Source organism: Bordetella sp. FB-8, assembly GCF_000382185.1.
In the GTDB taxonomy this organism is placed as follows: Bacteria; Pseudomonadota; Gammaproteobacteria; order Burkholderiales; family Burkholderiaceae_B; genus Bordetella.
In genome coordinates this window covers 113,194-1,029,129 of sequence record NZ_KB907784.1, presented here as the reverse complement: position 1 = coordinate 1,029,129, position 915,936 = coordinate 113,194, and the positions used below count along the sequence as shown (strand labels likewise).

Annotated in this window: 822 protein-coding genes, 13 tRNA genes, 3 rRNA genes, 2 other RNA genes, 16 pseudogenes and 2 riboswitches (2 of these 858 cut by a window edge); of the genes and pseudogenes, 422 read left to right on the top strand and 434 right to left on the bottom strand. The window is 63.9% G+C overall.

The genetic code is table 11. The annotated features are described in order from the left end of the window. The 5 genes from H143_RS0104865 to H143_RS19960 all read right to left on the bottom strand — a co-directional run. Positions 1–271, bottom strand: partial view of a cytochrome c gene (locus H143_RS0104865; RefSeq protein WP_019937109.1) — the 5' portion only. The gene continues 122 nt to the left of window position 1, outside the view; the window shows 271 of its 393 coding nt (coding positions 1–271); the start codon lies at positions 269–271; its stop codon lies beyond the left edge, outside the window. After that, positions 247–1,467 (bottom strand): hypothetical protein, encoded by a 1,221-nt coding sequence (locus tag H143_RS0104860; RefSeq protein ID WP_019937108.1) that lies wholly within the window; start codon positions 1,465–1,467, stop codon positions 247–249. Before H143_RS0104860 ends, H143_RS0104865 begins: the two co-directional genes overlap by 25 nt. A gap of 4 nt (positions 1,468–1,471) precedes the next feature. After that, positions 1,472–2,878, bottom strand: coding sequence for a cytochrome c (locus tag H143_RS0104855; protein WP_019937107.1), 1,407 nt, complete (start codon positions 2,876–2,878; stop codon positions 1,472–1,474). 97 nt (positions 2,879–2,975) lie between these two features. Next, positions 2,976–3,491, bottom strand: coding sequence for a copper chaperone PCu(A)C (locus H143_RS0104850; RefSeq protein WP_155803327.1), 516 nt, complete (start codon positions 3,489–3,491; stop codon positions 2,976–2,978). A gap of 82 nt (positions 3,492–3,573) precedes the next feature. Beyond that, on the bottom strand, positions 3,574–3,996 hold the full coding sequence (locus H143_RS19960) for a DUF2946 domain-containing protein (RefSeq protein WP_019937105.1): 423 nt from the start codon (positions 3,994–3,996) through the stop codon (positions 3,574–3,576). Positions 3,997–4,051: 55 nt separating this feature from the next. On the opposite strand from H143_RS19960, the gene H143_RS0104840 reads away from it, so the two are divergent. The 12 genes from H143_RS0104840 (at position 4,052) to H143_RS0104785 (ending at position 17,867) form a co-directional block, all read left to right on the top strand. Further along, complete coding sequence (locus tag H143_RS0104840; protein WP_231378547.1) at positions 4,052–4,825, top strand: helix-turn-helix domain-containing protein; 774 nt, start codon at positions 4,052–4,054, stop codon at positions 4,823–4,825. 154 nt (positions 4,826–4,979) lie between these two features. Then, complete coding sequence (locus H143_RS0104835) at positions 4,980–6,095, top strand: phosphotransferase enzyme family protein (RefSeq protein WP_019937103.1); 1,116 nt, start codon at positions 4,980–4,982, stop codon at positions 6,093–6,095. 108 nt (positions 6,096–6,203) lie between these two features. Continuing rightward, on the top strand, positions 6,204–7,526 hold the full coding sequence (locus H143_RS0104830; protein WP_019937102.1) for an aspartate aminotransferase family protein: 1,323 nt from the start codon (positions 6,204–6,206) through the stop codon (positions 7,524–7,526). Between the two features lie 275 nt (positions 7,527–7,801). After that, positions 7,802–9,271 (top strand): aldehyde dehydrogenase, encoded by a 1,470-nt coding sequence (locus H143_RS0104825; protein ID WP_019937101.1) that lies wholly within the window; start codon positions 7,802–7,804, stop codon positions 9,269–9,271. A 44-nt stretch (positions 9,272–9,315) separates the two neighbouring features. After that, positions 9,316–9,987: a haloacid dehalogenase type II gene (locus H143_RS0104820; protein ID WP_019937100.1), complete on the top strand. Its 672-nt coding sequence runs from the start codon at positions 9,316–9,318 to the stop codon at positions 9,985–9,987. Between the two features lie 93 nt (positions 9,988–10,080). After that, positions 10,081–11,646 (top strand): ABC transporter substrate-binding protein, encoded by a 1,566-nt coding sequence (locus tag H143_RS0104815; RefSeq protein ID WP_019937099.1) that lies wholly within the window; start codon positions 10,081–10,083, stop codon positions 11,644–11,646. Positions 11,647–11,660: 14 nt separating this feature from the next. Further along, on the top strand, positions 11,661–12,617 hold the full coding sequence (locus H143_RS0104810; RefSeq protein WP_019937098.1) for an ABC transporter permease: 957 nt from the start codon (positions 11,661–11,663) through the stop codon (positions 12,615–12,617). Next, a complete protein-coding gene (locus H143_RS0104805; protein WP_019937097.1) occupies positions 12,617–13,477 on the top strand; it encodes an ABC transporter permease in 861 nt (286 codons plus the stop codon). Before H143_RS0104810 ends, H143_RS0104805 begins: the two co-directional genes overlap by 1 nt. Continuing rightward, positions 13,474–15,126 (top strand): ABC transporter ATP-binding protein, encoded by a 1,653-nt coding sequence (locus tag H143_RS0104800; RefSeq protein ID WP_019937096.1) that lies wholly within the window; start codon positions 13,474–13,476, stop codon positions 15,124–15,126. Before H143_RS0104805 ends, H143_RS0104800 begins: the two co-directional genes overlap by 4 nt. Before the next feature lie 14 nt (positions 15,127–15,140). Continuing rightward, positions 15,141–16,016 (top strand): GNAT family N-acetyltransferase, encoded by an 876-nt coding sequence (locus H143_RS0104795; RefSeq protein WP_019937095.1) that lies wholly within the window; start codon positions 15,141–15,143, stop codon positions 16,014–16,016. A gap of 56 nt (positions 16,017–16,072) precedes the next feature. Then, a complete protein-coding gene (locus H143_RS0104790) occupies positions 16,073–17,401 on the top strand; it encodes an FAD-binding oxidoreductase (RefSeq protein WP_019937094.1) in 1,329 nt (442 codons plus the stop codon). 115 nt (positions 17,402–17,516) lie between these two features. Beyond that, positions 17,517–17,867, top strand: a complete 351-nt coding sequence (locus H143_RS0104785; RefSeq protein ID WP_019937093.1) for a cupin domain-containing protein — start codon at positions 17,517–17,519, stop codon at positions 17,865–17,867. Between the two features lie 30 nt (positions 17,868–17,897). On the opposite strand, the gene H143_RS0104780 is transcribed toward H143_RS0104785, so the two are convergent. After that, entirely contained in the window at positions 17,898–18,395 is a 498-nt protein-coding gene (locus tag H143_RS0104780) for an Lrp/AsnC family transcriptional regulator (protein ID WP_026349726.1), read from the bottom strand. A gap of 240 nt (positions 18,396–18,635) precedes the next feature. Between H143_RS0104780 and H143_RS0104775 the strand changes: the two genes are divergently transcribed. The 14 genes from H143_RS0104775 (at position 18,636) to H143_RS21340 (ending at position 34,685) form a co-directional block, all read left to right on the top strand. Further along, the gene (locus tag H143_RS0104775) at positions 18,636–19,928 is read left to right on the top strand and encodes an FAD-binding oxidoreductase (protein WP_019937091.1); all 1,293 of its coding nucleotides are present in this window, start codon (positions 18,636–18,638) and stop codon (positions 19,926–19,928) included. Between the two features lie 74 nt (positions 19,929–20,002). Then, positions 20,003–21,484: an NAD-dependent succinate-semialdehyde dehydrogenase gene (locus H143_RS0104770; protein WP_026349725.1), complete on the top strand. Its 1,482-nt coding sequence runs from the start codon at positions 20,003–20,005 to the stop codon at positions 21,482–21,484. Positions 21,485–21,491: 7 nt separating this feature from the next. Beyond that, positions 21,492–24,482 carry an FAD-binding and (Fe-S)-binding domain-containing protein gene (locus tag H143_RS0104765; protein WP_019937089.1) on the top strand — a complete coding sequence of 997 codons (2,991 nt, stop codon included), beginning with the start codon at positions 21,492–21,494 and terminating at the stop codon, positions 24,480–24,482. Continuing rightward, positions 24,479–25,768, top strand: a complete 1,290-nt coding sequence (locus H143_RS0104760) for an aspartate aminotransferase family protein (RefSeq protein ID WP_019937088.1) — start codon at positions 24,479–24,481, stop codon at positions 25,766–25,768. Before H143_RS0104765 ends, H143_RS0104760 begins: the two co-directional genes overlap by 4 nt. Positions 25,769–26,384: 616 nt before the next feature. Next, positions 26,385–27,674: a transporter substrate-binding protein gene (locus tag H143_RS0104755; RefSeq protein WP_019937087.1), complete on the top strand. Its 1,290-nt coding sequence runs from the start codon at positions 26,385–26,387 to the stop codon at positions 27,672–27,674. Between the two features lie 96 nt (positions 27,675–27,770). Beyond that, the gene (gene urtB, locus H143_RS0104750; protein WP_019937086.1) at positions 27,771–28,694 is read left to right on the top strand and encodes an urea ABC transporter permease subunit UrtB; all 924 of its coding nucleotides are present in this window, start codon (positions 27,771–27,773) and stop codon (positions 28,692–28,694) included. A gap of 16 nt (positions 28,695–28,710) precedes the next feature. After that, entirely contained in the window at positions 28,711–29,832 is a 1,122-nt protein-coding gene (gene urtC, locus H143_RS0104745; protein ID WP_019937085.1) for an urea ABC transporter permease subunit UrtC, read from the top strand. Positions 29,833–29,864: 32 nt separating this feature from the next. After that, positions 29,865–30,611: an urea ABC transporter ATP-binding protein UrtD gene (urtD, locus tag H143_RS0104740; protein ID WP_019937084.1), complete on the top strand. Its 747-nt coding sequence runs from the start codon at positions 29,865–29,867 to the stop codon at positions 30,609–30,611. Positions 30,612–30,634: 23 nt separating this feature from the next. After that, positions 30,635–31,324, top strand: coding sequence for an urea ABC transporter ATP-binding subunit UrtE (urtE, locus tag H143_RS0104735; protein WP_019937083.1), 690 nt, complete (start codon positions 30,635–30,637; stop codon positions 31,322–31,324). A 74-nt stretch (positions 31,325–31,398) separates the two neighbouring features. Next, the gene (fmdA, locus tag H143_RS0104730) at positions 31,399–32,625 is read left to right on the top strand and encodes a formamidase (RefSeq protein WP_019937082.1); all 1,227 of its coding nucleotides are present in this window, start codon (positions 31,399–31,401) and stop codon (positions 32,623–32,625) included. Between the two features lie 60 nt (positions 32,626–32,685). Next, the gene (locus H143_RS0104725) at positions 32,686–33,024 is read left to right on the top strand and encodes an FmdB family zinc ribbon protein (RefSeq protein WP_019937081.1); all 339 of its coding nucleotides are present in this window, start codon (positions 32,686–32,688) and stop codon (positions 33,022–33,024) included. A 30-nt stretch (positions 33,025–33,054) separates the two neighbouring features. Continuing rightward, positions 33,055–34,095, top strand: coding sequence for an aliphatic amidase (locus H143_RS0104720; protein WP_019937080.1), 1,041 nt, complete (start codon positions 33,055–33,057; stop codon positions 34,093–34,095). 46 nt (positions 34,096–34,141) lie between these two features. After that, positions 34,142–34,285: an AAA family ATPase gene (locus H143_RS22850; protein WP_231378456.1), complete on the top strand. Its 144-nt coding sequence runs from the start codon at positions 34,142–34,144 to the stop codon at positions 34,283–34,285. Continuing rightward, complete coding sequence (locus tag H143_RS21340; protein ID WP_019937079.1) at positions 34,239–34,685, top strand: CbbQ/NirQ/NorQ C-terminal domain-containing protein; 447 nt, start codon at positions 34,239–34,241, stop codon at positions 34,683–34,685. Before H143_RS22850 ends, H143_RS21340 begins: the two co-directional genes overlap by 47 nt. 141 nt (positions 34,686–34,826) lie before the next feature. Here the strand turns inward: H143_RS21340 and H143_RS22365 are convergent, their stop codons facing one another. Further along, entirely contained in the window at positions 34,827–35,249 is a 423-nt protein-coding gene (locus H143_RS22365) for a hypothetical protein (protein WP_196801284.1), read from the bottom strand. A gap of 242 nt (positions 35,250–35,491) precedes the next feature. On the opposite strand from H143_RS22365, the gene H143_RS0104705 reads away from it, so the two are divergent. Continuing rightward, positions 35,492–38,917, top strand: coding sequence for an ATP-binding protein (locus tag H143_RS0104705; protein WP_019937077.1), 3,426 nt, complete (start codon positions 35,492–35,494; stop codon positions 38,915–38,917). Then, positions 38,910–39,827 (top strand): response regulator transcription factor, encoded by a 918-nt coding sequence (locus H143_RS0104700; RefSeq protein WP_196801283.1) that lies wholly within the window; start codon positions 38,910–38,912, stop codon positions 39,825–39,827. The genes H143_RS0104705 and H143_RS0104700 overlap by 8 nt, the downstream gene beginning before the upstream one ends. Before the next feature lie 45 nt (positions 39,828–39,872). Here the strand turns inward: H143_RS0104700 and H143_RS0104695 are convergent, their stop codons facing one another. Next, positions 39,873–41,189 carry an MFS transporter gene (locus H143_RS0104695; RefSeq protein WP_019937075.1) on the bottom strand — a complete coding sequence of 439 codons (1,317 nt, stop codon included), beginning with the start codon at positions 41,187–41,189 and terminating at the stop codon, positions 39,873–39,875. Between the two features lie 69 nt (positions 41,190–41,258). Continuing rightward, positions 41,259–42,830, bottom strand: coding sequence for a sulfatase-like hydrolase/transferase (locus H143_RS0104690; RefSeq protein WP_019937074.1), 1,572 nt, complete (start codon positions 42,828–42,830; stop codon positions 41,259–41,261). Between the two features lie 206 nt (positions 42,831–43,036). Between H143_RS0104690 and H143_RS0104685 the strand changes: the two genes are divergently transcribed. Next, positions 43,037–43,531, top strand: coding sequence for a MarR family winged helix-turn-helix transcriptional regulator (locus tag H143_RS0104685; protein WP_019937073.1), 495 nt, complete (start codon positions 43,037–43,039; stop codon positions 43,529–43,531). Positions 43,532–43,540: 9 nt separating this feature from the next. Here H143_RS0104685 and H143_RS0104680 read toward each other — a convergent pair whose 3' ends face one another. Together H143_RS0104680 and H143_RS0104675 are read right to left on the bottom strand one after the other, a co-directional pair. Next, positions 43,541–44,179 (bottom strand): 3-oxoacid CoA-transferase subunit B, encoded by a 639-nt coding sequence (locus H143_RS0104680; protein WP_019937072.1) that lies wholly within the window; start codon positions 44,177–44,179, stop codon positions 43,541–43,543. Beyond that, positions 44,176–44,868 carry a 3-oxoacid CoA-transferase subunit A gene (locus tag H143_RS0104675; protein ID WP_019937071.1) on the bottom strand — a complete coding sequence of 231 codons (693 nt, stop codon included), beginning with the start codon at positions 44,866–44,868 and terminating at the stop codon, positions 44,176–44,178. Before H143_RS0104675 ends, H143_RS0104680 begins: the two co-directional genes overlap by 4 nt. Before the next feature lie 167 nt (positions 44,869–45,035). Between H143_RS0104675 and H143_RS22845 the strand changes: the two genes are divergently transcribed. From H143_RS22845 to H143_RS0104585, 17 genes are all read left to right on the top strand, one after another. Beyond that, positions 45,036–45,173, top strand: a complete 138-nt coding sequence (locus H143_RS22845) for a hypothetical protein (protein ID WP_019937069.1) — start codon at positions 45,036–45,038, stop codon at positions 45,171–45,173. 5 nt (positions 45,174–45,178) lie between these two features. Next, positions 45,179–46,273, top strand: a complete 1,095-nt coding sequence (locus H143_RS0104660) for a maleylacetate reductase (protein WP_231378455.1) — start codon at positions 45,179–45,181, stop codon at positions 46,271–46,273. A 24-nt stretch (positions 46,274–46,297) separates the two neighbouring features. Then, the gene (locus tag H143_RS0104655; protein WP_019937067.1) at positions 46,298–47,185 is read left to right on the top strand and encodes an intradiol ring-cleavage dioxygenase; all 888 of its coding nucleotides are present in this window, start codon (positions 46,298–46,300) and stop codon (positions 47,183–47,185) included. A gap of 157 nt (positions 47,186–47,342) precedes the next feature. Then, on the top strand, positions 47,343–48,068 hold the full coding sequence (phbB, locus tag H143_RS0104650; protein ID WP_019937066.1) for an acetoacetyl-CoA reductase: 726 nt from the start codon (positions 47,343–47,345) through the stop codon (positions 48,066–48,068). A gap of 162 nt (positions 48,069–48,230) precedes the next feature. Further along, a complete protein-coding gene (locus H143_RS0104645; protein ID WP_019937065.1) occupies positions 48,231–49,070 on the top strand; it encodes a universal stress protein in 840 nt (279 codons plus the stop codon). A 269-nt stretch (positions 49,071–49,339) separates the two neighbouring features. Further along, positions 49,340–49,552: a cold-shock protein gene (locus H143_RS0104640; RefSeq protein WP_019937064.1), complete on the top strand. Its 213-nt coding sequence runs from the start codon at positions 49,340–49,342 to the stop codon at positions 49,550–49,552. A 93-nt stretch (positions 49,553–49,645) separates the two neighbouring features. Then, positions 49,646–50,674: a serine protease gene (locus H143_RS19950; RefSeq protein WP_019937063.1), complete on the top strand. Its 1,029-nt coding sequence runs from the start codon at positions 49,646–49,648 to the stop codon at positions 50,672–50,674. A 248-nt stretch (positions 50,675–50,922) separates the two neighbouring features. Continuing rightward, positions 50,923–51,117, top strand: coding sequence for a hypothetical protein (locus H143_RS0104630; RefSeq protein WP_019937062.1), 195 nt, complete (start codon positions 50,923–50,925; stop codon positions 51,115–51,117). Positions 51,118–51,245: 128 nt separating this feature from the next. After that, positions 51,246–52,499, top strand: coding sequence for a GGDEF domain-containing protein (locus H143_RS19945; RefSeq protein WP_019937061.1), 1,254 nt, complete (start codon positions 51,246–51,248; stop codon positions 52,497–52,499). Positions 52,500–52,662: 163 nt separating this feature from the next. Beyond that, a complete protein-coding gene (gene wecB / locus H143_RS0104620) occupies positions 52,663–53,829 on the top strand; it encodes a non-hydrolyzing UDP-N-acetylglucosamine 2-epimerase (RefSeq protein ID WP_081627003.1) in 1,167 nt (388 codons plus the stop codon). Position 53,830: 1 nt separating this feature from the next. Beyond that, entirely contained in the window at positions 53,831–55,291 is a 1,461-nt protein-coding gene (locus H143_RS0104615; protein WP_369751066.1) for a glycosyltransferase, read from the top strand. Next, the gene (locus H143_RS0104610; protein ID WP_019937058.1) at positions 55,288–56,370 is read left to right on the top strand and encodes a polymer-forming cytoskeletal protein; all 1,083 of its coding nucleotides are present in this window, start codon (positions 55,288–55,290) and stop codon (positions 56,368–56,370) included. Before H143_RS0104615 ends, H143_RS0104610 begins: the two co-directional genes overlap by 4 nt. Then, a complete protein-coding gene (locus tag H143_RS0104605; protein ID WP_196801280.1) occupies positions 56,336–57,361 on the top strand; it encodes a hypothetical protein in 1,026 nt (341 codons plus the stop codon). Before H143_RS0104610 ends, H143_RS0104605 begins: the two co-directional genes overlap by 35 nt. Before the next feature lie 90 nt (positions 57,362–57,451). Next, a complete protein-coding gene (locus H143_RS0104600) occupies positions 57,452–58,255 on the top strand; it encodes a YaiO family outer membrane beta-barrel protein (RefSeq protein WP_231378454.1) in 804 nt (267 codons plus the stop codon). 27 nt (positions 58,256–58,282) lie between these two features. Next, the gene (locus tag H143_RS0104595) at positions 58,283–59,173 is read left to right on the top strand and encodes a hypothetical protein (RefSeq protein ID WP_155803321.1); all 891 of its coding nucleotides are present in this window, start codon (positions 58,283–58,285) and stop codon (positions 59,171–59,173) included. A 203-nt stretch (positions 59,174–59,376) separates the two neighbouring features. Continuing rightward, a complete protein-coding gene (locus H143_RS0104590; RefSeq protein WP_019937054.1) occupies positions 59,377–59,898 on the top strand; it encodes a hypothetical protein in 522 nt (173 codons plus the stop codon). A gap of 69 nt (positions 59,899–59,967) precedes the next feature. Beyond that, on the top strand, positions 59,968–60,936 hold the full coding sequence (locus H143_RS0104585) for a cation diffusion facilitator family transporter (protein ID WP_019937053.1): 969 nt from the start codon (positions 59,968–59,970) through the stop codon (positions 60,934–60,936). A gap of 294 nt (positions 60,937–61,230) precedes the next feature. Here H143_RS0104585 and H143_RS0104580 read toward each other — a convergent pair whose 3' ends face one another. Further along, positions 61,231–62,130 (bottom strand): LysR family transcriptional regulator ArgP, encoded by a 900-nt coding sequence (locus H143_RS0104580; RefSeq protein ID WP_019937052.1) that lies wholly within the window; start codon positions 62,128–62,130, stop codon positions 61,231–61,233. A gap of 74 nt (positions 62,131–62,204) precedes the next feature. On the opposite strand from H143_RS0104580, the gene H143_RS0104575 reads away from it, so the two are divergent. Then, entirely contained in the window at positions 62,205–62,852 is a 648-nt protein-coding gene (locus H143_RS0104575; protein ID WP_026349723.1) for a LysE/ArgO family amino acid transporter, read from the top strand. A 282-nt stretch (positions 62,853–63,134) separates the two neighbouring features. Here the strand turns inward: H143_RS0104575 and H143_RS0104570 are convergent, their stop codons facing one another. Then, positions 63,135–63,704 carry a helix-turn-helix domain-containing protein gene (locus tag H143_RS0104570; RefSeq protein ID WP_019937050.1) on the bottom strand — a complete coding sequence of 190 codons (570 nt, stop codon included), beginning with the start codon at positions 63,702–63,704 and terminating at the stop codon, positions 63,135–63,137. A gap of 124 nt (positions 63,705–63,828) precedes the next feature. Here H143_RS0104570 and H143_RS19940 point away from each other — a divergent pair. Next, positions 63,829–64,518, top strand: a pseudogene (locus tag H143_RS19940) (ISL3 family transposase); the annotation flags it as partial. A gap of 116 nt (positions 64,519–64,634) precedes the next feature. On the opposite strand, the gene H143_RS0104560 reads toward H143_RS19940, so the two are convergent. The 7 genes from H143_RS0104560 to H143_RS0104530 all read right to left on the bottom strand — a co-directional run bounded on the left by H143_RS0104560 (position 64,635) and on the right by H143_RS0104530 (position 71,859). Further along, entirely contained in the window at positions 64,635–65,984 is a 1,350-nt protein-coding gene (locus H143_RS0104560; RefSeq protein ID WP_026349722.1) for a type II toxin-antitoxin system HipA family toxin, read from the bottom strand. A 1-nt stretch (position 65,985) separates the two neighbouring features. Beyond that, the gene (locus H143_RS0104555; protein ID WP_019937047.1) at positions 65,986–66,246 is read right to left on the bottom strand and encodes a helix-turn-helix domain-containing protein; all 261 of its coding nucleotides are present in this window, start codon (positions 66,244–66,246) and stop codon (positions 65,986–65,988) included. Between the two features lie 266 nt (positions 66,247–66,512). After that, positions 66,513–66,588, bottom strand: a tRNA-Phe gene (locus H143_RS0104550). Positions 66,589–66,641: 53 nt separating this feature from the next. Then, the gene (locus H143_RS0104545; protein WP_019937046.1) at positions 66,642–68,510 is read right to left on the bottom strand and encodes a phosphoenolpyruvate carboxykinase (GTP); all 1,869 of its coding nucleotides are present in this window, start codon (positions 68,508–68,510) and stop codon (positions 66,642–66,644) included. 185 nt (positions 68,511–68,695) lie between these two features. Further along, positions 68,696–69,928, bottom strand: coding sequence for an MFS transporter (locus H143_RS0104540; RefSeq protein WP_019937045.1), 1,233 nt, complete (start codon positions 69,926–69,928; stop codon positions 68,696–68,698). A 24-nt stretch (positions 69,929–69,952) separates the two neighbouring features. Further along, positions 69,953–70,456, bottom strand: a complete 504-nt coding sequence (locus tag H143_RS0104535; RefSeq protein WP_019937044.1) for a flavin reductase — start codon at positions 70,454–70,456, stop codon at positions 69,953–69,955. Positions 70,457–70,494: 38 nt separating this feature from the next. Beyond that, complete coding sequence (locus tag H143_RS0104530) at positions 70,495–71,859, bottom strand: LLM class flavin-dependent oxidoreductase (RefSeq protein ID WP_019937043.1); 1,365 nt, start codon at positions 71,857–71,859, stop codon at positions 70,495–70,497. 132 nt (positions 71,860–71,991) lie between these two features. Between H143_RS0104530 and H143_RS0104525 the strand changes: the two genes are divergently transcribed. Continuing rightward, positions 71,992–72,558 carry an XRE family transcriptional regulator gene (locus H143_RS0104525; protein WP_019937042.1) on the top strand — a complete coding sequence of 189 codons (567 nt, stop codon included), beginning with the start codon at positions 71,992–71,994 and terminating at the stop codon, positions 72,556–72,558. A 9-nt stretch (positions 72,559–72,567) separates the two neighbouring features. Here the strand turns inward: H143_RS0104525 and H143_RS21940 are convergent. Together H143_RS21940 and H143_RS0104510 are read right to left on the bottom strand one after the other, a co-directional pair. Beyond that, positions 72,568–73,325, bottom strand: a protein-coding gene (locus H143_RS21940; protein ID WP_196801278.1) for an IS5 family transposase whose coding sequence is annotated in 2 segments (ribosomal slippage) — positions 72,568–73,004 and positions 73,004–73,325 — 759 coding nt in all. Because the reading frame shifts where the segments join, the coding sequence is not laid out codon by codon here. 81 nt (positions 73,326–73,406) lie between these two features. Further along, the gene (locus tag H143_RS0104510; protein ID WP_019937039.1) at positions 73,407–74,330 is read right to left on the bottom strand and encodes a glutaminase; all 924 of its coding nucleotides are present in this window, start codon (positions 74,328–74,330) and stop codon (positions 73,407–73,409) included. Positions 74,331–74,710: 380 nt separating this feature from the next. Between H143_RS0104510 and hemA the strand changes: the two genes are divergently transcribed. The 5 genes from hemA (at position 74,711) to H143_RS0104485 (ending at position 79,113) form a co-directional block, all read left to right on the top strand. Continuing rightward, positions 74,711–75,985 (top strand): glutamyl-tRNA reductase, encoded by a 1,275-nt coding sequence (hemA, locus tag H143_RS0104505; RefSeq protein ID WP_026349721.1) that lies wholly within the window; start codon positions 74,711–74,713, stop codon positions 75,983–75,985. An 89-nt stretch (positions 75,986–76,074) separates the two neighbouring features. Continuing rightward, on the top strand, positions 76,075–77,157 hold the full coding sequence (gene prfA / locus H143_RS0104500; protein WP_026349720.1) for a peptide chain release factor 1: 1,083 nt from the start codon (positions 76,075–76,077) through the stop codon (positions 77,155–77,157). A gap of 28 nt (positions 77,158–77,185) precedes the next feature. Next, complete coding sequence (gene prmC / locus H143_RS0104495; protein WP_051094354.1) at positions 77,186–78,007, top strand: peptide chain release factor N(5)-glutamine methyltransferase; 822 nt, start codon at positions 77,186–77,188, stop codon at positions 78,005–78,007. A gap of 183 nt (positions 78,008–78,190) precedes the next feature. Next, positions 78,191–78,517, top strand: a complete 327-nt coding sequence (grxD, locus tag H143_RS0104490) for a Grx4 family monothiol glutaredoxin (RefSeq protein ID WP_019937035.1) — start codon at positions 78,191–78,193, stop codon at positions 78,515–78,517. Between the two features lie 35 nt (positions 78,518–78,552). Continuing rightward, positions 78,553–79,113: a UbiX family flavin prenyltransferase gene (locus H143_RS0104485; protein ID WP_019937034.1), complete on the top strand. Its 561-nt coding sequence runs from the start codon at positions 78,553–78,555 to the stop codon at positions 79,111–79,113. Positions 79,114–79,128: 15 nt separating this feature from the next. On the opposite strand, the gene H143_RS0104480 is transcribed toward H143_RS0104485, so the two are convergent. Then, a complete protein-coding gene (locus tag H143_RS0104480; protein WP_019937033.1) occupies positions 79,129–79,788 on the bottom strand; it encodes a carbonic anhydrase in 660 nt (219 codons plus the stop codon). 134 nt (positions 79,789–79,922) lie between these two features. On the opposite strand from H143_RS0104480, the gene H143_RS0104475 reads away from it, so the two are divergent. Next, positions 79,923–80,246, top strand: coding sequence for a PsiF family protein (locus tag H143_RS0104475; RefSeq protein ID WP_019937032.1), 324 nt, complete (start codon positions 79,923–79,925; stop codon positions 80,244–80,246). A gap of 55 nt (positions 80,247–80,301) precedes the next feature. On the opposite strand, the gene H143_RS21550 is transcribed toward H143_RS0104475, so the two are convergent. After that, positions 80,302–80,946, bottom strand: coding sequence for an FxLYD domain-containing protein (locus tag H143_RS21550; RefSeq protein WP_019937031.1), 645 nt, complete (start codon positions 80,944–80,946; stop codon positions 80,302–80,304). Between the two features lie 147 nt (positions 80,947–81,093). Beyond that, positions 81,094–83,958, bottom strand: coding sequence for a phosphoenolpyruvate carboxylase (gene ppc, locus H143_RS0104465; RefSeq protein ID WP_019937030.1), 2,865 nt, complete (start codon positions 83,956–83,958; stop codon positions 81,094–81,096). A gap of 104 nt (positions 83,959–84,062) precedes the next feature. Here ppc and queC point away from each other — a divergent pair, with 104 nt between their 5' ends. Then, entirely contained in the window at positions 84,063–84,794 is a 732-nt protein-coding gene (gene queC / locus H143_RS0104460) for a 7-cyano-7-deazaguanine synthase QueC (protein ID WP_051094462.1), read from the top strand. Positions 84,795–84,875: 81 nt separating this feature from the next. On the opposite strand, the gene H143_RS0104455 is transcribed toward queC, so the two are convergent. Beyond that, positions 84,876–85,415, bottom strand: a complete 540-nt coding sequence (locus H143_RS0104455) for a GNAT family N-acetyltransferase (RefSeq protein WP_019937028.1) — start codon at positions 85,413–85,415, stop codon at positions 84,876–84,878. Positions 85,416–85,571: 156 nt separating this feature from the next. On the opposite strand from H143_RS0104455, the gene H143_RS23105 reads away from it, so the two are divergent. Further along, positions 85,572–85,694 (top strand): hypothetical protein, encoded by a 123-nt coding sequence (locus tag H143_RS23105; protein WP_255345300.1) that lies wholly within the window; start codon positions 85,572–85,574, stop codon positions 85,692–85,694. Between the two features lie 145 nt (positions 85,695–85,839). Continuing rightward, entirely contained in the window at positions 85,840–86,301 is a 462-nt protein-coding gene (locus tag H143_RS0104445; RefSeq protein ID WP_019937026.1) for a flavodoxin family protein, read from the top strand. Positions 86,302–86,389: 88 nt separating this feature from the next. Here H143_RS0104445 and H143_RS0104435 read toward each other — a convergent pair whose 3' ends face one another. Next, positions 86,390–87,553: an MFS transporter gene (locus H143_RS0104435; RefSeq protein ID WP_019937024.1), complete on the bottom strand. Its 1,164-nt coding sequence runs from the start codon at positions 87,551–87,553 to the stop codon at positions 86,390–86,392. Positions 87,554–87,654: 101 nt separating this feature from the next. Between H143_RS0104435 and H143_RS0104430 the strand changes: the two genes are divergently transcribed. After that, a complete protein-coding gene (locus H143_RS0104430; protein ID WP_019937023.1) occupies positions 87,655–88,536 on the top strand; it encodes a LysR family transcriptional regulator in 882 nt (293 codons plus the stop codon). Positions 88,537–88,554: 18 nt separating this feature from the next. Here H143_RS0104430 and panB read toward each other — a convergent pair whose 3' ends face one another. The 8 genes from panB to H143_RS0104390 form a co-directional block, all read right to left on the bottom strand. Beyond that, complete coding sequence (gene panB, locus H143_RS0104425; RefSeq protein WP_019937022.1) at positions 88,555–89,460, bottom strand: 3-methyl-2-oxobutanoate hydroxymethyltransferase; 906 nt, start codon at positions 89,458–89,460, stop codon at positions 88,555–88,557. 9 nt (positions 89,461–89,469) lie between these two features. After that, complete coding sequence (slmA, locus tag H143_RS0104420; protein WP_019937021.1) at positions 89,470–90,045, bottom strand: nucleoid occlusion factor SlmA; 576 nt, start codon at positions 90,043–90,045, stop codon at positions 89,470–89,472. A gap of 48 nt (positions 90,046–90,093) precedes the next feature. Further along, positions 90,094–90,846, bottom strand: a complete 753-nt coding sequence (locus tag H143_RS0104415) for a pyrimidine 5'-nucleotidase (protein WP_019937020.1) — start codon at positions 90,844–90,846, stop codon at positions 90,094–90,096. 6 nt (positions 90,847–90,852) lie between these two features. Beyond that, positions 90,853–91,755, bottom strand: coding sequence for an acetylglutamate kinase (gene argB / locus H143_RS0104410; protein ID WP_019937019.1), 903 nt, complete (start codon positions 91,753–91,755; stop codon positions 90,853–90,855). 81 nt (positions 91,756–91,836) lie between these two features. After that, positions 91,837–92,328: a peroxiredoxin gene (locus tag H143_RS0104405; protein WP_019937018.1), complete on the bottom strand. Its 492-nt coding sequence runs from the start codon at positions 92,326–92,328 to the stop codon at positions 91,837–91,839. Then, positions 92,325–93,047 (bottom strand): BON domain-containing protein, encoded by a 723-nt coding sequence (locus H143_RS0104400; protein ID WP_019937017.1) that lies wholly within the window; start codon positions 93,045–93,047, stop codon positions 92,325–92,327. Before H143_RS0104400 ends, H143_RS0104405 begins: the two co-directional genes overlap by 4 nt. Continuing rightward, a complete protein-coding gene (locus H143_RS0104395) occupies positions 93,044–93,637 on the bottom strand; it encodes a phosphoheptose isomerase (RefSeq protein WP_019937016.1) in 594 nt (197 codons plus the stop codon). Before H143_RS0104395 ends, H143_RS0104400 begins: the two co-directional genes overlap by 4 nt. Before the next feature lie 108 nt (positions 93,638–93,745). Then, positions 93,746–94,249 carry a YraN family protein gene (locus H143_RS0104390; RefSeq protein ID WP_019937015.1) on the bottom strand — a complete coding sequence of 168 codons (504 nt, stop codon included), beginning with the start codon at positions 94,247–94,249 and terminating at the stop codon, positions 93,746–93,748. A 42-nt stretch (positions 94,250–94,291) separates the two neighbouring features. On the opposite strand from H143_RS0104390, the gene rsmI reads away from it, so the two are divergent. After that, entirely contained in the window at positions 94,292–95,233 is a 942-nt protein-coding gene (gene rsmI / locus H143_RS0104385; protein ID WP_019937014.1) for a 16S rRNA (cytidine(1402)-2'-O)-methyltransferase, read from the top strand. Here rsmI and H143_RS0104380 read toward each other — a convergent pair. The 5 genes from H143_RS0104380 to hpf form a co-directional block, all read right to left on the bottom strand. Then, positions 95,223–96,182: a septal ring lytic transglycosylase RlpA family protein gene (locus H143_RS0104380; protein WP_019937013.1), complete on the bottom strand. Its 960-nt coding sequence runs from the start codon at positions 96,180–96,182 to the stop codon at positions 95,223–95,225. The genes rsmI and H143_RS0104380 overlap by 11 nt on opposite strands. A 67-nt stretch (positions 96,183–96,249) precedes the next feature. Then, positions 96,250–97,131 (bottom strand): RNase adapter RapZ, encoded by an 882-nt coding sequence (gene rapZ / locus H143_RS0104375; protein ID WP_019937012.1) that lies wholly within the window; start codon positions 97,129–97,131, stop codon positions 96,250–96,252. A 24-nt stretch (positions 97,132–97,155) separates the two neighbouring features. After that, the gene (gene hprK, locus H143_RS0104370) at positions 97,156–98,091 is read right to left on the bottom strand and encodes an HPr(Ser) kinase/phosphatase (RefSeq protein ID WP_019937011.1); all 936 of its coding nucleotides are present in this window, start codon (positions 98,089–98,091) and stop codon (positions 97,156–97,158) included. 6 nt (positions 98,092–98,097) lie between these two features. After that, entirely contained in the window at positions 98,098–98,553 is a 456-nt protein-coding gene (locus tag H143_RS0104365; RefSeq protein WP_019937010.1) for a PTS sugar transporter subunit IIA, read from the bottom strand. 174 nt (positions 98,554–98,727) lie between these two features. Then, positions 98,728–99,060: a ribosome hibernation-promoting factor, HPF/YfiA family gene (hpf, locus tag H143_RS0104360; protein ID WP_019937009.1), complete on the bottom strand. Its 333-nt coding sequence runs from the start codon at positions 99,058–99,060 to the stop codon at positions 98,728–98,730. A 270-nt stretch (positions 99,061–99,330) separates the two neighbouring features. On the opposite strand from hpf, the gene H143_RS0104355 reads away from it, so the two are divergent. After that, entirely contained in the window at positions 99,331–100,689 is a 1,359-nt protein-coding gene (locus H143_RS0104355; RefSeq protein WP_019937008.1) for an acyclic terpene utilization AtuA family protein, read from the top strand. Continuing rightward, positions 100,689–101,078 (top strand): hypothetical protein, encoded by a 390-nt coding sequence (locus tag H143_RS0104350; RefSeq protein WP_019937007.1) that lies wholly within the window; start codon positions 100,689–100,691, stop codon positions 101,076–101,078. Before H143_RS0104355 ends, H143_RS0104350 begins: the two co-directional genes overlap by 1 nt. Here H143_RS0104350 and lptB read toward each other — a convergent pair. The 5 genes from lptB to H143_RS0104325 are packed head-to-tail and all read right to left on the bottom strand — an operon-like array spanning position 101,068 to position 104,805. Further along, positions 101,068–101,847 carry an LPS export ABC transporter ATP-binding protein gene (gene lptB / locus H143_RS0104345; RefSeq protein WP_019937006.1) on the bottom strand — a complete coding sequence of 260 codons (780 nt, stop codon included), beginning with the start codon at positions 101,845–101,847 and terminating at the stop codon, positions 101,068–101,070. The two genes, H143_RS0104350 and lptB, sit on opposite strands and share 11 nt — an antisense overlap. Before the next feature lie 19 nt (positions 101,848–101,866). Then, positions 101,867–102,529 carry a lipopolysaccharide transport periplasmic protein LptA gene (gene lptA / locus H143_RS0104340; RefSeq protein WP_019937005.1) on the bottom strand — a complete coding sequence of 221 codons (663 nt, stop codon included), beginning with the start codon at positions 102,527–102,529 and terminating at the stop codon, positions 101,867–101,869. Beyond that, positions 102,526–103,179, bottom strand: a complete 654-nt coding sequence (gene lptC, locus H143_RS0104335) for an LPS export ABC transporter periplasmic protein LptC (protein ID WP_019937004.1) — start codon at positions 103,177–103,179, stop codon at positions 102,526–102,528. The genes lptA and lptC overlap by 4 nt, the downstream gene beginning before the upstream one ends. Before the next feature lie 7 nt (positions 103,180–103,186). Then, positions 103,187–103,789: an HAD family hydrolase gene (locus tag H143_RS0104330; protein ID WP_019937003.1), complete on the bottom strand. Its 603-nt coding sequence runs from the start codon at positions 103,787–103,789 to the stop codon at positions 103,187–103,189. A 32-nt stretch (positions 103,790–103,821) separates the two neighbouring features. Beyond that, positions 103,822–104,805 carry an SIS domain-containing protein gene (locus tag H143_RS0104325; protein WP_019937002.1) on the bottom strand — a complete coding sequence of 328 codons (984 nt, stop codon included), beginning with the start codon at positions 104,803–104,805 and terminating at the stop codon, positions 103,822–103,824. A 131-nt stretch (positions 104,806–104,936) separates the two neighbouring features. On the opposite strand from H143_RS0104325, the gene purT reads away from it, so the two are divergent. From purT to H143_RS0104280, 9 genes are all read left to right on the top strand, one after another. Then, positions 104,937–106,157 carry a formate-dependent phosphoribosylglycinamide formyltransferase gene (gene purT, locus H143_RS0104320; protein WP_026349717.1) on the top strand — a complete coding sequence of 407 codons (1,221 nt, stop codon included), beginning with the start codon at positions 104,937–104,939 and terminating at the stop codon, positions 106,155–106,157. A gap of 184 nt (positions 106,158–106,341) precedes the next feature. After that, positions 106,342–106,887: a GbsR/MarR family transcriptional regulator gene (locus H143_RS0104315; RefSeq protein WP_019937000.1), complete on the top strand. Its 546-nt coding sequence runs from the start codon at positions 106,342–106,344 to the stop codon at positions 106,885–106,887. Positions 106,888–106,931: 44 nt separating this feature from the next. Beyond that, entirely contained in the window at positions 106,932–108,506 is a 1,575-nt protein-coding gene (locus tag H143_RS0104310; RefSeq protein WP_019936999.1) for a cytochrome ubiquinol oxidase subunit I, read from the top strand. Between the two features lie 17 nt (positions 108,507–108,523). Next, positions 108,524–109,669: a cytochrome d ubiquinol oxidase subunit II gene (gene cydB / locus H143_RS0104305; protein ID WP_019936998.1), complete on the top strand. Its 1,146-nt coding sequence runs from the start codon at positions 108,524–108,526 to the stop codon at positions 109,667–109,669. 17 nt (positions 109,670–109,686) lie between these two features. After that, positions 109,687–109,806: a cytochrome bd-I oxidase subunit CydX gene (gene cydX / locus H143_RS21935; protein ID WP_019936997.1), complete on the top strand. Its 120-nt coding sequence runs from the start codon at positions 109,687–109,689 to the stop codon at positions 109,804–109,806. Next, on the top strand, positions 109,803–111,539 hold the full coding sequence (cydD, locus tag H143_RS0104295; protein WP_019936996.1) for a thiol reductant ABC exporter subunit CydD: 1,737 nt from the start codon (positions 109,803–109,805) through the stop codon (positions 111,537–111,539). Before cydX ends, cydD begins: the two co-directional genes overlap by 4 nt. Then, complete coding sequence (gene cydC / locus H143_RS0104290) at positions 111,536–113,218, top strand: thiol reductant ABC exporter subunit CydC (RefSeq protein ID WP_019936995.1); 1,683 nt, start codon at positions 111,536–111,538, stop codon at positions 113,216–113,218. The genes cydD and cydC overlap by 4 nt, the downstream gene beginning before the upstream one ends. 142 nt (positions 113,219–113,360) lie before the next feature. Beyond that, positions 113,361–113,912 (top strand): adenine phosphoribosyltransferase, encoded by a 552-nt coding sequence (locus H143_RS0104285; RefSeq protein ID WP_026349716.1) that lies wholly within the window; start codon positions 113,361–113,363, stop codon positions 113,910–113,912. Next, positions 113,912–115,105, top strand: coding sequence for a CaiB/BaiF CoA-transferase family protein (locus H143_RS0104280; RefSeq protein ID WP_019936993.1), 1,194 nt, complete (start codon positions 113,912–113,914; stop codon positions 115,103–115,105). Before H143_RS0104285 ends, H143_RS0104280 begins: the two co-directional genes overlap by 1 nt. 57 nt (positions 115,106–115,162) lie before the next feature. Here the strand turns inward: H143_RS0104280 and H143_RS0104275 are convergent, their stop codons facing one another. Genes H143_RS0104275 through ilvA form a run of 3 tightly spaced genes read right to left on the bottom strand, consistent with a single transcriptional unit; the run spans position 115,163 to position 118,308 of the window. Next, complete coding sequence (locus H143_RS0104275) at positions 115,163–115,936, bottom strand: sulfite exporter TauE/SafE family protein (RefSeq protein ID WP_019936992.1); 774 nt, start codon at positions 115,934–115,936, stop codon at positions 115,163–115,165. Between the two features lie 52 nt (positions 115,937–115,988). Continuing rightward, positions 115,989–116,753: an SDR family NAD(P)-dependent oxidoreductase gene (locus H143_RS0104270; protein ID WP_019936991.1), complete on the bottom strand. Its 765-nt coding sequence runs from the start codon at positions 116,751–116,753 to the stop codon at positions 115,989–115,991. 43 nt (positions 116,754–116,796) lie between these two features. Beyond that, on the bottom strand, positions 116,797–118,308 hold the full coding sequence (gene ilvA / locus H143_RS0104265; protein ID WP_019936990.1) for a threonine ammonia-lyase, biosynthetic: 1,512 nt from the start codon (positions 118,306–118,308) through the stop codon (positions 116,797–116,799). A gap of 210 nt (positions 118,309–118,518) precedes the next feature. On the opposite strand from ilvA, the gene H143_RS0104260 reads away from it, so the two are divergent. Both H143_RS0104260 and H143_RS0104255 read left to right on the top strand, forming a co-directional pair. Further along, complete coding sequence (locus tag H143_RS0104260) at positions 118,519–122,481, top strand: FAD/FMN-binding oxidoreductase (RefSeq protein WP_026349714.1); 3,963 nt, start codon at positions 118,519–118,521, stop codon at positions 122,479–122,481. A 28-nt stretch (positions 122,482–122,509) separates the two neighbouring features. After that, positions 122,510–123,472 carry a D-2-hydroxyacid dehydrogenase gene (locus H143_RS0104255; protein WP_026349713.1) on the top strand — a complete coding sequence of 321 codons (963 nt, stop codon included), beginning with the start codon at positions 122,510–122,512 and terminating at the stop codon, positions 123,470–123,472. Between the two features lie 6 nt (positions 123,473–123,478). Here H143_RS0104255 and H143_RS0104250 read toward each other — a convergent pair whose 3' ends face one another. The 4 genes from H143_RS0104250 to H143_RS0104235 form a co-directional block, all read right to left on the bottom strand. After that, positions 123,479–124,243, bottom strand: a complete 765-nt coding sequence (locus H143_RS0104250) for a LamB/YcsF family protein (protein ID WP_019936987.1) — start codon at positions 124,241–124,243, stop codon at positions 123,479–123,481. An 84-nt stretch (positions 124,244–124,327) separates the two neighbouring features. Beyond that, positions 124,328–125,344 carry a biotin-dependent carboxyltransferase family protein gene (locus H143_RS0104245; protein WP_019936986.1) on the bottom strand — a complete coding sequence of 339 codons (1,017 nt, stop codon included), beginning with the start codon at positions 125,342–125,344 and terminating at the stop codon, positions 124,328–124,330. Continuing rightward, the gene (pxpB, locus tag H143_RS0104240; protein ID WP_019936985.1) at positions 125,341–126,063 is read right to left on the bottom strand and encodes a 5-oxoprolinase subunit PxpB; all 723 of its coding nucleotides are present in this window, start codon (positions 126,061–126,063) and stop codon (positions 125,341–125,343) included. Before pxpB ends, H143_RS0104245 begins: the two co-directional genes overlap by 4 nt. 22 nt (positions 126,064–126,085) lie before the next feature. Next, positions 126,086–126,520: a VOC family protein gene (locus tag H143_RS0104235; RefSeq protein WP_019936984.1), complete on the bottom strand. Its 435-nt coding sequence runs from the start codon at positions 126,518–126,520 to the stop codon at positions 126,086–126,088. 119 nt (positions 126,521–126,639) lie between these two features. Here H143_RS0104235 and H143_RS0104230 point away from each other — a divergent pair, with 119 nt between their 5' ends. Further along, on the top strand, positions 126,640–127,503 hold the full coding sequence (locus tag H143_RS0104230; protein ID WP_019936983.1) for a LysR family transcriptional regulator: 864 nt from the start codon (positions 126,640–126,642) through the stop codon (positions 127,501–127,503). A 98-nt stretch (positions 127,504–127,601) separates the two neighbouring features. Here the strand turns inward: H143_RS0104230 and metE are convergent, their stop codons facing one another. Further along, a complete protein-coding gene (metE, locus tag H143_RS0104225; protein WP_019936982.1) occupies positions 127,602–129,971 on the bottom strand; it encodes a 5-methyltetrahydropteroyltriglutamate--homocysteine S-methyltransferase in 2,370 nt (789 codons plus the stop codon). A 113-nt stretch (positions 129,972–130,084) separates the two neighbouring features. Here metE and H143_RS0104220 point away from each other — a divergent pair, with 113 nt between their 5' ends. Both H143_RS0104220 and H143_RS0104215 read left to right on the top strand, forming a co-directional pair. After that, on the top strand, positions 130,085–130,963 hold the full coding sequence (locus tag H143_RS0104220) for a LysR family transcriptional regulator (RefSeq protein WP_019936981.1): 879 nt from the start codon (positions 130,085–130,087) through the stop codon (positions 130,961–130,963). Between the two features lie 165 nt (positions 130,964–131,128). After that, complete coding sequence (locus H143_RS0104215) at positions 131,129–131,863, top strand: carbonic anhydrase (RefSeq protein ID WP_019936980.1); 735 nt, start codon at positions 131,129–131,131, stop codon at positions 131,861–131,863. 1 nt (position 131,864) lies between these two features. Here the strand turns inward: H143_RS0104215 and phoR are convergent, their stop codons facing one another. Together phoR and phoB are read right to left on the bottom strand one after the other, a co-directional pair. Further along, a complete protein-coding gene (phoR, locus tag H143_RS0104210) occupies positions 131,865–133,169 on the bottom strand; it encodes a phosphate regulon sensor histidine kinase PhoR (protein WP_019936979.1) in 1,305 nt (434 codons plus the stop codon). A gap of 9 nt (positions 133,170–133,178) precedes the next feature. After that, the gene (phoB, locus tag H143_RS0104205; protein WP_026349711.1) at positions 133,179–133,877 is read right to left on the bottom strand and encodes a phosphate regulon transcriptional regulator PhoB; all 699 of its coding nucleotides are present in this window, start codon (positions 133,875–133,877) and stop codon (positions 133,179–133,181) included. A 146-nt stretch (positions 133,878–134,023) separates the two neighbouring features. Continuing rightward, positions 134,024–134,090, top strand: a riboswitch (Fluoride riboswitch). A 63-nt stretch (positions 134,091–134,153) separates the two neighbouring features. On the opposite strand from phoB, the gene crcB reads away from it, so the two are divergent. The 3 genes from crcB (at position 134,154) to ubiE (ending at position 135,741) form a co-directional block, all read left to right on the top strand. Further along, the gene (crcB, locus tag H143_RS0104200) at positions 134,154–134,534 is read left to right on the top strand and encodes a fluoride efflux transporter CrcB (protein WP_019936977.1); all 381 of its coding nucleotides are present in this window, start codon (positions 134,154–134,156) and stop codon (positions 134,532–134,534) included. Between the two features lie 15 nt (positions 134,535–134,549). Beyond that, complete coding sequence (locus H143_RS0104195) at positions 134,550–134,867, top strand: DUF190 domain-containing protein (protein WP_019936976.1); 318 nt, start codon at positions 134,550–134,552, stop codon at positions 134,865–134,867. Positions 134,868–134,970: 103 nt separating this feature from the next. Beyond that, positions 134,971–135,741, top strand: a complete 771-nt coding sequence (gene ubiE, locus H143_RS0104190; protein ID WP_019936975.1) for a bifunctional demethylmenaquinone methyltransferase/2-methoxy-6-polyprenyl-1,4-benzoquinol methylase UbiE — start codon at positions 134,971–134,973, stop codon at positions 135,739–135,741. On the opposite strand, the gene H143_RS0104185 is transcribed toward ubiE, so the two are convergent. Then, entirely contained in the window at positions 135,715–137,052 is a 1,338-nt protein-coding gene (locus H143_RS0104185; protein WP_019936974.1) for an amidase, read from the bottom strand. The two genes, ubiE and H143_RS0104185, sit on opposite strands and share 27 nt — an antisense overlap. Positions 137,053–137,226: 174 nt before the next feature. On the opposite strand from H143_RS0104185, the gene H143_RS0104180 reads away from it, so the two are divergent. From H143_RS0104180 to H143_RS0104160, 4 genes are all read left to right on the top strand, one after another. After that, the gene (locus H143_RS0104180; protein WP_019936973.1) at positions 137,227–137,874 is read left to right on the top strand and encodes an SCP2 domain-containing protein; all 648 of its coding nucleotides are present in this window, start codon (positions 137,227–137,229) and stop codon (positions 137,872–137,874) included. Continuing rightward, on the top strand, positions 137,868–139,424 hold the full coding sequence (gene ubiB, locus H143_RS0104175) for a ubiquinone biosynthesis regulatory protein kinase UbiB (protein ID WP_019936972.1): 1,557 nt from the start codon (positions 137,868–137,870) through the stop codon (positions 139,422–139,424). The genes H143_RS0104180 and ubiB overlap by 7 nt, the downstream gene beginning before the upstream one ends. Positions 139,425–139,574: 150 nt before the next feature. Continuing rightward, positions 139,575–140,444, top strand: coding sequence for a ferritin (locus H143_RS0104165; RefSeq protein WP_019936970.1), 870 nt, complete (start codon positions 139,575–139,577; stop codon positions 140,442–140,444). A 40-nt stretch (positions 140,445–140,484) separates the two neighbouring features. Next, complete coding sequence (locus H143_RS0104160) at positions 140,485–140,967, top strand: adenylyltransferase/cytidyltransferase family protein (RefSeq protein WP_019936969.1); 483 nt, start codon at positions 140,485–140,487, stop codon at positions 140,965–140,967. An 88-nt stretch (positions 140,968–141,055) separates the two neighbouring features. On the opposite strand, the gene H143_RS0104155 is transcribed toward H143_RS0104160, so the two are convergent. From H143_RS0104155 to H143_RS0104145, 3 genes are all read right to left on the bottom strand, one after another. Continuing rightward, positions 141,056–141,736, bottom strand: a complete 681-nt coding sequence (locus H143_RS0104155) for a protein-L-isoaspartate O-methyltransferase (RefSeq protein ID WP_019936968.1) — start codon at positions 141,734–141,736, stop codon at positions 141,056–141,058. Between the two features lie 183 nt (positions 141,737–141,919). Next, the gene (gene thiD, locus H143_RS0104150; protein ID WP_019936967.1) at positions 141,920–142,747 is read right to left on the bottom strand and encodes a bifunctional hydroxymethylpyrimidine kinase/phosphomethylpyrimidine kinase; all 828 of its coding nucleotides are present in this window, start codon (positions 142,745–142,747) and stop codon (positions 141,920–141,922) included. Between the two features lie 2 nt (positions 142,748–142,749). Then, complete coding sequence (locus H143_RS0104145) at positions 142,750–143,547, bottom strand: thiazole synthase (protein WP_019936966.1); 798 nt, start codon at positions 143,545–143,547, stop codon at positions 142,750–142,752. 96 nt (positions 143,548–143,643) lie between these two features. Here H143_RS0104145 and cobW point away from each other — a divergent pair, with 96 nt between their 5' ends. The 5 genes from cobW (at position 143,644) to H143_RS0104120 (ending at position 151,492) form a co-directional block, all read left to right on the top strand. Beyond that, positions 143,644–144,717: a cobalamin biosynthesis protein CobW gene (gene cobW / locus H143_RS0104140; protein ID WP_026349710.1), complete on the top strand. Its 1,074-nt coding sequence runs from the start codon at positions 143,644–143,646 to the stop codon at positions 144,715–144,717. Between the two features lie 32 nt (positions 144,718–144,749). Then, positions 144,750–148,547, top strand: coding sequence for a cobaltochelatase subunit CobN (gene cobN, locus H143_RS0104135; protein WP_019936964.1), 3,798 nt, complete (start codon positions 144,750–144,752; stop codon positions 148,545–148,547). Further along, positions 148,544–149,626: an ATP-binding protein gene (locus H143_RS0104130; RefSeq protein WP_051094352.1), complete on the top strand. Its 1,083-nt coding sequence runs from the start codon at positions 148,544–148,546 to the stop codon at positions 149,624–149,626. The genes cobN and H143_RS0104130 overlap by 4 nt, the downstream gene beginning before the upstream one ends. Positions 149,627–149,772: 146 nt before the next feature. Next, entirely contained in the window at positions 149,773–150,300 is a 528-nt protein-coding gene (locus H143_RS0104125) for a VWA domain-containing protein (RefSeq protein WP_026349709.1), read from the top strand. 133 nt (positions 150,301–150,433) lie between these two features. Beyond that, complete coding sequence (locus H143_RS0104120; RefSeq protein ID WP_019936961.1) at positions 150,434–151,492, top strand: HoxN/HupN/NixA family nickel/cobalt transporter; 1,059 nt, start codon at positions 150,434–150,436, stop codon at positions 151,490–151,492. A gap of 62 nt (positions 151,493–151,554) precedes the next feature. Here the strand turns inward: H143_RS0104120 and cobJ are convergent, their stop codons facing one another. The 4 genes and pseudogenes from cobJ to cobG form a co-directional block, all read right to left on the bottom strand. Continuing rightward, a complete protein-coding gene (cobJ, locus tag H143_RS0104115) occupies positions 151,555–153,270 on the bottom strand; it encodes a precorrin-3B C(17)-methyltransferase (RefSeq protein ID WP_019936960.1) in 1,716 nt (571 codons plus the stop codon). Next, the gene (locus H143_RS0104110) at positions 153,258–153,992 is read right to left on the bottom strand and encodes a precorrin-2 C(20)-methyltransferase (RefSeq protein ID WP_019936959.1); all 735 of its coding nucleotides are present in this window, start codon (positions 153,990–153,992) and stop codon (positions 153,258–153,260) included. The genes cobJ and H143_RS0104110 overlap by 13 nt, the downstream gene beginning before the upstream one ends. Beyond that, the gene (locus tag H143_RS22840; protein ID WP_231378546.1) at positions 153,989–154,615 is read right to left on the bottom strand and encodes a precorrin-8X methylmutase; all 627 of its coding nucleotides are present in this window, start codon (positions 154,613–154,615) and stop codon (positions 153,989–153,991) included. Before H143_RS22840 ends, H143_RS0104110 begins: the two co-directional genes overlap by 4 nt. Continuing rightward, positions 154,589–155,947 (bottom strand): annotated as a pseudogene (gene cobG / locus H143_RS22835) (precorrin-3B synthase); the annotation flags it as partial. The gene H143_RS22840 and the pseudogene cobG, both read right to left, overlap by 27 nt. 82 nt (positions 155,948–156,029) lie before the next feature. On the opposite strand from cobG, the gene H143_RS0104100 reads away from it, so the two are divergent. From H143_RS0104100 to cobM, 3 genes are read left to right on the top strand one after another with little or no spacing between them, the layout of a single operon-like run. Next, entirely contained in the window at positions 156,030–157,250 is a 1,221-nt protein-coding gene (locus tag H143_RS0104100; RefSeq protein WP_019936957.1) for a bifunctional cobalt-precorrin-7 (C(5))-methyltransferase/cobalt-precorrin-6B (C(15))-methyltransferase, read from the top strand. Continuing rightward, positions 157,247–158,002: a cobalt-precorrin-6A reductase gene (locus H143_RS0104095; RefSeq protein WP_019936956.1), complete on the top strand. Its 756-nt coding sequence runs from the start codon at positions 157,247–157,249 to the stop codon at positions 158,000–158,002. The genes H143_RS0104100 and H143_RS0104095 overlap by 4 nt, the downstream gene beginning before the upstream one ends. Then, positions 157,999–158,727, top strand: coding sequence for a precorrin-4 C(11)-methyltransferase (gene cobM / locus H143_RS0104090; RefSeq protein ID WP_026349707.1), 729 nt, complete (start codon positions 157,999–158,001; stop codon positions 158,725–158,727). Before H143_RS0104095 ends, cobM begins: the two co-directional genes overlap by 4 nt. Positions 158,728–158,742: 15 nt before the next feature. On the opposite strand, the gene cobU is transcribed toward cobM, so the two are convergent. Continuing rightward, positions 158,743–159,282: a bifunctional adenosylcobinamide kinase/adenosylcobinamide-phosphate guanylyltransferase gene (gene cobU / locus H143_RS0104085; RefSeq protein ID WP_019936954.1), complete on the bottom strand. Its 540-nt coding sequence runs from the start codon at positions 159,280–159,282 to the stop codon at positions 158,743–158,745. 63 nt (positions 159,283–159,345) lie between these two features. Here cobU and cobF point away from each other — a divergent pair, with 63 nt between their 5' ends. Next, positions 159,346–160,113 carry a precorrin-6A synthase (deacetylating) gene (gene cobF / locus H143_RS0104080; protein ID WP_026349706.1) on the top strand — a complete coding sequence of 256 codons (768 nt, stop codon included), beginning with the start codon at positions 159,346–159,348 and terminating at the stop codon, positions 160,111–160,113. An 85-nt stretch (positions 160,114–160,198) separates the two neighbouring features. On the opposite strand, the gene H143_RS0104075 is transcribed toward cobF, so the two are convergent. Further along, positions 160,199–161,497 (bottom strand): cobyrinate a,c-diamide synthase, encoded by a 1,299-nt coding sequence (locus tag H143_RS0104075; protein WP_019936952.1) that lies wholly within the window; start codon positions 161,495–161,497, stop codon positions 160,199–160,201. A gap of 2 nt (positions 161,498–161,499) precedes the next feature. After that, a complete protein-coding gene (locus H143_RS19925; RefSeq protein ID WP_081627118.1) occupies positions 161,500–161,910 on the bottom strand; it encodes a cobalamin biosynthesis protein in 411 nt (136 codons plus the stop codon). A 61-nt stretch (positions 161,911–161,971) separates the two neighbouring features. On the opposite strand from H143_RS19925, the gene cobO reads away from it, so the two are divergent. The 8 genes from cobO to H143_RS0104030 all read left to right on the top strand — a co-directional run bounded on the left by cobO (position 161,972) and on the right by H143_RS0104030 (position 169,235). Beyond that, complete coding sequence (gene cobO, locus H143_RS0104065; protein WP_019936950.1) at positions 161,972–162,541, top strand: cob(I)yrinic acid a,c-diamide adenosyltransferase; 570 nt, start codon at positions 161,972–161,974, stop codon at positions 162,539–162,541. Continuing rightward, positions 162,541–163,527: an adenosylcobinamide-phosphate synthase CbiB gene (gene cbiB / locus H143_RS0104060; RefSeq protein ID WP_019936949.1), complete on the top strand. Its 987-nt coding sequence runs from the start codon at positions 162,541–162,543 to the stop codon at positions 163,525–163,527. Before cobO ends, cbiB begins: the two co-directional genes overlap by 1 nt. After that, positions 163,524–164,552 (top strand): aminotransferase class I/II-fold pyridoxal phosphate-dependent enzyme, encoded by a 1,029-nt coding sequence (locus tag H143_RS0104055; protein WP_019936948.1) that lies wholly within the window; start codon positions 163,524–163,526, stop codon positions 164,550–164,552. The genes cbiB and H143_RS0104055 overlap by 4 nt, the downstream gene beginning before the upstream one ends. Continuing rightward, a complete protein-coding gene (locus H143_RS0104050) occupies positions 164,549–166,009 on the top strand; it encodes a cobyric acid synthase (protein WP_019936947.1) in 1,461 nt (486 codons plus the stop codon). The genes H143_RS0104055 and H143_RS0104050 overlap by 4 nt, the downstream gene beginning before the upstream one ends. Before the next feature lie 15 nt (positions 166,010–166,024). Next, a complete protein-coding gene (gene cobT, locus H143_RS0104045; protein WP_019936946.1) occupies positions 166,025–167,071 on the top strand; it encodes a nicotinate-nucleotide--dimethylbenzimidazole phosphoribosyltransferase in 1,047 nt (348 codons plus the stop codon). A gap of 13 nt (positions 167,072–167,084) precedes the next feature. After that, the gene (locus H143_RS0104040; protein WP_019936945.1) at positions 167,085–167,897 is read left to right on the top strand and encodes an adenosylcobinamide-GDP ribazoletransferase; all 813 of its coding nucleotides are present in this window, start codon (positions 167,085–167,087) and stop codon (positions 167,895–167,897) included. Continuing rightward, positions 167,894–168,490, top strand: coding sequence for a histidine phosphatase family protein (locus tag H143_RS0104035; protein ID WP_019936944.1), 597 nt, complete (start codon positions 167,894–167,896; stop codon positions 168,488–168,490). The genes H143_RS0104040 and H143_RS0104035 overlap by 4 nt, the downstream gene beginning before the upstream one ends. A 361-nt stretch (positions 168,491–168,851) precedes the next feature. Continuing rightward, the gene (locus H143_RS0104030) at positions 168,852–169,235 is read left to right on the top strand and encodes a hypothetical protein (protein ID WP_019936943.1); all 384 of its coding nucleotides are present in this window, start codon (positions 168,852–168,854) and stop codon (positions 169,233–169,235) included. Here the strand turns inward: H143_RS0104030 and H143_RS0104025 are convergent. From H143_RS0104025 to H143_RS22360, 5 genes are all read right to left on the bottom strand, one after another. Then, complete coding sequence (locus tag H143_RS0104025) at positions 169,232–169,693, bottom strand: DNA-3-methyladenine glycosylase (RefSeq protein WP_196801277.1); 462 nt, start codon at positions 169,691–169,693, stop codon at positions 169,232–169,234. The two genes, H143_RS0104030 and H143_RS0104025, sit on opposite strands and share 4 nt — an antisense overlap. A 140-nt stretch (positions 169,694–169,833) precedes the next feature. Continuing rightward, complete coding sequence (locus H143_RS19920; RefSeq protein WP_033365363.1) at positions 169,834–171,150, bottom strand: site-specific DNA-methyltransferase; 1,317 nt, start codon at positions 171,148–171,150, stop codon at positions 169,834–169,836. 1 nt (position 171,151) lies between these two features. Then, on the bottom strand, positions 171,152–172,204 hold the full coding sequence (locus tag H143_RS0104015) for a zinc finger-like domain-containing protein (RefSeq protein ID WP_196801276.1): 1,053 nt from the start codon (positions 172,202–172,204) through the stop codon (positions 171,152–171,154). Between the two features lie 41 nt (positions 172,205–172,245). Next, on the bottom strand, positions 172,246–172,845 hold the full coding sequence (locus H143_RS0104005; protein ID WP_019936938.1) for a recombinase family protein: 600 nt from the start codon (positions 172,843–172,845) through the stop codon (positions 172,246–172,248). Between the two features lie 137 nt (positions 172,846–172,982). Beyond that, the gene (locus H143_RS22360) at positions 172,983–173,201 is read right to left on the bottom strand and encodes a hypothetical protein (RefSeq protein WP_155803316.1); all 219 of its coding nucleotides are present in this window, start codon (positions 173,199–173,201) and stop codon (positions 172,983–172,985) included. A gap of 76 nt (positions 173,202–173,277) precedes the next feature. Here H143_RS22360 and H143_RS0103995 point away from each other — a divergent pair, with 76 nt between their 5' ends. Beyond that, on the top strand, positions 173,278–174,315 hold the full coding sequence (locus H143_RS0103995) for an IS630 family transposase (protein WP_026349703.1): 1,038 nt from the start codon (positions 173,278–173,280) through the stop codon (positions 174,313–174,315). Between the two features lie 62 nt (positions 174,316–174,377). Here H143_RS0103995 and H143_RS0103990 read toward each other — a convergent pair whose 3' ends face one another. Both H143_RS0103990 and H143_RS0103985 read right to left on the bottom strand, forming a co-directional pair. Continuing rightward, positions 174,378–175,724 carry an STAS-like domain-containing protein gene (locus H143_RS0103990; protein WP_019936934.1) on the bottom strand — a complete coding sequence of 449 codons (1,347 nt, stop codon included), beginning with the start codon at positions 175,722–175,724 and terminating at the stop codon, positions 174,378–174,380. A 218-nt stretch (positions 175,725–175,942) separates the two neighbouring features. Then, positions 175,943–176,854, bottom strand: a complete 912-nt coding sequence (locus tag H143_RS0103985) for an AraC family transcriptional regulator (RefSeq protein ID WP_019936933.1) — start codon at positions 176,852–176,854, stop codon at positions 175,943–175,945. A 158-nt stretch (positions 176,855–177,012) separates the two neighbouring features. On the opposite strand from H143_RS0103985, the gene H143_RS0103980 reads away from it, so the two are divergent. Continuing rightward, entirely contained in the window at positions 177,013–177,846 is an 834-nt protein-coding gene (locus H143_RS0103980; protein ID WP_019936932.1) for an oxidoreductase, read from the top strand. Positions 177,847–177,878: 32 nt separating this feature from the next. On the opposite strand, the pseudogene H143_RS19915 reads toward H143_RS0103980, so the two are convergent. Continuing rightward, positions 177,879–178,232: pseudogene (locus H143_RS19915) on the bottom strand (Rrf2 family transcriptional regulator); the annotation flags it as partial. 383 nt (positions 178,233–178,615) lie between these two features. On the opposite strand from H143_RS19915, the gene H143_RS0103970 reads away from it, so the two are divergent. Beyond that, positions 178,616–180,097, top strand: a complete 1,482-nt coding sequence (locus H143_RS0103970; protein ID WP_019936930.1) for a SulP family inorganic anion transporter — start codon at positions 178,616–178,618, stop codon at positions 180,095–180,097. A gap of 50 nt (positions 180,098–180,147) precedes the next feature. Here H143_RS0103970 and H143_RS0103965 read toward each other — a convergent pair whose 3' ends face one another. The 4 genes from H143_RS0103965 to H143_RS0103950 all read right to left on the bottom strand — a co-directional run bounded on the left by H143_RS0103965 (position 180,148) and on the right by H143_RS0103950 (position 185,017). Continuing rightward, positions 180,148–180,924 (bottom strand): ABC transporter ATP-binding protein, encoded by a 777-nt coding sequence (locus H143_RS0103965; protein ID WP_019936929.1) that lies wholly within the window; start codon positions 180,922–180,924, stop codon positions 180,148–180,150. Continuing rightward, positions 180,921–181,706, bottom strand: a complete 786-nt coding sequence (locus tag H143_RS0103960; RefSeq protein WP_019936928.1) for an ABC transporter ATP-binding protein — start codon at positions 181,704–181,706, stop codon at positions 180,921–180,923. Before H143_RS0103960 ends, H143_RS0103965 begins: the two co-directional genes overlap by 4 nt. After that, positions 181,703–183,637: an ABC transporter permease gene (locus H143_RS0103955; protein ID WP_019936927.1), complete on the bottom strand. Its 1,935-nt coding sequence runs from the start codon at positions 183,635–183,637 to the stop codon at positions 181,703–181,705. Before H143_RS0103955 ends, H143_RS0103960 begins: the two co-directional genes overlap by 4 nt. A 150-nt stretch (positions 183,638–183,787) precedes the next feature. Beyond that, positions 183,788–185,017, bottom strand: coding sequence for an ABC transporter substrate-binding protein (locus H143_RS0103950; protein ID WP_019936926.1), 1,230 nt, complete (start codon positions 185,015–185,017; stop codon positions 183,788–183,790). 369 nt (positions 185,018–185,386) lie between these two features. On the opposite strand from H143_RS0103950, the gene metH reads away from it, so the two are divergent. Both metH and H143_RS0103940 read left to right on the top strand, forming a co-directional pair. After that, the gene (gene metH / locus H143_RS0103945; protein WP_019936925.1) at positions 185,387–189,160 is read left to right on the top strand and encodes a methionine synthase; all 3,774 of its coding nucleotides are present in this window, start codon (positions 185,387–185,389) and stop codon (positions 189,158–189,160) included. A 1-nt stretch (position 189,161) separates the two neighbouring features. After that, positions 189,162–189,986, top strand: a complete 825-nt coding sequence (locus H143_RS0103940) for a helix-turn-helix transcriptional regulator (RefSeq protein WP_019936924.1) — start codon at positions 189,162–189,164, stop codon at positions 189,984–189,986. Positions 189,987–190,039: 53 nt separating this feature from the next. On the opposite strand, the gene H143_RS0103935 is transcribed toward H143_RS0103940, so the two are convergent. The 3 genes from H143_RS0103935 to mutY all read right to left on the bottom strand — a co-directional run bounded on the left by H143_RS0103935 (position 190,040) and on the right by mutY (position 191,863). Further along, positions 190,040–190,327 carry a BrnA antitoxin family protein gene (locus tag H143_RS0103935; protein WP_026349700.1) on the bottom strand — a complete coding sequence of 96 codons (288 nt, stop codon included), beginning with the start codon at positions 190,325–190,327 and terminating at the stop codon, positions 190,040–190,042. Beyond that, a complete protein-coding gene (locus tag H143_RS0103930) occupies positions 190,290–190,583 on the bottom strand; it encodes a BrnT family toxin (protein ID WP_019936922.1) in 294 nt (97 codons plus the stop codon). Before H143_RS0103930 ends, H143_RS0103935 begins: the two co-directional genes overlap by 38 nt. A 218-nt stretch (positions 190,584–190,801) precedes the next feature. Next, positions 190,802–191,863: an A/G-specific adenine glycosylase gene (gene mutY / locus H143_RS0103925; protein ID WP_019936921.1), complete on the bottom strand. Its 1,062-nt coding sequence runs from the start codon at positions 191,861–191,863 to the stop codon at positions 190,802–190,804. A gap of 230 nt (positions 191,864–192,093) precedes the next feature. Between mutY and H143_RS0103920 the strand changes: the two genes are divergently transcribed. Next, positions 192,094–195,741, top strand: coding sequence for an indolepyruvate ferredoxin oxidoreductase family protein (locus H143_RS0103920; protein ID WP_019936920.1), 3,648 nt, complete (start codon positions 192,094–192,096; stop codon positions 195,739–195,741). 58 nt (positions 195,742–195,799) lie between these two features. Here H143_RS0103920 and H143_RS0103915 read toward each other — a convergent pair whose 3' ends face one another. The 4 genes from H143_RS0103915 to H143_RS0103900 form a co-directional block, all read right to left on the bottom strand. Continuing rightward, positions 195,800–196,672, bottom strand: coding sequence for a DMT family transporter (locus H143_RS0103915; protein WP_019936919.1), 873 nt, complete (start codon positions 196,670–196,672; stop codon positions 195,800–195,802). Between the two features lie 161 nt (positions 196,673–196,833). Continuing rightward, positions 196,834–197,484: a chemoreceptor glutamine deamidase CheD gene (gene cheD, locus H143_RS0103910; protein ID WP_026349699.1), complete on the bottom strand. Its 651-nt coding sequence runs from the start codon at positions 197,482–197,484 to the stop codon at positions 196,834–196,836. A gap of 127 nt (positions 197,485–197,611) precedes the next feature. Continuing rightward, positions 197,612–198,520, bottom strand: a complete 909-nt coding sequence (locus H143_RS0103905; protein WP_019936917.1) for an ABC transporter permease — start codon at positions 198,518–198,520, stop codon at positions 197,612–197,614. Beyond that, on the bottom strand, positions 198,517–199,203 hold the full coding sequence (locus tag H143_RS0103900) for a cell division ATP-binding protein FtsE (RefSeq protein WP_026349698.1): 687 nt from the start codon (positions 199,201–199,203) through the stop codon (positions 198,517–198,519). Before H143_RS0103900 ends, H143_RS0103905 begins: the two co-directional genes overlap by 4 nt. Positions 199,204–199,388: 185 nt before the next feature. On the opposite strand from H143_RS0103900, the gene H143_RS0103895 reads away from it, so the two are divergent. From H143_RS0103895 to H143_RS19910, 6 genes and pseudogenes are all read left to right on the top strand, one after another. After that, complete coding sequence (locus H143_RS0103895; RefSeq protein ID WP_019936915.1) at positions 199,389–200,405, top strand: amino acid ABC transporter substrate-binding protein; 1,017 nt, start codon at positions 199,389–199,391, stop codon at positions 200,403–200,405. A gap of 56 nt (positions 200,406–200,461) precedes the next feature. Next, a complete protein-coding gene (locus H143_RS0103890) occupies positions 200,462–201,643 on the top strand; it encodes an amino acid ABC transporter permease (protein ID WP_019936914.1) in 1,182 nt (393 codons plus the stop codon). Position 201,644: 1 nt separating this feature from the next. Further along, the gene (locus H143_RS0103885) at positions 201,645–202,745 is read left to right on the top strand and encodes an amino acid ABC transporter permease (RefSeq protein ID WP_019936913.1); all 1,101 of its coding nucleotides are present in this window, start codon (positions 201,645–201,647) and stop codon (positions 202,743–202,745) included. A 21-nt stretch (positions 202,746–202,766) separates the two neighbouring features. Then, the gene (locus H143_RS0103880; protein ID WP_019936912.1) at positions 202,767–203,507 is read left to right on the top strand and encodes an amino acid ABC transporter ATP-binding protein; all 741 of its coding nucleotides are present in this window, start codon (positions 202,767–202,769) and stop codon (positions 203,505–203,507) included. A 217-nt stretch (positions 203,508–203,724) separates the two neighbouring features. After that, the gene (locus H143_RS0103875) at positions 203,725–204,735 is read left to right on the top strand and encodes a tripartite tricarboxylate transporter substrate binding protein (protein WP_019936911.1); all 1,011 of its coding nucleotides are present in this window, start codon (positions 203,725–203,727) and stop codon (positions 204,733–204,735) included. Between the two features lie 211 nt (positions 204,736–204,946). Beyond that, positions 204,947–210,238 (top strand): annotated as a pseudogene (locus H143_RS19910) (hemagglutinin repeat-containing protein); the annotation flags it as partial. A gap of 137 nt (positions 210,239–210,375) precedes the next feature. Here the strand turns inward: H143_RS19910 and H143_RS23230 are convergent. Further along, positions 210,376–210,474 (bottom strand): DUF2958 domain-containing protein, encoded by a 99-nt coding sequence (locus H143_RS23230; RefSeq protein ID WP_369751161.1) that lies wholly within the window; start codon positions 210,472–210,474, stop codon positions 210,376–210,378. A 2,366-nt stretch (positions 210,475–212,840) separates the two neighbouring features. On the opposite strand from H143_RS23230, the gene H143_RS0103865 reads away from it, so the two are divergent. Next, the gene (locus tag H143_RS0103865) at positions 212,841–213,872 is read left to right on the top strand and encodes an IS5 family transposase (RefSeq protein ID WP_019936909.1); all 1,032 of its coding nucleotides are present in this window, start codon (positions 212,841–212,843) and stop codon (positions 213,870–213,872) included. Positions 213,873–213,926: 54 nt separating this feature from the next. Then, a complete protein-coding gene (locus H143_RS0103860; protein ID WP_019936617.1) occupies positions 213,927–215,177 on the top strand; it encodes an IS256 family transposase in 1,251 nt (416 codons plus the stop codon). Here the strand turns inward: H143_RS0103860 and H143_RS19905 are convergent. Next, complete coding sequence (locus tag H143_RS19905; protein ID WP_019936908.1) at positions 215,137–216,486, bottom strand: IS4 family transposase; 1,350 nt, start codon at positions 216,484–216,486, stop codon at positions 215,137–215,139. The two genes, H143_RS0103860 and H143_RS19905, sit on opposite strands and share 41 nt — an antisense overlap. A 459-nt stretch (positions 216,487–216,945) precedes the next feature. Between H143_RS19905 and H143_RS0103850 the strand changes: the two genes are divergently transcribed. The 3 genes from H143_RS0103850 (at position 216,946) to H143_RS0103840 (ending at position 220,544) form a co-directional block, all read left to right on the top strand. Continuing rightward, a complete protein-coding gene (locus tag H143_RS0103850; RefSeq protein ID WP_051094350.1) occupies positions 216,946–217,539 on the top strand; it encodes a hypothetical protein in 594 nt (197 codons plus the stop codon). Between the two features lie 23 nt (positions 217,540–217,562). Next, positions 217,563–219,311, top strand: coding sequence for a ShlB/FhaC/HecB family hemolysin secretion/activation protein (locus H143_RS0103845; protein WP_019936906.1), 1,749 nt, complete (start codon positions 217,563–217,565; stop codon positions 219,309–219,311). Between the two features lie 141 nt (positions 219,312–219,452). Continuing rightward, positions 219,453–220,544: a cupin domain-containing protein gene (locus H143_RS0103840; protein WP_019936905.1), complete on the top strand. Its 1,092-nt coding sequence runs from the start codon at positions 219,453–219,455 to the stop codon at positions 220,542–220,544. A 406-nt stretch (positions 220,545–220,950) separates the two neighbouring features. On the opposite strand, the gene H143_RS0103835 is transcribed toward H143_RS0103840, so the two are convergent. The 10 genes from H143_RS0103835 to H143_RS0103790 all read right to left on the bottom strand — a co-directional run bounded on the left by H143_RS0103835 (position 220,951) and on the right by H143_RS0103790 (position 230,580). Next, on the bottom strand, positions 220,951–221,655 hold the full coding sequence (locus tag H143_RS0103835) for an ABC transporter ATP-binding protein (protein ID WP_019936904.1): 705 nt from the start codon (positions 221,653–221,655) through the stop codon (positions 220,951–220,953). Beyond that, positions 221,655–222,428 carry an ABC transporter ATP-binding protein gene (locus H143_RS0103830; RefSeq protein ID WP_019936903.1) on the bottom strand — a complete coding sequence of 258 codons (774 nt, stop codon included), beginning with the start codon at positions 222,426–222,428 and terminating at the stop codon, positions 221,655–221,657. The genes H143_RS0103835 and H143_RS0103830 overlap by 1 nt, the downstream gene beginning before the upstream one ends. Further along, positions 222,421–223,389: a branched-chain amino acid ABC transporter permease gene (locus H143_RS0103825; protein ID WP_019936902.1), complete on the bottom strand. Its 969-nt coding sequence runs from the start codon at positions 223,387–223,389 to the stop codon at positions 222,421–222,423. Before H143_RS0103825 ends, H143_RS0103830 begins: the two co-directional genes overlap by 8 nt. Before the next feature lie 7 nt (positions 223,390–223,396). Further along, on the bottom strand, positions 223,397–224,311 hold the full coding sequence (locus tag H143_RS0103820; RefSeq protein ID WP_026349695.1) for a branched-chain amino acid ABC transporter permease: 915 nt from the start codon (positions 224,309–224,311) through the stop codon (positions 223,397–223,399). Positions 224,312–224,330: 19 nt separating this feature from the next. After that, positions 224,331–225,518 (bottom strand): ABC transporter substrate-binding protein, encoded by a 1,188-nt coding sequence (locus H143_RS0103815; protein ID WP_019936900.1) that lies wholly within the window; start codon positions 225,516–225,518, stop codon positions 224,331–224,333. Between the two features lie 32 nt (positions 225,519–225,550). Continuing rightward, positions 225,551–226,747, bottom strand: coding sequence for a 3-hydroxybenzoate 6-monooxygenase (locus H143_RS0103810; RefSeq protein WP_019936899.1), 1,197 nt, complete (start codon positions 226,745–226,747; stop codon positions 225,551–225,553). After that, the gene (locus H143_RS0103805; RefSeq protein WP_019936898.1) at positions 226,744–228,120 is read right to left on the bottom strand and encodes an FAD-dependent oxidoreductase; all 1,377 of its coding nucleotides are present in this window, start codon (positions 228,118–228,120) and stop codon (positions 226,744–226,746) included. The genes H143_RS0103810 and H143_RS0103805 overlap by 4 nt, the downstream gene beginning before the upstream one ends. 49 nt (positions 228,121–228,169) lie before the next feature. Then, the gene (locus H143_RS0103800) at positions 228,170–229,174 is read right to left on the bottom strand and encodes a tripartite tricarboxylate transporter substrate binding protein (RefSeq protein ID WP_019936897.1); all 1,005 of its coding nucleotides are present in this window, start codon (positions 229,172–229,174) and stop codon (positions 228,170–228,172) included. A gap of 63 nt (positions 229,175–229,237) precedes the next feature. Beyond that, positions 229,238–229,879: a maleylacetoacetate isomerase gene (maiA, locus tag H143_RS0103795; protein WP_019936896.1), complete on the bottom strand. Its 642-nt coding sequence runs from the start codon at positions 229,877–229,879 to the stop codon at positions 229,238–229,240. Continuing rightward, positions 229,879–230,580: a fumarylacetoacetate hydrolase family protein gene (locus H143_RS0103790; RefSeq protein WP_019936895.1), complete on the bottom strand. Its 702-nt coding sequence runs from the start codon at positions 230,578–230,580 to the stop codon at positions 229,879–229,881. The genes maiA and H143_RS0103790 overlap by 1 nt, the downstream gene beginning before the upstream one ends. Before the next feature lie 101 nt (positions 230,581–230,681). Between H143_RS0103790 and H143_RS0103785 the strand changes: the two genes are divergently transcribed. Beyond that, the gene (locus H143_RS0103785; RefSeq protein ID WP_019936894.1) at positions 230,682–231,599 is read left to right on the top strand and encodes a LysR family transcriptional regulator; all 918 of its coding nucleotides are present in this window, start codon (positions 230,682–230,684) and stop codon (positions 231,597–231,599) included. Positions 231,600–231,770: 171 nt separating this feature from the next. On the opposite strand, the gene H143_RS0103780 is transcribed toward H143_RS0103785, so the two are convergent. The 3 genes from H143_RS0103780 to H143_RS0103770 form a co-directional block, all read right to left on the bottom strand. Next, a complete protein-coding gene (locus H143_RS0103780; protein ID WP_019936893.1) occupies positions 231,771–233,231 on the bottom strand; it encodes a DegQ family serine endoprotease in 1,461 nt (486 codons plus the stop codon). A gap of 83 nt (positions 233,232–233,314) precedes the next feature. Next, positions 233,315–234,643 (bottom strand): HAMP domain-containing histidine kinase, encoded by a 1,329-nt coding sequence (locus tag H143_RS0103775; protein WP_019936892.1) that lies wholly within the window; start codon positions 234,641–234,643, stop codon positions 233,315–233,317. Continuing rightward, on the bottom strand, positions 234,643–235,323 hold the full coding sequence (locus H143_RS0103770; protein ID WP_019936891.1) for a response regulator transcription factor: 681 nt from the start codon (positions 235,321–235,323) through the stop codon (positions 234,643–234,645). Before H143_RS0103770 ends, H143_RS0103775 begins: the two co-directional genes overlap by 1 nt. A 221-nt stretch (positions 235,324–235,544) precedes the next feature. Here H143_RS0103770 and H143_RS0103765 point away from each other — a divergent pair, with 221 nt between their 5' ends. Continuing rightward, a complete protein-coding gene (locus tag H143_RS0103765; RefSeq protein WP_033365962.1) occupies positions 235,545–236,888 on the top strand; it encodes a ClcB-like voltage-gated chloride channel protein in 1,344 nt (447 codons plus the stop codon). Between the two features lie 85 nt (positions 236,889–236,973). Here the strand turns inward: H143_RS0103765 and H143_RS22830 are convergent, their stop codons facing one another. From H143_RS22830 to H143_RS0103750, 3 genes are all read right to left on the bottom strand, one after another. Beyond that, positions 236,974–237,582, bottom strand: a complete 609-nt coding sequence (locus H143_RS22830; protein ID WP_051094348.1) for a hypothetical protein — start codon at positions 237,580–237,582, stop codon at positions 236,974–236,976. A gap of 77 nt (positions 237,583–237,659) precedes the next feature. After that, on the bottom strand, positions 237,660–238,367 hold the full coding sequence (gene murU / locus H143_RS0103755; RefSeq protein ID WP_019936889.1) for an N-acetylmuramate alpha-1-phosphate uridylyltransferase MurU: 708 nt from the start codon (positions 238,365–238,367) through the stop codon (positions 237,660–237,662). Beyond that, on the bottom strand, positions 238,367–239,407 hold the full coding sequence (locus tag H143_RS0103750; RefSeq protein ID WP_019936888.1) for an aminoglycoside phosphotransferase family protein: 1,041 nt from the start codon (positions 239,405–239,407) through the stop codon (positions 238,367–238,369). The genes murU and H143_RS0103750 overlap by 1 nt, the downstream gene beginning before the upstream one ends. A 182-nt stretch (positions 239,408–239,589) precedes the next feature. Here H143_RS0103750 and H143_RS0103745 point away from each other — a divergent pair, with 182 nt between their 5' ends. Genes H143_RS0103745 through rsmA form a run of 3 tightly spaced genes read left to right on the top strand, consistent with a single transcriptional unit; the run spans position 239,590 to position 244,341 of the window. Then, complete coding sequence (locus tag H143_RS0103745) at positions 239,590–241,971, top strand: LPS-assembly protein LptD (protein WP_026349694.1); 2,382 nt, start codon at positions 239,590–239,592, stop codon at positions 241,969–241,971. Next, on the top strand, positions 241,971–243,542 hold the full coding sequence (locus H143_RS0103740; protein ID WP_019936886.1) for a peptidylprolyl isomerase: 1,572 nt from the start codon (positions 241,971–241,973) through the stop codon (positions 243,540–243,542). Before H143_RS0103745 ends, H143_RS0103740 begins: the two co-directional genes overlap by 1 nt. Before the next feature lie 7 nt (positions 243,543–243,549). Then, positions 243,550–244,341 (top strand): 16S rRNA (adenine(1518)-N(6)/adenine(1519)-N(6))-dimethyltransferase RsmA, encoded by a 792-nt coding sequence (rsmA, locus tag H143_RS0103735; RefSeq protein WP_019936885.1) that lies wholly within the window; start codon positions 243,550–243,552, stop codon positions 244,339–244,341. An 80-nt stretch (positions 244,342–244,421) separates the two neighbouring features. On the opposite strand, the gene H143_RS0103730 is transcribed toward rsmA, so the two are convergent. Genes H143_RS0103730 through H143_RS0103710 form a run of 5 tightly spaced genes read right to left on the bottom strand, consistent with a single transcriptional unit; the run spans position 244,422 to position 250,508 of the window. Beyond that, positions 244,422–244,673, bottom strand: a complete 252-nt coding sequence (locus H143_RS0103730; RefSeq protein ID WP_019936884.1) for a formate dehydrogenase subunit delta — start codon at positions 244,671–244,673, stop codon at positions 244,422–244,424. 18 nt (positions 244,674–244,691) lie between these two features. Then, positions 244,692–245,534, bottom strand: coding sequence for a formate dehydrogenase accessory sulfurtransferase FdhD (gene fdhD / locus H143_RS0103725; protein ID WP_019936883.1), 843 nt, complete (start codon positions 245,532–245,534; stop codon positions 244,692–244,694). Positions 245,535–245,552: 18 nt separating this feature from the next. Further along, complete coding sequence (fdhF, locus tag H143_RS0103720; protein WP_019936882.1) at positions 245,553–248,429, bottom strand: formate dehydrogenase subunit alpha; 2,877 nt, start codon at positions 248,427–248,429, stop codon at positions 245,553–245,555. Positions 248,430–248,454: 25 nt separating this feature from the next. Continuing rightward, positions 248,455–250,026: an NADH-quinone oxidoreductase subunit NuoF gene (locus H143_RS0103715; protein WP_019936881.1), complete on the bottom strand. Its 1,572-nt coding sequence runs from the start codon at positions 250,024–250,026 to the stop codon at positions 248,455–248,457. After that, entirely contained in the window at positions 250,023–250,508 is a 486-nt protein-coding gene (locus tag H143_RS0103710; protein WP_019936880.1) for a formate dehydrogenase subunit gamma, read from the bottom strand. The genes H143_RS0103715 and H143_RS0103710 overlap by 4 nt, the downstream gene beginning before the upstream one ends. A gap of 162 nt (positions 250,509–250,670) precedes the next feature. Between H143_RS0103710 and H143_RS0103705 the strand changes: the two genes are divergently transcribed. Genes H143_RS0103705 through fusA form a run of 4 tightly spaced genes read left to right on the top strand, consistent with a single transcriptional unit; the run spans position 250,671 to position 255,644 of the window. Continuing rightward, complete coding sequence (locus tag H143_RS0103705; protein ID WP_019936879.1) at positions 250,671–251,750, top strand: substrate-binding domain-containing protein; 1,080 nt, start codon at positions 250,671–250,673, stop codon at positions 251,748–251,750. After that, entirely contained in the window at positions 251,747–252,853 is a 1,107-nt protein-coding gene (gene moaA / locus H143_RS0103700; protein ID WP_019936878.1) for a GTP 3',8-cyclase MoaA, read from the top strand. Before H143_RS0103705 ends, moaA begins: the two co-directional genes overlap by 4 nt. Further along, entirely contained in the window at positions 252,846–253,502 is a 657-nt protein-coding gene (gene mobA, locus H143_RS0103695) for a molybdenum cofactor guanylyltransferase MobA (protein ID WP_019936877.1), read from the top strand. Before moaA ends, mobA begins: the two co-directional genes overlap by 8 nt. Before the next feature lie 36 nt (positions 253,503–253,538). Beyond that, positions 253,539–255,644: an elongation factor G gene (gene fusA, locus H143_RS0103690; protein ID WP_019936876.1), complete on the top strand. Its 2,106-nt coding sequence runs from the start codon at positions 253,539–253,541 to the stop codon at positions 255,642–255,644. 149 nt (positions 255,645–255,793) lie between these two features. Here fusA and H143_RS0103685 read toward each other — a convergent pair whose 3' ends face one another. After that, a complete protein-coding gene (locus tag H143_RS0103685; protein ID WP_026349692.1) occupies positions 255,794–256,600 on the bottom strand; it encodes an alpha/beta fold hydrolase in 807 nt (268 codons plus the stop codon). 171 nt (positions 256,601–256,771) lie between these two features. Between H143_RS0103685 and H143_RS0103680 the strand changes: the two genes are divergently transcribed. Next, positions 256,772–257,269, top strand: coding sequence for a YbaK/EbsC family protein (locus tag H143_RS0103680; RefSeq protein ID WP_026349691.1), 498 nt, complete (start codon positions 256,772–256,774; stop codon positions 257,267–257,269). 73 nt (positions 257,270–257,342) lie between these two features. Here H143_RS0103680 and ybgF read toward each other — a convergent pair whose 3' ends face one another. The 8 genes from ybgF to H143_RS0103640 form a co-directional block, all read right to left on the bottom strand. After that, the gene (gene ybgF, locus H143_RS0103675) at positions 257,343–258,047 is read right to left on the bottom strand and encodes a tol-pal system protein YbgF (protein WP_019936873.1); all 705 of its coding nucleotides are present in this window, start codon (positions 258,045–258,047) and stop codon (positions 257,343–257,345) included. A gap of 98 nt (positions 258,048–258,145) precedes the next feature. Beyond that, a complete protein-coding gene (pal, locus tag H143_RS0103670; RefSeq protein WP_019936872.1) occupies positions 258,146–258,631 on the bottom strand; it encodes a peptidoglycan-associated lipoprotein Pal in 486 nt (161 codons plus the stop codon). Positions 258,632–258,665: 34 nt separating this feature from the next. After that, the gene (gene tolB, locus H143_RS0103665) at positions 258,666–259,976 is read right to left on the bottom strand and encodes a Tol-Pal system beta propeller repeat protein TolB (protein ID WP_026349690.1); all 1,311 of its coding nucleotides are present in this window, start codon (positions 259,974–259,976) and stop codon (positions 258,666–258,668) included. Positions 259,977–259,993: 17 nt separating this feature from the next. After that, on the bottom strand, positions 259,994–261,046 hold the full coding sequence (tolA, locus tag H143_RS0103660; RefSeq protein WP_019936870.1) for a cell envelope integrity protein TolA: 1,053 nt from the start codon (positions 261,044–261,046) through the stop codon (positions 259,994–259,996). 17 nt (positions 261,047–261,063) lie between these two features. After that, a complete protein-coding gene (locus H143_RS0103655) occupies positions 261,064–261,531 on the bottom strand; it encodes an ExbD/TolR family protein (protein ID WP_026349689.1) in 468 nt (155 codons plus the stop codon). Continuing rightward, on the bottom strand, positions 261,531–262,211 hold the full coding sequence (gene tolQ / locus H143_RS0103650; protein ID WP_019936868.1) for a protein TolQ: 681 nt from the start codon (positions 262,209–262,211) through the stop codon (positions 261,531–261,533). Before tolQ ends, H143_RS0103655 begins: the two co-directional genes overlap by 1 nt. Before the next feature lie 3 nt (positions 262,212–262,214). Beyond that, on the bottom strand, positions 262,215–262,643 hold the full coding sequence (gene ybgC / locus H143_RS0103645; protein ID WP_196801346.1) for a tol-pal system-associated acyl-CoA thioesterase: 429 nt from the start codon (positions 262,641–262,643) through the stop codon (positions 262,215–262,217). Positions 262,644–262,705: 62 nt separating this feature from the next. Then, complete coding sequence (locus H143_RS0103640; RefSeq protein ID WP_026349688.1) at positions 262,706–264,436, bottom strand: proline--tRNA ligase; 1,731 nt, start codon at positions 264,434–264,436, stop codon at positions 262,706–262,708. 69 nt (positions 264,437–264,505) lie between these two features. Here H143_RS0103640 and H143_RS0103635 point away from each other — a divergent pair, with 69 nt between their 5' ends. From H143_RS0103635 to H143_RS0103625, 3 genes are all read left to right on the top strand, one after another. Next, positions 264,506–265,087, top strand: coding sequence for an RNA pyrophosphohydrolase (locus H143_RS0103635; RefSeq protein ID WP_019936865.1), 582 nt, complete (start codon positions 264,506–264,508; stop codon positions 265,085–265,087). Between the two features lie 407 nt (positions 265,088–265,494). After that, positions 265,495–265,971, top strand: a complete 477-nt coding sequence (locus H143_RS0103630) for a tripartite tricarboxylate transporter TctB family protein (protein ID WP_019936864.1) — start codon at positions 265,495–265,497, stop codon at positions 265,969–265,971. 3 nt (positions 265,972–265,974) lie between these two features. Then, the gene (locus tag H143_RS0103625; RefSeq protein WP_019936863.1) at positions 265,975–267,501 is read left to right on the top strand and encodes a tripartite tricarboxylate transporter permease; all 1,527 of its coding nucleotides are present in this window, start codon (positions 265,975–265,977) and stop codon (positions 267,499–267,501) included. A gap of 19 nt (positions 267,502–267,520) precedes the next feature. Here H143_RS0103625 and H143_RS0103620 read toward each other — a convergent pair whose 3' ends face one another. The 3 genes from H143_RS0103620 to H143_RS0103610 all read right to left on the bottom strand — a co-directional run bounded on the left by H143_RS0103620 (position 267,521) and on the right by H143_RS0103610 (position 270,532). After that, on the bottom strand, positions 267,521–268,456 hold the full coding sequence (locus tag H143_RS0103620) for a LysR family transcriptional regulator (RefSeq protein ID WP_019936862.1): 936 nt from the start codon (positions 268,454–268,456) through the stop codon (positions 267,521–267,523). 93 nt (positions 268,457–268,549) lie between these two features. Next, complete coding sequence (locus tag H143_RS0103615) at positions 268,550–270,055, bottom strand: tripartite tricarboxylate transporter permease (RefSeq protein WP_019936861.1); 1,506 nt, start codon at positions 270,053–270,055, stop codon at positions 268,550–268,552. A gap of 12 nt (positions 270,056–270,067) precedes the next feature. Next, positions 270,068–270,532, bottom strand: coding sequence for a tripartite tricarboxylate transporter TctB family protein (locus H143_RS0103610; protein ID WP_026349687.1), 465 nt, complete (start codon positions 270,530–270,532; stop codon positions 270,068–270,070). 206 nt (positions 270,533–270,738) lie between these two features. On the opposite strand from H143_RS0103610, the gene H143_RS0103605 reads away from it, so the two are divergent. The 4 genes from H143_RS0103605 (at position 270,739) to H143_RS0103595 (ending at position 272,508) form a co-directional block, all read left to right on the top strand. Further along, on the top strand, positions 270,739–271,152 hold the full coding sequence (locus H143_RS0103605) for a hypothetical protein (protein ID WP_019936859.1): 414 nt from the start codon (positions 270,739–270,741) through the stop codon (positions 271,150–271,152). Continuing rightward, complete coding sequence (locus H143_RS0103600; RefSeq protein ID WP_019936858.1) at positions 271,152–271,463, top strand: cell division protein ZapA; 312 nt, start codon at positions 271,152–271,154, stop codon at positions 271,461–271,463. Before H143_RS0103605 ends, H143_RS0103600 begins: the two co-directional genes overlap by 1 nt. 68 nt (positions 271,464–271,531) lie before the next feature. Continuing rightward, positions 271,532–271,715, top strand: a non-coding RNA gene (gene ssrS, locus H143_RS21920) — 6S RNA. 64 nt (positions 271,716–271,779) lie between these two features. Beyond that, the gene (locus tag H143_RS0103595) at positions 271,780–272,508 is read left to right on the top strand and encodes an SIMPL domain-containing protein (protein WP_019936857.1); all 729 of its coding nucleotides are present in this window, start codon (positions 271,780–271,782) and stop codon (positions 272,506–272,508) included. Here the strand turns inward: H143_RS0103595 and lgt are convergent. Beyond that, positions 272,471–273,268: a prolipoprotein diacylglyceryl transferase gene (gene lgt / locus H143_RS0103590; RefSeq protein ID WP_019936856.1), complete on the bottom strand. Its 798-nt coding sequence runs from the start codon at positions 273,266–273,268 to the stop codon at positions 272,471–272,473. The two genes, H143_RS0103595 and lgt, sit on opposite strands and share 38 nt — an antisense overlap. A gap of 146 nt (positions 273,269–273,414) precedes the next feature. Between lgt and H143_RS0103585 the strand changes: the two genes are divergently transcribed. Beyond that, positions 273,415–273,732 carry a c-type cytochrome gene (locus tag H143_RS0103585; protein ID WP_026349686.1) on the top strand — a complete coding sequence of 106 codons (318 nt, stop codon included), beginning with the start codon at positions 273,415–273,417 and terminating at the stop codon, positions 273,730–273,732. Positions 273,733–273,753: 21 nt separating this feature from the next. Continuing rightward, a complete protein-coding gene (gene msrA, locus H143_RS0103580; protein WP_019936854.1) occupies positions 273,754–274,317 on the top strand; it encodes a peptide-methionine (S)-S-oxide reductase MsrA in 564 nt (187 codons plus the stop codon). 88 nt (positions 274,318–274,405) lie between these two features. Here the strand turns inward: msrA and hppD are convergent, their stop codons facing one another. Continuing rightward, positions 274,406–275,518 carry a 4-hydroxyphenylpyruvate dioxygenase gene (hppD, locus tag H143_RS0103575; protein ID WP_019936853.1) on the bottom strand — a complete coding sequence of 371 codons (1,113 nt, stop codon included), beginning with the start codon at positions 275,516–275,518 and terminating at the stop codon, positions 274,406–274,408. A 166-nt stretch (positions 275,519–275,684) separates the two neighbouring features. On the opposite strand from hppD, the gene H143_RS0103570 reads away from it, so the two are divergent. The 7 genes from H143_RS0103570 to H143_RS0103540 all read left to right on the top strand — a co-directional run bounded on the left by H143_RS0103570 (position 275,685) and on the right by H143_RS0103540 (position 282,240). Then, a complete protein-coding gene (locus H143_RS0103570; RefSeq protein ID WP_026349685.1) occupies positions 275,685–276,170 on the top strand; it encodes an Lrp/AsnC family transcriptional regulator in 486 nt (161 codons plus the stop codon). A gap of 348 nt (positions 276,171–276,518) precedes the next feature. After that, a 16S ribosomal RNA gene (locus H143_RS0103565) occupies positions 276,519–278,049 on the top strand. 70 nt (positions 278,050–278,119) lie between these two features. Continuing rightward, a tRNA-Ile gene (locus H143_RS0103560) sits at positions 278,120–278,196 on the top strand. A 14-nt stretch (positions 278,197–278,210) separates the two neighbouring features. After that, positions 278,211–278,286, top strand: a tRNA-Ala gene (locus H143_RS0103555). A gap of 330 nt (positions 278,287–278,616) precedes the next feature. Beyond that, positions 278,617–281,498, top strand: a 23S ribosomal RNA gene (locus H143_RS0103550). 170 nt (positions 281,499–281,668) lie between these two features. Further along, positions 281,669–281,781, top strand: a 5S ribosomal RNA gene (gene rrf, locus H143_RS0103545). The 16S, 23S and 5S rRNA genes sit together here with 2 tRNA genes alongside, the layout of an rRNA operon. Positions 281,782–281,874: 93 nt before the next feature. Then, positions 281,875–282,240 carry a membrane protein gene (locus H143_RS0103540; RefSeq protein WP_019936851.1) on the top strand — a complete coding sequence of 122 codons (366 nt, stop codon included), beginning with the start codon at positions 281,875–281,877 and terminating at the stop codon, positions 282,238–282,240. A 194-nt stretch (positions 282,241–282,434) separates the two neighbouring features. Here the strand turns inward: H143_RS0103540 and H143_RS0103535 are convergent, their stop codons facing one another. Continuing rightward, on the bottom strand, positions 282,435–282,713 hold the full coding sequence (locus tag H143_RS0103535) for an SWIB/MDM2 domain-containing protein (RefSeq protein ID WP_019936850.1): 279 nt from the start codon (positions 282,711–282,713) through the stop codon (positions 282,435–282,437). A gap of 150 nt (positions 282,714–282,863) precedes the next feature. On the opposite strand from H143_RS0103535, the gene H143_RS0103530 reads away from it, so the two are divergent. Both H143_RS0103530 and pyrC read left to right on the top strand, forming a co-directional pair. Continuing rightward, entirely contained in the window at positions 282,864–284,057 is a 1,194-nt protein-coding gene (locus tag H143_RS0103530) for a M20 aminoacylase family protein (RefSeq protein ID WP_019936849.1), read from the top strand. 55 nt (positions 284,058–284,112) lie between these two features. Then, positions 284,113–285,180: a dihydroorotase gene (gene pyrC / locus H143_RS0103525; RefSeq protein ID WP_019936848.1), complete on the top strand. Its 1,068-nt coding sequence runs from the start codon at positions 284,113–284,115 to the stop codon at positions 285,178–285,180. A gap of 134 nt (positions 285,181–285,314) precedes the next feature. Here pyrC and H143_RS0103520 read toward each other — a convergent pair whose 3' ends face one another. Continuing rightward, positions 285,315–287,126, bottom strand: coding sequence for an ATP-binding cassette domain-containing protein (locus H143_RS0103520; protein WP_019936847.1), 1,812 nt, complete (start codon positions 287,124–287,126; stop codon positions 285,315–285,317). A 116-nt stretch (positions 287,127–287,242) separates the two neighbouring features. Between H143_RS0103520 and rnpB the strand changes: the two genes are divergently transcribed. Continuing rightward, positions 287,243–287,649, top strand: an RNA gene (gene rnpB, locus H143_RS21820) — RNase P RNA component class A. A 32-nt stretch (positions 287,650–287,681) separates the two neighbouring features. On the opposite strand, the gene H143_RS0103515 is transcribed toward rnpB, so the two are convergent. From H143_RS0103515 to H143_RS0103505, 3 genes are all read right to left on the bottom strand, one after another. Then, positions 287,682–288,665, bottom strand: a complete 984-nt coding sequence (locus H143_RS0103515; RefSeq protein ID WP_019936846.1) for a sterol desaturase family protein — start codon at positions 288,663–288,665, stop codon at positions 287,682–287,684. A 16-nt stretch (positions 288,666–288,681) separates the two neighbouring features. Further along, on the bottom strand, positions 288,682–289,692 hold the full coding sequence (locus H143_RS0103510) for a cytochrome D1 domain-containing protein (RefSeq protein ID WP_019936845.1): 1,011 nt from the start codon (positions 289,690–289,692) through the stop codon (positions 288,682–288,684). 80 nt (positions 289,693–289,772) lie between these two features. Next, positions 289,773–291,026 carry an SGNH/GDSL hydrolase family protein gene (locus H143_RS0103505; protein ID WP_369751160.1) on the bottom strand — a complete coding sequence of 418 codons (1,254 nt, stop codon included), beginning with the start codon at positions 291,024–291,026 and terminating at the stop codon, positions 289,773–289,775. A 344-nt stretch (positions 291,027–291,370) separates the two neighbouring features. Here H143_RS0103505 and mraZ point away from each other — a divergent pair, with 344 nt between their 5' ends. From mraZ to lpxC, 15 genes are all read left to right on the top strand, one after another. Continuing rightward, positions 291,371–291,799, top strand: coding sequence for a division/cell wall cluster transcriptional repressor MraZ (mraZ, locus tag H143_RS0103500; RefSeq protein ID WP_026349683.1), 429 nt, complete (start codon positions 291,371–291,373; stop codon positions 291,797–291,799). A gap of 7 nt (positions 291,800–291,806) precedes the next feature. After that, positions 291,807–292,910: a 16S rRNA (cytosine(1402)-N(4))-methyltransferase RsmH gene (gene rsmH / locus H143_RS0103495; RefSeq protein ID WP_019936842.1), complete on the top strand. Its 1,104-nt coding sequence runs from the start codon at positions 291,807–291,809 to the stop codon at positions 292,908–292,910. Next, the gene (gene ftsL, locus H143_RS0103490) at positions 292,910–293,203 is read left to right on the top strand and encodes a cell division protein FtsL (protein WP_019936841.1); all 294 of its coding nucleotides are present in this window, start codon (positions 292,910–292,912) and stop codon (positions 293,201–293,203) included. The genes rsmH and ftsL overlap by 1 nt, the downstream gene beginning before the upstream one ends. Next, a complete protein-coding gene (locus H143_RS0103485; RefSeq protein ID WP_019936840.1) occupies positions 293,200–294,927 on the top strand; it encodes a penicillin-binding protein 2 in 1,728 nt (575 codons plus the stop codon). Before ftsL ends, H143_RS0103485 begins: the two co-directional genes overlap by 4 nt. Next, complete coding sequence (gene murF / locus H143_RS0103480; protein WP_019936839.1) at positions 294,924–297,731, top strand: bifunctional UDP-N-acetylmuramoyl-L-alanyl-D-glutamate--2,6-diaminopimelate ligase MurE/UDP-N-acetylmuramoyl-tripeptide--D-alanyl-D-alanine ligase MurF; 2,808 nt, start codon at positions 294,924–294,926, stop codon at positions 297,729–297,731. Before H143_RS0103485 ends, murF begins: the two co-directional genes overlap by 4 nt. Then, positions 297,721–298,890 (top strand): phospho-N-acetylmuramoyl-pentapeptide-transferase, encoded by a 1,170-nt coding sequence (gene mraY, locus H143_RS0103475; protein ID WP_019936838.1) that lies wholly within the window; start codon positions 297,721–297,723, stop codon positions 298,888–298,890. Before murF ends, mraY begins: the two co-directional genes overlap by 11 nt. An 8-nt stretch (positions 298,891–298,898) precedes the next feature. Next, positions 298,899–300,437, top strand: coding sequence for a UDP-N-acetylmuramoyl-L-alanine--D-glutamate ligase (gene murD, locus H143_RS0103470; RefSeq protein ID WP_019936837.1), 1,539 nt, complete (start codon positions 298,899–298,901; stop codon positions 300,435–300,437). A gap of 2 nt (positions 300,438–300,439) precedes the next feature. After that, positions 300,440–301,639, top strand: coding sequence for a putative lipid II flippase FtsW (ftsW, locus tag H143_RS0103465; RefSeq protein WP_019936836.1), 1,200 nt, complete (start codon positions 300,440–300,442; stop codon positions 301,637–301,639). Beyond that, positions 301,636–302,712: an undecaprenyldiphospho-muramoylpentapeptide beta-N-acetylglucosaminyltransferase gene (murG, locus tag H143_RS0103460; RefSeq protein ID WP_019936835.1), complete on the top strand. Its 1,077-nt coding sequence runs from the start codon at positions 301,636–301,638 to the stop codon at positions 302,710–302,712. The genes ftsW and murG overlap by 4 nt, the downstream gene beginning before the upstream one ends. A 76-nt stretch (positions 302,713–302,788) precedes the next feature. After that, on the top strand, positions 302,789–304,195 hold the full coding sequence (murC, locus tag H143_RS0103455; RefSeq protein ID WP_019936834.1) for a UDP-N-acetylmuramate--L-alanine ligase: 1,407 nt from the start codon (positions 302,789–302,791) through the stop codon (positions 304,193–304,195). Then, positions 304,192–305,139, top strand: coding sequence for a D-alanine--D-alanine ligase (locus H143_RS0103450; protein WP_019936833.1), 948 nt, complete (start codon positions 304,192–304,194; stop codon positions 305,137–305,139). The genes murC and H143_RS0103450 overlap by 4 nt, the downstream gene beginning before the upstream one ends. Before the next feature lie 13 nt (positions 305,140–305,152). After that, positions 305,153–305,977 carry a cell division protein FtsQ/DivIB gene (locus tag H143_RS0103445; RefSeq protein ID WP_019936832.1) on the top strand — a complete coding sequence of 275 codons (825 nt, stop codon included), beginning with the start codon at positions 305,153–305,155 and terminating at the stop codon, positions 305,975–305,977. A 4-nt stretch (positions 305,978–305,981) separates the two neighbouring features. Further along, the gene (gene ftsA, locus H143_RS0103440) at positions 305,982–307,208 is read left to right on the top strand and encodes a cell division protein FtsA (protein WP_019936831.1); all 1,227 of its coding nucleotides are present in this window, start codon (positions 305,982–305,984) and stop codon (positions 307,206–307,208) included. A 179-nt stretch (positions 307,209–307,387) separates the two neighbouring features. Next, a complete protein-coding gene (ftsZ, locus tag H143_RS0103435) occupies positions 307,388–308,566 on the top strand; it encodes a cell division protein FtsZ (RefSeq protein ID WP_019936830.1) in 1,179 nt (392 codons plus the stop codon). A gap of 221 nt (positions 308,567–308,787) precedes the next feature. Continuing rightward, complete coding sequence (gene lpxC, locus H143_RS0103430) at positions 308,788–309,714, top strand: UDP-3-O-acyl-N-acetylglucosamine deacetylase (protein WP_019936829.1); 927 nt, start codon at positions 308,788–308,790, stop codon at positions 309,712–309,714. Between the two features lie 175 nt (positions 309,715–309,889). On the opposite strand, the gene H143_RS0103425 is transcribed toward lpxC, so the two are convergent. After that, entirely contained in the window at positions 309,890–310,378 is a 489-nt protein-coding gene (locus H143_RS0103425; RefSeq protein WP_019936828.1) for a DciA family protein, read from the bottom strand. Between the two features lie 118 nt (positions 310,379–310,496). Here H143_RS0103425 and secA point away from each other — a divergent pair, with 118 nt between their 5' ends. Beyond that, positions 310,497–313,223: a preprotein translocase subunit SecA gene (gene secA / locus H143_RS0103420; protein WP_019936827.1), complete on the top strand. Its 2,727-nt coding sequence runs from the start codon at positions 310,497–310,499 to the stop codon at positions 313,221–313,223. A 173-nt stretch (positions 313,224–313,396) separates the two neighbouring features. Here secA and H143_RS0103415 read toward each other — a convergent pair whose 3' ends face one another. Further along, on the bottom strand, positions 313,397–313,945 hold the full coding sequence (locus H143_RS0103415; protein WP_019936826.1) for a cysteine dioxygenase family protein: 549 nt from the start codon (positions 313,943–313,945) through the stop codon (positions 313,397–313,399). Between the two features lie 128 nt (positions 313,946–314,073). On the opposite strand from H143_RS0103415, the gene H143_RS0103410 reads away from it, so the two are divergent. Continuing rightward, on the top strand, positions 314,074–314,532 hold the full coding sequence (locus tag H143_RS0103410) for an Lrp/AsnC family transcriptional regulator (protein ID WP_019936825.1): 459 nt from the start codon (positions 314,074–314,076) through the stop codon (positions 314,530–314,532). A 21-nt stretch (positions 314,533–314,553) separates the two neighbouring features. Here H143_RS0103410 and H143_RS0103405 read toward each other — a convergent pair whose 3' ends face one another. Continuing rightward, entirely contained in the window at positions 314,554–314,955 is a 402-nt protein-coding gene (locus H143_RS0103405) for an acyl-CoA thioesterase (RefSeq protein ID WP_019936824.1), read from the bottom strand. 21 nt (positions 314,956–314,976) lie between these two features. Further along, a complete protein-coding gene (locus H143_RS0103400) occupies positions 314,977–316,182 on the bottom strand; it encodes a M20 aminoacylase family protein (protein WP_019936823.1) in 1,206 nt (401 codons plus the stop codon). Between the two features lie 85 nt (positions 316,183–316,267). On the opposite strand from H143_RS0103400, the gene H143_RS0103395 reads away from it, so the two are divergent. Then, positions 316,268–317,944 carry a long-chain-fatty-acid--CoA ligase gene (locus tag H143_RS0103395; protein WP_019936822.1) on the top strand — a complete coding sequence of 559 codons (1,677 nt, stop codon included), beginning with the start codon at positions 316,268–316,270 and terminating at the stop codon, positions 317,942–317,944. A 10-nt stretch (positions 317,945–317,954) separates the two neighbouring features. On the opposite strand, the gene H143_RS0103390 is transcribed toward H143_RS0103395, so the two are convergent. Continuing rightward, complete coding sequence (locus H143_RS0103390) at positions 317,955–318,827, bottom strand: inositol monophosphatase family protein (RefSeq protein WP_026349680.1); 873 nt, start codon at positions 318,825–318,827, stop codon at positions 317,955–317,957. Positions 318,828–318,943: 116 nt separating this feature from the next. On the opposite strand from H143_RS0103390, the gene mnmC reads away from it, so the two are divergent. After that, a complete protein-coding gene (gene mnmC, locus H143_RS0103385) occupies positions 318,944–320,806 on the top strand; it encodes an FAD-dependent 5-carboxymethylaminomethyl-2-thiouridine(34) oxidoreductase MnmC (RefSeq protein WP_155803314.1) in 1,863 nt (620 codons plus the stop codon). 195 nt (positions 320,807–321,001) lie between these two features. After that, entirely contained in the window at positions 321,002–323,212 is a 2,211-nt protein-coding gene (locus tag H143_RS0103380; RefSeq protein WP_026349679.1) for a glycoside hydrolase family 31 protein, read from the top strand. A gap of 559 nt (positions 323,213–323,771) precedes the next feature. Here H143_RS0103380 and H143_RS0103375 read toward each other — a convergent pair. Next, positions 323,772–325,163 (bottom strand): PLP-dependent aminotransferase family protein, encoded by a 1,392-nt coding sequence (locus tag H143_RS0103375; RefSeq protein ID WP_019936818.1) that lies wholly within the window; start codon positions 325,161–325,163, stop codon positions 323,772–323,774. A 160-nt stretch (positions 325,164–325,323) separates the two neighbouring features. On the opposite strand from H143_RS0103375, the gene H143_RS0103370 reads away from it, so the two are divergent. The 3 genes from H143_RS0103370 to H143_RS0103360 all read left to right on the top strand — a co-directional run bounded on the left by H143_RS0103370 (position 325,324) and on the right by H143_RS0103360 (position 328,602). Beyond that, positions 325,324–326,610, top strand: coding sequence for a hydroxymethylglutaryl-CoA reductase, degradative (locus tag H143_RS0103370; RefSeq protein WP_019936817.1), 1,287 nt, complete (start codon positions 325,324–325,326; stop codon positions 326,608–326,610). Between the two features lie 112 nt (positions 326,611–326,722). Beyond that, entirely contained in the window at positions 326,723–327,217 is a 495-nt protein-coding gene (locus H143_RS0103365) for a hypothetical protein (RefSeq protein ID WP_196801275.1), read from the top strand. Further along, positions 327,214–328,602, top strand: coding sequence for a tripartite tricarboxylate transporter permease (locus H143_RS0103360; protein ID WP_019936815.1), 1,389 nt, complete (start codon positions 327,214–327,216; stop codon positions 328,600–328,602). The genes H143_RS0103365 and H143_RS0103360 overlap by 4 nt, the downstream gene beginning before the upstream one ends. Before the next feature lie 322 nt (positions 328,603–328,924). On the opposite strand, the gene H143_RS22355 is transcribed toward H143_RS0103360, so the two are convergent. Then, a complete protein-coding gene (locus H143_RS22355; protein WP_155803313.1) occupies positions 328,925–329,107 on the bottom strand; it encodes a hypothetical protein in 183 nt (60 codons plus the stop codon). Then, complete coding sequence (locus tag H143_RS0103355; RefSeq protein WP_019936814.1) at positions 329,067–329,954, bottom strand: LysR family transcriptional regulator; 888 nt, start codon at positions 329,952–329,954, stop codon at positions 329,067–329,069. Before H143_RS0103355 ends, H143_RS22355 begins: the two co-directional genes overlap by 41 nt. A gap of 140 nt (positions 329,955–330,094) precedes the next feature. On the opposite strand from H143_RS0103355, the gene H143_RS0103350 reads away from it, so the two are divergent. Together H143_RS0103350 and H143_RS0103345 are read left to right on the top strand one after the other, a co-directional pair. After that, the gene (locus tag H143_RS0103350) at positions 330,095–331,096 is read left to right on the top strand and encodes a YeiH family protein (protein WP_019936813.1); all 1,002 of its coding nucleotides are present in this window, start codon (positions 330,095–330,097) and stop codon (positions 331,094–331,096) included. A gap of 90 nt (positions 331,097–331,186) precedes the next feature. Next, a tRNA-Lys gene (locus H143_RS0103345) sits at positions 331,187–331,262 on the top strand. A 90-nt stretch (positions 331,263–331,352) separates the two neighbouring features. Here the strand turns inward: H143_RS0103345 and H143_RS19895 are convergent. Further along, the gene (locus H143_RS19895; protein WP_019936812.1) at positions 331,353–332,960 is read right to left on the bottom strand and encodes a methyl-accepting chemotaxis protein; all 1,608 of its coding nucleotides are present in this window, start codon (positions 332,958–332,960) and stop codon (positions 331,353–331,355) included. 407 nt (positions 332,961–333,367) lie between these two features. Between H143_RS19895 and H143_RS0103335 the strand changes: the two genes are divergently transcribed. The 4 genes and pseudogenes from H143_RS0103335 to H143_RS23180 all read left to right on the top strand — a co-directional run bounded on the left by H143_RS0103335 (position 333,368) and on the right by H143_RS23180 (position 336,959). Beyond that, positions 333,368–334,321, top strand: coding sequence for a hypothetical protein (locus H143_RS0103335; RefSeq protein ID WP_019936811.1), 954 nt, complete (start codon positions 333,368–333,370; stop codon positions 334,319–334,321). After that, a pseudogene (locus tag H143_RS23225) lies at positions 334,314–334,448 on the top strand (SDR family NAD(P)-dependent oxidoreductase); the annotation flags it as partial. The gene H143_RS0103335 and the pseudogene H143_RS23225, both read left to right, overlap by 8 nt. A 28-nt stretch (positions 334,449–334,476) precedes the next feature. Next, complete coding sequence (locus H143_RS21915; protein WP_231378449.1) at positions 334,477–334,824, top strand: SDR family NAD(P)-dependent oxidoreductase; 348 nt, start codon at positions 334,477–334,479, stop codon at positions 334,822–334,824. Between the two features lie 431 nt (positions 334,825–335,255). Then, positions 335,256–336,959, top strand: coding sequence for a methyl-accepting chemotaxis protein (locus H143_RS23180; protein ID WP_051094342.1), 1,704 nt, complete (start codon positions 335,256–335,258; stop codon positions 336,957–336,959). 75 nt (positions 336,960–337,034) lie between these two features. Here the strand turns inward: H143_RS23180 and H143_RS19885 are convergent, their stop codons facing one another. From H143_RS19885 to H143_RS0103310, 3 genes are read right to left on the bottom strand one after another with little or no spacing between them, the layout of a single operon-like run. Continuing rightward, positions 337,035–338,243 carry a glycine betaine/L-proline ABC transporter ATP-binding protein gene (locus H143_RS19885; protein ID WP_019936808.1) on the bottom strand — a complete coding sequence of 403 codons (1,209 nt, stop codon included), beginning with the start codon at positions 338,241–338,243 and terminating at the stop codon, positions 337,035–337,037. Then, positions 338,240–339,097, bottom strand: a complete 858-nt coding sequence (locus H143_RS0103315; RefSeq protein ID WP_026349675.1) for a proline/glycine betaine ABC transporter permease — start codon at positions 339,095–339,097, stop codon at positions 338,240–338,242. The genes H143_RS19885 and H143_RS0103315 overlap by 4 nt, the downstream gene beginning before the upstream one ends. A 15-nt stretch (positions 339,098–339,112) precedes the next feature. Then, the gene (locus H143_RS0103310) at positions 339,113–340,126 is read right to left on the bottom strand and encodes an ABC transporter substrate-binding protein (RefSeq protein ID WP_019936806.1); all 1,014 of its coding nucleotides are present in this window, start codon (positions 340,124–340,126) and stop codon (positions 339,113–339,115) included. Between the two features lie 725 nt (positions 340,127–340,851). Here H143_RS0103310 and H143_RS23220 point away from each other — a divergent pair. The 4 genes and pseudogenes from H143_RS23220 to H143_RS0103295 form a co-directional block, all read left to right on the top strand. Then, positions 340,852–340,911 (top strand): annotated as a pseudogene (locus H143_RS23220) (hypothetical protein); the annotation flags it as partial. 80 nt (positions 340,912–340,991) lie between these two features. Further along, positions 340,992–341,123: a type VI secretion system ImpA family N-terminal domain-containing protein gene (locus H143_RS23215; protein WP_019936805.1), complete on the top strand. Its 132-nt coding sequence runs from the start codon at positions 340,992–340,994 to the stop codon at positions 341,121–341,123. Between the two features lie 529 nt (positions 341,124–341,652). Further along, complete coding sequence (locus H143_RS0103300) at positions 341,653–343,404, top strand: ABC transporter permease subunit (protein ID WP_019936804.1); 1,752 nt, start codon at positions 341,653–341,655, stop codon at positions 343,402–343,404. Between the two features lie 21 nt (positions 343,405–343,425). Next, positions 343,426–344,730, top strand: a complete 1,305-nt coding sequence (locus tag H143_RS0103295; protein WP_019936803.1) for an AAA-associated domain-containing protein — start codon at positions 343,426–343,428, stop codon at positions 344,728–344,730. A 212-nt stretch (positions 344,731–344,942) separates the two neighbouring features. Here the strand turns inward: H143_RS0103295 and H143_RS0103290 are convergent, their stop codons facing one another. Further along, a complete protein-coding gene (locus H143_RS0103290) occupies positions 344,943–345,806 on the bottom strand; it encodes a lipopolysaccharide assembly protein LapB (protein WP_019936802.1) in 864 nt (287 codons plus the stop codon). Positions 345,807–345,967: 161 nt separating this feature from the next. Then, positions 345,968–348,091, bottom strand: coding sequence for an EAL domain-containing protein (locus tag H143_RS22350; protein WP_019936801.1), 2,124 nt, complete (start codon positions 348,089–348,091; stop codon positions 345,968–345,970). 228 nt (positions 348,092–348,319) lie between these two features. On the opposite strand from H143_RS22350, the gene H143_RS0103280 reads away from it, so the two are divergent. From H143_RS0103280 to H143_RS0103265, 4 genes are all read left to right on the top strand, one after another. Next, positions 348,320–349,228 (top strand): amino acid ABC transporter substrate-binding protein, encoded by a 909-nt coding sequence (locus tag H143_RS0103280; RefSeq protein WP_019936800.1) that lies wholly within the window; start codon positions 348,320–348,322, stop codon positions 349,226–349,228. Between the two features lie 102 nt (positions 349,229–349,330). Then, the gene (locus H143_RS0103275; protein ID WP_019936799.1) at positions 349,331–350,065 is read left to right on the top strand and encodes an amino acid ABC transporter permease; all 735 of its coding nucleotides are present in this window, start codon (positions 349,331–349,333) and stop codon (positions 350,063–350,065) included. Positions 350,066–350,068: 3 nt separating this feature from the next. Beyond that, positions 350,069–350,761, top strand: coding sequence for an amino acid ABC transporter permease (locus H143_RS0103270; protein WP_019936798.1), 693 nt, complete (start codon positions 350,069–350,071; stop codon positions 350,759–350,761). Between the two features lie 35 nt (positions 350,762–350,796). Then, positions 350,797–351,528, top strand: a complete 732-nt coding sequence (locus tag H143_RS0103265) for an amino acid ABC transporter ATP-binding protein (protein WP_019936797.1) — start codon at positions 350,797–350,799, stop codon at positions 351,526–351,528. A 31-nt stretch (positions 351,529–351,559) separates the two neighbouring features. Here the strand turns inward: H143_RS0103265 and H143_RS0103260 are convergent, their stop codons facing one another. After that, positions 351,560–351,937 carry a YkgJ family cysteine cluster protein gene (locus tag H143_RS0103260; protein WP_019936796.1) on the bottom strand — a complete coding sequence of 126 codons (378 nt, stop codon included), beginning with the start codon at positions 351,935–351,937 and terminating at the stop codon, positions 351,560–351,562. A gap of 122 nt (positions 351,938–352,059) precedes the next feature. Between H143_RS0103260 and H143_RS0103255 the strand changes: the two genes are divergently transcribed. The 13 genes from H143_RS0103255 (at position 352,060) to H143_RS22345 (ending at position 366,662) form a co-directional block, all read left to right on the top strand. Continuing rightward, positions 352,060–354,270 (top strand): AsmA family protein, encoded by a 2,211-nt coding sequence (locus tag H143_RS0103255; RefSeq protein ID WP_019936795.1) that lies wholly within the window; start codon positions 352,060–352,062, stop codon positions 354,268–354,270. 140 nt (positions 354,271–354,410) lie between these two features. Further along, positions 354,411–354,486 (top strand) — tRNA-Lys (locus H143_RS0103250). Positions 354,487–354,631: 145 nt separating this feature from the next. Beyond that, the gene (locus H143_RS19875; RefSeq protein ID WP_081626999.1) at positions 354,632–355,063 is read left to right on the top strand and encodes a type IV toxin-antitoxin system AbiEi family antitoxin domain-containing protein; all 432 of its coding nucleotides are present in this window, start codon (positions 354,632–354,634) and stop codon (positions 355,061–355,063) included. 171 nt (positions 355,064–355,234) lie between these two features. Then, entirely contained in the window at positions 355,235–356,746 is a 1,512-nt protein-coding gene (locus H143_RS0103240) for a Fic family protein (protein ID WP_019936793.1), read from the top strand. Positions 356,747–357,282: 536 nt separating this feature from the next. Further along, the gene (locus H143_RS0103235) at positions 357,283–358,356 is read left to right on the top strand and encodes a LysR substrate-binding domain-containing protein (RefSeq protein WP_019936792.1); all 1,074 of its coding nucleotides are present in this window, start codon (positions 357,283–357,285) and stop codon (positions 358,354–358,356) included. 126 nt (positions 358,357–358,482) lie between these two features. Continuing rightward, a complete protein-coding gene (locus H143_RS0103230) occupies positions 358,483–359,256 on the top strand; it encodes an SDR family NAD(P)-dependent oxidoreductase (RefSeq protein ID WP_019936791.1) in 774 nt (257 codons plus the stop codon). Position 359,257: 1 nt separating this feature from the next. After that, positions 359,258–360,133, top strand: a complete 876-nt coding sequence (locus H143_RS0103225; protein WP_019936790.1) for an SMP-30/gluconolactonase/LRE family protein — start codon at positions 359,258–359,260, stop codon at positions 360,131–360,133. A gap of 300 nt (positions 360,134–360,433) precedes the next feature. Continuing rightward, positions 360,434–361,531 carry a sugar ABC transporter substrate-binding protein gene (locus H143_RS0103220; RefSeq protein ID WP_019936789.1) on the top strand — a complete coding sequence of 366 codons (1,098 nt, stop codon included), beginning with the start codon at positions 360,434–360,436 and terminating at the stop codon, positions 361,529–361,531. A gap of 83 nt (positions 361,532–361,614) precedes the next feature. After that, positions 361,615–362,550, top strand: a complete 936-nt coding sequence (locus tag H143_RS0103215; RefSeq protein WP_019936788.1) for an ABC transporter permease — start codon at positions 361,615–361,617, stop codon at positions 362,548–362,550. Between the two features lies 1 nt (position 362,551). Then, the gene (locus H143_RS0103210) at positions 362,552–363,310 is read left to right on the top strand and encodes an ATP-binding cassette domain-containing protein (RefSeq protein ID WP_019936787.1); all 759 of its coding nucleotides are present in this window, start codon (positions 362,552–362,554) and stop codon (positions 363,308–363,310) included. Then, complete coding sequence (locus H143_RS0103205) at positions 363,307–364,227, top strand: dihydrodipicolinate synthase family protein (protein ID WP_019936786.1); 921 nt, start codon at positions 363,307–363,309, stop codon at positions 364,225–364,227. Before H143_RS0103210 ends, H143_RS0103205 begins: the two co-directional genes overlap by 4 nt. Positions 364,228–364,285: 58 nt before the next feature. Continuing rightward, positions 364,286–366,088, top strand: a complete 1,803-nt coding sequence (locus H143_RS0103200; RefSeq protein WP_019936785.1) for an IlvD/Edd family dehydratase — start codon at positions 364,286–364,288, stop codon at positions 366,086–366,088. A 403-nt stretch (positions 366,089–366,491) separates the two neighbouring features. Beyond that, positions 366,492–366,662 (top strand): hypothetical protein, encoded by a 171-nt coding sequence (locus tag H143_RS22345; protein WP_155803309.1) that lies wholly within the window; start codon positions 366,492–366,494, stop codon positions 366,660–366,662. A 269-nt stretch (positions 366,663–366,931) separates the two neighbouring features. Here H143_RS22345 and H143_RS19870 read toward each other — a convergent pair whose 3' ends face one another. The 7 genes from H143_RS19870 to H143_RS22340 all read right to left on the bottom strand — a co-directional run bounded on the left by H143_RS19870 (position 366,932) and on the right by H143_RS22340 (position 375,551). Continuing rightward, the gene (locus tag H143_RS19870) at positions 366,932–368,440 is read right to left on the bottom strand and encodes a mercuric reductase (RefSeq protein ID WP_155803308.1); all 1,509 of its coding nucleotides are present in this window, start codon (positions 368,438–368,440) and stop codon (positions 366,932–366,934) included. Further along, positions 368,437–369,753, bottom strand: coding sequence for a glucoamylase family protein (locus H143_RS0103180; protein ID WP_231378447.1), 1,317 nt, complete (start codon positions 369,751–369,753; stop codon positions 368,437–368,439). Before H143_RS0103180 ends, H143_RS19870 begins: the two co-directional genes overlap by 4 nt. Before the next feature lie 199 nt (positions 369,754–369,952). Next, positions 369,953–371,608, bottom strand: a complete 1,656-nt coding sequence (gene pgi / locus H143_RS0103175; protein WP_019936780.1) for a glucose-6-phosphate isomerase — start codon at positions 371,606–371,608, stop codon at positions 369,953–369,955. Next, entirely contained in the window at positions 371,605–372,705 is a 1,101-nt protein-coding gene (gene tal / locus H143_RS0103170; RefSeq protein ID WP_019936779.1) for a transaldolase, read from the bottom strand. Before tal ends, pgi (H143_RS0103175) begins: the two co-directional genes overlap by 4 nt. Positions 372,706–372,721: 16 nt before the next feature. Further along, on the bottom strand, positions 372,722–374,125 hold the full coding sequence (gene zwf, locus H143_RS0103165) for a glucose-6-phosphate dehydrogenase (protein ID WP_019936778.1): 1,404 nt from the start codon (positions 374,123–374,125) through the stop codon (positions 372,722–372,724). Next, positions 374,122–375,159, bottom strand: a complete 1,038-nt coding sequence (gene gnd / locus H143_RS0103160; protein WP_019936777.1) for a phosphogluconate dehydrogenase (NAD(+)-dependent, decarboxylating) — start codon at positions 375,157–375,159, stop codon at positions 374,122–374,124. Before gnd ends, zwf begins: the two co-directional genes overlap by 4 nt. Beyond that, positions 375,144–375,551 (bottom strand): hypothetical protein, encoded by a 408-nt coding sequence (locus H143_RS22340; RefSeq protein ID WP_155803307.1) that lies wholly within the window; start codon positions 375,549–375,551, stop codon positions 375,144–375,146. The genes gnd and H143_RS22340 overlap by 16 nt, the downstream gene beginning before the upstream one ends. 250 nt (positions 375,552–375,801) lie before the next feature. On the opposite strand from H143_RS22340, the gene H143_RS0103155 reads away from it, so the two are divergent. Together H143_RS0103155 and H143_RS0103150 are read left to right on the top strand one after the other, a co-directional pair. After that, positions 375,802–378,189: a phosphoketolase gene (locus tag H143_RS0103155; protein WP_196801274.1), complete on the top strand. Its 2,388-nt coding sequence runs from the start codon at positions 375,802–375,804 to the stop codon at positions 378,187–378,189. 167 nt (positions 378,190–378,356) lie between these two features. Next, a complete protein-coding gene (locus H143_RS0103150; protein WP_019936775.1) occupies positions 378,357–381,257 on the top strand; it encodes a CheR family methyltransferase in 2,901 nt (966 codons plus the stop codon). An 89-nt stretch (positions 381,258–381,346) separates the two neighbouring features. Here the strand turns inward: H143_RS0103150 and H143_RS19865 are convergent, their stop codons facing one another. Then, positions 381,347–381,841, bottom strand: a complete 495-nt coding sequence (locus tag H143_RS19865; RefSeq protein WP_019936774.1) for a PRC-barrel domain-containing protein — start codon at positions 381,839–381,841, stop codon at positions 381,347–381,349. Then, entirely contained in the window at positions 381,838–382,131 is a 294-nt protein-coding gene (locus H143_RS0103140; protein ID WP_019936773.1) for a hypothetical protein, read from the bottom strand. Before H143_RS0103140 ends, H143_RS19865 begins: the two co-directional genes overlap by 4 nt. Positions 382,132–382,314: 183 nt before the next feature. On the opposite strand from H143_RS0103140, the gene H143_RS22635 reads away from it, so the two are divergent. From H143_RS22635 to H143_RS0103120, 4 genes are all read left to right on the top strand, one after another. Then, positions 382,315–382,794, top strand: coding sequence for a BON domain-containing protein (locus tag H143_RS22635; protein WP_019936772.1), 480 nt, complete (start codon positions 382,315–382,317; stop codon positions 382,792–382,794). A gap of 118 nt (positions 382,795–382,912) precedes the next feature. After that, entirely contained in the window at positions 382,913–384,490 is a 1,578-nt protein-coding gene (locus H143_RS19860) for an FAD-dependent oxidoreductase (protein ID WP_196801273.1), read from the top strand. Between the two features lie 117 nt (positions 384,491–384,607). After that, positions 384,608–385,189, top strand: a complete 582-nt coding sequence (locus H143_RS0103125) for a bacterioferritin (protein WP_019936770.1) — start codon at positions 384,608–384,610, stop codon at positions 385,187–385,189. Between the two features lie 199 nt (positions 385,190–385,388). Beyond that, positions 385,389–385,592 (top strand): cold-shock protein, encoded by a 204-nt coding sequence (locus H143_RS0103120; RefSeq protein WP_019936769.1) that lies wholly within the window; start codon positions 385,389–385,391, stop codon positions 385,590–385,592. A 348-nt stretch (positions 385,593–385,940) separates the two neighbouring features. On the opposite strand, the gene H143_RS0103115 is transcribed toward H143_RS0103120, so the two are convergent. Continuing rightward, positions 385,941–386,861 (bottom strand): LysR substrate-binding domain-containing protein, encoded by a 921-nt coding sequence (locus H143_RS0103115; RefSeq protein WP_019936768.1) that lies wholly within the window; start codon positions 386,859–386,861, stop codon positions 385,941–385,943. A gap of 122 nt (positions 386,862–386,983) precedes the next feature. On the opposite strand from H143_RS0103115, the gene H143_RS0103110 reads away from it, so the two are divergent. Further along, positions 386,984–388,444 (top strand): aldehyde dehydrogenase family protein, encoded by a 1,461-nt coding sequence (locus H143_RS0103110; RefSeq protein WP_026349671.1) that lies wholly within the window; start codon positions 386,984–386,986, stop codon positions 388,442–388,444. A 108-nt stretch (positions 388,445–388,552) separates the two neighbouring features. On the opposite strand, the gene H143_RS0103105 is transcribed toward H143_RS0103110, so the two are convergent. Next, entirely contained in the window at positions 388,553–389,683 is a 1,131-nt protein-coding gene (locus H143_RS0103105) for a DSD1 family PLP-dependent enzyme (protein ID WP_019936766.1), read from the bottom strand. A 399-nt stretch (positions 389,684–390,082) separates the two neighbouring features. On the opposite strand from H143_RS0103105, the gene H143_RS0103100 reads away from it, so the two are divergent. From H143_RS0103100 to H143_RS0103090, 3 genes are all read left to right on the top strand, one after another. After that, positions 390,083–390,970 (top strand): GNAT family N-acetyltransferase, encoded by an 888-nt coding sequence (locus H143_RS0103100; RefSeq protein ID WP_019936765.1) that lies wholly within the window; start codon positions 390,083–390,085, stop codon positions 390,968–390,970. Positions 390,971–391,166: 196 nt separating this feature from the next. Beyond that, positions 391,167–392,492 carry an FAD-binding oxidoreductase gene (locus H143_RS0103095; protein WP_026349669.1) on the top strand — a complete coding sequence of 442 codons (1,326 nt, stop codon included), beginning with the start codon at positions 391,167–391,169 and terminating at the stop codon, positions 392,490–392,492. A gap of 162 nt (positions 392,493–392,654) precedes the next feature. After that, complete coding sequence (locus H143_RS0103090) at positions 392,655–394,034, top strand: MFS transporter (protein WP_019936763.1); 1,380 nt, start codon at positions 392,655–392,657, stop codon at positions 394,032–394,034. A gap of 34 nt (positions 394,035–394,068) precedes the next feature. Here H143_RS0103090 and H143_RS0103085 read toward each other — a convergent pair whose 3' ends face one another. Continuing rightward, on the bottom strand, positions 394,069–395,436 hold the full coding sequence (locus H143_RS0103085) for an HD-GYP domain-containing protein (RefSeq protein WP_019936762.1): 1,368 nt from the start codon (positions 395,434–395,436) through the stop codon (positions 394,069–394,071). Positions 395,437–395,758: 322 nt separating this feature from the next. Here H143_RS0103085 and H143_RS21530 point away from each other — a divergent pair, with 322 nt between their 5' ends. Then, on the top strand, positions 395,759–398,068 hold the full coding sequence (locus H143_RS21530; protein ID WP_196801272.1) for a bifunctional diguanylate cyclase/phosphodiesterase: 2,310 nt from the start codon (positions 395,759–395,761) through the stop codon (positions 398,066–398,068). 319 nt (positions 398,069–398,387) lie between these two features. Here H143_RS21530 and H143_RS0103070 read toward each other — a convergent pair whose 3' ends face one another. Then, complete coding sequence (locus tag H143_RS0103070) at positions 398,388–399,851, bottom strand: PLP-dependent aminotransferase family protein (RefSeq protein ID WP_019936759.1); 1,464 nt, start codon at positions 399,849–399,851, stop codon at positions 398,388–398,390. A 97-nt stretch (positions 399,852–399,948) separates the two neighbouring features. Here H143_RS0103070 and H143_RS0103065 point away from each other — a divergent pair, with 97 nt between their 5' ends. Next, positions 399,949–400,572 carry an FMN-binding negative transcriptional regulator gene (locus tag H143_RS0103065; protein WP_019936758.1) on the top strand — a complete coding sequence of 208 codons (624 nt, stop codon included), beginning with the start codon at positions 399,949–399,951 and terminating at the stop codon, positions 400,570–400,572. Between the two features lie 46 nt (positions 400,573–400,618). Here H143_RS0103065 and infA read toward each other — a convergent pair whose 3' ends face one another. From infA to H143_RS0103050, 3 genes are all read right to left on the bottom strand, one after another. Beyond that, positions 400,619–400,882 (bottom strand): translation initiation factor IF-1, encoded by a 264-nt coding sequence (gene infA, locus H143_RS0103060; protein WP_019936757.1) that lies wholly within the window; start codon positions 400,880–400,882, stop codon positions 400,619–400,621. Positions 400,883–400,962: 80 nt separating this feature from the next. Continuing rightward, positions 400,963–401,175 carry a hypothetical protein gene (locus H143_RS19850; protein WP_051094333.1) on the bottom strand — a complete coding sequence of 71 codons (213 nt, stop codon included), beginning with the start codon at positions 401,173–401,175 and terminating at the stop codon, positions 400,963–400,965. Positions 401,176–401,279: 104 nt separating this feature from the next. Further along, on the bottom strand, positions 401,280–401,492 hold the full coding sequence (locus H143_RS0103050) for a cold-shock protein (RefSeq protein ID WP_019936756.1): 213 nt from the start codon (positions 401,490–401,492) through the stop codon (positions 401,280–401,282). A gap of 352 nt (positions 401,493–401,844) precedes the next feature. On the opposite strand from H143_RS0103050, the gene H143_RS0103045 reads away from it, so the two are divergent. The 4 genes from H143_RS0103045 to H143_RS0103030 all read left to right on the top strand — a co-directional run bounded on the left by H143_RS0103045 (position 401,845) and on the right by H143_RS0103030 (position 406,004). Next, entirely contained in the window at positions 401,845–402,627 is a 783-nt protein-coding gene (locus H143_RS0103045; protein WP_019936755.1) for a membrane protein, read from the top strand. 101 nt (positions 402,628–402,728) lie between these two features. After that, entirely contained in the window at positions 402,729–403,394 is a 666-nt protein-coding gene (locus tag H143_RS0103040) for a response regulator transcription factor (protein WP_019936754.1), read from the top strand. Then, on the top strand, positions 403,370–404,725 hold the full coding sequence (locus H143_RS0103035) for an ATP-binding protein (RefSeq protein ID WP_019936753.1): 1,356 nt from the start codon (positions 403,370–403,372) through the stop codon (positions 404,723–404,725). Before H143_RS0103040 ends, H143_RS0103035 begins: the two co-directional genes overlap by 25 nt. Before the next feature lie 16 nt (positions 404,726–404,741). Continuing rightward, complete coding sequence (locus H143_RS0103030; RefSeq protein ID WP_019936752.1) at positions 404,742–406,004, top strand: arsenic transporter; 1,263 nt, start codon at positions 404,742–404,744, stop codon at positions 406,002–406,004. 10 nt (positions 406,005–406,014) lie between these two features. On the opposite strand, the gene H143_RS0103025 is transcribed toward H143_RS0103030, so the two are convergent. The 5 genes and pseudogenes from H143_RS0103025 to H143_RS21525 form a co-directional block, all read right to left on the bottom strand. Beyond that, the gene (locus H143_RS0103025; RefSeq protein ID WP_019936751.1) at positions 406,015–406,617 is read right to left on the bottom strand and encodes a phosphatase PAP2 family protein; all 603 of its coding nucleotides are present in this window, start codon (positions 406,615–406,617) and stop codon (positions 406,015–406,017) included. 26 nt (positions 406,618–406,643) lie between these two features. Beyond that, positions 406,644–407,849 (bottom strand): MFS transporter, encoded by a 1,206-nt coding sequence (locus H143_RS0103020; protein ID WP_026349668.1) that lies wholly within the window; start codon positions 407,847–407,849, stop codon positions 406,644–406,646. A gap of 129 nt (positions 407,850–407,978) precedes the next feature. Then, entirely contained in the window at positions 407,979–408,227 is a 249-nt protein-coding gene (locus H143_RS22800) for a bestrophin family ion channel (RefSeq protein ID WP_231378446.1), read from the bottom strand. A 59-nt stretch (positions 408,228–408,286) separates the two neighbouring features. Beyond that, positions 408,287–408,547: pseudogene (locus tag H143_RS0103010) on the bottom strand (chromate transporter); the annotation flags it as partial. 55 nt (positions 408,548–408,602) lie between these two features. After that, positions 408,603–409,514 (bottom strand): class I SAM-dependent methyltransferase, encoded by a 912-nt coding sequence (locus H143_RS21525; protein WP_196801271.1) that lies wholly within the window; start codon positions 409,512–409,514, stop codon positions 408,603–408,605. A 185-nt stretch (positions 409,515–409,699) separates the two neighbouring features. On the opposite strand from H143_RS21525, the gene H143_RS0103000 reads away from it, so the two are divergent. From H143_RS0103000 to pgm, 9 genes are all read left to right on the top strand, one after another. Then, positions 409,700–410,362 carry a response regulator transcription factor gene (locus H143_RS0103000; RefSeq protein ID WP_026349667.1) on the top strand — a complete coding sequence of 221 codons (663 nt, stop codon included), beginning with the start codon at positions 409,700–409,702 and terminating at the stop codon, positions 410,360–410,362. Continuing rightward, positions 410,359–411,699, top strand: a complete 1,341-nt coding sequence (locus H143_RS0102995; protein ID WP_019936746.1) for a HAMP domain-containing sensor histidine kinase — start codon at positions 410,359–410,361, stop codon at positions 411,697–411,699. The genes H143_RS0103000 and H143_RS0102995 overlap by 4 nt, the downstream gene beginning before the upstream one ends. 359 nt (positions 411,700–412,058) lie before the next feature. Further along, the gene (locus H143_RS0102990; protein ID WP_019936745.1) at positions 412,059–412,448 is read left to right on the top strand and encodes a hypothetical protein; all 390 of its coding nucleotides are present in this window, start codon (positions 412,059–412,061) and stop codon (positions 412,446–412,448) included. Positions 412,449–412,509: 61 nt separating this feature from the next. Then, the gene (locus tag H143_RS0102985) at positions 412,510–413,229 is read left to right on the top strand and encodes a Crp/Fnr family transcriptional regulator (RefSeq protein WP_019936744.1); all 720 of its coding nucleotides are present in this window, start codon (positions 412,510–412,512) and stop codon (positions 413,227–413,229) included. A 300-nt stretch (positions 413,230–413,529) separates the two neighbouring features. Then, entirely contained in the window at positions 413,530–413,802 is a 273-nt protein-coding gene (locus tag H143_RS0102980; RefSeq protein WP_019936743.1) for a carboxypeptidase-like regulatory domain-containing protein, read from the top strand. Next, positions 413,803–414,720, top strand: a complete 918-nt coding sequence (locus tag H143_RS0102975; protein ID WP_019936742.1) for a 2-deoxy-5-keto-D-gluconate 6-phosphate aldolase domain-containing protein — start codon at positions 413,803–413,805, stop codon at positions 414,718–414,720. Between the two features lie 121 nt (positions 414,721–414,841). Further along, the gene (locus H143_RS0102970) at positions 414,842–415,561 is read left to right on the top strand and encodes an HAD family hydrolase (RefSeq protein ID WP_231378445.1); all 720 of its coding nucleotides are present in this window, start codon (positions 414,842–414,844) and stop codon (positions 415,559–415,561) included. Positions 415,562–415,584: 23 nt separating this feature from the next. Next, positions 415,585–417,252 carry a glucose-6-phosphate isomerase gene (pgi, locus tag H143_RS0102965; RefSeq protein ID WP_019936740.1) on the top strand — a complete coding sequence of 556 codons (1,668 nt, stop codon included), beginning with the start codon at positions 415,585–415,587 and terminating at the stop codon, positions 417,250–417,252. 32 nt (positions 417,253–417,284) lie between these two features. Beyond that, positions 417,285–418,940, top strand: coding sequence for a phosphoglucomutase (alpha-D-glucose-1,6-bisphosphate-dependent) (gene pgm, locus H143_RS0102960; RefSeq protein WP_019936739.1), 1,656 nt, complete (start codon positions 417,285–417,287; stop codon positions 418,938–418,940). Here the strand turns inward: pgm and tkt are convergent. The 6 genes from tkt to H143_RS0102925 form a co-directional block, all read right to left on the bottom strand. Beyond that, positions 418,932–420,983: a transketolase gene (gene tkt / locus H143_RS0102955; RefSeq protein WP_019936738.1), complete on the bottom strand. Its 2,052-nt coding sequence runs from the start codon at positions 420,981–420,983 to the stop codon at positions 418,932–418,934. The genes pgm and tkt overlap by 9 nt on opposite strands. Before the next feature lie 8 nt (positions 420,984–420,991). Then, the gene (locus H143_RS0102950) at positions 420,992–421,585 is read right to left on the bottom strand and encodes a YSC84-related protein (RefSeq protein ID WP_026349662.1); all 594 of its coding nucleotides are present in this window, start codon (positions 421,583–421,585) and stop codon (positions 420,992–420,994) included. A gap of 390 nt (positions 421,586–421,975) precedes the next feature. Then, positions 421,976–422,404, bottom strand: a complete 429-nt coding sequence (locus H143_RS19840) for a Spy/CpxP family protein refolding chaperone (protein WP_033365910.1) — start codon at positions 422,402–422,404, stop codon at positions 421,976–421,978. A gap of 159 nt (positions 422,405–422,563) precedes the next feature. After that, entirely contained in the window at positions 422,564–423,856 is a 1,293-nt protein-coding gene (locus H143_RS0102935) for an NRAMP family divalent metal transporter (RefSeq protein ID WP_019936733.1), read from the bottom strand. A gap of 24 nt (positions 423,857–423,880) precedes the next feature. After that, on the bottom strand, positions 423,881–424,153 hold the full coding sequence (locus H143_RS23175) for a hypothetical protein (protein WP_019936732.1): 273 nt from the start codon (positions 424,151–424,153) through the stop codon (positions 423,881–423,883). 142 nt (positions 424,154–424,295) lie between these two features. After that, the gene (locus H143_RS0102925) at positions 424,296–425,369 is read right to left on the bottom strand and encodes a transaldolase (RefSeq protein WP_019936731.1); all 1,074 of its coding nucleotides are present in this window, start codon (positions 425,367–425,369) and stop codon (positions 424,296–424,298) included. 180 nt (positions 425,370–425,549) lie between these two features. Here H143_RS0102925 and H143_RS0102920 point away from each other — a divergent pair, with 180 nt between their 5' ends. The 3 genes from H143_RS0102920 to H143_RS0102910 are packed head-to-tail and all read left to right on the top strand — an operon-like array spanning position 425,550 to position 436,451. Next, complete coding sequence (locus tag H143_RS0102920; protein ID WP_026349661.1) at positions 425,550–426,428, top strand: slipin family protein; 879 nt, start codon at positions 425,550–425,552, stop codon at positions 426,426–426,428. A 2-nt stretch (positions 426,429–426,430) separates the two neighbouring features. Continuing rightward, a complete protein-coding gene (locus tag H143_RS19835; RefSeq protein ID WP_033365908.1) occupies positions 426,431–435,127 on the top strand; it encodes a GH36-type glycosyl hydrolase domain-containing protein in 8,697 nt (2,898 codons plus the stop codon). Positions 435,128–435,137: 10 nt separating this feature from the next. After that, positions 435,138–436,451 carry a sodium:proton antiporter gene (locus H143_RS0102910; RefSeq protein ID WP_019936728.1) on the top strand — a complete coding sequence of 438 codons (1,314 nt, stop codon included), beginning with the start codon at positions 435,138–435,140 and terminating at the stop codon, positions 436,449–436,451. A gap of 41 nt (positions 436,452–436,492) precedes the next feature. Here H143_RS0102910 and pntB read toward each other — a convergent pair whose 3' ends face one another. The 10 genes from pntB to H143_RS0102860 all read right to left on the bottom strand — a co-directional run bounded on the left by pntB (position 436,493) and on the right by H143_RS0102860 (position 447,909). Further along, positions 436,493–437,905, bottom strand: a complete 1,413-nt coding sequence (gene pntB, locus H143_RS0102905) for a Re/Si-specific NAD(P)(+) transhydrogenase subunit beta (RefSeq protein WP_019936727.1) — start codon at positions 437,903–437,905, stop codon at positions 436,493–436,495. 21 nt (positions 437,906–437,926) lie between these two features. Further along, positions 437,927–439,591 (bottom strand): Re/Si-specific NAD(P)(+) transhydrogenase subunit alpha, encoded by a 1,665-nt coding sequence (locus H143_RS0102900; protein WP_081626995.1) that lies wholly within the window; start codon positions 439,589–439,591, stop codon positions 437,927–437,929. 110 nt (positions 439,592–439,701) lie between these two features. Continuing rightward, positions 439,702–441,054 (bottom strand): TRAP transporter large permease, encoded by a 1,353-nt coding sequence (locus H143_RS0102895; RefSeq protein WP_019936725.1) that lies wholly within the window; start codon positions 441,052–441,054, stop codon positions 439,702–439,704. Between the two features lie 5 nt (positions 441,055–441,059). After that, complete coding sequence (locus H143_RS0102890) at positions 441,060–441,530, bottom strand: TRAP transporter small permease (protein WP_019936724.1); 471 nt, start codon at positions 441,528–441,530, stop codon at positions 441,060–441,062. Positions 441,531–441,600: 70 nt separating this feature from the next. After that, the gene (locus H143_RS0102885; RefSeq protein ID WP_019936723.1) at positions 441,601–442,593 is read right to left on the bottom strand and encodes a TRAP transporter substrate-binding protein; all 993 of its coding nucleotides are present in this window, start codon (positions 442,591–442,593) and stop codon (positions 441,601–441,603) included. Between the two features lie 38 nt (positions 442,594–442,631). After that, complete coding sequence (locus H143_RS0102880; protein WP_019936722.1) at positions 442,632–443,513, bottom strand: SMP-30/gluconolactonase/LRE family protein; 882 nt, start codon at positions 443,511–443,513, stop codon at positions 442,632–442,634. Positions 443,514–443,520: 7 nt separating this feature from the next. After that, on the bottom strand, positions 443,521–444,348 hold the full coding sequence (locus tag H143_RS0102875) for an NAD(P)-dependent oxidoreductase (protein ID WP_019936721.1): 828 nt from the start codon (positions 444,346–444,348) through the stop codon (positions 443,521–443,523). A 40-nt stretch (positions 444,349–444,388) separates the two neighbouring features. After that, complete coding sequence (gene kdgD, locus H143_RS0102870; RefSeq protein ID WP_019936720.1) at positions 444,389–445,312, bottom strand: 5-dehydro-4-deoxyglucarate dehydratase; 924 nt, start codon at positions 445,310–445,312, stop codon at positions 444,389–444,391. 46 nt (positions 445,313–445,358) lie between these two features. After that, on the bottom strand, positions 445,359–446,927 hold the full coding sequence (garD, locus tag H143_RS0102865) for a galactarate dehydratase (RefSeq protein ID WP_019936719.1): 1,569 nt from the start codon (positions 446,925–446,927) through the stop codon (positions 445,359–445,361). A gap of 22 nt (positions 446,928–446,949) precedes the next feature. Continuing rightward, a complete protein-coding gene (locus H143_RS0102860) occupies positions 446,950–447,909 on the bottom strand; it encodes a tripartite tricarboxylate transporter substrate binding protein (RefSeq protein WP_019936718.1) in 960 nt (319 codons plus the stop codon). Between the two features lie 35 nt (positions 447,910–447,944). On the opposite strand from H143_RS0102860, the gene H143_RS0102855 reads away from it, so the two are divergent. Beyond that, positions 447,945–449,075: a substrate-binding domain-containing protein gene (locus H143_RS0102855; RefSeq protein ID WP_019936717.1), complete on the top strand. Its 1,131-nt coding sequence runs from the start codon at positions 447,945–447,947 to the stop codon at positions 449,073–449,075. A gap of 83 nt (positions 449,076–449,158) precedes the next feature. Here H143_RS0102855 and H143_RS0102850 read toward each other — a convergent pair whose 3' ends face one another. The 4 genes from H143_RS0102850 to H143_RS21520 form a co-directional block, all read right to left on the bottom strand. After that, positions 449,159–450,112 carry a diguanylate cyclase gene (locus tag H143_RS0102850; protein WP_019936716.1) on the bottom strand — a complete coding sequence of 318 codons (954 nt, stop codon included), beginning with the start codon at positions 450,110–450,112 and terminating at the stop codon, positions 449,159–449,161. Further along, positions 450,109–450,732, bottom strand: coding sequence for a chemotaxis protein CheC (locus tag H143_RS0102845; protein ID WP_019936715.1), 624 nt, complete (start codon positions 450,730–450,732; stop codon positions 450,109–450,111). The genes H143_RS0102850 and H143_RS0102845 overlap by 4 nt, the downstream gene beginning before the upstream one ends. Then, on the bottom strand, positions 450,725–451,093 hold the full coding sequence (locus H143_RS0102840; RefSeq protein WP_019936714.1) for a response regulator: 369 nt from the start codon (positions 451,091–451,093) through the stop codon (positions 450,725–450,727). Before H143_RS0102840 ends, H143_RS0102845 begins: the two co-directional genes overlap by 8 nt. A 269-nt stretch (positions 451,094–451,362) precedes the next feature. Then, positions 451,363–454,518, bottom strand: coding sequence for an EAL domain-containing protein (locus H143_RS21520; protein WP_019936713.1), 3,156 nt, complete (start codon positions 454,516–454,518; stop codon positions 451,363–451,365). A 277-nt stretch (positions 454,519–454,795) separates the two neighbouring features. Between H143_RS21520 and H143_RS0102830 the strand changes: the two genes are divergently transcribed. From H143_RS0102830 to H143_RS0102815, 4 genes are all read left to right on the top strand, one after another. Further along, on the top strand, positions 454,796–455,452 hold the full coding sequence (locus H143_RS0102830; RefSeq protein ID WP_051094457.1) for a peptidoglycan DD-metalloendopeptidase family protein: 657 nt from the start codon (positions 454,796–454,798) through the stop codon (positions 455,450–455,452). Between the two features lie 55 nt (positions 455,453–455,507). Beyond that, positions 455,508–455,990: a YajQ family cyclic di-GMP-binding protein gene (locus H143_RS0102825; protein WP_019936711.1), complete on the top strand. Its 483-nt coding sequence runs from the start codon at positions 455,508–455,510 to the stop codon at positions 455,988–455,990. Between the two features lie 82 nt (positions 455,991–456,072). After that, positions 456,073–456,645, top strand: coding sequence for a chromate transporter (locus H143_RS0102820; protein WP_026349654.1), 573 nt, complete (start codon positions 456,073–456,075; stop codon positions 456,643–456,645). Beyond that, positions 456,642–457,172 (top strand): chromate transporter, encoded by a 531-nt coding sequence (locus H143_RS0102815; RefSeq protein ID WP_019936709.1) that lies wholly within the window; start codon positions 456,642–456,644, stop codon positions 457,170–457,172. Before H143_RS0102820 ends, H143_RS0102815 begins: the two co-directional genes overlap by 4 nt. 43 nt (positions 457,173–457,215) lie before the next feature. Here the strand turns inward: H143_RS0102815 and H143_RS0102810 are convergent, their stop codons facing one another. The 3 genes from H143_RS0102810 to H143_RS0102800 form a co-directional block, all read right to left on the bottom strand. Continuing rightward, positions 457,216–458,712, bottom strand: a complete 1,497-nt coding sequence (locus tag H143_RS0102810; protein WP_019936708.1) for a M81 family metallopeptidase — start codon at positions 458,710–458,712, stop codon at positions 457,216–457,218. After that, positions 458,709–459,983: a Zn-dependent hydrolase gene (locus tag H143_RS0102805; RefSeq protein WP_019936707.1), complete on the bottom strand. Its 1,275-nt coding sequence runs from the start codon at positions 459,981–459,983 to the stop codon at positions 458,709–458,711. The genes H143_RS0102810 and H143_RS0102805 overlap by 4 nt, the downstream gene beginning before the upstream one ends. A gap of 86 nt (positions 459,984–460,069) precedes the next feature. Then, on the bottom strand, positions 460,070–461,212 hold the full coding sequence (locus H143_RS0102800) for a glycerate kinase (RefSeq protein ID WP_019936706.1): 1,143 nt from the start codon (positions 461,210–461,212) through the stop codon (positions 460,070–460,072). Positions 461,213–461,330: 118 nt separating this feature from the next. Between H143_RS0102800 and H143_RS0102795 the strand changes: the two genes are divergently transcribed. Then, on the top strand, positions 461,331–462,026 hold the full coding sequence (locus H143_RS0102795; RefSeq protein WP_019936705.1) for a TIGR00266 family protein: 696 nt from the start codon (positions 461,331–461,333) through the stop codon (positions 462,024–462,026). Between the two features lie 11 nt (positions 462,027–462,037). Here H143_RS0102795 and H143_RS0102790 read toward each other — a convergent pair whose 3' ends face one another. From H143_RS0102790 to H143_RS0102775, 4 genes are all read right to left on the bottom strand, one after another. Further along, positions 462,038–462,718 carry an O-methyltransferase gene (locus H143_RS0102790; RefSeq protein ID WP_019936704.1) on the bottom strand — a complete coding sequence of 227 codons (681 nt, stop codon included), beginning with the start codon at positions 462,716–462,718 and terminating at the stop codon, positions 462,038–462,040. Positions 462,719–462,735: 17 nt separating this feature from the next. Next, a complete protein-coding gene (gene def / locus H143_RS0102785) occupies positions 462,736–463,269 on the bottom strand; it encodes a peptide deformylase (protein ID WP_019936703.1) in 534 nt (177 codons plus the stop codon). A gap of 26 nt (positions 463,270–463,295) precedes the next feature. Further along, the gene (gene gloA, locus H143_RS0102780; RefSeq protein WP_019936702.1) at positions 463,296–463,691 is read right to left on the bottom strand and encodes a lactoylglutathione lyase; all 396 of its coding nucleotides are present in this window, start codon (positions 463,689–463,691) and stop codon (positions 463,296–463,298) included. 139 nt (positions 463,692–463,830) lie between these two features. Then, entirely contained in the window at positions 463,831–464,715 is an 885-nt protein-coding gene (locus H143_RS0102775; protein ID WP_019936701.1) for a LysR family transcriptional regulator, read from the bottom strand. 100 nt (positions 464,716–464,815) lie between these two features. On the opposite strand from H143_RS0102775, the gene H143_RS0102770 reads away from it, so the two are divergent. Continuing rightward, positions 464,816–465,604 carry an enoyl-CoA hydratase gene (locus tag H143_RS0102770; RefSeq protein ID WP_026349653.1) on the top strand — a complete coding sequence of 263 codons (789 nt, stop codon included), beginning with the start codon at positions 464,816–464,818 and terminating at the stop codon, positions 465,602–465,604. A gap of 116 nt (positions 465,605–465,720) precedes the next feature. Next, complete coding sequence (argC, locus tag H143_RS0102765; protein ID WP_019936699.1) at positions 465,721–466,644, top strand: N-acetyl-gamma-glutamyl-phosphate reductase; 924 nt, start codon at positions 465,721–465,723, stop codon at positions 466,642–466,644. 78 nt (positions 466,645–466,722) lie between these two features. Here argC and H143_RS0102760 read toward each other — a convergent pair whose 3' ends face one another. From H143_RS0102760 to H143_RS0102715, 10 genes are all read right to left on the bottom strand, one after another. Continuing rightward, positions 466,723–467,688, bottom strand: a complete 966-nt coding sequence (locus H143_RS0102760; RefSeq protein WP_019936698.1) for a tripartite tricarboxylate transporter substrate binding protein — start codon at positions 467,686–467,688, stop codon at positions 466,723–466,725. Between the two features lie 33 nt (positions 467,689–467,721). Then, positions 467,722–468,888, bottom strand: coding sequence for a tricarballylate utilization 4Fe-4S protein TcuB (gene tcuB / locus H143_RS0102755; protein ID WP_019936697.1), 1,167 nt, complete (start codon positions 468,886–468,888; stop codon positions 467,722–467,724). 1 nt (position 468,889) lies between these two features. Beyond that, a complete protein-coding gene (gene tcuA / locus H143_RS0102750; RefSeq protein ID WP_019936696.1) occupies positions 468,890–470,296 on the bottom strand; it encodes an FAD-dependent tricarballylate dehydrogenase TcuA in 1,407 nt (468 codons plus the stop codon). Positions 470,297–470,377: 81 nt separating this feature from the next. Beyond that, entirely contained in the window at positions 470,378–471,304 is a 927-nt protein-coding gene (locus H143_RS0102745; protein WP_026349652.1) for a LysR substrate-binding domain-containing protein, read from the bottom strand. A gap of 43 nt (positions 471,305–471,347) precedes the next feature. Then, positions 471,348–472,286: a M48 family metallopeptidase gene (locus H143_RS0102740; protein ID WP_019936694.1), complete on the bottom strand. Its 939-nt coding sequence runs from the start codon at positions 472,284–472,286 to the stop codon at positions 471,348–471,350. Beyond that, positions 472,273–473,001, bottom strand: coding sequence for a 1-acyl-sn-glycerol-3-phosphate acyltransferase (locus tag H143_RS0102735; protein WP_019936693.1), 729 nt, complete (start codon positions 472,999–473,001; stop codon positions 472,273–472,275). Before H143_RS0102735 ends, H143_RS0102740 begins: the two co-directional genes overlap by 14 nt. Positions 473,002–473,006: 5 nt before the next feature. Then, positions 473,007–473,573 (bottom strand): D-glycero-beta-D-manno-heptose 1,7-bisphosphate 7-phosphatase, encoded by a 567-nt coding sequence (gene gmhB, locus H143_RS0102730; protein ID WP_026349651.1) that lies wholly within the window; start codon positions 473,571–473,573, stop codon positions 473,007–473,009. Positions 473,574–473,588: 15 nt separating this feature from the next. Beyond that, the gene (glyS, locus tag H143_RS0102725; RefSeq protein WP_019936691.1) at positions 473,589–475,694 is read right to left on the bottom strand and encodes a glycine--tRNA ligase subunit beta; all 2,106 of its coding nucleotides are present in this window, start codon (positions 475,692–475,694) and stop codon (positions 473,589–473,591) included. 9 nt (positions 475,695–475,703) lie between these two features. Further along, positions 475,704–476,621 (bottom strand): glycine--tRNA ligase subunit alpha, encoded by a 918-nt coding sequence (glyQ, locus tag H143_RS0102720; protein ID WP_019936690.1) that lies wholly within the window; start codon positions 476,619–476,621, stop codon positions 475,704–475,706. Positions 476,622–477,086: 465 nt separating this feature from the next. Further along, positions 477,087–477,668 (bottom strand): NADPH-dependent FMN reductase, encoded by a 582-nt coding sequence (locus H143_RS0102715; RefSeq protein WP_019936689.1) that lies wholly within the window; start codon positions 477,666–477,668, stop codon positions 477,087–477,089. A 268-nt stretch (positions 477,669–477,936) separates the two neighbouring features. Between H143_RS0102715 and H143_RS0102710 the strand changes: the two genes are divergently transcribed. The 4 genes from H143_RS0102710 (at position 477,937) to H143_RS0102695 (ending at position 484,179) form a co-directional block, all read left to right on the top strand. Further along, positions 477,937–478,974 (top strand): YCF48-related protein, encoded by a 1,038-nt coding sequence (locus H143_RS0102710; protein WP_019936688.1) that lies wholly within the window; start codon positions 477,937–477,939, stop codon positions 478,972–478,974. A gap of 372 nt (positions 478,975–479,346) precedes the next feature. Further along, positions 479,347–480,516 (top strand): ABC transporter substrate-binding protein, encoded by a 1,170-nt coding sequence (locus H143_RS0102705; RefSeq protein WP_033365341.1) that lies wholly within the window; start codon positions 479,347–479,349, stop codon positions 480,514–480,516. A 46-nt stretch (positions 480,517–480,562) separates the two neighbouring features. Next, a complete protein-coding gene (locus tag H143_RS23210) occupies positions 480,563–483,445 on the top strand; it encodes an ATP-binding cassette domain-containing protein (RefSeq protein ID WP_019936685.1) in 2,883 nt (960 codons plus the stop codon). Then, entirely contained in the window at positions 483,442–484,179 is a 738-nt protein-coding gene (locus H143_RS0102695) for an ABC transporter ATP-binding protein (protein WP_019936684.1), read from the top strand. Before H143_RS23210 ends, H143_RS0102695 begins: the two co-directional genes overlap by 4 nt. Before the next feature lie 107 nt (positions 484,180–484,286). On the opposite strand, the gene H143_RS0102690 is transcribed toward H143_RS0102695, so the two are convergent. Next, a complete protein-coding gene (locus H143_RS0102690) occupies positions 484,287–485,021 on the bottom strand; it encodes an IclR family transcriptional regulator (RefSeq protein ID WP_019936683.1) in 735 nt (244 codons plus the stop codon). Between the two features lie 213 nt (positions 485,022–485,234). Between H143_RS0102690 and H143_RS0102685 the strand changes: the two genes are divergently transcribed. From H143_RS0102685 to H143_RS0102625, 13 genes are all read left to right on the top strand, one after another. Further along, positions 485,235–486,797, top strand: coding sequence for an acetolactate synthase large subunit (locus tag H143_RS0102685; RefSeq protein ID WP_026349649.1), 1,563 nt, complete (start codon positions 485,235–485,237; stop codon positions 486,795–486,797). A 30-nt stretch (positions 486,798–486,827) separates the two neighbouring features. Continuing rightward, complete coding sequence (locus tag H143_RS0102680; RefSeq protein WP_033365894.1) at positions 486,828–487,301, top strand: VOC family protein; 474 nt, start codon at positions 486,828–486,830, stop codon at positions 487,299–487,301. 37 nt (positions 487,302–487,338) lie between these two features. Continuing rightward, the gene (locus tag H143_RS0102675) at positions 487,339–487,941 is read left to right on the top strand and encodes an amino acid synthesis family protein (protein ID WP_019936680.1); all 603 of its coding nucleotides are present in this window, start codon (positions 487,339–487,341) and stop codon (positions 487,939–487,941) included. Positions 487,942–488,014: 73 nt separating this feature from the next. Then, entirely contained in the window at positions 488,015–489,451 is a 1,437-nt protein-coding gene (locus H143_RS0102670; RefSeq protein WP_019936679.1) for an NAD-dependent succinate-semialdehyde dehydrogenase, read from the top strand. A 91-nt stretch (positions 489,452–489,542) separates the two neighbouring features. Continuing rightward, positions 489,543–490,337, top strand: a complete 795-nt coding sequence (locus tag H143_RS0102665) for an SDR family NAD(P)-dependent oxidoreductase (protein WP_019936678.1) — start codon at positions 489,543–489,545, stop codon at positions 490,335–490,337. A gap of 297 nt (positions 490,338–490,634) precedes the next feature. After that, on the top strand, positions 490,635–491,609 hold the full coding sequence (locus H143_RS0102660) for a tripartite tricarboxylate transporter substrate binding protein (RefSeq protein ID WP_019936677.1): 975 nt from the start codon (positions 490,635–490,637) through the stop codon (positions 491,607–491,609). A gap of 12 nt (positions 491,610–491,621) precedes the next feature. Continuing rightward, on the top strand, positions 491,622–492,215 hold the full coding sequence (locus H143_RS0102655) for an amino acid synthesis family protein (RefSeq protein ID WP_019936676.1): 594 nt from the start codon (positions 491,622–491,624) through the stop codon (positions 492,213–492,215). Then, positions 492,202–492,867: a GntR family transcriptional regulator gene (locus H143_RS0102650; protein ID WP_019936675.1), complete on the top strand. Its 666-nt coding sequence runs from the start codon at positions 492,202–492,204 to the stop codon at positions 492,865–492,867. Before H143_RS0102655 ends, H143_RS0102650 begins: the two co-directional genes overlap by 14 nt. After that, the gene (locus H143_RS0102645) at positions 492,851–493,789 is read left to right on the top strand and encodes an alpha/beta fold hydrolase (protein ID WP_019936674.1); all 939 of its coding nucleotides are present in this window, start codon (positions 492,851–492,853) and stop codon (positions 493,787–493,789) included. The genes H143_RS0102650 and H143_RS0102645 overlap by 17 nt, the downstream gene beginning before the upstream one ends. Positions 493,790–494,095: 306 nt before the next feature. After that, entirely contained in the window at positions 494,096–495,619 is a 1,524-nt protein-coding gene (locus H143_RS0102640; RefSeq protein WP_019936673.1) for a fumarate hydratase, read from the top strand. 125 nt (positions 495,620–495,744) lie between these two features. Beyond that, complete coding sequence (locus H143_RS0102635) at positions 495,745–496,245, top strand: MarR family winged helix-turn-helix transcriptional regulator (RefSeq protein ID WP_019936672.1); 501 nt, start codon at positions 495,745–495,747, stop codon at positions 496,243–496,245. Between the two features lie 24 nt (positions 496,246–496,269). Next, positions 496,270–496,599, top strand: coding sequence for a hypothetical protein (locus H143_RS0102630; protein WP_019936671.1), 330 nt, complete (start codon positions 496,270–496,272; stop codon positions 496,597–496,599). Between the two features lie 10 nt (positions 496,600–496,609). Then, a complete protein-coding gene (locus H143_RS0102625) occupies positions 496,610–498,013 on the top strand; it encodes a DHA2 family efflux MFS transporter permease subunit (RefSeq protein WP_019936670.1) in 1,404 nt (467 codons plus the stop codon). On the opposite strand, the gene H143_RS0102620 is transcribed toward H143_RS0102625, so the two are convergent. Further along, positions 498,014–499,180: an acyl-CoA dehydrogenase family protein gene (locus H143_RS0102620; RefSeq protein WP_019936669.1), complete on the bottom strand. Its 1,167-nt coding sequence runs from the start codon at positions 499,178–499,180 to the stop codon at positions 498,014–498,016. It abuts the gene before it with no gap. Between the two features lie 58 nt (positions 499,181–499,238). On the opposite strand from H143_RS0102620, the gene H143_RS0102615 reads away from it, so the two are divergent. From H143_RS0102615 to H143_RS0102605, 3 genes are read left to right on the top strand one after another with little or no spacing between them, the layout of a single operon-like run. Next, on the top strand, positions 499,239–500,072 hold the full coding sequence (locus H143_RS0102615) for a MaoC family dehydratase N-terminal domain-containing protein (RefSeq protein ID WP_019936668.1): 834 nt from the start codon (positions 499,239–499,241) through the stop codon (positions 500,070–500,072). Next, a complete protein-coding gene (locus tag H143_RS0102610) occupies positions 500,069–501,262 on the top strand; it encodes a CaiB/BaiF CoA-transferase family protein (RefSeq protein WP_019936667.1) in 1,194 nt (397 codons plus the stop codon). Before H143_RS0102615 ends, H143_RS0102610 begins: the two co-directional genes overlap by 4 nt. Continuing rightward, positions 501,262–502,086 carry a CoA ester lyase gene (locus H143_RS0102605; protein ID WP_019936666.1) on the top strand — a complete coding sequence of 275 codons (825 nt, stop codon included), beginning with the start codon at positions 501,262–501,264 and terminating at the stop codon, positions 502,084–502,086. Before H143_RS0102610 ends, H143_RS0102605 begins: the two co-directional genes overlap by 1 nt. Before the next feature lie 11 nt (positions 502,087–502,097). Here H143_RS0102605 and H143_RS0102600 read toward each other — a convergent pair whose 3' ends face one another. From H143_RS0102600 to hda, 4 genes are all read right to left on the bottom strand, one after another. After that, positions 502,098–502,607, bottom strand: coding sequence for a 2-amino-4-hydroxy-6-hydroxymethyldihydropteridine diphosphokinase (locus H143_RS0102600; protein WP_019936665.1), 510 nt, complete (start codon positions 502,605–502,607; stop codon positions 502,098–502,100). A 12-nt stretch (positions 502,608–502,619) separates the two neighbouring features. Next, entirely contained in the window at positions 502,620–504,008 is a 1,389-nt protein-coding gene (pcnB, locus tag H143_RS0102595) for a polynucleotide adenylyltransferase PcnB (protein ID WP_019936664.1), read from the bottom strand. A gap of 70 nt (positions 504,009–504,078) precedes the next feature. Continuing rightward, positions 504,079–504,780 carry an HAD family phosphatase gene (locus H143_RS0102590; protein WP_019936663.1) on the bottom strand — a complete coding sequence of 234 codons (702 nt, stop codon included), beginning with the start codon at positions 504,778–504,780 and terminating at the stop codon, positions 504,079–504,081. After that, on the bottom strand, positions 504,777–505,478 hold the full coding sequence (hda, locus tag H143_RS0102585) for a DnaA regulatory inactivator Hda (protein WP_019936662.1): 702 nt from the start codon (positions 505,476–505,478) through the stop codon (positions 504,777–504,779). The genes H143_RS0102590 and hda overlap by 4 nt, the downstream gene beginning before the upstream one ends. A gap of 129 nt (positions 505,479–505,607) precedes the next feature. On the opposite strand from hda, the gene purM reads away from it, so the two are divergent. Together purM and H143_RS23100 are read left to right on the top strand one after the other, a co-directional pair. Then, a complete protein-coding gene (gene purM, locus H143_RS0102580; RefSeq protein ID WP_019936661.1) occupies positions 505,608–506,657 on the top strand; it encodes a phosphoribosylformylglycinamidine cyclo-ligase in 1,050 nt (349 codons plus the stop codon). 68 nt (positions 506,658–506,725) lie between these two features. Further along, positions 506,726–506,851: pseudogene (locus tag H143_RS23100) on the top strand (YqaE/Pmp3 family membrane protein); the annotation flags it as partial. A 201-nt stretch (positions 506,852–507,052) separates the two neighbouring features. Here the strand turns inward: H143_RS23100 and miaA are convergent. From miaA to mutL, 12 genes are all read right to left on the bottom strand, one after another. After that, the gene (gene miaA, locus H143_RS0102570) at positions 507,053–508,000 is read right to left on the bottom strand and encodes a tRNA (adenosine(37)-N6)-dimethylallyltransferase MiaA (protein ID WP_033365338.1); all 948 of its coding nucleotides are present in this window, start codon (positions 507,998–508,000) and stop codon (positions 507,053–507,055) included. A 97-nt stretch (positions 508,001–508,097) separates the two neighbouring features. Next, positions 508,098–509,387: an aspartate aminotransferase family protein gene (locus tag H143_RS0102565; RefSeq protein WP_019936658.1), complete on the bottom strand. Its 1,290-nt coding sequence runs from the start codon at positions 509,385–509,387 to the stop codon at positions 508,098–508,100. After that, complete coding sequence (locus tag H143_RS0102560; RefSeq protein WP_033365886.1) at positions 509,384–510,490, bottom strand: phosphotransferase; 1,107 nt, start codon at positions 510,488–510,490, stop codon at positions 509,384–509,386. Before H143_RS0102560 ends, H143_RS0102565 begins: the two co-directional genes overlap by 4 nt. Positions 510,491–510,512: 22 nt before the next feature. Further along, positions 510,513–511,541, bottom strand: coding sequence for a histone deacetylase family protein (locus tag H143_RS0102555; protein WP_019936656.1), 1,029 nt, complete (start codon positions 511,539–511,541; stop codon positions 510,513–510,515). A gap of 27 nt (positions 511,542–511,568) precedes the next feature. Further along, a complete protein-coding gene (locus H143_RS0102550) occupies positions 511,569–512,273 on the bottom strand; it encodes a GntR family transcriptional regulator (protein WP_019936655.1) in 705 nt (234 codons plus the stop codon). A gap of 2 nt (positions 512,274–512,275) precedes the next feature. Further along, positions 512,276–513,238 carry a glyoxylate/hydroxypyruvate reductase A gene (locus tag H143_RS0102545; RefSeq protein ID WP_019936654.1) on the bottom strand — a complete coding sequence of 321 codons (963 nt, stop codon included), beginning with the start codon at positions 513,236–513,238 and terminating at the stop codon, positions 512,276–512,278. Then, a complete protein-coding gene (locus tag H143_RS0102540) occupies positions 513,231–514,916 on the bottom strand; it encodes an ABC transporter ATP-binding protein (RefSeq protein WP_019936653.1) in 1,686 nt (561 codons plus the stop codon). The genes H143_RS0102545 and H143_RS0102540 overlap by 8 nt, the downstream gene beginning before the upstream one ends. Then, on the bottom strand, positions 514,913–515,758 hold the full coding sequence (locus H143_RS0102535) for an ABC transporter permease (RefSeq protein WP_019936652.1): 846 nt from the start codon (positions 515,756–515,758) through the stop codon (positions 514,913–514,915). The genes H143_RS0102540 and H143_RS0102535 overlap by 4 nt, the downstream gene beginning before the upstream one ends. A gap of 31 nt (positions 515,759–515,789) precedes the next feature. Next, positions 515,790–516,764 (bottom strand): ABC transporter permease, encoded by a 975-nt coding sequence (locus H143_RS0102530; RefSeq protein ID WP_019936651.1) that lies wholly within the window; start codon positions 516,762–516,764, stop codon positions 515,790–515,792. Between the two features lie 59 nt (positions 516,765–516,823). Continuing rightward, a complete protein-coding gene (locus H143_RS0102525; protein ID WP_019936650.1) occupies positions 516,824–518,392 on the bottom strand; it encodes an ABC transporter substrate-binding protein in 1,569 nt (522 codons plus the stop codon). A 108-nt stretch (positions 518,393–518,500) separates the two neighbouring features. After that, complete coding sequence (locus tag H143_RS0102520) at positions 518,501–519,289, bottom strand: class II aldolase/adducin family protein (protein ID WP_019936649.1); 789 nt, start codon at positions 519,287–519,289, stop codon at positions 518,501–518,503. Between the two features lie 140 nt (positions 519,290–519,429). Further along, positions 519,430–521,346 (bottom strand): DNA mismatch repair endonuclease MutL, encoded by a 1,917-nt coding sequence (gene mutL, locus H143_RS0102515; RefSeq protein WP_019936648.1) that lies wholly within the window; start codon positions 521,344–521,346, stop codon positions 519,430–519,432. Between the two features lie 124 nt (positions 521,347–521,470). Here mutL and H143_RS0102510 point away from each other — a divergent pair, with 124 nt between their 5' ends. Genes H143_RS0102510 through H143_RS0102500 form a run of 3 tightly spaced genes read left to right on the top strand, consistent with a single transcriptional unit; the run spans position 521,471 to position 525,325 of the window. Beyond that, entirely contained in the window at positions 521,471–522,100 is a 630-nt protein-coding gene (locus tag H143_RS0102510) for a VTT domain-containing protein (RefSeq protein ID WP_019936647.1), read from the top strand. Between the two features lie 22 nt (positions 522,101–522,122). Beyond that, positions 522,123–523,874, top strand: a complete 1,752-nt coding sequence (locus H143_RS19825) for a bifunctional diguanylate cyclase/phosphodiesterase (protein ID WP_019936646.1) — start codon at positions 522,123–522,125, stop codon at positions 523,872–523,874. Continuing rightward, positions 523,874–525,325: an HDOD domain-containing protein gene (locus tag H143_RS0102500; protein ID WP_033365336.1), complete on the top strand. Its 1,452-nt coding sequence runs from the start codon at positions 523,874–523,876 to the stop codon at positions 525,323–525,325. Before H143_RS19825 ends, H143_RS0102500 begins: the two co-directional genes overlap by 1 nt. Positions 525,326–525,419: 94 nt before the next feature. Here the strand turns inward: H143_RS0102500 and H143_RS19820 are convergent. From H143_RS19820 to H143_RS0102485, 3 genes and pseudogenes are all read right to left on the bottom strand, one after another. After that, positions 525,420–525,878: pseudogene (locus H143_RS19820) on the bottom strand (IS4 family transposase); the annotation flags it as partial. 190 nt (positions 525,879–526,068) lie between these two features. After that, positions 526,069–527,451, bottom strand: a complete 1,383-nt coding sequence (locus tag H143_RS0102490; protein WP_026349646.1) for an N-acetylmuramoyl-L-alanine amidase — start codon at positions 527,449–527,451, stop codon at positions 526,069–526,071. Beyond that, positions 527,397–527,918, bottom strand: a complete 522-nt coding sequence (locus tag H143_RS0102485; protein WP_019936642.1) for a bifunctional alanine racemase/tRNA (adenosine(37)-N6)-threonylcarbamoyltransferase complex ATPase subunit type 1 TsaE — start codon at positions 527,916–527,918, stop codon at positions 527,397–527,399. The genes H143_RS0102490 and H143_RS0102485 overlap by 55 nt, the downstream gene beginning before the upstream one ends. A gap of 81 nt (positions 527,919–527,999) precedes the next feature. Between H143_RS0102485 and fumC the strand changes: the two genes are divergently transcribed. Continuing rightward, a complete protein-coding gene (gene fumC / locus H143_RS0102480) occupies positions 528,000–529,400 on the top strand; it encodes a class II fumarate hydratase (protein WP_019936641.1) in 1,401 nt (466 codons plus the stop codon). Between the two features lie 208 nt (positions 529,401–529,608). Next, positions 529,609–530,601, top strand: a complete 993-nt coding sequence (locus H143_RS0102475) for a tripartite tricarboxylate transporter substrate binding protein BugE (protein ID WP_019936640.1) — start codon at positions 529,609–529,611, stop codon at positions 530,599–530,601. On the opposite strand, the gene H143_RS0102470 is transcribed toward H143_RS0102475, so the two are convergent. After that, complete coding sequence (locus H143_RS0102470; RefSeq protein ID WP_019936639.1) at positions 530,588–531,463, bottom strand: LysR family transcriptional regulator; 876 nt, start codon at positions 531,461–531,463, stop codon at positions 530,588–530,590. The genes H143_RS0102475 and H143_RS0102470 overlap by 14 nt on opposite strands. A gap of 248 nt (positions 531,464–531,711) precedes the next feature. Here H143_RS0102470 and H143_RS0102465 point away from each other — a divergent pair, with 248 nt between their 5' ends. Further along, a complete protein-coding gene (locus H143_RS0102465; protein ID WP_026349645.1) occupies positions 531,712–532,005 on the top strand; it encodes a hypothetical protein in 294 nt (97 codons plus the stop codon). Positions 532,006–532,030: 25 nt separating this feature from the next. Here the strand turns inward: H143_RS0102465 and H143_RS0102460 are convergent, their stop codons facing one another. Genes H143_RS0102460 through H143_RS0102450 form a run of 3 tightly spaced genes read right to left on the bottom strand, consistent with a single transcriptional unit; the run spans position 532,031 to position 533,741 of the window. After that, a complete protein-coding gene (locus H143_RS0102460) occupies positions 532,031–532,234 on the bottom strand; it encodes a hypothetical protein (protein WP_155803303.1) in 204 nt (67 codons plus the stop codon). A 45-nt stretch (positions 532,235–532,279) separates the two neighbouring features. Continuing rightward, a complete protein-coding gene (locus H143_RS0102455; protein ID WP_019936636.1) occupies positions 532,280–533,077 on the bottom strand; it encodes an IclR family transcriptional regulator in 798 nt (265 codons plus the stop codon). A 25-nt stretch (positions 533,078–533,102) separates the two neighbouring features. Next, complete coding sequence (locus H143_RS0102450; protein ID WP_019936635.1) at positions 533,103–533,741, bottom strand: flavin reductase family protein; 639 nt, start codon at positions 533,739–533,741, stop codon at positions 533,103–533,105. Positions 533,742–533,983: 242 nt separating this feature from the next. Here H143_RS0102450 and H143_RS0102445 point away from each other — a divergent pair, with 242 nt between their 5' ends. The 5 genes from H143_RS0102445 to hpaH are packed head-to-tail and all read left to right on the top strand — an operon-like array spanning position 533,984 to position 537,917. Beyond that, the gene (locus H143_RS0102445) at positions 533,984–534,958 is read left to right on the top strand and encodes a tripartite tricarboxylate transporter substrate binding protein (RefSeq protein ID WP_019936634.1); all 975 of its coding nucleotides are present in this window, start codon (positions 533,984–533,986) and stop codon (positions 534,956–534,958) included. A gap of 38 nt (positions 534,959–534,996) precedes the next feature. After that, the gene (locus H143_RS0102440) at positions 534,997–535,392 is read left to right on the top strand and encodes a RidA family protein (protein WP_019936633.1); all 396 of its coding nucleotides are present in this window, start codon (positions 534,997–534,999) and stop codon (positions 535,390–535,392) included. Continuing rightward, entirely contained in the window at positions 535,389–536,261 is an 873-nt protein-coding gene (locus H143_RS0102435; RefSeq protein WP_019936632.1) for an amidohydrolase, read from the top strand. Before H143_RS0102440 ends, H143_RS0102435 begins: the two co-directional genes overlap by 4 nt. After that, positions 536,258–537,145, top strand: a complete 888-nt coding sequence (locus tag H143_RS0102430; protein ID WP_019936631.1) for a fumarylacetoacetate hydrolase family protein — start codon at positions 536,258–536,260, stop codon at positions 537,143–537,145. Before H143_RS0102435 ends, H143_RS0102430 begins: the two co-directional genes overlap by 4 nt. Next, positions 537,135–537,917, top strand: a complete 783-nt coding sequence (hpaH, locus tag H143_RS0102425) for a 2-oxo-hept-4-ene-1,7-dioate hydratase (RefSeq protein ID WP_019936630.1) — start codon at positions 537,135–537,137, stop codon at positions 537,915–537,917. Before H143_RS0102430 ends, hpaH begins: the two co-directional genes overlap by 11 nt. 63 nt (positions 537,918–537,980) lie before the next feature. Here hpaH and H143_RS0102420 read toward each other — a convergent pair whose 3' ends face one another. Continuing rightward, a complete protein-coding gene (locus H143_RS0102420) occupies positions 537,981–539,297 on the bottom strand; it encodes an Nramp family divalent metal transporter (RefSeq protein WP_019936629.1) in 1,317 nt (438 codons plus the stop codon). Between H143_RS0102420 and H143_RS21895 the strand changes: the two genes are divergently transcribed. Further along, on the top strand, positions 539,236–539,955 hold the full coding sequence (locus H143_RS21895; RefSeq protein WP_369751159.1) for an N-acetyltransferase family protein: 720 nt from the start codon (positions 539,236–539,238) through the stop codon (positions 539,953–539,955). The two genes, H143_RS0102420 and H143_RS21895, sit on opposite strands and share 62 nt — an antisense overlap. Before the next feature lie 407 nt (positions 539,956–540,362). Here the strand turns inward: H143_RS21895 and H143_RS0102410 are convergent, their stop codons facing one another. After that, entirely contained in the window at positions 540,363–541,238 is an 876-nt protein-coding gene (locus H143_RS0102410; RefSeq protein WP_019936627.1) for a lipid A biosynthesis lauroyl acyltransferase, read from the bottom strand. A 254-nt stretch (positions 541,239–541,492) separates the two neighbouring features. On the opposite strand from H143_RS0102410, the gene H143_RS0102405 reads away from it, so the two are divergent. Then, the gene (locus H143_RS0102405) at positions 541,493–542,467 is read left to right on the top strand and encodes a sensor domain-containing diguanylate cyclase (protein WP_019936626.1); all 975 of its coding nucleotides are present in this window, start codon (positions 541,493–541,495) and stop codon (positions 542,465–542,467) included. 72 nt (positions 542,468–542,539) lie between these two features. On the opposite strand, the gene H143_RS0102400 is transcribed toward H143_RS0102405, so the two are convergent. Continuing rightward, positions 542,540–543,595, bottom strand: a complete 1,056-nt coding sequence (locus H143_RS0102400) for an RNA methyltransferase (RefSeq protein ID WP_019936625.1) — start codon at positions 543,593–543,595, stop codon at positions 542,540–542,542. Positions 543,596–543,830: 235 nt separating this feature from the next. Here H143_RS0102400 and H143_RS0102395 point away from each other — a divergent pair, with 235 nt between their 5' ends. The 4 genes from H143_RS0102395 to H143_RS19815 are packed head-to-tail and all read left to right on the top strand — an operon-like array spanning position 543,831 to position 546,515. Then, positions 543,831–544,181, top strand: coding sequence for a transposase (locus H143_RS0102395; protein WP_019936624.1), 351 nt, complete (start codon positions 543,831–543,833; stop codon positions 544,179–544,181). Continuing rightward, on the top strand, positions 544,181–544,522 hold the full coding sequence (gene tnpB, locus H143_RS0102390; RefSeq protein ID WP_019936623.1) for an IS66 family insertion sequence element accessory protein TnpB: 342 nt from the start codon (positions 544,181–544,183) through the stop codon (positions 544,520–544,522). Before H143_RS0102395 ends, tnpB begins: the two co-directional genes overlap by 1 nt. A gap of 59 nt (positions 544,523–544,581) precedes the next feature. After that, positions 544,582–546,183: an IS66 family transposase gene (locus H143_RS0102385; RefSeq protein WP_019936622.1), complete on the top strand. Its 1,602-nt coding sequence runs from the start codon at positions 544,582–544,584 to the stop codon at positions 546,181–546,183. A 23-nt stretch (positions 546,184–546,206) separates the two neighbouring features. Next, positions 546,207–546,515, top strand: coding sequence for a hypothetical protein (locus H143_RS19815; RefSeq protein ID WP_019936621.1), 309 nt, complete (start codon positions 546,207–546,209; stop codon positions 546,513–546,515). Positions 546,516–546,593: 78 nt separating this feature from the next. Here H143_RS19815 and arfB read toward each other — a convergent pair whose 3' ends face one another. Next, the gene (gene arfB, locus H143_RS0102375; RefSeq protein WP_019936620.1) at positions 546,594–546,998 is read right to left on the bottom strand and encodes an alternative ribosome rescue aminoacyl-tRNA hydrolase ArfB; all 405 of its coding nucleotides are present in this window, start codon (positions 546,996–546,998) and stop codon (positions 546,594–546,596) included. Next, complete coding sequence (locus H143_RS0102370) at positions 546,995–547,348, bottom strand: DOPA 4,5-dioxygenase family protein (RefSeq protein WP_019936619.1); 354 nt, start codon at positions 547,346–547,348, stop codon at positions 546,995–546,997. The genes arfB and H143_RS0102370 overlap by 4 nt, the downstream gene beginning before the upstream one ends. A gap of 308 nt (positions 547,349–547,656) precedes the next feature. Here H143_RS0102370 and H143_RS19810 point away from each other — a divergent pair, with 308 nt between their 5' ends. Further along, positions 547,657–548,958, top strand: coding sequence for a PD-(D/E)XK nuclease family protein (locus H143_RS19810; RefSeq protein WP_019936618.1), 1,302 nt, complete (start codon positions 547,657–547,659; stop codon positions 548,956–548,958). Between the two features lie 268 nt (positions 548,959–549,226). Here H143_RS19810 and H143_RS0102360 read toward each other — a convergent pair whose 3' ends face one another. Beyond that, entirely contained in the window at positions 549,227–550,477 is a 1,251-nt protein-coding gene (locus tag H143_RS0102360; protein ID WP_019936617.1) for an IS256 family transposase, read from the bottom strand. A gap of 491 nt (positions 550,478–550,968) precedes the next feature. Between H143_RS0102360 and H143_RS0102355 the strand changes: the two genes are divergently transcribed. Then, positions 550,969–551,556, top strand: coding sequence for a hypothetical protein (locus H143_RS0102355; protein WP_196801270.1), 588 nt, complete (start codon positions 550,969–550,971; stop codon positions 551,554–551,556). After that, complete coding sequence (locus H143_RS0102350; RefSeq protein ID WP_019936615.1) at positions 551,553–552,506, top strand: hypothetical protein; 954 nt, start codon at positions 551,553–551,555, stop codon at positions 552,504–552,506. The genes H143_RS0102355 and H143_RS0102350 overlap by 4 nt, the downstream gene beginning before the upstream one ends. Positions 552,507–552,689: 183 nt before the next feature. On the opposite strand, the gene H143_RS21510 is transcribed toward H143_RS0102350, so the two are convergent. The 6 genes from H143_RS21510 to H143_RS19800 form a co-directional block, all read right to left on the bottom strand. Continuing rightward, the gene (locus tag H143_RS21510) at positions 552,690–553,535 is read right to left on the bottom strand and encodes an HNH endonuclease (RefSeq protein WP_019936614.1); all 846 of its coding nucleotides are present in this window, start codon (positions 553,533–553,535) and stop codon (positions 552,690–552,692) included. Positions 553,536–553,577: 42 nt separating this feature from the next. Then, positions 553,578–553,844 (bottom strand): hypothetical protein, encoded by a 267-nt coding sequence (locus H143_RS22335; RefSeq protein WP_155803302.1) that lies wholly within the window; start codon positions 553,842–553,844, stop codon positions 553,578–553,580. Positions 553,845–553,930: 86 nt separating this feature from the next. Continuing rightward, on the bottom strand, positions 553,931–554,785 hold the full coding sequence (gene purU, locus H143_RS0102335) for a formyltetrahydrofolate deformylase (protein WP_019936612.1): 855 nt from the start codon (positions 554,783–554,785) through the stop codon (positions 553,931–553,933). Between the two features lie 5 nt (positions 554,786–554,790). Next, complete coding sequence (locus H143_RS0102330; protein ID WP_019936611.1) at positions 554,791–555,291, bottom strand: flavin reductase family protein; 501 nt, start codon at positions 555,289–555,291, stop codon at positions 554,791–554,793. Between the two features lie 7 nt (positions 555,292–555,298). After that, on the bottom strand, positions 555,299–555,928 hold the full coding sequence (gene pdxH, locus H143_RS0102325; RefSeq protein ID WP_019936610.1) for a pyridoxamine 5'-phosphate oxidase: 630 nt from the start codon (positions 555,926–555,928) through the stop codon (positions 555,299–555,301). Between the two features lie 85 nt (positions 555,929–556,013). Continuing rightward, positions 556,014–556,583, bottom strand: coding sequence for a gamma-glutamylcyclotransferase (locus H143_RS19800; protein WP_019936609.1), 570 nt, complete (start codon positions 556,581–556,583; stop codon positions 556,014–556,016). Between the two features lie 226 nt (positions 556,584–556,809). Here H143_RS19800 and H143_RS0102315 point away from each other — a divergent pair, with 226 nt between their 5' ends. Beyond that, positions 556,810–557,646 carry a ThiF family adenylyltransferase gene (locus H143_RS0102315; protein WP_019936608.1) on the top strand — a complete coding sequence of 279 codons (837 nt, stop codon included), beginning with the start codon at positions 556,810–556,812 and terminating at the stop codon, positions 557,644–557,646. Positions 557,647–557,651: 5 nt separating this feature from the next. On the opposite strand, the gene H143_RS19795 is transcribed toward H143_RS0102315, so the two are convergent. The 4 genes from H143_RS19795 to H143_RS0102295 all read right to left on the bottom strand — a co-directional run bounded on the left by H143_RS19795 (position 557,652) and on the right by H143_RS0102295 (position 560,564). Continuing rightward, a complete protein-coding gene (locus H143_RS19795; protein WP_019936607.1) occupies positions 557,652–558,221 on the bottom strand; it encodes a Spy/CpxP family protein refolding chaperone in 570 nt (189 codons plus the stop codon). A gap of 301 nt (positions 558,222–558,522) precedes the next feature. Continuing rightward, entirely contained in the window at positions 558,523–558,834 is a 312-nt protein-coding gene (locus H143_RS0102305; protein ID WP_019936606.1) for a non-heme iron oxygenase ferredoxin subunit, read from the bottom strand. A 12-nt stretch (positions 558,835–558,846) separates the two neighbouring features. After that, positions 558,847–559,317, bottom strand: coding sequence for an aromatic-ring-hydroxylating dioxygenase subunit beta (locus H143_RS0102300; protein WP_019936605.1), 471 nt, complete (start codon positions 559,315–559,317; stop codon positions 558,847–558,849). A 2-nt stretch (positions 559,318–559,319) separates the two neighbouring features. Further along, on the bottom strand, positions 559,320–560,564 hold the full coding sequence (locus tag H143_RS0102295; RefSeq protein WP_019936604.1) for an aromatic ring-hydroxylating dioxygenase subunit alpha: 1,245 nt from the start codon (positions 560,562–560,564) through the stop codon (positions 559,320–559,322). A gap of 242 nt (positions 560,565–560,806) precedes the next feature. Here H143_RS0102295 and H143_RS0102290 point away from each other — a divergent pair, with 242 nt between their 5' ends. Beyond that, positions 560,807–561,709, top strand: coding sequence for a LysR family transcriptional regulator (locus tag H143_RS0102290; RefSeq protein WP_019936603.1), 903 nt, complete (start codon positions 560,807–560,809; stop codon positions 561,707–561,709). A gap of 77 nt (positions 561,710–561,786) precedes the next feature. Continuing rightward, positions 561,787–562,755 (top strand): tripartite tricarboxylate transporter substrate binding protein, encoded by a 969-nt coding sequence (locus H143_RS0102285; RefSeq protein ID WP_026349640.1) that lies wholly within the window; start codon positions 561,787–561,789, stop codon positions 562,753–562,755. Between the two features lies 1 nt (position 562,756). Here the strand turns inward: H143_RS0102285 and H143_RS23205 are convergent, their stop codons facing one another. Both H143_RS23205 and uvrA read right to left on the bottom strand, forming a co-directional pair. After that, positions 562,757–562,963: a hypothetical protein gene (locus H143_RS23205; protein ID WP_019936601.1), complete on the bottom strand. Its 207-nt coding sequence runs from the start codon at positions 562,961–562,963 to the stop codon at positions 562,757–562,759. 11 nt (positions 562,964–562,974) lie between these two features. After that, positions 562,975–568,797, bottom strand: coding sequence for an excinuclease ABC subunit UvrA (gene uvrA / locus H143_RS0102275; RefSeq protein ID WP_019936600.1), 5,823 nt, complete (start codon positions 568,795–568,797; stop codon positions 562,975–562,977). A 172-nt stretch (positions 568,798–568,969) separates the two neighbouring features. On the opposite strand from uvrA, the gene H143_RS0102270 reads away from it, so the two are divergent. From H143_RS0102270 to H143_RS0102255, 4 genes are all read left to right on the top strand, one after another. Further along, positions 568,970–570,595 carry a long-chain-fatty-acid--CoA ligase gene (locus H143_RS0102270; RefSeq protein ID WP_019936599.1) on the top strand — a complete coding sequence of 542 codons (1,626 nt, stop codon included), beginning with the start codon at positions 568,970–568,972 and terminating at the stop codon, positions 570,593–570,595. A 92-nt stretch (positions 570,596–570,687) separates the two neighbouring features. After that, on the top strand, positions 570,688–571,632 hold the full coding sequence (locus tag H143_RS0102265) for a sugar kinase (protein WP_019936598.1): 945 nt from the start codon (positions 570,688–570,690) through the stop codon (positions 571,630–571,632). A gap of 150 nt (positions 571,633–571,782) precedes the next feature. Beyond that, positions 571,783–571,911: a hypothetical protein gene (locus H143_RS23095; RefSeq protein ID WP_019936597.1), complete on the top strand. Its 129-nt coding sequence runs from the start codon at positions 571,783–571,785 to the stop codon at positions 571,909–571,911. Positions 571,912–572,083: 172 nt separating this feature from the next. Continuing rightward, positions 572,084–573,604 (top strand): deoxyribodipyrimidine photo-lyase, encoded by a 1,521-nt coding sequence (locus H143_RS0102255; RefSeq protein ID WP_019936596.1) that lies wholly within the window; start codon positions 572,084–572,086, stop codon positions 573,602–573,604. A 263-nt stretch (positions 573,605–573,867) separates the two neighbouring features. Here the strand turns inward: H143_RS0102255 and H143_RS0102250 are convergent, their stop codons facing one another. From H143_RS0102250 to H143_RS0102225, 6 genes are all read right to left on the bottom strand, one after another. Then, a complete protein-coding gene (locus H143_RS0102250; protein ID WP_019936595.1) occupies positions 573,868–575,283 on the bottom strand; it encodes a M20 family metallopeptidase in 1,416 nt (471 codons plus the stop codon). Beyond that, positions 575,225–575,590, bottom strand: coding sequence for a LysR family transcriptional regulator (locus H143_RS23200; RefSeq protein ID WP_081626992.1), 366 nt, complete (start codon positions 575,588–575,590; stop codon positions 575,225–575,227). The genes H143_RS0102250 and H143_RS23200 overlap by 59 nt, the downstream gene beginning before the upstream one ends. Positions 575,591–575,725: 135 nt before the next feature. Then, positions 575,726–577,114: an ATP-dependent RNA helicase DbpA gene (dbpA, locus tag H143_RS0102245; protein WP_019936594.1), complete on the bottom strand. Its 1,389-nt coding sequence runs from the start codon at positions 577,112–577,114 to the stop codon at positions 575,726–575,728. Between the two features lie 315 nt (positions 577,115–577,429). After that, the gene (locus H143_RS0102235; RefSeq protein ID WP_019936593.1) at positions 577,430–578,002 is read right to left on the bottom strand and encodes a cytochrome b; all 573 of its coding nucleotides are present in this window, start codon (positions 578,000–578,002) and stop codon (positions 577,430–577,432) included. Between the two features lie 341 nt (positions 578,003–578,343). Next, a complete protein-coding gene (locus tag H143_RS0102230; protein WP_019936592.1) occupies positions 578,344–579,495 on the bottom strand; it encodes a CaiB/BaiF CoA-transferase family protein in 1,152 nt (383 codons plus the stop codon). Between the two features lie 5 nt (positions 579,496–579,500). Continuing rightward, positions 579,501–580,454 (bottom strand): hydroxymethylglutaryl-CoA lyase, encoded by a 954-nt coding sequence (locus H143_RS0102225; protein WP_019936591.1) that lies wholly within the window; start codon positions 580,452–580,454, stop codon positions 579,501–579,503. Between the two features lie 209 nt (positions 580,455–580,663). Here H143_RS0102225 and H143_RS0102220 point away from each other — a divergent pair, with 209 nt between their 5' ends. Then, positions 580,664–581,635 carry a LysR family transcriptional regulator gene (locus H143_RS0102220; protein WP_019936590.1) on the top strand — a complete coding sequence of 324 codons (972 nt, stop codon included), beginning with the start codon at positions 580,664–580,666 and terminating at the stop codon, positions 581,633–581,635. Between the two features lie 22 nt (positions 581,636–581,657). Here H143_RS0102220 and H143_RS0102215 read toward each other — a convergent pair whose 3' ends face one another. The 19 genes from H143_RS0102215 to H143_RS0102125 all read right to left on the bottom strand — a co-directional run bounded on the left by H143_RS0102215 (position 581,658) and on the right by H143_RS0102125 (position 603,843). Next, positions 581,658–583,094, bottom strand: coding sequence for an MFS transporter (locus H143_RS0102215; protein WP_019936589.1), 1,437 nt, complete (start codon positions 583,092–583,094; stop codon positions 581,658–581,660). A gap of 254 nt (positions 583,095–583,348) precedes the next feature. Further along, entirely contained in the window at positions 583,349–583,726 is a 378-nt protein-coding gene (locus H143_RS0102210) for a DUF4087 domain-containing protein (RefSeq protein ID WP_155803300.1), read from the bottom strand. Between the two features lie 53 nt (positions 583,727–583,779). Then, a complete protein-coding gene (locus tag H143_RS0102205) occupies positions 583,780–584,175 on the bottom strand; it encodes a hypothetical protein (RefSeq protein ID WP_019936587.1) in 396 nt (131 codons plus the stop codon). 313 nt (positions 584,176–584,488) lie between these two features. After that, positions 584,489–584,950, bottom strand: coding sequence for a dihydrofolate reductase family protein (locus H143_RS0102200; protein ID WP_019936586.1), 462 nt, complete (start codon positions 584,948–584,950; stop codon positions 584,489–584,491). 363 nt (positions 584,951–585,313) lie between these two features. Next, complete coding sequence (locus tag H143_RS0102195) at positions 585,314–586,147, bottom strand: class II aldolase/adducin family protein (RefSeq protein WP_155803298.1); 834 nt, start codon at positions 586,145–586,147, stop codon at positions 585,314–585,316. Between the two features lie 11 nt (positions 586,148–586,158). Next, positions 586,159–587,133, bottom strand: a complete 975-nt coding sequence (locus tag H143_RS0102190) for a ketopantoate reductase family protein (RefSeq protein ID WP_019936583.1) — start codon at positions 587,131–587,133, stop codon at positions 586,159–586,161. A 16-nt stretch (positions 587,134–587,149) separates the two neighbouring features. Further along, complete coding sequence (locus tag H143_RS0102185; RefSeq protein ID WP_019936582.1) at positions 587,150–587,875, bottom strand: ABC transporter ATP-binding protein; 726 nt, start codon at positions 587,873–587,875, stop codon at positions 587,150–587,152. 15 nt (positions 587,876–587,890) lie between these two features. Continuing rightward, positions 587,891–589,738: an ATP-binding cassette domain-containing protein gene (locus H143_RS19785; protein ID WP_196801342.1), complete on the bottom strand. Its 1,848-nt coding sequence runs from the start codon at positions 589,736–589,738 to the stop codon at positions 587,891–587,893. 83 nt (positions 589,739–589,821) lie between these two features. Beyond that, entirely contained in the window at positions 589,822–590,871 is a 1,050-nt protein-coding gene (locus H143_RS0102175) for a branched-chain amino acid ABC transporter permease (RefSeq protein ID WP_019936580.1), read from the bottom strand. A 22-nt stretch (positions 590,872–590,893) separates the two neighbouring features. After that, positions 590,894–592,042: an ABC transporter substrate-binding protein gene (locus H143_RS0102170; RefSeq protein ID WP_019936579.1), complete on the bottom strand. Its 1,149-nt coding sequence runs from the start codon at positions 592,040–592,042 to the stop codon at positions 590,894–590,896. Between the two features lie 72 nt (positions 592,043–592,114). Beyond that, on the bottom strand, positions 592,115–592,903 hold the full coding sequence (locus tag H143_RS0102165) for a cyclase family protein (RefSeq protein WP_019936578.1): 789 nt from the start codon (positions 592,901–592,903) through the stop codon (positions 592,115–592,117). Positions 592,904–593,012: 109 nt separating this feature from the next. After that, positions 593,013–594,254 carry an SDR family NAD(P)-dependent oxidoreductase gene (locus H143_RS0102160; protein ID WP_019936577.1) on the bottom strand — a complete coding sequence of 414 codons (1,242 nt, stop codon included), beginning with the start codon at positions 594,252–594,254 and terminating at the stop codon, positions 593,013–593,015. Next, positions 594,251–595,417 carry a thiolase family protein gene (locus tag H143_RS0102155; RefSeq protein WP_019936576.1) on the bottom strand — a complete coding sequence of 389 codons (1,167 nt, stop codon included), beginning with the start codon at positions 595,415–595,417 and terminating at the stop codon, positions 594,251–594,253. Before H143_RS0102155 ends, H143_RS0102160 begins: the two co-directional genes overlap by 4 nt. Continuing rightward, complete coding sequence (locus tag H143_RS0102150; protein ID WP_019936575.1) at positions 595,417–597,129, bottom strand: AMP-binding protein; 1,713 nt, start codon at positions 597,127–597,129, stop codon at positions 595,417–595,419. The genes H143_RS0102155 and H143_RS0102150 overlap by 1 nt, the downstream gene beginning before the upstream one ends. A gap of 16 nt (positions 597,130–597,145) precedes the next feature. Continuing rightward, on the bottom strand, positions 597,146–597,637 hold the full coding sequence (locus H143_RS0102145; protein ID WP_019936574.1) for an aromatic-ring-hydroxylating dioxygenase subunit beta: 492 nt from the start codon (positions 597,635–597,637) through the stop codon (positions 597,146–597,148). Beyond that, positions 597,634–598,959, bottom strand: coding sequence for an aromatic ring-hydroxylating dioxygenase subunit alpha (locus H143_RS0102140; RefSeq protein WP_019936573.1), 1,326 nt, complete (start codon positions 598,957–598,959; stop codon positions 597,634–597,636). The genes H143_RS0102145 and H143_RS0102140 overlap by 4 nt, the downstream gene beginning before the upstream one ends. 21 nt (positions 598,960–598,980) lie before the next feature. Then, positions 598,981–599,943: a PDR/VanB family oxidoreductase gene (locus tag H143_RS0102135; RefSeq protein ID WP_019936572.1), complete on the bottom strand. Its 963-nt coding sequence runs from the start codon at positions 599,941–599,943 to the stop codon at positions 598,981–598,983. Between the two features lie 22 nt (positions 599,944–599,965). Continuing rightward, entirely contained in the window at positions 599,966–601,531 is a 1,566-nt protein-coding gene (locus H143_RS0102130) for an indolepyruvate oxidoreductase subunit beta family protein (RefSeq protein ID WP_026349637.1), read from the bottom strand. Positions 601,532–601,551: 20 nt separating this feature from the next. Further along, the gene (locus H143_RS0102125; protein WP_019936570.1) at positions 601,552–603,843 is read right to left on the bottom strand and encodes an indolepyruvate ferredoxin oxidoreductase subunit alpha; all 2,292 of its coding nucleotides are present in this window, start codon (positions 603,841–603,843) and stop codon (positions 601,552–601,554) included. Between the two features lie 190 nt (positions 603,844–604,033). Here H143_RS0102125 and H143_RS0102120 point away from each other — a divergent pair, with 190 nt between their 5' ends. Further along, the gene (locus tag H143_RS0102120; protein ID WP_019936569.1) at positions 604,034–604,507 is read left to right on the top strand and encodes a MarR family winged helix-turn-helix transcriptional regulator; all 474 of its coding nucleotides are present in this window, start codon (positions 604,034–604,036) and stop codon (positions 604,505–604,507) included. Positions 604,508–604,526: 19 nt separating this feature from the next. On the opposite strand, the gene H143_RS19780 is transcribed toward H143_RS0102120, so the two are convergent. The 3 genes from H143_RS19780 to H143_RS0102105 are packed head-to-tail and all read right to left on the bottom strand — an operon-like array spanning position 604,527 to position 606,802. After that, positions 604,527–605,000 carry a hypothetical protein gene (locus H143_RS19780; protein WP_019936568.1) on the bottom strand — a complete coding sequence of 158 codons (474 nt, stop codon included), beginning with the start codon at positions 604,998–605,000 and terminating at the stop codon, positions 604,527–604,529. A 6-nt stretch (positions 605,001–605,006) separates the two neighbouring features. After that, a complete protein-coding gene (locus tag H143_RS19775; protein WP_033365855.1) occupies positions 605,007–606,239 on the bottom strand; it encodes an MFS transporter in 1,233 nt (410 codons plus the stop codon). Next, a complete protein-coding gene (locus tag H143_RS0102105) occupies positions 606,236–606,802 on the bottom strand; it encodes an isochorismatase family protein (protein ID WP_019936566.1) in 567 nt (188 codons plus the stop codon). The genes H143_RS19775 and H143_RS0102105 overlap by 4 nt, the downstream gene beginning before the upstream one ends. A gap of 209 nt (positions 606,803–607,011) precedes the next feature. Between H143_RS0102105 and H143_RS0102100 the strand changes: the two genes are divergently transcribed. Further along, positions 607,012–607,629, top strand: a complete 618-nt coding sequence (locus H143_RS0102100; RefSeq protein WP_019936565.1) for a TetR/AcrR family transcriptional regulator — start codon at positions 607,012–607,014, stop codon at positions 607,627–607,629. 22 nt (positions 607,630–607,651) lie between these two features. Here the strand turns inward: H143_RS0102100 and H143_RS0102095 are convergent, their stop codons facing one another. The 5 genes from H143_RS0102095 to H143_RS0102075 form a co-directional block, all read right to left on the bottom strand. Next, entirely contained in the window at positions 607,652–608,884 is a 1,233-nt protein-coding gene (locus H143_RS0102095) for an alpha-hydroxy acid oxidase (RefSeq protein WP_019936564.1), read from the bottom strand. 50 nt (positions 608,885–608,934) lie between these two features. Then, positions 608,935–610,482: a UxaA family hydrolase gene (locus H143_RS0102090; RefSeq protein ID WP_019936563.1), complete on the bottom strand. Its 1,548-nt coding sequence runs from the start codon at positions 610,480–610,482 to the stop codon at positions 608,935–608,937. A 57-nt stretch (positions 610,483–610,539) separates the two neighbouring features. Further along, positions 610,540–611,793 (bottom strand): MFS transporter, encoded by a 1,254-nt coding sequence (locus H143_RS0102085; protein WP_026349635.1) that lies wholly within the window; start codon positions 611,791–611,793, stop codon positions 610,540–610,542. A 71-nt stretch (positions 611,794–611,864) separates the two neighbouring features. After that, a complete protein-coding gene (locus tag H143_RS0102080; RefSeq protein ID WP_019936561.1) occupies positions 611,865–612,989 on the bottom strand; it encodes a D-mannonate oxidoreductase in 1,125 nt (374 codons plus the stop codon). 15 nt (positions 612,990–613,004) lie between these two features. Next, positions 613,005–614,027, bottom strand: a complete 1,023-nt coding sequence (locus H143_RS0102075; protein WP_019936560.1) for a zinc-binding alcohol dehydrogenase family protein — start codon at positions 614,025–614,027, stop codon at positions 613,005–613,007. A 115-nt stretch (positions 614,028–614,142) separates the two neighbouring features. On the opposite strand from H143_RS0102075, the gene H143_RS0102070 reads away from it, so the two are divergent. Next, positions 614,143–614,871, top strand: coding sequence for a FadR/GntR family transcriptional regulator (locus H143_RS0102070; protein ID WP_019936559.1), 729 nt, complete (start codon positions 614,143–614,145; stop codon positions 614,869–614,871). Here the strand turns inward: H143_RS0102070 and H143_RS0102065 are convergent. Genes H143_RS0102065 through H143_RS19770 form a run of 3 tightly spaced genes read right to left on the bottom strand, consistent with a single transcriptional unit; the run spans position 614,868 to position 617,385 of the window. Beyond that, complete coding sequence (locus H143_RS0102065) at positions 614,868–615,659, bottom strand: metal ABC transporter permease (RefSeq protein ID WP_026349634.1); 792 nt, start codon at positions 615,657–615,659, stop codon at positions 614,868–614,870. The two genes, H143_RS0102070 and H143_RS0102065, sit on opposite strands and share 4 nt — an antisense overlap. 37 nt (positions 615,660–615,696) lie before the next feature. Next, positions 615,697–616,518, bottom strand: coding sequence for a metal ABC transporter ATP-binding protein (locus tag H143_RS0102060; protein WP_019936557.1), 822 nt, complete (start codon positions 616,516–616,518; stop codon positions 615,697–615,699). After that, on the bottom strand, positions 616,519–617,385 hold the full coding sequence (locus H143_RS19770) for a metal ABC transporter solute-binding protein, Zn/Mn family (protein ID WP_019936556.1): 867 nt from the start codon (positions 617,383–617,385) through the stop codon (positions 616,519–616,521). It abuts the gene before it with no gap. Between the two features lie 170 nt (positions 617,386–617,555). Between H143_RS19770 and ettA the strand changes: the two genes are divergently transcribed. Continuing rightward, positions 617,556–619,229, top strand: coding sequence for an energy-dependent translational throttle protein EttA (gene ettA, locus H143_RS0102050; protein WP_019936555.1), 1,674 nt, complete (start codon positions 617,556–617,558; stop codon positions 619,227–619,229). Positions 619,230–619,334: 105 nt separating this feature from the next. Continuing rightward, positions 619,335–619,553: a hypothetical protein gene (locus tag H143_RS0102045; RefSeq protein WP_019936554.1), complete on the top strand. Its 219-nt coding sequence runs from the start codon at positions 619,335–619,337 to the stop codon at positions 619,551–619,553. A gap of 72 nt (positions 619,554–619,625) precedes the next feature. On the opposite strand, the gene H143_RS0102040 is transcribed toward H143_RS0102045, so the two are convergent. Continuing rightward, positions 619,626–620,384 (bottom strand): SDR family NAD(P)-dependent oxidoreductase, encoded by a 759-nt coding sequence (locus H143_RS0102040; RefSeq protein ID WP_019936553.1) that lies wholly within the window; start codon positions 620,382–620,384, stop codon positions 619,626–619,628. A gap of 141 nt (positions 620,385–620,525) precedes the next feature. On the opposite strand from H143_RS0102040, the gene H143_RS0102035 reads away from it, so the two are divergent. Then, positions 620,526–621,449, top strand: coding sequence for a LysR family transcriptional regulator (locus tag H143_RS0102035; RefSeq protein WP_019936552.1), 924 nt, complete (start codon positions 620,526–620,528; stop codon positions 621,447–621,449). A 9-nt stretch (positions 621,450–621,458) separates the two neighbouring features. Here the strand turns inward: H143_RS0102035 and minE are convergent, their stop codons facing one another. The 4 genes from minE to H143_RS0102015 form a co-directional block, all read right to left on the bottom strand. Then, a complete protein-coding gene (gene minE, locus H143_RS0102030; protein ID WP_019936551.1) occupies positions 621,459–621,728 on the bottom strand; it encodes a cell division topological specificity factor MinE in 270 nt (89 codons plus the stop codon). A gap of 3 nt (positions 621,729–621,731) precedes the next feature. After that, complete coding sequence (gene minD, locus H143_RS0102025) at positions 621,732–622,547, bottom strand: septum site-determining protein MinD (protein ID WP_019936550.1); 816 nt, start codon at positions 622,545–622,547, stop codon at positions 621,732–621,734. A 252-nt stretch (positions 622,548–622,799) separates the two neighbouring features. Then, positions 622,800–623,552 carry a septum site-determining protein MinC gene (gene minC / locus H143_RS0102020; protein ID WP_369751053.1) on the bottom strand — a complete coding sequence of 251 codons (753 nt, stop codon included), beginning with the start codon at positions 623,550–623,552 and terminating at the stop codon, positions 622,800–622,802. After that, the gene (locus H143_RS0102015) at positions 623,549–625,357 is read right to left on the bottom strand and encodes a glutamine--tRNA ligase/YqeY domain fusion protein (protein WP_081627112.1); all 1,809 of its coding nucleotides are present in this window, start codon (positions 625,355–625,357) and stop codon (positions 623,549–623,551) included. Before H143_RS0102015 ends, minC begins: the two co-directional genes overlap by 4 nt. A gap of 132 nt (positions 625,358–625,489) precedes the next feature. Here H143_RS0102015 and H143_RS0102010 point away from each other — a divergent pair, with 132 nt between their 5' ends. After that, positions 625,490–626,830: a cytochrome ubiquinol oxidase subunit I gene (locus tag H143_RS0102010; protein WP_019936547.1), complete on the top strand. Its 1,341-nt coding sequence runs from the start codon at positions 625,490–625,492 to the stop codon at positions 626,828–626,830. Beyond that, on the top strand, positions 626,827–627,855 hold the full coding sequence (locus H143_RS0102005; protein ID WP_019936546.1) for a cytochrome d ubiquinol oxidase subunit II: 1,029 nt from the start codon (positions 626,827–626,829) through the stop codon (positions 627,853–627,855). Before H143_RS0102010 ends, H143_RS0102005 begins: the two co-directional genes overlap by 4 nt. A gap of 15 nt (positions 627,856–627,870) precedes the next feature. On the opposite strand, the gene recQ is transcribed toward H143_RS0102005, so the two are convergent. Further along, positions 627,871–629,682, bottom strand: coding sequence for a DNA helicase RecQ (gene recQ, locus H143_RS0102000; RefSeq protein WP_019936545.1), 1,812 nt, complete (start codon positions 629,680–629,682; stop codon positions 627,871–627,873). A gap of 290 nt (positions 629,683–629,972) precedes the next feature. Between recQ and H143_RS0101995 the strand changes: the two genes are divergently transcribed. Continuing rightward, positions 629,973–630,671 (top strand): response regulator, encoded by a 699-nt coding sequence (locus H143_RS0101995; RefSeq protein ID WP_019936544.1) that lies wholly within the window; start codon positions 629,973–629,975, stop codon positions 630,669–630,671. Next, positions 630,671–632,074, top strand: a complete 1,404-nt coding sequence (locus tag H143_RS0101990) for an ATP-binding protein (RefSeq protein ID WP_019936543.1) — start codon at positions 630,671–630,673, stop codon at positions 632,072–632,074. The genes H143_RS0101995 and H143_RS0101990 overlap by 1 nt, the downstream gene beginning before the upstream one ends. A 12-nt stretch (positions 632,075–632,086) precedes the next feature. On the opposite strand, the gene ruvB is transcribed toward H143_RS0101990, so the two are convergent. Next, positions 632,087–633,157, bottom strand: a complete 1,071-nt coding sequence (gene ruvB / locus H143_RS0101985; RefSeq protein ID WP_019936542.1) for a Holliday junction branch migration DNA helicase RuvB — start codon at positions 633,155–633,157, stop codon at positions 632,087–632,089. Positions 633,158–633,521: 364 nt separating this feature from the next. Here ruvB and H143_RS22775 point away from each other — a divergent pair, with 364 nt between their 5' ends. Then, positions 633,522–633,698, top strand: a complete 177-nt coding sequence (locus H143_RS22775; protein WP_019936541.1) for an NAD(P)-dependent oxidoreductase — start codon at positions 633,522–633,524, stop codon at positions 633,696–633,698. Positions 633,699–633,861: 163 nt separating this feature from the next. On the opposite strand, the gene ruvA is transcribed toward H143_RS22775, so the two are convergent. From ruvA to H143_RS22325, 7 genes are all read right to left on the bottom strand, one after another. Continuing rightward, the gene (gene ruvA, locus H143_RS0101970; protein ID WP_019936540.1) at positions 633,862–634,434 is read right to left on the bottom strand and encodes a Holliday junction branch migration protein RuvA; all 573 of its coding nucleotides are present in this window, start codon (positions 634,432–634,434) and stop codon (positions 633,862–633,864) included. Positions 634,435–634,486: 52 nt separating this feature from the next. Next, positions 634,487–635,029 (bottom strand): crossover junction endodeoxyribonuclease RuvC, encoded by a 543-nt coding sequence (ruvC, locus tag H143_RS0101965; protein ID WP_019936539.1) that lies wholly within the window; start codon positions 635,027–635,029, stop codon positions 634,487–634,489. A gap of 47 nt (positions 635,030–635,076) precedes the next feature. Next, positions 635,077–636,666, bottom strand: coding sequence for a bifunctional phosphoribosylaminoimidazolecarboxamide formyltransferase/IMP cyclohydrolase (gene purH, locus H143_RS0101960; RefSeq protein ID WP_019936538.1), 1,590 nt, complete (start codon positions 636,664–636,666; stop codon positions 635,077–635,079). A gap of 10 nt (positions 636,667–636,676) precedes the next feature. Then, the gene (locus H143_RS0101955) at positions 636,677–636,916 is read right to left on the bottom strand and encodes a helix-turn-helix domain-containing protein (RefSeq protein WP_019936537.1); all 240 of its coding nucleotides are present in this window, start codon (positions 636,914–636,916) and stop codon (positions 636,677–636,679) included. A 45-nt stretch (positions 636,917–636,961) separates the two neighbouring features. Next, positions 636,962–637,969, bottom strand: a complete 1,008-nt coding sequence (dusB, locus tag H143_RS0101950; protein ID WP_026349633.1) for a tRNA dihydrouridine synthase DusB — start codon at positions 637,967–637,969, stop codon at positions 636,962–636,964. Positions 637,970–638,088: 119 nt separating this feature from the next. Beyond that, the gene (locus H143_RS0101945) at positions 638,089–639,090 is read right to left on the bottom strand and encodes a sodium:calcium antiporter (RefSeq protein ID WP_019936535.1); all 1,002 of its coding nucleotides are present in this window, start codon (positions 639,088–639,090) and stop codon (positions 638,089–638,091) included. Next, on the bottom strand, positions 639,084–639,224 hold the full coding sequence (locus H143_RS22325) for a hypothetical protein (RefSeq protein ID WP_019936534.1): 141 nt from the start codon (positions 639,222–639,224) through the stop codon (positions 639,084–639,086). The genes H143_RS0101945 and H143_RS22325 overlap by 7 nt, the downstream gene beginning before the upstream one ends. Beyond that, positions 639,185–639,316: riboswitch (yybP-ykoY riboswitch) on the bottom strand. (Overlaps the previous gene by 40 nt.) A gap of 44 nt (positions 639,317–639,360) precedes the next feature. On the opposite strand from H143_RS22325, the gene H143_RS0101935 reads away from it, so the two are divergent. After that, complete coding sequence (locus tag H143_RS0101935; RefSeq protein ID WP_019936533.1) at positions 639,361–640,707, top strand: aminopeptidase P N-terminal domain-containing protein; 1,347 nt, start codon at positions 639,361–639,363, stop codon at positions 640,705–640,707. 4 nt (positions 640,708–640,711) lie between these two features. Here H143_RS0101935 and H143_RS19765 read toward each other — a convergent pair whose 3' ends face one another. Beyond that, complete coding sequence (locus tag H143_RS19765) at positions 640,712–641,617, bottom strand: polysaccharide deacetylase family protein (protein ID WP_155803296.1); 906 nt, start codon at positions 641,615–641,617, stop codon at positions 640,712–640,714. Between the two features lie 215 nt (positions 641,618–641,832). Here H143_RS19765 and H143_RS0101925 point away from each other — a divergent pair, with 215 nt between their 5' ends. After that, positions 641,833–642,990 carry a UbiH/UbiF/VisC/COQ6 family ubiquinone biosynthesis hydroxylase gene (locus H143_RS0101925; protein ID WP_019936531.1) on the top strand — a complete coding sequence of 386 codons (1,158 nt, stop codon included), beginning with the start codon at positions 641,833–641,835 and terminating at the stop codon, positions 642,988–642,990. Positions 642,991–643,266: 276 nt separating this feature from the next. Here the strand turns inward: H143_RS0101925 and galU are convergent, their stop codons facing one another. Then, positions 643,267–644,106, bottom strand: a complete 840-nt coding sequence (gene galU / locus H143_RS0101920; RefSeq protein WP_026349632.1) for a UTP--glucose-1-phosphate uridylyltransferase GalU — start codon at positions 644,104–644,106, stop codon at positions 643,267–643,269. 128 nt (positions 644,107–644,234) lie between these two features. Between galU and H143_RS0101915 the strand changes: the two genes are divergently transcribed. Further along, complete coding sequence (locus H143_RS0101915) at positions 644,235–645,743, top strand: M48 family metalloprotease (protein ID WP_019936529.1); 1,509 nt, start codon at positions 644,235–644,237, stop codon at positions 645,741–645,743. 57 nt (positions 645,744–645,800) lie between these two features. Here the strand turns inward: H143_RS0101915 and H143_RS0101910 are convergent, their stop codons facing one another. The 3 genes from H143_RS0101910 to H143_RS0101900 form a co-directional block, all read right to left on the bottom strand. Continuing rightward, positions 645,801–646,895: a YheT family hydrolase gene (locus tag H143_RS0101910; RefSeq protein WP_026349630.1), complete on the bottom strand. Its 1,095-nt coding sequence runs from the start codon at positions 646,893–646,895 to the stop codon at positions 645,801–645,803. A 73-nt stretch (positions 646,896–646,968) separates the two neighbouring features. Further along, complete coding sequence (locus tag H143_RS0101905; RefSeq protein WP_019936527.1) at positions 646,969–647,178, bottom strand: zinc-finger domain-containing protein; 210 nt, start codon at positions 647,176–647,178, stop codon at positions 646,969–646,971. A 40-nt stretch (positions 647,179–647,218) separates the two neighbouring features. Then, a complete protein-coding gene (locus H143_RS0101900; protein ID WP_019936526.1) occupies positions 647,219–648,139 on the bottom strand; it encodes a branched-chain amino acid transaminase in 921 nt (306 codons plus the stop codon). Positions 648,140–648,239: 100 nt separating this feature from the next. Between H143_RS0101900 and H143_RS0101895 the strand changes: the two genes are divergently transcribed. Both H143_RS0101895 and H143_RS0101890 read left to right on the top strand, forming a co-directional pair. Further along, positions 648,240–648,986, top strand: coding sequence for an AzlC family ABC transporter permease (locus H143_RS0101895; protein WP_019936525.1), 747 nt, complete (start codon positions 648,240–648,242; stop codon positions 648,984–648,986). Continuing rightward, a complete protein-coding gene (locus H143_RS0101890; RefSeq protein ID WP_019936524.1) occupies positions 648,983–649,309 on the top strand; it encodes an AzlD domain-containing protein in 327 nt (108 codons plus the stop codon). The genes H143_RS0101895 and H143_RS0101890 overlap by 4 nt, the downstream gene beginning before the upstream one ends. A 36-nt stretch (positions 649,310–649,345) precedes the next feature. Here the strand turns inward: H143_RS0101890 and H143_RS0101885 are convergent, their stop codons facing one another. Further along, complete coding sequence (locus H143_RS0101885) at positions 649,346–650,845, bottom strand: MDR family MFS transporter (protein WP_019936523.1); 1,500 nt, start codon at positions 650,843–650,845, stop codon at positions 649,346–649,348. 166 nt (positions 650,846–651,011) lie between these two features. Between H143_RS0101885 and H143_RS0101880 the strand changes: the two genes are divergently transcribed. Next, a complete protein-coding gene (locus tag H143_RS0101880; protein ID WP_019936522.1) occupies positions 651,012–652,454 on the top strand; it encodes a DEAD/DEAH box helicase in 1,443 nt (480 codons plus the stop codon). Here H143_RS0101880 and H143_RS0101875 read toward each other — a convergent pair. Next, a complete protein-coding gene (locus H143_RS0101875; protein WP_019936521.1) occupies positions 652,451–652,837 on the bottom strand; it encodes a thioredoxin family protein in 387 nt (128 codons plus the stop codon). The two genes, H143_RS0101880 and H143_RS0101875, sit on opposite strands and share 4 nt — an antisense overlap. Positions 652,838–652,908: 71 nt before the next feature. Here H143_RS0101875 and H143_RS0101870 point away from each other — a divergent pair, with 71 nt between their 5' ends. Genes H143_RS0101870 through H143_RS0101860 form a run of 3 tightly spaced genes read left to right on the top strand, consistent with a single transcriptional unit; the run spans position 652,909 to position 655,410 of the window. Continuing rightward, positions 652,909–653,694: an EI24 domain-containing protein gene (locus H143_RS0101870; RefSeq protein ID WP_026349629.1), complete on the top strand. Its 786-nt coding sequence runs from the start codon at positions 652,909–652,911 to the stop codon at positions 653,692–653,694. A gap of 17 nt (positions 653,695–653,711) precedes the next feature. Then, a complete protein-coding gene (locus H143_RS0101865) occupies positions 653,712–654,512 on the top strand; it encodes a molybdopterin-binding protein (RefSeq protein ID WP_019936519.1) in 801 nt (266 codons plus the stop codon). Between the two features lie 49 nt (positions 654,513–654,561). After that, positions 654,562–655,410, top strand: a complete 849-nt coding sequence (locus H143_RS0101860) for an IclR family transcriptional regulator C-terminal domain-containing protein (protein WP_019936518.1) — start codon at positions 654,562–654,564, stop codon at positions 655,408–655,410. 4 nt (positions 655,411–655,414) lie between these two features. Here H143_RS0101860 and H143_RS0101855 read toward each other — a convergent pair whose 3' ends face one another. Both H143_RS0101855 and H143_RS0101850 read right to left on the bottom strand, forming a co-directional pair. Further along, the gene (locus H143_RS0101855; protein ID WP_019936517.1) at positions 655,415–656,338 is read right to left on the bottom strand and encodes a pyridoxal-phosphate dependent enzyme; all 924 of its coding nucleotides are present in this window, start codon (positions 656,336–656,338) and stop codon (positions 655,415–655,417) included. 492 nt (positions 656,339–656,830) lie between these two features. Beyond that, positions 656,831–657,811, bottom strand: coding sequence for a tripartite tricarboxylate transporter substrate binding protein BugD (locus H143_RS0101850; RefSeq protein WP_019936516.1), 981 nt, complete (start codon positions 657,809–657,811; stop codon positions 656,831–656,833). Positions 657,812–658,170: 359 nt separating this feature from the next. Between H143_RS0101850 and phaP the strand changes: the two genes are divergently transcribed. Continuing rightward, positions 658,171–658,746 carry a TIGR01841 family phasin gene (gene phaP, locus H143_RS0101845; protein WP_019936515.1) on the top strand — a complete coding sequence of 192 codons (576 nt, stop codon included), beginning with the start codon at positions 658,171–658,173 and terminating at the stop codon, positions 658,744–658,746. 142 nt (positions 658,747–658,888) lie between these two features. Here the strand turns inward: phaP and H143_RS0101840 are convergent, their stop codons facing one another. From H143_RS0101840 to H143_RS0101815, 6 genes are all read right to left on the bottom strand, one after another. Beyond that, a complete protein-coding gene (locus H143_RS0101840) occupies positions 658,889–659,434 on the bottom strand; it encodes a DUF924 family protein (protein ID WP_019936514.1) in 546 nt (181 codons plus the stop codon). A gap of 31 nt (positions 659,435–659,465) precedes the next feature. Continuing rightward, entirely contained in the window at positions 659,466–660,503 is a 1,038-nt protein-coding gene (locus H143_RS0101835) for a quinone-dependent dihydroorotate dehydrogenase (RefSeq protein ID WP_019936513.1), read from the bottom strand. Between the two features lie 66 nt (positions 660,504–660,569). Further along, positions 660,570–661,283, bottom strand: coding sequence for an arginyltransferase (locus H143_RS0101830; protein ID WP_019936512.1), 714 nt, complete (start codon positions 661,281–661,283; stop codon positions 660,570–660,572). 171 nt (positions 661,284–661,454) lie between these two features. Next, positions 661,455–662,195 (bottom strand): leucyl/phenylalanyl-tRNA--protein transferase, encoded by a 741-nt coding sequence (gene aat / locus H143_RS0101825; protein ID WP_019936511.1) that lies wholly within the window; start codon positions 662,193–662,195, stop codon positions 661,455–661,457. Between the two features lies 1 nt (position 662,196). Beyond that, positions 662,197–662,778 (bottom strand): NUDIX hydrolase, encoded by a 582-nt coding sequence (locus H143_RS0101820; RefSeq protein ID WP_019936510.1) that lies wholly within the window; start codon positions 662,776–662,778, stop codon positions 662,197–662,199. A gap of 10 nt (positions 662,779–662,788) precedes the next feature. Next, positions 662,789–663,394: a DUF2946 family protein gene (locus H143_RS0101815; RefSeq protein WP_019936509.1), complete on the bottom strand. Its 606-nt coding sequence runs from the start codon at positions 663,392–663,394 to the stop codon at positions 662,789–662,791. Between the two features lie 157 nt (positions 663,395–663,551). On the opposite strand from H143_RS0101815, the gene H143_RS0101810 reads away from it, so the two are divergent. The 4 genes and pseudogenes from H143_RS0101810 (at position 663,552) to H143_RS19750 (ending at position 665,975) form a co-directional block, all read left to right on the top strand. Further along, the gene (locus H143_RS0101810; RefSeq protein WP_019936508.1) at positions 663,552–663,911 is read left to right on the top strand and encodes an SPW repeat protein; all 360 of its coding nucleotides are present in this window, start codon (positions 663,552–663,554) and stop codon (positions 663,909–663,911) included. 176 nt (positions 663,912–664,087) lie between these two features. Continuing rightward, positions 664,088–664,668 (top strand): annotated as a pseudogene (locus H143_RS21325) (nitroreductase family protein). 25 nt (positions 664,669–664,693) lie between these two features. Then, positions 664,694–665,146, top strand: coding sequence for a host attachment protein (locus tag H143_RS19755; protein WP_019936507.1), 453 nt, complete (start codon positions 664,694–664,696; stop codon positions 665,144–665,146). Positions 665,147–665,501: 355 nt separating this feature from the next. Further along, positions 665,502–665,975, top strand: coding sequence for a universal stress protein (locus H143_RS19750; RefSeq protein WP_019936505.1), 474 nt, complete (start codon positions 665,502–665,504; stop codon positions 665,973–665,975). 39 nt (positions 665,976–666,014) lie between these two features. Here H143_RS19750 and H143_RS0101785 read toward each other — a convergent pair whose 3' ends face one another. The 5 genes from H143_RS0101785 to H143_RS0101765 form a co-directional block, all read right to left on the bottom strand. Further along, positions 666,015–666,761 (bottom strand): helix-turn-helix domain-containing protein, encoded by a 747-nt coding sequence (locus H143_RS0101785; RefSeq protein WP_019936504.1) that lies wholly within the window; start codon positions 666,759–666,761, stop codon positions 666,015–666,017. Positions 666,762–666,891: 130 nt separating this feature from the next. Next, positions 666,892–667,533, bottom strand: a complete 642-nt coding sequence (locus H143_RS0101780; RefSeq protein WP_019936503.1) for a response regulator transcription factor — start codon at positions 667,531–667,533, stop codon at positions 666,892–666,894. Beyond that, on the bottom strand, positions 667,514–669,013 hold the full coding sequence (locus H143_RS0101775; protein WP_019936502.1) for a response regulator: 1,500 nt from the start codon (positions 669,011–669,013) through the stop codon (positions 667,514–667,516). The genes H143_RS0101780 and H143_RS0101775 overlap by 20 nt, the downstream gene beginning before the upstream one ends. A gap of 2 nt (positions 669,014–669,015) precedes the next feature. Next, complete coding sequence (locus H143_RS19745) at positions 669,016–669,216, bottom strand: hypothetical protein (RefSeq protein WP_019936501.1); 201 nt, start codon at positions 669,214–669,216, stop codon at positions 669,016–669,018. A gap of 56 nt (positions 669,217–669,272) precedes the next feature. Beyond that, entirely contained in the window at positions 669,273–670,727 is a 1,455-nt protein-coding gene (locus tag H143_RS0101765) for a PAS domain S-box protein (protein WP_019936500.1), read from the bottom strand. A 189-nt stretch (positions 670,728–670,916) separates the two neighbouring features. Between H143_RS0101765 and H143_RS22320 the strand changes: the two genes are divergently transcribed. Together H143_RS22320 and H143_RS0101760 are read left to right on the top strand one after the other, a co-directional pair. Next, the gene (locus H143_RS22320) at positions 670,917–671,153 is read left to right on the top strand and encodes a hypothetical protein (protein ID WP_155803292.1); all 237 of its coding nucleotides are present in this window, start codon (positions 670,917–670,919) and stop codon (positions 671,151–671,153) included. Further along, positions 671,150–671,803 (top strand): BON domain-containing protein, encoded by a 654-nt coding sequence (locus H143_RS0101760; RefSeq protein ID WP_019936499.1) that lies wholly within the window; start codon positions 671,150–671,152, stop codon positions 671,801–671,803. The genes H143_RS22320 and H143_RS0101760 overlap by 4 nt, the downstream gene beginning before the upstream one ends. Before the next feature lie 143 nt (positions 671,804–671,946). Here the strand turns inward: H143_RS0101760 and H143_RS19740 are convergent, their stop codons facing one another. The 4 genes from H143_RS19740 to H143_RS0101735 all read right to left on the bottom strand — a co-directional run bounded on the left by H143_RS19740 (position 671,947) and on the right by H143_RS0101735 (position 675,755). Further along, positions 671,947–673,518, bottom strand: a complete 1,572-nt coding sequence (locus tag H143_RS19740) for a bifunctional aminoglycoside phosphotransferase/ATP-binding protein (protein ID WP_019936498.1) — start codon at positions 673,516–673,518, stop codon at positions 671,947–671,949. Next, the gene (locus H143_RS22770; protein WP_019936497.1) at positions 673,493–673,870 is read right to left on the bottom strand and encodes a TraR/DksA family transcriptional regulator; all 378 of its coding nucleotides are present in this window, start codon (positions 673,868–673,870) and stop codon (positions 673,493–673,495) included. Before H143_RS22770 ends, H143_RS19740 begins: the two co-directional genes overlap by 26 nt. Positions 673,871–674,208: 338 nt before the next feature. Further along, positions 674,209–674,284: transfer RNA gene (locus tag H143_RS0101740), tRNA-Gly, on the bottom strand. A gap of 157 nt (positions 674,285–674,441) precedes the next feature. After that, positions 674,442–675,755, bottom strand: coding sequence for an FAD-binding oxidoreductase (locus tag H143_RS0101735; protein ID WP_019936495.1), 1,314 nt, complete (start codon positions 675,753–675,755; stop codon positions 674,442–674,444). Positions 675,756–675,998: 243 nt separating this feature from the next. Between H143_RS0101735 and H143_RS0101730 the strand changes: the two genes are divergently transcribed. Next, entirely contained in the window at positions 675,999–676,787 is a 789-nt protein-coding gene (locus tag H143_RS0101730) for a deaminated glutathione amidase (protein WP_019936494.1), read from the top strand. A gap of 11 nt (positions 676,788–676,798) precedes the next feature. On the opposite strand, the gene H143_RS0101725 is transcribed toward H143_RS0101730, so the two are convergent. The 9 genes from H143_RS0101725 to H143_RS0101685 all read right to left on the bottom strand — a co-directional run bounded on the left by H143_RS0101725 (position 676,799) and on the right by H143_RS0101685 (position 684,693). Next, on the bottom strand, positions 676,799–677,059 hold the full coding sequence (locus H143_RS0101725; protein WP_019936493.1) for a hypothetical protein: 261 nt from the start codon (positions 677,057–677,059) through the stop codon (positions 676,799–676,801). 279 nt (positions 677,060–677,338) lie between these two features. After that, positions 677,339–677,412, bottom strand: a tRNA-Cys gene (locus H143_RS0101720). Between the two features lie 147 nt (positions 677,413–677,559). Then, positions 677,560–678,822, bottom strand: a complete 1,263-nt coding sequence (locus H143_RS0101715; RefSeq protein WP_019936492.1) for a GGDEF domain-containing protein — start codon at positions 678,820–678,822, stop codon at positions 677,560–677,562. A gap of 218 nt (positions 678,823–679,040) precedes the next feature. After that, positions 679,041–679,655, bottom strand: coding sequence for a LysE family translocator (locus tag H143_RS0101710; RefSeq protein WP_019936491.1), 615 nt, complete (start codon positions 679,653–679,655; stop codon positions 679,041–679,043). A 101-nt stretch (positions 679,656–679,756) separates the two neighbouring features. Beyond that, positions 679,757–680,473, bottom strand: coding sequence for an ABC transporter ATP-binding protein (locus H143_RS0101705; protein ID WP_019936490.1), 717 nt, complete (start codon positions 680,471–680,473; stop codon positions 679,757–679,759). 3 nt (positions 680,474–680,476) lie between these two features. Beyond that, positions 680,477–681,250, bottom strand: a complete 774-nt coding sequence (locus tag H143_RS0101700) for an ABC transporter ATP-binding protein (RefSeq protein WP_019936489.1) — start codon at positions 681,248–681,250, stop codon at positions 680,477–680,479. 29 nt (positions 681,251–681,279) lie between these two features. Further along, positions 681,280–682,398, bottom strand: a complete 1,119-nt coding sequence (locus tag H143_RS0101695; RefSeq protein WP_019936488.1) for a branched-chain amino acid ABC transporter permease — start codon at positions 682,396–682,398, stop codon at positions 681,280–681,282. A gap of 13 nt (positions 682,399–682,411) precedes the next feature. After that, complete coding sequence (locus H143_RS0101690; protein ID WP_019936487.1) at positions 682,412–683,362, bottom strand: branched-chain amino acid ABC transporter permease; 951 nt, start codon at positions 683,360–683,362, stop codon at positions 682,412–682,414. Between the two features lie 185 nt (positions 683,363–683,547). Next, entirely contained in the window at positions 683,548–684,693 is a 1,146-nt protein-coding gene (locus tag H143_RS0101685; RefSeq protein ID WP_019936486.1) for a branched-chain amino acid ABC transporter substrate-binding protein, read from the bottom strand. A gap of 283 nt (positions 684,694–684,976) precedes the next feature. On the opposite strand from H143_RS0101685, the gene H143_RS0101680 reads away from it, so the two are divergent. Continuing rightward, the gene (locus H143_RS0101680) at positions 684,977–685,207 is read left to right on the top strand and encodes a hypothetical protein (protein WP_019936485.1); all 231 of its coding nucleotides are present in this window, start codon (positions 684,977–684,979) and stop codon (positions 685,205–685,207) included. A 223-nt stretch (positions 685,208–685,430) separates the two neighbouring features. On the opposite strand, the gene H143_RS0101675 is transcribed toward H143_RS0101680, so the two are convergent. Beyond that, positions 685,431–685,506, bottom strand: a tRNA-Gly gene (locus H143_RS0101675). A gap of 94 nt (positions 685,507–685,600) precedes the next feature. Here H143_RS0101675 and murB point away from each other — a divergent pair. Further along, complete coding sequence (murB, locus tag H143_RS0101670) at positions 685,601–686,662, top strand: UDP-N-acetylmuramate dehydrogenase (protein WP_026349626.1); 1,062 nt, start codon at positions 685,601–685,603, stop codon at positions 686,660–686,662. A gap of 23 nt (positions 686,663–686,685) precedes the next feature. Here the strand turns inward: murB and dapB are convergent, their stop codons facing one another. Together dapB and H143_RS19735 are read right to left on the bottom strand one after the other, a co-directional pair. Beyond that, positions 686,686–687,474, bottom strand: coding sequence for a 4-hydroxy-tetrahydrodipicolinate reductase (gene dapB / locus H143_RS0101665; protein ID WP_019936483.1), 789 nt, complete (start codon positions 687,472–687,474; stop codon positions 686,686–686,688). A gap of 18 nt (positions 687,475–687,492) precedes the next feature. Then, positions 687,493–687,978 (bottom strand): outer membrane protein assembly factor BamE, encoded by a 486-nt coding sequence (locus H143_RS19735; RefSeq protein WP_019936482.1) that lies wholly within the window; start codon positions 687,976–687,978, stop codon positions 687,493–687,495. A 171-nt stretch (positions 687,979–688,149) separates the two neighbouring features. On the opposite strand from H143_RS19735, the gene fur reads away from it, so the two are divergent. Then, positions 688,150–688,569: a ferric iron uptake transcriptional regulator gene (gene fur / locus H143_RS0101655; RefSeq protein WP_019936481.1), complete on the top strand. Its 420-nt coding sequence runs from the start codon at positions 688,150–688,152 to the stop codon at positions 688,567–688,569. A gap of 39 nt (positions 688,570–688,608) precedes the next feature. Here the strand turns inward: fur and recN are convergent, their stop codons facing one another. Both recN and H143_RS0101645 read right to left on the bottom strand, forming a co-directional pair. Then, positions 688,609–690,264: a DNA repair protein RecN gene (gene recN / locus H143_RS0101650; protein ID WP_019936480.1), complete on the bottom strand. Its 1,656-nt coding sequence runs from the start codon at positions 690,262–690,264 to the stop codon at positions 688,609–688,611. A gap of 9 nt (positions 690,265–690,273) precedes the next feature. Continuing rightward, the gene (locus tag H143_RS0101645) at positions 690,274–691,182 is read right to left on the bottom strand and encodes an NAD kinase (protein ID WP_019936479.1); all 909 of its coding nucleotides are present in this window, start codon (positions 691,180–691,182) and stop codon (positions 690,274–690,276) included. Between the two features lie 120 nt (positions 691,183–691,302). On the opposite strand from H143_RS0101645, the gene hrcA reads away from it, so the two are divergent. The 5 genes from hrcA (at position 691,303) to dnaJ (ending at position 697,396) form a co-directional block, all read left to right on the top strand. Next, complete coding sequence (hrcA, locus tag H143_RS0101640) at positions 691,303–692,313, top strand: heat-inducible transcriptional repressor HrcA (protein ID WP_019936478.1); 1,011 nt, start codon at positions 691,303–691,305, stop codon at positions 692,311–692,313. Positions 692,314–692,378: 65 nt separating this feature from the next. Next, positions 692,379–693,344, top strand: a complete 966-nt coding sequence (gene hemH, locus H143_RS0101635) for a ferrochelatase (protein ID WP_019936477.1) — start codon at positions 692,379–692,381, stop codon at positions 693,342–693,344. 134 nt (positions 693,345–693,478) lie between these two features. After that, a complete protein-coding gene (gene grpE, locus H143_RS0101630; protein ID WP_019936476.1) occupies positions 693,479–694,009 on the top strand; it encodes a nucleotide exchange factor GrpE in 531 nt (176 codons plus the stop codon). A 219-nt stretch (positions 694,010–694,228) separates the two neighbouring features. Next, entirely contained in the window at positions 694,229–696,151 is a 1,923-nt protein-coding gene (gene dnaK / locus H143_RS0101625; protein ID WP_019936475.1) for a molecular chaperone DnaK, read from the top strand. Positions 696,152–696,265: 114 nt separating this feature from the next. Then, complete coding sequence (gene dnaJ / locus H143_RS0101620; RefSeq protein ID WP_019936474.1) at positions 696,266–697,396, top strand: molecular chaperone DnaJ; 1,131 nt, start codon at positions 696,266–696,268, stop codon at positions 697,394–697,396. Between the two features lie 68 nt (positions 697,397–697,464). Here the strand turns inward: dnaJ and H143_RS0101615 are convergent, their stop codons facing one another. Together H143_RS0101615 and H143_RS0101610 are read right to left on the bottom strand one after the other, a co-directional pair. Further along, positions 697,465–698,115, bottom strand: a complete 651-nt coding sequence (locus H143_RS0101615) for a helix-turn-helix domain-containing protein (RefSeq protein ID WP_026349625.1) — start codon at positions 698,113–698,115, stop codon at positions 697,465–697,467. Positions 698,116–698,198: 83 nt separating this feature from the next. Beyond that, positions 698,199–698,750: a carboxymuconolactone decarboxylase family protein gene (locus tag H143_RS0101610; protein WP_019936472.1), complete on the bottom strand. Its 552-nt coding sequence runs from the start codon at positions 698,748–698,750 to the stop codon at positions 698,199–698,201. Positions 698,751–698,923: 173 nt separating this feature from the next. On the opposite strand from H143_RS0101610, the gene H143_RS0101605 reads away from it, so the two are divergent. After that, entirely contained in the window at positions 698,924–699,475 is a 552-nt protein-coding gene (locus tag H143_RS0101605; protein WP_019936471.1) for a GNAT family N-acetyltransferase, read from the top strand. 18 nt (positions 699,476–699,493) lie between these two features. Here H143_RS0101605 and H143_RS0101600 read toward each other — a convergent pair whose 3' ends face one another. Next, a complete protein-coding gene (locus tag H143_RS0101600) occupies positions 699,494–700,669 on the bottom strand; it encodes a VWA domain-containing protein (RefSeq protein ID WP_019936470.1) in 1,176 nt (391 codons plus the stop codon). A gap of 63 nt (positions 700,670–700,732) precedes the next feature. Next, positions 700,733–701,599 carry a MoxR family ATPase gene (locus H143_RS0101595; protein ID WP_019936469.1) on the bottom strand — a complete coding sequence of 289 codons (867 nt, stop codon included), beginning with the start codon at positions 701,597–701,599 and terminating at the stop codon, positions 700,733–700,735. 82 nt (positions 701,600–701,681) lie between these two features. Between H143_RS0101595 and H143_RS0101590 the strand changes: the two genes are divergently transcribed. Beyond that, on the top strand, positions 701,682–702,515 hold the full coding sequence (locus H143_RS0101590; protein WP_019936468.1) for a class II glutamine amidotransferase: 834 nt from the start codon (positions 701,682–701,684) through the stop codon (positions 702,513–702,515). A 19-nt stretch (positions 702,516–702,534) separates the two neighbouring features. Here the strand turns inward: H143_RS0101590 and H143_RS0101585 are convergent, their stop codons facing one another. Then, complete coding sequence (locus H143_RS0101585; protein WP_019936467.1) at positions 702,535–703,800, bottom strand: ion channel; 1,266 nt, start codon at positions 703,798–703,800, stop codon at positions 702,535–702,537. Positions 703,801–703,811: 11 nt separating this feature from the next. Further along, positions 703,812–704,237 carry a DUF1841 family protein gene (locus H143_RS0101580; RefSeq protein ID WP_019936466.1) on the bottom strand — a complete coding sequence of 142 codons (426 nt, stop codon included), beginning with the start codon at positions 704,235–704,237 and terminating at the stop codon, positions 703,812–703,814. 65 nt (positions 704,238–704,302) lie between these two features. Here H143_RS0101580 and icd point away from each other — a divergent pair, with 65 nt between their 5' ends. The 3 genes from icd (at position 704,303) to H143_RS0101565 (ending at position 708,592) form a co-directional block, all read left to right on the top strand. Continuing rightward, positions 704,303–705,556 (top strand): NADP-dependent isocitrate dehydrogenase, encoded by a 1,254-nt coding sequence (gene icd / locus H143_RS0101575; RefSeq protein ID WP_019936465.1) that lies wholly within the window; start codon positions 704,303–704,305, stop codon positions 705,554–705,556. 37 nt (positions 705,557–705,593) lie between these two features. Next, positions 705,594–707,555 carry a bifunctional diguanylate cyclase/phosphodiesterase gene (locus H143_RS0101570; protein WP_033365311.1) on the top strand — a complete coding sequence of 654 codons (1,962 nt, stop codon included), beginning with the start codon at positions 705,594–705,596 and terminating at the stop codon, positions 707,553–707,555. Between the two features lie 251 nt (positions 707,556–707,806). Continuing rightward, positions 707,807–708,592, top strand: a complete 786-nt coding sequence (locus H143_RS0101565; protein ID WP_019936463.1) for a TorF family putative porin — start codon at positions 707,807–707,809, stop codon at positions 708,590–708,592. Between the two features lie 56 nt (positions 708,593–708,648). On the opposite strand, the gene kdpE is transcribed toward H143_RS0101565, so the two are convergent. The 7 genes from kdpE to kdpF form a co-directional block, all read right to left on the bottom strand. Next, positions 708,649–709,338: a two-component system response regulator KdpE gene (kdpE, locus tag H143_RS0101560; RefSeq protein WP_019936462.1), complete on the bottom strand. Its 690-nt coding sequence runs from the start codon at positions 709,336–709,338 to the stop codon at positions 708,649–708,651. Between the two features lie 10 nt (positions 709,339–709,348). Further along, complete coding sequence (locus H143_RS0101555) at positions 709,349–712,084, bottom strand: sensor histidine kinase KdpD (RefSeq protein WP_019936461.1); 2,736 nt, start codon at positions 712,082–712,084, stop codon at positions 709,349–709,351. 15 nt (positions 712,085–712,099) lie between these two features. Beyond that, a complete protein-coding gene (locus tag H143_RS0101550; RefSeq protein WP_019936460.1) occupies positions 712,100–712,441 on the bottom strand; it encodes a DHCW motif cupin fold protein in 342 nt (113 codons plus the stop codon). A 346-nt stretch (positions 712,442–712,787) separates the two neighbouring features. After that, a complete protein-coding gene (gene kdpC / locus H143_RS0101545) occupies positions 712,788–713,399 on the bottom strand; it encodes a potassium-transporting ATPase subunit KdpC (RefSeq protein WP_019936459.1) in 612 nt (203 codons plus the stop codon). A gap of 40 nt (positions 713,400–713,439) precedes the next feature. After that, positions 713,440–715,578, bottom strand: a complete 2,139-nt coding sequence (gene kdpB / locus H143_RS0101540; protein ID WP_051094452.1) for a potassium-transporting ATPase subunit KdpB — start codon at positions 715,576–715,578, stop codon at positions 713,440–713,442. 45 nt (positions 715,579–715,623) lie between these two features. Continuing rightward, positions 715,624–717,402, bottom strand: coding sequence for a potassium-transporting ATPase subunit KdpA (kdpA, locus tag H143_RS0101535; protein WP_019936457.1), 1,779 nt, complete (start codon positions 717,400–717,402; stop codon positions 715,624–715,626). Beyond that, complete coding sequence (gene kdpF, locus H143_RS19730) at positions 717,402–717,491, bottom strand: K(+)-transporting ATPase subunit F (protein WP_019936456.1); 90 nt, start codon at positions 717,489–717,491, stop codon at positions 717,402–717,404. The genes kdpA and kdpF overlap by 1 nt, the downstream gene beginning before the upstream one ends. A 557-nt stretch (positions 717,492–718,048) precedes the next feature. Between kdpF and H143_RS19725 the strand changes: the two genes are divergently transcribed. Together H143_RS19725 and H143_RS21320 are read left to right on the top strand one after the other, a co-directional pair. Next, positions 718,049–718,348 carry a sodium/substrate symporter small subunit gene (locus tag H143_RS19725; RefSeq protein WP_019936454.1) on the top strand — a complete coding sequence of 100 codons (300 nt, stop codon included), beginning with the start codon at positions 718,049–718,051 and terminating at the stop codon, positions 718,346–718,348. Beyond that, positions 718,348–720,263: pseudogene (locus H143_RS21320) on the top strand (VC_2705 family sodium/solute symporter). Before H143_RS19725 ends, H143_RS21320 begins: the two are co-directional and overlap by 1 nt. A 43-nt stretch (positions 720,264–720,306) precedes the next feature. Here H143_RS21320 and H143_RS0101510 read toward each other — a convergent pair. After that, entirely contained in the window at positions 720,307–720,972 is a 666-nt protein-coding gene (locus tag H143_RS0101510) for a Smr/MutS family protein (protein ID WP_019936453.1), read from the bottom strand. A gap of 176 nt (positions 720,973–721,148) precedes the next feature. Next, on the bottom strand, positions 721,149–722,108 hold the full coding sequence (gene trxB / locus H143_RS0101505) for a thioredoxin-disulfide reductase (RefSeq protein WP_026349623.1): 960 nt from the start codon (positions 722,106–722,108) through the stop codon (positions 721,149–721,151). Between the two features lie 55 nt (positions 722,109–722,163). On the opposite strand from trxB, the gene H143_RS0101500 reads away from it, so the two are divergent. Then, the gene (locus tag H143_RS0101500) at positions 722,164–724,533 is read left to right on the top strand and encodes a DNA translocase FtsK (protein ID WP_019936451.1); all 2,370 of its coding nucleotides are present in this window, start codon (positions 722,164–722,166) and stop codon (positions 724,531–724,533) included. Then, complete coding sequence (lolA, locus tag H143_RS0101495; RefSeq protein ID WP_026349622.1) at positions 724,533–725,162, top strand: outer membrane lipoprotein chaperone LolA; 630 nt, start codon at positions 724,533–724,535, stop codon at positions 725,160–725,162. The genes H143_RS0101500 and lolA overlap by 1 nt, the downstream gene beginning before the upstream one ends. Positions 725,163–725,181: 19 nt before the next feature. Here lolA and H143_RS0101490 read toward each other — a convergent pair whose 3' ends face one another. The 9 genes from H143_RS0101490 to H143_RS0101450 all read right to left on the bottom strand — a co-directional run bounded on the left by H143_RS0101490 (position 725,182) and on the right by H143_RS0101450 (position 734,792). Further along, positions 725,182–725,595, bottom strand: coding sequence for a RidA family protein (locus H143_RS0101490; protein WP_019936449.1), 414 nt, complete (start codon positions 725,593–725,595; stop codon positions 725,182–725,184). A gap of 32 nt (positions 725,596–725,627) precedes the next feature. Then, positions 725,628–727,094: an amidohydrolase family protein gene (locus H143_RS0101485; RefSeq protein ID WP_019936448.1), complete on the bottom strand. Its 1,467-nt coding sequence runs from the start codon at positions 727,092–727,094 to the stop codon at positions 725,628–725,630. A 5-nt stretch (positions 727,095–727,099) separates the two neighbouring features. Next, positions 727,100–727,993 carry a MurR/RpiR family transcriptional regulator gene (locus H143_RS0101480; RefSeq protein ID WP_019936447.1) on the bottom strand — a complete coding sequence of 298 codons (894 nt, stop codon included), beginning with the start codon at positions 727,991–727,993 and terminating at the stop codon, positions 727,100–727,102. A 67-nt stretch (positions 727,994–728,060) separates the two neighbouring features. Beyond that, positions 728,061–729,047: an ABC transporter ATP-binding protein gene (locus H143_RS0101475; RefSeq protein WP_019936446.1), complete on the bottom strand. Its 987-nt coding sequence runs from the start codon at positions 729,045–729,047 to the stop codon at positions 728,061–728,063. Continuing rightward, positions 729,044–730,063, bottom strand: coding sequence for an ABC transporter ATP-binding protein (locus H143_RS0101470; protein ID WP_019936445.1), 1,020 nt, complete (start codon positions 730,061–730,063; stop codon positions 729,044–729,046). The genes H143_RS0101475 and H143_RS0101470 overlap by 4 nt, the downstream gene beginning before the upstream one ends. A gap of 3 nt (positions 730,064–730,066) precedes the next feature. Continuing rightward, positions 730,067–730,939 (bottom strand): ABC transporter permease, encoded by an 873-nt coding sequence (locus H143_RS0101465; protein WP_019936444.1) that lies wholly within the window; start codon positions 730,937–730,939, stop codon positions 730,067–730,069. A 1-nt stretch (position 730,940) separates the two neighbouring features. Further along, positions 730,941–731,882, bottom strand: a complete 942-nt coding sequence (locus H143_RS0101460; protein ID WP_019936443.1) for an ABC transporter permease — start codon at positions 731,880–731,882, stop codon at positions 730,941–730,943. Positions 731,883–731,886: 4 nt separating this feature from the next. Then, positions 731,887–733,437 (bottom strand): ABC transporter substrate-binding protein, encoded by a 1,551-nt coding sequence (locus H143_RS0101455; RefSeq protein WP_019936442.1) that lies wholly within the window; start codon positions 733,435–733,437, stop codon positions 731,887–731,889. Positions 733,438–733,505: 68 nt separating this feature from the next. After that, complete coding sequence (locus tag H143_RS0101450; RefSeq protein ID WP_019936441.1) at positions 733,506–734,792, bottom strand: amino acid deaminase; 1,287 nt, start codon at positions 734,790–734,792, stop codon at positions 733,506–733,508. Positions 734,793–734,939: 147 nt separating this feature from the next. Between H143_RS0101450 and H143_RS0101445 the strand changes: the two genes are divergently transcribed. From H143_RS0101445 to H143_RS22315, 3 genes are all read left to right on the top strand, one after another. Next, positions 734,940–736,289 carry a replication-associated recombination protein A gene (locus H143_RS0101445; RefSeq protein ID WP_019936440.1) on the top strand — a complete coding sequence of 450 codons (1,350 nt, stop codon included), beginning with the start codon at positions 734,940–734,942 and terminating at the stop codon, positions 736,287–736,289. 181 nt (positions 736,290–736,470) lie between these two features. Beyond that, the gene (gene serS / locus H143_RS0101440; protein WP_019936439.1) at positions 736,471–737,838 is read left to right on the top strand and encodes a serine--tRNA ligase; all 1,368 of its coding nucleotides are present in this window, start codon (positions 736,471–736,473) and stop codon (positions 737,836–737,838) included. A 214-nt stretch (positions 737,839–738,052) separates the two neighbouring features. Then, positions 738,053–738,211 (top strand): hypothetical protein, encoded by a 159-nt coding sequence (locus H143_RS22315; protein ID WP_019936438.1) that lies wholly within the window; start codon positions 738,053–738,055, stop codon positions 738,209–738,211. Between the two features lie 101 nt (positions 738,212–738,312). On the opposite strand, the gene H143_RS0101430 is transcribed toward H143_RS22315, so the two are convergent. Beyond that, the gene (locus H143_RS0101430) at positions 738,313–738,588 is read right to left on the bottom strand and encodes a hypothetical protein (RefSeq protein ID WP_019936437.1); all 276 of its coding nucleotides are present in this window, start codon (positions 738,586–738,588) and stop codon (positions 738,313–738,315) included. Here H143_RS0101430 and H143_RS22310 point away from each other — a divergent pair. Together H143_RS22310 and H143_RS0101425 are read left to right on the top strand one after the other, a co-directional pair. Further along, a complete protein-coding gene (locus tag H143_RS22310) occupies positions 738,587–738,808 on the top strand; it encodes a hypothetical protein (RefSeq protein ID WP_155803288.1) in 222 nt (73 codons plus the stop codon). The two genes, H143_RS0101430 and H143_RS22310, sit on opposite strands and share 2 nt — an antisense overlap. A 17-nt stretch (positions 738,809–738,825) precedes the next feature. Continuing rightward, on the top strand, positions 738,826–739,425 hold the full coding sequence (locus H143_RS0101425; RefSeq protein ID WP_019936436.1) for a nitroreductase family protein: 600 nt from the start codon (positions 738,826–738,828) through the stop codon (positions 739,423–739,425). 6 nt (positions 739,426–739,431) lie between these two features. Here H143_RS0101425 and H143_RS0101420 read toward each other — a convergent pair whose 3' ends face one another. Together H143_RS0101420 and H143_RS0101415 are read right to left on the bottom strand one after the other, a co-directional pair. Then, positions 739,432–739,812, bottom strand: a complete 381-nt coding sequence (locus tag H143_RS0101420) for a hypothetical protein (RefSeq protein WP_019936435.1) — start codon at positions 739,810–739,812, stop codon at positions 739,432–739,434. A gap of 20 nt (positions 739,813–739,832) precedes the next feature. Further along, positions 739,833–742,061 carry an FUSC family membrane protein gene (locus tag H143_RS0101415; protein WP_026349619.1) on the bottom strand — a complete coding sequence of 743 codons (2,229 nt, stop codon included), beginning with the start codon at positions 742,059–742,061 and terminating at the stop codon, positions 739,833–739,835. Positions 742,062–742,191: 130 nt separating this feature from the next. Here H143_RS0101415 and cpaB point away from each other — a divergent pair, with 130 nt between their 5' ends. The 3 genes and pseudogenes from cpaB (at position 742,192) to H143_RS0101395 (ending at position 745,215) form a co-directional block, all read left to right on the top strand. Further along, positions 742,192–743,412, top strand: coding sequence for a Flp pilus assembly protein CpaB (gene cpaB, locus H143_RS21505; protein WP_019936433.1), 1,221 nt, complete (start codon positions 742,192–742,194; stop codon positions 743,410–743,412). A gap of 34 nt (positions 743,413–743,446) precedes the next feature. Continuing rightward, positions 743,447–744,571 (top strand): annotated as a pseudogene (locus H143_RS0101400) (PAS domain S-box protein); the annotation flags it as partial. Then, positions 744,568–745,215 carry a response regulator transcription factor gene (locus tag H143_RS0101395; protein ID WP_019936431.1) on the top strand — a complete coding sequence of 216 codons (648 nt, stop codon included), beginning with the start codon at positions 744,568–744,570 and terminating at the stop codon, positions 745,213–745,215. The pseudogene H143_RS0101400 and the gene H143_RS0101395, both read left to right, overlap by 4 nt. Position 745,216: 1 nt before the next feature. Here the strand turns inward: H143_RS0101395 and H143_RS21500 are convergent, their stop codons facing one another. Beyond that, positions 745,217–745,564 carry a hypothetical protein gene (locus H143_RS21500; RefSeq protein WP_155803286.1) on the bottom strand — a complete coding sequence of 116 codons (348 nt, stop codon included), beginning with the start codon at positions 745,562–745,564 and terminating at the stop codon, positions 745,217–745,219. 257 nt (positions 745,565–745,821) lie between these two features. On the opposite strand from H143_RS21500, the gene H143_RS0101385 reads away from it, so the two are divergent. Then, positions 745,822–746,607, top strand: coding sequence for a helix-turn-helix domain-containing protein (locus H143_RS0101385; protein WP_081626984.1), 786 nt, complete (start codon positions 745,822–745,824; stop codon positions 746,605–746,607). A gap of 185 nt (positions 746,608–746,792) precedes the next feature. On the opposite strand, the gene H143_RS22765 is transcribed toward H143_RS0101385, so the two are convergent. Together H143_RS22765 and H143_RS22760 are read right to left on the bottom strand one after the other, a co-directional pair. After that, positions 746,793–746,987 carry an aconitase X gene (locus H143_RS22765; protein WP_369751158.1) on the bottom strand — a complete coding sequence of 65 codons (195 nt, stop codon included), beginning with the start codon at positions 746,985–746,987 and terminating at the stop codon, positions 746,793–746,795. Between the two features lie 29 nt (positions 746,988–747,016). Next, positions 747,017–747,181: a hypothetical protein gene (locus tag H143_RS22760; RefSeq protein ID WP_019936428.1), complete on the bottom strand. Its 165-nt coding sequence runs from the start codon at positions 747,179–747,181 to the stop codon at positions 747,017–747,019. Positions 747,182–747,515: 334 nt separating this feature from the next. Between H143_RS22760 and H143_RS0101375 the strand changes: the two genes are divergently transcribed. Next, on the top strand, positions 747,516–748,490 hold the full coding sequence (locus tag H143_RS0101375) for a tripartite tricarboxylate transporter substrate binding protein (RefSeq protein ID WP_019936427.1): 975 nt from the start codon (positions 747,516–747,518) through the stop codon (positions 748,488–748,490). 11 nt (positions 748,491–748,501) lie between these two features. On the opposite strand, the gene H143_RS0101370 is transcribed toward H143_RS0101375, so the two are convergent. After that, positions 748,502–749,431 carry a LysR substrate-binding domain-containing protein gene (locus H143_RS0101370; protein ID WP_019936426.1) on the bottom strand — a complete coding sequence of 310 codons (930 nt, stop codon included), beginning with the start codon at positions 749,429–749,431 and terminating at the stop codon, positions 748,502–748,504. A 196-nt stretch (positions 749,432–749,627) separates the two neighbouring features. On the opposite strand from H143_RS0101370, the gene H143_RS0101365 reads away from it, so the two are divergent. The 3 genes from H143_RS0101365 (at position 749,628) to H143_RS0101355 (ending at position 755,219) form a co-directional block, all read left to right on the top strand. Beyond that, positions 749,628–751,457: a CocE/NonD family hydrolase gene (locus H143_RS0101365; protein WP_019936425.1), complete on the top strand. Its 1,830-nt coding sequence runs from the start codon at positions 749,628–749,630 to the stop codon at positions 751,455–751,457. Between the two features lie 470 nt (positions 751,458–751,927). Further along, the gene (locus H143_RS0101360; protein ID WP_019936424.1) at positions 751,928–753,826 is read left to right on the top strand and encodes an ATP-binding protein; all 1,899 of its coding nucleotides are present in this window, start codon (positions 751,928–751,930) and stop codon (positions 753,824–753,826) included. A 28-nt stretch (positions 753,827–753,854) separates the two neighbouring features. Continuing rightward, the gene (locus tag H143_RS0101355) at positions 753,855–755,219 is read left to right on the top strand and encodes a sigma-54 dependent transcriptional regulator (RefSeq protein WP_019936423.1); all 1,365 of its coding nucleotides are present in this window, start codon (positions 753,855–753,857) and stop codon (positions 755,217–755,219) included. A 17-nt stretch (positions 755,220–755,236) separates the two neighbouring features. Here H143_RS0101355 and H143_RS0101350 read toward each other — a convergent pair whose 3' ends face one another. Continuing rightward, positions 755,237–756,169 carry a DMT family transporter gene (locus H143_RS0101350; protein WP_026349617.1) on the bottom strand — a complete coding sequence of 311 codons (933 nt, stop codon included), beginning with the start codon at positions 756,167–756,169 and terminating at the stop codon, positions 755,237–755,239. A 112-nt stretch (positions 756,170–756,281) separates the two neighbouring features. Between H143_RS0101350 and H143_RS0101345 the strand changes: the two genes are divergently transcribed. Beyond that, positions 756,282–757,151, top strand: a complete 870-nt coding sequence (locus H143_RS0101345) for a LysR family transcriptional regulator (protein ID WP_019936421.1) — start codon at positions 756,282–756,284, stop codon at positions 757,149–757,151. Positions 757,152–757,236: 85 nt separating this feature from the next. Then, positions 757,237–758,457: a CaiB/BaiF CoA-transferase family protein gene (locus H143_RS0101340; RefSeq protein WP_026349616.1), complete on the top strand. Its 1,221-nt coding sequence runs from the start codon at positions 757,237–757,239 to the stop codon at positions 758,455–758,457. A 1-nt stretch (position 758,458) separates the two neighbouring features. Here the strand turns inward: H143_RS0101340 and H143_RS0101335 are convergent, their stop codons facing one another. Continuing rightward, complete coding sequence (locus H143_RS0101335; protein ID WP_019936419.1) at positions 758,459–759,253, bottom strand: IclR family transcriptional regulator; 795 nt, start codon at positions 759,251–759,253, stop codon at positions 758,459–758,461. Further along, the gene (locus tag H143_RS0101330; RefSeq protein ID WP_026349615.1) at positions 759,250–760,041 is read right to left on the bottom strand and encodes an IclR family transcriptional regulator; all 792 of its coding nucleotides are present in this window, start codon (positions 760,039–760,041) and stop codon (positions 759,250–759,252) included. Before H143_RS0101330 ends, H143_RS0101335 begins: the two co-directional genes overlap by 4 nt. Before the next feature lie 113 nt (positions 760,042–760,154). Between H143_RS0101330 and H143_RS0101325 the strand changes: the two genes are divergently transcribed. Genes H143_RS0101325 through H143_RS0101315 form a run of 3 tightly spaced genes read left to right on the top strand, consistent with a single transcriptional unit; the run spans position 760,155 to position 763,247 of the window. After that, positions 760,155–761,315 (top strand): acyl-CoA dehydrogenase family protein, encoded by a 1,161-nt coding sequence (locus H143_RS0101325; RefSeq protein ID WP_019936417.1) that lies wholly within the window; start codon positions 760,155–760,157, stop codon positions 761,313–761,315. Positions 761,316–761,324: 9 nt separating this feature from the next. Beyond that, complete coding sequence (locus H143_RS0101320) at positions 761,325–762,209, top strand: alcohol dehydrogenase catalytic domain-containing protein (RefSeq protein WP_019936416.1); 885 nt, start codon at positions 761,325–761,327, stop codon at positions 762,207–762,209. A 54-nt stretch (positions 762,210–762,263) separates the two neighbouring features. Continuing rightward, on the top strand, positions 762,264–763,247 hold the full coding sequence (locus H143_RS0101315) for a tripartite tricarboxylate transporter substrate binding protein (RefSeq protein ID WP_019936415.1): 984 nt from the start codon (positions 762,264–762,266) through the stop codon (positions 763,245–763,247). Positions 763,248–763,303: 56 nt separating this feature from the next. On the opposite strand, the gene arsN2 is transcribed toward H143_RS0101315, so the two are convergent. The 7 genes and pseudogenes from arsN2 to H143_RS0101280 all read right to left on the bottom strand — a co-directional run bounded on the left by arsN2 (position 763,304) and on the right by H143_RS0101280 (position 768,437). Beyond that, positions 763,304–764,131, bottom strand: a complete 828-nt coding sequence (arsN2, locus tag H143_RS21870) for an arsenic resistance N-acetyltransferase ArsN2 (protein ID WP_019936414.1) — start codon at positions 764,129–764,131, stop codon at positions 763,304–763,306. Positions 764,132–764,141: 10 nt separating this feature from the next. Next, entirely contained in the window at positions 764,142–765,176 is a 1,035-nt protein-coding gene (gene arsB / locus H143_RS19695; RefSeq protein ID WP_019936413.1) for an ACR3 family arsenite efflux transporter, read from the bottom strand. Between the two features lie 9 nt (positions 765,177–765,185). Further along, a complete protein-coding gene (locus tag H143_RS0101300; RefSeq protein WP_019936412.1) occupies positions 765,186–765,680 on the bottom strand; it encodes an arsenate reductase ArsC in 495 nt (164 codons plus the stop codon). Between the two features lie 50 nt (positions 765,681–765,730). Continuing rightward, positions 765,731–766,024 (bottom strand): annotated as a pseudogene (locus tag H143_RS0101295) (glyoxalase/bleomycin resistance/dioxygenase family protein); the annotation flags it as partial. A 14-nt stretch (positions 766,025–766,038) separates the two neighbouring features. Beyond that, positions 766,039–766,368 (bottom strand): helix-turn-helix transcriptional regulator, encoded by a 330-nt coding sequence (locus tag H143_RS0101290; RefSeq protein WP_019936410.1) that lies wholly within the window; start codon positions 766,366–766,368, stop codon positions 766,039–766,041. A gap of 105 nt (positions 766,369–766,473) precedes the next feature. Continuing rightward, positions 766,474–768,165 (bottom strand): SulP family inorganic anion transporter, encoded by a 1,692-nt coding sequence (locus H143_RS0101285; protein ID WP_019936409.1) that lies wholly within the window; start codon positions 768,163–768,165, stop codon positions 766,474–766,476. Between the two features lie 83 nt (positions 768,166–768,248). After that, positions 768,249–768,437, bottom strand: a complete 189-nt coding sequence (locus tag H143_RS0101280) for a hypothetical protein (RefSeq protein WP_019936408.1) — start codon at positions 768,435–768,437, stop codon at positions 768,249–768,251. An 84-nt stretch (positions 768,438–768,521) separates the two neighbouring features. Here H143_RS0101280 and H143_RS0101275 point away from each other — a divergent pair, with 84 nt between their 5' ends. Continuing rightward, positions 768,522–769,499 (top strand): lysozyme inhibitor LprI family protein, encoded by a 978-nt coding sequence (locus tag H143_RS0101275; RefSeq protein WP_155803283.1) that lies wholly within the window; start codon positions 768,522–768,524, stop codon positions 769,497–769,499. A 320-nt stretch (positions 769,500–769,819) separates the two neighbouring features. Here H143_RS0101275 and H143_RS0101270 read toward each other — a convergent pair whose 3' ends face one another. After that, on the bottom strand, positions 769,820–770,524 hold the full coding sequence (locus H143_RS0101270) for a hypothetical protein (protein ID WP_019936407.1): 705 nt from the start codon (positions 770,522–770,524) through the stop codon (positions 769,820–769,822). A 415-nt stretch (positions 770,525–770,939) separates the two neighbouring features. Here H143_RS0101270 and H143_RS0101260 point away from each other — a divergent pair, with 415 nt between their 5' ends. The 5 genes and pseudogenes from H143_RS0101260 to H143_RS0101245 all read left to right on the top strand — a co-directional run bounded on the left by H143_RS0101260 (position 770,940) and on the right by H143_RS0101245 (position 773,478). Beyond that, the gene (locus tag H143_RS0101260; RefSeq protein WP_019936405.1) at positions 770,940–771,824 is read left to right on the top strand and encodes a PhzF family phenazine biosynthesis protein; all 885 of its coding nucleotides are present in this window, start codon (positions 770,940–770,942) and stop codon (positions 771,822–771,824) included. Positions 771,825–772,019: 195 nt separating this feature from the next. Then, positions 772,020–772,227: pseudogene (locus H143_RS22755) on the top strand (type II toxin-antitoxin system HigA family antitoxin); the annotation flags it as partial. 147 nt (positions 772,228–772,374) lie between these two features. Further along, entirely contained in the window at positions 772,375–772,644 is a 270-nt protein-coding gene (locus tag H143_RS21865; RefSeq protein ID WP_081626983.1) for a hypothetical protein, read from the top strand. A gap of 88 nt (positions 772,645–772,732) precedes the next feature. Beyond that, complete coding sequence (locus H143_RS19690) at positions 772,733–773,194, top strand: hypothetical protein (RefSeq protein WP_033365799.1); 462 nt, start codon at positions 772,733–772,735, stop codon at positions 773,192–773,194. Then, positions 773,191–773,478 carry a type II toxin-antitoxin system RelE/ParE family toxin gene (locus H143_RS0101245; RefSeq protein WP_019936402.1) on the top strand — a complete coding sequence of 96 codons (288 nt, stop codon included), beginning with the start codon at positions 773,191–773,193 and terminating at the stop codon, positions 773,476–773,478. The genes H143_RS19690 and H143_RS0101245 overlap by 4 nt, the downstream gene beginning before the upstream one ends. A 215-nt stretch (positions 773,479–773,693) precedes the next feature. Here H143_RS0101245 and H143_RS0101240 read toward each other — a convergent pair. Both H143_RS0101240 and H143_RS19685 read right to left on the bottom strand, forming a co-directional pair. Further along, positions 773,694–773,784 (bottom strand) — tRNA-Ser (locus H143_RS0101240). Positions 773,785–773,919: 135 nt separating this feature from the next. After that, complete coding sequence (locus H143_RS19685; RefSeq protein ID WP_019936401.1) at positions 773,920–775,743, bottom strand: diguanylate cyclase; 1,824 nt, start codon at positions 775,741–775,743, stop codon at positions 773,920–773,922. Between the two features lie 201 nt (positions 775,744–775,944). On the opposite strand from H143_RS19685, the gene H143_RS0101230 reads away from it, so the two are divergent. The 6 genes from H143_RS0101230 (at position 775,945) to pssA (ending at position 782,273) form a co-directional block, all read left to right on the top strand. Further along, positions 775,945–776,727, top strand: a complete 783-nt coding sequence (locus H143_RS0101230) for a 3-hydroxybutyrate dehydrogenase (RefSeq protein ID WP_026349611.1) — start codon at positions 775,945–775,947, stop codon at positions 776,725–776,727. A gap of 16 nt (positions 776,728–776,743) precedes the next feature. After that, positions 776,744–777,514 (top strand): peroxide stress protein YaaA, encoded by a 771-nt coding sequence (gene yaaA / locus H143_RS0101225; RefSeq protein WP_019936399.1) that lies wholly within the window; start codon positions 776,744–776,746, stop codon positions 777,512–777,514. Between the two features lie 390 nt (positions 777,515–777,904). Beyond that, a complete protein-coding gene (locus H143_RS0101215) occupies positions 777,905–779,623 on the top strand; it encodes an acetolactate synthase 3 catalytic subunit (protein WP_019936397.1) in 1,719 nt (572 codons plus the stop codon). Positions 779,624–779,635: 12 nt separating this feature from the next. After that, positions 779,636–780,127 (top strand): acetolactate synthase small subunit, encoded by a 492-nt coding sequence (ilvN, locus tag H143_RS0101210; protein ID WP_019936396.1) that lies wholly within the window; start codon positions 779,636–779,638, stop codon positions 780,125–780,127. A 73-nt stretch (positions 780,128–780,200) separates the two neighbouring features. Beyond that, positions 780,201–781,217, top strand: a complete 1,017-nt coding sequence (gene ilvC / locus H143_RS0101205; protein WP_019936395.1) for a ketol-acid reductoisomerase — start codon at positions 780,201–780,203, stop codon at positions 781,215–781,217. A gap of 291 nt (positions 781,218–781,508) precedes the next feature. Then, complete coding sequence (pssA, locus tag H143_RS0101200) at positions 781,509–782,273, top strand: CDP-diacylglycerol--serine O-phosphatidyltransferase (protein WP_019936394.1); 765 nt, start codon at positions 781,509–781,511, stop codon at positions 782,271–782,273. 19 nt (positions 782,274–782,292) lie between these two features. On the opposite strand, the gene H143_RS0101195 is transcribed toward pssA, so the two are convergent. Further along, positions 782,293–782,811, bottom strand: coding sequence for a hypothetical protein (locus H143_RS0101195; RefSeq protein WP_051094312.1), 519 nt, complete (start codon positions 782,809–782,811; stop codon positions 782,293–782,295). Between the two features lie 178 nt (positions 782,812–782,989). On the opposite strand from H143_RS0101195, the gene rpsO reads away from it, so the two are divergent. From rpsO to H143_RS0101170, 5 genes are all read left to right on the top strand, one after another. Further along, positions 782,990–783,259, top strand: a complete 270-nt coding sequence (rpsO, locus tag H143_RS0101190) for a 30S ribosomal protein S15 (RefSeq protein WP_019936392.1) — start codon at positions 782,990–782,992, stop codon at positions 783,257–783,259. Between the two features lie 94 nt (positions 783,260–783,353). Next, entirely contained in the window at positions 783,354–785,492 is a 2,139-nt protein-coding gene (pnp, locus tag H143_RS0101185) for a polyribonucleotide nucleotidyltransferase (protein WP_019936391.1), read from the top strand. 72 nt (positions 785,493–785,564) lie between these two features. Beyond that, on the top strand, positions 785,565–786,911 hold the full coding sequence (gudD, locus tag H143_RS0101180; protein WP_019936390.1) for a glucarate dehydratase: 1,347 nt from the start codon (positions 785,565–785,567) through the stop codon (positions 786,909–786,911). A gap of 79 nt (positions 786,912–786,990) precedes the next feature. Continuing rightward, entirely contained in the window at positions 786,991–787,713 is a 723-nt protein-coding gene (locus H143_RS0101175) for a hypothetical protein (protein WP_369751050.1), read from the top strand. A 16-nt stretch (positions 787,714–787,729) separates the two neighbouring features. Next, positions 787,730–788,950 (top strand): threonine ammonia-lyase, encoded by a 1,221-nt coding sequence (locus tag H143_RS0101170; RefSeq protein WP_019936387.1) that lies wholly within the window; start codon positions 787,730–787,732, stop codon positions 788,948–788,950. Positions 788,951–788,962: 12 nt separating this feature from the next. Here H143_RS0101170 and H143_RS0101165 read toward each other — a convergent pair whose 3' ends face one another. From H143_RS0101165 to H143_RS0101155, 3 genes are all read right to left on the bottom strand, one after another. Beyond that, positions 788,963–789,562, bottom strand: coding sequence for a PIN domain-containing protein (locus H143_RS0101165; RefSeq protein ID WP_019936386.1), 600 nt, complete (start codon positions 789,560–789,562; stop codon positions 788,963–788,965). A 138-nt stretch (positions 789,563–789,700) separates the two neighbouring features. Continuing rightward, positions 789,701–791,197 carry an APC family permease gene (locus H143_RS0101160; protein WP_019936385.1) on the bottom strand — a complete coding sequence of 499 codons (1,497 nt, stop codon included), beginning with the start codon at positions 791,195–791,197 and terminating at the stop codon, positions 789,701–789,703. A gap of 96 nt (positions 791,198–791,293) precedes the next feature. After that, positions 791,294–791,378, bottom strand: a tRNA-Leu gene (locus H143_RS0101155). Between the two features lie 378 nt (positions 791,379–791,756). Between H143_RS0101155 and H143_RS19680 the strand changes: the two genes are divergently transcribed. Further along, the gene (locus tag H143_RS19680; RefSeq protein WP_019936384.1) at positions 791,757–793,166 is read left to right on the top strand and encodes a tetratricopeptide repeat protein; all 1,410 of its coding nucleotides are present in this window, start codon (positions 791,757–791,759) and stop codon (positions 793,164–793,166) included. A gap of 37 nt (positions 793,167–793,203) precedes the next feature. Here the strand turns inward: H143_RS19680 and H143_RS0101145 are convergent, their stop codons facing one another. The 8 genes from H143_RS0101145 to hemC form a co-directional block, all read right to left on the bottom strand. Then, complete coding sequence (locus H143_RS0101145) at positions 793,204–793,953, bottom strand: M48 family metallopeptidase (RefSeq protein WP_019936383.1); 750 nt, start codon at positions 793,951–793,953, stop codon at positions 793,204–793,206. Between the two features lie 2 nt (positions 793,954–793,955). Then, positions 793,956–797,267: a type I restriction endonuclease subunit R gene (locus H143_RS0101140; RefSeq protein ID WP_019936382.1), complete on the bottom strand. Its 3,312-nt coding sequence runs from the start codon at positions 797,265–797,267 to the stop codon at positions 793,956–793,958. Beyond that, the gene (locus H143_RS0101135) at positions 797,264–798,520 is read right to left on the bottom strand and encodes a restriction endonuclease subunit S (protein ID WP_081626981.1); all 1,257 of its coding nucleotides are present in this window, start codon (positions 798,518–798,520) and stop codon (positions 797,264–797,266) included. Before H143_RS0101135 ends, H143_RS0101140 begins: the two co-directional genes overlap by 4 nt. Continuing rightward, complete coding sequence (locus H143_RS19675; RefSeq protein WP_019936380.1) at positions 798,510–799,652, bottom strand: virulence RhuM family protein; 1,143 nt, start codon at positions 799,650–799,652, stop codon at positions 798,510–798,512. The genes H143_RS0101135 and H143_RS19675 overlap by 11 nt, the downstream gene beginning before the upstream one ends. Continuing rightward, entirely contained in the window at positions 799,645–801,171 is a 1,527-nt protein-coding gene (locus H143_RS0101125; RefSeq protein WP_019936379.1) for a type I restriction-modification system subunit M, read from the bottom strand. Before H143_RS0101125 ends, H143_RS19675 begins: the two co-directional genes overlap by 8 nt. 21 nt (positions 801,172–801,192) lie before the next feature. Beyond that, the gene (locus tag H143_RS0101120; RefSeq protein WP_019936378.1) at positions 801,193–801,798 is read right to left on the bottom strand and encodes a restriction endonuclease subunit S; all 606 of its coding nucleotides are present in this window, start codon (positions 801,796–801,798) and stop codon (positions 801,193–801,195) included. 438 nt (positions 801,799–802,236) lie between these two features. Then, positions 802,237–802,326: transfer RNA gene (locus H143_RS0101110), tRNA-Ser, on the bottom strand. Positions 802,327–802,496: 170 nt separating this feature from the next. Beyond that, positions 802,497–803,471 (bottom strand): hydroxymethylbilane synthase, encoded by a 975-nt coding sequence (gene hemC / locus H143_RS19670; protein WP_019936377.1) that lies wholly within the window; start codon positions 803,469–803,471, stop codon positions 802,497–802,499. Positions 803,472–803,635: 164 nt separating this feature from the next. On the opposite strand from hemC, the gene tpiA reads away from it, so the two are divergent. The 7 genes from tpiA to H143_RS0101070 all read left to right on the top strand — a co-directional run bounded on the left by tpiA (position 803,636) and on the right by H143_RS0101070 (position 806,617). Beyond that, the gene (gene tpiA / locus H143_RS0101095) at positions 803,636–804,391 is read left to right on the top strand and encodes a triose-phosphate isomerase (protein ID WP_019936376.1); all 756 of its coding nucleotides are present in this window, start codon (positions 803,636–803,638) and stop codon (positions 804,389–804,391) included. Positions 804,392–804,413: 22 nt separating this feature from the next. Further along, a complete protein-coding gene (gene secG / locus H143_RS0101090) occupies positions 804,414–804,881 on the top strand; it encodes a preprotein translocase subunit SecG (RefSeq protein ID WP_019936375.1) in 468 nt (155 codons plus the stop codon). Positions 804,882–804,966: 85 nt separating this feature from the next. Beyond that, positions 804,967–805,051 (top strand) — tRNA-Leu (locus H143_RS0101085). A gap of 270 nt (positions 805,052–805,321) precedes the next feature. Further along, positions 805,322–805,786 (top strand): Arm DNA-binding domain-containing protein, encoded by a 465-nt coding sequence (locus tag H143_RS22750; RefSeq protein WP_231378441.1) that lies wholly within the window; start codon positions 805,322–805,324, stop codon positions 805,784–805,786. Then, the gene (locus H143_RS22745) at positions 805,783–806,025 is read left to right on the top strand and encodes a hypothetical protein (RefSeq protein ID WP_231378440.1); all 243 of its coding nucleotides are present in this window, start codon (positions 805,783–805,785) and stop codon (positions 806,023–806,025) included. The genes H143_RS22750 and H143_RS22745 overlap by 4 nt, the downstream gene beginning before the upstream one ends. Continuing rightward, positions 806,022–806,300, top strand: coding sequence for a type II toxin-antitoxin system RelE/ParE family toxin (locus tag H143_RS0101075; RefSeq protein ID WP_019936374.1), 279 nt, complete (start codon positions 806,022–806,024; stop codon positions 806,298–806,300). Before H143_RS22745 ends, H143_RS0101075 begins: the two co-directional genes overlap by 4 nt. An 11-nt stretch (positions 806,301–806,311) precedes the next feature. Continuing rightward, positions 806,312–806,617, top strand: a complete 306-nt coding sequence (locus H143_RS0101070; RefSeq protein ID WP_019936373.1) for a HigA family addiction module antitoxin — start codon at positions 806,312–806,314, stop codon at positions 806,615–806,617. A gap of 592 nt (positions 806,618–807,209) precedes the next feature. Here H143_RS0101070 and H143_RS21485 read toward each other — a convergent pair. The 3 genes from H143_RS21485 to H143_RS19655 form a co-directional block, all read right to left on the bottom strand. Beyond that, the gene (locus H143_RS21485; protein ID WP_019936371.1) at positions 807,210–809,120 is read right to left on the bottom strand and encodes a diguanylate cyclase domain-containing protein; all 1,911 of its coding nucleotides are present in this window, start codon (positions 809,118–809,120) and stop codon (positions 807,210–807,212) included. 167 nt (positions 809,121–809,287) lie between these two features. Then, the gene (locus H143_RS0101055) at positions 809,288–811,828 is read right to left on the bottom strand and encodes a YbcC family protein (protein WP_019936370.1); all 2,541 of its coding nucleotides are present in this window, start codon (positions 811,826–811,828) and stop codon (positions 809,288–809,290) included. A 19-nt stretch (positions 811,829–811,847) separates the two neighbouring features. Continuing rightward, positions 811,848–813,416, bottom strand: a complete 1,569-nt coding sequence (locus tag H143_RS19655) for an NADH-quinone oxidoreductase subunit L (RefSeq protein WP_051094302.1) — start codon at positions 813,414–813,416, stop codon at positions 811,848–811,850. A 99-nt stretch (positions 813,417–813,515) separates the two neighbouring features. Here H143_RS19655 and H143_RS0101045 point away from each other — a divergent pair, with 99 nt between their 5' ends. Then, a complete protein-coding gene (locus H143_RS0101045; RefSeq protein WP_019936368.1) occupies positions 813,516–814,433 on the top strand; it encodes a LysR family transcriptional regulator in 918 nt (305 codons plus the stop codon). Between the two features lie 133 nt (positions 814,434–814,566). Here the strand turns inward: H143_RS0101045 and H143_RS0101040 are convergent, their stop codons facing one another. Continuing rightward, positions 814,567–815,355, bottom strand: a complete 789-nt coding sequence (locus H143_RS0101040) for a sulfite exporter TauE/SafE family protein (protein WP_019936367.1) — start codon at positions 815,353–815,355, stop codon at positions 814,567–814,569. Positions 815,356–815,559: 204 nt separating this feature from the next. Here H143_RS0101040 and H143_RS0101035 point away from each other — a divergent pair, with 204 nt between their 5' ends. Together H143_RS0101035 and H143_RS0101030 are read left to right on the top strand one after the other, a co-directional pair. After that, complete coding sequence (locus H143_RS0101035; protein WP_019936366.1) at positions 815,560–816,444, top strand: MBL fold metallo-hydrolase; 885 nt, start codon at positions 815,560–815,562, stop codon at positions 816,442–816,444. A 41-nt stretch (positions 816,445–816,485) separates the two neighbouring features. After that, a complete protein-coding gene (locus H143_RS0101030) occupies positions 816,486–818,192 on the top strand; it encodes a bifunctional protein tyrosine phosphatase family protein/NAD(P)/FAD-dependent oxidoreductase (protein WP_019936365.1) in 1,707 nt (568 codons plus the stop codon). A 27-nt stretch (positions 818,193–818,219) separates the two neighbouring features. Here the strand turns inward: H143_RS0101030 and H143_RS0101025 are convergent, their stop codons facing one another. The 5 genes from H143_RS0101025 to H143_RS0101005 form a co-directional block, all read right to left on the bottom strand. After that, entirely contained in the window at positions 818,220–818,885 is a 666-nt protein-coding gene (locus tag H143_RS0101025; protein WP_033365301.1) for a YoaK family protein, read from the bottom strand. Between the two features lie 78 nt (positions 818,886–818,963). After that, positions 818,964–819,380, bottom strand: coding sequence for a DoxX family protein (locus tag H143_RS0101020; protein ID WP_019936363.1), 417 nt, complete (start codon positions 819,378–819,380; stop codon positions 818,964–818,966). Positions 819,381–819,428: 48 nt separating this feature from the next. Then, the gene (locus H143_RS0101015; RefSeq protein ID WP_019936362.1) at positions 819,429–821,321 is read right to left on the bottom strand and encodes an amidohydrolase; all 1,893 of its coding nucleotides are present in this window, start codon (positions 821,319–821,321) and stop codon (positions 819,429–819,431) included. A gap of 54 nt (positions 821,322–821,375) precedes the next feature. Then, positions 821,376–821,651 (bottom strand): XapX domain-containing protein, encoded by a 276-nt coding sequence (locus H143_RS0101010; RefSeq protein ID WP_019936361.1) that lies wholly within the window; start codon positions 821,649–821,651, stop codon positions 821,376–821,378. Between the two features lie 41 nt (positions 821,652–821,692). Continuing rightward, positions 821,693–822,376: a hydrolase gene (locus H143_RS0101005; protein ID WP_019936360.1), complete on the bottom strand. Its 684-nt coding sequence runs from the start codon at positions 822,374–822,376 to the stop codon at positions 821,693–821,695. Positions 822,377–822,659: 283 nt separating this feature from the next. Here H143_RS0101005 and H143_RS0101000 point away from each other — a divergent pair, with 283 nt between their 5' ends. Next, positions 822,660–823,598, top strand: coding sequence for a LysR family transcriptional regulator (locus H143_RS0101000; protein WP_026349606.1), 939 nt, complete (start codon positions 822,660–822,662; stop codon positions 823,596–823,598). A 181-nt stretch (positions 823,599–823,779) separates the two neighbouring features. Here H143_RS0101000 and H143_RS22300 read toward each other — a convergent pair whose 3' ends face one another. Continuing rightward, the gene (locus tag H143_RS22300) at positions 823,780–824,034 is read right to left on the bottom strand and encodes a hypothetical protein (RefSeq protein WP_155803282.1); all 255 of its coding nucleotides are present in this window, start codon (positions 824,032–824,034) and stop codon (positions 823,780–823,782) included. 84 nt (positions 824,035–824,118) lie between these two features. After that, complete coding sequence (locus H143_RS21480; protein ID WP_019936357.1) at positions 824,119–824,898, bottom strand: flagellar brake protein; 780 nt, start codon at positions 824,896–824,898, stop codon at positions 824,119–824,121. 311 nt (positions 824,899–825,209) lie between these two features. On the opposite strand from H143_RS21480, the gene H143_RS0100985 reads away from it, so the two are divergent. After that, positions 825,210–825,286, top strand: a tRNA-Arg gene (locus H143_RS0100985). Between the two features lie 203 nt (positions 825,287–825,489). On the opposite strand, the gene H143_RS0100980 is transcribed toward H143_RS0100985, so the two are convergent. Continuing rightward, a complete protein-coding gene (locus H143_RS0100980; protein WP_019936356.1) occupies positions 825,490–826,644 on the bottom strand; it encodes a porin in 1,155 nt (384 codons plus the stop codon). A 527-nt stretch (positions 826,645–827,171) separates the two neighbouring features. Between H143_RS0100980 and H143_RS0100975 the strand changes: the two genes are divergently transcribed. From H143_RS0100975 to H143_RS0100880, 18 genes are all read left to right on the top strand, one after another. Beyond that, positions 827,172–828,743 (top strand): TolC family protein, encoded by a 1,572-nt coding sequence (locus H143_RS0100975; protein ID WP_155803280.1) that lies wholly within the window; start codon positions 827,172–827,174, stop codon positions 828,741–828,743. Further along, on the top strand, positions 828,740–829,834 hold the full coding sequence (locus tag H143_RS0100970) for an efflux RND transporter periplasmic adaptor subunit (protein WP_196801269.1): 1,095 nt from the start codon (positions 828,740–828,742) through the stop codon (positions 829,832–829,834). Before H143_RS0100975 ends, H143_RS0100970 begins: the two co-directional genes overlap by 4 nt. Then, positions 829,831–832,893, top strand: a complete 3,063-nt coding sequence (locus H143_RS0100965; protein ID WP_019936353.1) for an efflux RND transporter permease subunit — start codon at positions 829,831–829,833, stop codon at positions 832,891–832,893. Before H143_RS0100970 ends, H143_RS0100965 begins: the two co-directional genes overlap by 4 nt. Before the next feature lie 205 nt (positions 832,894–833,098). Next, complete coding sequence (locus tag H143_RS0100960) at positions 833,099–833,458, top strand: NADH-quinone oxidoreductase subunit A (protein WP_019936352.1); 360 nt, start codon at positions 833,099–833,101, stop codon at positions 833,456–833,458. Positions 833,459–833,527: 69 nt separating this feature from the next. Continuing rightward, complete coding sequence (locus tag H143_RS0100955; protein WP_019936351.1) at positions 833,528–834,004, top strand: NADH-quinone oxidoreductase subunit B family protein; 477 nt, start codon at positions 833,528–833,530, stop codon at positions 834,002–834,004. 6 nt (positions 834,005–834,010) lie between these two features. Then, positions 834,011–834,640 (top strand): NADH-quinone oxidoreductase subunit C, encoded by a 630-nt coding sequence (locus tag H143_RS0100950; protein WP_019936350.1) that lies wholly within the window; start codon positions 834,011–834,013, stop codon positions 834,638–834,640. Positions 834,641–834,653: 13 nt separating this feature from the next. Beyond that, positions 834,654–835,910 carry an NADH-quinone oxidoreductase subunit D gene (locus tag H143_RS0100945; protein WP_019936349.1) on the top strand — a complete coding sequence of 419 codons (1,257 nt, stop codon included), beginning with the start codon at positions 834,654–834,656 and terminating at the stop codon, positions 835,908–835,910. A 60-nt stretch (positions 835,911–835,970) separates the two neighbouring features. After that, a complete protein-coding gene (gene nuoE, locus H143_RS19645) occupies positions 835,971–836,462 on the top strand; it encodes an NADH-quinone oxidoreductase subunit NuoE (protein ID WP_019936348.1) in 492 nt (163 codons plus the stop codon). Next, entirely contained in the window at positions 836,459–837,823 is a 1,365-nt protein-coding gene (gene nuoF / locus H143_RS0100925) for an NADH-quinone oxidoreductase subunit NuoF (RefSeq protein WP_019936347.1), read from the top strand. The genes nuoE and nuoF overlap by 4 nt, the downstream gene beginning before the upstream one ends. A 15-nt stretch (positions 837,824–837,838) precedes the next feature. Then, positions 837,839–840,163, top strand: a complete 2,325-nt coding sequence (nuoG, locus tag H143_RS0100920) for an NADH-quinone oxidoreductase subunit NuoG (protein WP_019936346.1) — start codon at positions 837,839–837,841, stop codon at positions 840,161–840,163. After that, complete coding sequence (gene nuoH / locus H143_RS0100915) at positions 840,163–841,236, top strand: NADH-quinone oxidoreductase subunit NuoH (protein ID WP_019936345.1); 1,074 nt, start codon at positions 840,163–840,165, stop codon at positions 841,234–841,236. The genes nuoG and nuoH overlap by 1 nt, the downstream gene beginning before the upstream one ends. 18 nt (positions 841,237–841,254) lie before the next feature. Further along, positions 841,255–841,743: an NADH-quinone oxidoreductase subunit NuoI gene (gene nuoI, locus H143_RS0100910; protein WP_019936344.1), complete on the top strand. Its 489-nt coding sequence runs from the start codon at positions 841,255–841,257 to the stop codon at positions 841,741–841,743. An 18-nt stretch (positions 841,744–841,761) separates the two neighbouring features. Continuing rightward, entirely contained in the window at positions 841,762–842,409 is a 648-nt protein-coding gene (locus H143_RS0100905) for an NADH-quinone oxidoreductase subunit J (protein WP_019936343.1), read from the top strand. Then, positions 842,406–842,714, top strand: a complete 309-nt coding sequence (gene nuoK, locus H143_RS0100900; RefSeq protein ID WP_019936342.1) for an NADH-quinone oxidoreductase subunit NuoK — start codon at positions 842,406–842,408, stop codon at positions 842,712–842,714. The genes H143_RS0100905 and nuoK overlap by 4 nt, the downstream gene beginning before the upstream one ends. A gap of 17 nt (positions 842,715–842,731) precedes the next feature. Further along, complete coding sequence (gene nuoL, locus H143_RS0100895; RefSeq protein ID WP_026349605.1) at positions 842,732–844,747, top strand: NADH-quinone oxidoreductase subunit L; 2,016 nt, start codon at positions 842,732–842,734, stop codon at positions 844,745–844,747. Continuing rightward, a complete protein-coding gene (locus tag H143_RS0100890; protein ID WP_019936340.1) occupies positions 844,744–846,246 on the top strand; it encodes an NADH-quinone oxidoreductase subunit M in 1,503 nt (500 codons plus the stop codon). The genes nuoL and H143_RS0100890 overlap by 4 nt, the downstream gene beginning before the upstream one ends. Before the next feature lie 9 nt (positions 846,247–846,255). Continuing rightward, the gene (gene nuoN / locus H143_RS0100885) at positions 846,256–847,731 is read left to right on the top strand and encodes an NADH-quinone oxidoreductase subunit NuoN (RefSeq protein WP_019936339.1); all 1,476 of its coding nucleotides are present in this window, start codon (positions 846,256–846,258) and stop codon (positions 847,729–847,731) included. A gap of 79 nt (positions 847,732–847,810) precedes the next feature. Further along, the gene (locus H143_RS0100880; RefSeq protein WP_026349604.1) at positions 847,811–848,140 is read left to right on the top strand and encodes a DUF2818 family protein; all 330 of its coding nucleotides are present in this window, start codon (positions 847,811–847,813) and stop codon (positions 848,138–848,140) included. 86 nt (positions 848,141–848,226) lie between these two features. Here the strand turns inward: H143_RS0100880 and serB are convergent, their stop codons facing one another. Continuing rightward, on the bottom strand, positions 848,227–849,090 hold the full coding sequence (gene serB / locus H143_RS0100875; RefSeq protein ID WP_019936337.1) for a phosphoserine phosphatase SerB: 864 nt from the start codon (positions 849,088–849,090) through the stop codon (positions 848,227–848,229). A gap of 193 nt (positions 849,091–849,283) precedes the next feature. Next, positions 849,284–852,751, bottom strand: coding sequence for a transcription-repair coupling factor (gene mfd / locus H143_RS0100870; protein ID WP_019936336.1), 3,468 nt, complete (start codon positions 852,749–852,751; stop codon positions 849,284–849,286). A 31-nt stretch (positions 852,752–852,782) separates the two neighbouring features. Between mfd and ispD the strand changes: the two genes are divergently transcribed. After that, a complete protein-coding gene (gene ispD / locus H143_RS0100865) occupies positions 852,783–853,472 on the top strand; it encodes a 2-C-methyl-D-erythritol 4-phosphate cytidylyltransferase (RefSeq protein ID WP_019936335.1) in 690 nt (229 codons plus the stop codon). After that, positions 853,469–853,981 carry a 2-C-methyl-D-erythritol 2,4-cyclodiphosphate synthase gene (gene ispF, locus H143_RS0100860; protein WP_019936334.1) on the top strand — a complete coding sequence of 171 codons (513 nt, stop codon included), beginning with the start codon at positions 853,469–853,471 and terminating at the stop codon, positions 853,979–853,981. The genes ispD and ispF overlap by 4 nt, the downstream gene beginning before the upstream one ends. A 25-nt stretch (positions 853,982–854,006) precedes the next feature. Here ispF and H143_RS0100855 read toward each other — a convergent pair whose 3' ends face one another. The 3 genes from H143_RS0100855 to ompR all read right to left on the bottom strand — a co-directional run bounded on the left by H143_RS0100855 (position 854,007) and on the right by ompR (position 856,742). Then, positions 854,007–854,555, bottom strand: a complete 549-nt coding sequence (locus tag H143_RS0100855) for a peroxiredoxin (RefSeq protein ID WP_019936333.1) — start codon at positions 854,553–854,555, stop codon at positions 854,007–854,009. A 23-nt stretch (positions 854,556–854,578) separates the two neighbouring features. Further along, positions 854,579–855,946 carry an ATP-binding protein gene (locus H143_RS0100850; protein WP_033365773.1) on the bottom strand — a complete coding sequence of 456 codons (1,368 nt, stop codon included), beginning with the start codon at positions 855,944–855,946 and terminating at the stop codon, positions 854,579–854,581. A gap of 61 nt (positions 855,947–856,007) precedes the next feature. Continuing rightward, positions 856,008–856,742: a two-component system response regulator OmpR gene (ompR, locus tag H143_RS0100845; RefSeq protein ID WP_019936331.1), complete on the bottom strand. Its 735-nt coding sequence runs from the start codon at positions 856,740–856,742 to the stop codon at positions 856,008–856,010. Between the two features lie 154 nt (positions 856,743–856,896). On the opposite strand from ompR, the gene H143_RS19640 reads away from it, so the two are divergent. Next, entirely contained in the window at positions 856,897–858,192 is a 1,296-nt protein-coding gene (locus H143_RS19640; RefSeq protein ID WP_051094449.1) for a bifunctional tRNA (adenosine(37)-N6)-threonylcarbamoyltransferase complex dimerization subunit type 1 TsaB/ribosomal protein alanine acetyltransferase RimI, read from the top strand. Then, complete coding sequence (locus H143_RS0100835) at positions 858,189–859,052, top strand: uracil-DNA glycosylase family protein (protein ID WP_019936329.1); 864 nt, start codon at positions 858,189–858,191, stop codon at positions 859,050–859,052. Before H143_RS19640 ends, H143_RS0100835 begins: the two co-directional genes overlap by 4 nt. Before the next feature lie 53 nt (positions 859,053–859,105). Here the strand turns inward: H143_RS0100835 and lplT are convergent, their stop codons facing one another. Beyond that, a complete protein-coding gene (gene lplT / locus H143_RS0100830) occupies positions 859,106–860,419 on the bottom strand; it encodes a lysophospholipid transporter LplT (RefSeq protein WP_026349601.1) in 1,314 nt (437 codons plus the stop codon). 221 nt (positions 860,420–860,640) lie between these two features. Between lplT and smc the strand changes: the two genes are divergently transcribed. From smc to H143_RS0100805, 5 genes are all read left to right on the top strand, one after another. After that, entirely contained in the window at positions 860,641–864,168 is a 3,528-nt protein-coding gene (smc, locus tag H143_RS0100825; protein ID WP_019936327.1) for a chromosome segregation protein SMC, read from the top strand. Positions 864,169–864,192: 24 nt separating this feature from the next. Beyond that, positions 864,193–865,257 (top strand): cell division protein ZipA C-terminal FtsZ-binding domain-containing protein, encoded by a 1,065-nt coding sequence (locus H143_RS0100820; protein WP_019936326.1) that lies wholly within the window; start codon positions 864,193–864,195, stop codon positions 865,255–865,257. Next, positions 865,254–867,407: an NAD-dependent DNA ligase LigA gene (gene ligA, locus H143_RS0100815; protein WP_019936325.1), complete on the top strand. Its 2,154-nt coding sequence runs from the start codon at positions 865,254–865,256 to the stop codon at positions 867,405–867,407. The genes H143_RS0100820 and ligA overlap by 4 nt, the downstream gene beginning before the upstream one ends. Positions 867,408–867,611: 204 nt before the next feature. Next, positions 867,612–869,441 carry a nitrite/sulfite reductase gene (locus tag H143_RS0100810; RefSeq protein WP_019936324.1) on the top strand — a complete coding sequence of 610 codons (1,830 nt, stop codon included), beginning with the start codon at positions 867,612–867,614 and terminating at the stop codon, positions 869,439–869,441. A gap of 26 nt (positions 869,442–869,467) precedes the next feature. Then, positions 869,468–869,854 carry a DUF934 domain-containing protein gene (locus tag H143_RS0100805; protein ID WP_019936323.1) on the top strand — a complete coding sequence of 129 codons (387 nt, stop codon included), beginning with the start codon at positions 869,468–869,470 and terminating at the stop codon, positions 869,852–869,854. Between the two features lie 15 nt (positions 869,855–869,869). Here the strand turns inward: H143_RS0100805 and ureG are convergent, their stop codons facing one another. The 17 genes from ureG to msrB form a co-directional block, all read right to left on the bottom strand. Next, on the bottom strand, positions 869,870–870,496 hold the full coding sequence (ureG, locus tag H143_RS0100800; RefSeq protein WP_033365766.1) for an urease accessory protein UreG: 627 nt from the start codon (positions 870,494–870,496) through the stop codon (positions 869,870–869,872). Positions 870,497–870,525: 29 nt separating this feature from the next. Then, complete coding sequence (locus tag H143_RS0100795) at positions 870,526–871,236, bottom strand: urease accessory protein UreF (protein ID WP_019936321.1); 711 nt, start codon at positions 871,234–871,236, stop codon at positions 870,526–870,528. Further along, positions 871,236–871,892 carry an urease accessory protein UreE gene (gene ureE / locus H143_RS0100790; RefSeq protein WP_026349597.1) on the bottom strand — a complete coding sequence of 219 codons (657 nt, stop codon included), beginning with the start codon at positions 871,890–871,892 and terminating at the stop codon, positions 871,236–871,238. Before ureE ends, H143_RS0100795 begins: the two co-directional genes overlap by 1 nt. 34 nt (positions 871,893–871,926) lie before the next feature. Further along, positions 871,927–873,627, bottom strand: coding sequence for an urease subunit alpha (ureC, locus tag H143_RS0100785; RefSeq protein WP_019936319.1), 1,701 nt, complete (start codon positions 873,625–873,627; stop codon positions 871,927–871,929). 2 nt (positions 873,628–873,629) lie between these two features. Beyond that, entirely contained in the window at positions 873,630–873,935 is a 306-nt protein-coding gene (locus tag H143_RS0100780) for an urease subunit beta (RefSeq protein WP_019936318.1), read from the bottom strand. 24 nt (positions 873,936–873,959) lie between these two features. Beyond that, complete coding sequence (locus H143_RS0100775; RefSeq protein WP_019936317.1) at positions 873,960–874,262, bottom strand: urease subunit gamma; 303 nt, start codon at positions 874,260–874,262, stop codon at positions 873,960–873,962. A 36-nt stretch (positions 874,263–874,298) separates the two neighbouring features. Beyond that, positions 874,299–875,198 carry an urease accessory protein UreD gene (locus H143_RS0100770; protein ID WP_019936316.1) on the bottom strand — a complete coding sequence of 300 codons (900 nt, stop codon included), beginning with the start codon at positions 875,196–875,198 and terminating at the stop codon, positions 874,299–874,301. A gap of 79 nt (positions 875,199–875,277) precedes the next feature. Further along, the gene (locus H143_RS21850) at positions 875,278–875,451 is read right to left on the bottom strand and encodes a hypothetical protein (protein ID WP_019936315.1); all 174 of its coding nucleotides are present in this window, start codon (positions 875,449–875,451) and stop codon (positions 875,278–875,280) included. A 6-nt stretch (positions 875,452–875,457) separates the two neighbouring features. Continuing rightward, positions 875,458–876,156 (bottom strand): urea ABC transporter ATP-binding subunit UrtE, encoded by a 699-nt coding sequence (urtE, locus tag H143_RS0100760; RefSeq protein WP_019936314.1) that lies wholly within the window; start codon positions 876,154–876,156, stop codon positions 875,458–875,460. A 15-nt stretch (positions 876,157–876,171) separates the two neighbouring features. Beyond that, positions 876,172–876,960, bottom strand: a complete 789-nt coding sequence (gene urtD, locus H143_RS0100755) for an urea ABC transporter ATP-binding protein UrtD (protein WP_019936313.1) — start codon at positions 876,958–876,960, stop codon at positions 876,172–876,174. Further along, positions 876,957–878,120 carry an urea ABC transporter permease subunit UrtC gene (gene urtC / locus H143_RS0100750; protein WP_019936312.1) on the bottom strand — a complete coding sequence of 388 codons (1,164 nt, stop codon included), beginning with the start codon at positions 878,118–878,120 and terminating at the stop codon, positions 876,957–876,959. Before urtC (H143_RS0100750) ends, urtD (H143_RS0100755) begins: the two co-directional genes overlap by 4 nt. A 73-nt stretch (positions 878,121–878,193) precedes the next feature. Then, positions 878,194–879,921, bottom strand: coding sequence for an urea ABC transporter permease subunit UrtB (gene urtB, locus H143_RS0100745; RefSeq protein ID WP_019936311.1), 1,728 nt, complete (start codon positions 879,919–879,921; stop codon positions 878,194–878,196). A 16-nt stretch (positions 879,922–879,937) separates the two neighbouring features. After that, positions 879,938–881,191, bottom strand: a complete 1,254-nt coding sequence (gene urtA, locus H143_RS0100740; protein ID WP_026349594.1) for an urea ABC transporter substrate-binding protein — start codon at positions 881,189–881,191, stop codon at positions 879,938–879,940. A gap of 359 nt (positions 881,192–881,550) precedes the next feature. Further along, positions 881,551–882,333, bottom strand: coding sequence for a peptidylprolyl isomerase (locus H143_RS0100735; RefSeq protein ID WP_019936309.1), 783 nt, complete (start codon positions 882,331–882,333; stop codon positions 881,551–881,553). A 60-nt stretch (positions 882,334–882,393) separates the two neighbouring features. After that, positions 882,394–882,687 (bottom strand): BolA family transcriptional regulator, encoded by a 294-nt coding sequence (locus H143_RS0100730; RefSeq protein WP_019936308.1) that lies wholly within the window; start codon positions 882,685–882,687, stop codon positions 882,394–882,396. Beyond that, positions 882,684–883,262 (bottom strand): septation protein A, encoded by a 579-nt coding sequence (locus H143_RS0100725; protein ID WP_019936307.1) that lies wholly within the window; start codon positions 883,260–883,262, stop codon positions 882,684–882,686. Before H143_RS0100725 ends, H143_RS0100730 begins: the two co-directional genes overlap by 4 nt. Further along, positions 883,259–883,657 carry a peptide-methionine (R)-S-oxide reductase MsrB gene (msrB, locus tag H143_RS0100720; RefSeq protein ID WP_019936306.1) on the bottom strand — a complete coding sequence of 133 codons (399 nt, stop codon included), beginning with the start codon at positions 883,655–883,657 and terminating at the stop codon, positions 883,259–883,261. Before msrB ends, H143_RS0100725 begins: the two co-directional genes overlap by 4 nt. 286 nt (positions 883,658–883,943) lie before the next feature. On the opposite strand from msrB, the gene H143_RS0100715 reads away from it, so the two are divergent. From H143_RS0100715 to H143_RS21845, 6 genes are all read left to right on the top strand, one after another. Beyond that, positions 883,944–885,125 (top strand): ABC transporter substrate-binding protein, encoded by a 1,182-nt coding sequence (locus H143_RS0100715; protein ID WP_019936305.1) that lies wholly within the window; start codon positions 883,944–883,946, stop codon positions 885,123–885,125. 67 nt (positions 885,126–885,192) lie between these two features. Beyond that, complete coding sequence (locus tag H143_RS0100710) at positions 885,193–886,230, top strand: branched-chain amino acid ABC transporter permease (RefSeq protein WP_019936304.1); 1,038 nt, start codon at positions 885,193–885,195, stop codon at positions 886,228–886,230. Between the two features lie 5 nt (positions 886,231–886,235). Next, positions 886,236–888,083: an ATP-binding cassette domain-containing protein gene (locus H143_RS19635; protein WP_019936303.1), complete on the top strand. Its 1,848-nt coding sequence runs from the start codon at positions 886,236–886,238 to the stop codon at positions 888,081–888,083. Further along, positions 888,080–888,826 carry an ABC transporter ATP-binding protein gene (locus H143_RS0100700; RefSeq protein WP_019936302.1) on the top strand — a complete coding sequence of 249 codons (747 nt, stop codon included), beginning with the start codon at positions 888,080–888,082 and terminating at the stop codon, positions 888,824–888,826. The genes H143_RS19635 and H143_RS0100700 overlap by 4 nt, the downstream gene beginning before the upstream one ends. 80 nt (positions 888,827–888,906) lie before the next feature. Further along, complete coding sequence (locus H143_RS0100695) at positions 888,907–889,392, top strand: MerR family transcriptional regulator (RefSeq protein ID WP_019936301.1); 486 nt, start codon at positions 888,907–888,909, stop codon at positions 889,390–889,392. Continuing rightward, positions 889,326–889,802: a carboxymuconolactone decarboxylase family protein gene (locus H143_RS21845; protein WP_081626979.1), complete on the top strand. Its 477-nt coding sequence runs from the start codon at positions 889,326–889,328 to the stop codon at positions 889,800–889,802. The genes H143_RS0100695 and H143_RS21845 overlap by 67 nt, the downstream gene beginning before the upstream one ends. On the opposite strand, the pseudogene H143_RS0100685 reads toward H143_RS21845, so the two are convergent. After that, a pseudogene (locus H143_RS0100685) lies at positions 889,784–890,587 on the bottom strand (DMT family transporter); the annotation flags it as partial. The gene H143_RS21845 and the pseudogene H143_RS0100685 overlap by 19 nt on opposite strands. A gap of 182 nt (positions 890,588–890,769) precedes the next feature. Here H143_RS0100685 and H143_RS0100680 point away from each other — a divergent pair. Next, entirely contained in the window at positions 890,770–891,690 is a 921-nt protein-coding gene (locus H143_RS0100680) for a LysR family transcriptional regulator (RefSeq protein WP_019936298.1), read from the top strand. 222 nt (positions 891,691–891,912) lie between these two features. Here the strand turns inward: H143_RS0100680 and H143_RS0100675 are convergent, their stop codons facing one another. The 11 genes from H143_RS0100675 to fdxA all read right to left on the bottom strand — a co-directional run bounded on the left by H143_RS0100675 (position 891,913) and on the right by fdxA (position 901,577). Then, entirely contained in the window at positions 891,913–892,764 is an 852-nt protein-coding gene (locus H143_RS0100675; protein WP_019936297.1) for a branched-chain amino acid aminotransferase, read from the bottom strand. 167 nt (positions 892,765–892,931) lie between these two features. After that, entirely contained in the window at positions 892,932–893,909 is a 978-nt protein-coding gene (locus H143_RS0100670) for a branched-chain amino acid ABC transporter permease (protein WP_019936296.1), read from the bottom strand. Further along, the gene (locus H143_RS0100665) at positions 893,906–894,793 is read right to left on the bottom strand and encodes a branched-chain amino acid ABC transporter permease (RefSeq protein ID WP_019936295.1); all 888 of its coding nucleotides are present in this window, start codon (positions 894,791–894,793) and stop codon (positions 893,906–893,908) included. The genes H143_RS0100670 and H143_RS0100665 overlap by 4 nt, the downstream gene beginning before the upstream one ends. 83 nt (positions 894,794–894,876) lie before the next feature. Continuing rightward, positions 894,877–896,088 (bottom strand): ABC transporter substrate-binding protein, encoded by a 1,212-nt coding sequence (locus H143_RS0100660; RefSeq protein ID WP_019936294.1) that lies wholly within the window; start codon positions 896,086–896,088, stop codon positions 894,877–894,879. 56 nt (positions 896,089–896,144) lie between these two features. Then, entirely contained in the window at positions 896,145–896,861 is a 717-nt protein-coding gene (locus H143_RS0100655) for an ABC transporter ATP-binding protein (protein WP_019936293.1), read from the bottom strand. Further along, positions 896,858–897,631, bottom strand: coding sequence for an ABC transporter ATP-binding protein (locus tag H143_RS0100650; protein ID WP_019936292.1), 774 nt, complete (start codon positions 897,629–897,631; stop codon positions 896,858–896,860). The genes H143_RS0100655 and H143_RS0100650 overlap by 4 nt, the downstream gene beginning before the upstream one ends. Before the next feature lie 137 nt (positions 897,632–897,768). Beyond that, a complete protein-coding gene (gene nth / locus H143_RS0100645; protein ID WP_019936291.1) occupies positions 897,769–898,404 on the bottom strand; it encodes an endonuclease III in 636 nt (211 codons plus the stop codon). 59 nt (positions 898,405–898,463) lie between these two features. Further along, positions 898,464–899,096: an electron transport complex subunit RsxB gene (gene rsxB / locus H143_RS0100640; RefSeq protein WP_019936290.1), complete on the bottom strand. Its 633-nt coding sequence runs from the start codon at positions 899,094–899,096 to the stop codon at positions 898,464–898,466. Then, positions 899,093–900,313, bottom strand: a complete 1,221-nt coding sequence (locus tag H143_RS0100635; protein WP_019936289.1) for a polyhydroxyalkanoate depolymerase — start codon at positions 900,311–900,313, stop codon at positions 899,093–899,095. Before H143_RS0100635 ends, rsxB begins: the two co-directional genes overlap by 4 nt. Positions 900,314–900,479: 166 nt before the next feature. Beyond that, the gene (locus H143_RS0100630) at positions 900,480–901,253 is read right to left on the bottom strand and encodes a ferredoxin--NADP reductase (RefSeq protein ID WP_019936288.1); all 774 of its coding nucleotides are present in this window, start codon (positions 901,251–901,253) and stop codon (positions 900,480–900,482) included. Beyond that, positions 901,254–901,577: a ferredoxin FdxA gene (gene fdxA, locus H143_RS0100625; protein WP_019936287.1), complete on the bottom strand. Its 324-nt coding sequence runs from the start codon at positions 901,575–901,577 to the stop codon at positions 901,254–901,256. Positions 901,578–901,752: 175 nt separating this feature from the next. Here fdxA and pncB point away from each other — a divergent pair, with 175 nt between their 5' ends. The 13 genes and pseudogenes from pncB to H143_RS0100560 all read left to right on the top strand — a co-directional run. Next, positions 901,753–902,928, top strand: a complete 1,176-nt coding sequence (gene pncB / locus H143_RS0100620; RefSeq protein ID WP_019936286.1) for a nicotinate phosphoribosyltransferase — start codon at positions 901,753–901,755, stop codon at positions 902,926–902,928. A 66-nt stretch (positions 902,929–902,994) separates the two neighbouring features. Next, entirely contained in the window at positions 902,995–903,345 is a 351-nt protein-coding gene (locus H143_RS0100615) for a RidA family protein (protein ID WP_019936285.1), read from the top strand. Positions 903,346–903,443: 98 nt separating this feature from the next. Next, entirely contained in the window at positions 903,444–905,654 is a 2,211-nt protein-coding gene (locus H143_RS0100610) for a bifunctional (p)ppGpp synthetase/guanosine-3',5'-bis(diphosphate) 3'-pyrophosphohydrolase (protein WP_019936284.1), read from the top strand. Between the two features lie 189 nt (positions 905,655–905,843). Continuing rightward, entirely contained in the window at positions 905,844–906,995 is a 1,152-nt protein-coding gene (argE, locus tag H143_RS0100605) for an acetylornithine deacetylase (RefSeq protein ID WP_019936283.1), read from the top strand. 104 nt (positions 906,996–907,099) lie between these two features. Further along, entirely contained in the window at positions 907,100–908,299 is a 1,200-nt protein-coding gene (gene trpB, locus H143_RS0100600) for a tryptophan synthase subunit beta (protein WP_019936282.1), read from the top strand. Between the two features lie 10 nt (positions 908,300–908,309). Then, positions 908,310–909,167, top strand: a complete 858-nt coding sequence (trpA, locus tag H143_RS0100595; RefSeq protein ID WP_019936281.1) for a tryptophan synthase subunit alpha — start codon at positions 908,310–908,312, stop codon at positions 909,165–909,167. A gap of 30 nt (positions 909,168–909,197) precedes the next feature. Continuing rightward, on the top strand, positions 909,198–910,076 hold the full coding sequence (gene accD / locus H143_RS0100590) for an acetyl-CoA carboxylase, carboxyltransferase subunit beta (RefSeq protein ID WP_019936280.1): 879 nt from the start codon (positions 909,198–909,200) through the stop codon (positions 910,074–910,076). Between the two features lie 168 nt (positions 910,077–910,244). Next, on the top strand, positions 910,245–910,817 hold the full coding sequence (locus H143_RS0100585; protein WP_019936279.1) for an acyloxyacyl hydrolase: 573 nt from the start codon (positions 910,245–910,247) through the stop codon (positions 910,815–910,817). 23 nt (positions 910,818–910,840) lie between these two features. Then, positions 910,841–911,118, top strand: a pseudogene (locus H143_RS22740) (thiamine pyrophosphate-binding protein); the annotation flags it as partial. Positions 911,119–911,382: 264 nt separating this feature from the next. Then, on the top strand, positions 911,383–912,729 hold the full coding sequence (locus H143_RS0100575; RefSeq protein WP_019936278.1) for a carbohydrate porin: 1,347 nt from the start codon (positions 911,383–911,385) through the stop codon (positions 912,727–912,729). A 99-nt stretch (positions 912,730–912,828) separates the two neighbouring features. Next, positions 912,829–913,842 carry a D-xylose ABC transporter substrate-binding protein gene (gene xylF / locus H143_RS0100570; RefSeq protein WP_019936277.1) on the top strand — a complete coding sequence of 338 codons (1,014 nt, stop codon included), beginning with the start codon at positions 912,829–912,831 and terminating at the stop codon, positions 913,840–913,842. 16 nt (positions 913,843–913,858) lie between these two features. Further along, on the top strand, positions 913,859–915,406 hold the full coding sequence (locus H143_RS0100565; protein ID WP_019936276.1) for a xylose ABC transporter ATP-binding protein: 1,548 nt from the start codon (positions 913,859–913,861) through the stop codon (positions 915,404–915,406). A gap of 5 nt (positions 915,407–915,411) precedes the next feature. Further along, a protein-coding gene (locus H143_RS0100560; RefSeq protein WP_019936275.1) for a sugar ABC transporter permease crosses the window boundary here: on the top strand, positions 915,412–915,936 show its 5' portion. Its footprint extends 678 nt past the window's final position; 525 of the gene's 1,203 nt are visible here — the first part of the coding sequence; it begins with the start codon at positions 915,412–915,414; the stop codon falls past the right edge of the window.

Genomic DNA, 915,936 nt, shown 5'->3' with positions numbered 1-915,936 from the left:
GGCCGCCGCGATAGTCCCGCAAGGCATTTTCCAGATAGCTGCGGTCTTGCCCGGCCAGGCTGGGCGTGCCCGGCATGCGCGAGATGCCGTTGGCGTTGTGGCAGGCAAAACAGACCGCGGCCCGCTGTCTGCCCGCGGCGATCTCGACGGCGCTTGCGTCCGATGGTTGGGCATGGACACCGGGTGCGGTCAACAGCAAGGCCAGCAGTGCGCCGCGCATCGCCGCTCGGGTGAAATGGTGCCAGGCTAGATGATGCTGTTGCGAACCCATACGGCAATTCCATAGATGAAGAAAACGGCGATCCACAGGCCCAGGATGGCAACGGCCGCGCTACCCAGTCGCGCGACGCTCTTGTCAGCGGTGTAATGTCCCTGGACCCGGCCGCAGCGGTAGAGCAGGACGAGATAGAACCCGCCGACCAGCCCACCCACGCCAATGAGCGTGGCAAAAAACAGCAACGTTGACGGCCAGTCCGGGTGCATGGGGTAGTTGCCGATCTCATAGCCGTAGCGCGCCAGGGACACCACCCGGATGACCTCGCGCCAGAGTGCGAGCAGGGCCAGCACGGCAAGGCCGGCCGCCGCGGGCAGGTAGCCGTGCGTGGCCGCGCGCAGGCGTGCCGTCCAGAGGCTCATGGCGAGCAGGGCGGCGGCCAGGGTCCAACCGACCGGGTGCCAGGCCAGTCCGGATGCGGCGGGCTGGACGAACTGCCATGCCAGCATCGGTGCCAGCGCGATGGCGAACCCGCGCGAGGCCAGGCGCTTGCCCAGCGTCCGCGCAAAGCCCAGATACTGTGGTCCATGATCCTCGCGCGGCTCGAAGTAGCGCGCATAGGCGATCAGGAAGACGCCCACTGCCGGCAGCCCCAGGCTCATGATGAAGATATAGCGCGGCCACTGGATGGCGTGCAGGGCGGCCCCGCGCGTGTCGACCACGCCGCCGGGGGCGTACCAGCGCATCCACTGTCCGGGCAGCAGTTCCTGGTACGAAAGCGCGTGCATGATCAGGCCGTCCAGACAGAACAGCGCGAACGCGGACCAGGCATACAGGCCGATATGCCTTTTCGCGCCTTCGCGGTTGGCGTAGTAGAAGGCGAACCAGCAGCAATACGCCACGATGAGCGTGAGAATGAATGCGATAGCCCAGCGGCCCGAAAGTACGTTGGACGCATACCACTGCGGGTCGTAGATGACCTGCGTGAAAAGCAGGGGCGCCACGCCGAGCACGATGAGCAGCGACACGCCGACCTTGGCGACCTGGGTCAGGACGATGGACAGGCGCGCCCAATGGGGTTTGCCGCGCCGGTGAAAGGCGTAGATGGCCAGCCCCGAGGCGCCCAGCGTCAGGTTCACGAAGGCGATGTGCAGCGTCCAGGTGATGACCATCAGGGCCTGGAACAGGACGGGATGCCCCGGCACTCCGGCGGGATCGCGCATCGTGTTCATGATGGTTCCGATATCGGCCATCTCCTTACTCCTTTCCATCCAGCAGGCGGCGCGATCGTCTTTCGCGGGCAATCAGGCGGTCGACATCCTGGCCGCTGTCGTCCACGGCCAGGTAATGCGCGAGCGCCTCGATCTCGTCCTCGGGCAAGGCGATGCGCGGCATATAGGGCTGGGTGCCGTGCTTGAGCGGGCCGCGCAGATAAGCCGCGATCAAGTCCTCGTCGGTTGCCCGGTGGAATTGGTCCGGCAGATTGCGCAGGGGCGCGCCGGGTTCCAGGGCATGGCAGTTCGCACAGGTCATCTTGGCCAGCAGTTGTCCCACTTCGAGCCGATTGCCGTCGTTGACCGTGCGCAGGCGCTCGGGAACGAAAGGGTGCAGCTTGAGTAACCCGTCGCGGGCGATTCGGTCCACTTCCTCCTCGATGCCCTTGCCGGGAACGTCCCGGGCGATGATCTGGTTGCCATAGATATACCGGCCCGCGACATAAGGCTTGCGCAGCGACTCGCGCATGCGCTCTTCTGGCCAGACTCCCGCAATGGCGACAAAGACGAACAAGGCCGTGGCCAGTGAGGTATAGACGCGGCCGGGCCTGCACCATGCGAAGAGCAGCCACAGCGCCGTGACGGCGAGCACGGCCGCCATGTCCCGGGCATAAGCCGGCAACAGGCGAAAATCGAGCAACAGGATGGCGCTGCGCGGCAGCGTGCGGACGTAGAAAAATGACATCAGCGCCATGAGCAGGCCGCCGGCCAGCCCGACCTGCGCCAGCAGCCGCACGACGCTGCGCTGCAGGTCGGCATCGCGCAGGCGGCTGGCGACGATCAGGCCGACCACGCTCGCCATCACGAACATCAGGCCGGTGCGCATGCCGAGCTGGGCAAAGCAATTGGAACTAAAGAAGGCGTCGCTGGCCGATCCCGTGCGATACCATGCGGCGTTGCCCGGCCCCATCATGAACGACAGGATGCCGACGATCAGTAGCATGGTGGTCCATGACGCCAGCGCGAACGACCACGTGAGCTTCAGGTGCGTGCGGGCGTCCACCTTGCCGATCAGGTACACCAGCGCGTAGACGCCGATCACCTCGACGGTGAAGAACACCCATTCCGCGGCCCAGACCCAGACGAAGTTGTGGATCAGGGCGCCCACGCCGCGCGGGCTGGCCACTGTGATGGAGTACCAGATACCGGGCCCGGTAATCGAGCCGATCACATAGGAAAAAATCAGCAGGAACAGGCCGTAGCGCTGGATGAAGTCCATCAGCTGCGGCTTGTTGTCGCGATAGGCGCGGGTCTCGAGCAGCGCGAACAGAAAAGACGCGCCCACCGACGTATGGGAGGCCACGACGTGGATGGTGCCGATGATGCCCATGACCCAGGCCGTGCCGATGCCAGGGACGTAGAAAGTCGGGTACATGCCGAGCATGTCCATGCGGATTTCCCTTGGGAAAGGGGGCGAGAACGCGCAAAGCGCCGAGTCCGGCGCGGCACCCTGGGAGCAGGACGCCGCGCCGCAAATCAGCGCGGCGTCATTTCGCGGCGGAGGCGGGCGAGCGGGCTTCGCACTGAGTCCTCAGCATCCGGTTGCCGCCCAAGCGCAGCGTCAGCGCGACTTTGTCGCCGGCGTGTAGCGGTCTGGTCGGTTTTTCCAGCATGACGTGATAGCCGCCGGGCGCGAAAGCGAGCCGCCCTTTGGGCGGCACCGGCACATCGCTCACGGGTGACATGCCCATCATCCCTTTGCTGTCCTTGCGGGTCTGGTGCAGCATGGCCATACCGAATGCATCGGTATGCACGCCCACGAGGGAAACAGGCTCGTTTCCCGAATTCTCGACCGTGAAGTAGCCGGCCGAAGGCGCACCGCCGGGCAGCAGCCGGATCCAGCAGCCCTGTATCGATACATTTTCGGGAGCAGCGCTTGCCTGGCTGGGCGCCATATCGTGCATCGTTGCGCTTGGGGACATACCGGGCATGCCGCCGCCCTGGGCATACGCCGCGGCGGCGGGCAGGGCGAGCAGGCCCGCCAGCATAATTGCTTGTTTCATTGTTTTCTCCTAGGTCAATTCCATTCGGTCGCACCGGATATGCGCGCGGCATGATCAGGCGCCCTGCGCCAGGCGCGGCGACTTACGCGGTTAGACGAGGAAAAACAGGCGGACCCCGGGGACGGCCCGAAGGAAAGGCTGAGCAGGCGATATGGCGCTGCGCCGGCATGGCCACCGACGCGATGCGCATGAGCAGAACGAGCGCCAGCGCCGCCGCCGGGATGACGGGCAGGGCGGCATGGCCGGCCAGGAAGTTGCAGTAGCCGCAGGCGGACATCGGACCGTCTTGCGTGCCCGTATGGCCGGTATGCGGGCGCATGGCCGCCGCGTCCTGACTGTCGGCCGAGCAGAGCTGGTGTTCGATGGCCTGTATCCGCGCCTGTCCCATGCGCAAGGCCATCAGCGACTGGCTGACCAGCGGCGCGAAAACCACCATGCACATGGCCAGCAGGCCAAGCCAGGCGGTCCGGCTGCGCGTGAAGTGTGAACGGGGCAGGGAGTCCATGGCCGCGAATTATAAGACGCGCCCAAAGCGCAATTGGCCAGGAATTGCCTTGGAAGTGGAAGTGGAAAATTCCGCACAGGCCCAGGGTCGACACGAAAACAGGCATTCAATGGGTGCTTTTTCAGCAGAATATGTCAGAATATTGAAAATCGCCATGGATCGGATCAATAGAATGCAAACAAAAACGAAAGATGCTTCCCCTGCCCGCAAATCGGCTGTGCAGCGCCGGCGTGCGGCACCTTCATCCCGAAATGCGCCGCCGCTGGGGGCCAGGCTGCGCGATTTGCGCCGTGCGGCGGATCTATCGCTGGTGCAATTGGCCGACAAGTCGGGCGTGTCCGTCGGCATGATCAGCCAGATCGAGCGCAGTCTTTCCAATCCGTCCGTACGCACGCTGGAGCGCTTGCGCGAGGCATTGGGAATACCGCTGACCACCCTGCTCGAAGGAGACGAGGGATATCCGGTCGTGAATGAAATGCCTCCCGAGTTCGTGCGCCGCGTCAAGGACAGGCCGCATTTCTCGGTGGGCAAGGGCGGGCTGCAAAAAGAGTTGCTTTCGCCGCACGGCGATTACGACATCAAGTTCATGCTCATTTCATTTCCGCCGCACACGAAGTCGGTGGATATCCTTACCGGCCCTGGAGAGAAGGCTGGTGTGGTGCTCGAGGGCGAGATCGATCTGACCGTGGGTGAATCCACCGAGCGGCTTGGGGTGGGGGACAGCTTTCAATTCAACAGCCTGCTGTTGCACTGGGTTGAGAATGCCTGCGAAAAGCCTGCCCAGGTGTTGTGGATCATGAATACCAAATCTTCCGTTGTTCACCTCTGACAGTCGAGGGTTGTCGCCTGAATTTTTAATATAGTGTTAATTACCTGCGCCTTTATTGCCGACGTGGTGAGAAAACAAGGCCCATGCGTTGCGTTGGCCTGCCTGCCGGGGCCCGGTGAAAGGAATTCCAAGATTGAACTCTTGTGACAATGCGATGTCGGCGGATTCCCGCCAGCCGCTCGTCGACGGTGCTCCGGCCGCAGGCGAGGCAGACGCCGTGCTTCGGAAAACTTCCGGCAGGCAGTATTTCCGGGACGCGGCAGCCGCGCTGGCGGCCAAGCCCGACGCGGTTCAGGAGGGCGTCTTGGCCGAGCTGCTTGGGCGCCACTATGGGCTGCATGGCGCGATCAAGGCGCTTTCCTCGGAAATCGAGCACACGGCGAGCGTCGTGCTGGCGGATGGCCGGCAGCTCATTTTCAAGACATCGTCCCATCCTGGAGCCTTGGAAAGCTTCGGTTTTCAAGCTTGCGTGCTTGCGGCATTGGTCGGTGCGCAAGGCTTTGGCGCGCCCCATGTTCAGCGCACGACCAGCGGAGCCTTGCTGTTCAAACAAGGCCATTGCTGTGGGTATCTGCAAACGCGCGTCGGCGGCAGTTCCCTGCACGAAACGGCCCCGGCGCCCGATGTGCTTTTTCGCGCGGGCCAGGCGCTGGCGCGGTTGGATCTGGCGCTCGCCAGCCTGGATGCGGTTCCCTCGATGCTGCGGCCGGTCCTCTGGCAGGTCGGCTGCTGGCCCGCTCTCGTGGAGTTTGAAAGATATCTTCCGCCTGGGGGTATTGCCGATGCCGTTCGTCTCGCATTAAAGAACTACGAGGAAGTCATCGAACCCCAGCTGCGGGACGTGGCGTGGCAGCTCGTGCATAACGATCCGAGCCCGTTCAATACGTTCGTCGATAAGACCGGCGTTGCCTTCATCGATTTTGGTGACGGTTGCTGGGGGCCGCGAATTCAGGACCTGGCTATCGCCGCGAGCCATTTTGTGCGCGACCCGGAGCGAGAGCTTGGCGGTGCGCAAGATCTCATTGCCGGCTACGCCAGCGTCCTGCCGCTATCGCGCATCGAGGCGCGACTGCTGGTGGGGTTGATGAAGGCGAGACAAAGCGCGCTGATACTCATTAACTACTGGCGCGCCCATCTTTTTCCGGCCGACGCGGCCTATATCAAAAAGAGCGTCGCGCGCGCGGAGCGTGGTCTGGCCATCCTGAATTCGCTGTCCGAGCAAGCGCAGCAGGCGGCGGTCCGCGCCGCGATATCCGTCGAGAGGCGCTAGGCGATGTCCAATCAGGCGAATGATTTTCAAGCCGAGGACTCGCGCGCTGCACGCGGCTTGTCATCCATCCTGCTTTTATCAATCAGGTGATCTATGTCGACAGATTTAATGCCCAATCGCTACGTCCCGGGGGAAGCGGTACTGCCTGCCCGTGAAGCGGAACTCATTGCCAGGCGCGACGAGGTGTTAGGATCGTCATACAGGCTGCAGTATCGCAAGCCCGTGCACTTCGTCAGAGGGGAGGGCATGTGGCTGTTCGACCCTGACGGAAAGCCCTATCTCGACTTCTACAATAATGTGCCTTCCCTGGGCCATTGCCACCCCGAAGTGAACGCCGCGATGGCCGAACAGGCCGGTCGGATCAGTGCGAACACCCGATATCTCGAGCCCAGGCTTGTCGATTATGCGGAAAACCTGGTGGCGACTTTTCCAGGGGAACTGAACCGCGTTGTTTTCACCTGTACCGGCAGCGAATCCAACGATTTGGCGTTGCGCATCGCCAGGCTGGCAAGCGGCAACGAGGGCGTGATTGTTTCCACCTATGCCTATCACGGCACAAGCGCCGCTGTCGCTGCGGTGTCGCCGAACCTGGGTGATGCGGTCAAGCTCAGTCCCTCGGTTCGCATGGTTGCGCTGCCCGGGCCTGCGGGAGTACCGCAGGCGCAGGCCGCGGCTTTTTTCGAAGCGCAGGTACGCGCTGCAATCACGGATTTAAACCGACGCGGCATAGGTGTCGCCGCGCTGCTTTTCGACAGTATTTTCTCAAGCGACGGCGTCTGGGTCGATCCGCCCGGCTTCATCGCAGGGGCGGTCGCAGCGGTTCGGCAATTCAACGGCCTCGTGATCTCCGATGAGGTGCAGCCGGGATTCGGACGCACAGGCGCGCACATGTGGGGTTTCGAGCGGCATGGCGTGGTCCCCGATCTGGTGACGCTCGGCAAGCCGATGGGCAACGGCTTTCCGATCGGCGCCGTAGTCGGCCGTAAGTGGGCTATGGACCGCTTTGGCGCAACTGCCCGCTATTCCAATACATTCGCCGGCAACACTGTGGGCATCGCGGCAGCTGATGCGGTGTTGACGGTCCTGCAGCGCGAACGCGTCCCGCAGCACGCGCTTGCCGTCAGTGAATATATGAAAGCGGGTCTGATTGAACTCGCGGGGAAATCGCAGGGTATCCGCGCGATTCGAAACGCGGGCCTGTTTTTCGGTGTCGATCTTGGGCGGCCGCAAGACGATTGCGCGAAGCGGCGGTCCATCACGCTCAATGTCGTGAATCTGATGCGTGAGGACGGCGTTCTCATCAGTTCGACCGGCGCCAACGAGGACACTCTGAAGATCCGGCCGCCGTTGGTTTGTACCAACGACCATGTGGACCAATTCCTCCAGGCTTTCAAAGGCGTCCTGGGGAAAGCTATCCAGCAGGCTGGGTGAGGTCCGGTATCCGGTCCCGGCCTTGCCGCCGGCCCCCATGGGCCATGGTGGCCGCTCCCGAAGGCAAGACCATTTTTAATATATTGCATCAAGCTTCGATGTCAGATTCAGCTGGCGCGACGCGGGCCTTCAGAAGGAAATACAGGGGTGGGACTTACCCGAGTAAGTATTGACAGCCATTAGTCTCAATCCTAGGATTGAAAATAATTTCAATATCTTGTTTGTTGGGTGCTTGAAAACACCCCGGAACAGCAAAAACCTTAGGCGCAGTCGAAATGCTGGATTTTGAACCGGAAGACGTAGCCCTTCCCCCAGGTCACTTCATAGGCGGAAAGTCCGCACAGGGCGGCCCGTCGCTTGAGGTGCGGCGGCCTTCCGATGGCAAGCTGCTGGCCTTTGTTCCGGACGCGAGCGCCGAAATCGTCGACGAGGCGGTAAGCAATGCGCAGCAGGCCTGGCAGGAGAGCGGTTGGGGGCATCGGCCGCCGCGCGAGCGCGGCCGCGTCCTGCGCCGCTGGGCGGATTTGATCGATACCCACGCGGGAGAACTGGCGCGCCTGGAGTCGGTGGGCTCCACCCGGCCGATACGTGACAGCTTTTCGCATGAAGTCCCTTTCTCGGCGGAGTGCATACGTTTCTTTGCCGAGTGTGCCGACAAGTTTGGCGGTGACGCCGTGCCTACGCGACGCGACAGCCTGGGTCTGATACTGACCGAACCTTATGGCGTAGTAGGGGCGATTGCGCCCTGGAATTTCCCCCTGTCGATGGCTTCCTGGAAATGCGGTCCGGCGTTGGCGGCGGGAAATGCCATCGTACTCAAGCCGTCTGAGCTGACACCGTTTTCGACGGTGCGGTTTGCCGAGCTGGCGGTGCAGGCCGGGGTGCCGGCCGGCGTCTTCAATGTGATCCAGGGGCGCGGTGCAGTCGCCGGGTCAGCCTTGGTGAAGCATCCGTTGATACGCAAGGTCTCGTTCACCGGGTCGACGCTGACCGGGGCGGCCGTTATGACCGACGCCGCGCATCATGGTATGAAGCCGGTGACGCTGGAGTTGGGCGGCAAGAGTCCGCAGCTGGTCTATGCCGATGCCGGCGATCTGGATACGCTGGCCGATCGCGTTGTCCGCGGCTTTACGTCCAATGCCGGGCAAGCCTGCGTGTCGGGATCGCGCCTGATCGTGCAGCGCGGTATTGCCGAACAACTGCTCGAGAAGATCGCGGCCATGGTGGCGTCTGTGCGCCCCGGTCTGACCTGGCGCGAAGCGACCCGCTATGCGCCGCTCATCAACGAGCGCCAGGCCATGAAGGTCGACGCGGCGGTGCGCGACAGCCTGGCCTGCGGCGCCGCGGCCTATTGCGGCGGCGGATTCTTCGAACACGAGTTGGGCGGCTATTTCTACCGTCCGACCGTTCTTACCGGCGTCGACGACGGCATGCTGGCAGTGCGCGAGGAAATCTTCGGCCCGGTACTGACGGTCCAGGTTTTCGACGAAGAAGAGCAAGGCCTGGCGCTGGCCGATCATCCGACCTATGGACTTGCCGCCTGCGTGCATACCCAGGATCTGGGCCGGGCCATGCGCGCCACCCGCAGACTGGCGGCGGGCACTGTTTGGGTCAACCGCTTTGGCCGGACGGGCGATTTCATTATTCCGACGGGCGGCTTCAAGGGCTCGGGTATAGGCAAGGATCTGGGCCGCCAGGCTTTCGAATCCAACCTTCGCTACAAGAGCGTGCTCATCGATTTCTGACCTGGGCCGCCACGGCCCGCAATCAACTTTTCCCGAGGCGAAAAATGGCGAGTTTCAAGCCCAAATACATCACTTTCGATGTCCAAGGCACGCTGATCTACTTTGAAATGGCGAACGCGGCCAACAAGCTGTACGCCGATCGCGTCCCAGCCGGCAAGATGGATGAATTCATCAGCGTGTTCTCGGCGTATCGCCTGGACGAAGTGCTCGACGACTGGAAGCCTTACTTCAACGTGGTCGACAATGCCATCCGTCGAACCTGCAAGCGCTGCGGCGTGGCGTATCGCGAGGGCGACGGCAAGATCATCTATGACCAGGTGCCGAACTGGGGGCCGCATCCCGACGTCACGGCCGGTCTGGCCAAGGTCGCTAAAGAGTTCCCCTTGGTGGGACTGACAAATTCGATGAACGTGCAGATTTCCCACAACATCGCGCGAATTGGCGTCCCGTTTCACGCCGTTTACACGGCCGAGCAGGCTCAGGCCTACAAGCCGCACATGAAGGCCTTCGAGTACATGTTCGATCAGTTGGGCTGCGGGCCGCAAGACATCCTGCATGTCTCGTCCAGCTTCCGCTACGACCTGATGACTGCCCATGACATGGGCATCAAGAACAAGGTTTTCGTGGCCCGCGGGCACGAACCCTCGGGGGCGCCGTACTACGGCTATACGGAAATACCCGATATCGGCGGCTTGGCCGCCGTGGTGGGTCTATGAAGGGAGTCAAGGAAGTTTTTATCGATTGCGGGATTTGCGGGGCATGGTGTCCCGGCGGCCCGGGCATGGCCAATTTCTCTGAAGGAGATGAGCATGACATCGAATTTCACGGTTAAGCGTCGCGATATTCTCAAGATGATGGGCGTGGGCGCCGTTGCCTCCACTGCCTCGGGTCTGCTGGTGCTGGGCGATATATCCAGCGCGCAAGCCGCGCCCATGCCCAAGCGCGGCGGCAAGCTGCGCGCGGCGTCCGCCAATTCGTCGGTATCCGACACGCTGGACCCGGCCAAGGGTTCGAACTCCGGCGACTATATCCGCCAATTCATGTTCTACAGCGGCTTGACGGAACTGAGCGCCAAGATGCGTGCCGAGCCCGCGCTGGCCGAATCCTTTGACAGCCCGGATGGCATCACCTGGACCTTCCGGCTGCGCAAGGGCGTGACGTTTCACGATGGCAAGGCGCTGACCGCCCAGGACGTGGTGTTTTCGCTGGCGCGCCATAAGCTGCCTGAAACCGGCTCGCAGGCAAAAGTGCTGGCAGATCAGTTCGCCCAGATCAATGCCGTCGATGCGCATACGGTGCAGATCGTGCTGGTGGCCCCCAACGTCGATCTTCCCTCGATCCTGGGCACTTCGCCCTTTCTCATCGTGCAGGACGGAACCAAGGATTTCAGCAAGGGCATCGGCACGGGCCCGTTCAAATGCAAGTCGTTCACGCCCGCGCGCAGCACGGTGGGCGTGCGCAACCCCAACTTCTGGAAGCCCGGAAAGCCTTACCTGGACGAGGTCGAGCTGCTCGGGCTGACCGACGCCTCGGCGCGCCTGAATGGGCTGCTCGCCGGCGACCTGCAACTGGTCGCCTCGGTTCAGCCCAGCGACGCTGTCCGGCTCAAGCAATCGAAAAAGCATGCCATTCTGGAAACCAAGAGCGGCATGTATACCGATTTGATCGTGCGCGTGGACCAGGCTCCCGGCAACAATGCCGATTTCGTCGACGCGATGCGCTACCTGCAGCCGCGCGAGCAGATCGTCAAGACCGCGCTGCATGGCTACGGTACCGTTGCCAACGACCATCCCGTGCCGCCCTGGCATCCTTACTACGCCGCCAACCTGCCGCAGCGCCCCTACGATCTGGAGCGCGCCAAGTTCCATGTCAAGAAGGGCAAGCTGCAGGGCCTGGGCGGCGACCTGGTCTGTTCGGAGCCGATCGATGGGTCGGTGGAAGGAGCCCAACTGCTGCAGCAGGCCGGCAACCAGGTCGGCTTGAAGCTCAATGTGCGCCGCGTGCCGTACGACGGCTACTGGTCGCAGCACTGGATGAAGCATCCCATGTCCTACGGCTCGATCAATCCGCGGCCGACGCTGGACATGCTGTTCTCCCAGTTCTACTACTCGTCCGCGCGATGGAACGAGTCAGGCTGGAAGAATGCACAGTTCGATCAGCTTCTGGTGGCCTCGCGCGGCGAAACGGACGATGCAAAACGCAAGAAGATGTACGGCGACATGCAAGTCCTGATCGCCGAGCATTGCGGCACGATCGTCCCGGCTTTCATCAGTTTCCTGGACGGCTATGACCGGCGGGTCAAGGGGCTGGAATCCAATCCCATGGGCATGCTCATGGGCTACCGGTTCGCCGAGTTCGTCTGGCTCGAGGCTTGAGGCCAATCGCCGTGATGAATCGCTACGTTCTGAAAATGGTCGGCCGGCGCATCTGCGTCGGTTTATTGACGCTGCTGGCCGTGTCCGCGCTGATCTTTTTCATGACCAACCTGCTTCCCGGCGACGCGGCCCAGGTAGCCCTGGGCCAATCCGCCACGCCGGAAACGGTGGCGGCGCTGCGCAGGCAGTTCGGCCTGGACCAACCTGTAGTGTTCCGTTTTTTCAGCTGGCTTGCCGGCCTGGCGACGGGAAATTTCGGCATTTCCTACGCCAGCGGCGTTCCGGTGCGGACCATTGTCGGGGATCGGATCGTCAACTCCCTGACGCTGGCAGCCGTGACGACCGCGGTCTCGGTACCCATTGCGTTGATCGTCGGCATCGTCTCGGCCATTTATCGAGGCTCCCGCCTGGACCGCGTATTGGGCATCTTGACCATGTCCGTGGTCGCCGTGCCGGAATTCCTGGTCGCTTCGCTGGCCGTCATGCTGTTTGCGGTAAAGCTGCACTGGGTATCGGCGCTTTCCTTCAGCGCCGATACATCCACGCTGACCGGCTTTCTCAAGGCCTATATCCTGCCGGTCATGGTGCTTTGCTTCGTGGTGATGGCGCAAATGGTGCGCATGACCCGCGCGGCGCTCATCAACCAGCTCGATTCGGCGTATATCGAGATGGCCATGCTCAAAGGCTTGAGGCTGCGGCGGGTGGTGCTTACTCACGCCATGCCCAATGTGGTCGGACCCGTCGCCAACGCCATGGCGCTGAGCCTGTCTTATCTGCTGGGCGGGGTGATCATCGTGGAGACGATTTTTTCCTATCCTGGATTGGCCAGCACGTTCGTTGACGCGGTCAGCAACCGCGACCTACCTGTGGTTCAGTTCTGTGTTCTTTTCTTCAGCGTCTGCTTTCTGCTTCTGCTTCTGATCGCCGACATCTTCACAATCGTATTCAATCCGAAGCTGCGCAAATCATGATGCGGTTGTTGCATTTCCCCCGCGCATTCTGGCGCTTTTTCCTGTCCTTGCCCATGTCGGGCCGGCTCGGCTTGATCATCTCGGTCTTCTGGCTGTTCATCGCCGTGTTCGGCGCCATGCTGGCCCCGTACGGCATGGAAGACGTCTCCAGCGCCGCTACCTTCGGCCCGTTCAGCAGCGCCTATTGGCTGGGAACCGACTACCTCGGGCGCGACATGCTCACCCGCATCATGGTCGGCGCACGCTATTCCATCGGACTGGCCTTGGTCGCAGCGGTGCTGGCCAGCACTTGCGGAACGCTGCTGGCTTTGATGGCCACGGTCATGGGCCGCTGGTTCGACGAGATCGTGAGCCGCCTGGTCGATATCCTGTTGATCACGCCCAGCAAGATATTCGCCCTGCTGATGATCGCCATCTACGGATCGTCGCTGCCCGTCCTGATCCTGACCGCCGCAGTGACCTACATGCCCGGCGCCTACCGCATCGCCCATGCCCAGGCGGTGGGCCTGAACACGATGGAATACGTGACGGTCGCGCGCATGCGCGGAGAAAGCAGCTGGTATATCGCCTGCCGGGAAATCCTGCCCAATATGATTCATCCCATGATGGCCGATTTCGGCCTGCGCTTTGTCTACATCATCCTGATGCTGAGCGCCTTGAGCTTTCTTGGATTGGGCGTGCAGCCGCCCTATGCCGACTGGGGCTCGCTGGTTCGGGAAAATCTGTCCGGCCTGTTCGACGGCTCCCCCGCGGTCGTGATGCCGGCCCTGGCCATCGCCACCCTGACCATCGGAACCAATCTTCTGATCGACAGCCTGACCTCGCGCAAACGCGTCAAGACGAAGGAAAAGCAATCATGAGCCGCCTGGTCGATGTCTCCCACCTGAGCGTCATGGCCAGGACCGACGATGCGGACGAAGTCCCGATCGTCAAGGACGTGAGTTTCTCCGTGCAGGCCGGCGAAGTGGTGGCGCTGATCGGCGAGTCCGGGTCGGGAAAGACGACCATCGCCTTGTCCCTGCTGGGCTATGTACGTCGCGGCTGCCGCATTTCGGGCGGCCAGATACGCATAGGCGAGACGGACCTGGTCGGCGCCGATACGGGCGAACTGATCGCCCTGCGCGGGCGGCGCGTCGCCTATGTGGCGCAGAGCGCATCGGCCTCGTTCAACCCCGCGCGCACCATCATGGATCAGGTAATCGAAGGCGCATGCGCGCACGGCCTGATGAGCCGCGAGGCGGCACGGAACAAAGCCGTGGCCTTGTTCCGGTCCTTGGCCTTACCCTCGCCGGAAACCCTGGGCCTGCGCTACCCGCATCAGGTATCGGGCGGGCAGCTGCAGCGCCTGATGGCCGCCATGGCCTTGATGACCGACCCCGAGGTGGTGGTGTTCGACGAGCCGACCACGGCGTTGGACGTGACCACGCAGATCGAGGTCCTGCGCGCTTTCAAGCAGGCCATCAAAGAGCGTCAGATCAGTGCCGTGTATGTCTCCCACGATCTTGCCGTCGTGGCGCAGATGGCCGACCGCGTCGTCGTGCTGCGCAATGGCCAGATCCAGGAGCAGGGCGGGGTGGGCGCCATTATCGCAAGTCCGCAGAACGCCTACACCCGCAATCTCATGCAGGCCGCTGAATCTCCGGTGCGCCTGACGCAGCGCGACACACAACGCGCGATGGACACCGAGCCGGTGCTGCGTGTCGAGGGCTTGTCGGCCGGTTACGGCAAGCCGGACGCATCGGGCATGCCGGCGCTGCGCATCCTCGAAGGGGTCGATCTGGTCGTGCGCAAGGGCGCCACCATGGGTGTGATCGGCGAGTCGGGATCGGGCAAATCCACCTTGGCCTACGTGATCGCCGGTCTGCTCGCCCCGGCCAAGGGAGCGATCGCATTCAAGGGCAGGACGCTGGGAGGCACCCTGCGCCAGCGCGACAAGGACCTGTATCGGCGCATACAGCTGGTGTTCCAGAACGCCGATACGGTGCTCAATCCGGCGCATACCATCGGCGACATTCTCGCCAGGCCGCTGCGTGTTTTCGAACGCTGCTCGTCCAGGGAAATCCCCCGCAGGGTCGCCGCGCTGCTGGACATGGTCAAGCTGCCCGCGGCCATGGCACGGCGGCGTCCGGCCGAACTCTCGGGCGGCCAGAAGCAGCGCATCAATCTGGCCCGTGCCCTGGCGGCCGAACCCGAGCTCATCATCTGCGACGAAGTGACTTCAGCGCTGGATACGGTGGTGGGTGCGGCGATCCTGGATCTGCTGGTGGAGCTGCGGCGCGATCTGGACATGTCGTATGTCTTCATCAGCCACGATATTTCCACGGTGCGCGCCATCTGCGACGACATCACCGTGCTCCTGCAGGGCCGCAAGGTAGATGCTTGCAGGCCCGGCGAACTGTCGATTCAACCCCGCGCGCCTTATACCAATCTGCTGGTCGATTCCGTACCGGAACTGCGGCTGGGCTGGCTGGAAGAAGCCTGCCGGCGTATCGACGAACGTGCGCGATGAAAGAGGAAACAAGGATGACGCAATCAACAGTTGAGCCCGCGCGTGACGCCGCGTGGGCGGGTTTGGTGTTTCGGCCCATGCGGCAGGAAGACCTGGAGCCGGCCTGGGAACTCTCCCAGGCAGTCAAATGGCCACATCGCCTGCAGGACTGGCGTTTCGCCCTCGATTTGGGGCAGGGCGAAGTGGCGCTCGACGGCGAGCGATTGATCGGTGTCGCCATGAACTGGGACTTCGAAACGTGCGTCACGATGGGCCTGATCATCGTATCGGCGACGCATCGCGGCCGCCAGATCGCCAGTCGGCTGGTGGCCGACCTGCTGGCCGCCTCCACCGCCCCTACGGCGTTGCTGCATGCCACGCCTGACGGCGCGGGCGTATATGCCCGTCAAGGCTTCGAGACGGTAATAACTATTTGCCAGCATCAAGGTGCCTCCGTTGCCGTGTCAGCCCCTGTTTCGGCCGGATGCGTCCTGCGCCCGGCGACCCTGGCCGACCTGGACACGCTGCACACGCTCGATTTCCGCGCCTCGGGCATGTCGCGCCGGGCCGCGCTCAGGGCATTGCTGGACGTCGGCAAAGGCGTGATCGCCGAATGCGGCGGCGTGCCCGTCGGATTTTCGTTCTTGCGCGATTTCGGCAGGGGCGAGTTGATCGGCCCGGTGGTGGCATCCGATACCGGACTGGCCAAGGCCCTGATCGCGCATTGGCTCGCAATCCGCGCGGGCGCATTCATCCGCTTGGATACGCCGTTTGAAGAGGAACTGGGCCATTGGCTTGTTGCGTCGGGTTTGCTCAAGGTCGACACGGTGACACGCATGGTGCGCGGTCCGGGGCTTGCCCAGGACGCGCAGATGCGTGCGTACGGCCTGATCACCCAGGCGATGGCCTGACGCCCGCAGTGCGCGGGCTAGCGTTTGTTTGAAATTCAAGAAAAGAATCGATCCGAATGTCTCCTCCTGTCAAAGCCGTACCTAACAGTCCCAATTTTCCTTCTCAGGTCGATGTCGTCGTCGTCGGTGCGGGCATCGTCGGCGTGTCGGCCGCCTATGAGCTGGCACGGCGCGGGGTGTCCGTGGCCTTGCTGGAAAAAGGCGCCGTGGGCGCTGAACAGTCCAGCCGCAACTGGGGCTGGTGCCGCCAGCAGAATCGCGATTTCCGCGAACTGCCGCTGGTGCTTCACAGCCTGCGCCGCCTGGATGTCCTGGCGCAGGAAACCGGCGAAGACCTGGGCTTTCGGCGGGCCGGCCTGGTGTATGCAACCCGCAAGCAGTCCGAACTCGATACCTGGGACGCGTGGATCACGAAAGCGCGTGAATACGGTGTGCGCAGCACCATGCTCAGCGGCTCCCAGATCGGCCAGAAGCTGCCGTCTTTGTCCGGTGCATGGCTGGGTGGTCTGCAGTCGCCCGACGACGGCCATGCCGAACCCGCATTGGCGGCGCCGGCCATCGCGGCGGCCGCGGGCCGGCTGGGCGCCTACGTGCATCAGCGGTGCGCGGTTCGCGGCCTGGATAGGCAAGCCGGACGCGTTGCCGGCGTCTGGACGGAACATGGTCGCATCGCCTGCGACCGGGTGATCGTTGCCGGTGGCGCCTGGACTTCGCTTTTCTGCCGCCATCACGACATAGATCTGCCCATGGCCATGGTCACGGGCACGGCCATGCACACCACGGCCGGGCCCAAGGCATTCGAGGAGGGCATCTATACGCCGTCCCTGTGCGCCCGTCCGCGCCCGGACGGCACGTATACGCTGGCGATTTCCAGCAGGGGGCGCCTGGAAATCACACCCCAAGTGATCCGCTATATCGCCGATTTCTGGAAGCCCTTCAAGAACCGCCTGCCGCTTCTGAAGATACGCATGGGACGTTCGTTCCTGCGAGGACCGCAGGCGCTGCATCGCTGGCACGAGGACGAGACGTCTCCCTTTGAATTGATCCGGGTCATGGATCCGGATCCGGATCCGGGCCTGATGCGTGAGGCCATCGCGGGGCTGCGCGCCGAGTTTCCCATGCTCGCCTCGCTACAGGTGGCGCGGGCCTGGGGCGGCCTGATCGACAGCACGCCCGACACGGTTCCCGTGATCTCAACCGTTGATGCGTGCCCCGGACTGGTCGTCGCGGCCGGGTTCAGCGGCCATGGCTTCGGCCTCGGCCCGGGAGCCGGCTGGCTGGCTGCGGACTTGGCAACCGAGGCAGAACCGGTTGTCGATCCTTTCCCGTATCGCTATTCACGCCTGGTGGACGGTACGCAGTTGAATCGTCCCGGGATGATGTGAACAACGGGGTCCGCGGCGCCTCTATGAATTCATTCAGATGGATCCACGCTCGGATCCTATTGACCTGTGTATCCCTCGCCGCTTTTCGATCTGTCCTTACTTTTCGAGTCTATCCATGCCCATCACCATTCTTTCCCAATCTGCAACGATCAGCGACTTGCAAGACCTGGGGGATCTCGCCTCGTCATTGAGCGCAATACCCTGCCGTACCCGCGACCTGCCGGTCGACCTGGAGGGCGCCGGCGGCAGTAGCATGGGCGTCTGGGAATGCACGCCCGGCCAGTCCAGGCGCCAGGTTGCCGGCGCGGAAGTCATGCATATCCTGACGGGCGCGTGCAGCTTTACGCCCGAAGGCGGCGAGCCGCGCGAAATCCGCGCCGGCGATACGCTGTTCTTTCCTGCCAATACGCGCGGCATATGGAACATTCAAGAGACCTTGCGCAAGGTCTATGTCATCTTCTCTTGACCGGCTCTCGGAATTTTTCGCGGGCTGATATCAGGACGGTTCGGCGGGGAACAGCTTTTCGATCGGGTAATGCGTCTTGATGAAAGGCGATTTGATGACGATAAAGCTGAAGTATTTCTCGATGCCGACATCGCGTTCGAGCAGGTCCTCCATCAATACCTGGTATTGATTCACGCCGCGGGTCACCACCTTGAGAAGATAGTCGTAGCCGCCGCTCACTAGATGGCACTCGATGATTTCATCGATGTCGCGTACCGCCTTCTCGAAGCGCGTGAAATCTTCCCGGTGATGATCGGTAAGCGTGACCTGGGTGAAGACCGTGAGCGTGTCTCCCAGCATTTCCATGCGGATCCGCGCGCTGTAGCCGTCTATGTAGCCGGCCTGTTCGAGCCGCTTTACCCGGCTCAGGCAGGGGCTGGCGGAAAGGCCCACCGCATCGGCCAGATCGACGTTGGTCATGCGTCCGTTTCTCTGCAATTGGGCGAGGATGCGCAGATCGAGCCTATCGAGTTTCAGGGCGGGGAGCATGGTAGGAAAGATCGCGTGCGCGGGCAAAAGCAAAGGTTTAACACGGTTTGTTTTTGTCGGAGTATATGACCGCCGGCACGGGTCCGGGCGCAGGTCCGGCAGGCCATGCCGAAACAAGGTGAGCAAAGAGTATTTCTTGCATGCGGGCAATGCCCAATACGCGACAAAATCCTCGGCCTGGCGTGCTTCAATTTCTTGTCTTGCATCACATCAAAATTCACTGAGAAAAATTTTCGCCCCATGAAACTCGACACGCTTTGGAAGCAAGACCTTCCCGGTTACCGCGGACAGGCGCAGGCGCCGGCGGGCAAGGTGGATGTGGCTGTTGTCGGGGGCGGATTCTGCGGTCTCTCCGCGGCGTTGGCGTTGGCGCGGCGCGGCGCCAACGTTGCCGTGCTGGAGGCCTGCGACGATGTGGCGGCGCAAGCCTCGGGGCGCAACGGCGGGCATGTCAACAACGGTTTGGCGGTGGATTACGCGGGGCTTGCCGCCCGCGTCGGGACTGTTCAGGCGCGAGCCTGGTACCAGACCTACGATGCCGCCGTGGATACGGTCGAATCGGTGATACGACAGGAAGCCATCGAATGCGATTTCGTGCGGCATGGAAAGCTCAAGTTGGCCACGCGGGCGGCACATTACGACGCGCTATCGCGCAGTTGCGAGCAACTCCTGCGCGACGGTGTGGATCCCGATATCGAGATGCTCGATGCCGCCCGTGTGCGGGCCGAGGTCGACAGCGATGCCTTTCATGGCGGTCTGCTCTATAAAAAAAGCGCCCAGATGCACATGGGCCGCTTCGCCTTGGGCTTGGCGCAGGCCGCGCAGCGGCATGGCGCCCGCATCTATCTCAATACCCCGCTGCAGCGCCTGGAGCGCATCGGGTCGGGGCACGCACACCGTCTGCACACGCCATCCGGTGTGGTGCAGGCCGATCAGGTTCTGCTGGCAACCGGCATCAGCCGCCACGGAAGCTACGGCAGCCTGGGTTGGATACGCAGGCGGATTGTCCCCATAGGCAGTTTCATCGTCGCGACCGAGCCGCTGGGCCGCGCGCGGGCGCAGGCGCTGCTCGCAGGGCGGCGCACCTACGTCACGACGGGCAATCTGCACTACTACTTTCGTCTTTCCCCCGATGATCGGTTGATTTTCGGCGGCCGCGCGCGTTTCGCCGTCTCCAGTCCGCAGTCCGACGCCAAGAGCGGCGCCATCCTGCGCCAGGGGCTGATGCAAGTCTTTCCGCAATTGGCCGATGTGGCCATCGACTACTGCTGGGGCGGCCTGGTGGATATGACGCAGGATCGCCTGCCGCATGCGGGCGAGCGCGACGGCGTCTATTACGCCATGGGCTATAGCGGACATGGCACCCAGATGTCCGTCCACATGGGCCAGATCATGTCTCGCGTCCTGGCAGGCGATGCCGATGCCAATCCATGGCGAGGCCGCGACTGGCCTGCTATTCCCGGCCACGTGGGACCGCCCTGGTTCCTGCCCGCCGTCGGGCTGTATTTCAAACTCAAGGACATGCTTTCCTGATCCGCGGACCTGGGTTTGCGGGCCGACGCGAGGACGCGTCCCTTTCTTTCCATCTTTTGCAGGGTTTGCGCATCATGCATTTTACTTTTCAGAATTCCGAACTGCTGCCCGGCCTCAACTGCATAGACGGCCGCTGGGTCGCCGCCCACGACGAACGTCTGTTTCCAGTTTCGGACCCGGCCACCGGCGAGGTCTTCGCCCAGGTGCCCGATAGCGGCGCGGCCGATGCACGCGCCGCGCTGCAAGCAGCGCATGCGGCCTTCAAGACCTGGCGCAAAGTGCCCGCCAAGCAGCGCGCGCAGATCATCAAGCGCTGGAACGACCTGATCGTCGCGCAGATCGAGGATCTGGGCCGCCTGATCTCCAGCGAGCAGGGCAAGCCCCTGGCCGAAGGCAAGGGCGAAGTGCTCTACGCCGCGAGCTATGTGGAATGGTTTGCCGAGGAAGCCACGCGCGCCGACGGCCAGATCATCCCCGCGCCGGTGCCGGGCCGGCGCATGTTCGCCCTGCGCGAGCCGGTGGGCGTGATCGCCGCCGTCACGCCCTGGAATTTCCCGGCCGCCATGATCGCCCGCAAGATCGCCCCGGCCCTGGCCGCCGGCTGCACCGTGGTCTGCAAGCCGGCCGAGGATACGCCGCTGACTTCGCTGGCCCTGGTCAAGCTGGCCGAACAGGCCGGCGTGCCGCCCGGCGTGCTCAACATCGTCACGGCCTCGCGCGAGCGGGCCGGCGAAGTCGTGGACGTGTGGTTGGACGATGCGCGCGTGCGCAAGATCACCTTCACCGGCTCCACCCCGGTGGGCAAGCACCTGGCCCGCCGCTCGGCCGACACGCTCAAGAAGCTGTCGCTGGAGCTGGGCGGCAACGCGCCCTTTATCGTCTTTGACGACGCCGACATCGACGCCGCGGTCGACGGGCTGATGTCCGCCAAGTTCCGCAATGGCGGGCAGACCTGCGTGTGCCCCAACCGCATCTACGTGCAGGACGCCGTGCACGATGAGTTCGTCCAGAAGCTGGCCGCCCGTGTCGGCGCCCTGGTCGTCGGCCCGGCGACCGATCCGGCCTCGCAGATCGGTCCCATGATCAACGCCCGCGCCGTGGACAAGATCGAGCGCCATGTCCAGGATGCGGTCAAGCGCGGCGCCAGAGTCGTGGTGGGCGGCAAGCGCTTGTCGCCCGAGGGCAAGGCCGGTGCCTACTATTACGCGCCCACGGTATTGACCCATGTGGATGCCGCGATGCAATGTTCGTGCGAGGAAACCTTCGGACCCATTGCACCGGTCACGCGCTTTTCCTCCGAAGCCGATGTGATCGCGGCCGCCAACGCTACGCCGTTCGGTCTGGCCGCCTACTTCTACTCTCGCGACGTGCGCCGCATCTGGCGCCTGGCCGATGAACTGGAGTCGGGCATCGTCGGCATCAATGAGGGCGCCGTGGCGGCCGAAGCGGCGCCCTTTGGCGGCGTGAAAGACTCCGGCTATGGTCGCGAAGGTTCGACGCACGGCCTGCAGGAATACATGCACATCAAATACCTGTGCCAGGGCCAGCTGGATTGATCGGCCAATGTCCACGGTCTTGAATCAGGGCGGCGTCAAGGGCGACCTCAACCTGCTCTTGCAGCTGCGCAGCCGTCTGCAATCCCGGACCACGGCGGAGCTGCGTTTCGACGCCGCCAGCCGCGCGCTCTACGCCTCGGAGGCCTCCAACTATCGGCAGCTGCCACTGGGTGTGGTGATCCCGCGCAGCATGCGGGATCTGGAAGCTGCCGTGCGTGCCTGCGGCGAACTGGGCATTGCTGTGCTGCCGCGCGGCGCGGGCACGTCCATGTGCGGGCAGGCGGTCAACGAGGCCGTCTGCATCGATCACTCCAAGTATCTGAACGCCATCGAACACATCGACGCACTGCGCGGCGTGGCCCGCGTGCAGCCCGGGGTGATTTGCGACCAGCTCAAGAAGGCCGCCGCCGATCATGGCCTGACCTTCGGTCCCGACCCCGCCACGCATAGCCGCTGCACGCTGGGCGGCATGATAGGCAACAACTCCTGCGGTGCGCACTCGGTCATGGCAGGCAAGACGGTCGAGAACATCGAGCGCTTGCAAGTGCTGACCATTACGGGCGAGAGCTTCTGGGTCGGCCCGACAGACCCGGACGGGTATGCCGAGCACTTGGCCGCCGGCGGCGAGCGGGCGCGTATCGTGCGTGGCCTCAAGGAACTAGTCACGCGCTACGCCGAGGACATCCGGCAAGGTTTTCCAAAACTCAAGCGCCGCGTGTCGGGCTACAACCTGGATCAGCTGCTGCCCGAGAACGGCTTTAACATCGCCCGCGCGCTGGTCGGCTCCGAAGGCACCTGCGCCACGGTGCTGCGCGCCGAGACCACCTTGGTAGAAGGTCGGGCGCAGCGGGTACTGGTGGTGTTGGGCTTTGACACGATCTTCGATGCCGCCGACAGCGTGCCGGACCTGCTGCCCCTGGGGGCCATCGCCATGGAAGGCCTGGACCATGGCATCGTCGGCGGCCTGAAGGAACTGGGCCTCAAGCTCGATGACATCGCCGAGCTGCCCGAAGGCAAGGCGTGGCTGCTGGTCGAGTTCGGCGCGAACGACCGCGCCCAGGCACTGGCCCAGGCGCAGGCCGCCATGGCTGTGGCGCGCGGCCTGGACAGCCGGCCGCGCGCGCGGCTGGTGGACGAGGCCTCGTTGATCAATCGCCTGTGGACCCTACGCGAAACCGGGGCCTCGGCCACCTCCCTCTCGCGCGTGAATGGCCAGCCCGACCCTACCGTCGGCTGGGAGGATGCCGCGGTGGAGCCCGCCCTGCTGGGCAAGTATCTGCGCGAGTTCTCCGCGCTGGTCCAACGCTACGGCTACAAGACCAATATGTACGGCCACTTCGGCGATGGCTGCATCCATTCCCGCATCACCTTCGATCTGCGCTCCAGGCGCGGCGTGCAGGACTGGCGCGCTTTTCTCGCCGAGGCCGCCGCCCTGGTCGTCAAGTACCAGGGCTCGCTTTCGGGCGAGCACGGCGACGGCCAGGCCAAGGGCGAATTCCTACACCTCATGTTCTCGCCGCGGCTGATGCAGGCTTTCCGGGAATTCAAAGGCCTGTGGGATCCGGCCGGATTGATGAATCCCGGCAAACTCATCGATGCCATGCCGGCGCACGCCAATCTGCGCATGGGGCCGGACTATCGCCCGCCGCAGGTCCGCAGCCTGTTCACCTATCCCATGGGTGAGGAACCCGGCACCGGCTATGCCCGGGAAACCGAGCGTTGCATCGGCATGGGCAAGTGCCGCGCGCTCGACGGCGGCACCATGTGCCCGAGCTTCAAGGCCACGCGCGAGGAAAGCTACTCTACGCGCGGCCGGGCGCGTCTGTTCTTCGAACTGCTCAACGGCGGCCTGATCGCGCAGGACGCGGATGCCCGCGCGGTCAAGGACTCCATGGACTTGTGCCTGTCGTGCAAGGGGTGCAAGAACGACTGCCCCACGCATGTGGACATACCCAAGTACCGCAGCGAATTCCTCCATCGTTATTACGAGAACCGGCTGCGCGCGCCCATGGACGCGATGGTCGGCCGGCTGGGTCAGTGGCTGCCTGCCGCCACGCGCCTCAGCGGCCTGGTCAATGGCGTGCTGGGAAACGCACTGCTGCGGCGCGCGGGCAAGGTATTCGGCCTGGCCGCCGACGTGGCCTTTCCCAGGATTGCGGGCAAGGCCTTTCGCCGCATGCTGGCAGCGCGGACTCTGCAAGCCGATCGCCAGGCCTATGGCGCCAAGGACGTTATCGTCTGGACTGACACTTTCAACAACGGGTTCACGCCGCACGTGCTGCAGGCCGCCGTGACGGTCGTGCAGGCCGCCGGCTACCGGCCGCGCCTGACCGAGCGGCACGTGTGCTGCGGCCGCCCATTCTACGATTCCGGCCTGCTGGACCAGGCGCGCGGAAATCTGCTGGAGATACTGGATCTGCTGGCCGAGCCCCTGGCCGCCGGTGTGCCCGTGCTGGTACTCGAACCCAGCTGCCTGTCGGTCTTTCGCGACGAGATGGCCGCATTGCTGGCGCACGATCCGCGCGCGGCGCGCCTGGCCAGCCTGACCCGCACCATGGCCGAGTTTGCCAGCGAGGCGGGCCTGCGCCTGCCCGAAGCGGCCCAGGCCCACGTGCACGCGCATTGCCACCATCGCGCCTGCGGCGGAGCGCAGGCCGAGAAAAAACTCGGCGCCAAGGTACTCGATACCGGCTGCTGCGGCATGGCGGGCGCCTTCGGCTATCACACCAAGACTGCCGCCGTGGCGCGCCGCGTCGGCGAACTCGAACTGCTGCCCAAGCTGGCGCAAGTGCCCGAGCAGGCCGAATTGGTGGCCGACGGTTTCAGCTGCCGCAGCCAGATAAGCAAGCTGAGCGGCCGCCGCGCCCGGCACCTGGCCGAAGTCCTGGCCGAGCACGCCGCCCACGCGCCGCAATCGACTTCGCGCTTTCCCCCGGACCTTCATCATGCCGCGGCCGATAGGTCGCGCATCACTACCGACGAGGTAATACTGCAATGAACCGCACCAACCAGGCCTATATCGCATCCCGCGTCCAGAACGTGCCGCAAGGCCTCGTCACCGCGCACCCCATCTTTGCCGACAAGGCGCAAGGCTCGCTGCTCTGGGATGTCGAGGGGCGTCGCTATATCGACTTCGTAGGCGGTATCGGCGTACAGAACATCGGCCACAACCACCCGAAGGTCGTGGCGGCCGTGCACAAGCAGCTCGAGCGCGTCTCGCATGCGGCCTTCCAGGTCGCCGGCTACGACGTCTATGTCGATCTGGCTGCCAAGCTCAACAGGCTGGTCGGCGGCGACGAGCCCTACAAGACCCTGCTTGTGACTACCGGCGCCGAGGCGGTCGAGAACGCCATCAAAATTGCGCGGGCCTATCGCAATGTGCCCGGCATCATTTCCTTTCGCGGCGGCTTTCACGGCCGCACGCTGCTGGGCGCGACGCTGACCGGTTTCAGTGCGCCGTATCGGCAGAATTTCGGGCCTTTTGCAGGCGAGGTTTATCACACGCCTTATCCCGATCCGTATCACGGCATCTCCAGCGATGACGCGATCCGTGAGCTGAACAACCTGTTCGCGACACAGATTCTGCCCGAGCGCGTAGCCGCCGTCATTCTCGAACCGGTGCAGGGCGACGGCGGTTTTCTGCCGGCCGGCAAGGCGTTCCTGCAGGCCCTGCGCGCGCTGACCGAGAAGCACGGCATCTTGCTCATTCTCGACGAAATCCAGGCCGGATTCGGGCGCACCGGCCAGATGTTCGGCTTCCAGCATGCCGACATCCAGCCCGACCTGGTGACCGTTGCCAAGAGCTTGGCGGGGGGCCTGCCCTTGTCGGGCGTGGTCGGGCGTGCCCAGATCATGGACGCCCCCACGCCGGGCGGCCTGGGCGGCACCTATGCCGGCAACCCGCTGGCCTGCGCCGCCGCGTTGGCGGTACTCGATGTTTTCGAGCAGGAGCGGCTGCTGGAGAAGAGCCGCGCGCTGGGCCAGACCCTGCGCGCGGGTCTGGATAAATTGGCGGCCGAGTTCAAGGAGATAGGCACGGTCCGCGGCATGGGGGCCATGCTGGGCCTGGAGTTCGTGCGTGACGGCGATCCCTTCCAGCCGGATGCTGATTTCACCCAGGCGGTGATCGACCAGTGCCGCGAAGGCGGGCTGCTGGTGATCAAGTGCGGCGTGTACCGCAATACCCTGCGCCTGCTTGCGCCGCTCAATACACCGCTGGATCTGGCCCAGGAAGCGCTGACCATCTTGCACGGCGCGATCGAACGCGCGCGCGCCAAGCGCTGAGCCGTAATCGGTCCACGATCGCGCGGCGTGCATCGCCGCGCCGGTAGGTATGCACGCGCAGGCCCGAGATGGAGCCACAGCCGGTCAGCCTACGGTTACTTTTTTCCTTCCGGGGCGGTCCTGTGTCGCGCCCCCTTGCGGCGGGCCGTCTTTGACGGGTCAATTTTTGACCTATTGACATGCCCGCGGCATAAGGCTCGGCATAAACCTCGGTTCGGAAGAGGAAGGGACCGCTACTTTCGCCAGGAGCGGCGCCGCCGCGCGCCGGCCCTTCTGCACTATCGGATTCGATGCAGCACAGCGTCGGCGACAGCAGGCCGCCCGTGCCCGGCTCGAAAGGGTTCGCAAGCACTAAGGCGCTGATCTCGTCCAGGCGACGCTCCAGCACAACGGTTGGCACTTCGTGCCGGCGCAGGACCGGACCGACGGCCTGTTCCTTGTTGTTCAGAACATAAGACACCGATGCGATCGACGTCTGCGCCAATTGGGCGAGCGTATGTCAAACAACGTATTTGCGCATGCGCGGGCCCAACACATACTGCGTTCCATGTCGCCGCTTCGGCACATGACCTGTGGAGTTTCAAAGGCCAACGTTTATCAGCCGGGAGAATTTGTTATGTCCAGGAAGAAACTGCCGAAAGGCGTCGCAGTTCAAGATGCGGTGGGCGCGCGCCACCTGAATTCCCCTGTGCGCCGCACGCTTGTGGCGGCGCTTGCCAGCCTTCCTCTGCTTTGCGTCGGCGGGATGGCCCACGCGCAAACTCCGCCGACCGCGAAGGTCAATACCACCCAGCTCGCGGTGACCGATTCTGAGGTGACCGTCGGCATCCTGCATTCGTCGACAGGCACCATGGCTATTTCAGAGACGGGATCGATCGAGGCGGAAAAGCTGGCCATCGACCAGATCAACGCGATGGGCGGCGTGCTGGGCCGAAAGATCAAGTTCATCCAGGAAGACGGCGCGTCCGACTGGCCGACATTCGCCGAGAAAGCCAAGAAACTGCTCGAGGAAAATCACGTCGCCGCGATCTTCGGCTGCTGGACGTCGGCCTCGCGCAAGGCCGTGCTGCCGGTGCTCGAGCGCGACAACGGCCTGCTGTACTACCCGACCTTCTATGAAGGCCTGGAACAATCGAAGAATGTCGTCTACACCGGCCAGGAGGCCACCCAGCAAGTCTTCGCCGGACTCAAGTGGTTTGCCGACAAGAAAAAGGCCAAGACCTACTACCTGATCGGCTCGGACTACATCTGGCCGCGCACCGTCATGAAGCTGGCGCGCGAATACATTACCCGCGTTCTGCATGGTCAGGTCGTCGGGGAGGAATATGCGGCGCTGGGCAGCACCGATTTCGGCTCCACGATCAACAAGATCCGTCTCAAGAAGCCCGACGTGATCTACGCCGCGGTCGTCGGCGGCTCCAATGTCTCCTGGTTCAAGCAGCTCAAGGCCGCGGGCATCAACGGGCAGAACCATAATCTGCTGACCGTGTCGGTGACCGAAGACGAGGCAAAGGGCATCGGCGGCGAAAACCTCGTGGGGTTCTATTCCGCGATGAAGTACTTCGAATCGCTGGATACGCCGCGCAACAAGGAATTCGTCAAGCAGTTCAAGGCGGTGGCCGGAGCGGATGCCCCCATCGGCGACGTCACCCAGGCGGCCTACGAAGGGCCGTGGCTGTGGAAGGCCGCGGTCGAGATGGCGGGAAGCTTCGACACGGACAAGGTGGTGGCGGCCGAGCAAAGCGGCAAGATCAGCTACGACGCACCCGAAGGCATGATCTATCTCGAGCCCAACCATCACCTGAAGACCCGTCTGCGCATCGGCAAATGGCGCAGCGACGGCCAGGCGGACATCGTCTACACGTCCGACTACATCATGCCCGATCCGTTCCCCAAGGGCTATTGATCGGATTGCGTTGACCCGGCTGCGACCGCAAGGCCGCCGCGGGTCTTGGGTCTTGCGCAGCAATCGCGCAGGTTCAATCTGCATTGGAGCGTTTTCATGGGTGGCTATTCGCTTTCCGATTTGTGGTCGATCCTTGTCATGCAGGGGTTTTCCGGGTTGAGCCTGTTCAGCGTCCTTCTTCTCATGGCCCTGGGGCTGGCGATCATTTTCGGTCAGATGGGGGTGATCAACATGGCGCATGGCGAGTTCATGACCATCGGCGCCTACACGATCTATGTCCTCTCCAAGGTCGCCACAGCCTATTTCCCCGCGCTCGTCCCGTACTACTTCATCTTCGCGATCGCGGCCTCGTTCTTCGTCGCCTTCGGGGTCGGCTATGTCGTCGAGTTCCTGCTGATACGGCATTTGTATCGGCGACCGCTGGACACGCTGCTCGCAACCTGGGGCTTGAGTCTGATCATGCAGCAGGCATTCCGGTCGGTCTTCGGTGCGCGCGAAGTGAGCGCCACGTTGCCGAGCTGGCTGATGGGGGCCTGGAAGGCCACGGATACCATCGACATTCCCCTGAACGGCTTGTTCGTCCTGCTGATTTCAGCTCTGGTGACGGGCGCGGTGATGCTGTTTCTGTATCGATCCAACTGGGGGTTGCATGTTCGCGCCACCACGCAGAACCGGATCATGGCCGGCTCGGTCGGGATCAATACGAAGAAAGTCGACAGGATCACCTTTGCCGTGGGATGCGGGATTGCCGGAATCGCCGGCGCGACCTTCACGACCATCGCATCGACAGGCCCGACCAGCGGTTCGCTCTACATCGTCGACACGTTCCTGGTGGTCGTCTTCGGCGGCGCGGCCAGCCTGCTGGGCACCGTGGCCTCGGCGTTTTCCATTGCGCAGGTGCAGTCGGTACTCACGTTCTTCATGACCAACGCCATGGGGAAAGTAACCACCTTGCTCGCCATCATCGTCATTCTGATGCTCCGTCCCGAAGGCCTGTTCGCGGCCAGAGTCCGGAAATAAGCCGAAGGGGAAAACCATGCAAACCTTCTATAGCAAATTTCTCGGCGGGAAGTCGGGAGCCATCGAACTGCTCATTCTTTGCGCACTGATTTTCCTGCTCCTTCCGGCGTCCCTGGATATTTTCAGGCTGAATCTGGTCGGCAAATACCTGACTTACGCCTTTGCCGCGGTAAGCCTGGTGATGGTGTGGGGTTACGGCGGGGTGCTCAGCCTGGGGCAAGGGGTGTTCTTCGGCCTGGGGGGCTACTGCATGGCGATGTTCCTGAAGCTGGAGGCGTCCGATCCGGTGAGCACGGTCCATCAGACCACGCCCGGCATCCCCGACTTCATGGACTGGAACCAGGTGACGCATCTTCCGTTCTTCTGGGTGCCGTTCCATAGCCTGACCTTCGCACTGGTCGCCGTCTTCGTGGTGCCTGCGGCGTTCGCCTACCTCATCGGCGTGACGATGTTCAAACGCCGCGTGGGCGGCGTGTATTTCTCGATCATTACCCAGGCGATCGCCGCGATCCTGACCATTCTGGTGGTCGGGCAGCAGGGCTGGACAGGCGGCATCAACGGCATCACGGACCTCAAGACGATGCACGGCTGGAACATCAACACCAATTCGGCCAAGTACATCCTGTACTACGTGAACGGCGCGCTTCTGATCGCGACCATCATGCTCTGCCGCTACGTGCTGTCGTCCAAGCTGGGGCGCCTGCTGCTGGCCATGCGCGACAGGGAGGACCGCGTGCGCTTCTCGGGCTACGACGTGGCGAACTTCAAGATATTCGTCTTCTGCCTGGGCGCGGCGATCTCGGCGATCGGCGGGGCGATGTTCACCCTGCAGGTAGGCTTCATGTCGCCTTCGTTCATCGGCATCGTGCCTTCGATCGAGATGGTGATCTTCGCGGCCATCGGCGGGCGCATGTCGCTGGTGGGCGCCGTGTACGGCACGCTTCTCGTCAACTACGGCAAGACGGCGTTTTCCGAAAGCTTCCCTTCCCTCTGGCTGCTGCTGATGGGCGCGCTGTTCATCGGCGTGGTGATGTTCTTCCCCAATGGCCTGGCCGGGCTTTACAGCACCTACATCAAGGATCGGATCGGCAGGCTTGGCGCAATGGCGGGCCGCAAGCCGGCGAACCAGCAGGTTTAGCCGCACATCCGCAAAGAAGGACACCGAGCCCCATGACCTTATCCTACGAAATCGCCCTCGCCATCGAGAACTTGACCGTATCTTTCGACGGATTCAAGGCGGTGGACGACCTGAACTTCTATGTGCAAAAGAACGAGTTGCGCGCGGTGATCGGACCCAACGGCGCGGGCAAGACCACCGTGCTCGATCTGATATGCGGCAAGACCAAGGCCACGGCCGGGACCATCAAATTCAACGGGGTGGAACTGACCTCCCTGTCCGAGCACAGGATCGTGCAGGCCGGAGTGGGGCGCAAATTCCAGAACCCGTCCATCTACGAGAACCTTTCGGTGATGGAGAACCTGGAGATCTCCTACCCGCGCGGCCGCGGCGTGATGGGGTCGCTGCTGTTCGAGCGCACCGCCGAGGTGGTCGATCGCATCCACGAAGTGCTCGACACTATTTTTCTATCCGACCATCTGCATACGCAGGCTGGTCTGCTCAGTCACGGCCAGAAGCAATGGTTGGAGATCGGGATGCTGATCATCCAGGATCCCGAGCTGCTGATGCTCGACGAGCCCGTGGCGGGCATGAGCGTGTCCGAGCGCGAGAAGACCGCCGACTTGCTCAAGCGCATATCGCAGGGGCGTTCGGTGATCGTGATCGAGCACGACATGGAGTTCGTCAAGCGCATCGCGCATAAGGTCACGGTGCTGCACCAGGGCAAGATGCTGGCCGAGGGCGATATGGATTCCGTGCAGAACAATCCGAAAGTGATCGAAGTCTACCTGGGCCATTGAAGGAGCCGGTGATGTCAGCATCCATGTTCAGTGTCAAGGGTCTTTCGTCCGGATACGGGCAGAGCAAGGTCATACATGATCTGAGCTTCGACATCGATAAGCAGGAGATCGTCGCCATCATGGGGCGCAACGGCATGGGAAAGTCCACGCTGTTCCGCACGCTGATGGGCATCCTGCCCGCCTTCGGGGGCGATGTATCGGTGGACGGGGCCACGCTTGGCAGGCTGGAACCTTACCAGCGCGTCGCGCAGGGCATTGCCTATGTGCCGCAGGGGCGCATGATTTTTTCGCACATGACGGTGCTGGAGAACATTCAGACCGGCCTTGCGCCCGGCGCCAGAGGGGTGGTTCCCGACGAGCTTTATGCGCTGTTTCCGGTGCTGTTCGACATGCGCGGGCGCAAGGGCGGAAATCTCTCGGGCGGCCAGCAGCAGCAGCTCGCGATCGCGCGCGCGCTGGCGACCAACCCCAAGGTGCTTTTGCTCGACGAGCCGACCGAAGGCATTCAGCCCTCGATCATCAAGGACATCGCCAAAAGCCTCAAGGAAATCCGCGACATGCGCAAGCTCACCATCGTGGTTTCGGAGCAGGTTCTCAGTTTCACGCTCGATATCGCCGACCGTTTCTTTGTCATCGACAAAGGCCGTTTCGTCTACGAGGACATCCGAGCCAACGTGGACGAGCCGACCATCAGCCGGTACCTGTCGATTTAATCGCGCCGGCCGTCCTGCGGGTCGCACGCAGGCGGCAGACGGCTTGTTTTCAACGATCCAACAAGGAGTTCATGATGGCCGATACCCTCATCAAAGTCGATCTCGCCCAGTCGCCCTACGAGAACGAACTAGTCCACAACCGCTGGCACCCGGACATTCCCATGGCCACCTGGGTCAAGCCCGGCGACGACTTCATCCTCGAGACCTACGACTGGACCGGGGGCTACATCAAGAACAACGACAGCGCGGATGATGTGCGCGACATTGATCTGAGCACGGTGCACTTTCTGTCGGGCCCGGTCGGTGTCGAAGGCGCCCAGCCCGGCGACCTGCTCGTGGTGGATCTGCTCGACATCGGCGCCAAGCCCGACAGCCTGTGGGGCTTCAACGGCTTTTTCAGCAAGAAGAACGGCGGCGGCTTTCTCACCGATCACTTCCCCAAAGCGCAGAAGTCCATCTGGGACTTTCACGGCATGTTCACCAGTTCGCGCCATATTCCCGGCGTCAATTTCGCCGGCCTGATCCACCCTGGCCTGATCGGCTGCCTGCCGGACCAGGCCATGCTCGATACGTGGAACACGCGCGAGGTGGACTTCATCGCCACGCAGCCCGAGCGGGTGCCGCCGCTTGCCAATCCCCCGTTTGCCAAGACGGCGCACATGGGCAAGCTCACGGGCGAGGCGCGCGACAAGGCCGCAGCCGAAGGTGCGCGCACCGTGCCGCCGCGCGAGCATGGCGGCAACTGCGACATCAAGGACCTGTCGCGCGGATCGAAAGTCTTCTTCCCGGTCTATGTGGACGGGGCCGGCCTGTCGGTGGGCGATCTGCACTTTAGCCAGGGGGACGGCGAAATCACGTTCTGCGGCGCCATCGAAATGGCGGGTTGGGTGCACATGCGCGTCAGCCTCATCAAGGGCGGCATGGCCAAATACGGCATCAAGAACCCGATCTTCAAACCCAGCCCCGTCACCCCGAACTACAAGGACTACCTGATCTTCGAGGGCATCTCGGTGGACGAGCAGGGGCAGCAGCACTATCTGGACGTGCACGTGGCCTACCGCCAGGCCTGCCTGAACGCCATCGAATACCTCAAGAAATTCGGCTACTCGGGCGCGCAGGCCTATTCCATTCTCGGCACGGCGCCGGTGCAGGGGCACATCAGCGGTGTGGTGGACATTCCCAACGCATGCGCCACCTTGTGGCTTCCCACTGAGATTTTCGAGTTCGATATCAATCCGACGGCGGCCGGGCCGATCAAGCGCATCACCGGCGGGGTCGACCTGCCGCTGTCCGAAGATTGACCCTCATGGTGCGAGGCCCGTGCGCGGCGCGGTCTTCGCCGATCCCGACAGGAGGCCGTCATGCCGACCTATGAATACCAGTGCGACACCTGCGGAATTTTCGACATGCTGCGCCGGGTGGACCAGCGCGATGCCCGTTGCAGCTGTCCGATGTGCCACAAGCAGGCGCGCCGAGTCATCGCATCGGCGCCTGCCTTGTCGGCGATGTCCGGCGGTTCACGCGCGGCGCATGCCGCCAACGAGCGCGCGGCGCACGCGCCGATGAGCAGCGGCGAGTACCGCGCCTACAAGCACCCGCCCGGTTGCGGGTGCTGCGGCAGCAGCGCCAAGGCCACGGCGCGCGCAGCCGATGGCTCCAAGGGTTTTCCCACTAAACGGCCGTGGATGATCAGCCATTGAGCTGCGCCCATGCCATAACGAGGACACATCATGCTTCACGGCGATATTTCGAGCAGCAGGGACACGGTCGGCGTGGCCGTGGTGAACTATAAAATGCCGCGCCTGCACACCCGCGCCCAAGTGCTGGACAACGCGCGCAAGATTGCCTCGATGGTCGAAGGCATGAAGGTCGGCTTGCCGGGGATGGATCTGGTGATCTTTCCCGAATACAGCACCCACGGCATCATGTACGACGCCCAGGAGATGTACGACACCGCATCCACCGTGCCCGGCGCGGAGACCGAAATCTTCGCCCAGGCCTGCCGCAAGGCCAAAGTATGGGGCGTTTTCTCGCTTACTGGCGAGCAGCATGAGGAGCATCCGCACAAGGCGCCCTACAACACGCTGATCCTGATGAACGACCAAGGCGAGATCGTGCAGAAGTACCGCAAGATCATGCCTTGGGTTCCGATCGAAGGCTGGTATCCGGGCAATTGCACCTATGTGTCCGAGGGTCCCAAGGGCCTGAAGATCAGTCTGATCATCTGCGACGACGGCAACTATCCGGAGATCTGGCGCGACTGTGCGATGAAGGGCGCGGAGCTCATCGTGCGCTGCCAGGGCTATATGTACCCGGCCAAGGACCAGCAGGTGCTCATGGCCAAGGCCATGGCATGGGCCAACAACGTCTACGTCGCGGTGGCGAATGCCGCCGGATTCGACGGCGTGTACTCCTACTTCGGCCATTCGGCCCTTGTCGGATTCGACGGCCGCACTCTGGGAGAGTGCGGCGAGGAGGAATACGGCATTCAGTACGCGGCGCTCAGCACCAGCCTGATCCGCGACGCCCGCAAGAACGGCCAGTCCGAGAACCACCTGTTCAAGCTGCTGCATCGCGGCTACACGGGCAAGATCAATTCGCAGGAAGGCGACAAGGGCGTGGCCGCCTGCCCGTACGACTTCTATGCCAAGTGGGTCAATGATCCCGACGGCACGCAGAAGATGGTGGAGCAACTGACCCGCCCGATGGTCGGCACCGAAGAATGCCCGGTCCCCGGCATTCCGAATCCGGAATCGGTCGGGCACAAATGATCCGTGCCCGAGGTGTCCGCCCGGGCCTGACGGGGGGCGGGAACTGATGTCCGATCCTCTGGCCTCGTGGCGGATCGTCGCCGAACCGTACTATGCGCCGGTCGGCCGCTGGCTGCTCGATGCCGACGGTACGCGCTGGCAGGATGGTCCGCTCACTTTCGCCGCGCGTCCTGCCCATCGAGGCGCGTAACGAGCAGGTCAGGGCCCATCCGGATTTTCTCCTGCTGGCCTCGTTCAATCCGGGCTACCAGGGCCTGGGCAAGGGGCTGAAGCCATCGACGCGCCAGCGCTTTTGCGCGAAGGACTTCGCCTATCCCGAGGCGGAAATCGAAACGGCCATCGTGGCGCGCGAATCGGGCGTCGATGCGCAAACTGCGCGCCGCCTGGTTGCGCTGGGCCGCAAGACCCGCACCCTGCAGGACGCAGGTCTGGAGGAGGGCGCGTCCGCCCGCATGCTGGTGCATGCGGGCGGGCTGGTGACGCAGGGCATGTCTGCCGGCCAGGCCTGCCGCATGGCAGTGGTGTCCGCGCTCACGGACGACCCCGACCTTTGCGCCGCCCTCTCGGCCGCGGTGGACGCCGCGTTCTGAACGCAGATGACCGTCGTTGCCGCGATCCGAGGGCATTTGCCTGTCTATGTGCGCATGCTCTGGGGAAGCTCGCCGGTTCTGCGCCGACTGCCCGAAGACTTTCATCCGCAGCGCGCGCGGATCGACACGGACGACGGGTATCTACCGACCCTGCTCTCGTGCGCAGACGCAATGCGTCTGGATCTCGCCACGCTCGCGCACGCCGCCGCGCACCGCCGGTTCGGGCGTGCGCCCATGCCGCGCAGCGGCCTGCGGCAGACCCAGCAGATACGGGTATGCCTGCTGGAAGACGCACGGGTCGAATGGCTTGCCCTCGCGCTGGCCGATGGCGTGCTGCGCCCGGGCGGACGCTGCGCGGTGTTCGCCTTTGCCTCTGACACGCGCGCGGGTGCAGATGCAATGCCTGCGGGACTTCGGCGATCCCGTCGATGCCGCGATGGCGTGGGCGCGCCTATGCCGCCTGGTCCCGGGGCTCTCCTCGCGGCTGGGTGCGGCGGTGCGCGCAGCGACCGATCTGGTCGCCCAGGAGCCACAGGGTGCAAGGCGCCGCATCGTGCTGCTCACGGACGGACAGGCCCACGACGTCGACAGCCACGATCCCCGCTATCTTCAGGAGGACTTGCGTCGTGCGCGAAAGGATGCACAGACCTTCGGGGTGGAGGTCCTCATGGTGGCTGCACAAGCGCTGCGCCCGAGAAGGTGAGCCGCCCGCCGCCGTCTGGAACGGCGACTCAAACCGGGGACGAATACGTCAAATGACGGGGTAGGGGATAGCCAGGATGCAATATCATGGGCAACGGTGAGTAATGACGGGCTATGCCGGCCCCGGACGGACCCCTGTGGCTGCTGCAACCCAGAAAATTTTTCGCATCCGGCGCAGCTACAACGCCTGGGTGGCCGACGAGACCATGGAGGACTATGCGCTGCGCTACACGCCGGGCAAATTCCGGAAGTGGTCGGAGTTGCGCGTGGCCAACACGGCTTTCGGCGCGGTGTCCTTCCTGGCCATGGAGGCCATCGGCGGCACCATCGCGCTGAACTACGGATTCACCAATGCGGTGGTGGCAATTCTGGTGGTCGGGCTGGTCACTTTCCTGACTGGACTTCCCATCGGTTATTACGCCGCCCGGTACGGCCTGGACATGGACCTGTTGACTCGGGGCGCGGGGTTCGGCTACCTGGGTTCCACCATTACCTCCCTTATCTACGCCAGTTTCACCTTCATTTTCTTCGCGCTCGAGGCGGCCATCATGGCGCTCGCCTTGCAGATGTCGCTGGGCATCGCGCTGATCTGGTGCTATTTGTTGAGTGCGCTGGTCATCATTCCCCTGGCCATGCGCGGCATCACCCTGATCTCCCGACTGCAGGCCTGGACGCAGCCCGTCTGGCTATTCCTCCTGGTTCTGCCGTATCTGACCATTGCCTGGGTGCGGCCGCAGGCGTTCTCCGAGTTCACGCATTTCGCGGGCCGCATTTCAGGAAGCAGCGGCTTTAATCTCTCCATGTTTGGCGCCGCGGTGACCGTGGCGTTCTCGCTTATCGTTCAAATCGGCGAGCAGGTGGACTTCCTGCGGTTCCTGCCCAAGCGCAACAGCGAGAACCGGGTGCGCTGGTGGGCCGTCGTGCTGCTTGCGGGTCCGGGCTGGATTGTGCCGGGTGTGCTCAAGATGATCGGCGGAGCCTTCCTGGTCTACTTGGCGATCCAGCATGGCGTTGAGCAGGCGCACGCCGTGGAACCGACGCAGATGTACCTTACTGGATACACCTACGTGTTCAACTCCCCTGCGTTGATCGTCGGGGTGGTGACGCTGTTCGTGGTCGTCTCGCAGGTGAAGATCAACGTGACCAACGCCTATGCGGGTTCGCTGGCCTGGTCCAATTTTTTCGCGCGCTTGACCCGCAGCCATCCGGGACGCGTGGTGTGGCTGGTTTTCAATGTGATGATCGCGCTGATGCTGATGGTGATGGACGTATTCCATGCCATTGAGCACGTGCTCGGCCTGTTCAGCAACATCGGAATCGCCTGGGTGGGCGCTCTGGTCGCAGATCTGGTAATCAACAAGCCGCTGGGGCTGAGCCCCCCCGGCATCGAATTCAAGCGCGGCCATCTTTACGATATCAATCCGGTTGGTATCGGGGCGATGGTGCCGGCGGCGGTGCTCTCCATCGCGGCGCACCTGGGTGTGCTGGGAACGACCGCGCAAGCGCTGGCGCCGCTGATCGCGCTGGCTGTCTCCATGGCGGTTTCGCCCTTGATCGCCTGGTTGACCGGGGGCCGTTATTACATAGCCCGTGCCGATGTCCCGGCCTTCAAGCCGGGAGAATCGGTCCGATGCAGCGTTTGCGACAACGTTTTCGAGTCGGAGGACATGTCGCATTGTCCAGCCTACGACGCCGCTATCTGCTCGCTGTGCTGCTCGCTGGAGTCGCGTTGCCACGACCGGTGCAAAACAGGCTCGCGTGCTGCCGAGCAGGCCAAGGCGCTGCTCGCCGCCGTTCTGCCCAGAATGTTTGCGCAACGCGTCAACTTCCGCGTGGCGCATTATCTGGTGGTGTTTCTCTCGCTGTCGTTGCTGCTGTTTGCCGTGATGGGAGTCGTATACATCCAGGAGTCTGTCGTGCCGGACGCGAGCATGATGGGGTCCGCCATGCAGGCGGTATTTTTCAAAATCTCGGCCATTCTGCTGCTTATCATCGCAGTGTGCAGCTGGTGGGTGGTACTGGCCAGCGAAAGCCGACGCATGGCGCAGGACGAGTCCAATCGCCAGAATCATCTGCTCACCCAGGAAATCGAGGCGCACCAGCGCACCGACGCTGTTCTGCAGGCCGTGAAGGAGTCCGCCGAAGCGGCCAATCAGGCCAAGACGCGGTATGTCGCGGGTATGACCCACGAACTGCGCACCCCGCTCAACAGCATCCTTGGCTATTCGCAGATCCTGATGAAGAACGAGGCGCTCGCGCCATCGGCCATGGATGGGGTGAAAACCATCCACCGCAGCGCCGAGCATATGCTGGCTTTGGTTGACGGCCTGCTTGATCTTGCGCGCATCGAGGCAGGCCGTTTGCGCCTGGACAACGCACCGTTGGCGTTGCCGGTATTTCTCGACGAGCTGGTGACCATGGTGCGTCCTCAGATCGAGGGAAAGGGCTTGAAGTTTCTCTACACCCACAGCGGCCCCATGCCCGAGTGGGTGCTGGCCGATGCCAAGTATCTGCGGCAAATCCTGATCAATCTCCTGAGCAATGCAGCGCGCTTCACCGACGTGGGTTCTGTGTCCCTGCACGTGGATTGCCTGCATGAGGTGCTGATCTTCCAGGTTCAGGACACAGGCATCGGCATTGCGCCGCAAGACGAACAACGTATCTTCTCCCCGTTCGAACGCGGTGCGACGGGTCGGCGTCGCTCAGAAGGAGGCACAGGTCTGGGCTTGACCATCACGGCGCTGCTGGCTTCGCTGATGGGCGGCGAGCTGGCGCTGGTTCGCACGTCCAAGGCCGGCAGCCTATTTCAAGTCAGACTCTACCTGCGCAAGGTGTCCGACCCCGGCGTAGTGGCCGATATGCCGCTGCGCACCTCGGGCTACCTGGGGGAACGTAAATGCCTGTTGGTCGTCGACGATCAGCCGGTGCAGCGGCAGATGCTGGTCGGTATGCTTGCGCCGGTCGGCTTCGAATTTCTCGAGGCGGCCAGCGGTACGGAATGCCTGGAGTTCTTGGCCACTTCGCCCCGTAAGCCGGATGCCATACTTCTCGATATTTCGATGGACGATATGGACGGATGGGAGACGGCGCGGCACATGCGCGCGGCGGGATACACCATGCCCATCATCCTGGTGTCGGCAACCGTGTTCGAGAATCGGCAACATCTGTTGCAAGCGGCCGGCTGCCAGGCGTTCGTCGGCAAGCCGGTAATCGAGTCGGAGCTGATGCATACGCTGCAACGCTATCTCGGGCTGGAGTGGCTGGCCGCGGAACCTCCACGCATTACCGACGACGAAGCGGCCGATTCGGTTCTCGGCCGCCCGGTCCAGTTGCCCGGGGATTTCCACGCTCGCGCGTTGCGCGAATTGCGTATCGGACATGTGAACGGACTGGCATCGATTCTGGAGGAGGTGCGTTGCGCCTATCCGGAGCTGGCCGTCGATTGCGAGCGTCTGGTTCGCTTGCTGGGGCGGTTCGATCTGGATGGCTTGAAACAAGCCCTCGTTCAGGTGTCCCATGATCATGAATGAGCCAGCCGTCTCGATGGAATCGGCCGAGCGCCCGGTCGTTCTGGTGGTGGACGATGCCCCGAGCAGCCTGTCGGTCCTTTGCCGGATGCTGGAGGATGCCGGCTACACCGTGCTGGTCGCCGGAGACGGGGAAATCGCGATGGACCGAATGCATATCGTGGTGCCGGATGCGATCCTGCTCGATGCCATGATGCCCAGGATGTCCGGCTTCGACACTTGCCGGCGCATCAAGAGTGACCCTGCGCTGGCGCACATTCCGGTCATCTTCATGACGGGGCTGTCCGACACCGAATCGGTGCTCCAGGGGTTCGACAGCGGCGGCGTCGACTACGTGGTCAAGCCCGTGCGAGTCCCGGAAGTCCTGGCGCGTCTGCATACCCACACCCGCAATGCGCGCATCGCGCGCCTGGCGCAGAAGGCGGTGGACGTCGCTTCGCTGGGCGTCGTGCTGGTGGACGGACAGGGGCGCATTGCCTGGCGGTCTCCCAAGGCGACGGAATGGCTGGAGGCAGCGTCTCCTAAGTCGGGCGCCGACCGCTTGCCGATGTTCGTGGAGCCTGCTCTGGCCGAACCGGGCAGCAGTGTCGTGCGCGGCGAAGGGGGGCAGACGTATATCGTCAAAAACCTGGGGCGCACTGGCGTTGGCGAGACCATGCTGCTGGTCGAGCGCCAGAGTGGAAGCATCAGCGCATCGTCCAGGCTTGCAAGCGCGGCGCTGACGCCGCGGGAAACCGAAGTTCTGTCCTGGATTTCCAAGGGGAAAACCAACCGGGACATTGGAGATATCCTGGGCCTGAGTCCCCGAACGGTGAACAAGCACCTGGAGCACATCTTCAGAAAGCTGGGCGTCGAGACGCGGGCTGCGGCAGCGGCGCTGGCGAGCGCTGGCCTTGAGCCTGGACTGGATTGAGAGCGGTTTTCCAGGCTGCTGCGGCGGCAGGGCGGCCTGCGGATTCTAGAGCACGGGCGCTGTATTGCGCCGCGGCGCGGGTACTGTGAACAGCATCGCGATCATGCCCAGGGCAAGCAGCGCACCGACGACGGCCAGACCCGCGTAGAGGTTGCCGGTATGCGCCTTGAGCACCCCCACGAGCGAAGGGCTGATGGCACCGCCGAGTGCGCCGATGGCCGTGATCGTGGCGATGCCACCGGCCGCGCTGCCGCCTTCGAGGTAAGCCGTCGGAATAGTCCAGAAGATGCTCAACACCGCGTAGATGCAGATTGATGCCGCGATCAGCAACAGCGTCGTGAGTGCGATATTGTGCGCGGCAAGCGGCAGCAGCAGGAAGCTTGCGGCCACCGTGAAACCACAGATGGCCAGGTGCCAGCGCCGTTCCATGCTGCGATCGGAGCTACGGCCGACCAGTACGATGCCGATTGCGGTGCACACCGAGATCGCGCCGCTAAGCCAGCCGATTTCGGCGACGCCGCGCACGCCGACCTGGCGCAGCAGCGTCGGTATCCAGAAGCCGATGGCATTGAGACCCATGAATACGCAGAAATAAATGGCGGACAAGATCTGAATGCGCGGATTGCGCAGCACGTCTCGCAGGCGCGCGGGCGGGGCGTCCTGTTCGAGGCGCCGCCGGCGGTCCGCTTCGAGCGCAGCTTGCACCTGTTGTTTTTCCGCGTCGGAAAGCCAGCGCGCATCGGCGGGACGATCGTCCAGATAGAGCATGGCCATGATGCCCAGCGCGATCGCTGGCACGCCCTCGATCAAGAAAAGCCATTGCCAGCCGCGTAGCCCCAGCGCTTCGTGCAGATGGCTCATGATCATGCCGGACAAGGGGCCGCCGATTATGCCCGCGAGTGGGACGGCCATGATGAACAGACTCATGATGCGGCCGCGCCTGCTGTCCGGGAACCAGTAGGTGAAATACAGGATGATGCCGGGAAAAAATCCCGCCTCGGCGGCGCCGAGCAGAAAACGCAGGACATAGAGTTCCGTGGCGTTCTGCACGAACATCAGCAGTACGGTCAGCGTTCCCCACAGCGCCATGATGCGCAGCAGGGTCTTGCGCACCCCCACCCGGGCCAGGTACAGGTTGCTCGGTAGCTCGAAAATCACATAGCCGATGAAGAACATGCCCGCCGCGACGCCAAAGACCGCGTCGTTCAGCTTCAGGTCGTGCAGGAACTGCAGCTTGGCAAAGCCGATATTCACGCGGTCGATGAAATTGACCACATAGCAGATGAACAGGAAGGGAACGATGCGCCGCGCGATCTTGCGGTAGACGGCGTCCTCGTGCTGCAGGGGCGAAGGGTTGTTCATGATGTCTCCTCTGCGGCCATCCTGGACCGCGATTTTTTAGTTTGCCGTGTCGGGGCAAGGTGTTCCGGCCTACCATTCGCCGAAGAAAACGCCCCAGTCTTTGTGCGTGTTGGTCTTGCTTTCCACCGTCGCGTCGTCGATGGTCACGCGCTGCTTGAGTCCGCCGTTCCATTCGGCGAGCCTGGCATGCATGCGGGCACGTATCGTCTCGTGGCTCGCGTCGGCGCCCAGGTCCACGAACTCGTCTGGATCGGCCGCCAGATCGAATAGCTGCGGACGGTAGCCTGTCCAGTAGACATATTTCCAACGCTCGTCGCGCACCATCCAGCCGCGGCAGGCGTCGGGCTGGCGGCCCAGGATCAGGCGCGCGGCGCGAAAGCTGTAGTCCAGTTCAGAGACGACATAGTCGCGCCAGTCGGCGGTCCGGTCCGCCTCGGTGCGTGTGAGCGCCAGCAGCGACCGGCCTTCGATGCGTTCGTCGTAGGACGGCAGCCCGAACGCATCCAGCACGGTCGGCACGACGTCGATGCCCGATACGAAGCGCGCCTGCGAGCCGCCGCGGGTGGCGTCGGCCAGCGGCGAGGGGTCGTGGACGATCATCGGCACGCGCTGCACGGTGTCGTAGAACATTTCCTTTTCACCCAGCCAGTGGTCGCCGAGAAAGTCGCCATGGTCGGCAGTGAAGACGATCAGAGTGTCCTTCCAGCGGTCCAGGCGCTCGAGCGTTTCCCACAGCCTGCCCAAGTGGTCGTCGATCTGCTGGATCAAGCCCTGGTAGACGGGCCGAACCGTGTCGCAGACCTCGTCGCGGGCGAAATTCAGGCTTTCTTCGTGCTGCCGGTAGGCGGCGAGCACCGGATGTGCGTTCTGGTGCTCGACTTGGCGGCGCACGGGGCGCAGGCATTGGTCCAGCGTGTAGAGATCGTGGTAGGGCCGCGGCGCTACATACGGCCAATGCGGTTTCACGTAGGACAGGTGCAGAGCCCAGGGTTCGTCGCCCTGCTGCTCGATATAGCGGATCGCCTGGCTGGTCATGTAGGCGGTCTCGGAATGCGGTTCGGCCACGCGCGAAGGCCAGCGCACATTGCGCATCTGCCAGCCCGAGTGGATCTTGCCGGCCTCGTCCTGGACGCAGATCACGAAATCGCTCCAGGGGCGATCACTCGCATAGCCGTGTTCGCGCAGCCATTGCGGATAGCCGCTCTCCTTGCCCGGCTCGTGGTGGCCGTCGTAGCGGTCGAGCTCGAGAAAGGACCCGGTCGACAGCCGTTGGCCGAGCGTGCTGGCGCGCGCGATTTCCAGCCGTCGCATGCCCTGTTCGTCGACCTGCACGTGCGTCTTTCCCGCCAGCGCCAGGGTGCGGCCGTGCTGCAGCAGGTATTCGCCGAGCGTGACTTCGCCGATCGACATGGGCACGCGGTTCCAGTTTGCGCCGTGGCTGGTCATCGTGCGTCCCGTGTAATAGGACATGCGCGACGGTCCGCATACGCCCGAGCTTACGAACGCATTGTCAAAGCGCACGCCGCGCGTGGCCAGCGCGTCGATGTTGCGTGTATGCAGATAGGGGTGGCCGTAGCAGCCGAGATGGTCGCGGCGCAACTGGTCGCACATGATGAAAAGGAGGTTGCGGGTTGCCGCCATGATCTTTGCCTTGCGCGGGCTGTGCGCCCGGTTGTCGGAATGGGGCGATCTTAGGAAAGGCGGATACGATTGATCTAGTCAAATGTATGTGCGTATGCACAAAAGGATGTGGCTTGGGCACGCCGCGGCGGCATAATCGCGGGCAGAACAGCCCTTTCCCGTGGAACGCCGTGCCGCGCCCAAAACCTCCAGCGACTGTTGCGCCCGTGCTCAAGCATCCCAGGCACATTGACGACTTTCTGCTCTACCGCATCCACAACCTCGCCCGCCTGGCGACGCATGGGGTCGGCTTGATGTTCCGCCGCGAAATCGGCATCAGCCGGCGCGACTGGCGCATCCTGGCCTTCGTCGGCCGATACCCGGAGTTGAGCCTGAAGCGCCTGTCCGAACTCGCGGCGCTCGATACCGTGGTGGCCAGCCGTTGCGTTGCGCTTTTGGTCAGGCGCGGAATGATCGCCAATGTGCGGCTGCCTTCGAACAAGCGCATCACGGTCCTCACGCTGACCGAGGCGGGGAGGGGCTTGTACGAACGCGCCTGGCTCGCGGGACGGGGCTATAACGTGGAGTTCGTGGCGTGCCTGAGCGACAGCGAAGCCGACATCCTCGATACGCTGCTCACGCGCCTGGAAGCGCGCGCCGGCGAGATGACGCGGCGCGAAATCGAGACGGGCGGCGCTGCCGGAGGCGATGATGCCGATTGAGCGGGCGCGCTATTTGAACTCGAGTGGCAGCTTGACCAGATCCCGGAGCGCATTGGGCGTGGTGTCGCCGAACATGTCGATGACAGTGATATCGCCGTTATCGAGATCGAACACGGCCATGTCGGTATATACGCGCGAGACGCAGCGCATGCCGGTGAGCGGATAGCTGCAGGTCTGCACCAATTTGCTCTGGCCGTCCTTGGTGAGCAGGTCCATCATGATGTAGACGTCCTTGGCGCCGATGGCCAGGTCCATGGCGCCGCCCACGGCGGGGATGGCGTCGGGGCCGCCGGTGTGCCAGTTGGCCAGATCGCCGTGGCGCGATACCTGGAAGGCGCCCAGTACGCAGACATCGAGATGGCCGCCGCGCATCATGGCGAAGGAATCGGCATGGTGGAAGTACGCGCAGCCCGGCAGTTCTGTCACGGGCTGCTTGCCGGCGTTGATGAGGTCGAAATCCTCATCGCCTTTGGCCGGCGCCGGGCCGAAGCCCAGCATGCCGTTCTCGGTGTGCAAAATGACCTCGCGGCTGGCGGGAATGTGGTTGGCCACCAGCGTGGGCAGACCGATGCCCAGGTTCACATAGGCGCCTGCGGGAATGTCGCGGGCGACGCGCGCGGCGATCTGGTCGCGGGAGAGTCTGCTCATTTTTGCTCCTGCTGGTATGCGCGCGGACAGGCGATCTGCACGACATGCTGGACGAAGATGCCGGGCGTGACCACGGTTTCGGGGTCGAGCTGACCCAGTTCGACGACCTCGCGCACTTGCGCGACGGTATTTTTGGCGGCGCTGGCCATGATGGGGCCGAAGTTGCGCGCCGTCTTGCGGAAGGTCAGATTGCCCCAGCGGTCGCCGCGGTCGGCCTTGATCAGCGCGTAGTCGGCATGCAGGGGATACTCGAGCACATAATTGCGGCCGTTGATTTCGCGCGTTTCCTTGCCTTCGGCCAGCGGAGTGCCGTAGGCGGTGGGCGTGAAGAAGGCGCCGATGCCGGCGCCGGCGGCGCGGATGCGCTCGGCCAGGTTGCCCTGGGGCACGAGTTCCAGTTCGATCTTGCCGGCCAGGTAAAGCGCGTCAAAGACCTGCGAATCGGCCTGGCGCGGGAACGAGCAGACGACCTTGCGCACCCGGCCGGCGGCCAGTAGGGCGGCCAGGCCGAAGGTGCCGTTGCCCGCATTGTTGTTGATGACGACCAGATCCCTGGCGCCCTGCTCGATCAGGGCGTCGATCAGTTCCATGGGCTGGCCCGCGGGGCCGAAGCCGCCGATCATGACGGTCGCGCCGTCGGGCACGTTCGCCAGCGCCTGGGCGGCGCTGGGTGCGATTTTGTTGATCATGAGTGGTGTCTGTGGAAAATGCCGCTTGTCATCATACCGGTCCTGCCGCCGGGAGCCCCACCCGCTATTCGGTGTGGGCGCCCGGCTCGGCCAATTCGTCTTCGATGGCAGCGAGCCGCATATAAATATCGGCCAGCGTTTTCTTCAATGCCCTGACCTGCGCCGGCATGGAGTTGGCGGTAGGCCGTCTGGGCGCTATTCTTGGCCCGTTCATCGGCGGTACGCTGCAGCAGGCGTTCGGCGGACAGGATGCCATGCTGTCGGCGATCGCGCTGGCGCCATCGGCAGGCATGCTCAACGGATAATTCTCATGGCGTATGAAGTAAGTGTTTCCCCGATGCCGTTTGTCTACGAGGCCCTGCCGACGCGGGTGACCTTCGGTTCCGGTACGCGTTCGGCCTTGCCTGCCGAAATTCAGCGCCTGGGCATCGCGCGCGCGCTGATCCTGTACGGTAAATCTCATTCGGACGTGCATCAGGAATTAAAGCAGACATTGGGCGACCGGTATGCCGGCGCCTTCGACGGTGCGCGCATGCACACCCCGGTCGATGTGACCGAGGCGGTGCTGCGCAAGGTCGACGAGCAGGGCGTCGACGGTGTCGTCGCCCTGGGTGGAGGTTCGACGACGGGACTGGCAAAAGCGATTGCTCTGCGTACCGATCTGCCGCAGGTCATCTTGCCCACGACCTATGCGGGTTCCGAAATGACGCCGATCCTGGGAGAAACGCGCGACGGCCTGAAGACCACGCAAAGGTCGCTCAAGGTGCTGCCCGAAGCCGTGATCTATGACGTGGACTTGACCATGGAATTGCCTGTCGGCCTCTCGGGCGTAAGCGGCATGAACGCGATCGCGCATGCGGTGGAGGCCCTGTATGCGCGCGAGGCAAATCCGATTATTTCCGCGTTGGCTTTGCAGAGCGTCAAAGCCCTGGCTCGCGCGCTGCCGGCCATCAGCGCCGATCCGGGCGATCGCCGGGCGCGTACCGATGCGCTGTACGGCGCCTGGCTGGCGGGGATCTGCCTCGGATCGGTCGGGATGGCCCTGCATCACAAGCTGTGCCACACACTGGGCGGCACTTTCGACTTGCCTCATGCGCAGACGCATGCCGTGGTGCTGCCGCACGCGCTGGCCTTTAACGCACCGGCCGTGCCGCAGGTCATGGCGCAGCTTTGCGAAGCCTTGGGGGTGCAGCGCGATGCGCCCGGGGCGCTGCAGGCCATCAACCGCGCCGTGGGCGCGCCGGCGGGCCTGGCGGTGCTGGGCATGCCGCGCGAGGGGATCGCGCGCGCAGTCGAACTGGCGCTGGACCATCCCTACTGGAATCCCCAGCCCCTCGCGCGCGAGGGGCTGACGCAGCTGATTTCCGATGCCTACGACGGGGCCGAGCCTCGCGCATACGCCTGATTCTCCTGCACGCATGGCCTGACAATGAACAACGACAAGCTCTCCTTTCCGCTATTTACCGAAGCGCGTTCCGCCGAAGCCGTCAATGCCCGGATCGGGCCGGACGTCGACCCGCGCACGCGTCAGATCGCCGAGACAGTAGTGCGGCACCTGCACGCCGCGGTCAAGGAGATCGAGCCCACGCATGAGGAGTGGCTCGCTGCCATCAAATTCCTCACCGACACGGGACACATGTGCACCGACTGGCGCCAGGAGTTCATCCTGCTCTCGGATGTGCTGGGCGTGTCCATGCTCGTGGATGCGATCAATCACCGCCGTCCGGGGCAGGCCACGGAAAACACCATACTCGGGCCGTTCTTCGTCGCAGGCGTGGAGCCGCTGCCCAGCGGCGCGGACATCTGCCTGGACCGCAAGGGCGAGCCGCTCGTGGTGCGCGCGCGCGTTACGGATATCGATGGGAAGCCTGTGGCAGGCGCGACGATCGACGTGTGGCAGACGAACGACGACGGGTTCTACGACGTCCAACAAAAGGGCACCCAACCGGCGGGCAACCTGCGCGGCAAGTTCGTGAGCGATGCCCAGGGGCGGTTCTGGTTCCGCACCGTCAAGCCGCGTTTTTATCCGATTCCGGACGACGGTCCCGTGGGCAAGCTATTGGCCAGGCTCGGACGCCACCCGAACCGCGCCGCGCATATCCACTTCATCATCAAGGCACCGGGTTTCGAGACTGTCATCACGCATATCTTCTCGCCGGACTGCCAGTACCTGGACCAGGACACCGTGTTCGGCGTCAAGGCCAGTCTGGTGGGAAAATTCGATCGCGTCGACGATGCCGAACAGGCCCGCGCGCAGCAGACGGGCAATCCGTTCTGGGTGGTGGACCAGACTTTTGTTTTGGCGCAAAATCGTTGAACAGTGAGGCTTGATCTGTGTCAATGCGATGTGGCCATCGGCCGTTCATGATTATGTCGTAGCGTGATTTCGCCCTTTGCCCGGCGTGGCGGGACCCGAAAAACGCTGCGCGCTGTCGACCGTCTCCCGCCTGACGGGGCGGGCTTTAGGAGTTCTCATGAACAAGCACATCGCCTTGGTTACCGGCGGCACGCGCGGCCTGGGACGCGCGACCTCGATCGCGCTGCAACAGGCAGGCCACAGTGTCGTTGCCGTCTATCACAGCAACGACACCGAAGCCGAGCGTTTTCATGCGCAAACCGGCATTCCCGTCTATCGGTGGGATATCTCCGATTTCGAGGCCTGCGGTTCCGGCGTCGAGCAGGTCGAGCATGATCTGGGGCCGATCGGCGTTCTGGTCAACAATGGCGGCATTACGCGGGACGCCGCGCTGCACAAAATGAGTCTGGCGCAATGGCAGGAGGTGCTGCGCACCAACCTGGATTCGCATTTCAATATGTGCCGACACGTCATCGAGGGGATGCGCGAGCGCAGGTACGGGCGCATCGTCAACATCAGCTCGATCAACGGCCAGAAGGGGCAGTTCGGCCAGACCAATTATTCGGCTTCCAAGGCCGGAATACTCGGGTTCACCCGGGCCTTGGCGCTGGAGAACGCCGCTCGGGGCATCACGGTCAATGCCATTGCGCCCGGGTATTGCGATACCGATATGGTCGTGGCGGTTCAGCCCGAGGTGATCAAGGCCATCGTCGCCGCGATCCCGGTCGGGCGGCTCGGCCGCGCCGAAGACATCGCCCGGCTCGTCGCCTTCCTGGCGCGCGAAGACAATGACTACATCACCGGTGCGACTTTCTCGGCCAACGGCGGGCAATATCTGTCGTAGAAAATCGGGTCCCCGCGTTGCCTTCGGGGCGCTCTTATCCGATTTGGGTGGCTATCTGCGCATGTTTTGATCTGACTCAATCGAAATGGCCCGCGCGCTCCTATCCTTGCTTTCAAGGCCTGCAGACCATGCCTGTCGTTCAATTTCACCGGAGCCGCCAACATGGACTACCAGAACATCCTTGTGCATCTCGATGCAAGCAAGGCCATGTCGCAGCGCGTCGAAGCCGCGCTCTATGTCTCCAAGCGCTTCAATGCGCGCTTGACAGGGCTATTTAACGTATTCCAGCCGGCTGTCGAACCGCTCAGCATGATCACCAAGCCGCCCGAGTACCGTTACGCCAGCGAAATGCTGCGGGCCGAATACCAGGAGGCGGAGGAGTCGATGTTTCGCAAGGCGCTTGCGCGCACGGGGATCGATGGCGACTGGAATTTCTCCAGACTCCCTCCCAATCTGGTGATGCCCAGGGCCGCCCGGCTGGCCGACTTGGTCATCGCGGGCCAGTACGATCAGGACGATCGCGAGTCGTTCATCGCGGATCAATTCATTGAAAACCTGATCCTCTCCTGCGGGCGCCCCGTATTGGTGGTGCCTTACGCAGGCCGGTTTCCGGAGATCGGCGGCACGGTTTGCGTTGCCTGGGACGGCAGCCGCGAGGCGAGCAGGGCGGTGCACGACGCACTGCCCTTTCTTGTCCAGGCCAGGAAAGTGGTCGTTTTCAGCATCAATGCCTCCTCCGCAGAAATCGACGCTCCTCGCATTGACGGGAGCCAGATCGCAGCCGCCGTCGCGCAGCACGGCGCAAATGTCGTAATCGAAGAAATCGACGGCGTGCGCGATATTTCCAACGGCAACTTGCTATTGTCGCGCGCTGCCGATTTCGGCGCCGACATGATCGTGATGGGCTGCTATGGGCACGCCCGCTGGCGCGAACTGTTCCTGGGTGGCGTCACCCGCACCATATTGAAATCCATGACCGTCCCGGTGTTGATGTCTCATTGACAGGCATGGCGAACAACGCGGGCGGCAATCGCGCCGTTGTGGGCGCAAGCTCTTGACAAGCCACGGGAAATATATTTTCAGAAAGCCGCACGGCTTGCTTAAGACGTGTAGTATGAAGAAGTTGATATGTGCAAGGCCGTCGCATCGGTCTTTTCCTCCTCGTCTGGGTTCCGATCCGGCAGTGGTGTCAAAGTGCTCTTGATGATTTTCTTGGCATCTCTTCGCTCCGGATGCGCTTTTGCATCGGGGTAGCTTGCAAAGGAATCGACATGACGACACAAACTGGAACCGTGAAATGGTTCAACGAAGGCAAAGGCTTCGGCTTTATTGCCCCCGACGATGGCAGCAAGGATCTGTTTGCCCACTTCCGTGAGATCCAGGAGGGCGGGTTCAAGACCTTGACCGAGAACCAGCGCGTGCAGTTCGAGGTCACCCAGGGGACCAAGGGTCCTCAAGCCTCCAATATTCGTGGCGTGGGTTAAGGCCCGCAAAGGCAGCGGTTTGGCTGCCTAGCCTGCAAATATTCTGTCCCGAAGCGCGGTTCATCCGCGCTTTCTATTTTTAAGGCTTATGTGATGAAGAATCTGCTGGAAGCCACCGAGCGTATCTGCCAGATCAAGGGAAGCCTAATCGCAGTGGATGCCTTGCTCCCGGCAGTACTGGAAGTGCTGCCGCCGGCCTGTCTCGACACTTTGGCGCGTTCATTCGAAGCCCACGCAGAAGCGGCTCGGACAATCATGCTGAACAGCGATATTTCGGATCTTGTGCTCGCCACATTCGAACACGATGTCGGCAAGACTCGCGCAGTGCTTTGCAGGCTTGCATCGACAAAAAATACAGTGGATCCCTGCCATGCCGTCGAGGCGGTATTGCTGACCACCACGCACATCAGCACCTATGCCGGGTCGCATCTCTCGACAGGCGCAAGCGGTTTTTTCTTTCGCCGCGACGAGCGGTTGTTCCTGGTGACGAATCGGCATGTTCTTGTCGACGACCCAAGCGGACATTTTCCAGATCGTATCGAAATCGAGCTACACACCGATGCAAGCGATCTGACGCGATACACGGTCTTCTCGATGCCTCTGTATGACAAAGGCCTCGCGCTGTGGCGACAGGCAGTCGACACGGCCGGCCCGGTCGATATCGCCGTCATCGAAATCCAGACCAGCCGCTTGCCCGAAGGCGTGCAGCTGCAGGCATTCGATACGTCACATCTCGATCTTCAAGGCGAGGACGTAGCGATAGGGGACAATCTGACGGTCATCGGTTTTCCATTGGGGTTCCACGACACCGTGCACCACCTTGCCGTTGCCCGCAGCGCATCCATTGCGTCGGCCTATGGCGTGCGCTTTCAGCAACAAGGCTATTTCCTGACCGATGCCAGGACCCACCGTGGCAGTAGCGGCGCTCCGGTCCTACGGCGCCGTGTCGCAGGCCATGGCAGCGGCTCCTCGCTGCAACCGTGGCAGCTGCTCGGGATTCACTCCACGCGCATGGACATGAGTTCGCGTGACTTGATGGAAGATGAGTCGCTTGGCCTGAACTGCGCTTGGTATGCCGATGCCCTGATGGTGTTGACGGATTCCGTCCCTGAGGCTGGTTAGGCAGGCCTGATGCGCGGATGAAGATTCCCGCCTTTGAGGGCTGGGCATCGAATCATCGTCTGGACGGAATCGCAAAATCGTCGCAGCGGCTGTTCGAACCCGCTCTCTTTGTTACAGGCAAGTCAGACTGCAGATTGCCTGGGCATGTTTGCAATGCACGCTAGCGGACCGACCAGGCATCCGGGCGATGTCATGGTTCGCATTCAGACATGAACATCCATCCGGATCCCGGACCAAGGAGCAATCGCATGCACGAGAACCAAGTGAAGGACCATGCCGTGACACAGGACGGCCAGGCCAAGAATTCCTTTGGAAAATCAGCCGGGCGCACTACGAGTCGGGCGCAGGCCGGCATTGCGCAACGACCGGGAAAACTTCCATTCTCCCAGGCGGAAATGCCGGAAACCGGTAGGGATACGAGCATCGCGGGCAAGAAGCCCTAGTCCGCGATCTCGCCTGCCGGCAACCCTGCCCCCAAGGGCAGGCGGCGCTTCTTGAGACCGTATGAAGCGGTTCCTGAAGAAGCACATTCACGCCATGCTGCCGCGGCTTGCGCAAACCGGTCCCTTCCGTGACAGCCGTCCTGAATCCGGTCAGCATCCTGGTCGTCGCCATGGTGCTCGTCACCGTGATGAGCATGGTGATTTCCGGCTCGCTGCGGCATTCGACCGTCCGAGGTGTCCCCCGCTGGATAGGCGCCAACGCGATGGCCATCGCTGCCTTGCTGCTCTTTGCGCTTGAGCACGGCCTGCCTCCCGTCTTGTCGGTCATCGTGGCCAACTTGCTGCTGGCTCTTGCCAGCGTATTGGGGTATGAGGGTTGCCGGCAATTTTTCCATCTGCGTACCGTAACGGTATTGCCATACGCCGGCTGCGCCGCACTTGTGCTCGGTCTTGCCTATTGGACCTATACATTTCCGGATAGGAATGCCTGCATCGTCATCGTTTCCATCTTCTATGCCTCTATACACGCCAGTATCGGCTGGATAGCATGGAAGCATCGCGCGCCAACGCGATCCCTCTACGGCTGCTGCTTCATTGTGGCGATCGCCGGCATCAGCGTACTGGGCCATGTGATCCGCGGACTCTTCTATGGCATCGCTTTGCTGCGGCAAGGCAGCCTGATGCAATCGGCCGCACCCAACATGGCGTTTCCCATTGTGGGCATGCTTGCGCTGCCGGGCCTGTCGATGGGCATGGTAATGCTCGTGCATGAACGCCTGACCGAGCAGTTCGAACGCTGGGCAAACGTAGACGAGCTGACGGGCGCGGTGACCCGGCGCCGATTTTTCGCGAAGGCGCAAGAAATGATCGAGCACGCGGCCGCTTCGGGGGCGATGCTGTCGGTTGCGGTCGTCGATCTGGATCATTTCAAGTTGATCAATGATCAATACGGTCATGCCGCGGGGGACTGCGTGCTTGCGCACTTTGGCCGGCTGTCCAGGGCCAACCTGCGCGAGACCGATGTATTCGGTCGGGTGGGCGGCGAAGAGTTCGCGATTCTGTTCGCGCAAGCCAACAGGCAGGATGCCTGTTCGCGCATGGAGGGGCTGCGGGAGCGGGCGAGGTTGGACCGACGCAAGACTTCGGTCGACGCGCAAGATGCGCCGCCGCAGCATTATTCCTTCTCCGCGGGTGTGGACCAATATCGCCATGGCGACACGTTGCTGGAACTGCTTGCGCGCGCGGATGCGGCGCTCTACGCAGCCAAGATGCAGGGACGCGACCGCGTAGTCGACATGCAAGAGGTTCCCAGACCCGCTTCGATTGTCAGCATCGCCGCGAATTATGGCCTGGATGTGGACTCGGCCTCCTCGGGAAATTGACGATTTATCGCCGGTTCTCATGCCGAATGTACGGTACAGAACAAGATTCAAGAAAGTTCTGGCGTAGATTGAGCCGCGCATCATCGGTGCATCAATTCAGCTCATCCTACTTTCAAGATGCAGCGAATTCGCATGCCGAAGTCGAGACTTCATAGGCTAGGAAATGAAAATACTGTCGATATTTGGAACACGTCCTGAAGCCATAAAAATGGCCCCGCTGGTCAAGAAGCTCGCTCTGGAGAGCGGCGTCACATCGCTGATATGCGTGACCGGGCAACATCGGAGCATGTTGCAGCAAGTGATGGACGTGTTCGAGATCATCGCCGATTACGATCTGGACATCATGGCGGCCAACCAGACGCTCAACAGCGTAGGCTCCCGCATTTTTTCCACGCTTGATCCGATCCTGGCGCGCGTCAATCCCGACCGCGTACTGGTGCATGGCGACACGACGACCGCGGCCATTGCCGGTCTTGCCGCGTTTCATCGCCGCATTCCCGTCGCGCACGTGGAAGCCGGCTTGCGCACCGGAGATCTGTCGCAGCCATGGCCGGAAGAGATGAACCGCCGCGTACTCGACGTGGTATCGGATTTGCTGCTCGTTCCGACAGCCGGAGCCAGCGAGCACCTGAAGCTGGAAAACCTCCAGGGCCGCATCGTCGTGACCGGCAATACGGTCATCGATGCCCTGGAAATGACCGTCCAGCGGTTCAACGACGATCCCCGGCTTGCCGCCCGAGTCAACGCCGGACTGCCGTCGCTTGATCCCAGCCGCAAGCTGCTGCTTGTCACCGGTCATCGGCGTGAAAATTTTGGCGATGGATTTCTCGGAATTTGCAACGCGCTCGCAGTGCTCGCGCGGCGCAAGGACATAGAAATCGTTTATCCAGTCCATCTGAATCCGAATGTGCAGGAGCCGGTCAACAGAATTTTGTCAGGACTCAAGAATGTGCATTTGATCGCCCCACTGGACTATCTGTGCTTTGTGAGACTGATGCAGCGGGCCCACGTCATTCTTACCGATTCCGGCGGTGTGCAGGAAGAGGCGCCATCGCTGGGAAAACCGGTTCTGGTCATGCGCGAGGTGACCGAACGCCCGGAGGCGGTCAGCGCGGGCACGGTGCAGTTGGTGGGGACGAACGCGGAACAAATCATCGCGGCGGTCACCCGACTTTATGACCAGCCAGCGCACTATTTTCAAATTTCCCAAGTGACCAATCCGTATGGGGATGGATTGGCTTGCGAACGCATAGTCGATACGCTCATGGGGCGCGCGACAAGGGAGTTCATGCCATCGATCGAGCAAGAGATCGTGGAACAGGCGGCATGACATGATGCCCCTTTCTCGCAAGGCAACGGCGGTCATGGCGCTCTTGAGCGCGTTCCCGATGCTGGCCTTCGCACAGAGCCAGATCGTCCAAGCCGCCCCGTCGCTTGGGAACCCGTTGCCGATCCGTATGATGACGTGGCTGCTCGCGGCGATCGTGCTCTTGCTGGTCATCTTTGCAACGCGCCATTATGTGTTCACCCTTGCGCGCCTGTTCGGGCGGCAACGTCAGCCCTATCTCGATATCGAGATGGGAAACTGGCCTGACGTCGTCATCTTTGTTGCCGCCCATAATGAAGAACAGGTCATTTCGGACTCGCTGACGGCCCTGCTGGAAGTCGACTACCCGCACGAAAAGCTGATCATCATGCCGGTCAATGACCGATCCAGCGACAAAACGCGGACGATCATCGACCGGATCGCCGCCGCCAATCCAGGCCGGCTGCACCCGTTTCATCGTGACCAGGGGCGCCCCGGCAAGGCGGCCGCGCTAAAAGATGCCACGGCCATGATCAATGTGGAAGTGATCGTCATTTTCGACGCGGATTACCTGCCGGCGCGAGGCCTGATCAAGCAACTTGTCGCGCCCTTATTCGATCCGGAGGTCGGAGCCGTCATGGGCCGTGTCGTGCCCTTGAATGTAGGGCATAACTTGTTGACACGACTGCTGGATCTGGAACGGGCGGGCGGATACCAGGTCGACCAGGCCGCGCGCATGAATCTAGGACTGGTTCCGCAATATGGCGGGACGGTCGGCGCGGTGCGCCAGCGGGCGCTCAATGAAGTCGGTGGCTGGGACATCGATATGCTCGCCGAAGACACGGACATCACGTTTCGACTTTTGCAAAACGGCTGGAAGACGGTTTATCAGAATCGATCCGAATGCTACGAGGAAGTGCCCCAGACATGGCGGATGCGCATCGGCCAGATCAGTCGCTGGTCACGCGGACATAATCAGGTTCTGATGAAAAACCTCATCAGGCTGGTATTGAACGGCGATCTTCGATTCCGGGAAAGGCTGGACGGCGCCCTTTTGCTGGGCGTATTCATGATGTCGCCGGTCCTGATCCTGGGGTGGATGCTGGCGACCGCCTTGTTCTTCATTTCTCCCCAGTACTGGGTCCTCGGATGGTTGGCCTTTTCCGCACTGCTGGCCTACGGCGCATTGGGGACCAACGCGGCGTTTTTTGAAATCGCGGCGGCTACTTACCTGGATGGCAATCGCAACCGCATACGCCTTCTGCCCTTCTCGATGTTGGGCTTTCTCATCAGCATGGTGACGATATCCAAGGCCGCATTAAGTCAGCTAGTCGATTATCTGCGGCGCAAGGAGCTGACCTGGCACAAGACGGAGCGCTTTCGTCGCGTGACCATCGAGACCCGTGCCGCGGATGTCGAGACAGTTGCCTTGAAGCCGGACTCCGATATGGATGTGACCGCTACATCGGAGACCCGCAAGCCATGAATCCCATTTCGCAGCTGGGCCTATTTTTCACGGCCATGGCGCTCATCGTGCTGCCGTTCTTGCCGACGCTGCGGGAGTGGCTTGTTCCAACGGATGATGCGCCGCTTCCCATCGACCAGAATGCGACGCATGAACTGCGTCATTTTGCCGACTCCTTTCGCAAGCTGATTGACCATCTTCTCGGGTCCGCGCCCACGCGCGACGAACTTCATCGCATCGGCAAGACCTTGTTCCACAACGGCGCGCAGGTCACCCTATTGCATGATGGCGACGGCCTTGATGTATTGGAAACAGGCTTTGAATTGGAGGAGGTAGGCCGGCTCGCGCATATTGCGATCTTTGCGGACGAGGCGCGGATCGCGGCCAATTGCCAGACGCAGGCGGACATCTATGCAGTGCGGGACATCCAGGTCGGATCGGGCGTGCAACTGCGCGCATGTTGTTCGGCAGGGAATATGCGGCTGGCGCAGAATGTGCTCATTCACCGATGGGCCGACGCCCAGACCATCGTGGCCGGCCGCGACTTGATCGTCCATGGACGGATAACCGCCCTGGACAGCATACGGTTTTCCGACAATACCCAGTTCGTCCGCGCTGGCGCGCCGACCCTCTACTTCGGGGAAAGCGACGATGCCCATATCAGCGCCCCACCGGTCCAGCCGTTGTCCGCTCCGAGCAGCAGACGGTATCTGCTGGATGGCGACACAACGATTTCAGACGAAATGCCTTGCGACGGCGATTTCGTCGTCAGAGGATCTGCCCAGGTTGTCGCGAGAAGCGTCGTCCGCGGGAGCATAAAAGCGCATGATTTCTTGCGGCTGCATGAGAATGTCAGCGTATCAGGCAGCGTGATTTCCGCAAGAGGCATAGTCATCGGCGCCGGCTGCGCCATCCTCGGGCCGCTTATCAGCGAGGATGACATCATCATCGGTCCAAATTCTGTCGTCGGCAGCGCCGCCACGCCCACGACGGTCATTTGCCGAAAGCTGATTGTTGCCCAAGGGGTCGTCATCCACGGCGTCGTGACCACACAAGACAGTGCGTATGTCGTCTTCGAGGAGATTGCGTTTGGAAATTAAATTTGCAGGCCGCGCATTGGTTTTCGTCCTGTTCTGCAGCGTGCTGCCCGCTGCGCCGGCCGCTGCAAGGCAGACGCCGTTTGCCGATTTCATCATGGCCAATGGGGCATTGACCGTCTTTCAAAAAGGCGACTATGTCGAGCCTTACTCCGCGATCAAAGCGCTGCTCGTGGCTCACAGCCTGGGCGTTGACGTGCGTAGTCAGGCGGTAACCTTCAGTAAATGGATAGTGCAGTTCCAACAGGCGAATGGCCCGTTTCCACGCATCTGTCGTAGTGGGGGAAACCTCTGGCTGGCGTGCGGTCCGAGCGATGCGGACGACTCGCTGGCGGTACTTTGGTGCGCGCTCGGAAGCGACATACTTCCCACGCACCGGGAACTCGATGCAAGCTGCGACAAGGCCCTGGATAACCTGGAAACCTTGTGGGATCCGCAGAGGCAAACCTTCCGTGCCGTCTTTGGACAGCCCGGAGCCTATTTCGCCGACAACGTAGAGGTAATGGCCATCTTGCGACGCCTACGCGCCAATCGCGCAATGTCCAGGCGCCATGCCCGTGTGCTTGCCAAGTTGCCGAGCCAGGAAACCATGCTGGCCGCGTTGCAGCGCAATTATGGATACAACCCAGACCAGACGCTGGAACCGACGGCCGCGAGCATGCCGCCCACGCCCTACGCTTTTTATCCCTATGCGGTCGCCCCCATCTACCCTTTGATCTACGACGTGCGTACGGGCCGGGCGCGGCAGCACGACTGGCAAAGCTGGCGCAAAAAGTACGGTGCGCAATGGCTGGCCGGTGATGTGGATTATTACCCCTGGGGCCTGATCGCCTGGGCGGCCTATAAGTCAGGAGACAAGAAGAGCGCGCTTGCCTGGTTGCACAACGCAACGCGATGGAAAGCGCAAGGGCGCTGGAACATCATGGAGGAGGGGGTCAGGCTTGGCCTGGACAATAAGCTCAAACCGCATGCCACGAAACGGGCAGCTGAATAGATCCGCCAAAAAATTCATGAGAAAAAATCAATGAGCCTATCCATGTCTTACGCCTTGCGGCGCCGATTTATCTATTGCGTGAACGGCGCATTGCTCGGCACGGGCCTGGTGCTGGCGGCATCGGCGGCGGCGCAGCAGAGTCATTCCGTTCCGCTGCAGGGAAGTCCGCCCGCAGTGGTCATGCCGCCTGAAAAATCGGCCGTCGAATTGATGACCGGCTTTGGCAGTTATGACGCCGGTTACGGCGTGGCCAGGTCCTACTCTTTGCGCGGCATACAAGTGACGGATTTCGGCGTGCTGCAGGAAGAGGCCCTCAGGCAATCGCGCTTTGGATTTTCCGGCTCTTATGGCGACATAAGTCTGACGCACGATCTATCGCCCGACAACTACATGATGGTGGGGGTCGGCGCAGGCGGCAGTCTTTTGTTTCCCGAGGCACGCATCGACCTTGCCGGCTACCAAAAATTCGGCGCACAGCGGCAATATGTCGTTGGCCTGGGCACTTATTTTGCCGAGGGAAACCAGGCGGGCCGGTCGGACAAAGGGCTGGTACTTAGCGGGATCTATTACGGCAATGGTTTTGTTCTGGAGGGCGGCTTGCGCGGCAACGTTGCCAATCCCGGCAACGCATTCGGTCCGAGCGAATACCTGGCCGCCACATTCGGCAGCGACGATCGGCGCGCCATCGTCGTTCGCCTGGAACATGCCAAGGAGACCTATCAGATCCTGACCACCGGAACGCAGAAAGTCGACTACATGAGCAACAGTATCTCGGTGCAATGGCATGAGCGGATAACGCGTGGCAGTTTATTGATCATCGGCCTGGGGTACTACAAAAACCCCAGCTATTCCGACAAATCAATCAATATCGGCTGGCGTTGGAGCTTTCGATAGCGCGCGATGTCGTAGTCCTTCCATAGATTGTCAATCGCCTTAGCGGAGTCATTTATGTCGAATAACCGGAGAGCTTCCACGAGAAGCCTCAGTGCCGCGGTCGCTGCCGCGGCGGCGCAGCGTTCATCGATCCTGCGTGCCACGGCGCATACGGCTCCCCGTTTGTTGAACATTCGTGGCGTACTGATACGCACCCATCGCGCCTTGCTTCATATCGATTTCACGGCCTTGCGCCTGCTGTCGATGATCGTGATACCTGCCGTCCTGAGTTCGGCCGTCTACCTGGCATGGCCATTGATCGACGTTCTCTGGACAGGAATCATCAACTTCTGGATAGGCTTGCTGGGCCCGGGTTTTTCATTGGCGCACCGGGACATGGCAATGGGGAGCGTATTGCATATTCCCTACCCGCTGGTGAACGCCGCCTTGCCCACCGCCGCGCAATGGTGGTGTGGATTCGCGGTGACTCTGGTGCTGTTGATAGGCCCCGTTTTCATGTCGCCGAACATGCTGCCGCTGGCCTACATATCGCGATTCATCGGCACGCTCCAGGCTGTCGCCCAGGTCTACTTTTATTTCTGGGGTGGGAATTTCATGCATAGCGCCGGCGCATCCGTGGCGTCGATGATGCAATCCTCTTTCGTACTGATGTTGATTACGCCTTGGCTCTATGGACTGACCTACAACATCTTCAACTTCAATCTGGTGCGCAAGTTCGCCTTGCCGGTGATGGCCTTGTTTTATTTGGCAATTCTGACACCCGTGCAATTTACCTTCGCCGCTATGCTCATGCTGCAGTTCTCGCTGCTATGGAATCCTCTTTTCTATTTAATCGGGACGACGCTGCTGCAGTTTGTGATGTTGCTGGCCATGTATGCCTGGGCCATGAGCTGGAATCGTGCGGATCAGACGCGGTAGGGGCGCGCGATAGCCAAGAAAATTGGGGAAATCAAGCTGAGGTATGGCCTGCCAAGCCTGCCGCAGCGGGGCGTCTTGGGGCTCGGTCAATCGGTGTGATGTCCCCCGCGGTCAGGGCAAGATCGATCGCCCTGGCGTGAAAGGCAGAAGGCCTTTGCGCGGGGCCGTTATGATTACGGCTTGATTCTCCGGCAGTGGTAACCATGAAGCGCATCTTCCCGAGATTTTCCCTTGTCCGTTTCGCCGCGCTGGTCCTGTGCTGTTGCGCGCCTGCTCTTGCCTTGGCGGCTCCCACTGTGCATGGCACCGTATCGCCCGATGCGTATCAGTGGCAGCCCGTCAGCCAGACGGCAGTGAACGTTACCGGTTCTCTGCAGCTTGAGATGACGGACGTTGACGGGAAAGCCGCCGCGGGGGGAGGGCCGATCGCGATGCGTTTTGGTCGGTTGGGGCGTATTCCGGTGCAGTTTGTCGGTGCATTTGATGCCGCATCCGTGGCACCTGCGACGGCCTGGGTCGTCAATCTGGATAAGCCGCAGGTCATGCTTTCATGTGGTGCGAATCCGGTCAAGGCGTTCGTTATCGAGAGCGAGCCCTCCCACGAGGGCGCAAGCGCCAATGCGGGGCGACTGAACCTCTATGGACTGGACCAAAAAATGGCAACGGTGCCGAATATCAAAAACCTGCCTACCGCCTGCTTTTTGGCGGTGTATTTGCATCGATAACCGCGTCGACGGGGTATGGCGGAAATTTTCTGACTTTCGACCCGAGCTAACTTCAAGCGTGAGCACCGCATGCATTTCGACACACCCGAAGACGACCAAGACTCCGATCAGATGACCCTGCAGGCGCGTGCCGCGGTGGCATCGCGCAGCACCTGGGTCAGCGTAGGGGTCAATCTAGGTTTGACGATCACGCAGATCGCAGTGGGCATCATCGCCAAGTCGCAGGGCCTGGTGGCCGACGGCATCCACTCCCTGTCCGACCTCGTCTCCGACGGTGTCGTGCTGGTTGCCAGCCATCATGGCAAGAAAGACGCCGATGAAGACCATCCGTATGGCCACCAGCGCTTTGAAACCGCTGCTTCACTGGTAATCGGCATCTTGCTGCTGGCCGTAGGGGTCGGCATGTTCTGGTCGGCCCTGATAAAGCTCAAAGAACCCGCTGCAATACCACGTGTGCATAGCGTGGCGCTATGGGTGGTTTGTCTTGCACTCATCGCCAAGGAGTCGTTGTTTCGCTATATGCTGGCCGCTGCCAAGCGAGTCAAGTCGAGCATGCTGGTGGCCAATGCCTGGCATGCGCGCTCGGATGCGGGGTCGTCGCTCGTCGTCGGCATCGGTATCGCGGGCAACTTACTGGGCTATCCCCTACTTGATCCCATCGCGGCCTTGGTTGTGGGGGGGATGATTGTCAAGATGGGCTGGTCCTTTAGCTGGGACGCCCTGCACGACTTGATGGATCGGGCCGTGGATGAGCAGGAGGTGGCGTCTATCCGCCAGACCCTACTGGAAACGCCTGGGGTGCGGGGCGTCCATGATATCCGCACACGCAAAATGGGCGACATGATCGTGGTGGACGCCCATATTGAGATTGATGCCGATATTACCGTCGAGGCCGGTCACGATATTGCCGTCCAAGCCCGCAGTCGTGTTCTGCAACGCCATCGCGTGCTGAACCTGATGACTCATGTCGACCCGTGGCAATCGCCTGATGGGGATCATGATCCCTGGGTTCAATCCATCCACATCAAGAGAAGTTGAATAGACTTGGTCTGCAGACCCGGTGCAACTGAGCGGGTGTGCTCGACATCCGTCCACTAGCCCTCTCCATCCCAGCCCTTTAAATTTTTCCTGGTTCTGCTCGATCACATCGCAGGCGGCGATGGAAATTTTTGATACGATCACCGCGCACAGCCAAGCCATGCGACTGCCCTCGAGCTGGACGTGCGCGAGGGCATGCAGTTCTACCGCGGGTATCTCGGGTCAGTCGTGTGCCGCACGGAACAGTGAGACCGTGCTGGATGGCCTTGCCCCGTCTTTTCGGACGCATCAGATTTACCTTTGCCGCAATGTAGACCTGGCCGCGGCGAGCACGGCGCGACTCAAGCCGTCGACCAGGGCCGACGCCGCGCGGGCATGATGCCAGTACAGCGGAATGTCCAGTGGCGTGTCCGCCACGAGTTCGACCAGCGTGCCCCGCTGCAGGTGCTCGGCTGCAAGCATGATCGGGTGCATGCCCCATCCCATTCCGGCTACGGATGCCGTCACGAAGGCTTGGGTCGAGGGCAAGGCATGGCGAGGCAATTCCACCTCGCGGTGGCAGAGGCGACGGGCCCATCGCGTTTGCAGGTTGTCTTTAAGGCTGAACATCAACGAAGGCGCTCGGGAGAGCGCGCCTGCCGTCACGCCGTGCGCGAAATGACGGCGTACAAAGTCCGGGCTGGCCGCGGCGACATACCGCATGGCCCCCAGCGGCCGGCTGTTGCAGCCGGTGGTGGGGCGCGCTTGCGCGGTGACGGCGGCCAGCACCGCGCCGCTGCGCAGCCACTGGGCGGTATGGCCTTCGTCATCCACCGAGACATCGACAAGCACCGGCGCGCTGGCAGCGAAGGCGGCGATCGCGGGTACGAGCCAGGTAGCCAGGCTGTCGGCGTTGACGGCGATGGGCAGCGGCACCCGCGCGCCACCGTCCTGCGGCGCGATGGCCGGCAGCACGGCCTGCAATTCCTGCTCCAGCAGGCGCACACGGTCGATGTGCTGGCATAACCGGCGGCCCGTATCGGTCGGGCGGCAGGGCTGGTCGCGCACCACCAGCGCGCAGCCCACGCGCTCCTCCAGCAGCCGGATGCGCTGCGAGACGGCCGACGGCGTGACATGCAAGGCGCGGGCAGCCCGGTCGAAACTGCCTTCGCGAATGACGGCGGCCAGTGCAGCCAGTGCGGAATAGTCTAGCAATGAATTAGTTGAACTTAATTGAATGAAGTAAACATAGTTTGCCTTCACATAAACAAGCTCGCAAGATGGCGGCCATGTCCAGACTTCTCGCTGCCGCTCCCTTTCTTCCCGCAGTCATACAAGGCATGACGCTCAGTTTGGGGCTGATCGTGGCGATCGGCGCGCAGAATGCGTTTGTCCTGCGCCAGGGCTTGCGCCGGGAACATATCGGGGCCGTCGTCCTGTTCTGCATGCTGGCGGACGTGGCGCTGGTCGGCGCCGGCGTTGCCGGCATGTCGCAGGCGCTGAGCGCAAGCCGCATGCTGTCTCGCGCCTTGGCGCTGGCCGGTGCCGCGTTTCTCGCGGTGTACGGATTGCGGGCCCTGCAGCGGATGCGCCGCGTCGAAGTGCTAAGCGCAAGGACCGGCGGCCAACGCCAGACGCTCGGCACGGTCATGGGGCAGGCGATCGCCTTCACGGTGCTCAACCCCCACGTCTATCTCGATACCGTGCTCCTGATGGGCAATATGGGCGCCCGCCAGCCGGATGGCTTACGGTGGTGGTTCGTCGCGGGTGCCGGAATGGGGAGCGCGCTGTGGTTCAGCCTGCTCGGATTCGGTGCGCAATGGCTGGCGCCCTGGTTTGCGCGGCCGCGGGCATGGCAGGTACTCGATTTGCTGACCGGCCTGACGATGTGCGTGCTGTCGGCGTTTTTGCTCCTTCACGCGTGCCGTGGAATCTGAGACAGGCTTCGCTCGCGCCTTGCAGAACCACACGCCTTGTTCGAACGACCTGCCGGCTTCTCGCCGAGCGGAGTTTTCCAGCCTTCGCCGGGCGGCATTGCGCGTGTCGAAAGGCAACGATGAGTTGTCCGGCAGCGTCGATTTTCTGACGGCAGGCGCTGGATCTCGCCTGCGATGGACACTCTGATAGAGGTGCCCTCGGCGTCGCTCGGTTCGCGTACCCCGCGCCGGATTGCATGGATGCGCCGGCGCGGCGCCCGAGCGTGAGGGCCAGGCCCTATCTCAGGCGACCACGTTTCTGACGAAGGCAACCGGCGCATCTGCGTCGTTGCGGTAGGCATAGGCTTGCGCGCTGCTATAGATGGCGTACTTTCCTGCCGGAACCACCATCGTCTCGGCTTCGAGTTCGAGAGTCAGGCTTCCGGAGACGACGAAAATCATTTCGTGCCACCCGGGAGGGTCCGGCTCGGCCTGATACCGCTCCCCCGACGCGAGGCTCCAGAACCAAAGTTGCGCCTCATGCGCGGCCGGCACGAAACCGAGCAACACGCCGCGGCTCTCCTTGCGGCGTCCCTTCCACAGCAGTTCGTCGAGCCGCTGGCTCTGGGCCTCGGGGTCGCTGACCAGCGTCACGAAACTCGTGCCGAGGGCGGCTGCGAGTTTGTCGAGATTGGAGAGGCTGATGTTGGTTTCGCCGGCCTCCAGGCCCACGATCATCCGGCGGCTCAGGCCCGACGCTTGCGCGAGCGCGAGCTGGCTCATTCCCGCCTGCTGGCGAAGACGGCGCAGGTTGCCGGCAACGTGCGTGAGCACGCCAGTGCCTTCGGCTTGACTGTGCAGTTTATTGCTCATATCGTAATGCGCAGTATTTTGCGCATATTAAATCATCCGCTGTTCCATCGCATGATCTTTCTCAACCGAAAAGAATGGGCCCTTGTCGTAGTCACCATGTTCTGGGGCGCGACGTTTCTCATGCTACGTCGAGATGGCCCTTGGAATGGCCGACTTTAGCGACGTCACGGCGCTGGCCATCGACGAGACCTCGCGCGCTCGCGGCCACAGCTACGTGACCTTGGCGGCCGATACCGATGCCCGGCGCGTGATCTTCGTCACCGAAGGGCGCAACGCCAAGACCATCGAAGCGCTGGCCGCCGATCTCCTGGCCCATGGCTGCCCGCCCGAACAGATCACCTCGGTGAGCATCGACATGTCGCCGGCCTTCATCAAGGGCGTGAGCAGCGAACTGCCCAACGCGCACATCACCTTCGACAAGTTCCACGTCATAGGGCACGCGAATGCGGCTGTCGACAAGACGCGGCGCATCGAACAGCGCACCGACAAGTCCCTCAAAGGCATGCGCTGGACGCTGCTCAAGGACAGCTACAGCCTCAAGCCCGAGGCGGCCGCCGCGCTCCACGAGCTGATCACGCAGCCGACCCTCAAGCGCACCGCGCGGGCGTGGTTCTACAAGGAGCAGTTGCGAGAGATTCTCGATCGAAAGCAGGTCAACGTGATGCGCGAAATGCTGCAGTACTGGAGCACCTGCGTCATGCGCTCGAAGGTCGAGCCGATGAAGGAAGTCGCCGGCCTCGTGCGCCGTCACATGGAGGGCATCGTGGCCTGGGCGCGGACCCGTCAGACCAATGGATTCATCGAGGCGATCAACCCGCACGCGCCTCAGCCCACTTGAAATTCAACAGAGCCAGTAGTGTTGATCGAGAATCAAAAACGCTTGTGCATCAGCATACTGTGGTCCGCAAGCCCGGTGCTGAGACAGATTGGTTAATTCGAGGGCATGCGTTCAAGCAGGCGGGCGTTCGCCAGTAGGCCGCCCAGGACTTTGTCGGCCACCAATGGTGAGAAATCCTCAGGCAACTCGCCCTGAACTTTCTCCACGACCTCAGGCGTGCGCGCAATCAACTCTTGAAGCAGGGGTTCGGCCGAGTCGCCATACCCAACCTGTCGAGCGGTGCTGTTGAAATGCCGACGCTGGATGTCGTGCATGTGGTAATGCCGGTTTTTGCCTAGCAGCGCCATTGCCAGCTTGATGTCTTGCTCTGCCCACAGTTTCTGACCTTTTCCGATAATGGGCAAAGCCGACATTACGTCGTACATTTTCGTCAGTTTGAACCGCCCTGGCCCACCGGCCAAAAGCTGGACACTGAAATTCTTGGCATGGCCATCGGGCGCGCGTAGCAACCAGAAGAGGATCTGTGAGGCCATCAGCGTGCGCAGATCCTGCTCTGCAGCCTGCGATTGCTGCAACAGAGTGCACAACGACTTCAGTCCCGGGCCACCCTCGCTTTCATACTTGAGATATGGCGAGACACCGGAAGCCTGGCAGAAGTCCTCCTGCATAAGGCGAAACAGGCGCGTGCCGTCGGCCGATACCGCACGGTCGAACCGTTCAACCACTAGAACTCGCTGCTTGCCGAATGTGCGGATGTCGGCGTGTGCCGTAGGGAGTCCATAGGCGTCGAGTAAGCGCAGGCATAGCCACTCGTTATCTACTGATGTGCTGAAGTCAGCTTGCCGACCGCCCACTAGTCCCAGGGGTAGTTTGAATATATGCGTGGTGGGCGTTGCTCCGCGTGGCTTCATCCATTTTCCTTCCCACCAGAGGAAGGCGTCCTTGTCTTGCGCCCCGGCAAGTGAAATCCGAAAGTCATCGTCAGGATCACGAGCGCCATCAAAGCGGCCGGGCATTGTCGCTTCGAGTAGATGGCGCTCGATCGCAGCATCATCGACAGTGATGCCTTCCACCCGATCAACGCCCGCAGGCAGTTCTCCTTCTGGCAGGATCTGCAGCGCGCCTACACAATCTCGTCCTATTGCAGCGAGCAGGTCAAAGGCGTCGGTCGAGCCTGTCTTGAATCTCACGGCCGCTCGCCGACGGATGGCGTCGCTGTCAGGTAGTAGTCCCTCGAAGTAGTTCTCGACGGCAGCACTCTTCAAGGGGGCATTGTTCAGTGTGAAAGGCAAAGAAAGGGAGATGGGCCGCCCTCGGTCGGACGCAATCCATCCCGAGTCGTATTGCAACTCCATGCTTGCACGCGCGGTGACTGTCCAGCGTCCTACGTAGACCCCGTTAGACCATAGCGTCAGTGTCTGACTATGCGAGCGGCGACCCATCTCACCACTCTGAGTTGATTTGAGGGGAGAGGACAGCGCGCTCGCCCAGTCGCAGCTCGAGCCCGACGACCGCACACCAGGTCAACAATTGCTGCACGTTTACCCCCTCTGGGTGCTGCTCCAGATAGGAGACTCGGTTTTGGCTCAATCCCAGGCGGGCGGCCAATTGTGCTTGTGTGAGCTGGCGGTCCTTGCGGGCAGCCTTGAGCATCTGACTTAGCTGCGCCGCCGTCACAAGAGGTTGAGGAGATAGGGAGATCATAAAATATCCGCAAAACAGATAATGATAGTTTATCCGTAATACAGATAAAATCGCAATAGCCGAATTGCAGATTTTTCCCAGGAGCGGATTCCCTCAAACTAAACCACAACTGGCATTGAGCTGCGCGTAAAAGACGCAGACAAACGCACCTGACCGCAATGGCTCACCGATGCCAGTGTCAGGATTCCCGCCTTTGAGTGACAGGGAAAAGCAAAAAGCCCAGCGCGGTGGCTGGGCTAAGTACTTGAATCTTGGGCAGATTTCGGTGGTGGCCTGGGGCGGAATCGAACCACCGACACGCGGATTTTCAATCCGCTGCTCTACCGACTGAGCTACCAGGCCAACGAAGTGCGGCACTATAGCATAAAAATGCAGCGCCTCATTTCAGGTGAGCATCACAAAGCGCCCAGGCGCCGTTGCAGCCTTTCCTTGGCCGACATCAGTTCCTTGGGCAGCTTGTGGGCCAGCTTGTCGAAATGCGCGTCGTGCAGCTTCATTTCCTCGGCCCAGGCGCCCTGGTCGAAGTCGGTCACGCTGTCGAACTGCTCGGCGGAGAAGTCCAGGCCGCTCCAGTTGATCTCGTTGTACTTGGGGGCGATGCCAAAGGCTGTCTCTTGGCCCGCGGCCTGGCCTTCGATGCGATCGATCATCCATTTGAGGACACGCATGTTCTCGCCGTAGCCGGGCCAGACGAACTTGCCTTCGGCATTCTTGCGGAACCAGTTGGTGGTGAAGATCCTGGGCAGCTTCCCGCCCTGGCCCTGTATCGTGGCGCCCAGCTCGAGCCAGTGCTGGAAGTAGTCGCTCATGTTGTAGCCTGCGAACGGCAGCATGGCGAACGGATCGCGGCGCACCACGCCCTGGGCGCCGAAGGCCGCGGCCGTGGTCTCCGAACCCATCGTGGCGGCCATGTAGACGCCCTCGGTCCAGTCGCGCGATTCAGTGACCAGCGGCACGGTCGTGGAACGGCGGCCGCCGAAGACGAAGGCGTCGATCTTCACGCCGGCCGGATCGTCCCAGGCGTTATCCAGCGCGGGGTTGTTGGTCGCGGCCACGGTGAAGCGCGCATTGGGGTGCGCGGCCTTGGCGCCGGTTTCCCTGGCGATCTGGGGCGTCCAGTCCTTGCCCTGCCAATCCAGGAGGTGATCGGGCAGCTTGCCCCCCGTGTCCTTTTCCATGCCTTCCCACCATACGTCGCCGTCGTCGGTCAGCGCCACGTTGGTGAAAATCACATTCTTGCCCAGGCTCTTCATGCAGTTGGGGTTGGTGTGGTAATTGGTGCCGGGTGCCACGCCGAAGTAGCCGGCCTCGGGGTTGATGGCGCGCAGGCTGCCGTCGGCCTGCGGCTTGATCCAGGCGATGTCGTCGCCGACGGTCGTCACGCTCCAGCCGGCAAAGGCCGCGGGTGGCACGAGCATGGAGAAGTTGGTCTTGCCGCAGGCGCTGGGGAAGGCGGCGGCCACGTGATATTTGCTGCCGTCGGGTTTGGTCACGCCCAGAATCAGCATGTGCTCGGCGAGCCAGCCCTGGGCGCGGCCCATGGTGGAGGCGATGCGCAGCGCGAAGCACTTTTTGCCCAACAGCGCGTTGCCGCCGTAGCCCGAGCCGTAGGACCAGATTTCGCGCGTTTCTGGGTAGTGGACGATGTACTTGGTTTTGTTGCAGGGCCAGGCGGTCTGGTCTTTTTCGCCGCGCTTGAGCGGCGCGCCGATGGTGTGCATGCAGGGCACGAATTCGCCGTTTTCGCCGATTACGTCGTAGACCGCGCGGCCCATACGGGTCATGAGCTTCATGTTCACGGCCACGTAGGCGCTGTCGGACAATTCCACCCCGACGTGGGCGATGGGGCTGCCCAGCGGGCCCATGGAGAAAGGGATCACGTACATCGTGCGGCCTGCCATGCAGCCGTCGAACAGCGGCTGCAGCGTGGCGCGCATCTCGGCCGGGGCCATCCAGTTGTTGGTGGGGCCGGCGTCGTCCTGCTTTTCGCAGCAGATGAAAGTGCGGTCTTCGACGCGGGCCACGTCCGAGGGGTCGGTCCAGGCTAGGTAGCTGCCGGGACGCTTGGCAGGGTTGAGCTTTTTGAAGGTGCCGGCGTCCACGAGCTGTTGGCACAGGGCGTCGTATTCTTCCTGGCTGCCGTCGCACCAATGGATTCTGGCGGGCTTGCACAGAGCGGCCATTTTGGCGACCCAGGCCACGAGCTTGGGGTTCTTGACGTAGGCAGGGGCCTGGATATCCAGGCCTTGCGCGGATGTGTTCATTGCACTTCCTTCAAATGGGCCAACCGGCCGGGCGAAAATGGAGTGGCCCGGGGCAAACGAGGCGTCCAGAGGGTCGATTCTAGGGAGGAGTCCTGGTTTTGTCAGCAATGGGCGTGGCGGCCGATAGGTTAAGCCGCCGTTAACCTTGTCGGTGTGCCGACTTGTGTCTTGCTGCGCAGGCGTGCTCAGGTCTGCATTGCGCGCTGGCCGCCGCGGATGGTCAGCGTGTATCCGGCCAGGCCGACCATTGGCCCGGGTACCAGCAGCCATACGGCGTCCAGGCCTATCCGCGCCAGCAAGTCGGTGCATAGTGAGATCGACACCACCGTGATGGCAAAGCCGATGGCGTTCTGTATCGCCAAGGCCGACCCGACCAGATCCGCGGGGCAACTGCGGGCCGAGAGCGCGGAGAATTGGGGCGAGTCGGCCACGACGGATGCGCCCCAAACCAGCATGAGTATCGCCATTGCCAGCGGCGACAAAGTCGACCAGGACAAGGCGAAGACGGCGCCGCAGGTGCCGGAGATGAAGAGGGCGCCCAGCGCTACGGGCGCGCTGTCCAAGCGCCGGGTCAGCATTCCCCCGGCCATGCAGCCCAACGCCCCGGCGGCGATGACCACGAAGGACATGCCGGACACGCCCCAGCCCGGCACGATTCCTGCAAGCGTGGTGTGCGAGATCAGGACGGGCACGACGGTCCAGAAGGCATACAGCTCCCACATATGCCCGAAGTAGCCCCAGGCTGCAGCGCGAAAAGGCCTGGCCTTGAAGGCCGAAAGCACGGCGGCCTTGCCGCCGTTTGCGCCTGCGCGGTCGTGGGATCGGCCGCGGGCGCCCGGCAGGTGCGGGCCTTCGCCGAGCGCATAGATAAGGCCGCCGCCGCCCAGGGCGAGTACCGAAGAAGCGAGGATCACGGTTTGCCAGGGCAAGCCCGCGCCCAGCTGGCGCAGCAGGTGCGGCAGCGCGGTGCCCAGCGTGAGCATGGCCACCAATTGCGCCAGCGCCATGCCCGTGCGGCGCGGCTCCCAGCTGACGATGAGCTTCATGCCCAGCGGATAGATGCCGGCCAGGGAGAGGCCGACAAGAAACCGATACAGCATGGCATCGGCCAGTCCATGGGAAAACCAGGCGAAGCAGGCATTGAAGAAGGCGCCGGCGATCGTGCTGATGGCGAAAATGCGGCTTGCCCGGAACCGGTCGGCCAGGCCGGCCAGCGCCATGAACAAGGTTCCGGTGATGAATCCTGTCTGTACGGCGCTGGTCAGCCAGCCGATGTCGCTATTGCCGATGTGCCAGGCGCGGGCCAGATCCTGCGCGGCGCTGTTTGCGCTGAACCACAGGGACGTTCCCAGAAGCTGCGCCACGGCGATGACGGTCGACGGACTGGGCCGGCGTCGAACCAAGGGTAGGCTGAGCATGTTCACCTTTCGTGTGGCCAGGCCCTAGGCGTGGACCGCCTGCGCGGCGGGCCGCAGGCGATGGAAGTCCCGGCCGAAATAGATCAGGCCTTCCCGGCCGTTGGAGTTGCGCACGGCTTTGATCTCGCAATAGAAGACGGTGTGCGTGCCGACTTCGTTCATCGCCATGACCTCGCAATCGAGGGCGGCGATGCTTCCGAGCAGCGCCGGCGCGCCGGTTTCCAGCTGCTCCCATTCGGCGGCGGCAAAGCGCGATTCCATCGACGCGGTCTTGGACGCGAACTGCAGTGCAATGTCGCGTTGATCGCCGGCCAGGACATTGACGCAGAGATTGCCGTTGGCGCGGATGACAGCGTTGTTCTTGCTTGCCCGATTGATACACACCAGTAGCGTCGGCGGTTCGTTCGTTACCGAGCAGACCGCGGAGACGGTGCATCCGGCCAGGCCGGCCTTGCCGGCGCTGGTGACGACGCTTACGGCCGCGCCCAGTCCCGACATGGCTTCCCGATACGTCGCTTTGTCGATCATGGTGGCTTTCGCTGTTTCGGGGCGACCTTGATCGCCGCTCACGCGCGAACGCCGCGGTAGCCTGCCGCGGGGTGGGTCGATGGCAGCCGGGCCTGGCCGAAAAGCTTCTCGCGGTAGCTGCCTTGCTGGTAGGCGGTCTTGTAGGCGCCGCGCTCTTGCAGCCGGGGAATCAGCAGATCGATGACGTCGTCGAAGCATTCGGGCACGACGGTGCGCGAGAGGTTGAAACCGTCGACGCCGGTCTGGGCGCTCCAGTCGATGAGTTGGGACGCGATCTGGTCCGCCGAACCGATCCACGGCGCTTGTCGGCTGCCCAGGACCATCTGATCGAGCAGTTTGCGGCGCGTCCATTGGGGGCCGCTGGCGCGCGTCATGGCCTGGACGTTCGAGACGATGGCCTGGCTGTTGCCGGTGTCTATGGGCTCGTCGAGGTCGTACTTCGCAAAATCGATGCCCAGCGATGCGGCGGCATGGGCCAGCGCGCCTTCGGTGCTGACGTACTTGCGGTATTCCTCGAATTTCTCCCGCGCTTGCGCCTCGGTGTTGCCGACGATCAGGGTGGCGCCCATGAATACTTTCACATCCTCGGCGCGCCGGCCGAACCGCACGGCCTGGCCGCGGATGTCGTCGACGATCTCCTTGACGCCTTCTTTCTTCTGGCCGTTGACGAAGACGCACTCGGCGTGGGTGGCGGCGAACCGGCGGCCGCGCGTGGACGATCCGGCCTGGTACAGGACCGGCGTGCGCTGCGGCGAGGGGGCGCACAAGTGCATGGCGTCCACCTTGTATTGCGGCCCGGCGTGGTGAACGACCCGCACCTTGCCGGGATCGGCATAGATGCCGCGTTCGCGGTCGGCCAGCACGGCGTCGTCGTCCCAGCTGCCCTCCCACAGCTTGTACACCAGCGACATGTATTCGTCGGCCAGGTCGTAGCGGTCGTCGTGCGCGATCTGGCCGTCGATGCCGATGGCGCGCGCCGCGCTGTCCAGGTAGCCGGTCACGATGTTCCAGCCGATGCGCCCGCCCGTCAGGTGGTCCAGGGTCGACATGCGGCGGGCGAACAGGAAGGGCTGTTCGTAGATCAGGTTGGATGTGACGCCGAACCCCAGATGTCGGGTCACGGCCGCCATGGCCGGGATGAGCAGCGTCGGATCGCTGACCGGAACTTGCGCCGCGCTGCGCAGCGCCGCATCGGCATTGCCGCCATAGACGTCGTAGACGCCGACCACGTCGGCAAAGAAGATGCCATCGAAGAGTCCTGCCTCCAGCCTCTTGGCGTAATCTACCCAGTATTGCAGTTCGCCGTGGCGGGTCGACTGGTCCCGCGGGTGGGTCCACATGCCTTGCTGGATATGTCCCACGCAGTTCATATCGAAGGCGTTCAGGCGAATTTCACGTGGCATGTCGGATTCCCGGTTGTTGCGCTGGCTATTTCCCAGTCTTCACGGCCGATTTGGCTCGTGAAATGGAGTATCCACTATAGTGGACGTTCGTTTAATATAAAAGCTACCATTCGCGAATTCAAGCGTCAACCCATGACTAGCCCCCAGCCCGATCCTTCCCTTGCCATTGCCGGCCGTATCCGCATCGAGCGCGAGGCCAGGGGGTGGTCGCTGGCCGATCTTGCGGAAAAATCCGGCGTGTCCAAGGCAATGATCAGCAAGATCGAGCGTTGCGAGGCCAGCCCCACCGCGACGATCCTGGGCCGGCTCTCCGGCGCTTTCGGCCTGCAGTTGTCGGTGCTGCTGGCTTTGGCCGAGCGCACGGGAGAGCGTCTGAGCAGGGCGCAAGCCCAGTCCGTATGGGTCGATCCGGAGAGCGGCTACGAGCGCAGGGTGATTTCGCCCGGCAATGGCGGCATGCTGGAATTGATTCAGGTGACACTGCCCGCCGGGGTGCGCGTGGCGTACCCTGCCAGTGCTTTCGTCTTCCAGCACCAGCAAATCTGGGTTTTGGATGGTGTGCTGACTTTTGCGGAAGGCGAGACGACGCACATACTGCATGCGGGGGATTGCCTGCAACTCGGCCCTCCCTGCGCCTGTGCCTTTCACAACACGCAGGACACGCCCTGCGTCTACGCCGTGGCGCTCATCCGGCGCTAGGGTCTGTCATCAATTGAGCCAAATGACGGCAGCGGCGAGATGAATGGCGCCAAGGAACGCGGTGCGGGTTTTATCGTAGCGCGTGGCGATGGCGCGGTACTGCTTGAGGCGGGCGAAGAAGTTCTCGATCAGGTGACGCGCCTTGTACAAGTGCCGGTCATAGTCTCGCTGGTGCTTGCGTGTGCGTAGAGAGGGGATGACGACGGACTTTCCAGCGCGTAACAGGGGTTCGATCACGCGCTGCTGCGCGTCATAGGCTTTGTCGGCCATCACTGTTTCCCCTTGCGTATGCGGCAACAGGGCATCGGCCCCTTCCAAATCCGAGGCCTGCCCCGGCGTCAGGTGAAAACGCGTTGGGTTGCCCAGCGCATCGACCGTGGCATGAATCTTTGTGCTCAGCCCCCCTCGGCTGCGTCCGATGGCTTGCGCCTGAGCCCCCCTTTTCCGCCTGTGCCATGCTGGTGGGCTCGCACAATCGTGGCATCTATCATCGCGTACTCGTTGTCCGCATCCTGTGCCAGCGCCTCAAACACGCGCCGCCACACGCCGCTACGGCTCCAACGCATGTGCCTCAGATGCACGACGCGGAAATCCCCGAAGCGCTCCGGCAAATCCCGCCAGGGTATACCTGCGCGATAGCGATACAGCACCGCCTCTACGAATAGGCGATTGTCTCGCGCGGTCACGCCAGCATGGCCCGCTCGCCCAGGCAGCAAACCTTCAATCCGCTCCCACTGATCATCTCGCAATGCATATCGTCTCGACATACGGCCGAAGTTTGGAACGCCTGGCCTAAAATCTCAAGCCATCAATTGATGACAGCCCCTAGGGCCGGCGCCGTGGCCGCATCAGAAGATCGACTGCCCGGTGAGCGTGGTCAACAGTTCGAGCGATCGGACGCCGGCCAGCGAGTTGCCGTTCGCATCCAGCCCCGGGGACCAGACGCATACAGCCATCCTCCCAGGAAGCACGGCGACAATTCCGCCACCCACACCGCTCTTGGCGGGCAAACCCACGCGGTAGACGAAGTCTCCCGCGGCATCGTAGGTGCCGCAGGTCAGCATCAGCGCGGAGAGCCGTTTCGTGGAGCTCGCGTCCAGCACGCGCTCGCCGCTGGCCGGCGCGACGCCGCCGTTGGCCAGAAAGAGCGCCGCGCGCGCGACTTCCACGCAACTCATCGAGATGGCGCATTGGCGGCAATACGCGTCGATTACGTCGTCGGCCGGCATCTGCAGATTGCCGAAGCTCGCGATGAAATGCGCCATCGCACGGTTGCGCTCGGCGTGCTCAAGCTCGGATTTGGCCACGCGCAGGTCGTAGCTGATGTCGCGCTCGCCGGTGATTCGGCGGATGTAATCGACGAGCGCGTTTTCCGCGCGCACGAAGCGTCGGCATAGGATATCGGTGATGACCAGCGCGCCCGCGTTGATGAACGGGTTGCGCGGTATGCCGCGCTCGCTTTCGAGCTGCACGAGCGAATTGAAGGCAGTGCCCGACGGCTCCCGGCCGACCCGTTCCCACAGCGCTTCGCCGAGCATCTGGAACGCCAGCGTGCATGCAAACAGCTTGGAGATGCTCTGGATCGAGAAGCGCACGTCGGCGTCGCCGGTGCGAAAGACCTGCCCGCCGACGGTGACGATGGCCATGCCGAAGTGGTCGGCGCGAACCTGCGCCAATTCGGGGATGTAGTCGGCCACGCGGCCGGCCGTGCGCCATGGCTCGATCTGGCCTTGAATCCGTTCGATGATTTCCTGGTAATTCGGATGGTTCATTGCCGCAGCGCTTGATGAAAGGTCGTGGGCGCGGGCCAGATGATAGCGCCTAAACAGCGCGATGCCGAGCATCGTCCTACACACGTGTTCTGTCCCATAAGTTCGCGTCTAGCCTTGCGTGCGAATCCATCAATTTCATCTTGGCCGTGAACTTATGGGACAGAACACGAGCCGGCATCAACCCAGCAGGGCGCCCGAACGGGCGCTTGCCAACGGACTCGGCGCCCGGCGCAACGCGATGGGAGTAATCCCGCGGGAGCGCACCGCACGGGAGCCTGTGTAATTTCGTGCTGAATGTGCCGCGCGGCGGCGTGTTTCGGCAGGGTTCCATTGGAGAGGGCAGGCGTATAATCTTGGACATTGCCTGCAGTCCGCCTGCCATGTCTGTCGCCGTCTTCACCTTTGGCCTGAATCACGCCTCCGCGCCCGTTTCCGTGCGTGAGCGTGTTTCCCTGTCCGCCGACTTGCTCAAGCCGGCGCTGGCGGGGCTGCGCGCGGCATTCGGCGGCGCGGTGCGCGAGGCGGCGATTCTGTCCACCTGCAACCGTACCGAGATCTATTGTGCCGCCGAGGCGCAGGCCGCCGAGACCTTGCCATTCTGGCTGGCCGAGCACAACCGGCTCGATACCGACCTGCTCCAGCCGCACCTGTACCGCCACGACCAGGACTCCGCCGTGCGCCATGCTTTCCGGGTGGCCAGTGGGCTCGATTCGATGGTGCTGGGCGAGCCGCAGATCCTGGGGCAGATGAAGGACGCGGTGCGTGCCGCCGACGAGGCGGGTTCGCTGGGCATGCTCCTGCATCAGCTTTTCCAGCGTACGTTCTCGGTTGCCAAGGAAGTGCGCACGCAGACGGCCATCGGCGCGCAGTCGGTGTCCATGGCCGCGGCAGCCGTGCGGCTGTCCGAGCGCGTATTCGGACAGCTGGACCAAGCCAGGGTGCTGTTCATCGGCGCGGGCGAGATGATCGAGCTGTGCGCCACGCACTTCGCCGCGCGCAAGCCCAGGAGCATGATGGTGGCCAACCGCACGGTCGAACGCGCCGAGTCGCTGGCCGGCCGTTTTGGCGCGCATACGATGAAGCTGGCCGACCTGCCTGATCGCCTGGCCGATTTCGACGTGGTGGTCTCGTGCACGGCCAGTTCGCTGCCCATCCTGGGCCTGGGCATGGTCGAGCGCGCCATCAGGCAGCGCCGCCATAAGCCCATCGTGATGGTTGACCTGGCGGTGCCGCGCGACATCGAGTCCGAAGTGGCGCGCCTGTCGGATGTGTACCTGTACTCGGTGGACGACCTGGGCCACGTGGTGCAGAGCGGCACGGACGCGCGCCGCGCCGCGGTGGTGCAGGCCGAGGCCATCATCGATACGCGAGTGCAGGGTTTTATGCGCTGGCTGCAGTCGCGCGAAGCGGTGCCGGTGATCCACGATCTGCAGCAGGCCGCCGCCGACGTGCAGGCGGCCGAACTTGAGCGCGCGCGACGCATGCTGGCGCGCGGCGAGTCGCCCGAAGCAGTGCTCGAGCAATTGGCGCACGGCCTCACCCAGAAGTATCTGCACGGCCCGATGGCGGCGCTCAACCGCAGCGAGGGCGACGAGCGTCGTCAATTGCTGGCGATGGTGCCGCGCTTGTTCCCCGGCAAAGACGCCCGCCGTTAGCGGCGCTGACTCGTTTGCGCCTCGTGAGTGGCGGATGCTTGCCGCGCGAGCGCCCGCCTGTCCTTGTCTTCTTTTCGATATCCCCTTTGATGAAAGCATCCATGCGCGGCCGGCTGGAACAGCTGGCGCATCGCCTGATCGAGGTCGACGCCTTGTTGGCCGAACCCGACTCCGCGTCCGATATGGACCGCTTTCGCAAGCTGTCGCGCGAACGCGCCGACATCGAGCCGGTGGTCGAGGCGTTCAAGAATTTCCAGCGCACCGAGGCCGACCTGGCCGCCGCGCAGGAGATGCTGGGCGATCCCGAGATGCGCGACCTGGCCGAGGAAGAGATCAAGACCGACAAGGCCCTGGTGGAAAAACTCGAGGCGGATCTGCAGATCCTGCTGCTGCCCAAGGACCCGAACGACGGGCGCAGCCTGTTCCTGGAAATCCGCGCGGGCACGGGCGGCGACGAGAGCGCGCTGTTCTCGGGCGACCTGCTGCGCATGTACACGCGCTACGCCGAACGCCGGGGCTGGCGCGTCGAACTGATATCCGAAAGCCCTTCGGAGCTGGGCGGCTACAAGGAAGTGATTGCGCGCATAGACGGCGAGGGCGCATACGGCCGCCTGAAATTCGAATCGGGCGCGCATCGCGTGCAGCGCGTACCGGCTACGGAATCGCAGGGCCGCATTCATACATCAGCCTGCACGGTAGCTGTCCTGCCCGAGGCCGATGCCATGGGCGAGATCGTGATCAACCCCAACGATCTGCGCATTGATACTTTCCGCGCCAGCGGCGCGGGTGGGCAGCACATCAACAAGACCGACTCGGCGGTGCGCATCACCCACTTGCCCACGGGCCTGGTGGTGGAATGCCAGGACGACCGTTCGCAGCACCGCAACAAGGACAAGGCCATGCAAGTGCTGGCCGCGCGCCTGAAGGACAAGGAGCAGCGCGAACGCCACAGCAAGGAAGCGGCCGAGCGCAAGAGCCTGGTCGGCTCGGGCGACCGGTCCGAGCGCATCCGCACTTACAATTTCCCCCAGGGTCGATTGACGGACCACCGCATCAATCTCACGCTTTACAAGCTGCTGCAGATCATGGAAGGCGATCTGGACGAATTGACCGGTGCGCTGATTGCCGAGCACCAGGCCGAGCTACTGGCCGCACTGGGCGAGCAGGTCTAGGTTCGGCCGATCCCCAAAGGAGCCACGCATGAGTCCCGCGATGCGCATCCGCGACCTGCTCGATGCCGCCGGTCTGCCTCGCCTGGAGGCGCGCATGTTGCTGGAACATGTGCTGGGTCAGCCGCGCGCCTGGCTGCTGGCACACGATACCGACCTGGCGCCGCCGCATGTACAGGCCGCGTACATGGCATTGGTCCAGCGACGCCGGGCGGGCGAACCCATGGCCTATCTGGTGGGCGAGCGCGAATTCATGGGCCACCGTTTTCGCGTGACCTCCGCCGTGCTCATTCCCCGGCCCGATACCGAGCTGCTGGTCGAGACGGCCGTGGCTTTGCTGCAAGGCCGGCCGGGGGCGCGGGTGCTGGACCTGGGCACCGGCAGCGGCATTATCGCCGTGTCGATCGCGCTGGCCTGCCCGCACGTGCATGTGACGGCCACCGATCGCAGCGCCGACGCGCTGGCCTTGGCCCGGGACAACGCCCGGATACTGGGTGCGAACGTGCACTTTTACCAGGGCGACTGGTACGAAGCCTTGCCCGCGGGCGAACGCTACGACGTGATCGTGAGCAATCCGCCCTATATCGCCAGCGGCGACGTTCACCTGACCGAAGGCGACCTGCGCTTTGAGCCGCGCGGTGCGCTTACCGACGGGGGCAACGGCCTGGCGGACCTGGCCAGCATTGTCGTGGGAGCCGTCTGTCGGCTCGATCCCGGCGGCCAGCTTTGGCTGGAACACGGCTGGGACCAGGCAGAGATCGTGCGGGACATGCTGGCCCAGGCCGACTTCGACGACGTGCTTAGCCACACGGACTTAGCGGGAATAGAGCGAATTTCTGGCGGAAAACTATAATCGGGCTTGTGTCTCTGCTGGCATGAGTCCGCCATGAGCCGAGGACACCTACGCAATTGCTGCGCGCAGGCGCCACGGGTGGCGAGCGTCGGAATTGCGCAGGGCAGCCTCGGCGTCTGAAGAAACCTAAAGCAGGCCCTCGCTATTCAGCAGGCTTAAAACCCGATCCAATCGAGAACCAAAATGAGCGATGTTCAAAACTTTATCCGTGAAACCGTGACCACCCACCCGGTGGTGCTGTTCATGAAAGGCACGGCCCAATTCCCGCAATGCGGCTTTTCCGGTCGCGCCATCCAGATTCTCAAGGGCAACGGCGTCAAGAAACTGGTCACCGTCAACGTCCTGGAAGACGACGATGTGCGCCAGGGCATCAAGGCATTCTCCAGCTGGCCCACCATACCCCAGCTCTACGTCAAGGGCGAGTTCGTCGGGGGCTCGGACATCATGGCCGAACTGGACGAGAACGGCGAGCTCAAGAAACTACTCGAAGAATCCGGCGCCACGGCCTGAGCCGGGACCCGGTGCACGCAGATCCCGACACCCTCATGCGACGTCTGGTCATCGGCATCACGGGCGCCACAGGCGCCATCTACGCCGTTCGCATGCTGCAGGCGCTGCAAGACGTGCAGGACGTCGAATCGCATCTGGTGATATCGACCTCCGGCGTGCTCAACATCAAGCACGAACTGGACATCGACCGGCATGCCGTGCAGGCCCTGGCCGATCATGTGCACAGCGTGCGCGACGTCGGCGCCACGCTGGCCAGCGGCGCCTTCCGGACCGCGGGCATGGTGATCGCGCCGTGCTCCATGCGTACCTTGGCGGCAGTGGCGCAAGGCCTGTCCGACAACCTCATCACCCGCGCGGCCGACGTTACCTTGAAGGAACGCCGCCGTCTGGTGCTGCTGGTGCGCGAAACGCCCTTCAATCTGGCGCACCTGCGCAACATGACCGCCGTGACCGAGATGGGCGGCATCGTCTTTCCGCCATTGCCCGCGTTCTACCACCGCCCGCGTTCCATCGAGGAGATGGTGGACCATACTGTGGCGCGGGTTCTGGAACTTTTCGATATCGCGGTGCCCGGCCCGGCCTGGGAAGGGACCTGACCGAGCGGCCGCGGATCAGTCTTGCGGCGGTATTTCGGTGAAGGGATGGAACTCCCGCGTGGCCGGATCACGCAAGAACAGCATGCCGGTTGCCACGCCGAAATAGGCGCCGTGCAGATCCAGTTCGCCGGCCGCAAATCGGCTGCGTATCGACGGGAAGGTGAGCAGATTGGCCAGGCTGTGCTCGATCACGGCCAGTTCCAGGCGCTTGATATCGGTGTTGCGGTCTCCGGCATCGGGCTGCAGCCTCAGACGTTCGGCCACAGGTTGGATCTGCGACATCCACTTGCCGATGAAATTCAGTTTGGATAGCGGCTCGGCGTCGTCGTGAAAGGCGCGTATGCCGCCGCACGAGGCGTGACCCAGCACCACGATGTGTCTGACGTTCAGGCCGTTGACCGCGAATTCAATGGCGGCGCTGGTGCCGTGATAAGACGAGCTGGCGGCGTCGATTTCGCAAGGCGGAACCAGGTTTGCCACGTTGCGGATCACGAACATTTCCCCCGGGCCGGCGTCGAAGATGACCTCTGGCGAGACGCGCGAATCGCTGCAGCCGATGACGAGCACTTCGGGACTCTGGCCGCGCTCGGCCAAAGCCTGATAGCGGTTGCGTTCGTTGGGCAGGCGGCTGTTCAGAAAGGACTGGTAGCCCTCGGTGAGTCGTTTGGGGAACATGGGGGCCTTTGATAAATGTAGCGCCGGCGCAATTTTCCCACATCGGTAGTGCATCTTGCCCAGGCGGCGTTTGGACTGCCTTGAAAGACTTCCCTGTACATTAAGGCAATTCCCGTTCGAATTCCGGAGGATGTATGGCGAGTCTTTCCCGTGCCCTGGCTGCCGCGGCCGTTCTGGCCGCCGGCTGCGCCGCGCCTACCTGGGCCCAGACGCTGACGCTGCAGCAGCAGCGCATGAACTATTGCAATGTCGTTGCCAGTTCGCAGGGACTGCAGGGTGATTGGCGCAAATCCTATCTCACTGCGTGCATGAACGGCCAGAATCCCACACCCGCTACGGCCAACAAACCTTTGACCGTACAGCAGCAAAGGGAAATTGACTGCGACGCGCAGGCCAACACGCAGAGGCTGGGCGGCGAGGCCCGCAGAACTTTCATGAAATCTTGCCTGAGGATGTAGGCGGTTTGCGCGGATCTGCGACGCGGGCGAGGTCCGGCCTCGTGCCTCACCGGACTTACTTGCTTGCCGGGGGGGCTGCGGAAGGCTGCGCAGGAGCTGTCTTCACGGCAGGGGCGGGTGCCGACGGGCTATGGGCCGCAGGGCGCGCCACGGGGTGCGGCGCAGGATGGGCGGCGGGGCGTACCGATGTCCGGGTGTGGCGGGGCGGCACCGGGCTGCGGTGCTTGCTCCAGTCGTAGAGCTCGGGCTTACGGTAGGTGTAGGTCTTTTTGGGTGCCGGTTTGGCCACGGGCTTGGCATGAACGATGGCCTTGCGCACCGGCTTGCGCCGCACGCGGGTGTGCACGATGGACGCCGGCGGCGGCGGTAGCGGGGCGCCCACGGGGATGTAGCGGGTGAAGACCAACGGCGTGGAAGCCCGGATATGCCAGGTCTGGCCCGGAGCCAGGTCGGCGTCGGCGTGCTCGACCAGACGGCCGACCTCCTGGCCGTTGCCGTCGTACAGGGCGAAGGTGACCTTGGGCGCCGGCTGCGTGATCGGGCTGGTGTTGGTGTAGCGGCCGTAGATGGTGGTCTGGCCCAGCAAGAGGTCGCGCGTGGCGGTCAGGTCGTATACGGCATGATCGCGCGGCAGGTTTTGCGCACAGGCCGGCCCGCACACAAGGGCGAGCAGCAGCAAGGCGACAAAACGGGCAGTCATATCAGATTCCGATCAGGTTCCGGTAAGCTTTCGGTGGCGCCGACGATACCGCGCAAGGTTATAACGGGTGGCATCGCCGGGAATTTAAGCGCTTCGCCGCGCGAGGGTGTAACAGCCGGGCCTGGAGTCCCTTTAGTGTCTACAGGTCTAGCCCGAATTGCGCAGGCCGGCGGCGATGCCGTTGATGGTCAGGTGGATGGCGCTGCGTACACGGGGATCGGGCTTTCTGCCCGGCTTGGCCTGGTCGGCGCGCCAGCGGCGCAGCAGTTCGATCTGCAGATAGTTGAGCGGATCGATGTAGGCAAAGCGCTGATTCAGCGATTCGCGCAGTCCCGGATTGTCGGCCAGCAGCTCGCGCCGGGTCAGAAGGTGCAGCATGGACAGGGCGCGCTCGTGTTCGGCGGCGATCATGCCGAATACGCGCTCGCGCAGGCCGCGCCTGGACACGAGTTCGGCATAGCGCGCGCCGATCGCCAGGTCGGATTTGGCCAGCACCATTTCCATGTTCGACAGCATGGTGCGCATGGCCGGCCAGGCGGTGGCCATCTCGCGCAGCAGGGCCAGGCGGGCTTTCTTCGAGCGCGGCGCATCCGGCGCGCCTTCTTCCAGGTAGCGCTCCACAGCCGAGCCCACGCCATACCAGCCGGTGATCATGAGCCGGCATTGCGCCCACGAGAAACCCCATGGAATGGCGCGCAGGTCTTCGATGTTCTGGCTGGGCTTGCGCGAAGAGGGGCGCGAACCGATGTTCAGTCCGGCGATTTCGTTGATGGGCGTGGACATGAAGAAATAGTCCGCGAAGCCCGGGGTTTCATAAACCAGACCGCGATAGGCAAGCTGCGCCTGCGCGGAAAGAAAGGACATGGCCGGGCCGTAATCGTCCACGCGGTCCGCTTCGGCCTGAGCGGCTTGCTGGCGCGGCGCGAGCGAGGATTCGAGGGTGGCGGTCAGGAGCAGTTCGAGGTTGCGTCGGCCGATCTCTGCGTCCTTGTATTTGCTCTGGATGATTTCGCCCTGTTCGGTCAGGCGCAACTGGCCGGCCACGGTGCCAGGTGGCTGGGCCAGGATGGCATCGAAGCTCGATCCGCCCCCGCGGCCCACCGAGCCGCCGCGGCCGTGGAACAGGCGCAGGCGCACGCCGCGTGCGCTGAACACGTCGACCAGCGCGCGTTCGGCATGGTAGAGAGTCCAGTTCGACGTGAGAAAGCCGCCGTCCTTATTGCTGTCGGAATAGCCCAGCATGACTTCCTGCGTGCCGCCCTGCGCATTGTGCACGCGCGCGCGGATCTCGGGCAGGTCCAGCCAGGCGGCCATGATGCCGGGGCCGCGTTCCAGGTCGGGGATGGTTTCGAAAAGAGGCACCACCATCAGGCCGCCGAGAGCCGCGCGGGGCTGCGCCGGACCCGTGTCGGACTCGCAGGCCGGATCGGCCAGCAGGCCGGCTTCTTTTTGTAGCACCATCACTTCGAGCATGTCGCTCAGCGTCTCGGTGTGCGAGATGATGATCTGGCACACGGCGTCCTTGCCGTGGCGCGCGCGGCAGGTGGCGGCCATGCGCAGGATACCCAGTTCGCGCGTGGTTTCCTCGCCGTAGACGATCCAGGGCGAGGCCAGCGGTCGGGCGTGAGCCAGTTCGCCACGCAGCACGGCGACGCGTTCATCCTCGCTCAGCACCGCGTAGTTCAGGGCTTTGCCGTCCAGGCAGACTTCGGCGCGCGCGAAGAGTTCGGCCAGCACGCGCTCATGCACGTCCGAGCTTTGGCGCAGGTCGACCGTGGCTAGGTGAAAGCCAAACACCGCCACAGATTGCTGCAGGCCGGCCAGGCGCAGGTGTGCGATGGGCGCGCCGTGATTGCGGGCCAGCGATTCGGCCACCACCGCGAGTTCGCGCGCGAACTCCGCCGGATCGTCATAGGGAGCCGCTTCGTATGTGGGGCGCTGCGCCAGCATTTCGCCGGTCAGCTTGTGCGCGGTGGCGGCCAGGCGCGCATAGACCTGGACCAGTGTGCGGCGATAGGGCTCGTCCTGCCGGTGCTGCGAGTCGTCGCCGCTGGTGTCGGCCTGCGTCTGCAGCTCGGGCGATACGCCGGCCAGCAGCGAGCTGATCGAGAGATCGGCGCCCAGGGCGTGGATTTCCTGCAGATAATGCTCCAGCAGGACCGAGGCCTGGCGGCGCAGCGCGCGGTCCAGCGTGCCGGCATCCACGTTGGGGTTGCCGTCGCGATCGCCCCCTATCCAGCTGCCCATGCGCAGGAAGGGTTCCATGGGCGGGGGCGGGGGATCGAAGGGCTTGGCGCCTGGGCGCAGCAGTCTGTCCAGGTCGGCGTACAGGCGCGGAATGACGGAAAGAAACGTGCTGCGGTAATAGGACAGCGCGTTGTCGATTTCGTCGGCCACGGCCAGGCGCGTGGCGCGCAGCATGCGGGTCTGCCACAGCGTGGCGATGCGGCCCAGCAGCTCCTGCTCTACCTGCGCCTGCTCGTCGCCGGTCAGCGGCTGATCGCGCCGCATCAGCAGGGCGCTGATGGCCTGGTGCTGGTCCAGCGTGCTCTTGCGCTGTACCTCGGTTGGATGCGCGGTGAGCACGGGCACGATGCACGCATCCGTCAGCAGGCGCCGGATCTGCGCGGCGGAAATGCCGCGCGCCTTCAGTCGTGTCAGCGTCTCGCGCAGGCTGCCGCGCGCTGGCGCGTCGCCGCGCAAGGTCTGCTCGCGCTGCTGGCGCGCCTGGTCGCGGTCGTCGGCGATATTCCACAAGTGCAGGAAGTAGCTGAAGGCGCGTGCCACGTCGTTGGGGTTGCTGCCGCGCAGGCGGCGCACATTGTCCTGCAGGAGCTTGCTGTCCTCGGCGCGGCCTTCGCGGCGAAAGCGCACGGCCGTGCGGCGCAGGGTCTCGATGGTGTCAAAGACCTGCTTGCCCTCGCAGGCGGTGATGACCTCTCCCAGCAATGCGCCGACAAGGCGGATGGTGTGTCGCAGAGAGGTATCGGCGCGCGGGAGTTCGGTCGTCATGGGGCGTTCCATCGGATGGGAGGCTCAAGGGGCAACTCATTGTACGCATCCGTTTTGTAGGCGTTTATAGGTAGCGTACCGGTCTTATGCGCTACATTTCCCGCATGAGTAATATCGATTTTTCTTCCGCCCTTGCCCCGACGCCGCGCCGGGCCCTGGTGCTGTTTTCAGGCGGGCAGGACTCCACGACCTGCCTGGCCTGGGCCCTGGCGCGCTACGACTACGTCGAAACCGTGGCTTTCGATTACGGTCAGCGCCATCGGGTCGAGCTCGATGCGCGTCTGCACGTGCTGCGCGAGTTGCGCGCGGCGTTTGCGCAATGGACGGCTCGGCTGGGCGAGGATCATCTGCTGGACTTGAAGGTGCTGGGCCAGGTGGGCGATACGGCGATGACGTCCGATCGCGCGATTGAGATGCAGGCCAACGGTCTGCCCAATACCTTCGTGCCGGGCCGCAATTTGCTGTTCCTGACCCTGGCCGCGGCGCTGGGCTACCGGCGCCAGATGGACGTGCTGGTGGGCGGCATGTGCGAGACGGATTTCTCGGGCTACCCGGATTGCCGCGACGACACGATCAAGTCGCAGCAGGTAACGCTGAGCCTGGGGCTGGGCACGCGCGTGGTGATCGAGACGCCGCTGATGTGGCGCGACAAGGCTGCCACATGGCAGCTGGCGCGCGAGCTGGGCGGCGATAGGCTGGTCGATCTGATCGTCGAGCACAGCCACACCTGCTACCTGGGCGAGCGGGGCGCGCGCCACGACTGGGGCTATGGCTGCGGCACGTGCCCCGCCTGCGCGCTGCGCGCGGCTGGGTGGATGCGCTGGAAGAAGGCCTGATTACATAGGCCATGGGACATGGGCCTTGAAACGGGGACTTTAAAACACCGGCATCGGGTCGCAGGCATCAGGACACTAGTCTCATGCCCGCGTGGGTGGTGTATGTTCGGCCTCGCCCAGCTCGCGTTGCATCAGCACGGTGTCCCGCCATTGACCGTGCTTGAACCCCACGGACCGCAGCGTGCCCACGGGCCGAAAGCCCAAGCGCGCATGCAGCGCCAGCGACGCCGCGTTGGCGCTGTCGCCCACCACCGCCAGCATCTGCCGCCAGCCGCTGGCGGTGCAGCGTGCGATCAATTCCGCCACGAGCTTGCCGCCGATGCCGTGGCCGGCCCAGCCGTTTTCCAGATAGACCGAGTCTTCCACCGTATGCCGGTAGGCCGGGCGAGGGCGATAGGGCGTCGCGTAGGCGTAGCCGCGCACCACGCCGCCAATCTCGGCCACGATGTAGGGCATGCCGTTGGCCACGACGCCGGCGCGGCGCTCGTGCATCTGCTCGACGGTGGGCGGCTCCAGCTCGAAGGAGGCCGTGCCGTGCAGCACGTGGTAGGCGTAAATGCCCTGGATGGCGGGGACGTCGCTGTCCAGGGCGTCGCGGATGGCTATGGCTGCGGTATGCATGAAAAGGTAAGAAGGATGGCGTCAGTAAGCCCGGTAGTGTGCCGCGCCCTGTCTGATAGGAGAAGATTTTGAATCTTCTGCGTATCATAAGAAAAATTTTTAAGATGCGGCGCCGCGCAAAGCGCATGCGCCGTGCTGCCCAGCCTGGCTGTGCGGTTGCTGCGCCCGAAGTTGCGGCGACCGCTGGCCGTGGTGCTGCGGCACGACAAGCCGGTCGGCCGCGGGCTGCGGCAGGTGGCCGAGCTGCTGCAGGGCCTGCGCAATCCGGCGTATTGCTAAGACCGCCTCTGTACGACATAGCCCGCATCAGCCCTGCGCGCGGCCTCGACGAGACATTCATGCCGCAATACCGTTCCCGCCCATCCACCCACGGTCGCAGTTAGACGCCTTGCCGGAAAAGACGCTTCTCATCGTCTACCACTCCATGACTGGAGGCGCGCGCCAAATGGCCGAGGCGGCGCGCGACGGCGCGTTGACCGAGGGGTCGGTTCAGGCGCGCCTGATGCACGCCTGCGAGGTCCAGGCCGATGCCGTGCTGGCGGCAGACGGCTTCATCTTCGCCTGTCCGGAAAATCTTGCGGGCATCAGCGGCCAGATGAAGGATTTCTTCGACCGCTGCTATTACCCGGCGCTCGACCGCATCAACGGCCGTCCCTATGCCACGCTGATCTGCGCCGGCAGCGATGGCGGCAATGCCGCACGGCAGCTCGAGCGCATCGTCACAGGCTGGCGGCTCAAGGCTGTCGCCGAACCGTTGATCGTCTGCACCCATGCGCAGACGCCCGAGGCGATATTCTCGCCCAAGCGAATTGAACGCCAAGACCTGGATGCCTGCGGATCGCTCGGGGCATCCCTGGCATGCGGCATGGCGCTCGGCGTGTTCTGAGCGGCTCAGTCCCAGGCCGGCGCGAGTCCGTCGGGCGATACGATGCGGTCGACGTCGGCCTTGTTGCCGTAGACTTGCGCCGTGCCGATCAGGCGGCGGCCACGCATGCGGGCCGGCGATCCAGATACCAGCTGTAGAGGGCCACGAGCAGGCCGGCTGCCGTGACGGCGGCGGCCGTCAGCGGCGTTGCGCCCAGCCCGAGGCCGTGATCGATGGTGAGGCCGCCCAGCCAGGCGCCCGCGGCGTTGCCCAGGTTGAAAGCTGCGATATTGAAGGCGGAGGCCAGATTGGGCGCGCTGCCGGCCTTTGCCAGCACGCGCATTTGCAACGGCGGCACGGTCCCGAACGCCGCGGCACCCAGCACGGCGACGGTGATGACCGCGGCGACTTTGCCGTGCACGGTCAGGGAAAAAAGCGCGAGAACCACAGCCAGCAGGGCCAGGCTGCCGATCAGCGTGGGCATTAGATGCCTATCGGCCAGTTTGCCGCCGTAGGTGTTGCCCAGCACCAGGCCCACGCCGAAGAGCAGCAAAATGGGCGAGACGGCGCCTGGCGAGAAACCGGCCAGGTTGGTCAGCAGCGGCGCGATGTAGGTGAAAGCCGTGAATACGCCGCCGAAGCCCAGCACCGTCATGGCGAAACCCAGGAGCACCTGCGGGCGGCCCAGCGCGCGCAGCTCACCGCGCAGGTCGCTTTGGTGCGAGCCGTGATCGGCCGGCACCAGCGCGGCGATGGCGGCCAACGCGGCCACGCCTACGGCTGCGACGGCCCAGAACGTGGCTCTCCAGCCCCAGGCCTGGCCCAGCCAGGTGCCGAAGGGCACACCCAGCACGTTGGCCAGCGTCAGCCCGGTAAACATCAGCGCGATGGCCGAGGCCTGCCTGTCAGGCTTGACCAGGCTGGCAGCCACCACCGAGCCCACGCCGAAGAAAGCGCCGTGCGCCAGCGAGGTCAGCACGCGGGCGGCCATGAGCGTGCCGTAGCCGGGAGATAGGGCGCAGGCCAGATTGCCGAGCGTGAAGATCACCATCAGCCCCAGCAGCAGCGTCTTGCGGGGCAGCCGCGTGGTGAGGATGGCGACGGGGGGAGCGCCCAGCGTTACGCCCAAGGCGTAGCCGGTGACCAGCAGGCCCGCCGACGATAGCGAGACGTGCAGGTCGGCGCCGACTTGCGGCAGCAGCCCCATGATGACGAATTCGGTGGTGCCGATGCCGAAGGCTCCTACGGCCAGGGCCCAAAGCGCGATAGGCATGTTTCTACTCCAGATGAAGAATGCGATGGCCGAATTGTGGACCTTGTCATCTGTGAGAAAAATAGCCCTAAAATCAAATTACTTATGACTAGAAAGCAAAAATGGCCCTGAACTCGGATCTGCTGCGCGTCTTCCTGGCCGTGGTTGACACCGGCAGCATGAGCGCCGCCGCCGAGCTGCTGGGGCAGACGGCTTCGGGCGTCAGCCGTGGCTTGTCGCGCCTGGAAGAGCAGCTCGGCGTGACGCTGCTTGTCCGCACCACTCGGCGCATGGAGCTTACGGAAGAGGGCCATGTGTTCCAGGAGCGTGCGCGCGGCATCGTCGGCGCCATGGACGAGGCCGAGGAATGCATGCGCGTCCGCCACCAGCAGCCGTCGGGCATTTTGCGCGTGGACGCCTCAGCGCCGGTGATGCTGCACTGTGTGGTGCCGCATCTGGCCGATTTCTACGAACGCTATCAGCAGATCCGGCTCGAACTCACCAGCAACGACCGCATCGTCGATCTGGTGGAACACCGCACCGACATTGCCCTGCGGGCCGGGCCTTTGGGCGACTCCTCACTGCATGCCAGGCATTTGAAGACCTCGCGCCTGCATATCGTGGCCAGCCCGCAATACATTGCCCGGCGCGGCCGGCCGCGCACGGTGGCCGCGCTGGACAAGCACGTGCTGCTGGGCTTCACCCAGCCCGACACGCTCAACACCTGGCCGCTGCGGCACGCGCAAGGCAATAGCTATGCGGCGCGCCCCACGCTGGCGGCCTCCAGCGGCGAAACTCTGCGCGGCATGGCGCTGGCCGGCGTGGGCATTGCCTGTCTGTCGGAATTCATGCTGCGCCGGGACCTGGACGCGGGCCGATTGATCCCCGTGCTCGATACGCTGGACAACGGCTATCGCCAGCCGCTGCACGCGGTGTATTACCGCAATACGCAGCTGGCCCGGCGCATCGGCTGCTTCCTGGATTTCCTGTCGGAACGGATATGAGGCGGGGTGGCGGCGACGCTACCAGGCGTGCAGCGCGTCGTCCGGGAAGGCGCCGCTCTTGACCGCGGCAACATAGTCGGCGAAAGCCGCCTGCACGCCCGGCGCGCCCAGCATGAAATTGCGCACAAATTTGGCCATGCGCCCGAGATTGAGCCCCAGCATGTCGTGCATGACCAGCACCTGTCCGGCCGTGCCGCTGCCTGCGCCGATGCCTATGGTGGCGCAGGCGCGCATCTGGCCGCTGATGTCGGCCGCAAGACGGGCGGGAACCATCTCCAGCACCAGCATGCTCGCGCCGGCAGCCTCGAGCGCCAGCGCGTCGCTGCGCATGCGCGCGGCGTCTTCGTCCTGCCTGCCCTGAACGCGATAGCCGCCCAGCGCCGCCACCGTCTGGGGCGTGAGCCCCAGGTGACCGCAGACGGGAACGCCGCGTTCGATGAGGAATGCCGCCACGTCCACTGCCCAGCCGCCGCCTTCGAGCTTGACCATCTGCGCGCCGGCCTGCATGAGCTGCACGGCCGATGCCAGGGCCTGCTCGCGCGATTGCTGATAGCTGCCGAAAGGCAGATCTGCGATGAGGAGCGCGCTGCCCTGTGCGCGCTCCAGCCCTTGCGCGACGCATTGGGTGTGATAGCGCATGTCTTGCAGCGACACGCCGACGGTGGTGGATCGGCCCTGGCAGATCATGCCCAGCGAGTCGCCCACCAGAATGCAGTCCACGCCCGCGGCATCCGCAGCCGCCGCGAACGTGGCGTCGTAGGCGGTGAGCATCGCGATCTTTTCGCCGCTCGCGCGCATGTCCGTGATGCGTGCGGTCGTGACCTTCTTGCGCTTGGATGGTGCCGCGCCGCCATACGGCGCGGCGGTTTCGCCCGTGTTGTCGGGCCGGGAGGGCGTGCCGCCCCGAAGTGATTGATTTGTCATGTCGGGACCTTAACCCAGCGCCACGCGTAGTTGGGCTTCGAGATGCGCGGTGGGCGCGACGCGCCAGCCGCTTTGCGCGTAGCGCAGCCAACGCCCCAGCACCAGGTGCGTCAGCAGGCTGGCCTGCGCGGTGATATCGGAATCGGACGGCAGCGTGCCGGTCGCGACCGCGGTGCGCAGGCACTGCTTGAACGTGGCCTCGATGCGGTCGTTGATGTGGTTGATGCGCTCTTGCAGCCGGTTGTCCTCGGTGACGAGCGCATCGCCGGTGAGCACGCGCGTCATGCCGCGGTTGCGTTCGGCAAAGGCCAGCAGCATGGTCGCGGTCTTGCGCGCCTGCATCAGGCCGCAGGACTCGGCGGCCGCGATCTGGTTGGCGAGCGTGAAGAGGGTGGTTTCGATGAATTCGATCAGGCCTTCGAACATCTGGGCCTTGCTGGCGTAGTGGCGATAGAGCGCGGCTTCCGAGACGCGCATGCGCGCCGCCAGCGCGGCCGTGGTGACGCGAGCGGCGTGCGGCTGCTCGAGCATTTCCGCCAGCGCTTGCAGGATCTGGGATTTTCGTTCGCCGGGCTTGGTGGCCATGGTGGAGTTCAATGCGGGTGAGGCGGCCTGAGGACGGCTACCGCGGGCTTACCCGCGCAAAGGCCGTCGCCGCAGCAGCAGGTCGCGGATCGAGTTTACCCGCAAGTCCACATAAGACGGACGCTGGAACTTCACCTTGGAGAAAGGCGTGCCGGGATGATAGACGTGCACGGTGCGCAGGCCCACGCGGCGGGCCGCGCGCAGGTTCTCGAGCGTGTCTTCGACCAGCACGGCGCGCGCGGCCGCCACGCCTTCGCGCGCCAGCACGTAGCGCAGCAGCGCGGGCGAGGGCTTGGGTCGGATATGGCCATGCATCCGCATTTCCTCGATGCCCCAGAGACTGTCGAAATGCTGCAGCAGGTCCAGGTGGCGCAGCACCGCCTTGGCGTAGTGCAGCGGTGCATTGGTGAGCAGCACTTTGCGGCCAGGCAGGGCGCGCAGCGCCCTGGCCAGGCCGCGTTCGGCGCGCACCAGCGACGCGACGTCGAAGTCGTGGCTGCGGCGCAGGAAATGGCCGAGATTGACGCCGTGATGGCGTGCCAGACCGATGGCCGTGGCGCCGTAGCGTTTCCAATACTTGCTGCGCAGCGCATCGGCCTGCTCGGCATCCACGCCCAGGGTCTGGCGCACGGCCAGCGTCATGGCCTTGTCGATGTGCGCGAATATGGAATGCGAGGCATCGTGCAGCGTGTTGTCCAGATCGAACAACCACACGCGCCTGGCCTGCGCCGTCGCGATCTGGCGGCTGCGCCGCACGCGCGACACGGGCTGCGGCACGAGCCGTTGTGGCGACGCATGCATGGCGCGTCAGGACACGCTGATCATGGTGCCCACGCCCTGGTCGGTGAGCAGTTCCAGCAGTAGGCAGTGAGGCACGCGGCCGTCGACGATGTGCACGGCGTTCACGCCGCTCTTGGCGGCTTCGAGCGAACCCGCGATCTTCGGAATCATGCCGCCCGAAATGGTGCCGTCGGCGATGAGCGCGTCGATCTTGCGCGGCGAGAGTTCGCGCAGCAGGTTCTTGTCCTTGTCCAGGACGCCGGGGATGTTGGACATCATCAGCAGTTTCTCGGCGCCCAGAATCTTGGCGATTTCGCCGGCCACCACGTCGGCGTTGATGTTGTAGGCCTGGCCGTCTTCGCCATAGCCGATGGGGGAGATCACCGGAATGAACTGGTCGTCCTGCAAGGCCTTGACCACGGCCGGATTGATGCGGGTGATCTCGCCCACGAAACCGATGTCCAGGATCGCGCCCGGATTTTCCCGGTCGGGCATCTGCAGCTTGCGGGCACGGATCATGCCGCCGTCCTTGCCCGTGAGGCCCACGGCCGAGCCGCCGGCCTCGTTAATCATCATGACGATGTCCTGCTGCACCTGGCCGCCCAGCACCCACTCGACCACTTCCATGGTCTCGGCGTCGGTCACGCGCATGCCTTGTATGAAATTGCCCTGCTTGCCGATGCGGCGCAGCGCGTCGTCGATCTGCGGGCCGCCGCCATGTACCACCACCGGGTTCAGACCCACCAGCTTGAGCATCACCACGTCGCGGGCGAAGCTGCGTTGCAGGTGCTCGTCGGTCATGGCGTTGCCGCCGTATTTCACCACGATGGTTTTGCCGTGGAATCGTCGCAGATAGGGCAGCGCCTCGGAGAGTACGGCCGATTTGACGGCAGGAGACGAGACGACGGCAGGATCGGGGTTGTCGGTCATGGTGGTGTGAGAGTGAGCCAGTGAAAAATGCCGCCGCCCTGGAGTATGGACGGCGGCCGTTCGTCTGCACGCGATTGTAGATCAGCCGGCCAGGGCTTTTTCGACGGCGGCGTGGAATTGGGCGGGGTCGTATACCCCCAGGTAACGCTTGACGATGCGTCCTTGCCGGTCGATCAGAAAGGCGGTGGGCGTGAGCTGCACGTCGCCGAAGGCCTGGGCCAGCTTGCCCTGGCTGTCCAGCGCCACGGGAAAGGGCAGCTTGCGGGTCTGGGTGTAATTTTCGACGTAGCTGGGCTTGTCGTAGGACATGGCTACCGCTACGGTGACATAGCCCTTGGACTCATAGTGCCGATAATCGGCGATGGTGGCGGGCATTTGCTGCATGCAGGTGACGCAGTCGGTCGCCCAGAACTTCACCAGCACGACCTTGCCGCGCAGGTCGGCCATCGTGATCGTTTTGCCGTCGAGCGTCTTGAAAGCGACATCGGGTGCCGTGGGCGCGGGATGCCAGGCGAACCAGCCGGCAACGCCCACGACCAGGGCGGCAAGCAAGGCGATCAGCGGTTTCTTCATTTGACGGGTATGGCCTGCATGGTGTCGCCGCCGTTCTCGATGGGAGCGGGGCCGGCGGGCGTTGTGCTGCCACCGCTGTTGGGGGCCGATGTGGTGGCGGCCCCGGACAGGCGGATGGCCTCTTCGCGGCTGATATAAGTAAACATTTTTACCACTTTCACGATGCCGCCGACATTGGCCGCGGCCTGGGCGGCGATGTCGCCTTCTTCCTGGGTGACCATCCCCAGCATATAGACCACGCTGCGGTTGACCGTGGTGACGATAGCGCCGGACGGCACGTTCTTGGTGGCGAGCAGCGCCGTGCGCACCTTGGAGCTGAGCCAGGCGTCGTTGCTGCGGCCTTCGAAAGGTTCGACGGGGCCGACCTCGAGTTGGTTGACAACGGACTTGACCTTCTCGATACCCTGGGCGATGGCGGTGGCCTGGTCCTTGGCCGCCTGGGTGGGCACGTCGCCGGTAAGCAGGACGCGGTAGTTGTAGGAAACGGCGCTGACGCGGGCATTGTCGCCCAGTTGCTTGGCGATCTGGAGCTGGGTCTTGATGGCAATGGTCTGATCGTCGAGCTGGGTGCCCGATGAGCGGCGGTCGACGAACACCGAGGCGCCCACTACGGCGCCGCCCAGGGCCAGGGGAATGCAACCGGTCAGGGTCGAGGCGGTGCCAGTCAAGGCGGCGGCCAGCAACGCGGCGCGCAGGGCGGTGGATGGCTTGAGCGTCATTCGGTGTCTCCTAGCAAGAGAGCGTCGATGCCGTCGCACATGGCGTGCAGCAGCAGTCCGTGAACTTCCTGGATGCGCATAGTGCGGTCGTCGGGCACGCAGAGATGGACATCCTGCGGGCCGAGCAGCGGTCCGACCTGGCCGCCGTTCCTGCCCGTGAGGGCGACCACGTGCATGTCGCGGTCATGCGCGGCCTCGATGGCTCGCATGACGTTGGGCGAATTGCCGCTGGTGGACAAGATCACCAGCACGTCGCCGGGCTGGCCCAGGGCGCCGACCTGACGTTGGTAGATTTCTTCGAAGCCGTAGTCGTTGCCGACGGCGGTGAGTATGGCGGTATCGGTGTTCAAGGCGATGCCCGCCAGCGGCAGGCGTTCACGCTCGAAGCGGCCGACCAGTTCGGCGATGAAGTGCTGGGCATCGGCGGCCGAGCCGCCGTTGCCGCAAGCCAGGATCTTGCCGTTGTTGGCCAGGGCCGAGAACATCAATTCGACCGCCGCCGACAGCGGTTCGGCCAGGTCGCTCATGCTCAGCTCGATGACGCCGATGGCGTCGCGGAAATGCGCAGTCATACGGGAGGTCAGATTCATGGCCGGATTATCTCATGGGGGCGGATGGGCGACCTTTCGGGATGCAACGGCGTGGCGGGAAATATTGCAGTCCTTTGCGGGCTGTCCGAAGCGGCGCGCGGCCTTGCTTCATTCGGGCGCGAAAGCATGGCGCAGCCAGCAGGCCCGTGCGCCATCGAACAGCACGGCATCGAAGCGTACGGCCGGAGTGCGCCCTTGCCAGTGGCGCCGCGCCAGGTCTGGCAAGATCTGCGCGGCGGCGCGGGTCAGGCGCCGCTGTTTGGCCGGGTCGATACTGGCGCCCGCGCCGCCGTAGCGCGCGTTCGCCCGGGCGCGCACTTCCACCAGCACCAGCACGTTGCCGTCGCGCATGACCAGGTCGATCTCGCCGGGCGCGACGCGCAGATTGCGCGCCAGCAACTGCAGGCCGGCGTGCACCAGCAACTCCAGCGCCTGGTCTTCGAAATCCAGGCCCTTGCGCTGCGCGGGCGAGAGCCGCGGATCCTGCTTGCGCGGGACCGCTTTACGCGTGCGCCGCTTGCGCCGGCGCAGCCCGAGCCTGGCTGCATCGGCCAAGGCATAGGCCAGCAGATCGTCGGCAGGCGGCGGGTCGCGTTCGGGAGGATTATGCATGCGGCTACACTGGCACGGTTTCCACAGCCGCGGTGCGCCGCAATGAACGAACAAGTCACTGTGCCGGCCGAGGCCGGCGATGCCTGGCGCCGTGTGGCCGAGCGCGTCGCGGCCCAGCATTGGCCGGCTTGCGCCTTGTATGTGGTGGCCACGCCCATCGGCAATCTGGGCGACCTGGGCTTGCGCGCCTGGCAGGCCCTGGCCCGGGCCGACGTGATCGCCGCCGAGGATACGCGCGCCAGCCGCGCGCTGATGGATGCCTGGGGCATTGCCACCCCCATGATGGCCGCGCATCGCCACAACGAAGCCCAGGCGGCGCAGACGATCTGCGCGCGCCTGGCTCAGGGACAGCGCGTGGCACTGATATCCGACGCCGGCGCGCCGGCCGTGAGTGATCCGGGTGCACGCATCGTGCGCGCCGTGCGCGAAGCCGGCTACCTTGTGGTGCCCGTGCCCGGCCCCAGCGCCGTCATCGCAGCGCTGATGGGCAGCGGCGTCACGTCCGATGAGAATCCCGCCTATGCCTTTGCCGGCTTCGCGCCGCCCAAGGCTGCGGCGCGGCAGCGCTGGCTGCGCCGTTGGTGCGCTTTGCCGGCACCGGTGCTGATTTTCGAATCGCCGCATCGCCTATCGGCCATGTTGGCCGATCTGCTGGAGGTCTGCGGCCCCGCGCGCAAGCTCACCGTGGCGCGCGAGCTGACCAAGCGCTTCGAGCAGATCGCCACGCTGTCCATGGGCGAGACAGCCGCCTGGCTGGCCGCCGATCCGCATCACGCCCAAGGCGAATTCGTGCTGATCGTGCATGAGGCCGAAGTTGCCAAGAGCGAGGACGAAGAGGGCGCCGCCTCGGGCGTCCAGATCGATGTGCTGCTCAATGCCTTGCTGGAAAACCTGTCGGTGCGCGACGCCGCGCGCGTGGCCGCCAAGATCACCGGCCTGCCGCGGGACAGACTCTACAACAAGGCGCTGGAACTCAAGGCCTGATCAGGCTGGGCTGTATGCCTGTCTTGGCGTTGACAGTCGGTATGTCGCTCGTCGCCGCTTCGCGTGTGTCGTAGGGGCCGATGCGCACGCGGTAGAGCCGGGCGATTTGCAGGGCCTGGGCGCGCTTGCCCATGCCGCGCAATTCCGTGTTGATCCGGTGGGCCAGCGTGGTTGCGTTGTACTGCCGGCTGAATGCGCCCAGTTGCAGGTAATAGGCGCCTTGTGCCGGCGGCGCGGCCATCGAGGATTCCGCCTGCGGCGGCAGCGGGGCCGGCGACAAGGGGGCAGGAGCCTGGGTCTGCGGCGCAGGAGCTATCGGGTGCGTGGCCTGATCGGCGGTGAGCTGCGAGTCTTCGGGGGCGATGTTTCCCGAGGCGACCATCGTGCGGATTTCGCTGGGCAGGATGCGCTGGACGATCACTCTGCCGCTGCCCGGTCCTATCAGCCCCAGTTTGTAGGCGGCGGTGTACGACAGATCCATAATGCGGTTGCTGTGAAAGGGACCGCGGTCGTTGATGCGCACGATGATGGTCTTGCCGTTGACTTCGCTGGTGACGCGCGCGTAGCTGGGAATGGGCAGTGTGGGGTGCGCCGCCGTCATGGCGTACATGTTGTAGCGTTCGCCGCTGGAAGTGCGTACACCGTTGAATTTGCGCCCGTACCACGAGGCGATGCCTTCCTGCCGGAAGGGCTGGTCGCTGGCATCGGGCACGTAGCGTTTGCCGAACACCACATAGGGCTTGTTGGTGCCGTTGATCAGCGGCTCGATGCGCGGCACGGCGTTGGGAATGGCGTCCAGTTGCGCGCTGGACGGCGGGTTGCTGCCGGGGCCGTCGTCCTCGTAGTAGCCGCCGCCCTGCAGGCCGCGGTTGCCCGTGGTCGAGCAGCCCGCCATGACCAGGACGAGCAGCAGGACGGCCAGCAGTGGCAGGCGGCGGGCGATGCTCATAGAGATCCCTTGGCGCCGCGCGCCGCCTGCCCGAGGGGGGCGGCGCATTCGAGGCGGGTTCGCTTGCTCATGCCCGCCCGGCCGCCTCGCCGTGCTGCATGCGGTGCCGCACCAGCAGGGGGCGATGGCCGGCGAAACGCTTGGCCAGTTGCTCGACCACGTAGACCGAGCGGTGCTGGCCCCCCGTGCAGCCGATGGCCACGGTAAGGTAGCTGCGCGTGTCTTGCTGGTACTGGGGCATCCATCGATTGATGAAGCGCTCCACGTCGTCGATCATCTCGCCCACTGCGGGATGCCAGGCCAGCCACTGTGCGACCGGGGCGTCGCGCCCGGTCAGCGGACGCAGCGCGGGATCATAGTGGGGATTGGGCAGGCAGCGCATGTCGAACACCAGGTCGGCGCTGTTGGGTACGCCCAGTTTGTAGGCGAAGGATTCGAAGGTCAGCACCAGCGGCGCGACATCCGCCTCGACCAGGTCGCGCACCCAGGTGCGCAGCTGCCCGGGCGTGGCGTCCGAGGTGTCGATGACGTGGGCGTGTTCGCGCAGAGGCGCCAGCATTTCGCGTTCGAGCCAGATGCAGTCGGTGAGAGAAGGCTGTCGGCCGTTGCGCGCGGCGCGGTCGGTGAGCGGATGGCGGCGGCGCGATTCGGAGTAGCGCTGCACCAGCGTGTTCGTGTCGGAATCCAGGAACACCACCCGCAAGCGGGTGCCCACGGCCTGCAGCGAGCTCATGATGCCCGGCAGTTCGGCCAGCTCGCCCGGCGTGCGCGCGTCGATGGCCACCGCCACGCGTTCGATAGCCTCGTCGTTGCGCGTGGTGTCGATGAATTCCCCCAAAAAACGCAGCGGCAGGTTGTCGATGCAGGTGTAGCCGGCATCTTCGAGCATGCGCAGGGCGACGGATTTGCCGGAACCCGAGATGCCTGTGATCAGAACGACGCTAAACATGGCTGCTGGGCTCGGCATAGGGCGTCAAGGCGCCTGTACCTGGCTGTTCTGCTGGATGGCCAGATTCTGGCGTTGCAGGAAATCGTCCAGGGTATCGATACCGCGCAGCTTGAGGATGGTGTTGCGCACGGCGGCCTCGACCAGCACGGCCAGGTTGCGGCCGGCCGCAACCTGCAGCATGACCTTGCGCACCGGCAGGCCCAGCATGTCCTGCGTCAGGTCGCTCATGGGCAGGCGTTCGAATTTTTCCTGCGGGTTGCGCATCAGGTGCACGATGAGTTTCAAACGCATTTTGCGGCGCACCGAGGTCTCGCCGAAGATGGTGCGGATATCCAGCAGCCCCAGGCCGCGCACTTCGAGCAGGTTCTGCAGCAGGAGCGGGCAGTGGCCTTCGATCACGTTGGGCGCGGTGCGAGAAAAATCCACGGCATCGTCGGCTACCAGGCCGTGGCCGCGGGTGATGAGTTCGAGCGCCAGTTCACTCTTGCCCAGGCCCGATTCGCCGGTGATCAGCACGCCCAGGCCCAGCACGTCCATGAACACCCCATGCACGGTAGTGGTGGGAGCGAGCTTCTTGCCCAGGTAGATGCGCAGCAGGTCAATGAGTTGCGCCGCAGCCACCGAGGTCGCCAGGAGCGGGATCTGGTGCTGCGTGCATTGCTCGATCAGGTCTTCGGGCGGCAGCAGATCGTCAGCCAGAAGAATGGCCGGCACGCCGCCGATAAGCAGCTCGTCCATGTGGTGCATGCGGCGGCGCAGATCGAAACGCGTGTAGTAGGCCAGCTCTTCCGGGCCGAAGACCTGGATGCGCGAGGGGTGGATCAGGTTGAGGTGGCCCACCAGGTCGGCTGCCGCCATGCCGTCGTTGATGATGGCCCGGTCGGCGGATTCAGTGCCCGCGATCCAGCGAAATGGTATGGAGTCGGCGTTGTCGTCGACCAGTTCCTGCACGGTAAGCATGACGATTTAGAGTTGTCCCGTGGTGAGCGTGCGGTGCACCTTGGCCGGATCGGTCTCGTTGGCCAGGACCGCACGCAATTCTTGATTGGACATCAAATGGGCCAGTTCGGCCAGAATGTCCAGATGTTGTTGCGCCGCGTTTTCCGGAACCAGCAGGCACAGCAGCATGGAAACGGGCAGGCCGTCAGGCGCTTCGAAAGGTATGGGCCTGGCCAGCCTGAAGAACGCGCACAAGGGCTGGTGCAGGCCCTTGATGCGGCCATGCGGTACGGCCACACCTTCGCCCAGCCCGGTGGACCCCAGTCGCTCACGCGCGAAGAGGCTGTCGTACACCGTGGTACGGGCCAGGCCGTGGTGGTTTTCGAATAATAGGCCGGCGTGCTCGAACGCGCGCTTCTTGCTGGTGGCGGGCAGGTCGAGCACCACGTTGCCGGGAGGAAGTATGCGCGACAGGTGGTTCATTGCGGCCATTATAGGGAGAGGATGCCGCAGTGCAAAAAACAAATTGGGGGCGGAATATGGGGTGCTGCGCACCGAGACGTTTCCCGGGCCTAACCGCTCCGGCTTCGCAGGGCGCGACGCAATGAAAAAAGCCATTCGCGAGAATGGCTTTTAACTTGTGCCGGACGCGTCCGCTCAAGCGGTAGTGGCGTCGGCGACCTGACGCTTGGCCGATTCGGTGGCGTGGTTTTGCATCTTGTCCTTATGCTTGATGACCTGGCGATCGAGCTTGTCGACGAGCAGGTCGATAGCGGCGTAGAGATTTTCGTCAGTCGCTTCGCAATGGATGTCTTTACCGCGCAGATGCATGGTGATTTCGGCTTTTTGCCGCAATGGCTCTACCGAGAGCATGACCTGGGTGTCGATGACGTGATCGAAATGTCGTAATACTCGAGACAGTTTGTTCATCACGTATTCGCGGATGGCGGGGGTAACGTCGAGATGGCGACCGCAAATGCTCAGGTTCATACTTGCTCTCCTACAAAAGAGAAAAAAAGGTGCGCGAGGAATGCGCGGATTCGTCGTAAGAAAGGCTCCTTGTATTGGGTTCAGGCTGGGTTGAAATCCGATGGGCATCGACGACGCCCATGAACCTAGTGTAGAGATTCTGACGCGCAAAACAAGATGTGGCCGCCACGAAATTGTGACGGCGTGATGTCTTTCAGAAGATTTTCGCGAAAAATTCCTGGCGCTATAGCTATAGTGCCTGCACGAAGAAACGCTTTTTCTGGACGAGACATGACTGCCCCGCATTTTCCTTGTTTGGTGGGTTGCGCGACCGGATTTTCAGGCGATCGCACCGATGGCGCGCCGCCCGTGGTGCGCACCCTGGCTGCTCGCGGCGGGGGCACCCTGATCTTCGAAACCCTGGCCGAGCGCACCCTGGCGCTGGCTCAATTGGCGCGCAACCAGGATCCTGAGGCCGGCTACGAGCCTTTGCTGGAGGATCTGGTCGGGCCCGTTCTGGGCGACTGCATGAAGCACGGCATCAACATCGTCAGCAATTTCGGCGCGGCCAATCCGCCGGCCGCAGCGCGGCGCATCGCATCGATCGCGGCCCGGCAAGGTCTGCCAGCGCCGCGCATCGCGGTGATTCACGGTGACGCGCTGGACAGCCCCGAGCAACGCGCGCTGCTGCGCGAACGCCTGGGCGCCGAGTTCGACCGGATCGATGTCATCAGCGCCAATGCCTATCTGGGCGCGCAAGAGATCGCGCAGGCCTTGCGCGCGGGCGCCCAGGTCGTGGTGGCCGGGCGCGTGGCCGATCCCTCGCTTACAGTGGGACCCGCGTTGGCGCACTATGACTGGAGCGACGATGACTGGCCGCGGCTGGGACGCGCCACGATGGCCGGGCATCTGCTCGAATGCGGCACGCAGGTCACCGGCGGCTATTTCGCCGTTCCCGGCCTGAAGGAGGTGCCCGGCCTGCACGAGACGGGCTTTCCGATAGCCCAGATCGATGCTGACGGCGCCTGTGTGATCGGCAAGGCCGAGAACACGGGCGGCAAGGTGGATGCCCGCACCGTCAAGGAGCAGCTCCTCTACGAAGTCCACGACCCTGCGCGTTACCTCACGCCCGACGTCGTGGCCGACCTGAGCCAGGCGGGCGTGACGGAACTGGGCGGCGATCGCGTGGCTGTGCACGGCATCACGGGCCATGCGCGGCCGCGGGAACTGAAGGTGAACGTGTGCTATCGCGGCGGCTGGCTGGCCGAGGCCGAGATTTCCTATGCCGGCTTGCAAGCCGAGGCGCGGGCGCGCCTGGCCGGGGATATCGTGGCGCGCCGCATCGGATCGGCGATGAGGCTGCGCATTGATCTCATCGGCGCGATGAGCATTCTGGCCGACGATGACGGCGCCCTGCTGGCAGGCGTGCCGGATCGGCATGGGCAAGATGTGCGGCTGCGTGTCGCGGCGCGGCACGACGACCGGGCGACGGCCGAGCGCGTGCTGCGCGAAGTCACGGCGCTGTATTGCTGCGGCCCCGCGGGCGGCGGGGGCGTACGCACCTCGCTGCGCCCGCGCCTGGCCACGCTGTCGTGCACGGTACCGCGCGAGATCGTGGCGGCCGGATGGACCATGCAGGAGTCCCGCTGATGACGACCGCAACGGGATCCGTGCCGCTCTACCGCCTGGCGCACAGCCGCACCGGTGACAAAGGCGACATTTCCAACATCAGCCTGATTGCGTGGGACGCCGAGTGCTACCAGGTGCTGCTTGCCGAGGTGACCGAAGCGCGCGTGGCGCAGTGGTTCGCTTATCGCAAGCCTGTGCGGGTGACGCGCTACGTGCTGCCGGGCCTGCAAGCCATGAACTTCGTTCTCGAAGGTGTGCTCGACGGCGGCGTTAACAGCGCGCTCAACCTGGACGCGCATGGCAAGAGCCTGTCCTTTCATCTGCTGGCGCAACAGGTGGCCGTGCCGGCGGAGTTGGCGGCACGCCTGCCCGATGTGTCCGCCGTCGGCGAGGCGGACTTTACATCTTGAAGTGTTCGCCCAGATAGACCCGGCGTACGGCCGGGTCGCTGACGATTTCGTCCGGGTGCCCGTTGGTGAGTACCTTGCCTTCGCTGATGATGTAGGCGCGGTCGCAGATGCCCAGCGTCTCGCGCACATTGTGGTCGGTGATGAGCACGCCGATGCCGCGGCCCTTGAGAAAGCGCACGATGCGCTGGATCTCGATCACGGCGATGGGGTCCACGCCGGCGAAGGGTTCGTCCAGCAGGATGAAGCGCGGCCGGGTCGCCAGAGCGCGGGCGATTTCCACGCGACGGCGCTCGCCGCCCGACAGCGAGATCGCCGTGTTGCTGCGGATGTGGTCGATCTGCAGTTCGTCGAGCAGGGATTCCAGGTTTTCGTCGATCTGGGCGCGCGACAGCGCCGCGCCCTTGGGATCGAGTTGCAGTTCCAGCACGGCGCGTATGTTCTGCTCGACCGTCAGTCGGCGGAACACCGAGGCTTCCTGGGGCAGGTACGACAGGCCCACGCGCGCGCGCTTGTGGATGGGCATACTCGTGATGGGCATGTCGTCGATCTCGATGCGGCCGGAGTCGGCCGGCACTAAGCCTACGATCATGTAGAAGCTGGTGGTCTTGCCTGCGCCGTTGGGGCCCAGCAGGCCCACGACTTCGCCGCCGGCGACGGACAGCGACACGTCCTGCACTACGGTGCGGCCGTTGTAGGTCTTGCGCAGGCCTATGGCGCGCAGCGTGCCTTGCGGCTGGATCGCCGCGGCGGTCGAAGGAGTTGCGGTCATGTGTGGAATATCCGTCGGATTACTTCTTGGCGCCGTTCGGGGATTTTTTCTCGGCCGGCTTGCCGTGCTGTGCCGCGCAGGCCTGCATCGCGGCCTGGATCTTGGCACGGGGCTCGGCCAGCGAGCGCACCCGGCCGTCGGGTCCAGCCGAACCCGGTCCGCCCTGCGCTTCGTAGACGTCGCTCTTCTGGAAGTAGCGGATGCGCTCGCCGCGTATGGTGTCGTAGGGCTTGCCGCAGACATAGCGGATCACCACGGCGTGTCCGATGAGATCGAACTGCTGCTTCTTGCCGTCGTACTCGCCGCGCAGGCCCGTGCCTTCGATGTGCTCGTAGGTTTCGGGGCGGTCTTCGGTGATGGTCACGACTTTGCCCTTATTGGCGGTAGCGGTGCCGAACTGGTTGCCGTCCTTGTCTTCGTTGACGACCAACTGGTCGGCTAAGATGGTGAGCGAACCGCGCGTGGCCACGACGTTGCCGGTGAAAATGCTCCGGCGGTTGGCGTCGTCGTAATGCAGGGTGTCGGAAGTGACCTGGGTGCTGGGCTGCTCGGCGGGGCTGCTGCCCTGGCCCGAAGCCTGCGCCGGACCGGGGGCTGGCGCGGCCGCCTGGCCTTGAGCCTGGGCACCTACGGCGGTGAAGGCCAGCAACAGGGCCAAGAGATATGCGGTCGGATGAGTCATTTTTTCTCTGGGAGGGGATTGGCGGCGCCGCCGCCGGCCGGATCGTTGTTTGCGGGACGAGAGGACGCCTTGTTGGTGTCGGCAGGAGCGAGGTTGACGTTGCTGGCCGAATACACCTCCAGCTGCTGGGTCTTGTTGTTGTAGCGCATGCCGACGCCATCCATGGTGGACTGGCCCTTGACCACATGGGCGGGCAGGTCGGTATAGACCACGTCATCGTTGGGCAGAATGACGAACTTCTGGCTATAGGCGTCCAAGGCGCCGTTCTTGGCGTCGGCCGGCCGATGCACGTGTGCGTCGCCGATCATGGTGATGCGATTGTTGTGGTCATCCAGGATGGCCGTCTTGGACGTGCCTACGGTGATGGGGTCGCCCGCCCGCTGGCCTATCGCTCGCGGATTGGTCACGTGGTAGGAATCGTCGTCGGGGAAATGTTCGCCATAGTCGCCTTCGAGCCGGTTCACGGGCTTGCCGGCGGCGTCGGTGCGCAACATGACGAAATTCTTCGACCAGGAATCCATCTCGTGCGTCATGCGCCGAGGCGGGTCGGTCTGGATGGCCGTTTGCGCGAATTTGGCTGCCCACCAGGTACTCAGCACCAGGACGATCAGCAATATCAGCGCCATCAGGGCGGGGAAGCGTTCTTTCATGGCGGCTTTACTGGATGACACCGTCGCCGAACAGCGGCTGCGCCATCAAATAGCTTCCCAGCCGGCCGCGCGCGGCCAGCAGCAGGTCGCAGCACTCGCGCGCCGCGCCGTTGCCGCCTTGGCGCGAGGCCACCCAGTGCGCTGATTGCACGATGTAGTCCGGCGCGTTGGGCACGCTGGCGGCGAAGCCGGCGCGCTGCATGGCGGGAAGATCGATGAGGTCGTCGCCCATGAAGCCGGTCTCGTTCAGCGCAATGCCGTGCCGTTGCGATATCTCGTTCAAGGCCGCGCTCTTGTCGCGCACGTCCTGCATCACGTCGGCGATGCCCAGTTCGGCGGCGCGCCGGGAGACGATGAGGCTGGAACGGCCCGTGACCAGCGCGACTTTCACGCCGCTTTGCGTCAGCAGCTTCAGGCCGTGGCCGTCCAGGACGTGAAAACGCTTGAGCGTTTCGCCGGCTTCGCCATAGTAGAGGCCGCCGTCGGTGAGCACGCCGTCGACGTCGAAAAGCATCAGGCGCACGGCGGCGGCGCGTTCGCGTACGGCGGGTGCTACGCGGGCCAGGACCAGCGCTTCGGCGGGATGGACGAGCTTGATGGGGGGATTCATGAATGACTCGGGTATGGGGCGGGCCTGTCGGATCAGACCACCTTGGCCGCCATGAGGTCGTGGATGTGCAGCGCGCCCAGCAGCACGCCTTGCGCATCGACGACCAGCATCTGGTTCAGCCTGAGGGTGTCCATGATTTGCGCGGCCTCGGCGGCCAGCGCGTCGGGGCCGATGGAGCGGGGAGCGCGCGACATGCCGGCCGCGACCGTAAGGCCGCGTACGTCGCCCTGGCGTTCGATCAGGCGGCGCAGGTCGCCGTCGGTGAAGATGCCGACCGGGCGGGCGGCTGCGTCGACCACGGCAGTCATGCCCATGCGCTTGGCGGAGATCTCCTCGAGCGCGCGGAATAAAGGCGCATCTTCCCGTACGGTGGGCAGGTCTTGGCCTTGCCGCATGACGTCGCGCACGTGGGTCAGCAGGCGCCTGCCCAGCGCGCCGCCGGGGTGCGAGCGGGCGAAGTCTTCCGTGCCGAAGCCGCGCGCCTGCATGCAGGCCACGGCCAGGGCATCGCCCAGCGCCAGCGAGGCCGTGGTGCTGGCAGTGGGGGCCAGGCTAAGGGGGCAGGCCTCCTGGGTGACGCCGGCGTCCAGGTGGACGTCGGCCAGCCGGGCCAGGTCGGACGCGGGATTGCCAGTGATGGAGATCAGGCGCGCGCCCATGCGGCGCACCAGGGGAACGATGGTGAGCAGTTCGGCGCCTGTGCCGGAATAGGACAGGGCGATCAGCACGTCGGCGGCGGTGATCATGCCCAGATCGCCATGCACCGCTTCGGCGGCGTGTACGAAAAAAGCGGGTGTGCCAGTGGAGGCCAGAGTGGCGGCGATCTTGCGGGCGATATGGCCGGTCTTGCCCAGGCCGCTTACGACCACGCGGCCGCGGCAGTCCAGCAGCAGGCGCACGGCTGCGCCGAAACTGCCGTCCAGGCGGGCGGAAAGGTCCTGCAGCCCCTGGATCTCGGTCTGTAGCGTGCAGCGGGCCGAAACCAGGGCTTGGTCGGGGGAAAATTGATCGGGCATCGGGGGATTTTAATCGTACCGGAAGGATTTTCCCTTCGCAGTTGCCGCCTCCTGGGGGCTATGGCATCCTGAGGCGGATATTTCCGACGGTTTCGTCCGGCTTCCTCCATCATTTTCCCCTTCCTTCGCTTATGACCGCCTTTCCCGACCCGGTGCTCGGCACCCCGCTTTCCCCTTGCGCCACCCGAGTCATGCTGCTGGGTTCGGGCGAGCTTGGCAAGGAGGTGATCATTGCCTTGCAGCGCCTGGGAACGGAGGTCATCGCGGTGGACCGCTATGCCGACGCTCCGGGGCATCAGGTGGCGCACCGCGCCCACGTGGTGTCCATGACCGACGTCCAGGCCCTGCGCCGGATCATCGAAGCCGAGCGGCCTCATGTCATCGTGCCCGAGATCGAGGCCATCGCCACCGATCTGCTGGTCGAACTTGAGGCGCAGGGCCAGGTCCGCGTCACGCCCACGGCTCGCGCCGCCCAGCTCACCATGAACCGCGAGGGCATACGCCGACTGGCGGCCGAGACCCTGGGCCTGCCCACATCCCCCTACAAGTTCGTCGACAGTGAGCAAGAACTGCGGGCGGCCATCAGGGAGGGCATCGGCTTTCCCTGTGTCATCAAGCCGGTCATGTCCTCCTCGGGCAAGGGCCAGTCGGTAATCCGCGATGAAACCGGCATCGCCGCGGCCTGGCGCTATGCCCAGGAGGGCGGCAGGGTCGGGGGCGGGCGTGCCATCGTAGAGGGTTTCATCGATTTCGAATACGAGATCACGCTGCTCACAGTGCGCGCCCGCGCCGCGTCCGGGCAGATCGAAACTCGGTTCTGCGAACCCATAGGTCACAGGCAGGTCGACGGCGACTATGTCGAGAGCTGGCAGCCGCAACCCATGGCGCCGGCGGCCCTGGCGCGCTCGCACGAGATCGCCCTGGCGGTCACCGCGCAGCTGGGGGGGCTGGGCGTTTTCGGCGTGGAGCTTTTCGTGGCGGGCGACCGGGTCTGGTTCTCCGAGGTCAGCCCGCGCCCGCACGACACGGGCATGGTCACCCTGATCAGCCAGGTACAGAATGAATTCGAGCTGCATGCTCGCGCCCTGCTGGGCCTGCCGGTGGACACGTCGCTGCGCCAGCCGGGGGCCTCCAGCGTCATCTACGGCGGCGTCGACGCCCGCGGCGTGAGTTTCCACAATGTGGCCCAGGCGTTGGCCGAACCGGGCACGGATGTTCGCCTCTTTGGCAAACCCGAATCCTTCGTCAAGCGACGCATGGGCGTGGGCCTGGCGACGGCGCCGGACGTGGAACAGGCCCGCGCCAGGGCGCTGCGGGTGTCTTCGGCGGTGCGGGTCGAGGCAGCTGGTTAGGCAAGAGCGGTCGGACCCTATCTTTTCCGGCATTGACTGGCCAGACCGGCGTCTGCCGATACGGAGCATTTTGACTTTTTTTGTCATAGGTCAATAACACTGCCATCGAGATGGATTCTAATGTCGTTGCGCCTTGTTGCTTTAGATTCTATAATTTCAGAAATTATTGAAAGTAATGTAACAGATGACGATATCCCCTCAAGCCGAGCGTTTCATTGTGCATTTCGGTGAAATGGGTAGCCGCTGGGGCGTCAATCGCACGGTGGGGCAGATCTACGCGTTGTTGTTCCTGGCGCCGCAACCGCTGTGCGCCGACGATATCGCCGAGGCGCTGGCCGTGTCGCGCTCCAACGTCAGCATGAGTCTGAAGGAATTGCAATCGTGGCGGCTGGTCAAGACGGCGCGCCGCGTGGGCGACCGGCGGGACTACTTCGAAACCCCCGGGGATGTATGGGAGATATTCCGCGTTCTGGCCGAGGAGAAACGCAAGCGCGAAATCGATCCAACCATGACATTGTTGCGTGATACTTTGATGGAGTCGCCTTCGGGCGAATCCGAGGTCTACGCCCAACAGCGCATGCGAGAAATGCTGGAACTCATCGAACTGTCCACCGGCTGGTTCGACGAGGTGCAACGCCTGCCCCCCGAGACCCTGCGGCGTCTGATGAAGCTGGGTTCACGCGTGCAGAAAGTATTGCAGTTTGCCGGGAGGCTGCGCATCCACGAATGAGCGGATGCAGGCATTTCGTCTTCAAGGAGTTCGAGGAGACCCGTATGATCGACATGGATGTTGTCACCCTGTCCCGGCTGCAATTCGCCGCGACCGCGCTCTACCACTTTTTATTCGTTCCCCTCACGCTGGGCCTGTCCTTCCTGCTGGCCATCATGGAAAGCGTGTACGTCATGACGGGCAAGCCCATCTGGAAGCGCATGACGATGTTCTGGGGCACGCTCTTTGGCATCAACTTCGCCCTGGGCGTGGCGACCGGCGTGGTCATGGAATTTCAGTTCGGCATGAACTGGTCCTACTACAGTCACTACGTGGGCGACATCTTCGGCGCGCCGCTGGCGCTCGAAGGCCTGTCCGCGTTCTTCCTGGAAGCCACTTTCGTCGGTCTGTTCTTCTTCGGCTGGAACCGGCTGAGCAAAGTGGGTCACCTGTCGGTGACCTGGCTCACGGCCCTGGGCACCAATCTGTCGGCGCTGTGGATTCTGATCGCCAACGGCTGGATGCAGAACCCGGTTGGCGCGGTGTTCAACCCCGACACCATGCGCATGGAAATGACGGATTTCGCCGCCGTGCTGTTCAACCCGGTGGCGCAGGCCAAGTTCGTGCATACGGTCAGCGCTGGCTACGTGCTGGGTGCCATGTTCATCATGTCGATCAGCGCCTGGTTTCTGCTCAAGGGGCGGCACATCGAGCTGGCCAAGCGTTCCATGGTGGTTGCGGCCAGTTTTGGCCTGGCCGCTTCGCTGTCGGTGGTGGTGCTGGGCGACGAGAGCGGCTACCTCACCGGCGAGCATCAGCAGATGAAGATCGCCGCCATGGAGTCGATGTGGGAGACCGAGCCGGCTCCGGCCAGCTTCAACCTGCTGGCCTGGCCCGACCAAGCCCAGCACAAGAACGACTTCGCCATCCACATACCCTACGTGATGGGCCTGATCGGCACGCGTTCGCTCACCGAGCCGCTGCTGGGCATCAACGACCTGGTCAAGCGCGCCGAGGTGCGCATCCGCTCGGGGATCACGGCCTATGAGGATCTGCAGCGCATTCGTGCCAACCCCAAGGACGAAGACGCGCGCAAGGCGTTCGCGGGCAACTGGAAGGATCTGGGCTATGGCCTGCTGGTCAAACGCTACCAGCCCGATTTGTCCAAGGCCACCGATGCGCAGATCCAGCAGGCGGCATGGGATACCGTGCCTACGGTGATGCCGCTGTTCTTCGTGTTCCGCCTCATGGTGGGCGTGGGTATCTACCTGATCCTGTTCTTTGCCGTGGCGTTCTGGATGGCATCCAAGGACAAGCTGGCGCATTGCCCGCTCCTGCTCAAGATCGCGCTGTGGAGCCTGCCGCTGCCCTGGATTGCAATCGAGTCGGGCTGGTTCGTGTCCGAGGTAGGTCGCCAGCCGTGGGTGATCGAAGGCGTGCTGCCGACCTATTACGCGGCGTCCGGCCTGTCGCTGCTCGATGTGGCCAGCACCCTGGGCATCTTCGTCGTGCTCTACACGGTGCTGTTCATCGTCGGCGTCAAGGTCATGCTGCATGCCATCAAGACGGGTCCCAAGGACAGCGCACCGGCTTTGGCCGGCAAAGACCTGGGAACCGTTCACGCGGTGCTGGACGCCTGAGCAAAGGGAGATAGAAAATGGAAAACCTGATTCCTCTGGACTATGCCACGCTGCGTGTCATCTGGTGGGGGCTCATGGGCGCCCTGCTGATCGGCTTCGCGGTCATGGACGGTTTCGACGCCGGCGTCGCGGCGCTGCTGCCGCTGGTGGGCAAGACCGATGCCGAGCGGCGCGTGGTCATCAATGTGGTGGGTCCCGTATGGGAAGGCAACCAAGTATGGCTGATCACCGCGGGCGGCGCGATCTTTGCCGCCTGGCCCATGTTGTATGCGGCCTCGTTCTCGGGCTTTTACCTGGCCATGATGCTGATCCTGCTGGCGCTGATCCTGCGCCCGGTGGGGTTCAAGTACCGCAGCAAGTTCGAAGGTTCCGCCTGGCGCAACACGTGGGACGGCGTGCTGTGCTTTTCAGGCGTTGTGATCGCGCTGGTGTGCGGCGTGGCCATGGGCAACGTCATCCTGGGCGTGCCGCACGGCCTGGACCCGGGATCCATGCGGCCGGTATACACCGGCATGTTCTATCAGCTCTTCTCCCCTTTCGCGCTGCTGTCGGGCGTGCTGAGCGTGGCCTTGCTGGTTATGCACGGCGCGGTCATGCTGGCCTGGCGCACCGAGGATCCCATCTCCAGCCGCGCACGCGGCTGGGCCCGGCTGGCCGCTTTGCTGGCCATCGCGCTCTTCGTGCTGGGCGGCTTCTGGGTGGCTTATGGCTTGAAAGGCCAGGTCGCGAGTGGATTCGACATGAACGGGCCGTCCGATCCCCTGGTCAAGACCGTGACGATGCACGTCGGCGCTTGGATGAACAATTTCCATACATGGCCGCTGATGTGGATCGCGCCGGTGCTGGGCGTGGCGGGCGCGCTGTTCGTATTGCTTGCGCCGGGCGCCGGCGCGCTGGCGTTCATCGCCTCGGCGGCCTCGATCGCCGGTGTCATTCTCACGACGGGCTTTGCGCTCTTTCCTTTTCTGTTGCCCTCGTCCTCGCAACCGGCGGCCGGCCTGACTGTCTGGGATGCCTCGTCCAGCCGCTTGACCCTGTGGATCATGCTGGTGGCGGTGGTGATCTTCCTACCCATCATCACGAGCTACACCGCCTGGGTGTATCGCGTCATGCGGGGCAAGGTCACGCATGAATCCGTGGGCGGTACGCCCAATTCGTATTGAGCCGGAGGTTTTTTGCCATGTGGTACTTTTCGTGGATATTGGGTTTGGGTCTGGCCTGCGCCTTCGGCATTCTCAACGCCATGTGGTTCGAACTGCGCGAAGCGCGGCGTGATGATCCGGCCGCACAGGATCGGTGAGCGGCCTGTCGGGCATCGAACACGCGCCGCAATCGGCCTCCAAGGTCCAGTCCGCCTGGTTGTCCGGTCAGGCCAGGCTGGCGCGCGCGCCGCTCGCCGTGGCGGGGGCGGCGCCGCTACTGGCGGGAGCCTTACTGGCCTTGCAGGCGTGGCTTCTGGCCGGTGTGCTGGACGCGGCGCTGGTCCACGGCGCAAGCCGCGCTCAGCTTTTGCGGCCCATCTCCTCCATCGGCTGCCTGATCCTGCTGCGTGCGGTCCTGGCCTGGTTGGCCGAGCGCGCCGGCGCGAGGGCCGCTGAGACCATCAAGCACCGGATCAGGCTGGCGCTGTTCGACCGCTTGCTGCGCGCCGGTCCGCAATGGACGCGTCGTCAGGTTTCGGGCGAGTTGGCCAGCGCACTGGTCGAGCAGACCGACGCACTGGAAGGTTTCTTCGCCAAATACCTTCCGGCCGTGGGCGCGGCGGGTGTGCTGCCCGTGGCGTTCTCGGTGCTGGTGCTGCCGCAGAGCATCGTGGCGGGACTGCTGCTGTTCATTACCGCGCCGCTGATTCCGGTATTCATGGCCCTGGTGGGCTGGGGCGCGGAGGCGGCCAGCCGACGCCACGCTCGGGCCATCGCCAGGCTGTCGGGTTTTTTTGCGGACAGGCTGCGCGGATTGTCCACGCTCAAACTATATGGCCGGGCCGATGACGCGGCCGTCGATGTGGCGCAGGCCAGCGAAGCCCTGCGCGCACGCACGATGGCGGTGCTGCGCGTGGCCTTTCTGTCTTCGGCCGTGCTGGAATTCTTCGCCGCGCTGGGCGTGGCCGGCGTGGCCCTGTACATCGGCCTGCGCTACCTGGGCTTGCTGGGTGCGCCAGACCCGGCTTTCGGCCTGCGGGCAGGGTTCTTCTGCCTGCTGATGGCGCCCGAAGTCTATGCGCCCTTGCGTCAGTTCGCCGCGCATTATCACGATCGCGCCGCCGCGCGGGCGGCCGTGGCCGAGATCGACAGGCTGTTCGACGGCCTGCCCGAACCAGGCGAGCCGGTGTCGGACACCGCTGCTCAGGCCGTCGCCCCAGGCGTGGCGCAGGCCTTGAGCCTGACGGCGCAGGCGTTGACGGTCGACGCGCCGGGTCGTCCTCAAGCGGTGTTGCGCGAGGCGCAACTGCGGCTGGCTGCCGGTGAACATGTCGTCCTGATGGGCGCCAGCGGCGCCGGCAAGACCACGCTGCTCGAAGCGCTGTGCGGACTGCGGACCGCGCGAGGCGAAATTCTGCTGGACGGCACACCATTGCAGGATTGGCAAGAACCGGAACTGCGCGCGCGCGTCGCGCTGATCGGCCAGAAGCCTTATCTGTTCCAAGGTACGATCGCCGACAACATCCGTTTTGCCAAACCCGATGCGAGCCTCGCCGAGGTGGCCGACGCCGCCCGGCGCGCCTGCGTGTCGGAATTCGCGCAGGCGATGCCGCGGGGCCTGGAGACAACGCTGGGGCCGCGCGGCGCGGGACTCTCGGGTGGGCAGGCGCAGCGCGTGGCCCTGGCGCGGCTGTTCCTGCGCGACGCGGGTCTGGTGTTGCTGGACGAGCCGACGGCGCATCTGGATGCGGCCACGCAGGAGCGCGTGATCGAGTCCATTGTCGAATATGCCCGCGGGCGCAGCCTGCTGCTGGCCACGCATTCCCATGCGGTGGCCCGGCATTTTGCGCGCCGGCTGCAGCTGGTCGAAGGCAGCGTGGTCCAGCTATGAGGCGCGGCGTATCGATTTTCGCGCTCTATCGCCGGCGTCGCGCGGACCTGGCGCTGGCCTTGCTGCTCGCCTTGCTGGCCGTGGCGGCCGGCGTGGGCCTGCTTGGCGTATCGGGCTGGTTCCTGGCGGGCGCGGCCCTGGCTGGCGCTGGATCCGATTTCAATCTGTTCGCCCCCTCTGCCCTGGTGCGCGGCCTGTCTTTTCTGCGCATCGGCGCGCGCTATGCCGAGCGCCTGGTCGGACACGGCGCCACACTGCACCTGCTCGCGGATTTGCGCGGCACGCTCTTCGGCAAGCTGGCCCGGCTGACGCCCAGGCAGCTTGCGCGCTTTCGCGGCGGCGATCTGGTGGCGCGGCTGACCAGCGACGTGGACGCCCTGGACACGGTATTTCTCTTCGTGCTCGCGCCCATCGCCACGGCCCTGCTGGGCGGGCTTGCGGTGGCGCTGGTGGTCGCGTGCAGCCTGCCTCTGGCGGGTCTGGTTCTGCTGCTGTGTCTGCTGGCGGCCTGCCTGCTGGTGCCGGTGGGCCTGGCGATCGCCTCGCGGCGCTCCGGTACTCAGGCACAGCAAAGCGCTGCCGATCTGCGTACCGCCGTGCTCGATGCCGTCGAAGGCCACGGCGATATCGAGGCCATGGGCGCCCGCGCCGCCGTGCTGCGCCACACCGACCGGCTGTGTGGCCTGGCCGCCCAGGCGCGGCAATCGCAGTCGCGCCTGGCCGCGCATGGACAGTGGGTTCTGCAGGCGGCGGCCGGCCTGGCGTTGCTGGCCGTGTTGTGGACGGGGCTGCCGGCCATTGCCGCAGGGCGCGTGTCCGGACCCTACCTGGCCGGGCTGCTGCTGGCTGCGCTAGCGGTTTTTGAAGTGGCCGGGCCCGTGATGCGCGGCGCTTCGCGCCTGGGTGCCGCGCGAGCGGCGGCCAGACGCATGTCGGCCTTGCTGGGATCCGATCCCGATTTGCAGGACCCGGCGCAGCCCTTGGCGATGCCGGAGTCGGGCATCCTCGCGATGCAGGGTGTGCGCTATGCCTACCCGCAAGTATCGGGAGAGGCTGAGTCCTGGGTGCTGGACGGCGTCGATTTCACGCTGATGCCCGGCGAGCGGGTGGCGATCGTCGGGGCCAGCGGCGCGGGCAAGTCCACGCTGTTGCACCTGCTGCTGCGCGTCGAAGACCCCGGCGCGGGCGAGGTGCGCTTTGGCGGATGCGATCTGCGGCTATGCGCGCAGGCCGATGTACAGCGCCGCATTGCGCTGCTGTCCCAGGATGCACCGGTTTTCCTGGGTACGGTACGCAGCAATCTGCGCATCGGCGATGCCGCGGCCGACGATGCTGCGCTCTGGGCGGCCTTGCGCGCGGCGCGCCTGGATACTTTCGTGCGCGGCTTGCCGCGCGGCCTGGACAGCTGGGTAGGCGAGACGGGCGCGGCGCTGTCTGCGGGGCAGGCGCGGCGCCTGTGCCTGGCGCGCACGCTGCTGGCGCCGGCCTCGGTGCTGCTGCTGGACGAGCCTACGGTAGGGCTGGACGCCGAGACCGAGGCCGCTTTCCTGGGCGACCTGCCGCAAGCCCTGGCCGGGCGCGCGGCGGTGCTGGTCACGCATGCCGCGCTGCCGCGCGATGCGGTGCATCGCCGGCTGCGCCTGCACGATGGTCGTCTCCAGGCCTTGGAAACTATGTAAGCGACGGGCCTTGGCACCGCGGTTGCGGCTATAGTGCGGTTTGCATCTTTTTTGTCGCCGGGCCGCCCCAAGGCAAAAAGCAGCCCCCTTGGGGGGCAGCAAGCCGAGGGCGCAGCGTGGGGGCTTTTTTTGGGACATCACCATGCAGGCCGACTCCGTCGATCTCATCCGTCGCGCCATTCGCAGTGTCCCGGACTGGCCTCAGGCCGGGGTCGTCTTTCGCGACATCACCCCGGTAGTCCAGGATGCGCGCACCTTTCGCGTGCTCATCGATTTGTTCGTCTATCGCTATATGGGCAAGCGCATCGATCTGATCGCCTGCGTGGATGCGCGCGGCTTCATCATCGGCAGCGCGCTGGCCTATGCCCTGAACGTGGGTTTCGTGCCCATACGCAAGCGCGGCAAGCTTCCGCGCCGCACCGTGTCGGAGTCCTACACGCTGGAATACGGCACATCCGAGGTCGAGGTACACGCCGACGCGGTGCGCACCGGCCAGCGCGTCGTCCTGATCGATGACCTGGTCGCCACCGGCGGCACGATGCTCGCCGCCATCAAGCTGTTGCAGCGCTTGGGCGCCAATGTGCTGGAGGCGGCCGCCATCGCCGACTTGCCCGACCTGGGCGGTTCGACCAAGGTCGCGGTCACGGGCACGCCGTTCTATGCCGTCTGCACGCTCAAGGACGGCGAGGACTGATGGGCCAGGCTCCCCAGCCCCTGTCAAGCCTGCGCGTCGTCGAATTTACCCATATGGTGATGGGTCCCACCTGCGGGATGGTGCTGGCCGACCTGGGCGCGGAGGTCATCAAGGTCGAGCCGGTGGGCGGCGATCACAGCCGCAGGCTGACGGGAGCCGGTTCGGGCTTCTTTCCAATGTGCAACCGGAACAAGAAGAGCATAGGCATAGACCTGCACTCGCAAGAGGGGGCCATGATGGCGCGGCGCCTGGTCGCGACGGCGGATGTCGTGGTCGAGAATTTCAAGCCGGGCACCATGGTCAAGTACGGCTTGGACTACGACTCGCTCGCCAAGGTCAACCCGCGCGTCATCTACGCCAGCCACAAGGGTTTTCTCCCCGGGCCTTACGAGCACCGGACCGCGCTGGACGAGGTGGTGCAGATGATGGGCGGCCTGGCCTACATGACCGGCCGGCCGGGCGATCCGCTGCGGGCCGGCGCCAGCGTCAACGACATCATGGGCGGAATGTTCGGCGCCATCGGCGTGTTGGGCGCGCTGATTCAGCGCGGCATCACCGGGCGGGGCATGCAAGTGCAGTCCGCGCTCTACGAGAATAATGTGTTCCTGATGGGCCAGCACATGCTGCAGTTCGCGTTGACCGGCAAGCACCCTGCGCCCATGCCGGCGCGCGACAATCCCTGGGCGGTGTACGACGTGTTCACCGTCAAGGATGGAGAGCAGATTTTCCTCGCCGCCGTCAGCGACCCGCAATGGCTGGCCTTCTGCGATGCTCTGGACCTGGCGGACCTGAAGGCCGACCCGGAACTGGGCACCAACAACCAGCGCGTCGCGCAGCGGTCCCGCATTATTCCGGCCATCGGGGCGCGCGTTGCCGATCGCAGCGTGACACAACTGGCCCAGGCGATGGAGCGCGCCGGGCTGCCCTATGCGCCGATCCACAAGCCGGCGGACTTGTACGACGATCCGCATCTGCTTGCCACCGGCGGGCTGGCGGATGTGCGCTTGTCCGACGGGCCTAAGGCGGGCCACACGGTCAAGGCGCCCTTGCTGCCCTTTACCCTTGACGGCAGCCGGCTCGAGGTCCGCATGGATCCGCCGAAGGTGGGGGAACACACGCTCGATCTCCTGAAGAGCCTGGGGTGTACCGAGGATCAAGTGCGGGATCTTCTGCGCAAAGGCGTTGTGGCCTGAGTTATGGGCGCTGCAGTACGGCCCGATGAGCGGGCATGCAGCGTGCTGGCCTGAAAATCAGGTCAGACTGTCCCAGGCCGAGCGCGCGATCAGCAGCAGGGCCATCAGCGCCAGGATGAGGATGCAGACGCGGCGGTAGTGCGAATCGCCATGGCGCAGGAAGAGGCGCCGTCCCAGCACGATGCCGGCGGCCTGCAAGGGATAGGCGATCAGCACGAATAGCAGCGTGTGCAGCGACACTTTGCCCATGGCGGCCAATGTCAGCAGCGACACCGCGCTTTGCGCCGCGAAGACAATGGTCATGGTGGCCCGGGCGTTCAAGGGCGAGAAGGGCCCCCCCAGGAAATAGGCCACCAAGGGCGGACCGCCGATGGCGGCAAAGCCGTTGCCCAGGCCGGAGAAGGCGCCGGCGGACAGCGTGAGGCCGAGCCGGGGCTGGCTGCGGTAGCGCCACCCCGAGGCCAGGACCGCCACGGCCGCCAGCACGATGCATCCCATGATGAGGCGGCTGACGCAGGGGGTGGTCACGACCAGCAGCCGGGCGCCGACCAGGGCCGCCAGACCGCTGGCCGCCGCCAGGATGAGAGCCTGCCGCCAGAGGATGTGCGGTCTGTCGGCGCGCGCAGTCTGCAGGCTGGAGAGCACCTGGATGCTCGTCATGATGGGGGCCGCCAGCGCGGGCGGGAACACCATGGACAGCGCCGGCATGCCCAGCATGGCCGCGCCGAAGCCGCTGAAGCCGCGCATCGTGCCCGCGGCCAGCATGGCCAGGCCGGCGAAGGCCAGAGCCCAGGGATGGGCCGTCAGCGTCGCCGCGGAGGATTCGTTCAAAGAGCGATGGCCTTTTTTTGGGTGCGGTGGGAGGAAACCGTGCGCGGGCCGGTCAGGTCTTGTCGCGGTCGATGGCGAACGGCGCCCAGGACTGGCGCGTGGGCATGATCTCGAGCCGGTTGATGTTGATGTGGTCCGGCAGGGTAGCTACGTAGTAGATCTGCTCGGCGATGTCTTCGGCCGTGAGCGGCGTGGTGCCGCGATAGAGCTTGTCCGATGCGTCCTGGTCGCCTTTGGTGCGCACCAGCGTGAATTCAGTCTCGGCCATTCCCGGCGCGATGTCGGTCACGCGCACGCCGGTGCCCGGCAGGTCGCAGCGCAGGTTGTACGAGAACTGCTGCACGAAGGCCTTGGAGGCGCCGTAGACGTGGCCGCCGGGATAGGGCCACTGTCCGGCTACTGAACCCAGGTTGATGATGCTGGCGCCAGCGCCGGTTTCGAGCAGCAGGGGCAGCACCGCGTGGGTCACGTTGACCAGGCCGGTGATATTGGTGTCGATCATGGTGTGCCAGTCCTGTAGCTCGACTTTCTGTGCGGGCACGGGCGCCAGGGCCAGGCCGGCGTTGTTGACCAGCGAGCGGATCGGACGGAAATCGGCGGGCAGGGCATCGACCATGGCTTGCACGGCCGCGGCGTCGCGCACGTCCAGCGTGGCGATGTACACGGGCACCTTGTCCGACAATTCTTTCTTCAGTTCTTCCAGACGGTCGGCGCGGCGGCCCGACAGCACCAGCGACCAGCCGCCGGCGGCGAAGCGGCGCGCGGCGGCGCGGCCGAAACCGGACGTGGCGCCGGTGATGAAGGCTACTTTTTTCATGGCGATGCTTGGCCTCGGTAATGGGAAAAGGGCTGTGGAAAGCTTACAGAAACAGCTTGTACGCCGGATTGTCGGTCTCGTTCCAGTGCGGATAGCCGAGCTCGGTGACGAAATTGCGGAACTGCTTTTTTTCGCCGGCCGGCACCTGGATGCCGATCACGATCTGGCCGTAGTCGGCGCCCTGGTTGCGATAGTGGAACAGGCTGATGTTCCAGTCCGGGTTCATGGCGTTCAGAAATCGCATCAAGGCGCCGGGCCGCTCGGGAAACTCGAAGCGGTAGAGCACCTCGTTGGCCGCCTGGCGCGAACGGCCGCCCACCATATGTCGCAGGTGGGTCTTGGCGAATTCGTCGTGGGTCAGATCCAGCGTGTCGAAACCGTTTTTGCGGAAATGCGCGGCGATCTTGCCCGGTTCGGTCGGCGCGGACACCTGCAGGCCGACAAAGACATGGGCGCGGTCGCCGTCATCGGCCATGCGGTAGTTGAACTCGGTGACGCTGCGCTCGCCCACCAACTCGCAGAAGCGGCGGAAGCTGCCGCGCTGTTCGGGCATGGTGACGGCGAACACGGCTTCGCGCATCTCGCCCACCTCGGCGCGGTCCGACACGAAGCGCAGGCGGTCGAAATTCATGTTGGCGCCGCAGGCGATGGCCACCAGCGTCTTGCCGCGCAACTTGTGCTGGGCGGCATATTGCTTGGCGGCAGCCACTGCCATGGCGCCAGAAGGTTCGAGCACGCTGCGCGTATCCTGGAAAACGTCCTTGATGGCGGCGCAGATCGCGTCGGTGTCGACCACGACGAAATCGTCCACGTACTGGCGCGCCAGGCGGAAAGTTTCCTCTCCTACCAGCTTGACGGCAGTGCCGTCGGCGAACAGGCCCACGTCGGTCAGCTGCACGCGCCGCCCGGCGCGCACACTGCGCAGCATGGCGTCGGAATCTTCGGTTTGCACGCCGATGATCTTGATGTCGGGACGCAGCTGTTTCACGTAGGCCGCCACGCCGCCGATCAGGCCGCCGCCGCCGACCGCCACGAAGATGGCCTCGATCTCGTCCGGGTGCTGGCGCAGGATTTCCATGCCGACGGTGCCCTGGCCGGCGATCACGTCGGGATCGTCGAACGGATGGACGAAGGTGAGTTTTTCCTTTTTCTCAAGCTTTTTGGCGTGCTCATAGGCTTCGCTGAAGCTTTCGCCGGCCAGCACCACTTCGCCGCCCAGGCGGCGCACCGCGTCGACCTTGACCTCAGGCGCTGTGGTGGGCATGACGATCACGGCTCGGCAACCCAGACGGCTGGCCGACAGCGCCACGCCCTGGGCGTGATTGCCGGCCGAAGCGGCGATCACGCCGCGCGCGCGCGCCCCGGGCGCCATGTTCGCCATCTTGTTGTAGGCCCCGCGCAGCTTGAAGCTGAACACCGGCTGCGTATCCTCGCGCTTGAGCAGCACCGTGTTCGAAATTCGCCGCGAAAGCAGGGGAGCGGGTTCGAGCGGCGATTCGATGGCGACGTCGTAGACCTTGGAGGTCAGGATGCGTTTGAGATAGTCGGTGGACATGGAGGCGGGCGTGGGAAGGGATGCCGAACCGCCCGTCCTACATTCAGGCGCCGGCGGGTCAACGAGCGTACCATATGGCGGCCGGCGCGCTGGCTGCCGAGCGCCGCGGCTGCCTGGCTTGCGCCCCCCTTAAAGCGTTGTCCTGGGGTTATTACCGAGCCGCCTTGCGGTGATGTTCTAGAATGGGTTTTTAGGGCTACCTCCTCGTCTATGAACGCCCCTCTCGCCAGCCAAGTCCTAGCATCGGTGATCCCGCCGGCCTCCGGCGCGCGCCTGCGCGAAATCCCCTACAACTACACCTCGTTTTCCGATCGCGAAATTGTGGCGCTGCTGCTCGGAGGCGACGCCTGGCAACTGCTATGCGACCTGCGCGGCGAGCGCCGCACCGGCCGGTCCGCGCGCATGCTCTACGAGGTGCTGGGCGATATCTGGGTAGTCAAGCGCAATCCTTACCTGCAGGACGACCTGCTCGACAACCCCAAGCGGCGCAGGCTGCTGGTCGAGGCCCTGCACCATCGTCTGGGCGAGATCGACCGCCGCCGCACCCCGTCCACGGACACCGTCGACGCGCAGCGCGATGGCCGGGTGGTCGACCTGCTGGTCCTGGCGCGCGGCGCGGTGCGCGATTTCGAGGGCCGCTTCGATGAGACCGCCGCGCTGCGCCAGCAGGCCCAGCGTGTGCTGGGCCGCTGCACGGCGCGCGACAACATCAAGTTCGACGGCCTGTCGCGCGTGGCGCACGTCACCGACGCCACCGACTGGCGCGTCGAATATCCCTTCGTGGTCCTCACGCCCGACAGCGAGGACGAGATCGCGCCGCTGGTGCGCGCTTGCATCGAACTGGGCCTGACCATCGTGCCGCGCGGCGGCGGCACCGGTTATACGGGCGGCGCCATTCCGCTTTCCTGGAAGTCGGCCGTCATCAATACCGAGAAATTCGAGGCCCTGGGCCCGGTCGAGCAGACTGTGCTGCCCGGGCTGGCCGCGCCCGTGGCGACTGTCCTGGCCGGCGCCGGCGTGGTTACCAAGCGGGTGGCCGAAGCCGCCGAGCAGGCCGGCTTCGTCTTTGCCGTCGACCCCACCTCGGCCGAAGCCTCGTGCGTGGGCGGCAATATCGCCATGAACGCCGGCGGCAAGAAGGCCGTGCTGTGGGGCACCGCGCTGGATAACCTGGCATGGTGGCGCATGGTCGATCCTGACGGCAACTGGCTGGAAGTCACGCGTCTGGGCCACAATATGGGCAAGATCCACGACGTGGATCTGGCGCGTTTCGAGCTCAAGTGGTTCGACGGCAAGGGCAAGCCTGGCGGCACGCCGCTCAAGACCGAGCTTCTGGAAATCAAAGGCCGGGTTTTCCGCAAGGAAGGCCTGGGCAAGGACGTCACCGACAAGTTCCTCGCCGGTCTGCCCGGCGTGCAGAAGGAAGGCTGCGACGGCCTGATCACCTCGGCGCGCTGGGTGTTGCACCGCATGCCCAAGCACACGCGCACGGTCTGCCTGGAGTTCTTCGGCCAGGCGCGCGACTCGATTCCGTCAATCGTCGACATCAAGGGTTACCTGGACGGCGAAGGCCGCGCGCACGGCGCCATTCTGGCCGGCCTGGAGCATCTGGACGAGCGCTATCTGCGCGCCGTGGGCTACGCCACCAAGAGCAAGCGCGGCGTGCTGCCCAAGATGGTGCTGATCGGCGACATCGTGGGCGACGACGAGGATGTGGTGGCCGCCGCTGCGAGCGAAGTGGTCCGCCTGGCCAACACCCGCCACGGCGAGGGCTTTACCGCCGTCAGCCCCGAGGCCCGCAAGAAATTCTGGGCCGACCGCTCGCGCACGGCTGCCATCTCGCGCCATACCAATGCCTTCAAGATCAATGAAGACGTGGTGATCCCGCTGCCGCGCATGGGCGAGTACACCGACTACATCGAGCGCTTCAATATCGAGCTGTCCACGCGCAACAAACTGCGCCTGCTCGATGAACTCGACGTCTACATCGCCGAATCTCTGTATTCGAGCAAAGTTCCCAGCGACGACGAAGACGACACGGGCTTGACGGCCGAGGTGATCGAGGAGCGCCGCGTCCAGGCCGCGGCCCTGATCGGCGGCGCGCGCCGCCGTTGGCGGTGGCTGCTCGACAACCTGGATATGCCGCTGGATCAGGCCTTGCCGGAGCTCGACTCGCTGGGCCTGGGACATCTGCATGCCGAACTGGCCGGCCGCCTTGCGCGGCAACCGCAGATGCGCGTGTTCGACGTGGTCCAGGACCGCACGGTGCGCGTATCGTGGAAAGCCGAGGTGCTGGCCGGCCTGGTCAGCCTGTTTCCGGGCGACGCCTGCAAGAAGATCATCGATGACCTGCACGCCATCCATGCGCGCGTGCTCAAGAGCCGCGTGTTCGTGGCGCTGCACATGCACGCCGGCGACGGCAACGTGCACACCAACATTCCCGTCAATTCCGACGATTACGAGATGCTGCGCGAGGCCAACGAAACCGTGGCGCGCATCATGCAGGTGGCGCGCGACCTGGACGGCGTGATCTCGGGCGAGCACGGCATCGGCCTGACCAAATACGAGTACCTGACCGAAGCCGAACTCAAGCCTTTTCAGGATTACAAACGGCGCATCGATCCCGCCGGGCATTTCAACGCCGGCAAGCTGATGCCGGGCGCCGACCTGCGCCGCGCGTGGACGCCCAGCTTCAGCTTGATGGGCTATGAATCGCTCATCATGCAGCAGAGCGAAATCGGCCTGATCGCCGATTCGATCAAGAACTGCCTGCGCTGCGGCAAGTGCAAGCCAGTGTGCGCCACGCACGTGCCGCGTGCCAATCTGCTGTATTCGCCGCGCAACAAGATCCTGGCGACTTCGCTGCTGATCGAGGCCTTCCTGTACGAAGAGCAGACCCGCCGCGGCGTGAGCCTGAAGCACTGGGAAGAGTTCGAGGACGTGGCCGACCATTGCACGGTTTGCCACAAGTGCCTGAACCCCTGTCCGGTGGATATCGATTTCGGCGATGTGTCGATGAACATGCGTTCGCTCCTGCGCAGCATGGGGCACAAGTCCTTCAACGCCGGCACGGCCGCGGCCATGTTCTTTCTCAACGCCAAGGACCCGGCCACCATCAACGCCACGCGCAAGGCAATGATCGGCGTGGGCTACAAGATGCAGCGCGCGGCGCACGACTTCCTCAGTTCGTTCACGCGCAAGCAGACGGCGCGTCCGCCGGCCACGGTGGGCAAGCCGCCCCTGCGCGAGCAGGTGGTGCACTTCGTCAACAAGCGCATGCCGGGCGGCCTGCCCAAACAGACGGCGCGAAAGCTGCTGGACATCGAAGACGCCAACTACGTGCCCATCATCCGCGATCCCAAGGCCACCACGGCCGACACGGAGGCAGTGTTCTACTTCCCGGGATGCGGGTCGGAGCGCCTGTTCTCGCAGGTGGGGCTGGCCACGCAGGCCATGCTGTGGCATGCGGGCGTGCAGACAGTGCTGCCCCCAGGCTATCTGTGCTGCGGCTATCCGCAGCGCGGCAACGGCATGAGCGACAAGGCCGAGAAGATCATCACCGACAACCGGGTGCTGTTCCATCGCGTGGCCAATACGCTGAACTACCTGGATATCAAGACGGTGGTGGTCAGTTGCGGCACCTGCTACGACCAGCTCGCGGGCTATGAATTCGATAAGATATTTCCGGGCTGCCGCCTGATCGATATCCACGAATACCTGCTGGAAAAAGGCATCAAGCTCGAGGGCGCGACAGGGCGCAAATACATGTACCACGACCCCTGCCATTCCCCCATGAAGCTGCAGGATCCGATGAAAACCGTCAAAGCGCTGGTGGGCGACGGCACGATCAAGAGCGACCGCTGCTGCGGCGAGTCGGGAACGCTGGCGGTGACGCGGCCGGATATATCCACCCAGGTGCGCTTTCGCAAGCAGGAAGAGCTGCTCAAGGGCATGGAAAAGCTGGGTGCGCCCGTCGGTTCGGACTCGGATCCGGTCAAGGTGCTGACCTCCTGCCCTTCGTGCCTGCAAGGCCTGTCGCGCTACGAGGAAGATACCGGCGCCCAGGCCGATTACATCGTGGTCGAGATGGCCCGCCACATCTTGGGCGAGTCGTGGATGCAAGATTACGTGCAGCGTGCGAACTCGGGCGGGATCGAGAGGGTGCTCGTCTGATTCGAGCTTGCCCGATCCCTTTCTCGCCATGAATAAGATCGTCTTTCTCGACCGCGGCACCCTCGCGCCGCAGATTCGCCTGCGTCCGCCTGCTTTCGCGCATGCGCTGGTCGCGTACGAGCGCACCGCGCCCGATCAGGTCGCCGAGCGCATCAGGGAAGCGGACATCGTCATCACCAACAAGGTGCCCATTGCCGCGCAGGCCCTGGCGCAGGCGCCCGGCGTGCGCCTGATCGCGGTCGCCGCGACAGGCACGGACTGCGTCGACAAGGCGGCCTGCAAGGCGCGCGGCGTGGTGGTGTCCAACATACGGGGCTACGCGGTCAATACCGTGCCCGAACACGTTTTCGCGCTCATCTTCGCTTTACGCCGCAGCATCGTGGCCTATCGCGAATCGGTGCTGGCGGGGCGCTGGCAGGAGTCGGGGCAGTTCTGCTTTTTCGATCATTCCATCCATGATCTGGCGGGCTCGCGCCTGGGCATCATCGGCCGCGGCGTGCTGGGACAGCGCGTTGCCGAGATCGCCAAGGCATTGGGCATGATCCCGCAGTTCGCGGCCCGCAAGGGCGCGAGCGGCGCGGACGCCGGGTACGTGCCGTGGGACGAAATGCTCGCGACCAGCGACGTGATCACGCTGCACCTGCCGCTCACGGAACAGTCGCGCGGCCTGATCGCCATGCCCGAGTTCCGCAAGATGCAGCGCCGTCCGATCATCATCAACACGGCGCGGGGCGGTCTGGTCGACGAGGCGGATCTGGTCCGCGCGCTCGACGCAGGACTCATCAGCGGCGCGGGATTCGACGTCACGCAGGGCGAGCCGCCGGCGCTGGACAATCCGCTGATGCGGGCGGCGGCGCGGCCCAACCTGATTCTCACGCCCCACGTGGCATGGGCATCGGACCAGGCACAGCAGGCGCTGGCCGATCAGCTGATCGACAATATCGAGCGCTTCGTGGCCGGCAATCCGGTCAATCTCGTGGGCGCGTATTGAGGCGGGTCACACGGTCCGCACCGAGATTCCCGCGTCCTGCAATGCCTTGCGTATCCCTTCTGCAAAGACGACGGCATTGGGTTGGTCGCCGTGGATGCACAGCGTGTCCGGCTGGACCGGCACACGGGTGCCGTCGGTGGCGATGACGACTTTCTCCCGCACCATGCGCAGGATCTGTTCGACCGATTTGCTCACCTCGGTGATCATCGCGTCGGGCTGGGTGCGCGGGGTGAGGGTGCCGTCGGGCTGGTAGCTGCGGTCGCCGAAGACTTCGCTGGCTACACGCAGGCCCAGGGCTTGCGCTTGCTGGATCATGGCGCTGCCGGCCAGGCCATAGAAAATCAGGTCGCTGTCCAGGTCGCGCACGGCCTGGGCCATGGCGCGGGCCAGCTTGGCATCCTTGGCGGCCATGTTGTAGAAAGCGCCGTGCGCCTTCACGTGATGCAGCCTGCCGCCCTGCGAGCGAGCCACGCCGGCCACGGCCGCCACCTGGTAGACGGTGATGTCGTAGGCTTCCTGCGGCGAGATGTGCATGTTGCGGCGGCCGAAGCCGGCCAGGTCCTGGAAGCCGGGATGGGCGCCTATGGCCACGCCCTGTTTGATCGCGGCAGCTACGGTTTTGCGCAAGGTGGACGGGTCGCCGCCATGAAAGCCGCAGGCGATGTTGGCCGAACTGACGTAGCCGAGCACGGCCTCGTCGTTGCCCATTTTCCATGCGCCGTAGCTTTCGCCCATGTCGCAGTTCAGGTCCAGGGTGGTTTGCGCTGCCATATCCGTTCTCGTCCGTGATGTCTGTGAAAAGGGGTGTCGATCCGCGGGGCGGTATTTGAAGATAATCGTAGCGCCAACCCGTTTTTACGGCTGGGCGCGGGCCAGCAGTTGCGCGCGCAGCGGCGCCAACGCCGTTTCCAGCGCTGCATAGGCCTGTTCGCGCGCCTGGTCCAGGCGCTGGGCGTCTTCCAGCGTGGTCAGGGTAAAGCGCACGCCTTGGCCTGGCGCGTATTGCGCCAGCAAAGGCAGATCGATGCTGATGACCTGGGCGATCTTGGCGTAGCCGCCCGTGGTCTGGCGGTCGGCCATGAGGACGATGGGCTGGCCGTCCGCGGGTACTTGCACGGAGCCGAAGCAGGCGGCCTCGGACAGCATCTGGGCGGCGCTGGTCTGATGAATACCAGGACCGGTGAGACGGTAGCCCATGCGGTCGGACGCGGGGCTGACGCGAAACTCGGTCTGTACGAAAGCTACCTGGGACTCGGCGTCAAAAAGATCCCAATGCGAGCCGGGAAGCACGCGCAGCGCGGCGCGTGGTGTGCCGACCAGCGTGGCGGGCAGGTAAAGGCGTAGCTCCCGCATTGCGGTTTCTAGCGCGGCCAGGCCGGCATCGGTGCCGCGCAACGGGCGGCGCAGGCCGATGACATCGCCTTTGTCCAGGGCGCGGCCTTGCAGGCCGCCGAAACCGCCGCGCAGATAAGTGCTTTCGCTGCCCATCACCGGTTCGATGGCATAGCCGCCATGCACGGCCAGATAGGCACGCAGGCCGCGCCCCGGTTCGGCTCGCGAGGAAAACGTGAGCAGATCGCCGGCTCGGGCACGATGCGGGCGCATTGCGGGTATGGGATCACCATTGAGGCAGGCGCCCAGGTCCGCGCCGGCCAACGCGAAGCAGGCCGGGGCATTGAAACGCAGAACCGGGCCGACCAGGGTGATTTCCAGCGTGGCGCGCGTCGCGGGATTGCCAACCAGCAGGCTGGCCAGGCGGTGGGCGCGTTCGTCCATGGCGCCGTTCACGGGAACGCCCAGATGTTGATAGCCGATGCGCCCTCGGTCCTGGAAGGACGATTGCAGGCCGGGCTTGAGGACGGTGATGCTCATCTGCCGTCGCCCCGTTTCATGCTTTCGTAGGTCTTGCGGTCCACGGACCTGAAGCGTACGCGGTCGCCGGGCGCGAGCAGCGCGGCGGGCGAGCGGCTGGGATCGAACAGGACCAGGGGCGTGGCGCCGATGATGCTCCAGCCGCCCGGCAGGCCGCCGGGATAGATCACCGATTGCCGGTTGGCGATCGCGACTGAGCCGGCCGGAATATTCAGGCGTGGCGTGTCGCGCCGCGCAATGGCAAGCTTCTCGTCGTGTCCGCCGATGTAGGCGAATCCCGGCGCGAAGCCCAGCATGAAAACCATACAGCCGGGCTGGGTGTGCAGGGCCACGACATCCTCTTCGCCGATGCCGGCGCACGCGGCCACCTCGGGCAGATCGGGGCCGAGATCGCCGCCATAGCAGACGGGGATTTCGATGTCGCGCCCGGCGGCTTCGTCGATGGCGATGCCGCCGGCGAACAGCCCGGCAACGCGTTCGGCCATCTGCGCGTGGCTGGGGCCGTCGATACCGGGCAGGTAATGCACCGCCACGGCCGTGAACGACGGCACGATGTCGGTCACGCCGGGCAGGGCGGCGTCACGCAGCAAGCGGGCCGCGGCCAGGCAGGTCTGTCCGGTGCGGATGTCGAGCGTGTCGCCGAAACGTATCAGTAGGCAGCGGTCGCCTTGGGCTTGGATGCGCCAGAGGGCGGTTGCGGAAGAATCGGCGGCGCTCAATCGATGTTCTTCAAAGCAGGGGTTACTTGGCGAAAAGCGAATCCATGTTCTTGAAGGCCTTGAATTCGAGGGCGTTGCCCGACGGATCGAGGAAGAACATGGTGGCCTGCTCGCCGACCTCGCCCTTGAAGCGGATATAGGGCTCGATGACGAACTGGGTGCCGTCGTCGGTCAGCTTTTTGGCCATGGCTTCCCACTGTTCCATGGTCAGGACCACGCCGAAGTGGCGCACCGGCACGCCATGGCCGTCGACCGCGTTCAGGGCGGCGGCGCCGCAAGCCTCGGGCGACAGATGGGCGACGATCTGATGGCCGTAGAGGTTGAAGTCGATCCAGTCGGGCGAGCTGCGCCCTTCGGGGCAGCCCAGCTTCCTGCCGTAGAAATTGCGGGCTTCTTCCAGGTCGCGGACCGGAAAGGCCAGGTGAAAGGGCTGGATGGCGGTGTGCGTGGCGGTCATGATGAGCGGCTCCGGGCTAGGCGTAATTAAAACAACTTGCGATGGCTTGCTAGTGTATGGATTGTTTTTTTGATTGGAAAACGATATTTTTTGAGTCTGACAATTAAAAATATCGATCAATGTTGCGTGAATTCAAGACCTTCGTCGCCGTGGCCCGGGGCGGCACGTTCACCGGAGCCGGCCGCCAGCTGGGGTTGACGCAGTCGGCCGTGAGCGCCCAGATACGCCGGCTCGAAGCCTGGCTGGGCGCTGAGCTGTTCGATCGCGGCGCCAAGTCGGCCGAGCTCAATGCCCAGGGCCGCGAGCTGCTGCCCCAGATCGAGGCCCTGGTGGCCATGGCCCAGGGTATCGTCGAGCAGGCCGCCGGCCCGGGGCGGGTAAGCGGCCGCCTGCGGGTCGGAGCCATCGCCTCGGCGCAGCAGGATTTGCTGGTGCGTGCGCTGGCGTATTTTCGCGGCGATTATCCCGACGTTCAGGTGCGCTTGGTGCCGGGCGTATCGCTCAACCTGCTGGGCCAGGTGGATGCCGGCGAGATCGACCTGGCCGTGATGATCCGCCCGTCCTTCGCCCTGCCGGCCGAACTTTCGTGGCAGCCGCTGGTGCGCGAGCCTATGGTGCTGGCTGCGCCGCGCCATGCGCCGCGGGTGGCATGGCGTGAACTGCTGGCCGGTCAGCCCTTCATCCGTTACGACCGCGCCTCCTTCGGCGGCAGGCTGGTGGACGGCTTTCTCAAGAAGCAGCGCATCGCCGTGCGCGAGGCAATCGAACTGGACGAGATCGATGCCATCGCCAATCTGGTGCGCCAGGGCCTGGGCGTGGCGCTGATGCCGCATACGCGGCAGCTGGATACGCGCGGCTTGCGTCTGATCGGGCTGGACGAGCCGGGCTTTCACCGTGAAATCGGTATCGTGGCGCGCCGCCCCCTGGAGCGCGCGCCTCTGGCGGCCGCGCTGGTGCGCTGCCTGGTGCAGGCGGCGCGTTGAATGCATAGGGGTAAATTGCCTGCGCGGGGCAGGGCGGCAAGAAGGCCGCTGCCGCGCAGGCGGGCAGCGGCCCTCGGGCCAGCCAGGACGAATAAAGATCAGGCCGCCGCGCGCAACGCCTTGGCCGCTGCGACCATATTGGTCAGCGCGGGAGTCACTTCAGCCCACTGGCGCGTCTTCAGGCCGCAGTCCGGGTTGACCCACAGGCGCTCGGCCGGGATGCGCTCGGCCGCTTTCTGCATCAGTTGCACCATGTGTTCCTGCGTCGGAATGTTGGGCGAGTGGATGTCGTACACGCCGGGCCCGATCTGGTTCGGATACTTGAAATCGTCGAAGGCATCGAGCAGTTCCATGTCCGAACGCGAGGTCTCGATCGTGATCACGTCGGCGTCCATATCGGCGATGGCCGCGATGATGTCGTTGAATTCCGAATAGCACATGTGGGTGTGGACCTGCGTTTCGTCCGACACGCCGTTGGCGGCGATGCGAAACGATTCGACCGCCCAGTCCAGGTATGTCTTCCATTGCGCCTTGCGCAGCGGCAGTCCTTCGCGCAGCGCGGCCTCGTCGATCTGGATGACGCGCACGCCGGCCTTCTCCAGATCCAGCACTTCTTCGCGGATGGCCAGGGCCAACTGCTTGCACGAGACCGAGCGCGGCTGGTCGTCACGCACGAAGGACCAGTTCAGGATGGTGACCGGGCCGGTCAACATGCCCTTCATGGGCTTTGTGGTCAGCGATTGCGCGTAGGCGATCCAGTGCACCGTCATCGCTTTCGGGCGGCTGATGTCGCCGAACAGAATGGGCGGCTTCACGCAGCGCGAACCGTAGGACTGCACCCAGCCGTATTGGCTGAAGGCGTAGCCCTGCAGTTGCTCGCCGAAGTATTCGACCATGTCGTTGCGCTCGGCTTCGCCATGCACCAGCACGTCCAGTCCCAAGGCTTCCTGTTCTTGCACGCTGCGCGAGATCTCGGCCCGCATCGCGGTCGCGTAGGTCGCCTCGTCCAGACGTCCGGCCTTGTACTCGCTGCGCGCGTGACGGATTTCGGCGGTCTGCGGAAAGGAGCCGATGGTGGTGGTCGGGTAGGACGGCAGTCCGAGCAGGGCGGCCTGCCGGGCGGCGCGCTGCGCATAGGCGCTCTTGCGCCGGCCCAGGCTGGCGTCGATTTGCGTCACGGCGGCCTGCACCGCAGGGTTGTTGACGCGCGGCGAAGCGCGGCGCGCGGTCAGGGCGGCCAGGTTCTCGGCCAGCTCGGCCTTTACCGCGTCGCGGCCTTCGCGCAAGGCGCGGCCCAGGATGCGCAACTCGTCCAGTTTCTGCAGCGCATAGGCCAGCCAGGACTTGATCTGGGCATCCATTTTCTGTTCGCTGCGCAGGTCCACGGGGACGTGCAGCAGCGAGCACGAGGGCGCAAGCCACAGGCGATCGCCCAGGCGCTGGGCCAGCGGCTCGATCCAGTCGAGCACGGCGGTGAGATTGGTCTTCCAGATGTTGCGGCCGTTGATGACACCCAGCGACAGCACCTTGTGCTCGGATAGCGTGTTCACCAGCGGCAGCACGTCTTCCTGGCCGTTGATGGCGTCGATGTGCAGGCCGGCCACCGGCAGGTTCGCGGCCAGGTAGCGGTTTTCATGGAGCTGGCCGAAGTAGGTAGCTAGCAGGATCTTGACGCGGCAGGCCTTCAGATGGTGATAGGCCAGATTGAAGGCATGCTGCCATGCCTCGTCGAGTTCAGTCACCAGCAGGGGTTCGTCGATCTGCACCCACTGCGCGCCCTGCGCGGCGAGCGTATCCAGTAGTTCGCCGTAGACGGGCAGCAACTTGGGCAGCAGGGCCAGCCGATCGGAATCGTCCTTGGCCTTGCCCAGGGCCAGATAGGTGACCGGGCCGATCACGACGGGCTTGGCCTGGGTGCCGTTGGCGCGGGCCTCGGCCAGCTGCTCCAGCAGGCGCGAGGCGTCCAGCCGGAACTCGGTGGCGGCGGTGAACTCCGGGACGATGTAGTGGTAGTTGGTGTCGAACCACTTGGTCATTTCGCCGGCGGCGATGCCGCCGCAGCACGCGGCATGTTCTTCGACGCTGACTGGACGGCCTTCCTGTCCCTGCGCGACTGCCTCCCCGAGGGAGGGCGCGCTGCCTTCGGGCGGCCGGGCGGCGGCGCCAGCCGAACGGCCGCGCGCCACGCGGAAATAATTGTCCAGCGCCTCGCCATGGAAATCCTGCGCGCGCGCGGGCAGATTGCCCAGGGTGAAGCTCATGTCGAGCATCTGGTCGTAGAAGGCGAAGTCGCCTACTGGCACCAGGTCCAGGCCGGCCTGGTCGTTCCAGTGGCGCTTGCGCAACTGCGCGCCCAACTGCTTGAGGTCGTCGCGCGAGGATTCGCCCCTCCAGTAGGACTCCAGCGCGAACTTCAGTTCGCGCCTGGCGCCGATGCGGGGAAAGCCGAGATTGTGAATGGTGGTCATGGAAATACCTTTGCCTGCTTGCGGAAATGAAGTGCAGACAGGCATCTTAGGTATCGAAAATCATGAAGTAAAATGGTAAAAATTCAATATTCAATGAAAATTATTCATATATCATGCTGGAACGCATTCACCTGGCCATCGTCCAGGAAGTCGAAAAACAGGGTTCGCTGACCGCCGCCGCGGGGGCGCTGTTCCTGACGCAATCGGCGCTGAGCCACAGCATGAAAAAGCTCGAACAGCATCTGGGTACCGATGTCTGGCTGCGCGAAGGGCGCAGCCTTCGGCTGACGCAGGCCGGGCAATACCTGCTCGCCGTCGCCAACTGCGTGCTGCCGCAGCTGGCCCTGGCCGAGGACCGCCTGCGCCAGTTCGCGCAAGGCGAGCGCGGCGCTCTGCGCATTGGCATGGAGTGCCATCCCTGCTATCAATGGCTGCTGAAAATCGTCTCGCCGTATCTGCGGGCCTGGCCGGACGTGGATGTGGATGTGAAGCAGAAGTTCCAGTTCGGCGGCATCGGTGCGCTGTTCGGCTACGAAATCGACCTGCTTGTCACGCCGGATCCGCTCTTCAAGCCTGGCCTGGTGTTCGAGCCGGTGTTCGATTACGAACAGGTGCTTGTCGTCGCGGCCGACCACAAGCTGGCCAAGGCCAGGCACGTCGAACCCAGGCAGCTTGATCGCGAAGTGCTCATCACCTATCCGGTGCCGATCGACCGGCTCGATATCTACACCCTGTTCCTGTCGCCGGCGGGCGTGACGCCCAGGCGCCAGAAGCCCATCGAAGACACCGACATCATGATGCAGATGGTCGCCAGCGGCCGGGGCGTGGCGGCTTTGCCGCGCTGGCTGGTTCAGGAATATGCGAGCCGGATGCCGGTCGTGCCGGTCAAACTGGGTCCCAAGGGCATCGCCAAGCAGATATTCCTGGGTGCGCGCGAGGCCGAGGTGGGCGTGGACTATCTGCGCGCCTTCATCGACCTGGCCCGAGGCTAGGGCGGGTCCGGGTTCGGGTCCGCACCCGGTCAGGTTGCGAAAGCTTGTAAGCGCCGCGTTCGTCCTTTAAATTCATGCGCATGCGTCTGGGGTGTCGCGCAAACGCATGCGGAGCTGGTCCTGGAGGTCAATCATCTTTTGGAGCGGATCATGTGTGAGTGCGAAATGCATTGCCAATGCGAAACGCCTGATTTGGGAGCCGGGGCATCGCGCCGCGGCTTTCTGGGCACGGCCCTGGGCGCCGCCCTCTTCACGGCCCTGGGCGCGGCAGCCCCCATGGCCTATGCCGCCGAAACGGCGCTGCCGGACAATCGCATCGGCGGCAAGGCCGCTCTGGCGCGACTTATGCACGGCAACGCGCGTTATGCGGCCGGGCACAGCCGCAAGCGCGATTACGCGATCGGCCGCGCGGCCCGCGTGCGCGGGCAAAAGCCTTACGCCGCCATCCTGGGCTGCGCCGACTCCCGCGTCGCGCCAGAGCTTGTATTCGACCAGGGGCTGGGCGACCTGTTCGTGGTGCGCGTGGCAGGCAATGTCGCGGACGACGATGCCATCGCCAGCATGGAATATGCCGTGAAGTTTCTCGACGTGCCGCTGGTCATGGTGCTGGGGCATAGCAACTGCGGAGCCGTGGCCTCCACGCTCAAGGTGCTGCAGGACAAGGCCGTGCTGCCGGGTCACCTGCCGGGACTGGTCGATGCGATCATCCCGGCGGCGCAGGCCGCGATGCGCAGGGGGGGGCCCAACCTGCTGGAAGAGGCCATCGAGCAGAACGTGATCGAGACCACGGCGCGGTTGGCGACGGCCGCGCCCATCCTCGCGCCAATGCACGCCAGCGGCGCCGTGACGATGGTAGGCGGCCTCTACGATCTGGCCAGCGGCAAGGTCGCGCTGGTTTGAGTCAGGCCTGATCGCGGCTGACCCGCTCCGATGGGAAATCCAGCGAGAACGTGCTGCCCTTGCCCGGTTCGCTCTCGATGCCCAGTGTGGCGTCGTGGCGCATGGCCACGTGCTTGGTAATGGCCAGGCCCAGGCCCGTGCCGCCCACGGCGCGCGAGCGGCCGCGATCGACGCGATAGAAGCGTTCGGTCAGTCGCGGGATATGGCGCGCCGCGATGCCGATGCCGGTGTCCTGCACGCGGTAATGGGCCATGCCTTGCGCGTCGGTCTCCCAGTACACCCTGATCTGCCCGCCGTCCGGTGTATAGCGCACGGCGTTGGTCAGCAGATTGGAAACAGCCGAGGTCAGCTCGCTGGCGTTGCCCAGCAGGTCCAGGTCTTCGTCGATATGCCATTCGAAAACATGCCGGCCGTTGGACAGGGCTTCGGCCTGTTGCCGCGCGCGCTGCAATAGCTCGCTCATATTGACGACGGCCGGTCCCGCGCCGGGCGAGGATTCGAGCGTGGACAGCGTCAGCAGGTCCTCGACGATGGCCTGCATGCGCTGGGCCTGCTCGTACATCATGCCGATGTATTGCTCGCGCTGCTCGGCCGGCACGGCGTCCTGCGGCATGTCGCGCAAGGTTTCCAGAAAGCCCGTCAGCACCGTGAGTGGCGTGCGCAGCTCGTGCGAGACGTTGGCGACGAAATCGCGCCGGGTGGTTTCCAGTTTTTCGATCTGCGTGACGTCGCGCGAGATCAGCAGGTGCTGGTTTTGTCCGTAGCGGGCCATCTGCATCATCATCACGCGCTCCTGCCCGCTGTTGGACAGGCGCACCAGTATGGGCTCGGGCCAATCCGCGCTTTGCGCGTATGCCACGAAATCCGGCGAGCGCACCAGGTTCAGCAGCTTGCTGCCGCGATCGTAGGGCAAGCGCAGGCCCAGATGCCGCATGGCCATGCGGTTGCACCAGTCGATCTGGAATTCATTGTTGAGCGTGACCACGCCGTCGGGCAGGGCCTGGGCGCCCGCCACCATGTTCTGCAGTGCATCGTGGCTTTCCTGCAGCACGCGCGACTGCATGCGCAGGTAGCGGTAAAGCGGAGCCACCACGTCGTCCCAGGCGCCCACGTCGGCGGGCGGGGCGGTAGTGGGATCCTGCGCCCAGCGCGTCACGCGCGACAGGCTATGGTTGCGCCATACCAGCATGGCGAAGAATGCCAGGCATGGCACCGCCCAGCCGATCGCGGGCGTGAACAGGTCGCCCGCGAGCAGGCCCACGGCTGCCCAGAGGGCGCACCAGAGCAGGGTACGCAGCCAGACCATCGCGCAAGCCTAGCGCGCTGCGACCTGGGCCGTGAAGCGGTAACCGCTGCCACGCACAGTTTCCACGTGATTGTCGTGGCCGCTGGGTTCGAGCGCTTTGCGCAGGCGACGGATATGCACGTCCACCGTGCGTTCTTCGACGAAGACATGGTCGCCCCAGACCTGATCCAGCAACTGGGCGCGCGAGAACACGCGTTCGGGGTGGGTCATGAAGAAATGCAGCAGGCGAAACTCGGTCGGCCCGATGGCCAGCGACTGCGTGCCGCCGGACAGGCGGTGTGTGGCCGGATCGAGCTTCAGGCCGGCCACGTCGATGATGTCGTCGGTGAGCTGGGGCGCGCGCCGGCGCAGCACGGCCTTGATGCGCGCCACCAGTTCCTTGGGCGAGAACGGCTTGGTGATGTAGTCGTCGGCGCCGGCTTCCAGACCTTCCACCTTGTCCTGCTCGGAACCTTTGGCGGTAAGCATGATGACGGGCACCGTGCGGGTGCGCTCGTCGTCGCGCAGCGCGCGCGCCAGGGACAGGCCCGAGGCGCCGGGCAACATCCAGTCGAGCAGGATCAGGTCGGGCAGTTCGGCGCGGATCAGCGTCTGCGCCTGTTCGGCATCGAAGGCCCGCAGCACTTTGTGCCCGGCAAACGACAGGTTGACGGCGATCAGTTCCTGGATGGCGGGTTCGTCTTCGACGACGAGAATGGTGCTGGACATGGATTGAGTGCAGACAGAAGCGCCGGCCGGCGCGAGCGTTGCCATAGTATGGCTGTAATATTTCAGGTATGTGACGAATTTCACGATCTCGCGCAGCACCCGGGCCGCTGCGCGGCTTCGGCGAACGGGCCGGGGTGTGCTAAATTTAATTGCATGGAGATGGCATTCCTCCAATAAACGCCACGTCTCGTGGCTGATGATGCCTACGTATTGGCCGGACGGGCCCGCGTAGGCATGCCTGTCCGAATAGCAACAAAAATATCCCTGGACAGTGCAATGTGGAAACCCATACTCGCCATCTCGATCGGATCGGCTGCCGGCGGACTTTCCCGCTGGTGGCTCGGCATCAAGCTCAACGCCCTGTTTCCCACGCTTCCGCCGGGTACGCTCGCGGCGAACTTGATCGCCGGCTACATCATCGGCGCCGCGGTAGGCGTATTTACGCAGCTTCCGGGCCTGGCCCCCGAGTGGCGGCTGCTGATCATCACGGGCTTTTGCGGCGGTTTGTCCACGTTTTCCACCTTCTCGTCGGAAGTGGTGGCCCTGATGCAGCGCGGACAACTGGGCTGGGCCGCCGGGGAAATCGCCATTCACGTGGCCGGCTCGCTGGCCGCGACGCTGGTGGGCATCGCTTCGGTGCAGTGGCTTAAATCGTAAATAAAGGAGCGGGAAATGACCGGATACATGCTTACTTTTTTCACCCAGCAGGACCGGCTTCATCACGGCACCCCGCTGGCCGACTGGCTCGTCAAACTGGCCGCGGAGCTGGACCTGGGCGGCGCGACGCTGGTGCCCGCCGGCGAGGGGATGGGGCACGACCATCATCTGCACTCCACCCGTTTCTTCGAGCTGACCGACCAGCCGGTGTCGGTGGTCATGGTGGTCACGGCCCCGGAATGCGACCGGCTGTTCGAGCGGCTCCAGGCCGAGGGCGTGCAGGTCTTCTACGTCAAGAGCACGGTCGAGTTCGGCAAGCTGGGCGGCGCATAGCCTGGGCAGAGCCAGATCGGGCCTATCTAGGCCGGCCTAGATAGGCCGGGCCGCGATCGGCCGGGCCGCGATCGGCTACCATGACATCTTGCCAGGAAAAGTCATGCAAAATTCCACATCGTCGTCCGATATCTCCGGGGCGCAAAGCACCCATTTCGGCTTCCAGACTGTCGCCGAAAACGAGAAGGCCCGCAAAGTCGCCGAAGTATTCCATTCTGTGGCCGCCAGCTACGACATCATGAACGACCTGATGTCGGGCGGGCTGCACCGCATCTGGAAGGCCTTCACCATCAGCCGCGCGGCCATCCGGCCGGGCATGCGGGTGCTGGACATCGCCAGCGGCACGGGCGACCTGGCCAAGGCTTTCGCCAAGCGCGCTGGCGCCACGGGCGAAGTCTGGATGACCGACATCAACGATTCCATGCTGCGCGTGGGCCGCGACCGCATCATGGACGCTGGCATGGTGCTGCCCACCGCGGTGTGTGATGCCGAGCGCCTGCCGTTTCCCGATGGATATTTCGACCGCGTCAGCGTGGCCTTCGGCCTGCGCAATATGACGCACAAGGACCGGGCGCTGGCCGAGATGGCGCGCGTGCTCAAGCCCGGCGGCAAGCTCCTGGTGCTGGAGTTTTCCCGCGTGGCCAAGCCGCTCGCGCCGGTCTACGACTGGTACTCCTTCAACATGCTGCCGCTGATGGGCAAGCTGGTGGCCAAGGACGAGGCCAGCTACCGCTACCTGGCCGAGTCGATCCGTATGCACCCCGACCAGGAAACCCTGGCCGGCATGATGCGCGAGGCTGGCCTGGAGCGCGTGCAGTTCTTCAACCTGACTGCCGGCGTGGCTGCGCTACACGAAGGCGTGAAGCTGGGCTGACGCCGAGATCTGCAGCACGCGGGCGTCCTGGTCGCGCAGGCCGCAGACGGATACGCCGATGCCCGGCTCGCCCGTGGGCAGCGACACCGCGCAGCCGTCCAGGAAATTGACGACGCTGGGGTTGCGCAGGACCAGGCTGTTGGTTTCGAAGAAGGCCTCGTCGTCCCTTTCCACGAAAGCGACCAAAGGCGGCTTGATGGCGACGGTCGGCATCAGCCATGCGTCGGCGTCGCGCAAGCGCTCGGCCGCGACGGCCTGCAGGCGACGTCGCGCCGCAAGAACTTCGATATAGTCCGTCGCGCTCTGCTCGGCGCCGCGGCGGATGCGCTGCGCGACGCGGTGGTCGTAGCAGGTGCCCTGGGCCTGCAGCAGCTTGCGGTGCCAGGTCCAGGCTTCGGCTGCCGTCAGGCCGCCGCTGGCATTGATCCTGGGTAGCTCGCGCAGTTCGCGCAAGCTGAACGGCACGATGGTCGCGCCCGCCTTGGACAACTTCTGCAGCGAGGCCTCGAAAGCCTGCGCGACTTCCTCGTCCATGCCATCGCAGACGAGGTCGCGGGTGACGTACAAGCGCAGGCCGCGGATGTCGGCGGGCCGCGCGTCCAGGGTCTGGCCGCTGATCGCGGCATCGAAAGCCGCGCAGCAGGCCACTGAGACGGCTAGAGGGCCGATGGAATCGAGCGAGCTGGACAGCGGCAGGGCGCCGGCCAGCGGCACGCGATGCGCGGTGGGTTTGAAGCCGGTCAGGCCGCAGAAGGCCGAGGGAATGCGGATCGACCCCCCGGTGTCGGTGCCGAGCGCGGCGGCGGCCATGCCCAGGGCCACGCTGACCGCGGCGCCCGAACTCGACCCGCCCGCCACGCGCGCCTCGTCGTGCGGGGCGCGCGGCGTGCCGTAGTGCGGATTCAGGCCCAGACCCGAGAACGCGAATTCGCTCATATTGGTGCGGCCCAGCAGGATGGCGCCTGCCTGGCGTAGCCGGGCTACCGCCACGGCGTCCTGGGATGCGGGTGCGGCATTGTTCAGCGCGATCGAGCCGGCCTTGCTGACCTGGCCCTGGACGTCGAACAGGTCCTTGACGGAGACAGGCAAGCCAGCCAGCGCGCCGGGCACATAGCCGGCCTTGCGGGCCTGGTCGCTGGCATGCGCGGCCAGCAGGGCCGACTCGGCATCTATTTCCCTGTAGGCCACACCGCCGCCGGCCCGGTGTTGCTCGATGCGGGCCAGGGCGTCTTCGACCAGCCTGACGCTGGTGGTCGTGCCCGCTGCCAGGGCCGCGGCGAGTTCGTGCAGGGTCTTCAAGGACGCGCTCATGGGGGATCACTCTCTGAGGACGGGAGGCTTCAGTATAGGCGCGGCGCGGGCAATAGGCATGGCATGGATTGCCCATGACGGCGCTCCCGTGAACCCGGTAGATGAACCCGGTAAACTCTGCCCTGGGTTCGCCCTGCGCTGCGCTGCGTGCCGCGATCGTCATCCCTGGATTCCATGCTGCCTCTGCCCTCGCTTCCGTCTTTCCTGCCACCTGTGTCTCGGCTTGCCGCCGGCGCGCTCAATGCGCTGCTGGGCCGCGAGCCCTGGGCCGGCGAGCGTCTGGCCCGCCACGCGGGCAAGACGGTGCGCTTTGCCTGGGGGCGGCAGCGCCTGTCCCTGACGCTGAGCAGCGACGGCAGGGTGTCCCCGGCCGACGAGGCCATCGTGCCCGACGTGGTCCTGACCCTGAGGTCCGAGAAAATCCGCCTGGCGGGTTTGCCCGCCGCCGGCCTGCCCGATTTCGCCGAGGTGACGCACATCTCGGGCGATGCCGGCCTGGCCCAGGTGGTGGGCGACCTGGCACGCGATCTGCGCTGGGATCCGGAAGACGATCTGGCCCGCGTGATGGGCGACATTCCGGCATCGCGTCTGGTGTCTGGCGCGCGCGCGGCCGCGTCGGGCGTGCGCGATGTGGGCAGCCGCCTTGCGGCCAACCTGGCCGAATATCTGTCCGAGGAAACCGCCACCCTGACGGGCAGGCCGGCCCTGGCGCAACATGTCCTGGACGTGGCGCAATTGCAGGCCGACGCCGACGCGCTGGAGCGGCGCATCGGCGCCCTGGGCGCCCGCCTGGCGCGCCTGGACGGGAGCGCCCGATGCTGATCTTGCCGCGGCTGCTGCGCATCATTTTCGTCGTGCTGCGCTTCGGCCTGGACGACCTGGTCCTGTCCAGCATCGATCACCCGCTGGCGCGCCGTATGCTGCGTGTGCTGCGCCTGGGCCGCATGCCGCGCGGCCCGCGCGGCATGCGGCTGCGCCAGGCGCTCGAATCGCTGGGTCCCATTTTCGTCAAGTTCGGCCAGGTGCTGTCCACCCGCCGAGATCTGATCCCGACCGACATCGCCGACGAACTTTCGCTGTTGCAGGACCGCGTGCCGCCTTTTCCCTCGGCGCAGGCGGCTGCCCTGATCGAAGCGGCGCTGGGCAAGCCGCCGCGGGAGCTGTTCGCGCAATTCGAGACCGACCCCATTGCCTCGGCCTCGATTGCCCAGGTGCATTTCGCGGTGATGCACGACGGGCGCGAAGTGGCCGTGAAGGTGCTGCGCCCCGGCATGCTGGATGTCATCGAGAAAGACCTGGCCCTGCTGCGCATCGCGGCGCGCGTGCTCGAGCGCCTGGGTCCGGACGGGCGCCGGCTCAAGCCGCGCGAGGTCGTCGCCGAATTCGACAAGTACCTGCACGATGAGCTCGACCTGGTGCGCGAAGCGTCCAATTGCAGCCAGCTGCGCCGCAACTTCGGCCCCGAGTCCGGGCGCGACGGCATGCTCATCGTGCCCGAGGTGATCTGGGAATTCACCACCAGCACCGTGTTCACCATGCAGCGCATGTACGGCATTCCAGTAAGCCGCATCGACCGGCTGCGCCAGGCCGGTGTCGACATTCCCGCGCTGGCTAGGAGCGGTGTCGAGATCTTCTTCACGCAGGTGTTCACCGACGGTTTCTTCCACGCCGACATGCACCCGGGAAATATCTATGTGTCGGACAACCCGTCCACGCTGGGCCGGTACATTGCACTGGATTTCGGCATCGTGGGTTCGCTGTCCGAGTTCGACAAGAACTACCTGGCGCAGAATTTCCTGGCCTTTTTCCGCCGCGACTATCGCCGTGTGGCGCAACTGCACATCGAATCGGGCTGGGTGCCGCGCGACACGCGCGAGGAAGAACTCGAAGGCGCGGTGCGCGCGGTGTGCGAGCCTTATTTCGACCGGCCGCTGGCCGAAATTTCGCTGGGGCAGGTGCTGCTGCGCCTGTTCCAGACCTCGCGCCGCTTCAATGTCGAGATCCAGCCGCAGTTGGTGCTGCTGCAGAAGACGCTGCTCAACGTCGAAGGCATGGGCCGCCAGCTCGATCCCGAGCTGGATTTGTGGAAGACCGCCAAGCCTCACCTGGAAAGCTGGATGAGAAAGCGCATGGGGCTGCACGGTCTGCGTGAAAGCCTGGTCCGGGAGTCGGCCAGGTGGTCGCAGCTGCTGCCGGCCGTGCCGCGGCTGCTGCACGATCGTCTCGCCCGTCCCGACCTGAGCGCCGAGATGTTGCAAGAGACGCGCCGCCTGCGCCTGGCGCGCGAGCAGGGCAACCGGCTGCTGGCGGCATTGACGGCTGTGCTGGCCGTGTCGCTGGCGGTAATTTTGTGGGCTTTGGACAAACATTGATCCAGCCATGGCGGATCGCCGCCGCGCCTGTTAGCATGTCAGATTCGCGCGTAGTCATATTTCTGATATGAAACTGTCATCACGGTTTCTTCTTGGGCGGCGATAAAAGCGGTCATAAGAAAGCGGCTCGGGGCCGCGGAGAGAACCCCCATGCTATACCCTGAACTTTTCAAGACTATGGAAGCTGTGCGCTGGAATATGGCGACCAGTATTCCGTGGAGCGAGTTCGACGGCACTAAGCTGTCCGACGAACAGGCGCACACAATCAAGATGAACGCCATCACGGAATGGGCGGCCCTGCCGGCCACCGAGATGTTTCTGCGCGACAATCGCGGCGACAGCGATTTCTGTGCCTTCATGTCGATCTGGTTCTTCGAGGAGCAGAAGCACTCCTTGGTGCTGATCGAGTACCTGCGGCGCTTTCGCCCCGACCTGGTACCCACCGAGGAAGAGCTGCACAAGGTGCGTTTCGAGTTCGACCCCGCGGCCGAGCTCGAAACGCTGATGCTGCATTTCTGCGGCGAGATCCGACTGAACCATTGGTACCGCTGTGCGGCGAACTGGCATACCGAACCCGTCATTCGCGCCATTTACCGGACTATCGCCCAGGACGAGGCCCGCCATGCGGGAGCCTACCTGCAGTACATGCGGCGTGCCCTGAAAGACCGGGGCGAGGAAACCAGTCTGGCCGCGCGCCATGCCTTTGCCAAGATCGGCGTGCTCATGGCCTCGGCCAGCCGCTCGTCGCAGGCCATGCACCCGACCAATCTGCACGTGAACAAGGCCATGTTTCCCAACGATACGGTGCAGTCCAAGATGCCCGAACCGGGTTGGCTGGAACGCTGGCTCGATACGCAGATCCGCTTCGACAGCGGCTGGGAAGGCCGGGTCGCCGGGCGCATCCTGCATATTCTTTCGGGGCTGCTCGATACCGATTTCACCTCGGTCAAGGACCTCAATCGGTATCGCAAGGAGGCGATGGCCAAGATGTTCGGCACGGGCGTGCTCGCCGCGACCTGATGCGGGCGACCGGCGGCGGGCGACCGGCTACAATTTGCGTATGACTGCCGCCCGATTCGAATCCAAGATCCTTGCGCGCGCGGCCGCCGCCGAGGCGGTCAAGCAATTGCCGCGCCCGCTGGTGTTCACCAATGGCGTGTTCGACATTCTGCATCGCGGCCATGCCACCTACCTTGACCAGGCAGCCTGCCTGGGTGCCACGCTGATCGTGGCGGTCAATACGGACGAATCGGCGCGCCGTCTGGGCAAGGGGCCGGACCGACCCCTCAATGTCGTACAGGACCGGGCTGCGCTGCTGGCGGCGCTCGGCTGCGTGAGCCTGGTCACGTCCTTTCACGAAGACACGCCCGAGGCGCTCATCGCCGAGCTGCGCCCCGACATCATCGTCAAGGGCGGCGACTACGACATGCAGACTTTGCCCGAGACCAGGCTGGTGCGCAGCTGGGGCGGGACGGCCGTGGCCATTCCCTTCGAATTCCAGCGATCGACCACGTCGCTGGTCAATCGCATACGCCAGGGCTGACGCGCCCGCCGCGGACTTCAAGCAAAACGGCCATTCGATACGAATGGCCGTTTTGCTTGAAGGGCAGGTACTGCCCGTGCGCGTCCGCTCAGAACTTGAAGTGCGACACCGATGGGCCGCGCAGGGGCTTGATGACGGTTTCGAACAGACCTTCGGTCTCGAAGCTGGCGGCGGTGGTGCGGGTGATGCGCCAGGCCGTCATGATGGGGGGCTGGCCGGTGACGACGATCATGCGTCCGCCCACGCGCAGCTGATATTTGAGCGCGTCGGGCACGGTGGGTACGGAGCCGGTGACGAGGATGGCGTCGTATTCGGTGCTGCCCCAGCTCCTGCTGGCGTCGCCGGTCTCCACTTTGGCGTTGTTCACGCCATTGCGCTGCAGGTTCTGCTGTGCGTAGGCGGCAAGCCGGCCGTCGATCTCGACGGTGGTGACCTGGCGGGCCAGGTGCGCCAGCAGCGCAGCCTGGTAGCCCGAGCCGGTACCGATTTCGAGCACGCAATCGGTGGGCTGCAGCTGTAGGTCCTGCGCGAAACGGGCCTCCATCTTGGGGGCCAGCATGGTTTCGCAGGTGTCGATCCCGTTGATCTGCAGGGGGATTTCCAGGTCGGAGAAGGCCAGGGCGCGCAGCGCGACCGGCACGTACTGTTCGCGGCGCACCGCGAACAGCGCGTCGAGAACCTTGGGGTCGAGCACATTCCAGGGGCGGATCTGCTGCTCCACCATGTTGAAGCGGGCTTGTTCGACGTCGGGCAGGGTAGTGGCGTTCATGGACGACTCTTGGCGCTCGTGGCGGTCTGGTCTAAGGATAATGATCAATTTTAACGCTTTGTAGCTTATTGAGTTCTTAAGCCGCCAGGGCCGTGGTCGTGCTGGGCATCCGGATCGGCCTGGTCGGTTTGAGCCGAGAGCGCCTGCCGGCTTGATGCGGCGGCGGTGTAGGCGCCCCGGGCCTCACCACCAGGCGTGAAAGTGGTGCACCGGCCCGTGGCCTTTGCCGATGTCCAGCCGGCCGGCTTGTCGCAGGGCCTCGGTCAGATAGGCCTTGGCGCGCCTGGCTGCCTCGGGCACGTCGTCGATCTGCGGCAGCAGCGCGGCCAGCGCGGCCGAAAGGGTGCAGCCGGTGCCGTGGGTGTTGCGGGTGTCGATGCGAGGTGCGGCCAGTTCGATCATGCGGTCGCCGTCGTGCAGCAGGTCCAGCGCCGCCTCGCTGCCGGGCAGGTGGCCGCCCTTGAGCAGGACCCAGCGGCGGCCGCTGTAGGCCATCTTGTCGCGCAGGCGCTCGGCCGCGCGGCGCATTTCGCGGACGGTTTCCACGGGACGCTCGTCCAGCAGCACGCCGGCTTCAGGCAGGTTGGGCGTGATGACCGTCGCCAGGGGCAGCAGGGCATCGCGCAGCGTGCCGATGGCGTTGCGCTCGAGCAACAGGGCGCCGCTGGTCGAAACCATGACGGGATCGAGGACGAAGTGGACCGGCTGCCAGTGGTCCAGCCGCTCGGCCACCGCGGCGATGACGGGCTGCTGGCCCAGCATGCCGGTCTTGACGGCGTCGATGCGCACGTCGGCGAACAGTGTGTCGATCTGCCGGGCCACGAAAGCGGGCGGTACGGGGGCGACGTCGGCGACGCCTTGCGTGTTCTGCGCGGTCATGGCGGCCACGACCGCGCAGCCGTAGGCGCCCAGCGCACTCATGGCCTTGATGTCGGCCAGGATGCCGGCGCCGCCGGAGGGGTCCACGCCGGCGATGCTCAGGACGTGGGGGATGGGTCGGTCTGCGGGCACGCTTATTTTTTCGCTGTGATCAGCCCTTCGGTGGGCGAGCTGGGGATCGCGCTGTAGAGCTTCTTGGGCATGCGGCCGGCCAGGAATGCCTCGCGGCCGGCTTCGATGGCGAGCTTCATGGCGCGGCCCATGCGCACCGGATCGCGCGCGTGGGCGATGGCGCTGTTCATGAGCACGCCGTCGCAGCCCAGTTCCATGGCGATGGCGGCGTCCGATGCCGTGCCCACGCCGGCGTCGACCAGCACGGGCACGCGCGCCTGGTCGATGATCAGGCGCAGGTTCCAGGGGTTGAGGATGCCCATGCCCGAGCCGATCAGCGAGGCCAGCGGCATGATCGCGCAGGCGCCCAGGTCTTCCAGCATGCGGGCCTGGATGGGGTCGTCGGCGCAATACACCATGACCTTGAATCCCTCGTCCACCAGCGTCTTGGTGGCCTTGAGCGTCTCGGGCATGTTGGGAAAGAGGGTTTGCGGATCGCCCAGCACCTCGAGCTTGACCAGGTCGTGCCCGTCCAGCAGTTCGCGCGCCAGGCGCAGCGTGCGCACCGCGTCTTCGGCGGTATAGCAGCCGGCCGTGTTGGGCAGCAGGGTGAACCTGGACATCGGCACGTGGTCGAGCAGATTGGGCTCGCCCGGGTTCTGGCCCAGATTGGTGCGGCGTATGGCCACGGTGACGATCTGGGCGCCGCTGGCCTCCAGCGCGGCGCGGGTCTGCTCGAAATCCTGGTACTTGCCGGTGCCGACGATCAGGCGCGAGGTGTATTGGCGGCCAGCAATGGTGAGGGTGTCTTGGGTGCTCATGGGCGATGCGGGTAGGCAGCGCGGATGCGCTCGATTGCGAAAAGTATAATCCTGCTCTTGCAGAGCGCTTTGGCGGGCTTTCCCCGCATCACATCCATGTCCACCTTTATGCGCAAGATTCCGGTCACCGTCATCACGGGTTTTCTCGGCAGCGGCAAAACCACGTTGCTGCGTCACATTCTGTCCAATGCGAACGGCCTGCGCGTTGCCGTGATCGTCAACGAATTCGGCGAACTCGGCATCGACGGGGAAATTCTCAAAGGCTGCGGCATCGGTTGCGATGAAAGCGGCAAGCAAACCGAAGGGCAACTGTACGAGCTATCGAACGGCTGCCTGTGCTGCACCGTGCAGGAAGAATTCTTCCCCGTCATGGAGGCTCTGGTCGAGCGCCGCGGCCAGATCGATCACGTGCTGATCGAAACCTCCGGACTCGCGCTGCCCAAGCCGCTGGTGAAGGCGTTCAACTGGCCGTCCATACGCAGCAGCTTCACGGTCGATGCGGTGGTCACGATGGTCGACGGCCCGGCGGCGGCCAGCGGCCAGTTCGCGCAAGATCCGGCCGCGGTGGACGCGCAGCGAAAGGCCGATCCGAACCTCGATCATGAATCGCCGTTGCATGAATTGTTCGAAGATCAGCTGAGCGCGGCGGATCTGGTCATACTCAACAAAGTCGATCTGCTCGACGCAACCGGCCAAGCCTGCGTGTCGGCGTTAATACGCGAGGAAATCCCCGCCCACGTGAAGATCGTCCCAGCCAGCAACGGACGCCTCGACCTGAGCGTGCTCCTGGGCCTGAACTCGGCATCCGAAGAAACCATCGACCAACGTCCTGATCATCACGGTTCGGCGGACGAACCCGGTCATGGACACCGCCACGACGAGTTCGATTCCGTGGTCGTGTCTGGCGCAGCGGCCCCGCGCGACACGGTCATCGCCGCGTTGCAGACGCTGGTCGAGAACCACACGATCTATCGCGCCAAGGGTTTTGCCGCGTTGCCGGGGGCTGCCATGCGCTTGGTGATCCAGGGCGTGGGCCAGCGCTTTGACAGCTATTTCGATCGCCATTGGCGCGAAGGCGAAGCGCACGCCAGCCGCTTCGTGCTGATCGGCGAAGATCTCGACGCAGCCGTGCTGCAGCGCGCGTTCGACGCCGCGCTGGCGGCTGCGTAAGCGGCGACGGACGCCGTCGGCCGGGCTTACGCATGCATCTGTTGCGCACCGTTCCCGGGGGCTTCGTCGACGATACGGCCGGTGTCGTTCGCATCGACCAGCGCCCGGCCGATATCGTCGTCCTCAGTTCCGCCGACACCACGCTCTCCCTGCTTGCGAGTGTGGTGGACAGACTGGGGGACGATTTTCCAAGTTTGCGTTTGGCGAACGTCACGTATTTACGGCAGCCTGCGTCGGTCGACTTCTATGTGGAGGACGTACTCCGGCATGCGCGCGTCGTGGTGGTCGATCACCTCGGGGGCGAGGCCTATTGGCCTTACGGGATCGAGCAATTGGTCGATCTGGCCCAGCGCGAGGGGCAGATGCTGGCGATGTTTTCGGGCGATCTGCAAGAAGATCCCCATTTGATCGCGCGCAGCACGGCCAGTCCGGCGTTCTGCGCGCGGCTATGGCGTTATTTGCGCGAGGGCGGTCCAGCGAACGCCGAGGCCTTTCTACGCGCCATCGCCTGGCATGCGCTGGAGTGGGGCGATGAACCCGCATTGCCGGTCGCCGTGCCTAACGCGGCGGTCTATCACCCGCTAAGCAACACGGCGGTCGCCGCCGATTGGCAGGCACGCTGGAAGCCCGGTGCGCCGGTTGTCGCGATCCTGTTCTACCGCGCGCATCTGCAGTCGGCCAACACGGCCGTCTTTGACGCCTTGATCGACGCCCTGGAGCGGCGCGGCCTCAATCCGCTGCCGATCGCGATCACCTCTCTCAAAGACGTGACCAGCCGGGACTTCGTGGCGCGGCTATGCGATGCGCATGAGGTCACCCTGGTGCTCAACACCACGTCCTTCGCGGCCTCGACGCCCGAGGATCCGGGGCGCTCGCCCGCCTTCGGTCTGGACGCGCCGGTTTTCCAGGTGATTCTCAGCGGGGGCAACCGGGAAGACTGGGTCAAGGACAGCCAGGGCCTAAATTCGCGGGATATTGCGATGCACGTCGCCTTGCCCGAAGTGGACGGCCGCATCATTACGCGCGCGATCAGCTTCAAGGGGCTGGCCTATCGTTGCGAGAAAACCGAAGTGGACGTGGTCCGCTACCAGCCGGATATCGAGCGCACGGCGTTCGTGGCCGAACTGAGCCGGCGGTGGTGCCGGCTGCGCAGCCGGCGCAATGATGAAAAGCGTCTGGCGCTGGTGCTGGCCAACTATCCGGCCAACGACGGGCGCATAGGCAATGGCGTGGGACTGGATACGCCCGCTTCTGTCATCGAGATTTTGAAGCGGCTGCGCGCCGAGGGCTATCGGGTCGACGAAATTCCCTCCGACGGCCAGGCGTTGATGTCGCGCCTGACCGCAGGCGTGACCAACGATGCCGAGTCGCGAGCGCTGCGCCCTGCGCTGCAAAGCTATGCGCTGGACGACTATCTGGCCGAATTCGCCGGACTGCCGGCCGAGCTGCGCGATGCCCTGAACGAGCGCTGGGGGCTGCCTCACGAAGATCCGACCGTGCGCAACGGGCGCTTCATGATCGCCGGCTGGCGCTGCGCAGGCGTGTTCGTCGGCATTCAGCCTTCGCGGTCCCGCGAGGACGGCGACTACGCGAGCTATCACGATGCCGATCTCGTACCGCCGCACGCTTATCTGGCGTTTTATTTCTGGCTTCGCCAGGTATTTCTGGTCGACGCCGTCGTGCACGTGGGCAAGCACGGCAGCCTCGAATGGCTGCCAGGCAAGAGTATCGCGCTGAGCGGCAGTTGCTGGCCCGACCTGACCCTCGGGCCGGTGCCGCATCTGTATCCGTTCATTGTCAACGACCCAGGAGAGGGCAGTCAGGCCAAACGCCGCGCGCAGGCAGTCATCATCGATCATCTGATGCCGCCGCTGACACGGGCGGAATCCTACGGGCCGCTGCAGGACCTGGAGCGCCAGGTCGACGAATACTACGAGGCGCTGATGGTCGATGCGCGCCGTGCGAAACTGCTGCGCGCAATGATCCTCGATGCCATCATCGAGCACCGGTTGCACGACGAATTGAGTCTGGTCAAGCCAACGGAAAAAGACGAAGAAGACCGGCTCCTGACGCGTGTGGATGCATGGTTGTGCGAACTGAAGGAAGCGCAGATCCGGGATGGCCTGCATATCTTCGGCCGCTCGCCTGTCGGACGCGAACGGCGCGATACCCTGCTGGCGCTGGCCCGTTTTCCCATTGACGACGGCCGGGGCCGCAATGCCGGGCTGATCGATGCCTTGGCTCGGGACTTGCGCCTAGACGACCAGTTCGATCCGCTGGCGGCGCAATGGTCGACGCCGTGGACCGGCGCGCGTCCCGCTTTGCTTGCGCAGGTCAGCGACGCGCCCTGGCGCCATTGCGGTGACACGCGCGAGCGGCTGGAACTGCTGGCGACCCGCTTTCTGGAACAGATCGGCGTGTCCGACGGCGCCGATCTCGTCCGCGACATGCCGGCCACTCGGGAGGTGCTGGCCCGCGTCCGCGAGGACCTCCAGCCCCGGCTTGATGCCTGCGGCAGCCAGGAGCTGCGTCACCTGATGCGCGGGCTGGAAGGCCGCTTCGTGCCCCCCGGACCCAGCGGCTCGCCTTCGCGCGGCCGTCCCGACGTGCTGCCGACAGGGCGCAATTTCTATTCGGTGGACACCCGGGCGATTCCGACTCAGACCGCCTGGTCGCTCGGCGTCAAATCCGCACGCCAGCTGATTGAGCGCCACGTGCAGGAACACGGCGATTATCCGCGTGGGATCGGCCTGTCGATCTGGGGTACCGCCACGATGCGCACGGGCGGAGACGATATCGCCCAGGCCTTCGCCTTGCTGGGCGTGCGGCCAAAGTGGGCGCCGGGCAGCCATCGCGTGACCGACTTCGAGATATTGCCTGCCGGCGTTCTCGATCGTCCCCGCATCGATGTGACATTGCGGGTGTCCGGTTTTTTTCGCGACGCATTTCCCAATGTGATGCATTTGTTCGATGCCGCGGTGCAGGCTGTAGCCGGTCTTGACGACGAACCGCAAGACATCAATCCGATCCGGGCGCGCGTGCTGCGCGAATGCGATGCCTGGATGGCGCGCGGTGTCCAGGAGGCAGAGGCGCGCAAGCGGGCGGGCTGGCGGGTATTCAGTTCCAGGCCGGGCAGCTACGGTGCCGGTCTGCAGCAGATGATCGATTCCGGCGCCTGGCAGACCGACGAAGATCTGGCGCAGGCCTATCGTGCTTTTGGCGGTTATGCCTATACGCAGGCCGGCTCCGGCGAACAGGCGCACGCCGTCTTCGCGACGCGCCTGGCCAGCATCGATGTCGTGCTGCAGAACCAGGACAACCGGGAACACGATCTGCTCGACTCGAACGACTATTACCAGTTCCAGGGAGGCATGACCGCCGCTGTGCGTCACTTTTCCGGTACGCAGCCCCAGGTCTATCACGCCGATCACAGCAATCCCGACGCACCGCACATCCGGCCTTTGAGCGAGGAGATCGCGCGGGTGATCCGCTCGCGCGTCGTCAATCCGAAATGGCTCGATGGCGTCAAGCGGCATGGCTACAAGGGCGCGGCCGAGATCGCCGCGACGATCGATTATCTGTTCGGATACGATGCGACCGCGCGGGTGGTTTCCGATCATCAATACGCGCTCGTGACGGATGCCTGTCTGAACGACGCGGATACGCGCGAATTTATGCGGCGGCATAATCCGGATGCGTTGCGCTCCGTCTGCGAACGCCTGCTGCAAGCCATGGACCGCAAGCTGTGGCAAGAGCCCGGCACCTATCGAGATCAGGTCCAAGCGCATCTGCTCGATGCCGAACAGGAACTGGAAGGGAGATTGGCTTGACCCGTGTTTCAGCAGAAAAAACCACCCCATTGCCCTTGCCGTTCCCGCTGTCCGCGCTGATAGGCCAGCAAGCGCTGCGCCTTGCGTTGCTGCTGGTGGCGGTCGACCCTTCGATCGGCGGACTGCTGGTCAGCGGGCCTCGGGGAACGGCGAAGTCGACCGCGGCTCGCTCCCTGGCCGAGCTGCTGCCCAGCGGCAGTTTCGTCACGCTGCCGCTGGGCGCCAGCGAAGAGCGGCTGATAGGCACGCTGGATATCGACGAGGCGCTGCGCGGCGGCGGCGTCAAGTTCTCGCCGGGGCTGCTGGCCCGTGCGCACGAAGGCGTGCTTTATGTGGACGAAGTGAACCTGCTTGCGGATGCCCTGGTCGATGTCGTACTCGATGTGGCGGCAAGCGGGGTCAACGTCGTGGAGCGGGACGGGGTTTCCCACCACCATGCCGCGCGCTTCGTGCTGATCGGGACGATGAACCCCGAAGAGGGCGAGCTGCGGCCCCAGCTGCTCGATCGGTTCGGGCTGATGGTCGAGATCGAGAACTGCTTTGACCCGCGGGTACGCGAGCAAATCGTCAAGGCGCGACTTGATTTCGATCGCGATCCGGTGGTGTTCCGCGAGCGGCATGCGCATGCGCAACAGGCGCTGAGGCAGCGTATTCTCGCTGCGCGGTCGGCCATGGCAGGCCTTGCGTTCGAGGATGATGTGCACGCAACGGTAAGCCGGCTTTGCATTGCCGCGGCGGTCGACGGAATGCGTGCCGATCTGGTGATGCTGCGCGCGGCGCGCGCGCTGGCCGCGCTGGAGTCGGCGCACCGCATCACGCGGGTTCATGTCGAGAGTGTGGCCGAGGCAGTGCTCAAACATCGCCGGCACGCGTCTTCCGACGAGCGGTCCGACGGCGTCCAGGACAACCCGGTTCAGCAACAGAACAAGCGCGATAAACAGAGCGGGGCGCCAGGCAGCGAGTCAGGCGCCCCGCAATCGGCGCCGCGCGATGACGACGGCTGGGGTTATCTGCCTCCCGAACGCACAGGCACCGCCCGCGTCAAGGGTGTCGTTGCGCTACCGGCAAAAAAACCCTGAGCCATCGGGAAAGCGCCGCCGCTGATCTGGACAGCGGCTCCCGGTGGTCCGGCGGCGCAGGCCGTCAGCGCAAGCGGGGATCCCTGGCCGCCGCGGGGCGTCGCATCGCGTGGGTTTCCACGCTGGCGAGCAAGGGAAATCGGCCGTTGCATAGAACCCATCTGCGATTCGTCCGCGACGGTCTCAAGCCTGGCGTTCTTCATTGCTTTCTGCTGGACTGCTCGGCCTCGATGCTTCGAGGCAACGGCTTGGCGCTGGCAAAGGGCGTGCTCCTCGGATATTTCGAGCGGCTGGCCCGAGAGCGGGCCGAAGTGGCATTGGTCCGGTTCGGCGGCGGGCATGCCAATGTCTTGTTCGGTCCCGCCGTACCCAGGTGGTGGAGCGAACGCTGGATACACCCCATCTGCGGCGGGGGCGGCACCCCGCTGGCATTGGGCATGACGGCCGCCGCGCGGCTACTGGCGCTCGCCCGACGGCGACGCGTCTCCCAGGAGCGGGTCCTGTGGGTATTGACCGACGGCCATACGCGCGAGCGGGTAGCGATGCCATCCGCGGCGGACCGGATCGTCGTGGTCGACTGCGGGCAGGGCCGCCCCGCCAGTCAGGGTTGCCGGCGACTGGCCCACGAATGGTCTGCGGTATATCTTCGGTTGGACGAGTTCGTCATTGAGTAGAGGCCCTGGAAATTGACGCTCGCCAATTCAGGCTTGTACGATTGTTCGCCGGCCGGCCTGCCGTTGATCGGTACCCAGGCAGCCATGGCACCGCCGCATCTGGTAGGTGCGGCACCGGCCTGAGGAATCTTCCATGTCCGTAATTCTGACTCTCGGGCCCTCACCGGGCGTGTTGCGCCGCCGGGTCGGTGGCATGTACGCGGTGCTGGCCGCGTTCAATATCGGCGCCTGGATATGGGCATTCATGGCCTTTCACGGGCAGCCGCTGCTCTTGAGTGCCGGCCTGCTGGCGTGGGGCTTTGGCTTGCGGCACGCGGTCGACGCGGATCATATCGCCGCGATCGACAACGTTACCCGCAAGCTCATGCAGGAGGGCCAGCGTCCCGTGACGGTGGGATTTTTCTTCGCGCTCGGCCATTCGCTCGTGGTGCTGATCGTGTCCGCGATGGTCGCGGTCACGGCCATCGCGCTCGAGAGCAGGCTTGCGGCCTGGCGCGGGATCGGCGGCCTTATCTCCATGAGCGTCTCGGCGCTCTTCCTGTTCCTGGTCGCAGGCATGAACATCGTCATCCTGCGCGGGGTATGGCGCGCGTTCGGCAAGGTACGCCGAGGCGAATCCTACAGCGACGACGACCTCGATATCCTGCTCAACGATCGTGGGGTGCTGGCGCGCATCTTCCGTCCGCTGTTGCGCCTTGTTTCGGCGCCGGCCTGGATGCTTCCGGTGGGCTTTTTGTTCGGCCTGGGTTTCGATACCGCGACTGAGGTCAGCCTGCTCGGCATGTCCGCCACGCAGGCGGCGCACGGCCTGTCGATGAGCGCGATATTGGTGTTCCCGGCCTTGTTCGCGGCCGGCATGGCATTGATCGACACCACCGACGGCATCCTCATGCTCGGCGCCTACGACTGGGCGTTCGTTCATCCCGTGCGCAAGCTCTACTACAACCTCACCATTACGCTGGTGTCCGTCCTGGTCGCCGTGCTCATTGGCGGCATCGAGATCCTGGGCATCGTGCACGACAAGTACCCGTTCACGGGCCTGTTTTGGGATGCGATCGGATCGCTCAACGACAATTTCAACAACCTTGGATTCGTCATCATCGGGGTGTTTGCCGCGTCCTGGATCGCCTCGTGGGCGATCTACCGCGCCAAGGGCTACGACAAGCTCGGTGCAGCCGGCGCGGGCGGTTAGGGCCTAGCCGTGCGTGCGAATCCATCAATTTGATTTTGGCCGTGAGCTTATAGGACAGGACACTAGCCGGGGTCCGGCGCCGCGTACCAGCGCGGGGTGTAGATCCATTCGCCCTGCGGGCCGCCCTGCACGCCGCGCGTGGTGGATGAGCCGACGATCACCACGGTGCGCATGTCCACCTGGTCCGAACGCAGCTCGCCCAGCGTCGTCGTCGTGAGTTTGGCGCCCGGGCGGCCGATATCCCGGCCCAGCACCACGGGGGTGGCCGGTGTCCGCCAGTTGCGCACGATGTCCAGCGCATGGTCGAGCTGCCACGGCCGCGCGCGCGATATCGGGTTGTAGAAGGCCATCACCAGATCAGCCTGCGCGGCGTGCTGCAAGCGCTCGCGGATGATGTGCCACGGCTTGAGGTTGTCCGACAGCGACAGCATGCAGAAATCGTGGCCGAGCGGCGCGCCCGCCTGCGCGGCGGTGGCCATGGCCGCCGATACTCCCGGCACGATGCGCAGGTCGACCTGCCTCCACCGCGCGTGGCCGTCTGTATCGAGCGCCTCAAGTACCGCCGCAGCCATGGCGAAGATGCCCGGGTCGCCGGAAGAGACGACGACGACGCGCCGGCCCTCGCTGGCCAGTTCGAAGGCATGGCGGGCGCGCTGAAGTTCCTCGCGGTTGTCGCTGGCATGCTGCCGCTGGTCGGCGCGCAAAGGCCCGGCCATGCGGATATAGGTTTCGTAGCCGAGGATGTCGCTGGCCTCGTCCAGCGCCTTTCGGGCGTCGGGCACCATCAGCCCCGCGCTGCCCGGCCCCAAGCCGACGACGGTCAGGCGACCGCGGGCGCGGCCGATGCGCTCTGGGATGACGGGATGCGGTGCCAGCGCGAGCGCGACGCCATTTTCATGTACGCGGACATCGTGAGCCAGGTCTGGTGCGGCAAGCAGCCATTGCGCCGGTTCTTGCGCCTCATGGTCGGCAAAGCGCAGCGGCACCCCCAGCGTGTCGGCGACCCGTGCGATCCGCGGATCGCCCATGTTCGCGGCAGGGGCCAGAAGAAGCGCAAGCGACAGCGGGGAAAGCTCGTGGTCGGCGAGCGCTTCCAGCACGTGCTCGGCGCCGGCGGCGCCGCCAAGCCCGGCGACGACGCTGCGCGGATGGATGAGCAATTCGTCGCGATGCCTATCCGATGCGAACGGCGTGACGCGGATCGCGAGTCTGGCCGATGCGGCTTGCGGGATATCGGCATCGTCCAGCCAAGGCGCGTGGCCTTCTAGGCGGACGCGCTGGCCCGCCAGTAGATCGGACACGAAATGCTTGCCCTGCTCGATGTCCGCGAGCACATAGCCTTCGGGCGGGTCCAGCAGACAGGTGCCAAAGCGCAGTTCGCCGCTGGTCGTGATGGCCGGCGCGACACCCAGTGCCTGCGCGATTTGCCGGGCCAGCGCGTTGACGCCCGCCGTGCCTCCAAGCAAGGGCACGACGGCGCTTGCGTCTTGCGCAACCGCCACGATGGGAGGCTCCAGGCCCTTGTCGGCCAGCATGGGCGCCACGCAGCGGATCACGATGCCCGCCGCGCACAGGGCCACGATAGGCGTGCCGCACTTGTACAGTTCCTGCAGGTGTTGGCCGGTCCGTTCGAAGGCGACGTCCGCCTGGCCTTCGGTGCGCGCCCTCAATCCGTGCACCCGCGATGCCGGGAGCGCGGCCTGAATCCGGCGCGCGGTCGCAAGCGCGCCGGATCCCAGGATGATTATCGCGGGGGCCGGCGAGGTTAGCCCTGCCATTTTTTCCCCGGCACCACGAGCAGTGAAAAATAGGGCGAAGCCATGGGGTCGACCTCGGCAAGCGGGACGATGCGCTGATTCGGCATGGTGGCCCGCTCGACGTACAGCGCACGTTCGGCCAGGCCCAGTTCATCCAGCACGCGGCGCACTTTTTCGAAATGCCGCCCCAGCTTCATGACCACCGCGGCGTCGGTGTCGGCCAGCTTGCGCTTGAGTTCGTCGGCAGGCATGACGCCTGAAAGGACGGTCAGGCTCTGGTTGCGGTAGACCAGCGGCGTGCCCAGCACTGCCGTGCCGCCCAGCATCGAACACACGCCCGGAATGACTTCCACCGCAAATGTGCCGGCCAGCCGGTCGTGAAGATACATGTACGAGCCGTAGAAGAAGGGATCGCCCTCGCAGACAACCGCAACGTCCTTGCCGGCCTTCAGGTGTTCGCCGATCAGGGCCGATACGCTGTCGTAAAAGTCGGCGATGACGGCTTCGTAGGAAAGAGGCGGCTCCAGCGCCTCGGTGGTCACCGGGTAGACCAGAGCAAGCCTGGTCTGCGCGTCGGACAGATGCGGTTCGATGATGCTGAACGCGTTGCCTTTCTTGCCCTTGGCGACAAAGTAGGCCACCACGGGCGAGGCCTTGAGCAGCCGCAGCGCTTTGAGGGTGAGCAGCTCCGGGTCGCCGGGGCCCACGCCGATGCCGTAGAGGCGTCCGGTGTTTTTTGTCATTCCGCATCCGATGCCAGCGCGTTGACGGCCGCGGCCACCATTGCGCTGCCACCCCTTCGGCCTTCTATGGTCACAAAAGGTACGCCATGGCTGGTTTCGACCAACATGGCTTTCGATTCGGCCGCGCCGACGAAGCCAACGGGAAAGCCGAGTATCAGCGCGGGGCGCGGCGCGCCTTGAGCGATCATGTCCAGCAGGTAAAAGAGCGCGGTCGGCGCATTGCCTATTGCCACGACGCTGCCTTCCAGCCAGGGGCGCCAGAGTTCCAGGGCGGCCGCCGAACGCGTGTTGCCGAGCGTGCGTGCCAGATCCGGCACGCACGGATCGGAGAGCGTGCAGATCACTTCGTTCGATGCCGGCAGCCGGGCGCGCGTGATGCCTTCAGCCACCATCCGCGCATCGCAAAGAATGGGCGAACCGCGCAGCAGGGCCGCTCGGCCGGCCGCGCCGGCGCCTGGGGAAAACCGCAGCGCTTGCGCGATATCGGTCATGCCGCAGGCATGGATGACGCGCACTGCGAGTTTTTCCAGGTCCGCGGGGATTTGGGACAGATCCGCTTCGGCGCGGATTGTTTCGAACGACTGGCGATAGATGGCCTGTCCGTCGCGGACGTAGTCGATCATGTGGTGGGCAGCCTCTTCAATAGTCAGGTGTTTCCCGATGCACGAACCGAAGCGGGATGTCCCGCCGTGCATGCGCCGGTACAGATCGTAGCGCCCTGGCGCCGTCGCGAGCAGCGTATGGGGGGCGCAGCTCGCCATGGCGCACGATCGCTCGCATCCGCTCAGATGCGTCGGGGGCATGGCTTCGGGCAGGCATTGCGCCAGCTTGAGCGCATCGGCTTTCGTGTCGGCCCGGCCCTTTGCGCATCCGGCCGAGCCGGCGCAGGCGACCAATCTGCCTAGCGGCGCGCGCGCATCCAGTATGAAGCCCAGGCGGCGCAATCCGCTCTCGACATGCGCCAGGCAGTCCTCGGGAACATCGGTAATAAGTAGGCCTTGCCATGGCGTGGCGCGCAATGCGCCTTGCGCGTGCTCATGAGCCAGCCCCGCCAGATCGCGCAGCGTCGCCGTGTCGAGGCGGCCCAGCGGCGGTTGCCCGCCGACATGCCACAGCCCGGGCTGGCGCTGCGCATGCGCGCCGAAGCGGCGGTCGGGCTCGGCCGCCGGACGGCGCCATGACAGGACCCGGGCGTCCTGGCGCAGCGCCAGGCCGGATTTCGCGGCGGCATGCCCGATGACGGTCTGTGCATCCCGTGTGGCGAGCAGGTCGCGCATGCGTTTCTGGTCCGTGCCAGCCAGTGCGATGAACGTCAGCAGCAGGGCATGTGCCAGGGCGGGAACATCGCGCGCGCGCACCGCGGCCAGGGCGCTGCCGGGCATGCGCGCGGGTTGGCCGGCCAGTCCGAGCGCAAACCAGGCCTCGTCGCTGTCTTGCGGCCCCATCGCCGCAAACCAGAGATCGTGCGGGTGCTCGAGTTCCGCCAGGCGTTCGCCGCCATCGAGCAAAATGGAGAACTTGGGTGAAAGGGCCGCGAATTCGGGTTCGTTCTGCAGCAGCGCGAGCATCGCCAGTGCAAGCGGTTCCGTATCGTGCAGCGCGTAGGCATCCCGGCCGGCGCTGGGGCTGAGCATCAGGTTGCGCACGTCATCGGCCACCAGGGCCTGCTGCGCGCAAGGCTGCTGCCCCCGCGGCCCCAGACCGGCGGCCAGCAATTGCGCGGTGATCGCCGTTTCGTGTCCCGGCTTGATGCCGCGTATCTGAAAGTTGGCCCGGTTGGTCAGTTCGAGGCCGGCTGCATGGGCCTTGACCGCCTCGGCGATGGCCAGGGCCTGGCTCGCCTGCAGAACGCCGCCCGGCAATTTGACGCGGCACAGCCCGCCATCGTGCGCGGCAACGATGCGCGACAGGGCGGGGCAGGCGGATGGCCGAGGGAAGGCAAGCAAGGGTCTGATACGAACGGTATCGGCAAGGCGGTATTATGCCTTTTTTCTTATCGCAAAAAGCCGTAAAAAGGCTTTAAAAAGCGGGTAAAAGATGACGATCCAGGATGCGATCCTGCCTTGGCTGACCGTGGTGGGGATAGGCGAAGACGGTTTTGCCGGATTGGGTCGTGGCGCGCGGCGAGCCCTCTTTGACGCCGAAGTCGTGGTCGGCGGCGCGCGGCATCTGGCGATGTTGCCGGCCAGGCTGCGCGCCAGGCGCGTAGCCTGGCCCAAACCCTTCGACATCGCGCCCATCCATGCCTGGCGCGGTACGCCGGTGTGCGTTCTTGCCAGCGGCGATCCCATGCTGTTCGGCGTGGGCTCGACGCTGGCGCGCGCGTTTTCCGCCGCGGAACTGCGCGTGATTTCCGGGCCGTCGTCGCTATCGCTGGCCGCCGCGAGGATGGGTTGGTCCCTGCAGGACGTCCAAAGCCTGTCCTTGGTCGGACGCCCGCTTGCCGCCTTAAATGCCTATCTGCGCGACGGTGCCAGGCTGCTTGTGCTCAGCCGCGACGGCGCCACGCCGCGCGAGATCGCAAGCCTGTTGAATGCGGTCGGGTTCGGCGCATCGCGTATGAGTGTTTTCGAGAATCTGGGCGGTGCGCGCGAAAGCCGGATCGACGCGTCGGCGCAGACGTGGCGCCAGGATGGCGTCGCCGCGCTCAATCTCGTGGCGTTGACGTGCCGCGCTCCTCGGGAACTGTCCCAGCCCTTGACCGTGGGTTTGCCCGACGAGGCATTCCGGAACGACGGCCAACTGACCAAGCGTGACGTGCGCGCGATGACGCTGGCGCGGCTGGCGCCCATTCCCGGCGAACTGCTCTGGGATGTCGGTGCGGGATGCGGCTCCATCGGCATCGAATGGATGCGCGCGCATCCGGCCTGCCGCGCCATTGCAATCGAGCCGGAACCGGCCCGCCAGGCCTTCATCATCCACAATCGCGATGCCCTGGGGGTGCCGGACCTGCAATTGGTGCCGGGGCGCGCGCCCGATGCGCTGGCCTGCCTGCCGGCTCCCGACGCGGTTTTCGTCGGCGGCGGCGTAACCACGCCCGGGTTGCTGGAGGCGTGCTGGTCCCGCCTGCGCGCAGGCGGCCGGCTGGTCGCCAATGCCGTGACCTTGCAGGGCGAGGCGGTATTGGCTCAGTGGCGCGACCGGCACGGAGGCAGGCTCACACGCGTCGTGCTCAGCGAAGCCCAGGCGCTGGGCGGATTCGATACGTGGCGGCCGGCCCTCCCGATCACTTTGCTCGACGTCACCAAATCCGCATGATGCGCATCTTGCTCCTGGGAGGCACGGGCGACGCCCTGAAGATCGCTCGCCGCCTCGGGCCGCGTGACGTCTACAGCCTTGCCGGGTTGGGCAAGGTGCCGGGCGATCTCGCTTGCCAGGTCCGCGTGGGCGGTTTTGGCGGCGCGAAGGGCTTGGCGGCGTATGTTCAGGCACAAGGCATTGCGCTGGTCTTCGACGCGACGCACCCGTATGCCGCGCAGATCAGCGCGAATGCGGCAACTGCCGGTGCGAGTGCCGGCGTGCCGCTGTGGGCGCTGCGACGTCAGCCGTGGAGTCCGCAACCGGGCGACGATTGGCGCATTGTCGACGATTGGGCCGCAATCCGCGCCGCGCTGTCGGCTTTCGCGCGGCCGCTGTTTACCCTGGGGCGCGAGCCTCTGGCCCATCTGGACGAGATTGCCGCGCACCAATTCTGGACGGTGCGTTGCCTGGACGATCATCCCGGCCATAGGCGGGCCCGCGTGGTCGGCGCGCGCGGGCCGTTCACGTATGAAGCCGAGCAGGTTTTTTTCGAAGAAGGACGGTTCGACGTGCTGGTCAGCAAAAACAGCGGCGGCCAGGCGACCGAGGCGAAGCTGGATGTCGCCCGTGCACGCGGCCTGCCCGTCATCATGACGCGGCGCCCGGCTTTGCCGGTTGCGGACAGAACGTTCGAGGCCGTCTGCGCCGTGCTCGATGCGATCGATGCGCTGCGTGCCGCGGCTGATGCGCCGCGATGGGGCCGGACATGACGGTTTTCTTCATCGGTGCGGGACCTGGCGATCCGGAGCTGATCACCGTGAAAGGGCAGCGCCTCATTCGCCGTTGTCCAGTGATCCTCTATGCCGGGTCGCTGGTCCCCATCGCCGTGCTGGCAGGCAACCAGGCCGAGCGCATCGTCAATACCGCCGACCTCGACCTCGACACCATCGTCCGGTTGCTGGCCGACGCCCATGCCCAAGGACAGGATGTCGCCCGCGTGCATTCGGGCGATCCCTCATTGTTCGGGGCGATCGGCGAGCAGATACGCCGCCTGCGTGCGCGGGGCATTCCCTACGAGATCGTACCCGGCGTTACCGCCGCGTCGGCTTGCGCCGCGGCGCTCGGTTGCGAACTGACGCTGCCCGGCGTCTCGCAGACGCTGATTCTGACCCGCTACGCCACGAGGACGGTCATGCCGCAAGGCGAGGCGCTGGCCGAATTGGCCAGCCATCGCGCGACGATGGCGATTCACCTGGGGGTCAGGCACCTGGCGCGCATTGTGGAGGAACTGCGCCCGCACTATGGCGACGACTGCCCGGTGGCCGTCGTGTATCGCGCAAGCTGGCCCGATCAAGAACGGATCACGGGTACGCTGGCCGACATCGCGGTCAAGATCGCCCGGACCGACATCGAGCGCACCGCCTTGGTCATTGTGGGCCGCGTGCTGGCGGCCGAGGGCTTTGCCGATTCGTTCCTGTACGCGCCGGCGCCTTAGGCGGGTATTCCGACGCTATGGCTTCAGCTGCAGCGGCAGCCCGGCGGCCATGAGCGTGGCTACGCCAGCCTGAGCGGCCACGCGCTGGTTCAACCTGCCGAGCTCGTCGACATAGCGTCGCGTCTGGGCGCCCAGCGGCACGATGCCCATCCCGATTTCGTTGCTCACGACGATGATCTTGCCCGCCGCTTTTTCACAGGCAGACAGGAACGCCTCGATCCGGGCGGACGCGTCGGGCGACCCGACTTCCTCCCCGACCGGAAACAGCAGATTGGCCAGCCACAGCGTCAGGCAATCGATCAGCACGCAGCGCTGCGGCGCGGCCGTGCGTCGCAGCGCTGTGGCCAGGTCGACGGACTCCTCCACCAGGTCCCACTGACTGGGCCGCCTGGCGCGATGCAAGGCGATGCGCGCGGAAAATTCGACATCATCATGCTGCCGTGCCGTCGCGATATAGGTGACGGCCATTCCGCTCGCGGCCGCCAGTCTTTCCGCATAGGCGCTTTTGCCGGAACGGGCGCCACCCGTGACAAAGGTCAGGTTCGTATTGCCCATGCATGGATTGTAGCGGCCGAGGGTAGACTGCCGGCATATCTCCAATGCATCGGGAGCACGCAGATGAAAAAGCTATTGATCGTTGGTATTGGCGCCGGCGATCCGGAATATCTGACCGTCCAGGCCATCAATGCGCTCAATCGAGCGGATGTGTTCTTCGTGATGGACAAGGGGGCCGCCAAGGCTCAGCTCGTCGCCTTGCGCAAGGACATCATCGAGCGGTACGTCAAGGACAGGCACTACCGTATCGTCGAGAGCGCGAGCCCGGAGCGCCGCCGCGATACGGATGATTACACGGGCGCCGTCGAGGCGTTGAACCGCGAGAAACAGAGGATCTTCGAACGCCTGATCGAAGAGGAACTGTCCGATGGGCAGTGCGGTGCCTTCCTCGTCTGGGGCGACCCGGCGCTCTATGACAGCACGATGCGGATCGTCGGCGCCATTTCCCAGGCCGGCCGCCATGCCTTCGAATACGAGGTCGTGCCAGGCATCAGCAGCGTGCAGGCGCTCGCGGCCAAGCACCGGATCGCGCTCAATTCGATAGGCCGGTCCGTTCAGATCACCAATGGCCGGGGAATCGCCGATGGTTTTCCGGAAAAGGTCGACAGCGTTGTCGTGATGCTCGATGCGCAGAATGCCTTTCGCAAGGTGCAGGGCGATGTCGATATCTACTGGGGCGCCTACGTCGGCACGCCGGACGAGATCCTCGTGGCGGGCAGGCTGAGCGAGGTGCAAGACGATATCGAGCGCCTGCGCGCCCAGGCCCGCGAGCGCCACGGCTGGATCATGGACACCTATCTGCTCAAGCGCGGCGGCAGAACCGCAGAGTGATCGTTGAGCGCCCCTCCCGGCGCCGGGGCATGCGCGATGTCCGTCCGTCTTTGCGGCGCGCCAGACTGCCGCACCCCCGCATTCGTCAAAAGGCTGTGCCGTGAAATAGCGCCGCCGTCAGGGTGGGGTTCGATGGCCAGTAGCCATGCATATAGGTGGCCACGACAGAGCCCGAGCGATAGATCGGCTCACCCAGCGCGCCATCCCTGGCACGCAAGGCATGCGCGGCCGGCGTCAGCGGCGTGGTCATGCTCGAGTAATGGAATGCGTGCCCGGCCAGACGGCCCTGTTTCGTCTCCAGGGCCTGCATGCCGAGCGAGGCGAGCCGCCCGCGCATCGTTGCATGGCCGGTCAGTAGGCCGAGCATGGGTGTCGTCGTTCCTTGCGTGTCGGTCAAGCTATCGAGCAAATAGAGCATGCCGCCGCATTCGGCCAGGATGGGCCTGCCCGCTCCGGCATGGCTGCGTATGCTGCGCGCACTGGTCGAATTGCCGGCGAGGGCGGCCGCGTGCAGCTCGGGGTAGCCGCCCGGCAGATACAGCGCATCGGTGCCAACGGGCAGGGGTTCGTCCGCCAGCGGCGAGAAAAATTCGACTTGGGCGCCGAGCGATTCCAGCAGGCGGACATTGGCCGGATAGATGAAAGAAAAGGCATCGTCGCGCGCGATGGCGATGCGCATGTCCTCGAGCAATCTGGGTAGCGCACGCGCGGGCGCAGGCTCGAAGACGACCGGCGCCGGCAGTTCGGCCAGCAAGGTATCGGCCAGTGCCTGCGCGGTGAAGGCGATGCGCATATCCAGTTGGTCTATTTCTCCTGGTTGATGCAGGCCCAGATGCCGCGTGGGCAGGGCTATGCGGTCCGATGGAGGCAGTCCGCCCAGCCAGCGGATATCGCCGGGCATGCCCTCTTGCAGCATTTGCGCGTGACGCGCCGAGCCGACGTGGTTGGCCAGCACGCCGTGCATGCGGATGTCGGCGCGATGGCGCGCGAGGCCCGAGGCAATCGCGCCGAAAGTTTGCGCCATTGATTTGGCGGAAATTACCGCTGCGACGGGAACGCCGAAGGCGGCGGCAAGGTCCGCGCTGTTGGGTGTGCCGTCGAAAAGACCCATCACGCCTTCTATCAGGATCAGGTCGGCCTCTGCCGCCGCTTCCGCCAGCAGCCGGCGGCATTCCTGCTCGCCCACCATCCACAGGTCCAGGGATTGGACCGGCGCTGCGCTTGCGCGCGCCAGGATCATGGGGTCGAGAAAATCGGGTCCGGTCTTGAAGACGCGCACTTGGCGTCCGCGCTGGCGGTGCAGCAGCGCCAGGCCCGCGGTGACCGTGGTCTTGCCCTGGCCGGATGCCGAGGCGCCGATGAAAAGAGCGGGGCAGGCAGGCATGCTCAGGGTCTGGTGGCGGCGACGGCGACCGTCACGCCGCCGTGTGCCTGGCCGGCGACGAGCAGCGTGCCATCCTGTGCCGCAAGCAGGGCGCAGGGCTCGCAAACGCCAGCCACGCCCACGTGCGCCAGCGCGGCGGCCGAGCGTCGCAAGGTCGGATGTCTGTCGAAACAGGCATTAATGTCGGCCGCGCAGAAGGCGCGCAGCGCAATCCCGTGGCGCGAGCAGAACTGCGCCAGGGCTGGATGGTCGGCCTTCGTGTCGAGCGTGGCGAGCGTGGCGATTTCCTCCAGCCTTCTCGGACCCAGCGCCGCGCGTACGGCCGATTCGACATGCGAGCTCGTGGCGCCTTGCCGCAAGCCGATGCCGACGGCCAAGGTTGGCCGATGCGGGAAGTGTTCGCTGTTATGCATGATTTGCGCGATTTTTTCGCCATAGACTAACATGCAGGGTTGTGTCAGGCCGGTGAAAACCATGCAAATCGAAAGTCCTCCGACCGAAAAACCCTACGAAAAACCCGACGGCGAGCGCCGCGGCCTGGTGCTCGTCAATACCGGCGACGGCAAAGGCAAGAGCACGGCCGCTTTCGGCCTGGCCATCCGGGCCCACGGCCGGGGCAAACCCGTCAAGGTTTTCCAGTTCATGAAAGTGCCGACGGCGCGTTTCGGCGAGCACCGCACTTTCGAGAAGCTGGGCCTGCCTATCCAAGGGCTGGGTGACGGCTTTAGCTGGAAGAGCAAGGACCTGGAGCAGTCCGCGCAGATCGCCCGCGAAGGCTGGGAGAAAGCGCGCGTGGCGATAATGAGCGGCGACTATTTTCTGGTGGTGCTGGACGAGGTCACCTATCCGCTGGTCTATGGCTGGATTGCGCTCGAGCAAGTGCAGCAGGTCTTGCGCGAACGGCCGGTCCATGTGCATGTGGTGCTGACCGGCCGCCGCTGCCCGCAGGAGATCATCGACTTGGCCGATACCGTGACCGAGATGAAGATGATCAAGCATGCTTTTGACCAGGGCATCCCCGCCCAGCGCGGCATCGAGGATTGATGGACGGGGCATGGGCCGCGCCGTGGTTGGGTCGCAACGCGGACGTCTTCATGCCGGCCTTGGTTCTGGCCTTTGTGGTGGATCGCGTGCTCGGCGAACCTGCCGGCGCATGGCATCCGGTGGTCTGGATGGGGCGCTTTCTGGCGGCGGCCGGCAGGCGTTTCGCGCCGCACGGCGATGGCCGCGGCAAGATCGACTTGGGGGCCTTTTCCTGGGGTTTAGTCTTCTGGTGCGTCGGCGCGCTTGCGGTCGTGGTCTGCGCGGCGGCATTGCAGCAGCTCTTGCTGGCCGGGCCTAGTTGGCTTGCCGCCGCGGGGCTGGCGCTATTGTTCAAGCCCATGTTCGCCTGGGCCATGCTGCGCCGTGAGGTGCGGGCCGTGGAAGACGCCCTGGCCGAGTCCGTGCCGGCAGGCCGTGAGCGCCTGTCGTACCTGTGCAGCCGCGACGTGGGCGGGTTCGACGCGGGGCAGGTGCGCGAGACCGCCATCGAGAGCCTGGCGGAAAATCTCAACGACTCCGTAGTGGCTCCTGTGTTCTGGTTCGTTCTTTTCGGTCTGCCGGGAGCGGCCCTGTACCGCTATGCCAACACCGCCGACGCGATGTGGGGTTATGTCGGCCTGCGCGGCGGACGCGATTGGACCTGGGCCGGCAAATGGGCCGCGCGCGCGGACGATGTACTGTCGTGGCTGCCTGCCCGCCTGACCGCCGTCCTGTTGCTGGCAATGGCCGCGCGGCGCTTGTCCTGGCCTGCCTTGCGCCGCGAAGCCGGCCGCACGCCATCACCCAACGGCGGTTGGCCGATGGCGGCGATGGCCCTGATCCTGGGCGTGCGCCTGGGCAAGCCGGGCGTCTATGCCCTGAATGCGCAAGGCGCCAGCCCTCGATCCGAGGATACGGCGCGCGCGATCCGACTGGCGCAGCGTGCCGTGCTGGGCTTGTTGGCGCTGGCCGTGCTCGGGCTTGGGTGCGCCAAGGGGGCGGCATGACCCGCGAGCATGGCGGCGCCGACGCGCAGGGCGTGCCGCGCTGGGATTTCTCGACCAATGCCAATGCCTGCGGACCTTGCCCGAGGGTCGCGGCAGCGCTGAGAGACGTCGACATCCGGCACTATCCCGACCCTGGCTATCGCGCTTTGCGCGGCGCCTTGGCCGCTTTTCACGGCGTGGCGCCGTGGCGCGTGGTCGTGGCCGCCAGCGCCAGCGAATTCATCATGCGCATCACGGCCTGCCTGGCTCGCGCGGGCGCGCGGCGCGCATGGATACCCGCGTCGGCCTACGGCGAATATGCCCACGCGGCGCGCATCTGGGGCTTAGCGCGCGTGGACGATCCGGTCCAGGCGGACCTGTGCTGGCTGTGCGAGCCCAGCAGCCCCCTGGGCACAGCCGAACCGCAATGGGACGCCGTGGTGCGGCACGACGCGGTCGTGGTCCTGGACCGGGCCTACGAACCCTTGCGGCTTTCGGGGGCGAGCGCGCTGCGCGGCGAGGATGCCGACCGCGTATGGCAGCTGTGGTCGCCCAACAAGGCGCTGGGCATGACCGGCGTGCGCGGCGCCTATGCGATCGCGCCGGCCGATGCCGCGGCATTGGCCGATAGTCTTGAGCAACAGGCGCCTTCTTGGTCCCTGGGCGCGCACGCGGTCGCGATGCTGCAGGCCTGGACCCAGGCCCGGACGCAGCAATGGCTTGCGCAAAGCCGCGACACCTTGCGTCAGTGGAAGGCGCTGCAGCAGAACCTGCTCAATGTATGGCCCTGCTTGCCCAGCGATGCGAATTTCTTTTGCATGCAGGCCGAACTGGACGCTGACTTCCTACGTTTGCGCGGCATCAAGCTGCGCGAGGCGACATCCTTCGGCCTGCCGGGCATGTGGCGCCTGAGCGTGCAGCCGCCGGCGGCGCAGGCTGCCTTGCGCGATGCGCTCGAGGCGGGAGGCGTCTCGCGAGAGCCGGGCCGCCCCAAGCGAGCGATCCCCCTCGGGGGGACGGCGCGCAGCGCCAAGGGGGCATCATGACGGCCCGCTGCGTCATGGTGCTGGGCACGACCAGCGGCGCCGGCAAGAGCTGGCTGGCCACCGCGCTGTGCCGCTGGTATGCGCGCCAGGGGCTCAGGGTCGCGCCGTTCAAGGCGCAGAACATGAGCAACAATGCCCGGGTTGCCGCTGCGGACGACGGGCTGGGCGAGATCGGCTCGGCCCAGTATTTTCAGGCGCTGGCTGCGCGCGTGCAGCCGCACGTGCGCATGAACCCGCTACTGCTCAAGCCCGAGGCCGACACGCACAGCCAGGTCGTGCTGCTGGGCAAGGTGGATCCGGCCCTGACGGGCATGCCCTGGCGCGCGCGCAGCGCGCATGTGTGGCCGCATATCGCGGCTGCGCTGGATGCGCTGCGCGCGCAGAACGAGGTGGTCGTCATCGAAGGCGCGGGCTCGCCCGCCGAGATCAATCTCATGGACAGCGACATCGTCAATATGCGGGTGGCGCGTCACGCGCAGGCGCGCTGCCTGCTTGTGACGGACATAGACCGCGGCGGCGCGTTCGCGCACCTGTATGGCACCTGGGCCTTGCTGCAGCCCGAAGACCGGGAACGGATACGGGGCTTCGTGCTCAATAAATTCCGCGGCGATGCGGCGCTGCTGGCGCCGGCGCCGCGCCAGCTCGAGGACATGACCGGCATACCCACGGTGGCGGTGCTGCCCATGTGGCGCGATCACGGCCTGCCCGAAGAGGATGGCGTCTTCGACGACCGCGCCACGCTCGCCGGCCGCGCGGACAGGACGGTCGCCATCGTGACCTATCCCCGCATCAGCAACCTGGACGAATTCCAGGCACTCAAAAGCGTGCCCGGTCTGCGCCTGGTCTGGGCGCGCGATGCGGCCGCATTGGCCGATCTGGGCGCGCAGGACTGGATCATCCTGCCCGGGTCCAAACATACCAGCGGCGACCTCGCCTGGTTGCGCGCGCAAGGCCTGGACCGTGCCGTGCTGCGGCATGCGGCGCGCGGCGCGGCTGTGCTGGGCATCTGCGGCGGCTTGCAGATGCTGGGAGACGAGATGACCGACCCGCAGGGCATCGACGGCGCTGCGCGCGGCCTGGGGCTGCTTGCCCTGTCGACGGCTTTCGCTGCCGACAAGACCGTGCGGCGGCGCCAGGCGCGGTTCGGCGAGCTTGCGGGTTGCTGGGCCGCGCTGTCCGGCCTGCCGCTGCGCGGCTACGAGATCCACCACGGCCGCACCCGCGCTGGCGCCGATGCCGCGCAATCCGGCGCGCGCGAAGTGATTCCCGCTCTGGCCTGGCAGAACGCCGCCGGCAATGTGCTGGGCCTCTACGTGCACGGCATGTTCGAGGAACCCGCCGTGCTGCAGGCCTTGCTGGGCGGCCAGACGCTCGCCGCCGACGCCGTCTTCGACGGCATGGCGCAATTTCTCGAACGGCATGTCGATCCCGGCGTGCTGCACGGCCTGATCTCCTGAAGGAACCGACGACCCATGGCTTTCTCCATTCCCCCCGTTGCCGATCTGGGCAATCCCGAACTGGCCCGGCGCTTGCAGCAAGTGCTAGATAACAAGACCAAGCCGGTCGGATCGCTGGGCCGTCTGGAGGCCCTGGCTGTGCGCCTGGGGCGGATCCTGGGCAGCGTCGCTCCCGCATTGCGCGCGCCGCAGATGGTGGTGTTCGCGGGCGACCACGGCCTGGCCGCGCAGGGCGTGTCGGCCTACCCCAGCGATGTGACCTGGCAGATGGTGGAGAACTTCCTGGCGGGCGGCGCGGCGGTCAGCGTGCTGGCCCGCCAGCACGGCATCGCGCTGACGGTGGTCGACTGCGGCGTGAGGCACGATTTCGCGCCGCGCCCCGGCCTGCTGATACGCAAGATCGCGGCGGGCACGGCCGACGCGTCTCTTGGCCCGGCCATGACGCCGGCGCAGTGCGACGCGGCGCTGGAAAACGGCAAGGCCCTGTCGGCCGATCTGCCGGGCAACGTCCTGCTGCTGGGCGAGATGGGCATAGGCAACACCTCGTCGGCCTCGCTGTTGCTGTCGCGTCTGGCGCAGCTCGACATCGTCCAGTGCACCGGCGCCGGCACCGGTCTGGACGATGCGGGCATCGCCAGGAAAACCGAGATCTTGCGCAAGGTGCTCGTCAAGCACCAGGCCGTGCGCCAGCCGCTGGACGTGCTCGCGGCATTCGGTGGTTTCGAGATCGCCACGATGGTCGGCGCCATCCTGCAGGCCGCCGCGCAGAACCGCGTGATCGTGGTCGACGGCTTCATCGTCAGCGCGGCTGTGCTGGTCGCCAGCCGCCTGGCTCCCCAGGTCTTGCAGCGTTGCGTGTTCGCCCACCGATCGGGCGAGCGCGGCCATGCCCTGATGCTGGACGCGCTGCAGGCCGAGCCGTTGCTGGATCTGCAGCTGCGCCTGGGCGAGGGGTCCGGCGCGGCGCTGGCCTGGCCTCTGATGCAGTCTGCCTGTGCGATCCTGCGGGACATGGCGAGCTTCGAGTCCGCGGGCGTTTCGCGCGAAGAAGGCCAGCACTGAGCTTGGATCGGCCATGAAAGCCTTGCGCCATTTCCTGCTCGCGCTGCAGTTCTTCACGCGCGTGCCCTTGCCCGGGCGGCTGGCCGCCTGGGTGGGCTACAGCCCGCCCAGGCAGCAGGCCTGCCTGGCGTACTTTCCCCTGGTCGGCGCGCTGGTCGGCGCGGCGGGCGCGATCTGCCTGCGCGCTGCGCTGCTCGCGCTGCCCGGCGTGGGTGCATCGCCCTGGATTGCCGCCGTCCTGGCCGTGATCGTCACCACGATGCTGACCGGCGCATTTCATGAAGACGGACTGGCCGATCTGGCGGACGGCCTGGGCGGCCACGTCAGCCGCGAACGCGCCCTGGAGATCATGAAGGATTCGCGCATAGGCAGCTATGGCGCGATTGCGCTGGTGCTGTCCTTGCTGCTCAGGATCGGCCTTATCGCCGCGCTGGTCCAGATCGATCCGGGCATGGCCGCATGGGCCTGGTTCGCAGGCCATGCCTTGTCGCGGCTGATGCCGGTCGGCATCGTGGCCTTGCTGCCCTATATCCGCGAGAACGATTCCAAATCGGCGCTCACGGCATCGCGCGCCGGCGGGCGCGTCGTGGCGGGCGCGCTCTTCTGGGCCTTGCTGGCTTTGGCCGCTGCAGGCTGGCGCCATCCCGCCCTGTTCTGGATAGCCGGCGCGGCGGCCTGCATGCTGGCCTGGGCGACCATGTACCGCCTGCTGCGCCGGCGCCTGCAGGGCTATACCGGCGACGCGCTGGGCGCCGTGCAGCAGGTGTGCGAGCTGGCTTTCTACCTGGGCCTGCTGCTGGGCCTGGCCGCGGCGGGGACGGCGTGAAGCTGTGGCTGGCGCGCCATGCCGCGCCCTTGATCGATGCGGGCATCTGCTACGGCAGCCTGGACGTGCAGGCCGACGAGGCCGCCACGCAGTGTGCTGCGCGCGCGCTCGCGGCGGCCTTGCCGCCGGGCCTGCCGGTGCGGGTCTCGGGCCTGCGGCGCGCCGACCAGCTCGCGCAGGCGCTGGCGCAACTGCGCACGGACCTGCGGCCGATACGCGACGAGCGCCTGAACGAAATGGACTTCGGCGCCTGGGAGGGCGTGCCCTGGCAGGCCATCCCCAAGGCCGACATCGACGCCTGGACGCGCGAGTTTTCCCGCTACCGCGCCGGCGGCGGGGAAAGCGTGTCCGGCGTGCTGCAGCGCGTAGCCCAGGCCCTGGAGGATGCCGCGGCGGACGGCGAAGCAGTGTGGATCACCCACGCCGGCGTGATACGCGCCGCGCATTACCTGGCGCGGCACGGTATGAACAGCGTCCCGTCGGCCGCATCGTGGCCGGCGCAGGCGCCCGCCTGGGGCGCATGGACGCAGTTGTGCCTCGGTCCTGGCCGTCCGCTGGATCGGGACTCGGATTCGAGCCGATCATTTTCCTGAGCAGGGGGAGCAGGGCCACGCGCTCGGTCCTGTTCGGTGTCCCGAGGGTCTCTTCGGTGATCAGCCGCGCGAACGGCTCCATTTCCTCGACCATGCGCTTGCCGGCGGGCAGGCGCTGTCGCTGGTCGGCTCGTCACTGACGCAGTTCGTGCTGCTGTGGTGTATCTCCGATGCCACGGGCAGCACCAAGCCTGCTGGGCCGTGAGGGTTTGTGAAGGGATGCGGCTGGGAACGCGGCTCAAGCCTGGTTTGAAATGGGTCGGCTGTCGGCCAGGATCGGCCGTTCGATTTCGCGGCCGTGATCGTTAACAATCGCTCATCCTGAAGCCGCAATCGCGGCCGACTGCGATACTCTGTGCGGATGCTGGCCTACGCCAGCAAGGCGCTACGGGCCGGGGAAAAGCCCGCCTCGCCCACGCTGGCCCGCAAGGCTGTAAAGCTCTTCGCGCAGTCGATGGACGAGGCCGGTTTCGGTGAAGGCAAGGCCGGGCCGGGCCGTCCTCGCAAGGATGCGGAAATGGACGCCGACTATCTGCTGCTGCGCACGCCGGAAGAGTTCGAGCAATGGGAGCGCCTGAAAGATCAGGGCGAAATTGGCGAGCTGCCGGACTTCATCCCGCCCGAAGCCCAGAAGCCCGAGGCTACGAAGAAAAAGGGCTTCCCCGACTATCCCGAGGGCGACTTGATCGCCCGCGCCCTTCGCCTCGCCTTTGTCGGCGGGGAAGAGGGGAGCGATGATAGTTAGTCCAGGTGTCGCCAGAGATACCACGACGCCACGGAGCAGAAGGGCCGCCACGACTGGCCCATATGCTCTAGCTTGGCGTCATCCCCAAACAGCAGTCGCACTGCCCGCTGCAAACCAGCATCGCCCAAGGACAACACATCCGGCCTACTCAGGCCGAAGATCAGGAACATTTCCGCCGTCCATTGGCCGATGCCGGGAAGCTCAACCAGCGCGGCAATAACGTCAGCGTCTGGCGCTTCCTGCATAGCCTCTAGATTCAGCCGCCCATCGCTGACACGCTGGGCCAGTTCGAGGATGTAGCGGGCCTTTGCCGATGACAGCCCGGCTGCGCGTAGCGCCTCGGTAGGGACGGCCAGAAACCCGGCAGGTGTGAAGCCGGGCACTATGGCCTGCACCCGGCGCTCTATCGTGTCGGCGGCTTTGGCTGATAGCTGCTGACTGATGATCGAATTGGCCAACGTCTGGAAAGGCCGAAACTCACGATCAGCAAGAGGGCAGGGGCCATGTGTGCGTATCAAACCAGCCATGACTCTGCATGACTGGCTTAGATACGCTTCCGCTTCTATCACCACGGTCGGGGTAATTTGGCCCGCTCTACTCATCGAGCTGCGAGAGCCTCTGTAACTTCCGACGACTTAGCAACGCGCCGAGTCTTTTTAACCGGCTTGTCACTATCCACGACAAGCACCGCCTCACTCTCTGGCTCATACAGAACAAAGTCGGTTATTGGTTCATGCAACGACAGCGCACCTTGCTTTTTCGCATTCACAAAGTCGCCCATGCGCTCAGTGCCAAGCTCGAACCGATGTAGGGTAGTTCTGATTGCTTCATCACTACGGTCTACACCGATCCAACGGCGGCCAAGACTGGCGGCAACGGCAATCGTCGTTCCTGAACCCGAGTAACAATCCATAACCAGATCGCCGGGATTAGATGATGCCTCAACTATTCTCGCCAACAATGCGGGATTCTTCTCGGTTGGATAGCCAGTGATATGGATGTTCTGATTGTGAGCATCCCTCATATCCATCCAAATATCCTGCACTGGAATTCCCGCGCTATTCTCCAAATAAATTTTTCGCCTTGGGTTTCCAGTGCCCGACCAATAAATTTCACCTCTGGCGTCCATTTCATCCAAGGTTGACGGCGGGTACTGCCAGTGCTTACCGGGAGGTGGAGGCTTACCCCTCCAATCCTTTCCTGTCTCGCCATTGCGAACACCTGGAGCATGGACAGGTACTTTCTTGTAGCGACGGCCATCAGGATCAACGTACTGATATTCCTTCAAAGCCTTGGCATCGTCCCATTGCTCAACAGGCCGATTCCAAACATAACTATCACTCTTCGTATAAAAGAGAATGTAGTCAGCCACATTTCCGTACGTCTTACGGGTGTAATTCTTTGGATTACATTTTTTCCGGGTAATGCAGTTCCTAAAGTTCTTTTCCCCGAAAATCTCGTCGAGAACAACCCGGAAGTGAAAAATCATCCTCTCATCAAGGTGTAGGTATAGAGAACCATCATCCGCAAGCAAGCGATGAATTAAAACCAGTCGCTCGCGCAGAGACTCCACGAAAGCAGGCCCGACCAAATGGTCATCGTAGGCGTGCTTTTGCTTGCGTGACTCAAAGGCAGAAGCAGTTGCAAACGGGGGGTCAATGTAGACTAGCTTAACCTTCCCGACGACTGACTCATCCTGCGCAAGCGCAGACAACACGGCAAGGTTATCCGCGTGGTAAAGCCTGTTATCACCACCAACGTATGCCGGATTTGGTACATACCGACCCGCTGGGGTTTCCAAAATTTCTTCTACCGACTTCTTGCCGGGGTACTCTAGGCGGAAGCAACCAGTGTCAGCCGGGTGACCCTGTGCACCGTTGTTGCGCCTCCCCTTACCGGGAATAGGAACTGCCATATCAAGACCCCAACCATTCGGCAGTAATTCGGTCAGGCACCATTCGCAAGGTCACAACCTTAACTCGACCCGGCCATTGATCTTCGATGTAGGAATAGTCATTCCACATCGAGCCAAGCAACAAGCCCGGCCCATCGTTCACATAGATTACCTTGATATGCTGCATCTCGTGGCTGTCAGCGTACCTAATAATCTCTTGCGCTACTTCTCGATACTGACCTGTGCGATCATCTTCTTGCGCACCGCCACGATCCGAGTCATAACGCGCCAAGCCGATTGCAAGCACCTTTTTACCGTCATAGATTACAAAATCTACAGGACGATCAGGCTTCGGATAATCTTTGAAGACATTTCCCAACAACACGTCTTTACCAGCACGCTCCGGCCCAGTAACAACAAGCCCAACGTGCTGGCTACGCAGCACGTCAAACAGCCGCTCCGTCAGGTCATAGCCCTTCTTGCCGCGATCTTTGTATTCCCATAAGACAGCACAAAGAGCTTCATCTGGCATGGGGCGATTATCAAACTTCTGCTGTACCTCCACGATGCTTCGGAACGCATCGCCAAATTGAGCGCAAATTTTGGCGGCATCACTCCTGCGCTTGAGCATTTCAACAGGGGTTTGCGGGCTGACGTATTTCTTGAAAACCCGGCAAAGCTGCGTGCGCATCCACTGGTTTCTTGTTTCCATGATGGTACTAAAGAAATTTGTAGATGAATGGGACGCTTTCAACAACAAGCCAAACTCAACCAGCACAGGCTCATATAATCGGCAGGCATCAGGCAGAATGTCCGGGTAATACTCACCAGTGGCAAGAGTAATCCATGCCTCGGCTTCGTCTTTGTAATCTCTAAATTTCTTTTCTGAAGTCACATCACTCTCCAATTCTTCATCTTCATATTCGCTTTCATATTCATCCTCAAAACCAAGGCAATCGGGGCAAACATCCGCAACAATCGTCCCATCGCCATAGCACTCATGACATTGCGCGAATGGCTTCTCATCCGTTGGGTCATAGCCTGTTCCGCCGCAATTCGGACAATCAATTTCCACGTTATTTCGGCGACCTTGGCACGTTGAACAATGCTCACCAGTCACAGGCCACCTCTACTTGGTGAACTTCTTTCATTCCTCGGATGCACCACGCCACAATGCTTGTAAATGGTTGTTCGAGAAACACCATAATCTCTCGCAATCTCTGCCACACACGCATTTGGATCGCTCAATAGCAGCCTGATTTGATTTATCTGCTTTGCATCCAACTTCGGCTTGCGGCCACCAGCCCGGCCACGGGCACGGGCGGCAGCTAGACCGGCCTGTGTGCGCTCGCGGATCAAGCTCCGCTCAAACTCCGACAGCGCCCCGAACAAATGGAAAGCCATCTTGCCCGCTGCGGTGTCCGTCTCGATCCTCTCCGTCAGGCTCACAAAGCTGATGCCGCGCTCTTTGAGGTCGTCAACGATCCGCAGTAGGTCTTTCAGGCTGCGCCCGAGTCGATCCAGCCGCCACACCACGAGGGTGTCACTGGCTCGCAGCGCCTTGAGGCACTGGTCAAGCTCCGGGCGGTCAGCCGTCTTGCCGCTTGCCTTCTCTTCGTAGGTGACGCTGCACCCGGCTTTCGTCAGCGCGTCACGCTGCAAATCAAGGTGCTGATCGTCCGTCGAAACGCGGGCATAGCCGATGGTTTGATTCATGGACAGTACCTAAACATTGAAAAATTGACGGCTATTTTAACAGGTCAAGGTATTCAAAGACAGGCAAAAGCGGCTTGATTCGCAGTGTCCAGAAACATACCGTTTTCTGAACACTCTGAAACGCTCACAAAACCGCGTCAGAAGTCAGGGAGGGTGGCGAGCTGCTGCTGCGCGTAGTCGCGCACGTCCGGGGGCAGGGTCGCGTCCTCGGCCCAGCGGCCAAGGATGGCCCGCTGTTCGGTGGCCTTGGAAAGTCCGTCTGCGCCGATGGCCTGAAAGAAGGCCGCCAGCTCGGGCACGGCTGGGGATGGCTGCGCGAGGTCATGCCGGATGCCGCGCACAAGCCCAACAGCCAAAAAATCCAGCTATTGGACGTTATAGATTCGGCCAATAAATATCGGAACTATTGATGGTTATTCTGGTCAGATTTCGATGGAAAAAATAGATACCCGCCGACTCAAGCCCGAGGCTCTGGAAGAACGACGCCGGCACGTTGTTCGGTTGCACAGGCAGGGGCTCAATCGAAACCAAATCGCCAAGCTGACGGAGCTGGGCCATAGCACGGTCACTAAGGTTATCAGCCTGCATGAGCAAGGCGGCATGCCAGCTCTGAAGTTGGCCAAGCGCGGCCGGAGTATCGGCCAGCAGCGCCGGCTCACCGAAGCACAGGAGGCGTACATTCAGAAGCGCATCTGTGAGTATCGCCCTGAACAATTGAAGCTGACGTTTGCCTTGTGGAATCGAATGGCTGTGAGTCAACTGATCGAGCAGCAGGAGTTTGGCATCAAGCTGCCGATCCGCACCATGGGGTATTATTTGAAGCGCTGGGGTTTCACGCCCCAAAAGCCGATCAAAAAGGCCTATGAGCAGCGCCTTGAAGCGGTTAAGCAATGGCTGGATGAACAGTATCCGAAGATTGCACAGCAAGCCCGCACCGAGGGAGGCGAGATTTATTGGGGTGATGAAACGGCGCTGGTCAACACGGATGTCCGTGGACGGAGTTTTGCGCCGAAGGGCATGACACCGGTTACCTATGCGCCTGGCACACGGCAGCGTTTGTCGATGATCGCCGCAGTGACCAACAAGGGCGCCACCCGCTGGCAAATCATCGACGGCAATTTTGATTCCGACAGACTGATTGGGTTTCTTGAAGGACTGATCAAAGATGCCGGGAAAAAGGTCTTTCTGATTCTGGACAATCTGAGGGTTCACCACAGCAAGCCCGTCAAGGCTTGGCTGGAGGCGAACAAGGCCAAGATCGAATGCTTTTACTTGCCCAGCTACTGTCCTGAGCTGAATCCGGAAGAGCGGCTCAATGCCGATTTGAAGCAGGCGATTGGATCAAAGGTGCCGGTCCGCACCAAAGAGAAATTGCGAAATGCCGCCAACGATCATATGGCCATGCTCGAAGTTAATCCGCAGCGGGTCGTGGCCTATTTCGGTGACCCTCACGTCAAGTATGCCGCGTGAAATATTTAATGGCCGGATCAATAGTCTAGTCATCGGAAACGTTGGCATGTACTACAGTTCAATTAATCGTACTTCTCCTCGTCCGCTCCGTCCCCGGTATTATCATCAAGGACATAATCAATTGTCTCTCGAATATCTTTCGACGCATTAATGACTCGTATGCGCTTGTAGGCGCGCAGACCCATGCGCCGGATTGGAGATGCAAACAGGGCGTTTAAGAAGCTGTGTGTCGAGGTTTCTACGTCGTTAAAATCCACAAGAATGGTTTTTCCTTCGGCTACAGCTGAAAGCAAATGTTTATCCCGATAAGATATAGCCGCCTGTTTGTCGTCAGCATAGCGCCCGAAATAATTATATATGCTGAGATAATGCCGATTTTCTTCGTTCGCATCGCTCCGAGCCTTCACTTCCGCCCGGGCTTGTGCACGGAAGTCACTCATCATTGCGTCTAGCGCAAATTCCGTCCCTCTATCAAGCCGCACGGTGACCAACGCAAACGTCCCGGGCCAGCTAGTGTCCAACGTTCTCCCTGTGGTGTCGACCGGAGAAATATGCAGGACGCCATTTCCCGAGATTAGATGCATGTCGGCCCGAAGCCTGCGAATGATGTTTGACGACAAGAACAATCCCATGCCGGCATTGTTTCTGTTCGAGTAGGGGTCCTGTTTGCCGAACGTGCCGGATATTTCTGGCTGGACAGCTAGGCGCAGCGCCTCTTCATCCGTCGCCAATCCCGGGTAACCCTGAGATAGGTGAGCTTTAACGCCGACACCAATATCTGCCACGATAAAATGCAGCTCATTTACTTTCTCATACCACGTAAACTGAAGAACGCCGGGAGTAGGATACCGATGCCCCTTCCAAGAAAAATCTGACTTACCGTGCTCCAGGAGGTTATACAGTAGTTCAGATAAGACGTATCGCAACGTCTTTTGATATTCAACCCCAAAACCTGCCGTGAATTCGTCGGCAGTTGCAAGGCCCAATTTAAAATCGTCAGAATTTCGAATTGAAAATAAAGGCTTGTGCTCATTGCTCTTGAAGTTGGTCTTTGGGTCGGTCGTTACGGCAAACAAACCGTGAGCACCCATCATGCTCCACACGCGACTTCCATTCTGCTCGCCATCGTTTTCAAAATTAAATGATATTGTGCAGCCCTGTTGTTTGAGTTTCCAGCAATACGGAATCAACAAGGCGACCGCTTGATAATTGGCGCTTCTACATTCCGTAAAGTCGATTTCGACGGGAACATTTTTTATCGTCCAATCGAGTATTTTGAGCACTTGATCAAAATACTTAACCCCACCGCGGTTGAACGTAAATTCCGAAGGGATTTTGATTTGGCGTTTCGCCGTTTGTTTAATTTTCCGGCGCACCCCGTACAACTGGTCTTTTAGTGTCGATGCCATTTCGTTGATCGATGAACAGTAATTGTTCCTAGTATTGCAGATTCCGAGGCGGCGAAGATACTTTTGCGACAGTCCACATCGCAGTTGGAAGCTGACTGTCGTTGGACGATGGTGCAAATGTCGCTTGAGGGTCGACTTCAGCCGCCCACTATTCTTCACCTGCCAGCAATTCAGCGAAGCCTGCTTACCAATTTCGAGTCACACCGAAGCGCGCAAATTCAGTGCGATGAGACATAAGTCGAATCAGCAAACGCCGCCGGAATCGCGAAGCTTTCCCTCATGCGCCTGGCCTCTGCGGCCGGCGTCAAGCCAAACAGGCGCCGGAATTCCCTGCTGAACTGCGATGGGCTTGCGTAACCCACGGCGTGTCCCGCCGCTTCCGCCGTCAGGTCATTGCGCACCATCAAAAGGCGGGCCTGGTGAAGACGCGTCGACTTCAGGTATTGCATCGGCGACGCCTGCGTAATTGCCTTGAAGTGACTGTGGAAACTCGGGACGCTCATCCCCGCTTCGTCGGCCAATTGCTTTACGTCCAGAAGCTGCGCATAGCTTGTGTGAATCAGGCGCAATGCGCGGCCTATCCGGCCGAACTGTCCTCGCATCGCCAAGGCCTCGCGCAAGGAACTGCCCTGGGCGCCCGTGAGCACCCGGAAATACAGTTCGCGCAGCAGCCCGGCGCCCAGCACCGCAGCGTCAAGCGGCCGATTCATCGCTTCGAGAAAGTGCAGCACCGACGCTTGCATCGCGTCATCCATAGGCGTCGACATCATGCTCTGAGGTGCCGGTGTGTGCTGCGATACGCCTTCGCGGTCGATCTGCTCCGCAAGCTCGGCGGCCAATGCAAAATCCAGGTGCAGATACAGCGCAAGCAGCGGCCGCTCCGCCGTTGCATCGGTCTCCATGCTGAACGGCACGGGCACGGATACGGCCAGGTAGTGGCGCTCGTCGTACAGATAGACCTGGCCGCCAAAATAGCCTCTTTTTCGGCCCTGGCAGACGATCACGATACCGGGATCGTATAGAACGGGCGTGCGCGACAGCGCCCGGTTCGAACGCAAGATGCGCACGCTCGGCAGGGCCGTCAAGTTGTAGCCCTCGTCGGGCGCCAGCGCGCGCAGCAGGGCGGCCATGCGCTTCTGGATCCGGGAGGATGATCCGGGGTTTGGAATCGAATTGGGCATCATGCCAATTAATAGTTTTGTGCAAGAAAATGGAAGAGAATCGCCTTAAATTCCCTATTCGCTGATATTAGTATGCACTCTCCGTTCATTCTTCAGGAGAGGCATTCATGGCACGCAGCAAAACTTTGCTCATCACCGGCGTCAGCAGCGGCTTTGGTCGAGCGCTCGCTCAGGAAGCGCTGGCCTTGGGGCATAAGGTCGTCGGCACGGTGAGGAGCGCCCAGGCCAAGACGGAGTTCGAGTCCCTGTCCGAGAACGCCGCGTGGGCGCGTGTGCTCGACGTGACCGACTTCGACGCGATCGACGGCGTCGTGGCGGAAATCGAAGCCAGCGTCGGGCCGATCGATGTGTTGGTCAACAATGCCGGCTACGGCCATGAGGGCATCATGGAAGAGTCGCCGCTTTCGGAGATGCGGCGGCAGTTCGACGTGAATGTGTTCGGCGCGGTCGCCATGATGAAGGCCGTCCTGCCATTCATGCGTGAACGCCGTCGCGGCCACATTCTGAACATCACCTCCATGGGGGGCTACATCACCATGCCGGGAATCGCCTATTACTGCGCAAGCAAGTTTGCGCTGGAGGGCATCTCGGAGGCGCTGGGAAAAGAGGTGGAGCCCTTCGGCATTGCCGTGACGGCGGTGGCGCCGGGCTCGTTTCGCACGGAGTGGGCAGGCCGCTCGATGATTCGGACCCCGCGTTCCATTCCGGATTACGACGCTGTTTTCAACCCCGTTCGGCAAGCCCGCGAGGAGAAAAGCGGCAAGCAGCTGGGAGATCCGGTCAAGGCGGCACGCGCGATGCTGGCCGCCATTGCGGCAGACCATCCACCCAGGCATCTTCTGCTCGGTAGCGACGCGCTCGGCCTGGTTCGGGACAAGTTGTCGGCGCTGGACGCGGAATTCAATGCGTGGGAGGCCACCACCGTTTCGACGGACGGCTGACGACCGCCGAAGCCGAGAATCCGGGGCGTTGCTCAGGCTTTCGGTACCTGTACGTGCCGCGCTATGTCCGAAAGACGCATTTGCGCCAGGCGCCGGAGCAATTCGTCCTCGGCCGAACTCAGTGCGTCGTCGAGGAAACGGTTGACCGCCGATTCCACCGGGCAGGCAGGATTATCGTGCGCCGCACCGATGGCGAATGCGCTCTTGGTCGCAATGGCCGCATAGATGTCGCGTACGGTGAGATCGCCGAGTTCGCGGCAGAGGGTCCAGCCTCCCCCCGGCCCGGCGATCGACTCGACGTAACCGGCCGAGCGCAGCGCGGCCATGGTGCGCCGAACCAGCGACGGCTGCGTGTGCAGCATTTGCGCGATTGTCTCGGACGTGGTTGTGCCGCCGTCGACAGCATTCTTGTTTGGGCAAGTACCCGCCCACGGTCATGATCTAGACAGGTAGTCTCGCGTGCCCGCTCGGGCGATAGACCGGCACTGGCGTTTGCGTTATCATGCTGCGTTGCAGCAAAACCTGCCGTCTTTAGTTCTCATACCGATGTAACTGTCCGCGAACCCCTTGTTTTGTCAAATTGCCTGACCGTCAGGGTTCGTGAGCCATCGGTTCAGCGCGCATTCTTCAATGTGTGCTTTGCCCACCGTATCGAGCAAGCGTATGTGGCTGCCTCTTGAACGAGGCAGGCCAGGCTACGTTTGATCGCGGCACCATTCGCTTCCCCCGGTCGGGCCTGCCCATGATTTTTCCAAGTCCAGGCCCAACCATGAAAAAAACCACGTTCCGCGAAGAGTGGCTCTTCAACGTCCGCGCCGATATTCTCGCAGGCGTCGTCGTCGCGCTGGCGCTGATTCCAGAAGCGCTCGCGTTTTCGATTATTGCCGGCGTCGATCCCAAGGTAGGGCTTTACGCCGCTTTCAGCATCGCCGTCGTTTCGGCCATCGCCGGTGGCCGCCCCGCCATGATTTCAGCAGCGACGGGCGCCGTCGCGCTGGTCATAGTCAGTCTTGTCAAGAATCATGGCGTGGAATATGTGCTCGCCGCGGGAATCTTGGCCGGGTTACTGCAGATTCTCGCCGGCCTGCTCAGGCTGGGCGGCCTCATGCGGTTTGTGTCCCGTTCGGTTATCACCGGCTTCGTGAACGCACTGGCCATTCTCATTTTTCTCGCCCAGCTACCGCAGCTCAGAGGCGTTCCTGCCTACGTATATTTGATGGTCGCCGGCGGGCTCGCCATCATCTACCTGCTGCCGCGTCTGACCAGAGCCGTACCGTCCCCGCTAGTCTGCATCGTCGTGCTCACGGCGATTTCAATTGCGCTGCATCTGAAACTCAGAACGGTGGGCGACATGGGATCATTCCCTGACCAATTGCCGATTCCCGCCATACCCAAAGTCCCCTTGTCATTGGATACGCTGAAAATAATCTTTCCGTATTCGCTCGCAATCGCTGTGGTGGGATTGCTCGAGTCGTTGATGACGGCGGCGATCGTCGATGACTTCACCGACACGCCGAGCGACAAAAATCGCGAATGCCGGGGGCAGGGCTTGTCCAACATCGTGGCTGGCTTTCTCGGCGGCATGCCTGGTTGCGCAATGATCGGCCAGACCGTGATCAACGTTAAGTCCGGCGGGCGCGGGCGGCTGTCCACGTTCATTGCAGGTGCGTTTCTATTGGTGCTGGTCGTTTTTCTCGGCCGGTGGGTCAGGCAGATCCCCATGGCGGCGCTCGTGGCTGTCATGATCATGGTGTCCATCAGCACGTTTAGCTGGCGCTCGATCCGCAACCTTCGCACTCACCCCAAGAGTTCGTCCGTCGTGATGGTCGCCACGGTGATCGTGGTCGTTGCGACAGGCAACTTGGCGATCGGCGTTTTGGTGGGCGTGCTGCTCAGTGCCGTCTTCTTCATGTCGAAGGTTCGACGCGTACTGACGGTTGACTCGGAACTCGACGAAGCGAACAGCCTGCGCGCGTATTTCGTCCGTGGCCAGGTGTTCTTCGCGTCGTCTGAAGCGCTCGTCTCTGAATTTGACTTCAGGGAGCCGATCAAATCGGTACGCCTGGACCTGTCGCACGCGCACTTTTGGGACATCACCGCGATTGATGCACTGGACCGCATCGTCAACAAGTTCCGCCGTAACGGGATTTCCGTCGACCTCCTGGGCGTGACCAGAGCCAGCGCCACGATGATCGAGAAGTATGCAACCCATGACAAAGGGTTCCCAACGCATTTCGAGCCGAGCCACTGACGCGCTGCGCTGCCCGGTAGCGCGTCGCCGTACGCGCTGCCGCCTGGGACTCAGACGGACAGATAGGCCCGCCGTACCGCCTCGTTCGCGGCCAGCTCGTCCATGCTGCCCGCGAATTTGACCTGGCCTTTTTCCAGCACATAGGCGCGATCGGACACCAGTTCGGCCAAGTGCATGTTCTGCTCCGATAGCAGAACGCTTGCGCCCCGGGCCTTGAGCTGCAGGATCATGCCGATTATCTGCTCGACGATGACCGGGGCCATGCCTTCGGAGGGTTCGTCCAGCAGTACCAGAAAGGGATTGCCCATGAGCGTGCGGGCCACCGTCAGCATCTGCTGCTCGCCGCCGCTCATATTGCCGCCCGGCCGGTCCTGCATGGCGCCCAGATTGGGAAAGAGCGCGTACAGCGCGGCTGGCGTCCAGGTGAGCGACTCGCTGCCGTCGGGCCATCGGCGCGCGGGTTGGCGGCCCACGTCCAGGTTCTCGGCCACGGTCAGGTCGGTGAAGATGCGGCGGTCTTCCGGCACGAAGCCCAGGCCCAGGCGTGCGATCTCGTAGGGCTGCAGGCCCATGACGGACTTGCCCATGAAGCTCGCCTTGCCCTGGCGCCGGCCCAGCAGCCCCATGATGGCCTTGAAGGTGGTGGACTTGCCCGCGCCGTTGCGGCCCATCAGCGCGACCACCTCGCCGCGCCGCACCTGGAGCGATACGTCGAACAGGATGTGGGCCGATCCGTACCAGGCGTTCAGGCCGTCGACTTCCAGAAGCGTCTGCCGTTGCGGTGCTGCCGCGCCGGGCATGGGCGTGGCAAGTGCGGCGCTGTTCATATCGCGGCCTCCTGCATGGCCTGGTCCTTTTCGAATGTCTTGCCCGAGCCGAAATACACTTCCTGCACCTTCGGGTGGTTGCGGATCTCCTGCGCGCTGCCTTGGGCGATGAGCCGGCCGCGCGCCAGCACGATCACGCGGTCGGCGTGGGCGAACACCACGTCCATGCTGTGTTCAGTGAACAGCACCGACATGCGCCGCTCGAGCACCAGGCGCTTGGTCAGGGCCATGAGATCGTTGCGCTCCCTGGGCGCCATGCCCGCGGTGGGTTCGTCCATGAGCAGCAGCTTGGGATCGTTGGCCAGCCCCATGGCCAGTTCCACGCGCTTGACGTCGCCGTAGGCCAGTTCGCTGCAGGGTCGGTCGGCCTGATCGTCCATGCCGACCTGGGCCAGCAGTTTCAGCGCCTCGTGGCGGAACTGTGCGGCGGCCGGCTTGCACAGGCCGAAAGTGCGCCCGTGATGCGAAAGCAGCGCCGTCTGCACGTTCTCGGCCACGGTCAGCGAGGCGAAGGTGGCGGCGATCTGGAAAGTGCGGCCCACGCCGCGGCGCCAGATGTCGCGCGGCTTCATGCCCACCAGATCGACGCCCTTGAACAGAACCGAACCGCAGGTGGGCGCCAGCTGGCCGCCCACCATGTTGAACGTCGTGGATTTGCCCGCGCCGTTCGGGCCGATGAGCGCCAGCAATTCACCTTCGGCGATGTCGAAATCGATGCCGTCCACGGCCCTGACGCCGCCGAAGGCTTTGCTCAGATTGCGCACTTGCAGCAGGGCCGTCATGCTTGCTCCTTCTTGGCGGGCGCCGCGCCGCGATGAGCGCGGCGCAGCGTCCATTGTTCGGTGGCGCGGCGGGCAAACCCGACGATGCCCTGCGGGAAAGCCAGCACCAGCAGCAGAATGATGCCGCCGAACACAGCGTGCCAATAATCCGTGGCGTTGATGATGTAGTCCTGCAGCACGTTGAATACGGTCGCGCCCACGACCGGACCGAGCAGGGTCTGGACGCCGCCCAGCAGCACCATCACCAGGCCGTCGACCGATTTGCTCACGCCCAGGACATCGGGCGAGATGGTGCCCTTGGCGAACGCGAAGAGCGATCCGGCCAGGCCGGCGAAGACGCCCGCGATGACGAAGGCCGACCACTGCACGCGCTTGACGTCGATGCCGATGGCATCGGCCCGCAGCGCCGAGTCGCGGCTGGCGCGCAGCGCATAGCCCAAAGGCGCGAACAGGATGCGCCGCATCAGGAAAACCGACAGCACCACCAGCGCCAGCGTCAGGTAGTAATAGGCCGTGCTGCCCAGCCAGCTCGCCGGCCAGACGCCTGTCATGCCGTTCGAGCCGCCCGTGACGCCGTCCCACTGGAACACGATCGACCACACGATCTGCGAGAAAGCCAGCGTGAGCATGGCCAGGTAGACACCCGACAGGCGCACGCAGAACCAGCCAAAGAGCAGCGCGCCCGCCCCGGCCACCAGCGGTGCCGCGGCCAGCGCCAGTGGCATGGGCAGGGTCAGGGACTTGAGCAGGATGCCCGCGCCGTAGGCGCCCAGGCCGAAATAGGCGGCATGGCCGAAGGAGGCCATGCCGCCCGGCCCCATGATCAAGTGCAGGCTGACGGCGAACAGCACGGCGGTGAGCACGTCCTGCACGAGAACCATGGCATAGGGCAGGTGGGCCGACAGCAGCGGCAGCACGGCCAGGGCGAGCACCACGAGGGTGATGCTCGCTTTGAAGGCCGGCGTACCTGGACGTAGCGGCACTTCGATCGGCGCACTATCGCGGCGGGGACCTTGTTGGCGCCCCATCAGGCCCCAGGGCCTGAAGATCAGCACCAGCGCCATCACAATGAACTCCACGACCAGCGTGAGCTTGCTGAAGGAAAACGCAATACCGAAGATATGCACCAGACCGATGCCGATGCACAGGGATTTGACCTCGGCGATGAGCAAGGCCGCCAGATAGGCGCCGGGAATGGAACCCATGCCGCCCACCACCACCACCACGAAGGCATCGGCCACCGTGCTCAGGTCCAGCCCGAGGCTGGCCGGTTCGCGCGGCAGTTGCACCGCGCCGCCCAGCCCCGCCAGCAGGGTGCCCAGGGCGAACACGCCGGTAAAGAGCCAGGCCTGGTTGATGCCCAGCGCGCCGAGCATTTCCCGGTCCTGCGTGGCCGCGCGGATCAGCTTGCCCCAGCGCGTACGCGTGAGCAGCAGCCACAGCAGCGTCAGCACGATGGGGCCGACGGCGATCAAGAACAGGTCATAGCTGGGAAAGTTGCGGCCGAAGAGGGCGACGGCGCCCCTCAGGCCGGGCGCGCGCCGGCCCAGCAGGTCCGCGGGGCCGAATAGCCAGAGCGCCGCGTCGTTGATCACCAGCACCAGCGCGAACGTGGCCAGCAGCTGGAAAAGCTCGGGCGCCTTGTAGATGCGCCGCAGCAGCGCGATCTCGACGGCGGCGCCGAGCAGGCCGGTCATTGCCGCAGCCAGAACCATGCCGCCCCAATAGCCCGCAGCGCCCATGCCGGCGGCGGCGAATTTTTCCGTCAGCATGTAGGCCAGATAGATGCCCACCATGAAAAAGGAGCCGTGCGCGAAATTCAGTACGCGCGTGACCCCGAAGATCACGGAGAGGCCCGCGGCGACCAGAAATAGCGACGAGGCTTCGGCCAGGCCGTTGAGCAGCTGGGCCAGTAAAGCGGAAAGGTCCATTTGGCGTCCAGGCGGATGCGTGGCTTGGAAAGGCCGGGATTCCACCCCTGTGGAAAGGCAGCCCGGCGGCAAAAAAGGGTAGCGCCTGGGTGCCGATTTGAACAGCGCCGGGCCGACTGACGCGGCCCGGCGCCTGCGGGCGGCCGGCGCTCAGTCCGCGTCGGCAGGGCGCAGCTTGCGCACCACGTCATCGGGCGGCAACAGCGTGTCGCCGGGCACATAGTGGTAGTCGACCATCACGCCTTTGCCATCCTGCAGCGCGAGCTTGCCCACATACAGGCCGAAGGTGGCCTGATGGTCGATGGCGCGGTATTGCATCGGGCCATCGGGCGTGTCGAACTTCAGGCCGCTGAACGCCTTGATCAGCGAGTCGGTGTCGGTCTTGCCGCCCGAGGCCTTCAGGCCGGCCCCGATGGACTTGATCGCGTCATAGCCGATGATGGAACCGAAGCGCAGCGGCACCTTGCCGTACTTGTCCTGGTAGGCCTTGAGAAAGGCCAGGTGGGCCGGCGTCTTGATGCTGTACCAGGGATAGCCCGTCACGGTCCAGTTGGGCGGGATCTCGTCGCGCAGGGGTTCGAGGTATTCGGGCTGGCCGGTAATGAGGGAGAACACCGGCATCTTGGCCGTCAGCAGGCCGCGCGTCTGGCCTTCGCGCACGAACTGGGCCAGGTCGGAGCCGAACAGGGCGTTGAAGATGGCGTCCGGCTTGGCATCGATGATGGCCTGCGTGACGCTGCCGGCGTCGATCTTGCCGATCGGCGGCGCCTGCTCGGTCACGAACTGGACATCGGGCTCGCGCGCCTTGAGCTGCTCCTTGAAGGTCTTGGCCGCCGACGTGCCGTATTCATAGTTGGGGTAGACCAGCGCCCAGCGCTTCTTGCCCGATTTGACGGCGGCGTCGATCAGCGAGGACGACAGCATGTAGGTCGAGGCTTCGAGGCGGAAGGTATAGCGGTTGCCGTCCGACCAGACGATGTTGTCCGAAAGCGCTTCGGTGATGAGCATGAACCGCTTTTTCTGCTTGGCGAAATCGGCCAGGGCCGTGCCGATGTTGGAGTAGAAGGAACCCGTCAGAATGTCGACCTTGTCCTTGTCGATCAGCTCCTGGGCTGCACGCACCGCGTCGCCGGGGTTGGCGTTGTCATCGCGCGTGATCAGCTCGAGCTTCTTGCCGTCGATGCCGTCCTTGGCGTTGATCTGGTCGATGGCCAGCATCATGCCCTTCTTGTAGCCATCGGCGAAGACCGGCTGCGCCTTGTAGCTGTTGATGTCGCCGATCTTGATGACGCCGCTGGCGTGAGCCGGCTGTCCCGCCAGGGTCAGGGCCATGAGGCCCGCCGCGGCGGAAAGTCCGAGCCTTGTTACCTGAATCTTCATGAATGCACTCCGGTTGGTTGATACATTGTCATGCCTAAACAACGGTCCGTCATCAGGCCGCTTGCGCGCCGAGCCGCTGGACTGGATGGGGGCGCCTGAGAAAAGTACGGACGAAATATAGTCTTTGCCGGCCCCAGAGCCGGGATGAGCGCTCACGCTCTAATTGGCACGCGCCTCCCGTGCGCGGCGTTCGCGGTCCGGACCCCCAGCATGGACGGGCCGCCGCGAGCCGATAGCGCGGGGGCGCAGCCCGTCGCCGGGTTGATGGGATTTATTACAATCGAGCGTTGATCTGCGGCACGATCTCAGTGCGTGTCGGCAGGCGCCCGGGTCCGATCCGGAACCGGGCTAGAACCAGGATTGCCCGTTGTGACTTATCCCAAGCTGCCTTATCCCCCGTCCACCTATACCCGTGGCGCTGAATTCGTGCGCCGGCTGGGCCAGCGCATTCTGATCCTGGACGGCGCGATGGGCACCATGATCCAGCGCTACAAGCTCTCCGAGGCCGATTTCCGCGGCGAGCGCTTCAAGAATCATCACAAGGATCTCAAGGGCGACAACGAATTGCTGTCGCTAGTGCGCCCCGACGTCATCAGCGAGATTCACGGGCAATATCTGGAGGCGGGTGCCGACGTCATCGAGACCAACACCTTCGGCGCGACGTCGGTGGCCCAGGGCGACTACGATCTGCCCGAGCTGGCTTACGAATTGAACAAGGTCTCGGCGCAGCTGGCCCGCGCCGCCTGCGACGCCTACAGCACGCCCGATCATCCCCGCTTCGTGGCGGGGGCGCTGGGCCCCCAGCCCAAGACCGCTTCCATATCACCCGACGTCAATGATCCGGGCGCGCGCAACATCACCTTCGACGAGCTGCGCGTGGCCTATGTCGAGCAGATGAACGGCCTGCTCGACGGCGGCATCGACATCGTGCTCATCGAGACCATCTTCGACACGCTCAATGCCAAGGCGGCGATCTATGCCGTGGAGGAGGTGTTCGAGGCGCGCGGCGTGCGCCTGCCGGTGATGATCTCGGGCACCGTCACCGACGCGTCGGGCCGCATACTTTCGGGGCAGACGGTCGAGGCCTTCTGGAACTCGGTGCGCCACGCGCGGCCGGTCACGATAGGTCTGAACTGCGCGCTGGGCGCGGCGCTGATGCGGCCCTACGTGGCCGAGCTCTCCAAGCTCTGCGACACCTATGTCTGCGTCTATCCCAACGCCGGCCTGCCCAACCCCATGGCCGAGACGGGTTTTGACGAAGGTCCGGCCGACACGGCGGGCCTGCTGGAAGAGTTCGCCAAATCCGGCCTGGTCAATATGGCCGGCGGCTGCTGCGGCACCACGCCCGACCACATCCGCGCCATTGCCGAGAAGGTCGCGGCGCTGACGCCGCGCGCCGTGCCCGAGGTGCCCGTCAAGACGCGTCTGTCGGGCCTGGAGCCGGTCAGCATCGACGAGCAATCGCTCTTTGTCAACGTAGGCGAGCGCACCAACGTCACGGGCAGCAAGATGTTCGCGCGCCTGATCCGCGAAGAGAAATACGACGAGGCGCTGACGGTCGCGCGCCAGCAGGTCGAGAACGGCGCGCAGATCATCGACATCAATATGGACGAGGCCATGCTCGATTCGGTCGCGTGCATGAAGCGCTTTCTCAATCTGATCGCCTCCGAACCCGACATCGCCCGCGTGCCGGTGATGATCGACAGCTCCAAGTGGGAAGTGATCGAGGCCGGCCTGAAGTGCGTGCAGGGCAAGCCCGTGGTCAACTCGATTTCCATGAAGGAAGGCGAGGAAATCTTCCGCCACCACGCGCGCCTGTGCCGGCGCTACGGCGCGGCCGTGGTGGTGATGGCTTTCGACGAGCAGGGCCAGGCCGACACGCTCGAGCGCCGCAAGCAAATCTGCGGCAAGGCCTACAAGATCCTGGTCGAGCAAGAGGGATTCCCGCCCGAGGACATCATCTTCGACCCGAACGTCTTCGCGGTTGCCACCGGCATCGACGAACACAACCACTACGCAGTCGATTTCATCGAGGGCGCGCGCTGGATACGCCAGAACCTGCCGCATGCCCGCATCTCGGGCGGCATCTCGAATGTGAGTTTCTCGTTCCGCGGCAACGAGCCCATGCGCGAGGCCATCCACACGGTTTTTCTGTACTACGCCATTCAGGCGGGTCTGACCATGGGCATCGTCAATGCCGGCCAGCTCGGCGTGTATGCCGATCTGCAGGCCAGGCTGCGCGACCTGGTCGAGGACGTGATCCTGGACCGCCCCGATCCCGTGGGCAAGGAAGGCGACGCCGACGAACACACGCCCACCGAGCGCCTGGTGCAGTTCGCCGACACCATCAAGGGCGACGGCAAGAAGCGGGAAGAGGACCTGTCCTGGCGCGAGGTGCAGGTCGAAGAGCGCTTGAAGCACGCGCTGGTGCACGGCATCACCGCTTTCATTGTCCAGGACACGGAAGAAGTGCGGCAGAAGATCGCCGCGCGGGGCGGCCGCCCCATCGAGGTCATCGAAGGTCCGCTCATGGACGGCATGAACGTGGTGGGCGACCTGTTCGGCGCGGGCAAGATGTTCCTGCCCCAGGTGGTGAAATCGGCGCGCGTGATGAAGCAGGCCGTCTCCCACCTCATCCCCTTCATCGAGGAAGAAAAGCGCCTGATCGAAGCCGCCGGGGGCGACGTGCGCTCCAAGGGCAAGATGGTCATCGCCACGGTCAAGGGCGACGTGCACGACATCGGCAAGAACATCGTCTCCGTGGTCATGCAGTGCAACAACTTCGAGGTGGTGAACATGGGCGTGATGGTGCCCTGCGCGCAGATCCTCGAGATGGCCAAGACGGAAAAGGCCGACATCGTCGGCCTGTCCGGGCTCATCACGCCCAGCCTGGAGGAGATGGCCTACGTTGCCTCCGAAATGCAGCGCGACGATTACTTCCGTGAGCGCAAGATCCCGCTGATGATAGGCGGTGCCACCACCAGTCGCGTGCATACCGCGGTCAAGATCGCGCCGCACTACGACGGGCCGGTGGTCTATACGCCCGACGCCAGCCGCGCCGTGTCCGTGGCCGCCAGCCTGGTGTCGGAGAACGCCGATGCCTACATCGCCGAGATCGCGCAGGAGTACGAAGAGGTGCGGCGGCGCCACGCCAACCGCAAGGCCGCCCCCATCATTTCCCTGGCCGAGGCGCGCGCCGACCGGCCCGGGATAGATTGGGCCGCCTACGTGCCGCCCAAGCCCAAGTACCTGGGACGCCGCACCTTCAAGAGCTACGACCTGGCCGAAATTGCCAAGTATGTGGACTGGGGGCCGTTCTTCAACACCTGGGGCCTGTTCGGCCACTTCCCGGCGATTCTGCAGGACAAGGTGGTGGGCGAACAGGCGAGCAAGGTCTACGAGGAGGGCCAGGCCATGCTCAAGAAAATCGTCGAAGGGCGCTGGCTCAAGGCCAACGGCGTGGCGAGCTTCTACCCGGCCAACACCGTCAACGATGAGGACATCGAGATCTATCGGGACGAGTCGCGCAGCGAGGTGCTCTTCACCTGGCGCAACCTGCGCCAGCAGGGCGTCAAGCGCGAAGGCGTGTCCAACAAGTGTCTGGCCGACTTCATCGCGCCCAAGGCAAGCGGCGTGGCCGACTACATCGGCCTGTTCGCCGTGACGGCAGGCCTGGGCATCGAGCACAAGGAGGCCCAGTTTCTGGCGGCCCAGGACGATTACTCCTCCATCATGCTCAAGTCGCTGGCCGACCGCCTGGCCGAGGCCTTCGCCGAATGCCTGCACGCACGCGTGCGCCAGGATCTTTGGGGGTATGCGCCCGATGAGGCCCTGAGCGGCGAGGAGATGATCGCCGAGAAATACCGCGGCATCCGCCCGGCCCCGGGCTATCCGGCCTGTCCAGAGCATGTGGTCAAGACCGACATGTTCCGCGTGCTCGATGCCGGCGACATCGGCATGCACATCACCGAGAGCTACGCCATGCTGCCGGCCTCTAGCGTGTCGGGCTTCTACTTCAGCCACCCGCAATCGCAATACTTCAACGTGGGCGTGATCGGCGCCGACCAGCTTGCCGACTACGTCGCGCGCAGCGGCCGCACGGAACAAGACGTGCGGCGTTCGCTGGCGCCGAATTTAGGCTGAGATGACCGAGCCGCACGAAGGTTCCGTCATGCGCCGCCAGGCCTTGGGCGAATTCGTGCGCAGCGCCCGCGCCCGCATCACGCCGCAAAAGGCGGGCCTGCCCGAAGGCCCGCGCCGGCGCACGCCCGGCTTGCGGCGCGAGGAGGTGGCGCAGCTCTGCGGCATCAGCGTCACCTGGTACACCTGGATAGAACAGGGGCGCGACGTATCGGTGTCGCCCGCGGTATGGGCGCGCATCGCCGGTGTGCTGCACCTGGATCGGGCCGAGCGCGCCTACCTTTTCGAACTGGCCGAATGCGCCGACCCGCAACACCCGCGCGAGGCGATCGAGGGTGCGGCGGGGCAGTTGCGCGCTTGCGTGGACGCGATCAGCGCGCCGGCCTATGTACTGGACCACGCCTGGAACGTGCTGGCCTTCAACGACGCCATGTGCGAACTGTTCGACGACTGGCCCGCGCGCGAGGCCAGGCCGAATCTGTTGCACTACATTTTTCTCGACCCGGCGGCGCGGCGGCTGGTGGTCGATTGGGAACAGCGCGCGCGCCGCGTCGTGGCCGAATTTCGCGCCGACGCGGCCGCCAACCTGGACGCGCCCGAGGTGGCGGCCCTGATAAACGCCTTGAACCGCGAGAGCGCCATGTTCGCGCACTGGTGGACGCGCCACGCCGTGATCGAACGCGAAGGCGGCCTGCGCGATTTCGACCACCCGCGCAACGGCCGCCTGGCCTTCCAGCAAGTCACTTTCCGCCTGGCCACGCATCCGGAGCTCAAGCTGGTGATGCTGCTGCGGCCGGATGAGGCAGGGGATGCGGGTCTCGCTCCGTAGGGCTTGTTAACAAGCCCTGGCGCCGCCTCCCGGCTTTACGCCCGGGGTATTGATCAATGCGTTTCCAACCATTCATGCAAAGCATCGTTCATGCGCGTTTGCCATCCGACGCCCTGGGCCTTGAAGGCTTGCACGATATCGGCGTCGAGCCTGAGATTGAGGTGAATCTTGGTCGTGGCCGCCTTGGGACGGCCACGGGGCTTGAGCAATTGCGACGCAGCTTCGGCGCCTAGCAATTCAGGCAGCACTTCAGACGCCGCGCGCGCACGGCGAGAAGTCGCCCGAGTCCACTCCGGGTTTTCGTCATCGATCCGTTCTGAATTGGGCTGCTTTTTGCGCATAACGCTTTATCTCTCGTGAGTTGGCCTTGCGCAGGCTGATGATGCGAAGCATGCCGTCGCGCGGAGTGAACACCAGCATGTGCAGCTTCCCTTCGATGAATCCCAGCGCCTGGAAGCGGCGTTCGCCGTAGTGCCTGCGGTGATCTTCGGCTATCTGCGCACTCGACCAATCGAAGTCATTTGCTGCTTCGAAAGGCAGTCCGCGCAAGGCAACGTTGCGCGCGCTTTTTGCAGGATCGAAGCTGAGGTATGTCAATTATTGTACCCACGATAATTTGCCGAAGCAAAGAGGGATCGAACGGGTACGGGCTTGCCGTTCAGTCAATCGAGACGTGCTTCATGGTGACGTCGAGCTTGCTGAAACGACGGGATAGCCTTGGGACGGCTGCGAGATAAAAACAGCCCCGGCATGAAGCAAGCCGAGGCGGGTATCCAACAGAAATAGGCGAGGGATTTGAGGGTGATCTTTGCGCCTTATTCCTCGCGCAAAAGATCCGATGCAACCCCGGCCAGCAGTTTTTTCACCGGAGCGGGCAGCGCGGTATCGGTCAGTTGTTTCGCTGCAATCCAGCGTTCGGCTTGAACGCTTTCACGCAAGCCCACGTGTTTTTGCACGAAGACCAGCCATGGCCGCACATGCAGCCGGTAGTGCGTGAAAACGTGCGTGAAATCCGCCAGCTTGTAATGTGCGTCCGGCTCCAGCCCCAGCCCTCGCGCCGCGGCCAGCGGATCCGCATCCGCGTCGAATTCCGGCAGGCTCCACAGCCCGCCCCAGATGCCGGGCGAAGGCCGCTGGCGCAGCAGCACCCGGCCTTCGTGCGCCAATACCAGCATGCTCGTCTCGCGTTCGGGCACGGCCTTGCGCGCCTTGGGCGTGGGCAGCTCGGCCTGCCGGCCGTCGCGCCTGGCCACGCAGGTGTCGGCCACGGGGCATTGCCCGCACGCGGGCTTGCCGCGCGTGCAGCGCGTGGCGCCCAGGTCCATCAGGCCTTGCGTGTAGGCAGTCATGTCCAGGTCTGCTGCGGCCGCCACCTGGGCATCGGCTAGTTCCCACAACTGCTGGTCGACCGCGCGTCGGGACGGATCGCCCTCGATGCCGAAGTGCCGCGCGAACACGCGCTTGACGTTGCCGTCAAGAATGGGTGAGCGCTCGCCATAGGCAAAGGCCGCGATGGCCGCGGCCGTGGAGCGGCCTATGCCGGGGAGAGTGGCGATCTCCCGCGCCGTGCGCGGAAAACGCCCGCCCCAATCGGCCACCACGGTTTGCGCGCAACGGTGCAGGTTGCGCGCCCGCGCGTAATAGCCCAGCCCGGCCCAGTAGGGCATGACTTCGTCCTGGCCAGCCGCCGCCAGGGCTGCCACGTCGGGAAAACGTTCCAGAAAGCGCAGATAATAGGGAATCACGGTGCCCACCTGGGTCTGCTGCAGCATGATCTCGGAGAGCCAGATGCGGTAGGGGTCGGTCGTGCCCTGCCAGGGCAGGCCTTGGCGGCCGCCGCGGGCCTGCCATGCGGCGATGCGGGAGGCGAAATTCATGGCCGGATTATGGCATTGCCTTATTGCGGGGACGCATGGCGGGAGGTTAAAACAGCAACCGCAGCAAAAAATTGCTCCCATACCGCGCCTTCGGCTTGCTGCCCCCAAAGGGGCCGTCTTTGCCTTGGGGCGGCCCGGCGGCAAAAATCACATGCCAGGGTCGGCCGCTATCCGCTTCACAAGAGCACGATTAGATGCCGGACCGGCAACCCCGACACAATGGAGTAGACATGAATGCCCCCATCACGCCCGAGCTGCGCTCGGCGCTAGAGTCCGTCCAGCTGGACGACCGATACACCCTGGAAAACGGCCGTGCCTGGATGAGCGGCATCCACGCGCTGGTGCGCCTGCCCATCATGCAGCGCTTGCGCGACCAACGCGCCGGCCTGAACACCGCGGGCTTTATCTCCGGTTATCGGGGTTCCCCCCTGGGCGGGGTGGACCAGAACATGTGGAAGGCTGCCAAGTATCTCAAGCAGCATCACATCGAATTCCAGCCGGGCATCAACGAAGATCTGGCCGCCACGGCGGTATGGGGTTCGCAGCAGGTCAACCTGTTCCCGGGCGCCAAGTACGACGGCGTGTTCGGCATGTGGTACGGCAAGGGCCCCGGCGTGGACCGCTCGGGCGACGTGCTCAAGCACGCCAATGCGGCGGGCACCTCGCCCCACGGCGGCGTGCTGCTGGTGGCCGGCGACGACCACCCCGCCAAGTCGTCCACCCTGCCGCATCAGAGCGACCACATCCTCAAGGCCTGCATGGTGCCGCTGCTGTTCCCGTCCAGCGTGCAGGAAGTGCTGGATTTCGGCATGCACGGCTGGGCCATGAGCCGCTATGCCGGGGTGTGGTCGGGCATCAAGTGCATCACCGACATCGTCGAGGTGTCGGCTTCGGTGGAAGTCGATCCGGAGCGCGTCTCCATTGTGCTGCCCGAAGACTTCATCATGCCGCCGGGCGGACTGAACATCCGCATTCCCGATACGCCCCTGGCGCAGGAGGCGAGGCTGCTCGACTACAAGCTCTATGCGGCGATGGCCTATGTGCGCGCCAACAAGCTCAACCGCGAGATGTGGCACGTGCCGACCCCGTCGGCGCGCTTTGGCATCATGACCTCGGGCAAGGCCTATCTGGACACGCGCCAGGCCCTGGCCGACCTGGGTCTGACGGACGACATCTGCCAGCGCATCGGCGTGCGCCTCTTCAAGGTGGGCATGGTGTGGCCGCTGGAAGCGACTGGCATGCAGAAGTTCGCCGAAGGCCTGGACGAAATTCTAGTCGTCGAAGAAAAGCGCCAGATGCTCGAATACCAGCTCAAGGAAGAGCTCTTCGGCTGGATAGGTTCTGATCGCAAGATCCCGAATGTGGTCGGCAAGTTCGACGACAAGAGCGGTGGCGAATGGGGCATCCCGCAAGGCAACTGGCTCTTGCCCGCGCATTACGAGTTCTCCCCGGCCATCGTGGCCCGCGCCATCGGCTCGCGTTTGTTGAAGTTCGAGTTGCCCGAGGACGTTCGCGCCGGCATCCAGGCGCGCCTGGCGTTTCTCGATGCGCGTGAGAAGGTGCTGTCGCGCCCGCGCGTGACGACCGAACGCAAGCCCTGGTTCTGCTCGGGTTGTCCGCACAACACCTCCACCCGCGTGCCCGAAGGCTCGCGCGGCATGGCGGGCATCGGCTGCCACTACATGGTCACCTGGATGGACCGCAACACTCAGGTCTTCACCCAAATGGGCGGCGAGGGCGTGCCCTGGATCGGCCAGGCGCCCTTCACCGAGGAAAAGCACGTCTTCGCCAATCTGGGCGACGGCACCTATTACCATTCGGGCCTTTTGGCCATACGCGCGGCGGTGGCGGCCAAGGCATCCATCACCTACAAGATTCTCTTCAACGACGCGGTGGCCATGACGGGCGGCCAGCCGGTGGACGGGCCCATCACCGTGCCGATGATCTCGCGCCAGATGGCGGCCGAGGGCATCCAGAAAATCGTCATCGTCACGGACGAACCCGAAAAGTACAAGAACGTGACGGATCTGGCGCCGAACGTGCCGGTCAAGCACCGTGACGAGCTCGACGCCGTGATGCGCGAACTGCGCGAATACGGCAATGTGTCCGTGCTCATTTACGACCAGACCTGCGCCACGGAGAAGCGCCGCCGCCGCAAGCGCAACGCCTATCCCGATCCGGCGCGCCGCGTCGTCATCAATGACCGCGTCTGCGAAGGTTGCGGCGACTGCTCCGACCAGTCGCACTGCCTGTCGGTCGAGCCGCTGGAAACGGAGTTGGGCCGCAAGCGCAAGATCAACCAGTCCAGCTGCAACAAGGACTTCTCCTGCCTGAAGGGTTTCTGCCCCAGCCTGGTGACAGTCGAAGGCGGCAAGCTGCGCAAGCCCAAGGCGCTCTCGCAGCAGGGCGACATTGCCGCCGGCTTGCCCGATCCGGTGCTTCCCGACCTGGCCGCGCGCCGCGGCCTGTACGGGGTGTTCCTGGCCGGCGTGGGCGGCACGGGCATCGTCACCATCGGCCAGCTCATCGGCATGGCCGCGCACATCGAGGGCAAGGGCTGTTCGGTGCTCGACATGGCGGGCCTCGCGCAAAAGGGCGGCGCGGTGCTCTCGCACGTGGTCCTGGCCTCGTCTTCGGCCGATCTGCTCAATACCCGCGTGGCCATGGGCGAGGCCGACGTGGCCCTGCTGGGCGACCTGGTCGTGGGCACCAGTCAGGAAGCCATTGGCCGCATGCTGCCGGGCCGCACCCGCGTGCTGCTCAACAGCGATGTGGCGCCCACGGCCAGCTTCGTGCACAACCCCGACTGGATGCTGCCCGGTTCCGACCTCACCGCCGAACTGGCTGCGGCCTGCGGGCCCGGCAACCTGGCCGCCTTCGATGCGTCCGAGCTGGCGGTGGGCCTGCTGGGCGATGCCATCTACTCCAACCCCATGATGATGGGCTACGCCTACCAGAAGGGCTGGCTGCCGGTGGGCGAGGCCGCGCTCAAGCGCGCCATCGAACTGAACGGCCAACAGGTGCCCAACAATCTGGCCGCCTTCGACTGGGGGCGCCGCGCCGCGCATGATCTGGCCCAGGTGCAAGGCCTGATAGGCAAGGGCGAGAAAGCCGCGCCGCAACAAGCCCAGGACCCGGCTCAGGACGGGGGCATCATCGAGCTCAAGCGCGGCCAGAAGGCCGAGTCGACCGTGGTCGACTTCAAGCGGCCGCAGGGCGAACTGGCCGAGCTGGTCGAGCACCGCTCGGCCTTGCTCACGCAGTACCAGAACGCAGCCTATGCCCAGCGCTACCGCAGCCTGGTGGATACGGTGGCGCAGGCCGAACAGGCTGCCACCGGCACCGACCGGCTGGCGCTGGCGGTGGCGCGCTATTACTTCAAGCTCATGGCCTACAAGGACGAGTACGAAGTCGCGCGGCTGTACACCGACGGCGCGTTCATCAAGCAGGTCCAGGAGCAGTTCGAGGGCGACTGGAAGCTCAACCTGCATTTGGCTCCGCCCTTGTTCGCCAAGCGCGATGCCAAGGGCCATCTGATCAAGCGCAGCTACGGCCCCTGGGTGCTGAAGGCTTTCCGCGTCTTGGCCGCCATGCGCGGTCTGCGCGGAACGGCGCTGGATGTGTTCGGCCGTACCGAGGAGCGCCGCGCCGAGCGTGCGCTGATCCGCCAGTACGCCCAAGACCTGACGGCCATCGCGGCCAAGCTCGAACGCGGGAATCTGGACAAGGCGGTTGCCCTGGCCAGCCTGCCCGAGCACATCCGCGGATACGGGCATGTGAAGGAGGCCGCCATGGCCAAGGCGGCAGCCCGGCGTGACGAACTGCTCAAGGAATTGAGCGCACAGGTCGTGACCCTGGGCGGCTCGCGGGCGGCCTGAGGCGGGTCGCGATCACGAGCGAAGGGGGCCCGCGAGGCCCCCTTCGTGTTTCAGGCGCTCAAGCCCTTTTCGGCATCATCCAGTTCAGCTTGCCGCTGGTCAGGGCTGTTCCGAAAAGAATGATGAGTCCGCCGGCCAGGGTCGTCGGGGTGACGCGTTCGCCCAGGAACAGCGCGCCCCACAGCACTCCGAAAAGAGGGATGACGAAGGTGACCGATGCCGCGTAGGAGGCGCCCACGCGCTCGATCAGCCTGAAGTACAGGATGTAGGCAAAGCCGGTGCAAAGCAGGCCCAGCGCGGCCACGCAGGCCCAGGTGGAGGCAGCGATGGTGTGTCGGGGCCAGAGAGTCAGCGCGATCGGCAGCAGGAGGATGGCGGAGAAGAACTGGCTGCCGAAGGCCGCGACGAAAGGCCGCACGCCGGCCAGGTTGCGCTTGGAATAATTCACCGCAAAGCCGTAGCACAAGGTCGCGAGCAGTGCCGCCCCAATCGCGACAGGGATGCCTTTGACGCCGGAATCGAGTGTGTCCCAGACCAGCACGATCGTGCCGACCAGGCCGAACAGCAGGCCCAGGGTCTGCTCGCGGTTCATCGCCGTCTGGTAGAGGGTCACCGAGATCAGTGCGGTCCAGAGCGGCGTGGTGGCGTTGAGGATGGAGTCCATCCCCGCGTCGACGTACAGCGTCGAATACGCCAGCAGGGTGAACGGTATCGCGGAATTGGTGACGCTCACGACGAACAGGGGCCATAGCTTGGATCGAAACTGCGCGCGCGCCTGGGCCGAGCGCAGCACGGGCAGCAGCACCAGTGCCGCGATGCCCACGCGCAGCGCGATCAGCACGACGGCCCCGAGCTCGGGCGTGGTCACGCGCATGAACAAGAAGGAGGCGCCCCAGATCGCGGCCAGCAAAAAGAGTTCGAGAAGATTCATGGCAAGGAATGTGGATGGTCGGGATGTCGGTGCTCGTCTTCCCGGTACGCAAGCGTACGCAGGACTTCGATGGCGCGCTCGCCATTTTCGGACGCGTTCATCAACGCGGCAGCCTTGCGTGCGCAAGCCGCCATACGGTCGCTTCGCCGCGGCGAGCCGGGCTACTTGAACCGCTCGATCTTCATTCCGCCCTTGGTCGTGAAGCGCTGCACGTTGGTCGGCGCGTCGGCTTCGGCCTGGGCCACCTGGGCCGTGATCTCGTCGCGCTTGGCGATGATGACTTCACCCTTGTGATGATGGGGGGCCATGCGCCGCACCATGACCTTGCCGCTGCGGGGGAAGTAGTTGATGCGGCGGGCATGCTCATCGCCCAGGTCCTGGGAGCGGACCGGGATGCCTTCGGTTTTCAGGTAGTTGAGTACGAAAATGCCGTTGCGCTCGCCGATGTTCATCTGCTGCATGGCCGCGAGCACGGCCCCGCCGCCGAACACCTTGGCCTCGAGACGGCCGCGGTCCGCGCCCGCCTTGAGCAGCTCGTTGATCAGCACTTCCATCGCGAACGAGCCGTAGCGCATGGTGGCCGATGCCGGCGAGGTGCTGTCGCCGTCGGGCAACATGAAGTGATTCATGCCGCCCACCTTGGTGACCGGGTCGTGGATGCATGCCGACACGCACGAACCCAGCACGGTGGTGAGCATCAGGTCCTCGCCGGAGGTCACGTAGTATTCGTTCGGCAGTATCTTGACGGCAGGGCTGTTGAAGTTGCTGTCGTAGTAGTGGCGGGTGGCCCGGGCTTTGGAGGCGGATGGCATATCGGGTAGTCCGGTGGCGCTGCCCACTCGTCGATTGGTGATTGGCGGGCGGTTTGTTGCATGTTGCAACAAACCGCGTTTCACTGTACCTGTTCTGGCCCCTGGTTCAATCTGCGGATTACGGCCGTTAAAAGCGCGTACTACGGGTGACTGACCAGCGTGCCGAGAGGGCACCCAGGACGCCGGCCGCCAGAACTTCGATCGCCAGCACCGGCAGGCTGGGCAGGTGCAGGGCGAATTCGGCGCCATAGCTGCGGGCCAGCCCCAGCACGGCGCCGTTGAGCGGTTGCAGTGCCAGGCCGGCCGCGAGGATGGCCAGCAGGGCGGCAGCCGTGCCCGTGAGCGCGCCCAGGTAGAGAAAAGGCCGGCGCACGAAAGACTCGGTGGCGCCCACCAGCCGGGCGACCGCGATTTCCTCGCGCTGGGTCATGGCCTGCAGGCGCACGGTGTTAAAAACCGTGGCCAGGACCACCACGGCCACGCAGATGGCCAGGAACCAGAGACCAATGCGGCCGAACCGCAATAGGGCTTCCAGGCGCTGCACCCAGGCGCTGTCCAGCTGCACATGGTCGACCTGGGGCCATTTACCCCACGCTCCGGCCATTGCGTCGGCGCGCGCGGCCAGGTCGTCGCCGCTTTTGAGAGTGACCACCACCGCGTCGGGCAGGGGGTTGTCGGGCAGGGCGGCCAGGGCCTCGCGCCAGGCCGGATTGTTGCGCAGGGATTGCAGGGCCTGTGCGCGCGGTATCACGCGCACGCTCTTGACCTGGTCGGCGGTTTCGCGGGTAATGCGCTCGGCCACGGCCTGGGCCGCGTCCGAGGACGCCGCAGGCTGCATGAAGACGGTCAGTTCGGGCGTGACCGACATGTCGCGCACGACCGGTTCGACCGACACCAGCACGGCAGCGCCCAGCAGCGGCAAAGCCAGGATCAGCGCCATGACCAGCAGGTTGGCCAGCGAGGAGAAAGGCTGGGCCGCGAACCGGCGCAGCGTGATGACCAGAGCGTAGCGGTGCTGCTGCAGTAATGACTTCATGCCGGGGCTCCCGTCGCGATGGGGTGCGAGTCCTGGAACTTGCCCGGTTCGGACAGGAGCAGCACGCGGTTCGCATACCCGGCCATCAGCTCGGTGTCGTGCGAGGAGATCAGGGTGGTCACGCCTACCCGGTTGAAATCGCGGAACACGTTCATGATGCGCTGGGCATTGCCGTGGTCGAGATTGGCCGTGGGTTCGTCGGCGATCAGGATGGCGGGGCGGTTGACGATAGCGCGGGCGATGGCCAGGCGCTGCTGTTCGCCGCCCGAAAGCTCGATGGGACTGAGGTTTTCCTTGCCGGCCAGACCGACCTTGTCGAGTGCGGCGCGGGCGCGCCCGCCCGCGGTGCCGATCGCCAGGCCCGTGACCAGCAGCGGCAGCATGACATTGGCCAGCGCGCTGCGGTCGTAGAGCAGGTGCGTGTTCTGCAGGATCACGCCGACGGCGCGGCGCAGATAGGGGCGCGCCCGCGCGGGCAACTGGTCCAGTCGTTGGCCGTTGACCTGGATGCTGCCCCGGCTGGCGGATTCCAGTCCGCCCACCAGCTTGAGCAGGGTGGATTTGCCCGCGCCCGACGGACCCGAGACGAAGACGAATTCCCCGGCCGTGATGCGGAAGTTGACGTCCGCCAGGATATTGCGGCCGCGGCCATACGATTTGAAGACGTGCTGGAATTCGATCATGGCAATGCGCAAGGTGAAGCGCAATAGTAACGAATAAAAAGAAAAAAGCTCCCGGGCCGCGCCTTCGGCCGGCTGCCCCCTTGTCCCCCTATATCAGGCCACGTACGATGCCACACGTGTACATTGAATGGCAACGCCGGGGCGCAGGCGGTGAGGCGGCCAAGGCTACTAACGGAGAGCACACGATGAAAGCTTTGAAATTGATGGCGAGCGGGGCGGCGTTGTTCGCCGCCGCTTCGGTGGCGCATGCGGGCACCACCTTCGATGCCGTAAAAAAGCGCGGCTATGTGCAGTGCGGTGTGTCCACCGGCGTGGCCGGCTTTTCCATCGCCGACAGCAAGGGCAAGTGGACGGGCCTGGACGTGGACTTCTGCCATGCCGTGGCGGCCACCCTGTTCGGCGACGCCAGCAAGGTCAAGTTCACGCCGCTGTCGGTCCAACAGCGCTTTACCGCGCTGCAGTCGGGCGAAGTCGACCTGCTCAGCCGCGACACCACCCAGACCATCACCCGCGACACCACCCTGGGCCTGATCGGCACCGGCGTCGATTTCTACGATAGCCAGGGCATCATGGTCAAGAAGAGTTCGGGCGTGAAAAGCGCCAAGGATCTGGCCGGCGCCACCATCTGCCTGCAGCCCGGCACCACGACCCAGCTGAACCTGGCCGACTGGTTCCGCGCCAACAAGATCGACTTCAAGACGGTCGTGATCGACAAGCTCGACGAGGCGCTCGGCGCCTTCGTGGCGGGCCGCTGCGATGCCTACAGTACCGACAAGTCGGCCCTGGCTGCGCTGCGCACCACGATGGCCAATCCCGAACAGTACGTCATCCTGCCGGAAAACTTCTCCAAGGAGCCGCTCGGACCCATGGTGCGCCAGGGCGACGATCAGTGGTTCAACGTCGTGCGCTGGACGCTCAACGCCATGCTCGAAGCCGAGGAGTACGGCATCACATCCAAGAATGTCGATGAGGAACTCAAGAGCAGCAACCCCAACGTGCAGCGCATCCTGGGCGTGACCCCCGGCATCGGCAAGGGCCTGGGCGTGGACGACAAGTGGGCCTACGACATCGTCAAGCAGGTGGGCAACTACGGCGAAGTCTTCGACCGCGACGTGGGCAAGGACAGCGCGCTCAAGCTCGAACGAGGCCTGAACGCCCAGTACAGGGACGGCGGTATCCAGTACGGCTGGCCGATCCGCTAAGCAGTCCGGGTGCGCGGTGCCTGCGCATCGCGCCGCGCCCCGCGCATCGGCTCGACATGAGTTCATCTCCCCCTCGCACGCCCCCCGCGCGTCGGCTAGGCTGGCACGATCCCGGCGTACGTTCGGCGATCTACCAGGTCCTGGCGGTCGGGATCGTCGCCCTGGCGATCTGGTTCCTGATCTCCAACCTGCTGCACAACCTCAGTTCCCGCCACATCACCACCGGTTTCGCCTTCCTGCATCGCGAGGCCGGCTTCGACATCGGCCAGACGCTGGTGGCCTACACGCCGGCCAGCACTTACGGCCGGGCCATCTGGATCGGCATACTCAACACGCTGCTGGTCTCGGTGCTGGGCGTGGTCTTTTCCACGCTGCTGGGCACGCTCGTGGGCATCGGTCGGCTGTCCAGGAACTGGCTGATCGCCAAGCTGGCCATGTTGTATGTCGAGGCCGTGCGCAATGTGCCGCTGCTGCTGCAACTGTTCTTTTGGTATTCGATCATCACCGAGGGCATGCCGGGTCCGCGGCAGGCTCATCGGCCGCTGCCGGGCGTGTTTCTCTCCAACCGCGGCCTGAAGGTTCCGGCGCTGCATGGCGAGTCGGCCGGATGGATGCTGCTCGGTCTGGTCCTGGCGCTTGCCGGCATCGCGGCCCTGCACTACTGGGGCAGGCGGCGCCAGCAGGCCACGGGGCGGCCCTTCGCGCTGGGCCGTTGGGCGCTGGCGCTGATCGTCACGCTGCCTTTTTTCGGCTGGCTGGTCAGCGGCCGCCATCTCGTGCTTCAGACGCCCGTGCTCAGGGGGTTCAACTTCGCCGGAGGCTGGACGCTGAGTCCGGAGCTGGCGGCGCTGCTGCTTGGCCTGGTGGTCTACACCACGGCCTTTACCGCGGAGGTGGTGCGATCGGGCATCCAGGCGGTCGACGTCGGCCAGTGGGAAGCGGCCGGCTCGCTGGGCCTGCGCCGCGCTCTGGTGCTGCGTCTGGTCGTGCTGCCGCAGGCGCTGCGCGTGATCGTGCCGCCCATGACCAGCCAGTATCTCAACCTGGCCAAGAACAGCTCGCTGGCCGTGGCCATCGGCTATCCCGATATCGTGTCGATCCTGGACACCACCATCAACCAGACGGGCCAGGCGATCGAAGGCGTGCTGCTCATCATGGCGGCCTACCTCACCGTGAGTCTGACGATTTCTTTCTTCATGAACTGGTACAACCGGCGCGTCGCGCTGGTGGAGCGCTGACGTGGGCGCCCCCGGTCCCATCCCCGAGGAAGGCCTGCCGCCTGCGGCCGGCCGGTCCGGCGCGTGGCGCTGGCTGCGCGAGCGCCTCTTTTCCTCGCCGCTCAATACACTGCTGACCGTGCTGGCGGCCTGGCTGCTGCTGATGGCGGTGCCACCGCTGGCCGAGTGGCTGTTCATCAAAGCGCACTGGCACGGCACGTCCGAGGCCTGCCGCGCCGATCCCGCCGGCGCGTGCTGGAGCTTCATCGCCGACAAGTACCGCTTCATCCTGTTCGGCACCTATCCCTACGCGCAGCAGTGGCGCCCGCTGCTGGCCACGTGCCTCATGATCGCCACGGTGGCCGCAAGCGGCATGCGCCGCTTCTGGAACATCAGGCTCGTGTTCGTCTGGGTCGCGGGCCTGGCGGTCTCGGGCGTGTTGATGTGGGGCGGCATGCTGGGGCTGGGCTACGTCGAGGATACGCTCTGGGGCGGTCTGCCGGTCACGCTGATGCTGGCGGTGTTCGGCATCGCCGCGGCCTTTCCGCTGGGTATCGTCCTGGCCCTGGGGCGGCGTTCGAACCTGCCGGCCATCCGGGCCTTGTGCGTGGTCTACATCGAGCTGATCCGCGGCGTGCCGCTCATCAGCCTGCTCTTCATGGCTTCGGTGATGCTGCCCCTGTTCTTTCCCGAGGGCTTGGACATCGACAAGCTGCTGCGTGCTCAGATCGCCATCATCCTGTTCACCGCCGCCTATATCGCCGAGATCGTGCGCGGCGGCCTGCAGGCCATTCCCAAGGGGCAGTACGAAGGCGCGCAATCGATCGGGCTGTCCTACTGGCAGACGATGCGCAAGATCATCCTGCCGCAGGCGTTGCGGCTGGTGGTCCCACCCATCGTCAGCACCTTCATCGGGCTTTTCAAGGACACTTCGCTGGTCATCATCATCGGCACGTTCGACCTGATGCTCACGGTCAAGACCGCCATGGCGGACATCGCCTGGCGCGGCTTCAGCGCCGAGGGTTATGTGTTCGTCGGGCTGATTTATTTCGCGTTCTGCTTTGCGATGTCCCAATACGGCCGGGCGCTGGAAAAGCGGCTCGGCACCGGTTATTCGCGATAGGCATTCCAGGAGTCAAACCGCATGGCAGACGCCATCATCCGCATGCGCGACGTCAACAAGTGGTTCGGGCAGTTCCACGTGCTGCGCAATATCAACCTCGAAGTCGGGCAGGGCGAGCGCATCGTGATCTGCGGCCCGTCCGGTTCGGGCAAGTCCACGCTGATCCGCTGCATCAACCGGCTGGAAGAGCATCAGCAGGGCAGTATCGTTGTCGAGGGCATCGAGCTGACCCGGGATCTGCGCCAGGTCGAGGCGATACGCCGCGATGTCGGCATGGTTTTCCAGCACTTCAATCTTTTCCCTCACCTGACAGTGCTGGAGAACCTGACGCTGGGGCCGACCTGGGTGCTCAAGCAGCCGCTGGCTCAGGCGCGGGACACGGCCATGCAGTACCTGGAGCGCGTGCGCATCACCGACCAGGCCGACAAGTATCCCGGCCAGTTGTCGGGTGGCCAGCAGCAGCGCGTGGCGATCGCGCGTTCGCTGTGCATGAATCCCAAGATCATGCTGTTCGACGAGCCGACCTCGGCGCTCGATCCGGAAATGGTCAAGGAGGTGCTGGACGTGATGGTGGGCCTGGCACAGGAGTCCGGGATGACCATGCTGTGCGTCACGCACGAGATGGGGTTTGCGCGCAAGGTGGCCGACCGGGTGATCTTCATGGATCGGGGCGAGATCATCGAAGAAAACAAGCCGGATACGTTTTTCGATCATCCGCAGAACGAGCGGACCCGGCTGTTCTTGAGCCAGATTCTGCATTGAGTTCTTGAGCCGCCGGCGCGAGGCGACCGACTGTCAGGGTCTGAGCGTGTCGTCGTCGGCCGCCGCGAGCGGCGCCCATTCGTCCAGCGCTGGGTTTGGTGCTCGAGCGTCTTGCGAGGTGGAGCTGCGCATCGATCCATACGGGAAACCTTGCAAGCAAGCCGATGACTTGCCTGGAGTATGCTTGGGCGATTTGCCGACAATAAGGAGACACCGTATGTCACGCTTTTCCCTATCCCGCCGCATTGCCGTGGGCGGCGCGCTGGCGCTGGCCGCGGGTCTGTCCATGGCGCCCCTGGCCGCTCAGGCGGCCGGCGCCTATCCGGACAAGCCGCTGCGTTTCATCGTGCCTTATCCGCCTGGCGGCCCGCTGGACACCACCTCGCGCCTGCTGGCCCAGAAGGTGCAGGCCGAGCTGGGGCAGCCCGTCGTGGTCGAGAACCGCGCCGGCGCGGGTGGCGACATCGGCGCCGACCTGATCGCCAAGGCGCCGCCGGACGGCTACACGCTGGGCATGGGGGCGGTGGCCATCAATGCCATCAATCCCTGGCTGTACAGCAAGCTGCCTTTCAATCCCGACAAGGATTTCGCACCCGTCACTATTGTGGCCTCGGTGCCCAATGTGCTGGAGGTCAATCTGGCCTTCGCACAGAAGAACCACATCAAGACCGTGCATGACCTGATCGCCTACGCCAAGGCGCATCCGGGCAAGCTCAACTTCGGGTCGGGCGGCAACGGTAGCGCGGGCCATCTGGCGGGGGCGCTGTTCAATCTGCGCGCGGGCATCAAGACCGAGCACATCCCCTACCAGGGCGCGGCGCCGGCGCAATTGGCGCTGCTTTCGGGCCAGTCCGATTTCATGTTCGACAACCTGGCGTCCTCGGCGGGGCTGATCAAGGACGGCAAGGTGCTGGCCCTGGCCGTGACCACGGCCGCGCGCTCGTCGCTGCTGCCCGATCTGCCCACCATGGAGCAGGCGGGCGTGAAGGACTTCGACCTGGGCACCTGGTTCGGCATCATCGCCACCGGCGGCACGCCGCCCGCGATCGTGGAAAAGCTGAACAAGGCCTATTCGGACGCGCTGCGCCAGCCCGACGTGCGCAAGCTGCTGCTGTCGATGGGTTCGGACATCCAGCCCATGTCGGTGGCCCAGTTCACCGAGTTCGTCAAGCGTGAAAAAGCCAAGTACAAGCAGATCGTGAAGGTCTCGGGCGCGCACGTGAACTGATCATCGACACACGGCGCGCATGAGGGCGGCTTTCCCCGCGAGGGGAAAGCCGCTTTTTTCATGTGGGCGCACTTTCGTCTGCCGGCATGGAACCCGCGACGAATTTGCGGTTTTTGAATATTCAAACGTCAAACAAGGCAAGGCGAAGCCATTGACGCCGGCAAGCGCCGTTTTGGCCTCCTAAAATCCAGAGAGTTAAAAATCTTCGGCCGTGCCTGCCCGGGCAGCACTGAAGCGAGTCCATAAAAGCAACCTTGCGCGTAAGAAGTTCCGTGACCAATCCGTCGAGGTCGCGGGCCCGAAGGCCGATGTCGTGGTCTCCAACAGCTCGGGGATCGTGGTGGACGGCGGCGGTTTCATCAACACTGCGCGCGGCGTGCTGACGACAGGGACGCCTGTCCTGGACGCAAACGGCAACCTGACGGGCCTGAACGTCACGGGCGGGAACATCACGGTTCAGGGCGGCGGACTGGACGCCTCGAACATGGACGAGGCCGATCTCATCTCGCGCGCCGTCCAGGTCAATGCGGCGATCCACGGCAAGGCCGTGAGCGTGGTCGCGGGCGCGAACCAGGTCGACTACCCGAGCCAGAAGGCAACCTCTATTACTGGCACGGGCGCTGCGCCGACCGTGGCCATCGACGTCAAACAGCTGGGCGGCATGTACGCCAATCGCATCACGCTGGTCGGCACCGAGAACGGCGTGGGCGTGAGCAATGCCGGCGCCTTGGTCGCGCAGGCTGGCGACCTGACGCTGACCGCCTCGGGTCGGCTGGTGCAGTCCGGCCAGATGGTTGCCACCGGCAACATTGCCCTCTCGGCCCACGACGGCATCACCAATACGGGGGCGACCTACGCCCAGCACGACCTGGTTGCCACGACCGCCGGGGACCTGACCAATAGCGGGACACTGGCCGCCCGGCATAATCTTTCGGCCACTGTTGACAGCGCTGTCTCAACGGGCACCCTGGGCGCGGGGGTCAACCGCGATGGGTCGCTCGCGCCCTCGGGCGATCTGACGGTGGCCGCTATCGGCACGCTCGCGGCCACCGGCCAGAATGTGGCCGGTGGCAACGCCTCGCTCTCCGGGGCGCAGGTCAATCTGGCGGGCAGCCAAACTTCCGCCAATAGCAATCTCGCCCTTTCCGCCTCATCGGGAGATCTGAATCTCGCAGCCGCAAAGACAGTTGCGGGCGGCAGTCTCAGTGCCTCTGCCCAAGGCGCGCTCATCAACGACCATGGGTCTCTTTCTTCGACCGGCGTGCAAACGGTCATCGCCGGGTCTCTCTCCAACCAAGGCGGGCAGATGGTCTCGCAAGCGACCTTCTCGGCCCAGGTCACCGGCGCGCTGACCAATACGGGCGGCACCATTCAATCGGCGGGCGCCCTCGCGTCGACCAGTGCCAGCCTGGACAATACGGCCGGTCACATCACGTCCTTGAACACCGAGGGCCTGAAGCTTACGACCGGCGGGCTTCTCAATAACGGCCAAGGAGGAACGATCGGCGGCAATGGCGAGGTGACCATAGCGGCCAGCCATCTGAGCAATGCCGGCACGATCAGCGCCGCCCAGCATCTGGGCGTGACCACCTCGGGCGACATTGACAATACCGGCTCGATGATCGGCAACACGGCCACCCTGACCGCGGCCAATGTGAACAACACCGGTGCGGCCGCGCTGATCGCCGGCATCTCCTCGGTGGGCGTCTATGCGGCCAATACGCTCACCAACGCCGACGGCGCGACGATCTATAGCGGCGGCAACATCGAGCTGGCACGGGATTCCGCGCGCGATGCCTCGGGACTCTTGGCCGACCAGACCGGCACGATCACCAATAGCGCGGCCACTATCGAAGCGGCAGGCAATCTGGACATCGCCGCGCACACGCTGAACAACCAGCGCACGGGTGTGCAGATCGATCCGGGTACGCCGATGACGACGACCGGGTCGACGCTGTCGCTGTGGACAGCGGATTTGAACTGGGGGCAGCTCGGGTATTACCAGAGCGATTTTTATCCCCAGTGGCGCTTTAGCGCGGGCGCCATCGGTATCGATGCCGCCTCCCGCCTATCCACGCCGATCACGCTGACGCTGCCCGCCTCACAAGTCACGAACATCAATACAGCGAACCGGACGTTCTCGCTCACCTCGCCGCTGACAGATCAGACCACGCATACTTTCACGCCCATGGGGGATGCTGGCAATACCCCGCCACCGGTCGTGACGACCCGCCCCATTACGCAAAGCTCGACGCAGTACTACCAGGGTCTGACGAACAACGGCAACGGTACGGTGACGATCGCGTTCTGGCCGGACTACAACCCGACGGTGAACATCGAACCGGACCAGGTCCGCGGGCGTTCGGATCTGGGTTCGGACGGGCACGATTATGTAGAGATCAACCGCACGCCGAGCATCACTACCACGACAGAGCGCGTCCTGAACGCAGGCACTGCGGCGCTGATCCAGGCGCAGGGCGCGCTCAGCGTCAACGCCGACGGCGGAGCCATCAACAACGATTCATCGACCATGGCGGCCGGCGGCAATCTGCTTCGGCGCGCGGTCGGCGGCTCGGTCAACGACCTGGGCACCGTGCTGCACCAGACACGCACCGAAACGGATACGTCGACCTTCTACTGGCACGCCAAGACCAGCGACGACGAGGACTGGCGTTCCGTTGCCGACGCAACGGTTCCACTATCGAACACCGTGGTCGATTCGCTGCCCGCGGTGGCGACGTCCAACCAGTCGGTCCAGGTCAACGCGGGAGCCATCCACATCGGCTCGACCAGCACGTCCGCGCAGCCGGGCACCGGGGCCGTACAGACGCTGGCCGGCGCCATTCCCGGCCTGACGCTGCCGAGCAACGCGCTCTATAGCTATCACGCCGCGCCGGACTCGGGCCCGCTGATCGAAACCGATCCGCGCTTTACCAGCTACACGAAATTCATCAGCAGCGACTATCTGTTGGGGCAACTGGGCGTCAATCCCCAGATCATGCCCAAGCGCCTGGGCGACGGGGCGTACGAAGAACAACTGGTGATGAGCCAGGTGACGCAGCTCACCGGCAAGACCTTCCTGGGTTCTTACACCGACAATCTGGATGAATACACGGCGCTGATGCAAAGCGGCGCGCAGGTTGCCCGGCAGTTCGGCCTGACCGTGGGCGTGGGCCTGACGGCCGCGCAGATGTTCAAGCTCACGAGCAATATGGTCTGGCTGGTCAACCAGACCGTGACGCTGCCGGACGGCACGCAGCAGACGGTGCTGGTGCCCAAGCTGTACCTGGCGCAATCGGACACGGTCAACCTCAAGGCCAGCGGCGCGCTCGTGGCGGGCAACACGGTCAATCTGAGCGCCACCGGCGACCTCGTCAATAGCGGCACGGTAGCGGGCAGCACGGCCACGACCGTAGCCGCAAACAATGTGCTCAACCAGGGCACGATCGGCACCGGCGGCACGACCACGGTGGCCGCAGCGCAAAACGTGGTCAACCTGGGCGGAACCATCGGCGGGACCGACACGCAGGTCACGGCGGGCAATGACATTGTCAACCAGAGCACGGTCATGCAAGCCGGTGTCGATACCGGCAACGGCAAGGTCTATTCCAACGCGACCGGCATGGCGACTCAGTCGGTCGGCCTGATCTCGGCAACGCACAACGTGACACTGGCGGCGGGTCGCGACGTCAATCTGGACGGCGCGGCGGTTCAATCGGGCGCGGATGCATCCATTACCGCGGGCCGGAACCTGAACGCCAGCACACTGGCACTGACTGCGACGCAAGACGCGGGCACGACGGACGGCCTGAACGGCGGTCACACCCAAACCACGACCAACGTAGGCAGCACGATTGCGGCCGGCGGCAATCTCACGACCGTGTCCGGCGGCGATACCACCCTGGCCGATGCCGCCGTGCAGGCGCATGGCGACGCATCGCTGCAGGCGGGCGGCGACCTGACCGTGACGGCCGCCAAGGACACGTCCACGTACAACGGCCAGTCGATGGGGGGCAGCCTCTTTCATCGCAAGGACTCGACCTACGACGAGACGGTTCAGGGCAGCGCCATCAACGCCGGTGGCAACGTGACGCTGGCGGCCGGGCAAGGCGGCACGGGCAATCTATCCATCCTGGGTTCGACGGTGACGACCGGCGGCGCTGGTGGGACCGCCGGAGGCGCGGTGAATTTGCACTCCACGGGCGATATCGCAGTGGGCACGGTGGCCGAGGAGCACGATGCGCAGCACTGGTCGCACACGAGCGAATCCGGCTTCCTGTCGCAGGAACAGATAACGACAGCGACCACCTCGAAACAGTCGCTGGCGGTGGGCTCCACGGTGTTCGGCAATACGCTGGGCGCCAACGCGGGCGGCGATCTGTCCATTACCGGATCCACGGTCGGGGCCACAAACAATGTGGCGCTGGCCGCGCAAGGCAACGTCGGCATCGAAGCCGCCACCAACACCTGGGACCAGACCAGTTACGCCGAGGACAACGCTAGCGGCCTCATGAACTCGGGCGGCGTGGGCTTTACGATCGGAACGCGCAAGCAAAGCGAGGACGATCACAGCGCGGGCACGACGGCGCTGGCCTCCACAGTCGGGTCGGTCAACGGCAACGTCGATATCACCTCGGGCAATCAGTACCGCCAGGTCGGCAGCAACGTGACAGCGTCAACAGGCGACATCGCGATCCAGGGCAAAGAGGTCGATATCGTCGAGGCCCGCCAGAGTTCGGTGGGCAGCCAGGAGACCAAGTTCGAGCAGACCGGGCTGACCTTGGCGTTGTCCAGCCCGGTCATTTCAGCGCTGCAGACGGTCTCGCAGATGGCGCAGGCAGCCAGCCAGACGAGCGATACCCGGGCCAAGGCGCTGGCGGCGGGCGCCTCGGCCTTGACCCTGTACAACACCGCGAACTCGTTCAACAGCCCGTCGGGTTCGGGCGGCTCCGGTGGGGCAAGCGGTGGGGGCGGGCAGTTCAGCATCGCGCTCACGGTGGGCCACAGCCATAGCGACCAGATCAGCACGCAGGCGAGCAACACCGGCGTCGGTTCGAACGTCGCGGCACGGGGCAACGTCAGCATCGTAGCCACGGGCGCAGGCCAAGAGAGCAACGTGACGGTCCGCGGTAGCGATGTGAACGCGGGTGGCAATGCGCTGCTGCAGGCGGACAACCAGGTCAATCTTCTTGCAAGCCAGGACACGAGCAGCGCACGCAGCCAGAACTTCAGTTCGAGCGCGGCGGTGGGCGTGGCGGTGACCATGGGCAGCAACGGACCGGCCATCGGGGTGACGGCCAGCGGCAGCCTGGGCAAAGGCCACACCAACAGCGACCAGGTGAGCAACATCAATAGCCAGGTGATGGCGGCCAACACGCTGACGATCAAATCGGGCGGAGATACGACGCTCAAGGGCGCGGTGGCCGGCGGTAAAGAGGTGGTCGCCGACGTGGGCGGCAACCTGAACCTGCAAAGTCTGCAGGACACGAGCACCTATGACAGCGCGCAGATGAACGTCTCGGGCTCGGTGACGGTCGGCTATGGCGCCTCGGCCAGCCTGAGCTTCTCGAACAGCAACGCCAGCGGCGACTACGCGAGTGTGAACGGACAGACCGGGATCAAGGCGGGCGATGGAGGTTTTCAGATTGGGGTGCAGGGCAATACCGATCTGAAAGGGGCGATGATCGCGAGCAGCCAGGCCGCGGTAGACCAGGGCAAGAACAGCCTGACGACCGGCACGCTGACCACGAGCGATATTGCGAACCATAGCAACTACCAGGCGAGCGGGTTCAGCTTGTCGGGTGGGTATAGCGTGAGTGGGGGAGGTGGGCAGAAGGCCCTGCCGCTGCAAAGCTTCAAGACGGGCTCGCAAGGGGCTGCGGCAGGCTTTAGCAGCGAGAGCGGCAGCCAGAGCAGCACGACGCGCAGCGGCATCAGTGGCGGGGCGGTGACGATCACCAACGCTGCTGCGCAGCAAGCAGCGACGGGGCAGACGGCGGGTCAGACGGTGGCGAGCTTGAACCGGAATGTCACATCCACGAGTGAGTCAGATGGGCTGACCAAGACGTGGGATGGGCAGCAGTTGCAGCAGGAAGTAGCGGCTAATGCGCAGATCACGGCGGTCTTTGGGCAGCAGGCGAGCAAGGCGGTGGGCGATTACGCCCAGATACAGCTGACAAAAGCGAATGCATTGCGAGAGCAAGCAAAGCAAGATCCTGCACATGCGGCCGAACTTAATGCTCAGGCCGATACGCTGGAGGCGCAATGGCGTGAGGGCGGAGCTTACCGGGTGGCAGCCCATACCGCGATAGGTGCGCTTACCGGTGGAGTGGAAGGTGCTTTGGGCTCAGGGTTGGCGGCCGCAGCTGCTCCGCAATTGAACGCGTTGACTGCCAACCTGCCAGAAGGAGTAAAGGAGGCGGTAGGCGTAGCTGCCGCGGCGGGACTTGGAGCACTGACGGGCGATGCCGGTGGGATCGCAGCGGCGATCAACGAAGACACGAACAACCGAGAGCTGCACGCGAATGAGATGCAGGTCATCAAGAATCTTTCGAAGGGAGACCCGAAGGAAGAGGGACTTTTGGTGGCTGCTGCGTGTGCCATGGTGCATTGCGCGGATAGCGTTCCTGAAAGTGATCCTAGTTATGCCTACCTGAAAGGTATGCAGGACATGGGAGCCACGCTGACCAACGAACAGACCTTGCTTTTGAAGTCTGGAGGCCCGGGGCTGTTTACGTATTCCTGGTCAAATACGACACAAGATGCGTTGAGCCGGTATCAGGTAGCGAATCGTGGGATTGGCCTGGTACAAGCGACTTTGGCGGGCGCGGGATTGGTTGCTAGCGATGCAGTCTGTGCAACTGGAGTTGGGTGCGCCGCTACATTGGCTTCGGCAACAACGCTGACGGATTACGGGGTCACCGGCCTAATGCAAGCGGCGAACGGCAACACAGCCACCCCGCTTGGCGCGCAGGTACTGCAATCACTGGGGATGAGCGCTGAAGCGGCGCAGATTTTGTATGGGTCGCTGGGAATTGTTGCCAGTGCTGTACCGAGTGCGGTGGAATCATCGGCCAGTAGCGTTGTCAGTAATACAACTGGGGCCACCACAAATAACGCTGAAGTCATTGCTACCCAGATAAACAATTTCTATCGGGATGGGGCTTCTCCTGAACTGTTAACGCAGGCATACAATCAGGCTGCGATCAGTTCAACACAGAACGCATCTTCGTCGGAAGTGATTCTTGGCCCATACATCGAAGGAAGTGCGAACTCTTATGATGCCGTGGCTCAGGAACAAGGAGCGACTTATTTTTCAATGTCTGATTGGGGAACGGTAAAGAGCCAGCTAGGCGCCAAAAATATGTGGAACATTAACCAGGCGTTCCTCGATCAGCAAATTGCTCAAAATAAGAGCTTTGCGTTTACCGTAGATCCGACAACGGTTAGGTCAGAGTCATATACCGAGATGGAATATCAGTATCTCCAGAGTAAAGAATACTCTTTTGAGCGGGGTGCGAGAGGGCTTTATTATGCAGTTAAAAAATGACTTGGAAGGTAGAAATTTGTTGGACAACACGGTCCGAAACTATTACCGAAAAACTGGTAATAGAAGCATTAAGCATTTTCTTTGGTCGGAAGATAGAGGATCGCTTGCTTCTCATTTTTTGCTGGAAAGGAAGCACGTCCTGAGAATCTCCGTCGGAGAGGATCGTGGTGCATATTTGACAAGCGTCCAGCTAGGCATTGGGCCGCACTATTTTAATCCTTCCGATTTTTGGTCTTATGAAGACTACAGGAGATTTAAGATTGAGGCTGATACATGGTCAATTGAATTTAATCTCCAACTAATGGATGAATTCCTGGGATATACGCAATATTTGCCTCAATATTGAATTTCTTGGATTTTTCACAACACCAAAATTTGGAATTTAGCTTCGGTTGATAATCCTACCGCAGCTACTAGGGCAGCCTGATGCGGTGTCAAATTGCCCAGACTGGAGTACGGCCAAAAAGAGTCCATTGATCGGCCAAATTAAGGATGCTCTGAATAATTCTCCTGCGCAGCCGTAAATCAAACAAGTTCCCCGACCACGAGCCAGATCATGAGCCAACTGAGTTTTAGCGAAGCGGAATATGTCGGCAAGCGCAAGCAGACGCGGCGCGAGAAGTTTCTGGGCGAGATGGACAGGACGATTCCGTGGGACTACCTGGCAGGCGAGGTGGCCAAGCACTATCCGCAGTCGGGCAAGGTGGGACGCCAGCCGTATCCGATCGAGACGATGCTGCGGATTCACTTTATGCAGCAGTGGTTTGCCTTGAGCGACCCGGCGATGGAGGAAGCGCTGTACGACAGTTTGTCGATGCGTCAGTTTGCCAAGCTGCCGGGCGGGCGCGTGCCCGATGAGACAACGATTTTGAACTTTCGCCACCTGCTCGAAGCGCACGACATAGCCGAGGGGATCTTCGAAGGGGTGACGCTGTTTCTGCAAGACTTTGGCCTGGCGGTGCGCCAGGGCACGATCGTCGATGCGACGATCATCGATGCACCCAGTTCGACCAAGAACGAAGCGGGCGCGCGCGACCCCGAGATGCGCCAGACCAAGAAGGGCAACAACTACTTCTTTGGCATGAAGGCGCACATCGGCGTGGACTTGCACACGGGGCTGGTGCATGCGGTGGTGGGTACGGCGGCCAATGTGGCGGATGTGACGCAGGTCGCGAGTTTGCTGCACGGAGACGAAGACCTGGTGTTGGGCGATGCGGGCTACCAGGGCGTGGATAAGCGAGACGAGCATCAGGGGCGCGATGTGCAGTGGTTTATCGCGATGCGTCCGAGCAAGATCGCGCAGATGAACCGGGGCTTGGCGCAAGCGCAGGTCAAGTTCGAACACATGAAGGCCAGTCTGCGCGCCAAGGTTGAGCATCCATTTCGGGTGATCAAGCGCCAGTTTGGATACACGAAAGTGCGCTACCGAGGGCTGGCCAAGAACACCGCGCAGCTCAAGACGCTGTTCGCACTGGCCAATCTGTGGATGGCACGCAGGCATTTAATGCATTCCATTACACACAACTCACTCGTCCTGAAGTTCGCGTGCGTATTTGAGTCCAGAGGCAAAATCCATCACGCGCTGTAACGGGTCTATCAGTAATTTCGTGTTCAGGGCATAACATGTCTCCAAGGAGAGGATATGCCCCGCAAGCCGAAGACCCCGTTGGCAGAACTGCCGACCCTACCTGCCGAATTGCTTGAGCTGCTCGGCGACGGTCCGAAGACGGCCGCCGAGATCAACGCCACAGTCATGGCGCTGAAGAAGGCGCTGATTGAAAGGGCGCTGTCAGGCGAGATGAGTCACCACCTGGGCTACAAGCCTGGCATGGCCAAACCGGAATCGGTGACTAACCAGCGCAATGGCAAAGGCGCCAAGACGGTGCTGACCGAAGACGGCCCGCTGCGCATCGAGGTGCCGCGAGACCGTGACGGCAGCTTTGATCCTATTCTGATCGCTAAGCACGAACGGCGGTTTACCGGGTTCGATGACAAGATTATCGCCATGTATGCCCGAGGCATGACGGTGCGAGAAATCCAGGGTTTTTTGCTCGAGCAATACGGCACGGAAGTTTCGCCGGACTTCATCAGCACGGTCACCGATGAAGTCATGGTCGAAGTCACGGCGTGGCAGGCCCGGCCGCTCGAACCGATGTATCCGGTCGTGTTCTTCGACGCTCTGCGCGTGAAGATCCGTGAAGATGCCGTGGTGCGCAACAAAGCGGTGTACCTGGCGCTAGGCGTTCTGGCCGACGGCACCCGGGACATTCTGGGTCTATGGATTGAAAATACCGAAGGTGCCAGGTTCTGGATGAAGGTCTTCAACGATCTGAAAACCCGAGGCGTTAACGATATCCTGATTGCCGTCACTGACGGCCTGAAGGGGCTGCCCGATGCGCTGGCGGCGGTGTTCCCGGCAACCACCCCGCAGACCTGCATCGTTCACCTGATCCGTAACAGCCTGGCTTACGCTAACTGGAAAGAGCGCAAGGCGCTGGCGGCGGCGATCAGGCCCATCTACACCGCGCCCAGCGCCGAGGCGGCCGCCGCCGAGCTGGATGCATTTGAAGCGGGTCCATGGGGCCAGAAATTCCCGACGGTCACCGCAGCCTGGCGTAATGCCTGGGATCGGGTGATTCCCTTCTTTGCCTTCCCACCGGCTATCAGAAAGACGATCTACACGACCAATGCAATCGAGAGCGTCAACGCGCAACTGCGCAAGATCATCAAGACCCGCGGTCACTTCCCCAGTGATGAGGCCGCCACCAAACTCATCTGGCTGGCCTTGCGCAACATCACGGCCAAATGGAGCCGGTCGGCCCACGATTGGAAGCAAGCCATGAACCAGTTTGCTATCCTCTTCGCTGACCGCTTCGTTCAGATCGCCGCGTGATTACTCCCCCGCTCTGAACACGAAATTTATGACAGGCCCGCTGTAACCCCTGCCAAAGTGTTTTCACGCCGGGTTCGCCGTCACCCTTGCGGCCAAGGAAGCCGCCGAGCATGGCGACGAGTCGAATCACCTCGTTGAGACAAGGTGGTGTCTTCGGTGGCTTCTTCTTGTGAAGGATGTACGCCGCCCGCCATTCGTCGCGCTCAAACAGAAGTTCGGCCTCCAGCTCGGGACAGGTGCGACCCAGTCGCATCAGCCGGGCGATGCGCCACGCCACCACCATAAACAACGCCAACGCCCGCTCCAGCCGCTCGACCGTGGCCAGTTGCAAGGCTTCCACGCGGCAGCCGTTCTTCAGCACGTGGAAGAACATCTCGATTTCCCAGCGTGCGCGATACCAGTCAATCAGTTCGACCGCCGCCTCCAGGCCGTGGACCACCCGATTACTCAGCAGCCGCCATTGCACCGGTTCAACGCCGGCGGGTGCGCCGACTTCATGAGCAATGACACAGGTCGCAGCGAGAACGCCACCTTGACCATCCGGCAACGCCACCGATTGCGCCCGCAGCTGTTGCCGCACATCGCGTGCTGCCTGTCCGGCTCGCGATGGCAAGTGGAAGCGAATCTCACCGAGCGGCTCGCTCCGCACCACCTCGTCCCACAATTTGCCGCCATCGGGCAGACTGCGGTTATGTTGTGCGCGAATCAACCAGTCCGCCGGATGGCCCAGTTCCCGAGCCTTGACCATCAACGCCATGATGTCTGATTCGCGATCAGCCACGTAGACCAAACGCGTTTGCGGCAGCGCGTCCGCCTGTTCGGCCACGCGTTCATAGCCTTCAATCCAGCGCGTACTTTCCTTGATGTCACTGCGCTCGCCGTCCGCGTCTTTGGGTGTGCGTGCCCACATGTATGCATCAAGGACGCCCAGCGGCTCGCGGGCCGGCGTGACCGCATAGGTCGGATGCAGGTACATGCCGCGTTGCGCTTCGTACGATAGCGGCCCCAAACCATTTATCGCTTGTCCGTTAAAATCCAATTCCGTCGTGTCCTGGATACACAACACGACCGGCTCAGTGCGCATCCGCTCACGCGCGCATTGCCAATGCGGCGCAAGGATATCGCTCCACGCTAACTCCTCTTGCGCTAGAAAGCGGTAGGCCGCCGCCGTTTCCGCCCAACCGCCGCACGCACCGGGAATGCTCGCCGTAGGCTTCTCCGCCAATCGCTCCGCCAGCCGCACCGCCCGTTTGTTCAAGCGCTGATCACCCAGGTCAATATCCTTGAATTCTTTCGCCGCCCAGCTCATGGTTGTCACATCGAATCCTTGTCAGGCCGGCATCTTACGGCGACGAGTTCGAGTTGTGTGTAATGGAATGCATTTAATGGCGGCGACGGGACAGGTGCGTCCATGAGGCGCCAAATGGCTCGGAAAAGGCATGAATCCGGTGTGTAGATACCAGATAACGCCGTGTTTTCGCGTCATCTTTCGGCATTATGAAAATCGGCTGCGTCGGCCTGAACAAATTCGCTCGGTCTGCGCTTTGATCAGACCTTCCTTAACCGCGCTGAAAAAAAAGACACATGGACGATATGTAAAGGTGGGGTAATTGGTGTGATTGCTGGTATGCAAATTAGATATCAGACATGGCGATATCCATGCAGTGAGAGATTGAAAAAATGAGGCTTGTACAGTAATAAAGGTTAAAAATAGCAACTTGCTCTGAAATAATATACAAAAAAATATTCGATAATTTAGAAAGAATTCATGAAAATAAAATTTTTCTCCGTATTCGTTTTTTCTTTTCTGCTTGCTGGCTGTGTCACTACGGAAATGCCCGCTGACACACAACACTACAATCCCGAGACCTCGGCGCGAATTCGATTGTTTGGACAGAATGGAAAGCCGACCATTATGACCGTGCAAATAGGCCAGGGCAGTGATGCCAAAACTGAAAAAGTCAACGTCGGCGGCGGTATTGGCGATGCCTTTGGTTCCCTGCTGGGCATGTCCAAAAACGACAGTATCGGCATTCCCGCGACAGCAAACACCCAAAATCTGTCCGCCCAAAACGGAATTTTATCCAAGGCGTTTTATCGGGAGTTCGTCATTCCCGCTGGCAAGCCAGTGAAGGTGAATAATGCGTATATTGGATTGGGAAGTATTACGCAGCTTGCGCAGGGCGGGACGCTTTATTTCCATGAGGGTGATTGCGCAAGTAATGTGGTTCGTTTTACACCCCAGGCCGGCCACGACTACGAAGTGGGTTCTTACCTGAACAGCAATGGATGCTCGGTGGTTATTTTCAACATAAAAACTACCAATGGCAAGGTTTCGCTAGTTCCGATTCAAACACAGTGATGCATTGCTGAAGACCCATAAAGATGCGCTTCGGAAGACGTTTTCCCTTACTCATTTCATTATTTCTCATCCCCCTCGCAGCAACCGCCCAACAAGCCATCTCTCCTGCCAATCAAGCCGCGGCTGGCCGCGCGAACGCTGAACAAAACCGCCTGCTCGAACAACAGCGCGAGGCCAACCAGCGCAACGCGACGGTTTCCGCGCCGACCGCGCGTTCGGCCGCACCCGTCAAGCAAGGCTGGCCCGAGCTCCCGAACGAGAAGCTTTGCTTCAAAATCCAGACCTTCGTGCTCGAGGTGCCGCGGGCCTTGCCTGCCGCCATGCGCGCGGCGGGGGCTTCCGCCTTGCCGCTGGATCGTTTCGCCTTCGCGCGCGAATGGCTCGACCATTACCGGGGGCAGTGCGTGGGCCGCCAGGGCCTGGACCTGCTCGTCAAGGGCGTGCAGGGCGAGATACTCAGCCGGGGTTATGTGACGACGCGCGTGCTGCTGCCGACGCAGGATCTGTCGACAGGTGTATTGAAATTCGCCCTGATTCCCGGTGTCATCCGCCACATCAGGTTTGCCGACGCGACCACGCGCGGCACCTGGAAAACCGCCTTTCCCACGCGCGATGGCGATGTGCTGCAGCTACGCGACCTGGAGCAGGGGCTGGAGCAGATGAAACGCGTGTCGAACCAGGACGTGACCATGCAGATCGTGCCGGGCGACATCCCGGGCCAGAGCGACGTGGTGATCGCGGTCAAGCGAACCAAGCCCTGGTCGTTCGTCGTGTCGGCGGACAATTCCGGCGTTCCCGAGACGGGGCGCTACATCGGCAGCGCAACGCTGGGCCTGAACAATCTGCTGGGTCTGAACGACGTTCTGACGCTGGGCTACAACCAGGACCTGACCTTCAGCAGCGGCATAGGCACGCAAGGCTGGAACGCGTCGTACGCGATGCCCTGGGGCTACTGGACCGGCACCTTGTTCGGCTACACGAACAACTACTCTCAGCAGATCGCCGGGATCAACCAGGCTTTCACGGCCAGCGGCAACACGCAGACGGCGGGCGTGAAGATCGAGCGCGTGCTGCATCGCGGGCAGGACGACGTGTCCGGCGTGGAGTTCCAGTTCATCAAGCGCTTTGGCGCGAGCTACATCAACGACACCGAGATCCCGCAGCAGTACCGCGACAACACCTATGTCGAGGCGGGGCTGACCGACCGGCATTATTTCGGCGCATCGCAGTTCGACGGCACGCTGGCGTACCGGCAGGGCATAGGCGGGTTCGGCGCGATGGCGGATACGCAGTCGGGGCCGACCTATCGCTTTCACATGGCGACGCTGGATGCGAATTTGTCGGTGCCGTTCAGCATCGGCAAGCAGCCGCTGCGGTATGTCGGGACCGTGCATGGCCAATACACGGATGACGAGCTGAACTACATCGACGATCTGACGCTGGGTAGCCGCTATACGGTGCGCGGTTTTACCGGCGAGACGATGCTGGCGGCCGAGAAGGGGTTTTATTGGCGCAACGAGCTGCAGATGCCGTTGGGCAGAAGCGGTCAGACCCTCTACGCGGGGCTCGATTACGGCCAGGTGTGGGGACCGTCCGCGGCCTATCTGGCGGGCACGCAGTTGGCTGGCGCCGTGGTCGGCGTGCGCGGGCGAGTGCAGGCAAGCCTGGGCGCGCTCGACTACGACCTGTTCGTCGGCACGCCGGTCTATAAACCGGCGAATTTTCCCGCGTCGACGGTCGTGGTCGGATTCCAGATTACCGCGCAGTTCTGATCCTTCGGGGCTGCCCCTTGTGACGATCGCGGCCATGTGATCCGGGATATGGTTGATACGAAAATCCCATTATTTGCCGTATATCCCGGCAGATAGAATGAAAGGCATGCCCAAGCCGAGGCAACGAGGAGAAACAAGACCATGATGAGCGAACAAAAAGCGCATGGCGGGCAGCCGGACGACACCCCTGCGCTGCGCCAGCTCTACGCCGATTTCAAATCCAATCACCTCAATCCGCTCTGGACGCAGACCGGCAACCTGATGCCGCGGCATCCCATGCCGCGCGCGCTGCCGCACGTCTGGCAGTGGTCCGAGCTATACGCGCTGGCCCAGCAGTCCGGCGACCTGGTGCCGGTGGGCCGCGGCGGCGAGCGCCGGGCCATCGGGCTGGCCAATCCGGGGCTGGGCGGCGTGGCCTATGTATCGCCCACCTTGTGGTGCGCGATCCAGTATCTCGGCCCCCACGAAACCGCGCCCGAGCACCGCCACTCGCAGAACGCCTTCCGTTTCGTGGTCGAAGGCGAGGGCGTGTGGACCGTCGTCAATGGCGATCCGGTGCACATGAGCCGCGGCGACTTCCTGCTCACGCCGGGCTGGTGCTTTCACGGCCACCAGAACGTGCGCGACACGCCCATGGCCTGGCTCGACGGGCTGGACATTCCCTTCAGCTATACCAATGACGTGGGCTTTTTCGAAGTGGGCGCCGACGGCCTGACCGACCGAAGCACGCCGGACGTCTCGCGCAGCGAGCGCCTGTGGTGCCATCCCGGCCTGCGGCCCGTGTCGGGTCCGCGCAGCACGGTGGCCTCGCCCATCGGCGCCTATCGCTGGGTGCATACCGACCGGGCCCTGGCCGAGCAGCTCAAGCTCGAGGACGAAGGCCATCCCGGCGTCGTCGAGCCGGGCCACGCGGCGATCCGCTACACCAACCCGACGACCGGCGGCGACGTCATGCCGACCATCCGCGCCCAGTTCCATCGCCTGCGCGCGGGCACAGCCACCGCGCCCCGGCGCGAGGTCGGCTCGTCGGTATTCCAGGTGTTCGAAGGGCGCGGGGCGGTGGTGCTGGGCGAGACGACCCACAAGCTGGAAAAGGGCGACATCTTCGTCGTGCCCAGCTGGGTGACGTGGTCGCTGCAGGCCGAGACGTCGTTCGACCTGTTCCGTTTTTCCGATGCGCCCATCATGGAGCGCCTGCATTTCGATCGCACCGAGGTCATCGACCGCGGGTAGTTCAACGCGTGTTTTGTTTGTGTGAATTCTTGATGCATCGGACGAGTCTCGCCGTAGTGGGTGCGACGCGATTCTGAGTGAAACGTCAGGTTCTTACCCTAGGGGCTTATCGGACCTTGCCCATTTTCGATGCGAGTTCGCCGTGTTCGGGCCGAGGGGCGGGGAGCGGCCTGTTGGAGGCTGCCCAGTCCCTGCAAAATCGGCGGGGGAAGTCCGGGCGCGCTGTCTGAGCCCGCAGGGCGAGTTCGCGCCCGGCCCGCCGATTTTGCAGGGACGTAGGCCGAGGCCCCGTTCAGGGGCCGAGTTAGCCGACCAGGCCGCTCCCCGCCCCTCGGACCGGACACGGCGAACGTTTCAAGAACTCAATCGCAAGACCCTGAGGTCTCGAAACTGAACCGTATCGGAGCTAGACCCCCAGATACCGATTGGCCAGCTCCGGGTTCAGCCCGAACTCCCGCGGCGTCCCCTCCCACACCACGCGCCCCTTCTCCAGCACGTGATGGCGATCGACGAGCGTAGCCATTTCCTTCAGATTCTTGTCGATCACCAGAATGGTCTGCCCGTCCTCCTTCAGGCGGCGCAGACAATGCCAGATCTCCTGCCGTATGAGCGGCGCCAGGCCCTCGGTAGCCTCGTCCAGAATCAATAGCCGCGGGTTGGTCAGCAGCGCGCGCCCTACGGCCAGCATCTGCTGCTCGCCGCCCGACAGCGTGCGGGCCGACTGCTGGCGCCGCTCCCGCAGGCGCGGAAAAAGTTCATAGACGCGGCCCAGGTGCCAGCTTGCGCTGTTGCCCGAATCGCCGCCGCGCGCCGTGGCCAGCAGGTTTTCTTCCACCGACAGCGAAGGGAAAACGCGCCGGCCTTCGGGCACCAGGCCCAGGCCCAGCCGCGCGATGCGGTGCGGCGCGAGACTGGCGATGGACTTGCCGTCGAGCATCACGCGGCCGCCTTGCGTGGGCAGCATGCCCATCAGCGTCTTGACCGTGGTGGTCTTGCCCATGCCGTTGCGGCCGATGAGCGAGACCACCTGGCGCGGGGCGATCTCCAGATCCACGCCGAACAGTACCTTGCTGGGGCCGTAGCCCGATTCGAGTTTTTCGACGCGCAGCATTATTGATTGACCTCCGCGCTGGGATCTTCCTCGCCCAGATAAGCGGCGCGCACCTCGGGATGATTGCGCACTTCGTCCGGCGTGCCGGTGAAGATCGTCTTGCCGTAGACCAGCACGGTGACGCGGTCCGCCAGCGAGAACACGATGTCCATGTCGTGCTCGACCAGCAGAATGGCGTACTGGCCCTTGAGCTCGCCCAGCAGCGCGGCCATGCGCAGCGACTCTTCGGCGCCCAGGCCGGCCATGGGTTCGTCCAGCAGCAGCAGCGTCGCGTCCATGCACAAGGCCATGGCCAGTTCGAGCTGGCGCTTTTCGCCGTGGGCCAGATTGGCAACGCGCTCGTCCAGACGATGTCCCAGGCCCGCGCGCTGCAGCGCGCGGCGGGCCGGCTCGCGCAGACGCGCGTCGCGCCGGGCGTCGCGCCACAGATTGAAGCCGCTCGGCATGTGGGCCTGCACCGCCATGGCGGCGTTGTCCTCGACCGTGAACTCCGGATAGACCTGGCTGATCTGGAACGAGCGGGCCAGCCCGGCGGCGGGGCGCTTGTGTGCCGGCATGCGGGTGATGTCTCGGCCGTCCAGAATGATGCTGCCGGCATCGGGCAGGATCTCGCCGCCGATCTGCGACAGCAAGGTGGTCTTGCCCGCGCCGTTCGGGCCGATCAGCGCGTGCAGTTCGCCCGCGCGCACCGAGAGATCGACGCCCTGCGTGGCCTTGACCGCGCCGAAGGATTTGCGCAGGTCGCGTATGTCGAGCCTGACTTGTTCAGTCATGGTATTTGCCTCCGGTGAGCCAGCCGTAGACGCCGCGCTTGCCGAACAGCACCACCAGCACCAGCACCGGGCCCATGATCAGCATCCAGTGTTCGGTGTAGGCCGCCGTCGCCTGCTCCAGGCCCAGGTACACCACCGTGCCGGCCACGGGACCGAAGATCGACCCCATGCCGCCCAGGATGACCATGGACATGAACTCGCCCGATTTCTGCCAGGCCGCCATGTCGGGGCTGACGAAGAGCGCGTAGTTGGCCCAGAGCGCGCCGGCCAGGCCGGTGCCGGCCGCCGACAGCACGAAGGCGGTGATGCGGTAGCGCAGCGGCGCATAGCCCAGGCCCACGCTGCGGCGCGCGTTCTGCTTCAGGCCGCGCAGGGCCATGCCGAAGGGCGAGTGCACGATGCGCCGGCACAGCGCGATCCACAGCACCATGAGCGCCAGGCAGGTGTAGTAGAAGACGTCGGGCGAGGCGAGGTTGATGCCGGGCAGGGTGTTGCGCACATCGATGGGCAGGCCGTCGTCGCCGCCGTAGACCATCAGGCCTACCAGAACGAAATAGACCATCTGGCTGAAGGCCAGGGTGATCATGATGAACTGCACGCCCGAGGTGCGCAGCGACAGAAAGCCGATGACCAGGCCGATCAGCGCCGCGACGAGCACGGCCAGCGGCCAGACGACCAGCGCCGAATGGCTGCCGGCCCAGCCCAGGAGGGTGTCGCCCTGGCTCATGTGAAAGCCGATGATGCCCACGGTGTAGCCGCCCAGCGCGAAAAAGGCCGCGTGGCCGAAGCTGATCAGGGCGCCGTAGCCCAGGATCAGGTCCAGGCTGACCGCGGCCAGGGCATAGATGGCGAACTGCGTGCACAAGCTGACCAGGAAGGTCTTGCCCGTGGCCGCGGCGATGAGCGGAGCCAGCGCGAAGAGCAGCAGGCCGGCCGCGTTGATGATTGCTTTGCGGGTCATGGGCTTCTCAGTGGCGCGCGGGGACGAGACCGCGCGGCTTGAACAGCAGCACGATCGCCATCAGGATGTAGATGCTGGCCGACACCAGACTGGCGCTGAGCGGATCGCTCAACTGCGGCGGCAGCACCATGGAGGTGAGCGTGGGAATGAAAGCGCGGCCCAGCGCGTCGGTCATGCCGATGAGCAGCGACCCCACCAGCGCGCCGCGCACCGACCCCACGCCGCCCACCACGATCACCACGAAGGTGGTGATGAGGATGCGCTCGCCCATGCCGATCTGTATGGCCAGCAGCGGCGCCGCCATCACGCCGGCAAAGCCGCACAGCAGTGCGCCCAGCGAGAAGATCAGCGTGAACAGGCGCTGCACGTTCACGCCCAGCGCATCGACCATTTCGCCGTCGTCGGCGCCGGCCCGCACCAGCATGCCCACGCGGGTGTGCGAGATCAGCCACCACAGGCCCACGGCCACCAGCGCGCCGGCGGCGATGAAGGCCAGGCGCATCACCGGATAGGGCAGGCCGGGCAACACGTGCACCGAACCGGACAGGGCCGGCGGGATGCTCATGAACGGCGGGCTGCGGCCGAACAGCACCGACACCAGTTCGTCGGTGAACAGCGCCAGCCCCAGCGTCGCCAGTACCTGGTCGAGGTGGTCGCGCCGGTAGAGGTGTCGGATCACCAGCAGCTCGATGACCAGGCCGTACAGGCCGGCGCCCACCAGCGCCGCCAGGATGGCGGCCAGGAAGGAGCCGGTCTTGGCGACCGCGGCGGCGGCGCAGAAGGCGCCGACCATGTAGAAGGAGCCATGCGTCAGATTGATGACGTTCATGATCCCGAATACCAGCGTCAGGCCGGCCGACAGCAGGAACAGCAGCGCGCTGTATTGCAGTCCGTTGAGCAGCTGCTCCAAGAGCATCAGCATGGTGTTGTCCAATCCCGGCTTATTGCATCTTGCATTGGCTGACGTACGGATCGACGTGATCGTGCGCGATGACTTTCAGGTCTTTGTAGACCAGCTTGCCCGCGCCGTCGTCCTCGATGTGCAGCAGGTACCAGTCCTGGATGGGATAGTGGTTGGCGGCGAACTTGAAGTGGCCGCGCACGGAAGGAAAGTCGGCCTTCTGCAGCGCCGCGCGGAAGGCGTCGGCGTGGCCGGTGACGTCGCCGCCAACAGCCTTGAGCGCCGAGGCGATCAGGTTGGCTGTGTCGTAGGCCTGGGCGGCATAGACCGTCGGCGTGCGGTGATAGGCCTGCTCGAACGCCTGCAGGAAGTGCTTGTTCTGCGCGTTGGGCAGGTCGGCGCTCCACGGCGAGCTCAGGTAATAGCCCTTGGCGGCCGCGCCCGTGGCGACCAGCATGCGCTCGTCCATCGAGTAGATGGGGGTGATCATCTTGATCTTGCCCGACAGGCCCGAATTGGCGAACTGCTTGGCCAGGTTGATGCCGGCGCCGCCGGGCTGGAACTGGAAGATCGCGTCGGGGGCGAGCGAGCGGATGCGCGCCAGTTCCACCGAAAAGTCGGACTGGTCCAGCTTGGTGTAGATCTCGTCGACGATCTGGCCCTTGTAAGTGCTCTTGAAGCCGTTCACGGCGTCGCGGCCGGCCTGGTAGTTGGGCGCCATCAAGACCATGCGTTTCATGCCCAGTTCGTTGGCCACGATGCCTGCGGTGTCGCTGAACGAGTCGTTCTGGAACGAAGCCGAGAAGAAATTCTTGTTGCAGGCCTTGCCGGCATAGTTCGAGGGACCGGCATTCAGGCCGACGTAGAAGGCGCCCGCGTTGAGCACGGTCGGGCCCACGGCAGCCATCACGTTGGAGAAGTTCACGCCGGTAAAGAGGCGGATGCCGTCCTGCACCATGCGGTCGGCGATCTGCTTGGCGGCAGCGGGCTTGAGGCCGTCGTCCTCGACCACCACGTCCACGGGCACGCCGCCCAGCTTGCCGCCGCCTTCCTTGACGGCCAGCATGAAGGCGTCGCGCTGGTCTTCGCCGATGTAGCCGGCAGGCGTGGACAGGGTGTCGATGAAGCCGATTTTCACGGGCTTCTGGGTTTGGGCCGGAGCCGAACCGCAGCCGGCCACGGCGAGCAGGACGGCAGCGGCGATGCGATGCAATGCGGGGTTTTTCATGGTTGTCTCCTCGGTATTGGATGGATTGCGTATCAGAGCCTGATGCCGCTCATGCAGTTGTCGGCGTTCCAGCCGTACAGCCACTGCAGCGCGTCGTAGAAGGATTGCTGCGAGCGGCCCTGCCACAGCGAATTGCGCACGGCCCGCTCCACGCCCTGCGCGTGATAGATGCGTCCCATCTCGCGCGTGGACCAGAGCACGCGGGCGCTGCGCGGGATGCGCAGCGACTCGTACAGCTTGAACGCGGCGCGCAGGTCGTCCTTGTGCTGCGCCACGGCCAGGCCCAGCGTCACGGCGTCTTCCAGCGCCATGCAGGCGCCCTGGGCCATGTATTGCGACATGGGGTGGGCGGCATCGCCCAGGATGGTGGCGCGGCCGTAGCTCCATTGGTCCACCGGCTCGCGGTCGGCCGTGGCCCAGCGGCGCCACGAGGTCGGGCGGTCCAGCAGCTGGCGCGGACGGGCGTGGATGCCCTGAAAATACGACAGCACTTCTTGCTTGCTGCCGTCGCGCACGCCCCATTCTTCCTGGTCGCGGCTGTGGAAAGTCACGACCAGGTTGTATTGCGCGCCTCCGCGCAGCGGGTAGTGCACCAGGTGGCAGCGCGGGCCGGCCCACAGCACGGGCGCATTGATGCGCAGGTCCTCGGGCATGTTCTCGCGCTCGACCACGGCGCGGTAGACCACGTGGCCGGTCACGCGCGGCGGATCGCCGATCAGGCTCTGACGCACCACCGATTTCACGCCGTCGCAGCCCACCACGATGTCGGCGCGGTAGGTGTTGCCCTTGTCGTCGCTTACCTCGGCATAGTCGTCGGTCTGCGCAAAGCCCATGATGTGGGTCGAGGTGTGAAAGGAGATGAGCGGGTCGTGCTGCACGCCTTCCAGGATGGCGCCGTGGATGTCGGCGCGGTGGATCACGGCGTAAGGGCCGTTGAAGCGCTCCTGGAACGCCTTGCCCGTCTCGATGCGCACGACTTCGCGGTTGTCGACCGCGTCCATCATGATGATGTGGTCGGTGAACACGGCGCGCTGGCGGGCGACGTGGCCCACGCCCAGCGCGTCGAGCGCGGCGAAGGCATTGGGGCCGAGCTGGATGCCGGCGCCGATCTCGCCAATGTGCGCGGCCTGTTCCAGCAGTTGCACGCGGATGCCCTGGCGGGTCAGGGCCAGCGCGGCGGCCAGGCCGCCGATGCCCCCGCCCACGACGATGGCCGATTGTGTGTTCATTGCAGTGCGGTCTCCCGTGATTGTTCGCGAGCGCCCAGGAATACGCCCTGGCGTTCGAGTTGCTGTTGCAGCGCTTGCGGCGCCAGTTGCGCGGGCGCGATGCCGGCGCGCAGGGCCAGGGCGGCCGCGGTGCCCGCCGCTTCGCCCATGACGAAGCAGCTGCCGCTCACGCGCGCGGCCGATTGGCCTTCATGCGTCATGGAGGCGCAGCGGCCCGCCACCAGCACGTTGTCGGGGATGCCCGGGCCCTGCCTGGGCACGATCATGCGCAAAGGCAGCTGGTTGTAGCCGCGCGATTCGGGTATGGGCGGCCAGACCCACTGCACGTCGCCGGCCGCATGGATTTCCAGCGGCCAGCCGTTCACGCCGATGCTGTCGGGAAAGTCCGCGCAGCCCAGCACGTCTTCGCGGGTCAGCATGTATTGGCCGACCACGCGGCGGGTCTCGCGTATGCCCAGCTGCGGCGCGATATCCAGGATGTAGGCCTGTTCGAAGCCCGGCACCTTGGCGCGCAGGAAGGACAGGTAGTCGACGATCTGCCGGCGCCCCTCCAGTTCGGCAGCCGACAGCGAAACGGCGTCGGTGCCGTCGGCCGCCGAGCCGTCTCGATTGGCCAGCTGCGTCACGTTGACGCGCCATTCGTAGTCGTGCTTTTGCGGGCGCACGATGGCGCCGCGCCGCGGGAAGGTGAATTCGCCGCTGGCCTGGGCCTGGTCCATCAGCGTTGGGATGGTCTTCCAGGCCTCTTGCGCGCGCACGCCGTCGACATTGCCGACCTTGAACATCAGCGTGGGGTACATCATGTGCCCGGCCTCATCGCCCTTCTCGTAGGGCAGGCCGGCCCAGTGCGCCAGGTCGGCGTCGCCCGAGCAGTCGATGAAGACGCGGGCGCGCACCGCGCGGCGCCCCGATTTGGTTTCCAGGAACAGCGTGTCGAGCCGGCCGTCCGCATCGCGCGCCGTGCCGGTGGCCAGGGCGTGGAACAGCAGCTCGACGCCGCAAGCCTGCACCAGACCGTCGGCGGCGCACTTGAAGGCCGAGATGTCGTAGGCCTGCGCGTGAATCTTGCCCAGGATCAGATGCGGCGCATTCAGGCCGTCCAGGGCGCGCATGCGGTCCAGAAGCTCGTCGGTCATGCCGTGCACGACCTGGCGGATGTGGCCGTGCACATTGGCATGCAGGCCGCAGAAATTGGACACGCCCGCCGCCGTGCCCATGCCGCCCAGGAAGCCGTAGCGCTCGATCAGCAGCACGCGCGCGCCATTGCGCGCCGCACTGGCCGCCGCCAGGATGCCGGCCGGGCCGCCGCCGAGCACCGCGACCTCGTACTCCCCGTGCAGCGCAACCTGCCGGGCGGGTTCGGTAATCATCATGTCTTCCTCCTGGCTGGCGCTGTTCTTGTTTTTTGCAGCGCCTGATCGGTCAATGCGAGCCGGCGAGCCCCAGCTTCTTGATGAGGGGGCCCCAGCGGTTGAGCTCCTGATGCATGTAGTCGCGGAACTGCGCCGGCGTGCTGCCGACCGGATCCATGTACATCACGGTCAGCTTCCGGCTGACCGCCGGGTCGTGGATGGCCTGGATCAGCGCGTCGGACAGCTTCTTGCGGATCGCGGCCGGCACCTTGGACGAGATCACGAAGCCGGCCCAGGCCGAGCCCTGGACGCCGGGCACGCCGGATTCGCTCAGCGTGGGTACATCGGGCAACAAGGGCGAGCGCTTGGGAAAGGTGACCGCCAGCGCCCGCAGCTTGCCGCTCTTGACCAGGGCCATGACGGCGCTCAGGGGCAGGGCGGCAAACTGGGTGTTGCCGGCCAGCAGCGAGGTCAGCGCGTCGGGCGAAGACGCGTAGGCGATGTGCGTGGCCTGGGTATGCGTGTGCTGCAGCATCAGTTCGACGGCCAGCTGCGAGATGGTGCCCACGCCCGGCGAGGGGAAGTTGTATTTGCCGGGATTTTTCTTGAGCGCGTCCAGCAGGCCCTGCATGCCGGTGATGCCGGAGGCAGCCGGCACGACCAGCACGTTGGGCTGTTGCACGGCCAGCGTCAGCGGCGCCAGGTCGGTAGCGGGGTTGTAGGGCAGCTTTTTGTAGATCAGCGTGTTGTTCACCAGGGGACCGGTGATCGAGATGCCGAAGGTGTAGCCATCCGGCCTGGCGTTGGCGATGTCGAAGGTACCCAGGTTGCCGCCGGCGCCCGGGCGGTTCACGACGATCACGTCCTGGCCCAGGATTTTGCCCAGCTTTTGGCCGATGACGCGCGACATCTGGTCGGGACTGGAGCCTGCGCCGAAAGGCACGATGAGCCGTAGGGGCTGGCTGGGCCAGGCGGCTGCCTGGACCGTGTTCGCCGCGCCGGCGGCCAGCGCCAGCGTGGCCAGGCCCGCCGCCAGGAGCTTGCGCCGCAATCCGGGTGTGCCGGTCGTTTTCATGTTCAGTCTCCGATGTTTTTCACGAAGCAGGGTGCGCGCCCTTGGGCGGCCGGGCGGATGCGCTTATGGCTGAAAGTCGGGTTGGGCGCTGGGGGCGGCCTTCTGGAACGCAGGCTGCTGCAGGCAGTGTTCGTAGACCTTCATGGTGCGCGGGTAGGCCGACACGTCGCATTTGTTGCGCAGGGCATTGAACAGTTGCGGCACCAGGCAGCAGTCCGCCATGGTGGGCCGGTCGCCGAAGCAGTAGGCGCCCTGGCCGCCGTGGCGCACCAGCAATTGCTCGACGGTGGTCAGGCCTTCTTGGATCCAGTGTGCGTACCACGCGTCTTTCTGCTCGGGGCTTACGCCCAGCTCCTTCACCAGGTACTTCAGAATGCGCAGATTGTTCACCGGGTGGATGTCGCAGGCGACGGCATAGCTCAATTCCAGCACGCGGGCGCGCAGCCTGGCCTCGGCCGGTATCAATCGCGGCTCCGGGTGCGTGGCATCCAGATAATCGATGATGGCCAGCGACTGGCCCAGGTCGAAGCCGTCCTCGCGCATCAGCGGCACGTTGGCGTTGGGGTTGAGCGCGACGTAGCCAGCTTCGCGGTGCTGCTTGGCGCGGATGTCCACGCCTTCGTAGTCGTAGGGCAGGCCCTTGAGTCCCAGCGCGATGCGTACGCGATACGAAGTGGAACTGTTGAAGAAGCTGTAGATCTGCATTATTTGGTCACTCGAACGTTGAGGGTGCCCAGACCGTCCACGCCGCCTTCCATCAGATCGCCGGCCACGACGGGACCCACGCCTTCCGGGGTGCCCGTGTAAATCAGGTCGCCCGGTTCCAGGCGGAAAAACTTCGACAGGTACGACACGGTCTCGGCCACCGACCAGATCAGCTTGGGGATTTCGCTGGACTGCTTGGTTTCGCCGTTGACCTTCAGCCATATCCTGGCATGGTGAATGTCGCCGGCTTGAGCCGCAGGATACAACGGGGCAATGGGCGCGCTCAGGTCGAAGGCCTTGCCCAGCTCCCAGGGGCGGCCGGCCTCGCGCATCTTCATCTGCAGGTCGCGGCGCGTCATGTCCAGGCCCACGGCATAGCCCCAGACGTGGTCCAGCGCCTGCTCGATGGCGATGTCGGCCCCGGCCTTGCCGATGGCCGCCACCAATTCGATCTCGTAGTGATAGTTGCTCGTTTCGCTGGGGTAGGGCAGCGCCAGCGTATCGCCGTGAGTCACGGGCACGACGGCGTCGGCCGGCTTGCAGAAAAAGAAGGGCGGCTCGCGGTCGGGGTCAAAGCCCATTTCGCGGGCATGGGCGGCGTAGTTGCGGCCCACGCAATAGACGCGGCGTACGGGATAGAGGTCGTTGCTGCCGGCGACGGGCACGCCGATGGTGCCCTGGGGGGCGAAAACGTAGGACATGATGTCTCCTTGTATTGGGACCATTATTGCCAGTCAGGTATACGGTTCAAAATGAATTAATCTTCTAATTCATGTCATAAAACATATACATTGGAGACGCTATGGACTGGACGCATCGCCTGCGCCTGCGCAACGTCAAGATGCTGCTCAGTCTGGCGCAGACCCGCAACATCAGCCATTCGGCGGCCATGCTCAATACCACCCAGCCCGGCCTGTCGAAGTGGCTCAAGGACCTGGAGCAGGACATCGGACTGCCGCTGTTCGAACGCCACGCCCGCGGCTTGATCCCCACGCAGTACGGCGAGGTCCTGATCGAGCATGCCCGCCGCCTGGACGCCCAGCTGGACCGCGCCAGCGGCGACATGGCGGCCTTGCGCGAGGGCAGCGCCGGCCGGGTGGTGATAGGCGCCTCGGGGGCGGCGGCCTCCGATACGGCGCCGCTGGCCATGCTGCGCTTGTTCGAGCACATGCCGCAGGCCCACGTGGGCCTGGTCGAGGGCACGACGGACCGTCTGCTCGAACAGCTGGCGCAGGGCGACCTGGACCTGGTCATGGGCCGGGCGATGCCCGATGGCATGGATCCGGGTATCGAGACCGAGCCGCTTTATCGCGACCCGATTCACCTGGTGGTGCGGCCAGGCCATCCCTTGCTGTCGCGCGAGGCCCTGGACTGGAACGATTTGCTCGGCTACCGCTGGATAGTCTGGCCGCAGGGCACGCCGGTGCGCACGGCGCTGGAGAAGGCGCTGGCCGACGCCGGCCAGACGATCCCGCGCGACGCGGTCGAGACGAACTCGGTGACAAGCAATCTCACGCTGCTCAACAACAGCGACATGATAGGCGTGGCCTCGCATCGCGCGGCCTTGCGGCTGGCGCAGATGAACACCTTGCGCGTGCTGCCGGTGCGCCTGTCGGGGTTCGGCGCCGTGGCGCTTTATTGGCGGCGCGAAAGCTTCCGGCCGCAGGCGGTGCAGGTGGCGATGGACTGCATACGCGCGGTCGTTGCCGCGAGCTCCTGAGCGGCCCGCTCGCGGCAAACGACTCGGCGAACGGGTCGGCGCGCCACGCAGCGCCGCTGACCCACGATTACGGCGACTACGTCGTGGCCAAGGCCGGGGCGCAGAGCCAGGGCCCGCTATGTTTGCAGGCCCTGGCTCTGCGCAACTTGAACGGCATCGGGTTCCCGGCGATTACTTCAGCTGGACCGGCACGAAGATCTTGTCGCCCCCGCGCTGGATCAACAGGGCCACGGTGCCCTTGGAGTGGGCGATTTCCTTGCGGACCTGCGCCACGCTGCTGGCCGGCACGCCGTTGATCGCCAGGATCACGTCGTCGGGCTGTATGCCTGCGTTGGCCGCCGCGCCCGAGGCCTGCATCACCAACAGGCCCGACGAACCGACCTCGTTCGCCTCCGCGGGCGTGAGGGGGCGCAGGGTCAGGCCCAGGCTGTGGCCCGATGCCGAGCTGCCGCCGCGGGTGTCGGTGCTGCCGCTATCGAGCTTGCCCAGTGCGGCGGTCAGCGTCATGGGCTTGCCGTTGCGCCAGATATCCATCGTGATGCGCTGCCCCGGCTGGTCCATATTGATGACCGAGGCCAGGTCGCCCGACGAGATGATGTCGCGTCCGTCGATCTTGCGGATGACGTCGCCGGACTTCAGGCCGGCGTGATCGGCGGCGCTACCCTTGACCACGCTGGCGATCAGCGCGCCGGAGGGCGAGGGCAGCTTGAACGAATTCGCCAGATCCTGGTCGACTTCCTGTGCTGTCACCCCCAGCCTGGCATGCATCACCTTGCCGTGCGCCTCGATCTGCTGCGCGACTTTCATGGCCACGTCGATCGGGATCGAGAAGGACAGGCCCTGGTAGCCGCCGGTCTTGGTGTAGATCTGCGAGTTGATGCCGACCACTTCGCCCTTGGCGTTGAACAGCGGTCCGCCCGAGTTGCCGGGGTTCACCGGCACGTCGGTCTGGATAAAGGGCACGCTGGTGTCGTCGGGCAGCGAGCGGCCCAGGGCGCTGACGATGCCGGCGGTGGCCGTGCTCTCCAGGCCGTAGGGCGAGCCGATGGCCAGCACCCAGTCGCCTACTTGCAGGCTGGAGACATGGCCCAGCTTCACGGTGGGCAGGTCGGTGGCGTCGATCTTGATCACGGCCACGTCGGTCTGCGGATCGCTGCCCAGCACCTTGGCGCGGTATTCACGGCGGTCGGTGAGCTTGACCACGACCGACTTGGCGTTCTTGACGACGTGGGCGTTGGTGATGATCAGGCCGTTGGCGCTGACGATGAAGCCCGAACCCACGCCTTCCATTGGCACCATGTGCGAGCCTCCGCCCTGCGGCATGCCCGGGAACCCGGGGAATTGTCCGAAGAACTGCTGGAAGGGGTTGTCCTGGCTGTCGTCGACTTTCTCGGTGCCCTTGACCGTGATGTTGACCACGGCGGGGCCGTAGAGCTTGTTGATCTGGGCGAAATCGGGCGTGGTCACGGTGCCGATCGGGGCCGAAGACTGGGCCAGGGTGGCCTGGGCCTGCGCGGCGCCGGAATACGCGGCCAGGCTGGCGCCGCCGATGGCGCCGGCGGCAAGCAGGGCCAGCGTGACGCGCGCGAGGGCGGGGCGGCTTTTCTTGTTCGGGTGGTTCGTCGAATTCATGAGGAGCTCCTTGAGGCCGGGTTGAACATGACCTCATGGTGCGGGGGCCCGCTTAGGCGAATCTTAAGAACCGGCGCGACTGTCTATCCTGAAACCGGCGGAAACACCACGCGCGCGCGCAATCCCCCGCCCGGCGCCTCTTCCAGGGAGACGGCGGCGCCGTGCCGGCCGGCCAGGGTGCGCACCAGCGCCAGTCCCAGACCGCTGCCCGTGGCGCCCGCGTCCGCGCCGCGATAGAAGCGGTCGAAGACGCGCTCGCGCTCGTCGGGCCGGATGCCCGGGCCGGTATCGTCGACTATCAGCGATACCGGGCCTGCGGCGGAGATGGCGATGCGCACCGAGCCGCCCTCGGGCGTGTACTTGATGGCGTTATCCAGCAGATTGCGCGCCAGCAGCACCAGCGCGTCGGACTGGCCGTCGACCGTCGCGGCGTCCGGGCCGTCGAGGGCGATGTCGATACGTTTGGCATTGGCCTGGGGCAGGGCTTGCGACACGGCTTCGCGCACGGCCTGCACCAGATCGGTGGGCGCAAGCACCAGACGCGGCGCGCCGCCGTCGTGGCGCGCCATGGACAGCAACTGCCCGATCAGGCGCGTGGCGCGCGCCACGCCCTCGCCCAGGCGCGCAATGGCCTGCTCGCGCGTCGCGTCGTCCGCGGCGCGGCGCAGGCCTTGCAGCTGCAACTGCAGGGCAGCCAGCGGCGTGCGCAGCTCATGCGCTGCGTCGCCCACGAACTGCTGCTGCGAGGCAAAGGCCTGCCGCACGCGTTCCAGCAGCAGATTGAGTTCCTGCACCAGCGGCCGGATCTCATCGGGCAATCCTTCTCCCGACACGGGCGACAGGTCATCGGGCTGGCGCGCCGCCAACTGCGTGCGCGTGCGCTCCACGGGCCGCAAGGAGAAACTGACCACCCACCAAACCACCAGCATCAGGAGCGGCGCCATCACCAGCGTCGGTCCCACCGAGCGCAGCACCAGATCGCGCGCGGTGAGGCGGCGCACGCGCATGTCCTGCGCCACCTGCGTCACCTGCAGCGGCGTGGACATGGCATAGACGCGGTAGGTGGTGCCGTTGGCCTGCACGCTGGAAAAACCCAGCCTTACCGGGTCGGGCAGCAGGCGGCCCGAGGCGGAGCGATAGAGCTGCACGCCGTCCACGGTCCAGATCTGGATGATGAGATCGTCCACCGAGCTGGCGGGTGCGCCGGGTACCGCGATGGGGGTGTTGTTCAGCTGCAGGCTGCCGTCGCTCAGCGACAAGGCCGTGCTGCGCAGCTGCGCGTCGTAGATCTCGTCGGTCTGTGCCAGCGTGCCGCGGTAGGCTGCGCCAGCCTGGATGAGTGCCGCGGCGAAGACGGCTCCCAGCAGGAACAGCAGCAGCCGCGCGCGCAGGGATGTGAGGGCCAGGCGCATCATGCCACTCCGGTCTTGCCGGGCAGTTTGGGAACGACATAGCCCACGCCGCGCACGGTCTGGATGAAGCCATGCCCGAGCTTTTTGCGCAGGCCGTGGATATAGACTTCGACGGCGTTACTGGCGATCTCTTCTTGCCAGCTGTAGAGTTTTTCTTCCAACTGCGCGCGCGAATAGATCATGCCCGGGCGCGCGATCAGCGGTTGCAGCACGGCCCATTCCCGGGCCGTGAGCGTGACGGGGGCGCCATCCACCGAAGCCTCGTGCGTCTGCGGGTCGATGCGCACGTTGCCGTGTTCAAACGTGGATTCGGCGTGGCCGGCGCTGCGCCGCAGGAGCGCGCGAATGCGCGCCAGCAGTTCGTCGGGATCGTAGGGTTTGACCACGTAGTCATCGGCGCCGGCATCCAGCCCGGCGATGCGATCGCCGACGGCATCGCGCGCGGTGGCGATCAAGACCGGCGTGCGGTCGCGCCGCGCGCGCAGCTCGCGCAGCACCGACAGTCCATCCTTGTTGGGCAGCCCCAGATCCAGCAGCACCAGGTCGTAGGCACCGGTACGCAGCGCCGTCGCCGCGCGCGCGCCGTCGCGCTCCCAATCGGCTGCATAACCGTCGGCGCGCAGGCAGTCCTGCACGCCGGCACCGATCATCGTGTCGTCTTCGACGAGCAGGATACGCATGCGAACGGCCTGAAATCGGGATCGGACATAGATAAAGAATAGGCGATTTTTTTGCCGCCGGGCCGCCCCAAGGCAAAAACGCCCCCTCGGGGGGCAGCAAGCCCGAAGGGCGCGGCGTGGGGGCCTTCTTTGCCGCCGGGCCGCCCCAAGGCAAAAACGCCCCCTCGGCGGGGGACAGCAAGCCCGACTTTTTGTCAGGGCGCGACGGTAGAATCTTGGCCATGCAACGACCTTCACGAAGCTGGCGCCGCCCCGCGGCCTTTTATTCCGGCCGACGCCTGGTGCCCGACCGGCTGTCGGTCATGCTGCTGGCCGCGGCGGCCGTGGGCGTGCTCGGTGCGCTGGCCACCATGGTGTTTCGCCAAGGGCTCGAATTCATGCAAGTCCTGCTGGGACGGCAACCCGCGCATGGCATGGTGTCGCTGGCCCACAGTCTGCCTTACTGGGAACGCCTGGTGCTGCCCGTTGTCGGCGGGGCGGTGGCGGGGCTGATCCTGCAGTGGGCGCGCAGCAAGCTGCCGCCGCAGGGCGCGGGCGACTATATGGAGGCGATTTCGCTGGGGCGCGGCCTCATCGGCCTGCGCCAGACCATGGCGCGCAGCCTGGCGGCATTCTTCTCCATTACCACCGGGTCTTCCATCGGCCGCGAAGGCCCCATGGTGCAGATCGCGGCCATGCTGGCCTCGGTGTGCGGCCGTTGGCTGGTCTGGCCGCCCGAGCGCCTGCGTCTGCTGGTGGCCTGCGGCGCCACGGCCGGCCTTACTGCGGTCTACAACGCGCCCATCGCCGGCGCTTTATTCGTTTCCGAGATCATCTACGGCTCGGTGTCCTCGGCCATATTGGTGCCGCTGGTAGTCGCTTCGGTGGCCGCCAATATGGTCACGCGCCAGTTGCTGCATTACGACGCCGTCTATCACATGCCGACCTTCGACTTCACTTCCCCCTGGGAGGTATTCACCTACCTCGGCCTGGGCGTGCTGGCCGGATTGTTGGCACCGTGGTACCTGAAGATGCTCAATGGTTCCAAGCGGCTTTTCTCGCGCTGGATAGGTCCGCTTTGGCTGCGGCTGGCCGCGGGCGGCCTGGTGGTGGGCGTGATTTCGGTGGGCTGGCCTCAGGTATGGGGCAATGGGTACAGTGTGGTCAACTCCCTGCTGCACCAGCCCTGGGCCTGGCAGACGGTGGCGGTGGTACTCCTGATGAAATTGCTGGCCACCTCGGCCAGCTCGGGTTCGGGTGCCGTGGGTGGCATTTTCACGCCCACTTTGTTCATGGGCGCGGCGCTAGGGCATTTGTACGGCTCGACGCTGCACGGCATCCTGCCGCAAGTATCGGTCAGCAACTACGCCGCGGTCGGCATGGGCGCCTTGCTGTCGGCGGCCACGCACGCGCCGCTCATGTCCATCCTGATGATCTTCGAGATGACGCTCAGTTATCAGGCCATGCTGCCTTTGATGGTGGCCTGCGTCATGGGTTACGTCGTGGCCGAGGCTTTGGGCGGCAAATCCATGTATGCCCACTCGCTGGCGGAGAACCGCGGCACGCGCCGAGGCACCGGGCGCTGACAGGCTCCCCCGCGCTGTGCCTCAGGTCTGTCGTCTTCGAATACGACACCGCTACCTTGAGACGGCGCGGCGGTGAGAAGCGACTTTACTTTGACTGCGGCGACATCGGGATGATGGTCATGCGCAGTTCGGAGTGCGGCTCTTCATAGTCGTGGTGTACGGGTCGGCGCGCCACCGGCTTGGGCACATCGGGCGCTGGCATGGGCGCGGCGGCTTGCTCGGTGGCGCTTGGTGCCGCAGCCGCGCCCCGTTCCTGGGCCGGTTCGACGGCGGTGGGCGCCGCGGCGGCCGGTGCCGCGGCGGCCGGCGGGTTCGCGGCGGGCGCTGCCGGAGCGGACTCCGGCGCCGCCGTGGCGGGTTCGGCTGCGGGAGCGGGCTGGGCTGCGGGTTCGGCCGGCGCGGCAGCCTGCGCCGCATGGCTGGCCTGGATCTGGCGCTGCAGATCGTCGATCTGCGTCTGCAGGCGTTGGCGTTCCAGCGTGGCCGCGTTCAACTCGCTGCGCACCTGCTCGGACTGTTCGGTGGATAGACGCGGCGGCCCATAGTTGGTTTGCAGGAACAGCACGCCCGCGGCTCCCAGCGCGATGCCGATCAGCAGCAGCCCCAGGCCGCGCGGCAGTCGCCGGTTGTGCCGGCCAGGCTGGTAGACAGACGGTTTGAAAACCGGACGTCCCGATTGTCCTAACATGCCCATGTAAGACTTCCTATGCCTAGGGTTTGGTGCGGTAGGTAAAGAATCCAGAGCATACTACTGCAGCGCTTCGTGCCGGGTCAGGCGCCGGGTCCGCAATCCGCACCGGCGCGCAGTTCGGCATCGAGCGCCTGCAGGCGTTGCGGTGTGCCTACATCGACCCAGCGGCCGGCATGCCGGCTGGCGCGTACGGCGCCGCGCGCCATGGACAGCCGCAGCAGCGGCGCCAGCGCAGCGGGCTTGCCGGCCGCGAGTCCAGCGAACAATTCCGGCCGATAGATGCCTATGCCGGTAAAAGTCAGCCTGTCCCGGCCTGCGTCGGCGGCGCGGCCGTCGGGCCGCAGGGAGAAATCGCCCTGCGGATGTTGTGGCGGGTTGTCGGTCAGCAGCAGCCAGGCGTCGGCCTGCGCTTGGTCCATTTCACCCCGTATTGGCTCAGCCTGAGCCGGGTTCCAGTCGCACCAGATGTCGCCGTTCATCACCAGAAAAGGCGCCGGCCCCAGCAAAGGCAGGGCCTGTGCGATGCCTCCGGCGGTTTCCAGCGCCCGGCCTTCGGCGGAATAGCGGATGTCCACGCCCCAGCGGCTGCCGTCGCCTAGCGCCTGTTCGATGCGCTCGCCCAGCCAGGCGTGATTGACGACCACGTCGCGCAGGCCTGCCTGCGCCAGCCGTTCCAGATGCCAGACGATCAGCGGCTTGCCACCCACCGCCAGCAGCGGCTTGGGGGTGTGATCGGTAAGCGGCCGCATGCGCTCGCCGCGGCCTGCCGCCAGGATCATCACCCGCATCAGAAGGTGTATCCCACCGTAGATTCGGTATGGTCGAGCTGGTCCAGAAGGCGCAGCAGCGGTGCGAAGACGCCATAGCGCTGCGCCACTTGGCGTACGTATCGGTTGACGCGCGGCATGTGGGCCAGATAGTCCGATTTGCCATCGCGATGGTTCAGGCGGGCGAACACGCCCAGGATGCGCAGATTGCGCTGCAGGCTCATCCACTCGTAGGCGCGGTGGAATTCGGCAAAGTCCGTGTCCACCGGCAGGCCGGCGCTGCGCGCCATTTCCCAATAACGTATGGCCCAGTCCAGTTGCTGAGGCTCTTCCCAGGTGGTGCGGGCATCGGTTACCAGGGAGGCCAGGTCGTAGGTGAGCGGTCCGGCCAGGGCGTCCTGAAAATCCAGGATGCCCGGGTTGGGCCCGAATCGCGCCTGGTCGCAGACCATCAGGTTGGGCGAATGGAAATCGCGGTGTACGTAGACGGGTGTCTGCGTGGCGCAGCTTTGCGATAGCAGCCGGAAGATCTTGCCCAGGTCGTCGGCCTGCCTGTCGGTAAGCGTGGTGCCGTGATGGCGCTGCACATACCACTCGGGGAATAGCTCCAGTTCGGCCGTCAGGCGCGCCGCGTCGTAGGGGGGCAGCCCGGCGGTCGATGCCTGCTGCATCCGCACCAGCGCGGCCAGCGCCTCGCGGTACAAGGTCTGCAGATGGGCATCGTCCAGTCCGGCCTGGATGCGCCGGTAGTAGGTTTCATTGCCCAGGTCCGACAGCAGCAGCAGCCCTTGCTCGGGGGCCTGGGCCAATACGGCCGGCACGTTCAGCCCGACCTCGCGCAGCAGGCTGCCGGCATGCAGGAAGGGACGTACGTCCTCGTGCGGCGGCGGCGCGTCCATGACGATGGCCGTACCGTTCGCCGCTTCAAGGCGGAAATAGCGCCTGAAGCTCGCGTCGCTGGAAGCCGGCTGCAGTGTATCCAGGCGCAGGGCCATCTCGGGCGGCAGGCTGCGCAGCCAGGCATCGATCAAGGCCTGGCGCGGGTCGTGGGAGGTGCTCAAGCGTACCGTCTCGAAGTCAGCGGATTGGAAGGAAAAACCTGGTGGACGGACTGCGCATTCATGAGAAATGCCTCCAGGCTTGGTCGTTTGGCAAGCTTCTCTATAATACCGGGTCGCTTCGCTCCGGCACCGTTTCGATGCCGGAGTGGGGCCCATTTCGAACAGGGTTGGTTTTCGTGCTCGTGCGCATGGTCCGGTGGTTGATTCTTCTCGCAGTCGGCGTGGCCGCAGCCGCCCAGGCCCAGGCCGCGGCCATGTCCGATGCCGGCACCGGCGCGGCATCGCAGGTCGAAGTGCCCGGCCTGCAGCCGCCGATCGAGATGCGCAGCTCATCCCGCCTGCGCGAGCATTTGCTGCCCGGCGATGCAATCTCGACTTTCATACAGGCCGACCAGATCGACGGCAACCCCGACAAGGCGTTCACGCTTACCGGCCATGCCCAGATACGGCGCCCGGACGCTGTGCTCAAGGGCGACAGCATCCACTACGACCGCGCAACCGGCGAGGTGACCGTCAACGGCGATCTGCGCGTGCAACGCGACGCCACGTTGATTACCGGCCCGTCCGGTCACATCAATCTGGACAACTACCAGGGTGCCATCAAGGCGCCGGATTTCTGGCTCGGCGCCACTGGCGGCACCGCCCAGGCCCAGCACGCCGATATCTTCAGCAAGTCGGAATTTCGCCTGACCCAGGTCCGCTACAGCAGTTGCTCCTGCGCTAGTCCGTCTTGGTACATCAAGGCCCACAGCCTGGATGTCGACATGGACGAAAACGAGGGCGTGGCGCACGATGGCGTGCTCTACTTCAAGGGCGTCCCCATCCTCGCTTCACCCTACCTCACCTTCCCGGTCAAGGACGAGCGCAAGTCGGGCTTTCTCGCGCCCACCTACAGCACCTCCAGCAGCACCGGTCTTAGCGTGTCGGTGCCGTATTACCTCAATCTGGCGCCCAATTACGACCTGACGCTGGACCCGCAGATCATGAGCAAGCGCGGGATGATGCTGGGCGCGACGGGCCGCTATATCGGCAACGGCTACACCGGCCTGGCGCAGGCCAACTACATGCCGCGCGACCGGCTGGCCGACCGCGACCGCTGGATGTACCGCTGGACGCACTATCAGCAGTTTGACGGCGGCTTTTACGCCAACTGGGACATACAGAGGGTCTCGGACAACAACTACTTCCGCGACATCAGCAACACCATCGGCCTGAATTCGGCCGCCACCGTCTATCTGCCCCAAACCCTCACGGCGGGATGGGCCAACAGCGACTGGAATGCATCGGTCCAGTCCCTGCACTACCAGACGCTGCAGGATCCCAATGCCCCCGTTGCGCCGCCGTTCAATGAACTGGCTGCCCGGCTGAACGGCCATCGCTACGACTGGAACGGATTCGACCTGAACATGGACGCCTCGGCCATCCATTTCACCAGGCCGCTGGAGCTGGGCACGCGCTTGGGGCCGGACGGCAACCGGTTCGAGATCTATCCCTCGGTGTCCTACCCCATCGTCCACCCCGGCTGGTATGTCACGCCCAAGATCGGTGTGAACTACACCCAATATGGCAACACCAACTGGCACAACACCGACTTCAATCAATTGGGTAGCACGGCGTCCTACGGACCTTCGGCCTCGCGTACGGTGCCTATCGTGTCGCTCGACAGCGGTATGACCTTCGACCGCACCACGTCGCTTTTCGGCCGATCGACGACGCAGACGCTGGAACCGCGGCTCTACTATCTCTACATCCCCTACCGCAACCAGTCCAACCTGCCGGTCTACGACACCTACCTGGCGCCTTTCAGCTTCGACCAGGCCTTCGAGGAAAACCGCTATGTCGGCGGATGGGACCGCATCAATAACGCCAATCAGCTCACCGCTGCGTTGACCACGCGCTGGATCGACAACGCCACGGGCCTGGAGCGCCTGTCGCTGTCGGGAGGCATACAGCAGTATTTCGTCGATCAGATGGTCACGCTGCCAGGCGAGGTGGCGCGCGAGCATCAGCATTCCGACCTGCTGGGCGGAGCCAGCGCCGCGCTGACCGACTCCCTGAGCACGGCTTTGGGCGTGCAGTACGACGTCTACGACCATCAAGTATCGCAGGCCTACACCAGCCTGCGCTGGTCGCCGCAGCGCCTGACCACGGTTGCGCTGACCTACCGCTACCAGAATTCGTCGCTGATCAACCAGCAGTACCTGCCCACGCCGCAGAACCAGATCAGTCTGGGCGTGCAATGGCCTTTCACCAAGCACTGGTACGGCGTGGGCCGCATCGACTATGCTCTGGGTCAGGAGGCATCCGGCGGCAATTCGCGCATTCCGCAGGCCATGCTCGGCGTCGAGTACAAGTCCGATTGCTGCTGGTCTGCCCGCGTGGTTTTCCAACGCTATGCCATCTCGGACACGCAAGCGAACACGGCTCTGTTCTTCCAGCTCGAACTTACAGGACTGGGTTCGCTGGGCAGCGATCCCATGGATTTGATCAATCGCAACATCCCGGGCTACCAACCGGTGACGCCGGCGCAGCAACCCGGCACCTCCTTTGAAAGGTACGAGTAATGCGTAGATTGCCGCTGCGCAGCCGTGGGTACGGCTGCTTCCTGACGCTGACCCTTTGCATGGTCCTGGCCGCCGCGCCCGTGCATGCGCAACACGCCGCGCCCGGGCATCACGCCAAGGCCCTGGCGCAAACAGCCAAGAAAACCGAGGCCAAGCCCGCAGCCCCGGCGCAAGAACAGTTCGCCGATGGCATTGCCGCGGTGGTCGGCAAAGACGTCATCACCATGAGCGACCTGAACAAGGCCATGCAGCAGGCTACGGACAGCCTGAAGATGCAGCGGATCCAGATTCCGCCCCTGCAAGTTCTGCAGCACCAGGTGCTGAACCGCCTCATCATGAATCGCGTGATGGATCAGGAGGCCAAGCGCCAGGGCATTTCGGTCACCAGCGGCCAGGTCGATCAGGCTATCGCCTTGGTTGCCAGCCGCAATCATCTCACGGTTCCCCAGATGAAGGCCGAGATCGTCAAGAGCGGCACCAACTGGGACGACTACCGCAAGACCATCCACGATGAGATGCTGTCCGAGCGCCTGCGCCAGCGCGTGGTCGAGGCCAAGATCTTCATTTCCGACAGCGAAGTCGACGCGTTCCTGAAAGAATACGCGCACAACAAGGCGGTGGTTCCCGCCCCTGCTGTCCCCGAGGCTGCCCCCGCGCCCGCCCAGCCGCAGGTCAAGATCGTGGCCAATGGTCCGATCGCGCTGTCCGATATCCTGATCCACGTCCCCGATGGCGCCTCACCTGAAACGGTCGCGAGCCTGCGCCAGAAGGCCGAAGGTCTGCTCGCGCGCCTACGCAAGGGGGCGGATTTCGCCGGCCTGGCTGCCGCCAATTCCGATGGACCCAATGCCCTGCAGGGCGGCCAGTTGGGCGTGCGTCCGTTGGAGGGCTGGCCTGATTTGTTCGTGAGCGCCGTGCGCAATTTGATGCCCGGCCAGGTCACCGGCGTGCTGCGTGCCGCCAACGGTTTTCACATCATCAAGGTGACCGCCCGTGCAATGGAGCGCGTGGCCGCGCCGGTCCGACAGCAGCAGCAGGTGCCGCCCGGCATCCAGCAGCTCGATTCGATTCCGTCTGCCGCGCCGGGAACCATCGAGATCACCCAGACGCACGCACGCCACATCCTGATCAAGACTTCGGCCGTCATGACCGATGCCGAGGCGCGCCAGAAGCTCGAGGAAATCCGCCAGCGCATCGTCTCGGGCCAGGCCACGTTCGGGGAAATGGCCCGCCAGTATTCGCAGGACAGCAGCGCTTCGGAGGGCGGCGATCTGGGTTGGCTCAGCCCGGGCCAGACCGTGCCCGCTTTCGAGCAGGCCATGGACAAGCTCAAGCCCGGCCAGATCAGCGAGCCGATCGCCTCGCCTTTCGGCTGGCACTTGATCCAGGTGATCGCACGCCGCCAGCACGACGCCACGCAAGAGGTCCGCCGCAACCGTGCGCGCCAGATCCTGATGGAACGCCAGGCCGGGCCGGCATTCGAGGACTACATGGATCAGGTCCAGGCCCAGACCTACATCGACAATCGCCTGGAAAGGGCGCAAGAACTCAAGCAGCGCTACCAGCAGTAAGCAAGCCATGGCCCAGCATCAGGCCCGCAAGCGCTTCGGCCAGAACTTCCTGACCGACCCGAGCGTGGTGGACAGCATCGTGCGGGCAGTCGCTCCTGCCGCCGGTGACCGCGTCGTCGAAATCGGGCCGGGCCTGTCCGCGCTGACCCGACCGCTGCTGGACCATCTGTCGCGCCTGACCGTGGTCGAGATCGATCGCGATCTCGCGGCGCGGCTGCGCAAGCAGTATCCGTCGGAGCAGCTCGAAGTCATCGAGGCCGATGCCCTCGCGGTCGACTTTGCCGCATTCGGCCCGGGATTGCGGGTCGTAGGCAATCTGCCCTACAACATCTCCAGCCCGCTGCTTTTTCACCTGATGGCCTCGGCCGGTCAGGTACGCGATCAGCATTTCATGCTGCAGCGCGAGGTCATAGACCGCATGGTGGCCCTGCCCGGGGGGGCGGACTACAGCCGCCTGTCGGTGATGCTGCAGTCGCGCTACCGTATGGCCAAGCTGTTCGACGTTCCTCCCGAGGCTTTCGATCCCCCGCCCAAGGTGGTGTCGGCTGTGGTGCGCATGATGCCGTTGGGCGAAGACCGTCCTCGGCCCCGCAGCGAGGCGGCCTTCGAGCAGGTGGTGGCGCGGGCCTTCTCGCAGCGGCGCAAGATGCTGCGCCGGGTGCTTGCCGATTGGGTCGCTCACATACCGTGGGAAACCTTGGGAATCGCGCCTACGGCACGGGCGGAGGAGGTCTCGGTGGCCGGGTTCATCGGCATCGCCGATGCGCTGGTGCAAGCGGGTGTGATTGCGGGTCCTTGACGCGCTCCTCACGCCTGGATTTGGGCGTGCTCGCCGTGGCGCTGGCCAGAAGTTTGCGGAGTAATGGTCTAAACAAACCCTTAGGCCTTGGCTGGCGTCAATCGCTCCCGTTGCGTGAGCACTGTTTCCAGCACTAACGGATGCAATTGGTGTTCGCCAATGCGGCCATCAGAATGCGCTTCGAGAAAACTCAGCAACTCGCTGCGCATACGCGGCTCCCAGAATTTCTGGATGTGATTGGCGATGCCTTCGACGGCTTCTTCCCTGTCGGGCATGGCTTCGAAGAAGTCGCCGATACGGTTGGCCATACGGATCAAATTGCTGATATCCATGAACAAATCCAGATCAAGTCAGGGCAGTATGCGTTCTGGGTGGGTATAAATCGTCGCGTCGTCCTGGCGCAGAAAACCCAATAGCGCGACATTGGCTCGCTGTGCCACGCTGACCGCCAGCGCGGTGGGGGCGGACACGGCGGCCAGCACGCCGACGCCGGCCATGGCGGCTTTCTGCACCATTTCGAAACTGGCACGGCTGGAAACCAGCATCATGCCTGGCGTCGCGTTCAGCCCTGCGCGTGCCAGCGCCCCGACCAGTTTGTCGAGCGCATTGTGGCGGCCGACATCCTCGCGCACCAGCGCTACCTTGCCGTGTCCATCGGCCCAGCCCGCGGCATGGGTTGCGCCGGTGATGTCGTGCAGGCTCTGGCGCGCACGCATGCCGCGCATGGCCTGCAGCACCGCGCCTATGCGCACGGTCTGGCCGCCAGCCACGGCCGGCACGGGCCGCAGCACTTCGCAGAGGGTTTCCACCCCGCATAGGCCGCAGCCGGTGCGGCCAGCCATGGCGCGGCGCCGTTCGCGCAGGCGCGCCGCGCAGGCGCTGGAGATCTCCAATTCCACCACGATGCCGTTGCATTCCTGGCGAAGGTCCATACCTCGCACATCGGACACGCCATCGACGATACCTTCGGTAAGCGAGAAACCCAGCGCGAAATCTTCCAGATCAGAGGGCGTGGCCAGCATAGTGGCGTGGCTGATGCCGTTGTATTCCAGCGCAATCGGCGTTTCCTCGGCCACGCAGTCGTTTAGCTCGGCCGCCTCGATGCGACCCTCGCGCACCCGGAGAACCCGCAGCCGGTGGTGGTCGGCGTGCACGAGTTCTTCGCTCGAATCGGACAGGGGGGATTGGGACATGGCGTGACCGGGCGAAGGCTATTTCCCTGCAATGGCGGACGCATTCTCGCGACTGCGTTCGTTCAGCAGTTTCTGCTGGATGTCCTCGAAGCGCGACCACTGCCGTTGCCATTCCGAAGGCTGCGTCACGCGGGTCACCTGCACCGCCGTCACTTTGTATTCGGGACAGTTCGTTGCCCAATCCGAATTGTCCGTCGTCACGACATTGGCACCCGATTCCGGGAAGTGGAAGGTGGTGTAGACCACGCCAGGCTGCACGCGCGTGGTCAGGGTGGCACGCAGGACGGTCTGGCCCGCCCGGCTGGCGATGCCCACCCAGTCGCCCTCGATCACGCCGCGATCCTCGGCGTCCTGCGGGTGGATCTCGAGGACGTCCTCGCTGTGCCAGGCCACGTTGGCGGTGCGTCGCGTCTGTGCCCCCACGTTGTATTGCGACAGGATGCGCCCGGTGGTCAGCAGCAACGGGAAACGGCGGGTGCTGCGCTCATCGGAGGGCACGTAGCGGGTGATCATGAAGCGGCCCTTGCCGCGCACGAACTCGTCGATGTGCATGGTGGGCGTGCCCTCGGGCGCTTCGTCCGTGCACGGCCATTGCAGGCTGCCCAGGCGATCGATCTTTTCGTACGAGACGCCGGCGAAGGTGGGCGTGAGCCGCGCGATTTCATCCATGATCTCGCCGGGATCGCGATAGTGCATGCAATAGCCCAGCGCGTTGGACAGGGCTATGGTGATTTCCCAGTCGGCCATGCCGCTGCGCGGCGCCATGACCTTGCGCACGCGCGAAATGCGGCGCTCGGCGTTGGTGAACGTGCCGTCCTTCTCCAGGAAGGACGAGCCGGGCAGGAAGACGTGGGCGTACTTGGCAGTCTCGGTCAGGAACAGGTCCTGCACCACGATGCATTCCATGGCTGACAGCGCGGCAGCCACGTGTTGCGTATCGGGGTCGGACTGCACGATGTCCTCGCCCTGGCAGTACAGTCCCTTGAAACTGCCAGCCATGGCTGCGTCGAACATATTGGGCAGGCGCAGGCCCGGCTCGGGCTGCAGGACCACGCCCCAGTCGGCCTCGAACTGCGCGCGCGCCGCATCGTCGGACACGTGCCGGTAGCCCGGCAGTTCGTGCGGGAACGATCCCATGTCGCACGAACCCTGCACATTGTTCTGGCCGCGCAGCGGGTTCACGCCCACGCCTTCACGGCCGATGTTGCCGGTAGCCATGGCCAGGTTGGCGATGGCCATCACGGTGGTGGAGCCTTGGCTGTGCTCGGTCACACCCAGGCCGTAGTAGATCGAGCCGTTGCCCCCGGTGGCATACAAACGCGCGGCCCCGCGCACATCCCGGGCCGGCACGCCGGTGATCGCTTCCATGGCTTCGGGCGAATTCTCGGGGCGCGCAGCGAACTCGCGCCATTCGCGAAATGACTTGGCCTCGCAGCGCTCGGCCACGAAAGCCTCGTCCACCAGTCCTTCGGTGACGATCACGTGCGCCATCGACGACAGCAGCGCGGTGTTGGTGCCGGGGCGCAGCGGCAGGTGGTAGTCGGCCTTGACATGCGGCGCGTCGACCAGTTCGATGCGTCGTGGGTCGATCACGATCAGCTTCGCACCCTGGCGCAGGCGCCGCTTCAGGCGCGAGGCGAATACCGGGTGGCCGCTGCTGGGGTTGGCGCCCATGACGATCACCACGTCGGTATGCATGACCGAGTCGAAGGTCTGTGTGCCGGCCGATTCGCCCATGGTCTGCTTCAGCCCGTAGCCGGTTGGGGAGTGGCAGACACGCGCGCAGGTGTCGACGTTGTTGGTGCCGAAGGCGGCGCGCACCAGTTTCTGCACCAGCCAGGTCTCCTCGTTTGTGCAGCGCGATGAGGTGATGCCGCCCACCGCATCGCGCCCATGCGTGGCCTGGATGCGACGAAATTCCGAAGCCGCATGGCTGATCGCCGCCTCCCAAGAGACTTCCTGCCAGGGATCGGTGATGCGCTTGCGTATCATGGGTTTGAGCACGCGGTCCTTGTGCGTGGTGTAGCCCCAGGCAAAGCGCCCCTTTACGCAGGAGTGGCCGCGATTGGCCTGGCCGTCTTTCCACGGCACCATGCGCACCACTTCCTCGCCCTTCATCTCGGCCTTGAAACCGCAGCCCACGCCGCAATAGGCGCAGGTGGTCACCACCGAATGCTCGGCCTGGCCCATCATGATGACGGTCTTTTCCTGCAGGGTCGAGGTGGGGCAGGCCTGCACGCAGGCGCCGCAGGATACGCACTCGCTGTCCAGGAAAGGCTCGCTCTGGCCGGCCGCCACGCGCGAATCGAAGCCCTTGCCCGAGATCGTCAGGGCGTAGGTGCCCTGGGTCTCTTCGCAGGCCCGCACGCAGCGGTTGCAGACGATGCACTTGGATGGGTCGTAGCTGAAGTAGGGGTTGGATTCGTCCTTGGCATCCTGCAGGTGGTTGGCGCCATCGTAGCCGTAGCGCACATTGCGCAGACCCACCACGCCGGCCATGTCCTGCAGCTCGCAGTCGCCGTTGGCCGGGCAGGTCAGGCAGTCCAGCGGGTGGTCGGAAATGTAGAGTTCCATCACGCCGCGGCGCAGCTCGTGCAGCTTGGGCGTTTCCGTGCGTACCACCATGCCGTTTTCGACAGGGGTGGTGCACGAGGCGGGATAGCCGCGCCGACCCTCGATCTGCACCAGGCACAGCCGGCACGAGCCGAAGGCTTCCAGGCTGTCGGTGGCGCACAGTTTGGGAATGTTGATGCCTGCCTCGGCCGCGGCGCGCATGACCGAGGTGCCTTCGGGCACCGAGATGGTCTGCCCGTCTATAGTCAGGGTGACGCGTTGCTGCGAGACGCGTGCCGGGGTGCCCAGGTCGCGGTCGCGCTTGACGACGGTTTCCAACATGAGGGTGTCTCCTTGGGGGGCGCGATTATGCGGCGGGCGCCGCGTTGCATGAAGCGGCAACGCCGAAATCTTCGGGGTAATGGTTCAGCGCAGACAGCACCGGGTAGGGCGCCATTCCGCCCAACGCGCACAGCGAGCCTGCCAGCATGGTGTCGCACAGATCCCGCAGCAACTGCACATGCTGTTCGCGCTGCGGGCCGTCGGCGATGATCTTGTCGATGGTCTCGACGCCGCGCGTGGAACCGATACGGCAGGGCGTGCACTTGCCGCACGATTCGACCGCGCAGAACTCCATGGCATAGCGCGCCATGCGCGCCATGTTCACGGTATCGTCGAATGCCACCAGGCCGCCGTGGCCGATCATGGCCGAAATGCCCACATAAGCTTCATAGTCGAGCGGCACGTCCCATTGCGATTCGGGCAGGTAGGCCCCCAGCGGCCCGCCCACCTGCACCGCGCGCAGCGGCCGGCCCGAGGCGGAGCCACCGCCGAAGCCGTAGAGCAGTTCGCGCAGCGTAAGGCCAAATGCCTTCTCGACCAGGCCACCCTGCTTGAGATTGCCGGCCAGCTGGAAGGGCAGGGTGCCGTGTGAGCGGCCGACACCATAGTCGCGGTAGTAGTGCGCGCCGCGCGCCAGGATGATGGGTACCGACGCCAGGGAGATCACATTGTTGATGACGGTGGGCTGCCCGAACAGGCCCTGTATGGCGGGCAGCGGCGGCTTGGCGCGCACCACGCCGCGCTTGCCTTCCAGGCTTTCCAGCAGCGAGGTCTCCTCGCCGCAAATATAGGCGCCGGCGCCTTTGCGCACTTCCAGTTCGAAGGTCCTGCCGCTGCCGTGGATGTCCGCCCCCAGCCAGCCCGCCTGCCGTGCGCGGACGATGGCCTGCTCGAGCGCGGCAATGGCGTGCGGGTATTCCGAGCGCACATAGATGTAGCCCTGCGTGGCGCCCACGGCCAGGCCGCAGATCGCCATGCCCTCGATCAGCACATAGGGGTCGCCCTCCATCAGCATGCGGTCGGCGAACGTGCCCGAATCGCCCTCGTCGGCGTTGCACACCACGTACTTCTGCGCCGCGTTGGCGGCCAGCACGGTCTTCCACTTGATGCCCGTGGGAAAGGCCGCGCCGCCGCGGCCGCGCAGGCCCGAGTTCAATACTTCGTCGACGATCTGCGCGGGCGTGATCGCCAGCGCGCGCTGTATGCCCTTCAAACCACCATGGGCTGCGTAGTCCTCCAGCGACAAAGGATCGGTGATGCCCACGCGGGCAAAAGTCAGGCGTTCCTGGTCCTTGAGATAAGCAATGTCTTCGGTCAGTCCATGACACAGCGCATGCGCGTCGCCCTGCAGCCAGCCGGCATCGAAAAGACCGGGCACGTCCTCGGGCCGAACCGGGCCGTAGGCCACGCGGCCTTGTGTTGCGGCAATCTCGACCAAGGGTTCGAGCCACAACAGCCCGCGCGAACCATTGCGCACCAAGGTAATGTCCAGGCCGCGTTTTTGCGCTTCGCGCGCGATAGCCTGGGCCACTGCGTCGGCGTCCACGGCCAGCGCGGCGGCATCGCGCGGCACATAAATCTTTACGGCAGTGTTCATGAGCGGGCCTCGTCTTGGGCAGGCGCCGTGCGCGCCGCCTCGAGCAGGCGGTCCAGCCGGGCCGCGGTAACGCGCGCGTGAGGCTGGCCGTCGAGCATCACGGCGGGCGACTGCGCGCACAGGCCCAGGCAGTACACCGGCTCGAGCGCGAAGGCGCCGTCGGCACTGACGGCATGAAAGTCGCAGCCCAGGCGCGCGCGGGCGTGGCCGGCCAGGGCTTCTGCGCCCATGGCCTGGCAGGATTCCGCGCGGCAGACTTCCAGCGTGTGGCGCGCGCCGGGTTCGCTGCGAAAATGTGGATAAAAAGTGATCACGCCATGGACTTCGGCGCGCGACAGGTTTAGCGCTGCGGCGATTTCGGGCACGGCATCGGGCGGGATATGGCCCAATTCGTGCTGAACCGCGTGCAGAATCGGCAGCAGTGCGCCGGGCTTATCGCGCAGGCGGGTCACGATGTCGTTGACGACGGTTCGGTCATGCATCGTCGGGTCTCCTGAACCGGGGCCGCTTGAAAGTGGGGGCTTGCGGCTTTTCATTGGGATGCCTGAAGCGAATTAATATGGTAGAAACAACATATTAATATTACAGGTTGTGTTTATTCTCACACCTTAATCTGCTTCTTTTTCGCACTCAATAAGAAATAAATGACATATAAGTTCCAGTTGAATCTGCGCCCGCAATGGTCGCTGGACGGTGCGCAAAACGAACAAGACCTGTCTTTGGGCAGCGTCCTGTCCTTGCTGTCGGCCATCGATACCACCGGTCACATTGCCGGCGCCTGTCGGGCCTGTGGCTTGTCCTACCGGCATGCCTGGGGTGTGCTGCGGCGGTTCGAGAGCGTTTTCGGTACGCCGCTGCTCATTACGCGGCGGCGCCAAGGCACACAGTTGTCCGAATTCGCCCAGCGCCTGCTGTGGGCCAACCGGCGCATCGAGGCGCGTCTGGCGCCCACGCTCGAAAGCATGGCCTCCGAATTGCAGGAAGAACTCGAACGTCTGTTGCCGCGCGCCGCGCCGCATCTGCGGCTGCATGCCAGCCACGGTTTCGCGGTCGAGGCCATGATGCGGCATGTGAGCAGCAATGGCCCGGGTCTGGAATTGCGCTATCGGACCGCCGTCGAGGCCCTGGCTTCGCTCAAGCGCAGCGAGTGCGATCTGGCGGGTTTTCAGGTGCCCTGCGGCGAATTCGAGGCGGCCATACTCGAAGACTATCGCCCCTGGCTGAACGCCGACGAACACATATTGATCCATCTGGCGGTGCGCAGCACCGGCCTTTTCGTGCAGCCCGGCAATCCCAAGTGCATTACCGGCATCGCCGATCTCGCGCGGCCCGACGTGCGCTTTGTCAACCGCCAGATCGGTTCCAGCACGCGCCATCTGATCACGGTCATGCTCGAACGTGCGGGTCTGTCCACCGGTCAGGTGCAAGGCTACGATACCAGCGAGTTCACCCACATGGCCATCGCCGCGCATATCGCCAGCGGCATGGCCGACACCGGAGTGGGTGTTGAAACCGCCGCGCAGCGCTTCGGCCTGCAGTTCATTTTGCTCGCGCGCGAGCGCTATTTCTTTGCCGTGCGCAAGGCCGACATGGATACGCCGGCCATGCGCGAACTGCTGGCCGTCATACGTAGTCCGGCCTATATCGGCGAGCTCGATCTGCTGCCGGGCTACGAGATAGTCGACGTAGGCCAGACGATGACCTTGAAAGAGGCATTTCCATGAGCAAAGTGTTTTTTCTCTCCGATGGCCGCGCCGCGCTGCCTGGGCCGCGCGGCGCTTCGATCCGCGCGCGGCGGCCCGGCGAGTCCTTGGCGGATCTTCGGGCCAGGCCCTTGCGCGATCTGCGCATCTCGGTCACCGATCGCTGCAACTTCCGTTGCAACTATTGCATGCCGCGGGAGGTGTTCGACAGCAGCTATGCCTTCATGCCCCATTCGGCGCTGCTCTCGTTCGAGGAAATCACGCGCCTGGCCGGTATATTTGCGCAATTGGGCGTGGAGAAGATCCGCCTGACGGGCGGCGAACCCTTGCTGCGCAAGAACCTCGAATCCTTAGTCGCCATGCTGTCCGAGCTGCGCACGCCGCAGGGCCAGCCGCTGGACATCACGCTCACGACCAATGGCGTGCTGCTGGCGCGCAAGGCGCGCGCGCTCAAAGACGCGGGTCTGAGCCGCGTCACCGTGAGCCTGGATGCGCTCGACGCCGATTTGTTCGCGCGCATGAGCGACAGCGACTTCACGCCCGACGATGTGTTGCGCGGCGTGGATGCGGCGGCGCAGGCGGGGCTGGCGCCGATCAAGATCAATATGGTGGTGCGCCGCGGTTTCAACGATGGGCAGATCCTGCCCATGGCGCAGCGTTTTCGCGGCACGGGCCACGTGCTGCGCTTCATCGAGTACATGGACGTGGGCAGCACCAATGGCTGGAATCTCGCTCAAGTCGTGCCCACCCGCGAAGTTCTGTCACGCATCGGCGCGGCGTTTCCCCTGCAGGCCCTGACCGACGAAACGATGGGCCGGGTGGCCGAGCGCTGGCGCTATTGCGATGGCGCGGGCGAGATCGGCGTCATCTCCAGCGTTTCCCATGCCTTCTGCGGCGGGTGTACGCGCGCGCGCCTGTCGCCCGAAGGCAAGCTCTTTCTATGCTTGTTCACCAGCGCGGGGTACGACCTGCGCGAACCCTTGCGCGGCGGCGCCGACGATGCGCGCCTGACCGACCTGATAGACGGCATCTGGTCGCAACGCGACGACAACTATTCCGAACGCCGCGCCCAGGGCGTTCCGGATGCCGCGCGCAAGATAGAAATGAGCTACATCGGTGGCTGACACTCTTGCCGAAAGCGCAGCCGGCCTGATCCTGGCGGGCGGTCGTGGCATCCGCATGCGGCAGGCCGACAAGGGCCTGCTTGTGCTCGCTGGCCAGCCGCTCGTGGCCCTCGTGGCGCGGCGTCTTGCGCCGCAGGTCCGGTCTCTGTTCATCAGTGCCAATCGCAATGCGGCCTTCTATGAGCAGTACGGCAAGGTTTTGCCCGACGATCCGGCTTTCGATGCCTGGTCCGGTCCGCTGGCCGGCGTTGCGGCGGGATTGCGGGCCTGGTCCGGCCCCTGGCTGGTGGTGGCACCATGCGATACGCCCTTTCTGCCGCCCGATCTGGCTGCGCGTCTGATCGGCGCTGCCCAGGCACAGGGCGCGCCGCTGGCGGTGGCTTGCGCGGGCGGGCGCCGGCATTCGGTCTGCATGGCGCTGCGCACCGCGCTCGCGGACGATCTGTACGACTATCTGCGGGCAGGCGACCGCAAAGTCGATCTCTGGCAGGCGCGCGTAGGCGGCGTCGAGGTCGGCTTCGACGACGCTTGCCAGGCTGGCGCGCCCCGAGCTGATGCGCGCCGTGCTAACGCACCCCGAGCCTTCCTCAATATCAATACCCCCGAAGACCTCACTGCGGCCGAGCAGAGCATGGACAGCCAGCAGTAACATCAATGATTCAATCCGCTTTCACCGGGAATCGTCATGACTCGCCGTACACCCATCGAGCGCTATCGCAATATCGGTATCTCCGCCCACATCGACGCGGGCAAGACCACCACGACCGAGCGTATCCTTTTCTACACGGGCATCACCCACAAAATAGGCGAGGTGCATGACGGCGCGGCGGTGATGGACTGGATGGAGCAGGAGCAGGAGCGCGGCATCACCATCACGTCGGCGGCCACTACCGCATTCTGGCGCGGCATGGCGGGCAATTATCCCGAACATCGCATCAACATCATCGACACTCCGGGGCACGTGGACTTCACCATCGAGGTCGAGCGCTCCATGCGCGTGCTCGACGGCGCCTGCATGGTCTACGACTCCGTGGGCGGCGTGCAGCCGCAGTCCGAGACGGTGTGGCGCCAGGCCAATAAATACGGTGTGCCGCGCATCGCCTTCGTCAACAAGATGGACCGCATCGGCGCCGATTTTTTCCGCGTGCAGCGCCAGATCGGCGAACGCCTGCGTGGCGATGCCGTGCCGATACAGATCCCCGTGGGGGCGGAAGACGCGTTCGAAGGCGTGATCGATCTGGTCAAGATGAAGGCTGTCATCTGGGACGACGACAGTCAGGGCGTTCGTTTCGAATATCGCGACATTCCGGCGAACCTGCAGGCCCAGGCGCAGGAATGGCATGACAAGATGGTCGAGAAAGCCGCCGAGGCCAACGACGCGCTGCTCGAAAAATACCTGTCGGGCGAGCCGCTCTCCGAGGACGAGATCAAGTCCGGCCTGCGCAGCCGCACCATCGCCAACGAGATCGTGCCCATGCTGTGCGGCAGCGCCTTCAAGAACAAAGGCGTGCAGGCGATGCTCGATGCCGTCATCGACTACCTGCCTTCGCCGATGGACGTACCCGCGATCAAGGGGCATACCCTCGACGACAAGCAAGCCGAGCGTCACCCTGGCGATGCCGAGCCCTTCTCGGCACTGGCCTTCAAGATCATGACTGACCCCTTCGTCGGCCAGTTGGTGTTCTTCCGCGTCTATTCGGGCGTGGTCAAGTCGGGTGATACGCTGTTCAACCCGATCAAGGACAAGAAGGAGCGCCTGGGCCGCATCCTGCAGATGCATGCCAATTCGCGGCAGGAAATCAGCGAGGTCTACGCCGGCGACATCGCGGCCGCCGTGGGCTTGAAAGATGTCACCACCGGCGACACGCTGAGCGATCCCACGCACGTCATCGTGCTCGAGCGCATGGTCTTTCCCGAGCCGGTCATCTCGCAGGCTGTCGAGCCCAAGACCAAGGCCGATCAGGAGAAAATGGGCGTGGCGCTCAATCGCCTGGCGCAGGAAGACCCGTCGTTCCGCGTGCGCACCGACGAGGAATCCGGCCAGACCATCATCTCCGGCATGGGCGAACTGCACCTCGAAATTCTGGTCGATCGCATGAAGCGTGAGTTTCACGTTGAGGCCAACGTCGGCAAGCCGCAAGTGGCCTACCGCGAGACCATACGCGCGACGGTGGACGAGGTCGAAGGCAAATTCGTCAAGCAGTCGGGCGGGCGCGGCCAATATGGCCACACGGTGCTCAAGATCGAACCGCGGGAACCCGGCACAGGCTTTGAGTTCGTCGATGCCATCAAGGGCGGGGTGGTGCCGCGCGAGTTCATCCCGGCGGTCGAGCGCGGCATCCGCGACAGCCTGAACGCCGGTGTGCTGGCGGGCTATCCGGTGGTGGACATCAAGGCCACCCTGGTTTTCGGTTCCTACCACGACGTCGATTCCAACGAGAACGCCTTTCGCATGGCGGGCAGCATGGCTTTCAAGGAAGGCATGCGCCGCGCCAAGCCGGTACTGCTCGAGCCGATGATGCACGTTGAAGTCGAGACGCCCGAGGACTACACCGGCTCTGTCATGGGCGATCTGTCTTCGCGGCGTGGCATGGTGCAGGGTATGGAGGACATCGCGGGCGGTGGTGGCAAGCTGGTGCGCGCCGAGGTGCCCCTGGCCGAGATGTTCGGCTACTCGACTTCGCTGCGCTCGCTGACGCAGGGGCGGGCCACCTATACCATGGAGTTCAAACACTACGCCGAAGCGCCCAGGGGGGTGGCGGATGCGGTGATTGCGCAGAAAAAGTCTTAGTCGTTTGAGTTCTTGATCCGTCGGCCGGGTCGCGCCGGGGTGGGGACGGGGCGGCCGACCAGGTCTGCCCTCACGCCCCCCACCCAGACTCGTCGAACGGCTCAAGAACTCAAACAACCCAACAACGCATTCCCAAGCAAATACCCGGCCTACTGCAAAAACGCATCGAGCGCCGCATTGAACGCCTTGGTATTGGACAGGCTCATCCCATGCGAGGCATGGGCGATCGACACGCGCTTCGGATCGGGCAGTACGCTTTCCAGCCAATCCAGCACGCTGGGGAAGGGCGCAGGACTCAGCGCGCCACCCACCAGCAGAACGGGCGGCAGGAGCGCGCGCAATGCGAGCTGGTCCGGCAGCGGAATGACCTCGCCGGCCTGGCCGATCAAGGTGCCGGCATTGTCGCGTACCATTTCCTTAAACCAGGGAACCATGCGGCGCCATGTGTCGGGGCCGGTCACCGCGTCGATGAAAAGCGCCAGGCCTTCCTCGGTCTGGCCATCGCGGATCATCTCGCGCGCCTGCCGGCGAAAATCGCCGCGCGGGTCGTGATTGCCGGGCAAAGGCTGGCCGGGGTCGGCCAGCGTCAGGCTGCGTACCAGGCCCGGATTGCGCAGTGCCGCCTCCAGCGCCACGCGTCCACCGCGGGAGTGGCCCACCAGATGCACCGGCCCCGCCACGGCATGCACTACGAAATTCAGCAATTGCTCGGCGTGCTCGGAGATCGAGAACCCTTCGCCCCTGCCGTCCCAGCGTTCCGGCCAATAGCGTCGTAGCGACGGCGCCAGAACCCGGTAGCGCTTGCCCAGCCCTGCCAGCTGCGGCTTCCAGTAGCGCCAGTCGCATAGCGAACCATGTACCAGCACCACCGGCTCCCCCGAACCGGCTTCGGCATAGGTGGTGGCATAGCCGTCGAACTGGACGCGCTGGGTTGGCAGGTCAGGTGTAAAACGCATGATGGAATCGGGGTTGAGCAAGGCCACGATTCTAGCGCCGCGTTCGCGGCCTTCCTCACGGGTCAGGCTTGCTACACTCGCCCGGCCACGGGTTCGTTTCGGCGGACCCGCATTGGTATCCATTCAGACAGAAATTCGTCAGCCAGTCTTTGCAATTCTTTACGCACAGCCATGTCCATTGACTCAAAAAATTTGCCCGAATCCGCTCAACGTGTTGCGGTTTTACTACACTCTTTGGGCCATGACCGTCCTGTAGTGCTGCTGGAAGAGACCGGACGCACCTCGGCGGAGGCGGCTGCCGGCCTGGGTTGCGAGGTCGCGCAGATCGCCAAGTCCATCATTTTTCGCCGCATGTCGGACAACGCGCCGGTGCTGGTGGTGGCCAGCGGCATCAATCGGGTGGACGAGGCCAAGGTGGCCGCGCGCGTGGGCGAGTTGGGCAAGGCGGACGCGCGTTTCGTGCGCGAAGCCACAGGATACGCAATCGGCGGCGTCTGTCCCATTGGCCATGTCGTCAAACCGGTGATGCTGCTCGATGAAGACCTGTTCAACTACGACAGCCTGTGGGCGGCGGCGGGCCACCCGCATGCCGTGTTCAATCTCACGCCCAAGCAACTCGAGGCTATGACGGGCGCACCTGTCGCCGACGTGGCATTGCGGCGGGCCTGAGCACCTAGATCGAAGCAAAAGGGCCGCGCAGTGCGCGGCCCTTTTGTTCTTGCGCAATGAAAGCGCAGGGCGTTTATTGCAGCAGCTTCAGGCGGCTCTTGGCCGACGCGGCGGCCTGCGTATTGGGATACTGGCTGATCAATCGTTGCATGGTCGCCTTGGCGGCAGCACGGTTGTTCAGTTCGATCTGGCAGCCGGCGATCACGAGCATGGCATCGGCCGCATGGGGATCGTTGGGATAGTCGTGCACCACGCCATCGAGCAGCGAGATCGCGCCCTTGTAGTCCTTCAGGGCATAGCGGCTGCTGCCTTGGAAGAAGCGGGCCGCTGGCGCCATCTGGCTGTTGGGGTAGAGGGCAACGAAGGCAGCCAGCGAATCGGCGGCTTTCTTGTACTCGCTCTTGCGGAACAGATCGATGGCGCTGTTGTAAGTAGCGGCTTCCTGTGGATCGGCGAGCGGGCCTGGTTGGCCGGGCGTAGTGCCTTGCGTGCTGTTATTGGCGCCAGGCTGCTGAGTCTGTTGCTGTTGCTGTTGCTGCACATGCTGCAGCTCCTGGACTTGCCCGGTCAGCTTGTCGACGCGGTCCTGCAGCGATTGAATCTGGTTGTACAACTGCACTTGCTGCTGCTGGCCCTGTTCGATCTGTTGGCGCAATTGCAGAATGGCACTACGGGCATCGTCGTCGGCAAACGCATGGGCTGCCGGCGTTGCCACGACTGCGCAGGTCAGGCTGGCGATCAGCGCCAGTCGGCGCGGGGTGAGTGCACGGTTTCGCATGTGTTATTTCCACAAAAAAAACGTCGGGACAGGGTCCCGACGTGGGCCTGCGAAAGCAAGAATACCGGCCCGATTTGGTCAGGCCGGCACGCGTTTGCTTAACGCAGATAGTCGATGTCGGCGCGACGGTTTTGCGCCCAGTCGGCTTCGGTGTGGCCCATAGCCTTGGGCTTTTCCTTGCCGAAGCTGATCGTCTCGATCTGGCTGCTGTTCACGCCTTGCAGCTCCATCAGCTTGGCCACGGCTTCGGCACGACGCTGGCCCAAGGCCAGGTTGTACTCGGCGCCGCCGCGTTCGTCGGTGTTGCCTTCGATCTTGACGTGCTGTTGGGGATGGGCTGCGAGGTAGTGGGCGTGCTCGGAAACCAGATTGCGGTACTGGTCGTCGACGTTGTATTGGTCAAAGCCGAAGTAGACCGAGCGTTGCTGATACAGCACGCTGCTCGGGTTGAACGGGTCCATGACATCGCCGGTGCTGCCGTTGCTAGCACCGCCGGCGTTCTTATCGAGAGGGACGGAGCTACAGGCCGCCAGGGCGGCGGTCAGGGCAGCAATGGAAAGGCTCTTGGCAATGCGCGACTTCATGATGGTTCCTTAAGTAGAAAGAAGATCACACGTGTTATTGGGTGAAGGGGCCCCACGTTGGTTCCTGGATTTCCCCGTTCAGGACTGACAGCGTTTGATGTACGCGGCCATCGGTCGAAACGACTGCCAGCACACTACGCCCGCCTTGCTTAGTAGCATAAAGCACTTGCATGCCGTTTGGTGCAAAGCTTGGCGATTGATCGTCGGGACCGCCAGTTAGCAAGGTCTCGTTACCGGAGGCCAGGTTTAACGTAGCGATACGGAACGAACCGTCGCGCCTTGCAACGTACAGGAGCGTCGATCCATCAGGGGAAATTCGGGGCGAGATATTGTAATTGCCGGTAAACGTCAGACGGCGCGCATCGCCTCCGTCCAGGCCCATCTGGTATATCTGCGGGCCGCCGCTGCGGTCGCTGGTAAAGATGAACGACTTGCCATCCGGCATGAAGAAAGGTTCGGTATCGATGCCGGGCGAGCGGGTCAGGCGGCGCAGGCTGGAACCGCCTTTGGCCGATACCATATAGATCTGCGACAGGCCGTCGCGCGTCAGGGCTACGGCCAGGTGCGAGCCGTCGGGCGTCCACGCCGGAGCGCTATTGTTGCCCTTGTAATTGGCCACGGGAATCTGGGCGCTGCTGGCCAGGGTCTGGACATAGACCACGGGCTTGCCGGTATGGAAGCTCACATAGGCCAGGCGCGAGCCGTCGGGCGACCAGGCTGGCGAGATGATGGGCTGGCGCGAGCGCAGTGCCACCTGGGGATTCTGGCCGTCGGCATCGGCCACCTGCAGTTCATAGGTATTGCCCTGTTTCAGCACATAGGCAATACGGGTGGAGAACACGCCGCGCACGCCGGTGATCTTCTGGTAAATGCGGTCTGCGATCTGGTGCGACACGCGGCGCAGTTGTTGCGCGGTGCCGTTGAAAGCCACGCCGTCCAGCTGCGTCTTCTGGACGTCGTCGCCCAGGCGGTAGCTGACCTGGTAGCTACCGTCGGCCGCCTGCTTCACGCTGCCGTAGGCCAGGTAGTCTGCGCCGCGGCCACGCCAGTCGTCGTACGAGATCGGGCTGTCGACGTTGAGGTTGGCGCCGGCGGCGTCGATCAGCCGGAATTGGCCCGATCGGTTCAGGTCGGCGCGGATGACGTCGGCGATGGCCTGGCCCGTGGTGTCGGTGGCCGCGAAATCGGCAATGGCGATCGGGTACTGGGTGGCTCCAACCCCCGAGATGTTGACTTGCAGTTGTGCGCACGCAGGTTGTGCGGCCAGCAGGGCCGCCGGCAGCAGGAGTGCCAGGCCGAGCGTACGTAGCGTCCTGAGCATAGGGGCGCGGAAGACGGAGGTCATGCGTCTATCTCCTTCAGTCAATACATGTCATAGCCGATATCGATCGACGACGGATAAGGTCCGATCGAGGGCTTGGGGAAAGGGTCGCAGGCCAGGATGCCTCGCTGGACCGCGGTGTCGAAAGCGGGGATGCCTGAAGACTGAGTCAGGGTGGCCTGGGTAACCTTGCCGGTACGTGACAACTGTACCCGGAATTGCGCCCTGGGGTTGGTGCTGCTCTGCGGCGGCGAAGCATAGGTTACGCCGGGCTGAACACAGGCGCGCACCTTCGCACCATAGCCACCGTCGGTTCCGCCGCCGCCGCCGGTCTGGTTGTGGTCGGCCTTCCCGGTGGCGATGCCGGCGTTGCCCAGGATCGCGTTTTTGAACGAATCCTTGAGGGCCTTATCCGCGGCAGCCTTCTTGGCCGCAGCTGCAGCGGCGGCCGCCTTCTTAGCGGCTTCTGCCGTGGCCTTCTGTTCTTCGGCGGCTTTCTCGGCAGCCGCTTTTTCTGCGGCAGCCTGTTGCGCCGCGGCTTGCGCGGCAGCTTCTGCGGCAGCCTTTTGCGCCGCCGCCACAGCGGCTGCCTTGGCCGCGTCGTCCTTGGCCTTTTGCGCGGCAGCGGCCTTGTCCTCAGCCGCCTTCTTGGCAGCATCGTCCTTGGCTTTTTGTTCGGCCGCGGCCTTGGCGGCAGCCTGCTTGGCTGCTTGTGCGGCCGCCTCCTGCTTGGCCTGCTCTTCCTGTTGCTTTTTCTTCGCCTGCTCCAGCGCAATGTCGGGATCGACCTGCGGCTTGGGCGGGGCGGGCGGTGGCGGTGGCGGGGTAACCGGCTGGGGCGGCTGCGGCTTGGGTTGCGGTTGCGGCAATGGCTGAGGCTGCGGTTTCGGTGGCGTGGCGTTGGGATTGTCGCCCTTGGCCCACAGCTGCACTTGTACGGGCCCCGGGGGCGCTTCGGAATGCCAATGCAGCCCCACGATCAGAACGAGCAGCAGCAGCACGTGCACCAGGATGGCCAGGCCCAGGGCCTTGCGCCGGTCCTTGGTGGCGGTGTCGGGCGTCGTCTCGCGCGCGGAAGAGGGGGGGCGTTTCATTCGGGCTTGATCCCGGATCAGCGTTTCTGCGGCGCCGTGGCGCTGGCGGCCTTGCCGCTATTGTTGCTCTGGTCGACCAGCAGGCCCAGCTTGTTGATGCCGTTGCTGCGCAGCTCGTCCATGACCTTCACCACCGATTCGTAGGGAACCTTGCCGTCCGCGGCGATGACCACAGGCGTATCGGCTGTGATGCGCGACCGAACCTGGTCCACGAGTTCGGGGCGGGCGATGCGAACGTACGAGGCGCCGGGCTCGCGCAGGCGCAGAGAAATGTCACCGTTGGACTTGATCTGCACTTCCAGCGGTTTGACCGGTACCTCGGATGCCTGGCCCACGGATGGCAGTTGGATCTGTCCGGGCGTGATGAGCGGCGCGGTGACCATGAAGATGATCAGCAGCACCAGCATTACGTCGATGTACGGCACGACGTTGATCTCGGACTTCATGCGCCGGCCGTGCCGGCCCCCAGAGCGTGCGGAAGGCATTAGCGCACCTGCCGTTGCAGAATGTTCAGGAACTCGTCGATGAAGCTGTCAAAGCGGATCGACAGCCGATCTATATCGTTGGTATAGCGGTTGTAGGCCACCACGGCGGGGATGGCGGCAAACAGGCCGATGGCGGTCGTGACTAGCGCTTCGGCAATGCCGGGCGCCACCGAGGCCAGCGTGGCCTGCTGCATGCTGGACAGTCCGATGAAGGCGTGCATGATGCCCCACACGGTGCCCAGCAGGCCGATATAGGGGCTCACCGAGCCGGCCGAGGCCAGGAAGTTCAGGTGCGATTCCAGCGCGTCCATTTCGCGCTGATACGAGGCGCGCATCGCGCGGCGCGGGCCGTCCAGCGCGGTGTTGATGTCGCCGGCCGGCGCGCTGCGGCGCGACTTCAGGAATTCGGTCATGCCGGCATCGAAAATGCGGGCCAGGGCGCCCTGTTCGTCACGGCGGCTGGACACGGCCTGCTGCAGCATGGCCAGGTCGCCACCCGACCAGAAGTCGTCCTCGAAGCGCAGCGTCTGCTTGTTCGCGCGCGTGACCGCCATGCGCTTGGCGAAAATGTAGGTCCAGGAGATGACGGATATGGCCAGCAATAGCAGCATGATGAGCTGCACGGGAAAGCTGGCATGGCTGATCAGCGAGAGCAACGACATGTCGTTGGAAGCTTGCATGGATTATTCCTGGGTCGATTGCAATGAAGCGCGTACGTCGGCGGGAAGTCCCGCGGGGCGCAGTTGAAGGGCGTCGACGCAGCAGACTTGGATATTGCCTTCGGCGAGAAGTTCACCCTGGCGCTCCGCGCGCTGCGCAAAATGTATTGAGGCCCGGCCCAGCCGGGTCACCCGGCTGCGTATGGTCAGCAGGTCGTCCAGGCGGGCCGGTTTGCGGTAATCCATGTCCAGGCCTGCGACCATGAAGACGCGCTTGAGCCGGTCGGCCAGGTCGGACTGGTTAAAGCCCAACGCCCGCAGCCACTCCGTGCGGGCCCGCTCGAAGAACTTCAGGTAGTTGGCATAAAAGACCACGCCGCCGGCATCCGTGTCTTCGTAATAGACGCGGATGTCGAACACGAATTCATAGGGGGGCGTGAGATCAGTCACGATAGGCAAAAAGCTGGTCAGGACTGCGAGCGCGCCGTCCGGCCCGAATATTACCGCGTATCGCGCTACAGCGTTTCGAGCCTGGCCATCGTCTGTTCCAGAGCGTTTCCGGTCGGTATCTTGCTTGCTTCGGTCTCAGATCGGGCCTGCAGCTCGATCAAGCCGTCCTTCAGGCCGCGCTCGCCGATGGTAACGCGCAGCGGCACGCCGATCAGCTCCCATTCGGCGAACATGACACCCGGGCGGGCATCGCGGTCGTCCAGGATGACGTCCACGCCACGGCCGCGCAGGGCCTCATAGAGTTCAGTGGCGGTGTTGCGTACGGTTTCACTTTTGCCCCAGCCTACCGTGCAGATCACCACTTCGAAAGGCGCGATGGCGCGCGGCCAGACGATGCCGCGGCTGTCGTGGCCCTGTTCGATCGCCGCGCCTGCGATTCGGGTGACGCCGATGCCGTAGCAGCCCATTTCAAGGGTGGCGGGTTTGCCGGTATCGTCCAGGAAGGTGGCACCCAGGGCGGTGGAGTATTTGGTGCCCAGGTAGAACACGTGGCCCACCTCGATGCCGCGCTGGATGGCCAGATGGCCGGTGCCATCGGGTGCGGGATCGCCCTCGACCACATTGCGCAGGTCGGCGACTCGCTCGGGTTCGGGCAGGTCGCGTCCCCAGTTCACGCCGCGGTAGTGCAGGTCGGCCTGATTGGCACCGCAGATGAAGTCGGCCATGTTGGCCACGGTCCGGTCTGCGATAACGCGCACGGGTTTGGCCGTCCCGATGGGACCCAGATAACCCGGCTTGCAGCCGAAATGCTCAACGATTTCGGCCTCGGACGCGAAGCGAAAGCCCGTCAGGCCCTCGATCTTGCCGGCCTTGATCTCGTTCAGTTCATGGTCGCCACGCAGGAGCAGCAGCCAGACCTGCACCGCGCCATCCTCGCCGTCGGTCGCCAGTACGATGGACTTGACGGTGCGCACCAGGGGCAGGTTCAGCAGCTCGGCTACGGATTCGCACTTGGCCGCGCCCGGCGTGGGCACGGCAGCCAGGGGTTCGCCGGGGGCGGCGCGCTCGGGCAGCAGGCAGACCGCCTCGGCCAGCTCGATGTTGGCGGCGTAGTCGGAGTCAGGGTTGTAGACCAGCAGGTCTTCGCCGGTGTCGGCGATGACCTGGAACTCGTGGCTGCGGGAGCCCCCGATGGAGCCGGTGTCCGCGGCAACGGCACGGAATCGCAGGCCCAGGCGCTGAAAAATGCGCATATAGGCCAGGTACATGATGTCGTAGCTGCGCTGCGCACCCGCCTCGTCCCGGTCGAAGGAGTAGGCGTCCTTCATGGTGAACTCGCGGCCGCGCATCAGTCCGAAGCGGGGGCGGCGCTCGTCACGGAACTTGGTCTGGATATGATAGAAGTTCAGCGGTAGCTGGCGGTAGCTGTGAATCTCGTTGCGGGCGATGTCGGTGATTACCTCTTCCGAGGTCGGCTGCAGCACGAAGTCGCGATCGTGGCGGTCCTTAAAGCGCAGCAGTTCGGGGCCGTACTCCACCCAGCGGCCCGATTCCTGCCAAAGCTCGGCCGGCTGGACCATCGGCATCAGCAGCTCGATGGCGCCAGCGGCATTCATTTCCTCGCGCACGATGTTCTCGATCTTGCGGATAACGCGCAGACCCAGGGGCATGTAGGTATAAACCCCGCCCGCGAGCTTGCGGATCATTCCTGCCCGAGTCATCAGCTGATGGCTGGCCACCTCTGCTTCGGCGGGGGCTTCTTTAAGGGTATTCAGGTGGTATCGGGAGGCGCGCATAGGTGGGGGCGGGGTTGATATACGTATAAAATCGACTGTAATTGTATTGAATTCAGTTGGGGGTGGCCCATGCTCGACCGGGAAGGCTACCGCCCCAATGTCGGAATCATTCTCGTCAACGGCAAAAACGAGGTTTTCTGGGGCAAGCGCATACGGGAACATGCCTGGCAGTTTCCGCAGGGTGGTATCAAGCATGGCGAAAGTCCCGTGCAGGCCATGTATCGCGAACTCCACGAGGAAGTCGGCCTCAAGCCGGAGCATGTCCGCATCCTGGGGCGCACGCGCGATTGGCTGCGCTATGAGGTTCCTGATCATTTCGTCCGGCGCGAATGGCGCGGGCATTACAAAGGCCAGAAGCAGATCTGGTTCCTGTTGCGTCTGGTCGGCCGTGACTGCGACGTCTGTCTGCGCGCCTCGTCGCATCCCGAGTTCGACGCCTGGCGCTGGAACCATTATTGGGTGCCGCTCGATGCCGTCATCGAGTTCAAGCGCGATGTCTATACCCGGGCGCTGAACGAACTGTCGGCCATCCTGTTTCGCCGCCACCACGAAACCCGCTATCTCAGACAGCGCGTGCATGGCGTCCGTTCGGTAGAGTCCATCGATCCTTCCTCCAGTCCCGAGGATGATCATGTGCAGCTTGCTGGTTGAGGAAGGGGCGGTGCATTACCCGGGCCGACGCGCGCGGTCTAAAGTCTCAGGCGTCTCAGGCGGACAACGAGTGCGACGCGGTCGTGCTGATCTGCGCCCACCGGACAAGCACGGCATGAGCCTGCCGCACGTCATCCGGCGAGGCCAACAGATGAGCAGCCAGGTTTAGTCTGCGGTAATGTATCGGCCTCGCGCAGAGGCTTTAGTCAGAAAAACGACAGAAATTAGTCAGAAAAACGACAGTATGACTAAGGGATTGTCCTTAATTTCAGACAAAATTCACTCGTTTGAAAGAAAATAAGAAGTTTGGCCTCATGCCCTTTCAAAGCAGTCTGGACGGGATACGCCGACCCTGACCGGACAAAGCGCACAACCACAACACCCGCGAGTCGTCGCGAGGAGACTATATGCAGCAAGCGAAGTTCAAAAAAGACTACTTCGGAGGGGCCCTGATCGCGGCGATAGGCCTATCCACGGTCTATGCCGCCATGGGGTACCACATCGGTAGCCTGTCGCAGATGGGACCCGGCTATTTCCCGGCGGCGGTAGGCGTCCTGATGATCGTCACCGGCCTGCTGATCGCACTGTCGGCGCGTGGCGACAAGCCCAAGCAGGAAGCGAGCGAGCATGCCCATCCAACCAGTCTTCCCGATTTCCGCGCCGCCGCCTGCATCATTCTCGGCATCGTGGCCTTCATCCTGTTCGGCCATTACGGCGGCTTGATTCCCGCCACGTTCGCCATCGTCTTCATTTCGGGTTTCGGCGATCGCACCAATACCTTCAAGCAAGTCTTTATTCTGTCCGTCCTCATGTGCTTGGTGGCGGCGGTCATATTCGAGTGGGCGCTGCAGTTGCAGCTTCCCCTGTTTCAGTGGGGAGGCTGAGCCATGATTGAAAAATCCTTGCACGATCTGATGTTCGGGTTCGGGGTTGCCCTCGAACCCCACAATCTGATGTGGACGGTTTTCGGCGTGCTGGTCGGCAACCTGATCGGCGTGCTGCCGGGCATGGGCGCGCTGTCGGCGATTTCCATCCTGCTGCCGCTCACCTACGTCATGCACCATACGCCTGCCCTGCTTATGCTGGCCGGCATTTTCTACGGGTCCATGTACGGCGGCGCCATCGGCGCGATCTTGCTGAACCTGCCGTCGCATCCACCGCACGCCGTAACCTGCCTCGACGGCTACCCGATGACCCGCCAGGGCAGAGGTGGCACGGCGCTGGGCATCACCATGATCTGCTCGTTCTTCGCGGCGTCGGTCGGCATCATTGTCATGATCTTCTGCTCGCCGCTGCTGGTCGAGATCGCATTTAAGTTCGGTCCCGCCGAGATCTTCTCCATCATGTTGCTGGGCCTGCTGGCTGGTGCGACCATGTCGCGCGGCTCGCCGCTCAAGGGTGTGGCCATGACCTTGTTCGGCCTGCTTTGCGGCGTAGCCGGCACCGACGTCAACACCGGGCAGATCCGCTTTTCCTTTGGCCTGGTCGACATGTCCGACGGCTTGGAGTTGGTGGCGGTGGCCATGGGCCTGTTCGGTGTGGCCGACTTCCTGATGAGCGCCAATCGCATGTCGTCCGTCAACAGCGGCTCCACCAAGCTGCGCATGCGCGACATGTGGCCCAGTTGGCCCGAGATGAAGGAGGCCTTCATGCCCATGGTGCGCGGTACCGCCATTGGCACCATTTTCGGCGCCATGCCTGGCACCGGTCCCACCATCACCACCTTCATCGCCTACGCGCTTGAGCGCAAGATATCCAAGACGCCCGAGAAATTCGGCACCGGCATGATCGCCGGCGTGGCTTCGCCCGAGGCCTCATCGCACTCCAAGACGCAGGTCGACTTCATTCCCACGATGAGCCTGGGCATTCCCGGCGACGCAGTGATGGCGTTGATCCTGGGTGCCTTGCTGATCCAGGGCATCCAGCCCGGCCCGCAACTGATCACCGAACATCCGGACATCTTCTGGGGGCTGATCGCCAGCTTCTGGGTGGGCAATGTGCTGCTTGTGATCCTTAATGTGCCGCTGATCGGCGTATGGGTAAAGATGCTGCAGGTGCCCTACCGCTACTTGTTCCCGTCGGCATTGTTCTTCATTGCGGTGGGCGTGTTCAGTACGCAGAACAACCTCTTCCAGACCTGGGAAGTGCTGGCTTTCGGCATCATCGGCGCCATCTTCATGGTGCTGGAGTTCTCGGTCGCCCCGATTCTGCTGGGCTTCGTGCTGGGACCCATGGTCGAGGAAAACTTCCGCCGCGCTCTGCTGTTGTCGCGCGGCAATCTGGGCACCTTTATCGAGCGCCCCATCAGTGCCTGGTTTATCGCTGCCTGCGCGCTGCTGCTGTTTTTGCAGATTGGTGCCTTTGCGCGCAAGGCTTTGCGCGAGCGCAAGGCTGCCTCGGCCCCGGCGGTCTAAGGCCAGGCCCTGCTACGGGTTATGCCGCCCGCTCTTGGGGCGGCATGTCCAGATGGTGGTAGGCGGTAGGCAGACGTTCCGAAAGGAAATCCAGCAGCGCCCGCACCGCCGGCATCATGCCCCGTCTCGAGGGGTAGATGCAGTGCAGTATTCCTTCCGGTGATCTCCACTCCGGCAGCACCCTCACCAGTTGGCCGCGCCGCATTTCTTCGCGTACTGCTTCATCGGGCAGCAGCACCACACCGCGGCCGCGTACGGCCGCATGCGTGAGCATGATGAAATCGTTGCAGGATAGCTGCGGACGTACCACCACCTCCACCTCTTCGCTTTGCAGATTGCGCAAGGTCCAGTGCGCCTCGGGCTGCGGCTCATTGAAGCTAAGCGTGATGTGATTCACCAGATCCTGCGGTGTTTCCGGTGTGCCGTGGCGTTGTAGGTAGGCCGGGCTGGCGACCAGCGTACTCATGGCTGTGCCGAAGCGCCGCACCACCAGCTCGGCATCCGTGTCCAGGCGCGTTCGTACCCGCAAGGCCAGATCCACGCCTTCGCGTATCAGATCGACCCGACGGTTGGTCACCAGCACCTGCACCGAAACGGCAGGCCAGGTGTCCAGGAATTCGGGCAGCAGTGGTGCCAGGATCTGCTGGGCCAGCGATACCGGGCAACTGATCACCACCGGCCCCGAAGGCTCGGATTGCAGTTGCCGCATCGCGTCTTCAGCCGCTCGCGCCGACGCGGTCATCTCCTGGCAATAGCGCAGATAGCGCTCGCCGGCCGTTGTCAGGCGCAGCCGCCGCGTCGTGCGCTGCAGGAGCCGCACGCCCAGCTTTTCCTCCAACTGCGAGATGCGGCGCGACAATCGTGATTTGGGGATGTCCAGCGTGCGCGACGCAGCGCTGAACCCGCCTTGTTCCACGACTTGGGCAAAGTAGTACAGATCGTTCAGATCTTGCATGACACACCCCAGGCAGAACTGTTCTATTTCTAGAACTCAAAGCCAATCTTAACCGGGGTTATGCCAACAATTGACTGCACCGCTGCGATGGGTTCAATCCTCTTCGACGAAGGTTTGTTCGCGCTTCTTGCGTATCGAAGGCAGCGCCACCAGTACCACCAGCACTGCGGCAAAGGCCAACAGCGATGCAGACAAGGGACGCGTGACGAACGTGGCGTAATCGCCGCGCGCCAGCAGCAGTGCGCGGCGAAAGTTCTCTTCCATCATGGGACCCAGGACCAAGCCCAGCAGCAATGGCGCCCCTTCGCACTTGAGCTTGGACCACAAATAGCCGGCCATGCCAAAGGCGGCTGTCATCAGGATGTCGAAGATATTGTTGTCCAGCGAATACACGCCGATTGTGCAGAACACGAGGATGGCCGGGAAAAGGATGCGGTACGGCACCTTCAACAGCTTGATCCACAGGCCTATCAGCGGCAGATTCAACACCACCAGCATCAGATTGCCGATCCACATCGAGGCGATCAGCCCCCAAAAGAGATCGGGGTGGGCGGTCATGACCTGAGGGCCGGGTTGAATGCTGTGGATGGTCATGGCCCCGACCATCAGCGCCATCACGGCATTGCCAGGTATGCCCAGCGTCAGCAGTGGGATGAATGAAGTCTGCGCGGCGGCGTTGTTGGCCGACTCGGGGCCGGCCAACCCGGCCGGATGGCCTTTGCCGAAGCGTTGCGGCTCGCGGGAGATCTTCTTTTCCAGCGTGTATGAGGCGAAGGACGACAGCACAGCGCCGCCTCCAGGAAGAATGCCCAGCGAGGAGCCCAAGGCCGTGCCGCGCAGTACGGCGGGATAGGCTTCCTTGAATTCTTGCTTGTTGGGATACAGCGTGCCGACTTTGCCAGTGATCTCCACGCGATTATTTTTCTGTTCGAGGTTGCTCATGATCTCGGCAAAACCGAACACACCCATGGCCACGACGGCGAAATCGATGCCGTCCAGCATTTCCGGAATGCCAAAATCGAAACGCGCCACGCCCGAGTTCACGTCGGTGCCCACCATGCCCAGCAGCAGCCCCAGGATAATCATCGCGATGGCCTTGGGGAGCGATCCCGAAGCCAGTACGACCGCGCCTACCAGCCCCAGCACCATAAGCGAGAAGTACTCGGCCGGTCCAAACTTGAAGGCCACTTCGGCCAAAGGGGGCGCAAAGGCGGCCAGGAGCAGCGTGGCGACACAACCGGCGAAGAATGAACCTAGTGCGGCAATGGCCAGCGCCGCGCCTGCGCGGCCCCTGCGTGCCATCTGGTGGCCGTCCAGCACCGTGACCACGGACGATGTTTCACCTGGCAGCGCAACCAGAATCGCCGTGGTCGAGCCGCCGTACTGGGCGCCGTAGTAGATGCCGGCAAGCATGATCAATCCTGCTACGGGCGGGAGCACATAAGTAATGGGCAGCAGCATGGCGATGGTAGGCACCGGGCCTATGCCTGGCAGTACGCCGATCAGCGTGCCTAGGACGCAGCCCATTAGGGCGTACAGCAGGTTTTCCGGTGTAAAGGCAACGGAAAACCCCAGCATCAGGTTGTGCAGTAAATCCATGCGGCGACTCCCTTAGCGTATGCCTAGAAACGCGGGCCATAGGGGGAAAATCAGGCCCAATCCTTTGATGAAGGCAAGATAGGTGAAAGCCACCAGGAATATCGCGTTGGCCACCGAGACCTTCCAGTTGAATTCATGGCTGGCTAGGCTGCTGAGCACCACCAGCACAAATACCGATAGATAGATGCCCAGCAGGCGCAGCGCTAGCGCATACACCACCACCGAACCCACAACCAGCAGCAGTACGCGCCAATTGAAAGGCGAGACCGAGGTCTGGTCGGCCCTTTTTGACAGGGCACCAAGCAGGATGATCAGCCCCAGCAGGGTTAGGATCATGCCTAGCCAGAAGGGGAAGTAGCCTGGCCCCATTCGGGCTGCGGTGCCCAGTTGGTAATGGTTGGCTTTCCAGGAAAAGCCAAGGCCCAGGACGATGAACATCATGCCAGACCAGAAATCCTGTCTATTGCGTAAGCGCATGTCTTGCTCGCTCTGTCATTTTGTGCGGCAAGAATACAGCCTAATGAAAGAATTTAGTAAGTAAAAATTCAGTTTAAAGAAAGAAATTTGTCAGATATGGAAATTTACTCGGGATAACCCATGGATGTAGCAATAAGGTCCGTATCTGTTGTTAGCAAAGTTGTGAAAGCAACCCGGCATTTACCGGATGGTTTACGATAGCGCCCATGCTGCAGGATCTCGATCAATTAGCTGCCCGTATCGGGCTTTTAGTGCAACGCACCCGTCAACTGCATGCCGAGCGCGATGCGTTGCGCACTCGCCTGGGCGACAGCGAGCGCCAGCAGCGCAACCTGCAACAGCGTTGCGCCGAACATGAAGACGAACTGCAAGCCTTGCGCGCATCCATGAGCGAACATGGGCTGTCCACCGAGGCGCTGCGCGAACAATTGGCGCGGGAGGCGGCCGAGCGGCTGGCTCTTCAAGAAAAATTTAAACAACGCGAAGCCGAGCTTCAGGTCAGCCTTCAGGCGCGCGATTCCGAACTGAACCGTCTACGCACCGCCGCGCTTTCCGCGCGCGAACGTATCGACACCGTTCTTTCCCGTCTGCCCGGCGCTTCCGTTGGAGACCAAGCCTGATGGAGCGCGTCGACGTCACCATATTGGGCCGTGAATATTCCCTGGCCTGCGACACCGAAGAAAAACCTAGGTTGCTGGCTGCCGTCCGCCATGTTGACCAGTTGATGGGGCGTATCCAGGGTACGGGCAAGATATCCAGCAACGAGCGCATCGCCGTCATGGCTGCCCTGCATATCGCCACCGAATTTCTTGGTTTGAAAGCGCCCGATGGGCCCTTGGGCGGCTTGGCGGTGGGCGACTTCAAGCGTAAAATCGAAGATATGAACTCGATGCTGGATGACGCACTTTCCGGGCAGGAAAAGCTCCTATAGTCTTTGCCGTATCTACGCTGGTACTTTTCCGTACGATGGTCTTTCACCGCCCGTGCGTCGTTTTTGGTTTGTCCCTGCAGTGCTCGTGACCTGGCCATACATTCTCTGAACCTATGCTTTTTGGCATACAGGCTGCAGAGTGTTGGGGTTGGCGTGATCGTTTCTCGTAAACGAACCTGATGCCCCTCCGAAGCGGCCAACTTGAACCTGAGGGTTCGAGATGCCGGCCTAGACGGCACACGCGGGGCATCTATTCCGGCAGGCCCAGATTGCGGGCCTGCCGGCTTGTCCAGGCGGGTTTCCCGGAGTGCTCCCCATGCGGTTTCCTTCTACGCGCATCATTACGCATTGCGCGGCTCAGGCCGTGCTGTGCCTGCTGGCTTTCAACGTTCACGCGGCCACCCATGAATCCCCGCCTGCGCTGGCCAGCGGTACACGCATGACTTTGCAGGCCACCGCCTCGGCTGAAGTCCCGCTGGATACCGTGCGCATTACCCTGGCGGCCGAAACCGAGGCGCAGAGTCAGGCCGCCGCCAGTCAGCAACTGGCGGTCTTACTGGCGACGGCAACCAAGCAGGCGCAGGATGCCGCCGGCATCACCTCGCATACCGGCAACTACGGCATCTGGCCCAGCCGCGATCACGCAGGCAAGATCAACGGCTGGCACGGCCGCGGCGAAATCGTGCTGCAGTCCAGGGATTTCGCGGCGGCATCGGCGCTGGCGACCCGCATGAACTCGGATGTGGCTATTTCCAACATCGTCTTCGTCCTGTCGCGCCAGGCGCGCCAGGCGCAGGAACACAAGCTGGTGCGCCAGGTTGCGCAGGCCTTCCGGGCCCGCGCGCTGGAGGCGGCCAAGGCCTTCGGCTTTTCGGGCTATCGCATCGCGCAGCTGGATATGAGCGGTGCCGGCGCTGTCCCGCCTGCGCCGCATCCCGTGCCCATGATGCGCATGGCCGCCAAGGCCGATGAGGTCGATGCGCCGCTCCAAGGCGGCAACGTGGTGGTCAGTGTTTCGGTAAGCGGGACGATCGTCTTGCACTGATCACGAAGATCACTACGCCGATCACGATCATGGGCAGGGACAGCCACTGCCCCATACTCAGGCCCAGCGCGAGCAACCCCAGGAAAGCGTCGGGTTCGCGCGTGAACTCCACCAGAAAGCGGAAGGTTCCGTAGCCGATCAGGAACAGGCCGCTTATCTGGCCGACAGGGCGCGGTTTGGACGAGAATATCCACATGATCGCAAAGAGCGTCAGTCCTTCGAGTCCCAGCTCGTAAAGCTGAGAAGGATGGCGCGGTATGTTGCCGGCATTCGGGAAGATCATGCCCCAGGGCAGCGTGGTCGGCCTGCCCCACAGTTCGCCGTTGATGAAGTTGCCCAGCCGTCCCGCGGCCAGGCCCAGTGGAATCAAGGGGGCGACGAAATCGCTCAGCGTGAAAAGCGTCACGCGCTTTTTTCGCGCCAGCCACAGCATCACCAGAATCACGCCGAGCAAGCCACCGTGGAACGACATGCCGCCATCCCACACATGGTAGATTTGTGCAGGGTGGGCCATGTAGTAACCCGGCTGGTAGAACAGCACGTAGCCCAACCGTCCTCCCAGCACGACTCCCAGCACCGAATAAAAAATCAAGTCTTCCAGGTCGCGTACCGTCAGGAAGGTCGTATGGCCGGAGGTGATGCGCCGGCGGCCCAGTATGTAGGCCATGGCGAAGCCCAGGAGGTACATCAGGCCGTACCAGTGTATGGCCAGCGGCCCTATCTGCAAGGCAATGGGATTGAAGTGGGGGTAATGAAGCATGGCAGTCGCATCGCAAAAGTTGCACGATCATAACCTTATGGTCCTGCCCGCGCAGGGGCTGTACGCGCGATTCGGTTACCATCGATAGCCATGTCCGATATGGACTGTGGATGCTGACAAGTAAGATGAAATTCAGAATGTGCGCGATGAATCGCAAATTGATTTGTCTGGTGATGAGTCTGCTGCCCGTCGCAGCCTGGGCCCAGTTCCAGGGGGCGCCGGCCTCCAGCAAGTACTGCCTGGCTTGCCACCAGATTGATACCCGGCGCGTCGGCCCCCCACTGCGCAGCGTCGCCGAACGCTATGCCGGCCAACCCCAGGCCATGGATTATCTGGTGAACAAGGTTCTGCACGGCAGCCGTGGAGACTGGGGCGCGGTCCCCATGCCTGCTCAATCCCAGCTCAGCGAGGCCCAGGCCCGGGAACTGGTCAAATGGGTATTGTCGCTATCGTCGCAGCATTGAACCCTTTACGAGGATAGAGCTATGTCTGAATTGCCTGTCATGGAAGGTCATGAGGTCGCCGTTCTTGGCGGGGGATGCTTCTGGTGCGTCGAGGCCGTATTCGAGAAGTTGCGAGGTGTCGTCGATGTGCGGCCCGGTTATGCCGGGGGACATGTCGACAACCCGTCCTATGAGCAGGTCTGTCATAAGACCACCGGACACGTCGAAGTGGCCCGCGTCGAGTTCGACCCCAAGCAACTGTCGTACGCCGATCTGCTGCGCGTGTTCTTCGCCACGCACGACCCCACCACGCCGGGCCGCCAAGGCGAGGACGTCGGTCCGCAGTACGAGTCGACCATTTTCTGGCAGGACACGTCGCAGCGCGAACAGGCGCGGGCTGTCATGGCAGAGATCGACGGCCTGCATATCTACGACGCTCCGATTGTTACCAAGCTGGTTCCCGCAGCCACGTTCTGGCCGGCCGAGGACTACCACCGGCATTACTTCGAGATGCATCCCGACCAAGGCTATTGCGCTCTGGTCATCGCGCCCAAAGTCGCCAAGTTCCGCAAAAAATTCGCCGATCGATTAAAGCCGGACGCCTGAGATTTTTGCCGTCCGGCAAAGCAAAAAAGGCCAGTCTTTAATAGGCTGGCCTTTTTCATCCACGGACGGATGTCCGCTTTCAGGACGTTCAGTCGACGCTGCGCACTACGCCGCGCCGCATCTGGTCAAGTTCAATCGACTCGAATAGCGCCTTGAAGTTGCCTTCGCCGAAGCCGTCGTTGCCCTTGCGCTGGATGATCTCGAAGAAGATCGGGCCGATCTGGTTTTCGGTGAATATCTGCAATAGCAGGCCGCCGTCGGGAGCCCCGTCCAGCAGAATGCGGTTCTTCTGCAGGCGTGCCGTATCTTCGCCGTGGCCGGGCAGACGCTTTTGCAGCAGTTCGTAATAGGTATCCGGCGTGTCCAGGAAGACCAGGCCGCCCTTGCGCAGTCGCTCCACCGTCGAATAGATGTCGTCGGTGCCCAGCGCGATGTGCTGGATGCCCTCGCCGTGATAGAGGTCCAGGTATTCCTGGATCTGGCCCTTTTCCGCGGTGCCTTCCTCGTTGATCGGGATGCGGATGTTGCCGCACGGCGAAGTCATTGCCTTGGACTTCACGCCCGTCACCTTGCCTTCGATATCGAAATAACGGATCTCGCGGAAATTGAACAGGCGCGAGTAGAAATCGGCCCATTCATCCATGCGGCCCTTGTGCACATTGTGGGTCAAATGGTCGATCATGGTCAGCCCGGCGCCGGCATAGCTGAGATCGGCCTCGGCATTGGTCGGGTCCAGCGGCTCGAAATCCACGTCGTAGATACTGATGTCGCCGATGCCGCCGGAACCCTGCTTGCCGCGCCAGCGGTCCACCAGATAGATCAGGGAATCGCCGATGCCCTTGATGGCGGGAATGTTCAGTTCCATCGGGCCGCTGTGCGAGTCGTAGCCCCAGGCGCCGAGTTCAAGTGCGCGCTTGTAGGCCTTGGCGGCGTCCTGCACGCGAAAGGCGATGGCGCAGATAGATGGGCCATGCAGGCGCGCGAAGCGCTGGGCGAACGAGTCGTGATCGGCGTTGATCAGGAAGTTGATGCCGCCCTGGCGGTGCAGCGTTACATCCTTGTGGCGGTGTTTGGCGATGGCCTTGAAACCGAGCAGATCGAAAACCCTGCGCAAGGCGACCGGATCCGGTGCGGCGTATTCGATGAATTCGAAACCGGCTGTCCCCATGGGGTTGTCCCAGGGCTGAAATTGCGTCTCCATATTGAGGCTCCCTAATGTGTCGTGGTGTTGCCGGGCATGAATGAGGAAGTGCCGGCTCAGGTGCAATATTCTAGAAGGGAGGTCCCGGCATACGATTGCAAAGATGCTCTAAACAGGCATATTTTTGGGCATAATTAGCCATTAAAATACAATTTAGGGGCAGAAAATTTCGATAGAGCAGATTGATAGGGTGGATCGCAAAATTCTGGCCGAATTGCAGCGCGACGGGCGTCTGAGCAACCAGGAACTGGCCGACCGGGTGTCTCTTTCTCCCAGCCCCTGCCTACGCCGGGTCCGCCGCCTAGAGGAGCAGGGCTATATCAAGGGATATGTTGCCTTGGTCGATCCCGAGCGAGTCGGCCTTGGCCTGCTGGCCTACATCACCATCCGCCTGAATAAGCACATCGATGGAAGTCATGCGCCCATGGGCGATTTTGCCCAGGCGGTACAGACCTGGCCCGAAGTGGTGGAATGCTATGCCATGACGGGCGACATGGACTATCTGCTGCGCATCCAGGTGGCCGACCTGGCGCACTTCTCCCGCTTTGCGATGGACACGCTCATGCGCCACCCGGCCGTGGTCGACATGCGGTCCTTCTTTGCCCTGCAGCAGATCAAGCAGACGACCGAATTGCCTGTGGGTTCTGCCTGAGATCGAAGGCTGATTTGACAGCGTTAAAAAACATGTTCATAATCTCGTTTCTCTGCTGCTGACACGCAAAACGCAAGTGAGTGTGTTGAAGGTGGAGGGCGAAGGCGGCGTTGGCGGCTGGAGCGAGCGGTACCTGTTCTTTAACAACGAAACAACCGATAAGTGTGGGCACTTGGCGCGAGAGCGGAGCGCGGTGGTCTTAGGGCTGCTGCGAACCAAAACGCGTGAGTGCTCACAAAATGAAGCAAGGTAAGATTTTATCTTGTCTTCCTTTGAGAGAAGCGAGCGCGCTTCTAGTCTGTCTGGGTAAAACTGGATGGGGTAGGGGCAACCAATTAAACAGAGATTGAACTGAAGAGTTTGATCCTGGCTCAGATTGAACGCTAGCGGGATGCCTTACACATGCAAGTCGAACGGCAGCGTGGTCTTCGGACTGACGGCGAGTGGCGAACGGGTGAGTAATGTATTGGAACGTACCCAGTAGCGGGGGATAACTACGCGAAAGCGTAGCTAATACCGCATACGCCCTGAGGGGGAAAGCGGGGGATCGAAAGACCTCGCACTATTGGAGCGGCCAATATCGGATTAGCTAGTTGGTGGGGTAAAGGCCTACCAAGGCGACGATCCGTAGCTGGTTTGAGAGGACGACCAGCCACACTGGGACTGAGACACGGCCCAGACTCCTACGGGAGGCAGCAGTGGGGAATTTTGGACAATGGGGGCAACCCTGATCCAGCCATCCCGCGTGTGCGATGAAGGCCTTCGGGTTGTAAAGCACTTTTGGCAGGAAAGAAAAGGGCCTGGTTAATACCTGGGTCAAATGACGGTACCTGCAGAATAAGCACCGGCTAACTACGTGCCAGCAGCCGCGGTAATACGTAGGGTGCAAGCGTTAATCGGAATTACTGGGCGTAAAGCGTGCGCAGGCGGTTCGGAAAGAAAGATGTGAAATCCCAGGGCTTAACCTTGGAACTGCATTTTTAACTACCGGGCTAGAGTGTGTCAGAGGGGGGTGGAATTCCGCGTGTAGCAGTGAAATGCGTAGAGATGCGGAGGAACACCGATGGCGAAGGCAGCCCCCTGGGATAACACTGACGCTCATGCACGAAAGCGTGGGGAGCAAACAGGATTAGATACCCTGGTAGTCCACGCCCTAAACGATGTCAACTAGCTGTTGGGGGCTTCGGCTCTTGGTAGCGCAGCTAACGCGTGAAGTTGACCGCCTGGGGAGTACGGTCGCAAGATTAAAACTCAAAGGAATTGACGGGGACCCGCACAAGCGGTGGATGATGTGGATTAATTCGATGCAACGCGAAAAACCTTACCTACCCTTGACATGTCTGGAATGCCGAAGAGATTTGGCAGTGCTCGCAAGAGAACTGGAACACAGGTGCTGCATGGCTGTCGTCAGCTCGTGTCGTGAGATGTTGGGTTAAGTCCCGCAACGAGCGCAACCCTTGTCATTAGTTGCTACGAAAGGGCACTCTAATGAGACTGCCGGTGACAAACCGGAGGAAGGTGGGGATGACGTCAAGTCCTCATGGCCCTTATGGGTAGGGCTTCACACGTCATACAATGGTCGGGACAGAGGGTTGCCAAGCCGCGAGGTGGAGCCAATCTCAGAAACCCGATCGTAGTCCGGATCGCAGTCTGCAACTCGACTGCGTGAAGTCGGAATCGCTAGTAATCGCGGATCAGCATGTCGCGGTGAATACGTTCCCGGGTCTTGTACACACCGCCCGTCACACCATGGGAGCGGGTTTTACCAGAAGTAGGTAGCCTAACCGCAAGGGGGGCGCTTACCACGGTAGGATTCGTGACTGGGGTGAAGTCGTAACAAGGTAGCCGTATCGGAAGGTGCGGCTGGATCACCTCCTTTAAGAGTAAGAGCTCAAAGCGTTAAGTGTCCACGCTTATCGGTTGTTTATGTGTGACTGAAAGATCGGAGCGGGTCTGTAGCTCAGTCGGTTAGAGCACCGTCTTGATAAGGCGGGGGTCGTTGGTTCGAATCCAACCAGACCCACCAAGCGGATCAAGCGCGGGGGATTAGCTCAGCTGGGAGAGCGCCTGCTTTGCAAGCAGGATGTCGTCGGTTCGATCCCGTCATCCTCCACCAAAGAAAGTTCAATCATGAGTGTTTGTTGAGCACTGATGATTGGATTTTGCCCTGAAAGGGGTGGGGTTCAAGAGTCACATCGTTCTTTAACAATGAGGAAGAAGCACAACGTAAAGTGTTTCCGAGTAGCGAGACCTCTTTAGGGGGGTGATTGCGAAAGGGGACACGGGTTGTGATTGCATTAGATTTAGTTCTCAAAAGACAAGAGACGGTCAGTAGCCTTTTTGTTCCGTAAGGGGCGTGAGGGGTGAAAGCTGTTGTTTTTGGAACGGCACAAGCGCGAATGAACAGCACCTATAAAGAGCACCTTGAAAGAGGTAAGCGTTATAGGATCAAGCGACTAAGTGCATATGGTGGATGCCTTGGCGACCACAGGCGATGAAGGACGTAGTAGCCTGCGAAAAGCTGCGGGGAGCTGGCAAACAAGCTTTGATCCGCAGATATCCGAATGGGGCAACCCACTCCGAAAGGAGTATCCGTAGCTGAATACATAGGCTGCGAGAGGCGAACCGGGTGAACTGAAACATCTCAGTAGCTCGAGGAAAAGAAATCAACCGAGATTGCGAAAGTAGCGGCGAGCGAAATTGCAAGAGCCTTTGCGTTTTAGCTTTTGTCATAGTCGAACGGGATGGAAAGCCCGGCCGTAGCAGGTGATAGCCCTGTAGGCGAAATGACGTAAGTGGAACTAGGCGCAAGAGAAGTAGGGCGGGACACGTGAAATCCTGTCTGAAGATGGGGGGACCATCCTCCAAGGCTAAATACTCGTGGTCGACCGATAGTGAACCAGTACCGTGAGGGAAAGGCGAAAAGAACCCCGGAAGGGGAGTGAAATAGATCCTGAAACCGTATGCATACAAACAGTCGGAGCCTCCTTGTGGGGTGACGGCGTACCTTTTGTATAATGGGTCAGCGACTTACATTCAGTGGCGAGCTTAACCGAATAGGGAAGGCGTAGCGAAAGCGAGTCCGAATAGGGCGTCTAGTCGCTGGGTGTAGACCCGAAACCAGATGATCTACCCATGGCCAGGTTGAAGGCACGGTAACACGTGCTGGAGGACCGAACCCACTAGTGTTGAAAAACTAGGGGATGAGCTGTGGATAGGGGTGAAAGGCTAAACAAATCTGGAAATAGCTGGTTCTCTCCGAAAACTATTTAGGTAGTGCCTCGCGTGATTACTGTCGGGGGTAGAGCACTGTTATGGCTAGGGGGTCATGGCGACTTACCAAACCATGGCAAACTCCGAATACCGACAAGTACAGCGCGGGAGACAGAGCACCGGGTGCTAACGTCCGGACTCAAGAGGGAAACAACCCAGACCGCCAGCTAAGGTCCCGAATTATCGCTAAGTGGGAAACGAAGTGGGAAGGCCCAGACAGTCAGGAGGTTGGCTTAGAAGCAGCCATCCTTTAAAGAAAGCGTAATAGCTCACTGATCGAGTCGTCCTGCGCGGAAGATGTAACGGGGCTAAGCGATAAACCGAAGCTGCGGGTGTGTACTATGTACACGCGGTAGGAGAGCGTTCTGTAAGCCTGCGAAGGTAGCTTGTGAAGGCTGCTGGAGGTATCAGAAGTGCGAATGCTGACATGAGTAGCGATAAAGGGGGTGAAAAGCCCCCTCGCCGTAAGTCCAAGGTTTCCTGCGCAACGTTCATCGGCGCAGGGTGAGTCGGCCCCTAAGGCGAGGCAGAGATGCGTAGCTGATGGGAAGCTGGTTAATATTCCAGCACCGTCGTACAGTGCGATGGGGGGACGGATCGCGGATCATCATCAGGGTGTTGGAAGTCCCTGTTGCTGCATTGAAGAGGGCGCTTAGGTAAATCCGGGCGCGTAACTCAAGGGTGTGGCGCGAGGCCCCATGTGGGCCGAAGTGATAGGAAGTGGTTCCAGGAAAAGCCTCTAAGCTTCAGCTGTACGAGACCGTACCGCAAACCGACACAGGTGGACGGGATGAATATTCCAAGGCGCTTGAGAGAACTCGGGAGAAGGAACTCGGCAAATTGATACCGTAACTTCGGGAGAAGGTATGCCCTGTTAGGGTGAGACGCCTGCGCGTCGAGCCTGAGAGGGTCGCAGAGAATCGGTGGCTGCGACTGTTTATTAAAAACACAGCACTCTGCTAAGACGAAAGTCGACGTATAGGGTGTGACGCCTGCCCGGTGCCGGAAGGTTAAGTGATGGGGTGCAAGCTCTTGATCGAAGCCCCGGTAAACGGCGGCCGTAACTATAACGGTCCTAAGGTAGCGAAATTCCTTGTCGGGTAAGTTCCGACCTGCACGAATGGCGTAACGATGGCCACACTGTCTCCTCCCGAGACTCAGCGAAGTTGAAGTGTTTGTGATGATGCAATCTACCCGCGGCTAGACGGAAAGACCCCATGAACCTTTACTGTAGCTTTGCATTGGATTGTGAACCGGCCTGTGTAGGATAGGTGGGAGGCGCTGAAAATTGGTCGCCAGATCAGTTGGAGCCAACCTTGAAATACCACCCTGGTTTGTTTGCGGTTCTAACCTAGGTCCGTTACCCGGATCGGGGACAGTGCATGGTGGGCAGTTTGACTGGGGCGGTCTCCTCCCAAAGCGTAACGGAGGAGTTCGAAGGTACGCTAGGTACGGTCGGAAATCGTGCTGATAGTGCAATGGCATAAGCGTGCTTGACTGTGAGACTGACAAGTCGAACAGGTGCGAAAGCAGGACATAGTGATCCGGTGGTTCTGAATGGAAGGGCCATCGCTCAACGGATAAAAGGTACTCTGGGGATAACAGGCTGATACCGCCCAAGAGTTCATATCGACGGCGGTGTTTGGCACCTCGATGTCGGCTCATCTCATCCTGGGGCTGTAGCCGGTCCCAAGGGTATGGCTGTTCGCCATTTAAAGAGGTACGTGAGCTGGGTTTAAAACGTCGTGAGACAGTTTGGTCCCTATCTGCCGTGGGCGTTGGATACTTGACGGAGCCTGCTCCTAGTACGAGAGGACCGGAGTGGACGTACCTCTGGTGTACCGGTTGTCATGCCAATGGCATTGCCGGGTAGCTAAGTACGGAAGAGATAACCGCTGAAGGCATCTAAGCGGGAAACTCGTCTGAAGATTAGGTATCCCTGAGGACTCGATCCTCCTAAAGGGTCGTTCAAGACCAGGACGTTGATAGGTCGGGTGTGCAAGTGCAGTAATGCATTGAGCTAACCGATACTAATTGCCCGTGCGGCTTGATCCTATAACCCTTACCTTTACAGATCCTACGATCTGATCGGTGCTGCATCGCGCAGCTACCGTTCCACACAGAACATACTCTGTGCATCACATCCCCGAGGCTAATCCCCTCAACGTGTGCTTCTTCCCCCATTCGGACCGTTGGACTGACCTCCAACCGTCCTACCCCCTTCGCCTGACGACCATAGCGTCTCGGTACCACCCCTTCCCTTCCCGAACAGGACCGTGAAACGAGACCGCGCCGATGATAGTGGATGTACATCTGTGAAAGTAGGTCATCGTCAGGCTCTTATCCCTCAAACGCCCCAGCTACTCACGCTGGGGCGTTTGTCTTTGTGCGGTAAGATCTCGACGTCCCTCTACACTATGGAGCCGCTATCATGAGCGATCAGAGTACTTCCACTCCTGCCGCCGGGCCGGATCTGCGCTTGTTGACGCAGGTGGCTTACGGTCTTTTTGCGCTGGGCTTTCTGACTAGCGGTTTTCTAGGCGTTGCCACATTAGCGGCGGTCGTGCTGATCTATATCAAGCGGGCCGACGCGGCCGGCACGATCTATGCCCGGCATTTCGACTGGCTGTTGCGCACGTTCTGGTGGTCGATCCTGTGGCTGAGCCTGAGCGCTGTGCTGACGTTGATCTTCATCGGCTGGCTAGGAGTCTTGGCCACGATCGTGTGGACTCTGTATCGCCTGATCAAGGGCTGGTTGGCGTTTTTGCAGGGCTCCGACCCCACGGCTTATGCGTGAGTGTTGAGGCGCATTTAAAACTGACCCGTGGTCAATTTTCTTTGCGCCGCAACACGTGAGCAACGTGGTCCGGCCGAGCCAGGTTGAAAGGCTAGGTCTTGCAAAACAAAAAGCCACGTTACACGCGGCTTTTTGCTTTGAGTCGGAGGAACCGTAGCGGGACGGGTGGATGCGTCGTCTCGGCCCTTGCCGTATTACTTTAGATGCGCATTGACCAATTTGGTCAGTTCGAACATCGTGACCTGGTCTTTGCCGAAGATCGGGCGCAGCTTGTCATCGGCGTTGATATTGCGCTTATTGGCGGGATCTTGCAGGTTATGTTGCTTGATGTAGTCCCAAATCTTTTTGGTGACTTCAGTGCGGGGCACGGCCTGCGCGCCGATAACGGCGGCCAGTTCGGGGCTCGGGGTCAGAGGCTTCATGAACGCGGCGTTGGGTTTGCGCGCGGTCGCGGTCTTGGAGGTAGTGGCCATGATCCGGCTCTCCTTCTGGTAGTTGGAAAATTTGTCCTGCGGGCCGCAGCATAACGTGTCTCTCCTCTAAAGACAAAGCCATTTATCCTCTGTAGCAACTAAAATGAGGAGTTGCTCTTCTCCTCAAACGTTGTCAGACCCCTTCGAAATATGTACGCGCGCACGGCACTTGAATCCATTCGACTCTTTCATGACGAGCTCACCGCGCTGCGGCGCGACCTGCATGCCCACCCCGAATTGGGATTCGAGGAGGTCCGCACGTCCGGCATCGTTGCAGGCGCTTTGGAAGCGCTGGGCATTGAGGTGCATCGAGGCATCGGCAAGACGGGCGTGGTGGGCGTGGTGCGCGGCAAGCAGTGTGATAGCGGGCGCATGATAGGGTTACGTGCCGATATGGATGCGCTGCCCATGGGCGAAGACAATACCTTCGCGCATAAGTCGAGCAAGTCTGGCCTCATGCACGCCTGCGGCCATGATGGGCACACCGCGGTGCTGATCGGTGCGGCTCGCTATTTGTCGCAGTCGCGTAATTTCAACGGCACGGCCGTGCTGATCTTCCAGCCGGCCGAAGAGGGTTCGGGCGGCGCGCAGGCCATGCTGGACGATGGCTTGTTCGAGATGTTCCCGTGCGATGCGATCTATGCGCTGCATAACTGGCCGGGCCTCAAGCCGGGGATGATCGGTGTGAATCCGGGTCCCATGATGGCCGCGGCCGACCGTTTTGAAATCGTGATTGAAGGGCGGGGAGGCCATGGCGCGCATCCCTACCAGACCATAGACCCGGTGACGGTGGCGGGACATTTGATTACGGCGCTGCAGAGCATCGTGTCGCGCAATGTGAACCCGCTGGATTCCGCCGTGGTCTCGATCGGTGCGCTGCATGCGGGAAATCCGGATGCAATGAGCGTGATTCCCGGTACGGCCAAGCTGGTGGGCACGGTGCGAACGTTCCGCAAGACGGTGCAGGAGCTGATTGAGTCGCGTATGAACCAGCTCGCCGCTTCGATCGCCGGCGCGTTCGGCGCCAAGGCCACGGTCAAGTACGAGCGCCTGTTCCCGGCTACGATCAATACGCCTCAGCATGCGAACCTCGTGGCGGATATCGCGACCGAGCTGGTCGGCAAGGAAAACGTGGTGCGGGATCTGACGCCATCCATGGGTTCGGAAGATTTTTCCGTCATGCTGCAGCACAAACCCGGCGCGTATTTCCGTCTGGGGCAGGGGGGGGCCGAAGAGGGGTGCGTGCTGCATAATCCGACTTTCGACTTCAACGACGCTGTGATCCCGCTGGGCAGCGCGATGTTCTGTGCCTTGGCTGAGCGTGGTATGCCCCTGAGCGAGTGACTGCTTGCGCCGGACGGCCCATTCAAATTCCACGCGACGTTTTCCCGGATATTCCATGTCTGCTGCTGCTTCGACCCTGACTTTGACCCGCCCCGACGACTGGCATCTGCATCTGCGCGACGGCACGGCGCTGGAGGCGGTCGTCGGCGACAGCGCGCGCCAGTTCGCGCGCGCCATCATCATGCCGAATCTGAAGCCGCCAGTGATCACCACGGCCCAGGCGCTGGAATACCGGGAACGCATCATGCGGGCGCTAGAGAAGGCCGGTCTCGCAGCAGGTGCGTTCACCCCGTTGATGACGCTTTATCTGACCGACAACACGTCGGCCCAGGAGATCGCGCGTGCGCATGCGTCCGGTCTGGTGCATGCCGTGAAGCTGTATCCGGCCGGTGCCACGACCAATTCGGATGCCGGCGTAACCGATTTGCTGGGCAAATGCGGCCCGGCTCTACAGGCCTTGGAAAAACTTGGAATGCCTCTGCTGGTGCACGGCGAAGTGACCGATGCCGCGATCGACGTGTTCGACCGCGAGGCGGTGTTCATCGACCGCGTGATGGTTCCTTTGCGCCGGGCTTATCCCGGATTGAAAGTGGTGTTCGAGCACATCACGACTCAAGAGGGCGCGCACTATGTGCGCGATGCCGACGGTCCCGTGGCGGCCACGATCACGCCGCAGCATTTGCTCTACAACCGGAATGCGATATTCCAGGGCGGCGTGCGGCCACATTGGTATTGCCTGCCTATTCTCAAGCGCGAGACCCATCGACAGGCATTGATTGCCGCCGCGACCAGCGGCAGTCCCCGGTTTTTCCTGGGAACCGACAGTGCACCGCATGCACGCGGAACCAAGGAACATGCTTGCGGTTGCGCCGGGTGCTATACCGCGCTTCATGCGATGGAACTCTATGCCACGGCGTTCGACGGCGTGGGCAAGCTCGATAAGCTCGAAGGGTTTGCCAGCTTCCACGGGCCGGATTTCTATGGTCTGGCGCGCAATCGAGGGACTTTGACGCTGGCGCGCGAGGAGTATGCCATTCCGGCGGAAGTCGCGTTTGGGGATGCCACGCTGGTGCCGTTGGCGGCTGGGGAATCGCTCAAGTGGCGGGTGGTCGCGGGTTCCTGAGATGGGTTTGCGCGCTTGATGCTTCGGTTATTGAGTTCTTGATACGCCGAGACATCGGAACTCCCGCAGTCCCGTCGAGGGCAGCTCAAGAACTCAACCTGTCTGCGGCGACCCAAGCTCCACGACATCAAGAATCAAGACGCCTCGCGCTTGGCCTCCAGGGTTTCCCAACGCGCGAATTTTGCTTCCAGCTCGGCGTGCAGCTTTTCCAACTGCGCATTGATGGCGGCTGCTTCTTCGGGAGCTTGGTGGTAGAGGTTGCCATCCGCGAGCTTGTGCGAGAGTGCGGATTGCTTGACTTCAAGCGTCGCAATAGCGTCAGGCAGCTCGCTCAGTTCGCGTTCTTCCCAAGAACTCAGCCGGGCCGTGCGAGCAGACTTGGCGCGCGGCTCTGCCTTGGGTGCGGGTTCGGATTTGTTGGCGCCGGGTTTGGCAGTTTCGTCGACGCGTGCCGGACGCTGCGCTATCCACTCGTCGTAGCCGCCGACGTAATCGCGCCACTTGCCGTCGCCTTCGCTGGCGATCGTTTGCGTGACCACGTTGTTGAGGAAGGTGCGGTCGTGGCTGACGAGCAGGACGGTGCCGGAGTATTCCTGCAGCAGCTCTTCCAGTAGTTCCAGGGTCTCGATATCCAGGTCGTTGGTGGGTTCGTCCAGGACCAGTACGTTGGCGGGGCGGGCGAAGAGGCGGGCGAGCAGGAGGCGGGCGCGTTCGCCGCCTGACAGGCTTTTGACCGGCGAGCTGGCGCGGGCGGGCGAGAATAGGAAGTCGCCCAGGTAGCTCATGATGTGCTTGCGCGTGCCGCCGATTTCCACCCACTCGCTGCCGGGGCTGATGACGTCAGCCAGGACGTCGTTTTCGTCGAGCTGCTCGCGCATTTGGTCGAAGTAGGCAACCGAGACGTTGGTGCCCAGTTTCACGGTGCCGCTGTCGGGTTCGAGCAGGCCCAGGATGATGCGCAGCAGGGTCGTCTTGCCGGCGCCGTTGGGGCCGACAAGGCCGATGCGATCGCCGCGCAGGATGGAGGTGGAATAGTCGTGGACGATGCGCTGATCGCCATAGGACTTGCCGACGTGCTTGAGTTCGGCCACCAGCTTGCCCGAGCGTTGACCCTCGGCCAGGGCCAGGTTGACGTTGCCGACGCGTTCGCGGCGCTCGATGCGATCGACGCGCAGTCGTTCCAGACGGCGCACGCGGCCTTCGTTGCGAGTGCGGCGCGCTTCGACGCCTTTGCGGATCCAAATTTCCTCCTGGGCCAGGAGTTTGTCGAAGCGGGCCTGTTCCAGCCTCTCGGATTCCAGCCACTGTGCCTTGCGTTCCTGCCACTGTGAAAAATTTCCGGGGAAACTCAACAGTTTGCCGCGGTCGAGTTCGACGATGCGGGTTGCGATGGCATCGAGAAAGCGCCGGTCGTGCGTGATGACGACGGCCGCGCCTTTCCAATTGCGCAGTAGGGATTCGAGCCAGGCGATGCCGTCGAAGTCCAGATGGTTGGTGGGTTCATCGAGCAGCAGCAGGTCCGGGTCGTCGGCAAGTGCGCGGGCCAGGGCCACGCGCTTGCGCATGCCGCCGGACAGGCCGGAGACGACGAGTTCGCCGGGCAGGCCCAGGCGTTCGAGTGTGGCGCGCACGCGGGCCGGGCGGGCCCAGTCTTCGGCGTGGACTGCTGGTTCGCAGACCACGTCGTAGATTGTGGCGCTTTCGTCGAGATCGGGTTCCTGCTCGACGGTGGCAACGCGCAAGCCCGACGTACGGGCAATGTCGCCGTCGTCCGGCTGCGTGCGGCCATCGAGCAGTTTCAGTAGCGAGGATTTGCCGGCGCCGTTGCGGCCGATGAGGCCGATGCGTTCGCCCTGCTGGATAGCGAAATCGGCATGATCGAGCAGCGGATGATGGCCGTAGGCCAGTTGTACGTCGGTCAGGGTGATGAGAGTTGCGGCTGCCATGTCGTAGTCGAGTTGTTCAGCTCCGGGCTGTTTTAAGGCGTTCAGGCCCCCTGTGGGGCGGCAAGCCGTAGGTCCAGCGTGGAGCATATCAGGCACTATTGTAAAATCTTCCTCGCAGAACAGATCGGGCAATCGCGGTGGGGAAACCTATCGAGGAAGGTCCGGACTCCTCAGGGCGGGATAGCGGCTAACGGCCGTCCGTTCGGCTTAGGCCGGGCGAGGAATAGGGCCACAGAGACGAGTCTGCGAAGCGGGCGCGCGTGTCCATGGCACATGCGCTCCGGCACGGCCATCTCCGTGTCGTGCCGTCCGGCAACGGGCGGCGGCATCGCAGGGTGAAACGCGGCAACCTCTATCCGGAGCAACATCAAATAGGCATGCGCACGGCTTCGGCCGGAAAGGGCGGCTCGCCCGAGCATGCGGGTAGATGGCTAGAGCTAGTCAGCAATGGCTGGCGCAGAGGAATGATTGCCCGCCGGGGAAACCCGGCGTACAGAATCCGGCCTATAGATCTGTTCTGCTTTTTCGCTGCAAGAGGCGTTTGCGGGTTGGCGCTCAAGCTGCTCGGCGCGGCCGCAAATGGCCGGCGATGCGCACCAGGGCGAACCACTGCTGGCCCAACAGGCTCTTGCCATAGGAGCGGCCCTTGCCCTGCGGCCAAGGCAACGCTTCGCGGATGCCCGTGGGCTCGATGCCCTGCGTCCAGTCGGTAGAACCGAACATCATGTCCCACCACGGGAAGAGAACGCCGAAGTTCCACCCCCCTTTCCTGCCCAGGGGGATGTCCAGCGCATGATGGCGGCGATGGAACGACGGGCTGACCAGCACGCGTTCGAGCGCCCGGCCGAACGGCAGACGGGTGTTGGCGTGCTGCACGCTTTGCAGGAAGTTGCCGACGGCCACCAGCACCACATACTGTCCTGGCTCCACGCCGATGAACAGAGCGATCGAGGCGAAGAAGGCAGCTTGCAGGATAGTGTCGAGGAAATGATTGCGATCGTCGCTCCAGAGCGACAACTGCTGTTGGCTGTGATGCACGGCGTGCAGCTCCCACCACACACCGACGCCGTGCTGCAGACGGTGATACCAGTAGCCGGCGAAATCCAGCACGACCAGATAGACCAGGAAGGCCACGAAGGGCTGGTCGGTAACGCCGGGCCAGAGCTGCTCCAGGTCGATATTGGGCACGCTGTAGACCGCGACCAGGCTTTGCAGGTGGTTGAACAGCGGCTGCAGCATGAAGAAAAACGCGATGTTGAGCAGGCCCAGCTTGGCGATCCAGGTATAGAGGATGTCTGAGCGGATATGGGCGCGATCGGGCCAGGTCTCGAGGGGTCGCCAGGCTTCCAAGGGACGCAGCAGGGCATAGCTTGCAAGGACCTGGAACACGTTGACAATGACCCAGTAAAGTGCGTCGTAGGTGTCTTCGTCATAGCCCATCAACCCGAATTTGTACAGGAGCGGCTGTACAAGGTCGACGAACGTCCAGGTCTGCACCGCGCCGACGGCGTCATCGAGGAGGGAGATCAGGCTATGCATGGGCTTGCGTATAAGGTTAGTTGGCGTTCGGGCTCAGAAACGGGGCCTGGTTCTCGAAATAGATGCCGTGAGGCGAGCGTCCCACCTTGATGGTGTCTATCAATTTGCGCGTGTTCATGTCGATCACGCCGACATGGCGTGCAAAACGGAAAGTGACCCACAGATAGCGCCGGTTGGCTGAAAGGGCCATGTCGTCCGGCCCGGGCATGAGGCCCGTGATATCTCCGGTCTTGGTAAGCGTGTTGTAGTCGATGATGCTGATGGTGTTGGATACCCGGTTGGTAACCGCGACATGCTGTCCGTCGTCCAGCCAGCGGAAGTTGTGCGCGGCGCGCCCGGTTTCGATGCGTTTGACGATCTTTTGGTTGCGCCAGTCCACCACCACGACGTCGTCTTCGCCGGTCATGCCTACCAGCAGGTATTTGTCGCCCGGCGTCATCCACACGCCGGCCGGCGCCTTGCCCAAGTGCATGCGCCATTTGACCGTTTGGGTGGGCAGGTCGATGGCGGCCAGCTCGCCGGAGTCCTGCAGGGTGACGAAGACATAGCGCGAGTCGGAACTGAAGGTCAGGTGGCTCGGCGTCTTGCTCAGGGGAATGCGCTTGGCGATGGTGAAGTTCTTGCCGTCGTAGTGGTAGATGTCCACGCGGTTCAGACGCAGTGCCGCGGTGGCGAACCATTTGCGGTCAGGTGAGAAGCCCAACTGGTAGGGATCGTCGATGCCTTCCAGCGTACCTTGCAGCTTGCCGGTGCGGGGATCGAGGAACATCAGGCTGTTGGAGACCGAATTGGCCACGATCAAGGACTTGTGGTCCGGCGTGATCATGAGGTGGTGAGGCTCCTTGCCGGTGGGCATGGTGCTCACGACCTTGTGCGTGTTCTGGTCGATGAGGGTGAGCTGTGATTCGGCTGAGTCGAGGACGATGACGGGGTTCTCGATTGCCTGGGCAGCCGGGTGATAGGACAAGGCTGCGAGCAGCAGGCCGGCCAGCGCGTGCCGGGCGGTCCTGGAGGAAATGAGGCGCATGGTGGATGCGTGTGGCCAGGGAAATGTAGCAGTCAAGATTTTATTCCGTTCGATGCCGTAAGGCCCGGGTTTTCGCGGGCTTACGGGTGCGACAAAATGTCGCGCAGTTTCGTCAGCGGCACGGCTCTGGCCATCGCGGCATAGCCCGCGTCGTTGGGGTGGATGCCGTCGCCGCTGTTGTAGGCTGGCAGCAATCGGGTGGGGTGTTGCGGATCGCGCAGCGCGGCGTCGAAATCAATGACACCGTCGAACCCGCCGCCGTGGCGTATCCATTGATTGACGGTCTGTCGCAGCGCTTCGCGCGCGGGGGGCAGCGCGGCGGGTGTCAGCGTGCCGCCGAAGATGCGCAGGCCACGCCGGTGCGCCGCTTCGATCACGCGCTTGTAACCGTCGATCAGATCATTTGCGGTGACTTTGGTATGCGGTGCATCGCAATCGAGGCCGCGCCGCGGCGGGGTGTCCGCGAAGTCGATGTCGTTGATGCCGATCAGCAGGATGACGGCCCGCACCCCGGGTAGCGCTGCGTCGTGGTCGAAGCGGCCGACCAGTCGCTCGCCGTAGCAGGGCGAGTCAGACAGCAGGCGATTGCCGCTGATGCCGGCGTTCAGGACTGCGAGGGGCGGCAGGCCTTCGGCGGCAGCGAGCCGGGCCAGATCCTCCGGCCAGCTGTGTCGGGCGCCGAAGGTCGAGCGCATGCCGTCGGTGATGGAGTCGCCGATGGCGACCAGACTGCCGGGACCCGCAGCGGGTACGGATAACTGTGTTACCCAGGCGTAATGAGTGGTGCGGCCGCGCAAGTCGGTGCCCGCCACGGTCTGGGCGTAGTCGCCCGCTTTCGAGATGAAATTGATCCGGTTTGCGACGCGGTGCCAGGCCTGCATGGTCTGGTGCGGACCCAGGGCCAGGCTGACGGCCAGCGGCTTGCCGCGTACGACATCCATGGCGATGACGTCGCTATCGGCCTCGGCGCCGGGGGCCAGGGTCAGCGTGGCGCGTCCGGCAAAGGTCACGGCCGCGGCTGTACCCGGGACCAGGCCGGTAGCCCCGTTCGAGCGGGCGATGACGGCGTGTTCGATGACCAGCGGTCGGGAGCCGTAACGATTGCTGATGCGCAGGCGTGCTTCGCGTCCGTCCAGGTCGGGGTAGATGACCTGTCTCACAGTGCGCCCAGCAACTTCGGGTTTTGCATAGAGGGCGGGCGGGTCGGTCAGGTCGGGGATGGATTGCAGCGAAGTCGTCCAGGCGGCCTGCCAGGCGGGCACGGCCTGAGCAGGCCCGGTGACAGACAAGACCGCCGCGAGAGCGAATGCGGCGACAGGGAGGCGGATGGGGATATTCATGAAAGAGAAACGGCTGCGCGCGGTCGGCGAGGCATGGGTTTGCACTGCCCGGGATGGTAGCCCGGGGTATTCAGGGATGCCAAATATATTTTAGGAAGGACTTTTAGTTGTTCTCTCAACTCTCTGATTTTGAAGAAAATTCTATTTTTGTATTGTTACAGAAAATGTCGCGAAAAGCTATCTAAGTCCTTGTTGTAATTGAAAAAAATGCAACTTGATACTTGACCGGTCATAGTCATTCCCGTAGAGTGGGAAAAAGTAGGATTTTGTGCAATTAAGTGGAACGAATTGGCGAAACGGCGCTGAATCGAACGACGAAACCAAAGGTAGGGCTAGGGGTGTTTCAGGGAAGCAGCGCACTCACGTTGGATGCCAAGGGGCGGATCTCGATTCCGACCCGGCATCGCGACGCGCTCGCCGAGCAGGCAGGCGGTAGCCTGACGCTTACCCGGCACCCCGATGGCTGTCTGCTGGTCTACCCCAGGCCTGAGTGGGAGAAGAAGCGCGAGCAGATCGCGGCCTTTCCCATGACGGCCCGGGCCCTGCAGCGCCTGCTGCTGGGCAGCGCCCAGGATGTCGAGATCGACAGTTCCGGCCGGGTGCTGATCGCACCGGAGCTGCGCAACGCCGCAAATATGACGCGCGACGTGATGCTGCTTGGTATGGGCGCTCATTTCGAGCTCTGGGATGCCGCTGCCCTGGCCCGCCGCGAGGCGCAGGACCTGGCGCAGGGCATGCCGGAAGTGTTGAACCAGTTTTCGTTCTGATACCCCTATGGAATTCGAACATCGGCCCGTGCTGCTCGAGCCGACTGTGAGCGCGTTGGTGCAGGCCGATTTCGGCGGCCGCGGCGCGGCGCGGTCGACGCGAGAGGTCGACGACAGCGCTGCTGCGGCACGATTGCAGAAGGGCGTTTACGTAGACGGCACCTTCGGTCGCGGTGGCCACAGTCGCGAGTTGTTGCGCCGCCTGGGGCGGCAGGCGCGCTTGGTGGTGTTCGACAAGGATCCGCTGGCTATTGCGGCGGCGCGTGATCTGGCGGCCGGCGATGGCCGGGTGAGCGTAGTGCATGGGGGCTTTGCTTCCGTGGGTGAGGAACTGGCGCAGATGGGCATCGCGCACATCGACGGAATGATGATGGACCTGGGTGTGTCCTCGCCTCAGATAGACGATGCGGGACGTGGTTTTTCGTTCATGCGGGAAGGTCCGCTGGACATGCGGATGGATACCAGCCGCGGTGTTACAGCGGAACAATGGCTGGCGCAAGCCAGCGTCGACGAAATGCGGGAGGTAATAGCAGATTATGGCGAAGAACGGTTTGCTTTTCAGGTTGCAAAGGCGATTGCTGCTCGCCGCGCAGCAGGGCCGCTGCGCACCACGCTCGAGCTTGCCGAGTGCGTCGCCGGCGCCGTCCGCACGCGCGAAAAGGGGCAACATCCGGCCACACGTACCTTTCAGGCTTTACGGATTTACCTCAATCGGGAACTCGAAGAACTCGCTAGCACCCTCGCGTCAGCTCTAGAGTTGCTGGCTCCCGGCGGGAGGTTGGCGGTGATCAGTTTCCATTCGCTCGAAGACCGCATGGTCAAGCAGTGCATTGCCGCAGCAGCCAGGCCTGGCGCGGCGCAGGCACGGCTGCCCCTGCGCGAAAGCGAATTGCCGCAACCGCTACTGCGTCCCCTGGGCCGCGTGCTGGCCAACGAAGAAGAAATCGCTGCCAACCCGCGCTCCCGCTCGGCTGTGCTGCGCGCAGCCGAGCGCACGTCGACGGCGCTCACGGTCGGCGCAGCTTCATTCGTGCCCGAGCTACCCGGCGCTCATCGCGTCGGGCGGGCAGCCTCCCACGGCAAGGCACGGCGCTCCAAGGGAGCGCGCTGATGGGCCGCTTGAGTTTCGTCATGGCCGTCGTGCTGATGGCGTCTGCGGTGTCATTGGTGACCAGTCGTTATCAGGCGCGGCAGTTGTTCATCGAGCTGGATCGCAGCCAATCGCAGATGCATCAGCTCGATAACGCGTGGCGGCAGCTGCAGTTGGATCGGGCCGAGCTGGCCCGCAATGCGCGCGTGGATCGCACGGCGCGAGACGTGCTCAAGATGATTTCGATTTCACCCGACCGCACGATCTATCTGAGCCAGCCTCCCGCGGCCGGCCAGGTTGGAGGCGGGCAATGAAGCGACTGCCGTTCTTCGACAACCCCGTTCTGCGCGGGCAGTTGCCGATGTGGCGCGCGCGCCTGGTTCTGATCCTGATTTTCGTCGGATTCGCTGCTTTGGCCGGGCGTGCCCTGTTCCTGCAGGGCATATCCACGAATTTCCTGCAGCAGCAGGGCGAAAGGCGCTACGAGCGAACCTTGGTACTGACGGCCACGCGCGGCAAGGTCCTGGACCGCAATGGCGTAGTGTTGGCATCCAGCGTGCCGGCGCGCGCCATCTGGGCCATTCCCGACGACACCAAGCTGGCCAATGCCGGGCAGATCCAGGCCCTGGCCGGTTTGCTCGATATTCCCGAAGTCGACCTGCGCCATCGCCTGAATGACGACCACAATTTCGTCTATCTCAAGCACCAGGTGCCGATGGACGTGGCCGACAAGATCAAGGATCTCAAGATTCCCGGTGTGCATCAACAGCCCGAGTTCATGCGTTACTACCCCGAGGGGGATGTGACGGCCCATATCGTCGGGTTCGACAATATCGAGGATCAGGGCCAGGAGGGAGTTGAACTTGCCTTCAACAAGCAATTGTCCGGCAAAGACGGCAGCCGCCGCGTGATCAAGGACAGGTTGGGGCGCGTGATCGAGGATGTGCAGGCCGTGAATCCGCCCGTGAACGGTCGTGATCTGACCCTGTCCATCGACACACGCATCCAGTATCTGGTCTACAAGGCTTTGCAAGATGCCATGATCCAGCATAAGGCGCGCGCCGCTTCGGGCGTGGTCCTTGATGCGAAGACGGGCGAAATCCTGGCCATGTCCAGCCTGCCCACTTTCGACCCCAACCATCGCGATACGTTGCCGATAGATGCATTGCGTAACCGGACGGTCACGGACACGTTCGAACCCGGCTCTATCATGAAGCCCTTTACGGCGGCGTTGGCGCTGGACCTGGGCCGCATCACCACGAACACGATGTTCGCGACAGGCAACGGCAGGTTCCAGTACCAGGGCAATACGATTACCGACGTCGAGCGCGGCGGCAATGGCACGATCGACGTGGGGGACGTGCTGAAGTTCTCCAGCAATATCGGTATGACGCTGATATCTGAAAAACTTGAGCCGCATGAGATGTGGGATTGCTTTACTGCCCTGGGACTGGGGCAGGCACCTCAGATCGGCTTTCCGGGTGTGGCGCCGGGCCGCTTGCGTCCCTGGCAGCGATGGCGCCTGATCGAGAAAGCCACCATGGCCTACGGCTACGGTTTGTCCTTGTCGCTGTTGCAGGCTGCGCATGCCTATACGGTCTTTGCGCGCGACGGTGACATGGTTTCTTTGTCGTTGGTCAAGCGCGATAGCGCGCCGACCAGCGTGCGAGTCTATTCGTCCAGGACTGCTGCGCTGATCCGAAGCATGCTGGAGGCCGCCGCGGCCGATGGGTCAAAGATTTCGGTGCCGGGCTACCGCGTCGCAGGCAAGAGCGGCACGGCCCGCATGATCGTCAACGGCCGTTACAGTCTGCAGAGCTACCGTAGTTCATTTGTGGGTTTTGCGCCGGTATCCAACCCGCGCATCATCGTGGCCATATCCGTCGAGGATCCCAAAGTCGGCGGCTATTACGGTGCCGTGGTGTCAGGGCCGGTTTTTGCACGCATAGTCGGCGGCACGCTGCGCATGCTGGGCGTGCAGCCCGATGCACCGCTGGACGCGACCGTTGCAATGACGAATTCGGAGGCCGTGCGATGAACGTCCGGCCGAACCAAGTGCAGGATCCGGCCACCGTTCTGGATTGGCTGCGCGCGCAGGTGTCTGTCGGCGCGCATCTGCAGATGGACTCGCGGGCGATAAGGCATGGCGACGTGTTTATCGCTTGCGTGGGCTTGCGCAGCGACGGCCGGCATTACATTGCACAGGCTCTGGCGCACGGCGCTGGCGCTGTGCTCTACGAAGCGGCCGACACGCAAACGGGCGATATGCCAGGTCCGGCGCTGGCCGTGCTCGGCCTGCGTGCCATGCTTGGCGAGTTAGCCGACCAGTGGTACGGGCAGCCTTCCGCGACCATGAGTGTGGTGGCCATTACAGGCACAAACGGCAAGACCTCCTGCGTGCAATGGATCGCTGGCGCCCTGACGCGCCTGGGGCGGCCTTGCGGCACGCTGGGTACCCTGGGCGCCGTGCTGCCCGATGGCCAGTCGCTGGGCGGTACGCTGACCACGCCCGACGTGGTGTCCGTGCACCGCACGCTGGCCGCCATGCGCGACGCCGGGGCGGCGGCCGTTGCGCTCGAGGCCTCGTCTATCGGCCTGGATCAGGGACGCCTTGACGGTGTGCGCATCAAGGTCGCTGGATTTACCAACCTGACGCGTGATCATCTGGACTATCACGGCACCATGGAGCGCTACGAGGCGGCCAAGGCTTTGCTGTTCCGTAGCGCAGGCTTGTCGGCCGCAGTCGTCAATGCCGACGACCCGGCGGGCCGGCGCATCGGCGCGGACCTGCCCGCAGGCCGGGTTCGGACCTATGCGCTGGACGACGGCCAGGCCGATATCCGCGCCAAAGACCTGCAGGCGGTCACGCAGGGCCAGGTGTTCGCTCTTGCCATGCCCGACGGTGAGGCTCAGATCATCACGCGCTTGCTGGGCCGGCACAACGTCTACAACCTGCTGCTGGTGGCCGGCGTGCTGTCTGCCCTGGGATTTCCATTGACGCAGATCTCCCGGCAACTGGCAGAGGCTGCGCCGGTGGACGGCCGCATGCAGGTCGTCGAACCGCCTTCGGCGATCGGGTCCGTGGCGGGCCCCATGGTCGTGGTCGACTATTCGCATACGCCCGACTCACTTGAACGCGCTCTCGATGCGTTGCGGCCCGTGGTCCGGGCGCGCGGCGGCAAGCTTGTCTGCGTCTTTGGCTGCGGAGGCGAGCGCGATGCAGGCAAGAGGCCGCAGATGGGCCGCATCGCCGCCATAGGCGCAGACCGCATCGTTGTCACCAGCGACAATCCGCGCGGCGAAGTACCCGAGGCCATCATTGAAGAGATCATGTTGGGCGTGCCTGTCGGCGCCGCGGTCCAGGCCCGGGTCGATCGGTCTCAGGCTATTTTGCATGCGATCTGGTCCAGCGCTGCCCAAGACGTGGTCCTGCTGGCCGGTAAGGGCCATGAGACCTATCAGGAAATCGCGGGCCGCAAGCTGCCTTTGGACGATCGCGAATGGGCGCGCCTGGCTTTGCTGCTGCCGCACGTGCCCGCCGTGTCGACGGACACGCGAAGCATCGGCAAGGACGAGTTGTTCCTGGCGTTGTCGGGTGAAAATTTCGACGGACACAATTATCTGGCCCAGGCACAAAGCGCCGGCGCTTGCGCGGCCGTGGTGGCGCACCGCGTTGCCGATTGCGTTTTGCCGCAACTGGTGCTGGGCGATACGCGCCTTGCTCTGGGCCGTATCGGCGCAGCATGGCGTGCCCGCTTTGCGCTGCCGGTGATCGCCGTGGCAGGCAGCAATGGCAAAACCACGACCAAGGAAATGGTCTCAGCCGTCCTGGCAGCATGGCAGGGCGAGGAAAATCGCCTGGCGACGGCGGGAAATTTCAACAACGACATCGGCGTGCCGCTAACCCTGCTGCGGCTGCGGCTGCGGCATCGCGCAGCGGTGTTCGAATTGGGCATGAATCATCCCGGCGAGATCGCCTACCTGGCCGAGATGGCAGCGGCCGATGTGGCGTTGGTGAACAACGCCCAGCGCGAGCACCAGGAATTCATGCACAGCGTCCAAGCCGTGGCGCGCGAGAATGGCGCGGCGATCGCTGCTCTGCCGCCTGGCGGCGTGGCGGTCTATCCGGGCGACGATGCCTACACCTGGGTGTGGGATGAACTGGCCGGGGCGCGCCGCAAGCTGCGCTTCGGCCTGGCGCCCGGCGTCGAAATATACGCGCAGAATATCCATAGCGATGCCTCAGGTTCGCGTTGCGAGGTCGTGACGCCGCTGGGTCGGATCGAACTGGCGCTGTCCGTACCGGGCTTGCACAATCTGCGCAATGCCCTGGCCGCTCTGGCCTGCGGCCTGGCGGCGGGAGCCTCGCTGGATGTCGCCGCGCGCGCCCTGGCGTCCTTCAGCGCGGTCAAGGGCCGCATGCAGCGCAAGGTCATGGACGACGGCTCGGTATTGATCGACGATACCTACAATGCCAACGCGGATTCGGTGCGTGCGGCCATCGATGTGCTGGCGGCCCTGGCGGGGCCGCGGGCGCTGGTTCTCGGCGACATGGGCGAGGTGGGCGACAACGGACCGGCCATGCACCGCGAGGTGGGCGAATATGCCCGTAGCCGCGGCATTGAGGCGCTGTTCACGCTGGGCGAAGCCACACGCCTGAGCGCCGAATCCTTCGGGCAAGGCGCGCACGCATGTGGCACGGTGGATGAAATCTTGGCGGGGCTGCGCAAGCAGACTTACGTCAGTATTCTGGTCAAGGGTTCGCGTTTTATGCGCATGGAACGCGTGGTTCAGGGCCTTGCCGCCCGTGGGCAAGGCACAGGAGGTGCGTATGCTGCTTGAGATTTTCCGGATCCTTTCCGAGAAAGTGCGCGTACTCGCCGTTTTCGAGTACATCACCCTGCGCGCCCTGCTGGCCTGCGCGACGTCGCTGCTGATTGGCCTGGTCGCCGGTCCGCACGTGATCCGCAAGCTTACGGAGTTGAAAATAGGCCAGGCCGTACGCAGTTACGGTCCTCAGACGCATCAGGTCAAGAACGGCACGCCCACCATGGGCGGATCGCTCATCCTGATCTCGATCGCCATCAGCACCTTGCTCTGGGCCGACTGGACCAACCGCTTTGTCTGGGTGGTGCTGCTGGTCACTTTCGGTTTTGGTTGGATAGGCTGGGCCGATGACTATCGCAAGGTGGTGCATCGCGATCCCGAGGGGATGCCCGCGCGCAAGAAGTTTTTCTGGCAGGCACTGATCGGCCTGCTGGCCGCTGTTTACCTGGCCTTTGCCGTGTCGGCGCCGGCCAATGCCGATCTCTGGCCTTTGTTCAAGGCCTGGGTGGAAAGCGGTTTTTCCATGGCCCTGCCCACGCGCGCCGATCTGATCGTGCCTTTCTTCAAGAGCGTAAGTTATCCGCTGGGCGTGCTGGGATTCGTGCTGCTGACCTGGTTTGTGATCGTGGGCACCAGCAACGCCGTCAATCTGACCGACGGTCTGGACGGCCTGGCCATCATGCCGACGGTGATGGTCGGCTCGGCGCTGGGCATCTTCGCCTACGTGGTGGGGCGGGTCGACTATTCGCGCTATCTGCTGTTTCCCTACATTCCCGGCGCCTCTGAACTGATGGTGCTGTGCGCTGCAATGGGCGGAGCAGGGCTGGCCTTCCTGTGGTTCAACACGTATCCGGCGCAGGTGTTCATGGGCGACGTGGGCGCGCTGGCGCTGGGCGGCGCGCTGGGCACTATTGCCGTGATCGTGCGCCAGGAAATCGTGCTTTTCATCATGGGCGGCGTATTCGTAGTCGAAACGCTGTCGGTGATGGTGCAGGTGACCTGGTTCAAATACACCAAGCGGCGCTACGGCCAAGGACGGCGAATATTCCGCATGGCGCCGTTGCATCATCATTTCGAGGTCGGCGGCTGGAAGGAAACCCAGGTCGTCGTCCGGTTCTGGATTATCACCATGATGCTGGTGCTGATCGGCCTTTCCACCATGAAGTTGCGTTGATTGCCGTAATGAACGATATGCAGACCATCCGTGACGAGGCGCCGCTTGTCCTGATCCTCGGATTGGGCGAGACAGGTGCGGCCGCCGCGCACTGGAGTGCCCGCGAGGGGGCCAGGCTGCGCGTGGCGGACACGCGCGACGAGCCGGGCGGATTGGCCGAACTGCGCTCGGTCCTGGAGCGCGGCGGCCATGACGTCGAATACCGCCTGGGCTGCGGTTCGGTCTTCGATGCGGCCTTGCTCGACGGCGTGAGCCAGCTGGTGCTCAGCCCCGGCCTGATTCCCGGTGAGGAACCCACGCGCGCCCTGCTGGCTGAGGCGCGCGAGCGCGGCATCGAGATCGTGGGCGAGATCGAGTTGTTTGCGCGTGCGCTGGCTTCGCTGGCCCGCACGCGCCAATACCATCCCAGACTGCTGGCAGTGACCGGCACCAACGGCAAGACGACGGTGACTTCGTTGACCCGGCATCTGGTCCAGGCATGCGGCCTGTCGGCGCGTGCCGCGGGCAACATCAGCCCGGCGGCGCTGGCGGCCTTGATGGACGCGCTCGATGGCGACGATCTGCCGCAGGTATGGGTCATCGAGTTGTCGAGCTTCCAGCTCGAGACCACCCAATCGCTCGCCGCCGACGCGGCGGTGGTGCTGAACGTGACGCAGGATCACCTGGACTGGCACGGCAGCATGCAGGCGTATGCACGGGCCAAGGCGCGACTTCTGGGCATGGCCCGAGTGGCCATCGTCAATCGCGCTGATCCGCTCACCACGGCCATGGTGCCTGCGCTGCAGGCAATGGCTGTGCGCAGCTTCGGCAGCGATCTGCCCGAACTGGCGGGTGACATGGGGCTGAATCTGGGGCAGGGCGTGGCCTGGTTGGCCAGCTGCGAGGCCAGCGACTTCGAAGAGCCGGCTGCCGCGCCGGCGCGGCGCAAAAAAGACGCTCCGGAACCCGTGCGCGCCGCCGGCCGTCTGAACCGCCTGATGCCGATGGACGCACTGCGTATCCGCGGTCTGCACAATGCCTTGAACGCCCTGGCTGCGTTGCAATTGGCGCGGGTGCTGGGCCTAGGTTGGGGGCCCATGCTGCGCGCCCTGCGCGATTACACGGGAGAACCGCATCGCGCCGCCTTTGTGCGCAACGTGGGCGGTGTGGATTACATCAACGACAGTAAGGGTACCAACGTGGGCGCCACGGTGGCCGCGCTGGAGGGCCTGGGCCAGACCGTGGTCCTGATCGCGGGCGGACAGGGCAAGGGGCAGGACTTTTCGCCGCTGCTGGCGCCGGTGTCGCATCATGCGCGTGCCGTGGTGCTTATCGGAGAGGATGCTCCGGCGATCGGGCAGGCGCTGGCCGCGAGCGGCGTGCCCTGCATATCGGCCGATTCCATGCACGACGCCGTGCGGCGCGCGGCCGAATTGGCCCAGCCCGGCGATGCCGTGCTGTTGTCGCCAGCCTGCGCCAGCTTCGACATGTTCCGCGGCTATCCGCATCGCGGCCAGGTATTCGTGGCCGAGGTCGAGGAACTGGCCCTTGACCGGGGGGAGGTGTAGCGATGGGCAGCGAGTCGTATACCGGTCCCACCGCCAGCGTCAATGCCGTGCGCCCTGGGCGCACGCAAATGCGCAATTTCGACCTGCCGCTGGTGCTGTCGGCGACGGCCTTGCTGATGCTGGGTCTGCTGATGGTGTACTCGGCTTCGATCGCGCTGGGCGACGGCCCGCGCTATTCGGTCTACGGCCACTATTACTTCATCGCCCGGCATGCCATCTTCATGTGCGTCGGCCTGGTGGGCGCGCTCGTGACCCTGACGATTCCGGTCCAGACCTGGGAAAAACTCGCTGTGCCGCTCTTTGTCGTCGCGCTGTTGATGATGGTGGTTGTCCTGGTTCCCGGTATCGGCCGCGAGGTCAACGGTTCGCGCCGCTGGATCGGGCTGGGGCCCATCAACTTCCAGCCTTCCGAGCTGATGAAGCTTGCCGCCGTGGTCTATGCCGCCAACTATACGGTGCGCAAGCAGGAGCATATGCAGGCCTTCCTGCGTGGCTTCATGCCGATGGCCTGTGCGTTGGGTGCGGTGGGACTGCTGTCGCTGCTGGAGCCGGACCTGGGCGCCTTCATGGTGATCGTGGCCATTTCCATTGGCGTGCTCTTCATGGGCGGCATCAACGGCAAGTATTTCAGCAGCCTTCTGGGCGTGCTGCTGGGCCTGTTTCTGCTGCTAATCTGGATTTCGCCTTGGCGCCGGGCGCGCCTGTTCGCATATCTTGACCCCTGGAACCAGGCCAATGCGTATGGCAGCGCCTATCAGCTGTCGCACTCGCTGATCGCTTTTGGCCGCGGCGCATGGTTTGGCGTAGGACTGGGCGACAGCGTCGAGAAGTTGCACTATTTGCCGGAAGCGCACACCGACTTCCTGATGGCCGTGGTGGGAGAAGAGTTGGGGTTTGTTGGCGTTATGGGGGTGCTGGTGCTGTTTGGCATCTTGGTGCAGCGCGGCTTCGACATCGGCAGGCAGGCCATTGCTATGGAACGCACGTTTGCCGGTCTGGCCGCGCACGGTGTGGCCCTATGGTTCGGTGTGCAGGCGTTCATCAATATGGGCGTGTGCCTGGGTCTGCTGCCGACCAAGGGCCTGACCTTGCCGTTGATGAGCTACGGCGGCTCGGGCATCGTGATGAACTTGTGTGCGCTGGCGCTGCTGCTGCGCGTCGACATCGAGAATCGAATTCTGATGCGCGGGGGGCGGGTATGAACGCCACAACCCAGCGCACCATCCTGATCATGGCCGGTGGCACCGGCGGGCACATCATGCCCGGCCTGGCGGTGGCCGAAGTGCTGCGTTCGCGCGGCTGGCGCGTACTCTGGCTGGGGAACCCCGACAAGATGGAAGGCAAGCTGGTGCCGGCGCGTGGATTCGATCTGGTGCCGCTGCGCTTTGCCGGCGTGCGCGGCCGCGGCCTGGGCGTGCAGCTGCGTCTGCCGTTGACGCTGGTTCGGGCCTTGGGTCAGGCCTGGGCGCGGCTGTCGCAAGTGCGCCCCGACGTAGTGCTGGGCATGGGCGGCTATGTGGCCTTCCCGGGCGGCGTGGCCGCGGCGCTGCGCGGCATGCCCCTGGTGGTGCACGAACAGAATGCCGTGGCGGGGACGGCCAACCGCTGGCTGGCGCGCCTTGCACGCCGCGTGCTCAGCGGCTTTCCCGATGTGCTGCCGCGCGGCGAGGCGCTGGGCAATCCGGTGCGCGCCGATTTGTGCGCGCAGCCTGCGCCGGCGCAGCGCTATGCGAGCCGAACCGGGCCGCTGTGCCTGCTGGTGGTGGGCGGCAGTCTGGGCGCGCAGGCGCTCAACGACGTGCTGCCCAAGGCCCTGGCGCAGTTGCCGGCGCAATCGCGGCCGATGGTCGTGCACCAGGCGGGCGAGCAGCACATCCAGGCGCTGCGGCAGGCCTATGCCGATGCAGGGGTGCAGGCGGATTGTCGCGCCTTCATCGATGATATGGCCGGCGCCATGGGGCAGGCCGACCTGCTGATCTGCCGCTCCGGCGCCATGACCGTGGCCGAAGTGGCGGCCGTGGGGGCGGCGGCGCTGTTCGTACCCTTCCCGCATGCCATCGACGATCACCAGACCGCCAACGCAAGGTATCTGAGCGATGCGCAGGCCGCCTGGCTGCAGCCGCAATCTTCCCTGACGCCCGAGTGGCTGGCCGAGTGGTTGGGCCGGCGCTCGCGCTCCGAACTTCAAACCGTCGCCGAACGGGCCAGCGCGCGCGCGCGTCCGCAGGCGGCCATCGATATCGCCGACGTCTGCGAACAGGCGGCAAAGAAATGACGACCCTCACGCTCACTACGTTCTCTGCCCCCATAGGGGGGCTCGTCTTGCTTCGGACGGCCGGGCGGAGGCTGACATGAAACACCGTATCCAACATATTCATTTCGTCGGCGTAGGCGGCTCGGGCATGAGCGGCATCGCGGAGGTGTTGCTCAACCTGGGCTACCGGGTAAGTGGCTCCGACCTCAACGAGTCTGCCGTGACGCGTCGTCTGTCCGGACTGGGCCTGCGCGTGGTGATCGGCCACGCTGCGGACAACGTTGCGGGTGCGCACGCCATCGTCACCTCTACCGCGGTGTCTGGCGACAATCCCGAAGTGCTGGCCGCGCGCGCGGCGCGTATTCCGGTGGTTCCGCGCGCCGTGATGCTGGCCGAGTTGATGCGTCTGAAGCGCGGCATCGCCATCGCCGGCACCCACGGAAAGACCACCACCACCAGCCTGGTGGCCAGCGTGCTGGCCGCCGGCGGCATGGACCCAACCTTTGTGATCGGCGGGCGCTTGAATTCGGCGGGCGCCAACGCCCAGTTGGGGCAGGGTGAATACATCGTGGTCGAGGCTGACGAGTCTGACGCCTCGTTCCTGAACCTGCTGCCGGTGATGGCCATCGTTACCAATATCGATGCCGACCACATGGATACCTATGGGCACGATGTGGCGCGGCTCAAGAGCGCCTTCATCGAGTTCACGCAGCGTCTGCCTTTCTACGGCAGCGCGGTACTGTGCGTGGACGATGCCAATGTGCGCGAGATCATGCCTTTCGTGTCGCGGCCCATCACAACCTACGGCCTGAATGCCGAGGCGCAGGTGCGCGCCGAAGACGTTCGCGCCGAAGGCACCCGCATGTATTTTCGCGTGTTGCGCCGTCTGCGCGACGCCGATCTGCCCGCGCTGCAGATCGAACTGAACCTGCCCGGCCTGCACAATGTACGCAACGCCTTGGCCGCCATCGCCGTGGCATCAGAGTTGGGCGTGGCCGACGCGGCGATTGCCCAAGCCCTGGCCTCGTTCAAGGGCGTGGGCCGGCGCTTCACGCAGTGGGGCGACATACCCTTGCCGGCCGAGCATGGCGGCGGCAGCTTCGCGCTGGTCGACGACTACGGGCACCACCCGGTCGAAATGGCCGCGACCCTGGCCGCGGCGCGCGGCGCCTGGCCGGATCGGCGCATCGTGCTGGCCTTTCAGCCGCATCGCTATACCCGCACCCGCGATTGCTTCGAGGACTTCGTGCGCGTGCTGGGATCGGCCGATGCCGTGCTGCTGACCGAAGTGTATTCGGCGGGCGAGTCTGCGTTGGTTGCCGCCGACGGCCGCTCGCTGATGCGCGCCCTGCGCGTGGCAGGCAAGGTGGAACCGGTTTTCGTGGAAGACGTGGCGGAATTGCCGCAGGCCATCCGCGATTTCGCCCGTGACGGCGACGTGGTGATCGTGATGGGTGCGGGATCGATCAGCCGCGTGCCGGCTCAGATAGGAGAGCGGGCATGAAGAATTTCGGCAAGGTGGGCGTGCTCTACGGTGGACGTTCCGCCGAACGGGAAGTTTCGCTGATGTCCGGCAAGGGCGTGCACGAGGCGCTTGTGAGCCAGGGCGTGGACGCGCACCTGTTCGATACCGGCGAGCACGGTCTGATCGAACTCGCGCAGGCGGGATTCGACCGCGTGTTTATCGCTCTGCATGGTCGCTATGGCGAGGATGGCGCTATGCAAGGCGCGCTCGAGCTGCTGGGCGTTCCCTATACCGGCAGCGGCACGATGGCCTCCAGTCTGGCCATGGACAAGATAATGACCAAGCGGGTGTGGCTGCAGCACGGCCTGCCCACGCCCGCCTTCGAGGTGCTGCAGGCCGGAGCGGATTTGCGCCGGGTGCCCGATCATCTGGGCCTGCCGCTCATACTCAAGCCCCCGCATGAAGGCTCGACCGTGGGCATCGCCAAGGTTTCGGGATATTCCGATATGAAAGAAGCCTTTGCCACGGCGGCCAAGTACGACAGCGAAGTGCTGGCCGAGACTTTCGTTGCCGGCCGCGAACTGACTGTGGCCGTTCTGGGTTCGGGTGCCGGGGCGCGCGCGCTGCCCATCATCGAGATCGTGGCCCCCGGTGGCAATTACGACTATGAGCACAAGTATTTCTCCGACGACACGAAGTATCTCTGCCCCGCGCAGCTGCCCGAAGGGCTGACGCAGGAAATCCAGGACATCGTCGTGCGCGCATACCGCGCGCTGGACTGCGAGGGATGGGCGCGCGCCGATCTCATCCTGGATCGCGCCGGCAAGCCCTGGCTGCTGGAGATGAATACGTCGCCCGGCATGACGGGGCATTCACTGGTGCCGATGGCGGCGCGCGCCACGGGTATGAGCTATGCCGATCTGTGCATGGCCATTCTTGCCGATGCATCGTGCAAGTTGCGCAGCCCGGCGCGCGCGCGCTGAGCAGGAGTCTTAAGTGTGGAACGACGCTCGCACCATCAACGTAATCGCCAACACGCTAGCCGTGCTGGCGGTGGCGGCCATGCTGGCCGCCGGCGTCGTATGGTTGTCGCAACGACCGTATTTCGACCTGCGCAGCATCGATCTGGCGCCGGCACCGGACAGTTCCCTGCATTATGTGTCGGCGGGCGCCGTGCGTTCTCAGATCGCCGGGCATGTAAAGGGCAATTTTTTCACGGTCAACCTCAACCAGATACGCGCTCTGTTCGAGTCGGTGCCCTGGGTGCGGCGCGCGTCGGTGCGGCGCATATGGCCCGACGCATTGCGCGTGAGCATCGAGGAGGAGCAACCGCTGGCACTGTGGAACGAGAACCAGATGATCAATACCTGGGGAGAGGCGTTCACGGCCAATACCGGCGAACTGGACGACGACACCAAGCTGCCGCAGTTTTCCGGACCCGATGGCAGCCAGGAACTGGTGGTGCAGCGCTACGCCGAACTGGCTCGCTGGCTCGCGCCGCTCAACCTGCGCGTGACAGACTTGGATCTGAGTCCGCGCTATGCCTGGCGCGTCACGCTGTCCAACGGCCTGGTGCTGGATCTGGGGCGAGACCCCTCGGCGGACATTCCCGATCCGATGGGCATCCCCGGCGCGATGTCGTTCTCCGCGCGTATCCAGCGTTTCGTGCAGGCCTGGCCTGCACTGCAGGGCAAGCTCGACGGCCGGGAGGTGACGCGGGCCGACCTGCGCTATCCGAATGGTTTCGCGCTGGCGCTGGCGCCGCTGCCGGCGAACCCGGCTTCCAAATCCGAATCAAAATCCTCCATCAAGAAGCGATAACACCATGACCCGTGATATCAAGGACCTCATCGTCGCCCTCGACATCGGCACCAGCAAGGTGGTCGCCGTCGTGGCCGAGATCTTGCCGGAGGGGCGGTTCGAAGTGCTGGGCCTGGGTCAGCATGAATCGCGCGGCATGCGCAAGGGCGTGGTGGTCAATATCGAGAGCACCGTCAACTCGATCCAGCGCGCGCTGGAAGAAGCCGAGCTGATGGCCGATTGCAAGATCCGCGACGTCTACACCGGCATCGCCGGCAACCACATCCGCAGCTTCAATTCCAGCGGCATGGTGGCCGTCAAGGACAAGGAAGTCACGGCCGCCGACGTGGCCCGCGTGATCGAGACGGCCAAGGCCGTGAACATTCCCACCGATCAGCAGGTATTGCACGTGCTGACGCAGGAATTCATTGTCGACGGCCAGGAAGACATCCGCGAGCCAATCGGCATGAGCGGCCTGCGGCTGGAAGTGCGTGTGCATATCGTGACCGGCGCGGTGAGCGCCGCGCAGAACATTGTCAAGTGCGTGCGCCGCTGCGGCCTGGAAGTGCAGGACCTGATTTTGCAACCGCTGGCGTCCAGCTTGGCCTGCCTGACGTCCGACGAGAAAGAATTGGGCGTGGTGCTGGTCGATGTCGGCGGTGGCACCACCGACGTGGCGATTTTCACCGGCGGAGCCATACGACACACCGCGGTTATTCCGATTGCCGGCGACCAAATTACCAACGATATTGCTGCGATGCTGCGCACGCCCACGCCGGACGCGGAGGAAATCAAGCTGCGCTACGGCGTAGCCAAGCAGGTGCTGGCGAGTCCCGAAGAAACCGTCGAGGTGCCTGGCCTGGGTGACCGAGGTCCGCGCCAGGTCAAACGCCAGGCGCTGGGTGCGGTGATCGAGCCGCGGGTCGAAGAGCTCTTTAACCTCGTGCAACAAGTTGTGCGCGAATCCGGTTATGAGGATCTGCTGGCTTCCGGCGTAGTGCTCACGGGCGGCACCGCGCAGTTGCCCGGCATGATCGAGCTGGCCGAAGACGTATTTCTCAAGCCTGTGCGCGTGGCCGTGCCCGAATATGAAGGCAGCCTGGCCGACGTGATGCACAATCCGCGCTTTTCCACCGTGATGGGTCTTCTGCAGGAGGCCCGCATGCAACGCCTGCGTGGCCGCAAAGTGGCGAATCAGGCTGGCAACTTCAAGTCGGTGCTGGGACGCATGAAGGAGTGGTTCATGAATTGAGCGGGAAACGGCGGGTTTCTAGTACCGCCGGGAGCCAGACCGGGCCAAGCGGCGCGGGGCGGACTCCGAAGAGGCGCTTCAAAACCGGTGCGGGTTGCCGATCGGCATCTGCTTTGAGGCGATTCACAGCTAGTTGGGGACTTTTGTGATTTGCTTTTAGGAAAGAGGGAGCAGTGATCATGATGAATTTCGAAATGCTTGAAAGCAGTACTAAAGGGACCGTCATCAAGGTGGTCGGCGTGGGAGGCGCGGGAGGCAATGCCGTGTCGCACATGATTCGAAACGGGGTGAACGGCGTGGACTTCATTTGCGCCAACACCGATGCGCAAGCCCTAGCCGCAACCAATGCGCCGGTGCAGATCCGCCTGGGCCGCACTGGCCTGGGTGCCGGTGCCAAGCCCGAACAGGGTCGCTCCGCCGCCGAGACCGCCCGCGAGGAAATCCGCGCGGCGCTCAACGGCGCGCACATGGTGTTCATCACCGCAGGCATGGGCGGCGGCACCGGCACAGGTGCCGGCCCGGTGGTCGCCGAGGTAGCCAAGGAACTGGGCATCCTGACGGTGGGTGTAGTGACCAAGCCCTTCACGTTCGAGGGCAACAAGCGCATGAAGATGGCCGAAGAGGGCATCAGCGAACTGGGCAAGCATGTGCATTCGCTCATCGTGGTTCTCAACGAGAACCTGTATGAACTGATGGACGAGGATGCGACCCAGGAAGACTGCTTCAAATCGGCCGACGACATCCTGCACAACGCCTGCGCCGGCATCGCCGAAATCATCAATGTCGAGGGCAACGTCAACGTCGACTTCGAGGATGTCAAGACCATCATGGGCGAGCAGGGCCAGGCCATGATGGGCACGGCCGTCGCCAACGGCGCCGACCGTGCCCGCAACGCCGCCGAGAAGGCCATCGCTTGTCCGCTGCTAGAAGGCGTGGACTTGAACGGCGCCCGCGGCGTGCTGGTCAACATCACCGCCAGCCGCTCGCTGAAGATGCGCGAAACCCGCGAGATCATGGAAACCATCCGCGGCTACGCCTCGGAAGACGCCACCGTGATCTTCGGCACGGCCTACGACGAATCCATGGGCGAGAACCTGCGCGTCACGGTGGTCGCCACCGGCCTGGGCAAGACCGCGGTCCGCCCGCAACTGGTCCAGACCGTGGTCGCCGAACTGCGCACGGGTACCGACAATATGGCCTATGCCGTGCCGCAACAGCAAGGCGACTACCGCGGCATGGACGTGCCCTCGGTGATGCGCAACCCGCGCAGCCAGGCCTCGGCCCAGGTGCGCGCGCTGGAAAGCTCGGGCATGGACCACTTCGATATTCCGGCGTTCCTGCGCAAGCAGGCAGACTGATCCATTCAGCCCCGCCCTGCTGTACCTCCCTCAATCCGCGGCCTGCCCCCCCCCTGGGCAGGCCGCGGGCGGAGCGTCCCTCCAAGCCCGAGGTGGACCGTCGCGGCACCCGTAATGGGATGAAGTAATTGACAACAAAAAAGGGACGTATCGTTAGCACAAGCGGCACTGCCCGGGCTACAATGTCTGCTCATAAAAAACATTAATTTCGTTTTTCAGCCATGTTTCGCCAGCGCAGCATTCAGAATCTCGTCCGTACGACCGGCGTGGGTGTCCACTCCGGGCGCCGGGTTGAGCTCGTCCTGCGCCCGGCCGAAGCGAACACGGGCATCGTGTTTCACCGCACTGACTTGCCTGAGGTCGTCGATCTGCCCGCGCGCGCGGATGGCGTGGGCGACACCCGTATGGCGTCGGTGCTGCAGAAGGGAAATGTACGCGTTTCCACGGTCGAACATCTGATGTCGGCGCTGGCCGGTCTGGGTATCGACAACCTGCACATCGACATCACCGCCGAAGAAGTCCCCATCATGGATGGCAGCGCGGCGACCTTTGTGTATTTGCTGCGTTCGGCCGGCATCGTCGAGCAGAACGCGCCCAAGCGCTTTATCCGGGTCAATAAGCCCGTCGAGGTGCGCGAAGGCGACGGCGCCAATGCCAAGTGGGCTCGCCTGGAACCGCATGAAGGTTTCGCCTTGGCCTTTTCCATCGACTTCCAGCATCCGGCAATCGACTCGACGGCCAATTTTGCCGAAGTCGACTTCGCCACGCACTCCTATACTCGGGAAATCGCGCGCGCGCGCACCTTCGGTTTCGTCAACGAAGTCGAGGCCTTGCGTTCCATGGGACTGGCCCGCGGCGGAAGCCTCGATAACGCCATCGTCATGGACGAGTACCGCGTACTGAACAACGACGGTTTGCGCTACGACGACGAGTTCGTCAAGCACAAGATTCTGGACGCTATCGGAGACCTCTACCTGCTGGGCAAGCCGCTGGTCGCCCGGTACGTGGCCAACAAGTCCGGACACGCGCTCAACAACCTGTTGTCGCGCACGCTGATGGCCGATCAGAGCGCCTGGGAAATCGTCACGTACGAATCGCAGGCCGAAGCCCCGGCGGCGTTCCGTGGATGGAAGCTGGCGCAGGCTTGATACTTTCCCGGCGTTGCGACAAAAACGCCGCGGATGCGGCGTTTTTCGCTTTTATGGACCGAGCCGAGAGTCCCGCAGCAATCCGAAGCGCGCGGCGTCCGAATGCAGCCACTGCCGACGCTGAGCATCGGAAATGTGCCGGGCAGCATCGCGTGCTTAAGGCCTCAAACCGCCCTCAAGATCTCCGGTGACCATGGTGCGTCAGCAGGCGCGCAATCGCGTCCGCCAAGGGGCCGGGCCGCATCGTTTTCCCCAGTTCGTCGAAAGCCTCCAGGGCTTGCGTATCCAGGGGCTGGGCCGATTTGACCGGTCGTGCCGCGCGGCTGCCCGGGCGCGGCATGCCAGCCTGCACCCGTACCGCGATCTCATCGAGCAGCCAGCCGCGTACGGACAGCGCCTGGGCCAGACTGGGTGCCATCTGCCGCAGCTTGGCAGCATAAGCCGACCCCGGCACGGCCAGCTCCAGGCGATGTTGGTCCAGCTTGATGACAGCGCAGACTTCGCCCAAGCCCGGCGGTAACAGCGCGGCCAAGGCCTGCTGAAGCTGCAGGTGGCGGTGGGCCGTGGCCAGCACCCCGGCGCCGCGCGCATCATGGCCCAGCCAGGACAGAACGGTTTCCTGTTTGCGGCCGACCTTGGGACGGTAAGAAAAGGGCTTGTTCATACAACTAAGAGGCTTGATGAACGTGATTATGCCCTTACCTACCCCGGAACGGCCCCCAGGGCTTCGTAACCTGGGTGCGCTACACTTGTCCGTTTCCCTTCGGGCTGTACCGAGACGCATGATTTCCCTGCTCAAAAAACTTATAGGCAGCCGTAACGACCGACTGCTCAAGCAATACCGCAAGCTTGTCGGTCAGATCAACGCGTTCGAGCCGCAGCTTGCGGGCTTGTCCGATGAATCGCTGTCCGCCAAGACCGAGGAGTATCGCGCGCGCATCGAGCAGGGCGCCTCGCTCGACGCGCTCTTGCCCGAGGCATTCGCCACCGTGCGCGAAGCGGCCAAACGCGTGTTCGGCATGCGGCACTTTGACGTGCAGATGTTGGGCGGCATTGCCCTGCATAAGGGCAAGATCGCCGAAATGCGCACAGGCGAAGGCAAGACCTTGATGGCCACGCTGCCGGTCTACCTGAACGCGCTGGCGGGCAAGGGCGTGCACGTGGTCACGGTCAACGACTACCTGGCCCGGCGCGACGCGGAAACCATGGGCCGGCTGTACCGTTTCCTGGGCCTGAGCACGGGGGTGGTCGTGCCTCAGCAGGAAAATGAGGAAAAGATCGCCGCCTATCGCGCCGACATCACCTACGGCACGAACAACGAGTTCGGATTCGACTACCTGCGCGACAACATGGAATACCGGGTCGAGGATCGCCGCCAGCGCTCGCTCTTTTATGCCATCGTCGACGAGGTGGACTCCATCCTGATCGACGAGGCGCGCACTCCGCTGATCATCTCGGGCCAGGCCGAAGACCACACCGATCTGTATGTGCGCATGAATTCGGTGCCGCCCATGCTCACGCGCATGACTGTCGAGCCCAAGCCGCAGGAGCCTGAGCCCGAAGGCGATTACTGGGTCGACGAGAAAAGCCAACAGGTCTATCTGTCCGAGGCCGGCCACGAACACGCCGAGGAAATCCTGTCCAAGAACGGCATGCTGCCTGCCGGCGAGTCGCTTTACGACCCGCGCCACATCGCGCTCATGCATCACCTGATGGTCGCACTGCGTGCCCACTCGCTGTATTTCCGCGACCAGCAGTATGTGGTGCAGAACGGCGAAGTCATTATCGTCGACGAATTTACCGGCCGTTTGATGGTGGGCCGCCGCTGGTCCGACGGGCTGCACCAGGCCGTCGAGGCCAAGGAAGGTGTGAAGATCGAGAACGAGAACCAGACCCTGGCCTCGATCACCTTCCAGAACTACTTCCGCATGTACGACAAGCTGGCGGGCATGACGGGCACGGCCGATACCGAAGCCTATGAGTTCCAGGAGATATACAGCCTGGAGACCGTCATCATCCCGACCAACAAGCCTATGATCCGCAAGGATCAGAACGACCAGGTATTCAAGACCGGCCAGGAAAAGTACAACGCCATTCTCGAAGACATCCGTGACTGCCATACGCGCGGCCAACCCGTGCTGGTGGGCACGACCAGCATCGAGAACTCCGAACTGCTGTCGGGCCTGCTACGTCAGGCCAAGCTGCCGCACGAAGTGCTCAACGCTAAACAGCATGCCCGCGAAGCCGAAATCGTGGCGCAGGCGGGCAAGCCTGGCCACATTACCATTGCCACGAACATGGCGGGCCGAGGCACCGACATCGTTCTGGGTGGCAGTATCGAGAAGCAGATCGAACTGCTGCATGCTGACGAGTCCCTGAGCGAGGCCCAGCGCAATGCGCGTATCGAGGAGATCCGCGCCGCCTGGAAGCCCGATAACGAGCGCGTCAAGTCCGCGGGTGGCCTGCGCATCATCGGCACCGAGCGCCACGAATCGCGCCGTATCGACAATCAGCTGCGCGGTCGCGCGGGCCGCCAGGGCGATCCGGGTTCTTCGCGCTTTTATCTGTCGCTGGAAGACGCGCTGATGCGTATTTTCGCGGGCGACCGCGTGCGTGCCATCATGGAACGCCTGAAGCTGCCTGAGGGCGAACCCATCGAAGCCGGCATGGTGACGCGTTCGATAGAGACCGCGCAGCGCAAGGTCGAGGGCCGCAACTTCGACATCCGCAAGCAGCTACTCGAATACGACGACGTTTCCAACGACCAGCGCAAGGTGCTTTATGCCCAGCGCAACGAGGTGCTGGAAGCCAGTTCGGTCAGCGAGACCGTCATCAGCCTGACAGAAGGGGTCATGACCGACTTGTTCCACGCTCATGTGCCGCCCGAATCGATCGAGGATCAATGGGACGTGGCGGGCCTGCAGCAAGTGCTGGCCAACGATTGGCAAATGACGCTGCCGCTGACCCAGATGCTAGAAGAAGAGTCCCATCTGGACGAGGACGGATTGCGGGCGCGCGTGCTTGCCGCCGCGCGCCAGGCTTACGATGCCAAGGCCGAACTGGTCGGCACGGAATCGTGGGCCCAGTTCGAGCGCTCCATCATGTTGCAGGCCATGGATTCGCACTGGCGCGAGCATTTGTCCTCGCTGGACTATCTGCGCCAGGGCATTCATTTGCGCGGTTACGCGCAGCGCGATCCCAAGCAGGAATACAAGCGCGAGGCGTTCGAGCTGTTCTCCAGCCTGCTCGATCGCATCCGCAATGATGTGGTGCGCGTGCTGTTGACAGTGCGTGTGCAGTCGGCCGAGCAGCTGGAGCAGGCCGAAGAGATCGAGCCTTTGCAGAACCTGCAGTTCCAGCATACGGATCCTGATGCGGAACTGGCCGCTGTGGCGGCCCCCGGCGTGTCTGCCATGCCAAGCGGTGCGGTGCCGCGCGTGGGGCGCAACGACCCTTGCCCTTGCGGCAGCGGCAAGAAGTACAAGCAGTGCCACGGGAAGCTTGCCTGACCTGGGCATCGGCCGGCGCGGTTCTTTGAATCGCGTCGGCGCAGTTCCTGGGCCGACGGGGCCGCCTTGCGAAAGTTGCGATGCTCGCCCCGGAAAACGGGGCTGTGCTTCGGATTTCATCCGGATAGTACCCGGCTTGCAATGTCTTCAACCGGGACGGTTGAAAACCCGGTTTATTGCAGCAACGGTTGCGGTGGCAGCAGGTTCACGCCGGTGGAAATACTTTCCTCGGCCACGCCATAGATGTGCAGGGTGATGGCCACCTCGTCGCCGCTGTTGCCCAGGCGGTGGGTCTGTTGCAGGCCGGGGATGGCGGTGAAGATGTCGCCGGGTTTGCGGGTGATCTCGCCGTTGACCGACAGTGTCTGAGTGGACGGATTCCAGTCGTAGAGCGTTTCCGACAGCTCGCCTTGCAGCACGCGGTAGGCGCACCAGGTCTTGTGGCCGTGCACGGGGCTATGCTGGCCCGAGCGCCACACCAGGTAGACGATCGTGAAGCGGCCACTCGGATCGGCGTAAGCCACATGGCGGCAGTAGCCGTCGGGCGAGCCGGCGCGCAGCGCTTGCGGTAGGGCTTCCAGCAGATTGTCGGCTTGCCTGAGGTTCGTCGCCATTTGCAACAGCAGGTTCGAGGCGGCGGTCTGCTCGGCCTGATCGGTGGCGGTGGACAATGCCTGCAGCGAGGCGTTCGGGGCGATGACGGAGTCGGTGGCGGCTTGCATGTCGGCTCGGGGTGCGGGTAATGGGAATCCGTCTATGCTAAAGCGCGGCCCATAGAATAATTTTGCCTAATTCGTGCCGGATGACGGCCGCGGTGAAATATTTTTCCTCCAGTACAAAGGAACCCCTCATGGATCAGACGGACTTCAAGATTCTCGGGCTCATGCAGAAGAATGCCGACCTGTCTGTGGCCGAGATCGCCGAGCAGGTCAATCTGTCTGTGACGCCGTGCTGGCGGCGCATACAGAAGCTCAGGGAAGATGGCGTCATCCTGCGCAATGCGGTGGTGCTCAACCCGCAGGCGCTGGGACTCAATCTCACGGTCTTCGTTTCCATCCGCACCAGCCAGCACAATGCCAAATGGACGCAGAGCCTGGTCGGCGCCGTCATGGCTTTGCCCAATGTGGTGGAGTTTCACCGCATGGCAGGCGACGTGGACTATCTGCTGAAGGTGGTGGTCCAAGACATGGCGGCCTACGACCGCTTCTACCGGCGTCTGATCGACGCGGTGGATCTGCTGGATGTCAGTGCCAGCTTTTCCATGGAGGTCATAAAGAGCACCATGGAACTGCCGTTGAGCAGGGAGTGACGCGGCTTCAAAGCCGCGGCGTTACAGCATCGGCAGCGGCCGGCTGTGGCGCGCCTCGTCGGTCGCCACGTAGGTCAGCGTCGCCTCGGTGACCTTGACGATCTCGGCGTCCAGGCGCTGGCGCTGAGCGTAGACGTCTACCTCGACGGTGACCGAGGTGTTGCCGGTTTTGACGATCTTGGCGTAGAAGCTGAGCAGGTCGCCCACAAATACCGGCTGCCTGAAGACCAGTGCGTTCACCGCGACGGTGGCGACCCGGCCGTTGGCCCGGCGCGCGGCCGGGACGGCGCCTGCGATGTCGACCTGCGACATGATCCAGCCGCCGAAGACGTCGCCGTGGATATTGGTGTCCGTCGGCATGGGCATGACGCGCAATACCGGGTCGTCGTTGGGCAGCGTGACGGGAGTGCAGGCGTGTGACATGGCTTGGTTCCGTTGCGGGTTCTATCGGGCCAGGCGCTGGAGCGCCAATTGGACCCAGTAAGTCGCGCCCAGCGGCAGCAGCGCGTCGTTGAAGTCGTAGCTGCCGTTGTGCAGCATGCAGGGACCCATGCCGTGGCCCTGCGCACGGTGGTCGCCGTCGCCGTTACCGATCCAGACGTAGCAGCCGGGTTTTTGCAGCAGCATGTAGGAGAAGTCCTCGGCGCCCATGGTCGGCGTGACGTGGTCATCGACGTTGTCCTTGCCCACGATGCCGCGCATGACCTCGGCGCAGAAGGCGGTTTCCTGCGGATCGTTGATGGTGGGCGGGTAGTTGCGGTCGAAAACGAAATCGACCTGGCAGTTCATGGCTGCGGCGGTGTGTTCCGCGATCTCGCGCATGCGCCGCTCGATGAGATCGGTCATTTCGGTGGTGAAGGTGCGCACCGTTCCGCGCAATTGCGCGTCGGCGGGGATGACGTTGTCGGCGCTGCCAGCATGGATTTGTGTGATGCTGAGCACCGCGGCTTCGATCGGGTGGCGGTTGCGCGAAACGATGGTCTGCATGGACACCGCCATCTGCGCGGCCGCCATGATGGGGTCGTGGCCCAGATGCGGCATGCCACCATGAGCGCCCTTGCCCTTGACGACGATGGAGAATTCGTTCGCCGAGGCCATGATGGGGCCGGCCGTCACGCCGAACTGGCCCACCTTGAAGCCGGGCCAGTTGTGCATGCCGAACACCGCTTCCATGGGGAATTTGGTGAACAGACCGTCGTCGATCATGCGCTGGGCGCCGGCACCTCCTTCTTCGGCGGGCTGGAAGATGAGATAGACCGTGCCCGCGAAGTCGCGATGCCGGGCCAGGTACTGCGCCGCGCCCAACAGCATTGCGGTGTGGCCGTCGTGGCCGCAGGCGTGCATCTTGCCGTCGTGCTGGCTGCGGTGCTCGAAGGCGTTCAGTTCCTGCATCGGCAGCGCGTCCATGTCGGCGCGCAGGCCGACGGCGCGCGGCTTGGCCGGATCCTGCGGCAGCTTGCCTTCGATGACGCCCACCACCCCGGTGCCGCCCAGGCCGCGGTCGATGGGAATGCCCCACTCCTGCAGCTTGGCGGCGACGATGTCGGCGGTACGGAATTCTTGGTAGGACAGTTCGGGATGCGCGTGCAGGTCGCGCCGGACGTGTGCGATTTCTTCCTGCCAGGCAACGATGGGTTCGATGAGTTTCATGATGAACTGCGTGCGGAACGCATGAGATATGTGTCTTCTCAAGGGTATCATCAACGGCCAAAATCGATAAATACGGAGACAACCTATGCCGCCGCGTCCGTGGCTGGCGCATTATCCGCCGCAGGTGGCGGCCGAGATCGCGCCGCATGATTACACTTCGCTGACGGATATGCTGAATCGGGCGTGCAGGCGGCATGCGCGGCGCACCGTCTGCCGTTTCATGGGCAGCGACCTGGGGTACGCCGCGATGGATGCCAAGGCCGCGGCTTTCGCCGGCTGGCTGCAGGCGCAGGGGCTGGAACGAGGCGCCCGCGTGGCGCTGATGATGCCCAATGTGCCGGCCTATTTCGCCGCCCTTCTGGGCGTGCTGCGCGCCGGCATGGTGGTGGTCAACGTCAATCCGCTCTATACCGCGAAGGAACTCGAGCATCAACTGCGCGACTGCGGTGTATCGGCCATCGTCGTTCTCGAAAATTTCGCGCATGTGCTGCAGAAGACGGAAAACGTTCCCGAATTGCGCACCGTGGTGGTGGTCGCGTGCGGCGACATGCTGAGCGCGCCCAAGGGGGCGCTGGTCAACTTCGTCGCCCGGCACGTCAAGAAGCGCGTGCCGGCCTGGCGCATCGAGGGCGCCCGTACCTGGGCCGATGCGATCGGCGCGCGCAAGCCTTACACGCCGGTGGCGATGGGCCTGGACGATCTGGCCGTGCTGCAGTACACGGGCGGAACGACCGGCCTGCCCAAAGGGGCGATGCTTACGCACGGCAACCTGGTAGCCAATGTGCTGCAGATGGTGGAAGTGGCCCGCCCGGCCCTGGGCGACTTGAACGGCGCGCACGCCGAGCGCTTGACCATCCTCGGAGCGCTGCCGCTCTATCACGTGTTTGCCATGACAGTGTGCGGATTGCTCTGCATGCATGCGGGTATGCGCAATCTGCTCATCATCAATGCGCGCGACCGCACGGCGCTGATCAACACGTGGCGCAAGACGCCCGTGCATCTCTTTCCGGGCGTCAATACTCTGTTCAACGGGCTATTGAGCCATACGCAGTTCGCCGGCCTGGATTTTTCCGCGCTGCGCCTGACATTGGGCGGCGGCATGGCGGTGCAGGCCTCGGTCGCCGAACATTGGTTCAAGGTCACCGGCAATGCCCTGATTGAAGGATATGGGCTTTCGGAGACCTCGCCGGTGATCGCGGTCAATCCTACCGACAGCACGTCTTATAGCGGCACGGCAGGCCTGCCCCTGCCCTCGACGGACGTGGCCATTCTGGACGAAGCCGGCGCGGTGCTGCCATCCGGCCAGGCGGGCGAGGTGGCTGTGCGCGGGCCGCAGGTCATGAAAGGCTACTGGGGGCAGCCCGACGAGACCCGGGCCGTCATGACGGCCGATGGGTTTTTCCGCACAGGCGATATCGGCGTGCTCGACGAACGCGGTTGCCTGCGCCTGGTCGATCGCAAGAAGGACATGATCACCGTGGCGGGATTCAAGGTGTACCCCAACGAGGTCGAGGCGATCGTGGCCACGCATCCGGGGGTGCGGGAATGCGCCGTGGTCGGCGTGCCCAACCGGCATTCGGGCGAATCGGTGCGCCTTTTCGTGGTGCGGTCCGACCCGGCGCTGAGTGCGGTGCAGCTCATGGCCTGGTGCCGACGGCGGCTGGTGGGCTATAAGCGGCCGCGCAAGGTGGTCTTCTGCGACGAGTTGCCCAAGAACAATGTGGGCAAGATCCTGCGCCGGGTCCTGCGCGAACCGGTTTGAGCGCGCCGTCTCAGGGCTGCCCGGGCTTGAGGTGTGGCGCGATCATGGCGACCAGTTCTTTGTGGACCTGGGGGTTGCCGGCGACCACGTAGCCGCCCTTGGGCCAGGGGTCGGCCTGGTGCATATCGGTGCAGATGCCGCCCGCCTCGCGCAGGATCAGCGTGCCGGCGGCCACGTCCCAAGGCGCCAGGCCCATTTCCCAGTAGCCGTCGTAGCGGCCGCAGGCCGTCCAGGCCAGGTCCAGCGCCGCCGCGCCCAGGCGGCGAACGCCGCGGGTGGTGTGGATGGCGGCATTTAGCGTGGGCATGTACTGTTCGGCGAAGGAAAAATCGCGGAACGGGAAGCCGGTGGCCACGACCGATTCGGTCAGGCTGCCGGTGCGCGAGCAGGCGATGCGCCGGCCGTTGAGCCATGAGCCTACACCATAGACGCTGGTGAACAGTTCTTCACGACAAGGATCGTAGACCACGCCGATCACGGGGGTGTCGACCTTGACGGATTCGTCGATCGAAACCGGCGTTCCGGCGTGCGCGATTAGGGCAATGGACACGGCGTAGTGCGGAATGCCGCTCAAGTAATTGGTGGTGCCGTCCAGCGGATCGATATACCAGGTGGCCGGGCCTTGCGGCACGCCGCCGGTTTCTTCCGCTACGATGCCCAGGCCCGGCATGCGGGACTGCAGCGCCTCGATGACGGCCGCTTCGGCTTCGCGGTCGGCTTGCGAGACCAGATCGTTGCGCGCCTTGTGGTCGATGATCAGGTCGGCCCGATGGTGCGCGTACGATTGCAGCACGGCTGCGCCGGTGTGGGCGGCGCAAACGGCTGCGTCGATGGCCATGCGCAGATCGAGCAAGTGATGCTTGGGGTGGCTGGTGTTCTGCATAGGTATAGTGTAAGCCTGCCCGCTATGCGGGGCCGCATCGGCGGGGCGATTGCGCGGCGATGCGTGGCGCATAGCCAACGGCTTCTGTTATGTTGGCGGCGCATTTGCAAAATTCCATGTCTTCTTCCTACATACCCTTGCAGCCCGCGACCTTGTCGTTCGATGATGCGGGGCACCCGTTCAGCGCATCCTACGGCGACGTCTATCACTCGCGTACCGATGCGCTGGGGCAGGCCGAGCAGGTATTCCTACGCGGCAACGATCTGCCCCGGCGCTGGCAGGGCCGCGCCCGGTTCACGGTGTGCGAGACCGGCTTTGGGCTGGGCCTGAACTTTCTGGCACTGTGGCGCGCCTGGCGTGCCGATCCGCGGCGCGTGGCACGCTTGCATGTGGTGTCGATCGAAGGACATCCGCTGGAGCGCGGGGCTTTGCGTGCGGCCTGGGATCGGCATCTGCCGCGAGAACTGCGCGCATTGGCCGATTTCCTGGTTGAGCAATGGCCGCAGCGTCTGCCCGGCCTGCACAGATTGGAATTCGAAGATGGCGCCGTCACGCTGACCCTCGCTTTCGGCGAGGCTGCGGCGGTCGCCCCACGCTTGTCCGCGCACGTGGACGCCTATTTTCTCGACGGTTTCGCGCCCAGCCGCAACCCTGCGATGTGGTCGCCCGAAATGCTGGGCGTGCTGGCGCGCCTGGCCGCGCCCGATGCCACGCTGGCGACCTGGTGCAGCGTGGGCCATGTACGGCGCACGCTGGCCGCGGCCGGTTTCGAAATAAAACGTGAGCAGGGCTACGGCAAGTTGCACATGACCGTGGGCAGGCGTGCCGCGCAGGCCGTGCCGGGTCCCGCACTGCCCTGTGCCGACCCGGCGCCGGTGCTGGTGATCGGTGCGGGCCTGGCAGGGGCCGGCGTGGCCCAGGCGCTGGCGCTGCGCGGACGGCAAGTGACGGTGCTGGCGCCCGACGACGACGCGGGCGCGCATCGCGGCCATTTGGCTGCCGCGCTGACGCCGGTGATCGCGCGCGATGACAATCCGCGGGCGCGCCTGTCGCGGGCCGGCAGCCTGCGCGCCTTGCACCGCTGGGCCGGCCTGGATCAGGCTGTGCGCCGCTGCGGCACCTTGCAGCTGGAGCGCGATGTTGGCCGGGCCGCGGCCCTGTCCGAGGCCCTTTCCTGTCTGGCTTTTCCCGAGGACTGGGCGCGTTTCGTCGACGCCGGCCAAGCGGGGCGACTGGCAGGGCTGCCGGTGGCGCGCGGCGGCGTGTATTTCCGTGACGGCCTGCTGGTGCGGCCGGATCGTCTGGTCGCTGCGCTTTTGTCCAGGCCGGGCGTCACTCGCCGGGCTGGCATGGTCGCGTGCATCCGGCCGGCCGCCGGGATGTGGCAGGCTTGCGACGCACGGGGCCTCGTGTTGGCCGAAGCCGATCAAGTTGTGCTGGCCTGTGCCGCCCAGGCGCCGGCGTTGCTGCGGGCCAGCGGCCTGCTGGACCCTTTTTTGCCCAGATTGGCGCAGATGCATGCTCTGGCCGGCGAAGTCACGCAAATACCCGCTTGCGCGTTGCGCGGCGGCCCGCACTGCATCGTGGGAGGCGAGGGCTATCTGCTGCCCGAGGTGCAAGGCTGGTGTGTGGCGGGCAGCACTTATGTGCACGGCGCCGCGCGGGCAGAGGCCGGCGCCGCAGGGCAGCGCGTCAATCTGGACAAGGCGGCTGGGCTGCTGGATGCAGGCGCAGGGCTGGCTTTGCGTGGGCTGCCGGCCGGCGATCTTCCCGGCTGGGCCGGTTGGCGGGCGGTGTTGCCCGGTCGCCTGCCGGCCATCGGGCCGCTGGCCCATGCCGACGGCGTCTGGCTGGCGACCGGCTATGCTTCGCGCGGCCTGAGCTGGTCGGCCCTGGGCGGGGATTTGATCGCCGCTTGGCTCTGCGGCGAGCCCTTGCCCCTGGAAACCGACCTGATCGCCCAGATTCTGCCCCGCTAGGGGGAGAGGGCAGCTTTTTTTTTGTAGCCCCAAAAGGGCAGTCAAAGGGCCGAAAATCCCTGGTTTCGCACCCGTTTCGCACCCGTTTCGCACACAGTCGGCCCGGGTCCGAAGGGCGCCGAGTTTATTTCAAAAGCCAAATCCGTCAAAATAGAGGCTTTTAGCTTTCTGGCCCAGAACCCGAGGTGTCTTGCCGTGCCGCCTAAGTCCAGCTTAGTCCAACTCACCCCGCTTGAAAACGCCCAGCTGTCGACGAGCCGTCCCAGCCGCATCGATTTCGACCTGGGGGGCGGCCTGTCCTTGGCGGTCGAAGCCCATGCGCCCGGCGTGTTCCGCCTGCGCTGCGGCGATCCCGCCCTCCTGAGCGACGAGAAAGCCAGCCCGCGTGCGCGCGTGCTGGCCGAAATGCTGCTGGCGCGCCAGGAGGCCGTGGGCGAAGCGACTGTCGCGCCGCGCGCGGGCGGCTGGCGCATCGAGCAGGGCGACGCAACGCTCGACGTGCAGACCAAGCCTTTGCGCATCACCTTGTCGCGTGGCGGGCATGCTGTGCTGTCTTCCTCCGCAAGTGAGGCATTCGCCCATCAGGAACTGGATAGACCCGAAGACGCCACCTGGACTGCGAGCTTCGTGCTCAAGACCGGGGAGCACGTCTACGGCCTGGGCGAAACCCCGGGCGATCTGAACCGCCGCGGTGAAGATATCGTATCGGACGATCCCACGTACCGCGCCTTGCCCCTGGCCTGGAGTCCGCGCGGTTGGGGCCTCTACGCCAACACCTTGCACCGTGTCGAGCACGCGCCGGGCGTGGCGCCATCGGGCTCGGCCTATGTGCTGACGATTGCCGATCCGGTGCTGGATCTCTTTCTCTTCGCCGGCGAACCCGGCGAAATCCTCAACCAATATACGGCGCTGACGGGTCGTGCGGGTCAGCCCGGGCTATGGGCCATGGGGGCCTGGCTGCAGCAGGCGCCGGGCGAATCGGCCGAGCAGACGGCCGCGCTGGTTGAACGCCTGCGCACGGAGCAGATCCCGCTGGATGCGGTGTCGCTGGGAATGCCGGCAGCCTGGGGCTTGCAGTCCGACAAGTTTGCGCTCGAATGGGATGGCCAGCGTTTTCCCGATCCCAAACAAATGCTGGGGCTGTTCCAGAAACACCACGTGCACGTGTCCGCATCGTGTCTTCCTGCCGTGCCGCAGGGCAGCGCCTTGTTCGAGGAACTGGAGGACCGTGGTTGGCTGTTGGCCCGGGACGAGGGTGGCGCGCAGGTCTTTGACGGATGCGCGGCCACGGGCGGCCGTGCGTATGGCCTGCTCGATCTGACTCACCGCGATGCCTACAACCTGTGGGTGGATCGCCATCGTCAGTTGATGGAGGACGGCGTGGGCGCGCCGGCCTGCAGTACCCAGATCGATATTCCCGACGGTGTGTGCGGACGCAGCGGCGAAAGCGGCGCGTCGTTGCGCACGCAGTACCCGCTGCTGGCGCGCCGCGCGCTGTTCGACGCCGTGGCTGGCCACAAGGTGCCGCCGGAAGGGGTGATTCCCAGCACCGATCTGTTCCCCGCGGTCCAGCGCCTGCCCTGGCAGACCGGACCGCAAGTGCCCAACAGCTGGGAGGGCCTGGAACACAGTCTGCGCACATCGCTGTCCATCGGTGCCAGCGGCGTGCCGGTGCAGACGCACAATATCGGCTCGGCCAGCGCCCCGCTGGACGGCATGGACGCCGAACTCTATCTGCGCTGGCTCGCCATGGGCGTGTTCTCGGCCAACTTCAGCTTCCAGGGGGTCGAGGGCCTGATGCCCTGGGCGTTCGGCGCGCAGACGCTGGACCATGCCCGCACCTGGATGAACTGGCGCTATCGCCTCATTCCTTACGTGCTTGGCGCAATCGAGGACGCCGCACGCACGGGCCTGCCCGTGCAGCGCTCCATGGCTATGTCCTTTCCCAACGACCCCGACGCGCATGCCTGGGACCTGCAATACCTGCTGGGTCCGGCCCTGCTGGTGGCGCCAATCACCAAGCCTGGCAGCGAGGTCAAGGTCTATCTGCCCAAGGGCGAGGCCTGGTGGGACCTGAATACAGGCCACCGCTACGAGGGCGGCACGGTCTGGACGCTGACCTGCGGTCCCGAGCAGTACCCGGTGTTCGGCCGCGAAGGCCATATGCTCTGCATGGGGCCGCTGGCCCAGCACGCAGGCGAGTTCAATTCGGCGCGCATCCTGGACGAAGTCTGGATGTTCGGCATGCCCGTGCACAATCCGGTGGTGATGCGCAACAAGATCCGTGTGATGCAGATGCAGGGGTCCAGTTACATCAAGGGGTTGGAAGGCTTGCGGATTCTGCCGTCCGAGGGGCTCGAAGTGAAGCGGCGCGGGGCGGAAGTGCGGATTTCGCACGCGCGTTGAGTTCTTGACGCGTTCGGCGTGCCTGAGTCTGGGGGCGGGTCGGGCCTGGTTCGCAGCCGCTGCGAATGGCTCCGTCCGGCGTGCTCAGCAAGGCGGGGGCTTTTTCGTAAGTAAGGTCGTCCCTGCCCAAGAGCAGCATGATGTTGCGCATGCTTTCGGGCAGTTCGTCGAGCGATTCCCGTGCAGTCCTGTTCCTGCAGCGGATCGCGCATTAGCCGATCATGGGCAGTACACCGCGAGTCGTGTTCTCATGCAGCGCCGCTACGCTGGAATTTGACGATTCGGTCATGGAGCGACGGCGACCTGGGTTAGGTGGAAAGGGTGCCGCCGAATTATCACAAAGTATTACATGCGACGTCGAGGCCTTGGACGCCTGCAAGCACCGCTGCGGGAAGAATATCGCCGTAGATTGCCTGGCCGAATGCATCAGACGCGAACTGCGGGACGTGCGCCTAGCTGAGCGCTGCGGCGTGGACGGCTAGAGTGAGGGCCGCGCGCTCGGCGCGGTATTTGCCGATGCGCAGCTTGTGGACGAAGCCGTTCTGGGCCTTGCCGCGGTTCAGGCGGATTCGATTGCGTGGAGCGCCGCGGCAAAGCGCGGATCGTTCAGATACGCGACATTGAATCGAAACCAGGGTGATGGGCCTTCGCCACGAGGCGAGAATACGGCGCCCGGCGCGAGAATGACGCTGTGATCGAGCATCCTGCGCGCCAACGCGATCGAATCCTCGTGCCCCGGCAAGCGCGCCCACAAATACAGGCTCTGCTCGGTAGGCCGGTAAATCATCGCGCCAACTTCCTCGAGCGCCTTGATGCCGGCCGCCGTGGCGCGCCGCAGCTTGTCCTGCATGCGATTCGTGTGCCGCAGGAAATGGCCTTCGCTCAGGATCACTTCCAGCGTCCGCTCGCAGTACTCCGAACTGCTGACATGTGTGAGCATTTTGACATCGGCAAGGTCGCTGGCCAGCTCCGGGTCACAGGCAAGAAAGCCCACTCTCAGCGACGCCGACACGGATTTGGAGAAGCTGCCGATGTAGATCGTGCGGCGCAACTGGTCGAGCGTGGCGATGCGCGCCATCGGGCGCGGCTTCAGGTCGGCCAGCGCATCGTTCTCGACAACGACCAGATCGTGCGCTTCGGCCAATCGCAGTATCTGGTGGGCTTTTGCGGCGCTCGTGTCGGTTGCGGTGGGGTTGTGTCCTACCGACTGCGTGAAGAAGAGCCTGGGCCGATGCTGCTTGATCAATGCCGCCAGCGTTTCGATGTCGGGGCCGTCTTGACTGCGCGGCACGCCGAGCATGTTGATGCCGCTCAGCTTGAGCTTGCCGAATAGCGTGTAATAGCCGGGATCGTCGACCAGCACGGCATCGCCGGGCCGCGCGAAGTAGCGCAGTACGAGGTCCATCGCTTGATTGGCGCCGTGGGTCAGGACGATCTGCCGGGGCGTGGCATGGATCTCGTAGCCCGCCAGCTTTTGCTGCAGGTGCTGACGCAGCGGCAGATAGCCATAGCGGCTGCCGTAGCGGAACAGCGAGCCCACGCCGGTGCGCACGACGCGCTGGTGGAACTGATCCAGCCGCGTTTCTTCCAGCCATTTGATGGGCGGAAAACCCTCGCCCAGATTCAAGAATTCCGCCTTGCTGCGCAACTGCTCGCGCATCAGCCAGACGATGTCCATGGCGCGGTCGAGCGTCGAGGTCTCGGCCTCGTCGGTACGCGCGCGCGTCGAGCGCGCCGTGACGAAGAAGCCGGCGCCACGGCGCGGTTCGATCAGGCCGCCCGCGGTGAGGATGTCGAACGCGCTGATCACGGTGTTCTTCGAACAGCCGTTGCTCATGGCGTATTCCCGGATCGACGGCAGTTTGTCGCCGGGTTTGAGCAGCCCCGCCTCGATTTGTCCGGCCAGATTGTCCGCGATTGATCGCGCCAGGCCAGATCCCGGTTGCGCCATGTCGAGTCCTTGTTGCACAGCAAGATGGGTGTTTAGGGTACACCGACAAAACTGTTCTAAGAAAGTGTGCCTTTTTATATGGGTACAGTTGACCCATCATTTGCCCAATTGAACGTCGCCTGCAACGCGGCGGTGATTGATAAAACCAAGGAGACACGCAATGGGCATCGATTCGACGCTTCCCGACTTCCGCAAACTCACGCCCGCTCAGCGCTTGCAGCACATCGCCCGCGCCGCCGGCTTGTCCGATGCGGATCACGCGCTGCTGTCGCGTCCCGGCGCCCTGCCGATCGAAACGGCGGACGGCATGATCGAGAACGTCATCGGCACCTTCGAACTGCCCATGGCCGTGGCGGGCTACTTCCAGGTCAACGGCCGGGACGTGCTCGTGCCGATGGCGGTGGAGGAGCCCTCTATCGTGGCCGCCGCCTCATTCATGGCCAAGCTCGCGCGCGTGGGCGGGGGCTTTCGCACATCCAGCACCGGGCCGCTGATGCGGGCGCAGATACAAGTGGTCGAGGTCAGCGATCCGCATGGCGCGCGTCTGTCCATTCTCGAGCACAGACAGGAACTGGTCGAATTGGCGAATAGCCGCGACAGGGTGCTGGTCGGCCTGGGCGGCGGCTGCCGCGACATCGAAGTTCATGTGTTCCAGGACACGCCGCGCGGCGCGATGGTGGTCGCGCACCTGATTGTCGACGTGCGCGATGCGATGGGCGCGAACACCGTCAACACCATGGCCGAGGCTCTTGCCGGTCGCATCGAGCAGATCACGGGCGGCAAAGTGCGCCTGCGCATCCTGTCCAACCTGGCCGACCTGCGCCTGGCGCGTGCGCAGGTGCGTTATGCGCCTGCGACGCTGGCCACGAAAGAGTATTCGGGCGCGGACGTGATCACGGGGGTGGTAGATGCCTATCTCTTCGCGGCGATCGACCCGTACCGGGCCGCGACCCACAACAAAGGCATCATGAACGGCATCGATCCGATCATCGTGGCGACCGGAAACGATTGGCGTGCCGTGGAGGCTGGCGCCCATGCCTATGCGAGCCGCGGCGGCCGCTACACCTCTCTGACGACGTGGGAAGTGGCCTCCAACGGTGATCTTGTCGGTACCATCGAAATGCCCATGCCGGTGGGTCTGGTCGGCGGCGCCACCAAAACGCATCCGCTCGCGCGGCAGGCGCTCAAGATCATGGACGTGAAATCGGCGCAGGAGCTTGGCGAAATCGCCGTCGCCGTCGGGCTGGCGCAGAACATGGGCGCCTTGCGCGCATTGGCGACCGAAGGCATTCAACGCGGTCATATGGCGCTGCATGCGCGCAACATTGCGCTGGTCGCGGGTGCCGCGGGCGCCGATGTCGACTGGGTTGCGCGTCAGATGGTCCAAGCCGGGGATGTGCGCGCCGACTTTGCCGCAACCCTGCTTGCGCAGCGGCGCAAGGCATGAAAGCGCGTCCTTGAAGAAAGAAAGCCGCGGGCGCGCAGCATACCTGCGGCGAAACAGGCGGTACCCCGGTAGTTTTTCGGGAAAACAATAACGTCCATCAATGGAGGTAGACATGCAAACGATGAAGGACTTTGGCCGACAGGCCGGCGCAGGCGCGAGTCCGCGATATGCCGAGGTATGGGGTGATACGGTCGATACGAGGCATCTGGGCTGGTCGGTGCTGATCGGCGCCGCGGTCAGCTTTGGCGCTTTCGAACTGGCTCTGCGGTTCCTGCAGCCGCTGGTCGCCCAGGCTGCGATGGGGCGGGCGTATGCCATGCTCGTGGGCCTGGGCGGCTGTTTGGTGGCAGGGGCCATCTGTGCCCGGCTCTTCAAGCCCAAGCGCGTCGTGGTCGAGCAGGAGGCATCCGACGAAGGCATGCGCGCGGAACTGATCGATCGCCTCGTCGTCGAAGCGGGACCGCAAGGTTCGATCAGGCTGCTGCCGGCCTATGTGGTGGCCGAGATGAAAGAAGCGGGCCTCTACGACCTTTTCGCCGGCGCCGAAGCGCGCAACGCGACCAACGAGGTCGCGCTCGAACATGCGGGCAGCAGAGGGGTGGCATGATGGCGGCTTCCATTTTTCAAGACGTATGGGCCGCCGTGGCGATGGGTGTGATCGGCGCCGTCGTATTCGCGGCGATAGGCCTGGTTTCGGGCACGGACGAAACCACCACGATCGCGCCGCTGACGCTGCTTGTCGCGCTGCTGGGCGTGCCGCCTGCCGGGGTCTTCATGTTCTTCATGGCGGGCGCCATATCCAAGCACATGACGCACGCCATCCCGACCGCGCTGTTGGGCATCCCCGGCGACACGATGGCCGTGCCGCTCATGGACGAGGCCGTCGCCCTGCGCAATCTGGGCGTGCCGCATATCGCCTTGCGCAAGATGGTTTCGGGAGCGATCATCGCCGCCTTCGTGGCGGTGCCGCTTGCGGTCGCCTTCGCCTGGCTGCTCGCGCCCTACGGCGCGAAGATCACGCCCTATGTGCCGTGGCTATTCCTGGCCGCGGCCGTCCTGATCGCGTATCTCTCGGCGGGTCGCTGGGCCGCCGTCGCAGCGCTTGTGCCCTTCGTCCTGATCATCGTGGGGCTGCAGGCGCTCACCGCGCGCTATCACGTGACGCTGGGTGTGAGCTACTTCCTGGGCATCGCGGTGGGTCCGCTCGTGGCCGACCTGTTCTCGCTATTGTCGCCCCGCAGCCGCCAGGCCATGTTGCGCGAGGCGCCGCGCACTTTCTCGCTTGCGCCTGATATCAAGGGCTGGGGCGGGTACTTCCCGAATCCGCTGAAGGTGCTTGATCGGCGGCAGGCGGGCCTGACTGTCGGCACGGCTGCCATTTCCAGCGCGACGTTCTTCTTCAGCCCGGTCGCCATGACAGTAGTGCTGGGCGAGGCGGTGGCCGCGCGCGTCCACAACGCCTATCACCGGCTCACAACGGTGATCGCCGCGCGCAACGGCGTGACCGAGGCGACCTACATCGCCGAGGCGCTGATTCCGCTGATCGCCTTCGGCCTGCCGCTCAGCCCCGTGGCGGCGGGGCCGGCGGCGCCACTGTTCAACGCACCGCCGCGTTTCACGGTCCACGGCGCGGATGGACAGATCCACAATCTGCACACGCTGATGACGCCGGGCGCTTTCCTTGTCTATGGCCTGCTGGCTGTGGTGCTGGCGGCGGTGATTGCCTATCCGCTGTCGATGAACTATGCGCATCGCGCTGCTTCGTTCGTCGCGCGCCGCCTGAGTCACGAAGCCATCATCGCGACATTTGTCGGCCTGGTGGTGGTGATCGGCTTCTGGGAGGGCGGCGTGGCGGGCCTGCTCGTGGTAACGACGGTCGGTCTGGTCGGCGGCCTGATGTATCGAGCATTCGGACTCAATACGGGCGTGCAGTTCATGGGTTTCTACACTGCGGTATTGAGCGTGCCGGCCTTGGTCAAACTCTTCATGTGACAGGCAGTGCAACCGGACTGCCCGCGCAAGTTCGCCGCTGGTGGTCCGGTTTTGGCAGGGGCGGCAAAGTCAGCCAGCCCGGCTTCTGCAGGCATTCGACGACGGCGCGCAGGGTTCGCGGATATGCCGAGTGATTGCCGACGTCGTAGTAGCCCAGGGGCTATTTGCGGCCGTCGGGGCGGGTATGCGGCAGGGTGTGAAGGACGCAGTTTTCGGCGGGCGGTGGCGCCGACGCAGCGGCGCCGGCCGTGGCGGCTCGCGCCTGCCCCCAGGTGGCCGGTCAGCCGCATGATGGTCGGCAGCAGTATGCGCAACAGTAATTTCATAGGTGTCGTATCACCGCCAGCGTGATGTCACCGAATTGTCCGGCCTTGCCGGCATAGGCGTGCACGTCGTCGACCAGGGGCCTGGCCAGATCGGCCGCCGCGCCGGGGCGCGTTCTCGCCTGCGCCGCGGCGCAGGACTCATGTGCCGAGACTGTCGCGCAGCGCCTGAAGAAATGCATCGCTCGTCGGGCTTAGCGGCGCATTGGCGCGCCGGATGACGCTCAGTGGCCGCTGAACCATCAGGTTGTTGAGCGGCAGGGCGACCAGTGTGCCTTCGTCGAGTTCTCTTGCGATGCTGATGCGCGGCAGCCATGCGATGCCGCCGCCGTGCATCACAGCCTGCTTCAATGCCTCGGTATTGCCGAATTCCATCACGCTGCCTTGCCGGATGCCGTTGGCGTCCAGCATTTCGGTAATGAGTTCGCGCGTGCCGGAGCCGTGTTCGCGCATCAATAGCGGCTGGTTGTCGATGTCGGCCGTCGTGACCCGCTTTTTGCGCAGCAGTTCATGGTCCGCGGCTACCACGGGCACCAGATCGTCCGTCTGGAACTGCTCTGCCACCAGTCCGCCGACGTGCAGAGGGCCTTCGATAAAGCCCAGGGTAAAGCGCATGTCCGCGACCCCCTGGGATATCTGTTCGGTGTTGCCGACGAACATGGTGATGCGTACGTCTGGATTGGCGCGGCGGAAAGTGGCCAGGCGCCGGGGCAGGACATAGGTGCCGTTCGTGTTGCTGGCGCCGATCGACAGGTGGCCCTTGCGCGCATCGGCGATTTCCTGCATTGCAGCCTGGGCGGTGCGCGAGATGTCGAACAGACGGGCCGCGTATTCGTGCAGCACTTCTCCGGCGTGGGTCATGCGCATGCCGCGAGGCCGGCGCTCGAACAGCACGACGCCCAGGCGGTCCTCGAACTCCTTGATCTCGCGCGACAGGGCGGGCTGGGAGATATGCAGTTGCTGCGCTGCAGCGGAGATGCTGCCCGTTTCCGCAACGGCGTTGAAGATCGCCAGGTGGTGAAGATTCATATGCATTTTCTATATGGTAAGCATCATATAATTGTATTTTATTTATATATAACCGATGGCCATAATTTGCTCCTGTTTTAAGCGCGCGCCTATCGCACCACTGCATCGGGCAGCTATCGCATTTGAAAAGGATCTTCGTCATGCGCCGTCTTTCCCTGCACACCGTCCCCGCGGGTCTGCTGCTGTCCGTGGCCGTGGCCTGTGTCGCGCTCTGGCTCGGCCACATGGAACCCGTGATCGGCGGCCCGGTGTTCGGCATCATTCTGGGCATCCTGGTGCGGGCGTTCTTCGCGCCGCACGAGCGCTACAACTCCGGCATCGGCTTTGCATCGAAGTACGTGCTGCAGTGGTCGATCATCGCGTTGGGCGCGGGACTGAGCCTGGCGCAGGTGGCCCATACCGGCCTGAATTCGCTGGCCGTCACGGCCGTGACCATGTCGATCGCCGGCCTGTCCGCCTGGGGCCTGGGGCGTTTTCTCGGGGTCGGCGGCAAGCTCACGCTGCTGATCGGCGTGGGCACGGCCATCTGCGGCGGGTCGGCCATCGCCGCGGTGACGCCCATCATCAAGCCGGATCAGCACGAGACAGCGTTCTCGATCTCGACCATCTTCCTGTTCAATATTGTCGCCGTGCTGCTGTTCCCCGCTCTGGGTCATCTGCTGCACTTGTCCGATTCGGGCTTCGGCATGTGGGCGGGCACCGCCATCAACGACACCTCGTCGGTGGTCGCCGCCGGCTACAGCTACAGCAAGGCCGCCGGCGACTACGCGACCATCGTCAAGCTCACGCGCGCCACGCTCATCATCCCGATTTGCCTCGCGTTGGTCGCTATCGTCGCCTACCGCGAGAAGCGCCACGGCAAAAGCGATTTCAAGCTCGCGCGCGTGTTTCCCTGGTTCATTCTGTGGTTCCTGGTCGCCTCGGCCTTGCGCACTGCGGGGGCGTTTCCGGCCAGCGTCCTGCCTTTCATTCACATGGCAGCCGATGTCATGATCGTCGTGGCGCTGACCGCCATCGGGCTTTCGTCCAACTTGCGGCGCATGGCGCAGACCGGCGTGCGTCCTATCCTGCTCGGCCTGGGTGTCTGGGCCGCGGTATCCGTGAGCAGCCTGCTCGTGCAGGTGCTGATGGGGCAGATGTAAGGCAGGTCCCCGGCCGGCGCAGGCAGGGCAGATCGGGGAGGGTGTTTTGACCTGGCTCTTCGAGATATGCCATAATCGCTGGCTAGACGGGGGTCGATAGCTCAGTCGGTAGAGCAGCGGACTTTTAATCCGTTGGTCGCGAGTTCGAGTCTCGCTCGGCCCACCAAGAATTGCAAAAAACCAAGCCCCCTGCGGTCTTTAATCACCGCAGGGGCTTTTCTTTGTCCGCCGGGCAGCTAGGCCCAGGCCAGGTCTGCTAGGCAGCGGCCAGGCGCAGCGGGGCTGCTTGCCCGAGCTGCTGAGCCGTCGCTTGCGTAGAGGCTTGCAGCTTGAACGAGGTGGCAGTCTGCGCGAGCCGTTGAGCTTCGTCCTGCAGCGACATCGCGGCCGCGGCAGCTTCTTCGACGAGCGCGGCGTTGCGCTGGGTGGCTTGGTCCATGTCGTTGACCGCGCTGCTGACTTGGCCCAGGCCGCGGCTCTGTTCCTGCGCGGCCGAGGCGATCTCGGCAATGATGGTGTTCACGCGGCCCACGGCTTCGATGATTTCGTTCATGGTGCCGCCCGCTTCGTTGACCAGCGACGAACCCGCCTCGATGCGCGAGGTCGACTTGAGGATCAGGTCCTTGATTTCCTTGGCGGCGGTCGATGAGCGCTGGGCCAGCGCGCGTACTTCGCTGGCCACGACGGCGAAGCCGCGGCCCTGTTCGCCGGCGCGCGCGGCCTCGACCGCCGCGTTCAGCGAAAGAATATTGGTCTGAAAGGCGATGCTTTCGATCATCGCGGTGATCTCCGAGATGGCCGAGGAACTCTGGCTGATCTCGCCCATGGTGCCCACGGCCCGGGACATGACATCATGCCCCTTGCGTGCGATATCGGCCGCCGATGAGGACAGGGTGTTGGCATGCCGGGCGTTCTCGGCGGTCTGCTTGACCGTCCCCAGCAACTGTTCTGTGCTTGCCGCAGTCTGCTCCAGCGACGCGGCCTGCGATTCGGTGCGAGCCGACAGGTCGGCATTGCCGGAGGCGATTTCGCGGGTCGCGGTGGCGATCGCGTCGCTGCCGTCATGCAGCGAGACGGCGATCCGCGTCAGGCTTTGCTGCATGTCCACAAGGCCTTGCAGCATGCGGCCCATTTCGTCGCGCGATTGCACCCGGATGTGGCCGCTCAGGTCGCCGGCGGCAATGCGGCTGAAATGGAAAATTGCCTCGTTCACCGGGCCCACGATGGCACGACGCAGAGCGGCCCAATTGGCGAGGGCGGCCAGCACGCCGATGATGATCGCGGCAACACTGGCGAAGACGGAGCGCTTGTAGGTGCGTTCGGTCGCATCGTATGCGGCTTTGGCCTGGTCGAACTGGTAGGTCTTGAGGGCGTTGGCGGCGATCTGCATCTGGGTGTAGACGGTGCCGACGCTGACCATCAGCTTGAGGATGCTGTCCCTGTCGCCCTTGAGCGTGGCTTCCTGGTACCTGTCCAGCTCCCGCTCGGTTTCCTGGTATCTCTTGTCGACTTGCGCCGCCAGGCGATCTTCGCCTTGGTCGCGCGGCATCGCCATGTACTGCTTCCAGGCCTTGTCGGCGGCAGCCTTGACCTGGGTCTCGATCCCGTACATTCTCTTCGCATCGTCCGAGCCGGGGTTGATGGCGCAGCGATCCAGCGTCGTGCGCTGCCGGCCGACGAAGATCGTCATTTCGCCGACCGCGATGGACTTGGGCATCTGCACCGAATACGTCTGTCGGTTCGCCTGATTGCTCGCGGTCATACCAACCAGGCCAATGGCGCCTATGCAGATCAGCAACAGACCCAGAAAGCCCATTGCCACGGCAATTCGGCTATTGATCGACAAACGGGAAAGAAAAGTCATGAACGTCTCATATAAGGTTGGGGGGGCGAGGGTACCAAGTAAGGTAAGGTTGGGGGCCGAGGGCACCAAGTAAACAAATGTCAACAGTCTGCCCTGCCGCCATTGCGATGGCGTGGTTGCAGCGCGCGGGCCGATTCTCTTTAGTGCCATGGCACAAGATCCTGTTCAAGCATCTCCCGGGTATCCCGGGAGCAGATGTCCGCGTCGGTCTGGGATTTCACCGTTCCAGAAAGGAAATTGCTCGAGTTGGTCCACTATATGGACTATTTGTCGATTTCAGGCCTGGCATGCAGGTTTGGGGTTGTTCCGCATTTTGATATTCAATGCTTTTAGTCTGATATATTGGGCAAGGAATAAAACTTCATGGCTACTAGGTCCATTCTGTGGACCTTCATGCAAATAAGGCGATGCCGGCTTTTCGCAAAGGCACCGGGTTTGCCGCGAGCGCGGTGGTGCCTGCGCCGGGCGCGAAGCCGCAAAGGAGAAGAGCGGTGCGCCACATTGAGCATCCAGGCCCCATTGCCGCCCAGCGGCGCTGTACGGTGGACTGCGACGTCCGGCATGCCGAGGTAAAACTGCCGGCGGGCATGACGCTGCTTGCGGCGGTGACCGCGATCCTTGAGGCCAACCATACACAAGGCGCCGTCGCCCGGCTGCGCGGCGGCGCCTTCACGCCCTTCGCGTACTGCATGCCGGCTTTGTCTTCGACGCCGGAGCATGCGGTGTATTTCAGCGATCGCCACGAACTGCAGGGCACCGTCCGCCTGGAAAGCGCGAGCATGACCCTGGGCCGGCGCGATTGCTCGCCGTGGTTCCATTGTCATGGCATCTGGCGCGACGTTGCCGGCCGGCGCCTGAGCGGGCATGTGCTGCCCGACGACGCCATGATCGCCGAGCCGATCGATGCCTCGATATGGTTTCTGGACGGCGCGTGTTTCGAGGTCGTTCCGAGCCGAGAAACGGGATTCTCCCTGTTCGAGCCGGTTGCGGTATCCGGCTTTGCGCCGCGCAAAAACGGCCCGTTTGCAATGTCGATACGCCCCAATGAAGATTTCTGCACCGCACTTGAGGCCGAATGCACGGCGCGCGAAATCGCCCGGGCCCGGGTGCATGGCGGGGTCGGGAGCCTCATCGGTACGACTTTCGACGACGGCGCGCAGGTGCTGCCCATCGCGACGGAGGTATTCATCCGCGAGGGCGTTGTTTCGACGACGGAGCAGGGCGGCCTTGCCGCGACGATCGACGTCTCTCTCGTCGATCACCTGGGCGGTCTCAGCGAGGGGCGTCTTCGGCGAGGCGCGAACCCGGTCCTCGTAACGTTCGAACTCCTGGTCGAACCGATCGAATTTGCGCATGCATAGCGGCCAGGCCGGCATTGCAAGCCTGACGCCCTTCGAAGACTTGCCGGTCGATGCATGGCGGCGCACGTTCGAGGTCAACGTCACCGGGCCGCTTTCGCTGGCGCAGCATGCCGCCAAGTGCATGAAAGAACACCGCTGGGGCAGGATCATTAATATTGCCTCGACCAGCGAGCGGTATCCGCGCCGGGGTCGGACGCGCAAGCTACGGTACTTCCAAGACGGCGCTGATCGGACTGACGCGGCAGATGGCGGTCGAATTCGCCGTTCATGGAATTACCGCCAACGCCGTCGCGCCCGGCCCGATAGAGACACCGCTCGCGCGCAAACATTCCGCCTCGGCGCGCGGGCAGTATCTGCGTTCGGTTCCCTTGAACCGGTACGGCCTGCCCGAGGAAGCCGCGGCCGCGGTTGCATTTTTTGCAACCGACGACGCGGGGTATGTCACGGGCCAGACGCTTGCCGTCGACGGCGGCTTTTGGGCTGCCGGAATGCTTCAGGCATAACTCATAGCGCCGGTTCGTTCTGCCCCCCCCAATGTGAGCGGCAGACCGCTGCGCTTCCACGCGCTCAGTCTGCGATGGGTATCGCGCGGCCGAACAAGGCACGCTCTCGCGAATGGCATCAAGGTCAGGCCCTGGGTGGCATGGCCTGCGCATGGCTCGCCGCCAAGTGCTCCAGAAATTGGTCAAAACGGCCCACGGCATCCATCGTTCCGCACCCAAGGAATAAAGATGCTCACATAATGCCTTGCTTTTTATGACAGAGTAAGACTAGGGGTATTGCCGTTGTATTGTATTTGTATATCTAGACACGTATTGATATAGGTATGGTAACTATCTTACACTGCGGGAAAAAGCAATTAGGGCTTGCCTTGGTCAGACAAACCAGCGGCGAAATTTAAACGCAAGAAAGTCTCGACAAAAGGGAAGAAAGAATGTTTCAAACAATAAAGTCCAAGATCGCGCTGATGATGCTCTTTAGCCTCGCGATAATGATCGTTATTGGCAGCCTTGGAATTATCGGTCTCTATAGAGTAGACAGTACTGCTGCCGCAATTTCCGGCAGCAATATCGCGTCCATCATTAAGATGGGCAGTGCCCGCTCTGCGCTGCAGGATGTCCGCACTCAGTATTTTCGGGCTTTGGGAGAGAGCGATCCGGCCGCGCTGCAGAAAGATATTGCCGCCATGAAGCAGTACGAAGCGCACCTCGACAATATCTGGAAGAGCTACTATCCGGCCGATGTCTCGACTGTTGAAGAACAGGCTGTCGCCGACAAGATCAACGCCGCACTGCCTGCGTTTTACGCGTCTGCCGACGCCATCGTAGCAGAGGCCCTCGCGGGCAAGAAGGCCGACGCAATTCAAAGGATATTGCGCGATCGCCCGGAAACGGCGGCGTTGGTTGCTGAATTAACGCGTGATGTCGACATCAATCGCCAGCAGGCAATCGATGCCTCGGATCAAACGCATAATATCTACATAAATTTCCGGATTACCTCGATATTGCTACTCGGAGTTGGCCTGATCGTCAGTGTGCTGTCGGGTGTTTGGCTGCTGCGCGTCATTACCCGGCCGCTGAATCGGGCGGTTCGCGTTGCCCAGGATGTGGCCGGCGGCAAGCTGGAAAACCGCGTGATCGTGGACCAGGGCGGAGAGTTCGGCCATCTGTTGGCCGCGCTCAAGACCATGGACGAGAAGCTGTCGTCCATCGTGCACAGTATCCAGGTTTCGGCCGAATCGGTGTCCTCGGCCTCAAGTCAAATCGCCAGCGGCAATATGGATCTGTCGACGCGCACCGAGGAGCAGGCCGCGTCGCTGGAGCAGACGGCCGCGAGCATGACCGAGCTGACCGAGACCGTCAAGCAGAACGCGGACAATGCCCGTCAGGCCAATGCGCTGGCCGGTGGCGCGGCCGACTTGGCCGACACGGGCAATGAAGCGGTGCAGGCCATGGTCGGCACCATCGGCGAGGTCAGCAGCAGTTCTGCGCGTATCTCGGAGATCACCGGGGTGATCGAGGGCATCGCCTTTCAGACTAATATCCTGGCGCTAAACGCGGCGGTGGAGGCGGCGCGGGCCGGCGAGCAGGGGCGCGGCTTTGCTGTGGTGGCCAGCGAGGTGCGCACACTGGCGCAGCGATCGGCGTCGGCGGCCAAGGAAATCAAGGATTTGATCAGTTCGTCGGTGGCCCTGGTCGAGAACAGCGCCAGGCAGGCCTCGCAGGTGGGCGCGACGATGGGCGAAGTGCGCCAGTCGATCCGCAACGTGTCGCAGATCGTCTCGGAGATCTCCAACGCGTCGGACGAGCAGAGCCGCGGCATCGACCAGATCGGTACGGCAGTCTCCCAGATGGACCAGATGACGCAGCAGAACGCGGCGCTGGTGGAGCAGGCCGCCGCCGCGGCGCAATCCCTGCAGGAGCAGGCGCACGATTTGACAGGCGCGGTGTCGTACTTCAAATTTGCCGGCATGACGGCGCAACCGATCGTCCAGGCTCAAGCTGTCGTCCAGGCCAGGCCAGCCTCGACGCCGCCACGCAAGCGCATTGCCGCCCCGGCGTCTCCACCTTCGCCCAAGCCGTCCCGAGCAGCGGTAGCCGCGATTGAGCACAAAGAAGGCGATTGGGAATCCTTCTGACGGTCATGTCAGCCGGGTTGGCATAAAGGACGGCCGTCCTTTATGCCTGCATGGCATCCTCTCAGGGACGGCTGGTCACGATTGCGCCGCGTCTTCTGCGTCGGCCGTTGCCGTCGCGGGCGCGACAAAATCTGCCACTTTCTTGCGCGATAGCATTCCCAGGAATTCATCGTCCTCGCCGGTGACCGCCACGGGTTGGTCGCTGTGCACCAGTTGTGCCAGCACCTGATCCAGGCCCGCTGTCGCGGGCACCGACGCCAGTTCGTCCACCATCGTTGAGATATCCCGCTGTCCTTTTTCCCGGGCTTGCCTGGCCGCCTCGACAGTCAGCACGCCGGCCAGGCGCTTGCCGTCGAGCACCGGTGCGTACTGATAGCCCAGTACCGACATCTGTTCGAGCGCGCGGTCCGGGCGCGAACGCATGGTCAGCGTCAGGCTCGGCGGGTTGAGAACGTGGGTGGCATTAAGCGCCTTGGTGCGGTTGACGTCCTGCAGAAAGGCCTGGACATAATCGCTGGACGGCCTGAGCAGAATGTCCTCCGGCGTGCCTTCTTGAACCAATTCGCCGTCCTTCAGGATGGCGATGCGGTTGCCCAGTCGCAAGGCCTCGTCCAGGTCGTGCGTAATGAACACGATTGTCTTGTTGAGCTGGGCCTGTAGCTGCAGCAACTGGTCCTGCATTTCGCGTCGTATCAAAGGGTCGAGTGCCGAGAAGGCTTCATCCATCAGCAGAATTTCGGCATCGGTGGCCAAGGCACGGGCCAGCCCCACGCGCTGGCGCATACCGCCCGAAATCTGGTGCGGGTATTGCATTTCAAAGCCCGACAGTCCCACTTGGACGAGCCAATGCCGGGCGCGCCGTTCGCATTCGGCTCGAGACACGCCCTGCACGGCCAGTCCGTATGCAGTATTTTCCAGTACCGTGCGATGCGGAAACAGGCCAAAGTGCTGGAACACCATGCTCATCTTCTGGCGCCGGAAAGATTCCAGCGCGCGCGCGTCCAGGGCAGTGACGTCGATGCCGTCGACCAATATCCTGCCCGCGCTCGGTTCGATCAGCCGGTTGAAGTGGCGAATCAGCGTGGACTTGCCCGATCCGGACAGGCCCATGATGACGTAGATGCTGCCTTCTTCGATGGATAGGTTAATGTCGCGCAGTCCCAGCGTGTGGCCGCTCTTGGCCAGCAGGGTTTCTTTGCTCATGCCGTCGCGCACGGCCTGCAGCCACCGGTTCGGGCGTGGACCGAAAATCTTGTCGATATTGCAGACTTCGATCTTGCTCATCGCTGTCCTCCTTTGCTTACGCGGTGCCCATAGGACTGGGTGATGCGGTCGAACACCACGGCCAGCGCCACGATGCCCAGGCCGGCCAGCAGCCCGCGGCCCACCTCCAGGCGGTTGATGCCAAGCAGCACTTCGTAGCCCAGGCCGCGCGCGCCGATCATTGAGGCGATCACCACCATGGACAGAGCCATCATGGTGGTCTGGTTGATGCCGGCCATGATGTTCGGCAAAGCCAGCGGTAGCTGCACGCCGAACAATTGCTGGCGCGGATTGGCGCCGAAGGCGCGGGCGGCCTCCAGCACCTCCCGGTCGACTAGGCGTATGCCCAGATCGGTCAGGCGTATCAGCGGCGGCACGGCATAGATCACTGTGGCGATAATGGCCGGGATGTTGCCCAGCCCGAAGAGCATCACCACCGGGATCAGGTACACGAAGCTGGGCATGGTCTGCATGACGTCCAGCAGGGGCAGCAACATAGTGCGCAGCCAGTCGACGCGCGCCATTAACACACCCAGCGGAATGCCGATCACCACGGAGCTCGCGGTTGCCATGATCATCAGCGCCAGCGTCTGCATGGCCGCGGCCCATAGGCCGATGGCGCCCACCAGGCACAGCAGCACGCCCATCGCCAGGCTCAGGCCGATGCGCCGGCCTGCAAGCCAGGCGATGAGCATGATCGCTAGCACCACGGCCCACCAGGGAGCGCCGCGCAGCAATTGCTCCAGCCACACCTGGGCGTGCAGGAAAGGCATCGACATGGCCTGCAGTTGGTCGCCGTAGCGCGTGACGATGTGCTGTACGAAGGCGTCGATGCCGTCGCGCATTCCGCGCGCAGAAACGATTTCAGGAAACATGGACATCCTCGCCGCTTACAGCGCGGCCTGGACCCGTTGGGCCACATCGGCCGGAACCCATTGCTTCCAGGTCGCGCCTTCGTTCTTGAGGAACCACTTGGCCACGTCCGGTGCCTCGTCGCCCGTCTTTTGCATGTGAGCCAGCGTTGCGTTCAATTCGGGCAGCGGAATGGACACCTTGGACAGGAACCCGGTCAGCTTGGGCGCCTGTTTCTCGAACTTCGTGTTGACCGCGGTAAATACGGGGTTGGACGGGTAGCCGCTGGGCTGCGGATTCTTGCATGAAGGCGAGGTCAGGCACGGGTGCGTTTTGGCGTCGTAGGGCGGCATCTGCAGCTTGACCAGGTCCAGCGCTCCCACCAGGGGGGTGGGGTACCAGTAATAGAAGACGATGTTCTGCTTGCGCTGGTAGGCCGACATGATCGCCGCCTTTTGCGCCGCGCCGGTGCCGGGCGAATACAGCGTGTAGCTGCTGCTCAGCTTGAACGCGCGGTACAGGTTGCCGTTGGTGACTTCGCAGCCCCAGCCGGCGGGGCAGGTATAGAAGCGGCCTTTGGACGGCTCTTCGGGGTCCTGGAATTGCTTCTTGTACTTGGGCAGATCGGCTACCGATTTCAGTCCGGGCAGGCGCTTGGCCGTGTAGCGCGGAATGAACCAGGCCTCACCGCCCAGGTACAGTTCGCCCAGGCGTGCGACCTTGCCGGTCTTGAGTGCTTTGGCCCAAGGTTCGGCCACGCTGTTGAGCCAGACCTCGGAGTTGATATCCAGGTCGCCGCGCTCCAGCGCGGCCAGTGCCGGCAGGGTTTCGACAGGCAGCACCTGGGTCTGGCAGCCATAGCCTTTTTCCATGATGAAGCGCTCGAGCTCGACCATGACCAGGTTGGACGACCAATTCATGCCGCCGAATTTGACGGGGCGATTGATCTCGCACTGTACGGCCGCCTTCGGCGCAGTGGCAGCTTGTGCCATGCCTGCACAGGCGGAAAAGAGGGCCAGACCGGCCAGGATCTTGCAGAAGGGGAAACGCATAGACTTTTGCCTCCATAGGTTCAAGGACACAGGCCGGCAGGATTGCCGGTCTATGCCGTGTAGCCAAAGGGGGGTGTGCGGAAGACGGGCAGAACCGCCAATACAAACCGACACCGGTAGATATGAGACGCCAGCCAGGGAGGCTGGACTCATCAGGGCAGCCGACGCCATGCATTCCGCGTATTGCGAAAACGCATTGCGTTGACAGAAATTGAACAGAGTTAAGTAAAGATGGGGCGATCTTAACGAGGAGTTGGATTTAAATCAAGTCAATTAGAATTATTTCGATACAAACGATTAGGTAAATAATGATTTCCCCCCACTTGGAATGGTGGGGGTGCGGGTGCGTTCTTCCCTCTTAAAACGAAGCGATTTGCGGTCTGATTAGTTGCGTTTTATTTAGTTACTTATTCCTGGCAATACAGGATCGTTAGCGTGCTTGCCAGGTGGGCGGGTTTGGGAGATTGGATTCAGTCCCGCTTTTCTTATACTTTGGCAATATATGATGCGAATTATTTCTTTCGTGGCGTGTAGTTAGCGCTTGTCCATCAGAGGCTGCATTAAAAGTTGCTGCTGCTCCAGGTTCGCGGGCAATAAGCCCCCTCTTGACGATTTCTTAACCAGAGAGTGGGGTTTTGAGCGGCGAACAAGACCATTCGACCCTGGGCAAGCAGCCCATCAGCGCGGCACAGCCCGCGGTCAGCGATGTGCGCAGCGACGACGGTATGCGGCAGGCCGAGATTGGCGAGATGTCCAATCCGGTCACTCGCGGCGCGTTCGATTGGCGGCGGGTCACCACGTTAGCCGGTACGATCCTGTCCACTAAGAGCAAGGATCTGCGGTGGCCTGCTAGCTGGCAGGCGCCTTGTTGCAGCAGCGCGGTCTGCCGGGCCTGGTCGAGGGTTTGCGCGTCGTCAGCGACATGCTCGCCACGTATTGGGACACGCTTTTTCCACCGCTGACGCGTCTGCGCAGGCGCCGCAATGCGCTGCAATAGCTGATCGAACGCGTCGCCGGGCATGGCGAGGAGCACACCGGTCATCGCTGCCTGCGCAGGAACCCGAACTGGTCGAAGGCTTGCGCGCATGCATGCAGGGCATCGATGCCATTGCCGCCGAAAAGGATGATGAGGCGCCGTCCAGGCGTTGTCTGTTCACACTGGTGGCAATCTTCCGGTCAAGGGACCGCTGTCGCTTGCATTTGCGGCGACTGGACAGACCATAACCTAGCGTTTGTCCTAGATACAGGCCGCCCACAGCTGCGTGCTTTCTGTTGGTTTGAGTAACGCGCTCGCGATTAAAGTTCCACGTCAAATGCAAGGCCGGCTGTTTCGCAAATCTTGCAAATTGCCTGAATATATTCGGCGACCCGCGTCTGGGCTCGGCCATGCCGCCAAACGTTGTGCGTCGCGGTCGAAAAATGGTGGACAATTCCGTGAATTGTCATATTTCGCGGTCATGATACGAGGCCGGTTCCCGCCGAACAGGTGCGGAGCAGGGCGACTGCGCATCGTGTAAGGGGTTTGCATGGAATTCGGCTTCACTCTCAACCGGACGGCCAACGCGTCGGCGTGGCGCCTTCTGCCCAACGGCTGGGACTTCGTCGCCTTTCCTCTCATAATCTGCCTGATCGCTATGGCCGCCGTGGGCTTTCACCAGACCATGGCCCCCATGTCCACCCTGCACGAGCAGGTCATCTCGCTGGATCCGAGCCATCTGCCCGAATACGCGCTGCGCACCACGCTGCGTATGCTGGCCGCCATGGTGGCCTCGCTGCTGTTCACGCTGGTCTACGGCACCCTGGCGGCAAAAAGCAAGCGTGCCGGGAAGGTGCTGGTCCCCATCCTGGACATCCTGCAGTCGGTGCCGGTGCTGGGCTACATCTCCTTTACGGTGACCTTTTTCCTGGCGCTGTTCCCGTCCCGCGTGCTGGGCGCCGAACTGGCGGCCATCTTTGCCATTTGGACCAGCCAGGCCTGGAACATGACCTTCAGTTTCTACCAGTCGCTGCGCACGGTGCCGCGCGACCTGGACGAGGTGGCGCGCGGCTTTCATCTGACTGGCTGGCAGCGCTTCTGGAAGCTGGAAGTCCCCTTCGCCATGCCCGGCCTAATCTGGAACATGATGATGTCCATGTCCGGCGGCTGGTTCTTCGTGGTGGCCTCGGAATCGATCACGGTGGGCGACCAGAGCATCACGCTGCCCGGCATCGGCGCCTATCTGGCGCAGGCCATTTCCGACAAAAACATGCATGCCGTGGGCTGGGTGATCCTGGCGATGGTGATCGTGATCCTGGCCTACGACCAGCTGCTTTTCCGTCCGCTGGTGGCCTGGGCCGACAAGTTCCGCATGGAAAACACCAGTTCCGGCGCTGCGCCAGAGTCCTGGCTGCTCGATCTGATCCGCCGCACGCGTCTGATCCGCCTGCTGCTGGTGCCCGCGAGCCTGCTGATCTCCAGGGCGGCGCGTGCGCCACTGCGCCTGCCGGTCAGGATGGCTCAGTCCGCGCGCAAACCGAAGAAGAAAGTCGCATCACGGGCTGGCGATCTGGCCTGGGGCGTGTTCGTCGTGCTGCTCACGCTCTACGTGGTCTACCGCGTGGTGGCCTATGTCAGCACCGGCGTGAGCTGGGGCGACGTAGGCCACGTATTCCTGATGGGTTTCATCACCTTGGTGCGCGTGGCGCTGCTGATCGCCATCTCTTCCCTGATCTGGGTGCCGCTGGGCGTGCTGATCGGCCTGCGTCCGGCGTTGGCCGAGAAAATCCAGCCGCTGGCGCAGTTCCTGGCGGCCTTCCCCGCCAACCTGATGTTTCCGGTATTCGTGATCGTGATCGTGCGCTTTCACTTGAATCCGGACATTTGGCTATCGCCGCTCATCGTGCTGGGCACGCAGTGGTACATCCTGTTCAACGTGATCGCGGGCGCCGCGTCCTATCCCAACGATTACCGCGAGGTCTCGGCCAATTTCCATATCCGCGGCTGGCAGTGGTGGCGTAAGGCCGTGCTGCCGGGCATCTTTCCCTATTACGTCACCGGCGCCATCACCGCCTCGGGCGGTGCCTGGAACGCCAGCATCGTGTCCGAGTACGTGCAATGGGGCGATACCAAGCTGGCCGCGCACGGACTGGGGGCCTATATTGCACAGACCACGGCCGCGGGCGATTTCCCCAAGATCATTCTGGGCATCACCGTGATGTCGCTGTTCGTGACCCTCTTTAACCGCTTGCTGTGGCGGCCGCTGTATGCCTATGCCGAATCCCGGCTGCGGCTCGATTGAACCTATAAAACCATATCGACTATGCAGACTCCATCCTCGGGCCTCGGCCAGGAAATCCTCAGCCTCAAAAACGTCTATCGGGGATTCGACAAAAACCAGGGCGAGCTTCTGGTTCTCGACGGCGTCAATCTGCAACTGCACGAGGGCGAGATCGTCGGCCTGCTGGGCCGTTCGGGCTCGGGCAAGTCGACCCTCCTGCGCATCATCGCCGGCCTGATCAAGCCGTCCGGCGGCGAGGTGGACTATATGGGCAAGCCGCTCAATGGTCCGGCCAAGGGCGTGGCCATGGTGTTCCAGACCTTTGCCCTGTTTCCCTGGCTGACGGTGCTGCAGAACGTCGAGGCCGGCCTCGAAGCGCAGGGCGTACCGGCCAAGGAGCGGCGCGCCCGCGCGCTGGCGGCCATCGACCTCATCGGTCTGGATGGTTTCGAAAACGCCTACCCTCGCGAGATGTCCGGCGGTATGCGCCAGCGCGTGGGGTTCGCGCGCGCGTTGGTTGTGGATCCGACGCTGCTGTTGATGGACGAGCCTTTCTCCGCACTGGACGTACTGACGGCCGAGACCTTGCGTACCGACTTGCTCGACCTATGGACCCAGGGCCGTATGCCGATCAAGTCGGTGCTCATCGTCACGCACAATATCGAGGAGGCGGTGTTCATGTGCGACCGTATCCTGGTGCTGTCGTCCAATCCGGGCAAGGTCGTGTCCGAGATCAAGGTGCCGTTCAAACATCCGCGCAATCGCCTCGACCCCGCTTTCCGCAAGCTGGTCGACGACATCTATGCCCAGATGACGGCGCGCCCGGCGGGAGGCTCGGCGCGCGGCGCGCTCGAACTGGGAAGCTGGCTTCCCAGCGTGTCCACCAACCTCATGGCGGGCCTGATCGAAACCCTGGCGGCGGCACCTTACAACGGCCGCGCCGACATGCCGGACGTGGCCCGTTCACTGCAGCTGGAAGTCGACGATCTTTTCCCTATCGCCGAAATGCTGCAGCACCTGGGCTTTGCCGACGTTCACCAGGGCGATATGTTCCTGACCCAGGCCGGCCGCAAATTCGCCGAACTGGGCACGCAAGAGCGCAAGATGATGTTCGCCGAGCACCTGCTCAAGAACGTGCCCCTGGCCGCGCGCATCCGCGCCGTGCTCAACGAGCGCCCAGGCCACCGCGCCCCGCGCGTGCGGTTTGAGCAGGAACTGGAAGATTTCTTGTCCGACGGCGCCGCCGAGGAAACGTTGGACGCGGTCATCGATTGGGGCCGCTATGGCGAAATCTTCTCCTACAACGACCAGAGCGAAATCTTCAGCCTGGAAGACGTGGAGTCGTAATGCCGCGCGGCGCGTCGACTTGTGACCTGCGCCAGCACAGCAGGTGCTGCGGCGGCCCATCATCTTTCTAGACGCCAGCGTTGACCGCGGCGCAGGTCGGAGGTGGCCCGCTTGAGCCAGGTCGTTCGCAGGCCAGGTCATGGATGCCAGGGCGGCCCGCCATGCCCGGGAGGCTCGGTTTTCCGAGATTATTTCCGGGGCTGGCGTCTTATTTAGTTCCAGTCGTCGGAGCCGCCGCCGCTGTCGCCCCAATCGGAGCCGCCGCCGCTGCCGTCGTCCCAGGAACCGGCGTCGTTCACGCCGAAATCATTGCCGCCCATGTCGTAGTTGCTGCCCGGGTCGTTCTGCACGAAGTCGTTGCCGGTATCGATGGGCACGGCCTGCTGCGCGCCGCCGCCCATGACCTTGTGCATCAGCGCTTCGCCTGCCACCATGCCCGCGCCCACCGCAGCGCCCGTGGCCAGGCCACCCAGGATGCCGGAACCCATGCCGCCGGCGGCCGGCGGCATCATGCCGCCAGACCCGTAGCCGGGACCGTAACCGCCTGCGGGCATGACCGGACCGCCCGGGCCCGCGGGGCCGGCAGGGCGCCAGCCCGCTGCCGGACCGGGTTCAACGATCGTCCGCTGGGAGCGTGCCCGGATGATCATGAGGATGATGAGCAGGACTGCCAGGCCCCCCAGCAGCGGCCCCCAGGGCACATGGACGCCGCCGTTGGCCTGAGCCGCCCGCCCATTGGCGCGCGCGTTGCCACCGGACAGCAGCGACTTCAGTTCCTGCACCGCACCGGGCTTGGCAAAGGATAGATTGGGATCGATCTGCTGGGCTTTCTGCAATTCGCCGCGGGCGGCGTTCAGCTTGCCCTCTTTGGCATAGAGGTTGGCCTGGATAAAATGCGCCTTGGCGCTGTTGGGGTGGTCGCGCAGCACTTGGTCCATCATGCCTTGCGCCTGGCTGTAGTTGCCTGCCTTGGCGGCCTGATAGACCTGGTCCACCGTCGGGTCGGCGGCCCAGGCAGTGCCGCACGCCAGGAGGGCGCCGGCGAAAATCAGTTTCGGGATGAGCTTTCCAAACATGTCGATGACTCCCACAAGAGGGATATATGAGATGAGGGCGTCTTGTGAAAAGTTCAAGCCCCGTTTGCGCAAGCGTAGCGCAAGATGAGAGACGCAGGACGTTACGAAAGCTTGCTGCTGTAATGCTTTGGCATTGCAATTGTCACGTCTTACTGCGCAATCTATTGCCCTGGGTCGCGCGCTTGCAGCGTCTGCACCAGGACTTGCCGCGCCTGGGCGTATTCCCGTCCGTACAGGCCATGGTTCACGGCGGCCATCACGAGCGCCTGCTGCGCCTGCGGATCGGCGTCGTCCAAAGGCAGGGAAAGCGCGGTGCCATCCTGCGATGCCGACAGGGTGCTCGCGTGGTTCAGCGCTTCCAGAGGATCGGCATACAGCCGACTCGGCTCGCCGGATGAGCCGGCGCTGGGCCGATCGGACAGAATCAGCTGCAGCCGTTCTTCCCAGATCACCAGGCGCGCGAGCCGGGCCAGCAGGCTGTGGGCCCGGCCGGGTTCGGGCAGGTCGGGTAGCGCGCGGGACTGTATCCAGCGTGGAATTTCATCGGCCGGCATGGGCCGAGCGACCACCCAGCCCTGTGCGACGTCGGCTCCCAGTATGACGATGGCTTCCAGCAGATCGGTCGTCTCCACGCCTTCGACGACCACATCTTTGCCCAGCGAGTGGCCGAGCCGGGTGAGCTGATAGATGAAGCGCAGCACGTTGGAGCTGTCCTGGTGGACATTCATCACAATACTGCGGTCGATCTTGATGGTGTCGAAGGGCAATTCCCGCAGACGGCTCAGACTGCTGTAGCCCGAGCCCAGATCGTCCTCGGCAAGGCGCACGCCCAGGGCCTTGAAGTGCTCAAGTTCGTCGGCCACGTCCATGTGGCGCGGAATTTCTTCGGTCTCCAGGATTTCCAGCGACAGCTTATGCGGTGCGCAGCCGGATTCATCCAGCGCGCGTCGCGTCGCCTGAAAGTAGCGGGTGTCGGCCAGCGCGCTGGAAGGCATGTTGATGGAGACGTGCAGATCCATCCCCGTGCTTTCCAGCCAGTTGTTGCGCTGCGCCAGTACCTGTTTCAAGCCCAGCGAATAGAGATCGACGAAGTCATCGGAGGTGAGCGCGGGAAAGAACATGCCGGGCGCCAGCAGGCGGTCGCCATCGCGCAAGCGCGCCAGCGCCTCGACTTTACGGATCTCGCGCGTACGCAAGTCCAATAGCGGCTGGTAGTGCATCTCCAGCGCGTTGGAGCGCAGCAGCGAAGTCCAGCGCTGGCGTTGCAAATAGGGGGCAAGGCGGGTCTGGCCGTGCTGGGATTCGAGGCGGTTGATCGCGAACGCCAGCAGCATCTGCACCTGGATAATCAGATTGGCCTGAGCCGGACCCGCCGGGCCGCGGCGCAGGCGACCATAAATATTGAGCACAGCCCGGGGCGTATGGCCAGGCCGGCCCAGGGGAATGGTCGCCGCGGACTGCAGGCCTGCTTGATTGAGCAGTTCTTTCCAGGGCTGCGGAATGCGCGCATCGTCGGCAATGTTCGGACTTTGCATGATCTGCCCGGTGTGCCATGCCCGGCTTGCAAGTCCATTGTCGGGCTCGTTGATGCAGGAAGCCTGCTGCAAGGCATTGGCGGCAGCGAGGTGCTGCTTGAAGTCATCGTCACCGGCGATGGCTTCGTAGCGTATGAAGCCGTCCTGGTCCGGTCTGCCGAAGGCGCATCCATCGACGCCGTCGAGCTCGTGCAGAATACTGGCGGCGCGGTTGATCAGGTCGGTGTAGCTGTCGGCTTCCCAGGCCAGATGGGTCAGGCGCAGCACGATGTCGTTGCGCGCCATCTGCTGCGTGGCGTATGCCTGTGTCTGCCACCCCAGATCGCGGACGAGGCGTCGGCCCAGCACGGCCAGGGCGCGCTCGTGTACCGCGGTATCGACGCGGTTGCGGAACTCGGCGTAAAGGAAGTTGTTGCCGCGGATCAGGCTGGCTCGGTCCAGGCGCATCATGGTGTGCCGCAGGCCGGTGGCCAGCGCAAGCCGGCGGTGCGCCTGCTCAGTAAGCGCGGGTCCTATCAGGGCGCTCAAGCTGTTGGCATGGTAGACCTCTACTTGGCCGAAACCGGTTCCGGACGCGACATCCGGCGCGGGCAAGCCCGAGCGTTCGGCCAGGTAACTGTGAACGCATTCGACGATTTCACCCAGGTCGTTTTGCAAGGCAAGGCTCAGCGCGCGCATGTCGCCGGCCCAGGTGGGACCGTACAACTGCGAAGCGTCCGTAGCGCTGTTTTGCCTGTCGCTCTGTTGCATGGGGTGCAATATAGGTCTATTTACAGCCATGTAGATAAATACCGGAAACCCCTGGGGTTTGCCCTGATTTTCCGGGAAAACATGGCCGTCATGCATTTAGCTGGTTGTAAACTAGGTCGCTTCTTGCACGCTCGGGCTTCACGCGGGGGCCCGTGCAGCAAGCGTATACGGCGGCGCCACGAGCGCATGCCGGAGCATTCTCACCATCAAAACGCGAGGGATCAAATCATGCAACTCAAGCACATCCTGGCGGGCATCTGCCTGGCCGCGGCAGGCACTTGCGCCGCCATGGCAGACGACCTGGGACCGACCCTGACCAAGATCAAGCAAACCGGAGTGATCACGCTCGGCTATCGCGACTCGTCGATTCCCTTCTCCTATCTCGACGGCCACCAGAAGCCCATCGGCTTTGCCATGGACATCTGCTATCACATCGTCGATGCGGTCAAGGCCAAGTTGAGCATGCCCAACCTCAAGGTGAACCTGGTCCCGGTCACATCGGCCACCCGCATTCCCCTGGTTGCCAACGGCACGGTCGATCTCGTGTGCGGCTCGGCCACCAACAACGAAGCGCGCGAGAAGCAAGTGTCGTTCAGCCAGACCTACTACCTCACGGCCAACCGCGTCGTGAGCAAGAAATCGAGCAATATCCACAGCATCGAAGACCTGAAGGGCAAGACCGTGGTTTCGACCTCGGGTACGACCAATATCCAGCAGCTGGCTGAAGCCAACAAGTCCAAGGGCATGGGCATGAACATCCTGGCCGCCAAGGACCACGCCGAATCCTTCCTCATGGTCGAAACCGGCCGGGCTGTCGGCTTCGCCATGGACGACATCCTGCTGGCCGGCCTGGTTGCCAACTCGAAGGATCCGCAGGACTACGTCATCACACCCGACGCCTTCAATAAGGCCGAGCCCTACGGCGCCATCCTGCCCAAGGGTGATGCGCAGTTCAAGGCGGTTGCCGATCAGGCCACCACGGCGCTCTACACCAGCCCCGAAATGGAAAAGCTCTGGGCCAAGTGGTTTACCTCGCCCATCCCGCCCAACAACGTCAACCTGAACGTGCCGATGAACGAGGCCATGAAGAAAGCGTTCGCGCACCCCACGACCAGCCCCAACGTCGCCGACTATTGATTCCTTCGGCTGCAAGGCGGAACATGCAGGCACCGCGCCTGCGTTCCGCTTTTTTAAAGCGCGCGTGCCTTGCGTACGCGCGTTTGTCTTGAGAGTGATCGCATGAACTACCACTGGGACTGGGGTGTTTTCTGGCACCCCTTGCTGGATGGCACCGGCAACTATATGGACTCGCTGCTCATCGGTTTGCAGTGGACGGTCCTGACTTCACTGATCGCCTGGGTGATCGCCTTGACCATCGGCTCGGTGCTGGGCGTTTTTCTCACCACGCGCTCGCCGCTTCTGGTACGCATCGCCAACATCTATGTCGAGATCTTTCGCAACATACCGCTTCTGATGCAGCTTTTCCTCTGGTATTTCGTCGTGCCGGAGCTGTTGCCCAAGGCCTGGGGCGACTGGGTCAAGCAAATGCCCGACAGTTCCTTCTTTACGGCGGTGGTGGGCCTGGGGTTGTACATGGCGCCGCGCATTGCCGTGCAATTGGCGGCCGGCATCTCGGCCCTGCCGCGCGGACAGCGCATGGCGGGCCAGGCCATGGGCCTGACCACGACGCAGACCTACCGCTACGTACTGCTGCCCATGGCGTTTCGCATCATATTCCCGCCCTTGACTACCGAATTCCTCAACACCATCAAGAACAGCTCGGTAGCCATCACCGTCGGCCTGCTCGAACTCACGGCGCGCGCGCGCGCCATGCAGGAGGAAACCTTCCAGATATTCGAGGCTTTCATCGCCGCGGCGGTGCTCTACCTGCTGCTCAACATTCTGGTGACGGTGTTCATGCGCTGGATAGAGCGACGGCTGGCAGTTCCCGGCTATATCTCGGGAGGGCACTGATCCATGTTCGCCCATTTCGATTTCGGCGCCATCTATCGCGCGCTGCCCTATCTGTTTCGCGAAGGCATGACCTTCACGCTCATGCTCACGGCCATCGCCACGTTCTTTGGCGTGATCCTGGGCACGCTGATCGCCATGATGCGGCTGTCGTCGGTGCCGATCCTGCGCCAGTTCGCCGCGTTCTACGTCAACCTATTGCGCGCGCTGCCCTTGGTACTGGTGATCTTCCTGATCTATTTTCTGTTGCCGTATGTAGGCCAATGGGTTACCGGCGCGTCGCGGCCTGTCGAGGTCGGGGCGCTCAATTCATCGATCATCACCTTTACCGTGTTCGAGGCGGCCTATTTCTCCGAGATCATGCGGGCGGGCATACAGTCCATTCCCAAGGGACAGGTCTCGGCCGGCTACGGCATCGGCCTGAGATACCCGCAGATGATGCGCTATGTGGTTCTGCCGCAGGCGTTTCGCACCATGCTGCCCGTGATCTTCATGCAGACCATCGTGCTGTTCCAGGACACGTCGCTGGTATATGTGCTCTCCATCACCGACTTCCTGGGCGCCGCGTCCAAGGTCGCCGAACGCGACGGGCGCGTGGTCGAGATGTACCTGTTCGCAGCGCTGGTTTATTTCATCATTTCGTTCTCGGCATCGCGATATGTCCGGCGGCTGCAGAACCGCCTGGCCATCATCCGTTGACCGTGGCTGACAAGCAGGAGAGCCTTTCCATGGCTATGATTACTCTGAAAAACGTCGACAAGTGGTACAACCCGCAGTTTCAGGTATTGAAAAACTGCTCCACGTCCATCGACAAGGGCGAAGTGGTCGTGGTGTGCGGCCCTTCGGGTTCCGGCAAATCCACGCTCATCAAGACCGTCAACGGCCTGGAGTCCATCCAGGGCGGAGAGATCATCGTTGACGGTACCTCGGTGGCAGCCAAGGGCACCAACCTGCCCAAATTGCGTTCGCGCGTAGGCATGGTGTTCCAGCACTTCGAACTGTTCCCGCATCTGAGCATCACGCAGAACCTTTGCCTGGGCCAGGAAAAAGTACTGAACCGTTCCCACGGCGAAGCCGTGGACAAGGCGATCAAGCTGCTCGACCGCGTGGGGTTGAAGGCGCATGCCGACAAGTTTCCCGGCCAGTTGTCGGGCGGCCAGCAGCAGCGCGTGGCAATCGCCCGCGCGCTGGTGATGGATCCTATCTGCATGCTGTTCGACGAACCCACGTCGGCGCTGGATCCGGAAATGGTCAACGAGGTGCTGGACGTGATGGTGGCGCTGGCCAAGGAAGGCATGACCATGATGGTCGTGACCCACGAAATGGGCTTTGCCCGTAAAGTGGCCGACCGCGTCATCTTCATGGACGATGGAGAAATCGTCGAAGACGAACCCAAGGACGCGTTTTTTCAGGCCGCCAAGAGCGAACGCGCGCGCCAGTTCCTGTCCAAGATCCTGTCTCACTGACCGGGCCGCCCGTCAGGGCGCCCGATGGCTCCTAGTCCGGCGCCGGACGCGGTGCCAGCCCGGGCAGGCCCAGTCCCTGCCGTAACCGCTGGCAGTCGGGGTTCACGCCGCCGTCGGCCTCCCAGGCGTTGAACTCGCGGCAGGTCGAGGACCGCAGCGGGTAGATGGCGCAATGGATGCCCGGTTTGCCCAGCTCTCCGCGCAGGGCCGAGCAGCGGCCGCCGCCCTTTTCGGTGCCCTGCATGCAGACGCGCAGCGGCGAGATTTGCGTGACGAATTCTTCCGGCACGGTGCCGCCATTGGCGCCCGCCACTTCACCGCAATAAAACGACACCCGGAAATGCGCGCAGCAGGCGCCGCAATCCAGGCAGGGATTGATGTCGGCAGGGGGCAGGGCGGCATCGGGCATGGCGCGGCGAGTGTACTGGAACGGCGCTGCAGGGTTCGGTTACATGCGGCAATTTCATCGTCGCGCCGGCTACGCTAATCTGAATAAAAGCCGCATGTATGCCGGCCTGGAGCACACTACGCATGACCCGCAAGAAGAAAATTGCATTACACGCGCTGGCCCTGCTGCTGGCGTTACCGGCCGTTCTCGCAATTGTGGTGGGCGTGGTGGTGTCCAAGCTGGACATGAACCGCTTCAAGCCGAGGATCGACGCCGAGGTCTCGGCCGCGCTGGGCCGGCCTTTCGCCATCCAAGGCGATCTGTCGGTGACCTGGGGGCGCGGCGCGCCCGCGGACTCGGGCTGGCGCGGCCTGTTGCCGTGGCCGCACGTCATCGCGCAGGATCTCACTTTGGGCAATGCCGCCTGGGCGCGCACGCCGATCATGGCCAGTCTCAAGCGTGTGCAGTTCGCGATTTCGCCCTTGCCCTTGCTGGTTCACAGGGTCGTGATCCGCGACCTGCAACTGACTGATCCTTCATTGGACTTGCAGCGCCTGGCCGATGGGCGGGCCAATTGGGATCTGACCTTGCCCGCATCCGCAGGGGCCGCCGGCGCGTCGTCCTCCTGGTCGGTCGATATCGACAAGATAGGCTTCGACCAGGGCACGGTCGCGTTCACCGACGATACCTTGAAGGCGGATGTCTCGCTGAAAATCAACCCGCTGGGCAAGCCCATACCCTTTGCCGATATTGTCGGCATGCAACCGGATGCATCCCAGGCGTCCGTCGCTGCGCAGCCCGAGGCCGTCGCGAAGTCCGCTCAAGCCAGCGATGACTTGGAGGCCGACACTGCATTGGATCAGGCTGAGAAGGCCGGCAAGGCCTATGCGCAGAATGCGTCGGACTACATCTTTGGCTGGAAGGCCGCGGGCCGCTATCGCGGACTGCCCTTCAAGGGGGAGGGGAAAATCGGCGGCATGTTGGCCCTGCAAAATCCCAAACTGCCTTTTCCCATACAGGCCAAGGTCGAAGTAGGGCGAACTCGGGCATCTATCGTCGGAACCTTGATCGATCCCAAGAACCTAGGGGCGCTCAATCTGCGCCTGTCCTTGTCGGGCGCGTCCATGGCCGACCTGTTTCCGCTGACGGGCGTGGCGCTACCCGATACACCGGCCTACTCGACCGACGGCCGCCTGGTTGCCAACCTGCGCGACAAGGCCGGACCGGTGTTTTCCTATCGCGATTTCGACGGCAGGGTGGGCCAGAGCGATCTGCACGGCACGCTGCGCTTTACCCTGCGCTCGCCGCGTCCCAGGCTGGTCGGCCAGGTCTGGTCCAATCAATTGCGCATGGTCGACCTGGGGCCTCTGATCGGCATCGGGGCCAAGGACGGCGATACGCCGCCGCCCAATGCTGCGGCCGCCGCCGCGCGGGCCGCGGCGGGCAAAGTGCTGCCGGCTGCGGCTTTCCGCACCGACCGCTGGCGCGACATGGATGCCGACGTGACCTTCTTCGGGCAGCGCATCCAGCACAGCGGCCGCCTGCCCTTGTCCGATCTGAACACGCATGTGGTGCTGCAGGACGGCAAGCTGACTATGGATCCGCTGCGCTTTGGCATTGCGGGTGGCACGATCGCCGGCGCAGTCCGGCTCGACGGATCCAGGACGCCGATGTTGGGCAGGCTGCGTGTGTCGGCGCAGGCGCTGCAGCTCAAGCAGCTGTTTCCCGATATGCATGCGCCTCAGGCGCAGGGCATGCTCGGACAACTGCGCGGCAATGCGATCTTGTCGGGCAAAGGCAATTCGGTGGCGGCTCTTCTGGGCGACGCCAACGGCGAAGTGCATGCCTTGGTCAACGACGGCGTCGTCAGCCGCGGGCTTATGGAGCTGGCCGGCCTGAACGTGGGTAACTACCTGATGGCCAAGCTGTTCGGCGATGACGACGTCAAGATCAACTGCGCGGCGGCCGATCTGGGTATGAACAAGGGCATCATGAAAACCCGCGCCCTGATGTTCGACACCGAGAATGCATTGGTCAACGTCAATGGAACCGCAAATTTCCGCGACGAGACACTGAACCTGACGGTGTCGCCCGAAAGCAAGGGGTTTCGGATTTTTTCTCTGCGCTCGCCGCTTTATGTAAGAGGCACGTTCGCCAAACCGGATACCGGCGTGGAAGTGGGGCCGCTGTTGGCGCGCGGCGCAGGCCTGGTGGCCTTGAGCGTGGCTCTGACCCCTGCGGCCGGCCTGCTGGCCTTGATCGCCACGCCAAGCAGCGACGCGCACGCGCAGAGCGCGTGTGCCAAGCTACTCACCGAGGCGAGAGGACCGGTCCGGCTCCCCGCGAAAAAATGAATATCATCGAGCCTTAGCCGGGATGGCGGCCTGGGTTTGACTTGGATTGGAAAAAATATATATAATTGCTGTCTTCGCTTTTTTATGTGTAGTTCTTTACGCAAAATAATTCTTGCGGCTAAAGAGCGAAAAAATCACGCGGGCTGTTAGCTCAGTTGGTAGAGCAGCGGACTCTTAATCCGTAGGTCGAGTGTTCGAGCCACTCACAGCCCACCAGAATTCTCCTGATTACTCAGGTACTTAACGCCACCTTCGCAGGTGGCGTTTTTGTTTCTGGCGTGCCGCTGTGGCGCAAACGTGCCGTGGACTTCACGACCGTGTCAATCGTCCTCGCGTGATCCGCTAGGTTGGCCGGGCTTAGATGTGCATACCGCTGCACCATCTGAATCGAACTCCACCCGCATGTCACTATCAGAGTACGCCTATCTTTGATGACACGATGCCTGCGGACATAGGGCTTGCTCCGCTGCCTACCGGCCGTTCCAACGCATTAGTTTCTGTGTTGGAGCGTGCGCTATTGGAACTGTTGAGCGATGTTGGCAAGCGGCAGGAGCTTGAGGAGGCGCGTCACCTTGTCGAAAGCATCCGTTCACCCTGCATGCCGGTGCTGGAGGAATTGTTCACCCATCTCACTCGCATCAAAGTGGTTCGGTTGGCGTACGGTCTGGCCGAAGAACTCGACATGCCTTGGAAAGCCCTGGCCTGGGAGCACTGTGTAAGACTGGGCGATGGCAAACGATGGGTGTCGGTCAGCAAGAGCGGCATGCGTCTGGATTTGAGGGGACCGCAATGAACCAAGAACGTCCAAACGTATTCATTGTCTCTGCCTCTGGCCGATGGCCATACTTGTTAAACGCCGATGCATAGGTTTTTTGTCTGTACGGGTCGGAAATAGAGTTTTTTACAGATAAAATACGAAAAATAGAATAAATTTAAATTCCGTAGAAATTTTCTCAGCCCGATAATGGCTACTCCGCTGGGTTACAACGCGCTCATTGCCCGCTTCAACTTGACGGTGCCGCCGCTGCGCCAGACCTTTTGGCTGGGTGAGCGAGCAACTGAGACTCGCACCCAGACGGTCGTCGGCACAGAACGCATTGAATTGCCTCGCGGCCGCGTGTCCGCGGAACAATCGACGGTAGAGCAGCTTACTTTCGCGCTAAAGCGTGAGCACCTGAACTTGACAGTGCTAGGAGCGCTTTTTGAGCATCGTCAGGTTCTCACTGACATCCAGGAATGGCTGACCAGTCGACCAACGTCCAGCTACGCTCGCCAAGCGGGATACCTGGCTCACTGGCTGGCTGGTGCGGACTTTGCGTATCGGGCACCACCCGGGGCTCCGCGCGTGCGCTTGCTGAACGCCGATACGTACCTGGTCGGGCCGGAAACGTCCAGCCCGCAGTTCGCGGTAGTCAATAACCTGCTCGGGAGCCGCGAGTTCAGCCCGCTAGTACGCAAGACTGAAGCGCTTCAGGAGCTGCTGGCCGAAGACCTGCGCGCCAAGGTTGCTATGGCAATGGACGCCATTGAACCGGAGATGCTCAGTCGGGCTGTGGATTATCTGTACCTTTCCGAAACCCGCTCAACCTATGGCATCGAGGACGAGGTGCCAGACAATAATCGTGCCGCCAAATTCAGGCACCTGCTTGAAGCGGCCGGCGAGCCGGGCAACCTCAGTGAAGAGATGCTATGTGGCTGGCAGAATCTCATTGTGATGCCGCTGAGCGCTGAGTTCGGTTATCGAGCGTCTCAGAACTGGCTGTCGCGCCCTGGACGATTGCGCAATATTGCCGACTTTATTCCGCCACCGGCTGAACTAGTGCGGCCCATGATGGACGCGGTTGGTCGGGTGGCGGCGTACGCTGCGGAAGGGGTGCTCGACCCGGTAGTGGCCGCTACCTGTGCCGCCTTCGGCTTGGTCTTCGTGCATCCGTTCTTCGACGGTAACGGACGGCTGCACCGCTTTCTCCTGCACCACGTTCTGCGCCAGTCAGGATTTACGCCGGCTGGCCTAGTTTTGCCTCTTTCGGCCCGCATGCTCAAGCAGCTAGACCGTTACTCTGCTTTGCTGAAAGCCTACTCGAAGCCTCGCACGTCGCTATTGAACTACCAGCTGGACAGCGACAGCGCCACGCTTCGTGTTAGGTCACCCCAGCCATTGTGGCTATACGCTTACTTTGACGCCACCGAGATATGCGAATTCGTGCTCCAGTGCTGCAAGCTTTGCGTAGAGGAAGACTTGGTTTCCGAAGTGGACTATCTCCGCAGCCATGACCAGGCAGTGCGTGAACTCGAAACTTGGCTGGACATGCGTCAATCGAAACTGAATTCGCTCATTGACATCATCGTGCAAGGCCACGGCGCGTTGTCTCGGCGCAAGCGCAACTTTGTTGAGGAACTCACCGATGAGCAGGTGACGCGTGTCGAGGAGGTCGTCGCCCGTAATTTCGCTCAATACATCGACAAACGAGCGTAGAAGATTACTTAAAAAAATATCATTTATTAGTATTTTTTTTGATTCTGTAGATTCTTGATTGGCCAGCAATCAGCGTGTAGAGGAATCCGAGTCACTACGCCCCGCAGGCGGGCTACGCGTACGGTCTGGCCGAAGAACTCGACATGCCTTGGAAAGCCCTGGCTTGGGAGCACATCGGGGCGCCGCAAGGTCGATTGCGGGAGCTATTGGGTGGCCGCTGAACAATCCGCCTCAGGCCGGATTGCCGAAAGCGAAAGCCGCATCGACCGATATCAATTCAAATATCAATACGGCAAATAAATCAATTTGCGCACATCAATCACGCGACTTACGATAAGCGGCATCCATCCGCCACCCGGGCACTGCGAATGCGACGGGATGGCACATCAAGCTGGCACATTCAAACCGACCGGTCAGGAGACACACACATGATGGTCCGTTCAATCGGCGGTGCCCAGCACGTTCCATTGTCTTTGTCCACGATGCACGTTCGGTTGAACTGGCGCGACCGATACGTAGAGAGGTAGAGGCAAAGCATGCGTGATGAAACGTCCATCCTCAACCCGGGCTCCCTCGATAAAAGCAAGTCTTCCCCGGGCGCCGGGGAGGAAATCAAGGCCATGCCGCATGGCCTGAAAGTGGATTGGTTTTTGCGTTCGCGGCTGAAATTGCGCCATTTGCAATTGCTTTTGATCATCGACGAACAGCGCAATCTGCACCGCGCGGCAGAGCGGATGAACATATCCCAGCCAGCCGCATCGAGGCTGCTTTCCGAAGTCGAAGCCATCTTCGGCCAACCGCTTTTCGAGCGACAGCCGCGTGGATTGATACCCACGGTACAGGGCGAAATTCTCATCCGTAACGCCGGCATGGCGCTGCGCACATTGACCCAGGCGGCCACGGAGATAAATGCTTTTACCCAAGGCCAGACTGGCATGGTCACCATCGGTACGGTAATGGCGCCGATGATCGAGCTGCTCGTAGATGCGATCGAGGAGGTGCGCGCGCAACACCCAGGACTTCACATCACCGTCGAACACGAAATCAGCGATGTGCTGGCGCCCAAACTGCTGGAAGGCGAGATCGATTTCGCGCTGGCGCGCATACCCTCTGATCTCGATCCTAGGCAATTCACATACCAGGAACTATGGGGCGAGGAGCTTTACCTGCTTTGCCGCGAGACGCATCCCTTGGCCGGCAAGACAACCGTGGGTTTGGCCGAGCTGGCGCAATGGCCATGGGTTCTGCAGCCCCGTGGCACGCCGCTGCGGCAGAAAATAGAACAGGTGTATCTGGCCGCAGGTGTGCCGATGCCCGCGTCCATCGTCAACTCTACCTCGGCGATCATGTCGCTCATCATGGTCAACCAGTCCGATGCCATCACGTCGCTGGAATGGAATGTCGCGAAACTCATGACCGGTACGAACCGCTTGTGCATGCTGCCATTTTCCGAACGCATGGTCCTTCAGCCGTATGGGTTGCTGACTGCCTCGGATCGCCCCCTTTCACCCGGAGCCCAGGTGATGCGCGAGGCCATCCTTAGACTGGCTAAACGCCGACATCCGAAAAAATTCCAGACCGATTTCCGGTCGCTGCCTTCATCGGCTTGAATCGCATGGGCGAGCGGCATGTGCGGCGATGTCCGCATATGTACCGAAAATGCGCGAGCAGAGTAAAAAATTCGAACGGCGCCGCAACGGCGTAAATGGCTTGAAACGCCATAAAAAGGAGAGGTAATGAGCAAAATTCTGACGGCGTCTTATCCCAGCCTGAAGGACCGCGTTGTCTACATCACCGGTGGGGGAACCGGTATCGGCGCCTCGCTGACAGCCGGCTTTGCTGCGCAGGGCGCGAAGGTCGCCTTCGTCGATATTGCGCAAGAAGCAAGCCTTGCTCTGGTCGAGCAGATCGGCAAAGAGACTGGACGCGAACCCTTGTTCTTCTCTTGCGACATTCGTGACATCGCCGCTTTGCGCGAGAGCATCGCTCAGACGCAGGCGCAGCTTGGCGATATCGACGTGCTCGTCAACAACGCCGCCAATGACCAGCGCCACAAGATCGAAGACGTGACACCGGAGTTCTGGGACGACCGGATGGCGATCAATCTGAGGCCGCAATTCTTTACGGCCCAGGCGGTCGCGCCGGCGATGAAGGCTCGTCGAGCCGGCTGCATCATCAATTTTGGTTCCGTCTCCTGGAAGAAAGGCCAGGGGGGCATGCCTGCCTACACTGCAGCGAAAGCGGCAGTCCACGGGTTGACACGCGGCCTGGCACGCGATCTCGGACCTTACAAGGTCCGCGTCAACACCATCATTCCGGGTTGGGTTCTAACCGAACGCCAGAAGACGCTTTGGGTGACGCCCGAAGCCGACGCCGAACGTGCCGGCCAGCAGTGCATTTCCGACTGGGTAATGCCCGATCATCTCGCTGCCATGGCCCTCTTTCTTGCAGCTGACGATAGCGCGGCTTGTACGGCGCAGGAGTTCATAGTCGATGGCGGCTGGATCTGACATGGGCGCCGCCGTCCGCCTTTGCGATCCGGCGGGCGCCCTGCTCGGTGAAGGCCCTGTCTGGCATGTGCGCGAGCAGGTGCTTTATTGGGTTGATATCAAGGGCAGGCGGCTGAACCGCTATATCCCCGGCGAGGAGGCGGTGCGGCGATGGGTGCTGCATGACAGGTTGGCATGGGTGCTGCCTCGGCGTTCGAACGGCTGGATTGCAGGCCTCTCGAGCGAGATCGGCATTTTGCAAGTGGAGCCGCAGCTGTGCTTTACATCGCGTGTCCGGATCGAGCCTGAACTGCCTGGCAATCGCCTCAATGATGCGAAGACAGACGCCAATGGCACGATCTGGTTCGGAACCATGGACGATAGCGAAATTGCGCCCAGCGGCAGCTTGTATCGATTGTTGCCTGATTTCTCCGTCGAACGCGTCGATACAGGCTACACCGTCGCCAACGGTCCGGCTATCGCGCCGGACGGACGATATCTCTATCACACCGATTCCGCCGCGCGCACGATCTATCGTCATGTTCGTCACGCCGACGGCACGCTGGGGCCGCGCCAGTCTTTTATCCGCTTTGCGCAAGCGGATGGTTTCCCCGACGGCATGACCGTGGATGCCAAGGGCGGACTGTGGGTCGCCCACTGGGGCGGCGGGCGGGTCAGCCGGTTCACCGCCGACGGCATCTTCGACTGCGCCGTGTCCTTGCCGGTATCCCAAGTCACCAGCTGCTGCTTTGGCGGCGAGCAACTGGACACTTTGTTTATCACCAGCGCTGCAATCGGGTTGAGCGCAGCGCAGCGCATGCAGGAACCTCTGGCAGGAAGTTTGTTTTCGGTGATACCCGGCGTCAAAGGGATGCCGTGTCCGGCTTTCTCCGGTTAGGGCCTGCCGCGCGATTGCCAGCCAGCCCGAAGGGCGAGCATCTCAAAGCGCGCCTGGCTGCGTTGCCGATGCTCGCCGTCGTCCCGCTACGCCTGCGCTTGGCGCCTTGCCAGGCCCGTTTGGGGAGGCTCATGCGCGGCTCCTTTTCGCGTTAACAGGCCCTCATTCACATGAAAAGAATGGATAGCAGAATTGGTATTGATTCGTCGATATTAAGCATTTGATTTATATCGACCGATACGTAAGATGCAGTGAGGCAAGAGCAGGACTATTAATAAAAATCTCAGGAGACATCGCATCATGGAAAAGAAGGAAGATCCGCAGGGTTTGCAAAGCGTCAAACGCCGTCTGCTGATGCAAGGAGGGCCCGCGCTGTTGACCGCTGCTGCAGGCGTGGCGGCCATGGCCGGCGCGCCCGCAGCAGCCATGGCCGCCGAGACGGCTGCCACCGTATTGCCTGCCCACAAACGTTGGAAACTGGTTTTCGTGAACCACGTCACGACCAATCCGTTTTTTGTCGCGACACGATACGGCATCCAGGATGCGTGCACCCTGTTCGGATGCGACTATCAATGGACGGGTTCGGAGACCGCCGTGGTCGGGGAAATGGTCAATGCGATGAATGCGGCCATCGCAGGCCAGGCCGACGCCATCGGCGTGGCCATCGTCGATCCCAATGCCTTTAACGGCCCCACCGAGGCGGCCTTGAAGGCGGGCATTCCGGTTTTCTCCTACAACGCCGACGCCCCTGCCGCAAGCGGAAACAAGCGACTGGCCTATATCGGCCAGGATCTCTACAAATCGGGCTATCACATGGGGGAAAAGATCGTCGAACTGGTCGGCAGCGGCCATGTCGCACTATTCATCGCCACGCCGGGTCAGTTGAACATACAGCCTCGTATCGACGGCGCCATTGCCGCGATCAAAGCCTCAGGCAAGCCGATTACGTACGATGCCATTGCAACGGGCGCCACGATCGACGTGGAGCTACCCAAGATCAAGGCCTATTACCTTGGCCATCAAGACGTCAAGGGCATGTTCGCGGTTGACGCAGGCTCCACGCAGTGCGTTGGCCAGACGATGCAGGAATTCCACCTGACCCAGAAGGGCATCCATGGTGGCGGATTCGATCTTGTCCCGCGCACGCTGGAATACATCCATTCCTCCGTGCTGGACTTCACCATCGACCAGCAACCTTATCTGCAAGGGTTCTACACGGTGATGGAAATGGTCATGTACCTGGCTTCGGGAGGTTTGACCGGCCCGGCCGATATCAATACCGGTTTGAAGTTCGTGACCAAGACGACGGTGGACCCCTATCTCAAGACGTCCACACGCTATGAGGGCAACGGTTCCAAGGCGCAGATCGTACCGCGCTCGGGTCCGATTGTCGGCTGATCCTGGGTCGACCGGCATCCGCGGATGCCGGTGCCTTCATATTTGGATGGAACAACGTGAAAGTTTTCTCCAGAAGTCTACCTTTGCTATTGCGCAAGCCCGAGACAAGCGTCCTGCTGGTCGGCGTCGCCTTGGTCATTATCTTCCAGGTCATGACGCCCGCTTTCTTTACCGATGCAAACATGCAGACGGTAAGCCAGTTCTTCGCGCCCTGGACCCTGATTGCCTGCGGGGAGATCATGCTTCTCATCTCGGGCGAAGTGGATCTGTCCAGCGGACAGATATTTGCACTGACGCCCTTCATCATGCATTACGCCATTTTGGCGGGGCTGCCGGTGATCTTCGGTGTCATCGTCGCGCTGCTGATCGTATCGCTGCTGGGTTTTTGCATTGGCTTCATTACCGTGCGCCTGGGCGTGCCCTCATTCATCACCACCTTGGGCGCCATGCTGTTGTTCAACGGACTCACATTGACGATCAGCAATGGCTTTCCGATCAACACGCCTACGGACATCGTTGGCAACGTGCTCGGTGGCTGGGGATATAGCGAAATACTGTGGGCGTTCGGAATCGCGATGGTCATGCATGTGGTGCTTCGCCATACGCGCTGGGGTCTGCATACCGTGGCGGTGGGCGGTAACCCCAGCGGTTCGGCGGAGGCCGGCATCCATATCCGTCGCGTCAAGATCGGCAATTTCATGTTGTGCAGCACGCTTGCCGGTTTCGCGGGCATTCTCAATGCCTTTCACATTACATCGATCGATCCGAACGCGGGCGGAGCCAATGTGATGTTTCTTGCCATCGCCTCCGCCGTGATCGGCGGCACTTCGCTGATGGGTGGATCCGGCACGATTCTTGGTGGTCTGATCGGCGCCGCGGTGCTTGGCATTTTGCAAGACGGTTTCACGCTGCTCGGTGTCAACGCCTTCACTTTCGACATCATCACGGGCGCGGCGATCCTCGTGACCATGATTTCCAACGTTCAATTTGCGGCCTGGCGCCGCCGGAGCCGCAGCTGAAATGAACGACACCACCTATGCTCTGGAAGCGCGCGACGTCACCAAGCGGTTCGGACGCATACAAGCGCTGCATGGAATTTCTCTGAAGCTCAAGCCGGGCGAAATGCTGGGCATTCTCGGCGACAACGGCGCGGGAAAATCAACTTTGATGAAGATATTGTCGGGCTATCACGCGCCGACGACCGGCGGGCTTTTCATCAATGGCCAACCTGTTTCGTTCACGTCGGTGGACCACGCGCGCTTGTTCGGCATCGAGTGTGTCTACCAGGATCTTGCGCTGGTAAACACCCTCTCCGTTTATCACAATATGTTCCTCAATCGCGAACTTCGCCACGGTTGCACGCCGTTTCTCGACCATAAGGCCATGCGTAAACGCGCCGAGGCTGCGTTGGAGGATATCGGCGTGACGGTGCCGTCGGTGGACGAGGAAGTGGGCATGCTATCGGGCGGACAGCGCCAGGCCATCGCCATCGCGCGCGCCGTTTCATCGAATGCGCGCGTGCTTCTGCTCGATGAACCGCTGGCAGCGATGGGCGCGCGAGAAGCGAGCATGATCATTGCATTGATCGAGCGGCTCAAGGCGCGGGGAGATGTTTCGATGATCATGATTGCGCACAACTACGCGCAGACCTTGGATGTCGCCGATCACGTCATGATGGTTCAACGCGGTACCTGCACCTATGAGGGACGGTCGGCCGATACGTCGGTGCTCGAGCTGCTCGACGTCGTCAAGCGCGAATATCGCGCCGCTGCACAATGACGGCGCCGCACTACAAAGGGGTGTTTCCCGTCGCCCCCACCATATTCGACGAGACCGGCGCCTTGGACCTGGACGGACAAAGACGCGCAATCGATTTCATGATCGATGCGGGATCGCACGGTATCTGCATACTGGCCAACTTTTCCGAACAATTCGTACTGACCGACGCAGAGCGCGATCAGGTCATGGAGACGGTGCTGGAACATGTGGCCGGACGCGTACCGGTCATAGTCACCACCAGCCATTTCAGCAGCGCAGTCTGTGCTGAGCGTTCTCGCCGGGCTCAGGAACTGGGCGCTGCGATGGTGATGGTCATGCCGCCTTATCACGGCGCGACCTTCCGCGTTTCGGAACACGCGATTGCGCAATTTTATCGGGCGGTTTCCGATGCCATCTCGATCCCGATCATGGTCCAGGATGCGCCGGTGGCCGGGACGCCGCTATCCGTATCCCTTCTTTCAACAATGGCCAGAGAGATCGAGAACCTCGCCTATTTCAAGATCGAAGTGCCTCAGGCGGCAGCCAAACTGCGCGCTCTGATCGAGGCCGGCGGCGAGGCCGTCATCGGCCCCTGGGATGGTGAAGAGGCGATCACGCTGATGGCCGATCTCGATGCCGGGGCCACGGGAGCGATGACCGGCGGAGCTTATCCCGACGGGATTCGCCAGATTGTCGATGCCTATTTTGCCGGCAACCGCGCCGCGGCGCTGCAGGCTTATGCGCGCTGGCTGCCACTGATCAATTTCGAGAATCGGCAATGCGGGCTTGCGACCTGCAAAATTCTGATGAAAGAAGGTGGCGTGATCCGGCATGAAACCGTGCGTCATCCACTGCAGCCTGTGCACCCGGATACCCGTGCCGGACTGATTGAACTGGCGCGGCTCCTGGATCCACTGGTTCTGCGCTGGGGGCGTTGATATCCGGGGTGAATCCGCCATCGCGCTGTCCTGCATTTTTAACGAGCTAAAAAACATCATGACCACCAAGCCTCTCTCCAAGCCGACGCTACGGTCTCGCGCCTGGTTCGACAATGGATCGAATCCCGATATGACGGCGCTGCATATCGAGCGTTACATGAATTTCGGTATCAGCCAAAAAGAGCTGCAAGATGGCCGACCCATTATCGGCATTGCACAAACGGGCTCTGATCTTTCTCCCTGCAACCGGCATCATCTCGAGTTGGCCAAGCGAATCAGGGAGGGCATTTACGAGGCGGGCGGCGTTGCGCTGGAATTTCCCGTGCATCCCATCCAGGAAACCGGCAAGCGGCCAGCGCCCGGGTTGGATCGGAACCTCGCCTATCTGGGACTCGTAGAATTGTTGTATGGATATCCGCTCGATGGCGTGGTGTTGACGATCGGTTGTGACAAAACGACGCCCGCCTGCCTGATGGCCGCGGCGACGGTGAATATCCCGGCCATTGCCCTGTCCGTCGGTCCGATGTTGAATGGCTGGTTCCGAGGCGAGCGTACCGGCTCGGGCACCATCGTCTGGAAAGCGCGGGAATTGCTGGCCAAGCAGGAAATCGACGAAGCGGGCTTCATCAAACTCGTTGCGTCCTCCGCCCCGTCCACAGGCTATTGCAACACCATGGGCACGGCAACGACGATGAATTCCCTGGCCGAGGTGCTTGGCATGCAATTGCCCGGCTCGGCTGCGATTCCGGCCCCTTACAGGGACCGGCAGGAGATGGCCTATCTGACCGGCCTGCGCATCGTCGAAATGGTCAAGGAGGACTTGAAGCCCTCCGACATCCTTACCCGGGAAGCCTTCATCAACGCGGTTCGGGTGAACTCCGCCATCGGCGGTTCCACCAATGCGCCGATACATCTGAACGCGCTGGCCCGCCATATCGGCGTCGAGCTTTCCGTCGACGATTGGCAGACCTATGGAGAAGATATTCCGTTGCTCGTTAATCTGCAGCCCGCAGGTGAATATCTGGGCGAGGATTACTATCACGCCGGCGGTGTGCCGGCAGTCGTGAATCAGTTGATGCGGCATGGCTTGATTCATGAAGCGGCGCTGACGGCGAACGGCCGCACCCTGGGCGAGAATTGCCGAGACGCCGAGATCATGAGCCGGGAAGTGATTCGGCCTTTCGAGCAGCCTTTGAAGCCCAAGGCGGGATTTCGTGTTTTGCGCGGCAACCTCTTTACCTCCGCCATCATGAAGGCGAGCGTTATTTCAGATGCGTTCCACGCCCGCTATCTTTCCAATCCTGATGATCCGGATGCTTTTGAAGGGCGCGCGATTGTTTTCGACGGGCCTGAGGAGTATCACGCGCGTATCGACGATCCAGCATTGAAGATAGATGCCGACTGTATCTTGTTCATGCGCGGCGCCGGCCCTATCGGTTATCCGGGAACGGCCGAAGTCGTGAATATGCGCGCGCCGGACTACCTGATCAAATCGGGCATCAAAGAGCTGCCCTGTGTGGGCGATGGCCGTCAGTCGGGAACCTCGGGATCGCCTTCTATTCTCAATGCTTCGCCCGAAGCCGCGGTGGGGGGCGGGCTAGCCTTGTTGCGCACGGGAGATCGCGTGCGCATCGATTTGCGGAAGGGTCGCGCCGACATGCTGATTTCGGACGAAGAGTTGGCGGCACGCCGCAAGGCGCTGGAGGCAGCCGGCGGCTACGCGTATCCGGCCCATCAAACACCCTGGCAGGAAATCCAGCGCGGGATCATCGGGCAAATGGATACAGGCGCAGTGTTGGAACCCGCTGTCGCCTATCAGAAAATAGCGCAGACTCAGGGTATTCCTCGCGACAGCCACTGAAAGCTGTCTGGTCAGTTTTAAATGCGCCTCAACATACCAGTTGGACAGCGACAGCGCCACTCTGCGTGTGACGTTACCCCAGCCACTGTGGCTCTACGCCTACTTTGGCGCCACTGAGATTTGCGAATTCGTGCTCCAGTGCTGCAAGCTTTGCGTAGAGGAAGACTTGGTTTCCGAAGTGGAGTACCTCCGCAGCCATGACCAGACAGTGCGTGAACTCGAAACTTGGCTGGATATGCGTCAATCGAAACTGAATTCGCTCATCGCCATCATCGTGCAAGGCCACGGCTCATTGATGGGCAGGTGGCGCGTGCCGAGGAGGTCGTTGCCCGTAATTTCGCCCAATACATCGACAAGCGGACTCCGCTAACTTGCTGGAGCAGGGCCACCGCGAGGAAATGCCGTGAACGAAACAGTCTCCACCATTAACGCGAAAAATATCACCAGTTCGCTTCAGCAAGGTACCGAGGCGGCGCTGCGCCGTGCGCCAAGCAAAGCGCGGGAGCGCGCTCGACAGGCCATGCAGCAGGAAAGGCAAACGGGCAGCCAGCAGCCGCGTGCGACGACATGGTGAAATTGAAGTGGGTGCTGCTGTATGCAGCGTCGATTGCAGGACTCGCCGGTAGGTCGCGAGAATACGGTCAGGCGTTTCTGAGGCGTCCGAAGCCTTGCCGCCATTTGCCGCAAATCGATGCGGAAAATGGCGGAAAATGACTTCAAGCACTTGGGCCAACTCTTCGGGGTTGGCCCATTTGCTTTTGGTCTCCTGTAGGTGCCATGTAGGCATCTGCGATCAGCCTCGAGCCGTCTTTGCAGTTGAAAGGCCGGTGCGGCAGTGGGTGTTTAGGATGTTTGACCGGATCGCGCCGCACGCTGTGGGGCATCGCGCGCTTTTAGCCACCACCTGCGAATCCCGACAAGCAGGGGCGACATTAACGTGTCGGCGCAGGCTTGCGCTGCCTGCCGGACGGCTTCGCCTTGTGTGGGATACGCGTGGATGACACTTGCAAGGCGGCACAGGCCGACTCCGGCAACCATTGCCAGTGACACGACGTTAATCATCTCCGCTGCGCCGCGGCCCACAATAGTCGCGCCGAGGATTTGGTCCGTTCCCTCCCGGACGTGTATTTTCACGAACCCGTCCTCGGCCCCGTCGGTGATTGCCCGGTCGACATCATGCATGGGCACAGTGAAGGTTTTGACGGGGATGTTTCGTTCTCTCGCTTCTTTTACGTAAAGCCCAACGTGTGCGACCTGCGGATCGGTATGGGTGCACCAGGGCACGGTCAGAGCGCTTAGCCGCTGGCGCCCGAAGAGCAACGCGTTGTGGACCACGATGCGGGCAGACGCTTCAGCGGTATTCGTAAACCGGAACTTCAGGCAAACGTCGCCTGCGGCGTATACGTGTGAATTGCTGGTACGCAGAAAATCGTCCACATGAATTCCCGTGACCTCATCGTACTGAATTCCGGCTGCGGCAAGACAGAGCCCCTCTACGGCCGGCAGGCGGCCGATGCCGGTCAGGATATGGTCCACCACGGTCGTTGCGGTGTTGCCTTCGTTCAATAGATCCACATGTTTGCGGCCGTCTTGTTCGCGTACTCGCGTGGGCTGACTGTTCAGGTGAATTTCCACGCCATCGCGGGCGAGCGCATCCGAGACCATTTGCGCGGCGTCGCGTTCCTCGGCCGGAAGAAAGAGCGGTTCGCGGTGCGAGATCAATGTTCGGGTGCCAAAGCGGGCGAAGGCTTGCGCGAGTTCGCACCCCAGCGGCCCGCCGCCGACGACAAGCAGGCTGGCCGGCAACTCCTGCAGATCGAAGATTGTTTCATTGTTGAGGAAGCCGGCTTTCTCCAGCCCTTCGATTTCTGGCAGCATTGCGCGCGAGCCTGTAGCGATCAGGGCCTTGCCAAAGCGCAGTTTGATGCCGTCGACATCGACCGAGTCCGGGCCAACGAAGTGTGCATGGCCAAAGTACAGGTCGATGCCGGCGGCAGCCAACTTTGCGGGAGAGTCGATCCGGACGAGCCGTTCGCGGATGCGCCGCATGCGAACCATTGCGGCAGGAAAATCGACGGAAATTTCGCAAGGACGGAGTGCGCCATAGCGTGGCGCCTCGCGCATCATGGCATACGCTTGTGCGGTGCGGATGAGCGTCTTGGATGGTATGCAGCCGTTGTTGGCGCTGATGCCTCCGATAAGATGGGCTTCGATCAATGCCACGCGCGCGCCCATTGCGGCCGCGGTGCGCGCCGCCATCAAGCCGGCGGGTCCGCCGCCTATCACCAGGAATCGGTATCTGGCGGGGGGGCGCGGGTTGCGCCAGCCTGGCGGTTGCGCGTTGATCATCATGCCTGCGCCGTGGTCAGCCAGCCGCCCCGAAAGCCCGCACGTTGCAGACCTGTTCGCACGCAAGGCACGCCTCGCAATAGCCGCCAGATCATTCCCGAGCGAAAATTCTCGATCATCAGGACGATCATGCCCTGATCAAGTCCGAATTCGCAGTCGGAAACCCAGTCGTGGCCCAACGGCGTACGTACCGTCGCATTCGAGCCACTTGCACGCGTGCAGACGCTCAGGTCGCTCATCCGCCTGTGCAACGCGCGAAGCACCACCTCGGGCGCAAAGACGATAGACGCCAGAACGGCGGCTGGTGAGAAAGTGCCGTCGTCCGGTCCCCAGGGCGCCCCTCGGGCGGCATAGCCATAGAAAGTCTGGCGCCGCCCGCAGACCGCTTGTGGCGGCGAGCTTGGCCCATCGCCTGCGGAAAGTCCCCAATGGTCTTCGTCCAAGCCGTTGAAGTTATGTGGGTTGCGGCTGGCGTATTCGCGTTGCACCTGGATTGCCCGACGGCTGTTTTCAAAATAGTCGCAGCGCTTATCGCGCATAAAGCGGTCCCGGATGCCGCGAAAGTCGATCCAGGCGTGCGAGAACTGATGGATGAACAAGGGGCCGGCGTACAAGTAGTCGACGCCATACAGGTTCTCCCACTGATAGGTCAGGGTCCAGGCTTCGAAGCTGCTATGGCTCAGGGCATGGGTGGGGGATCCGAGTCCCAGCACGTAGATAAGAAAGGCTTCGCTGTATCCCTGCCATCCATAGTGCAGAAATCCGCTCTCCGGCCGCCAGCCTTGCGCGACGGCAGCGCCCTCGGGCTGGGCCCAGCGCCAATTGACGCGACGGTACAGGGCGTCCGCAAGGGCGCGCACCTCGGTCTCGTCCTTATCTGGCGCGGTGAAATACGCCGCCGCGGTTAGCATCCCGGCGATCAGCAATGCACTGTCGATGAGCGACAGTTCGGAGCGCCATGCGCGCCGTCCGCTGTCCATGTGTAGAAAGTGGAAGTACAACCCGTGGCAGCCGGTCGAGTCGGGTGTTCCGCTCTGGTCGCTACTCATGAAAAAGCGCAGCGCCGCCAAGCTTCGCTTTACGGCCTGTTCGCGCGGCATCCAGCCGCGTTCAACCCCGACGGGATAGGCCGACAGAGCAAGGCCGACCACGGCGATACTGGTGTGCGAGTCAGGACGCGACGTGTCCGCCACGAGTCCGCGCATAGGTTCGGCGTAGGCGACAAAGTAGTCAAAAGCGGCGCGTTGCAAAGTCTCGATCAGGCTTTCGTCGGCCGCGTCCCAACCGCAGGGTTCGGGTCTTGGCAATGCGCTCACGGCGAGTCGCTCGGAAGTAGGCTGCCGTCGTGCGGCGGGCTATGAGATGGCGTGACCATAATGCCGCCGGCGTGGCCTCGCGCCGGACCGATCTCCCGGTTGCGACGCACGAGCGCATGCGAGACCGCGGGCTTTCCGGCCAGTGGGCCGATATGCAGACTCATTCCGGACTTTTTTGACGTTTTATTTTGGGGCGAGATCATGGCAGCACCTCATTTAGCTGGCGATAGCGCCGGATCAGCGTCCGGGTGGAGCTGTCGTGGCGGGTGTCCGCCAGGTCAGGACCCGCCAGTTCCTTGACGGTCTGGTCGGCCAGCACTTTGCCAAGTTCAACCCCCCATTGGTCAAAGGAGTCAATGTCCCAAATGACGCCTTGGGTGAAGACGCTATGTTCGTACATTGCCACCAGCGCGCCGAGCGTATGCGGCGTCAATTTCCTGGCGAGAATCGTGTTGCTGGGATGATTGCCCGGCAGGACATGATGCGCGACCAGCGCATCGTCGACGCCCTCGGCGCGCCACTCGGCCGCGGTCTTGCCAAAGGCCAGCGCTTGGGCCTGCGCAAAGAGATTAGCCATCAGCAGGTCGTGCGGGTTGTCGGGCTGATCGCCTGATGCGGTGCTTGGATTGAGGCTCTGTCCAAAGCCGATGAAGTCGCACGGCACTTGACGCGTGCCTTGGTGCAGGAGCTGGAAGAATGAATGCTGGCCATTGGTACCCGGCTCCCCCCAGACGATGGGCGAGGTATTCGCGCGCACCGGCAGACCCGCCCGCGTGACGTGCTTGCCGTTGCTCTCCATGGTCAGTTGCTGCAAATAAGCTGGCAGGCGAGTCAGATATTGCTCGTAAGGCAGCACCGCCTGGGTGCTGGCGCCCAGGAAGTCGTTGTTCCACACCGCCAGCAATCCCAACAGCGCGGGCATATTGTGTTCCACCGGCTCTTGCAGGAAGTGTTCGTCCATGGCCCGCATCCCCGCCAGCATGTCCCGGAAATGCGCAGGTCCGATCGCGATCATGGTCGACAGCCCAATGGCCGATGCAAGCGAATAGCGGCCGCCCACCCAATCCCATAGTGCAAAGGTCTGCTCGGGGTTGATCCCAAAAGCGGCCGTCGCCTCGGTATTGGCCGAGACGGCGGCAAAATGCCGGGCAGTTGAATTCGGGGTGTGCAGTTGCCGCAGGCTCCAGGCGCGCGCGGCATGGGCGTTGCACAAGGTCTCCCGTGTCCGGAAACTCTTGGAGCACACGATGAACAATGTTTCGCCTGCGTCCAGGCCGCGCGTGGCTTCGGCCAGCGCAGTCCCGTCAACGTTCGATACGAAGCGCAGATCGATCTCGCGCTGGCTATAGTGCCGCAAGGCCTCGTAGGCCATGACCGGCCCTAGGTCGGAGCCGCCGATACCGATGTTGATTACGTGCCGGATGCGGCGGTTGGTGTGGCCTAGCCAGTGGCCGTCGCGTATTTGTTCGCTGAAGTGCGCCATGCGGTCCAGTTGGTCATGGACTTGGGCCACGATGTCAACGCCGTCCCGCCACAGCGGCCGGCCGGCCGGGGCGCGCAGTGCCGTGTGCAGCGCCGCGCGTCGCTCCGTCGTGTTGACCGGGTCGCCCCGGAACATGGCGGCGATCCGTTGCTCCAGGCCGCAGTCGCGCGCCAGCTCGGCCAGCAATCCAATGGTGTCGGCATCAATGCGGTTCTTGGAGTAGTCCAGGTAGAGTCCCGCGGCTTGCACGTTCAGCCGCGCGCCGCGCTGTGGATCCGCAGCGAAAAATTCTCGCAGATGCATGCTGCCGATGTCGCGATAGTGCGTCAAAAGCGCCTGCCATGCGGGCTGCGTCGTCGTGGCGGCGTTCATGACATCGGCGCCGGCGAGGTTGATGCCAGGGTCATGCGCTTGTCCCGGATACGCACGAGAAGCGCCTGCCAAGACTCGGCGAACGCGTCGACTCCCTCACGTTGAAGGCGGGCGCCTAGCGCGCTGATGTCTACCCCCGCGTGCTGGAATTCCTCGATCGTGGCCTGGGCGCAGGCTGCGTCCGTTGTCAGGGTCTGGTGAACGCGTCCATGGTCCGCGAATGCCAGCAGGGTGTCTTGCGGCATGGTGTTGACAGTGTGGGGCGCCTCAAGGGCTTCGACATACAGCGTATCGGGAGCGGCCGGATCCTTCGTGCCGGTGCTGGCAAACAGCAAGCGCTGGGGCCGCGCTCCGGCCGCGGCCAGGCGCTGCCAGCGCTCGGAGTCCAGCCTTTGACAGCCATTCTGGTAAGCGCGCGTCGCGACGGCGATGCCCAGCCGGTTGTGCAGCGGCTGGGCAAGCGTCTGCTTTACCGCTACGTCCCAGCGGCTGACGAACAAGGATGCGACCGAGGCTACGGTGGGATCCCGGCCTGCCGCCAGCCGGCGTTCGATGCCGCGCATATAGGCTTCGGCCGCAGCCTGCACGTGCTCATCGGAGAACAGCAGCGTCACATTGACGGGTATGCCGTCAAAGATGACCTCCTCGATCGCCTCGATGCCTTCGGTTGTGCCGGGGATCTTGATGAAAAGATTTGGGCGCCCGGCCTTGGCATGCAGTCGGTTCGCATCCCGTATCGTATGTGCCGCGTTGTGGGCCATCAGGGGCGAGACCTCAAGCGACACCCAGCCGTCCTTGCCGCGGGAGGCATCGAAGGCGGGCTTGAACAGGTCGGCCGCCTGGGTCAGGTCTTCCAGCGCGAGCGCGAAGAACAGATCCTCATCCGTTAAGCCCGCTGCATCCAGCGTACGGATGCGAGTGTCGTAACTGTCGCCAGCGGCAATGGCTTTCTCGAAGATGGTCGGATTGGACGTCAAGCCCGTTATTGAAAGGTCCTCGATATAGTGAGCGAGTGTGCCGCTTGTCAGCAATGAGCGGCTGATGTTGTCCAGCCAGAGGCTCTGGCCAAGCTGGTGAAGTGCCTGGGTGGGATTCATCGCATGTGTCCGTGGCTTATGCCGGTTGGGGGTTGTGCCATTCGTCGTCGGCCCAGATGAAGGTGTTCGAGGCGGACGGGCCCCAGGACCCCTGCGGGTAGACGATGGCACGGGGAGGGGCGCGCAGCACCGGGTCCACCACGGCCCAGGCGGCCTCGATGGCGTCTTCGCGCGCGAACAAGGCGCCGTCGCCGTCCATTGCGTCGGCGAGCAGGCGCTCGTAGGGAGATTGCTCTTCGGCCGCCGCCTCCAGCATCGAAAATTCGCACTGCTCGCCCACGAACGCCTTGCCGGGGCTTTTCACGCGCGCGGCCAGCGCAATCGTGGAATGCGGCGACAGATGAAAACGTACATAGTTCGCGCCTTCGCGCGAGGTCGCGTCGCCGAACAGATCTTGGGGCGGCGTTTTGAACCGAACCACCACTTCGCAAGCGGTGACGGGAAGGCATTTTCCCGAACGCAGATACCACGGCACGCCGCCCCAGCGCCAGGAGTCTATGTGCACCCGCAGATTGCAGTACGTCTCCACGTCGGAGTCGCGCGCAACGTTTGGCTCGTCGCGGTAGCCTTGGTACTGCCCACGCAGAATATCGCCGGCGCCCAGCGGGCGCATACTGGAAAATACGTCCGCCTTGTGGCGGTGTACTGCCTCGAAATCGCGGCTGGCCGGCGGCTCCATTGCCAGTAAAGCCACCACCTGGAACAAGTGGCTCTGCATCACGTCGCGCAGGCAGCCGGCGCTTTCGTAGAACCCGCCGCGTCCCTCGATGCCGAATGACTCGGCCAGCGTGATCTGCACGGCCGCGATGTGATCGCGATTCCACAGGGGCTCAAGAAAGGTATTGGCAAAGCGAAAGTACAGGAGGTTCATGATCGCTTCCTTGCCCAGGAAATGATCAATGCGAAAGATCGCCTCTTCGGGAAAGAACTCGCGGGCGATCTTGTTGAGTTCGCGCGCCGAGGCCAGGTCGCGGCCAAACGGCTTTTCAATGATGACCCGGCTTGCTTCGGCCAGTCCGGCCGCACCCAGGCCACGCAAAACGGTAGAAAACAAGGCGGGGGGAATGGCCAGGTAGAAGGTCGGATGTCGCGCCGGACGCAACGCGTTGCGCAGTGCCTCAAAGGTGCCCGCATCGCGGTAGTCGCCGCTGATATAGCGCAGCGCGGCCAGCAAGCGGGTCAGCGCGGCGGCGTCGACCTGGGCGCATTCCCGCTCCACGCTTTGCGTCGCCTGTGTCCGAAATTTTTCGATCGTCCACGGTGAACCCGCCACGCCAAGCACGGGCACTGTCAACGATCCGCGCAGGCACATCGCATATAGCGCGGGAAAGATCTTCTTGTGCGCAAGGTCGCCAGTTGCGCCGAATACTACTAGCGTGTCAGCGGATTTCCGGTCTGGATTTTGGGTATGAAAGCTCATGTTTTTGCTTGCGCCGGCGTCGGCTTAGCCGGCTGTTCGAGGTGTCCGCCGAAGGCATGGCGCATGGCTGACTGCACGCGATTGGCGAAGTCGGCGTGGTTGCGCGAGTCAAAGCGCGCATAGAGCGCGGCGCTTAGCACGGGCGCCGGCACCGCTTCGTCGATCGCGGCCTGCACGGTCCAGCGCCCTTCGCCGGAATCCGACAGACGGCCCGTGTAGCTGCCCAGCGCCGGGTCGGTTGTCAACGCCGCGGCGGTCAGGTCCAACAGCCAGGAGCCAATCACGCTGCCGCGCCGCCAGAGCTCGGCGATGTCGGCCAGATTCATCTCGTAGCGGTAGTGTTCCGGATGCCTTAGCGGCGTGGTTTCTGCGTTTATGGCGCTGGCTTGCGCACCCGCGTTGGCGTGGCGCAGGATGTTCAGTCCTTCCGCATAGGCAGCCATCACGCCGTATTCGATGCCGTTGTGCACCATCTTGACGAAATGACCGGCGCCGTGCGGGCCGCAATGCAGCCAGCCTTGGTCGGCGCTGCCGCCCGCCTGGCGGCCGGGTGTGGCAACAGCCGCGCCCGCGCCTGGGGCCAGCGTGACAAACAGCGGCGCAAGATGGGCTACCGCCGCCGCCGTGCCGCCGATCATCAGGCAATAGCCGCGTTCCAGGCCAGCTATTCCGCCGCTGGTGCCGACGTCTACGAACTCGATGCCTGCCGTTGACAGCGCCGTGGCGCGGCGCAGGTCATCGTGGTAATAGGAATTACCGCCATCGATGACGATGTCGCCTTTCTGCAGCAGGGGGGCGAGGTTGGCGAGGAGCGCATCGACAGCCGCCGCCGGCACCATCAGCCAGACCACACGCGGCCTCTGGAGGCGGGCCACGAACGCGGGCAGTGACGAGGTGCCCAAGGCGCCCAATGCCACCAGGCGTTCCATTGCCTCTGGGGCATGGTCGTGAATGATGCTTTCATGGCCGCCTTTGAGCAGGCGCATCACCATGCTGGCGCCCATGCGGCCCAGACCGATCATGCCGATTTGCATTGAGATTCTCCTAGAGAGCGAAGCAGGACCGGCAAGCAGTGTTTGAGGCGGTCTTTGATCAGGGTGATGCCTGAACCCGGCTGCGGAACGTTGTCCAGGCTCCATTCCAATCCGGCCGAACCCGGATACCTGGTCCGGCCTTCACGCCAGGCGTTGGGGGAAAAGGCAAGGACGTCCGACGCAATGACATACGGCTCGACCCGATAACGGGCGGCACCCTCAGGAGATTCCGCGTGGCGGATGGGGGCGAGGATTGTGAATATTTCCCGTGCTCGGGCGTCGTTCAATACGGCATGGGCCATCGCCGTCCTGACGGCGCCATGCGGTGCCGCGGGAACTTCAGAAACCGGGGCGTGATCGCTATCTGGCGGCGTGATGCTAAGCGTATTCACGTCTTGGACTCCAAGGATAAGTCTTGGCTCCAGAGTCGCACAGCCGTACCGGCGCGCTCTGTGCGATACCGCACAGAGCGCGCTGCATCATATCCATTATGGTTCTGTGGCGTCCTGGTGTGACGCCGCGATTGGCTGCGCCGTCGCCCGTCGCTTACGCTACGCGCGCCGGGTCCGTGCGCCACCGGACCGACATGCCTAAGCCGAGAATGCATTGTCTGAAAGGATCGACGCAAACATGGATTCTTTGATGAATAAATCAAATGCGCTTACGCCTGAATGGCTGAGAAAGATCGACGCCTACTGGCGGGCCGCCAACTACCTGTCGGTAGGCCAAATCTACCTCTATGACAACCCCTTGCTGCGTGAACCGCTGACAATCGCCCACGTCAAACCGCTTGTGGTCGGGCACTGGGGGACGGTGCCGGGCCAGAATTTCATCTACGCGCATTTGAATCGCGTCATCAATAAATATGACTTGAACCTGTTCTACGTTAGCGGCCCTGGCCATGGCGGCGCCGCACTGGTGGCTAATGTCTATCTGGAAGGGACTTGGAGCGAGGTCTATCCCGATGTCACGCAGGACCTGGGGGGCCTGAAGACGCTGTTCAAGCAGTTTTCATTTCCCGGGGGTATTTCCAGCCACGTGGCACCGACCACGCCGGGGTCGATCAACGAAGGCGGCGAACTGGGCTACTCGCTCAGCCATGCCTTCGGGGCGGTATTCGACAACCCGGATCTGATCGTGGCGTGCGTGATTGGCGATGGCGAGGCGGAGACGGGTCCATTGGCCGCGTCATGGCATTCGAACAAGCTGCTGAACCCAATCACGGATGGCGCGGTGCTCCCCATCCTGCACCTTAATGGATTCAAAATCAGCAACCCGGCCATCCTGGCGCGAATCGGCCACGAAGAACTCGCGCAATTCCTTTCCGGCTGCGGTTGGATTCCCATTTTCGTCGAAGGCGATGATCCCGCGGCGATGCATCAACGCATGGCCGATGCCACCGACCGCGCAGTCGAACTCATCCGAAAGATCCAGGACGACGCGCGCAATCGCGATGTGAAGACGCGACCGCGATGGCCGGTCATCGTGTTGCGCTCGCCCAAGGGCTGGACCGGGCCGAAAGAGGTGAACGGCGTTCAGATCGAAAACACCTTTCGTTCTCACCAGGTTCCGTTTCCGGTCAATCCGCAATTTCCCGACCACGTGCAATTGCTGGAACGCTGGATGAAGAGTTACCGGCCCGAGGAGCTGTTCGACGAGCACGGCCGCTTGTTCCCCGAGCTTGCCGAGCTGGCGCCCAAAGGCGACCGCCGCATGGGCGCCAATCCTCATGCCAACGGCGGTTTGCTTTTGCGCGCCTTGTTGATGCCTGACTTTCGCGGCTATGCCGTCAATGTGCCGGCGCCGGGCGGGGTGCTAGGGCAAGACACGCTGGTGCTTGGCACCTTCCTCAGAGATGTCGTGAGCCGAAACAAGGCCCCGCGCAATTTTCGGATCTTCGGCCCCGACGAGACCGTATCGAATCTGTTAGGCGCCGTTTTCGAGACCACAAGCCGCCAATGGGATGCCCAGACCTTGGCCAACGACGAGTTCCTGGCGCCTGATGGTCTGGTGCTGGACTCCATGCTCAGCGAGCACCAATGCGAAGGATGGCTTGAGGGGTACCTTTTGACCGGCCGGCATGGCCTGTTCAACAGCTATGAGGCGTTTATCCGCATCGTTGACTCAATGTTCAGTCAGCACGCCAAGTGGCTCAAGGTGACGCGTGAATTGCGCTGGCGCCGCCCCATCGCCTCCTTGAACTATCTACTGGCCTCGCACGTCTGGCAGCAGGATCACAATGGCTTCACGCATCAAGATCCAGGTTTCATCGACCATGTGATCAACAAAAAGGCGGATATCGTGCGCGTGTACCTGCCGCCAGACGCCAACTGCCTCCTATCGGTCACCGATCATTGTCTGCGCAGTCTCAACTACGTCAACGTGGTCATTGCTGGCAAGCATGCGCTGCCGCAATGGTTGACGATGGACCAAGCCGTCACCCATTGCACGCAAGGCATCGGCATCTGGACGTGGGCCAGTAATGACCAGGACGCGGAGCCTGATATCGTCATGGCCTGTTGCGGTGACACTCCCACGCTTGAGGTGCTGGCGGCCGTATCCATCCTGCGCGAGAGCCTGCCCGGCCTGCGGGTACGTGTGATCAATGTGGTGGATCTTATGAAGATTCAATCCGCCAGCGAGCATCCTCATGGGTTGAGCGAGCCCGACTTCGATTCTCTGTTTACCCGCGACAAGCATGTTGTCTTCGCCTTCCATGGATATCCGACGCTGGTGCACCGCCTGACCTACCGCCGCGCGAACCAGAATATTCACGTGCGCGGATACAAGGAAGAGGGCACGATTACGACGCCATTCGACATGCGTGTGCAAAACGACATGGACCGCTTTCATCTTGTGCAGGACGTAGTCGACAGGCTTCCAGCACTGGGTAGTCGGGGCGCCTATCTGAAGCAGGCAATGCAGGACAAGCTGATCGCGCACAAGCAGTACATCAACCAGCACGGCAGGGATATGCCGGAAGTGCTGAACTGGATGTGGAAGCCCTGGGAGCGCGCCGGCTCGGCGTGACCTGGTGCGCTACGTGGGGTAGAGAAGTGCCTTTGCCTCGATTTCACATACAGCAATGCGATGATGGCAGTCGAGGAATATAAACATGGCCAAGAAGGCTACCGTAATCGCATATCCAATGCATGTAAGCGATACACTGGTTTTTCAGCAGTTTCAGGCGATGTGTCATGAATGATTCCAATAATTTTCCGCCGACGCCGCAGGGCGCCACTTCGCCTCGAATTATCGCTATCGGCGCCTCAGCCGGCGCTCTTCACGCATTGAGCCTGTTTTTTCGCGCGGCTTGCGCGATCCCGCAGGATGTCGCCTTTGTCGTGGTGGTTCATCTGGCCCCCGGTGCCGAAAGTCATCTCCCGGAGCTGCTGTCCAAGGACACGTCCTTTGCCGTCTCGGCCATCGAGGACGGTGCAATCCCGCGCTCGGGGAATGTCTATGTTATTCCGCCCAAAGCGTCCGTCATGATCGAGCAAGGCGTATTCCGTTTGCGGCCTGCTGTCGAACGCCCCGCGATTCCGATGCCGATCGATGAGTTCTTCGCCTCGCTTGCCGCGGATCAGCACGATCGCGCGATCGGGATCGTGCTGACTGGCGCGAACGCGGACGGTTCGGCGGGTCTGAGGGCGATCAAGGCCGAAGGCGGCATGATGATGGTTCAAACACCTGATACCGCCGAGCAGGATTCGATGCCCACGCATGCGATCGCCACGGGGCTGGTCGATTATGTGCTGCCGATCGAGCAGATGCCCGAGGTGTTGTTCGACTACATCGCGCGTTCCGGCAGCGGCATTGTGCCTGCCCCCGGCGATGCGAAGGGGCCGGTCGATCTGGAACCGGTTCTCCGGGCGCTGGCGGTCGCCGGTTCCGACTTCCGGGGCTACAAGCGCGGTTCCCTCGAACGTCGAATTGCCCGGCGCATGGCGGTCAATAAAGTCGACAGCCTTGACGCCTATTGCGACATCCTGAGGTCCTCGGGTGAGGAAGCCCAGGCTTTGAGTCAGGACATGATGATTGGCGTGACAGAGTTCTTTCGCGACCCGCAGGCGTGGAAGGCCCTGTCGGAGCAAGTCCTGAGCAGCCTTCTGGATGAGTCCGAAGGCGATCAGCCCCTGCGCGTCTGGGTTCCCGGATGCGCAACAGGAGAGGAAGCCTATTCGATGGCTATATTGCTGACCGAAGCAATCGAGCAACGCAAGTTAAACCGGACCTTCATGATCCTGGCATCCGATGTGAACCGGGTGGCGCTCGCGCGTGCAAGGCAGGGCATCTATCCTCCGGGTGTCGCCTTGTCTGTCGGCCCAACGCGGCTCGCGCGTTTTTTCCGTGCAAGCAACGATGGCTACCAGATTGAGCAGGGGCTGCGCGAAACGATCTTGTTCACGCCACAGAACCTGATTGTCGACCCGCCTTTTTCCCGCGTCGACCTCATCAGTTGCCGCAATCTGCTGATCTACCTCGAGCCGCAAGCACAACAGCGGGTATTCGAGGTCTTTCACTTTGCGCTCAACCCGCAGCGGTATCTGTTTCTGGGAAGGTCGGAAAGTACCGATCCTGATTCCAGCCAGTTCCAGGAAGTCTCAAGAACCTGGCGCATTTACCAGCGCAGTTCAGTTCTCGCGACCGCCTTATCCGGCTACCGGTTCTCGACAGGCACGGAACGCCGCGAAGCATTTCCACCTGCGAGTCGCGTAGGCGTACGCAGCAAAGGCTATGCGGAACTGGTCAACGCTTCCCTGCTCGAGGAGCACAACGCGGCATCAGTGTTGATCAACGCCGCTCACCAGATTCTCTATGTGAGTGGCTCGGCTGACGAGTACCTGAGGCAGCCCGCTGGCGAGCCGACAGGCAATATTCTCGATATGGCGCGTGACGGGCTTCGCCTCAAACTGCGGATCGTCTTGCGCCGAGCGACCCAGGACCACACGGTCTTGCCAGTCAGTGAAATCGTCTCCGACGGGGGGGCATCGGCGGTAAAAATAACGGTGATGCGACCGTTCGACAGAACCCACACAGGCAAAGGATGGCTCGTCATCTTTTCCCGGACACCGATGACTGACCGATCCGTGTCGCCGCTGCCAACCGGGGTGGACTCCGATCTCTGGCACCTGGAGAGCGAGCTTCACACGACCCAGCTCGAACTGGGCAGCACGATCGAAGAGCTGGAAGAGAGCAACAGCGAATTACGCGTATCGAACGAAGAAATCCTTTCGATGAACGAGGAGTTGCGTTCGGCAAATGAAGAACTTGAAACGTCGAAAGAGGAACTGCAGGCCGTTAACGAGCAACTGAATGCGGTCAATTCCCAGCTTGAGCAGAAGGTTCGCCAGCTTGAGGTGCTCAGCGAGGACGTGACGAATCTTCTGGCCAGCATGGAAATTGCCACACTGCTCCTCGATCAGCAGGGCGTGATCAAGCGGTTTACCCCGAGTGCGGGCCGAATTTTCGGTCTGGTTCCTGCCGACATCGGGCGGGCGATCACGAATGTTCTTGGAAATCCTCTGGGAAATGCGCTGCAGGAGGATGTCCGGCGGGTGCTGTCAGCCCAGGCCGGCAAGGCCGGCAAAGATATTGAAACGGTGACAGGGCAGTGGTACTTCCGATGCATCACGCCGTACATTACCGTTCCCGGAACGCCGCCGGCGGGCGTGGTGGTGACTTGGACCGATATTACCCATGTCAAGATCTCGGACGAAAGGTCCCGACGTTTTGCTGCGGCGGTTCAGGATTCGAATGATGCTATGACAGTGTTCGATCTGAATGGAAGCCTGATCGCATGGAACACAGCCGCGACCAAGCTGTATGGCTATACCGAGGCCGAAGCCTTGGGTATGACGGTGTCCGACATGTTGCCGCCGGGCGCCAGGCAGGATCATCTCGATTTCATCCGCCAAGCCGCATGCCACGAGGCGTTGCACTCCTACGAAACCCAGCGGGTCTCCAAGAGTGGTCGCGTGATCGACATCTGGATCACCCTGTCTATTCTTGCGAATAGCCAGGGCAACGTAACGGCTGTCGCGACGACGGAGCGCGAACTCACCGACCGGGGATCGAGCAATGCTCGCCCCCTCTAGGGTGCAGCGCGGGTTGCTCGTGGTCGGCCAGGGCAGCCCGCGCTAACCCGCCAAGTCAGGTTTGGATAGACAAGAGAAAGCCCCTGATTTCAGGGGTTGCGCTCTGTATCCGTACTGCTGACCGCACCGGGCAGATTCTCTCCGCCGGTTGTAAGGCCCCGTCTGCCGTCGGATTCGACGCGGTAATATTCATGAACGGAACTTGCCCAGCCGTGATCCGCCATCGAGGGCCAGCTATCTTTGTGGAATCCCGGGGCATCCTTGATTTTTTCCGACGGGATCGACAACTTGAGGCTTTTTTCCTCGGAATCCGGCGTCAATATGTGCCATGGAATGGCGTACAGCGTGTCACCCATGCCGAGAAATCCGCCACTTGACAGCACGATGTATGCGATCCGGCCCGAATGCATGTCGAGCATGACCTCTTTTACCTTGCCGACGTCCTTGTTATCGGAGCTGTAAACCGTCTCACCGTCGAGTTTGCTGGCCGCGAGTAATCGGTGGCCGTGTGTGTCAACGGCTCCGATGTTCTCGCCTAAAGTCGATGCGCCTTCGGTTAGAGGCGGTTGCGTGCCTGAATTCATGATAGAACCTCCTTGATTGGGTTGGCGAAATCCATGAGAACCGTGCCAGATCTGAGCTTCTTGACTATAGCCGAAGCTTGCTTTTGCTGGTCTTTGTTCATGCACCGGCTCCTTGAATAAAACTGGCTGGTTTCCTGGAGCCAGTTGCCTCGGATCGCCTGGCCAGTATCAGCGCGATGTCGATAGCTCAGACGCAGCTTGAGCCCCAGAGCAGCGTTTGTCGGTCCGGTATCGCACAGCAACAGCGAAGCCGTGAAATCCAGATCACTTGGCGGTTCCCGTGTCTGCATCGTCAGTGTTTCCCGAGCCGCCTAATGCCGGCTACCGAACAGACCTTTGCGCACTCCCCCCGGCATGCTGCATTACTCAGTCCTGAGGCGAAGCGAACGGGCCGATCCGGCAAATTCGCTCAAAGCCGCACAAGCGCCATTCCGGCGACTTGTTCAGGCTACTGTGATTTCTCGGAGATCATCATGAGAAACGCTTTCCCTACATCTGGTATTACCATTAATGACGATTCGGGCTTCGTGCCGGGCGGCGCCGGTGCCATGCGGCGCAAGGCCGTCGTGGATGTCCTGCCTATTCTCAGGCCTTTCAGGCTCGCTGTGTTTGCCTGCGGCATGGCGCTGGCATTGAGCTGCGCCCTGTCTGCGCGCATGGCCGTCGCCCAGCAGTCGACACCGCAGGCACAGAGCGAAAATGACCAAGGCGCTGTTGATCAGACTGAGCATGTGGCCTCGGACAGCTGGATCACCACCAAGGTGAAATCGGAACTCCTTGCCGACAGTGTCAGCAAGGGCTTTGATGTCGGTGTCGAGACTACGCATGGCGTGGTGGCGCTCAGCGGCAAACTTGCCAATTCCGGCGCAATCGACCACGTCAAGCAAATCGCTCAAAGCGTCCAGGGCGTTAAGAGCGTGGATACCTCCGCCCTCAGAGTCGGCACGCCCTGACCCATGGCCTGCGCCTTTTGCACGCCGGTTCCGGCGACTTGCACGCCATGGTTCAGAAAGTGCGCCGCTTGACCGGCTTGCCTTGATATGGCGCGGCCACACCTAGATAGGAATGACGATGCCAACTTCCAGTCATAACGTCGCACGCTTCTCCCAACTTAGGGACGGTCATCCGATACGCGTGGTGGTCGAAAAGGAAAATGTGTTGCTAATCCGAGATGGCGATGCCGTGCATGCCTACGCGGCAGATTGTCCGCATGCCGGTGCGCCGCTGGAGGAAGGTGCCGTCTGCCATGGCCATATCGTCTGTCCGTGGCACAAGGGAATATTCGCGTTGGCCACCGGCGATGTCCTCGAGCCGCCCCCGCTGGTGGCATTGGACCGTTATCCCGTTACGGTCGAGGGCGACAACGTCATGGTAGTGCCCGAAAAGTTATCGTCGCCCGCTGCCTCTGCATCCGCACGCACGGACGATCCGCGCGTGTTCGCGATCATCGGGGCGGGAGCGGCCGGCGGCGCAGCCTGCGCTGGGCTGCGCCGCCGCGGTTTTTCTGGCCGGATCGTGCTGATTGGAAAGGAGCCGCAAGCGCCCTACGATCGCACGTCGCTTAGCAAGTTCGTGCTATCGGGGGAGATGAAGCCGCAGGATGTGCCAGCGTTGTTGCCCGCGGGTTTCATTGCAAATGAGCGGATCGAGCGGATCGTGTCGACGGTATCTCGGCTGGACGCGGGGATTCGTCATATTCACTTTGAAGACGGACGCGAGTTGGCCTATGACGCTGCCCTGCTCGCACCGGGAAGCACGCCGGTCGTACCCGATATGCCCGGCTGCGATCTCGGTAACGTGTACAGGCTCCGCAGTCTGGCCGATGCGTGCGATATCGTCGATGCGGTCCATGATCGATGCCGCGTGGTCATTCTTGGCAGCAGCTTTATCGGACTCGAATCGGCTTGCGCGCTTAGAAAGCGGAACATCGATATCACCGTCGTCTCGACAGACAAAATACCGTTCTCGGTGCAATTCGGCGACCGGATCGGCTCGATGTTCCGGTATCTGCACGAGGATAACGGCGTCGTGTTCAGGCTTGACACAAAGGTGGCTGCTCTCGCCGGAGAAAGCGCGGTGCGCGAGGTCGTTCTCGCAAGCGGAGAACGGCTCGCCGCGGACGTCGTGCTGCTCGGTACGGGTGTGAAGCCCGCAACAGGGTTTGTCGATGGGGTCGCTCTGCAGAAGGACGGCGGCATTACCGTCGATGCGGGCATGTGGGCTACGCCGGGCTTGTATGTGGCCGGCGACATCGCCGTTTTTCCGCTGGATGAAGGCCGTCCGTCGGTGCGGATAGAACACTGGCGTGTTGCGCAGCAGCATGGGCTGATCGCGGCGCGGAACATGTGCGGTGCAAATGAGCGTTACGACAGTGTGCCCTTCTTCTGGACCCACCACTATGGCAAGACTTTCGAATATCTCGGGCACGCCAGTGAGTGGGACGAGATCGTGACCGATGGCGACCTCGATCTTCACGAATTTCTGGCGCTTTTCGTCAAAGACGGAAAAGTCGTCGCGGCGCTCGCCTGCGGGCGCGAGCAACAGACTTCGCGACTGATCGGATTCCTGCGCTCAGGACTGTCTGTGGATCAGGCGCTACGGATCGCCAATGGGCACGATACGGGAAGAGAGGGGAAATTTGCAGCATGAGAGCGATGGCTCCGTACGGGATCGTACCGACATGGATGGCCCGCAAGAGCATGCTTCGAACTCTGCACAGGGCTTCTGCACTTGCAGACTGTCCGATCCACCGCCAAGGAGTGGCTCATGAGTAAAACCAAACCGACGGGCGCCGCCGTCAAGCCGTTCCTGACCGATGTGATCACACTGCGCAACCACGCCCGCAAGCATCTCGAAACCGGCAATGTGACATCGACTTACCGCGGCGACGCCGAGCAGACGATCGCAATTTTGCAGTCGGTGCTTGCGACCGAAATCGTCTGCGTACTGCGCTACACGATGCATGCGGTCTCGGCATCGGGCATCTCGAGCGAAGGGGTCAGGGAGGAATTCGCACAACATGCGAAGGAAGAGCAGGCGCATATGCTGGCCGTCGCGCAGCGCATCAACCAGCTTGGGGGCAGGCCTGATTTCAACCCGGAGGGCCTACTTTCCCGTTCTGCTTCCCAATATGTGGAAGGCGGCAATCTTGTCGAGATGATTCGCGAGAACCTGATTGCCGAACGCATTGCGATCGATCATTACCGGGAGCTTGTCCGTTATTTCTCCGACGACGACCCCGCTACGCGGATCATGCTGGAGGGCATTCTGGTGGTCGAGGAAGAACACGCCAACGATATGCACGATCTTCTGGTCGCCCATGAGGGCATTCCTTCGTTGGTGAATTAAGACGCAAACGCTCGAATGCCGGCAAAGCAGAAAATATTACTTGACTGATCTGGGCTAAAGCCTCATAGTCGACATAGATTTTCAAGCGTTGCGCTTCCAGTGCCGTTGTGTTCGAGTAAAACCGTTCGCCATCATTGTCCATGTGCCTCGTTGAGGATCTCTATTGCGGACGCGTGTCCGTCTCTCATCAAGGAATTTTATGGAAACCGGTATCGTCAAGTGGTTCAACGCCGAGAAGGGCTTCGGCTTCATCATGCCCGAGGGTGGTGGCAAGGATCTGTTTGCTCACTTCTCCGAGATCCAGGGCGGTGGTTTCAAGTCGCTCGAGGAAAATCAGCGCGTGAGCTACGTCGCTGGCCAAGGCCCCAAGGGTCCGCAGGCGACGAAGATTACGCCGCTGTAAGTTTCGCTGCAGATAAATTGCACGCCCAAAGCCCTCGTAAGAGGGCTTTTTGTTTATATGGTGGCGGTAGGCGCTTTGATTCGGCCCACCTGGCCATAGGGGGCGCAGACGCTAATACGGGCTCGATTTTCTCGCCCATCTGGAGTTTCAAATGGTATGTCCGGACTCTCCGGAATAACCCTATTAGATATAGGGTCGTTTATTGTTAACAGGCCTTGGATGGATCTGATGGAACTGCATTATTCGATCCAGAAAGAACGGGATGCTCACACTCAGGGCTGAACCGTTCCTGCGTCCGCGTCGATCGCACGCGGCTTCAGGCACCTCACGGGAATCGGAAAAACAGAGTCAGTTTCGCCAGGGCACGGGATTGAAGGCCCGTTTGGCGGCGTCCAGAAACACACTTTGGCGCATGGTCAGGCCTTGGCGCGTGGGCGTCAAGGCCATTACGGGAGCAGGTTCCAGGCGCCAGGCCGGCAACAGGCGCGTCAGTTTTCCCTTTGCGATCAGCCGCGCGCAATCCCATTCGGATCGCTCCACGATTCCGAGGCCGTCGACAGCCCAGTCTCTGACCACGGTGCCATCGTTCGAGGATAATGCGCTGTGCAGCCGGACTGTTACGGCTTTGTTTGTTCGTTTGCCTGCGGCGTCATATTCAGTGAAACGCAGTCGGGTTAGATCTTGATCGTTCTCTCGCAAGGTGAGGTATTGGCACCGGGTGAGCTCAGTCGGATGCGTGAGTCCGGAGAGCCTGCGCGCAAGCGCAGGGCTTGCGCAAAGGAAACGGTCGTTCGGGGCCAGGAAATGCCCTACCCATGAGGAACCTCTTATATGGCCGATGGAAATGACAGCGTCTGCGCCCGACGCTGCCGTGAGCGGACTCTCGACCAGAATGAGCGAAATCGCGAGATTGGGGTGCGAGCGGTGCAGGTCCCGAACCAGCGGCGCGACATATTCGCGGCCGAACCCGAACGGCGCTACGACGCGCAGATGGCCGCTTACGCCGCTCGACTCTCCGGAAACGCGTGACGGGATGGACTCGATCCGCTCCAGGATTTCGATGGCCTCCTGCACGAGGCGCTGACCTTCGTCCGTGAGGGAAATGCCTCGGGCCGCGCGCGTGGCAAGGCGCATCTGCAACCGGTCTTCGATGCGCTGAAGGCGTACGGTGGCCGCGGGCGGAGTCAGATCCAATAACCTTGCAGCCGCCGCAAGCGATTGCGATGCGCCGAGCGCGCGGAGCAACTGCATGTCTTCTAGCTGAAGCATTAAGTCCTCTTTAATGATTTATTCAATAAATATTAAACACGACAAAAATATTTCTTCCTATAGTGAGAAGCGCGGGTTTGGCCGTCCGCGGGCGCATGACACTGACTCAAGGACATACTGCAATGAATTCGCCTGTTGTTCGTCATCTGATGCAAGCGGGAACGCTGGAAAAGTTCTATATCGACGGCGAATGGGTCGTACCCGAGGGCGATGGCCGATTCGCTGTCGTCTCGCCTTCCACCGAAGACACGCTCTGTGAAATCCCGCTTGGAAACGAGCGCGACGTCGACCGGGCGGTACGCGCGGCGCGCAGGGCTTTCGCAAGCTGGTCGGCGACTTCGCCGCAAGAGCGGGCCGTCTTGCTCGGCCGCATTCATGCCCTGATGTGCGAGCGCGCCGAACTGTTCGCCTTGGCGCTGGCGGCGGAAATGGGCGCGCCCATCAGCTATGCGCGCGCCGCACACGTGCCGCTTGCGGCCGAACATATCCGAGTCGCGCGCGACAATCTGGCAAGCTACCCATTTCGGATTCAGCGCGGCAAGACTGCGGTCGTGCGCGAGCCGATCGGCGTATGTGCGCTGATCACGCCGTGGAACTGGCCCATTTATCAGATCACGGCCAAGGTTGGCCCGGCCCTCGCGGCAGGCTGCACGATGGTCCTGAAGCCGAGCGAGCTCTCGCCGCTGAGCGCCTTGCTGTTTGCGCAGGTCATCGCGCAGGCGGGGGTTCCGGCGGGCGTATTCAACTTGGTAAGCGGCACAGGCCCGCAGGTAGGCGCGGCGCTTGCGGCGCATCCGCAGGTCGATATGGTTTCGATCACTGGCTCGACGCGCGCGGGTGTGCTGGTCGCGCAAGCGGCTGCCCCGACAGTCAAGCGCGTGGCGCAGGAGCTGGGCGGAAAGTCGCCAAACCTGGTGCTGCCCGATGCCGATCTGCCGCGCGCGGTTTCCCTGGGGGTCGCCGCCGCGTTTCGGAATATGGGCCAGTCGTGCAGCGCGCCTACGCGCCTGATCGTGCCGCGCAGCGCTCTGCAGCGGGTCGAAGCGTTGGCCGTGGCGGCAACGAAAGCGATGATCGTGGGCGATCCGTTCGCCGAGGCGACGACGCACGGCCCCCTGGCCAATCGGGCGCAGTTTCATAGGGTCCAGGAGATGATCGGGGCCGGCATCGAAGAACAGGCCAAGCTGATCGAGGGCGGGGCTGGAAGGCCCGCGGGACTGAGCCGGGGCTTCTATGCGCGGCCGACCCTCTTCTCCGACGTTCGCACCGATATGAAGATCGCCCAGGAAGAGATATTCGGGCCGGTCCTCGCCATCCTTCCCTACGACTCGGTCGAAGAAGCGATCACGATAGCGAACGATACGGTTTACGGACTCGGCGCACATGTTCAAGGCGCGGACAAGACACGCTTACGCGCAGTCGCCGCGCGCATACGGTCGGGCCAGGTGCATCTGGACTATCCAGCCTGGGATCCGCAAGCGCCATTCGGCGGATACAAGCAGTCCGGCAATGGCAGGGAGTATGGGATCGAGGGAATGGAAGAGTACATGGAGGTGAAATCGATCCTGGGGTTCTACGATTAGCGGCTGCCGTGCCTGACGCTGCGATAGGCCGCTGCGTGATCAGCGATTGAGGCCCTCAGGCTTGATCTGGTCCGCTCACGACGTGCTGCGTTCGGCGGTTTGAACTCGCTACCAGCCATAGAACCGTGGCCAAGCCTCGACACTGCCGTCGGGGCAGAGGGCTTGATAGACCGGATGCTGCGCGCCTGTGGCGCACGCATGGTTGGGCAGGATGCGCAGGCGTGTCCCGATTGGAAATCGCCGCTCGATCTCCCGGTCAGGCCTACCGGATCGGCTGATGACGCCGTGTTCCTGGTTTGCGCTGCTCATCAGATACCCGTCCTGCACCTGTCCGTCTTCCAGGCAGACGAGCCCATAGCCATAATCGCGCTTCTGGCGCTGGGTGCCACGGTCGCGGCTCATCGCCATCCAGCCTGCATCGACGATGGCCCAGCCTTTCTCCTTCTGGTGGCCGATAACGGTAGTCAACACGCTCAATGCGATCTCGGACGTGTCGTTGACGCCGACGTTATGCATGACCAGATCGAACATGACGTAGACGCCTGCCCGAACTTCGGTCACGCCTTCCAGATGCTCGGCGGCCAGCGCCGTGGGTGTCGATCCGATGCTCACGACGTCGCAATTGTGCCCGGCGGCGCGCAGGCGCTCGGCGGCGCGCACGCAGCCGCAACGCTCCTGTTCGGCTATGCGGACCAATTCTTCATGCTTGTCGTAGTCGTAGCTGGAACCCGCATGCGCCAACACACCGCCCAGGCGCATGCCGCCGTCCGAAAGTGTCGTTGCGACGGCCAGGAGCGTGTCCTCGTCCGGGGCTATGCCTGAACGGTGGCCGTCCACGTCGATCTCGATCCAAACTTCGAAGGGTTCCTTGTGCTCTCGGCCGTAAGCAACGATGGCTTCGGCGCAGGCCACGCTATCGGCGACGATCTTCAGGGCGCAGCCTCTGCGGCGCAGCGCCAGGGCCTGCGGGAGTTTTGTCGGGGCCATGCCGACGGCATAGACGATGTCGTGGATGCCGCATGCGAAAAATTGTTCGGCTTCCTTGAGCGTGGATACCGTGATGCCGTTCGCGCCAGCGTCGATTTGCGTCTTGACCACCTGGGCGCATTTGGTGGTCTTGACGTGCGGCCGGAATCTGACGCCGAGCGCGTTCATGCGTTGTTGCATCCGTTCGATGTTGCGGATCATGCGCGCGACGTCGATCAATGCCGCGGGCGTGTTCAATGACTCCAAATTCATCTATGGCTCCTGGCGATTCGTCGCGCGATCGGTGTCTGGTTCTGTCCTTGCGTAGGCGCAGTAGCCACTATAGGTACTTACCCAGGCGTTGTGCTAAACGACTGTTAAATCGACTGTTAAGACAAAATAAATGACGGCGGCATAATTAACTGGAATTTAACGATGCGTTTATGGGGCATTAAGCACAGAACGGGCATTTCTTCCTATAGTTAGCCGCGGGAAGATCGTCCCGTTTTGGCGTGCGCCCACTGGCAAGACAAGCTCTACGCTACGCAGCGCCTGTTTCTTGCATGGATAGCGTTCGGTTATGAAACGGCAATATTCAGAATGCGGCGCATGATGAGTGAAATACCCTGTAAACGCGCAAAGGAGTGGCGTGTGAATGTTCCCGCATCAACAATGAATCTTCGATATCGAACGTTCACCTTGGCCGACATACCTGCGGCCCATGCGCTTTCCCAAGAGTTTGGCTGGAAACACAGGTTGGAGGACTGGCGATTTTCCGCGGACACCGCCTTGGGGTTCGTGGCCCAGGCGGGCGATGTCGTCGTCGGTACTGCGATGTGCTGGAAGTACGGGGAAGACCGAGCCTCTCTCGGTCACATCATTGTGTCGTCCCGGCTCCAAGGCCGGGGTATCGGCCGCGGGCTGATGGAGAGAGTTCTGCAAGAACTGGACCCGCGGATAACGTTCCTGCATGCGACTGCGGCCGGCAAGCCGCTATATGAAAAGCTCGGTTTCAGCGAGTGTGGATTGTTGGAACAATATCAAGGAAATGTCGGTAAAAGCGTCCCGATTGCGTTGCTCGATGGCGAGCGGCTGCGTGCCGGTTCTCCCGCCGATTTTCCCTATCTCATTGAGTTGTCTGCGCGCGCCTGCGGCCTGGAGCGTCCTGCGCTTTTGTCCGCATTGCTGCGGGAGGGGGAAAGCGTGGTGATCGAGCGCGAAGGCGAGATCATTGGATTTTCCGTGCAGCGCCGCTTCGGTTTGGGGCATGTGATCGGCCCTGTGGTCGCGCAGCACGCGCGCGACGACGATCGTGCAAAGGCTCTGATTGCTTATTGGCTGGCCGCGCGCGAGGGCGATTTCATCCGTATCGACGTCCCTTCGGGAACCCCATCGGGAACCCCATCGGGAACCCGTCTGACAGACTGGTTGAGCAAGCAGGGTTTGATGCGGGTGGACGTCTGTCCGAAGATGGTTCGCAACGCTTCTGCCCAAGCGCACCGTGGCGCTCCCGATCCGGTGTTCCGGCTGTACGGTCTTGTCAGTCAGGCTATGTTGTAGTTTGCGGTATTGCCGCGCAATCAATAGGAGCTAAAGTGACTGGGCCTCTTGTACTGCACTGTGCCGATGACACGCCTGTCTCGTCCTCCGGGAGGGCGAACCGACTCGGGGCGCCTGGATCGGGTGCAAAAGCAGCCATCGCATGGCGAAGTTCCACGTGCTCCAGGACGTCCAGGCCCTGATCGAGAGAATGACCATGTCCCCACCGCTGCGCCATATATCTACTTCCCCCACGCTGCCGGCCTCGGCCGACGTGGTTGTCATTGGGGGCGGCATCATCGGCGCCTTCACCGCCTACTACCTGGCCCAGCGCGGGCTTTCGGTCGCTTTGGTCGAAAAAGGGCGGATCGGCGCCGAGCAGTCGAGCCGCAATTGGGGCTGGTGCCGGCAGCAAAACCGCGACGCCCGCGAATTGCCGATGGCAAGCAAGAGCCTTGATCTCTGGGAGCGTTTTTCCGCCGCGTCCGGCGAAGACGCCGGTTTTCATCGCTGCGGGCTTTTGTATCTCAGCAACGACGAGGCCGAGTTGTCCCGGTGGGCCAGCTGGGGCGACTTTGCGAAGACCGCGGGTGTGACCACCTATATGCTCGATAGCCGGCAGGCAACAGAGCGGGGGCAGGCGACCGGCCGGACATGGAAAGGCGGTGTCTTCTCGCCCAGCGACGGCACGGCCGATCCCGCGAAGGCGGCGCCTGCCGTGGCTGCCGCGCTCATCAAGCTCGGCGGCAGCGTCAACCAGTTCTGCGCGGCGCGCGGCCTGGAGCTGGAGGGCGGACGGGTCAGCGGTGTCGTGACGGAGGCGGGAGTCATCAAGACCCGCACGGCCGTGCTCGCGGGCGGTGCATGGGCGTCCGCGTTCTGCCGCCAACTCGGCATCCGTTTTCCCCAGGCGTCGATCCGCCAATCCATTCTCAGCGTGCTCCCAGTGGAGCAGGGGCTGCCGGATGCGCTGTTCACGTCGGGTGTGTCCCTGACGCGCCGCGACGACGGACGCTACGCGCTGGCCATCAGCGGTCGCGCGCGCGTGGACGTGACGCCGCAGCTGCTGCGATTCGCTCCGCAGTTCTTTCCTATGTTCGCCAAGCGCTGGCGCAGCCTTCTCCCCGGAGGGTTGGAGGGCATTCGTGGCGGCCATGAAACCCTGCGGCGCTGGCGGCTCGATGCCCCGACGCCCATGGAGCGGGTGCGCATCCTCGATCCGAAGCCCGATCCGTACACCATCAGGGAAACCTATCGGCGTGGCGTCGAACTGCTGCCCGAGCTTCGGGCGGCAAAGATCACGCATGCGTGGGCCGGTTTCGTCGACAGCACGCCGGATGGCGTTCCCGGCATCGGTGAAGTTCCCGGCGTGCCGGGATTGATCCTGGCGGCTGGTTTTTCCGGCCATGGTTTCGGGATAGGCCCCGGCGCAGGGCACTTGATCGCCGATATTGCCTCAGGCGCGAAGCCGATCGTGGACCCCGTGCCGTATCAACCCGGCCGATTCGACGGCTCGGCATGGGGTAAGGTTGCCGATTTTTAGGTGGGTCTGTCCTCAATCATGTCTGTGGGTGAAACGTCAGCTTATGGACATTTCCAGTCACCGAGACTTCATCGCCCTGTAATTCCGGCGTCATTGCCCGGACGCTAGAGTCACCCGCACAAAAGCCGGCCTCAACCGAGGCCGGCAGACCGGGAGATGGTAATGGCGTCGCAATCTTTCTCGCTGCTCGATGAGCAAAAATTCAAGGGCTTTCATTGGCTCGCGCTGTTCACGACGGGCATGGGCGTATTTACAGACGGCTACGACCTAGCCTCGATCGGCGTCGTGCTGCCGCTGGTGCTTGCCTCCTTCGGCATCGACCATCTGACGGGCTTCGAGACCAGTGCGCTCGCTGGCTCCGCACTGGTGGGGGCAGCGGTCGGCGCACTGATTTTCGGCGCGCTGGCGCAGAAGGGGCGCAAGCGCTATTACGGCCTGGACGTCATGCTGATGGCCGTCGCAGCCCTCGCGCAGATTTTCGCGCCCAATCTCTGGAGCCTGATCGCGATCCGCTTCATCCTGGGCATCGGCATCGGCGCCGACTATGTGCTCTCGCCCACGATCATGGCCGAACACGCCAACCGGCGCGACCGCGGCAAGAAGATCGGCATTGGCTTTGGTGTGATGTGGTCGCTCGGTGCGGTGTTCGCGGCGCTGCTTAACGTGGTCCTGAGCGCGGCTGGCGTTTCGCATGATCTGCAATGGCGTATCGTGCTGGCCTTCGGCGCGGTGCCGGCGCTCTCGGTGCTCTACCTGCGGCGCAAGATGCCCGAGACGGCGCGCTATCTGGGCCGGGTCGCGGGCGATGCGACGGGCGCGCGGGCCGTCGTGGCGCGGATCACGGGCGACGCGTCCCCCGTCGCGCCGATGTTGGACCGACGCCAATGGCGCGCGGTGTTCGCGCTGCATGCACCGGCCATTTTCAGCGCCGCATTGCTGTGGATGCTGTTCGACATCGTGGTGTACTCGGGCATTCTGTTCGGGCCGTCGCTGATCGCGCAAGGACTCGGGCTTGCGCCGACCACCTTCGCGCTGCTGACTTCCTTCGTTTTCACCTTGCCAGGCTGCCTGATCGGGGTGGCGCTGATCGACCGCATCGGCCGCAAGCAGCTTCAGGCGGCTGGCTTTGCGCTCGCCGCGCTCATGCTCGCGCTGTTCGCGTATTTTCAGAAGGACGTGGCGGGGACTCCGCTGCTGGGCCTGTTTCTGTTCGGTCTATACAGCCTGACCATCACCGCCGGGCCCAACACGGTGGCCGGTACCGGAATCCTCGGCGTCGAGCTCAGCCCCACGCGGGTGCGCACCATCGGCCAGTCGATCACGGTGGTCGGCGGCCGGATCGGCGCCTCGATCTCCGCGTTTCTGTTTCCCCTGCTGTTCGGGACAATCGGCGAAACTGGGGTGATCTACCTGCTCGCGTGCATCTCGGTCATCGGAGCCATCTGCACCCTGTTGCTCATTCCCGAGACGGCGAGCCGTTCGCTCGAGGAGATCAATTCGGATGGCGACGCCGATCTGGCGCGTGTCGTCGTGACGAAGTAGCCCGCCAAACAGGCCGGCCAGGCTTGCCCGCCGGCTAGGATACCAGCGCGCGCAGGGCTTCGAAGCAGGGTCCGTCGATGGCTTTGCCGACCTCGCCGTCCATGATGGCGAGCGCTTTCTGCACTGGCATGGCGGCGCGGTAGGGGCGGTCGGCGGTCAGGGCGTCGTAGAAGTCGGCAACGCTGATAATGCGGGCCTCCGGGGCGATCATCTGTGCGTTCAGCCCCAGGGGATAGCCCTTGCCGTCCAGGCGCTCGTGATGGGCGCTGGCGATGCCGGCCATCTCGCGCAAGGGTCCGATGCGCGAAAGAATGGCCATGGTATGGCTGGCGTGGCCGCGCATTTCCACCCATTCGTCGTCATCGAGTTTGTCCGGTTTTTCCAGGATGCGGCTGGAAACTCCGAGCTTGCCGACATCATGCAGCACTGCGGCGCGGCGCAGATTGCGCAGGGCGCTGCCCGAGAAGCCCAGCGCTTGTCCCAGGGCCGTGGCGTAGTTTCCGACGCGATTGGAGTGGCCGCCAGTGTAGGGGCTTTTGGCGTCGATCACGGCGCCGAAGGCATCGGCGATGGCGTCCAGATAATCTTCGTCCACCGTTACCCGATGTTCCTCGGGCTCGAGTGCGTGGATGTAGCGTTCGAGGTCGGGGTCGTTGAGCTCGCTCCAGAACTCGGGCTGGGCGCCCAGGCGCAGGAATGCGTCGGCCAGTTCGGGGTCGAGCCAGGTGCCGCGCCGGGCCATTACCTCGGCACACGCGGCCTCGGGGCCTTCGGCTTTCTGGAAAACATCGGTAATCTGCGCCAGGAGCGCGAGGCGCGCGGGCAGGGGAATGGCGTTGCCGGCCACGCCTACGGGTTTGCCGCTGCCATCCCAATGCTCATCGAGCGCGGCGATGGACTGGGCCACGTTTTCGGAAAATCGCAGCCGGCGGGCGATATCGGCGCCGCGGGTGCAGCGGGTCTGGATCAGGTCGGTGGCGATGCGGTTGCCGTCGCTCAGGATATGCGCAATGGCACGGGCGCGTAAGGTAAATGGCGACTTGGCGCCCGTGCGCTTGAAAACGAAACCGAGCGTCGGGCCCAATCCCTGGCCGATCCGCTTGAAGTCGTACTTGAAGACGCGGTCGTCGGCGAGATAGAGTTCTGCGATACGCGCGGCGTTGCTGGAGCAGCCCAGATCCTTGAGCAAGGTGGCATAGTAGACCGTGCGGCGATCGGCCGCGGGCAAGCCCAGCGTCTGGGCCACGCGGCTGGCGATCCAGCAGGCTCGCAGCGAATGGCCCGCGGGTTGTCCCTCGGTCAGGTCCAGCGCGTAGGAGAACGCGCCCAGCAATTCACTCAGCGATGTGGTGAGCGTGTCGGTTCCCGCGGCGTCGACAGCGTTCGCAAAGGCGTGGTGCAAGAAGGCCTCCGGTCAGACCAGCCAGGCCCGCCGGGGGTCGCATCGGGGCGCGGCTGCGAGGTTGGGATGTCGCCATACTAACCCCTCTTTGTGCTTGTGATTCATGTATTGCGGCTTTACTTCCGGCAATAGGATCAAGCCGCTTTGGTCGTAAATGGTCGGCCTTGTTGGAATAATCCACCATAAATCCAATCAGCCGCTATACCCGCGCACCGATATTCACCATCCAGCTATGGCCTCGATGCCCGTTCCTCCCCGACAACCGCTGCGTTCCGATCTGGTCCGCTCCCCGCGCCTGAAGCTCCTGATTCGCGGGGGATTCATGACCTTGATCCTCCTGATGGCGCTGGTGTCCGGGGCAGTCCTGGTCGAATTGCACGAGCAGATGGCGCAGCGGCTGGAGAATACGACTCATAGCCTTGCCCAGTCGGTCACGCAGACCTTCGACGGCCTGCTCGATACCGTCGACGTGGCGCTGCTGTCGCTTGCCGACGGCCTCGATCAGGACGATGACCTCCAACTGCGCTCCGCCGCCGTGACCCAGGCCTTGCGGCGCCAGCAGTCGCGCATACCGGGGATCGCCGGTTTCCGCATTACCGACGACCAGGGGCGGATCATCAACAGCAGCACTCCCACCTCGGTCTTTGTTCGGCTGGCCGATCGCGATTTTTTCGTGCGGCTGCGAGCCGACCCGTCGGCCGGCCTGGTCGTGGGCGGGCCGGTAATCGGCCGCGTCACGGGCAAATGGGTGTGGACCTTCGCGCGGCGCTTTAACCATCCCGACGGGACGTTCGGCGGCGCCGTATACGCGGCCATCAACGTCAAAGAAGTCGAGAAAATGCTGGGCAAGATCAGAATGGAAGCAGGCGGTTCGCTCGCCTTGCGCGACGCCGACCTGAGACTGATCGCGCGCCATACCTTCGGCTCCAGGAATCCGACGCCGATCGGTACCAAAAAGGTAAGCAACACCATGTTGACGGCCCTGAAGGCCAACAGCGCCGAAGGCGGCTACATCAGCGATGCCAACAGCCTGGATCCGGAACGCCGCTACTACTTTTACCTGCGCAGTCAGCGCTACGGTTATCTTGCCAACGTCGGGCTCAGCGAGAAATCCGCGTTCGCGACCTGGCGCCGTCAGGCCTGGCTTGTCGCCATCCTGATAATTTCGGCCGGCGCGGTGCTGATGGTGCTGGCCGAGCTGCTGATCCGCGCGCTTGTCAGGCAGGGCCAGTTCATCGCGTCGCTGGAGGCTGGGCGGATCGCGCTGGACCAAAGAAACCGGGCCTTGGTCGCGGCCGAGGCGGACATGTGGCGCGCCGCGAACTTCGACGAGCTGACGGGTTTGCCGAACCGGCGCCTTTTCTCCGACCGGCTCGAACAGAAGATTCGAGACGTCAAGCGCAATCGGTCGTCGCTGGCGGTCCTGTTCATTGACATCGATCGTTTCAAGGAAGTCAACGACACCTTGGGCCATGATGTCGGAGACCAATTGCTCATCGAGGCGGCAAATCGCATCACCGCCTCGGTGCGGGCGAGCGATACCGTTGCCAGGCTTGGCGGCGACGAGTTCACCGTCATTCTGTTCGGTGTCGTGGAGACAGGCGACATCGGGCAGATCGCCCAGAAGGTCATCGACGCTCTTTCGGTGCCGTATACCTTGCAAGGCGCGGCGGTCTATGTCTCTGCCAGCATCGGCATTGCCAAGCTGCCGGACGATGCGGCGACGCTGGTCGAATTGCTCAGGAACGCGGATCAGGCGATGTACGTCGCCAAGAGTGCCGGACGCCATTGCTTTCGGTTCTTCTCGGGCACGATGCAGGAGCAAGCGCTGGCGCGTATGCGCATGGCCAGCGACCTGCGCGTGGCGGTCGAGGCCAGGCAACTGCAGGTCCACTACCAGCCTATCGTTGATCTGCGCACCGGCCGGGTGATGAAGGCCGAGGCGTTGGTGCGCTGGCATTGTCCGGGCCGCGGTATGGTGTCCCCGGACGCGTTCATTCCGGTCGCCGAAGACACCGGGCTGATCCATCCGTTGGGCGATTGGGTCTTCGAGGAGGTGGTGGGCCAGATCAAGCGCTGGCGGGCGCTGTATGGCTGCGACTTCCAGATCAGCGTCAACAAGTCGCCGATCCAGTTCGCGGCCGATCCGGCGAGCCGCGCCCGCCAGGGCCGGCAAGGCTGCAACTGGCTCGATATCCTGCACGCCGAGGGCCTGCCTGGGAGATGCGTCGTGGTGGAAATCACCGAAGGCGCTCTGATGCAGTCCGACGGCAACGTTATGGCGGTCCTGCAGGCTTTCCAGGAGGAAGGCGTTCAGGTCGCCATCGATGACTTCGGCACTGGCTATTCGGCGCTGTCCTATCTGAAGAAGTTCGACGTCGATTATCTGAAGATCGACCAATTGTTCATCCGGAATTTGAGCGCCGGGTCAACCGATTTGATGCTCTGCTGCGCGATGATCGAGATGGCCCACAAGCTGGGTATCACTGTCGTCGCGGAAGGCGTGGAGACGCGTGATCAATTGGACCTGCTGGTCGAGATCGGCTGCGATTTCGTGCAGGGCTATTGGCTCGGTCGGCCCATGCCGCCCACTGCGTTCGAGGATTTCATGCGTGAACAGGGCCGCGCGTAGCAGCCCTGTTCACGCATGAAATTCGACGGCCGCCTGTCGGGATTTTTACCTGTTTGGTGGTGCAGTCGATGACTTGTCGGTGCCCTGGAGCGATACCTTGTGCAAGCGGGTCCTGGACCAGGGGCAGTTCTTTACAACTGATATCGGCGCATGCTGGGCGGAGTCCGATTCGGCGCGCAGGCTCGGTATTCATGCCTATCTGAGCACGCCCGTGAAGCTGGCCGACGCCTTGATGTACAAGGTCAAGAAAGCGCGCAGGTCCGGCCGCGCGCCGGCGGGCCAGGCAGCCGCGGGCAAGGTCCTGATTTCGCCGATTCTGCTATTTGGCGATTGCCTGCGCCAGAAGCTGGACCCCTTCCTGGATCTGGGCGACGGTCAGGCTGGCATACCCCAGGATGAACCCCGCAGGCCGGGGCGCTCCATGCAATGCCGGCTGCGCGAACAACGGCGCGACAGGATAGATGCCCACGCCTTTGCCGCGGGCCGCGGCCGCCAGCGCGGCTTCGTCGCGCGTGTCGAGAAAGGGCAGCCACAGCACCACATGCAGTCCTGCCGCGGTGCCATGCACACGGGCATCCGCGGGCAGATATCGATCGACCGCCTCCAGCAGCGCGGCGCGGCGGCGCTCGTTTTCGCGGCGCATCCGGCGCACATGGCGCTCATAAGCGCCATCGCCTATCAAGGTGGCCAGCGCCTGCTGTTCCAGCGCAGGCGCATGCCGGTCGGCCAGCCGCTTGGCCTGCCGGAAGACGGGTACCAGGGCGTGCGGCAACACCAGATAGCCAAGCCGCAGCTGGGGCGACAGCGCTTTGGAGAACGTGCCGATATAGATGACGCGTCCTTGCGTATCGATGGACTGCAAGGCGTCGATGGGACGCTGCCCGTAGCGGAATTCGCCGTCGTAGTCGTCTTCGATGATCCAGGCCCGCCGGTGTTGCGCCCAGCGCAGCAGTTCCAGGCGGCGTCCGATCGGCAGCACGCCTGCGAGCGGGAACTGATGCGACGGCGTCACATAGGCCAGCCGCACCTGCTCGTCGTCAGGCAGGCGGTCCGTGTCGATGCCGTGCGGGTCCACCGGCACCGGCAGCAGGCGGGCGCCGGTGGCCTCAAAGCATAGCCGTGCCATGAGGTAGCCGGGATTCTCGAAGGCGAAGGCATCGCCGGTATCCAGCAGGAGCCGCGCGCACAGGTCGATGGCCTGCTGGGAACCATGCACCACCAGGATTTGTTCTGCATCGCAGGCAATGCCCCGGGCGCGGCGCAGATAGCCCTGTAGCGCGCGCCTCAGCGACGGGTCTCCCTCGCTGGGGATGTAGGATAGGCACTGCTGCTGGCACAGCAGCGCAGCCTGATAGGCGCGCCGCCAGGCCAGCGTTGGGAAATCCCGCGAAGCCAGTGCGCCGTACAGGAAATCGTAGCGGGCGGGTTCGTCGCGAAGCAGAGCCGGCATTTTCATGTCCGCTACCCGGCGGCCGAAAGCGGACCAGGACAGCGCGGCTGCGGGCTGCCGGCTTGCCGCCGGCCGGACGGGAAGCGGCGCGGCCAGGGTGCCGGTCACGCGGGCAGCCCGGCCCGGAGCGGTCGCCAGGAACCCCTCTGCGGCGAGTTGCTCATAGACGGCCGTGACCGTGGTTCGCGACACACTCAGTTCCGTCGCCAGTGCCCGGGTGGACAGGACCCGTGAGCCTGGAGCGAGCGTACCGTCGTCCATCTGGCTGCGCAGCAGATCGTAGATACGGCGTCCGGCGCCGGTTGCAGCGGGGCGTGTCGAACTGGCGGGCATGACTGGACCATTAAAAATAGCCAAAACTGGTTCTTTTAAGAATGCCAGATAGGGATCATAGTCATGAAACTATTTTTTCTGACGAGTCGACCCCGCGATGTATGTTCCCGCCCACTTTGCCGAAACCCGCCCTGAAGAATTGACCCGCATCATCCGTGCGCACCCGCTGGGCATGCTGGTCACGCACGATGCCCAGGGGCTGGACGCCAATCACCTACCCTTCGAGTTCGACCCCGGCGCGGGGACGCATGGCGTGCTGACGGCCCACGTCGCGCGCGCGAATCCCGTCTGGCGGCAATGCGGCGAGGGCGCCGATGTCATGGTCGTCTTTCGCGGCGCAGAGGGGTATATCTCGCCGAACTGGTATCCCAGCAAGCACGAGGCGCACCGTCAGGTGCCAACCTGGAACTACGAAGTGGTGCATGCACATGGCCGTCTTACCGTGCGCGAGGACGAGAAATTCGTGCGCGGCATCGTTGCCCGGCTGACGCGCACGCACGAGGGCGGCGAACCCAGGCCCTGGAAGATCGGGGACTCCGCTGCCGAGTTCATCGACGAGATGCTCAAGGCCATTGTAGGCATCGAGATTGCCGTCACTGCTCTGGTCGGCAAGCGCAAGCTGAGCCAGAACAAGGAACCGCGCGACCGCCTGGGCGCCAGCGAGGTGCTGGCCGAACGCGGACAGGCCGAGTTGGCGCAGAACATGCGCGCGCCGCACTGAAGGCTGCGGCAGGCCGCCGAACAGTCCTAAGGCAGGAGCCGCGGGGTTACCTGCGAAATGTGCGCCGCGGCGGAGCGCTATCGGCGCGGCGCTCGAGATGCCGGAAGGTGATGCGTCCCTTTGTTAGATCGTAGGGCGACATCTCCAGCGAAACCTTGTCGCCGGCCAGGATGCGGATGTGGTGCTTGCGCATCTTGCCGCCGGTGTAGGCAACGACCTGATGCCCGTTGTCCAGCGTTACGCGGAACCGGGAATCGGGCAGCACTTCGTTGACGAGGCCCTGCATTTCGATGAGTTCTTCTTTGGCCATCCGGATGCTCCTATGTGTATGAAGGGGAAGTCCGGGCCATGTGCATGGGCGCTGTGTCGGACTCGGGGTATGCGTTGCGATCAGTGATTGCTCACCCAGCTCAAGCCTTCGGCGGTTGCGTAGCGCAGCGCCGCCTTGTGGCTGGGAAAGCGGGGCAAGAAGCGCATGATGCGGTCCGTGGTGCCCGTTCCGCGGCCTGATCGGATGGAAACCGAGGCGCTAAAGCCGCCATCGGTGTGAGGGGAAATGATAGGGGAGACAAGGTAACGCCCGGCCTCAATATTATTTTGCATGTAGTCTTTTTGAGGTGTGCGCCTTGATCGGAAGAAACCGTCTTGGCGCGGTTTGCAAGCAAAGGGAACGAACCATTCCCTTTGCTTGGGTTATGAAGTCTAGTTCAGCATACCCGGATGTTGGTCGCTTGCGGACCCTTGGGGCCCTCCTTGACTTCGAACTCCACGGTCGAGCCTTCGGCCAGGGAGCGGAAGCCGCCTTCGCTGCGGATCTCACTGAAGTGCGCGAACAGGTCCTTGGAGCCGTCGGTCGGGGCGATGAAGCCGAAGCCCTTCTCGTCGTTGAACCATTTGACGGTGCCGGTTTGAGTGGTCATGGTGTTTCCTTTTGGGATGAAATTTAAAAACGCGCCTACCCCGAAGGCAGAACGCCGACGGGGACAGAAACACTCAAACGCAATCAATGGGGATGCTGTAGCGAGCCGCTCGCGCGGTAAGGCCAAAGAGTATGACCAGCGGGGCTGCAGAAAGACCTTGGGAAAAGCGGCATAGTGCGAATCTATCTTTGCAAGAATATCACGATATTTGAGCAGCACGCAAGTCTTTCAACCGCTGGCCGATGCAATATTCATATTCAGCGCGCGCGGCGCGCCTCTGCGAGTCCTATGCCTGGGCTAAGCCGGCCTGGACAGACTGCCGACACACTTTTTACTTCGGCAGGAGATCACCATGAATACAGCGATCACAGCCAGGCCGACCGGCTGGCTCAGCAAGGTTCCTCAAGTCGCGTTGTCGTTCTGGGTCATCAAGATAATGTCCACCACCGTGGGCGAAACGGGCGCCGACTTCCTGGCAGTCACCGCGGGCTGGGGCCTGGTCGCGACCAGTCTGGTGATGGCCGCGCTGCTGGCCGGCGCCTTGTGGCTGCAATTGCGCACCCGGCGCTACACGCCGTGGATCTACTGGCTCACCGTGGTGCTGGTGAGCGTGGTCGGAACCCAGATCACGGATCTGTTGACCGACGGACTGGGCGTCAGCCTGTACCTCAGCACCTCGGTATTCGCCGTGGCGCTCATGGTCATCTTCTTGGTCTGGCACCGGGTCGAAAACACCTTGTCCATTCATGACATCGTGACACGGCGCCGCGAGCTGTTCTATTGGACTGCCATCCTGTGTACTTTCGCGCTGGGTACCGCCGCCGGCGACCTGGCAACCGAGGCACTGGGCCTGGGCTTTGGCCGGGGGGCGGCCGTATTCGGCCTACTTATCGCCATTACCTATGCCGCCTGGCGCCTGGGCGGCAACGCGGTGCTCACTTTCTGGATCGGCTACATCCTGACCCGCCCCTTCGGCGCGTCCCTGGGCGACCTGCTCACGCAGGCCAGGGCCGATGGCGGACTGGGCATGGGGACGGCGTGGACCAGTGCTTTGTTTCTGTCGGTGATCGTCCTGCTGGTGGCCACCGCACAGATCGGCGTGGATTCGGCCAGGCGCGGCGAAGTTTCGGAATAATCCGCGCGGCTTCGGGTACGCTTGAGGCCGCGGCCAGCGGCAGGGCATCTTCATGTCCGCCAAGCGGCGTATCCGAAGCACACAACCTGAAGAGAGGGCAAATGCGGGTATTGCTGGTCGAGGACGATCCGATGATCGGCGCCGCGATCCAGAGCGCGTTGAAAGATGCGTCCTATGCGGCGGACTGGGTCAAGAACGGGCAAACGGCGCTCACCACGCTCAGCTGCCAGCACTATGACTTGATACTGCTCGACCTGGGCCTGCCCGGCAGGGACGGCCTGGAAGTATTGGCCAGCATCCGTGCCCAGGACAACCCGGTTCCTTTGCTGATCATCACGGCTCGCGATGAACTGGATGATCGCCTGCGCGGCCTGGATGGCGGCGCCGACGATTACGTACTCAAGCCTTTCGAGATGGCGGAGTTGCTGGCCCGCATGCGGGCCGTGCTGCGTCGCAAGGGCGGCAGCGCCGCTCCCTTGCTCGGCAACGGCGAAGTATGGCTTGATCCGGCCACCAAGCAGGCCGGCGTCCAGGGTGGCGCTGCGGTGCTTTTGAGCGGCCGCGAGTTTTCGCTGTTGCACGCCCTGCTGGCGCGGCCCGGCGCCATTCTGTCGCGCAGCGAACTTGAGGATCGCATTTACGGCTGGGGCGAAGAAGTCGAGAGCAACGCCGTCGAGTATTTGATCCATGCGTTGCGCCGCAAGCTGGGCAGCGAGATCGTCAAGAACGTCAGGGGAGTGGGATGGATGGTTTCCTCAAACGGCTGAATGCATCGATCCAGCGCAAATTGTCGTTTGTCCTGTCGGCGGCCATTCTTGTGGTGGCCGTCGTGGCGGGCCTGTTTTCGTTTCTCTCCGCCCTCGACGAAGCGCACGAGTTGCAGGACGATGTCCTGCGCCAGGTGGCGCAACTCGCGGACGGCCGGGTTCTGTCGTCCGTCGTTCATCTTCAGGACGGAAACGAAGAGTCGCGCGTGATCGTCCAAAGCCTGGATTCGGGCAGCAAGTCGTCCAGGGGGGTGGATGAGGGAGGGCCTCTCGATCTGCCGCCCACGCTGTCTGACGGGTTGCAGACCCTGAGTGTCGGCAACGAGGCGTTTCGCGTACTGGTCAGAACCACGCCTGCCGGCGAACGGATCGTGGTGGCCCAGGAAGCGGCGTTTCGCGACGAAATCGCCTATGACGGTGCGCTGCGCACCGTGATGCCGCTCCTGGTCCTGGTGCCGGTGCTGCTGTGGATCGTCGCCGACCTGGTGCGCAAGATGCTCAGGCCCGTCGTCGCGCTATCGCTGGAAATCGACCAGCGCTCGGAGCAGGCGCTTCATGCCATTGAGGATGATCGGGTGCCCGGCGAAATCCGACCCTTCATCGTGGCAATCAACCGCCTGTTTTCCCGCGTTTCCCGATCCATGGAAACACAGCGCCGCTTCATCGCGGATGCGGCGCACGAACTGCGCTCGCCATTGACGGCGCTGTCGTTGCAGGTGGAGCGCCTGGCGGATGCCGAAATGTCCGAGCAGGCTCATGAACGGGTGGCGGTGCTGCGCCAGGGGATAGAGCGCGGCAGGAAAATGCTTGACCAGCTCTTGGGGCTGGCCCGGGCGCAATCGTCCATCGCGCTGCCGGCATCGCCTCTGTCCGTCCAGGCTATTTATCGCCGTGTCCTGGAAGATCTCATGCCCTTGGCGCGTGCCAAGCGCATCGATATCGGCGTCGAAGGCGCGCAGGACGCCAAGGTGCTCAGCAGCGAATTGGATATGATCGCCCTGGTCCGCAATCTGGTCGATAACGCCATCCGCTATACACCCGAAGACGGCCGAGTCGATCTTTCGGTATGCGTGTCCGAGGGATGCGCCTTACTGCGCGTTCAGGACACCGGTCCGGGGATTCCCGAAGCGGAGCGGGAGCGGGTGTTCGATTCGTTTTATCGTTCGCTGGGCAGCGAGCAGATCGGCTCGGGCCTGGGCCTGGCCATCGTCAAGGCGACGGCCAACCGCATCGGTGCGACCATCCGACTCGGATTTTCCGACGAGGCTAGGCAAGCCGGCTTGAGCGTCGAGATACGGATGCCTCTTGCCGGCATACCCCCAACAACATAGCCCTGCAGCTTGAAGAATGACCTCTACTCTCAATTCCCCATTTCCCGTCTGGGCCATTGCGGCTGTTTCCGCGCTGGGTGTCATTACCCGGCCGTTCCGGCTGCCGGAGGCAGTCTGGGCTGTGCTGGGCGCGCTGCTGCTTTGTCTTCTTGGCAGGCTGCCGTGGCTGGATGCGCTGCACGCGGTCGGCAAGGGCACGGATGTCTATCTGTTTCTCGTCGGCATGATGCTGGCCTCCGAGCTTGCGCGCAAGGAAGGACTGTTCGATTACATGGCGGTGCTCGCGGCGCGCAGGGCGGACGGTTCGGCGACCCGCCTGTTCTTTCTTCTGTACTGCGTCGGCACCGTCGTGACCGTGCTGATGTCCAACGATGCGACCGCCGTGGTGCTGACGCCGGCCGTGCTGGCCGTCGTGCGCACCGTCAATGCCAGGAAACCCCTGCCATACCTGTATATCTGCGCGTTTGTCGCGAATGCCGCAAGTTTCGTGCTGCCGATCTCCAATCCCGCCAACCTGGTCATCTTCGGCGAGAACATGCCGTCTCTGGGCCAGTGGCTTTCGCGCTTCCTGCTGCCCTCCGCGCTGTCTATTGTCCTTACCTATCTGATTCTGCGCGTGCTGCTGCGCGAATCGCTGGTCCAGAGCCTGGACAAGCAGCCGCAGGTTCCCAGGCTCAGCGCCGCGGGCAAGGCAACAGGATGGGGGATAGTCCTGATGGCCGCGGTGATGCTGGCCGCCTCGGCGCTGGGCGTGTCCCTGGGATGGCCGACTTTCGTCGCGGGAATCGCCGTATTCCTGGGGGTCTGCATACAGAAGCGCCATCTTCAGTGGGATTATCTCGCCGAGATATCGTGGTCTGTCCTGCCGCTGGTCGCCGGTCTCTTCGTGCTGGTCGAGGGCCTAGCGCGCACGGGCGTCATTGCCTGGCTTGCCCATGTTCTGGGCACCGTATCGGCGCAGTCTGCGCAGCATGCGGGTTTGCTGTCGGGTTTGTTCGTCGCGCTTGCCAGTAATCTGATCAACAATCTTCCGGCCGGCCTGATCGCGGGCAATACCGTTGCCGCGGCGCATGCGCCCGCCCATGTGTTGAATGCGGTCCTGGTCGGCATCGATCTGGGACCCAATCTGTCCGTGACCGGATCGTTGGCCACCATACTCTGGCTGGCGGCATTGAGGAGGGAGGGGGTCGAAGTGAAGGCCTTGGCATTCCTCAAGCTGGGCGCGGCGGTCATGCTGCCGACTTTGCTCGTCGCGCTGGTGTCTACCGGTTTTTTTTGACGTTGGGCCGCTAGGGCCGCAGCCATCGCCGCCTAATAGGCAGGGCCAGCAATTTCCGGTACAGCGCTATCAGCATGCCAGTCGCGGCAAGGCCCGCCATATTCCAGCATGGCCTGACCAGGCCGTAGGCCAAACAGGCGACAAGTGCCGCGCCTATCATGTCGAACGGAAAATGTACGCCGACAAAGACGCGGGCCCAGGCAACGGCAAGGTCCGCGATCAGCGCGAGCAGTCCCAGGCGCCGCTCCCCGCCAAGCAAGAACGTGAATGCAAGCGACGAAAGCAGGGTGACATGATCGCTTGGGAACGACGAGTCGGGCGCGTGCGCGAGAAACGCATGGCCCAGCCCGATGACGAACGGCCGCGGGTGGTACCAGGCCATTCCGATCAGCTGATTGATTCCCAGGGCCAGGAAACCGACGCAACAGGCGCGCACGGCAAGCTCCCGGCGCAGGCCGTTACCCGTCAGCCACAGGTATACGAGCATGGCCGGGGCCAGCCAGATCAGGTCGTTGGCAATGAAAATGCCGGCAAAGACGAGCCAATGCGGCGTTGCGGGCGTGCCGTTGAGCACGAGAAAGAGAACCCGATTCAGCGGTTCGAATACATGCATGGAATTTTTTCTGGACGGTGGATGTGTCAGTGGTCTTCCCGCGCCAGACGGGGCGCGTAGCGGCACATTGCGAGCGCGACGGCAGCCAGGGCGGCCCCGGCGAAAAAGGTGGCTGGCGCGCCATGGCGGTCCCATAGCCAGCCGGCCATCACGCTCGCCAGCAGCATGCAAAGGCCGCTGAAAAGATTGAAAAGGCCAAATGCGTTGCCGCGCAGCGCCTTGGGCGCCGTTTCGGCGACCATCGCGGCGAGTATGCCTTGCGTGAATCCCATGTGCAGTCCCCACAGGGCCACGCCGGCAAGTACCGTGCCGACCGATGTGCCGGCGCCCAGCAGCAGATCGGCCGCGATCAGCAGCACCAGTCCCAAGGCAAGGAGCATCCTGCGGTCGATGCGGTCCGACAAGGCGCCGACAGGGTATGCGGTCAGCGAGTAGGCCAGGCTCATGACCACCATCACACCGGGGATCCAGGCAATGTCCATTCCGGTTTGCTGCGCGCGCAGGACAAGGAACGCCTCGCTGAAACGGGTCAGGGTGAAGGCCGAACCCAGCACCACCACGAACCAATAGCGCGGCGAAAACGCGCGCAGCGTTCCCCAGGACAGGGGCGAGCGGAAGCGGCCCGAGGTCTGCGCGCCGGACGGCTCCTTGATGCCGAACGCAATCAGACCGACTGCGATGAACGCGGGCAGAACCGCAAACCACAAGACGGCACGGATGTGATCGTGGAACCAGAACATCAGGGCGATGGCCGCGAGCGGCCCGGCGAACGCGCCCACCGTATCCATCGACTGCCTCAGGCCAAAGCATGCGCCTCGGATCTCGGGCGGGGCGACGTCCGCCACAAGAGCGTCACGCGGTGCGCCGCGGATGCCCTTGCCCACTCGGTCGGCCAGTCTTGCGGCGATTACCATCGCCGGTGTTTGCGCCATCGGGAAAAACGGCTTGGAGAGGGCGGCCAGCCCGTAACCGGCCAGCAGCAGTGCCTTGCGCCTGCGCAGCCAGTCGCTGATGGCGCCGGAGAAAATCTTGACGATCATCCCGGTGGCTTCGGCGGCTCCCTCGAGCACGCCCAGCGCGCTCACGCTCATTCCCATGGTGGTGACGAGAAAGATGGGCAGCAGGGCATGGATCAGCTCGGACGAAAGATCCATGAAGAGGCTGACGAACCCGAGCATTAGCACCGTTCTGGGGATGCGGATCCGTTCGGCATGCGATGCATGGAATGACATTTCTTCGGTTTTCCCGGTTCGATCAGGTGGACGGCATGACGGTCTTGCTCCTGCTTTCAGCAGCCGCACGAAAAAACACGGCAAGCCTACCCGCGGGACCATTAACTGAAGATTAAGGCGGGCGTCGGATCAACGCAGCACATAATTGCTGGGACTCAAGGGCTGGGGCAGGGGGCGCACGCCCAGGCCGTCGAGCAGGTCGATCTCGATGGTGCGAACGATGGACCGCAGCAGCAGGCAGAACAGCCAGGCCGTGCGGTGCAGCAGCAGGGAATAGGCGAAGGGCGCCGGCGTATTGTGGATGCGTTCGCATGCGGCCTGCACGGCTGCGCAGGCCGCCACGCGCTGCAGCAGGCCTTGATAGACGATGTCGCTCACGGCGCCGCACCGCATGGCGCCGGCCAGATCCGCTTGCGAAAGCCCAGGAACACCGAGAGCGCCAGACCGCCCAGCCATCCGCCCCTGAGAAGGCCGATCGAGAATCCCGTCTGGCTGCTCGCCGAACCGGGCAGGAACTGGCATAGGCCGACCAGATCGGAAAACGCCGCGTCGTCGAGCCAACGCCGGCGCTCGACGAACTCGCGCCGGAAGTAGCCGAGGTGGGCAATGGGGCCGCCGAAGCAGGTCCGCCCCAGCCTTAGGAAGATGGCGAAGACTTCTGCCGCAGCGCGACCGCGGGCCGCAGGTGACGGACTCATGTCGGGTTCGGGTCGGCCCGGTCCGGTTTTCCGGTGGCCCTGGACCGTATCATGATTATGCGGGTTTGCGCGCAGTCATCCAGGCTATGCGATCGATGTTGAATCGACTGCTCTGTTCATAAATGGCGCGCAGCCGTTGCTCGAAGAAGGACCGTTCCTCGGATGTGAACTGTTCCTCGAGAACCTTGCTCAAGGTTGGCGCCAGGGGGTGGGGCGAAGCATTGATGAACGCCTCCCAGGGAGGACGCCGGTCTTCGTTCCTGACATCGACATGGAACTCGAGGTGGATATCGTTGAATCCTGCATCGATGGCGTAGCGCACCAGATCGCGTTCGCCGAAGTTTGTCGGCGCAAACTGGCGCAGTTTCTCCTCCGTATCCGGATACAGTGCCGAACGCCAGCGCAGCAGCAAGGGGAAAAAGGGATCCTCGCTCGCGCCATCCCCGCTGTCGATCAGTTTTCTCAACGCGCACACTTCCAGGGCATCGTCGCGCAGTATGGGCTCGGCCATGGACAGGTATCCACCGGGGCGCAGAACACGGTGAAATTCGCGCAAGGCCGCCGGTTTGTCGGCCACATAGGTCACCACCGCGCGCGTGGTCACCGCGTCGACCGAATTGTCCGCCATGCCTGGCATGGCATCGGCCGACCGTTGCAGGAACGTGCATTGATCCCGTACGCCGCGCGCGGTCGCGACAGTCTGGACGTAATCGAGGAGCGGTGCGGAAATATCCGTCATTACAACTTTCAGCGACGGGCCGATGCGATCAATGGCGCGCAATGCCACCAGGCCGTCGCCGGTGCCGATGTCGGCCAGAGTCATGCCCGCGCTCAATCGGGCGCCGTCCAGCACCCGGTCGGCAATCTGCGCGACATCATCGAGAAACCGTTTTTTGAGTTGCGGATCGTCGCCATGCCGGTGCTGCAAGAGCCAGTCCATCCAGACGTCTGATTTTTCTTGATCCATGCTATCTGTGGTTTTAAGCGACATAAGCCCAGCATCGCGCGAAATGATACTACGGACCCGGACTTAGCAAAGACTTAGCGCGCGCCCAGTCAGCGAGATTCAGCCCTTAATTTCCGTATATTCCATGGGGATCTGAGAAAATGACGTTAGACATGAATCTATTGAATCAGATTGGACCGGGCCTCATGAGAACGCTTTTAGTGGAAGACGACCTCATGATCGGCGAGGTCGTGACGCGCTCTTTGAAAGATTGCGCCTATGCCGTCGATTGGGTGCAGAACGGCAACGATGCGCTGGAAGCGCTGGACAGGCAGCACTACGACGTCATGCTCCTGGATCTGGTTTTGCCTGGGCAGGATGGCATGCAGGTGCTCCGGAAGATGCGTGGCGGCAATCATATGCTGCCGGTGCTCATCATTTCCGCGCGGGACGCGATCGAGGACCGCATCGCGGGGCTGGACCTGGGCGCCGACGACTACATCCTCAAGCCGTTCGATATGGCGGAACTTCTGGCCAGGATGCGGGCCGTGATCAGGCGCCGGGCGGGCAATGCGCGCTCCGTGCTGTCCAATGGCGTCATTTCGCTCGATTTGGGTACGCACGAGGCAACCGTCAGGGATGCCGTCGTACCGTTGTCTAACCGCGAATTCTCGCTGCTACAGGCGCTCATGCTGCGGCCCGGGGCGATTCTTTCGCGCGCGGAACTGGAAGACCGGCTCTACGGTTGGGGGGCAGAAGTTGCCAGCAATGCGATCGAGTTCCTGATCCACGCTCTGCGTAAGAAACTGGGCGGCGAGGCAATCAAAAACGTAAGGGGTATCGGATGGATGGTTTCCAGGGAAGGATGAATCACTCGCTGCAATTTCGCCTGTCCGCCTCGATTGCAGCGGGCATCGCGTTGGTAGCGCTGCTCGGCGCGTTTCTGTCGTTTCTTCTGATGCTGCGCGAAGCCGATAATTTTCAGGACAGCCAGTTGCGGCAGATCGCTGCCTTGATCAACAGCCGCTACCTGCCTTCTCTTCCCGACAACGGCGGCAAGGTGCAGGCGGACGATGATGTCGACGCGCGCATCTTCGTTCAGCAGATGTCCCCTGATTCAAGCGCGCCTAGCGGCCGGCGGGCACAGGCCGGACCGGACGCTCCGAATCTTCCGCCCAATCTGCATGACGGCCTTCAAACGGTCTTCGCCGATGGCGTGTCGTGGCGGGTTCTGGTCAAGCCGGTTAGCCGGCAAGTGCGCATCGCCATTGCACAGCCCACCTCGGAGCGGGAAGAAATCGCCCGGCACAGTGCCATGGTGACCCTGGCCCCTTTGCTGTTGCTGATCCCCGTCCTGATTTTTCTGTCCAATTTTCTGGTAAGAAAAATGTTCCGGTCCGTGGTCCGGTTGGCCGAAGAGGTCAACCTTCGCTCGGACCAGGATCTGCGCACGCTGGACTGCAGGCAGATTCCGTTCGAGGTCGTGCCCTTCGCCTTGGCCATCAATCGACTCTTTACGCGCGTCGCGCTCGCCATCGAACACCAGCGCAGATTCATTGCCGACGCCGCCCACGAGCTGCGTTCCCCGCTGACCGCGCTTTCTCTTCAGGTGGAACGCCTGGCCGCAGTGCCGCTGCCCGAGGCGGTGCAGGAACGCGTCGGATTGCTGCAGCAGGGCATATCCCGCGCCCGGTCGCTGATCGAACAACTGCTCACGCTTGCGCGCGTACAGCAGGTGCAGCGGCATCGATACCGGCCTGTCTCCTTGCAATCGATGATCAGGCAGGTGGTCGAAGAGCTGATGCCGCTGGTCGAGCAAAAGCAGATAGACCTGGAAATGGTGGGCGACGACGATCTGCAGGTGCCTGCGCAGGAACTCGATCTCAAAACACTGGTCAAGAACTTGCTCGACAACGCGATCCGCTATACGCCCGAGCGCGGTCATGTCACGCTGCATATTTCGGCCGAAAACGGCGGTTTGCTGGAAATCCGGGATACGGGACCGGGCATACCCGAGGCGGAAAGACGCAGGGTGTTCGATGCGTTCTATCGCATTCCGGGCAATTCCTCCATCGGATCCGGCCTTGGACTGGCGATCGTCAAGACCATTGCCGACCGCATCGGCGCCTCGGTGGGCTTGAATCCGACCCCGGCGTCGGCACCGCGCGGCCTTGCTGTCAAGGTCGCGTTCCGGCTCGGACTTTGAGCGCGCCCGGCACTTCGTCCGGCATTCTCTTGGCGTCGCCGAACTGTATGCGGTTATTGCCTGGAATTAACAGGCCTTGGTAGACAAAGTCTCCTCTTTCTTTGGTTATCGTTGGAATCTCATGATGCCGATGCCAAAATTCGGCATTACTTTGTACGCTGGTGTACTAAATTTCCGCATGCCTTGATGTAGTTTGGGTCTTTGTTTTGTCTTCTCCCGTGGCTTTGGGGGCGCTTCGTACCCGGTGTGGCGAATGCGGCAGGACCATCCGAACCGCATGGAATAACTCCCGAGCCTCTTATTCGGCGTGAGGCTGGAACATCGACTACTGCGCGATCGCAGGGAACAGGGAATGATCCATGAAGACGAAAGAAATTCGGCCGGCTCGCGATGCGAATCGGATATCGAAGGACATGGCGCAGGCTAATGCCTTGGCCCGCTGGGATGACGAAGGTGGCGCAGGTACCTGGGCGCCAGGGTATGTCCATGAGACGGACTCGAGTCGGCCCCGGTTATTTCTGGATTTTGAATTGATGCGACTGCGCACCCGGGTCATCGCGCTGGAGAACCTCGTGGTCGCATTGCTGGCAGGCGTGTCCGACAGGCAGCGGCGCAAAGCGCTGGACATGGCTGCCTTCATCTCTCCCAAGCAGGGAGCCTGGCCGCATTATCTGACTATCCAGGCGGCAGTTCGGATGCGTCACCTGGTTGATCGCGGGGATTATTTTTCCGCTCCGTCGGCTATCTAGCGTGTCTATTAATCCGGCACCACATAGGGTTCCATTTTTACCGATCGTCAAGGAGTGTCCGGTGTCCAATACACATGAAGATCGGGGCAATCACTTGCTCGCGGTTTTGCCCGAAGCAGAATGGGCGCGCATCGGTCCGCATCTCTTACAAGTGGACCTGCCGCTGGGTCAGGTCATCTACGAGTCCGGCGACCGGCTCGACCACGTCTATTTCCCTTCCACGGCCATCGTTTCCCTGCTCTACGTGATGGAAGACGGCGCGTCCGCCGAGATAGCCGTCGTGGGCAATGAAGGGTTGGTCGGCATTGCCCTGTTCATGGGAGGTGAAACCACTCCGAGCCGCGCGGTCGTGCAAAGCGCGGGGACCGCCTATCGTTTGAGCGCGCACATACTGAAAGAGGAATTCCATCGCGCCGGCCCGATGCAGCGGCTGCTGCTGCGCTACACCCAGTCGCTCATCACTCAGATGGCCCAGACTGCCGTATGCAATCGCCATCATTCGATCGATCAGCAATTATGCCGCTGGCTGCTGCTGAGCATGGACCGCCTGCCCTCGAACAAGCTGAGGATGACCCAGGAGTTGATTGCCAACATGCTTGGCGTTCGCCGGCCCGGGGTTACCGAGTCGGCGATGAAGCTGCAGGACGCAGGGCTGATCCGTTACAGCTACGGCAATATCGAAGTGTTGGACCGGTCTGGACTCGAAAAGCGCGTGTGCGAGTGCTATGCCGTGGTCAAGCGCGAATCCGATCGCCTGTTGCCCAATATCGGCGCTTTGTAGAAGGCATGGCTTCGATCCCGCCATGGATCGGCACCGTACCGACCTCGACCCAAATGACGCGCAGCCTGTTTTTCACAGGGTGTCTTCGCGTTGACCGCAACGCGACGTATCGCCCGAATGTGTTTAATGAGGTGCGATATGAAAAGGCATGGAATTTCGTTTTTGCCGTGGGTCGTGGTCTTGCTCGCCACAGTGACGGGGGGAGCCGCCTTTGCCGCGGGTCCAATGCTTCCTGCAACGCAGCATGCGGGCCAGGTAAGTTATTTGTCGGGAGGAATAGGCCTGGATCAGTCGACAGCCATGAAAAGCGTCATGCACGATTACCCGCTGACCCTCACGTTCGTCGGCTCGACGGGAAATGCCAGGGAATATCTGGCCAACGTGCCGGTAATCATCAAGGATGGACAGGGCAATATTGTTTTGCAGGCCTTGTCGGAAGGTCCGTTCATGTTGGTTTCCTTGCCCAATGGGCGCTATACGGTCAGCGCCAGTTACCAGGGAAAATCGCAACAGCATGCGATGACCGTTTCCCGGTCGCGACACGTCCACCAGACATTTAGCTGGCCCATGTAGATGTCGGACTGCGCGCACCGCCTTTATCTGTTGCCTTTCGACCATCGCAACTCCTATGTGAGCGACCTGTTCCATTTCGGATTTCCGCTGGATGTCCGGCAGCAGGCGCGGATCGTAGATAGCAAGCAGGTTATTTACGAAGGCTTCCTGCAGGCCGCCGAGCATGCCGTGTGCGGGCGCTTCGCTGGCGTACTGGTCGATGAAGCCTTCGGCGCCGGGATCCTGCGCGATGCGCGCGCTCGTGGCTATACAACGGCCGTATCGGTCGAGCGCAGCGGTTCCGACGAGTTTCAGTTCGAATACGGCGATGATTTCGCGGCGCATATCGAAGCGGTCGACCCGACGTTCGCCAAAGTGCTGGTCCGTTACAACCCGCAAGACGATGCGGCGATGAACCTGCGTCAGCTTGCCCGGCTCAGGATGCTTTCGCAATATTGCCGCAGAACGAACCGAATGCTGATGTTCGAATTGCTGGTGCCCGCCACGGCGGGGCAGTTGCAGGACGCGCATGACGATCCTTCGGTCTACGACCTGACTATGCGGCCCCCCCTGATGTTGGCCGCGATAACCGCCTTGCAGGATGCCGGCGTGGAGCCGGTCGTCTGGAAAATCGAAGGACTGGCTTGCCGCGAAGACTGCCGCAGTATGGTCGTGGCGGCGCGCCGAGGCGGGCGTGGCCATGTCGGCTGCATCGTGCTGGGGCGTGGGGCCGATGAGAAGAAGGTGATCGCTTGGATCGAGACCGCGGCGCAAGTCGACGGTTTCATCGGATTCGCCGTGGGGCGAACCAGTTTTCATGATGCCATTGCCGATTACGTGGCCGGCAAGGCCACGCGCAAGCAGGCGGCGGACCGCATCGCCGGGCAGTATGCGAAGTGGGCTAAGGCCTTCGAGGATGCGCGCAAACTCGGGACCTGATCGGCCGGCTCATGGCTTGGGCGATATGCGCAGGAACGAGACTGAACCCCATCCATTCGCGTAAGACACGGGGGTGTGTACGCTGGCAGACAGATGACATGGTGCTTCGCGTTCAGACTGCATGCAGTTCCGATGGTCGCGGCGACTTCGTGCAAGAGGAAAAATGCCAGATTCCGATGACCTAATCCTTCTCTTCGATTGCGACAACACGCTTTTGGACAACGATGCGCTACTGGAAGACTTGCGCGCTCGCATGGTCGATGAATTTGGGCAAATCGACAGCGACAGGTATTGGGTGATTTCCGAAGCCTTGCGTGTCGAACTGGGCTACGTGGATTACCTGGGGGCATTGCAGCGCTTGCGACGCAAAGACCGCAGTGATGCGCCCGTGATGCGGATGTCTTCATTCCTGATCGACTACCCGTTTTCCAGTCGTCTGTATCCCGGGGCGCTGGAGGCCTTGCGACGTCTGCGTGCCATGGGCAAGACCGTTATTGTCTCCGATGGCGATGCCGTGTTCCAACCGCACAAGATAAAACGCGCCGGGTTGTGGGCGGAGGTGCGCGGCCGCGTGCTGATCTATATCCACAAAGAGACGATGCTCGATGAGATTGCAAAGTGCTATCCCGCCCGACGCTATGTGATGGTCGACGACAAATTGCGCATTCTGTCGACGATGAAGCAAAGATGGGAGAGCCGCCTGACAACGGTATTTCCACGCCAGGGGCACTACGCGCGGGACCCGGCGGCCATCGCCTATCCGCCGGCCGATGTCGTCATCGAGCATATCGGTGATCTGAACGAAGCCGTTCTGGCTGCTCGATCGCGCAGCGCTAGGTAGTCAATATTTGACAAGGAATTTTCATGAAATCGATATTGCAGCGACCGCGACCGGTCGGCATGCCGATGGCGCCGCTTACCGAAAGTCCAGCCTGGCAAGCGCTGGTGGCGCATCATCGGCAGATCCGCGACTTGCACCTGCGGGACTTTTTTGTGAATGACCCCTTTCGTCGCGAACGCATGGTGCTTTATGCGGCCGGTCTCTATTTCGATTATTCCAAGCATCGGGTAACCGGCGAGACGATCGCGCTCTTGTTGCGACTGGTCCGCGAGTGCGATATGGCGCAGCGCATCGAAGCGATGTTCACCGGCGTCGCGATCAACGTAACCGAGCAGAGAACTACGCTGCGCGCGGCCTTGTGCGCGTCGTTCAGCGAGCGCACATTTGTCGACGACAACGATGTCCTGCCTGGCGCCAATGTGGTACTGGAGCGCATGACCGCTTTTTGCGAAGACGTCCGCGCCGGCCTCTGGCGCGGCCACACGGGCCGCCCGATTCGTAACATCGTCAATATTGGTGTCGGGGGTTACGGTCTGGGCCCGGACATGGCCTACGAAGCATTGCGCCACTATAGCCAGGGCAATATGAAATTCCGCTTCGTCTCCAGTGCGGATGAGGCCGATTTTTTCGAAAAAACCCGCGATCTCGACCCCGAGGAGACAATGTTCATCATTTGCTCTCAGTCCTTCTCTGCGGCCGAAACCTTGGGCAACGTCCGTCTTGCCCGCGAGTGGAGTCTGCGCGCGCTGGGCGATCAGGGCGCAATACGCCACCATTTTGTCGCCGTGTCGACCAACGCGCAAGGCGTGGCGGATTTCGGCATCGACACGGAATATATGTTTCGCCTCAGAGACCAGGTCGCGGGCCGGTATTCGATGAATTCCGCAGGAGGTCTGTCGATCATGATGGCCATAGGACCCGAGAATTTTTGTGGGCTGCTGGCCGGAATTCATGCAATGGACCGACATTTCCGCACCGCGCCATTCGAACGCAATCTGCCGGTGCTGATGGCGCTGCTTTCGATCTGGTATAGCAATTTCTTTGGTGCGCAGACGGTCGCAGTACTGCCTTATGATCATTATATGAAGCGCTTTCCCGTGTACCTCCAGCAGTTGGCAGTTCAGAGTAATGGCAAGCATGTCTCGTGTGATGAAACACGGTTCGCCTATCCGACCGGCCAGATCTATTGGGGCGAACCGGGCGCCAACGAACAGCACGCGGTTTATCCACTGGGGCACCAGGATACCCATGTCATTCCGTGCGATTTCATCGGATTCGGCCGGAGCCTGGATCCGCATGACCCTACGCATGACTTGATGACGGCGAATCTATTCGCGCAGACCGAGGCGCTCGCCTTCGGTACGACAGTGACTCAGGCAGAGACCGATGGCACGCCGCCCTGGCTGGCGTCGTATCTCGTCTGCGAGGGCAATCGTCCCTCAAGCACAATTCTTGCCGAATGCCTGACTCCTGAAACGCTGGGCAAACTCGTCGCCCTTTACGAGCACAGCATTTTCACGCAAGGCACGATCCGGAACATCGATTCGTTCGATCAACGGGGCTTCGAACCGGGAAAGCGGATCGCAGTGAAGATTCAGCCTGAAGCCCGGGAAGAGGCTCCGGATTGGCTGGACCACGATAGCTCGACCAACGCCCTGATACGACAGTATCGCTATCAGCGGGCGTCGTAGCTATAAACCTAGTCTGGGCAGGGAGAGCAGGTATGTATGTCAGTCCGCAGGCCGGAAAGCCGGCACCCCGTTCGATACGGGTCAATGTGCCCCGGCTGATCACGGCCTATTACAGTGATCGGCCGGATCCTTCGATAACGGAACAGCGGGTCGCGTTCGGAACGTCCGGGCATCGAGGATCTTCGCTGACATGCAGTTTCAACGAGTGGCATGTCCTGGCGATTACGCAGGCTATTTGCCTGTATCGCGCGCGGCAGGGGACAGACGGCCCACTGTTCATCGGCATTGACACGCACGCGCTTTCCGAGCCGGCCTACGCGAGTGCGCTTGAAGTCCTGGCGGCCAACGGCGTGGAGGTCATGATCGCGCAAAACGGAGAATATACGCCTACTCCGGCAATATCCCATGCCATTGTCGCCTATAACCGCAACCGTGCCGCTGGCCTGGCCGACGGCATCGTCGTGACGCCTTCGCACAATCCGCCGGAAAGCGGCGGCTTCAAATACAACCCGTCCAACGGTGGGCCGGCCGGCGAGGCCGCGACGGGCTGGATCGAAGCGGCGGCGAACCGCCTGCTCGAAAGTCGGCTCCAGGGAGTGCGCCGCATGCCGCTGTCCAGGGCGATACGTGCCGCGACGATGCATCGGCATGATTTTCTCAATGTCTATGTGGGTGATCTGGCCGGTGTCATCGATATGGACATCGTGCGCGGTTCGCCGATCCGCCTGGGCGTCGATCCGCTGGGCGGCGCGGGCGTACATTACTGGAAACCGATCGCCGCGCGCTACGGCCTGAATCTCACCGTGATCGACGATATCGTCGATCCGACTTTCGGCTTCATGAGCGTCGATTGGGATGGGCGCATCCGCATGGACCCCTCGTCGCCCTATGCGATGCAGGCGCTGATCGGTCAGCGGGATGGCTTCGATGTGGCTTTCGCATGCGATACCGACCACGACCGGCACGGCATCGTCACCCGGCACGCCGGTTTGCTGGCGCCGAATCACTATCTGGCTGTTCTCGTCGATTATCTCTACACGCACCGGCCTGGGTGGCGTACGGATGCGGCAGTGGGCAAGACTGTTGTCAGCAGCCAGATGATCGATCGTGTGGCGAGCAAGCACGGCCGGGCGCTCTACGAAGTGCCGGCGGGATTCAAATGGTTTTCGGACGGCCTGCTCGAGGGCTCGCTGGGTTATGCGGGTGAAGAGAGCGCCGGAGCGAGCTGCCTGAGGCGCGATGGCACGGCCTGGACGACCGACAAGGACGGCATGGTGCCTGCCTTGCTGGCCGCGGAAATGACGATACGGATGGGTCGCGACCCCGCGGAGCGCTACCAGGAGCTAGCCGGACAGTTGGGCGCCCCAGTCGAGCGTCGCATCCAGGCGGCGGCGACGGCGCCGCAGCGCGCACGGCTGGCCCGGCTTGCGCCGGCGCAGGTTACCCACGCCGAATTGGCGGGCGAGAAGATCGAGCAGGTGCTCGATCGTGCGCCGGGCAACGGCGCGGCCATCGGCGGCATCAAGGTAGTGGCCAAGAATGGATGGTTCGCCGCGCGGCCATCGGGCACCGAAGATATCTACAAGATCTATGCGGAGAGTTTCCTCGGCGACGAACACCTCACGCGCATCGTCGATCAGGCCCAGGCGATGGTCGACGATGCGTTGCGCGTGGCGTTGTTACCCTAGCAGCGCCAGGGCGCGCGCGCAGACGTTGTCGACGGTGAACCCATATTCGCGCAGCAATACGTCGGCCGGCGCCGAGGCGCCATAGCCGTCTATGCCGAGCACGCCGCCGCGATCGCCGATGTAGCGATGCCAGCCTTGCGCTACGCCTGCCTCGATCGCGAGTCGCGCGCCCACCGACGCAGGCAGCACGGCATCCCGGTATGCCTGCTCCTGGGCGTCGAACAAGGTCCAGCAAGGCAGTGAAACCACGCGCACCGCGATATGCCGCGCCAGCAATTGTTCGCGCGCGGCCATCGCCAGTGCGACCTCGGAGCCGGTGGCGATCAGGATCAGCGCCGGCTCCCCACCGGGAGCGTCGGCAAGTACGTAGCCGCCGCGCCGCAGTCCGTCGGCGGCGGCGAATCGGGTGCGGTCGAAAGTCGGCACGTCCTGCCGCGTCAGGACGAGCGCGGTGGGCCGGTCTTTCGTTTCCAGCGCCAGGCGCCAGGCTTGGGCTGTCTCGTTGGCGTCGGCGGGACGCATGACATGCAGTCCTGGCACGGACCGCAGGCTCGCGAGCTGCTCGACGGGCTGGTGCGTTGAACCGTCTTCGCCCAGCGCCAGGCTGTCGTGCGTAAAAACAAGGATCACATGAAGATGCATGAGCGCGGCAAGCCGGATCGGCGGGCGCATATAGTCCGAGAAGATCAGGAAAGTCGCACCGAACGGAATGATGCCGCCATGCGCGGCCAGTCCGTTCAGGATCGCGCCCATGGCATGCTCGCGCACGCCGAAGTGCAGATTGCGACCTGCGTGGTTCCAGCCGCCCCCGTTGGAACCCTGCCTATCGTGGGCGTCGGCGCCGGGCGCGGCGAAGTCCCCAAGGCCCGACAGCGCGGTAAAGGTCGAGGGATCGAGGTCCGCCGAGCCGCCGAACAGCGCGGGAAGGTGCGGCGCTATCGCATTCATGACCCGGCCCGATGCGAACCGTGTGGCCATGCCTGTGGCATCGGCGGGGAAATGCGGAATGTCGCGGTCCCAGCCATCGGGCAATTCCCCTTGCATTGTCTGTTGCAGTTCTTCGGCAAGCACGGGAAATGCCTGGGTATAAGAGGCGATCAGGGCGTTCCATTCGGCCTCTTGCTGCGAGCCTTCCACTCGAGCGCGATGAAAACGCGTCTGAGCTGCGGCGGGAATATAGAAGGCCGGCTCGATCGGCCAGCCCAGGTTCTGCTTGGTCAGGCGCACTTCTTCCTCACCGAGCGGCGAACCGTGTGCCTTGTATGTGTCCTGCTTGTTGGGCGATCCGTAACCCAGGTGCGTATGCACCAGGATCAGGGATGGGCGTTGCGTTTCGGCGCGGGCATGAGCCAGAGCTTGGCCGATGGTAGCAAGATCGTTGCCGTCTTCAACGCATTGGGTGTGCCAGCCGTAGGCCCTGAAACGCTGGGCACGGTCCTCGGTAAACGCGATGCTGGTGCCCGCGGAAAGCGTGACCTGGTTGTCGTCGTACAGGTAGACCAGTTTGCCAAGCCGCAAATGGCCGGCCAGGGAAGCCGCTTCCGACGCAACGCCTTCCATCAGATCCCCATCGCTGACGATGCCGTAGGTGTAGTGATCGACGATGTCGTAGCCAGGGCGGTTGTAGCGTGCGGCGAGATGGGCCTGGGCAATGGCCATGCCCACGCCGTTGGCGAATCCCTGGCCTAACGGTCCGGTCGTGGTTTCCACACCGGGGGTCAGGCCGCGCTCGGGGTGGCCCGGCGTGCGACTACCCCACTGCCGAAAACGCTTTATCTCCTCGAGCGGTAGGTCATAGCCGGTCAGATGCAGCAGGCTGTACAGCAGCATGGAGCCGTGCCCCGCCGACAGCACGAAGCGGTCACGGTCGAACCATGCCGGATTGGCCGGGTTGTGCCTGAGAAAGCGGGACCACAGCGCGTAAGCCATGGGCGCGGCGCCGAGCGGTAGCCCGGGATGCCCGCTATGGGCTAGCTGTACCGCGTCGATGGAAAGAAAACGCAGTGTGTCGACGCACAGCGCGTCCAGGGTCTGGTTGTCCATCGGGCCGGCTATAGCGATTTGAGCCGGGTGACCTTGGTGCCTTGAAGCGAAACTCCCGCCATCAGGCCGCCATTGGACAGCACGAACGCATCGACATCTCCGGTTGCGGTGCTGGTGTCGACAGCGCCGTTTGCGCCGATTTTCAGCACAGCTACCGATGCGTCGCCGCCGGCAGACCAGCCCTTGGCATTGTGGAACTTGTTGAGCGATTCCTCCGTCATGAAAAGAAAGATGATCGCACGCGACTGCGCCCCGGCCTGCCATCCCACTGATCCGGTAACCGTACTGTAGTACCCGCTCGTGCGGCCATGGATGCGCAACGCGCCTTCGCCGTATTGTCCGCCGACGACAAAGCCCGCATCGATGACCGACGGAAATACCAGAACACCGTGGGCTTTCTCGACGAGTTGGCGCGAACCGTTCGCAGCCGCATAAAGGCGTGTCAAGGTCGAGTCCACTCCGGAGTCAATTGTGTGGCGCTTGTCGGTCTGTTCTCTTTGAGTCTTGACGTCGGACATGCCGGTCATGGTGCAGCCCGAGACGGCGAAGCCGATTGCAAGAATCGACCCGGGCGTGCCCAGTATGAATTTTCTTCTTAGCACGATGTTCTCCTGATGGGATGTGAGTTACCCGAACTTACGCCGATGCACGCGCCGGTGCGGTACGACAGCGTACAAAGCCAAAGCGGCAGGAAGAGATTGATGCCGGGGCACGACCGATGGTCCGTAGACCAGAGGGGGCGCACCATAGACATAGCCCGGATAGCTTATGTAGTGGCCGGCGCCATCACCGCGATCATTGCCATGCCGATCGGCATGCCGGGGTTCATGTCCATGGGTGTGCTGTTGTCTTGCGCGGTTAGCCTCTTGCGCTCGCAGCGTCGGAGTCGCGAGCAGGCAGGCAGGCCGGCGCGACGGCGAGTCCAGACGCGGCTACCCTTTTGTTGCGCATGAAATGCCTCGCCGGCATACGTGTGATTGAAGTCGCCATAATCAACCCTTCTTTTGTACAGGGTGTCTTTCGTTGCGGAAAATCAGGTCGGCATTGTGCTTCTGCGTACGCGACAGGGTCTTGTAAAGCGCCTCGAATGGCGGTTCGAGTTTTTTGACGCCGTCGGCATGGGCGTCGATCAATTGGCCGTAAGACCGTAGATCGTCAACGGCGGTCATAGTGTTCTTGCCCTCGGCGCGGACTTTCTCGAGCGCTTCGATGGCTAAGTCGTTGTCGCGCATGACCTGCGCAACAGTCTGCCAGAGAGGCTCCTGCGCGGCAGTGATTTGCAGGCGCAAATGAAGGCTGTTTATGCGCGTATCGGCTCGGCTCGCCGGCTGGGTGCCGGCCGCGGCGGCTGGTCTGGCCAACACGGCCGCACCCAGAAGCAGAACTGCCGCGAGCGCGGTTAGGGCGAACGGCCGAGCCAAGGAATGAGTGCATTTCATCGTGAATCTCCAAGGATATATACGAGGAACCTAGGCTTTCACAAAAGGTGAAGGCCACGAGTGTTCGATCACGAGACCACGTATGTTCCTATTTTTGAGCGGTATCTGTCCGATGGCGAACGCTAGGGCAGTGCCGACCGGTCACGCTATCCACGTGGCGATCATGGCAAATACTGTCGCGGCCATCACGAAAGTCGCGATCCAACCGAGGATGCGCAGCACAGGCGGCAGCGTGAAGGTGCCCATGATGGCTTGACGCATCGAAAGATGCATCATGACGGCCATCACCGGAGCCGCCACCACGCCATTGAGGACAGCGCTCCAGTACAGGGCTTTCACGGGATCGATGGACGTGAAGTTCAAGCCGACGCCGATCGCGGTGGCCGCGATGATGACGGCATAAAAAGCCTTGGCCTGCCTGGGTAGGCGCGCAAGACCGACGCGCCACGAGAACAGTTCTCCCACGGCGTAGGCGGCCGAGCCGGCGAGTACGGGCAGCGTAAGCATGCCGGTGCCGAGGATGCCCGCCGAGAAAACAATGAACGTGAAGCGGCCGGCCACGGCCCGCAGGGCTTCGGCGGCCTGCGCAGAGGTCTGGATGTCGGTCTGGCCGTGCGCGTGCAGCGTCGTTGCGGTGGTGATGATGATGAAGAAGGCGATAACGTTGGAAAGCGCCATGCCGAGATACGTATCGATGCGGATGCGGGCGAATTCGGCGTGCGCCCGCAACGGTGCGCGAACGAGATCGCCCGCCCCGTCGGGCCGCTCCTGTTCGTCCTCGACCTCTTGCTCGGCCTGCCAGAAAAAGAGATAGGGACTGATGGTCGTCCCCATGACCGCGACAATGGCCACGATATAGCCGGGCGTGAAGGAGAGCGGGGGCCAGACTACGGCCCGGGCGACCTGGCCCCACGGGACCTGCACGACGAAGGCGCAAATCACGTAGCTGAACAACGACAGGCACAACCACTTCAGGGCCGACACGTATCGTGCATAGCGGGTGAAGATCTCCAGCGCGGCCGATAGCAGTCCGAACAGACAGACATAGAGCAGGGCGGGGCCGTTGATAAGCAGCGTGAGCGCGGCACCCATCGCACCCAAGTCCGCTCCCAGATTGACGATATTGGCAATCAGCAACAGGCCGACGATGCCGCGGGAAAGCCATGACGGGTAGTGGCGGCGCAGATTGCCCGCGATGCCGTAGCCGGTCACCCGACCTATACGCGCGCTGATTTCCTGGATCGCCGCCATCAAGGGATAGCTCAGCAGCAGGGTCCAGGCCAGTTCGTAGCCGAACTTGGCGCCGATTTGCGAATAGGTGGCGATGCCGCTCGGATCGTCGTCGGAGGCACCGGTGATCAGGCCTGGCCCCATTACCTGGAGCAGCTTGGGGCGGTCCGGCTGTTTGACCGGATCGGATACCGGTGCGTGCATGGGGCGGCAGGCCCGGCGTCAGTTTCAGTGAGCCGGGACGAGCAGCACGGCGCCGTCGGGGGTAGTGGCAGGGCCTCTGGCCCCGTTGCTGCCTCTTGCCCCCGTGGTGCCGGTGGCGCCCGTGTCACCGGTCGCCCCGGGAGCGCCGGTCGCTCCGGTCGCGCCGCTATACCCCGAGTCCCCTTGCCGCCCGGTGTTTCCGGTATTGCCCATCTCGCCCTGCGGGCCTTGGGGTCCGGTGCAGGCACCCAGCGCGAGCATGGTCACGGCGGCAAATATCAGCTTCGAATGTTTCATGATGATTCCTTTGTTGGTCTGCATGAATAATGAGACGCTACGGGAATATCACGGCGTAGTCGGTACGCTAGCGTGCACGCATCGGAAAATAATCAAGAATAAAAACCACTGGAATAGGCCTTTCTTTTGCACACAATCCGGCTCAAGTGGGTTTGCCTTTCGCAGCGATGAGGTTCATCAGCTTGTTCCAGGATCGAATGAAAGAAAGCCGGCCTTCGTCCTGGAGTTGCGCGGCAAGCGCTGGAATGCCCACGCCAGCCTGCGCGAATTCGGCAAGCAAGGATTCGGAGTCGCCGCCATCGTCGCGCATCGCCCCGCGCACCTCGCCCCGCTCGGCGAATTCGAGCATGGTTTTTCCCGGCAGGGTGTTGATGGTGTGCGGTGCGGCAAGCGCCTCGACGTAGTATCCGCTGCGCAGCGTCGGGTCTCTCGTTCCTGTGCTGGCCCACACCAGCCGTTGGGGCAGAGCGCCGTTCCTGGCCAGCTCGCGCCATTGCGGCGCAATCAGCCGTTCTCGATAGGTTTTGTATATTTGCCTGGCGACGGCAATGCCCAATCGGTTGCGCAGTGCGGGCGGGATCATGTCCTTGACGGCCTGATCCCATCGGCTGACGAAAATCGATGCCACGCAATGGACTTTCGGGTCGAGGCCTGCGTAAACCCTGCGTCGGATGCCGCGTGCGTAGGCGCCGGCCGCGGCGATATAGTGTCCGCGCGAAAATAGCAGCGTGATGTTGATCGGAACGCCGGCGAAGATCAGTTCTTCGGCGGCCTGAATTCCCGCCGCCGTGCCCGGGATTTTGATGAAAAGGTTGTTGCATTGCGCGCTGGTATGAAGCCATCTGGCTGTATCGATTGTTCCAGCCACGTCATCGGCCAGCAGCGGAGAAACCTCCAGCGAGACCCAGCCTTCCATGCCATGGCTTGCTTCATGAACAAGGCGAAACAGCGTGGCGGCCCGTGTCAGGTCTTCCATTGCCAGCTCGAAGAATAGTGTTTCGCATGGCATGCCTTGCCGGATCTTCCAGCCAATGGCGTCGTCGTAGACGGCCGTGTCGCGGATGGCCTGATCGAAGGCGGCCAGATTGGACGTCAACCCCGTTATGCACAGTTCGGTGCGGTAGCGCTCGAGCGTGCCGCTGGTCAGAAGATCGCGCGTGATGTTGTCAAGCCATAGGCTTTGACCTAGGGCATGAAGCCGGGTTGTCGCATTCATGAGAGACCTCGCTGACGCACCGACGAGAAAGGTGCGTAGATCGATTCACCTTGCGCGCAATTACACCGAAAAGCAAGCCTGCGGTTGGGTACGGCAACGTACAGACTGGACTCGGGGAAATGAACACCGTGTGCAGTATGTATCGCTCTTTCGAGCGGGCATCAAACGAGGTTGATTGCCATGAACCAGATTCCCTTATTTTTATCTCTTGTGGTTGTCCTGGCCGGTATTGCCGCTGGCCAATGGATCAATTTTTATCTGGGGGGCGTGCTGATTGTCGTCGGGATTCTCGTCGGCCTGTCCGCCAAGGTGGCCAATGTATGGGAAAAGTTCGTGATCCTGCGGCTGGGCAAGCTGCAAAGCGTCAAGGGGGCCGGATTTTTCATGATCGTGCCCTTGCTGGATCGCATTGTGGCAATCATTGATGAACGGATCCAGACCACGGCTTTCAACGCTGAGCAGGCTTTAACCAAGGATACGGTGCCGGTCAATGTCGATGCGATTATCTTCTGGCATGTGAACGACGCGCAAAAGGCGGCTTTATCGATTACCGATTATCGCCAGGCCATCGACCGAGTGGCTCAGACGACTTTACGGGAATTGATCGGCGCTTCGATGCTCTCGACGCTGCTCTCGGATCGCGTCCAAGCGGACTCGCATCTGCGGATCGAAATAGAAGGCAAGACTGCCGCATGGGGTATTGCGGTCAGTTCGGTGGAGATCCGGGATGTCGCGATTCCGGTTGCGCTGCAGGATGCGATGTCCCGCCAGGCGCAGGCCGAACGCGAAAAGCAGGCACGCGTGATTCTGGGTTCGTCGGAAGCCGCGATCGCCTCGAATTTCGTCGAGGCAGCGCGGATCTATGAAAGTCAACCCGGCGCACTGCAGCTGCGGGCGATGAATATTATTTACGAAACAACCAAGGAGCGGGGCGCCACCATTCTCATGCCGACTTCAATGGTCGATAGTCTGAATCCTGTGCTTGCGCTGGCTGTCGCAGGTCGGGAAATCGCCACAGACCGGAACGCCGTCGCCAGCCCGCTCAAGACGGCAGCCTAATGATGTTTCAATTTGCACGTGCCGCATGGAGCCGCAGGAACCCATCGCCATGGAACAGCATCGCGCCGGTGCGCGACGAGTTGTTTGGCGAAGAGCGGCTGATGCAGCACGCGCGCAGCCTCGCTGGTGCTCAGTCCATCCTGAAGCAGACTCGCGCCTGCCCCTCCCTGACGGCGCGGCTCAAGGATAATGCGCGCCAGCTCTTGCGGGCCTACGAAACGACGGTGACGGCGGCGGGAAACGGTGAGCCGATCACTCCGGCCGCAGAATGGTTGCTCGACAACTACCACCTGGTCGAAGACCAGGTGCGCCAGATCCGCGATGACCTGCCAGCCAGCTACTACCGGCAATTGCCCAAGCTTAGCGCCGGCTCGTTCTCCTGCTATCCACGCGTTTTCGGCCTTGCGTGGGCATTCGTCGCGCATACCGATAGTCACTTTGACCCCAACCTGCTTTGCAGGTTCGTAGAGGCATACCAGACCGTGCAGCCGCTGACCATCGGCGAACTCTGGGCCGTGGCCATTACGCTGCGCATTGTGCTGATCGAAAACCTGCGGCGACTGGCCGACGAAATTACCGACGGCCGCATCGCGCGAGTCGATGCCGATGCAATGGCCGATCGTCTGCTCGGCGTGGCCGGCCATGCGCCTCAGGCCATCGAAACACTACTCGTGCGCTATGGCAGATCGGCTTTGCGCGATACCTTCGCGGTGCAATTGATACAGCGGCTGCACGATCAGGACCCGGAGGCGATGCCGGCCATTGCATGGCTGCACGCGCGCTTGATCGCTCAGAACACGACGGTGGAGCAAATTGTTGCCGCGGTGCATCAGAATCAGGGTGCGGCAAGCCTGACCGTGCGCAATGTGATTACGAGCATGCGCCTGATTTCCGACGTGGACTGGAGCGACCTGTTTGAGCGCATGAGTCCCGTTGACGAGCGATTGCGCGTATACCCACAGTTCGTAGACATGGATTTCGCCACGCGCAATTTGTATCGCGGCGCGATCGAGGTGTTGGCGCGCGGATCGTCGCTGAGCGAGATCGATATCGCGGATCGTGCCGTCGCCGCCGCACAGACGGCGACGCAGGATACGGCCGCGAAAGAGTCTGCCGCGCAAGCGATGCGGCAGCACACCGTCGATCCCGGCTATTACTTGCTGGGGGCCGGCCGGCACGCTTTCGAGACGGCAATCGGCTATCGCCCGCCGGCGAGGCTGTGGCTGCACCGTTTCACGCGCCGCGTCGGTCTGGGTGGCTACATCGCTCGCATTTTGCTGCTTGCGGCCCTGCTGTTGGGCGGCATTCTGGCGCTGCTGGCCGGCTTTGTGCCCCATGCCGGCTGGCTTGTATGGTTGGGTCTGGCAGGCATATTGCCCACGCTGGATGCGGCCGTGGCAATTGCCAATCGAGGGGTGATGCGTGACGTCAATGCGGTCGTTCTGCCAGGTCTGGCGCTGCGCGACGGCGTTCCGGCCGAGATGCGCACGGTGGTGGCCGTTCCAACGCTGCTGACCACACGGGCCGCGCTGACCGAACAGATCGAGCGGCTGGAGATTCATCATCTTGCGAGCGGAGCGGGCGAAATTTACTACGCGCTGCTATCGGACTGGACGGACTCACCGACCGAGCTGACCGATGATGACCAAGGCCTTCTGGCTGCCGCGGCCGCAGGAATCGCGGAACTGAACCGGCGCTATCCGGCCACGCCGCATGGCGCCCGCTTCCTGCTATTGCATCGGCGGCGCATCTGGAATCAAGAGCAAAGGCATTGGATGGGCTGGGAGCGCAAGCGCGGCAAACTGCACGAACTCAACCGTCTGTTGCGCGGCGCGACGGACACTTCTTTCGTCGCCATCGATGGGCATACGCCGATCACGCCGCCGCAAGTTCGCTATGTGATCACCCTCGATGCGGACACCCGCCTGCCGCGTGATACGGTGCGCCGCCTGATCGGCAAGATGGCGCATCCGCTGAATCGTCCGGTGTTCGACCCGCAGAGCCAGCGCGTTGTAGAAGGATATGGCGTTTTACAGCCCCGTGTGACGCCGTCATTGCCACTCGGCGCCGAGGGTTCGCTGTTTCAGCGCATTTTATCGAGCCCTAGCGGAATTGATCCTTATGCCGCGGCCGTGTCCGACGTGTACCAGGATCTGTTCGACGAAGGCTCCTACGTAGGCAAGGGAATTTACGATATCGATGCCTTCGAGCTGGCGCTCGCCGGGAGGGTGCCGAACAACACGATGCTCAGCCACGACCTGTTCGAGGGGATATTCGCGCGCGCGGGCCTGGCGTCCGATATCGAAGTGGTCGAGGCATTTCCGGACCGGTACGACGTCGCCATGGCGCGCCAGCATCGATGGGCGCGCGGTGACTGGCAACTGCTGCCTTGGCTGTTTCCGGTGCGGCAGCGGGCCGCCCTGACATTGCAGGCCACGGGACGCTGGAAGATCCTGGACAACTTGCGTCGCACCTTGGCGGCACCCGCGACCTTCCTCGCGTTATTGGTCGGCTGGGCTTTTCCGTTGCCTTGCGCATTGCTCTGGAGCATCTATGTCGTGGCGACAATCGGAGTGCCTGCAATGCTGCCCGTGCTGGGGGCGTTCATGCCGCACTGGAGGCGAGCGCACGTGAAAATGACGTTCGGCAGTCTGTTGCGTACTTGGCTGACCGATTTTTACCTGGCCCTGGTTCGGACCGGCTTTTCGATTGTGTTCCTGGCTCAGCAGGCATGGTCGATGTGCGATGCGATCTCGCGCACGCTGTTTCGTGTTCTGATCAGCCATCGGCATCTGCTTGAATGGACCACTGCAGCCGAAACCGGTGCAAATGAACGGCGTTCGCTTGATGCGCTTTTCTTCTGGATGCGCGGCGGCGTCATGCTTGCCCTGTTCGGAACGACGGCCAGCGCATGGATGGCATGGCACCTGGGAAACGGCGGGGCGTGGGTCGGCATTCCGTTTGTGATCGCCTGGCTGGCCTCGCCGGTCATCGCCCATAGGGTGAGCATCGCACCACGATCGGCATGCGATCTGAATATCGATTCCGACGACGCGCTGCACCTGCGTCTGTATGCCCGCCGCAATTGGCGCTATTTCGAGACTTTTGTCACGACGGACGAACATATGCTGCCGCCGGACAATTTGCAGGAAGAGCCGCGCCAGATCGTCGCGCACCGCACGTCCCCGACCAATGTCGGGCTTTATCTTCTTGCGACAGTCAGCGCGCGGGAGTTCGGCTGGTTGGGTACGCACGATGCGATCGCGCGACTGGAGACCACGTTCGCAACGCTGCAAAGCCTGCCCCGGCATCGAGGCCATTTCTACAATTGGTACGACACGCAGAGTCTGCAGGCGCTGGAGCCGAGGTATGTGTCATCTGTCGATAGCGGAAATCTTGCGGGTCATTTGATCGCGGTGGGCAATGCCTGCCGCGCGTGGGCGCAACAGCCGGCAGGGGCGGCATCGAGCGCTTTCTCTGGCATACGCGATAGCCTTGCCCTGTTGAGCATGTCAGTCAGCGCGCATGCGGCTCGGCATTCCCGTACGCTCCTGCATGACGAGTTCGATCAGGCATCGGGTGCGCTTCAGGCTGCTCTGGCGGTCGATGGGCCGGCTAGGGTTCCCGGCGCTTGCACGCCCGCATCCGAAATCGGACCCGCCCGATCGGCTGCCGAGCCGATGCCGACATGGTCCAGAATCAAGCTGCTCGCCGCGACAGTGGCTGACATTGCGCATGCGTTGGTTGATGAGGTTCATCAGAATTCGGCCGACGTGGGCGGTGAGGTGCTGTTCTGGATTGGCGCGCTCGAACGTGTGGTTCATGGACACTGCTGCGACGACGATCGTGTGCCGGAGTCGGCGTCTCTGGCCGCGCGACTAAATGCCATAGCCGATACGGCGCTGCAAATGTCTGATGCAATGGAGTTCGGCTTTCTGCTGGATCCGGTCCGCGGCCTGTTGTCGATCGGTTATGCCGTCGGGGACGGGCGGCTCGACCCAAGCAGTTATGACATGCTGGCCTCCGAGGCGCGGCTGGCCAGTTTTATCGCCATCGCCAAGGGTGATATTCCCGCACGCCACTGGTTTCGGCTGGGCCGCGTCGCCACGCCGGTTCCCGGCGGCGCGGCACTGGTGTCCTGGTCTGGTTCGATGTTCGAATACCTGATGCCATCGCTGGTCATGCGCGCGCCGGCAGAAAGCCTGATTGCGCGGACCAACAGCCTGGTCGTACGCCGGCAGATCCGCTACGGCGCCGCGCTCGGACTGCCCTGGGGCATTTCTGAATCTGCCTTCAATGCGCGTGATCTTGAATTTACTTATCAATACTCGAGTTTCGGCATCCCGGATCTGGGGCTCAAGCGCGGTCTTGGTCATGACATCGTGATCGCACCCTACGCGACAGCGCTGGCTGCCATGGTTGCGCCAGGCGCGGCTGTGAGCAACTTCGAACGTATTGTCGCCGCCGGCGGAATTGGCCGGTTCGGGTTCTACGAGGCGCTCGACTATACGCCGGCGCGTGTGCCCGAAGGCCAGCGGGTCGCGGTGGTGCGCGCCTTCATGGCGCATCATCAGGGCATGTCGATCGTCGCGATCGCCAATGCGCTGCTGAACGGCCGTCTGCGCGGTTTTTTCCACGCCGAACCGGCAATCCAGGCCACCGAGCTGCTGCTGCAGGAGCGCATGCCCAGCAGAGTCGCGGTTGCGCATCTGCGGGTCGACGAGGAACGCGTCGATGTTGCGATGCGTGGAACCGGGCCCGCGGTGGCAAGGCGTCTGTTTTCGGCGGATGGACCCTTGCCCGCTACCCACTTGCTTTCCAATGGTCGTTACACCGTGATGCTGACGGCAGCCGGGTCAGGATACAGCCGTCGTGGCAATGTGGCCGTCACGCGTTGGCGCGAGGATGCCACATGCGACGACTCGGGCAGCTACCTGTATCTGCGCGATGCGGAAAGCGGCGAACTCTGGTCGGCGACGTGGCAGCCAATCGGAGCCGTCCCGGATCGGTACGAAGTGAAATTCATGGAAGACCGCGCGCAGTTTCTGCGCCAAGACGGCACGCTGACCACCACGTTCGATGTGGTCGTATCGCCCGAGGAGGACGCGGAAGTGCGGCGAGTCTCGTTGACCAACGAGGGCGCGCGCGTGCGTGTCATCGAGTTCACGTCCTACGCGGAGATCGTGCTTGCTCCGCCGGCCGCCGATCAGTCGCATCCGTCATTCTCGAAACTGTTCGTCGAAACCGAGTTTTTGCCTGGATCCAATGCCATTCTGGCGACGCGCCGTCGACGCGAAGTGGGCGAGCCCGAGGTCTGGGCCGCGCATCTTGCGCAAATATCGGGCGATGCCGTCGGGGCGGTCGAAATCGAAACCGATCGGGCACGGTTCATCGGGCGCGGGAAAAGCGTGCGCCTCCCGCAGGGCCTCGCCAGCGGGCGGCGGCTTGGCAATTCGGCGGGCGTGGTGCTCGACGCCGTCTTCGTCCTGCGCCAGCGTTTGTGCATTAGGCCAGGCGAGACGGCCAGCGTTGATTTCTGGACCATTGTCGCCGACTCGCGGACTCAATTGCTGGACTTGGTGGACAAGCATCGAGATGGCGAGCCGTTTGCACGGGCGGCGATGCTGGCCTGGACTCAGGCCCAGATACAACTGCGCCACATTGGCGTGAGTCCCGACGAGGCCTGCCTGTTCCAACAGATGGCTGGCCACCTACTGTACAACGATGCGTCGCTGCGGCCGGCTTCGGCCGCATTGCTGCGCGGCACGGCAGCCGTGCAGGCCGCGGGCGGCATTGGCGCCGCGCCGCTTTGGGCGCATGGCGTGTCCGGCGATCTGCCGATTCTGCTGGTGCGAATCGATGACGTCGAGCACATGGCGCTGGTGCGCCAATTGGTGCATGCCCATGAATACTGGCGCATGAAGCGGTTCGCGGTCGATCTGGTCATCATCAACGAGCGTGTGATGTCGTATGCGCAGGAGTTGCAGGCGGCCCTCGAAACGCTGGTGCGCTCCCGGCAAGTGCAGCCTGCGCCTATCGGCGCTGTGCACGGCGATATTTTCGTGCTGCGCGCGGACCTCATGTCGGACGCGTCACTTGCGCTTTTTCCCGTGGCCGCGCGTGCGGTGCTGGCGGCGCGCAATGGCCGTCTGCTGGAGCAGCTAAGGCGCTTAACCAATTTTCGGCCTGCTACACCGCTTCGCCTTGTTTCCCCGTCTGCGCAGGCTTACCCGCCCAGGCCGGTGCTTGCGGCAGGTCTGGCGCCGGCTGCCGCGCTGGAGTGCTTTAACGGTCTTGGCGGTTTTGCCAACGGAGGCAGAGAATACGTGACGGTTCTCGCTTCGGGACAATGCACGCCGATGCCGTGGGTCAACATTGTCGCCAACCCATCTTGCGGCTTTCTGGTCTCGGCCGAGGGGAGCGGCTATACCTGGGCGTCGAACAGCCGCGATCACCCGCTGACGCCTTGGTCCAGCGATGCCGTCGTCGATCCTCCCGCGGAAGTGTTCTACGTTCGCGACGACGAAACCGGGGTGCTTTGGGGGCCTCAGGCCAATCCCATGCGCCGCAACCCCCAGGGCGCGGCATCCTATGTCGCGCGTCATGGCCAGGGCTACAGCCGGTTTACGCATACAGCCGAGGAGGTCGCGCTGGAGCTTCTGCAATTTGTGCCGCGAGAGGACCCTGTCAAGATTTCCCGCTTGGTGCTGCGCAATCTGTCGAGCCGGACTCGCCGGCTCTCGGTGACGGCTTATGCCGAATGGGCGCTGGGCGCGTCGCGCAGTATTGCCGCACCGCACACAGTCAGCGAGATCGACGCGCAAACGGGAGCGATGTTTGCCAGCAATGCCCGGGCCGGGGTCTACCGCGGCCGGGTGGCTTTTGCCGATCTGGCTGGCCGGCAGAGCGCATGGAGCGCCGACAGGCGCGAATTCATCGGCCGCAACGGCAGTCTGGCCAATCCGGCCGGGCTGGGGTCCGTGCCGCTGTCGGGCCGAGTCGGCGCGGGGCTGGACCCTTGCGCTGCGTTGCAAACCGAGATTGAGCTGGCGCCCGGCGGGGCGGCAGAAATCGTATTTCTGCTGGGCGAGGCTCAAGCGCCGGAAGCGGCCCGGCAGCTGATCGTCCGCTACCGCGAAGCCGATCTGGATGCCGTACTTGCCGAGGTGACCGCATTCTGGGACGAAACACTCGAAACCGTTCAGGTGGCAACGCCCGACCGGACGATGGATGTGCTGCTGAACCGCTGGCTGCTGTATCAGACGCTGGCCAGCCGCATCTGGGCGCGCGCGGGCTTTTATCAGGCCAGCGGCGCTTATGGCTTTCGCGATCAGCTGCAGGATGGCATGGCGCTCGCCGTGGCGCGTCCCGAACTGACCCGTGAGCATCTTCTGCGCGCAGCGGCCAGGCAGTTCCAGGAGGGCGACGTGCAGCATTGGTGGTTGCCCGACGACGGTGCCGGCGTGCGCACACATATTTCGGACGATAGGGCATGGTTGGCCTACACTGCGGCCCAGTACATCGAAGTAACGGGCGATAACGCGATTCTCGACGTGATGGTGCCGTTTATCGAGGGGCCGCCCTTGGCCGCGGGCGAGCACGACGCCTATTTCACGCCGCGCGTGTCGCAGACCAGTGTGCCGCTTTTTGAGCATTGCGCGCGCGCGCTCGATCAAAGCCTTGGTCTGTTCGGTGCGCATGGCTTGCCGCTGATGGGTACCGGCGACTGGAACGACGGCATGAACCGGGTCGGCGCGGCGGGGCGCGGCGAAAGTGTGTGGCTAGGCTGGTTCCTCTATGCCACGCTCTTGGCCTTTGAACCCTTGGCGCGGTCGCGCGCAGACAGTGAGCGGGCTGACCGCTGGCTGCTGCGCGTCGAAGCCTTGCGAGAGGCGCTGGAAAGCGCGGGGTGGGACGGCCAGTGGTATCGGCGCGGCTATTACGACGATGGCACGCCGCTCGGATCGGCCGCCAACGACGAATGCGCGATCGATGCCATTGCCCAGTCCTGGAGCGTTTTGTCAGGCGCGGCCGATGCGTCGCGGGCAGAATGCGCGATGGCGGCGCTGGACGATCGGCTGATCCGTCGCGACGAGGGTCTTGCCCTGCTGTTTGACCCGCCGTTCGATCATGGGCAGGCAGATCCCGGCTATATCAAGGGCTATCCGCCGGGCATCCGGGAAAACGGCGGTCAATATACGCATGCCGCGGTCTGGTCTATGCTGGCATTCGCCAAGATGGGCGACGGCGATCGCGCAGCCCATCTGTTTTCGCTGCTCAATCCCATCAATCGCAGCTTCACGCGTAGCGGGATGAACCGCTACAAGGTCGAGCCGTATGTCATGGCGGCCGACGTCTACTCGGTCGATCCCCATGCGGGGCGCGGCGGGTGGACCTGGTATACCGGCTCGGCGGGATGGATGTACCGCGCCGGCATCGAAGGGCTGCTTGGCTTGCGCAAGCGCGGCGCGCAACTCTCCATTGATCCGTGCATACCCAGGATATGGCCGGGTTTTACCGCGGTGTTGCGTCATGGCGCGGCCCGGTACGAGATCACGGTGGAAAATCCGCAAGGCGTCAATCGCGGCGTAAGCCGTATCGTCATGGACGGTATCGAATTCGAATCCGGCAAGACAGCAGTGCCCTTGGTGGACGACGCGGCGCGCCATCGGGTGACGGTGACGCTGGGCAGGCCCTAGAGCAAAAGGCATGCTGGATTCGTTTTGGTATTTGTTGTTCGGCTTGCTGCTCATCACCATGGTGGTGTTGGGCGCAACACTCGAGCGCATGCTGCTGAGCAGCGCGACGATTTACTTGGGCATCGGCTATTTAGTAAGAATCGGAGGGTTGATGCCGGTTGTTCCCGATCCGGTGCTTCATGCCGAAGTGATCGGCCGGATTGCGGAAATGGCCTTGCTGATTTCCTTGTTCTCCGTGGGATTGCGCATGGGTGTTCCGATCCTGGACCGCAGGTGGATCGTTCCATTGCGTCTGGCCTATCTCTCGATGGCGATCACCGTTGGGTTGATTGCGGTGATCGGCATTTGGGGATTGGGTTTGTCTCCGGGGGCTGCGATACTCTTGGGCGGCATTCTGGCGCCCACGGATCCCGTGCTGGCCTCCGGCATGAAGACCGATCGCGGCGTCCACCCCGATCGCCTGAGGTTCAGTCTCGCAGGCGAAGGTGCGCTGAACGACAGCACCGCGTTTCCATTCGTGGTGCTAGGCTTGGCTTTGCTGGCGCCCAATGCCGTGGCTTTCAGCGTCTGGCGTTGGTTGCTGTTCGATCTGATATGGTCCAGTGTCGGCGGCATATTGGTCGGCGTGATAGTGGGTTTCCTGACCGGCCGGCTGATTGTCTATCTGCGCACGCGGCATTTCCAGGCCGTGGGCCAGGACGAGTTTCTGTCGCTAGGCGTGATTGCCGTTGCCTACGGTCTTGCGCAGCAGTGCCATGCTTCCGGGTTTCTGGCCGTCTTTGCCGCGGGACTGGCTTTTCAGCGAATAGAGGAAATGCCGCAAGTGGGTACGGTCTCGCTTGGGGCCGCCGACGATGCGCAAGGTCATACGTATGGGGTAATGGCGACCCACTCGCATCACGCCAGCGCCATCATGAAAAGCGCGGTGCGGGAATTCAATGCCCAACTCGAACGCCTCGCCGAATTGACGATGGTGCTGCTCGTTGGGGCCTTGCTTCCTCATGCCCTGGCATGGCGGGCGCTCTGGTGGTTCGTTCCGGTGATATTGCTGCTCGTGCGCCCTGTCTCGGTCGTTCTCGGAACGCTTGGCGTGGCCGGGGCGGGACACGCCAGGGTCATGGCGTCATGGTTCGGAATACGTGGAATCGGCTCTGTCTTTTATTTGATGTTTGCGTTGCGGCATGGCGTAGAGGAGCCGTTGGCCGGACAACTGATCACCTTGACACTGGTGGTCGTTTCGGCGTCCATTTTCGTGCACGGCATTTCCATGCGGCCGCTGATGAAATGGTACGGCCGGCGAGCCGAGAACAATGAGTCCGCCTGACAGGCGGGCCGGGCCGCCGCCAATGGTCACGCCGCAACAATTCAGTCTTTGAGCGCGGCCAGTACCTCGTCGAGCATCTTCTTGGCGTCGCCGAACAGCATGCGGTTGTTGTCCTTGTAGAAAAGCGGATTGTCCACGCCGGCGTACCCCGAGGCCATGGAACGCTTCATTACGATCGAAGTTTTGGCCTTCCAGACCTCCAGTACCGGCATGCCGGCGATGGGGCTGGCGGGGTCGTCGGCCGCGCTGGGATTGACGATGTCGTTGGCGCCGATCACCATCGCGACGTCCGTATCGGGAAAGTCGGCGTTGATCTCGTCCATTTCCATCACGATGTCGTAGGGTACTTTGGCCTCGGCCAGCAACACGTTCATGTGGCCGGGCATGCGGCCCGCCACCGGGTGGATGGCAAAGCGCACATTCACGCCTTTTTCGCGCAAGGTCCGTGTGATCTCGAACACCGTATGCTGGGCCTGCGCCACCGCCATGCCGTAGCCCGGCACGACGATCACATTCCTGGCCTCGCGCAGCAGCTGGGCCGTTTCAACAGCGTCGATGGGGGTCACTTCGCCCTGGGGTTGCAAGGTTGCGTCGCCTTTCTTGGCCGCGCCGCCGCCGGAGCCGAAGCCGCCCGCGATCACGCTGACGAAGTTGCGGTTCATCGCGTTGCACATGATGTATGACAGGATGGCGCCCGAGGAGCCGACCAGGGCGCCGGTGACGATCAGCAGGTCGTTGTTCAGCATAAAGCCCGTGGCCGCCGCCGCCCAGCCCGAGTAGCTATTGAGCATAGATATCACAACGGGCATGTCGGCCCCGCCGATCGCCATGACCATGTGTACGCCGAACAGCAGCGCGATCGCGGTCATGACGATGAGCGCCGTCATCCCGGCGCTGGCGCCGTGCGCATGCAGAAACCGGCTGCCGAACCAGATGACCATCAGGAGCGCGGCCAGATTGAGCCAGTGCCGCGCGGGCAGCAGCAAAGGCTTGCCGCCGATCTTGCCGCTGAGTTTGCCAAAGGCGATCAGCGAACCCGAGAAGGTGACCGCGCCGATCAGGATGCCGACGTAGATTTCCACCAGATGAATGGTTTGTTCCGCGCCCTGGAACTGAACCGACGTATCCACATAGCTGGCAAAACCCACCAGGCAAGCTGCCAGGCCTACGAGGCTGTGCATGAGCGCGACCAGTTCGGGCATTTGGGTCATCTTCACGACCTTGGCCGCATACAGGCCGATCCCGCCACCGACCGCCAGGGCCGCGACGATCCAGGCGATGCCGCCAGCGCCCACGCGCGGACCCAAGAGCGTGGCCAGCACGGCCAGCGCCATGCCGACCATGCCAAGCAGATTGCCCCGGCGCGAGGTTTCCGGGTTGGACAGGCCTCCCAGGCTCAGGATGAAAAGTATGGCGGCGCCGAGATAGGCCACCGTGGCGAGACTTTGGGACATGATCTTGGTTTCCCTTTCTTCTTATTTGCGGAACATGGCCAGCATGCGGCGCGTGACGGCGAAACCGCCGAACATGTTGACGCCGGTGAGCACGATGGCGGCGACGGCCAGCCAGCGGATCAGATCGTCCGGCCTGCCCGCGGCGGCGACTTCGGGCGGCGCGATTTGTACCAGGGCTCCGATGGCGATGATGCTGGAGATAGCGTTGGTGACGCTCATCAGCGGCGTGTGCAGGGCGGGCGTGACGTTCCACACGACCATGTAGCCGATGAAGCAGGCCAGCACGAACACCGTGAAGTGTCCCAGGAATGCCGCGGGCGCATAGGCGCCGATGAACCAGAAGGCGACCGCGGCGACGGCGAACAGGATTGCCATCGTCCTGGCCGGCAGCGGCGCGCCGCTGCCATGGCCGTGGCCGCTCTTTTTTTCCGCCACGGCGGCGGCGGGTTTGGGCGCCGGCACCGCAGCGGGCTTGAGCGGCGGTGCGGGCCAGGTGACGGCGCCGTCCTTGATGACTGTCAGGCCGCGTAGGGCTTCGTCTTCCATATTCACGACGGCCACCCCGTCCTTGGCTTTGCACAGCTCCTGCGCAAGGCGCAGAAGATTGGTGGCGTACAGCGTGGAAGATTGCCTGGCCAGGCGCGAGGCCAGGTCGGTATAGCCGATGATGGTCACGCCGTGGCGCACCACCGCCTCGCCCGGCACGGTCAGTTCGCAGTTGCCGCCTTGTTCGCCGGCCATGTCCACGATCACGCTGCCCGGCTTCATGGACTGCACCATATCGGCGCTGATGAGCTTGGGCGCGGGCTTGCCGGGAATCAGCGCGGTAGTGATGATGATGTCGGCATCCTTGGCCTGCTGCGCATACATGGCGCGCTGCGCGGCTTGGAAGCCCTCGCTCATGACCTTGGCGTAGCCGCCGCCGCCCGAGCCTTCTTCTTCGTAGTCGACCTTGACGAACTCGCCGCCCAGGGATTTGACCTGATCGGCGACTTCGGAGCGCGTATCGTTGGCGCGCACGATGGCCCCCAGGCTGGCGGCGGTGCCGATGGCCGCCAGGCCCGCCACGCCCGCGCCGGCGATAAACACCTTGGCGGGCGGCACTTTGCCGGCCGCCGTGATCTGGCCGCTGAAGTAGCGGCCGAAGGCGTTGGCGGCCTCGATGACGGCCCGGTAGCCGCTGACGCCGGCCATCGAGGTCAGCGCGTCCATCTTCTGCGCGCGGCTCAGGGTGCGCGGCAGGCAGTCGATGGCCAGCACCGTGGCCTTTCTCGCGGCTAGCTGCTGCATCAGGCCGGGATTCTGGGCGGGCCAGACGAAGCCGATCAGGATGCCGCCTTCGCGCATCTGGGCCACCTCGTCGGCGCTGGGTGGGCGCGCCTTGAAGACAATGTCGGACGTGGCCCACAGGGTCGCGGCATCTGCCACGATGTCAGCCCCGGCGGCGCGATAGGCGTCGTCGTCGAAATTGGCCGCCTCGCCCGCGCCCGCTTCGACGGCAACGGAGAAGCCCAGCTTAATGAGTTTATCGACGACGTCGGGCACCGTGGCCACGCGCTTTTCACCGGGGAAGGTTTCCCGCGGGACGCCTATGCGTTGGGCGTCATCACGTTGGGCGTCATCACGCTGGGCGTCACTACGCTGGGCGTCACTACCCTGCGCGGGTGGGGTGGGGCTGGTTGGCATGCGAGTTCCTGTAGGGCGTAATTGTCTTTCGAAACTTTATAACGCAACGGCCCGCATGTACGCCACCTTTGGGCGTATGTGCGGGCCGCGGGCCAGCGGGCGCCGTGTGTCTAGAACACCGGATGCCCGGCGATCACGCTGGGCAGCCAGGTGGAGAAAGACGGGAAGTAGGTGACGATGTTGATCGCGCTGAAGATGGCCAGATAGTACGGCCAGGCTATCTTGGTCGTCTCGCCGATCGACACTTCGCCGATCGCGCAGCCGACGAACTGCACCGAGCCGATGGGCGGATGCACCAGGCCGAGCGAGCAATTGAGCAGGATCATGATGCCGAATTGCACCGGACCCACGCCGTAGTGCATGGCCAGTGGCAGAAAGAGCGGCGTGGTGATCAGGATGTGCGCCGCCATGTCCACGAAAGTGCCCAGGAACACCTGGATGATGTTGATATAAAGCAGCATCAGCCAGGGTAGGGTTGTGGCATTGCGCAGCATGTGCTCGATGGCATCCGGAATCTCCAGGTACGCCATCTGAAAGCGCAGCATGTTCGATACGCCGATCAGCAGCAGCACCACGCCGGTGGTCTTGATCGCCCGGGCCAACGCCGTGAACAGCTTTTCCAGCGTCATGCTGCGGTAGACGATCGTGGTCAGGAGCAACGAGTAGCCCACCGCGATGGCGGCCGCTTCGGTGGCCGTGGCGACGCCCTTGGCTACGCAGCCCAGGATGATGAGGATGACAAACAGCCCCGGCAGTGCTCCGGCGAACGAGCGCGCCACGGCATGCCAGCCGGGGAATTGCGTGACCGCGGTCGTGCCGTCGGGCCGCTTGGGAAAGCCGAATTTCACGGCCTGCCAGTAGGCGGCGATCAGCACCAGACCCAGGACCCAGAGCACCGGGATCAGGCCCGAGAACAGCAGGTCGCCGATGGACACGCCGTTGACCGAATGACCGTGAACGGTGCCGGCGATGCCCTGCGCGGCGAGCGCGTAGATGATCATGTTGGTCGAGGTGGGCATCAGCGCGCCAGCCAGCGACGAGTGCGTGGTGACGTTGACGGCATAGGCGGCGCTGTAGCCCTCGCGCTTCATGAGCGGAATGACCACGCCGCCCATGGCCGACGTGTCGGCCGTGGGCGAGCCGGACACGCCGCCGAATAGCGTGCAGGCCACGGCGTTGGCCAGGCCCAGGCCGCCGCGAAAGTGGCCCACGGTGTCCTGCGCAAAGCGCAGGATGCGGTCGGCGATGCCGCCGTGCAGCATCAATTCGCCCGAAAGAATGAAGAAAGGCACCGCGAGGAAGGAAAATGCGTTGACGCCGGACACCATGGACTGCATCGCCGTGGCAAGGGGGAGGCCTTCGTAGAAATAGGTCAGCACGCAGGACAGGCCCAGCGCGAACGAGACTGGAACGCCAAACGCAAGGAGGGCGAGAAAACTGATGGTGAGTAGGGCCAGTTCCATGGGGTTCAGTCCTGTTTGTGAAAACGCATGTCCAGCAGATGCTCGATGCAGAACAGCACGATGCTTGCGAATGCCACAGCGGGGATGAGGTAGCGTATGCCCTCGGACAGGTCGACGATGGGAATGGTGTCACCCATGGTGATCTGGGCCATTTGCACGCAGCCGCACAGTGCCGCCAGCGCGAAGGCAATCAGGCATAGCTGCTGGAAGGCCTCCATGGCCAGCCTGCCTTTTGGCGGCAGGCGTTCGACCAGCGAGTCAAGGCCGATGTGGCCGCCGTCGCGCACGCGCAGCGCGGCGCCGAAGAAAGCGATGACCAGGACCATCAGCAGGGCAATGGGTTCCACGAAGTCGGCGCTATGGTCGAATACATAACGCATGATCACGCCGTACAACACGATTGCGCACAGGATGATCAGGCAGAGGGCCGAGACCCGATTCATCACGCTGGCGATGAACTTATTGGGCATTTTCATGAGGTTCATGAGGGGCATCACTAGCAGCGCCGGCAGCGCTTTCGCCGGCGCGATGGGGGGCAGGCAGGGATCAGTGGACGGCTTCGATGTCGTCGACGATCTTCTTCATCGCCGGGGTCGACTCGTACTTGGCCCAGACAGGCTGCATGGCCTTGACGAAGGCGGCGCGATCGATGTCCTTGGCTGGGATCACCGTCGAGCCGTGCGCCAGCACGTATTGCTTGGCCTTCTCTTCCTGGGCGGTCCAGAGTTTGACGTAGTAGGGCTGGGATTGCTTGGCGGCCTTCTTGATGGCGGCCTGCTCTTCGGGCTTGAGCCTGTCCCAGATTTTCTTGGAGAAGAGCAGGACTTCCGGCACCATGGCATGCTCGGTTTCCGAGTAGATCGGCGCGACTTCGTAGTGTTTGGTCTCGGCGTAGGACGAGTAGTTGTTCTCGGCCGCGTCGATCAGGCCGGTCTTCAGACCCGTGTACACCTCGGCGAAGTCCATCGGCGTCGGGCTGCCGCCCATGGCCTTGATTTCGTCGGACATCAGGTCCGAGGGCTGCACGCGCACCTTGACGCCTTTCATGTCCTGCGGCGAGCGTATGGGTTTCTTGGCATACATGGAACGGGTTCCGCTTTCATAAAAAGCGAGCGCGACCATGCCCTTTTCCTGGAACAGATCGAGCAGCTTCTGGCCTTCTTCGCCGTACATCACCTTGCGAAAATGGTCGATGTCGCGGAACAGGAAGGGCAGCGACGGAATCACCGATTCGGGAACGATGTTGTTCAGGGGGGCCGTGCTGACCCACGCCATGTCGAGCGCGCCGGCGCGGACCAGGTTGATGGTGTCGTTTTCCGAACCCAGCATGCTGTTGTCGAAAACCTTGACTGTGTCTTTGCCGCCGGTTTCTTTGGACAGCTGCGCACCCATGTACTTGAGCGCCAGCACGGTAGGGTAGGTGTCGTTGTGCACGTTGGCCACGCGCAATGTGCGTGCCTGCGCGTGGCCTGCGCCCACCGCGAGCAGTATCGTCGCCAGCAGCAGTGAAACGCGGGGCAAGGTTTGTTTGACTTGCATGATGTCTCCTTTTGGGGGGTGTTGCATATCGTGGGCACTTATCCGGCGCAGGCGGATTCCTGCAGGCCGCGCGCGCCGGGGCGCAGGGCATACACCGCGCCGTCCGGTGCATCCGGGGCGCAGGAGGGGGGGCGGATCGTGGTAATGAAAAGCGTGTCGAGTCCGGCGCCGCCGAAAGCGCACATGGCCGGCTTGGCCACGGGCAGCGCGATGCTGCGGTCCAGTCGGCCGCCGGGGGTGTAGCGGTAGAGCATGCCGGCGTCGTTGCCGCAGATCCAGTAGCAGCCGTCGGCATCGACCGCCGCGCCGTCGGGCCGGCCGGCTGGCAGTTTCTCGATGAAGACCCGGCGTCGGCCGGGCCGGCCGGCATCGGCGTCGTAGTCGTAGGCCCAGACGGTCTGGCGCGACGGGTGCGAATCCGACAGATACAGGGTGCGGCCATCGGGGCTAAAGCCCATGCCGTTGGGCGTGACGAATTCGCCCAGGGCGGACATGCGCAGTTCGCCCTGGGTAAAGCGGTAGATGCGCCCGGCGGGCCGCACCTGGGACATGTCCTGCACCATGGTGCCTGCCCAGAAGCGGCCCTGCCTGTCGCAGCGCCCGTCGTTAAAGCGCATGCCCGGTGCGGCGTGCCGCACAGCGGCCACCAGCGCAGGCTCGGCCGCCTGGCCGGCATCGGGTAGACGCTCCAATGCGCCGATGCCCTGCTCCATGGCCAGCAGCAGGCCGCCCGCCTTGCGCATAGCCAGGCAGCCGGCCTGCTCGGGCAGAACCCAGCTGGCGGCCTTGCGCTCGGATGGACTCCAGCGCCACAGCATGCGTGCGGGAATGTCGGTCCAGTAGAGGACTTGTTCGCCAGGATGCCAGACGGGACTCTCGCCCACGCCACACAGCATGGTGCCGATGCGCTCGATTTCCATGGCGGGTTCAGTCGTTGAAGGGGCCTGCCTTGACGAAGCCGCCGCCCTGATATTGATTGGCGGGGTCGGTCGGGTCGGGTAGAGGCTGGGCTTCGACCTTGGCGCGGAACGGCTCGGAACTGTCCTGGGGGGCGAAGCCCAGGTGCGCGGCACGGCTGTTGTCCCACCAGCTGTCGCGGTTGGCCGAAGCGCCGTAGACGATGGTGTGGCCGACATGGGGCGTGAACAGCCCGCGGACGATCAACTGCTCCAGATCGTCATAGCTCAGCCAGGTCACTAGCATGCGGCGGTCTTTCGCTTCGGGGAAAGACGAGCCAATGCGGATGCATACGGTTTCGATGCCGTAGCGATCGAAGTAGAAGCGCGCGAGGTTCTCGCCAAACACCTTGCTCAGGCCGTAGTACCCGTCCGGGCGCGGCAGTACGTCCGCGTCGATGACCTGGTTCTGGCGGTAGAAGCCGATGGCGTGGTTGGAGCTGGCGAAGATGATGCGGCGAACGCCATGGCGGCGCGCGGCTTCGTATACGTTGTAGATGCCCTGGATATTGGCGGGCAGTATTTCCTCGAACGGCCGCTCCACGGAGACGCCGCCCAGGTGGACGATGGCATCGCAGCCCTGGACCAGCGCATCGACCGCGCGCGGGTCGGCCAGGTCGCAGACTACGACTTCCTCGCCTGCCCGGGCGGGGGCCATGGAACCGATATCGGAGACGCGCAGCAGATCCGCATAGGCTTTCAATCGAGGACGCAGGACTGTGCCCAGGCCGCCGGCCGCGCCGGTCAGCAGCAGCTTGCGGGAGCGGCCCTGGGGTAGGGGAGTAGGGGGTGTCGGCATGGTGGGTGTCCGGGTGCGCCAGGAACGGTGCGTGGCCTGGTCAGAGCGCTTGCGGGCCCAGCTTTTCGATCAGCTCGCGCAGGGCCTGGACTTCGTCGGGCTTCAGATCGCTCAGAGGCGGGCGCACCGGGCCGGCGCCGTGGCCGACGATGGCCGCGCCCGCCTTGACGATGCTCACCGCGTAGCCGGCGCTCTTGTTGCGGATGTCCAGGTAGGGCATGAAGAAGTTCTTGAGCAGCTCGTGCTGGGTCTTCATGTCGTCGTCGCGCACGGCTTCGTAGAACTTCATCGCGGTCTTGGGAATGAAGTTGAAGACGGCCGAGGAATAGACCGGGACGCCCAGGGCCTTGTAGGCCGCGGCATAGACTTCGGCGGTAGGCAGGCCGCCCAGGTAGCTGAAGCGCTCGCCCATTTTCTGGTAGACCGAGACCATGTATTCGATGTCGCCCACCCCGTCCTTGAAGCCGACGAGGTTTGGGCAGCGCTCGGCCAGGCGGGCCAGCGTGTCGGGCGTGTACTTGGCCTGGGCGCGGTTGTAGACGATGACACCGAAATTCACGCTCTTGCAGATGGCCTCGACGTGCGCGGCCAGGCCTTCCTGGCTGGCTTCGGTGAGGTAGTGCGGCATCAGCAGGATGCCATGCGCGCCGGCTTTTTCGGCCGCTTGCGCATAGGCGATGGTCTGGCGGGTCGAGCCGCCAGCGCCGGCGATGATGGGCACCGTGCCGCGGCATACGTCCACCGCGGTCTTGATGACGCTGGGGTATTCCTCGGGCGAGAGGGAGAAGAATTCACCCGTGCCGCCGGCGGCGAACAGCGCGCTGGCGCCATAGGGGGCCAGCCATTCCAGGCGCCTGGTATAGCTTTTCTGGTCGAACTCGAGATTGGCGTCGAAGTCGGTCAGCGGGAACGACAGCAGGCCGTCGCTGACGATGGTCTTGAGTTCCTGGGGGGTAAAACTCATGGCATGTCCTTGATGATTGAATGAGGGCGAGGCGCGCGTTGCGACCTCACGTGATCGGAGCGGGGTTGAACAGGGCGAGCGCGTTGTGCAGCTGCCATTGCTCGGACCAGGTTTTCTTGCGGCCGCTGGCCACCTCCAGCATGAATCGGAAAAGCTCCCAGCCCACGTCGGAGATGGTCTTCTCGCCGGTGGCGATGGTGCCGGCGTTGATGTCCATGAGGTCGTGCCAACGCCGCGCGAGTTCGTCGCGGGTGGCGACCTTGATGACGGGAACGGCGGCCAGTCCGTAGGGCGTACCGCGGCCGGTGGTGAATACGTGCAGGTTCATGCCCGCCGCGAGCTGCAGCGTGCCACAGACGAAATCGCTGGCGGGCGTGGCAGCGTAGATCAGGCCTTTTTGCCTGAGCTTCTCGCCCGGCGGCAGCACGCCGCAGATGGGGGAACTGCCCGACTTGACGATGGAACCCATGGCCTTTTCGACAATATTGGACAGTCCGCCTTTTTTGTTGCCCGGGGTGGTGTTGGCGCTGCGGTCGACCTGGCCGCGCTTGAGATAGGCGTCGTACCAGGCCATCTCACGGATCATGTCTTGGGCGACTTCGGCCGTGGCGGCGCGCGCGGTGAGTTGGTCGATGCCGTCGCGCACCTCGGTGACTTCGGAGAACATCACCGCGGCGCCGGCGCGCACCAGCAGATCAGTGCAAAAGCCGACCGCTGGATTGGCGGTGACGCCGCTGAAGGCGTCGCTGCCGCCGCATTGCACGCCCACCACCAGTTCGCTGGCGGGCACCGTTACGCGCCTGCGCGCATCCAGACGCGCAAGATGCGTTTCGGCCTGACGCAGGATGCTCTCTATCATCGACATGAAGCCCACGTGCGCGCTGTCCTGCAGGCACACGACATCCAGCGCCTGGCTGGCTTGGCGTTCGTCGGCGATGGCAAAGGTGCCGGGAGGCAGCAGCCGCTCGGGCTGCAGCTTTTCGCAGCCCAGGCTGACCACCATCACTTCGCCGCCGAAATTGGGGTTCATGCTGATGTTGCGCAGGGTGCGTATGGGCACGATGGCGTCCGGCGCGTCGATGGCGACGCCGCAGCCGTAGGCATGCTCCAGTGCCACCACGTCGTCGACATTGGGGTACTTGGGCAGCAGCTCGGACTTGATGCGTTTTACGGCGAACTCGGTCACGCCGGCCACGCATTGCACGGTCTGCGTGATGGCCAGGATGTTGCGGGTGCCCACCGAGCCGTCGGCGTTGCGGTAGCCCTCGAAGGTGTAGCCCTCGAGCACGGGCTGGGGCGCGGGCTTGACCGTGGCGATGGGCAGGCCTTCGAGCGCGCGCGCCTGCGGCATGCGCAGCAGTTTTTCATGCACCCAGCTGCCGGCGGAGATGGCCTGCAGCGCGTAGCCGATGGGTACGTTGTAGCGCCGGATGGCCTCGCCTTGGGCGAGGTCGACCAAGGCGACTTTGTGCGCCTGGGGCACTTTTTCCACCAGCGTGATGCCCCCATCGACCGCAGTGCCCGCGGGCAGTCCGCCCTCGTTGGTGACGATGGCGACATTGTCCAGCTCGTGCATCTTGATGAGCAGGGGCTTGGCGGTGGTGGTCTGAGTCATGGGGCTTGCGTTCCGCGCGGTGTTAGTTGATGGTGACGTGGCCGGCGTCGATCACGGTTTTCCAGCGGGCCGAGTCCTGCTTCATGAACTTGGCGAACTGGTCGGGCGTGTCTGCGATCATGTCGTAGCCGACCGAGGTGAACGGCTTCTTGACCTTGGGATCGTCCAGGGCCTTGACGAAGGCGGCGGCCACTTTGTCGCGCAAGGCGGCAGGCATGCCTTGGGGGGCGACGACGGCCTGCCAGGAAGTGACCACCATATCCTTGACGCCGGCCTCGGCCATGGTGGGCACATTGGGCAGCAACGGCGAACGCGCGGCGCTGGTGATGCCCAGGGCACGCATGCGTCCGGCCTGGATGTACGGCAGGACAGTGTTCAGGTTCTGAAACGAGGCGTCGACTTGCCCGCCCATCAGATCGGTCTGGGCCGGTCCGCCGCCCTGATAGGGAACGTGGATGCCGGTGGTGCCGCTCCTCTGCCAGAACAGCACGGCGGAGAGATGGTCGCTCGAGCCCACGCCCGAGGAGGCGAAAGTCACCTTGTTCGGGTGGGCCTTTTCATAGGCGATGAGATCGGCCACGCTCTTGAACTGCGAGTTGCCAGGCACGACCAGCACATTGGGCGAGGACACGGCGACCGTGATCGGCGTGAAGTCCTTCAAGGGGTCGAAGGGCAGGTTTTTCTGCAGATGCGGCACGATCACCAGCGGACCGAGCGAGGTCACCAGGAAGGTGTAGCCGTCCGGCTTGGCGCGCTGGACGAAGCCCGCGCCGATGACGCCGGTGGCGCCGGCGCGGTTTTCGACGATGAAATTCTGATGGAGCGTCTGTCCCATATCGGCTGCCAGCGCGCGCGCCACCTGATCGGTGGAGCCGCCGGGCGGGAAGGGGACGACGAGCGTGACCGGCCTGTCGGGCCAGTCGGCAGCATGGGCGGTCAGGCTTGCGATGCCCAGCATGAGGGCCACCAGAGGCTTTTTCATTTTGTCTCCTGCCAAAATGATATCGTTATCATTTATTGGCGTTATGGTTTTTTTATGGCTTTTCCGAAGAAAAACCGCAGTTTTTCGAAAATATGTCGCGCTCAAGTCCATGCAATGATATCGTTATCAATAATCAAGTCAATATATTCAGACAAGGGAAAACCCTGATTTTGAAGTTGAAATCTGCAACGCTGCGTGATGTCGCCCAGGCGGCCGGCGTGTCCTTGATCACGGCCTCGCGCGCCCTGGGCAACCCCGTCATCGTGTCCGCCAAGACGCGGGAGCGGGTGCGGCAGGCCGTGGAAGCGACGGGCTACATTCCCAATATGCTGGCCGGTGGGCTGAAGTCCAAGCGCAGCCTGACCGTCGCCGGCATAACCCCGGGGCTGTCGGTGACGGAGTTCTTGCCCATGTTGCAGGCGCTGACGTCGGACCTGGCTGGCGAAGGCTACCAGCTCCTTCTTGGCGAAACCGGCTATGACCCCGCACGCGAGGCGACAGTGCTTGACACCATGATCGGGCGCCAGCCCGACGGCATCGTGGTGGTGGGGCTGGTGCAGACGCAACGTGCGCGAGACAGGCTGCGCCGCAGCGGCCTGCCCGTGGTGGAGCTTTGGGAACTGAGCGACCGGCCCGTGGACATGTCCGTGGGTTTCTCCCACCTGAAGGTAGGCGGCACCCTGGGCGGTTATTTCGTCTCCAAGGGCTGGAAGCACGTCGGCGTGATCAGTGGATCCGATTCCCGGGCCAGGCTGCGCACCGAGGGATTTACGGCTGCATTCGGCGGCCATGTGCCGATGGCGGTGGTGCAGCCGCCGAGCAATCTGGAGCGCGGGCGCCGGGCGCTGGCCGAGTTGCTGCAACAGGCTCCCAACCTGGAGGCGGTGTGCTGTACCTCGGACATGCTGGCCAACGGCGTATTGACCGAAGCGCGCGCGCGCGGCATGCGCGTGCCGCAGGATCTGGCGGTGTGCGGCTTCGGCAATACGGATTTCAGCGCCTACACGGTGCCCTCGATCACGACGGTGCACGTGGATGGTCCGGAAATGGGCCGCCTGGCGGCCCGCTTGATCATGGACCGATGCCGCGGCAAGGCGGCCGAACAGTCCATCATCGATGTGGGTTTTCGTTTGATCGAACGGGAATCTACGGGTGCAGCGGCATAGGTTGAATTGACATGCAGGTCAGGCCCGTCCGGTTGCCGGCCTGTGCGTGGCGCGCTCTAAGGCCAACAGGCCCCAGACTGCGGCTACGCGAACGCCGCCGAGCGATTGCGCCCCTCGCGCTTGGCCGTGTAGAGCGCGGTGTCCGCTTCGTTGACGAGCGACACATGGGTGTCCAGCCCGGGCCGCGCCGACGCCACGCCGCAACTGGCGGTCACCGGCACGCTGACGCCGTCGGCGTCGACCGGCTCGCTGCCGATGGCAATCCGCACCTGCTCGGCGATCCGCATTGCCTCGTCCAGGCCCGTGGCGGGCAGCAGCAGCGCGAACTCCTCGCCGCCGAAGCGCCCGAAGGTGTTTTCACGCGGGATCACCGCCGAAACGCGCCGCGCCGTCTCGCGCAGCACGGCGTCTCCGGCCGTGTGGCCGAATTCGTCGTTGACCCTCTTGAAGTGGTCGAGGTCGAACAGCAGCATCGACAGTTCGCCGCCGAGATGCTGCCAGCGCGCGAATGCTTCGCTCAGCCGCGATTCGAAGAAGCGCCGGTTGGCGATGCCGGTCAGGCCGTCGTGATTGGCGTATTCGCGCAGCTTGGCCACGGCCTCCTCGCGCTCGCGCTGCACGATGCTGGCGTCCGTCGCGTCGGTGATCGTCACGCACACCGCCACCACCTCGCGGCCGCGCATCAGAGGCATGAACGTGCAATTTTGCTGCATGAAATCGACCCCGCCGGTGATCGGCCGGTCGTGCTCGAAGCGAAAGACGTAGGGTCGTTGCTCCCAGGAACTGAACGCGAAGCTGCCGAGCAGGAACACGCTTTTCACCTTGCGCGTCAGCCATGCGCGGGGCAGGTCGGGAAAACTGTCAAAGAGCGAGCGTCCTATCACCTGCTGCGCCGACAAGCCGCTGTGCTCGTGCATGAAGCGGTTCCACATCTGCACGGTCATGTCGCGATCGACGACGAAAATACCCAGGCCGATGCGCTCGACCACCAGCTCGGACAACGACGGGCCTGGCGCTTGTCCCGCCGAATCGCTCATGGCTCGCTCAACAGCACATCGATCGCGTCGCGCACTTTGCGGATCGACTCCTGCGCCATCAACATGACCAGGTGCACGCGGAAGTTCTGATCTTCGAGGGAGAAATTGACTTCGATGAGCAGCGCCATGTCCCAGTCCACGCCCTCGCGCAGGAAAATCTCGTCGAGCGACATTTCGCCGCCGATCAGCCCCGGCGGCGAGAACACGGGCGTGGAGCCGAGCTGGTCCAGGATCGAGGACACGCAGGCTCCCGTCACCACGTTCGCGATGTCGAACGCCAGTTCGGTTTCACCCATTGCCTCTTCGGGCGATTGTCCGTCCGGTCCCCGCGCGAGCACCGCAAGATCGGCGATTTCGCCGCTGCGGCAGATGATGAGCGCTTCGCCCTTTATCTCGGACCGAAAACTCTGTCGCACCGCCGTCACGACACCGTCCAGTCCCGTCATTTCGCGCAGCGCGGATGCGGCCGCCTCGATGGCGACGCTGCGCACCCGCGGCACCGACAATTCGATGAACGCATCGAGCAGCTCGGACAGACCCTTGGCGGCCAGCCCCATCGCGAGATTGGAGATTTCCTGCAGCGCGTCGCGCTGGGTTTCGGTGAAAAACGTCTCAGCCATACAAACGGTGTTCCTTGAGAATCGGCAGCAAGGCCTCTTGCATGACGGGCTTGGCGATGAACGCCGAGGCACCGAGTTCGCGCACGCGTTCGCGCGCGATCGGCTGAACGTCTGCGGACACTACGATCACGAGCGGCTTGATGTCTTCGCGCTGCAATGCTTCGAGCACCTGGAAACCCGTCATGTCGGGCATGGTGAGATCCAGGAACATGACCTTGGCTTTGCCATCCCGGCATGCCTGCAGCGCCTCGCGTCCGTTCATCGCGTAGGTGATATCCACGTCCCAGTCCTGTGGCAACGCCTTGGTCATGACTTTACGGGCTAGCAGCGAATCATCGGCGATAACAATGGGCAAAGGCATAGTCGGACAGAAAACCGGATTTTGAGAAATTGTGCGGTATCGCAAAGACGCCTGTCAGGATTCTGTCGGGCTTATCGCGCACTGACATGAGGTGGGGTTTTGCGCCGATGCGCAAGGGCCGGCCGCGCGGGATACGGCGCGATGGTTGCCTGACACGCTGAATGCGGTACTTGCAGTTTCAACGGTGGCCATATTTTGCGTGATTTTCAAAGTAATTGCGAGCAAATGCAAGTCGCGAATCAGGGGTGAAAGGAATCGAAGGGCGTTGTTCAGTCGGCGCTATGCGCCGCTATTCCCTGGGCCTGATCCCGCATCAGCAGCGCGACCATGCGGTCGCGCGCCGCGAGATACTCCGTGCCGCGCAGGCCGCATCGCCGGGCGGACTGGACCAGGTCGGTACGCAGGACGCGCTCTTGGGGAGACGACGCGGACTTGTTCAGCATGCTGGCATACATTTCGTCCAGAATGGCAGATTTGGCTGAGAAGTCCGGTATTTCTTTGTAGATCACATGCAGGCCTTCTTCCCATATCAGCGCCTCGGCCAGGCGGGAAAGCGCATCGTTTGAGACACGCGGGAGCGGCGCTTCGTAGTACCACTGGCCGAGCCAGTCCGTGAATAGCTCGGCGCGCATGGGTCTGGCGATGGCGTAGCCCTGCACGTAGTTCGGCCCAAGTTGCGCCACTGCCTGCAATAGCGCGGGATCTTCGACGCCTTCGACGATGACCTGCTTGCCCAGGCTGTGGCCGAGCCGGGTGAGCTGGTAGATAAAACGCAGGGTGTTGTAGGGATCTTTGTCGGCCTGCCTGACGATGCTGCGGTCGATTTTGATGAAATCGAAGGGCATTTCGCGCAGGCGGGTCAGCGTGCTGTAGCCCGAACCCAGGTCGTCTTCGGCCAGACAGACCCCCAGTTTTTTGTAGGCACCCAGCGCGGACAGTAGATCGATGCTGGGTGAGATTTCCTCGGTTTCCAGCAATTCCAGGGTGAGGGCGCGCGGCGGACAGTCGTAGAGATACAGGGCCTGCCTGGTGGCTTCGACATAACGCGGGTTGCCCAGTGCCGAGGTGGGCAGGTTGAGCGTGATGTCCAGATGTATCTTGTTCTGCTTGATCCAATCGGCGCGCTGGCGCAAGGCCTGGTCCAGGCCGCGCTCGAAGATGGTGTAGAAGTCCTCGGAGGAGAGCGCTGGAAAGAACGCGTCGGGCGCGAGCACCTTGCCGTCGTCATGCAGCCGCGCCAGCGCCTCCACCTTCTTTACCTGACGGGTATGCGGGTTGATGATGGGCTGGTAATGCATTTGCAGTCCCGCGCCACGCAACAGGTCCTGCCAGCGTCTGCGGGTCGCATGGGAAATCGAAGCGGTCAAGCCCGTGAAGGCCTCGAGCTTGCTGATCCCGAAAGCGAGCAGGGTCTTGATCTGCATGAAGAACGCGTCCTGCTCCAGCGACGAAAAGCCACCGGGCAGCTCGCTGTAGATGACGAGCACGGCCGCGGGGCCGCGGTCGCTGAGCGGCACCAGGGGCAGGCTGATGCTTGATCTGTAGCCTGCCTGCATGACCGATGCCCGCCAGGCTTCGACGTTCGGGTCGGTAGCGTAGTTCAGGCAGCGTTCAGTGTGGCCGCGCTTCCAGGCCGTCACGGTGGAGTCGGGCTGCATGGGTTCCTTGCCTTGCTCGATCCACTTGTTCTGCAGAATTTCCCCCCGCGCGAGCAGGCCGGGCACCTCGGCGCCGGCCAGGGCTTCTGCCCTGAGGATGCCGCGCGCGTCCGGGCGCATGAAGACGCATCCTGCGACGCCGTCCTGGTCGACCAGGAGCTCGGCCGTCCTGGTGATGAGGTCGGTATAGTTTTCCGCGTTCCAGCACAGGTCGCTGACCTTGAGCAGGATCTTGTGGCGGGATAGTTGCAAGGCCTGGGCGGCGGCCATCTGGCACGACAGATCGCGGATCTGGCGCCTGGCCAGCACCGCCAGCGCCGCGCTGTGCCGGGCGATATCCACGTGTTCGCGCAGGATCGTGTGCAGGATGTCGTAGCTGGCGACCAGTTGTTCCCGCGACAGGCCCGTAATGGCGTGGATGCGTCCTGTCTCGAGTGCCATCCGGTTGTGCTGCTCCTCGGTCAGCTCGGGAGAACACAATTCGGTCAGGTTGCGCGCCTGCTGCCTTTTCAGGTGCGTCAGCTCGCCGGGCGACAGGCAGTTGATCAGGTGCTTGAGCCCCTGCAATGTGGAAAGGCGGTTGTTGAATTTTTCGATGACGCTTTCGATGACGGCGGGAACGTCTCGCGAAAGGGCCGCCATGTCGCTGTACACCGAGGGGCCGTAGCGCGTGTCCACGGCCGTGTCGCCGGCGGTGGCCGAGATCGGCACGGGAGCCTCGCCGCTGGCAGGGGGCGCCGTATGCGAGGTCGCAGGCGTCTGAAAGAAAGAAGCCAGGTTTTTGCCCGCGTTCTTTGACTTGTACATCGCCGTGTCGGCGTTGTTCAGCAAAGTATCGATGTCGCGGCCGTCCTTGGGATAGATGCTTACGCCCAGGCTGGCCGTGACCTGGACGATGACCGTCTGCTCGCCGGTGACGGCCATGGGTTTGTGCAGCGACGACAGGATGCGCTGGACGATGGCATTGACCTGGCCCGCGTCGCCGTCGCAGATGACCGCCAGGAACTCGTCGCCGCCCAGCCTGCCCACGATATCCTGCGCGCGCGCGCAGTCCTGCAGCCGCCGGCTGCTCTGGCACAGGACTTCGTCGCCGGCGAGGTGGCCGTATCCGTCATTGATTTCCTTGAAATTGTCCAGGTCTAGGAACACCAGGGCAAAGGAAGACGCGCTGCGCTGCGCCTGTGTGAGGATGCGCTTGAGTTCCTTGCGCAGCATCGCCCGGTTGGGCAGGCCGGTCAGTGTGTCGAAATACGCGAGCTTTTGGATGTTGTGCTGCGCCTCTTCGTGCTCGAAGGCCAGGGTACACAGATTGAGGCTGACCTTGACCAGCGACTCATGAAAATCCGAAGGCCGGGTGGCTTCGCGGAAGTAGAAGGCGAGGCTGCCCAGGACCCGCCCGTCGCGGCGCGTGATGGGATGGGACCAGCATGTGCGCAGGCCCAGCGGCTCGACCAGGTGCTTGAACCCGGCCCAGTTCGGGTCTTGTGCAATATCGTAGGTCAGGTGCGGCCTGACATACGTCATGGCCACGCCGCAGGTGCCGACGCTGGGCGTGCTGGGAATGCCGTCGAGCGCCTGGATGTAGCTGTCGGGCAGGCTGGGCGAGGCGAGCGGGCGTATCAACCTGTTCTCGTCCAGGACCAGGACGCATGCGACGATCTCGGGCGCGACCCGCTCGATTTCGCGGCAGAGCGAGTCCATGATCTTGCCCAGCGGGGCATCGCTGCTGAGCGCGGACAACAGGTCTTGCAGAGCCAGAAGGGACATGGTTTGGAGAATGTTATTCCTTGGATACCGCGCCGTAGAAGGTACCAGATTGGCTCGAGATAAGCCCGAATTGATAAATCCTGACCCAATGGCGCCTGAAGCGGCGGGCCACTTCCTGCTACTCTTAGTCCGCCCTTTTTTTGACTGCCGCTTTCCTGTGTTCGCCGTTCTGCCTTTATCTTTTGCCTGCCTGTCTTCCAACTTACGCTCCTGGGCCGCATGGGTCCGGCGCGCCGCCTGCGCCGCCTTGCTGGGCCTGCTGGCCGCCTGCTCAGCGATGTCCGGCAGTTCGAATTCCCCGGCCGCTTCCGCGGCCTATTACCGGGTGAAGGAGGGCGATACGCTGACGCAGGTCTCCCGCCGATACGGCCAGAGCGTGCATGACCTGATGCGCTGGAACAAATTGTCCGACGCCAACGAGATATCGACTGGCATGCTCCTGCGGATTCAGCCGCCTTTCCACGACGCCAGCACGAAAGGGCACGAACCGCCGCGCGGCGATAACCGCAGTGTCGCCAAGCCCGCGCCGTACATCGGTTCGGCGGCGGCGGCCTCGGCGCCGGTTCGCGGCATTTCGCTGGTCTGGCCGGCCCGGGGTAAATTGTTGGCGTCCTACAACGGTTCCACTTCGCGCGGGCTGGTCATCACGGGCCAGTCCGGTTCGCCGGTGGTGGCGGCGGCCGGTGGCACGGTGGCCTACGCCAATGCCGGGCTGCGGGGCTACGGCAAGATGGTCATCATCCGCCACGCCCATGATTTCCTGACCATCTATGCCCACAACAGTAAGCTTTTGGTCAGGCAGGGCGATCACGTCAAGCAGGGGCAACGCATCGCCGAAATGGGCAGTACCGATTCGCGCAGAGTGGAACTGTATTTCGAATTGCGCCATGGCGGACAGCCGGTCAACCCGATGGGCGTGCTGCCCCGGCGGTGAGTGCGGCGGGGCGGTTAAACTGATTTTTCCGCCATTTGCCTTCAGGAATTGCGCCATGCCCAGTTTCGACGTCGTGTCCGAGGTCGACAAGCACGAACTGACCAATGCCATCGATCAGGCCAATCGCGAACTGGCCACACGCTTTGACTTCAAGGGCGTACAGGCCAGTTTCGAGCTGGAAGGCTATGTCGTCAGCCTTGCGGCCGCTTCCGCTTTCCAGATCAAGCAGATGCTCGACATTCTGCGCGGGCGCCTGTCGGCCCGCAGTATCGATGCGCGCTGCGTGGATCCAGGAGAAATGATCGAGAACCTGGGCGGTGCCCGCCAGAAGGTCACCATCAAGCAGGGCATCGAGCAGGCCGTGGCCAAAAAGCTGGTGGCCGCCATCAAGGGCAGCAAGATCAAGGTGGAAAGCCAGATCAACGGCGACAAGCTGCGGGTCACGGGCAAGAAGCGCGACGACTTGCAGGCGGCCATCGCCCTGTTGCGCAAGACCGACGTCGAGCTGCCCCTGCAGTTTCAAAACTTTCGGGATTGAGGCGGAAAGATCGACAGAGGTCTTATATAAGAGTAGGCTGGTGCCGGTTCGTCTAAACCCGAATACAGCCAGGGCGTACTCCATGACTTCTCTTGTTGCATCCGCCGCGCCGGATTCTGCGCGCCGGCCCACCCGCCGTGAACTTTTCATGGGTTTCTTGCGCCTGGGCATGATCTCGTTCGGCGGTGCGCTGCCCTTGTCCCGCCGCATGTTGGTCGAGCGCGAAGGCTGGCTCAGCGGCGAAGAGTATGCCGAGCTGCTCGGGCTGTGCCAGTTCCTGCCGGGCGGCAACATCATCAATATGTCGGTCGCGGTGGGCATGAAGTTCCGCGGCCCCCGGGGCGCTCTGGCGGCGCTGCTGGGGATGATCGCGGTGCCCACGATCGTGGTGGTCCTGCTGGGCATCATCTACGACCACTTTCGCAACGATGTCTACGTGCAGCATCTGTTTGCCGGCCTGGCCGCCGCGGCCTCGGGCCTGATGATCGCCATGGGCGTCAAGGTCGCCAGGCCGCTTTTCCGCGACAAACCGGCCGTGGCGATGGCGTGCCTGAGCTTTGTGGTGATCGCGCTCGCACGGTTCCCCCTGCTCTACGGCATGGCGGGCCTTACGTTGGCGAGCACCGCGCTGGTGGCCTGGAGGCGGCGCAAATGACCGGCATACTGGCAACCCTGTTCGGGATCTTCGCGCAGCTTTCTGTGCTGGCCTTCGGCGGCGGCAATACCGTCCTGCCCGAGATGCAGCGCCAGGTCGTTTCGGTGCATCACTGGATGACGGCGGCCGATTTCAACGCGCTGTTCGCGCTCAGTCAGGCCGCCCCCGGGCCGAACATGATGATCGTGGCGCTGCTGGGCTGGCATATCGCGGGACTGCCGGGGCTGCTGGCGTCGACCGTCGGCATGTTCATGCCTTCGTACTTCATCACCATGATCGTGATGGGGTTGTGGGTACGGTTCAAGGACCGGCCCTGGCGCGTCGTGCTGCAGACGGCGCTGATGCCGGTGACGGCCGGCCTGGTCGTTGCCAGCGCCTGGCTGATCACCAAGGTGGCCGCGAATAGTTTCATCCTGGGCTGCATCGTGGTGGCGGCGGCCTTGGTATCGGTGCTGGCCAGGAAAGTGCACCCGCTGTGGGTGCTGTTCGGCGGCGCTGCAATCGGGCTGCTGACCGGGTTTTTCTAGGCCGTCTGCGCGCGAACCGGCATTGGGGCCACGTCGGGTTCGGTCAGGCACAGGCCGGCGCCGCGCCCGCGTCGCAGCCGGCATCTTCCAGCGGGTACATAGGTCGCACGCGCTTGCGGAACGGGTAGACCGCCAGGTTCGAAGTCGTTGCGCCCGGGCTGTCGCATTCGACCAGACCGCCGCAGATCGGCACAAACACCGGTCGGCAGTACATACGCGATTTGAGCAGCAGATAGCGCGCGGCCCGCGGGTCCAGGCCCAGGCTTTCGAAGACACCCAGGTCCCAGGGTTCGTGCGTCTGGCTGGTGAGCACGATCCGGGCCGCGCCGATATCGAGCACAGCGCTGCGGCCCATGTTCATGGCTTTGCCGGTGTAGGTCGGGCCGGCAATGGTATAGCGGCCGTCGCTGACGGCGCGCACGGTGCCGGTCACGGTCAGCGGACGGGCATGCATGCCCAGCGCCGCGAGCGAACGCTTGTTGCCGATCGGCAGGGTAACGGTCGCGCCCACTCCCGCCAGCGCCAGCGCCTGCACCGCATCGGGATCGCACAGCAGGCCGGCCATGATGCCGTCCATGCCCAGGGCCAGGGCTTGTTCCAGAACCCCGGTGGTGTCGCAGGTGCCGCCGGAATTGCAATTGTCGCCGTGGTCCAGCAGCAGTATGGGCTTGTCGGCCTGCAGCGCCATGGCCTGGGCGCGCGCCAGCGAATGCGCCAGCGGTTCGCTGCGATAGACGAAGCCCTCGCGCTGCGACCACATCCGCGCCGCGATGTCGGCGGCGATGCGCTCTGCCTGCTGGCGGTCGCCGTCGGCGATTACGACCACGCTCAGGCAGGGGCGCGGGATGTCGGCCAGCCCGAAGCCGGCCAGGATGGAAACGCCCAGCGCGCCGGCTTCCTGGGCTTGGCGCGCATGGTCCACGGCGTCCCGCATCGCACCCGCGGCAGTGGCCGAGCGCAAGGTGGAGGTCATCAGCGGCAGGATGCGCCAGGCCATCACCGGCCGGATCCGGCCGTCGATCATGTCCCACAGCAGCCGGCCCGCATGTTCGCCCGTCTCATACATGTCGACGTGCGGATAGGTCTTGAAGCTGAAGATGACATCGGCGTTGTCGACCATCGTCTGCGTGACATTGCCGTGCAGGTCCAGGGCCACGGCGATGGGTACGCCCGGCGCGGCCGCGCGCACCTTGGCCAGCAGGTCGCCCTCGCCGTCGTCGCTGTTTTCCGCGACCATGGCGCCATGCAGGTCCAGGAAGATGGCCTCGCAGCCCGGGATGGCCTCGAGAATGCAGCGGCACATCGCGTCATAGGCGCCTGCGTGCACGGGGCCGCTCGGATTGGCCCAGGCCGACAGCGGCGTGACCAGCTCGGCGCCGCGCGCCTCGGCCAGATCGATGAAGGCCGACATGGCCGTGCTGCCGTCGCGGTTGTCGCGGTAGGCGTCTTCACCGTAGAGGGGGCCGAAGGCGGCCAGCGGCGTGGGGACCGGCGAGAAGGTGTTGGTTTCGTGGTTCATGCGCGCGATCAGGACTTTCATGCCTGCCCCTCCGGGGCGCCGGCTGCCCGCAGCATGGCTTGCAGCAATACGTTGCAGCCGGCTTCCAGATGTTCGGGCCGGGCATCTTCGATCTCGTTGTGGCTGATGCCGTCCTTGCAGGGCACGAAGAGCATGGCGGTGGGGGCGACCGCGGCCATGTAGACCGCGTCGTGGCCGGCGCCGCTGACGATGTCCAGCGCCTGTAGACCGAGCTGCCCGGCGCTTTCCCGAACGGCCTCCACCAGCGCAGGATCGAAGGGCTGCGGCGGGAAGTACACCACCTGCTCGACTGCGATGCGCACCTTTGCGCTCAGCGCCGCACAGCCTGCGCGCAGGGCGCGGTCCATGCTGGCGAGCGTGGCGTCGTCGGCGGCGCGCAGATCCGCGCTGAGCCTGACGGTACCCGGGATCACGTTGCGCGAATTGGGGCGGTTCTCGATCCAGCCCACGGTGCCGCGGCTGTCCGCGCCGTGCTCGAGCGCGACGCGGTTGACCAGGCGGATGATCTCGGCGCCTGCCAGCAGCGCGTCCTGGCGCAGGTCCATCGGCGTGGGGCCGGCATGGGCCTCCATGCCCGTAATGGTCACGTCGTACCAGCGCTGGCCCAGCGCGCCGGTGACCGAGCCGATCACCGCCTGGCGCGCCTCCAGTATGGGTCCCTGTTCGATGTGGGCCTCGAAGTAGGCGCGGACATGGGGCGTCTGCATGGCGTGGCCGGCGTAGCCGATCTCGGCCAGCGCGTCGCCCACGCGGATGCCGGCATGATCGCGTTGCGACAGCGCGTGCTCCAGGGTGAAGGCGCCGGCATAGACGCCCGAACCCATCATGACCGGCACGAAGCGCGAGCCTTCCTCATTGGTCCATACGACCACTTCGAGCGGCGCCTCGGTGACCAGGCCGTGGTCCTGCAGCGTGCGCAGTACCTCGATGCCCGCCAGCACGCCGTAGTTGCCGTCGAATTTGCCGCCGGTGGGCTGGGTGTCGATATGGCTGCCGGTCATGACCGGCGGCAGGTCCTCGCGCCGGCCCGCGCGGCGCATGAAGATGTTGCCGATGGCATCGATGCGCACCGTGCAGCCGATATCGCGCGCCCAGGCGCAGACCAGATCGCGCCCCTGCCGATCCAAGTCGGTCAGCGCCAGTCGGCAGACGCCGCCTTTTTCCGTGGCCCCGATCCGGGCCAGGCGCATCAGGCTGTCCCACAGGCGCGCGCCGTCGATGCGCAGGCCGGCCAGTGAATCGGAAAGACGGGGGAGCACGCAAGACGTCATGGCAAAGCCTTCTCTTTATGAAAATATCGAGGATGCGCGCGGCGGTTTAAAGCGCGCGCCATTGACGGCATCGCCGGCCGGCAAGACTAGAGCCGACGCTTGCCCGCCGCCAGCCACAGCCGCGTCGCATCGCAGGCGCGCTGGGCCAGGAGCGTGGGCGCCTGCCTGACGGCCTCGGCCAGGCTCATCGGGCCGCCGGCCAGGCTGAAGGCGGCGGTGATGCCGATGTTGTGCAGGGCTTCGTAGCCTTCGCCCAGCGAGCCGGCCAGGGCCACCACGGGCACCCCCAGCTTGTGCGCGATACGGGCTACGCCGGCAGGCGTCTTGCCATGCAGGGTCTGGGCATCCATGCGGCCTTCGCCGGTATAGGCCAGGGCCGCGCCTTGCAGGGCCTGCTCCAGGCCGCTGATCTCGGCCACCAGCGCCACGCCGGGATGAAAGCGCGCCCCGAGAAAGGCCAGCGCCGCATAGCCCAGCCCTCCGGCCGCACCCGCGCCGGGCAGGTCGCGCGCATTGCGCGGCACATGACGCGAGCAGACATCGGCGTAGTGCGACAGATTGCGGTCGAGCTCGAGCACCTGCTCGGGCGTGGCGCCCTTCTGCGGCCCGAAGATGTGCGCGGCGCCCTTGGGGCCGCACAGCGGATTGTCGACATCGCAGGCAACGTCCAGGCGCGTCTGCTTCAGGCGCGGATCCAGGCCGGACAGGTCCACCGAGGCCAGCGCGCCCAGCGCGCCGCCGCCGTCGGCAAGCGCGCGGCCCTGCGCATCGAGCAGACGCGCGCCCAACGCCCAGAGCATGCCGGCGCCGCCGTCGTTGGTGCAGGAGCCGCCCAGGCCCAGGATGATGCGGGTGGCGCCCGCGTCGAGCGCGGCGCGCACCAGCTGGCCCACGCCATAGCTGCTGGCGCGCAAAGGCTGGCGCTCACCGGGTGCAATGAGTTCCAGGCCGGCGGCCGCGGCCATTTCGATGACGGCGCTGCCCGCGCCCAGCCAGCCCCAGCCGGCCCTGCGCGGTTCGCCCAGCGCGCCGCGCACCTCGGTTTCGCGCCACTGTCCTCCGGTGGCGGCCAGCACGGCCTGTACCGTACCTTCGCCGCCATCGGCCATGGGCACGCAGACGACCTGCGCTTGCGGCGCGGCGCGCAGCACGCCCTGCGCAATGGCTTGCGCCACGTCGGGCGCGGACAGGCTTTCCTTGAACGAATCGGGGGCGATGACGATTTTCACGGCTGCGTCTTCAGAGTACGTTATAAGGGCGGAAAGCGCCGGTAAGGGCAGCGCGGTTCGATGATACATGCTGGCACCGGCGACACGTATCGCCTCATCCGTTTTGAAAGGAGTAGCCATGCAAGCCGAAATCTCCGGCAATACCATGCCGGTTCTGCAACTGACTTTCGGGCCGGGCGAGCAGATCATCTCCGAGCCTGCGCAGTTCTCCTGGATGTCCTCCAACGTCGCGCTGCAGACCAAGATGGGAGCCGGCGGCTCCAAGGGCATTTTCGGCGCGATCGGGCGCGCCTTGTCGGGCGGCGGGCTATTTCTCAATACCTACGAAGTGTCCTCGGGCGAGGGCATGGTCGCTTTCGCCTCCAAGATGCCCGGCCAGATCGTCCAGGTCGAGTTGAATCCGCAGTCCAATTACATGGTGCATCGCCATGGCTTTCTGTGCGCCACGCAGAACGTGGAGCTGGCGATAGGCTTTCAGAGATCGCTGGGCGCCGGCATTTTCGGCGGGGAAGGTTTCATCATGCAAAAGCTGAGCGGCAGCGGCCATGCCTGGGTGGAGCTGGGCGGCGACGTGGTTTTCTACGATCTGGCGCCGGGCCAGTCGCTGCGCGTGCATCCAGGCCATATAGGTATGTTCGAAGCCAGCGTGGGTTTCGACATGACGCTGATGAAGGGCATCAAGAACGTGCTCTTCGGCGGCGACGGGCTGTTCGTGGCCAACCTGACGGGGCCCGGCAAGGTATGGCTGCAAAGCCTGGCCGTACCCAATATCGCGCACGCCATCATTCCCTACCTGCCCGAACCCAAGAAATAGGCGCGCTCGCGTCAGGCGAGCACGCGTGCCAGCACGAAGCCGTCCCAGCCTTTCTCGCCGACCGTCTGGATGGCGGTTGCCGTCAGGCGCGGCTCGTGCGCAATAAAGTCCAGGAAACCGCGCACACCCTGGACGGCGGGGTCGGTGCTGCCCGCATCGGCTACCGCGCCGCCGCGCACCACGTTGTCGCCGAGGATCACCGTACCCGGCCGCGACAGCCTGAGCGCCCATTCGATGTAATGGGGATTGTTCGGCTTGTCCGCGTCGATGAAGATCAGATCGTAGGGGCCGCGCAGCGTGGGCAAGACATCGAGCGCCTTGCCGATGCGCAGGTCTATGCGGCCGGATAGCCCCGCTCGGTCGAAGTTTTCCCGGGCGACCGCAGCGTGGTGCTGATCCGCTTCGATGGTGAGGACCTTGCCGTCGGCCGGCAAGGCACGGGCGATGCGCAGGGTGCTGTACCCGCCCAGCGTCCCTATCTCCAGGACGCGCCTGGCGCCCGCGATCTGTACAAGCAGCGCCAGCATCTGGCCCTGCAAGGCGGAAACGTCATACGCGGGAAGACCGGCCCGGGTGTTGGTCGCCAGTGCATCGGCCAGCGCCGAGTCGTCCGGTGCGAGCAGACCCGCGAAATAGCCGTCGACTGCGCTCCAGCGTGCAGAATCGGCAGCGGGATAGTCCGGCTTGCGCATGGAATCTCCCTGTTCGGTCAATCGTCGCTGTTGGGGTCCATCTCGGGAAACAGCACTTCGGTGAAGCCAAAGTGCGAGAAGTCGCGAATGCGCGAGGGATAGAGGCGGCCGATCAGGTGATCGCACTCGTGCTGCACCACGCGCGCATGAAAGCCCTCGGCCTCGCGCTCGATGGGCTTGCCCTCGGGGTCGAAGCCGCTGTAGTGAATACGGCTGTAGCGCGGCACCTCGCCGCGCATGCCGGGTACGGAAAGACAGCCTTCCCAGCCGTCTTCCATATCGTCAGACAGGGGCGTGATGACCGGATTGCACAGCACGGTGAGCGGTACGGCCGGCGCATCGGGGTAGCGCTCGTTATGCTCGAAACCGAAAATCACCAGCTGCGTGTCCACGCCGATCTGCGGCGCGGCCAGGCCCACGCCGTGGGCCGCGACCATGGTTTCGAACATGTCGGCGATCAACCGGTCGAGATCGGGCGTGCCGAAGTTGGCGACGGGGGCGGCCACGCGCAGCAGGCGCGGATCGCCCATTTTGAGGATGGGATGGATCATGGGCGGGATCTCTTGGCGCGGCTGATTCAGGCCTGGCGCCCCTTGCGCTGGATGAATTCGATCTTGTAGCCGTCGGGGTCTTCGACAAAGGCGATGACGGTGGTGCCGTGCTTCATGGGGCCGGCCTCGCGTGTGACCTTGCCGCCGCGGTCCTTGACCTTGGCGCAGGCGTCGTAGGCATCCTCGACTTCCAGGGCGATGTGGCCGTAGCCCGTGCCCAGATCGTACTTCTCGGTATCCCAGTTGTGGGTGAGTTCGATGACGGCGCCGTCGCTTTCCTCCTGGTAGCCGACGAAGGCCAGGGTGAATTTGCCGTCCGGATAGTCGTTGCGGCGCAGGACGCGCATGCCCAGGACCTGGGTGTAGAAGTCGATGGAGTTGTCGAGGTTGCCGACGCGCAGCATGGTGTGCAGCAGACGCATGATGATCTTCCTTGCAGACGGGAATGATCGTCAATGGTAGCAAGAAAAACTTGCCGGACTTTTTGCCGCAGCGCTGTTCCAAGGCAAAACGGCTCCCTTTGGGGGCAGCAAGCCGAAGGCGCCGCGTGGGGGCTTTTTCCTATTGCGCGGCCATGCCGCGCAGCACATCGAGCACGTGCCGCGTGGTCTGCTCGATGTCGCCCGCGCGGTGGGCGATGCCCAACTGGCGCCACAGCGCCGGGCGTAGCGGGCGCATGGCGATGCGCGCCCCGGGTTCGGGCGCGGCCGCCTCGTGCGGCAGTAGGGCGGCGCCGTAGCCGGCCGCCACCAGGCTCTTGATGGCGTCGTTGTAGTTGAGCTCGATGCGCGGCTCGGGATGCACGCCCGCCGCGGCGAACCATTCCAGGGTCTGGCGCGAAAGCCGGGTGCTGGCGTCGTTGAGAATGAGCGGCTGCCGCGCCAGCCAGCGCGGTGTGACGCGCGCGGGGCCGGACCAGTGCGCCGGCAGGAAAGCCATGACCGGATCGCGTCGCCAGGCCTGGATGCGCAGCCCGGCCACGGGCGGCTGGGGCATCGCGATCAGCCCGACATCGAGCAGGCCCTGGCGCAGTCCGGACAGCGTGTCCTGCGAAGTGAGCACGGCGACCTGTACGTCGATGCCGGGGTGGTCGCGCCTGAGCGTCTCCAGAGCCTGGGGCAGCAGATGGGCGATGGCGCCGGTGGATGCGCCCAGCCGCACGCGGCCCGAGAGGCCCTGCACCTGACGGTGCACGTCGTCCAGCGCCTGGTCGGCGTCGATCAGCAGCCGCCGCGCGCGCGCGATGAGCGCCTCGCCGATAGCCGTGGGCCGCACCTGGCCGCGCTTGCGTGTCAGCAGGGGCGCGCCGACGCGGGCTTCGAGTTCGGCAATGTGCAGGCTGACGGTGGGCGGGGCCAGGTGCAACAGGCGCGCCGCCTCGGCGAAAGAGCCGTGGTCGGCGATGCTGACCAAGGTGCGCAGGCGATCCAGGCTGATTTCACGCATTGGCTTTTTACGTCTTTTATCCGTTTTTATACGTATGCTTGAGCTTGATTACTTTAACCTTGGACCCAATGGGTTGGTCTTTTTTGCGGAGGGCACGATCATGAATAAAAATATCTCCTCTTCTCTTCTGCTCAGGCAAGACATGGACGGCGTCGTGGTGCTGCAGTTGAATCGTCCGCAGCAATTCAATGCGCTGTCCGACGCGCTGCTCGATGCCTTGCAGCGCGAATTGGCCGCGATCAGCATGGATGCGCAGGCGCGCTGCGTTGTGCTGTCGGGCGCCGGCAAGGCATTTTGCGCCGGACACGATTTGCGCGAGATGCGCGGCAGGCCTCAGTTTGTCTACTACCAGGAGCTTTTCGCCAAGTGCGGCCGCGTGATGCAGGCGATCCAGGCCTTGCCCATACCCGTGATCGCCCGCGTCCACGGCGTGGCCACGGCCGCGGGCTGTCAACTCGTGGCCAGTTGCGACCTGGCGATCGCCGCGCAATCGGCGCGCTTTGCCGTCTCGGGCATCAATGTGGGGCTGTTCTGCTCGACCCCGGCCGTGGCCCTGTCGCGCAATGTCTCGTCCAAGCGGGCCTTCGACATGCTGGTGACCGGGCGCTTTATCGACGCGGCCACGGCGGCGGACTGGGGCCTGGTCAACGAAGCGGTGCCCGACGACAAACTGGATGAGGCCGTGACACGCAAGACAGCCGAGATCCTCATCAAGAGCCCCGCGGCCATACGCCTGGGCAAGGCCATGTTCTACAAGCAGAAGCAGATGGCGCTGGCCGATGCCTACGCCTACGCAGGCGAGGTCATGGCGAACAACATGATGGAGCAGGATGCCTGCGAGGGTATCGACGCCTTCATGGAAAAGCGCCCGCCCCGGTGGAAGTCGTAACGGCTTTCTGATTCATGAAAACTGAATCATGAAGTCATAAGATTCAACTTTTCATATCCTGGCGCTGGACCGAAGATGGCGACTCGCGAATTTCACATCGGGAGCCGGGAATCATCATGTCCTTACCTACAGTCTTCATCGACGGCGACCAGGGCACCACTGGCCTGCAGATCCACGAGCGCCTGAGGGGGCGCGCGGATATCCGCGTCGCCACCCTCGCCGCGGCCGAGCGCAAGAACGCCGAACGCCGCGCCGCGGCCATCAACGATTGCGACATCGCCCTACTGTGCTTGCCCGATGCCGCGGCGCGGGAGGCCGCGCAGTCGGTCGTCAACCCGGCTGTGCGCGTCATCGACGCCAGCTCGGCGCATCGCACCACACCGGGCTGGGTCTACGGTTTTCCCGAGATGACGCAAGGGCAGGGCGAACGCGTCGCGGCGGCCAGGCGCGTGACGAACCCCGGCTGCTATCCCACGGGCGCGATCGGCCTGCTGCGGCCCTTGCGCGAGGCCGGTCTGCTACCCGACGATTATCCGGTGGCCGTGCACGCGGTGTCGGGCTATTCGGGCGGCGGCCGCGCCGGCGTCGAGCAATACGAAGGCCCGGACGCGGCGACGGCGCCTGCCTTCCAGGTCTATGGCCTGGGTCTGGCGCACAAGCATGTGCCCGAGATGCAGGCGCATATCGGGCTGTCGCGCCGGCCTTTCTTCGTGCCGTCCTACGGCGCATACCGGCAAGGCATCGTGCTGACGGTACCGCTGGATTTGGTGTCGCTGGGCGCGGATGCCGCAGCCCTGCACGCCTGCTTGGACCGCCACTACGCCGGCTCGCGCCACGTGCAGGTGCTGCCGTTGGACCAGACCAGCGTCATCGGCAGCCTTGATCCCGAGGTCCTCAACGGCACCAACGATATGTGGCTGGGCGTATTTCACAACGCCGAACACGGCCAGGCAGTGCTGGCGGCCGTGTTCGACAACCTGGGCAAGGGGGCCTCGGGGGCCGCGGTGCAGAATCTGGATCTGATGCTGGCGTTCCGCTGACACGGATGCGTGGTCCAGGCAAGGATCGCATTGTCTTGCCTGGCCCGCGGCCGCAGGCATCGTCCGGCCGGACAGGTCTTATTTCCCGGCCTGCAGGATGTCGTGCCACTTCTTGGTCTGCTCGACGATGTAGGCGCCGAACTGCTTGGAAGGTTCGCCGCCGGGATCGGCGCCGATGGACTTCATGGCCTTTTTCATCTCGGGCGATTCCAGCGCCTTGACGACGGTGGCGTAAAGCTTGGCCTGCACGTCCTTGGGCGTATTCACAGGGGCCATCAGGCCGTACCAGGTCTGGAATGTGTAGCCGGGCAGCCCGGCCTGGTCGATTGCGGGGACGCCGGGCAGATAGACGCTGGGTTTGGGGCTGGATACGCCCAGCGCCCTGACGGTGTTGGCGCGGATCTGGGTCAGCGCCGAGCCGCTGGTCTCGAGCGACATCTGGATCTGGCCGGACATCAGGTCGGTCATCATGGGCGCGCCGCCCTTGTAGGGGACGTGATTGATCTGGATGCCGGCCATGCGCTTGAAGAGCTCTCCGGCCAGGTGTTCCGTGCTGCCTATGCCGGCCGAGCCGAAATTGAGCTGGCCAGGGTGGGCCTTGGCGTATTGGATCAGCTCGGTGACCGAATGGACCGGCACCTTCGGATTGACGATGAGCACGTTCGGGCACGAGGCCACCGTCGTGATCGGGGCGAAATCCTTGATGAAGTCGTAGGGCAGGTTCTTATAGATCGACGGCGCGATGGTGTGGGCGATGGTAGCCAGAAAGAGGGTGTAGCCATCCGGCTTGGCGCGCGCCACATAGCCCGCGCCGATGGTGCCGCCGGCGCCGGCCCGGTTGTCGACCACCACGGGTTGTCCCAGCAGCTTGCTCATTTGCTGGGCCAGCGGTCGGGCGACCATGTCGGTGGTGCCGCCCGGGGGAAAGGGCACGACCAGTGTGATGACATGATCGGGCCAGGCCGCCGCCTGGCTGGATGCGGCCCAACCCAGGCTCAGACCGGCCGCCAGGCCGGCGATGAGGGTGCGTAGCGGTTTTTTCATGCGTGTTGTCTCCGTGCTTGGTTTTTGAGGGTGTCAATCGGATCCCAGCTGCAGCTTGTTCGGTTGGCGCTTTTCGATGGCCCATTTCAAGAGGGCCGCGCTGCGGTAGACGCCGTGGGCGAACTTGCCGTAAGGCAGGGTGAGGAACAGGGCCATGACGCAGCCCAGGTGCAGCGCCAGCATGAGCCCCATGGCGCCGGTATCGCGCAGCAGCAGCAGCAGCAGCCCGGTCAGCGCCACCAGGAACAGCAGGGCGATGAAGCCGCGGTCCATGGGGCGCTGGGCCGTGTCGCCCTGCTCGGGCGCGCGCCGCAGGTTCAGGCGCCAGAGGCCTGTCGTGCCGAGCACCAGCCCGATACCGCCGATCGACCCCAGCAGCACGGGAATGCTGGTCACGGGGTAGGGCGCCTCCAGGCCGAGGAAGTAGTGGTAGATCGTGGCTACGCAGGTCGAGGCAAAGCACAGCATGAAGCCGTAGAAGGTCAGGTGGTGGCAGCGGCGGCGCTTGAGCGTGAAGGCATCGTCCTCGTTGTTGCAGCCCTTGCCGTGGCCGCCGTCCAGGTATTTCAGGCGCAGGGCGTCGTGGGTGGCCTCGGCCACCGCGGGGCCGGTGGCCGCGCCCGGGCTGACCTCGCGCCAGAACCGCGTCACGCCCTTGCCCAGTGCGAACACGGCCAGGAGAAAGACCGCGCCGAACATCAGCGCCAGGGTGTTGTGCGCGAACACGGCGTAGAAATTGCTTGGCTGCGAGTCACGGAACAGTTCGCCCTGCACACGCTTGAGCATGGCCAGAAACAGCGCCAGGCCGGCGGCCAGCGCCACCGCGAGCGTCAGGCCGTTGCGCTTGTACAGCGCGCCCAACCCGGCTGGCCACGCATAGTCGCTGTAGGTCTGCACGCGCACCTTGGCCATGGCTCGCGGCACGTTCACGCCGAATTCGTGTGGCGGGGCGTACTGGCAGGCGTGCAGGCAGGCGCCGCAGTTATGGCAGAGGTTGGCCAGGTAGTCGATGTCGGCCTTGTGAAATTCCAGCCGCCGCGTCATGGCGGGGAACACCGCGCAAAAGCCTTCGCAATAGCGGCAGGCATTGCAGATCTGCATGACGCGGGCGACTTCGCCCTCGTTTTCGGTCAAGGCCGCGGGGACGGGGCCGCGGACCTGGGCCTGCGCCTGTTTTGCCAGCGTTTCGAGTTCGGTCATCTCAGACTCCCTGTTGCTGCTGCTGCTGCCTGGCCGCGGCCGCGGCGCCTGTGCCGGCGATGCGGCCGAAGGCGGTGCCGATCGACATCCCGACTCCCGCCGTATAGCCCTTGCCCAGCACGTTGCCGGCCATCATTTCGCCGGCCACGAAGAGGTTGTCGCTGGGCTTGTCGTTAAAACGCACCGCCGCCGTCTCGTCCACCTTCAGACTCAGGTAGGTGAAGGTGATGCCGGGGCGCAGGGGGTAGCCAAAGAAGGGGGCGGTGTCGATGGGGCGCGCCCAGTGCGTTTTGGCGGGCGCGACGCCTTCGGTATGGCAGTCGTCCAGGGCCGTGTGGTCGAAGGTGCCGACGCGGCAGGCGGCGTTGTATGCAGTCAGGGTTTGCATGAAGCGCGCTTCGTCCAGCCCGAGTTTGCGGGCCAGCTCCGGCAGGGTTTCGGCCTGCGTGCCGGGAAAGACCGGCGGCATGAAACGGCCCACGGCCTTGGCATCGATGATCGAGTAGGCGATCTGGCCGGGCTGCATGGCCGTCAGGCGTCCCCAGATGGCATAGCGCTTGGGCCAGAAGTCTTCGCCCTCGTCGTAGAAGCGCTCGGCGTCGCGGTTGAGCACCACGCCCAGCGAAACGCAGTCGATGCGGGTGCAGATGCCGCCGTCGTACAGCGGCGCGCGTGCGTCGATGGCCACGCAGTGCGATTGCGAAGGGTCGCCGATGACGTCGGCGCCGGCGTCCATCATGAATTTGAGCAGCACGCCCTGGTTAAAGCGCGTGCCGCGGATCAGGAAGTTGTCGGCCGGCCATTCGCCACGCTCGTTCTGGCCCCAGGCCTGTCGCAGCCATTCGAGGTTCGATTCGAAGCCGCCCGCGGCCAATACGCAGGCGCGCGCCTGGACACGCTCGCCGTTGGCCAGGCGCGCGGCAAGAAAACGGCCGTCGCGCAAATCGAGCGATGCGACCGGAGCGTCGTAGCGCACCTGTACGCCGAGCTGCTCGGCGCTGCGGTAATAGGCGTTGATCAGGGCCTTGCCGCCGCCCATGAAGAAGGCGTTGGTGCGCGCCACGTGCAGCGCGCCCGACAGAGGCGGCTGGAAATTCACGCCGTGCTTGCGCATCCAGTCGCGGCAGCTGGACGAGGCGCGGATGACCAGGCGCGCCAGGTGTTCATCAGTGATGCCGCCGGTGACTTTGAGCAGGTCCTGCCAGAACTCTTCCTCGGGGTAGGCTTCGACCAGCACGTCCTGCGGGGCATCGTGCATGCAGCGCAGATTGCGGGTGTGCTGCGAATTGCCGCCGCGCCACGGCCTGGGCGCGGCTTCCAGGATCAGCACGCTGGCGCCTGCCTCGCGGGCCATAAGCGCGGCGCACAGCGCGGCATTGCCTCCGCCGATGACCAGTACGTCTACCATGAATTCAGCCCCGTATATCTACGGGTGAAGACTATAGGCCTGCGGCGGGACGCCAACAATACGCTTTTTAAGAATAGGTCTTCATTTTTTGTGAAGCCTCGCGCCAGGCCATGCGTCCTCCCGGACCAGCTTGGCCACGGTCTGCGTCAGCAGCACCCGCGCGGCCAGCGCGGCCGGCGACAGCTCATCGTCGGACAGGCTGGCCAGCATATTGGCGCGGGTCGGCTGCCGCTCGCGTATCTGCCAAGTGCGCAGCTTCGAGCCGGCACTGTGCGTGGCCGCCGCCCCAGGCTGCAGCGTGGCGCCGTGGCCGGCGCGCACGAGCGCCATGAGCGCCGCCAGGCCGTCGACCTCCATGGCAATGTGCGGTTCGACGCGCAGACGGGAGAAGGCGCCATTGAGCAGGGCCCGCAGGCCGTGGCTGCGGCTGGGCAGTATCAGGGGCAGGCGGGCGGTTTCGCGCAGGCTGACCGGCCCGGGCTCGGGCAGATCCGCCAGCGTCGGCGCCGCGATCAGGAAAAGGCGCTCATCGAGCAGCGGCTGGATGCTCCAGCGCTGCGCAGCCTCGGTATGGAAGATGATCGCCAGGTCGAGCTGGCGCGCGTTGAGCATGGTGGCCAGATGGCCCGACAGGCTCTCCACCAGTCGCACGCGCACGTCGGGGTAGCGGATGCGCATGGCGTCCATGAAGGGCACGGCCAGTACCGAGGAAGTGGTGGGCGCCAGGCCGACGCTGACGTGGCCGCTCAGGCGCGACGAGCGCGCCGCGAGCACGGCGTCGTCGGCGTGGCGCAGCGTGAGCTGGGCCTGGCGCAGAAACGCCATGCCGGCCTCGGTGAGCGTCGTGCCGGTGGCGGCGCGGATCAGCAGCCGGGTCGAGAGTTCGCTTTCGAGCCGACTGATCTGCTGGCTCAGGGCCGAGGTGACCACTCCCAGGTCCGCTGCCGCCCTGCCCATGCTGCCGCATTCGACGACCTTGATGAAATAACGCAGCTGGCGCAGTTCCATGGAATGAGCGGTGATCAGGTGGAAGCGTACGTGCGACGCTTCTTCAGAACTGCGGCAAGGCCGCCGGATCATGCCGGCGCAGCGCCTGCTTGGCTTTTTCGAAGTCGGGCAGTATTTCGCCGACCTCGGCCCAGAAATCCTGGCTGTGGTTCATCTCGCGCAGATGCGCGAGTTCGTGTGCGATGACATAGTCGATGATGTCGGGCGCGAAGTGGATCAGGCGCCAGTTGAGCATGATGGTGCCGTCGCTGGTGCAAGAGCCCCAACGCGTGGCGGCCGAGGACAGGCGCCAGCGCCGGATGCTCAGGCCGGTGCGCTGCAGGAAATACGCCAGGCGCGCGCCGAAGTGGTCGCCGGCGCGCTGCTGCAGCCAGGCCTGCGCGGCGTCGCGTACCCGGGCCTGGTCTGCGCTGGGCGCCAGGGGCAGCCAGAGCGTGTCGCCGTCCCGCGGGTCCTGGCCCGTGCCGGAAAAAAAAGCCTGGCGGCGATCGGCGGCCAGGCCCAGCACGATGCGCCTGCCCAGATAGGGCAGCTCGCCGCCGTCGATCCAGCGCGTACCGGTGAGCGCGAGCTTTTCCTTGCGGTTCTGCCATTCGCGCAACTTGGTCAGTATCCACCTGGCCTTCTCGCATACGGCTTCGTCGATCTGCCCCAGCGTGACCCAGTTGGGCGCCGTGACACGCAGGCCGTCGTCGTCGATGACAAAGCCGATGCTGCGCCGGCGCGAGCGCTGCAGCACGAAGCCTATGGACTGCTGGGGCGTTTCCACCTCGCGCCAGCGCGAACCGTCGGGCAACTGCGCGGGGCGGGACATGGGTACGCGGGAATCGGGCGCGGCGTGGGCGGGGGTCAGGACCAGGGGGGGCGCATCGTCGGGCACGGCGCGCGCGGGCGCGGCGGCGGATGGGGCGACAGCGGGGCCGTCGGCCGCGGCGGACGGGCCGAAATCGAACGACAGCGCGAGCTGATCAGGGGGGGCCATAGCGTTCGGGGTTGAGGACGCGCATTTCTCCGTCTATCCAGTCATGCACCTTGGCGTTCAGTTCATCGGCCGTGAGGCCTTGGGACGCTATTGCCGGGCCGATCGAGACGGTGATCAGGCCCGGGCGCTTGACGAAGGCGTTGCGGCGCCAGCATTCGCCCGAGTTCAGTGCGATCGGGATCACCGGAGCCCCGGTTCGCGCGGCCAGCAGGGCGCCGCCCGATTTGAAGCGGCCCATCTTGCCGGGCGCCACGCGTGTGCCCTCGGGAAAGAGCAGGGGCCAGCGGCCTTCGTCCAGGCGCTGCTTGCCCACGCGCACCACTTGATCGAAGGCGTCGCGCCCCTTGCTGCGGTCGATGGGGATCATGGAAAGCAGCGCCAGGCCCCAGCCGAAGAAGGGCACGCGATGCAGTTCGCGTTTGTAAACAAAGCAGATCTGGCGCGGCATGTGTGAGGGCAGGAACAGGGTCTCCCAAGCCGACTGGTGCTTGGCCAGCAGCACGGCCGGGCCGTCGGGCAGATTCTCCCAGCCCTTGACCTGCCAGCGTATGCCGCAGAGGACGCGCGCGCCCCAGACCGCCAGGCGCGGCCAGCCCATGGTGAGCCGGTAGCGCCACGCCGAGGGCAGGGGCGACCAGATCATGCAGGCAAAAGCGTACGGTATGACCGTGACGGTCAGGTAAACGGTGTAGATGAGGGATCGCAGCCAGGCCATGTCCGTCAAGCTCCGGTGTTGCGCGCGGCCTTGCCGTCGTTGGCGAGCAGTATGTCGACGAAGGCGGGCAGGTCGTTGCAGATTTGGGTTCCGGGCGGCAGGCCGCCCTTGTCGCGCGTCTTGACGCCGTTGCCGGTGAGCGCCAGCCAGGGCGCGCAACCGGCCGCGTGCGCGGCCTGCAGGTCGCGCAGCGAGTCGCCCAGGCAAGGCACGCCGGCCAAGTCCAGGTCGTAGCGGCGGCCGATCTCATGGTACATACCCGGCAGCGGCTTGCGGCAGGTACAGCCTTCATTGGGGCCGTGCGGGCACATGAAGACGGCGTCGATCACGCCGCCCACCTTGATCAGTTCCTGGTGCATCTTCGAGTGGATGGCGTTGAGCGCCGACACATCGAACAGGCCGCGCGCCAAGCCCGACTGATTGGTGGCGACCACCACCACCCAGTCGGCCTGCGACAGGCGCGCGATGGCCTGCAGGCTGCCCGGCAGGGCCACCCATTCGTCGGGGTTTTTGACGAAGGCGTCGCTGTCCTGGTTGATGACGCCGTCGCGGTCGAGGATGACGAGTTTCATGATCATGGACCGTACTCAGGAAGCGAGGCGCGACAGGTCGGCCACGCGGTTCATTGCGGCGTGCAGGCTGGCGAGCAGCCCCAGACGGTTGGCGCGCAGTGCCGGGTCTTCGGCATTGACCATCACCCCGTCGAAGAAGGCGTCGACCGGCCCTTTGAGCGCGGCCAGCTCGCGTAGCGAACCGGCGTATTCGCCCGCGTCGAACAGCCTGTCGGATGCGGCGCGCACCGTGGCCAACACGCCCGCCAGATCCTGCTCGGCCGCTTCCTTGAGCAGCGCGGCGTCGATGCGCTGGTGCACCTGGCTGTCGGCTTTTTTCAGGATGTTGCCCACGCGTTTGTTGGCCGCGGCCAGGGCGGCCGCTTCGGGCAAGGCGGCAAAGGCACGCACTGCCGCCAGCCTCTTGCCCACTTCGCCCAGGCGCTGCGGGCGCAGGGCCAGCACGGCGTCGACTTCCTGCGCGCTGTAGCCTTGCTCGCGCAGCAGGCCGGCCAGGCGGTCGTAGATGAAGTCGGCCAGCGCGGCACTGGCATCCTGAACCTTGCCGCCGAAAGCGGGGGTTGCGACCTGGGCGAGCAAGGCATCCAGGTCCAGGGGCAGGTCTTTCTCGACCAGCATGCGCACCACGCCCAGGGCGTGGCGACGCAGCGCGAACGGATCTTTATCGCCGCTGGGCAGGTTGCCGATGCCGAACATGCCGGCCAGCGTTTCGAGCTTGTCGGCCAACGCCACGGCCACGCCGACTTGTCCGCGCGGCAGGTCGTCGCCGGCGAAACGCGGCTTGTAGTGGTCTTCGATGGCGTCGGCGACATCCGCCGCCAGGCCGTCGTTCAAGGCGTAATAGCGGCCCATGATTCCTTGCAGCTCGGGGAATTCGCCCACCATGTCGGTCAGCAAGTCGGCCTTGGCCAGCTGCGCGGCCTGATCGGCCTGCCGTGCATCGATACCCAGCTTTTCGGCAATGGCGCGCGCGATCGCGCGCACGCGTTCCACGCGCTCGCCCTGCGTGCCAAGCTTGTTGTGGTAGACCACTTTCGCCAGTCCCGGCACGCGGCTTGCCAGCGTTTTCTTGCGGTCCTGGTCGAAGAAGAACTTGGCGTCGGCCAGGCGCGGGCGCACCACGCGCTCGTTGCCGCCGATCACCGCGCCGGCATCTGCGGGGCTGATGTTGCTCACGACCAGGAATCTGTTGGTGAGTTTGCCCGCTGCGTCCAGCAACGGGAAGTACTTCTGGTTGGCCTTCATCGTGAGGATGAGGCACTCTTGCGGCACGGCGAGGAACTCCGGCTCGAACTGGCAGACCAGCACGTTGGGCCGCTCGACCAGCGCCGTCACTTCGTCCAGCAGGGCCTCGTCGTCGATGGGCTTGACGCCGCCGCCGGCCTTGGCCGCCGCCGCGTCGAGCTGGCGCCGGATCTGCGCGCGGCGCGCGTCAAAGCCGGCGATCACCGCGCCGCTTTCCTGCAGCGTCGCGGAATAGCTGTCGGCGTCCTTGATGATGATGGGATCGGCTGTCGCTTCGAAGCGGTGGCCGTGCGTGGCATTGCCTGCCGTCAGGCCCAGGGCCGAGACGGGCACCACCTGCGTGCCATGCAGCGCGACCAGGCCGTGCGCGGGACGCACGAACTTCACGTCGGTCCAGCCGTCGGCCAACTGGTAGGTCATGACCTTCGGGATAGGCAGCCTGGCGATGGCCTCGTCCAGCGCCTTCTGCAGGCCGTCGGCCAGCAGGGCGCCCTTGGCGGTGCTTTCGTAGAACAAGGCCTCGGTCTTGCCGTCGGGCGCGCGATTGAGTGCCGGCACCACGGAAGCGTCGGCTCCCAGCGCCGCCAGCTTCTTGAGCAGCGCGGGCGTGGGTTGACCCGAGGCGTCCAGGCCCACGCTCACGGGCATGAGTTTCTGCGACACGGCGCGGTCGGCCGCCTGCGCGGCGACCGCGGTCAGGTGCGCGCCCAGGCGACGCGGCGAGGCATAGGCCGTGAGCTCGGAGTCCGCGCCCGACAGGCCCTGCGCTCTGAGTTGATCGGCCAGCACGCCCGCAAAGGCGTCGCCCAGTTTCCTGAGTACCTTGGGCGGCAGTTCTTCGACGAACAGTTCTACGAGAAGATTTTGATTGCTCATGTGTTTTATTCAAGCCACTTTCTTGTCGAGCTTGGCCAGTGTTTCTTCGGCCCAGGCCTTGGGCGCCATCGGAAAGCCCAGGCGCGCGCGGCTGTCCAGGTAGCTTTGCGCCACGCTGCGGGCCAGGTTGCGGATGCGGCCGATGTAGGCGGCGCGCTCGGTGACGCTGATGGCGCCGCGCGCATCGAGCAGGTTGAAGCTGTGCGCGGCCTTGAGCACTTGTTCGTAGGCCGGCAGCGCGAGCTGCGTTTCCATCAGGTGCAGGGCCTGGCGCTCGTGCGCGCCGAAGGCGGTGAAAAGGAAGTCGGCATCGCTATGCTCGAAGTTGTAGGCCGATTGCTCCCGCTCGTTTTGCAGATACACGTCGCCATAACTGAGGCCCTCGGTCCACGTCAGGTCGTAGACGTTTTCCACGCCCTGCAGGTACATGGCCAGGCGCTCCAGGCCGTAGGTGATCTCGCCGGTGGCCGGCTTGCAGTCGATGCCGCCGACCTGCTGGAAGTAGGTGAACTGGGTCACTTCCATGCCGTTGAGCCATACTTCCCAGCCCAGGCCCCAGGCGCCCAGCGTGGGGTTTTCCCAGTCGTCCTCGACGAAGCGGATGTCGTTTTTCTTCAGGTCGAAGCCCAGGGCCTGCAGGCTGCCCAGGTACAGCTCCAGGATGTCTGCCGGCGCGGGCTTGAGGACGACCTGGAACTGGTAGTAGTGCTGCAGGCGGTTGGGGTTCTGGCCGTAGCGGCCGTCCTTGGGGCGGCGCGAGGGCTGGACGTAGGCGGCCTTCCAGGGCTCGGGACCGATGGCGCGCAGGAAGGTGGCGGTATGCGAGGTGCCCGCGCCGACTTCCATGTCGTAGGGCTGCAGCAGGGCGCAGCCTTGCTTGTCCCAGTAGTTCTGGAGGGTGAGGATGATTTGCTGAAAGGTAAGCATTTTGCCGGCGAGATGGGCGGGAAACCGGGCATTTTAACTTCCTTCCTCGGGTTCCCAAGCCAGCGAGCCGAAGGACTTTGGACTGGTCTGGGTTCTTGAAGTGCCTTGATTGAGCTCTTGAGCCGCCGGCTTGGGTTCAATGAGGGACTGGTTTGAGTTCCTAAGGCGCCTTCGACAGGCCTGCGGGAGTTCCGGCGCTCGTCCGGCGGGCTGCGGTTGACCGCCGTCGCGGATCTGCAGAGGCTGCCCCCCGCACTGTTCATAAAAATGGCCGCCCGGACTCCGCGCACCGGCATTGCAAGAGAGGAAACAAGCAGCACCCGCGGACAGCCATGCGCCTGAATGAAGCGTGGTGAGTCATGCCCCATTGCGAGTTGTGTAATCGCAATGATCTGAGCGGTTAGAGGTAGTGAGATTGCCGCGGTGTGCTGCTACGACGCCTATGCCGTAAAGAGCAAGAGATTTTTAACCCTGGACTCCTGGACTGTTTTCAAGAAAGTTCGCGATCCAGGCGGAAAATGCCTGCATGAAGCTTTGCAGGAATTTTTGCGAATCTTCATTGACCAGCGTGCCGTCGGCGTCGAACAGCTTGTCAGCGCCGCCGATGTAGGCTTCCGGTTGTTGCATTGCCAGGATATTGAGGAAAGTCAGCGACTGACGCAGATGGTGATTCGCTCCAAATGCGGCGATGGCTCCGGGAGACACGCTGACTATGGCGCCGGGCTTGGCATTCCAGACGCTGCGGCCATAGGGTCGAGAACCCACGTCGATGGCGTTCTTGAGAACGGCCGGCACGCTGCGGTTGTATTCCGGCGTGACGAACAGGACAGCATCGGCGCGCGCTACCCGCTGGCGAAAGTCTTTCCAGGCGGGAGGCGCGGCTTCTGCTTCGAGGTCCTGGTTGTAGAACGGCAACTGGCCGATCTCGACGATTTCCAGCTTCAGTTCGGGCGGTGCCAGCGCCTCGAGCGCGTTTGCCATCTTACGGTTGAGAGAGTCCTTGCGCAGACTGCCCACCAGCACTACGACGTCGCGTGCCTTGCTCATATCACACTCCTTGCCATTGGCAATTGAAATTCATCGTCTTGGTAACGCTAGCCGAACCGGCCGCGACAGCGGGCGCCCGGGCCACGCGCGAGGACGACCGCCGCGCCTCGTTCTCGCACGCGAGGGCCGGATCCGGCATCTAGCGGCATCAGCATCGCCGATGTCTGGCTATTTTATGCTGAATTACTGTAATATGGAATTTAGATAAAAAATAGTGTAATAATTAAGCTGTGTAATTCATTTAATACTCATATATTGGGAGAATTGCATGAGTAACGGCACGCTTTTCGTGGCAACGGCCGGGCAGGCCATTCTGCGCAGCGCCGACGACGGCTTGACCTGGCACCGCCAGGGCCTCGGGCAAATCCTGGAGTTCGACGGCACGGTGCGTTCGCTGAGCGCCAGCCCGATCTCGGCCGAGACGGTCTATGCTGGCACCGATGTCGGCCTGTGCGTCAGCCACGACACGGGCAACGTCTGGGAAAGGGTGGACAGTCCATTCAACGGCCAGACTGTCTGGAAGGTGGCAGTCGATCCTCGAGACGCCAATCGCATTTTTGTTGGCACCGGGGCACCCTCCCGCGCGGTGCTGTGGCGCACGCTGGACGGTGGCAAGAGCTGGACGCGCGCGCCTGTCGAGATCCCCGAGTTTTGCGCAGGTGTAAGCCGGCCGCGCTTGCTCGCGTTCGCCTTCGATCCCACCGACCGTAGCCAACTCTGGTTCGGCCTGGAAGAGGGCGGGCTGTTTCACAGCCGCGACGGCGGCGACGACTGGGAGCGCGTCGACGACCGCCTGCTGTACGACTTTCACACCGATATTCACAACATCGCGGTACTGCCCAATCGAGGCAACAAAGTCGTCGTCGTGGTCTGCGTGAACGCCGTATACCGCAGCGAAGACGAAGGCCAGACCTGGACCGGCCTGCTGGCCAAGGAGGCCTGGGGTCTGTACTACATACGTGCCCTGGGCGTGCCGGCGGGCACCGAAGACACGCTCTACATCAGTATTTCCGATGGCACGCCAGGCGCCACCAGCAAAGTGCTCATCACGCAGGATGCGGCAAGAGCCTGGGAGTTCCAGCCGTTTCCACAGCAGCCCAACTCATGCATCTGGGCCATCGGCATCAACCCGGCGAACACCGCCCAGATGATTGCAGGCACCAAATACGGCGATCTGTTCACATCCACCAATAGCGGCAATACGTGGAAGAAAGAATGGCGCGAGTTCAGCGAAATCACTGACGTATTGTGGACGTCGGCGGTGGCGCGAACGAGGCCGGCCCACCAATCGATCGCCAAAAAGTGAGCGGGCAGGGCCTGCGCCAGGCCTGATACCGGAGAACGGCGGCAGGGCGGAACCTTCGGTGGGGGGGCGCTCCGTCACGGTTCCTCTTGGAAAAGACAAAATTATCATAATAAGAGAAATTAGAAAAATTCTATCCCGGGCTTTTCGCCAGTCGGCCCTGCCGGGCAGGGTTCTTCCCTCTTCAAGCGTCTGAAACAGGCGCGAAGGTCTTGCCTGCGCTTGGCTTATCGCCAAGCAAAAGATGTCTCAAAACAATATTGTAAGAATAGGTGTTTCCCCGAAGTTTATTTTATGGCTGTTTTTATAACAATATTATCAAATTACAGTAATTCAACATTTATCAGCCGACCGAACGTTACCGAGGAGACTTTCATGTCAGTCATCAAGCACCGAGCACTCATTTCGGCCTCCGTCGCAGCAGCCATTTCCATGTCCACGGCGCCGTGCCTCGCAGCGACCACTCCCATCAAGATCGGTTTCATGGTTTCCAGCACCGGGCCGGCTGCCGTCATCGGCATCCCGCAGCGCAACTCGGCGCTGCTCATGCCCAAAGAAATCGACGGCACGCCTGTGCAGATCACGGTGCTCGACGACGGCGGCAACGCGACGAACGCCGTAAACAACGTCAAGAAGCTCATCAGCGAAGACCACGTCGATGCGCTGATCGGCCCGTCGATTTCTCCCAATGCCATGGCGATCCTGAACTTCGTGGCCGAATCGAAAACGCCGCTCATCGCTGCCGTCGGAACCGACGCCGTCATCCAGCCGATGGATGCTGTCCGCGAATGGGTCTTCAAGACCGCACAGGCCAACTCGCTGATTTTGCAAGCCGAGGTCGGGAACATGGTCAAGGGCGGGATCAAGACGCTCGGTCTCCTGCGCCTAAACGACGCTCTCGGCGAGGAATGGGCCACCACCCTCAAGCCCATTATCGATAAAGCCGGCATCAAGCTCGTGGCCGACGAGCGTTTCCAGCGCAGCGACAGCAGTATTGCCGCGCAAACCATCCATCTCGTGGCAGCAAACCCCGACGCCATTCTGGTGGCGGCGGCCGGCGGCACTTCGGCGCTCGGCCAGCAGTCGCTGGTTTCGCGCGGCTATCGCGGCAAAATCTACCAGACCGAGGGCGCCGCCACCGACGACTTCGTGCGCCTTGCCAAAAAGTCGGCGGAAGGGGCGTTGATGGCCGCGGGCCCGCTGCAGGTCGTGAATCAGCTCGACAATAGCAACCCCATCAAGAAGGTTGCTCTGGGCTACATCGCCGAGTACGAAAAGGCACAAGGCACCAAACCGTCCACCTTCGGTTCCAATGTCTATGACGCCGAAATCCTTCTGAAAAATGCCGTCCCCGTGGCGCTGAAAAAGGCGCAACCGGGTACGGAACAATTCCGCAGTGCGCTGCGCGATGCGTTGGAAAACAGCAAGGACGTGGTCGGAACGCAGGGCGTGTTCAACATGACGCCCGAAAACCACAACGGGATGGACAAGCGCTCCGCGCTCATGATGGTCGTGAAAAACGGCAAATGGGTCCTCTTGAAATAAAGCCATTCGACAGATTGGGTTTTCTCATCACCACGATGGCAGCCTCATGGACTTCACTGTCGCCTTCTCTCTTTTGCAAGACGGGCTCACTAACGGCGCTGCGTATGGGCTGATAGCGCTGGCGCTCGTTCTGGCGTTTTCAGTCACACGCGTGATCCTGGTGCAGGCCGGCGAATTCGTCTCGTTCGGCGCGCTCACCATCTATACGCTGCAAAACGGCCAGACTCCCATGACAGTGTGGTTCATGCTGGCTGCCTGCTGCGTTGCCGGCGTCATGGAACTGATCCGGCTGCGCTGCGCGCACGCTCCTGCCGCGCGGTACTTGCGTCCCGTCGTCTGGTGGGTCGCCGTGCCGGCCGTCATCGCGGCCGTTACGGTCGCGGCGCCGAAAGCCCACGCACCCATGGCGCTTCAGGTTCTGCTCACGCTCGCCATCGTCGTGCCCATCGGTTCGGCCATGTATCGGGTCGTCTATCAGCCGATCGCGAATGCCTCGATCCTGGTTCTGCTCATCGTCTCGGTAGCCGCCCATTTCGTTCTCGACGGGCTGGCCTTGGCGGCGTTTGGTCCTGACGGCGCGCGCACGGCTGCGTTCACCGACACTCGCTTCGAGGTCGCCGGACAAAGCGTTGCGCTGCAAAACCTGCTCGTACTGGTCGCGAGTGCCGCGCTAATGGGCATGTTGTACTGGTTTTCTCAAAAGACCGCCCACGGGCGCGCGCTTCGCGCCACAGCCAGCAACCGGCGCGGCGCGCTCCTCATGGGCATCAGCGCAGACATGGCCGGTTTGACGAGCTTCGGGCTGACTGCGCTCATTTGCGCCATCGCGGGCATTCTCATCGCGCCCTTCGTCACCATTTACTACAACTCGGGTTTTCTTGTCAGTCTGAAAGCTTTCGTAGGAGCCACGGTCGGCGCCATGCTCAGCTATCCCTTGGCCGCGCTGGGGGCTTTGTCGATCGGCGTGTTCGAAAGCTTTGCCGCGTTTTGGTCGAGCGGCTACAAAGACGCTCTGGTATTTGCCCTGATGGTGCCGATCCTGCTGGGCTGCTCGATGTTCTCCAGTCACGTTATCGACGAAGAAGAAGAAAAAGCGGGGGGCGGAATGCGCACGGTTCCGCGCTTCATCAAAGCGCTGCGCGACGCGGCGTGGCGCGTGCCAGGAAAGCTTTGGCTCATCGCGCTGCTTGTGTTCATCGCCGTGCTGCCCTTTGGGCTGTCGCACTACTACGTCACGCTCACCAGCTACATCTATCTATACGCCATCGTCTGCCTCGGCGTCATTCTCCTGACGGGCGTGGCGGGCCAGGTGTCGTTCGGGCAGGCCGCTTTCGTCGGGGTGGGCGCCTATGCCAGCGCCGTGCTCACGAAAGCCTGGCTGATTTCTCCCTGGCTGGCCCTGCCTCTCGTTCTGCTCGCCACGGCGCTGTGCTCCTGGATTCTCGGCGCCGTGACCTTGCGCATGCGCAGCCATTATCTGCCCATCGCCACCATCGCTTGGGCGGTCAGTATTTTCTACGTGTTCTCCAATACCGACAGCATCGGCGCCTCCACGGGCATGACCGATCTTCCGCCCATTCCGTTGCCCACGTTCGGATTTGTTCATAGCTACGAGCTGCGCATCTATTACCTGGTCGCACTCGTGCTGTTCATCCTGGCGCTGGCGAGCCGGAACCTGCTCGATTCCCGCACCGGCCGGGCAATACGTTCGCTCAAGAGCAAGGCGCTCATGGCGGAAAGCATGGGCGTGAACGTCCCGCTCCTGAAAATCAAGGTGTTCGTCTTCGCCGCTGTTCTCGCCGGAATTTCGGGCTGGCTTTATGCGCATATGCAGCGCTTCATCAATCCCTCGTCTTTCGGCCTGGAAATGGGAGTGCAATACATCTTCACGGCGGTGATTGGCGGCATCGGACAACTATCCGGCGCCATCGTCGGGTCGGCGGTGGTCGGCGCGATCAGCGATTGGCTGCAAAGCATCCTGCAGATGAACGTCCTGCAGAAATTCGGCAATCTCCAGCAGGTAATCTTTGGGGTGCTTATCATTTTACTGCTGCAACGCACGCAGCATGGCATCGCGTACCTGTTCACGGCGTTCATCCGGCCGCGCAAGGTGCCCGAGAGCGGCAACGCGCTGTTGACGATGCACGCGGGTCCGGCGCCGGAGGCCGGCAAGCCGCTTCTGCGAGTGAACCGCGCCACCAAGCGGTTCGGCGGGCTGACTGCCGTGTCGGATGTCAGTTTCGATGTCGCGCCCGGGGAAATCATGGCCATGATCGGTCCCAACGGAGCGGGCAAATCGACCATGTTCAACCTGATCTCGGGCGCGCTCAAACCCACGTCCGGCGAAATCATCTTCGCCGGAAAGCGGATCAACGATCTGACCAGCCACTCCATTGCCGACACCGGCCTGTCGCGTACGTTCCAGCATGTGAAGCTGCTGGGCGAGCTGTCCGCCATCGATAATGCGGCGCTTGGGGCCTACCGCCACGGGCGGTGCGGGATGCTCGCAACCATGCTCAGGCTGGATCGCCGCGAAGAGAGGCAAGCCATGCAAGCCGCCGCCACGGCGCTCGAGCGCACCGGACTTGCCGAAGTTGCCAACCAGCCCGCCGGCTCCCTTCCCCTCGGAAAGCAGCGTATTCTGGAAGTAGCCCGCGCGCTCGTCGCTCGTCCGCAAATGCTGTTGCTCGACGAACCCGCCGCAGGCCTGCGAGCCAGCGAAAAAGACGAATTGGCCGAGTTGCTCAAGCGGCTGCAATCAGAAGGCATGACCATTTTGCTCGTCGAGCACGACATGGCGTTCGTCATGAATCTGGCCGACCGCGTCATTGTTCAGAATTTTGGGTGCACGTTGACGATTGGCACTCCCGCCCAGGTTCAGTCGCATCCCGATGTCATCGCCGCTTACCTCGGAGGGGTGGCATCATGAAAGCCGAGTCCGCAACCCCGATCCTGCAGGTCGACAACCTGTCGGTCCGCTACGGCGCGATAGAAGCCGTACGAAATGTGAACCTGACCCTGTTCGAAGGCGAGGTGGTCACCATTCTCGGCCCGAACGGCGCGGGCAAGACCACCACCATGGAAGCCCTGATGGGCATGTTGCCTTTCTCGGGCGGCGCACGCTATTGCGGCGAGAGCATCGAACATTGGACCACCACAGAGCGGGTGCGCCGCGGGTTCACCTTGGTACCCGAATCGCGCGACTTGTTTTCCGACATGACCGTGCGCGAGAACCTCGTGCTCGGCGCGTTCAGCCGCCGCTTTCACGGCAGACGCGATGTACAGGACGAACTCGACGGCGTCTATAGCGTCTTCCCGCGGTTGAAAGAGCGCGCGAGTCAGCTTGCGGGCACATTGTCGGGCGGCGAGCGCCAGATGCTGGCTATCGGCCGCGCTCTGATGCTCAAGCCCAGACTGCTCATGCTCGACGAACCGAGCCTCGGCCTCGCTCCACGCATTGTGACGGAAGTCTTCAACATCATCGGCCGGCTGCAATCACACGGTGTTTCGGTGCTGCTGGTCGAACAGAACGCGCGGGCCGCGCTTGCCATCGCGGACCGCGCCTACGTTCTCGAAACGGGCAGCATCGTCCAGGAAGGCCCGGCCGAGCTGCTCGGCCGAGACCACCGATTGACGCGAATTTATCTGGGTTTGAAGTCCTGAATCGTTTGCCTGGATAGCGCAGCGGATCTAGGTATCGATCCGACGAGGGCCAGCTCCCGAGGCGCGCAACCGGAATCCGGCAGGCGCCTTTGATGACGTGTTGCCCGTCAGCTTGCGATGCGCGCTGCGATTTCGTTGGCAGCGCTGCAAATCAAGGTGGCGAGGAATTCGCGATTGAAGGCGTTGAAGCGGTCTGAACTGCCGGCAAGCGTGATGCTGCCCAGGATCCGATGCTTTTCGTCGAAGATGGGGGCGGCAATGCCGCTGTTGTGCGGGCTGAGTTCATGTTCGCTGATGCAGTAGCCGTCTTTGCGGATGCGCAGCATGGCTTTCGAGAATTCTTTCCAGGTGCCCAGGGCCGCGCCGCTCTCTTCCGGCGGAGTTTGATCGTACAGGCGCCGCAATTGTCTAGGCAGCAGATAGGCAAGCACCACGCGAGCGGTCGCGCTGCGGAACAGGTTTATGGGCGAACCCCGGCCGAAATCCAACGCGGAGGTGTCGCTGGCCGATTTCTGCAGAATGTTGATGACCTTGGACCCGTACCACTCGCTGATGAGCAGATCGAGGCTGGTTTTGCGCACCAGATCGTCGACGATATCGCGGCTGACCGACAGCACGGGATCGAAACGGGTCATGTGGCGGTCGAGTTCGATGATGCGCGGGCCCACGGCGTAGCCGCGCGGCAGTCGCACCAGCAGGCCGGCGCCAGCCAGTTCGCGCACGTAGCGGTAGGCGCTCGAAGCGGGATAGCCGAGTTCCTTGCTGATGACGTCAATGTCGATGACGGGCTGGTCGTCCCGGAACAGGGACAGGACATCGAGCATGCGTTGAAGGCTGTTCATGGATATTTCGCGGTTTTCTGCGTGCGTTCGCAACAGTGTGCGAGTGTGAGGCAAAAGCGATATTTACGCAAAAAGGTAATTCTGCAATAAGAATTTTATTTCTCGACATACATTTCGCACATGTATTGCTGATTTACTATAATTTGATAAAATAACAAATATGAAAAGCAAGTCGGCCACGCCTGCGAGGCGTATGACGGTGAGGAGGAATCCATGGCTAGGATGACGGGAGCGCAAGCTCTATGGGCGGTGCTGGCTGCGAAGGGAGTGGACACGTGTTTCGCCAACCCCGGGACGACCGAGCTGGATATGGTGCGTGGACTCGAGCTGCGGAGCGATGTGCGCTGCGTCCTGGGCCTGCAGGAAAATATCTGCACCGGGGGCGCCGACGGGTATGGCCGCATGACCGGCCGCGCCGCCGCGACCTTGCTGCATCTGGGGCCTGGGTTCGCGAACGGCATTGCGAATCTGCACAATGCGCGCCGCGCGCACACGCCCATTGTCAATGTGATCGGGGATCACACCAGTTGGCACCTGAAATACGATGCGCCGTTGACTTCCGATATCGAGTCGCTTGCCCGCCCCGTTTCCGGCTGGGTGCATCGTATAGCCGACCCTGGCGATGTCGTGCCGGCGGCCTGCGCCGCGGTTGCCGGCAGTCGCGCGCGCGGTGGGCAAGGGGCTACGCTCATTTTCCCGGCGGATTTCCAGGCCGAGCTGCAGGATGCGCCGGTAGATATCGCCGAGGCCGGCGAGCCGCTGGCCGAGGAGGCATCCGCATCGATTGACCTGGCTGCCGCAGTAAGCAGGCTGCGCGCCGCATCCCATATTGTCTTCCTGCTTGGCGGGGGCGGCGAGCACAGCGCGCTCGGCGCGCGCGGCCAATGCGAGGTCGCCCGCATCTGCGAAGCGCTGGGGGCCACCGCATATGCCGAGACGTTCCCGTCGCGCAGCGAGCGCGGCCAAGGTCTTCCTGCGTTCGGGCGTCTGCCTTATTTTCCCGAGCCGGCCCGCGACGTACTCGACCGCGCCGATCTGGTGGTGTTGATAGGCGCAAGCGCCCCGATCACCTATTTCGGTTACGCCGGGCACCCCAGCGCGCTGGTCGAGACCGAACGCCTGTTGGTGCTGAGCCGGCCAGGCGAGGCGGTGGCCATGCAGCTCGAGCAGCTTGCCGACGCGTTGCAGGCCCCGGCATATCGGGCGCAAAGCGTTGCGTTGCCGGAAGTCGCACCCGGGCCTTTGACCCCGGCTTCCATTTCCGCCGCGCTGGCGCGCACGCTGCCAAAGGGAGCCATCGTTTCCGTCGAAGGCGGCACTTGCGGCTACCCGTTCTATGCCGCCTCCGCCGCGGCCGAAGCGCACACGACGCTGACCAATACCGGCGGGGCCATCGGACAGGGCTTGCCCGTTGCCATGGGGGCGGCCATAGCCTGTCCCGAACGCACGGTTGTCGGCCTGCTTTCCGATGGCAGTACCCAATATACCGTCCAGGCGCTTTGGACAATCGCGCATGAAAACCTTGATGTCGTGGTTTTGATTGCGGCAAATCATCAGTACGGCATTCTACGCAACGAGTTGCGCCGTGATGGCAAGCCATTGGGAGCGCGCGCCGAGACGCTGACATCTCTCGCAAATCCATGTATCGATTGGGTCGGACTGGCTCGCGCATATGGAGTCGAGGCTTCGCGCGCGCAAACCGGTGAAGAACTCGTGGCACGGCTCGATCATGCATTCTCGCGGCGCGGTCCGTTCCTCATTGAAATGTCTCTGTAAGACATACACCAGTCAGCAATGGAGCAGACTATGACTGACACTACCGATATCAAGCCCCGCATTCGCCGGACCCATCTGGCGCTGTTCGTAAAAGACCCTTTCGCCTCGGCACCCTGGTACGAAAACGTGCTCGGCATGCAGGAGGTCGCCCGCGGCGAGCGCTGGGTGTTCCTGTCGTTCGGCAAGAAGCACCATGACATCGCGCTGATTCGTGTCGACGATCCGCAGAGCACGACCCGCGGAACCGTCAACATGCAGCACTACGGGCTCGAAATCGAAGGCGATATGAATGAATTTCGACGCTTGTACGGAATGCTGATCCGAAAGAGTGTCGACGTGGTCAAGACCACCGATCACAAGGTCGGATACGGTTTGTACTTCCATGATCCCGACGGCCACCGATTCGAATTCTTTCTGGAGACCGTGCACGACGACGACGAAGGAAAGCGTGTGCTCAATGCTCACCATGCACCGAGCGATCCGTTCGATATCCAGCCTCTTTGACCTCGTATTTACTGCCTAAAAATCGGGACTCGACAAGATGAAGAAACCGAATTTCGGTAGCTACCATATCCGCAAATGGTACCTGCAGATCGAAGATACTCTCGCGGGCGAGACCGGCGCGCCGCCCGATGGAAATCCGCTGCGCAAGATCGTGATGGCCGCGTGCATCCACAACCCCTTTGCCGGGCGCTATGTGGAAGACCTCTCGCCGTTCATCGGCCCTTCGCCCGATCTCGGACGGGAGTTCGGCCGGCGCATTCACGAGGCCGCGCAGGGGCAGGCCATCGAAAGCTACGGCAAGGCCGTGCTCGTAGGTATCGATGGCGAATATGAACACGGCAACGCGCTGCTCACGAATCCGGCAGCCAATCCGGTGCGCGATGCCGTCGGCGGCGGGAAGTCTTGGGTGCCCTCGACGGGCAAGCGCGGCGGCCCAGGCACCAGTATTGACATACCGCTTGCGCACAAGGATGCCCTGTACGTGCGCTCCCACTACGACACGGTCACTGCACAGTTCAATGACGCGCCCAACCGGGACGAACTGCTCGTGATCTGGGCGTTTGCCACACGCGGCCGTCTTAATGCCCGCCTGGGGGGGCTGAAGGCATCCGAAATCAAGGGCGAAGACGGGCTGCACTGACCGGGGGCAACGGGCATGAGTCGCGAAGACCACCCCCAGGCGGTCTGAGGCGCTTTCTTGCGCAAGGAATGATATGCAGATCCGATATCCCGAACTGACTTTTTTTGTCGACGGCGTTTTCCATGGCCACGCCGGACGCCGTACCTGCGTAGTCCGCAACCCCGCCGACGAATCGGTGCTCGGGCTTCTTCCCTGGGCGGAACCCGATGAGGTCGACAGCGCGGTGAAAGCCGCGCATCGGGCTTTCCCGTCCTGGCGCGACGCGTCGCCCCTGCTGCGTTCCGACATTCTGCGCCAGGCCGCTCATCTCATTCGCGAACGGGCGGACGAAATCGCTTGCGGCATTACGCTCGACAACGGCAAGCCGTTCGCCGATGCGCGGGCCGAAGTGTTCAATTCCGCCGAACACATCGACTGGCATGCCGAAGAAGGTCGGCGCATTTACGGGCGCATCGTTCCTCCGCGCGAACCGAACGTGCGCCAATTGGTGCTGCGCGAGCCCGTCGGCGTCTGTGCCGCCATCAGCCCCTGGAACTTTCCGTTCGGGCAGGCCATCAAGAAGGTCGCGGCGGCGCTGGCGGCCGGCTGCACCATGGTGCTCAAGGGGCCGGCCGAATCGCCCAGCGCCATAGTCGCCATGGCGCATGCACTGCAGGACGCCGGGCTGCCGCCAGGCGTGTTCAACATTGTCTGGGGCAATCCGGCCGATATTTCCCGGCGCTTCATCGAATCGCCCCTGGTCCGCTCCATTTCGTTCACCGGCTCGGTGCCGATCGGCCGCGAGCTTGCCTCGCAAGCCGCGTTCCACATGAAACGCATGAGCATGGAGCTCGGAGGGCACGCGCCCGTGCTCGTATTCGACGACGCCGACCTCGATCGGGCAGCCGCGCTGCTCGCCCGCCTCAAGACCCGCAATGCGGGCCAGGTGTGCGTATCGCCGACGCGCTTTTTCGTGCAGCGAGGCGTTCACGATCGTTTCGCCGACGCCTTCCGCACGGCATTGTCGGCCGTCAAGATCGGCCAAGGCTTCGAAGAGGGCGTGCAGATGGGGCCGCTCATCCACGAGCGCCGGTTCCAGTCCATCGTCGATCTCGTCGACGACGCGCGCCGCGAAGGAGCAGACATCGTGACCGGAGGAGGGCGCATAGGCGAACGCGGCTGGTTCCACGAACCGACGCTGCTTGCGAACGTGCCCGACACGGCGCGCATCATGCAAGAAGAGCCCTTCGGACCGCTGGCCGCTCTCTCGTCTTTCTCGACTATCGACGAGGCGCTCGAACGGGCCAATGCCTTGCCGTTCGGCCTGGCGGCGTACGTTTTCACGAACTCTTTCCAGGTGTCGACTCGCGTCGCGAACGGCCTGCAAGCCGGCATGGTGAATATCAACCATTCTGGAATGGCCAACCCAGAACTGCCTTTCGGCGGCGTGAAAGACAGCGGGTTTGGCAGCGAAGGAGGAACGGAGTCGTTCGACAGTTTCCTCGTTACCAAGATGATTTCACAGGTTTGAGCAGAACGGCCTGTTCGAACTGCAGGACCCGCCGCCACCGGTATCGGCCGAGCCACCGGCCAAACTCATTCAAACATCAGGAGAAACGAACATGGATTTGAACCTCGAAGGCAAGGTCGCCGTGGTGACCGGAGGCAGTCTCGGCATCGGACGCGCCGTCGCGCAGGCTTTTGCGCGCGAAGGCGCGCGCGTGGCCATCGTCGCGCGCAGCCGCGGGCCGCTCGAACAGGCGGCGCGCGAAATCTCCGAGGCGACGGGAGGAGAGATTCTTCCCGTGCCGGCCGACGTGAGCGACACCGCTCAGGTGCAGGCTGCCATGGATCTCGTGGCCGAGCGCTTCGGACAGCTCGACATCCTGGTCAACGGCGCTGCCCACCCGGGCGGCCTGGTGCGCAGCGAAATCGAGAACGCCAGTCCCGAAGGCCTGCTCGAAGATATCAACATCAAGGTGGTGGGATACATGCGCTGCGCGAAGGCCGCCTCGGCCCACATGCGCAAGAACGGGTTCGGCCGCATCATCAACATCGGTGGGCTGACCGGGCGCGGCAGCAAACAGCTCTCCGGCATGCGCAATGTGGCCATCTGCCACATGACCAAGACCTTGTCCGACCAGTTGGGACCCGCGGGCATCACCGTCAATGTCATCCACCCGGGCGTGGTCGAAACACCGCATATTCACGAACTCTACGAAAAGGAAGCGAAGCTGCAGGGGCTGACCGCCGGCGAGGTCGAAGCCAATTATGCCAAGGCGACGCCGATTCGCCGGGTGCTGCAGACCAACGAAATCGCGGATGTGGTGCTGTTCCTCGCATCCGGCCGTGCCGCGGCCATCACGGGTGAATCGATCGCTGTCGATGGCGGTATCACGCGCGGCATTTTTCTCTGACGCCGGGCGCGCGATCTATTGTTAATTGAATCTATCAATTAATAATTATTAATTGATAGATTCAATGTTTCATTTGGGAGTCCCCATCACTGACGATCGTTTTTAGTATTACCATTAATGTGATTTTTGTTTATTTGGTACTACAAAATCATCAGATAGTGCACGAATGATCCTCTCGGCGGATCTCCACGGCAAAACATGGGGCAGGAAGGATGAAGCCCAATGCCCGCAAGGAATGCGGAGGATGCCTGGGTCATGTGTGAGAGGGGAAGAACAACCCGTTCAAAAGGAACCACCATGGATCGCCGTGACTTCAATCGCCGTCTCGCCACGCTTCTCGGGGCAGGGATGCTCCCCGCGGTCAATGCGCACGCCGCGCAAGTCGCGTTGCCGAGCATGATCGATTTGATCGTGCCTTTTGCCCCCGGCGGCGGAACGGACCAGCTTGCCCGCGCGCTCGCCCAGGTCGTTACGCCCGATTTTGCGGGCAGCAATATCGTTGTGGAAAACAAGCCTGGCGCCAATGGCGCCATTGCGGCACGCTTTGTCTCCAATCAAAAGGCGGACGGCGGCACCGTGCTGCTCGGGAGTTCAAGCACCCAGGCGCTCGGTCCGCTCATTCTCAAATTTGAAATCGATCCCATCAAAGATCTCACGCCGGTTTCGCTTCTTGCGGAGATAGCAAACGTGCTGGTGGTGCCGGCCGAATCGAAGATCAAGACCCTTGCCGACTACATCGCATACGCCAAGAATCACATCGTGACATTCGGCTCCTTCGGCGTTGGATCTTCGGGGCATCTATATGGACTGCTATTTGCGGCGAAGGAAAAAATACAGCTTACGCATGTTCCCTACAAAGGCTCGAGCCAGGCGATAACCGACATGCTCGGCGGGAACGTCGATAGCGTATTTCTGACTACCAGTGCAGTGTACGGATTGGCGAAAGCCGGCAAAGTCCGGGTGCTTGCCGTAACCGGACCGCATCGAACCGGTTTGTTCCCCGAAGTTCAGACGTTCAAGGAGCTGGCAGTCCGATCGCTCGATTTCAACGGCTGGTTCGGACTTTTCGCCCCCAAGGGGACGCCGCCGGAAATCGCCCGATCCATTGCCGATCGCACAAATTCCGCGACGAAGGATAAAGACTTCGTTCAACGCATGAAGAGCGAGGGCTATGACTGGGTTGGAGGCGGTCCGCAAGCCCTGGACCGGGAACTGCGCTCCTCGATCGATATTTACAAGAAAATCCTGGCAAAAAATCCCATTAAGATCTGAGAGTAGAAAGTCATGCATGGTATTGAATTGACGGTTCGCAAGTGGAGCGTGAGCCAGGAAGAAACCCTGACCACCGAACTGGGCATGTCCGCCGACGGCGAGCCGCTGCATAAATATGCAATTGCCGCCACGATCAAAAATCCTTATGCCGGCCAGTTTGGCCCGTCTTTGGAACCCATAGTCGCCGCGTCCGAGTCGCTGGGCCATGAGTTTGCGCGCCGCATCAAAGCGGCTGTCGGAGATCGCGCGATCGAAAGCTATGGCAAGGCTTGCATCGTCGGCACGTCAGGTGAATACGACCACGGAAATGCGTTCATCACGACGGTGTTTGCCGAGCCGATACGGGCGGCCGTGGGCGGTGCGAAGGCCTGGATCCCTTCGACGGGAAAGCGTGCGTCGCTGGGAAGCCAGATCGACGTTCCGCTGGCCCATAAAGATGCGCTCTACGTACGTTCGCATTACGATACCTACACTGTGGCATTCCCCGATGGTCCGGCGCCGGACGAGGTAGTCATTGTTGTTGCGCTTGCGACGCGCGGACGCCTTCAAGCCCGCCTTGGGGGACTAAAATCCAGCGAAATCAAGGGAGAAAATGGACTTAATTGAAGAAGCGGCGCCGCTTCGCCGCCAGGCCGAAGACGCGCTTCGCCAAAGAATCCTGTCCGGTGAACTGTTGCCGGGAGACCGGTTGAAAGAGCGCGAGCTCGTCGAGCTGCTGGGCGTAAGCCGCACATCCATTCGGGAAGCCCTGCGCCAGATCGAAGCCGAGGGTCTGGTCACGCTCGAGCCGAACAGGGGGCCCGTCGTTTCGCGCCTGAGCTATGAGGATGTCGCGGACCTATACGAAGCTCGCGGGGCCCTGGAAGCTCAAGCGTGCACCGGATTCGCATCGCGCGCCACCAGCCGCCATATGCTCGAACTGCAGGACGCTTTCGGCGAGCTTCGCACGCTCGCTCTTGCCGGCGATGTGGAGGGAACGGTCAGGCTGAGCGACCGGTTTTACGACGCGATTCTGGAAGGAAGCGGAAATCGATTGCTCAAGAGAATGTTGCGCCAGCTCCATAATCGAATCGTGCTTTTGCGGCGAACCTCGCTGTCGGAAGGCGGTAGATTGCCCGAAACTCTGGCTGAGCTTACCCAGATTTTCGAAGCATTGCTTGCGCGCGACGACCGGGCGGCCGCGGCGGCATCCCGGCATCACGTGCAACAGGCCGAACGCGTAGCGCTAAGGGTAATTCGCAATGCCGGGAAAAAATGATTCGAATCGCCAAGATCCGGCGGCTGCAGGCGCCCTCCTGGACGGTTTGAAGAGAGAATCTGCCGCATCCTGCACGGCCAGGGACTGCTACATCACGCTCAACGGACTCAAGTTCCATTATGCCGAGTGGGGGCCGGCCGATGCCCCGGCTGTGATCATGCTGCATGGCCTTCGAAGCTACGCGATGACATTCGAACCGCTGGCCACGTTGTTATGCGATCGGTTTCGCGTCATATCGCTGGATCAGCGGGGGCGAGGCCTTTCGGATTGGGACCCCGCAGCGAATTACTACGCTGACCAGTATGTGAGCGATCTGGGAGCTCTGGTCGATGCGCTCAGCCTGGACCGTTTTCACTTGCTCGGCCATTCGCTCGGAGCCATCAATGCGCTTTATTACTCAAGGGATCACGGGGAGCGCCTGCTCAGCCTGATTCTTGAGGAATACGGTCCCGGATCCGAGGCGCAGGGCGCCGGCCAGGATCGCATCAAGCGGGAGCTTGAACAAACGCCGTTGAAATTTGAATCCTGGGCCCAGGCAGCCAGGTTTTGGCGCGACGCGCGACCACATATATCCGAAGACGCGCTGGCTTCGCGTTTGAAATACTCGCTGAAGGAGACGGCTGACGGAATCGTCTGGCGCCACGATCAGGCAGGCATTGCCCAGGCCCGCCTGGAGCCCGCTCCGGGCCATGCCCTGCCCGATCTTTGGCCGGCGGTGCGCAAGCTCGGATGTCCCACGCTGTTGATGCGCGGAGCACGCTCGGACTACCTGTCCGCCGAAACTGCCGAGAAAATGGCGCGGCTGAATGAGCGGATACAGATCGAGGAGATTCCCGAGGCCGGGCATTATGCCCATGACGACAATGCATTGGCGTTCGAGCGCGCGGTGCTCCGGTTCTTGAACTCGGTCGAGACGCCATGATGTTGATCGGACTCCCTCCACCCTATCGACGGATCGCAGCGTCAGCCATTTCGGGGGTTTAAAGCCGCCGAATGAGACTGCGTGAGCCGAGGGCCCCGGAGGAATCCGAAGCGCGGGGCGGTCATCCACAGTCCACCGGGCGAGCACCGAAATTACGCCGGGCAGCCTCGGCGCCTCAAGAACTCAATCGACGCGCCTTAAGAACGCCGTCAGCGACAGCAAGTCGAACAAAGTCATCAGCAGCGGGCCGTACCGGCAAGTCGTATCATTAGCGTTTTCCCCAGTCTCCCCGCCTAGAAATCCGCCATGACCACGACCATCAAAGAAGACGACCTGATCCAGTCGATCGCCGACGGCATCCAGTTCATCAGCTACTACCACCCGACGGACTACATCCGGCACTTGGCGCGCGCCTACGAGCGCGAGGAGAGCCCCGCTGCCAAGGACGCGATCGCCCAGATCCTCACCAACTCGCGCATGAGCGCCGAGGGCCGTCGCCCCATCTGTCAGGACACCGGTATCGTCAACGTCTTCATGAAGATCGGCATGGACGTGCGCTTCGACACCCAGCGCACCCTGCAGGAACTGTGCGACGAAGGCGTGCGCCGCGGCTACCTGAACCCCGAGAACCCGCTGCGCGCCTCGGTGCTGGCCGATCCGCTGTTCGAGCGCAAGAACACCAAGGACAACACACCCTGCATCCTCAACGTCGAACTGGTGCCCGGTGACAAGGTCGACGTGCAGATCGCCTCCAAGGGCGGCGGTTCGGAGAACAAATCCAAGTTCGCCATGCTCAACCCCAGCGATTCGCTGGTGGACTGGGTGCTCAAGACCGTGCCGGCCATGGGCGCGGGCTGGTGCCCGCCGGGCATGCTGGGCATCGGCATCGGCGGCACGGCCGAAAAGGCCATGCTGATGGCCAAGCAGTCGCTGATGGAAGACATCGACATGTACGAACTGCAGGCCCGCGGTCCGCGCGACAAGACCGAGGAACTGCGCCTGGAGCTGTACGAGAAGGTCAACGCCCTGGGCATCGGCGCGCAGGGCCTGGGCGGCCTGACCACCGTGCTGGACATCAAGATCAAGATGTTCCCCACGCACGCGGCCTCCAAGCCCGTGGCCATGATCCCCAACTGCGCGGCCACGCGCCATGCGCACTTCGTGCTCGATGGATCGGGGCCGGCGCATCTGCAGGCGCCCGCGCTGTCCGAGTGGCCCGATGTGCACTGGGCGCCGGACTATAACAAGTCCAGGAAGATCGATCTGGACACGCTCACCAAGGAAGAAGTCGCCAGTTGGAAGCCGGGCCAGACCCTGCTGCTGTCGGGCAAGATGCTCACCGGCCGCGACGCCGCGCACAAGCGCATCCAGGACATGCTGGCCAAGGGCGAGAAACTGCCTGTGGACTTTGCCAATCGCGTCATCTACTACGTGGGCCCGGTCGATCCGGTGCGCGATGAAGCGGTGGGTCCGGCCGGCCCCACGACCTCGACCCGCATGGACAAGTTCACCGAGATGATGCTGGCGCAGACCGGCCTGATCGCCATGATCGGCAAGGCCGAGCGCGGCCCGGCCGCCATCGAGGCCATCAAGAAGCACAAATCGGCCTACCTGATGGCCGTGGGCGGTGCCGCTTACCTGGTGTCCAAGGCGATCCGTTCGGCCAAGGTGGTGGGCTTTGCGGACCTGGGCATGGAAGCCATCTACGAGTTCGAGGTGCAGGACATGCCCGTGACCGTGGCGGTCGACGCCAACGGCGTGTCGGTGCACAACACCGGACCCAGGGAATGGCAGGCGAAGATCGGCAAGATTCCGGTCGCGGTGGCCTGATCTGCCGGGTACCCAGACCAAGCCCCGCATCGCGGGGCTTTTTTATGTCCCATCCTGGCGAGGGATGGATCGGAATATAAACAGGGAAACTTGCAAGTTTCCCTGTTTATATTTATGCTTTATCCATGACGGGTACTCCTGTTTCATCGATATCCCTGGATGCGACCATTTCCGAACTCACGCTGGCGATTGGCCAGCTCCTGCGGCGGTTGCGCGCGGAATCGAACCCGGACGGACTGACGTGGTCGCAGACCGCCGCGTTGTCCCGCCTGGAGAAGGCAGGCCCGACGACGACGGCAGATCTCGCGCGCATGGAGTCGGTAAAACCGCAGTCCATGGGTGCCACGCTCGCCGAATTGGAGAGGGAGGGACTGATCGAACGCCAGTCTCATCCGACAGACGGCAGGCAGATTCTTTTTGCGCTGACGGCCGAAGGCGTCCAGGCGCGGCGCAAACGCAGCGCCGCCAAGCAGAAGTGGCTGCTGGCCGCGATGGCCGAGCTCGATCCCGGGGAGCGGCAGACGCTGGTGTCGGCGGCCGCTCTCATCAAGCGTTTGAGCGAAACCGAACCGGAAGGCCCGCGGGTTCGCGGCCGTTCCGGCGACGGGACGCAGCGCGATGTTTGACCAGACAGGAACAGGGGTTCAACCATGAACTGGCTTTACGATGTGGCCTATTTTTTCGGCGGCATGTTCCTCGCGAACGCGATCCCGCATCTTGTCAGCGGCATGATGGGACGGCCTTTTCAGAGTCCTTTCGCCAAGCCGCCGGGCTCAGGCCTTTCCTCGTCCACGGTGAATGTCCTGTGGGGTTTCTTCAACGCTGCCGCCGGCTATGCGCTCGTTTGCCGGGTCGGCGATTTTGGCCTGAAGAATACGGGCGACGTGCTCGCATGCGGTGCCGGTGCGCTGCTGATCGCACTTTTCTCGGCCCGGCATTTCGGCCGTTTCCACGGCGGCAATACGCCGGAGCATTCCTGAGTGTCCAGGCATGGGTGATGTCCGGGTGCGCTCGCGCGCAAGCTTCGCATCGGAAGGGCGGGACGCCCAGGCGTGGAAGATCACGGTCGTTGCAATGTTCGGCGCGCTGCTCGCACAACTGGATGCGACGATCGTCAACGTATCGCTGTCCAGCCTGGCTGCGGATTTGCACGCGCCGCTTTCGACGATTCAATGGGTCACCAGCGGGTATCTGCTCGCACTCGCATTCGCCTTGCCCTTGAACGGCTGGCTGATCGAGCGCGTTGGCGCCAAGGCGCTTTATCTTTGGTGTTTTTCGATCTTCACGATCAGCTCGGCGCTTTGCGGGCTGGCCTGGTCGGCGAGTTCGCTCATCGGTTTTCGCCTCGTGCAGGGAGCCAGTGGCGGATTGCTGGCGCCGATGGCGCAGATGATGATCAAGCGGGCGACAGGTCCGCATTTCACGCGTGTCGCGGGCTACGCCGCGCTTCCGGTGCTGCTCGGCCCGCTGCTGGGTCCGGTCATCGCCGGCGCCATATTGCACTACACGACATGGCGCGGGTTGTTCCTGGTGAATATTCCGTTCGGCGTGCTTGCCTTCGTGCTTGCGGTGCGTTTCCTGCCCGATGACGAGCAAGACTATGTCTCGCGCAAGCTCGATTGGATGGGTCTTTTCCTACTTTCGCCCGGGCTGATGCTCATCCTGTTCGGTGCGGGAAATTTCACCCGGCCAGCGGGCCTTGCCGCCACTGCGGCGGGGGCGTTCTCGCTCGCCGCCTTCCTGTATGTGGAAAAGAGCAAGGGCGCCGAAGCGTTGATCGACCTGGGCCTGCTCCGGCGGCGGGCGTTTTCAGCCGCCGCGCTTACCCAGTTCTTCTGCAACGGCGTCCTGTTCGCCGGCCAGATGCTTATCCCCTTGTTCCTGGTCCAGGCCTGCGGCCAGTCTCCGGCGGCGATGGGCTGGATGCTTGCGCCGATGGGATTGGGCATGATGGTCGCCATGCCATCGCTAGGCTTTCTCACCGGGCGTTTCGGCGACAGCCGGGTGGCCAAAGCGGGCGCGCTCTTTTCGCTCGTCTCAACCTTGGCCCTGGTCGGTCAGGCCGCGCAGGGCCTGGATCAGGCCGTCATGGCCGGCATCCTGTTCGTCCGCGGCCTGGGCCTGGGGGCGGTAGGACTGCCCGCCATTTCCCTGGCTTATGCGTCCGTCGAAAAAAACGCCCTGCCCATGGCCACCACCACGCTCAATATCGTGCAGCGAGTCGGCGGTCCCATTCTGACGACATTCTGCGCGCTGTTTCTCTCCTGGGCCTTGCAGGAGCATGTGAGTCGCTTCGGCCTGAATGCATGGGCCTGGGCGTTTCTGGCGCTTGCCGCGCTGCACCTGATCATGGCATTCGCAACCATGACGCTGCCGCTTGCGCGCCAGGCATAATCAGAAAGAGCGGGGCAGTCCCAGCACGTGCTCGGCGACGTAGGACAGAATCAGGTTGGTGGAGATGGGGGCGACCTGGTAGAGGCGGGTTTCGCGGAATTTGCGCTCGATGTCGTATTCGTGGGCGAAGCCGAAGCCGCCGTGAAACTGCAGGCAGGCATTGGCCGCTTCCCAGGACGCGTCGGCGGCCAGCAGCTTGGCCATATTGGCCTGCGTGCCGCAAGGCAGGCCCGAGTCGAAGCGGCGCGTGGCCTGGTAGCGCATGAGGCTGGCTGCTTCCACATTGATGAAGGCGCGGGCGATGGGAAACTGCACGCCCTGGTTCTGGCCGATGGGCCGGCCGAAGACGATGCGCTCTTTGACGTAGGCCGAGACCTTGTCGACGAACCAGTAGCCGTCGCCGATGCATTCGGCCGCGATCAGGGCGCGCTCGGCGTTCAGGCCGTCCAGGATGTACTTGAAGCCGCGGCCTTCTTCGCCGATGAGGTTTTCGGCGGGGATTTCCAGGTTGTCGAAAAACAGTTCGTTGGTTTCGTGGTTGACCATATTGGCGATGGGGCGCACCTGCATGCCGTGGCCGATGGCCTGGTGCAGGTCGACCAGGAAGATGGACATGCCCTCGGACTTGCGCTGGACCTGTTCGATGGGGGTGGTGCGCGCCAGCAGGATCATCAGGTCCGAGTGCTGCACGCGCGAGATCCACACCTTCTGGCCGTTGACGAGGTAGCGGTCGCCTTTTTTGACGGCGGTGGTCTTGATTTTGGTGGTATCGGTGCCGGTGGTCGGCTCGGTCACACCCATGGACTGCAGGCGCAGCTCGCCGCTGGCGATGCGTGGCAGGTATTTTTGCTTTTGCTCGGCCGAGCCGTGGCGCAGCAGCGTGCCCATGTTGTACATCTGGCCGTGGCAGGCGCCCGAGTTGCCGCCGGCGCGGTTGATTTCTTCCATGATGACCGAGGCCTCGGTCAGGCCCAGGCCCGAGCCGCCGTATTCCTGCGGGATCAGCGCGGCCAGCCAGCCGGCCCGGGTCAGCGCATCGACGAATTCCTCGGGATAGCCCTGCGCGGCATCGATCTTGCGGAAGTACTCGGCGGGAAATTGCGCGCACAAGCCGCGCACTGCCTGCCGGATGTCTTGATAGTCGTAATCGCTGGCGGAATCTGTCATGGCGGCGGGAGGCGAGTGAAATGGAATAATGGTGGAGCGAGACGATAGGAGACGCGCAATGAACCAACCTGCATCGGCCGTCTGGATAGGCCACAGTGAAATCATGCCCGATAGCCTGGACGCGACAGCAGTGGGGCGTGTGACCGCCACGCTGGGCGGTCCGGTGCTCAAGGCGGGCGATCCGCTGCCGCCTCTGTGGCAATGGGCTTTCTTTATCTCGGCGACGTCCATGGACAGTGTAGGTCCGGACGGCCTTCCGGTACGCAGCGGCTTTCTGCCGTCCGCGGGCAACGATCGCAATCGCATGTGGGCCGGCGGCCGAGTCGAATTCAATACGCCCTTGCGGGTGGGCGTTCCCGCCGAGCGTCGCTCCACCGTGATCGATGTCAAGGAAAAGGCCGGCCGCACCGGCTCGCTGATATTCTTGACTGCTCGTCACGAATATTGGCAGGACGGAGCCATCGCGATCTCGGAAGAGCGGGATATTGTCTACCGCCAGCCGTCACCGCCCAAACTGGAGGGAACCGAGCCGGCTCCGGCCGCGGCGTGGCGCGAGACCATGCATCCCACGCCGGTGCTGCTGTTCCGCTACTCGGCGGTGACCTTTAACGATCATCGCATCCATTACGACCACCCCTATGTGACGCAGCAGGAAGGCTATCCCGGCTTGGTCGTGCACGGCCCGATCATTGCCACGATGATGGTGGCGGCCTTCCAGCACGCCCATCCCGACGGCACGCTTTTGAGTTTGTCCTACCGCGGCCTGCGCCCGCTGATCGCGCCCAAGCCCTTTGACGTCGCCGGTCGCGTGATCGCACCCGGCGTGGCCCAATTGTGGGCCGAGCAGGACGGCACGCTGGCCCACCAAGCCCAATTGAGGTTCGCTTCATGAACAACGCAGCCCCTCGGCCGCTGGACGGCATCACCGTCGTCAGTTTCGAGCACGCCATCGCCGCGCCCTTTTGCACCCGCCAATTGGCGGACATGGGTGCGCGCGTCATCAAGGTCGAGCGCCCCGGCGCAGGGGATTTCGCCCGCAACTACGACGAACGGGTGCGTGGGCTGTCCTCGCATTTCGTCTGGACCAACCGCTCCAAGGAAAGCCTGACGCTGGACCTGAAGCACCCGGCGGCGCAAGACGTATTGCAGCGCCTGCTGACGCAGGCCGACGTGCTGGTGCAGAACCTCGCGCCCGGCGCCGCAGCCCGCCAGGGCCTGTCCTTCGACGCGCTGCACGCCGCGCATCCGCGGCTTATTGTGTGCGACATCTCGGGTTACGGCGAGGGCGGCCCGTACCAGGACAAGAAGGCCTACGACCTGCTCATTCAAAGCGAGAGCGGCTTTGTGTCGGTCACCGGTTCGGCCGAGGAGCCGGCCAAGGCGGGCTGTTCGATCTCGGACATCGCAGCGGCCATGTATGCCTACTCGGGCATCCTGAACGCGCTTTTGCTGCGTGGCAAGACCGGCCTAGGCAGCCGCATCGACGTGTCCATGCTCGAGAGCATGGTCGAGTGGATGGGCTTTCCCATGTACTACGCCTTCGACGGCGCGCCGCCGCCGCTGCGCGCCGGCGCGGCCCACGCCACTATCTATCCCTACGGCCCTTTCCCCGTGGGCGGGGGCAAGACCATCATGCTGGGCTTGCAGAACGAGCGCGAATGGCAGGTCTTCTGCGACAAGATTCTGGGCAATCCCGAGTTGGCGGGCGACGGGCGATTTTCTTCGAATTCGCGCCGCACGGCCAATCGCGAGGCCTTGCGTGCCATTATCGTCGAGACTTTCGCGCACATGAGCCTGGGCGAGGTGATCGACAAGCTGGAAGCCGCGCAGATCGCCAACGCCAGCGTCAACGACATGGCCGGCGTGTGGGCCCATCCGCAATTGCGCGCACGCGAGCGCTGGCGCGGCGTCGACAGCGCCAAGGGCACGTTGCCCGCGCTGCTGCCGCCGGCCTCGAGCAACGCATTCGAGCCGCGCATGGACGCAATCCCGGACATAGGCCAGCACACCGATGCGGTGCTGGCCTCGTTGGGTTTCGACGCGGGGCAAGTGTCCAGGCTGCATGCCCAGGGAGCCGTGTGATGGCGCAGGCTATTGTGCGCTCTGCTTTGTTCGTGCCGGCTTCGCGGGCCGAACGCATACCCAAGGCCCTGGCCAGCGGCGCGGACGCCGTCATCGTCGATCTCGAGGATGCGGTGGAACCCGCGGCCAAGCCCGCTGCGCGGCAGGCGCTGGCTGAATTCCTGAATGGGTGCCCGGATGCGCGCGTGTGGGTGCGCGTGAACGACGCCACGACGCCCTGGCACGAGGATGATCTGGCCGCGCTGCGGGGCAAGCCGGGCGTGGCCGCCGTCATGCTGCCCAAGGCCGAATCCGCGGCGCAGGTGGCGCACGCGGGCCAGGGCAGGCCGGTGGTACCCATCGTCGAGACCGCGCGCGGCCTGGTGCGGGTGGCCGAGGTGGCCGCGGCACCGGGCGTGGACAGGCTGGCTTTCGGTAGCCTGGACTACGGTGTGGACCTGTCGTTCACGCCCGCCACCGCGGCCGCCGACGTGCTGCTGGGCCAGGCGCGCGGCCTGGTATTGCTGCACAGCCGCGCCGCAGGCCTGGCTGCGCCGATGGACGGCGTGTATCCCGACATCGAAGACACCGAGGGGTTGAGCGCAGCGGCCGAGCGCGCCAGTCACATGGGTTTTTCGGGCATGCTGTGCATCCATCCCTCGCAGATCGAGACGGTGCACGCCGCCTTCATGCCCGCGCAAGCCGACATCGACTGGTCGCGGCGGGTGTTGACGGCGCAGCGCGAGAGCGGCGCCGGCGCTTTCCGCCTGGAAGGCAGAATGGTCGACGCGCCGGTCTTGGCGCGCGCCCGGCAGGTGCTGGCGCGCGCGGGCATTACGGCCTGAGTCGAGAGCGCCTAGGCAAATCCCGCGGGCAGGCGTTCGATTGCTTGATCCGCGATGCCCGCGATCAGCGCGTCCAGCGATCCTCGCGGCAGCGCAGCCGACGGCGCCAGATCCCGCAAAGGCCGCAGCACGAAGGCGCGTTCATGCATGCGCGGGTGCGGCAGGATCAGACGCTGCGTGCTCATCGACACTTCGCCGTATAGCAGCAAGTCCAGGTCCAGGGTGCGCGGCGCATTGCGGTAAGGGCGCTTGCGGCCGTGCTTCTGCTCTATTGCCTGCAGCCTATCGAGCAGTTGCAGGGGGGCCAGCGTCGTATCAAGCGACGCCACGGCATTGACGAAATCGGGCCCCGACGCATCGACCGGCGCGCTGCGGTAAAAGGGCGAGGCCGTGCAGGCTTGCACGTCGGGCAGGGCGCTAATCTCTTGCAGGGCGGCGCGTAGCGTCGCGCCGCTGTCTCCCAGATTCGAACCCAGGCCGATGTAGGCCCGAATGCTTGCAGGGGGCGCCGCGGCAGGCATGGCAGGTGTGTGTCAGCCCAAGGATTCGGGCGCGGCGTCGCCGCCGGCTTGCCCATCCACCGCCGGCTTGCGGCGCGGACGGCGGCGGCGCTTGCGCACCGGCGCCTCGCTGGCCGCCTCGCGCGGCAGGCGCGTGGTTTCCTCGATCATCTCGGCGCGGGTTTCGTCGTTGGCGTTGGCCAGGTCCATCCACCATTGCGCCAGCACGCTGTCGAATTCGCCGGCCGCGGCGCGCAGCTGCAGGAAGTCGCAGGCGGCGCGAAAGCGCGGCTGCTCGATCATGCGGTGGGTGGTCTTGCCCTGGCGGCGCTCGAAGCGCGGCTGCATGAACCAGATTTCGCGCATGTCGGAAGAGAAGCGGCGCTGGATGGCGAGCTTTTCGGTCTGCTCGTCGAGCACCGAGTCGGCCGCTTCGCTCAAGGCCGGAATGGTGTGCCCGCCCTGCGCCATGATCTGCTTCCAGCGCGCGTCCACCTGCGGCCACAGCAGCGCGGCAAACAGGAAGCTGGGGCTGATGCCGCGGCCCGACCGCACACGCGCATCGGTACGCTCCAGCGCTTCCTCGATGAAGCGGCGCCCGCCCGGCTGCTCCAGCACGATGTCCAACAGGGGCAGCATGCCGTGGTGCAAGCCCGCTTCGCGCAGCTGCTTGAGGCAGTCGATGGCGTGGCCGCAGGTCAGCAGCTTGAGCATTTCGTCGAACAGGCGCGAAGCCGGTACGTTTTCGATCAGCTCGGCCAGGGCGCTGATGGGTTTGCGCGAGCCCGGTTCTATCGTTCCGTTGAGCTTGGCGGCAAAGCGCACCGCGCGCAGCATGCGCACCGGGTCTTCGCGATAGCGCTGTTCCGGATTGCCGATCATGCGGATCTGGCGTTTCTTCAGGTCCTGCACGCCATTGTGGTAGTCCACGACTTGCTCGGTGTGGGGATCGTAGTAGAGCGCATTGATGGTTAAGTCGCGCCGCGCCGCGTCCTGCTCCTGCGTGCCGAACACGTTGTCGCTGAGGATGCGGCCGTGCTCATCGGTCTTCTGCTCGCCGTTGGCCGGAGCGCGGTAGGTCGAGGTCTCGATGATTTCCTGGCCGAAGACCACATGCACCAGCTGGAAGCGCCGACCGATGATGCGGGCCCGGCGGAACAGGGCGCGTACTTGCTCGGGCGTGGCGTTGGTCGCCACGTCGAAGTCCTTGGGTTCCAAGCCCAGGATCAGGTCGCGCACCGCGCCGCCCACGACATAGGCCTCGTAGCCTTGCTGTCGCAGCACTTCGCAGACTTTCACGGCATGGCGCGATACATTGCGCCGGTCTATGCCGTGCTGATCGCGGTCGATGCGCTGCGGGCCGGCGCTGGCGGACGGGGTGAAGAGGCGGCCGACGAATTTCTTGATGGTGGAAGTGATCATTTCAGTCTCCGCTCGGCCGCCCGAAGGAGGCTGAAGCTCCTTTGGGGGGCAGCGAGCGTGGGGGTCGTCATTACGACTTGGCGTCCTGGACGTGGTCGAACAGGTCGAGCACTTGCCAGCCTTGCTTCTGCGCGATGGCGCGCAGAGAGGGGCTGGGGTTGGCGGCGATGGGCCGGGTGACTTGCTCCAGCAGGGGCACGTCGTTGGTGGAATCGCTGTAGAAGAACGAGGTGCTGAAATCCGACATGGACATGCCCATGTCGGCCAGCCATTGCTTGACGCGCGTCACCTTGCCCTCCTTGAAGCTGGGCGTGCCGGCGATGCGGCCAGTGTAGCGGCCATTCGCATATTCGGGTTCGGTGCCGATCAGATGGGGTATGCCGAAGGCGCGCGCGATGGGCGCGGTGACAAAGGTGTTGGTGGCCGTAACGACCGCGCACAGGTCGCCGGCTTCCAGGTGTTCGCGCACCAGGTCGATGGCCCTGGTCTGGATGGCCGGACGGATCACTTCGCGCATGTATTGTTCGTGCCACAGCGCCAGTTCGTGGGGCGCGTGGGCCGCCAGGATGCCCAGCATGAATTGGGCTGCCTGCTCGGCCGTGAGTTCGCCGCGGTTGTATTGCGCCATCAGCTCGTCGTTGCGGCGCAGGGCCGCCTCGGGGTCGCCTATCCTGCCTGTGCGCGCCATGAATTCGGCCCACTGGTAGTCGCTATCCAGGGGCAGCAGCGTGTGGTCCAGGTCGAATAAGGCGAGGCGTCGGGCAGCGGTCATGGTGTGTGGGTTTCAGGGTCTGCAAGCATGGCGCGCAGCAGCGGCAAGGTGATGGCGCGCCGCTGCGCCAGGGAATAACGGTCCAGCGCGTCGAGCAGGGCGCTCAGCCTGCGGATGTCTCGCTCGTAGTGCGTCAGCATCCAGCTGAGCACTTCGGGCGCCAACTGCAGGCCGCGTTCGGACGCCTGGGCCGACAGGGCCGCCAGCTTGTCTGCGTCCGACAGCGGATCGAGCCGGAATACCAGCCCCCATCCCAGCCGGGTGCGCAGATCCTCGCGCAGCGGCATGGACAGGGGCGCGCGGTCTCCCGCGACAGCCAGGGCGAAGGCCCGGCCGGCAGCCGTGGATTCGCGCCAACGATTGTACAAGGCGAAGAGGGCTGCCTGTCGGGTCGGGTCCATGCGGTGCACATCGTCCACGGCAACCAGCACGGGCAGGTCGGCCTGCGGGTCGGCCTGGGCCAGGGCGAGGAAATCCTGGGCGTCCTGGTCCGCCCGCAGATAGGCGCCGCCGGGTCGGTCGGCCAGGCCGCGCAGCAGGTGGCTACGGCCGCAGCCCGCCGGACCCCAGAGATAAAGGGTCTGTCCCGCAGCCAGGCCGCGCGCGGCGGCCAGGGCCTCGCCATTGGGGCCGGCGATATAGTTGCCCAGGGTCGGGGCCGGGGCGGGTAGGACGTCTAACAGGAGTTGACGGCTCATTTGCGGGAATGCGGTGTTCAAAGAGGACAGCAGGGATCGGGCGGCGTTTCCAGTAATGCGGCTGGGCATCGTAAAATCCCGGTCTGCTGCCCAAATCCTTCAATTGTTACATAGGCCACGGTTTTTCTCATGACCAATTCCACTTCCGCCCCCCTGACCTACCGCGATGCCGGGGTCGACATCGATGCGGGCGACGCGCTGGTCGATCGCATCAAGCCGCTGGCCGCGCGCACGATGCGCGAGGGCGTGCTGGCCGGCATCGGCGGTTTCGGCGCCCTGTTCGAAGTGCCCAAGAAGTTCAGCGAGCCGGTGCTCGTGTCGGGCACCGACGGCGTAGGCACCAAGCTGCGCCTGGCTTTCGAGTGGAACCGCCACGACACGGTGGGCATCGACCTGGTGGCCATGAGCGTCAACGACATCCTGGTGCAGGGCGCCGAACCCCTCTTCTTTCTCGATTATTTTGCCTGCGGCAAGCTGTCCGTGGACACGGCCGCCGCAGTGGTGGGCGGCATCGCGCGCGGCTGCGAACTGGCCGGTTGCGCCTTGATCGGAGGCGAAACGGCCGAGATGCCCGGCATGTATCCGGACGGCGAATACGATCTGGCCGGCTTCGCGGTGGGTGCGGTCGACAAGCCGGCCATCATCGATGGCAAGTCCATCCAGGCCGGCGACGTCGTGCTGGGCCTGGCTTCCAGCGGTGCGCATTCCAACGGCTATTCCCTGGTGCGCAAGATCCTGGAGCGCGCGGGCGCGAAGCCCGAGCAGGATTTCCACGGCCAGAAGCTGGTCGACGTGGTGATGGCGCCCACGCGCATCTACGTCAAGCAGGTACTGGCCGCGCTGGCCAGGCATGGCGCCGCGATCAAGGGCCTGGCGCACATTACGGGCGGCGGCCTGCTCGACAACGTGCCCCGCATTCTGCAGCCAGGGCTGGCGGCCAGGCTGCATCGCGATGCCTGGCAGATGCCGCTATTGTTCCAGTGGCTGCAGCAGCAGGGCGGGGTGGCCGACGGCGAAATGCACCGGGTGTTCAACTGCGGCATCGGCATGGTGCTTGTGGTGCCGGCGGCGCAGGCGGACGCGGTCGCCGCGACGCTGCGCGAGCAGGGCGAGACGGTTTATGCCTTGGGCGAGATCGTCCCGCAGGCCGAGGGTATGGCGCAGACCATCGTGGTGTAAGGTTTGTTCGTGGCTAGGCCGCGCGCAAGGCATCTCTCATTTCAAGAAAGGGGATTCAAACCATGCGTCTGATTCTGCAAGTCAGCCTCATCGGCTGGATCCCCGCGGCGATAGGGTCCGTGTACGCGCTGAGCCAGTACAAGACCGATCAGAAAATCGCGAAGGCGCTGGGTTCCGGCGCGAAATCGATTTAACGCGGTTTGTCCAAAACAAAGAGCCTGTCCAACGAATCGGACGGGCTCTTTGTTTTTGTGCACTCAGCGAGCGCGGCATCATGCTCAGGGCTTGGGCCGCCTGCGCCGAACTCAGTCTATTGTCTTCCCGCCATTGTGCCAAGTTCCGCGTGTTTTCATCCGACGGCTCGTCAACGGCGACACGCCTGGCGCGCGCTGAAATCATCTCCGCAGCAACTCGGCCACGGTATCAACGACCTGATCCACCGCATCTCCAGCCATGCAGTCGATATGCATGCGATCCGGCTGCGCGCGCAGCCAGGTGATCTGGCGCTTGGCCAATTGCCGGGTCGCGGCGATGCCTTGTTCACGGGCTTGGTCCAGCGTGGTTTCGCCGTCCAGATGCGTCCATAGCTGGCGGTAGCCCACGCAGCGGATCGACGGCAGGCCGGGATGCAGATCGCCGCGCGCGCGCAAGGCTCGGACTTCGTCGAGAAAACCCGCCGCCAGCATGGCATCGAAGCGCTGGGCGATGCGGGCGTGCAGGGCCAGGCGATCGGCGGGTTCGAGGCTGACGGTGATATAGCGCCCGGCATCCTCGTTCCTGCCTATGCCGCTCAGCAGCTCCGACATGGGTTTGCCGCTCAGGATGCAGATTTCCAGCGCGCGCTGGATGCGTTGGCTGTCGTTGGGCGACAGGCGTGCGGCGGTAGCGGGATCGCGTTGGGCCAGTTGCGCATGCAGCGCGGGCCAGCCCTGTTCGCCGGCGTGCGCTTCGAGCTCTGCGCGCAAAGCCGGGTCGGCCTGAGGCAGATCGTCCAGGCCATCGCGCAGCACCTTGTAATAGAGCATCGTTCCGCCGGCCAACAGCGGCACGCGCGCGCGGGCGCGTATCTCCTCGATCAGGCGCAGGGCGTCTTCGCGGAACTGGGCGGCGGAATAGGATTCTGCCGGGTCGCGGATGTCGAGCAGGTGCTGGGGCACCAGAGCGCGCTCCTGCGCATTGGGTTTTGCGGTACCGACATCCATGCCGCGGTAGATGGTGGCCGAGTCGACGTTGATGATCTCCAGCGGCCAGCGCTGCGCCAGCGCAAGGCAGGCCGCGCTCTTGCCGGCGGCGGTCGGACCCGCCAGGCAGATCACGGGAAGGGCGCAAGAGGGATCGGACACGGGCTGCTTGGGTGAGAAAAGGACCGGGCCATTTTATCCGCGGCCTGTGCTCCGCTGCGCCGGGCGGGCGGAGCTGGCATGCCGTAGCCCGGTTTCCCTATTGCCCCAACGCCGCGAGTGCGCGGTCGATGCCCTCGGTCAGAAAATCCGCGTGCTCGGGCGCGAATACCAAGGGCGGGCGTATTTTCAGCGTGTCGGCGCGCGGCCCGGTGGCGCTCAGCAGTATGCCTTCCTCGTCGCGCAGCCGGTTGACCAGCGTCGCGGCAAACTGCGTGGCCGAGGCAGCCTGCTCGCCCGGAGCGGCGAGCTCCAGGCCGATGAACAAGCCGGCGCCGCGCACCTGCGCGATACAGGGGTGCCGCTGCTGCAGGGCGGCCAGTCGTTCGCGCAGATAAGCGCCCGTCGCAAGCGCGTTGGCCTGCAGCTTTTCCTCCTGCAGCACGTCCAGCACCGCGGCGGCGGCGGCCATCGACACCGGATTGCCGCCGAAGGTGTTGAAATACCGGCATTCACGCGCGAATGCCGCAAGCACTTCGGGGCGCACCGCCAGTCCGGCGACCGGATGGCCGTTGCCCATGGGCTTGCCCAGCGTGACGATGTCCGGCGCTGCGCCATGGCGCAGGCAGCCCCAGAAGGCTTCGCCGGTGCGGCCGAAACCGGGCTGCACTTCGTCGGCGATATATACCCCGCCCGCTGCCTGGACCGCGGCGACGGCCTGGTCCAGGAAGCCCGCGGGGTGGGTGTAGATGCCGTCGCTGGAGAAGATGGTGTCCACGAGTAGCGCGGCCACGCCCAGGCCGCCGGCCTGCAGATCGGCGATGGCCGCGCGTACGCCCTCGACGAAAGCGGCGCCGGCCTGCTGCGCGTTCAGTCCGCGCGCGCGCGGAGCCGGTACCTTGCGCACCGCGTGGCCCAGCTTGACGTAGGCGCCCAGCGAAGGGGATGCCTCGGCCAGCGCGGCCGTCACGCCGTGATAGGCGTGGTCCGTGATGATGACGCCCTGCGCCTGGGTGTGGATGCGTGCGATGCGCAGCGCCAGGTCGTTGGCTTCGCTGCCTGTGCAGGTGAACATGGCGTGTTCCAGGCCGCAGGGCATGGTCGCCAGCAGGCGCTCGGCATAATCGAGCACGCCCGCGTGCAGATAGCGCGTGTGCGTGTTGAGGACGCCTGCCTGCCGGGCGATGGCCTGGGCGATGCGCGGATGCGCGTGGCCGACGCAGGCCACGTTGTTGTAGGCGTCCAGGTAGCGGCGTCCGCCGGCATCGTATAGCCAGACGCCTTCGCCGCGCACCAGGTGCAGCGGGCGCTCGTAGAACAGGCGGTAGGCCGGACCCAGCAGGCGCGCGCGGCGTTCGAGAAGTTCGGCGTCGGATGGCGTGTGGCTCATGGCGCGCGAGGGCGGTCCAAAACGTTGTTGGCGCAGGGGCAGGCCGCGCGCAGCGCGTCGCGGGCCCAGGTCTGGTCGATGTCGCGGCAGGCGGCCAATCTGGTCCAGGACACCGCGTTGTTGCGCAGTACGTATTCGGCGTTGGAGGGATCGCGCGCGGCGCGCCAGCCTCCTACGCAGACGATCATGGCCAGACGCGCGCGTATCAGGTCGAGCAGCAGGTCCAGCTCTTCGGGACGCAGCGGATGGACCGCGTGATAGGCCGCGGCAAAGGCTGCGATGGCCTGCAGCGTGTCGCCTTCGGCATCGATGTGATAGGAGGCCGCGACCGCGACGTCCTGTATGGTGGGTCCTTGCACCATATCGCCGAAATCCAGGATGCCGCGGACCGTGTCGGGTTCGTCCGGATCGACCAGCAGGTTGAAGGGATTGAAATCGTTATGGATGGCCTGGCGCCGCAGAGCGGGCAGCCTGGGTTTGACGCAATGGGCGAAGCGGTCAAGCGCGTGCCCGGCCAGGGCCTGGCGCTGGGCCGTGCCCAGCAGGTCGGTGAGGCTGCGTACGCCCTCGGTATGCTGGATGTCCCAGGGTAGCCGGTGCGCGCTTGCCGCGTGCGTCGGCAGGCCCGCCAGCGCCATGTCCAGTCTGGCCAGGACCTGCGCGATGGCGGCCGCCTGGCGCGGCGAGCGCGGCGCCTTGGGCATGGGCAGGCCCTCTAGATAGCTCAAGAGCCGCACCACGCGCGGCGCGCCGCCGATCCGCGGCAGCGCCGAGTGGCCGCCGGCCAGGGTGGGATGCAGGCGCTGCACCGGCAGGTCGGGCGCATGGCGCCGCAGGTGCAGCAGCGCCTGGGTCTGCAGGTCGGCAACCTGCGCGGCCTCGACCGGATGCGAAATTTTCAATACCCAGCGCTGCGCCGCGGCCGACGCGGGCGTGACCAGGAAGTTGGCATCGCGGTCCCCGCTCAATGCCTGGAGGCTGCCTTGCAGGCCGTAGAGCGAGCGCAGCAGGGCGGCCGCCTGGCCGGCATCGACGGGCGCCGGCGGCGCGCTCAGCACGGCCGCCTCGGGCAGCGCATCGAAAGCGGTTGCGGGGCCGGTCATGGTCTGCGCCGATTCCATGGCATTACGCGGCCTGGCTGTAGCCCTGCAGCGCGCTCGCCAGATTGCGCGGCAGGTCGTCGCAGAGATAGCCGCCTTCCTGCACCAGCACCGTCGGCAGGCCGAGCCGGGCGATGGCCGCGCCGATCCGCGCGAAGCCCTCGGTGCTTACGGCAAGGGCGCGGTAGGGATCGCGTTCGTGCGCGTCCAGTCCCAGCGCGACGACCAGCGCGCCGGGGTGGTAGTCGCGCACGCGCCCGCAGGCCTGCTCCAGGACCTGCATATAGGCATCGTCGCCGGTGCCGCGCGCCAGCGGGTAGTTGATGTTGTAGCCCAGGCCTTCGCCTTCGCCGCGTTCGTGCCCGTGTCCGGTGAAGAACGGCGTGCAGAAATGCGGGTCGCCGTGCAGCGATACCGTCAACACGTCGCTGCGGCGCCAGAAAATGCCTTGCGTGCCGTTGCCGTGGTGTACGTCCACGTCGAGGATGGCGACGCGGTCGTGTGCGCGCCGCAGGTACTGCGCGGCGATCGCGGCGTTGTTCAGATAGGTAAAGCCGTTGGCGCGGTCGGCGTAGGCGTGGTGGCCCGGCGGACGGCACAGGGCGTAGACGGCGCGTTCGCCGCCGAGCGCCAGGTCGGCCGCATGGGTGGCCGTGTGTGCGGACCATACCGCGGCTTCCCAGGTGTGCCGGCCGATCGCGCAGGCCATGTCGCCCATGTGATACCCGGCGCGGCCCACCAGGCTGTCCGGGTAGGTGAAAGGCTGGCCGGGAAAGGGATGCACATTGGGCATGACCTCCTCGGATGCATCATCGAGCTGTTGCCAGTTCTCCCAGACGGTCTCCAGGAAATGCAGGTATTCCGGCGTATGGATGGCGGCGCGCGGCGCGGCGCCGAAGTCCCGGGCCGCGACGATGTCGTGGCCTTGCGCGCGCGCGGCATCGAGCAGCAGCAGGGCGCGTTCGGGCTGCTCGTTGCTGCGCTTCATGCGGCCGCGGACGATGAAATTCTGGGGGTCGTGCCCCCGGTGCTTATCGCTGTAGACGACTTTCATGATGAACCTCGGCGTGTCCGTATCGACTCAGGCGGATTCGGGGGCGATGCGGCCGGCCTCGTCGACGCGCGCGCGCGTCTGGTCGTGCGCGGCCTCCAGATGAAAACGCAGCGCGGCCTGCGCCGCCTCGGCGTCGCGCCGGGCGAAGGCCTGCACGATGGGGCGGTGGGATTCGGCGACGAAATGCGGATCTTCGTAGCTGGGTTCGTTCAGTGACAGGAACATCCGTACCTCCGTCTGCATATTGCCGAAGAGGCGCTGCAGGTAGCGGTTGCCGGAGATTTCCGCGATGTAGGCATGAAAGCCCAGGTCCAGCGCGACACGCTCGGCGCGGCTCAGCCGCGAGCTTTGCTCGACCATGTGGTCGACCAGGAGCGCAAGCCGCGCGAGCTGCGCATCGCTGGCCTGCGCGCAGGCCAGTCGGGCACCCAGCAGTTCCAGGTCTATGCGCACCTGGTAAAGGTCGTCGGCCTCCTGTCCGGTCAGCGTCCTGACGAAAAAGCCGTGGCGTGGCCGTGCGGTCAGCAAGCCGGCGCTCTCCAGCCGGCGGGCCGCCTCGCGCACCGGCGCGCGGCTGATGCCCATGCGGCGCGCCAGCTCGGCCTCGACGATGCGTTCGCCGGGCGCGATCTGGCCGTTGAGTATGGCGGCCTGGATGCGCGCTTCGGCGATGGCTACCAGGTCGGGCGACTGGATCGAACTGAAGAGGTCGTCGTTGTCGGGGTGGTCCATGTTCAATATCCCCGCCCGCGGTCCACCGCGCCGGTAGGGGGGCGGCCGACCAGCAGGGCTTCGTGGTTCAGGCGGGTCTGCCGCGCTATGGTCGCCGCCGAGGTGCGCGTGGCGATGTGAGGCGTCACTGTGATGCGCGGATGCGTCCAGAAAGGATGGTCCGCCGGCAGGGGTTCGGTGGCGAAGGTGTCGAGTGTAGCCGCCCCTAGTTGACCGCTGTCCAGCGCCTGCAGCAGGTCGGACTCGACCAAGTGCACGCCTCGCCCGGCGTTGATCAGATGGGCGCCGCGCGGCAGCCTGCCGAACAGCCGGGCGTCGAGGATGCCGCGCGTTTGCTCGGTAAGCGGCAGCAGGCAGACCAGGGTGTCGCACTGCGCGAGAAAACCCTCGAGCTGGTCGTCGCCATGCCAGGACCGCACGCCTTCGGGCAAGTGCGTTTTGGGCGTGCGGCTCCAGCCCGACACGGCGTAGCCTATGGCCGCCAGTGCACGCGCGCAATGCAGGCCCAGCGTGCCCAGGCCGGCGATGCCCACGCGGTGCCGGCTGGCCTGGACGATGGCTTGCTCGTGCCAGACGCCGCGCCGCTGGTTGTCCAGATAGCCGGGGATATTGCATTGGCGTTGCGTCACGGCCCAGCAGACATAGGCCGCCATGCCGCTGGCCATTTCCGGGTCGACGATGCGGCACAGGGGCGCGTCGGGCAGATCGGGGTCGGATGTGATGTGATCGACGCCGGCCCCCAGCGATTGCACCATTCTGAGATTGGGCATGCGCTGCAGGAGTCCGTGCTGCGGCATCCAGCACACCGCGATGTCGATATCGTCGAGCGCGGCCAGGTCTGCCTCGGCCCGGCCAAGACCGCCCAAGACCAGCCGGGCGCCGGGAAACTCGGCGCGGAAGGCCTCCAGCAGGTAGTCGGTCCTGAACTGGCTGCTGATCAGCGCGATGGTGAGGGGTTCAGGCATGGCCGGCCTCCTCGCGGACGTCGCGAACGTCTTGGTGCGTCAGCCTGGGAATGGCGTCGATCAGGGATCGGGTGTAGGCGTGCCGCGGATCGCCCAGTACCTGGGCTGTCGGGCCGTATTCGACCACGCGGCCGCGCTGCATGACCGCGATGTGATCGCACATCTGTCCGGCCACGCGCAAGTCATGCGTGATGAACACCATGGACAGCTTGAACTCCTCGCGCACCTGGGCGAACAGCTCGAGCACCTGGGCCTGCACCGAGACGTCCAGCGCCGACACAGGCTCGTCGGCCACCAGCAGTTCCGGTTCCATCGCCAGGGCGCGGGCGATGCCGATGCGCTGGCGCTGGCCGCCGGAGAATTCGTGCGGATACCGCTCGGCCGCCTCCGCGCCCAGGCCGACCTGCACGAGCAGGCGCAGCGCACGGGCGCGCGCCTCCTGCGGTGCCATGCCCTGCGCGATCGGTCCGGCCGCGATGGCGGCGCCGATGCGATGGCGCGGGTTGAGCGAAGCGTAAGGATCCTGGAACACCATCTGGATCTTGCCGCGCGCCATGGCGCGAAAGCGCGGACCCGGGAGCATGGACTGTCCCTGGAACAGGATGCGGCCGTTGTCGTAGGGCGTGAGGCCGACGAGGCAGCGGCCGACCGTCGATTTGCCCGAGCCCGACTCGCCCACCAAGCCCAGCGTCTCGCCGCGGCGCAGGTCGATGTCGACGTTGTCGGCCGCGAGCACCCGGCGGCCCTTGCGGAACAATCCGCCGCCGGAGGTATAGGTTTTGTTCAGGGCCTGTACCTGCAGAGCGCGGTGGGATTCGCGCTGCGCGGGCGGCTGGCGCAGGTCGTCCGAAGGAATGGCGGCCAGCAGCCTGCGGGTATAGGCATGCCGCGGCTGGCGCAATACTTGCGCGGCCGGCCCGGCCTCGACCTTGCTGCCCATTTGCATCACCAGCACCTGATCGGCGATCTCGGACACCACGCCAAAATCGTGGGTGATGAACAGCACGGCTGTGCCGTGGCGACGCTGCAGGTCGCGGATCAGCTTGAGGATCTGAGCCTGGGTGGTCACGTCCAGCGCGGTGGTGGGCTCGTCGGCGATCAGCAGGCGCGGCTCCAGCAGCAGGGCACAGGCGATCATCACGCGCTGGCGCTGCCCGCCCGAGAGCCGAAACGGATAGCTGTCGATCAACTGCCGCGGATCGGGCAGGCCCACATCGACCAGGGCCTGGACGATGCGCCGGCGCTTCTCGGCGGCCGGCAGCGCCAGGTGCGCGTCGAATACTTCGGCCAATTGGGCGCCGATGCGCATGACCGGATTGAGCGCGGTCATGGGTTCCTGGAAGATCATGCCGATGCGGCGCCCGCGCAGTGCGCGCATGGCTTCCTCATCGAACCGGAGCAGATCCTGCCCGTCGAACAGGATCTCGCCGGCCACGGGCGCCACGGCCGGCCGGGGCAGCAGTCCCATCACGGCGTTGGCGATCATGGACTTGCCGGAGCCCGATTCGCCCACGATGCACAACGTGCTGCCCGGATGCAGGCCGAAGCTGACCGAGTCCACGGCCAGCGGCCGGTCGCCGCCGTCGGGCAGTTTGATGCTCAGGCCTCGGACATCGAGCACGGGGGCCTGCCCGGCCGTCTGGTCCTGCATGGGCCGGTCGATAGCGCGCGTATTCATCGTCCACGTCCTCCGGCGCGGGTATTGAGCCCGTCGTTCAGTCCCTCGCCCACCAGGTTCAGCGCCAGCACGGTAAGCACGATGGCCAGGCCCGGAAAGGCCGCCATCCACCAGGCTTCGCGCAGCACGGTGCGGGCCGCGCCTATCATGTAGCCCCAACTCATCAGATTGGGGTCGCCCAGGCCCATGAAGCTGAGCGAGGATTCCAGCAGGATGGCGGTGGCGATCATGAGCGAGGCCATCACCACGATGGGCGACAGCGCGTTGGGCAGGATCTGCGTGAGGATGACTCGCGGGGTCGATTCGCCGGCCAGCAGCGCGGCCGAGACGAAATCGCGTTGGCGCAGCGTGAGGAACTCGCCGCGCACCAGGCGTGCCACCGGCGGCCAAGAGACCACCGCGATGGACGCGATGATGGAGTAGATGGTTGGCTGGAAGATGGCCACCAGCACGATGGCCAGCGCAAAGCTGGGCACAGCCTGAAAGAGCTCGGTAAAGCGCATCAGAAACGCATCGATCCCGTTGCCGAAATAGCCCGCGATCGCGCCCAGGCTTACGCCGATCAGTAGCGAGACCGCGGTGGAGACGACGCCGATCAGCAGCGAAATGCGGGCGCCGTAGACCACGCCGGCGAACACATCGCGTCCCATCACGTCGGTGCCCATATACAGGTGCGGCTCTCCCATGGGCGGTATGAATGGCGAGGAGACCATGTCCCAGGGATTGTCGGCGGTGAGCAAGGGGCCGAAAACGGCCACCAGCGCGATCAGAACGAGAAAGGCCAGTCCCAGCGTCGCCCCCCGGTTGCGGCGGAATCGCCGCCAAAAGCTAGTCTGTTTCATGACGGATCCTGGATTGCGGTTGGCGCGGGCGCTACGACAGTTCGATGCGCGGGTCCACGAGCGTGTAGAGAAGGTCGGTGACGAGATTCAGGATCACGGCCATGGCCGAGGCCACCAGAAAGCAGCCCAGCAGCACGGTGTAATCGCGCTCGAGCAGCGCATCGAACATCAGCCGGCCTATGCCGGGCCAGGCGAACACGGTCTCGGTCAGGACCGCCCCGCCTATCATGCCGCCGGCCTGGATGCCCGCCAGCGTGACCACGGGCAGCAAGGCATTGCGCAGGATGTGCGCGCGTTCGATGCGCAGCGGGCGCAGGCCCTTGGCGCGCGCCGTTTTGACGAAGTCCATCTGCGCCACTTCCTGCATCGAGGCGCGCGTCATGCGGGCATAGACGGCCATGTAAAAGAGCGCCAGCGTGAGCGAAGGCAGCACCAGATGCTGGAGGATGTCCCAGGCCCGTGCCAGGCCGGAAAGGTTGGCGCCCACCGTGAAATAGCCGAAGCCCGGCAGCCAGTTCAATTTGATCGAAAACAGCAGCACGGCCATCATCGCCAGCCAATACAGCGGCGTGGCATAGAACACCAGGCCCACCACGCTGATGGCGCTGTCGACCCAGGTGCCGACCTTGCGGCTGGACCAGGCGCCCAGCGCGACGCCGAAAATCAGCGACAGGATGAAGGCGCTGCCGGTCAGGAGCAGCGTGGCGGGCAGCCGCTGCATGATCAGGTTCACCACCGGCAGCTGCTGGCGGTAGGAATAGCCCAGGTCGAGATGGACGATGTGCTTGAGGTAGATGACCAGTTGCGTGCCCAGGGGCAGATCCAGGCCGAAGTGATGCCTGAGCTGGGCGACGAATTGGGGATCGGCGTTGCCGGCTTCGCCGGCCATTACCGAGGCGGGGTCGCCCGGCGCTGCGTGCACCAGCAGGAAATTGACCGTGGCAATGGCCAGGATCGCCACGATGCCCTGCGCCAGGCGCGTGAGCATGAACTGAAGCCGCTTCATCGATGCACTCGGGATCCGGAGGGTTGGAACAAAGGCCGCCGCGCCGCGGCGGCCTGGACTCAGGATGAGAGCTTGGCGTAGCCGAAGCTGTCGTCCAGGCCGATGGCGGAACTGATCAGGTTCTGGACCTTGGTGCGGTACAGAGTCGGGAAATTGATCTCGTGCAGCCAGGCCACCGGCACATCGTCGACCAGGATTTGCTGCACCTGGTCGTAGATCGCCTTGCGCTTGTCGTCGTCCAGCTCTCGCACCGCCGCCATGAACAGGGCGTCGATCTTGGGGTTGACGTAACCTTCGGCGTTGTTGAAGGGCGAGCCCTTGGCGATGTTGGTCGAGACGTAGTTGCGTGCCACCCCCAAGGCCGGGTCGCCGTACTGATACACGTAGTTGAAGGCCATGTCGAAATCCCACTGGCTCAGGCGCTGGTTCCAGCCGGCCACGTCGGTGTTCATCATGTCCACCTTGATGCCTGCCTGTGTCAGGTTCTGACGCACGATCTCGGCCTGGCGCTGCCAGCTTTCGCCGTAGGGCAGCGGCAGCAGGCGTAGCGTCTGGCCGGCGTAGCCGCCTTCTTTGAGCAATTGCTTGGCCTTGGCGATGTCGTGGGGGTACTTGGCGACCTTGTCGCTGTGGTATTTGATGTGGCTGTTGAAAGGGCCGGTGGCCGGCGTCGCATAGCCGTGCCAGGCGATCTTGGTCATGGCTTCGTGGTCGATCGCGGTCATGATCGCCTGGCGCACCTTGACGTTGTCCAGCGGCTTGGCCCGGTTGTTCAGGCACAGCCAGGAAAGCGGCGCGAAGAATTCCCAGCCCTGGGTGGTGACGGCTGCGCCGGGCAGCTTGGCCAGGCGTTCCACGTCGAAGTATTCGACCGCGCCGCCGGGAACCACGTCGATCTTGCCCGACTCGAAGGCCGCCGCGCGCGAAGCCGCATCGGGTATCACTTGGAAATAGATGTCGGCGATGCTGGGCACGCCGGGTATGTGGTAGTCGGCGTTGGCGGTGATCTGGATGTACGAACCCTTGACCCATTGCTTGAACTTGTACGGACCCGTGCCGATCGGGGTGTTGTTGGCCGGGTTGTTCAGGAAGTCGGTGTTTTCGTAGATGTGCTTGGGCACCATGGGCATGGTGCCGGTCTCGAAGATGCCCAGAAACGGGTCGAAGGGGTATTTCAGCTTGAACTCCACGGTCAGCGGGTCCAGGGCCTTGATGGTGTCGACGGCGGCCAGGTCGTAGCGGGTGCGCGGATTGGTCTTGGGCAGGAAGGTGGCGGCGGTGAACACCACGTCGTCGGCCGAGAAGGGCTTGCCGTCATGCCATTTGACGCCGGGCTTGAGCGTGAAGGTATAGGTCAGCTTGTCGGGGCTGACGGTCCACCCGGTGGCCAGGTGCGGGTGCGGCACCAGATTTTCGTCGTAGCGCAGCAGGCCCTCGTAGAGGTTGCCGGCGATCATCTGGGTGGGGCCGTTCTGCACGATGCCCATCATCAGGCCGGGCGGTTCGGGCTGCACGATGACGTTGAGCGTTCCGCCAGCACGGTTCTGGGCCAGGGTGCTCAAGGGAACTCCGGCAATGCTCAGACCCAGGCCGGCGGTTCCCATCTGGATGAATTGGCGACGTTTCATTGCTTGAAGCTCCTTGTTCGGGGCAAATGACGACAACACAAAGACCAGCGCGGTCGTGCGTGGCACGGGCCGCGATCGGAGAAAACCAAAAGGGAGAGGCTTGCGGCCTCAGTCCCGGTAGGACGACACGGCCGGTTCCAGTCGCTGTCGCAGGGCCTGCCATTCGCGTTGATAGGGATCGCTGCCGGTGGGCTGGCCCTGCGTGTCCCAGGCTTCGTACTGGCGGGCGGTCAATTCGCAGACCTCGCGGGGCAGGGGATGGACGGCCTGACCGCTGGCCTGGATGGCCATCTGCACGCGGCAGGCGCGCTCCAGGTTCAGCATGAGAATGAGCGCCTCGGCCACCGAACCGCCGCAGGTCAGCAAGCCGTGATTGCGCAGAATCATGGCCTTGGCCGTGGGGCCGAGGTCAGCCGTCAGGCGTTCGCGCTCGCCGTGATCGAGGGCGATGCCTTCGTACTCGTGGTAGGCGACCCGGTCGTGGAACTGCAGCGCCCATTGGTTGCAGGGCTGCAGGCCGCACTCGAGCGAGGCCACCGCGACGCCGGCCACGGTGTGGGTGTGCAGCACGCACTCGGCGTCGTGCCGCGCCATATGCACGGCGCTGTGGATGGTGAAGCCGGCCGGGTTCACCGAGTATTCGGTCGGCTCGACGATGCGGCCTTCGGTGTCGATTTTCACCAGCGACGAGGCGGTGATGTTCTGGAACAGCATGCCGAAGGGGTTGATCAGGAATTGGTCGTGCGTGCCCGGCACGCGTGCCGAGATATGCGTGTAGATACTGTCGTCCAGCCCGAAAAGGGCTATCAGGCGGTATGCGGCGGCGAGATCTTCGCGCACGCGGCGTTCCGCGCCGGGCGGGACGCAGGCAGAGGGCTTGAGTGCATGTAGCGCCACGCGGACATCTCCTGGCAGTTGGGACTTTGTGTTCCGGCAAGGCAACGCGGATTGCGCGGCCTTCCTGTCAACTGTCGACAGCTGTAGCTAGGCTATTGCTGCACTGCAAGGATGTAAATCAGGGTAAGCCCAGGGCGCGCCTATTGTCCGCGCATGAAGAGTTTGTCCAGGTCGCCCACGCTCCACTGCATCCAGGTGGGCCGGCCGTGATTGCATTGGTCGGCGCGCTCCGTAGCTTCCATCTGGCGCAGCAGGGCGTTCATCTCGTCCAGGGTGAGCCTGCGGTTGGCGCGCACCGAACCGTGGCAGGCCATGGTGGCAAGCAGTTCGTTGCGTTGTTCGGTGAGCAGCCGCGAGACGCCCACGGCGGCCAGGTCGCGCAGCACGGCGCGAGCCAGAGTTTCGATGTCGCCGCGCGCCAGCATGGCCGGCACGCAGCGTACGGCGATGGACGCCGGGCCGGCAGGCCGCATTTCGAAACCGAGTCCGGCAAGCTGGTCCTGGTTTTCCTCGACCAGGGCCACGTCTTTCTCGGTGGCGTGAAAAACAACGGGCACCAGCAGGTCCTGGCGCGGCAGGCTGCGCGCGTCCAGCTCGCGCTTGAGCTGTTCGTAGACCACGCGCTCGTGGGCAGCGTGCATGTCGACCAGCACCAGGCCGCGCGCGTTCTGCGCCAGGATGTAGATGCCGTGCAACTGCGCCAGGGCCATGCCCAGCGGCAGCTCGCCTTCGGGTAGGGCCGCTCTAGGTAGGGCCGCTCCAGGCAGGGGTTGCCGCGGTGCCTCGTGCGGGGCGGGGGCGGGTGCATAACCGGGCGGCAAAGCCGCGCCGTCTGTCGCGGCGGGGGCGGTATCGCCCAGCGGACGATAAAGCGCCTGCCAGTCGCGCACGGGCACCCCGGCCGGCTCCTGCAGGCGAAAGGGTACCTGCGTGTACGGGCGCGGAGCCGGCGCAGCCGATGCATAGTGCGCCTGGCCGAACGCCTGGGCGCCCAGGCCGGCGTGGGCATCAGGCACAGGCGCGGCATCCGGAGAGGCTGCCGCTTCGATCGCCGAACCCGTCTGAGTCCCGCCGGTCTGTGCCAAAACCTGCCCCACGATCTGGCCGACGAAGCGGTGCACCGCGCCGCTGTCGCGAAAGCGCACTTCGTGCTTGGCGGGATGCACGTTCACGTCCACCGCGGCGGGGTCGATGTCCAGGTACAGCACGTAGGCGGGCTGGCGCTCGCCGTGCAGCACGTCGGCATAAGCCGTGCGCAGCGCGTGGCTGACGGTGCGGTCGCGCACGTAACGGCCGTTCACGTACAGGTATTGCCGATCGGCGCGCGCCCGCGAGGCGGTGGGGCGCGACACCATGCCGGCCAGGGCGACCGCGCCGGCAGCCTGCCGCAGCGGCAGTGCCTGGCTGGTGAAGTCCTCGCCCAGTACGTCGCGTATGCGCTGGCCGGGATCGGCGGGCAGCCACTGTCGCTGGGGACGTTCATTGTGAAAGAGGCGGAAGGCGATTCCTGGATGGGCCAGGGCGATACGCTCGAGAATGTCCAGGCAGTGGCCGAACTCGGTGGCCTCGGAGCGCAGAAACTTGCGGCGCGCCGGGACCGCGTCGAACAGCTGGCGCACGTCGACCGTCGTGCCGGCCGGGCCGGATGCGGGGCAGGCCTGCGCGCTGCCGGCTTCGATCTGCCAGGCATGGTCGGCCGCGCGCGTGCGCGAGATCAGAGTCAGGCGCGCCACCGAGGCGATGGAGGCCAGCGCCTCGCCGCGAAACCCCATGGAGGCGACCGATTCCAGTTCGGCCAAGTCGCGAATCTTGCTGGTCGCATGGCGCATCAGCGCCAAAGGCAGCTCATCGGGCGGGATGCCGCCACCGTCGTCGGAGACGGCGATGCGTTTGATGCCGCCGCCCTCGAGGCGCACCTCGATGGCGCGCGCCCCGGCGTCCACGGCGTTTTCCAGCAGTTCCTTGAGCACCGAGGCCGGCCGTTCAATGACTTCGCCCGCGGCGATCTGGCTGATCAGCAGGTCGGGTAGGGCGGCAATGGGACGGCGGTCGGACATGGGGATGCGCTTAGGGTTGATGCGGTCATTTTATCCGCAGGGTGGCGCCAAACCCACAGAACCAAGGTGTTCGTTCGAATCTTAAGGTATAGTCCATAACCTTTTGTTTTTGCAAGATATTGCTATGGCTGATTTGCTGAACATGATTCTGCACATCGACCAGACGCTAGGCGTTTGGGTTAACCAGTACGGCGCCTGGGTCTATTTGGTGTTGTTCCTGATCGTGTTTGCTGAAACGGGCTTGATCGTAATGCCGTTTCTGCCTGGGGATTCCTTGCTTTTCATCGCTGGCGCATTCGGTGCCGCGGGCAGCATGAACGTGGGGCTCGTGACCGTGCTGCTGCTGCTTGCCGCCATCCTGGGCAATACGGTGAATTTTCTCATCGGGCGCACGATCGGCAAGCGGGTCTATACGGCCGACTGGCGCTTCCTGGACCGCAATGCGCTGATGCGCACGCATGTTTTCTATGAAAAACACGGCGGCAAGGCTCTGGTGTTGGCGCGTTTCATTCCAGTGGTTCGCGCCTTCGCGCCGTTCGTGGCGGGCGTGGCCGAAATGTCCTTTGCGCGCTTCCAGGTCTTCAATGTGGCTGGCGCGCTGCTGTGGGTGCTGTTGCTGGTGCTGGCGGGGTATTTCTTCGGTAACATTCCCTTCATCAAAGTGCATTTGAATACCATCGTGTTGGTTGGCTTGGCCGCCGCGGCGGTGCCCGTGGGTCTGGGCGTACTGGTCAAACTGGCTCGAAGGAAATGAGATGAGCCCGGCTTCGAGGCCCATGGCATCAACCGCCGAAAAGACACTGCCGAAACTGAAGGACGACCAGCTCGCGGTCATCGTCGCGCATAGTCCCGCTTTCGTCGTCCATATCGACTCGAGCACGCGCCTGCTGGCGGCCGCCGCATCCGCTGCCAGCCTGCTCGGCTATCCCGCCGCCTATCTGGCCCAGGTACGCCTGGGCGACCTGGTCATGCCCGAGCATGCGGGCGAGCTCCAGGAACTCGTGAACCGCGTGCTGTCGACGGGCGAACCGCAGAAAGGGGTGCTCCCGTTTCTGCTGGCCGAGGAAGGCTGCTGCTGGCTCGATCTGCTCGTGCAGTTGGCGGCCAACGCCGACGGCGACCAAGAACCGCGCTTCGATGTGTTCGGCTACGACGTCACGCTCTGGGTGAAAACGGAGCGTCAGCTGCGCGACGAGTCCCGCCGCGATCCGTTGACCGGCATGTCCAACCGCGCGCACCTGCGCGAGTGGATGATCGAGTCCATCGATAATGACATGGTGTCGGGCAAGGCTTTCGCCGTGATGATGCTGGACCTGGACGGTTTCAAGCGCATCAACGACTCCTTGGGCCACGATATAGGCGATGCCTTGCTGCACGCGGTCGGCAAGCGCCTGAAGGCCCAGTTGCATAAAGACGACGTGTTCGCCCGGCTGGGCGCGGACGAGTTCGTTCTTGTGGCAGGCGAACTGGACGCAGCCGATGCGTGGGATCGCCTGGCGGCGCGCATCATTGCGGCGATGCAGCGGCCGTTTTCGGTGGCCGGCCAGCAGCTGCGCGTGACGGTCAGCATCGGCATCGCCCTTTACCCGGAAGACGGACTCAAGAGCAGCCAGCTTCTCAAGCACGCCGACCTGGCGATGTACAGCGCCAAGGAGCGCGGCAAGAACCAATTCGTGTTCTATTCGCCGGATTTCGAGAAAGTGAAGGCGGAGGCATTCTCGCTGGAGCAGGACATGCTCTCGGGTATCAGGACGGGGGAGTTCGAGCTGTACTACCAGCCCATCGTCGATGCCCGTACCCGCGAAGTGCTCGCGGCCGAGGCGCTGATGCGCTGGAATCATCCCCATGGCCAGAGGCCGCCGACGGCGTTCATCCCGCTGGCCGAGGACAACGGCCTGATCAATCTGCTGGGCAGCTGGGCGCTGCGCATGGTGTGCGCGCAACTGGCCCGCTGGGATGCGCGCGGGATTTCGCTCGCCTACGTCGGGGTCAACGTCTCCCCGGTTCAATTCCAGAACCCGGCGTTCTCGCAATCGGTGATGAGCGCGGTGCGGGAGTCGGGCATCGATCCGGGCCGCCTCGTCCTGGAGATCACCGAAGGCACGCTGATCAAGAATCCGGAGCAGACCGAAGCCATCCTGTCCCGGCTGCACGCATTCGGCGTGCGGTTTGCCATCGACGATTTCGGCACCGGCTATTCGAACCTGTCGTACTTGCGACGATTTCCGATTTCCGAGATCAAGATCGACCGTAGTTTCGTGAGCGACATCCTGGAATCGGGCCATGATCGCGCGATCGTCTCGGCGATGCTGTCGCTCGCCCGCGAGCTCGATCTTTCCGTCGTCGCGGAAGGCGTCGAGACCGAAGAGCAGCTTGCGATTCTGGTCGAGCGCGACTGTCAGTACATCCAGGGCTGGTTGTTCTCGAAGGCCCTGCCGCCGGAAAATTTCGAACATTTCGCCGCAAATCAGGAAGTGATCTCGCCCAAAGGACGAGGCCGTGGCTCTTCCCTCTTCCGAATCTTCTGATGACCAGAAAAAAAACAGTCATCGATAAGTTGTGGAAGCGGATGAGCGTGCGCGGGGATGTTCCTTCCTTGCAGCATTCGGCCGAGCACATCATACGTTCGCTGCAGGACGAACAGGCCAGCGTGACCGATCTGACGTCGCTGGTGCTGTCCGATTTCGCCTTTTCGCAAAAGGTTTTGCGCCTTGCCAATTCGGCGATGTACCGCACGATGGGCGGCGATGTCACGACGGTGTCGCGCGCCATCATGGTGCTGGGCGTGGACACGGTGGAATACCTGGGACTCAGTCTGCAGCTGTTGAATCAGTTCCAGAGCGCAGCGGGTAGCCGCGAGGATGCGCGCGAGGTGATCGTGCGCGCCCAGATGGCAGCCGAATTCACGCGAAAAATGACGATCGCGCACGGCACGCAACCTTCCGAGGAGGCTGTGCTCTGCACCTTGATGTACCAGCTCTCGCGCCTCTTGGTGGTGCTCTATCTGGAAGACGAGTGGGCGCGGGTCCAGGCCAAGCTGGCGGCCGATCCCTCCTTGTCCGAGAGCGATGCCTGCCGGCAGATTCTGGGTGCCACTCTGGAGGAAATCGCGCAAGAGGCTGCGCAGCAGTGGAACCTGCCCAACGAGATCCGCAATTGCATGCAGGCCGACCTGCCCGATCTCGATGCGTCGACGCCGCAATCCCACGGCGAATGGCTGGGAGCGGTTGCGGCGCTGTCTTCCCGCGTCGTGTCGATGATGGAGGTCGACGCCAGCGATGAAGAGATATCCCTCTTCGTTCTGCAATATACCGAGAATTTGGCCCTGGATCCGATCATCGTGCAGGAGGCGCTCGAGCAGACGCAGGCGCTGAAGCTGGAGATCGACTCGGACAACGAAATACCGGTGGCCTCGGTGAGCGAACCGGAATTCGACAGGCCGCAGGACGCGGTCGCCAGGCTGGAGGCCGCGCTCGAGGAAATCCGCGAGAAGGCGCCTGGCCTGGGCACGACCGCGCTCACCCCCTGGGTCGTGGAAAGCATCATGAACGCGCTGAACCTGAAGACAGGGTTCATGATGTTGCTGCATCCGGGATCCCGCCGCTACATCGCCCGGTTCGGATTCGGGCCGGGCATACGCGAGCGTCTGGATAAGTTCTCCTTCGACGCGGGATTCGTGCCGGACATCTTCCATCTGGTGGTGACCAAAAAAGAACCCACGCTCTGGCTCGACGTCAAGAGGCCGAGCGTCAGCCACCGCATGCCGGCCTGGTTCACGACCGAATTCCCCAATGCGCGCTCGGTGTTGTTGGTGCCGGTGCATCTGCAGGGCAAGTGCATCGCGATGATGTGCGGTTCCTGGGGCGAAATGCCGTGCTCACGGGAACTGAGCCTGGGCGAAATCCAGGTCTTGTCCGCGCTCGCGGGCGAGATATCGGGCAGCTTCGAGCGGGCCATGGCGACCCGCTCCTCCTTCTAGTGTTAACAGGTCTTAGGGCGAATGGCACTTACTTTAGCGTGACCGAGGAGCCTGCCGGAGTTTTTGGAGGCACTCGCGAGCGACCGAGCGCTGTGAATGCTTGATACTGCTGGCGCGTCATCCAGGCCGGACGGCTTGCCGGTTTGGACCAGGTCACCAGGTGATCGCGTTTACCCAGCGACTTGCCCTGTCGGAAGTCAGTGTGCCGGCATCCGTGCTGCGCCATGACGATATCGACCCCCGCGGCAATCATCGTGGCAATCAACCAGTAGTTGCAGTAAAGCGCATCGGCCAGCATCACATCATGTCGACAGAACGTCGATTGCAACTCGCGAAACAGGGCCAACTCACCTGTGCCTTTGCCCGCGTAGGGGCCCACGGCCGCCTGCACACCAGCACCGGTGGCCAAGCAAATGACCGCCACCAGATTGACCAAGGGAAAGCCCACGCCTGAACCCTGAGAGTTCGGCTGGGGGAAGCGGGCTTGGTTGGACGGCGTATCGGGCATCGAAATCCCCGTGCCATCGACCCGCTTGACCGAACGTCTTCGCCAGTAACCGCCCGTTCTCACACTCATGCCCGGTGTGCCAGACTGAGCTCATCGGTCAACCTCAGCAACTCCTCGCCGGCCAGGAGGTTGAAAAAATCTACCGCCTCTGTCGCTGCAGCACGGCCTCGGATACGACTTCCAGTAAGTGCCATTCGCCTTAGGGCCGATTGACGGCCCCGGGTCTGTCGGCGCCTCAGGTCGCGTCGGCCACGGTTCGCGCCAGCGGCGGATGGCTGGTGAAGTAACGGTTGATGCCCTCCATGAGCGCCTGCGCGACCTGTTCCCGGTAGACGGACGTGCGCAGCTTCGCTTCTTCTTCGGGGTTGCTGATGAACGCGGATTCGACCAGCACGGAGGGAATGTCGGGCGCCTTGAGCACGGCGAACCCCGCCTGTTCGACCTGATGGCTGTGCAGGCGGTTGATCTTGGCCAGTTCGCCCAGAAAGACCGAGCCCAGCTTGAGCGAATCGTTGATCTGCGCGGTGGTGGACAGATCGAGCAGCACCCGGGCGACCTGGGCGTCGTGCGCGCCCAGATTGACGCCGCCGATGAGGTCCGAACTGTTTTCGCGGTTGGCCATCCAGCGGGCCTGCGCGCTGGACGCGCCGTGTTCGGACAGGGCGAAGACCGACGAACCCCGTGCCGAGGGCTTGATGAAGGCGTCGGCGTGGATGGAGACGAACAGGTCGGCGCCGGCACGCCGGGCCTTTTCCACGCGCACGTTCAGCGGTACGAAGAAGTCGCTGTCGCGCGTCAGGTAGGCGCGCATATTGGGCTGGCTGTTGATCATCGACTTGAGGCGGTCGGCGATATGCAGCACCACAATTTTCTCGTACAGGCCGCTCTTGCCGATGGCGCCGGGATCCTCGCCGCCGTGGCCGGGGTCCACCGCGATGGTCAGCATGCGCTTGCGCCCGGGGCGCGAGGTCATCGGCGGCTCGTCCAGGGCGACGGACGGCAGGACCGGATCGCGTGGAGCCGTCTGGCCCCGGACCAAAGGGACCGGCGCGGCTTCGCCGTTCTGCTGTTCGCTGCGCGCGATCTGATCGAGCACGTGCGCCAGCGGATCGTCGACGTCGGGGCCGGCCTGCTTGCCGTTCAGCACGGCCAGCAGCGGGTCCTGCGCAACCTTGGGATAGAGGTCCAGCACCAGGCGGTATTGATAGTCGGCCACCGGTTTGAGCGTGAAGACCTGCGGCGCCACGGGCTGCTTCAGGTCGAACACCAGGCGCACGACATTGGGGCGGTTCTGCGCGACGCGCAGGCTCTTGATGTAGGGGTCGTTGGGGCGGACTTCGGAAATCAGCTTGTCGAGCGCGTGGCTGGCTGTCAAGCCATCGATGTCGACCACCAGGCGGTCCGGGTGTTCGAGCGTGAAATGCTGGGTTTTGAGCTCGCTATCGAGTTCGAGCGTGACACGTGTGTAGGCGTCGGCGGGCCAGGTGCGTACCGCCAGGAGCGTGGCGGCCTGCGCCAGGCCAGGCACCACGGGCAGCACCAGCAACGCCGTGCCGGCGCTGATCAACCGGCGGCGGGTGGCGTTGATGGGGGCGACAGAGCAAGCGCGTTCAACCATGATAGACCTCGGGCAGTGTGGGCTGCGAGGGTTGCATCACGACCAGGCTCCGCATAGGACAGGTAAATCAGCAGATCGGGCGGGGGCAGCAGGCTGCCAGCCCGCTCCGGCCATTCGATCAAAACTACCGCATCCTCGCGCAGCAAATCGCGAAACCCTGCATCCAGCCATTCGCGCGAATCGCTAAATCTATAAAAATCAAAGTGATACAAGTATAAGTTAGAAATTTTATAGGATTCAAGCAGGGCATAGCTAGGACTTTTGATCCGGCCTTTGATACCGCATGCGCGCAACAGTGCCCGGGCAAAGGCGGTTTTGCCCGCGCCCAGGTCACCCTGCAGGTGAATGCGGCCCCCGGCCGGCAGTCCGGCCGCGCCGCTGACCAGGGGGGCCAGCCGGCCGGCCAGCGCATCGGTGGCGGCTTCGTCGGGCAGGCGCAGGGAGCGCAGGGCGAGCGGTTCGGTCATCGGAGTTCAGGGCCTTGGGGTGTAAAACAGAAGATGCGCCCGCGATTATAGGGAGCGGCCGCGTGCTTACCGGAGAACATCATGACTACAGGCAAGACCCGCGTCGAACACGACACCTTCGGTCCCATCGAGGTCCCCCAGGAGCATCTCTGGGGCGCGCAGACCCAGCGTTCCCTGCATTTCTTCGCCATCTCGACCGAGAAAATGCCGGTGGCCCTGGTGACGGCAATGGCGCGGCTCAAGTGCGCGGCAGCCCGGGTCAATGCCCAGCTGGGCGAACTCGACCCGGCGATCGCCGATGCCATCGCGCGCGCGGCGGACGAAGTCATCGCCGGCCAATGGCCGAACGAATTTCCGCTGTCGGTCTGGCAGACCGGCTCGGGCACGCAGAGCAATATGAACATGAACGAGGTGCTGGCCAACCGCGCCTCGGAACTGCTGGGCGGCGAGCGCGGCGAGGCGCGCAAGGTCCATCCCAATGATCACGTCAATCGCGGCCAGTCGTCCAACGACACCTTTCCCACGGCCATGCACGTGGCGGCCGCGCTCGAAGTGGAGCGTCACCTGCTGCCGGCGCTCAAGGCCCTGGCTGCGACGCTGGCGGCCAAGAGCCATGCCTACTACGGCATCGTGAAGATAGGCCGCACGCATTTGCAGGACGCCACGCCACTCACGCTGGGGCAGGAGCTGTCCGGCTACGTGGCTCAGCTGGACCTGGCCGAGCAGCAGATCCGCGCCACGCTACCGGGCCTGCATCAGTTGGCCATCGGCGGCACGGCCGTGGGCACCGGCCTGAACGCGCATCCCGAGTTCAGCGCGCGCGTGGCCGGGGAACTGGCGCGCGACACCGGCGTCTCTTTTGCGTCCGCGCCCAATAAATTCCAGGCGCTGGCTTCGCACGAGGCCCTGCTGTTCGCGCACGGCGCCTTGAAGACGCTGGCCGCGGGACTGATGAAGATCGCCAACGACGTGCGCTGGCTGGCCAGCGGCCCGCGCTCGGGCCTGGGCGAGATCGGCATTCCCGAGAACGAACCGGGCAGCTCCATCATGCCGGGCAAGGTCAACCCCACGCAATGCGAGGCGGTCACCATGCTGGCCGCGCAGGTCCTGGGCAACGACGTGGCCATCAATATCGGCGGGGCCAGCGGCAATTTCGAGCTCAACGTCTACAAGCCGCTCCTGATCCACAATTTCCTGCAGTCGGTGCGGCTGCTGGCCGACGGCATGGCCAGCTTCGATCATCATTGCGCCGCCGGCATCGAGCCCAACCGCGAACGCATCGCCGAGCTGGTCGAGCGCTCGTTGATGCTGGTGACCGCGCTCAATCCGCACATTGGCTACGACAAGGCTGCGCAGATCGCCAAGAAGGCGCACAAGGAGCACACCTCGCTCAAAGAGGCGGCGCTGGCGCTGGGCTATCTGACTGCGCAAGAGTTCGACCGCTGGGTTGTGCCGGCCGACATGACCTGCGCGGGGCATTGAGCTGCCGCGGCGCGGCGAGCGCAAGCAGATGCGAGAGGGCTTCTGCGCTACGTGTTTAAAGAGGTTTGCTGCTATTCTCGGACACAGGACACCCGTCGCTTCGCGAGGGCGCGGGCCTTGTCCTTGAGTAAGCCATTTGAGCAAACCACTTAAAACACGCGGCATGTGCGGTCCTTGATGGATCCGCATGACCGCATCGGAGATATCCATGATCAAAGTTCGTCCCCTGGTCCCCGCTTTGGCGCTGACCGGCGCCGCCGCATTGCTGGCCGGCATCGCCACCCCGGCTCACGCCGCCTATCCCGAGCATTCCATCCGCGTCATCGTGCCGTTCGCGGCGGGCGGTTCCACCGACATCATCGCGCGCCTGGTCACGCAGCGCATGGCCGCTGAACTGGGCCAGGCGATGGTGGTCGAGAACAAGGGCGGCGCGGGCGGCGCGGTAGGCGCAGCCGAGGCGGCGCGCGCCGCGCCGGACGGCTACGTGCTGTCGATCGCCACCGTGTCGACCATGGCGGTCAACCCCGCCTGCCGTCCGCGCGATCTGCCCTACGATCCGATCAAGGATTTCCAGCCGGTCACCAATTTCGCCAACACGGCCAATATCGTGACGGTCAATCCCAAGAAAATGCCCGTCAAGGACTTCAAGGAATTCCTCGATCTGATCAAGAAAAATCCCGGCAAGTTCTCCTATGCCAGCTCCGGCACCTGCGGCGTGCTGCACCTGATGGGCGAGTCCTTCAAGATGGCCACGGGTGCCGACATCGTGCACGTGCCCTACAAGGGCTCGGGGCCGGCCGTGTCCGATACCGTGGCCGGCCACGTCGACATGGACTTCGACAATCTGCCCTCGTCCATGCCCCAGGTCCTGGCGGGCAACCTGCGCGCCATGGCCATCGCCTGGCCCCGGCGCATCCCCGCCATCAAGGACGTGCCGACCTTCAAGGAACTGGGCTACCCGGTGCTCAACCAGCCCGTCTGGTACGGCCTGCTGGCGCCCAAGGGCACGCCCATGGACATCGTCGAAAAACTGCGCAATGCCGCCGTGGTCGCCCTGAGGGATCCGAAGATCGTCAAGGCGCTGGACGAGCAGGGCTCGGCGCCGTCGGGCAATACGCCGCAGGCGTTCGCCAAGGAGATCCAGGAGCAGTACGACTGGGCCAGGGACGTGGTGGCCAGGCAGCACATCAAGATGGATTGACGCAGGCCTCGCGCAGCGCGGCGATCAGTTCGTGGTGCAGTCCCGACATGGCGTCGTGGCCGCGCCGCATCACGCTGATCGGCACGCGCAGCGCGGGGGCGATGGGCCGCAGCCGCATGCCCGGGCGCAACATGGCGCGGGCGGTGATGGCGTCGACGATGGCTTGGCCGCAGCCCGCCTCGGCCAGAGCGCAGGCCACGTAGTGGGTCTGTACTTGCACGGACTGCGGTGCTTCCAGGTCCTGCGCGTCCAGGGCCATCTGCAGCAGCGCGCCCGCGGCATCGCGCGGATCGAGCATGATCAGCGCGTCCTGGCATAGCTGTTTCAGGCTGACCGGGCCTTCGCCCGGTTTTCTTCCCAGGTTCACCAGTTCGGTATGGCCGATCTCCTCGCGCACCAGGCCGGGGTAGTCGTGCGTGTCGAAGGTCACGGCCAGGTCCAGTTCGCGCGTGAGCAGGCCTTGCACCAGTTCCGCGCTGTGACGGGTCTGGATGTCGAAGGTCAGGCCGGGCCGGGTTTCGCGGCTGGCACGGATGACCCCCGGCAGCAGCCCCAGGCCCAGCGCGGGTGCGCAGCCCAGCCGCAGGTGGCCGTGCGGGCGCTCGCGCAGGCTCGCGGCCAACTTGCGCACGCCGTTCAGGTCCTGGCTCAGGCGGGCGATCTCGGGCGTGAGGATCTCGGCCTCGCGGGTGGCCACCAGCCGGCCCTTGACGCGCTCGAACAGCTTGAAGCCCAGATGCGCCTCGGCATTGGCCAGCAGCTTGCTGGCCGCAGGCTGCGTGATGTGCAGCGTGGCTGCGGCTTCGGTCAGGGAGCCGGTGCGGCGGATGGCTTCGAAGATTTCGATATGACGCAGGCGCATGAGCGTGCAGGGCGGACCGGGGTAAGCCTCGATTCTATGCTGGAGCCCGGATGATGTTGGGTGGTCGATATCGACCGGGAGGCGATCTTTACTGCCAAGGTGAAGCGCTGTGTGATCTTGATGCAGCAAGCCCACGGCTGTTTCGACAATTTTTCGGGATGCGATACTGCGCGTTCGAGACGGCCGGCGCCGCCTACCGCCTCGTAAGTCTCAATAAAGACAGAATCGTCAAGCCCGAGGAGGCGCCCATGATCCGCAAAACGGCCAACGCATCGAGACTTCAGGAAGAAGTCCGCAAGCGCCTGGATCGTCTGCCCGCGGTCGTCGAAGAGGGCGTGAAAATCAGCGTGCCGCGGCCCGCGCTCCTGGCCGAGCCGGACAAGACCGGCTGCAATTGGGCCATGACGCATTTGGGCAACGCGGCCGGTTTCGAGCGCGACATCGCGGCGGTGCTGCAGGCCGTGCAGCGCGAATACAACCTTGCGGATGCAGCGTCCGACCTGGCAAGCGCCGCGAACAAGCCTGGCAATCCGTTCGAGTAAAGCACGTCGAATATCTGGCGCCGCATCACCATCCGTACTCGTCGTTGCTCGCGCCCAGTTCCGGCGGCAGGCTGCGCAGTCCCCCCGGCGTGCGCGACAGCTTGATGGGCGTGCCCAGGCCCACGCATTCGCCTTCGCGCACGCGGCGCGATCGGTCAGCCAGGTGATCAGGCGGCAGACGGATACGGCGCCGCGGGTGAGTACGGTATTGCGCAGCATGCAGAGGCACTATGCGCCGCGCCGGGCGGGATCGAAATCCCGGCATTGAATTGCATCACGGCCGCCGCAGCTCGATTTCTTCATGACGCCGCGAAATGGCCTGGGCGGCGGCCCGCATGAGCGCCACCACGCGGCCGAGCTTGTCCGGCGCCAGCCGTTCGGCCATGGCGGTGACTGTCACTGCGCCAAGCGCCGAGCCACGCAGACCTGGGACGAGAACGGCCACTGCGCTGGTGCCTGGCATCAGTCCGATGGGAGCATGTGAGAAGCCCGCGGAACGCGCCTTGGCAACGCGTGCGGATATTTCCGCCGGATTTTCGCCCAGGACCGCCAGGCGCGCGGCATTGGCGGCCACCCGTGCCGCGCTTTCCTTCTCGGGCAGGCTGGCAAGCAAGGCCACACCGGAAACGCCGATGCCCAGCGGTCGGCGCACACCGACCTCGATCGATAGGACTTGAATAGAGTGATTTCCAGTACGCCGGCCTATGCAGATCGAATCGTGGCCGTGGCGTATGCTCAGAAACACTGTATCGCCGACCTGGTCCGCAAGTTCGGTGAGATAGGGGTCCGCCAATGTGAGCAGCGGAAAACGACGGGTGCGCGCCAGACCCAGCAAACTGATTTCCGGGCCGATGAGATAGCGCCGAGTATGCGGGTCCTGTTCGATGGCGCCTTCCAGGATCAGCGTCCTGAGCAGCCGGTGCACTGTCGGCCGGTTCAGGCCGGACATGCGCACCAGGTCAATCAGGCGCGCGCCACGTTCCTGGCTGCAGGCGACCAGGCGCAGGACGGCCATGGCGCGGCGTACGGTCTGGGCGCCGCCGGGAGCATCGTCGCCGATGGAATCGGTCATGAAGGAATTCCCGTAACGCGCCGCATCATTGGTCTGTGCGGCTGCCGGGCATCACCGATTTGGGCGTTTGCCTGACCGCCCGCTGGGTGATGATGCGCCCCAGGGTCGCGTAGTTGGGGCCGCCGATGCGGCAGACCGGGCGCAATTTTTCGGTATCGATCTTGCCATCCTGGGCCAGGCCGTCGCGTATATGGAAAACCAGCACTTCGCCGACGAAAAATTCCGCGCCGGTGTCGCCGTAGGGCGTAACGCTGTGAAGGCGGCATTCCATGCCGATGGGCGTGGCGGCCAGGCGCGGCGTGCCGATTGCTTCGCTGCGGACGACGTCAAGGCCCAGCAGCTCCGCCTCGCTGACCTCGGGCGGATACTCCTGCGCGCTCGCATGAATGGCATCGAGCAGGGTCTCGTCGCCCAGGTTCACCACGAAATGCCGACGCTCCAGGATATTGCGGGCGGTGTCCTTGCGCACGCCCGCCTTGCGGCCGATATTGACGCCCAACATGGGCGGCGTATTCGAGACAAAAGTAAAGCAGCTGAAGGGCGCCAGATTGACCTTGCCGCCCGGACCCAGGCTGCTAATCCAGGCGACGGGACGCGGCACGACGATGCCGCTCAAGAGTTTGTAGGTCTGTTCCGGAGTGAGCTCGGGCGCGGCGATACGCATAGGGAATAGGTCTTATCCAGACGTCCAGATATTGAACTTTTGAGAGAAACCGATGGCAGGCGAGGTCAACAAATCCCCGAGCCTATTTTCGGCGCTTGTCGAGTTGAATCGAAAGAGTGCCTGGCGACTAATCCCAATTTAAGTCCATATTCCGGACTTTTTCATGATTTTTGCGTTGTCGCCGCCGGCGCGAATTCCTAGAGTTCTCTGCACAAGACCGACACATTGGAGACGAGACCATCATGTTCAGCCGCTTTCTGATTAAAACGTGCGCCGCCGCCGCGCTTGTCAGCCTGACTACGCTGGCCCATGCCGCCTGGCCGGACAGACCGATCGACATCATCGTGCCCTATCCGCCGGGCGGCAATGTGGACGTGGCCGCCCGCCTCATCAGCCCCGGCCTGCAAGCCGCCTTGGGGCAACCGGTCATCATCGAGAACAGGGCCGGCGCGGGCGGCATGATCGCGGCCGAATTCGTCGCGCACGCCAACCCCGACGGCTACACGCTGTTCATGGCCGCCAACGGACCGCTGCTGTTCAGTCCGTTGATCTTCAATCGCCCCGACGCGTACAAATGGAAGCGGGATTTCGAACCGATCAGTTCGGTCTCTTTTACGCCGATGGTGCTGGAAACCAAGCTTTCCCTACCGGTAAAGTCCGTGGCCGATCTGATCGCACTGGCCAAGAAAGAACCGGGCAAACTGACCATGGCCTCGCCAGGGGCGGGAACGAGCAATCATCTGCTCAGCGAACTGCTGCAGCACATCACCGGCGCGCGCTGGATCACCGCGCAATACAAGGGCAATGCCCCCGCCACCAACGACCTGCTGGGCGGGCAGGTGGATTTTCAGTTCGACCAGGTTTCGGTGGCGGCGCCTTTCATCAAGGCCGGCAAGCTGCGCGCACTGGCCGTGACCACGGCCCACCGCGTGCCGCAATTGCCCGACGTGCCCACGTTCGCCCAGGCCGGCATACAAGGCATGGAGGCGTCGACTTTCACCGGTCTGCTGGCGCCCAAGGGTACGCCGCAGGAGGTCGTGGACAAGTTGAGCAAGGCGCTCATCGGAATTCTGAATCAGCCCGACATCGTCAAGCGCTTCGATGCGCTGGGCACCGAGGCGCGCGGCAGCACGCCACAGGCGTTTACCCGCTACCTAGCCTCCGAGGACGCTCGCTGGACGCCCATCATCAAGAGCGCGCACATCACCGCAAACTGAGTTTTCACTGCACGCCACGCATTTTCCGGAATCCACACATGAGTAGACGCAGCATTTACGCCGAAGGCTTCGGCCACAAGAACCCAATTCCTGCCGCCTGCCGTATCGGCAGCATGCTGTATTCGGGCAGCATCCAGGGCACCGATCCGGCCACGGGCGTCTATGGCGCATCGATAGAGCGCCAATGCGAACTGATGTTCGATCATGTGCGCCGCATCGTCGCAGCCGGTGGCGGATCGCTGGCCGACATCGTCAAGATGACGGTCTGGATGCGCGACCGCGAACAGCGCGCCGCGCTCAACGCCGCATGGCTGCGCGCCTTCCCCGACCCCGAGGATCGTCCGGCGCGCCACACCATGAAGGCGGACCTGGACGGCGACAAACTGATCGAATGCGATTTCATCGCCGTGCTGCAGGCCGGGAGCGCCGCGTGACCCAATATCAATCCTTTCAGCCCCATCCCAGCGTGCCGCGCACGCGGCTGCCCGCGGGCGCCTGCGACAGCCAGTTCCACGTCTTCGGCCCCGTCGATCGCTATCCGGTGCGTCCGGGCGCGGCATACGAAATGCCCAGCGCCACCATCGAGGTCGCCTTGAGGCTGCATCGCCTGCTGGGCATCGAGCGCGGCGTCATCGTGCAGGCCACAACGTACGGCGCCGATCACCAGGTGGTGCTGGACGGCCTGGCCGCCGCCGGCCCGAGCTATCGCGGCTGCGCCAACGCGGCCGTCCTGGCCGAGCGCGACGACGCCTACATTGCCAAGCTGCACGATGCCGGCGTGCGCGGCGCCCGCTATACCCGCCAAGGCCTTGGAATCAGTATGGAGCCGGCCGTTTTCCGGCGATCGATCGCACGTCTGCGCGAACTCGGCTGGTATGCCAAATTCCAGCCGGAACCGGACGGCATCCTGGCGCAGGCGCCGCAGTTCGAAGACCTGGACATTCCTGTGGTGATCGACCATATGGGCCGTGCCGATCCGGCCGCTGGCGAGAAAGATCCCAGCCGGCGCAAGCTGGTGGAGCTGCTCAAGCGCGGCAATGTCTGGGTGATGCTGTCCCTGACGGAAAAGCTGTCCAGAACCGGCGCCGGCTGGGACGATGTCGTGCCGCTGGCGCAGGCGATGATCGCAGCCAACCCCGACCGGGTGATTTGGGGCAGCGACTGGCCGCACCCTGTTTCGGTCAAGGCCACGCCCGATGAAGGCCGCTTGGTGGATCAGTTGGCGCGCTATGCGGGCGATGCCGGCACATTGAAGAAAATCCTGGTCGACAACCCCGCCTGCCTTTTTGGATTCGACCGATGAAACTGCTTTCCTTCGAACATCAGGGCCGCGAATGCTTCGGCCTGCTGCGCGGCGCCACCGATATCGTCGATCTGACCGGACTGGGATATGACAGTCTGCGCGCCGCGATCGCGGCTCAAGCGCTGCATGAGCTCGCGCGCCGTGCCGAAAACCTGCCCGCGGCCTTGCGCCTGGCAGACGTGAAACTGCGGCCGCCTATTCCCGTGCCCGGGAAAATCATCTGTGTCGGCGTGAACTACGGCAACCGCAATGAAGAATACAAGGACGGCAGCGTCGCGCCTTCCTACCCGAGTGTCTTCCCGCGTTTTCCGGCCTCCTTCGTCGGTCATGGACAAGCTGTGCTGCGTCCGCCCGAATCCGCGCAACTGGACTATGAAGGCGAGATCGCACTTGTCATCGGCCGGCGCGGCCGTCGTATCGCGGCGGCCGATGCCTGGTCCCACATCGCCGGCTTGACTTGCGCCAACGAGGGTACGGTGCGCGACTGGGTGCGCCATGGAAAATTCAACGTGACCCAGGGCAAGAATTTCGAGTCGAGCGGTTCGATGGGGCCATGGATGGTGACCGCCGACGCTTTCGATCCTGCCGCGCCCATGACGATCACTACCCGCGTCAACGGCGAACAGCGGCAGCACGATACGACCGCCCATCTCATGTTTGCGTTCGACGAACTGATCCGCTACATCTCGATCTGGACTGCGCTGGAGCCGGGCGACGTCATCCTCACCGGCACGCCGGTGGGCGCCGGCGTGCGCTTCACCCCGCCACGCTTTCTCGAACCTGGCGACCTCGTGGAGGTGGACGTGTCCGGCATCGGCACGTTGTCCAATCCCGTGGCCGATGAACCGGTTGCTACTGTCAGAGGAACGCCCCATGCTCAATGATCAGGACCGTGCCCGCGCCGCCGGGCTGATGCTGGAGGCCGAATTGACGGGTGTGCCGACCACGCAGTTGGCCCAGGTTTTTCCGGGAATGGAGATCGCCGATTCCTATGCCGTGCAGAAGCTCGTCATCGAGCGCAAGATCGCCCAGGGCGCCCGGTTGCGTGGGCATAAGATAGGCCTGACGTCCAAGGCCATGCAGAGCACCGTCGGAATCGACGAGCCAGACTATGGGCATCTACTCGATTCCATGTTCTTTCAGGACGGCCAGACCATTTCCACTGAAAAGCTCATCGTGCCGCGCGTGGAAGTCGAACTGGCCTTCGTGCTGGGCAAGGCGCTGCGCGGACCGGACGTCACGCTGTTCGATGTTCTGGATGCCACGGACTATGTCGTACCGGCGTTGGAGATCATCGACGGCCGCAGCAAATATCCCCGCACCCTGGTCGACAACATTGCAGACAATGCGGCCTGCGCCGGCATCGTGCTGGGAGGCCGGCCGGTGCGGCCGATGGACATCGATTTGCGCTGGGTGGGTGCCGTCCTGTTCAAGAACGGCGTCATCGAAGAATCCGGTGTGTCCGCGGCGGTGCTGGGACATCCGGCACTGGGCGTCGCCTGGCTGGCCAACAAGCTGGCGCTGCACGATACCGGCCTGGCGGCCGGGCACACCGTCCTGGCCGGCTCGTTCACCCGGACGGTGGCGGTGGGCCCGGGCGACACGCTGCATGCCGACTACGGCAGGCTGGGCTGCATCTCCGTCCATTTTTCATGATGAAGTGGCCGCTGGCGCGTGTCGTGCATTTGCCGGAACCGGAACCGGAACCGGAACCGGAACTCAGCCGCCGACGCTGGCAATCAACACTAGATTGATGCCGGTAATCACGGTGAACAGTCCCCAGGCAAGCACTTGCGTGCGCATTCCGATCGCATGCTCGCCCATCACCTTGCGGTCGCTGACCGAGCGGATCAGCGGCCACATCGCGAACGGCAGCTGCAGGCTGAGCAGCACTTGGCTCCAGACCAGCAGCTTGCCCACCGAATGATCGCCCAGCCAGAGCACGCCTAGGAGCGCCGGAACCAGCGCGAGTCCGCGCGTGATCAGGCGGCGCTGATAGCAGGGAATCTTGCGTTGCAGAAAGCCGTCCATGATCACCTGCCCCGCGATCGTGCCGGTCAGCGTGGAGCTCTGGCCCGAGGCCAGCAGCGCGATGCCGAACAGCAGGGCCGCCGCGCCGCCCGCGATCGGCGCGATCAGCTGGTAGGCCTGCTCGATGTCGGCCACGCCGGTGTGGCCGGACACATGAAAGACCGAGCCGGCCAGCACGAGAATCGCCGCATTGACGAAGGTGGCCAGCAGGAGCGACACCACGGTGTCGAGGCGGACCATCGCGAGCGTATCGCGGATCACGCCGCGCGCTCCGCCGACCACGTTGCGGGTCTGCACCACCGACGAGTGCAGGTAGAGGTTGTGCGGCATGATGGTCGCCCCGACGATGCCCAGCGCGAGCACCACCGCATCCTTGCGGTCGTGGCCTGGGTCGTTGGGCAGCAGCCCCTTGAACACGGCATGCCAGTCGGGCGACATCATCGCGCACTGCGCCACAAAGCAGGCGGCCATGGTGCCGATCAGCACCAGCACGATCGCCTCGATCTGGCGAAAGCCGCGTCCCTGCAGCCCGAGCACGATCAGCGTGTCCAGCGCCGTCAGCACGATGCCCCAAGGCAGCGTCAGGCCGAACAGCAGCTTGAAGGCCAGCGCGCAGCCCAACACCTCGGCAATATCGCAAGCAACGATGGACAGCTCGGCCGTGATCCATTGCACCATCCGCCCGAACCGGCCGTAGCGCTCGCAGCTGACCTGCGCGAGGTCCTTGCCGCAGGCCAGGCCCAGGCGCGCGGCCAGCATCTGCAGAAAGATGGCCGCCAGGCTCGACAGCGCCACGACCCACAGCAGCGCGTAGCCGAACTGCGACCCCGCCTGGATATCGGTCGCCCAGTTGCCCGGGTCCATATAGCCGATGGCGATCAGCAGGCCCGGTCCCAGGAAGCGCCTGAGCTTGGTCCAGCGCGAGGACGCGGCGTCGATCCGGATGCTGCCCTTGACCTCGGCGGGGCAGAAGGGGGCAGTGGCGGTGGTGGGAAGCCAAGACATGAAAGGTGCGCAAATAGTGAATTCTAATCTTGGCCTTCGCGCCGAGACTTCATTGCCTGTAATCATCGAGGATCGGACTGTTAAGGAGCAACAGCAAGCAGCTTGCTACACTTGCATTCCATCCGGATTTTCGGAACACAAAATGAAAGTTCCAGAGGTTTTGCTACGTGCTGCCTCGGCAGACGACAGCGCCGTCGTCGCCGCCTTGCACACGTCGAGTTGGCGCGACGCTTATCGCGCGCTCTTGCCCGCCCAATACCTGGGCGAGCGGGTTTCTCTGGACCACAGAACGCACTGGGACGCGCTCCTGTCCCGGCCGCCGAAAGAGCGCGGTCTTGTTCTCATCGCCGAGATCGATCAAAAGCCCGCCGGGTTCGTAAGTGCCGAAAAAGCCGCCAATCCGGCGTATGGCGCGCTGCTCAGCAGCCTTCACGTCATGGATGCTTTCCAGGGGCGCGGACTGGGAAGGCTCATGATTGAGGCTGTGCGCGCATGGGCGCGAGAGCAGGGCGAAACGAAAGTGCATCTCTACGCTTTGGAAGGAAATCACAAAGCGATCCGATTTTACGAAAGCAACGGCTGGAAATTCGCGGGCCTTGAATCCAGCCGCATTGGTGAGACGCCAGTCACAGACCGCCGATACGTCATTGAGGCATAAGCGTCGCGGGATGCAGGCAGAGGGAGTCTGCAATGCGTGGCCGCTTATCCCGACCTTGCCGATGTCTATGCGGCGCGCGCCGCGGTGTTCGCCGAGCGGATTCGCATCTTCGATCCTGATGCTGTCATACGACTTGCGCAAAGGCGTCGCGACGAAGCGGTCGGTTTGCTGAACCCCATGCAGGAGGCGCCGTGCCAGTACGACCTGAGCGAGGATCTCCATGCTCGTGACCCGGCGGACCAGGCCGCTCTTGCCGGTCAGGGCGCCAAGGCAGGCGAGGCGTTGATCGAAGTCGGCGTAGCGCATGGGGGGCGCGTTTTACTGTGCCCCGGGACGGGTTGGATAGCCAACAGGGACTCCTGTCGACCATGAAGCATCTTTCTTGGAGAATTTGCCGAACGACCCGCTCAATAGACCGGCGCCATGCCCGGTGGCCGATGCTTGAACCGCCGGTGCACCCAGTAATACTGCTCGGGAAATTTAACGATCTGTTCCTCAAGAAACGCATTCATGCGACGCGCGTCGTCTTCATCGCTCCCCGATGGGAAGTCCGCAAGGGGTTCGAAAATCGTCAACTTATATCCCTCGTAATTCGGAAGCACCTCGGTCACGAATGGAACGACCCTTGCGCGCCCCAGCCTGGCCAGACGTGAGACAGCCGTGAGCGTGCAGGCGGGAACGCCGAAAAACGGGACAAACACCGAGTTGTCGGCGCCTTGGTCCATATCCGCCGCCAGCATGACCGGTGTGCCGGAGCGCAGCAACTCCACGACCTTTCTGGCACTTGCCGCCCGCTCGATCATCTGTGTGCCGAATCTGCCGCGCTGCCGCTTGGCCAGGTCGCATAGCCCCTTGCTTGACATGCGTGTGAACAAAGAGGCGATGGGAGCGTGTGTGGAGTAAAGGATGCAGCCAATCTCAATGGCCACAAAATGAAAGCCCATAAAGATGGTCGGCAGATTTTTATCGGTGTCCAGATCGATTTTGCTCTCGACTTGCACGATATTGCGAATCGACTCCGCACTGCCGAACCACTGGATGCCGCGCTCGAGATAGCTGCGGACAACATGGCGAAAATGATCTCTTGCGAGTTTTTGAAGGTCGTGGTGCGTCTTCTCGGGAAAGCACAGGCGCAAGTTCACCAGGACAATGTGCTTGCGGCGGCTTGGAAGCGTATACAGCGCCGTGCCGACAACCATTCCGATGCGAGCGACAAGCTTGTAAGGAAGTACGGAAAGCGCGCGAAGCAACGCCACGACGAGCGCAAGGCTGATGCGTTGCAAGGTTGTTTCCTACGTGTAGTGGAGTGGCGGAAAGCGCAGTCAAATGCCAGGTAGGCGACCTTCGGCTCGTCGATGCTTCGCCGATATGTTTGCGCTTGAGATATCAACCGTGAACCATACAGACTCTGTATGACCATCAGGTTGCTGAGACGACCTTGCGTAGTGGCCGAGTATAGCGGACGGCCAAGGTTTGAACTGTCTTGACCGCCTCAGGCTAAAGTGACTTATTGAGACGGAACAAGGAGAGGCTGGGTATGTCTGACGTAAACCGGCTTTTTGATGACAATGCGGTGTACAAAACCCTGCTGGAGTCGACCAAGGCGATTCCTTGGAAGATCGATTGGGCCACGATGAAGTTCGCCTATATTGGCCCGCAGATCGAGGCGTTGCTGGGCTGGAGTCCTGAGAGTTGGGTGAGCGTGGAAGACTGGGCCATGCGCATGCATCCGGAGGATCGCGAATATGTGGTGAATTTCTGCGTCACCCAATCCCAGAGCGGCGTGGACCATGAGGCGGACTACCGGGCGCTGACCAAGGACAACGGCTATGTCTGGATTCGGGACGTTGTGCACGTAGTGCGCGATGACAGAGGCGAAGTCCAAGCGCTGGTCGGCTTCATGTTTGACATCACCGAACGCAAGAAAACCGAGGAAAAGCTGCTGAGCTTGCAAAAAGAGTTGGAGGTGCTGTCTTTCAAGGACGGCCTGACGAATATTGCCAACCGACGTCGCTTTGATAGCAGTTTCGAATTGGAATGGGAGCGTGCGCGCAGCGAAAGCAAACCCCTGTCTTTATTGTTGTTCGACGTGGATTTTTTCAAGCAGTACAACGATTTGTATGGCCACGCTCAGGGGGACAAATGCTTGATAGATATCGCCCAGACGCTGAGTCTGGCTCTGGAGGGCCCTCGCGATCTTCTTGCGCGCTACGGAGGCGAGGAGTTTGTCGTGCTGCTGCCCGAAGCCGATGCCGGGGCGGCCCGGAAAATCGCTGAACGCTGCCAGCGATTGCTCAAGAAAAAGTCTATCGTGCATGCATTGTCGCCGCATGGCAGATGCGTCACGGTAAGCATCGGAGCGGGGACGGTGGTGCCAGATGAGCAGGCGGAGCGTGCCGGCTTTATCAAAGCTGTAGATCAGCAACTCTATGCGGCCAAGAAAAACGGACGGCACCGCATTGAACATGTGCAGTTGCCCGAGAGCGAGCGCCTTCAGGAAGGTCTGATCTAAACGTATCAGGTGTCCCTGCGATCGGCCTGAGGCCGTATTCTCTCAGCACAGGCCGATGTGTTCGGAAGTTCCTTAAGCGACTTCCGGCTTTGCCAGGGGCCTGCGGCGAAGTTCGACCCCCTGCGCAGCTGCGACAGCGCGGGCGCGCAGTTGGCCGCAGCCGCCCTCCACGTCCTGGCCGGCGCTGTTTCTCACTTTCGTCAGCACACCGCGACTGTGCAGCTTGCGGACGATTTCACGGATGCGCTCGGAATCGGGACGCTGGTAGTCGTCCCCTTCCAGACTATTGAAGGGAATCATGTTGAGCACGCCATACTTGCCCTTGAGCAAGCGCACGACGGCGTCGAGCTCGTCGTCGCCGTCGTTGACGCCCTTGAGCAGCGTCCACTGGTATTGAATTGGATAGTCAGTATCGCGGGCGTATTTTTCGCCGAGCGCGATCAGTTCCTCCGGCGCGATTTTCGGCGCGCGCGGCAACAGGTGTTCGCGCAGCGCGGCCTTGGTCGTGTGCAGCGACAGCGCCAGCGCGGGCTTGACGCGCTGGCGCGGCAGGGCGTCGAACACGCGCAAGTCGCCCACGGTGGAGAACACCAGATTCTTGTGGCCGATATTGCCTTCGGTGCCGAGCAGGTCTATGGCTTCGAGCACGTTGTCCAGGTTGTGCGCCGGTTCGCCCATACCCATGAAAACGACTTTCCTCACCGCGCGCAGGCGCCGTGCCAGTACGACCTGAGCGAGGATCTCCATGCTCGTGACCTGGCGGATCAGGCCGCTCTTGCCGGTCATGCAGAAACGGCAGCCGACCGCGCAGCCGACCTGGGTAGAGACGCAGAGCCCGTCGCGCGGCAGCAGCACGCTTTCCACCATCTGTCCGTCGGCCAGTTCGACGAGCAGCCGTGAACCGTCGCTGCCGGCGTGTTCGGAGCGGATGCGGGCCAGGCCGTCCAGTTCCATCGTCAGGGCGGGCACGGCCTCGCGCAGCGCCCGCGGCAGAAAGTGCTCGGACAGCCGCCGCCGCGTGCCGCTGTCGAGTGCTTGACCGTCCAGCCAGACGCGCACCACCCGGCCGCGATGGACGGGCAGGGCGCCAAGGCAGGCGAGGCGTTGATCGAAGTCGGCGTAGCGCATAGATCGCGGATTTTACTGCGCCCCAGGCGCCTGTCGAATGCCGGGCGGTCTCGCCGGCAGCCACTTCCTGGGACTCCTTGAGTCCTCGGTACAGGCGACCCAATTGCGCTTCAAGTGTAAGGCTCCGGTGAGTACCGTCTAGACGCCTGGCGCCTACCAAGCCGAGAATTCTGGTTCTCGGGCACTCTCAAATTTGTGTCCATAAAAATTTCTGGACATAAATTTCGGGGCATTCATGAGCGAGACGCAGCGCAGGTATCAACAGCACTCTGTGGCCCGCAAGCGCGAGGTCGTCGAGGCATCGATGCGTCCGGGTGCATCGGTCGCGGCGCTGGCGCGTGACTACGGCATCAATGCCAACCAGGTCTGGGCCTGGCGCAAGCTGTATAGCGAAGGCCGTTTGGATACTGCGGCGAGCGTCTCTGCGGTGGTGGCAGTTGATGTCGTAGCCATGCCCGATCCCGAGCCAGTCGCGCCTGCTGCATCTGGCAGTTTGGAGATTACGATAGGCCCGTCGCGCTTGTGCGTGACGGGCAGCGTCGATCCGCTGCTGCTCAGGACAGCCATTGCCGCGTTGCGTGCCTGATGCTGCCGCCCGGCAACACGCGAGTCTGGATCGTGGCGGGCGTGACCGACATGCGGCGTGGCTTCGATGGCCTGGCCGCGTTGGTGCAGATCCAGTTGCAAGCCGACCCATTCTGCGGCCACGTGTTCGTGTTCCGTGGTCGACGTGGGGATCGGATCAAGGTGCTGTGGTTCGATGGCGATGGCATGTGCCTGTTCTGCAAGCGTCTGGAGGCAGGCCGCTTCGTGTGGCCACAGGCCGAGGCGGGTCGTATCGCGCTGACCAAGGCCCAGTTATCGATGCTGCTCGAAGGCATTGATTGGCGCAGCCCCGTGCGCACGGCCAGGCCCACGCAGGTGTAGTGCGCCGATCTACGTATCGACACCTTCTCAACCGTGCCGCACGCCGATAAAATAACGGCATGCGCGCACCTGCTTGTCTGCCCAACGATATCGATGCCCTGCGGGCATTGGTATTGGCGCACCAGGCCCAGTTGCAAGCGCATCAGCAAGAGAACCAGGCGCTGCGCGCGGAACGCGAGGCGTTCCATGCCGAGCGTGAAGCGTTCAAGCAAGGCAAGCGCGACGACAGCGACGAGATCGCCCGCTTGAAGCTCTTGCTGGCCAAGCTGCAACGCCTGCTGTTCGGCCAGCGCTCCGAGAAGCTGCAACACCAGGTCGATCAATTGCAGCTGGAGCTCGAAGAGCTTTACCTCAATCAAGCCCAACGGGTTGAACCGGCGCGTTCTGCGCAGCCTCGCGCCGAGCGCCAGGCCCCGGTGCGTCGTGCGTTGCCTGAGCACCTGCCGCGCGAAGTCATGGAACACCTTCCCGAAGCGACAGCCTGCCCGGACTGCGGCGGCGCCTGGAAGCGGCTCGGCCAGGACGTGAGCGACATGCTGGAATACGTTCCGGCCAGCCTGCGGATCATCCGCCACGTGCGCCCGCGCCTGACCTGCACGTGCTGCGAGCGCATGATGCAGGCGCCTGCGCCCAGCCGCCCGATTGCACGCGGCTGGGCCGGCCCGGGATTGCTTGCGCACGTTTGCGTGAGCAAATACGCTGACCATATCCCCTTGCATCGGCAAGCCCGCATCTACGAGCGCGAAGGCGTGGAGCTGGCCGACAGCACCCTAGCCGACTGGGTGGGTGGGGTGCACCAACTTCTTGCCCCGCTTGTAGCCGCCCTGCGCGATCACGTGTTCTCGGCCCGCAAGCTGCATACCGATGACACGCCTGTGCCGGTGCTCATGCCAGGTTCAGGCAAGACGCGCCAGGCCCGCTTGTGGACCTACGTGCGCGATGACCGGCCCCATGCCGGCGCCGCCGCGCCGGCAGCGTGGTTCCGCTACTCGCCCGACCGCAAGGGCATCCATCCGCAGACGCACTTGAAGGACTTCAGCGGCACGCTGCAAGCCGATGCCTATGCGGGCTACGACGCGATCTACGCCAGGGGACGCGTGATCGAGGCTGCGTGCTGGGCGCATGCCCGGCGCAAGTTCCACGAGATCCATGTGGATCGGCCCACGCCCATCACCACGCATGCCCTGGAGAGAATCGCCGAGCTCTACCGGATCGAAGCAGGCATCCGCGGCAGTCCACCAGAACATCGCAAGCAAGTTCGCCAAGTCGAGTCCGTGCCCATCGTGACGGCGCTGCGGGCCTGGCTCACAGAACAACTGCCCACCGTGTCGCGCAAGTCGGTTACCGCTGAGGCCATCGGCTATGCCCTGAACCAGTGGCAGGCGCTCACGCGCTACCTGGATGACGGCGAGGTCGAGATCGACAACTCGGCCGCCGAGCGTTCGGTGCGTGGCATCGCGTGCGGGCGTAAGAACTATCTCTTCTTGGGCTCGGACCGGGGTGGCGAACGCGCCGCCACGATGTACAGCCTGATGGAGACGGCCAAGTTGAACGGCATCGACCCAGAAGCCTACCTGCGCCGCGTGCTGGCCGTTATCGCTGAGTACCCGGTCAACCGGGTGGCTGATCTCTTGCCCTGGAACCTGGCCGCCCAGGCATAACCAGGTCATGTAAAAATGGCGCCATGAGCGCCAACAAGCACACCATCCTGGACCGAGACCTGTTTGTTCAAGCTCTGCGCCACATGAGCGAGCAAGACCTCATGTACCTCAACCACATGGTGGTCGAGCGCCTGCGTTTGCTGGCCCAGGCCAAGAGCACGATGCAACTGGCCCAGTTCGCCCAGGGCGACCGCGTCTGCTTCACCGATAACGATGGCCAAGTGCGAAACGGCTTGATCATGCGATTGAACAAGAAAACCGCCAGCGTGCACACCGACGACGGTCATCTCTGGAAGGTCGATCCGGTCTTCTTGAAAAAATCCAGCACCTGACCAGCTATACCGCCGACCAGAGTGATTTACAAGACGGTGCTCACCGGAGGCTTACCTTCAAGTCGCTCACGCAACACCCTATTCGGACACGCGCCCTCGTCCCGTTTTTACCTCGCTGCGCTGCGCCTTGTTATCGAGGCGACGCCGCTGCGACGAACGGGTCGGGCGCGTTGCCACACGGACTTTGCGGGTTGTGCGAACGCTTGCGATCAATTCTTCGAGACGCGCCATCGCCGCGGCCCGATTCTGTTCCTGGGTGCGGTATTCCTGCGCCTTGATGATGATCACGCCATCGCGCGTCACGCGCCGGTCGTGCAGCGCCAGCAGGCGCATCTTCAGCACTTGCGGCAGTGCGGATGCGCGCACGTCAAAGCGCAAATGGATGGCGCTCGACACTTTGTTCACATTCTGCCCGCCCGCACCCTGCGCGCGTACGGCGACAAGTTCGACTTCGTGAGGGGCGACGGTGTAGCGGGCGGTCATTTGCTTAACGCGGACAGAACCAGGTCGTAGGAGCGGCCGATCCACACCGCGCAATCGCGATGATCGCGCAGGGTGTCACCCGTGTTGGGGTGCACGAAGATGTCCAGGGCGCCGTGGTTCAGCGTCAACCAGCCAATCAGTGCGGAGAAATGGTCCGTGGCACACGCAATCTGATACGACCACTGTGTATGAGGGCCGACCGGACGCTCATGAAACCGTCCGATTTGCACGCAGGCGCCGAAATGCCGATCGATCTCCTGCCGGAACGCCCAGGCAGCATCGCGGCTTGCCGCATCGAAATAGACATGGGCATGCCAGCTTTCGATGCGGTGGGTATCAAGAATGGTCATGTCGGTCCGCTTTTGAGGTGCCGTCGGATGGTGCAATGTCCGAGTCGGCATTCAATGCTACCAGCACCGGTTTGCGTCGTGTATGCGGCAGGCTGGGCTTGATGCGCGGGCTTGCGTTTTGAAAAGTGAATCGGAAGGCCTGTCTTGAATCGAATATAGGTGCCGATGATCGGCGGGTATCTACCCACAACGGCCGCTCGCACTACGCAAATCAGATGGCCGCTTCCAGCAGTGCACAATGATTTCGTAGCTTCGACCGATACAATAGTTGAGTTGCAAAAAAAACCAATGATCGACGGAAAATTCTGATGGACGAGGCATTTCACGAGTTTGTAGCAGATCCCAGGCTGCGAAAGGCCATGGAGGGATTAAAGCGGTCGAACGATATTTTCAACATCATCGAACCAAATGAAAACCAACATTCTGAAATACTGAAATGGTTGTTTGATCCTCGCGAAGGACACAGTCAAGGTGACGGAATGTTGAAAGATTTCCTGACCGCTGCTTATGGAAATTCGTATGAAAACGTCCTTTGCAACAAAGAATTCTTTGCTGTTTGGACGCCGGGCAGGATTGCCCGAACCGGCTTCCACTCGATGATCGCAATTCGAGAGTATGTGCTCCCGAGCAAGAAGGCCCGGTTGGACCTGCTGATGATCGACCCTGTGAATCAACTCCTCGTTGTGATTGAGAACAAGCACGGCGCCAAGCTCGGGCCGGAGCAGCTTGAGACCTACTACAACGAGGTGGCAGTGTTACGTGCCCGGCCGGCATTCAAAGGTTACAAGACAGCGCATATTGTCTTGGATCGGAATTATGGCGGAGCTCGGGACGAGGACGATAATCGATCTGCACCACGTAACCGGTGGGCATTTCTCGATTACCAATGGCTCGAGGCTGGCGCTGATCGCGCGGAGCTCCAGATCAAGCGAGGAAACCAATCTGCTGCGCTCGTGATTGCTTACTGCCAGAAGCAAACTGACTACGTTCCGCCGGAGCAGAAGGAACTTGACGATGTTCTCGCGGACGTTGCGATGGAATATAGGACGGTCATTGAAGATCTCGAGAAAGCAGTAACTCTTGACGTCAGTGCGCTCACCCCGACGACATTGGACGGCGACCTGGGTGAAAAGTGGATTTTCGCCCATCACTATCCGGAGTTGATTGAACGCCTTGGTTCAAAGGCAAAGCTTTCGTTTATCGAAAGGCGCATCAAGGCCAAGCTTCCAAATCGCAAGCTCTTGACAGACTATGGGAAGCGGATCTTTTGGTTATTTGATGAAGCATGGAACCCAGTTATGGGTGCTGAAGCAGCGTCATGGCCTGTCTGCGTTGTCGCATGGGAAATGCGTGAATCGGTTCACGGGCCAGACAATTATGCGGTAGGCATTCAGTATCGACCGCTCAACCTTGAAGATGGTTACAGGGCAAAAGTCCAGGTCGCACTTGAGGAGGAATTCCCCGAACTCAAGAAGGGGCGAAGATCGGCCTCGTTCAGAATGCTTGGCAAAGTAGCCAATCTGAGTGAGTCCGAGTTGCCGATGAAGGCTCAAACAGTCTATGCACGTCTAAGAAGCGCGCTTGGACCGGTGGTTGACGACCCGGTCTGAAGCAAGTTCAGCGTCCGGTTGTCCACAAGATTGATCGGACGCGGAATTGATCAAAAGCGCTTGGCTAAGGCACACCTCTGCGGGACTGCGCGTGTCACCCACAGTCAAATGCGAGCGGCCAGTTCTCAAAAGCGGTCGCACAAGCGTCCGATTCCGAGTGCGCCGAACGGCGGTTCCTGGCCGCACTGCGCCCGATGAGACCGACTCGAAGCTCGTCGTCGCGAGAGGTGGGCCTGTCATAAATTTCGTGTTCAGAGCGGGGGAGTAATCACGCGGCGATCTGAACGAAGCGGTCAGCGAAGAGGATAGCAAACTGGTTCATGGCTTGCTTCCAATCGTGGGCCGACCGGCTCCATTTGGCCGTGATGTTGCGCAAGGCCAGCCAGATGAGTTTGGTGGCGGCCTCATCACTGGGGAAGTGACCGCGGGTCTTGATGATCTTGCGCAGTTGCGCGTTGACGCTCTCGATTGCATTGGTCGTGTAGATCGTCTTTCTGATAGCCGGTGGGAAGGCAAAGAAGGGAATCACCCGATCCCAGGCATTACGCCAGGCTGCGGTGACCGTCGGGAATTTCTGGCCCCATGGACCCGCTTCAAATGCATCCAGCTCGGCGGCGGCCGCCTCGGCGCTGGGCGCGGTGTAGATGGGCCTGATCGCCGCCGCCAGCGCCTTGCGCTCTTTCCAGTTAGCGTAAGCCAGGCTGTTACGGATCAGGTGAACGATGCAGGTCTGCGGGGTGGTTGCCGGGAACACCGCCGCCAGCGCATCGGGCAGCCCCTTCAGGCCGTCAGTGACGGCAATCAGGATATCGTTAACGCCTCGGGTTTTCAGATCGTTGAAGACCTTCATCCAGAACCTGGCACCTTCGGTATTTTCAATCCATAGACCCAGAATGTCCCGGGTGCCGTCGGCCAGAACGCCTAGCGCCAGGTACACCGCTTTGTTGCGCACCACGGCATCTTCACGGATCTTCACGCGCAGAGCGTCGAAGAACACGACCGGATACATCGGTTCGAGCGGCCGGGCCTGCCACGCCGTGACTTCGACCATGACTTCATCGGTGACCGTGCTGATGAAGTCCGGCGAAACTTCCGTGCCGTATTGCTCGAGCAAAAAACCCTGGATTTCTCGCACCGTCATGCCTCGGGCATACATGGCGATAATCTTGTCATCGAACCCGGTAAACCGCCGTTCGTGCTTAGCGATCAGAATAGGATCAAAGCTGCCGTCACGGTCTCGCGGCACCTCGATGCGCAGCGGGCCGTCTTCGGTCAGCACCGTCTTGGCGCCTTTGCCATTGCGCTGGTTAGTCACCGATTCCGGTTTGGCCATGCCAGGCTTGTAGCCCAGGTGGTGACTCATCTCGCCTGACAGCGCCCTTTCAATCAGCGCCTTCTTCAGCGCCATGACTGTGGCGTTGATCTCGGCGGCCGTCTTCGGACCGTCGCCGAGCAACTCAAGCAATTCGGCAGGTAGGGTCGGCAGTTCTGCCAACGGGGTCTTCGGCTTGCGGGGCATATCCTCTCCTTGGAGACATGTTATGCCCTGAACACGAAATTACTGATAGACCCCTCCAGTCTGGCCGATCAGACTCCGGATGAGGCATACTTCGCCACGCTGCCAGCGATTAAATCGGCAGCATGACTGCCTCGGGCGTTCCACTTATAAATCTCACAATACTGTCCAAACAAACGAGGCCACCTCTCGGTGAGCGGCGCGGCTTAACTCAATGTTGAGCGCCCGCTTTTACTAGCCGTCACCAGTTGCTCCTGGCCGACTACTGTCCGACGCAGCCGGACGTAACCGACCCAACGCAATCATTCGGCGGCGTATGCTCACCAGAGTTTTGACTCGGGATTTCGCCACGCTATTCGGAAAGCCGTGCAAGCTTGCCGAACTCGGCAGCATCGGAAACATCCAAGATCGGTGTAACCAGGCAAATGACACGCTCCCTCAAGCAAGAGGTTACGAGGCATGGATATGCCTTTGTCCAAGAGTATTGTCCGAAGATGGATATAGTTGCGCTCGCCAACGCGCTCGGCCAACCACTGACGCAGTGGGAGGGTAGACTTGTCCAAGATTTGGTCCCTCGTGCCACCGCGACACCCAATACCTATAGCGGCATCTACGGCCTCGATCGCTTTCCGTTTCACACTGATCTCGCGCATTGGCGCCTACCACCTCGTTATCTTCTACTACGATGCGTGATCGGATATGCGGATGTCTCAACGCTGTTGCTAGATGGACAAGCCATCTTCGACGCCGTGACGCTGGACATTCTGACGCGCGCCATCTTCAAGCCGCGCCGACCTCGGATCGGGGGGATCACACTGTTGCGCTTGTGCGAACCCACCGATGACGGTTATTGCTTCCGATGGGATGACGTGTTCCTCAAGCCAGCAAGCAGGATTGGGGACATCGCCAGCCAACGCATCAGGGAGCAGTTCCCCAAGTGCCAACCCTTATCGATCGCCCTCGCACAAGCTAGCGACACACTCTTGATCGACAACTGGCGCATGTTGCACGCACGCTCGCCGATTCCCGCCGAGCGTGTGGATCGGAAGATTCAGAGGATTTATTTGGAGAATCTGCGTTGAAGAGGACCGTCACACCTAAGGCAACCCCACTGTCCTGGGACCCGGAAGCTCTTTATCTGAAGGCTCAGCGCTATGTGCAGCATATGAGCGCCCTAGATAGTGATGATTGGGAATATGCCCTTTGGTCGGGTTTTTCCCTCGAATTCCTAGCGCGAGCAGCGCTCGCTAATGTCAGTCCCGCGCTGCTGGCCGAGACCGATAAGAATTGGACCAGTCTCTACCATGCACTAGGTTTTACCCCTACCGAGGAGAAGTTCGCTCCGAAGTCCATTGCGGTCAGTGAGGTCTTCAAACGCCTCACGGCGATCTTGCCGGATTTCACGAAGGAACATGAGGGCTTCGGCATCCTCCACACCGGCCGACGCAACGCCGAGCTACATACAGGCGAACTCGCCTTCGACGGAATCAAGGCCTCGGTTTGGCAGCCGCGCTTCTACCAGACGTGCGAGATTCTTCTCTCCTCTATTGGGACGACACTTGAGGATTTTTTCGGTGAGGATGAGGCGAAAGTCGCTAGGGAACTCATTGACGCCGCAGCCGACGAAAGCGCCAAGGCGGTGAAAGGCGAGGTCGAAGCTCATAAGAAAGTCTGGCTAGCCAAGGGAGAACAGGAGCGTTTGAAGCTGAGCGCGCAGGCTTCGGTCTGGGCAACTCGACAAGCCGGCCACCGTGTGTACTGCCCCGCCTGCGCTTCGCAAGCTCTGGTTGTCGGCGGGCCAGTCTCAGCGCCAGTCCAAAGGCTAAGCGACGGCGAGATCACCGAAACGCAGGAATATCTGCCCAACCGGTTCGAATGCATCGCTTGCGGCCTGAAGATTCTCGGCCTTTCTCGCCTGACGGTTGTCGGCCTCGGCGACCGCTACAAGAAGACCCAAGTCTATGATGCTGCCGAATATTATGCTCCGAACGACGACTATGCCGGCTACGAAGAAGACAATAACGAGCCCTGAGTGAAACCCGGGCAGACACATTTCGAATGTCCGGATTTGGCGGTCTTTCGCAAAGGACCATTTTCGACCCTGAATCAACATTCAGCATGGTCATTAGCAGACGGCCGCGAATAGCGCCCCATGACGCTACGCGACAATGGGCGTGAATGGCGTCTAATGTAAGAGGCGACCAGCAGCCTGTCTCTAGAACCCATGAAGTTTGCGGTGCTTAGCCAAATATTTCCGCATCCCCCTTGTGATCTTCCTTGGGTCCGCGATCTTCATACCAGCCTTAAGTCCGAACACATGCCTCGTGCTCGGCGCCAGATCGGGGCTTATGAGCATCATGCCGTCGCGAGCGAACGATATCAGGCCCTGGTCGAAGAGTCGGTCGAGAGGGGATGACAGCAGCAGGCCATTGTCAACGTCAGTCTTTTCCTTCGGCTCGGACCGCGCCCACGGGTAGATGTGCGAAGCAATCAACAGGCCGGGGTGGCCGTCACAATTGTGATCCGCAACGGCGCATTTACCTTCCCAGTGTTGCTGCACAGGGTCACGGAACTTTCTGTGGTTCTTCCGCACCCAGATAAGGCGCTGCACCATTATGCCTTCCGGCGTGGGTATCGCGGTGCGCTTGCGCGCGGTCGATCCCTTCTTGTGACTTGCCTTGCAAACCTTCACACGTGAACCACCACCGCCCCCGTTCCCGTAAAACTCGCTGTCCGAAACATGGTCCCGATCATGAACGCCAACAAGCTGAAATCGGTCGACAAGGAAACGATAGGCCGGCCCCTTCTCGCGCATTCCCGTCCACTGCACGTCGTCGAAAAAACCACACCAGATTTCGCGGCGCTTCTTGTTGCCCGATACCTCTTCGATCGCCACAACGACGAGATCATGCGGTTCCGTCAGCGCCGGCCAATGTTCCGTGTAATTGCGCTGCAGCGCGGTCATATTGTGCTCGTTGCGGTGCATCTTCTGCACTAACGCCGACGAGGCGTCGACGAATTCCCCTTGGAATATCTCCTGAATCGACTTCATCGCTGTCATGGGTGGTCCCTATGCTTGTTCGATGATTGAATTGTTAGCAATTCAGGCGGTCATGTCGAGTGTCTCTTTCTGGCCGATACCGGCCTTGTGAGCGGGACTCATCACGGTCGGCACCGTCTTGCGCCAAAAGCGCAGTGCGACCTTCACAGGCGTACCGGCGGGCGGGTGGTTCGGTGAGGGAGCCGTGCTCAAGAACGAAGCGCGCCGATACGACATCGTCGTGCTGCACAGTACGCGCATGGCGTTCATGCAACGCTCGACGTTCATGTGGCGGGTGGAAAACAGCGTCTCCATCAACGGATTTCTCATGCGTCAATTGAACGGCTGCGCAACTAGGGCAACTGAGGGAGGCTTCGGGCCGCCCGCGATTGCGGGCGGCTTATTGCGCAGACGGGTTAGCGAAACACTACCGTCTTGCTTCCATTGATCAGGATGCGGTGCTCCACATGCCAGCGCACGGCGCGCGACAGCACCAGCGATTCCACATCGCTGCCCACCTGCGCAAGCGCCTGTGCCGTCATGCTGTGGTCGACCCGCTCGATGTCCTGCTCGATGATCGGGCCTTCGTCCAGGTCGGCCGTGACATAGTGGGCGGTGGCGCCGATGATTTTCACGCCGCGCGTATGCGCCTGGTGGTAGGGGCGGGCGCCCTTGAAGCTGGGCAGGAAACTGTGGTGGATGTTGATGGCGCGGCCTTCGAGCGCGCGGCACAGGGTGTCCGACAGGATCTGCATATAGCGGGCCAGCACCACCAGGTCGATGCGTTCGCGCTCGACCAGCGCCAGCATCCGCCTTTCCTGTTCGTCCTTGGTGTCGGCGGTGACGGGCAGGTAGTGAAAGGGGATGCCGTAGGACGCGGCCAGGCCGGCGTAGTCTTCGTGGTTGGACACGATGCCGGCGATCTCGGCATGCAACTGACCGCTGCTCACGCGAAACAGCAGATCGTTCAGGCAATGCCCCTGCTTGCTCGCCATGATGAGCAGGCGCGGCTTGATGCGCGCATCGTGAATGTGCCAGGCCATGCCGTAGTCCGCGGCCAGCGCGCCGAACTGGTCGCGCAGCTCCTGCTGGGCTATTGCTGCGGGCAGGTCGAAGTGCACGCGCAGAAAGAAGCGGCCTGTCTCCTCGTCGCCGAACTGCTGCGAGTCCAGGATGTTGCAGCCCAGGTCGAACAGCAGGCCGCTCACGCGGTAGACGATGCCCGTGCGGTCGGGGCAGGAGAGGGTCAGGATGAAGTCGTTGTGCTGCATGGCGGTCAGGATTGCTTGGGGGTGAGGTCAAAGCCGCCGGCATGAAAGACCAGCGGCGGGGCCTTGCTGTGGCCGCAGTGCTCGACCTCGCCCACCATGATGAGGTGGTCGCCTTCCGGATAGCGGCTGCGGTTGCGGCACTCGAACCAGGCGGCGCTTTCGTCGGCCAGCATGACCGTGCCGCCGGGCGCGCGGGCCAGCGCGATGCCGGCGAAGCGCTGCGCCGGCTTGCCGGTGGCGAAGTGGCGCGCCAGCGCGATCTGCCTGGCCGACAGCACGTGGATTACATAGCGCTCGCACTGCAGCAGGGCGGGCAGCGACGAGGCGGACTGGGACAGACTCCACAGCACCAGCGGCGGGTTCAGCGAGACCGAGTTGAAGGAGCTGACGGTCAGCCCCACCGGCGAGCCGTCGGCCGCCTGGGCCGTGACGACCGTGACGCCGGTGGCGAAACGGCCTAGAGTGGCGCGGAAATGCGTCGCGTCGAAACGGGAGGGGGCGGACATGAGGCGGTCAGGGCGCGAGTCGGTCGATCTTCCAGCCCTGGCCCTCGGGCTGGTAGCGCAGCCGGTCGTGCAGGCGCGAAGGGCGGCCCTGCCAGAATTCAAAGCAGTCGGGCACCAGGCGATAGCCGCCCCAGTGCGCGGGGCGGGGCGGCTGGTCGCCATAGCGTGCGCGGAACTCGCGTTCGCGGGCCTCCAGCGCCTCGCGCGTGGTGGGCCGGCTTTGCTGCGAGGCCCAGGCGCCGATGCGCGAACCGGCCGGCCGGCTGTTGAAGTAGAGGTCGGACTCGTGCGCCGGCACCTGTTCGACCCGGCCTTCGATGCGCACCTGGCGCTCCAGCGGCTGCCAGAAGAACAGCAGCGTCGCGCGCGGGTTGCCGGCCAGTTCCTCGCCCTTGCGCGATTCGTAATTGGTGAAAAACGTGAAGCCGTGCGCGTCGGCGCCCTTGATGAGCACGATGCGGGCCGACGGTTGGCCGTTCGGGCCGACCGTGGCTAGGGTCATGGCATTGGGCTCGGGCACTTTGGCGGCCAGGGCCTGGTCGAACCAGCGCTGGAACTGCTCGAAGGGCGAGGCGCAGGCCTCTGCCTCGAGCAGGACGCTTTTCTCGTAGCTTTGTCGAAGATCGGAAAGAGGCATAGGGGAAACTTGCGGCGGGCGTCGGCGCCCTGATGTGTCAGGTAAGCCAGTTTACCGCTTGCGGCAGCCCTCCCGCCGGGCAGGCCTATTCCTCGGCCAGGGTCTCGCTCACGCGTTCCAGATGGCAGGCGATGGCTTCCAGGCGCGCATCGTGGATGCCCGAGGCGCGCAGGGCGCGCACGGTTTCCAGGACGTAGTCGGTGCAGGGGCCGTAGCAGCCGGCCGCGCGGCGCACGATGGTGACTAGTTCATCTTCGGGCAGGGAGCTGATGTAGGCCGGGCTTGCGCGGTTCATGACGAAGACCAGCGCCTTGACCGGGCCTGCCTCGGTTTCGCACTTGAGCCAGCGCGGCAGATAGGCGCCGGCGGACATTTCGCGTTCCCAGAGCTTGGGAAAATAGTCCGGCACCTCGGGTCCGGACAGCCGCAGCACCACGCCGCGGCAGGACCCCCCCCGGTCCAGGCCGAATACCAGGCCTGGGCATTCCGGCGTGCCGCGGTTCACCCGCGACCACAGGCATAGCGCGCGGTGATGGCCGCGCAGTGTGGCCAGCCGCCGCTCGATGTAGGAGAACTCGGGCCGCCAGATGAGCGAGCCATAGCCGTAGATCCAGACGTCTTCTCCGGGCTGCCAGTGGCTGAGGGCGGCATTCATGGATGCCTGGCGTTCTTCCGGGGTCCAGCGCTTGAAAGGGGGGAGACAGGGCGAAACGGACGAGGGCAGAGGCGAACTCACGGCGGACCGGGCGAATCAACGTAATGGCGAATGGAGACGACGCTTTTGAATTCTGTGCCTATCCTGGACGTCTGTCGATGCGCTGCGGTAGCCGGGCAGCTCGAATGTGTCATGCCCGCAACGGACGTGGGAAAATAGCGCCACCATGAATCAAGAATTGCCTGCTTCCTGCGAGATCGACGCCGACCGGCGCTTCGGCGGCCTGGCCCGCCTGTATGGGCCTCAGGCCCCGGAGCGGCTGCGGGCCGCGCGGGTGGCCGTGGCCGGCCTGGGCGGGGTGGGGTCCTGGACGGCCGAGGCGCTGGCGCGCTGCGGCGTCGGTGCCCTGACGCTGGTCGACCTGGACCATATCGCCGAATCCAACGTCAACCGCCAGATCCACGCCCTGACGCCCACCCTGGGCCAGTCCAAGATCGAGGCCATGGCCCGGCGCGTCCGCGATATCAATCCCGACTGCGTCGTGACCCGGGTGGACGACTTCGTCGAGCCGGGCAACGTGGCCGAGGTGTTTTCGGGCGATCTGGATGTCATCGTCGACTGCACCGACCAGGCCGCGGCCAAGATCGCCATGATCCTGCATGCCCGCGAGCGCGGGCTGCCCCTGGTGCTGTGCGGCGGCGCGGGCGGCAAGACTGATCCGCTGGCCCTGCGCGCGGGCGACCTGTCCGAAGCGGTGAACGACGCCTTGCTGGCCAAGCTGCGCAACACCCTGCGGCGTGAGCATGGCTTTGCGCGCGGCGCGGATAGCAACGGCAAGGCGCTCAAGCGCGTGCCGAAGATGGGCGTTCGGGCGCTGTGGTTCGACCAGCAGGCCATATTGCCGGACGCCTGGGCGCAGGCGGACGCCGCCGCGCGCCAAGGCGCACCGCAGGGCTTGTCCTGCGCGGGCTATGGGTCGGTGGTGACGGTGACCGCGGCCATGGGCATGGCCGCGGCCAACGAGGCCTTGCGCCGGATATTGGACGCTAAGCCCACGGCCTAGGCCGGTTACCAGCCCCGGGGGCCGTATCGGCGCAATTGTTCCTGTTGCTGGGGCGTCAGGGCATCCGAGATCTGCTTTTGCGTCTCCAGCCGGTTGCGCAGCATCTGCAGCCGGATATCGGAAATCGCCTTGGCGGTCGTCATCTGCGCTTCCACATCGAGGGCTTGCCGATCGAAGTCGTGCCGGTGCGCCGCGAGCATTGCGTTGTGCATCGCGGTCATCAGCGTCCATTGTTTCTTCTCGCCCGCGTCCTGGATCGCCTCGATCTTCTGGATCTGGGTTGCGTTCAGGTCGAGCGATGCGAGCGCCCGGTTCCCGGAGCCCAAGTGCCCGCCCATCATCCACGGCCCCATTCCCGAGCCGCCGTAGGCGCCATCGCCATCGTCCATCATTCCGGGACCCATGCCGTAGCCGCCGCCCCGGCCGCCCATCATTCCGGAACCCATTCGGTAACCCGGTCCATAGGCCTTCGCGGACGGCGTGCCCGTGTCGTTGGCCGGTTGTGCCGGCGACGGGGCCGACGCGAGCGCGAGCATGGGGGCAATTGCCAGGGCCAGCAAGAATCGTTTGTTCATGATCTCTCCTTTGCCTGAAAGGCGAATGACTATCCTGAACAAACGGTAAATCCAGCCGCCGGAATATTTTTGACCTGCGTCATGTCGGGGCTAATTCGGGCGAGAAGCCTGCGAACGCCTCGAAATGAAAATGATCAGCGGGCCGATCCTGCAGCCGCCATGTTTCGCTGATAAAACCCAGGAACCCCGAAGGGCCGCAGGCATAGACGTGAACCTCCGGCGCGAGCGCCGCCAGGACGGCTTCCAGCGGCCGGGCATCCGGATCGGCGCTTTCATCGCCCCAGTGCAGGCGGACGAAGGGTCAGTCCTGCACGCCCACGAACACGTGGCCGTCCTCGATCTTGACGGGATAGGTCGCGATGTCCTGGGTGATGGGCAGGCACAGGCCCTTGCCGGTGCGTATGTCGAAGCGGCCCTGGTGCAGCGGGCACTCGATCTCGTAGCCCATGAGGAAACCGTTGCACAGGCTGGCCGCGCCGTGCGTGCACACGCGGTCGGTGGCGTAGATCTCGCCTTCCACTTTGTAGAGCGCGATGGCGCGCTGGCCGGCCTCGGCCGGCGTGGCGTCCTCGTCCACCACCTCGTCCTGCGCCAGGGTCTTGATCCATTGCATGATGCCGTTTCCTCAAAGGGGGTAGATGAGCGAATTGGGAATGAGCTCGCTGTCGAAGATGCATAGCCGGGACTCGAATTTCAGGCCTTGGTCGGTGTCGCGGATCACGTCGAGGTAGCGGCCGACGTTGAACACCGACGTGGGCTGGCCCGGCTTGGTGCGAAACACGGCGTAATTCGCCTCGGCCTCGATGCGGCCGTCTTGCGCCGACAGGATGCGCGGCGCGCCCACCACGTGGCGCTGGTAGTAGGGGTCGTGGAAGATGGTCTGCGTGGTGCCGTAGATGCGGTCGCGGAGCATGCCCTGCGATTCGAATGCGAGCGTGGCCAGTGGATAGCCGCGCTCATGGTTTTCGCGCGGGATGATCTTGTAGGTGCAATCTTCCAGGAAGAAGCCGGGCCACTTGTCCCACTGGGCCGAGTCCAGGGCGGCGGCGTAGTCGGCATGCAGGCGGGCTACGCGCAGGTACAGGTCGAAATCCATGTTCAGGCCTCCATCACTTTGCGCCAGTATTCGTACATGCCGCGGATCAGAGTCTCGGTGACCATGTGGTCAGTGTTTTCGACCGTCTTGCCGCCCAGCTCGGCGACGGCGCGGTGCCAGGGTTTCTGCTCGAAGCCGCGCTGCGAGAACTCGATGACTTCGCCGTCGTCGGCGGACACGAAGCCGGCCGGGCCGAAGAGATTGGCCTGGCGCAGGCGCCGCTGGGTCATCTCGGGCGTGTCCTGGGCGAAGCCGAAGTGCGTCCAGACGAAGTCGAAGGCGTCGTGGCTGACCGGCTGGATGTGCCGGGTGGACAGCGAGTTGACCTGCTGCTGGATGATGACGCTGGGAAAGAGCGTCATCAGCACCGCGGTCGGCCCGTTCCACCAGGGCTCGGTGACGATGTCCAGAAAGCGCGGGTCGTGCAGCTGCATCTGGTCCTTGAAGCTGGTCACGCCGCGGGTGACATCGCCCTTGCCGCCCTGGCCGCGCGTCGAGATCATGGCGGCGTGGCGGTGATGGGCGTCCATCTTGAGCTCGGACTTGTTGTCGGCGCGCCAGAGCCCGAAGGTGACGAACCAGGTGTGCAGCAGGCCCGGGTGGTAGGGGTCCTTGATGTTCTCCTGCATCAGCTTCCAGTTGCCGGGGATGCGCTGGCGGCTGTAGCCGTGGATGACCAGTTCGCGGCCGTCGAAGACGCGGTCGAAGTAATGCAGGATGTCCGGGCCCAGGTAGTCTTCCAGCGGTTCGACGCCGTGGTCGAAGCTGGCGAACACGACGCCGTTGCGCACCGCCACCTTGAGTTGGGTCAGGCCGTGCGCCTCGGTCTTGAAGTCGGGCGGCATGCCGCCGTTGACCTTGCCGTCCTGCTTGACGCCGCGGCGAAAGGGCACGCCCATCAGGTTGCCCTTCAGGTCGTAGTTCCACTGGTGGTAGGGGCAGACCAGTTCGGCGCGGTTGCCATGGGGTTCGCGGCAGAACTGCATGCCGCGGTGCGCGCAGACGTTCTCGAGGACATTGATGCCGCCATCGCTGTCGCGCGTCAGGATGACCGAGCGCTCGCCCACCACCGTGCGCTTGAAGTCGCCCGAGTTGGGAATCTCGGCGGTCAGGCCGACGTAGCACCAGTGAGGGCCGTAGAAGATGCGTTCGAGTTCGCGCTGGTGCAGCGCCGCGCCGGTGTAGGCGGCGAAGGGGATGCGGTTCGTACCGCTTTCCGGCCAGACTGGCAGGATCGTGTCGGACATGCTTGTCTCCATCTTTTTGTGGATAGGCCGGGCCTTCGGGGCTGGGCCGCCTGCCTGCGTGGGCAAGGGCGATGGCGGCATCATGGAACAAGCGATAAATTAAATAAATAGAATTCAATAAATAAAAAATATCACCAACGTGAATATTGCTGGAGCAAGAATGAAGCAAACCCCATGCGCACTGCGTTCGCCGCCCCCCGAGGGAGCTTGGACCTGCTTCGGACGGCCTTGCGGAGGCTGACATGAATCTCCAGGACTTGGATCTGAACCTGCTGGTCGTCTTCGACGCCTTGCACCGGCACGGCCGCGTATCGCTGGCGGCGCAGAACCTGGGCATCTCCCAGCCGGGCGTGAGCAATGCCCTGCGGCGCCTGCGCACGCTGATGGGCGACGAATTGTTCCTGCGCACGTCGGGCGGCATGGTGCCCACGCCCTACGCGCAGTCGCTGGCCCAGCCCATCTCCGATGCGCTCGCCGTCCTGCACGCCACCCTCAACGCCCACGCCTCCTTCGATCCGCAACGCAGCGAGCGCAATTTCGTCGTCGGCGTGAACGACGTGGGCCAGCTGTATTTCCTGCCGCGCCTGATGCGCCTGCTCAGCGGCGACGCGCCGGGCGTGACGGTGCGCGCCGAGCTGATGGGCAGCCTGGATGTGAAGGCGGACATGGAGCGCGGCCGCATGGATCTGGCGCTGGGCTTTCTGCCGGAACTCAAAAGCGGCTTTTTTCAGCGCAGGCTGTTCCGCCAGCCCTACGTCTGTCTGTTCCGCCGCGACCATCCCCTGGCGCGCACGGGCGTCTCGCTCAAGCAGTTCCAGGCGGCCGAGCACGCGGCCGTGGTGTCGGTGGGCACGGGTCACGGCATCGTCGACGAAATCATCAACCGCCAGGGCCTGCGCCGCCGCGTCAAGATCACCGTGCCGCACTTCATGGCGCTCGGTCCGCTGCTGCAGGCCACCCGCATGATCGCCGTCGTGCCGCGCCGCTTCGCCGACCTGGCCTGCGAGCCGTTCGGGCTGGCGACCGCGGCTTGTCCGGTGAAGATTCCGGAGTCGGTCATCAATGTGTTCTGGCATGCCCGCAACCATCGCGAGGCGGCCAACCAGTGGCTGCGCCAGCGCGTGGTCCAGGCCTTCGCCGATTAGCCCGCGGCGGGGCCGCTACACTAGCGCAGCCGCTGCAACAATGCGCGGCACGCTTGAACTGACAAGGAGAGACATCCATGCAAAGAAAACTCATGCTCGCGCTCGCGCTTTCCGCCGCCACGGCGTTCTCGGCCGCCGCCCAGGCCGCCGAGGGCTGGCCCATCGACAAGCCCATCACCATCGTCGTGCCCTTCGCGCCGGGCGGCGCCAATGATCTGATCGCGCGCCTGTACGCCAAGGAAATCGGCCAGGACCTCAAGGCCAATGTCATCGTCGAGAACCGGCCCGGCGCCGGAGGTATCGTTGGCGCGGCCTACGTGGCCCGCTCCAGGCCCGACGGCTACGTCTTCCTGGCCGCTTCCAATGGCACGGTGACCAATTCCCTGATCCGCTCCGACCAGCCCTACAAGGACGACCAGATCGAACCGGTCGCCATGCTGGGCATCGTGCCGTCGATCATCGTCACCAACCCGTCCAACCCGGCCAACAATCTCAAGGAAGTCGTCGAAAACGCCAAGAAGTCGGGCCGCTCGATCAACTTCTCGACCGCGGGCATGGGCAGCACGCCCGACTTCGTGGGCGCCATGGTCAAGATCGAAACCGGCATGAAGATGCAGATGATCCCGTACAAGAGCGGCGCCGAGAACGTGGCGGCGGTGGTGGGCGGACAGACCGATATGACCTCCGAGGCCAGCATGGTCACGCTGCCCCTGATCAAGGCGGGCAAGCTCAAGGCGCTGGCCACGACCTGGGATCACCTGGACGCCGCGCCCGACATCAAGACCACGGCCGAGCTGGGTTTTCCCAATATCCGCATCGGCCACTGGGAAGGCCTGTACGCGCGCACCGGCACGCCGGCCGCGATCATGGACAAGATGAACGCCGCTGTGCGCAAGGCCTCGCAGTCGCCGGCGATCCTGGACGCACTCAAGCCCTACAGCGTCACGCCGGGCACGATGACCCGTCCCGTGTTCGTCAAGTTCACGCAGGACGAGCGCACCCGCCTGAGCAAGGTGGTCAAGGCCGCCAAGATGCAACCCGACTGAGCTACGCCCGCGAGGGGGTCGGCCCGGTTGGGCCAGCTCCTTCATGCGAGCTGCGGCGCATCCACGTCAGGACGGCAGGCCGCGACAGCACCCGGGCGCTGGCCGATTTCTGTGCGCCGCGATGGATCAGGCCCACGCCGAACTGCGCGTGCGTATGTCGGCCGAAGGCGAAGGCCGTATCGGCCTGGACCGCTTCGATGCCGCGCATGCGTCGGTTCCTCAGCGTGCTCCCGCCAGAAACTCGCGCAGTATCTGGCCTGTATGAGAGTCCTTGGCCTGCATCACGCTTTCGGGAGCGCCTTGCGCCACCCGCCGGCCGCCGCCGTCGCCGCCCTCGGGGCCCATGTCGATGAGCCAGTCGGCTTCGGCAATGACGTCCAGGTTGTGCTCGATGACGACCACGGTGTTGCCCGCTTCCACCAGCCGGTGCAGCACGTGGATGAGCTTTTCCACGTCGGCCATGGACAGGCCTACCGTGGGTTCGTCCAGCACATAGAGCGTGTGCGGCGTGCGCGAGGCGCGGCCGGTCTTGATGACGCCCTCGGTCATGCGCGCCTTGGCCAGCTCGGTGACCAGCTTGATGCGCTGCGCCTCGCCGCCCGACAGGGTGGGCGAGGGCTGGCCCAGCGTGAGATAGCCCAGCCCCACGTCCTGCATCAGCTGCAGGGGCCGCAAAATCCGGGAATGCGCGGAGAAGTAGTCGATGGCGTCGTCCACTTCCATGCCGAGTACGTCGCCCGCGCTCTTGTCGCGCAATCGCACGCCGAGCGTGTCGCTGTTGAAACGCGCGCCGTGGCAGCCGTCGCAGGGTACTTTCACGTCGGGCAGAAAGCTCATCTCGATGGTGCGCATGCCCTGGCCTTCGCACACGGGGCAGCGGCCTTCGCCGGTGTTGAAGGAGAAGCGCGCCGCGGTCCAGCCGCGCATGCGGGCTTCACGGGCGTCGGCGTAGAGCTTGCGCACGTCGTCCCAGAAGCCGACATAGGTGGCGGGGCAGGAGCGCGGCGTCTTGCCGATGGGGGTCTGGTCGACTTCGAGCACGCGGTCGAACTGCTCCCAGCCATCGATGGCTTCGCAGCCGTTCCATGCCGGCGCCTTGGCCACGCTCGCCCCGCCCTTGGGCGGGCGCTCCCCTTCGGGGGCCTTGTGGGTCCCATTTCTTTGCGCGACGGCGTGGACCAGGTTGTCGAGCAGGACTTCGCGTGCCAGGGTCGATTTGCCCGAGCCCGATACGCCGGTGACCACCGTCAGGCGGCCCACGGGGATGCCGGCGTCCACGCTGCGAAGATTGTGCAGGCGCGCGCCGCGCACTTCGATCATGGCCGTGTCTTTTTCGACGGCACGGCGGCCGTTGAGTGGGTGCCGCAGGGGATGGGCCAGGTAGCGGCCGGTGATCGACTCGGGTGCGGCCATCACATCCTGCACCGATCCCTGCGCCACCACGCGCCCGCCGCGCACGCCGGCGCCGGGGCCGATATCGATGAGATGCGAGGCGCGGCGTATGGTGTCCTCGTCATGCTCGACCACCACCAGGGTATTGCCATTGCCTTCCAGGCGGCCCAGGGCGTCGAGCAGGATGCGGTTGTCGCGCGGGTGCAGGCCGATGGTGGGTTCGTCCAACACATAGCAGACGCCTTGCAGGTTGGAACCCAGTTGCGCGGCCAGGCGGATGCGCTGCGCTTCGCCGCCCGATAGCGTGGGCGCGGCGCGGTCCAGCGCCAGGTAGTCCAGGCCCACTTCTTGCATGAAATTCAGGCGGCCGCGGATCTCGGTCAGGATGTCGCGCGCGATCTCGCCCTCGCGGCCGCGCGTCACCAGGCCGGTGAAGAAGGTGTGCGCGTCGCTGACGGGCAGGGCTGCCAACTCGGCGATGGAGCGGTCGCGCCACTTCACGGCCAGCGCGATGGGGTTCAGGCGCTGGCCGTGGCATGTGCCGCAGATCTTTGTCTCGCCTTCGTACCAGGCGTTCCAGGCGGTCTCTTCGCCGGTCTGCTCCGCATCGAAGCCTTGCAGCTGCAGGCCGGTGCCAAAGCAGGCGGTGCACCAGCCGTGCTTGGAGTTGTAGGAGAACAGGCGCGGGTCGGGTTCGGGAAAGCTCTTGCCGCAGGTGGGGCAGGCGCGCTTGGTGGAGAAGTGCATCTGCTGCAGGTCGCAGGCCAGCGACTGGTGCAGCTTGTCCACCGGCCATACTACCGACATCACGCCCTGGCCGTTCTCCAGGGTGTTCTTGACGGCGGCGCGCAGCTCGGCCTCGTTGGCCGGATCCACCACCACGTCGGCCACGGGCAGCTCGATGGTGTGTTCCTTGTAGCGGTCCAGGCGCGGCCAGGGCGCGACGGCAATGAACTCGCCGTCGACGCGCAGATGGGTGTGGCCCTTGGAGCCGGCCCACTTGGCCAGGTCGGTGTAGTAGCCCTTGCGCGCGGTGACCAGCGGCGCAAGCAGGCCGATATGCACGCCCTTGTGTTCGCGCAGCAGACGCGCCACGATCTGGTCGGCCGTCTGCGGTTCGACCGGCACGTGGTCGTCCGGGCAGTACTGCGTGCCCAGCTTCATGTACAGCAGGCGCAGGAAGTGGTGGATCTCGGTCATGGTCGCCACGGTGGACTTGCGTCCGCCGCGGCTGGTGCGCTGCTCGATGGCCACCGTGGGCGGAATGCCGAAGATGGCGTCCACGTCGGGCTTGCCGGCCGGCTGCACGATGGCGCGAGCGTAGGCGTTGAGCGATTCAAGATAGCGCCGCTGGCCTTCGTTGAAGAGAATGTCGAAAGCCAGGGTGGATTTGCCCGAACCCGACACGCCGGTGATGACCGTGAACTTGTCGCGCGGGATTTCCACGCTGACGTTTTTCAGGTTGTGCTCGCGCGCGTTGAGGATCTCGATGGCCTGGGCGCCGCTTTTGCGCTTGCGGCGCATGAGCGACTGCAGGGGCGTGCCGGTGCTGGCTGCCTGCTCGCCGTATGCCTTGGCGGGCTCGGCGAGAACGCTCGCCGCGGCAGGTTCGGCCGCCACGGCCTCGGTCGGCAGGATGGCGTTTTCGTAGTCGCGCAGGGCCTGGCCCGTATGCGAACGCGTGTTGGCCATGAGGTCTTGCGGCGTGCCCACGCCCACGATTTCGCCGCCCGCATCGCCGCCCTCCGGCCCCAGGTCGATGAGCCAGTCGGCCGCGCGGATCACGTCCAGGTTGTGCTCGATCACCAGCAGCGTGTGGCCGGCCGCGAGCAGCTTGCGAAAGGCGCGCATCAGGCGCGCCACGTCGTCGAAGTGCAGGCCGGTGGTGGGTTCGTCGAACAGGAACAGGCTGCCCTTCTTGGCGACCTGGGCGCTGGAGATGCCGCTGCGCGCGGCCTCGGCCAGGTGGCCGGCGAGCTTCAGGCGCTGCGCTTCGCCCCCCGACAGCGTGGGCACGGGTTGGCCCAGGCGCACGTATTCCAGGCCCACGTCGGCCAGCGGCGCCAGGCCGGTCTGCACGTCGCGCAGGCCCTTGAAGAACTCGAGCGCCTCGCTCACCGTCATGTCCAGCGCCTGGTCGATCGAGGCGCTGCGGCCCAGGTGCTCGATGCGCACTTCCAGCACTTCGGGCCGGAAGCGCTTGCCGTCGCAGTCGGGGCAGCGCAGGTAGACGTCGGACAGGAACTGCATCTCGACGTGCTCGAAGCCCGTGCCGCCGCAGGTGGGGCAGCGGCCGTCGCCGCTGTTGAAGCTGAAGGTGCCGGGCATGTAGCCGCGCTCGCGCGCCAGCGGCGCCTGCGCATAGAGCTTGCGGATGGCATCGAAGGCGCCCACGTAGCTGGCTGGGTTGGAGCGGGCCGTCTTGCCGATGGGCGTCTGGTCGACCATGACCACGTCGGCCAACTGCTCTGCGCCGAGCAGCTTGTCGTATTCGCCGGGAGCTTCGGTGGGCTTGCCCTGGTACTTGAGCAGCGCCGGATAGAGCACGTCCTGCACCAGCGTGGATTTGCCCGATCCCGACACGCCGGTGACGCACACCAGCCGGCCCAGCGGCAGTTCGATCGAGACGTTGCGCAGATTGTGGGCGCGCGCGCCTTCGAGGATGAGGCGCGGCGTGTTGGCCGCGACCTGCATGGGGCGTGGGGCCTCGACGCGCTTGCGTCCGCCCAGGTAGTCGCCGGTGAGCGTGGGCGCGGCGCGCAGTCGCTCGGGGCTGCCGTCGAACACGATATGGCCGCCGCGCTCGCCCGGCCCGGGGCCGATATCGATGATGCGGTCGGCCGCCACCATGACCTGCGGATCGTGCTCGACCACCACCAGCGTGTTGCCGGCATCGCGCAGGCGATGCATGACTTCGACCACGCGATGCATATCGCGCGGATGCAGGCCGATGGAGGGCTCGTCCAGCACGAACAGAGTGTTGACCAGCGACGTGCCCAGCGCCGTGGTCAGGTTGATGCGCTGGACCTCGCCGCCGGACAGGGTGCGGCTCTGGCGGTCCAGCGTCACATAGCCCAGCCCCACGTCGCACAGGAATTTCAGGCGCGCGCGCACCTCGGTGAGCAGCAGGTCGGCGGCCGCGTCGAGCGCGCCCTCGAAGCGCAGCGCGTCGAAGAAGCGCTTCACGCGCTCGATGGGCAGCAGCATCATGTCGTGCATCGACAGGCCGGGCATGGTGTCGAGCTGTTCGCGCGTCCACTGCGCGCCGGCGGGCATGAAGCGGCGGTAGCGGCCGCTCTCGTCCAATACCTGATCCGCATCGGCCCGGCTGCCCAGGCGCCACAGCAGGGCATCGGGCTTGAGCCGCGCGCCCTTGCACACCGGGCAGGGCGTATAGCTGCGGTACTTGGACAGCAGCACGCGCACGTGCATCTTGTAGGCCTTGGTTTCGAGCCAGTCGAAGAATCGGTCCACGCCGTACCACTGCGTCTTCCAAGCCTGGTTGCCGCCCTTCCAGTCGGGCGTGCCGCCCAGCACCCAGGCGCGCTGCGCCTCGCTCAAGGCTTTCCAGGGTACCGACAGGGGGATGCCGGCCTTGGGCGCGTATTTTTGCAGCTCGGCCTGGCATTCCTTGAACGAAGGCGTTTGCCAGGGCTTGATGGCGCCTTCCAGCAGGGTCTTGTTCTCGTCGGGGATGACCAGGCCCAGGTCGATGCCGATGACGCGGCCGAAGCCGCGGCAGGCATCGCAGGCGCCCAGCGGCGAGTTGAATGAGAAGCTGCTGGGCAGCGGATCGCTGTATTCGATGTCGCAGTCGGCGCAGTGCAGGCGGTCGCTGTATTTCCAGACGGCGGCGTTGTTGCCCTCGTCGTCCAGCGCGTAGACGGAAAGATGGCCCGCGCCCATGCGCAGCGCGGTGTCCAGGGCTTCCATGACGCGTTCGCGCTCGGTGCCCGCGTAGCGGAAACGGTCCTGCACCACGTGCAGGATGCGCTGCATGTCGACGGCGGGGGCGGCGGCCTTGCCGCCCTTGCCCTTGCCCGCCGGTTTATTGGCCGCCTTGCCGCCATGGGATGCCGCGTTCGCGCGCGGCGCTTCCTCGGCATGCACGCGCGTGTAGCCCTGCTGGTCGAGAAAACCGCGCACCTCGTCTTCGGTGAAATTGGCCGGCACCCCCAGCGGGAAGGTGACGACCAGGCGCGGATCCCCGGCCGTTTGCGCCCGCTCCGCCAGGGACGCGCGGATGGTATCGGGCGTGTCGCGCCGCACCGGCCGGCCGCAACCGCGGCAGTGCAGGACGGCTCCGCGCGCGTACAGCAGCTTGAGGTGGTCGTTGAGTTCGGTCATGGTGCCGACCGTGCTGCGCGAGCTGCGCACCGGATTGGTCTGGTCGATGGCGATGGCGGGCAGGATGCCTTCGATGCGCTCGACCTGCGGCTTGTCCATGCGGTCCAGGAACTGGCGCGCATAGGGCGAGAAGGTCTCGACGTAGCGGCGCTGGCCTTCGGCGTAGAGCGTGTCGAAGGCCAGCGAACTCTTGCCCGAGCCGGAGACGCCGGTCAAGACGACCAGCTCGCCGGTGGCGATGGTCAGGTCCAGGTTCTTGAGATTGTTCTGGCGGGCGCCAACAATGCGGATTTCGGAGCTCATGGGCAGGTCGTAACGGGTGCGGTTCGGCGGTCGGATATCTGTATATATAAACAGTATCCCAGATTTGTGACGGATGCCAGACAGTCCGCCGGGTCGGGTATCGTGCTTAGAAATCGGGGAAAAGCTTTTAAATAATTTGATAACGGCAAAAAAGCCAGGAAGGAGACAAGCAATGCTCGCAACCATGATGAATGTGCCGCTGCTGCTGTCCTCGATACTGCGGCATGCCGCAGGCTGCCACGGCGACGGCGAAATCGTGTCCGCGACCGTGGAAGGGGGGCTGCACCGCTACACCTACGGCGAGATGGCCTCGCGCAGCCGCAAGCTCGCCAATGCGCTGTCCCGGCTCGGCCTGAAAAGCGGCGACCGGGTCGGCACGCTGGCCTGGAACGGCTATCGGCACCTCGAACTCTATTTCGGCGTGGCGGGCTGCGGCCTGGTCTGCCACACCATCAATCCCCGTCTGTTCCGCGAGCAGATCGCCTACATCGTCAAGCATGCCGGCGACAGCGTGCTGTGCTTTGACCTGACCTTTCTGCCCATCGTGCAGGAGATGGCCGCGCAGCTCAAAGACCTGAAGGCGCTGGTGGCCCTGACCGACGCGGCGCATATGCCCAGGTCCGAGGCCTTGCCCGGCCTGCTGTGCTATGAAACGCTGATCGCCGGCGAGTCGGACACCTTCGACTGGCCGCACCTGGACGAGAACGCGGCCTCGGGTCTTTGCTATACCTCCGGCACGACGGGCGAACCCAAGGGCGTGCTCTACAGCCACCGCTCCAGCGTGCTGCATGCCATGTCCATCGCCCTGCCCGATGTGTTCGATCTTTCCGCCGAGGACGTCGTCTGCCCCATCGTGCCGATGTTCCACGTCAATGCCTGGGGCCTGCCGTTCAGCGTTCCGATGGTGGGCGCCAAGCTGGTGCTGCCCGGCCCGCACCTGGACGGCGCCAGCCTGCATGCCCTGTTCGAGAGCGAAGGCGTGACGTTCACCGCCGGGGTTCCCACCGTATGGCTGGGGCTGCTCGACTGGATGGACGCCCACGCGTGCGGATTCTCGGCGCTCAAGCGCGTGGCCATCGGCGGTTCGGCGGCTGCGCCCGTCATGTTCCGCCGCTTTCACGACAAGGGCGTCCAGGTGCGGCATGCCTGGGGCATGACGGAGACGAGTCCGGTGGGCCTGGCTGCGGCGCTCAAGTCCAAGCACCTGGCGCTGCCGCCGGAAGAACGCCTTGCGCTGCAGTGCAAGCAGGGGCGTCCGGTGTTCGGCATGGAGTTTCGCATCGTCGATCAGGACGGCCGGGAAGTGCCGCATGACGGCAAGCGCTTTGGCGCCATGCTCGTGCGCGGACCCTGGGTGGCGCAAGGCTACTTCAACGCGCCGCAAAGCGCCGCCCACGCGGACTATCCCGGCTGGTTCAGCACCGATGACGTGGTCACGATGGACCCGGACGGCTTTGTCCGCATCGTCGACCGTACCAAGGACATGGTGAAATCCGGCGGCGAATGGATTTCCTCGATCGAGCTCGAGAATATCGCCATGGCCCATCCGGCCATCATGGAAGCGGCGATCGTGGCCCGCGCCGACGCGCGCTGGGGCGAGCGCCCGGTGCTGGTCGCGGTTCTCAAGCCCAATGCGCGCTTCACGCCCGAGGACATGCGCGCCCATTACGAGAGCAGGACTTCGAAGTGGTGCGTGCCGGACGATCTGGTGATCGTGGACGAACTGCCGCACACGGCGACCGGAAAGCTCTCGAAAAAGACCCTCCGCCGCCTGATCGAGGCCGATGGCGCCGCATAGCGGATGCCCCGCCAGGGGCTCAGCGCTTATCATGTCGGGCTGTCCCGGGGCGGATCGGCACGCTCCGGATTTCCACGAACCGCATGCAATCCATGAAACCAGCTGATTCCGCCACCCGCTTCGATGTGGCAGGCCTGGGCGAGGCCCTGATCGAATTCAACCAGACTCTGCCGGGGCAGCCCCAGTACCTGCAAGGCTTTGGCGGCGACACCTGCAACGCGGTCATCGCGGCGGTGCGCCAAGGCGCGCGCGGCGCCTACCTGACGCGCGTGGGGGACGATGCCTTCGGCCGGCAGATCGTGGATCTGTTGCGCGCCGAGAACGTCGATACCTCCGGCGTGGTGGTCGATCCCGATACCTATACCGGTCTGTATTTCGTGCAGCACGGCCCCGAGGGCCATGTGTTCAGCTATATGCGCGGCGACTCGGCGGCGGCCCGCATGAAGCCGGTCATGCTGGCGCACGGCCTGGTAGAGCAGTCGCGCTTCCTGCATGTCTCGGGCATCAGCCTGGCCATCAGTGCCGGCGCCTGCGACACGGTGTTCGCCGCCATCGCGCGCGCCCGGTCCGCCGGCACCCAGGTCAGCCTGGATTCCAACCTGCGCCTGCGGCTCTGGCCCCTGGACCGCGCCCGCGCCATCCTGCGCGAGGCGCTGTGCCTGGCCGATCTGTTCCTGCCCAGCATGGACGACATGCGCCACGTCACCGGCCACGAAGATCCGTACCAGACGCTGGACTGGATACGCCGGGCCGGCGCGCGGGGCGTGGTGGCGCTCAAGCTGGGCAAGGAGGGCGCCGTGCTGGACGACGGCGTCTCGCGCACCCTCGTTCCGGGCCGGGCCGTGCAGGCCGTGGACGCCACCGGCGCGGGCGACTGCTTCGCGGGCAGCCTGCTGGCGCGCCGCTGCCTGGGCGATGACTGGCTGGCGGCCGTGCGCTACGCCAACGTGGCCGCGGGCCTGTCCACTCTGGGATATGGCGCGGTCGCGCCCCTGCCTACGCCGGAACAGGTGAAGGCGGCGCTGGCGGCCGGGTAAAGCCGTTGCCCAGGGTTAATTTGCCGGCCAGGGGCGTTTTGGGCTAGAATGTTTGATTGCCCCATTTTGCCGTTGGCGGCTTTTTTGCCCGCGGTTTGTCCCAAAGCCAGTAATCCCACACCCCCAAACCCCAAGTTTCAGGAGTCAGCCATGGCCGAACGTAAGCGCGTACGCCGCAACACCCTGGAGCGCCGTTGCCTTGGCAAGGCGTTCAAGCGTCTTTTCGTGAAATCGCCCAAGGGCGTTTTCAAGATGCTGGAGAAGGTCAAGCGCGTGTAATCGCGGTTCGATCACTCCGACAAAAAGCCCCGCTCATCGCATAGCGGGGCTTTTTGTTTTTGCACGGGTCCGGCCCTACTCCTGGAAGATGGCTTAGCCATGCGGGCGCCGTTGCCGCCTTGGGCATATAGGTAAACTGTCACGCTCTGGCTGTGTTCCCCCCATGCATCCCATGTCGCCTTCTTCCCAGCGCTCGTGCGCGCCTGTCGTCGTGTGGTTTCGAGACGATCAGCGCCTGACCGACCATCCCGCGCTCGAGCACGCCGTCGCCACAGGCCTGCCTGTGGTGTGCGTGTATGTCCACGATCCACAGCCGCGGGGAACCCGCCTGCCGGGCGCCGCCGTGCGCTGGTGGCTGCATGAATCGCTGCGCGAACTCGACGCGGTGTTGACCGCGATGGGGGGAGAGTTGGTGCTGCTGCGGGGGTCCGAGCGAGAGGTGATCGAAGCATTCGCCACGAACATCGGCGCGGCCGCGGTGTGCTGGAACCGCCGTTATTCGCCGGCGCAGCGCGAGACGGACGCGGCCATCAAGTCGGCGCTGAAAGCGCGCGGCATCGCGGTGTCGACCTTCAACGGGCATCTGCTGCGCGAGCCGTGGACGGTGATGACGCGCGAGGAGCAGCCCTTCCAGGTATTTGGCGCCTACTGGCGCGCAGCGCGCCGCGAGTATGCGCCCGCGCCGCCGCGGCCCGCGCCCGAGCGCATCGACTTCTTTGCCGTGCCTCAGGGCGCGGCCTCATCTATGACGGATCTGCCTTCGCTGGCGCTGCAGCCTCGCGCGCCCGACTGGGCCGGCGGGCTGCGCGAAACATGGCAATGCGGCGAAGCGGCGGGGCTGCGCCAGTTGCAGGCGTTCCTGGCGGACACGCTGGCCGGGTATGCGGACAAGCGCGACATCCCCGCGCTGCGCGCGACCAGCCGGCTGTCCCCATACCTGCGCTTTGGCAATCTTTCGGTGCGGCAGGTTTGGTACGCGGCGCTGTCGGCGGCGTCGGCCGGTGGCGGCAAGCTGGATGCGGGCGCTATCGCGGGCGCCGATCTGGACAAGTTTCTCGATGAAATCGGCTGGCGCGAGTTCTCGTACTACCTGCTCTACCACTTCGCTGCGCTGCACCAGGTTAATTTCAGGCGGCAATTCGATGCCATGCCCTGGCGCGACGATCCCCAGGCGCTAGGCGCGTGGCAGCGCGGCCATACCGGCTATCCGCTGGTCGATGCGGGCATGCGCGAGCTATGGCATACGGGCTGGATGCACAACCGGGTGCGCATGGTGGCGGCGTCGTTCCTCGTCAAGCATCTGCTCATCGACTGGCGCGTGGGCGAGGCCTGGTTCTGGGACACGCTGGTGGACGCGGACGAGGCCAGCAACCCCGCGAGCTGGCAGTGGGTGGCCGGCAGCGGCGCGGACGCGGCGCCGTACTTCCGCATTTTCAATCCGGTGCTGCAGAGCCAGAAGTTTGATCCGCGGGGCGACTACCTGCGGCGCTGGGTGCCCGAGATCGCGCGCTTGCCCGACGCGTCCATCCACGCTCCGTGGCTCGCTCAGCCGGCGCAGCTGGCTGCCGCGTCGATGCAGCCGGGTCGCGATTATCCGCTGCCGGTGGTGTCCCATCGGGACGCGCGCGCGCGCGCACTCGCCGCCATGGAAGGTCTGCGCGGGCACGCCAGCCTCGGCCCTTCCATCGAATAGCCGCCGAACAGCTACTGCGACTGTTCCCGGGTGGCCGATCGCATTCAGCGCGCATAGCTGCTGGTTGGCATATTCGACTTTTCCGCCGCAAACGACGACCAGGATGCCGTCGTGCAGCCAGATCAGGAGCGCGCGGAACCTGGAGGCGATGCGCGTCTTGAACACATTACTGGTCATGCGGGTGTGAGGCGCCGGGCCGCCACAATGGTGGCAAGGACGATCGACGGCTTTGTGTCGAGCGGCTTGCCATGGGCATGTCCGATTCAGTGGCGGCGGCGGTTGGCGATGAGCGCGCCTTGATCGCCCAGGTCCCACCACAGGCCGGCCATGATGCCTAGCGCCTCGCGCATGACCGGCGCGAGTACGTGCTCGTTGGGCGCATGCTGGTTGCAGGCGGGGTAGGAGTGCGGCAGCCAGAGCGTGGGCAGGCCCAGCGTCTTGGCGAAGACGTCGTTGGGCACGGTGCCGCCCAGGTTGGGCAGCAGCGCGGGCTTCTTGCCCGTCGTGGCGCGCATCGAGTCGAGCACCCATTGCACCCAGGGATCGTCCAGGTCCAGGCGCGTGGCGGGCGTGCCGCGCGTGACCTTGACCGCCACGTCGTCAAAGCCGTGCCGCGCGAAGTGGCGCTCCAGGTGCGCCTGCATGTTCTCCCAGTCCGTGCCGACGACAAAGCGCAGTTGGCAGCTTGCCTTGGCTGAGGGCGGGATGGCGTTGACGGGGGCATCGGGGTTGCCGGATTTCATCGCGAGCACTTCGAGCGCGTTCCAGCCGATCACGCGCTCGGTCGGCGTGAGGCCCGGTTCGCCCCAGGTCGGGTCGATGTCGGGCGAGCTCTCGTCGCGGCCGAGCTCGATGTCGGCCAGCGCCTCGCGCACGGCGGCGCTGATGGGCGGCGGGCGCAGGCCTTCGACCTCGATGCGTCCGTTGCGATCGAGGAGACTGGCGATGGCATGCGAGAGCACGACCGCCGGATTGCGCAGCACGCCGCCCCAGTTGCCCGAGTGATGCCCGCCTTCGCGCAGGTTCACCGTCAACTCGAACGGCACCGCGCCGCGCGATCCGAGAAACAGCGTGGGGCGTTCCGCCGACACGCGCGGTCCGTCCGAGGCGATGAACACGTCGGCCGCGAGCACATCCTTGTGCGCGGCGCAGACCTCGTCCAGCCCGGGCGAGCCGATCTCCTCGCCGGTCTCGAAGATTACTTTCACGTTGTAGCCGAGCTTGCCCGCGCGCGCCTGCAGCACTGCCGCCAGCGCCGCGAAGTTGACCGAGTGCTGGCCCTTGTTGTCCGCCGTGCCGCGGCCGTACCAGCGGTCCTGGTCGACCACGATCTCCCAGGGCTTGAGTCCCGCGCGCCACTGCTCGTCGTAGCCGCGCACCACGTCGCCGTGGCCGTAAGTGAGCACCGTAGGCAGTCCGTCGGCTTCGTGGCGCTCGGCGATCAGGAACGGAGGTCCGCCCGCCACGGGGTTTTCGACCACGCGCGCGGTAAAGCCCAGATGTTTGAGCGTGTCGCTGACTTCGTCGGTCAGGTAGGCGCCGAGCGCGGGATTCGTCCCGTTCTGGCTCTCGGTGCGAAATGCGACGCGCCGCCGCAGGTCCGCGTAGAAACCGCCCGAATCAAAGGCATTGAATGCGGCCGCAATGGCGTGTTCGCGCGTGCTCGGGGATTCCTTCACGATTTCTCCGGTGGGTAGTTGATGGGGAGTTGATCCGATTATGCGCGGCAGGGTGGCCGCGCCGCAAGGCGGCCGCGGCCCGGCGGCGCCTATCCTGCGCGCAGGCCCTCGCGGCCGGCGGCAGCAGCACGCTGCGGTTGTGCCTTAAGAGCAACGGTGCGCCCTGCCACGCTTCGAGCCGGCGCGCGTGCGGACTCACCACGTTGTTGGTCACGCGCAACGCCGCCGCAGCGTCCTTGAAACTGCCGTGCCGGCCGGCAGCCTCGAAGGCCCGCAGGGCATTGAGCCAGGGCAATAGCCGTTTCATTTATGGATGGGTTTTCTAATCGCGCATGAGGCGATCGGGACCCTCGCGCGCTCTGGGGATCGTGATGATAGGGGGCGACATCATCGCGATCGCCCTGTTTGGGCAGCACGTATCGCGCGCGGGTACGCGGGCCGCTCAGAACTCTTCCAGAAAGCGCATGCGGAAGCGGCGCCCCTTGATATTGCTGTTGGACAGGCGTGAAAAGGCCTGCTTGGCGATCTGGCGGTCCAGCGCCACATAAGCGTTGAATTCGGTGATGTTGATCTTGCCGACCTGCTCGAAAGCCAGGCCGCCATCGCCGGTCAGCGCGCCCAGCAGATCGCCGGGACGCAGCTTGTCTTTCTTGCCGCCCTGGATGCACAAGGTGATCATGGGCGCGCGCAGCGGGCGGTCGGACGTGGGCCGCAGCGCTTTGAGATCGGCCCATTTCAGCGGGGCGCCCTGGTATTGCTCGATCAGGGTGGCCCAGCGCATTTCCTCGGGTGAACACAGGCTCAGCGCCAGCCCCTTCTGCTCGCCGCGGCCGCTGCGGCCGATGCGGTGCACGTGGACCTCGGTGTCGCGGGTCACGTCCACATTGATCACGGCGCCCAGGTTCTGAATGTCCAGTCCGCGGGCGGCCACGTCGGTGGCCACCAGCACCGCGCAGCTCTGGTTGGCGAACTGGATCAGGATCTCGTCGCGCTCGCGCTGCTCCAGGTCGCCGTTGAGCGCCTGGGCGCTGATACCCTGGGCCTGCAGGCGCTCGACCAGGTCGTGACTGCGGATCTTGGTATTGCAGAACGCCAGCGTGGAGGCCGGACGGAAATGGGCCAGCAGCGCGACCACGGCGTCCAGTCGCTGGTCTTCGCCGATTTCGTAGAAGATCTGCTCGATGCGGCTGGCCTCGTGCTGGGCCTGGACCTTGACCTCGGCCGGGTTGCGCAGGAAGCGGGCGCTGAGCTTGCGGATGTTGTCGGGATAGGTGGCCGAGAACAGCAAGGTCTGGCGCTTGGCCGGGCAATGCGAGGCGATGGCGGCGATGTCGTCGTAGAAACCCATGTCCACCATGCGGTCGGCCTCGTCCAGCACCAGCGTGTTCAGGCCGGACAGATCCAGGCTGCCGCGCGCCAGGTGATCCTGGATGCGGCCGGGCGTGCCCACCACCAGGTGGGCGCCGCGGGCGAGCGATTCGGCCTGCGGGCGCGCGGCGGCGCCGCCGCATAGCGTCAGCACCTTGACATTGGGAATCAGGCGGGCCAGCCGGCGCAGTTCCTGGGCCACCTGGTCGGCCAGTTCGCGGGTGGGGCAGAGCAGCAGCGCTTGCGGGGACAAGCGATCCAGGTCCAGCTTTTGCAGCACGCCCAGGCCGAAGGCCGCCGTCTTGCCGCTGCCGGTCTTGGCCTGCGCGATCAGGTCGCGGCCCTCCAGGATGAGCGGCAGGCTTTGCGCCTGGATGGGCGTCATCTGTTCGAAGCCCAGGCTTTGCAGGTTGTCCAGCAAGGCGGGCAGCAGGGGCAGGCAGGAGAAGGAAGTGTCGATCACGATAATCCGAAGGGCTGCGGATGGCGCTCATTCAGGGAGCGCAGCGCAAATTTTTCATGCATCGAAATGCTCAAGGAGCAAATGCTCCAGCGGTTCGCGCTGCGTGCGGGAACCCAAATCGATGGGCCTTTCTTGCATCCATTCCTGCATCTTCTTGGGCAGCGACTCTATCTATGCGTCGAAAGCGGCAGGATTGGCAAGCAGTTCGTCGATGGCTTTCTCGCGCCATGTCAGGTAAATGTTAAGGAGCTAGGGGAAACCGGCTTGATCGCGGCCTTCGGCGCTGATGCGCGCCGCGGGCGGGTGGGCGCTGCCCTAGCGGCCGGCTTTGGAGCGTCCGGTTGGAAACCAGCGCGGCAGCATGGTGGTGAGCACGTCGTCCTTGAGAACGAAGTGATGGAAAAGCGCGGCCAGCGCGTGCAGTCCCGCAATCCACAGGATCGTGTCGCCCAGCAATGTGTGGATCGAGGCGAACGCCGCACCGGCGCCGTGCGAAGCGCCGATCAAGGGTTGGACGTCGGTCCCGGCAAGCAGCGTCAGAGGATGCCCTTCGAGCCAGGCTCCGGTGATGGCGGTCAGCGGAAGAGCGAGCAACAGCAGATAGAGCAGCCATTGGACGGCTTTTGCCATGAACTCCATCCAGCGGGCGATCTGCGGCGCCTGGGGGCGCGGGGTCATTGCCCGCCACAGCAGGCGCAGCAGAGTCAGCGTGAAGACGCACAGGCCAAGTGTCTCGTGCAGCCGGCGGTCGAACTCGTGCGCGGACGAGTAGACGCGCTGCTCGGGGCCTCCCGGCCCATAAATGAACGCCACGAGGACGAGGATGGCCGTGCACCAATGCAAGAGTTGGGCAACCGAGCCGTATCGGGTGGCGGGGCTTTTTGCCATGGCGTTCTCTATCTGTGGCATCGGATGAAGGGCGGGCCTGCGTGTATCGCGGGGCGGCGAGTTGCCGCCGGATGGCTAGTGTCCTGTCCCATAAGTTCGCGCCCATGAAATCGCGTCTTCGCACGCAAGGCGTTGTTGCGAATCCTCGCGATAGCTCGGGCTATCGCTGTGGTTCGCGCCCAGCCTTGCGGGCCAATCCGTCAATTTCAACTTGGCCGTGAAATTATGGGGCAGAACACCAGCGCGCCTGCCGGCAAGGGTAGCATGGCGCGCGCCGGCAGTCCTGCCCTCGGGCGCTGTTGGCCGGCCCGGGGCCGGTCCTGTCGCCTGCGCCCGATGCCTCAGGCGGTTCGCGCGCCCAGCCCGGCGAGGATTTCGTCGTTGTGCTCGCCGACCTTGGGCAGCGGGCGGCGCACGCCCGGCCGCTGGCCGCTCATCATCAGCGGCAGCAGCACGGTGTGGCCCGTGGAGCCGTCGTCCATCTGCATCGGCACCAGGCCGCCGCTTGCCTTGAGGTGCGGATCGTCGAGCAATTGGTCCGGGCGGACGATGGGCGCGTAGGGTATGCCGGCCGCTTCCAGCCTGGGCGCGAGCGTTGCGGCCTCCTGCCCGGCCAGGATGCCGCCCAGGTCCCGCAGCAGCTGCGGCCGCACCGCCACGCGCAGCGCGTTGCTGGCGTATTGCGGATTGTCGAGTAGTTCCGGGTGATCCAGCAGCTGGCACAGGGTGGTGAACTGCTTGTCGCTCACCGCGCCGATGAACAGTTGCTCGCCATGGGCCAATGTGAAGACATCGTAGACGCTCCATGCCGATACGCGCGAGGGCATGGGCGGCGGTGCCACGCCGGTCATGGCGTACTGCTGCATATGCTGGGATGCCAGGAACACGCAATTCTCGAACAATCCGCTCTGTATCTCCTGGCCCTTGCCGGTGCGGTCGCGTTCGCGCAGCGCAGCCAGCACGCCGAGGGCGCCGAACATGCCGCCCATGATGTCGTTGACGGAGGTGCCGGCGCGCAGCGGGCGCCCGGCGGGTCCGGTCATATACGACAGCCCACCCATCATCTGCACGACTTCGTCCAGCGCCAGGCGATGCGCATAGGGCCCTGGCAGGAAGCCCTTGTGCGACACGTAGACCAGGTGCGGATAATGGGCCGACAGCGACGCGTAATCGAGCCCGAGCGTTTGCATCAGCCCCGGGCGGAAGTTCTCCACTACCACGTCGCACTGGCCGGCAAGTTCGCGCGCGGTGGCGCGCCCCTCGTCGGTCGTGATGTCCAGCACCACGCTTTTCTTGTTGCGGTTGAAGGCGCGAAAGAAGCCGATGCCCAGTCCGGGCAGGTTGCGCGTCTTGTCTCCGCCGGGCGGCTCGATCTTGATGACCTCCGCGCCCAGGTCGGCCAGGATCATTCCGCAGGTCGGGCCCATGACCATGTGCGTGAATTCGAGTACGCGGATGCCATCCAGCGGCAGCGGTGAATTGTCGTGATGCATAGTGCTCAGATCGTGGAAGTGGTTCGGTGAGGAGCCGGGTGCAAGGTCCGGGGCAGGCCGGCGCGCCACAGCGTGCCGCGCAGCGTCTCGCCGCTCAGCCAGCCGGCCAGGCGTTCGCGCAGGGCGAGCAGGCCGCCGATGTCCAGCCCCGTGGCCATGCCCATGCGATCGAGCATGAAGGCCAGGTCCTCCGTGGTGAGGTTGCCGCTTGCGCCGGGCGCGTGCGGGCAGCCGCCGATACCGCCCAGGCAGGCGTCAAAGCGCGTCACGCCGGCCTGCAGGGCGGCATGGACATTGGCCAGCCCCAGGCCGCGCGTGTCGTGAAAGTGCCCGCACCAGAACCGCTCGCCGGCCAGGTCGACGGCGCGCTCGAACAGGCGCGATACGGCGGCCGGATCGGCATAGCCCACCGTGTCGGCCAGGCTCACGCGGTCGGCGCCCGCATCGAGCAGGGCCTGCATCAGGCGCAGTACCTCGTCCGGGTCGACCTCGCCCTGCAGCGTGCATCCGAACGCGGTGCCGACGCCGCCCTCGATCAAGGTCTTCGCGCCGGCGGCGTCGCGCGCTGCACGGATGCGCGCCACTTCGACGACCACGTCGTCGGGCGCCTTGCGCAGGTTGGCCAGGCTGTGGGCGCGGCTGGCCGACAGGGGCACGATCATCAGGTCCACGCCGCAGGCGATGGCGTCCTGCGCACCGCGCAGATTCGGCACCAGCGCCGACACGAACAGGCCGGGCAGCGTGCGCGCGTAAGCGGCGATCTCGGCGGTGTCCGCCAGTTGCGGCAGCAGGCGCGCGGGCACGAACGAGCCGACTTCGATCTCGCGCAGGCCGGCCGCGTGCGCGGCCTGCACCCATTCACGCTTGCGCGCGGTGGAAAGAATCGTCTGAATGCTCTGCAGCCCGTCGCGCAATCCGACTTCGCGGATCACGGCGGCGCTGGGAAAGGGGGCGTTCATAAGGGATACGGCGTCGAAGGGGGCATGCGATGCCCTGACTGTATGCCGTTCTCGGTTGAGGCAACAGCGATCAAATGCGCACGGTTTGGTTCCGGATGGGAAAGCCTGGCGGGCGGTGCGCGGGCATTCCAGAATTTCCGGATATATCTGGGAAAGCTAGAATTTCCTCCTATTCGTTCCAAATGGGAACGTCTTGTGGAGCCTTTCCCATGCGCGACCTGGACCTCACTACCTTGCGTCTATTCGCCGCCGTCTGCGAAACGCGCAATATGGCGCGCGCCGGCGAGCAGGAAAACATCGTCGCCTCGGCCATCAGCAAGCGGCTGGCACAGCTGGAAGACACCGTCGGGGCGGTCCTGCTCGAACGCGGGCGCCGCGGCGCCATTCCCACGCCGGCCGGCGAAATCGTGCTGGCCCACGCCCGCGCCATGCTGGCCGCGGCCGACCGCGTGGCGCGCGACATGGCCGATTACGGCGACGGCATCCGTGGCCAGGTCCGAGTGCTGGCAACCGTATCGTCGATGGCCGAGTTCCTGCCCGACGATATCGCGTCGTTTCTGAGCCGCCCGCAAAGCCGCGACATCCGCGTGACGGTGGAGGAGAGCCTGAGCAGCGATATCGTGCGCGCGCTGCGCGAAGGGTCCGCGCCGCTGGGCGTGTGCTGGGACGCGGCCGACCTGGAGGGGTTCGAAACCCGGTCCTACCGCACCGACCACCTGGCCGTGGCCGTGCACGCGGCGCATCCCCTGGCGGCGCGCAGGCATTGCCGCTTCGACGACACGCTTGAGTTCGACCATGTCGGCCTGCCGGCGCAGACGGCCGTGCACACCATGCTCGCGCGCCATGCCGCGATCCTCGGCCGGGCGATCAAATACCGCGCCGTGGTATCGACCTTCGATGCGTCCTTGCGCTGCGTGCGGGCCGGACTGGGCCTGGCTATCGTGCCGGGCGAGGTTGCCGAGCCCTTCGTCCCGGCCTTCGGTCTACGGGTGGTGCCCTTGAGCGACGAATGGGCGCGGCGCCGCTTTGCGGTGTGCTTTCGCGACCCGGGATCGCTGTCGCCGGCCGCGCGGCTGTTTGTCGAGCACCTGGCTGCGTGCGAAACCAAGGCCGCCGCCGCCAGGCAGGCAAGCCCGGCCAAGAGAAAGAAGGCGGCGCGCAGTCCTCTTGCGCGCCGCTAATGCGGTAGGGCCCGGGGCGCGGCTAGCGCGACAGTTCTTCCAGCCGCAAGCCGTTGCTCCTGGGACCGAAGCCGCCGATCGCCAGCATCACCACGAGCATGCACACGGTGATTCCGGCAAACACGCCCGGTACGCCGAAGTGGCGCAGCAGGAAGGCGATCAGGAAACCCGAGAACATGGCGCCGATGCGGCTGGCCGAATACACGATGCCGTTGGCGCGACAGCGCACGAAGGTGGGGAAGAGCTCGGCCTGATAGGCGTGATAGCAGACCGAGATGGTTTGCCCCGCCAGGCTGATCAGCACGCCCAGCACGGTCAGCGCGAGCGGACTCTGCAATTGCCCGAACGCCACGCCAAACACGATGACCGCAAACGCCGCGCCGACGATCAGCCACTTGCGCTGAATGCGGTCCGCATAGGCCATGGCCAGCAGCGGCCCCACGGGCAGCGCAATGGCAATGATGAAGGCGTACAGCAGGCTCTTGGTAACGGCGATGCCGTGGCCGATGAGCAGGGTCGGCACCCAGCTGGCAAATCCGTAGTAGCCGATGGCCTGGAAGAAGTTGAATACGATCAGCATGACCAGACGCGAACGGTAGGGCGGCTGCCACAGCTGCGCCAGCGATGCACGGCGGTGCGGCGGCTGTGCGACAGCCTGCGGCGGCGGCAAAGCCTTGCCGGATTCGCGCTCGGCGGCCGCTTCCATCTGGCCGACGATGGCGTCCGCCTGCTCGGTGCGGCCGTGCAGGGCCAGCCAGCGCGGACTTTCCGGTCCGGCAAGGCGGATGAACCACACCAGCACCGCGCCGGCCGAGCCCAGCAGCACCACCCAGCGCCAGCCTTCGAATCCCAGCAAGATCGTCGGCACGAGCCAGTACGACAGGATGGCGGCGGCCGGCGCCGCGGCGAACATCACCATCTGGTTGAACGCCATGGCGCGGCCGCGCATGTGCTGCGGCACCAGTTCGGTGACGTAGCTGTCGATGGTCACGATCTCGATACCCACGCCGATGCCGGTGATGAAGCGCCAGACCAGCAAGCCTTCCGGACTGTGTTGGCAGGCCATGATGGCGGAACTGATCGAGTACCACAGCAGCGACACCGTGAACACGGTGCGGCGCCCATAGCGGTCGGGCAACCAGCCCAGCGCGAACGTGCCGACGAAAAGCCCCGCGAACGTGGCGGCAATGAACCCGGCCATGCCATGCAGGCCGAAGAACGCATCGGTCGTGGCCCTGAGCAGGCCGCTCTTTTCCATGCCGGGGGCGATATAGCCCATGAAGATCAGGTCGTAGATCTCGAAGAAGCCGCCCAGCGAGATCAGCAACACCAGCATCCACAAATTTCGCGTGATGGGCAGGCGGTCCATCCGCGCCGAGAGCGCAATGGCGGCGCGGGTGTCTTGAACGGTTTGCGTTGCGGCAGTCGGCGCGTTGTCCGCTGTCATGGGGGGCTGCATGCTTGTCTCCTTGTCGCATGACCGCGCTTCTGTAGAGCGTTCGGTCCGGGGCGCCGATACCGGCGTCGTAGGCCGATGTGGACAGGGGCGTCTTCGGATTGCGTGGCGGCCTGTGCCTTATCGGGTGGCTGCCAATGTAGCGATTCCGGTATGCGAGCAAGGCGCTATTTGGGAAAGGCTGAAGTTCCGATAGGGAAATGTCTGGCGGGGTCTGTGTTTTCAAGCTGAGGGGCGGAAAACCAAGTTCAAGCCCGTCAGGGCCTCACACCTTTGAGCGCCGGATCCCGGCGGCACACGCTGAGCGGGCGAGCATGGGCCGCACGAATGCGCACGACCTCATGGCTGCGCAGGTCGACCGCCACGTTCAGGCAGGCACAGCCGTATCCGTAGTGCCCGTTGGTGTTGACCCATTGTGAGTCCTTGAAATCGGGCCAGTCGCCCTCGGCCTGATGACCGCCCTGGACGCTGACAAGCCACTGGCCGTCACGGTCGAATAACGAGACATTCTGGGGCGTCGGGTTGTCCCACCAGCCGCAGCGGAGTTGATCCTTCTGCGTTGGACTGCCCGCGTATGCGGCGCCTGCCAGCAGCGCGGCACACATCCCGCCCAGCAACATTCCCGCAGTATTCATAAACCTCCCGTGCGAGACGACATACTGAGTTCTCTTTCGTGGTGTGGCAGGCGCTAGTCGCCGCCAAGAGGGCCGCCCAGGCGCAGACGCCCTTCTTCCAGCCAGGCTTCAAAATCCTCGCCGCTCTTGCCGTTCACGTACATCACCTGATACCACTTTTTGTAGGGTTTGTAGACGGTGACCGTGTCGCCGGGGATGAGAAACGTATGCTTAGAAATACATCGGGAGGCGGGAGCCGAATAGAAATAGGCACGCCCCGAACCGGTGACCGTGGCAGAAAGCGGCGGCCTGAAGTTGCCGTCTGGACCTCCGGTATTTTTGGCAAGCCGCTGACATCCTTGCGCGCTCGCGGCAGACGTGTGCGGCGCGGCCAAATTCGCGCACAAGGCAAGGATGATGATTGCTGCCCGTTGACATTTTATCGAGCTATCGCGCACAAGCATGGCCATTTGTCCGTTCCTTGGGCCGTCTTTCCAGGTCGTCGTAGCGTGATGGCTCGGGTAGCCCTGCAGGTCGCGCGGCTTACTGGGCGGGCATCCTGCAGGTGCAACTGCGTAAGATCGCACGCTCGAAGCTTGCTATCAACGGCAGTGAACAGACGCTTCGCCTTCATCAGCCCAGCATCGGCGAAATTCGAGTGTGTGACCAGGGCGCAGATGAATGCCCCGGTTTCACGCGTTCCGGCCCGATCCCTCACGCTTTCCCGAACTCTCTCGAGTCGGGTCAAGCCAGAAGGACGCGCCAGCGTCAGAAATCGCGATGTCACGCTGCGTCAGCGCGCGCTTGGCGCCGCAGCACGACATGCGTGGCCTTCTCCGACGCGACGAATTCAACGCATCCGTATCCCCGCGCCCGCAAGTCGACGCCCGCGAACAGCGGCTCTCCCTGGCCCAGCAGGATCGGGGAGATGGCAAAGTGCCGTTCGTCGATCAGGCCCTCGCGAAGATACTGTCGGATTGTGTCTGGCCCGCCGCCGATCCGCGCGTCCTTTCCGGCAGCGGCCTCGCGTGTGCGGTCGAGCGCTTCGCGCAGGCCTCCTGTCACGAAGTGGAACGTCGTGCCGCCGTCCTTGCCGAACAAGGTTTTCTGAAACATGCGTGTCGGGAACAGCCACTGGTGCAGTTCCGTCCCGCCTATGCCGAGCGGATTGTCGAGGTCTTGATCCGGGCCTGCTCCGTATCCGTCCAGCGAGATAGTCAAGCTCTGAACGCGAACGCGTGTCATCGTTTGTCTCCGTGTAAGTTCTGGTGCAAGGTGGACGGAAAATCTGCACGGTCAGCCGGATTTGGAGGGAATTTATTGGCGCTGTTTTTTGCCTGACTACTTATCTTAGTTCGATCGCCATGGTTATTCCTGACAAGCCACTGCGATTTGCGTCAGTTTCCCCCGCAGCCAGGCGCTTCCCGGATCGGCCTGATCGGGAAGGGCGAGGCGGAGGTCGGGATGCAGGGTCATGTGTCGCAGGCGGGCGGCCGAAGGCGCGGTTGCGAACTGGCTAGCGGCTGTTCAGCGCATCAGTGCTTGTATCGCATCGGCCGGGCGATCCATTTCCGGCCCTGCGGTCAGGTGGCCGCCTCGGCGCCCGAGTTAGACGCAGATCCCCAATTGCTTGGCCCGCCGCATCTTGCGCACGGTCGCATCGAAAAGCTTGATGGCGAAGGCATCGTCCTGGATCAGGCCCGCGGCCAGTCCCGAGCAGCGGCTCTTGATGCCGTCGTCCAGGGCGATGTTCGAGCCCGGCAGGCAGCCCGCGTGATACTGGATCTCGGCCGCGCGCTGCACCGTCCACAGCAGCATGAAGGTGCTGGGAATGTCTTTCTCGCACACCGCGATGCCGTGGTTGCGCAGGGCCAGCACGTGCTTGTCGCCCAGGCTGGCGAGCATGCGCGCCTTCTCGTCGGCGAACAGGGTGATGCCTTCGAAGTCGTGATAGCCCACGCGGCCGAACAGCTGCGCGCCGTAGAAGTCGTCGTGGTGAAAGCCGTCCTGCTTGAGGGTGATGGCCGAGACGGGATTGGTGTGGGTGTGGACGATACAGTGCACGTCGGGCCGCGCGCCGTGGATGGCGCTGTGCAGGGCGAAGCCGGCCGGGTTGGCGGGGTAGGGCGAGGGGTCGATCAGATTGCCGTCCAGGTCGACTTTGAGCAGGTTATCGGGCGTGACTTCGTAATAGTTCAGGCCGAAGGGGTTGACCAGGTAGTGGTTGGCCGGACCGGGCAGGCGGGCCGAAATGTGGTTGAAGATCATTTCGGTCCAGCCCAGGTAGTCGACCAGATGGTAGAAGTCGGCCAGCTGTACGCGCAGCCGCCATTCCTCGTCAGGGATGTGGGCCGGCTTGATATGGGCGGAGTTGTCGGCGTGCAAGGTGTTCTCCTGGGTGGGGGTCTGGATCGAGGCAGAGGCCGCTGGAGGGTGGGTCATGGAGGCTGGGTTCAATAGCCGGAGCGGCGCTCGTCGCGGAAACGCGTGATCGACAGCACCGCGCGGGTCACGGGCATGGAAATAGCGTAGCGCTCGGCCAGCTCCAGCACGGCATCGCCGATGGCGGCCAGTTCCAGCGGGCGGCCCGCCTGGAAGTCCTGCAGCATCGAGGTGCGAAACGAACCCAGCTTGGCGGCGCGGTCGAGCATGGCGAGCCGGGTTTCGGTGAGCTGCGCGCCGTAGGCCTGGGCCACGGCGATGGTTTCGTCGATGATGCTTGCCGCGACCGGGCGCAGCGGGCCGGGGCTGTAGATCTGACCCAGCGTGGCGCCGCCGGCGGCGACGGACACGGGGTTGGAGCTGAGGTTGGCGGCGACCTTGGACCAGACGTTGTCGCGGATGCGGTCGCTGGCTTGGGCGGCGATGCCCGCCGCGCTCAATGTGTCGCACAGCCGGCGCACGCGATCGGTCGCCGGGCCGCCCGGTTCGCCCAGGATCAGCTTGTGCGGGCTGTTCGAGACGACCGCGCCCGGCCCGGTGGTCTCGGCCGTCATGTAAACCACGCAGCCCACGAGCCGCGCCAGCGGGGTCACGGCCAGCAGCGCCCCGCCCGGGTCCACGGCCTGGACGTGCTTGCCCGCGTGCGGGCCGCCTTCGGCGTGGAAGTACCACCAGGGTATGCCGTTGATGGTGGGCACGATGACGGTATCGGGGCCGATCATCGGCGCGCACAGCGCCAGCACCTCGGCCAGCTGGTGGGTCTTGGTGCAGAGAAAAAGCACGTCCTGCAGGCCGAATTCGGCCTTGTCGCTGGCCGGCACGCGCACGTGCGCCTGACCGCAGAGGTCGTGCAAGGTCAGGCCCTTCTCGCGCAGCGCGGCCAGGGTGGCGCCGCGCGCCAGCACGCTGACATCCTGGCCGGCATGGGCCAGGCGCGCGGCCAGCACCCCGCCGATGGCGCCGGCGCCGGCTATGCCGATGCGCATATCGACTCCGTCATTTTCAATGGCCTCCCATGCCCAGGTAGACCTCGATCACGCGCGGGTCCTTGGCCAGTTCGGCGGCCGGACCCTCGAGCGTGACGGCACCGGTCTCCAGCACATAGGCATAGTCGGCCACCTGCAGGGCCGCGCGGGCATTTTGCTCGACCAGCAGGATGGACACGCCCAGCTTGCGCAGTTCGGACACGATGCGCAGCACTTCGCGCACGATGCGCGGGGCCAGGCCCAGGCTGGGTTCGTCGAGCATCAGCAGCTTGGGCTTGGCCATGAGCGCGCGGCCCACGGCCAGCATCTGGCGCTCGCCGCCCGACAGCGTGCCGGACAACTGGGCGCGGCGCTCCTTCAGGCGGGGAAAGAGATCGTAGACTTCGCGCAGGGATTCGGACTGGTCGCGCTCGCCTTTGCGATAGCGGTGAAAGCCGCCGAGCACCAGGTTGTCTTCCACGCTCATCTCGGCGAACAGCTCACGCTTTTCCGGAACCAGGCCCATGCCGGCAGCGACCATTTCCTCGATCTGCGCCTGTTCGCGGGCCTGGCCGCAGAAATGGATGGCGCCGCGCGAAGGCAGCACGCCCATGATGGCCGAGAGCAGCGTGGTCTTGCCGGCGCCGTTGGGGCCGATGACGGTGACGATCTGGCCCGGAGCCACATCGAGATTGACGCCTGCGACCGCGGTCACCTTGCCGTAGGCGACCTGCAGGCCGCGGATTTCCAGCAATTTGTTCATATTGCCCCCTTGGCGCTACGCGCCGTCCCCCCGAGGAGGAATGCGTCCTCGAGGCGGCTCGGCGGACGCGTCATCGTCGATCCCGCCCAGATAGGCCTCGAGCACGGCCGGGTTGGTCTGGATGTCGGCCGGCAGGCCTTCGGCGATCTTCTGGCCGAAGTCCATCACCACGACGCGGTCGACCAGATTCATGACGAAGTCCATATCGTGTTCGACCAGCAGCACGGCCATGCCTTCGGAACCCAGGCGCGACAGCAGCTGGGCCAGTTCCTGCTTTTCCTGGTGGCGCAGGCCGGCGGCGGGTTCGTCGAGCAGCAGCACGAAGGGGTCGGCGGCCAGGGCGCGCGCGACTTCCAGAATGCGTTGCTGTCCCAGGGCCAGCGCGCCGGCGGGCGTGTGCATGTGCGGGCCCAGGCCCACGCGTTCGATCTGGCGGGCCGCCTCGGCCAGCAGGCGCGCTTCCTCGGCGCGGTCGCGGCGCCAGGCCGAGCGCAGGATGCCGCTGGTGCCGCGCAGGTGCGCGCCGATGGCCACGTTTTCCAGCACGCTCATGCGGCCCAGCAGGCGCACGTGCTGGAAGGTGCGCGACAGGCCCAGCCTGGCGACGGCGCGCGCGCCGAGGCCGGTGACGTCCCGGCCGCGCAGCGTGACGCGGCCCGAGGTGGGCGTATCCACGCCGGAGATCTGATTGAACATGGTGCTCTTGCCGGCGCCGTTCGGGCCGATCAGCGCCAGGATCTCGCCGGCGCGGATGTCCAGCGACATCTGGTCGTTGGCCACCAGGCCGCCGAAGCGGCGGGTGATCTCGCGCGCCTGCAGCACCACCTCGCCGCGCGCCGGCATGGGCTGGCGGGGCAGCGGCTCGGCCGTGGCGTCGATGCGGCGCTGCGCGGCGCGCACCGGTACGCGCCGCGACAGGGTGGGCCACAGGCCGACGCGCGCGCGGTGCAGCAGCAGCACCATGCCGAAGCCGAAGACGATGGTCTCGAAATTGCCGGTATGGCCCAAGAGGCGCGGCAGCAGGTCCTGCAGCCACTGGTTCAGCACGGTGAAAATGCCGGCGCCGATCACCGCGCCCCATACGTAGCCTATGCCGCCGATCACCGCCATGAACAGGTACTCGATGCCCTGTTCGACGCTGAAGGGGTTGGGGTTGATGAAGCGCTGGAAATGCGCGTACAGCCAACCCGCCGCGCAGGCCTGCAGCGCGGCGATGATGAAGATGATCATGCGCGCCTGGGCCGTATCCACGCCCATGGACTCGGCCATGACGCGGCCGCCGCGCAGGGCGCGGATGGCGCGGCCCATGCGCGAGTCCAGCAGGTTCTGCGTGGTCCAGACGCCCAGCAACAGGAAGACCCAGATCAGGTAGTAGATCTGGTTGCCGTGCATGAGCTGCAGGCCGAAGACCGAAATCGGCGGAATGTCGCTCAGGCCGGTGTAGCCGCCCAGCCCGTCGACCGTGCTAAAGAGATAGAACAGGCTCAGGCCCCAGGCCAGCGTGCCCAGTGGCAGGAAATGCCCGGAAAGCTTGAGGGTGATGGCGCCCAGCACATAGGCCACGGCCAGCGTGATCAGCAGTCCGGCCAGCAGTCCGATCCAGGGCGTGCCCAACCAGGCCAGGGCATGGGGCAGGCGGGACGCGTTCAGGCAGAGTACGGCGCTGGTGTAGGCGCCCAGCCCGACGAAAGCCGCCTGGCCAAAGGAGGTCAGGCCGCCGACGCCGGTGAGCAGAACCAGGCCGACGGCGGTCAGCGCGGACAGCCCGATGTAGTCGAGCAGGGTGACGTAGAAAGGCGGCAGGAACAGCGGGGCCAGCGCCAGCAGGACGATGAAGATCGAGACCAGATGGCGCGGACGCAGCCTCGTGTCGGACAGGTGTCCTGCCTGGCGCCGCGCGTCTTCTCCCCGGGCGGGGAGCGTGTGCTTGAGGGGGGGCGGCGCGTTCATGCTTGCTCCTCCTCTTCCTCGACGTGCCGGCTCTTGAGCGAGCGCCAGAGCAGCACGGGGATGATCAGGGTGAAGACGATGACGCCCTTGTACGCGCTGGCGTAGAACGAGGAAAACGATTCGATCAGGCCGACCAGCAACGAGCCGGCCGCGGCGGCCGGATAGCTGACCAGGCCGCCGATGATGGCGCCGACGAAACCCTTCAGGCCCAGCAGGAAGCCCGAGTCGAAATACAAGGTGGTGATGGGGGCGATGAGCAGCCCCGAGACGGCCCCGACCAGGGCCGCGAAGAAGAAGGTGATCTTGCCGGCGAACGTGGGCGAAATGCCCATGAGCCGGGCGCCGACCCGGTTGTAGGCCACGGCGCGCAGGGCCTTGCCGTACATGGTGCGGCCGAAGAACAGATAGAGCGCGACGATCAGCAGGATGGACACCAGCACGACGCACGCGGCCTGGCCGTTGATGCGCAAGGTGCTGCCCAGCGAGAGCGTGGCGTCGACGAAGGGCGTGGTGCGGCCGCCGTCGGCGCCGAAGGCCAGCAGGCCCAGGCCTTGCAGCGCCAGGTGCAGGGCGATGGAAACGATCAGCAGCACCAGCGGCGAGGCGGTGGCGATGGGCTGGTAGAACAGCCGGTAAATCTGCGGCCCCATCGGCACGACCAGGGCCAGCGTGAGCAGAGCCTGAACCGCCATGGGCAGCGAGGCCAGCGGCAATAGATGGAACAGCGCCGCCAGCGCGAAGGGATAGGCCAGCTTGCACAGCCAGAGCACGGACACGCGCACGCGCCCGGCTCGCTTGTATATCGTCCACAGATCGGCCAGCGCTTCGCAGAGGGCGAAGGCCATCAGCAGCCACACCAGCGCCGCCGGCTTGCCGGCCTGGATGGCCGCCATGGTCAGCGCGCTGTAGGCCGCGAATTCGCCCTGCGGGATGAAGAGCACCCGCGTGACAGTGAACACCAGCAAGATGGACAAGGCCAACAGCGCGTAGATCGCGCCGTTGGTCAAGCCGTCTTGTGCGAGTAGCAGAACGATCTGTGCATTCATAGGTATGAACCTGGAGGTCGTCTTACTTGAGCAGCGTCCAGTGGCCGTTCTTGACCGTGATCAGTTCGCGCCCGCGCTTGTCGAAACCGCTGTGGTCTTCGGGCGTCATGTTGTAGACCCCCTGCGTGCCGACCAGCTCCTTGGTCTGCTCCAGGGCGTCGCGCAGCGCGCTGCGGAATGCCTTGGTGCCGGGCTTGCCCGATTTTTCGGCGATGGGAATGGCGTGTTCGAGCAGCAGACCGGCATCGTAGACGTTGGCGCCGAAGGTGGCCGGTTCGTGGCCGTAGAGCTTCTTGTAGGCGTCGACGTATTTCTCGGCGACGGCCTTGGACGGGTTGCTGTCGGAAATCTCGGGCAGCACCAGCATCAGGCTGGCGGCCAGGATGGTGCCGTTGACTTCCTTGCCGCCCAGTTTGAGGAAGGCATCGAGCGCGGCGCCATGGGTCTGGTAGAACTGGCCCTTGTAGCCCTGGTCGACCAGGGTCTTCTCGGGCAGCACGCTGGCGCCGCCCGGCGCGGCCACCAGCACGGCCTGCGGGTTGGCGGCCAGGATGTGCAAGGCCTGGCCGGTGACCGAGGTGTCGACGCGGGAGAAGCGTTCGTTGGCGACGATCTTGATGCCGGCCTTTGCGGCCAGTTCGCTCGTGACCTTGTACCAGTTCTCGCCGAAGGGATCGGACAGACCGATAAAGCCCAGCGTCTTGATGCCGCTCTTGCTCATCTGGTCGATCAGCGCCTGGGCGATGAGGCCGTCGTTCTGCGTGGTCTTGAAGACCCACTTCTTCTGCGGCGTCATGGGCAGCACCGCGGCGGCGGTGCCCACCGGGGCCAGCAGGGGCACGCCGGCCTCGGCCACGAACGGAATCACGGCCATGGCGTTGGGCGAGCCCGACGGTCCGATGATGGCGTCGACATGATCTTCGGAAATCAGCTTCTTGACGTCGGTGACCGAGGCCGTGGTGTCGCTGCCGTCGTCCAGCGAGATGTATTGCACCGTCAGGTCGCCGATCTTGGTCGGCAGCAGCGGCACGGTGTTCTTCTGCGGGATGCCGACCAGCGCCGTGGGGCCGGTTGCCGAGGTAACCACCCCGATCTTGACCTGGGCCATGGCCGGCAGGCTGAAGAGAGCTGCGACGGCCGTGGCGGCCAGGGTCAGTTTCATGGACTTCATGACAAATCCTCCAGTCTTATCGGTAAGTGATGCTGCGGGAAATGGATACTGCGATGAAAAGGAAAAGCGGGTTCAAGACTTGCCCGGCACCATGGCCAGCACGCGCAGCGGGCTGCCCGAGCCATGCCGGATCTTCAGCGGCGCGGAGAAGATTACCGCACCGGTGGGTGGCAGCTGGTCCAGGTTGGTCATGCACTGCAGGCCGTAGCGGCTGTTGCCGTGCATGAAGTAGTGGCAGGGAAAGGGCGGATCGAAGTGCATGGCCTGGCCGGCGTCGGTGCCGACCGATTCGGTGCCGAAACCGTGCACGTCGCGTTCCTTGATGAGCCAGGGCACGACCTGGGCGTCCGGGCCGGGCGTGTGCTGGCCGTCGGACTGCATGTTCAGGTAGTCCACCGCCTTGTCGCGCTTGGACCAGTCGGTGCGCATGAATACCCATGCGCCGGCCGGGATGCGGCCGTGGCGGGCTTCCCATTGCTCGACGTAGTCGATGGTGAGCAGGAAGTCGGGATCGCCGGAGCTGGGCCCGGAGCAGTCGATCACGCAGGCGCTGGCGACGAAGGCCGAGAGCGGGACGGTGTCGACGGTATTGTCGGGCAGGTCCTTGCCCGAAACCCAGTGCACCGGCGCATCGAAGTGCGTGCCGGTGTGCTCCGAGCACGAGAAGTTGTTCCAGTACCAAGCCGGCCCGCGCTCGTCGTAGCGCGAGATCTCTTCGATGCGAAAGGGCCAGGCCTGGCCGAATTCCGGCGGCAGCACGATGGTGGGAAATTCCGGCGTCAGCGTTTCGGTGAGATCGACGATGCGTATCCCGCCGTTGGCCAGCGCGCCCATGAACTGGGCGAGGATTTGTGCGCTCATGTCAGCTCCGCCGGGCCGCTCGCAAGGAGTTGACGCGCCCCTTCGGGGGGCAACGAGCATAGTGAGTGTGGGGGTCGTTTCATCTCGCTTCCTTATGTGAGGGGTGGGCTCAGGCGCCCAGTTCGCGTTCGAGTCCCTTGGGGTTTTCGGCCAGGCGCTCGCGGAATTCCTTGGCCACGTCGCCCACGTAGACTTCTTCCAGGCCGTCCTTGAGCGCGCCGACGATGGCCTGGGCCACCGCCTTGGGCGCCACGCGCGGCGGCGGCGTCAGTTGCTCCCACTCGTGGTCGAGCGGGCCGGGAAAGACATTGAGCACGCGCACGCCCGAAGGCCGCATCTCGGCGCGCAGCCCCTGCGCCAGCGACAGCGCGGCCGCCTTGGAGGCCGACCAGACGGCGCGCGCCGGCAGGTTCATCTGCGCATAGATGGACAACACGTTGACCCAGGCCACGGCGTTGCGCGTGCCGTCGGCGGCGCGGGCGCACAGGGCCGGGCCGAAGGCATGGGCCAGCCGCATCATGCCCAGCACATTGATGTCGAACAGATTGCGCGCGGTGTTGACGTCCCGGGCGTGCAGCAGGCCACCCTCGCGTTCCATGTCGGCGGTGTTGACCAGGATCTCGACCTTGCCGCCGTACTCGCCGGCGGCGCGCTCGAGCGAGTCGGTGTCGGTGACATCCAGCGGGACCACTTTGATGCGCGGGTCGGCCGCCAGCTTCTCGAAGGCCGGCACCTTGCGCCAGAGCTGGGGGTCACCCAGGATGACTTCGGTGGCGCCCGCATCGAGCAGGGCTTGCGTCACGGCCATGCCCACGGCCGACTTGCCGTCGGTGACCAGCGCGCGGCGCAACTTCGGGTCGCAGGCGGTTTCGCGCAGGATCTTGTCGTCTTCCATATTGGGGGTGCTCTCGGTTGGCAGGGCCAGCATGACGGCCTGGCCGGCGCGGTCCAGTTTCAAGACCAGCCGGACGTCGTCGCCGTCGGCCAGGTCGCCGTGCACGTGGGCCACCACGGACGGGCCGGCCTGCATGCGCACGGTGCCGACGCGCCAGGGCAGGCGTTCGCGGAAATACAGGTCGTTGCTGTGATGCAGGGTCGTGCTCACCAGCAGGCTGCCCAGGGGCGATACGGGCTTCCAGGGCAAGTGCTCGGACAGGCAGTGCACGCAGACTTCGCGCGGCGGATACTGCACGGTGCCGCACTCGGCGCATTGCTGCAATTCGAAGCGGCCCTCGGCCGCGGCGGCCGTCAGGCCCAATGCGCTGCGGCTGCGCGCGCCCGGCGGGCGCGTGGGTTGGCGGCTGCGGGCGACGGGGTCTTTCTTGGGGGGATTGCGCAAGGCCTGCGTCATTTTGCAATCCCCAGAATAGCCGCCGCGGTGCACAGCCCGCGGTCGTAGTTGATCATGCCGAAGCCGCTCACCAGGCCGATGCGGGCGCCGGCCACTTGTGTTCCACCCGCCGTGTTGCTGAGCTGGCGCAGCGCTTCGACCATGCCCAGGTAGCCGCCGGCGGCGCCGGCCTGGCCGACCGATAGCTGGCCGCCGCTGGTGTTCAAGGGCAGAGTGCCGTCCACGGTGAAGGTGTTGCGGCGCACGTAGTCGGGCGCCTCGCCCTTGGCGCATAAACCGAGATCTTCGATCTGCATGAAGTTGATGACGGGGTAGTCGTCGTAGGCCTGCATGAAGTCGATGTCGGCGGGCGCGGCGCCGGCCTGGGCATACAGCTCGTCCACATCCATGGTCCAGCCGCCGCGCGTCTGGATGGGGTCTTCGTGCCAGGCATTGTGGCGTTCGATGGTGCCCAGGATGCGGGCATAGGGCAGGCCCAGGTCCCGGGCGCGCCTTTCTTCCATGACCAGGAACCCCTCGGCGCCGGCGCAGGGCATCACGCAGTCGAACAGGTGAATGGGATCGGTGATGACGCGTGCTTGCAGATATTGATCGAGCGTCAGCGGCTTTTTCATGAGCGCGTGCGGGTAGCGCATTGCATTCTCGCGCTGGGCCACGCAGAGCTTGCCGAAGTCCTCGCGCGTGGCGCCGTAGGCGCGCATGTAGTGCGCCGTGAGCAGCGCGAAGCTGGCGTTGGGGCCGCCCGCGCCGTAGGGATACACGCCGTCCTGCGCGAAGCGCGAGAACTGGCTGACCGTGTTGCGGAAGGAGTCGACGTGATTCGTGTCGCCCGCGATGCATGCGACCACGTCGGCGTCGCCCGCCTGCACGGCGCGGGCCGCGCGGCGCAAGCCCACCACGCCGCTGGCGCCGCCGGTGGGGATGTGATCGAGCCAGCGCGGGCTCATGCCCAGATGCTGCATCAGGCCCACGGCGGTGTCGGGGGCGAGGGTGAAGCTCGATACGCAGACCCCGTCGACGGCGTCCTTGGGCAGGCCGGACTGGCGCACCAGCGCGCCCAAAGCGCGGCCCAGCCACCCGTGGGCCGCGTGCGTCGAATAGCGCTGGTAGGGGATGGTAACGGGCAGGGCCGCAACAACGCCGTCATAGCTCTGGCGCGCCATTAGTGCGCCCCTTCCTGGCGCTTTGCGCCGCCGGGCCGCGCCGAAGCGGAAAGGTCCCCTTGGGGGGCAGCGAGTCCATCGGATGCGGCGTGGGGGCGTTTCTTGAGCGCGGTGGTGTCGACGCAGTTGGACTGGCCCAGGTAGGTGGGCGCGAGCTTTTTCATCTCGCCGCGCTGGATTTTGTTGGTGGTGGTGAGCGGCAGGGCGTCGACGAAGACCACGTAGCCGGGCACTTTGTAATAGGCCAGTTCTCCCAGGCTCCATTGCACCAGGTCGCGCGCGGCCGCCGTCAGATCGCCGGGCATGGACTCGGGAACGATGCAGGCCAGCACCTCGTCGCCGCGCAGGGCGTCCGGCACGGCGGCCACCGCCACGGTCTTGACCAGGGGGTGGTTGAGCAGGAGGGTTTCCACTTCCACCGCCGAGATGTTCTCGCCGCTGCGGCGGATGACGTTCTTCTTGCGGTCGACGAAGCGGATCATGCCGTCGGCGTCGCGGCGCACCAGGTCGCCGGTGTGGAACCAGCCGCCCGCCCAGGCTTCGTCGGTGGCCTGCGGATCTTTGAGATAACCGGCAAAGAAACCGAAGCGCGGGTTGTCGCCCGCGTGGCGCACCAGCAGTTCGCCGGGTGCGCCGACGGCGGCATCCTGGCCGTCCTCGGCCACGATGCGCACCTCGACATCGGGCTCCTGCGTGCCGATGCTGCTGCTGCCCACGAAGCGCGGTTCCCGGGTGGCGCCGATGACTGCGCCGTTGCCGGTCTCGGTCATGGCCCAGGCCTCGATCAGCGCAAAGCCGAAGCGTTCTTCGAAGGCGGCATGCAGCGAGCGCTCGACGCCGGCGCCAAAGCCGAAGCGCACCTCGTGTCTGCGGTCGTCGGGGCTGGGGGCCGCCTTCATGAGAATGGCCGGCATTACGCCCAGGTAATGGACCACGGTGGCGCGCGAGCGGCGCACGCTGTCCCACCAGGTCTTGGGATGGAAGCGGTCGAGCACGATGAGGCAGCCGCCGGTGGTGATCATGGCCAGGGTCGAGACGGCTTTGGCGTTCATGTGCACCATGGGCAGGGGCGTGATCATGCGCTCTTGGCCATCGCGCAATGTGCACAGGCCGCCGATCGTGGCGTACCAGTTGCCGCATTGCAGGTAGTACTCGTTGGTGAGGATGCAGCCCTTGGGACGGCCGGTGGTGCCCGAGGTATAGAGCAGGCCGCACTCGGTGGCGGTGCCTAGGGGCTGGCCGGCCAGCGGCGCGGGCGTCAGCGCGGGCGGGGGCGCGTCGTCCGCGCCGACGGCCTGCAGCGGCCGGCCGGCGCGCTGCGCGGCCTGTTTCAGGCCGGCATGCCGCTCGGGCAGGGCTACGGCCAGGATCAGTTCGGAATGGCCGATCAGGTATTCCAGTTCGGCGGCGCGCAGATCGGCATTGATGGGCACGACGGACACGCCCAGCGCGTTCAGCGCGAACCAGTGCAGGAAAAAGGCCGGGCGATTCTCCAGCAGCAGGCCTACGCGATGGCCGTGGCCGTAGCCCGCGGCGGCGTAGGCCTGGCGCAGGCGATCGATGCGAACCAGCGCGTCGGCGTAGCTCAGTTCGCCGGCCAAGATGCCGTAGGCCTCGGCGGTTTCGGGCAGGACACACAGGAAAGGATTCTTGCCCCACTTGGCAGCGGTGCCGCAAAAAACCTCGTAAACCGTTTTGGCGCTCACAGACATTCCCTTGGATACCGTCTTACATCAAAAGCTGGATATTGCCGAAGGCCGCTTCGCAGTTCACCAGGTCGACCTGTTTGAAGCGGATTTTCAGCTGGCCGTCTTCCTCGGCCAGGTGGTGCGTGGCCCAGCCGGCATACAGTACCTGCTCGTCGCCGCGCGTCTCTACGTAATGGAACGCCGTGCGCGTGACATAGCAGCCTTGCTCGGGCCGGTGCTCGGCGTGGCCGGTTTCGATGGACGGCATCTGCAGCAGATGATGGCAGCGGCTCCTGGGCTGCTGCGAGAACGTGCGCTGCCCGGCCAGGCGTTCGACGCGCACGCGCAAAAGCAGCTTGTTCTCGTGCATCAGCGAGGTGTGCAGGCGCGCGTCGGGCTGGCCGTGCGTGAGCGGCATCCAGTACCAGGCGTCATCGCTGTAGAGATCGAGCCAATCGTCGAATTTTTGCTCGTCGATCAGACGCGCTTCGCGATAGACGAAGGCGACGAGTTGTTGGTCGGTGCGGCTCATTTCGCGCCCTCCGTCATATAGCGGGCCCAGGCGCGGTACTGGTTGCGCATCTGCCCTTCGCTGGTGCCGTTGACGACTTCGTTCTCGCGCCCGGTCTCGCCGGGTTCGAGCAGGCGAGCCACGTTGACCCAATCGCGGGTGCGCGCGTGCGAGAGGCCCTGCTGGGCGCGTTCGTACATTTCGAGGTCGTCGTGTCCGACCATGGAGGTCGGCGCGTTGATGAGGCGGTTATACATGGTGGTGCGCTCGAGCAGCATGTCGGGAGCGCCCACCAGACGGAAGGTCCACGATTCCACCAGCGTGCGGTCGGCCGCCAGCGGCCTGAAGATGCGCAGGATCTGGATGGGGCCCTTGACCATAATGTGCGGGAACAAAATGGTGTTGTGCCGCGTTTCGCCCAGGATCTGTTGTGCGCGCTCTTCGCCGTAGGCGGCGACCATCGAATCCCAATAGCCGGGAATGTGCGAATAGTTGGAGTGGATCGACCCCGACACGCCGGTATGGCCGTGTCCGTTCTTCCAGACGCGGATGCCGGTGTTCTCGTAGAACTCATAGGGCGAAATGAAGGGCGCGAAAAGTTCCACGGCCATGGGCTTGGGCGTGCCTTCGGGCGCCTCCTGCCAGACGCGCACCGCGGTGCCCGCCGAGGATTCATGCGCCACCATGGGGTGGCAGGTGTCGGTCTGGTTGTCGACCAGCATCTTCCAGTTGCAGCGGTGCATGTAGCGCAGCACGCCGCCGGCTACCTCCAGCTTTCCCTCGGGCGAGCGGTCGACCATATTGTCGAGGGTGCTGAGCGATTCGCCGAAGAAGTCCTCGAAGGATTCGCCGGTCGCGCTCAGGCGGCAGAAGACAAAGCCGCGGTAGTTGCGCACAGCAGCTACCGCCTCCAGGCCCCGGCTGGCTTCCATGTCATCGAATCCGGTATTTTCGTAGCCTTTCTTGATCGGCACCGACAGCAGGCTGCCGTCGGTCTTGAAGGTCCAGGCGTGATAAGGGCAGCGGAAGAACTTGCCGGTGTTGCCGTGGCCCTCGGGCGCGACCTGCACGCCCTTGTGGGCGCAGCGGTTGTACAGCACGCGAATGCTCTGGTCGCCGTGACGCACCATGATCACCGACTGGTCGCCCACGGTGGTGGTGTAGAAGTCGCCGGGCTTGGGTACCTGGCTTTCGTGGCCCACGTAGACCCAGGTCACGGCGAACAGGCGCTCCATCTCGATCTGGTAGAGCTCCTGGCTGATGAACAGGTCCTTGTGGACCTGCGTGTCCTGCACCAGGTCGCGGATGGCCTGGGGATTGCCGCGGTAGGTGGGCTCAGGCATGGGATGGCTCCTCGATACGTCTTACAGATCCAGCACCAGGCGGCCCGACTTGGCGCGCGAGACGCAGATCTGGATGACATTGCCCTTGGCTTTTTCGGCCTCGGACAGGTAGTAGTCGCGGTGGTCGGGCGTGCCTTCGAGCACGGTGGCCTGGCAGACCCCGCATTCGCCGCGCTTGCAGTCGTACATGGGATCGCAGCCGGCTTCTTCGAGCACTTCAAGAATGGTCTTGTCGGCGGGGATGGTGAACACCTTGCCGGATTGCTTGAGATCGACCTCGAAGGCGCCGTCGCCGGCCTGCGGCACGGCAGCGGTGAAGAGTTCGAAATGCACGCGTCTGCTGTCCCAGTCGCGCGCTTTCGCGCCGGCGATGACCGCGTCGATCAACCCTTTGGGGCCGCACACGTAGACGTGTTCGCCGGCTGGGGCGGCGTCGAGCAGGGCATCGAGATGGAAGGCCGAGTCAGGGTCGTCGTCGGCGTGGATGACCAGCCTGTCGCCGGCCAGCGCCCGCAACGCGTCGACGAAGGCCAGCTGGCTCCGGCTGCGGCCGCTGTAGTGCAGGGTGTAGTGGCTGCCCTTGCTGGCGAGCGAGGCCGCCATGCTGGCGATGGGCGTGATGCCGATGCCGCCGGCGATCAGCACGGTGCTGCCGGGATGGTCCGCCAGGGGGAATTCATTGGCCGGGCCTTGTGCGGTGATGACCTCACCTACTTTGAGCGCGTGCATGTAGCGCGAGCCGCCCTGGCTGTTTTCTTCGAGGCGCACGCCCAGGCGGTACTGCGCGGGGGCGCCGAAGGGTTCGCTGCCGGTATTGATCAGCGAGTAGTTGCGCGGATCGTGCAGGCCGGGTACCTGGACCTTGATGTGCGCGCCGGGGCTGTAGGCCGGCAGGACACCGCCGTCGGCGCTTTCCAGCCGGAAGGAGCGGATCAGGGGGGATTCCTGGCGGACTTCGCGGACGATGAGCTTGAGGGTATGCATGGCGTGGCTTTCGTGAGGACGATCAGGCCGTCCTGGCGGCCGAGGGGGGGTGCAGTTTTTCGGCGGCCTGGCGTTCCAGCGGGGCGCACTGGACCTCGGCCAGTGCCGTGGCGCGCAGTTCGCGCACGGCCTGCGCGGCGTCGGGGCGGCCCAGCATTGCTTCGGCGGTCTGGATCAGGGTGCGGTACTTGCCGCCGCCGCGCACATGGGTGTCGCTATAGCCCTTGACCAGGCGGCGACACTCCACCACTTCGACGGCGAGCGCATAGTCGCGCGGCGCGATCCGGGCGACCAGGGCCAGCCATTGCGCAAGGCTGGCCGCTTCGGATTGATGGCGCAGCGTGCCGCGGCGCCAGCGGCGCATGCCAGCCATGCAATAGAGCGAGAGAAAGCCCAGGAGTTTGCCGCTTTGCAGGCGCTTGCCTCGGACCAGGCGGCGTTCGATGAACTTGCCCAGCGGCGCGTTTTCCAGCCAGCGGCCCATTTTCGTGGGCAGGGTGCCGCAGATTTCTTCCAGGCGCGGATGCATGAAGTCGACGATGTAGAGCTGCTGCCCTTCCTTGACGCCGGCTTCCTGTCCCACGCGCGCAAAGCGTGCGCCGCGGGTCTTGAGGTCGGCTACGCGGATGACGTCGTCGTAGCTCATGGCCACGGCCACGTAGCGCGCGGCCGAGCGGGTCAGCGCCCAGTCCGCTGTCTCGCCGCCGTACTGCGCATCGAGCTGGTGGATGGTGGCCATGTGTTCGAGGTATTCATGGGCGTAGGCCAGGTCCTGGTAGTCGATCAGGCGGCGCAGGCCGGCCACCAGCATGGGGCGGGCCTGCGCTGCAAAGCCGGTGTGCACGCGGTCCAGCAGCGCCTGCACGCGCTTGTTCGAGGCCGCCATGGGGACGTCGGGCTCGGGGTGGGTGAGATCGATGGAGGGGGCGCTGGCCGGCGCATTGGCGGCGCCGTCCAAGCCGAGCGAAAAGGCGCGCAGGCTGGCCTCGACGCCGACGCCGGCGCGGCGGATGGTGGCTTCGAATTCGTCCCGCGTGAAGGGCAGGGCCTTGCTGCCGGCGATGGCGCCGAACAGGCTGGCGCTGATCACGCTGCCGGCTTTCTCCGCGGTGGCTTGCAGGTCGAAGCAGATGAAGCGCTTGGCGGCATCGCGGGCGACCTCTATTACCTTGTTGGGATCGGCGATGCCGTTGCCGGGCGCGGTCTTCTCGTCGATGGCGTAGCTGCGGTGCGAGGAGCTGATGAGCACGCTGCGGTCGGGCGTGACCAGGCCGCGCTGCATGGCGCGGCCGGCTTCCATCAGCTCGGCTGCGACGATCAGGTCGACGTCGCCGGGCGTGGGCATGAGCGCCAGCGTCGGGCCGTGGCCGGCGCGCGCGATGTCCTCGGCTGGCACGATTTCCAGGTAATAGATGGTGGCGCCGGTGCGCTGCGCCACGCCGGGCACCGAGGTGGTCTGCGCCCACCAACCGGCATGCTCGGCCATGTCGACGATCCAGTCGGCCAGCACGCCGCCGCCCTGGCCGCCCATGGCCAGCACGGCGATCTTGATCGGGTTGGAGGGAATCAGGTTTGCCGTGGAATCCATGATGAGGTCCAGATCCTTGCTTACAGCGCGTAGCGGGCCAGCCGGGCCGCGCGGCGGCGCTGCAGAAAGCCGATGACCGCGCCGCGCGCGCGCGCGGCGTAGCGGTCCCATTTGGTGGGGTTGTGCACGACATCGGCGCGGTAGAACGATGGGCAGAGCACGGCGGCGTCCGCGACTTCGCCGCAATTGCCGCAGCCCACGCAGCTGCTGTCCACCGAGGCCACGGGGTCGACCTTGAGCGGATCGCCGCTGTCCTTGAGCGACAGCGAGGGGCAGCCGGAAAGGCGGATGCAGGCGTGGTCGCCCGAGCACACGTCGGCGTCCACGCCGAAGCGCTCCTTGACCCTGCGCTTGCCTTCCTTGACCGCCTTGTTGAAGGCCGGCTTGACGCGGCGCTGCTTGTTCAGCATGCATTCGGACTGCGCAATGATGACCTTGGGGCCGGCGGCGTCGGTGGTGAGCGCCTCTTCGAGGATGGCGCGCGCGCGGGTCACATCGTAGGTGTGGTCGATGACCCGCAGCCATGCCACGCCCACGCCGCGCACCGCGGCCTCGATGGGGTTGTTGGTGACGCGCGTCGCGTTCTGTGCGCGCGAGGACAGGATGTCCTGGCCGCCGGTGGCCGAGGAATAGTAGTTGTCGACGATGACGATGACGCCGTCGTACTTGTTGAACACCGCGTTGCCGATGCCGGAAGTCAGGCCGTTGTGCCAGAAGCCGCCGTCGCCCATGATGGAGATGGCGCGCTTGGCGCCCTTGATGTTGAAGGCCGAATTGCTAGCCGCGCCCAGGCCGTAGCCCATCGTGGTGGCGCCCAGGTTGAAGGGCGGCAGGATGGAGAACAGGTGGCAGCCGATGTCGCAGCTGATGTGGTGTTCGCCCAGTTTTTCCTGCGCCAGCGTGATGGCCGAGAAGATGGGCCGTTCCGGGCAGCCCGTGCACAGGCCTGCAGGCCGCTGCGGCACAACCCTGGCCAGATCGGCGATGCGTTTGTGCAGCGTGATGGGCTGCTCGGCAGGGCGCGGGCGCGAGACCTCGGTGATCTCGGCTTGATTTTCGCCGCCGGGCTGCCCCAAGGCGGAAGCGGTCCCCTCGGGGGGCAGCAAGCCGCCAGGCGCGGCGTGCGGGCCTTTGTCAGCTGCTTGCGCGTCGGCGGCCACGGCACGGTGCGCGTGCAGGGCTTCGGGCTTCCATTGCTTCAGGAAAGCCTCGACGCCGCTGCGCAGCACGGTGGTGGTGTATTCGCCGGCCATGGGCAGGACATTCTTGCCCCACAGGGGCGTGGCAATGTCCGCCTTGCGCAAGATGGCGTGGATGTTCTGTTCGAGGTAGTCGGGCTGGCCTTCTTCGAGCAGCAGCACGGCTTTCTTGTCGCGGCAGAACGCGACGATTTCGCTGTCAATGACGGGATAGACCACGTTCATCACGTACAGCGGGACGCGGCTGTTGCCGAAGTGGTCGGCCAGGCCCAGCAGCTGCAGCGCGCGGATGGCGTTGTTGTAGACGCCGCCCTGCACGATCAGGCCGATGTCCCGCATGTCGCCGTCGAAGAACTCGTTGAGCTTGCGCGCCTTGATGAACTCGATCGCGGCGGGCCAGCGGGTCTTGACCTTTTCGTGCTCGTGCGCATAGGCGGCCGGCGGCAGCACGATGCGGCTGAGGTCGCGCCGGGGCGATTCCATGGCCTGGGCCAGGGTGTAGGCGGGGCGCTTGTTGTCCTTGGCGATAAAGCGGCCGTGCACATGGCAGGCGCGCACGCGCACCTGCATCATCACAGGGGTGTTGCTGGCCTCGGAAAGCTCGAAGGCGTCCTCGACCGACTTGACCATGGTTTCCAGGTTGGGGCGCGGATCGAGCAGCCACATCTGCGACTTCATGGCGAAGGCGTGAGTGCGCTCCTGCATGATGGAGGAGCCTTCGCCGTAGTCCTCGCCCACGATCACCACCGCCCCGCCCGTGACGCCGCCGGAGGCCAGGTTGGCCAGCGCGTCGGAAGCCACATTGGTGCCCACGGTGGACTTCCACGCCACCGCGCCGCGGATGGGATACATGACCGAGGCGGCCAGCGTGGCCGCCGCCGTGGCCTCGGATGCGCTGGTTTCCAGGTGCACGCCGAGCTCTTCGAGGATGTCGTTGGCATCCGAGAGCACGTCGATCAGGTGCGAGATGGGCGAGCCCTGGTAGCCGCCCACATAGGCGACGCCCGATTGCAGCAGCGCTTTGGTGATGGCAAGAATGCCTTCGCCGCGGAACTCCTCGCCGGCGCCGATGCGCAGTTGCTCGACTTCTTTCTTGAACGATCGCTCAGCCATGATTTTTTTCTCCCGGAAAACTACTTTAGGAGTCAACTTTTTAGATGTCAATTAAAAAGATGAATTTTCATGAAAATAAAAAATTATCTCGGTAAAACAAGGGTGTATATACTCGTTATCCATGCGAGAAATGATGCACCGCTCTTGTTCTTTCCGTGCACTTTTTCGTGATTCGTAAGGGTAAACACGGATGGAACACGGTGCGCAGCAGGACGTGAATCCGATGCCTTCGTTCATTGACGGCTATCTGCCCTATCTGCTGGCGCAGGTGAGCCACAGCATCTCGGCTGAATTCCATGTCCAGGCCCACGAGGCCGGTCTATCGGTGACGCAATGGCGCGTGCTGAGCAGCCTGTGCAGCAGCGGCGGCGGCATGACGATAGGCGAGCTGGCCTTTCATACCGTCACCAAGCAGCCCACGCTGAGCAAGGTGGTGCAGCGCATGGCGGTCGACGGCCTGGTGGCGCGCACCGATGTGCGTGCGGATCGGCGCCAGACGCGCGTTTCCTTGACGGCCAAGGGAGGCCGACTGGTCGAGGTCTTATGCCGGCAGGCGATGCAGCATCAGAGGGCGGTGCTGCAGCCCCTGGGCGAGGCGCGCGCCGCGGAATTGATGCAGATGCTGCGGACCTTGATGATGTCGCACGCGCTGCCGCCCGAATGAGATCGGACCCCAAGCCAGGTCAGGCTTGGTCGTCCTCGTCCTCGTCCTCGTCGTCTTCCAGCGGCGGCAGTTCTTCCTCTTCAAGCGAGAAGGGCAGTACTTCGGCCAGTACGTCCGACCACGCGCTTTCTTCGCCGTCCCTGTCGATCTTGACGAAGCGTTCGCCTTCGTTGGCAGAGAGTTGGATGGCCAGCAGATAGAGGCAGTCGTAGGCGTCGGCGCTTTCGGGCAGGCCGCCGCTCTGGCCCAGGAGACGCGCTTCCTTGCCGCCCAGATGCACATGCAGGCGGTCTTCGTCCGCGGCGGATTTGTCCTTTTCGTCCAGCGTCGAGCCGAAGGTGACCCATTCGGCGCCGTCTTCGTCCGTGTCCACTTCGGCCAGCACCGGACGGCCCAGGTACGCCGTCAAGGCGTCGGCCGTCTTGGCGAGCATGTCCAGCTCGGCTTGCGTGAAGCGCAGCGGGGCGGCGGGAGAGGAAGACTTTACGGTCATGGCGCGCTAGGTGGAAACCGGGGCCTGCATTGTAGTGCGGCGCAGGCTCTTCCAGAGCCGGTATCCCGCCAGCGCCGCGCCGAATCCGGAGAGCGCGGCCACGCCCAGGGCCCAGCGCGGCCCGAATTGATTGGCGACCCAGCCGACAAAGGGTGCGCCGATGGGCGTGCTGCCCATCAGCACGGCCATCAGGATGGCGATGACACGACCGCGCATGGCGGGTTCGGTGGACATCTGCACCAGGCTGTTGGTCGAGACCGTGATGGTCTGGGCCGCGATGCCCAGCACGACGAGCGTGGCGCCGAAGAGCCAGTAGGTCGGCATGAGCGCCGCGGCCGTGCATCCCAGGCCGAACAGGATGGCGCCGGCGTAGATCCAGCGCAGCCTGGGTCTTTCACGTCCCGCGGCCATCAGCGCGCCGCAGACCGAGCCCACGGCCATCATGGTAGTGAGCAGGCCGTAGCCGCTGGCGTTGGCATGAAAGGCCGTGACCGCCATGGTGGAAATGAAGATGGGGAAGTTCAGGCCGAACGCGCCGACCAGGAAGATCGTGAGCAGAAGGGCGCGCAGGTCGTCGCGCTGCCAGACATAGCGCAGGCCCGCGGCCAGGCTGCCGTGCCTGCCCTGGGCGCGCTCCTTGCGGGGATACAGCTGCGAGAGGTCAAGCCGCCGCAGGGCGACGAGGACCGCGACGAAGGAGGCGGCGTTCAGGACGAAGGCCCAGCCCGTGCCCGCCGCTGCAATGACCGTGCCCGCCAACGCGGGCCCCACCATGCGGGCCATGTTGAACGAGGTGGAATTCAGGGCCACGGCATTGGACAGATCCTGCTCACCCACGAGATCGGCCACGAAGGTCTGCCGCGCCGGCGTGTCGAAGGCGGTGGTGCAGCCCAGCGCGAGCGCGAAGCCGTAGACCTGCCAGAGCTGCGCCGCGCCACTCAGCACGAGCAGGCCCAGGCCCAGCGCGAGCAGGCCCATGAGGCCCTGGGTGCAGAGCAGCAGCTTGCGGCGGTCGAAGTGGTCGGCGGCATAGCCGGTCAGCCCGATCAGCAGCACCTGGGGACCGAACTGCAGGGACATGGTGATGCCGACGGCAGCGGCGTCGTGGTGCGTCAGCTCGGTCAGGACCAGCCAGTCCTGGGCGGTGCGCTGCATCCAGGAGCCGATGTTCGAAATCAGCGCGCAGCCGGCCCAGAGGCGGTAATTGCGCACGCGCAGCGAGCGGAACATGGGTTTCATGTTCGGGTGCGTTCAAGCAGGTCCAGGACTTCGCGGGTGGAACCGGTTTCGCCCAGGCGGGGGAAGATGCGCGTCAGGCTGTTCTGGTGGGCGTCGGTGTTCAGGTCGGTCATGGCGTCCACGGCCAGCGTCACGTTGTAGCCCAGCTCGTAGGCCTGGCGCGCGGTCGATTCGACGCCGATGCTGGTGGCGATGCCGCACAGCACGATCTGGGTGATGTCCAGGCTCCTGAGCTGGGCATCGAGGTCGGTGTGCATGAAGGCGCCCCAGGTGCGCTTGGTGACGAGGCGGTCCTGCGGCTGCCGCGCGATCTCGGGGATAAGGTCGGCCCAGTCGGGCGGCAGCGTGCCGGCGCGCCTTGCCTGTTCGGTGCGGCCCGGCGCGCCGCCCGCCACATTGACCAGCACCACGGGCAAGTCGTGCCTGCGGAATGCCTCGGCCAGTTCGGCGCAGCGTTCGATGACCGGCGCGGCCGGATGCGGCAGGGTGGGCAGGGCGACGACACCCTTTTGCAGATCGATGACGACCAGAGCGGTCTTGGGGTCGAGCGTGGTGAGCGGCATGGAAGGTATGGATATTCGGTTCGTTTAGGTAGGTTCCAAAATAGTAGAGAATGTCCTCGCATATTTCAAATCCAGGCCGCACGCATTGATTTCAATTTGTTTTTTTTGTTATTTTTATAGGATTTTTCATTCTTGATAAAATGCGAGGATAAATTGAATATTTCTCAAATTCTCGTCCTCTGGATTCGCGTCTCCCCGCCCGATCGACCATGGCCATTGCAGCAAGCTCCGACCCCGTAGCCGCCGGTACGCTGGCGCCCAAGCGCGAGCGCGGCCGCCAGCGCGTTCAGGCCATTATGTCGGCCGCCATGGAGGTGTTCGCCGAGAAGGGTTTCGATGCCGCGACGATGACCGAGATCGCGGTGCGGTCCGACACCGCCGTCGGCTCGTTGTATCGGTTTTTCTCTTCCAAGGAGGCGCTGGCCGATGCCTTGCTGCTGCGTTATACCCAGCACGCGGAGCAGGGGCTGGAAGAAATCAAGCGTCAGGTGCCCGGCCTGTCGGTCCAGAGTGTGGCCGGGTTGCTGGTCGATTTCATGGTGGCCTTGCAGACGCAGCGCCGCTACGCCCTGGTGCTGCTGGATGCGCGCGGCGGCAGCGGTGATCGCCGCACGCAGTTCCGGCGCGCGATACGGGCGGGCCTGGCCGCCATCCTGCGCAAGGTTTCGGATACGCTGACGCCGGCCCGGGCCCGGGCCATGGCGCCCGTGCTGTTGCATCTGCTCAAGGGGGTGTCCCTGGTGCGCGACGAGGAGCCGGCCGTGCAGGCCTCGCTCACGGGCGAGATCCGCGAGCTCGTGCGACTTTATTTGCTGTCGGTGCGTTAGGGCCGGTCCATCGGCTTGCCTTTCAGTCCCGTCCGCGCATGGACGGCGCGGCTCCTTCCTGTCCGCTCAGCATTCGGCCATGCCCCACCCAGCGCAGATAGCTGCCGTCCAGGCCGGCCACGCTGCAGCAGCCCAGCAAGCCGAGCGTGCGGTCGATTTCCGTCTTCAGGATGTGCAGGGCGCGCTCGACGCCCGGCTGGCCGGCGGCCGCCAGGCCCCAGGTCGTGGCCCGGCCGACCAGTACCGCGTCCGCGCCCAGGGCCATGGCCTTGAGTATGTCCGAGCCACGGCGGAATCCTCCGTCCAGCATCACGGCCAGCCTGCCGTCGACCTGGCGCACGACCTCGGGCAGCACGTCCATCGCGGATACCGCGCCGTCGAGCTGCCTGCCGCCATGGTTGGACAGAACGATGCCGTCCAGGCCGGCTTGCACGGCTTTCTGCGCATCCGGCGCGCACATCACGCCTTTGACCAGCAGCTTACCGGGCCAGAGGCCGCGCAGCCATGCGATGTCGTCCCAGGACAGGGACGGGTCCAACTGCCGGCCCAGGGTGACCGTGGCTCCCTTGACGCTGTTCTGGCCCGGCGGCAGCAGGTCGCCCAGATTGGCGAACCGCGGCATCCCGCTGGGCCACAGCACATTGGCCATCCAGCGCGGGTGGCACAGTACGTCGAGCTTGTTGCGCAGGGTCAGTTGCAAGGGTCTGGCGTAGTTGCGCAGGTCCCATTCGCGCTTGCCGAAGACGGCGCTGTCGGTGGTCACCACCAGCGCTTCGACGCCCGCGGCCTGCGCGCGCGCGGCAAGTTTGGCGACGGCGTCGCGCGAGCGGTACAGATAGACCTGCATCCAGATGCGTCCGCCCGCGCGCCGCACCACCTCTTCCAGCGCGACGGTCGACACATTGCTCAGCACGAAAGGCACCCCTGCGGCGGCGGCGGCGCTGGCCATCTTGACGTCGCCTTCGCGGAACATCATGCCGCTGTAGCCGGTCGGGCCTATCATAAAGGGGGCTTCGATGCGCTTGCCGAACAGTTCCGAGCTCGTGCTGCGCCGCGCGACGTTGACCAGCGTGCGCGGCACAAAGGCGATTTCGTCGAAGACGTCGCGGTTGCGCCGCAGGGTGGCTTCGTCGTCGCTGCCGCCCTCGATGTATTCAAAACAGAAATTCGGCAGCCGGCCGCGCGCCATTTCCCGCAGGTCGTCGATGCCGTGGGCGCGATCGACATCGCGCCCCGAATAAAAACGGCGTTTCAATTGCCAGCTCCTCGTGTTCCCGGTGCCCGATGCGGCATCGCCCGGCCCGTTCAGGTCACCACGCCTACTTGCCAGGGGATGAATTCGCTCTGTCCGTAACCGTGCAGCTCGCTCTTGGAGCGCTGGCCGGAGGCGCAGGCCAGCATCATCTGAAAGATGGCTTGCCCGAGTTCATCGATGCCGGCCGTGCCGTCGACAATGCCGCCGCAGTTGATGTCCATGTCCTCTTCCTGGCGCATCCACAGCGCCGTGTTGGTCGCGAGCTTGAGCGAGGGCGACGGGGCGCAGCCATAGGCGGAACCGCGCCCGGTGGTGAAGCAGATCAGGTTGGCGCCCGAGGCGACCTGGCCCGTGGCCGAAACGGGATCGTAGCCGGGCGAGTCCATGAACACGAAGCCCTTGGCGCGGATCGGCTGCGCGTATTCGTAGACCTCGACCAGGTCGGTGGTGCCGCCCTTGGCTACCGCGCCGAGCGATTTTTCCAGGATGGTCGTCAAGCCGCCGGCCTTGTTGCCCGCCGACGGGTTGTTGTTGAGTTCGCCGCCGTTGCGCGCGCAGTAGTCCTGCCACCAGGCGATGCGCTTGAGCAGTTTCTCGCCGACGGCCGGGCTCACCGCGCGGCGCGTCAGCAGGTGTTCCGCGCCGTAGACCTCGGGGGTCTCGGAGAGGATGGCGGTGCCGCCATGCCGCACGAGCCGGTCGACCGCCGCGCCCAGCGCGGGATTGGCGGAGATGCCCGAATAGCCGTCCGAGCCGCCGCACTGCAGGCCGACGCACAGGTGCGACGCGGGCACCGGTTCGCGCCGCACGCGGTTCGCTTGCTCGAGCATTTCCTTGACCATGGCGATGCCGCGCGCGATGGTCTTGCGCGTGCCGCCGGTGTCCTGGATGGTGAAGCTGCGCTGCCTGAGGCTGCTGTCGCCCAGTCCGCCGGATTCGAGCACGCCTTCGATCTGGTTGGTTTCGCAGCCCAGGCCGACAAAGAGCGCCGCCGCGAAGTTCGGATGCACCGCGTAGCCGGCCAGCGTGCGGCGCAGTATGCCGATGCCTTCGCCCTGCATGTCGATGCCGCAGCCCAGTCCGTGGGTCAGCGCGATCACGCCGTCTACGTTCGGGTAGTCCATGAGCGCCTGCGGGTTCACGTCGCGCCGGAAGTGATCGGCGATGGCGCGGGCGACCGTCGCCGAGCAGTTCACGCTCGTCAGGATGCCGATGTAGTTGCGGGTCGCGATCCGTCCGTCCGCGCGGCGTATGCCCATGAAATGGGCAGGTTCGTCCACATAGACCGTCGGGTGCGTGTCGATGCCGAAGGCGTGATCGCGCTCGAATTCGGACATGCCCAGGTTGTGCGTGTGCACATGCTGCCCGCGCGCAATGTCCTGGCTCGCCACGCCGATGATCTGGCTGTAGCGCTTGACCGGTTCGCCTGCCTTGATCGCGCGCGTCGCGATCTTGTGCCCGGGCGGAATCAGGCCCGAGACGGTCAGGTCTTCCGTATCGATGCGCGTGCCCGACATGAGTTGGCGCGTGGCGATGACGACGTCGTCGTTGGGGTGCAGGCGGATGGCCGCATGTTTGGCAGAAGCTTGAGTCGACATGAAAGTTCTCGAAAGCAGCAGAGGCGGGAGCCGGCGACGGGCTCCCGCGGTCTTGGTCTAGCGGTCGCTTGCCGCGTCGATGGACAGCGGTTCGACGCGGCCCACGAGGACGAGATAGCTGAACGCGCCGAGGAAGCAGAATCCTCCTGCCACGACGAGCGGAATGGTGAAGGACCCCTTGGTCATCGCGAGCATGATGCCCGTGAACGTGGTGATCACGATGCCGGCCAGGTTCGAGGCGAAGTTCTGGATGCCGCCGATCGAAGCGACATAGTCCGGAGTCGGCGCGACGTCGCTGGGCAACGACCAGATGCTGGCCGCCGCGAAGGCCAGGCTGCCGTAGGCGATGCCGAAGAACGCCAGCATCAGATACGTGTTGGTGGTGAAGGCCGACAGCGTGATGATCGAGGACATCAGCATGCCGCCGACCATGCAGGTCTTGCGCGCGGCGGTCAGGCTCCAACCACGGCGGTACAGCGCATCGGACACCCAGCCACCGAGCCAGCCGCTGGGTATGGCCATCAGCGCCGGGATCATGCCCAGCGTGCCGAGCGAGGTCAGCGAGAAACCGCGCGCCTGCACCAGGTAGCTCGGGAACCAGGTGATGAAGAAATAGATCACGAAGTTCAGGCAGAAGAAGCCGAGCATCATGCCCCACAGCGTGCGGTGGCGAAACAGCGAGCCCAGCGGCACCTTGACTGCCGTCCTGGGGGCGGTGGGCACGACGTCGTGCTCGCCGGTCATATCGCCGTGCGCCGGGCCGCGATAGATGGCGAACCAGCCGATGACCCACACCACGCCGAGCAGGCCGGTGATGACGAAGGCCGCCTTCCAGCCGAGCTGGCTGATGATCAGCGCCACGATCGGGATCGACAGCGCCGAGCCGACGCGCGAGCCACTGTCGAAGATGCTGGTGGCGATGGCGCGTTCCTGCGGCTTGAACCACTGGCTCACGAGTTTGGCGCACGAGGGGTAGGCGCCGGCTTCGCCGATGCCCAGCAGGAGCCGGCAGCCGAACATGCCCGCGGCGCTCGACACCGCGGCGGTGGCCGCCGTGAAGATCGACCACCAGCCCACCGCGATGGGCAGCGCGATGCGGGCGCCGACACGGTCGGCGAACCAGCCGAACGGTATCTGCATGAACGCGTAGGTCCAGAAGAACCCGCTCAGGATCAAGCCCATCTGGGCAGGGCCGATGCCCAGTTCTTTCTCGATCGACGGCGCGGCAACCGCCAGGTTCGCCCGGTCGATGTAGTTGATGGCGATGGCGAGAAAGCAAAGAAATATCACCATCCAACGCATTTTTCTCATGAAATGTCTCCTCTTTTCGGCATCTGTATTGTTGAAAGTCCCGCCTCGATGCCTGCAGGCGATTTACCGTGTCATGCGCATTGCTCCAGAGCCTGGTTCAAGCGCGGCTGCCCGATTTGCAGGCCGAGCTCGTGCGCCAGGTCGACCGCCGGCTTGAATCGGCGCAGTTTTTTTTGCCCTTGGTTGCGATGGATGTCGGCCAGGCGATGATCGAGGAAGGGGTTCTCGAAACGCTCGCGCACCTCCTGCAGGTAGATGCGGGCCTGCTCGCCTTGGCCGAGCGCATCGAATACCGGCAGCACCTCGTCCCGCCAAAGCGATTCGAGGCTGGCGCGCAGGACCGGATCGTGCATGGCATGCAGCACGTTTTCGTCGGCGTCGCGACCGTCGGCCTGCCAGCGCTCGGCCAGCCAGGTGTGGCCCAGGTTGAGTAGCAGCAGCTTCAGGCGCTCGTAGCGCGGCAGGTCGTCGGTGACCACTATTGCTTCGTGTCCGCAAGGCAGCACCATGCCGGCGCGCCGTTCTATTGCCCATAAGGCGTAGGGTTCGGCGTAGGCGCCCACAGGCCTGATCGGCTCGGAGACGATACGGTCCACCAGCGAATTGACCCAGACGCAGCCCTGCTCGATGTAGCGGATGAACGCGGGATCGCAGTGCCACGCGCGGGCGATATCGGCGACGATGCCGCGCAAGGTGTCGCCGTTGCTCGATACGAGTTCGCAGGGCAGCAGCGTCAGCGGCTCGGCCCCCGCCCGGAACCGCGCATAGAGCAGCACTGCGAGCTTGGCCGCGAATCCGCGGGGAACGCGCGCGCCGTCGCTGAGCAGGTCGGCGGTGTCTTCGGCATCGCAGGCATAGCCGCTGTCGCCCGTGTTTGAGATGACGACCCGCGCGTCGCGTGCGAAGCGCTCGATCACCCCGGGCCAGTGGGCATCGGCGTTGAGCGCCTCGTCGATGGCGCGGCACGTTACCGTGGTGTCGATCACCGTTTCGTGCCGTATGCCCTGGATGCGCACGTCGTAGCGCTTGCGCGCGCGCAAGGCATCGACGCGGGCGCGGCTTTCGGGGTTGGAGGTCGTCTGCACGACCGTCACGTGCCCCAGCGCGCGGCCGGCCTCCAGCGCCTCGGAGACGAAGAGGTCGGCGTGCGCCTGCAGGAACCGGCTCGTGCCGAATTGAAGGATCGGATTGCCCATCGTCGGGTTGCCGGCTCAGCAGGCTACCAGCGCCTTGATGACGCCGGCTTTCGGATCCAGCAGCTTGGGAAATTCGGCGGGCAGGGTGTCCAGTTCGAGCGTGTGCGTATTGAGCGCCGCGGTCGCAATCTTGCCGGCGCGCATGGCATCGAGCACTTTCTCGAAGTCGGCGACTGTGGCGTTGCGGCTGGCAAGCAGGGTGGTTTCGCGCTTGTGCAATTCCGGGTCGGCAAACGAAATGCGGTCGCTGACGATGGAAACCAGCACGTACTTGCCGCCGTGCGCGACGAATTGCAGGCCGCGCTCCATGGCTTTGATGTTGCCGGTCGCGTCGAACACCGCGTCGAAGAACTCGCCATCGGTGATCCTGGCTAGTTCGGCCGCGTCGGTCGCCGCCTCGGTGCTGTCCAGCAGTACGGTGTGATCTGCCTTCAGGGGGCCGGCGCAGACCGCGAGCCGGTCTTGCCGGCCGTCGAGCACGCTGACCTGCGCGCCGGCCAGCTTGGCGAAGATCGCCACCGCCATGCCGATGGGGCCGGCGCCCACGACCAGCACGCGCTGTCCGGGCCTGGGGTCGGCGCGCGAGACGGCGTGGGCGCCGATGGCGAGGAACTCGATCATCGCGGCCTGGTCGAGCGTGACGCCGTCGGCCTTGAAGACGAAGGCCTGCGGCACCGCCAGGTATTCGGCCATGCCGCCGTCTGTGTGCACGCCCAGCACCTTGATGTTGACACAGCAGTTGCCCTTGCCTGCGCGGCATGCGATGCAGCGCCCGCACGACAGATAAGGCATCACGTAGACTGGGTCTCCCGCCGCGACGCGCGCGCCGGCAGGGGCCGACTCGACGATGCCGGCCAGTTCGTGTCCCATGACGCGCGGATAGGCGAGATAAGGCTGGTTGCCGGTGAAAATATGCAGATCGGTGCCGCAGACGCCGACCCGCCGGATGCGGATCAGTACGTCGTCGGGGCCGGCGGTCGGTACGGGGCGTTCGGCCATGGCCAACTGGCCGGGTTGTTCGCAGATAACAGTCTTCATTGAATGATTTACCAAACTTGATTTATCAAATTTCCGGCCTTACCAATTTGAAAAATTTAAAATTAACCGGCATATTGGTCAAGCCAATTACTCTAAACCTCGGGAAATTCCGGACATGACAGCCAAACCCTCCGATCCCCGCCGCCTCTATCTTCAGATCGCCGACACATTGCGCGACCTGATCACCCAGCCGGAGTTCGTGCCGAACGGCCGCCTGCCGCCCGAGCGCGCGCTGGCCGAGACGCTGGGCGTGTCGCGGCCCTCGGTGCGCGAAGCCCTGGTGGCGCTCGAACTGGAGGGCCTGGTCGAGATTCGGATGGGTTCGGGGGTCTATGTGTGCCCGACGCCGCCCGAGCCGGGCGCGGCGGCCTTTTCCCAGGCCGAACTGGGCGAGAGCCTGCTGGACATCATGGGCGCGCGTTGCGTGATCGAGGGCGCGATCGCCGGCAGCGTCGCGCCGTTCTGCAAACCCAAGGACTTGAAGGCCCTGCGCGGCATCTACAGCGAAATGGTGCGCGAGGTCAGGGCGGGAAGAATCCCGGTCGCCCCCGATCGGGCCTTCCATCTCGCGATTGCGCAGATGTCCGGCAACGAGGTGCTGGTGCGCACGGTGGCTTCACTCTTCGATGCCCGGCACAGTCCCTTGTCGGAGAAGCTGCGCGGTCACTTCGAGGACGAAAGCACCTGGCGCACGACGCACGACGAGCATCGGGCCATACTGCAAGCGCTGGAAGACCACGACCCGATTCAGGCCCAGGCGGCCATGCAGCGCCACCTGCGCCACTCGCTGGAGCGGGTCATCGCCGGCGGGCAGCGCACCGGCCCGGGCGTCGACAGTCCCTAGGGGGCGGGCCGGCGCCGCACCGTGGCGGCCAGGTAGGCCACGCAGCTGAGCGTCGTGATCCAGAAGCTGCACGGCCAGTCGGTCCAGTAGGCCAGGGCGATGCCCAGCCAGGCCGAGGCCAGGGCCAGCGCCGCCGACAGCGCCAGGCCGCTGCCCACGCGGTGCGTCAGGCGCTGCGCGGCGGCGGGAGGACCGACCATCAACGAGAAGACCAGCAGCACGCCCACAACCTGGGTGCTCAGGACCGTGGCCAGCGCAGCGACAGCCATGAAAAGCGAGGCGTATAGGCGCAGCGATACGCCCTTGGCCTGGGCCAGTTCGGGCTGCAGGCTGGCGAACAGCAAGGGCCGGGAGATCAGCGCCAGCCCGGCCAGGCAGGCCAGTCCCAGCCACAGCAGCACGTGCACCCTGTGCGCGGAGACGGCCAGCACATTGCCGAACAGCAGGGCCGTGGTCTGCGTGGCGTTCGAGGTATAGAAATGCAGGAACAGCAGGCCCAGGCCCAGCGAGAACGACAGGGCGATGCCGATGGCCACGTCGCGCTGCGCCAGCTTCTCGCCCAGCAGACCGATGCAGACGCCGCCGGCCAGGGCTGCGGCCAGCATGCCCTGCAGTGGCGCCAGGCCGATCAGCGCGGCGCCGGCGGCGCCGGAAAAGCCCACATGCGACAGGGCGTGGCCGGCGAAGGTCTGGCCGCGCAGGACCAGGAAGTAACCGACCATGGCCGCCACGACGGCGACGATGCCGGCGGCCGCGTAGGCGTTGCGCATGAATTCGTAGGCGAACACGATGAGTCCTTGATCCAGTGTGGGGCGGTCGCGCGCCTCAGGGGTGGTGATGGTCTTCGTGGTCGTCGTGCCGGTGCGCGCCGCCGTCGGCATCCATGCCTTCGGCCGTGATGAAGATGTGGCCTGCTGCATGCACGACCTCAATGGGCGTGCCGTACAGGCGCGAGAGCACGGGGCCGGTGATCACTTCCTGCACCGTTCCCAGGGCGGCATGGCGCTGGCCCAGGTACAGGACGCGGTCCAGCGCGCCCAGCAGCGGGTTGAGCTCGTGCGTGCTGAACAACACGGTGATGCCCAGCGCGGTCTGCAGGGATTTCACTTGTCGGATCAAGTCCTGCTGGCGGCGCGGGTCCAGGCTGATGAGGGGTTCGTCCAGCAGCAGCAGGCGGGGCTGGCCCAGCAGCGCCTGCGCCAGCAGCAAGCGCTGGCGCTCGCCGCCCGAGAGCTCGGCGATGGGGCGGTCGGCCAGTTCGCGGGCGCCGGCCAGATCCAGCACCCGGTCGATCTCGCGGCGCGCCTGCCTGTCATGCCGGGCCAGGCCCGGGCGATGTCCGTCCAGTGCGCAGGCCACCATGTGCCAGCCGCTCAGACGCACGCCGGGCAGGGCGCTGCGCGTCTGCGGCAGATAGCCGATGGCCGGGTTGCCGCGCCGCGCGGCTTCGCCCAGTACACGGATGCTTCCGCTTGCCGGTTCGATCAGGCCCAGCAGCGCGCGCATGAGGGTGGTCTTGCCGGCGCCGTTGGCGCCCAGCACGCCGACGAATTCACGCGCGCCGATTTCCAGGCTCACATCGTCCAGCACGAGCCGGCCTCCCAGGACCAGGCGCAGGTGTTCCAGTTCGATGGCGTTGGTCGGCATTTATTTCGCCAGGGCCTGCTGCAGTTTGTTCAGTACGTCCAGCATCCAGGACTGGTAGGTCATGCCTTGCGGTTCGGTCTCGGTGACGGCAAGTACGGAAACGCCGGAATGCTGGGCAACGGTCTTCATGCGGTCGGCCAGGGGATCGGTGGCCTGACTGTTGTAGACCAGCAGTTTAACGGCGCGCGTCTGCAGGCTTTGTTCGAAGGCGGCCAAGTCCGAGGCGCTGGGTTCGGTGTCGTTCATCACCGCGACCTGGAACGCGGCATTGCGGTTGCGCAGGCCTACTGCGTCCATCAAATAGCCGAACACGGGCTCGGTGGCCGTGACCGGCGTGCCGGAATATTGCGTGCGCAAGGCCGCGATCTTCTCCAGCACGGGGTGCATGGAGGCTTGAAAGCCGGCCAGCCGCTTGCGGAAATCGGCCGCGTGCGCAGGGTCGGCCGCGGCCAGTCTTTCAGTCAGCACGGCTGCGTAGGTGAGCATGGTCTGCGGGTCGTACCAGATGTGCGGGTTGTCGCCGTCCCGGCGTGCGGCAAGGGGCGCGACCACGAGCAATTTCGGCGCGCCGGCACGGGATGCCTGAGCCAGCTTGGCCATCCAGTCGTCGTAGCCTATGCCGCTTTGCACGACGATCTGCGCGGTGGCGATGCTGCGCGCCGTCGAGGGCGATGCTTCGAATAGATGCGGGTCCTGGTCGGGCGATTGCAGGATGCTGGTGACGGTCACGTCGCGCCCGCCGATCTGCTGAGCGAGATCGCCGTAGAAGTTCTCGGCGGCGACGATGGCGACGGGGGCGGCCCCAGCGCAGGCGGGCAGCAAAGACAGGCCGGCGGCGAGCCAGGCGGCAAGACGTAGTCGGAACATGGCGTTGGGCGTAGGAGGCGGGGTTGGAAAAGATTATTTTGGAATATTATATCATTTCCTTGTGTGGCCTTTGAGGGCGATCCGGCGGTCAGCCGATCCTGCGTGATTCATGCCGTCCGGGCGGACAGCCTAAAATGCGGCCTTCTCCGCAATTTTCCTACCGATCCGCGATGGCCCAATACGTCTACACCATGAATCGCGTCGGCAAGATCGTGCCGCCCAAGCGCCAGATCCTGCGCGACATTTCTCTGTCCTTTTTCCCTGGCGCCAAGATCGGCGTGCTGGGCCTGAACGGCTCGGGCAAGTCCACCCTGCTCAAGATCATGGCCGGCGTGGACAAGGAAATCGAAGGCGAAGCCATTCCTCTGCCGGGCCTGAACATCGGCTACCTGCCGCAGGAGCCGCAACTCAATCCCGAGCACACCGTGCGCCAGGCGGTGGAAGAGGGGCTGGGCGCGGCGATGGCCGCCAAAAAGCGCCTGGACGAGGTCTACGCCGCTTACGCCGAACCCGATGCCGATTTCGACAAGCTGGCCGCCGAGCAGGCCGAGTTGGAAGCCGTCATCGCGGCGGCCGCCTCCAGCGGCGCCGACGACATCGAACACCAGATGGAAATTGCCGCCGACGCGCTGCGCCTGCCGCCCTGGGACGCCAATGTCGGCGTGCTGTCTGGCGGCGAAAAACGCCGCGTGGCACTGTGCCGTCTGCTGCTGTCCAAGCCCGACATGCTGCTGCTGGACGAACCCACCAACCACCTGGACGCGGAAAGCGTGGAATGGCTCGAGCAGTTTCTGCACAAGTTCCCCGGCACCGTGGTGGGCGTGACCCACGACCGCTACTTCCTGGACAATGCCGCCGAATGGATCCTGGAGCTGGACCGCGGCCACGGCATTCCCTGGAAGGGCAACTACAGTTCCTGGCTGGAGCAGAAGGACGCGCGCCTGAAGCAGGAAGAGGCCAGCGAATCGGCCCGCCAGAAGACGATCAAGAAAGAGCTGGAATGGGTGCGCCAGAACCCCAAGGGCCGCCAGGCCAAGGCCAAGGCGCGCATTGCCCGCTTCGAAGAGCTGTCGTCCTACGAATACCAAAAGCGCAACGAGACCCAGGAAATCTTCATCCCCGTGGGCGAGCGCCTGGGCAACGAGGTCATCGAGTTCGACGGCGTGAGCAAGGCCTACGGCGACCGCCTGCTGATCGACAACCTCAGCTTCAAGGTGCCGCCCGGCGCCATCGTCGGCATCATCGGCCCCAACGGCGCGGGCAAGTCCACGCTGTTTCGCATGATCGCCGGCCGCGAGCAGCCCGATTCGGGCGAGGTCAAGATCGGTCAGACGGTCAAACTGGCCTACGTCGACCAGTCGCGCGACGAACTGGAAGACAAGAAGACGGTGTTCAACGCGATCGCCGACGGCGCCGATCTGCTCACCGTGGGCAAGTTCGAGATGTCCTCGCGCGCCTACCTGGGCCGCTTCAACTTCAAAGGTAGCGACCAGAGCAAGGTGGTGGGCCAACTGTCCGGCGGCGAACGCGGCCGCCTGCACATGGCCAAGACACTGATCGCCGGCGGCAACGTGCTGCTGCTGGACGAACCCTCCAACGACCTGGACGTGGAAACCCTGCGTGCGCTGGAAGACGGCCTGCTCGAGTTTCCCGGCAGCATCATGGTCATCAGCCACGACCGCTGGTTCCTGGACCGCATCGCCACGCACATTCTGGCCTTCGAGGGGGATTCGCAGGTCGTGTTTTTCGACGGCAACTATCAGGAATACGAGGCCGACAAGAAGAAGCGCCTGGGCGAAGAGGGTGCCAAACCCCGGCGGTTGCGCTACAAGGCCTTGAAATAATTGTTAAAAATACAGAGTTGGATACAAATTGCCGGTCCGACATTTGGCTTGCGAACGAACTTAATGTAATACTTTAAGTATCAAAGTGAAGCGGGAGCACCCACCATGTCCGTCCGTACTTTTTCCCGGCTGAGTCTCGTCGTTCTGCTGGCGGCATCCCTGTCGGGCTGCGCCACCTGGGACAGCATGAGTCCCAATGCCCGGGCCACGATAGGTGGCGCCGCCATCGGCGCCGTTGCCGGCGCCGTCATCTTCGGCGGCGCGGTCGCCACCGTGGGGAGTGCGGCGGCCGGCGGTCTCATCGGCGATCTGCTCACCCACTAATCTGTCGCACCCAAGCCACGACGCCCGAGGCTCAGGTCTCGGGCGTTTTTACTTTCAGGGGGCGCAGGCGGATCAGTAGTGGATGCCGCCCGATACCTCGATCCGCTGCGCGTTGATCCAGCGGTTTTCGTCGGCCAGCAGCATCGAGATGGCGCCGCCGATGTCGTCCGGCAGGCCGACGCGGCCCAGGGGTGTCTGCCGCGCGATGGCTGCATTCATCTGGGTGTTGTCGCGCACCGCGCCGCCGCCGAAGTCGGTCTCGATAGCCCCCGGGGCCACGGTATTGACCGCGATGCCGCGCGGCCCCAGTTCCTGGGCCAAATAGCGCGTCAGCACTTCCACGCCGCCCTTCATGCACGCATAGGCGGCAAAGCTTGGCAGCGAGAAGCGGGTCAGGCCGCTGGACAGATTGACGATACGCCCGCCGTCGGCAATGAGCGGCAGCAGTGCCTGGACGAGGAAGAACGGACCCTTCAGGTGCTGGCGCAGCATGGCATCGAACTGCGCTTCGGTGGTCTCGGCCACGCTGGCGTTGACGCCGGTGCCGGCGTTGTTGACCAGGTAGTCGAAATTTTCGCGCTGCCAGTGGCGGGCCAGCGTTTCCTTGACCTGGCGGGCGAAGGCGGGCAATGAGCCGACCTCTTCCACATTGAGCTGCAAGGCCACGGCACGGGCACCCAGGGCGGCGGCTTCGGCCACGACCTTGTCGGCCTCGGTCTGGTTGCTGTTGTAGGTGAAGAGGGCGTCGATGCCGCGGCGGGCGGCATGCAGCAGAGTGCTTTTGCCCAGACCGCGGCTGGCGCCGGTGATGAGCAGGATCTTGCGGGACATGGATGACTCCTGGTGGGATGCGCCCTGGAAGCGGGGGCGGTGGAGTGCATCTTAATTGGATGATTTGAATGGATAAATAAGGTAAAAATGTTTTTTCTGTTCAAGAAAAAATAACAATAAACCTATCGCGCCACCTCGACCATGAATCACTACGATGCGATGCGGCTTTTTGTCCAGGCCGCGGAAACTGCCAGTTTCACGCAGGCGGCCGACATCCTGGGCGTGCCCAAGGCCTCGGTGTCCAACGCCGTCAAGCAGATGGAAGCCCGGCTGGGCGCGCGCCTGTTCACGCGCACCACGCGCCGTGTGGCGCTGACACAGGAAGGCCGCATGTGCCTGGATCGCTGCAAGGACATCCTGGCCGACATCGGCGAACTGGACTCGCTGTTTTCCACGGACAAGACCGTCAGCGGCCGGCTGCGGGTGGACATGCCGCATTCGCTGGCCTGTGCGCTGGTGATTCCTCATTTGCCGTTTTTTTTCGAGCAGCATCCCGGCCTGGAGTTGGATCTGTCGACCACCGATCGATCCGTGGACCTGCTGCGCGAGGGTTTCGACTGCGTGCTGCGGGTCGGTGCGGTACGTGAGTCGACGCTGATCGCCCGGCCCTTGGGCGCGCTGCCGCAGGTCAACTGCGCCAGCGCGCGCTATCTCGAAAAATTCGGCGAGCCGCGCACGCTGGACGATCTGCGCCAGCATCGGCTGGTCATGTACGCGGCGGCGCCGAGCGCGCGCGACCCGGGCTGGCAGTATTTCGACGGCGAGCGCTATGCGCACGTGCCCATGGGCGGTGTGCTGACGGTCAACGGGGTGGATGCCTATCAGGCAGCCTGTCTGGCCGGACTGGGCATGATCCAGGCGCCGGCCTATGGCCTGCGGGATCATCTGGCTTCGAGGGCACTGCGGGAAGTGATGCCGCACTGGCGGGCCGCGCCGCTGCCGGTGACACTGCTTTACGCGGACCGGCGGCACGCGCCCTTGCGGCTGCGCGTGTTCATGCAGTGGCTGTCGCAGCTGATCGGCCAAGCCTATCCGCCCGCCGCGCGGGGGGCGCGGCAGCTCTGACGGCAGGGTTCAGACTCCGGCCTGCGGCATCTCGATCTTGACTTCCAGCACTTCGAGGTTGTCCTCCCGCTCGACGTTGACCTTGATGTCTTCGGGATTGATCTTGACGTACTTGGAGATCACCGCGATGAGCTCCTGCTGCAGCTGAGGCAGGTAGTCGGGCGCGGCGCTCTGGCCCGCCGAGCGCTCGTGCGCCAGGATGATCTGCAGGCGTTCCTTGGCGACCGACGCGGTGTTCTTCTTCTGGCCGAACAGGCTGGACAGAGACAGAAAGGCCATGGGTCATTTCCCCCCGAAAAAGCGCTTGAGCAGTCCCGGCTTGTTGTAGTCGGTAAAGCGCAGGGAACGTTCCTCGCCCAGATAGCGCGCGACCACATCCTGGTAGGCCTCGGCCACGTCGGTGCCTTTCAGGTGAATGGCGGGCAAGCCCTGATTGGACGCCTGCAGCACTGACTCGGACTCGGGGATCACGCCGATGAGCTTGATGCGCAGGATGTCCTCGATGTCGGTGAGCGAGAGCATTTCGCCTTCGCTGACGCGTTTGGGGTTGTAGCGGGTGAGAAGCAGGTATTCTTTGACCGGCTCGACGCCGTCGACGGCGCGCTTGGACTTGGCGGCCAGGATGCCCAGGATGCGGTCCGAGTCGCGCACCGAGGAAACCTCGGGGTTGGTCACCACCAGCGCGTCGTCGGCGAAGTAGGCGGCCATGAGCGCGCCCGTCTCGATGCCGGCGGGCGAGTCGCAGACGATGTAGTCAAAGCCCATTTCCTTGAGGTCGTCCATGACCTTGCCCACGCCCTCCTGGGTGAGCGCATCCTTGTCGCGGGTTTGCGAGGCGGGCAGCACGAAGAGGTTTTCGAGCTGCTTGTCCTTGATGAGGGCCTGATTGAGCGAGGCCTCGCCCTGGATGACGTTGACGAAGTCGTACACCACGCGGCGTTCGCAGCCCATGATGAGGTCCAGGTTGCGCAGGCCCACGTCGAAATCGATCACGGCGGTCTTGTGGCCGCGCATGGCCAAGCCGGAAGAGAAGCTGGCGCTGGTCGTGGTCTTGCCCACGCCGCCCTTGCCGGAAGTCACCACCACGATGCGTGTCATGACCGTTGGGTCCCTTTAATTATGAAATTCACTGATGAAAAAACCGAGTTATGGTAAAGCAAAAAGCACCGCAGGCTTTTTTCCAAATGTGTGGCGGGCATACCTTCTGTTCACGGGTGCATCCCGCTTTGCCGCCGGGCCGTCCAAACCCGAAGCGCCCCTTAGGGGGGCTGTGCCTGGCCAAGTCCGGGCGGCGCGCGGTTCGCGAGGCGGGCGGCAGGCCTGAAAGACGCAGTATGGGGGTATTTTCTTCTATTCGCCCAGCGCTTCGATTTTCAGGGTTTCGCCTTGCAGCCAGACCAGCGCCGGCTTGCCGTGCACCTGGGCGTCGAGCTTTTCCTCGATCACCCGGTAGACGCCGGCCACCGCCAACAGTTCGGGATCGAGCTGCGTGGTGAAGATGCGGGCCGAGGTGTCGCCGCGCGCGCCGGCCATGGCCTTGCCGCGCAGCGGTCCGTACACATGCACATTGCCGTCGGCGATGACCTCGGCGCCCTGGCTCACCATGCCTATCACCACCAGGTCGGTGTTGCGTGCGTAGATGCGCTGGCCCGAGCGCAGGGGGCGGTTGACGATCATGGCCGCGGTGGCGGGCGCGGGCGCCTCGGCGGAGAGTTCCTGCGCGGCGGCGGGCGGCTGTTGCGCTTGGGCAGGCTCGGCCGGGGCCGGTTGCGCGATCGCCGCACGTGGCGCCGTGGTGGACAGGTCTACCGGCACCAGGCCCGCCGCGCGAGCGGCCTGCAGATTGCCTGATTCGGCCACGACACCGATGACGGGCAGCTTGTGGTCCTGCAAGGCGGCCAGCAGGCGTGGCCAGTCCACCATGCCGTCCTCGATGCGGCTGGCGTCGACGACGACGGGTTCGTTCTCGAAGAATCCGCCGGCATCCTTCATGCGTTGCGTCAGCGCCGCCTCGATGCGCGCGGGGTCGGCGCTGTGCAGCATCAGGCGCACGGTGTAGAGCGTGGCGCTTTTGAAATCCAAGGCAAATTCGTCGCCCATCAAACCCCCCACGAATCGCGCAGCGTGACGATGCGGTTGAGCACGGGCGCTTCTGGTGTGGAGGTAATGCGGTCGGCCGTGAAGTAGCCCAGGCGCTCGAACTGCCAGGTGGCACCGGGGGCGGCCACCGTGCCGGGCTCCAGCCAGGCGCGCACAGTCTGGCGCGAGTTGGGGTTCAGGCAGGCGAGAAAATCCTTGTCGCCGGCATCGGGCATCGGATCGGCGAAGAGGCGATCGTACAGATGCACGATGGCCGGCACGGCATGCGCCGCGCTGACCCAGGTGATGTTGCCCTTGACCTTGACGCTATCGGCGCCGGGGGTGCCGCTGCGGGTCTCGGGCAAGTATTCGGCCTGCACCGCGACGACATTGCCCGCGGCATCTTTGGTGCAGCCGGTGCATTTGATCACATAGCCGTACTTCAGGCGCACCAGGTTGCCGGGAAAGAGCCGGAAGTACTTCTTGGGCGCTTCCTCGCGGAAATCGTCGCGTTCGATCCAGAGTTCGCGCGTCAGGGGGAATTCGCGGTTGCCGGCCTCGGGCGCATGCGGGTTGCATGGGGCCTGGCACATCTCCGACTGGCCTTCTGGGTAGTTGGTGATGACCAGCTTGATCGGATCCAGCACGGCGACCGAGCGCGCCGCGACAGGGTCGAGGTCGTCGCGCACGGCCTGCTCCAGCAGGCTGTATTCGATGCGCGAATCGGACTTGGACACGGCCGTGCGGTCGCAGAACAGGCGTATGGCCGAGGGCGTGTAGCCGCGCCGGCGCAGGCCGAAAAGGGTGGGCATGCGAGGGTCGTCCCAGCCGTCGACATGGCCTTCCCTGACCAGTTGCAGCAGCTTGCGTTTGCTGGTGACCACGTAGGTCACGTTCAGCCGGGCGAATTCGTACTGGCGCGGCAGCGGCCGGTTCAGCTTGCCCAGTTCGGCCAGGCGGGCCAGCAGCCAATCGTAGAAAGGGCGCTGGTCTTCGAATTCCAGCGTGCAGATGCTGTGCGTGATGCCTTCGAGCGCGTCCTCGATGGGATGCGCGTAGGTGTACATGGGATAGATGCACCACGCGTCGCCGGTGCGATGATGATGGGCGTGGCGCACGCGGTAGATGACCGGGTCGCGCAGGTTGATGTTGGGCGAGGCCATGTCGATCTTGGCGCGCAGCACCAGGCTGCCGTCCGGGTGCTGGCCGTCGCGCATCTCGCGCAGCAGGGCCAACGACTCGGCGGCGGGGCGCTCGCGCCAGGGCGAGTTCACGCCCGGCTCGGTCAGGGTGCCGCGGTTGGCGCGGATCTGGTCGGGGGTCTGCGCGTCCACATAGGCATGCCCGGCCTGGATCAGCGCTTCAGCGAATTCGTACATCCAGTCGAAGTAGTCGCTGGCGTAGTACCGGTTGTCGTTGCCATCGGCCTTCCAGTCAAAGCCCAGCCAATGCACGGCCTCGGCGATGGCGTCGACGTACTCCTGGTCTTCCTTCTCGGGGTTGGTGTCGTCAAAGCGCAGGTGGCAGACGCCGCCGAACTCGCCGGCCAGTCCGAAATTCACGCAGATGCTCTTGGCGTGGCCCAGGTGCAGATAGCCGTTGGGCTCGGGCGGGAAGCGGGTGCGGATCCTGGCCGGGTCGGGCTGGCCCTGGTTTTGCGAGGTGGCCGGGCCGGGGTGGCCGGACCAGCGCTTGCCCTGATAGCGGCCGGCCGCCAGGTCGGCCTCGATGATGGGGCGCAGGAAGTTGCTGGCCGCGTAGTTGACAGCTACGTTGCCGGATACGTCGGGCGTCGGTTTTGCGTCGCTGAGTTTGCCAGGAGTGGTCATGCTTTCGGTGAAAAACGGCAACAAAGAGTCAATTTTGCCACGTCCGCGCGCCGAGAGCGGCCCGAGACCGTTGCGGGCCGCGCGCGGCCCGGTCATCCGCGTTGCATAACAGGCTCTACACTAGCGCCCATCATGGATATGACCCCGCTCCTGCTGGCCGAGATCCAATTTCTGGCCAGCTTCAGTTTTCTGGCGCTGTTCATGGCTCTGGCCTTGGCGCTTTCATGGATGCTGCTGTTTTTCAAGCTGCGTGCCCGGCTGACCGGCGACGCTGGCTGGACGGCGGCCTACCGGTTCTGGGTGCGCATCTTCGCCCTGTGCTTTGTCCTGGCCCTGGCCGGCTGCCTGCCGGTACTGGCCCAGCTCGGCAGCCTCTGGGGCGGCCTCATGGACAAGATCGGCAATGTGGCCGGACCGCTGCTGGGCTATGCCGTGCTGTCGGTGTTCGTGCTGAAGTCTTGCTTCCTGGGCGTGATGTTGTTCGGCCAGCGGCGGGTATCCGACACCGTCCATACCTTATCCGTCTTCATGGTGGCCCTGGGCCTGTTCCTGGCCGTGGCCTGGCTGGCGGCGGTGCATTCCTGGATGCAGACTCCCGACGGCGTCGCCATGGTGGACGGGCGCTACCAGGTCTATGACTGGCTGCAGGTGATCTTCAATCCTTCTTTCGGCTGGACCCTGCTGCTGATCGTGCTGGGCGCGGCGCTGGCCGCGGCCTTCATGATCATGGGCGTTGCCGCGCTGCAGGCCCTGCGCCGCCCGCCCGGCGACGGCGAGCGCTGCGCTTTCAAGACAGCCTTGATCGTTGCGGTGCTGGCCTCCCTGCTGCAGGCCCTGGCGGCCTCGGGCATGGGCGATGTCATCAGCCGCTATCAGCCGGTCAAGGCCGCTGCTTTGGCGGGTTATTGGCACAGCGGCGACGAACCCGAACTGATCCTGTTGGGCTGGCCCGACGCGCGCACCCAGACCAACCGCGTTCTGCTGGCCATCCACGGCGCAGGCGGGCGCTGGCTGGGACGCGACAGCAAGGGCTATCTCGGGCTGGACAAGTTCACCGGCCCGCGTCCGCCGGTTGCCCTGTCGTTCTGGCTGCTGCGCGCCTCGGTGCTGCTGGCCACGTTGATGGGCCTGGCGTCGGTGCTGACCTTGATTCGCACCCTGAGGCGGCACATGGACTTGTCGGTGCTGGGAGCGCGCTGGCGCAAGATGCTGGTGGGCATGAGTTTCTCAGGCGCTGCGCTGGTGGTTCTGGGTTGGTGCGTGTCGCTGGTGGGACTGCTGCCCTTCGCGGTCAACCGCAGCATCAACCTGAGCGACGTGTTCAGTCCGACGGCTTCGGGTATCTTGCTGCTCGGTATCGCGGGCTATGGTGCGTTGTACGGGGTGCTGATCTCGGCCTTCGTGGGCATGCTGTTGCACGCGGTGCGCTACGGCGTGGTGCCGGTGCGCAAGACGACGGGAGCCCCCGCATGATCGCCGAACTGGCCGCTTCGCAGGGACTCGCGATCAGTGATCCGGCCTTCTGGATGCCCCTGGTCTTCATGGTCATTTTGCTGCTGCTGATCGCGGCAGCCCTGGTGTTCGATGGCTTTGACATCGGCGTGGGGCTGCTGCTGCAGCTGGCGCCGGCGGAATTGCGGCCGCAGATGCTGTCCATGCTCAGTGCCTGGCGCGATGCCAATGAATTCTGGCCGTTGCTGGGCGTGGGCCTGTTCTGCGCGGCTTTCCCTTTTGCCTGGGGACCCGTGCTGGGCAATCTTTATGGTCCCCTGGCCTGCATGACCCTGGGCATGATGCTGCGCAGCGTGGCTTTCGAGTTCCGCCTGCGTGCCAGCACCGAGCGCAAGCCGCGCTGGATACTGGGCTTTTGGTTGGGGTCGCTGCTGGCGGCGCTGGGGCAGGGGGCGGCCTTGGGTCGAATCGTCACCAGCTACCAGGCGGACGCGGGCTACCTGGGTTTTTCGTTATTCGTGGGTGTGTGCGCCGTGGCGGCTTATGCGCTGCTGGGCGCCTGCTGGCTGGTGATGCGGGTCGAGGGCGAGCTGCAGCGCCGCGCGATCGTCTGGGCGCGCCATACCGTGCGCTGGACGGCGGTGGGCATGGTGGCAATCGCCGTGACGCTGGGCCTGGTCAACTCGGGCGTGTTCGCCAAATGGAGCGACGTGCAGCACTTGGGTTTCGCAGCCACGATGTGGGCCGTGATGCTGATGTGTTTCGTCGGCATGGAAATCGCACTGGCCCGACTGGCATCCAAGCCCGACCAGCAGCGCAGCTGGCTGCCTTTCACCCTGTGCGTGGCGCTCTATCTGTTGATGCTGGCCGGATTGGCCTACAGCTTCTTTCCCTACCTGGTGCTGGACGACATGACTCTTTGGGACAGCGCGGGCTCGGTGGCCTCGATGCGCATGACCCTGGCCGGCGCGATCGTCGGCGTGCCGGTGGTGCTGGTGTTCAATGTGTTGACCTACCGCACGGTGTTCGGCAAGGCGCGAGGCTGACGCCCTGCGTGTCTGTCAGCGCACCTGACCGAGGATGTCCGCGCCGTAGGCTTCGAGTTTGCGCGCGCCCACGCCGCTGATGTGCCCCAGTTCGTCCAGCGTTGCCGGCCGCGCCATGGCGATCTCGCGCAGCGTGGCGTCGTGGAAGATCACATAGGCCGGTACGCCGTGGCTCTTGGCTACTTCGCCGCGCCAGGCGCGCAGGGTTTCGAACAAGGGCAGCGCTTCGGCCGGCAGGTCCACCGCCGGGGCCTTGCCGCGCGCGCCCCCGCGCGGTGTTTTTTCCCTCTTTTCCAGGTCGCGGCGCAGCATGATCTTGCGTTCGCCCTTGAGCACGGCCCGGCTGGCTTCGGTCAGGGCGAAGGTGCCGTAGCCCTCGCCGTCGACCATCAGGAGGTCTTGCGCCAGCAACTGGCGCAGCACGCCGCGCCAGGTCTGCTCGGAAATGTCCTGTCCCACGCCGAACACGCTCAGCGATTCGTGGTCGTGCTGCCGCGTGCGGTCGGTGCTCTTGCCGCGCAGGATGTCGATCAAATGCCCCGCGCCGTAGCGCTGTCCGCGTTGCTGCAGGCGGTACACCGCCGACAGGGCCTTCTGCGCCGCCACCGTGCCGTCCCAGGACTCCGGCGGAGTCAGGCACACATCGCAGTTGCCGCAGGCCGTGATCGTCTGGCCGAAATAGGCCAGAAGGCGCACACGGCGGCATTCCACCGTCTCGCACAAGCCCAGCATGGCGTCCAGGTTCTGCCCCAGGCGGCGGCGAAACACGTCGTCGCCCGGCGATTCGTCGATCATGCGGCGCTGCTGGACCACGTCCTGCAGGCCATAGGCCAGCCAGGCCGAGGCCGGTTGGCCATCGCGGCCGGCTCGACCGGTTTCCTGGTAATAGCCTTCCACCGATTTGGGCAGGTCGATATGCGCCACGAAGCGCACGTCCGGCTTGTCGATGCCCATTCCGAAGGCGATGGTGGCCACCATCACCACGCCGTCTTCGCGCAGAAAGCGCGACTGGTTGGCCGCGCGCACCGAGGCGCTCAGCCCCGCGTGATAAGGCAGAGCGTCGATGCCGTGCTCGCACAGGAAATCCGCGGTCTCTTGCACCCGGTTGCGCGACAGGCCGTACACCACGCCCGAATCGCCCGGATGCTCGCCGCGGATCAAGTCCAGCAGCTGCCGGCGCACGTCGTTCTTCTCGACGATGCGATAGCGGATATTGGGCCGGTCGAAGCTGGCCACGAAATGCCGGGCCGCATCCAGCGCCAGCCGCTGCGCGATCTCCGCGCGCGTCAGGGCTGTCGCCGTGGCGGTCAGGGCGATGCGCGGCACCTGAGGCCAGCGTTCGTGCAGCATGGACAGCTGCAGGTACTCGGGCCGGAAATCGTGCCCCCACTGCGACACGCAATGCGCTTCGTCGATGGCAAAGAGCGCGATCCGGCCGCGTTCCAGCAGTTGCAGGCAGCGGTCGGTCATCAGCCGCTCGGGCGCCACGTAGAGCAGGTCCAGCTCGCCTGCCAGGAATGCCCGCTCGACGTCCTTTGCCTGCTGCCAGTCCTGCGTGGAATTGAGAAAAGCCGCCCGCACGCCCAGTTCGGTCAGCGCGTCGACCTGATCCTGCATCAGCGCGATGAGCGGCGACACCACCACGCCTGTGCCTTCGCGCACCAGCGCCGGGATCTGGTAGCAGAGGGACTTGCCGCCGCCCGTGGGCATGAGGACCAGGGCATCGCCGCCGCCGGTCACATGATCGACGATGGCCTGCTGTTCACCGCGGAAAGATTCGTAACCGAAGACGCGCCGCAGGACGGAGAGAGCTGGCGAGTCAGGCATGGGAGAAACTGAGAAAGGGCATGGCGAAATTTTACGCACTATCGGGAGTAAACATGTTTTTGAGCCGCATCGGGGTTGCAGGCGCAAAGCATCTCAAGCTGTGGCGCTGTCACTACTTCTGCCCTCATCAGCCTACCCGCCGGACGCAGGGCGGTTTAAGAAGCGTCGATGGCAGCCCGAAAAATTCGACGGTACAGCACAAACCTGCGGGCAATTCCAAAGACGGTAGTGTTTTCAATACATTACCCGCCCCCTTGCGCCCATCAAGCCCAAGCGCGACTATTCCATCCATGGAATCAACCCACACCAAACTGCTTGTCGTCGACGACGACCCCGCCCTGCGGCAACTGCTGGCCGACTATCTCAACCGGCACGGCTACGACACGCTGCTGGCCCCGGACGCGAGCGATCTGCCGGCCCGCATCGCCCGTTATTCGCCCGATCTGCTGGTCCTGGACCGCATGCTGCCCGGCGGTGACGGCGCCGAGGCCTGTCGCCGCCTGCGCGAGCAGGGCGAGGACATCCCCGTCGTTCTGCTGACCGCGCGCGATGAGGCCGTCGACCGCATCATCGGCCTGGAAGCCGGCGCCGACGACTATCTGGGCAAGCCTTTCGACCCGCGCGAACTGCTGGCGCGGATCGAGGCCGTCCTGCGCCGCAAGCGGGGGCCCTCGGCGCTCACCAAGGATGCCCCGGTTGCCTTCGGCCCCTTCGTGTTCGATCCGGCCACGCGCCAGCTCACGCGCGACGATGCCCTGGTCAAGCTGACCGGTGGCGAAATTAATCTGCTCGAAGCCCTGGTCAAGAACGCCGGCAAACCCCTGTCGCGCGAACGCCTGCTGTCGCTGGCGCGCGACGACGATGGCGAGCGCAACGATCGCGCCATCGACATCGCCATCCTGCGCCTGAGGCGCGCCATCGAGGACGATCCCAAGCAACCGCGTTGGATCCAGACCGTCTGGGGCATCGGCTACCGGTTCTCTCCCTGATGGGTTTTTTGCGTTTGCTGGTGCCGCGATCGCTGCGCGCGCGCCTGATCCTGCTGGTTCTGGGCTCGGCGCTGCTGGCCCAGGCGGCCACGCTGGCCACCGTTACCTATCTGCGCAACCAGTTCCTGGACAAGGTGGCCATCGAGTACGTGGCCACGACCATCCGCACTTTGCGCGCCGCCCTGGCGCAGATTCCTGCCGAAGATCGCGCCAGTTTCGTGCGCGTGGCCTCGCAGGGGCAGTGGCATCTGTGGTCGCGCCTGCTGCCGCCGGAAGCGCGCCTTCAGCGGCGTCCCGACCGCCGCTGGCGCGATCACGAACCCCCGCCGCTGCCCCCCGAATACGACGGCATCCGCGACGCCATGCGCGGTCCGCTGCTCATGCTCAACCGGCGGCTCAACGACGGTACGCGCGTGGCCTTGTCGCGCGGTCCCCGGCCCGAGGTCTTCATTTCGCTGGCGCCCGATCCCACCTACGAGGACATGCCGCAGCTGCACGAGTGGCTGGTCATTCCCATCGAGCGCCTGACGCCCGCGTTCTCCACCTCGCTCCTGGCCATCTGGCTGGGCGGCATGGGTCTGGTGCTGATTCTGTCAGTGGGCTTCTCCTGGCATATCACCGGCCCCATGACCCGCCTGGCCGAGGCCGCCGACCAACTGGCCGCCGGCCAGCCGCAGCGCGTCGAGCCGGCCGGCCCGCGGGAAATCCGCGTGGTGGGCGAGCGCTTTAACGCCATGCTCGACGCCCTGGCTGAATCCGATTCCGTGCGGCGCACCCTGCTTTCCGGTCTGCCCCACGATCTCAAGGGGCCTTTGTCCCGCATGTGGCTGCGCATTGAAATGGCGGACGACTCGTCCGTCAAGGAAGGGCTGCGCAAGGACCTGCAGGACATGCAGTACATGGTCGATCAGTTCATCGGCTTCGCGCGCGGGACCGATCCGGCCGGCTACAACTATGCGCCGCTTTCCTTGCCCGAGTGGCTGGCCGAGCGCGTGCATGCCTGGAGCGACGCGGGCACCGACATCACCCTGAAAGCGCCCGAAGACGCCAATATGGTCATCAGTGGCGATGCCGTGGCCCTGGGGCGCTTGCTGGACAATCTGGTCGGCAATGCCCTGCATCACGGCGCCACGCCTATCGACGTGGTCCTGCGCCAGGAGGGCGATGTGGCTGTGCTGGATGTTTCAGACCACGGCCCCGGCATCGAACCCGAACGCCGCCAGGAAGCCCTGCGCCCCTTCGCGCGGCTGGACGGCGCACGTACGCGCTCGGGCAATGTGGGTCTGGGCCTGGCGCTGGCCGAGGCCATCGCTTTGGCGCATCACGGCAAGCTGGAACTGCGCGACGCGCAGGGGGGCGGCCTGCTGGTGCGCATCAGGCTGCCTATCCCCGCCGCCATCTGAACCGCCCGAAAATCAGAACAGACCACCGCTGTCGCTGGCGGAGCGCCCCGTCGGCGGCGTAAGGCCCAGGTGGCGCCAGGTGGTCTGGGTCGCCATGCGCCCGCGCGGCGTGCGCTGCAAATAGCCATGCTGGATCAGATAGGGCTCGATCACGTCCTCGATGGTGTCGCGTTCCTCGCCGATGGCCGCGGCCAGGCTGTCCACGCCCACCGGGCCGCCGTCGAACCTGTGCACCACAGCTTCAAGCAGCTTGCGGTCCATCAGATCCAGGCCCTGCGGATCGACTTCCAGCATGGCGAGCGCCCGGCCCGCCACGTCGGCATCGATGATGCCGCTGGCCTTGACCTGGGCGTAATCGCGCACGCGACGCAGCAGGCGATTGGCGATGCGCGGCGTGCCGCGGGATCGGCGCGCCACTTCCTGCGCGCCTTCGGGGGTGATTGTGGCGTTGAGCAGGCCCGCGCTGCGCGTGACGATGCGCGAGAGTTCTTCGGCGTTGTAGAACTCCAGGCGCGAGACGATGCCGAAGCGGTCGCGCAGCGGATTGGTGAGCATCCCGGCGCGCGTGGTGGCGCCCACCAGGGTGAAGGGCTGCAGGTCGAGCTTGACGCTGCGCGCGGACGGGCCTTCGCCGATGAGGATGTCGATCTGAAAATCCTCGAGCGCCGGATAGAGGATTTCCTCGACGACCGGCGAGAGTCGGTGGATCTCGTCGATGAAGAGTACGTCGTTGCGCTCCAGGTTGGTCAGTAGCGCGGCCAGGTCGCCGGGGCGCTCCAGCACGGGACCCGAGGTCTGGCGCAGTTGCACGCCCATTTCGTAGGCGATGATGTGGGCCAGCGTGGTCTTGCCCAGCCCGGGCGGTCCGAAGAGCAGTACGTGATCGAGCGCCTCGCTGCGCTTGCGGGCCGCGGCGATGAAGATTTCCAGCTGCTCGCGCGCCCGGACCTGGCCGACATATTCCTGCAGCGCCTTCGGGCGCAGGGCGCGCTCGATCGATTCCTCGTTGGGCGAAACAGCTTGTGGCGCGACCAGGCGCGCCGGTTCGGGTAAGGAGGAAAGCGAGTCGTTCTGAATGGCCATGCGTGCATCGTACCGCACCCTTGCGCGGTTGGAATTTGTCGGCGATGCTGTGCGCGGCCGCAACCTTCCACCCCCAAACAGGAATCGCGCATGAAAGCCGTATTCGTCGACGCGACCCCGGTCTTGTCGGCCGTGGCCGGGCGCCTGCATCGCTCCGATGATCCGGAGTGAGTCATCAACCGTCAGCCCGACATCACGCCCGCGCAGGTTCCGGCGGCGCTGGGCGGCGCCGAGATCGCCATCATCGACCACACCCGCCTGCCGACCGAAATCGCCAGAACCTGCCGCCGCCTGAAGCATGTGGTGTTCCTGGGCACCGGGCCGCGTTCCTATATGAACCCGCAGCAGCAAATCGTATCCCGGTGTGACCTTTGTCGAACTGGACGATCTGCTCGCGCAAAGCCATGTAGTCTCGCTGCATCTGCTGCTCGACGAACAGACGCGCGGCCTGATATCCCCCCAACGCATCGCCGCAATGCGCGATAGCGTCATTCTCGTCAATACCGCGCGCGGCGGCATCGTCGACGAAGCCGCCATATAAATTAGACCCACTCGAAAATCGTGCTGACCCACGCTTTAGGGTTTCCCCATGCCGTGTTCCGCACTGCCCACCTACGCCGATGCCGCCTTACGATCATGAGGATGTGATCGCCGGACAGTTGTGGGCTGCGGCGCGGTCGAAAGCCGCGCTCGCAGGCGTCCGTTCAGCGCGCCAGCGCCTTGAGCGCGTGCTTGATGCCCTCCGACACGCCCACACCCTGGGGCAACTGCTTGAGCGCGGCCATGGATTCCTTGTCCGAATAGCCCAGGGCCAGCAGTGCGTTGAGAATGTCGGTCTGGTTGTCGGGTACGGCGTGGATGACGGCGCCGACGTCGGCGCCCAACTTGCCGCGCAGCTCCAGAAGCAGCCGTTCGGCGGTCTTCTTGCCGATGCCGGGCACGCGCGTGAGCCGTGCGGATTCCTGAAGGGTGACGGCCTGGGCCAGTTCGGACACCGACATGCCCGAGAGCACCGCCAGCGCGATGCGCGCGCCGATGCCGGTGACCTTGATCAGTTGCCGGAAGGCGCTGCGTTCCCCGGCGTTGGCGAAACCGAACAGCAGGTGCGCGTCCTCGCGCACTACCAGGTGGGTATGGAGCGTCACCTTCGCGCCGGTCTCGGGCAAGGTATAGAGCGTGCTCATGGGCACGTCGATTTCATAGCCCACGCCGCCCACGTCCACGCAAATCGTGGGTGGGGTCTTTTCGAGCAGGGTTCCGGTTATGCGTCCGATCATGCGGCGAGATTCTACGCTGCCCGGGCCGCGTCCGGTTGCGCGGTCGCGGCCCCTAGCCGCGCAGCCGCCCGGCCCGCACCCGCGCGCGCGAACTGGGCGAGCCCTGCGCCTGCGTCAGCCGCTGCTGCATGGGCCCCACATGCGCGTGGCAGATGGCGCATGCCAGGGCGTCGGCCGAGTCGGGCGCAGGCGTGCCGTTCAGGGACAGCAGCCGCTGCACCATCATCTGCACCTGCTCTTTCGCCGCGCGGCCGGTGCCGACCACGGCTTTCTTGATCTGCAGGGCGGTGTACTCGTGTACATCGAGCCGGCTGTCGGCCAGTGCGCACAAGGCGGCGCCGCGCGCCTGGCCCAGCAACAGGGTCGAGGCCGGATTGGTGTTGAGAAAGACGATTTCGAGCGCGGCCACGTCGGGCTGCGTGTCCTGGGCGACCTGGCGCAGGTTATCCAGGATCACCTTGAGCCGCTCGGGCAGCGGCAGCGCGGGCGGGACCACGATGGTCCCGCTGGCCACATAGCGCAGCCGCATACCTTCGGAATCGATGACGCCGAAGCCGGTGCGGCGCAGGCCGGGATCGATGCCGAGCACCCTCATGTGCGCGTCAGGCCGCGAGGCATCGAAGCGTCCGTAGCCATTTGCGCCTAATGGCGGAAATGGCGGGTGCCCGTGAGCACCATGGCGATGCCGCGCTCTTCGGCCGCGGCGATCACCTCGTCGTCGCGCACGCTGCCGCCGGGCTGGATCACGCAGGTCGCGCCAGCATCGACGATCACGTCCAGGCCGTCGCGGAAGGGAAAGAAGGCGTCGGAGGCGGCCGCCGAGCCTTGCAGCGACAGGCCCGCGTTGGCGGCCTTGATCGAGGCGATGCGCGCCGAGTCGATGCGGCTCATCTGGCCCGCGCCCACGCCCAGCGTCAGGCCGTTGCCGGCGAAGACGATGGCGTTGGACTTGACGAACTTGGCCACCTTCCAGGCGAACAGCAGGTTGTTCATCTCGTTCTCGGTGGGCTTGCGCGAGGTGACGACCTTGAAGTTCTCGAACGCGGGATCGTAGAAATCCGGCGTCTGCACCAGCCAGCCGCCGCCCACGCGCTTGACGTCGTAGGGGTTCTGGCCGTCGCCCAGCGGCACGATCAGCACGCGCACGTTCTTCTTGGCGGCCAGCAGCGCCAGCGCATCGTCGTCGTAGGCGGGAGCCAGCAGCACTTCCATGAACTGCTTGCTCACGGCTTCGGCCGTGGCCAGGTCGACCTTGCGGTTGAAGGCGATGATGCCGCCGAAGGCCGAGGTGGGATCGGTCTTGAAGGCCTGGCGATAGGCGGTGAACGCATCGGCCGCCACGGCCACGCCGCAGGGGTTGGCATGTTTGATGATGACGCAGGCCGCAAGCGCGAAGCTGCGTACGCATTCCCAGGCGGCATCGGCGTCCGCGATGTTGTTGTACGAGAGTTCCTTGCCCTGCAGTTGCGCGTAGCCAGCCAGCAGGCCCACAGGGCGCTGCGGATCGACGTAGAAGGCCGCGGTCTGGTGCGGGTTTTCGCCGTAGCGCAAGGTCTGCTCGCGCTGGATCTGCAGGGTCAGCACGCCCGGATATTCGGCGCGTTCCGGGACGGCGTTCTGCTCGGGCGTGGAGTCTTTCAGGCTGCTCAGATAGGCGGCGATGGCGCCGTCGTAGGAGGCCGTGTGGGCGTAGACCTTGCCGGCCAGCTCCAGGCGCAGCGAGTAGGAGGTGCCGTCGTTCTCGTCGATCTCGTCCAGCACGCGGGCGTAGTCGCAGGGGTCGATCACCACCGTAACGCCGCCCGCTTCGGTACCGTGGTTCTTGGCCGCGGCGCGCAGCATGGCCGGGCCGCCGATGTCGATGTTCTCCACGGCGTCTGCGAAGGTGCAGTCCGGCTTGATGATGGTTTCGCGGAAGGGATAGAGATTGACCACTAGCAGGTCGATGCGGTCGATGCCGTGTTCAGCGATAGTCTTGAGGTGTTCGGCGCTGTCGCGGCGGGCCAGCAGGCCGCCATGGATCTTGGGATGCAGGGTCTTGACGCGGCCATCCAGGATCTCGGGCGAGCCGGTGTGCGTGGCCACCTCGGTCACGGGCAGTCCGGCCTGGGCCAGCAGCTTGGCGGTGCCGCCGGTGGACAGCAGGCGCACGCCGCGCTGGTGCAGCGCCTGGGCGAATTCGACGATGCCGGTCTTGTCGGAGACCGAGAGGAGGGCGGTTTCTATTTTCATGGGGTGGGTGTCAGGGCTGCAGGTTGTGCGCCAGCAATTTCTTGCGCAGCGTATTGCGGGTGATGCCGAGCATTTCGGAAGCGCGCGACTGGTTGCCGCCGGCGCGCTCCATGGCGACTTCAAGAACGGGCCGCTCGACGCAGTGCATCACCATGTCCCACATGTCGTGGGGGGCGGAGCCGTCGAGGTCTTCGAAGTAGCGCGCCAGGCTGGTGCGCACGCATTCTTCCAGGGCAGTTTGCTTGCTCATTGTTATGGTTGCAGATCGTTTTAATCGGGTAATGGCTGGTGGATGTCAGGCCGCTAGGCGCTGCGGTTGGCCGCCGTCTTGCGTCAACTGGTCGAACCACCGCGCCACGGCTTGCGCCTGGCCTGCTGTGTTGTCGATCAGGTTCATGCGCGAGCGGAAATCTTCCGCGCCGGGCAGGCCCTCGATGTACCAGCCGATATGCTTGCGTGCCGTGCGTACGCCGGTGTGCTCGCCGTAGAAACGGTAGTGATCGTCCAGATGTTCCAGCAGCAAGTCGCGCATCTCGGCTTGCGAGGGCGCGGCGAGCTTGTCGCCGGTGCGCAAGTAATGATCGATTTCGCGGAATATCCAGGGCCGCCCCTGGGCTGCGCGTCCGATCATCACGGCGTCGGCGCCAGTGTAATCCAGGACGGCGCGCGCCTTCTCGGGCGAGTCGATATCGCCGTTGGCCACGACCGGGATGGCGAGCGCCGCCTTGACTTCGCGCAGAGTGTCGTACTCGGCCTGGCCGGCATAGAGGTCGGCGCGGGTGCGCCCGTGCAGGGTCAGCGCGGCGATGCCAGCATCCTGCGCCATGCGGGCGATGCGCAGCGCGTTCTTGTGCTCGCGGTCCCAGCCGGTGCGGGTCTTGAGCGTCACCGGCACGCCCAGCGGAGCGCAGGCCGCGACCACGGCATCGAGTATGCGACGTACCAGGTCTTCATGGCGCAGCAGGGCCGAACCGCTGGCGAGATTGCATACCTTCTTTGCGGGGCAACCCATGTTGATGTCGATGATGCGGGCGCCGCGCTGGGCGTTGAAGACGGCGGCCTCAGCCATCATGGCGGGGTCGGCGCCGGCGATCTGCACGGACACGGGGGCGATTTCGCCATCGTGGTTCAGGCGGCGCGAGGTCTTGACGCTGTCCCAGAGCCTGGGGTTGCTGGCGGCCATCTCAGATACTGCGTAGCCCGCGCCCAGGCGCTTGCACAGCTGCCGGAAGGGGCGATCGGTGACGCCGGCCATGGGGGCGACAAGTACATTGTTCGGAAGGGTCCATGAGCCGATTTGCATGATTGCGCAGATTTTAACCAACTCGGGAGAGGGGGGGCTGCTGGAGTTTTTTGTTCGAGTTCTCAAGCCCAATTGCAGTAATTCGGCCGTTCGTTCAAGCCATCGGGCGCCTGGGTAACTCAACTTCCGAAATACCACGCCAGCCAGGCGGCGAACACCAAGTAGAAGCCGCCCGCCCAGGCCAGCACGCCCGCCGTCACCCGGCCTTGGCGCAAACGCAACCACAGCAGAACGATGGTCGCCAGCGTTACTAGCCCCGACATTAGCAGCGGCGCATCGAACAGCCAAGGCGTCATGAAAATGCCCAGGGCACTGGGAATCGTCGCCTGTATCATCATGGCGCCCGATATATTGGCCAGGGCGAGGTGCGCCTTGCCCTGGCGCACCCAGATCAGCGCGTTGAGTATTTCCGGCAATTCGGTGGCCACCGGAGCCAACAGCAAAGCCGCCACGTGCGGCGACATGCCCATGAATGCGCCCAGTTCGCCGATTTGCTGCACGAACACGCGCGACGCCGCGGTGATCACCACCAGGGCCAGCAGCGTCTGGCCGCCTGCCCAGAGCAAGCCGGGATTGGCCGCGCGAGGACGCAGCTTGAGCGGTTCGAGGTCCGCCTGGTCGATGCGCTCTTCGTCGCAGGCCAGTTCGCGCTTGACGTAGACCGCATACACGGCCACGAACAGGATGCCCAGCCAGGGTTTCCAGGCGAAGGTCAGCAAGCCCAATCCCAGCTTGACTACGAACACGGCCATGAACCAGGCCTGGTCGCGCGCCAGGCGCCGCTGGGCTTTTTCTTCGATCCGCGGCGCCGCGCCTTTGCGGACCATGGACAGCAGCACCAGACCGACCACGGCGTAGGCCACCGTGGACAGCACCAGCGGACCGCCCATGGCCGCCCCCACGCCGATGTCCTTTTGCGCGGGCGTGCGGCCGAACATCACCGCCATGAAAGTCACCACGCTTTCCGGCAGGGCCGTGCCGAATGCGGCCAGCACCGTGCCCGTGGCCGTCGCGCTCATCGAGAACCGATGGCCGACCCATTCGACGCTATTGACGAAATACTCGCAGGCCAGATAGATCAGGGCCGCGGACAACAGGAAGAGGAATAGGGCGGTCAGCATGAATAGGCGGCCGGGCAAGCGAACACGATGGCGCAGCGGCGCGGCTCGCCCGGCAGGGTGAACGCGTCGTGGCCAAAGGTCTCGCCGGGCTGCGGGCGCCGAAGGTCGAAGGCGCCGCGGGCTGCCTGCGCCATGGGATACCTGCAGTACGGTATCGCCAAGTCTGTTGACGCAGGCTCCCTGGTGGACGGTTCCACCGGGATGGCTACTCCCCAATGACGGAAGGGCGGGCGCATTGTAGCAGCCGGCCCTGGCGAGTAAAGTAGGCGCATGAGCCTGCCCGCCACCGATATCGCCCCTTTCCGTGAACGCCGCCGTCGGCTGCTTGCGCACATGCGCGCCCAGGGCGGCGGCATCGCGGTCCTGCCCACCGCGCCGCACGCCGTGCGCAACCGCGACGCCGAATACCCCTACCGCCACGACAGCGACTTTTACTACCTGAGCGGCTTCATCGAGCCCGAGGCGTGGCTGGTGCTGATCGCGGGCGCCGACGATCACGCGCTGCTGTTCTGCCAGCCGCGCGATCCCAAGATGGAGACCTGGACGGGCTTGCGCGTCGGTCCCGAGGCCGCAGCCGAACGCTTCGACCTGGATGAGGCCTACAGCACCGAGGAACTCGACGACATCCTGCCCGAACTGCTGCTCGACCAGCCCACGCTGTACGCGCCGTTCGATCGCGGCGAGATCGTGGACGGACCCGTGCAGGCGTGGCTGCAAGCCGCCCGCGGCCAGACCCGGCAGGGTCGCAGGCTGCCGCGGCGCGTGCAGGATATCTCGCCCATTTTGGCCGAGATGCGTCTGGTCAAAGATGCCGTCGAGATTGCCACCATGCGCCGCGCCGCGCGTATTTCGGCGGGCGCTCACGCCCGCGCCATGCGCGCCGTGCGGCCCGGCATGCGCGAATACGAGCTGGAGGCCGAACTGCTCTACGAATTCCGCCGCCACGGCGCTCAGGCTCCGGCCTACACCAGCATCGTCGCAGGCGGCGCCAATGCCTGCATCCTGCACTATCCCGCGGGCGAGGCCGAACTGCGCGACGGCGACCTGGTGCTGATCGATGCCGCCTGCGAGCTCGACAGCTACGCCTCCGACATCACCCGCACTTTTCCCGTGAACGGCCGCTACAGCGGTCCGCAGCGCGCGCTTTACGACCTGACCGTGGCGGCCCAGCAGGCCGCCGCCGATGCGATTCGTCCCGGCCGGCCCTTTAACGCCGGCCACCAGGCCGCCCTGCGCGTGCTGGCGCAGGGCATGCTCGACGAAAAGCTGCTCAAGGGTACGCTGGACGGTGTGCTGGAGTCGGGCGCCTACAGCCGCTTCTATATGCACCAGACCGGCCATTGGCTTGGGCTGGATGTGCACGATGTGGGCGATTACCGCGATCCGGCGGCGCCTTATGCCGACGACGCCCGTCCTTGGCGCGCGCTCGCTCCCGGCATGATGCTCACCATTGAGCCAGGTATCTACGTCACTGCGGCCGACGACGTGCCATCCCAGTTCTGGAACATCGGCATACGCACCGAGGACGATGCGCTGGTCACCGAGACGGGCTGCGAACTCATCACGCGCGGCGTGCCGGTGGATGCCCGTGAAATCGAAGCTCTGATGCGGGAATGAAGCCTCATTCCGGCCGCAGGGCGTCGGCCGGCGAAAAGGCGTGCGCATCCGCGGGGCCTGCCGGGATCGCCGCGCGCAGCGTCGTCCAGCGCAGGCCGGCTTGCTGCGCGGCCCGCAGGACGACGGGCAGCACATCCAGTACCACCGGCCTGCCATTCGCATCGCGTCCTGCGTTGCCGTCGTGCAGTAGCAGGATGTCGCGCGCGCTCAGCCCTTCTGTCAGGCGCCGGGCGACCCGGTGCGTGTCGCGGGCGCGGGTATCGAAACCGCGCCGCGTCCAGCTGGCCAGGTGCAGACCCAGTGCGCACAGCACTGGCTCGAGAAAAGGATTGCGCAGCCCGGCAGGCGCGCGAAAGAACAATGGGCGCGTGCCGCTGAGTTCGGTCAGCGTCTGCTGCGCGGCCTCGATCTCGCGCCGCAGCCAACGCGGCCCCCGCAGCGAGAAAAGCAGGCGGTGGCGATGGCTGTGGTTCTCGATTGCGTGGCCGCGCGCCGCGATGGCCTCGATCCAGTGCGGATGCCGGCGCGCCGCTTCGCCGATGCAGAAGAACGTGGCACGGGCGCCGTGGCGCTCGAGCAGGTCCAGCACGCGCGGGGTGATCTCGGGATCGGGGCCGTCGTCGATCGTGAGCGCGATCTGATCGCCGGCGCTCGCCGGCAGCATCGTCAGATTAGGCCCGAGCAGATTGCTGCGGGGCCAGAGGCCGCAACCCACCACGGCTGCATGCGATGCAAAGGCACTGGCTGCGGCCCACGGCCACGAAGCCGGATGGGCCGCGATCACCGCCACGGCGCCGGCATGCATGGCCGCGGCGCCCGCAACAAGGGGGGCGGGCCGCCAGCGGCGCGCAGCGCTCGTCATGCCTGCTTCTGCCGGCGGCAAAGGAGCCTCGGGTACGAAGGAACTCATGTCGGACTCTGGTGGTGTTCGCTTGCGCAAGCTGCGGCTAAGCTAGGCGCAAGCTTAGCCAAAGTCGAGCGAGAATGCGCTGCAAACGGCTCGCATCATTGAAACCGCAGTCAAAATGTTGTATCCGTGTCGAACCTGCGCAGATCCGGCCTGCTTGGCCGCACCTTGCCGGCCGTACTTCGCCGGCCGCACGGCCAGACCTATAAAATCTCCCTATGCCTACCGCTGATTTCGACATCGCCATTCTGGGCGCCGGCCCCGTGGGCCAGGTGCTGGCGCTTCTGCTGGCGCGCCTGGTGCGCGATCCCGCGCGTATCGCGCTGCTGGCCGGTGACGGCGGCGCGGCCCAGCCCGCCCCGGCCGACGACCCGCGCATCATCGCCATCAACCACGGCAGCCGCGTGCTGCTCGAAAGCCTGGGGGCCTGGCCGGCCCGCTCGGCGGCCATCGAGCATATCCACGTTTCGCAGCGCGGCCGCCTGGGCCGTGCCGTCATTGCTCGCGAAGACTTCGGGGTGCCGGCCCTGGGCAATACCGTTTCCTATGCCGACCTGCATGCCCGGCTGCTGGAGCGCACTGCCGCCTGCGGCGTCAGCCTGATGTCCGGGCCGCCCGCCGCGGTCGAGGGCCAGCAAGCAGACCTTGTCCAGGTCCGGCAGGGTGGCACGGAACTGGGTTGTGCCATCGCCGTGCGTTGCGACGGGGCCGGCGGCCAGGACGTGCAGCGCGACTACGGCCAGCATGCCATTCTCACCCGGGTCAGCGCCACCCTGGCCCGGCCCGGCTGGGCCTGGGAGCGGTTCACCCGCGAAGGCCCCCTGGCACTATTGCCCCATCCGCAGATAAACGGCGATTACGCCGTGGTCTGGTGCTGCGAACCCGCGCATGCAAGCGCCATCGCCCAGGCCGGCGACGACGAATTCTCCAAGGCCCTCACCGCGACCTTCGGTACGCGTTTGGGCCGTCTGCGCAGCACTGCTGCACGCCAGGTCTTTCCCCTGCACCTTAAGGCGCGCCATGCCCAGGCTCAGGGCCGCCTCGCCACCATAGGCAACGCCGCCCAGACCCTGCACCCCGTCGCAGGCCAGGGCCTGAATCTTGGACTGCGCGATGCCGCGCAACTGGCCCAGGCCCTGGGACCCTGGCTGGCCGGGCAGGACGGCAGCCCGGTCACCCTGCTCGCCGATTTCGCCCGTACCCGCTTGCCCGACCGGCTCGTTACCGCCGGCATCACCGACATCATGCCGCGCGCCTTCGCCACAGGCATGGCTCCGATCGAGCATGCCTGCGGGCTTGCGTTGCTGGCGCTGGATCTTTCCGCTTCGCTGCGCGCGCCGTTGACCCGGCATTTTCTGCAGGGCTTGCGCAAATAGGCAGTGGCTTCGATCGGGTTCTTAACGCACAGCGAGAATTAACGGCGCGTGCCCCAGCAACGATCGGTCGATGTATCGACACAGTGCGAGATGCTGCAAGTCGGTCGGGCCGCGCAAAGGCTGGGGGTTGTGGCCTGTTGGAGGCTGCCGAGGGCTTGAGAAGGGAGGGTAGGGGCTTTCCGGGCGCGCTGTCTATGTCCCGCAGGGGCCAGTTCGCGCTCGGCCCGCCCGACGTGTCAAGAACGCAATCTAAGCCGCCCTGAGCCCCAACGCCGCTTACTCGGGAATCAGCCCGTGATATTTGCGGCCGAAGGCGATATTGGCCTGGAACAAGCCGGCCTTGCTGCCGCAGTCATAACGCGTGCCTTCGTAGCGATGGGCGTAGACCTCGCGCTCGCGCATCAGCGAAGCGATGGCGTCGGTGAGCTGGATCTCGTTGCCGGCGCCGCGCTCGGTCTTGCGCAGATGATCGAAGATGGCCGATTCGAGCACATAGCGGCCCACCACCGCCAAGGTCGAGGGCGCGTCCTCGGGCTTGGGCTTCTCGACGATGTGCGTGACGCGTTCGGTGCGCGCGTTCAGGCGCTGGCCCGCCACGATGCCGTACTTGCTGGTGTCCTCGCGCGGCACGTCCTGCACGCCCAGCACGCTGGCGTTGTTGCTCATCGCCGTGTCGATCAATTGCTTGGTGACCGAGGTATCGGAATCGATCAGATCGTCGGCCAGCAGCACGGCGAAGGGCTCGCTGCCCACCGCGGGCTGTGCCGTGAGCACGGCGTGACCCAGACCCAGCGCGGCTTTCTGGCGGATGAACAGACAACTGACGTAATCGGGCAGGATGTCCCTCGCCAAGGACAGCAGTTCTATCTTGCCTTTTTGCTCGAGCTCGCGCTCGAGTTCGGGCGAGGCGTCGAAATGGTCTTCGATAGCGCGCTTGTTGCGGCCGGTCACGAAAATCAAATGTGTGATGCCGGCGGCCACTGCTTCCTCGACGGCATACTGGATCAGCGGCTTGTCGACCACGGGCAGCATTTCCTTTGGCATGGCCTTGGTGGCGGGCAGAAAACGGGTGCCCAGGCCTGCGACGGGGAAAACAGCTTTGCGGATGGGTATCATGAAAAATGGCTCCTGCTCGAGCACAGAGGGTTGCAAATTTGCCTTCGGGGTGCCTCAAGACGCGAGCGCGCGAGCATCCGAAATAGGGTCACTATCATAGTGCTTATTGCAAAGGGGACGTGCTACTGATGTTGCTGAATGCAAAGCGTATTGTGACCGGAACACTCTGCCTGGCGCTGACTGGGCCGGGCTTGCCGGCGATGGCCCAGCCGATCGGCCTGCCGTCGATGGGCGCGGCTTCCTCCGATGAGCTAACCCCGGATGCGGAGCGCCAGCTCGGCGAAGCCATCATGTCGCAAGGGCGGCTCGATCCCACCTACATCGACGATGCCGAACTCAATCAATATCTCACGCGCGTGGGTCGCAAGCTGGCGGCATACGCGCCCAACCCGGTTCCGCCCATCGAAATGTTCGGCGTGCTCGACCCCGAGATCAATGCCTTTACATTGCCGGGCGGCTTCATCGGCGTGAACACCGGCCTGATCCTGGCTTGCGAGAGCGAGTCCGAGTTGGCCGGCGTGCTCGGGCACGAGATCGGCCACGTCGCCCAGCGCCATATCGCCCGGGGCATGACGCAGAGTGGGCAGAACGGCATGATCGCGCTGGCCAGTGTGGCTGCGGCCCTGATCGCGGGGCTGGCGGCCAGGTCCGGCGATCTGGCCATGGGCATAGCTACTTTCGGTCAGGCCGCCGCGATCAGCCGGCAGTTGGAATTCTCGCGCGACGCCGAGCGCGAGGCCGATCGCGCCGGCCTGCGCATGCTTTACAAGGCCGGTTACGACCCCAAGGGCATGGCCAGCCTATTCGGCCGCCTGATGATGGACTCGCGCTTGAACGACGGCACGGGCGGCGGACCCTGGGCCAGGACCCATCCGCAATCGATCGAGCGCATGACCGACATGCAGAACCGCATCCGGGATCTGCCCACGGTGCATTACACCAATACGGCGGATTTCTGGTTTCTGCGTGCCAAGGTGCGTGTGCTGCAAGGCGGCGATTCTCAGGCCTTGCGCGACATTCGCGAAACGTTGCGCTCCGAAGTCGTATCCGACGCGGGCGTGCGGCGCGCCGCCGCGCTCTATGGACTTTCGCGCTATTGGCTGCGCCGCGATGACCTGACGCAGGCCGCTGCGTATTGGAATCAGGCCAAAGCGGCATGGCCCGACGGAGCGCCCGAATTGGCCAGATTGGGTATCGACATCGCCCTGGCGCGCAAGGACGTGCCCGATGCCCTTGCACAGGCGCAGGCTGCGGTCAAGCGCTGGCCCGGCCGGCAGGCCTTGGCTATGTCGTATGCCACGGCCCTGCAGAGCGCGGGGCGCACGACCGCCGCGCAGGCCTATCTGCGCGCCAAGGCCAAGGAATGGGGCAAGGACCAGCCCGATCTATACCAGATGCTGGCTCGCAGCGAGGACCGCAGCGGCAGCAAGGTGGCGGCGCGGCGAGATATGGCGCAGTACTACCTGTTGACGGGGGCCTATGCCGCCGCGGCCTATCAGCTGCAGCAGGCGCGCAGCCTGTCCACCGATTTCTACGAGCAGTCGGAGCTGGATGCGCAATTAAACGATGTCCGGCAGCGTCTGCAGGACGAGCGCGATCTGCTCCGGCGATTCAAGGGCGTCATTCCGAAGGGCTAGGACCTATTCGTGTTGTAGGTCCGCGCCGAAAGTCCGGTTTGGCCTTCGCACTCGCCTTCAGGCGCCCGTCTCGAAGAAGCGGCCCAGGCGTTCGGGTAGCCAGTTCAGGTTGGCGGGAAAGCGGCCCACGGCAAAGCCGGCATGGCCGCCCAACTCGGGCTGGTGCAGGAGCACGCGGTCCGAACATTGTTCGGGTGTGGGTAGCGACCGGGCAGGCAGGAAGGGATCGTTGCGCGCGTTGAGCACCAGCGTGGGCACGCGCACCGACGCCAGCCAGGGCTTGCTCGATGCCTTGCTCCAGTAGTCGAGCGCATTGCGAAAACCGTGCATGGGCGCGGTATAGGTGTCGTCGAAATCGTGCAGGTCATGCGCCTGGACGATGCGCATGACGTCGATCACGCCCGGATAGCGGCTGGCTTTTTCCAGCACCTTGCGGCGCATGGTGCGCAGGAAGTAGCGGGTGTAGATCTGCCGTCCGACGATACCGTGGCCCAGGGCTGCGCCGCCGGCCACCAGGTCCAGCGGCACCGAGACGCCGGCGCAGGCTGTCAGCCAGCCGGCTTCGTGCTCCTGTTCGCCGAGGTATTTGAGCAGCGCGTTGCCGCCCAGCGATACGCCCGCGGCGTACCAGCGCGCGCGCGGCAGGCGCCGGCGCACCGCGTCGAGCATGAAGGCAATATCGGCTGAGTCGCCCGAATGATAGGCGCGCGCAAGGCGGTTGGGCGAACCCGAACAACCGCGAAAGTGCGCCACCACCACCACCCATCCGCGCGAACGGAAATGCGCCGCGATGGTCTGGGCGTAGTTGCTGCCGCTGCTGCCTTCCAGGCCATGGAACAGAATCAGAGCCGGCGCGCCGGGTTCCTGCGGCAGGGCCTGCCAGTCGGTCGGAGTGATCCAGCGCGCGGCGGCCGAGGCGCCCGCTTCCAGCGGCGCCGCTTCGGCGGGCGGGCGGGCGGGGGGCTTGTGCGGAAAAAGACCGGGACCGGCCCAGTCGAAATCGACGAAATCCCGGTCTGGGGTCTCGACGCGATCGCGCGCGAAAGCGATGCGGTGATACCGCGCCAAGAGCGAAGCGTGGATCGTCTGGAGGTGTCCTCCAGGCAGCCAGGAAGGAACGTCGCAGGAAGAGGTGTCTAGCTTCGCAGCCAAGACAGGCTCCTGTGCTGCGCCTGTCTCCCGAGCAGGACGTGTTCGCCTTGGGAGCGGTCCGGCGTTACAGCCATCAGTGGCCGTGCTTGACCACGGTGCCCGGCTTGAGACGGTATTCGGCGCTGCAATAGGGGCAGCGCACCGAGCCGGCATCGGTCACGTCCAGGAACACGCGCGGATGCATGCTCCAGAGATGGGCCTTGGGGCCGGGGCAGAACAGGGGCAGGTCTTCGGCACCGACGAGGATGGCGTCCTGGGCGGTGGCGGGTGCGGCTGCGGTCATGGTGTTTCCTGAAATGATGCGTGCTTAAGGTTGAAAGACGTCAGACCAGCGTGAGCCAGTGCGCATACTTGGGATTGCGCCCGGCCACCAGGTCGAAAAAGGCGTTCTGCAGTTGGGCGGTGATCGGGCCGCGCGAGCCTGAACCGATGCGGCGGTTGTCGATCTCGCGGATGGGCGTGACTTCGGCGGCGGTGCCGGTGAAGAAGGCTTCGTCGGCGATATAGAGGTCGTCGCGCGTGAGGCGGCGGGTGATCACCTTGACGCCCAGGTCGGCGGCCAGGGCATGCACGGTGGAACGCGTGATGCCGGTCAGAGCCGATGCGATCTCGGGTTCGTAGAGCACGCCGTCCTTGACGATGAAGACGTTCTCGCCCGAGCCTTCGGCCACGAAGCCCTCGGTGTCCAGCAGCAGCGCCTCGTCATAGCCGTCCTGCAGGGCTTCATTGTTGGCGAGGATGGAGTTGGCGTAGGTGGAAGCCACCTTGGCGCGCGGCATCGTCACGTTGACATGCTGGCGGGCGTAGGAGGAAATCTTCACGCGGATGCCCTGGGCCAGAGCCTGCTCGCCCAGATAGGCGCCCCAGGGCCAGGCCGCGATGGCCACGTGCACCTTGGCACCCTTGGGGGAGACGCCCATCTTCTCCGAGCCGTAGAAGACCAGGGGACGCAGATAGCAGGATTCGAGCTTGTTGGCCTTGACCACCTCGCGCTGCGCCTGGTTGAGCGCGGCGGCATCGAAAGGTACCGCCATCTGGTAGATGTGCGCGGAATTGAGCAGGCGCCGGGTGTGGTCCTGCAGGCGGAAGATGGCGGTGCCCTGGTCGGTCTTGTAGGCGCGCACGCCCTCGAAGACCGACAGGCCGTAGTGCAGGGAGTGCGTCAGCACATGCGTGGTGGCTTCGCGCCACGGCACGAGCTTGCCGTCATACCAAATGAAGCCGTCTCGGTCTGCCATCGACATGATGGTGCCCTCCCATGGAATGTCGCGTTATTGTATCAAGCCGCGAGAGTTACAATGCGCGCCATCATGCTGTATCGCACCGTCCGCATGGAGCCCGCCAGTGGCTTCTGAATCCCCCGACTTTGCGCTGGACGCAGTTTCGCGGCATGCATGCCGCGACGCCTTCCGGGAAGGCGTGCGCCAGATCGCGCCGGCGATCATCGCCAACAGCGTATGGGGCCTGGTGACCGGCGTGGCCATGGTGAAGTCGGGCATGAGCGTGCTCGTGGCCCTGATCATCACGATCATTGTCTATTCCGGCACCATGCAGTTGATGGTGCTGCCGCTTCTGGCAGCCAGCGCGCCCTTGTGGCTGGTGTTCGCGGCGGGCCTCATGGTCAATGCGCGATTCGTGATTTTCAACGCCGGCCTGTATCCGTTTTTTCGCGACCGGACGGTGTGGCAGCGCATGGCCCTGGGCTTCTTCAATTCCGACGCGGCCTTCGCCATGTACATGACGCGCTACGCGGACTCCCCCGCATTGGCCACGCCGTCGCAGCGCTGGTTCTACATCGGCATGATTTTCCCTTGCTGGCTCAGCTGGCAAGTCTTTTCCATCGTCGGCATCTACCTGAGCACGTTCGTGCCCGAGTCTTGGTCGCTGGAGTTCGCCGCCACCCTGGCCATCCTGGCCATCGTGGTGCCTATGGCCAGGACGCGGCCCATGGTTGCCACCGTGCTTTCGGCGGGTGCGGTCGCGTGGGTGGGGCAGTTACTGCCCATGCGGCTGGGCTTGTTGGCCGCGGTCGTGGTGGGCATCGTGGCGGGCATGGTGGTCGAACGGCGCCAGCACAGGATGAGGGCATGATGCCGAGCCAGTCCTACTATTTCTGGGCCGTCGTGGTGATGATCGTCTGCGCTTTTCTCACGCGCGCCGGCTATATGATCGTTGGAGGCAACCTGCCCCTGCCGGACGGGGTGCGGCACGCGCTGCGCTATGCGCCGGTGGCGGCGCTGACGGCCATTATCGTGCCGGACATGCTGCCCTGGCACGCAGGCGGGGGGCCGGCGTTCGACTACAAGCTGTTAGCCGGTGTCGCCGCCACGCTCGTTTTTCTGCGCACCCGCAGTTCGACGCTGGTGATCGTCGTGGGGATGCTCGTCCTTTGGCTGCTGCGCTGGATCGCCTGAGGCCAGTGCGTGGTTCCCGTTCAGGGTCATCGGGCCCTAGCCTGCGGCGTGTTCGGCCGCGCGCCTGGCCTTTTCCGCCAGCGTGTCTTTCGACAAGTGCCGGATGGCGGCGCGCGGAATGAGCAGCACCAGGGCCAGGATGCAGGCCGACACCCCGAAGACCGAGATGAAGGTCAGGTGCAGCGAATGCTGCAGAACTTCGCTCACCACCGCGCTGCGTGCGTCGTTGGACCGCAGCGCATGCTTGATCTGGTCCGAGGTGATGGCCGAGCCGGTGCGGTTGTTGTTCAGGCCGTAGTTCAGCACGGCGCCGAACAGCGCCGCGCCCAGCGTGCTGCCCAGATTGCGCGAGAACAGGTTGGACGCCATGGCGCTGCCCTGCTGGGAGCGGTCGACGATTTCGGGGATCAGGATCAGGCTGCCGATGCTCAGCAGGCCCATGCCGAAACCCATGATCAGCGAGCCGATGCCGGCCTGCACAGGCGAGCTGCCCGGATGCAGGAACACCATGAAAAGCGCGCCCAGCGGAATGAAGACGCTGCCGGCGATCATGACGGGACGCAGGCCCGTCCGGGTGAAATTGCGCGCCGCCACCGTGGCGCCGCAAGGCCAGCCCAGCATGATCAGGGTCAGCACCATGCCGGCCACGATGGGAGTCTGGTGCAGCACGCCCTGGGCATACATGGGCAGGAAGGTGGTCAGGCCGAGCAGCGCCATACCTGCCAGCAGCGTGGCCGTGTTGGTCGCTGCGATGGCGCGCCCGCCCCACAGTGCGAACGACACCATCGGGTCGGCCACGCGCCGCTCTTGCCAGACGAAGCCGATCGCCGACGCCGCGCACAGGGCCAGCAGCTTCCATATCCAGCCGGACGGCAGGTCCACGCCGTCGGAGAGCACCATCATCAGCGAGGCCATGGCGACGGTAAAGAGCAGGGCGCCGAGCATGTCGACGGACGGCCGCTGGAGCGGCGTGTCGTGGCGCATATAGCGCACGAAAATGCCCGCGGCGATCAGGCCTATGGGAAGGTTGATCCAGAAGATCCAGGACCAGGACAGGTGATGGATGATGACGCCGCCCACCATGGGTCCGAGCACGGCTGCGATGGCCCACACGCTGGCCAGGTAGCCCTGCACCTTGCCGCGTTCTGCCGCGGGATAATAGTCGGCCACGATGATCACGCACAGGGGCTGGATGGCGGCCGCCCCGATGCCCTGGATCAGGCGAAAGGCGATAAGCCAGGGCATGCTGGGGGCAAAGCCCGCCAGCAGCGAGCCCACCAGGAAGATGGCAATGCCCAGCAGCATCATGGGCCGCCGGCCGATCACATCGGCCAGCTTGCCGAACACCACGGTCATGGTGGTCTGGGCCAGCAGGAAAGAGGAGAACACCCAGCTGTACAGGTCCAGGCCGCTCAAGTCGGCCACGATCTGGGGCATGACGGTCGAGACGATGGTGGCCTCGATGGCCACCATGACCTGGGCGGTCATGACGGCGGCCACGATGAATGGCCGGTGGGCGTGGTTGGAGGTGGGCATTGAGCGGTGGCAATAGGGGCGCCCGTTGCGGGAGCGCAACCTGGGCAGCGGGCAAGCGCAACCCACCACTATAAAAGATTTTGGCTCGGGATAACCCTAGACTGCTAAAATCGTTCATCTACACCTATCCGGGGCGTTTTTTTGTGCGCTGTCCGGAGTCTATTCGATGACCCAATCTATCCCTACTGACGCGCCCGCTGCGGATGCAGCACTTGCACTTACCTTCGCGGATTTCGACCTGCATCCGCAGTTGTTGAAGTCCATTGCCGATACCGGCTATTTGACGCCCACGCCCATTCAGGTGCAGGCGATTCCGGTAGTATCGGAAGGGCGTGACGTCATGGGCGCGGCGCAGACCGGGACCGGCAAGACGGCGGCCTTCACGCTGCCCATCCTGCATCGGCTGATGCCGCTGGCCAACACCAGCGCCTCACCTGCCCGCCATCCGGTGCGCGCGCTCATCCTGGCGCCCACGCGCGAGTTGGCGGACCAGGTCTACGAGAGCGTCAAGCGCTATTCCAAGCACACGCCCCTGCGCTCGGCCGTGGTGTTCGGCGGGGTGGACATAGGCCCGCAGAGAGAAGCGCTGCGCGCTGGCTGCGAAGTGCTGGTGGCCACTCCGGGCCGCCTGCTGGATCACGTCGAACAGAAGAACGTCAACCTCGGCCAGGTAGGCATCCTGGTTCTAGACGAGGCCGACCGCATGCTGGACATGGGCTTTCTGCCCGATTTGGATCGCATCATCAAGCTGCTGCCGGTGCAGCGCCAGGGCCTGCTTTTCTCGGCCACATTCAGCAACGAAATCCGCAAGCTTGCCCGCACCTTCCTGAACCAGCCGGTCGAGCTCGAAGTCGCCGCGCGCAACGCCACGGCCGACACGGTCACGCAGATCGCTTATCCCCTGTCGGGCGAAGCCAAGCGCGCCGCGGTGGTGCACCTGGTCAAATCGCGTGGACTCAAGCAGGTCATCGTTTTCTCGAACACCAAGATCGGCACGGCGCGCCTGGCGCGCCAGCTCGATCGCGACGGCGTCAAGGCCGAGTCCATCCACGGCGACAAGAGCCAGCTCGACCGCATGAAGGCGCTGGACGCGTTCAAGGCCGGCGAACTCGAAGTGCTGGTAGCCACTGACGTGGCCGCGCGCGGCCTGGACGTGGCCGGCGTGCCCTGCGTCATCAATTACGACCTGCCGCGCAATGCCGAGGACTACGTGCACCGCATCGGCCGCACGGGCCGCGCCGGCGCCAAGGGCGAGGCCATCTCCCTGTTCGCCCCCGAAGAAGAGCGCTACCTGCAAGACATCGAAAGCCTCATCAAGCGCCAGGTTCCGCGCGGCAAGCTGGATCTGCCGGCCGACGCCGTAAGCCATGGCCAAGGCCGCGGCGAGCGTCAAGAGCGCGGCGAACGCGGCGACCGGCGCGAGCGTCCCGGGCGCGAACATCGCGCGCCGCGCGCCGAGCCCATCGACGAATTCTTCCTCAAGCCCTACGAGCCCGCTCAGGACAGCGCCGGCCAGCCGGCCGGGTCCGCTGGGACGGCATCGGCCAAGCCCGCGGTCGGCAACCGGCCGCTGGCGGCTCTGCTGGGCGGCGGCCGCAAGGCCTCCTAAGCGGCCTGCCTGAGCAGCTGCGCTACGTCGGGCAGCTGCGTGCCGACGGCGGGGCCCTCGGCGCTTAGACTGTCCAGCAGGCGCTCCAGATGCCCAATGTGCGGCAACATCGGGCCGTAGAACAGCACCCGTTCTCCCGCCTGGATGAGCAGGGTGGGAAAGTTCTCCACGTCTTCGTCGCCCAGCAGGTCGGGTTCGTCCTCGATGTCTATCCAGGCGTAGACGTGCTGCGGCCGGGCCTCGGACAAGGCTTGCATCTTGGGGCGGTATTCGGTGCAGGTGCTGCACCAGGCGGCGCAGAAACAGGCCACCAGCCAGGTGTCGGGGGCGGCCAGTGCCTGGCGCAGTGCCGCGCCATCGGTAGCGGGAACGAAGAGGGGCATGTAGGCGGAGCGAAGGATCTTTGACCTATGATACCCGCCATCGCGTTCTACCCTTTTCGTGTCTGCCATCCATGGTTTTCGCTCGTCGTAGTGCATCCCCGCCCCCGGACGCTTATGCCGCCGTGGCGAGGGCGTTCAAGCGCGCGCTGGTGTCGCAATGCCACCCGTCCATGCTGTTCGCGGTGCTGCTGCCCTTGCTGATCGCACTGGTGGGGGCCGTTCTGATGATGTGGCTCTTCTGGATGCCGCTCACCGACTGGCTGCGCATGGAGCTTGCCCGCTGGGGCGCGATGGAGCGCGTCGACGACTGGCTGGCCACGGTCGGCATGTTCTCGCTCAAGGTCTATCTCACGCCCATTATTGCTGCCGCCATCCTGCTGCCGGTTTCGGGCGTCCTGGGACTGGCCATCGCGGCGGTGTTCGTCATGCCGCTGGTGCTGCGCCACCTGGAGCGCGGCGATTATGCAGGCTTGGCGCGGCAGGGCCGCAATGCCCTGGCCGTCAGCGTCTGGAACGCTTTCTGGGTAAGCCTGGTTTTTGCCGCAGGCTGGCTGTTGACGCTGCCCCTGTGGCTGGTGCCGCCCATGGCGATCGTGCTGCATGTCGCCTGGTGGGCCTTCGCCTTTTCGCGCATGCTGCGCGTGGACGCCATCGTCGACCATGCCAGCCCGGCCGAGCGGCGCCTGCTGCTCGCGCGACACAATCTGCCCTTGTGGGGCATAGGCATCGTCTGTGCCCTCATCAATCTGCTGCCGCCCGCCTGGGTGGTGTTACCGGTGTACGGCAGCCTTGTGTATGCGCATTACGGGCTGGACGCGCTTGCGCGCCTGCGCGACGAGCGTACGATCGACGTTTGATTCAGAGGATATTGCGCATGACTACTTCTTCCCGCCGCATCGGCCTGATCATTGTCGGCGATGAAATTCTGTCTGGCCGCCATCACGACAAGCATTTTGCGAAAGTGGTCGAATTGCTGGGCGCGCGCGGCCTGCAACTGGCCTGGGCGCAGATCCTGGGTGATGACCGCGACATGCTGATTGCGGCCTATAAGCGCAGCTTCGCTTCGGGCGACATTGTTTTTTCCTGCGGCGGCATCGGCGGCACGCCCGATGACCATACGCGCCAGGCCGCGGCCGCGGCGTTGGGGCTGCCGCTGGAACTGCATCCGCAGGCCCGCGAGGCCATCACCCTGCGCACCCTGGAAATGGCGCGCAAGGAAGGCCGTCCCGAGCCGGACATGGACACGCCCGAAAACCAGCAGCGCCTGCAGATGGGCGTATTTCCGCGAGGCTGCGAGGTGGTGCCCAATCCCTACAACCGCATCCCAGGTTTCTACATCCAGGACCATACGTTCGTGCCGGGTTTTCCGGTGATGGCCTGGCCCATGCTCGAATGGACGCTGGACACGCGCTACCTCGCGCTGCACCACATCGAGCAGCGCGCCGAGCACGCCTTCCTGGTCTACGGCATTCCCGAGTCGCGCATCACTCCGGCCATGGTGGCCGTCGAGCAGCGCTGGCCTGGTGTACGCGCCTTCAGCCTGCCCTCCGTGGGCGAGGACGGACGCCGTCCACACATCGAACTGGGCGTCAAGGGCGAACCCGGCCCTTCGGCCGAGGCGCTGGCCTTTCTGCGGGCCGAAGCCGAGCGCCTGGGTGGGCGCATGACGCCTTAGGCCCGCGGTTTTTGCGGACGGATTGCCAAAACCCGTCTTGGATTTCATAATGCGGGATATGGCTGCCTCGCGTTCCGATACTTCTATCCCGACCGCGCAGGCGGATGCCGCGTCCAAAAGCGGCGTCCGTTCATCCGCGGTCGCCATCCAGGTCATAGACCGGGCCATGCGCCTGCTCGATGCCCTGGCCGCCCACCACGACCCGGTCACCCTCAAGGAACTGTCGGCCACCACCGGCCTGCACGCATCCACGGCGCACCGCATCCTCAACGATCTGGTGGTCGGGCGTTATGTGGAACGGGTCGACAACGGCCTGTACCAGCTAGGCATGCGCCTGCTGGAGCTGGGGTCGCTGGTCAAGGGGCGTCTGAACGTGCGCGAAGCGGCCCAGTCGGCCATGCGCACCCTGCACCATCAGACGGGGCAGACGGTCAATCTTTCGGTGCAGCAGGGCGATGAAATCGTCTACATCGACCGTGCCTGGAGCGAGCGCTCGGGCATGCAGGTGGTGCGCGCCATCGGCGGCCGGGCGCCGCTGCATCTGACGTCCACGGGCAAGCTGTTTTTGTCCGTGGCCGATGCCAAACAGGTGCGCTCTTATGCGCAGCGTACCGGGCTGGCCGGCCATACGCGCAACAGCCTGACCGACATCGACCAGCTGCAGCGCGAACTGGCCCAGGTGCGCCGCCATGGCTACGCGCGCGACAACGAAGAACTGGAGCCCGGCGTGCGCTGCATCGCCGCAGGCATCCAGGATGATACCGGCAAGCTGGTGGCCGGCCTGTCCATCTCGGCGCCGGCCGAGCGCATGCGCGACGAATGGATAGACCTGCTGGTCCATACCGCCGCTGGAATATCCGAAGCCCTGGGCTACGAACCTTCCTCCGTTCACCCCTAAAGGGTCAGGCGGCGAACTGCGCGCTCCATTGCGCCAGTTGGCTCGCGGTGATGCCCACGCCGCCGCAAAGAATGACCGCGACAGAACGGGCCTCTTTCAGAAGCGCCGACCGGCCATGCAGCGCCGCCACCGAAGCGCCGCACGCCGGCTCGACCAGGATGCGATGCTCCAGCAGCACCTGCTCGCAAGCCGCGACCGCCGCGGCGTCCGAAACGACGATGCTCTCGATGGTGTGTTCATTCGTGAGCGCGTAAGCGCGATCGCAGACCTGCCTGGCGCCCAGGGAGGTCGCGATCGACGATATTCCGGGTAGCAATACCGGCGCCCCGGCTTGCACGGCCTGGGAGTAGGAGTCCGCTCCGGCCGTTTCGGCGGCGATCACGGGAACGCTGCGCCAGCCATTGCGCTGCAGGCCCTGGATCACGCCGCACAGCAGCCCGCCGCCGCCCACGGAGCAAATGACCAAGTCCGGCCGCTCGCCTTGCCGGGCCAGTTCGTCGATCATGCTCGCATGGCCTTGCCACAGCAGCGGATCGTCGAACGGATGTATGAAGGCATCGGCAGGCGTCATGAGTTCGAGCGCATGCGCATTGGCCTCCATCCACGACGCGCCGTGCACGAGCACCTCGGCGCCTTCGGAACGGATCAAATGCTTGGCGCGCTCAGACGTCGTGGCGGGGACCACCACGATCACCGGCGTATCGAGCATGCGTCCGGCGTAGGCCACCGCGTAGCCGGCATTGCCGCCGGAGGATGAGATGAACCTGCGGGCGCCGCGGGCCTTGTATGTTTCGCAGGCGTGGCCGATGCCGCGCGTCTTGAACGAACCGCTGGGCTGCAGCGCTTCCATTTTCAGGCGCACTCGTTTGCCGGTGCTCAGGGACAGTGCCCGGGATTCCAGCACGGGGGTTTCGATGTGGATGGTCATGCGCGTATTCCGCAACTGCGTTTCGGGTGAAGAAAGGGAGTGCGACAGACGGGGTTTGCAACCACGCCGCCGCTGGCGCCTTGGGCGAGTTCGATCGGCGCGAGCCGCCGGTCATGGCACTGGTGGATGCGGCCTGCGGGCTGGCTTGCCCGGGCCTGCTCGCCGTGCCGATGATACGCCTTGAAGACACCCCGATCCGTTGCGATGAGGTACGACTTCGATCCCGCTACTTTGAAGTGGCCTCGTGGACTCAGGAACGCGCCGCCGTCAGGAGAGTGGGGGCCTACGGGAACCCTAGCTGGCGCCCCGGTGCGTCCAGATCGATGTCGACGAATGCCGTCGCGCAATGCGGGTTGCGGGCCAGGATATGGAATTTTTCCGGCCAGGAAAAAAAGCCTGGCATATGAACTGACCCCCAGAAGTTGGACTAGATCCAACCTGCGGGGGGCAGTTCAATAGCGGGGCTTTTTCCAGTTCGGGCCGTCCGGCGATTTACTGCTGCTTCACCCCGGCCTTTTTGAACAGTTCGGCCCATTGGGGCACCTGCTGCTTGACCTTGGCCTGCAGCGCTTCGGGGTTGGCCTCGCTGGTCAGCACATTGGCGCCCAGTTGCCGCATACTGCTCTGGAACTTGGGGTCGGCCAGCGCGGCCTGCAGACTCTTGACCAGCTTGTCGATCACGGGCTTGGGCGTGCCTTTGGGCGCCCACAGGCCGTGCCAGATGCCGACCTGAAAGCCCTTGAAGCCGGACTCGTCCATGGTGGGCAGGTCGGGCAGCGTCGGCACCCGCGCCATACTGGTGACGGCATAGGCCTTGACCGTCTTGGCGCGGATCTGCTGCGTGGTGTTGGTGGTCTGGTCGCACAGCATGTCTACCTGCTTGCTCAGCAGGTCGTTCATGGCCGGCGCCGTGCCCTTGTACGGCACGGTCAGCAGGTTCACGCCGAACGCTTCGTTGAGCATGACGCCGCACAGGTGGCTGGCCGCGCCGATCCCGGCATTGGCCAGGGTGATCTTGCTGGCGTTCTCCTTGACGTAGGCGGCCAGTTCCTTGATGTTCTTGGGCGGAAAATCGGAGCGGGCCAGCACCGTCATCGGCACGTCCACGACCAGGCCGACGGGTTCGAAGCTGGTGTAGGGATCGTAGCCCGGTTTTTTATAGAGGCTGGGTGCGGTGGAGAAACCCACGTGCATCAGCAACAGGGTGTAGCCGTCGGCTGGCGCGCGCGCCACGAAACTGGTGCCGATGGTGCCGCCGGCGCCGCCCTTGTTTTCGACAATGACGCCCTGGCCCAGATTTTTGGTCATGGCCTGGGCCAGGTTGCGGGCCACGGTGTCGGTGGGGCCGCCCGCGGCAAATGGGACCACGAAGTTGATAGTGTGATCGGGGTAGTCGGCGGCGTGGGCGCCGGTGGCGGCGAGCAGAGCCACCGTGCCCAGCGTTGCCGCCAGGTTGCGGGTCAAGCGATTCATGTCTTCTCCAATGAGGGAGGCAGGGAGCCTTGGTGCTTTTTGTTGTTCCCACGCCGGGCGCGGGGTTTTGCCGGCCGATCGTATGGGTGATCGGAAGTCTAGGGAAAACGGCTGAGAAGGGTTACCCCGGATTTCCCTTAGTAAAAGCTGAATGGATTGCATGCTGCATTGCAATATTGTTTTTCAGGAGCGGCGCCCAAGATGCTTCACCTCGGTAGTGCCTATTTATATTGCGCTGCACAAAAAATTCTTGACATGCCCTGCCATAAGCCTAAAATAGCATTTGTGCGATGCAACAAATGCATTTACACGGCGGTAGCAGCAAGGCCGCCCAACTTATCTCAAGTAAGGAGAGATTCATGAGCGCCATCCCGCAACAAGTTCTGGCCCGCCAGAAAGCCGCCGTCAACACCTTCGTCGCCGCCCAGACCGCCATGTTCGAAGGCTTCGAAAAGCTGATCGACCTGAACCTGAAGGTTGTCAAGGCTACCCTGGACGAGGTTTCGCAAAAGTCCCAGCAAGCCGCCGACCTGAAGGACGCCCAGGATGTGTCCTCGTTCATCTCCGCTTCCGCTCAGCCCAGCGCCGACAAGGCCCTGGCCTATAGCAAGCATGTGTACGACATCTTCGCCGGCATGCAGACCGAACTGTCGAAGCTGGCCGAAGCTCAGATCGCCGAAGGCCGCGAGCAAGTCAGCGCCGCCGTCGAGCAACTGACCAAGAACGCTCCCGCCGGTTCGGAAAGCGCCGTCGCCATGCTGAAGTCTTCGCTGGCCACCGCCACCAGCGCTTACGATTCGCTGACCAAAGCTGCCAAGCAGGCCGCCGAAGTCGCCGAAAATAACCTGAGCGCCGCCGCCAACGCCACTTACAAGGCCGCGACGGATGCCGCCGAAGCTGCCGGCAAGGCGACCTCGCGCCGCCGCGCTGCCTGAACCGGGCAGGCTTGGCCCTTCATGGAGCTAAGTGCAGCAGTACCCGTATGATGAGCAGGGCCACCCCAAGGGTGGCCCTGTTTTTTTCGTCTGCCGCAAGGCGATGGACTTGCGCGCGCTGGCGCGGGTTCGCCCGGGCCGGCTAGCCGGCAAAGCCGCCGGCATCCAGAAATGCCTGTTCCTCGGCCGTGGTGTCGCGCAAAAGCAAGGTGTTGCGATGGGGAAAGCGCCCAAACCGCAGGACGATGTCCCGGTGTTCCCGCGCATGGGACATGAAATCCGCCCCCAGCTTTGCATGCAGCGTCATCGACAGGTTCTGGTCCGCCAGGTCTTCTGAGTGTGCGAAAGGCAGGCAGAAAAACAGGCGCAGCGCCTCTTGCACCCGCTCCATGTGATCCTGTGCCTGGGCTTGCCGGGCATAGCGTCGCGCCAGCGGGTCGGTCGCATACATGTGCGCCGTACCACGGAAGGCGTTGCGTGGAAACTGGTCCAGCAGAATGAGCAGGGCCAGCGACCCCGTGGACTCTTGGCTCCATCCTTCGAGTTCCCGACGCGCGGCAGCCAGGTGCAGGTCCAGGAAGCGCTCGCGGAACGCCCGGTCGAAGGACTCGCTCTTGCGGAACCAGTGGGTCTTGGAGCGCCGCCAGAATTCGACGACGGGTTCGGCCTGTTCGAGCGATGCGGACATGCGGCCGTCTTCCGTGCGTGTGGGCGCGGGTTCAGGCCAACGCCCGCACGCATTCGGCCACCAGGGCCGGGCCGCGGTAGATCAGGCCGGTATACAGCTGCACTGCGTCTGCGCCGGCGGCGATTTTTTCGCGCGCGTCCTTGCCCGACAGGATGCCGCCCACGCCGATGATGGCCAATGCGCGGCCAGCTCGCTTGCGCAGGCGCTCGATCACGGCCAGGGACAGCCCATGCACCGGTGTGCCCGACAGGCCGCCCGCTTCGTCCGCGTGCGGCAGGCCTTTGACGGAATCGCGCGATAGCGTGGTGTTGGTGGCGATCACGCCGTCCACACCGTGGCGCGGCAGCAGGTCGGCGATGACGTCGATCTGTTCCTGGGTCAGGTCGGGAGCGATCTTGACCGCCAGGGGGACATGGCGGCCATGCCTGTCGGCCAGTTCGGCGCGCTTGTCGCGCAGCCGTTCGAGCAGGGCGGACAGTTCGTCCTCGCCTTGCAGGGCGCGCAGGTTGTGGGTGTTGGGCGATGAGATGTTCACCGTGACGTAGTCGGCGTGCGGATACACGCCGGCCAGGCCCAGCAGGTAGTCGTCGGCGGCACGCTCTATGGGCGTATCGGCGTTCTTGCCGATGTTCAGTCCCAGCACGCCGCCCTGCTTGCGCCAATGGCTGCGCTGAACATTGGCCAGGAACGCGTCCAGCCCCTGGTTGTTGAAACCCAGTCGATTGATGAGCGCGTTGGCTTTGGGCAGGCGGAACATGCGCGGCTTGGGGTTGCCCGGCTGGGCTCGCGGCGTGACCGTGCCGACCTCGATGAAGCCGAATCCCATATTGCCCAGGGCGTCGATGTAGGCGCCGTTCTTGTCCAGGCCGGCGGCCAGGCCGACGGGGTTGGCCAGCGCCAGGCCCATGAGGGAGGTGGGCGCCTTGGGGCTGGCGTGCAGCAGGGCCCGCATGGCGCCGCAGTCGTAGGCGCGCTGCAGGTTGGTCAGCGTGATTTCGTGGGCGGTTTCCGCGTCCATCGCGAAGAGGGCGGCGCGGGCCAGGGGGTAGGCGTTGAATAGGATCGACATGGTGATTGCTATTGTAAGTTGTCGAGTTCTTTAGACGTCCGTCTTGGCCTTGCCAGCGCCAACAGGTTACTGCCAGCGCTCGTCGATCAGTTTTTGCTGCGGCTGGAAGCTGGCCTTGTAAGACATCTTGCGGCTTTCGGCGATCCAGTAGCCCAGGTAGAGCCAGGGCAGTTCGAGCAGCTGGCATTGCGCGATCTGCCACATGATGCCGTAGGTGCCCAGGCTTCCGGCCATGTCGGGTTCGTAGAAGGTGTAGACCGAGGACAGACCGTCGTCCAGTACGTCGATGATGGCCACCATGGCCAATTCGTCTGCGGGGGTGCGAAATTCGACCAGGCGGGTATTGACGCGGGTGGTCAGCAGGAACTGGGCATACTGGGTGCGGCTGTCCTCATCCATGCCGCCGCCCGGGTGGCGACCCTGCTGGTAGCGGCAGTAGAGCTTGTAGTGTTCGGACGACCAGGCCGGTTCGGCGACGAAGGCCCGCAGTGATTGGTGCTGCTTCCAGGCGCGGCGCTGGCTGCGGTTGGGGGTGTATGCGGCGGCGTCCACGCGCACCGGGATGCACGCCTTGCAGTGGTCGCAATGCGGGCGATAGGTGAACAGGCCGCTGCGGCGAAAGCCCTGCTCGACCAGTTGGGAGTAGGTGCCGGCATTGATCAGGTGGGCGGGGGCGGCGACCTGCGAGCGGGCCTGCCGGTCAGGCAGGTAGCTGCACGGGTAGGGCGCCGTGGAATAGAACTGCAGCGTGCAGAAAGGAAGCTCGTTTAGCTGGCTCATGGTTGAGTGCCGGGGGCGGGTCGCTGTCTTTATTATCGCGCCAGATTCCTATTGCGCCAGATTCGAGCTCTTTGGGATGCCCAGGGACCCTGCGCAATTGCCCAGTTCGCTGCCGATGGCGTCTGCGCGCAGGAATTGCGCAGGCCCCCTCGGTTGGCAGCATCTGCCGGCTTATAGCGGCTTTAGCTCGCCTGCCAGATTGAGGATGCCGGGACGCCATGGCGGCGCGGGCTCATCGACCGTACGCGCCAGGTGCCGGATGAACTGCGCGCGATCGACCGGCCTGGCGCCCAGGCTGGCCAGGTGCCGGGTCTCCTGTTGGCAGTCTATCCACGCCACGCCGTTGGCGCGCAAGAACGCGACCAGGTAGGCCAGGGCGATCTTCGAGGCATCGGTCTGGCGCGCGAACATCGATTCGCCGAAGAACATCCGGCCCAGGCTCACGCCGTACAGGCCCCCGGCAAGCTTGCCGTCCATCCATGTCTCGATGCTGTGCACGCTGCCGGCTTCGTGCCAGGCGCGGTAGGCATGCTGCATCTCGGGCATTATCCAGGTGCCGTTCTGGTTGTCGCGCGGCGCGGCGCAGCCGGTCAGGACATCGGCGAAGGCGGTGTCGACTTTGACGACCACGCTTGGGGTTGGACCGGCGGATTCGGCCTCGATGCGGCGCAGGCGCTTGCGCAATGAGTGCGAAGGGGCAAAGTCGGCGCAAGCCAGGACCATGCGCGGATGCATGCTCCACCACAATATGGGTTCTCCCGGCGCATACCAGGGGAAGATGCCTTGCCGATAGGCCTGCGCAAGCCGGGCGACGGACAGATCCGCGCCGAAGGCCAGCAGGCCGGGCGGATCATCGAGCGCCTGGTCCGCGGGCGGGAAGGGCGTATCGAGGTTTAGCCAGGTCAGTTTCAATTCAGAGCGGTGTTTTCAATGCGTATTGCCGTACCGGGAATACGCCGCGTTTGCTGTCCTCGACATAGTGACGCAGGGTGGACGACACCGAATGAAAGGACAACTCGTTCCACGGGATGTCGGCCAGGTCGAAATAGCGCGCGTCCAGGCTTTCCTGGCCGGGGTCCAGCTTGGAATCGGACGCCTCGGCCAGATAGAAGATGTGTACCTGGCCGATGTGAGGCAGGTCCACCATGGTGTAGAGCGGGCCGATTTGCACGCACGCGCCCGACTCCTCCAGCGTTTCGCGCTCGGCGCCCTGCACCGTGCTTTCGTTCAGTTCCATGAAGCCGGCGGGCAGGGTCCAGGTGTCGTAGCGCGGCTCGATGGCGCGCCGGCACAGCAGTATCTTGCCCTGCCAGCGCGGCAAGGTGCCCACTACCACGCGCGGGTTCTGGTAGTGGATAGCGCCGCAATGGTCGCAGATATCGCGTTCGCGATTGTCGTCTTTGGGAATGCCGCGCCGTATCGACGAACCGCATTGCGAGCAGAACCGGGCGATGCGGGGGGCCGGGAAATAGCGGGTGGGCGCGGAGGCTGTCATGCCGAGGATTTTAACCGCCTGCCCGGGGGCGCGGATTAGCCTGAAAGCCCAGGCGAGAGGGGACATCGGTCCGAGCCAGGCGCACAAGCGGCGCAGCCGGGCCGTCGTCCAGCGAAATGCTGGGCAGTGCGGCTCGGACGTCCTCCATGCCTTGCTCCAGTACGCTCAGAACGGGTTCTCCCGCCGCCGTGCGCAGGCGCTCCAGCACGTAGGCCAGTTCGCGGTCTTCCACCATTCCGGGCCCCTGGTCGGTGGCGGCATATAGCCGGCCTTGCTCGTCCAGCCACCAGTTCGTCACCCGGTCTATGGCCAGGCCGGTGTGTGTCTGCAGGCCGGGGCCGGCGTCGGACCGGCGCAGCAGATAGGGCGCGGCATCCAGGCGTACATACACCCGTTGCGGGCCGTTCTGTACAAACCAGTCCTGGCCTTCGCAGGCGTAGTTGCGATTCATGAAAGCCAGCACGCCGGGGTGGGCGACGGCCTGCCCCGGGCCGTCCGCTGCTGCGTCGCCCGCAGGGTGCAGCCGCCAGCGGCCGCGCGCATCCAGCGACAGCCAGCCGTAGGCGGCCGGCACGTCGGGCCAGCGTGCCATGGCCTTGATGACTTCTTCGTCCATGATGCGATTATCTACCGGACTGCTCAATCTGCATTAAGCCCGTTGAATCGGGCATTCGGACCGGCGCTGGCGAAATGGAAAGACTTGATCCTGGTCAAGATCATGGCCAGGTCCGCTGGCTATGTTGGTATGGCCTTCATCCATTCGGGAGATTTCCATGAAACATCGCTGGCAAGATTGGGCCATGACAATTGTCGGCCTCTACGTCATTGTCTCGCCCTGGGTCATTCCCTATTTCTGGCCCGATTCATCGATCAGCTCGCTGGCACAATGGAATCAAGTCATCGTCGGAGCCGCGGTGGTGATTGTCGCGATTGCATGGCTCGCGTCTGCGCAGATATGGGAGGAATATGCCATGGGTATAGTGGGTCTATGGCTGCTCATGTCGCCCTGGCTGCTCGGTTTTAGCCGCGAGGCTGCATTTGCCTTGAGTGCCGTGATTGCCGGCTTGATCATCATTGCACTGGCGGCGGGCGCTTTGCTTTTTGTCCGTTATCACGACGAGTACGAGGCCTGACAGCCGACCGACTCCCCAAGGCTATTGCGCCGGTGCTGCCCGCCGAGGCGCTCGCGAAATCACGATTGCAGTGTGTGCGTGGCTATCCGCTTTCCTTGATTCACGTCAATAAGGCTAGCGCTTGCGAAGCTAGGATGGGTACTCGTCAAGCCAGCAGTTTTCGTTCCGAGGCGCGCATGAACGACGAGCCACTTATCGCCTATGAACCGGCGCCGCCTGTCCCGGCCAGGGCGGTGACTGCCGAGTCCGAGCGCGTCATCGATCTTCCCACGCCGGACTATCAAAATGGCATGCCCCTGATGCAGGCATTGCTGCGCCGCGCGAGCTGCCGTGCATTCACATCCGCGGAACTGCCTATGAACACCCTCGGGGCGCTGTTGTGGGCGGCTGACGGGGTAAATCGTCCCGCGTCCGGCGGCCGTACGGCGCCGTGATGCATCGCCTCATACTCAAGCACGCGGTGGATGCGCGCGGCCAGACCGGTTACCAGGATTTCGTGGGCCACGCTCCCCTGGATCTGGTTTACGTCGTCCAGACCTCGCGCCTGATTGAAATGTCGGTGGAGCAGTGCAAGCGGTTCTCTGCCGTGACCACGGGAGCCATTGCGCAGAATGTGGCCCTGTATTGCGCTTCGGCAGGCTTGAGCAGTGTGGTGCGCGGTTGGCTTTCTGAAAGGATATTGTCCGACGCGCTGTCCTTGAATGAAGACGAAGTGCCGATTCTCGCCCAGACAATCGGCTTCCCGACCTCGAAGTAGAGGCGCAGGCTTGGCAAGGTTCAATATGTCTTTCAAAATTCCCAATCTCGCATGGATTGCCGTCTGTGACGGCGCCAAGGGCATCGTGTTTCGCAATGAGGGCGAACGCGGATCGCTGAATTTATGCACCGTTTCCGTCATGGGCGCGGAACTTAGGGCCGCGCATGAACACGGAAGCGACAGGCCGGACAGAATTGTTTCTCCTACGGGTTCGGGACGTCATGCGGTCGAGACCGTCGATAGGCACCGGCTCGCGGAAATTCACTTTCTGGAAGACTTTGCGAGGAGCTTGGACGACATGGTGCCGCAGCATGCGTTGCAGGCAACCCTGATCGTCATCGCACCACCACGCGCCTTGGGTATCTTGCGCCGCAAGCTCAGTGCGCGCCTGCGGCAAATGCTCAAGAGGGAAATCGCTCGGGATCTAACGGGCCATACGGTGGATCAGATCGAAACATTCTTGTCGATTCCCGACTGAAATCCGGGTGCGCGCAAATGCCCGAAAGGCGCCTTGGCAATGATCAAAGTCAATGCGCCTGATCGCGTGCGGTTCGCCGCGCGTATCGTCGCGGCCGCCTCGCTTGCCATGAGCGCTTGCATGGCGGCAGGCCAGATCTTGCCGCGGGGTGGCCTCTGACGTCGGCTCCGTTGACCCAGGTCAATATTGCACGCGGCGTCTTACTTATCCTGAATGCATATCTCTTGGGCAGGTTTCGAGTGCGAAGCCATTGCCACAGGGCATGGCGCGATGCTGTTTGACTGAACGGGTCGATCATGGGCAAGAAACGATGGCAGTCGAACAGAAAGCAACTGCCTGATTAGGGGAACCCTCCATGTACCACCGTATTCTTCTGGCTGTCGATGGCAGCGATACATCGCAGCGGGCGCTCAGCCACGCCATCGATCTTGCGAAATCACAAGACGCGTCGCTGCTGGCGAGCTATGTGGTCGAGTATCCCAGCGCCGTCTATTCGTCGGCCTATTTCGAGATCGAGCCTTTCCGTGAGGCGGTGATAGCCGATGGTCGCCATGCGCTCGCGAATGCTCAGTTCAGCATGAACGAAGCGGGCGTCAAGGGCCAGACGCGGCTGATCGATCCGGGCCTGCTCTCCGGCGGGGTGGCGGACGAAATCGGCAAAATCGCGGACGAGACCAAGGCCGATGTGGTGGTCATGGGCACGCACGGCAGGCGCGGATTTCGCCGATTGATGATGGGTAGCGTCGCGGAAACATTCGTGCGCCAGTCGCGCTGCCCGGTCATCCTCGTGCCGCATCATGAGCAGGCCGGCTTCGGCGCGACGCCATGACGCGTTGCAGTCCGGCCAGAGAACAACGAGAAGCGAGTCTCATGCCGCCCGCAGGCTGGCCAGGTCCTTGATGCGAATCTGGCGGGCCTGCAGGTCTATCAGTCCGCGGTCATGCAGACGTGCCATCATGCGGCTCACCGTTTCCAGCTTCATGCCCAGGTAACAGCCTATCTCTTCCCGGTTCATGAGCAGGTTGAACTCCAAAGGCGAGTATCCGCGCACGGCATAGCGGTCGGACAGGTTTACAAGAAACGCGGCGACGCGTTCTTCCGCGCTCAGGTGGCCCAGCAGCATCAGCAGGTTGGCTTCGCGGGAGATTTCCTCGCTCATTGCCTGGTTCAAGTAACCGCGCACCGCGCGCAGCGAGTCCGCCAGACGTTCCAGGTTTTGATAGGGAAATATGCACACGACACTGCTTTCCAGCGCGATCGCATCGGTGGGGTGTACGGATGAGGCGATCGCATCCAGGCCGAGAAATTCGCCGGCAAGCTGGAATCCCGTGATCTGATGGCGGCCGTCGGCGCGCATGAGTACCGTCTTGGACGAGCCTGCGCGTGTCACATACAGATTGCGGAACGGATCGCCGGCCCGGAAGATGGCTTGGCCTGCGCCGATATTGCGCATCGTTCGCCCCAGGTCTCGCGCACTATCTTGGTGGAGCGGGTCCAGGTGGGACCAGATGCAAAGCTGGCGGTTCGTGCATTCATTGCAGTCGTTCAAGGCGACCATGGGCGGCTTGCCGCCGCGGGGCATGGGCATTTCATGGATCGGTGCGGCGGCGGTCATGGCTTTCTCCCTCGAGCATATGGCATGAGTGGCATTCTGGCCCGCATCCGGGCGCGCGCCTATCAGGCGTGGCGGCAAAGATCAGGTAAGGGTTTCCCTACAGAATTTTTCAACCGCGTTTCAGCTGCAGTTACTTCAGCAGCCCGCTTTCCGAGGCGTAGCGGGCCAGTTCGACATTGCTGCGCACGCCGATCTTTTCGAGGATTCGAGCCCTGTAGGTCGTCACCGTTTTTGGGCTCAGGTGCATCCGCTCTGCAATCTCGATCAGGCTTTTTCCGACGGCGATCATCTTCAGGACTTCCAGTTCGCGGTTCGACAAGGTCTCATGCGACCCCGATGGCGCGCCGCTCACCCTGCTCGCCAGGTGTTCGGTCAGTACGGAGCTGACATACTTGCCGCCGGTGGCCGCCTTGCGTATCGCTTCGATCAGGGTTGTGCCCGGACTATCCTTGGTCAGGTAGCCCGCCGCGCCCAGCCGCAGGGCCCGGATGGCATAGATCTCCTCGGAATACGTGCTCAGGATCAGGACAGCCATACCCGGAACGTCGCGCCTGAGCGCCTGCAGCAGATCCAGGCCGTTGCGCCCCGGCAGTGCAATGTCCACCAGTGCGACGTCGAAATGATGCCCCGTGATCAGGTCCAGGGCTTCTGACGCCGACGCCGCCTCGCCCGTCACGTGAATATCGGGAGTGTCGCTGAGCATCAGGCGGACTCCGCTGCGCACCACCGCATGGTCATCGACCAGAAGCACGTCAAGGCTGGGGAGCATCATGGATGGCCCTCAGAGGAATCCGCACCCGTACGGCGGTGCCGCGGCTGCCTTCGCTGTGGATGATCAGATCTCCGCCAAGATGGCGCGCCCGTTCACGCATGCCGAATATGCCCCACGAGTCGCCAATAGGGAATTTCGACGCATCGATGCCCTTGCCGTCATCCGATATGTCCAGCTCGAGCGTGGGGCCATTGGTGTTGGCGCGTATGGTCACCATCGAGGCCTGGGCGTGCCGGGTGACATTGGTGAGCGCCTCCTGCACGATACGAAACAGCATGGTCGCCATATCCGGATCCAGGGTGGAAACCTTGGCTGTGGGGGAGATCAGGCACTTGTGCCGCAGGCCGGACTGGGATTCGACCTGCTCCGCATACCAGGCGATGGCCTCCCAGAGTCCCAACTGATCCAGGACACTGGGCCGCAGATCGGCGATCACGCGGCGCACGGCGGCGATCGCTTCATCGGCCAGCCGCACCGCGTCTGTGAGCAAGACATCCACGGCCCGTCCGTCGCGCTGCGCGCGCGCTATCGACACGGACACGTAGGCCTTGATTCCCGTCAGCATGCCGCCCAGTTCATCGTGGATCTCCTGGGCAATGCGCTTGCGTTCCTGCTCCTTGATACGGTCCTGGTGCGCCGACAGACGGCGCAGCGCCTCGCGGGATGCCTGCAATTCCTGTTCGTCCGCCTTGCTCTGCGTGATGTCGAACATGACGCCCTGCAGGAAAATCGGGCGCTGCTTGTCGTCGCGCAGGATGTTGGCGTGGTCTCTGAACCAGAGGTGCCTGCCCTCGCGTGTCATGACGCGGTAGCTGGTACGCAGCGGCTTGCCGCTCTCCATACTGTGGGCAAGCAGGCTTTCGACCCGAGCGCGATCTCCCGGATGGATGCGGGACAGGTGAAACGCCCTGCCTGCCGTCCAGTCTTGCGGCGAGTAACCAAGCATCCCAATCTGCGGACTGACATAAGGGTCGTCCCCATCGTCGCGCAATGGATACACGTAGGTAATAGCCGGCATCTGTTCGACCAGCAGCCGGTACTTGGCCACCGCCTGGCGTTGCGAGTCCGCCATCCGGCGAGTTTGCAGCATGCGATGTACAACGGCTGGCAGCAGCTTCAGGTATTGAAGTTCCAGATCCTTGATCAGGTATTCCGACACGCCGCAGCGCATCAGTTCCGCGGCAATGGTCGAGCTGTCATGACCGGTCAGTACCAGAATCGGCGGCGGTTCAGTCCGCTTTCCATTCGCGCTTGCATGAAGCGATGCGACAAATTCAAGGCCCGTTTGATCCGGAAGCCGGTAATCGAGGATGATGGCATCGGGCTGTTCCGTCCGGATGCGCTGCAAACCGGCTTGCCCCGTTTGCGCCTCCAGCACCGTGTAGTCATGGGTCGTGTCCAAAGCCAGAGCCCGCGCGCAGGCCATGCGATCGACATCCTCGTCATCGACCAGCAGGATTCGGATCGGTCGCTTGTTCATGGTCAGGGCAATTCGCTGCGTGTCCAATATTGGTCGATATGGCGCATCATCTGAACCAACTGCCGATAATTTATGGGCTTTGCCATATAAACCGCCACGCCGAGGTTCAAGCTGTTCACGGTGTTCTGTTGCTCGGCCGACGTGGCCAGGACGATGACGGGCTGCCGGCGCAACTGTTCGTCCCCCCTGAGGGCATTCTTCATCTTCGTCGACGACCCGTATGGGTCGATCCGATTGCTTCATCCCGCATCCTCTGTTCTTATGGGCCTCGCGTGGCGCGAGGAAGCGTGAACGAGAACGTACTCCCGAGACGCGGCGTCGATTCGACGTGAATCCTTCCCCCATACATTTCGACGATTTTCTTGACCAAGGCCAGGCCGATTCCGGTGCCGGTCGTTTCTTCCCTGGATGCGAGCGTCTGGAAAAGCTGGAAGATGCGGTCGACATGGCGCGGCTCGATGCCCATGCCGTTATCGGACACCGAGAAGACCGGATCGCCGTCTTGCTGGCTGCATCCCACCCAAATTTCTCCGCGCTCCTTGTCGGAATGCTGAATCGCATTCGCGAGTAGGTTTTGAAACAACTGGTGCATGCGGGCGCGGTCCGCCGTTACCGCGGGCAGGCGCGGGTCCACACGGATGAGGATATGATCCGCGGGCGCCAGGGAATCGATAATTTCTCTGGTCAATTCGACCATATCGACCCGCTCCGGCGCTTCATTGTCGCTTCGCACGCGCGAATATTCGAGGATGCCGTCGATCAGGGCGCCCATGCGCGCGACCCGCGCGGAAAGCTGATGCAGTTGCTGGCGGCCCTGATCTCCCAACGGGTCCGCATAATCGGTGCCAATCCAGTTGGCCAAGGCGCTGATGCCCCGCAGGGGAGCCTTCAGGTCGTGCGAAACGACATAGGCGAAGTTCGTGAGTTCTTCATTGGCGCGGGTCAATTCGGCCAGCAGGCGCACGACTTCCGCCTCCGAGCGTTTGCGCTCGGAGATATCCCGGACCATGCCGGTGAACATGCGCGTTGTCCCGATATGCATCTCGGCGACGGCCAGATCCATCGGAAAACAGGTGCCGTCCTTGCGTTGTCCCATCACTTCCCGCCCGATGCCGATGATGCGTTTCTCGCCGGTCGTGAGATAGCGCTGTAGAAATCCGTCATGCAATTGGCGATAGGCAGTGGGCATCAGCATCGATACGTTATTGCCCACCGTCTCATGCTCCCCATAACCGAACATGCGGATCGCCGCGGGATTCATCCGTTCGATGGTGCCATGTCTGTCGATGGTGATGATGGCATCGACAGCGGTGTCCACAATGGCGCGCATTCGCGCCTCGCTATCGAGCAATGCCTGTTGGGTTTGCTTGCTTGACGTCAGGTCTCGGACTGTAGCGAGCACGAGCGGCATGCCCCAGTGGGTCTGAAGGGCCGAAAAATGCACCTGGGCGGGAAATTGGCTGCAATCCTTGCGACACGCTGCAAGCTCTTTCAGCCCGCACGCCTGCGCTGCCGCATGCACGCCTGAACCAAGGCCCGGGAACAAGGTGGCGAGCGATGCGCCGTGCAATTGTCCGCAGCCGTAGCCGAAAAGCCGTTCGACCGACCCATTGACCAGGAGCAGACGGCCGTCGCCGTCCGCGATCAGCATGGGTTCGGTCGCTGAGGTGAGCAACCAGCTCATGGTCTGGCTTTCGACGGCGTGGTTTTCCATGGCCACCTGGGGCGTTGTTGTCGCGCGCAGCCGAGCGCGCAACCCGATCGTTCGGGGGAGGGGCTATTCGATTGAGGCGTTGCCGGGACGCGCACGCAATTTTTTCGCCTTCGCGGCCGATTGATAAAGATCAATGAAGAATCCGGCCGGCCGCACATACTGTGAGCGTCTTAGATAGACGAGTTGATCATGGATCGACGGAAAACGTATGACATTGCGTATCTGGCCGATCGCACCCTGCGTTTCGTCTTGGCATGGGGCGTTTCGCGCGGAACCACGCGCGAAGCTCTTGAATGGGCAGTCTGGTTACTCCATGACACAAAAGCCGATATCTGCGCCCGCCATCGGCATGAAGGCGCACGGGAGTTGTGTTCGCCTAACAGCGCCAATCTGACATTGAAAATCCTATCCTGGAGCTTGAAATGAAGAAAGACCAAGAGTTGCGCCAGTTTGTCATCGACGAATTGGAATTCGAACCCAGCGTGGATGCCAGCCGCATCGGGGTTGCCGTGGGCGACGGCATCGTCACGCTGAGCGGACATGTCTCGACGTATGACCAAAAGTGCACGGCCGAACGCGCAGCGTTGAGGGTGAAAGGTATACGTGGCATCGCGCAGGAAATTCACGTGACGTATCCCGGCCTGCCGCAGACCGACGACGACCAGATCGCCAAGCGCGCGCTGGACATCATCGCCTGGAACGTAGCGATTCCTCAGGAGACCATCCAGGTGAAAGTCCAGGAAGGCTGGGTGACGCTGACAGGCTCGGTGCCGTGGCAGTTTCAGCGGGACGCCGCAACCAGTTCCGTGCGCCGTCTTTCCGGCGTGTTGGGAGTAAACAATCTCATCACTATCGCGCCCCATGTTCATGCTTCTGACGTAAAAGCCACTATCCAGGCTGCGCTGCACCGCAACGCCGACGTGGACGCGGCTGCCATTCGTGTCGATGTCGACGGCAGCAACAAGATCACGCTTACCGGGAAGGTCAAGTCCTGGGCCGAGCGCACTGCCGCGGAACGGGCGGCCTGGTCGATCGCGGGGGTCGATTCGGTGGAAGATCGCCTGTCGATCGGCTAAAGACGTCGCCATGAGGCGCCGATGAAGGACGCTTCCCAGCCAGTGCGCGGCTCCTTTTAGCGTTAACAGGCCCTAGTTGTAGCCACGCATTGCGCCCTGGACCGCGGCGACGTGGCGCAATTGCTGCTCGGCGGGCCATCGCCCTAACGATCCAGAATGTCCCGTTCGATCCGGTGGGCGATGGCTTGGGCGTGCGCCGTGGCGTCCAGCACCTTCCAGTCGCGTACGGCCTGGCTGCGCGATGCTTGAACCGCCAGAAGCTTCACGGTTGCATCCGATACATCGTGCGTGCGGCCGATGACGCGCCTCTCGCGCACGTCGAGCGGCGCGTTTAGCCAATACCCGGAAAAGGGAACTCCGATGTCCCGGGCGAAATTTTGCAGCGCCTGCCGGCGCGACGCGGATTCGTAGACGCCGTCCAGCACGACGCAATACCCTTGCTTCAATACGATCCGGGCTTGTTGCAATAAAAGGGCGTAGACCTCGTCCGATATCTGCGGGATATAGGCCGAATCCGGCAGACGCTTCTCGGGTTCCACCGCGAACAGTCGCTTGCGGATTCGATCGGTATTGAGGATGCGCGCGCCCGGGACCGGTCCCAGGCGATGCGCGAGAGCTGCCGCCACAGTCGATTTTCCCGAACCGCTCAATCCGCCGATGCATATCAGCCGTGCCTGGCCCGGCTTCAGGCAACGGCGCGCCAGCGCCAGATACTGGCGTGCCGAGAGTCCGGCTCCAGGCACTGCGCAGGCAGGCGAAGCCGATTCCTTGTGCAGAAGAACCAGCGATCGGACGCAGCTGCGCATCGCTATGAAAAGCGGCATCAAACTCAGGCCCTCGTCGTCGTCGCCGCATAGATCGAGGTATCGGTTCAAGAGGCTGTTCGCGTCGTGGGCCCGGCCCAGGCTCAAGAAGTCCATTAAGGGAAACGCAAGATCGTAGAGGACATCCGTGGTGGCCAGCTCGTCGCTGAACTCCAGGCAATCGAAGAGAACGGGGCGGCCGTCCAGGACGTAGATATTGTCCAGGTGCAGATCGCCGTGGCAGCGGCGCACCTTGCCGCGCGACGCACGCGCGTCCAGCAGGTCCGCGTGTTCGCGCCAGGCGGCCCTGAGTCTGCGGTCGATTCCGGCATAGCGTGCACTCAGGGGGGAGGCAGCGATCGATGCGGCGTTCAGGTCCAGTACCTCCCGCACGCGTCTGCCGCCGTCGATGTCCCGGGATAAGGGGGCCCGGGCATGCGAGTCGGCGATCACGGCCGCAAGCGATGCGAGCAGCGCGGGGGTCACCTTGCCGGCCGTCGTCATCCGGTCGAGCAGACAGTCTTGATCGAATCTGGCCATTTTTATGACGGGTTCGACCAATTCGCCTTCCCCGCCTATCTGCAGCGCGCCGTCCGTCTTGCGCGTGATGCGCAAGACGCAGTCATACAGCTCGGGGGCATAGGCGCGGTTGAGCTCGAGTTCTTTTTCGCAGGCTTGCAGCCTGTCCTGCGCGGTCGCGTAGTTCACGTACGGCAATCGCACGCCGCGTTTGAACTTGTAGGCGTGCGTACCGATCAGGAGAATTTTTGAAATCGAAGTCTCCAGCACCATCTTGTCCGGATCGGCACCAGCCGATTCCTGCTCTGCGGCAAGAAAGTTCAACGCCGCATCCAGGGCGTTGTCGGAAGACGAGTACATATAAGCCCTATCGCGCAGCTTGACGCCGCTCATGGATGCGCTGGCAGTCGGAGCATCGGATCGCGATCGGGATGGCCAGCAGGCGCGACTGCCGTATCGGCAGGCCGCACTCCAGGCAGGTGCCATAGCTTCCATCCGAAATTCTTTGCAAGGCGGCCTGGGCTGCGTCGGCCATGACATGGTCAATGTCGGCCTGCGCCCCGTCGATTTCCTGCTCACGCCGCGATTCGGCGCGTTCTGTCGGGTCCTGGACTTTCGGATACTCGTCGTTGACGGTGTCCAGGCTACGCGTCTGAGCAGCCCAAGCCTCGTGCAGGGCATTCTCGCGCAGGGCGACCAGGCGCGCTTTCAGCAGTTCAAGCGCGGACGCCGACAAATGGTTCATCGCTTTTTCTCCTGGCGCAAACTCAAATAAGTGCGCTTCGCTTACGGGTGCGATTTGCCGCGCAGATCACGCCCGCATGGGAAATTTGCCAGAATCTTTACGCGGCCGCCTTGATCCAGGACAAAGGCAGGCACCTGCAAGCGCATGAGTTGAGGTGGAGCAAAACAGGCCAGCAAGGCAGGTGCACCATGCCCTTTGCCAAACTGCTCATTTGGATTCATTCGAATGTGGTCCCGCCCGCGGCGGCCAAATGAAAAAGGGGCGAATCTGCGATTCGCCCCTTTTATCAATACCTTGCGTATGCTCTTGATTGCAGCCTGCGGCGCATATCGAAATTCTGGAGCGGGAAACGAGTCTCGAACTCGCGACCTCAACCTTGGCAAGGTTGCGCTCTACCAACTGAGCTATTCCCGCATGCTGGCTATGTCTTTGGCACGAGTGCCTCGGTCATCAGCAAGAGCAGGATTATACATAAATTTTTGCGTTTGTCTTTTGGGATAAGGCCCGGCGCGCCTCGCCGAATTCCTCTATTCGCCCATCCGTGTCCGATAGAGGTATCGAGCAAGGGCGATCACCGCTGATCCCATTTGTCGAGCATGCCGTAGAACCCTACCGCCAAGGGCAAGAACCAGGGCTTGCCATGAAAGTAGGGTCTGGTCTCGAATTTAAGATCGGAGTAGACCGTCTTGCCCAGATCGGAGCCCAGCATCTGGTGTGCGATCTTGTGGCCGAGCCAGCTTGCACGGGCCACGCCGGTGCCGTTGTATCCCCCTGAAAAAAACATACCGTCGATCCTCGCGGTATGCGCAAGATGATCGAATGTAAATCCGAGTTGCCCGTGCCAATAATGGGACAGCTTGGTGTTTTCCAGTTCGGGGAATACCTTGAGTAATAGGCTGCGGATGTATTTTGCGTTGGCCACGGCGACTTTTTCCCTATTGCTCATATCGAGCACTCGGCCGCCGAAGAGGATCCGCGTTCCATCCGGCGAGGGGCGGTAGTAGGTCACCACCCGCTGGCTCCCGGCGAGCATCCGGCGCTTGGGCATGAGCCGGTCCATGACCGCGGGTGCCAGCGGCTCGGTCGCAATGATGCCGCTGCCCACAGGAATGATGCGCCGCTTCAGATAGGGGTGCAGCGCAGCGCTGTAGCCGTTGGTCGCGAGCAGCACCTGGCCGGCCGCGACCTCGCGCTCGCGGACCCTGAACGTGAATCCGCCCGATTTTGCGTGAAGATCGCTGACGCGCGCGTTGCTGAAGATGCGTACGCCCGCGCGCGTCGCGGCGCTCGCAAGCCCCTGGACATATTTGCCCGGATGGATGCCCGCGTATCCGGGCATGACGATGCCGCCGTGATAGAGGTCCGTCCCGATTTCCTGGTGCTGTTCGGCGCGGGAGACGAGATACGCATCGCAGGGCATGGCTTGCCTGAGCCGCTCGATGTCGCGGCCCAGCTTGTCATAGATGCGCGGCGTCATCGCCCCGCGGAAATAGCCAACCACCTTGAGATCGCAATCGATCTGTTCACGCGCGACGACATCTTTGACGTGCTGCAAGGACAGGAAGCTCTCCTGGACCAGGCGGCGGGCGACATCCGGTCCGTAGGCCATGCCGGTATCGAAAAAAGCCCAGCCAGGCCCCAGCAGCCCGCCGTTGCGCGAGGAGGCGCCCCAGCCCGGCGCCTCGGCGTCGAACACGCAGACCTGCTTGCCCGCTTTTGCCAGGACGAGGGCGGCATTCAGGCCGGTGAAACCGCCGCCCACAATGGCCACTTCGATATGGGCGGGCAGCTCGTCGGTGTTTGACGCTTGGGGCTTAGCGGCCTCCCACCAGTACGGGGTGTCGACGGCATTTTCGGAAAAAAAAGGGGCGTGGATACGGGGCATGTTTTTTCTTAATCTGGCAAGCGTTCGCGCAAGTTACCGTTATGCAGGAAAGCGTCGGGTTCCCGCCGTGTTTTAGCTTACAGCGACTTCCCGATAAGCTGAGTTCAATGATGAGTTAAACGGGCTTTAAGCCGCCCCTGCGCGCTGGCCAGGAGGCATTGCAAGAATGGCTTGCCGTCCATCACGTGCGATGATGTCGGGAACGCAGTCTGTGCATATCGCATGAATGTAAGGAGGCCGCTGATGAAAGTCGCTTTAGGGCAATTCGCCGTAGGCAAGGTGTGGGAAGACAATGCCCGCACGTGCATGGACCTGATGGCGCGTGCCAACGCCGCTGGCGCCGATCTGCTGGTATTGCCGGAGGCCGTCCTGGCCTGCGACATGGCCGACCCGGACCTGGTGCGCCGCGCGGCGCAGCCGCTGGATGGGCCGTTCGTCACGCAACTGCTGGACGCCAGCCGTGGCTCGCGCATGACGTCCATGATGACGGTGCATGTTCCGACCGAGGACGGGCGCGCCTGGAACACCTTGATCGCGATCCGCGACGGCGAGCTTGTCGCGCGGTACCGCAAGCTGCATCTCTACGATGCGTTCTCGATGAAGGAGTCGAGCCGGGTCGAGGCGGGGGGCGAGGTGCCGCCGCTAGTCGAGGTGGCGGGGCTGCGCGTGGGCCTGATGACGTGTTACGACGTGCGGTTTCCCGAACTGGCGCGACGCCTGGCGCTGGACGGCGCCGATCTGTTGGTCTTGCCGTCCGCGTGGGTCAAGGGGCCGCACAAGGAAATGCACTGGGAGGTCATGGTCACCGCGCGCGCCCTGGACAACACGGTCTACGTCGCGGCGTGCGGCGAATGCGGTCCGCGCAATATCGGCAACAGCATGGTGGTCGATCCGCTGGGCGTGGCCATAGCGCGAGCGGCCGAGAACCCCGCGCTCGTGTTCGCCGAAATCGACCCCGCGCGTCTCACGCATGCCCGCGCGTCACTGCCCGTTCTGAAAAACCGCCGCTTTGCCGCGCCCGAGTTGGGCTAGGGTCTGGGCTGCTACCAGGATGAATGGACCAGGCGCTGGTATTCGGCCTCGTTCAGGCGCCGCGCTTCCTTCTCGGCATATTCGCGTTCGCCCGGGTCGTAGTGCCCGTTGTACATGCAGGAGCTGCCGCGGCGGCAGCTGGAGTCCACCGCAAAAGGCGCGCCGGCCGCGGACGCGGTGGACGCGGCCGGATGCCGGGTGCTCGAGCACCCGGACAGCGCAGCCATCAGGGTGATGAGTGTCGTGGCCAGGGCAAGTCGCCGGGTGTGCATGCAAACGCCTCATCATGTGCAACAGGAAATTCCGCCGTTTTATCACCTCTGTCCCGGGCCGGTGGCGTCTTCTTGAGAGCAAATGCATCAAAACGCAGTGCGGCCGCGGGTTTGACACACGGTCGAGTATGTGCGCCCAGCGGCGAACCCTTGTGGCGGACGGTCGTGGCGAATCGACGGGGTCCCCCACGGGCTGCGGCAATTTGCAGTCAATAATCCCAGAAAAGTAAAAGGCTCACCAAGGCGGTGAGCCAATGTCTTGATAAAGCAGGGGAATTCTGGAGGCGCAAGCCGGAATCGAACCGACGTACACGGATTTGCAATCCGCTGCATGACCACTCTGCCATTGCGCCTTGGCAAGCTCTCTACTATACAACAAACCTCAAGCGGTGGGCATGGCAGCGCCTGAAAGGCCAACCCGCAAGTGCGCAAGCTCTGTTAGCCCCGTTCCTGGGGCACATGGGACGGCAAACGAAAGAGGCACACCGCGCCGGTCGAGGTCACGTGGCGGACGGGATGGGTTGGGCGTAGACCTTATCTCGGCCTAGGGACTTGGCGTGGTACAGCGCTTCGTCCGCCCGCGCCAGCAGCGTGGGGAAATCCAGGGCGTGGCGGCGAAAGCTCGCCACGCCGATGCTGATCGTCACGGGCCGGCTCAAGCCGGGATGCGAAGCGGTGGCCACGGCCAGGCGGATGCGTTCGGCCATCGCCGTCACTTCGTTGTCCGAGATGCCCAGGCACAACAGCGCGAACTCCTCGCCGCCATAGCGGAACAGCGCATCCTGTTTGCGCAAGATCGAGAGTATCGTTTCGACCACGCTGCGGATGACGCGGTCCCCGGCCGGGTGGCCGTATTGATCGTTGATGCGCTTGAAATCGTCGATGTCTATCATCAGCAGGCTCAAGGGCAACTTGTTCTGCGCCGAGTTTTGCAGCGTCGCCGGACCCTTGAGGTCGAACTGGCCGCGATCCTGCAGGCCGGTCAGTGCATCGCGGCCCACCTGCTCGATCAGCTTCTCGTATCGGTGGCGATAGGTGAGGCGGTCGAATACATCGCGGGACGCGGTTGCTGGAATGCCGGGCGTATCGGTTTCCACGTAGCGCAGATAGACCGTCACCATGAGGCTGAAGAAGGCGGAGGCGATCATCTTGGCGATCCATCCGCCGTATAGGGCCGACATCGGTACGTGGGCCAGATAGTGCAGGCCGCTGAAGAAACAGATCTGATCGAAGGTCAGCACGATGGCCAGGCTGGTGAAGATCCGGCCGAACAGGCGCCGCGTCACGATGGTTGCACGCAGCTTTTCGTACAGGAGCACGAGCGCGATCAGGTCGATGAACAGCAAACCGGTGCCCAGGATCATGAGCAGGCCCATTTGGTCGAGAAATTGCAGGTCGGGCTTGTAGCCGGGCAGGCTTGCCGGATCGAAGTTCAGGCGCAGCAGCAGGCCCAGCATCAGCATGAGCGCGTTGCCGATCAGCAGGCCATAGATGGGCTGGCGCATGTTCTCGGCATCTTCCTTGATGTAGAGCAGCAGGAAGACGGCCAGTTTGCCCGAGAAGAGTATGGTCGATCCCGGCGAGATCAGACCGAACGGCGATGGGATGAAGTAGACGGCGGCAAGGTAGGTCTCGAGGAAATGCATGGCCCCGAGCACGCAGAAGAAAACCCCGAGTCCCAGTGTCCTGCGATAGTAGAAAGTCGTCGCCAAGACGGTGAAAAAGGCCAGGGCCTGCAGCAGCAGGAGGAGGATGCCGGACATATCGCGAGGAGTTTCCCTCGTGCTAGAGGAGTGGACGGCGCTTTCCTGATCCGTCTTGTTCAGTCACAAAAACTTAACATGCTTCGCCGGGGTCTGCCAGCGCGCGCCTTGGCAAAACGGTGGAAGTGACCCAGCGCTTATTCCGGATTCCGCACCGGGTCGCCGCGTTTATAAGTTATGTGGCCCTGTGATGAAACGCCCGGCGAAGGCCGCCTGCCTCAGGTCGTGGGCATGGCGATGCCGAACAAGGCGAACAGCGCGCCGCAAGTCATGTTGAAGCGGCGTCCATGGCGCGCCAGCCAGGGCTGGACGCGGTGGGCCAGGCGGGCCAGCAGATATTCGTACATGAACTCGATGATGACGAACGTGGCGGCCATGATGGCCAATTGCAGCGCGAGGCTGCGCTCGGGGTCGAGGAACTGCGGCAGGAAGGCGCCGTAGAACAGCAGCGCCTTGGGATTGGATACGGCCGACAGACAACCCTGGCGAAAGAGGCGCGCGCCGCGCACGCAGACGGCGGCCGTGTCGGACTGCGCTTGGACCTGCACCCCGGGCGAGCGCCACAGGTTCACGCCCAGCCATATCAGGTAGGCCCCACCCACCCATTTCAGAACGATAAGGGCCGGCTCCCAGGCCTGGATCAGCGCGCCGATGCCCAGCATGGACAAGGCGATCAGGCCCGTGAAGCCCAGCGCGCCGCCGCTGATCGTGCACAGCGTCTTGCGGTGGCCGTGCAGAGCGCCGTGGGTCAGCGCCAACAGCGTGTTGGGGCCAGGCGTGATGGACAGGCCGGTCGATGCGAGCAGGTACAAGAGCCAGGTATGCAATGCCATGGGGCGCCTCGGGACGGCAATAAATGAAAACAGGGCAACAAGCTTAGCTCATTGCCCTGCGTGGCGGCCAGCAGATCGGCCGCATCGATGGCCAGCGCGGTCTATTCGCCCAGATAGGCGGCGCGCACGCGCGGATCGTGCAGCATTTCCTGCGCGTCACCGGCCATGGTGATGGAACCCGAGTCCATGACGTAGCCGCGGTTGGCGGCCTGCAGGGCCAGGCGGGCGTTCTGCTCGACCAGCAGAACGGTGATGCCTTCCTGGGAGATCTCGCGCACGACCTCGAAGATCTTGTCGACCAGAATGGGCGACAGGCCCATCGAGGGCTCGTCCAGCAGCAGCAGCTTGGGCTGGCTGAGCACGGCACGCGACATGGCCAGCATCTGCTGCTCGCCCCCTGAGAGCGTTCCGGCCAGTTGGGTGGCGCGTTCCTTCAGGCGCGGGAAGAAGGTGAACATGCGCTCGATGTCGGCCTCGATGCCGGCCTTGTCGTTGCGCTTGTAGGCACCCATCATCAAGTTTTCGTAGATGGTCATGCGCGCGAAGATGCCGCGGCCCTCGGGCACCATGACCAGTCCGCGAGACAGCAGCTCGTGCGTGGGCACTCCCTTGATCGACTGGCCCATGTACTGGATGTCGCCCTCGGAGTAGGGCTTCAGGCCCGTGATGGCGCGCATGGTGGTGCTCTTGCCGGCGCCGTTGGCGCCGATCAGCGTGACCAGTTCGCCCTTGCGCACTTCCAGGTCCACACCCTTGACGGCCTGGATGCCGCCGTAGTTGACCTGCAGGCCCGAGATTTTGAGTACGATTTCGGACATGGTTCAGTGACCTCCCGCGCCCAGATAGGCTTCGATGACCTTGGGATCCTTCCGGACATCTTCGGGCAGTCCTTCAGCGATGATTTTTCCGTAATCGAGCACGGTCATGTGGTCGCACAGACCCATGACCAGCTTGACGTCGTGTTCGATCAGCAAAATAGTGCGGCCGTCGGCGCGGATCTTGTCGAGCAGGCTGGTGAGATCCACCTTTTCGGTGGCGTTCATGCCCGCCGCCGGTTCGTCCAGCGCCAGCAGCTTGGGTTCGGTCGCCAGCGCGCGGGCGATCTCCAGCCGGCGTTGGTGGCCGTAGGAGAGGTTGCGCGAGGTGTAGTGGGCGTATTGCGAAATGCCCACGTAGTCGAGCAGTTCCATGGCGCGATCGCGGATCGCTTTTTCCTCCCGGCGCTCGGCCGGGGTGCGAAAGACCGCGCCGATGATGGTCTGGTGCGTGCGCACGTGGCGGCCCACCATGACGTTTTCCAGGGCGGTCATGCCGCCGAACAGGCGGATGTTCTGGAACGTGCGGGCGATGCCGGCCTGGGTGACCTGGTGCACGGCCTCGGGCGTATAAGGCTTGCCCTCGAGGATGAACTCGCCCGAATCGGGTGTGTACAGGCCGGTGATGACGTTGAAGAACGTGGTCTTGCCGGCGCCGTTGGGGCCGATCAGGCCGTAGATCTCGCCAGCCTGGATTTGCAGGCCCACGTCGGAGAGCGCCTGCAGGCCGCCGAAGCGTTTGTTCACGCCTGTGACGGAAAGTCGGATGTCTTGGCTCATATTGCTTTGCGTATCGGTGGGTCTTGGCTTTATGCGGCCGCTTGCTTGCCGTTCTGCTTGCTCAGCTTGGCCATGCGGTCTTCATGTTTGGGCGCTGGCCACAGGCCTGCCGGGCGGTACAGCATGATCAACACCATGGAGATGCCGTAGACGCCCTGGCGGATGATGGACGGACTGACGATCTCGTGGCCGAAGAGATGTTGCTGTATCGGACCCACGGTAACGCGCAGGACCTCGGGGAAGATCGACATCAGCAGGGCGCCCAGGATCACGCCCGGAATATGGCCCATGCCGCCCAGCACCACGCAGGCCAGCACCACGGTCGATTCCCAGAAAGTGAAGGATTCAGGCGACACGAAGCCTTGGAAAGCGCCGAACATGGAACCGGCCAGCCCACCGAAGGAAGCACCCATGGCGAAGGCCAGCAGCTTCATATTGCGGGTGTTGATGCCCATGGCCTTGGCGGCCAGTTCGTCCTCGCGGATGGCGGCCCAGGCGCGGCCGATGCGCGAGCTTTGCAGGCGGGTACACACCGCGATCACGAGCAGCGAGCCAAGCAGGAACAGGTAGTAGTACTGCATGGACCCGGTGATCGTGAAGCCGAACAACGTGTGGTCCTTGTCCAGGCTGAACGCCCCGAAATGAACGGGATCGACGTTGTTGATGCCCTGGGGGCCGTTGGTGAAGTTGATCGGGCTATACAGGTTGTTCATGAAAATGCGCACGATCTCCCCGAAGCCCAGCGTCACGATGGCCAGGTAGTCGCCGCGCAGGCGCAGTGTGGGCGCACCCAGCAGGACGCCGAAAAACGCCGCCAGGACCATGCCGACCACCGCGATGAGCAGGTAGGGCGAGTGCATGCCGCCGGGAAGCGCGTGGGCAATCCATTCGAAGTGGGTGGGCAGGTGGGGCGAGGACAGTAGCGCCGCCGTGTAAGCGCCCACGGCATAGAACGCGATATAGCCCAGGTCGAGCAGGCCGGTGAAGCCCACCACGACATTCAGGCCTAGCGCCAGCATTACATAGAGCATGGCGAAGTCGAGTACGCGCACCCAGTAATTGCCGCCCAGGGTGCCGACCACCTCGGGGACGATCAGGATCAGTGCGGCGTAGACGATGTACAGAAGGAGTTTTTTATTGGAGTTCATGTCGCGGTCTCCTTTAAGCGCGATCGGCCACGCGTTCGCCCAGCAAGCCGGAGGGCCTGAAGACCAGCACGATGATCAGCACGATGAATGCGAAGACGTCTTGGTAGTTGCTGCCGAACACGCCGTGGGTGAGCTGGCCGATATAGCCGGCGCCCAACTGTTCGATCAGGCCCAGCACGATGCCGCCCACCATGGCGCCGCCCAGGTTGCCGATGCCGCCGAGCACTGCCGCGGTAAAGGCTTTCAGTCCGGGGATGAAGCCCATGTAGAAGTGCACATGGCCGTATTCCAGGGCCATCATCAGGCCGGCCAGAGCGGCCAGCGCCGAGCCGATCATGAAGGTGGCCGAGATCACGAAGTTCGGGTTCACGCCCATCAGGCTGGCGTTTTTGGGGTTCTCGGCGATGGCGCGCATCGCGCGGCCCAGCTTGGTCTTGTGCACCAGCAGCAACAGCCCGCCCATGACCAGGAACGCAGTCACGATGATTGTGATCTCGGTTCCGGAGATCACCGCGCCGATGGTCGTGTTCGTCTGTGCAATGACGTTGAGCGGATCGGTGGGCAGCAGTTGCGGGAAGGGCAAGGGATCAGGCGACCAGACGATCATGGCGATGGTTTCGAGCGTGATGGACATGCCGATGGCCGTGAGCAGCGGCGCCAGTCGCGGCGCGTTGCGCAGCGGCCGGTAGGCCACCTTCTCGATTGTGAAGCCCACCATGGCGCAGACCGTGGCCGACACAACCAGGGATATCAGCACGATGGGGACGTTGCCCAGATGGGGGAAGTGGTGCTGCAGCAGGTTGACCGTCGTGTAGGCGACCATGGCGCCAATCATGAGGATGTCGCCGTGCGCGAAGTTGATGATGCCGAGAATGCCGTACACCATCGTGTAGCCCAGGGCGATGATGGCATACATGCTGCCCAGTACCAGGCCGTTGATAACTTGTTGAACGAATATGTCCATGACGATTCAGATATGTCTTTCGCGCCCGCCAGCGGGCACCTTGCGGCGCGCGGGTAGGCTGGAGGTCGGGGTGCGAGAAGTGAAACGCCGTCCGGGGAGAGGGCGAGTCTTGAGAAAACGAAAAGAAAGTCCAGCGGCCGGATTGCTTGCGGGAGCCCGCGGGCCCCCGCAAGATCCAGGCTGGATTACATCTTCATAACGTCAAGCAGGGTCATCTTGCCGCCGACATACTTGTACAGCGAGATCGAGGCACCCTTCAGGTCGCCGTGCTGGTCGAACTGGATGTTGCCGGTCAGGCCGTTGTAGTTGGTCGAGGGCATGGCACCCAGGATGCCGGCGCGCGTGATCGAGTTCGAGCGCTTCATGGCGTCGACGATCACGTGGACAGCGTCGTACGCCGAGGGCGAGTAGACGACCGGGTCGTGGCCGAACGCGGCCTTCAGGTCTTTGGCGAACTTGGCGCCGCCCGCCATCTTGGACAGATCGCCGCCGGCGATCGAGCAGATGATGCCGTCGGTGGCGCTACCGGCCAGCTTGCTCAGGTCGGGAGTGCAGACACCGTCGCCCGACATGATGCGAGCCTTGATGGCCAGCTGTTGGGCCTGCTTGGCGAACGGGCCGCCGGTGGCATCCATGCCGCCGAAGAAGATCGCGTCGGGCCGCTCGGCCTTGATCTTGGTCAGGATGGCCTTGAAGTCCGTAGCCTTGTCGTTGGTGGCGTCGCGCGACAGCACCTGGATACCTTCGGCCTTGGCGGTCTTGGCGTACTCGTCGGCCAGGCCTTGGCCGTAGGCCGTGGCGTCGTCGACGATGGCGACCTTCTTGATGCCCAGCTTCTGGGCATATTTGGCCAGGGCGGGGCCTTGCTGGGCGTCGGTGCCGATCACGCGGAAGGTGGTCTTGTAGCCCTGCAGCGTGTATTGCGGGTTGGTCGAGGCCGGGGTGATCTCGGTCACGCCGTTGTCGCTGTAGATCTTGGAAGCGGGGATCGAAACGCCGGAGTTCAGGTGGCCCACCACGGCTACGACGCCGTCGTCAACCAGCTTCTGGGCAACTTGCGTGCCGGTCTTGGGGTCGGCCTGGTCGTCTTGCGAATCCAGGACGAGTTTGACTTTCTGGCCGCCGATGACGAGGTTGCCGGCCTTGTTGATTTCGTCGACGGCGAGCTGGGCACCGTCGGCCTGGTCCTGGCCGATGTGGGCGATGCTGCCGGTCAGCGGGGCGGCGCTGCCGATCTTGACGGTAACGTCGGCAGAGGCGGTTTGGCCGAATGCCAGGGCGACGCCGGCGAGGATCAGAGCTGCGCTGGTGGGTTTGAGTTGAAACTTCATATGCTTAGGCCCCTTCAATTGGGTTGCTGTTGATACATGCCTACGGAGTCATCCGGAGTCTTCCACCGAAATTGTCGGCAGTGCGAGATTTTTGCATGTATTCCTAATTGCAATTAATAATTTTTGATTTGATAAGTAATTGATTTTAATGAATTTCCAAGTTCTTGGGGAAAATCCCTATGGGGTCCGAGACCATGTTTTCAACGGTTAGTCAGCGCTACGGAAGGGATCGGTATCTAATTTTCCCATATTCCTTTCATTTGGGGACGCATCAACCCGCGGCGTGACGCCGGGCACGCTGCGCACTTCACGCAGCGGCCGGGGGGTATGGGTCGGCGCCAACGATGAAATCAATACTGCGCGCGACGTGGGCAAGACCAGCAGCTTCAATATCGAGGCGTTCCATTGGCCGTACGGTCTGCTGGACTACATCGTGGAAGGGCAGCCTCGGCACTATCACGCCGTGGCACGCAACCACGCCGTGTCGACCGCGTGGTGCTGGCCGGATGCATGAATGAGGGTGTATTCGGGCAGGCGCCGAAAATGACAAAAAAGGGCCAATCTCTCGATTTGGCCCCTAATTTTTAATCGGTGCAATGACCTGGCGCGCCTTTTCTAAGGGCGCCGGCAAAAAGCCGAGCTGTGAGTTTTGTTTTTCCCCAACTATTTTTGGCTTTTTCCTACTACTTTTTTCCTACTACTCATGCACGCCGCCGAGCGTCCATGAGCCAAATTCTTGGAGCGGGAAACGAGTCTCGAACTCGCGACCTCAACCTTGGCAAGGTTGCGCTCTACCAACTGAGCTATTCCCGCGTCGTGCCTCAGCTTGTTTGCTGCCGCACATTTATTGCCCTGCGCATCGCGTATCATGAGCAAAGAAAAAGACTATAGCAATAATTCGCCGATGATGTCAAACCTGTCTGCCGCAGTCCCCCCACTCTGCGATCTGAAACCCGAGGCACGCGACCTGACCGCGTGCAATACGCTGGGCCTGGCTTCCCATGCTTCGGCCTGCGTCGTGATCGAGCGCATCGGGCAGCTCGATGCCCTGTCGGAGCTGGCCCGGTGTCATGCCTCCCTGCTCATCCTGGGCGGCGGCAGCAATGTGGTGCTGCCGGACCGAGTTCCCGGCCTGGTGGCGCGCGTGGCTCTGCGCGGCCTGTGCCGGGTCCAGGAGCGCGAAGACGCCTGGATCGTCGAAGCCGCGGCGGGCGAGGCCTGGCACGACGTAGTGTCGGCCTGCATTGCCCAGGGCTGGGACGGCCTGGAAAATCTCGCGTTGATCCCCGGTACGGTCGGGGCCGCGCCGGTGCAGAACATCGGCGCTTATGGCGTGGAGCTGGCCGATCGCTTGGACAGCGTGCAGGCCTGGCATATTCCCGGGCGCCGCATGGTGCATATGACGGCGGCCGATTGCCGGTTCGCCTATCGCGACAGCGTGTTCAAGCGCGCGCATCCAGGCGAATGGCTGATCGTTTCCGTGCGCCTGGCCTTGCCGCGCCCCTGGCGGCCAGTGCTGGACTATCCCGACCTGCAACGCGACGCAGGGCTGTCTGCCGGCGCGCCGCCGACGGCTCGCACCATTTTCGATGCGGTGTGCCGCATTCGCCGTGCCAAGCTGCCGGACCCGGCGACGATCGGCAATGCCGGCAGCTTCTTCAAGAACCCGTTGGTCGACGCGCGCGCGCACGATAGGCTGTTGGCGCGTTTTCCTGGACTGGTGTCGTATGTGCAGTCCGATGGTCGCTACAAGCTGGCGGCGGGTTGGCTGATCGATCAGTGCGGGTGGAAGGGCAGGGCGCTTGGGTCTGCCGGCGTTCACGACCGCCAGGCTTTGGTGCTGGTGAACCGGGGCGGCGCGAAGGCCGACGACGTAATGGCCCTGGCTCGCGCCATACAGCGGGACGTGATGTCGCGCTACGGCGTGAAACTGGACCCCGAGCCCGTGGTGGTGGCGGGGCAGGTCTGAACTAGGGTCTCTGTCAGCAGGCCCTAGTTCAGCACGTCCTGCATGTTGTACAGCCCGGTCTGCCTGTCCGCCAGGAAGCGCGCGGCGCGCAGCGAACCCTGTGCATAGGTGGCGCGGCTGCTGGAGCGGTGCGTGATTTCGATGCGCTCGCCGGTACCGCAGAAAAACACGGTGTGCTCGCCCACGATGTCTCCGCCGCGCGCCGAGGAAAAACCGATCTTGCCGGTTTCGCGTATGCCCGTGTCGCCATGGCGAGCCCAGGTGGCTACCTCGGGCAGGGATTTGCCCCAGGCCTTGGCTACCGTCTGGCCCATCATGAGCGCCGTTCCCGAGGGGGCGTCGATCTTGTTGCGGTGATGGGACTCGAATACTTCGACGTCGTAGCCTGAGGCGAGCAGGCGGGCCGCCAGGTCCAGCAGCTTGAGCGTGGCGTTGACGCCCACGCTCATATTGGGCGCGAAAACGATGGCTGTTTTCCCGGCTGCCGCTTCGATGGCGGCGTGGCCGGCCGCGTCAAACCCGGTGGTGCCCAGCACGACTTTGACGCCATGGCGCGCGCAAGCCTGCAGATGCGCCAGCGAGGGTTCCGGGCGGGTGAAATCGATGAGGCAGTCGGCCTGAGCCAGCGCATCGAGATCATCGGTCAGGTGCACGCCCGTCGCGCGGCCCAGGAAGGCGCCGGCATCCTGGCCCAGGACGGGCGAACCCTTGCGATCGAGCGCCGCGGCCAACTGCATGTCCGGCGCTTCGAGCACGGCTTCGATCAGCATGCGGCCCATGCGGCCACGTGCACCGGCAATGGCGATACGCATGAAGAACTCCGGGAAAATTTATTCGAAAGGGGTTGGCGTGGAGCCGCTGCCGCCTTGCGCGGCGGGGAGCGGCGGCTCTTCGGCGTAGTCCTTTGCGCGCCGGATGGCATCTTCAGCCTGTTGCTTGTTGAGCTGGAACGGCTGTTTGTCGGGCTGCGGATCGCCTTCCCAGTGGTCCAGGACATCGTTCTTGAACCAGACGGTGAACTTGCGCTCTTGCGAAACGCCGCTGCCGGTCCGGTAGTAATAGATATAGTCCCAGCGGTCGGCATGCAGCACGTCGGTCAGCGTGGGGCTGCCCAGCACGAAGCGCACCTGGTTGCGGGTCATGCCCGGCTTGAGCTGGGCGACCTGTTCTTGGGTGACCCAGTTGCCTTGCTGGACGCTGTGACGATAGGGGAAACCCCATTTGTCCGAGCTGCAGCCGGCCAGGGCCAGGGCCAGCGAAAGTGCGAGCAGACCGGTACGGGCATAGCGCAACGTGCGGCCGCGAGCCGGCGACACGGAATGGGCGGGAAGGCAATACTGGCGAGCATTCATGAACGCTGGCGACCCTGTAAAGTGATAGTGGAACAGGTAAAACCGTTATCATAAAGGTTTAAGCGAGATATCTGCAGCCGATACCGGATAGTCGGCCTGCCGCATACTTCGCTTCCAGCCGCGGGTGACCACCAAATGAGCGACCAGAGCGATCTGAAGAACATGGGCTTGAAGGCCACTTTTCCGCGCTTGAAGATCTTGGATATTTTTCGCAAGTCGGATCAAAGGCACTTGAGCGCGGAGGATGTCTATCGCGCGCTCATTTCCGAGAGCGTGGAAATCGGCCTGGCCACGGTCTACAGGGTGCTTACGCAGTTCGAGCAGGCCGGCATCCTGGCCCGCAGCCAGTTCGATACCGGCAAGGCCGTGTTTGAGCTGAACGACGGCGACCACCACGATCACATGATCTGCACCAATTGCGGATCCGTGACCGAATTTACCGACACCGATATCGAGAAGCGCCAGCACAAAGTGGCCAAGGACCATGGCTTCACCCTGGAAAGCCACGCCATGGTGCTTTATGGGATTTGCAGCAACTGCCAGAAGCGCCGCTGATCGTCATTTTCGACCGCCTGGCCGGCAATCCGATGCCGCCTAGGAACTGACCTCGATCCCAAGCATCTCCCGGGCATGCCTGCGCGTGGTGTCGGTGATCTTGATGCCGCCCAGCATGCGCGCCAGTTCCTCGACACGCGATTCCGGCGTCAATAGCTCGATACCCGATCGCGTCTTGCCGCGATTTTCCGTTTTGCTGACTTGGTAGTGCGCATTGCCGCAGGCGGCCACCTGGGGCAGGTGCGTTACGCACAGCACCTGATGGCGCTCGCCCAGCTCGCGCAGCAGCTTGCCCACGACCTCCGCCACCGCGCCGCCCACGCCGCTGTCCACTTCGTCGAAGATCAGGGTGGGCACGCGCGCCGCCCGGCTCGCCATGACCGACAGCGCCAGCGAAATGCGCGACAGCTCGCCGCCCGAGGCCACTTTCGCCAGCGGCCGTGGCGTGGCGCCGGCATGGCCGGCCACGCGGAACTCGACGATTTCGCCGCCCTGGGCCGACGGCGCGCCTTCCAGCAGGGCGACCTCGAAAGCGCCACCTTTCATGGACAAAGTCTGCATGGCCTGGCTTACCTGTTTGCCCAGGTCCTTGGCCACCTTGCGGCGCGCGGCCGAAAGCGCGCCGGCCGCCTGGGCGTATTCGGCCTGGGCGGCTTGGACCTGCCGGCGCAGGGCTTCTATGTCAGCCGCGGCCTGCATGTCCGCCAATCGAGCATGCAGGGTGTCGCGCAGCGCGGGGAGTTCGCCGGGTTCGGTTCTGAACTTGCGGGCCAGATCGAAGGCGGCGCCCATGCGCGCCTCGATCTCGGCCAGGCGCTGTGGGTCGAGTTCGACCCGGTCGACATAGCTGTTCATGTCGGACACGGCTTCGTTTATGGCGATATCGGCCGACTCCAGTGCCTGTGCCAAGCTCGTGAGGCTGGGGTCGTGGCGCAGCATCTGCTGGGTTTGATGCATGGCCAGGCCGATGCGCTGGCGGGCCGAGCCGTTCTCGCCGTCCAGCGCTTCGATGACCTGGGTGGCGCCGTCGCGCAGCGACTGGGCATGGGCCAGCCGGGTCTGCTCGGTCTGCAGGGCGTCCCATTCTCCGGGCGCCAGATTCAGGCTGTCGAGTTGGTCAGCCTGCCATCGCAGCCGCTCCTGTTCCGCGGCCAGGGTGCCGGCATCGTGCTCGGCGGCATCGAGCTGCTTGAGCAGAGCGCGCCATTGCTTCCAGGCCTGTGCCACTGACTGGCGCAATGGGGCGTGCCCGCCGTGGGCGTCGAGCAGGTCGCGCTGGGCGTCTGGCCGCATCAGGCTTTGGTGCGCGTGCTGGCCGTGGATGTCCACCAGGTGTTCGCCCAGCTCGCGCAGCAGCGCCACGGTGACCGGGTTGCCGTTGAGATAGGCGCGGCTGCGGCCCTGGGCGTCGACGACGCGGCGCAGCGCCAGTTCCGGCCCGGCGTCGAGTTCTCGCTCAGCCAGCCAGCCCGTCAGCGCCTCGGGCGTGTCGAACAGCGCGGTGATGTCGGCCCGTTGCGCGCCTTCGCGCAGCACGCCGGCATCGCCGCGTTCGCCCAGCGCCAGCGCCAGGGCGTCGATGAGTATCGATTTTCCGGCGCCGGTTTCACCGGAGAAGACGGTGAAACCGGCATCGAAGTGGATTTCGGCCTGTTCGACGATGACGAAGTCGCGGATATGCAGGGTGCGTAGCATGGGTAGGGGCTATCCGAGCTTGGCGCCGGGTTCGGTGTCGTGCGGCATCAGGTTCCAGTGCAGCTTGCGGCGCAGGGTGGAGAAATAGCTGTAGCCTTGCGGATGCACGAAACGGATGTTCCAGGGCGCACGCTGTACCCGGATGCAATCGCCCACCTGAAGGTCGGACCAGGATTGCATGTCGAAGTGCACGTTAGCGCCCGTCTGACCGCGCCCGACGGCGGTGAGCGAGAGCTTGAGTACGCCATCGCCGGGGATAACGATGGGGCGGTTTGACAGGGTCTGCGGCGCGACCGGCACCAGCGCCACGGCGTTCAGGCCAGGGTGCAGCAGCGGGCCGCCGGCCGACAGAGCATAGGCACTCGATCCGGTAGGCGTGGCGATGATCAGGCCGTCGGCGCGTTGGGAGTACATGAAAATGTCGTTGTGCTCGACATGCACTTCGATCATGCCGCCGCGGCCGGCGCGGTTGATGACAACGTCATTCAGCGCCGTGGCGGCGTACATTTGCTGGCTGCCGCGCCAGATGCTGGCGGTCAGCAGCATGCGCTCTTCGATGCGGTAATTACCGTGCAGCATCTGGGCCAGCGCGGTGTGCGCTTCGGGCAGGGAGATGTCGGTGATGAAGCCCAGGTGGCCGTGGTTGATGCCTACGATCAGCGCGCTGTAGGGCGCCAGGTGCCTGGCGACCCCCAGCACGGTGCCGTCCCCGCCCATGACCACGGCCAGTGAGGCGGTCTTGCCGATTTCCTCGAGGGTGGCCACCGGGTACTCGTGTACCTGGGTATTGCGGGCCGTCTCGGTCTCGATCAGCACTGCGCGGCCCGCCCGGGTCAGCATCGACGCCAACGCGCGCAGCGGGCCGTCCAGACCGCTGTCCTGGTACCTGCCGATCAGGGCGATGGTTGGAAAGTGCATCGTGTTTCGCGCCTTTTATTATTCCGTCGACGTAGCGGGTGGATCGATTATAAAGTCGCGGTCCGCCGCGCATAGGGAGAAAAAAACCCCCGACTCGCAAACTTTCCTTAAAATAGGGGCATGGACGACCGCGCGGGCGCATTGCTGAAAGCTCTTATCGAACGCTACATCGCCGATGGGCAGCCGGTAGGGTCGCGCACGCTTTCCAAGGTATTTGACCTGTCGCCCGCCACCATCCGCAATGTCATGGCCGATCTTGAGGACCAGGGGCTGATCCATAGTCCCCACACCTCGGCCGGCCGCATTCCCACGCCCCGCGGCTATCGGATGTTCGTCGACACGCTGCTGGCCGTGCGCGCCTACCAGCTCGAACCTAGCTACGGACACGAAGTGGCCGATATGCTGCCCATGACCGAACCGGCCCGGGCGGTCAATGCGGCCGCGGCGCTGCTGTCCAACCTGACGCAGTTTGCCGGGGTGGTGCTCACGCCCAAGCGTTCTCAGGTGTTTCGCCACATCGAATTCATACGCCTTTCCGACAGGCGCGTGCTGCTGATCATCGTCACGCCCGATGGCGACGTGCAGAACCGCATCCTGGCCATGCAGCGCGACTACAGCGAGGCGGATCTGATCGAGGCGGGCAATTTTTTCAACGTGCATTTCTCGGGCAAGTCTTTCGAGGCGGTGCGGCGCACCCTTTCCACCGAGCTGGCCCAGTTGGGCGAGGACATTTCCAGGCTGATGCAGGCTGCTGTCGAGGCGGGCGCCGAGGCGGCCGACGACGGCGATGCGATGGTGATTTCAGGCGAACGCAAGCTGCTCGAAGTGACCGACATCGCTTCTGACATGGACCGCCTGCGCAAGATGTTCTCGCTGTTCGAGAAAAAGACCGACCTGCTGCAGCTGCTGGACATGTCCCGCCGCGCGCAAGGCGTGCAGATATACATCGGCGGCGATTCGCAGCTCATGCCCGTGGAAGATGTCTCCATCATCACGGCCCCGTACGGAGTGGACGGCAAAGTGGTCGGAACGCTGGGCGTGATCGGACCCACGCGCATGGCCTATGAGCGGGTGATACCCATCGTCGACATCACCGCGCGTCTGCTGTCGAACGCGCTCAGCAACAACTAGCACGCTCAACAGGAATCGTCGTGTCCGCTGATCCTTCGCAAATCCACCGACCCCCGAACGGCCGTATGGGCGTGCTGGTCGTCAACCTGGGTACGCCCGAGGCGCCGACGCCGCATGCCATCCGGCAGTATCTGGCCGAGTTCCTGTCCGATCAGCGCGTGGTCGAGCTGCCGCGGCTGCTGTGGCTGCCCATTCTGTACGGCGTGATACTGCGCAGCCGTCCCAAAAGGCTGGCTCCTCGCTACGCCGGCATCTGGCTGGAAGGCGGCTCGCCGCTACTGGTCTACAGCCGCCGCCAGGCCGACGGACTGGCCGAGCGGCTGGCGGCCAGCGGGCTGGATGTCCGCGTCGAGCTTGCCATGCGCTACGGTCGGCCTGCCATCGCCGATGCCATGGCGGCGCTGCGTGCGGCCGGGTGCGAACGCATCGTGGTGCTGCCGCTGTATCCGCAATACTCGGGCAGCACGACCGGCTCGGTCGTCGATGCCGTGATGGCGCAAGTCGGACCCCTGGGGCTGGTGTCCAAGCCGCGCGTCATTGAGCACTTCTACGAGGATCCCGCTTACCTGGATGCCCTGGCCGGCCGCATCGCCCGGCACTGGCAGGACCACGGACATCCGGACAAGCTGCTGATGAGCTTTCACGGCCTGCCGCGGCGCATGATCGATCGTGGCGATCCCTACTACCGCCACTGTCTGGAAACCGCTGCGCTGCTGCGCCAGCGTCTGGGTCTGATCGAATCCCGCTCCGAGGTCACGTTCCAGAGCCGTTTCGGCGCGCAACGCTGGCTCGAACCCTATACCTTGCCGCGCTTGCAGGCCCTGCCCGGTGAGGGGGTCAAATCGGTGGACGTGGTATGTCCAGGCTTCATGGCCGACTGCCTCGAGACGCTGGAGGAGATCGACCAGCTCTGCCGGGAAGCGTTCATCGAGGCCGGGGGCAAGCAGTTCCGTTACATCCCCGCGCTCAATGATGATCCGACCTGGTTGGATGGAATGGCGCGGCTGGTGCAACGCCAGCTGCAGACCTGACTGCGTGGCGCCGATGGCGTCCTGCGACCTTCGGTTGCCGCTTTACGCCAGGCAGAGTCAGGCCCTTGAAATCCGCGAACCCATCTCCATATGGTCGAGATAGGTATTCGTAACATTTTCTTCCGGAGGACCCCATGACGGCACCCCAAGAGCCGATCGATCCCAGCCTTGCAACCCAAGCAGGGGACGATCTGCAAACCGAGCTGAACACCCTGCGCGCTGAGTTGGAATCCGTCCAATCCGCCCTGCAGACCCAGCAGGATCAGGTGCTGCGCGCCATGGCGGAGGCGGAGAACGTGCGCCGGCGCGCCCAGGAAGACGTGAGCAAGGCCCGCAAGTTCGGCATCGAATCCTTCGCCGAAGGCCTGGTTCCGGTCAAGGACAGCCTGGAAGCCGCCCTGGCTCAGACCGACCAGACCGTCGAAACACTGCGCGAAGGGGTTCAGATGACCCTCAGGCAACTCGCCAGCGCGTTCGAGCGCAATCTGCTCAAGGAAATCGCGCCGGCTCAGGGCGACAAATTCGATCCGCATCAGCACCAGGCCATTTCCTCGGTGCCCGCCGAGCAGCCCGCCAATACCGTGGTTCAGGTACTGCAAAAGGGCTACGCCATTGCCGACCGCACCTTGCGCCCGGCGCTGGTGGTGGTTTCCGCGGGCCAGTAAACGGGTTCGAACCCAGGGCCCGGAGGAATCCGAAGCGCGGGGCGGCCAAACGCGGGGCGGCCAAGCGCAGCCCACCGGGAGATCATCGGAATTACGCAGGGCAGCCTCGGCGCGTAAAGAACCTAAACAGGCCTTGAAAAGCCGAAATCGGCCCTTAATTACCAGACATCCAAGCATTCAACCCATTTAACGTATTCACTTATCAAGGTAAGAAATACCATGAGCAAGATCATCGGCATCGACCTGGGCACCACCAATAGCTGCGTGGCTGTCGTCGAAGGCGGCCAAGTCAAGATCATCGAAAACGCCGAAGGCGCCCGCACCACGCCTTCGATCATCGCCTATATGGATGATGGCGAGACCCTGGTGGGCGCGCCGGCCAAGCGCCAGGCGGTTACCAACCCCAAGAACACGCTGTACGCCGTCAAGCGCCTCATCGGCCGCAAGTTCGAAGAGAAGGCGGTACAGAAAGACATCGACCTGATGCCCTACAGCATCGTCAAGGCCGACAACGGCGACGCGTGGGTTCAGGCCCGCGACCAGAAGCTGGCGCCTCCGCAGGTGTCGGCCGAAGTCCTGCGCAAGATGAAGAAGACCGCCGAGGACTACCTCGGCCATGAGGTTACCGAGGCCGTGATCACGGTGCCGGCCTACTTCAACGACAGCCAGCGCCAGGCCACCAAGGATGCCGGCCGCATCGCCGGCCTGGAAGTCAAGCGCATCATCAACGAGCCCACCGCGGCTGCGTTGGCCTTCGGTCTGGACAAGGCCGAGAAGGGCGACCGCAAGATCGCGGTATATGACCTGGGCGGGGGCACCTTTGACGTGTCCATTATCGAAATCGCCGACGTGGACGGCGAGATGCAGTTCGAAGTGCTGTCGACCAACGGCGATACCTTCCTGGGCGGCGAAGATTTCGACCAGCGCATCATCGACTACATCATTTCCGAGTTCAAGAAAGATCAAGGCGTCGATTTGTCCAAGGACGTGCTGGCCCTGCAGCGTCTGAAGGAAGCCGCGGAAAAGGCCAAGATCGAGCTGTCCTCGAGCCAGCAGACCGAAATCAATCTGCCCTACATCACGGCCGATGCCTCGGGTCCCAAGCACTTGAACCTGAAGATTACGCGCGCCAAGCTGGAAGCCCTGGTCGAGGATCTGATCGAGCGCACCATCGAACCTTGCCGCGTGGCCATCAAGGACGCCGGCGTAAAGGTTTCGGAGATCGACGACGTGATCCTGGTCGGCGGCATGACCCGCATGCCCAAGGTGCAGGACAAGGTCAAGGAATTCTTCGGCCGCGATCCGCGCAAGGATGTGAACCCCGATGAAGCGGTCGCCGCCGGCGCCGCCATTCAAGGTTCGGTGCTGTCGGGCGACCGTAAGGACGTGCTGCTGCTGGACGTGACGCCGCTGTCGCTGGGTATCGAAACCCTGGGCGGCGTGATGACCAAGATGATCCAGAAGAACACCACGATCCCGACCAAGTTCTCGCAGACGTTCTCGACGGCCGACGACAACCAGCCGGCCGTGACGATCAAGGTGTTCCAGGGCGAGCGCGAAATCGCCGCGGGCAACAAGGCCCTGGGCGAGTTCAATCTCGAGGGCATTCCCCCGGCGCCGCGCGGCCTGCCGCAGATCGAAGTCACCTTCGACATCGATGCCAACGGCATTCTGCACGTGTCCGCCAAGGACAAGGGCACCGGCAAGGAAAACAAGATCACCATCAAGGCCAACTCGGGTCTGTCGGAAGACGAGATCCAGCGCATGGTAAAAGACGCCGAAGCCAACGCGGCCGAAGACCACCGCCTGGCCGAACTGGCCCAGGCCCGCAACCAGGCTGACGGCCTGGTGCACTCCACGCGCAAGTCGCTGGGCGAGTATGGCGACAAGCTGGAGGCGGCCGAGAAGGAAAGCATCGAGGCGGCCATCAAGGAACTCGAAGCGGTGCTCAAGACCGGCACCAAGGAAGAGATCGACGCCAAGGTCGAGACCTTGGGCAAGGCCTCGCAGAAACTGGGCGAGAAGATGTACGCCGACGCTCAGGCGCAGCAGACCGCACAGCAGCAAGCGGCCGACAATGCCAAGCCGGTCGACGAGAATGTGGTCGATGCCGACTTCAAGGAAGTCAAGCGCGACCAGTAAGACGCAGGGTGGATCTGCTCGCACGCAAGCGCGGGGAAATCCACTGAAGCAGCGCCGCCCGGGGCCGTATTCAGGCTTGCCGGGCGGGCGCATTTATAGAGTACCCAATCCGCCATGGCAAAACGCGATTACTACGAAATTCTCGGCGTGGCCAAGAATGCCGCCGAAGACGAGCTCAAGAAGGCCTACCGCAAGCTCGCCATGAAATACCACCCGGACCGCAATCCGGGCAGCAAGGAGGCCGAGGAAAAATTCAAGGAAGCCAAGGATGCCTATGAAATCCTGAGCGACGAGCAGAAGCGCGCCGCTTATGATCGTTATGGTCACGCTGGCGTGGACCCCAATGCCGCGGGCATGGGAGGCGCGGGTATGGGCGGCGGTTTCGCCGACGCCTTCGGCGACATTTTCGGCGAGATCTTCGGCGGTGGCGGCGGCGCGCGGCGCGGCGGCGGTCCGCAGGTCTATCGTGGCGGCGACCTGAAATACGCCCTGGAGATCACGCTCGAGCAGGCCGCCAACGGCTTTGATACCGAGATCCGCGTACCCAGCTGGGAAAACTGCGACACCTGCCACGGCTCCGGTGCCAAACCGGGTACCACCCCCAAGACCTGCCGCACCTGCAATGGTTCGGGCGCAGTGCGCATGCAGCAGGGCTTTTTCAGCGTGCAGCAGACCTGCCCGACCTGCCACGGAACCGGCAAGGAAATCACTGATCCGTGCAACGTCTGCGACGGCGTGGGCCGGGTGCGCAAGAACAAGACGCTGCAGGTCAAGATCCCCTCGGGCATCGACGACGGCATGCGCATCCGCTCCACCGGCAACGGCGAGCCGGGCATCAACGGCGGGCCGCCGGGCGACCTGTACGTCGAAATCCACATCAAGCAGCACAAGATCTTCCAGCGCGATAGCGACGACCTGCATTGCGAGCTGACCATCCCGTTCACCACGGCGGCGTTGGGCGGCGACCTGCAGGTGCCCACGCTGGGCGGCAAGGCCGAGATCGCGATTCCCGAGGGCACGCAGTCGGGCAAGACCTTCCGCCTGCGCGGCAAGGGCATACGCGGCGTGCGATCGGCCTATCCGGGCGATCTGTACTGCCACGTGATGGTTGAGACACCGGTGCGCCTGAACGACGAGCAGAAAAGCATCTTGCGCCAGTTCGAAGCTTCGCTCAACGACGGGGGCGACCGCCACTCGCCGCAGAGCAAGTCGTGGACCGATAGGGTGAAGGAGTTTTTCTCCTGATGGCGCCGAGCGCCTCGCGCCGCGAGGCGAAATAAAGCAGGCCCCTCGAAAATCGAGGGGCCTGCCTGTTAATGGCCCAGCATCCGGATGTGCCTCATTTCCGTGGCGTCGTCGGCGGGGAACATGGATTCGATGCGTAGCTCCTGCGCGCTGATCGTCTGCGGCGTTCCTACAGCGGAAACCATCGACAGGCTGCGTGCTGTCCGTTCCCAGTTGACTACGAACGGCCGCATGCCATCGGGATCAAATATGAGATGAAGCATATTGCGCGGGCCTGTTCGCGCCGGCATGTCGACGAAATTATTAAAAAAACGCGTTGAGCAATCGTTTACGAGCAGGACGTTCCAATAGCGGTCCATCACGAGGGCGGGGAATGGCGCGTGTTGGCTCAACATGCGATGCAACGCCTTGCGCAAGCCCTGTGTTTCCAAGGCTTCAAGCGGACTCTCCGAATAAATGGCCGCATAGCCCGCCGATTGCAGCAGGGCATTCCGTTCTCTGAAAGGAATATCGAGAGCCTGGGCGATATCGAGCAGCGTTTGACGGCTGGGGGTGCTGCGCCCGCTTTCTATGAAGCTGATGTGCCGCTGCGAGATACCCGTGTCCAGAGAGACGTCGAGCTGGCTTTTGCCGCGCATGCCGCGCCAATAGCGCATCAAAGGACCCAAGCCGCCTTGAACTGTGTCTCGTGAGGCGTTTTTATGGATTGCGGGGTGCATGATTCTATCCGTCCGTGGGGCCATGAATCCGATGCGCTGCAATCTTACCGGCTTGCCGTCCTGGGTTCCCTGTTCCCGGCAGGTCAGCGGGCCGGCCAGGCATATGCCTGGAAGTCGCCTTCCAAGGGCGGTTGCGCGACGCTTCCGGTGTAGTTGGTGATAGTCGATGCGGCAACGATCGCTACCACCTCGAGCAGATGATCGAGGCCAAAACCGGCTTGCAGGAATGCTTCCTTGTCGTGCGTGTCCAGGCGGCCCCGCTTCTCGATCAGCGCTTTTGCAAGCTTGGACAAGGCCGAAAGCTTGGCGTCGTGGGGAGGGCCGCCGTCGCGGATGGCCTGTACGTCCGACGCCGGAATGCCGTTCCTGAGCGCCAGGGCGGTATGGAAGGCGGCTGCCCAGGTGCTGCCGTTCGTGACGGCGTTGGTGAGCAGGACCGCCTGGATTTGCGGTTCGGAAAAACTGCCTCCATGAACCTGTTGGAAGAGGCCAGCGAGACTGTTGATCAGGACGGGCGACGTCGACATCGCTGCGGCGATGTTGGGAATGAATCCAAAGGCGGACCGAAGCCCCTCCAGGGCCTGCCGGGAAGCCTCGGGGGCGGAATTGAACGTATGAACAGGGAAGCTGGGCATGATCTTGACTTCGCAATTGAAAGAAGGGAAGCATTTATCGGATGCGTGTTTTTCCGAGTGACCTTCAATATGCGGGATAGGCGCAAAGGCCTCAATTACCTCGGAGGCAATCGAGGCCTTTGGCCTGATCGCTGCGGGTCTTGCCCGTTCAGGCCGGGCTATACAATTGCGGCATGGATACGACTATTTCTCTTCCCGCCGGCGCCAGCATCGTCGAATGTACGTTCGAGCGCCATGCCCAGGCCATCCTGGCCATCCTGAACGACGCCATTCTCACCTCGACCGCCTTGTATGACTACAAGGCGCGTTCCATGGAAAACATGACGTCCTGGTTCCAGGCCAAGGCGGCAGGCAATTTTCCGGTGATAGGCATCGAGAGCGCGGACGGCGCGCTGATGGGCTTTGCCAGCTACGGTACTTTCCGCGCCTATCCGGCCTACAAGTATTCGGTCGAGCATTCCATCTACGTGCAGAAGCGTTTCCGCGGGCTGGGGTTGGGCGAGACCTTGCTGCGTCTTTTAATCGAGCGCGCCCAGGCGAACCCGGTGCACCTGATCATCGGCGCCATCGACGCCGCCAACGAAGGCAGCATCGCCCTGCACCGCAAGCTGGGTTTCGTGCATTCGGGAACGATCACCCAGGCCGGCTTCAAGTTCGGCCGGTGGCTGGATGTGGCGTTCTACCAGCTCACGCTGTCCACGCCGGCCAATCCGGTGGATGGCTGAGCGCGGGGCGCGTGCGCTTTACTTGGACAGCAGGCGCATGGCCTGCTCCAGGCCCGCCACCGTGACTGGATACATCCGGCCTTGCATGATGTCGTGCATCAGCGCGATCGACTGGCGGTACTGCCAGGAGTTCGACGGCTCCGGATTGAGCCACACCGATTTCGGCCAGGCATCGAGCAGCCTGCGCATCCAGACTGCGCCGGCTTCCTTGTTGTTGTATTCGACGCTGCCGCCCGGCTGCAGGATCTCGTAGGGGCTCATCGTGGCGTCGCCCACGATGATGAGCCGCCAATCGGCGTTGTAGCGTCGCAGGATGTCCCAGGTGTCGAAGCGTTCTTCGCGCCTGCGGAGGTTGCTCTGCCACAGGCTCTCGTAGGGGCAATTGTGGAAGTAATAGACCTCCAGGTTGCGGAACTCGCTGCGCGCGGCGGAGAACAGTTCTTCCACCCGCGCGATGTGATCGTCCATGCTGCCGCCCACGTCCAGCAGCATCAGCACCTTCACGCTGTTGTGCCGCTCGGGCACCAGGCGCAGGTCCAGCCAGCCCGCGTTGCGGGCCGTGCTGGCGATGGTGTCGTCCAGGTCCAGCTCCAGCTCGCCGCCTTCGCGCGCGAAGCGCCGCAGGCGGCGCAGCGCCACCTTGAAATTGCGCGTGCCCAGTTCGACCTGATCGTCGTAATCGCGAAACTGGCGCATGTCCCACACTTTCACCGCCGTGCGGTTGCCGGCCGACTGGCCGCCCACGCGGATGCCTTCGGGGTGGTAGCCGCCGTTGCCGAAAGGCGAGGTGCCGCCCGTGCCGACCCACTTGCTGCCGCCGGCGTGGCGCTCTTTCTGCTCTTGCAGGCGCTCTTTGAAGAGTTCCATGAGCTTGTCCCAGCCGTGCTTTTCGATGGCGGCCTTTTCCTCGGGTGTAAGGCTTTTTTCGAATTGCTTGATGAGCCAGTCCAGCGGGATTTCCTTATCGGGTGGCAGCTTGGCCACGATGCCGCGGTAGTAGGCGCCGAAGGCCTGGTCGTAACGGTCGTAGAGCGTCTCGTCCTTGATCAGGGCGGCGCGCGCCAGGAAGTAGAAATCGTCCAGCGTGGGCGCCATGAGCCGATCGGCGCGCAGGGCATCCAGGAGCGTCAGGTACTCCTGCACCGACACCGGCAAGCGATGCGCGCGCAGGTGGTAGAAGAAGTCGGTCAGCATGTCAGTGACGCCGGGCTGCGAGGTGGGCAGCGAACGAGGAGGTCGCCATGTCGCGCCTTTGGCTCAGCGCCGCTGCGTGTTGCGCGTCATGGCGGCCAGGCGGTCGAGCAGTTGCATGTCCTGCTCGTTCTTGAGCAGGGCGCCGGCCAGCATGGGCACGGCCGCCGCCGCGTGGGCGTCGATCTGCTGGGCGCTGGCACCTTCGGCCAGCAGCAGGCGCAGCCAGTCCAGCAGCTCCGAGGTCGAGGGTTTTTTCTTCAGCCCAGGCGCCTCGCGCAGGGCAAAAAAGGTGTCGAGCGCGGCGCGCAGCACGTCGGCCTTGAGGTCGGGGTAGTGCACCGCGACGATGTCGCGCATTGTTTCGCGGTCGGGGAAGCGGATATAGTGAAAAAAGCAGCGGCGCAGGAAGGCGTCGGGCAGATCTTTCTCATTGTTCGACGTGATGATCAGCAGCGGGCGGTGCCTGGCCTGCACGGTCTGGCGCGTCTCGTAGACGTGGAATTCCATGCGGTCGATTTCGCGCAGCAGGTCGTTGGGAAATTCGATATCGGCCTTGTCGATTTCGTCGATCAGCACGACGACCGGCCGTTCCGATTCGAAGGCCTGCCACAGCGTGCCCTGCACAATGTAGTTGCGGATGTCGCGCACTTTTTCATCGCCCAGCTGCGAATCGCGCAGCCGCGAGACGGCGTCGTATTCGTACAGGCCCTGCTGCGCCTTGGTGGTGGACTTGATGTGCCACTGCAGCAGCGGCCGGTCCAGCGCGCGAGCCACTTCCTCGGCCAGCATGGTCTTGCCGGTGCCGGGTTCGCCCTTGATGAGTAGCGGGCGCTGCAATGTCAGGGCCGCGTTCACGGCCAGTTTGAGATCGTCGGTGGCGACGTAGCGGTCGGTGCCTTCGAAGCGGGGTGCGGAGGACGTGTTCTGCATGGATGGGTGCGATGTCAAAGGTTTGCGCCTATCATAGCGCCCGTGCCTTGGGCGCCTGTTGCCTGGCGCAAAGGAGGGCATCATGTGTCGCTGGCTGGCCTATACGGGCAACCCCGTCCACCTGGAAACGCTGCTGTTTCGCGCGCATCATTCCTTGATCGACCAAAGTCTGCACTCCAGGCTCGGCGCGACGACCACCAACGGCGATGGCTTTGGCATCGGCTGGTACCAGCGGCCGTCCGATCATCCTTATCGCTATCGCAGCGTCCAGCCGGCCTGGAACGACCACAACCTGCGCGAACTGGCCCGCGCCGTGTCGGCGCCCATGTTCCTGGCGCACATCCGCGCGGCCACGCATACGCCGGTGCAGCAAACCAACTGCCATCCGTTTCGCCACGGGCGCTGGATGTTCGTGCACAACGGATTGATCGACAGCTTTCCGCTCGTGCGCCGCGATCTGCTCGTGGCCATCGACCCGCAGCGCTTCAATTCTTTGGAAGGCTCCACGGATTCGGAAGCGATGTTCCACCTGGCCATGACCTTCGGGCTGGAGTTCGATCCGGTGCCGGCGCTGGCGCGCATGGTCGGCTTCATCGAGGCCACCGCGCGCGGGTACGGGATCGCGCATCCGGTCAGAATGACCGTGTGCGCCAGCGATGGCGAGCAACTGGTGGCTGTGCGCTATTCGAGTGAAGGCAAGTCCGCCTCCCTGTACCACAGCACCGCGTTCAGGCATTTCTATGAACTCTATCCCGACGATTCGCAGATCGCGGCCGCAGGCGACGATGCATACCTGATCGTCTCCGAACCGCTCGTCGACCTGCCGCAGGCCTGGGCCCAGGTGCCGGAGGCCACGGCGATTGTCGTGCGCGGCGCGCATGTCGATTACCGGCCGTTCGCGCCTATCGAACCCTAGATCGAGATGCCACCGCCCGTCATGCGCTCTCGGCGTCGCCGAGCTTCAGAAGCTGCCCCAGCAGTTCGTCGAGATTGATTTCTTCTCCGCTGAGCACCATGGCCAGGAGTTCACCGCCGATGGCAGGCAGCGCAAGAACGGCATCCGGCCGGACGTGGCGAACCCGGCTCATGCTGCGGGCATCGCTGACCGCGAGCACGGTGCGCACCTGGGCATTGGCATCCTTGGCGGCGAGCGTCGCGAAGGCATTGTCCGAATCGTCCGCGCCCAGGGCCAGCACCGCCCGGGCATTGGCGATTCCGGCGCTCTCCAGCACTTTGTTGTCGCTGGCGTCGCCGATCACGAGATCCTCGGGCTCTTGCACCCCCTCCGATGCACGCGCCTGCCAGATCGCGGTGACGTGCAGGCCCCGAGCGGTCAAGGCCTTGACGGTGCTGCGCGCCAGGGCGGTGTTGCCGATTACGATGATGTGGTCGGTGCGCTTCATCTTTTTCTTCCTGGGTTGCAGCAAGTTCATCATGCGCTGATTAATCAGCGGCCCGGCGATCGCGGTCAGCGACGTGGCAAAAACCACAAGCCCCAGTATGATCAGCGAGGCCGTGAACAGCCTGGCGTGTGCCGTATGCGGGACGATGTCGCCGTAGCCCACGGTCGACATGGTGACCACGGTGAAGTAGAGCGCCGAATCGAAGTCGGCTATTGGCGGCGCGAATTCATGGCCGAGCGTGTAGCTGCCGAGCACGCCGTAGCCCACGGTCAGTAGGACGCCGATCAGCGCGAACAGCGTGCCGGTGGCGAGGCTGGCGCGCTGAAAGCTGCCATAGGCCAGGATCAGCAGGACCAGCAAGACGCCGCTATAGGCAGTGACGGCCGGCAGCGGTTGGGCGTGCGGCATGAACTGCAGCCCGACCGTGGCGGCCGTCATCAGCAGCGTCAGCACCCACGCCAGCCGCGAGTGCAGCAGCAGGCCCAGCGAAAGCATTATCAGCAGGCCGCCGACCAGATCCTGCGATACGCCATGGATCGCCAGCGCGTTGAAACCGCGGGACAGGTCGCTTACCTCCCGGGGCGCCGCGAAGAAAGAGGCAGCCTCGCGCAACGACCCCTGCGACGGCCAGACCTGCACGAAGCCGGCCAAACCGACGGCCAGAGCCAGCGGAACGTGCGGGAACCATGACCGCATCCGCAGGCTGCGGTAGAGGCGCGTCCATATCATTCGCGCGCGGCCCGAAAAACCGAGCGCGAAGCGCTTACTGAAGGCTGCGCGATGGCTCAATTCGCTCATTGCCGCGGGGTTCAGCGTCCGGTGCGCTGACGGATCAATTCGATATACGCTTCGCTGTCCAGCGGCGTGCCCAGGCGCTGGGCTTCCCACACGACCTGGCCCAGGCATTCCATGATCTCGTGCGCGGCATGATGCGCGTCGCCGCGGTTGACCAGCTTTTGATAGGCGGCGCGTATGCCGCGCGGGTGGTCGATGGACAGCTGCTCGGCGATGGCCAGATGCATCGACAGGTGTAGAAACGGATTGGTGCGCCCTTTCTCGACCGGATAATCGGCTTGGCCGGCCTCGGGGTTTTCGAGATCGGCGTGGTATTCGGGGTGTTCGATCACCCAGTCCAGCGCCATCGATTCCAGCGGGGTCAGCACCTCGTTGGCCCGGTGCTTGCGCCAGGTCTCGACGAAAAATTCGCGAACTTGCTCGCGTGAAGGATTGAACATGGGGAAGTCCTGCGTTACAGGCTGTATTCTATAGAATTGCCGCCGATTCCACCGGAGCCAGCCTCATGCCGTACCAGTACATCAAGGTCCCCGCCGAGGGCCAGAAGATCACCGTCAACGCCGACCAGTCGCTCGTGGTGCCGGACCAGGTCGTGATTCCCTACATACAGGGCGACGGCGTGGGCGTGGACATCAGCCCCGTGATGCGCGCGGTGGTCGATGCCGCGGTGGACAAAGCCTATGACGGCAAGCGCAGGATCCACTGGATGGAAGTCTATGCGGGCGAGAAGGCCACGCAGGTCTACGGCACGGACAACTGGCTGCCCGACGAGACCCTGGACGCCATCCGCGAATACGCCGTGGCGATCAAGGGTTCGCTGACCACCCCAGTGGGGGGCGGGATCCGCTCCCTGAGCGTGGCGCTGCGCCAGAAGCTCGATCTGTACGTGTGCCTGCGGCCGGTGCGCTACATCAAGGGCGTGCCCTCGCCGGTGCGCGAACCGGAAAAGACCGACATCGTCGTGTTCCGCGAGAACTCCGAGGACATCTACGCCGGCATCGAATACGCGGCGCAGTCCGATGAAGCCAAGCGCCTCATCGCGCTGCTGCAGAACGAATTGGGCGCGAAACTGCGCTTTCCCGACACCTCGGCGGTCGGTATCAAGCCCATCTCGCGCGATGGCTCGGAGCGCCTGGTGCGCCAGGCCATTCAATACGCGATCGACCACGATCGCAATTCGGTGACGCTGGTGCACAAGGGCAACATCATGAAATTCACCGAAGGCAGCTTCCGCGACTGGGGCTATGCCCTGGCGGTCGATGAATTCGGCGCACGCCTGATCGACAAGGGACCCATGTGCCGCATCAGGAACCCGCGCACGGGCCGCGACGTCATCGTCAAGGACGTGCTGACCGATGCATTCATGCAGCGCGTGCTGCTGCGTCCGAGCGAGTTCGACGTGATCGCCACCATGAACCTGACCGGCGACTACATCTCCGACGCCGTGGCGGCTCAGGTGGGCGGGCACGGCATTGCGCCCAGCGCCAATATGTCCGGTTCGGTGGCGGTGTTCGAGGTCACGCACGGTCCGGCCCGCAAATACGCGGGCAAGGACTACGTCAATCCGGGTTCTCAGATTCTCGCGGCCGAGATGATGCTGCGTCACATGGGCTGGCTGGAAGCGGCGGATCTCATTATCAGCAGCATGGAAAAAAACATCCTGGCCAAGAAGGTCACCTACGACTTTGCCCGCCTGATACCGGGTGCCGAGCAAGTGTCGTGCTCGGGCTTCGGCCGGGCGATGATCGCCAATATGTAGGCCGTCGCCGCGCCCGCAAGGTCCAAGACACGGAGCCATGACACCGAGAAAATTGCTGGCGGGTGCGGTCGGCCTCGTCACCGTCCCGCTGGATCGCGCCGATGTCGTGATGGCGCAGTATCGGGCGCTTGCCCAGCAGCTTCCGGTGATGCATCTGATCTTCATATCGAGCACCTGGATGGTGGCGGCGACTCACATGGCGTATGCGCCGTGGTGGCTGACGATAGCCGCGCCGGCGCTGCTTACCCTGGGAAGCGCCACGCGGATCCTGCATTGGTGCAGGACGCGCTGGACGGCCCCCACCGTCTTGACGGCAAGTAGGATGGTCGTACGCGCGAACTGGCTGTCCGCTCCCGTGGCCGCCGTATTCACGGCCTGGGCGCTATGCCTTTTTCCCTACGGCGGCGCCTATGCCCAAGCACACGTGGTTTTTTACGTGGCGATTACCACCATGGGTTACGTTTTCAGCCTGAGGCAGTTGAGATCGGCTGCGTTCATCATGATCGCCATCGTGAACCTGGAATTCGCCGGCTTTTTTGCCTCGACGGGTAGCCTGACGCTGATCGCCGTGGCCCTCAATATGGTGTTGGCCTCGATCATGTTCATGATCCTGGTTTTCCGCAATTATCGTGCATTCATCGACATGGTAGACGGGCTTCGGGCCGAGGAGCGCATACACAGGCTGGCGCACCAGGATGCGCTGACGGGACTGCCGAACCGCGCGTCGTTTCTCGAACAGCTCGAGCGCAGCCTTGCCGACCCCGAGGGGGCGCTGGGCCTGCTCTACATCGATCTGGACGGGTTCAAGTTCATCAACGACGGCCGAGGCCATCATGCCGGCGACGAGCTGCTGCGGCAGGTTGCCCGGCGGCTTGATGCGCAGTGCCTGCGCGCCCAGGGCATGTCGCTCGGCCGGATCGGCGGGGATGAATTCGCGGCGCTCCTGCGCAATACCAGTGAGAAACAGGTCGGGGGCATGGCGGCGCGCCTGGTGGACGCGCTTTCGGTTCCCTATGTTCTTGAAAAGGATGCGCAGGTACGCATTGGTGCATCGGTCGGATGCGTGCTGACCACGCGTCGCGGCGAAAGCGCCGCGGCCCTGCTGGCGCACGCCGACATGGCGCTGTACGCGGCCAAAGCGGCGGGCAAAGGAACCTACCGCCTGTTCACGGAGGATATGGAAAACCACGCTCAGGAGCGCCTGCGGCTGGAGACGCAGCTGCAGGCAGCGTTGCATCAAGAACGGGACATCTTCGTCTTCTACCAACCTATCGTTGATATCGCGTCGCGCCAGGTCACGGCCAGGGAGGCCCTCCTGCGCTGGCACAATCCCGGGCGCGGCTGGGTGTCTCCGCAAGAATTCATCCAGGTCGCCGAGGGCAGCGGATTGATCGACCAGATAGGCCGGTTCGTGTTGCGTCAGGCATGCCGCGAGGCGATGCATTGGCCCGATGGCGCGAGCGTGGCCGTCAACGTTTCGGCGGCGCAACTGGGGCGAGGCACTCTGGTGCCGGCCATCGTCGCAGCCCTCTCCGAGGCGGGGCTGCAGCCGCCTCGCCTGGAAATCGAGGTGACCGAGACCGCCTTGCTGCGCGAAGACGGCGCCGTGGTGGCCGAACTGCGTCAGGTCCGGGCCATGGGCGTGCGCATCGCGCTGGACGATTTCGGCACGGGCTTTTCATCGCTGGCCCACGTGCGGATTTTCCCTTTCGACAAGATCAAGATCGACGGCTCGTTCGTGCGCGACGCGCTGGATCGGCCCGATTGCGCGGCCGTGGTTCAGGCCATCGCGGACCTGGGCAAGAGCCTGGGGGTCACGACCGTGGCCGAAGGGGTCGAGACGATGGACCAGCTGGTTTGCGTCATGCAGAAAGGCTGCATGCAAGCGCAGGGCTATTTCTTCGGCCGCCCCGCGCCGAGCGAGGCGGATGCCTGCCGTATAGCCGGTTTCGATGGCGCGTGTGTCGAGGCGCCCAGGCATGGGCCGCGGCCCGCCTGAGACCGCCGCTTCCCAGGCCGTTCATTCGGCGCGGCCGGCATTGATCCGTGCCATATCGGTGCAAGTGGCTACGCGGTAGGTGCGTATTTCGGCCGGGCTTGGCACCGTCTTGGCGCCATTTGCCGGTACTGCGCTTGGGTGCGACTGCGTTTTGTGCGGCAACGCAAAGCTGGCATGTCACTTGCTTAAAGCTCCATGTCAGAGTGCCTCCGCACTTTGCGTTTTTGCCGACCGACAAGGAAAAACTCGCTATGCTGCCCCTCTCCCCTAAGCGCTTTGTCTGCCTGAGCGCAGGAATTTTTCTCGCCGCATTGTCTTTTCCCAGCTGGGCCGACGATACCGCCCCGGCCTCACAGGCTGCGCAGTCGGACTACACGCTGGTTCCCAACATCGGTGTGGCCAGCCAGTACCGTTACCGCGGCTTGATGCAGTCGGCCGGCTATCCCGCTGTCTCGGGCGGCCTGGATTTCACGCACAAGAGCGGCTTTTACTTGGGTAACTGGGATTCGACCATCCGTTGGCTGGGCAACAGCAACGGCCAGATCAGCGCACCGGTGGAAACGGACTTCTACGGCGGCTACAAGAACAGCATCAACAGTGACTGGAGCTACGACCTGGGCGTGTTGCGCTACCAGTACTTCGGCAACTATCCGTCCGGCACGGTCAGCCCCAACACCACCGAGCTGTACGGCGCTCTGACCTACAAATCGCTCACCTTCAAGTACTCGTACGCCACCAGCAATTTGTTCGGCGCGGCCAACAGCCAGCACAGCCAGTACTTCGATCTGTCGGACAACTACGACACGGGCGTCTGGGGACTGACGGTGAACTCGCACATCGGCTATCAGTACGTGCGCAACGTCGGCGGCGGTTCCTACTTGGACTGGAAGCTGGGCGCCACCAAGGATATGGGCCAAGGCTGGAGCGCCGCGCTGGCATATGTGCAAACCAACGCGCGCCACACCGTCTATACCAGCCCACAGGGCCAATATATGGGCGGCGCTGCCGTCATCGCCTCGATTACCAAGACTTTCTGATTCGGCGTTCCGGCGTTCCGGCGCTCCGGCGCTCCGGGGTTCCGGCGATCCGGCGATCAGGCAGCGAAGCGATAACCCACGCCGATCTCGGTCAGCAGATAAACGGGCTGGGCCGGATCGGCTTCCAACTTCTGGCGCAGGTGGCCCATGTAGATGCGCAGGTAGTGGCTGCTTTCCACGTGGGAAGGACCCCATACCTCGCGCAGCAGTTCGCGATGCGTCAGCACTTTGCCGCGATGCGCCAGCAGCGAGACCAACAGGCGGTATTCGATCTGGGTCAGATGCATCGGCTGGCCGGCGCGCGTGATGATGCGGCGGGCCAGATCGACATGGACGTCGCCGAAATCGACCTCGGCCGCGTTCGACGCGTCGCGGGCGCGCCGGCGCAGCAGCACGCGCAATCGCGCCAGCAGTTCGCCCAGGCCGAAAGGCTTGCTCAGGTAGTCGTCTGCGCCTGCGTCCAGTGCGGCGATCTTGTCGGTTTCCTGGTCGCGGGCCGACAACACCAGCACGGGCACTTCGGTCCAGCCGCGCAGTTCGCGGATCAGCGTCATGCCGTCGGCATCGGGCAGGCCCAGGTCCAGCACCACGGCGTCGGGCTGGCGCGTGCCGGCTTCGACCAGGCCGCGCTTGACGGTGTCGGCTTCGAAGACCTCGCAGCCCTCGGCCGCGAGTGCATCATGCACGAAGCGGCGGATGTGGGCATCGTCTTCGATCAGTAGTACGGTGGGGCGGTAGTCGAACATGGCGGCAGGATTAGCGAGGTTCGGGTTCCAGGGCCGGTGGCGTGCCCAGGGCTAGCGAGAACACGAAGCGCGCGCCCTGATGGTAATCGGGATCGACCCAGATACGGCCCCGGTGCGCCTGCATGATGGCCTGGCAGATGGCCAGTCCCAGGCCTACGCCGGGGGTGGCGGACTCGCTTGCGCCGCGGGTGAATTTCTCGAAAATGCGCTGCCGGTCGGAAAGCGGCACGCCCGGGCCCTGGTCGCTGACGGCGACCTGCAGCGCCTGACCTTGTATCGCTGCGCCGATGTGGATAGGGCTGCCCGGCGGCGTGTATTTGGCGGCATTTTCCAGTAGATTGCACAGTACGCGCTCGATCAGTACTCCATCGCATTCCACCAGCGGCAGATCGGACAGGCGGTCCACCACGACGGGCCTGCCAGCCAGGCTTTCCTTCATGGCGGCCAGCGATACGCCGACCAGCTCTTCGATCGACTGCCATTCGCGCCGCAGTGCAGTTTCCCGACTCTGCAGGCGTGCCATATCGAGCAGGTTGATGACCAGGGCATGCATGCGTCTTGCCTGCTCGCGCATAGCCTGCACTGTTTCCTGGGCCGCCTCGGGCAGGGAAATGGAATTGCGCACCAAGGTATCGGCCATGCCGATCAGGCCGGTCAGCGGCGTGCGCAGATCGTGCGATACCGCGGCCAGCAGCGCGTTGCGCATGCGCTCGGATTCGATGCCTACCAGGGCCTGCTGCGCTACTTCCACGTAATGCAGGCGCTCGAGCGCGATGGCGATGAGGGTGGCGTAGGCGTCCAGTTGGCGCCGCGTCTGCGGCTCGGCATAGAGCGCCCGTTTGGAGACGTGCAGAGCCAGCACGCCGCGCACGCGCATCGGCGCGCGCAGCGGCAGGTACAGGATCGGGCTGTTGCTGAGCGTGCTCGTGCCGATGCCGGCGGCCTGGCCGTGGTCGAAGGTCCATTGCGCCAGCGCCGGGTCGGGGTCGGGCATGTCGGCCGGCTTGGGCGCCCTATGCAATTGATCGTCCAGTCTTTGCACATACAGGGCGATTTGGGCGTTGAAGGCGGCCTTGAGGAAATTCTCGGCCGAGCCGACAATCTGCTCGGCCTGCAGGGCCGAGGACAGTTCGCGGGCGAATTCGTACAGTCCGCGGGTGTCGGCCTCGCGCTTGGCCGAGCTTTCGGCCTGGGCGCGCAGGCCCGCCGTCAACTGGCCGATGAGCAGCCCTACGCCCAGCAGCACGGCGAAGGTCAGCAGGTACTGCACGTCGGACACAGCGAAAGACCACAGCGGCAGCACGAAGAAGAAGTCGAACAATCCCACGCTGATCGCCGCCGCGAGCGCGGCCGGGCCGCGGCCGTGGCGCAGCGCCGCGGCCACGACCGCCAGCAGGTAGAACATGACGATATTGGTCTGGTGCAATGCTGGAAAGGCGAGGCTTGAGACCAAAGTTGCGATGGCGCAATAGATACCGGCCCAGGCATAGCCGTAGCGCGAGAGCGGCGCGTCGGCCTCGTCGGCTTCGGACGGGACGAGATCGCGCTGCGGCGCTGGCGCCGCTGTTGCGGCGATGCGCACGATATCCACGTCCGGACAGGCGCGCACCAGGGCTTCGGCCAGGCTGCCGCGGCGCCGCGACCATACTCCGCCCAGAAGCGCGCCGATCCAGGCGGACGACCGGCTGTGGATTTCATCGCGGCCGACGACGGCCTTGCTGATGTTGTGCCGGCGGATATAGCGCGTGATGACTTCAGTGGGGTTGTCGCCGGCCAGCGTCTCGATGCGCGCGCCCAATTGTTCGGCCAGCGCCATGGCCTGTTCCAGCAGGCGCTGGCGTGCCGGCGGCAGGGCGGCGATACGCGGCGTGGTCACGGTGATGACGTGCAGGTTGCATTCGAGCTGCCGCGCCAAGCGATGGGCGTTGCGCACCACATGCGCGGCCTGCGGTCCGGGGCCTATGCAGGCAAGCACCGTTTCGCGTGTGCGCCATACGTGTTCGATGGCGCGTTCGTCGCGGTAGGCCTTGACGTCGTCGTCGACGTGATCGGCCGTGCGGCGCAGGGCCAGTTCGCGCAGCGCGATCAGGTTTCCCTTGCGAAAGAAGTTGCTGCCGGCGCGTTGCGCCTGCTCGGGCACGTAGACCCGGCCTTCTTGCAGGCGGCGCAGCAGTTCGTCGGCTGAAAGATCCACCAGGATGATTTCGTCGGCCGCATCGAACAGGGCATCCGGCACGGTTTCCCAGACTTTGATGCCGGTGATGCCGCCGACTGCCTCGTTCAGACTGTCCAGGTGCTGCACATTGAGCGTGGTCCATACGTCGGCGCCTGCATCGAGCAGTTCTTCCACGTCCTGCCAGCGCTTGGCATGTCGCGCGCCGGGTACGTTGGAGTGCGCGAGTTCGTCGACCAGGATGATTTTCGGCTTGCGCTTCAGTGCGCCGGGCAAGTCGAATTCCTGCAGCATGCGGTCGCGATAGGCGATGGACTGCGGCGGCAGCAACTCCAAGCCTGCGATGAGTTCGGCTGTCTCGCGCCGGCCATGCGTTTCGACGATGCCGGCGATGACGTCCACGCCTTGGTCGCGCTGCGCGCGGGCGGCCGACAGCATGGCGTAGGTCTTGCCGACGCCGGCGCAGGCGCCGAAGTAGATGCGCAGGCGGCCGCGGCGGGCGGCGCTTTCCGTGTCGTCCAACTGCTTGAGCAACTGGTCGGGATCGGGACGCGCGTCGGCGGATGCTGCCATGGCGATGTGGGGCCGTCAGTCGACGATAAAGAGTTTGGCGCCGGATTGCGTGTGGGATTGATGCGCTTCGGCGCTGTCGCCCACCTGATAGCTCATGCCGGGCTTGAGGGTGAAGGTGCGCCCGTCTTTCAGCGTGGTTTCCAGCTGGCCTTCCAGGCAGAGCAGGATATGGCCCTTGCTGCACCAGTGATCGGCAAGATAGCCGGGGGTGTATTCGACCATGCGGACGCGGATTTTATTGTCCTCGCCGCCGAAGTATTGCGTGCGCCAATAGGCTTTGCCGGTTTCTCCAGGGTGTTCGGTGACTTCGATTTTCGACCAATCGGTGGTGCCGAAGGAGAAGGGGGGCATCTTCATTGCGGGGCGCTCCTGGTTTTGTGTTTTTGCATGGTACGCCCCAAGTCGAGAGTCGTCTGATTGTTTGAGTTCTTGAAACGTCGGCCGGGCCGCGCAGGGGCTGGGGGTTTGCGGCCTGGTCGGCTGGCTCGGCCCCTGGACGGGGCCTCGGCCTTCGTCTTCCTCGTCCGGGCGGGCCGGGCGCGAACTCGCCCCTGCGGGGCTCGGACAGCGCGCCCGGAAAGCCCCCGCCCTCCCTACGGAAGCCCTCGGCAGCCTCCAACAGGCCGCAAACCCCCAGCCCCTGCGCGGCCCGGCCGACTTGCAGCATCTCGCATTGTGCCGATGCCATCGACCGATAAAGCAATCAATGTCCCGCCGCCGCCAACTTGTCCAGAGCCAGATTCAGCGCCAGCACGTTGACCGTGGCATCGCCCAGTATTCCCGCCCAGGCGCCGGCCCGGGTGTATTGCCGCACCAGGTTGCGTACGGCATCCACGGGCAGGCCGCGCGCACGCGCCACGCGGGCGATCTGATAGTCGGCTGCCGCGGGGCTGATCTGCGGATCCAGGCCGCTGGCCGAGGCTGTGACCAGGTCCACCGGCACCGGCGCCGTATTGGCCGGATCGCCCGCCTTGAGCGCCGCGATGCGGTCTTTCACGGCCTGGGTCAGGTCGGGATTGGTGGGCCCCAGGTTGGAGCCGCCCGACGATGCCGCGTTGTAGGGCATGGGCGCGGTGGCCGAGGGGCGGCCCCAGAAATAGCCGGGCGAGCTGAAGGCCTGGCCGATGAGCGACGAGCCGATCACCTGGCCGTTGCGCTCGATCAGCGAACCCGAGGCTTGATGAGCAAAGGCCAGCTTGGCGACGCCGGTGGTGACCAGCGGGTAAGCCAGGCCGGTGATGACCGACAGGGTAATGAACAGCGCCAGGGCGGGGCGCAGCAGGCCGGCAGGTTTGGAATCGATGGCTTGTTGCATGGTGGGTTCCTCGATGTGCTTGATATGCGGGTTCGGGTTTTCAAGCCCAGCCCATCGCGGCCAGGATCATGTCGATCAGCTTGATGCCGATGAAGGGCACAATCAGGCCGCCCAGGCCGTAGATCAGCAGATTGCGGCGCAGCAGGATGGCCGCGCCCAGCGGGCGGTAGCGCACGCCCTTTAAAGCCAGCGGGATCAGCGCGATGATGATGAGCGCGTTGAAGATCACGGCCGAGAGAATGGACGAGGCCGGTGTGGCCAGGTGCATGATGTTGAGCACACCCAGCTGCGGATACACCGCGGCGAAGGCCGCCGGGATGATGGCGAAGTACTTCGCCACGTCGTTGGCGATGCTGAAGGTGGTAAGCGAGCCGCGCGTCATCAGCATTTGCTTGCCGATCTCCACGATCTCGATCAGCTTGGTGGGATTGGAATCCAGGTCCACCATATTTCCGGCTTCTTTGGCGGCCTGCGTGCCCGAGTTCATGGCCACGGCCACATCGGCCTGGGCCAGAGCGGGCGCGTCGTTGGTGCCGTCGCCCGTCATGGCCACCAGACGGCCTTCCTGCTGGTAGTCGCGGATCAGTTTGAGCTTGGCTTCGGGCGTCGCCTCGGCCAGGAAGTCGTCCACGCCTGCTTCGGCGGCGATGGCGGCGGCGGTGAGCTTGTTGTCGCCGGTGATCATCACCGTCTTGATGCCCATGCGGCGCAGTTCGGCAAAGCGCGGCTGGATCTGCGGCTTGACGATGTCCTTCAGTTCTATGACGCCCAGTGCGCGGCCGCCGTCGGCCACGGCCAGCGGCGTGCTGCCGCGACGGGCGATGGTATCGGCGTCGCGCGCCAGCGTGGCGGGCAGGGCGCCGCCGCCGTCGCGTAGCCATGCGGTCACGGCGTCGACCGCGCCTTTGCGGATCGCGCGGCCGTGCAGGTCCACGCCGCTCATGCGGGTCTGGGCGGTGAAGGGCACGAACTCGGCGCCGGGCAGATTGTTGTTGGGCAGCGCACCCAACTGGCGGTCTGCCAGTGCGACGATGCTGCGGCCTTCGGGCGTCTCGTCGGCCAGCGAGGCCAGGCGGGCGGCGTCGGCCAGTTCGCGCTCGCTCACGCCGGGCGCGGGCAAAAAGGCCGAAGCCTGGCGGTTGCCGAAGGTGATGGTGCCGGTCTTGTCCAGCAGCAGCACGTCCACGTCGCCGGCGGCTTCCACCGCGCGGCCGGACGTGGCGATGACGTTGGCCTGCATCATGCGGCTCATGCCGGCCACGCCAATGGCCGAGAGCAGGCCGCCGATGGTGGTGGGGATCAGGCACACCAGCAGGGCCACCAGCGCCGTGACCGAGACTACGCTGCCGCCGCCCGCGGCATGCACGGCATAGGCCGAGAACGGCAGCAGCGTGACGCAGACCAGCAGGAACACGATGGTCAGGCCCACCAGCAGGATGGTCAGCGCCAGTTCGTTGGGCGTCTTTTGGCGTTTGGCGCCTTCGACCATGGCAATCATGCGGTCCAGGAAGCTTTCGCCCGGATTGGCCGCGATGCGCACGAAGATCCAGTCCGACAGCACGCGCGTGCCGCCGGTCACCGATGAGAAATCGCCGCCCGACTCGCGGATCACCGGCGCCGATTCGCCGGTGATGGCGCTTTCGTCGACCGAGGCGATGCCGCACACGACCTGGCCATCGCCGGGTACGGTGTCGCCGGCCATGACCAGGACAACGTCGTCCTTGCGCAGGTCGCCGGAGGGCTTGAGGACGGTGCTGTCTTGCCATGCCAGGGGCGTGGCGTCGCGCAGCATGGCGTCGCTGGGCGCGGATTTGACAAAGCGCGCCTGGATGGTGGTGCGCAGGCCGCGCAGGGTTGCGGCCTGCTGCTTGCCGCGGCCTTCAGCCAGGGCCTCGGCGAAATTGGCGAAGAGCACCGTGAACCACAGCCAGGCCGAGATGGCCAGGATGAAGCCGGCAGGCGCTTGGGCGCCCGGCACTTCGGCGTGGCCGGCCAGGGCCATGAGCCACAGGAGGGTGGTGAGGATGCTGCCGATATAGACGACGAACATCACCGGGTTGCGCCACTGTGTGGCGGGCGCCAGTTTGACGAAGCTGTCGCGCAGCGCCGGGACCATGAGTGAGCGCGACCAGAAGCCGAAGTTCCGGGGCGAGGCCGCAATGGGGGCGGGGGCCGCCATGGCGGCATGTGAAGGATTGCGAGTATCCATGATCATTCCAGCGTATTAATGTTGCAGGTACTCGGCCACGGGGCCCAGCGCCAGGGCGGGCACATAGGTCAGCGCACCCACCAGCAGAATCGAGCCGATCAGCAGCACCACGAAGAGCGGACCCGTGGTCGGCATGGTGCCGGGGCCGGCCTGCATGCGCGGCTTGGCGGCAAGCGACCCGGCCAGTGCAAGCACGGCCACGATGGGGGCATAGCGGCCCAGCCACATCGCCAGGCCCAGCATGATGTTGTAGAAGGGCGTGTTGGCTGACAGGCCGGCGAAGGCACTGCCGTTGTTGTTGGCCGCCGACGAGAAGGCGTAGAGAATTTCCGAATAGCCGTGGATGCCCGGGTTGGCGATGCCCGCCAGTCCCGCGGCGGCCAGCACGGCGATCGCGGTACCCGTCAGCACCAGGAAGGGCGTGGCCAGCAGCACGATGGAAACCATCTTCATGTCGAAGGCATCGATCTTCTTGCCCAGGTATTCGGGCGTGCGGCCTATCATCAGTCCGGCGATGAACACCGACAAAATGGCGAAAGCCAGCATGCCATAGAGTCCGGAGCCCACGCCGCCAAAGATGATTTCGCCCAGCTGTATCAGCAGCATCGGCGACAGGCCGCCCATGGCCGTGAATGAGTCGTGCATGCCGTTGACCGCGCCGCACGAGGCCGACGTGGTGACGGTGGCGAACAGCGCGGTGGGACCGATGCCAAAGCGCGCTTCCTTGCCTTCCATATTGCCCACGCCGGGCGATAGGCCCGCATGCACCAGAGCCGGCGAGGCCTGGTATTCATAATGCGCGGTGAGCAGCGCGAAGGCGATGAACATCACAGTCATCGTGGCGAAGATGACGTAGCCCTGCTTGCGATTGCCCGCCATTTCCCCGAACGCGAAGCACAGCCCGGCCGGGATGGCGAAAATCGCCAGCATCTGCAGCAGGTTGGTCAGCGCCGTGGGGTTTTCGAAGGGATGCGCCGAGTTGGCGTTGAAGAAGCCGCCGCCGTTGGTGCCCAGCATCTTGATGGCTTCCTGCGAAGCGACCGGACCCATGGCGATGGTCTGCGTCTGCGTGGTCGCGCTCTGCGTCACGGGCTTGCCTTGCGCGTCCAGCACGGGCTGGCCTTGGGCATCGAGCTTGGGTGCGTCATAGCTCACGGACTGAACGGTATGCGCCTGCACATAAGGATCGAAATTCTGGATTGCTCCTTGCTGCACGAAGAAGATCGCCATCAGGAAGGACAGCGGCAGGAGCACGTACAGCGTGCAGCGGGTTATGTCGACCCAGAAGTTGCCGATGGCGCGCGCGCTGTGGCGCGTCAGGCCGCGGATCAGCGCGAACAGCACGGCGATGGCCAGGGCGGCCGAAAAGAAGTTTTGCACCGTCAACGCGAGCATCTGCGTGAGATAGCTCATCGTCGATTCAGGCGAGTAGCCCTGCCAATTGGTGTTGGTCACGAAAGAGACGGCGGTGTTGAACGACGAGTCGGGCGATACCGCATCCAGTCCGGCGGGGTTGAGCGGCAGCAGTGCCTGCAGGCGCTGCAGGGCATAGACCGCGATGAAGCCGAGCACGCTGAAGATTAGCGTGGCCAGGGCATAGCGCTGCCAGCTCATTTCGGTTTGAGGGTCCACGCCCGCGATGCGGTAGATCACGCGTTCGACAGGCCGGCCCCAGGCGGTCAGGCGGTATCGGCCGTTCCCCATGGACTCGCGGATATATCGGCCCAGGAAAGGCGAGATAGCCAGCAATATCACGAGGAACACCGCCAGCAGTGCGATGTAGCGGTTATCCATCAGAATTTCTCCGGCTTGAACAATGCGATGAGTAGGTAAACCATCAGCAGTGCGGCCAGACTGCCGCTGATCCAGTAGATAAGACTCATGGCCGCTCTCCTTGCGAGAGGGCCGAGCAGAAGACGGTCAGGCCCCAGATCGAGCCGGCCAGCGCGCCGAAAATGGCGAAATACAGCAGGTCCATGTTTTCTCCCCTGGGGCATGCAGCCCCTTTGTGCAGGTCCGACGCAGCATGAGCGGCCGGAAGTGTGCGCAGATTAGGCAGATGGGGATAAAAACGGGGTAAAGCTTGCGTGGATCGGTATAAAAAGCGTGTAAAAACCGCAAATGCCCGGCTTTCAGGAAAGTCGATTTTTGCCCTAAAATGGTGCGTTCTTCAGGTAAATTGGCTTAGATCGGACGCAAGAATGCATCAAACTAGGGCATTCCCCTAGTGTCTTAAGCTCATGACCGGTGCAGAATTGCTTCCGTAGCAGGTGAGGAGACACAAACAGCCCACAGGGCACGCCGGCAAGTACCGGTTAAGTAAATTCACAATAAAAATAAAGCAATTTTAAAAAAAGCAAGAAAAGCGCGACGGCCGGCACGATAACGTGTCGGCCGTTTTCGCATCCGGGTTTCGCATACAGAAAGCGCCGCGGGGCGCATGAACGCCATGCAAGATCACGACAGCGCGCAGTCGCCTGATCCGGGCGGCCCCTATCCGGCGGGCGCCGCCCGCGTCTATTGGCGCCGCAATCTGCGGCGCGTCGGGGTTCTGCTGGCGGTCTGGCTGCTTCTGACTCTTGCGCCGGCCCTGTTCACGGGATGGCTTGCCTTCGATTTCATCGGCTGGCCGTTCCCGTTCTGGCTGGCCGCCTACGGCGCGCCGCTGGTGTACCTGATCATTGTCGCGGCCTATGTCCGGCTCATGGGGCGTGCCGATCGGTCGGCGAGGAAAAGCTGATGCTGCCCGTCCGAAACCCCGGCCTGTTCAGCCAGCGGCTGGGCCGCGCCTACACGCTGTACACGGCAGGCTTCTGTCTGCTGGTGCTGCTGCTGGCGCTTGCCGAGAGGGCCGGCCTGGCGCGCGCCTGGATAGGCTATGTCTTCCTGTTCGTTACGGTCAGCCTGTATGCCGGCATCGGCATCCTATGCCGCACTTGCGATCCGATCGAATACTACGTGGCGGGCCGGCGTGTGCCGGCTTTCTACAATGGCATGGCCACAGCGGCCGACTGGATGTCGGTGGCCTCCTTCATCGGCGTGGCGGGCACGCTCTATCTCACTGGTTACGGCGGCCTGGCCTACGTGCTGGGCTGGACGGGCGGCTATGTGCTGGTGGCGTTGCTGCTGGCGCCCTACCTGCGCAAGTTCGGCCAATACACCATTCCCGATTTCCTGGGCGCTCGCTATGGCGGCAACGTGCCGCGGCTGGCCGGCGTGGCCTGCGCGCGGTGACCTGGACGCAGGTGGGGCAGTACATCATTCTGGTGATCGCTTATCTGGCTCCGGTCGTGTGGCTGTCGGTCAAGGACACCGGTTCGCCCATTGCGCAGTTGTCGGCTGGATCGGTGCTGCGCCAAATTTCCGCCAAGGAACTGCAGTTGCGCGACGATCCGGCCGAGCAGGCCGTGCGGCGCCTCTGGCGCGGGCAGGCCTGGGAAATGGCGCGGCGCCTGGACGCGCTGCCCCAGTCCTGGGCGCAGGAGAAGGAGCGCCTGCGCGCCCGGCTGGCCGAACGCGTCGCCGCCGATGCACCCATGGTCGAGGTGCGCACGCTGGAGCGCGAGCTGGCCGACTTTCCGCCGGATCCCCAGGCGGCCCGCGTGGCCTGGTCGAAGGCGCGGCAAGCGTACGAAGCGCGCGGATCGCCGTCGGTGCCATACGCGCAGCCCTTTGCCGCGGGCAGCGCAACCGAGAATCGCAATCTGCGCGTGAATTTCCTGGCCCTGGTGCTGTGCTTGATGCTGGGCACGGCGGGAATGCCGCACATTCTCACTCGGTCCTACACCACAGCCTCGGTGGGCGAGGCGCGCAAGTCCGTGCTCTGGGCCCTGCTTTTCATCCTGCTGGTGTATTTCACGGCGCCGGCGCTGGCGCTGCTTGTCAAGTACGAGGTCTATACCCAACTGGTGGGCAGTTCCTACGCCAGCCTGCCGGCCTGGGTTCACGCCTGGGGCGCGGTCGATCCCAACCTGGTAAGCATGTCGGACATTAATCGCGACGGCATCGTGCAATCGGGCGAGATCGGCATCGGTGCGGATGCCGTCGTGCTGGCTATGCCCGAGATTGGCGGACTGCCCTATATGATGTCCGGGCTGGTGGCCGCTGGCGCCCTGGCCGCCGCGCTGTCGACCGCGGACGGCCTGCTGTTGACGCTGTCCAATTCACTGTCGCACGATACGTGGTACCGGGTGGTCGCGCCTCGCACGCGGGCCGACCGGCGCGTGATCGTCTCCAAGGTGCTGCTGCTGTTGGTGGCGTTCGCCGCGGCCTGGGTTGCGGCGCGCAAACCCGCCGACATCCTCATTATGGTGTCGGCCGCTTTTTCCTTCGCGGCATCGTCATTCTTTCCCGCGCTGGTGATGGGCGTGTTCTGGAAGCGGGCCAACAAATGGGGGGCGACGCTGGGCATGGCGGTGGGCCTGGCCGTGACCTTTGCCTACATGGCGCACGCAGAACCCTCGCTACGCGAGTGGGTGTTCAACGTGCCGCGCACGCAACCGGTGCATTTGTGGTGGGGGATACAGTCGATCTGCGCGGGCTTGTTCGGCGCCCCGGCTGCGTTCCTGACGATTGTCGTGGTTTCGCTGCTGACGCCTAGGCCGGACGCTGCGACCGAAGCGCTGGTGGATTATCTGCGCGAGCCGGCGCAGTAATCGGCGCGTTGCCGTCGGATCAGGCCGTCGGCCCACCGTCCGGTCAGCTCTGCATCAGCACCAACAGCGCGCCCGATCCGCCCTCGCGCGGCGTGGCTTCGGAGAAAGCCAGCACCTCGGTCTTTTGCGCCAGCCAGGCCCTGGCCTTGTCCTTGAGCACCGGGGTCATGCCTTCCGATCCATAACCCTTGCCATGCACGATGCGCACGCAGCGCACGCCCTGGCCCAGGCACTCGTCCAGAAACGAGATCACGGCATGGCGCGCCTGCTCCACGCGCAGGCCGTGCAGATCGAGTTCGGCGCCCGCGCGCCAGTGGCCCTGTTTGAGCTTGCGCGCGGTGTCGGGCGCCGCGTCGGCGCGCACGTAGGCGGTGCCGTTCTCGGAAAGCAGATGGGCCACGCCGCCGTCGGAAATGCCGGCGTCGGCGCGGCCTGGCTTCTCGCCGGTGGCGTGCATGCGGCGCGCTGCCGCGGCGGGGCTGTCCGGCAGCGCGGCGAGGCGGTGTTCAATCTGGTTGCGCGGCTTGATCGGCCTGGCGCTCTGCATGGCCTTGCGAAAGGCGTCGACCTCCTGCTCCGGGGCGGCCTGGTCAAGCCGTGCGCGGTCCCGCGCGGCCACGCGCTCGGCGCGCTCAACCTCTTTGCGGGCATCTTGGGCCTGCTGGTGCAATTGCTTCAGGCCGGCCAGGCCGCCTTTGTGTCCTCGCATGTTTTACTTCGCAAGAAAAGCCGTATTGCCGCCGCGCCGCCCCAAGGCAAAACAGCCCCCTTGGGGGAGGAGTCTGGACACAGCACGTTCCCTGCAGGCTGTGCTGTGCCGGGTTAATCCGAGCGGCATTCCGGCCGCGAGGCGGGCAGCAAGCCGCAGGCGCGGCATGGGGATACTCATTTTTCGGCGTTTTCGAGCCAGAACTGCGCGTCCAGGGCAGCCATGCAGCCGGTCGCGGCGCTGGTGATGGCCTGGCGGTAGACGTAGTCCTGCACGTCGCCGGCGGCGAAGACGCCGGGCACCGAGGTCATGGTGGCCATGCCCTTGCGGCCGCTCTGCGTGACGATGTAGCCGTCCTGCATGTCGAGCTGGCCGGAGAAGATGTCGGTGTTGGGATGGTGGCCGATGGCGATGAAGCAGCCGGCCACGTCCACGGGTTCGGTGGCGCCGGTCTGCACATTGCGGATGCGCACGCCCGTGACGCCGCTGGCATCGCCCAGCACTTCTTCCAGCACGCTGTGCAGCTTGAGTTCCATATTGCCGTTGGCGACCTTGGACATCATGCGGTCGATAAGGATGGGCTCGGCGCGGAATTTGTCGCGGCGATGGATCACGGTGACCTTGCGGCAGATGTTGGACAGGTACAGGGCTTCCTCGACCGCGGTGTTGCCGCCGCCCACCACCACCACGTCCTTGTTGCGGTAGAAGAATCCGTCGCAGGTGGCGCAGCCGGACACGCCGCGGCCCATGAAGGCGGTTTCGCTATCCAGGCCCAGGTATTTGGCCGAGGCACCGGTGGCGACGATGAGAGCGTCGCAGGTGTACAGATGGCCGGTGTCGCCGGTCAGGGTGAAAGGACGCCTGGATAGATCGATTTTGACGATGGTGTCCAAGACCAGCTCGGTCTCGAAGCGCTCGGCGTGTTTCTGGAAGCGCTCCATGAGATCGGGGCCCTGCACGCCGTCGACGTCGGCGGGCCAGTTGTCGACTTCGGTGGTGGTCATCAGCTGGCCGCCCTGGGCCAGACCGGTGATCAGCATCGGCTTGAGATTGGCGCGGGCGGCGTAGACGGCGGCGGTGTAGCCGGCCGGACCCGATCCCAGGATCAGGACTTTTGCGTGTTTGGCAGTGGACATGGGATGAAGGATGCGGATGCATCTGGATAGGTACAGGCTCATTATAATGACGCCCATGCCGCGCATTTCGACCGCCTCCCCGCGCGCCTCGCGCAACACCCGTAACGGACCTTCCGCCCTGCAGTCGCGCCTTGCGTCGCTGCTGCGCGAGGCCCGCTGGATTTTCTTTGCGGCCCTGGGGGTATGGCTGACCCTGGTGCTGATCACCTGGAACCCGGCCGATCCGGGCTGGACGCACTCGGCGCTTGCCGCCGGCAGTCCCGTGCACAACGGGGGCGGCGCGGTCGGCGCCTGGCTGGCCGACGTGCTCCTGTATCTCTTCGGTCTTTCCGCGTGGTGGTGGGTGGTCCTGCTGGTGCATCGCGTGCGGGCTGGCTATCGCCGCCTGGCCACGCAGCTGCGCGCCGCCGGGCGCGAACCCGAACCCCTGCCGCGCGTGCATTGGGAGCAGGGGGTGGGTTTTGTCCTGCTGTTTGCCGGCTCGCTGGGCCTGGAGGCCCTGCGTCTGCGCCGCCTGGGCATGCACCTGCCCGGCGCCACCGGGCATTTGAGCGGCGCGGGCGGCGTCATCGGCCAGTTGCTGTCCGGCTGGCTGTCGCGCATCCTGGGTTTCGATGGCGGCACGCTGGTGCTGCTGGTGCTGATCGCGGTCGGCCTGAGCCTGTTCTTCGCTTTTTCCTGGCTGGATGTGGCCGAGCGCGTTGGCGGCTGGCTGGAGCAGGGCCTGCGCGCCTTGGTCAACGCCTATACGGCCCGCCAGGACCGCCGCGTGGGCGAGGTGGCCATCGCCGAGCGCGAGGAGCAAGTCGAGGCCAAGCACGAGAAAATGGCGGTGCACGAACCCATCCGCATCGAACCGGCCATGGTCGTGGTGCCGCCTTCCGAGCGCCTGGCCAAAGAAAAGCAGCAGACCTTGTTCGAGCGGCCCGAAGGCGAGGCTGCGCTTCCCGAGCTCGGCCTGCTCGATCCTCCCCTGGCCAATCAGGAAACCGTCTCGGCCGAGACCATCGAGTTCACCTCGCGCCTGATCGAGAAAAAGCTGGCCGACTTCGGCGTGTCGGTGACAGTGGTGGCGGCCCAGGCCGGCCCGGTCATCACGCGCTACGAGATCGAGCCGGCCACCGGCGTCAAGGGCAGCCAGATCGTCAACCTGGCCAAGGACCTTGCCCGTGCGCTGAGCCTGGTCAGCATCCGCGTGGTCGAAACCATCCCGGGCAAGAACCTCATGGGCCTGGAACTGCCCAATCCCAGGCGCCAGATGGTGCGCCTGTCCGAGATCCTGGGTTCGCAGACCTATCATGCCAACCCGTCGGCGCTGACCATGGCGCTGGGCAAGGACATCGCCGGCCACGCCGTGGTGGCCGACCTGGCCAAGATGCCGCACCTGCTAGTGGCCGGCACGACCGGTTCGGGTAAGTCGGTGGGCATCAACGCGATGATCCTGTCCCTGCTCTACAAAGCCGACGCATCGCAGACCCGCCTCATTCTCATCGACCCCAAGATGCTCGAAATGAGCGTCTACGAAGGCATTCCGCACCTGTTGGCTCCGGTGGTCACCGACATGCGCCATGCCGCCAACGCGCTGAACTGGTGCGTGGGCGAGATGGAAAAGCGCTACCGTCTCATGAGCAAGATGGGCGTGCGCAACCTGGCCGGCTACAACGCCAAAATCCGCGCCGCCGTCGAGCGCGAGGAACCCATCCCCAATCCCTTCTCGCTTACGCCCGATCAGCCCGAGCCCTTGTCGACCCTGCCCATGATCGTGGTAGTCATCGACGAGCTGGCCGACCTGATGATGGTGGTGGGCAAGAAAATCGAAGAGCTCATCGCCCGTCTGGCGCAGAAGGCGCGCGCGGCCGGCATCCACCTGGTGCTGGCTACGCAGCGGCCCAGCGTGGACGTGATCACCGGCCTGATCAAGGCCAACATCCCCACGCGCATCGCCTTCCAGGTGTCGTCCAAGATCGACTCGCGCACCATCCTCGACCAGATGGGCGCGGAAAGCCTGCTGGGCCAGGGCGACATGCTCTACATGCCGCCGGGCTCCGGCCTGCCCACGCGCGTGCACGGCGCTTTCGTGCATGACGACGAGGTCCACCGCGTGGTCGAGTCCTTGAAGGCCCAGGGCGAACCCAACTATATCGAAGGCCTGCTCGAAGGTGGCCTGGAGGGCGATTCGGCCGACGGCGCAAGCAGCGTCACCGGCATCGGCGGCGATGCCGAGTCGGACCCCATGTACGACCAGGCCTGCGAGGTGGTGCTCAAGAACCGCCGCGCCTCGATCTCGCTGGTGCAGCGCCACTTGCGCATCGGTTACAACCGCGCGGCGCGCCTGCTCGAACAGATGGAAAACGCTGGACTGGTGTCGGCCATGCAGTCCAACGGCAACCGTGAGATTCTGGTGCCGGCCCGGGAGGAAGCGTGATGCGATCATTAGTGCGGGCGTTGTTTTTTTTCTTGCTGGCTTGCGGTCCCGCGCTGGCCTGGGGCGCGACGGCGCAGGAGCAGCTCAAGGCCTTCGTGGCCACGGTGCAATCGGCCACAGGCTCGTTCAGCCAGGCCACGACCGGCCCGCAGGCAGGCAAGGCGGCGCCTGCGCAGCAGGGCATCTTCGCTTTCCAGCGGCCGGGCAAGTTCCGCTGGGAAGTGCGCAAGCCCTACGCGCAGCTCATCGTGTCCGACGGCAAGCAGGTCTACCAGTACGACCCCGACCTGGCCCAGGTGACTGTGCGCGAGGTCGGCAAGGCCATCGGCGCTTCGCCGGCCGCCATTCTCTTTGGCTCGGGCGATCTTGAACAGGCGTTCACGGTGACCTCGCTGCCCGACAAGGATGGCCTGCAATGGCTGCGCGCCAAGCCGCACAACGCCGCCGACGCGGGCTTCGCGCAGGTGGACATCGGCATGCACGACAATCTGCCGGTGCGCATCATGCTGCTCGATGCCTTCGGGCAGACCACGCGCGTGGATCTTTCCGACATGCAGGCTAATGCGGCCGTGCCCGCGGGGCAATTCCAGTTCACGGCCCCCAAGGGGACCGACGTGGTGCGGATGTAGGCTTTTGCCGCGCCCTGCGTCAGGGCTTCTTGTAGGCCACGCACTCGATCTCGACCTTCGCGTCGATCATCAGCCGCGATTCCACGCAGGCGCGCGCCGGAGGGTGGGCGCCGAAGTATTCCACGAACACCTTGTTGAACGCGGCGAAATCGCGCGGATCCTCGAGCCATACGCCGCAGCGGATCACATGCTCTGCGCCGTAGCCGGCTTCCGCCAGGACGGCCAGCAGGTTGCGGATGGCCGCATGCGACTGCGTAATCACATTGCCTTCGACCACGACGCCGTTCTCCATCGGCACCTGGCCCGATACGTAGAGCCAGCCGTCGGCCTGCACTGCGCGCGAGAAAGGCATGTGGGCGCCGCCTTGGCCCACGCCGCCGCATGCGCCGTAGCGGATGATGCCGTGGGCGTCGGCGCCGGGAGTGTTGCTCATGTTGTTTTCCTCAAGGTGGACGGGCCCGATGCTCAGGCCCGGTAGGTATTGAACGAGGCATGCAGGTTCTTGCCGCGTGGCAGCCAGCGGCCGGCGCGCTGCCCGGTGGCCTGGCCCGCATGGTAGGACAGCACGCCATTGACCCATACGCCCTCGATGCCCGTAGCCGGCTGTTCCGGTTGGGAGAACGTAGCGCGGTCGATGACGGTGGCCGGATCGAAAAGCACCAGATCCGCCTGGAAACCTTCCCTGACCAGTCCACGGTCGTTCAGGCCGAAGCGCGCGGCCGTCAGGCCCGTCATCTTGTGCACGGCCGTCTCCAGCGCGAACAGCTTGAGGTCGCGGCTGTAGTGGCCCAGCACGCGCGGGAAGGCGCCCCAGAGCCGCGGATGCGGCAGCGGGTCGTTGGGCAGACCGTCGGAGCCTATCATCGTGCGCTCGTGCGCCAGGATGCGCTGCACGTCCGTCTCGGCCATGCCGTGGTAGACCGCACCGGCCGGCTGCAGGCGGCGCGCGGCCTCCAGCAGGGGTTGGCTCCAGCCGGCCGCGATCTCGGCCAGCTTGCGGCCGGCCATTTCCGGATGCGGGGTGGACCAGGTGATGTCGATGTCGAAATCGCTCGTCACCTGTTTCAGATCCAGCGTCGATGAACTGGCCGCGTAGGGGTAGCAGTCGCAGCCCACGGGCAGATAACGCCCGGCGGCGTCCAGGCTGGCAAGCACCTCGCGACTGCGGCCCCAGTTGCCGGCGCCAGCGCATTTGAGGTGCGAGATGATCACGGGCACGCGCGCATGGGCGCCCACGTCGTAGGCCTCCTGCATGGCCTGGAGGATGGCGTCGAACTCGGTGCGCAGGTGCGTGGTGTAGAGCGCGCCGTGGGCATCGAGCTCTTCGGCCAGGGCCTGCACTTCGGCGGCGTCCGATTCGAAGGCCGATGCATAGGCCAGGCCGGTGCTCAGGCCGATGGCGCCATGCTCGAGCGCCTGGCGCAATTGCGCGCGCATGGCGGCGATCTCGGCCTCGGTCGCGGGCCGGTCCAGGCGGTCCATATGGTTGTTGCGCAGGGCCGTATGGCCCACCAGCGCGGCCACGTTGACGCTGGGTTGCGCGGCGTCGACGGCGCGCGTGTAGTCCGCGAAGCTTGGGTAGGTGAAATCACGGCGATCGCCCAGCAGATTCATGGGATCGGGCGGCTCGCCGCGCAGGATCACGGGCGCCGCGCTGATGCCGCAGTTGCCCACCACCACCGTGGTCACGCCCTGCGACAGCTTGGGCAGCATGGCGGGCGTGCGGATGACATGGGTGTCGTCGTGGGTGTGAGCATCGATGAAGCCGGGCGCCAGGGCCAGACCCGACCCTGCCATGGTCGCGCGCGCCGGGGCGCCGGCCAGCTGGCCGATGGCGGCGATGCAGCCGTCGGCCAGGGCCACATCGGTTGTACGGGGCGGTGTGCCGGTGCCGTCGTAGACCAGCGCGCCGTGTATCAGGGTGTCGTACATCGGGGTCAATCTCCCAACGGCAGCCGATTGGGGCCGCCGCGGTATTCGTCCAGCGCCAGCTTGATGCGGCGCAGCTTCTCTTTGGTGTCGTCTTGATGGATCAGCGCCAGCTCGGTGGCCAGGATGTCGATGGCCAGCAGCATGGCGTAGCGCGACGCCGAGGGTTTATAGATGAAATCGGTCTCGGCCGTATGGATGGGAATGGACACGTCGGCCAGCTTGGCCAGCGGCGCCGCCGGATCGGTCAGGGCCACGATGCGGGCGCCATATTGCTGCACGATGCGGGCGGCGTCCAGGATCTCCGGCGTCAGACCCGAGGCCGAGAGAATCACCACGGCGTCGCGCGCGTCCAGGGTCGCCGCGACCATGCGCAGCAGCACGGCGTCGCTATAGGCCGCCACGCCGTAGCCCAGGCGCACCAGGCGCGACTGCATTTCCTGGGACAGCGCTGCCGAGGCGCCGCCCATGCCGAAGATATAGACCATCCGGGCATCGCGCACGATGCCGGCGGCCTGTTCGAATATCGCCTCGGAAAACAATGGCAGGTGGGCACGCAGCGTGGTTTCGATGTCGCCATACAAGCGCGCATAGAAAGTGCTTTCTTCCGGTACGTCGCCGGCCAGGAAGCGCTCGCCCACCGCGCTGGCCCGGGCGAGCTTGAATTTGAGATCGCGGGTGTCATCGCAGCCCACGGCACGCGCGAAGCGCGAGATCGCGGCGATGCTCACACCTGCCTTGCGCGCCAGTTGGTCGACCGTGGCGCCTGCGGCGCTGGCGATGTCGTCCAGGATGGCATCGGCTACCTTGCGCTCGGTGGCGCTGAGCGTGTCGCGCTGACTGCGGATCTGGTAGACGATGTCGCCAGGCGTGGGCAGCGCGCAATCGGTGGAGCGGTTCACCGGTGCCTCCGTGACGCTGCGCGCCGTCCCTTCGAGGGGGATAAACGTTTGTTGCGGCTCGGCGCGCTCATGGCGTGATCTCATCGATGCGCACGCAGGCCGCATAGTGTCCATGACCCAGGTCGCGCTGTGCCGGCGCCGTCTCGGCGCAGCGCGCCTGGGCATGCGGGCAGCGGGTGCGGAACACACAGCCCGAAGGCGGGTTCATGGGGCTGGGTATCTCGCCCTGGAGCAAAATGCGCCGGCGCGGCGCGCGCGGGTCCGGCACGGGAGCGGCCGACAGCAGCGCCCGCGTGTAGGGGTGGCGCGGATTCTCATACACGCGGCGGGTCGGGCCGCGCTCCATGACCCGTCCCAGGTACATGACCACTACTTCATCGCACAGGTAATCGACCACAGCCAGGTCGTGAGCGACCAAGAGCATGGTCAGCCCCAGGTCGCGCTGCAGATCCTGCAGCAGATTGAGCACTTGCGCCTGCACCGAGACGTCCAGCGCCGACACGGGTTCGTCGGCCACGATGAACTTCGGCTCCACGGCCAGCGCCCGGGCGATGCCGATGCGCTGGCGCTGGCCGCCGGAGAATTCGTGCGGATAGCGTTTGCGATGGTCCGAGTTCAGTCCCACGCGATCGAGCAGCTCGCCGATGCGCGCATCGCGCCGGTCCTGCGCCAGCCTGTGCGTGTCCAGGGCTTCGCCGATGATCTGGGCCACCGTCATGCGCGGATTGAGGCTGGCGTAAGGGTCCTGGAACACGATCTGCATGCGCCTGCGCCAGGGCAGCATGCGCGCCTCGTTCAGTCCGGATAGGTCCTGGCCGTCGAAAAGCACCTTGCCGGCCGTGGGTTTGATCAGGCGCAGCAGCGCCCGGCCGGTGGTGGTCTTGCCCGAGCCGGACTCGCCCACCAGCCCGACGATGGCGCGGCGCGGCACGTCGAAGCTCACGTCATCGACCGCGCGGACTACCGGCGCGTGGCGCGACGTGCCCGTGGGGAAGTGTACTTTCAGGCCCTGCACGCTCAGGAGCGGGGCGGCTTGCGGTTGCGGTGCGTTCATGCAAGGACCTTGAAGCAGCGGGCATGGTGTCCAGGGCGCACCGCGACCAGTTCGGGAACGGCGTCGGTGCATTGCGCGCTGGCCAGCGCGCAGCGCGGCGCGAAGGTGCATCCCGAGGGCAGGGCGGTGACGCTGGGCACGTTGCCCGGTATGGGCGAGAGGCGCTGGCGCGAAGCCAGCAGCGCCGCCGTGGGAATGCACGAGAGCAGGCCCTGAGTGTAGGGGTGGGTGGGGCGGTCGAAGAGTTCGTTCACGCCGGCATCTTCCACCACGCGGCCGGCGTACATGACCACCACGCGGTGCGCGATCTCGGCCACCACGCCCAGGTTGTGCGTCACGAACAGAATGCTCATGCCGCTCTCGGCCTGCAGGCGGCGCAGCAGGTCCAGGATCTGAGCCTGCACCGTCACGTCCAGCGCCGTGGTGGGCTCGTCGGCGATCAGCACCGACGGATTGCAAGCCAGGGCCAGGGCGATCATCACGCGCTGGCGCATGCCGCCCGACATGTGGTGCGGATAGTCGCTGACGCGGCGCGCGGCGGCGGGAATTTCCACGCGTTCGAGCAAGGTCTGCGCGCGCTTGATGGCCGCGGCCTTCGTGCCACCCTCATGCTGCAGGATGGCCTCGGCGATCTGGTCGCCGACGGTGTAGAGCGGGTTCAGGCTGGTCATCGGCTCCTGGAAGATCATGGCGATCTGCGCGCCGCGGATGCGCCGCATCGTCGCGGCATCGGCCTGAGCCAGGTCGTGCTGCTTGCCCTGGCGGTCGCGCAGCAGGATCTTGCCTGCCTCGATGCGTCCGGCAGGCTTGGCCAGCAGGCCCATGATGGACAGGCTGGTCACGGATTTGCCCGAACCCGATTCGCCTACGATGGCCAGGGTTTCGCCGCGCGCCAGGTCGAAGGTCACGCCGTCGACCGACTTGGCCACGCCGTCGCGGCTGTGGAACCAGGTCTTGAGGTCCTGGACCGAGAGCACGACGTCGCGCTCGCTCCTTGTCTGGATGGTGTCGCGCATGATTTACAGCTCCTTGCGCAGGCGGGGATCGAGCACATCGCGCAGGCCGTCGCCCACCAACTGCAGCGACATCACCGCCAATACGATGGCGACGCCGGGGAACACCATGATCCAGTCGGCGGTGCCCATGTACTGCTGGCCGCCGTTGATCATGGTGCCCCAGGTGGGAATGTCGGGCGATACGCCCACGCCCAGGAAGGACAACCCGGCTTCGGCCAGGATGGCGTAGGCGAAGGTGAAGGTGCCTTGCACCAGCAGGGGCGACATCAGGTTGCGCAGTACGTGCACCGTGACGATGCGCCGGGTCGGCACACCCAGCGCCCGCGCCGCTTCGACGAAGGGCAGCTCGCGTATCACCAGGGTCGAAGCGCGCACGACGCGCGCCAGCCGCGGCGCGTAGACGATGCCCAGCGCGATGATCACATTGCTCAGCGACGGGCCCAGGGCCGCTACCAGCGAGATCGCCAGCAGGATATCGGGAAAGGCCATCATGGCGTCGATCAGGCGCGAAACGATTTTGTCGGCGCCGCGGAAAAAGCCCGCGGTCAGGCCCAGCGCGATACCCAGCACGCTCGAGAGCAGCACCACCATGAAGCCCACCGTCAGCGACAGGCGGCCGCCGTAAATCACCCGGCTGAACACATCGCGGCCGAAGTCGTCTGTGCCGAACCAATGCAGGCTGCTGGGCGCCTTGAGCCGGTTCATGATCGACAGCTTGTAGGGGTCGAAGGGCGTGATCCAGGGGGCGAACACGGCGGCACCGACCAGCATGATCAGCACGATCAGGCTGATCAGCACGGTCTTGCGCGCCACCAGCAGGCGCAGCACCTGCCAGCGGTCGGAGCCGTCGGCGTAAGCAGTTGTCGAAATGGCCATTTCAGTACCGCACGCGAGGGTCGACCAGCAGGTAGAGCAGGTCGATGAGCAGATTGATCAGCACGTAGATGGCGGCGATCACGAGCAGCGCACCCTGGATCACCGGGTAGTCGCGCCGCAGCACCGCCGACACCACCAGGCTGCCCACGCCGGGCAGGCCGAACACGGTTTCGGTGACCACCGCGCCGCTGACCAGCAGGGCTGCCGTCAGGCCCAATACCGTAAGGATGGGAATGAGGGCATTGCGCACCGCATGCCGCAGGATCACCCGGCTTTCGCTCAGGCCTTTGGCGCGCGCGGTGCGCACATAATCGTCGCGCAGCACATCGAGCATGCTGGCGCGGATGAAGCGCGTGATCAGCGCCGAGTTCACCAGGCCCAGCACCACGGCCGGCAGGATCAGGTGCGACAGCCTGTTGCCAATGCTGGCGCCGGGTCCGCCGTAGCCTGCCACCGGCAGCCAGCCCAGCTTGACCGAGAAGAACTCCATCAGCAGCAGGCCCAGCCAGAAGCTCGGCACGCTCGAGGTGAACATCGAGAATGCCTGCACCGATTGGTCCAGCACCGTGCCGCGCCTGACCGCCGAAAATATGCCCACCGGCAGTGCAATGGCGGTGGCGATCACCAGCGACATCAGCGTCAGCCAGAAGGTGGGCTCGGCGCGTTCGGCCAGTACCGTTAGCACAGGCTTGTTCAGGAAGATGGACTGCCCCAGGTCGCCTCGCGCGAGGTGGCCCAGCCAGGTGACGTACTGCGTCAGTACTGACTGGTTCAGGCCGAGCTGGTCGCGCAGCGCGGCAATATCCTGCTGGGTGGCCTGGGGACCCAGCATCACCGCCGCGGGATCGCCGGGCGTAATGCGCAGGATGACGAAGACGATGGTCGCCACGATGAACATCACCACGACCAGGCCGACCAGGCGATTCAAGATATAACGCAGCACGGCGTCAGGCCTTCCAGGTGTTCCAGAAGTACGGCCACGGCGCGGGCGTCAGCCCATGCAGCTTGGGCGACTGGGCCGACAGCGCGTTGAAGTCGCCCACCTTGATGAAGGGCACTTCCTCGAACACGGCCTTCTGCACCTCGGCCCACAGCGTCAGACGCTCGTCCTGCGTGCGTGCCTCGTTGAAGGCGTCCAGCGCCTTGTCGCGGCGCGGCGTGTCCCACCAGCCCGGCGAGTCCTTGGAGGGGAAGTCGATTAGCGCGGGTTCGGGCAGGAAGGGGCTGTGGGTGATGAAGATGTCCCACAGATCGGGATTGGCGCGGCGCTGCACCAGCGTGGCCCAATCCACCACCTGCATGTCCACCTTGAAGCCGGCGGCCTTGAAGTACTCGTTGGCCACCAGCGCCATCTTGTAGTGGAACTCGTACTGCTGGCTGGTGAGCAGGCGTATGGTTCGGTCCTTGGGGTTGGCCGCATCCAGCAGCTTCTTGGCGCCGGGTGCGTCGCCCTTGTTGTAGACCGCGCCGCCCAGGTCGGTGCTCCAGGGAAAGCCCTTGGGGTAGAGATCGGCGTCCAGGGCGTAGAAGTTCTTGTCGCCGAAGGCGGCGTACAGCATGTCCTCTTCGCTCAGCGAAAGTTGCGCGGCCTGGCGCACCTTCTGGTCGGCCATGAGGCCCTTCTTGGTGTTCATCACCAGACGCGGCCAGCCGAAGGGCTTGAGTATCACCGGCAGAGACTTGCCTGCCTTGAGCTGCGCCAGGGACTCCACCGGCAGCGAGTCGACGTAGTCGTGCTGGCCGGCAATGGCGCTTTCCAGACGGGTATTGGCATTGCTCATCGGCACGAAGCGGATTTCGTCCAGGTATTGCTTGCGCGCGCCGCCATAGCCGTCGGGCTCGCCCGCGCGTGATTTGTAGGCTGCAAAACGCACGAGCTGGATGTACTGGTCGGGCACGCGGGCTTTGAGCTGGTAGGGACCCGTGCCGATGTAATCGGTCAGCGTGGCCGCGAGCTTGCCGGCCGGCATGATCACGGCGGCGCTGTTGTTCATGGACAGCAGCGCGGTCAGCGGCGCGTAGGGCTTGCTCAGCGTGAGTCGGATGCCGTCGGGGCCCGTGGCCTGGATGCCGGTGATGACTTCGGCCGCCTGCTTGCCGCGCGAAGCCACGCGGGTCCAGCGCGTGAGCGAGGCCACGACGTCGGCCGAACTCATGGCCGAGCCGTCATGGAAAGTGACGCCCTTGCGCAGCGCGATGTCGCAGGTCTTGCCGTCCGCGCTGAACTGCGGCAGCGACTCGGCCAGCAGCGGCGTGACGTTCCACTTGGCGTCGAAGGTATAGAGCGTTTCGAAGATGTGCTGAGTCAGGATGCCCACCAAGTCGGCCGTGCTCATCATCGGGTCCAGCGTGGGTGGCTCGCCGATGGTGGCTACCGAAATGATGCCGCCCTTGACCGGCGCGGCGCCGAAAACGGTCTCCGGCAGGCCGACTGCACCCAGAGTGCCGCCCATGGCCATGGCGATCAGGCTGCGGCGGCGCGTCATCGAGAAGTTCATGAGTCAAGCTCCAGAAGAGAGTGCAAGCGTCCCGGTGCCGGGGCGCAAGGCGGAAGGTAAAGCAGGGTCTAGAAGTAAGTCTCGGCCACGCCGGTTACGTCGTAGCGGTCGTCGATCAGTAGCACCTGACGCCATTTGTCGAAGGTCAGGCAGGGATGGCAGACGTCGAAGGACAGCATGTCGCCCACCTCGATGTCGTCGCCCGGGGCGATCTGCATAAAGGCATGCTGGTCCATCATGGCCGTGATCTGCCAATGCGGGGCTGCCTTGCCGGGCTTGCCGCAGGCTTCGCCGCCGGGGCGGTATCGCATGTCGGGCACCGGCATGCCGGCGTCGAAGGCGGCGTCGCGCTTGCCCAGGGCGATGATGGCGCGGCCGGGTTCGGGAATCGATTGCACATAAGCCCATACCTGCAGGGCAGGCTGCAGCGATGAGGCCATCTCGCGCGCTACCGGATTGTTCCGGGCGATGCGCTCGGCCGCGCTGCGATAGGCGCCCACGTCATGCGAAAGATAGCAGCCAGGACGCAGCACCACGTCCAGCGGCTGTCCGATGTCCACGCCGGCGAATTCCTCGGCCACCACGTCGAACCAGGCCGAGCCCGCGCCGGTCAGAATGGCCGGCGCATCCGAGCGCAGGCGGGCGGCGCCGGCCAATTCGCGTAGCGTGGCGACGGCGCGGCGCAGGAAGGCGCGGATCTCGTCCTCTTCCTTGAGCACGCCTTCGTAGATTTCCACGCCGGCCAGGGCCAGCGATTGCGGCCAGTTTGCCAGTTCGTCCAGCACCGCCAGCAGGGCTGCATCGTCGCGCACGCCGGTGCGTCCGCCCTGCGGGCCCAGTTCGATCAGCACCGGCAGCACCAGGCCCTGCGCGGCGAAGAACGCGCCCAGCTGACGTGCGCTGGCCACGGAGTCCACCAGGCAGCAGAAGCTGAAATCCGGGTCGCGCAGCAATTGGGCGACGATGGCCATATTGGCCTTGCCCACCAGTTGGTTGGCCATGAGCACGCGCCGCACCCCGTGCAGGTACGCCGCCTTGGTCTGCGGCGCCGTGGCCAGGGTGATGCCCCAGGCGCCGTGTTCCAGCTGCATGTGAAAGAGCCGCGGACTCATGGTGGTCTTGCCGTGGGGCGCCAGCTTGACGCGATAGGCGGTCAGGAACTGTCGCATCCATTGCAGGTTGTGCCGCACCCGGCTTTCATAGAGCACCGCCACGGGCAGGCTCACGTCTTGGGCCAGCAGGTTCCAGCCCAGGCCGGCTGCGTCGGCGCTGGCCAACCCGGCGGGAAACATGCCCAGGCCCTTGCCGGCCGGGTCGAGCTGAGGGGAGGAAATGAGGGAGTTAGCCAGAGTCATTTTGAAATTTTTTACAAGAAAAACTGTTTTTTTATATTTTCATGAAATAAATTTACAAAACGAACTGGTATTTTCCCTAGGAACCCATCATTCTGGGCATCGTGCGATGGGGGGAATGGGCCGGCGGCGCCATGCTCTAATCCATCCATGAGCAGTCCCGATCTCTTCGCCGACGACCCTGCGCACCGCCCCTACGTGCCCCTGGCCGAGCGGCTGCGTCCGCACACCCTGGCCGACGTGGTGGGGCAGTCGCACCTGCTCGGACCGGACAAGCCCCTGCGCGTGGCCTTCGCCTCGGGTCGGCCGCACTCCATGATTTTCTGGGGGCCGCCGGGCGTGGGCAAGACCACGCTGGCGCGGCTCATGGCCGATGGTTTCGATGCGCAATTCATCGCCATCTCGGCCGTGCTCGGTGGGGTCAAGGACATACGCGACGCGGTCACGACGGCGCAGATCGCCCAAGGGCAGGGCCGCCGCACCATTCTTTTCGTCGACGAGGTGCACCGTTTCAACAAGGCCCAGCAGGACGCCTTCCTGCCCTATGTCGAAAGCGGTCTCTTCACTTTCATCGGCGCCACCACCGAGAACCCTTCGTTCGAGGTCAACTCCGCATTGCTCTCGCGCGCTCGCGTCTACGTCCTGCACGCGCTCTCGGCCGAAGAACTCACACAGCTCTTAGCCCGCGCGGCGGCCGCCATGAACGAAGGCCGCGGCGGGCCGGGCCAGCCGCCGCAGGTGCAGTTCACGGACGATGCGCGCGAGCAACTGGCCGCCTGGGCCGACGGCGATGCGCGCCGCCTGATCAGCGCCGTCGAGGTGGTGGCCGAATCGGCGTTGACCGCCGGCCGAGAAGTCGTCGATGCCGCCTGGCTGGAAAACGCGCTGTCGCAAAACCTGCGCCGCTTCGACAAGGGCGGCGAGGCCTTCTACGACCAGATCAGCGCGCTGCATAAATCCGTGCGCGGCTCCGATCCGGACGCCGCCCTGTACTGGTTCTGCCGCATGATCGACGGGGGCGCCGACGCGCGCTACCTTGCCCGCCGCATCGTCCGCATGGCCTGGGAAGACATAGGCCTGGCCGATCCGCGCGCCATGCAGGTCGTCAACGACGCCGCGGCCACCTATGAACGCCTGGGTTCTCCCGAAGGAGAACTCGCCCTGGGCCAGGCCGTTATCTACCTGGCCTGCGCCGCCAAATCCAACGCGGGCTACAACGCCTACAACGCCGCCAAGAAATTTGCCGCCGAGCACGGCAGCGCGCCCGTGCCGCTGCACCTGCGCAATGCGCCCACCAAGCTCATGAAAGAGCTCGGTTACGGCCACGCCTATCGCTACGCCCACGACGAACCGCACGGCTATGCCGCCGGAGAACACTACTTTCCCGAGGGCCTGGAGACGACCTTCTATCGCCCGACCGACCGCGGCCTGGAGGCTAAAATCCAGCAGAAGCTCGAATTTTTGAAAGATCTGGACCGCCAGTACAAGAAAAAGTCATGAGCAGCGATCGCACTCGTTCAATGGCCGTTAATTGAACTCAAGTGCGAGGCCAGGACCCGTAGCGATCCGAAGCGCAGCCGCTACCAGCGGCGAGCATCGGAATCGCGCAGGACAGCCTCGGCGCCTCAAGAACTCAATTGCCGCACGCAAAAGACCCCTCATCTAGGCCATTCCTAAACAAATGCTAGACATCAACCTGCTCCGCAAAGACCTGCCCACCGTCGTCGAACGCCTCAAGGCCCGAAAGATCGACTTCGACACCGAGCGCTTTAACGCCCTCGAATCGCACCGCAAGGCCGTGCAGACCGAAACCGAAACCCTGCAGGCCCGTCGCAACGCGCTGGCCAAGCAGATCGGCATGCTCAAGTCCAAGGGTGAAGACGCCTGCGCTGTCATGGCCGAATCCCAGGGCATCCCCGCGCGCCTGAAGGAACTCGAAGACGACCTGGCCGCCGTGCAGCAGCAATTGAACGACATGCTCATGTCCATCCCCAACCTGCCGCATGACAGCGTGCCGGTGGGCAAGGACAGCGACGAGAACATCGAGGTGCGCCGCTGGATTCCGGGCGACCCCAGTACCCATGCGCGAGCCGACGGCAACCCCGCCGGCCTGGGCTTCGCGCCCCGCGACCATGTCGCCCTCGGCGAACCCCTGGGCCTGGACTTCGACTTGGCTGCCCGGCTCTCGGGCGCACGTTTTTCTTTCATGCGCGGCCCCATTGCCCGCCTGCACCGCGCCCTGGCGCAGTTCATGCTGGACCTGCAGACCACCGAGCACGGCTATACCGAGTGCTACACCCCCTACATCGTCAACGGCTCGACCCTGTACGGCACGGGCCAGTTGCCCAAGTTCAAGGACGACATGTTCGCTGTCGTCAAGGGGGGCGAGGACGACAGCCCGATAACGGACGGGCAGGGCAAGCCCGCAGGCGCCGTCGCCCGCGAAGATCAATACCTGATCTCCACCTCCGAGATCACACTGACCAGCGCCGTGCGCGAAACCATCGTGCCGGCCGGCGGCCTGCCCATCCGCTTGACGGCCCATACGCCATGTTTTCGGTCCGAGGCCGGCAGCGGCGGGCGCGACACGCGCGGCATGATCCGCCAGCACCAGTTCGACAAGGTTGAGATGGTGCAAATCGTCGAGCCTGACAAGTCTTATGAAGCGCTGGAGCAGATGACCGGCCACGCTGAAGCGGTGCTGCAGCGCCTGGGACTGCCGTATCGCGTCATGTTGCTGTGCACGGGCGATATGGGCTTCGGCTCGGCCAAGACCTACGACCTCGAGGTCTGGCTGCCGGCGCAGGACACCTGGCGCGAGATTTCGTCCGTGTCCAACTGCGAGGCCTTCCAGGCCCGCCGCATGCAGGCGCGCGTGCGCAACGCCCAGAACAAGACCGAGTTTGTCCACACGCTTAACGGTTCCGGCCTGGCCGTGGGCCGCGCCCTGGTGGCGGTGCTGGAAAATTACCAGCAGGCCGACGGCAGCGTGGTGGTGCCCGACGTCCTGCGCCCCTACATGGGCGGAATCGAAGTCATCAAGCCTTGACGGGCTGGCGCCGCGCTTGGCGCCTCCGGCCTTGAAAAACCGGAATTCGGGCCTGATTCGGTTTCTCTTTCGTCATGTTTCTGTCGTCTGGCCCGATTATCCTTGCAGGCATACCATGGGCTTGTTGCCCGGCAGGTGCCCGGCGGTTCGACGAGCCGCCGCGTGGCTGATCCGGGCGCACCTATGGGTTATATGTTTTGACAAGGAGTCCGATGTGTCCACACGTCCGCACAACGGCTGGTGGCAGGCGTCCAACAACGTCCCGCGCCGCTGGCTCGATCAACTCAAGGCAAATCCGTCCGCCGACGGCAAGTTGGCAACTCAGTCAATTCCGCGCTTGCGCGTGCTGCAAGGACGGCTGCAGCAGGTCTGACCGCAAATTCCGCACACGGCCGGTAAAAAACAAGGCACACCTGAGAGGCAGGCGTGCCTTGTTTCTTTGAGGCGAGGTATATCCGGCCGCAAGCGGCCGGATCAATGATGCCAACGGCCGTGGTCGTCGTCGTCGTGGTGATAGCGGCCGCGGTAGTGCGGACCGTAGTAATACGTTGGGTAGTAATAGGGATAGGCCACGCGCGGCGCGGCATAGACCGGCGCGGGCGCGTAGACCGGCGCGGGCGCCACATAGACGGGCTCGGGTGCGACGATGGCCGGAAAGCCGAAGTTGATTCCCACGTTTACCCAGGCCATGGCCGAACTGCAGGCCAGCGCCGCTGCGGTGCCCGAGATTGCCAGGACATACTTCTTCATGTTTTACCTGCCTGCTGCCGGGGCAGCAAAAGTTGAGAATTTTCTGGCCGAAATTGTGATCCCGGCTCGCGGCCATGAGCGTATTGCCTGGTGTGCAATGGCGACAATTTGTTCAAGCCCGCTTGCGCCTCAAGCCTTGGGTCCATCCGCGCAATCCGCCGCACACGTGGGCATGCGCGATACACTTGGCTTCGCTTTTTGCAGAGATTTTTGCAAATAACCTTACAGGATTCAGACATGACCGCAGCCAATTCCCGCACCGCCGATCACGCCATCTCGGACATCTTTCTCAACCGCTGGTCGCCCCGCGCGTTCACCGGCGAGGAGATCTCCGCCCAGACGCTGGCCACTATCATGGAGGCGGCCCGCTGGGCGCCCTCGGGCTACAACTTCCAGCCCTGGCGCTTCATCTACGCGCGCAAGGGCACGGCGCACTGGGAGAGCCTGCTGGGCATGCTCAACCCGTTCAACCAGAGCTGGGCCAACTCGGCTTCGGCCTTGATCATCGTCCTGTCGAAGATGGCGGAGATCGCACCCGGCAAGGACACCGAATCGACGAATCGTTCGCACAGTTTCGACGCGGGCGCGGCCTGGGGCTATATGGCGCTGCAGGCTTCTTTGCTGGGCTGGCAGGCGCACGGCATGGCCGGCATCGAGCACGAAAAGATCCGGGCGCAGTTGCAGGTGCCGCCGGGCTACCATATCGAAGCCGGCGTGGCGATCGGCCGACAGGGCGACAAGTCCACGCTGCCCGAGGCCCTTCAGGCCCGCGAAATGCCCAGCGGCCGCCGTTCCCTGGCGGAAATTTCCGCCGAGGGCGTGTTCTCCTTCAAGTGATCCGGCTCACTGCTTGACTTTGACCAGTTGCCAGCCGTGTGCCCGCATGCACTGGTTGGTGGCCTGGTCGCGATTGTCCTGATTGACATCGACCGTGCCCATGGCGGGCGGCATGAAGTAGCCCGGCTCGCTCCAGCATCCGTAGGGGCCGCAGCGCACGAAGCCCGGCGCGAAGTAGCCGGGCGCCACTTGCTGCACCGCGAGCATGGGCGGGTAGGCATGGGCCGCAGCCATATTGCAGGCATAGATGGCCTGGTTGTAGTCGTCCTGCGTGGCGTCGGGCTTGTACCACTCATAGTGGGCGCAACCGCCCAGGCCCAACGCCAGCAGCGCGCCTGCCGCCAGCCGGATGCCTGAGTGAAAAGACGAAAAACGTAAGATTTTCATAAGCGCAGCCTATATTCGGATCAACCCGCCGCCTGCGCCGCCAGGTCGGGCGGCATGTCCTGCAGGGCGGCCAGTTCGTGGCGTATCGTGTCGCTGGCGCGCAGCATCTGCTTGACCGGATAGGCCAGGCTTAGCAGGTCGCCTTCGGCCTCATAGGACGGGGGCGGTTCGGCGGGGGCGGGAACGCCGCTCTCGAGCTGGCGCACCATGTATTGCAGCGACTGCTCCAGGGCCGGCGGCGTTTCGGCACGGCCGGCCAGCAGCGGAATGACTGCCGTGGTCTGCAGGGCCAGCACGTGATTCTGGATCAGCAGGTGATTCAGCTCCGGCACGTGTACCTGATGTGAACGCGGCTCCTGCATCATGCGATAGAAGGCCTCGGTGAAATTGCTGAAGGCATTGTGCACCTTTGTGCGCGCGAGGCGCCAGGCCAGGTCGGCATCCGATACCGCAGCCGTCAGCGTCTTCCTGCTTTCGCCGTCGGCCGGGCCGGCATAGTCCGCCTGCGCGGCGTGCACGTAGCGCAGGCCCGCGCGCAGGTAGTCGCGATTGGCGCGGACGGTCTCCAGCGCCAGCGGCTGCATCGAGCGCGATTCCCACCAGGGCAGCACGTAGCTGCACACCAGCGACAGGGCGCTGCCCAGCAGGGTATCCAGGGCGCGCTGGCTGATCACCTCCAGCGACACGGTTTCCGGCGAAAGGAAATGATAGGCCAGCACGACATACAGCGTTGTAAAGAGCGAACTGGCCATGTAGTTCAGCTGCGCCAGGCTGTTGCTCAGCGCACAGGCGATCAGCATGACGGCGAAGATCTCGGGCGTCTTGGCCGTGATCAGCAGCACCACCGGGGCCAGCAGGCAGCCAATCAGCGTGCCGGTCAGCCGGGAAAAATTGCGTTGGCGCGTCAACGCGAAGCCCGGCTTCATGATGATGATGATGGTGAGCACGACCCAGTAGCTGTGGGCGGCGAAATGCCGGTACGGTACCCAGCCGGCGGTCAGGGTCATGCCCAGCGCGGCGGCCAGGCTGATGCGTACGGCGTAGCGGCAGTGGGGCGAGTCCAGCCTGAGGTTGCTGGTGATCATGCGCAGATTGGGGCGCTGACGCGTCATGAACTTGGTCAGCGTCTTGTCGATGCGCAGCGCGTCGGTGGGTTGCGCGTCGGGCGCCTTCAAAGTGTGGGCCGCGATGCGGTCCAGGATGCGCGCCGCGTTGCGCAGGCGGCGCAGCACCAGCACCATCAGGCTGATCGCCTCGGGTTCGGGCGGACCGTCCTTGCGCTGACGCAGTTTCTCGATCTCGTACTCGATGGCGAGCAGCTCGGCCTTGGTGCTGCTGCGGTATTGCGTGGCGTGGTTGCGCGACACGTCCAGCGCGATGCGGTCGAGTTCGATCGACATCTTCCGCAGGGCATCACGCATGAAAATCAGCGCGTCCTGGCCGGCCAGGGCGCGGCGCAGCAGTGCATAGTCGGTGTACGTGGCCAGCAGCGTATCCCGCAGCTGCAGCATGTCGACGAAGATGTTCCATATCATGATCTTGTCGGCGTTGCGGTGGCCCTTGCCCTTGGGCAGGGCGCGCAGCACGTTGTCGCGCGCGGACTGATGCTTTTCGGACATGGCCGACTGGCTGCGTATCAGCAGCCGGTAGACTTCGTCCAGATCGGTCGTCTCATCGTAGAAACGCGAGCGTACGGCGACATAGTCGGCGGTGGCGAAAAGCGCCGCCGCGAGCGTTTGGCGTTCGGCATACAGCATCATCATGCGGCTTGTGAGCATGCTGAAGCACAAGTAGAACAGCGCGCCGGCCAGTGTGGCCAGGGTATTGGTGAGCACCAGCGCGGGCGGCAGCGGCGTATGCATGGTGAGCGTCATCAGCAGCAGCCCGCCGAAGGCCAGCAGGCTGCCGCGCCGGCCGAACACCGTGAACATGGACAGGAAGAAGCACTGCGCGATCACGGCCAGCCACAGCAGCACGGGGTACGTCGAAACCAGCCCGGTCAGGGCGACCGAGGCGGTGCAGATGACCGCCCCGGCCAGCATCTCGCCGGGCAGGTGGCGCTGCGGGCCGCCGGGCTGGTCGATGATGGCCAGGCACAGCGCGCCCAGGGTGGCGACCAGCCCCAGCGCAAAATGGCCGGAAAAGGCACCCAGGACAACCGGCAGCAGCATGCCCACGGCTTGCCGGATGCCGCCGAAAAAGTAGTGGCCGTAAAGAAAGCGCCGCAGATAGGGGATGTTCAGGTGCATGGCCATTCCGTCGAATGGCGCAAGTATATTTTCCCGCCCCCGGAAAGTCCTAAATCAATGAACGGCGCAGGCGTGGAACAAAGTCCCGAGTTGAGGTTATGATTTGTAACCTTCTTATAAGCGAGTCGGCATGAGCCGCGTCATTCTGTACATCATTCTAGGGCTGCTCGTCCTGCTCATAGGCTGTGTGGGCTACCTCGATTACATGTCGAGCAACAAGCCTCCAACCGTGGCCGAACTGCTTGCCGCCGAGAAAAAGGCACCACAGCGTCCGCTGGTGCCCGTCGTCGTGGCCGCCAAACCGATTGCCGCGGGCAGCCGCATCGTCCCCGACGCGCTGACAATCGAGCAATGGCCCGTGCGTCCGGCCGATTCGCGCGACAACTTCGAAGGTCTGCTGGGCCGCCGCGTGCGCCAGGACATCGCCGCCGGCCAGCCGATCACCGACGGACAACTGGCCCAGGGTTTGTCCACTTATCTCAGGCCGGGTACGCGCGCAGTGACGATGGCCCTGAGCATGATTGCCAACGGCTCCTCGCCGGCGGTCCAGCCGGGCGACATGGTCGATCTGTACGTGGTGCAGCCGGGCGCGGACGGCGTTCCCGCCACGGCCAGCCTGTTGCAGGACAGGGTGCGGGTGCTGGCCTATGCCGGCCAGTCCCTGGACGGCCCGGATGCGGGCCTGGCGCAAAGCGCTGTGCTGGCCATGCCGGCCGACAAGGTCGATGCCTTGCTGCAGTCCGAAGGGGTGGGCCGCATCGCCTTGGCGGTCAGCCGGGCGCAGGATGAGACGCCCGCGCCTGCCACCGCCGCACCGGTGCCTGCAACGCCGCAGCAACCCCAGGCTGCGGCGCCCCAGCCCCAGCCCCAGCCCGCCGCGGTGCGGCCGGCCCGGCATGTTTCCGCACCCCAAGCCGCGGCCAAGCAAATCCAGCCGGCGGGCGAGCAGACCCGCTCGGTGGCCGAGCAGGCCCAGGCCGTGGCCAGGCAGGCCCAGGTGGTGGCCAATCAGGCGCAGGTCGTGGCCAAGCAAGCCCAGTCCGTGGTCGAGTCGCATTCCGCGGCAGCCAAGCCCGCCGCGGCCAAGCGCACGGAACGCGAATCCCGCCGCCGCGATCACGACCGGGAGCGCGCCCACCGCCGCGAGCCGGTCAGGTCCCGGCAGGCCGCCGCAAAGGCGAGGTCGACCCCTGTCCCGGCATCGGCATCGGCGCCGGCCGCCGCGCCGGTGCCCGCGCCCAGGCAACAGCCTCCCGCGTTCGCGCGTCCGTCCGCCGCGCAGGGCGTGCAGGGTGTTCCCTTGCTGCGCGCGCCGCTGATCCAGAGCTACGACACGCCTGCGGCGCGATGAGGAGGACCAGCCTTTGAGGCCCAGTGGGGAACGCCTGAGCGAAGCAAGGATGACGGGCATCATCCGCTCGGCGATGGAAGCCATCATCACCGTCGACGAAGCGCAGACGGTGCTCATGTTCAATCCCGCTGCCGAGACCGTGTTCGGCGTCCCTGCGGCACAGGCTATAGGTTCACCGCTCGGCCGCTTTATACCCGAGCGCTTTCGCTCGGCCCATGCGCGCTACATCGATCAGTTCGGGGCGACCGGCGTGACCGAGCGCCAGATGGGGCGCCAGCTGCGTGTGTTGTACGGTCTGCGCCAGAACGGCGAAGAATTTCCCATCGAGGCCTCGATCTCGCAGACCCATGATGGCGACGGCAAGCTCTACACCGTCATGCTGCGCGACATCACCGAGCGGCTGCGGGCCGAGCATCTGCTCAGGCAGTCGCGCGAGGAGCTGCGGGAGCTTTCGGCGAACCTGCAAAACGTGCGCGAAGTCGAAAAGACCCGGATCGCGCGCGAGCTGCACGACGACCTCGGCCAGTTGCTCACGGCGCTGAAGATCGATCTGTTTTCGTTGGATCAGGCGCTGGACGAGTCGGGCGGCGTGCGCTCGCCCGATGTCGCCGATCGCGTGGCCTCCATGCGCTCGCTGATCGACATGACCGTGGCTTCCGTGCGCCGCATCGCAGCAGATCTGCGTCCGGTGATGCTCGACGACCTGGGCCTGCTGCCCGCCATCGAATGGCTGGCGAACGACTTCACGCAGCGCTACGGCATTTGCGTCGATCATTGTGTCCAAACCGGGGGCGCCGAATTTTCGGGCGAGGCGGCCACGGCGCTTTTCCGCATCGTGCAGGAGGCGTTGACGAACGTGGCGCGCCATGCGCAGGCTACGCATGTCGTACTGACGCTGGCCGTGGACGAAAAGAACTGCCTGCTGCGTGTGGCGGACGACGGCCTGGGCGCATCCGAAACCGCGCAATCGTCGCCCGGCGCCGAGGGTCTGGCGGGCGTGCCGCCGGCGCGGGACAAATCCTTCGGCCTGATCGGCATACGCGAGCGCGCACACATGCTGGGCGGCACGGTCGCAATCGAAACCGCGCCGGGCAAGGGCTTTACGCTGACCGTCGCGCTGCCGCTGTCCGGTCTGCGGCCCCAGGAGGCATCCTCATGATCCGTGTCCTGCTTGCCGATGACCATACCGTGGTGCGCGACGGTCTGCGCCATGTGCTCGAACGCGCGGGCGGTTTCGAAATAGGCGGCGAGGCCTGGGACGGCATGACCACGATCACGCTCGTGCGCTCCACGCCCGCGCAGGTGCTCGTGCTCGATCTTTCGATGCCGGGCCGCAACGGTCTCGAACTGATCCCCCAGATCAAGCAGGAGCAGCCGGCACTGCGCGTGCTGGTGCTGACCATGCATGCGGAGCAGCAATACGCGGTGCGCGCATTCAAGGCGGGGGCTTCGGGTTATCTCACCAAGGAAAGTGCCGGCACGGAACTCGTCACTGCCGTGACCAAGGTGGCCTCCGGCGGCGTCTATGTCAGCACGACGATGGCCGAGCGTTTCGCGCAGAGCCTGAACGAACCCGCGGACGCGCTGCCCCACCAGCGGCTTTCAGACCGGGAGTTCGATGTTTTTCGCCGCCTTGCCGGCGGAAAGACCCTTTCCGAGATTGCGCAGGCCTTGTGCGTGAGCGTCAAGACCGTGAGCACCTACAAGAGCCGCATACTCGAAAAAATGCAGATGCCGCACGAGGCCGCCCTGGTGCGTTACGCCATGCGGCACGGCCTGGTCGGCGACGACGAGGAACTCTGATTCATTGTTTTTCCGTGGCGTGCCGCGGCCTGGCGTCACGGTAGACGGCCCGGCCCATCCGTGCCGCCAGATCCCGCTCGGCCGCCTCGAACACCGCGATCAGAGCCACACCCAGGTCGGCGCCTTCGCATCGATGCACGCTGTCAAACTCGTGCCGGGCGCAAAACAGTTCGAGCCGCGCGCCATACCCGGGTGCCTGTCCCGACGTGGGCAGCAATTGCACCACCAACCGGCATTCGGACAGCATGGCATTGAAGCGGCCCAGACGCAGCAATTGCACGCCTGCCTGCGCCTCGATCGCGGCCAAGCCGGGAAGGCCGACATACACGATCTGCATCCCGAGTCCCATTGCTGCCGTCTCCGCTGCTACTTCATCTTTGCCAGGGAACAAGAATGCCTTGCTTGAACCGGGGTCGATTGACCCACATCAAGCATCGTGTAGGTCAGGCCCCGGTATTTGCCCGCGCGCGCTGTTTGAAACGCGCCCGCGTAGGCCGATTCCTACACGGCTTCCCTGTTCCCTACGCCAGTTTCCATCTAGGCTGATTTAATTCCGACCGGGCGCGGGCAATACTGGCACCGTGAATTTCTCACGGGACTGGCGCCATGAACACCTTAGATTCTTCCCCTGTGTCGACCGCGCGGTCCGCCGCCGCACAGCGCGTCCACATGATGCAAGCGGTCGCCTGCGAGGATGCGCCCAAGCTCGCGCAGGCGCGCTGCTCCAGCTGTTCGCTGCGGGGGGTGTGCCTGCCGGCCGATCTTACGCCGGCCGAACTGGAGCGTATCGATGCCCTGGTCTGCACCACACGGCCGGTGCGGCGCGGCGAAGCGCTCTTTCGCGCGCACGACGAATTCCAGTCCCTGTATGCCGTGCGCACTGGGTCGTTCAAGACCAGCATCATGCATCGCGACGGGTACGAGCAGGTCACCGGGTTCCACATCCCGGGCGATCCACTCGGTCTGGACGGAATTTCCTGCGGATATCAAAGTTGCGAGGCGGTCGCGCTGGAGGACAGCACGGTATGCGTCATTCCGTTCGGCCAGCTGGAAACGGTCTGCGGCGAAAGCCGCCGCATGCAGCGCCATCTCTATCACCTGATGAGCGCCGAGATCGTGCGCGAATCGGGGCTCATGATGCTGCTGGGCAAGATGACGGCCGAACAGCGGCTCGCCTCTTTTCTGCTTGATCTGGCAGCGCGTTTTCGCCTGCGCGGCTATTCCGGCGCGAAGTTCAACCTCAAGATGAGCCGCGATGAAATCGGCGGATTTCTCGGCATCAAACTCGAGACGGTCAGCCGCATGTTCTCCCGATTCCAACGCGAAGGGTTCGTCCAGACCCAGGGCAGGCAGATCCAGATCCTGGATGCGGAAAAACTGGCGCAGGTGTGACCGCCTGGGCCGCTTTGAGCGTCGGTCCAGATAAATCCGTGCCTGCCCGCACAGCCCGGCGGCAACGATCGCGTCTATCGAAATGATCAGGTCACGCTCCCTGCTTGCATGCCGACCGGGCCGGTGCCCTCGCGGATCAGCCAGCACGCTGCTGCGCAAGCTCGAGCTCGAGGCGTGGGCCGTGATCATGATCTTGCTGGCCAACGCCTTTTTTCCTGGACGTGCAGGCTCCGCGCACGGTGCCCGCTGGTATTGGGCGCGGCCAGATCGAGAAAGTCGCCGTAGCGGCGGGTTCGGCGCCCCGGTACAGAATTGGCGAAGGCGATAGTCTTGGATTCGGTCCTGACGATCTGGTCGTCCTTGGCCCGCCGGTTCTTCAGCTGATAGGGGCGCAGGGGAGGCCGGATTCTCAGCCCAGCAGCAGATGTGCCGGCATGGGCCGCTGCGCGGCGCCGCGGTCGCCGCGATAAAGCTCGGGGTGGATCAGGTCGAGCGAGCCTAGGTTCACGGTAGTAGGTTCCGCGGCCTGGGTCCGGGCATTGACGGAAAGTTCGACCAAATCCACGTCGGCCAACTTGGCCTTGTCACGCTCGCTTCACTGCCGCGTCCGGTGCTCCCTCCAGGGTTTTGCGGTCTTCTAGCGCAGCTCCAATTTCGAAATGAGAATACATGCCCTGATCGTGCTGCGTCATGACGAGGTTTACAAATGGAAGGTGTCGATCTAGGTCGCGGCACAGGTGAGGGCGGATGGGGATAGATCAGAGCATGGTTGACTCTGTTGTAGAAGGGCTAGCGTTTTTTCCTATACAGGAATAGATACGTCATATTTGTCGCGGACAAGACCGTTCCCTAAGATGACTGGACCTGATTGTCGTCAGGCAATAACAGTATCCACTAGAGGGGAACGCATGTTTGCGCGAATTTTCATTTTGGCCGTTTGTGCTGCCGCCATCTCGTTGACTGCGCCGGCATTAGCGCAGGAGGGCTTCCCGAAATATCCAATACATCTGATCGTGCCGCAGTCGGCCGGTTCCGGCGGTGATCTGGTAGCGCGCTTGATCAGCGAGAAGATGGGATCGGTGCTGGGTCAACCTGTGGTGGTCGAAAACCGGCCTGGCGCGAATGGCGTCATTGCCGCGTCATTTGTGGCCAAATCCGCGCCCGATGGTTATACGCTGATGATGGCTGGCGTCTCACAGATGAGTTTCAACCCTTACCTATATTTGAACTTGCCCTATGACCCGAAAAAAGATTTCACCTATGTATCGCCTGTGATAGACACGCCTTTTATTCTTGTGGCAAGCAAGGCAAGCGGCATTACTTCCATTCATAAGTTGATTGCCGCTGCCAAGGCCAAACCTGGTGCTTTGACTTTCTCCAGCGCCGGAACGGGTAACTCTACGCACCTCGCCACTGAAATGGTGGCTGATGCCGCCGGCATCAAGCTCACGCACATTCCATTCAAAGGTTCGGGCCCGGCCCTGAACGCTGTGCTGGGCGGCCAGGTCGATCTCATGACCAGTGTGTTGGGCTCCGCGCTGCCCCAGGTGACCTCCGGCGGCGTCGTGCCACTGGCCGTTTTGTCCGATCACCGTGTTGCCGAATTGCCTAATGTGCCTACGCTCAAGGAAACGGGACTTGACGCACCGTCCATGCCTGGTTGGTTCGCAATTGTCGGCCCGGCTGGTATGCCTACCGGCGTGGTGGACCGCTTGAACGCGGCGACGCAGGCGGCGCTCAAAGACCCGACTATCCATGCGCACCTGAAGGCCTTGTATTTCATGCCTTTTACCGGATCCGCCGACGAGATGCGCCAACGCGCTGAGAAGGACTCGGAGTTCTGGGGGGCCTTTGTGCATCGCCTGGGCCTGCACGCGGAATAACCGGATCGGATTCAACCGTTGATTAGCGTGACTCCCTGCCACCGGCCCGCGCTGACCATGTCTTGTACTAAAGCGACGGTCAATGTTCGGACCGCCAGGCAGGCCAGGCTTTGTTGCGCCGAGGATGATAAGCACACTGAGGCTCGTCGCGTGAGTTTTCGATCCGAGATAGGGATGCCTTCGATATTGCCTTTTTCCGCAACTGACATGCTTAGCACGGATGCCGGTAATATGGTCCAGCCACGCCCGGTGCGCACGAGCGCAAGCAATATCGAGACAGCGCTCGTTTCGGCTATCAGGTTGAACGCCAGGCCTGCGTCACTGAAGGCCCGTTCCGCCAGCAGGCGGATCGAATTCGGAAAGCTGGGTAGCACTAGCGGCAAGGCGGCAACCTCGGCTAGGGTGATAGAGGTGCCACTGCCGGAGGGCGGCCCCACCAGCAGCAGGTACTCGTCCAGCAGCGGCTCGACTTGCATGCGGGTCGGCTGCTGCGTTACATCCATGGCAATGGTCAAGTCTAGCCGCTGGCGTGCCACGGACTCGGCTAGGTCGGCGTTACTGCCTTCGACCAGCTCCAGCACGACTTCCGGGAACTCGCGAGCTACCGCCTCGATCAGTGGTACGGCCAGCACGCGTGAGGTACTGGTCGGCAGGCCGAAACTGACGTGTCCTGAAGGCGTGTTGCGGCCATGCTTGACGGCGGCGCGGGCCTCGTCTAGTTGCCGGAGCACCATTTTTGCGTGGTGGTACAGCAGATCACCGGATTTCGTGGTGCGCACACCGCCGGGGCCACGTATCAGCAAAGGGGTGTCGAGCTCGCTTTCAAGATTGGCGACGTGCTGGCTGAGCGAGGGTTGTGCAATGTGCAGCGACTCGGCCGCTACCGTGAAGCTTTCCAGTTCGACGATACGGGTGAAGTATTTCAGCTGGCGCAGGTCCATAGGCATTCCCGATTCTATTGTGACTAAGCGCCACCTCTTGTATGGCGGAGATAACGACGACTGACTCTGTATTCATTTCAGTCTACCCAGAGTCAAAAATCCAGCCCTCTTGAATAGGAAATTCCTATATCGGTATAGGTGTCGCGGCTTATCGATGTTTTGTATTCTTAATCAACTTTTCTCTTGTTGAGTTCCGATGATTTCCGATCTTTCTGCTGCCTGGCATCTCACTCCGCAGCAATATGCAACGACACGTCCGGCTCGCTACAGCGTCCCTATTCCCCTGTCGCGCTACTTGACGATGCGCGACGGATGTCGCCTCGCTATCGATGTTTACCTGCCATCGCCCTTGGACGGTGTGCCCGCCACGACATTTCCCGCCATTACGCTGTTCACGCCGTATTACCGCCGTTTCAAGATGGAGCCAGGGGCTACCGGCGAATGCGCGCCCAATACCGCAAAGCTGCGTGACTACCTGGTGCCGCGTGGCTACGCCGTGGTGGTGATCGATGTGCGTGGCACGGGCGCAAGTTTCGGCACGCGCGACAGCTTTCGTTCGCCCAAGGAGCGTGAGGACAGCCGCGAAGTGGTCGACTGGATCGTGGCGCAGCCCTGGTCGGACGGCACGGTCGGAGCCACGGGAATCTCCTACCTGGGCGCGGCGTCAGACTTTCTGGCCAGTACGGCTCACCCCGCGGTGCGCGCCATCGCGCCGCTGTTCTCCGTATGGGACACCTATGCCGACAACTATTTTCCAGGCGGCTTGCAACTGAAGGCCCTCACTCAGAGCTATGACGATCTGATGGTGGCCCTGGACCACGACCAGCGCCACATGTTGCCGCGTTTTGTCTACTACGCGAACCCGGGCTTTGCCGGCCCGCAGCCGGTCGACGAGGATCCCGACGGCAACCTGCTGGAGCAGGCGGTGCGCGAACATTTGAGCAATTTCCGCCAGACCGATTTCATGCCGGAATTCCGTTTCCGCGAAGATCCGCTTCCCTACGACGAAACCTTCAGTTCCGCCTCGTTCAGCCCCTATAGCCTGGCGCAGTCCATTCCCCAAGACGTGGCGGTGCTGTCAGTCTCAGGCTGGCTGGACGGCGGCGGTTACATGAACGGCGCAATCTCGCGCTATCTGACGCTATCGGACAATCCCCGCCACCTGATGATCGGCCCTTGGGATCACGGCGCGCGCATCGATGTCTCGCCCTGGCGCAAGCAGGAAATGGCCGAGCCGGTCTGGCTGGACGAAGTGCTGCGCTTCTTTGACCACTATCTGTTGAAGCTGCCCACCGGCCTGGATCAGGAAGCGCCGATCCACTATTACGCCTTGCACGCCGAGCAATGGCGCAGTGCGCAGCAGTGGCCTGCACTGCCCGCAAAGCAAGACACAGTGCTGTTCCTCGCCCCGAGTGCCACGTTGGCCGCCGCCGCCCCCGCCAAGCCGACCAGTGTGGATTATCAAGTCGACTTCACCCTGGGAACAGGACACGGAACGCGCTATGAGCGCATCGCGGCGATTAACAGCACTGAATATTATCCAGATTGGCAGGGCCGTACGGACTGTATGCTGAGTTTCACCACCGGAGCGCTGACCGATGCCATGGAATTGGCCGGTCACGCGGTGCTGGAGCTCTGGCTGCGTAGCAGTGAACGCGATGGCGCGCTGTTTGCCTACCTGACCGAGATCGAGGCGAATGGCCGGGAACGTTACGTAACCGAGGGGCTGCTGCGACTGCTGCATCGCAAGGAATCGCCGTGCCCGACGGGCTACCTTACCACTTGGCCTTTCCATAGCTGCCGCAAGGAGGATGCGGTTCCGCTTGCGCCAGGAGAACCGGCCTTTGTCCGCCTGGCGCTGCTGCCCACTGCCTGGCGCTTTTCGGCTGGCAGCCGCATTCGCCTGTCTATATCCGGCGCGGATAAGGATCACTGCGGACAGGTGCCCCACGGCCGGCCACCCAAGTTGACAGTGCTCATTGGGCCGGGCCAGGCATCGAGGTTGCTTTTGCCGCTGTGTATTTAGAATTTCCAATCAAAAAACAGCCAAAATCGGATTGAACCGATGAAATCCGATTTGCGGGTTGCTTGAGGGGCGCTACATCCTTCACCTAAAAAATAAGAGGAACGGCAAAGGGCGAAGGGCGAAGGGCGAAGGGCGATTTTCGACTGAAATTTACGTGGACAGACTTTTTTTGGACGAACTTTATTTTTTGCCTGACTCCGAGCCTGTTTCCGGGAATCCGGATGGCGTCTGCCCCATTTTCTGAAAATCCGGAAACGCGTGTCATGCCGAAGACGAAAAATCTTTCCGAATCAACAAATTAGCAAGCTCTGTCCGCTGGCATCGTTCTTGCAATGAATTAGGCATGGTCGGCAAAATGCCGCGTCGCCGCGAAGCGGTTGCGGCCTGCCTTCCGGTTGGCCGGGCATTGCCCCGCCTGCGCCCAGGTGCGGCACAGGCGTGTGCCACAATCGGGCAATCCTGATCGGCGCATGGAAAGCTGCCTTGTGACGCGCTATCTACCCATTCTCTATGTTTTGGCCGCCGGGCTCGTCGCGGTCTGCGTGCTGACTTGGACGCTCGCCTGGGCCAGGAGCGTCGATACGCTGCGCCGCGATGCCGCGGTGCGCGGCGACCGTACGACGGCCGCCCTCAAAAGCGTGCTGGAGCGCTACGAGTCCTTGCCCTACATCGTCGGCGTCAATCCGCTCGTGCAGAACGTGCTCGCCAATCCGATGCCGGCACGGATCGACAAGGTCAATCGCTATCTCGAGGACGTCAACCGCCACGCGCACGCCACCGCCACGTATATCACCGACGCCAAGGGCAATTGCATCGCGGCCAGCAATTGGCACGACGCCGATAGTTTCGTGGGTGCGCAGTTTCGCTTCCGGCCTTATGTCGTGGACGCGGTCAAGGGCCGGGTGGGCCGTTTCTTCGGCATAGGCACCATCTCTCACGAACCGGGCTATTTTCTATCGCAACCGGTCCGCCTCAAGGGCAAGATCGTCGGCGTAGCCATCGTCAAACTGGATCTCGAATGGTTTCCGGGCACTGAGTCGACCGAGCCGCTGCTCGTTACCGACAATCACGGCGTGATTTTTCTCTCGTCCGTCCCGGCCTGGAAATACCACACGGTGCATCCGCTGTCCAAGGACGTCGTCGAGTCGATCGAAAGCACGAGGCAATACGTGCACCAGAGCCTGCCGCAGCTGTCCGAGCATGTCGAGCGCGTGCTCAAAGGCAGCGTCGATGTCGTGCGTATCGGCGGGCATATCGGCGCGCCGAGTTATCTGGAAACGCGCCGCGCGCTCGGCGTACCCGACTGGCACATCGTGACGCTCTCGCCGATGGATTCCGTGACCGCCGCGGCGCGCAGCGCCACGGTCATGGCGGTATTCGGCTATATCTCGCTGTGCCTGCTGGGTTTTTACTGGCGGCAGCGGCGCGAGCGCGAGAAGGAAATGATAAAGAGCCGGGAAATGCTGCAGCAGGCCTACGCGATGCTCAACCAGCGGGTCGCGGAACGCACGGCCGATCTCTCGCAGGCCAACGAGAATCTGCGGCGCGAGGTGGCCGAACGCGCGCGCGCCCAAGCCAAGCTGCGCGCTGCCCAGGACGAGCTGGTGCAGGCCAGCAAGCTCGTGGCGCTCGGCCAGATGGCGGCGGGTATCACGCACGAGCTGAACCAGCCGCTCGCCGCCTTGCGCAGCTTCTCGGACAACACCCGTGTATTCCTGGATCGCGGCCAGTACGCGGCAGCGAACGAAAATCTGGAGACGATAGGCGCGCTCACCGAGCGCATGGGCAAGATCGTCAACCAGCTCAAGCTGTTCGTGGCTCGGCCCAGGCCGCGCGGCTTGCGTGCTCCGGTGGCGCCAGCGCTGCGCAATGCGCTGGCGTTGCTGGGCCAGCGCCTGGCCTGCGTGCGCCTGGCGCTCACCCTCACCGATAGCACGGACAATATCGATGTTGTAGCCGCCTTCGACCGGCATAGCGACTATCCTGGGCTGCTGGCGCAGTGCGACGACCTTAGGATCGAGCAGGTGCTGATCAACTTGATCGGCAATGCGCTGGATGCCGTGGCTGGCGTGGCCGATCCGCGCATCGAGATCGACATCCAGATCCGATTCGCGACAATTGTGATCCGGGTGCGCGACAATGGCCCCGGTATCCCAGACGGCGTCATGCCGCGCATCTTCGAGCCGTTCTTCACCACCAAGGAAATGGGACAGGGGCTGGGGCTCGGCCTGGCGATCTCCTCATCGATCGCACGCGATTGCGGCGGTTCGCTCGCCGCGCAGAATGCACCCGGAGGCGGCGCGCTCTTCGTGCTGATGCTGCGCCGCGCTCAGGCGGCCTCGACAAACGCGCCGGTCATCGGCGCCTGAACCCCACGAGCCAGGACGACAGACGACTATGGTGATTCAACAGACCGGCGCAGTGCTCTATGTCGAGGACGACGAACTGGTGCGCCGCGCGGGCATGCAAAGCCTGCAGCTGGCCGGCTTCGAGACGGCGGGCTTTGCCTCGGCCGAAGCCGCGCTGGTGCAGATTGGTCCGGATTTTGCCGGCGTCGTCGTGAGCGATATCCGCCTGCCTGGCGCGAGCGGGCTCGATCTGCTTGCCCAATGCCACGAGCGCGCGCCAGGCGTGCCTGTGATCCTCGTCACCGGGCATGGCGATATTTCGATGGCCGTGCAGGCGATGCGCGACGGTGCCTACGATTTCATCGAGAAGCCGTTCTCCGCCGAAAGCCTGGTCGAGACCGTACGGCGCGCGCTGGAGAGGCGCAGGCTCGAACTCGAAAACCTCGCGCTGCGCCGAGAACTGGCCGGACACAATTCGCTTGCCTCGCGCATCATTGGCCGCAGTCCCGCAATAGAACAGGTGCGCAGCCTGATCGCCAACGTCGCGCCCATCGACGCATCGATCCTGATCAGCGGCGACACCGGCGCGGGCAAGGAGCTGGTCGCGCGCAGCCTGCACGAGCTTTCTCCCCGGCGCGACAAGCCCTTTGTCGCGGTCAACTGCGGGGCCATGCCCGAGTCCATGTTCGAATCGGAGATGTTCGGCTACGAACAAGGCGCTTTCACGGGCGCGGCCAAGCGCCGGATCGGCAAGCTCGAACATGCCTCGGGCGGCACGCTATTCCTGGACGAAATCGAGAGCATGCCGCTTGCGCTGCAGGTCAAGCTGCTGCGTGTGCTGCAGGAGGGCGTGCTCGAGCGCCTGGGGGCCAATCAGCCGGTGCGGGTCGATTTGCGGGTGGTGGCGGCAGCCAAGGGCGATATGAACGAACACGTCGCAGCCGGCACCTTCCGGCGCGATCTGCTGTACCGGCTCAATGTGGTGACCATCTCGCTGCCGCCGCTGGTCGAGCGCCGCGAGGACATTGTGCCGCTTTTCGAGCATTTCGTGCTCGATGCGGCGGTGCGTTATCAGCGCCCCGCGCCGCTGCTTACCGAGCGCGACCGCATGCGCCTGACCCAGCGCGACTGGCCGGGCAATGTGCGCGAGCTGCGCAACGCCGCCGATCGCCACGTGCTTGGAATCCCCGACGATCTCGCGGCGATCGCCTGTGGCGGCGGTGCACCGCCGCCACAGGCGCTGAAAGACCGTGTGGAACTGTACGAGCGCGCGCTGATCGCGGATGCGCTCGCGCACGCTGGCGGCGCGGTTGCGCAGGCCGCCGAGCAATTGAAAATGGCGAAGGCGACGCTCTATGAAAAGATCCGCCGCCATGGGCTGGTCGTGCGGGGCGAGCAGGACGGGCGCGGCTGACGGCGGCGCCGTGCCGCTCAGGCCGCCGTCCGGCAGGGCTGCCCGGTAGCGCGCGCCCGGTTCAGCCACGCATCGAGCGCGCCGGACGAGAACAGCACGCCCGATATCACCAGCACGGCTCCCACGCCTTGCGCCGCCGACACCTGCTCGCCCAGCGCGATGGCAATGAGCATGGTGAAGATGGGCACCAGGTCGAAGAATACCGACGTGCGGGCCGGTCCGATGGTGCGTATGCCGTTGTTCCACCACAGGTAGGCCAGGACCGTGCCGAACAGGGCCATGACGGCGATGGCACCGAAGCCTTGCGCCGACGGCGCCGGCATCGATCCGCCGTGGGTGGCCAGGGTGATGCCGATCAGGGCCGCCGCGCCGATCAGCATGGTGCTGGTGGTCGTCTGGATCGCGGAGAGGTTCCTGATCCACTTCTTGCCGATCACGCTGTAGGCCGCCCAGCAGAGATTGCCGACCAGGATCAAGGCATCGCCGATGGCGAAGTGGAAATGCCGCAGCAGGGCGGCCGGGTTTCCGCCCGACACCACAGTGACGACGCCGCAGAAGCTCAAGGCCAGGCCCAGCATCTGCTTCCACGACACGGCTTCGCCCAGGACCAGCGCGGTGAGAACGACGGTGATGGTGGGGTTGAGGGTCATGATCAGCGAGCCGTTGACCGACGAGGTCGTCTGCAGGCCGAAAAAGAAGGCAACGTTAAAGCCGAAGATGCCGACCGTCGCCATGGCCGCCAGCGGCAGGAGGTTGCGGCGCAGGCCCTGCCAGTCCACGCCCTCGGCCAGCAGCATATACACGGCCATGGTCAGGCCCGCCAGCAGAAAGCGCCAGGCGGCGGCGTTCAGCGGGTCGGTCGCATGCACGACGAACTTGCCCAGGTTGAAATTGGCGCCCCAGAAGAGCGTGGAGAGAATCAGCGTCGCGTAGAGGGTCCGGGTTTTCATGGCGGCCTTCCTGAAAGAGTGGATATGGCGCATTGTTGTTTTTCTATTGAGAAAAATATATGGAATAATTTCCAAAACAATTTTTCATATATGAAAAATAAAGGCCGGACACATGAATTGGGATGACCTGCGCTATTTCCTGGCGGTGGCGCGCGCTGCGGGGCTGACGCCGGCGGCCCACGAGCTGGGCGTGAGCCCGGCGACGGTGTCGCGCCGCATCGACGCCTTCGAGCAGGCCATGGGCATGGCGCTGTTCCTGCGCCGGCAGACCGGTTATACGCTGACCAACGACGGGGAGACCCTGCTGGCGGCGGCGCTGCCCGTCGAGCAGGCGATGCTGGGGTTCGCGCGCCGTTCGCAGGACGCCGGCCAGTCCGGCGCCTGGTCGGGCAGCGTGCGCGTGGCCACGTCGGAAACGATCGCCAGCCACTGGATCGTGCCCAGGCTGCCCGAATTCGTGCAGGGCCATCCGGGGCTGCAGGTCGAGCTGGTCACCGGGGTCAATACCGTGAATCTGTCCCGCCGCGATGCGGACATTGCGTTGCGCATGTCGCCGCCCGCGCGCGAGGAAGAGGGGGAATACATTGCCCAGCATGCGGGAGCCATGGCGTTTGCCGCCTATGTCGGAGCCGCCGATGTTCAGGCGCAGCGCGACTGGCGCAGCCTGCCTTATGTGAACTGGGGCGATTCGCTTGCGCATGTGCCTATGGCGCGCTGGGCCACCGGCGTATTCGCGGGCAAGCCCGCGGTCCTGCTCACCAACAGCATGCCCGTGATGATCGCGGCCGGCGAGGCCGGCCTGGGCCTTGTGGTGCTGCCCGAATCGGTCGGAGCCAGGATGCCCGCCCTGGTCCGGGTGGACTTCGTCTGTGCACGCGACCTGTGGCTGGTCTATCACCGCGATCTGCGCGAGAACCAGCGCGTGACCGCGATGAGGGACTTCCTGCTCGAGGTCGCGCGCAGCCACCAGGCGGCAGCTTAAATATTTAACATGGCAAAACGTAGGTTGCGGCATATTGTTCAAAGAGGGAAGCTCGCTGCATCGCTCTCGCCCATGTTCACAGGCCATGCCCGCTACTTCTTCTTCCCCCGCGTCGTCCGGCCCGCTGGTTGGCGTGCGCATTCTCGATATGGCCACTGTCATTGCCGCGCCTTTTTCCTCGGCGCTGTGCGCCGATCTGGGCGCAGAGGTGGTGAAGCTGGAATTGCCGGACGGCAGCGACTCCTTGCGCGGCCTGGCGCCGGTCAAGGAAGAACACGCGCTGCATTGGAAAGTCACCAATCGCGGCAAGCGCGGTATTTCTCTGGATGTGCGCAAGCCCCGTGGCCGTGAGCTGTTCCTGAAGCTGCTGCCGCATTTCGACGTGCTGGTCGAAAACTTTCGCACCGGCACGATGAGCCGCTGGGGGCTGGACCTGGCAACGCTGCATGCGGCCAATCCGCAGCTGACAGTGTTGCGGGTCACTGGCTTCGGGCAGACAGGTCCTTACGCCGAGCGGCCCGGATTTGCGCGAATTTTCGAGGCAATGAGCGGGTTCGCGCACCTTACGGGCGAGCGCGACGGCAGCCCGCAGCATATGAATTTTCCGTTGGGCGATGCGGTGGCGGGGCTATTCGGGGCTTTTTCCATCGCCGCGGCCATGGCCGAGAAAAGAGGGAACCCGGGACTGCCCGGCCGCGAGATCGACCTATCGGCCACCGAGGCCATGATTCGCCTGCTGGAGACGCTGCCGGTGGAATTCGAGCAGCTGGGCCAGGTGCGCAATCGGGCAGGCTCGCGCGCGACCTATACCGCGCCGTCCAATATGTACAGGACGGCCGACGGTATCTGGGTCACGATCGTGGGGTCGTCCGAGGCGATCTTTCGCCGCATCTGTCTGGCCATGGGTCGTCCCGATCTTTCGTCCGAGGCGCGCTTTTGCAACAATCCCCAGCGCGTGCGGCATATCGACGAGATCGACAAACTGGTCTGCGACTGGTGCGCGGCGCGCAGCTTTGACGAACTGTCGGCCGCGCTGACCGAGCATGCTGTGCCGTTCAGCAAGGTCTACGACATTGGCGACGTATTGCGAGACCCGCATTTTCAGGCGCGCGGGGCCATCATCCGCCTGCCGGACGAAAACCTGGGCAGCGTGCCCGCGCCATGCATCGTGCCGCGCTTTTCGGGTTTCGAGCCGCCGCCGCCCCGCACCGGGCCGGCGGTGGGGGAATACAACCACACATTGTTCTCGAAACTGGGCCTGGACGACAAGCAGATGCAGGCGCTCAGGGACGAAGGCATCATCTGAGTCAGGCCAGCCCCATGGCGATTTCCACGCCGCGCGTCAGCGTGATCAGCCGCGCGCCCAGATGCGCGCGCAGCGGCTCCACCGGCCGGCCCTGCGGCGCTACGGCGCAGTTGAACACAATGATCTCAGCGTTCACCGGGCGCGCCATGGGCACCGCCACCACCACCCGTTCCGGCTGGACCAGGCCCGGGCCGCTCAGGTAGCCGCGCTGCGCGAGATCGCCCAGCGTGCGCCGAACTTTGGCAATGTGTTCGGCATACAGCTTGGGATAGAGCACCTTCACCTGATTGAGCACCTTGTCGCGTTCCTGGGGCGTCGTGCGCGCCAGCCAGGCGCGGCCGCTGGTGCTGGCAATGATGGGCAGGGACGCGCCGATATCCATCAGCGGCGCCGTCTCCTGTTCCGAGCGGCAGGTTTCCATATAGACCATGCTGGTGCGGTCGCGGATCAGGATGCTGACCGTGCCACGCACCTCGTCAGCCAGGCTCTTGATCCAGGGGCGAACCACGTGGCGCAGGCTCATATTGGCCAGGAGGGGATACCCCATCGCCAGCACTGCGGCGCCCAGCCGGTATTTGCCATCGGCCGCGTCGTGGCGCAAGTAACCCAGTTGGTCGAGCGTATAGGCCAGCCGCGAGACTGTCGCCTTGTCCAGCCCGGTGCGCTGCACGAAGTCCTTGTTGCGCAACGCGCTTTCGCCGGGCGCAAAGCACAGCAGCAGCTCCAGTCCGCGCGCAAGCGTGTTGGCGAATTCCTTGTCCGGATCGTCTTGTGCCCCACCGGATCGCCCGCTCACGCACCATGCTCCGCGAGATAGTCCCGTTCGATCCGGCGCACCATCTGCACCAGGCGCGGGCCTATGTCCCGTTCCATGGCGCCGGCCTGAAGAAGCACGGACGGCACGCCGCAGTTGAACACCAGCGTTTCCCCGTCGATAGGCACCTGCATGGGCACGCCGGCGGCGTGGATGTCGCGTTGCCATTGTCCCAGCCCCAGGCAGAAGCCGCGCCGGGGAAAGGCTTCGATCTCGGCGAGCACCGATGCGCGGTGCTCCCGCCAGGCGCCAGCGTGCCCGGTTCGTATACGCTGCAGGGTCTGCTTGCGCAGCGCGGGGTCCGCGCCGGCCAGCCAGGCCCGGCCTATGGACGTCGACCACATGGGCATGCTGCCGCCGATGTCCGGCCGGAATGCGATGGCCTCGTGGCCTCGGCAGGTCTCGATATAAACCATATTGGTCCGGTCGCGCAGGCCCAGCGACACCGACCCGCGCGCGGCGTCGGCCAGCGCCTGCATCAAGGGCCGTGCCGTATGGCGTATGGCGATGAAGCTGCTCAGCAGGGGAAAGCCAACCGCCAGTGTGGCGCCGCCCAGGCGATAGCGCCGTTCCTGTGCGTCATAGCGCAGAAAGCCCAGCTCGCACAAGGTATAGGTCAGGCGCGATATCGATGCCTTCGAAAGCCCCGTGAGTTCGGCCAGTTCGCGGTTGCTGAGTGCGGGCTCTCCCAGCTTGAAGCTCGAAAGCAGTCGCAGCCCGTTGGCCAGGCTGGAGGCGTACATCTGGTGCGCGCGCACGGGTGTGGTCATGGCCATTTATTTAATATACCAAAACATCTGTTCCGATGATCCGTCCGTCTTCCTAGACTGGTTTCACGGTTCGCGCGCTTCGCGACCGGTTCGAACCCGTCGGAGATAGACACGTGATTCGCGATCCCCAGGGCTTTGACGCCTATTTGGCCAGCTTGCGGCGCTTCTGCCGGGAGCGCCTGATCCCGCGCGAAGCCGAAGTGTCCGACCTGGACGAGGTTTCTGCCGACCTCGTGCGGGAGATGGCCGAGCAGGGCCTGTTTGGCTATTCCATTCCCCAGGCCTACGGCGGTGCGGGCATGACCACCGAGGAGCTGGTGATGGCGGCCATGGAGCTGTCGCAGTGCTCCGTGGCTTTTCGCGCCCGCGTCGGTACCAACACCGGCATAGGCAGCGAGGCCCTGGTGAGCGATGGCAGCGAGGAGCAGAAGCGCCGCTATCTTCCTGAGCTGGCCAGCGGGCGGATGACCGGCTGCTTTGCGCTGACAGAACCCGAGGCCGGGTCGGACGCGGCCGCGCTGCGCACCACCGCCAGGGCCGAAGGCGACACCTATGTGCTCAACGGCACCAAGTGCTTCATCACCAATGCGCCCATCGCGCAGCTGTTTACCGTGCTGGCCCGCACCGATCCTGCGCAGTCGGGGGCGGCCGGCGTGTCCGCCTTTCTCGTCGAGCGCGGCCCGGGCCTGAGCACGGGCCGGCCTTACCGCAAGATGGGGCAGGCCGGTTCGCCCGTCTCCGAGGTGTACCTGGATAACTGCGTCGTGCCCGCCAGCCAGCGCATCGGGGCTGAAGGCCAGGGCTTTCAGATCGCGATGCGGGTCCTGAACAAGCAGCGCATCCACCTGGCCGCGCTGTGCATCGGACCTGCCCTGCGCATGCTGGACGAGATCGTCCAGTACACGGCGCATCGGCGCCAGTTCGGCCAGCCGGTGGGTTCGTTCCAGCTGGTGCAGGCCATGGTGGCCGACTGTCAGGTCGAGATCCATGCCGCGCGCGCCCTCGTCCTTGAGACGGCGCGCAAGCGCGACCAGGGAATGGACGTCACGATGGAGGCCTCCATCTGCAAGTATTTCGCGTCCGAAATGTGCGGCCGTGTGGCCGATCGCTGCGTGCAGATGCTGGGCGGTTACGGCTTCATCGCGGATAACCCGATCGAGCGCTTCTACCGCGATGTGCGGCTCTTCCGGCTCTACGAGGGTACGAGCCAGATCCATCAACTCAACATTGCCCGTCGCACCTACAGCCGTGCGGGCCACGACATTCGCAACTGAGGCGCCGCCATGCATCGCTTCAAGGCTTTTAGGTTGCTGGCCGGTGAACCGCGCCCGATACGTCGGCTGTGCGAGATGGCGCCCGACGAACTCAGCCCCGGAGATGTGCTGATCGACGTGGCGTACTCCAGCATCAACTACAAGGATGCCCTGGCTTCCAGAGGGTTGAACGGAATCATCCGCTCGTGGCCCCGCATAGGCGGCATCGACCTGACCGGCGTTGTGGCCGAGTCGTCGGACGTGCGCTTTGCCCGTGGCGACAAAGTCGTGGTGCATGGCTTGGGCATCGACGTGGCCGGTTACACCGCCGCCTACTCACTGCACCTGATGGAACTCAATGGATTGACGCCGCAGCGCGGGCCCGTTCTGGTCACCGGCGCGACCGGCGGCGCGGCCAGTCTGGCGATCGACATGCTCGCGCGGCGCGGTTACCAGGTCACGGCCATGAGCGGCAAGGCGGATGCGCAGGACTATCTGCGCCTGCTGGGCGCCAGCGAGACTGTCGGTCGGCCGGCGCCGCAAGTGCAGCCCCGGCCGCTGGAGAAAGGCCGTTGGGCCGGTGTGCTGGATTCCGTGGGAGGCCAGATGCTGGCCTGGATCACGCGCACCATGCTGCCCGAAGGCGTGATCGCGGCTTTCGGCAACGCGGGAGGCACCGCGCTGGATGCCACGGTGTTGCCCTTCATCCTGCGCGGCGTGCGCCTGTTGGGCATCAACTCCAATTCCCCCATGCCGGTGAGGGACGTGGTCTGGCGCAGGATAGCGACCGACCTGCACCCCCGCCATTTGAACGAGATCGCGCACGTGATCGGACTGGAAGACCTGCCGTATTGGCTGGACCTGACACTCGAAGGCCGGGTGCGCGGCCGAACGGTCGTCGACATGCGGCGATGACCGCGGAAGTACGCTTTTGCCAATGTGGCAGCGGCAATAAAACAGGAGACAGACATGAAGTGCTTTTCGATGCAACGCCGCCAGCTGCTATGCGCCGGCGCAACGCTACCTCTGCTGGCCGTCGGCGCCCGCGCCCGGGCGGCAGCCTTTCCCTCGGGTCCCGTGCGCATCGTGGTGCCTTTCGCGCCGGGCGGCGCGCTGGATACCGTGGCGCGCATGATCCAGCCCAGCCTCACACGTGAACTGGGCCAGGCGATCATCATCGACAACCGTCCCGGAGCCTACAACATCATCGGCACGCAAGAGGTCGCCAGGGCGGCGCCGGACGGCCAGACCCTGCTCTTTGCCGCCGCGCCGCAGGCCCTGAATACGGCGCTCGGCGTGAAGCAGCCCTATGACGTCATGCGCGATTTCGAATACGTTTCGCTCGTGGCCCGCACACCCGTGATATTCATCGTCCACCCGTCGCTGCCCGTGCACAGTCTCAAGGACCTGATCGAGTGGAGCAAGAAGCAGCCCGGCGGCATCCAGTTCGCGAGCGCCGGCGTGGGCAGCATGCCGCACCTGCTCGGTGAGCGCTTTTTCCATGCCGAAGGCGTCAAGGCGCAGCACATTGGCTACAAGGGCTCGGAGCCCGCCTTGCAGGATCTGATCGGCGGGCAGGTGAAGGTGATGGTCGACTTGTTCATTCCCAGCGGGCCGCAAATTCTCGCCGGGACTGTGCGCGGGCTTGCCGTGGCCGCTGCCCAGCCGCTGCCCGTGCTGCCCGACGTGCCGACCATGGCCGCGAGCGGCTATCCGGGGTTCGAAGCCTATGGTTTCTTCGGCGTGATCGCGCCGGCCAGGACGCCCCAGCCCATCATCGACAAGCTCAATCGTGCCATCGTTGCGGCGACCCGGGACAGAAAAGTCCACGACTCGCTGGTCGCCAATGGCTACGAAGTCGTGGGCAGCACACCGAAGCAATACCGCGATTTCGTGAAGCAGCAGATCGATCTGTGGACGCCGGTGGTCAAGCAGGCGCACATCAAGGTGTAGCGAGGCCAGATCGATCCAACGGCTGCTTCCTGCCTTGCGGACGGCCGCGTGCCTGCTCAGAATGCAATGGCGCGCGTCATCGGCGTGGCGCTGGCCGGGCACAAGTCCCGGGCTTGCCGGGTCGCCAGAATGGCCGGCGGCGCCTGGTCCCTGTCCACGGCCTTGAAACCCGCCCGTTCGAAAAACGGCGCGGCCGTCTGCGTCAGTAGCCAGGCCTGGCGCGCGCCCTGGTCGTAGGCGCGGCGCTGCAACAAGGCCAGCAGGTTGCGGCCTATGCCCAGGTTCCTGTCGGCGGGCGGCACCACGATCGATCGCAGCAGCACGTCTTGTCCATGATGCTCGAAGCCGCCGTATCCGATCCGGCGCCCGGCAAGCGTGCGGTAGGCGTAGAACGTCCGGCGGGCCTCGGCCAGATCGTCCCTGGGCAGGCCGGCGTTCATCAATGCGGCGGCCAAGCCGGGATCGTCGCCGGATATCCGTTCGTCGCGCAGAAAGGGCGAGCCTTCTTCTTTGTCCATGTCGACAGCAAGATCGGGCGCCAGCAGATCGAGCACCAGGTCGGAGGGGCGGCACAATCGCGTGCCGCGCTCGGCGACGACAAAGGGGCGGTTGATCAGAATGGGGTGCCGCAGCATGTGCTCGATGAGCTGCGCATCCGTGAGCGCCGGGTTGTCCAGGCCCAGTTCCTTGTAGGGCGTACCCTTGATGCGCAGCGCTTCGCGCACGGTCAGGCCTGCATCGGCGATCAGGGTTTCGAGGGTGTGGCGGTCGGGGGGCGTGGCGAGGTACTGGACCACGGCAGGTTCGGCGCCGGCTGCGCGCAGCAGGGCCAGCACATTGCGCGAAGTGCCGCATCCGGGATTGTGATAGATCCGGGTATTCATGGTTGGATGCTCAGACAGGTCTCGTAGTTTTGCAGGCGTACCAGCCGCGCGTGCGATTGACGACCCGCACCACCAGCAGCATCACCGGCACCTCGATCAGCACGCCCACCACGGTGGCCAGCGCGGCGCCGGACTGAAAGCCGAACAGGCTGATGGCGGCGGCCACGGCCAGTTCGAAGAAATTGCTCGCGCCGATCAGGGCCGACGGGCAGGCGATGTCGTGCGCTTCGCCCAGGCGCCGGTTCAGCCAATACGCCAGCGCCGAGTTCAACAGTACCTGGATGAGAATGGGTACGGCCAGCATGGCGATCACCAGGGGTTGCCCGATGATGGCTTGCCCCTGGAAAGCAAAGAGCAGAACCAGCGTCAGCAAGAGCGCGGCGATCGATAGCGGGCCGATTCGGGCCAGCGCGGCCTCGAAGGCGGCCTGGCCGCGGCGTAGCAGCACCCGGCGCCAGGTCTGGGCGAGCAGAACCGGGATGACGATGTAGAGCAACACCGAGGTCAGCAGCGTGGCCCAGGGCACGGTAATGGAGGACAGGCCCAGCAGCAGACCCACGATGGGCGCGAAGGCAAACACCATGATGGTGTCGTTTAATGCCACTTGCGACAGCGTGAAGAGCGGATCGCCCCCGGTAAGCCGGCTCCAGACGAACACCATGGCCGTGCAGGGCGCCGCGGCAAGCAGGATCAACCCCGCGACATAGCTGTCCAGCTGCGCGGCGGGCAGCCACGGCGCGAACACCTGCCGGATGAACAGCCAGGCCAGGAACGCCATCGAAAAGGGCTTGACGGCCCAGTTCACGAACAGCGTGACGCCGATGCCGCGCCAGTGACGGCGCACCTGCCCCAGTGCGCCGAAGTCCACCTTGATCAGCATGGGGATGATCATCAGCCAGATGAGCAGGCCCACGGGCAGATTGACCTGGGCGATCTCCAGGTGGCCGATGACCTGGAAAGCGCCAGGCGAGATCTGGCCCAGCACGACGCCTGCGACGATGCACAGAAAAACCCAGACTGTCAGGTAACGCTCGAAAATATTCATGGTTTCCTCTTACGCCGTGCCGATGCCGTGCAGTGCGTGCTGCAAGGACAGGGCGTCCAGACGTTCCAGCGGGAGCGACAGGAAAAGCTCGATGCGGTGCTTCAATCCATGCGCCGCATCGTGGAATGCCTTCATCTTCTCGTCGTCGCTGCCTTGCACGGCGGCCGGGTCGGGCACGCCCCAATGCGCGGACAGGGGTTTGCCAGGCCAGGCAGGGCAGACTTCGCCGGCTGCGTTGTCGCAGACGGTGAAGATGAAATCGAACTGCGGCGCGCAGGGCCCGGCGAACTCGTCCCAGCTCTTGCTGCGATAGCCGCTCGCCGGCATGCCCAACTTCTCCAGGGCAATCCGCGCCATGGGATGCACCTCGCCCTTGGGTTTGCTGCCTGCCGAATGGGCCTTGAAGCGGCCCTTGCCCAGACCATTGAGCAAGCCCTCGGCCAGGATGGAGCGGGCCGAATTGTCCGTGCAGATGAACAGTGTTTTGTAGACTTTTTGCAGCATACCAAGCCTTAGCAGCAGGATTTTCCGGTGCCATCCGCCGTGGCGGGCGCGCAGCAGGCCGTCGCGCCGACAGGTCCGGATTCGTCGAAGATCGGCATGTCGACCGTTTGGGCTTGCGCTTTGAGGACGGCCAGTTCCGCATCGTTGTCGACCGGGATGCCCAGGTGATCCAGTCCGGGCTCGCGTCCGCGCGCGGAAAAGGCGATATTGACCGGCGGATCATCCAGCATCCCCTTGGCATAATCGGCCTCGACGCGGGCGGGCTGCGCGGTAAAAAACCCGGAATCGAAAGCGATGTTGTGGTTTAGGTCGTCGGCGTGCAGGTGAACGTGAAAGCGTTTCATGAAGGGGCTCCCATTCAGCAGGTTTGGCAGGCGTTTCCAGCGGCATTGACCTCGCAGATGCCGCCCTGGCAGCAGTGCTCGGTCAGGTAGCCCAACAGGCCGTTCATGCGCGGGAAGTCGGCGCGATAGATCAAGTTGCGGCCTTGCTGCTCGATGGTGACCAGATCCGCATGAGCCAATTCCTTGAGGTGAAAGGACAGGGCATTGCGTGCTACGCCCAGGCGCTCGGCCAGGATGCTGGGCACGAGTCCGTCCGGGCCGGCGACGACCAGGGCTCGGAAAATGCGCAGGCGCTGGGTATGGGCCAAGGCAACCAGCGAGGAGACGGCTTGTTCTTCGGTCATGGCTTTATGATTCAATCATTCAATTATTCAATTATTGTTGAATAGTAGTCGCTGACTGGAATCAAAGCAATACGGTCGAACGGAATCGGCAAATGGCGGTTTCGATCACTCAGGCCGTGGCGTCTGCGGATGCACCGCGTCCAGGGCTTCGTGCAAGGTGCTATAGATATTTTGCGGGCCGATGACGGACGTGATCCGGTGCCTATCCATGTCGGCCCGCAGATAAGCGCTGACGCGGGCAATCACGATGCCCACCCCGCGCGCCGACATGTCCGCGCACAGCTCGCACATCGAGCGGCCGGCGGAATAATCAATGTCGGTGATCGCGCCCGCGTCGATGACGATCCAGCGCACCGGCTCGGGCGCCTGATCGACCAGTTGGCGGATCTCATCGCTAAAGCGGTGATCGTTGGCGTAGAACAGGTCCGCGCCAAAGCGGTAGACAATGAGCCCGGACGCCGTCATGAGTCCAGGCCGGGTCGGCTCGGGCTGCCAGCGCCCAGCCGCGTCCGGTGTGAGCACCATGGTGTGCGGCCGATAGCTGTGGCGCACGTGCCGGAACAGGGACAGCGCGATCGCCAGCAGCAGCCCATCCTCGACCCCGGCCGCCACCACCGCCGCGGCCGTCATCAAGGCGAGCGCGAATTCGCCGGGACTCTCGCGCAGAATGGCGTGCAGCGTGCCGGGCTTGACCATTCCGACGGCAATGGTGAAAACGATGCTGGCCAACACGCAGTGCGGCAGGTATTGCAGCCAGCGGCTCAGAAACAGCAGCACGATCACGATCAGCACAGCGAACACGATCTGCGCGAACTGGCTGCGCGCACCGGCCTGCTCGGCCATCGCGGTCTGCGTCAGGCTGCCGTTGACGACGAAGGTACCGCTGAGCGCGGCGCTCGCATTGGCGGCGGCCAGCCCCAGCAGATTGGCGTTCTCGTCGACGCGTTCGCCGTAGCGCTCGGCATAGGTGCGGCTGGCCGCCGCGCTCTGCGCGATGATGACCGCGAAGCACGAGGCCGCGATGGTCAGCAGGTCCGGCAGCTCGCGCCAGCCGATCCGCGGCAGATGCAAGGTCGGCAGTCCGCGGGCGATGGGGCCGATCACGGCAATTCCGTGTCCCGCGAAATTGCCCAGGTCGCTGGCGGCAATGGCTGCGATCACGATGACCAGGGAAACCGGCCATGCGGGCTTGTATGCGCGAAAGCCCAATATCGCCGCGACGACCAGCGCGGAAATCGCCAGCGTCTGCCCGTGCGTCAAGGCCAGGTGCGCGGCGACCTGCTCGATTTGCCCGACGGTGCGCGAGGACGTCACGCTCAATCCCAGCATATCGCCCAGCATGGCGACGCCGACCTGTACACCCACCCCGGCAAGAAAGCCCGCCAGGACGGTCCGGGACAGGAAGTCCGCGAGAAACCCGAGCCGGAAAATCCGCGCGATCAGCAGCAGGGCAGCGGTCAGTAGCGTCACGGCGCCGACCAGCAGCATATATGCGCCCCCGCCTGGCGCGGCCATGCCCGAGAGCTTGTCGGCCAGTATGGTTGCCGTAGCGGAATCGGCCGCGACGACCAGGTGGCGCGACGAACCGAACAGCGCGAAGGCGATCAACGGCAGAAATCCGGTGTAGAGCCCCGTAACCGTGGGCATGCCGGCGATGCGCGCATAGCCCAGCAGTTGCGGAATGTTCATCGACGCGAGCGTGACGCCCGCGAGCGTGTCACGCAACGCGCACGCGCGGGTGAGGGGGCGGATTCCGGAGAAGAGCTTGAAAGCCATGGCGGCAGTATGCCTGACCATGCAGCGCTCAGCCGTATTCGCGCAGACGTTGAAAGTTCAAACCGGCGTCGAGCGGCAGGCCCCCAATATCTTCTACGGCGATATTATTGAAGCCGTGTTTCCCGAGGTTCGCCCTTCTGTACCAGGCCTGCGCCGCGTACGATGGCCTTCTCGGTCTTGCCGCGCTGCGTCACTCCGGCCTTCGAGCGTACTCCCTCGCGGCCCTGCTGACTAAAGACCACGCGGCGTTTCTCGACGATCGGCCGCAGGCTTTCGATAACTTTCCATCCCATGCCCAATAGGCTTCTGGGCGTCAAGGCAGCTATTGCGGCAGGTTCAATTAAGTGCGGTGCGATGGCATCGAAACGGGAGGGAAAATGAGAATTACCCGTCGTGCAACGGCCTTTCGCCGCTTGGCGGCGGCGATCCTGGTTCTGGGGCCGATCGCGGCCAAGGCGGCTTCGTGTCAGGCGCAGGTCGGCGCCGCCCGCGCCACCCTCTTTGTCAAGCAGTGCCTGGCCATCACCACGGCGACCCATCCGCCCTGCAATGCCGACAATTCCTGCGAGGTCATCGGCCAACATATCCAATACATGTGTGCCCGGGATCCCCATGCGCCCGTCTGGTGCCAGGCCTACAAGAGCACCGCTTTTCCCAATCCGCCGCCGCCGATGCCCAGAACCGCGCAGCCCGGATTCGATTGCACCAAGGCATCGTCCCCGGTCGATCGGGATATCTGCGCACCCGGTAATGACGAATTGGCAACGGACGACCGCCAGATGACGAACCTGTATCTACGCAGGCTGGCGCAATCCCCGGATCCGGCCCGGTTGCGCGCCAGGCAATTGGCGTTCTTGCGCGACCGGGAGCAGTGCGGGGCTCGCGAGCCGGGGCGCAAAAGCTCGGATAGGGCTCTGGATCATTGCATTGCCGTCCTCACACATTACCGCATCGATACGCTGAAACGCCTGGGGCAGGGCGGCAAGGCCTGGAGCACCGATGGTCCGCCGCCGCCGTGCGCTGCCGCGTTCGGCGATGATGGGTGGGACGCGATTGCCGTCGCGCCTGCCGCCGCAACCGTGTCTTTCACCTGGTTCGACATGAGAGAGGCGGTATTAAAGCCCACGGACACGGTCGATTTCGATGTGGATGGCACGGTCTTTCCTGGCCGGATCAAGGCCGGCAGTGACGGGCAGTCCAATGCGTTCTCGGCCGACCGGCGGCTGATCGCGGCCATGGCGCACGCAAGCCTGCTGCGGGTCAGACGCAACGGCAAGGTCATCCTGCGCGCCGATCTTGCAGGCTTTCCTGCGTCTTATGCCAAGGCGCTGTCCTGCGCCGGGATGGCGAAATGACAAACCGGCGATAGTGCTGGCAGCCTTGGCGCTGTTCGCTCTGGCGGTGCCGGCCATGGCCAGTGACAACAACAGAGGTCCTGATCTGCGGACCTTATGGCGTGCAAGCGGACTCGCTGGAAAGGGCATTGCTGGACAAGCGGCAAGAGATCGCCGGACGATAGACATCGTGGGAGCAGAAGCGGGCGGCCAACGCCCGCGTGGTAAAGGTCTTTTATGGCTGCTTCGGGCGTGAGGTGTGCGGCTTGTCGATGTTCGACAAACCAGTCGCGCTCGATCTTCTATCTGGCCATGAGCCTGCCTGCGCTATCAGGGGTCGGTTAACCCATCAGGCACCACCGCCCCGAATGTGGGCATACGCTAGTCGACTCGCCGTTCAGTCGGACCTGTTCCTCATCGATCTGCATCGCGGTCGACGGCGCGACATCGAACTCAATCTGCAATGTCCGCGCCACATCGGGGCCTTCGATGGAAAGCTCCCAGGTCAGAAATATCTGGATGGCATCCTGATCGGGAGCGAAGTCGTTCGCATCGAAATTGCCGCGGTGGCGCGGGATGACGCCATGAGGCTGACCGGTATCGAAGATCACCACCGTTCCCCGCTTCAGGGGAATGCGAAGGTCCGTCGCGGGGAAATGCAAATCCAGCTCCTTATCTTCGCTCAGAAAGAGATTGCAAAAGGCTGCGCCGCCATATTGCGCACCATCGTGGTGGTATCTCGCGCCTCGGCATGCCATGAGTGCCACGTCGCTGGCGGCAAGCACCCCGGGTAGTCCCCGCGTGCTTGTCCACTCGGCGGCCGCCCGCACGCAGCGCGCGTAGTCCGGCCAGCGCGCGCGCGCTCGCGCCAAGGGCATGGGTTCGACATCCCCGGGCTCCAGAATCAGGTGCGACGATGTCTGCCTCTCCCAATCGGCAAGCAGGCGTACAGAAGGTGCAGGCACGTCGACCGTGCCCGATAGCACGATGTCACTGACGCGTCTGCTGCGCAGGGTTTCACCGCTCCAGAAGTGGGAAATCAGCATGTTTCACCCGGGATGGGGTCGAAGGCGAGGGCATCGAGGCCAGTGCAGCGAGCCGGGAGGGCGTGACCGAATTATTGTGTAAATGGGGTTCAGGGTTTACCGCGAGGGGACACGCTCGCCGAACAGCATGGTAAATCGGTTCAGCGCCGTGACCAACCGCCACTGCCCTCTGCTGCTGGAGAGTTTGGCGGCTTGACGACGACTCGCGGGCATTGAGCGGCTTGCGCGTCTCCCCGCCGGGCCGCGGTTCTCCAGGTCCGCTATCGAGAAGTCGAGATACTGCGTGACCTGCTTGAAAGCCGCAAGCTCGTCAAAAGCTACTTGCACGGGTCAGTTCCAACGTCGAACTGAAGCTCACAAGGCGGGCCTCCCACTTTCTGCATGAAAACTGTCGCCTGCGTAGGATAATGTGCCGATGAAAACGCCATCCTCCCATCCCGCACTTCCCGAACAGGCCCTGATCAAGGGCTATGCCGTCGAACGGCTGGCGGCGTTCTCCGCAGGCGAGCGTGGGGGCAATCCCGCCGGCGTCGTGCTCTGCGAAGTCTTGCCCGATGCCGCCACCATGCAGTCCATCGCGGCCGAGGTCGGCTACTCCGAGACCGCCTTTGCCGCGCCCGTCGGGGATGCTTGGCGCGTGCGGTACTTCGCGCCGGAAATCGAAGTGCCGTTCTGTGGACACGCCACCATCGCCCTGGGCGCGGCCCTGGCCTTGCACCACGGTGAGGGGGTGTTCGCGCTGCAACTGAACCAGGCCCGGATCACCGTCGAAGGCCGGGTGCAGGCGGACGAACGCATTGCCATGCTCCAGTCGCCTCCGACGCGCAGCGAACCGGCGCCGGCGCAATTGGTGCAGGCAAGCCTGGCGTTGTTCGGCTACAGCGACGAGGATCTCGATCCACGCCTGCCGCCCGCGATCGCCGAAGGCGGGGCGCGGCATCTCATCCTGCCGCTGGCAAGCCGTCGGTGTCTGGCCGAGATGCGTTACGACCTGGCGGCCGGCCGCACCCTGATGCTGGCCAACGGCTTTGCCACCATAGCCTTGGTGTACGCGGAAACGCCGAATCTCTTTCACGCCCGTAATCCCTTCGCGGCAGGCGGTGTGTACGAAGACCCGGCCACCGGCGCGGCCGCGGCGGCACTGGCTGGCTATCTGCGGGACGCGCACTGGCCGCACGGCGGTGCCATCGACATCATCCAGGGCGAGGACATGGGCGCGCCCAGCAGGTTGCACGCGAAGATCCCTCCAGCCGCCGGCGCCAGCATTCGAATTTCCGGTTCGGTGCGATCCCTCGCCTAGTGATGCCCGCTTCTATGTCTAGCAGGGCGTCTGCCGGTCAGGCCAGGCTGCGCTGCTCCAGGTTCGCTGCCCGCCATCCCCCTGGTGGAACGGGCGATATCCGCCTTGCGCATCGCGGAGGCCTGCGCGCTGCGCTTGCTCAACCCCAAGCGTGCTGAATAGAGCGATCCTCAACACGCCGACCAATGGACGAATAGGCACTTCCGGATTGACCTGCCTGACCCGGTAGAGGCGATCGAGTTCCGCATGGAACAAGCGTGGCCTCACGCCCAAAGACCTGGAACCGATGATTGGTAAGCGCAACCGCGTCTATGAAGTGCTGAATCGCAAGCGCTCACTGACCTTGCCTATGATTTGGCGTTTGAACCGTAAGCTTCCCCAAAAAATAGACAGCAGTCAGTAGAATTTCGGGGCCTCCTAGAAGTGGAGTGCCCATGAAGAAAAGCGGATTTACCGAAAGTCAGATTGTCGCGGCCCTGAAGAAAGGCGAATCTGGGGTGCCCGTAGCCGGTCTGTGCCGCAAGGGCGAACTATTGCGCACGGACTAACGATGGCAAACGGCAGCATTACTCTCGGGGCGGTGGCGACACGCGCGAGCCATATCGAAGTGGCCTGTTCGCGCTGCGAGCGGCTTGGGCGGTATCGCCTGTCGAAGCGGGTTGCTTCGTTTGGCGAGAACTCCCCGATGACCGCTCTGGGCGCGCAGATAACAGATTGCTCGAAAAAAAATCGTCCGTTGAGGGAACGATGCGACGTTTACTATCCCGGCCTTAGCGCGATCATGAGCGGCGACGAATTAGCTTCATCAGACTTTATGTAAAACCTAGTCCATATTCCTATTTTACAGTAGTCTGTCATGATCATTTATAGTAATTTGTCGATTATAGAACTGTAAAAAGATGGATGCTATGCAACTTCTGACACTAGAGCAACTGCGTGCTACGCAAGAAGCCGGCGCGGTGCTGTCTGTGACGCTCCACGGTGCCGGTGCAGCCTTTGAAATCCAGATCGAGACACGGCGCGGCCTAGCCAAGCTGGTCAAGGCCAGGGCGGCGCGTAGCGCGCCCCAGGTGCGGCGCTTTACCAACGTGAATAACGCGCTGCTGCTTCTGCGTGAGCTGGGTATCCGCGAGGCGCGCATCGATGGCCAGCAATGGCGACCCGAAGAGCGCGACCAAGCGCGGCCGGCGCGGCCGGATCGCGCTGCGCACCTGAAAGCCGCTCATGGTGCTCTGGCCTATACCGACTGGTTGGAGCAGAAGGTGGCCAAGTCGCGGGCTGGCTTGGCTGATGGCAGCAATGTGTGCATCGAGGCCGATGAGTGGGACTTGATCCGTAAAGCCAAGCAGGCAGCGCGTGCTGGCGTATGACGATTAAGCGCGTCATTCGCACACAAAGCTACCGCGAGGATCTCGATATCATTGAATCCTACATCGAGCAGGAAAGCCCCGGCACGCATGCTGGCCTCGATATGTGGCTGCTTATCGACGGTCAGGTCGACCAGCTCGCAGACTCAAAATTTCCGCGTCGGCCCGGTCGGATTGCCGGTACGCATGAACTGGTCACGCATGAGAATTACATCGTCATTTTGGAAGAAGATGACGTGTCGGTCACGGCGCTTAACGTCGTGCATGCCCGGCAGCAATATCCCTGATGATCGAGGAGCCATCATGACCCAAAAAGCCGATCTCACACTCATTAACGCCCGTAGCGGGCATGGCGGTATCAACGGATACCGCCCAAAAGGTACCGTCATCTGACGGTAGCTGGCAATGGTTGCCGATAGACAATGACGGACATGAAAAAACCCGCAACGCCTTAGGCAGTGCGGGTTTTGTAGGCTAGCGTGGTCATCGCTAGACAAATATTTGGCGGAGAGGGTGGGATTCGAACCCACGGTACGGGGTTACCGTACGCCTGATTTCGAGTCAGGTACATTCGACCACTCTGCCACCTCTCCGGGGTACTGCTCCGCAAGACTCCAGTGTGGCCGATAAGCTCGCGGTTTTTTCGCTACCCAGCCCACTTCGTGCAAAAGACATGGGCAAAGCAGCAAAGCCCGGCATTCTACCTGAAAATTCCACTTTCGAAAAATTCAGTCTCGCAATATTTCCGCGAGAGGCTGCTCGTCGCCCATCGACTGTACTGCGATGCAGTCGCGGCCGGCCGCCTTGGCCTGGTAGAGCAAGGCGTCGGCCCGGCGCATCAGCGCGGCCAGCAGGTCGGGCTGATGCCCGCGTTTCATAAAGGCGATGCCAAAGCTGGCCGTTATGCTGAAAGCGCTACCGTCCGCTGCATGCATGACGGTCGACGCGAGTTTTTTGCGAAAGCGTGTGGCCGAGTCGACCGCGTATGCAGGGTCTTTCGTCTCGATCAGCACGGCGAATTCTTCGCCGCCCAGGCGCGCTACGCCAGCCGAGGTCTGTTGCCAGGCGCCGCGGCACAGATCGGCGAACTTGATCAATGCCAGGTCGCCGCCATCGTGGCCATAGGTATCGTTGATGCGCTTGAAATAGTCAATATCGAACAGGATCATCGACACCCAGGAGGGCGGTGCAGGGTCCGGCACGGTGGAGTTCAGCGTTCGCACCCGGCTCTCGAAAGCGCGGCGATTGAGCAAGCCGGTGAGGGAATCCGTTTCGGCCATGGTTGTCAGCTCGGAAATCAGGCGCTGATGCTCCCGCTCGAGCTGCACCCTGGCGCGGTTGCTTTCGCGCAGGATGTCGATCGCTTCGAAGAATTTCCGGATCTCGGCGGGGTACCGGCATTTGGGGACGCGGCCGCCCAGATCGCCTTGGGCGATGGCCGTGGCCGCCTGTGTGGCTTCGTTGAAAGGGCGGATCACATAGCGGCGAAACAGCACCAGCATCAGCACAAGCAGGCCGGTCGAAGCCAGGCCGATGATCGCGGTAAGCAGCAGCCGCAGCCTCAGGTCGGCACTGCGCTGGTGCAACTCGTCGGCGGTGGAATCGAGCATGGCATCGCGGAACTCGATGATGGAATGCATCATGGGTACGTACTTTAAGGCGAACTCCCGGGTGGTGGGCGTGTCGTTGCCGTCGATGCTGGCGCGTCGGCGCACGTCGGCCACGTAGGCCAGCCCCTGGCTGAAATACTGCTGCTGGACCCGCCGGAAAGTATTCACGGCGATTTCGGGGTGGTCCGTCAGGTACGACTGCAGCAGCCAGTAAAGCTGTTCTATGCGGCCTTCCGAGCGTTCGATGGTGAACTGCTCGGCGTCGCTGAGCGTGCGGCGTGTACCCAGCGCTCCGGTGAAGCGCGAACCCAGCAGGCCGGCCTGCTCTCGCAGCATGGCCGCCAGGAAGGCCATTTGCAGCGAGTCCAGCGCATTGCTGTCGCCCTTGACCACCGCCAGGTTGCTGTCGTTGACGATGGGAATGAGCTGGGGAACGATGGCCACCATGCGATTGATGGCATCGTCGAGCATCCGGGCGCTGCGTTGCGAGCGCGGTATCTGGACGATGCGGTCAATATTGGCGCGCGCCCGCGCCAGATCGGACCGCGCGTGATCGAGTTCGGCCATGTCGATGGCACAGCGCGGGCAGCGTTCGCCGGCCAGCTGTTTGGCCAGGTGCGTGAAAGCCGCGTCGGTATTGTGCCGGGCCTGCCGCAGGGCGCTCACGACATCAGCGGAAAGCGGAACCTCTTCGCCCATGGCCGCGTTGGAAGGGCCACGCTCGAAAGAGAGTTTTTCCATGTCCACCAGAGCGGATCGCAGCGTTTCGAAGGCGGACTGCGCGCGCCGGGTGTCCTGATAGGCGCCGTTCTGGGACCAGAGCAGGCTCACGGCCAGCGCCAGGAAGAGCGCGCATGCGGCGGCAACCCCGGCGTGCAGCCGCTGCCCGATTTGCGCGCGGGGCGACGGGCGGGAATGCCGGGTGTTTTCGCTGCCTTGCATTACGGCTTTACAAATGAAAATCTGATGCAAATTGAAATGAAATGAAAATTCAGTGTAGAGCAGCCCGATATGAAAGCAAGTCCACCGCGATAGGCGCTACCAGGCTCCCACTAAACTGTGGGTCTTACCGCAGCGGGTACGGCCGTCGCGCCAAGCGAGGCGGTCGTCGAAAATCAAAAACCAGAGGAGTTCTCCCCCATGTTGTTGAAAGGAAAAGTCGCCCTCGTCACCGGCTCGACCAGCGGCATCGGCCTTGGCATCGCCACGGCCTTTGCGCAGAACGGCGCGGACATCGTGCTCAACGGCTTTGGCGATGCCGGACAGATCGAGGCGCTGCGCGCCGGCCTGGCCGCGAAATACGGCGTGAAAGTGCTGTACGACGGCGCCGATCTGTCGCACGGCCAAGCCGTGCGCAAGATGGTGGATGACGCGGCGGACAAGCTCGGGCGCATCGACATCCTGGTCAACAATGCCGGCATCCAGTACACGGCGCAGATCGAGGACTTTCCCGTCGAGAAGTGGGACGCCATCATTGCCTTGAATCTTTCGGCCGTCTTTCATGGCACGGCGTCGGCGCTGCCTTTCATGAAGCAGCAGGGCTGGGGGCGCATCATCAACATCGCGTCGGTGCACGGCCTGGTGGGCTCGGTCAACAAGTCGGCCTACGTGGCCGCCAAGCACGGCGTGGTGGGCCTGACCAAGGTCACCGCGCTGGAGACGGCCGGCACGGGCGTCACGGCCAATGCCATCTGCCCGGGCTGGGTGCGTACGCAATTGGTGGAAAAGCAGATCCAAGCCCTGGCGGAGAAGGACGGCATCTCGACCGATGCCGCCGCGCGCGAGCTGCTGAGCGAAAAGCAGCCGTCCCTGCAATTTGTCACGCCCGAGCAGTTGGGCGGCACGGCGGTCTTTCTGGCGTCCGACGCCGCGGCGCAGGTCACCGGTATGTCGATTCCGGTCGACGGCGGCTGGACCGCGCGCTGAGAAAAGGAGCGTATCCATGCTTTTGCTGCTATCTCCCGCCAAGAAGCTCGACTACGACACGCCTGTGCAAGTGCAGGCGCACACCCAGCCGCTGTTCGTCAGTCAGGCTGCCGCCCTCATCAAGGTGCTCAAGACCCAATCGGCGCAGGACATTGCCGATTTGATGCGTCTGAGCCCGGCCCTGTCCGAACTGAACGTGGCACGCTATGCGGCCTGGAAGCCCAAGTTCACGCAGGACAACGCACGCCAGGCGGTCCTGGCTTTCAACGGCGACGTCTACGAGGGCCTGCAGGCCGCCTCGCTGTCGGCCAGGCAACTGGACTGGGCGCAGGAGCACCTGGTGATCCTGAGCGGCCTGTACGGTGCGCTGCGTCCGCTGGACCTGATGCAGCCCTACAGGCTGGAGATGGGCACGCGGCTGGCTACCGGCAAGGGCGGCAACCTGTACGAATACTGGGGGTCGGCCATCGCCGACTATCTCAACGAGCGCCAGGCCGGTGCCAAGGCGCCGGTGGTGGTCAACCTGGCCTCGGAGGAGTATTTCAAGGCGGTCGATCTCAAGGCGCTCAAGGCGCGGGTGGTGCAATGCGTCTTCCAGGACTGGAAGAACGGCGCCTGGAAGATCATCAGCTTTCACGCCAAGCGCGCCCGCGGCCTGATGGCGCGTTACGCCATCGAGCACAAGATCGCCAGGCCCGAGGGACTGCAGGGGTTCGACGCCGAGGGCTACGCCTACGACGCGGCGGCCTCCAGCGCCGACAAGCTGGTGTTCCGCCGCAGGCAGTAGGCCCCGCCGGTTTGCCAGGACGGCGGCAACCCTGTACATTAGCCAGCTCGTGCGTCCCGGGGCTCACCAGTTCCTGGGGCGCGCAGAAGGCGCCAGCCGGCCACCTGCCGGCCTTATCCTTCCAGTACTGCCTGCCATCGGTCACGCCAACAAAGCGCACGCCCCTTACCGGGGGAGTTAGGCCGAGGCTTCCATTTCGACCTGTTTGCTACCTGCGATCCTGACGGGCGCGGGCAGGGTCGGCAAGGCGTCCGGGTGGCGCGGTTCCGTGAACCGCAAAGCGCGGGTCGTGTTGCCTGATTCCGTCCACGCCCAGTTGCGCCCAGCTATCCGCTGCACGGGCTCGACCGCCAGGAAACCGGGGCCGGTAAAGGAAAGGAACACACAATCATGCAAGAACTCAATGGCGCCGACATCGTCGTGCGCTGCCTGGCCGAAGAAGGCGTTGAACACGTATTCGGCTACCCCGGCGGCGCAGTGCTCTACATCTACGACGCAATCTACAAGCAAGAAAACTTCAAGCACATCCTGGTCAGGCACGAGCAGGCCGCCGTGCATGCCGCCGATGCGTATTCGCGTTCGTCCAACAAGGTCGGCGTGTGCATCGTCACCAGCGGCCCCGGGCTGACCAATGCCGTCACCGGCATCGCCACCGCCTATATGGACTCCATCCCCATGGTGATCATCAGCGGGCAGGTGCCGACCGCGGCCATCGGCGAAGATGCCTTCCAGGAGTGCGACACCGTGGGCATCACGCGGCCCTGCGTCAAGCACAACTTTCTGGTGCGCGACGTCAAGGACCTGGCCGAGACCATGCGGCGCGCTTTCTACATCGCGCGCACCGGCCGCCCCGGCCCCGTGCTGGTCGACATCCCCAAGGACATCTCGTTTAACACCTGCAAGTACGCCCCCCCCAAGGGCGAGATCAGCATGCGTTCGTACGCGCCCGTCAACAAGGGGCATCAGGGCCAGATCAAGAAGGCCGTGCAGATGCTGCTCACCGCCGAGCGGCCCATGATCTATGCCGGCGGCGGGGTGGTGCTGTCCAACGCTTCGTCCGAGCTGCGCAGGCTGACCGACCTGCTCGACGCGCCGGTCACCAATACCCTGATGGCCCTGGGGGCCACGTCCGGCGCCGACCCGCGCTTCGTGGGCATGCCTGGCATGCACGGCACCTACGAAGCCAATATGGCCATGCAGCACTGCGATGTGCTGCTGGCCATCGGCGCGCGCTTTGACGACCGCGTCATCGGCAATCCCAAGCACTTCGCGCAGAACGCGCGCAAGATCATCCACATCGATATCGACCCCTCGTCGATCTCCAAGCGGGTGAGGGTGGACGTGCCCATCGTCGGCAACGTCAAGGACGTGATCCATGACCTGTGCGCGCTGTACGAAACCGCTTCGGCCGAGACCAAGCCGCCTTCGACCAGGGCCTGGTGGGACCAGGTCAACACCTGGCGCGGCAAGGAATGCCTCAAGTACACCCCTTCGAACGAGCTCATCAAGCCGCAGTTCGTGGTGGAAAAACTCTGGGAAGTCACCGCAGGCAACGCCTTCGTCACCTCCGACGTGGGCCAGCACCAGATGTGGGCCGCGCAGTACTACAAGTTCGGCGAGCCGCGCCGCTGGATCAATTCCGGCGGCCTGGGCACCATGGGTGTGGGCCTGCCCTACGCCATGGGCGTGCAGATGGCCAATCCGGGCGCGGAGATCGCCGTCATCACCGGCGAGGGTTCCATCCAGATGAACATCCAGGAGCTCTCCACCTGCCAGCAGTACCATTTCACGCCCAAGATCGTGTGCCTGAACAACCGTTTCCTGGGTATGGTGCGGCAGTGGCAGGAGATCGATTACGGTTCGCGCTACTCCGAGTCGTACATGGATTCGCTGCCCGATTTCGTCAAGGTCGCCGAGGCCTACGGCCACGTGGGCCTGCGTATCGAAAAGCCCGCCGACGTCGAGCCGGCGCTGCGCGAGGCGTTCGGCAAGCACAAGAACCGGCTGGTATTCCTGGACTTCATCACCGACCGCACCGAAAACGTGTGGCCCATGGTGAAGGCCGGCCGAGGCCTGACCGAGATGCTGCTCGGTTCCGAAGATCTGTGAGCGGAGACTGACATGAAACACGTGATTTCCGTTCTCATGGAAAACGAACCGGGCGCGCTGTCGCGCGTGGTGGGTTTGTTTTCCGCGCGCGGCTACAACATCGAAACGCTCACCGTGGCGCCCACCGAAGATGCGACCCTGTCGCGCCTGACCCTGATCACCTCTGGCTCGGACGAAGTGATCGAGCAGATCACCAAGCACCTGAACCGCTTGGTCGACGTGGTCAAGGTGGTGGACCTGACCGAAGGCCCGCACATCGAGCGCGAGCTCATGCTCATCAAGGTGCGCGCGGTCGGCAAGGAACGCGAAGAGGTCAAGCGCACCGCCGATATCTTCCGCGGTCGTATCATCGATGTCACCGACAAGTCCTACACCATCGAGCTCACGGGCGACCAGGGCAAGAACCAGGCCTTCATCGATGCGCTGGACCGCAGCGCCATCCTGGAGACCGTGCGTACGGGCGTGTCGGGCATAGGCCGCGGCGAACGCATACTCAAGATCTGATCCACACCCCATCTTTACCGAACATGCCGGGCGCGTATCCGGCGCATTATTCCTACTATTACGGAGCAAGAACATGAAGGTTTTCTACGACAAGGACTGCGATCTCTCTCTGGTCAAGGGCAAGACGGTCGCCATCATCGGCTACGGCTCGCAAGGCCATGCGCATGCGCTCAATCTGCACGACTCGGGCGTGAAAGTCGTGGTCGGCCTGCGCAAAGACGGTGCCTCCTGGAACAAGGCCGCCAACGCCGGCCTTGACGTCGCCGAAGTGGCCGAGGCCGTCAAGCGCGCCGACATTGTCATGATGCTGCTGCCCGACGAGAACATCGCCGGCGTCTACAACAAGGAAGTCCACGCCAACATCAAGCCGGGCGCCGCCCTGGCCTTCGCCCACGGCTTTAACGTGCACTACGGCCAGGTCGTGCCGCGCAATGATATCGACGTCATCATGATCGCGCCCAAGGCTCCCGGCCATACCGTGCGCTCCACGTACACCCAGGGCGGCGGCGTGCCCCACCTGGTGGCCGTCTACCAGGACAAGTCGGGCTCGGCCCGCGACGTGGCCCTGTCCTACGCCAGCGCCAACGGCGGCGGCCGCGCCGGCATCATCGAGACCAACTTCCGCGAAGAAACCGAGACCGACCTGTTCGGCGAACAAGCCGTGCTGTGCGGCGGCACCGTCGAACTGATCAAGGCCGGTTTCGAAACCCTGGTGGAAGCCGGCTACGCGCCCGAAATGGCCTACTTCGAGTGCCTGCACGAACTCAAGCTCATCGTCGATCTGATCTACGAAGGCGGCATCGCCAACATGAACTACTCGATCTCCAACAACGCGGAGTACGGCGAGTACGTCACCGGCCCGAAGATCGTCACCGAAGACACCAAGAACGCCATGCGCCAGGCGCTCAAGGACATCCAGACCGGCGAATACGCCAAGAGCTTCATCCTGGAAAACGCCGCCGGCGCGCCCACGCTGACCTCGCGCCGCCGCATCAACGCCGAATCGCAGATCGAAGTCGTCGGCGCCAAGCTGCGCGCCATGATGCCCTGGATCGCCGCGAACAAGCTGGTGGACAAGAGCAAGAACTAAGTAGGCGAAGGCTCAGTGCCATAACGTAAGAAGGCGCCGAGACATCGCAAGCATCGCCGCCCCGAGTGGGGGGCATCAGACCTTTGAGGTGGGGGCAGTCCCCGCAGGGGACTTTGGGCGCCTAAGGCGGCACTCAAACCCCGCCGATGGTCTGATACCCCCCACTCGGGGCGGCGATGCGTTTCAAGAACTCAAAACGAAAAGCCCCGGCAAAGACCCGGCAAAACGTCAAATCCCCCGCAATCGGTTAACCTTTTGCCTGTTCGCGCCCAGCGAGATCAGTACACGGACATGCCCAAAATGCTTCACCGCGATCCCGAGCACCGCCATCGGGGTATCTACCTTCTCCCCAACGCCTTCACCACCGCAGCCCTGTTTTCCGGCTTCTACGCGGTCGTGCAAGCCATGAACGCGCGCTTTGACGTCGCCGCCATCGCCATTTTCGTGGCCATGGTGCTCGACGGCATGGACGGCCGCGTCGCCCGCCTCACCAACACCCAGTCGGCCTTCGGCGAGCAATACGACTCGCTCTCCGACATGACCTCCTTCGGCGTGGCCCCCGCGCTGGTGGCCTATGAATGGGTCCTGCAGGACATGGGCCGTTGGGGCTGGCTGGCGGCCTTCGTTTACGTGGCCGGCGCCGCGCTGCGTCTGGCCCGCTTCAACACCAATATCGCGGTGATCGACAAGCGCTTCTTCCAGGGGCTGCCCAGTCCCGCGGCGGCGGCGCTGGTGGCCGGTTTCGTCTGGCTGTCGGTGGACAACAAGCTGCCCATCCACGACCACCTCATGGCCTGGACCATGTTCGGGCTCACCATGTACGCCGGCGTCGCCATGGTGAGCGACGCCCCGTTCTACAGCGGCAAGAAATTCGCCCTGGGCCGCAGCGTGCCTTTCTGGGGCATCTTGCTGGTGGTCGTGGTGTTCGTCTTCGTGTCCAGCGACCCGCCGGTGGTGCTTTTCACGCTGTTCGTGATCTACGGCGTATCGGGCTGGTTCGTCTGGGTCTGGCGCTGGAGCCGGGCGCGCCGCCTGCAGCAGCAACGCCACGGCTGAAAACCGGGTTTTCCGAGGCTCAGTCGTGCTCGTAGGCCGGATCGGGCCCGGGGTTGTGGCCCGTGACATGGTCGCCGTGGGGTCCCATATACACGTACATCAGCGAATTCCAGACGCCGTCCTGCAGGTAGCGGTACGACCAGACGATGGTCGTGCTGCCGGGCAGCCCGACACCGTCGATGTGGGCGGGCGGGCCGAACTCGCATCGCACCTGCGCGGCCGTCCAGCCCACGACCAACTTGTCGAAATGCCGGTCGGTGAGCAGCGGCTCCATGCGCTCGATGCGGCCGTCCGCGCCGACGTTGGCGGCCCAGGCGTAATGCCCTTTGGGCTGCGATGTCCAGACCGCGCGTTTCCCGCCGCCCGCAAGCGGGCAGACCCGTTCGGGCGTGCCGTAGCGGGCCTCGATCTGCGCATAGGGTGTGCCGGGATGGATGAGCCGGTCCATATTGGCCTGGGCCATGTTCTTGCAGGCGGACAAGGACAGCCCCAGTGCAGCGACCGCGCTGCCCTGCATAAATAGGTGACGTATGTTCATGCGAGTTCCCCTGCATGGGCGGCCCGCAGGCAGGAAGCCAGGCCGGTCCCGCCTATTAGGGGGATTTTAGGCGATCCGCTATAATGGCCGACTTGCGTGCAAATTTGCATGCAATTTAATATTAAATCCCCCACGTCCAGGCGCCCTCAGCCCGGACGCCAGTCCATAGAGGTCTCAAATGTCCGTAGCCGACATCAATAAATCCGACATCGTCACGCAATTCCAACGCGCTCAAGGCGATACCGGATCCCCCGAAGTCCAGGTGGCTCTGCTCACCGCCCGCATCAACGAACTGACCGGTCACTTCAAGGAACACATGAAGGACCACCACTCGCGCCGCGGCCTGCTGCGCATGGTCAGCCGCCGCCGCAAGCTGCTGGACTACCTGAAAGGCCGCAATCCCGATTCGTACCGCGCTCTGATCGAAAAACTCGGTCTGCGCAAGTGATCGACGGGGTAGGTTCCCCATGAACACAACCGTGGTCGGTGCGGCGCTGTCGTCGCGGCGGCCACGGTTTTTTATTTATTAGGAATAAACAGTCATGTTCAACAAAGTGACCAAGACGTTCCAGTACGGCCAACATACCGTCACGCTGGAAACGGGCGAGATCGCCCGCCAGGCCTCGGGCGCGGTGATGGTCTCGATCGAAGACACCGTCGTGCTGGCCACGGTGGTTGCCGCCAAGAAGGCCAAGCCCGGCCAGGACTTTTTCCCCCTGACTGTCGACTACATCGAGAAGACCTACGCCGCCGGCCGCATTCCCGGTGGTTTCTTCAAGCGCGAAGGCAAGCCCTCCGAGAAGGAAACCCTGACCTCGCGCCTGATCGACCGTCCGCTGCGTCCGCTCTTCCCGGAAGGCTTCTACAACGAAGTCCAGGTGGTGATCCACACGCTGTCGGTCAACCCTGACATCGACCCCGACATGGCTGCCATGATCGGCGCCTCGGCCGCCCTGGCCATCTCCGGCATTCCCTTCAATGGCCCCATCGGCGCCGCGCGCGTGGGCTATATCGACGGCCAGTACGTCATCAACCCCACGGCCTCGCAGCTCAAGACCTCCATGCTCGACCTGGTCGTGGCCGGTACCGAAACCGCGGTGTTGATGGTCGAGTCCGAGGCCAAACAGCTGCCCGAAGACATCATGCTCGGCGCCGTGGTGCACGGCCACGAGCAGATGCAGTCCGTCATCAACGCCATCCACGACCTGGTGCGCGAAGCCGGCAAGCCCGACTGGGATTGGCAGCCCGCGGCCAAGAACGAAGCCCTGATCTCGGCCGTTACCGCCGTGGCCCAGGAAGGCCTGGCCGCCGCCTACCAGGTCCGCGAAAAGCAGGCCCGCACTGCCAAGCTGCGTGAAGTCTACGCTGACGTGAAGGCCAAGCTGGCAAGCCAAGCCGTGGCCGCAGGCCAGGACGCGCCCGACGGCGTCACCGTCGACAACATCCTGTTCGACATGGAAGCGCGCATCGTGCGCGGCCAGATCCTGAATGGCGAACCCCGCATCGACGGCCGCGACACCCGCACGGTGCGCCCGATCAGCATCCGCCTGGGCGTGCTGCCCCGCGCGCACGGCAGCGCCCTGTTTACCCGCGGCGAAACGCAGGCTCTGGTGGTCGCCACGCTGGGCACCAAGCAGGACGAGCAGATCATCGACGCGCTCATGGGCGAATACCGCGACCGCTTCATGCTCCACTACAACATGCCGCCTTTCGCCACCGGCGAAACCGGCCGCATCGGCGTGCCCAAGCGCCGCGAGATCGGCCACGGCCGGCTGGCCAAGCGCTCGCTGGTGTCGCTGCTGCCCGATCACCAGGACTTCCAGTACACCATCCGTCTGGTGTCGGAAATCACCGAATCCAACGGCTCTTCGTCGATGGCCTCGGTGTGCGGCGGTTCGCTGGCCATGATGGACGCCGGTGTGCCGCTCAAGGACCACGTGGCCGGCGTGGCCATGGGCCTGATCCTGAACGAGGGCAAGTTCGCCGTGCTGACCGACATCCTGGGCGACGAAGATCACCTGGGCGATATGGACTTCAAGGTGGCCGGCACCGTCAGCGGCGTGACCGCGCTGCAGATGGATATCAAAATCCAGGGCATCACCAAGGAAATCATGCAGGTAGCGCTGGCCCAGGCCCGCGAAGGCCGTCTGCATATCCTGGAGAAGATGCGCGATGCCATCTCGGGTTCGCATAGCGAGCTGTCCAAGTTCGCGCCGCGCATGCTCACCATGAAGATCAACCCCGAGAAGATCCGCGACGTGATCGGCAAGGGCGGTGCCACCATCCGCGCGCTGACCGAAGAAACCGGCACGCAGATCGACATCTCGGACGACGGCACCATCGTCATCGCCAGCGCCGACGACACCAAGGCCAAGGAAGCCCAGCGCCGCATCGCCGAGCTGACCGCCGAAGTCGAAGTCGGCCAGGTCTACGAAGGCGCCGTGCTGCGCCTGCTGGATTTTGGCGCCATCGTGCAAGTGTTGCCCGGCAAGGACGGCCTGCTGCACATCTCCGAGATCGCCAACTACCGCATCGCCAACATCAACGATGTGCTCAAGGTGGGCCAGCAGGTTCGCGTCAAGGTCATCGAGGCCGACGAGAAGGGCCGTCTGCGCCTGTCGATCAAGGCGCTCGGCGGCATTGAGCAGCAGGCACCGGAGGCCGCGCCGCAGCCCGAATAAGCCGACGGCTTAGCACAGCACAATACGCCGCGCGGAAGTCATTCCGCGCGGCGTTTTTTTCAGGACTCGATCATGTCTGAACAAAACTTCCATTCGAACACGCCCGTGGTCACCGAACTGCGCGTCGTGCCGGTCGCCGGCCGCGACAGCATGCTGCTGAACCTGAGTGGCGCGCACGGCCCGTTCTTCACGCGCAACATCGTGTTGCTGCGCGATAGCGCGGGCAATACCGGCGTGGGCGAAGTGCCGGGCGGCGAGGCGATCCAGAAGACGATCGGCGATGCACGCGCGTTCGTGGTCGGCCAATCCATCGGCAATATGCAGGCGGTGTTGAACGCGGTGCGCAAGCAGTTCGCCGACCGCGACACGGAGGGCCGCGGTCTGCAGACCTTCGATCTGCGCACGACGATCCACGCGGTCACGGCGATCGAGGCCGCGCTGCTGGACCTGCTGGGCCAGCATTTGGGCGTGCCGGTGGCTGCGCTTCTGGGCGAAGGCCAGCAGCGCAGCGAGGTCGAAATGCTCGGCTACCTGTTCTTCATCGGCGACCGCAACAAGACCGACCTGCCGTATGCCAGCGGCGCCGACGGACGCGACGACTGGGAGCGCCTGCGCACCGAGCGGGCCATGACGCCGCAGGCCGTGGTGCGCCTGGCCGAGGCCGCGAAAATGCGCTATGGCTTCAACGATTTCAAGCTCAAGGGCGGCGTGCTGGCCGGCGACGCGGAAATGGAAGCAGTCACGGCGCTGGCCGAGCGCTTTCCCGAGGCGCGCATTACGCTGGACCCGAACGGCGGGTGGTCGCTCGCCGAGGCGATCCGCCTGTGCCGCGACAAGCATGGTGTGTTGGCCTACGCGGAAGACCCGTGCGGCGCCGAGAATGGCTATTCGGGCCGCGAGGTGATGGCCGAATTCCGCCGCGCCACGGGCCTGCCCACGGCCACCAATATGGTCGCTACCGACTGGCGCCAGATGGGCCACGCGGTCCTGCTGCAATCGGTCGACATTCCGCTCGCGGATCCGCATTTCTGGACCATGCAGGGCGCGGTGCGCGTAGCGCAGATGTGCAACGACTGGGGCCTGACCTGGGGTTCGCACTCGAACAACCACTTCGACATCTCGCTGGCCATGTTCACGCACGCCGCCGCCGCCGCGCCCGGCAAGATCACCGCGATCGACACGCACTGGATCTGGCAGGACGGCCAGCGCCTGACGCGCGAGCCGTTGCGGATTGTCGGCGGCAAGGTACAGGTGCCGCAAAAGCCGGGCCTGGGCGTGGAGATCGACATGGACGAGCTGGAAAAGGCGCACGCGCTCTACACGCAGCACGGCCTGGGTGCGCGCGATGATGCGACCGCCATGCAGTACCTCGTCCCCAACTGGAAATTCGACCCTAAGCGGCCGTGCCTGGTGCGCTGATCCGCGTTGACGAGAAGAGGTAGTCCCGCGTATTTCGCGGTAAAGTCAGGACACTTCGCAATCGAGGAAGGTCCGGCGCATGGCGATGAGGTGGTCGGTGTTAGTCGTGTCGAGCATTCTGCTCTTGGCGGGATGCGCGTCGACCCCGCCGCGCAAGGATGGCAGCACGCCGGATACCGCGCCCATGTCGGCCGGCCAACTGGTGCAGACCGATTTCGACCGCACCGTCACGCTGGTCATGCGCGACAACCTCAACAGCCTGTACCGCTTGTTGGACAAGCTCTATCGCCGCAATCCGCGCGAATGGCGCAAGAGCGGCCAGCCCAGCGAGGCCGCGGCGGTGCAGTGGGTCAAGCAGCTGATAAAAAAACGCCAGCCGCCTCCCGGCCTTGTCGGCCTGCAGGACATCCAGGTCCTGTCGGTCTCGCTCGATCCCAAGTACACCGGCGACCGGGTCGCGGCCTTCATCTACGGACTGGCCGACACTCTCATCGCCGCGCATAACGGCAAGCGGGTCTTCTACCCCTTCAGCAAGCTCGACGCCCAGCATATCTACAATGCGGCGCGCGACGCCGAGGCCGCCGACTGGATGCTGCTCACGCGCCGCACGGCCTCGGGCGAGCCCTTGCTTCTGTCCGACGAAATGGGCAAGGGGCCTGCTAACCTGAGTTTCGAGCGCGAATTCGGCAAAATCATCGGCCGTCTCGACCTGGTGGCCAGCCTTTTGGGCGAAAATGTGCGCCGCATCGGCATCGACTATGTCCAGAGCCTGTTGCTCTTCAACCTCCTGCCCGTGCGCTGACCGGAATCTTCCCACCATGATCGATCTCTCCACCGTGCAGGCCGCCCGCCAGCGGCTGCAAGGGCAAGTGCTCAAGACCCCTTTCATGCTGTCGCGCACCTTGTCCGACATGCTGGGCGCGCAGATCTGGCTCAAGTTCGAGAACCTGCAGTTCACCGCCTCGTTCAAGGAGCGCGGGGCGTTGAACCGCATGCTGGCGCTATCCGGCGAAGAACGGGCCAAGGGTGTCATCGCGGTGTCGGCGGGCAACCACGCGCAAGGCGTGGCCTACCACGCACAGCGCATGGGCGTGCCGGCCGTCATCGTCATGCCGCGCTTCACGCCCACGGTCAAAGTGGCCAACACGCGGCGCTTCGGCGCCGAGGTGGTGCTCGAAGGCGACACCTTCGACGACGCCGTGGCGCACAGCCAGGAGCTCATACGCCAGCGCGGCCTGATCATGATCCATCCCTACGACGACGAGGCCATCATCGCAGGGCAGGGTACCGTGGCGCTGGAAATGCTCGAAGACCAGCCCGACCTGGACACCCTGGTCATCGCCATCGGCGGCGGCGGGCTGATCTCGGGCATCGCCACGGCGGCCAAGGGCCTCAAACCCGGCATCGAAGTCATCGGCGTGCAGACCGAGCGCTTTCCCGCCATGTATGCGGCCATGCACGGACGCGAGATGCCGTCAGGGCCCTACACCATCGCCGAGGGCATCGCGGTCAAGTCGCCAGGCCAGATCACCCGTCAGGTCATCAGCCGCCTGGTCGATCGCATCGAACTGGTCGCCGAGGCGGATATCGAGCATGCCATCGTGGTGCTGCTCGAAATCGAAAAGACGGTGGTGGAAGGCGCCGGCGCCGCGGGCCTGGCGGCCCTGCTGCGCGACCGCGCGCGCGGCCAGGACGCCTGGTTCCAGGGCAAGCGCATCGGCCTGGTGCTGTGCGGCGGCAACATCGACCCGCTCATGCTGGGCGAACTCATCGAGCGCGGCATGGTACGTGGCGGCAGGCTGGCCCGCATCCGGGTCGATCTGCGCGATCTGCCCGGCGCCATGGCCCAGGTCACCAAGCTGATCGCCGACGCCCACGCCAACATTACCGAAGTGCATCATCAGCGAGCCTTCAGCACGCTGTCGGCGCGCGATGTCGAGGTCGAGTTCGTCCTGCAGACGCGCGGGCCGGAGCACATCCAGGAAGTCATCGACGTGCTCAATGCGGCGGGCTTTACCGCCAGCCGCTACGGGCATTGACGCCGCCCGCGCCTACCCTACGCCGCCCGCGAGCCTGGCCAGCCGGTACAGTCTTTCCCGGTGCAGGATCGCGGCCAGTTCCAGAGGCTCGCGCCCCAGGGCCACGTAATCCTGTTCGACAGGCTCCAGCGCGGATCGTAGCGCCGGCTCCGCGGCCGGCCACCAGCGGGCCAGCATCACGTCCGGGTTGAACACGTCCAGGCCCTGCCTGCGCAGCTCGGAGCGATTGAAGTCCTTCAGGTTCCAGGTCATCACCTGCACTACCGGCACGCGCTGCAGCCCGCAGCGCGCGCGCCGCGCCAGGCCGGCGGCGATGACGTGAAAATCTTTGGCGTCGCTATAGCGCAAGCCGGCTTCGTAGGCCTGCGTGTCGTGTTCCATGGCACCCGGGAAAGCCTGGTTCATGTTCTGCCACAGACCGTCCAGGATCTCGCGAGGGGCGCCCCACAAGCGGGCCGCGTTGCGGCGCCATTCCTCGCCGATGCGCTCGGTCCAGACCGGCTGGAAGACGCCTTCCTGCGCTGCGCGCAGCAGCAGCTGGCGCAGTATGGTGGACATGAGCACGCAGGCGTCCAGCACGACGAAGGGGGCGGCGGGGCCGGCAACGGTCATGTGCGGGCGAGCAAAAACGCTTCGGCCTTGCCCGGGGCGGGCGCAGGGTATGGGTCGTGGTTCATCGCGGTTTTTCGGGACGGCGCGCCGCGCCTGGTTCAGGCCGGCGCGCGGGGGCTCCATCTTACCCGGGCCGGATCACTCCAGCGGCGGCGCGGCCACCTGCCGGCCCAGGTCCACCCCGGCATGCCCGGCGCGGCGCCGGGCGCGCGCCAGGATCGCCAACGCCACCAGCGCCAGCACGGCGCCCTGGACCAGGGGCTGGAAAACGAAAGGCGTGTGCGGGGAGATCGCGGCCGCGCGAAACAGCACGGCGGTGATCACGAGCGAGGCGAGCGCGGCAACCGCAAGCCAGGGGTCGCGCCTGAGCGGCGCGCTCCAGGAAGCCTGGGAGAAACGCGGATTCCAGCGCAGATTGAGCGCCCCGAGCGCAATCAGGAACCAGATCAGCAGCACGCTCAGCGAGCGCACCACCACGCCGAGCGACCAGCCGATATAGGCCGACTCCAGCAGGAAAAGCGATGCGAGCCCGGCCGAGAGCATCAGGGCCGCCATCGGCACGCGCCGCTGCGACGTCTGCACAAAGCGCTCACCGAACATGCCATCCTGGCCCCACGCGAAAGCCATGCGCGAGGCGCACATCATCTGCGGCGCGAGCGTCTTGCCCACCACCAGCGCCACCACGAAATTGAGCAGCACGCTCACCGCATGCGGCGCGATGACGCTGATGAGCCCCGGCGCGGTCGCCAGCGACGACTTGCCCGCCTTGATCAGGCCGATGACGGCCCACCACGGCGCCGCATGGAACAGCGCCGCGCAGACGGCCGTGAACAGCACGACCGCGACCAGCCATGCCCACATGATGCCGCGCGGCACCGTGGCGCTGGCATTGCGCGACTCGCCGCCCAGTCCCGGCGCGGCGCTGATGCCCCCGTACGCGAAAATGAACAGGCTGCACACGGAAAAGAACGCGCTCAGGCTGAACGGCGGCAGTCCGGCGGGCTCGGTCAGCACCAGATTGTGCCGGGTGCTCGCCATCTGCAGAAAGGTCTGCGGCGTGGTGTCCAGGGCAATCACGATGATCGTCAGCGCGACCAGCACGATCAGCCCGAACAGCGCCAGCACGAACCTGCCGTAGTGGTGCACGCCGCTGGCATGAATGGCGAAGACCAGCCAGATGGCCAGCAGGCCGACGATGATGTGCCCGGTCGGCGTCATGATGGCGGCGCCCACGGGCAAGCCGGCGCTCGCGCACGCCTGGCCGAGGAACGTGCCGAAGGCGAAGGCGAGAAAACCCATCGCGGAGGTCACGCCGATCCACCAGATGAAGTTGGCCACGAAGCCGGTCGTCAGCCCGAGGCTGCGCACCGTCCACGCATAGGCCGAGCCGGCGCTGGGCATCGCCTGCGAGAAGCGGGCGTACAGATAGGTCTTGGCGAGCACCAGCATCCCGGTCACGAACATGGCCAGCGGCACCAGGTCGCGGATCGCCGGATAGACGCTCAGGCTCTGCACCGCCACGAAATTGATGCCCGCCCCGTATTCCTGCGTGACGGCGGACGCCATGATGGCCAGCACCCCCAGCGTCTTGCTCAGGCGGAAATTCTGATCGGTCTCGGATTCGGTCCTACTCATCGTGTCTCTCCGGATGGCGCCGGCCTGGGCCGGACGGGCTGTTTCCGCGCTACGAATTCGGTCCTTATCCTGCCCTGAAAAACGAAATGCCGCTATTGGTGCACCCACCCGGGGTCGAACCGGGACGCCTTGCGGCGAGGGATTTTAAGTCCCTTGCGTCTACCAATTTCGCCATGGGTGCTCTGTGCCGGACGACGGCCATGGAGCGGCTTGCGGCAGGATCGCGGCACTATAACACCGCATCCGGCGGTGTCATCGTCGCAGCGTTTCAAACCAGCCCGGGGCAGTGCGGCCGGCCCGTCAAGAAGTCTTGCGGACGCTGTTGCCAAGTCTTGGCGCCAAGGCGGTTTTCGGTCCGCCATCCGTATAAACGCTAATCGTATAAACGCTAGCCGCCGCGCCGCGCAGAAGCACATAACATAGCGCGCCAGGAGACCGTATCGAGAATGCCGGGAAGCATTCTCGGGCACCCGGGGAGGGCAGCGCTCGTTCCAAACCCCGGACACCATAACTACTAACTGTCATATTGCAAGGCCGGCGCATGCGCCGCGCGTCTGTCATGAAAAACAAGAAAGTGCCGCCCATTCAAGCCGGCCTGGCACATTACCAGGCGGGTCGATTCAAACAGGCGGCGGCCGTTTGCGCCGACATCCTCAAGCCCAGCCCCGACGACCTGCATGCCCTTTGGCTGCGCGGCCTGTGCGCGCAGCAGCTGGGCGATTACAAGACGGCGATGGCGTGTTTTGCCCGCGGCGCCCGCGTCGATCCGCGGCATGCGGCGTTTCCGCTGCATATGGGCGCCGTCCATTGCCGCCAGGGCAAGTACGCCGAAGGCGCGGACTACTATCGCTGCGCACTCAGCCTGAAGCCCGATTATGTCGAGGCGCACAGCGGCCTGGCCAGCGCGCTGCTGGAGCAAGGCAAAACCTCGGAGGCCATCGCCAGCTACCGCTGCGCGCTGGACCTGAACCCGGACCGCGCCGCCTTGCACTACAACCTGGGCGTGGTCTACCAGCGCCGCTTCGAGCCGGACCAGGCCGAATCCTGGTTCCGCCAGACCATCGCCCTGCAGCCTGACCATGCCGCGGCCCATAACGGCCTGGGCGTCGCGCTGGTCGAGCAGGGCAAGGGCGAAGAAGCGCAGGCCATGTTCCGCCAGGCCATCTCGCTGGCGCCGGATTGCGCCGAGGCCTGGTACAACCTGCACGGGCTGTTGCTCGACCAGGGCGATACCGCGGGCGCCGTCGACTGCATGGAGCAGGCTGCGCGGTCGGCGCCGGACAACGGCCTGTACCGCCTCATCCTGGGCATGCTGCACGATCTGGCGGGCGATGCGCAACAGGCGCAGGCCTGCTTCGCGGCCGTCGCCGCGCAGCCCGCGCTGCATCATGATCTGGACGCCTGGCAATACCTCAAGGAGCAGGGGAAGCCCACGCTGGTGGGCAGCGGCGCCCGGGTGTTCGAGCTGGCCCTGGCGCAGGCCCGGTCCGACGGCCTGGTGCTGGAATTCGGCGTTTATCGAGGCAAGTCCATCCGCATGATCGCAGCCATGGTGGACGGCCCGGTTCATGGCTTCGACAGTTTCCAGGGCATCCCCGAGGACTGGAACCACGAGGCCCGCGGCAGCTATTCCACCGAGGGATTCATCCCGCAGGTGCCGGACAGCGTCACCCTGCACGCGGGCTGGTTCGAGGACTCCATCCCGCCTTTCATCGCGCGGGAAAAAGGCCCTGTGCGCATGATGAACATCGACTGCGACCTGTACAGTTCCACCTGCACGGTGCTGTCGCAGTTTGCCGGGCAGATCGGGTCCGGCACGGTGCTGGTGTTCGACGAATACATCGGCAACGTGTCCTGGCGCGAGGACGAATTCAAGGCGTTCAACCAGGCTGCGGCGCAATTCGGCTGGCGCCATGAAATTCTGTGCTGCAGCTTCATGACGCGGCAGGTGGCGATACGCATCTGCTGAGGCGGCCGCCGCAGGATTGGTCTTGATTCGATGTCTTTCAGGCGCGGAAAACGTCTTGCGCCATGTTGTCGAGCTTTTCCTTCACCGCTCGCCAGTTCGGCATGTGCCGATCTAAGGTGCGGTAGAACTTGGGACTGTGGTTGTGGTGGAGCAGGTGGCACAGCTCATGGAGCAGCACGTAGTCGATGCACTCCCGTGGCGCCTTCACCAGCAACGGGTTCAGTGTGATGCGGCCCGAGGGTGAGCAGCTTCCCCATTGCACAGTCATGAACTGCAGGCGCGTCGGTGGAAGCTGCTTGACCCATCGCAAGGGGGCTGCCACGGCGGCAAGGCGATCCGCGAACACTTCCCGCGCTCGCTGCCGATACCAGGCATCCAAGGCCATCTTGATCGGGGCCGATGCATGTTCCCGCGCCGTCACGGTGATGAAAGCGCCGCGCATCCGAGCCTGCGCCCTGGCCTCTGCGTCGACGACGACCTTCAAGCGATAGCGGCGGCCTAGATAGTGCAGAGACTCCCCGCTCACATACTCGCGGGGCAGCATATGGGCCAGTCGTGCCCTGGCTGCTTTCACATGCAGGCTGATCCAGCGCGCCCGCTTTTTCACGGCAGTCATCACATCAACCAGGGGCGCGGTGTCGGGTGCATCCACCAGCACGCGTGCGTCGGGCTCCACATGAATGGCAACGCGCGTCACAGTGCGCGAAGGTTGGCGGCGCAGGCTGAAGGCGATGACTTCATCGCCATAGGCGAAGCGGTGCTGCGAGACACGTTCAGTGACCAGCATGCTCAAGACTTGCTCAACCCGACACGCGTGATCTGGATGACTTGCTCGACCACCAGCTTGGCGTTATCCAAACCCAGCGTGCCAAACAACAGGGGCAGCAGGCTCTTGCGAATGGCAGCCTCAATGTTCTGTGGGTTGAGCGAGTTCTCTGCCACGGCGTCGCGCACCACGGTGTCCATGGCAATCGCTTGTTGCACCAGCTTGTCCTTCGCATCGCCACTCAGAGCCGCAAAGGCCTCGTCCCCCAGCACCAGACGCATGGCGCCAAAGTAGGCCTTGGCATGTGGCTTGTCTGCCAATGCATCCGGCATGTCCGGGGTGGCTCGGGCGTCCAGTTTTTCCTCAAAGGACTTGAACAGGGCGTACTGTTTCAACGGATGGTCGAACATCGCCTGCGCCTCAGCGATGGCCTGGCGCAGCAGTTCACCAAACACCTTCTGCGCATAGGGGTCGGTCGCCAGTTCCTGCTCGATGGTCTTGCGCAGCCGGGTGCGGATCATGTCCGTCTCATTGCGCGTCTTTTCTTCCGACCAGTCCTTCGGGTCTTCCGCTTGCCCTAACTGGTGCACCAGATAGACGCCTTCAGGTTCGCGCACCTCTGTGCCGATGACCTGCTTGTCCACCAGTTTGCGTATTTGCTCTTCGTAGACGCTGTAATCCACTGTCTCCATGGCATCGCGACGGGCGGTCTGGCGCAGTTCGGTGAAGAAGCGAAGGTCGGCCTTGTACCGGGCGATTTGCGCTTCAGAAAAGCTCTTGTCCTCGAAGAAGCTGCGTGATGAGAGCGCGGTCTGCAAGCACAAGCCGAAGGCAGTCAGTGCATCATAGAAGTCGTCTCGCAGTTTCTGCCGTTCATCATGCTCTTCGCCGTCAGTGCCTCTGACGAACCTTGGTGCCAGTACTTGCCGGTACTGCTCGCGGTCGAGCTTGTTGGTCACCGACGTGAAGAACGACCACAGTTCATCGTGCAAAGCAGGCAGGCGCTTGTACTCCGTGCTGAACTGGTGGTACAGGCCCTGCAGGTCGCTGATGTCGAAGCCACCCTGGGTGCGGGATTCCAGGTCCTGGTAGGCGCGGATGGCGGTGTCGAGTTCCTTCAAGATGCCTCGGTAGTCCACCAGCACGCCGTACCGCTTGGCGTCATGCAAGCGGTTGACGCGCGCCACGGCCTGGATCAGGTTGTGCCCTTTCAGGGGCTTGTCGATGTACAGCACCGTATTGCGCGGCTCGTCGAAACCCGTCAGCAGCTTGTCCACGACGATCAGCAGGTCAGGTGCGCCGTCCGTGCCAAAGTCATTGACCACTTGCTTCTCATAGGCCTCGGCATCGTTGCTGCAGGTGGCCATGGCCTGCTTCCACCACTTTTGCACCTCGGGCAATGTGTCCTCGTCCACATCGGAGTTGCCTTCACGCGTGTCCGGGGCCGAGATCACCACCGCACTGGTCACCAAGTCAGTGTCGTCCAACGCCTTCTTGTAGCGGATGGCGTCGAGCTTGCTGTCGGTGGCGACCTGGCCTTTCAGGCCGAGCCCCAGCTTCTTGATGTTTTCGTTAAAGTGGGTGGCGATGTCCCATGCGATCAGCTCAATGCGATTGGCTGCACCGTAGACGGCCCCCTTCTTGGCGAACTTTTTTTTCAGGTCGGTGCGCTGGGCATCACTGAGGTTGCTGGTGATCTTCTCGAACCAGCGGTTCACAGCCTCCTCGTTGATGTCCAGCTCGGGTATACGCTCTTCATACAGCAACGGGGCCACGGTTTCGTCCTCCACCGCGCGCTGCATGGTGTAGGCGTGCACGATGGGGCCGAACTTGTTGGCCGTCTTCTCGTCCTTGAGCAAGGGCGTACCCGTGAAGGCGATGTAGGCCGCTTTGGGCAGTGCCTTCTTCATGCGCTCGTGGGTTTCGCCGCCGTGGCTGCGGTGGCCTTCGTCCACCAGCACGATCATGTCGGCTGAGTCGTTGCGGCACTCCGGCAACTTGGACGCCGTATTGAACTTGTGCACCAGCGTGAAGGTGATGCGCTCGGTGCCCTTGCCGATGCGCTGGGCCAGATCGCGGCCAGACAAGGTGCGGCTCTTCTCGCCGTCTTTCTGTGTGGCGATGCTGGAGCCAAAGGCACCACCGGTCATGAAGTTGCGGGCGAGCTGGGTTTCCAGGTCAATGCGGTCGGTCACCACCACCACGCGGCATTCCTTCAAGGCATCCACCAACAGCAGCGCCTTGGTCAGGAACACCATCGTGAAGCTCTTGCCCGACCCTGTGGTGTGCCACACCACACCACCCTCGCGGCCACCGCCTTGCGATTCGGGCTTCATCTGGCTGATGCGCGCCAGCAGCGCCCGAATGCCAAAGAACTGCTGGTAGCGGGCCACGATCTTGCCCACTTTGCGGTCGAAGAGCACATAGCCGCGCAGGAACTCAAGCAACCGTGCCGGGGTCAACAGGCTCACCAACAAGCGGTCCTGTTCGGTGGCCTGCATGGGGGCGCCCCACAGCGTGTCGAAGTACGCCGCCAGTGCGGCAGGCTTGCCGTCGAACAGCGCAGTGCGCACATCCGGCTTGAGTGCCTTGTTCTTGAGCGCCTGCATGTGGGCTTCGTCGAACTCCTCCTCCCGCCACTTGGCCCAGAACTTCGCCGCCGTGTGCGTGGTGCCGTAGCGCCCCTCGGTCTGGCTGATGGCCAGCAACAGTTGGGCGTAGGCAAACAGGTTGGGAATCTCGTCCGGTCGCTGGTTGCGCAGGTGTTGGCTGATGCCCTCCGTCACCATCGCCTTGGCGGAGTGGCTGCCACCGCCCGACTCGGGCCGCTTGGCTTCGATCACCACCAGGGGGATGCCGTTCACATACGCCACCACATCCGGCGTGCGGTGGTGCGTGCCTTGCGCTGCCAGCACCTCCAGCTCTTCGGTCACATCCCAGCGGTTGGCCGTAGCCTCGGCCCAGTCGATCACGGGAATGGTGGGCTGGTGCTTCTTGCCATCAGGCATGAACTCCGTCACCGTAATGCCCAGCGCCAGCTTGCCGTACAGCCGCTCGTTGGCGGGCATCAGCCCTTCGGCCAGGCTGAGTGCCGACAACTCGCGCACGATCTGGTCGATGCCGCTGGGCGAGAGCGGATACCACTGGCCCTTGTATTCGTAGCGCCGGGTTTGCAACACGTCAATCAGCCGGGGCTTGAGCAGCACCTCGCGCGTGCTGCCGCGCAGGGCCAAAGCCTGTGCCGTGGTCAGAAAGTTCCAACCCAGGTTGCAAAGTAGGTGCAGCGCGGGCAGGTGGGCGCTGTACTGTTCGCGGGAGTTGGGCGTGGTGTTCATGCCTGCACCTCTGTTTCAGCGTCCGGCAACTTGACGCGGCGCTTGCCGGTGAAGAGCTGGGACATTAGTGCGGCCTTTTCCTCGCGAAGCAGAGCCAATTGAGCCTGCAACAAGTCAGCTTCGCGGCCTGCTTCAGTTAGCACCTTCGCAATCGCCTGTTGCTCTTCAATTGATGGCAGTGGAATGTGGAGGTTCCGAAAATCTTTCCAGCGCAGACTGCCTCGGCGGTCTACCGATGCGTTGGTTGCGGACGCGAAAATTTGGCGGTAGTGCTCTGTCTTCAGCAACGCAAAGAGGTAGGCATCGACAACTTTATCGGTCGCTTTGAAGACGGTGTACATCGGGCTCACCAAACCGAAGTCGTACAAGTTTTGGTGACCGATGGACCCTTCATCAATGTGATTGGTCGCGTACACGAAGTAGCCACGGGGAACCACCTTGTACGTCGAAGTGTCAATGCTAAACACCTGCTTATTGAAATAGCTCAGCGAGTCAACCAGTCCTTGGTGCTTAGTACATGACAACACCCGATACGGCGCAGCCTCGCCCAGCTTTTGGCTGACTTCTGTCGCAACGTCGCCTATCCGGCGATAACCCCATTCCAGAGGCAATGAACCATAGGGTGTTTTGCGTTTTTGCCCACTCGCATTGAAGCTGCGGAGGCGAACCTTGCCAGTCAACATCTGCTGCGAAAGAAGCAGTTTCTGGTTCAGGCTGTTGGCACCCAGCCGCTCTATGGTGGCGATGGCTTGGTCCCAGGTGGAGAGAATTTGGGCGATGCGGCGCTGCTCCGGGATCGGCGGCACCACCAGATCAACAGACTTCAGTAGGTCCGTGTCAAGCTTTCCTGTTCCGTGGCCTGCGGTATCGACCATATCCAATACTGCGTGCTTCTTGCTTTGCAGTTGGTACGCAAGAAAGCGGGCATCCAGACCTTGATTGGGAACGATTGCCTTGATGTCTTGGTTGAAGGCAACATCCCTCATGGCAAGGCTGATCGGAAGATCCTTTAGCAAGGCCATTCCACGTGTCACTACCAAGATGGAATTCGCAGGTGCTACTGATGCTGCTGCTTTGCCAGTCTGGGTAAGGGTCAGCCCCGTCCTGTGGAGCCAAGGAGTTTTCATGTCTTTCACAGTCACCCAAGGAAAGTCGCCGGACCAATAGTCTTGACGCTCCTTACTTGGCGTGTTGCCGGAAAGAAGCTTTGTGCACTCACCAAGCGTTGAACGCTTCCACCCCTTAAGCAGCATCACTCCCTCCCTTCTTCTTCGTCAGCCGCTTGGCAACCGTGCCCAAAGCTGCCACGGCGCTGTCGTCGGTCGAACCCGAACCCAGCATGCGCATGGCATAAGCCTCACCTTCCGCCTCCAGCGCCGCCCGCCGCTGCGCTGCAAATTGCTCGTACTCGTTTTGCGCATGGGCGACCGCCTGCTTGTGCGACACCTTGCCAGCACCCACCAGCACTTGCCGGTCGTTGAATCTCAGGAAGGCATCGAGCTTTTCGGCCCAGTCTTTCAGAAACACCTCTTTGCGGCGCGTGGCCTGGTCCTCGGCAAAGTCCAACCACATGGTGGCGATACGGTTCAGATCGGTGATTTCCTGTTCATTCAGGTAGTTCTTGGCCACGCCCACGTCGGCTTTCTGCACCTGGCCCTTGCGGGTGCTGGTCAGGCCCATGTTGGGCTGGTTGTGGTCGGCACGGCGGCGGATGATTTCGGCGGCGGTCTGGCCGGACACGGCGTAGTGCAGCTTGTTCTGGATAATGCGAAAGAAGGCCGTGGTCTCGGGCAGCGTGGGGGTGTAGTCAGCCGCCAGGGCGAAGATTTCACGAACCCGCAGGTACATGCGGCGCTCGCTGGCGCGAATGTCGCGGATGCGCTCCAGCAATTCGCCAAAGCGGTCTGGCAACGCCGAGTCCCCCACGGGCGGGTTCTTCAGGCGCTCGTCGTCCATCGTGAAACCTTTGAGCAGGTATTCACCCAGGCGCTCGGTGGCCCAGCGGCGGAACTGGGTGCCACGGGGTGACTTCACCCGGTAGCCCACGGCCAGAATCATGTCGAGGTTGTAGAGCTGCACCTTGCGGCGCACCTGCCGGGTACCCTCGGTTTGAACTGTCAAGTAATCCTTGACGGTTGCCGCTGCCTGCAATTCGCCCTCGGCCAGCACGTTTTTGACGTGAAGGCTGATGTTCTGCTTGCTGGTCTGGAACAACTCAGCCATCAAAGCCTGAGGGAGCCACAGCGAGTCGTCCACGAAGCGGCATTCCACCCGTGTGCGGCCATCTTCGGTTTCGTAGAGCAGGAACTCGGTTCCCGCCGCCTGACCGTGCACGTTGAGGGCAGGAGTCGTCTGCGCCGAGCTGGTTTTGCGTGGTTTATTCATAGCCCAACTCCTTCAGGTAGACAGCCATCTGGGTTTCCAGGCTGGCCAGCTCGGCTTTGAGCTGCTCACGCTCCTTGCGCACCGCCATCAGGTCGATTTCGGCTTCTTCCTCAAAGGTGTCCACATAGCGTGGGATGTTGAGGTTGAAGTCGTTTTCGGCGATCTCCGCTGGCGAGGCGAGGTAGGCGTACTTGTCCACGCTCTGCCGTGTGGCGGCGGTGGTCAGGATGCGCTGCAGGTCGGTTTCGCGCAGCAGGTTCTGGTTCTTGCCGGCCTCGAAGTCGCGGCTGGCGTCGATGAACAGCACCTTGTCGTCGGCCTTGTTCTTGCGGAACACCAGCACAGCGGCGGGGATGCCGGTGCCGTAGAACAGTTTTTCGGGCAGGCCTATCACCACGTCGAGCAGGTTCTCTTCGATCAGCCTCTGGCGAATGCGGCCTTCGGCAGCGCCACGGAACAGCACGCCATGCGGCACGACCACAGCCATGCGACCGGTGCCGGGCTTCATGGTCTCGATCATGTGCAGGATGAAGGCGTAGTCGCCCTTGGTGCGCGGCGGCACGCCCCGGCGAAAGCGGCTGAACTTGTCGGCGTCGGCGCCCTCAAAGCCCCACTTTTCCAGGCTGAACGGCGGGTTGGCCACCACGACATCGAAGTGCTTGAGGCTCGCCGCGCCGTCGAGCAGCTTGGGGTTGCGGAGGGTGTCGCCCCATTCGATGCGGTGGTTGTCCTCGCCGTGCAGAAACATGTTCATCTTGGCCAGTGCCCAGGTGCCGCCGATGGCTTCTTGCCCATAGAGCGCGTACTTGCGTGAACCCGTGTTCTCACGGATCAGGCGGCCGCACTTCATCAACAGCGACCCGGAGCCGCAGGTGGGGTCGCAGATTTCATCGCCCTCTTGCGGCACCATCAGGCGCGCCATCAGCGCGGAGACTTCGGGCGGGGTGTAGAACTCACCCGCCTTCTTGCCGCTGGTGGATGCAAAGTTCTTGATGAGGAACTCGTAGGCGTTGCCGATCACATCGAGCTGTCCGACACGGCTGGGGCGCAAATCCAGCTCAGGCTTGGCGAAGTCCTCCAGCAGGTGGCGCAGGATGTCGTTCTTCTGCTGCTCGTCGCCCAGCTTGTTGGAGTTGAAGCTGATGTCCTGGAACACATCGCGCAGCTTGGTGATGTTGGCCTCTTCGATAGCATGCAGGGCCTTGTCGATGCGCTCGCCATTGCCGGGGCTGTGCCGCAGGGTGTGCAAGGCATAAAAGCTGGCGCTGGCGGGCAGCAGGAAACGCTCGTTCTTGAGCATTTCTTCGATCAACTCAGGGTGATCGCCGTACTGCTTCTTGTAGGCGTCGTAGTGGTCTTGCCAGACATCCGACACGTACTTGAGGAACAGCATGGTCAGGACGAAGTCCTTGTAGATGCTTGGGTCCACGGTGCCGCGAAAGGTGTCGCAGGCGGCCCAGACGGCGGCGTTGATGTCGTCCTGGCTGACAGCGGTGATGTCGGTGGTGGTGTCGTTCATGGTGTGGGTTCCCTGGGTTGTTCAGTGCCCGGTCTGTGCGGCATGCGCCAGACCTTCCGCAAGCGCCTGCAGTTGTTGCTCGCGGTTGTGAATGAGTTGGTGGAGGGTGCGTCGCTCCTGGCGGGCGAGGTCGGCCAGGGTAACGATGCGTTGCTGGTCTGCCAGCGACGGCACGCACAGCGTGAGCGATTCCAGCACGGGGCGACGGATGCTCAGCTGGCTGCTGCCTTCAGCGGCTTGTTGAAGCTGCCGCTGGAATGGGGGCTGGTTGATCTGCCACGCCAGAAAAGCTGGCAGCAGCTCGGCCCGTGGCAATACTTGAAGCAGGAAGAAGTGCGGGCTGCACACGGCCGCACTGGGCGGCTCGTCAATGCAGACCGCGTAGAACCGCGCACCTTTGGAGACGAACAGGACGTCACCCGCTTTGAGCCAGTCTGGGTGCTTACGGCCGGCAAGGGATGTGCGGATGACGCCAGACCAGTTCACCCCCTGGTCGGGGTCAACGTCCTTCATCTGCACCGCCAGGGTTCCGCCTTCCGCGGACTCCTCTATGGAGCCCCGGAAGGGGTGGCCGCCTTGCAGGGAGGCCAGGCTACCAACGGCAGAAAATTTTGCATCAATCGTCATGAAGCAAATTTTATTTGAATTTTCTTGATTTGCAAGAAAATTTGCATCATAGCGATTGATGTCAATTTTCGCGTTGTTTGGTGTGGTCGGCTGGCTACATGAGCTCCAGCTGCTCCGCAGCGACGCTCTCTATCAAGCCCTCGGGGGCATCGGCGACCGAGATCGACCTTGGCGGGGGCATCAGTCGCCGACGTTGACTGCCGTGTGCTGCGGGGGGGGGCATCTGTGCGGAGCCGGCGCCGTATGACTTTGCCGCCCTGCAGAGGAATGGTGGTTGCGGTTTGCTGGAAAGACGGGTCTGTGGCAAACCAGAAAGACAAAAGCCGTGGTGCATTCAGCACCACGGCTTTCGATAGTTGTTTTGATATTGGCTTGCTGATTTTTAATTGGCAAATGTCAATATTTACCTAAAATATCAATAATTTATCAAAATTGTTCTGGCGGAAGCGGTGAGATTCGAACTCACGGACGGTTTCACCCGTCGCTTGTTTTCAAGACAAGTGCCTTAAACCACTCGGCCACGCTTCCATTGTCAGTGCTGAATTGTAGGGGGTTGCGGAAATCGTTTCCGCAAGGCAACGGTTTTCAAGACCGGTGCCTTAAACCGCTCGGCCACACACCCTGAAGGCAGGCAGCATGATAATCCATGATCATGCACGCCCGCACGGCGGCAAGAGCGCATGCCCTCGCGGCGCGGATCACTCCGCGTAGCGCGTTTCTTCGATGATGGCCTGCGCGCCGAGCTTGTTCAGCCGCTGCCCCGCGCGCATGCCCAGCGATACCGGGTCGATGTTGCCGCTGCTGTCGAACACTTCGACCGCGCTGGCGCCGTCGAGCGAGACCACAATGCCGCGCAGCTTGAGCTGGCGGTCCTCGATCCAGGCGTGCGCGCCGATGGGCGAATCGCAATGGCCGTTGAGCGCGCGCAAGAGGGCGCGTTCGGCCTGATAGCAGTACATGGTGTCGCGGTGGTTGATCGCGGCCAGCAGCGCTTGCACTTCCTCGTTGCCGGTGGCGCATTCGGCCACGACCACGCCCTGGCCCACGGCCGGGCACATCTGGTCGGGCGTAAAGACCCGCGCGATGCGGCCGGCCAGGCCGATGCGATCCAGGCCCGCGTGTGCCAGCACCAGGGCATCGAGCGGCGGCGTCTTGCCGCCGTAGTTAAATTCCATGGGCGTGCCGCTGTCCAGGCGGGCAACGCGCTTGTCGGCCGCGCCGCGAAAGGGAACAACGTGCGCGGCGCGGTACAGCCTGCGCAGGAAAGCGGCGCGCCGTACCGACGAGGTGCCGATCATCGTGGGAACGGCATCGGCCGCCAGCCCTCGCCTGAGCACCAGCGCATCGCATGGATTGCTGCGCGGCAGGCAAGCGCCGATTGAAAAGCGCGTGTCGGCGTAGTATTCCTCATTGCCCGGCAGGTCCTTGAGTGAATGCATGACCATGTCGGCCTCGCCTTGGAGCATCATCTCGTGCATGGCGGTGACAAAGGCGCCGCCCTTGCCGCCCAGGGCGCCCAGGCGGCTCTTGAGGTCAAGGTCGGCGCGCGCCTGGCGAGTGACCATCTCGAAGCGGTGCTGGGGAAACTGCGCCTGCAGCGCCTGGATGATGGCCTCGGTCTGGCGCACCGCCATCAGGCTGGCGCGGGTGCCGATCTTGAAGGTCTTGGACATTCGGGTTCCTGAGTACGGAAATGCGCCGCCGGGACGCAGGCGACTGACCGCCTGGCAGCATGATAACAATCTCTGAAAACAGGGTCGGGCACGCTTTGCCCTGACAGGATACAATTGCGGGTTTGGCTCGGAAGATTCCGGGCGGCAATGCCTTTGTTTGTGCTATGACCCAACAATCTCGCGCCCGGCTGGTTCTGGGCAACTGGAAAATGCACGGCAGCCTCGCGCAAAACGCGGTGCTGCTTTCCGCGCTGCGTTCGGCAAATACCGAGGCGGACGCGGGGCCGCACGCCCAGGTTGGCGTCTGTGTGCCTTTTCCCTACCTGGCCCAGACAGCGCAGGCCCTGCAAGGCAGCGTCGTGTCCTGGGGCGCCCAGGACGTCAGCGCGCACGAGCAGGGCGCCTACACCGGTGAGGTCTCGGCCGCCATGCTCAAGGACTTCGCCTGTCGCTGGGTCCTGGCTGGGCATTCCGAGCGCCGCGCTTATCATGGCGAGACCGATCAGGCCGTGGCCGACAAGGCCCGCGCCGCGCTGCAGTCGGGCCTGACCCCGGTCGTGTGCGTGGGCGAGACCCTGGCCGAGCACGAGTCCGGGCAGACGCTGGACGTCATCCGGCGCCAGCTCGCGCCCGTGCTGGCCCTGGGGGCACAGGCCGTTGCCCGCATGGTCCTGGCCTACGAGCCCGTGTGGGCCATCGGCACCGGCCGCAGCGCCACCCCCGAACAGGCGCAGCAGGTCCATGCCGCTATCCGCGCCGAGCTGGCCGCGCTGGGCACGGCCCAGGTGCTGGTGCTCTATGGCGGCAGCGTCAAGGCCGCCAATGCCGCCAGCCTTTTTGCCATGCCCGACATCGACGGCGCGCTGGTCGGCGGCGCCGCCCTCATTGCCGAAGAATTCCTGCGCATCGCCGCAGCCTGACAGTTTCCGATCTGGAGTCATCATGTCCTTCAACACGCTTTTGCTGGCCGTCCAATTCCTGACGGCACTGTCAATCATCGTTCTGGTCCTGCTGCAACAAGGCAAGGGCGCCGATATGGGTTCGTCCTTCGGCAGCGGCTCGGCCGGCAGCCTGTTCGGCGCATCGGGCGCGGCCAACTTCCTGTCGCGCACCACCAAGTGGTGCGCCGTGGTCTTCTTCGCCACGACCATCGGCCTGGCCTATCTCTCGCATGCCGGCCATTCGGGCTCGAACAGCTCGATGATGTCCGGCGTCATGAAGGGCTTTGAGGCGGCGCCGGGCAACAAGGGCGGCGACGTTCCGGCGACCCAGGGGTCGGAAGTGCCGGGCGCTTCGGGTGCCGCAGTACCTGCCGCGGGTGGCGCTGCCACGCCGGCTGTGCCCTCTGCGCCTGCGGCCAAGAAGCCGGATGCTTCGGTTCCCAGCGCGCCTGCGGCGCCTGCTAAATAAGGCGTTTTCATGCTAGAATTTTGGACTTTCCGCTAGACCTTAGGGTCGCGGAAATCAAAACGCAAGACATAAACGCAAGACCGAAGCCGTCGTGGTGGAATTGGTAGACACGCTATCTTGAGGGGGTAGTGGCGAAAGCTGTGCGAGTTCGAGTCTCGCCGACGGCACCAGAAAGCAGCGCAAGGTAGTGCAATACAGAGCAAAAAGCCCTAGAAATCAACGTTCTAGGGCTTTTTTGTTGTGCAATGCTGTGCAAGGCAATGCATTGCCATACCATCATTCTTGTTGGTATCTTGGTTGGTATCTGCTGAAATTCAGTAGCCAGCCCCGACAGATACCAGGACACCGAACGCTCCACTTCTGGCAAGGTCAGGCGAGACTCTAAGCCGCTGACCGATACTGCCTGCCGGCAGGCCAAGCCCCGGCCTGAGCCGTACAATTTGCCCGACGGTGGCACTGGCCTGTATCTGAAGGTGATGCCGGCCGGCGGCAAGCTCTGGCGCTGGAATTATCGCTATCTGGGCAAGCAAAAGACTCTGGCCTACGGCACTTATCAGGATGTGGGCTTGGCTAAGGCCCTGGAGAGGCATCAGGAGGCCCGAAAGCTGCTGGATGATGGGATTGATCCCGCCCAAGCGCGCAAGGATGACAAACGAGCCGCCAAGCTCGCCACTATCAACTCATTCGAGGCAGTAGCCTGCGCCTGGATGGCCGAGCGTCAGCCCTCTGTGTCGGTCAGTACGCACACGCACACGATGGGGCGGATGAAAACGACGTGTTCCCGTGGTTGGGCAAGTGCCCCATTACTGAAATCGATGCCCCTGAAATTCTGGATGTCCTCAAGCGCATTGATGCCCGGGGGGCGCGGTACTGCGCGCACAAGGTGCGGGCGGAAATCGGCATGATCTTTCGCTATGGCATCCGGCAGGGGATATGCAAGCTCGATCCTGCTCAAGCCCTGATCGGCGCGATACCCCGGCATGTCACCAAGAATTTTGCGGCTATCACCGAGCCGGTGAAGGTGGGCGAACTGCTACGGGCATTCGACAGTTTCAATGGCAGCTATCCGGTGGCCTGCGTTGACGCGGCAGGCATAAGCTTGACATTGACGTATAACGCCTGGCGTTATATCGTACCTGCATGATACTTGCTTTCTCATGCGCCGATACCCAGTCCCTGTTTCAGGGTGGGCGAGTGCCACGGTTTGCAAATATCCGAAAGGTCGCCGAGCGCAAGCTACAGCAATTGGACAGTACGGCCACGCTGGAATTTCTTCGCTCTCCACCTGGAAACCGACTGGAAGCGCTCGATGGCGACCGCAAAGGCCAGCACAGTATCCGTATCAACGGCCAGTGGCGCGTCTGTTTCGTCTGGACGCTGGACGGGCCGACGCATGTAGAAATTGTGGACTACCACTAGGAGATGTGACCATGACGAAGATCAAAAATGGCATGCGCCCGATTCATCCTGGCGAGGTGTTGCGGGAAGACTACCTAGTCCCTCTAGAGATGAGCGCTAACGCTTTGGCGGTGGCTCTGCACGTTCCCGCGACTCGGATTGGTGAAATCTTGCATGAACGACGCGGTATCACTGCCGATACCGCCTTGCGGCTGGCCCGCTACTTTGGGGGCGATGCTCAGTCATGGCTGAATATGCAGCAGGCCTATGACTTGAAAATCGCAGAGAAAAAAATCCTACCGAAGATCACCCGCGAAGTGGAGCCGATGGCGGCCTGACCCCTCACGCCAGCACCTATCCCGACGGGGAGAACAGCCGGAACGTCCACCGGCCTGGTGCTGGCACCTCTTACCTTGGACGACGCATAGGACGATGCGATGGAGACAGTGGACCTTAGCCACTACGACCTACAAAGCTCATTCTCAACGTGGGAAATCGCTTGCTTGATGGCAGGCAAAGAACCGCGTGATGAAGATCTTTTCAAAAATCAACCGCCTGCGGTCAAGGCCCTAATCAAAGCGGTGGAAGGCGCCGCCACAAGCGCGCAGGCAGTGATTGCTGCGGCCTGCCAGAAAGGATGGGGGAGCGGATGTCGGCTATTGCAGTATCGAAACATAATTTGCCGAGTATCCAAGTCAGAGAGGCCTACAAGTGCTTCTTAGCGAAAGGCAGCATCCCTAAGCTGACGTTTGAAGTCGCCCAACAGTCTGTCAGACTTCATAGATTCTTGCGTGAAGACATAATTGAGTGGCTGAAGCAGACGGGCTACAAAAAATCCAGCTACTTCACTCAGGATCTTCCAGAGGGCAACGACGCTGAAGAGCAGCCATCGGCGTTCGAGAATTTCATGCGCGCACAGGGCCGGCGTTCTTAAGCGATATAAAGCCGATCCTTGCCTGCAGACTTGGCTTTGTACATTGTCTCGTCCGCCAATTTCAACAATTCCTTGTCGCTGCGCGGGCGGCGGGAGTCTGAAATGGCGATTCCCACGCTGGTGGAACAGGACAGTTCGGTTCCTTCTATTGCCCCCATCGCCTTGGTTCGCGCGATGATTTTCTGTGCGACAGACTGCGCGTCCAGAAGCGGATTTTTCAGGTTGTTGAGAATGACCGTGAACTCATCCCCCGCCAGCCGGCAAACGTGATCTGAATTGCGAACGCAACTCTGGAGCGTTTTCGCAAAGGTCGACAAAACCTTGTCGCCGAACTCATGCCCGTAGGTATCGTTTATGTTCTTGAAGCCGTCCAGATCCAGAAAAAGCAGCGCTATTCCTCGGCCGTCCTCGTATGCGCTATTGCTTGACTCCTTCAACAGGCGCATGAAATAGCGCCGGTTAGGCAGGCCCGTCAGCGCGTCGTGAAGGGCTTCTTTTTCCAGCTTGATTTGCAGTTTCTTGCGCTCGGATATGTCGCGCAGGAAGGCGTTGACGAACAGCGAGCTATGGGTCTTCGCAAAACCCAGCGTCATTTCCACAGGGAACGATTCGCCGGATTTTTTTTGCGCCGTCATTTCGATTCGCTTGCCCATCATTTCGCTTTTACCCGTGCTGACAAAGCGCGAAAACCCGGCATGGTGCTTAGTCCGCGCTTCGGACGGAATGATGATCTCGGCCAGATCCTGGTCGAGAACCTCGTTCTTGCTCCAGCCGAACATTTTTTCCGCTGCCCTGTTCCAGCCTTGAATCCGGCCGCGGCTGTCGATTTCCACGAAGGCATCGTTTGCGTTTTCGAGCGTTGCCACGAAATGCGCTTTTTCTTGCTCCAGATTTTTCTCGGAGCGATGGCGCCGCTCGATTTCCTGGTTGAGGATGGCAATCGACTGCTTGAGTTTCTGGGTCCGCGCAGCCACCCGTTGCTCCAGCGACAGCCGCAGTTTTTCCAGATCTTTCTCGATACGCTTTCTGTCGGAGATGTCGGTCAGTATGCCGATGAAGTACCGGGTTGCCATGCCGCCTTCCTGCAGGACGGAGAGGTTGAGCTGAATCCATCGCGATGAGTTTTCATGGTCGTGCAGGCGAATTTCCTGCGTGCAGGCTGCCGTTCCCGCGATAAAGGGATTGCTGAAGAAATCTCTCAGCTTTTCCTGTTCTTCGTCGTGGGCGATATCGTAGAAAGACTTGTTCCTGAGATCGAAAGGGGAGTAGCCCAGAATTTCGCATGCGACATGGTTCATCTGGACTACGGTCGCATCGCGCGAGAGCCAGATCATTCCAACGCCGAGCGAATGTATCGTTCGCTCCAGCAGGGAGTTGGTGTTTTGCAGGAGATTTTCGATTCTCTGACTGCTGCGCGACACTTCAAGCGTCTGGAGATATTTTTCGACGATCTTCGCGAGATCTACGAGGCGTTCGGCTTCTTCCTGGGAAAATTCTCTGGGCGTCGAGTCCAGGATGCACAGCGTCCCCAGGTTGTACCCCTCGATCGATTGCAGGGGATGGCCTGCATAGAATCGTATGAAGGGTTTTCCGGTAACCAAGGGGTTGTCGAAAAACCGATCATCCTTTGACGTGTCGTTGACGACGAATGTGGTGTCTCCGAGAATGGCGTGGCCGCAGAACGAGATGTCCCGCGGCGTTTGCTTCGTGTCGAGCCCAGCGGCCGATTTGAACCACTGCCGTTTCTCGTCGATCAGCGACACCAGCGCGGTGTCGACATCGAATATTTTTCTGGCCAGGCGGGTAACCCTGTCCAGCTCGTCGTCGGCAGGAGTGTCCAGAATGCCCAGATCGATTAGTTTGGACAAACGCACCTCTTCATTGGAAGGACATCCCGGCGGATACATGATTCATTTCCTATTCTTGATGTCTTGGAGGTAGGCCGCTTATTCAATTCTTGGCATAGTGGGTTGGCGGTATTGTTTCAGGGAAAATCGAGGTGAGACATGCCGCAGCGAAAAAACGGCCGCATCCAGGGCAACGATTCAAATCCAACCCAGCCGTCCGATTGCGGTCAGCGCCAGGGCAGGGCATGCCATTGACCCCGTGCATAGCGTACCAGTCGCTCATCGCCGGTCCAGCGCCACAGGTGCAGCCAGCCATTCTCGACCAGTTGCCGCACTACCGCATGCGAGCTCACAACACGCTCGATGGCCCAGGCCGGGGCGTCGACGGCTACCGTCAGCCGCAGTGGCTCGTGTACCCAGCGCGCACCGTCATGCAGCGACTGCCGCGACAGGCCGATGCGAAGATCACCGCCGTTGCCCTCGAATACGCCGATGACCCCGCCCGCCACATTGTGCAAAAGCTTGTTGCCGCTACCCAGGTGCTCGGGATCGCAGGTGCTGGCATGGTACTGCCAGTTGATCCAGTGGGTGACCAGCATGGGCGCGGTCATCAGCTGCTCCAGCAATGTCCCTTGTGGATCCTGGCTTGCGTCGTAATCATGCAGAAAGCACCGGCCCTCCAAGGCCACATCTTTGCTGCGCCAGCGCGGCGCGATCAGGAATGCGGCGTTTCCCGCCAGGCCCCACTCCGGGCGGTTTTGGGCGCCGTCGTTGGCACGGCGGCGCAACTGTTTTAGCAACTGTGCATGCCCGTCGCGAGGAGTCAGTCCCAGGCGCGGCGCTCGCTCGCGCCTTACGTGGTCGCCGGCGCTGCGCAACGCCGCGTCCAGCTTCTCGTAGCGTTCGCGTGCGGCAGTTTCGAGCAAATCCAGATCGAAGCCTTCGGTCTCGTCAGTTGTGGTGTTGTGCAGGGCGCCTACGAACCGGGTGTCCGCGGGGATACTGATGCCTTGCTGCGCCAGCCCGGCACGCACCGCCGTTTCGTTGAGCAGCCTTGCCAGGCTGCGGGCATTGGCCTCGCCGGTTTGCCCGCAACAGGCCCCGCAATCCAGAGCCGAAGCCTGGGCGTTGTTGCGGGTCTGGCTGCCATGGCCGATGAACACCACCAGTGGCGCGAATTCCCGCTCCAAGCCCATGGCCTTGAGCACGCGCGCGGCCAATGCCACTTTGGTGTCGGTGTCCAGTCCCTGCAGCGCGGGACGACACAGGGGGCGCAGACGAGCAGGCAGGCCGTTCAAGTCATCGTTTACGCGGGCGCTTGCCGACGGGTGCAGCCATTGCCCGAGCTTGGCCAGATAGCCCACCCCCGCCGCCTCGACAAAGGAAAACGCGGCACCCGGCCAGCGGCTGGCGTTCAACCATTGTCGCGACAGGGCCAGACGATTCTCCCTGGCGCGGCGGGCCGTATCCTGCAGCGCGGCATCCTGCTCGGCATGGGCGCTTTCAGCGGTGATGATCTGCTCTGTTACGTCCAGGGAAGCGGGTAGCAGTCCCGGCAACTGTGGCCGCCGCAACGTCGTTCCCAACGGCGTGTAGGCCATCGGCAAACCGAAGAATCCGGCAAAGCCGATGGTCTGCACGGCCGGCCAAGTGGCTTCCAGTGCGCGGCGCAAGGGTTCGCTGCGCACGTCAATGCAAAAAACAGTCTGCGCTTCGATTTTCTCCCCGGAATCCGTAGGCGGCCTGGCCGTGGCAAGTCGTTCGGATAATTGCCGCTGGTAGCCGATCTCCAGAGCCGATTGCCAGATCTCGTCGGCCTGCAGTTCCTGCGCGCATTGCGCCAGCAGGGCAGGGGCTTGGCGCCAGGCGCGCTGCAGGGAACCCAAAGCCTGGCGTGTGTCGGCATCGTCCTTGCCGTCCAGCAAAATGGCGCCCCAGGCCAGGCGAATGGCGAGCAGGTCGCGCAAATGCGGATCGACGCGTCCCTGCTGCGCTGCCTGCCAGCGCAAGTAAGAACACCATGATGCCCAGCCGTTGATGGTCAGCAGCACGGCCTCCAGGTAATCCGCCCACAAGGACGGCGCAAGCTGCAGGCGCTCCATCGCCCAGCGTTCCGCGGACGCCCGCGTGGCCGGCAGCGCTCCCAGCGCCTTGCCCAGATTCGGCAGCCCCATCAGCGTGCCGATGCCATGGTCGTGGCTCAGCGTATCGCGCCAGAATGCATAAAGGCCTTGGCTTCGCTCGGGCGGCCACTCGGCCTGCTGCGTGTCGAAATAAGCGGCGCAGGTCTGGCTGACCTGATGCGTGATGGCTTGTCGCCATGACAGCCGTGTATTGCGGTGGGGATCGCTGTCCAGGATGTCGATGAGCAGTGGCAGCTGAGGTGTGCGCAACGCCGCGTCCAGGACCGCGACCAGACGTTCCACGGTCCAGGCTGCGGCGTCTCCCGCAGGCAGCATGGCCAGGGCGTGGGCCAGGTCGGTGGCGTTAATTCGCCCCTCCTGCCAGGCCTGGCGCTGCAGGGCGCGGGGAGCAAATACCTGGATACGGCCGAACACGGCCATGCGCGCGGCCACCGATCGCACCGGCATGCGGATGCGGGCCCAGTGCGGATTGACGGCGATGGAGCGATCCAGAGGCCAGGCGGGAGCGATGGCTTGGCAGGCCTGTTCGCAGGCTGCTTCCACGCTTGCATGCCCGTTCAAGACGGCTTCGTTCTGGACGATCGAGGCTTCGTTCGCTTGCGGGGCGAGATCAAGGGCATTCATGTGTGTCGAGTTCCTGGAGTTAGTAGACGTTTGCCGCGCTGGCGTTGGCGTTGGCGTTGGCAGTCCAGGTCGCAGGGTTGGGGGCCGCGGGCGTCGCCGCTGCCGTCCAAGGGGTGGGCCACAACAGCAGAGTCAACCGTGTGTAGTACTCATCGATATAGAAGCCGGCATAGCTCCAGCATCGCCATGTCGCCAAGGTCTGCGCACGGCACTGCAGCAAGGTCAGGCAACCGTACAGTGCCGCCAACCCGGACAAAGCCAGCAAGCCAGACGCCGTCCCGGGGGCGTCGCGCAAACCGAGGGGCAGGATATGCGCCAGCGACGCTGCAACCCCCAGCCCTGCAAGCATGATCAGTCCGGCGACGGCTCGGCGCAGGGTCGCACCGATCGCATGTTTTCGAGGCAGCCACAGAAGCGGCGCCCAGGCCAGGGCCAGCGAGACGGTCCACCACCACGGCCAGGCCGCGGCCCCGCCGGCCCCGTGCAGCGTCTGCAGCACTGCGGCTGCGGCCACCGGCGCCACCAGCAGGCTGGCGGGATGGACGGACTCCGGGTCTTGCATCATCTGCAGGCGGGCCTGGCGCACCACGCTGGAGGCCGACAGAAAATGGTGCGCCTTATAGAGCGAATGTCCCAACAGGTGTAGCGCCGCAAAGGTATACAGCCCCAGGCCGCACTCGAGCACCATGAAACCCATCTGCGCGACGGTAGACCAGGCCAGCCGCACTTTGATGGTGATGCGGGTGAGCATGACCAGGCCGGCCAATACCGCCGTGGTCAAGCCCATGGCCACCAGCAGCCAGCGCGCGGCGGGCGCGTGGTCCAGTAAGGTGGCAAAGCGGATCAGTACGAACCCGCCCAGGTTCACGACGCCTGCGTGCAGCAGCGCGGAAACCGGCGTGGGCGCCTCCATGACCTGGATCAGCCAGCCATGCACCGGCAGCAAGGCCGTGCGCAGAACCACCGCCAGCGCGAGGCAAACAGCGCTGCACTGTAGTGCGGGACTGGCGCCGTGCACAGAGATATAGCTGGCGAGATCGCTGAGCGAACCGCTGCCGGCCTCATGCCATGCCAGCAGCGCTGCGGCCAGCAATAGCAGGTCGGCCAGGCGATCGGCCAAACGCTTTTTGTGCGCCGCCAGGCGTGCGAACGGGCGTTCGCCATAAAAGCACAGCAAGTGCTGCAAGGCCACGCCGATCAGGGACCAGGCCGCGATCAGCACGAGCCAGTGGTTTGCCAGCAGCAATAGGTGCACCGCGGCCAGCATGCCTGTCAGCGATGCGGCGTAGCGCTTTTGGCCGCCCTCTCCTTCGAGGTAGCGCGCGGAAAACGCCCCAATCACCGTTCCCAGCCATTGCACCAGCGCGGCCAGCAGGCCGCTCAAAGGCGTCAATGCCAGCCATGGCAACCCTGTCGGCCGTTGCGCGTGCGGCCATGCGCCGTAAAGACTGGCGACACAGGCAAGCGCGCAAAGCGGCATGAAGACGCGCCATGGTCGAGTTATCGCAGCAAATCGGCTCAAGATAAGCGCTCCCATTGCCATCAACACGGCAGGAAGCAATGGAATCAATGCAGGCGTGGCGGACATGATTTTTGTCTAAAAAGAGTCGATAGGCCTCATGTTGCAGCGCATTATTAATTCTGTAAAATATATTGATAAGAACAAAAACATACATAAAATAGAACAATGAATCTTGAGCAACTGAACTTCCATCACCTGCTGTATTTTTGGCGTGTCGCCCGACTCGGGCATCTGACGCGTGCGGCCAAGGAACTGCACACGTCGCAGTCATCCCTGTCTGCGCAAATCCGGCAACTGGAAGAACGCCTGGGCGATGCGTTGTTCATACGCGAGGGGCGGCGTTTGGTGCTGACCGAAACCGGCCATCTGGTTCAGGCCTATGCCGAGAACATCTTCGGCCTGGGGCAAGAACTGCTGGGGCGGCTGCAGGGCCATAGCGAAGGCGTCATGCGCTTGCGCATCGGTAGCGTGTCCACCATGTCGCGCAACTACCAGGAAAATCTGTTCCGCCCCCTCCTGAGCGATGCCTCGGTTGTTTTGACCTTGGAGTCCGGCCCGCTGGAGCATCTTCTGAAGCGTCTGGCCGAGCATCAACTGGATCTGGTGCTGGCCAACGAACCGGTCACCGCCGATCCCCAGCGTCCGCTGCACAGCCGGTTTCTTGGTGGGCAGCCGCTGTCCCTGATCGGTCCGTCACGGCTTTGGCGCGGGAAGCATCTGCGTGTGCCGCAGGATCTGGACGGGTTGGAAATCGCGCTGCCCGGGAGACATCATGCCGTGCGCTCCCAGTTCGATGCGCTGTGCATCACCGCGCAGGTCAAGCCCCAGGTGCGCGCCGAAGTGGACGACATGGCCATGCTTCGGCTGATTGCCCGCGACAGCGGCTGGCTCGCGGTATTGCCCGAAGTGGTGGTTCAAGATGAATTGAGCAACGGGCTGCTTTGCCTCGCCGGGCAGTGCCCGCAGTTGCAAGAGCACTTCTATGCCATCACCACGCCGCATCGGCACCGCATCGAGCGGTTGGAGGCACTGCTGCAGTCGGCGCCTGCCGCGGCGCTGGCTGCCGGGGCGCACGCGCGTTGAACGGGTCGGGAAGAGGGGCGCGACATAACCGCCCACGCTTCACGTCAATCTGCGTGCGTCCGATCAAAGACCCAGACATCGGGTAAGCCCATCGGCACGCACATGCCGGCCAACGGATAAAGGCTGCAGCGATCTACCACTTGCCCAGTGCGGGTCCGCTGCGGTAAAGCATGTAGATCGCGACCACGAAGACGAGCCCGGCGAACACCAGGTTGAGCATGCCCTTGCGCTTTGCCAGACCGTGCGCGAACTGCGTGCCGACCAGTCCCCCGAGGATGCCCCCGCCGATGAAGACGAAAGCCAGCGGCCAGTCCACCCAGCCGGCCCAGGCATAGTTGACGGCCGTGGTCAGACCGAAAGCCGTCACCGCCACCAGTGAGGAGCCGACGGCATAGAGAATGGGCACCCTGGCCGAGTACATGAGACCGGGAACGATCAGGAACCCGCCGCCGATACCGAAAAAGCCTGAGAGCAGGCCGGTCAGTCCTCCCATTGCGCAAACGCGCGCCGACCGGTGCCGCACGGGTTGCGCCGCGGCGGTCTCGCTGCCGCCGCGATTGCGCAGCATCAGCACGCCGACGACCAGCATCAGCAGCGCGAACGCCGCCAGCAGTTTCTGCCCGTCGACGGCCTTGCCCAGGGACGAGCCCAGCATGGCGCCGATGACGCCCGCGGCCGCGAAGGGGCCGGCGATCGACCATTTCACCGTGCCTCTGCGCGCGTGCGCCAGCAGATTGGCGCCGGCATTGGCAGCGACCGCGAACGCGCTGGTCCCGATGGCCACATGGGGATCCGTTACCCCGACCAGGTAGACGATGAAAGGCACGGCCAGGATGGACCCGCCGCCGCCGACTAGGCCCAAGGTGAAGCCGACCAGGGAGCCCGAGACCCCTCCCAACAAATACTGTACCGCCGAGAGCATCGATGCTTCTCCTCAGGGGCGTCGACCCGCAGAGGGGGTCTTGCCTTGCCCGCAACAAATTACTTATAATAATAAGTATATTTCTATTAAGTATAAACAAGCAAGGCTTTTCGGCGCGACAAAAGCCAGCGGTACGTGTCGGAAGCAACAGGCAGGGCCGGGATCATTTCCCATCGAAAGCTGGCAGGCTGCGCGGGAGCAATCATGATCGAGAAGAATGCAATGCAAATCGAAGGCTATTTCGATATCCATACCTCGACGATGAGCTACATCGTCCTGGATGAAGCGAGCGGGCAGTGTGCGCTGATCGACAGCGTGCTTGACTACGATCCCAAGTCTGGGCGCACATCCACGGCCAGCGCCGACAAGCTCGTCGGGCGCGTCAAGGCGTTGGGCGCCACGGTGCAGTGGATCCTCGAGACGCATGTGCATGCGGACCACCTGTCGGCGGCGCCCTACCTCAAGCAAAAGCTGGGCGGCAGGGTCGGCATAGGCAGGCACATCACGACCGTGCAAACCGTGTTCGGCAAGCTATTTAACGCGGGCGCGGACTTTGCGCGCGACGGCAGCCAGTTCGACAGACTGTTCGACGACGGGGACAGCTTTGCCATCGGCACGCTGGAGGCGCGGATCATGCATACGCCGGGTCATACGCCGGCCTGCGTGACCTATGTTGTGGGCGATGGCCGCGAGTTGGCCGCTTTCGTCGGCGACACCCTGTTCATGCCCGATTACGGCACGGCACGATGCGACTTTCCGGGGGGCGACGCGCATGCGCTGTACCGGTCCATAGCCAGGGTGCTGGCCTTGCCGGCCGAGACCCGGCTCTACATGTGCCACGACTACCGGCCCGGCGGCCGGGAGTTGCAGTTCGTCAGCACCGTCGCGCAGGAGCGCGCGCAGAACATCCATGTCCACGACGGCATCGGCGAGGACGAGTTCGTGGCCATGCGCACCAGGCGCGACGCGCTGCTTGAAATGCCGGTGCTGATCCTGCCCTCGGTGCAGGTCAACATGCGCGCGGGACATTTCCCCGAACCGGAAAGCAACGGCGTGAGTTACCTCAAAATACCCGTCAACGGGCTGTAAGATCCGCACGACAAGCGGACGCCTATTTCTGGAGGAAAGACATGGATACCCGCATACTCACCCCCGAACTGTCAGTGTCGCCGCAAATTTTTCCGCAGGACGTCGCCGCTTTGCGCACTGCGGGCTTTCGAGCGCTGATCTGCAATCGGCCCGATGGCGAAGGCAACGACCAGCCTTTGTTTTCCGAAATCGAGAAAGCAGCCCGCGCTGCCGGGATGGACGCGGTCTATATGCCGGTCGAGTCCGGCAAGGTGACCGACGAGCAGGCGCGCCAGTTCGGCGAAGCCTTGGCGAGGTTGCCCAGGCCCGTGCTCGCCTATTGCCGCACCGGCATGCGATCGGCGACGATGTGGGCGCTCTCGCAGACCGGTAAATCATCCCTCACGGATATCCTGGAAAGCGCGCAGCGCGCAGGGTACGACATGAGCGCCGTCACGCGACGCATCGCCAACGCCGGAAGCACTGCTCTGGACATCAGCGCAGCGACGCACGATGTGGTCGTCGTCGGCGGCGGCGCCGCGGGCATCGCGGTGACGGCCAGTATGCTAAGCCGCAATCCCGGCCTGGATGTCGTCATCATCGACCCGGCCGACGTGCATTATTACCAGCCGGGCTGGACGCTGGTCGGGCGCGGCATATTCCAGGCCCCGGACACGGCGCGCACCATGGGGTCGCTGATTCCGCGCGGCGCTCAGTGGATCAAGTCGGCTGTGGCGGCTTTCGATCCGCAGAGCAATTCAGTGATCCTGGACGGATGCCGGGTGGTTCGCTACAAGCAGTTGGTCGTTTGCCCCGGCCTGAAGCTCGACTGGGGCGGCATCGAAGGCCTGGCCGAAACGCTGGGCAGCAACGGCGTCACGTCCAATTACCGCTACGATCTCGCGCCTTACACGTGGAAGCGGGTGCAGTCCCTGCGAGGGGGCAGGGCCTTGTTCACCCAGCCGCCGATGCCGATCAAATGCGCCGGCGCTCCCCAGAAGGCGATGTATCTTTCCGCCGATCACTGGCGGCGCCAGGGCGTGCTGCGAAATATCGACATCGGTTTCTACAATTCCGGTGCCGCCTTGTTCGGCGTGGCCGAGTATGTGCCCGCGCTCATGGAGTATGTGAAGGCCTACGGCATTGACCTGAATTTCGGCCATACGCTGACATCCATCGACGGCCCTGGCAAGACGGCTACATTTGTCAGGACCGGGCCCGACGGCAGCAAGGAAACCGTGCGCGAGTCCTTCGACATGATCCACGTCGTGCCGCCGCAAAAGGCGCCCGATTTCATCCGCGTCAGCCCGCTGGCCGACGCGGCCGGTTGGGTCGACATCGACCCGGCCACGATGCGGCACAAGCAATACGAGAACATCCATGCGCTCGGCGATGCCGGCAATACGGGCAACGCCAAGACAGCCGCGGCCGCTCGCGCGCAGGCGCCGGTGGTCGCGCACAACGTCCTTGCAGCGCTGGGTCTGGCCAAGGGCCAGGCGCAGTACAACGGCTACGGGTCCTGCCCCCTGACCGTCGAGCGCGGCAAGATCGTCCTGGCGGAATTTCTTTACGGCGGGAAAGTGGCGCCCAGTTTTCCCACCTGGCTTATCGACGGTACGCGGCCGTCCCGCTTGGCCTGGCTGCTCAAGGAACGCATCCTGCCTTTTGTCTATTGGAAGGGCATGTTCAAAGGGCACGAATGGATGGTGCATCCAAAACTGGTCGATGTGGCCGATCCGCACAAGATCCGGGAGGATGCGTCGGCTTAGGCGCGGGCGGCCACAGGGCTGGCGCAGTCACGCGCCGCACGGGCCGCTATCCATTGCCATGGCCGCCATGGCCGCCACGGCCGGCGGCAGGGCGAAGCACCACATTCCCATCCAGACATAAGCCAGCGCGGCCGCGGCGCAGCCAGCCGCGAAGACCAGGACGGCAGGCACCATCTTGCGCAAGCGCGCCCACGCCGCGGTCCGCGCGGCAGAATCCGCACCGCGCAGCAGATCGGCCAGGTCGAGCATGATCTGCGTGGTCGTCCCGGTCATGAGCGTCGACGGCGGCGCGCTCGTCAGGTACATGCGTTGGACGGCATTCTGCACGGACATGGCGGCTACCAGTAGCATGCCGGCCGCGAAGGCCGGTCCGGCATCGCTGTCCGGAAATGGCCCGTACGCGATCATGAGCACCGCAGCCGCCGCGAGCAGGACAATCTTGGTCGCCATGAGTCCGCCCACCGAGCGCGTCAGGCGCGACAGCACGACCAGTACGCAGAACACCGGCAGAGCCGACAGTTTCGCCAGGGCTCCGTTCGTGCCGTGCACCAGCGAGGCGGCCAGCGTGACGAAGTTGCCGGTTACGTGGGCGGTGAAGAGCCCATTCAGGGCCAGAAATCCGGCAGTATCCACATAGCCGGCGTTGAATCCGAGCAAACTGGTCAATCGGGGGGATGCGGTGGGTTGTTCCATATTTGTTCCCATCTGGAGAGCTTGAGCGAGCGAGCAGCGTGTCTTCTGGTGCGAAAAGTGCCGCTGGACGGCGACGCCTTATGAGACCGGTGCTTGCTGCAGATCGAGCCAGGCGACCAACAGGAAGCCGCCTGCCAGCCCGAGGTGCTCGAAGAAGGAATTGGCCGCCATGAAGCGTTCCGGGCCGGCGGGCATCTCCCAGAAGCGCAACGCAATCAGCGTTGCCATCAGGGTGAAGCCTGCCAGTCCCAGCGCGCCCAGCCAGCGCAGCCATCCTGCGATGATCATCGCGGAGGCGCCCAGTTCGAGCGCGATCACCAGCACCGCGAACAGCGGCGCGGGCGACAGGCCGAAATGCGTCATCTCGCCGATTGCTCCAGGGAAGTCGGTGAGCTTGACCAGGCCGCCCTGTATGTAAGCGGCGCACAGGCCGAGATAGGCCGCCACGCGCGCCGTCCTGCCGCCCAGGAGGGCGCGGACGGCTGCGGGCGGCATGCGGTAGGAGGATGCGAGTCGATGCATGGTGAAGTCCGCCTGATGTGGTCACACGGCCCAGCAGGAACACCCCAGGGCGCCGAAAAAGCCCTGCAGGTCCGATACCGGTGTTTTCGAGGCCCAGGCCTGGGCGTGGTCGTGGCCGTGCAGACCGCATGCGCTCGAGCATGCGCAAGAGGCCATGGCCTGGTAGCGCGGATAGCGCGAATTTCTGCCGGCGCCTTCAGGCTCGCCCCAGGCCCCGTAGCCCTTGAACAGGCGTGTGGGGGACCAGTCGGGCATGGCCGGCGGCAGGGGATTGTCGTCCAGAGCGGCGAAATCGCCTTCGCCGTAGACCACGCGGCCGCCCACCACGGTCAGGTGCGAGGTCAGGAACGAGATCTCGTCTTCGGGCACGCCGAAATAATCCTTGCTCGGCACGATGAAGTCCGCGAGCTGGCCGGCCTGGATGCGTCCGCGGCGGCCTTCCTCGTTCGAGAACCAGGCCACGTTCTCGGTCCACATGCGTAGCGCCGTCTCGCGGTCCAGCAGGTTGCGCTGCGGATAGAGCCGCAGGCCGCCCACGGTCTTGCCGGTAACCATCCACGACAGCGATACCCAGGGATTGTACGAAGCGACGCGCGTGGCATCGGTGCCCGCGGAGACTTTGACGCCCCGTTCCAGGATGCGCTTGATGGGCGGGGTCGCCTCGGCGGCTTGCGCGCCATAGCGCTCGACGAAATACTCGCCCTGGTAGGCCATGCGATGCTGCACGGCAATGCCGCCGCCCAGGGCGGCGATGCGGTCAATGGACTTGTCCGAGATCGTCTCGGCATGGTCGAAGAACCAGTTGATGCCTGCCAGCGGCGTGTCCCGGTCGACCTTCTCGAATACGTCGAGCGCGCGCGAGATGGTCTGGTCGTAGGTGGCGTGCAGGCGCCAGGGCCATCGGTTCTGCGCCAGTACGCGCACGACTTCCTCGAGCTCGCCCTCCATTTGCGGTGGCATCTCGGGGCGTTCGACGCGAAAATCCTCGAAATCGGCCGCGGAATAAACCAGCATCTCGCCCGCCCCGTTGTGGCGGAAATAGTCGTCGCCCTGTTTGTACTTGACCGACGAGGTCCACTTGAGGAAGTCCTCTTTTTCCTGTTTGGGTTTTTGCGTGAACAAGTTGTAGGCCAGACGCACGGTGATCTGGCCCGCGTCGGCCAGTTTCTGGATGACTTCGTAGTCATCGGGGTAGTTCTGGTAGCCGCCGCCGGCATCGATGACGCCGGTCACGCCCAGGCGGTTGAGTTCGCGCATGAAGTGGCGCGTGGAGTTGATCTGATAATCCAGCGGCAGCTTCGGACCCTTGGCCAGGGTGGCGTAGAGAATGGTCGCGTTGGGCCTGGCCAGCAGCAGTCCGGTGGGGTTGCCGTCGGCATCGCGCATGATCTGGCCGCCCGGCGGCTCCGGCGTGTCCTGGGTGTAGCCCACGGCGCGCAATGCCGCGGCGTTCAGTAGCGCGCGGTCGTACAGATGCAGCAGGAACACCGGCGTGTCGGGCGCGATGGCGTTGATTTCATCGAGGGTGGGCAGGCGCTTTTCGGCGAATTGGTGTTCGGTGAAACCGCCGATCACGCGCACCCATTGCGGCGCTGGCGTGATGGCGACCTGGCGCCTGAGCATGTCCATCGCGTCGGCCAGCGAGCGCACACCGTCCCAGCGCAATTCCATGTTGTAGTTCAAGCCTCCACGCACCACGTGGGTGTGGTTGTCGAACAGCCCCGGCAGGACGGGCCTGCGCTTGAGGTCGAGGACGCGGGTATTGCTGCCCGCCAGCGGCATGACATCTTCCTCGCTGCCGACGGCCACGAACCTGCCGGCCTTGATCGCCACGGCGCTGGCCACCGGTTTGGCGCGGTCGAGCGTGGTGATCCGGGCGTTGTGAAAGATGATGTCGGGACTGGGGTCGGTCATGGTGGGGACTCCTTGCTGATTTGATGTATTGGGCCGTGCTATCGCCCTGCAGGCCTATGGGCGCGGCTCGTCCTGGGCCCCCTGCGGGGCGGCATGCCGCCCCGGCAGCTGCCCGAGCACATGGCTTGTCGCCTGCGTCGCTTCGCATGCGGCGCAGAAGGCCGAGCCTTGCAGCAATTGCCTGCCTACCGGGATGACCTGCTCGCCGACCAGAATGCCGAGCAAACCGATCAGCGCCACCAGGGGCGGCGCGGGAGAGCGCACATGCAGCAGGCTGTAGACGATGCCGACCAGCAGGCCGGCGCCTAGCGACAGAACATAGAGTTTCATGCAGTACCTCGATCTCTGGCAGTGCCGCGCGGCCGGCGGGACTACCTGGTGGCAGGATTGGGGCCGACGCGTTCGCCGTGCCGCACGCGCTCGGGCGCATCGTGAACCATCGTGTAGGCATAATCCACGCCCATGCCATAGGCGCCGGAGTGTTCCTTGACGATGTCCATGACGGCGTCGTAGGTCTGCTTGCGCGCCCAGTCGCGCTGCCATTCGAGCAGCACTTGCTGCCAGGTCACGGGTACGGCGCCGGCCTGCACCATGCGCTGCATGGCGTAGTTGTGCGCATCCAGGGAGGTGCCGCCCGACGCGTCGGCCACCATGTAGATCTCGTAGTCGCCTTCGAGCATGGCGCTCAGGGCAAAGGTGGTGTTGCACACTTCGGTCCACAGACCGGACACCACGACCTTCTTGCGGCCATGGGCGGCAAGGGCGTCGCGCACATTCTGGTCGTCCCAGGAGTTCATCGAACTGCGCTCCAGGATTTTGTGTTGCGGGAACACGGCCAGCAGTTCCGGGTAGGTGTGGCCGGAGAAGCTCTCGGTTTCCACCGTGGTGAGGGTGGCCGGAATGCCGAACGCCTTGGCTGCCTTGGCCAGGCCCACGACGTTGTTCTTCAGGACCTGGCGGTCGATGGACTGCACGCCGAATGCCATCTGCGGCTGCTGGTCGATGAAGATGATCTGGCAATTCTGCGGGGTCAGGACTTCGAGATACTTGGACATGAAAGAGTTCCCTTTACGGATTCTGAACAGGAGTGCGCCGCGCTGGCGTGACATCTTTCGCCACTTCATCGAGGCCGACCGACCTGCAGTCTAAGGACTAGACGGCGTCAGAGAAATGACCGGACGGCAATAGCATGCTTTCCATTTTTGCTGCGATGGGGGCGAGCCTCGCTCAGGGCGCCAGGCAGGCAGGTGCGTCCCGCTCGGTCCGCGCTGCATCGTCGTTGTCCATCGCAGGTTCGATCGGTAGAATCGATCGCACCGAACCGTTTACACAAGCCGCATGAAAAAAATGCCTGACCTGCCGGCGTGGGCCATCTTCGCCAAGATTGCCGAAGTCGGAACATTTGCCGGCGCTGCCGCCGAACTCGCCTTATCCCAGGCCACCGTATCCAAGGCGGTCGCGCGACTGGAAGCGCGGATGAACATCACACTGTTTCATCGCACGTCGCGGCGCATGGCCCTGACCGATAGCGGACTGGCGGCGCTCAAGCATGCCGCGCGCCTTCTGGAAGAGGGCGAGGCCGCCGAGGCGGCGCTGGCCGAGCGGTCTACCAGCCTGCGGGGTCCGGTACGGGTCGCAGCGCCGATGTCGTTCGGGCTGTCCCATCTGGCGCCGGCACTGCCGCCGTTCATGAAGAGGCATCCCGATGTAAACCTGGATATCGAGTTCAGCGACGAACAGGTCGATCTGGTTGCAAACCGGTTTGACTTGGCGCTGCGCATTTCCTGCCCGGCCGATTCCAGTCTGCTGGCGCGGCGCCTTTGCAGCGTGCGCATCCTGCTGGTCGGCTCGCCCGCCTATTTCGAACGCCATGGCCTGCCAGATCATCCGCGCCAACTGGCCGGGCATCGCGCTTTGCAATACGCCTACTCCCAGGATGGCGCGAGCTGGAAATTCCGCCACGAGCGCCACGGCGAGTTCGCGCAGCCGATCGAGGCGGCGCTGCGGGTCAACAATGCCGAAGCCCTCGAGCATACACTGCAGGCCGGGCTGGGACTGGCGCTGCAGCCGGAGTTCCTGGTCTGGAAGGATATCCAGGCAGGCAGGCTGCAAGCCGTCATGGAAGATTGGCAGGTCGATCCCATCGTGCTTCATATTCTGACTCCGCCTGGACGCAGGCGGCCCGCGCGCGTGCAAGGCTTCATCGACTATCTCATCGAGAGCTTCGCCGGCCAACCCTGGGCCCGCGGCGGTGCGCAGGCGGACGTGCGCGCCTAAGCGGGCCGCCGCCATCCAGCCCAGCCGCGCGGGCATGCATGCCGGCCCGCTCCCGCGGAAAACGCAAAAATTCCGGTTCCCGCCAGGGGACGATGTATCGCGCAGCCCTGCCGCTAATCGCAGTCCCACTCGCGCCGCAGCACTGGGGATTGCTGATCTTCGGTGCCATCGGCCACTGTTTTCAGTTCCAGCGCCCCCGGCCCGTAGCCGGGGGCGCGTGGACGATCTTTTGGTGGATATCGGGGCCAGGGGCCAGCGCCAGGGCCTGGATGAACGCCTGGTCGATCTTCATCAGCGCCCAGGCGCGCCCCTTTACACAGATGAGACAGCGCTGAGTGAGCTGAGTCCGATGTCGCCCGATGGCTATACGGTACCCGCGGTCGTGCAGCGGCGGAAACTGGCTGCCCAGGCGATTGCGTCGGCTTTCTTCGAGCAAGCAACCTATGCGCCGCGTAAAGTAGGGATGCCTCTTGCGGGCTTGTCGTCGCCGTTCATCGCGCGAAGGCCAGAGAGGAAAAACCTACTCTTTCGCGCTCTTGAGCATCGCCAGCTCTTTCTCGACCTGGTGGATATACCGCTGCAGCTTGATTTCCTGCTGCAGCGACAGGTTTTCGAAAATGCAGCCGACGTGATAGACCTGCTTGCGGTTTGCCAACTCGATGGTCTTGCAGTTGGCCACGCACAGGTCGGTTTCCAGGGCGCCGGCGCCGCGAAGGTCGATGTAGGCATCGGGCAGCCTCGTGCCTGCGTCGATGGAATCGACCGAACGCAGGCCTATGCCACTTAGCGACAAGTCGTGTATTTCGACGTCGTACTCACGCTCGCCGCCGTGCGAAAGCAGCATCTTGCCCGAGCAGTGAAAAGGATCGATGACGGGCGTGTTGACCCGGAAGAATTGACGGCGCTGTATGTAGAAGAGCACCGAAGGCAAAGCAGACTTGAGCGCCGAGCGGCCCTCGAATTGGGTGGCTCGCACGCCTGGCAAGTCGAACTCGACGGTCACGCCGCCGCTTTGTCCCTTGAGCCGGCAGCGCGGCGAGGCGATCAAGGCCGCATTCTCTTCCTGTACCTGGCTCGAATCGAAGATGAGTGCGTCTTCCCGCGAGTCGATATCAAGCAGGCAGGTGATGAACTGCTGGCCGCGAAAATTAACAGTGAACAGATCACCGTTTTTCACGGACTGCATCAGGTAGCGGTTTATTGCCAGGGGGTTCAGGATGCCATAGGCGGCCCTGGGATCCCCAGGATCGGTGCCTCTGATTTCCGTATCGCGATTTTGCTGGATTTGCGGGGCGTTCATTTTTTTGGCGGCGAAAGACTCTTTTTTGACAGCAAAAGACTCTTCATGAGACCGACTACCCGCATTGAGCAGCGCCTGGAGACGCGTGCAAAATTAGGGGGGCGGACGAAATACCTCTAACGTTGCGTTTCGCGCAAATAAAGTAACTGAGTCTTATATTTATAACAAATCCGCCACCGTTTGTCTGTGGGGAAACCGCATCAGAGAGATTCTTTGCGGCCTGAGCCGATTTTCTGAAAAGCGGGTATAATCTTTTTCTTTGCTTTTTTGGCTATTGGCTTGAAACAGCCACGTGGCAATAAAAGTAAAATGCGCCCGTAGCTCAGTTGGATAGAGTACTTGGCTACGAACCAAGGGGTCGTGGGTTCGAATCCTGCCGGGCGCACCAATTTTTGTTTGAATAAACGTAAAGCGGCTTGAAGGTACATCCTTCAAGCCGCTTTGTTTTGCCTGGAGGGCGTGGCTCTGGATTTGAGACGCATGTGGCGGTGAATTTTCCTCTGAAAGCGGAATAAAAAAACTGCCCCAGCTTGCGCTGGGGCAGTTTTGCATGCTTCGGATTCAGGCACAGGGCTTGAGCCCTGCGCAAGATCAGAACTGGTGGCGCATACCGATCACGCCGGCCGTATCCTTCTGGCCGGAGACGTTCTGGTAGCCGTCGACATAGCCGACGACGGCGAACAGGTTGGTACGCTTGGACAGGCTGTAAGTCGCGCCGACGCCGAAGGTGTTTTGAGCCGAGCGAGCAGCCGACGTGCTGAGGATGGCGTCCGAACCCGCACCGCCCAGGGTCTGGTGCTGGTAGGTCGCGAACAGGCTGGTAGCCGTGCCGACCGGAACCGACAGACCCAGCATGAAGGCGTTTTGCTTCGCGCCCGAGGCGTAGGTGTTGCCGCCGTTGGCGTACGAGATGGTGTTGCCCAAGCCGTTGAAGTCGGTGGTGCCGCCAGCGGAGCCACCAGCCAGGCCGTTCCAGCCGCGGACGTAAGCGCCGTACACGGTCAGGACTTGGAAGTTGTACGACGCGTCAGCCACGAGCTGGCGGATCGTGCCCTTGCCGAAGACGTTGGTCTGGCTGTAGGTCAGGCCGGCGAACAGGGGGCCGTTCGTGTAGGTGATCGCGCCGTCCAGGCCGGGCTCGCGGTTGGTGCCCATGGACGTACCGGTGGAGTAACCGTTGCCCTTGTCGACGTTGAAGCTGTAGCCAGCGCCGACTTGGAAGCCGGAAAACACCGGGCTCATGTAGCCGACCGAGTTGTCGGTACGGTAGGTGTCGAGCGAGGTGGCGATGGCGCCCAGGTTGAACGGACCGAAGCCCCACTGGAACGGATCGCTGTTAGCCGATTCCAACATGTCGGTCGAGATCGTGGGGCCGCGGCCGACACGAACCATACCCCAGGAGGGATTCTGCAGGCCCAGGAAAGCGCGACGGCCGAACAGGCGGCCACCTTGAGCCGACGTGCCGTTGCTGATGGAGTAGCCGCTTTCGAGCGTGAAGACCGCTTGCGTGCCGCCACCCAGGTCTTCCGTGCCCTTCATGCCCCAACGGCTGCCCGACGAGTTGCCGCTAGCCAGTCCGGCCGTGGAGTAGCTGACGCTCTTGCCGGCATTGTTGGACTTGACGTTGTTGAATTCGATACCCGTGTCCAGGATGCCGTACAGGGTAACCTGGGTTTCCGCTTGGGCCGCGCCAGCGAAGCCAGCAAAGCCGGCGAACAGGGCGGCAGCGAGCAGAGTCTTTTTCATTGAGAAATCTCCGTTGATTTGAGTGACAAGAGCAGCAACGCAGCAACGCTGCCTGCATGCCCCCCTAACTCCGCAAAGGGAAGTTGAGTGTTATTCCAACAAAATTCAGCGCCACTGGCTATGGATAACGTCTGAAAAGGCCTGGTTTTTCCCCTTCGCGTTGGAAATCCGCAACATACGGTTCACGCCAATCGGAGTGGGCTTCAAGTGAGGGAGCAGATAGATCGATAAAAAAGGGGCGCATCGTCGGTATCTCTGTCCGCCCCGATGTCGAATCTAAATCGTGGCCCCATTGTGGTGCATGTATTTGCTCCAGGCGCGTGAACTGTCTGCGCCGCCAACATAGATAGCGCCGGAATCGGGTCGGCGCGTCGCGCACAACGTCCTCGACCGGCAGGACGTGGGTTTGGCTTTGCCGCACGCGATCGCGCTGCCCCTTCGCCGCGCGTAGCAATCTGTCAGATTGTAATAAAAATACTAAAAGTTACAAAGACGGCGGCACACATGGGGGGCGGCAACCCCCAGGGTTGCCCGCGCTGGTTGGGCAGCCGTCCGGGGTTCGGCTCGCCACGTCAGTCCCGCTTAACGGAGGCCTGGGTGGGTGCGTCGGAGCGGTGAAGATCAGGCTTGTTAATGCAGGGTTTATTGTCCGCATTTTAAGATTGCGCGCTCCGATAACCCGGGTTCTCTCATGCCGGGTTCAATCGTGTGGTTTCTTGCGCTGGAAATGCTCGATGCGAAATTTATTCCCTGCTCTGGGTGCGCTGCTTGGCCTGCTCGCCGTCGCGGGCTGCGCCTCCTACCATGCTTTGCCATTGCCTGAGCATGCGCGGCTGGCTGCCAGCCTGTCCGGCATCGTCCATGTAATGCAGGAGAAAGGCGCGGACGCGGAACCAATCAATCTGAAGCAGCCTCTGGACGTGAACAGGATCGGCCTGCTCGCGATTCTCAATGCGCCTGAATTGGCCGGCGAACATGCCCGGATGGATCTGGCGCGCGCCAATCTGATACAAAGCGCGCTCTTGCCCAACCCGTCCGCCGCGCTTGGCTATGCCGCGCTTCTGGGCGGGCCTGGGACAACGGGCGCATTTACCGCATCGCTTACCGAAGACATCGCCTCGCTCGTCACGTACCGCAGGCGCGTCGCCTCGGCCCGGGCGCAGACAGAAAAAGTCAATGCCGACCTTCTGTGGCGCGAATGGCAAGTTGCGCAGAAGGCCCGTCTTCTGGCCATCGATCTCTATTGGGGCGCGCGGTCCATTGCGTCCGCCCAGGCCGGATTGCGGCATACGGCAAGCGCGGCCGCAGCGGTGCGCAGCGCCGTCGATGCGAACGATGCCGACCTGGCGCTATTGTCTTCGCTGCGAGACAGGCAGGCGCAGGCTGCGCAATCGCTCGAGACGATGCGAGAAACACAGCTCGCAAATTGGCAGAAGCTCGATGGCCTGCTTGGCTTGCAGCCTGATATCCGCTTTGCCATCGCCCGCCCGGATGTGCCGATGCCTGCCCGCGGCCCTCGGACGCGGATCTCTGCCGTTCAACATCGGCGTCCCGATCTGATCGGACTGCGGCTTGGCTACCGTTCGGCCGACGAGCGCGTTCGGGCAGCCATTCTCGGTCAGTTTCCTGCGTTGATTCTGGGAGGATCGTGGGGTTCGGATACGTCGGCCGTTCGCTCGGGCGGCCCGACGGCCACGTTCGATCTGCCCGTCTTCAACCGCAATCAAGGGCAGATAGCGCAAGCGCGCGCGACACGATTGCTGCTCCGTGAGCAGTATCGCCAGCAACTTGACCAGACAGCTGCCGCCATACGCGGACTTTACGCGCAAAGCCAGCGTATTGACGCTGCGCTCACCGCGGCGCGAGGTGCCGCCAACGCGGCGCAGGCCCGTGTCGCGACTGCGCGCGCAGCCTATGCGCGGCGGGATCTCGACCGGCTTTCCCTGATTCGGTTCACCTCGGCCGCGACACGGCGAAATCTCGATCTTTTCAGGCTCGAGCGCGCCCGCGATGAGGTCCGCGTCGCGCTGGCTCTCGAACTGGGATGGGGGTTGCCGGCCACGCGGGTTGCGCCGCGCCATATGGAGAATGCATCATGAAACATCAAATGATCTACGCGGCGCTGGCCTTATTGCTCGGCTGCGGCACCGCCTGTGCCAGTCCGAGCGACGTCGGCACGCCGGGCGTCGACACGCCGAGCGTCGACACGCCGGGCGTCGACACGCCGAGCGCGCTGGTCACGCTGGCCACGCTCAGGCGGGGAGGTCTTGCGCGCACCATCGTAGGCTATGGCGTTGCACAGCCGCCGGCGTCGGCAAGCCGAAGCGTCACCGTCCCGACTCCGGAAATCATCGATAGCGTTCTTGCCAGGCCGGGCATGGAAGTCTCCGCCGGCGCGCCGCTATTGCAAGTCAGCCCAAGTCCACAGACGACCTCAATGTACCTGCGGGCGCAGTCGGCGCTGCGCGCAGCCACGCGAATGGCGGCAGGCGTCAGACAACTGTATGCGCAGCACCTGGCCACGAATCGGCAACTGGCCGATGCCGACAGGGCGGTTGCCGACGCCCGCGTCAACGTGAGCGCGCTGCAAGCCGAAGGAGCGCAGGGCGCACGGACGATACGTTCGCCCTTCGATGGCGTTGTGACGCGTGTCCAGGCGACCCCCGGCATGCTGGCTTCGGCCGGAACGCCATTGCTGGAACTGGCCAGGTCTGGCGAGATCCTGCTTCGGATCGGCGTGGACGCCTCCGATGCAAACTGGATCCATCATGGCGACTCCGCGCGCGTGCGCGCCATCGGCGCGCAGAGTCAGTGCAAGGGAGCCGTCGCCCAGCGCGGCGCCATGATCGACCCGTCCACCGGGCTGGTGCCCGCCGAGATCGCGTTGCCCGCGCGCTGCCTGATTGTCGGGCAATCGGCCAAAGCCCAGGTCATGGCCGGAGAAATCCGGGGCTATGTTGTGCCGCATGCCGCCATCCTGGTCGATCGTCGCGGGAGTCCTTATGTCATGCAGGCCGACGGCCTGAAGGCGCGCAAGGTTTCCGTGCGCATTGTCGGTTCGCGGGGGGGGCAAACCGTCATTCGGGGCAGCGGCCTCGAAAGCGGTCAGCCCGTGGTGATTTCCGGCAACTATCAATTGCGCGATGGCATGGCGCTGCGCGTCGAAAAAACAGGCGGGGTACAGCCGTGACGTTCGCACGCTGGCTCCATCTTTACCGTCTGCCCGTTCTCGCGGTTGCCGCCATGCTTACCCTGGCGGGTCTTTATGCGGCGATCAATCTGCCGGTCGGCCTGTTCCCGATCACGAGTTTTCCACGCATCCGCATCGAGGTGTCCGTCGGCAGCATGCCGGCCAGGCAGATGCTGGTCGACGTCACGCAGCCGCTCGAGGCGGCGGCGCGCGCCGTACCCGGCGCGGTCGACGTATCCTCTACAACGTCGCGCGGATCGGCTGAGATATTCGTCGATTTTCCGTGGGGGGCGGATATGAGCCGGGCCCTGCTCAGCGTCGATGCCGCGCTGTCGGGAAAAATGGCCGACCTGCCTCGGGGCACGCGCTATAGGGCGATTCAGATGAGTCCGAACGCGATCATGCCGTTCGTGTCCTATGCCTTGCTGTCGAAAACGGTTTCGATGGCCGATCTCAGAAAACTTGCGAGCGAGCAGATCCTGCCGATGCTTACGGGTATTTCTGGCATTCGCCGAGTCGGGGTGCTGGGGGGAGACACGCCCGAAGTCGAGGTATCGGTCTCGCCCCATACCTTGCAGGCGTATGGCCTGACCCTGGACGACGTCGCCCGGGCGCTGTCTGATACCAATACCGTCGCGGCAATCGGCCGTCTCGAGGACAACGACCTGCTGTACCTGGCCGTCGCGCACAACGGATATGCCTCGGTGCAGTCCGTGCGCGACGTCGCCGTGCGCACCCGCGCGGGCGGTATCGTGCCCTTGTCGCGTATCGCCTCGGTCAGCATGGGGGCCAAGCCCCAGTGGCTGTTGGTGGACGACAACGGACACCCGGCGGTCACGTTCGACGTCTTTCAGCAGGACCGGGCCGATTCGCTTCATCTTGCGAAGATCGTGGCCGACCGCCTGCATTCGTTCATGAAGACCCAGCCGGCATCCATTCATCTTTTCAAGTGGTACGACCAGACTCAGCTGGTGCGCTCGTCGATCGCGGCGCTGGAAGAGGCGATCGCCATCGGTCTGGTCTTTGCGGCCGGGGTGCTTTTTGCCTTTCTGCGCAATTGGCGCGTGACCGCGGTCGCCATGATCATCGTGCCGATGTCGGTACTGTGCAGCGTGCTGATACTGTGGCTGTTCGGCATGACCTTGAACATCATGACGCTGGGCGGTATCGCCGCGGCCATCGGGCTTCTGATTGACGATGTCATCGTGATGGTCGAGCACATCGCGCGACGCGCCGGCTCGCCGGATCACGAGGACGCCAGCGCCGGCGTGCTGCATGCCGCCCGCGAATTTCTCTCCCCTTTGCTGGGCTCGACGCTCGCGACGACGATCATTTTCATCCCCTTGGCGTTTCTCTCGGGCATTACGGGCGCCTTCTTCAAATTTCTGTCGTTAACCATGGCGTCGTCGCTCATCATTTCGTTCTTGCTGACGGCATTTGTCGCGCCGCTGTTGGCCCGCGCGATGATCGATTTCAAGACCTGGTCGGACCCCGGGCATGGCAAGGAAACGCGTTTGCGCCGCATCCATGCACGCCTGCTCGACGGCCTGTTCCGCCGGCCCTGGCTGATCGCGCCCGGACTGCTCGTGCTGGCCTGCGCAGGCTACGGTGCCTACCATCATGTTGGCACCGGCTTTCTGCCCAGGATGGATGAGGGCGGTTTCGTGCTCGACTACAACACCGCGCCGGGTACCTCGTTAAGCGAGACCAACCGGGAACTGCAGCAGGTCGAGGCCATACTCAAGAAAAATCCTTACGTAGACACGTTTTCCCGCCGCACCGGCGGCGGCCTGGGCGGCGACCTGACCGAAACTTATCAAGGGGACTTTTTCGTCCATCTCGTGGACGCCTCGAAGCGGCCCGACATCTGGAAAATCATGGATGATATTTCCCGCCGCATCACGCAACGCGTTCCCGGTATCAATTTCGATGCGCATCAGCTGATGAACGACATGATCGGCGACATGGTGGGGCGCCGCCAGCCTGTCGTGATCCAGCTCAGCGCAAAGAACCCCGGCGAACTGGGCGCAGTCGCCAGGCATGTGGCCGACGCGATCGCCAAGGTCCCGGGTATCGAACCCGCCTCGGTCGACGATGGCGTCGTGCCCGCGGGGGATGCCCTGGAGATTCGCGTCGACCCGGCCGCGGCCGCGCTCGAGGCAATGACGCCCGCATCGGTCAGGGATCAGGTCTACCATTACCTGAACGGAAAAGTCATCACCCATTTTCTTGGCGCGACCCAGGATATCGGGGTGCGGCTCTGGCTGCAGGCGCCTGACAAGCCGACCTTTCGGGACCAGCTCGGCCGTCTGCCGATTGCCGCACCGGACGGCCGGATATTTTCCCTCGCAACTGTAGCGACGATCCGGTTCGTCTCCGGCCAGCCCCAGTTGACGCGCGACAATCTGCGGCAGATTGTGGCTGTTACCGCCCAGATCCGCGGTTCGCACGATCTGGGTTCGACCATTGCCGCGGTCAGGCGCGCGCTGGACCGGCCCGGGGTCGTGCCCGCGGGCGTCACCTACACTTTCGGCGGCGCCTACCAGCAGCAGCAGATGGCCGCGCGCGGCATGGTCAAGGTTTTCGGCGCCGCCGTGGCGGCCGAGATTGTCCTGCTGCTGTTTTTGTACCGCGCCGCGCTCATTCCCTTGGTTATCATGGCCATGTCGCTGGTGTCGACGGGCGCGGTATTCGTGGGCCTGTGGCTTACCGGGGTTGAACTGAACATCACCGCGATGATGGGCATGGTCATGATTGTCGGCATCGCTACCGAGATGTCGATCTTTCTCGTGTCGGAATATCAAATACTGCGCGAGACCATGGCGCCGCGCCGTGCGCTGCGCGAAGCCGCGCTCAATCGTCTGCGCCCCATCCTGATGAGCACGCTCGCGATGATCCTGGCGCTGGTGCCGCTCGGTGCCGCGGTCAGCGGATCCGGGGACCAGATGCTGCAACCGCTGGCGATCGCCATCATCGCAGGCGCCCTGGTGCAACTGCCCCTGGTACTGCTGGTAATGCCCGTGCTGATCGGGTTCGGGGAGGTTCGGCGCGCGGGCTGATCGCGCTCCGAACCAGGGCGCGCGCGTCGGGGCGCATGACGCGTCATGTACTATCGGGTGGCGCAACGCTATCCTGGCCGGCGGCAAGGCGATTCCGGCGTTGGCGTATGACGGCGTTGGCGTATGAAAATGTAAGCCAAGTCAGCCGGACGTAACCGGCCAACTGCTACAATGTATCGGTTTGTGCATTGACGATGGACGCCCAATGAACCTGCAACAGTATTTTCCCGTCCTGCTGTTTATCCTAGTGGCAACCCTAATCGGGTTTGCGCTGATTACGGCGGGTTCCCTGATCGGCCCCAACCGTCCCTACGCGGAAAAGCTTTCCCCCTACGAGTGCGGATTCGAAGCCTTCGAAGATGCCCGGATGAAGTTCGACGTGCGCTACTACCTGGTGGCCATCCTCTTCATTCTGTTCGACCTGGAAATCGCCTTTCTTTTTCCCTGGGCCATTGCCCAGGGTTCGCTGGGCCTGGTCGGCTTCTGGACCGTCATGGTCTTCTTGGCCGTATTGACGGTCGGCTTCATCTACGAATGGAAAAAGGGTGCGCTGGACTGGGAATGAGGGGCGCATCCGGGGCTGTGCCCCGATCGCTCGCGCAACCCATCCCTGTACCCCAAGTCGAGAACTACCATGGCTATAGACGGCATTCTCAAGCAAGGCTTCATCACTACCAGCGCCGACAAATTCATCAATTGGGCCAAGACCGGCTCGATGTGGCCCATGACCTTCGGCCTGGCCTGCTGCGCGGTCGAAATGATGCACGCGGGCGCGGCGCGCTACGACCTGGATCAGTTCGGCATCGTGTTCCGTCCCAGCCCGCGCCAGTCCGATCTGATGATCGTGGCCGGCACGCTGTGCAACAAGATGGCGCCGGCGCTGCGCAAGGTCTACGACCAGATGCCCGAGCCGCGCTGGGTGGTATCCATGGGCTCCTGCGCCAACGGCGGCGGCTACTACCACTATTCGTACTCCGTGGTCCGCGGCTGCGATCGCATCGTGCCAGTCGATGTCTACGTGCCGGGCTGTCCGCCCACCGCCGAGGCGCTGGTCTACGGACTGCTGCAAATGCAGAACAAGATTCGCCTGACCAACACCATTGCGCGCTGAACACTCATGACGACCAGGCTCGAAACCCTGAAATCCAAGCTGCAGGCCGCCTTTGGCGAAAACGCGGCAATGACCGAAGCTTTCGGCGAAATCACCCTCGAAGTTGCGGCCGACCAGTGGCTCGCGGCGGCCAACCGCCTGCGTACCGACGCCGATCTGCGCTTTGAGTCCTGCATCGATCTGTGCGGCGTCGACTACCTTACCTATGGCAATGCCACGCGCGCCGAGCCCGAAGGACAGGGGGGCGCCAGCCGTTTCCCCGGCCGCTATGCCGTGGTCGTGCACCTATTGTCTTTCGAGCACAACTGGCGCCTGCGCCTGCGCACCTGGGCGCCCGATGACGAGTTCCCCCTGGTGGCCTCGCTCTTGGAGTGCTGGCCCAGCGTCAACTGGTTCGAGCGCGAAGCCTTCGATCTGTACGGCATCGTCTTCGAAGGCCACCCCGACCTGCGCCGCATCCTGACCGACTACGGTTTCATCGGCCATCCCTTCCGCAAGGATTTTCCCCTGTCCGGCACGGTGGAAATGCGCTACGACGACGAGCAGCACCGCGTCGTCTACCAGCCCGTCACCATCGACCCGCGCGAAATCACGCCGCGCGTGGTGCGCGAAGACACCTACGGCATCGGGCACTGACTGGCGAACTAACATGGCAGAAATCAAGAACTACACGCTCAACTTCGGCCCCCAGCACCCGTCCGCGCACGGCGTGCTGCGCCTGGTGCTCGAACTGGACGGCGAAGTCATCCAGCGCGCCGATCCGCACATCGGATTGCTGCACCGCGCCACCGAAAAGCTGGCCGAGCACAAGACCTACCTGCAGGCGCTGCCCTACATGGACCGCCTGGACTACGTGTCGATGATGTGCAACGAGCACGCCTACGTCATGGCCATCGAAAGGCTGCTGGGCGTCGAGGTGCCGCTGCGCGCGCAGTACATCCGCGTGATGTTCGACGAGATCACCCGCATACTGAATCACCTGATGTCGGTGGGATCGCACGCCCTGGACGTGGGTGCCATGGCGGTGTTCCTGTACGCCTTCCGCGAGCGCGAAGACCTGATGGACTGCTATGAGGCGGTCTCGGGCGCGCGCATGCATGCGGCCTACTACCGCCCGGGCGGTGTCTATCGCGACCTGCCCGACACCATGGCGCAGTTCCAGGCCGGCAAATACCATCGCAGCGAAAAGGACCTCAAGGCGTTCAATCACGCCCGTTCCGGCTCGCTGCTCGACTTCATCGAAGACTTCACCAACCGTTTCCCGGCTTGCGTCGACGAGTACGAAACGCTGCTCACCGACAACCGCATCTGGAAGCAGCGCCTGGTGGGTATCGGCGTGGTCGACCCCGATCGCGCCAAGGCGCTGGGCTTTACCGGCCCCATGCTGCGCGGCTCGGGCATTGCCTGGGATACCCGCAAGACCCAGCCTTACGAAGTCTACGACTTGATGGATTTCGACATCCCGGTCGGCGTGAACGGCGACTGCTACGACCGCTATCTGGTTCGCGTGGCTGAAATGCGCGAGAGCAACCGCATCGTCCGCCAATGCGTGGAATGGCTGCGCAACAACCCCGGTCCGGTGATGAGCGACAACCACAAGGTTGCGCCGCCCAAGCGTGTGGGCATGAAGACCAACATGGAAGAGCTGATCCACCACTTCAAGCTCTTTACCGAAGGTTTTCACGTGCCTGCGGGCGAAGTGTTCTCCACGGTCGAGCACCCCAAGGGCGAGTTCGGCATCTACATGGTTTCCGACGGCGCCAACAAGCCGTATCGCCTGAAGATTCGCGCGCCCGGCTTTGCCCACCTGCAATCGCTCGACGAAATGACCCGCGGCCACATGATCGCCGATGCGGTCACCATCATCGGCACGCAGGACATCGTTTTCGGCGAGGTCGATCGCTGAGCTGCATTCGAGCTCATTTCACTCGGTCATCGATCCCGCACCCATCCGGATTTCCCAACTATGCTGCTTTCCGCACAGGCCTACCAGAAAATCGATCGGGAACTTGCCAAGTTCCCGGCCGACCAGCGGCAGTCCGCCATCATGGCCGCGCTTGCCATCGCGCAAGACGAAAAAGGCTGGCTGTCTCCCGACATCCTCGAAGATGTGGCGAAGTACATCGGCGTGGAGCCGATCGCCGTGCAGGAAGTCGCCACTTTCTACAACATGTTCAACGTCGCCCCGGTGGGCAGGCACAAGATCTCGGTCTGCACCAACTTGCCCTGCGCGCTGCGCTCGGGCGAGCGCGCTGGCGACTATCTCAAGCGCAAGCTGGGAATCGACTATCGCGAAACCACCGCCGACGGCCAGTTCACCCTGATCGAGGGTGAATGCATGGGTGCCTGCGGCGACTCGCCGGTGCTGCTGGTCAACAACAAGCATATGTGCGTGCAGATGACTGACGAAAAGATCGACGCGCTGGTCGACACGCTGAAGAAAGGGGAGGCCGCATGAGCGCCCTGTATCAATCCCTCTCGCATGGGCTGCACGCCACGCCGCACGGCACCGATCTGGCCAGCTCGATGGCGCTGCACAGCCGGCACATCAACCCGCAGATCATGGCCGACGTCGACGGCGAGAACTGGCGCCTGGCCGACTACGTCAAGCGCGGCGGCTACGAGGCCCTGCGCAAGATCCTGACCACAGGCATGAAACCCGAGGACGTGATCGCCGAAGTCAAGACTTCGGCCTTGCGCGGCCGCGGCGGCGCGGGTTTCCCGACCGGCTTGAAGTGGAGCTTCATGCCGCGCACCTTCCCGGGCCAGAAGTACCTGGTCTGCAATTCCGACGAAGGCGAGCCCGGTACGTTCAAGGATCGCGACATCCTGCGCTTCAATCCGCACATCGTGATCGAAGGCATGGCCATCGCGGCATACGCCATGGGCATCACCGTCGGCTACAACTACATCCACGGCGAAATCTTCGAGGTGTACGAACGCTTCGAAGAGGCGCTGGAGCAAGCGCGCGCCGCGGGCTTCCTGGGCGACCGGATCCTGGGTTCGGAATTCAATTTCCAGCTGCACGCCTTCCATGGCTATGGCGCCTATATCTGCGGCGAAGAAACCGCGCTGCTCGAATCGCTCGAGGGCAAGAAAGGGCAGCCGCGCTTCAAGCCGCCGTTCCCGGCGAGCTTCGGCCTGTACGGCAAGCCCACCACCATCAACAACACCGAAACCTTCGCGGCGGTGCCCTGGATCATCCGCAACGGCGGCCAGGCCTACCTCGAGGCCGGCAAGCCGAACAACGGCGGCACCAAGCTTTTCTCGATCACGGGCGACGTCGAGCGTCCGGGCAACTACGAGATCCCGATGGGCACGCCGTTTCCCGCGTTGCTGGAGCTGGCCGGCGGCATGCGCGGCGGCAAGAAGCTCAAGGCCGTGATCCCCGGCGGCTCGTCCGCTCCGGTGCTACCCGCGGACATGATGATGGACTGCACCATGGACTATGACTCCATCGCCAAGGCCGGCTCCATGCTGGGTTCGGGCGCGGTCATCGTCATGGACGAGACCCGCTGCATGGTCAAGTCGCTGCTGCGCCTGTCCTACTTCTATTTTGAAGAGAGCTGCGGCCAGTGCACGCCGTGCCGCGAAGGCACCGGCTGGCTCTACCGCATGGTCCACCGTATCGAGCACGGCGAAGGTCGCCAGGAAGACCTGGAATTGCTCGACAGCGTGGCCGGCAGCATCATGGGCCGCACCATTTGCGCGCTGGGCGATGCCGCCGCCATGCCGGTACGCGGCTTCCTCAAGCATTTCCGCGACGAATTCGCGCACCACATCGAGCACAAGTCGTGTGTGGTTGCGCACTATCTGTAAGCCTCAGGAACAGCAATGGTTGAAATAACCGTCGACGGCAATAAGGTCGAAGTCCCCGAGGGCAGCATGGTCATGCATGCCGCCCAGAAGATCGGGCTCTACGTGCCGCATTTCTGCTACCACAAGAAACTGTCCATCGCGGCCAACTGCCGCATGTGCCTGGTCGAGGTCGAGAAGGCGCCCAAGGCCCTGCCGGCCTGCGCCACGCCCGTGACCAATGGCATGGTGGTGCATACCCAGTCCGAGAAGGCCCGTGCCGCGCAAGAGTCGGTCATGGAGTTCCTGCTGATCAACCACCCGCTCGACTGCCCGATCTGCGACCAGGGCGGCGAGTGCCAACTGCAGGACCTGGCGGTGGGCTATGGCAAGTCCGCTTCGCGCTACAAGGAAGAAAAGCGCGTGGTCTTTCACAAGGACCTGGGTCCGCTGGTGTCGGCCGAGGAAATGGCCCGCTGCATTCATTGCACCCGCTGCGTACGCTTCGGCCAGGAAATCGCCGGCGTGATGGAACTGGGCATGCTGGGTCGCGGCGAGCATGCCGAGATCACCACCTTCGTGGGACGCAGTGTCGAGTCCGAGCTGTCGGGCAATATGATCGATATCTGCCCCGTGGGTGCGCTGACTTCCAAGCCGTTCCGCTACAGCGCCCGGACCTGGGAACTGGCGCGCCGCCGCTCCGTCAGCCCGCACGACAGCGTGGGCGCCAATCTGGTGGTGCAGGTCAAGGACAACGAAGTCCTGCGCGTGGTGCCTTTCGAAAACGAAGCCGTCAACGAATGCTGGATCAGCGACCGCGACCGTTTCTCGTACGAGGGCCTGAACAGCGAAGACCGCCTGGCCTTGCCTATGATCAAGAACGCGGACGGCAGCTGGCGCGAAGCCTCCTGGTCCGACGCGCTGCAGGCCGCGGCCCAGGGCCTGAACCGCGCGCGTGAGAGCGCGGGCTCCGGCCAGATCGGCGCGCTGGCCACCGAATACGCGACAACCGAAGAATTTGCTCTGCTGGGCCGCCTGATGCGCGCCTTGGGTTCGCAGAACATCGATTTCCGCCTGCGCCAGACCGATGCCGGCTTGGACGCCGCCTTGTCCGGTGCGCCCTGGCTGGGTATGCCCATCGCCGGAGTGGACAATCTTGATCGCGTGCTGATCGTCGGTTCGTTCCTGCGCAAGGATCATCCGTTGATCGCTCAGCGTCTGCGCCAGGCCGCCAAGCGCGGCACGCAGGTGTTGCTGATCGACGGTTCGGCCGACAATCCACTGATGCCCGTGACCGCGCGCATCACTACTGCGCCTTCGGGCATGGTGAACGCCCTGGCCGAAGTGGCCGTGGCGCTGGCCCAGGCCAAGTCGGCGGCCGTGCCGGTGCAATTTGCGCAGGTGACGCCGGGCGACGAAGCCAAGCGTATCGCCGCCAGCCTGGCGTCCGGTTCGAACGTCGCCGTGCTGCTGGGCAACCTGGCCGTGAATTCGCCGGTTGCTTCCACCCTGGTCGCCAATGCCGGCGTGCTCGCTGGCTTGGCCGCAGGCAAGCTTGGTTTCCTGACCTCCGGCGGCAACACCGTGGGCGGCTACTTGGCGGGTGCCGTGCCGGGGCAGGGCGGCAAGACAGCCGCGGCGATGCTGGCCGATCCGCTCAAGGCTTATGTGGTGCTGCACGCCGAGCCGCTGCTCGATGCCGACAACGGCCCGCAGGCCGTGGCCGCGCTCAAGAGCGCGTTCTCGGTCGCGCTGACCTCCTATCGTTCGGCTGCGCAGGACTGGGCCGACGTGATGCTGCCGGTCGCTCCGTTCACCGAAACCTCCGGCACCTTCGTCAACGCCGCGGGCACGGCTCAGAGCTTCAAGGGCACCGTGGCGCCGCTGGGCGAAAGCCGTCCGGGCTGGAAGGTGCTGCGCGTGTTGGGCAATGTGCTGCAACTGCCGGGTTTCGAAGACGAGAGCTCCGAGTCGGTGCGTGATGCCGTGCTGAGCGGTGGGATCGAAGGCCGCCTGTCCAATCAGATCAAGGCGGCTCCCGCCGCGTGCGCCGCGTCCGGCGGCCTGGAGCGTCTGGCCGACGTGCCGATCTATCGCTCTGATGCCATCGTGCGCCGCTCCGGCGCTCTTCAGGCCGCACCGGCTTCTAGCGTGCCGGCAGCGCGCATCAATGGTGCGACTTTGTCGCAGCTGGGCCTGTCGGCCGGCGCGCAAGTGCGCGTCAAGTCGGCCGCCGGTTCGGTGGTCTTGCAAGCGGTTCAGGACGACACCGTGGCGGCCCGCACCGTGCGCATCGCGACGGCCTTCGAGCAGACTGCCCCCTTGGGCGGTGCCTTCGGCGAAATCAGCGTGGAGCGTGCCTGATGACTTGGCTTGATGTACTCGAAACCCATGGCGCGGCCCTGTTGGGCCCGACCGTCTGGCTGGTGGTCTGGACGATCGTCAAGATCGTGCTGATCGCCGTTCCCGTCATCCTGTGCGTGGCGTACCTCACCTTGTGGGAACGCAAGATGATTGGCTTCATGCACATCCGGCTGGGTCCCACGCGAGTGGGTCCCAAGGGGCTGCTCCAGCCTTTCGCCGACGTGTTCAAGCTCATCACGAAAGAAGTGGTGGTGCCGTCCAAGGCCAACAAGGTCCTTTTCATCATCTCGCCGGTGGTAGTGCTCATGCCTGCCCTGGCCGCCTGGGCGGTCGTTCCTTTTTCGCCCGGAGTGGTGTTGGCCAACGTCAACGCCGGCCTTCTGTACGTCATGGCCATCACCTCGGTGGGCGTATACGGCGTGATCGTGGCGGGTTGGGCATCGAACTCCAAATACGCCTTCCTGGGCGCGCTGCGCGCCTCGGCGCAGATGGTGTCGTATGAACTGGCCATGGGCTTCGTGATGGTGGCGGTGCTGCTGGTCTCGGGCAGCCTGAACATGAGCGACATTGTGTTGGGGCAGGGCAGAGGCTGGTTCGCCGCCCACGGCCTGACCTTCCTTTCCTGGAACTGGCTGCCGCTGCTGCCTCTGTTCGTGATCTACATCATTTCGATGGTGGCCGAAACCAACCGCCATCCCTTCGACGTGGTCGAAGGCGAATCGGAAATCGTGGCCGGCCATATGGTCGAATACTCAGGCACGGCCTTCGCGCTGTTCTTCCTGGGCGAGTACGCCAACATGATCCTGCTCTCGTGCATGGCGTCGATCATGTTCCTGGGCGGCTGGATGTCGCCGCTGAATGTCGCGCCGTTCACGCTGATCCCGGGCTGGATCTGGCTGGGCATCAAGACCTTCTGCGTGGTGTCGCTGTTCATCTGGTTCCGTGCGGCCTTCCCGCGCTACCGCTACGACCAGATCATGCGTCTGGGCTGGAAGATATTCATCCCGCTGACCGGTGTGTGGCTGGTGGTCGTGGCGATCTGGATGCAGACGCCTTTCAATATTTGGCACTGAGCGAGCTGCGAGACGGATATGGAAGCAATCAAGGATTTTTTCGGCAGCCTTCTGCTGTCCGAGCTCTTCAAGGGCATGAAGCTCACGGGCAAGTACTTCTTCAAGCGCAAGATCACTTTGCGCTACCCCATGGAGAAGACGCCTCTGTCGCCGCGTTTCCGCGGCTTGCATGCGCTGCGCCGCTACCCTAACGGGCAAGAGCGCTGCATCGCCTGCAAGCTGTGCGAAGCGGTGTGCCCGGCCCTGGCAATCACCATCGAATCGGACGTGCGTGAAGACGGCACCCGTCGCACCACGCGCTATGACATCGACCTGACCAAATGCATCTTCTGCGGCTTCTGCGAAGAAAGCTGTCCCGTGGACTCCATCGTGGAAACGCACATCCACGAATACCACGGCGAAAAGCGCGGCGACCTGTACTTCACCAAGGACATGTTGCTCGCCGTGGGCGACCGCTACGAAGCCGAAATCGCCAAGCGCCGTGCCGAAGACGCGCCCTACCGCTGAGCCGGGGTATAGACAGACATGACATTCACTACCTTTTTGTTTTATCTGCTGTCCTTCGTCCTGGTGATCTCGGCTTTCCGGGTCATTACGGCGAGCAGCCCCGTGACCGCCGTACTGCACCTGATCCTGGCTTTCGCCAACGCGGCCATGATCTGGATGCTGCTGGGGTCCGAGTTCCTGGCCTTGCTGCTGGTGTTGGTGTATGTGGGTGCGGTGATGGTGCTTTTCCTCTTCATCGTGATGATGCTGGACATTCGCGTCGATCACCTGCGTCGGGGGCTCAAGACCTACCTGCCCCTGGGTGTCGTCGTGGGCGGCGTCTTGGTGCTTGAAATGGCCTTCGTGCTGTTCTCGACCTGGGGCGGCGAATCCACGCCGGCCACCATGCCCAACAGCTACAACAACGCCCGCGCTTTGGGCGAGGCCATGTACGGCCATTACGTCTACGGCGTTGAAGTGGGTGCGGCCATCCTGCTGGTGGGCATGGTCGCCGCAATCGCGCTGACGCTGCGCGGCCGCAAGTCGCAGGCCAAGTACAACGATCCGTCCGCCGCGGTGCGCGTGAAGGCCAAGGATCGCTTGCGCATGGTCCAGATGAAGGCGGTGAGCGATCGCAATCAAGTTGCCGATTCGTCCGCACAGAACGAGCAAGGAGAAAAGCAATGACGCTCACGCTGGCGCATTACCTGGTTCTGGGGGCGATCCTGTTCGCCATCGGGATCTTCGGCATCTTCCTGAACCGCCGCAACCTCATCATTCTGCTGATGTCCATCGAGCTGATGCTCCTGGCCGTCAACATGAATTTCGTGGCCTTCTCGAGCTGGGCCGGCGATACGGCCGGTCAGGTGTTCGTGTTCTTCATCCTGACCGTGGCCGCCGCCGAGTCGGCCATCGGCCTGGCCATCCTGGTGCTGTTGTTCCGTAACCTGAGCACGATCAACGTCGATGAACTCGACCGCCTCAAGGGCTGACGGAGTATCGGAAGAAAATGTCTAGCTCCCTAAATCTCTATTTGCTGATCGCGCTGGCTCCCCTTGTGGGCGCCATCGTGGCCGGCCTGTTCGGCACGGGTTTCCTGGGCCGCTTCATCAGCCGGCGCGGCGCGCACTGCGTCACCATCCTGCTGGTACTGGTCTCGACCGTCGGCTCCTTCGTGGTGCTCAAGGACGTGCTGGCTGGTCATACCTACGACGGCGTGGTCTACACGTGGAGCATGATCGGCAAGGTGCCCTTGCAGATCGGCTTCCAGATCGACGCGCTGTCGGCCCTGATGATGGTGGTGGTCACTTTCGTCTCGCTGATGGTGCATATCTACACCATCGGCTACATGGCCGACGATCCGGGCTACACGCGCTTTTTCTCCTACATCTCGCTTTTCACCTTCTCGATGCTGATGCTGGTCATGTCCAACAACATGGTCCAGCTCTTCTTCGGCTGGGAGGCGGTGGGCCTGGTGTCGTACCTGCTGATCGGTTTCTGGTATACCCGCCCCACGGCGATCTTCGCCAACATGAAGGCCTTTCTCATCAATCGCGTCGGCGACTTCGGCTTCGTGCTGGGTATCGGCCTGCTGTTTGCCCATGCCGGTTCGATGCATTATGCCGAGGTGTTTACCCAGGGCAGCAAGCTGGCGGGCATGAAACTGCCGGGCTCGGACTGGTCGCTCATTACCGTGGCCTGCATTTGCCTGTTCATCGGAGCCATGGGTAAGTCGGCCCAGGTGCCGCTGCATACCTGGCTGCCCGATTCGATGGAAGGCCCCACGCCTATCTCGGCGCTGATCCACGCCGCCACCATGGTGACGGCCGGCATCTTCATGGTCGCGCGCTTCTCGCCGCTGTTCGAGTACTCGGACGCGGCCCTGTCGTTCATCATCGTGATCGGCGCCATCGGCGCGCTGTTCCTGGGCATTCTGGGCATCATCCAGAACGACATCAAGCGCGTGGTGGCGTATTCCACGCTGTCGCAGCTGGGCTACATGACCGTCGCACTGGGCGCCTCGGCCTATCCGGTGGCGATCTTCCACCTGATGACCCACGCCTTCTTCAAGGCGCTGCTCTTTCTGGGCGCCGGCTCGGTCATCATCGGTATGCATCACGACCAGGACATCCGCAATATGGGCGGCTTGTGGAAGCGCATGCCCATTACCTGGATCACCTTCCTGATCGGCACGCTTGCCCTGGTGGGTACCCCGTTCTTCTCGGGCTTCTACTCCAAGGAGCACATCATCGAGGCGGCAGCCGCAGCCAATGTATGGGGCGCGGGCTTTGCCCATTACGCCACGCTGATCGGCGTGTTCGTGACCTCGCTGTATTCGTTCCGCTTGTACTTCCTGGTGTTCCACGGCAAGCCGCGCTACGCGGCGCATGGCCACGATCACGGCCACGATGCGCATGGTCACGGCCATGACAGCCATGGCCACGGTCATGCGCCGCACGAGTCGCCCTGGGTCGTGACGCTGCCGCTGATCCTGCTGGCCATTCCGTCGGTGGTGATCGGCGCGCTGGTGATCGACCCTTTGCTTTTCGGTAATTTCTTTCATGGCGTAATCACCGTGCTGCCGCAGCATCCGGCTATGGCAGAGATGCGGCACGACTGGCACGGCTGGGTCGACTTCGGCCTTGGCGCTTTCACTTCGCTGCCTTTCTGGCTGGTCGTAGCGGGCTTCGTGATCTCCTGGTATTGCTACCTGATCAACCCGAAGGTTCCGGCCGCGATCAAGTCCAATTTGTCGGGTCTGTACACGGTGCTTGAGAACAAGTACTACGCCGACTGGTTTAACGAGCAGGTCATCGCGCGCGGCGCGCGCTGCCTGGGCCAGGGGCTGTGGCAGAAGGGTGATCGCGGCACGATCGATGCCCTGATCAACGGCTCGGCCCGCCTGGTGGGCCGGGTGGCCTCGGCCTCACGCCGCCTGCAGTCCGGCTACATCTACCACTATGCGTTCGCGATGTTCATCGGCATCCTGGCGCTGGTGACTTTCTTCGTGCTGATTCCCCAATGATGGCAAGCGAGATGGCATCCAATCACTTTCCCTGGCTCACGCTTGCGATCTTCGTCCCGATCGTCTTCGGCCTGCTGGTGCTGGCGCTGGGCGCCGACGACAAGCCGGGCTTCACGCGCAAACTGTCTCTGGTAGGTTCCATTGTCAGCTTTCTGGTGACGCTTCCGCTCTATACCGGTTTCGACGATTCGACCGCTGCCATGCAGTTTGTCGAGAAGGCCTCATGGATTCCGGCCTTCAACATGAACTACCACCTGGGCATCGACGGTATCTCGCTGTGGTTTGTGCTGCTCACCGCGTTCGTCACCATCATCGTGGTGCTGGCCGGATGGGAAGTCATCACCAGCCGCATCGCACAGTACATGGCCTCCTTCCTGATCCTCTCGGGTCTGATGGTGGGCGTGTTCTGCGCGCTGGACGGCATGCTGTTCTACGTATTCTTCGAAGCCACGCTGATCCCGATGTACATCATCGTGGGCGTGTGGGGCGGGCCCAACCGTGTTTACGCCGCATTCAAGTTCTTTCTGTACACGCTGATGGGTTCGCTGCTGACACTGGTCGCGTTCATCTATCTGTGGCATGTCTCGGGCGGTTCGTTCGACATCCTCACGTGGCAACAGATCAAGCTGGGCTACACCCCGCAGGTGCTGATATTCCTCGCGCTGCTGGCGGCCTTCGCCGTCAAGGTGCCGATGTGGCCGGTGCACACCTGGCTGCCGGACGCCCACGTCGAGGCACCCACCGGCGGCTCCATCGTGCTGGCAGCCATCATGCTCAAGCTGGGCGCCTATGGTTTCCTGCGCTTCTCGCTGCCCATCACCCCGGACGCATCGCATAGCCTTAGCTGGCTGATGATTGCCCTGTCGCTGATCGCGGTGATCTACATCGGTCTGGTGGCGATCGTGCAGGACGACATGAAGAAGCTGGTGGCCTATTCGTCCGTGGCGCACATGGGCTTTGTCACGCTGGGCTTTTTCGTCTTCAATACGGCCGGCACCGAAGGCGCCATCGTGCAGATGATCTCGCACGGTTTCGTGTCGGGTGCCATGTTCTTTTGCATCGGCGTGCTGTACGACCGCATGCACTCGCGCCGCATCGCCGACTACGGCGGCGTGATCAACGTGATGCCGCGCTTTGTCACCTGTTTCGTGCTGTTCTCCATGGCCAACAGCGGCCTGCCGGCCACCAGCGGTTTCGTGGGCGAATTCATGGTCATCATGGGTGCGGTCGAACACAACTTCTGGGTCGGCCTCATGGCGGCCACCGCGCTGATCCTGGGCGCGGCCTACTCGCTCTGGATGGTCAAGCGCGTGGCGTTCGGCGAGATCACCAACGACCCTGTGCGCGAGATGAAAGACGTCAACTGCCGCGAGTTCTTCATCCTCGGCATCCTGGCGATCGCCGTGCTGTTCATGGGTATCTATCCCAAGCCCTTTACCGACGTGATGCACGTGTCGGTTCAGGCCCTGCTGCAACACGTGGCGGTCTCGAAACTGTAAGACTGGACAATGATGCAATCCCACTTCGACTTCGCCCTGGCGCTGCCCGAGATCCTGCTGTTGGTCTTCGGCCTGGCCATCCTGCTCATCGACGTGCTGAGCAAGCATCCCGAGCGCAAGACCACATTCGGTGCGACCCTTCTGGCGCTGGCCGCGCTGTTCGTGGTGACGCTGATTCAGTGGAAGGACGGCATGCACGGCAAGACCTTCGACGGTTTGTACGTGGCCGATCCGCTGGCGTACCTGCTCAAGCTGGCGTCCTTTGTCGCCGTGGCGGTCACGCTGATCTACGGCCGCTACTACGCCCAGGCGCGCGACATGCTCAAGAGCGGCGAGCTGTACGTGCTGACGCTGTTCGCGCTGCTGGGTCAGATGGTGATGATTTCGGCCGGCAATCTGTTGTCGGTGTACCTGGGCCTGGAGCTGATGTCCCTGCCCCTGTACGCGCTGATCGCCCTGCGGCGCGACGATGCGACGGCCACCGAGGCCGCCATGAAGTACTTTGTGCTGGGCTCGCTGGCCTCGGGCTTCCTGCTGTATGGCATGTCCATGATCTACGGCGCCACCGGCCATCTGGACCTGCTCCAAATCGCCGCGGTCATCCAGTCGGGTAAGGCGCATCAAATGGCGCTGGTCTTCGGCGTGGTGTTTCTGGTGGCTGGCCTGGCCTTCAAGCTGGGTGCCGTGCCTTTCCACATGTGGGTGCCTGATGTCTACCAGGGCTCGCCCACGGCTGTCACCCTGATTCTGGGCGCCGCGCCCAAATTGGCGGCCTTTGCCATTGCGCTGCGCGTGCTGGTCCAGGGGCTGCATGGCCTGGCGGTTGATTGGCAGCCTATGCTGATGATCCTGGCGGTGCTGTCGCTGGCGATCGGCAATCTTACGGCCATCGTGCAGAGCAATTTCAAGCGCATGCTGGCGTATTCGACCATTTCGCACATGGGTTTTGTGCTCCTGGGCCTGTCGGCCGGCGTGGTGGGCTCGTCTGCCGGGGGCTACGGTGCCTCGCTGTTCTACATGATCGTCTACGTGCTGACGACGCTGGGCAGCTTCGGCATGGTGCTGCTGCTGTCGCGCCAGGGATTCGAGTGTGAAGAGATCGAGGATTTGAAGGGCCTGAACCGCCGCAGCCCGTGGCGCGCCCTGATCCTGCTGCTGCTGATGTTCTCGCTGGCGGGCATTCCGCCGCTGGTTGGCTTCTATGCCAAGCTGGTTGTGCTGCAGGCGCTGATCCAGCAAGGTCAGGTCGCCCTGGCGGTCATCGCGGTGTTCTTCTCACTGATCGGCGCCTTCTACTATCTGCGCGTGGTCAAGGTCATGTATTTCGACGATCCGGCCGAGAACGCCGGCGCGATTGCACCGGTGTCCGGCGCGGTGCGCGGCGTGCTGTCGCTCAACGGCCTGCTCATCATTCTGCTTGGGATTTTGCCCGGCGGGCTGATGGCCGTTTGCGTGCAGGCCATCCAGGTTTCGCTGCTGCGCTGATCCCAATCCGGCCTGCTGAGCGAATGATGCAAAAATGGCCATTCCTTGAATGGCCATTTTCTTTTATGGATACCTGTTTGTGACGCAGTCCGTGGCGGTTTGGTTGCTCATTGTGGTGGCGCTGGTTAGCGCCAACCTACCTTTCCTGACTGAGCGGGTGTTTGCCCTGTTGCCGTATCGGCGTGGCGGAGCCGCTGTGGCCAAGCCGTTCTGGCTGCGGCTGATCGAGGTGCTGGCGTCCTACCTGGTCGTGGGCGCGATCGGGTTTGCGTTCGAAACCTCCCTGGGCAACCGCTTCTCCCAGGGATGGCAGTTCTATGCCATCACCCTTAGTCTGTACCTGGTGATGGCCTATCCGGGGTTCGTGTATCGGTACCTGTACCGCCGGGCCTCCCGCAAATCAGATTGAATCCAGGAACGCCAGATGCCCGGACCTGTCGCGCATCACGCGCAACGCAATGCGCGCGGCCGCCAAGCCGACGGGGTGAAGAAAACCTAGCCTTCGAACCAGTTCAGCACGGCATCCAGGCCGCAATAGCTGAGCGCGTAAGGCGCCTGCTGGCGGACCAGGGGCTTGGCGTGGTAGGCCACGGCATAGCCGGCCAGGGCCAGCATCTTGAGGTCGTTGGCCCCGTCGCCCAGGGCGATGATCTGGTCGGCCTGGGCGGCGCCGTGCTCGGCGGCGAAGGCGCGCAGGCGGGTGGCCTTGGCGTCGGCATCGACGATCTCACCCAGCAGGCGGCCGGTAAGCTTGCCGTCGCCGCCGATTTCCAGGGTATTGGCATGCGTGGCGCTCAGGTTCAGCCGTTCACGCAGGCGATCGGTGAAAAAAGTGAAGCCGCCCGATACCAGCAGGGTCTTGATGCCGACAGCCTGCGCCGAAGCGAGCAGGCGCTCGGCGCCTGGATTCAGGCGCAGCCTGTCCTGGTAGATCTGGTCCAGCACGCCGGCTTGCACTCCGGCCAGCAGCGCTGTGCGCTGCCTGAGGCTTTCGGCGAAATCGGGGATCTCGCCGCGCATGGCCGCTTCGGTAATGCGGGCCACTTGTTCGCCGCGGCCGGCGTAGGCGGCGATTTCGTCGATGCACTCGATATTGATGAGCGTGGAGTCCATGTCCATGGCCAGCACGCGGCAGTCCGACAGTCTTCGGGCGGCGGGGACGAAAGCGGCGTCGACGTGATGGTCGCCGGCCCATTCGAGAGTTTCCCGCCGTGTCTGCGCATCGGTGTCGACGTCGAGCAGGCGCATGGCCGTCTGGCTGATGCGCACGATACCTTCGGCGCTGGACAGCGCGGCCAGGTGTTCGGCGTGGCTGTCGGTCAGGGCGGGGGACTGGATGATGAGGTTGGTGGTAGTCATGACTCTTGCAATGGGTGTTCTTGAGTTCTTAAGACGTCCGTCCCGACGCGCCATCCCCGTGTCCGTTTCGAAGTGACGGGTTCGGCCGCCGCTTTAGGCGGCCGAAGTCCCCGCGGGACTGCCCCGTCACTTGGGCGCTGCCACGGGGATGGCGCGCCGGGACGGGCTCGGAGCCTCTCGAGGCTGTCGCACATCAACGCAGCGCCCTCAAAAGTCCTTTGATGGCATCCACGCGCTGGCCGATCTGCGGGGCGGTGAATTCCACGCGCAGCTTGTCCTGGCCGGAGAAGCGGATATGTTTTTGCTTTTGCACCAGTTCGATCATGCGCACCGGATCTACCGTCGTCTTGGGACCGAACTGCAGCAAGGCCTGCGTCTCGCTCGCATCGATCTTGAAGATGCCTAGCGGCACGGCCCACAGGCGGATCCGGTGGGTGGCGAGCAGCGTCTGCGCGGCTTCGGGGAGTTTGCCGAAACGGTCGATGAGTTCCTCCTGGATGGCGATGAGTTCGTCTTCGTCTTGCGCGTGCGACAGGCGCTTGTAGATGGCCAGGCGGCCGGGCACGTCGGCGCAATAGTCCGAAGGCAGCAGGGCAGGGGCGTGCAGATTGACCTCGCAGGCCAGATTGAATGGCGCGTCCAGGTCGGGTTCCTCGCCGGCCTTCAGAGCGCGCACAGCTTCGTTGAGCATCTCGTTGTACATGGAGAAGCCCACTTCCTGGATATTGCCCGATTGCGAATCACCCAGGATTTCGCCGGTTCCGCGGATTTCCAGATCGTGCATGGCCAGATAGAAGCCCGCACCCAGCTCTTCCATGGCCTGGATGGCCTCCAGGCGCTTTTTTGCGTTGGCAGTAATGGCATCGTCGCCCGGTGTGAGCAGGTAGGCATAGGCCTGGTGGTGCGAGCGGCCTACGCGGCCGCGCAGCTGGTGCAACTGGGCCAGGCCGAAACGGTCGGCGCGGTGGATGACGATGGTATTGGCGGACGGCACATCGATGCCGGTTTCGATAATGGTGGTGCATAGCAGGACATTAAAGCGCTGCTGGTAGAAGTTCTTCATCACCTGCTCGAGCTCGCGCTCGGGCATCTGGCCATGGGCCACGCCGATGCGGGCTTCGGGGACCAGTTCCTGCAGGCGCGCGCGGCGGTTGTGGATGGTCTCGACTTCATTGTGCAGGAAATAGGCCTGACCACCGCGCTTGAGTTCGCGCAGCAGGGCTTCGCGCAGCGTGCTGCCGTCTTCGCGGCGTACGAAGGTCTTGATGGCCAGCCGCTTTTGCGGCGCCGTGGCGATGACGGAGAAGTCGCGTATGCCTTCGAGCGACATGCCCAGGGTGCGTGGTATGGGCGTGGCGGTGAGGGTGAGTACGTCGACCTCGGCGCGCAGGGATTTGAGCGCCTCCTTCTGGCGCACGCCGAAGCGGTGCTCCTCGTCGATGATGACCAGGCCCAGGCGCTTGAACTTGACGTCCTTGGAGAGGATTTTGTGCGTGCCGATGACGATGTCCACGCGTCCGTCGTTGATGCCTTCGACGGCGGCCGTGACCTCCTTCGCTGAACGAAAGCGCGACAGCTCCACCACGCGCACGGGCCAGTCGGCAAAGCGGTCGGAGAAGGTCTGCGCATGCTGCTCTGCCAGGAGCGTGGTGGGGCAGAGCAGGGCGACCTGCCTGCCGTTGGCTACCGCCAGGAACGCGGCGCGCAGCGCCACCTCGGTTTTGCCAAAGCCCACGTCGCCGCACACCAGGCGGTCCATGGGCTTGCCCGAGGTCATGTCGGCGAGGACGGATTGGATGGCGGCGGACTGGTCGGGCGTCTCATCGAAGCCGAAGCCTTCGGAAAAGGCTTGGTAGTCGGTAAGCGGCAGCTTGAAGGCATAGCCTTCGCGCGCGGCGCGCTGGGCATACAGGGCCAGCAGTTCAGCGGCCGTATCGCGCACCTGCCTGGCCGCCTTGCGGCGCGCCTTGTCCCATTGTCCGGAACCCAACTGGTGCAGCGGCGCGGCTTCCGGGTCTGCGCCACTGTAGCGGGCAATGACATGCAACTGCGAGACGGGCACGTAGAGCGTGCTGCCGCTGGCGTATTCGAGGTGCAGGAACTCCATCTCGCCTTCGCCCATGTCCATGTTGACCAGGCCGTGGTAGCGGCCGATGCCGTGCTGGGCATGCACCACCGGATCGCCCTCGCGCAGTTCGGCCAGGTCGCGCACCATGGCTTGGACGTTGCTGGTGCGTTCCTGAGAGCGCTTGCCGCGGTGGGCGGCCGCGTGTCCGGGATAGAGATCGTTCTCGGTGAGAAAGACCAGGCCGCCTGCGGGGATGGCAAAGCCGCCGGCCAGCGGCGCCACGGCCAAGCCGAAATGTGCCTGCGCCGCCAGGAACGTCTGGATGGTGTCGGTTTGCAGGTCGGGAGCCAGGCCTTGCTCGGCGAGCATCTGGGCCAGGGTTTCGCGCCGGCCGGCCGAATCGGCGCACAACAGCACGCGGTCGGGTCTGCCGAGCAGGGCGCGCAGCTTGGCGACGGGGTCCTCGGCGCGCCGGGAAATCGCGACATCGGGGGCAGGGGCGAAATCGGGATGAATGCGCTCGTCGCTTATTGCCAGGCGCGGAAAATCGCGCAGGCGCGCGAACAGACTTTCTTGGTCGAGAAAGAGTGCCTGCGGCGCCAGCACGGGCCGCTCGCGGTCGCTCTTGAGGAATTGGTGGCGGCTGGCCGTGTCCTGCGCGAAACGCAGCATGGCGTTGTCAATGTCGCCCAGTGTGACTGTGATGGTGTCGGGCGCGAGGTAATCGAATAGCGTGGCCGTCTGTTCGAAAAAGAGCGGCAGGTAGTATTCGACGCCGGCAAACGCAATGCCGTTGCCGATATCGCGGTACGGCACGGCCCGCGAAGGATCGCCTTCGAACACTTCGCGAAAACGCGCGCGGAAATGGTTGCGCGCCGCTTCGTCCATGGGGAATTCCCGGCCGGGCAGCAACTGCACTTCGCGCACGGGATAGAGACTGCGCTGCGTGTCGACGTCGAAGGCGCGTATCGATTCGATCTCGTCGTCGAACAGATCGAGCCGGTAGGGCACGGCCGAACCCATGGGAAAGAGGTCGATCAGCCCGCCGCGCAGGCAAAATTCGCCGGGCGCCGTGACCTGCGTGACATGGGTGTAGTTGGCCAGCACCAGCTGGGCGCGCAGGGCGCTTTCGTCGAGCTTGTCTTTCTGGCGGAAAGAGAAGGTGTAAGCCGCCAGAAACGAGGGGGGCGCCAGGCGATACAGCGCCGTGGTCACAGGCACGGTCAGCAGGTCGACGTCGTGCTTGATCAGCGCGTTGAGCGTGCGCAGGCGTTCCGAGATCAGATCCTGGTGCGGCGAGAACACGTCGTAGGGCAGGGTTTCCCAATCGGGCAACTGCCGCACCCGCAGGCCGGGAGCGTAGAGCGGGATTTCCTCGGCCAGACGCTGGGCTTCCAGCGGGTCGGCGGTGAAAACGACCAGGGGGCGTTCTGCCTTTTGCGCCAGGGTGGCCAGCATCCAGCCGTCGGCCGAGCCGGGTGGGCGCGGCCTGACGTAGCGGGCACCGGGTTTCAGGGCGGCTAGCGTGTCGGCAATGGTGCTGCCGACGGGCAGCGGTGCGACGGGGGAAGGGGAGGGAGCGGAATCAGCCATCAGGGCTGTGATTATAAAATGACCCACACTTATGACCGATTCTCTGATCGCTCTCGTTCCCGCCGCCGGTGTGGGGGCCCGCGCCGGCGGCGACCGGCCCAAGCAATATCGCCTGCTCAAGGGGCAGCCCATGCTGCGCCGGGCGGTCCAGGCCCTGCTGGCCGATCCGCGCATTTCTCAGGTGCGCGTGGCCGTATCGCAGGGCGACGGCTGGGTGGCCGAAGCCTTGAGCGGCCTGCCGCGCACGGTATGGCGGGCCTGCGGCGGGCCGACCCGCGCCGATACCGTGGCGGCGGCACTGAGCGACAGCGGCGCGGCCGATTCCGATTGGGTGCTGGTGCATGATGCCGCGCGCCCCGGCCTGCCCGCGCAGGCTTTGGCGCGTTTGATCGATGCCTGCCTGCAAGACCCGGTGGGCGGTCTGCTGGCCTTGCCCGTGCCTGATACGGTCAAGCAGGCAAAGGTGGCGACGGATGGCCGCGAAACCGCGGTGCGTACGGTGGATCGCGACAGCCTGTGGCTGGCGCAGACGCCGCAGATGTTTCGCGCCGGAATGCTGCGCGAAGCCTTGCGAATCGCGATGGCAGCCGGCGCGACCATCACCGACGAGGCTTCGGCGATGGAGGCCGCGGGGCGCATGCCCCGGCTGGTACGCGGTCATGCGCGCAATTTCAAGGTGACCTGGCCCGACGATTTCGACCTGATGGAAAAATGGCTATGAATTTTCCTTTTCGCGTAGGCCAGGGTTTCGACGTCCACGCGCTGGTGCAAGGCCGTCCGCTCATCCTGGGCGGCGTGACGATCCCGCATACCCACGGTCTGCTGGGCCATTCCGATGCCGATGCGCTGCTGCACGCGGTAACCGATGCCATTCTGGGGGCGGCCGGCCTGGGCGACATCGGTCGGCATTTTCCCGATACCGATCCCGCATATGAAGGCGCCGACAGCCGCGTGCTGTTGCGCCAGGCGATGGTCAAGGTGAGCCAGACGGGGTGGCGGGTGATCAATGTGGATGCGACGGTGCATGCGCAGGCGCCCAAGATAGGTCCTCACGCACAGGCCATGGCGGCCCATATCGCGGCCGACCTGGGGCTCGAACCCGATCAGGTCAACATCAAGGCCAAGACCAACGAAGGCCTGGGGTACCTGGGACGCAAGGAAGGTATCGCCGTGACGGCCGTGGCGCTGCTGGGCCGAATTCCTCCAGCGGACAGCAGCGGCGGCCCCTGAGCTTCATGCCGCCCCCAGGCGGGGTCTACAGCGTTTCGCCGCCCACCTTGCGGTTGCAGGCGCACATGCCGCCTGTCTGTAGACCGTCGAGCACGCGCAGGACTTCCTCGGGGCTGCGACCGACGTCCAGATTGTTGACCGACACGTGCTGGATGGTGTTGTCGGGGTCGAGGATGAAGGTGGCGCGCAGCGCCACGCCGCTGTCTTTTTCGCGCACGCCCAACTGGTCGATGAGCGAGCCGCTGGTGTCGCCGAACTGGTAGTGGCCCAGCTTGTCCAGGTCCGGGTGCTCGCGGCGCCAGGCCAGCTTGACGAATTCGTTGTCGACCGAGCCGCCCATGAGGATGGCTTCGCGCGCGGCGAACTCATCGGCCAGCCTGTCAAAGCCGGCGATCTCGGTCGGGCAGACGAAGGTGAAGTCCTTCGGATAGAAATAGATGACCTTCCATTTGCCGGGGAAGGAGCTTTCGGTGATGTCCTCGAAAGCCGAGATGCCGTTTTCCTCGTGTTGGTTGAAGCCGGGCTTGACGCCCGTGACTTTGAACGATTCGAGCTTGTCGCCGACGGTTTTCATGGTTTCTCCTTGGTTGCCGGACGCTAGGCGTTGTCCGCGTCCGGCTGGTAGTTTCTGGATTTTGCCTTGGGCAGTTCGATGCGCGCCGTCAGGCCGCCGCCGCTGCGCGGCAGCATGCGCAGCGAGCCGCCCGCGTGCTTGAGCAGGCGCTCCACGATGGCCAGTCCCAGCCCTGTTCCGCTGACGCCGGTGCGCGCCGCCTCGCCGCGCGAAAAGGGGCGCAGCAGGCGTTCGACTTCTTCGGGGGCGATGCCCGGACCCCGATCCGAAACCTCGATCGCCAGTGTATTGCCTTCGGATTGCACGGTCATGACCAGGTGGGCGTGGCCGTCGGGGGAGCGGCCGTAGCGGCGCGCGTTCTCGATCAGGTTGCCGACGATGCGCTTCAGGTCGAGCGCGGTGATGCGGGCGCGCAGGCCCGGTTCGATACGGGCGTTGAGTTCGCCCCCCAGGGTGGCCGTATGGCCGCGTTCGCGCTCGAACAGGTCATCGAGCACCGCAGAAATGTCCGTGGCCGTCTGTGGCAGCGTGCCTGCGGGACGTGCGTATTCCATGAGTTGGCCGATGCTGTGGTCGATCTGGCGCAGGTCGTTGTCGATAGCCTGCCGCGCGTCTTCGGTGACCTCGCTCATTTCGATTTCCAGCCGCATGCGCGCCAACGGCGTGCGCAGGTCGTGCGAAATGCCTGCGAGCATCAGCTCGCGGTCGGCGTCGGTCTGGCGCAGGTCCCGGGCCATTCGGTTGAAGGCGGTGTTGAGATTGCGGATTTCCAGCGGCCCCTGCTCGGGCAGGGGCGCGGGCATTTCTCCGCGCGAGAGCACCTGGGCGGCACGTGCCAGCCGCGACAGCGGCCGGTTGACGAAGCCCACGCTGATGGCCGATCCCACCAGGGACAAGAGCAGGGCGGTGGCGCCCCAGCCCAGCCATTCAATGCCGCCCGTCAGGCCTATCTGTTCCCGTTCGAACACCAGCCAGTACAGATTCTGATTGATCTGGAAACTTACCCAGAAGCCGGGCACCTGGTTCACGCCCCAGGCGATCTGCGTATCGGGGCCGAACCGCCTGCGTATCCGCTGCGCCACGCGCTGCCAGTAGTCGTCGTTGGGCAGGGGTTCGGTGAAATCGGTGACCTCCCGCGGATAGACCTGTATGCCTTCGTTGGTGGCCAAGTCCAGCAGCAGCTTGCTGCGCTCGTCGCTGTGCGCGTAGATCAGCGCGGTGCGGGTGATGTTGACCGCGGTGATGACGCGCTGCGCCATCTGGTTGGTGCGCGGTCCCATTTCCATGCTGAAAAAGACCTGCAGCCAAGCCCCCAGGCTGACCAGCATGAGGACCGCGAGCAGCAGGAAAGTACGCCCGAACAGACCCAGCCTCACGCGGGAGGCCAGCATGCGGGGCAGCTTCTTCAGGCGGTGCGTGGAACTGGCTTGCTGCGCGGCCTGGTCGTGAGTTTCAGTTGCCGCCATCCGGAACGAAGACGTAGCCCAGGCCCCAGACCGTCTGGATGAAAACCGGCTTGGACGGGTTGGGTTCGATCAGCTTGCGCAGGCGCGAGATCTGCACGTCGAGGCTGCGGTCGAAGGCTTCGTACTCGCGGCCGCGCGCCAACTCCATGAGCTTGTCGCGCGAAAGCGGAATTTTGGGGTGGCGGGCGAAGACCTTGAGTACCGAGAATTCGCCGGTGGTGATCGGTACCGGCTCGTTGTCCTTGGTGAGGGTGCGGGTGGACAAGTTGAGCAAGTAAGGCCCGAAGGCGATGGACTCGTTTTCCTGACTGGGGGCGCCAGGATGCTCTTCCGTGCCCCGGCGACGCAGGATGGCGTTGATGCGGGCCAGCAGTTCGCGCGGGTTGAAAGGCTTGGACAGATAATCGTCCGAGCCCATTTCGAGGCCGACGATGCGGTCGATCTCCTCGGCCTTGGCTGTCAACATGATGATGGGCGTGTTGTCGTGCCCGCCGCGCAGGCGCCGGCAGATCGACAGTCCGTCCTCGCCGGGCAGCATCAGATCGAGCACCAGTAGGTCGAAATGTTCGCGCTGCCAGAGTTTGCCCATTTCCTTGGCATCTTCGGCGACGAATACGTTGAAACCCTGCTCGGACAAATAGCGTCGCAGCAGGTCGCGCAACCGGGGATCGTCGTCGACGATGAGGATCTTTCGGATGGGGGTAGTGGCTGGAGTATTCATGGTGGCAAATGTAACAGCGGGAGGGTCCCGGGTTAGTGTGTGTTTATAACAATATATTACATATTGCACGAGCTGCTGGAAACCCCCAATGGAAATTCGAAAGTCGGGTTTGCCTGCCGTGCCGCCGTATGCCGATTACGTACAATTCCCCTCCATGAAGCTCAATCTGCTCGCTTTTGAAACTTCTTCGTCGCGCTGCGGCGTTGCGCTGCTGTGCGACGCTGGCAGCGGCTCGCCCGAAGTGGTCCAACTTGAGCATGAAGGGACCCAGGACCATGCCGAGCGCCTGCTGCCCATGGCCTCGCAGTTGCTGGCTCGCGCCGGCCTGGCGCCGGCCGACCTGGATGCCGTGGCCTTCGGCCAGGGGCCGGGCGGCTTCACCGGCCTGAGAGTGGCCTGTGGAGTGGCCCAGGGCGTAGCCCTGGGGCTGGGCGTGCCGGTGCTGCCGGTGGTTTCCCATCTGGCCGTAGCCCAGGATGCCCAGGCCGGGCCGGACGACGCGGTTCTGGTGGCGCTGGATGCCCGCATGTCGGAGGTTTACCTGGCGGCTTATGTGCCGGAGCCGGATTTGGCAGGCACACCTATCTGGCGCGTCCTGCAGGCTCCGATGCTGATCTCGGCCGAAGAGGTTCTGCCCTGGGCCAGGCATCAGTTGCCTGTCTGGTCGCGGGAGGCCGGCCGTGCGCTGTCGCTGCGGCTGGCGGGCGATGCCTGGCAGGCCTATCCCGAGGCCATGCCTGCGGCGGGGCTGCAGCACGCTCACATCGGGCGGCCGCGGGCCGCCACGGTCGCGCGCCTGGCCCGCAACGATTGGCTGCGCGGCGCAGCGCTGCCGCCCGAGGAGGCCGCTCCGCTGTATGTGCGCGACAAAGTGGCGTTCACCATGGCTGAACGGGCGGGCGGGCAGGGTGGCAATCCGCGCGCTGGTCGTGCATTGCCTGAGCACGAGGACATCCTGCAGGCCATGACGCGGGATGACCTGGATGCGGTGACGGCGCTGGAGGCGCAGGCCCAGGCCTTTCCCTGGACACGGGGCAATTTCGAGGATGCGCTGAAAGCGGGCTATCCCGCCTGTGTGCTCAGGCACGGAACCGAGCTCGGCGGCTTTTGCGTGTTGATGCCTGCGCCGGACGTAGTGCACTTGCTGGTGATCGCCGTGGCGGGCGATTTGCGGCGGCGCGGCCTGGGCCGCCGCCTGGTCGACTGGTGCCTGGCGTGGGCCGAGCAGAGCGGCGCGCAGGGCATTTTGCTCGAAGTGCGGCCGTCGAACCAGAACGCACGCCGTTTCTACGAACGCTTGGGTTTCCGGCAGATTGGATTGCGCAAGGGGTATTATCCTGCCGCCTTCGGACGCGAGGACGCATTGGTATTGTGCCGCGATGCGATGGCGCAGGGACCGGGCGGGGCGTCGGCGCGCGATGCCGCCGTGCCGGTGGCGGGGGGCGCATGATGTCGGCCGGACCGGCGCCTCGCGTCAATCCGCTGCAGCGCCTCTGGCTGCGCGAGATCGGTATCGAGAAGACCTGGCTGCGGCAGGACGCGTCGTCCGGCTCCGGGAAGGTGTCCGCGACACGGCCGGCGAATACGCAGCCCGCCGCCGCCGCGACGCCGCCGCAGGCCGTCCCGGCGGCTCCGGCTACCCGCATGCCGCGGCCCGCGATCCCGGGGCTTGCTGCGGCAGCGGGTGCTGCGGCAGCCGGTGCTGCGGCAGCCGCGCCGCGCGAGGCCGATCCGGACCGGGCCGCGCGCGTGTCGCATGCCGACCTCGAAACCTTGCGCGGTATGGTGTCCGGCTGCGAGGCCTGCGGGCTATGCCGCGGCCGCCGTCAGGCGGTCTTCGGCATGGGGGCGCTCGCGCCGCGTTGGATGGTGGTGGGAGAGGCGCCAGGAGAACAGGAAGACCGCCAGGGATTGCCGTTTGTAGGCCGCTCGGGGCAACTGCTCGACGCCATGCTGGCGGCGGTGGGCATGAACCGCCAGGACGACGTTTTCATCGCCAATGTGATCAAGTGCCGGCCGCCGGGAAACCGCAACCCCACGCCTGAAGAGATCGCCGCTTGCAGACCCTACCTGATGCGCCAGATCGAGTTGCTCAAGCCCGAGCGCATCCTGGTGCTGGGTCGCTTCGCCGCCCAGACCTTGCTCGACACCGATGCCACCATCGGCAGCCTGCGCGGCCGGGTCCATATCCTGCGCGCAGGCGGCCGCGATATTCCCTTGGTGGTGAGCTATCACCCGGCCTATCTGCTGCGCAGCCCTTCGGAAAAGGCGCGCAGTTGGCAGGATCTGAGACTGGCCGCAAGGCTTTGAGCGGCAATGCCCGGGTACCCCGGGTATTCTGGCGATCCAGGCGGTGGTCGCGCTCAGTCTTTCTCGTCCAGCGCCTGCCCGTGCCCGGTCATGCCGATCTCGCGCTGCAGTTCAGGGCATGCCTTCATGTTGCGCCAGCTCCAGGCCATGAAGATTAGCATCAGCACGAAGACGATCAGCCCGAACAGGACGATGATCACATTGATCGGCAGCCTGAGCCACAGCAGCAGCGTATAGACGGCCACCATGACCAAAATGTTGATCTGCTCGTTGAAGTTCTGCACGGCGATCGAATGCCCGGCCGAAAGCAGCACATGGCCGCGATGCTGGAGCAGCGCGTTCATCGGCACGACGAAAAAGCCGGCCAGGGCACCCACCAGCAGCAGCAGCACGTAGACGCTCCAAGGCGAGTAGGCCAGCGGCATGAACAGCACCACCAGCCCCATCAGGGCGCCGACAGGAAGCACGCGCAGCGTGCGCGACAAAGGGATGCGCCCGGCCAGGATGGCGCCCACGATCGTGCCCGCCGCAGCTACGCCCATGAGGATGGAGGCCTGATCCAGGCGGTAGCCCAGGTGGCGCTTGCCCCATTCGATGACGATCAGTTGGAGCGTGGCGCCGGCGCCCCAGAATAGCGTGGTCACCGCCAGCGAGATTTGGCCAAGCTTGTCCTTCCACAGCACCCGCACATAGCCGCGGAAAGAGCGCATCAGCTTGACGGGGTTCTTCTGCTGGCGCGGGTAGCGCACATGGGTCTGGGGGATGAGCAGATTGCACAGGGCAGCCACCAGGTAGACCGCCGCGATCGCCAGGATGGCGCCTTCCGCGGGCGTGTGCACCACCTTGCTGAAAAAAAAGTGATGCAGCAGTACGTTGGAGACGCGCGGCGAAATCAGCAGCCCGCCCAGCATGGTGCCGATAATGATGGAAAGCACGGTCAGGCCTTCGATCCAGCTGTTGCCCTTGACCAGCAGCTCGGGTGGCAGCATTTCCGTGACGATGCCGTACTTGGCTGGCGAATAGGCCGCTGCGCCCACGCCCACCACCGCATAGGCCGCGCAGACCAGGTAGGGTTGGTATGCGTGGGTCAAGCCCACGCTGGCGTAACAGAACATGAGCAGGCACCCGCCAACCTTGAGCGCATTGGTCAGGAACATGACCCTGCCCTTGGGGAAGGAGTCCGCAAACGCGCCCACGAAGGCGGCCAGCAGGACGTATGCCAGGGCGAAGGACCACTTCATGAACGGCGCCATCCACTCCGGCCCCTGTAGCTCTATGATCAGGGCGATGGCCGCAATGAACAGCGCGTTGTCCGCCAGGGAAGAAAAGGCCTGGGCGGCCATGACCAGATAAAACCCACGTTTCAAATCGTTTGTCCCCGCCTGCGATCTGCCTGGTGTGTGACCAGGCACGGATCGTGCAAGTAATGCAAAAAAGTGTGAGCGAGTATAGCCTCTTGCCTGGGGTATCATAGGTGTGCAGCAAGCCGGCCCCTGGTCATGCACCTAGAGGGCCGGTTTCGTATTCGCGCGGCGCGCCCGTCCCGCGCGGCTTCCTGGTCGATCACACCCGTTCCGTTTTCCAAAAAGTGCGACTCATCCAGCTCAAACTCGCCGGCTTCAAGTCTTTCGTCGATCCCACCGTCATTCCCGTGCCTAGCCAGATGGTCGGCGTGGTCGGTCCCAATGGCTGCGGCAAATCCAACATCATCGACGCGGTGCGCTGGGTCCTAGGTGAGGCCAAGGCATCGGAACTGCGCGGCGAGTCCATGCAGGATGTGATCTTCAACGGTTCGGGCAACCGCAAGCCGGCGGCGCGCGCCTCGGTCGAAATGGTGTTCGACAATGGCGAGGGCCGGGCGGCAGGTCAGTGGAGCAGCTACGCCGAGATTGCCGTGCGTCGCGTCCTCACGCGCGACGGCACCAGCAGCTACTTCATCAACAACCAACAGGTGCGCCGGCGCGACATCCACGACATCTTCCTGGGCACCGGCCTGGGAGCGCGCGGCTACGCCATCATCGGCCAGGGCATGATCAACCGCCTGATCGAGGCCAAGCCCGAAGAGCTGCGGGTCTTTCTCGAAGAGGCCGCCGGCGTGTCGCGCTACAAGGAGCGCCGCCGAGAAACGGAGAACCGCCTATCCGATACGCGCGAGAACCTGACCCGTGTCGAGGACATCCTGCGCGAACTGGGTAGCCAGCTCGAAAAGCTGGAATCCCAGGCCGAGGTGGCGCAGCAATACCGTGACCTGCAGGCCGATGGCGAGAAAAAGCAGTTCGCCCTGTGGTTCCTGAAGGAAAGCGGCGCGCGCGGCGAGCGCGAGAAAAAGAGCCAGGAGATGATCCAGGCGCAGAACAATCTGGAATCGGCCGTCGCCGCGCTGCGCAGTGGCGAGGCCGCGCTGGAATCGCGCCGCCAGGCGCATTACGCCGCCAGTGACGCCCTGCATGCCGCCCAAGGGCGGCTGTACGAAGCCAACGCGCAAGTCGGCACGCTCGAGGCCGAAATCCGCCACGTGGTCGATTCGCGCAACCGCCTGCAAGCCCGGCGCGACCAGCTCAATGCCCAGATCGCCGAATGGACGGCGCAGCGCGAACATTGCGTCGAGCAGATTGCGCAGGCCGAGGAGGATCTGGCCGAAGGCCAGGCCAAGACCGAAGAGGCGCGCGTGCAGGCCGAGTGTGCTCAGGCGGATCTGCCTTCGGTCGAGGCGCGCGTGCGCGAGGCGGCTTCGGGCCGAGACGAGATGCGCGTGGCCCTGTCCAAGGTCGAGCAGAATCTGGCCCTGGCCGCGCAGACGCAGCGCGATGCCGATCGCCAATTGCAAGCTCTGGAGCAGCGCCGCGAACGCCTGCAGCAGGAGCTGCGCGAGATCGACGCACCCGAGGCGGCGCGCCTGGAACAACTGGCCGGCGACAAGGCCGCCGGCCAGGATCAGCTGGAGCAGGCGCAAGCCGAGCTGGCCATGCTGGAGGCGCGCCTGCCCGAGGCCGACGCCGAGCGCAGGCGCGCACAAGAGGCGGTGCAGCGCGACGCCGAGGCCCTGGCCCGGCTGGAAGCCCGCCTGGCCGCGCTTGTGAAGCTGCAGGAAGACGTGCAGAAGCAGGGCGCGCTCGAACCCTGGTTGGCCAGGCACGAACTGGCCAGCCTGTCGCGCCTGTGGCAGAAACTGCACGTCGAACCGGGCTGGGAGACCGCCATCGAGGCCGTGCTGCGCGAGCGCATGGCCGCGCTGGAAGTGCGCAGCCTGGATTGGGCGCGCGCTTTTGCCCAGGACGCGCCGCCCGCGCGCCTGGCCTTCTATCAATTGCCGCCCGCGGCGCCCGCGCCCGCGGCGCCGGCGGGCCTGACACCCCTGGCCAGCCTGCTGCGCATCAACGATCCCGATCTGCGCGCGCTGCTCAACGATTGGCTGCGCAACGTCTATACCAGCAACGACCTGCCCCAGGCCCTGGCCGCTCGCGCCACGCTGCCCGCGGGTGCGGCTCTGGTGGTCAAGGCCGGCCATCTGGTCGATGCCCACAGCGTGCGGTTCTACGCGCCCGACTCTGAACAGGCGGGCTTGCTGGCGCGTCAACAGGAAATCGAGCACCTGCAGCGCGAGATCAAGGCGCAGCAGCTCATCGCCGACCAGGCCCGCGCCGCGGCCGCGCGCGCCGAAAGCGCCTGGCAGCAGGCGTCTCAGGCAGTCGGTCCGGCCCGCACGCGGATGGCCGAGATCACGCGCCGCGTGCACGATATCCAGCTTGAACATTCGCGCCTGCAGCAGCAGGCCGAGCAGTCGGGCGAGCGCGCCTCGCGCCTGAACGAAGATCTGGCCGAGATCGCGGCCCAGGAAGAAGACCTGCGCGCCACCCGCGAAGATGCCGAGACGCGCTTCGAGGCGTTGGATGGCGAACTTGCCGAGCACCAGTCGCGCTTTGCCGATGCCGAGATTTCGGGCGAAGACCTGGCTGCGCAAGCGGAGGCAGCGCGCGCGCGCCTGCGCGAGCTGGAGCGCGCCGCGCAGGAAGCGGAGTTCGCCGCGCGCGGCATCCAGGTGCGCATCGACGATCTCAAGCGCAATATGCAGCTGGCCGCCGACCAGAGCCAGCGCGCCCAGTCCGAACTGGAGCACCTGCAACGCGATCTGGCCGAACTCGATGCTTCGGCCTCGCAGGCCGGGTTGCAGGAAGCCCTGGAAATTCGGGCCGAACGCGAAGAGGCGCTGGCCCTGGCGCGCCAGGAATTGGACAATCTTTCCGCGTTGCTGCGCGGCGCCGACGAAGAACGCATGCAGCAGGAGCGCACGCTCGAGCCGCTGCGCGCGCGCATTACCGAATTGCAGCTCGAGGAGCAGGCCGCGCGCCTGGCTGAAGAACAGTTCACCGAGCAGTTGAACAGCCGCGAAGTCGACCGCGAGGCTTTGGGCAGTGAACTGGCCGCCATGCCCGACGAGTGGCGCCGCGCCAATTGGCTGCAGTCCGAAGTGGGACGTATCTCGCGCCAGATCGACGCGCTGGGTCCGGTGAACCTGGCCGCGCTCGACGAGTTGACCAGTTCGCGCGAGCGCAAGGGGTTCCTGGACGCGCAGCAGACCGACCTGACCACGGCCATCGACACGCTGGAAGATGCCATCCGCAAGATCGACCGCGAAACGCGCGAACTTCTGCAGCAGACGTTTGACACCGTCAACGGTCATTTCGGCGAGCTTTTCCCGCGCCTGTTCGGCGGCGGCGAGGCCAGACTCACCATGACCGGCGACGAAATCCTCGATGCCGGCGTGCAGGTGATGGCGCAGCCGCCAGGCAAGCGCAACAGCACCATCCACCTGCTGTCGGGCGGCGAGAAGGCGCTCACGGCAACCGCCCTGGTGTTCGCCTTGTTCAAGCTCAACCCCGCGCCTTTCTGCCTACTGGACGAAGTGGATGCGCCGCTGGACGACGCCAATACCGAGCGCTACGCCAACCTGGTCAGCGCCATGAGCGAGCAAACACAGTTCCTCTTCATCTCGCACAATAAAATCGCGATGCAGATGGCCAAGCAACTGGTCGGCGTTACCATGCAGGAGCAAGGGGTTTCCCGTATCGTGGCGGTGGATATCGATTCGGCGGTACAGATGGCTACCGCGGCCTGACCGTCTTGCAAGAGGCATAGCGACATGAGTGAATTGCAGATAGGTCTGATCGCGCTGGGCGTGCTCTTTATCCTGCTGGTGCTGGGCTTTAACTGGTGGCAAGACCACCGGGTGCGGCGCAAGATGCAAGTGCATTTCCCCGGCAGCGACCAGGACCCTTTGCTGGGCGACGACAAACCGCGTCCGCAGGGTGCCGTGGCGCCGGCGGTGATGGCGATTCGCCGCGAGCCGGGCATGGGATCGGGGAGCAGCGAGACAACGGCGCCCGTCGCTGACAACGGCGACGACCAACAGGAGCCGGATCCGGCCTGCGAGGTCGTCATCGACGTACGCTTTGGAGGACCGGTGCGCGGCGCCGACCTTCAGGCCGCGCTGATCGGCTTTCACAAAGCCGGCCGCAAGGCGGTGCGCGTCTTTGCCGAAACCGACACGCAGTGCCATCGCGCCCGCCTGCGCCCCGAGGAATCCTACGTTTCGGTACAACTGGCGGTGCTGCTGGCCAATCGCAGCGGCCCGCTCACGGCCATCGAATGGTCGCAAGCCTGGTCGCGGGCGGAAGACCTGTCCGAGCGTTTCGAAGGCACCATGGAAGGGCCCGACCAGCAGGCGGTGCTCGAGCAGGCCGCCAAGCTGGACGACGCCTGCGCCGCCCTGGATACACAGGTCGGGCTGACCTTGTCGATGTCGGCGCCGCAGCCCATGGTGCAGATCATCGGCGCGGCCCAGAGTCTGGGTTTCGTGGCCGACGGTATCCGTCTGGTCTGGCTGTCCGAACAAAATCAGGTGTGCTTTACGCTGTTGCGCGCCGACAGCGCGGCGATGGAAACCGGCATGGGCGCGACCGACCGTCTCTACCTGCTGCTCGACGTACCCTGCAGCCCGGCCGATCCGCGCGCCTTCGGCCGCATGGTGGATGTGGGCCGCGGTCTGGCTTCGCGCCTGGGCGCCGACCTGGTCGACGACCACGGCAAGCCCCTGGTCGAAGGCGCCGAGGCCAGCATCGACGAGCGCCTGCAGGTGCTATTCCAGCAGCTTGATCAGGCAGGACTTACGGCCGGCGGCGAGCGCGCGCTGCGGGTGTTCGCGTGAGCCCGCCCGCCGCCGGGTCGCTCCAGGGTGGGCGCAGCTCCCTCGGCGGGCGGCAAGCCGAAGGCACGGCGTGGGGGCATACAGCTTCGGGCGGCCCTGCGCAGCGGGTTGCTGATCTGCGGCGCGAGATCGACGAACACAACGTGCGCTATTACGTTCACGACGAACCTTCGGTTTCGGACGCCGACTACGACGCGCTAATGCGCGAGCTGCAAGCGCTCGAAGCCGAGCATCCCGAACTGTTGACGTCCGATTCGCCCACGCAGCGCGTGGGCGCCGCGCCGCTGGTCGAGTTCGGCAGTGTGCGCCACGCGGTGCCCATGCTGTCGCTGGGCAATGCCTTCGAACCCGGCGAGGTCGAGGCCTTCGACAGGCGGGTGTCCGATACGCTGCGCGGGGCGGGTCTGCTGGACTCGGACGCGCGGGTGGCGTATTTTTGCGAACTCAAGTTGGACGGCCTGGCGATCAACCTGCGCTACGAGAACGGCGAGCTGGTTCAGGCCGCCACGCGCGGCGACGGCCAGGAAGGCGAGGACGTCACGGCCAATATCCGTACCCTACGCGCCATACCCCTGCGCCTGCGGGGCGCGCCGCCACGCGTGCTGGAGGTGCGCGGCGAGGTGCTCATGAACCGCGCCGACTTCGAGCGCCTGAATCAGGCGCAGGCCACGCGCGGCGAAAAAATCTTCGTCAATCCTCGCAATGCTGCCGCGGGCAGCCTGCGTCAGCTCGATCCGCGCATCACCGCGAACAGGCCGCTGCGTTTCTTTGCCTACGGCTGGGGCGAAATCCGCGGCGTACCGGGCGACGCCGCCGCCCCAGCCCAGGCCGGGGATGCCAGCCTGCCGCGCGATACACATGGCGGCATGCTGCAATGGCTGGCTGGCTTCGGCGTGCCGGTCAACGTCAAGCATAACCGCCAGGTCCTGGGCGCGGCAGGCTTGCTGGATTTCTATGCCCAGGTCGGCGGCTTGCGTCCCGGCCTGCCTTACGACATCGACGGCGTGGTCTACAAGGTCGATGCCCTGGCTGCGCAAAAGGTGCTGGGTTTCGTTGCACGCGCACCCCGTTTCGCCGTGGCCCACAAGTTCCCGGCCGAGGAGGCCGCGACGCAGTTGCTGGGCATCGAAGTTCAGGTGGGTCGCACGGGGGCGATCACGCCCGTGGCGCGCCTGGCGCCCGTGTTCGTGGGCGGCGTCACTGTCACCAACGCCACGTTGCATAACGAAGACGAGATCCGCCGCAAGGACGTGCGCGTCGGCGATACGGTCATCGTACGCCGCGCCGGCGACGTGATCCCGGAGGTGGTGGGTCCCGTGCTGGAAAAGCGCGTGGACGACTTGCCGCCGTTCGCCATGCCCACGGCCTGCCCTGTGTGCGGGTCAGCCATCGAGAAGCTGGAAGACGAAGCCATCGCGCGTTGCACCGGCGGGCTGTTCTGCGCGGCGCAGCGCAAGCAGACCTTGCTGCACGCCGCCGGCCGCAAGGCGCTGGACATCGAGGGCCTGGGCGAAAAGTTGGTGGATCAGTTGGTCGATACCGGGCGCATCAAATCGCTGGCCGACCTCTACAGTCTGCAGGCTGAGGAACTGGCTGCGCTGGACCGGATGGGGCAGAAATCCGCCGAGAACCTGGTGCGGGCCTTGGATCAGGCGCGCACACCCACCCTGGGCCGGCTGCTTTTCGCTTTGGGTATACGCCATGTGGGTGAAACCACGGCGCGCGACACGGCGCGCCATTTCGGTTCCCTTGAGGCCATTCTCGATGCCGACGAAGAAGCTTTGCTGGTCGTGCCCGACGTGGGGCCGGTGGTGGCCGGTTCCATCCGCCGCTTTTTCGCTGAGCCGCACAATCGCGAGGTGGTCGCGCAATTGCGGGCACAAGGCGTTGAACCCGTGGCCGAGGCCGAGCCACAAGGCGCCTCGCTGACTGGCAAGACTTTCGTCCTGACCGGTACCATGCCCACCTGGTCGCGCGACGACGCTACGCGCCATATCCTGGCCGCAGGAGGCAAGGTGAGCGGGTCGGTGTCCAAGAAGACGGCCTACGTCGTGGCCGGAGAAGAGGCAGGCAGCAAGCTGGCCAAGGCGCAGGAGCTGGGCGTGGCCATTCTCGATGAAGACGGGCTGAAGGCCTTGCTGGGACTCTGACCCATATTGGAGGCGCGGCTACCGATCCGCCTGTGTGTCGGCATCGGTCGCGGCTGCCGCCAGGCCCTGCGCGCAAGTCATATGCTAAACAGCGCATAAGAACAGTACGAAACTGTCGTTTGTTTTTATATGAAGTGCCTCTAGAGTCGTGCCTGTATGTAGGCCTGCGCTGGCATCAGGCAGGCCTCGATCCGAGATGGCACGATGTACCAACACACAGACTTCGACAAGCAATTCATTCGCCTGCGCGCCGAGCAGTTTCGCGACCAGATCGAGCGCTGGCAGGCCGGCAAGCTGACCGAGGAGCAATTCCGTCCGCTGCGGCTGCAGAACGGCTGGTATGTCCAGCGCTACGCGCCCATGCTGCGCGTGGCGGTGCCTTATGGCGAGCTGTCGAGCGAGCGGCTGCGCGTACTTGCGCGCGTGGCGCGCGAGTACGACCAGCCCGATCCGGAACTGCTTGCGCAAGCCCAGGCGACGCAGGATCAACTGGGTGAAATCCCGCTAGCCGGCGGCCGGCGCATCGGCTCCAAGCTCAAGTATGGCTACGGCCATTTCACCACGCGCACGAACGTGCAGTTCAACTGGATTCCGCTGTCCAAGGCGGCCGATGTGATGGAACTGCTGGCCACGGTAGGCCTGCACGGTATCCAGACCAGCGGCAACTGCATCCGCAACATCAACAGCGACGCGCTCGCGGGCATCGCGGCGGACGAGATTGCCGATCCGCGGCCGTTCACCGAAATCCTGCGCCAGTGGAGTTCGCTGCATCCCGAATTCAGTTTCCTGCCGCGCAAGTTCAAGGTGTCGATCAATGGTGCGCAGGAAGACCGCACCGCGCTGGGCTGGTACGACGTGGGCCTGCAACTGATCAGGAACGACGCAAGCGAGCTGGGCTTTACGGTGCGCGTGGGCGGCGGAATGGGGCGCACGCCCGTCATCGGTACGGTGCTGCGCGAGTTCCTGCCCTGGAACCAGCTCATGAACTACCTGGAGGCCGTGATCCGCGTCTACAACCGCTACGGCCGGCGCGACAACGCCTGGAAGGCGCGCATCAAGATGTTGGTCAAATCGGAGGGGCAGGCCTATATCGATCAGGTGGAAGAAGAATATCGCCAGATCGTCGAGATAGAGGGCGGCCCCCACACCATCACCCAGGCCGAATACGACCGCGTGGCGGCCGGCTTCGTCGAACCCGAGCTCGACCTGACCGAGGCGGACGCCGCGGCCCAGGCCGCCGCCGAGGCCTTGTTGCGCGCCCAGGCTCAGGCGGACAAAGACTTCGGCCGCTGGCTGCTCAGCAATGTGCTGCCCCATCGCCATCCGCGGCTGCGCGCGGTGATGCTCTCGTTCAAGCGCCCGGGCTACGCTCCCGGCGATGCCACGGCCGACCAGATGGACGCGGCCGCGCAACTGGCCGACCAGTTCTCCGCCGGGGAAATGCGCATCACGCACGAGCAGAACCTGCTTCTGCCCTGGGTGCGCCACGACCAGCTGCCGCAGGTTTATCAGGCCGCCAAAGCCCTGGGTCTGGCCAAGGCCAATATCGGCCTGCTCACCGACATGATCGCCTGCCCCGGCGGCGATTTCTGCGCGCTGGCCAACGCGCGCAGCCTGCCCATTGCCCAGGCCATCACCGAACGCTACCAGGACCTGGACGAGCTCTGGGACCTGGGCCAGATCGACCTGCACATCAGCGGCTGCATCAACAGCTGCGGCCACCACCACAGCGGCCATATCGGCATCCTGGGCGTGGATAAGGACGGCAAGGAGTGGTATCAGGTCACGCTCGGCGGCGCAGACGGCTCGCATCTTTCGGGTCCTGCCCAACCGGGCAGGATCATCGGACCTTCGTTCTCCGCCGCCGAAGTGCCCGGCGTGATCGAGGCGCTGCTCGATAGCTACCGCGAACAACGTCAGCCGCTCGAAGCAGGCCGGCAGGAAACGTTCATCGCCACGGTGCGCCGCGTCGGCATAGAGCCTTTCAAGGCTGCCGCCAACGCTGCGCGCCATGCCGCCCAGGCCCATGCCTGACCGGCGATTCCACTGCGAGATATCCCATGAAAATCATCGCTGCCGCCGAGCACCGGGTGCCGGCCAACGATTCCCAGGCCATCGCGCTGCCCAACGACGCCGATCCGTTGGCGCTGGATCTGGCCGGCGTGGAGCGCATCGACCTGAGCTTTCCCAAGTTCACGGACGGCCGTGCCTTCAGCCAGGCGCGCCTGCTGCGCCAGCGCCAGGGCTTCAAGGGGGAGATCCGCGCCACCGGCGATGTGCTGATCGACCAGCTCGTACACATGGCACGCTGCGGCTTCGATGTGGCCGTGCTCAGCGAAGGCGCGGACCTGGCCGACGCTGAGCGCCAGTTCACGCGTTTCAAGGGTTTCTATCAGGGCGACGTGTCGCAGCCGCTGCCGCATTTCAGGCGCGCGGCATCCGAGTAGGCAAGGCGCCTTCCGTCAGGCTTCCAGCAGGCCCTTGGCCTCGATGAACTGGACGATGCGCTCCAGCCCTGCCTTGGACTTCATGTCGCTCATCACATAAGGCCTGGCGCCGCGCATGCGCTGGGTGTCTTCTTCCATGATTTTCAGCGAAGCGCCCACCAGGGGGGCCAGATCGGTCTTGTTGACGATCAATAGGTCGCTCTTGGTGATGCCCGGTCCGCCTTTGCGCGGGATTTTCTCGCCGCCGGCGACATCGATCACATAGAGCGTGAGGTCGGAGAGTTCCGGACTGAAGGTGGCGGCCAGGTTGTCGCCGCCGGATTCGATGAAAACGATATCGGCATCGGGGAATTTCTCCAGCATGACCTCGACCGCGTGCAGATTGATGGAGGCGTCTTCGCGTATGGCGGTATGGGGGCAGCCGCCGGTTTCCACGCCCATGATGCGCTCGGGCGGCAGGGCGCCCGCGACGGTCAAGAGGCGCTGGTCTTCCTTGGTGTAGATGTCGTTGGTGATGACCACCAGGTCGTACTTGGCGCGCATGGCCTTGCACAGCATTTCGAGCAGAGTGGTCTTGCCCGATCCGACCGGGCCGCCGATGCCCACGCGCAGGGGAGGGTTCTTCTTGGTGCGTGTTTGCATGATCGGATGATGATCCATGGATTCGTTGATCAAGAACGGAAAAGACGCGAATACTGCGTCTCGTGCCTGGACGACAAGACTCCCAGCATGGGAGCGAAGGTGCTGATGTCTTCGTCGGCGCAATCGCGGGTGCGCTGCACGGCCTGGGAGACGGCCTCGCGCAGGCCGTACAGGATGCGCTGGCCGGCCACCTGGCCCAGCGGAATGGCCTTGAGCGCGGCCGCCGTCTGGTTTTCCAGCCAGGAATAGAGCCATGCGGTCAGCGCGTGGACCTCGTCGATGCCCAGGGCCGTGGCGGCATAAGCGTAGGCGGTCGGCAGCGCGATGGGTTTCAGCTCGGCGAGCCGGGCGCGCAACTCGGGACCGCCCCATTGCAGGTCTTGCGCCAGGCGCGCGAGCGAACCGCCCATCTGCTCGGTTTCCAGGCGCAGCTCGGACGATTCACGCCAGGCCAGGAGCGTGTCGTTGCACTGACTCACGGCGGCCATGTCGTGGCTGTGCCAGGCGCGGCATTGCCTGAGCAGCAGAACCGCGTCGCCGCCAGCCAGCAAGTCCAGGCCCGAGGCGATCCAGCGCCGGGCGCTTTCGGCATCCGAGACCAGGCCGGCGTCGATTGCAGCTTCCAGCGCCTGCGAATAACTGAAGGCGCCGATGGGCAAGGCAGGCGAGGCCAGCTGCAGCAGGGCCGCCAACTCGCGCAGGGCCGGGGCGCCGGTGGAGGTATCGCCGCAGGACGCCATCAGTGCTTGTGTCCGTGGCCATGGCTGTGTGGGCGGTCGTGGTCATGGTCTTGGGAGTGATCATGATCGTGCGCGGGATCATGATCATGCGCGTGATCGTGACCATGATCGCAGTCCGGGCCATGTGCGTGTTCCTGGCCGTGCCCATGCCGATGCGCATAGGCCTCCTGCGCCAGGGCATGGTCTTGCGCGTATGTCGCATCGTGCCCATGCCTGTGTCCGCCGCCGTAGGCGCCGCCTTCCGGGTCGAAGGCCTCCAGCGCTTCGGTTACCTGCACACCCAGGCGCAGCAACATGTCCCGCAGCACCGGATCGTGCTCAAGCCGCAGGGCATCCACCTCGATCTGCACGGGCGTGTGGCGGTTGCCCAGGTGATAGGCGGCGCGCATCAGCAAAAGCGGATCGGGACTGGCGACGCGCATGACAGGCTGTGAGGCAGCGGCCACTTGGACCAAGGTCCCATCGGTCGCCACGAGCATCGCGCCGTGGCGCAGGATAGTGCCGCGTGGCAGGAACAGGGCGGCCTCGCGCCCATCGTCCAGCGTCGCGGCCAGGCGGCTGCGGCACCGGTCTTCATAAGGCAGCGTCAGCAAGGCCGCCCGCTTGCGCAGAGCCGCCGCGACATTGCCTTCCATCATTTTTTCAATGCGTAGCATATCCAGGTGTTTATAAATAAAGACAACGCCAAATCTAGAACAAGAAATACCGCTGCGCCATAGGCAGCACCGTCGCCGGCTCGCAAGTCAGCAATTGACCGTCGGCCACCACCTGGTAGGTTTCGGGATCCACCTCGATCCGTGGCATCCAGTCGTTGTGGATCATGTCCTTCTTGCCCTTGCCGCGTATGCCCTTGACGGGCACCACCCGGCGGGCGAGGCGGTACTTGCCGGCGACGCCGGCGTCGAACGCCGCCTGCGATACGAAGGTAATGGAGTTGCGCGTCAGGCCGCCGGCGCGCGCGCCGAACATCTCTCGGTAATGCACCGGCTGCGGTGTGGGAATGGACGCATTCGGGTCGCCCATCAGCGCCATGGTGATCTGCCCGCCCTTGAGCACCAGCTCGGGCTTGACGCCGAAGAAAGCCGGGTCCCAGAGCACCAGGTCGGCCCATTTGCCGGGTTCCACCGAGCCTACCTCGTGCGCGATGCCGTGCGTGATGGCGGGGTTGATGGTGTATTTGGCGACATAGCGCCGGGCCCGGAGGTTGTCAGCCAGTCCGTCGCCGGGCAGGGCGCCGCGTTGCACCTTCATCTTGTGCGCGGTCTGCCAGGTGCGCAGGATGGTCTCGCCGATGCGCCCCATGGCCTGCGAGTCCGAGGACATCATCGAGATCGCGCCCAGGTCGTGCAGGATGTCTTCGGCCGCGATGGTTTCGCGGCGAATGCGCGACTCGGCAAAGGCCACGTCCTCGGCGATGCCGGAATCCAGATGGTGGCACACCATCAGCATGTCCAGATGCTCGTCCACCGTGTTCACGGTATAGGGCCGCGTCGGGTTGGTCGAGGAGGGCAGCACGTTGGCGTGGCCCGCGATCTTGATGATGTCGGGCGCGTGCCCGCCGCCCGCGCCTTCGGTGTGATAGGTGTGGATGGTGCGGCCGGCGATGGCATCCACCGTGGCCTCGATGAAGCCGCCCTCGTTGAGCGTATCGGTGTGGATGGCCACCTGTGTGTCGGTCTGGTCCGCGACCGAGAGTGCGCAGTCGATCGCGGCCGGCGTCGATCCCCAGTCCTCGTGCAGCTTCAGGCCGATGGCGCCGGCCTCGATCTGCTCGATGAGCGGTCCGGGCTGGCTGACGTTGCCCTTGCCCAACAGGCCGATATTGATGGGCCAGCCGTCCACGGCGGCCAGCATCTGTTCGATGTGCCAGGGGCCGGGTGTGACCGTGGTGGCGTTGGTGCCGGTGGCGGGCCCGGTGCCCCCGCCCAGCAGCGTGGTGATGCCGGCAGTCAACGCTTCGTCGATGAGCTGCGGGCAGATGAAATGCACATGCGAATCGATGCCGCCGGCAGTCAGGATCTTGCCTTCGCCAGCGATGATTTCGGTGGCCGCACCGATGACGATGTCCACGCCGGGCTGGATGTCAGGGTTACCGGCTTTGCCGATGCGCTGAATGCGCCCGTCCTTGATGCCCACATCGGCCTTGACGATGCCCCAGTGATCGAGGATGAGGGCGTTGGTGATGACGGTATCGGCCACCTGCGCGGCCATGCGCTGCGACTGGCCCATGCCGTCGCGGATCACCTTGCCGCCGCCGAATTTCACCTCCTCGCCGTAGACGGTGTAGTCGCGCTCGACGGCGATCAGCAGGTCCGTGTCGGCCAGCCGAACCCGGTCGCCCGTGGTCGGCCCGAACATTTCCGCGTAGGCGCGGCGCCCGATCTTGCCCATGATTAAAGTTTCCCCATGATCTTGCCGGCAAAGCCGTAGACGGTGCGTTCGCCGGCGAGTTCGACCAGCTCCACGGTGCGTGCCTGGCCGGGTTCGAAGCGCACGGCGGTGCCGGCGGTGATGTTCAGGCGAAAGCCGCGCGCCGCTTCACGGTCGAACTGCAGTGCGGCGTTGACTTCATGGAAGTGGTAGTGCGAACCCACCTGCACGGGACGGTCGCCGGTATTGGCGACCCTCACCGAGCAGGTGGTGCGACCTGCGTTGAGTTCGATTTCGCCGTCCAGCGGCAGAATTTCTCCGGGAATCATGGCGCGTCCTTTGGATTAAAGCGTTCAGGCGATGGGGTGATGCACGGTGACCAGCTTGGTGCCGTCGGGAAAGGTGGCCTCGATCTGCACGTCGGGGATCATTTCTGGCACGCCCTGCATCACGTCCTCGCGCGTGAGCAGCGTGGCGCCGTAGTCCATCAGCTCGGCCACGCTGCGGCCGTCGCGCGCGCCTTCCATCAGCGCGGCGCTGAGATAGGCCACGGCCTCGGGATGATTGAGCTTGAGACCGCGCGCGCGGCGCCGCTCGGCCAGCAGCGCGGCGGTGAAGATCAGCAGTTTGTCTTTTTCTCGCGGAGTCAGTTTCATAGGGAAGCGACCGAGTGGACGAATCAATGCCGGGATTCAGGTGGCCCAGAGGCGCAGCGCCCGGCCTGGAATGCCATGGACCAGCGGCCGCAGCCGCAGCCACAGCTGCTTGAAGAGTTGTTGCATGGATTCGGGTTCGCGCGCCACTGCGCGCACCAGCATCAGCCCGCCGGGTAGCGCGGTGGCGCCTGCGCGCAGCGCGTCGCCAAAAGGCAGCGAATCGGCCAGCGATTGGGCCAGTTCGGGGGTGCAGGCCGGCCCGGCGGCCCACAGCGTGCCATAAGCCGGCCGGCCGTCCAGGCCTTGCGGGGCCGCGAGCATGGGGCTGGCACTATGCAGGTGCTGGCGCTCCTCCCAGAGCGGGCGGCCGTCGGCTCCGACGATGCGGGTCCGAGTGCGCAGGCTGGCATCGCTCCAGTTTTCGCCGCTGGCGCGGCGTCCCAGCAGCGCGGCATCCCAGCCCAGCGCCGTGGCGCCGGCGTACAGGCGAACGGTCAATTGCTGGTGGGCATGGCAGCGGTCGAAAAAGATGTTGTCCAGTGGCAGCCAGTCCAGGCGGGCGTCCTGCCGCACGGTAATGTCTAGGGTCTGGCTGGCGGGCCGCTCCGGCGTATTCCGGTACCACTTGGTGGCCCCGGGCGTGGTGAGCAGCGCACGGGCATCAGCCTGCACGTCCAGTGCGATGTGCAGCCGATCTCCCGCAGCCAGCCCGCCTGGGGGATGCACGATCACGGCGTGGCAGACGTCGTAGCCCTCCGGATAGAGTGGCTTTTGCACCGTGAGCGGACCGTGGTGGTGGCGTTCGGCCAGCACGGTGCGCTCCCCCCGGCGGGCAAAGCCCAGGTGTAGCCGGGCATGCCAGTCCGCATGCGCCGAGTCTGGCGATGGGGCTTGGGCGGGGCGCGACGGCACCGCAGCGCCACGGACATGGCACATGGGGCTAGGATCTTGAGGCATCGAGCGCATTGCAGTGCGATATTGCCTATTTATCAGAGACGCCAACTTGACCGACGCTCTAGAGGAAATCCGTGTGGCTTTTCATTTTCAAGGCGGCGATCGTGATGCCGATGCAAGCCAGCACGACGATGGTCGAATGGTCCGGCGAGAACATGAGTCCTATCGTAAGCGGGCGCCGGCCCGTTTGCATCAGCTTGCGCATTACGTTGACGATGGCCGCGATGCGGCGCAAGGCGGATCATACCGAGAGAAGCTTGCGTACATCATCACTGTCGATCTGGCTGCGGTCCCCCCGCGCCACGACTTCTCCGCGCGACAGCACGATGAACTGGTCCGCCAGCTCCTTGGCGAACTCGAAATACTGCTCGCACAGCAGGATTCCGATGTCGCCGCGCTGGCGCAGCATGTGGATCACACGGCCTATGTCCTTGATGATGGAAGGCTGGATGCCTTCGGTGGGCTCGTCCAGGATGATGAGCTTGGGTTCGGCCACCAGCGCCCGCGCGATCGCCAATTGCTGCTGCTGGCCGCCGGACAGGTCGCCGCCACGCCGGCCCAGCATGGACTTGAGCACGGGAAAAAGTTCGAAGATCTCTTGCTTGATGCGCCGCGCCTTGGCGGCCGGTTTGGTGGCCATGCCCATGATGATGTTTTCCTCGACCGTCAGGCGCGCGAAGATTTCGCGGCCCTGGGGAACGTAGGCCATGCCCAGGTGGGCCCGCTGGTGCGGGGTGAGCCTGGTGATGTCGATGCCGTCCAGGGCCATCCCGCCGCGCGCGACTGGAAGCACGCCCATCAAGCACTTGAGCAGCGTGGTCTTGCCCACGCCGTTGCGGCCCAGCAGAGCCAGGCACTCCCCGCGCGCAAGCGATAGCGATATGCCGCGCAGCGTGTGGCTGCCGCCGTAATACTGATTGATGTCTTTTACGTCCAGCATGTCGTGTCGTCCCGTTCAGCGGCCCAGATAGACTTCGACCACGCGCGGGTCGGCCTGTACTGCGGCCATGGGGCCTTCGGCCAGCACCGAGCCTTCGTGCAGGACCGTCACCTTGCCTTCACCGGCGATCTGCGTGACGAAATCCATGTCGTGCTCGACCACCATCAGCGAATGCTTGCCGTGCAACGCGTTGAGCAGTTCGCCGGTGCGCTCGGTCTCGGCGTCGGTCATGCCGGCTACGGGTTCGTCGAGCAGAAGGAGCCGTGGTTCCTGCATGAGCAGCATGCCGATCTCCAGCCACTGTTTCTGGCCGTGCGAGAGCAGCCCCGAAACCCTGCCGGCCAGCGGGCCCAGGCGGATCAGGTCCAGCGTCTGCGCGATACGATCGGCCTGTTCGCTGCTCAGGCGCGAGAAGAGGGTGGGCTTGACGCGCTTGTCGGTCTTCATGGCCAGTTCGAGGTTCTCGAACACCGTGTGGTTCTCGAACACCGTGGGGCGCTGGAACTTGCGACCTATGCCCTGGTGGGCGATCTGTGCTTCGGACAGCACGGTCAGGTCCATGGTCTGGCCGAAGAATGCGCGGCCCGAGGCAGGCCGCGTCTTGCCGGTGATGACATCCATCATGGTCGTCTTGCCGGCGCCGTTGGGGCCGATGACGCAGCGCAGTTCCCCCACGCCGATGTCCAGCGTGAGCTTGTTCAGGGCCTTGAAGCCGTCGAAGCTGACGGTAATGTCTTCCAGGTAGAGGATGACGCCGTGGGTGGTGTCCAGGCCACCGGGGTTCAGCCGGTTGTCCGTGCTCATTTCACGCGCTCCACGTTCTGGCCGCCAAGGTTTTCGTCCTGGATCCGTTTGCGGCCGATGCGCGCGGCGATCTGGCGCACGAGTCCGACGATACCTTGCGGCAGGAACAGCGTGACCAGCACGAACACCAGGCCCAGCGCATACAGCCAGTAATCAGGGAAGGCGCTGGTGAACCAGAGCTTGAGACTATTGATCACGCCGGCGCCGATGATGGGCCCGATCAGCGTGCCACGTCCGCCGGCCGCCACCCAGATCACCATCTCGATGGAGTTGGAGGTGGACATCTCGCTGGGGTTGATGATGCCGATCTGCGGCACGTACAGGGCGCCGGCGATGCCGCACAGGATTGCCGACAGCGTCCAGACAAAGAGCTTGAAGCCCAGCGGTTCGTAACCCAGGAAGCGCAGCCGGTTCTCGGCATCGCGCACACCGGTCAGCACGCGCCCGAGCTTGGATTGCGTGACCAAGCGGGCCACGATGAGCGCCAGCACCAATATGGCCAGCGTAATCCAGAAGAGCGCTGCGCGCGTGGTGGGCTGGGTGATGTCAAAGCCCAGGATGCGTTTGAAGTCGGTGAATCCGTTGTTGCCGCCGAAGCCCGTTTCATTGCGAAAGAAAAGCAGCATGGCGGCGTAGGTCAGCGCCTGGGTGATGATGGAAAAGTACACGCCCTTGATGCGCGAGCGGAAGGCGAAGTAGCCGAACACGAAAGCCAGCGCGCCCGGCACCAGCACCACCAGCAGCATGGCGTAGAGAAAGTGGTCGGTGAAGGCCCAGTACCAGGGATAGTGCTTCCAGTTCAGGAACACCATGAAATCGGGCAGGTGGCTGTGGTAAGAGCCATCGTGGCCGATGGCGCGCATCAGGTACATGCCCTGCGCATAGCCGCCCAGGGCGAAGAAAAGGCCATGGCCCAGCGACAGGATGCCGGCATAGCCCCACGCCAGGTCCAGCGCCAGCGCGGCCATGGCATAGCACATGAAACGCCCGCAGACCGTGATGGTGTAGTCCGAGACATGCAGCGCAGACCCCGCGGGCAAGAACAGGTTGAGCGCCGGCAGCGCAGCCATGACGAGAATGGCGATGACGAGCGCGATCCAGACCTTGGGCGGGAACAGCTGCCGGCGGTTCAGACGCATGAGGTCGGCGGCGGTGGTCATTTCGGCCCCCGCTCGTGCGCCCCCGGAAAGCCAGGGCTTTCATGGGGGGCGGCCGATGTGATGAGCGCGAGAGTCATTCGGCACTCCGGCCTTTGGGGGCAAACAGGCCCTGCGGGCGCTTTTGTATGAATAGCACGATGAAAACGAGGATGGTGATTTTGGCCATGACCGCGCCGGAGTACGGTTCGAGGAACTTGTCGATCCAGCCCAGGCCCAGGCCGGCGATCACGGTGCCGGCCAACTGGCCCACGCCGCCCAGGACCACCACCATGAAGGAGTCGACGATGTAGCTCTGGCCCAGGGCCGGCCCTACATTGCCCAATTGCGACAGCGCCACACCCCCCAGGCCGGCGATGCCCGAACCCAGACCGAAAGCGAGCATGTCGATGCGACCCGTGGGTACGCCCACGCAGTCGGCCATGCTGCGATTTTGCGTGATGGCCCGAACAAACAGGCCCAGCCGCGTGTGATTGAGCAGCAGCCACACGAAAAACACCACCAGCAGCGCGAAGACGATGATGGCCAGGCGGTTGTAGGTGATGACCAGCCCGTCCGTCAGGTTAAAGCCGCCGGACATCCAGCTCGGGTTGGAGACTTCGACGTTCTGTGCGCCGAAGATCGAGCGCACGGCTTGCATCAGGATTAGGCTGATACCCCAGGTAGCCAGCAGGGTTTCCAGAGGCCGGCCATACAGCCAGCGGATCACGGTGCGCTCCAGCACCATGCCCACCAAGGCCGTGACGACGAAGGCCACGGGCAGGGCGGCCACCACATACCAGTTCATCAAGCCTGGCAGCCAATGTCGGAAAATGGTTTGCACGACATAGGTGGCATAGGCGCCGATCATGAGCAGTTCGCCGTGCGCCATATTGATGATACCCATCAAGCCGAAGGTGATGGCCAGACCCAGGGCCGCCAGGAGCAGCACGCTGCCCAGGCTCAGTCCGTAGAAAACGTTGCCGGCCCATTCGATCATCTTCATGTACCGGTCGATATGTTCGAGCGCGGCGGCTGCAGCGGCGCGCACCGTGGCGTCGGATTCGATATAGCTGCCGTTGGAATTCTTTTGGAGCAGAGCCTGCAGCATGGGGCGAAACGACGCATTGCCGCTTGCGCCCAGCGTGCGTGCGGCGGCGGCGCGCACGGCCGGGTCCTTGGACGAGAGCCGCAGGCGGGCCTGAAGGATTTGCAGAGCCGAATGTACGCTGGAATCGGTTTCCTTCTGCAGGGCCTGATCCACGATGGGCAGCAGCGCTTCGTTGCCGGACTGCTGCAGCAATTGGGCCGCGGCCAGCCTGTCTGCCGCCCTGGGCGCGTGCAGTCGGGCGATTGCCCGGGCGTCGTCCAGGGCGCCGCGCACGCGGTTGTTTATGACCAGTGTGTCCGAGCCGTCGGGCATGGGCTGACTCGCACCCGTCAGCGGGTCTTTGCCGGTGGCGCCATTGTCATTGCTGATGTAGAGCTTATTGTCAGGCGTGGCGTAAACGTTGCCGTCGGCCAGGTCCTGGAGCAGCGTTGCCGCGCGCGGGTCGGACAGGCTGCTCAGCTTGTTGATCGCGGCGATTTTGTCGTCGCTGCTGTCGCTGGCGAGCAGCGACAGCAAGGATGTGTCCAGGTCAGCCGCCTTGGGTTGCTGCGCTTGCGGCGCCGCTGCACCCAGCGCACTGGCGCCCGATGCCGCCGCTGGCGCTGTGCCCTGTGCCTGAGCGCAGGCGGGCAGGCAGGCCAGACTCAGCATCGTGCCCAGTATCGAGCTCAACAACGCTTGGCGCAGCCGTACCAGAAAAACCGCGTGATGCATGGCCGCCCTTTTCCGGTTAGGTTTTTGCGTTGCTCGGCATGGGGATGTAGGGGCTCCACGGTTCGGCGCGGATCAGGCCCTTGCTCTTCCACACGATCTGGAACTGGCCGTCGGCCTGCACTTCGCCGATGAACACGGGCTTGTGCAGGTGATGGTTGGTCTTGTCCATTTCGACGGTGTAGCCGTCCGGCGCCTTGAATCGCTGGCCGCCCATGGCCGCGATCACCTTGTCGACATCGGTGGTCTTGACCTGCTCGACGGCCTGCTTCCACATGTGGATGCCGATGTAGGTGGCTTCCATCGGGTCGTTGGTGACGGCGGTCTGCCAGTTGGGCAGGTTCTGGGCCTTGGCATAGGCTTTCCACTTCTTCACGAACTCGGCGTTGGTCGGGTTCTTGAGTGATTCGAAGTAGTTCCAAGCAGCCAACTGGCCGACTAGCGGCTTGGTGTCCACGCCACGCAGTTCTTCCTCGCCCACCGAGAAGGCCACGACGGGAATGTCGGTCGCCTTGATGCCGGAGTTGCCCAGTTCCTTGTAGAAAGGCACGTTCGAATCACCGTTGATGGTCGAGACCACAGCTGTTTTGCCGCCGGTGGCGAATTCCTTGATCTTGGCGACGATGGTCTGGTAGTCGGAGAAGCCGAAGGGGGTGTATTCCTCGTAGATGTCGGCGTCCTTGACGCCCTTGCTGTGCAGGAAGGCGCGCAGAATCTTGTTGGTGGTGCGCGGGTACACGTAGTCGGTACCCAGCAGCACCCAGCGCTTGGCTGCACCGCCGTCCTTGGACATCAGATATTCCACGGCGGGGATGGCCTGCTGGTTGGGGGCCGCGCCGGTGTAGAACACATTGTGCTCGAGTTCTTCGCCCTCGTACTGCACCGGGTAGAAGAGCAGACCGTTCAGCTCCTTGAGGACGGGCAAAACCGACTTGCGCGACACCGAGGTCCAGCAGCCGAATATGACAGCGACCTTGTCCTGGCTGATCAGTTCGCGGGCCTTGGTGGCGTAGGTGGGCCAGTCCGAAGCCGGGTCGACGACCACCGGCTCGATCTTCTTGCCCATCACGCCGCCGGCTGCGTTGATCTCGTCGAAGGACATCAGAGCCAGGTTTTTCAGGGCCGTCTCGGAGATGGCCATGGTTCCTGACAGCGAATGCAGCACGCCGACCTTGATCGTGTCGCCGCTTGCGGCGAAGGCGCGGGGCACCCAGCTGGTGGCGGCCATGAGACCCGCGGCGCTCATTTGTTTGAGGACTTGTCTGCGATCCATGAAGGACTCCTTCGTTGGTAGGACGACCGTGTAGGTCGGACAAGAACCCATCAAGCAAAAGGCGTGCCAATGTTGCGGATATGGGCGAATCGCGGCAAGGCAACGCTTTTGCGCGCGATGTATCAATGCTGGGGGATGTGGCAGGGCACGGTGGGCGCACTATTCGTGTGCGGCCGCCCTTGATTCGTGCCTGCGATTGAGCGCAATCCCTGTCGTGGTGCGGGGTTGCCTGCCGTGCGGGTCCGATATAGGGCTGAGCTGCTGGTTGGCAGTCCACCCCCTATTTATTTGCGCGCGCATGGCGAAAAAAATCCGGAAGCCCTGCGTGGGCTTCCGGATTTGCCTATCCGATGCGCGGATTACTTGATCTTCGCCGCGTCGTGCAACTTCTTCTGGTAGTCGGCCAGCAGTTGCTGATGCAGCATTTCCTCGATCTGAGGCTTGACCTGGTCAAGCGCAGGGAACTGGACCGGACGGGTGTTGTTGACCTTGATGATGTGCCAGCCATATTGCGTCTGCACCGGCTTGTCGACCATCTCGCCCTTCTTCAGCTTGGTCACCGCTTCGGCAAAGGCCGGCACATAGTTGGTAGCGGGAGCCCAGCCCAAGTCGCCGCCATTGCCAGCACTGCCGGGGTCTTGCGAGTTCTTCTTGGCCAGGTCGGCGAACTTTTTGGGATCGGCCTTGATCTGGGCCAGCAGGTCGTCGGCGGTCTTTTCGTCCTTGACCAGAATGTGGCTGACGTCGTATTCCAGCTTGCCGGCCTGCTGTTGTTTGAGCTTGTCGTACTGGGCTTGGACCTGGGCGTCGGTGACAGGGTGCTTGGCCAGGTAGTCGTTCATGAGGGCGCGCACCAGGATGCCCTGGCGAGCCAGCTCGATTTCGGTTTGGACCGAAGCTTGCTTGGCCACGCCGTCTTTCTCGGCGGCCTGCACGAAAATCTGGCGATTGATCAGTTCTTCCTTGACCTGATCGCGCAGTTGGGGCGAGTCGGTAGCGCCCTGGTTGACCAGCAGCTTGACGAATTCGTCCACGTTCTTTTGCGTGATGGGCTTGCCGTTGACGGTGGCCACATTCTGCGCAAAGGCAAAGGCGGGCAGGGCGAGCGCGCAGGCGGCGGCCAGCATGATGATGCGTTTCATGTAATGCAAGTCCTTGGAGGTCTGGAAAAAGAAAGCAGAAAGGCCTTTAACACGAGCAAGCTAACGGGCCGGGGATGTTTCGGATGTCGTCCCTGCGGGCGGCTGTGCCTCGATGGCCAGCGCATGGATGGCATGGGGCATGAGATCGCTCAGGCGATCATACACCAGCCTATGGCGCGCGACGGGGGAAAGACCCTTGAAACAGCTGGCTACGATGCGTACCCGATAGTGTCCAGCGCCGCCCTGAGCGCCGGCGTGCCCGGCATGCAGATGCGACTCGTCTTCGACGGCGAGGCTGACCGGCGCGAGGCTGGCCAGCCGCTCTCGGATCAGCGCGAGGCGATCGCCGGTCATGGGGTGTTACCCGGGCCGCGGTCCGCGGAAGAGTCGACTTGGTCCCGCTGCATGTGGCGGCTCAGCCAGATGGACTGGCCGATCACAAATACCAGCAAAAGCCCCATCAGGCCGAAAACCTTGAAGCTGACCCACTGCGCTTCGGTGAAGCGGCCCGAGAATGCGACATACAGGTTGATGAAGCCGGCCGCCAGGAAAAACAGCGCCCAGCTGAAGTTCAGTTTGTTCCAGGCGGTTTCGGGCAGGACGATCTGCTGGCCCATCAGCTTGCGCATGGGATTGCGGCCCGTCATCCGGCCGCCGATCAGCACGGCGCCGAAGATCCAGTACAGCACCGTCGGCTTCCATTTGATGAAGGCGTCATCGTGCAGCAGCAGCGTCGCGCCGCCGAACAGCACGATGACCGCGAGGTTGATCCAGTGCGTGGTCTCGATGGCTCTGCGGGTGGCCTTGAGCCAGATGATCTGCGCGATCGAAAGAACCACCGCCGTAGCCGTGGCCGCATAGATGTCGGCGTACCGGTAGACGACAAAGAAGAGGATCAGCGGTAAGAGGTCGAACAGGAACTTCTTCATTTGGCCTCGGGTTCGAAACTCAGCGCCAGCGAATTGATGCAATAGCGCAGCCCCGTGGGCGGGGGGCCGTCGGGAAAGACGTGACCCAGGTGCGAGTCGCAGACATTGCACAGCACTTCGGTGCGGACCATGCCCAGGGTCGTGTCCTGTTCTTCGCGCACCAGGTCCGGGGCCAGGGCCTCGAAGTAGCTGGGCCAGCCGCAGCCGGCGTCGAATTTGGTGTCCGAGGCGAACAGCGCCGTGCCGCAGGCCACGCAGCGGTAGATGCCGGGCGTGAAGGTATCCCAGTAGCGACCGGTGAAGGCGCGTTCGGTGGCCTTTTCGCGGGTGACGGCAAATTCCTGCGGTGTCAGCTGGGCGCGCCACGCGTCTTCGGTCTTGCGTATCTTGTCCATGGTGTTTCCCGAAATGCCTGCCGATCCGGCGGGCGATGGCGAAGACAATCATCTTAATCCATAGGGGGTGGCCTTGCCCTGGGGCGCGCCATTGCGCGCGGGTTACACCGTATTGCACAGCGAGTTCTAAATTGATAACGTGTTAACTATATATACGGGTTTTCGATGGATTCGAATCTGATACAAATTACGGCATAAGATGCTAAATTTTGTATAACATTGCGCAACTCGGCTCACAAGAAGGCCGTCCGGCCACCTACCCCGAAGTCGAACAAAGGAGACAGACATGACTAAGCGTACCGGCGTATGCGCCGCCTCGGGCTTGAAAAAAATCGTTGCCGTTCTGGCATTGGCCCTGCCCCTGGCGGCCGCCGCCCAGGTCAAGATCGGCCTGACCCTGTCCGAGACCGGTCCGGCCGCCTCGCTGGGTATCCCCGAACGCAACGCCGCGACCCTGTTGCCCACGGAGGCGGACGGCCAGAAAATTCAATGGATCGTGCTCGATGACGGCACCGACACTACCGCGGCGGTGCGCAACGCGCGCAAGCTGGCCACCGACGACAACGTCGATGTGCTGGTCGGATCTTCGGTCACGCCCAGCTCGCTGGCCATGGTCGATGTGGCCGCCGAACTCAAGGTGCCGCTGATCAGCGTGGCCGCCAGCGCCTCCATCGTCTCGCCCATGGACGCCAAGCGGCACTGGGTTTTCAAGACGCCGCAGAACGACGATCTGATGGCCGGCGCGCTGGCCGACGCCATGGTCAAGGCCAAGACCAAGACCCTGGGCTTCATCGGCTTTAACGATGCCTACGGCGATAGCTGGCTGAAGGTGATGACCAAGGCTGCCGCGGCCAAGGGCATCAAGATCGTCGATACCGAGAAGTACAGCCGCACCGATACCAGCGTCACCGGTCAGGTGCTCAAGCTGGTGGCGGCCCATCCCGACGCTGTCCTGATCGCCGGCGCCGGCACGCCGGTGGCGCTGCCGCAGCGCGAGCTCAAGTCCCGCGGCTACGCCGGCCAGATCTACCAGACCCACGGTGCGGCCAACAACGACGTGCTGCGCGTCTGCGGCAAGGACTGTAACGGCATGCTGCTGCCGGCCGGCCCGCTGCTGGTTGCCGCCCAGTTGCCCGACAGCAATCCGGTCAAGAAGTCGGCCATGGTGTTCGTCAATGCCTATGAGGCGAAATACGGCGCGGGTTCGCTCAGCACCTTCGGCGGCCACGTCTGGGATGCCGGTCAGCTCATCCTCAATGCGCTGCCCAAGGCGCTGAAGACGGGCGCCAAGCCGGGCACGCCGGCCTTCCGCTCGGCCATGCGTGACGCCATCGAAGAAACCAAGGACCTGGCCGCTTCGCAGGGCGTGTTCACCATGACCCCCACCGACCATGCCGGCCTGGACGATCGCGCGCGCGTCATGGTCAAGGTCGTGGACGGCAAGTGGGTATACCAGCCCGATCTGTAAATCGGCCTGCTCTGCACGCCGCCCCGATCGGGGCGGCGTGTTTTCTTTTCCTAGAAGATAGAAAAACGTGGACTTCTCCATTGCACTGATCCTGTTGCAGGACGGCGTGGTCAATGGCGCCGTCTATGCCCTGTTGGGCATGGCCCTGGTGCTGGTGTTCGCCGTCACGCGCGTCATCTTCATCCCTCAGGGCGAATTCGTGACCTTCGGTGCCCTGACGCTGGCCATGCTGACCGGAGGCCGGGTGCCGGGAACGGCATATCTGCTGCCCATATTGGGGTTGGTGGTGCTGGTGCTGGAGCTGGTGCGTGCCCTGCGCAGCGGCTCGTGGTCGGCGATGCCGGGCGTTCTGGCCAGCTGCGTGGCGCTGCCCCTGCTGCTGCTTTGGCTGGTGCGCGCCTATGCCGGCCCCCATACGTCGGTGTGGGTCGACATGCTGCTGACCCTGCTGCTGGTGGTGCCCATGGGACCCATGATCTATCGCATTGTTTTCAGCCCGTTGGCCGAGGCGTCGGTGCTGGTGCTGCTGATCGTGTCGGTTGCCGTGCACTTCGCCCTGGTCGGCATGGGCCTGATCGTCTTCGGCGCCGAAGGCTGGCGCACTTCGTCCTTCATCGAGGGGCGGATCAACCTGGGTTTCGGGACCTGGTCGGCCCAGAGCCTGTTCGTGGTGGTCGTCTGCGCGCTGCTCATCGTGGCGCTGTGGCTCTTCTTTGGCAAGACGCTATATGGCCGCGCTCTGCGCGCCACCGCGGTCAATCGCCGCGGGGCCAGGCTGATGGGCATCAGCACCGCCATGTCGGGCGGACTCACCTTTACCCTGGCCGCGGCCATCGGCGCGGTATCGGGCATCCTGATCGTACCCATCACCACAATCTACTATGACACGGGCTTTCTCATCGGTCTGAAGGGTTTCGTGGGCGCCATCATTGGCGGACTGATCAGCTACCCGATCGCGGCAGCGGGCTCATTGCTGGTGGGCATCCTGGAATCGTTCTCCTCGTTCTGGGCCAGTTCCTACAAAGAGGTCATCGTGTTCACGCTGATCATTCCGGTGCTGGTCTGGCGTTCGCTCAGCCACCGCCAGACGGACGACGAGGAGTGAGCGCCATGATGAAAAACCGTAACGTCCTATGGGTGTTTCTGATCGTGCTGGCCGTGCTGCCGCTCATGTCGGCCACGCCCGAATTCTGGATCACCGAACTGAACTACATAGGCCTGGCAGCCTTGGTAGCCACCGGCCTGATGCTGCTGACCGGTGTTGCCGGGCTGACCTCGTTCGGGCAGGCGGCCTTCGTCGGGTTGGGCGCCTACGCCACGGCCTACCTCACCACCAAGTACGCCGTTTCGCCTTGGCTGGGCCTGGCAGCCGGTCTGATGCTGACCGGTGTGGTGGCCTGGCTTCTGGGCCTGATCACCCTGCGCCTGTCGGGCCACTATCTGCCGTTGGGCACTATCGCCTGGTGTCTGTCGCTGTATTACCTGTTCGGCAATATGGAGGCGCTGGGCCAGCACGATGGCATTTCCGGCATCGTGCCCATCTCGTTCTTCGGTGTTTCCCTCATGCAGGGGCGCCACATCTATTTCCTGATCTGGACCTGCGTGCTGCTGGGTGCCTGGGCCAGCAGCAACCTGCTTGATTCGCGCCCCGGGCGCGCCATCCGCGCCATCAAGAACGGCGCCTACATGGCCGAGTCCATGGGCGTGGACACCGGCTCGTACAAGATCGTCGTCTTCGTCTGGGCCGCGCTCCTGGCCAGCGTGTCGGGCTGGCTTTACGCGCACATGGAGCGCACCGTCAGTCCCAGCCCGTTCAGCCTGCCCGTGGGCATCGAATACCTGTTTATGGTGGTGGTGGGGGGGTCGGGCAGCGTATGGGGCGCCATCCTGGGCGCGGCGCTGATCCTGTTCATCAAGGACCAGCTGCAGAACCTGCTGCCGCTATTGCTGCATTCTCAATCGAATTTCGAACTCATCGGCTTTGGCATCCTGATGATTCTGATGCTGCAGTACGCCAGCGGCGGCGTGTGGCCTATTGTGACCGCCTGGTGGGCGCGATTGGGGGGAGCGGGAGCTTCGGGCCGCGCAGGTCGAGGCACCGGCCTTGCCGCGCCCGCGCAGGCGCCGGCCTTGCCGCGCCGCGAGCGGCCCCAGGCAGGGCAGACCGTGCTTCAGGTCGAGGGCCTGCGTAAAGAATTCGGCGGCCTGGTGGCGGTTAACGACATTTCCTTCGGCATGCGCGCCGGCGAGATCATGGGCCTGATCGGTCCGAACGGCGCGGGCAAGAGCACCACGTTCAACCTGGTCAGCGGCGTGATACGGGCCACGCGCGGCGAGGTGCGCTTCCTGGGCGAGACCCTCAGCGGCCTGCCGGCGCGCAGCATCGCCGCCCGTGGCGTGGGCCGCACCTTCCAGCACGTGCAACTGCTGTCCACCATGACCGTGCTCGAGAACGTGGCCCTGGGCGCGCATCTGCGCAATCATGTTGGCGTGCTCGCGGGTGCCTTGCGCACCGATCGCGCACAAGAGGCGCAATTGCTGCACGAAGCCGCGCTGCAACTGCAACGTGTGGGCTTGGGCGATTATCTGTACGAACAGGCCGGCAACCTGGCCCTGGGCCAGCAGCGCATCCTGGAAATCGCGCGGGCGTTGGCTTGCGACCCAGTCCTGCTATTGCTCGACGAGCCGGCGGCGGGCCTGCGCTACAAAGAGAAGCAGGAACTGGCCCAGGTGCTCGAGCAATTGCGCGACGAAGGCCTGAGCATCCTGCTGGTGGAGCACGATATGGAGTTCGTGATGCGCCTGACCAATCATCTGGTCGTGATGGACTTCGGCACCAAGCTGGCCGAAGGCCCGCCGGCCGAGATCCGCGAGAACCCCGTGGTGCTGCAAGCCTATCTGGGCGGTATCGACGACGACCTGCCCGAATCGCTGCGTGGCGCGGAGGCACAGGCATGAGCCAATCTCCCCTACTCGAAGTGCAGGACCTGTCGGCACGCTATGGCAAGGTCGGTGCCTTGACCGGCGCCTCGTTGTCGGTGACGGCGGGCAGCATTGTCACCGTCATCGGCGCCAACGGCGCGGGCAAGTCCACGCTGCTCAATGCGGTGATGGGCTCGCTGCCGCAGACCGGTCATGCCAGCGGCACGGTGCGCTACGACGGCGGTGAGGTGCGCGGCTGGAAGGTCGAGCGCCGTGTCGCGGCCGGCATGTCGCTGGTGCCGGAAAAGCGCGAGCTGTTCGGCACTATGTCGGTGCAAGACAATCTGCTCCTGGGCGGCTTTCGCCGCTACCGGGCGCGCGAACGCAATTGGCGCGCTACGCTGGATGAGGTCTACGACCTGTTCCCGCGCCTGCGCGAGCGCCGCGAGCAGGAAGCCGGTACGCTGTCCGGCGGCGAACGGCAGATGCTGGCGGTGGGGCGCGCCCTCATGGCCAAGCCGCGCCTGCTGATGCTGGACGAGCCCAGCCTGGGCCTGGCGCCGCGCATCGTGCGCGAGATCTTCCACATTATCGCGCGCCTGCGCGAGACGGGCGTGGCGATTCTCCTGGTCGAGCAAAATGCCCGGGCGGCCTTGCAGGTGGCCGACTACGGCTATGTGCTGGAAACCGGCGAGATCGCGCTGCACGGCCCGGCCCGCGATCTGGCGGGCAATCCGCGGGTGATCGAAAGCTACCTGGGGTTTGGGAAGGCAGCCTGAGCCTTTTTTGGCTGTTTTCGGCTGGCGTGCATGCGGTGCTTGACTTGGAGTGCACTCGAAGTCCCAATCTTGAGTCCGTCATGTCGAAAACGCTAACCATCGGCCAGGTGGCAAGGGCCATCGGTGTCTCCCCCCATACGCTGCGCTACTACGAGCAGGCGGGACTGCTGCGCCCGATCGGGCGCAGCAGTGCGGGACACAGGCTGTATTCGCCGGCCGACCTGGATTGGTTGCAATTCGTGATGCGGCTGAAGGCGACGGGCATGCCCATCGCCTCCATACAGGCGTTTTCCGAATTGCGGGCCCAGGGCGAGGCGACTTACGGCGCGCGGTGCAGAATGCTGGCCGAGCATCGCGATGGTGTGCTGTCGCGCCTTGCCGACCTGCAGGCCAGTCTTGTCGCCATCACGGACAAGATCGCCTGGTATGAAACCGCGGCGCAAATGGCGCTTGGACATGACGACAACTTCCCAACCCAAACACAGGAAAAGGATTCGTCATGGATAAAGGAATCGACACTGCACGCACGGACGAGGACCGTTACCGGCAAGGCTGGCAAAAACTGAAGCAGATCGACGGCGAGGCGGGCGAGCGCGTGGTCGCCGCGCTCGCGCCCGTTGCGCCGGACTTCGGGCGGCTGATGATCGAATTCGGATTCGGCGACATCTACAGCCGCCCGCAGCTCGACTTGCGCGCGCGCGAGATCGCCACGATCGCGGCGCTCGCGGCATTGGGCAACGCCCAGCCGCAACTGAAGGTCCACATCGAGGCGGCGCTGAACGTGGGCTGCACCCGCGACGAGATCGTCGAGGTGTTCATGCAGATGGCGGTTTATGCCGGTTTTCCCGCGGCGCTCAATGCCTTGTTCGCGGCGCATGAGGTCTTTGTTGCGAGGGTCGCGAAAGCAGATGCGGCGACGATGAGCGCGCCGCCCGCCCAGGACGACGGGGTCGGCCTCTCGCCCAGCCAGATGTAGGCGAACAGTGCGCCAAAGACCGGCTCGCTGCCCATCAGCAGCGCCACGCGCGTGGCGCTGCTGCGATGCACCGCATAGTTCTGCACGAAGAACGCGAAGAGCGTGCAGCCCAGCACCAGATATCCCACATAGCCCCAGAACGCGGGATGGCCGGCCAAGGAAGGCAGAGGCTGCCATTGATCGCGTCCCGTGAGCCAGGCAAGCAGCAGGCAGCCGACCGCCACCACGCCGGACTGCGCCGCGGTCAAGGCCAAGGCGGGTACGCGTCCCGACTGCATGGCACGCTTGGTCACGCAGACGTTCACGGCGCGCAGCAGGGCGGCCAGGATCATCAAGGTATTCCCAGGCGTCAGTGAAAGACTGCCGCCGCCTATCAGGAAAGCACCGGCCAGCGACATGCCTGCCGCCACCCATTCGATGGGGCGCGGCACGCGCTTGAGCCACATCCACTCCACCAGGGGCGTCAGCACGACGCAAAGACTGATGAGGAACGCGGCGCTGGACGCCTGCGTATGCCGCACGCCGAAGGTCTCGGCGATGAAGATGCAAAGCAGCAGCAGGCTGGCGCCGGCCACGGCCGTCGCGTCGCCGCGCTCCAGGCCGCGTAAGTCCCGCAGTGCGGGCGACAGCAGGACGAAGGTCAGCGCAAAGCGCAGCGAGACCAGCCCCAGCACCGGATAGACCAACAGAGCCTCTTTGACGACACCGTAGCTGGAGCCCCATACCAGGGCGACCGCGAGCAGGAGCAGGTCGGCAAAGAGGGCGGGACGGGGTGTGGAGGACATGGCTGCGATGACGAATACGGGTGGCGGACACGGCACTGCCGCGAGACAGGATTGCATTGTCATTCATGTTTATGATGGTGATAATTGGGTTTTTATGCATGATATTTATGCTTTATATGCACAAATAGGATGCATCACGCCCAGATCACATCGTCCATGTATAGGCCCAGGCGGTATTTCCGATGATTCCCAGCGAATTGCTGTCCCTGCTTCCCGATTTGGCCACCTTTGCGCGCGTTGTCGAGACTGGCAATTTCTCGACCGCTGCGCGGTTGCTGGGCACCACGCCCTCGACCGTGAGCCGGCAGATGCAACGACTGGAGCGTGCGCTCGGCACGCGGCTGCTGGAGCGCTCGACCCGCAGCATCCGCCTGACGGAGTCGGGCACGCAGGTTTATCGCCACTGCCAGAACATGGTGGAGGCCGCGACCGATGCCGTCGACGTGGCCGGACACCTGAGCGAGCAGGTACGCGGACAAGTCAGCATCAGCGCGCCGATCGCCTATGCCAAGAGCGTGGTGCATCCGCTGATGGATGGATTCCTGCGCGCGCATCCGCAAGTCGGCGTCCAGCTGCTTTTTGACGACGGCGAAATCGACCCGGTGCGCGATCCGGTGGATTTGGCACTCAGGATGACATCGGCCCCGCCGCAGGGCCTGGTCGCGCGCCGGCTCGGCACCGTGCGCTGGATGACTTGCGCCTCGTTCGCCTATCTGAGCGAACATGGCATGCCCGATCATCCGCAGGCGCTGCGACAGCACAATTGCCTTTATATCGGAGACCATGCAGGCGACAACCGGTGGACCTTCCATCGCGGCGACCAAGCGCACACCGTGGAGGTTGGAGGCCGCTATATCGTGAACGACGTGGAAACACGCCGTGAAGCCGCGCTGGCGGGCTGGGGTATCGCCAGCCTGCCCGAGTTCGCGGTCGCCGATGCCTTGCGCGAGGGCGAACTGGTGCAAGTCCTGCGCGAGTGGTCATTCGAGCCGAGGGCCTACAGCGGCCCGGTGTGGCTGCTCTATCCGCAGAACCGCTTTCTGCCGCTGAAAGTGCGCGCCATGATCGATTGGCTCATGGCGCATAGGCAGGGTGGAAGTTGATTTGAACTCTTGAGGCGTCGACCGCAACGCGTAGCATCTCGGTTCATCGGCCGCATTTCATTGCATCGATGAGATTGCACGGCGTGTTGTCGTCCGTATGCCGTTAATTCTCGATGCGAGTTTGCCGCGCTGGGCGTGGGGCGTAGGGGTCGGCCTGGTCGGCCCATACGCCCCACGCGGCAAACGGCTTAAAGAACGCTGCGCACACGAATCAAAACCGATTCAACGCTGCGCACCCGTAGACTTCGCATAATCCATATACAGCTTATGCGCCAATTGCGCCGCCGGACCATACGCAAGCTTGCGGTCGTCCAGGCGGTTGACGTGGATCACCTTGCCGTAGTTGCCGGTGGAGAACACTTCATCCGCGTGCTTCACTTCATCCAGCGCGATGGTGCGTTCCTGTACGTCGGCGCCATGCTCGCGCAGCAGGGTCAGCACGCGCATGCGTGTGATGCCGGAGAGGAAAGTGCCGTTGGCGGCCGGCGTCGCGATCTTGCCGTCCTTGGCGATCCACAGATTGCTGCTGGCGAATTCGGCCACATTGCCGTCGCCGTCGAGCATGACGGCCGTATCGAAGCCGGCGGTGTTGGCCTCCTTGGTGGCGCGCTGGCCGTTGGGATACAGGCAGGAAGCCTTGGCGTCGGTCGGCGCCATGCTGGGCCAGGCTCGGGCGTACTGATTCTGCGTCATGGCCGCGAAACCCTCGGTGCCGGGCATGGGAGCCTTGAAGACGTGCAGCACGAACTTGGTTTTGGACGCCTCGGGCAGCAGGAATCCGTCGGCGCAGAAGAACATGGGCTTGATGTAGAGCGCCGTGCCGGCCGGGAACCTGGCCACGGCATCGAGTGCCAGTTGCTGCACTTCTTCCCAGCCGATCTGGGGTTCCATCAGCATTTTTTTGGCCGAGCGGATCACGCGCTGGCAATGCAGATCCAGGTCCGGGGTCAGGCCGTCGAAGGCGCGGGCGCCGTCGAAGACCATGCTGGCCATCCAGAAGGCGTGGTCGGCGGGGCCCAGCAGTTTGGGGTTTTCGGTGGTCCATTGACCATCGTGGTAGAACAAGGCGTCCATCAAGTGTCCTGGCGTGTACGAAGGGAAACGGCCCCGCACTGCGCCCTTCGGGGCGTGCTTCTCCCCTCGGGACCCGGTTGCATTGGGGCGGCCTGGCGGCATGAAAAAGCCGCGCGAACCGCGCGGCCGTGCATTCACAGAATACTCCAGGACGCGGCGGGACCGCCCTATACAGTTTGGCGGCGCTTTCGCCAGGCCAGTATTTCGCCCACGATGCCGCGGCGAAAGGCCAGTACGCAAACCACGAAGATCAGGCCGATCACGATGGTGACCGAATCGCCGAGCGTGTTGAACCAAGCGATGTGGGTGATCTGGGCCATGAAAGCGCCGAAGGTGCCGATCTGGTTTTCCAGCGCCACCACGATGAACGCGCCCAGGACGGGACCTATCAGCGTGCCCATGCCGCCGATGAGCGTCATGAGGATGACCAGGCCCGACATGCGCCAATCGGCATCGGACAGGGACGCCGAGTTGAACACCAGCGCCTTGGTGGCGCCGGCCAGGCCGGCCAGCGTGGCCGAGAGCACGAAGGCGAGCAGCTTGAAGCGATCGACGTCGTAGCCCAGGGAAATGACGCGCGGCTCGTTCTCGCGCAGGGCCTTGAGCACCTGGCCGAAGGGCGAATGCACCGCGCGCCAGATGATGACGAAGCCGATGATGAACACGATCATCACCAGGTAGTACAGGTGCAGGTCGACGGACAGGTCGATAAAGCCCAGCGCCTTGCCGCGCGGGATCTGCTGCATGCCGTTTTCGCCGCCGGTGAAATCGGCCTGCAGGAAAAAGAAGTACACCATCTGCGCGATGGCCAGAGTGATCATGGCGAAGTAGATGCCGCTGCGCCGGATGGCCAGAAGGCCCATGACCAGGCCGAGCAGCGCGGCCGCGGCGGTGCCGGCCAGGATGCCGACCTCGGTGGGCACGCCCCAGGTCTTGAGCACATAGCCCGTGGTGTAGCCCGCCAGGCCCAGGAAAGCCGCGTGGCCGAAGGACAGAAAGCCCGTATAGCCCAGCAGCAGGTTGAAAGCGCAGGCAAACAGGGCATAGCACATGACCTGCATCATGAAGATCGGATAGACGCCCAGGTAGGGCAGGATGGCCACTACGATGGCCGCCAGCACATAGGCCAGGAGTTGGCGGTTCATTTTTCTTTCCCGAAGAGTCCGGCGGGGCGGAACAGCAGCACGATGGCCATGATGACGAAAACGACGGTGGTGGAAGCCTCGGGCCAGAAGACCTTGGCCAGGCCTTCGATGATGCCCAGCCCCAGGCCGGTGACGATGGATCCCAGTATGGAACCCATGCCGCCGATCACCACCACGGCGAACACCACGATGATGATGTTCGACCCCATGAGCGACGAAACCTGCAGCATCGGGGCGGCCAGCACGCCGGCAAAACCCGCCAGCGCTACGCCGAAGCCGTAGGTCAGGGTGACCATGAGCGGCACGTTGACGCCGAAGGCCTCGACCAGCTTGGGGTTTTCGGTGGCGGCGCGCAGCATCGAACCCAGACGCGTGCGCTCGATGACGAACCAGGTGACTAGGCAGACCAGCAGCGAGGCCACCACCACCCAGCCCCGATAGGTGGGCAGGTACATGAAGCCCAGGTCCATGACGCCGTCAAGCGAGGCGGGCGTGGGGAAGCGCTGGCCCGAGACGCCGTAGACGCTGCGGAACAGGCCTTCGATGAGCAGCGCCAGACCGAATGTGAGCAACAGGCCGTAGAGATGGTCGAGCTTGGCGATGCGCTTGAGCAGCAGCCGCTCGATGAGCATGCCGACCACGCCGACCACGATGGGAGCGAAGATCAGCATGATCCAGTAGTTCAGGCCCAGATAGGTCATGCCCATCCAGGCGACGAAAGCGCCCATCATGTAGAGGACGCCGTGCGAGAAATTGATGACGTTGAGCAAGCCGAAGATGATCGCCAGGCCTAGGGATAGGATGGCGTAGAACGAACCGTTCACCAGTCCGAGCAGCAATTGTCCGAGCAGCGCCGGAAGGGGTATGCCGAAGAGGGTGATCATCGTGAAAAGATATTCCTACGTGAAGACCCCCGCCGCGGCCCATCGAAAGGGCCGCGGCGGGGCAGCGTCGCTATATTGCCGATTTACTGCTTGAGCAGCTTGCAGGGGGAATCGGCGGGCTTGGTGAAGACATCTTCGCCGGGCAGGGTGGCGACCACCTTGTAGAGATCCCACTTGCTCTTGGATTCCTGCGGCGTCTTGACCTGCACCAGGTACATGTCGTGGATGAACGTGCCGTCGGCGCGCACATAGCCGCCGTGGGCGAAGAAGTCGTTCACCTTGTGCGACTTCATCCACTTCATGACGGTGTCGGCATCATCGGTGCCGGTGGCCTTGACGGCTTGCAGGTAGAACATCGTCGACGAGTAGTCTGCAGCCTGGATGAAGGTGGGCGCGCGGCCGACCTTGGCCTCGAAGCGCTTGGCCCAGGCGCGGGTCTGGTCGTTCATGTCCCAGTACCAGCCGACGGTGAGGTACATGCCTTGGGCGGCTTTCAGGCCTACGGCATGGACGTCGTTGATGAAGGCCAGCAGCGTTGCCAGCTTCATGGTCTTGGTGACGCCGAACTGGTCAGCCGCCTTGACTGCGTTGACCCAGTCGGCGCCCGCGTTGGCCAGGCCCAGGATCTGCGCGCCCGAGGACTGGGCTTGCAGCATGTAGGACGAGAAGTCGGTGGTGCCCAGGGGCACGTTGACCGAACCCTTGATGACGCCGCCATTGGCCTTGACGACCTTGGAGGTGTCGCGCTGCAGGGCATGGCCGAAGGCATAGTCGGCGGTCACGAAGAACCAGTTCTTGCCGCCGTTCTTGACCACGGCCGAGCCCGTGCCGTTCGCCAGCGCGACCGTGTCGTAGCCGTAGTGGATGGTGTAGGGCGAGCACTGGGTGGTGGTCAGGTCGGCGGCGCCGGCGCCGGTATTGATGTAGACCGTGTGCTTTTCCGCGGCGACCGCGGCTTCGGCCAGGCCGGTGGCCGAGTTGGTGCCGCCCATCAGCAGGTCCAGGTGCTGCTGGTCGATCCACTCGCGGGCCTTGGCCGAGGCGATGTCGACCTTGTTCTGGTGGTCGGCGCTGAGCACCTCGATCTTCTTGCCGTTGACCTTGCCGCCGAAATCGTCGACAGCCATCTGGATGGCGGCGACGCCTCCCGGGCCATCGTCGTCTGCGTAGACGGCCGACATGTCGGTGATCATGCCGATCTTGACGGTGTCTTTCATGGTGCCGGCGTGCGCGGAAAGGCCGGTCAGGCACAGGCCCGCCGTCGCGAGGGCTGCCGTCAGGTTGCGTAGTTTCATGCTGTCTCCTGGTTATGGGCCGGGATCACCGGCGGTTTGAGCATTGTCTTGGCGGATCAGACGCCGAGCAATTCATGTAGCGTATCTTGTTTGGATGCGAGCTGCGACGCGTCGAAGTGCTCGACGATCCGGCCGTGCTCCATCACGTAGAAGCGGTCGGCCAGCGGCGCGGCGAAACGGAAGTTCTGCTCAACCATGACGATGGTGTAGCCGCGCGCCTTGAGCGTGGTGATCATGCGGGCCAGCGCCTGCACGATGACGGGCGCTAGGCCTTCGGAGATTTCGTCCAGCAGCAGCAGGTTGGCGCCGGTGCGCAGGATGCGGGCCACGGCCAGCATCTGCTGTTCGCCGCCAGATAAGCGCGTGCCTGGCGAATGGCGCCGCTCGAGCAGGTTGGGGAACATCTCGTAGATTTCGGCCAGCGACATGCCGCCGCCCGGAACCGCGGTGGCCAGCGGCGGGGGCAGCAGCAGGTTTTCCTCGCACGACAGGCTGGCGAAGATGCCGCGTTCCTCGGGACAGTAGCCCACGCCCAGATGCGCGATTTTGTGGGTCGACAGGTCGATCGACTCGGTGCCGTGGATGCGTACCGAGCCTTTGCGCGAACCGGTCAGACCGAGGATGGCGCGCAGGGTGGTGGTGCGGCCGGCGCCGTTGCGGCCCAGCAGGGTCACGACTTCGCCTTGGCCGACTTGCAGGTCGACGCCGTGCAGGATGTGCGATTCGCCGTACCAGGCATGCAGCCCGGAGATCTGCAGCGCGGGCGTGCTCATGGGTGTGCCCCCTGCATTTCGCCGTCGGTCGTGCCCATGTAGGCCTGCATGACGGCAGGATGTCGCGAGACTTCGGCGTAATTGCCCTGGGCCAGCACGGCGCCGCGCGCCAGAACGGTGATGGTGTCGGCGATGGACGAGATCACCGTCATATTGTGTTCGACCATGAGGATGGTGCGGCCTTCGCTCACGCGCTTGATGAGCTGGGTGATGCGGTCGACGTCTTCGTGGCCCATGCCTTGCGTGGGTTCGTCCAGCAACATGAGTTCGGGTTCCATGGCCAGGGTGGTGGCGATTTCCAGCGCGCGCTTGCGGCCGTAGGGCAGATTGAGGGTGAGTTCCTCGGCGAAGCTGCCCAGGTCGACTTGGTCGAGCAGTTCGCGGGCGCGGCCTTCGAGGTTGCTCAGCCCGCTTTCGCTTTTCCAGAAATGGTAGGACAGGCCGGTCTTGCGCTGCAGGCCGATGCGCACGTTTTCCAGCACGGTCAGGTGAGGAAAGACGGCCGAGATCTGGAACGAACGGATCACGCCGCGGCGCGCGATCTGCGCGGGGCGTTCACCGGTGATGTCAACGCCGTTGAAGAAAATGGAACCGGACGTGGGTGCCAGGAATTTGGTCAGCAGGTTAAAGCAAGTGGTCTTGCCTGCGCCGTTGGGGCCGATCAGGGCATGGATTTCCCCGCGCTCTACCCGCAGGTCGACGCCGTTGACCGCGACGAAGCCGCGGAATTCCTTGGTGAGCTTTTTTGTCTCCAGGATCGCATCGCTCATGTGATGTGTCCTCTGCCTTTGTCGTTGTGAATCGACTCTTATATAAAACTTGGCGAGTATGCTGATCCAGCTCCCGGTTTTCCATAAGGGTTTTACATGGGGAAGGGTTTTACATAGGAAGCGGACTCAGTCCGAGGTCAGGCTTTGGTCTTGGATTTGTAATCGCACAGATCGGCGATCCCGCATTGCAGACACTTGGGTTTGCGTGCCACGCAGACATAGCGGCCGTGCAGAATGAGCCAGTGGTGCGCGTGCTGCGCGTATTCGGGCGGCGTCACTTTTTCCAGCTTGAGCTCGACGGCCAGCACATCTTTGCCGGGCGCCAGGCCGGTGCGATTGGCCACACGGAAGATGTGCGTGTCCACGGCGATGGCCGGTTCGCCGAAGGCGATGTTGAGCACGACATTGGCGGTCTTGCGGCCTACGCCGGGCAGGGCTTGCAGGGCCTCGCGGCTTTGCGGTACCAGGCCGCCGTGGCGTTCCAGGATGAGTTGGCTGGTAGCGATGGCGTTTTTGGCCTTGGTGCGGAACAAGCCTATGGTCTTGATGAATTCTTCGAGTCTGGCCACGCCCAGCGCGGCCAGCTTTTCCGGTGTGCCGTATTGCGGGAAAAATTTGCGCGTGGCCAGGTTCACCGATTTGTCGGTGGCCTGGGCCGACAGCAGCACCGCGATGAGCAACTGGAATGGCGATGCATAGTCCAGTTCGCTTTGCGGATGCGGATTGGCCGCCTGCAGGCGGGCGAAAATTTCGCGGCGCTTGGTGCTATTCATATGCGGATTTCGATCGGGTGCTCGGCGCTATGCACGCCAGGGCTTGCAGCGCTGCGGCGCTATTTGCCGCCGGCTCGGCGCGCGCGGGCGCGGGCCAGCGCTGATTCTACGGCGTTGCGCTTGCGCTCGGCGTCATGCGGCGCGCCGCGCGAGGCATCGACAGGCGCGGTGTCGGCCGCGGGCGCGTCGGCCATCAGTGTGAGGTTGCTGGCGGCCAGGCGCGCGGCGCGCGCCTGATGGCGCTGGCGCGAGCGTCTCGCGTCGTCGGGCGTCCAGCTCCGATCGGCGGGGACCATGCTGATGCAGTCCACCGGGCAGGGCGGCATGCACAGGTCGCACCCGGTGCACAGGTCGGCCAGCACCGTGTGCATGCGCTTGTTGGCGCCGACGATGGCGTCGACCGGGCAGGCCTGGATGCACAAGGTGCAGCCTATGCAATGCGCCTCGTCGATCATGGCGGTCAGTAGCGGGCCGTGTACGCCACGCGTTGTGTCCAGGGGCAGCACGGGTACGGACAGCAGCGCAGCCAGGGCCGCGATGCCCTCGTCTCCGCCCGGCGGACAGCGGTCTATGGACGCGGCGCCCTCGGCGATGGCCTGTGCATAGGGGCGGCAGCCCTCATAGCCGCACTGGGTGCATTGCGTTTGCGGCAGCAGCGCGTCAATGCGGTCTATCAGGGTGGAATCGATCACGACTTGCGGATGAATTGCGCGATCCTGGGGCAGATCGTCTCGCGCCAGCGCCGACCCGAGAATATGCCGTAGTGGCCGGCCCCCGGAGCCAGGTGATAATGTTTGCGCGCGGCAGGAATGCCGCGACACAGGTCGATGGCTGCGCGGGTCTGGCCCACGCCGGAAATGTCGTCCAGCTCGCCTTCGATCGCCAGCAGCGCCGTCTTTCTGATGTCGGCCGGCCTGACCCGCTGGCCGTCGACCTCCCAGGTGCCGTTGGGCAGGCGAAACTCCTGGAACACGACGCGGATGGTGTCCAGGTAGAACTCGGCCGGCATGTCCAGCACGGCGTTGTATTCGTCGTAGAAGCGGCGGTGCGCCTCGGCGTCGCTGTCGTCGCCACGCAGCAGGTCGAGGTAGAACTCGTAGTGCGACTTCAGGTGGCGGTCGGGGTTCATGGCCATGAACCCCGCGTGTTGCAGGAAGCCGGGATAGACACGGCGGCCCACGCCGATATGGTTGGCGGGCACGGCGTGGATGACCTGATTCTCGAACCAGGAATAAGATTTGGTCGTGGCCAGGTTGTTGACCTGCGTGGGCGACTGGCGCGGATCGATGGGACCGCCCATCATCACCATGCTGCGCGGCTGCACATCGCCCGAGCTGGCCATGAGCGAGACGGCCGCCAGCACCGGTACCGTGGGCTGGCAGACCGAAATCACATGGGTATCGGGCCCCAGATGGCGTATGAATTCCTGGACATAGCGTACGTAGTCGTCCAGGTGGAAGGGGCCGGCCAGTGCCGGCACCATGCGCGCATCGATCCAGTCGGTGACGTAGACCTCGTGCTCGGGTAGAAGCGCACGGACGGTGTCGCGCAGCAAGGTGGCATGGTGGCCCGACATGGGAGCCACCAGCAGTATGCGCGGGTCGCGCGCGCGCCGGGCCGGCAGGTCGCGCTCGAAATGCACCAGATGGCAGAAGGGGCGGGTCAGCACGCCGGTCGGGCGCACGGCGACCTGCCTGCCGTCGACATCGACCTCATCGATGCCCCAATCGGGTTTGTGGTAATCCTTGCCGAAGCGATGCACCAGTTCCAGGCCGGCTGCGACCTGGCGTGAAATCGGCATGTACGACAGCGGGCTGGCGGGATCGGTGAACCACTGTGCGCCGGCGTCCGTGAACTCGGCCAGGGGGCGCAGAAACGCCCGCTGCATTTCATGCAACTGATACAGCATTAGTTATTCCTGTCTCCGCAAGGCCGGGTAATGCCGGCTCTTTCGAGCTTGGCGCATCGTTGATTACGCGCGAATCGACCAAATATTAAGAATATATGTCAGAACAATCACTTGTAATGTGTATTTCGCTCACGCCGGCGTTGCGTAAATACGACCTGCGGCTGCGCTACCAGTAGTTCTCGACGGCCAGATTGCCCGGGATGCCGCGGCGTCCCGGGGCAAATCCGCGCTCGCCCAGTAGTTTGCGGGCGTCGGCGAGCATGGCGGGGTTGCCGCAAAGCATGACGCGTGAGCGGGCCGGGTCCAGCGCCAGGCCGGCCAGCCGTTCCAGTCCGCCGTCGGCGACGAGCGTGGTCAGGCGGTCCTGGGGCATGCCGGGCAGCGTTTCGCGGGTGGCGATGGGCAGATAGGTCAGGCCCGGATCCTGGCCGGCCAGCGCCTGGATCTCGTCGCGATAGGCCAGTTCTTCGGCCGTACGCACGCCATGCACCAGCGCGACACGGCGAAAGCGCCGCCGCACCGTCGGGTCGCGCAGGATGGACATATAGGCCGACAATCCCGTGCCGGTGGCCAGCAGCCAGAGATCCTCGCCGTCGGGAAAGCGCTCCAGCGTGAGAAAGCCGAAGGGCGTCTTGTCGACGTACAGGGCGTCGCCCGGACGCAGCCGGGCCAGCCGGGGGCTGAATTGGCCCTCGGGTACGACGATGGAATAGAACTCGAGTTCCGCCTCGTGCGGCGCCGAAACCATGGAGTAGGCGCGCCAAAGGCCGGGTGGGGCCGCGCAGTCGTGCGCGTCTTCTGCCGCCAGGCCCAGGCGGGCAAACTGGCCGGGCTGGAAGGCATAGGCCGGATCGCGGCTCACGCGCAGGGAGAACAGCTTGCCCGGCACCCAGGCCCGGACATGGGTGACCGTCTGCCGCGTATATTTTTCCTCAGCCACTTACTTTTCGAGAAACTGCAGTTTGTCGGTCACGCCGTTCCACTGGTCGGCATCGGGCAGGGGCTTCTTGGCCCGACTGATGGTCGTGAATTCGGAGGTCAGGTCGGCGTTGATCTGGATGAACTTGATCTGGTCCTGCGGCACGTCCTCCTCGGCATAGATGGCGTTGGCGGGGCATTCAGGGATGCAGACGGCGCAGTCGATGCACTCGTCGGGATCGATGACCAGAAAGTTCGGGCCTTCCTTGAAGCAGTCAACCGGGCAGACGTCCACGCAATCGGTGTACTTGCACTTGATACAGTTTTCGGTGACGACGTGGGTCATTGCAGACGGCTCCGGGCAGGGCGTTGATTCGTGTGTGGATGGGCGGGATTTTACCCAATGACACCGGCGTATCGGCCAGTAGGCAGGCGCGTGTCCTGGTTATATGCATATGCCGCTTCCGCGCTTGCGCCCGCCCGGCGGCCCCTGCGGGGGCCATGTTAAGGTGTGCGCAATCATGATCATCGACTCGTTGCTCGACACCGACCTCTACAAGTTCAGCATGATGCAGGTCGTGCTGCACCAGTTCCCGGCCGCCCAAGTTCAATACCGGTTCAAGTGTCGCACGCCGGGCGCCGACCTGCGGCCCTACCTGGACGAAATCCGCGCCGAGGTTCACCTCCTGTGCCAGCTGCGGTTTGCCGACGACGAGCTGGACTACCTGCGCGGCCTGCGCTTTCTCACCAGCGACTTCGTCGATTTCCTGGGCCTCTATCACATGCCCGAGCGCTGCATCGATATCCGCGAGGGCGAGTCGCCGGGCGAGATCTCGATCGAGATCGAGGGACCCTGGCTGCACACCATCCTGTTCGAGATCCCGGTGCTGGCCATCGTCAACGAGGTCTATTTCCGTAATACCCGGCCCCATCCCGATCTGCAGGAGGGGCGCCGGCGTCTGCAGGAAAAGATGGGCCTGGTCAGGGATGATCCCGCGCTGGCCGAATTTCGCCTGGCCGACTACGGTACGCGCCGGCGTTTTTCCAAGGTCTGGCACGACGAGGTGGTGGCCACCCTCAAGAACCAGATGCAACCGTATTTCGTGGGCACCAGCAATGTGCTGCTGGCCAGGCGCCACAGCGTGCTACCCCTGGGCACCATGGGCCACGAGTACCTGCAGGCCTGCCAGGCGCTCGGTCCGCGCCTGCGCGATTCGCAAGTCTACGCGCTGGAGATGTGGGCCCGCGAATACCGCGGCGACCTGGGCATCGCCTTGTCGGACGTCTACGGCATGGGCGCGTTCCTGCGCGATTTCGATATGTATTTCTGCAAACTGTTCGACGGCGCGCGTCACGATTCGGGCGACCCCTTCACCTGGGGCGAGCGCATGATCGAACACTACCGCAACAATCGCAGCGATCCGCGCACCAAGACCCTGGTATTTTCCGATTCGCTGAATTTCCCCAAGGCCATCGAGCTTTTCCGGCGCTTTTCGCAGCGCTGTAAGCTGTCGTTCGGGATTGGCACCAATCTCACCAACGACCTGGGCTACGAGCCTCTGCAGATCGTCATCAAGATGGTCCGCTGTAACGGCCAGCCGGTAGCCAAGGTGTCCGATGCGCCCGAAAAGACCATGTGCGATGATCCGGCCTATCTGGCCTATCTGCGCCAGGTGTTCGAATTGCCACTGCCCTGACTTCGCGCAGGCGCCCAGTTTTTGCCTTAACAAGCATCACCCAACTTTTTTCGCACAGAGGATCTCATGAGCAATATCACGCGCATCAATGTGGGCAAGCGCCTGTCCGACGTCGCCGTTTACAACGGCGTGGCCTATCTGGCCGGCCAGGTGCCCGAGGATACGACGCAGGACATCGCCGGCCAGACCCGGCAGGTGCTGGCCACCATCGACCAGTTGCTGGCCGAGGTCGGCAGCGACAAGTCGCGCATCCTGATGGCGCAGGTGTTCGTGGCCAATATCGCCGAGTTCGCCGGCATGAACACGGCCTGGGACGCCTGGGTCGCAGAGGGTGCAGCGCCCGCGCGCGCCACCATCGAAGCGCGCCTGGCCAATCCCGACATCAAGGTCGAGATCGTCGTCACCGCCGCGGTCTGATTGCGCCGGCCCTGATCGGTGTAGGGCCGCCTTCGGGCGGCCTTATTTTTTGCGGTAGAGTGTTAAATTGTGCTGCATTTTTTCTAAGCTATCTCACCATGTCCGCCTCGCCTTTCCCGCCGCTTGCCGCGCCTTTTGACGCGAGCTGGCTGCAGGCGGCCGGCGCGGGTCTGGACGAGGATGGCGTGCAGCTTCTGGCCCGGGCAGCCGCCTGGGCGGAACCGCGCTTTCAGGCGCAGCAAGCGCTTACCGGCGAACCGCTGGTCGGCCATGCCGCGGGCGTCGTGCGCCTGCTGGCGGGCCTGCAAACCGACGCCTCCACCCGCGCAGCCGCTTTGTTGGCCGCCTTGCCGTCCGATGCCTTGCCGGCCGGCAACGCGCGCAACGATCCCGTCGCCGTCGAATTCGGCGCGCAGACCGCCAGGCTCCTGGCCGGCTCGCATGCCTTGCTGCGCCTGAATGTCGCAGCCCGGCAGGCCAGCGATATCACGGCCGCGACCGGCGACCAGAAGGAAATGCAGCGCAAGATGCTGCTGGCCATGGCAGCCGACCTGCGCATCGTGCTGATGCGCCTGGCTTCGCGTCTGCAGACGCTGCGCTGGCATGCCGAGACCAGGACGCTGTGCCCGCCCGAGCTGGCGCGCGAAACGCTGGACCTGTACACCCCGCTGGCCAATCGCCTGGGCATCTGGCAGGTCAAGTGGGAACTCGAAGACCTGTCCTTCCGTTTTCTCGAACCCGAGCGTTACAAGCAGATCGCCCGCCTGCTCGAGGAAAAACGGGCCGAGCGCGAGGCTTTCATCGCCGACGCGGTCGCACGCCTGAGCCAGGCCCTGAAGCAGGCCGGCATCGAGGCCGAGGTCTACGGCCGGCCCAAGCACATCTACAGCATCTGGAACAAGATGCGCATCAAGCGGCTGGATTTTTCCGAACTCCTTGATTTGCGCGCCTTGCGCGTGATCGTCGGGGACGTGCGCGCCTGCTATGCCGCGCTGGCCCTGGTGCACGAGATGTGGATGCCGATGATTGAGGCTTTCGATGACTACATCTCGCGTCCCAAGCCCAACGGCTACCGCTCGCTGCACACCGTCGTCACTGACGCCCAAGGGCGGCCCTTCGAAGTGCAGATCCGCACGCGCGAAATGCACCAGTTCGCCGAGTACGGTATGGCCGCGCATTGGCGCTACAAAGAGGCCGGGGCCAGGGGCGGTCAGGTGGCAGCCTCCAGCGACTACGACCGGCAGCTATCGTGGATGCGTCAACTGCTGGCCTGGAACAGCGATCTGGATACTCGGGAGGACGCCGCGGCCGCTCAGACGGGTGGGCACATCTACGTGCTCACGCCGCAGGCGCGCGTGATCGAGCTGCCCGAAGGGTCCACGCCGGTCGATTTCGCCTACCACCTGCACACCGACCTGGGTCATCGCTGCCGCGGCGCGCGCATCGACGGCCAGATGGTGCCGCTGCACACGCGTCTAGCCACAGGCCAGACAGTGGAAATCGTTGCGGCCAAGTCGGGCGGCCCCTCGCGCGATTGGCTCAATCCTCAACTGGGCTATCTGGCCAGCCCGCGCGCGCGCAGCAAGGTGCGCATGTGGTTCAACGCTATCGAGCTGGCGCAGCGCATCGCCCAGGGGCAGGCCCTGGTGGAGAAGGAGTTGCAGCGCCTGGGCAAGACGGCTGTCAACCTGGAGCAACTGGCGCAGACGCTGGGCTTCGCGCGCGCCGACGACCTGTACGTGGCGGTGGCCAAGGAAGAGTTCAGCCTGCGCCACATCGACGACGCTTTCCAGCAGCCGGTGCCGGCCGAGGACACGCCGCACGTGCCCAAATTCACGCGCAGCGCCGAAAGTGCGGAGGCCAGCGGCAAGAGCGGCGTGCTCGTGGTGGGCGTGGGGTCGCTCCTGACCCAGTTGGCGCGCTGCTGCCGGCCCGCGCCGCCTGACGCGATCCGCGGTTTCGTCACGCGCGGGCGCGGCGTGTCCATCCACCGCGCCGATTGCGCCAGCTACCGGGCTCTGGCGGCGCGCGAGCCCGAACGGATCATTGACGTGGGTTGGGGCAATACCGCCGACACCTTCTATCCGGTGGACGTAAGCGTGCGCGCCCACGACCGTCCGGGCCTGCTGCGCGACTTGTCCGAGGTCTTTGCCCGGCTGCGCCTGAACGTGGTGGGCGTGAACACCCAGAGCAAGCAATCGCTGGCGCACATGGTGTTCACCGTGGAAGTGCGAGACGGCCAGGCCCTGCAGCGCGCGCTGGACGCGCTGGCCGTCGTTCCGGGCGCGATTTCGGCAACGCGGCGCTGACAGCTCCTGGATGAACTCAGATGCCGCAAGCCGGGAACACCGCAGCAATCCGAAGCGTGGGGTGTCCGAGCGCAGGCACCTCCAGCGCCGGGCATCGGGATTGCGCAGGGCAGCTCCGGCGGCGCAAGAACTCGAACAATTCCCCCGGCAACCTATAAACTCCTACTTTTCGCCCCAAGGATTCCTAGCATGGATACCCGTACCTGGCTAAGCACGCTGGTAGGCATTGACACCACCAGCCGCAACTCCAACCTGGCCCTCATCGAAACCGTCAGAGACTGGCTTGGCGGCCAGGGTGTCCAATCGTGGCTGGCCCACAACGAAAGCGGCGACAAGGCCAACCTCTTCGCCACGTTGCCGGCTGCCGACGGCACGGTGCAGGGCGGCGTGGTGCTGTCGGGCCACACCGACGTGGTGCCGGTGGACGGGCAAGACTGGGATTCCGATCCTTTTGTCCTCGCCGAGAAGGACGGCCGTCTCTACGGGCGGGGCACCGCCGACATGAAAAGCTTCATTGCCACGTCGCTGGCCCTGGTGCCGGAATTCCTGGCCATGCCGCGCAAGAAGCCCATACACCTGGCCTTTTCCTACGACGAGGAAGTGGGTTGCGTGGGCGCGCCCGTGATGCTGGCCGAATTGCAGGGCCGCGGCATCAAGGCCGACGGATGCGTGGTGGGCGAACCGACCAATATGCAGGTGGTGGTGGCGCACAAGGGCGTGAATCTCTTTAACTGCCGCGTGCATGGCAAGGCGGCCCACTCCTCGCTCACGCCCCAGGGTTGCAACGCTATCGAATACGCAGCCCGGCTCATCTGCCGCATCCGCGATATTGCCGATGCCATGAAGGCGCAAGGCCCCTACGACGCGTTCTTCGACGTGCCGTTCTCGACCATGACCACGAACCAGATCCGGGGCGGCATCGCGGTCAACACCATTCCCGCCTTGTGCGAGTTCAATTATGAATTCCGCAATCTGCCCGGCATTCCTGCCGATCAGATCCAATCCCAGGTCGAGCGCTACGTGCGCGAGGAACTGCTGCCGCGCATGCAGGCCGAATACGCCGATGCCCGTATCGACATCCATACCGGCGCGTCGGCGCCCGGCCTGGACGCCACGGAAGAAGAAGCCATCACCCAGCTGGCCCGCGCCCTGACCGCCGACCGGTCCGTGCGCAAGGTGGCCTACGGCACGGAAGCGGGCCTGTTCCAGAGCGTGGGCATCCCCGCGGTGGTCTGTGGGCCCGGCGATATCCAGCAGGCGCACAAGCCCAATGAATTCATAGAACTGAGCCAGCTCGAGGGCTGCGAACGCTTCCTGCGCCGACTGGGACAATCCTTGTAAGCCCCTGCGGCGCAGCGGGTCCGTCCGCCCTGCAATCGGCGGCGCCTCGCGAAATAGGATCGGCCTCATACGCGGTAAAATGCCCAATTCGTGGAGAACTTGTTGTGAAACCTTACGACCTGCCCGACTCGCGTGGCCATTTCGGCCCCTACGGCGGCGTGTTCGTGGCCGAAACGCTGATGCACGCCCTGGACGAACTGCGTGCGGCTTACGACCACGCCCGCGTCGATCCTGCCTTCATTCAGGCCTATGATTATGAACTGAAGCACTACGTCGGCCGTCCCAGTCCCGTCTACCATGCCGAGCGCTGGTCACGTGAACTGGGCGGCGCCCAGATCTGGTTCAAGCGCGAAGACCTGAACCACACCGGCGCGCACAAGATCAACAATTGCATCGGGCAGGCCCTGATGGCTCGCCGCATGGGCAAGACCCGCGTCATCGCCGAGACTGGCGCCGGCCAGCACGGCGTGGCCTCGGCCACCGTGGCAGCGCGCTATGGCATGGAGTGCGTGGTCTACATGGGCAGCGAAGACGTGCGCCGCCAGGCAGCCAACGTCTACCGCATGAAGCTGTTGGGCGCCCAGGTCGTGCCGGTCGAGTCCGGCTCGCGCACCTTGAAGGACGCGCTCAACGAGGCCATGCGCGACTGGGTCACCAACATCGAGAACACCTTCTACATCATCGGTACGGTGGCCGGCCCCGACCCCTATCCGCGCATGGTGCGCGACTTCCAAACCATCATCGGCAAGGAATGCCTGACGCAGATGCCCGAGGCCGCCGGCCGCCAGCCCGACTATGTGTTGGCGGCTGTGGGCGGCGGTTCCAACGCCATCGGCATCTTCCACCCCTATATCCCTTATGAGTCCGTGCGCCTGATCGGCGTCGAGGCGGCTGGCGAGGGCATGCAGACCGGACGCCATGCAGCGTCCATTGCCGCAGGCAAGGTGGGCGTGCTGCACGGCAACCGCACCTATCTCATGCAGGACGACGGCGGCCAGATCATCGAATCCCACTCCGTGTCCGCGGGCCTGGACTATCCCGGCGTCGGCCCCGAGCACGCCTGGCTGAACGACAGCGGGCGCGCCCAGTACGTCAACATCACCGACGACGAAGCCCTGGCGGCTTTTCACCACTGCTGCCGCATCGAGGGCATCATCCCCGCGCTGGAGTCCTCGCACGCCATCGCCCATGCGGTCAAGATGGCCCCTACGCTGCCCAAGGACCAGATCATCCTGGTCAACCTTTCGGGGCGGGGCGACAAGGACATGCATACCGTCGCCGAGCGCGCGGGCATCGAACTGTGAGGCAGGCAGCATGACACAAGCGAACCGTATCGATATCACACTGCGCCAACTGGCCGATGCCGGCCGCGTCGCGCTGGTGCCCTATATTGCTGCTGGCGACCCGTCGCCGGATGCGACCGTGCCCTTGATGCATGCGTTGGTTCAGGCCGGCGCCGACATCATCGAACTGGGCGTGCCGTTTTCGGATCCCATGGCCGACGGCCCCGTCATCCAGCGCGCCGTCGAGCGCGCACTGGCGCGAGGCATGACACTGCCGCATCTGCTGGACCTGGTGGCGCAGTTCCGCCGCGACGATCCGCATACGCCTATCGTGCTCATGGGTTATGCCAACCCCATCGAACGCATGGGGCAGGCCGTATTTTCACAGCGCGCCCGCGAGGCCGGTGTGGACGGCCTTCTGGTGGTGGACTGTCCGCCCGAGGAAACCGGCGAATTCGCCGAACTGCTCGATCGCAACGGCATCCATCCCATTTTCCTGCTGGCGCCGACCTCGACCGAGGCGCGCATCCAGTCCGTGGCCCGCATGGCGCGCGGCTACGTCTACTATGTCTCGCTCAAGGGCACCACCGGCTCGGCCAGCCTGAATACCGACGACGTGGCCAAGCGGCTGGAGGCGATCCGCCGGCACGTGAAGATTCCCGTGGGTGTTGGCTTTGGCATCCGCGACGCCGACAGCGCGGTGCGCGTGGCGCGCCACGCGGATGCCGTGGTAATTGGCACCAAACTCATCGAAACCATTGAGCAGGCCGTGGCCTGCGCGCCGGTCGGCGAGCAGGCTGGCGTCGCGGCGGCTGCGGCCAGGCAATGGCTGAGCGCGATCCGCACTGCGCTGGACGCCGCCCGCAAACCCGCTGTGCCGTCGGCCTGAACCTGCGCTTCATCAAAGAGAATAAGACACATGAGCTGGATCGAAAAGCTTCTGCCCCCGCGCATCAACAAGGGCAGCAATGAGAACGCCGCTCGTCGCGTGCCCGAAGGCCTGTGGGTCAAGTGTCCGTCGTGCGAATCGGTGCTCTATAACGAAGACCTGGCCGCCAACCTGCACGTCTGTCCCAAGTGCGACCATCACATGCGCGTGGGCGCCCGGGCCCGGCTGGACATGCTGCTGGACCTGGAAGGCCGGATCGAAATCGGCTCGAACACGCGTTCGGTCGACACGCTCAAGTTCAAGGACACGCGCAAGTATCCCGAACGTATTGCCGAGGCCGTCAAGCAGACGGGCGAGACCGATGCACTGGTGGTGATGAGCGGCTCGATTCGCAATGTGCCAGCGGTCGTCGCCTGCTTCGAGTTCGAATTCATGGGCGGTTCCATGGGTTCGGTGGTGGGCGAGCGCTTTGTGCGCGGCGTGCAGGCCGCCATCGCCAGCCGTACGCCCTTCATCTGCGTGGCAGCATCGGGCGGCGCGCGTATGCAGGAAAGCCTGTTGTCGTTGATGCAGATGGCCAAGACCAACGCCATGCTCACGCGCCTGGCCGAGGCTGGCCAGGCCTTCATCAGCGTGTTGACCGACCCCACCATGGGCGGCGTATCGGCCAGCTTCGCCTTCGTGGGCGATGTGGTCATCGCCGAACCCAAGGCGCTGATCGGCTTTGCCGGCCCGCGCGTGATCGAACAAACCGTGCGTGAAAAGCTGCCAGAAGGCTTCCAGCGTTCCGAACTGCTGCTGCAGAAGGGCGCGATCGACATGGTGGTCGATCGTCGCCAGTTGCGTGAAGAACTGGCCCGTCTGATGGCGCTCATGAGCCGCCAGCCGGTCGACGTCGTCGCGGCCTGATCCGCCGCGCGCCAGTTGTGCAAAGACAACGGCCGCCCGCGAGGGCGGCCGTTGTCTTTGCACATTATGGCCTATATCAGTCCCTGATAAAGGTAAAGCATTTTCAGCTTGCAATAACTAGATTTCTGATAAGGTTATTCCTGTAAATTTTTGATAAGAAAGGTTTTTATGCTTTCTGATATCAAATTTAGGGTTCTGGCAGGTCTTGCCGGGCTGGCCTTGACCGGCATTGCTTCGACGGTCCAGGCCCAAACTCAGGCCCAGACCGACAGCGCGGGCGTCCGGGGCGGCATCGGCATCCATTACGGCCTTGGCAATCGCTATTCGCGGCTCGGACTGCAGTATGAAACTTCGCCCATCTGGACGTATTCCTTCGGCGGCAGCCTGGGCCGGGTGGATCTCACACCCGAGATCGGCGTGGCTTACTGGCAGGCGCACGGCCGGCAGCAGCCTTCCTCGGTCTGGCAGCTCAGCGCCATCCCCATGTTCCGGTGGTGGCTGGGAGCGAGCCAGCGCTTTTACGTCGAGGCCGGCATCGGTCCCACCGTATTTAGCCACACCGCGTTTGCGGACAAGCACTATTCCACGGCCTTCCAGTTCGGCGACCACATCGGCATGGGCTATCTGCTGGACAGGCACAGTCGCGTGGGCATGCGTTTCTCGCACTTTTCCAACGCCGATATCAAGACGCCGAATCCGGGCATGGATGTGATCCAGGCGACCTATACCTACCAATTCTGACTGTGCCGGCCGGAAATAGACGGATGAGTGGCGCCAGGAGCCTCGTGCAGGCCTTGCTCGCGTCCGCCGTGGATACGGTTGCTGTAAATCCGGGAACCAGCAAGATGCACTTTGTGGCGGCACTGGACCAGGTTCCCGGCATGCAATGCGTGCTTGGCCTGCAGGAGTGTGTCGTGACTGGCATGGTAGGCACGGTTACTACCGCATCGCCCGCAAGCCGGCATGCCCCCTGCTGCATTGCGGGCCGGGGCTAGCCAACGGCCTGGCGAATCAGCACAACGTGTCGCGCGGACGTTTCCCGGGCAGATCGCCACGCTGATCCTGCCGGCTGACGTGTCCTGGGGCGAGGGAGGCGCCACGGCCGCTTGACGCCTCTGCCCTTTTTGCGAGCCATCTTGGTCGTGTCAGGATAATCCCTTAATTGACAGCGCTGTCAATTCGGCCGATTCTCCCATCTGCGCCGATTTGTGAAGTCAGCGCGACGCGCGCTTGGCAAGGCGAGTCAAAAAAATTAGAGCCCATGTGCCGCGCATGCTGCGGCGGGCCGCACATTAGGAGACAGTCGATGGACAACGCAAGTCGGATCCCGCCCCGCACGCGGCAAGCCCGTTTCGCACGCAAGTTGGCGAGCGCCGCGATTGGCGCGCTGATCCTTGGCACAACGGGCGCCTATGCCCATGCCGAGGGCATTACCTCCAGCCCTTATTTGCTGGGCGATTGGGGCGGTTGGCGCACGCGTCTGGCAAATGACGGGGTGTCGTTCAACCTGGGCTACACCGGCGAACTGGCGCACAACTTCACCGGCGGCGACAAGCGGATAACGCGCTATTCCGACCAGTGGGCGCTGGGCACGACGTTCGACCTGGACAAGCTGGTCGGCTGGAAGGGCGCCACCTTCCAGACTACGTTCACCGAGCGCAATGGCCGCAACTTGGGCGCGGACGCCAATATCGGCAACAACATGCTGCTGCAGGAAGTCTACGGACGTGGACAGACCGTGCATCTGACCGATTTCTGGCTGGATCAGAAACTCTTCGACAATAAGCTGTCGGTCAAGCTGGGACGAATGACGGTGGGCGAAGATTTCGCCAGCTTCTCCTGCGATTTTCAGAATCTGACCTTTTGCGGATCGCAGCCCGGCAATCTGGTGGGCAGCTACTGGGTCAACTGGCCGACCAGCCAATGGGCGGCACGCGTCAAGTTGACGACCTCCAAAGAGACCTATGCGCAGGTCGGCGTCTACCAAGTCAATCCGAATTATGTGAATGACGATTACGCGCGCACTTACGGCTGGACCTTACAGAATCCCAGCGGCACCACCGGCGCTCTGATTCCGTTGGAAGGCGGCTGGACGCCCAAGGTGAACGGCCTGCCCGGTTCGTACAAGGTCGGCGTCTGGTACAACACGTCCAGCGGCAAGGATCTGTACTACGACATCAACAACAATTCGCGCGCGCAGACGGGTCTGGCTGCGCTCAACCATGGCGGCCAATACGGCGCCTACATCAATTTCCAGCAACAGATCACGGGCGAACCCGGCGGGCGCGGCGCGAGCCTGTTCCTGAACATCTCCCAGGCGGACAGGGCCACCGCGCAGACTGATCGGCAGATCGCAATGGGCGTGCAGTACAAGGGACCCTTTGGCCGGCCGAACGACAGCATCGGTTTTGGCATCGGCGCGACGCACAACAACGGCCGCTACGCCGACTATGTCAATCAGCTCAATGCGCTCACTGGCTCGCATACGGTCGCCGGTGACGGCAACGAGTACGCCACCGAGGTGTATTACAGCTGGTCCCCCATCCCGTCGGTATTCATGCGCCTGAACTTGCAGTATGTCGTGCATCCGGGCGGCACTTCGCTCAACCACAACGCGTTCGTCGTGGGGCTGAAGACAGGCATCACGTTCTGATCAAACCAGGCCATGCCGTCCAAGGTCGGAGCGGCATGGACCCCTTGCAAAAATTGGCCGTCCGAGAAAGGCCAAAATTCGAATTCAAGGAGACACTTCATGATTTCCCGCGCTTTCAAGATCACCGTCACCGCGCTGGCCACCGCCGCCGCCTTGTCCGCCGCGCCGGCCCACGCGAGCAAGACTCACCCTGTCATCGGCTTTTCGATCGACGATCTGCGCGTCGAGCGCTGGACGCACGATCGTGACTTTTTCGTCCAGGCCGCCAAGAAGCTGGGCGCCACCGTCGACGTGGAATCGGCCAACGCCAACGAATCGCGCCAGATTTCGCAGATCCAGAATCTCATCGCCCAGGGCGTGGATGTGCTGGTGATCGTGCCGTTCAATTCCAAGGTGCTGGGCAACGTGATCGCCAGCGCCCACAGCGCCGGCATCAAGGTGGTGTCCTACGATCGACTGATCCTGGATGCCGCTGTCGACGGCTATGTTTCGTTCGATAACGAGAAGGTCGGCGAAATGCAGGCCCAGGGCGTTGTGAACGCCGCGCCCAAAGGCAATTACTTTCTGCTGGGCGGCGCGTCCACCGACAACAATGCCCGCCTGCTGCGCGAAGGGCAGATGAAGGTGCTGCAGCCTCTGGTCGACAAAGGCGACATCAAGATCGTCGGCAAACAGTGGACGCCGCAGTGGGAGCCGGAAAAGGCGCAGAGCATCATCGAGAACGCATTGACCGCGAACAACAATAATATCCAGGGCATTGTCGCCTCCAACGATGGCACGGCCGGCGGGGCGATCCAGGCCCTCACAGAGCAAAAGCTCGAGGGCAAGGTGGCCGTGTCGGGGCAGGATGCCGACTTGGCGGGCGTGCGCCGCGTGGTTGCGGGCACCCAGACTATGACGGTCTACAAGCCTCTGCGTGCACTGGCCAGCTCGGCCGCCGAAATGGCCGTTGATCTGGTCAAGGGCGTCAAGCCGAAGTTCAATACCCAGATCGGCAACGGCAAAGAGAAGGTCGATACGCTGCTGCTCAAGCCGATCCTGCTGACCAAGGACAATGTCGATGTCGTCGTCAAGGACGGCTTCTACACGCATCAGCAGGTCTTCGGCAAATAAACGCAAGGGGCGATCGATGAGCGGCAACGGCTACCTGCTGGAGATGCGCAATATCGTCAAGGCGTTCTCCGGAGTTCGCGCGCTGGACGGCATTAATCTGGCGGTGCGGCCGGGCGAATGTGTCGGCCTGTGCGGCGAAAACGGCGCGGGAAAGTCGACCCTGATGAAGGTCCTGTCCGGCGTTTATCCGTACGGCAGCTACGAGGGGGAGATACGCTGGGAGGGCCAGCCGCTGCGCGCGCATTCGGTGCGCGACAGCGAGCGGCGCGGCATTGTCATCATCCACCAGGAATTGATGCTGGTGCAGCAGCTCTCGGTTGCCGAGAACGTCTTTCTCGGCAACGAAATCGCGCGGCCTGGCGGGCGCATGGACTACGACGCCATGTACCGCGAAACCGAGAAGCTGCTGGCGCGGCTCAAGCTGACTGACATCGACGTCACCGCGCCGGTCATGCACTACGGCAGCGGCCACCAGCAGCTGTTCGAGATCGCGCGGGCGCTGGCCAAAAACGCCAGGCTGCTGATCCTGGACGAGCCGACGTCGTCCTTGAGCGCCAAGGAAATCGCCGTGCTCCTGGACATCATCGAGGAACTCAAGCGCAGCGGCGTGGCGTGCATCTACATTTCGCACAAGCTCGAAGAGGTCGCTCGCGTCTGCGATACCGTCGCGGTGATCCGCGACGGCGCGCAGGTGGGTACTCGCGCCGCGGCGCAGATGAGCGTGGACGACATCATCGCCCTGATGGTCGGGCGTCGTATGGATTCGCTCTTTCCCCGCATCGAACACGACATTGGCGAGGTGGTGCTCGAAGCCCGCGGCGTGACGTGCTGGGACGCGACCAACCCCAGCCGCAAGCGCGTCGATGACGTTTCGCTCAGTGTGCGGCGCGGCGAGATACTCGGCATCGCCGGGCTGGTCGGCGCGGGGCGCACCGAACTGGTGTCGGCCATTTTCGGCGCTTATCCCGGCCGTTGCGCCTTGTCGTTGATGCTCGAAGGCAAGCCGATAACGCTTAAAGACCCCAATCGAGCCATTGCCAACGGCGTTTGCCTGGTGCCGGAAGACCGCAAGCGCCAGGGTATCGTTCCCCTGATGGGAGTGGGCGACAACATCACCTTGGCTACGCTGCAAACCTATGCGCGCGGCGGCACCGTCGACCGCGACGCAGAACTGCGCACCGTAAAAGATTCGATCCATCGGCTGCGGATCAAGGCGGCCAGCCCGGAGCTGGCCATCGCCGGTTTGTCGGGCGGCAACCAGCAGAAGGCGGTGCTGACCAAGATGATCCTGGCCAAACCCAAGGTGCTGATTCTCGATGAACCCACGCGCGGCGTGGACGTGGGCGCCAAGTACGACATCTACAAACTTATTTTCGAACTCGCCGCCGCGGGCGTGGCCATCATTATGGTCTCTTCCGAATTGCAGGAGGTCCTGGGCATGAGCGATCGCGTGCTCGTGATCGGCGAAGGCCAGGTGCGTGGCGACTTCATCAACCAGGGCCTGACCCAGGAGGACATCCTGGCCGCCGCGCTCAACACCCGACAGCAGCCTCGCGCTGCTTGAATCCCATGAACCAATTTCCTACCCAGGCCAATGGCCGTATCGCCCGCGCTGCGGGCGTGCCGCGCGTGGACGCCCGCCAAATACAACTGCTTTTTACGCGCTACAAGATACTTGCCCTGTTGTTCGCGGTGGCGTTGATCTGGCTGTTCTTCTGGAGCCAGACTCACGGTACCTTTCTGACGCCGCGCAGCCTGTCCAATCTGTTCCTGCAGATGTCGGTGACGGGCATGCTGGCCTGCGGCATGGTGTTCGTCATCATCGCCGGCGAGATCGACTTGTCGGTCGGGTCATTGCTCGGCCTCCTGGGCGGTCTGGTCGCCATCTTGACAGTCAATCTGCACTGGCCGACCTGGCCCGCGGTCATTGTCGTGCTGATAGCGGGCACCTTGATCGGCATGCTCAACGGCTTCATCACGACACGCATGCGCATTCCGTCCTTCATCGTCGGTCTGGGCGGCATGCTGGCCTTTCGCGGCGTGTTGCAATGGAGCACGAATTCCGTGACCATCGCGCCGGTGCCCGATGATCTG

Bases quoted from the DNA above. Each gene is read 5' to 3' on its own strand.
- H143_RS0104860 (WP_019937108.1), bottom strand. From the start codon at position 1,467: ATGGCCGATATCGGAACCATCATGAACACGATGCGCGATCCCGCCGGA.
- H143_RS0104855 (WP_019937107.1), bottom strand. From the start codon at position 2,878: ATGGACATGCTCGGCATGTACCCGACTTTCTACGTCCCTGGCATCGGC.
- H143_RS0104850 (WP_155803327.1), bottom strand. From the start codon at position 3,491: ATGAAACAAGCAATTATGCTGGCGGGCCTGCTCGCCCTGCCCGCCGCC.
- H143_RS19960 (WP_019937105.1), bottom strand. From the start codon at position 3,996: ATGGACTCCCTGCCCCGTTCACACTTCACGCGCAGCCGGACCGCCTGG.
- H143_RS0104835 (WP_019937103.1), top strand. From the start codon at position 4,980: ATGTCGGCGGATTCCCGCCAGCCGCTCGTCGACGGTGCTCCGGCCGCA.
- H143_RS0104830 (WP_019937102.1), top strand. From the start codon at position 6,204: ATGCCCAATCGCTACGTCCCGGGGGAAGCGGTACTGCCTGCCCGTGAA.
- H143_RS0104825 (WP_019937101.1), top strand. From the start codon at position 7,802: ATGCTGGATTTTGAACCGGAAGACGTAGCCCTTCCCCCAGGTCACTTC.
- H143_RS0104820 (WP_019937100.1), top strand. From the start codon at position 9,316: ATGGCGAGTTTCAAGCCCAAATACATCACTTTCGATGTCCAAGGCACG.
- H143_RS0104815 (WP_019937099.1), top strand. From the start codon at position 10,081: ATGACATCGAATTTCACGGTTAAGCGTCGCGATATTCTCAAGATGATG.
- H143_RS0104810 (WP_019937098.1), top strand. From the start codon at position 11,661: ATGAATCGCTACGTTCTGAAAATGGTCGGCCGGCGCATCTGCGTCGGT.
- H143_RS0104805 (WP_019937097.1), top strand. From the start codon at position 12,617: ATGCGGTTGTTGCATTTCCCCCGCGCATTCTGGCGCTTTTTCCTGTCC.
- H143_RS0104800 (WP_019937096.1), top strand. From the start codon at position 13,474: ATGAGCCGCCTGGTCGATGTCTCCCACCTGAGCGTCATGGCCAGGACC.
- H143_RS0104795 (WP_019937095.1), top strand. From the start codon at position 15,141: ATGACGCAATCAACAGTTGAGCCCGCGCGTGACGCCGCGTGGGCGGGT.
- H143_RS0104790 (WP_019937094.1), top strand. From the start codon at position 16,073: ATGTCTCCTCCTGTCAAAGCCGTACCTAACAGTCCCAATTTTCCTTCT.
- H143_RS0104785 (WP_019937093.1), top strand. From the start codon at position 17,517: ATGCCCATCACCATTCTTTCCCAATCTGCAACGATCAGCGACTTGCAA.
- H143_RS0104780 (WP_026349726.1), bottom strand. From the start codon at position 18,395: ATGCTCCCCGCCCTGAAACTCGATAGGCTCGATCTGCGCATCCTCGCC.
- H143_RS0104775 (WP_019937091.1), top strand. From the start codon at position 18,636: ATGAAACTCGACACGCTTTGGAAGCAAGACCTTCCCGGTTACCGCGGA.
- H143_RS0104770 (WP_026349725.1), top strand. From the start codon at position 20,003: ATGCATTTTACTTTTCAGAATTCCGAACTGCTGCCCGGCCTCAACTGC.
- H143_RS0104765 (WP_019937089.1), top strand. From the start codon at position 21,492: ATGTCCACGGTCTTGAATCAGGGCGGCGTCAAGGGCGACCTCAACCTG.
- H143_RS0104760 (WP_019937088.1), top strand. From the start codon at position 24,479: ATGAACCGCACCAACCAGGCCTATATCGCATCCCGCGTCCAGAACGTG.
- H143_RS0104755 (WP_019937087.1), top strand. From the start codon at position 26,385: ATGTCCAGGAAGAAACTGCCGAAAGGCGTCGCAGTTCAAGATGCGGTG.
- urtB (WP_019937086.1), top strand. From the start codon at position 27,771: ATGGGTGGCTATTCGCTTTCCGATTTGTGGTCGATCCTTGTCATGCAG.
- urtC (WP_019937085.1), top strand. From the start codon at position 28,711: ATGCAAACCTTCTATAGCAAATTTCTCGGCGGGAAGTCGGGAGCCATC.
- urtD (WP_019937084.1), top strand. From the start codon at position 29,865: ATGACCTTATCCTACGAAATCGCCCTCGCCATCGAGAACTTGACCGTA.
- urtE (WP_019937083.1), top strand. From the start codon at position 30,635: ATGTTCAGTGTCAAGGGTCTTTCGTCCGGATACGGGCAGAGCAAGGTC.
- fmdA (WP_019937082.1), top strand. From the start codon at position 31,399: ATGGCCGATACCCTCATCAAAGTCGATCTCGCCCAGTCGCCCTACGAG.
- H143_RS0104725 (WP_019937081.1), top strand. From the start codon at position 32,686: ATGCCGACCTATGAATACCAGTGCGACACCTGCGGAATTTTCGACATG.
- H143_RS0104720 (WP_019937080.1), top strand. From the start codon at position 33,055: ATGCTTCACGGCGATATTTCGAGCAGCAGGGACACGGTCGGCGTGGCC.
- H143_RS22850 (WP_231378456.1), top strand. From the start codon at position 34,142: ATGTCCGATCCTCTGGCCTCGTGGCGGATCGTCGCCGAACCGTACTAT.
- H143_RS21340 (WP_019937079.1), top strand. From the start codon at position 34,239: ATGGTCCGCTCACTTTCGCCGCGCGTCCTGCCCATCGAGGCGCGTAAC.
- H143_RS0104705 (WP_019937077.1), top strand. From the start codon at position 35,492: ATGACGGGCTATGCCGGCCCCGGACGGACCCCTGTGGCTGCTGCAACC.
- H143_RS0104700 (WP_196801283.1), top strand. From the start codon at position 38,910: ATGAATGAGCCAGCCGTCTCGATGGAATCGGCCGAGCGCCCGGTCGTT.
- H143_RS0104695 (WP_019937075.1), bottom strand. From the start codon at position 41,189: ATGAACAACCCTTCGCCCCTGCAGCACGAGGACGCCGTCTACCGCAAG.
- H143_RS0104690 (WP_019937074.1), bottom strand. From the start codon at position 42,830: ATGGCGGCAACCCGCAACCTCCTTTTCATCATGTGCGACCAGTTGCGC.
- H143_RS0104680 (WP_019937072.1), bottom strand. From the start codon at position 44,179: ATGAGCAGACTCTCCCGCGACCAGATCGCCGCGCGCGTCGCCCGCGAC.
- H143_RS0104675 (WP_019937071.1), bottom strand. From the start codon at position 44,868: ATGATCAACAAAATCGCACCCAGCGCCGCCCAGGCGCTGGCGAACGTG.
- H143_RS22845 (WP_019937069.1), top strand. From the start codon at position 45,036: ATGGAGTTGGCGGTAGGCCGTCTGGGCGCTATTCTTGGCCCGTTCATC.
- H143_RS0104660 (WP_231378455.1), top strand. From the start codon at position 45,179: ATGGCGTATGAAGTAAGTGTTTCCCCGATGCCGTTTGTCTACGAGGCC.
- H143_RS0104655 (WP_019937067.1), top strand. From the start codon at position 46,298: ATGAACAACGACAAGCTCTCCTTTCCGCTATTTACCGAAGCGCGTTCC.
- phbB (WP_019937066.1), top strand. From the start codon at position 47,343: ATGAACAAGCACATCGCCTTGGTTACCGGCGGCACGCGCGGCCTGGGA.
- H143_RS0104645 (WP_019937065.1), top strand. From the start codon at position 48,231: ATGGACTACCAGAACATCCTTGTGCATCTCGATGCAAGCAAGGCCATG.
- H143_RS0104640 (WP_019937064.1), top strand. From the start codon at position 49,340: ATGACGACACAAACTGGAACCGTGAAATGGTTCAACGAAGGCAAAGGC.
- H143_RS19950 (WP_019937063.1), top strand. From the start codon at position 49,646: ATGAAGAATCTGCTGGAAGCCACCGAGCGTATCTGCCAGATCAAGGGA.
- H143_RS0104630 (WP_019937062.1), top strand. From the start codon at position 50,923: ATGCACGAGAACCAAGTGAAGGACCATGCCGTGACACAGGACGGCCAG.
- wecB (WP_081627003.1), top strand. From the start codon at position 52,663: ATGAAAATACTGTCGATATTTGGAACACGTCCTGAAGCCATAAAAATG.
- H143_RS0104615 (WP_369751066.1), top strand. From the start codon at position 53,831: ATGATGCCCCTTTCTCGCAAGGCAACGGCGGTCATGGCGCTCTTGAGC.
- H143_RS0104610 (WP_019937058.1), top strand. From the start codon at position 55,288: ATGAATCCCATTTCGCAGCTGGGCCTATTTTTCACGGCCATGGCGCTC.
- H143_RS0104605 (WP_196801280.1), top strand. From the start codon at position 56,336: ATGTCGTCTTCGAGGAGATTGCGTTTGGAAATTAAATTTGCAGGCCGC.
- H143_RS0104590 (WP_019937054.1), top strand. From the start codon at position 59,377: ATGAAGCGCATCTTCCCGAGATTTTCCCTTGTCCGTTTCGCCGCGCTG.
- H143_RS0104585 (WP_019937053.1), top strand. From the start codon at position 59,968: ATGCATTTCGACACACCCGAAGACGACCAAGACTCCGATCAGATGACC.
- H143_RS0104575 (WP_026349723.1), top strand. From the start codon at position 62,205: ATGTCCAGACTTCTCGCTGCCGCTCCCTTTCTTCCCGCAGTCATACAA.
- H143_RS0104570 (WP_019937050.1), bottom strand. From the start codon at position 63,704: ATGAGCAATAAACTGCACAGTCAAGCCGAAGGCACTGGCGTGCTCACG.
- H143_RS0104560 (WP_026349722.1), bottom strand. From the start codon at position 65,984: ATGGGTCGCCGCTCGCATAGTCAGACACTGACGCTATGGTCTAACGGG.
- H143_RS0104555 (WP_019937047.1), bottom strand. From the start codon at position 66,246: ATGATCTCCCTATCTCCTCAACCTCTTGTGACGGCGGCGCAGCTAAGT.
- H143_RS0104545 (WP_019937046.1), bottom strand. From the start codon at position 68,510: ATGAACACATCCGCGCAAGGCCTGGATATCCAGGCCCCTGCCTACGTC.
- H143_RS0104540 (WP_019937045.1), bottom strand. From the start codon at position 69,928: ATGCTCAGCCTACCCTTGGTTCGACGCCGGCCCAGTCCGTCGACCGTC.
- H143_RS0104535 (WP_019937044.1), bottom strand. From the start codon at position 70,456: ATGATCGACAAAGCGACGTATCGGGAAGCCATGTCGGGACTGGGCGCG.
- H143_RS0104530 (WP_019937043.1), bottom strand. From the start codon at position 71,859: ATGCCACGTGAAATTCGCCTGAACGCCTTCGATATGAACTGCGTGGGA.
- H143_RS0104525 (WP_019937042.1), top strand. From the start codon at position 71,992: ATGACTAGCCCCCAGCCCGATCCTTCCCTTGCCATTGCCGGCCGTATC.
- H143_RS0104510 (WP_019937039.1), bottom strand. From the start codon at position 74,330: ATGAACCATCCGAATTACCAGGAAATCATCGAACGGATTCAAGGCCAG.
- hemA (WP_026349721.1), top strand. From the start codon at position 74,711: ATGTCTGTCGCCGTCTTCACCTTTGGCCTGAATCACGCCTCCGCGCCC.
- prfA (WP_026349720.1), top strand. From the start codon at position 76,075: ATGAAAGCATCCATGCGCGGCCGGCTGGAACAGCTGGCGCATCGCCTG.
- prmC (WP_051094354.1), top strand. From the start codon at position 77,186: ATGAGTCCCGCGATGCGCATCCGCGACCTGCTCGATGCCGCCGGTCTG.
- grxD (WP_019937035.1), top strand. From the start codon at position 78,191: ATGAGCGATGTTCAAAACTTTATCCGTGAAACCGTGACCACCCACCCG.
- H143_RS0104485 (WP_019937034.1), top strand. From the start codon at position 78,553: ATGCGACGTCTGGTCATCGGCATCACGGGCGCCACAGGCGCCATCTAC.
- H143_RS0104480 (WP_019937033.1), bottom strand. From the start codon at position 79,788: ATGTTCCCCAAACGACTCACCGAGGGCTACCAGTCCTTTCTGAACAGC.
- H143_RS0104475 (WP_019937032.1), top strand. From the start codon at position 79,923: ATGGCGAGTCTTTCCCGTGCCCTGGCTGCCGCGGCCGTTCTGGCCGCC.
- H143_RS21550 (WP_019937031.1), bottom strand. From the start codon at position 80,946: ATGACTGCCCGTTTTGTCGCCTTGCTGCTGCTCGCCCTTGTGTGCGGG.
- ppc (WP_019937030.1), bottom strand. From the start codon at position 83,958: ATGACGACCGAACTCCCGCGCGCCGATACCTCTCTGCGACACACCATC.
- queC (WP_051094462.1), top strand. From the start codon at position 84,063: ATGAGTAATATCGATTTTTCTTCCGCCCTTGCCCCGACGCCGCGCCGG.
- H143_RS0104455 (WP_019937028.1), bottom strand. From the start codon at position 85,415: ATGCATACCGCAGCCATAGCCATCCGCGACGCCCTGGACAGCGACGTC.
- H143_RS0104445 (WP_019937026.1), top strand. From the start codon at position 85,840: ATGACTGGAGGCGCGCGCCAAATGGCCGAGGCGGCGCGCGACGGCGCG.
- H143_RS0104435 (WP_019937024.1), bottom strand. From the start codon at position 87,553: ATGCCTATCGCGCTTTGGGCCCTGGCCGTAGGAGCCTTCGGCATCGGC.
- H143_RS0104430 (WP_019937023.1), top strand. From the start codon at position 87,655: ATGGCCCTGAACTCGGATCTGCTGCGCGTCTTCCTGGCCGTGGTTGAC.
- panB (WP_019937022.1), bottom strand. From the start codon at position 89,460: ATGACAAATCAATCACTTCGGGGCGGCACGCCCTCCCGGCCCGACAAC.
- slmA (WP_019937021.1), bottom strand. From the start codon at position 90,045: ATGGCCACCAAGCCCGGCGAACGAAAATCCCAGATCCTGCAAGCGCTG.
- H143_RS0104415 (WP_019937020.1), bottom strand. From the start codon at position 90,846: ATGCATGCGTCGCCACAACGGCTCGTGCCGCAGCCCGTGTCGCGCGTG.
- argB (WP_019937019.1), bottom strand. From the start codon at position 91,755: ATGACCGACAACCCCGATCCTGCCGTCGTCTCGTCTCCTGCCGTCAAA.
- H143_RS0104405 (WP_019937018.1), bottom strand. From the start codon at position 92,328: ATGAAGAAACCGCTGATCGCCTTGCTTGCCGCCCTGGTCGTGGGCGTT.
- H143_RS0104400 (WP_019937017.1), bottom strand. From the start codon at position 93,047: ATGACGCTCAAGCCATCCACCGCCCTGCGCGCCGCGTTGCTGGCCGCC.
- H143_RS0104395 (WP_019937016.1), bottom strand. From the start codon at position 93,637: ATGAATCTGACCTCCCGTATGACTGCGCATTTCCGCGACGCCATCGGC.
- H143_RS0104390 (WP_019937015.1), bottom strand. From the start codon at position 94,249: ATGCATAATCCTCCCGAACGCGACCCGCCGCCTGCCGACGATCTGCTG.
- rsmI (WP_019937014.1), top strand. From the start codon at position 94,292: ATGAACGAACAAGTCACTGTGCCGGCCGAGGCCGGCGATGCCTGGCGC.
- H143_RS0104380 (WP_019937013.1), bottom strand. From the start codon at position 96,182: ATGAGCATCGCCCGCCGCCTGCCACTGCTGGCCGTCCTGCTGCTCGTC.
- rapZ (WP_019937012.1), bottom strand. From the start codon at position 97,131: ATGTTTAGCGTCGTTCTGATCACAGGCATCTCGGGTTCCGGCAAATCC.
- hprK (WP_019937011.1), bottom strand. From the start codon at position 98,091: ATGCTTACCGTGCAGGAACTGGTCGACGACAACGCCGACTCCATACCA.
- H143_RS0104365 (WP_019937010.1), bottom strand. From the start codon at position 98,553: ATGAACCACCTGTCGCGCATACTTCCTCCCGGCAACGTGGTGCTCGAC.
- hpf (WP_019937009.1), bottom strand. From the start codon at position 99,060: ATGAACCTGAGCATTTGCGGTCGCCATCTCGACGTTACCCCCGCCATC.
- H143_RS0104355 (WP_019937008.1), top strand. From the start codon at position 99,331: ATGACTGCCCCGCATTTTCCTTGTTTGGTGGGTTGCGCGACCGGATTT.
- H143_RS0104350 (WP_019937007.1), top strand. From the start codon at position 100,689: ATGACGACCGCAACGGGATCCGTGCCGCTCTACCGCCTGGCGCACAGC.
- lptB (WP_019937006.1), bottom strand. From the start codon at position 101,847: ATGACCGCAACTCCTTCGACCGCCGCGGCGATCCAGCCGCAAGGCACG.
- lptA (WP_019937005.1), bottom strand. From the start codon at position 102,529: ATGACTCATCCGACCGCATATCTCTTGGCCCTGTTGCTGGCCTTCACC.
- lptC (WP_019937004.1), bottom strand. From the start codon at position 103,179: ATGAAAGAACGCTTCCCCGCCCTGATGGCGCTGATATTGCTGATCGTC.
- H143_RS0104330 (WP_019937003.1), bottom strand. From the start codon at position 103,789: ATGAATCCCCCCATCAAGCTCGTCCATCCCGCCGAAGCGCTGGTCCTG.
- H143_RS0104325 (WP_019937002.1), bottom strand. From the start codon at position 104,805: ATGCCCGATCAATTTTCCCCCGACCAAGCCCTGGTTTCGGCCCGCTGC.
- purT (WP_026349717.1), top strand. From the start codon at position 104,937: ATGACCGCCTTTCCCGACCCGGTGCTCGGCACCCCGCTTTCCCCTTGC.
- H143_RS0104315 (WP_019937000.1), top strand. From the start codon at position 106,342: ATGACGATATCCCCTCAAGCCGAGCGTTTCATTGTGCATTTCGGTGAA.
- H143_RS0104310 (WP_019936999.1), top strand. From the start codon at position 106,932: ATGATCGACATGGATGTTGTCACCCTGTCCCGGCTGCAATTCGCCGCG.
- cydB (WP_019936998.1), top strand. From the start codon at position 108,524: ATGGAAAACCTGATTCCTCTGGACTATGCCACGCTGCGTGTCATCTGG.
- cydX (WP_019936997.1), top strand. From the start codon at position 109,687: ATGTGGTACTTTTCGTGGATATTGGGTTTGGGTCTGGCCTGCGCCTTC.
- cydC (WP_019936995.1), top strand. From the start codon at position 111,536: ATGAGGCGCGGCGTATCGATTTTCGCGCTCTATCGCCGGCGTCGCGCG.
- H143_RS0104285 (WP_026349716.1), top strand. From the start codon at position 113,361: ATGCAGGCCGACTCCGTCGATCTCATCCGTCGCGCCATTCGCAGTGTC.
- H143_RS0104280 (WP_019936993.1), top strand. From the start codon at position 113,912: ATGGGCCAGGCTCCCCAGCCCCTGTCAAGCCTGCGCGTCGTCGAATTT.
- H143_RS0104270 (WP_019936991.1), bottom strand. From the start codon at position 116,753: ATGAAAAAAGTAGCCTTCATCACCGGCGCCACGTCCGGTTTCGGCCGC.
- ilvA (WP_019936990.1), bottom strand. From the start codon at position 118,308: ATGTCCACCGACTATCTCAAACGCATCCTGACCTCCAAGGTCTACGAC.
- H143_RS0104260 (WP_026349714.1), top strand. From the start codon at position 118,519: ATGAACGCCCCTCTCGCCAGCCAAGTCCTAGCATCGGTGATCCCGCCG.
- H143_RS0104255 (WP_026349713.1), top strand. From the start codon at position 122,510: ATGAATAAGATCGTCTTTCTCGACCGCGGCACCCTCGCGCCGCAGATT.
- H143_RS0104250 (WP_019936987.1), bottom strand. From the start codon at position 124,243: ATGGCAGCGCAAACCACCCTGGACCTGAACTGCGACATGGGCGAAAGC.
- H143_RS0104245 (WP_019936986.1), bottom strand. From the start codon at position 125,344: ATGAGCATCACCGTCCTCAAGCCCGGCCTGCAATCGTCCTTCCAGGAC.
- H143_RS0104235 (WP_019936984.1), bottom strand. From the start codon at position 126,520: ATGACCGCCACGCACACCGCCATCCAGCCCTTTCACCTGGCCTTTCCG.
- H143_RS0104230 (WP_019936983.1), top strand. From the start codon at position 126,640: ATGTTGCGTGAATTCAAGACCTTCGTCGCCGTGGCCCGGGGCGGCACG.
- metE (WP_019936982.1), bottom strand. From the start codon at position 129,971: ATGACCACCATTCACAATCTCGGCTTTCCCCGCATCGGCGCCAGGCGC.
- H143_RS0104220 (WP_019936981.1), top strand. From the start codon at position 130,085: ATGCTGGAACGCATTCACCTGGCCATCGTCCAGGAAGTCGAAAAACAG.
- H143_RS0104215 (WP_019936980.1), top strand. From the start codon at position 131,129: ATGCATTGCCAATGCGAAACGCCTGATTTGGGAGCCGGGGCATCGCGC.
- phoR (WP_019936979.1), bottom strand. From the start codon at position 133,169: ATGGTCTGGCTGCGTACCCTGCTCTGGTGCGCCCTCTGGGCAGCCGTG.
- phoB (WP_026349711.1), bottom strand. From the start codon at position 133,877: ATGTCCAGCACCATTCTCGTCGTCGAAGACGAACCCGCCATCCAGGAA.
- crcB (WP_019936977.1), top strand. From the start codon at position 134,154: ATGTGGAAACCCATACTCGCCATCTCGATCGGATCGGCTGCCGGCGGA.
- H143_RS0104195 (WP_019936976.1), top strand. From the start codon at position 134,550: ATGACCGGATACATGCTTACTTTTTTCACCCAGCAGGACCGGCTTCAT.
- ubiE (WP_019936975.1), top strand. From the start codon at position 134,971: ATGCAAAATTCCACATCGTCGTCCGATATCTCCGGGGCGCAAAGCACC.
- H143_RS0104185 (WP_019936974.1), bottom strand. From the start codon at position 137,052: ATGAGCGCGTCCTTGAAGACCCTGCACGAACTCGCCGCGGCCCTGGCA.
- H143_RS0104180 (WP_019936973.1), top strand. From the start codon at position 137,227: ATGCTGCCTCTGCCCTCGCTTCCGTCTTTCCTGCCACCTGTGTCTCGG.
- ubiB (WP_019936972.1), top strand. From the start codon at position 137,868: ATGCTGATCTTGCCGCGGCTGCTGCGCATCATTTTCGTCGTGCTGCGC.
- H143_RS0104165 (WP_019936970.1), top strand. From the start codon at position 139,575: ATGCTATACCCTGAACTTTTCAAGACTATGGAAGCTGTGCGCTGGAAT.
- H143_RS0104160 (WP_019936969.1), top strand. From the start codon at position 140,485: ATGACTGCCGCCCGATTCGAATCCAAGATCCTTGCGCGCGCGGCCGCC.
- H143_RS0104155 (WP_019936968.1), bottom strand. From the start codon at position 141,736: ATGAACGCCACTACCCTGCCCGACGTCGAACAAGCCCGCTTCAACATG.
- H143_RS0104145 (WP_019936966.1), bottom strand. From the start codon at position 143,547: ATGAGCACCCAAGACACCCTCACCATTGCTGGCCGCCAATACACCTCG.
- cobW (WP_026349710.1), top strand. From the start codon at position 143,644: ATGTCCACCTTTATGCGCAAGATTCCGGTCACCGTCATCACGGGTTTT.
- cobN (WP_019936964.1), top strand. From the start codon at position 144,750: ATGCATCTGTTGCGCACCGTTCCCGGGGGCTTCGTCGACGATACGGCC.
- H143_RS0104120 (WP_019936961.1), top strand. From the start codon at position 150,434: ATGTCCGTAATTCTGACTCTCGGGCCCTCACCGGGCGTGTTGCGCCGC.
- cobJ (WP_019936960.1), bottom strand. From the start codon at position 153,270: ATGGCAGGGCTAACCTCGCCGGCCCCCGCGATAATCATCCTGGGATCC.
- H143_RS0104110 (WP_019936959.1), bottom strand. From the start codon at position 153,992: ATGACAAAAAACACCGGACGCCTCTACGGCATCGGCGTGGGCCCCGGC.
- H143_RS22840 (WP_231378546.1), bottom strand. From the start codon at position 154,615: ATGATCGACTACGTCCGCGACGGACAGGCCATCTATCGCCAGTCGTTC.
- H143_RS0104100 (WP_019936957.1), top strand. From the start codon at position 156,030: ATGACGATCCAGGATGCGATCCTGCCTTGGCTGACCGTGGTGGGGATA.
- H143_RS0104095 (WP_019936956.1), top strand. From the start codon at position 157,247: ATGATGCGCATCTTGCTCCTGGGAGGCACGGGCGACGCCCTGAAGATC.
- cobM (WP_026349707.1), top strand. From the start codon at position 157,999: ATGACGGTTTTCTTCATCGGTGCGGGACCTGGCGATCCGGAGCTGATC.
- cobU (WP_019936954.1), bottom strand. From the start codon at position 159,282: ATGGGCAATACGAACCTGACCTTTGTCACGGGTGGCGCCCGTTCCGGC.
- cobF (WP_026349706.1), top strand. From the start codon at position 159,346: ATGAAAAAGCTATTGATCGTTGGTATTGGCGCCGGCGATCCGGAATAT.
- H143_RS0104075 (WP_019936952.1), bottom strand. From the start codon at position 161,497: ATGCCTGCCTGCCCCGCTCTTTTCATCGGCGCCTCGGCATCCGGCCAG.
- H143_RS19925 (WP_081627118.1), bottom strand. From the start codon at position 161,910: ATGCATAACAGCGAACACTTCCCGCATCGGCCAACCTTGGCCGTCGGC.
- cobO (WP_019936950.1), top strand. From the start codon at position 161,972: ATGCAAATCGAAAGTCCTCCGACCGAAAAACCCTACGAAAAACCCGAC.
- cbiB (WP_019936949.1), top strand. From the start codon at position 162,541: ATGGACGGGGCATGGGCCGCGCCGTGGTTGGGTCGCAACGCGGACGTC.
- H143_RS0104055 (WP_019936948.1), top strand. From the start codon at position 163,524: ATGACCCGCGAGCATGGCGGCGCCGACGCGCAGGGCGTGCCGCGCTGG.
- H143_RS0104050 (WP_019936947.1), top strand. From the start codon at position 164,549: ATGACGGCCCGCTGCGTCATGGTGCTGGGCACGACCAGCGGCGCCGGC.
- cobT (WP_019936946.1), top strand. From the start codon at position 166,025: ATGGCTTTCTCCATTCCCCCCGTTGCCGATCTGGGCAATCCCGAACTG.
- H143_RS0104040 (WP_019936945.1), top strand. From the start codon at position 167,085: ATGAAAGCCTTGCGCCATTTCCTGCTCGCGCTGCAGTTCTTCACGCGC.
- H143_RS0104030 (WP_019936943.1), top strand. From the start codon at position 168,852: ATGCTGGCCTACGCCAGCAAGGCGCTACGGGCCGGGGAAAAGCCCGCC.
- H143_RS19920 (WP_033365363.1), bottom strand. From the start codon at position 171,150: ATGGCAGTTCCTATTCCCGGTAAGGGGAGGCGCAACAACGGTGCACAG.
- H143_RS0104005 (WP_019936938.1), bottom strand. From the start codon at position 172,845: ATGAATCAAACCATCGGCTATGCCCGCGTTTCGACGGACGATCAGCAC.
- H143_RS0103995 (WP_026349703.1), top strand. From the start codon at position 173,278: ATGGAAAAAATAGATACCCGCCGACTCAAGCCCGAGGCTCTGGAAGAA.
- H143_RS0103990 (WP_019936934.1), bottom strand. From the start codon at position 175,724: ATGGCATCGACACTAAAAGACCAGTTGTACGGGGTGCGCCGGAAAATT.
- H143_RS0103985 (WP_019936933.1), bottom strand. From the start codon at position 176,854: ATGGCCGCCCTGCTGCGCGCGCTGGCGCCCGACGAGGGCTACAACTTG.
- H143_RS0103980 (WP_019936932.1), top strand. From the start codon at position 177,013: ATGGCACGCAGCAAAACTTTGCTCATCACCGGCGTCAGCAGCGGCTTT.
- H143_RS0103970 (WP_019936930.1), top strand. From the start codon at position 178,616: ATGAAAAAAACCACGTTCCGCGAAGAGTGGCTCTTCAACGTCCGCGCC.
- H143_RS0103965 (WP_019936929.1), bottom strand. From the start codon at position 180,924: ATGAACAGCGCCGCACTTGCCACGCCCATGCCCGGCGCGGCAGCACCG.
- H143_RS0103960 (WP_019936928.1), bottom strand. From the start codon at position 181,706: ATGACGGCCCTGCTGCAAGTGCGCAATCTGAGCAAAGCCTTCGGCGGC.
- H143_RS0103955 (WP_019936927.1), bottom strand. From the start codon at position 183,637: ATGGACCTTTCCGCTTTACTGGCCCAGCTGCTCAACGGCCTGGCCGAA.
- H143_RS0103950 (WP_019936926.1), bottom strand. From the start codon at position 185,017: ATGAAGATTCAGGTAACAAGGCTCGGACTTTCCGCCGCGGCGGGCCTC.
- H143_RS0103940 (WP_019936924.1), top strand. From the start codon at position 189,162: ATGACCGAGCCGCACGAAGGTTCCGTCATGCGCCGCCAGGCCTTGGGC.
- H143_RS0103935 (WP_026349700.1), bottom strand. From the start codon at position 190,327: ATGCGCAAAAAGCAGCCCAATTCAGAACGGATCGATGACGAAAACCCG.
- mutY (WP_019936921.1), bottom strand. From the start codon at position 191,863: ATGAATTTCGCCTCCCGCATCGCCGCATGGCAGGCCCGCGGCGGCCGC.
- H143_RS0103920 (WP_019936920.1), top strand. From the start codon at position 192,094: ATGAATGCCCCCATCACGCCCGAGCTGCGCTCGGCGCTAGAGTCCGTC.
- H143_RS0103915 (WP_019936919.1), bottom strand. From the start codon at position 196,672: ATGAATCTTCTCGAACTCTTTTTGCTGGCCGCGATCTGGGGCGCCTCC.
- cheD (WP_026349699.1), bottom strand. From the start codon at position 197,484: ATGCCATCCGCCTCCAAAGCCCGGGCCACCCGCCACTACTACGACAGC.
- H143_RS0103905 (WP_019936917.1), bottom strand. From the start codon at position 198,520: ATGAAGTCATTACTGCAGCAGCACCGCTACGCTCTGGTCATCACGCTG.
- H143_RS0103900 (WP_026349698.1), bottom strand. From the start codon at position 199,203: ATGATCGAATTCCAGCACGTCTTCAAATCGTATGGCCGCGGCCGCAAT.
- H143_RS0103895 (WP_019936915.1), top strand. From the start codon at position 199,389: ATGAAAGCTTTGAAATTGATGGCGAGCGGGGCGGCGTTGTTCGCCGCC.
- H143_RS0103890 (WP_019936914.1), top strand. From the start codon at position 200,462: ATGAGTTCATCTCCCCCTCGCACGCCCCCCGCGCGTCGGCTAGGCTGG.
- H143_RS0103880 (WP_019936912.1), top strand. From the start codon at position 202,767: ATGGCAGACGCCATCATCCGCATGCGCGACGTCAACAAGTGGTTCGGG.
- H143_RS0103875 (WP_019936911.1), top strand. From the start codon at position 203,725: ATGTCACGCTTTTCCCTATCCCGCCGCATTGCCGTGGGCGGCGCGCTG.
- H143_RS0103865 (WP_019936909.1), top strand. From the start codon at position 212,841: ATGAGCCAACTGAGTTTTAGCGAAGCGGAATATGTCGGCAAGCGCAAG.
- H143_RS0103860 (WP_019936617.1), top strand. From the start codon at position 213,927: ATGCCCCGCAAGCCGAAGACCCCGTTGGCAGAACTGCCGACCCTACCT.
- H143_RS19905 (WP_019936908.1), bottom strand. From the start codon at position 216,486: ATGAGCTGGGCGGCGAAAGAATTCAAGGATATTGACCTGGGTGATCAG.
- H143_RS0103850 (WP_051094350.1), top strand. From the start codon at position 216,946: ATGAAAATAAAATTTTTCTCCGTATTCGTTTTTTCTTTTCTGCTTGCT.
- H143_RS0103845 (WP_019936906.1), top strand. From the start codon at position 217,563: ATGCGCTTCGGAAGACGTTTTCCCTTACTCATTTCATTATTTCTCATC.
- H143_RS0103840 (WP_019936905.1), top strand. From the start codon at position 219,453: ATGATGAGCGAACAAAAAGCGCATGGCGGGCAGCCGGACGACACCCCT.
- H143_RS0103835 (WP_019936904.1), bottom strand. From the start codon at position 221,655: ATGCTGCGCGTCGAAAAACTCGAATCGGGCTACGGCCCCAGCAAGGTA.
- H143_RS0103830 (WP_019936903.1), bottom strand. From the start codon at position 222,428: ATGACTGAACAAGTCAGGCTCGACATACGCGACCTGCGCAAATCCTTC.
- H143_RS0103825 (WP_019936902.1), bottom strand. From the start codon at position 223,389: ATGACCCGCAAAGCAATCATCAACGCGGCCGGCCTGCTGCTCTTCGCG.
- H143_RS0103820 (WP_026349695.1), bottom strand. From the start codon at position 224,311: ATGCTGATGCTCTTGGAGCAGCTGCTCAACGGACTGCAATACAGCGCG.
- H143_RS0103815 (WP_019936900.1), bottom strand. From the start codon at position 225,518: ATGAAAAACCCCGCATTGCATCGCATCGCCGCTGCCGTCCTGCTCGCC.
- H143_RS0103810 (WP_019936899.1), bottom strand. From the start codon at position 226,747: ATGAACACACAATCGGCCATCGTCGTGGGCGGGGGCATCGGCGGCCTG.
- H143_RS0103805 (WP_019936898.1), bottom strand. From the start codon at position 228,120: ATGATGATTACCGAACCCGCCCGGCAGGTTGCGCTGCACGGGGAGTAC.
- H143_RS0103800 (WP_019936897.1), bottom strand. From the start codon at position 229,174: ATGAAAACGACCGGCACACCCGGATTGCGGCGCAAGCTCCTGGCGGCG.
- maiA (WP_019936896.1), bottom strand. From the start codon at position 229,879: ATGCAGATCTACAGCTTCTTCAACAGTTCCACTTCGTATCGCGTACGC.
- H143_RS0103790 (WP_019936895.1), bottom strand. From the start codon at position 230,580: ATGTCCTACGTTTTCGCCCCCCAGGGCACCATCGGCGTGCCCGTCGCC.
- H143_RS0103785 (WP_019936894.1), top strand. From the start codon at position 230,682: ATGGACTGGACGCATCGCCTGCGCCTGCGCAACGTCAAGATGCTGCTC.
- H143_RS0103780 (WP_019936893.1), bottom strand. From the start codon at position 233,231: ATGAATTCGACGAACCACCCGAACAAGAAAAGCCGCCCCGCCCTCGCG.
- H143_RS0103775 (WP_019936892.1), bottom strand. From the start codon at position 234,643: ATGCGCCTGGCCCTCACATCCCTGCGCGCGCGGCTGCTGCTGTTCCTG.
- H143_RS0103770 (WP_019936891.1), bottom strand. From the start codon at position 235,323: ATGCGTATCCTGCTCGTCGAAGACGACACGATGATCGGTGCCGGCGTG.
- H143_RS0103765 (WP_033365962.1), top strand. From the start codon at position 235,545: ATGCAACGACCTTCACGAAGCTGGCGCCGCCCCGCGGCCTTTTATTCC.
- H143_RS22830 (WP_051094348.1), bottom strand. From the start codon at position 237,582: ATGGGCATGTTAGGACAATCGGGACGTCCGGTTTTCAAACCGTCTGTC.
- murU (WP_019936889.1), bottom strand. From the start codon at position 238,367: ATGCGGGTGATGATCCTGGCGGCAGGCCGCGGCGAGCGCATGCGGCCG.
- H143_RS0103740 (WP_019936886.1), top strand. From the start codon at position 241,971: ATGCGTAGATTGCCGCTGCGCAGCCGTGGGTACGGCTGCTTCCTGACG.
- rsmA (WP_019936885.1), top strand. From the start codon at position 243,550: ATGGCCCAGCATCAGGCCCGCAAGCGCTTCGGCCAGAACTTCCTGACC.
- H143_RS0103730 (WP_019936884.1), bottom strand. From the start codon at position 244,673: ATGGATATCAGCAATTTGATCCGTATGGCCAACCGTATCGGCGACTTC.
- fdhD (WP_019936883.1), bottom strand. From the start codon at position 245,534: ATGTCCCAATCCCCCCTGTCCGATTCGAGCGAAGAACTCGTGCACGCC.
- fdhF (WP_019936882.1), bottom strand. From the start codon at position 248,429: ATGTTGGAAACCGTCGTCAAGCGCGACCGCGACCTGGGCACCCCGGCA.
- H143_RS0103715 (WP_019936881.1), bottom strand. From the start codon at position 250,026: ATGAACACTGCCGTAAAGATTTATGTGCCGCGCGATGCCGCCGCGCTG.
- H143_RS0103710 (WP_019936880.1), bottom strand. From the start codon at position 250,508: ATGCATGACCGAACCGTCGTCAACGACATCGTGACCCGCCTGCGCGAT.
- H143_RS0103705 (WP_019936879.1), top strand. From the start codon at position 250,671: ATGACATATAAGTTCCAGTTGAATCTGCGCCCGCAATGGTCGCTGGAC.
- moaA (WP_019936878.1), top strand. From the start codon at position 251,747: ATGAGCAAAGTGTTTTTTCTCTCCGATGGCCGCGCCGCGCTGCCTGGG.
- fusA (WP_019936876.1), top strand. From the start codon at position 253,539: ATGACTCGCCGTACACCCATCGAGCGCTATCGCAATATCGGTATCTCC.
- H143_RS0103685 (WP_026349692.1), bottom strand. From the start codon at position 256,600: ATGCGTTTTACACCTGACCTGCCAACCCAGCGCGTCCAGTTCGACGGC.
- H143_RS0103680 (WP_026349691.1), top strand. From the start codon at position 256,772: ATGTCCATTGACTCAAAAAATTTGCCCGAATCCGCTCAACGTGTTGCG.
- ybgF (WP_019936873.1), bottom strand. From the start codon at position 258,047: ATGCGAAACCGTGCACTCACCCCGCGCCGACTGGCGCTGATCGCCAGC.
- pal (WP_019936872.1), bottom strand. From the start codon at position 258,631: ATGAAGTCGCGCATTGCCAAGAGCCTTTCCATTGCTGCCCTGACCGCC.
- tolB (WP_026349690.1), bottom strand. From the start codon at position 259,976: ATGACCTCCGTCTTCCGCGCCCCTATGCTCAGGACGCTACGTACGCTC.
- tolA (WP_019936870.1), bottom strand. From the start codon at position 261,046: ATGAAACGCCCCCCCTCTTCCGCGCGCGAGACGACGCCCGACACCGCC.
- H143_RS0103655 (WP_026349689.1), bottom strand. From the start codon at position 261,531: ATGCCTTCCGCACGCTCTGGGGGCCGGCACGGCCGGCGCATGAAGTCC.
- tolQ (WP_019936868.1), bottom strand. From the start codon at position 262,211: ATGCAAGCTTCCAACGACATGTCGTTGCTCTCGCTGATCAGCCATGCC.
- H143_RS0103640 (WP_026349688.1), bottom strand. From the start codon at position 264,436: ATGCGCGCCTCCCGATACCACCTGAATACCCTTAAAGAAGCCCCCGCC.
- H143_RS0103635 (WP_019936865.1), top strand. From the start codon at position 264,506: ATGCTCGACCGGGAAGGCTACCGCCCCAATGTCGGAATCATTCTCGTC.
- H143_RS0103630 (WP_019936864.1), top strand. From the start codon at position 265,495: ATGCAGCAAGCGAAGTTCAAAAAAGACTACTTCGGAGGGGCCCTGATC.
- H143_RS0103625 (WP_019936863.1), top strand. From the start codon at position 265,975: ATGATTGAAAAATCCTTGCACGATCTGATGTTCGGGTTCGGGGTTGCC.
- H143_RS0103620 (WP_019936862.1), bottom strand. From the start codon at position 268,456: ATGCAAGATCTGAACGATCTGTACTACTTTGCCCAAGTCGTGGAACAA.
- H143_RS0103615 (WP_019936861.1), bottom strand. From the start codon at position 270,055: ATGGATTTACTGCACAACCTGATGCTGGGGTTTTCCGTTGCCTTTACA.
- H143_RS0103610 (WP_026349687.1), bottom strand. From the start codon at position 270,532: ATGCGCTTACGCAATAGACAGGATTTCTGGTCTGGCATGATGTTCATC.
- H143_RS0103605 (WP_019936859.1), top strand. From the start codon at position 270,739: ATGCTGCAGGATCTCGATCAATTAGCTGCCCGTATCGGGCTTTTAGTG.
- H143_RS0103600 (WP_019936858.1), top strand. From the start codon at position 271,152: ATGGAGCGCGTCGACGTCACCATATTGGGCCGTGAATATTCCCTGGCC.
- H143_RS0103595 (WP_019936857.1), top strand. From the start codon at position 271,780: ATGCGGTTTCCTTCTACGCGCATCATTACGCATTGCGCGGCTCAGGCC.
- lgt (WP_019936856.1), bottom strand. From the start codon at position 273,268: ATGCTTCATTACCCCCACTTCAATCCCATTGCCTTGCAGATAGGGCCG.
- H143_RS0103585 (WP_026349686.1), top strand. From the start codon at position 273,415: ATGAATCGCAAATTGATTTGTCTGGTGATGAGTCTGCTGCCCGTCGCA.
- msrA (WP_019936854.1), top strand. From the start codon at position 273,754: ATGTCTGAATTGCCTGTCATGGAAGGTCATGAGGTCGCCGTTCTTGGC.
- hppD (WP_019936853.1), bottom strand. From the start codon at position 275,518: ATGGAGACGCAATTTCAGCCCTGGGACAACCCCATGGGGACAGCCGGT.
- H143_RS0103540 (WP_019936851.1), top strand. From the start codon at position 281,875: ATGAGCGATCAGAGTACTTCCACTCCTGCCGCCGGGCCGGATCTGCGC.
- H143_RS0103535 (WP_019936850.1), bottom strand. From the start codon at position 282,713: ATGGCCACTACCTCCAAGACCGCGACCGCGCGCAAACCCAACGCCGCG.
- H143_RS0103530 (WP_019936849.1), top strand. From the start codon at position 282,864: ATGTACGCGCGCACGGCACTTGAATCCATTCGACTCTTTCATGACGAG.
- pyrC (WP_019936848.1), top strand. From the start codon at position 284,113: ATGTCTGCTGCTGCTTCGACCCTGACTTTGACCCGCCCCGACGACTGG.
- H143_RS0103520 (WP_019936847.1), bottom strand. From the start codon at position 287,126: ATGGCAGCCGCAACTCTCATCACCCTGACCGACGTACAACTGGCCTAC.
- H143_RS0103515 (WP_019936846.1), bottom strand. From the start codon at position 288,665: ATGCATAGCCTGATCTCCCTCCTCGATGACGCCGTCGGCGCGGTGCAG.
- H143_RS0103510 (WP_019936845.1), bottom strand. From the start codon at position 289,692: ATGCGCCTCATTTCCTCCAGGACCGCCCGGCACGCGCTGGCCGGCCTG.
- rsmH (WP_019936842.1), top strand. From the start codon at position 291,807: ATGGAATTCGAACATCGGCCCGTGCTGCTCGAGCCGACTGTGAGCGCG.
- ftsL (WP_019936841.1), top strand. From the start codon at position 292,910: ATGGGCCGCTTGAGTTTCGTCATGGCCGTCGTGCTGATGGCGTCTGCG.
- H143_RS0103485 (WP_019936840.1), top strand. From the start codon at position 293,200: ATGAAGCGACTGCCGTTCTTCGACAACCCCGTTCTGCGCGGGCAGTTG.
- murF (WP_019936839.1), top strand. From the start codon at position 294,924: ATGAACGTCCGGCCGAACCAAGTGCAGGATCCGGCCACCGTTCTGGAT.
- mraY (WP_019936838.1), top strand. From the start codon at position 297,721: ATGCTGCTTGAGATTTTCCGGATCCTTTCCGAGAAAGTGCGCGTACTC.
- murD (WP_019936837.1), top strand. From the start codon at position 298,899: ATGAACGATATGCAGACCATCCGTGACGAGGCGCCGCTTGTCCTGATC.
- ftsW (WP_019936836.1), top strand. From the start codon at position 300,440: ATGGGCAGCGAGTCGTATACCGGTCCCACCGCCAGCGTCAATGCCGTG.
- murG (WP_019936835.1), top strand. From the start codon at position 301,636: ATGAACGCCACAACCCAGCGCACCATCCTGATCATGGCCGGTGGCACC.
- murC (WP_019936834.1), top strand. From the start codon at position 302,789: ATGAAACACCGTATCCAACATATTCATTTCGTCGGCGTAGGCGGCTCG.
- H143_RS0103450 (WP_019936833.1), top strand. From the start codon at position 304,192: ATGAAGAATTTCGGCAAGGTGGGCGTGCTCTACGGTGGACGTTCCGCC.
- ftsA (WP_019936831.1), top strand. From the start codon at position 305,982: ATGACCCGTGATATCAAGGACCTCATCGTCGCCCTCGACATCGGCACC.
- ftsZ (WP_019936830.1), top strand. From the start codon at position 307,388: ATGATGAATTTCGAAATGCTTGAAAGCAGTACTAAAGGGACCGTCATC.
- lpxC (WP_019936829.1), top strand. From the start codon at position 308,788: ATGTTTCGCCAGCGCAGCATTCAGAATCTCGTCCGTACGACCGGCGTG.
- H143_RS0103425 (WP_019936828.1), bottom strand. From the start codon at position 310,378: ATGAACAAGCCCTTTTCTTACCGTCCCAAGGTCGGCCGCAAACAGGAA.
- secA (WP_019936827.1), top strand. From the start codon at position 310,497: ATGATTTCCCTGCTCAAAAAACTTATAGGCAGCCGTAACGACCGACTG.
- H143_RS0103415 (WP_019936826.1), bottom strand. From the start codon at position 313,945: ATGCAAGCCGCCACCGACTCCGTCATCGCCCCGAACGCCTCGCTGCAG.
- H143_RS0103410 (WP_019936825.1), top strand. From the start codon at position 314,074: ATGGATCAGACGGACTTCAAGATTCTCGGGCTCATGCAGAAGAATGCC.
- H143_RS0103405 (WP_019936824.1), bottom strand. From the start codon at position 314,955: ATGTCACACGCCTGCACTCCCGTCACGCTGCCCAACGACGACCCGGTA.
- H143_RS0103400 (WP_019936823.1), bottom strand. From the start codon at position 316,182: ATGAAACTCATCGAACCCATCGTTGCCTGGCAGGAAGAAATCGCACAC.
- H143_RS0103395 (WP_019936822.1), top strand. From the start codon at position 316,268: ATGCCGCCGCGTCCGTGGCTGGCGCATTATCCGCCGCAGGTGGCGGCC.
- H143_RS0103390 (WP_026349680.1), bottom strand. From the start codon at position 318,827: ATGCAGAACACCAGCCACCCCAAGCATCACTTGCTCGATCTGCGCATG.
- mnmC (WP_155803314.1), top strand. From the start codon at position 318,944: ATGTCTTCTTCCTACATACCCTTGCAGCCCGCGACCTTGTCGTTCGAT.
- H143_RS0103375 (WP_019936818.1), bottom strand. From the start codon at position 325,163: ATGGCGCAACCGGGATCTGGCCTGGCGCGATCAATCGCGGACAATCTG.
- H143_RS0103370 (WP_019936817.1), top strand. From the start codon at position 325,324: ATGGGCATCGATTCGACGCTTCCCGACTTCCGCAAACTCACGCCCGCT.
- H143_RS0103365 (WP_196801275.1), top strand. From the start codon at position 326,723: ATGCAAACGATGAAGGACTTTGGCCGACAGGCCGGCGCAGGCGCGAGT.
- H143_RS0103360 (WP_019936815.1), top strand. From the start codon at position 327,214: ATGATGGCGGCTTCCATTTTTCAAGACGTATGGGCCGCCGTGGCGATG.
- H143_RS22355 (WP_155803313.1), bottom strand. From the start codon at position 329,107: ATGCATTTCTTCAGGCGCTGCGCGACAGTCTCGGCACATGAGTCCTGC.
- H143_RS0103355 (WP_019936814.1), bottom strand. From the start codon at position 329,954: ATGAATCTTCACCACCTGGCGATCTTCAACGCCGTTGCGGAAACGGGC.
- H143_RS0103350 (WP_019936813.1), top strand. From the start codon at position 330,095: ATGCGCCGTCTTTCCCTGCACACCGTCCCCGCGGGTCTGCTGCTGTCC.
- H143_RS19895 (WP_019936812.1), bottom strand. From the start codon at position 332,960: ATGACTTTTCTTTCCCGTTTGTCGATCAATAGCCGAATTGCCGTGGCA.
- H143_RS0103335 (WP_019936811.1), top strand. From the start codon at position 333,368: ATGCCGGCTTTTCGCAAAGGCACCGGGTTTGCCGCGAGCGCGGTGGTG.
- H143_RS23180 (WP_051094342.1), top strand. From the start codon at position 335,256: ATGTTTCAAACAATAAAGTCCAAGATCGCGCTGATGATGCTCTTTAGC.
- H143_RS19885 (WP_019936808.1), bottom strand. From the start codon at position 338,243: ATGAGCAAGATCGAAGTCTGCAATATCGACAAGATTTTCGGTCCACGC.
- H143_RS0103315 (WP_026349675.1), bottom strand. From the start codon at position 339,097: ATGTTTCCTGAAATCGTTTCTGCGCGCGGAATGCGCGACGGCATCGAC.
- H143_RS0103310 (WP_019936806.1), bottom strand. From the start codon at position 340,126: ATGCGTTTCCCCTTCTGCAAGATCCTGGCCGGTCTGGCCCTCTTTTCC.
- H143_RS0103300 (WP_019936804.1), top strand. From the start codon at position 341,653: ATGGAATTCGGCTTCACTCTCAACCGGACGGCCAACGCGTCGGCGTGG.
- H143_RS0103295 (WP_019936803.1), top strand. From the start codon at position 343,426: ATGCAGACTCCATCCTCGGGCCTCGGCCAGGAAATCCTCAGCCTCAAA.
- H143_RS0103290 (WP_019936802.1), bottom strand. From the start codon at position 345,806: ATGTTTGGAAAGCTCATCCCGAAACTGATTTTCGCCGGCGCCCTCCTG.
- H143_RS22350 (WP_019936801.1), bottom strand. From the start codon at position 348,091: ATGCAACAGAGCGACAGGCAAAACAGCGCTACGGACGCTTCGCAGTTG.
- H143_RS0103280 (WP_019936800.1), top strand. From the start codon at position 348,320: ATGCAACTCAAGCACATCCTGGCGGGCATCTGCCTGGCCGCGGCAGGC.
- H143_RS0103275 (WP_019936799.1), top strand. From the start codon at position 349,331: ATGAACTACCACTGGGACTGGGGTGTTTTCTGGCACCCCTTGCTGGAT.
- H143_RS0103270 (WP_019936798.1), top strand. From the start codon at position 350,069: ATGTTCGCCCATTTCGATTTCGGCGCCATCTATCGCGCGCTGCCCTAT.
- H143_RS0103265 (WP_019936797.1), top strand. From the start codon at position 350,797: ATGATTACTCTGAAAAACGTCGACAAGTGGTACAACCCGCAGTTTCAG.
- H143_RS0103260 (WP_019936796.1), bottom strand. From the start codon at position 351,937: ATGCCCGATGCCGCCCTGCCCCCTGCCGACATCAATCCCTGCCTGGAT.
- H143_RS0103255 (WP_019936795.1), top strand. From the start codon at position 352,060: ATGACCCGCAAGAAGAAAATTGCATTACACGCGCTGGCCCTGCTGCTG.
- H143_RS19875 (WP_081626999.1), top strand. From the start codon at position 354,632: ATGTGCATACCGCTGCACCATCTGAATCGAACTCCACCCGCATGTCAC.
- H143_RS0103240 (WP_019936793.1), top strand. From the start codon at position 355,235: ATGGCTACTCCGCTGGGTTACAACGCGCTCATTGCCCGCTTCAACTTG.
- H143_RS0103235 (WP_019936792.1), top strand. From the start codon at position 357,283: ATGCGTGATGAAACGTCCATCCTCAACCCGGGCTCCCTCGATAAAAGC.
- H143_RS0103230 (WP_019936791.1), top strand. From the start codon at position 358,483: ATGAGCAAAATTCTGACGGCGTCTTATCCCAGCCTGAAGGACCGCGTT.
- H143_RS0103225 (WP_019936790.1), top strand. From the start codon at position 359,258: ATGGGCGCCGCCGTCCGCCTTTGCGATCCGGCGGGCGCCCTGCTCGGT.
- H143_RS0103220 (WP_019936789.1), top strand. From the start codon at position 360,434: ATGGAAAAGAAGGAAGATCCGCAGGGTTTGCAAAGCGTCAAACGCCGT.
- H143_RS0103210 (WP_019936787.1), top strand. From the start codon at position 362,552: ATGAACGACACCACCTATGCTCTGGAAGCGCGCGACGTCACCAAGCGG.
- H143_RS0103205 (WP_019936786.1), top strand. From the start codon at position 363,307: ATGACGGCGCCGCACTACAAAGGGGTGTTTCCCGTCGCCCCCACCATA.
- H143_RS0103200 (WP_019936785.1), top strand. From the start codon at position 364,286: ATGACCACCAAGCCTCTCTCCAAGCCGACGCTACGGTCTCGCGCCTGG.
- H143_RS19870 (WP_155803308.1), bottom strand. From the start codon at position 368,440: ATGATGATCAACGCGCAACCGCCAGGCTGGCGCAACCCGCGCCCCCCC.
- pgi (WP_019936780.1), bottom strand. From the start codon at position 371,608: ATGAACGCCGCCACGACGACGCAGCCCGCATGGCAGGCGCTTTTGACG.
- tal (WP_019936779.1), bottom strand. From the start codon at position 372,705: ATGAATCCCACCCAGGCACTTCACCAGCTTGGCCAGAGCCTCTGGCTG.
- zwf (WP_019936778.1), bottom strand. From the start codon at position 374,125: ATGAGCTTTCATACCCAAAATCCAGACCGGAAATCCGCTGACACGCTA.
- gnd (WP_019936777.1), bottom strand. From the start codon at position 375,159: ATGCAAATCGGCATGATCGGTCTGGGCCGCATGGGCGCCAGCATGGTG.
- H143_RS0103155 (WP_196801274.1), top strand. From the start codon at position 375,802: ATGAATAAATCAAATGCGCTTACGCCTGAATGGCTGAGAAAGATCGAC.
- H143_RS0103150 (WP_019936775.1), top strand. From the start codon at position 378,357: ATGAATGATTCCAATAATTTTCCGCCGACGCCGCAGGGCGCCACTTCG.
- H143_RS19865 (WP_019936774.1), bottom strand. From the start codon at position 381,841: ATGAATTCAGGCACGCAACCGCCTCTAACCGAAGGCGCATCGACTTTA.
- H143_RS0103140 (WP_019936773.1), bottom strand. From the start codon at position 382,131: ATGCAGACACGGGAACCGCCAAGTGATCTGGATTTCACGGCTTCGCTG.
- H143_RS22635 (WP_019936772.1), top strand. From the start codon at position 382,315: ATGAGAAACGCTTTCCCTACATCTGGTATTACCATTAATGACGATTCG.
- H143_RS19860 (WP_196801273.1), top strand. From the start codon at position 382,913: ATGCCAACTTCCAGTCATAACGTCGCACGCTTCTCCCAACTTAGGGAC.
- H143_RS0103125 (WP_019936770.1), top strand. From the start codon at position 384,608: ATGAGTAAAACCAAACCGACGGGCGCCGCCGTCAAGCCGTTCCTGACC.
- H143_RS0103120 (WP_019936769.1), top strand. From the start codon at position 385,389: ATGGAAACCGGTATCGTCAAGTGGTTCAACGCCGAGAAGGGCTTCGGC.
- H143_RS0103115 (WP_019936768.1), bottom strand. From the start codon at position 386,861: ATGCTTCAGCTAGAAGACATGCAGTTGCTCCGCGCGCTCGGCGCATCG.
- H143_RS0103110 (WP_026349671.1), top strand. From the start codon at position 386,984: ATGAATTCGCCTGTTGTTCGTCATCTGATGCAAGCGGGAACGCTGGAA.
- H143_RS0103105 (WP_019936766.1), bottom strand. From the start codon at position 389,683: ATGAATTTGGAGTCATTGAACACGCCCGCGGCATTGATCGACGTCGCG.
- H143_RS0103100 (WP_019936765.1), top strand. From the start codon at position 390,083: ATGAATCTTCGATATCGAACGTTCACCTTGGCCGACATACCTGCGGCC.
- H143_RS0103095 (WP_026349669.1), top strand. From the start codon at position 391,167: ATGTCCCCACCGCTGCGCCATATATCTACTTCCCCCACGCTGCCGGCC.
- H143_RS0103090 (WP_019936763.1), top strand. From the start codon at position 392,655: ATGGCGTCGCAATCTTTCTCGCTGCTCGATGAGCAAAAATTCAAGGGC.
- H143_RS21530 (WP_196801272.1), top strand. From the start codon at position 395,759: ATGACCTTGATCCTCCTGATGGCGCTGGTGTCCGGGGCAGTCCTGGTC.
- H143_RS0103070 (WP_019936759.1), bottom strand. From the start codon at position 399,851: ATGCCCGCCAGTTCGACACGCCCCGCTGCAACCGGCGCCGGACGCCGT.
- H143_RS0103065 (WP_019936758.1), top strand. From the start codon at position 399,949: ATGTATGTTCCCGCCCACTTTGCCGAAACCCGCCCTGAAGAATTGACC.
- infA (WP_019936757.1), bottom strand. From the start codon at position 400,882: ATGGCCAAAGAAGAACTCATCGAAATGCAGGGCCTCGTCAACGAAGTG.
- H143_RS19850 (WP_051094333.1), bottom strand. From the start codon at position 401,175: ATGCAAAATAATATTGAGGCCGGGCGTTACCTTGTCTCCCCTATCATT.
- H143_RS0103050 (WP_019936756.1), bottom strand. From the start codon at position 401,492: ATGACCACTCAAACCGGCACCGTCAAATGGTTCAACGACGAGAAGGGC.
- H143_RS0103045 (WP_019936755.1), top strand. From the start codon at position 401,845: ATGAATACAGCGATCACAGCCAGGCCGACCGGCTGGCTCAGCAAGGTT.
- H143_RS0103040 (WP_019936754.1), top strand. From the start codon at position 402,729: ATGCGGGTATTGCTGGTCGAGGACGATCCGATGATCGGCGCCGCGATC.
- H143_RS0103035 (WP_019936753.1), top strand. From the start codon at position 403,370: ATGGATGGTTTCCTCAAACGGCTGAATGCATCGATCCAGCGCAAATTG.
- H143_RS0103030 (WP_019936752.1), top strand. From the start codon at position 404,742: ATGACCTCTACTCTCAATTCCCCATTTCCCGTCTGGGCCATTGCGGCT.
- H143_RS0103025 (WP_019936751.1), bottom strand. From the start codon at position 406,617: ATGCATGTATTCGAACCGCTGAATCGGGTTCTCTTTCTCGTGCTCAAC.
- H143_RS0103020 (WP_026349668.1), bottom strand. From the start codon at position 407,849: ATGTCATTCCATGCATCGCATGCCGAACGGATCCGCATCCCCAGAACG.
- H143_RS21525 (WP_196801271.1), bottom strand. From the start codon at position 409,514: ATGGATCAAGAAAAATCAGACGTCTGGATGGACTGGCTCTTGCAGCAC.
- H143_RS0103000 (WP_026349667.1), top strand. From the start codon at position 409,700: ATGAGAACGCTTTTAGTGGAAGACGACCTCATGATCGGCGAGGTCGTG.
- H143_RS0102995 (WP_019936746.1), top strand. From the start codon at position 410,359: ATGAATCACTCGCTGCAATTTCGCCTGTCCGCCTCGATTGCAGCGGGC.
- H143_RS0102990 (WP_019936745.1), top strand. From the start codon at position 412,059: ATGAAGACGAAAGAAATTCGGCCGGCTCGCGATGCGAATCGGATATCG.
- H143_RS0102980 (WP_019936743.1), top strand. From the start codon at position 413,530: ATGAAAAGCGTCATGCACGATTACCCGCTGACCCTCACGTTCGTCGGC.
- H143_RS0102975 (WP_019936742.1), top strand. From the start codon at position 413,803: ATGTCGGACTGCGCGCACCGCCTTTATCTGTTGCCTTTCGACCATCGC.
- H143_RS0102970 (WP_231378445.1), top strand. From the start codon at position 414,842: ATGCAGTTCCGATGGTCGCGGCGACTTCGTGCAAGAGGAAAAATGCCA.
- pgi (WP_019936740.1), top strand. From the start codon at position 415,585: ATGAAATCGATATTGCAGCGACCGCGACCGGTCGGCATGCCGATGGCG.
- pgm (WP_019936739.1), top strand. From the start codon at position 417,285: ATGTATGTCAGTCCGCAGGCCGGAAAGCCGGCACCCCGTTCGATACGG.
- tkt (WP_019936738.1), bottom strand. From the start codon at position 420,983: ATGGACAACCAGACCCTGGACGCGCTGTGCGTCGACACACTGCGTTTT.
- H143_RS0102935 (WP_019936733.1), bottom strand. From the start codon at position 423,856: ATGCACGCACCGGTATCCGATCCGGTCAAACAGCCGGACCGCCCCAAG.
- H143_RS23175 (WP_019936732.1), bottom strand. From the start codon at position 424,153: ATGAAACATTCGAAGCTGATATTTGCCGCCGTGACCATGCTCGCGCTG.
- H143_RS0102925 (WP_019936731.1), bottom strand. From the start codon at position 425,369: ATGAATGCGACAACCCGGCTTCATGCCCTAGGTCAAAGCCTATGGCTT.
- H143_RS0102920 (WP_026349661.1), top strand. From the start codon at position 425,550: ATGAACCAGATTCCCTTATTTTTATCTCTTGTGGTTGTCCTGGCCGGT.
- H143_RS19835 (WP_033365908.1), top strand. From the start codon at position 426,431: ATGTTTCAATTTGCACGTGCCGCATGGAGCCGCAGGAACCCATCGCCA.
- H143_RS0102910 (WP_019936728.1), top strand. From the start codon at position 435,138: ATGCTGGATTCGTTTTGGTATTTGTTGTTCGGCTTGCTGCTCATCACC.
- pntB (WP_019936727.1), bottom strand. From the start codon at position 437,905: ATGTCCCAAAGTCTCGCCACGGTGGCCTATCTCGGCGCCGCCATACTT.
- H143_RS0102900 (WP_081626995.1), bottom strand. From the start codon at position 439,591: ATGCCAACCAGCCCCACCCCACCCGCGCAGGGTAGTGACGCCCAGCGT.
- H143_RS0102895 (WP_019936725.1), bottom strand. From the start codon at position 441,054: ATGGAACTGGCCCTACTCACCATCAGTTTTCTCGCCCTCCTTGCGTTT.
- H143_RS0102890 (WP_019936724.1), bottom strand. From the start codon at position 441,530: ATGAAAATGCCCAATAAGTTCATCGCCAGCGTGATGAATCGGGTCTCG.
- H143_RS0102885 (WP_019936723.1), bottom strand. From the start codon at position 442,593: ATGCAAGTCAAACAAACCTTGCCCCGCGTTTCACTGCTGCTGGCGACG.
- H143_RS0102880 (WP_019936722.1), bottom strand. From the start codon at position 443,513: ATGGAAATCGAGCGCATCGGCACCATGCTGTGTGGCGTGGGCGAGAGT.
- H143_RS0102875 (WP_019936721.1), bottom strand. From the start codon at position 444,348: ATGCCGACACCCCCTACTCCCCTACCCCAGGGCCGCTCCCGCAAGCTG.
- kdgD (WP_019936720.1), bottom strand. From the start codon at position 445,312: ATGAGTTTTACCCCCCAGGAACTCAAGACCATCGTCAGCGACGGCCTG.
- garD (WP_019936719.1), bottom strand. From the start codon at position 446,927: ATGACTCAGACCACCACCGCCAAGCCCCTGCTCATCAAGATGCACGAG.
- H143_RS0102860 (WP_019936718.1), bottom strand. From the start codon at position 447,909: ATGAAAAAGCCTCTGGTGGCCCTCATGCTGGGCATCGCAAGCCTGACC.
- H143_RS0102850 (WP_019936716.1), bottom strand. From the start codon at position 450,112: ATGAGCGATTCGGCGGGACAAGCGCCAGGCCCGTCGTTGTCCGAGCTG.
- H143_RS0102845 (WP_019936715.1), bottom strand. From the start codon at position 450,732: ATGGCTGAGACGTTTTTCACCGAAACCCAGCGCGACGCGCTGCAGGAA.
- H143_RS0102840 (WP_019936714.1), bottom strand. From the start codon at position 451,093: ATGCCTTTGCCCATTGTTATCGCCGATGATTCGCTGCTAGCCCGTAAA.
- H143_RS21520 (WP_019936713.1), bottom strand. From the start codon at position 454,518: ATGTCCCTTCTGGCTCTGCAAGACCTGTTGTCCGCGCTCAGCAGCGAT.
- H143_RS0102830 (WP_051094457.1), top strand. From the start codon at position 454,796: ATGTCCGGCAGTTCGAATTCCCCGGCCGCTTCCGCGGCCTATTACCGG.
- H143_RS0102825 (WP_019936711.1), top strand. From the start codon at position 455,508: ATGCCCAGTTTCGACGTCGTGTCCGAGGTCGACAAGCACGAACTGACC.
- H143_RS0102820 (WP_026349654.1), top strand. From the start codon at position 456,073: ATGACTTCTCTTGTTGCATCCGCCGCGCCGGATTCTGCGCGCCGGCCC.
- H143_RS0102815 (WP_019936709.1), top strand. From the start codon at position 456,642: ATGACCGGCATACTGGCAACCCTGTTCGGGATCTTCGCGCAGCTTTCT.
- H143_RS0102810 (WP_019936708.1), bottom strand. From the start codon at position 458,712: ATGAAAGTCCTGATCGCGCGCATGAACCACGAAACCAACACCTTCTCG.
- H143_RS0102805 (WP_019936707.1), bottom strand. From the start codon at position 459,983: ATGACGTCTTGCGTGCTCCCCCGTCTTTCCGATTCACTGGCCGGCCTG.
- H143_RS0102795 (WP_019936705.1), top strand. From the start codon at position 461,331: ATGCAAGCCGAAATCTCCGGCAATACCATGCCGGTTCTGCAACTGACT.
- H143_RS0102790 (WP_019936704.1), bottom strand. From the start codon at position 462,718: ATGCGCAAGCCGGACTATCCCGCTGCCGATTCTGCACGCTGGAGCGCA.
- def (WP_019936703.1), bottom strand. From the start codon at position 463,269: ATGATCCATCCCATCCTCAAAATGGGCGATCCGCGCCTGCTGCGCGTG.
- gloA (WP_019936702.1), bottom strand. From the start codon at position 463,691: ATGCGTCTGCTGCACACCATGCTGCGCGTCGGCAACCTCGACAACTCC.
- H143_RS0102775 (WP_019936701.1), bottom strand. From the start codon at position 464,715: ATGCGTGAAATCAGCCTGGATCGCCTGCGCACCTTGGTCAGCATCGCC.
- H143_RS0102770 (WP_026349653.1), top strand. From the start codon at position 464,816: ATGAATAAAAATATCTCCTCTTCTCTTCTGCTCAGGCAAGACATGGAC.
- argC (WP_019936699.1), top strand. From the start codon at position 465,721: ATGTCCTTACCTACAGTCTTCATCGACGGCGACCAGGGCACCACTGGC.
- H143_RS0102760 (WP_019936698.1), bottom strand. From the start codon at position 467,688: ATGAAAAAACCGCTACGCACCCTCATCGCCGGCCTGGCGGCCGGTCTG.
- tcuB (WP_019936697.1), bottom strand. From the start codon at position 468,888: ATGACCGAACTCGAAACGCTGGCAAAACAGGCGCAGGCCCAGGTCCGC.
- tcuA (WP_019936696.1), bottom strand. From the start codon at position 470,296: ATGGTAGACGTACTGGTCATCGGCGGAGGCAATGCCGCGCTGTGCGCC.
- H143_RS0102745 (WP_026349652.1), bottom strand. From the start codon at position 471,304: ATGGAACTGCGCCAGCTGCGTTATTTCATCAAGGTCGTCGAATGCGGC.
- H143_RS0102740 (WP_019936694.1), bottom strand. From the start codon at position 472,286: ATGGCCCCCCCTGATCAGCTCGCGCTGTCGTTCGATTTCGGCCCGTCC.
- H143_RS0102735 (WP_019936693.1), bottom strand. From the start codon at position 473,001: ATGGCCTGGCTGCGATCCCTCATCTACACCGTTTACCTGACCGTCACG.
- gmhB (WP_026349651.1), bottom strand. From the start codon at position 473,573: ATGAAACTCGTCATCCTCGACCGCGACGGCGTCATCAACCAGGACAGC.
- glyS (WP_019936691.1), bottom strand. From the start codon at position 475,694: ATGAGCAATCAAAATCTTCTCGTAGAACTGTTCGTCGAAGAACTGCCG.
- glyQ (WP_019936690.1), bottom strand. From the start codon at position 476,621: ATGCTTACCTTTCAGCAAATCATCCTCACCCTCCAGAACTACTGGGAC.
- H143_RS0102715 (WP_019936689.1), bottom strand. From the start codon at position 477,668: ATGAGCAAGGCACGCGACGTCGTAGTGCTGGTGGGCAGTCTGCGCAAG.
- H143_RS0102710 (WP_019936688.1), top strand. From the start codon at position 477,937: ATGAGTAACGGCACGCTTTTCGTGGCAACGGCCGGGCAGGCCATTCTG.
- H143_RS0102705 (WP_033365341.1), top strand. From the start codon at position 479,347: ATGTCAGTCATCAAGCACCGAGCACTCATTTCGGCCTCCGTCGCAGCA.
- H143_RS23210 (WP_019936685.1), top strand. From the start codon at position 480,563: ATGGACTTCACTGTCGCCTTCTCTCTTTTGCAAGACGGGCTCACTAAC.
- H143_RS0102695 (WP_019936684.1), top strand. From the start codon at position 483,442: ATGAAAGCCGAGTCCGCAACCCCGATCCTGCAGGTCGACAACCTGTCG.
- H143_RS0102690 (WP_019936683.1), bottom strand. From the start codon at position 485,021: ATGAACAGCCTTCAACGCATGCTCGATGTCCTGTCCCTGTTCCGGGAC.
- H143_RS0102685 (WP_026349649.1), top strand. From the start codon at position 485,235: ATGGCTAGGATGACGGGAGCGCAAGCTCTATGGGCGGTGCTGGCTGCG.
- H143_RS0102680 (WP_033365894.1), top strand. From the start codon at position 486,828: ATGACTGACACTACCGATATCAAGCCCCGCATTCGCCGGACCCATCTG.
- H143_RS0102675 (WP_019936680.1), top strand. From the start codon at position 487,339: ATGAAGAAACCGAATTTCGGTAGCTACCATATCCGCAAATGGTACCTG.
- H143_RS0102670 (WP_019936679.1), top strand. From the start codon at position 488,015: ATGCAGATCCGATATCCCGAACTGACTTTTTTTGTCGACGGCGTTTTC.
- H143_RS0102665 (WP_019936678.1), top strand. From the start codon at position 489,543: ATGGATTTGAACCTCGAAGGCAAGGTCGCCGTGGTGACCGGAGGCAGT.
- H143_RS0102660 (WP_019936677.1), top strand. From the start codon at position 490,635: ATGGATCGCCGTGACTTCAATCGCCGTCTCGCCACGCTTCTCGGGGCA.
- H143_RS0102655 (WP_019936676.1), top strand. From the start codon at position 491,622: ATGCATGGTATTGAATTGACGGTTCGCAAGTGGAGCGTGAGCCAGGAA.
- H143_RS0102650 (WP_019936675.1), top strand. From the start codon at position 492,202: ATGGACTTAATTGAAGAAGCGGCGCCGCTTCGCCGCCAGGCCGAAGAC.
- H143_RS0102645 (WP_019936674.1), top strand. From the start codon at position 492,851: ATGCCGGGAAAAAATGATTCGAATCGCCAAGATCCGGCGGCTGCAGGC.
- H143_RS0102640 (WP_019936673.1), top strand. From the start codon at position 494,096: ATGACCACGACCATCAAAGAAGACGACCTGATCCAGTCGATCGCCGAC.
- H143_RS0102635 (WP_019936672.1), top strand. From the start codon at position 495,745: ATGACGGGTACTCCTGTTTCATCGATATCCCTGGATGCGACCATTTCC.
- H143_RS0102630 (WP_019936671.1), top strand. From the start codon at position 496,270: ATGAACTGGCTTTACGATGTGGCCTATTTTTTCGGCGGCATGTTCCTC.
- H143_RS0102625 (WP_019936670.1), top strand. From the start codon at position 496,610: ATGGGTGATGTCCGGGTGCGCTCGCGCGCAAGCTTCGCATCGGAAGGG.
- H143_RS0102620 (WP_019936669.1), bottom strand. From the start codon at position 499,180: ATGACAGATTCCGCCAGCGATTACGACTATCAAGACATCCGGCAGGCA.
- H143_RS0102615 (WP_019936668.1), top strand. From the start codon at position 499,239: ATGAACCAACCTGCATCGGCCGTCTGGATAGGCCACAGTGAAATCATG.
- H143_RS0102610 (WP_019936667.1), top strand. From the start codon at position 500,069: ATGAACAACGCAGCCCCTCGGCCGCTGGACGGCATCACCGTCGTCAGT.
- H143_RS0102605 (WP_019936666.1), top strand. From the start codon at position 501,262: ATGGCGCAGGCTATTGTGCGCTCTGCTTTGTTCGTGCCGGCTTCGCGG.
- H143_RS0102600 (WP_019936665.1), bottom strand. From the start codon at position 502,607: ATGCCTGCCGCGGCGCCCCCTGCAAGCATTCGGGCCTACATCGGCCTG.
- pcnB (WP_019936664.1), bottom strand. From the start codon at position 504,008: ATGATCACTTCCACCATCAAGAAATTCGTCGGCCGCCTCTTCACCCCG.
- H143_RS0102590 (WP_019936663.1), bottom strand. From the start codon at position 504,780: ATGACCGCTGCCCGACGCCTCGCCTTATTCGACCTGGACCACACGCTG.
- hda (WP_019936662.1), bottom strand. From the start codon at position 505,478: ATGAGCCGTCAACTCCTGTTAGACGTCCTACCCGCCCCGGCCCCGACC.
- purM (WP_019936661.1), top strand. From the start codon at position 505,608: ATGACCAATTCCACTTCCGCCCCCCTGACCTACCGCGATGCCGGGGTC.
- H143_RS0102565 (WP_019936658.1), bottom strand. From the start codon at position 509,387: ATGAGCCACACGCCATCCGACGCCGAACTTCTCGAACGCCGCGCGCGC.
- H143_RS0102560 (WP_033365886.1), bottom strand. From the start codon at position 510,490: ATGACCGGCCCCGCAACCGCTTTCGATGCGCTGCCCGAGGCGGCCGTG.
- H143_RS0102555 (WP_019936656.1), bottom strand. From the start codon at position 511,541: ATGAAAGTCGTCTACAGCGATAAGCACCGGGGGCACGACCCCCAGAAT.
- H143_RS0102550 (WP_019936655.1), bottom strand. From the start codon at position 512,273: ATGGACCACCCCGACAACGACGACCTCTTCAGTTCGATCCAGTCGCCC.
- H143_RS0102545 (WP_019936654.1), bottom strand. From the start codon at position 513,238: ATGCCTGAACCCCTCACCATCGCGCTGATCAGCAGCCAGTTCAGGACC.
- H143_RS0102540 (WP_019936653.1), bottom strand. From the start codon at position 514,916: ATGAATACGCGCGCTATCGACCGGCCCATGCAGGACCAGACGGCCGGG.
- H143_RS0102535 (WP_019936652.1), bottom strand. From the start codon at position 515,758: ATGAAACAGACTAGCTTTTGGCGGCGATTCCGCCGCAACCGGGGGGCG.
- H143_RS0102530 (WP_019936651.1), bottom strand. From the start codon at position 516,764: ATGAAGCGGCTTCAGTTCATGCTCACGCGCCTGGCGCAGGGCATCGTG.
- H143_RS0102525 (WP_019936650.1), bottom strand. From the start codon at position 518,392: ATGAAACGTCGCCAATTCATCCAGATGGGAACCGCCGGCCTGGGTCTG.
- mutL (WP_019936648.1), bottom strand. From the start codon at position 521,346: ATGTCCGACCGCCGTCCCATTGCCGCCCTACCCGACCTGCTGATCAGC.
- H143_RS0102510 (WP_019936647.1), top strand. From the start codon at position 521,471: ATGGCTGATTTGCTGAACATGATTCTGCACATCGACCAGACGCTAGGC.
- H143_RS19825 (WP_019936646.1), top strand. From the start codon at position 522,123: ATGGCATCAACCGCCGAAAAGACACTGCCGAAACTGAAGGACGACCAG.
- H143_RS0102500 (WP_033365336.1), top strand. From the start codon at position 523,874: ATGACCAGAAAAAAAACAGTCATCGATAAGTTGTGGAAGCGGATGAGC.
- H143_RS0102490 (WP_026349646.1), bottom strand. From the start codon at position 527,451: ATGGTTGAACGCGCTTGCTCTGTCGCCCCCATCAACGCCACCCGCCGC.
- H143_RS0102485 (WP_019936642.1), bottom strand. From the start codon at position 527,918: ATGACCGAACCGCTCGCCCTGCGCTCCCTGCGCCTGCCCGACGAAGCC.
- fumC (WP_019936641.1), top strand. From the start codon at position 528,000: ATGACTACAGGCAAGACCCGCGTCGAACACGACACCTTCGGTCCCATC.
- H143_RS0102475 (WP_019936640.1), top strand. From the start codon at position 529,609: ATGATCAAAGTTCGTCCCCTGGTCCCCGCTTTGGCGCTGACCGGCGCC.
- H143_RS0102470 (WP_019936639.1), bottom strand. From the start codon at position 531,463: ATGCGCCTGCGTCATATCGAAATCTTCGAAGCCATCCGCCGCACCGGC.
- H143_RS0102465 (WP_026349645.1), top strand. From the start codon at position 531,712: ATGATCCGCAAAACGGCCAACGCATCGAGACTTCAGGAAGAAGTCCGC.
- H143_RS0102455 (WP_019936636.1), bottom strand. From the start codon at position 533,077: ATGACCGATTCCATCGGCGACGATGCTCCCGGCGGCGCCCAGACCGTA.
- H143_RS0102450 (WP_019936635.1), bottom strand. From the start codon at position 533,741: ATGCGTATCGCCGCGCCCGAGCTCACTCCGGAACAGACCTACAAACTC.
- H143_RS0102445 (WP_019936634.1), top strand. From the start codon at position 533,984: ATGTTCAGCCGCTTTCTGATTAAAACGTGCGCCGCCGCCGCGCTTGTC.
- H143_RS0102440 (WP_019936633.1), top strand. From the start codon at position 534,997: ATGAGTAGACGCAGCATTTACGCCGAAGGCTTCGGCCACAAGAACCCA.
- H143_RS0102430 (WP_019936631.1), top strand. From the start codon at position 536,258: ATGAAACTGCTTTCCTTCGAACATCAGGGCCGCGAATGCTTCGGCCTG.
- hpaH (WP_019936630.1), top strand. From the start codon at position 537,135: ATGCTCAATGATCAGGACCGTGCCCGCGCCGCCGGGCTGATGCTGGAG.
- H143_RS21895 (WP_369751159.1), top strand. From the start codon at position 539,236: ATGCTGCCCTTGACCTCGGCGGGGCAGAAGGGGGCAGTGGCGGTGGTG.
- H143_RS0102420 (WP_019936629.1), bottom strand. From the start codon at position 539,297: ATGTCTTGGCTTCCCACCACCGCCACTGCCCCCTTCTGCCCCGCCGAG.
- H143_RS0102405 (WP_019936626.1), top strand. From the start codon at position 541,493: ATGTCTGACGTAAACCGGCTTTTTGATGACAATGCGGTGTACAAAACC.
- H143_RS0102400 (WP_019936625.1), bottom strand. From the start codon at position 543,595: ATGCGCTACGCCGACTTCGATCAACGCCTCGCCTGCCTTGGCGCCCTG.
- H143_RS0102395 (WP_019936624.1), top strand. From the start codon at position 543,831: ATGAGCGAGACGCAGCGCAGGTATCAACAGCACTCTGTGGCCCGCAAG.
- tnpB (WP_019936623.1), top strand. From the start codon at position 544,181: ATGCTGCCGCCCGGCAACACGCGAGTCTGGATCGTGGCGGGCGTGACC.
- H143_RS0102385 (WP_019936622.1), top strand. From the start codon at position 544,582: ATGCGCGCACCTGCTTGTCTGCCCAACGATATCGATGCCCTGCGGGCA.
- H143_RS19815 (WP_019936621.1), top strand. From the start codon at position 546,207: ATGAGCGCCAACAAGCACACCATCCTGGACCGAGACCTGTTTGTTCAA.
- arfB (WP_019936620.1), bottom strand. From the start codon at position 546,998: ATGACCGCCCGCTACACCGTCGCCCCTCACGAAGTCGAACTTGTCGCC.
- H143_RS0102370 (WP_019936619.1), bottom strand. From the start codon at position 547,348: ATGACCATTCTTGATACCCACCGCATCGAAAGCTGGCATGCCCATGTC.
- H143_RS19810 (WP_019936618.1), top strand. From the start codon at position 547,657: ATGGACGAGGCATTTCACGAGTTTGTAGCAGATCCCAGGCTGCGAAAG.
- H143_RS0102360 (WP_019936617.1), bottom strand. From the start codon at position 550,477: ATGCCCCGCAAGCCGAAGACCCCGTTGGCAGAACTGCCGACCCTACCT.
- H143_RS0102355 (WP_196801270.1), top strand. From the start codon at position 550,969: ATGGATATAGTTGCGCTCGCCAACGCGCTCGGCCAACCACTGACGCAG.
- H143_RS21510 (WP_019936614.1), bottom strand. From the start codon at position 553,535: ATGACAGCGATGAAGTCGATTCAGGAGATATTCCAAGGGGAATTCGTC.
- H143_RS22335 (WP_155803302.1), bottom strand. From the start codon at position 553,844: ATGAGAAATCCGTTGATGGAGACGCTGTTTTCCACCCGCCACATGAAC.
- purU (WP_019936612.1), bottom strand. From the start codon at position 554,785: ATGCAGCACAACGACTTCATCCTGACCCTCTCCTGCCCCGACCGCACG.
- H143_RS0102330 (WP_019936611.1), bottom strand. From the start codon at position 555,291: ATGTCCGCCCCCTCCCGTTTCGACGCGACGCATTTCCGCGCCACTCTA.
- pdxH (WP_019936610.1), bottom strand. From the start codon at position 555,928: ATGCCTCTTTCCGATCTTCGACAAAGCTACGAGAAAAGCGTCCTGCTC.
- H143_RS19800 (WP_019936609.1), bottom strand. From the start codon at position 556,583: ATGAATGCCGCCCTCAGCCACTGGCAGCCCGGAGAAGACGTCTGGATC.
- H143_RS0102315 (WP_019936608.1), top strand. From the start codon at position 556,810: ATGAATCAAGAATTGCCTGCTTCCTGCGAGATCGACGCCGACCGGCGC.
- H143_RS19795 (WP_019936607.1), bottom strand. From the start codon at position 558,221: ATGAACAAACGATTCTTGCTGGCCCTGGCAATTGCCCCCATGCTCGCG.
- H143_RS0102305 (WP_019936606.1), bottom strand. From the start codon at position 558,834: ATGCAATGGATCAAGACCCTGGCGCAGGACGAGGTGGTGGACGAGGAC.
- H143_RS0102300 (WP_019936605.1), bottom strand. From the start codon at position 559,317: ATGGATTTCGACCTGTACCTGCGCGTAGCCCGCCTGCATGCCGACTAC.
- H143_RS0102295 (WP_019936604.1), bottom strand. From the start codon at position 560,564: ATGTCCGACACGATCCTGCCAGTCTGGCCGGAAAGCGGTACGAACCGC.
- H143_RS0102290 (WP_019936603.1), top strand. From the start codon at position 560,807: ATGAATCTCCAGGACTTGGATCTGAACCTGCTGGTCGTCTTCGACGCC.
- H143_RS0102285 (WP_026349640.1), top strand. From the start codon at position 561,787: ATGCAAAGAAAACTCATGCTCGCGCTCGCGCTTTCCGCCGCCACGGCG.
- H143_RS23205 (WP_019936601.1), bottom strand. From the start codon at position 562,963: ATGCGCGGCATCGAAGCGGTCCAGGCCGATACGGCCTTCGCCTTCGGC.
- uvrA (WP_019936600.1), bottom strand. From the start codon at position 568,797: ATGAGCTCCGAAATCCGCATTGTTGGCGCCCGCCAGAACAATCTCAAG.
- H143_RS0102270 (WP_019936599.1), top strand. From the start codon at position 568,970: ATGCTCGCAACCATGATGAATGTGCCGCTGCTGCTGTCCTCGATACTG.
- H143_RS0102265 (WP_019936598.1), top strand. From the start codon at position 570,688: ATGAAACCAGCTGATTCCGCCACCCGCTTCGATGTGGCAGGCCTGGGC.
- H143_RS23095 (WP_019936597.1), top strand. From the start codon at position 571,783: ATGGCCGAACGTAAGCGCGTACGCCGCAACACCCTGGAGCGCCGTTGC.
- H143_RS0102255 (WP_019936596.1), top strand. From the start codon at position 572,084: ATGTCGCCTTCTTCCCAGCGCTCGTGCGCGCCTGTCGTCGTGTGGTTT.
- H143_RS23200 (WP_081626992.1), bottom strand. From the start codon at position 575,590: ATGAAACGGCTATTGCCCTGGCTCAATGCCCTGCGGGCCTTCGAGGCT.
- H143_RS0102235 (WP_019936593.1), bottom strand. From the start codon at position 578,002: ATGGCAAAAAGCCCCGCCACCCGATACGGCTCGGTTGCCCAACTCTTG.
- H143_RS0102230 (WP_019936592.1), bottom strand. From the start codon at position 579,495: ATGCATCACGACAATTCACCGCTGCCGCTGGATGGCATCCGCGTACTC.
- H143_RS0102225 (WP_019936591.1), bottom strand. From the start codon at position 580,454: ATGAACGCCCCCTTTCCCAGCGCCGCCGTGATCCGCGAAGTCGGATTG.
- H143_RS0102220 (WP_019936590.1), top strand. From the start codon at position 580,664: ATGCGCGACCTGGACCTCACTACCTTGCGTCTATTCGCCGCCGTCTGC.
- H143_RS0102215 (WP_019936589.1), bottom strand. From the start codon at position 583,094: ATGCAGCCCCCCATGACAGCGGACAACGCGCCGACTGCCGCAACGCAA.
- H143_RS0102210 (WP_155803300.1), bottom strand. From the start codon at position 583,726: ATGAATACTGCGGGAATGTTGCTGGGCGGGATGTGTGCCGCGCTGCTG.
- H143_RS0102205 (WP_019936587.1), bottom strand. From the start codon at position 584,175: ATGGCCATGCTTGTGCGCGATAGCTCGATAAAATGTCAACGGGCAGCA.
- H143_RS0102200 (WP_019936586.1), bottom strand. From the start codon at position 584,950: ATGACACGCGTTCGCGTTCAGAGCTTGACTATCTCGCTGGACGGATAC.
- H143_RS0102195 (WP_155803298.1), bottom strand. From the start codon at position 586,147: ATGACCCACCCTCCAGCGGCCTCTGCCTCGATCCAGACCCCCACCCAG.
- H143_RS0102190 (WP_019936583.1), bottom strand. From the start codon at position 587,133: ATGCGCATCGGCATAGCCGGCGCCGGCGCCATCGGCGGGGTGCTGGCC.
- H143_RS0102185 (WP_019936582.1), bottom strand. From the start codon at position 587,875: ATGAACAAATTGCTGGAAATCCGCGGCCTGCAGGTCGCCTACGGCAAG.
- H143_RS0102175 (WP_019936580.1), bottom strand. From the start codon at position 590,871: ATGAATGCACAGATCGTTCTGCTACTCGCACAAGACGGCTTGACCAAC.
- H143_RS0102170 (WP_019936579.1), bottom strand. From the start codon at position 592,042: ATGAAGTCCATGAAACTGACCCTGGCCGCCACGGCCGTCGCAGCTCTC.
- H143_RS0102165 (WP_019936578.1), bottom strand. From the start codon at position 592,903: ATGAGCGCACAAATCCTCGCCCAGTTCATGGGCGCGCTGGCCAACGGC.
- H143_RS0102160 (WP_019936577.1), bottom strand. From the start codon at position 594,254: ATGACGCAGGCCTTGCGCAATCCCCCCAAGAAAGACCCCGTCGCCCGC.
- H143_RS0102155 (WP_019936576.1), bottom strand. From the start codon at position 595,417: ATGGCGCGCCAGAGCTATGACGGCGTTGTTGCGGCCCTGCCCGTTACC.
- H143_RS0102150 (WP_019936575.1), bottom strand. From the start codon at position 597,129: ATGTCTGTGAGCGCCAAAACGGTTTACGAGGTTTTTTGCGGCACCGCT.
- H143_RS0102145 (WP_019936574.1), bottom strand. From the start codon at position 597,637: ATGAGCCGCACCGACCAACAACTCGTCGCCTTCGTCTATCGCGAAGCG.
- H143_RS0102140 (WP_019936573.1), bottom strand. From the start codon at position 598,959: ATGCCTGAGCCCACCTACCGCGGCAATCCCCAGGCCATCCGCGACCTG.
- H143_RS0102135 (WP_019936572.1), bottom strand. From the start codon at position 599,943: ATGCATACCCTCAAGCTCATCGTCCGCGAAGTCCGCCAGGAATCCCCC.
- H143_RS0102130 (WP_026349637.1), bottom strand. From the start codon at position 601,531: ATGGATTCCACGGCAAACCTGATTCCCTCCAACCCGATCAAGATCGCC.
- H143_RS0102125 (WP_019936570.1), bottom strand. From the start codon at position 603,843: ATGGCTGAGCGATCGTTCAAGAAAGAAGTCGAGCAACTGCGCATCGGC.
- H143_RS0102120 (WP_019936569.1), top strand. From the start codon at position 604,034: ATGGAACACGGTGCGCAGCAGGACGTGAATCCGATGCCTTCGTTCATT.
- H143_RS19780 (WP_019936568.1), bottom strand. From the start codon at position 605,000: ATGACCGTAAAGTCTTCCTCTCCCGCCGCCCCGCTGCGCTTCACGCAA.
- H143_RS19775 (WP_033365855.1), bottom strand. From the start codon at position 606,239: ATGAAACCCATGTTCCGCTCGCTGCGCGTGCGCAATTACCGCCTCTGG.
- H143_RS0102105 (WP_019936566.1), bottom strand. From the start codon at position 606,802: ATGCCGCTCACCACGCTCGACCCCAAGACCGCTCTGGTCGTCATCGAT.
- H143_RS0102100 (WP_019936565.1), top strand. From the start codon at position 607,012: ATGGCCATTGCAGCAAGCTCCGACCCCGTAGCCGCCGGTACGCTGGCG.
- H143_RS0102090 (WP_019936563.1), bottom strand. From the start codon at position 610,482: ATGTCGACTCAAGCTTCTGCCAAACATGCGGCCATCCGCCTGCACCCC.
- H143_RS0102085 (WP_026349635.1), bottom strand. From the start codon at position 611,793: ATGAGAAAAATGCGTTGGATGGTGATATTTCTTTGCTTTCTCGCCATC.
- H143_RS0102080 (WP_019936561.1), bottom strand. From the start codon at position 612,989: ATGGGCAATCCGATCCTTCAATTCGGCACGAGCCGGTTCCTGCAGGCG.
- H143_RS0102075 (WP_019936560.1), bottom strand. From the start codon at position 614,027: ATGAAGACTGTTATCTGCGAACAACCCGGCCAGTTGGCCATGGCCGAA.
- H143_RS0102070 (WP_019936559.1), top strand. From the start codon at position 614,143: ATGACAGCCAAACCCTCCGATCCCCGCCGCCTCTATCTTCAGATCGCC.
- H143_RS0102060 (WP_019936557.1), bottom strand. From the start codon at position 616,518: ATGCCGACCAACGCCATCGAACTGGAACACCTGCGCCTGGTCCTGGGA.
- H143_RS19770 (WP_019936556.1), bottom strand. From the start codon at position 617,385: ATGTTCCGACTACGTCTTGCCGCCTGGCTCGCCGCCGGCCTGTCTTTG.
- ettA (WP_019936555.1), top strand. From the start codon at position 617,556: ATGGCCCAATACGTCTACACCATGAATCGCGTCGGCAAGATCGTGCCG.
- H143_RS0102045 (WP_019936554.1), top strand. From the start codon at position 619,335: ATGTCCGTCCGTACTTTTTCCCGGCTGAGTCTCGTCGTTCTGCTGGCG.
- H143_RS0102040 (WP_019936553.1), bottom strand. From the start codon at position 620,384: ATGTCCCGCAAGATCCTGCTCATCACCGGCGCCAGCCGCGGTCTGGGC.
- H143_RS0102035 (WP_019936552.1), top strand. From the start codon at position 620,526: ATGAATCACTACGATGCGATGCGGCTTTTTGTCCAGGCCGCGGAAACT.
- minE (WP_019936551.1), bottom strand. From the start codon at position 621,728: ATGGCCTTTCTGTCTCTGTCCAGCCTGTTCGGCCAGAAGAAGAACACC.
- minD (WP_019936550.1), bottom strand. From the start codon at position 622,547: ATGACACGCATCGTGGTGGTGACTTCCGGCAAGGGCGGCGTGGGCAAG.
- H143_RS0102015 (WP_081627112.1), bottom strand. From the start codon at position 625,357: ATGACCACTCCTGGCAAACTCAGCGACGCAAAACCGACGCCCGACGTA.
- H143_RS0102010 (WP_019936547.1), top strand. From the start codon at position 625,490: ATGGATATGACCCCGCTCCTGCTGGCCGAGATCCAATTTCTGGCCAGC.
- H143_RS0102005 (WP_019936546.1), top strand. From the start codon at position 626,827: ATGATCGCCGAACTGGCCGCTTCGCAGGGACTCGCGATCAGTGATCCG.
- recQ (WP_019936545.1), bottom strand. From the start codon at position 629,682: ATGCCTGACTCGCCAGCTCTCTCCGTCCTGCGGCGCGTCTTCGGTTAC.
- H143_RS0101995 (WP_019936544.1), top strand. From the start codon at position 629,973: ATGGAATCAACCCACACCAAACTGCTTGTCGTCGACGACGACCCCGCC.
- H143_RS0101990 (WP_019936543.1), top strand. From the start codon at position 630,671: ATGGGTTTTTTGCGTTTGCTGGTGCCGCGATCGCTGCGCGCGCGCCTG.
- ruvB (WP_019936542.1), bottom strand. From the start codon at position 633,157: ATGGCCATTCAGAACGACTCGCTTTCCTCCTTACCCGAACCGGCGCGC.
- ruvA (WP_019936540.1), bottom strand. From the start codon at position 634,434: ATGATCGGACGCATAACCGGAACCCTGCTCGAAAAGACCCCACCCACG.
- ruvC (WP_019936539.1), bottom strand. From the start codon at position 635,029: ATGAGGGTGCTCGGCATCGATCCCGGCCTGCGCCGCACCGGCTTCGGC.
- purH (WP_019936538.1), bottom strand. From the start codon at position 636,666: ATGAAAATAGAAACCGCCCTCCTCTCGGTCTCCGACAAGACCGGCATC.
- H143_RS0101955 (WP_019936537.1), bottom strand. From the start codon at position 636,916: ATGAGCAAGCAAACTGCCCTGGAAGAATGCGTGCGCACCAGCCTGGCG.
- dusB (WP_026349633.1), bottom strand. From the start codon at position 637,969: ATGCAAATCGGCTCATGGACCCTTCCGAACAATGTACTTGTCGCCCCC.
- H143_RS0101945 (WP_019936535.1), bottom strand. From the start codon at position 639,090: ATGCTGACCGCCCTATTCCTCTTCCTGTTGTCCGCGGCCCTGATCTAT.
- H143_RS22325 (WP_019936534.1), bottom strand. From the start codon at position 639,224: ATGGCGCAGGCAGCCCGCGGCGCCTTCGACCTTCGGCGCCCGCAGCCC.
- H143_RS0101935 (WP_019936533.1), top strand. From the start codon at position 639,361: ATGAGCCTGCCCGCCACCGATATCGCCCCTTTCCGTGAACGCCGCCGT.
- H143_RS19765 (WP_155803296.1), bottom strand. From the start codon at position 641,617: ATGAGTTCCTTCGTACCCGAGGCTCCTTTGCCGCCGGCAGAAGCAGGC.
- H143_RS0101925 (WP_019936531.1), top strand. From the start codon at position 641,833: ATGCCTACCGCTGATTTCGACATCGCCATTCTGGGCGCCGGCCCCGTG.
- galU (WP_026349632.1), bottom strand. From the start codon at position 644,106: ATGATACCCATCCGCAAAGCTGTTTTCCCCGTCGCAGGCCTGGGCACC.
- H143_RS0101915 (WP_019936529.1), top strand. From the start codon at position 644,235: ATGTTGCTGAATGCAAAGCGTATTGTGACCGGAACACTCTGCCTGGCG.
- H143_RS0101905 (WP_019936527.1), bottom strand. From the start codon at position 647,178: ATGACCGCAGCCGCACCCGCCACCGCCCAGGACGCCATCCTCGTCGGT.
- H143_RS0101900 (WP_019936526.1), bottom strand. From the start codon at position 648,139: ATGTCGATGGCAGACCGAGACGGCTTCATTTGGTATGACGGCAAGCTC.
- H143_RS0101890 (WP_019936524.1), top strand. From the start codon at position 648,983: ATGATGCCGAGCCAGTCCTACTATTTCTGGGCCGTCGTGGTGATGATC.
- H143_RS0101885 (WP_019936523.1), bottom strand. From the start codon at position 650,845: ATGCCCACCTCCAACCACGCCCACCGGCCATTCATCGTGGCCGCCGTC.
- H143_RS0101880 (WP_019936522.1), top strand. From the start codon at position 651,012: ATGACCCAATCTATCCCTACTGACGCGCCCGCTGCGGATGCAGCACTT.
- H143_RS0101875 (WP_019936521.1), bottom strand. From the start codon at position 652,837: ATGCCCCTCTTCGTTCCCGCTACCGATGGCGCGGCACTGCGCCAGGCA.
- H143_RS0101870 (WP_026349629.1), top strand. From the start codon at position 652,909: ATGGTTTTCGCTCGTCGTAGTGCATCCCCGCCCCCGGACGCTTATGCC.
- H143_RS0101865 (WP_019936519.1), top strand. From the start codon at position 653,712: ATGACTACTTCTTCCCGCCGCATCGGCCTGATCATTGTCGGCGATGAA.
- H143_RS0101860 (WP_019936518.1), top strand. From the start codon at position 654,562: ATGCGGGATATGGCTGCCTCGCGTTCCGATACTTCTATCCCGACCGCG.
- H143_RS0101855 (WP_019936517.1), bottom strand. From the start codon at position 656,338: ATGACCATCCACATCGAAACCCCCGTGCTGGAATCCCGGGCACTGTCC.
- H143_RS0101850 (WP_019936516.1), bottom strand. From the start codon at position 657,811: ATGAATCGCTTGACCCGCAACCTGGCGGCAACGCTGGGCACGGTGGCT.
- phaP (WP_019936515.1), top strand. From the start codon at position 658,171: ATGAGCGCCATCCCGCAACAAGTTCTGGCCCGCCAGAAAGCCGCCGTC.
- H143_RS0101840 (WP_019936514.1), bottom strand. From the start codon at position 659,434: ATGTCCGCATCGCTCGAACAGGCCGAACCCGTCGTCGAATTCTGGCGG.
- H143_RS0101835 (WP_019936513.1), bottom strand. From the start codon at position 660,503: ATGTCGATCCTATTCAACGCCTACCCCCTGGCCCGCGCCGCCCTCTTC.
- H143_RS0101830 (WP_019936512.1), bottom strand. From the start codon at position 661,283: ATGAGCCAGCTAAACGAGCTTCCTTTCTGCACGCTGCAGTTCTATTCC.
- H143_RS0101820 (WP_019936510.1), bottom strand. From the start codon at position 662,778: ATGACAGCCTCCGCGCCCACCCGCTATTTCCCGGCCCCCCGCATCGCC.
- H143_RS0101815 (WP_019936509.1), bottom strand. From the start codon at position 663,394: ATGGACGAAGAAGTCATCAAGGCCATGGCACGCTGGCCCGACGTGCCG.
- H143_RS0101810 (WP_019936508.1), top strand. From the start codon at position 663,552: ATGAAACATCGCTGGCAAGATTGGGCCATGACAATTGTCGGCCTCTAC.
- H143_RS19755 (WP_019936507.1), top strand. From the start codon at position 664,694: ATGTCTTTCAAAATTCCCAATCTCGCATGGATTGCCGTCTGTGACGGC.
- H143_RS19750 (WP_019936505.1), top strand. From the start codon at position 665,502: ATGTACCACCGTATTCTTCTGGCTGTCGATGGCAGCGATACATCGCAG.
- H143_RS0101785 (WP_019936504.1), bottom strand. From the start codon at position 666,761: ATGACCGCCGCCGCACCGATCCATGAAATGCCCATGCCCCGCGGCGGC.
- H143_RS0101780 (WP_019936503.1), bottom strand. From the start codon at position 667,533: ATGATGCTCCCCAGCCTTGACGTGCTTCTGGTCGATGACCATGCGGTG.
- H143_RS0101775 (WP_019936502.1), bottom strand. From the start codon at position 669,013: ATGAACAAGCGACCGATCCGAATCCTGCTGGTCGATGACGAGGATGTC.
- H143_RS19745 (WP_019936501.1), bottom strand. From the start codon at position 669,216: ATGAAGAATGCCCTCAGGGGGGACGAACAGTTGCGCCGGCAGCCCGTC.
- H143_RS0101765 (WP_019936500.1), bottom strand. From the start codon at position 670,727: ATGGAAAACCACGCCGTCGAAAGCCAGACCATGAGCTGGTTGCTCACC.
- H143_RS22320 (WP_155803292.1), top strand. From the start codon at position 670,917: ATGGATCGACGGAAAACGTATGACATTGCGTATCTGGCCGATCGCACC.
- H143_RS0101760 (WP_019936499.1), top strand. From the start codon at position 671,150: ATGAAGAAAGACCAAGAGTTGCGCCAGTTTGTCATCGACGAATTGGAA.
- H143_RS19740 (WP_019936498.1), bottom strand. From the start codon at position 673,518: ATGAGCGGCGTCAAGCTGCGCGATAGGGCTTATATGTACTCGTCTTCC.
- H143_RS22770 (WP_019936497.1), bottom strand. From the start codon at position 673,870: ATGAACCATTTGTCGGCGTCCGCGCTTGAACTGCTGAAAGCGCGCCTG.
- H143_RS0101735 (WP_019936495.1), bottom strand. From the start codon at position 675,755: ATGCCCCGTATCCACGCCCCTTTTTTTTCCGAAAATGCCGTCGACACC.
- H143_RS0101730 (WP_019936494.1), top strand. From the start codon at position 675,999: ATGAAAGTCGCTTTAGGGCAATTCGCCGTAGGCAAGGTGTGGGAAGAC.
- H143_RS0101725 (WP_019936493.1), bottom strand. From the start codon at position 677,059: ATGCACACCCGGCGACTTGCCCTGGCCACGACACTCATCACCCTGATG.
- H143_RS0101715 (WP_019936492.1), bottom strand. From the start codon at position 678,822: ATGTCCGGCATCCTCCTCCTGCTGCTGCAGGCCCTGGCCTTTTTCACC.
- H143_RS0101710 (WP_019936491.1), bottom strand. From the start codon at position 679,655: ATGGCATTGCATACCTGGCTCTTGTACCTGCTCGCATCGACCGGCCTG.
- H143_RS0101705 (WP_019936490.1), bottom strand. From the start codon at position 680,473: ATGTCCGAAATCGTACTCAAAATCTCGGGCCTGCAGGTCAACTACGGC.
- H143_RS0101700 (WP_019936489.1), bottom strand. From the start codon at position 681,250: ATGAGCCAAGACATCCGACTTTCCGTCACAGGCGTGAACAAACGCTTC.
- H143_RS0101695 (WP_019936488.1), bottom strand. From the start codon at position 682,398: ATGAACTCCAATAAAAAACTCCTTCTGTACATCGTCTACGCCGCACTG.
- H143_RS0101690 (WP_019936487.1), bottom strand. From the start codon at position 683,362: ATGGACATATTCGTTCAACAAGTTATCAACGGCCTGGTACTGGGCAGC.
- H143_RS0101685 (WP_019936486.1), bottom strand. From the start codon at position 684,693: ATGAAGTTTCAACTCAAACCCACCAGCGCAGCTCTGATCCTCGCCGGC.
- murB (WP_026349626.1), top strand. From the start codon at position 685,601: ATGTCAAACCTGTCTGCCGCAGTCCCCCCACTCTGCGATCTGAAACCC.
- dapB (WP_019936483.1), bottom strand. From the start codon at position 687,474: ATGCGTATCGCCATTGCCGGTGCACGTGGCCGCATGGGCCGCATGCTG.
- fur (WP_019936481.1), top strand. From the start codon at position 688,150: ATGAGCGACCAGAGCGATCTGAAGAACATGGGCTTGAAGGCCACTTTT.
- recN (WP_019936480.1), bottom strand. From the start codon at position 690,264: ATGCTACGCACCCTGCATATCCGCGACTTCGTCATCGTCGAACAGGCC.
- H143_RS0101645 (WP_019936479.1), bottom strand. From the start codon at position 691,182: ATGCACTTTCCAACCATCGCCCTGATCGGCAGGTACCAGGACAGCGGT.
- hrcA (WP_019936478.1), top strand. From the start codon at position 691,303: ATGGACGACCGCGCGGGCGCATTGCTGAAAGCTCTTATCGAACGCTAC.
- hemH (WP_019936477.1), top strand. From the start codon at position 692,379: ATGGGCGTGCTGGTCGTCAACCTGGGTACGCCCGAGGCGCCGACGCCG.
- grpE (WP_019936476.1), top strand. From the start codon at position 693,479: ATGACGGCACCCCAAGAGCCGATCGATCCCAGCCTTGCAACCCAAGCA.
- dnaK (WP_019936475.1), top strand. From the start codon at position 694,229: ATGAGCAAGATCATCGGCATCGACCTGGGCACCACCAATAGCTGCGTG.
- dnaJ (WP_019936474.1), top strand. From the start codon at position 696,266: ATGGCAAAACGCGATTACTACGAAATTCTCGGCGTGGCCAAGAATGCC.
- H143_RS0101615 (WP_026349625.1), bottom strand. From the start codon at position 698,115: ATGCACCCCGCAATCCATAAAAACGCCTCACGAGACACAGTTCAAGGC.
- H143_RS0101610 (WP_019936472.1), bottom strand. From the start codon at position 698,750: ATGCCCAGCTTCCCTGTTCATACGTTCAATTCCGCCCCCGAGGCTTCC.
- H143_RS0101605 (WP_019936471.1), top strand. From the start codon at position 698,924: ATGGATACGACTATTTCTCTTCCCGCCGGCGCCAGCATCGTCGAATGT.
- H143_RS0101600 (WP_019936470.1), bottom strand. From the start codon at position 700,669: ATGCTGACCGACTTCTTCTACCACCTGCGCGCGCATCGCTTGCCGGTG.
- H143_RS0101595 (WP_019936469.1), bottom strand. From the start codon at position 701,599: ATGCAGAACACGTCCTCCGCACCCCGCTTCGAAGGCACCGACCGCTAC.
- H143_RS0101590 (WP_019936468.1), top strand. From the start codon at position 701,682: ATGTGTCGCTGGCTGGCCTATACGGGCAACCCCGTCCACCTGGAAACG.
- H143_RS0101585 (WP_019936467.1), bottom strand. From the start codon at position 703,800: ATGAGCGAATTGAGCCATCGCGCAGCCTTCAGTAAGCGCTTCGCGCTC.
- H143_RS0101580 (WP_019936466.1), bottom strand. From the start codon at position 704,237: ATGTTCAATCCTTCACGCGAGCAAGTTCGCGAATTTTTCGTCGAGACC.
- icd (WP_019936465.1), top strand. From the start codon at position 704,303: ATGCCGTACCAGTACATCAAGGTCCCCGCCGAGGGCCAGAAGATCACC.
- H143_RS0101570 (WP_033365311.1), top strand. From the start codon at position 705,594: ATGACACCGAGAAAATTGCTGGCGGGTGCGGTCGGCCTCGTCACCGTC.
- H143_RS0101565 (WP_019936463.1), top strand. From the start codon at position 707,807: ATGCTGCCCCTCTCCCCTAAGCGCTTTGTCTGCCTGAGCGCAGGAATT.
- kdpE (WP_019936462.1), bottom strand. From the start codon at position 709,338: ATGTTCGACTACCGCCCCACCGTACTACTGATCGAAGACGATGCCCAC.
- H143_RS0101555 (WP_019936461.1), bottom strand. From the start codon at position 712,084: ATGGCAGCATCCGCCGACGCGCGTCCCGATCCCGACCAGTTGCTCAAG.
- H143_RS0101550 (WP_019936460.1), bottom strand. From the start codon at position 712,441: ATGAAGATGCCCCCCTTCTCCTTCGGCACCACCGATTGGTCGAAAATC.
- kdpC (WP_019936459.1), bottom strand. From the start codon at position 713,399: ATGCAACAAGCCATCGATTCCAAACCTGCCGGCCTGCTGCGCCCCGCC.
- kdpB (WP_051094452.1), bottom strand. From the start codon at position 715,578: ATGGCGGCCCCCGCCCCCATTGCGGCCTCGCCCCGGAACTTCGGCTTC.
- kdpA (WP_019936457.1), bottom strand. From the start codon at position 717,402: ATGGATAACCGCTACATCGCACTGCTGGCGGTGTTCCTCGTGATATTG.
- kdpF (WP_019936456.1), bottom strand. From the start codon at position 717,491: ATGAGTCTTATCTACTGGATCAGCGGCAGTCTGGCCGCACTGCTGATG.
- H143_RS19725 (WP_019936454.1), top strand. From the start codon at position 718,049: ATGAACGCCATGCAAGATCACGACAGCGCGCAGTCGCCTGATCCGGGC.
- H143_RS0101510 (WP_019936453.1), bottom strand. From the start codon at position 720,972: ATGCGAGGACACAAAGGCGGCCTGGCCGGCCTGAAGCAATTGCACCAG.
- trxB (WP_026349623.1), bottom strand. From the start codon at position 722,108: ATGTCCACTGCCAAACACGCAAAAGTCCTGATCCTGGGATCGGGTCCG.
- H143_RS0101500 (WP_019936451.1), top strand. From the start codon at position 722,164: ATGCCGCGCATTTCGACCGCCTCCCCGCGCGCCTCGCGCAACACCCGT.
- lolA (WP_026349622.1), top strand. From the start codon at position 724,533: ATGCGATCATTAGTGCGGGCGTTGTTTTTTTTCTTGCTGGCTTGCGGT.
- H143_RS0101490 (WP_019936449.1), bottom strand. From the start codon at position 725,595: ATGAGCAACACTCCCGGCGCCGACGCCCACGGCATCATCCGCTACGGC.
- H143_RS0101485 (WP_019936448.1), bottom strand. From the start codon at position 727,094: ATGTACGACACCCTGATACACGGCGCGCTGGTCTACGACGGCACCGGC.
- H143_RS0101475 (WP_019936446.1), bottom strand. From the start codon at position 729,047: ATGAACGCACCGCAACCGCAAGCCGCCCCGCTCCTGAGCGTGCAGGGC.
- H143_RS0101470 (WP_019936445.1), bottom strand. From the start codon at position 730,063: ATGCGCGACACCATCCAGACAAGGAGCGAGCGCGACGTCGTGCTCTCG.
- H143_RS0101465 (WP_019936444.1), bottom strand. From the start codon at position 730,939: ATGGCCATTTCGACAACTGCTTACGCCGACGGCTCCGACCGCTGGCAG.
- H143_RS0101455 (WP_019936442.1), bottom strand. From the start codon at position 733,437: ATGAACTTCTCGATGACGCGCCGCCGCAGCCTGATCGCCATGGCCATG.
- H143_RS0101450 (WP_019936441.1), bottom strand. From the start codon at position 734,792: ATGACTCTGGCTAACTCCCTCATTTCCTCCCCTCAGCTCGACCCGGCC.
- H143_RS0101445 (WP_019936440.1), top strand. From the start codon at position 734,940: ATGAGCAGTCCCGATCTCTTCGCCGACGACCCTGCGCACCGCCCCTAC.
- serS (WP_019936439.1), top strand. From the start codon at position 736,471: ATGCTAGACATCAACCTGCTCCGCAAAGACCTGCCCACCGTCGTCGAA.
- H143_RS22310 (WP_155803288.1), top strand. From the start codon at position 738,587: ATGTTTTACCTGCCTGCTGCCGGGGCAGCAAAAGTTGAGAATTTTCTG.
- H143_RS0101430 (WP_019936437.1), bottom strand. From the start codon at position 738,588: ATGAAGAAGTATGTCCTGGCAATCTCGGGCACCGCAGCGGCGCTGGCC.
- H143_RS0101425 (WP_019936436.1), top strand. From the start codon at position 738,826: ATGACCGCAGCCAATTCCCGCACCGCCGATCACGCCATCTCGGACATC.
- H143_RS0101420 (WP_019936435.1), bottom strand. From the start codon at position 739,812: ATGAAAATCTTACGTTTTTCGTCTTTTCACTCAGGCATCCGGCTGGCG.
- H143_RS0101415 (WP_026349619.1), bottom strand. From the start codon at position 742,061: ATGCACCTGAACATCCCCTATCTGCGGCGCTTTCTTTACGGCCACTAC.
- cpaB (WP_019936433.1), top strand. From the start codon at position 742,192: ATGAGCCGCGTCATTCTGTACATCATTCTAGGGCTGCTCGTCCTGCTC.
- H143_RS0101395 (WP_019936431.1), top strand. From the start codon at position 744,568: ATGATCCGTGTCCTGCTTGCCGATGACCATACCGTGGTGCGCGACGGT.
- H143_RS21500 (WP_155803286.1), bottom strand. From the start codon at position 745,564: ATGGGACTCGGGATGCAGATCGTGTATGTCGGCCTTCCCGGCTTGGCC.
- H143_RS0101385 (WP_081626984.1), top strand. From the start codon at position 745,822: ATGAACACCTTAGATTCTTCCCCTGTGTCGACCGCGCGGTCCGCCGCC.
- H143_RS0101375 (WP_019936427.1), top strand. From the start codon at position 747,516: ATGTTTGCGCGAATTTTCATTTTGGCCGTTTGTGCTGCCGCCATCTCG.
- H143_RS0101370 (WP_019936426.1), bottom strand. From the start codon at position 749,431: ATGGACCTGCGCCAGCTGAAATACTTCACCCGTATCGTCGAACTGGAA.
- H143_RS0101365 (WP_019936425.1), top strand. From the start codon at position 749,628: ATGATTTCCGATCTTTCTGCTGCCTGGCATCTCACTCCGCAGCAATAT.
- H143_RS0101360 (WP_019936424.1), top strand. From the start codon at position 751,928: ATGGAAAGCTGCCTTGTGACGCGCTATCTACCCATTCTCTATGTTTTG.
- H143_RS0101355 (WP_019936423.1), top strand. From the start codon at position 753,855: ATGGTGATTCAACAGACCGGCGCAGTGCTCTATGTCGAGGACGACGAA.
- H143_RS0101350 (WP_026349617.1), bottom strand. From the start codon at position 756,169: ATGAAAACCCGGACCCTCTACGCGACGCTGATTCTCTCCACGCTCTTC.
- H143_RS0101345 (WP_019936421.1), top strand. From the start codon at position 756,282: ATGAATTGGGATGACCTGCGCTATTTCCTGGCGGTGGCGCGCGCTGCG.
- H143_RS0101340 (WP_026349616.1), top strand. From the start codon at position 757,237: ATGCCCGCTACTTCTTCTTCCCCCGCGTCGTCCGGCCCGCTGGTTGGC.
- H143_RS0101330 (WP_026349615.1), bottom strand. From the start codon at position 760,041: ATGACCACACCCGTGCGCGCGCACCAGATGTACGCCTCCAGCCTGGCC.
- H143_RS0101320 (WP_019936416.1), top strand. From the start codon at position 761,325: ATGCATCGCTTCAAGGCTTTTAGGTTGCTGGCCGGTGAACCGCGCCCG.
- H143_RS0101315 (WP_019936415.1), top strand. From the start codon at position 762,264: ATGAAGTGCTTTTCGATGCAACGCCGCCAGCTGCTATGCGCCGGCGCA.
- arsN2 (WP_019936414.1), bottom strand. From the start codon at position 764,131: ATGAATACCCGGATCTATCACAATCCCGGATGCGGCACTTCGCGCAAT.
- arsB (WP_019936413.1), bottom strand. From the start codon at position 765,176: ATGAATATTTTCGAGCGTTACCTGACAGTCTGGGTTTTTCTGTGCATC.
- H143_RS0101300 (WP_019936412.1), bottom strand. From the start codon at position 765,680: ATGCTGCAAAAAGTCTACAAAACACTGTTCATCTGCACGGACAATTCG.
- H143_RS0101290 (WP_019936410.1), bottom strand. From the start codon at position 766,368: ATGACCGAAGAACAAGCCGTCTCCTCGCTGGTTGCCTTGGCCCATACC.
- H143_RS0101285 (WP_019936409.1), bottom strand. From the start codon at position 768,165: ATGGTCAGGCATACTGCCGCCATGGCTTTCAAGCTCTTCTCCGGAATC.
- H143_RS0101280 (WP_019936408.1), bottom strand. From the start codon at position 768,437: ATGGGATGGAAAGTTATCGAAAGCCTGCGGCCGATCGTCGAGAAACGC.
- H143_RS0101275 (WP_155803283.1), top strand. From the start codon at position 768,522: ATGAGAATTACCCGTCGTGCAACGGCCTTTCGCCGCTTGGCGGCGGCG.
- H143_RS0101270 (WP_019936407.1), bottom strand. From the start codon at position 770,524: ATGCTGATTTCCCACTTCTGGAGCGGTGAAACCCTGCGCAGCAGACGC.
- H143_RS0101260 (WP_019936405.1), top strand. From the start codon at position 770,940: ATGAAAACGCCATCCTCCCATCCCGCACTTCCCGAACAGGCCCTGATC.
- H143_RS21865 (WP_081626983.1), top strand. From the start codon at position 772,375: ATGGCAAACGGCAGCATTACTCTCGGGGCGGTGGCGACACGCGCGAGC.
- H143_RS19690 (WP_033365799.1), top strand. From the start codon at position 772,733: ATGCAACTTCTGACACTAGAGCAACTGCGTGCTACGCAAGAAGCCGGC.
- H143_RS0101245 (WP_019936402.1), top strand. From the start codon at position 773,191: ATGACGATTAAGCGCGTCATTCGCACACAAAGCTACCGCGAGGATCTC.
- H143_RS19685 (WP_019936401.1), bottom strand. From the start codon at position 775,743: ATGCAAGGCAGCGAAAACACCCGGCATTCCCGCCCGTCGCCCCGCGCG.
- yaaA (WP_019936399.1), top strand. From the start codon at position 776,744: ATGCTTTTGCTGCTATCTCCCGCCAAGAAGCTCGACTACGACACGCCT.
- H143_RS0101215 (WP_019936397.1), top strand. From the start codon at position 777,905: ATGCAAGAACTCAATGGCGCCGACATCGTCGTGCGCTGCCTGGCCGAA.
- ilvN (WP_019936396.1), top strand. From the start codon at position 779,636: ATGAAACACGTGATTTCCGTTCTCATGGAAAACGAACCGGGCGCGCTG.
- ilvC (WP_019936395.1), top strand. From the start codon at position 780,201: ATGAAGGTTTTCTACGACAAGGACTGCGATCTCTCTCTGGTCAAGGGC.
- pssA (WP_019936394.1), top strand. From the start codon at position 781,509: ATGCCCAAAATGCTTCACCGCGATCCCGAGCACCGCCATCGGGGTATC.
- H143_RS0101195 (WP_051094312.1), bottom strand. From the start codon at position 782,811: ATGAACATACGTCACCTATTTATGCAGGGCAGCGCGGTCGCTGCACTG.
- rpsO (WP_019936392.1), top strand. From the start codon at position 782,990: ATGTCCGTAGCCGACATCAATAAATCCGACATCGTCACGCAATTCCAA.
- pnp (WP_019936391.1), top strand. From the start codon at position 783,354: ATGTTCAACAAAGTGACCAAGACGTTCCAGTACGGCCAACATACCGTC.
- gudD (WP_019936390.1), top strand. From the start codon at position 785,565: ATGTCTGAACAAAACTTCCATTCGAACACGCCCGTGGTCACCGAACTG.
- H143_RS0101175 (WP_369751050.1), top strand. From the start codon at position 786,991: ATGGCGATGAGGTGGTCGGTGTTAGTCGTGTCGAGCATTCTGCTCTTG.
- H143_RS0101170 (WP_019936387.1), top strand. From the start codon at position 787,730: ATGATCGATCTCTCCACCGTGCAGGCCGCCCGCCAGCGGCTGCAAGGG.
- H143_RS0101165 (WP_019936386.1), bottom strand. From the start codon at position 789,562: ATGACCGTTGCCGGCCCCGCCGCCCCCTTCGTCGTGCTGGACGCCTGC.
- H143_RS0101160 (WP_019936385.1), bottom strand. From the start codon at position 791,197: ATGAGTAGGACCGAATCCGAGACCGATCAGAATTTCCGCCTGAGCAAG.
- H143_RS19680 (WP_019936384.1), top strand. From the start codon at position 791,757: ATGAAAAACAAGAAAGTGCCGCCCATTCAAGCCGGCCTGGCACATTAC.
- H143_RS0101145 (WP_019936383.1), bottom strand. From the start codon at position 793,953: ATGCTGGTCACTGAACGTGTCTCGCAGCACCGCTTCGCCTATGGCGAT.
- H143_RS0101140 (WP_019936382.1), bottom strand. From the start codon at position 797,267: ATGAACACCACGCCCAACTCCCGCGAACAGTACAGCGCCCACCTGCCC.
- H143_RS0101135 (WP_081626981.1), bottom strand. From the start codon at position 798,520: ATGCTGCTTAAGGGGTGGAAGCGTTCAACGCTTGGTGAGTGCACAAAG.
- H143_RS19675 (WP_019936380.1), bottom strand. From the start codon at position 799,652: ATGAATAAACCACGCAAAACCAGCTCGGCGCAGACGACTCCTGCCCTC.
- H143_RS0101125 (WP_019936379.1), bottom strand. From the start codon at position 801,171: ATGAACGACACCACCACCGACATCACCGCTGTCAGCCAGGACGACATC.
- H143_RS0101120 (WP_019936378.1), bottom strand. From the start codon at position 801,798: ATGACGATTGATGCAAAATTTTCTGCCGTTGGTAGCCTGGCCTCCCTG.
- hemC (WP_019936377.1), bottom strand. From the start codon at position 803,471: ATGTCCAAGACCTTCAAGATCGGCACCCGCGCCAGCCTGATGGCGGTG.
- tpiA (WP_019936376.1), top strand. From the start codon at position 803,636: ATGACCCAACAATCTCGCGCCCGGCTGGTTCTGGGCAACTGGAAAATG.
- secG (WP_019936375.1), top strand. From the start codon at position 804,414: ATGTCCTTCAACACGCTTTTGCTGGCCGTCCAATTCCTGACGGCACTG.
- H143_RS22745 (WP_231378440.1), top strand. From the start codon at position 805,783: ATGATCTTTCGCTATGGCATCCGGCAGGGGATATGCAAGCTCGATCCT.
- H143_RS0101075 (WP_019936374.1), top strand. From the start codon at position 806,022: ATGATACTTGCTTTCTCATGCGCCGATACCCAGTCCCTGTTTCAGGGT.
- H143_RS0101070 (WP_019936373.1), top strand. From the start codon at position 806,312: ATGACGAAGATCAAAAATGGCATGCGCCCGATTCATCCTGGCGAGGTG.
- H143_RS21485 (WP_019936371.1), bottom strand. From the start codon at position 809,120: ATGTATCCGCCGGGATGTCCTTCCAATGAAGAGGTGCGTTTGTCCAAA.
- H143_RS0101055 (WP_019936370.1), bottom strand. From the start codon at position 811,828: ATGAATGCCCTTGATCTCGCCCCGCAAGCGAACGAAGCCTCGATCGTC.
- H143_RS19655 (WP_051094302.1), bottom strand. From the start codon at position 813,416: ATGTCCGCCACGCCTGCATTGATTCCATTGCTTCCTGCCGTGTTGATG.
- H143_RS0101045 (WP_019936368.1), top strand. From the start codon at position 813,516: ATGAATCTTGAGCAACTGAACTTCCATCACCTGCTGTATTTTTGGCGT.
- H143_RS0101040 (WP_019936367.1), bottom strand. From the start codon at position 815,355: ATGCTCTCGGCGGTACAGTATTTGTTGGGAGGGGTCTCGGGCTCCCTG.
- H143_RS0101035 (WP_019936366.1), top strand. From the start codon at position 815,560: ATGATCGAGAAGAATGCAATGCAAATCGAAGGCTATTTCGATATCCAT.
- H143_RS0101030 (WP_019936365.1), top strand. From the start codon at position 816,486: ATGGATACCCGCATACTCACCCCCGAACTGTCAGTGTCGCCGCAAATT.
- H143_RS0101025 (WP_033365301.1), bottom strand. From the start codon at position 818,885: ATGGAACAACCCACCGCATCCCCCCGATTGACCAGTTTGCTCGGATTC.
- H143_RS0101020 (WP_019936363.1), bottom strand. From the start codon at position 819,380: ATGCCGCCCGCAGCCGTCCGCGCCCTCCTGGGCGGCAGGACGGCGCGC.
- H143_RS0101015 (WP_019936362.1), bottom strand. From the start codon at position 821,321: ATGACCGACCCCAGTCCCGACATCATCTTTCACAACGCCCGGATCACC.
- H143_RS0101010 (WP_019936361.1), bottom strand. From the start codon at position 821,651: ATGAAACTCTATGTTCTGTCGCTAGGCGCCGGCCTGCTGGTCGGCATC.
- H143_RS0101005 (WP_019936360.1), bottom strand. From the start codon at position 822,376: ATGTCCAAGTATCTCGAAGTCCTGACCCCGCAGAATTGCCAGATCATC.
- H143_RS0101000 (WP_026349606.1), top strand. From the start codon at position 822,660: ATGAAAAAAATGCCTGACCTGCCGGCGTGGGCCATCTTCGCCAAGATT.
- H143_RS21480 (WP_019936357.1), bottom strand. From the start codon at position 824,898: ATGAACGCCCCGCAAATCCAGCAAAATCGCGATACGGAAATCAGAGGC.
- H143_RS0100980 (WP_019936356.1), bottom strand. From the start codon at position 826,644: ATGAAAAAGACTCTGCTCGCTGCCGCCCTGTTCGCCGGCTTTGCTGGC.
- H143_RS0100970 (WP_196801269.1), top strand. From the start codon at position 828,740: ATGAAACATCAAATGATCTACGCGGCGCTGGCCTTATTGCTCGGCTGC.
- H143_RS0100960 (WP_019936352.1), top strand. From the start codon at position 833,099: ATGAACCTGCAACAGTATTTTCCCGTCCTGCTGTTTATCCTAGTGGCA.
- H143_RS0100955 (WP_019936351.1), top strand. From the start codon at position 833,528: ATGGCTATAGACGGCATTCTCAAGCAAGGCTTCATCACTACCAGCGCC.
- H143_RS0100950 (WP_019936350.1), top strand. From the start codon at position 834,011: ATGACGACCAGGCTCGAAACCCTGAAATCCAAGCTGCAGGCCGCCTTT.
- H143_RS0100945 (WP_019936349.1), top strand. From the start codon at position 834,654: ATGGCAGAAATCAAGAACTACACGCTCAACTTCGGCCCCCAGCACCCG.
- nuoE (WP_019936348.1), top strand. From the start codon at position 835,971: ATGCTGCTTTCCGCACAGGCCTACCAGAAAATCGATCGGGAACTTGCC.
- nuoF (WP_019936347.1), top strand. From the start codon at position 836,459: ATGAGCGCCCTGTATCAATCCCTCTCGCATGGGCTGCACGCCACGCCG.
- nuoG (WP_019936346.1), top strand. From the start codon at position 837,839: ATGGTTGAAATAACCGTCGACGGCAATAAGGTCGAAGTCCCCGAGGGC.
- nuoH (WP_019936345.1), top strand. From the start codon at position 840,163: ATGACTTGGCTTGATGTACTCGAAACCCATGGCGCGGCCCTGTTGGGC.
- nuoI (WP_019936344.1), top strand. From the start codon at position 841,255: ATGGAAGCAATCAAGGATTTTTTCGGCAGCCTTCTGCTGTCCGAGCTC.
- H143_RS0100905 (WP_019936343.1), top strand. From the start codon at position 841,762: ATGACATTCACTACCTTTTTGTTTTATCTGCTGTCCTTCGTCCTGGTG.
- nuoK (WP_019936342.1), top strand. From the start codon at position 842,406: ATGACGCTCACGCTGGCGCATTACCTGGTTCTGGGGGCGATCCTGTTC.
- nuoL (WP_026349605.1), top strand. From the start codon at position 842,732: ATGTCTAGCTCCCTAAATCTCTATTTGCTGATCGCGCTGGCTCCCCTT.
- H143_RS0100890 (WP_019936340.1), top strand. From the start codon at position 844,744: ATGATGGCAAGCGAGATGGCATCCAATCACTTTCCCTGGCTCACGCTT.
- nuoN (WP_019936339.1), top strand. From the start codon at position 846,256: ATGATGCAATCCCACTTCGACTTCGCCCTGGCGCTGCCCGAGATCCTG.
- serB (WP_019936337.1), bottom strand. From the start codon at position 849,090: ATGACTACCACCAACCTCATCATCCAGTCCCCCGCCCTGACCGACAGC.
- mfd (WP_019936336.1), bottom strand. From the start codon at position 852,751: ATGGCTGATTCCGCTCCCTCCCCTTCCCCCGTCGCACCGCTGCCCGTC.
- ispD (WP_019936335.1), top strand. From the start codon at position 852,783: ATGACCGATTCTCTGATCGCTCTCGTTCCCGCCGCCGGTGTGGGGGCC.
- ispF (WP_019936334.1), top strand. From the start codon at position 853,469: ATGAATTTTCCTTTTCGCGTAGGCCAGGGTTTCGACGTCCACGCGCTG.
- H143_RS0100855 (WP_019936333.1), bottom strand. From the start codon at position 854,555: ATGAAAACCGTCGGCGACAAGCTCGAATCGTTCAAAGTCACGGGCGTC.
- H143_RS0100850 (WP_033365773.1), bottom strand. From the start codon at position 855,946: ATGCTGGCCTCCCGCGTGAGGCTGGGTCTGTTCGGGCGTACTTTCCTG.
- ompR (WP_019936331.1), bottom strand. From the start codon at position 856,742: ATGAATACTCCAGCCACTACCCCCATCCGAAAGATCCTCATCGTCGAC.
- H143_RS19640 (WP_051094449.1), top strand. From the start codon at position 856,897: ATGAAGCTCAATCTGCTCGCTTTTGAAACTTCTTCGTCGCGCTGCGGC.
- H143_RS0100835 (WP_019936329.1), top strand. From the start codon at position 858,189: ATGATGTCGGCCGGACCGGCGCCTCGCGTCAATCCGCTGCAGCGCCTC.
- H143_RS0100820 (WP_019936326.1), top strand. From the start codon at position 864,193: ATGAGTGAATTGCAGATAGGTCTGATCGCGCTGGGCGTGCTCTTTATC.
- H143_RS0100810 (WP_019936324.1), top strand. From the start codon at position 867,612: ATGTACCAACACACAGACTTCGACAAGCAATTCATTCGCCTGCGCGCC.
- H143_RS0100805 (WP_019936323.1), top strand. From the start codon at position 869,468: ATGAAAATCATCGCTGCCGCCGAGCACCGGGTGCCGGCCAACGATTCC.
- ureG (WP_033365766.1), bottom strand. From the start codon at position 870,496: ATGCAAACACGCACCAAGAAGAACCCTCCCCTGCGCGTGGGCATCGGC.
- H143_RS0100795 (WP_019936321.1), bottom strand. From the start codon at position 871,236: ATGGCGTCCTGCGGCGATACCTCCACCGGCGCCCCGGCCCTGCGCGAG.
- ureE (WP_026349597.1), bottom strand. From the start codon at position 871,892: ATGCTACGCATTGAAAAAATGATGGAAGGCAATGTCGCGGCGGCTCTG.
- ureC (WP_019936319.1), bottom strand. From the start codon at position 873,627: ATGGGCAAGATCGGGCGCCGCGCCTACGCGGAAATGTTCGGGCCGACC.
- H143_RS0100780 (WP_019936318.1), bottom strand. From the start codon at position 873,935: ATGATTCCCGGAGAAATTCTGCCGCTGGACGGCGAAATCGAACTCAAC.
- H143_RS0100775 (WP_019936317.1), bottom strand. From the start codon at position 874,262: ATGAAACTGACTCCGCGAGAAAAAGACAAACTGCTGATCTTCACCGCC.
- H143_RS0100770 (WP_019936316.1), bottom strand. From the start codon at position 875,198: ATGTGCCATGTCCGTGGCGCTGCGGTGCCGTCGCGCCCCGCCCAAGCC.
- urtE (WP_019936314.1), bottom strand. From the start codon at position 876,156: ATGCTGGACGTAAAAGACATCAATCAGTATTACGGCGGCAGCCACACG.
- urtD (WP_019936313.1), bottom strand. From the start codon at position 876,960: ATGAGCACGGACAACCGGCTGAACCCCGGTGGCCTGGACACCACCCAC.
- urtC (WP_019936312.1), bottom strand. From the start codon at position 878,120: ATGACCACCGCCGCCGACCTCATGCGTCTGAACCGCCGGCAGCTGTTC.
- urtB (WP_019936311.1), bottom strand. From the start codon at position 879,921: ATGCATCACGCGGTTTTTCTGGTACGGCTGCGCCAAGCGTTGTTGAGC.
- urtA (WP_026349594.1), bottom strand. From the start codon at position 881,191: ATGGATCGCAGACAAGTCCTCAAACAAATGAGCGCCGCGGGTCTCATG.
- H143_RS0100735 (WP_019936309.1), bottom strand. From the start codon at position 882,333: ATGAAACGCATCATCATGCTGGCCGCCGCCTGCGCGCTCGCCCTGCCC.
- H143_RS0100730 (WP_019936308.1), bottom strand. From the start codon at position 882,687: ATGACCGGCGATCGCCTCGCGCTGATCCGAGAGCGGCTGGCCAGCCTC.
- H143_RS0100725 (WP_019936307.1), bottom strand. From the start codon at position 883,262: ATGAAGAAGTTCCTGTTCGACCTCTTACCGCTGATCCTCTTCTTTGTC.
- msrB (WP_019936306.1), bottom strand. From the start codon at position 883,657: ATGGACAAGATACGCAAGACCGAAGACGCGTGGCGCGCCCAGCTGACA.
- H143_RS0100715 (WP_019936305.1), top strand. From the start codon at position 883,944: ATGACTAAGCGTACCGGCGTATGCGCCGCCTCGGGCTTGAAAAAAATC.
- H143_RS19635 (WP_019936303.1), top strand. From the start codon at position 886,236: ATGATGAAAAACCGTAACGTCCTATGGGTGTTTCTGATCGTGCTGGCC.
- H143_RS0100700 (WP_019936302.1), top strand. From the start codon at position 888,080: ATGAGCCAATCTCCCCTACTCGAAGTGCAGGACCTGTCGGCACGCTAT.
- H143_RS0100695 (WP_019936301.1), top strand. From the start codon at position 888,907: ATGTCGAAAACGCTAACCATCGGCCAGGTGGCAAGGGCCATCGGTGTC.
- H143_RS21845 (WP_081626979.1), top strand. From the start codon at position 889,326: ATGGATAAAGGAATCGACACTGCACGCACGGACGAGGACCGTTACCGG.
- H143_RS0100680 (WP_019936298.1), top strand. From the start codon at position 890,770: ATGATTCCCAGCGAATTGCTGTCCCTGCTTCCCGATTTGGCCACCTTT.
- H143_RS0100675 (WP_019936297.1), bottom strand. From the start codon at position 892,764: ATGGACGCCTTGTTCTACCACGATGGTCAATGGACCACCGAAAACCCC.
- H143_RS0100670 (WP_019936296.1), bottom strand. From the start codon at position 893,909: ATGAACCGCCAACTCCTGGCCTATGTGCTGGCGGCCATCGTAGTGGCC.
- H143_RS0100665 (WP_019936295.1), bottom strand. From the start codon at position 894,793: ATGATCACCCTCTTCGGCATACCCCTTCCGGCGCTGCTCGGACAATTG.
- H143_RS0100660 (WP_019936294.1), bottom strand. From the start codon at position 896,088: ATGAAACTACGCAACCTGACGGCAGCCCTCGCGACGGCGGGCCTGTGC.
- H143_RS0100655 (WP_019936293.1), bottom strand. From the start codon at position 896,861: ATGAGCACGCCCGCGCTGCAGATCTCCGGGCTGCATGCCTGGTACGGC.
- H143_RS0100650 (WP_019936292.1), bottom strand. From the start codon at position 897,631: ATGAGCGATGCGATCCTGGAGACAAAAAAGCTCACCAAGGAATTCCGC.
- nth (WP_019936291.1), bottom strand. From the start codon at position 898,404: ATGAATAGCACCAAGCGCCGCGAAATTTTCGCCCGCCTGCAGGCGGCC.
- H143_RS0100635 (WP_019936289.1), bottom strand. From the start codon at position 900,313: ATGCTGTATCAGTTGCATGAAATGCAGCGGGCGTTTCTGCGCCCCCTG.
- fdxA (WP_019936287.1), bottom strand. From the start codon at position 901,577: ATGACCCACGTCGTCACCGAAAACTGTATCAAGTGCAAGTACACCGAT.
- pncB (WP_019936286.1), top strand. From the start codon at position 901,753: ATGATCATCGACTCGTTGCTCGACACCGACCTCTACAAGTTCAGCATG.
- H143_RS0100615 (WP_019936285.1), top strand. From the start codon at position 902,995: ATGAGCAATATCACGCGCATCAATGTGGGCAAGCGCCTGTCCGACGTC.
- H143_RS0100610 (WP_019936284.1), top strand. From the start codon at position 903,444: ATGTCCGCCTCGCCTTTCCCGCCGCTTGCCGCGCCTTTTGACGCGAGC.
- argE (WP_019936283.1), top strand. From the start codon at position 905,844: ATGGATACCCGTACCTGGCTAAGCACGCTGGTAGGCATTGACACCACC.
- trpA (WP_019936281.1), top strand. From the start codon at position 908,310: ATGACACAAGCGAACCGTATCGATATCACACTGCGCCAACTGGCCGAT.
- accD (WP_019936280.1), top strand. From the start codon at position 909,198: ATGAGCTGGATCGAAAAGCTTCTGCCCCCGCGCATCAACAAGGGCAGC.
- H143_RS0100585 (WP_019936279.1), top strand. From the start codon at position 910,245: ATGCTTTCTGATATCAAATTTAGGGTTCTGGCAGGTCTTGCCGGGCTG.
- H143_RS0100575 (WP_019936278.1), top strand. From the start codon at position 911,383: ATGGACAACGCAAGTCGGATCCCGCCCCGCACGCGGCAAGCCCGTTTC.
- xylF (WP_019936277.1), top strand. From the start codon at position 912,829: ATGATTTCCCGCGCTTTCAAGATCACCGTCACCGCGCTGGCCACCGCC.
- H143_RS0100565 (WP_019936276.1), top strand. From the start codon at position 913,859: ATGAGCGGCAACGGCTACCTGCTGGAGATGCGCAATATCGTCAAGGCG.